This is a genomic window from uncultured Erythrobacter sp., assembly GCF_947492365.1.
GTDB lineage: Bacteria > Pseudomonadota > Alphaproteobacteria > Sphingomonadales > Sphingomonadaceae > Erythrobacter.
Genome location: NZ_CANLMB010000001.1, coordinates 1464810 through 2347394, shown reverse-complemented (window position 1 = coordinate 2347394; position 882585 = coordinate 1464810). Strand labels below are relative to the sequence as shown.

802 protein-coding genes, 8 tRNA genes and 2 riboswitches (1 of these 812 cut by a window edge) are annotated in these 882585 nt (G+C 60.3%); of the genes, 456 read left to right on the top strand and 354 right to left on the bottom strand.

Translation table 11 applies throughout. From position 1 onward, the window contains the following. A partial coding sequence (locus Q0887_RS11235; protein WP_299195131.1) for a hypothetical protein occupies positions 1-372 on the top strand: 372 nt, incomplete at its 5' end. 47 nt (positions 373-419) lie between these two features. Beyond that, the gene (locus Q0887_RS11230) at positions 420-2873 is read left to right on the top strand and encodes a ligase-associated DNA damage response DEXH box helicase (RefSeq protein WP_299195129.1); all 2454 of its coding nucleotides are present in this window, start codon (positions 420-422) and stop codon (positions 2871-2873) included. Between the two features lie 635 nt (positions 2874-3508). On the opposite strand, the gene Q0887_RS11225 is transcribed toward Q0887_RS11230, so the two are convergent. From Q0887_RS11225 to Q0887_RS11205, 5 genes are all read right to left on the bottom strand, one after another. Beyond that, on the bottom strand, positions 3509-3952 hold the full coding sequence (locus Q0887_RS11225; RefSeq protein ID WP_299195126.1) for a biopolymer transporter ExbD: 444 nt from the start codon (positions 3950-3952) through the stop codon (positions 3509-3511). Positions 3953-4326: 374 nt separating this feature from the next. After that, positions 4327-4761: a biopolymer transporter ExbD gene (locus tag Q0887_RS11220; RefSeq protein ID WP_299195123.1), complete on the bottom strand. Its 435-nt coding sequence runs from the start codon at positions 4759-4761 to the stop codon at positions 4327-4329. A gap of 28 nt (positions 4762-4789) precedes the next feature. After that, positions 4790-5326, bottom strand: a complete 537-nt coding sequence (locus Q0887_RS11215) for a biopolymer transporter ExbD (protein WP_299195120.1) — start codon at positions 5324-5326, stop codon at positions 4790-4792. Between the two features lie 154 nt (positions 5327-5480). Continuing rightward, positions 5481-6263 carry a MotA/TolQ/ExbB proton channel family protein gene (locus tag Q0887_RS11210; protein ID WP_299195117.1) on the bottom strand — a complete coding sequence of 261 codons (783 nt, stop codon included), beginning with the start codon at positions 6261-6263 and terminating at the stop codon, positions 5481-5483. 73 nt (positions 6264-6336) lie between these two features. Then, on the bottom strand, positions 6337-6999 hold the full coding sequence (locus Q0887_RS11205; protein WP_299195114.1) for an energy transducer TonB: 663 nt from the start codon (positions 6997-6999) through the stop codon (positions 6337-6339). A gap of 433 nt (positions 7000-7432) precedes the next feature. Here Q0887_RS11205 and Q0887_RS11200 point away from each other — a divergent pair, with 433 nt between their 5' ends. Further along, a complete protein-coding gene (locus Q0887_RS11200) occupies positions 7433-8323 on the top strand; it encodes a hypothetical protein (protein ID WP_299195112.1) in 891 nt (296 codons plus the stop codon). A 91-nt stretch (positions 8324-8414) separates the two neighbouring features. Next, positions 8415-9764 (top strand): homoserine dehydrogenase, encoded by a 1350-nt coding sequence (locus Q0887_RS11195; protein ID WP_299195109.1) that lies wholly within the window; start codon positions 8415-8417, stop codon positions 9762-9764. Positions 9765-9767: 3 nt separating this feature from the next. Here Q0887_RS11195 and Q0887_RS11190 read toward each other — a convergent pair whose 3' ends face one another. Together Q0887_RS11190 and Q0887_RS11185 are read right to left on the bottom strand one after the other, a co-directional pair. Continuing rightward, positions 9768-10301, bottom strand: coding sequence for a hypothetical protein (locus tag Q0887_RS11190; RefSeq protein ID WP_299195106.1), 534 nt, complete (start codon positions 10299-10301; stop codon positions 9768-9770). An 86-nt stretch (positions 10302-10387) separates the two neighbouring features. Next, positions 10388-10987, bottom strand: coding sequence for a hypothetical protein (locus Q0887_RS11185; protein WP_299195103.1), 600 nt, complete (start codon positions 10985-10987; stop codon positions 10388-10390). Positions 10988-11087: 100 nt separating this feature from the next. On the opposite strand from Q0887_RS11185, the gene glpX reads away from it, so the two are divergent. Beyond that, on the top strand, positions 11088-12128 hold the full coding sequence (gene glpX, locus Q0887_RS11180) for a class II fructose-bisphosphatase (RefSeq protein ID WP_299195100.1): 1041 nt from the start codon (positions 11088-11090) through the stop codon (positions 12126-12128). Between the two features lie 113 nt (positions 12129-12241). Here glpX and Q0887_RS11175 read toward each other — a convergent pair whose 3' ends face one another. Further along, the gene (locus Q0887_RS11175) at positions 12242-12829 is read right to left on the bottom strand and encodes a hypothetical protein (RefSeq protein ID WP_299195097.1); all 588 of its coding nucleotides are present in this window, start codon (positions 12827-12829) and stop codon (positions 12242-12244) included. 1 nt (position 12830) lies between these two features. Continuing rightward, a complete protein-coding gene (locus Q0887_RS11170; RefSeq protein WP_299195095.1) occupies positions 12831-13775 on the bottom strand; it encodes a sterol desaturase family protein in 945 nt (314 codons plus the stop codon). 115 nt (positions 13776-13890) lie between these two features. Between Q0887_RS11170 and Q0887_RS11165 the strand changes: the two genes are divergently transcribed. The 19 genes from Q0887_RS11165 (at position 13891) to Q0887_RS11075 (ending at position 33968) form a co-directional block, all read left to right on the top strand. Beyond that, positions 13891-14763, top strand: a complete 873-nt coding sequence (locus tag Q0887_RS11165) for a LysR family transcriptional regulator (RefSeq protein ID WP_299195093.1) — start codon at positions 13891-13893, stop codon at positions 14761-14763. A 66-nt stretch (positions 14764-14829) separates the two neighbouring features. Beyond that, complete coding sequence (locus Q0887_RS11160) at positions 14830-15165, top strand: DUF3703 domain-containing protein (protein WP_299195090.1); 336 nt, start codon at positions 14830-14832, stop codon at positions 15163-15165. 91 nt (positions 15166-15256) lie between these two features. Further along, complete coding sequence (locus tag Q0887_RS11155; RefSeq protein WP_299195087.1) at positions 15257-16192, top strand: ribose-phosphate pyrophosphokinase; 936 nt, start codon at positions 15257-15259, stop codon at positions 16190-16192. Positions 16193-16198: 6 nt separating this feature from the next. Beyond that, positions 16199-17500, top strand: a complete 1302-nt coding sequence (locus Q0887_RS11150) for an SDR family oxidoreductase (RefSeq protein WP_299195084.1) — start codon at positions 16199-16201, stop codon at positions 17498-17500. Further along, positions 17500-17973: a DUF2269 domain-containing protein gene (locus Q0887_RS11145; RefSeq protein WP_299195082.1), complete on the top strand. Its 474-nt coding sequence runs from the start codon at positions 17500-17502 to the stop codon at positions 17971-17973. Before Q0887_RS11150 ends, Q0887_RS11145 begins: the two co-directional genes overlap by 1 nt. A gap of 43 nt (positions 17974-18016) precedes the next feature. Then, positions 18017-18811 (top strand): inositol monophosphatase family protein, encoded by a 795-nt coding sequence (locus Q0887_RS11140; RefSeq protein ID WP_299195079.1) that lies wholly within the window; start codon positions 18017-18019, stop codon positions 18809-18811. Positions 18812-18815: 4 nt separating this feature from the next. Beyond that, entirely contained in the window at positions 18816-19583 is a 768-nt protein-coding gene (locus tag Q0887_RS11135; RefSeq protein WP_299195076.1) for a hypothetical protein, read from the top strand. 319 nt (positions 19584-19902) lie between these two features. Beyond that, a complete protein-coding gene (gene rpmI / locus Q0887_RS11130) occupies positions 19903-20106 on the top strand; it encodes a 50S ribosomal protein L35 (RefSeq protein ID WP_299195073.1) in 204 nt (67 codons plus the stop codon). Between the two features lie 25 nt (positions 20107-20131). Next, positions 20132-20491 (top strand): 50S ribosomal protein L20, encoded by a 360-nt coding sequence (gene rplT, locus Q0887_RS11125; protein ID WP_299195070.1) that lies wholly within the window; start codon positions 20132-20134, stop codon positions 20489-20491. A 200-nt stretch (positions 20492-20691) separates the two neighbouring features. After that, positions 20692-21618: an AraC family transcriptional regulator gene (locus Q0887_RS11120; RefSeq protein WP_299195067.1), complete on the top strand. Its 927-nt coding sequence runs from the start codon at positions 20692-20694 to the stop codon at positions 21616-21618. A 151-nt stretch (positions 21619-21769) separates the two neighbouring features. Continuing rightward, positions 21770-22681, top strand: a complete 912-nt coding sequence (locus tag Q0887_RS11115) for a helix-turn-helix domain-containing protein (RefSeq protein WP_299195064.1) — start codon at positions 21770-21772, stop codon at positions 22679-22681. Between the two features lie 84 nt (positions 22682-22765). Then, positions 22766-23884 (top strand): phenylalanine--tRNA ligase subunit alpha, encoded by a 1119-nt coding sequence (gene pheS / locus Q0887_RS11110; protein WP_299195062.1) that lies wholly within the window; start codon positions 22766-22768, stop codon positions 23882-23884. Continuing rightward, complete coding sequence (pheT, locus tag Q0887_RS11105) at positions 23881-26259, top strand: phenylalanine--tRNA ligase subunit beta (RefSeq protein WP_299195060.1); 2379 nt, start codon at positions 23881-23883, stop codon at positions 26257-26259. Before pheS ends, pheT begins: the two co-directional genes overlap by 4 nt. A 20-nt stretch (positions 26260-26279) precedes the next feature. Then, entirely contained in the window at positions 26280-27809 is a 1530-nt protein-coding gene (locus Q0887_RS11100) for a peptide chain release factor 3 (RefSeq protein ID WP_299195057.1), read from the top strand. 141 nt (positions 27810-27950) lie between these two features. Next, complete coding sequence (locus tag Q0887_RS11095) at positions 27951-28820, top strand: alpha/beta hydrolase (protein WP_299195330.1); 870 nt, start codon at positions 27951-27953, stop codon at positions 28818-28820. A gap of 19 nt (positions 28821-28839) precedes the next feature. Next, positions 28840-29397: a pyridoxamine 5'-phosphate oxidase family protein gene (locus Q0887_RS11090; protein ID WP_299195054.1), complete on the top strand. Its 558-nt coding sequence runs from the start codon at positions 28840-28842 to the stop codon at positions 29395-29397. Between the two features lie 221 nt (positions 29398-29618). Next, on the top strand, positions 29619-29957 hold the full coding sequence (locus Q0887_RS11085; RefSeq protein WP_299195051.1) for a P-II family nitrogen regulator: 339 nt from the start codon (positions 29619-29621) through the stop codon (positions 29955-29957). Between the two features lie 19 nt (positions 29958-29976). Continuing rightward, positions 29977-31302, top strand: a complete 1326-nt coding sequence (locus tag Q0887_RS11080) for an ammonium transporter (protein WP_299195048.1) — start codon at positions 29977-29979, stop codon at positions 31300-31302. A 284-nt stretch (positions 31303-31586) separates the two neighbouring features. Beyond that, a complete protein-coding gene (locus tag Q0887_RS11075) occupies positions 31587-33968 on the top strand; it encodes a TonB-dependent receptor (RefSeq protein WP_299195045.1) in 2382 nt (793 codons plus the stop codon). Positions 33969-34045: 77 nt separating this feature from the next. Here the strand turns inward: Q0887_RS11075 and Q0887_RS11070 are convergent, their stop codons facing one another. Genes Q0887_RS11070 through Q0887_RS11060 form a run of 3 tightly spaced genes read right to left on the bottom strand, consistent with a single transcriptional unit; the run spans position 34046 to position 37116 of the window. Continuing rightward, entirely contained in the window at positions 34046-35632 is a 1587-nt protein-coding gene (locus Q0887_RS11070; RefSeq protein WP_299195042.1) for a GMC family oxidoreductase N-terminal domain-containing protein, read from the bottom strand. A 24-nt stretch (positions 35633-35656) separates the two neighbouring features. After that, positions 35657-36616 (bottom strand): sterol desaturase family protein, encoded by a 960-nt coding sequence (locus tag Q0887_RS11065; protein WP_299195039.1) that lies wholly within the window; start codon positions 36614-36616, stop codon positions 35657-35659. 11 nt (positions 36617-36627) lie between these two features. Continuing rightward, the gene (locus tag Q0887_RS11060; RefSeq protein ID WP_299195036.1) at positions 36628-37116 is read right to left on the bottom strand and encodes a hypothetical protein; all 489 of its coding nucleotides are present in this window, start codon (positions 37114-37116) and stop codon (positions 36628-36630) included. Between Q0887_RS11060 and Q0887_RS11055 the strand changes: the two genes are divergently transcribed. After that, a complete protein-coding gene (locus Q0887_RS11055) occupies positions 37115-38560 on the top strand; it encodes an amidohydrolase (protein WP_299195034.1) in 1446 nt (481 codons plus the stop codon). The two genes, Q0887_RS11060 and Q0887_RS11055, sit on opposite strands and share 2 nt — an antisense overlap. Before the next feature lie 3 nt (positions 38561-38563). On the opposite strand, the gene Q0887_RS11050 is transcribed toward Q0887_RS11055, so the two are convergent. Then, positions 38564-38995: a TIGR01244 family sulfur transferase gene (locus Q0887_RS11050; protein WP_299195031.1), complete on the bottom strand. Its 432-nt coding sequence runs from the start codon at positions 38993-38995 to the stop codon at positions 38564-38566. A 274-nt stretch (positions 38996-39269) separates the two neighbouring features. Between Q0887_RS11050 and Q0887_RS11045 the strand changes: the two genes are divergently transcribed. The 7 genes from Q0887_RS11045 (at position 39270) to Q0887_RS11015 (ending at position 46189) form a co-directional block, all read left to right on the top strand. Beyond that, positions 39270-40061, top strand: coding sequence for a cold-shock protein (locus tag Q0887_RS11045; protein ID WP_299195028.1), 792 nt, complete (start codon positions 39270-39272; stop codon positions 40059-40061). Between the two features lie 125 nt (positions 40062-40186). Continuing rightward, positions 40187-41386 (top strand): aspartate aminotransferase family protein, encoded by a 1200-nt coding sequence (locus Q0887_RS11040; RefSeq protein ID WP_299195024.1) that lies wholly within the window; start codon positions 40187-40189, stop codon positions 41384-41386. Further along, entirely contained in the window at positions 41383-42330 is a 948-nt protein-coding gene (gene argF, locus Q0887_RS11035; RefSeq protein WP_299195022.1) for an ornithine carbamoyltransferase, read from the top strand. The genes Q0887_RS11040 and argF overlap by 4 nt, the downstream gene beginning before the upstream one ends. A 69-nt stretch (positions 42331-42399) precedes the next feature. Beyond that, positions 42400-43296 carry an Hsp33 family molecular chaperone HslO gene (locus Q0887_RS11030; protein ID WP_299195019.1) on the top strand — a complete coding sequence of 299 codons (897 nt, stop codon included), beginning with the start codon at positions 42400-42402 and terminating at the stop codon, positions 43294-43296. An 86-nt stretch (positions 43297-43382) separates the two neighbouring features. Next, positions 43383-43796, top strand: coding sequence for a hypothetical protein (locus Q0887_RS11025; RefSeq protein WP_299195017.1), 414 nt, complete (start codon positions 43383-43385; stop codon positions 43794-43796). Positions 43797-43865: 69 nt separating this feature from the next. After that, positions 43866-44564: a 7-cyano-7-deazaguanine synthase QueC gene (gene queC, locus Q0887_RS11020; protein WP_299195014.1), complete on the top strand. Its 699-nt coding sequence runs from the start codon at positions 43866-43868 to the stop codon at positions 44562-44564. A gap of 47 nt (positions 44565-44611) precedes the next feature. Further along, positions 44612-46189, top strand: a complete 1578-nt coding sequence (locus Q0887_RS11015) for an MFS transporter (RefSeq protein ID WP_299195012.1) — start codon at positions 44612-44614, stop codon at positions 46187-46189. A 355-nt stretch (positions 46190-46544) separates the two neighbouring features. Here the strand turns inward: Q0887_RS11015 and Q0887_RS11010 are convergent, their stop codons facing one another. The 18 genes from Q0887_RS11010 to Q0887_RS10925 form a co-directional block, all read right to left on the bottom strand. Further along, on the bottom strand, positions 46545-47693 hold the full coding sequence (locus tag Q0887_RS11010; protein ID WP_299195009.1) for an OmpA family protein: 1149 nt from the start codon (positions 47691-47693) through the stop codon (positions 46545-46547). Between the two features lie 183 nt (positions 47694-47876). Further along, positions 47877-48338, bottom strand: a complete 462-nt coding sequence (locus tag Q0887_RS11005) for a DUF2793 domain-containing protein (RefSeq protein WP_299195006.1) — start codon at positions 48336-48338, stop codon at positions 47877-47879. An 18-nt stretch (positions 48339-48356) separates the two neighbouring features. Beyond that, positions 48357-50129, bottom strand: coding sequence for a phage tail protein (locus Q0887_RS11000; protein ID WP_299195003.1), 1773 nt, complete (start codon positions 50127-50129; stop codon positions 48357-48359). A gap of 407 nt (positions 50130-50536) precedes the next feature. Continuing rightward, positions 50537-50878 (bottom strand): peptidoglycan endopeptidase, encoded by a 342-nt coding sequence (locus Q0887_RS10995; protein ID WP_299195000.1) that lies wholly within the window; start codon positions 50876-50878, stop codon positions 50537-50539. A gap of 89 nt (positions 50879-50967) precedes the next feature. Further along, positions 50968-51774 carry a DUF2163 domain-containing protein gene (locus tag Q0887_RS10990; protein WP_299194997.1) on the bottom strand — a complete coding sequence of 269 codons (807 nt, stop codon included), beginning with the start codon at positions 51772-51774 and terminating at the stop codon, positions 50968-50970. Next, positions 51774-54092: a DUF2460 domain-containing protein gene (locus tag Q0887_RS10985; protein WP_299194994.1), complete on the bottom strand. Its 2319-nt coding sequence runs from the start codon at positions 54090-54092 to the stop codon at positions 51774-51776. Before Q0887_RS10985 ends, Q0887_RS10990 begins: the two co-directional genes overlap by 1 nt. A gap of 14 nt (positions 54093-54106) precedes the next feature. Further along, complete coding sequence (locus Q0887_RS10980) at positions 54107-54694, bottom strand: tail tape measure protein (RefSeq protein ID WP_299194992.1); 588 nt, start codon at positions 54692-54694, stop codon at positions 54107-54109. Beyond that, positions 54687-54878, bottom strand: coding sequence for a phage tail assembly chaperone (locus Q0887_RS10975; protein WP_299194990.1), 192 nt, complete (start codon positions 54876-54878; stop codon positions 54687-54689). Before Q0887_RS10975 ends, Q0887_RS10980 begins: the two co-directional genes overlap by 8 nt. Before the next feature lie 3 nt (positions 54879-54881). Then, the gene (locus tag Q0887_RS10970; protein WP_299194987.1) at positions 54882-55196 is read right to left on the bottom strand and encodes a gene transfer agent family protein; all 315 of its coding nucleotides are present in this window, start codon (positions 55194-55196) and stop codon (positions 54882-54884) included. After that, on the bottom strand, positions 55193-55600 hold the full coding sequence (locus tag Q0887_RS10965) for a phage tail protein (protein WP_299194984.1): 408 nt from the start codon (positions 55598-55600) through the stop codon (positions 55193-55195). The genes Q0887_RS10970 and Q0887_RS10965 overlap by 4 nt, the downstream gene beginning before the upstream one ends. 29 nt (positions 55601-55629) lie before the next feature. Continuing rightward, positions 55630-56022, bottom strand: a complete 393-nt coding sequence (locus tag Q0887_RS10960; RefSeq protein WP_299194982.1) for a DUF3168 domain-containing protein — start codon at positions 56020-56022, stop codon at positions 55630-55632. Between the two features lie 177 nt (positions 56023-56199). Beyond that, the gene (locus Q0887_RS10955; RefSeq protein ID WP_299194979.1) at positions 56200-56757 is read right to left on the bottom strand and encodes a hypothetical protein; all 558 of its coding nucleotides are present in this window, start codon (positions 56755-56757) and stop codon (positions 56200-56202) included. A 167-nt stretch (positions 56758-56924) separates the two neighbouring features. Further along, a complete protein-coding gene (locus Q0887_RS10950) occupies positions 56925-58076 on the bottom strand; it encodes a phage major capsid protein (RefSeq protein ID WP_299194976.1) in 1152 nt (383 codons plus the stop codon). Positions 58077-58153: 77 nt separating this feature from the next. Continuing rightward, complete coding sequence (locus Q0887_RS10945; RefSeq protein WP_299194973.1) at positions 58154-58573, bottom strand: HK97 family phage prohead protease; 420 nt, start codon at positions 58571-58573, stop codon at positions 58154-58156. Further along, the gene (locus Q0887_RS10940; RefSeq protein ID WP_299194967.1) at positions 58573-58878 is read right to left on the bottom strand and encodes a DUF6127 family protein; all 306 of its coding nucleotides are present in this window, start codon (positions 58876-58878) and stop codon (positions 58573-58575) included. The genes Q0887_RS10945 and Q0887_RS10940 overlap by 1 nt, the downstream gene beginning before the upstream one ends. Further along, complete coding sequence (locus Q0887_RS10935; protein WP_299194964.1) at positions 58875-60032, bottom strand: phage portal protein; 1158 nt, start codon at positions 60030-60032, stop codon at positions 58875-58877. Before Q0887_RS10935 ends, Q0887_RS10940 begins: the two co-directional genes overlap by 4 nt. Positions 60033-60057: 25 nt before the next feature. Next, positions 60058-61383 (bottom strand): terminase family protein, encoded by a 1326-nt coding sequence (locus Q0887_RS10930; protein WP_299194961.1) that lies wholly within the window; start codon positions 61381-61383, stop codon positions 60058-60060. Continuing rightward, positions 61380-61865, bottom strand: coding sequence for a hypothetical protein (locus Q0887_RS10925; RefSeq protein WP_299194958.1), 486 nt, complete (start codon positions 61863-61865; stop codon positions 61380-61382). Before Q0887_RS10925 ends, Q0887_RS10930 begins: the two co-directional genes overlap by 4 nt. Before the next feature lie 294 nt (positions 61866-62159). Here Q0887_RS10925 and Q0887_RS10920 point away from each other — a divergent pair, with 294 nt between their 5' ends. Continuing rightward, a complete protein-coding gene (locus Q0887_RS10920) occupies positions 62160-62783 on the top strand; it encodes a DedA family protein (protein WP_299195328.1) in 624 nt (207 codons plus the stop codon). 21 nt (positions 62784-62804) lie between these two features. On the opposite strand, the gene Q0887_RS10915 is transcribed toward Q0887_RS10920, so the two are convergent. Continuing rightward, entirely contained in the window at positions 62805-64013 is a 1209-nt protein-coding gene (locus Q0887_RS10915; protein WP_299194956.1) for an aminotransferase class I/II-fold pyridoxal phosphate-dependent enzyme, read from the bottom strand. Positions 64014-64027: 14 nt separating this feature from the next. Then, entirely contained in the window at positions 64028-64270 is a 243-nt protein-coding gene (locus Q0887_RS10910; protein WP_299194953.1) for an acyl carrier protein, read from the bottom strand. A gap of 235 nt (positions 64271-64505) precedes the next feature. Between Q0887_RS10910 and Q0887_RS10905 the strand changes: the two genes are divergently transcribed. After that, positions 64506-64979, top strand: a complete 474-nt coding sequence (locus Q0887_RS10905; RefSeq protein WP_299194950.1) for a Pycsar system effector family protein — start codon at positions 64506-64508, stop codon at positions 64977-64979. On the opposite strand, the gene Q0887_RS10900 is transcribed toward Q0887_RS10905, so the two are convergent. Further along, positions 64976-65350, bottom strand: coding sequence for a response regulator (locus Q0887_RS10900; protein ID WP_299194944.1), 375 nt, complete (start codon positions 65348-65350; stop codon positions 64976-64978). The two genes, Q0887_RS10905 and Q0887_RS10900, sit on opposite strands and share 4 nt — an antisense overlap. Before the next feature lie 79 nt (positions 65351-65429). Here Q0887_RS10900 and Q0887_RS10895 point away from each other — a divergent pair, with 79 nt between their 5' ends. From Q0887_RS10895 to Q0887_RS10875, 5 genes are read left to right on the top strand one after another with little or no spacing between them, the layout of a single operon-like run. Then, positions 65430-65711, top strand: a complete 282-nt coding sequence (locus Q0887_RS10895) for a DUF3572 domain-containing protein (protein ID WP_299194942.1) — start codon at positions 65430-65432, stop codon at positions 65709-65711. Next, positions 65708-66334, top strand: a complete 627-nt coding sequence (locus Q0887_RS10890) for an HAD family hydrolase (protein WP_299194940.1) — start codon at positions 65708-65710, stop codon at positions 66332-66334. The genes Q0887_RS10895 and Q0887_RS10890 overlap by 4 nt, the downstream gene beginning before the upstream one ends. Continuing rightward, positions 66335-66790, top strand: coding sequence for a RidA family protein (locus Q0887_RS10885; RefSeq protein ID WP_299194938.1), 456 nt, complete (start codon positions 66335-66337; stop codon positions 66788-66790). Next, a complete protein-coding gene (locus Q0887_RS10880; RefSeq protein ID WP_299194936.1) occupies positions 66787-67515 on the top strand; it encodes a glycerophosphodiester phosphodiesterase family protein in 729 nt (242 codons plus the stop codon). The genes Q0887_RS10885 and Q0887_RS10880 overlap by 4 nt, the downstream gene beginning before the upstream one ends. Continuing rightward, positions 67512-68663, top strand: coding sequence for a GNAT family N-acetyltransferase (locus tag Q0887_RS10875; protein ID WP_299194934.1), 1152 nt, complete (start codon positions 67512-67514; stop codon positions 68661-68663). The genes Q0887_RS10880 and Q0887_RS10875 overlap by 4 nt, the downstream gene beginning before the upstream one ends. Here the strand turns inward: Q0887_RS10875 and Q0887_RS10870 are convergent, their stop codons facing one another. Then, positions 68664-68993 carry a hypothetical protein gene (locus tag Q0887_RS10870; RefSeq protein ID WP_299194932.1) on the bottom strand — a complete coding sequence of 110 codons (330 nt, stop codon included), beginning with the start codon at positions 68991-68993 and terminating at the stop codon, positions 68664-68666. A 321-nt stretch (positions 68994-69314) separates the two neighbouring features. Here Q0887_RS10870 and dksA point away from each other — a divergent pair, with 321 nt between their 5' ends. The 7 genes from dksA to kynU all read left to right on the top strand — a co-directional run bounded on the left by dksA (position 69315) and on the right by kynU (position 75158). Further along, positions 69315-69773: an RNA polymerase-binding protein DksA gene (dksA, locus tag Q0887_RS10865; protein WP_299194930.1), complete on the top strand. Its 459-nt coding sequence runs from the start codon at positions 69315-69317 to the stop codon at positions 69771-69773. A 273-nt stretch (positions 69774-70046) separates the two neighbouring features. Beyond that, the gene (locus Q0887_RS10860) at positions 70047-70424 is read left to right on the top strand and encodes a PilZ domain-containing protein (RefSeq protein ID WP_299194928.1); all 378 of its coding nucleotides are present in this window, start codon (positions 70047-70049) and stop codon (positions 70422-70424) included. Between the two features lie 188 nt (positions 70425-70612). After that, positions 70613-71995 (top strand): ABC transporter substrate-binding protein, encoded by a 1383-nt coding sequence (locus tag Q0887_RS10855; RefSeq protein ID WP_299194925.1) that lies wholly within the window; start codon positions 70613-70615, stop codon positions 71993-71995. 72 nt (positions 71996-72067) lie between these two features. Further along, complete coding sequence (locus Q0887_RS10850; RefSeq protein ID WP_299195326.1) at positions 72068-72457, top strand: DUF4112 domain-containing protein; 390 nt, start codon at positions 72068-72070, stop codon at positions 72455-72457. Positions 72458-72502: 45 nt separating this feature from the next. Next, positions 72503-73294: a tryptophan 2,3-dioxygenase family protein gene (locus Q0887_RS10845; protein WP_299194923.1), complete on the top strand. Its 792-nt coding sequence runs from the start codon at positions 72503-72505 to the stop codon at positions 73292-73294. After that, the gene (gene kynB, locus Q0887_RS10840) at positions 73294-73932 is read left to right on the top strand and encodes an arylformamidase (protein WP_299194920.1); all 639 of its coding nucleotides are present in this window, start codon (positions 73294-73296) and stop codon (positions 73930-73932) included. The genes Q0887_RS10845 and kynB overlap by 1 nt, the downstream gene beginning before the upstream one ends. Beyond that, positions 73929-75158: a kynureninase gene (gene kynU / locus Q0887_RS10835; RefSeq protein WP_299194918.1), complete on the top strand. Its 1230-nt coding sequence runs from the start codon at positions 73929-73931 to the stop codon at positions 75156-75158. The genes kynB and kynU overlap by 4 nt, the downstream gene beginning before the upstream one ends. 29 nt (positions 75159-75187) lie before the next feature. Here the strand turns inward: kynU and Q0887_RS10830 are convergent, their stop codons facing one another. Next, positions 75188-75775 carry a hypothetical protein gene (locus Q0887_RS10830; RefSeq protein WP_299194916.1) on the bottom strand — a complete coding sequence of 196 codons (588 nt, stop codon included), beginning with the start codon at positions 75773-75775 and terminating at the stop codon, positions 75188-75190. A gap of 64 nt (positions 75776-75839) precedes the next feature. Next, positions 75840-76448 (bottom strand): HNH endonuclease, encoded by a 609-nt coding sequence (locus tag Q0887_RS10825; protein ID WP_299194915.1) that lies wholly within the window; start codon positions 76446-76448, stop codon positions 75840-75842. 128 nt (positions 76449-76576) lie between these two features. Between Q0887_RS10825 and gluQRS the strand changes: the two genes are divergently transcribed. The 4 genes from gluQRS to Q0887_RS10805 all read left to right on the top strand — a co-directional run bounded on the left by gluQRS (position 76577) and on the right by Q0887_RS10805 (position 79251). Next, entirely contained in the window at positions 76577-77419 is an 843-nt protein-coding gene (gene gluQRS / locus Q0887_RS10820) for a tRNA glutamyl-Q(34) synthetase GluQRS (RefSeq protein WP_299194912.1), read from the top strand. Between the two features lie 24 nt (positions 77420-77443). Beyond that, the gene (locus Q0887_RS10815) at positions 77444-77674 is read left to right on the top strand and encodes an HIG1 domain-containing protein (RefSeq protein WP_299194909.1); all 231 of its coding nucleotides are present in this window, start codon (positions 77444-77446) and stop codon (positions 77672-77674) included. Positions 77675-77722: 48 nt separating this feature from the next. Then, positions 77723-78298 (top strand): cob(I)yrinic acid a,c-diamide adenosyltransferase, encoded by a 576-nt coding sequence (locus tag Q0887_RS10810; RefSeq protein WP_299194907.1) that lies wholly within the window; start codon positions 77723-77725, stop codon positions 78296-78298. Between the two features lie 83 nt (positions 78299-78381). After that, positions 78382-79251 (top strand): 3-hydroxyacyl-CoA dehydrogenase NAD-binding domain-containing protein, encoded by an 870-nt coding sequence (locus tag Q0887_RS10805; RefSeq protein ID WP_299194904.1) that lies wholly within the window; start codon positions 78382-78384, stop codon positions 79249-79251. A 20-nt stretch (positions 79252-79271) separates the two neighbouring features. On the opposite strand, the gene Q0887_RS10800 is transcribed toward Q0887_RS10805, so the two are convergent. Together Q0887_RS10800 and mutS are read right to left on the bottom strand one after the other, a co-directional pair. Next, positions 79272-79754: a hypothetical protein gene (locus Q0887_RS10800; RefSeq protein WP_299194901.1), complete on the bottom strand. Its 483-nt coding sequence runs from the start codon at positions 79752-79754 to the stop codon at positions 79272-79274. A gap of 66 nt (positions 79755-79820) precedes the next feature. Then, positions 79821-82451, bottom strand: coding sequence for a DNA mismatch repair protein MutS (mutS, locus tag Q0887_RS10795; protein ID WP_299194899.1), 2631 nt, complete (start codon positions 82449-82451; stop codon positions 79821-79823). Between the two features lie 140 nt (positions 82452-82591). Between mutS and Q0887_RS10790 the strand changes: the two genes are divergently transcribed. After that, positions 82592-84853, top strand: coding sequence for an NADP-dependent malic enzyme (locus tag Q0887_RS10790; RefSeq protein ID WP_299194897.1), 2262 nt, complete (start codon positions 82592-82594; stop codon positions 84851-84853). Here the strand turns inward: Q0887_RS10790 and Q0887_RS10785 are convergent. The 3 genes from Q0887_RS10785 to Q0887_RS10775 all read right to left on the bottom strand — a co-directional run bounded on the left by Q0887_RS10785 (position 84850) and on the right by Q0887_RS10775 (position 87550). Continuing rightward, positions 84850-85554: a site-2 protease family protein gene (locus tag Q0887_RS10785; protein WP_299194894.1), complete on the bottom strand. Its 705-nt coding sequence runs from the start codon at positions 85552-85554 to the stop codon at positions 84850-84852. The two genes, Q0887_RS10790 and Q0887_RS10785, sit on opposite strands and share 4 nt — an antisense overlap. Positions 85555-85563: 9 nt before the next feature. Beyond that, positions 85564-86787 carry a DUF917 domain-containing protein gene (locus Q0887_RS10780; protein WP_299194891.1) on the bottom strand — a complete coding sequence of 408 codons (1224 nt, stop codon included), beginning with the start codon at positions 86785-86787 and terminating at the stop codon, positions 85564-85566. Between the two features lie 61 nt (positions 86788-86848). Further along, entirely contained in the window at positions 86849-87550 is a 702-nt protein-coding gene (locus Q0887_RS10775; protein WP_299194889.1) for a tRNA (guanine(46)-N(7))-methyltransferase TrmB, read from the bottom strand. A 116-nt stretch (positions 87551-87666) separates the two neighbouring features. On the opposite strand from Q0887_RS10775, the gene Q0887_RS10770 reads away from it, so the two are divergent. Then, positions 87667-88875: a mechanosensitive ion channel domain-containing protein gene (locus tag Q0887_RS10770; RefSeq protein WP_299194885.1), complete on the top strand. Its 1209-nt coding sequence runs from the start codon at positions 87667-87669 to the stop codon at positions 88873-88875. A 173-nt stretch (positions 88876-89048) separates the two neighbouring features. Here the strand turns inward: Q0887_RS10770 and ctrA are convergent, their stop codons facing one another. The 3 genes from ctrA to lptB all read right to left on the bottom strand — a co-directional run bounded on the left by ctrA (position 89049) and on the right by lptB (position 92240). Further along, on the bottom strand, positions 89049-89744 hold the full coding sequence (gene ctrA, locus Q0887_RS10765) for a response regulator transcription factor CtrA (RefSeq protein ID WP_299194884.1): 696 nt from the start codon (positions 89742-89744) through the stop codon (positions 89049-89051). A gap of 185 nt (positions 89745-89929) precedes the next feature. Then, positions 89930-91429 (bottom strand): RNA polymerase factor sigma-54, encoded by a 1500-nt coding sequence (rpoN, locus tag Q0887_RS10760; protein ID WP_299194882.1) that lies wholly within the window; start codon positions 91427-91429, stop codon positions 89930-89932. Positions 91430-91439: 10 nt separating this feature from the next. Further along, positions 91440-92240 (bottom strand): LPS export ABC transporter ATP-binding protein, encoded by an 801-nt coding sequence (gene lptB, locus Q0887_RS10755; RefSeq protein WP_299194879.1) that lies wholly within the window; start codon positions 92238-92240, stop codon positions 91440-91442. 255 nt (positions 92241-92495) lie between these two features. Here lptB and Q0887_RS10750 point away from each other — a divergent pair, with 255 nt between their 5' ends. Beyond that, the gene (locus Q0887_RS10750) at positions 92496-92852 is read left to right on the top strand and encodes a hypothetical protein (RefSeq protein ID WP_299194876.1); all 357 of its coding nucleotides are present in this window, start codon (positions 92496-92498) and stop codon (positions 92850-92852) included. Here the strand turns inward: Q0887_RS10750 and ppa are convergent. Further along, positions 92849-93376 (bottom strand): inorganic diphosphatase, encoded by a 528-nt coding sequence (gene ppa / locus Q0887_RS10745; protein WP_299194873.1) that lies wholly within the window; start codon positions 93374-93376, stop codon positions 92849-92851. The genes Q0887_RS10750 and ppa overlap by 4 nt on opposite strands. Positions 93377-93497: 121 nt before the next feature. Between ppa and hisS the strand changes: the two genes are divergently transcribed. The 7 genes from hisS (at position 93498) to Q0887_RS10710 (ending at position 102045) form a co-directional block, all read left to right on the top strand. Further along, positions 93498-94736, top strand: a complete 1239-nt coding sequence (gene hisS, locus Q0887_RS10740) for a histidine--tRNA ligase (protein ID WP_299194871.1) — start codon at positions 93498-93500, stop codon at positions 94734-94736. A gap of 260 nt (positions 94737-94996) precedes the next feature. Then, positions 94997-96064, top strand: a complete 1068-nt coding sequence (prfA, locus tag Q0887_RS10735; protein WP_299194868.1) for a peptide chain release factor 1 — start codon at positions 94997-94999, stop codon at positions 96062-96064. Beyond that, positions 96061-96885: a peptide chain release factor N(5)-glutamine methyltransferase gene (gene prmC / locus Q0887_RS10730; RefSeq protein ID WP_299194865.1), complete on the top strand. Its 825-nt coding sequence runs from the start codon at positions 96061-96063 to the stop codon at positions 96883-96885. The genes prfA and prmC overlap by 4 nt, the downstream gene beginning before the upstream one ends. 270 nt (positions 96886-97155) lie before the next feature. Further along, on the top strand, positions 97156-97803 hold the full coding sequence (locus tag Q0887_RS10725) for a DUF4167 domain-containing protein (RefSeq protein WP_299194862.1): 648 nt from the start codon (positions 97156-97158) through the stop codon (positions 97801-97803). A 38-nt stretch (positions 97804-97841) separates the two neighbouring features. Continuing rightward, positions 97842-99503, top strand: coding sequence for an apolipoprotein N-acyltransferase (lnt, locus tag Q0887_RS10720; protein WP_299194859.1), 1662 nt, complete (start codon positions 97842-97844; stop codon positions 99501-99503). An 82-nt stretch (positions 99504-99585) separates the two neighbouring features. Beyond that, complete coding sequence (metK, locus tag Q0887_RS10715) at positions 99586-100833, top strand: methionine adenosyltransferase (protein ID WP_299194856.1); 1248 nt, start codon at positions 99586-99588, stop codon at positions 100831-100833. A gap of 18 nt (positions 100834-100851) precedes the next feature. Beyond that, positions 100852-102045 carry a DUF418 domain-containing protein gene (locus Q0887_RS10710; protein WP_299194854.1) on the top strand — a complete coding sequence of 398 codons (1194 nt, stop codon included), beginning with the start codon at positions 100852-100854 and terminating at the stop codon, positions 102043-102045. Here Q0887_RS10710 and Q0887_RS10705 read toward each other — a convergent pair. From Q0887_RS10705 to Q0887_RS10690, 4 genes are read right to left on the bottom strand one after another with little or no spacing between them, the layout of a single operon-like run. Then, a complete protein-coding gene (locus Q0887_RS10705) occupies positions 102042-103193 on the bottom strand; it encodes a CaiB/BaiF CoA-transferase family protein (protein WP_299195324.1) in 1152 nt (383 codons plus the stop codon). The two genes, Q0887_RS10710 and Q0887_RS10705, sit on opposite strands and share 4 nt — an antisense overlap. A 17-nt stretch (positions 103194-103210) precedes the next feature. Continuing rightward, positions 103211-103873, bottom strand: coding sequence for a CoA transferase subunit B (locus Q0887_RS10700; RefSeq protein ID WP_299194851.1), 663 nt, complete (start codon positions 103871-103873; stop codon positions 103211-103213). Positions 103874-103875: 2 nt separating this feature from the next. Further along, on the bottom strand, positions 103876-105252 hold the full coding sequence (locus tag Q0887_RS10695) for a hypothetical protein (protein ID WP_299194848.1): 1377 nt from the start codon (positions 105250-105252) through the stop codon (positions 103876-103878). 8 nt (positions 105253-105260) lie between these two features. Then, a complete protein-coding gene (locus tag Q0887_RS10690; protein WP_299194844.1) occupies positions 105261-105983 on the bottom strand; it encodes a CoA transferase subunit A in 723 nt (240 codons plus the stop codon). A 550-nt stretch (positions 105984-106533) separates the two neighbouring features. On the opposite strand from Q0887_RS10690, the gene Q0887_RS10685 reads away from it, so the two are divergent. Further along, a complete protein-coding gene (locus tag Q0887_RS10685; protein ID WP_299194841.1) occupies positions 106534-108840 on the top strand; it encodes a CDC48 family AAA ATPase in 2307 nt (768 codons plus the stop codon). Positions 108841-108859: 19 nt separating this feature from the next. On the opposite strand, the gene Q0887_RS10680 is transcribed toward Q0887_RS10685, so the two are convergent. Together Q0887_RS10680 and polA are read right to left on the bottom strand one after the other, a co-directional pair. Then, a complete protein-coding gene (locus Q0887_RS10680) occupies positions 108860-109069 on the bottom strand; it encodes a hypothetical protein (protein WP_299194838.1) in 210 nt (69 codons plus the stop codon). A gap of 17 nt (positions 109070-109086) precedes the next feature. Then, the gene (gene polA, locus Q0887_RS10675) at positions 109087-111927 is read right to left on the bottom strand and encodes a DNA polymerase I (protein ID WP_299194835.1); all 2841 of its coding nucleotides are present in this window, start codon (positions 111925-111927) and stop codon (positions 109087-109089) included. 259 nt (positions 111928-112186) lie between these two features. On the opposite strand from polA, the gene Q0887_RS10670 reads away from it, so the two are divergent. Continuing rightward, entirely contained in the window at positions 112187-112465 is a 279-nt protein-coding gene (locus Q0887_RS10670) for a hypothetical protein (protein WP_299194832.1), read from the top strand. Between the two features lie 88 nt (positions 112466-112553). Here the strand turns inward: Q0887_RS10670 and Q0887_RS10665 are convergent, their stop codons facing one another. After that, positions 112554-113594: a serine hydrolase gene (locus Q0887_RS10665; protein WP_299194829.1), complete on the bottom strand. Its 1041-nt coding sequence runs from the start codon at positions 113592-113594 to the stop codon at positions 112554-112556. Positions 113595-113887: 293 nt separating this feature from the next. Here Q0887_RS10665 and Q0887_RS10660 point away from each other — a divergent pair, with 293 nt between their 5' ends. Next, positions 113888-116194 carry a DUF305 domain-containing protein gene (locus Q0887_RS10660; protein WP_299194828.1) on the top strand — a complete coding sequence of 769 codons (2307 nt, stop codon included), beginning with the start codon at positions 113888-113890 and terminating at the stop codon, positions 116192-116194. A gap of 118 nt (positions 116195-116312) precedes the next feature. On the opposite strand, the gene Q0887_RS10655 is transcribed toward Q0887_RS10660, so the two are convergent. The 5 genes from Q0887_RS10655 to Q0887_RS10635 form a co-directional block, all read right to left on the bottom strand. Continuing rightward, complete coding sequence (locus tag Q0887_RS10655) at positions 116313-118160, bottom strand: DUF885 domain-containing protein (RefSeq protein WP_299194826.1); 1848 nt, start codon at positions 118158-118160, stop codon at positions 116313-116315. A 158-nt stretch (positions 118161-118318) separates the two neighbouring features. Further along, positions 118319-119359, bottom strand: coding sequence for a hypothetical protein (locus Q0887_RS10650; protein WP_299194824.1), 1041 nt, complete (start codon positions 119357-119359; stop codon positions 118319-118321). Between the two features lie 3 nt (positions 119360-119362). Then, positions 119363-120745, bottom strand: a complete 1383-nt coding sequence (locus tag Q0887_RS10645) for a vanadium-dependent haloperoxidase (RefSeq protein ID WP_299194822.1) — start codon at positions 120743-120745, stop codon at positions 119363-119365. 171 nt (positions 120746-120916) lie between these two features. After that, complete coding sequence (groL, locus tag Q0887_RS10640; protein WP_299194819.1) at positions 120917-122569, bottom strand: chaperonin GroEL; 1653 nt, start codon at positions 122567-122569, stop codon at positions 120917-120919. 69 nt (positions 122570-122638) lie between these two features. Continuing rightward, positions 122639-122926 (bottom strand): co-chaperone GroES, encoded by a 288-nt coding sequence (locus Q0887_RS10635; RefSeq protein ID WP_299194817.1) that lies wholly within the window; start codon positions 122924-122926, stop codon positions 122639-122641. Between the two features lie 203 nt (positions 122927-123129). On the opposite strand from Q0887_RS10635, the gene Q0887_RS10630 reads away from it, so the two are divergent. Beyond that, complete coding sequence (locus Q0887_RS10630; protein WP_299194814.1) at positions 123130-123966, top strand: mechanosensitive ion channel domain-containing protein; 837 nt, start codon at positions 123130-123132, stop codon at positions 123964-123966. On the opposite strand, the gene Q0887_RS10625 is transcribed toward Q0887_RS10630, so the two are convergent. Next, the gene (locus Q0887_RS10625; protein ID WP_299194811.1) at positions 123947-125380 is read right to left on the bottom strand and encodes an MATE family efflux transporter; all 1434 of its coding nucleotides are present in this window, start codon (positions 125378-125380) and stop codon (positions 123947-123949) included. The genes Q0887_RS10630 and Q0887_RS10625 overlap by 20 nt on opposite strands. Positions 125381-125577: 197 nt before the next feature. On the opposite strand from Q0887_RS10625, the gene Q0887_RS10620 reads away from it, so the two are divergent. After that, positions 125578-126789, top strand: coding sequence for a hypothetical protein (locus Q0887_RS10620; RefSeq protein WP_299194809.1), 1212 nt, complete (start codon positions 125578-125580; stop codon positions 126787-126789). Positions 126790-126873: 84 nt separating this feature from the next. On the opposite strand, the gene Q0887_RS10615 is transcribed toward Q0887_RS10620, so the two are convergent. The 3 genes from Q0887_RS10615 to rplJ all read right to left on the bottom strand — a co-directional run bounded on the left by Q0887_RS10615 (position 126874) and on the right by rplJ (position 128607). After that, entirely contained in the window at positions 126874-127398 is a 525-nt protein-coding gene (locus Q0887_RS10615; protein ID WP_299194806.1) for a hypothetical protein, read from the bottom strand. Positions 127399-127639: 241 nt separating this feature from the next. Beyond that, complete coding sequence (gene rplL / locus Q0887_RS10610) at positions 127640-128014, bottom strand: 50S ribosomal protein L7/L12 (RefSeq protein WP_299194804.1); 375 nt, start codon at positions 128012-128014, stop codon at positions 127640-127642. 77 nt (positions 128015-128091) lie between these two features. Next, entirely contained in the window at positions 128092-128607 is a 516-nt protein-coding gene (gene rplJ, locus Q0887_RS10605) for a 50S ribosomal protein L10 (protein ID WP_299194801.1), read from the bottom strand. Between the two features lie 372 nt (positions 128608-128979). Between rplJ and Q0887_RS10600 the strand changes: the two genes are divergently transcribed. The 4 genes from Q0887_RS10600 (at position 128980) to Q0887_RS10585 (ending at position 132413) form a co-directional block, all read left to right on the top strand. Further along, entirely contained in the window at positions 128980-129792 is an 813-nt protein-coding gene (locus tag Q0887_RS10600) for a helix-turn-helix domain-containing protein (protein WP_299194798.1), read from the top strand. Positions 129793-129843: 51 nt separating this feature from the next. Beyond that, complete coding sequence (locus Q0887_RS10595) at positions 129844-130992, top strand: hypothetical protein (RefSeq protein WP_299194796.1); 1149 nt, start codon at positions 129844-129846, stop codon at positions 130990-130992. A 145-nt stretch (positions 130993-131137) separates the two neighbouring features. Continuing rightward, on the top strand, positions 131138-131863 hold the full coding sequence (locus tag Q0887_RS10590; RefSeq protein ID WP_299194794.1) for a hypothetical protein: 726 nt from the start codon (positions 131138-131140) through the stop codon (positions 131861-131863). Then, a complete protein-coding gene (locus Q0887_RS10585) occupies positions 131835-132413 on the top strand; it encodes a hypothetical protein (RefSeq protein WP_299194791.1) in 579 nt (192 codons plus the stop codon). The genes Q0887_RS10590 and Q0887_RS10585 overlap by 29 nt, the downstream gene beginning before the upstream one ends. Positions 132414-132447: 34 nt before the next feature. Here Q0887_RS10585 and Q0887_RS10580 read toward each other — a convergent pair whose 3' ends face one another. The 3 genes from Q0887_RS10580 to Q0887_RS10570 are packed head-to-tail and all read right to left on the bottom strand — an operon-like array spanning position 132448 to position 133376. Continuing rightward, complete coding sequence (locus tag Q0887_RS10580) at positions 132448-132675, bottom strand: helix-turn-helix transcriptional regulator (protein ID WP_299195322.1); 228 nt, start codon at positions 132673-132675, stop codon at positions 132448-132450. Beyond that, complete coding sequence (locus Q0887_RS10575) at positions 132675-133208, bottom strand: DUF2975 domain-containing protein (RefSeq protein ID WP_299194788.1); 534 nt, start codon at positions 133206-133208, stop codon at positions 132675-132677. Before Q0887_RS10575 ends, Q0887_RS10580 begins: the two co-directional genes overlap by 1 nt. A gap of 27 nt (positions 133209-133235) precedes the next feature. After that, entirely contained in the window at positions 133236-133376 is a 141-nt protein-coding gene (locus Q0887_RS10570; RefSeq protein WP_299194786.1) for a hypothetical protein, read from the bottom strand. A 486-nt stretch (positions 133377-133862) separates the two neighbouring features. On the opposite strand from Q0887_RS10570, the gene rpoB reads away from it, so the two are divergent. Both rpoB and rpoC read left to right on the top strand, forming a co-directional pair. Then, a complete protein-coding gene (gene rpoB, locus Q0887_RS10565) occupies positions 133863-138077 on the top strand; it encodes a DNA-directed RNA polymerase subunit beta (protein ID WP_299194783.1) in 4215 nt (1404 codons plus the stop codon). A 77-nt stretch (positions 138078-138154) separates the two neighbouring features. Next, the gene (gene rpoC / locus Q0887_RS10560; protein ID WP_299194780.1) at positions 138155-142453 is read left to right on the top strand and encodes a DNA-directed RNA polymerase subunit beta'; all 4299 of its coding nucleotides are present in this window, start codon (positions 138155-138157) and stop codon (positions 142451-142453) included. Between the two features lie 130 nt (positions 142454-142583). Here rpoC and Q0887_RS10555 read toward each other — a convergent pair whose 3' ends face one another. Then, positions 142584-143507 carry a hypothetical protein gene (locus Q0887_RS10555; protein ID WP_299194778.1) on the bottom strand — a complete coding sequence of 308 codons (924 nt, stop codon included), beginning with the start codon at positions 143505-143507 and terminating at the stop codon, positions 142584-142586. Positions 143508-143548: 41 nt separating this feature from the next. Between Q0887_RS10555 and gltX the strand changes: the two genes are divergently transcribed. Beyond that, positions 143549-144877, top strand: a complete 1329-nt coding sequence (gene gltX / locus Q0887_RS10550) for a glutamate--tRNA ligase (RefSeq protein ID WP_299194775.1) — start codon at positions 143549-143551, stop codon at positions 144875-144877. Here the strand turns inward: gltX and Q0887_RS10545 are convergent. Continuing rightward, entirely contained in the window at positions 144874-145194 is a 321-nt protein-coding gene (locus Q0887_RS10545) for a DoxX family protein (protein WP_299194773.1), read from the bottom strand. The genes gltX and Q0887_RS10545 overlap by 4 nt on opposite strands. A gap of 15 nt (positions 145195-145209) precedes the next feature. After that, a complete protein-coding gene (gene pyk / locus Q0887_RS10540) occupies positions 145210-146697 on the bottom strand; it encodes a pyruvate kinase (RefSeq protein WP_299194771.1) in 1488 nt (495 codons plus the stop codon). A 64-nt stretch (positions 146698-146761) separates the two neighbouring features. Between pyk and Q0887_RS10535 the strand changes: the two genes are divergently transcribed. Then, positions 146762-147070, top strand: coding sequence for a DUF1244 domain-containing protein (locus tag Q0887_RS10535; RefSeq protein ID WP_299194769.1), 309 nt, complete (start codon positions 146762-146764; stop codon positions 147068-147070). Between the two features lie 5 nt (positions 147071-147075). Here the strand turns inward: Q0887_RS10535 and Q0887_RS10530 are convergent, their stop codons facing one another. Then, the gene (locus Q0887_RS10530) at positions 147076-148242 is read right to left on the bottom strand and encodes an adenylate/guanylate cyclase domain-containing protein (RefSeq protein WP_299194768.1); all 1167 of its coding nucleotides are present in this window, start codon (positions 148240-148242) and stop codon (positions 147076-147078) included. Between the two features lie 234 nt (positions 148243-148476). Between Q0887_RS10530 and Q0887_RS10525 the strand changes: the two genes are divergently transcribed. Together Q0887_RS10525 and Q0887_RS10520 are read left to right on the top strand one after the other, a co-directional pair. Further along, complete coding sequence (locus Q0887_RS10525) at positions 148477-148713, top strand: DUF2312 domain-containing protein (protein ID WP_299194766.1); 237 nt, start codon at positions 148477-148479, stop codon at positions 148711-148713. Positions 148714-148737: 24 nt separating this feature from the next. Further along, positions 148738-149073: a hypothetical protein gene (locus Q0887_RS10520; protein WP_299194763.1), complete on the top strand. Its 336-nt coding sequence runs from the start codon at positions 148738-148740 to the stop codon at positions 149071-149073. A 14-nt stretch (positions 149074-149087) separates the two neighbouring features. Here the strand turns inward: Q0887_RS10520 and Q0887_RS10515 are convergent, their stop codons facing one another. Further along, complete coding sequence (locus tag Q0887_RS10515; RefSeq protein ID WP_299194760.1) at positions 149088-149849, bottom strand: CPBP family glutamic-type intramembrane protease; 762 nt, start codon at positions 149847-149849, stop codon at positions 149088-149090. Between the two features lie 80 nt (positions 149850-149929). Here Q0887_RS10515 and Q0887_RS10510 point away from each other — a divergent pair, with 80 nt between their 5' ends. Continuing rightward, entirely contained in the window at positions 149930-150676 is a 747-nt protein-coding gene (locus tag Q0887_RS10510; protein ID WP_299194757.1) for a YebC/PmpR family DNA-binding transcriptional regulator, read from the top strand. Between the two features lie 125 nt (positions 150677-150801). Continuing rightward, positions 150802-151272 carry a crossover junction endodeoxyribonuclease RuvC gene (gene ruvC, locus Q0887_RS10505; protein ID WP_299194754.1) on the top strand — a complete coding sequence of 157 codons (471 nt, stop codon included), beginning with the start codon at positions 150802-150804 and terminating at the stop codon, positions 151270-151272. Between the two features lie 5 nt (positions 151273-151277). On the opposite strand, the gene Q0887_RS10500 is transcribed toward ruvC, so the two are convergent. Continuing rightward, on the bottom strand, positions 151278-151694 hold the full coding sequence (locus tag Q0887_RS10500) for a hypothetical protein (protein ID WP_299194751.1): 417 nt from the start codon (positions 151692-151694) through the stop codon (positions 151278-151280). Between the two features lie 88 nt (positions 151695-151782). On the opposite strand from Q0887_RS10500, the gene Q0887_RS10495 reads away from it, so the two are divergent. The 3 genes from Q0887_RS10495 (at position 151783) to Q0887_RS10485 (ending at position 153641) form a co-directional block, all read left to right on the top strand. Next, on the top strand, positions 151783-152133 hold the full coding sequence (locus tag Q0887_RS10495; RefSeq protein WP_299194748.1) for an arsenate reductase: 351 nt from the start codon (positions 151783-151785) through the stop codon (positions 152131-152133). Between the two features lie 68 nt (positions 152134-152201). Continuing rightward, complete coding sequence (locus Q0887_RS10490) at positions 152202-153188, top strand: glycerophosphodiester phosphodiesterase family protein (RefSeq protein WP_299195320.1); 987 nt, start codon at positions 152202-152204, stop codon at positions 153186-153188. 69 nt (positions 153189-153257) lie between these two features. Then, positions 153258-153641 (top strand): hypothetical protein, encoded by a 384-nt coding sequence (locus tag Q0887_RS10485; protein ID WP_299194745.1) that lies wholly within the window; start codon positions 153258-153260, stop codon positions 153639-153641. Positions 153642-153647: 6 nt separating this feature from the next. On the opposite strand, the gene ubiG is transcribed toward Q0887_RS10485, so the two are convergent. Beyond that, the gene (gene ubiG, locus Q0887_RS10480; RefSeq protein ID WP_299194742.1) at positions 153648-154391 is read right to left on the bottom strand and encodes a bifunctional 2-polyprenyl-6-hydroxyphenol methylase/3-demethylubiquinol 3-O-methyltransferase UbiG; all 744 of its coding nucleotides are present in this window, start codon (positions 154389-154391) and stop codon (positions 153648-153650) included. 150 nt (positions 154392-154541) lie between these two features. On the opposite strand from ubiG, the gene Q0887_RS10475 reads away from it, so the two are divergent. The 6 genes from Q0887_RS10475 to Q0887_RS10450 all read left to right on the top strand — a co-directional run bounded on the left by Q0887_RS10475 (position 154542) and on the right by Q0887_RS10450 (position 160201). Further along, entirely contained in the window at positions 154542-155813 is a 1272-nt protein-coding gene (locus Q0887_RS10475; RefSeq protein WP_299194739.1) for an aspartate kinase, read from the top strand. Between the two features lie 139 nt (positions 155814-155952). Further along, positions 155953-156639 (top strand): helix-turn-helix domain-containing protein, encoded by a 687-nt coding sequence (locus Q0887_RS10470; RefSeq protein WP_299194736.1) that lies wholly within the window; start codon positions 155953-155955, stop codon positions 156637-156639. 238 nt (positions 156640-156877) lie between these two features. Continuing rightward, a complete protein-coding gene (locus Q0887_RS10465; RefSeq protein ID WP_299194733.1) occupies positions 156878-157888 on the top strand; it encodes a sensor domain-containing diguanylate cyclase in 1011 nt (336 codons plus the stop codon). A 60-nt stretch (positions 157889-157948) separates the two neighbouring features. Beyond that, on the top strand, positions 157949-158959 hold the full coding sequence (locus tag Q0887_RS10460) for a nitronate monooxygenase (RefSeq protein ID WP_299194730.1): 1011 nt from the start codon (positions 157949-157951) through the stop codon (positions 158957-158959). A 4-nt stretch (positions 158960-158963) separates the two neighbouring features. After that, the gene (locus Q0887_RS10455) at positions 158964-159797 is read left to right on the top strand and encodes a DUF4198 domain-containing protein (RefSeq protein ID WP_299194727.1); all 834 of its coding nucleotides are present in this window, start codon (positions 158964-158966) and stop codon (positions 159795-159797) included. Next, entirely contained in the window at positions 159794-160201 is a 408-nt protein-coding gene (locus Q0887_RS10450; RefSeq protein WP_299194724.1) for a VOC family protein, read from the top strand. The genes Q0887_RS10455 and Q0887_RS10450 overlap by 4 nt, the downstream gene beginning before the upstream one ends. A 24-nt stretch (positions 160202-160225) precedes the next feature. Here the strand turns inward: Q0887_RS10450 and Q0887_RS10445 are convergent, their stop codons facing one another. Continuing rightward, positions 160226-162379 carry a PQQ-dependent dehydrogenase, methanol/ethanol family gene (locus Q0887_RS10445; RefSeq protein ID WP_299194721.1) on the bottom strand — a complete coding sequence of 718 codons (2154 nt, stop codon included), beginning with the start codon at positions 162377-162379 and terminating at the stop codon, positions 160226-160228. Between the two features lie 158 nt (positions 162380-162537). On the opposite strand from Q0887_RS10445, the gene Q0887_RS10440 reads away from it, so the two are divergent. The 4 genes from Q0887_RS10440 (at position 162538) to Q0887_RS10425 (ending at position 165424) form a co-directional block, all read left to right on the top strand. After that, on the top strand, positions 162538-163566 hold the full coding sequence (locus tag Q0887_RS10440; RefSeq protein ID WP_299194718.1) for an SPFH domain-containing protein: 1029 nt from the start codon (positions 162538-162540) through the stop codon (positions 163564-163566). Further along, a complete protein-coding gene (locus Q0887_RS10435; RefSeq protein ID WP_299194716.1) occupies positions 163566-164009 on the top strand; it encodes an NfeD family protein in 444 nt (147 codons plus the stop codon). The genes Q0887_RS10440 and Q0887_RS10435 overlap by 1 nt, the downstream gene beginning before the upstream one ends. Before the next feature lie 21 nt (positions 164010-164030). Continuing rightward, positions 164031-164921 (top strand): dienelactone hydrolase family protein, encoded by an 891-nt coding sequence (locus Q0887_RS10430; protein ID WP_299194713.1) that lies wholly within the window; start codon positions 164031-164033, stop codon positions 164919-164921. Positions 164922-165157: 236 nt separating this feature from the next. Continuing rightward, positions 165158-165424 carry a hypothetical protein gene (locus Q0887_RS10425; RefSeq protein ID WP_299194710.1) on the top strand — a complete coding sequence of 89 codons (267 nt, stop codon included), beginning with the start codon at positions 165158-165160 and terminating at the stop codon, positions 165422-165424. Positions 165425-165678: 254 nt separating this feature from the next. On the opposite strand, the gene Q0887_RS10420 is transcribed toward Q0887_RS10425, so the two are convergent. Continuing rightward, a complete protein-coding gene (locus Q0887_RS10420) occupies positions 165679-166647 on the bottom strand; it encodes a complex I NDUFA9 subunit family protein (RefSeq protein ID WP_299194707.1) in 969 nt (322 codons plus the stop codon). Positions 166648-166863: 216 nt separating this feature from the next. On the opposite strand from Q0887_RS10420, the gene Q0887_RS10415 reads away from it, so the two are divergent. The 6 genes from Q0887_RS10415 (at position 166864) to Q0887_RS10390 (ending at position 180460) form a co-directional block, all read left to right on the top strand. Next, positions 166864-166950: transfer RNA gene (locus Q0887_RS10415), tRNA-Leu, on the top strand. Positions 166951-167145: 195 nt separating this feature from the next. Further along, positions 167146-168339 (top strand): integrase arm-type DNA-binding domain-containing protein, encoded by a 1194-nt coding sequence (locus Q0887_RS10410; protein WP_299194704.1) that lies wholly within the window; start codon positions 167146-167148, stop codon positions 168337-168339. 212 nt (positions 168340-168551) lie between these two features. Then, positions 168552-173906 (top strand): CARDB domain-containing protein, encoded by a 5355-nt coding sequence (locus Q0887_RS10405; RefSeq protein ID WP_299194702.1) that lies wholly within the window; start codon positions 168552-168554, stop codon positions 173904-173906. A 121-nt stretch (positions 173907-174027) separates the two neighbouring features. Next, positions 174028-174945, top strand: coding sequence for a hypothetical protein (locus Q0887_RS10400; protein WP_299194700.1), 918 nt, complete (start codon positions 174028-174030; stop codon positions 174943-174945). A gap of 487 nt (positions 174946-175432) precedes the next feature. After that, positions 175433-179566 (top strand): hypothetical protein, encoded by a 4134-nt coding sequence (locus tag Q0887_RS10395; RefSeq protein ID WP_299194697.1) that lies wholly within the window; start codon positions 175433-175435, stop codon positions 179564-179566. 3 nt (positions 179567-179569) lie between these two features. After that, entirely contained in the window at positions 179570-180460 is an 891-nt protein-coding gene (locus Q0887_RS10390; RefSeq protein ID WP_299194694.1) for a GIY-YIG nuclease family protein, read from the top strand. Positions 180461-180536: 76 nt separating this feature from the next. Here Q0887_RS10390 and Q0887_RS10385 read toward each other — a convergent pair whose 3' ends face one another. The 4 genes from Q0887_RS10385 to Q0887_RS10370 form a co-directional block, all read right to left on the bottom strand. Beyond that, a complete protein-coding gene (locus tag Q0887_RS10385) occupies positions 180537-181259 on the bottom strand; it encodes a hypothetical protein (RefSeq protein WP_299194692.1) in 723 nt (240 codons plus the stop codon). After that, on the bottom strand, positions 181256-182647 hold the full coding sequence (locus Q0887_RS10380; protein WP_299194690.1) for an O-antigen ligase family protein: 1392 nt from the start codon (positions 182645-182647) through the stop codon (positions 181256-181258). The genes Q0887_RS10385 and Q0887_RS10380 overlap by 4 nt, the downstream gene beginning before the upstream one ends. Before the next feature lie 158 nt (positions 182648-182805). Next, positions 182806-183078: a hypothetical protein gene (locus Q0887_RS10375; RefSeq protein WP_299194688.1), complete on the bottom strand. Its 273-nt coding sequence runs from the start codon at positions 183076-183078 to the stop codon at positions 182806-182808. A 137-nt stretch (positions 183079-183215) separates the two neighbouring features. Further along, positions 183216-183722 carry a lasso peptide biosynthesis B2 protein gene (locus tag Q0887_RS10370; RefSeq protein ID WP_299194685.1) on the bottom strand — a complete coding sequence of 169 codons (507 nt, stop codon included), beginning with the start codon at positions 183720-183722 and terminating at the stop codon, positions 183216-183218. Positions 183723-183731: 9 nt separating this feature from the next. Here Q0887_RS10370 and Q0887_RS10365 point away from each other — a divergent pair, with 9 nt between their 5' ends. From Q0887_RS10365 to Q0887_RS10350, 4 genes are all read left to right on the top strand, one after another. Next, complete coding sequence (locus Q0887_RS10365) at positions 183732-185735, top strand: asparagine synthase-related protein (RefSeq protein WP_299194682.1); 2004 nt, start codon at positions 183732-183734, stop codon at positions 185733-185735. After that, positions 185732-185860: a lasso RiPP family leader peptide-containing protein gene (locus Q0887_RS10360; protein WP_299194680.1), complete on the top strand. Its 129-nt coding sequence runs from the start codon at positions 185732-185734 to the stop codon at positions 185858-185860. Before Q0887_RS10365 ends, Q0887_RS10360 begins: the two co-directional genes overlap by 4 nt. A 494-nt stretch (positions 185861-186354) precedes the next feature. Continuing rightward, positions 186355-187173 carry a hypothetical protein gene (locus tag Q0887_RS10355; RefSeq protein WP_299194677.1) on the top strand — a complete coding sequence of 273 codons (819 nt, stop codon included), beginning with the start codon at positions 186355-186357 and terminating at the stop codon, positions 187171-187173. A 4-nt stretch (positions 187174-187177) separates the two neighbouring features. Next, positions 187178-187459 (top strand): PqqD family peptide modification chaperone, encoded by a 282-nt coding sequence (locus Q0887_RS10350; RefSeq protein WP_299194675.1) that lies wholly within the window; start codon positions 187178-187180, stop codon positions 187457-187459. Here the strand turns inward: Q0887_RS10350 and Q0887_RS10345 are convergent. Both Q0887_RS10345 and Q0887_RS10340 read right to left on the bottom strand, forming a co-directional pair. After that, positions 187456-189120, bottom strand: coding sequence for an ABC transporter ATP-binding protein (locus Q0887_RS10345; protein WP_299194673.1), 1665 nt, complete (start codon positions 189118-189120; stop codon positions 187456-187458). The two genes, Q0887_RS10350 and Q0887_RS10345, sit on opposite strands and share 4 nt — an antisense overlap. Beyond that, complete coding sequence (locus tag Q0887_RS10340) at positions 189117-190292, bottom strand: nucleotidyltransferase family protein (protein ID WP_299194670.1); 1176 nt, start codon at positions 190290-190292, stop codon at positions 189117-189119. Before Q0887_RS10340 ends, Q0887_RS10345 begins: the two co-directional genes overlap by 4 nt. Before the next feature lie 220 nt (positions 190293-190512). On the opposite strand from Q0887_RS10340, the gene rfbA reads away from it, so the two are divergent. From rfbA to Q0887_RS10285, 11 genes are read left to right on the top strand one after another with little or no spacing between them, the layout of a single operon-like run. Beyond that, entirely contained in the window at positions 190513-191403 is an 891-nt protein-coding gene (gene rfbA, locus Q0887_RS10335) for a glucose-1-phosphate thymidylyltransferase RfbA (RefSeq protein WP_299194668.1), read from the top strand. Beyond that, a complete protein-coding gene (gene rfbC, locus Q0887_RS10330) occupies positions 191400-191945 on the top strand; it encodes a dTDP-4-dehydrorhamnose 3,5-epimerase (protein ID WP_299194665.1) in 546 nt (181 codons plus the stop codon). Before rfbA ends, rfbC begins: the two co-directional genes overlap by 4 nt. Next, complete coding sequence (rfbD, locus tag Q0887_RS10325; RefSeq protein ID WP_299194662.1) at positions 191942-192799, top strand: dTDP-4-dehydrorhamnose reductase; 858 nt, start codon at positions 191942-191944, stop codon at positions 192797-192799. The genes rfbC and rfbD overlap by 4 nt, the downstream gene beginning before the upstream one ends. Then, positions 192792-193850, top strand: a complete 1059-nt coding sequence (gene rfbB / locus Q0887_RS10320; protein WP_299194660.1) for a dTDP-glucose 4,6-dehydratase — start codon at positions 192792-192794, stop codon at positions 193848-193850. The genes rfbD and rfbB overlap by 8 nt, the downstream gene beginning before the upstream one ends. 52 nt (positions 193851-193902) lie before the next feature. Further along, positions 193903-194145, top strand: coding sequence for an acyl carrier protein (locus Q0887_RS10315; RefSeq protein ID WP_299194657.1), 243 nt, complete (start codon positions 193903-193905; stop codon positions 194143-194145). Positions 194146-194192: 47 nt separating this feature from the next. Continuing rightward, positions 194193-196115, top strand: coding sequence for an HAD-IIIC family phosphatase (locus Q0887_RS10310; protein WP_299194655.1), 1923 nt, complete (start codon positions 194193-194195; stop codon positions 196113-196115). A 9-nt stretch (positions 196116-196124) separates the two neighbouring features. Further along, a complete protein-coding gene (locus Q0887_RS10305) occupies positions 196125-197057 on the top strand; it encodes a class I SAM-dependent methyltransferase (RefSeq protein ID WP_299194652.1) in 933 nt (310 codons plus the stop codon). 17 nt (positions 197058-197074) lie between these two features. Next, the gene (locus tag Q0887_RS10300; protein WP_299194648.1) at positions 197075-198634 is read left to right on the top strand and encodes an MBOAT family O-acyltransferase; all 1560 of its coding nucleotides are present in this window, start codon (positions 197075-197077) and stop codon (positions 198632-198634) included. 18 nt (positions 198635-198652) lie between these two features. Next, complete coding sequence (locus tag Q0887_RS10295) at positions 198653-199747, top strand: hypothetical protein (RefSeq protein WP_299194646.1); 1095 nt, start codon at positions 198653-198655, stop codon at positions 199745-199747. Further along, positions 199744-200931 carry an acyltransferase gene (locus Q0887_RS10290; RefSeq protein ID WP_299194643.1) on the top strand — a complete coding sequence of 396 codons (1188 nt, stop codon included), beginning with the start codon at positions 199744-199746 and terminating at the stop codon, positions 200929-200931. The genes Q0887_RS10295 and Q0887_RS10290 overlap by 4 nt, the downstream gene beginning before the upstream one ends. Then, on the top strand, positions 200928-201335 hold the full coding sequence (locus Q0887_RS10285; protein WP_299194640.1) for a VOC family protein: 408 nt from the start codon (positions 200928-200930) through the stop codon (positions 201333-201335). Before Q0887_RS10290 ends, Q0887_RS10285 begins: the two co-directional genes overlap by 4 nt. Here the strand turns inward: Q0887_RS10285 and Q0887_RS10280 are convergent. Further along, positions 201327-202601 (bottom strand): polysaccharide biosynthesis C-terminal domain-containing protein, encoded by a 1275-nt coding sequence (locus tag Q0887_RS10280; RefSeq protein WP_299194637.1) that lies wholly within the window; start codon positions 202599-202601, stop codon positions 201327-201329. The two genes, Q0887_RS10285 and Q0887_RS10280, sit on opposite strands and share 9 nt — an antisense overlap. 140 nt (positions 202602-202741) lie before the next feature. Here Q0887_RS10280 and Q0887_RS10275 point away from each other — a divergent pair, with 140 nt between their 5' ends. Next, the gene (locus tag Q0887_RS10275) at positions 202742-203380 is read left to right on the top strand and encodes a sulfotransferase family protein (RefSeq protein ID WP_299194635.1); all 639 of its coding nucleotides are present in this window, start codon (positions 202742-202744) and stop codon (positions 203378-203380) included. Here Q0887_RS10275 and Q0887_RS10270 read toward each other — a convergent pair. Then, entirely contained in the window at positions 203359-205287 is a 1929-nt protein-coding gene (locus Q0887_RS10270; RefSeq protein ID WP_299194633.1) for a hypothetical protein, read from the bottom strand. The genes Q0887_RS10275 and Q0887_RS10270 overlap by 22 nt on opposite strands. A gap of 179 nt (positions 205288-205466) precedes the next feature. Continuing rightward, on the bottom strand, positions 205467-205733 hold the full coding sequence (locus Q0887_RS10265; protein ID WP_299194630.1) for a hypothetical protein: 267 nt from the start codon (positions 205731-205733) through the stop codon (positions 205467-205469). Positions 205734-205879: 146 nt separating this feature from the next. On the opposite strand from Q0887_RS10265, the gene Q0887_RS10260 reads away from it, so the two are divergent. The 3 genes from Q0887_RS10260 to Q0887_RS10250 are packed head-to-tail and all read left to right on the top strand — an operon-like array spanning position 205880 to position 208781. Continuing rightward, complete coding sequence (locus Q0887_RS10260; protein ID WP_299194627.1) at positions 205880-207274, top strand: hypothetical protein; 1395 nt, start codon at positions 205880-205882, stop codon at positions 207272-207274. Further along, complete coding sequence (locus Q0887_RS10255) at positions 207271-207771, top strand: acyltransferase (RefSeq protein WP_299194624.1); 501 nt, start codon at positions 207271-207273, stop codon at positions 207769-207771. The genes Q0887_RS10260 and Q0887_RS10255 overlap by 4 nt, the downstream gene beginning before the upstream one ends. A gap of 5 nt (positions 207772-207776) precedes the next feature. Then, complete coding sequence (locus Q0887_RS10250; protein WP_299194622.1) at positions 207777-208781, top strand: glycosyltransferase family 2 protein; 1005 nt, start codon at positions 207777-207779, stop codon at positions 208779-208781. A 5-nt stretch (positions 208782-208786) separates the two neighbouring features. On the opposite strand, the gene Q0887_RS10245 is transcribed toward Q0887_RS10250, so the two are convergent. The 3 genes from Q0887_RS10245 to Q0887_RS10235 are packed head-to-tail and all read right to left on the bottom strand — an operon-like array spanning position 208787 to position 212907. Continuing rightward, the gene (locus Q0887_RS10245; RefSeq protein WP_299194619.1) at positions 208787-209962 is read right to left on the bottom strand and encodes a glycosyltransferase; all 1176 of its coding nucleotides are present in this window, start codon (positions 209960-209962) and stop codon (positions 208787-208789) included. A 43-nt stretch (positions 209963-210005) separates the two neighbouring features. Continuing rightward, entirely contained in the window at positions 210006-212213 is a 2208-nt protein-coding gene (locus tag Q0887_RS10240) for a polysaccharide biosynthesis tyrosine autokinase (protein ID WP_299194616.1), read from the bottom strand. Positions 212214-212220: 7 nt separating this feature from the next. Continuing rightward, complete coding sequence (locus tag Q0887_RS10235; protein WP_299194613.1) at positions 212221-212907, bottom strand: polysaccharide biosynthesis/export family protein; 687 nt, start codon at positions 212905-212907, stop codon at positions 212221-212223. Between the two features lie 379 nt (positions 212908-213286). Here Q0887_RS10235 and Q0887_RS10230 point away from each other — a divergent pair, with 379 nt between their 5' ends. Further along, positions 213287-213832 carry a hypothetical protein gene (locus Q0887_RS10230; protein ID WP_299194610.1) on the top strand — a complete coding sequence of 182 codons (546 nt, stop codon included), beginning with the start codon at positions 213287-213289 and terminating at the stop codon, positions 213830-213832. Between the two features lie 2 nt (positions 213833-213834). On the opposite strand, the gene wecB is transcribed toward Q0887_RS10230, so the two are convergent. From wecB to Q0887_RS10210, 4 genes are all read right to left on the bottom strand, one after another. After that, positions 213835-214974 (bottom strand): UDP-N-acetylglucosamine 2-epimerase (non-hydrolyzing), encoded by a 1140-nt coding sequence (wecB, locus tag Q0887_RS10225; RefSeq protein WP_299194607.1) that lies wholly within the window; start codon positions 214972-214974, stop codon positions 213835-213837. Then, positions 214971-216275, bottom strand: coding sequence for a UDP-N-acetyl-D-mannosamine dehydrogenase (gene wecC, locus Q0887_RS10220; protein WP_299194604.1), 1305 nt, complete (start codon positions 216273-216275; stop codon positions 214971-214973). Before wecC ends, wecB begins: the two co-directional genes overlap by 4 nt. Positions 216276-216396: 121 nt before the next feature. Further along, positions 216397-217641 (bottom strand): glycosyltransferase family 4 protein, encoded by a 1245-nt coding sequence (locus Q0887_RS10215; RefSeq protein ID WP_299194602.1) that lies wholly within the window; start codon positions 217639-217641, stop codon positions 216397-216399. Then, entirely contained in the window at positions 217638-218903 is a 1266-nt protein-coding gene (locus tag Q0887_RS10210; protein ID WP_299194600.1) for a nucleotide sugar dehydrogenase, read from the bottom strand. The genes Q0887_RS10215 and Q0887_RS10210 overlap by 4 nt, the downstream gene beginning before the upstream one ends. 173 nt (positions 218904-219076) lie before the next feature. Here Q0887_RS10210 and Q0887_RS10205 point away from each other — a divergent pair, with 173 nt between their 5' ends. The 5 genes from Q0887_RS10205 (at position 219077) to Q0887_RS10185 (ending at position 224401) form a co-directional block, all read left to right on the top strand. Next, positions 219077-220156: a CaiB/BaiF CoA-transferase family protein gene (locus Q0887_RS10205; protein WP_299194597.1), complete on the top strand. Its 1080-nt coding sequence runs from the start codon at positions 219077-219079 to the stop codon at positions 220154-220156. A 3-nt stretch (positions 220157-220159) separates the two neighbouring features. Then, the gene (locus tag Q0887_RS10200) at positions 220160-220609 is read left to right on the top strand and encodes a MaoC family dehydratase (RefSeq protein ID WP_299194595.1); all 450 of its coding nucleotides are present in this window, start codon (positions 220160-220162) and stop codon (positions 220607-220609) included. A 77-nt stretch (positions 220610-220686) separates the two neighbouring features. Then, entirely contained in the window at positions 220687-222606 is a 1920-nt protein-coding gene (locus tag Q0887_RS10195; protein ID WP_299194592.1) for a DUF3604 domain-containing protein, read from the top strand. An 11-nt stretch (positions 222607-222617) separates the two neighbouring features. Further along, positions 222618-223403, top strand: coding sequence for a peptidylprolyl isomerase (locus Q0887_RS10190; RefSeq protein ID WP_299194589.1), 786 nt, complete (start codon positions 222618-222620; stop codon positions 223401-223403). Positions 223404-223423: 20 nt separating this feature from the next. Next, positions 223424-224401: a HupE/UreJ family protein gene (locus Q0887_RS10185; RefSeq protein ID WP_299194587.1), complete on the top strand. Its 978-nt coding sequence runs from the start codon at positions 223424-223426 to the stop codon at positions 224399-224401. Here the strand turns inward: Q0887_RS10185 and Q0887_RS10180 are convergent. Genes Q0887_RS10180 through Q0887_RS10165 form a run of 4 tightly spaced genes read right to left on the bottom strand, consistent with a single transcriptional unit; the run spans position 224398 to position 228678 of the window. Then, on the bottom strand, positions 224398-225810 hold the full coding sequence (locus Q0887_RS10180) for an efflux transporter outer membrane subunit (protein WP_299194584.1): 1413 nt from the start codon (positions 225808-225810) through the stop codon (positions 224398-224400). The genes Q0887_RS10185 and Q0887_RS10180 overlap by 4 nt on opposite strands. 2 nt (positions 225811-225812) lie before the next feature. Further along, entirely contained in the window at positions 225813-226805 is a 993-nt protein-coding gene (locus Q0887_RS10175; protein WP_299194581.1) for an efflux RND transporter periplasmic adaptor subunit, read from the bottom strand. 8 nt (positions 226806-226813) lie between these two features. Then, positions 226814-227536 carry an ABC transporter ATP-binding protein gene (locus Q0887_RS10170; RefSeq protein WP_299194578.1) on the bottom strand — a complete coding sequence of 241 codons (723 nt, stop codon included), beginning with the start codon at positions 227534-227536 and terminating at the stop codon, positions 226814-226816. Positions 227537-227541: 5 nt separating this feature from the next. Next, the gene (locus Q0887_RS10165) at positions 227542-228678 is read right to left on the bottom strand and encodes an ABC transporter permease (RefSeq protein WP_299194575.1); all 1137 of its coding nucleotides are present in this window, start codon (positions 228676-228678) and stop codon (positions 227542-227544) included. A gap of 140 nt (positions 228679-228818) precedes the next feature. Here Q0887_RS10165 and Q0887_RS10160 point away from each other — a divergent pair, with 140 nt between their 5' ends. Continuing rightward, entirely contained in the window at positions 228819-229451 is a 633-nt protein-coding gene (locus tag Q0887_RS10160; protein WP_299194573.1) for a TetR/AcrR family transcriptional regulator, read from the top strand. Between the two features lie 121 nt (positions 229452-229572). Next, the gene (gene ftsH, locus Q0887_RS10155; RefSeq protein WP_299194572.1) at positions 229573-231537 is read left to right on the top strand and encodes an ATP-dependent zinc metalloprotease FtsH; all 1965 of its coding nucleotides are present in this window, start codon (positions 229573-229575) and stop codon (positions 231535-231537) included. A gap of 86 nt (positions 231538-231623) precedes the next feature. On the opposite strand, the gene Q0887_RS10150 is transcribed toward ftsH, so the two are convergent. Both Q0887_RS10150 and rpoZ read right to left on the bottom strand, forming a co-directional pair. Continuing rightward, complete coding sequence (locus Q0887_RS10150; RefSeq protein ID WP_299194569.1) at positions 231624-232799, bottom strand: DUF3667 domain-containing protein; 1176 nt, start codon at positions 232797-232799, stop codon at positions 231624-231626. A gap of 169 nt (positions 232800-232968) precedes the next feature. Then, on the bottom strand, positions 232969-233313 hold the full coding sequence (gene rpoZ / locus Q0887_RS10145) for a DNA-directed RNA polymerase subunit omega (RefSeq protein ID WP_299194565.1): 345 nt from the start codon (positions 233311-233313) through the stop codon (positions 232969-232971). Positions 233314-233424: 111 nt separating this feature from the next. On the opposite strand from rpoZ, the gene Q0887_RS10140 reads away from it, so the two are divergent. Further along, positions 233425-234609, top strand: a complete 1185-nt coding sequence (locus tag Q0887_RS10140; RefSeq protein ID WP_299194562.1) for a phosphatidylserine/phosphatidylglycerophosphate/cardiolipin synthase family protein — start codon at positions 233425-233427, stop codon at positions 234607-234609. Here Q0887_RS10140 and Q0887_RS10135 read toward each other — a convergent pair. Beyond that, positions 234606-236114 carry a replicative DNA helicase gene (locus Q0887_RS10135; RefSeq protein ID WP_299194559.1) on the bottom strand — a complete coding sequence of 503 codons (1509 nt, stop codon included), beginning with the start codon at positions 236112-236114 and terminating at the stop codon, positions 234606-234608. The genes Q0887_RS10140 and Q0887_RS10135 overlap by 4 nt on opposite strands. Positions 236115-236261: 147 nt before the next feature. Between Q0887_RS10135 and Q0887_RS10130 the strand changes: the two genes are divergently transcribed. From Q0887_RS10130 to Q0887_RS10120, 3 genes are read left to right on the top strand one after another with little or no spacing between them, the layout of a single operon-like run. Continuing rightward, entirely contained in the window at positions 236262-236765 is a 504-nt protein-coding gene (locus Q0887_RS10130) for a UPF0262 family protein (protein WP_299194557.1), read from the top strand. A gap of 40 nt (positions 236766-236805) precedes the next feature. Beyond that, positions 236806-237486, top strand: coding sequence for a glycoside hydrolase family 25 protein (locus Q0887_RS10125; RefSeq protein ID WP_299194556.1), 681 nt, complete (start codon positions 236806-236808; stop codon positions 237484-237486). Then, entirely contained in the window at positions 237483-237899 is a 417-nt protein-coding gene (locus Q0887_RS10120; protein WP_299194554.1) for a cytidine deaminase, read from the top strand. Before Q0887_RS10125 ends, Q0887_RS10120 begins: the two co-directional genes overlap by 4 nt. On the opposite strand, the gene Q0887_RS10115 is transcribed toward Q0887_RS10120, so the two are convergent. From Q0887_RS10115 to Q0887_RS10105, 3 genes are all read right to left on the bottom strand, one after another. Next, the gene (locus Q0887_RS10115; protein ID WP_299194551.1) at positions 237896-238615 is read right to left on the bottom strand and encodes a DUF4197 domain-containing protein; all 720 of its coding nucleotides are present in this window, start codon (positions 238613-238615) and stop codon (positions 237896-237898) included. The two genes, Q0887_RS10120 and Q0887_RS10115, sit on opposite strands and share 4 nt — an antisense overlap. A gap of 88 nt (positions 238616-238703) precedes the next feature. Then, positions 238704-239843, bottom strand: coding sequence for a M14-type cytosolic carboxypeptidase (locus Q0887_RS10110; RefSeq protein WP_299194548.1), 1140 nt, complete (start codon positions 239841-239843; stop codon positions 238704-238706). Positions 239844-239845: 2 nt separating this feature from the next. Further along, positions 239846-240478 (bottom strand): hypothetical protein, encoded by a 633-nt coding sequence (locus Q0887_RS10105; RefSeq protein WP_299194546.1) that lies wholly within the window; start codon positions 240476-240478, stop codon positions 239846-239848. 117 nt (positions 240479-240595) lie between these two features. Between Q0887_RS10105 and galE the strand changes: the two genes are divergently transcribed. The 3 genes from galE (at position 240596) to Q0887_RS10090 (ending at position 242561) form a co-directional block, all read left to right on the top strand. Then, entirely contained in the window at positions 240596-241606 is a 1011-nt protein-coding gene (galE, locus tag Q0887_RS10100; protein WP_299194543.1) for a UDP-glucose 4-epimerase GalE, read from the top strand. 121 nt (positions 241607-241727) lie between these two features. After that, on the top strand, positions 241728-241853 hold the full coding sequence (gene ykgO, locus Q0887_RS10095) for a type B 50S ribosomal protein L36 (RefSeq protein ID WP_007165381.1): 126 nt from the start codon (positions 241728-241730) through the stop codon (positions 241851-241853). A 102-nt stretch (positions 241854-241955) separates the two neighbouring features. Next, complete coding sequence (locus Q0887_RS10090) at positions 241956-242561, top strand: HAD-IA family hydrolase (protein ID WP_299194539.1); 606 nt, start codon at positions 241956-241958, stop codon at positions 242559-242561. A 105-nt stretch (positions 242562-242666) separates the two neighbouring features. Here the strand turns inward: Q0887_RS10090 and Q0887_RS10085 are convergent, their stop codons facing one another. Beyond that, on the bottom strand, positions 242667-243011 hold the full coding sequence (locus Q0887_RS10085; RefSeq protein ID WP_299194536.1) for a hypothetical protein: 345 nt from the start codon (positions 243009-243011) through the stop codon (positions 242667-242669). Between the two features lie 228 nt (positions 243012-243239). On the opposite strand from Q0887_RS10085, the gene Q0887_RS10080 reads away from it, so the two are divergent. Together Q0887_RS10080 and recQ are read left to right on the top strand one after the other, a co-directional pair. Next, positions 243240-243794 (top strand): helix-turn-helix domain-containing protein, encoded by a 555-nt coding sequence (locus Q0887_RS10080; RefSeq protein ID WP_299194533.1) that lies wholly within the window; start codon positions 243240-243242, stop codon positions 243792-243794. A 48-nt stretch (positions 243795-243842) separates the two neighbouring features. After that, positions 243843-245633: a DNA helicase RecQ gene (gene recQ, locus Q0887_RS10075; protein WP_299194530.1), complete on the top strand. Its 1791-nt coding sequence runs from the start codon at positions 243843-243845 to the stop codon at positions 245631-245633. 26 nt (positions 245634-245659) lie between these two features. On the opposite strand, the gene Q0887_RS10070 is transcribed toward recQ, so the two are convergent. Further along, positions 245660-247156, bottom strand: a complete 1497-nt coding sequence (locus Q0887_RS10070; RefSeq protein WP_299195318.1) for a YifB family Mg chelatase-like AAA ATPase — start codon at positions 247154-247156, stop codon at positions 245660-245662. A 157-nt stretch (positions 247157-247313) separates the two neighbouring features. On the opposite strand from Q0887_RS10070, the gene Q0887_RS10065 reads away from it, so the two are divergent. The 8 genes from Q0887_RS10065 to Q0887_RS10030 all read left to right on the top strand — a co-directional run bounded on the left by Q0887_RS10065 (position 247314) and on the right by Q0887_RS10030 (position 254576). Then, positions 247314-248294: an alpha/beta hydrolase gene (locus Q0887_RS10065; RefSeq protein WP_299194527.1), complete on the top strand. Its 981-nt coding sequence runs from the start codon at positions 247314-247316 to the stop codon at positions 248292-248294. Between the two features lie 123 nt (positions 248295-248417). After that, positions 248418-248552 (top strand): 50S ribosomal protein L34, encoded by a 135-nt coding sequence (rpmH, locus tag Q0887_RS10060; protein ID WP_299194525.1) that lies wholly within the window; start codon positions 248418-248420, stop codon positions 248550-248552. A gap of 124 nt (positions 248553-248676) precedes the next feature. Further along, a complete protein-coding gene (gene rnpA / locus Q0887_RS10055) occupies positions 248677-249054 on the top strand; it encodes a ribonuclease P protein component (RefSeq protein ID WP_299194523.1) in 378 nt (125 codons plus the stop codon). Then, positions 249048-249260 carry a membrane protein insertion efficiency factor YidD gene (gene yidD, locus Q0887_RS10050; RefSeq protein ID WP_299195316.1) on the top strand — a complete coding sequence of 71 codons (213 nt, stop codon included), beginning with the start codon at positions 249048-249050 and terminating at the stop codon, positions 249258-249260. Before rnpA ends, yidD begins: the two co-directional genes overlap by 7 nt. A 79-nt stretch (positions 249261-249339) precedes the next feature. Continuing rightward, positions 249340-251124, top strand: coding sequence for a membrane protein insertase YidC (gene yidC, locus Q0887_RS10045; protein ID WP_299194520.1), 1785 nt, complete (start codon positions 249340-249342; stop codon positions 251122-251124). Next, complete coding sequence (yihA, locus tag Q0887_RS10040; RefSeq protein WP_299194517.1) at positions 251121-251795, top strand: ribosome biogenesis GTP-binding protein YihA/YsxC; 675 nt, start codon at positions 251121-251123, stop codon at positions 251793-251795. Before yidC ends, yihA begins: the two co-directional genes overlap by 4 nt. Positions 251796-251825: 30 nt before the next feature. Beyond that, on the top strand, positions 251826-252206 hold the full coding sequence (locus Q0887_RS10035; RefSeq protein ID WP_299194515.1) for a VOC family protein: 381 nt from the start codon (positions 251826-251828) through the stop codon (positions 252204-252206). Between the two features lie 156 nt (positions 252207-252362). Continuing rightward, entirely contained in the window at positions 252363-254576 is a 2214-nt protein-coding gene (locus Q0887_RS10030) for a M3 family metallopeptidase (RefSeq protein WP_299194514.1), read from the top strand. A 69-nt stretch (positions 254577-254645) separates the two neighbouring features. Here Q0887_RS10030 and Q0887_RS10025 read toward each other — a convergent pair whose 3' ends face one another. Together Q0887_RS10025 and Q0887_RS10020 are read right to left on the bottom strand one after the other, a co-directional pair. Next, positions 254646-254924 (bottom strand): hypothetical protein, encoded by a 279-nt coding sequence (locus Q0887_RS10025; RefSeq protein ID WP_299194512.1) that lies wholly within the window; start codon positions 254922-254924, stop codon positions 254646-254648. 46 nt (positions 254925-254970) lie between these two features. Beyond that, on the bottom strand, positions 254971-255390 hold the full coding sequence (locus Q0887_RS10020) for a VOC family protein (RefSeq protein ID WP_299194509.1): 420 nt from the start codon (positions 255388-255390) through the stop codon (positions 254971-254973). A gap of 119 nt (positions 255391-255509) precedes the next feature. Between Q0887_RS10020 and Q0887_RS10015 the strand changes: the two genes are divergently transcribed. Both Q0887_RS10015 and Q0887_RS10010 read left to right on the top strand, forming a co-directional pair. Further along, a complete protein-coding gene (locus Q0887_RS10015; RefSeq protein WP_299194506.1) occupies positions 255510-256175 on the top strand; it encodes a glutathione S-transferase family protein in 666 nt (221 codons plus the stop codon). Continuing rightward, positions 256175-257050, top strand: coding sequence for a S1/P1 nuclease (locus Q0887_RS10010; RefSeq protein WP_299194504.1), 876 nt, complete (start codon positions 256175-256177; stop codon positions 257048-257050). The genes Q0887_RS10015 and Q0887_RS10010 overlap by 1 nt, the downstream gene beginning before the upstream one ends. Here Q0887_RS10010 and Q0887_RS10005 read toward each other — a convergent pair. Both Q0887_RS10005 and Q0887_RS10000 read right to left on the bottom strand, forming a co-directional pair. Further along, on the bottom strand, positions 257047-257655 hold the full coding sequence (locus tag Q0887_RS10005) for a LysE family translocator (RefSeq protein ID WP_299194501.1): 609 nt from the start codon (positions 257653-257655) through the stop codon (positions 257047-257049). The genes Q0887_RS10010 and Q0887_RS10005 overlap by 4 nt on opposite strands. 15 nt (positions 257656-257670) lie before the next feature. Next, on the bottom strand, positions 257671-258138 hold the full coding sequence (locus Q0887_RS10000) for a cupin domain-containing protein (RefSeq protein WP_299194499.1): 468 nt from the start codon (positions 258136-258138) through the stop codon (positions 257671-257673). Positions 258139-258167: 29 nt separating this feature from the next. Here Q0887_RS10000 and dapE point away from each other — a divergent pair, with 29 nt between their 5' ends. The 3 genes from dapE to Q0887_RS09985 are packed head-to-tail and all read left to right on the top strand — an operon-like array spanning position 258168 to position 261005. Then, entirely contained in the window at positions 258168-259310 is a 1143-nt protein-coding gene (gene dapE / locus Q0887_RS09995; protein WP_299194496.1) for a succinyl-diaminopimelate desuccinylase, read from the top strand. A 20-nt stretch (positions 259311-259330) separates the two neighbouring features. Further along, a complete protein-coding gene (locus Q0887_RS09990) occupies positions 259331-260575 on the top strand; it encodes a dicarboxylate/amino acid:cation symporter (RefSeq protein WP_299194494.1) in 1245 nt (414 codons plus the stop codon). Continuing rightward, a complete protein-coding gene (locus Q0887_RS09985) occupies positions 260568-261005 on the top strand; it encodes a nuclear transport factor 2 family protein (RefSeq protein ID WP_299194491.1) in 438 nt (145 codons plus the stop codon). Before Q0887_RS09990 ends, Q0887_RS09985 begins: the two co-directional genes overlap by 8 nt. A gap of 69 nt (positions 261006-261074) precedes the next feature. Here Q0887_RS09985 and Q0887_RS09980 read toward each other — a convergent pair whose 3' ends face one another. From Q0887_RS09980 to dapB, 4 genes are read right to left on the bottom strand one after another with little or no spacing between them, the layout of a single operon-like run. Then, positions 261075-261329 carry a hypothetical protein gene (locus tag Q0887_RS09980; RefSeq protein ID WP_299194488.1) on the bottom strand — a complete coding sequence of 85 codons (255 nt, stop codon included), beginning with the start codon at positions 261327-261329 and terminating at the stop codon, positions 261075-261077. Beyond that, positions 261329-261982 carry an endonuclease III gene (gene nth / locus Q0887_RS09975; protein WP_299194486.1) on the bottom strand — a complete coding sequence of 218 codons (654 nt, stop codon included), beginning with the start codon at positions 261980-261982 and terminating at the stop codon, positions 261329-261331. The genes Q0887_RS09980 and nth overlap by 1 nt, the downstream gene beginning before the upstream one ends. Next, positions 261979-263151: a M48 family metallopeptidase gene (locus tag Q0887_RS09970; protein ID WP_299194483.1), complete on the bottom strand. Its 1173-nt coding sequence runs from the start codon at positions 263149-263151 to the stop codon at positions 261979-261981. Before Q0887_RS09970 ends, nth begins: the two co-directional genes overlap by 4 nt. 30 nt (positions 263152-263181) lie before the next feature. After that, positions 263182-263910, bottom strand: coding sequence for a 4-hydroxy-tetrahydrodipicolinate reductase (gene dapB, locus Q0887_RS09965; RefSeq protein ID WP_299194480.1), 729 nt, complete (start codon positions 263908-263910; stop codon positions 263182-263184). A 36-nt stretch (positions 263911-263946) separates the two neighbouring features. On the opposite strand from dapB, the gene Q0887_RS09960 reads away from it, so the two are divergent. Continuing rightward, complete coding sequence (locus tag Q0887_RS09960; protein ID WP_299194477.1) at positions 263947-264660, top strand: NAD-dependent deacylase; 714 nt, start codon at positions 263947-263949, stop codon at positions 264658-264660. Here the strand turns inward: Q0887_RS09960 and Q0887_RS09955 are convergent, their stop codons facing one another. The 5 genes from Q0887_RS09955 to mutM form a co-directional block, all read right to left on the bottom strand. Continuing rightward, complete coding sequence (locus Q0887_RS09955; RefSeq protein ID WP_299194474.1) at positions 264661-265044, bottom strand: DUF202 domain-containing protein; 384 nt, start codon at positions 265042-265044, stop codon at positions 264661-264663. A 4-nt stretch (positions 265045-265048) separates the two neighbouring features. Beyond that, positions 265049-265825: a HesA/MoeB/ThiF family protein gene (locus Q0887_RS09950; RefSeq protein ID WP_299194471.1), complete on the bottom strand. Its 777-nt coding sequence runs from the start codon at positions 265823-265825 to the stop codon at positions 265049-265051. Positions 265826-266090: 265 nt separating this feature from the next. Next, the gene (gene dnaA / locus Q0887_RS09945) at positions 266091-267551 is read right to left on the bottom strand and encodes a chromosomal replication initiator protein DnaA (protein ID WP_299194469.1); all 1461 of its coding nucleotides are present in this window, start codon (positions 267549-267551) and stop codon (positions 266091-266093) included. A gap of 459 nt (positions 267552-268010) precedes the next feature. Next, positions 268011-268271 (bottom strand): 30S ribosomal protein S20, encoded by a 261-nt coding sequence (gene rpsT / locus Q0887_RS09940; RefSeq protein ID WP_299194466.1) that lies wholly within the window; start codon positions 268269-268271, stop codon positions 268011-268013. A gap of 134 nt (positions 268272-268405) precedes the next feature. After that, positions 268406-269221, bottom strand: coding sequence for a bifunctional DNA-formamidopyrimidine glycosylase/DNA-(apurinic or apyrimidinic site) lyase (mutM, locus tag Q0887_RS09935; RefSeq protein WP_299194464.1), 816 nt, complete (start codon positions 269219-269221; stop codon positions 268406-268408). Positions 269222-269276: 55 nt separating this feature from the next. On the opposite strand from mutM, the gene Q0887_RS09930 reads away from it, so the two are divergent. Both Q0887_RS09930 and ubiB read left to right on the top strand, forming a co-directional pair. Further along, on the top strand, positions 269277-270032 hold the full coding sequence (locus Q0887_RS09930) for a class I SAM-dependent methyltransferase (RefSeq protein WP_299194462.1): 756 nt from the start codon (positions 269277-269279) through the stop codon (positions 270030-270032). Positions 270033-270036: 4 nt separating this feature from the next. After that, a complete protein-coding gene (gene ubiB / locus Q0887_RS09925) occupies positions 270037-271596 on the top strand; it encodes a 2-polyprenylphenol 6-hydroxylase (protein ID WP_299194460.1) in 1560 nt (519 codons plus the stop codon). Here ubiB and Q0887_RS09920 read toward each other — a convergent pair. Next, positions 271593-271976, bottom strand: coding sequence for a DUF4345 family protein (locus Q0887_RS09920; protein ID WP_299194458.1), 384 nt, complete (start codon positions 271974-271976; stop codon positions 271593-271595). The two genes, ubiB and Q0887_RS09920, sit on opposite strands and share 4 nt — an antisense overlap. 239 nt (positions 271977-272215) lie before the next feature. On the opposite strand from Q0887_RS09920, the gene Q0887_RS09915 reads away from it, so the two are divergent. Both Q0887_RS09915 and dut read left to right on the top strand, forming a co-directional pair. Then, positions 272216-273907, top strand: coding sequence for a bifunctional phosphopantothenoylcysteine decarboxylase/phosphopantothenate synthase (locus tag Q0887_RS09915; protein WP_299195314.1), 1692 nt, complete (start codon positions 272216-272218; stop codon positions 273905-273907). Beyond that, positions 273904-274362, top strand: coding sequence for a dUTP diphosphatase (gene dut / locus Q0887_RS09910; protein WP_299194456.1), 459 nt, complete (start codon positions 273904-273906; stop codon positions 274360-274362). The genes Q0887_RS09915 and dut overlap by 4 nt, the downstream gene beginning before the upstream one ends. Positions 274363-274484: 122 nt before the next feature. Here dut and Q0887_RS09905 read toward each other — a convergent pair whose 3' ends face one another. The 4 genes from Q0887_RS09905 to secB all read right to left on the bottom strand — a co-directional run bounded on the left by Q0887_RS09905 (position 274485) and on the right by secB (position 278442). Next, positions 274485-275153, bottom strand: a complete 669-nt coding sequence (locus Q0887_RS09905) for a DUF4136 domain-containing protein (protein WP_299194454.1) — start codon at positions 275151-275153, stop codon at positions 274485-274487. Between the two features lie 119 nt (positions 275154-275272). Continuing rightward, the gene (gene trpS, locus Q0887_RS09900; RefSeq protein ID WP_299194451.1) at positions 275273-276292 is read right to left on the bottom strand and encodes a tryptophan--tRNA ligase; all 1020 of its coding nucleotides are present in this window, start codon (positions 276290-276292) and stop codon (positions 275273-275275) included. A 5-nt stretch (positions 276293-276297) separates the two neighbouring features. After that, entirely contained in the window at positions 276298-277878 is a 1581-nt protein-coding gene (gene murJ / locus Q0887_RS09895; RefSeq protein WP_299194448.1) for a murein biosynthesis integral membrane protein MurJ, read from the bottom strand. A gap of 27 nt (positions 277879-277905) precedes the next feature. Continuing rightward, positions 277906-278442 carry a protein-export chaperone SecB gene (gene secB / locus Q0887_RS09890; protein ID WP_299194446.1) on the bottom strand — a complete coding sequence of 179 codons (537 nt, stop codon included), beginning with the start codon at positions 278440-278442 and terminating at the stop codon, positions 277906-277908. A 346-nt stretch (positions 278443-278788) separates the two neighbouring features. On the opposite strand from secB, the gene Q0887_RS09885 reads away from it, so the two are divergent. The 3 genes from Q0887_RS09885 to Q0887_RS09875 all read left to right on the top strand — a co-directional run bounded on the left by Q0887_RS09885 (position 278789) and on the right by Q0887_RS09875 (position 281304). Further along, positions 278789-279445 (top strand): Tim44/TimA family putative adaptor protein, encoded by a 657-nt coding sequence (locus tag Q0887_RS09885; protein ID WP_299194444.1) that lies wholly within the window; start codon positions 278789-278791, stop codon positions 279443-279445. Positions 279446-279541: 96 nt separating this feature from the next. Continuing rightward, on the top strand, positions 279542-280738 hold the full coding sequence (locus tag Q0887_RS09880) for a murein transglycosylase A (protein ID WP_299195312.1): 1197 nt from the start codon (positions 279542-279544) through the stop codon (positions 280736-280738). Further along, positions 280738-281304, top strand: coding sequence for a Smr/MutS family protein (locus Q0887_RS09875; RefSeq protein ID WP_299194441.1), 567 nt, complete (start codon positions 280738-280740; stop codon positions 281302-281304). Before Q0887_RS09880 ends, Q0887_RS09875 begins: the two co-directional genes overlap by 1 nt. Before the next feature lie 9 nt (positions 281305-281313). Here Q0887_RS09875 and Q0887_RS09870 read toward each other — a convergent pair whose 3' ends face one another. Next, positions 281314-281886, bottom strand: coding sequence for a hypothetical protein (locus Q0887_RS09870; protein ID WP_299194438.1), 573 nt, complete (start codon positions 281884-281886; stop codon positions 281314-281316). Between the two features lie 133 nt (positions 281887-282019). On the opposite strand from Q0887_RS09870, the gene Q0887_RS09865 reads away from it, so the two are divergent. Further along, on the top strand, positions 282020-282856 hold the full coding sequence (locus Q0887_RS09865) for a LytTR family DNA-binding domain-containing protein (protein ID WP_299194435.1): 837 nt from the start codon (positions 282020-282022) through the stop codon (positions 282854-282856). Positions 282857-282859: 3 nt separating this feature from the next. Here the strand turns inward: Q0887_RS09865 and Q0887_RS09860 are convergent, their stop codons facing one another. The 6 genes from Q0887_RS09860 to Q0887_RS09835 all read right to left on the bottom strand — a co-directional run bounded on the left by Q0887_RS09860 (position 282860) and on the right by Q0887_RS09835 (position 289540). Further along, positions 282860-283480: a Pr6Pr family membrane protein gene (locus Q0887_RS09860; RefSeq protein WP_299194432.1), complete on the bottom strand. Its 621-nt coding sequence runs from the start codon at positions 283478-283480 to the stop codon at positions 282860-282862. A gap of 19 nt (positions 283481-283499) precedes the next feature. Then, positions 283500-284120 (bottom strand): GNAT family N-acetyltransferase, encoded by a 621-nt coding sequence (locus Q0887_RS09855; protein WP_299194429.1) that lies wholly within the window; start codon positions 284118-284120, stop codon positions 283500-283502. 136 nt (positions 284121-284256) lie between these two features. Next, positions 284257-286443 carry a catalase/peroxidase HPI gene (katG, locus tag Q0887_RS09850; protein ID WP_299194426.1) on the bottom strand — a complete coding sequence of 729 codons (2187 nt, stop codon included), beginning with the start codon at positions 286441-286443 and terminating at the stop codon, positions 284257-284259. A 100-nt stretch (positions 286444-286543) separates the two neighbouring features. After that, positions 286544-287686: an acyltransferase gene (locus Q0887_RS09845; protein WP_299194424.1), complete on the bottom strand. Its 1143-nt coding sequence runs from the start codon at positions 287684-287686 to the stop codon at positions 286544-286546. Positions 287687-287756: 70 nt separating this feature from the next. Then, on the bottom strand, positions 287757-288251 hold the full coding sequence (locus Q0887_RS09840; protein WP_299194421.1) for a MarR family winged helix-turn-helix transcriptional regulator: 495 nt from the start codon (positions 288249-288251) through the stop codon (positions 287757-287759). Further along, on the bottom strand, positions 288248-289540 hold the full coding sequence (locus tag Q0887_RS09835; RefSeq protein ID WP_299194418.1) for a S41 family peptidase: 1293 nt from the start codon (positions 289538-289540) through the stop codon (positions 288248-288250). The genes Q0887_RS09840 and Q0887_RS09835 overlap by 4 nt, the downstream gene beginning before the upstream one ends. 167 nt (positions 289541-289707) lie before the next feature. Between Q0887_RS09835 and Q0887_RS09830 the strand changes: the two genes are divergently transcribed. Continuing rightward, positions 289708-290169, top strand: coding sequence for a hypothetical protein (locus Q0887_RS09830; protein ID WP_299194415.1), 462 nt, complete (start codon positions 289708-289710; stop codon positions 290167-290169). Here Q0887_RS09830 and Q0887_RS09825 read toward each other — a convergent pair. Further along, positions 290166-291044, bottom strand: coding sequence for a class I SAM-dependent methyltransferase (locus Q0887_RS09825; RefSeq protein ID WP_299194412.1), 879 nt, complete (start codon positions 291042-291044; stop codon positions 290166-290168). The two genes, Q0887_RS09830 and Q0887_RS09825, sit on opposite strands and share 4 nt — an antisense overlap. Positions 291045-291144: 100 nt before the next feature. Continuing rightward, the gene (gene aroC, locus Q0887_RS09820) at positions 291145-292233 is read right to left on the bottom strand and encodes a chorismate synthase (protein ID WP_299194409.1); all 1089 of its coding nucleotides are present in this window, start codon (positions 292231-292233) and stop codon (positions 291145-291147) included. A gap of 348 nt (positions 292234-292581) precedes the next feature. Between aroC and ruvA the strand changes: the two genes are divergently transcribed. The 4 genes from ruvA to ruvB are packed head-to-tail and all read left to right on the top strand — an operon-like array spanning position 292582 to position 295190. Next, on the top strand, positions 292582-293190 hold the full coding sequence (ruvA, locus tag Q0887_RS09815) for a Holliday junction branch migration protein RuvA (protein WP_299194406.1): 609 nt from the start codon (positions 292582-292584) through the stop codon (positions 293188-293190). Then, positions 293187-293585, top strand: coding sequence for a GFA family protein (locus Q0887_RS09810; protein WP_299194404.1), 399 nt, complete (start codon positions 293187-293189; stop codon positions 293583-293585). Before ruvA ends, Q0887_RS09810 begins: the two co-directional genes overlap by 4 nt. 25 nt (positions 293586-293610) lie before the next feature. Then, the gene (locus tag Q0887_RS09805) at positions 293611-294129 is read left to right on the top strand and encodes a DsrE family protein (RefSeq protein WP_299194401.1); all 519 of its coding nucleotides are present in this window, start codon (positions 293611-293613) and stop codon (positions 294127-294129) included. Next, the gene (ruvB, locus tag Q0887_RS09800) at positions 294126-295190 is read left to right on the top strand and encodes a Holliday junction branch migration DNA helicase RuvB (protein WP_299194398.1); all 1065 of its coding nucleotides are present in this window, start codon (positions 294126-294128) and stop codon (positions 295188-295190) included. Before Q0887_RS09805 ends, ruvB begins: the two co-directional genes overlap by 4 nt. A gap of 260 nt (positions 295191-295450) precedes the next feature. Here ruvB and Q0887_RS09795 read toward each other — a convergent pair whose 3' ends face one another. The 6 genes from Q0887_RS09795 to acnA form a co-directional block, all read right to left on the bottom strand. Further along, the gene (locus tag Q0887_RS09795; RefSeq protein ID WP_299194395.1) at positions 295451-295747 is read right to left on the bottom strand and encodes a hypothetical protein; all 297 of its coding nucleotides are present in this window, start codon (positions 295745-295747) and stop codon (positions 295451-295453) included. Between the two features lie 74 nt (positions 295748-295821). Further along, a complete protein-coding gene (locus tag Q0887_RS09790) occupies positions 295822-296220 on the bottom strand; it encodes a hypothetical protein (RefSeq protein ID WP_299194393.1) in 399 nt (132 codons plus the stop codon). A gap of 51 nt (positions 296221-296271) precedes the next feature. Beyond that, positions 296272-297627, bottom strand: coding sequence for a hypothetical protein (locus tag Q0887_RS09785; protein WP_299194390.1), 1356 nt, complete (start codon positions 297625-297627; stop codon positions 296272-296274). A gap of 120 nt (positions 297628-297747) precedes the next feature. Further along, a complete protein-coding gene (locus tag Q0887_RS09780) occupies positions 297748-298410 on the bottom strand; it encodes a 2OG-Fe(II) oxygenase (protein WP_299194388.1) in 663 nt (220 codons plus the stop codon). Between the two features lie 75 nt (positions 298411-298485). Then, positions 298486-298950 (bottom strand): rhodanese-like domain-containing protein, encoded by a 465-nt coding sequence (locus tag Q0887_RS09775; protein ID WP_299194387.1) that lies wholly within the window; start codon positions 298948-298950, stop codon positions 298486-298488. 12 nt (positions 298951-298962) lie between these two features. Then, positions 298963-301635 (bottom strand): aconitate hydratase AcnA, encoded by a 2673-nt coding sequence (gene acnA / locus Q0887_RS09770; protein WP_299194386.1) that lies wholly within the window; start codon positions 301633-301635, stop codon positions 298963-298965. Positions 301636-301888: 253 nt separating this feature from the next. Here acnA and Q0887_RS09765 point away from each other — a divergent pair, with 253 nt between their 5' ends. Further along, a complete protein-coding gene (locus Q0887_RS09765) occupies positions 301889-302062 on the top strand; it encodes a hypothetical protein (protein WP_299194385.1) in 174 nt (57 codons plus the stop codon). Positions 302063-302151: 89 nt separating this feature from the next. Here the strand turns inward: Q0887_RS09765 and Q0887_RS09760 are convergent, their stop codons facing one another. Continuing rightward, complete coding sequence (locus Q0887_RS09760) at positions 302152-303039, bottom strand: DMT family transporter (RefSeq protein WP_299194384.1); 888 nt, start codon at positions 303037-303039, stop codon at positions 302152-302154. A 183-nt stretch (positions 303040-303222) separates the two neighbouring features. Here Q0887_RS09760 and Q0887_RS09755 point away from each other — a divergent pair, with 183 nt between their 5' ends. Further along, complete coding sequence (locus Q0887_RS09755; RefSeq protein WP_299194382.1) at positions 303223-304584, top strand: L,D-transpeptidase family protein; 1362 nt, start codon at positions 303223-303225, stop codon at positions 304582-304584. Here Q0887_RS09755 and Q0887_RS09750 read toward each other — a convergent pair. From Q0887_RS09750 to Q0887_RS09710, 9 genes are all read right to left on the bottom strand, one after another. Next, entirely contained in the window at positions 304581-305306 is a 726-nt protein-coding gene (locus Q0887_RS09750) for a murein L,D-transpeptidase catalytic domain-containing protein (protein WP_299194380.1), read from the bottom strand. The two genes, Q0887_RS09755 and Q0887_RS09750, sit on opposite strands and share 4 nt — an antisense overlap. 58 nt (positions 305307-305364) lie before the next feature. Beyond that, complete coding sequence (locus tag Q0887_RS09745; RefSeq protein WP_299194378.1) at positions 305365-306813, bottom strand: NAD(P)-binding protein; 1449 nt, start codon at positions 306811-306813, stop codon at positions 305365-305367. Between the two features lie 40 nt (positions 306814-306853). Further along, a complete protein-coding gene (locus Q0887_RS09740; protein WP_299194377.1) occupies positions 306854-307777 on the bottom strand; it encodes a histone deacetylase in 924 nt (307 codons plus the stop codon). A gap of 32 nt (positions 307778-307809) precedes the next feature. Beyond that, entirely contained in the window at positions 307810-308355 is a 546-nt protein-coding gene (locus Q0887_RS09735; protein WP_299194375.1) for a thioredoxin family protein, read from the bottom strand. Next, positions 308352-309500 (bottom strand): flavodoxin-dependent (E)-4-hydroxy-3-methylbut-2-enyl-diphosphate synthase, encoded by a 1149-nt coding sequence (ispG, locus tag Q0887_RS09730; protein WP_299194372.1) that lies wholly within the window; start codon positions 309498-309500, stop codon positions 308352-308354. Before ispG ends, Q0887_RS09735 begins: the two co-directional genes overlap by 4 nt. A 212-nt stretch (positions 309501-309712) precedes the next feature. Then, the gene (locus Q0887_RS09725) at positions 309713-310372 is read right to left on the bottom strand and encodes a DUF1109 domain-containing protein (RefSeq protein WP_299194370.1); all 660 of its coding nucleotides are present in this window, start codon (positions 310370-310372) and stop codon (positions 309713-309715) included. Between the two features lies 1 nt (position 310373). Then, positions 310374-310904: a sigma-70 family RNA polymerase sigma factor gene (locus tag Q0887_RS09720; RefSeq protein WP_299194368.1), complete on the bottom strand. Its 531-nt coding sequence runs from the start codon at positions 310902-310904 to the stop codon at positions 310374-310376. A gap of 10 nt (positions 310905-310914) precedes the next feature. Further along, the gene (locus Q0887_RS09715) at positions 310915-311376 is read right to left on the bottom strand and encodes a DoxX family protein (protein ID WP_299194366.1); all 462 of its coding nucleotides are present in this window, start codon (positions 311374-311376) and stop codon (positions 310915-310917) included. Positions 311377-311457: 81 nt separating this feature from the next. Continuing rightward, positions 311458-311739 carry a DUF2282 domain-containing protein gene (locus tag Q0887_RS09710; RefSeq protein WP_299194364.1) on the bottom strand — a complete coding sequence of 94 codons (282 nt, stop codon included), beginning with the start codon at positions 311737-311739 and terminating at the stop codon, positions 311458-311460. A 260-nt stretch (positions 311740-311999) separates the two neighbouring features. Between Q0887_RS09710 and Q0887_RS09705 the strand changes: the two genes are divergently transcribed. From Q0887_RS09705 to Q0887_RS09695, 3 genes are read left to right on the top strand one after another with little or no spacing between them, the layout of a single operon-like run. Beyond that, positions 312000-312857 (top strand): DUF692 domain-containing protein, encoded by an 858-nt coding sequence (locus Q0887_RS09705; RefSeq protein ID WP_299194362.1) that lies wholly within the window; start codon positions 312000-312002, stop codon positions 312855-312857. Further along, entirely contained in the window at positions 312854-313669 is an 816-nt protein-coding gene (locus tag Q0887_RS09700; RefSeq protein ID WP_299194361.1) for a DNA-binding domain-containing protein, read from the top strand. Before Q0887_RS09705 ends, Q0887_RS09700 begins: the two co-directional genes overlap by 4 nt. 48 nt (positions 313670-313717) lie before the next feature. Beyond that, positions 313718-314656 (top strand): alpha/beta hydrolase, encoded by a 939-nt coding sequence (locus tag Q0887_RS09695; protein WP_299194360.1) that lies wholly within the window; start codon positions 313718-313720, stop codon positions 314654-314656. A gap of 3 nt (positions 314657-314659) precedes the next feature. Here the strand turns inward: Q0887_RS09695 and Q0887_RS09690 are convergent, their stop codons facing one another. After that, a complete protein-coding gene (locus Q0887_RS09690) occupies positions 314660-315610 on the bottom strand; it encodes an SDR family NAD(P)-dependent oxidoreductase (protein ID WP_299194359.1) in 951 nt (316 codons plus the stop codon). A 70-nt stretch (positions 315611-315680) separates the two neighbouring features. Between Q0887_RS09690 and Q0887_RS09685 the strand changes: the two genes are divergently transcribed. Next, the gene (locus tag Q0887_RS09685; protein ID WP_299194357.1) at positions 315681-316805 is read left to right on the top strand and encodes an isoaspartyl peptidase/L-asparaginase; all 1125 of its coding nucleotides are present in this window, start codon (positions 315681-315683) and stop codon (positions 316803-316805) included. A 13-nt stretch (positions 316806-316818) separates the two neighbouring features. Here Q0887_RS09685 and Q0887_RS09680 read toward each other — a convergent pair whose 3' ends face one another. The 10 genes from Q0887_RS09680 to Q0887_RS09635 all read right to left on the bottom strand — a co-directional run bounded on the left by Q0887_RS09680 (position 316819) and on the right by Q0887_RS09635 (position 326333). Next, positions 316819-317706 (bottom strand): fatty acid desaturase, encoded by an 888-nt coding sequence (locus tag Q0887_RS09680; protein ID WP_299194356.1) that lies wholly within the window; start codon positions 317704-317706, stop codon positions 316819-316821. Beyond that, positions 317703-317897, bottom strand: coding sequence for a hypothetical protein (locus Q0887_RS09675; RefSeq protein ID WP_299194354.1), 195 nt, complete (start codon positions 317895-317897; stop codon positions 317703-317705). Before Q0887_RS09675 ends, Q0887_RS09680 begins: the two co-directional genes overlap by 4 nt. Positions 317898-317963: 66 nt before the next feature. Further along, entirely contained in the window at positions 317964-318866 is a 903-nt protein-coding gene (gene bla / locus Q0887_RS09670; protein WP_299194352.1) for a class A beta-lactamase, read from the bottom strand. Next, positions 318863-319792, bottom strand: coding sequence for an RDD family protein (locus Q0887_RS09665; RefSeq protein ID WP_299194350.1), 930 nt, complete (start codon positions 319790-319792; stop codon positions 318863-318865). Before Q0887_RS09665 ends, bla begins: the two co-directional genes overlap by 4 nt. After that, positions 319789-320880: a stage II sporulation protein M gene (locus tag Q0887_RS09660; RefSeq protein WP_299194348.1), complete on the bottom strand. Its 1092-nt coding sequence runs from the start codon at positions 320878-320880 to the stop codon at positions 319789-319791. The genes Q0887_RS09665 and Q0887_RS09660 overlap by 4 nt, the downstream gene beginning before the upstream one ends. Then, on the bottom strand, positions 320877-322217 hold the full coding sequence (locus Q0887_RS09655) for a DUF58 domain-containing protein (RefSeq protein WP_299194347.1): 1341 nt from the start codon (positions 322215-322217) through the stop codon (positions 320877-320879). Before Q0887_RS09655 ends, Q0887_RS09660 begins: the two co-directional genes overlap by 4 nt. 4 nt (positions 322218-322221) lie before the next feature. Beyond that, positions 322222-323178, bottom strand: coding sequence for a MoxR family ATPase (locus Q0887_RS09650; protein ID WP_299195310.1), 957 nt, complete (start codon positions 323176-323178; stop codon positions 322222-322224). Positions 323179-323240: 62 nt separating this feature from the next. After that, on the bottom strand, positions 323241-324512 hold the full coding sequence (locus Q0887_RS09645) for a DUF4350 domain-containing protein (RefSeq protein ID WP_299194345.1): 1272 nt from the start codon (positions 324510-324512) through the stop codon (positions 323241-323243). After that, the gene (locus Q0887_RS09640) at positions 324509-325357 is read right to left on the bottom strand and encodes a hypothetical protein (protein ID WP_299194344.1); all 849 of its coding nucleotides are present in this window, start codon (positions 325355-325357) and stop codon (positions 324509-324511) included. The genes Q0887_RS09645 and Q0887_RS09640 overlap by 4 nt, the downstream gene beginning before the upstream one ends. Before the next feature lie 82 nt (positions 325358-325439). Further along, positions 325440-326333 (bottom strand): prephenate dehydratase, encoded by an 894-nt coding sequence (locus Q0887_RS09635; RefSeq protein ID WP_299194342.1) that lies wholly within the window; start codon positions 326331-326333, stop codon positions 325440-325442. 156 nt (positions 326334-326489) lie between these two features. On the opposite strand from Q0887_RS09635, the gene Q0887_RS09630 reads away from it, so the two are divergent. Then, on the top strand, positions 326490-327203 hold the full coding sequence (locus Q0887_RS09630) for a cytochrome c family protein (protein ID WP_299194341.1): 714 nt from the start codon (positions 326490-326492) through the stop codon (positions 327201-327203). A 16-nt stretch (positions 327204-327219) separates the two neighbouring features. Here the strand turns inward: Q0887_RS09630 and Q0887_RS09625 are convergent, their stop codons facing one another. Together Q0887_RS09625 and Q0887_RS09620 are read right to left on the bottom strand one after the other, a co-directional pair. Continuing rightward, positions 327220-327885: an RlmE family RNA methyltransferase gene (locus Q0887_RS09625; RefSeq protein ID WP_299194339.1), complete on the bottom strand. Its 666-nt coding sequence runs from the start codon at positions 327883-327885 to the stop codon at positions 327220-327222. 4 nt (positions 327886-327889) lie between these two features. Beyond that, positions 327890-329089: a Ppx/GppA phosphatase family protein gene (locus tag Q0887_RS09620; protein ID WP_299194338.1), complete on the bottom strand. Its 1200-nt coding sequence runs from the start codon at positions 329087-329089 to the stop codon at positions 327890-327892. A gap of 180 nt (positions 329090-329269) precedes the next feature. On the opposite strand from Q0887_RS09620, the gene Q0887_RS09615 reads away from it, so the two are divergent. Together Q0887_RS09615 and Q0887_RS09610 are read left to right on the top strand one after the other, a co-directional pair. Further along, a tRNA-Gln gene (locus Q0887_RS09615) sits at positions 329270-329343 on the top strand. 70 nt (positions 329344-329413) lie between these two features. Next, on the top strand, positions 329414-330286 hold the full coding sequence (locus tag Q0887_RS09610; protein WP_299194337.1) for an LOG family protein: 873 nt from the start codon (positions 329414-329416) through the stop codon (positions 330284-330286). Here Q0887_RS09610 and thiD read toward each other — a convergent pair. From thiD to glmM, 3 genes are read right to left on the bottom strand one after another with little or no spacing between them, the layout of a single operon-like run. Continuing rightward, positions 330283-331086: a bifunctional hydroxymethylpyrimidine kinase/phosphomethylpyrimidine kinase gene (gene thiD, locus Q0887_RS09605; protein WP_299194335.1), complete on the bottom strand. Its 804-nt coding sequence runs from the start codon at positions 331084-331086 to the stop codon at positions 330283-330285. The genes Q0887_RS09610 and thiD overlap by 4 nt on opposite strands. Continuing rightward, on the bottom strand, positions 331083-331307 hold the full coding sequence (locus Q0887_RS09600) for a DUF1272 domain-containing protein (RefSeq protein ID WP_299194333.1): 225 nt from the start codon (positions 331305-331307) through the stop codon (positions 331083-331085). Before Q0887_RS09600 ends, thiD begins: the two co-directional genes overlap by 4 nt. 11 nt (positions 331308-331318) lie before the next feature. Then, positions 331319-332656, bottom strand: a complete 1338-nt coding sequence (gene glmM, locus Q0887_RS09595) for a phosphoglucosamine mutase (protein ID WP_299194332.1) — start codon at positions 332654-332656, stop codon at positions 331319-331321. Between the two features lie 104 nt (positions 332657-332760). Between glmM and Q0887_RS09590 the strand changes: the two genes are divergently transcribed. Further along, a complete protein-coding gene (locus Q0887_RS09590; RefSeq protein WP_299194330.1) occupies positions 332761-334050 on the top strand; it encodes a cation:dicarboxylase symporter family transporter in 1290 nt (429 codons plus the stop codon). Between the two features lie 6 nt (positions 334051-334056). Here Q0887_RS09590 and Q0887_RS09585 read toward each other — a convergent pair whose 3' ends face one another. The 3 genes from Q0887_RS09585 to Q0887_RS09575 form a co-directional block, all read right to left on the bottom strand. Continuing rightward, complete coding sequence (locus tag Q0887_RS09585; RefSeq protein ID WP_299194328.1) at positions 334057-335274, bottom strand: AI-2E family transporter; 1218 nt, start codon at positions 335272-335274, stop codon at positions 334057-334059. Positions 335275-335357: 83 nt separating this feature from the next. Continuing rightward, positions 335358-335981, bottom strand: a complete 624-nt coding sequence (locus Q0887_RS09580; protein WP_299194326.1) for a sigma-70 family RNA polymerase sigma factor — start codon at positions 335979-335981, stop codon at positions 335358-335360. Then, complete coding sequence (locus Q0887_RS09575; RefSeq protein WP_299194324.1) at positions 335978-336175, bottom strand: NepR family anti-sigma factor; 198 nt, start codon at positions 336173-336175, stop codon at positions 335978-335980. The genes Q0887_RS09580 and Q0887_RS09575 overlap by 4 nt, the downstream gene beginning before the upstream one ends. Before the next feature lie 176 nt (positions 336176-336351). Here Q0887_RS09575 and Q0887_RS09570 point away from each other — a divergent pair, with 176 nt between their 5' ends. Beyond that, entirely contained in the window at positions 336352-337413 is a 1062-nt protein-coding gene (locus Q0887_RS09570; RefSeq protein WP_299194322.1) for a sensor histidine kinase, read from the top strand. 24 nt (positions 337414-337437) lie between these two features. Here the strand turns inward: Q0887_RS09570 and Q0887_RS09565 are convergent, their stop codons facing one another. Together Q0887_RS09565 and Q0887_RS09560 are read right to left on the bottom strand one after the other, a co-directional pair. Next, complete coding sequence (locus Q0887_RS09565; protein ID WP_299194320.1) at positions 337438-338229, bottom strand: response regulator; 792 nt, start codon at positions 338227-338229, stop codon at positions 337438-337440. Between the two features lie 302 nt (positions 338230-338531). Next, positions 338532-339689 (bottom strand): N-acetyltransferase, encoded by a 1158-nt coding sequence (locus Q0887_RS09560; RefSeq protein ID WP_299194318.1) that lies wholly within the window; start codon positions 339687-339689, stop codon positions 338532-338534. Positions 339690-339846: 157 nt separating this feature from the next. Between Q0887_RS09560 and Q0887_RS09555 the strand changes: the two genes are divergently transcribed. Beyond that, positions 339847-340941, top strand: coding sequence for a fatty acid desaturase (locus tag Q0887_RS09555; protein ID WP_299194316.1), 1095 nt, complete (start codon positions 339847-339849; stop codon positions 340939-340941). A 3-nt stretch (positions 340942-340944) separates the two neighbouring features. On the opposite strand, the gene Q0887_RS09550 is transcribed toward Q0887_RS09555, so the two are convergent. The 7 genes from Q0887_RS09550 to phaC form a co-directional block, all read right to left on the bottom strand. Continuing rightward, positions 340945-341253, bottom strand: a complete 309-nt coding sequence (locus Q0887_RS09550) for a hypothetical protein (protein WP_299194314.1) — start codon at positions 341251-341253, stop codon at positions 340945-340947. Between the two features lie 44 nt (positions 341254-341297). Then, positions 341298-341816, bottom strand: coding sequence for a GNAT family N-acetyltransferase (locus Q0887_RS09545; RefSeq protein ID WP_299194312.1), 519 nt, complete (start codon positions 341814-341816; stop codon positions 341298-341300). Further along, on the bottom strand, positions 341813-342910 hold the full coding sequence (gene lptG, locus Q0887_RS09540; protein WP_299194311.1) for an LPS export ABC transporter permease LptG: 1098 nt from the start codon (positions 342908-342910) through the stop codon (positions 341813-341815). The genes Q0887_RS09545 and lptG overlap by 4 nt, the downstream gene beginning before the upstream one ends. A gap of 18 nt (positions 342911-342928) precedes the next feature. Then, positions 342929-344185: an LptF/LptG family permease gene (locus Q0887_RS09535; RefSeq protein WP_299194309.1), complete on the bottom strand. Its 1257-nt coding sequence runs from the start codon at positions 344183-344185 to the stop codon at positions 342929-342931. Positions 344186-344271: 86 nt separating this feature from the next. Continuing rightward, positions 344272-344640: an ATP-dependent Clp protease adapter ClpS gene (gene clpS, locus Q0887_RS09530; RefSeq protein WP_299195308.1), complete on the bottom strand. Its 369-nt coding sequence runs from the start codon at positions 344638-344640 to the stop codon at positions 344272-344274. A gap of 277 nt (positions 344641-344917) precedes the next feature. Further along, entirely contained in the window at positions 344918-345748 is an 831-nt protein-coding gene (locus tag Q0887_RS09525; RefSeq protein WP_299194307.1) for a phasin family protein, read from the bottom strand. 149 nt (positions 345749-345897) lie between these two features. Then, on the bottom strand, positions 345898-347691 hold the full coding sequence (gene phaC, locus Q0887_RS09520; protein ID WP_299195306.1) for a class I poly(R)-hydroxyalkanoic acid synthase: 1794 nt from the start codon (positions 347689-347691) through the stop codon (positions 345898-345900). 358 nt (positions 347692-348049) lie between these two features. On the opposite strand from phaC, the gene Q0887_RS09515 reads away from it, so the two are divergent. The 7 genes from Q0887_RS09515 to Q0887_RS09485 all read left to right on the top strand — a co-directional run bounded on the left by Q0887_RS09515 (position 348050) and on the right by Q0887_RS09485 (position 352660). Then, positions 348050-349249, top strand: a complete 1200-nt coding sequence (locus Q0887_RS09515) for an LL-diaminopimelate aminotransferase (RefSeq protein WP_299194305.1) — start codon at positions 348050-348052, stop codon at positions 349247-349249. A gap of 149 nt (positions 349250-349398) precedes the next feature. Next, positions 349399-349950, top strand: a complete 552-nt coding sequence (locus tag Q0887_RS09510; protein WP_299194303.1) for a hypothetical protein — start codon at positions 349399-349401, stop codon at positions 349948-349950. 33 nt (positions 349951-349983) lie between these two features. Further along, complete coding sequence (locus tag Q0887_RS09505; protein WP_299194302.1) at positions 349984-350331, top strand: hypothetical protein; 348 nt, start codon at positions 349984-349986, stop codon at positions 350329-350331. 10 nt (positions 350332-350341) lie between these two features. Then, a complete protein-coding gene (locus tag Q0887_RS09500; RefSeq protein WP_299194300.1) occupies positions 350342-350914 on the top strand; it encodes a hypothetical protein in 573 nt (190 codons plus the stop codon). Beyond that, complete coding sequence (locus tag Q0887_RS09495) at positions 350911-351345, top strand: JAB domain-containing protein (RefSeq protein WP_299194298.1); 435 nt, start codon at positions 350911-350913, stop codon at positions 351343-351345. The genes Q0887_RS09500 and Q0887_RS09495 overlap by 4 nt, the downstream gene beginning before the upstream one ends. Beyond that, the gene (locus tag Q0887_RS09490) at positions 351342-351731 is read left to right on the top strand and encodes a winged helix-turn-helix domain-containing protein (protein ID WP_299194297.1); all 390 of its coding nucleotides are present in this window, start codon (positions 351342-351344) and stop codon (positions 351729-351731) included. The genes Q0887_RS09495 and Q0887_RS09490 overlap by 4 nt, the downstream gene beginning before the upstream one ends. Before the next feature lie 86 nt (positions 351732-351817). Further along, complete coding sequence (locus tag Q0887_RS09485; protein WP_299194295.1) at positions 351818-352660, top strand: crotonase/enoyl-CoA hydratase family protein; 843 nt, start codon at positions 351818-351820, stop codon at positions 352658-352660. Positions 352661-352663: 3 nt separating this feature from the next. Here Q0887_RS09485 and Q0887_RS09480 read toward each other — a convergent pair whose 3' ends face one another. Beyond that, complete coding sequence (locus Q0887_RS09480; RefSeq protein ID WP_299194293.1) at positions 352664-353443, bottom strand: thioesterase family protein; 780 nt, start codon at positions 353441-353443, stop codon at positions 352664-352666. A 159-nt stretch (positions 353444-353602) separates the two neighbouring features. Here Q0887_RS09480 and Q0887_RS09475 point away from each other — a divergent pair. Both Q0887_RS09475 and Q0887_RS09470 read left to right on the top strand, forming a co-directional pair. Beyond that, a tRNA-Cys gene (locus Q0887_RS09475) sits at positions 353603-353676 on the top strand. Positions 353677-353831: 155 nt separating this feature from the next. Then, positions 353832-353907 (top strand) — tRNA-Thr (locus Q0887_RS09470). Positions 353908-354125: 218 nt separating this feature from the next. On the opposite strand, the gene Q0887_RS09465 is transcribed toward Q0887_RS09470, so the two are convergent. The 5 genes from Q0887_RS09465 to Q0887_RS09445 form a co-directional block, all read right to left on the bottom strand. Further along, positions 354126-355922 (bottom strand): hypothetical protein, encoded by a 1797-nt coding sequence (locus tag Q0887_RS09465; RefSeq protein ID WP_299194292.1) that lies wholly within the window; start codon positions 355920-355922, stop codon positions 354126-354128. 230 nt (positions 355923-356152) lie between these two features. Beyond that, positions 356153-356539: a hypothetical protein gene (locus Q0887_RS09460; RefSeq protein WP_299194291.1), complete on the bottom strand. Its 387-nt coding sequence runs from the start codon at positions 356537-356539 to the stop codon at positions 356153-356155. A 9-nt stretch (positions 356540-356548) separates the two neighbouring features. Further along, the gene (locus tag Q0887_RS09455; protein ID WP_299194289.1) at positions 356549-356968 is read right to left on the bottom strand and encodes a hypothetical protein; all 420 of its coding nucleotides are present in this window, start codon (positions 356966-356968) and stop codon (positions 356549-356551) included. After that, positions 356965-357531 (bottom strand): sigma-70 family RNA polymerase sigma factor, encoded by a 567-nt coding sequence (locus tag Q0887_RS09450; protein ID WP_299194287.1) that lies wholly within the window; start codon positions 357529-357531, stop codon positions 356965-356967. Before Q0887_RS09450 ends, Q0887_RS09455 begins: the two co-directional genes overlap by 4 nt. A 162-nt stretch (positions 357532-357693) precedes the next feature. Beyond that, on the bottom strand, positions 357694-358140 hold the full coding sequence (locus tag Q0887_RS09445; RefSeq protein WP_299194285.1) for a hypothetical protein: 447 nt from the start codon (positions 358138-358140) through the stop codon (positions 357694-357696). Positions 358141-358533: 393 nt separating this feature from the next. On the opposite strand from Q0887_RS09445, the gene Q0887_RS15035 reads away from it, so the two are divergent. Further along, a complete protein-coding gene (locus tag Q0887_RS15035) occupies positions 358534-358893 on the top strand; it encodes a TrbC/VirB2 family protein (protein WP_363317653.1) in 360 nt (119 codons plus the stop codon). A 148-nt stretch (positions 358894-359041) separates the two neighbouring features. Further along, entirely contained in the window at positions 359042-359764 is a 723-nt protein-coding gene (locus Q0887_RS09440) for an IS6 family transposase (RefSeq protein ID WP_299194283.1), read from the top strand. Positions 359765-359845: 81 nt separating this feature from the next. Here Q0887_RS09440 and Q0887_RS09435 read toward each other — a convergent pair whose 3' ends face one another. Genes Q0887_RS09435 through Q0887_RS09425 form a run of 3 tightly spaced genes read right to left on the bottom strand, consistent with a single transcriptional unit; the run spans position 359846 to position 361784 of the window. Continuing rightward, complete coding sequence (locus Q0887_RS09435; RefSeq protein ID WP_299194281.1) at positions 359846-360286, bottom strand: GNAT family N-acetyltransferase; 441 nt, start codon at positions 360284-360286, stop codon at positions 359846-359848. Positions 360287-360315: 29 nt separating this feature from the next. Then, positions 360316-360975, bottom strand: a complete 660-nt coding sequence (locus Q0887_RS09430; RefSeq protein ID WP_299194280.1) for a DUF1579 family protein — start codon at positions 360973-360975, stop codon at positions 360316-360318. Next, positions 360972-361784 (bottom strand): hypothetical protein, encoded by an 813-nt coding sequence (locus tag Q0887_RS09425; RefSeq protein ID WP_299194278.1) that lies wholly within the window; start codon positions 361782-361784, stop codon positions 360972-360974. The genes Q0887_RS09430 and Q0887_RS09425 overlap by 4 nt, the downstream gene beginning before the upstream one ends. Positions 361785-362066: 282 nt before the next feature. Here Q0887_RS09425 and Q0887_RS09420 point away from each other — a divergent pair, with 282 nt between their 5' ends. From Q0887_RS09420 to Q0887_RS09385, 8 genes are all read left to right on the top strand, one after another. Next, a complete protein-coding gene (locus Q0887_RS09420; protein ID WP_299194277.1) occupies positions 362067-362987 on the top strand; it encodes a LytTR family DNA-binding domain-containing protein in 921 nt (306 codons plus the stop codon). 167 nt (positions 362988-363154) lie between these two features. Beyond that, the gene (locus Q0887_RS09415) at positions 363155-363991 is read left to right on the top strand and encodes a hypothetical protein (RefSeq protein WP_299194275.1); all 837 of its coding nucleotides are present in this window, start codon (positions 363155-363157) and stop codon (positions 363989-363991) included. Positions 363992-364002: 11 nt separating this feature from the next. After that, positions 364003-365133, top strand: a complete 1131-nt coding sequence (locus tag Q0887_RS09410; protein ID WP_299194274.1) for an alpha/beta hydrolase — start codon at positions 364003-364005, stop codon at positions 365131-365133. 56 nt (positions 365134-365189) lie between these two features. Then, positions 365190-366059: a hypothetical protein gene (locus Q0887_RS09405; protein WP_299194272.1), complete on the top strand. Its 870-nt coding sequence runs from the start codon at positions 365190-365192 to the stop codon at positions 366057-366059. Between the two features lie 22 nt (positions 366060-366081). Next, positions 366082-367347, top strand: coding sequence for a serine hydrolase domain-containing protein (locus Q0887_RS09400; protein WP_299194270.1), 1266 nt, complete (start codon positions 366082-366084; stop codon positions 367345-367347). An 86-nt stretch (positions 367348-367433) separates the two neighbouring features. Further along, positions 367434-368405, top strand: coding sequence for a kelch repeat-containing protein (locus tag Q0887_RS09395; protein ID WP_299194268.1), 972 nt, complete (start codon positions 367434-367436; stop codon positions 368403-368405). A 55-nt stretch (positions 368406-368460) separates the two neighbouring features. Beyond that, positions 368461-368946, top strand: a complete 486-nt coding sequence (locus tag Q0887_RS09390) for a hypothetical protein (RefSeq protein ID WP_299194266.1) — start codon at positions 368461-368463, stop codon at positions 368944-368946. A 702-nt stretch (positions 368947-369648) separates the two neighbouring features. Continuing rightward, entirely contained in the window at positions 369649-370854 is a 1206-nt protein-coding gene (locus Q0887_RS09385) for an FAD-dependent oxidoreductase (protein WP_299194264.1), read from the top strand. A gap of 1 nt (position 370855) precedes the next feature. Here the strand turns inward: Q0887_RS09385 and Q0887_RS09380 are convergent, their stop codons facing one another. The 8 genes from Q0887_RS09380 to Q0887_RS09345 form a co-directional block, all read right to left on the bottom strand. Continuing rightward, positions 370856-372094, bottom strand: a complete 1239-nt coding sequence (locus Q0887_RS09380; protein WP_299194262.1) for a dicarboxylate/amino acid:cation symporter — start codon at positions 372092-372094, stop codon at positions 370856-370858. Beyond that, the gene (locus Q0887_RS09375) at positions 372088-373692 is read right to left on the bottom strand and encodes an amidohydrolase family protein (protein WP_299194260.1); all 1605 of its coding nucleotides are present in this window, start codon (positions 373690-373692) and stop codon (positions 372088-372090) included. Before Q0887_RS09375 ends, Q0887_RS09380 begins: the two co-directional genes overlap by 7 nt. Further along, positions 373692-374918 carry a M14-type cytosolic carboxypeptidase gene (locus Q0887_RS09370; RefSeq protein ID WP_299194258.1) on the bottom strand — a complete coding sequence of 409 codons (1227 nt, stop codon included), beginning with the start codon at positions 374916-374918 and terminating at the stop codon, positions 373692-373694. The genes Q0887_RS09375 and Q0887_RS09370 overlap by 1 nt, the downstream gene beginning before the upstream one ends. A gap of 88 nt (positions 374919-375006) precedes the next feature. Continuing rightward, positions 375007-378075, bottom strand: a complete 3069-nt coding sequence (locus tag Q0887_RS09365) for a TonB-dependent receptor (RefSeq protein ID WP_299194257.1) — start codon at positions 378073-378075, stop codon at positions 375007-375009. A 187-nt stretch (positions 378076-378262) separates the two neighbouring features. Beyond that, positions 378263-379141, bottom strand: coding sequence for a LysR family transcriptional regulator (locus Q0887_RS09360; RefSeq protein ID WP_299194255.1), 879 nt, complete (start codon positions 379139-379141; stop codon positions 378263-378265). 234 nt (positions 379142-379375) lie between these two features. Continuing rightward, positions 379376-380650, bottom strand: coding sequence for an ABC transporter permease (locus Q0887_RS09355; RefSeq protein ID WP_299194253.1), 1275 nt, complete (start codon positions 380648-380650; stop codon positions 379376-379378). A gap of 17 nt (positions 380651-380667) precedes the next feature. Next, a complete protein-coding gene (locus tag Q0887_RS09350; protein WP_299194251.1) occupies positions 380668-381429 on the bottom strand; it encodes an ABC transporter ATP-binding protein in 762 nt (253 codons plus the stop codon). After that, positions 381429-382664 carry an efflux RND transporter periplasmic adaptor subunit gene (locus Q0887_RS09345; protein ID WP_299194249.1) on the bottom strand — a complete coding sequence of 412 codons (1236 nt, stop codon included), beginning with the start codon at positions 382662-382664 and terminating at the stop codon, positions 381429-381431. The genes Q0887_RS09350 and Q0887_RS09345 overlap by 1 nt, the downstream gene beginning before the upstream one ends. Before the next feature lie 224 nt (positions 382665-382888). Between Q0887_RS09345 and Q0887_RS09340 the strand changes: the two genes are divergently transcribed. Both Q0887_RS09340 and Q0887_RS09335 read left to right on the top strand, forming a co-directional pair. After that, the gene (locus Q0887_RS09340; protein WP_299194247.1) at positions 382889-384625 is read left to right on the top strand and encodes a solute:sodium symporter family transporter; all 1737 of its coding nucleotides are present in this window, start codon (positions 382889-382891) and stop codon (positions 384623-384625) included. Positions 384626-384729: 104 nt separating this feature from the next. Further along, positions 384730-384867, top strand: coding sequence for a hypothetical protein (locus tag Q0887_RS09335; RefSeq protein ID WP_299194245.1), 138 nt, complete (start codon positions 384730-384732; stop codon positions 384865-384867). Positions 384868-384870: 3 nt separating this feature from the next. Here Q0887_RS09335 and Q0887_RS09330 read toward each other — a convergent pair whose 3' ends face one another. From Q0887_RS09330 to Q0887_RS09315, 4 genes are read right to left on the bottom strand one after another with little or no spacing between them, the layout of a single operon-like run. After that, positions 384871-385794 (bottom strand): TauD/TfdA family dioxygenase, encoded by a 924-nt coding sequence (locus tag Q0887_RS09330; protein WP_299194243.1) that lies wholly within the window; start codon positions 385792-385794, stop codon positions 384871-384873. Then, the gene (locus Q0887_RS09325; protein WP_299194241.1) at positions 385787-386746 is read right to left on the bottom strand and encodes an aldo/keto reductase; all 960 of its coding nucleotides are present in this window, start codon (positions 386744-386746) and stop codon (positions 385787-385789) included. Before Q0887_RS09325 ends, Q0887_RS09330 begins: the two co-directional genes overlap by 8 nt. 15 nt (positions 386747-386761) lie before the next feature. Next, on the bottom strand, positions 386762-387835 hold the full coding sequence (locus tag Q0887_RS09320) for a Gfo/Idh/MocA family oxidoreductase (RefSeq protein WP_299194239.1): 1074 nt from the start codon (positions 387833-387835) through the stop codon (positions 386762-386764). Continuing rightward, positions 387832-389739 carry a beta-galactosidase gene (locus Q0887_RS09315; RefSeq protein ID WP_299194237.1) on the bottom strand — a complete coding sequence of 636 codons (1908 nt, stop codon included), beginning with the start codon at positions 389737-389739 and terminating at the stop codon, positions 387832-387834. The genes Q0887_RS09320 and Q0887_RS09315 overlap by 4 nt, the downstream gene beginning before the upstream one ends. A 119-nt stretch (positions 389740-389858) precedes the next feature. Here Q0887_RS09315 and Q0887_RS09310 point away from each other — a divergent pair, with 119 nt between their 5' ends. From Q0887_RS09310 to gcvPB, 19 genes are all read left to right on the top strand, one after another. Continuing rightward, entirely contained in the window at positions 389859-390866 is a 1008-nt protein-coding gene (locus tag Q0887_RS09310) for a metalloregulator ArsR/SmtB family transcription factor (protein WP_299194235.1), read from the top strand. Next, positions 390863-391795 (top strand): methylenetetrahydrofolate reductase, encoded by a 933-nt coding sequence (gene metF, locus Q0887_RS09305; RefSeq protein ID WP_299194233.1) that lies wholly within the window; start codon positions 390863-390865, stop codon positions 391793-391795. The genes Q0887_RS09310 and metF overlap by 4 nt, the downstream gene beginning before the upstream one ends. Continuing rightward, on the top strand, positions 391792-392838 hold the full coding sequence (locus tag Q0887_RS09300; protein WP_299194231.1) for a homocysteine S-methyltransferase family protein: 1047 nt from the start codon (positions 391792-391794) through the stop codon (positions 392836-392838). Before metF ends, Q0887_RS09300 begins: the two co-directional genes overlap by 4 nt. A gap of 3 nt (positions 392839-392841) precedes the next feature. After that, the gene (metH, locus tag Q0887_RS09295; RefSeq protein WP_299194230.1) at positions 392842-395496 is read left to right on the top strand and encodes a methionine synthase; all 2655 of its coding nucleotides are present in this window, start codon (positions 392842-392844) and stop codon (positions 395494-395496) included. Between the two features lie 285 nt (positions 395497-395781). Continuing rightward, positions 395782-396204, top strand: coding sequence for a curli assembly protein CsgF (locus tag Q0887_RS09290; RefSeq protein ID WP_299194228.1), 423 nt, complete (start codon positions 395782-395784; stop codon positions 396202-396204). Beyond that, complete coding sequence (locus Q0887_RS09285) at positions 396204-397184, top strand: CsgG/HfaB family protein (protein WP_299194226.1); 981 nt, start codon at positions 396204-396206, stop codon at positions 397182-397184. Before Q0887_RS09290 ends, Q0887_RS09285 begins: the two co-directional genes overlap by 1 nt. Positions 397185-397379: 195 nt before the next feature. Further along, positions 397380-399923: a hypothetical protein gene (locus Q0887_RS09280; protein ID WP_299194224.1), complete on the top strand. Its 2544-nt coding sequence runs from the start codon at positions 397380-397382 to the stop codon at positions 399921-399923. Positions 399924-399936: 13 nt separating this feature from the next. Further along, the gene (locus Q0887_RS09275; RefSeq protein ID WP_299194223.1) at positions 399937-402597 is read left to right on the top strand and encodes a hypothetical protein; all 2661 of its coding nucleotides are present in this window, start codon (positions 399937-399939) and stop codon (positions 402595-402597) included. A gap of 79 nt (positions 402598-402676) precedes the next feature. After that, positions 402677-403717, top strand: coding sequence for a hypothetical protein (locus tag Q0887_RS09270; RefSeq protein WP_299194222.1), 1041 nt, complete (start codon positions 402677-402679; stop codon positions 403715-403717). Between the two features lie 108 nt (positions 403718-403825). After that, on the top strand, positions 403826-406384 hold the full coding sequence (locus Q0887_RS09265; RefSeq protein ID WP_299194220.1) for a hypothetical protein: 2559 nt from the start codon (positions 403826-403828) through the stop codon (positions 406382-406384). Between the two features lie 118 nt (positions 406385-406502). After that, positions 406503-408209, top strand: coding sequence for a hypothetical protein (locus Q0887_RS09260; protein ID WP_299194218.1), 1707 nt, complete (start codon positions 406503-406505; stop codon positions 408207-408209). Positions 408210-408321: 112 nt separating this feature from the next. Continuing rightward, a complete protein-coding gene (locus tag Q0887_RS09255; protein ID WP_299194216.1) occupies positions 408322-408930 on the top strand; it encodes a hypothetical protein in 609 nt (202 codons plus the stop codon). An 11-nt stretch (positions 408931-408941) separates the two neighbouring features. Beyond that, complete coding sequence (locus Q0887_RS09250) at positions 408942-409673, top strand: hypothetical protein (protein ID WP_299194214.1); 732 nt, start codon at positions 408942-408944, stop codon at positions 409671-409673. 11 nt (positions 409674-409684) lie between these two features. Continuing rightward, entirely contained in the window at positions 409685-410035 is a 351-nt protein-coding gene (gene csgH / locus Q0887_RS09245) for a curli-like amyloid fiber formation chaperone CsgH (protein WP_299194212.1), read from the top strand. Between the two features lie 124 nt (positions 410036-410159). After that, positions 410160-410260: riboswitch (glycine riboswitch) on the top strand. A 161-nt stretch (positions 410261-410421) separates the two neighbouring features. Continuing rightward, on the top strand, positions 410422-411567 hold the full coding sequence (gene gcvT / locus Q0887_RS09240; RefSeq protein ID WP_299194210.1) for a glycine cleavage system aminomethyltransferase GcvT: 1146 nt from the start codon (positions 410422-410424) through the stop codon (positions 411565-411567). Positions 411568-411570: 3 nt separating this feature from the next. Continuing rightward, positions 411571-411942, top strand: coding sequence for a glycine cleavage system protein GcvH (gene gcvH, locus Q0887_RS09235; protein WP_299194208.1), 372 nt, complete (start codon positions 411571-411573; stop codon positions 411940-411942). After that, positions 411942-412400: a hypothetical protein gene (locus Q0887_RS09230; RefSeq protein ID WP_299194207.1), complete on the top strand. Its 459-nt coding sequence runs from the start codon at positions 411942-411944 to the stop codon at positions 412398-412400. Before gcvH ends, Q0887_RS09230 begins: the two co-directional genes overlap by 1 nt. Positions 412401-412408: 8 nt before the next feature. Further along, the gene (gene gcvPA, locus Q0887_RS09225) at positions 412409-413785 is read left to right on the top strand and encodes an aminomethyl-transferring glycine dehydrogenase subunit GcvPA (RefSeq protein ID WP_299194205.1); all 1377 of its coding nucleotides are present in this window, start codon (positions 412409-412411) and stop codon (positions 413783-413785) included. Between the two features lie 32 nt (positions 413786-413817). Continuing rightward, on the top strand, positions 413818-415353 hold the full coding sequence (gene gcvPB, locus Q0887_RS09220) for an aminomethyl-transferring glycine dehydrogenase subunit GcvPB (RefSeq protein ID WP_299195304.1): 1536 nt from the start codon (positions 413818-413820) through the stop codon (positions 415351-415353). A 12-nt stretch (positions 415354-415365) separates the two neighbouring features. Here the strand turns inward: gcvPB and Q0887_RS09215 are convergent, their stop codons facing one another. Together Q0887_RS09215 and Q0887_RS09210 are read right to left on the bottom strand one after the other, a co-directional pair. Next, positions 415366-416673, bottom strand: a complete 1308-nt coding sequence (locus tag Q0887_RS09215) for an oligosaccharide flippase family protein (RefSeq protein WP_299194204.1) — start codon at positions 416671-416673, stop codon at positions 415366-415368. Between the two features lie 27 nt (positions 416674-416700). Further along, a complete protein-coding gene (locus tag Q0887_RS09210; protein WP_299194203.1) occupies positions 416701-417498 on the bottom strand; it encodes an NTP transferase domain-containing protein in 798 nt (265 codons plus the stop codon). 92 nt (positions 417499-417590) lie between these two features. On the opposite strand from Q0887_RS09210, the gene Q0887_RS09205 reads away from it, so the two are divergent. Next, positions 417591-418316, top strand: a complete 726-nt coding sequence (locus Q0887_RS09205) for a hypothetical protein (RefSeq protein ID WP_299194201.1) — start codon at positions 417591-417593, stop codon at positions 418314-418316. On the opposite strand, the gene mmsB is transcribed toward Q0887_RS09205, so the two are convergent. Genes mmsB through Q0887_RS09185 form a run of 4 tightly spaced genes read right to left on the bottom strand, consistent with a single transcriptional unit; the run spans position 418303 to position 422180 of the window. After that, positions 418303-419214: a 3-hydroxyisobutyrate dehydrogenase gene (mmsB, locus tag Q0887_RS09200; protein WP_299195302.1), complete on the bottom strand. Its 912-nt coding sequence runs from the start codon at positions 419212-419214 to the stop codon at positions 418303-418305. The genes Q0887_RS09205 and mmsB overlap by 14 nt on opposite strands. Continuing rightward, on the bottom strand, positions 419171-419965 hold the full coding sequence (locus tag Q0887_RS09195) for an enoyl-CoA hydratase-related protein (RefSeq protein WP_299194199.1): 795 nt from the start codon (positions 419963-419965) through the stop codon (positions 419171-419173). Before Q0887_RS09195 ends, mmsB begins: the two co-directional genes overlap by 44 nt. After that, entirely contained in the window at positions 419962-421020 is a 1059-nt protein-coding gene (locus Q0887_RS09190; RefSeq protein ID WP_299194198.1) for an enoyl-CoA hydratase/isomerase family protein, read from the bottom strand. Before Q0887_RS09190 ends, Q0887_RS09195 begins: the two co-directional genes overlap by 4 nt. 14 nt (positions 421021-421034) lie before the next feature. Next, entirely contained in the window at positions 421035-422180 is a 1146-nt protein-coding gene (locus Q0887_RS09185; RefSeq protein ID WP_299195300.1) for an acyl-CoA dehydrogenase family protein, read from the bottom strand. A gap of 137 nt (positions 422181-422317) precedes the next feature. Here Q0887_RS09185 and Q0887_RS09180 point away from each other — a divergent pair, with 137 nt between their 5' ends. Continuing rightward, entirely contained in the window at positions 422318-422737 is a 420-nt protein-coding gene (locus tag Q0887_RS09180; RefSeq protein ID WP_299194191.1) for a hypothetical protein, read from the top strand. Here the strand turns inward: Q0887_RS09180 and Q0887_RS09175 are convergent. Genes Q0887_RS09175 through Q0887_RS09155 form a run of 5 tightly spaced genes read right to left on the bottom strand, consistent with a single transcriptional unit; the run spans position 422734 to position 426184 of the window. After that, positions 422734-423114: a RidA family protein gene (locus Q0887_RS09175; RefSeq protein ID WP_299194189.1), complete on the bottom strand. Its 381-nt coding sequence runs from the start codon at positions 423112-423114 to the stop codon at positions 422734-422736. The two genes, Q0887_RS09180 and Q0887_RS09175, sit on opposite strands and share 4 nt — an antisense overlap. Then, positions 423111-423596 carry a DUF1254 domain-containing protein gene (locus tag Q0887_RS09170; protein WP_299194187.1) on the bottom strand — a complete coding sequence of 162 codons (486 nt, stop codon included), beginning with the start codon at positions 423594-423596 and terminating at the stop codon, positions 423111-423113. Before Q0887_RS09170 ends, Q0887_RS09175 begins: the two co-directional genes overlap by 4 nt. After that, positions 423593-424207, bottom strand: coding sequence for a DUF1214 domain-containing protein (locus Q0887_RS09165; RefSeq protein WP_299194185.1), 615 nt, complete (start codon positions 424205-424207; stop codon positions 423593-423595). Before Q0887_RS09165 ends, Q0887_RS09170 begins: the two co-directional genes overlap by 4 nt. After that, complete coding sequence (locus Q0887_RS09160) at positions 424207-424674, bottom strand: hypothetical protein (RefSeq protein ID WP_299194183.1); 468 nt, start codon at positions 424672-424674, stop codon at positions 424207-424209. The genes Q0887_RS09165 and Q0887_RS09160 overlap by 1 nt, the downstream gene beginning before the upstream one ends. Positions 424675-424690: 16 nt before the next feature. Continuing rightward, a complete protein-coding gene (locus Q0887_RS09155; protein ID WP_299194181.1) occupies positions 424691-426184 on the bottom strand; it encodes a CoA-acylating methylmalonate-semialdehyde dehydrogenase in 1494 nt (497 codons plus the stop codon). A 156-nt stretch (positions 426185-426340) separates the two neighbouring features. On the opposite strand from Q0887_RS09155, the gene eda (Q0887_RS09150) reads away from it, so the two are divergent. Then, positions 426341-426982: a bifunctional 4-hydroxy-2-oxoglutarate aldolase/2-dehydro-3-deoxy-phosphogluconate aldolase gene (gene eda / locus Q0887_RS09150; protein WP_299194179.1), complete on the top strand. Its 642-nt coding sequence runs from the start codon at positions 426341-426343 to the stop codon at positions 426980-426982. Positions 426983-427031: 49 nt separating this feature from the next. After that, positions 427032-427105, top strand: a tRNA-Gly gene (locus Q0887_RS09145). A 105-nt stretch (positions 427106-427210) separates the two neighbouring features. On the opposite strand, the gene Q0887_RS09140 is transcribed toward Q0887_RS09145, so the two are convergent. From Q0887_RS09140 to Q0887_RS09125, 4 genes are read right to left on the bottom strand one after another with little or no spacing between them, the layout of a single operon-like run. Continuing rightward, the gene (locus Q0887_RS09140; protein ID WP_299194178.1) at positions 427211-427621 is read right to left on the bottom strand and encodes a DUF6691 family protein; all 411 of its coding nucleotides are present in this window, start codon (positions 427619-427621) and stop codon (positions 427211-427213) included. Then, positions 427618-428085, bottom strand: coding sequence for a YeeE/YedE thiosulfate transporter family protein (locus Q0887_RS09135; RefSeq protein ID WP_299194176.1), 468 nt, complete (start codon positions 428083-428085; stop codon positions 427618-427620). The genes Q0887_RS09140 and Q0887_RS09135 overlap by 4 nt, the downstream gene beginning before the upstream one ends. Further along, on the bottom strand, positions 428082-429011 hold the full coding sequence (locus Q0887_RS09130) for an MBL fold metallo-hydrolase (protein ID WP_299194174.1): 930 nt from the start codon (positions 429009-429011) through the stop codon (positions 428082-428084). The genes Q0887_RS09135 and Q0887_RS09130 overlap by 4 nt, the downstream gene beginning before the upstream one ends. A 10-nt stretch (positions 429012-429021) precedes the next feature. Further along, a complete protein-coding gene (locus Q0887_RS09125; protein ID WP_299194173.1) occupies positions 429022-429816 on the bottom strand; it encodes an SDR family oxidoreductase in 795 nt (264 codons plus the stop codon). Between the two features lie 118 nt (positions 429817-429934). Between Q0887_RS09125 and Q0887_RS09120 the strand changes: the two genes are divergently transcribed. The 4 genes from Q0887_RS09120 (at position 429935) to Q0887_RS09105 (ending at position 432300) form a co-directional block, all read left to right on the top strand. Then, positions 429935-430498, top strand: coding sequence for a hypothetical protein (locus tag Q0887_RS09120; protein ID WP_299194171.1), 564 nt, complete (start codon positions 429935-429937; stop codon positions 430496-430498). A gap of 142 nt (positions 430499-430640) precedes the next feature. After that, positions 430641-431102: a DNA starvation/stationary phase protection protein gene (locus tag Q0887_RS09115; RefSeq protein ID WP_299194169.1), complete on the top strand. Its 462-nt coding sequence runs from the start codon at positions 430641-430643 to the stop codon at positions 431100-431102. A gap of 89 nt (positions 431103-431191) precedes the next feature. Next, positions 431192-431812 carry a 6-phosphogluconolactonase gene (locus Q0887_RS09110; RefSeq protein ID WP_299194167.1) on the top strand — a complete coding sequence of 207 codons (621 nt, stop codon included), beginning with the start codon at positions 431192-431194 and terminating at the stop codon, positions 431810-431812. After that, on the top strand, positions 431800-432300 hold the full coding sequence (locus tag Q0887_RS09105; protein ID WP_299194166.1) for an NUDIX domain-containing protein: 501 nt from the start codon (positions 431800-431802) through the stop codon (positions 432298-432300). The genes Q0887_RS09110 and Q0887_RS09105 overlap by 13 nt, the downstream gene beginning before the upstream one ends. Here Q0887_RS09105 and dinB read toward each other — a convergent pair. After that, complete coding sequence (dinB, locus tag Q0887_RS09100) at positions 432297-433418, bottom strand: DNA polymerase IV (RefSeq protein ID WP_299194164.1); 1122 nt, start codon at positions 433416-433418, stop codon at positions 432297-432299. The two genes, Q0887_RS09105 and dinB, sit on opposite strands and share 4 nt — an antisense overlap. A 130-nt stretch (positions 433419-433548) precedes the next feature. Here dinB and Q0887_RS09095 point away from each other — a divergent pair, with 130 nt between their 5' ends. Continuing rightward, positions 433549-434781 carry a multidrug effflux MFS transporter gene (locus Q0887_RS09095; protein ID WP_299194162.1) on the top strand — a complete coding sequence of 411 codons (1233 nt, stop codon included), beginning with the start codon at positions 433549-433551 and terminating at the stop codon, positions 434779-434781. On the opposite strand, the gene Q0887_RS09090 is transcribed toward Q0887_RS09095, so the two are convergent. The 8 genes from Q0887_RS09090 to crtY form a co-directional block, all read right to left on the bottom strand. Further along, positions 434778-436328: a carboxyl transferase domain-containing protein gene (locus Q0887_RS09090; protein WP_299194160.1), complete on the bottom strand. Its 1551-nt coding sequence runs from the start codon at positions 436326-436328 to the stop codon at positions 434778-434780. The two genes, Q0887_RS09095 and Q0887_RS09090, sit on opposite strands and share 4 nt — an antisense overlap. A gap of 153 nt (positions 436329-436481) precedes the next feature. After that, positions 436482-438374 (bottom strand): acetyl/propionyl/methylcrotonyl-CoA carboxylase subunit alpha, encoded by a 1893-nt coding sequence (locus tag Q0887_RS09085; protein WP_299194158.1) that lies wholly within the window; start codon positions 438372-438374, stop codon positions 436482-436484. Continuing rightward, a complete protein-coding gene (locus Q0887_RS09080; protein WP_299194157.1) occupies positions 438371-438841 on the bottom strand; it encodes a hypothetical protein in 471 nt (156 codons plus the stop codon). Before Q0887_RS09080 ends, Q0887_RS09085 begins: the two co-directional genes overlap by 4 nt. Positions 438842-438903: 62 nt before the next feature. Next, positions 438904-439437, bottom strand: coding sequence for a hypothetical protein (locus tag Q0887_RS09075; RefSeq protein WP_299194155.1), 534 nt, complete (start codon positions 439435-439437; stop codon positions 438904-438906). Further along, positions 439434-440390, bottom strand: coding sequence for a phytoene/squalene synthase family protein (locus tag Q0887_RS09070; protein WP_299194153.1), 957 nt, complete (start codon positions 440388-440390; stop codon positions 439434-439436). Before Q0887_RS09070 ends, Q0887_RS09075 begins: the two co-directional genes overlap by 4 nt. A gap of 9 nt (positions 440391-440399) precedes the next feature. Further along, positions 440400-440981, bottom strand: a complete 582-nt coding sequence (locus tag Q0887_RS09065) for a TIGR00730 family Rossman fold protein (RefSeq protein WP_299195298.1) — start codon at positions 440979-440981, stop codon at positions 440400-440402. Between the two features lie 5 nt (positions 440982-440986). Continuing rightward, positions 440987-442564, bottom strand: a complete 1578-nt coding sequence (locus Q0887_RS09060) for a phytoene desaturase (protein ID WP_299194151.1) — start codon at positions 442562-442564, stop codon at positions 440987-440989. Further along, a complete protein-coding gene (crtY, locus tag Q0887_RS09055; protein WP_299194150.1) occupies positions 442561-443817 on the bottom strand; it encodes a lycopene beta-cyclase CrtY in 1257 nt (418 codons plus the stop codon). Before crtY ends, Q0887_RS09060 begins: the two co-directional genes overlap by 4 nt. A gap of 147 nt (positions 443818-443964) precedes the next feature. On the opposite strand from crtY, the gene Q0887_RS09050 reads away from it, so the two are divergent. Then, positions 443965-444951, top strand: a complete 987-nt coding sequence (locus Q0887_RS09050; RefSeq protein WP_299194148.1) for a MipA/OmpV family protein — start codon at positions 443965-443967, stop codon at positions 444949-444951. A 99-nt stretch (positions 444952-445050) separates the two neighbouring features. Here Q0887_RS09050 and Q0887_RS09045 read toward each other — a convergent pair whose 3' ends face one another. Then, positions 445051-447114, bottom strand: a complete 2064-nt coding sequence (locus tag Q0887_RS09045) for a S9 family peptidase (RefSeq protein ID WP_299194147.1) — start codon at positions 447112-447114, stop codon at positions 445051-445053. 144 nt (positions 447115-447258) lie between these two features. Here Q0887_RS09045 and Q0887_RS09040 point away from each other — a divergent pair, with 144 nt between their 5' ends. The 3 genes from Q0887_RS09040 to Q0887_RS09030 are packed head-to-tail and all read left to right on the top strand — an operon-like array spanning position 447259 to position 449987. Then, positions 447259-448533 carry an amidohydrolase family protein gene (locus Q0887_RS09040; protein WP_299194146.1) on the top strand — a complete coding sequence of 425 codons (1275 nt, stop codon included), beginning with the start codon at positions 447259-447261 and terminating at the stop codon, positions 448531-448533. A gap of 33 nt (positions 448534-448566) precedes the next feature. Then, positions 448567-448995 carry a hypothetical protein gene (locus tag Q0887_RS09035; RefSeq protein ID WP_299194144.1) on the top strand — a complete coding sequence of 143 codons (429 nt, stop codon included), beginning with the start codon at positions 448567-448569 and terminating at the stop codon, positions 448993-448995. Further along, positions 448992-449987 carry an MBL fold metallo-hydrolase gene (locus tag Q0887_RS09030; protein WP_299194142.1) on the top strand — a complete coding sequence of 332 codons (996 nt, stop codon included), beginning with the start codon at positions 448992-448994 and terminating at the stop codon, positions 449985-449987. The genes Q0887_RS09035 and Q0887_RS09030 overlap by 4 nt, the downstream gene beginning before the upstream one ends. Here the strand turns inward: Q0887_RS09030 and Q0887_RS09025 are convergent. Continuing rightward, entirely contained in the window at positions 449984-451621 is a 1638-nt protein-coding gene (locus tag Q0887_RS09025) for a YadA-like family protein (RefSeq protein WP_299194141.1), read from the bottom strand. The two genes, Q0887_RS09030 and Q0887_RS09025, sit on opposite strands and share 4 nt — an antisense overlap. 134 nt (positions 451622-451755) lie before the next feature. On the opposite strand from Q0887_RS09025, the gene Q0887_RS09020 reads away from it, so the two are divergent. Continuing rightward, a complete protein-coding gene (locus Q0887_RS09020) occupies positions 451756-452649 on the top strand; it encodes an MBL fold metallo-hydrolase (protein WP_299194139.1) in 894 nt (297 codons plus the stop codon). A gap of 3 nt (positions 452650-452652) precedes the next feature. Here the strand turns inward: Q0887_RS09020 and Q0887_RS09015 are convergent, their stop codons facing one another. Together Q0887_RS09015 and Q0887_RS09010 are read right to left on the bottom strand one after the other, a co-directional pair. Next, positions 452653-453771: a nitronate monooxygenase gene (locus Q0887_RS09015; RefSeq protein WP_299194138.1), complete on the bottom strand. Its 1119-nt coding sequence runs from the start codon at positions 453769-453771 to the stop codon at positions 452653-452655. Between the two features lie 13 nt (positions 453772-453784). Continuing rightward, positions 453785-454423, bottom strand: a complete 639-nt coding sequence (locus Q0887_RS09010; RefSeq protein ID WP_299194137.1) for an SOS response-associated peptidase family protein — start codon at positions 454421-454423, stop codon at positions 453785-453787. Between the two features lie 147 nt (positions 454424-454570). On the opposite strand from Q0887_RS09010, the gene Q0887_RS09005 reads away from it, so the two are divergent. The 5 genes from Q0887_RS09005 (at position 454571) to Q0887_RS08985 (ending at position 459039) form a co-directional block, all read left to right on the top strand. Continuing rightward, positions 454571-455176 carry a thiamine biosynthesis protein ThiC gene (locus tag Q0887_RS09005; protein ID WP_299194136.1) on the top strand — a complete coding sequence of 202 codons (606 nt, stop codon included), beginning with the start codon at positions 454571-454573 and terminating at the stop codon, positions 455174-455176. Positions 455177-455265: 89 nt separating this feature from the next. Continuing rightward, the gene (locus tag Q0887_RS09000; RefSeq protein WP_299194135.1) at positions 455266-455862 is read left to right on the top strand and encodes a DUF2585 family protein; all 597 of its coding nucleotides are present in this window, start codon (positions 455266-455268) and stop codon (positions 455860-455862) included. A 43-nt stretch (positions 455863-455905) separates the two neighbouring features. After that, positions 455906-456022, top strand: a riboswitch (TPP riboswitch). Positions 456023-456056: 34 nt separating this feature from the next. Beyond that, positions 456057-457943 carry a phosphomethylpyrimidine synthase ThiC gene (thiC, locus tag Q0887_RS08995; protein WP_299194134.1) on the top strand — a complete coding sequence of 629 codons (1887 nt, stop codon included), beginning with the start codon at positions 456057-456059 and terminating at the stop codon, positions 457941-457943. Beyond that, a complete protein-coding gene (locus Q0887_RS08990) occupies positions 457940-458452 on the top strand; it encodes a nuclear transport factor 2 family protein (RefSeq protein ID WP_299194133.1) in 513 nt (170 codons plus the stop codon). The genes thiC and Q0887_RS08990 overlap by 4 nt, the downstream gene beginning before the upstream one ends. Positions 458453-458544: 92 nt before the next feature. Then, a complete protein-coding gene (locus Q0887_RS08985; RefSeq protein WP_299194132.1) occupies positions 458545-459039 on the top strand; it encodes a RidA family protein in 495 nt (164 codons plus the stop codon). Between the two features lie 305 nt (positions 459040-459344). On the opposite strand, the gene Q0887_RS08980 is transcribed toward Q0887_RS08985, so the two are convergent. Together Q0887_RS08980 and Q0887_RS08975 are read right to left on the bottom strand one after the other, a co-directional pair. Continuing rightward, positions 459345-459806 (bottom strand): YaiI/YqxD family protein, encoded by a 462-nt coding sequence (locus Q0887_RS08980; RefSeq protein WP_299194131.1) that lies wholly within the window; start codon positions 459804-459806, stop codon positions 459345-459347. Then, positions 459803-460393 carry a lipocalin family protein gene (locus Q0887_RS08975; RefSeq protein WP_299194129.1) on the bottom strand — a complete coding sequence of 197 codons (591 nt, stop codon included), beginning with the start codon at positions 460391-460393 and terminating at the stop codon, positions 459803-459805. Before Q0887_RS08975 ends, Q0887_RS08980 begins: the two co-directional genes overlap by 4 nt. A 375-nt stretch (positions 460394-460768) precedes the next feature. Between Q0887_RS08975 and Q0887_RS08970 the strand changes: the two genes are divergently transcribed. The 4 genes from Q0887_RS08970 (at position 460769) to Q0887_RS08955 (ending at position 462493) form a co-directional block, all read left to right on the top strand. After that, positions 460769-460981, top strand: a complete 213-nt coding sequence (locus Q0887_RS08970) for a cold-shock protein (RefSeq protein ID WP_299194128.1) — start codon at positions 460769-460771, stop codon at positions 460979-460981. Between the two features lie 90 nt (positions 460982-461071). Beyond that, complete coding sequence (locus tag Q0887_RS08965; protein ID WP_299194127.1) at positions 461072-461287, top strand: hypothetical protein; 216 nt, start codon at positions 461072-461074, stop codon at positions 461285-461287. A 343-nt stretch (positions 461288-461630) separates the two neighbouring features. Continuing rightward, positions 461631-461975: an HPF/RaiA family ribosome-associated protein gene (locus Q0887_RS08960; RefSeq protein WP_299194126.1), complete on the top strand. Its 345-nt coding sequence runs from the start codon at positions 461631-461633 to the stop codon at positions 461973-461975. 44 nt (positions 461976-462019) lie between these two features. After that, the gene (locus tag Q0887_RS08955; RefSeq protein WP_299194125.1) at positions 462020-462493 is read left to right on the top strand and encodes a DUF6491 family protein; all 474 of its coding nucleotides are present in this window, start codon (positions 462020-462022) and stop codon (positions 462491-462493) included. Positions 462494-462496: 3 nt separating this feature from the next. Here Q0887_RS08955 and Q0887_RS08950 read toward each other — a convergent pair whose 3' ends face one another. Next, the gene (locus tag Q0887_RS08950; protein WP_299194124.1) at positions 462497-463462 is read right to left on the bottom strand and encodes a patatin-like phospholipase family protein; all 966 of its coding nucleotides are present in this window, start codon (positions 463460-463462) and stop codon (positions 462497-462499) included. 227 nt (positions 463463-463689) lie between these two features. Between Q0887_RS08950 and Q0887_RS08945 the strand changes: the two genes are divergently transcribed. From Q0887_RS08945 to Q0887_RS08935, 3 genes are read left to right on the top strand one after another with little or no spacing between them, the layout of a single operon-like run. Next, entirely contained in the window at positions 463690-464244 is a 555-nt protein-coding gene (locus tag Q0887_RS08945) for a fasciclin domain-containing protein (protein ID WP_299194123.1), read from the top strand. A 59-nt stretch (positions 464245-464303) separates the two neighbouring features. After that, positions 464304-464750, top strand: coding sequence for a hypothetical protein (locus Q0887_RS08940; protein WP_299194122.1), 447 nt, complete (start codon positions 464304-464306; stop codon positions 464748-464750). Further along, positions 464747-465163 carry a GFA family protein gene (locus Q0887_RS08935; protein WP_299194121.1) on the top strand — a complete coding sequence of 139 codons (417 nt, stop codon included), beginning with the start codon at positions 464747-464749 and terminating at the stop codon, positions 465161-465163. The genes Q0887_RS08940 and Q0887_RS08935 overlap by 4 nt, the downstream gene beginning before the upstream one ends. Before the next feature lie 18 nt (positions 465164-465181). Here the strand turns inward: Q0887_RS08935 and Q0887_RS08930 are convergent, their stop codons facing one another. Next, a complete protein-coding gene (locus tag Q0887_RS08930) occupies positions 465182-466630 on the bottom strand; it encodes a S41 family peptidase (RefSeq protein ID WP_299194120.1) in 1449 nt (482 codons plus the stop codon). Positions 466631-466869: 239 nt separating this feature from the next. Here Q0887_RS08930 and Q0887_RS08925 point away from each other — a divergent pair, with 239 nt between their 5' ends. Together Q0887_RS08925 and Q0887_RS08920 are read left to right on the top strand one after the other, a co-directional pair. Continuing rightward, positions 466870-467460, top strand: coding sequence for a YbhB/YbcL family Raf kinase inhibitor-like protein (locus Q0887_RS08925; protein WP_299194119.1), 591 nt, complete (start codon positions 466870-466872; stop codon positions 467458-467460). 27 nt (positions 467461-467487) lie between these two features. Next, a complete protein-coding gene (locus Q0887_RS08920) occupies positions 467488-467730 on the top strand; it encodes an SWIB/MDM2 domain-containing protein (protein ID WP_299194118.1) in 243 nt (80 codons plus the stop codon). An 83-nt stretch (positions 467731-467813) separates the two neighbouring features. On the opposite strand, the gene Q0887_RS08915 is transcribed toward Q0887_RS08920, so the two are convergent. Continuing rightward, entirely contained in the window at positions 467814-468221 is a 408-nt protein-coding gene (locus Q0887_RS08915; RefSeq protein WP_299194117.1) for a DoxX family protein, read from the bottom strand. A gap of 146 nt (positions 468222-468367) precedes the next feature. Here Q0887_RS08915 and Q0887_RS08910 point away from each other — a divergent pair, with 146 nt between their 5' ends. Beyond that, positions 468368-469702, top strand: a complete 1335-nt coding sequence (locus Q0887_RS08910; RefSeq protein ID WP_299194116.1) for a dipeptidase — start codon at positions 468368-468370, stop codon at positions 469700-469702. Between the two features lie 12 nt (positions 469703-469714). On the opposite strand, the gene Q0887_RS08905 is transcribed toward Q0887_RS08910, so the two are convergent. Together Q0887_RS08905 and dapD are read right to left on the bottom strand one after the other, a co-directional pair. Next, positions 469715-469873 carry a hypothetical protein gene (locus tag Q0887_RS08905; protein ID WP_299194114.1) on the bottom strand — a complete coding sequence of 53 codons (159 nt, stop codon included), beginning with the start codon at positions 469871-469873 and terminating at the stop codon, positions 469715-469717. Positions 469874-469954: 81 nt separating this feature from the next. Next, positions 469955-470791, bottom strand: coding sequence for a 2,3,4,5-tetrahydropyridine-2,6-dicarboxylate N-succinyltransferase (gene dapD, locus Q0887_RS08900; protein ID WP_299194113.1), 837 nt, complete (start codon positions 470789-470791; stop codon positions 469955-469957). A gap of 216 nt (positions 470792-471007) precedes the next feature. Here dapD and Q0887_RS08895 point away from each other — a divergent pair, with 216 nt between their 5' ends. Beyond that, positions 471008-473395, top strand: a complete 2388-nt coding sequence (locus Q0887_RS08895; protein WP_299194112.1) for a S8 family peptidase — start codon at positions 471008-471010, stop codon at positions 473393-473395. Positions 473396-473398: 3 nt separating this feature from the next. Here Q0887_RS08895 and Q0887_RS08890 read toward each other — a convergent pair whose 3' ends face one another. The 4 genes from Q0887_RS08890 to Q0887_RS08875 all read right to left on the bottom strand — a co-directional run bounded on the left by Q0887_RS08890 (position 473399) and on the right by Q0887_RS08875 (position 478678). Next, positions 473399-474472, bottom strand: a complete 1074-nt coding sequence (locus tag Q0887_RS08890; protein WP_299194111.1) for a phosphotransferase family protein — start codon at positions 474470-474472, stop codon at positions 473399-473401. 243 nt (positions 474473-474715) lie between these two features. Beyond that, the gene (locus tag Q0887_RS08885; protein ID WP_299194110.1) at positions 474716-475804 is read right to left on the bottom strand and encodes a Zn-dependent alcohol dehydrogenase; all 1089 of its coding nucleotides are present in this window, start codon (positions 475802-475804) and stop codon (positions 474716-474718) included. A gap of 32 nt (positions 475805-475836) precedes the next feature. Then, a complete protein-coding gene (locus tag Q0887_RS08880; protein ID WP_299194109.1) occupies positions 475837-477171 on the bottom strand; it encodes an acyl-CoA dehydrogenase family protein in 1335 nt (444 codons plus the stop codon). A 94-nt stretch (positions 477172-477265) separates the two neighbouring features. After that, complete coding sequence (locus Q0887_RS08875; protein ID WP_299194108.1) at positions 477266-478678, bottom strand: MFS transporter; 1413 nt, start codon at positions 478676-478678, stop codon at positions 477266-477268. A 250-nt stretch (positions 478679-478928) separates the two neighbouring features. Between Q0887_RS08875 and Q0887_RS08870 the strand changes: the two genes are divergently transcribed. The 4 genes from Q0887_RS08870 (at position 478929) to Q0887_RS08855 (ending at position 484407) form a co-directional block, all read left to right on the top strand. After that, positions 478929-480137, top strand: a complete 1209-nt coding sequence (locus Q0887_RS08870) for an acyl-CoA dehydrogenase family protein (RefSeq protein WP_299194107.1) — start codon at positions 478929-478931, stop codon at positions 480135-480137. 3 nt (positions 480138-480140) lie between these two features. Next, positions 480141-481292: an acyl-CoA dehydrogenase family protein gene (locus tag Q0887_RS08865; protein ID WP_299194106.1), complete on the top strand. Its 1152-nt coding sequence runs from the start codon at positions 480141-480143 to the stop codon at positions 481290-481292. A gap of 134 nt (positions 481293-481426) precedes the next feature. Continuing rightward, positions 481427-482263: an SDR family oxidoreductase gene (locus Q0887_RS08860; RefSeq protein WP_299194105.1), complete on the top strand. Its 837-nt coding sequence runs from the start codon at positions 481427-481429 to the stop codon at positions 482261-482263. 242 nt (positions 482264-482505) lie between these two features. Then, a complete protein-coding gene (locus tag Q0887_RS08855; protein WP_299194103.1) occupies positions 482506-484407 on the top strand; it encodes a DEAD/DEAH box helicase in 1902 nt (633 codons plus the stop codon). Positions 484408-484443: 36 nt separating this feature from the next. Here Q0887_RS08855 and gmk read toward each other — a convergent pair whose 3' ends face one another. From gmk to Q0887_RS08840, 3 genes are read right to left on the bottom strand one after another with little or no spacing between them, the layout of a single operon-like run. Next, positions 484444-485118, bottom strand: a complete 675-nt coding sequence (gene gmk, locus Q0887_RS08850; RefSeq protein WP_299194102.1) for a guanylate kinase — start codon at positions 485116-485118, stop codon at positions 484444-484446. A gap of 51 nt (positions 485119-485169) precedes the next feature. Continuing rightward, positions 485170-485553, bottom strand: a complete 384-nt coding sequence (locus tag Q0887_RS08845) for a hypothetical protein (RefSeq protein WP_299194101.1) — start codon at positions 485551-485553, stop codon at positions 485170-485172. Positions 485554-485571: 18 nt separating this feature from the next. Continuing rightward, the gene (locus Q0887_RS08840; protein ID WP_299194100.1) at positions 485572-486102 is read right to left on the bottom strand and encodes a ClpXP protease specificity-enhancing factor SspB; all 531 of its coding nucleotides are present in this window, start codon (positions 486100-486102) and stop codon (positions 485572-485574) included. A 137-nt stretch (positions 486103-486239) separates the two neighbouring features. On the opposite strand from Q0887_RS08840, the gene hisB reads away from it, so the two are divergent. From hisB to Q0887_RS08805, 7 genes are read left to right on the top strand one after another with little or no spacing between them, the layout of a single operon-like run. Continuing rightward, positions 486240-486845, top strand: coding sequence for an imidazoleglycerol-phosphate dehydratase HisB (gene hisB / locus Q0887_RS08835; protein WP_299194099.1), 606 nt, complete (start codon positions 486240-486242; stop codon positions 486843-486845). Further along, a complete protein-coding gene (hisH, locus tag Q0887_RS08830; RefSeq protein WP_299194098.1) occupies positions 486838-487464 on the top strand; it encodes an imidazole glycerol phosphate synthase subunit HisH in 627 nt (208 codons plus the stop codon). Before hisB ends, hisH begins: the two co-directional genes overlap by 8 nt. Next, positions 487461-488189 carry a 1-(5-phosphoribosyl)-5-[(5-phosphoribosylamino)methylideneamino]imidazole-4-carboxamide isomerase gene (hisA, locus tag Q0887_RS08825; RefSeq protein WP_299194097.1) on the top strand — a complete coding sequence of 243 codons (729 nt, stop codon included), beginning with the start codon at positions 487461-487463 and terminating at the stop codon, positions 488187-488189. Before hisH ends, hisA begins: the two co-directional genes overlap by 4 nt. Then, a complete protein-coding gene (locus Q0887_RS08820) occupies positions 488186-488443 on the top strand; it encodes a hypothetical protein (protein ID WP_299194095.1) in 258 nt (85 codons plus the stop codon). Before hisA ends, Q0887_RS08820 begins: the two co-directional genes overlap by 4 nt. Beyond that, on the top strand, positions 488440-489204 hold the full coding sequence (hisF, locus tag Q0887_RS08815; protein ID WP_299194094.1) for an imidazole glycerol phosphate synthase subunit HisF: 765 nt from the start codon (positions 488440-488442) through the stop codon (positions 489202-489204). The genes Q0887_RS08820 and hisF overlap by 4 nt, the downstream gene beginning before the upstream one ends. 14 nt (positions 489205-489218) lie before the next feature. After that, on the top strand, positions 489219-489536 hold the full coding sequence (locus Q0887_RS08810; protein WP_299194092.1) for a phosphoribosyl-ATP diphosphatase: 318 nt from the start codon (positions 489219-489221) through the stop codon (positions 489534-489536). Further along, on the top strand, positions 489536-489916 hold the full coding sequence (locus Q0887_RS08805; protein ID WP_299194090.1) for a histidine triad nucleotide-binding protein: 381 nt from the start codon (positions 489536-489538) through the stop codon (positions 489914-489916). Before Q0887_RS08810 ends, Q0887_RS08805 begins: the two co-directional genes overlap by 1 nt. 34 nt (positions 489917-489950) lie before the next feature. Here the strand turns inward: Q0887_RS08805 and Q0887_RS08800 are convergent, their stop codons facing one another. After that, positions 489951-490433, bottom strand: a complete 483-nt coding sequence (locus tag Q0887_RS08800) for a hypothetical protein (protein ID WP_299194088.1) — start codon at positions 490431-490433, stop codon at positions 489951-489953. Between the two features lie 203 nt (positions 490434-490636). On the opposite strand from Q0887_RS08800, the gene Q0887_RS08795 reads away from it, so the two are divergent. The 6 genes from Q0887_RS08795 to pal are packed head-to-tail and all read left to right on the top strand — an operon-like array spanning position 490637 to position 495100. After that, on the top strand, positions 490637-491110 hold the full coding sequence (locus Q0887_RS08795; RefSeq protein WP_299194086.1) for a YbgC/FadM family acyl-CoA thioesterase: 474 nt from the start codon (positions 490637-490639) through the stop codon (positions 491108-491110). 2 nt (positions 491111-491112) lie between these two features. After that, on the top strand, positions 491113-491835 hold the full coding sequence (tolQ, locus tag Q0887_RS08790) for a protein TolQ (RefSeq protein WP_299194084.1): 723 nt from the start codon (positions 491113-491115) through the stop codon (positions 491833-491835). Next, positions 491835-492284 (top strand): biopolymer transporter ExbD, encoded by a 450-nt coding sequence (locus Q0887_RS08785; protein ID WP_299194083.1) that lies wholly within the window; start codon positions 491835-491837, stop codon positions 492282-492284. Before tolQ ends, Q0887_RS08785 begins: the two co-directional genes overlap by 1 nt. A gap of 12 nt (positions 492285-492296) precedes the next feature. Then, positions 492297-493097: a cell envelope integrity protein TolA gene (locus Q0887_RS08780; protein WP_299194082.1), complete on the top strand. Its 801-nt coding sequence runs from the start codon at positions 492297-492299 to the stop codon at positions 493095-493097. Positions 493098-493099: 2 nt separating this feature from the next. Next, positions 493100-494515, top strand: a complete 1416-nt coding sequence (tolB, locus tag Q0887_RS08775) for a Tol-Pal system beta propeller repeat protein TolB (protein ID WP_299194081.1) — start codon at positions 493100-493102, stop codon at positions 494513-494515. A 57-nt stretch (positions 494516-494572) separates the two neighbouring features. Next, complete coding sequence (pal, locus tag Q0887_RS08770) at positions 494573-495100, top strand: peptidoglycan-associated lipoprotein Pal (RefSeq protein ID WP_299194080.1); 528 nt, start codon at positions 494573-494575, stop codon at positions 495098-495100. 55 nt (positions 495101-495155) lie between these two features. On the opposite strand, the gene Q0887_RS08765 is transcribed toward pal, so the two are convergent. Beyond that, on the bottom strand, positions 495156-495311 hold the full coding sequence (locus Q0887_RS08765; protein WP_299194079.1) for a hypothetical protein: 156 nt from the start codon (positions 495309-495311) through the stop codon (positions 495156-495158). 157 nt (positions 495312-495468) lie between these two features. Here Q0887_RS08765 and Q0887_RS08760 point away from each other — a divergent pair, with 157 nt between their 5' ends. Both Q0887_RS08760 and Q0887_RS08755 read left to right on the top strand, forming a co-directional pair. Then, positions 495469-496002 (top strand): J domain-containing protein, encoded by a 534-nt coding sequence (locus Q0887_RS08760; RefSeq protein WP_299194077.1) that lies wholly within the window; start codon positions 495469-495471, stop codon positions 496000-496002. A gap of 12 nt (positions 496003-496014) precedes the next feature. Then, on the top strand, positions 496015-496554 hold the full coding sequence (locus Q0887_RS08755) for an NAD(P)H-dependent oxidoreductase (protein WP_299194075.1): 540 nt from the start codon (positions 496015-496017) through the stop codon (positions 496552-496554). A 14-nt stretch (positions 496555-496568) separates the two neighbouring features. Here the strand turns inward: Q0887_RS08755 and Q0887_RS08750 are convergent, their stop codons facing one another. The 9 genes from Q0887_RS08750 to pdeM form a co-directional block, all read right to left on the bottom strand. Continuing rightward, complete coding sequence (locus Q0887_RS08750; protein WP_299194074.1) at positions 496569-497414, bottom strand: hypothetical protein; 846 nt, start codon at positions 497412-497414, stop codon at positions 496569-496571. Between the two features lie 8 nt (positions 497415-497422). Then, positions 497423-498262 carry an SDR family NAD(P)-dependent oxidoreductase gene (locus Q0887_RS08745; RefSeq protein ID WP_299194072.1) on the bottom strand — a complete coding sequence of 280 codons (840 nt, stop codon included), beginning with the start codon at positions 498260-498262 and terminating at the stop codon, positions 497423-497425. Between the two features lie 37 nt (positions 498263-498299). Next, positions 498300-499631 (bottom strand): cystathionine gamma-synthase family protein, encoded by a 1332-nt coding sequence (locus Q0887_RS08740; RefSeq protein WP_299194070.1) that lies wholly within the window; start codon positions 499629-499631, stop codon positions 498300-498302. 434 nt (positions 499632-500065) lie between these two features. Beyond that, positions 500066-501508, bottom strand: coding sequence for a DASS family sodium-coupled anion symporter (locus tag Q0887_RS08735; RefSeq protein ID WP_299194068.1), 1443 nt, complete (start codon positions 501506-501508; stop codon positions 500066-500068). A 116-nt stretch (positions 501509-501624) separates the two neighbouring features. After that, the gene (locus Q0887_RS08730) at positions 501625-502848 is read right to left on the bottom strand and encodes a DUF547 domain-containing protein (protein ID WP_299194066.1); all 1224 of its coding nucleotides are present in this window, start codon (positions 502846-502848) and stop codon (positions 501625-501627) included. A gap of 87 nt (positions 502849-502935) precedes the next feature. Next, positions 502936-504096, bottom strand: coding sequence for a DUF547 domain-containing protein (locus Q0887_RS08725; protein ID WP_299194064.1), 1161 nt, complete (start codon positions 504094-504096; stop codon positions 502936-502938). A 154-nt stretch (positions 504097-504250) separates the two neighbouring features. Continuing rightward, complete coding sequence (locus Q0887_RS08720) at positions 504251-505372, bottom strand: DUF547 domain-containing protein (RefSeq protein ID WP_299194062.1); 1122 nt, start codon at positions 505370-505372, stop codon at positions 504251-504253. 644 nt (positions 505373-506016) lie between these two features. Continuing rightward, entirely contained in the window at positions 506017-506535 is a 519-nt protein-coding gene (gene infC / locus Q0887_RS08715; RefSeq protein WP_299194060.1) for a translation initiation factor IF-3, read from the bottom strand. A gap of 405 nt (positions 506536-506940) precedes the next feature. Next, a complete protein-coding gene (gene pdeM, locus Q0887_RS08710) occupies positions 506941-507690 on the bottom strand; it encodes a ligase-associated DNA damage response endonuclease PdeM (protein WP_299195296.1) in 750 nt (249 codons plus the stop codon). Between the two features lie 137 nt (positions 507691-507827). Here pdeM and hemF point away from each other — a divergent pair, with 137 nt between their 5' ends. Further along, entirely contained in the window at positions 507828-508685 is an 858-nt protein-coding gene (hemF, locus tag Q0887_RS08705) for an oxygen-dependent coproporphyrinogen oxidase (RefSeq protein WP_299194059.1), read from the top strand. 157 nt (positions 508686-508842) lie between these two features. Then, positions 508843-509622, top strand: a complete 780-nt coding sequence (locus Q0887_RS08700) for a hypothetical protein (RefSeq protein ID WP_299194058.1) — start codon at positions 508843-508845, stop codon at positions 509620-509622. Here Q0887_RS08700 and Q0887_RS08695 read toward each other — a convergent pair whose 3' ends face one another. Further along, positions 509623-511404: an ATP-binding protein gene (locus Q0887_RS08695; protein ID WP_299194056.1), complete on the bottom strand. Its 1782-nt coding sequence runs from the start codon at positions 511402-511404 to the stop codon at positions 509623-509625. A gap of 204 nt (positions 511405-511608) precedes the next feature. Between Q0887_RS08695 and Q0887_RS08690 the strand changes: the two genes are divergently transcribed. Further along, positions 511609-513699 (top strand): bifunctional (p)ppGpp synthetase/guanosine-3',5'-bis(diphosphate) 3'-pyrophosphohydrolase, encoded by a 2091-nt coding sequence (locus Q0887_RS08690; protein WP_299195294.1) that lies wholly within the window; start codon positions 511609-511611, stop codon positions 513697-513699. Positions 513700-513705: 6 nt separating this feature from the next. On the opposite strand, the gene Q0887_RS08685 is transcribed toward Q0887_RS08690, so the two are convergent. Both Q0887_RS08685 and Q0887_RS08680 read right to left on the bottom strand, forming a co-directional pair. Continuing rightward, complete coding sequence (locus tag Q0887_RS08685) at positions 513706-514023, bottom strand: DUF1905 domain-containing protein (RefSeq protein WP_299194054.1); 318 nt, start codon at positions 514021-514023, stop codon at positions 513706-513708. Between the two features lie 124 nt (positions 514024-514147). Further along, a complete protein-coding gene (locus tag Q0887_RS08680; protein ID WP_299194052.1) occupies positions 514148-515194 on the bottom strand; it encodes a peptidylprolyl isomerase in 1047 nt (348 codons plus the stop codon). Positions 515195-515274: 80 nt separating this feature from the next. Here Q0887_RS08680 and Q0887_RS08675 point away from each other — a divergent pair. Next, positions 515275-515365: transfer RNA gene (locus Q0887_RS08675), tRNA-Ser, on the top strand. Between the two features lie 320 nt (positions 515366-515685). Continuing rightward, positions 515686-516408 (top strand): IS6 family transposase, encoded by a 723-nt coding sequence (locus Q0887_RS08670; RefSeq protein WP_299194050.1) that lies wholly within the window; start codon positions 515686-515688, stop codon positions 516406-516408. A 755-nt stretch (positions 516409-517163) separates the two neighbouring features. Here the strand turns inward: Q0887_RS08670 and Q0887_RS08665 are convergent. Next, positions 517164-518354, bottom strand: coding sequence for a hypothetical protein (locus Q0887_RS08665; RefSeq protein WP_299194049.1), 1191 nt, complete (start codon positions 518352-518354; stop codon positions 517164-517166). Between the two features lie 267 nt (positions 518355-518621). On the opposite strand from Q0887_RS08665, the gene Q0887_RS08660 reads away from it, so the two are divergent. Then, positions 518622-520208 (top strand): hypothetical protein, encoded by a 1587-nt coding sequence (locus tag Q0887_RS08660; RefSeq protein ID WP_299194047.1) that lies wholly within the window; start codon positions 518622-518624, stop codon positions 520206-520208. Positions 520209-520629: 421 nt separating this feature from the next. Here Q0887_RS08660 and Q0887_RS08655 read toward each other — a convergent pair whose 3' ends face one another. The 4 genes from Q0887_RS08655 to Q0887_RS08640 form a co-directional block, all read right to left on the bottom strand. After that, positions 520630-521556 carry an AraC family transcriptional regulator gene (locus tag Q0887_RS08655; protein ID WP_299194045.1) on the bottom strand — a complete coding sequence of 309 codons (927 nt, stop codon included), beginning with the start codon at positions 521554-521556 and terminating at the stop codon, positions 520630-520632. A 130-nt stretch (positions 521557-521686) separates the two neighbouring features. After that, the gene (locus Q0887_RS08650) at positions 521687-522748 is read right to left on the bottom strand and encodes a transporter (protein WP_299194043.1); all 1062 of its coding nucleotides are present in this window, start codon (positions 522746-522748) and stop codon (positions 521687-521689) included. Between the two features lie 117 nt (positions 522749-522865). Continuing rightward, positions 522866-523267: a cupredoxin family copper-binding protein gene (locus Q0887_RS08645; RefSeq protein WP_299194042.1), complete on the bottom strand. Its 402-nt coding sequence runs from the start codon at positions 523265-523267 to the stop codon at positions 522866-522868. Then, positions 523264-523794: a DUF4142 domain-containing protein gene (locus tag Q0887_RS08640; RefSeq protein ID WP_299194040.1), complete on the bottom strand. Its 531-nt coding sequence runs from the start codon at positions 523792-523794 to the stop codon at positions 523264-523266. Before Q0887_RS08640 ends, Q0887_RS08645 begins: the two co-directional genes overlap by 4 nt. Before the next feature lie 395 nt (positions 523795-524189). Between Q0887_RS08640 and Q0887_RS08635 the strand changes: the two genes are divergently transcribed. Continuing rightward, positions 524190-524555: a DUF4383 domain-containing protein gene (locus tag Q0887_RS08635; protein WP_299194039.1), complete on the top strand. Its 366-nt coding sequence runs from the start codon at positions 524190-524192 to the stop codon at positions 524553-524555. Positions 524556-524838: 283 nt separating this feature from the next. Here the strand turns inward: Q0887_RS08635 and Q0887_RS08630 are convergent, their stop codons facing one another. Both Q0887_RS08630 and Q0887_RS08625 read right to left on the bottom strand, forming a co-directional pair. Next, complete coding sequence (locus Q0887_RS08630; RefSeq protein ID WP_299194037.1) at positions 524839-525900, bottom strand: polysaccharide lyase family 7 protein; 1062 nt, start codon at positions 525898-525900, stop codon at positions 524839-524841. 156 nt (positions 525901-526056) lie between these two features. Then, a complete protein-coding gene (locus tag Q0887_RS08625) occupies positions 526057-529095 on the bottom strand; it encodes a TonB-dependent receptor (RefSeq protein ID WP_299194036.1) in 3039 nt (1012 codons plus the stop codon). 478 nt (positions 529096-529573) lie between these two features. Between Q0887_RS08625 and Q0887_RS08620 the strand changes: the two genes are divergently transcribed. The 15 genes from Q0887_RS08620 (at position 529574) to Q0887_RS08550 (ending at position 548990) form a co-directional block, all read left to right on the top strand. Then, positions 529574-532729, top strand: coding sequence for a TonB-dependent receptor (locus tag Q0887_RS08620; RefSeq protein ID WP_299194034.1), 3156 nt, complete (start codon positions 529574-529576; stop codon positions 532727-532729). Between the two features lie 127 nt (positions 532730-532856). Then, positions 532857-533597 (top strand): FadR/GntR family transcriptional regulator, encoded by a 741-nt coding sequence (locus Q0887_RS08615; RefSeq protein ID WP_299194032.1) that lies wholly within the window; start codon positions 532857-532859, stop codon positions 533595-533597. Between the two features lie 87 nt (positions 533598-533684). Next, positions 533685-535976, top strand: a complete 2292-nt coding sequence (locus tag Q0887_RS08610; RefSeq protein WP_299194030.1) for a polysaccharide lyase 6 family protein — start codon at positions 533685-533687, stop codon at positions 535974-535976. Next, positions 535973-538156, top strand: coding sequence for an alginate lyase family protein (locus Q0887_RS08605; RefSeq protein ID WP_299194028.1), 2184 nt, complete (start codon positions 535973-535975; stop codon positions 538154-538156). The genes Q0887_RS08610 and Q0887_RS08605 overlap by 4 nt, the downstream gene beginning before the upstream one ends. A 2-nt stretch (positions 538157-538158) precedes the next feature. Continuing rightward, on the top strand, positions 538159-538521 hold the full coding sequence (locus tag Q0887_RS08600; RefSeq protein ID WP_299194026.1) for a cupin domain-containing protein: 363 nt from the start codon (positions 538159-538161) through the stop codon (positions 538519-538521). Continuing rightward, a complete protein-coding gene (locus Q0887_RS08595) occupies positions 538518-539846 on the top strand; it encodes an MFS transporter (RefSeq protein ID WP_299194025.1) in 1329 nt (442 codons plus the stop codon). Before Q0887_RS08600 ends, Q0887_RS08595 begins: the two co-directional genes overlap by 4 nt. A 12-nt stretch (positions 539847-539858) precedes the next feature. Then, the gene (locus Q0887_RS08590) at positions 539859-540611 is read left to right on the top strand and encodes a glucose 1-dehydrogenase (protein WP_299194023.1); all 753 of its coding nucleotides are present in this window, start codon (positions 539859-539861) and stop codon (positions 540609-540611) included. Positions 540612-540634: 23 nt separating this feature from the next. Then, entirely contained in the window at positions 540635-541297 is a 663-nt protein-coding gene (eda, locus tag Q0887_RS08585) for a bifunctional 4-hydroxy-2-oxoglutarate aldolase/2-dehydro-3-deoxy-phosphogluconate aldolase (RefSeq protein WP_299194021.1), read from the top strand. Beyond that, positions 541290-542321, top strand: coding sequence for a sugar kinase (locus tag Q0887_RS08580; protein ID WP_299194019.1), 1032 nt, complete (start codon positions 541290-541292; stop codon positions 542319-542321). Before eda (Q0887_RS08585) ends, Q0887_RS08580 begins: the two co-directional genes overlap by 8 nt. Before the next feature lie 714 nt (positions 542322-543035). Then, a complete protein-coding gene (locus Q0887_RS08575; protein ID WP_299194018.1) occupies positions 543036-544379 on the top strand; it encodes an amidohydrolase family protein in 1344 nt (447 codons plus the stop codon). Further along, positions 544379-545599: a cytochrome P450 gene (locus tag Q0887_RS08570; RefSeq protein ID WP_299194016.1), complete on the top strand. Its 1221-nt coding sequence runs from the start codon at positions 544379-544381 to the stop codon at positions 545597-545599. Before Q0887_RS08575 ends, Q0887_RS08570 begins: the two co-directional genes overlap by 1 nt. After that, positions 545599-546807 (top strand): cytochrome P450, encoded by a 1209-nt coding sequence (locus Q0887_RS08565; RefSeq protein ID WP_299194014.1) that lies wholly within the window; start codon positions 545599-545601, stop codon positions 546805-546807. The genes Q0887_RS08570 and Q0887_RS08565 overlap by 1 nt, the downstream gene beginning before the upstream one ends. After that, complete coding sequence (locus Q0887_RS08560; RefSeq protein WP_299194012.1) at positions 546804-547547, top strand: SDR family oxidoreductase; 744 nt, start codon at positions 546804-546806, stop codon at positions 547545-547547. Before Q0887_RS08565 ends, Q0887_RS08560 begins: the two co-directional genes overlap by 4 nt. Continuing rightward, complete coding sequence (locus Q0887_RS08555; RefSeq protein ID WP_299194010.1) at positions 547547-548236, top strand: ThuA domain-containing protein; 690 nt, start codon at positions 547547-547549, stop codon at positions 548234-548236. Before Q0887_RS08560 ends, Q0887_RS08555 begins: the two co-directional genes overlap by 1 nt. After that, positions 548229-548990 (top strand): SDR family oxidoreductase, encoded by a 762-nt coding sequence (locus tag Q0887_RS08550; protein ID WP_299194008.1) that lies wholly within the window; start codon positions 548229-548231, stop codon positions 548988-548990. The genes Q0887_RS08555 and Q0887_RS08550 overlap by 8 nt, the downstream gene beginning before the upstream one ends. Here Q0887_RS08550 and Q0887_RS08545 read toward each other — a convergent pair. Genes Q0887_RS08545 through Q0887_RS08535 form a run of 3 tightly spaced genes read right to left on the bottom strand, consistent with a single transcriptional unit; the run spans position 548987 to position 551163 of the window. Further along, positions 548987-549976, bottom strand: coding sequence for an amidohydrolase family protein (locus Q0887_RS08545; protein ID WP_299194007.1), 990 nt, complete (start codon positions 549974-549976; stop codon positions 548987-548989). The genes Q0887_RS08550 and Q0887_RS08545 overlap by 4 nt on opposite strands. Beyond that, positions 549973-550749: an SDR family oxidoreductase gene (locus tag Q0887_RS08540; RefSeq protein WP_299194005.1), complete on the bottom strand. Its 777-nt coding sequence runs from the start codon at positions 550747-550749 to the stop codon at positions 549973-549975. Before Q0887_RS08540 ends, Q0887_RS08545 begins: the two co-directional genes overlap by 4 nt. A 30-nt stretch (positions 550750-550779) precedes the next feature. Then, the gene (locus Q0887_RS08535) at positions 550780-551163 is read right to left on the bottom strand and encodes a limonene-1,2-epoxide hydrolase family protein (protein WP_299194003.1); all 384 of its coding nucleotides are present in this window, start codon (positions 551161-551163) and stop codon (positions 550780-550782) included. 98 nt (positions 551164-551261) lie between these two features. Between Q0887_RS08535 and Q0887_RS08530 the strand changes: the two genes are divergently transcribed. From Q0887_RS08530 to Q0887_RS08510, 5 genes are read left to right on the top strand one after another with little or no spacing between them, the layout of a single operon-like run. Further along, the gene (locus tag Q0887_RS08530) at positions 551262-551786 is read left to right on the top strand and encodes a VOC family protein (protein ID WP_299194001.1); all 525 of its coding nucleotides are present in this window, start codon (positions 551262-551264) and stop codon (positions 551784-551786) included. Between the two features lie 4 nt (positions 551787-551790). Then, on the top strand, positions 551791-552576 hold the full coding sequence (locus tag Q0887_RS08525; protein WP_299193999.1) for a hypothetical protein: 786 nt from the start codon (positions 551791-551793) through the stop codon (positions 552574-552576). Beyond that, entirely contained in the window at positions 552573-553808 is a 1236-nt protein-coding gene (locus tag Q0887_RS08520; RefSeq protein WP_299193997.1) for an MFS transporter, read from the top strand. The genes Q0887_RS08525 and Q0887_RS08520 overlap by 4 nt, the downstream gene beginning before the upstream one ends. Continuing rightward, entirely contained in the window at positions 553805-554275 is a 471-nt protein-coding gene (locus Q0887_RS08515) for a MarR family transcriptional regulator (RefSeq protein WP_299193995.1), read from the top strand. Before Q0887_RS08520 ends, Q0887_RS08515 begins: the two co-directional genes overlap by 4 nt. Beyond that, the gene (locus Q0887_RS08510; protein ID WP_299193994.1) at positions 554262-554696 is read left to right on the top strand and encodes a nuclear transport factor 2 family protein; all 435 of its coding nucleotides are present in this window, start codon (positions 554262-554264) and stop codon (positions 554694-554696) included. Before Q0887_RS08515 ends, Q0887_RS08510 begins: the two co-directional genes overlap by 14 nt. A 49-nt stretch (positions 554697-554745) precedes the next feature. Here Q0887_RS08510 and Q0887_RS08505 read toward each other — a convergent pair whose 3' ends face one another. The 5 genes from Q0887_RS08505 to Q0887_RS08485 all read right to left on the bottom strand — a co-directional run bounded on the left by Q0887_RS08505 (position 554746) and on the right by Q0887_RS08485 (position 560963). After that, a complete protein-coding gene (locus Q0887_RS08505; protein WP_299193992.1) occupies positions 554746-555330 on the bottom strand; it encodes a carbon monoxide dehydrogenase subunit G in 585 nt (194 codons plus the stop codon). An 18-nt stretch (positions 555331-555348) separates the two neighbouring features. Beyond that, positions 555349-556131, bottom strand: a complete 783-nt coding sequence (locus Q0887_RS08500; protein WP_299193990.1) for a xanthine dehydrogenase family protein subunit M — start codon at positions 556129-556131, stop codon at positions 555349-555351. Beyond that, entirely contained in the window at positions 556131-558497 is a 2367-nt protein-coding gene (locus Q0887_RS08495) for a xanthine dehydrogenase family protein molybdopterin-binding subunit (RefSeq protein WP_299193988.1), read from the bottom strand. The genes Q0887_RS08500 and Q0887_RS08495 overlap by 1 nt, the downstream gene beginning before the upstream one ends. Beyond that, entirely contained in the window at positions 558494-558970 is a 477-nt protein-coding gene (locus Q0887_RS08490; RefSeq protein WP_299193986.1) for a (2Fe-2S)-binding protein, read from the bottom strand. The genes Q0887_RS08495 and Q0887_RS08490 overlap by 4 nt, the downstream gene beginning before the upstream one ends. Before the next feature lie 94 nt (positions 558971-559064). Then, on the bottom strand, positions 559065-560963 hold the full coding sequence (locus Q0887_RS08485) for a PQQ-binding-like beta-propeller repeat protein (protein ID WP_299193983.1): 1899 nt from the start codon (positions 560961-560963) through the stop codon (positions 559065-559067). Positions 560964-561100: 137 nt separating this feature from the next. On the opposite strand from Q0887_RS08485, the gene Q0887_RS08480 reads away from it, so the two are divergent. Further along, positions 561101-563467: a TonB-dependent receptor gene (locus tag Q0887_RS08480; protein WP_299193981.1), complete on the top strand. Its 2367-nt coding sequence runs from the start codon at positions 561101-561103 to the stop codon at positions 563465-563467. 410 nt (positions 563468-563877) lie between these two features. On the opposite strand, the gene Q0887_RS08475 is transcribed toward Q0887_RS08480, so the two are convergent. Then, entirely contained in the window at positions 563878-564204 is a 327-nt protein-coding gene (locus tag Q0887_RS08475; RefSeq protein ID WP_299193979.1) for a hypothetical protein, read from the bottom strand. Between Q0887_RS08475 and Q0887_RS08470 the strand changes: the two genes are divergently transcribed. Then, positions 564179-564814, top strand: a complete 636-nt coding sequence (locus Q0887_RS08470) for a hypothetical protein (protein WP_299193977.1) — start codon at positions 564179-564181, stop codon at positions 564812-564814. The two genes, Q0887_RS08475 and Q0887_RS08470, sit on opposite strands and share 26 nt — an antisense overlap. A 656-nt stretch (positions 564815-565470) precedes the next feature. On the opposite strand, the gene Q0887_RS08465 is transcribed toward Q0887_RS08470, so the two are convergent. The 3 genes from Q0887_RS08465 to Q0887_RS08455 are packed head-to-tail and all read right to left on the bottom strand — an operon-like array spanning position 565471 to position 568180. Continuing rightward, complete coding sequence (locus Q0887_RS08465; protein WP_299193975.1) at positions 565471-567138, bottom strand: acyl-CoA synthetase; 1668 nt, start codon at positions 567136-567138, stop codon at positions 565471-565473. After that, entirely contained in the window at positions 567123-567923 is an 801-nt protein-coding gene (locus Q0887_RS08460) for an enoyl-CoA hydratase (RefSeq protein WP_299193974.1), read from the bottom strand. The genes Q0887_RS08465 and Q0887_RS08460 overlap by 16 nt, the downstream gene beginning before the upstream one ends. 26 nt (positions 567924-567949) lie before the next feature. Continuing rightward, positions 567950-568180 (bottom strand): hypothetical protein, encoded by a 231-nt coding sequence (locus Q0887_RS08455; RefSeq protein ID WP_299193972.1) that lies wholly within the window; start codon positions 568178-568180, stop codon positions 567950-567952. A 307-nt stretch (positions 568181-568487) separates the two neighbouring features. Between Q0887_RS08455 and Q0887_RS15030 the strand changes: the two genes are divergently transcribed. Together Q0887_RS15030 and Q0887_RS08450 are read left to right on the top strand one after the other, a co-directional pair. Then, positions 568488-568859 (top strand): putative adhesin, encoded by a 372-nt coding sequence (locus Q0887_RS15030; protein ID WP_363317664.1) that lies wholly within the window; start codon positions 568488-568490, stop codon positions 568857-568859. 8 nt (positions 568860-568867) lie between these two features. Continuing rightward, positions 568868-569332, top strand: a complete 465-nt coding sequence (locus Q0887_RS08450; RefSeq protein ID WP_299193970.1) for a hypothetical protein — start codon at positions 568868-568870, stop codon at positions 569330-569332. Positions 569333-570064: 732 nt separating this feature from the next. Here the strand turns inward: Q0887_RS08450 and Q0887_RS08445 are convergent. Both Q0887_RS08445 and Q0887_RS08440 read right to left on the bottom strand, forming a co-directional pair. After that, positions 570065-575560 (bottom strand): AAA domain-containing protein, encoded by a 5496-nt coding sequence (locus Q0887_RS08445; protein ID WP_299193968.1) that lies wholly within the window; start codon positions 575558-575560, stop codon positions 570065-570067. Next, positions 575557-576768 (bottom strand): M48 family metalloprotease, encoded by a 1212-nt coding sequence (locus Q0887_RS08440; RefSeq protein ID WP_299193966.1) that lies wholly within the window; start codon positions 576766-576768, stop codon positions 575557-575559. The genes Q0887_RS08445 and Q0887_RS08440 overlap by 4 nt, the downstream gene beginning before the upstream one ends. A 314-nt stretch (positions 576769-577082) precedes the next feature. Here Q0887_RS08440 and Q0887_RS08435 point away from each other — a divergent pair, with 314 nt between their 5' ends. From Q0887_RS08435 to Q0887_RS08355, 17 genes are all read left to right on the top strand, one after another. After that, a complete protein-coding gene (locus tag Q0887_RS08435) occupies positions 577083-577724 on the top strand; it encodes a glycoside hydrolase family 25 protein (protein WP_299193964.1) in 642 nt (213 codons plus the stop codon). Between the two features lie 403 nt (positions 577725-578127). Continuing rightward, a complete protein-coding gene (locus Q0887_RS08430) occupies positions 578128-578865 on the top strand; it encodes a hypothetical protein (protein WP_299193962.1) in 738 nt (245 codons plus the stop codon). A gap of 74 nt (positions 578866-578939) precedes the next feature. Continuing rightward, the gene (locus tag Q0887_RS08425) at positions 578940-581528 is read left to right on the top strand and encodes a phage tail sheath C-terminal domain-containing protein (protein ID WP_299193960.1); all 2589 of its coding nucleotides are present in this window, start codon (positions 578940-578942) and stop codon (positions 581526-581528) included. A gap of 46 nt (positions 581529-581574) precedes the next feature. Beyond that, entirely contained in the window at positions 581575-582138 is a 564-nt protein-coding gene (locus tag Q0887_RS08420) for a phage tail protein (protein ID WP_299193958.1), read from the top strand. A 28-nt stretch (positions 582139-582166) separates the two neighbouring features. Then, positions 582167-582982: a hypothetical protein gene (locus tag Q0887_RS08415; protein ID WP_299193956.1), complete on the top strand. Its 816-nt coding sequence runs from the start codon at positions 582167-582169 to the stop codon at positions 582980-582982. Beyond that, positions 582979-583386: a hypothetical protein gene (locus Q0887_RS08410; protein WP_299193954.1), complete on the top strand. Its 408-nt coding sequence runs from the start codon at positions 582979-582981 to the stop codon at positions 583384-583386. Before Q0887_RS08415 ends, Q0887_RS08410 begins: the two co-directional genes overlap by 4 nt. Next, positions 583383-584042 carry a DUF4255 domain-containing protein gene (locus tag Q0887_RS08405; protein ID WP_299193952.1) on the top strand — a complete coding sequence of 220 codons (660 nt, stop codon included), beginning with the start codon at positions 583383-583385 and terminating at the stop codon, positions 584040-584042. The genes Q0887_RS08410 and Q0887_RS08405 overlap by 4 nt, the downstream gene beginning before the upstream one ends. Continuing rightward, entirely contained in the window at positions 584039-585973 is a 1935-nt protein-coding gene (locus Q0887_RS08400; RefSeq protein ID WP_299193950.1) for an ATP-binding protein, read from the top strand. The genes Q0887_RS08405 and Q0887_RS08400 overlap by 4 nt, the downstream gene beginning before the upstream one ends. Before the next feature lie 67 nt (positions 585974-586040). Next, on the top strand, positions 586041-587330 hold the full coding sequence (locus Q0887_RS08395) for a hypothetical protein (protein WP_299193948.1): 1290 nt from the start codon (positions 586041-586043) through the stop codon (positions 587328-587330). A 41-nt stretch (positions 587331-587371) separates the two neighbouring features. After that, positions 587372-587980 carry a hypothetical protein gene (locus tag Q0887_RS08390; RefSeq protein WP_299193946.1) on the top strand — a complete coding sequence of 203 codons (609 nt, stop codon included), beginning with the start codon at positions 587372-587374 and terminating at the stop codon, positions 587978-587980. Between the two features lie 8 nt (positions 587981-587988). Next, the gene (locus tag Q0887_RS08385) at positions 587989-588327 is read left to right on the top strand and encodes a hypothetical protein (RefSeq protein ID WP_299193944.1); all 339 of its coding nucleotides are present in this window, start codon (positions 587989-587991) and stop codon (positions 588325-588327) included. Further along, the gene (locus tag Q0887_RS08380) at positions 588324-589469 is read left to right on the top strand and encodes a hypothetical protein (RefSeq protein WP_299193942.1); all 1146 of its coding nucleotides are present in this window, start codon (positions 588324-588326) and stop codon (positions 589467-589469) included. Before Q0887_RS08385 ends, Q0887_RS08380 begins: the two co-directional genes overlap by 4 nt. Beyond that, a complete protein-coding gene (locus Q0887_RS08375) occupies positions 589466-590305 on the top strand; it encodes a phage baseplate assembly protein V (protein WP_299193940.1) in 840 nt (279 codons plus the stop codon). Before Q0887_RS08380 ends, Q0887_RS08375 begins: the two co-directional genes overlap by 4 nt. Further along, entirely contained in the window at positions 590302-590673 is a 372-nt protein-coding gene (locus Q0887_RS08370) for a GPW/gp25 family protein (RefSeq protein ID WP_299193938.1), read from the top strand. Before Q0887_RS08375 ends, Q0887_RS08370 begins: the two co-directional genes overlap by 4 nt. Continuing rightward, complete coding sequence (locus Q0887_RS08365) at positions 590670-592472, top strand: baseplate J/gp47 family protein (protein WP_299193937.1); 1803 nt, start codon at positions 590670-590672, stop codon at positions 592470-592472. The genes Q0887_RS08370 and Q0887_RS08365 overlap by 4 nt, the downstream gene beginning before the upstream one ends. Then, a complete protein-coding gene (locus Q0887_RS08360; RefSeq protein WP_299193936.1) occupies positions 592472-596677 on the top strand; it encodes a baseplate J/gp47 family protein in 4206 nt (1401 codons plus the stop codon). Before Q0887_RS08365 ends, Q0887_RS08360 begins: the two co-directional genes overlap by 1 nt. Next, complete coding sequence (locus tag Q0887_RS08355) at positions 596674-598509, top strand: phage tail protein (protein ID WP_299193934.1); 1836 nt, start codon at positions 596674-596676, stop codon at positions 598507-598509. The genes Q0887_RS08360 and Q0887_RS08355 overlap by 4 nt, the downstream gene beginning before the upstream one ends. Positions 598510-598523: 14 nt before the next feature. Here Q0887_RS08355 and Q0887_RS08350 read toward each other — a convergent pair whose 3' ends face one another. The 9 genes from Q0887_RS08350 to Q0887_RS08310 all read right to left on the bottom strand — a co-directional run bounded on the left by Q0887_RS08350 (position 598524) and on the right by Q0887_RS08310 (position 611134). Next, positions 598524-600260 (bottom strand): ABC transporter substrate-binding protein, encoded by a 1737-nt coding sequence (locus Q0887_RS08350; protein ID WP_299193933.1) that lies wholly within the window; start codon positions 600258-600260, stop codon positions 598524-598526. A gap of 31 nt (positions 600261-600291) precedes the next feature. Continuing rightward, positions 600292-600564 (bottom strand): DUF2160 domain-containing protein, encoded by a 273-nt coding sequence (locus tag Q0887_RS08345; RefSeq protein WP_299193931.1) that lies wholly within the window; start codon positions 600562-600564, stop codon positions 600292-600294. A 17-nt stretch (positions 600565-600581) separates the two neighbouring features. After that, positions 600582-601358 carry a carbohydrate ABC transporter permease gene (locus Q0887_RS08340; protein ID WP_363317663.1) on the bottom strand — a complete coding sequence of 259 codons (777 nt, stop codon included), beginning with the start codon at positions 601356-601358 and terminating at the stop codon, positions 600582-600584. A gap of 56 nt (positions 601359-601414) precedes the next feature. Next, positions 601415-602290, bottom strand: coding sequence for a sugar ABC transporter permease (locus tag Q0887_RS08335; protein ID WP_299193927.1), 876 nt, complete (start codon positions 602288-602290; stop codon positions 601415-601417). Beyond that, positions 602290-603375, bottom strand: a complete 1086-nt coding sequence (locus Q0887_RS08330; protein ID WP_299193926.1) for an ABC transporter ATP-binding protein — start codon at positions 603373-603375, stop codon at positions 602290-602292. Before Q0887_RS08330 ends, Q0887_RS08335 begins: the two co-directional genes overlap by 1 nt. Positions 603376-603377: 2 nt before the next feature. Then, on the bottom strand, positions 603378-604466 hold the full coding sequence (locus Q0887_RS08325; protein WP_299193925.1) for an ABC transporter ATP-binding protein: 1089 nt from the start codon (positions 604464-604466) through the stop codon (positions 603378-603380). Positions 604467-604644: 178 nt separating this feature from the next. Beyond that, entirely contained in the window at positions 604645-608454 is a 3810-nt protein-coding gene (locus Q0887_RS08320) for a GMC family oxidoreductase N-terminal domain-containing protein (RefSeq protein WP_299193924.1), read from the bottom strand. Further along, complete coding sequence (locus Q0887_RS08315) at positions 608451-609887, bottom strand: metallophosphoesterase (protein WP_299193922.1); 1437 nt, start codon at positions 609885-609887, stop codon at positions 608451-608453. Before Q0887_RS08315 ends, Q0887_RS08320 begins: the two co-directional genes overlap by 4 nt. Next, positions 609884-611134 (bottom strand): serine hydrolase domain-containing protein, encoded by a 1251-nt coding sequence (locus tag Q0887_RS08310; RefSeq protein ID WP_299193921.1) that lies wholly within the window; start codon positions 611132-611134, stop codon positions 609884-609886. Before Q0887_RS08310 ends, Q0887_RS08315 begins: the two co-directional genes overlap by 4 nt. A gap of 337 nt (positions 611135-611471) precedes the next feature. Here Q0887_RS08310 and Q0887_RS08305 point away from each other — a divergent pair, with 337 nt between their 5' ends. The 3 genes from Q0887_RS08305 (at position 611472) to Q0887_RS08295 (ending at position 616977) form a co-directional block, all read left to right on the top strand. Beyond that, positions 611472-612689 (top strand): GGDEF domain-containing protein, encoded by a 1218-nt coding sequence (locus Q0887_RS08305; protein WP_299193920.1) that lies wholly within the window; start codon positions 611472-611474, stop codon positions 612687-612689. A gap of 295 nt (positions 612690-612984) precedes the next feature. Then, the gene (locus Q0887_RS08300) at positions 612985-614223 is read left to right on the top strand and encodes an alpha/beta fold hydrolase (protein ID WP_299193918.1); all 1239 of its coding nucleotides are present in this window, start codon (positions 612985-612987) and stop codon (positions 614221-614223) included. A 180-nt stretch (positions 614224-614403) separates the two neighbouring features. Then, entirely contained in the window at positions 614404-616977 is a 2574-nt protein-coding gene (locus tag Q0887_RS08295; RefSeq protein ID WP_299193916.1) for a TonB-dependent receptor, read from the top strand. Between the two features lie 86 nt (positions 616978-617063). Here Q0887_RS08295 and Q0887_RS08290 read toward each other — a convergent pair whose 3' ends face one another. Continuing rightward, a complete protein-coding gene (locus Q0887_RS08290) occupies positions 617064-618218 on the bottom strand; it encodes a glutathione S-transferase C-terminal domain-containing protein (RefSeq protein ID WP_299193914.1) in 1155 nt (384 codons plus the stop codon). Between the two features lie 227 nt (positions 618219-618445). On the opposite strand from Q0887_RS08290, the gene Q0887_RS08285 reads away from it, so the two are divergent. The 5 genes from Q0887_RS08285 (at position 618446) to Q0887_RS08265 (ending at position 626516) form a co-directional block, all read left to right on the top strand. After that, a complete protein-coding gene (locus tag Q0887_RS08285) occupies positions 618446-619768 on the top strand; it encodes a TolC family protein (RefSeq protein WP_299193913.1) in 1323 nt (440 codons plus the stop codon). Positions 619769-619778: 10 nt separating this feature from the next. Beyond that, positions 619779-621896, top strand: coding sequence for an ATP-binding cassette domain-containing protein (locus Q0887_RS08280; protein ID WP_299193911.1), 2118 nt, complete (start codon positions 619779-619781; stop codon positions 621894-621896). Next, positions 621893-623047 carry an HlyD family efflux transporter periplasmic adaptor subunit gene (locus Q0887_RS08275; protein WP_299193909.1) on the top strand — a complete coding sequence of 385 codons (1155 nt, stop codon included), beginning with the start codon at positions 621893-621895 and terminating at the stop codon, positions 623045-623047. The genes Q0887_RS08280 and Q0887_RS08275 overlap by 4 nt, the downstream gene beginning before the upstream one ends. Positions 623048-623340: 293 nt before the next feature. Beyond that, the gene (locus Q0887_RS08270; protein WP_299193907.1) at positions 623341-623670 is read left to right on the top strand and encodes a hypothetical protein; all 330 of its coding nucleotides are present in this window, start codon (positions 623341-623343) and stop codon (positions 623668-623670) included. Between the two features lie 32 nt (positions 623671-623702). Further along, positions 623703-626516 carry a M10 family metallopeptidase C-terminal domain-containing protein gene (locus tag Q0887_RS08265; RefSeq protein ID WP_299193905.1) on the top strand — a complete coding sequence of 938 codons (2814 nt, stop codon included), beginning with the start codon at positions 623703-623705 and terminating at the stop codon, positions 626514-626516. 4 nt (positions 626517-626520) lie between these two features. Here Q0887_RS08265 and Q0887_RS08260 read toward each other — a convergent pair whose 3' ends face one another. Both Q0887_RS08260 and Q0887_RS08255 read right to left on the bottom strand, forming a co-directional pair. Next, entirely contained in the window at positions 626521-627564 is a 1044-nt protein-coding gene (locus Q0887_RS08260; RefSeq protein WP_299193903.1) for a CDP-alcohol phosphatidyltransferase family protein, read from the bottom strand. Further along, complete coding sequence (locus Q0887_RS08255; RefSeq protein ID WP_299193901.1) at positions 627561-628547, bottom strand: glycosyltransferase family 1 protein; 987 nt, start codon at positions 628545-628547, stop codon at positions 627561-627563. Before Q0887_RS08255 ends, Q0887_RS08260 begins: the two co-directional genes overlap by 4 nt. Positions 628548-629010: 463 nt before the next feature. On the opposite strand from Q0887_RS08255, the gene Q0887_RS08250 reads away from it, so the two are divergent. The 14 genes from Q0887_RS08250 to Q0887_RS08185 all read left to right on the top strand — a co-directional run bounded on the left by Q0887_RS08250 (position 629011) and on the right by Q0887_RS08185 (position 652087). Then, entirely contained in the window at positions 629011-630111 is a 1101-nt protein-coding gene (locus tag Q0887_RS08250) for an inositol-3-phosphate synthase (protein WP_299193900.1), read from the top strand. A gap of 31 nt (positions 630112-630142) precedes the next feature. After that, positions 630143-630895, top strand: a complete 753-nt coding sequence (locus tag Q0887_RS08245) for an NTP transferase domain-containing protein (protein ID WP_299193898.1) — start codon at positions 630143-630145, stop codon at positions 630893-630895. Further along, positions 630888-632081: a glycosyltransferase family 1 protein gene (locus Q0887_RS08240; protein WP_299193896.1), complete on the top strand. Its 1194-nt coding sequence runs from the start codon at positions 630888-630890 to the stop codon at positions 632079-632081. The genes Q0887_RS08245 and Q0887_RS08240 overlap by 8 nt, the downstream gene beginning before the upstream one ends. Further along, entirely contained in the window at positions 632078-633172 is a 1095-nt protein-coding gene (locus Q0887_RS08235) for a hypothetical protein (protein ID WP_299193895.1), read from the top strand. The genes Q0887_RS08240 and Q0887_RS08235 overlap by 4 nt, the downstream gene beginning before the upstream one ends. Then, positions 633172-633975 (top strand): ABC transporter permease, encoded by an 804-nt coding sequence (locus Q0887_RS08230; protein ID WP_299193893.1) that lies wholly within the window; start codon positions 633172-633174, stop codon positions 633973-633975. Before Q0887_RS08235 ends, Q0887_RS08230 begins: the two co-directional genes overlap by 1 nt. Beyond that, positions 633972-634670 carry an ATP-binding cassette domain-containing protein gene (locus tag Q0887_RS08225; RefSeq protein ID WP_299193891.1) on the top strand — a complete coding sequence of 233 codons (699 nt, stop codon included), beginning with the start codon at positions 633972-633974 and terminating at the stop codon, positions 634668-634670. Before Q0887_RS08230 ends, Q0887_RS08225 begins: the two co-directional genes overlap by 4 nt. 31 nt (positions 634671-634701) lie before the next feature. After that, the gene (locus tag Q0887_RS08220) at positions 634702-635613 is read left to right on the top strand and encodes a methyltransferase domain-containing protein (protein ID WP_299193890.1); all 912 of its coding nucleotides are present in this window, start codon (positions 634702-634704) and stop codon (positions 635611-635613) included. Between the two features lie 12 nt (positions 635614-635625). After that, entirely contained in the window at positions 635626-636936 is a 1311-nt protein-coding gene (locus Q0887_RS08215; RefSeq protein ID WP_299193888.1) for a glycosyltransferase family 1 protein, read from the top strand. 26 nt (positions 636937-636962) lie between these two features. Continuing rightward, positions 636963-638150 carry a polysaccharide biosynthesis/export family protein gene (locus tag Q0887_RS08210; protein WP_299193886.1) on the top strand — a complete coding sequence of 396 codons (1188 nt, stop codon included), beginning with the start codon at positions 636963-636965 and terminating at the stop codon, positions 638148-638150. A gap of 118 nt (positions 638151-638268) precedes the next feature. Then, complete coding sequence (locus tag Q0887_RS08205) at positions 638269-639465, top strand: acyl-CoA dehydrogenase family protein (protein ID WP_299193884.1); 1197 nt, start codon at positions 638269-638271, stop codon at positions 639463-639465. A 26-nt stretch (positions 639466-639491) separates the two neighbouring features. Then, positions 639492-640622, top strand: a complete 1131-nt coding sequence (locus Q0887_RS08200) for an acyl-CoA dehydrogenase family protein (RefSeq protein WP_299193882.1) — start codon at positions 639492-639494, stop codon at positions 640620-640622. 180 nt (positions 640623-640802) lie between these two features. Beyond that, positions 640803-642542: a ShlB/FhaC/HecB family hemolysin secretion/activation protein gene (locus Q0887_RS08195; protein ID WP_299193880.1), complete on the top strand. Its 1740-nt coding sequence runs from the start codon at positions 640803-640805 to the stop codon at positions 642540-642542. A gap of 18 nt (positions 642543-642560) precedes the next feature. Then, on the top strand, positions 642561-649040 hold the full coding sequence (locus Q0887_RS08190) for a hypothetical protein (RefSeq protein WP_299193878.1): 6480 nt from the start codon (positions 642561-642563) through the stop codon (positions 649038-649040). Then, positions 649037-652087 carry a CHAT domain-containing protein gene (locus Q0887_RS08185; protein WP_299193876.1) on the top strand — a complete coding sequence of 1017 codons (3051 nt, stop codon included), beginning with the start codon at positions 649037-649039 and terminating at the stop codon, positions 652085-652087. Before Q0887_RS08190 ends, Q0887_RS08185 begins: the two co-directional genes overlap by 4 nt. 41 nt (positions 652088-652128) lie before the next feature. Here Q0887_RS08185 and Q0887_RS08180 read toward each other — a convergent pair whose 3' ends face one another. Further along, positions 652129-653823: an FAD-binding protein gene (locus tag Q0887_RS08180; RefSeq protein WP_299193874.1), complete on the bottom strand. Its 1695-nt coding sequence runs from the start codon at positions 653821-653823 to the stop codon at positions 652129-652131. Between the two features lie 372 nt (positions 653824-654195). On the opposite strand from Q0887_RS08180, the gene Q0887_RS08175 reads away from it, so the two are divergent. The 4 genes from Q0887_RS08175 (at position 654196) to Q0887_RS08160 (ending at position 663910) form a co-directional block, all read left to right on the top strand. Beyond that, positions 654196-655602, top strand: a complete 1407-nt coding sequence (locus tag Q0887_RS08175; protein WP_299193872.1) for a multiheme c-type cytochrome — start codon at positions 654196-654198, stop codon at positions 655600-655602. Between the two features lie 2 nt (positions 655603-655604). Beyond that, the gene (locus Q0887_RS08170; RefSeq protein WP_299193870.1) at positions 655605-657554 is read left to right on the top strand and encodes a heme-binding protein; all 1950 of its coding nucleotides are present in this window, start codon (positions 655605-655607) and stop codon (positions 657552-657554) included. Positions 657555-657557: 3 nt separating this feature from the next. Next, positions 657558-659516, top strand: a complete 1959-nt coding sequence (locus Q0887_RS08165) for a hypothetical protein (RefSeq protein ID WP_299193867.1) — start codon at positions 657558-657560, stop codon at positions 659514-659516. A 68-nt stretch (positions 659517-659584) separates the two neighbouring features. Then, positions 659585-663910, top strand: a complete 4326-nt coding sequence (locus Q0887_RS08160; protein ID WP_299195292.1) for a hypothetical protein — start codon at positions 659585-659587, stop codon at positions 663908-663910. 292 nt (positions 663911-664202) lie between these two features. Here the strand turns inward: Q0887_RS08160 and Q0887_RS08155 are convergent, their stop codons facing one another. From Q0887_RS08155 to Q0887_RS08140, 4 genes are read right to left on the bottom strand one after another with little or no spacing between them, the layout of a single operon-like run. Continuing rightward, positions 664203-665072: a phosphodiesterase gene (locus Q0887_RS08155; RefSeq protein WP_299193866.1), complete on the bottom strand. Its 870-nt coding sequence runs from the start codon at positions 665070-665072 to the stop codon at positions 664203-664205. A 3-nt stretch (positions 665073-665075) separates the two neighbouring features. Next, positions 665076-666914, bottom strand: coding sequence for a cytochrome c3 family protein (locus Q0887_RS08150; RefSeq protein ID WP_299193864.1), 1839 nt, complete (start codon positions 666912-666914; stop codon positions 665076-665078). Positions 666915-666924: 10 nt separating this feature from the next. Beyond that, on the bottom strand, positions 666925-667791 hold the full coding sequence (locus Q0887_RS08145) for a hypothetical protein (RefSeq protein WP_299193862.1): 867 nt from the start codon (positions 667789-667791) through the stop codon (positions 666925-666927). Then, entirely contained in the window at positions 667791-670316 is a 2526-nt protein-coding gene (locus Q0887_RS08140) for a cyclic nucleotide-binding domain-containing protein (RefSeq protein WP_299193860.1), read from the bottom strand. Before Q0887_RS08140 ends, Q0887_RS08145 begins: the two co-directional genes overlap by 1 nt. Positions 670317-670424: 108 nt before the next feature. On the opposite strand from Q0887_RS08140, the gene Q0887_RS08135 reads away from it, so the two are divergent. Next, positions 670425-671402 (top strand): tetratricopeptide repeat protein, encoded by a 978-nt coding sequence (locus tag Q0887_RS08135; protein WP_299193858.1) that lies wholly within the window; start codon positions 670425-670427, stop codon positions 671400-671402. A gap of 163 nt (positions 671403-671565) precedes the next feature. Here the strand turns inward: Q0887_RS08135 and gdhA are convergent, their stop codons facing one another. After that, a complete protein-coding gene (gene gdhA / locus Q0887_RS08130; protein WP_299193856.1) occupies positions 671566-672918 on the bottom strand; it encodes an NADP-specific glutamate dehydrogenase in 1353 nt (450 codons plus the stop codon). 364 nt (positions 672919-673282) lie between these two features. Between gdhA and Q0887_RS08125 the strand changes: the two genes are divergently transcribed. After that, positions 673283-675010 carry a BCCT family transporter gene (locus Q0887_RS08125; RefSeq protein WP_299193855.1) on the top strand — a complete coding sequence of 576 codons (1728 nt, stop codon included), beginning with the start codon at positions 673283-673285 and terminating at the stop codon, positions 675008-675010. 19 nt (positions 675011-675029) lie between these two features. On the opposite strand, the gene Q0887_RS08120 is transcribed toward Q0887_RS08125, so the two are convergent. Further along, entirely contained in the window at positions 675030-675371 is a 342-nt protein-coding gene (locus tag Q0887_RS08120) for a tRNA-binding protein (RefSeq protein ID WP_299195291.1), read from the bottom strand. 74 nt (positions 675372-675445) lie between these two features. Here Q0887_RS08120 and Q0887_RS08115 point away from each other — a divergent pair, with 74 nt between their 5' ends. The 10 genes from Q0887_RS08115 to Q0887_RS08070 are packed head-to-tail and all read left to right on the top strand — an operon-like array spanning position 675446 to position 687382. Beyond that, complete coding sequence (locus Q0887_RS08115) at positions 675446-675940, top strand: (2Fe-2S)-binding protein (protein WP_299193853.1); 495 nt, start codon at positions 675446-675448, stop codon at positions 675938-675940. Between the two features lies 1 nt (position 675941). After that, the gene (locus Q0887_RS08110) at positions 675942-678194 is read left to right on the top strand and encodes a molybdopterin cofactor-binding domain-containing protein (RefSeq protein WP_299193852.1); all 2253 of its coding nucleotides are present in this window, start codon (positions 675942-675944) and stop codon (positions 678192-678194) included. An 18-nt stretch (positions 678195-678212) separates the two neighbouring features. Next, positions 678213-678689: a c-type cytochrome gene (locus Q0887_RS08105; protein WP_299193850.1), complete on the top strand. Its 477-nt coding sequence runs from the start codon at positions 678213-678215 to the stop codon at positions 678687-678689. Positions 678690-678710: 21 nt separating this feature from the next. Beyond that, the gene (locus tag Q0887_RS08100; protein WP_299193848.1) at positions 678711-679649 is read left to right on the top strand and encodes an XdhC family protein; all 939 of its coding nucleotides are present in this window, start codon (positions 678711-678713) and stop codon (positions 679647-679649) included. After that, on the top strand, positions 679642-680265 hold the full coding sequence (locus Q0887_RS08095; RefSeq protein ID WP_299193847.1) for a nucleotidyltransferase family protein: 624 nt from the start codon (positions 679642-679644) through the stop codon (positions 680263-680265). Before Q0887_RS08100 ends, Q0887_RS08095 begins: the two co-directional genes overlap by 8 nt. Next, complete coding sequence (gene acs / locus Q0887_RS08090; RefSeq protein ID WP_299193845.1) at positions 680262-682187, top strand: acetate--CoA ligase; 1926 nt, start codon at positions 680262-680264, stop codon at positions 682185-682187. The genes Q0887_RS08095 and acs overlap by 4 nt, the downstream gene beginning before the upstream one ends. Before the next feature lie 10 nt (positions 682188-682197). Continuing rightward, the gene (locus tag Q0887_RS08085; protein WP_299193843.1) at positions 682198-683262 is read left to right on the top strand and encodes an FAD-dependent oxidoreductase; all 1065 of its coding nucleotides are present in this window, start codon (positions 682198-682200) and stop codon (positions 683260-683262) included. A 44-nt stretch (positions 683263-683306) separates the two neighbouring features. Next, positions 683307-685448, top strand: a complete 2142-nt coding sequence (locus Q0887_RS08080) for a bifunctional TVP38/TMEM64 family protein/FAD-dependent oxidoreductase (RefSeq protein ID WP_299193842.1) — start codon at positions 683307-683309, stop codon at positions 685446-685448. A gap of 44 nt (positions 685449-685492) precedes the next feature. Further along, complete coding sequence (locus Q0887_RS08075) at positions 685493-686767, top strand: nucleoside transporter C-terminal domain-containing protein (protein ID WP_299193840.1); 1275 nt, start codon at positions 685493-685495, stop codon at positions 686765-686767. 6 nt (positions 686768-686773) lie between these two features. Continuing rightward, entirely contained in the window at positions 686774-687382 is a 609-nt protein-coding gene (locus Q0887_RS08070; RefSeq protein WP_299193838.1) for a CDP-alcohol phosphatidyltransferase family protein, read from the top strand. Here Q0887_RS08070 and Q0887_RS08065 read toward each other — a convergent pair. Next, entirely contained in the window at positions 687373-688260 is an 888-nt protein-coding gene (locus tag Q0887_RS08065) for a DUF1499 domain-containing protein (RefSeq protein ID WP_299193836.1), read from the bottom strand. The genes Q0887_RS08070 and Q0887_RS08065 overlap by 10 nt on opposite strands. A gap of 113 nt (positions 688261-688373) precedes the next feature. Here Q0887_RS08065 and Q0887_RS08060 point away from each other — a divergent pair, with 113 nt between their 5' ends. Next, positions 688374-688832, top strand: a complete 459-nt coding sequence (locus Q0887_RS08060; protein ID WP_299193834.1) for a cytochrome c family protein — start codon at positions 688374-688376, stop codon at positions 688830-688832. A gap of 3 nt (positions 688833-688835) precedes the next feature. Here the strand turns inward: Q0887_RS08060 and Q0887_RS08055 are convergent, their stop codons facing one another. Continuing rightward, entirely contained in the window at positions 688836-690506 is a 1671-nt protein-coding gene (locus Q0887_RS08055; RefSeq protein WP_299193832.1) for an iron ABC transporter permease, read from the bottom strand. 35 nt (positions 690507-690541) lie between these two features. Between Q0887_RS08055 and Q0887_RS08050 the strand changes: the two genes are divergently transcribed. The 4 genes from Q0887_RS08050 to Q0887_RS08035 all read left to right on the top strand — a co-directional run bounded on the left by Q0887_RS08050 (position 690542) and on the right by Q0887_RS08035 (position 694855). Further along, a complete protein-coding gene (locus Q0887_RS08050; protein WP_299193830.1) occupies positions 690542-691561 on the top strand; it encodes an ABC transporter ATP-binding protein in 1020 nt (339 codons plus the stop codon). 77 nt (positions 691562-691638) lie between these two features. Continuing rightward, the gene (locus tag Q0887_RS08045) at positions 691639-692670 is read left to right on the top strand and encodes a Fe(3+) ABC transporter substrate-binding protein (RefSeq protein ID WP_299193828.1); all 1032 of its coding nucleotides are present in this window, start codon (positions 691639-691641) and stop codon (positions 692668-692670) included. Between the two features lie 109 nt (positions 692671-692779). Beyond that, complete coding sequence (locus Q0887_RS08040) at positions 692780-693610, top strand: ferredoxin--NADP reductase (RefSeq protein ID WP_299193827.1); 831 nt, start codon at positions 692780-692782, stop codon at positions 693608-693610. Between the two features lie 102 nt (positions 693611-693712). Continuing rightward, a complete protein-coding gene (locus Q0887_RS08035; protein ID WP_299193825.1) occupies positions 693713-694855 on the top strand; it encodes an acyl-CoA dehydrogenase family protein in 1143 nt (380 codons plus the stop codon). Positions 694856-694927: 72 nt separating this feature from the next. On the opposite strand, the gene Q0887_RS08030 is transcribed toward Q0887_RS08035, so the two are convergent. Next, a complete protein-coding gene (locus tag Q0887_RS08030; RefSeq protein WP_299193823.1) occupies positions 694928-695413 on the bottom strand; it encodes a hypothetical protein in 486 nt (161 codons plus the stop codon). A gap of 379 nt (positions 695414-695792) precedes the next feature. On the opposite strand from Q0887_RS08030, the gene Q0887_RS08025 reads away from it, so the two are divergent. The 12 genes from Q0887_RS08025 (at position 695793) to Q0887_RS07970 (ending at position 709597) form a co-directional block, all read left to right on the top strand. Beyond that, a complete protein-coding gene (locus Q0887_RS08025; protein ID WP_299193822.1) occupies positions 695793-696533 on the top strand; it encodes an SDR family oxidoreductase in 741 nt (246 codons plus the stop codon). 245 nt (positions 696534-696778) lie between these two features. After that, the gene (locus Q0887_RS08020) at positions 696779-697801 is read left to right on the top strand and encodes an aldo/keto reductase (protein ID WP_299193820.1); all 1023 of its coding nucleotides are present in this window, start codon (positions 696779-696781) and stop codon (positions 697799-697801) included. A gap of 174 nt (positions 697802-697975) precedes the next feature. After that, positions 697976-698542: a lytic transglycosylase domain-containing protein gene (locus tag Q0887_RS08015; protein WP_299195289.1), complete on the top strand. Its 567-nt coding sequence runs from the start codon at positions 697976-697978 to the stop codon at positions 698540-698542. Positions 698543-698592: 50 nt separating this feature from the next. Next, positions 698593-698925 (top strand): TrbC/VirB2 family protein, encoded by a 333-nt coding sequence (locus tag Q0887_RS08010; protein WP_299193818.1) that lies wholly within the window; start codon positions 698593-698595, stop codon positions 698923-698925. 16 nt (positions 698926-698941) lie between these two features. Further along, positions 698942-699226 carry a VirB3 family type IV secretion system protein gene (locus tag Q0887_RS08005; protein ID WP_299193817.1) on the top strand — a complete coding sequence of 95 codons (285 nt, stop codon included), beginning with the start codon at positions 698942-698944 and terminating at the stop codon, positions 699224-699226. Between the two features lie 21 nt (positions 699227-699247). Beyond that, on the top strand, positions 699248-701674 hold the full coding sequence (locus Q0887_RS08000; protein WP_299193816.1) for a VirB4 family type IV secretion/conjugal transfer ATPase: 2427 nt from the start codon (positions 699248-699250) through the stop codon (positions 701672-701674). Next, positions 701671-702846, top strand: coding sequence for a type IV secretion system protein (locus tag Q0887_RS07995; protein WP_299193814.1), 1176 nt, complete (start codon positions 701671-701673; stop codon positions 702844-702846). Before Q0887_RS08000 ends, Q0887_RS07995 begins: the two co-directional genes overlap by 4 nt. A 17-nt stretch (positions 702847-702863) precedes the next feature. Continuing rightward, entirely contained in the window at positions 702864-703673 is an 810-nt protein-coding gene (locus Q0887_RS07990; RefSeq protein ID WP_299193812.1) for a TrbG/VirB9 family P-type conjugative transfer protein, read from the top strand. Between the two features lie 49 nt (positions 703674-703722). Then, positions 703723-704835: a TrbI/VirB10 family protein gene (locus tag Q0887_RS07985; protein ID WP_299193811.1), complete on the top strand. Its 1113-nt coding sequence runs from the start codon at positions 703723-703725 to the stop codon at positions 704833-704835. A 16-nt stretch (positions 704836-704851) separates the two neighbouring features. Next, on the top strand, positions 704852-705895 hold the full coding sequence (gene virB11, locus Q0887_RS07980; RefSeq protein ID WP_299193809.1) for a P-type DNA transfer ATPase VirB11: 1044 nt from the start codon (positions 704852-704854) through the stop codon (positions 705893-705895). Further along, the gene (locus Q0887_RS07975; RefSeq protein WP_299193807.1) at positions 705892-708027 is read left to right on the top strand and encodes an RNA degradosome polyphosphate kinase; all 2136 of its coding nucleotides are present in this window, start codon (positions 705892-705894) and stop codon (positions 708025-708027) included. Before virB11 ends, Q0887_RS07975 begins: the two co-directional genes overlap by 4 nt. A gap of 10 nt (positions 708028-708037) precedes the next feature. After that, the gene (locus Q0887_RS07970) at positions 708038-709597 is read left to right on the top strand and encodes a Ppx/GppA family phosphatase (RefSeq protein WP_299193805.1); all 1560 of its coding nucleotides are present in this window, start codon (positions 708038-708040) and stop codon (positions 709595-709597) included. 3 nt (positions 709598-709600) lie between these two features. Here Q0887_RS07970 and Q0887_RS07965 read toward each other — a convergent pair whose 3' ends face one another. Continuing rightward, positions 709601-710449, bottom strand: coding sequence for a queuosine precursor transporter (locus Q0887_RS07965; RefSeq protein WP_299193803.1), 849 nt, complete (start codon positions 710447-710449; stop codon positions 709601-709603). Positions 710450-710508: 59 nt separating this feature from the next. On the opposite strand from Q0887_RS07965, the gene Q0887_RS07960 reads away from it, so the two are divergent. Next, positions 710509-710585, top strand: a tRNA-Arg gene (locus Q0887_RS07960). A gap of 12 nt (positions 710586-710597) precedes the next feature. Here the strand turns inward: Q0887_RS07960 and Q0887_RS07955 are convergent. The 8 genes from Q0887_RS07955 to leuC all read right to left on the bottom strand — a co-directional run bounded on the left by Q0887_RS07955 (position 710598) and on the right by leuC (position 716208). Then, the gene (locus tag Q0887_RS07955) at positions 710598-711404 is read right to left on the bottom strand and encodes an NUDIX domain-containing protein (RefSeq protein WP_299193801.1); all 807 of its coding nucleotides are present in this window, start codon (positions 711402-711404) and stop codon (positions 710598-710600) included. Positions 711405-711967: 563 nt separating this feature from the next. After that, complete coding sequence (gene grxD / locus Q0887_RS07950) at positions 711968-712300, bottom strand: Grx4 family monothiol glutaredoxin (RefSeq protein ID WP_299193799.1); 333 nt, start codon at positions 712298-712300, stop codon at positions 711968-711970. A 39-nt stretch (positions 712301-712339) separates the two neighbouring features. Beyond that, positions 712340-712573, bottom strand: a complete 234-nt coding sequence (locus Q0887_RS07945; RefSeq protein ID WP_299193797.1) for a BolA/IbaG family iron-sulfur metabolism protein — start codon at positions 712571-712573, stop codon at positions 712340-712342. A gap of 6 nt (positions 712574-712579) precedes the next feature. Further along, the gene (locus Q0887_RS07940) at positions 712580-712903 is read right to left on the bottom strand and encodes a DUF1476 domain-containing protein (protein ID WP_299193795.1); all 324 of its coding nucleotides are present in this window, start codon (positions 712901-712903) and stop codon (positions 712580-712582) included. Positions 712904-712965: 62 nt separating this feature from the next. Then, the gene (locus tag Q0887_RS07935; RefSeq protein ID WP_299193794.1) at positions 712966-713964 is read right to left on the bottom strand and encodes an NADPH:quinone oxidoreductase family protein; all 999 of its coding nucleotides are present in this window, start codon (positions 713962-713964) and stop codon (positions 712966-712968) included. A 15-nt stretch (positions 713965-713979) separates the two neighbouring features. Then, entirely contained in the window at positions 713980-714579 is a 600-nt protein-coding gene (gene leuD, locus Q0887_RS07930; RefSeq protein WP_299193793.1) for a 3-isopropylmalate dehydratase small subunit, read from the bottom strand. Next, on the bottom strand, positions 714579-714731 hold the full coding sequence (locus tag Q0887_RS07925; protein WP_299193791.1) for an isopropylmalate isomerase: 153 nt from the start codon (positions 714729-714731) through the stop codon (positions 714579-714581). Before Q0887_RS07925 ends, leuD begins: the two co-directional genes overlap by 1 nt. A gap of 46 nt (positions 714732-714777) precedes the next feature. Further along, a complete protein-coding gene (gene leuC / locus Q0887_RS07920) occupies positions 714778-716208 on the bottom strand; it encodes a 3-isopropylmalate dehydratase large subunit (protein ID WP_299193789.1) in 1431 nt (476 codons plus the stop codon). Between the two features lie 123 nt (positions 716209-716331). Between leuC and Q0887_RS07915 the strand changes: the two genes are divergently transcribed. The 6 genes from Q0887_RS07915 to Q0887_RS07890 all read left to right on the top strand — a co-directional run bounded on the left by Q0887_RS07915 (position 716332) and on the right by Q0887_RS07890 (position 720059). After that, entirely contained in the window at positions 716332-716733 is a 402-nt protein-coding gene (locus tag Q0887_RS07915; protein WP_299193787.1) for a thioesterase family protein, read from the top strand. 63 nt (positions 716734-716796) lie between these two features. Beyond that, entirely contained in the window at positions 716797-717618 is an 822-nt protein-coding gene (locus Q0887_RS07910) for a hypothetical protein (RefSeq protein WP_299193785.1), read from the top strand. A 43-nt stretch (positions 717619-717661) separates the two neighbouring features. Then, on the top strand, positions 717662-718441 hold the full coding sequence (locus Q0887_RS07905; protein ID WP_299193784.1) for a fatty acid desaturase: 780 nt from the start codon (positions 717662-717664) through the stop codon (positions 718439-718441). Further along, positions 718438-718938, top strand: coding sequence for a sterol desaturase family protein (locus Q0887_RS07900; RefSeq protein WP_299193782.1), 501 nt, complete (start codon positions 718438-718440; stop codon positions 718936-718938). Before Q0887_RS07905 ends, Q0887_RS07900 begins: the two co-directional genes overlap by 4 nt. A 21-nt stretch (positions 718939-718959) precedes the next feature. Further along, a complete protein-coding gene (locus tag Q0887_RS07895) occupies positions 718960-719382 on the top strand; it encodes a hypothetical protein (protein WP_299193780.1) in 423 nt (140 codons plus the stop codon). A gap of 326 nt (positions 719383-719708) precedes the next feature. Next, on the top strand, positions 719709-720059 hold the full coding sequence (locus tag Q0887_RS07890) for a hypothetical protein (protein ID WP_299193779.1): 351 nt from the start codon (positions 719709-719711) through the stop codon (positions 720057-720059). Between the two features lie 26 nt (positions 720060-720085). Here the strand turns inward: Q0887_RS07890 and Q0887_RS15025 are convergent, their stop codons facing one another. From Q0887_RS15025 to Q0887_RS07815, 14 genes are all read right to left on the bottom strand, one after another. Next, a complete protein-coding gene (locus Q0887_RS15025) occupies positions 720086-720946 on the bottom strand; it encodes a GNAT family N-acetyltransferase (protein WP_363317649.1) in 861 nt (286 codons plus the stop codon). After that, on the bottom strand, positions 720921-721334 hold the full coding sequence (locus tag Q0887_RS07875; protein WP_299193777.1) for a SufE family protein: 414 nt from the start codon (positions 721332-721334) through the stop codon (positions 720921-720923). Before Q0887_RS07875 ends, Q0887_RS15025 begins: the two co-directional genes overlap by 26 nt. Before the next feature lie 40 nt (positions 721335-721374). Beyond that, the gene (locus Q0887_RS07870) at positions 721375-721626 is read right to left on the bottom strand and encodes a hypothetical protein (protein WP_299195285.1); all 252 of its coding nucleotides are present in this window, start codon (positions 721624-721626) and stop codon (positions 721375-721377) included. Beyond that, positions 721626-721997 carry a hypothetical protein gene (locus Q0887_RS07865; protein ID WP_299193775.1) on the bottom strand — a complete coding sequence of 124 codons (372 nt, stop codon included), beginning with the start codon at positions 721995-721997 and terminating at the stop codon, positions 721626-721628. The genes Q0887_RS07870 and Q0887_RS07865 overlap by 1 nt, the downstream gene beginning before the upstream one ends. Then, positions 721994-722251, bottom strand: a complete 258-nt coding sequence (locus Q0887_RS07860; RefSeq protein ID WP_299193773.1) for a hypothetical protein — start codon at positions 722249-722251, stop codon at positions 721994-721996. Before Q0887_RS07860 ends, Q0887_RS07865 begins: the two co-directional genes overlap by 4 nt. Then, positions 722251-722565, bottom strand: coding sequence for a hypothetical protein (locus Q0887_RS07855; RefSeq protein ID WP_299193772.1), 315 nt, complete (start codon positions 722563-722565; stop codon positions 722251-722253). The genes Q0887_RS07860 and Q0887_RS07855 overlap by 1 nt, the downstream gene beginning before the upstream one ends. Further along, positions 722565-722930, bottom strand: coding sequence for a hypothetical protein (locus tag Q0887_RS07850; protein WP_299193770.1), 366 nt, complete (start codon positions 722928-722930; stop codon positions 722565-722567). Before Q0887_RS07850 ends, Q0887_RS07855 begins: the two co-directional genes overlap by 1 nt. Then, positions 722927-723295 carry a hypothetical protein gene (locus Q0887_RS07845; RefSeq protein ID WP_299193768.1) on the bottom strand — a complete coding sequence of 123 codons (369 nt, stop codon included), beginning with the start codon at positions 723293-723295 and terminating at the stop codon, positions 722927-722929. Before Q0887_RS07845 ends, Q0887_RS07850 begins: the two co-directional genes overlap by 4 nt. Beyond that, on the bottom strand, positions 723295-723615 hold the full coding sequence (locus Q0887_RS07840) for a hypothetical protein (RefSeq protein WP_299193766.1): 321 nt from the start codon (positions 723613-723615) through the stop codon (positions 723295-723297). The genes Q0887_RS07845 and Q0887_RS07840 overlap by 1 nt, the downstream gene beginning before the upstream one ends. A gap of 32 nt (positions 723616-723647) precedes the next feature. Beyond that, positions 723648-723911, bottom strand: coding sequence for a hypothetical protein (locus tag Q0887_RS07835; protein ID WP_299193765.1), 264 nt, complete (start codon positions 723909-723911; stop codon positions 723648-723650). Positions 723912-723941: 30 nt separating this feature from the next. Beyond that, complete coding sequence (gene pspC / locus Q0887_RS07830; protein ID WP_299193763.1) at positions 723942-724319, bottom strand: envelope stress response membrane protein PspC; 378 nt, start codon at positions 724317-724319, stop codon at positions 723942-723944. Continuing rightward, positions 724316-724618, bottom strand: coding sequence for an envelope stress response membrane protein PspB (gene pspB, locus Q0887_RS07825; protein ID WP_299193762.1), 303 nt, complete (start codon positions 724616-724618; stop codon positions 724316-724318). Before pspB ends, pspC begins: the two co-directional genes overlap by 4 nt. 2 nt (positions 724619-724620) lie before the next feature. Beyond that, the gene (gene pspA / locus Q0887_RS07820; protein ID WP_299195283.1) at positions 724621-725454 is read right to left on the bottom strand and encodes a phage shock protein PspA; all 834 of its coding nucleotides are present in this window, start codon (positions 725452-725454) and stop codon (positions 724621-724623) included. Positions 725455-725639: 185 nt separating this feature from the next. After that, the gene (locus Q0887_RS07815; RefSeq protein ID WP_299193760.1) at positions 725640-725807 is read right to left on the bottom strand and encodes a hypothetical protein; all 168 of its coding nucleotides are present in this window, start codon (positions 725805-725807) and stop codon (positions 725640-725642) included. Between the two features lie 176 nt (positions 725808-725983). Here Q0887_RS07815 and pspF point away from each other — a divergent pair, with 176 nt between their 5' ends. The 13 genes from pspF to rbfA all read left to right on the top strand — a co-directional run bounded on the left by pspF (position 725984) and on the right by rbfA (position 736473). Next, positions 725984-727045: a phage shock protein operon transcriptional activator gene (pspF, locus tag Q0887_RS07810; RefSeq protein ID WP_299193758.1), complete on the top strand. Its 1062-nt coding sequence runs from the start codon at positions 725984-725986 to the stop codon at positions 727043-727045. Between the two features lie 140 nt (positions 727046-727185). Further along, entirely contained in the window at positions 727186-727503 is a 318-nt protein-coding gene (locus Q0887_RS07805; protein ID WP_299193757.1) for a hypothetical protein, read from the top strand. Between the two features lie 12 nt (positions 727504-727515). Next, positions 727516-727908 (top strand): hypothetical protein, encoded by a 393-nt coding sequence (locus tag Q0887_RS07800; protein ID WP_299193755.1) that lies wholly within the window; start codon positions 727516-727518, stop codon positions 727906-727908. A gap of 105 nt (positions 727909-728013) precedes the next feature. Beyond that, on the top strand, positions 728014-728433 hold the full coding sequence (locus Q0887_RS07795; RefSeq protein ID WP_299193753.1) for a PilZ domain-containing protein: 420 nt from the start codon (positions 728014-728016) through the stop codon (positions 728431-728433). Between the two features lie 91 nt (positions 728434-728524). Then, on the top strand, positions 728525-728848 hold the full coding sequence (locus Q0887_RS07790; protein WP_299193752.1) for a metalloregulator ArsR/SmtB family transcription factor: 324 nt from the start codon (positions 728525-728527) through the stop codon (positions 728846-728848). Continuing rightward, positions 728848-729279, top strand: a complete 432-nt coding sequence (locus Q0887_RS07785) for an ArsI/CadI family heavy metal resistance metalloenzyme (protein ID WP_299193750.1) — start codon at positions 728848-728850, stop codon at positions 729277-729279. The genes Q0887_RS07790 and Q0887_RS07785 overlap by 1 nt, the downstream gene beginning before the upstream one ends. A 206-nt stretch (positions 729280-729485) precedes the next feature. Continuing rightward, positions 729486-730067: a ribosome maturation protein RimP gene (rimP, locus tag Q0887_RS07780; RefSeq protein WP_299193749.1), complete on the top strand. Its 582-nt coding sequence runs from the start codon at positions 729486-729488 to the stop codon at positions 730065-730067. After that, complete coding sequence (gene nusA / locus Q0887_RS07775; RefSeq protein ID WP_299193747.1) at positions 730067-731728, top strand: transcription termination factor NusA; 1662 nt, start codon at positions 730067-730069, stop codon at positions 731726-731728. Before rimP ends, nusA begins: the two co-directional genes overlap by 1 nt. Continuing rightward, positions 731709-732443 carry a DUF448 domain-containing protein gene (locus tag Q0887_RS07770; protein WP_299193745.1) on the top strand — a complete coding sequence of 245 codons (735 nt, stop codon included), beginning with the start codon at positions 731709-731711 and terminating at the stop codon, positions 732441-732443. The genes nusA and Q0887_RS07770 overlap by 20 nt, the downstream gene beginning before the upstream one ends. A gap of 74 nt (positions 732444-732517) precedes the next feature. Continuing rightward, entirely contained in the window at positions 732518-735043 is a 2526-nt protein-coding gene (gene infB, locus Q0887_RS07765; RefSeq protein WP_299193743.1) for a translation initiation factor IF-2, read from the top strand. A gap of 16 nt (positions 735044-735059) precedes the next feature. Then, on the top strand, positions 735060-735500 hold the full coding sequence (locus Q0887_RS07760; RefSeq protein WP_299193741.1) for a PaaI family thioesterase: 441 nt from the start codon (positions 735060-735062) through the stop codon (positions 735498-735500). After that, a complete protein-coding gene (locus Q0887_RS07755; protein WP_299193739.1) occupies positions 735500-736045 on the top strand; it encodes a DUF1697 domain-containing protein in 546 nt (181 codons plus the stop codon). The genes Q0887_RS07760 and Q0887_RS07755 overlap by 1 nt, the downstream gene beginning before the upstream one ends. Continuing rightward, positions 736045-736473, top strand: a complete 429-nt coding sequence (gene rbfA, locus Q0887_RS07750; protein WP_299193737.1) for a 30S ribosome-binding factor RbfA — start codon at positions 736045-736047, stop codon at positions 736471-736473. Before Q0887_RS07755 ends, rbfA begins: the two co-directional genes overlap by 1 nt. Before the next feature lie 117 nt (positions 736474-736590). On the opposite strand, the gene Q0887_RS07745 is transcribed toward rbfA, so the two are convergent. Both Q0887_RS07745 and Q0887_RS07740 read right to left on the bottom strand, forming a co-directional pair. Next, complete coding sequence (locus Q0887_RS07745; protein WP_299193735.1) at positions 736591-737175, bottom strand: YceI family protein; 585 nt, start codon at positions 737173-737175, stop codon at positions 736591-736593. Positions 737176-737239: 64 nt separating this feature from the next. Further along, positions 737240-738883 carry an AbgT family transporter gene (locus tag Q0887_RS07740; RefSeq protein WP_299193733.1) on the bottom strand — a complete coding sequence of 548 codons (1644 nt, stop codon included), beginning with the start codon at positions 738881-738883 and terminating at the stop codon, positions 737240-737242. A gap of 134 nt (positions 738884-739017) precedes the next feature. Between Q0887_RS07740 and Q0887_RS07735 the strand changes: the two genes are divergently transcribed. Beyond that, positions 739018-739593 (top strand): thymidine kinase, encoded by a 576-nt coding sequence (locus Q0887_RS07735; protein ID WP_299193731.1) that lies wholly within the window; start codon positions 739018-739020, stop codon positions 739591-739593. 61 nt (positions 739594-739654) lie between these two features. Continuing rightward, on the top strand, positions 739655-740314 hold the full coding sequence (locus Q0887_RS07730) for a site-2 protease family protein (protein ID WP_299193729.1): 660 nt from the start codon (positions 739655-739657) through the stop codon (positions 740312-740314). Positions 740315-740330: 16 nt separating this feature from the next. Here Q0887_RS07730 and galK read toward each other — a convergent pair whose 3' ends face one another. The 4 genes from galK to Q0887_RS07710 are packed head-to-tail and all read right to left on the bottom strand — an operon-like array spanning position 740331 to position 746104. Then, the gene (gene galK / locus Q0887_RS07725; RefSeq protein WP_299193727.1) at positions 740331-741386 is read right to left on the bottom strand and encodes a galactokinase; all 1056 of its coding nucleotides are present in this window, start codon (positions 741384-741386) and stop codon (positions 740331-740333) included. Beyond that, positions 741379-742461, bottom strand: coding sequence for a galactose-1-phosphate uridylyltransferase (locus tag Q0887_RS07720; protein WP_299193726.1), 1083 nt, complete (start codon positions 742459-742461; stop codon positions 741379-741381). The genes galK and Q0887_RS07720 overlap by 8 nt, the downstream gene beginning before the upstream one ends. Then, positions 742458-743951: a glycerol-3-phosphate dehydrogenase gene (glpD, locus tag Q0887_RS07715; protein WP_299193725.1), complete on the bottom strand. Its 1494-nt coding sequence runs from the start codon at positions 743949-743951 to the stop codon at positions 742458-742460. The genes Q0887_RS07720 and glpD overlap by 4 nt, the downstream gene beginning before the upstream one ends. Continuing rightward, positions 743948-746104, bottom strand: coding sequence for an alpha-galactosidase (locus Q0887_RS07710; RefSeq protein ID WP_299193723.1), 2157 nt, complete (start codon positions 746102-746104; stop codon positions 743948-743950). The genes glpD and Q0887_RS07710 overlap by 4 nt, the downstream gene beginning before the upstream one ends. Before the next feature lie 80 nt (positions 746105-746184). Between Q0887_RS07710 and Q0887_RS07705 the strand changes: the two genes are divergently transcribed. From Q0887_RS07705 to prfH, 9 genes are all read left to right on the top strand, one after another. Continuing rightward, on the top strand, positions 746185-747741 hold the full coding sequence (locus Q0887_RS07705; RefSeq protein ID WP_299193721.1) for an SLC5 family protein: 1557 nt from the start codon (positions 746185-746187) through the stop codon (positions 747739-747741). Between the two features lie 31 nt (positions 747742-747772). Then, positions 747773-748696 carry a tRNA pseudouridine(55) synthase TruB gene (gene truB / locus Q0887_RS07700; protein WP_299193719.1) on the top strand — a complete coding sequence of 308 codons (924 nt, stop codon included), beginning with the start codon at positions 747773-747775 and terminating at the stop codon, positions 748694-748696. 11 nt (positions 748697-748707) lie between these two features. Further along, positions 748708-748977 (top strand): 30S ribosomal protein S15, encoded by a 270-nt coding sequence (gene rpsO, locus Q0887_RS07695; RefSeq protein ID WP_299193717.1) that lies wholly within the window; start codon positions 748708-748710, stop codon positions 748975-748977. Positions 748978-749152: 175 nt separating this feature from the next. Continuing rightward, positions 749153-751438 (top strand): polyribonucleotide nucleotidyltransferase, encoded by a 2286-nt coding sequence (gene pnp / locus Q0887_RS07690; RefSeq protein ID WP_299193715.1) that lies wholly within the window; start codon positions 749153-749155, stop codon positions 751436-751438. Between the two features lie 173 nt (positions 751439-751611). Further along, positions 751612-752295 (top strand): MnmC family methyltransferase, encoded by a 684-nt coding sequence (locus Q0887_RS07685; RefSeq protein ID WP_299193713.1) that lies wholly within the window; start codon positions 751612-751614, stop codon positions 752293-752295. Positions 752296-752664: 369 nt separating this feature from the next. Then, positions 752665-753189 carry an SET domain-containing methyltransferase gene (locus Q0887_RS07680; RefSeq protein WP_299193712.1) on the top strand — a complete coding sequence of 175 codons (525 nt, stop codon included), beginning with the start codon at positions 752665-752667 and terminating at the stop codon, positions 753187-753189. A 102-nt stretch (positions 753190-753291) separates the two neighbouring features. Further along, positions 753292-753534 (top strand): hypothetical protein, encoded by a 243-nt coding sequence (locus tag Q0887_RS07675; RefSeq protein WP_299193711.1) that lies wholly within the window; start codon positions 753292-753294, stop codon positions 753532-753534. Between the two features lie 244 nt (positions 753535-753778). Then, the gene (locus tag Q0887_RS07670; RefSeq protein ID WP_299193709.1) at positions 753779-754963 is read left to right on the top strand and encodes an RNA ligase RtcB family protein; all 1185 of its coding nucleotides are present in this window, start codon (positions 753779-753781) and stop codon (positions 754961-754963) included. Next, positions 754960-755580 carry a peptide chain release factor H gene (prfH, locus tag Q0887_RS07665; RefSeq protein ID WP_299193707.1) on the top strand — a complete coding sequence of 207 codons (621 nt, stop codon included), beginning with the start codon at positions 754960-754962 and terminating at the stop codon, positions 755578-755580. The genes Q0887_RS07670 and prfH overlap by 4 nt, the downstream gene beginning before the upstream one ends. A gap of 17 nt (positions 755581-755597) precedes the next feature. Here prfH and Q0887_RS07660 read toward each other — a convergent pair whose 3' ends face one another. The 3 genes from Q0887_RS07660 to Q0887_RS07650 form a co-directional block, all read right to left on the bottom strand. Then, positions 755598-756527, bottom strand: a complete 930-nt coding sequence (locus Q0887_RS07660; protein WP_299193706.1) for a DUF481 domain-containing protein — start codon at positions 756525-756527, stop codon at positions 755598-755600. Between the two features lie 13 nt (positions 756528-756540). Beyond that, positions 756541-757068: a DUF1993 domain-containing protein gene (locus tag Q0887_RS07655; RefSeq protein ID WP_299193704.1), complete on the bottom strand. Its 528-nt coding sequence runs from the start codon at positions 757066-757068 to the stop codon at positions 756541-756543. A gap of 70 nt (positions 757069-757138) precedes the next feature. Continuing rightward, entirely contained in the window at positions 757139-757831 is a 693-nt protein-coding gene (locus Q0887_RS07650; protein WP_299193702.1) for a GcrA family cell cycle regulator, read from the bottom strand. A 105-nt stretch (positions 757832-757936) separates the two neighbouring features. Here Q0887_RS07650 and Q0887_RS07645 point away from each other — a divergent pair, with 105 nt between their 5' ends. Continuing rightward, positions 757937-758824, top strand: coding sequence for an ABC transporter permease (locus tag Q0887_RS07645; protein ID WP_299193701.1), 888 nt, complete (start codon positions 757937-757939; stop codon positions 758822-758824). Positions 758825-759008: 184 nt separating this feature from the next. Here the strand turns inward: Q0887_RS07645 and hspQ are convergent, their stop codons facing one another. Continuing rightward, positions 759009-759389 (bottom strand): heat shock protein HspQ, encoded by a 381-nt coding sequence (gene hspQ / locus Q0887_RS07640; RefSeq protein WP_299193699.1) that lies wholly within the window; start codon positions 759387-759389, stop codon positions 759009-759011. Positions 759390-759601: 212 nt separating this feature from the next. Between hspQ and Q0887_RS07635 the strand changes: the two genes are divergently transcribed. From Q0887_RS07635 to Q0887_RS07620, 4 genes are all read left to right on the top strand, one after another. Beyond that, a tRNA-Ser gene (locus tag Q0887_RS07635) sits at positions 759602-759691 on the top strand. 337 nt (positions 759692-760028) lie between these two features. Further along, positions 760029-762395, top strand: coding sequence for a CHAT domain-containing protein (locus Q0887_RS07630; protein ID WP_299193698.1), 2367 nt, complete (start codon positions 760029-760031; stop codon positions 762393-762395). Then, positions 762392-768643, top strand: a complete 6252-nt coding sequence (locus Q0887_RS07625; protein ID WP_299193696.1) for a filamentous hemagglutinin N-terminal domain-containing protein — start codon at positions 762392-762394, stop codon at positions 768641-768643. The genes Q0887_RS07630 and Q0887_RS07625 overlap by 4 nt, the downstream gene beginning before the upstream one ends. Further along, positions 768640-770526 (top strand): ShlB/FhaC/HecB family hemolysin secretion/activation protein, encoded by a 1887-nt coding sequence (locus Q0887_RS07620; RefSeq protein ID WP_299193694.1) that lies wholly within the window; start codon positions 768640-768642, stop codon positions 770524-770526. The genes Q0887_RS07625 and Q0887_RS07620 overlap by 4 nt, the downstream gene beginning before the upstream one ends. Positions 770527-770707: 181 nt before the next feature. Here Q0887_RS07620 and Q0887_RS07615 read toward each other — a convergent pair whose 3' ends face one another. Both Q0887_RS07615 and Q0887_RS07610 read right to left on the bottom strand, forming a co-directional pair. Beyond that, on the bottom strand, positions 770708-771346 hold the full coding sequence (locus Q0887_RS07615; protein ID WP_299193692.1) for a TetR/AcrR family transcriptional regulator: 639 nt from the start codon (positions 771344-771346) through the stop codon (positions 770708-770710). 30 nt (positions 771347-771376) lie between these two features. Further along, positions 771377-773308 (bottom strand): DUF3604 domain-containing protein, encoded by a 1932-nt coding sequence (locus tag Q0887_RS07610; RefSeq protein ID WP_299193690.1) that lies wholly within the window; start codon positions 773306-773308, stop codon positions 771377-771379. Positions 773309-773485: 177 nt separating this feature from the next. On the opposite strand from Q0887_RS07610, the gene Q0887_RS07605 reads away from it, so the two are divergent. Beyond that, complete coding sequence (locus tag Q0887_RS07605) at positions 773486-775705, top strand: TonB-dependent receptor (protein WP_299195282.1); 2220 nt, start codon at positions 773486-773488, stop codon at positions 775703-775705. A gap of 85 nt (positions 775706-775790) precedes the next feature. Here the strand turns inward: Q0887_RS07605 and Q0887_RS07600 are convergent, their stop codons facing one another. Further along, entirely contained in the window at positions 775791-776147 is a 357-nt protein-coding gene (locus Q0887_RS07600; RefSeq protein WP_299193689.1) for a dihydroneopterin aldolase, read from the bottom strand. Then, the gene (gene folD, locus Q0887_RS07595; protein ID WP_299193687.1) at positions 776144-777028 is read right to left on the bottom strand and encodes a bifunctional methylenetetrahydrofolate dehydrogenase/methenyltetrahydrofolate cyclohydrolase FolD; all 885 of its coding nucleotides are present in this window, start codon (positions 777026-777028) and stop codon (positions 776144-776146) included. Before folD ends, Q0887_RS07600 begins: the two co-directional genes overlap by 4 nt. Positions 777029-777349: 321 nt before the next feature. On the opposite strand from folD, the gene Q0887_RS07590 reads away from it, so the two are divergent. The 5 genes from Q0887_RS07590 to Q0887_RS07570 are packed head-to-tail and all read left to right on the top strand — an operon-like array spanning position 777350 to position 784778. Then, on the top strand, positions 777350-779857 hold the full coding sequence (locus Q0887_RS07590; RefSeq protein ID WP_299193685.1) for an FAD-dependent oxidoreductase: 2508 nt from the start codon (positions 777350-777352) through the stop codon (positions 779855-779857). 4 nt (positions 779858-779861) lie between these two features. Continuing rightward, positions 779862-781115: a sarcosine oxidase subunit beta family protein gene (locus Q0887_RS07585; protein ID WP_299193684.1), complete on the top strand. Its 1254-nt coding sequence runs from the start codon at positions 779862-779864 to the stop codon at positions 781113-781115. A gap of 15 nt (positions 781116-781130) precedes the next feature. Continuing rightward, on the top strand, positions 781131-781418 hold the full coding sequence (locus tag Q0887_RS07580; protein ID WP_299193682.1) for a sarcosine oxidase subunit delta: 288 nt from the start codon (positions 781131-781133) through the stop codon (positions 781416-781418). Then, positions 781415-784276: a glycine cleavage T C-terminal barrel domain-containing protein gene (locus tag Q0887_RS07575; RefSeq protein WP_299193680.1), complete on the top strand. Its 2862-nt coding sequence runs from the start codon at positions 781415-781417 to the stop codon at positions 784274-784276. The genes Q0887_RS07580 and Q0887_RS07575 overlap by 4 nt, the downstream gene beginning before the upstream one ends. After that, on the top strand, positions 784269-784778 hold the full coding sequence (locus tag Q0887_RS07570) for a sarcosine oxidase subunit gamma family protein (RefSeq protein WP_299193678.1): 510 nt from the start codon (positions 784269-784271) through the stop codon (positions 784776-784778). The genes Q0887_RS07575 and Q0887_RS07570 overlap by 8 nt, the downstream gene beginning before the upstream one ends. 12 nt (positions 784779-784790) lie before the next feature. Here the strand turns inward: Q0887_RS07570 and Q0887_RS07565 are convergent, their stop codons facing one another. Further along, positions 784791-786167, bottom strand: a complete 1377-nt coding sequence (locus tag Q0887_RS07565) for an L-serine ammonia-lyase (RefSeq protein WP_299193677.1) — start codon at positions 786165-786167, stop codon at positions 784791-784793. Between the two features lie 357 nt (positions 786168-786524). Here Q0887_RS07565 and Q0887_RS07560 point away from each other — a divergent pair, with 357 nt between their 5' ends. From Q0887_RS07560 to Q0887_RS07550, 3 genes are read left to right on the top strand one after another with little or no spacing between them, the layout of a single operon-like run. Then, a complete protein-coding gene (locus tag Q0887_RS07560) occupies positions 786525-787595 on the top strand; it encodes a TauD/TfdA family dioxygenase (RefSeq protein WP_299193675.1) in 1071 nt (356 codons plus the stop codon). After that, complete coding sequence (locus Q0887_RS07555; RefSeq protein WP_299193673.1) at positions 787592-788194, top strand: HD domain-containing protein; 603 nt, start codon at positions 787592-787594, stop codon at positions 788192-788194. Before Q0887_RS07560 ends, Q0887_RS07555 begins: the two co-directional genes overlap by 4 nt. A 43-nt stretch (positions 788195-788237) precedes the next feature. Further along, positions 788238-789464 carry an MFS transporter gene (locus tag Q0887_RS07550; protein ID WP_299193671.1) on the top strand — a complete coding sequence of 409 codons (1227 nt, stop codon included), beginning with the start codon at positions 788238-788240 and terminating at the stop codon, positions 789462-789464. Here the strand turns inward: Q0887_RS07550 and Q0887_RS07545 are convergent. After that, the gene (locus Q0887_RS07545; RefSeq protein ID WP_299193670.1) at positions 789461-790480 is read right to left on the bottom strand and encodes a GlxA family transcriptional regulator; all 1020 of its coding nucleotides are present in this window, start codon (positions 790478-790480) and stop codon (positions 789461-789463) included. The genes Q0887_RS07550 and Q0887_RS07545 overlap by 4 nt on opposite strands. Positions 790481-790655: 175 nt before the next feature. Between Q0887_RS07545 and Q0887_RS07540 the strand changes: the two genes are divergently transcribed. The 8 genes from Q0887_RS07540 to Q0887_RS07505 all read left to right on the top strand — a co-directional run bounded on the left by Q0887_RS07540 (position 790656) and on the right by Q0887_RS07505 (position 798384). Beyond that, the gene (locus Q0887_RS07540; RefSeq protein ID WP_299193668.1) at positions 790656-791345 is read left to right on the top strand and encodes a corrinoid protein; all 690 of its coding nucleotides are present in this window, start codon (positions 790656-790658) and stop codon (positions 791343-791345) included. A gap of 95 nt (positions 791346-791440) precedes the next feature. Continuing rightward, positions 791441-792082 (top strand): DUF1638 domain-containing protein, encoded by a 642-nt coding sequence (locus tag Q0887_RS07535; protein ID WP_299193666.1) that lies wholly within the window; start codon positions 791441-791443, stop codon positions 792080-792082. Next, positions 792075-792518 (top strand): methylenetetrahydrofolate reductase C-terminal domain-containing protein, encoded by a 444-nt coding sequence (locus tag Q0887_RS07530; RefSeq protein ID WP_299193664.1) that lies wholly within the window; start codon positions 792075-792077, stop codon positions 792516-792518. The genes Q0887_RS07535 and Q0887_RS07530 overlap by 8 nt, the downstream gene beginning before the upstream one ends. Then, positions 792511-793566 carry a methylenetetrahydrofolate reductase gene (locus tag Q0887_RS07525; protein ID WP_299193662.1) on the top strand — a complete coding sequence of 352 codons (1056 nt, stop codon included), beginning with the start codon at positions 792511-792513 and terminating at the stop codon, positions 793564-793566. The genes Q0887_RS07530 and Q0887_RS07525 overlap by 8 nt, the downstream gene beginning before the upstream one ends. Positions 793567-793579: 13 nt before the next feature. After that, positions 793580-794485 carry a methyltetrahydrofolate cobalamin methyltransferase gene (locus Q0887_RS07520; RefSeq protein WP_299193661.1) on the top strand — a complete coding sequence of 302 codons (906 nt, stop codon included), beginning with the start codon at positions 793580-793582 and terminating at the stop codon, positions 794483-794485. Beyond that, the gene (locus Q0887_RS07515) at positions 794460-794876 is read left to right on the top strand and encodes a GFA family protein (RefSeq protein WP_299193659.1); all 417 of its coding nucleotides are present in this window, start codon (positions 794460-794462) and stop codon (positions 794874-794876) included. The genes Q0887_RS07520 and Q0887_RS07515 overlap by 26 nt, the downstream gene beginning before the upstream one ends. A gap of 7 nt (positions 794877-794883) precedes the next feature. Next, positions 794884-796836 carry an ASKHA domain-containing protein gene (locus tag Q0887_RS07510; RefSeq protein ID WP_299193658.1) on the top strand — a complete coding sequence of 651 codons (1953 nt, stop codon included), beginning with the start codon at positions 794884-794886 and terminating at the stop codon, positions 796834-796836. A gap of 12 nt (positions 796837-796848) precedes the next feature. After that, entirely contained in the window at positions 796849-798384 is a 1536-nt protein-coding gene (locus Q0887_RS07505; protein WP_299193656.1) for a trimethylamine methyltransferase family protein, read from the top strand. Between the two features lie 21 nt (positions 798385-798405). Here the strand turns inward: Q0887_RS07505 and Q0887_RS07500 are convergent, their stop codons facing one another. The 5 genes from Q0887_RS07500 to Q0887_RS07480 all read right to left on the bottom strand — a co-directional run bounded on the left by Q0887_RS07500 (position 798406) and on the right by Q0887_RS07480 (position 805556). After that, positions 798406-799752 carry an FAD-binding oxidoreductase gene (locus tag Q0887_RS07500; protein WP_299193654.1) on the bottom strand — a complete coding sequence of 449 codons (1347 nt, stop codon included), beginning with the start codon at positions 799750-799752 and terminating at the stop codon, positions 798406-798408. 116 nt (positions 799753-799868) lie between these two features. Next, positions 799869-801146: a Xaa-Pro peptidase family protein gene (locus tag Q0887_RS07495; protein WP_299193652.1), complete on the bottom strand. Its 1278-nt coding sequence runs from the start codon at positions 801144-801146 to the stop codon at positions 799869-799871. 9 nt (positions 801147-801155) lie between these two features. After that, entirely contained in the window at positions 801156-802607 is a 1452-nt protein-coding gene (locus Q0887_RS07490) for an aldehyde dehydrogenase family protein (RefSeq protein WP_299193651.1), read from the bottom strand. Then, positions 802604-803767: an aromatic ring-hydroxylating dioxygenase subunit alpha gene (locus Q0887_RS07485; protein WP_299193649.1), complete on the bottom strand. Its 1164-nt coding sequence runs from the start codon at positions 803765-803767 to the stop codon at positions 802604-802606. The genes Q0887_RS07490 and Q0887_RS07485 overlap by 4 nt, the downstream gene beginning before the upstream one ends. 97 nt (positions 803768-803864) lie before the next feature. Next, the gene (locus tag Q0887_RS07480) at positions 803865-805556 is read right to left on the bottom strand and encodes a BCCT family transporter (protein WP_299193647.1); all 1692 of its coding nucleotides are present in this window, start codon (positions 805554-805556) and stop codon (positions 803865-803867) included. Between the two features lie 243 nt (positions 805557-805799). Between Q0887_RS07480 and Q0887_RS07475 the strand changes: the two genes are divergently transcribed. The 27 genes from Q0887_RS07475 to Q0887_RS07345 all read left to right on the top strand — a co-directional run bounded on the left by Q0887_RS07475 (position 805800) and on the right by Q0887_RS07345 (position 840664). After that, positions 805800-806771, top strand: coding sequence for a LysR family transcriptional regulator (locus tag Q0887_RS07475; protein ID WP_299193645.1), 972 nt, complete (start codon positions 805800-805802; stop codon positions 806769-806771). A 205-nt stretch (positions 806772-806976) separates the two neighbouring features. Next, on the top strand, positions 806977-808677 hold the full coding sequence (locus tag Q0887_RS07470; RefSeq protein WP_299193643.1) for a formate--tetrahydrofolate ligase: 1701 nt from the start codon (positions 806977-806979) through the stop codon (positions 808675-808677). Between the two features lie 60 nt (positions 808678-808737). Further along, on the top strand, positions 808738-810330 hold the full coding sequence (locus Q0887_RS07465) for a BCCT family transporter (RefSeq protein ID WP_299193641.1): 1593 nt from the start codon (positions 808738-808740) through the stop codon (positions 810328-810330). Positions 810331-810698: 368 nt separating this feature from the next. After that, on the top strand, positions 810699-813335 hold the full coding sequence (locus Q0887_RS07460) for a TonB-dependent receptor (RefSeq protein WP_299193639.1): 2637 nt from the start codon (positions 810699-810701) through the stop codon (positions 813333-813335). A gap of 29 nt (positions 813336-813364) precedes the next feature. Next, on the top strand, positions 813365-815422 hold the full coding sequence (locus Q0887_RS07455) for a sulfotransferase (RefSeq protein WP_363317647.1): 2058 nt from the start codon (positions 813365-813367) through the stop codon (positions 815420-815422). A gap of 37 nt (positions 815423-815459) precedes the next feature. After that, complete coding sequence (locus tag Q0887_RS07450) at positions 815460-816461, top strand: Ldh family oxidoreductase (RefSeq protein ID WP_299193637.1); 1002 nt, start codon at positions 815460-815462, stop codon at positions 816459-816461. A gap of 54 nt (positions 816462-816515) precedes the next feature. Continuing rightward, on the top strand, positions 816516-817460 hold the full coding sequence (locus tag Q0887_RS07445) for a LysR family transcriptional regulator (RefSeq protein ID WP_299193635.1): 945 nt from the start codon (positions 816516-816518) through the stop codon (positions 817458-817460). A 191-nt stretch (positions 817461-817651) separates the two neighbouring features. Further along, positions 817652-819091: an aldehyde dehydrogenase family protein gene (locus tag Q0887_RS07440; RefSeq protein ID WP_299193633.1), complete on the top strand. Its 1440-nt coding sequence runs from the start codon at positions 817652-817654 to the stop codon at positions 819089-819091. Between the two features lie 13 nt (positions 819092-819104). Continuing rightward, on the top strand, positions 819105-820109 hold the full coding sequence (locus Q0887_RS07435; RefSeq protein WP_299193631.1) for a membrane dipeptidase: 1005 nt from the start codon (positions 819105-819107) through the stop codon (positions 820107-820109). 21 nt (positions 820110-820130) lie between these two features. Further along, positions 820131-821840 carry a hypothetical protein gene (locus tag Q0887_RS07430; protein WP_299193630.1) on the top strand — a complete coding sequence of 570 codons (1710 nt, stop codon included), beginning with the start codon at positions 820131-820133 and terminating at the stop codon, positions 821838-821840. Further along, the gene (locus Q0887_RS07425; RefSeq protein WP_299193628.1) at positions 821807-822610 is read left to right on the top strand and encodes a DUF3726 domain-containing protein; all 804 of its coding nucleotides are present in this window, start codon (positions 821807-821809) and stop codon (positions 822608-822610) included. Before Q0887_RS07430 ends, Q0887_RS07425 begins: the two co-directional genes overlap by 34 nt. A gap of 97 nt (positions 822611-822707) precedes the next feature. Next, the gene (locus Q0887_RS07420; protein WP_299193627.1) at positions 822708-823967 is read left to right on the top strand and encodes a sarcosine oxidase subunit beta family protein; all 1260 of its coding nucleotides are present in this window, start codon (positions 822708-822710) and stop codon (positions 823965-823967) included. Continuing rightward, positions 823967-824227: a sarcosine oxidase subunit delta gene (locus tag Q0887_RS07415; protein ID WP_299193625.1), complete on the top strand. Its 261-nt coding sequence runs from the start codon at positions 823967-823969 to the stop codon at positions 824225-824227. Before Q0887_RS07420 ends, Q0887_RS07415 begins: the two co-directional genes overlap by 1 nt. Next, positions 824227-827184 carry a sarcosine oxidase subunit alpha family protein gene (locus tag Q0887_RS07410; RefSeq protein WP_299193623.1) on the top strand — a complete coding sequence of 986 codons (2958 nt, stop codon included), beginning with the start codon at positions 824227-824229 and terminating at the stop codon, positions 827182-827184. Before Q0887_RS07415 ends, Q0887_RS07410 begins: the two co-directional genes overlap by 1 nt. Further along, complete coding sequence (locus Q0887_RS07405; RefSeq protein ID WP_299193621.1) at positions 827177-827686, top strand: sarcosine oxidase subunit gamma family protein; 510 nt, start codon at positions 827177-827179, stop codon at positions 827684-827686. The genes Q0887_RS07410 and Q0887_RS07405 overlap by 8 nt, the downstream gene beginning before the upstream one ends. Positions 827687-827726: 40 nt before the next feature. Continuing rightward, on the top strand, positions 827727-828701 hold the full coding sequence (locus tag Q0887_RS07400; protein WP_299193620.1) for a LysR family transcriptional regulator: 975 nt from the start codon (positions 827727-827729) through the stop codon (positions 828699-828701). A gap of 218 nt (positions 828702-828919) precedes the next feature. Continuing rightward, entirely contained in the window at positions 828920-829345 is a 426-nt protein-coding gene (locus Q0887_RS07395) for an NAD(P)H-dependent oxidoreductase subunit E (protein ID WP_299193618.1), read from the top strand. Further along, positions 829342-830868 (top strand): NADH-ubiquinone oxidoreductase-F iron-sulfur binding region domain-containing protein, encoded by a 1527-nt coding sequence (locus Q0887_RS07390; protein ID WP_299193616.1) that lies wholly within the window; start codon positions 829342-829344, stop codon positions 830866-830868. The genes Q0887_RS07395 and Q0887_RS07390 overlap by 4 nt, the downstream gene beginning before the upstream one ends. Beyond that, positions 830865-831395, top strand: a complete 531-nt coding sequence (locus Q0887_RS07385) for a molybdenum cofactor guanylyltransferase (protein WP_299193614.1) — start codon at positions 830865-830867, stop codon at positions 831393-831395. The genes Q0887_RS07390 and Q0887_RS07385 overlap by 4 nt, the downstream gene beginning before the upstream one ends. Continuing rightward, the gene (fdhF, locus tag Q0887_RS07380) at positions 831385-834237 is read left to right on the top strand and encodes a formate dehydrogenase subunit alpha (protein WP_299193612.1); all 2853 of its coding nucleotides are present in this window, start codon (positions 831385-831387) and stop codon (positions 834235-834237) included. The genes Q0887_RS07385 and fdhF overlap by 11 nt, the downstream gene beginning before the upstream one ends. Then, the gene (locus Q0887_RS07375; protein WP_299193610.1) at positions 834234-834533 is read left to right on the top strand and encodes a formate dehydrogenase subunit delta; all 300 of its coding nucleotides are present in this window, start codon (positions 834234-834236) and stop codon (positions 834531-834533) included. Before fdhF ends, Q0887_RS07375 begins: the two co-directional genes overlap by 4 nt. Next, positions 834523-835314, top strand: coding sequence for a formate dehydrogenase accessory sulfurtransferase FdhD (gene fdhD / locus Q0887_RS07370; RefSeq protein ID WP_299193608.1), 792 nt, complete (start codon positions 834523-834525; stop codon positions 835312-835314). The genes Q0887_RS07375 and fdhD overlap by 11 nt, the downstream gene beginning before the upstream one ends. A 220-nt stretch (positions 835315-835534) precedes the next feature. Further along, complete coding sequence (locus tag Q0887_RS07365) at positions 835535-837199, top strand: sulfatase-like hydrolase/transferase (protein WP_299193606.1); 1665 nt, start codon at positions 835535-835537, stop codon at positions 837197-837199. 11 nt (positions 837200-837210) lie between these two features. Beyond that, complete coding sequence (locus Q0887_RS07360; protein WP_299193604.1) at positions 837211-837846, top strand: hypothetical protein; 636 nt, start codon at positions 837211-837213, stop codon at positions 837844-837846. Further along, positions 837836-839080, top strand: a complete 1245-nt coding sequence (locus Q0887_RS07355; protein WP_299193602.1) for a DsbA family protein — start codon at positions 837836-837838, stop codon at positions 839078-839080. The genes Q0887_RS07360 and Q0887_RS07355 overlap by 11 nt, the downstream gene beginning before the upstream one ends. Positions 839081-839114: 34 nt before the next feature. Further along, on the top strand, positions 839115-839738 hold the full coding sequence (locus Q0887_RS07350) for a TetR/AcrR family transcriptional regulator (protein ID WP_299193600.1): 624 nt from the start codon (positions 839115-839117) through the stop codon (positions 839736-839738). Between the two features lie 2 nt (positions 839739-839740). Then, complete coding sequence (locus Q0887_RS07345; protein WP_299193598.1) at positions 839741-840664, top strand: formylglycine-generating enzyme family protein; 924 nt, start codon at positions 839741-839743, stop codon at positions 840662-840664. Here the strand turns inward: Q0887_RS07345 and Q0887_RS07340 are convergent. From Q0887_RS07340 to Q0887_RS07330, 3 genes are read right to left on the bottom strand one after another with little or no spacing between them, the layout of a single operon-like run. Continuing rightward, positions 840661-841143, bottom strand: coding sequence for a hypothetical protein (locus Q0887_RS07340; protein WP_299193596.1), 483 nt, complete (start codon positions 841141-841143; stop codon positions 840661-840663). The genes Q0887_RS07345 and Q0887_RS07340 overlap by 4 nt on opposite strands. After that, positions 841140-842132, bottom strand: a complete 993-nt coding sequence (locus tag Q0887_RS07335; RefSeq protein WP_299193594.1) for a glutathione S-transferase N-terminal domain-containing protein — start codon at positions 842130-842132, stop codon at positions 841140-841142. The genes Q0887_RS07340 and Q0887_RS07335 overlap by 4 nt, the downstream gene beginning before the upstream one ends. 11 nt (positions 842133-842143) lie before the next feature. Further along, positions 842144-843214 (bottom strand): MBL fold metallo-hydrolase, encoded by a 1071-nt coding sequence (locus Q0887_RS07330; protein WP_299193592.1) that lies wholly within the window; start codon positions 843212-843214, stop codon positions 842144-842146. 88 nt (positions 843215-843302) lie between these two features. Between Q0887_RS07330 and Q0887_RS07325 the strand changes: the two genes are divergently transcribed. Further along, positions 843303-844244: a haloalkane dehalogenase gene (locus tag Q0887_RS07325; RefSeq protein WP_299193590.1), complete on the top strand. Its 942-nt coding sequence runs from the start codon at positions 843303-843305 to the stop codon at positions 844242-844244. Here Q0887_RS07325 and Q0887_RS07320 read toward each other — a convergent pair. Then, positions 844234-844647, bottom strand: a complete 414-nt coding sequence (locus Q0887_RS07320; RefSeq protein ID WP_299193588.1) for an ATP-binding protein — start codon at positions 844645-844647, stop codon at positions 844234-844236. The genes Q0887_RS07325 and Q0887_RS07320 overlap by 11 nt on opposite strands. Positions 844648-844684: 37 nt before the next feature. On the opposite strand from Q0887_RS07320, the gene Q0887_RS07315 reads away from it, so the two are divergent. Then, positions 844685-845131 (top strand): FecR domain-containing protein, encoded by a 447-nt coding sequence (locus tag Q0887_RS07315; protein ID WP_299193586.1) that lies wholly within the window; start codon positions 844685-844687, stop codon positions 845129-845131. 62 nt (positions 845132-845193) lie between these two features. Beyond that, positions 845194-845931, top strand: a complete 738-nt coding sequence (locus Q0887_RS07310; RefSeq protein ID WP_299193584.1) for an OmpA family protein — start codon at positions 845194-845196, stop codon at positions 845929-845931. An 8-nt stretch (positions 845932-845939) separates the two neighbouring features. Here the strand turns inward: Q0887_RS07310 and Q0887_RS07305 are convergent, their stop codons facing one another. The 3 genes from Q0887_RS07305 to Q0887_RS07295 are packed head-to-tail and all read right to left on the bottom strand — an operon-like array spanning position 845940 to position 849306. Further along, positions 845940-848018 (bottom strand): CHASE2 domain-containing protein, encoded by a 2079-nt coding sequence (locus tag Q0887_RS07305; RefSeq protein WP_299193582.1) that lies wholly within the window; start codon positions 848016-848018, stop codon positions 845940-845942. Next, complete coding sequence (locus Q0887_RS07300; RefSeq protein ID WP_299193580.1) at positions 847993-848958, bottom strand: MBL fold metallo-hydrolase; 966 nt, start codon at positions 848956-848958, stop codon at positions 847993-847995. Before Q0887_RS07300 ends, Q0887_RS07305 begins: the two co-directional genes overlap by 26 nt. 18 nt (positions 848959-848976) lie before the next feature. Beyond that, positions 848977-849306, bottom strand: coding sequence for an STAS domain-containing protein (locus tag Q0887_RS07295; protein WP_299193579.1), 330 nt, complete (start codon positions 849304-849306; stop codon positions 848977-848979). 568 nt (positions 849307-849874) lie between these two features. On the opposite strand from Q0887_RS07295, the gene Q0887_RS07290 reads away from it, so the two are divergent. The 6 genes from Q0887_RS07290 to Q0887_RS07265 all read left to right on the top strand — a co-directional run bounded on the left by Q0887_RS07290 (position 849875) and on the right by Q0887_RS07265 (position 867191). Then, the gene (locus Q0887_RS07290; protein WP_299193577.1) at positions 849875-851629 is read left to right on the top strand and encodes a ShlB/FhaC/HecB family hemolysin secretion/activation protein; all 1755 of its coding nucleotides are present in this window, start codon (positions 849875-849877) and stop codon (positions 851627-851629) included. Position 851630: 1 nt separating this feature from the next. Further along, complete coding sequence (locus tag Q0887_RS07285) at positions 851631-859826, top strand: hypothetical protein (RefSeq protein ID WP_299193576.1); 8196 nt, start codon at positions 851631-851633, stop codon at positions 859824-859826. A gap of 1 nt (position 859827) precedes the next feature. After that, positions 859828-862890 carry a CHAT domain-containing protein gene (locus Q0887_RS07280; RefSeq protein WP_299193574.1) on the top strand — a complete coding sequence of 1021 codons (3063 nt, stop codon included), beginning with the start codon at positions 859828-859830 and terminating at the stop codon, positions 862888-862890. A 142-nt stretch (positions 862891-863032) separates the two neighbouring features. Further along, positions 863033-865132: a CHASE2 domain-containing protein gene (locus Q0887_RS07275; protein ID WP_299193572.1), complete on the top strand. Its 2100-nt coding sequence runs from the start codon at positions 863033-863035 to the stop codon at positions 865130-865132. Next, positions 865119-865868: a hypothetical protein gene (locus tag Q0887_RS07270; RefSeq protein WP_299193570.1), complete on the top strand. Its 750-nt coding sequence runs from the start codon at positions 865119-865121 to the stop codon at positions 865866-865868. The genes Q0887_RS07275 and Q0887_RS07270 overlap by 14 nt, the downstream gene beginning before the upstream one ends. Before the next feature lie 159 nt (positions 865869-866027). After that, the gene (locus Q0887_RS07265) at positions 866028-867191 is read left to right on the top strand and encodes an alpha-hydroxy-acid oxidizing protein (protein ID WP_299193568.1); all 1164 of its coding nucleotides are present in this window, start codon (positions 866028-866030) and stop codon (positions 867189-867191) included. 412 nt (positions 867192-867603) lie between these two features. Here Q0887_RS07265 and Q0887_RS07260 read toward each other — a convergent pair whose 3' ends face one another. Continuing rightward, positions 867604-869055 carry an NAD-dependent succinate-semialdehyde dehydrogenase gene (locus Q0887_RS07260; protein ID WP_299193566.1) on the bottom strand — a complete coding sequence of 484 codons (1452 nt, stop codon included), beginning with the start codon at positions 869053-869055 and terminating at the stop codon, positions 867604-867606. Positions 869056-869117: 62 nt separating this feature from the next. Beyond that, complete coding sequence (locus Q0887_RS07255; protein ID WP_299193564.1) at positions 869118-869585, bottom strand: Lrp/AsnC family transcriptional regulator; 468 nt, start codon at positions 869583-869585, stop codon at positions 869118-869120. Positions 869586-869717: 132 nt separating this feature from the next. On the opposite strand from Q0887_RS07255, the gene ald reads away from it, so the two are divergent. Both ald and Q0887_RS07245 read left to right on the top strand, forming a co-directional pair. Continuing rightward, complete coding sequence (gene ald / locus Q0887_RS07250; RefSeq protein WP_299193562.1) at positions 869718-870803, top strand: alanine dehydrogenase; 1086 nt, start codon at positions 869718-869720, stop codon at positions 870801-870803. A gap of 90 nt (positions 870804-870893) precedes the next feature. Further along, positions 870894-871559 (top strand): alternative oxidase, encoded by a 666-nt coding sequence (locus Q0887_RS07245; RefSeq protein ID WP_299193561.1) that lies wholly within the window; start codon positions 870894-870896, stop codon positions 871557-871559. Here the strand turns inward: Q0887_RS07245 and Q0887_RS07240 are convergent. The 8 genes from Q0887_RS07240 to tsaD all read right to left on the bottom strand — a co-directional run bounded on the left by Q0887_RS07240 (position 871556) and on the right by tsaD (position 881021). After that, the gene (locus tag Q0887_RS07240) at positions 871556-872566 is read right to left on the bottom strand and encodes a fumarylacetoacetate hydrolase family protein (protein ID WP_299193559.1); all 1011 of its coding nucleotides are present in this window, start codon (positions 872564-872566) and stop codon (positions 871556-871558) included. The two genes, Q0887_RS07245 and Q0887_RS07240, sit on opposite strands and share 4 nt — an antisense overlap. Next, positions 872563-873210, bottom strand: coding sequence for a maleylacetoacetate isomerase (gene maiA / locus Q0887_RS07235; RefSeq protein ID WP_299193558.1), 648 nt, complete (start codon positions 873208-873210; stop codon positions 872563-872565). The genes Q0887_RS07240 and maiA overlap by 4 nt, the downstream gene beginning before the upstream one ends. Before the next feature lie 291 nt (positions 873211-873501). Then, positions 873502-874680 (bottom strand): acyl-CoA dehydrogenase, encoded by a 1179-nt coding sequence (locus Q0887_RS07230; protein ID WP_299195277.1) that lies wholly within the window; start codon positions 874678-874680, stop codon positions 873502-873504. A gap of 130 nt (positions 874681-874810) precedes the next feature. Next, positions 874811-875332, bottom strand: coding sequence for a hypothetical protein (locus Q0887_RS07225; protein WP_299193556.1), 522 nt, complete (start codon positions 875330-875332; stop codon positions 874811-874813). A gap of 159 nt (positions 875333-875491) precedes the next feature. Next, positions 875492-877252 (bottom strand): von Willebrand factor type A domain-containing protein, encoded by a 1761-nt coding sequence (locus Q0887_RS07220; protein ID WP_299193554.1) that lies wholly within the window; start codon positions 877250-877252, stop codon positions 875492-875494. Positions 877253-877378: 126 nt separating this feature from the next. Next, the gene (locus Q0887_RS07215; RefSeq protein WP_299195274.1) at positions 877379-878893 is read right to left on the bottom strand and encodes an oligosaccharide flippase family protein; all 1515 of its coding nucleotides are present in this window, start codon (positions 878891-878893) and stop codon (positions 877379-877381) included. Positions 878894-878961: 68 nt separating this feature from the next. Then, positions 878962-879969, bottom strand: coding sequence for an NAD(P)H-dependent glycerol-3-phosphate dehydrogenase (locus tag Q0887_RS07210; protein ID WP_299193552.1), 1008 nt, complete (start codon positions 879967-879969; stop codon positions 878962-878964). Further along, a complete protein-coding gene (tsaD, locus tag Q0887_RS07205) occupies positions 879966-881021 on the bottom strand; it encodes a tRNA (adenosine(37)-N6)-threonylcarbamoyltransferase complex transferase subunit TsaD (protein ID WP_299193550.1) in 1056 nt (351 codons plus the stop codon). Before tsaD ends, Q0887_RS07210 begins: the two co-directional genes overlap by 4 nt. A 44-nt stretch (positions 881022-881065) precedes the next feature. On the opposite strand from tsaD, the gene hemC reads away from it, so the two are divergent. Next, complete coding sequence (hemC, locus tag Q0887_RS07200) at positions 881066-881992, top strand: hydroxymethylbilane synthase (protein WP_299193548.1); 927 nt, start codon at positions 881066-881068, stop codon at positions 881990-881992. Beyond that, on the top strand, positions 881989-882585 hold the 5' portion of the coding sequence (locus Q0887_RS07195) for a uroporphyrinogen-III synthase (protein WP_299193546.1). It continues 81 nt past the right edge of the window; 597 of the gene's 678 nt are visible here — the first part of the coding sequence; its start codon is at positions 881989-881991; its stop codon lies off the right edge, out of view. Before hemC ends, Q0887_RS07195 begins: the two co-directional genes overlap by 4 nt.

The window sequence follows — 882585 nt, the reverse complement described above, 5'->3', positions numbered from 1 at the left end:
GAACCCGAACCCGAACCCGAACCCGAACCCGAACCCGAACCCGAACCCGAACCCGAACCCGAACCCGAACCCGAACCCGAACCTGAGCGGGAAGCGGAAGAATGGGAACCAGAACTCGCGTCAGAGCCTCAAGCGGATGACGCTGGCGAGTGGGAACATGGCGGAGGCTACGCGAACCTTGCCGAGAGCGAAGCGGATCGGATCGCGGAGGACTTTAATACCATCATGGGCTTCGACGGCCCGCACAAAGATGCCGATGGCAACTGGGACGGTCCGGGCCCAACGCCGTTTCTCGAACGTTACGGCCTCGACCAATACGGCTTCTTCTGGATCCTCGGCCTCTTCTTCTTGCTGGCCATGTGCCGCGGTTGATCGCGCAGGCGACGTAGGCTCTGCGCATGTCTATAGAGTGCGGCGCCATGGATAACTCGCAAGTCCCTCCCGAAATCGCCGCCTGGTTCGACGCGCGCGGTTGGCGGGTACGGCGGCATCAGAGCGATATGCTCGCCAAAGCGCGCGCTGGGCGGCACGCCCTGCTGGTCGCGGATACCGGCGCGGGCAAGACGCTTGCGGGGTTCCTGCCCACCCTGTGCGATTTCGCTGAAGGCGGTGAGCATGAAGGCCTCCACACGCTTTATGTCTCTCCGCTCAAGGCGCTCGCCCATGACGTAAAGCGCAACCTGCTAACCCCGATTGAGGAGATTGGCCTTCCGATCACGGTCGAAACGCGCAGCGGGGATACCTCATCCGACCGCAAGAAACGCCAGCGCAGCAAGCCGCCGCATGTCCTGCTGACCACGCCGGAGAGCCTGTCGCTGCTGCTGTCCTATCCCGAAAGCGCCGATCTGTTCCGCACCTGCAAACGGGTGGTGGTGGACGAGGTTCACGCCTTTGCCACCGGCAAGCGCGGGGATTTGCTCGCGTTGGCGCTTGCGCGGCTCCAAACCCTCGCACCCGATATGCAGCGTGTGGCGCTGTCCGCGACGCTCGCCAATCCCTTGTCGTTTCAGGAATGGCTCGCGCCGCAACCTGTCGATGACACGGGCGAGATCGCGGCTGCCGATCTGGTGCTGGGAGAGAAGGGAGCGGACCCAGAGGTCGAAATCCTGCTGCCGATCGAGGAGCGCGTGCCATGGGGCGGGCATGCGGGGCGCTGGGCGGTCGATCAGCTCATGCAAGCGATCAAAGAGAACCGCACCACGCTCGTCTTCACCAACACACGCTTTCTGGCCGAGTTCATCTTCCAATGCCTGTGGGATGTGAACGAGGATAATCTGGCCATCGGTGTCCATCACGGAAGCCTCTCCAAAGAGGCGCGGCGCAAGGTCGAGGATGCGATGGCTGCAGGCGAGCTTCGCGCGCTGGTCTGCACTGCGAGCCTCGATTTGGGGGTCGATTGGGGCGACATTGATCTGGTCGTTCAGATGGGTGCGCCCAAGGGGAGCTCGCGGCTGTTGCAGCGCATCGGTCGCGCGGGCCACCGGCTCGACACACCCAGCCGCGCGGTGCTGGTGCCGGGCAACCGCTTTGAATTCCTCGAGGCCATGGCGGCCAAGGATGCGGTCGATGAAGGCCAGCGCGACGGCGAGGATTTTCGGCCCGGCAGTCTCGACGTGCTCGCGCAGCATGTGATGGCCTGCGCTTGCGCAGGGCCGTTCCACGAGGATGATCTGCTCGCCGAGTTGCGCGGTTCAATGGCCTATTCGTGGGTGGATGAGGAAGTGCTGGGCCGCGTCCTCTCCTTCGTAGAGAATGGCGGCTATGCCCTGCGCGCCTATGACAAGTTCAAGCGGATTGTGCGCGATTCTGACGGCGTGTGGCGGCTCGCTCACCCCAATCAGGCGCAGCGCCACCGGATGAATGCCGGGATCATCGTCGATTCTGAAATGTTGACGGTGCGCTTCAAGAATGGCCGCCAGCTGGGAAAGGTCGAGGAACGCTTTGCCGCGCAGCTATCGGCGGGCGACACCTTTTTCTTCGCAGGCATGAGCCTTGAGGTCGAGAAGGTGCAGGACATGGACGTCGTGGTGCGCGCGGCGAAGAAGTCGGCCACGATCCCGAGCTATGGCGGCCTGCGCCTCCCGCTCACCACGCGTCTCTCCACCCGCGTTCAGGCGATGCTCGATGATCGCGCGGGTTGGGGTCGTTTTCCCGACGATGTTCGCGAATGGCTGGAGGTGCAGGACTATCGCAGCAGGCTTCCTGCGCCCGGCGAGCTGCTGGTTGAGAGCTTTCCGCATGCGCGAAAGCACTACACGACCTATTATACGTTCGAAGGGTGGAACGCGAACCAGTCGCTGGGCATGCTGATCACCCGGCGGATGGAGACCCAAGGGCTGATGCCGGGCGGCTTCGTGGCGAATGATTATTGTTTGGCAGTGTGGGGGTTGAAGCCGGTAGCGGACCCCAAGCCGCTGCTCTCACCCGATATACTGACGCATGAATTCACCGAATGGGTGACCGAGAGCCACTTGCTGCGCCGCGCCTTCCGTGAGGTTGCGGTCATCAGCGGGCTGGTCGAACGGCAACATCCAGGTAAGAGGAAGACCGGCAAGCAAGTCACCTTCTCGACCGATCTGATCTACGATGTGCTCAAGAAATATGAGCCCGGTCATGTGCTCCTAGAAGCCGCATGGGCCGATGCACGGGCAAGGATGACCGATGTGGGCAGGCTTGCCGATCTGCTCGAGCGCTCACAGCGCGAGTTGGTTCATGTCGAACTCGACCGCGTGTCTCCGCTGGCGGTGCCAGTGATGACAATGATCGGGCGCGAGGCGGTGCCGCAAGGCGCGGTGGATGACGAGCTGCTGCTTGAGGCGGAAACGCTCGCGGGTGAAGCGATGCGGATTGATCCGGTGGAGGAGGGGGATTAGTCGGGTCGGTGGTCCACTGCTCTCGGTTCACAGCCCTGAAATCGCTGGGTCAATTCTCTCAGCTGCTCGTCAGATGGTAGGGGCGTAAGACTTAGTGCTATTCCTAGACTGCTTGCAGACCCTCTCTGGGCAAACCTTGACGAACGAAACTCGCAGTACTTCTCCATGCCAGTGATGCGAAACGGGGCCCCGCTTGACACCAAAATCTGAAGCACTTTGGCAGAGAAGTCATAACTCGCAAAAGGGTCAGGCTCGAATTCGACGATTGTTTGGGGCGTGGATTCCTGGGTTTCGACCAAGAGCGTGATCAGCTGCCGCTGATCTACCGGCTCGTCATTCCATAGAATTTCCCCGACGGAGCTAAGCGCCAGCCGCGTCACCACCGCACTCGTCTCAAACCGACGGTCTCCGCTTCCTGCAATCAAAGGGTGGGCGCCATTCCCATCCCATAGTTCGATCACAACGGCGTGTGTTGGACCCTTGGGGAGAATCGCCGTAAATGCTGCAAGGCATGTGGCGATGATGACCATTGGCCGCATGTCGATCTTGGCAATTGGCTCGCCGTGGTCGAAGCGTTCGCGACGACGGAGGCGAGCCCATGCCCTCCTCCCTACCTTAAGCGGTCTAGGCACAGCTCAATCCCAATCCCGATAGCGCTCGCTCCCGACAAAGGCGAAGCGTTCCGCGCCGGAATCCTTGATAAGGGTGATTGTGCGGGCTGAGGTGTCGTAGCTGGCGAGCGCGGCGGGTTCGAAGCGGAGCAGGGGCTCTTCCTCCATCGCGCTTGCGGCGGTTACTTGTGCGGTGAGCTGCTCTGGCGTCACCGGGTTCCCGTTCCAGAGCAATTGATCGCTATTGGTGATGGCGACTGTATTCTCGGCAAGGATTTCGAATTGAGGCTCGATGCGAGGTTCGCCGGGCAGATCCACCTCGGTCACATGCACTTTGATCGGGACCGCCATGATCAGCATCACAAGCAGCACCAGCAGCACGTCAATAAAGGGTGTGACATTCATCTCGCCCATCGATCGGGACTGTTTGGGGGCGAACATATTGGGACGTTTGACAATACGGGGCATTGCAAATTCTCCTCTCTCGCAAGGCCGACACAAGGCCTCCAGCAGTAACTGTATATCATAACTAATGGGTTGCCTAATGAAGACTCATTTGTTGACGCCTCAAGCGCCGGCGTTCGCGTCCGCTCACTTGGCTACGCGCCATAAGGCGCGACGGGCGGCCGCCCTTGCGGCGCTTCGCGCCGTGCTCTGCGACACGTTAGATAGCTTGAGCCGGTTTCTGGTCACGGCAGTCAAAGCGCGACTGCGCGCCGCCGCTCCTGGGACACAAAGCGATCGCGTCCGGCGTCTAAGGGCACAAAAAAAGGCGCCGCGGTTTCCCGCAGCGCCCTCTTTGTGAAGCCCCTTGCGGAGCCCCAAATCAATGCTCGACCGAATTAGCTCGAGCCGAAAACGCGATACTTCTCGTTTCCGACAAAGCCGAATTTGGTCACGCCTGAGTTCTTGATGATCTGCAGAACCTTGGCAGCGAGGTCATAGCTGGCCTGCGCTTCGGGTTCGAATTGCAGTTCAGGCTCGACCGCCATCTGCGTGGTCTCACTCAACAAGGTCACCAACTGACTCGAATCAATCGGATCAGCGTTCCAGAGGATCAGGCCGTCTTGGGTCAGAACGAGCTTGTTCTTCACCGGATCGACCGTGATCGTATCTGGCGGCGGTGCGCCTTGCGGAAGATCGATGTCGACCGAGTGGGTCGCCACCGGAATGGTGATGATGAACATAATCAGCAGAACGAGCAAAACGTCGATCAGCGGAGTCATGTTCATATCGATCATCGGATCGCCGTCGAGTTTACCTCCGGACATACCCATGTCAGTTACTCCTTATACTCTTGGCGGATCAGATACCCGGTTCGACCGGGTTCGAGATAAAGCCGACCGTGGGATAGCCCGCTGCCTGCACATTGTAGATGGTGCCGGCAATGCAGCGCCATGGAGCTTCCACGTCGCCGCGGATGTGAACCTGCGGGATGCGATCGGGATCTTCCATGATCGCCTCAACGCCGCCTGCAGCCTCCACGATGGCCTCAAGCCGCGCGAATGCCTGATCGTACAGTTCTTCCGAAGTCACTGGGGTGACATTGCCGAAATAGACGCGGCATTCACCTGTGCGGGTTGCGCCGGTGAAGCCGGTGCGGATCGTACTGGCTGTGTTGCCCGCAGCGTCAGTTGTGCTGACGGTGATCTGCAGGTTTTCCACCTTGTCCTTTGATTCAACCGATCGGAAAACCGGAATCTCAAGCTGCTCGACCGTCTGAATCGCAACCGGAACCGCGATGAGGAAGATGATCAGGAGCACCAGCATCACGTCCACCAACGGCGTGGTGTTGATGTCGGACATCGGGGTTGCGCCCCCACCTCCTGTCGAAATCGCCATTGTGAATTCCCTAACTGCTCAAAAGAGCTCTTGTAAGAATGTCAGCGCGCGTTGCCCTGAGCGGTCTTTGCGCGCTGTCGTGAGAAGTGCGAAACGAAGGGCCGGACGCCGGGGCAACGCGGTTAGGCGCTGGCCCCGGCGGGCCAATTGTTTCTTACTTCTTTGCAGTCGGAGCAGCAGCGGCCGGTTTAGCAGCAGGCTTTGCGCTGCGTGCCGGAGCGGCAGTCACAGCAGGCTTAACCGCACCATCCGAGCTGATGTAAGCAAGGATGTCGGTCGAGAAGCTGTTGAGCAGTTCCGAGATACGGCGGTTACGCGCCTGCAGCCAGTTAAAGGCAAGCACAGCAGGCACAGCGACGAGCAGACCGATTGCGGTCATGATCAGTGCTTCACCAACCGGACCAGCAACCTTGTCGATCGAGGCCGAACCTTCGATACCGATGTTGATCAGTGCGCGATAGATACCGATCACGGTGCCGAGCAGACCGATAAACGGTGCGGTTGCACCAACCGATGCGAGGAACGACAGACCGCCCGAAAGCGCCGAGTTGATCGAATCTTCCGAACGCTGAAGCGAACCATGCATATAGTCATGTGCTTCGAGCTGGTCGGTCATCTTGCCGTGCTTTTCCTGAGCGATGATCGCATCGTCAGCAACCTGGCGCCATGCGCTGTTCTTTTCGAGCTTGGTAGCGCCTTCCTTGAGGCTGGCTGCACGCCAGAAGCTGCCGTGGACGCTCTTGTACTGACGCATCACCTTGTTCTGTTCGAACAGCTTGGTGAACAGGATATAGAACGAGCCAACCGACATGATGACCATGACGGCAAGGATCGACCAGGCGACGGGGCCGCCTTCTTCCATGGCCTTCATGAAGCCAAATTCATTGACCGGCGCTTCGGCTTCTGCGGCAGCCGCTGTGAGATAATAAAGGTTCATTGCGAGTATTCCTCTTAAAAATTTCCCCGGGGCCGTCCGGATTAACTCCAGCACCGACCGGCCCGTCGATTCATCAATTCAGGCGATAGGTAATCCGTGTCGAATAGCCGCCCGAAGTCGGGTTGCCCGCTGCATCCAGCGCCGGATTGAAGCGCGCATAACGCTCCATCCCGCGGCATGCAGCCTGATCGAGAATGCTCGACCCGCTCGATGCGGTAACCTGACAGCCGGTGGCCCGGCCATCGGGGGTCACGGTGACGCGAACGCCAACGGTGCCTTCAACTTCCTCACGCAAAGCGCGCGAGGGGTAGTTGTCCTGAATACGCGATGCCCAGCGGCGTTCGTTCCGTGTTGTCGCACCCCGTGCCAGCGAAGGCGGTGGCGGTGCAGGCGGAGCGACCGGAGCAGGCGGCGGGATAACCAGCGCCGGCGGAGCGGGCGGCGGAATCGTCGGCTGCGTCTGGATCGGCGGCGGTGCCGGCGCGATACTGATCGGCGGCGGCGGAGCTACCGGCGGCGGAGGAGCAACGTCCTCCGGCGGGGGTGGCGGCTCGTCCGGTTCTTCAGGGGGCGGGGGCTCCTCAATGTCGACCGTGGTAACGCGCTCAACGACCTGTTTAACGGCCGAAATGGCCAGGCCAGAGATGAGCAGATACCCGATCAGCACATGGATCAGCGCCACTATGATAATGGAAACAACGCGGTTTCCACCCATTTGTTGGTCAGCGTAGGCCATCCAGTCGCTTTCTCTCCATTACTTTGCCGAATACTCATTCGGCATTTTGATAATTCCACAAGACACGCAACAGGTCGTCTCCAGTCGCCCCGATTCGTGCCGGAGCTTCTGAGTCAGACCCGGGCCGTGAATCCCAGAATCTTGATCTCCCAAACCGGCTCTGCTTGTCCCGACGACGCCCTTCAACCCGATGGGCGCTCGTGCAGGGAAACAGTCCCGGCTAACCGATGTCCGCACCCGTTCCCCAAGTGCATCCAAACCGGCCTAGCTTGCAACAAACCTGTCCCCAACCTTGTCGCAAACTTCTCGGGCTTTAACGTTCAAGCCCTAGGCAATCAAACGCTTTTACGGTTCAGGGGCAATTCACTCGCTTGGTTGTGCAAGGGAAATGGCTCAGAATGACCGAGCATAAAACCGATGGGATTTTTGGACGATGCCGATCATTAACGGAAATTTAACGCGCGATTTCAGCCGCCTAGTATTTCTACGCAGTGTCGCGGCAGCGCTCCTCCTGAGTGCTGGAGGTGCCTATGCACAGGAATCTGAGCAAGCCCCGCTCAGCGCCGCGGAATCGGCGACCTATGTCGATCTGGTTAGTCTGGCAGAGCGAAGCGACATGGTTGTCAGGGTGGAGATTCGCCGCCAGATCGAGGTTGAACGCGAAAGAGCGCCCGGTCTGGAAGTCGGATTCGCACGGCTTTATGTCGAAGCGCGCACGCTCTCTTTGCTGGCCGGACAATCCGCCGTTGGCGAATCGCTTGTCTATCTGGTTGACGTGCCTTTCGATGATCGCGGACGGCCCGAACGGCTCAAGGATCGCGAGATGCTGCTGTTTGCCGATGCCGTGCCGGGGCGGCCGGGTTCGGTCCAGCTGACGGGCCGCAATGCCCAGCTCGATTACTCGACTGCGCTTGAGGCTCGCCTTCGCCCGATCCTGACCGAGGTGATTGCGCGCGATAAGCCTCCGGTTCTCACAGGCGTTAGCGATGCGCTGTCGGTGCCGGGCACGCTGGTGGGCGAATCGGAAACGCAGATATTCGTATCAACGCAGGATAGTTCGCCCGTCTCGATCACTGTGTTGCGCCGTCCGGGCCAGCGCGCGGTCTGGGGCGTGTCGTGGGGAGAGATCATCGATTCCTCCGCCCGTCCGCCGCGCCGCGAAACGCTGGAATGGTATCGCCTCGCCTGCTCGCTTCCTCCCCGGCTTCCTTCTGCTGCCAATCTCGCGCGCGATCCGGCTTCGCGGCGTCTGGCTGAGGATGACTATTCCTTTGTCATTGAGCAGCTCGGCCCGTGCGACCGGGTGATCACGGAAGAATTCTAACCGGCATTCAAGTTTAAGCTGCTTGACCTCACGGCCCGGGAAAGGCAGCGCTGCGCTCGTCTTTTTGCATTGCAGCATCGGAAATTTGACCTTGGCCACCAACGCCGCACAATCTCAAAACGCGAAGCCGCTCAGAATCGCCATTGCCGGTCTGGGGACCGTTGGCGTGGGCGTGATCCGGCTGCTTGCGACCAACCATGACCTGATCGCCGCGCGCGCTGGCCGCGCCATCGAAGTCGTCGCCGTAAGCGCCCGCGAACGCGGCAAGGATCGCGGCGTCGATATCGCTTCTTACGCGTGGGAAGACGATATGACCGCATTGGCCGCGCGCGATGATGTTGATGTGGTGGTGGAACTCGTTGGAGGTTCTGACGGACCGGCTCTGGCCCTGTCGCGCGCCGCACTTGGCAAGGGCACGGGCCTTGTCACCGCCAATAAGGCGATGATCGCGCATCACGGTCTGGAACTGGCCGAGATGGCTGAAGAGGCCGCCGCACCGCTCAAATTCGAAGCGGCTGTCGCTGGCGGCATCCCGGTGGTGAAGGGCCTGCGCGAAGGGACCAGCGCCAATGCGCTGACCAAGGTTTACGGCATCCTCAACGGCACCTGCAATTACATCCTGTCCGCGATGGAAGCGACCGGCGCGGATTTTGCCGAGACGCTCGCCGAGGCGCAGGGCCTTGGCTATGCCGAAGCAGACCCGACCTTCGATATTGAAGGCATCGACGCCGCGCACAAACTCGCGATTCTTGCCGCGATAGGCTTTGGCGCGAAGGTTGATTTCGCCGCTGTGAGCACAACCGGCATCGTGCAAGTCCGTGCGGCTGATATTGCTCAGGCCGACGCGCTAGGCTTTGTCATCCGCCTTATCGCGGAAGCCGATGTGAAGGATGAAGGCGGCGTTCCCAAACTGCTCCAGCGCGTGCGCCCTTGCCTTGTCGCCAAAGACCACCCTCTGGCAAATGTTGACGGCCCGACCAATGCAGTTGTGGCGGAAGGTAATTTCTCCGGGCGCCTGCTGTTTCAGGGCGCAGGCGCAGGCGACGGGCCGACTGCGAGCGCGGTTGTGGCCGACCTCATCGACATTGCGCGCGGTTTCGGAAAAAGCGGGGAAGTCGGCGCGCCATTCTCCATGCCGGTCGCCCAATTGCAGGCATTCGGTGCGGCAGAGCCCGGCCACCGGATGGAGCGCACTTATCTGCGCTTTACCGTCAATGATCGCCCCGGCGTGCTGGCCGAGATCACCGCAGCCATGCGCGACGCCGACGTATCAATCGAGAGCCTGATCCAGCAAGGCCGCGCCAATGAGGGCGGCGAAGTGCTGGTTGCGATGGTGACGCATGAAGGGCCGGAGGCGAATGTCCGCCGCGCGCTCGAACTGCTCGACGGATCGGACAGCTTAACGGGCGAGCCTTTGGTCCTGCCGATCCTGCCGAATTAAAGCCTATTCCTGCTCAGCTTGGTCGGGGCTTTCTGGCAGGCCAAGGGCTTCGCGCATGATCCGGCCATCCTCTGCCGTCAGCCCCTCTTCGTCTCCCAGGGGCTCAAGACCGCGCGCAATCCGGTCCGCATCCGATCCCGGAGGCGCTTCGGGCAAGGCCTCGACATCTATGATGAGCGCGGGGTCTTTCGGGCAGGGCGGGATGATGCACAATCCGCCAACTGTGGCCGGTCCGCGGAAAATCCCAGCGCCAGCCACATCGGGCGCGAGTATGTCGCCCGCGAAGGCCGTTTCCTCGGCATAGCGGCGGGTCGCATCCTCGCGGTTGCCGCTGTAATAATTGCTTGGGTCCTCACCAAGCTGCCGGCAGACGATGATCTCGCCTGTGACAGTCGCTGCGTCGATTTCCTCTTCGCATTGGCGGACTTCCGCTTCGGTGGGCGCGGCTCTTTGCGGCGGCGGGACGAGGATATCGATCACGACTCTGCCGTCTTCATCTGCGCCGTCCGCGGCAGGTTCGTCATCGAAAATGGGCACGGCTTGTGGTGGAGAGTGTGGTGCTACCTGCCCCATGGCCTGCAACACGAGCACTGCGCTGCTCACAGTTGCAAGCGCAAAACCCATCACTCGTTTGACGTTGGTATCGGCGGCGCTTCCAGACCAGCCGCGCGTCTGCGCTCGGCGATCTCTTCCGGCGTCGGTTCAGGGTCCTGACCCAGAGGCGGCAGGCCGCGTGCGATCCGGTCTGCATCGGAGCCTTCGGGCGCTTGTGGCAAAGCCTCGACATCAATCATCAGAGCTGGCGGCGGAACCGAACCGAAGCCAATCGCATTGCCATGATTGGCGATGCCGAACGTGTCGACCGGCTGTTCGCCCTGCGTCCGCTCGGCATAGCGGCGCTCGAAATCTTCCTTGTTCCACGACCCGTCACTCGCTTCGCCAAGCTGGCGGCACACGACAATCTCGTTGGCAATCCGCGCGGCGTCGGCTTCTACTTCACAATCTTGTTCGAGCAATTGGTCCGATTCCTCGCGCGGGACAGTGACCGACAGATTGATGATGTCGCGCGGCGGGCGCGGGGCGGGCACGGCCTCTGCTTCTGGAGCGTCGTCCTGTGCCCCGTCCTGAGCGGCGGCTGGCGCAGACACCGACAGGCTCAGACCTGCGAGCAACGCAGCCCACACAGAGATTTTTTGCACCGGAGCGGCGGCATTGCTCGACAAGCCCGTATCCTCGTGTCTAAGCGCTTTGCTTATGAATGGCCCTGGGATTGGGCTCGAAATAACTGGGCGGCAGGCAAGCCCGAAAAGGACTGAATTTCGCATGAACATTCCTACTGACACAGATGTGCTGGCAGCAAAAGACACCGATTCAGAAAACGCGATCGACCGCGTGCTGGTGCTGGAAATGGTGCGCGTCACCGAAGCGGCGGCGGTTGCAGCTGCGCAGCTGATCGGTCGCGGCGATGAGAAAGCCGCTGACGCCGCTGCGGTCGAGGCCATGCGCCGCGCATTCGACACGCTCTATATGGACGGCACCGTCGTGATCGGTGAGGGCGAGCGCGACGAGGCGCCGATGCTCTATATCGGTGAAAAGGTCGGGATGGCGACGGACAAGGTGGGCGCGCCGCAGATCGACATCGCGCTTGACCCGCTCGAAGGCACCACGATCACCGCCAAGGCCGGCCCCAACGCGCTCGCCGTGCTGGCCGCAGCGGAAAAGGGCGACCTGCTCAACGCGCCGGACGTCTATATGGACAAGCTCGCAGTTGGCCCCGGCCTGCCCGCCGACGTGATCGACCTTTCCAAGTCGGCGAGCGACAATGTGAAAGCGGTCGCCGCTGCCAAAGGCAAAGAGCCTGCCGACATCAATGTCTGCGTGCTTGACCGGCCGCGCCATGCCGACCTGATCGCGGAACTGCGGGCGCTGGGCTGCGGCGTCTTTCTGATCGGCGACGGTGACGTTGCAGGGGTGATCGCGGTGACCGATCAGGACACCGGCATCGATATGTATATGGGTCAGGGCGGCGCACCCGAAGGTGTGCTCGCAGCCGCTGCGCTACGCTGTGTCGGCGGCCAGTTCAACGGGCGGCTCGTATTCCGCAATGACGATGAAAAAGCCCGCGCGAGGAAGTGGGGGATCGAAGATCTCGACCGCATCTACAAGCTCGACGATCTGGTGAAAGGCGACTGCATCTTCGCCGCGACCGGCGTCACCGATGGCTCGCTGCTCGATGGCGTCAAGCGCCGCCGCAAGTCCACAGGTGCAGTCATCATGACCACCGACAGCGTGGTGATGCGCGCTTCGTCAGGCACCGTGCGCTGGATCAAAGGCGAGCACCGGATAGCCCCGCATCGGGGTTGAGGAGAACGCCGATGCAGTTCGCCACGGTCCTCGCACGCGAAAGCAAGGACGTGCGGTGGATCAAGGGCGAGCATCGGATTGCGCCGCACCGGGGGTGAGCGAAGCCTGACCGCCTAGCCGCTGCGCTCGCTGCGGCTCAGCACCCACCACACGCCGATGATCCACAGCGCGATCAGCACGTGAAACAGGTGCCAGCTCGGGTCCGCGCCCAGCATCGGTGAGCGTCGGACCAGCAGGACATTGGCGAGGAAGATCGCCATCACAAGCCCGCTTGCCGCTCTGGCGCGAGGGGTTTGGCCGGGCACAGCGATTGCGGCGATGATCGCGGCGATCAGCCAGACGAGAAACAAGGGCGTCGTGAGCTCAGCGGAAACCAGGCCAACACCGAGCGTGGCTGCCACGAGCGTCGCTGCGACCCCCCAGTGCCATTGGCCCCAACGCGGCAGGGCTGCTTTCGCGCTTTCGACTGCGACCAGTGCCATCGCCGTGGCGCCTCCGATCTGCGAAAACGCTGCGTGGAGACTGGCATAGGACTCGATTTGGTCAGTGCCAAAGCGATAGACGCCTATTCCTGCCGCGCAGCCGAAGATTGCGACCCCGAGCGCGCCCGCCCACGCGCCGCTTTGCACCAGCCGCCAAGAAACCCAGATCGCGCCAAGAACGATCAGCACTTCAGACAGGGCATAATGTGGGGCAGGCATATCAGGCCTTTGCCAAAGTGTCGGCGGTGCCTGTCGGCGCTCCAGCCAGGTCAGTGGTCGCGGCAGCATGCTCGGCCTTGATCTGTTCGGACGAAAGCCGCGAACCGTCATGGCTCCATCCGGGCGGGGCAAAGAAATAGCAAAGCCGCTGCCACAGCGTCAGGCGCTGCATCTGGTCCTTCGCGATGCCCCAATATTCATGGAAGACAATGTAGAACGGGTTGAGCGTTTCGAGGTTCTTGACGAGCCCGAAATCGACCTCTTCCTTCTCCTCCACGAATGTCCCGAACATGCGGTCCCAGATAATCAGCGTGCCGGCATAATTGGCGTCGAGATAGGCCGGATTGCGCCCGTGATGCACGCGGTGATGCGAAGGCGTGTTGAAGATGAACTCATACCAGCGCGGCATTTTGCCGACCATCTCTGTGTGGAGGAAGAACTGGTAAGTGGCGTTGAGCACGCCGCAGAACAGCACCACAACCGGATCAAATCCGAGCAGCACGAGCGGGACCTTGAGCATCATCGTGCCGGTGAAATGCTTGGTCCAGCTCTGGCGCAAGGCGACCGAAAAATTGAACTGCGTGCTCGAATGATGGGTAACATGCATCGCCCAGACCCAGCGCACCCGATGCGCGACCCGGTGGTGCCAGTAAAAGCGCAGATCATCGAGCAGGAAACACACGACCAGCGAGGCAATTGTGAGCGGGATGTCGAACAGCTGATATTGCGCCGCCCAGAACAAGGCCGCGATGGTGATGAAGGCGGTCGCACCATTGGCCACCGCGCTGATGAGCCCCATGGCGATGGACATCAAATTGTCCTTCATATCACCCACGCCGTTGCGGTGGTGAAAGTGGTTGTAGATCGATTCAAAGACGATGCTGCCCAGATAGAGCGGTATCACGATCAGGCCGATCTTCGATCCGACAATAGCTTCGAGTGTCATGGCTTTCCCCTGCTGCGCGGCCTCCGTGCGACCTTGCGCCTGTTGTGCTTGATAGAGGAGCCCGATGTGGAGGAGAATTGAATAAAAGCGCCATATTTGTTACCTATGCGAACAAATGGACGATCTGCGCCTCCTCAAACATTTCGAAGCGGTCTATCGCTTGCTCAGTTTCTCCGCGGCGGCAGAGGAGCTGGGGCTGACCCACTCCGCGATCACCAAAAGCATCAAGGTGCTTGAGGAGGATTGGCAGGCGCAGCTGTTCCATCGCACCACCCGCACCGTTGTCGCAACCGAAGCGGGCAAGAAGCTTTACCCGCAAGCGGTCGAACTGCTGGGCTTTGCCGCCAATCTGCGTGCCTCGGTCAGCGCGGGCGAGCACGAGCTTAACATCGTCAGCGGCCCCGGCGTGATCGAGGGGATGATCCATCCCGCGATTGTGAAATTCGCAAATGCCTATCCCAAGACGCGGATCAATGTGTCGACCATGCCCCCGCATTTGGCGGCAGAAGAACTGCTCCAGCGCCGCATCCACCTGCTGGTCTATCACGAGGCGAGCCTTGCCGGACTGCCGCACAAGGACCGCATGCGTGTCACCAATGTGATCGACGAACCCTATTGGATGATCCACCGCTGCGGCCACCCGGTCGCCGCGCGCAAACATTCGCTCGCCGAGGTGGTGCAATACAAATGGGCACTGGCGGGATATGACCGCTTGTTTGAACAAGCCCTGCCCGAAAAGCTGCGCAGCCTCCTCGCTGATAATGGCGTCCCGCATTACCGGTTGCTGAGTCAGGCGGCGTGTATCGAGCTTGCCCGCCAGTCCGACATTCTCACCACCTTGCCCGAAAGTGCTGCGCGCGAAATGGTCGCAAAGGGAGAGGTCGAGGGCGTGCCGCATCCGGGCGGTTTCCGCTTCTCTATCGGAGCGGCAGTGCTGCACGATGCGGGGCGCGAACCGACGGTTGAGCATTTCATCTCCTGCCTGTAATCGCGCAGTTGAGATATACTCCCAGGGGGTATATTAAGCGAGCCTCTCTTGCGAAGGAAGCCGCTGATGAAAAACCTGTCCGAACATGTCCATGCAGAGCTAGATCTGGCCGGTGAGCAAAGCGATCCGGCGCAGCGGTTCCATCATCTTGAGCGCGCGCATATCCTCTCGCAATATGCGACCGGCGACCATGTGCGTGTTCATCTCGCGATGCTGCGCTGGGCGCGCGAGCAGCGAGACTGGCGCGAGGGGCTGGGTCAGCTGATCCGGATCGCCGGTGCCGCGACCAAAACTGCGCTCGGCCTCGTCCCAGTGGGCAACACCGGCGGCGCCAATGTCAGCCCGATTGCTCCGATGCCATTGCCAGACGACCTTGCAGCGATAATCGCGCGCTATCGCTGAAGAGCCGTAGACAACCGGCCTACGCTCTGTTGCGTTTCTATGACTCATCGCTAGGCGGGTCAGACCACCAAATGCACGGGGATTCGCATCCATGAAGATCATGTCGGGCAATTCGAACCTGCCGCTTGCGCGCGCAATTGCGGCCTATCTCGAAATCCCGCTGACCGAGGCAAGCGTCCGCCGGTTCGCCGACGAGGAAATCTTCGTCGAAATCCATGAAAATGTCCGCGGCGAGGATGTGTTTATCGTCCAGCCGACCAGTTTTCCGGCCAATGACAATCTGATGGAGCTGCTGATCTGCATCGACGCGCTGCGCCGCGCTTCGGCCAAGCGGATCACCGCAGTGGTCCCCTATTTTGGCTATGCGCGCCAAGATCGCAAACCCGGCCCGCGCACGCCGATTTCGGCCAAGCTGGTTGCCAATCTGATCACCCAGGCAGGGGCTGACCGTGTGCTGGCAGTGGACTTGCATGCGGGCCAGATTCAGGGCTTCTTCGATATCCCGACCGACAATCTCTACGCAGCGCCCGTCATGGCTGCCGATATTCAGGCGCGTTACGGCGATCAGGATCTGATGGTCGTCTCGCCTGATGTTGGCGGTGTGGTCCGCGCCCGCGCGCTCGCCAAACGGCTCGACAACGCTCCGCTCGCCATCGTCGACAAACGCCGCGACCGTCCGGGCGAGAGCGAAGTGATGAACATTATCGGCGACGTTTCGGGGCGCCACTGCGTGCTGATCGACGACATCGTCGATTCCGGCGGCACCCTGTGCAACGCGGCTGAGGCCCTGCTTGAAAACGGTGCAAAGTCGGTCGCGGCCTACATCACCCACGGCGTGCTCTCAGGCGGCGCAGTGGCGCGGGTCGACGGCTCGAAGCTGAAAGAGCTGGTCATCACCGACTCGATCCGCCCGACCGAAGCGACGGAAAAATCCAACAAACTCCGCCTGCTCCCGATCGCCCCGCTGGTCGGCGAGGCAATCCGCCGGATTGCGGATGAGAGTTCGGTAAGCTCGCTGTTCGACTAGGCGGCGATGAATATCCTCCTCCTCGGGACAAGCGGCTTCATCGGAAGCGCGATTGCTGCGAGCTGTGTGGAGGCTGGCCATCAGGTCACAGGGTTGGGGCGTGATCTTCACCGAGCGCGCCGGATGTTGCCGCTGCTCGACTGGGTCAAGGGCGATCTACGCGACATGCAGGCGGCGTCCGACTGGCGTGAGGCGCTGGCCGGGATCGACGTCGTGATCAATTGCGCGGGCGCTTTGCAATCGGGCCTGCGCGACAATGTCGAGGACGTGCAGCTGACCGCAATGCAGGCGCTCTACGAAGCGGCCAAAGCATCGGACATCGCACAAGTGATCCAGATTTCAGCAGCAGGAGCGGATGATCCGGACCAGACTGCCTTTATGGGCACCAAGTCGCGCGCGGACCATGCGTTGGCCGCTTCAGAACTGCGTTATTGCATCCTGCGCCCCGGACTTGTGATCGGGCGCAATTGCTTTGGAGGATCGGAACTGCTGCGCGCTTCGGCTGGCATGCCTGTCATGGGAATCGTGCCCTCTGGCACTGGACCCATCCAAACAGTGGCTCTGCGTGATGTGATCGAGGCAGTGCAAATTGCGATAGCGGAGCCGGAGCAGGTGCAAGGCTTGCATGATCTTGTCGAAGCCGAACCCCGCAGCCTGCGCGATGTGATTGCGCTTCATCGCGAATGGCTGGGGATCGAGGGGCCGCGCGTCGAAATCACGATCCCGCTGGCTCTGATCCGCTTGGTTTCGCTTGGAGCGGACGCGCTGGGCTGGTTCGGCTGGCGTTCCCCGCTCCGCAGCAATTCGATCGCGGCTCTCGTCCACGGGGTTTCCGGTGACCCAGAACAAACGCGCCAGCTTCTGGGCCGCGCACCACTGTCTCTACCTCAGACCCTGCAAGCGCACGGACCGGCAGGCAAAGCTGACCGCTGGCACGCCCGATCCGCGATGCTCTACCCGCTCGCGCTCGCAACTCTGTTTGCGCTGTGGTTGGGAAGCGGAGTGCTGGGACTGATTTACACCGACACGGCAGCGCAGTTGGTTGTCGAGGGTGGCATGGCGCCCGGTATAGCCGGCGCATCGGTGCTCGCAGGATCATTCGCCGACCTCACCATTGCCGCCGGATTGCTCTGGCGACCCTTGCTGGGCAAGGCGCTCGCAGCCAGCCTGCTGGTCGCGCTCGCCTATCTTGTCGGATCGTTGATCTGGACGCCCACGCTGTGGCTCGATCCGCTTGCACCCCTGCTCAAAGTGCTGCCGATCCTCGCGCTGACGGCAATGTGTTTAGCCATGTCGGAGGAGCGGTGATGGACTGGTTTACACTCGCCCGCTGGCTCCATGTTTTGGGTGCGACTGTGCTGATCGGCACCGGCGCAGGGATCGCCTTCTTCATGGTCATGGCGCACCGCACTCGCGATGCCCGCATCGTCGCCCATGTCGCCTCTACAGTTGTAGTTGCGGACTTTTTGTTCACGGCCAGCGCGGTTGTGGTGCAGCCGCTCACAGGCATCTGGCTCGCCATCTTGGTCGGCTGGCCGCTCGACACGCCTTGGCTGCTTGTTTCCTATGGGCTCTATCTGCTCATCGGAGCGTTCTGGCTGCCGGTGGTGCGCATGCAGATGCGAATGCGCGATCTGGCGCGTGAGGCTGCGGCGTCGGGCGAGCCGCTGCCCGAAGCCTATCACCGGCTCTACCGCGCATGGTTCGCCTGCGGCTTTCCCGCCTTTGCGGCGATCCTTGTGATTGTCTGGCTGATGCTAGAGCGGCCCGCTTTGTGGTAATTCGCGCTTGACCACGCGCGCGCCTCTGTTGAAGGCACCAGGCATGACTCCTGCCGATCTCCAACTCGCCAACCGTCTCGCTGATGCTGCGGGCGCTGCTATCCGTCCGCTGTTTCGCGGGGACTGGGCCGAAGAGCGCAAGGCGGACAGCTCGCCTGTCACTGAGGCCGACCGCGCGGCCGAGGCGGCGATGCGCGCGATTATTGAGGCTGAGCGGCCCGATGACGGTATTATTGGCGAGGAATATGGCACGCGCAACGAAAGCTCCGGGCGGCAATGGGTGCTCGATCCGATTGATGGCACAATCAGCTTTATGGCTGGCCGGCCGATCTTCGGCACACTCATCGCGCTGATGCAGGATGGCTGGCCGGTGCTAGGCATTATCGATCAGCCGGTCGCAGGCGAGCGCTGGGCCGGACGGATCGGAGAAGGCACGACTTTCAACGGAAAGCCGGTGCGCACCCGTGCTTGCAAATCGCTCGAAGAAGCATCGCTCGCCACCAGCAGCCCGCATTACTTCACAGCCGAACAGGCCGAGCCTTATATGAACCTCGCACAAGCTGTTGGCGGCAATAAGCGGCAGGGCAGCATCGTCTATGGCGGCGACTGCTACAATTACGGGCTTCTGGCTGGCGGGCATCTCGACGTGATCTGCGAGGCGGGTCTAGCGATTTATGACTATGCCGCTTTGGTGCCTGTGATCGAAGGTGCAGGCGGGGTGATGAGCGACTGGCAAGGCAACCCGATTGACGCCGACACCGCCGCGAAGGAAGAAGGCCGCGTGCTCGCGCTGGGCGATCCGGCCCGGCTCGATGATGTGCTGGAGGCGATGGGGTAAAACTATGTTGGATCGTTCGTTCTTGCAGAAAATGGCGCTCGCGCTGGCTGCGCTGGTCGGTCTGGGCGCTTGTGATGCACTGATGCAGCCGAGCGAGCCGACGCATCGTTATGTGATCGAACTCGACGCGATGGGCGCAGGGGCTGGTGACGCGGCAGTCATGCAAGAGCAGCTGGCCGCAACCGAGGCAGTGATCAGCCGCCGGATCGAGATCGCCGGTGGCCGCGTGCATGCTTACACCAGACAGACTGGCGGCAGGATGGTGCTCGAGACATCGGGCATCGAAAGCGCTGCGTTTGCCGAACTGGTCGGAGTGGCCGCGCAGCTTGCGATCCGGCCCGTCGATGAAAGCGCTGACTTTCTCGATCTGGAATCCGGCATTGCGCCGCCGGGCAGCGAGGTGTTGCAGTCGAGGGACGGCTCCGGCCCGGTGGCGGTCAAGCGGATTGGCGGGATCAATGGCAGACACATCATCTTTGCAGCCGCTGGCCTTGATCCCATGACCAACGATCCGGTTATCAATATCAGCCTCGATGAAGAGGGCGGGCGGAGATTTGCGCAGCTCAGCTCGCAGAATATCGGCAAGCGCTTCGCCATTGTGATTGATGATGAGGTCGTTTCCGCACCCATCATCAGGGAGCCTATTCTGGGCGGAGCGCTCCAGATTTCGGGCGGCTTTCCCTACGAAGAGGCTGAGCAACTGGCGATCATGCTTCAAGCCGGCGCTCTGCCGGTTCCGGTGAAATTTCTGGAAGTGGAAGTGATCGAATAGGCGCTGGTTCCGCGCTTTCCTACACGGCTTCCATCGGGCAGAATGGCGGGCATGATCTCGCGCTTTGCCTCATCCGCTTTTCCACCTGTTTGCGCCCTTGAAGCGCCGCACCCGTTTTTTGTCTCTGGACCGTGTAACATGCGGTCCATGTCTCAACGTATCATCGGCGAGTTACAGCGGGAGAATAGCAGCCAAAACGCTTGCCTATCGCAGGCGCTCACCCTATGTGGCGCGTCTTCAACGACACGAATCAAGCTGCCGGCCTGGCTGAAAGGGCTGCCAGGGCTGGTTTGATGTGTCTCTGACTTAGGAGATGAAAATGCCCAAACTGAAGACCAAAAGCGGTGTGAAGAAACGCTTCAAAATCACCGCAACTGGCAAGGTCAAGCACGGCGTCGCTGGTAAGCGTCACCGTCTGATGAGCCACAATGCGAAGTATATCCGCCAGAACCGCGGCACCGACGTCATCTCTGACGCCGACGCCAAGACGATCAAGAAATGGGCGCCTTACGGCCTCGATTGATCGCTAAGATTTAGGAGTTAGAGATATGCCACGCATTAAACGCGGTGTTACCACCCGCGCCAAACACAAGCGGATTCTGGACCAGGCCAAAGGCTATCGCGGTCGCCGCAAGAACACCATTCGTATCGCCCGTCAGGCAGTCGAGAAAGCCGGTCAGTACGCTTACCGCGACCGCAAGGTTAACAAGCGCAACTTCCGCGCCCTGTGGATCCAGCGCATCAACGCCGCTGTCCGCGCAGAAGGCCTGACCTATTCGCAGTTCATGCACGGCGTGAAGCTTGCCGGGATCGAGCTTGACCGCAAGGTCATGGCCGACCTCGCCATGAACGAAGCTGCAGCGTTCAAGTCGATCATCGCCCAGGCGAAATCGGCGCTTCCGGCCTGATCCGGGAATAGACGCTTTCCTACACAGCTTTCGGCGGTGTAGCAGACGAGACAACGAGACTACGGGGAGGCTCCGGCGCGAGGCAATCGCGACGGAGCCTTTCTCGTTCGACCTGTCAAAACTTGTAGGAAAGCGCCACGATCCTTGTAAGTTTGCGCCAATTCCGCCACGTCTGACAGATGGGTTCGAGGGACGATATTGTGGGCGATGGGGTGCATGGCGCTCGTGCTGAACCCGTCGCGGACTATTCAGTTCGCAGTCGTTTCTACACTCCGCCGCCGCAGTTTGATGGCTGCTTTACGACCTTCTACCACCTTTCGCTTGACGTGGAAGATGGCGGCACACTCACCGATGCGTTGCAGCCCGAATGGGGTAACATCCGCTTCTTCGGCGGTTCTTGGCCGACTTCGCGGATTGGCGATTCGATAGTCAGTGGCGCGCGCTTTGGTGCCACCGGCCCCAGCTCGCGCCCATGCGAGTTCGAGCTGGGGCAGTCGCGCATGTGGGGGATCGGGTTCCTCCCGCTGGGCTGGGCGCGCTTTATCGAGGCCGACGCCTTCGACCTCGCCAATGTCGCCTGCGACGGCGCTAACCATCCTGTCTTTGCCAAGTTCGATGTGCTTTCAGACGTCCTGTGCGATCCGGCAATCCCCAAGGACGAGCAGCTGGCGCAAATCATCGAGGTAATGGCGCGGCTGATGCGCCCCAATCGCGACGAGCCCAAGATCATGCGCATTCACACAGCGCTCGTCAGCGGCGAGCATCTAGCGGTTGCTGATCTGGCCGAAGCTTGCGGCATGAGTATTCGCACGCTGGAGCGCATGTGCCGCCGCTACTTCGGCTTCACGCCCAAGCTGCTGCTCCGCCGCCAGCGCTTTATGCGCAGCCTCTCAACCTTCATGTTGCAACAGGCCAGTGGCGGTATGCGCTGGACCGAGGCGATGGACGGCGAATATCATGACCAGGCACAGTTCACGCGTGAATTCAGCGAGTTCATGACCATGACGCCCAGCGCCTATGCAGCGCTCGACCATCCGATCCTGTCCTCATTCATGGAAGCTCGCGCCCGCATCTGGGGCAGCGCTGCGCAAACGCTCGATCAGCCGGTGCGCGAAGCAGACGACTGATCAAGAGCGGCGCGCAGTCCGCTGCGGGTGATTTGCGGTTTCCTATGTGATTGCCTAGGCCTATTGCGGCTCAAGAAAGAGGCGATCCGCGCGTATGGCATTGCCCGGCAAACAGCACTTGGTCGCATGGTAAGAGGAACTCTGACGCTTCATGCACGCTGAAACGGGCAATGCGATTTCGATCCGCTTTGCGCTTCCGAGCGCGGAGCTGGCGCCCTATGTAACCACCTATTACTACACTGAAGTTGTCGCCTCTCCGTCCGAGCCCGTGCTGGAGGATTACCTCCATCCTGAATGGCCAAACTTGCGCTTTATGGAACAGGCAGGCTGGGCGCATTCGGCAATTGGCGACGCGCCAGTAGTGCCGACGCCTGCCGTATCGGCGACCGGCCCAACGAGTTTGGCAACCCGGTTTCGTATTTCGTCGGGACGCAGTTGGGGCATTGGCTTGATGCCGCTAGGCTGGGCCGCCTTTATTGACGGACATGCAAGCGACTATGCCGACACGGTCAGCGACGCGATGGCGGACAGCGCCTTTGCTGCATTCCATGCTTTGGGCCTTGAACTGACCGGAGCGCTCGCCGAGGGCGGAGGCGATTACGGTGAAGAGCTCGCGATTATCGAGCGTCATATGGATGCGCTGGTCCCGTCAGAGGGGCCGGCAACGGCGGCGATTGCCGCGATCAGCGCTGCGCTTGTTGATCCCGAACTCGCAACTGTTGCCGAACTGGCAGATCGGGTGGCGATGAATATCCGCTCGCTTGAAAGGCTGACCAAGCGGGCATTCGGATTCACGCCAAAGCTGTTGCTGCGCCGCCAGCGTTTCCTGCGCAGCCTGTCGCAGTTCATGCTCGACCCTTCGCTCAAATGGCTCAGCACGCTCGACTACCATTATCACGACCAGGCGCATTTCGTGAGAGATTTCAAACGTTTCATGGGCATGAGCCCGAGCACCTATGCCGCGCTCGACAAGCCGTTTCTGGTCGCCGCTGCGCGCGCAAGAATGGCGATTGCGGGCGAGGCGGTTCAGGGGCTGCACGATCCGGCGGCTAGTGAAAGCTGATCGAGCGAACCAGCATGCACAAATGCCACTTTGCAATGGCATGCAATAGGCGCTAGCGGACCCGCTGATCCAAGCAGGCCAAAGATGACCGAACTGACATCCCAGAAAAGCGCCGCGCTCGACGCAATCGAAGCGGCAGACACACTCGACGCACTCGAACAGCAGCGCGTTGCTGCGCTCGGCAAAAAGGGCTGGGTGAGCCTTGCCCTCAAGACGCTCGGCCAGATGAGCCCGGACGAGCGCAAAGAAGCGGCTCCCGCGATACAGGCTGTACGCGCCGAAGTCGCCGCTGCGCTCGAAGTAAAGAAGGCCGCGCTGGAAAACGCCGCGCTCGACGCGCAATTGGCCAGCGAAACGCTCGACCTGACATTGCCCGCGCCTGCCGCGCACAAAGGCTCGATCCATCCGGTCAGTCAGGTGATGGACGAGCTGGCAGAGATTTTTGCTGACCTTGGATTTGCGGTCGCAACCGGTCCCGAGATCGAGGATGACTGGCACAATTTCACCGCGCTCAACATGGATGAATCGCATCCGGCGCGCGCGATGCACGACACGTTCTACTTTCCGGACACTGCCCCTGATGGCGGGCAGATGCTGTTGCGCACTCACACATCGCCGGTGCAGATCCGCACGATGAAGGCGATTGCCGCAGCCAATCCAGGCGGCGCGCCGGTGCGGATTATTGCGCCGGGCCGTGTCTATCGCTCTGACAGCGATGCGACCCACACCCCGATGTTCCATCAGGTCGAAGGGCTGGTGGTCGATGAGGGCATTCATCTCGGGCACCTGAAATGGACGCTCGAAACCTTCCTCAAAGCCTTCTTCGAGCGCGACGATATCGTCCTGCGCCTGCGTCCCTCCTACTTCCCCTTCACCGAGCCTTCGGTCGAGGTTGATGTCGGTTATGCGAGCGAAAATGGACGCCGCGTGGTTGGCGGGCATGGCGATGATGATGGGCACGACTGGATGGAGCTGCTGGGCAGCGGCATGGTGAACCGCCGTGTACTCGAAATGGGCGGGTTCGATCCGGACAAATGGCAAGGTTTTGCCTGGGGCCTAGGGGTCGACCGGCTCGCTATGCTCAAATACGGGATGGACGATTTGCGGCCCTTCTTTGACGGCGATCCGCGCTGGCTGGCGCATTACGGCTTCTCGCCCTTCGACCAACCGACCTTGTCCGGCGGAGTGGGAGCAGGCGCATGAAGTTCTCGATAGACTGGCTCAAGGACCACCTCGAAACCGAGGCGACTTTGGCCGAGATCACCGAAGCGCTGACTGCCATCGGGCTGGAGATCGAAGGCGTCGAGGACCCGGCCGAACGGCTCGCGGGCTTTACGGTCGCGCATGTGCTTACGGCTGAAAAGCACCCCGATGCTGACAAGTTGCAAGTGCTCACCGTCGACACTGGCGAGGGTGATCCGCTGCAAGTCGTCTGCGGAGCGCCCAATGCGCGTGCGGGGATGAAGGGCGTGCTGGGCCAGCCCGGCGCAGTGGTTCCGTCGAACGGCATGGAGCTGCGCAAGAGCGCGATCCGCGGGGTCGAATCCAACGGCATGATGTGTTCGGTGCGCGAGCTTGAGCTGGGCGACGAACATGACGGGATTATCGAACTGCCGCAGGATGCGCCGGTCGGAGCCGGATTTGCAGACTATCACGGCACTTCGCCGCTCATCGACGTGGCGATCACGCCCAACCGGCCTGATTGCATGGGCGTCTATGGCATTGCCCGCGATCTCGCTGCGGCGGGTCTGGGGACGCTGAAGCCGATCAAGCAGCCGGCGTTTGAGGCCTCGGGCGCGTGCCCGGTCGAAATTCGCACCGATGATCCGGAAGGCTGCCCGGCATTCTATGGCCGTGTCATCAAGGGCGTGACAAACGGACCATCGCCAGACTGGCTGCAGCAGCGGCTTAAGAGCGCGGGTCAGCGCCCGATTTCGCTGCTGGTTGACCTCACCAACTATCTGATGCTGGCCTTTGGCCGTCCGGCACACGCTTACGACCTGTCCAAGCTGACCGGCGCAGTCATCGCCCGGCGCGCCAAGGCTGGTGAGCAAGTGCTCGCGCTCAACGAGAAGACCTATACGCTTGATGACAGCATGGTCGTGATCGCCGACGATGCCGAGGTTCACGACATTGCCGGGATCATGGGCGGCGAGAATTCAGGCGTGCAGGACAGTACGACTGACGTGCTGCTCGAGATCGCCTATTTCGATCCTGCCCGCATCGGCGTGACGGGTCGCAAGCTGGGTCTTGCCTCCGATGCGCGCACGCGGTTTGAGCGAGGGGTTGATCCGGCCTTCTTGCAAGAGGGCCTCGACCTGCTCACTGGCCTGATTGTCGAGCTTGCGGGCGGAACTGCGAGCGAGGCTGTGCAGGCTGGCGCGCCTCCGAGTGAGCCGAAAGTTGTGGCCTTCGACACAGGACTGACCGCACGCTTAGGCGGCGTTGAAGTGCCCACACAGGAACAGAAGCGCATTCTCGAAAGCCTAGACTTCACGGTCGATGCCAACTGGAACGTAATCTGCCCGCTGCGCCGCCACGACATCGAAGGCGCGCCCGATCTTGTCGAAGAAGTCGTGCGCATCCACGGCCTCGGCGAAGTCGAAAGCGTGGCCCTGCCGCGCATCGATGGCGTCGCTCGCCCGACAGCCACCGCTGAACAACAGCTCGAACGCAAATTGCGCCGTGCAGCAGCCGGCAGCGGGCTCGACGAAGCGATCACATGGTCCTTCATCTCCGCCGAAGACGCTGACGCAGTCGGCGGCGGGCACTGGTCGCTCGACAATCCGATTAGCGAAGACATGAAGGTCATGCGCCCCTCGCTGCTGCCCGGCCTGCTGTCAGCCGTGCGCCGTGATATTGCGCGCGGGGGCTCCAGCATTCGCCTGTTCGAAATCGGCCGCCGCTATCTTGCCGACGGTGAAGCGCCCTCGCTTGCCTTCGTGCTCGCTGGCAACCGTGAAGAGCGTGGCTGGCAGCACGGCAAAGCGCTTGCGTTTGATGCGTATGACGCCAAGGCCAAGGTGCTCGAACTGCTCGAGGCGGCAGGCGCACCTGTCGCCAATCTGATGGTGATGGGCGAAGCGGGCGACTTCTATCATCCGGGCCAGTCCGCAACACTGCGGCTTGGCCCCAAGAACCGCATTGCGAGCTTTGGCGCGGTCCATCCCAAAACGCTGCAGTATTTCGATATCGACGTGCCGGTTGTCGCGGGCGGGATCCACCTCGACGCGCTGCCCAAGCGCAAGGGATCGCAAGGCGCGAAGAGCTTCGCCCGTCCGACCTATGCACCGCCCGCTTTGCAATCGGTCACGCGCGACTTCGCGTTTCTGGTGCCCGCAGACCTCGCCGCCGCAGACGTGGTGCGTGCGGTCAAAGGTGCTGACAAGGCTAACATTACCGATGCGCGCGTCTTTGATGTGTTCGCAGGCGAAGGTGTTGGCGAAGGCAAGAAATCCATCGCCATCGAAGTGGTCCTGCAACCGCGCGAGAAAAGCTTCAAGGATGCCGAGCTAAAGGAGATCTCAGACGCCATCGTGGCAGCAGCAGCCAAACAGGGGGCGGAGCTGCGCGGCTGATCCCGCGCGCACCGAAAACCATGTCCGCACCCAATTCGCGCCGCACTTTCGCGATCATCTCGCACCCTGACGCGGGTAAGACCACGCTCACGGAGAAGCTGTTGCTTCAGGGCGGCGCGATCCACTTGGCGGGTGAGGTCAAGGCGCGCGGGCAACAGCGGCGTGCACGTTCGGACTGGATGAAAATCGAGCAGCAACGCGGCATCTCGGTCACGTCCAGCGTGATGACCTTCGAGCGAGAAGGCGTCACCTTCAACCTGCTCGACACGCCGGGTCACGAGGACTTTTCCGAAGACACCTATCGCACGCTCACCGCCGTGGACTCTGCTGTGATGGTGATCGACGCGGCCAAAGGTATCGAGCCGCAGACGCGCAAGCTCTTTGAGGTCTGCCGCCTGCGCAATGTCCCGATTATCACCTTCGTCAACAAGGTCGACCGCGAAGGCCGCGATCCGTTCGAGACGTTGGACGAAGTGGCTGACATGCTCGCGCTCGACGTGTCACCCCAAGGTTGGCCGATCGGCATGGGCGGGCAGTTCGAAGGCATTCTCGACTTTGCCACCGGCCAAGTCAGCCGCCCCGAAGGCCCGTCGAAGGAATTTCTTGGGCAAAGCGACAGCGATCCGAGCATTCCTGATGAGTTCGCCGAAGAGGCCGAGCTTGCGCAGGTCGGCTATCCCGAGTTCGACCTTGAGGCCTATCGCAATGGCGATCTCACGCCTGTCTATTTCGGATCGGCGCTCAAAAATTTTGGCGTCACCGAACTGATCGAGGCAATTGCCAAATTCGCACCCCCGCCGCGACCGCAACCCGCTGGCGATGATCGGATCGAACCTGACCACGATGAAGTCACAGGTTTCATCTTCAAGGTGCAGGCCAATATGGACCCCAATCACCGCGACCGCATCGCCTTTATGCGGCAGGTGTCTGGCACGTTCAAACGCGGCATGAAGCTGACGCCGAGCGGGCTGGGCAAGCCGATTGCGATCCACTCGCCGATCCTGTTCTTCGCGCAGGACCGCGAGATTGCCGATACCGCCGAGGCGGGCGACATTATCGGCATTCCCAACCACGGCACTTTGCGTGTTGGCGATACGCTCTCTGAGAAGGATCAGGTGCGCTTTACTGGCCTGCCCAATTTCGCCCCGGAAATTCTGCGCCGGGTGCAGCTGAAAGACCCGACCAAGACCAAGCAATTGCGCAAGGCATTGGATGACCTCTCCGAAGAGGGCGTGATCCAGGTCTTCTATCCCGAGATCGGCGCGAACCACATTGTTGGTGTGGTCGGCCAGCTCCAGCTCGACGTGCTGATCTCGCGGCTTTCGGCCGAATACAAGGTCGAGGCCGCACTCGAAGCCTCACCCTTTGCCACAGCGCGCTGGCTCAAGGGCGATCAAAAAGCGCTCGACGAGTTTGAGAGCTTTAACCGCGCGAACCTCGCCCGCGACCGCGACGGGGATCTGGTCTTCATGGCCAAGAGCCCGTGGGACGTGAACTATCAGGTCGAGAAGAACCCCGAGCTGGCCTTCTCGGCGACGAAAGAACGCTGATAAACAAAACACCGCTCGTGCTGAGCTTGTCGAAGCACCGTTCTTCCCTCTACAAGTTGCCCCCAAAGAAAAATACGGCCCTTCGACAAGCTCAGGGCGAGCGGGGTTGCTTGAGTTGATGAGTGAGGCCAAATGGCTCGTATGACGATTTCTGGCCCAACATCGCAAAGCTTCATCTCGCAGCGCCTCAAGCTCAATTATTTCGATTGGGGGAATGAGGAAAAGCCGCCGCTCGTGCTCGTTCATGGCGGGCGCGATCATGCGCGGAGCTGGGACTGGACTGCGGAGCAGCTTGCCCAGGACTGGCATGTCGTGGCGATGGATCATCGCGGGCATGGCGACAGCGACTGGGTGTCGGACGGCAACTACAACTCCAACGACATGGTCTATGATCTGGCTCAGCTGGTGCACCAATTGGGACGCGGGCCGGTCACCATTGTTTCGCACTCAATGGGAGGCAATGTTTCGCTGCGCTATGCGGGCATGTTCCCCGATATGGTGACCAAGCTGGTTGCGATTGAAGGTCTCGGACCCTCGCCCGAATGGAAGGCCGAGCAGCGCAAAACGCCTTATCCTGAGCGGATGCGCGAATGGATCGAGAAGAAGCGCAAAGCCGCTGGCCGAAGCCCGCGCAAATATGAAAGCATCGAGGCCGCGTTCGCGCGAATGATCGAGGAAAACTCCTACCTCACCGAGGCGCAGGCGCGGCACCTCACCATTCACGGCGTCAACCGCAACGAGGATGGCACTTACAGTTGGAAGTTCGACCCGCACCTTAATGTCTGGGGCGTCGAAGATGTCGCGGACGAGTTTATGGAGGCAACATGGGGGGCAATTTCCTGCCCCACATTGCTGCTCTATGGTGCGGATAGCTGGGCCTCCAATCCGGAAAAAGACGGGCGGATCGCGCATTTCAGAAATGCCGAAGTGATCGAGTTCGAGAAGGCCGGGCACTGGCTTCACCACGACCAGTTCGACAAATTCATGGGCGTGCTGCGCGACTTCCTGTGATCCGGCAAGGAGACAAATAATGGCTGAATTCTTCGATGCGCTGAATGGAAAGCATATCGCGATGATCGAGAAGCAGCCAGTCTTCTTCGTTGCGACATCGGCGCCTGATGCGCGGATCAATCTCAGCCCCAAGGGTTACGACGCATTTCGCGTGCTTGGTCCCAAGACGGTCGGCTATCTCGATCTGGGAGGGTCGGGGAACGAGACGCACGCGCATCTCGCCGCCGATGGCCGCATTACGGTGATGTTCTGCAACTTTCAGCAGCCTGCGCTCATCCTGCGCCTCTATGGGAGGGGCCGCGCAGTTCTGCCGCAGGACGATGAGTGGGAAGCGCTTGCGGCCAATTTCACGCTGGTGACGGGCACGCGGCAGATCTTTGTGATCGACCTTGAGAGCGTGCAGACCAGTTGCGGTTGGGGCGTGCCCTTCATGTCGCTGGAAGGCGAACGCGAGACACTCAAGAAAGCGCACAAAGCTTCGACGCCCGAGGAGTGGATGGCGAAGACCGCCTCGCGCACTTCGAGCATTGACGGTCTGCCAACCACGCCCAGCACGCGCTATATTTCGGGCGAGTAGGCCAAGAAGCCTTTCGGTGACCACCTAAGGACAATCGCGGACATAATCTTGCATGCCTGCTTAATAAATAGCCACCCGCTCAAAATTTAAGCATCAATATTTGTGCAAGTGCGAGAAATGCGCGTGTTTCTGCTGCGTAACGCGCTGCGGACTGAGCTGGCACGGCAATTGCAGTTCCTCAAGCAGCCGGATTGTCCGGATCAGCCAGAGGGGTGCTGTGCATGAAATTTATCATCGCAATAATAAAGCCGTTCAAGCTCGATGAAGTCCGAGAGGCTTTGGGTGCGCTTGGTATTGCCGGAATGACTGTGTCCGAAGTCAAAGGATTTGGCCGCCAGAAAGGCCAAACCGAGATTTATCGTGGCGCGGAATACACCACCAATATGTTGCCAAAGGTGAAGCTCGAAATCGCTGCCAGTGACGAAGTCGCTGAGCAAGTGGTCGAGACGATCCAGCAAACTGCCTGCACCGAAGCCATCGGTGACGGCAAAATCTTCATTCTCGACCTCGCCTCGGCAACCCGCATTCGCACAGGCGAATCCGGCGAAACCGCGCTTTGACCTCACAGGGAAACGACCGATGACACGACCCTTTGTTAAATTCGCTTTGCTTTCGGCTGGCACTTTGCTGCTGGCTCAACCTGCATTGGCGGCTCCGGCAGCTGTGCCAAACCCCGGCAACAATGCCTGGATGATGACAGCCACGATCCTCGTTCTGTTGATGATCCTTCCCGGTCTCGCGCTGTTCTATGGCGGCCTCACCCGTTCGAAGAACATGCTTTCGACCATGACCCAGATCGGCGCGACTGCTTCGCTCGCAATGCTTATCTGGGTCATGTGGGGCTTCAGCCTTGCTTTCGGGTCGACTAGCTATGAAGGCTGGCTTGGCAATTTCATCAGCGGGGGCAGTTACTTCCTTGCGGGAATGGACGCGAGCACCACTGCCGCGACCTTCACCGATGAAGTGATCAGCGAATATGTTTTCGTCAGTTTTCAGATGACCTTCGCTGCCATCACCGCTGCCCTGATCCTTGGTGCGACGGCAGAGCGGATGAAGTTTAACGCTGTAATGATGTTCGTGCCGATCTGGCTCACCATCGTCTATTTCCCGATCGCGCATATGGTCTGGGCGGCAGATGGCCTGCTGTACAAAGATGGCGCGCTCGATTTCGCTGGCGGGACCGTAGTTCACATCAATGCCGGTGTCTCCGGTCTGGTGCTCGCGTTCCTTCTCGGCAAGCGTCGTGGGTGGCCGCAAGAGCCGATGATGCCGCACAGCCTGACGCTGACTATGGTCGGCACCGGTCTGCTGTGGGTGGGTTGGTTCGGCTTCAATGCAGGCTCTGCCCTTGAGGCGGATGGGTCTGCGGGCCTTGCCATGATCAACACCTTCGTTGCGACCGCTGCAGGTGCGCTTACCTGGATGGTGATCGAGCGAGTGCTCGGCCACAAGGGGTCTGCGCTGGGATTCTGCTCCGGTGTGATTGCGGGCCTAGTCGCGGTCACTCCAGCTGCAGGAAATAGCGGGCCGTTCGGCGCGATCCTGCTCGGCATCATCTCGTCTACGGTGTGCTATTTCTTTGTCGCCAAGGTGAAGATGAAGTTTGGCTATGACGACTCTCTCGATGCGTTCGGCATCCATGGGGTGGGCGGGGTTATCGGCGCGATCGGAACTGCAGTGGTCTACCAGTCCTTCCTCGGCGGTCCGGCTGGCGACGGCGCTGCGCCAGTCGCGACCCAACTCTGGATCCAGATCAAGGGCGTGCTCATCACCATCGCTTGGGCCGGGATTGGCACTCTGATCGCGGCCTATGCCGTCAAGCTCACCATCGGCCTGCGCGTCGATGAGGAAACCGAAGTCGATGGTCTCGACATCGGCGAACACGGCGAACGCGCCTACAACTAACACCCAGTTTGGCGGGGGAGAGCACTCTCTCTTCCTTTCTCCTCCGCCAACCCATGTTCCTCCTGCGAACAAACAAACTGACAAGGGCCGGGGCGGCGTGTTCGCTCCGGCCTCTTTTTTACCGGTCGGTCTGTGTTGCGTGAGTGATACACCTACTTCCAAAAGAAAAATCGTATCTAATGAGGCTCTTGCTCAATCTCTCCGGCAAGAGTTTCTTGCGAATTTAGAATGCGAAAACGCACTATTCGTAAGGAGATGAACGGATGAATACCCCTCGAAACCATATGAAATCAGCTCGCTATCTGCGCGCTACCCTACTCGCGGGTTGCGCTATGGCGCTCGGCGCGACCCCGGCTTTTGCGCAAGATGCCGAAGAGGCAGATGAACCCGAAGCGCGCGGCAATGTCATCGTGGTGACTGCGACCAAGCGCGAATCCACCATTCAGGACATCCCCTTTTCGATCAGCGCACTTACGGCTGAAGATATCCAGCGGTCAGGCGCAGTTACGCTTGAAGATCTCTCGCGCAACGTCGCGGGTCTTTCGATCCAGAACCTCGGCCCGGGTCAGAGCCAGGTTTCGGTGCGCGGTGTTTCTGCCGGTCAGGTCGTGCGCGACCAGCCCGGCGTCAAGGAGCAGGTCGGCGTCTATCTCGATGAATCGGTGATCTCGCTCTCGCTTTTCACTCCGGATCTCGACCTATTCGATCTCAACCGCGTTGAGACCTTGCGTGGTCCGCAGGGCACATTGTTCGGATCGGGGTCGGTCGGCGGCACGATCCGTTACATCACTAACCAGCCCGAACCTGGCGTTTTGGAAGGCACGGTTGAAGCCAATGTGAACCTCGTCGATGGCGATGATCTTGGCTATCACATGAAAGGCGCCATCAACATTCCCGTCGGCGATGTCGCTGCATTCCGCGCGGTCGGCTATTACACGCAATATGGCGGCTTCATTGACGCGCAAGGCCCAGGCGGCGGCGAGAATATCAATAGCGGCGAGCGCTATGGCGGTCGCCTTGCCTTCAGGCTCGATACGGGCGAGGGTTTCAGCATCACGCCGCGCCTTGTTTACCAGAAAATCAGCGCCGACGGCTTTAACCGGCAGGAGATCTTCAACCTCTACGCCAATGAATTCCTCACCACTCCAAACCAGCTGGGTGAACGTGAGCAATATCTGCAGCTGCGCGAACGGTTCGAAGACGAGACGCTGATCGCAGACCTGGTAGTCGAGGCCGATCTGGGCCCAGTCACAATGACATCGGTCAGCTCCTTCACAAGCAGGGACATTCTGGTCAGCCGTGATGCCAGCGCGCTCACCGGATCGGTGTCGGTCGATCTTGGCTATCCCGATGCAGCTGTGCTGTTGCCTTCGAACCTGCGCGATACGACTGACGTTGAATCGATCACGCAGGAACTGCGCTTTGCCTCAGATTATGACGGTCCGCTGCAGTGGGTGTTTGGCGGCTTCTATTCGGAAACCGATCGTTTTTATCGCCAGCGCCTGCCGACCCCCGGTTATGCGGCAGCGACAGATGCGACGCTTGGAGCCGGAACGTCGGCGGCAGTTGCCAATGGCTTTGACAATCTCGACTCGCCGTTCAATTCGGATCTGCCCTACAATATCGAACAGATCGCACTGTTCGGTGAGGCGACACTCGACATCACCGATGCGCTCAGCTTCACCGCTGGTGGCCGGTATTACGATTTCGAGGAAACCCGCACGATCACAACCGGCGGCCTGTTCGCCAATGGTGATTCCGGCGTGATCGACGAGACCGCTTCCGACGGCTTCACGCCGCGCTTCCTGCTTAGCTACGAAGTCAGCCCGGACATCACCGTCAACGCGCAGGCCTCTCGCGGTTTCCGCCTTGGCGGGGTCAATGATCCGCTCAACGTGCCTCTGTGTAACGCACAGGATCTGGCGCTGTTCGGCGGCTTTCAGGACTATAATGACGAAACCTTGTGGAACTACGAGGTCGGTATCAAGACGCAGGGCGATGGCTTCACTTTCAATGCTGCTGGTTTCTACAACGAGATCAGCAATCTGCAGGTGACGCTCGACGCCGGAAGCTGCTCTTCGCGGATCGTCTTCAACGTTCCTGACGCGCATTCGGCAGGGATTGAGGCAGAGCTGGGCCTGAACCCGGCACCGGGTCTCAATTTCAACCTGTCTGGCAGCTGGATCGAAGCCGAGTTTGACACGACTTTGCCAGGCGCGCTGGCTGGCGCAACGGGTATCCGCGAAGGCAATCGCCTTCCTTCGGTTCCCGAATTCCAGCTTTCGGCAAGTGGCAGCTATGAGTGGCCGATTTCGGATGGGGCTGACGCCTTTATCGCGGCGTCGTTCACACATGTCGGATCGCGCTTCACCCAGCCTGCCGACCAGGAGGGTAACCCGCGCACCTTCGTCCATGGGCTGCCATTTGGCGGAGCGGCGGCGACGGATTCAACCACCGTTGACCTGCTGCTCGACGATTACCAGCTGGTCAATCTGAGTGCGGGTGTGGACTTTGAGGACGGGTTGAGCATCTCAATCTATGCCAACAATGTGTTCGACGAGAACGCTTTGCTTTCGTTCGATCGCGAACGTGGCGGCCGCGCAAGGCTCGGCTACCGCATCGGCACTCCGCGCACATTTGGCGCGACGGTGCGCAAGGAATTCTGATCGAAACCAGAACCTGAATACGAAAAAGGGCCGGAGCGGTATCATCGCTCCGGCCCTTTCTCATTGAGGCCGGTGCCTTAACCTTCGGCGGCGATGATGAAGTCGGCGCAGCGCTCGCCGATCATAATACTGGGCGCGTTGGTGTTGCCAGACACGATCTTGGGCATCACGCTCGCATCAGCGATCCAGAGACCTTCGAGGCCGCGTGCCTTGAGCTTCGGGTCGACAACCGCCTCCTCGTCTCCGCCCATCCGGCAAGTGCCAACCGGATGATAGACCGTGTCAGCGCGGTTGCGGATCAACTCATCCAGCGCCGCATCGTCATCAAGATCAATGGGGTGCCGGTCGGTCGGGCCATAGACCTGAAGCGCCGGCGCATCGGCGATTCTGTGAGATAACCGGATGCCTTCGCGCAGCACCGCAATATCTCGATCATCGTCGAGGAAATTGGGGTCGATAACCGGCGCGGCGGCTGCATCTTTCGAAGCAAGCCGGACGGTGCCCTTGCTCTCAGGCCGCAAGACGCATGCATGGAGCGAGAAGCCGTAGCCTTTCACATTCTCCCGCCCGTGATCTTCAAGCACTGCGGGGACAAAGTGCCATTGCACGTCGGGTGCAGGGGCATCTTTGCTGACGGTCCAGAAGCCGCCTGCTTCGGCGTAGCATGTGGTCATAGCGCCGGTGCGCTTGCGCCGGTGCTCCACAATAGCCGCCGCCATCTTGAGAGTGCCCTTGAGCGTTCCGCCGATCGGAACGTCACTGGTCGTGTGCCAGCCGGAAACATAGTCGATGTGGTCCTGCAAGTTTGAGCCAACCGTTGGCTTGTCGAGCACCACATCGATCCCGTTTTCTTTCAGGTGCGCGGCGGGGCCAATACCCGACATCATCAGGATTTGCGGAGAACCGAAGGCACCAGCCGAAAGGATCACCCCGCGCCGCGCATAAAGCATCTTCGAGCGGCGACCCTCGCGCACCATCACGCCGGTCACACGTCCATCTTCGACCACCAGTCGTTCAACCAATGAGCCAGTGCGGATCGCAAAATTGCCTTGCTCGCGGATCGGTTCGACATAAGCGCGTGCGGCGGACCAGCGCTCGCCGTCGCGCTGGGTCACCTGATAGAGGCCAAAACCTTCCTGTGTTTCGTCGTTGAAGTCTTCATTGGTCCTCAGCTGTAGTTGGTTGGCGGCTTCGACAAAAGCGTGGCTGGTGGGATTGGGGGAGCGCTGGTTCGAAACGAACAATGGCCCGCCAGCGCCATGATAATCGCTTGCGCCGCGCTCGTTCGACTCGGCCTTTTTGAAGAAGGGCAGCACATCGTCATAGGCCCAACCGTCGCAGCCCATCGCGGCCCAGTTGTCGTAGTCCCACTTGTTCCCGCGAATATAGACCATCGCGTTGATTGCGGATGATCCGCCAAGCCCCTTGCCGCGCGGTTGATAACCGATCCGGCCATTCAGGCCTTTTTGCGGGACAGTATCGAACTTGTAGTTCGACGAATTGCGGATGAAAGGCATGAAACCCGGCGTCTTGATAAGGACATTGTTGTTCCGCCCGCCCGCTTCGAGCAGGCACACCCGGCGCGTCCCGTCGACGGCCAGACGTCCGGCAACCGCGCTGCCGCCACTGCCACCGCCGATGACGATGTAATCGAAGCTTTCCATGATTTCTCCTCTTGGGCGAAGAGACTAGGCGGAGTGTTCAGGGCTTTCAATCGGGTTTCGATCAGCCACCGGATTTCGCGGAGCACCCGACTGACCGTTCCGCTCAAGCCAGCGGGCACGGATCGTATCGGAAGTGTCGCGGCTGCCATCATGCGACCAGCCGGGTTCGCGCAGCAGGTAGGAAAGCTTGTGCTTCCATGGCGCACGCCAGATGTCACCCAGCATTCCGATCCACTCATGGAAGACCGACCAGAGCAGGTTGAAACTGCCCAGCTGCTTGATGATGCCATAGCGGATTTGCTCGTCATCGCGTTCCGCCTCGAATGTGCCGAACATCTTGTCCCAGACGATGAAGACCCCGGCATAATTGCGGTCGAGATAACGCGGGTTGGTCGCGTGGTGGACGCGGTGGTGGCTGGGCGTGTTCATCACTGCCTCGAACCAGCGCGGCATGCGGCCGATTGCTTCGGTGTGAATCCAGAATTGGTAGATCAGATTGAAGCCGCCCACTATCGCGATCATTAGCGGATGGAAGCCGAGCAGGATCAGTGGCAGCGCGAACAGCAGCCCGAACGTGAACGAACCGGTCCAGGTCTGCCTAAGCGCGGTCGAAAGATTATAATGCTGGCTCGAATGGTGGTTTACATGCGCCGCCCACATCCAGCGGATGCGGTGCCCCGCGCGGTGGACCCAGTAATATTTGAGGTCATCAAGCACAAAGCACAGCGGCCACGCCCACCAGACCGCCCACCATTCTGCGCCGAAATCGAACAGCCGATATTCGTATGCCTCAATGAAGAAATAAACGGCGAACCCGCCAAACAACGCCCCGGCAATGGTCGAGCCGAGACCGAAGCAAAGGCTCACCAGCGTGTCCATCGGTTCATAGGCTTCGGGCCGACGAAATCGCGACCAGAGCATCTCGGCCAGAACCGCGATCACGAAAAACGGCACGGCATATTGGGTGGGGGAGAATTCAGGCATCTTGCGAGGGTCTATAGAGCGTTGATGGCATCAGCCCAAGCCTCCGGATCATCGGTGAAGAGCGTCACCTGTCCAAACAGCGTGTCGCCGCTGTCGACCATCACGCGCGGACGGCGTCGCGCCTCAGGGTGGGAGTCGCGCCATGTCTTGGCTCTCGCCCGCTGATTCAGCAGCCGACCCGCAAACTTGTTGCCATGGCGTTTGATGAGGATGATCCGATCCTCGTGGTCGCGCGCCAAAGCGGCGCTTCCAGTGTCGTCTAGCGCGCAGGCTACGACCTCGAACCCGTCAATCACCTCGCCAGCGACTCTGCGCACGCCATCTTCGGTCGAAAGCTTGGGTTTACCTCCAAGCTTCAGCCAGCGCGCAAGCAGGAAAAGCGCGAAGATCGCCAGCAGCGAACCGCCGAACTGAATTATGAGCGGGTGAATTTCCATAGCGCGTGAAGGATTGGCACGCGCAAAGAATTGCGGCAAGCGTGTGCACAAGGAGAATGCCATGAATTTTGCCGGGAAGTCCCTCGCTCTTGCAGCCCTTGGTGCCCTCGCGCTGGGCACAGCACCGCTCACCGCAGACAGCCACGTCGAACCCGATGCGATCGCGATTGTCGATGGCGAGGCAGAACGGACCGCCAGAGTTGCTCAGGAATTGTGGGATCTGGCTGAACTTGGCTACCTCGAAACGCGCTCAAGCGGGTTGATGCAGGCCGAGCTGGAGGCCGAAGGTTTCACAATCGAAGCAGGCATTGCCGAGATCCCCACAGCCTTTGTCGCCGAATGGGGTGAGGGTGGTCCAGTTATCGCAATCCTTGCGGAAATGGACGCATTGCCCGGTATCAACCAGTCAACCGCTGCGACGCGCGATCCGGTTGCAGGGAAGGGCGCTGGCCACGCATGCGGGCACAACCTGTTCGGAGCCGGCTCGCTGACCGCCGCGATTGCGGTGAAGGAATGGCTTGAGGCGACCGGCACTCCCGGGCGCATCCGCTTTTACGGGACGCCCGCCGAGGAAGGCGGCTCGGGTAAAGTCTATATGACCCGCGCAGGCATGTTTGATGACGTCGATGTCGCGATCCACTGGCACGCCGATGACGAGAACAGCGCCGCGGCGCGCACCAGCCTTGCCAACCGTTCTGCCAAGTTCCGCTTTACCGGCGTGTCCGCCCATGCTGCCGGTGCGCCCGAGCGTGGGCGCAGCGCACTCGACGGGGTCGAGGCAATGAACATGATGGCGAATATGATGCATGAACATATCCCGCAGGATGCGCGGATGCATTATGTCATCACCAGCGGCGGCAATGCGCCCAATGTCGTCCCCGATTTCGCCGAAGTTTTCTACTATGTCCGTCATCCCGATCCAGAGGGTGTCGAGCAAATCTGGGCCCGGCTTGAAGATGCAGCGCGCGGCGCAGCGCTAGGAACAGGCACACAGGTCGAGTGGGAAATCATCCACGGCAATAACCCGCTTCTGGTGAATGAAACGCTGGCCCGCGCGATGCAGGCCAAGCTCGAGATTGTGGGAGGGGTCGATTATTCGCCAGCCGAACGCGCTTGGGCGGAGGAGTTGCAGGCCTCGCTGGGCGACGCTGCATTGCCATTAGAAAGCGCAGCGGAAATCCAGCCCTATAATCGAAGCCTTGGTTATGGCTCGACCGATGTCGGCGATGTGTCGTGGGCGACGCCAACCGTTGGCGTGCGCACCGCGACCTGGGTTCCCGGCACGAGCGCCCATAGCTGGCAGGCGGTCGCGGCGAGCGGCCATTCGATCGGCCACAAGGGCGCGCAAGTTGCGGCCAAGGCCATGGCGCTGATGGCAATCGAGCTGTTCACCAATCCTGAATTGCGCGCTCAGGCTCGGGCAGAGTTCGATGCCGCGCGCGGCCCGGATTACGTCTATCGTTCGCTGCTGGGCGACCGCGATCCGCCGCTCGATTACCGGCGGTAGGTCTTACCGTGCGGCCAGCATGTCGAGCATTGGGCGGACCGGGCTGACGTCATAACCTGCAACCATAGCGGAGCGGGCTATGTCATCCGGCGCAGCGCCGCCTTTGGCCTGCGCCAAGGCCCAGAGCAGAGTAGAGCGGGTGCCGGAACGGCAATAGGCGAGCGCCTTGCCTTGCGTCGCGGCTAGAGCTTTGATCATCTCGTCGACCTGAACTTCGCTGAAGCCCGCATGGCCGATGGGAATGGCTAAATAGTCGATACCCGCAGCTTCGGCAGCTGCGGCGACCTCGTCACCTTGCGCCGCCGCAGGATCTTCGCCATCGGGTCGGTTGTTGAGGATCAGTGTCACTCCGGCCGCCTTGGCCGCTGCAATATCCTCAGTCGTGATTTGCGGGCTGGCGAGCACAGAATCGGACAGGGTGCGAAAATCAGCCATGGATTAGGTCTCCTCAATACGGTTCCAGCCATGGAGGCGACTGAATGGCGTTGCAAGCACGCCAACAGCACAATTCGCACTCGAAAATGTCACAATTTTGCGCGATCTGGCCTTTGCCGGTTAAATCATTCGCCTAGCGCGGCTTTGTGCGCTATGCCTGCTACAGAAGACGGGTCCAGCGAGTCTGGACGGCTGTCTGCGTCTGGTGCGAATTGTTGCCCTCGTCACCAGCGCCTTGAAGGGTCGGGCAGCGTGATAAGGTACGACTTAAGTTATGGGTTACGACAGGGGACGTCGGCGCGGTCGGGACAAGCGCGACGGTTTCGGTGAGGACGGATTTGATCCGTTCGGCGGCGGCGGTGATGGATTCTCGCCTCCCAGCGATTTTGGGAATGATCGCGGTGGTGATCGCTATGGCGGCGGAGGCGGTGGAGACCGTTTCGGCGGCGGTGGCGATCGGAATCGCGGCGGTGGCGGTGATCGCTTTGGCGGCGGCGACTCGCGCGGTGGTCCGGGTGGACCTCGCGGCGGTGGCGCAGGCGCAGGTGGCGGCGCAGGCGGCGGTTTCAACCGTATGCCCGCTCAGGTTGTCGGAACCGGCAAAGGCACCGTAAAGTTCTTCAACGGCCAAAAAGGCTTTGGCTTCATCCAGCAAGAGACGGGCGGCGAAGATGTCTTCGTCCATATCAGCGCGGTTGAACGCGCCGGTCTCGAAGGTCTGGCTGAAGGGCAAGAGCTTGAATTCAATCTCGTAGACCGCGGCGGCAAAGTGTCCGCACAGGATCTGCAGGTTGTTGGCGATGTGATCGCGGTCGAGCAGGCTGGCCCGCCCAAGCGCGAGCTGACCGGCGAAAAAGCGACTGGAACAGTCAAGTTCTTCAATTCGATGAAGGGTTTCGGCTTCCTCGTGCGTGATGATGGCCAGCCGGACGCATTTGTTCACATCAGCGCGGTCGAGCGCTCAGGTCTATCAGCTATCAATGAAGGCGAACGCTATGAGTTCGACCTGGAAGTTGATCGACGCGGCAAGCATTCGGCCGTCAATCTGGTGCCTGTTCAGGGCTAACCGATACAAACAGACAGGCCGTTTGACCCAATGCGCGAGCGGCCCTAATCATTCTTGAAATGGCGGCTCTTTCTAGGGCCGCCATTTTGCTTTCAGCTCGAATCTAACGAACCAAGGAATCCCTCATGTCGATCAACCCTCTCATGCCCGTCTATCCCCGCTGCGGTGTGCGGCCAGTGCGCGGAGAGCACTGCCATCTGATTGACGAAGACGGCACGCGCTATCTCGATTTTGCCAGCGGGATTGCAGTGAACCTGCTTGGCCATTCGCATGAGGGCCTAATCGGAGCGATCCAGAAGCAAGCGGCCGAGCTGATGCATGTCTCCAATCTCTATGGCAGTCCGCAAGGCGAGAAACTCGCGAAGCAGATTGTCGACAATACCTTTGCCGACACCGTCTTCTTCACCAATTCGGGAGCAGAAGCGGTTGAAGGCGCGATCAAGGCTGCGCGTGCCTATCACCAGAATGCAGGCGAGGAAGGCGACAAGGATCGCTTCGAGCTGATTACATTCTCCAACGCTTTTCACGGCCGCACAATGGCGACGATCAGCGCGTCGAACCAGACCAAGATGCATCACGGTTTCTCGCCTTTGCTCGACGGTTTCAAATATGCCGAGTTCGACAATCTGGAATCCGCCAAGGCGCTGATGGGCCCGCACACGGCAGGCTTTCTGGTCGAGCCGATCCAAGGCGAGGGCGGCATTCGCCCGGCTTCGGATGAATTCATGAAGGGCCTGCGTGCGCTGTGCGATGAGCATGATCTGATGCTGGTGCTCGATGAAGTGCAATGCGGTGTTGCGCGTACAGGCAAGCTCTATGCCCACGAGCATTACGACATCGAACCCGATATTCTTGCAACGGCGAAGGGCCTGGGCGGCGGCTTCCCGATTGGCGCTGTCATCGCAACCGAGAAGGCCGCGCGTGGCATGACATTCGGAACGCATGGCTCAACCTATGGCGGCAACCCGCTCGCAATGGCGGCCGGCGGAGCGGTTTTCGATGCGGTGGCGAATGAAGAGTTCCTCGCGTCCGTGACCGAAAAGGGCGAGCGCATCCGCACGCGCCTTGAGCAGTTCATCGGCAATTATCCCGACCTGTTCGAGCTGGTGCGTGGCAAAGGTTTGATGCTGGGGATCAAGATGAAGGTCGAAAGCCGGCCTTTCTTTGTCCACTTGCGTGACAATCATCAGCTGCTGACAGTGGCAGCTGGTGATCAGACTTTGCGTGTAATCCCGCCGCTGGTCATTGGTGATGCGGAGATCGACGAGTTCTTTGACAAGCTTTCGGCTGGCGCGGCGAGCTTTGAAGTGCCCGAGCCTGCATGATGGGGGAGCAGCAAGGGAACCGGCACTTTCTCGACCTCAGCGATGCGGGCGCCGATGCCATTGCGGCAATGGTCGGGGATGCGATTGACCGCAAGGATGCGCGCAAGAGCTGGCCCAAAGGCAAGGTCGATCCCGATGCTCCGTTGGCAGGCCGGGTACTGGCGCTGGTGTTTGAAAAGAGTTCGACCCGCACCCGCGTTAGCTTCGACATCGCGATGCGCCAGTTGGGCGGATCCGTTCTGATCCTCGATTCGGGATCGAGCCAGCTTGGCCGCGGTGAGACAATTGCCGACACTGCGCGTGTGCTAAGCCGGATGGTCGATGCGATCATGCTGCGCACCGATGATCACGCAAAGATCGAGGAAATGGCGCGCCATGCAAGTGTGCCAGTCATCAACGGTCTGACTGATCGTTCGCATCCTTGCCAGATCGTCGCCGATCTTCTGACGATGATCGAACATCGAAAGGCGCTGCCCGGTCTGGAAGTCGCTTGGTTCGGCGATGGCAACAATGTGCTCCATTCGATCCTGGAGGCCGCGGGATTGATGAAGTTCAATGTGCGCGTTGCCACGCCCGCCGGATTTGAGCCTGAGGCAGAATTTGTCGAGTTGGCGCGCCAAGGCGGGGCCGTTGTGACACTCACCGATGATGCCAGCGAAGCCGCACGCAATGCCGATGTGCTTGTTACCGACACCTGGATTTCGATGGGGCAGGAGGATGCTGCATCAAAACGCGCCGCGATGGAGCCTTTCCAAGTCAATTCCACGCTCATGGCTCAGGCAAAGTCCGATGCGATTTTCCTCCATTGCCTGCCGGCTCATGTTTGCGAAGAGGTGTCAGAAGAGGTTTTCGAGGGCTCCCAGTCGGTTGTCTTTGATGAGGCTGAAAACCGCATCCATGCGCAAAAATCGGTTCTTTTGTGGAGTTTTGGTCTGCTCGCTTGAGCCTCGCGAATGGCACCACCTAGCGACAGGCCCTTTTAGCCTGCCCGTTGAGCCACCATATGTGCAAAAATGGAAAACCAGCCCGAAACTTTTGCTGACAAGCTGCTTGGCTTCACGCTTCCCTTGCGCAATGCCCGCGCGCGTGCGGTTCGACTCGACTCAGTTATAGACGATGTATTGTCGGCGCATGATTACCCGCCACCGGTGACGCATTTGCTTAGCGAGGCACTTGTGCTTGCTGCTTTGATGGGAGGTTTGCTCAAGGCCGAGGGCAGTGATGCGCAATTGACCATGCAAGCGCAGACGCAAAGCGGGGTTATAACGCTTCTGGTCTGCGATTTTCGCGGGGGTGATTTACGCGGCTATGCCGATTTCGATGCGCGGCGACTGGCGACGCTCGGCGCGAACCCGCCGCTTTCTGCATTGTTCGGTGAGGGCTATCTCGCAATCACCTTCGAAACCGGCAAAGGCCAGCGCTATCAAGGTATCGTCCCGCTCGAAGGGGAAACTCTGGCCGAAGCCTGCGAGACCTACTTTAGCCAATCGGAGCAAATTCCGACCATGATCCGAGTCGCCAGCCGCTCGAATGGCAAGGATCGAGTTGCGGCAGGCCTATTGATCCAGCATCTGGCAGACGGGGAAGAAGGACGTGAGCGGCTGCATGTGCGGATGGATCATCCCGACTGGGAACATGTTGCCACAATGGCGAGCACGATCAGCCACGAAGAACTGCTCGATCCAGCGTTGTCGCTCGAAGGGATCGCCTGGCGGCTGTTTCACGAGGAAGAGGAAATTCGGGTCCAGCCGGGCGCGCCCCTAAGCCGCGGTTGTCGCTGTAGCGCGAACTATTATGAGGAAGTTGTTTCACGCTTCCCGGAGGTCGAGCGTGCAGAAATGCGCGACGAAAACGGCGCAATCAAAGTGGATTGCGCATTCTGTGCCAAAGTGTTCGAGTTGCAGATTTAGCGATTGGTCGCCGTTCAGCAACGGCTCATCGCACAATCGGCATTATTGCGACGAAATCGCGAAAGGTATGCGTCGAAGAGACTGTCATGATTAAACGTCCCAACTTCTCACCCGTCGGCGTCATCGCCGCGCTCGGAATGATTGCGCTCGGTGTGGCAATCCCTGTCGCTGCACAGAATGACGGCCTCGCAATGTTGGGTGGCCTGACCAAGGGTGAATGGACAATCAAGCATCGTGACGGGTCGGCCGATCGCAAGATCTGTGTCGAGACCGGCCGGGAACTGATCCAGCTGCGTCATACAGAAAGCGACTGCAGCCGCTTTGTTGTTGAGGATGGAGCCAACAAGGTGACCGTCCAGTATACTTGCCCGGGCAACGGCTACGGCCGCACAAACATCCGAAAGGAGACTAGCGCGCTGGTCCAGATTGAAAGTCAGGGGATCGCTTTTGGCCTGCCGTTTCAATTCGCAGCTGAAGCGCGCCGCACGGGTAGCTGCTAGGTATCAAGGCCGAAAGGCCAAGCCTCGACCGGGCATTGCCAATTGCACAATTCGAGCTATTGGCGGCGCATGACCAATCCCGAAACTGCAATCCAGTCCAGAAAAGCAGTCGTCCTTCTTTCGGGGGGACTGGATTCGATGGTCACCGCTGCTCGCGCGCTTGAAGACGGGTTTGAAGTGCACGCTTTGACCGTAAATTATGGGCAGAGGCATCGGATCGAGCTCGACCGCGCAAAACGGATTGCTAGGGCATTGGGACTGGCTAGCCAGGTCGAGATCGCACTCGACCTTAGGGCTTTCGGCGGTTCCGCGCTGACCGATGCGATTGAAGTGCCCAAGAACGGGGTCGGTGAAGAGATACCGGTTACTTATGTCCCGGCGCGCAACCTTATATTTCTTGCACTAACCACTGCATGTGCGGAGGCGGCAGGGGCAAATGACATATTTATAGGCGTCAATGCGCTCGATTATTCGGGTTACCCCGATTGCCGGCCGGAATTCATCGCCAGCTTTGCTGAAACCGCCCGTTTGGGCACCAAGGCGGGCGTCGAGGGCGCCCGCTTCACCGTACATGCTCCGCTTCAAGACATGAGCAAGGCTGATATTGCACGCGAATGCGAGCGGATGGGATTAGACCCCGCATTAAGCTGGTCATGTTACGATCCATCATCCGATGGCAAGGCGTGCGGGGAGTGCGACTCCTGTCGCCTACGCAAAAAGGGTTTTGACGAAGCGGGAATTACCGATAGCACTTCATACACAAAGTAGCTGGCCATTCGCGCCAGTCACAAATGTTGCGGAATCGGGGAAATTCTTTGAATCAGGAAACGGCAGCGCCGTCCGAGCAGGCTGAGCAGGCAGATCAAAAGGTCCCAGCCTACAGTTGGTACGCGTTGAGCGTGTTGGTCATCATTTATGTGCTCAATTTTGTCGACCGTAATATCATTTCCATCCTCGCGGAGGACATAAAGGCCGATCTGGGGCTGCGCGACGACCAGATCGGATTTCTTTATGGGACTGCCTTCGGCGTATTCTACGCTTTGTTCGGGATACCTCTCGGCAAACTCGCGGATAGCTGGCACCGCGTCCGACTGATGACTGTAGGCCTTGCGGTGTGGTCGGCATTCACCGTGTTTTCTGGATTTGCAAAGAACTTTGCCATGCTCAGCGTCGCGCGCATAGGCGTCGGCGTTGGCGAGGCGACTGCTAGCCCTTCAGCCTATTCGCTCATTTCCGACTGGTTCCCAAAGAAGATGCGCGCCACCGCGCTCGCGATCTATTCCTCCGGCCTTTATATCGGCGGCGGCGTTTCGCTCTTTATTGGAGGTGCAATTGTTGAGAAATGGAACGAAGCCTATCCGGTCGATGCACCTTTGGGGCTTGCAGGCTGGCAAGCGGCTTTCATTTTGGTCGGCCTGCCGGGGCTATTGCTTGCGTGCCTCGTGTTCACGCTACGCGAGCCGCTTCGCGGCCAAAGCGAAGGCATAATTGCTCCGCCATCGAAGGATCCATTTCGTGGGTTTGTTCGCGAGTTGGTCGCAGTCATCCCACCCTTTACCCTTTTCGGCGCTGCACAGGCTGGCCTCCGAGGCATCGCTATCAATCTCGCAGGCGCAACGGTGATCGGAGGTATCGCTTATGCGATGGCGGTCGCAACCGAGAACTACCAACAATGGGGCGCGATTGCGATCGGATATTACGCGATCTTCTCGTGGGCATCGACGCTCAAACGCCGCGACGCTCCGACCTTCAAGCTGATTTGGGGAACGCCAGCATTTCTCTCGACGATCCTTGGTTATGGCATGGTCGCCTTTATGTCGTACGCAGCGTCATTCTGGGCTGCACCCTATGCGCAGCGCGTTCTCGAAGAATCGCAGTCTGTCGCAGGTTTGTGGATCGGCGGGCCAGGTGCCGTCGGTGGCTTCTTGGGCGTTATCCTAGGCGGACGAGCTGCGGATTGGCTGCGTGAGCGAAATCCCGGCGGTCGACTGATCGTGGTCGCTTTTGGCCTGGTCGCAGCAGCCCCCTTCCTGTTCATTATGTTCACAACCGATAGCCCAGCCGTGTTCTATCTAGCCGCATTTCTGCAATCGCTTTTTGCAAGCTCCGCTCTGGGTGGCGCGGCGGCGACGACGCAGGATCTCGTCCTCCCGAGAATGCGGGGGACTGCGACCGCAACCTTCTTCCTCTCGACCACGCTCGTAGGCCTAGCGCTCGGACCTTACATGGCCGGGCAAGTCTCGACCATGACGGGTAGCCTCTCGACCGGCGGTCTCAGTCTTCTGGTTGCGGTGCCGATCGGCCTTGTCCTGCTTCTAATCGCATATCGTACAGTACCGGCTGCCGAACAGTCACTGCTCGAAAGAGCGCGTGAAGCTGGAGAGGAAGTCTAGCTAGGCGGGGCTGTTGAGACATTCAAAGGTCGACGCCGGCGTGCGTCGATGACCTTGAAGCTCTGATTCACCAAGCTTTCTAGGTGGCGTGAGCGTTTGCGTGACGCGTTGGCCAGTATGATTCCCTGAACGCGGTGTATTAGTTCTTACTCGCCTGCCACCTAACAGTGCATCGCCTTATCAATGTCGGCATGCGCCTCATCTAGAATTGTTTGAGGGAGGTGTGCCGCGATCTGGCCGGGTTGTAACCGCAGGCGTGTGGCGGGCTGTGTCAGCGTTCACAACACGATTGGGAACACAAAAAAGGGGCCGGATTGCTCCGGCCCCTCAATTGTCTGTCGGCTAAAGCCTCTACTTACATGCCCGAACCCGGACCGTAAGAGACTTCAACACGGCGGTTCTGCAACTCGCGGACACCGTCAGCAGTCGGAACGCGCGGCTGTGATTCGCCGAATGCCTCGCTGCTGATGCGACCAGCGGGAATGCCGCGGCCGGTCAGGTATGCATTGACCGACTCGTTGCGACGTTCTGCCAGACCCATATTGTAGGTCACGCTGCCCGAACGGTCGGTGTGACCAGCGAGCATGACGTTGGCGGTGCCGCAATTGGCATATGCCGTCACTGCACTGTCCAGAATCATCGCAGCATCCGAAGTGATCACCGATTCATCGAAGTCAAAGAAGACGATGTACGGGCCCGTGTTGCACGGCGGCGGAGGAGGCGGCGGCGGTGGTGGGGGAGGCGGCGGCGGCGGCGGCGGCGGCGGCGGCGGAGGTGGCGGAGGTGGCGGCGGCGGGGGCGGAGCCTCGCCACCAAAGTTGTAGGTGAAGGAGCCCAACAGTGAGTGCGAGCTCACGTCGGTTTCGAGCGGACGCCCAAGCGGATCCACCAGGCTAACGTTCACGGCGTTGAAGTAACGATACTTCAGGCCAACGTCCCAGCTATCGCTGAGCGGTGCGCGAATACCTGCGAGCAGCTGCCATGCAAGACCCGTGTCCGAGTCATCATATGCACCGGGGCCGTTTGCGTTCACGCGACCTTCGAGGTCAACGCGAGCCACACCGATACCAGCACCAGCAAATGCCTGAAGGCCATCATCCGAACCAAAGTCGAACAGGCCGTTGAGCATGAAGCTGAGAGCGTTCAGGTCACCAACCGCTTCACGCGTATCAGTGAAACGATTGAAGCCACCGGGCTGATTCGCGGTCGGGTTAAGTGCCAGGCCTTGCGAGCCCGCTGCAATCCGATCCGTATCTGCTTCACGATAACTGGCTTCGGTTTCGAGACGGAATGCACCGAAGTCATAACCGACGACACCGCCGAAGTCATAACCGGTATCATGGTCAACGGTGGCATCGCCACGCGTTCCGTCTACATCAAAAGTGACGTCTTCAACAAGCATCACACCAGCATCGCCCTGGATGTACCACTGGCCATCGCGGGCCATAGCGGGCGTGGTGAGTGCGGTCGAAGCCATCGCCATGCCTATGACGATTTTACGCATTCTAATATTCCCCTTCTCTAAATTCTGAGGCGCTCGATACCTCTAACTTCTCCCCTGTTGAGTATCAAGCGGTCAATGGTGACTAACTGTTGCAAGAATGCCGCTAAACTGGGTTCTAGAGGGCAAAAATTCGGACAATCATGCAAACTCACTCATTCTCGAATGGCAGAATCGGTCGAGCGTTCATGCAGTTCTAGCGAAAACACCAGATTTTTGAAGAGCTTCGATCAGTTCGGCAATTATCTGCCGTGCTTCCGCATCGATAGTGCTCCCGCCGCTCGGTTGTGTCGGTTCAACAGGGACTTGCCAGCCCGAGCTAAAGTGCACGAATGCATCGGCTTGTTGATCGAAAACGCGCATGCCCGACTGCGGAGCGACAAAATGCCATGCGCCTCCGACGAAGATTGCCAACTCATCATCGTGACCTGCCCAGTCACCGCTTGCGGGCGCGACAATGCGAAAGGACTCGCCTTCAATAGGAGCAATTGGCGGCGTGTCGAGCGACTCCTTGACCGTGCCGGTCATGAGCGAGTCAATCAGGCTGAACGCTTGATTGACGAAGAATTCCTTTTGCGCCTGCCCTGCAAAGAGCAAGGGAAGCGAAAATCTCGACGTGGTGGATGGGAATGAAATTGGCACGGCCATGTCTCGAATCTCCGTTTATCAGGATAGGATGGTCAAAAGGAGCGGGCTGGATTGTCCAAATGTTCCGATCTGCCGGACCCAAAGCGGATTCGAGCCAAACTGCGAAACCAGATCGGATTGCTCTGCGGGTTCAAGCACGAATAGTGCTTCAGAAGTGTTCCAAGCGGCAGCTGGAGCAGAAATGGGTCCAAAACCAACTTCATAGGATTCGGTTTCCTCGATGAGCGGCACTCCCCCGCCGTCATTCCAGCGCCACTGCCCCCTGGCGCGGCGCGTCCAGCAAGCTTCGATCGAACCATTGCCAAGAATGCGAATGCGCGGAGCAACTGGCATTGGCGGACGACGGGAAACTCCGACGTTTCGAAGCGCAGAATAGACCGCATTTTCGTCACCTTGGCCGATTGCTGCGATTTGTGTTGTGGTTGAAGAAGGCACTGAGGCGGGGTCGAGAGTTGTTAGCCGCTCATCGAGTAGAACAACCGGGGTTTCGGCCGCGTGGCCTTCAATCGCCGCGTCCTCGGTTCCGGCGCGGCCGCGCAGCAATCCGGAGAGCTTCCAGCGGAATGGGTTGATCGGCGCAGCAGCAAGGAATTGGATTACCTCGCCTCCAACCAACAGCCGGTTTGCACCCATAGCAACGCCGGTAATGTCCGTGCTGGCAAAGCCGAGATCATCCGACGGTAGATCGACTTCGAGAAACGCGGATGGCTCGATGATGGCGCTGCCAGATGGTCCCACTGGTGATGCCAGTACTCCCATAACTGCGCGCTCGCTTCGTGCACTGCCAATCTCAACCAAGGCCGAGCCTTGTTCGACGAAAAGCGATGCTCCGCGCCACCCAGCTCCGATTGACGTTGTAGCAGCCAACAAGACCGGGTTGGCAGGGTCCGAAGCCCCGTCGAGAGGCGCTTCAAATGCATCGAGGATTGTCGGCGTTACCGGAAGATCGAGAGGTGTGTTGGCGCTGCCAGCGTCGCTGGCCACAATGGCTCCAAGAGCGGGCGCAAGCCGTTCGAGGCCCATTTCTATTCCGCGATCAAACCACTCCCAGCTTCGCACTGACCAGAAGCCGCTCGATCCTGGAACTTTGACTACACTTCCCGGCCCAATTTGTGGGTCGAGTTCCCCAGTTTTCCATAAGATAGTTTCGTCCTGAAAGCGGGTGCGGTGCGCATTCGAATTTGCCAATTGCCGAGCCCCGGTTGCGGTCATAGCAGCAGGGAGATCGATCATGCTTTCGCGGCCATCTGGCCGCCTGCCCAAAGCCCGCTGGACGCCCGGTTGATAGTCACGCTCTTCATCGTAATAGCGCAGAGCAAGCGGCTCTCGTCCGCGTTTCTCTCCACGTCTTTTGTCGCGTGCCTCCGCATCTTCGCTATCTAGAGAAGACAATTGTTCGGGAAGCGTGGGCACATTGGCCGCAAACGATTGTTCTGCAGCGAGTTTTAGGCCAGCAGCCGTGGTTACGCAGCTAAGCGGAAACACCTTGTCTATAGCAGCCAAGGACGATCCAACCGGCCCACCTTCATCGGAAAAACCCCGCGCATTCTCAAGCAAGACTTGCCCAGAGACTGGATCGCTTTGCGGGACCAATTGGCCCAGCGACACCTGCGCATCATCATGGCCAAAGACCTCGAATGTCAGCGCCGGAATCCGATTACCGAAGTCTGCCAGTTGCAAGTCTTCGAATACGACATACGCGCAATCACGAAATGCAGGTGCGCTGGACCCGCGATCAGCTGCGATAAGCGGGTCGGCGGGATTATCGCCCGTACCTAGATAAGTCCGCATTGCGCCAGCAGCCTTCAGGTCACCACTTGCACCGCGCAGCAAGTTGCCGTCGGCCCAGATTCGCCCAATGCCCGCTAGCGGCGTGCTTGATAAGGCGACAGCAAAGGAAACGGAATAGGAGTAAGTCTTGGTGGACGGGCGTCCTTTACCGCCACCTTCTTTCGAGCTTGATTCAACTAGTTCGGTGGACCAGATCACCGTTCCGGCAACCCGCATCCTGCCGAAGTGCCGAGGGATTGGTTGACCGTAGCTAGAGGTAGTGACCGACAATTCCTTCAGGCGTGGTCCTTCACGGCTTCCGCCTCCGAAAATCAACAGATCCGCTTGCTGCCCTATGATTGCGCCTATCGACCCTCCGATAGGACCGCCGATCGCGGTTCCCACGGCACTTAGAACCAGAGTTGCCATCAGGCTTTCCTCTCGGAGATTGGGTTGAGGCGCCAATGCGCCAGAATTTCTTGATCAGTCGCCATTGTCTGACGCACAACCCGGCGCAGCCCTGCATGGGCGTGAATTGCGGTCTGTAAGTTTTCGACAATCATCAGGTGCTGCTGACCCGGTGAGGGTATGATCAGAATCAGATCGCCCGGCTCAAGGGTGCCGTCAGCTGCCGCAAAGCCTGAAAGAGTGGCTGCGGCAAACCAGCGCTGCGCATCGGCGTTACGAATCCTGTAACCCTCGGGTGCAACAGGTTTCCGTCCAATTGCAACAAGGCTGGCATAGACAAGTCCGACACAATCGACGCCCATTGCTGGGTCACGGCCATGCAAACGGAATGGGGCGCCAATGAGATTCGCTGCGGCCTCTGAGAAGCGAGCGCTTTCGCCGTTCAGCCGCCTCACTGTCCGTAACGCGCAAGCAAGTCGTTGCCCGGCAAAAACGGCTCGCCGCGAAAGTTGACAGCGTTATCAAATCTGCTGGAGCAAGTGCCCAATGTGTGGTCGCAGCCTTCCGTCAGTTCGGCGGCGGTACCGGCAATTAGTCCATCATGAAGTGGGCGGTCTAGCGTGAGCCAGTCGCCGTTTGCACTCAGAATTCCGAATACGAGGCCCGTCTGCGGGCCACTGAGAAATCTCAGCTGCCCGTCGACGTAACTTGCGCTTGTGATGGTGCTGAAGCGGACCTGATTGAAATCAAAATCGACCTCATTGAGCTCGACCCTTTGAGTAAAGCGATGCGACGATAGGCCGCATCCTAGTCCGCAAAACACCGCGCGGCAGGTAGGGCTGGTGCGCGGCACGAGATCCTGTTCGAGCACGTGTTTGGCAGACAACAAATCGGCGGAAAAGCTGCGCTGATTGTCCTCGACCCGTCCGATTACTCCAGAATAAAGCGAATGATGTTCAAGCGTTTCCCAATCGACAATGCCGATCTCAATCGCAGCGTTGTCGAATAGCCCAGCAGCCAGATCGTCACTGCTGATCGAGTCGTGACTCAATGTCCCTTCAACACTCGCGCTGTCTTCAGACAGGTCGGATGTCATCCGAATAGCGGCGGGGACCATCCCGGGTGCCGTGCGATGGCGCAGTCCAGCAAAGGCCAGATCGCGGTCGTGGCTTGAAAAACCCAGTGCCACTCCGTCGCGCCTGAAAACCCTCCAGAATGTGGCTGCACTTTCAAGCTCGCGGTTAAAGAAGGCCCGCATCACAGCTCCCCGCGCAGCTCGATCAAGGGCACACTTGGCGCTTCGCCTGCCTCAAAATTGACAGCAGAAATGTCGATCCTGTCCTCGGCAAAGCGGACGGGCACATCGAACAGAAATCCTGCACGGATCTCTGCGCCTGTATCTGGAGCTTGAGCAAAGGACACAAGGCCTGCACCGCCCAGCGTCCAATCAAGAACCTCAGCGCCGTCAACGCTGATGACCAGCGTCTCAGCCCGAGGGCGGGTTATCGGCCGTTCCTGAGGATCGCTGACTGCACCATAGGACTTTACCAGTCGGAAATCCGCGCTTTGACCGTCGCCGATACCGATCAACTGATCGAGCATGGTCGGCGTTCCGGTCATGCCATTCGAACTGTGGTCGAATGGATCGCTGATGCGGAAACCCTTGGCCGGCCCGCGGCGGGCGCGAAAGAAGGCGATTAGTTCGGACAGCTCGTCTTCCGACCGAATGCCAGGCCCGACATCAAAGTGAATCCGGGCATCCGACCAAAGCGAATTGCGCCGCTCATGCCCCGATGCTGTGACCGAAATCGAGGTCGAGAATTCGGGCGCAACTGCGGTCGTCCGGCCCAAGGGGAAAGGGTAGAGCACGTCGTCAAAAGCATCCATGGGAGGCTCTCCGATAGAGGGGAGGCGGGTGTATCCGTCGCGGTTTACTTGCGGCTGCGCCCAGACATATCGCCGGGTCACGCCGCGCTCGGCAGCTTCATCGAGGCCGGCGTCAATCCGTGCCCAGAAAAGCTCCGCATCGGCTGGGTCGAGTACGAATCCGGCTAGGTAATCCTGGCTGGCGATCGGGTATTGAAGGCGCGCATTGACGAAGTCGTAGGCGGCCCTGCGCAAGGCATCTGCGCCGCCTGTTAGCCAGTCATAGTCCTCCACCTGCAACCGGTCGAAAGCCGGGCTTGCCCAACCTACGGGAAGATTTGCACGAAAGAGTTCGGGCATTTGCGGGTCGAGAATGGTCGGGGTGAAGGCGAGCAAAAGCACCTCTGCCCCAGCGCTTGACGCCTTGATATCTGCGGTCAGATCAGCCGTGGACTGCGCCAGCAACGCGCCTGCAAGATCGAGCAAGTCGATTTCCGCCTGCGTCAGCGGCTGGCGCATATCGGCGATTTCAGGCGGCGACCCACCAAAGGCCGCTCGCGCCGCATCATCATAGAGGCAAATCTCTCCGTCCGAAGTGGTCCACCACCATGGCTCGCCAATTTGTGCACGCACCGGCTGTCCAGCCTGTTCGAGCAGCTGGACAAACGCCAATGCTGAAGCGCTCAGCCATGCCATGGCATCGGTGTTTGCAGGCGAGAGAAGAGTGGATGGAGGCACCCAACCGGTCAGGGCTTGCGCGCCGCTGACGGTGCGCTGTTTCCAGGCTTCGGGGCAGAAGGCATCGAACAGTTCGTAAGAGATCGAGGCGATCACCTCCAGATCATTGGCTTTGGCCGTTTCAAAGAAATTGCGATGCCATTCGATTGCGGGCTGGCACAATTCCCCCGATGGCACCGCCAGCAATGAACCGGCTTGCTGTAAAAGCCGCATGAAGTGGCTCATCCCGACATAGTGGACAAGATCTTCACGGTAGCCGAGCCCGACGGCTCCTCTGATGAGGCGCTCGGGCGTCTGATCGTAGCCATCGTCATAGGCGGTAGCGAGACGCTCGCCATGTTCGGGCATGCGCACATCGCCAATTTCAAGCATGCCGTGCCTGCCATCCGCAACAATCTGAGACATGGTGACGCGACCGTTGAAACGCTGCGATAATGGCGCGGCGCTGCCTGCTACATAATCCGGCGCGACCAGCGAGATAAACATCCGGTCGATATCGGCGGGATGGACCGGATCGCCGGGAAGTGTGAATCCGCCTTCCAGATTGGAGAATGGAAGGGTGATCTCCGCATCGCTGGGTGACCCAGTCGCGTAATTCCACAGCCTTACAAACCATGTCTTTGCCGCACCCGCGGCGTCACGCCCTTCAATTGTCAGCGTCGGACCGTTCACTCCATTGAGCGGAATTATGCCTTCTGATTGCCAGCGAAAACTCAATGTCGTGTTCGAGTAATCGCGGTTGGTTTGATAGGCTAGGAGAGGGTGGTCGAGGCTATCGACACTATCCCAGATGAGCCCGACCAGCTCGCCTTCGTGATGAAGCTCCACGTCGACCTGCAAGCTGTCGGCACTGGTGGTAATCACCGATGCCATTGCGGGCCGTGGGAAATTGACGGTCCAAAAGCGCGGGTCGAAGCGCTGGATGAAGCTTGATTCTTGTGCGTTTCTGTCGCGCACCAGCCAGAATGCCATAGTCCGATCCTGTTCTAACGTTCCTGAAGCGCACGGCGCACGGCGCTGGCGACCTGACGTGACGAGCGCTGCATCGCGGTGGGCGCAGATGTGCCGCGCGGGGTTGCAAGCTGGATCGCGACGCGCACCTCGCGCCCGCCAGCTGAACTGCCGCCATTTGCGGCGATCCGCCCGGAGCTCGTTGGCACAAACAGTTCCGGCCCGTTTTCGCCGACCACATAACCGCGACCGGGCGAAACCGGCCCGCCCGTCGCCCGTCCTGGCAACCCCAGCAGCGCACCAAGCGATTGGCCGATTAGCGAGCCTAGCCCGCTGCTGCCACCACCGCCTTTCGAGCCGCCAAAAATCGAGGCAATCCCCGATTGGATTGCATGTGAAGCAATCGAATCGAGAGCACGGAATGCCACCCGTTTCAGGTCATCAAACCCTAGGCTACCGCGACGCAGAGCCGACAGGAGCCCTCTTTCAAGCACGGATCCCGCCTTGCCAAAACCGTCAAGCAAGGAGGTGTCGAGCGCGCCGCGCATACTCTCCAGATCGGCGTTGAAGCCGTCAGTCGTTGCTCGCACATCGATTACGAGTTCTTCGAATTTGTCATCCATTGCTATCGCGCTCCAACAATTGGGCAATCAGGTCTTGGCTTGGGGCAAGGGTTCCGCTGGCGGCATCGGGTTCACGGATCGCACCAGCGAGTTCGGCTGGGGTAGAGCGCCAGAAGTCCGCAGGTCTCCAGCCCAGCACTCTCGACGAAAGGCTGAGCCAGAGGGGAATCCCGTCGCCAAACATCGATCAGCTCTGGCCTTGAAGCACTTGCGCCAGAATCGTGCGCACCGGCTTAGTCGCTTCGACCAGGCCTTTTTCGATCACCGCGTTGCCGACCGTATCACGGTCAGGACGAGAGTTGCCATCGATGCAATGCCACAGCAGTGCGGTGATTTCGGCGATGGTGATGGTGCCTTCCGACGCGCGTTCGACCAAAGCGAAAAGCGAGCCGACTTCTGCCTCGGCAGCGATAAGATTTTCAAAGCTTGGGCGCAGCAAGAAGCGTTGGCCAGCGACCATCAATTCGGTCTCGCCTCGAAGGGCGTTCGCGGGTCTGGTCATGCAGGCACGACGGGGCCGGAGCTTTCCAGCTGGAGCGTGTAATTGCGCTCACCGTTGAAATCGCCGGAATAGTCGAGCCGTTGCACCAGAAAGCGGCCGCGCAAGCGCTCGCCGTCTTCGAATGACAGTTCATAGTCGTCGATCGTGCCTGCCAGTGCATGAGCGCGGATCGAGCTTTCCGCTTGGCTGCCGAGAAAGATGCCGGCCGCACTAACCGAAACAGAGCGCGTGCCTGCGCCCGAAAGAAGATCGCGCCAGCCGCCCGATTCCTTGTGCGTGACAACCACCGGATCGCCATTGATCGAAAGCTGCGTTGTACGCAGACCGGCTACCGTTTCGTAATTGGGAGGGACGGCACCATCGCCGATTTTGAGCAGGAAGGCGGACCCATTTTGCGCAGGCATACTATTCTCCGATTTTGTGTGTTGAGGGATCAGGGGAGGGGGGCGAAAATCCGGAAACGAAATTCGAGTAGCGCGCCGCGCAGATTGGCATCGCGCTCTTCGCTGCGGGCCCGAAGAAAACGGATTGAGGCGAGCTCGAAACCCGTGTGGAAAGGGGGCAGGTCAAGCACACGGCGCTCGATCTGACCAAGCAATGCGCCATCGGCGTCGGGTTCGTCAGTCCGGCTTTCCAACTCTAGCGCAATGCGAACCTCGCGGCCCGGCCGGTCTTTGGTGCCCCAATCGGTTGAAGCGCTTGCAGCGATGCCCAGCCAAGGCGCACTCGCGCTGACAGGGGCCTCTTCCTCGATTGCATTGATGGAAGCGAGCGCGGGATCGGTTCGCAGCCATTCGATCAGCTCCGAACGCAGAGAATTTTCCATGATGTTATTCCAATTCCAGGTCTGGCCAGAGGAAGCGTGCAGAGCGCCAATTGCTTGAGCCTTTGATCGGTCCATCGCGGGCAATTTTGGCCAGAGATCGTGCGCGCCTTTCGCCCTTGTCGGCTGCGCGAACGCTCAGACTGCGTAACAGCCGGTCGGTTCGAACGTTTGCAGTGATCATCGCAGCCGCAAATTGCGCCATGGACGCCACAGCGCGCTCACGCTGGCAGGAGGCGGCGTATCAGCCTTGCCCCCGCCCGTGCGGTCACGGTCGCGGTAGTAATAGGCGGCCAGCCTGATGATGCCTTGCTTTAGCGCTGCCGGAACGGTCTCCCAGCTGCCTGCTATGCCCGCGCGAACGCGAACGGCGACCGCTTGGGCGTCTAAACTGCTGTGCAATTCGATAGACGCAGTGCCCGAAGCCTCGAATTCGACTTGGTATTGGCTTGCATCAAGCGCGGTGCGATTGGCGCCCGGCACGATCAATTCGACGCTGACCAATGACGTTATCGGCCGGGTTGTCAGGGTCGCACGGCCGGCACGCGGCGGTGCCCATTCCTCGATCATCTGCATGAGCGGCGCTTGGCCAGTGAAGGCCTCGCAGGTTGCAAGGCTCGCTTGCAACAACCCGATCAACAGGTCGTCATCATCAGGCCGGCTTATTCCAAGCCAGTTTTTGAGTTCGGCCAGCGCTGTGCCGCTTAGATCTGCTGGCTCTACAATTGTCCGCCGCATCGCGGTCTCCCACATACTGTCTGAACGAAGGTGCGCCCGCGCCGCGTGTGCGGAACAGGGTCGCCGCCACATCGCGGCGCGGGCGCGGGATACCGGCAAGGGAGAAAAGGGGGACTCGACCTTGCCGGGAAGCGCAGCTGCCTTTTCAAGCAGCCTCTAGAGCGGGATCAGGCCTCGATCTTGAGCAGTTTGATCGCGTTCGAATCGAGCACCTGACCACCCACGCGCTTGGTGGCGTAGAAGTGGACGAAGGGCTTGTTCGAGAACGGATCGCGCAGCACACGGGTCGCGCTGTGTTCTGCGATCAGATAGCCGTGGCGGAAATTGCCGAATGCGACCGGGAATTCGCCCGCCGCGACATCAGGCATGTCTTCGGCTTCGACAACGGGATAGCCCAGCAGTCGGTCCGGCTGGCCTTCGACCATGCCCGGCTGCCACAGGAATGCACCATCGGCAGTTTTGAGTTTGCGCACGCTAGCAAGCGTTGCCGAATTCATCACAAAGCTTGCGCCCTGGCGGTGGCCCGATTTGAGCGCGTGGATGAGGTCAATCAGCTTCTCTTCAGGAGCGCTATCGAATCCGGTCGCATTGCCCGAACCGATATACTGGACATCTCCGAATGCGCGCACGCCGTCTTCGGCGGTGCTGGTCGGTGCGGTCAGGAAGCCGGCGGGTTGATCTGAGCCGGTGCCGTTGACGAATGCGGATCCTTCGGCGCGGCCAAATTCAATCGCAATTTCGTTAGCAAGCCAGCTTTCAAGATCGAAAGCAGCATCGTCGAGCATTGCCTGGCTGGCCGCCGGGTTGGCGTAGAGATCACCGGAAGGCGGTGCGATTTCGGCAAAATTGGGCGTGCCGGTTTCGGGGCGGGCAGCGGTTTCGCTCACCCAGCCAGATGCCGTGCCGCCGGTGGCAACCAGTTTGCGATAGCCTGAAGTGCCGGTCTGGACGACCTGGGCGATTGAGCGGATCGGGCTCATATCGGTCAGTTCGCGGGCGATCATCGCATCGATCTTTTGCGGGACAGCAAAACCGCCGTCGGCTGGCGTTGCGCCATTGATAGACTTAACCTCGGTTTCGCGGCCACGGCGCAGATAGCCATCGATGAAGCCTTTGACTTCTTCGCTGACAACCGCGCCACCGATTGCCGGACGCGATGCTGCACGAGACACTTTGTCGAGACGGGCTTTCACCTCATCTACGTCGCTTCGAAGACCAGCAATGTCGGTCTCGGCTTTGTCCTGACGAGCGACAATGTCGAAGCTCTGTTCGGCCGGATCGGCGATTTCAGTTTGGGGTGCTGGGATTGTGATATCCATGGGGTATTGGGCCTTTCTTTTGGGCATGAAAAAGGCCGCCCCGAATGGCGGCCCGGTGGGGTTGGTCGAATGTGGTGTCAGGCCAGGAAATGCACCCGCGCGCCATATTGGAGCGGGTGCGTGACAAGACTGACTTCGAACAGGTCAATGGCGGTCAGCTCACGGCCTGTTTCATAGTGGCGGGCCTCTTTGGCGCGATAGCCAAAGCTGAGGCCGCTCACTTGCCGGGCGAGCAGCATGGCAGCCGCCCGGCTTGCAATGCGGTCGATCCGCGCGATGACGCGGAGGCCCCGCTGATCTTCCGCGATTGACTCGATCTCGCCGATTTTCTGGTCGGGACGGTGTTGCCACAAGAGCGGGAGGGGCTGCGCGCGCTGCGCAATCGTGGCGGTGAAGGCGCCTTTTCGGATCGTGTCGCAGTCAGCATCGGGGATGTCGAACAATCCGGCATATCCGGCAAAGCGGATTGCTGAATGGGCATTTGCATGCGTTTCCATCACAGCATCTCCCAGACGCCAAGCCGCACTGCGATGCCGATCAGCAAAGCGGCCAGCAATCCGCGAATGGCCCAGTCTATAAAGGCCTTCCAGGCGCTCGCCTTGGCATCCCGCCATGCGCCGAGAAGTTCACGCAGCTCGTCAAGGTCGTCTTCGGCGCCCTCATCGGCGAGGCCAAGCCTTTCAATCACGCGTTCGGCAGCCAGTTCGCTGCTTTCCTCCACGATTGCGCGCAAGGTTACCAATTCGGCACCTTCAGCGGTCGCCTGAACCATCAGGCTGGCAAGCATGTCTCCGCGCGTCATTGATTATTCTCCTCCGCTGGGAGCCCGAGCATCTGGCGCTTCTCCGCGCGGTTCAGGAAATCGGCGTCGGAGACCTGCTTCCACAGCCGCTCGCGATCTTCCGAAAGCGCGGTGATCTGATCGAGATCAACCGCAATCGCGCCTTCGGGGAACCAAGGAGAAAGCGCCTGGTTGAGCGCGCTGAAAAGCTTCTGCGTGAGCGGCAGGAGTGTAAGCCGCCAAAGCGCGCGATTGGCTTCGCGGTAATTCGAGTATGTGTTGTCGCCGGGAAGACCGAGCAGCATTGGCGGAACGCCAAAGGCGAGCGCGATCTCTCGCGCTGCGGCGCTTTTAAGCGTGGCGAAGTCCATATCGGCGGGTGACATGGCAATCCGCTGCCACTTCAATCCGCCATCGAGCAGCATTGGCCGGCCCGCATTGACCGCGCCGGAGAACGCCGTTTCCAATTCGCATTTGAGCCGTTCGAACTGGTCGGTGGTCATCCCCGCACCATCGCCGGTCTCATAGACCAGTGCTCCGGATGGGCGCGCTGCATTCTCTAGCAGCGAAAGGTTCCATTGCGAGGCTGCATTATGGATCGCGACTGCCTGATGCGCAGCAGCCAGCGCACTGGCGCCAAGGTGGTCGTCAAGCGGATGCATCGCTTTGATCTGCACGACATTGGGCCAGCCATCGTCATCTTCGGCCTGAAGAATCAGCTTGCCGCCACCGACCATATATTCATAGGCGCAGGGCCAGCCATCGGGCCCGGCGATGATCGAAACACGGTCCGGGCGAAGCGCGAAAAGTTCGACCGGCCTTCCGCTCGCATCCTTGATGATCTGGACATAGCCATTGCCGTGCAAAAGTACGTGCGCTGCCAATGTCTCGATCAGTGACTGGCCAGCGCTTGTTGCTGTAACGAGACGGCTCAAGTCCGGATCATTGATCGTCAGCGGGGCTTGTCCAACCCCTTCGGCAACAATCCGGACAGCGCGCTGGGCGATCGGATTGCTGAGGAAACCATCACGCACAGCCGTATCATACCGGAACTGGCGCACGCCGGCATGCTCGCTGAAAGCGGGCATCCAGCCTTGCATTGTGCCCGGCGATAGCGGCACGCGGTTTTCCTCCCCGCCCTTGAAGGCGGAGAGCAGGGTATCGAGCAATGCCATTGCAATTCCTTTGTTTTATATTGTCTTAGAGCGGACGCACGCTTGGATTGACCGCACGGCCCAGGACCAATTCCGTGAGCCCCCAGACCAGTGCATCAGCGCGGTCGGGGCTGCGGCCCGGCCCGGAATATTCTCCGCCAACCAGCATTCCGCACATTTGATCTTCGAGCTGCGGGAAATGCCCGCAATGACGGACCCGTCCCGACGAATAAAGCGCCGCGACCGGTTCGGCGCGGGCGGTTTTGCCGCGGCTGGCATGGACCAGCTTCACCGGCAGGTATTGGTCTGCTGCGCGAAGCACGGTTTCAACCATCGCGCCGCCCTGATTGGCTTCCGCAATGACGCGATCAGCCTTCCAGTGCTGCGCGGCATCGGCGACGCCTTTGGCCCAGCGATCGGGCTTGGCGTGCGCGAGTGAGCAATCGGCCAGCACGCGGGCAATCCCGTCTTCTCCCAATCCGGCGACGATGATGCCGCATTCGTCACCTTCTGCCGAAGCGGGCGGATCGACCGCGACGACAATGCGCCGATATTCGGTCGAGCGTGCCTCTTCCTGCACCTGCTCCAGCATCGAACGTGTCCACAGCGCGCCCTCGATATCGCGCAAGAATTCGCCGCCAATCTCTTGCCTTGCAAGCTGGCTGCCTGCGAATTCGCTGTCTATCGCTTCGAGGAAGCGCTTGGGCAGGTTGGACGCATTGTCGTAGGTCGAGCCGCGCGTCACCACGGTTGAACTGTCGGGTTCTTGAGCCAGCAATCGTTGAACCAGCGGCACCGCGCGCGGCGTTGTTGTCGCTGTGATGCGGGGGTCTTTTCCCACCCTTAGGCCCATCAATAAATTGTCCCATGTCCGCGTGGCTCGGTTGTGAGAAAGCGGCCATTTGCCGATCTCGTCGCACCAGGCATGACTGTGCTGCGGCCCGCGCAGAGTTTCCGGCTCTGCGGCCGAGAACAGCTGCGCCTGTGCCCCGTTGGGGAACTGAACAATCCGCAGCGACGATGCGAAGGTCGGGCGGCGATCCGGCGGCGAACATGCGAGCAGTCCGCTTTCTCCTTCGACCATCACTGCGCGCGCCTCAGCAAGCGATGACGACACCAGAGCGATGCGCGCGCCAGGATGACTTTCTGCGACGCTGCGCACCCACTCTGCGCCGGCGCGCGTTTTGCCAAAGCCGCGTCCGGCCATGATCATCCAGACGCGCCAATCGCCGGGTGGCGGCAATTGGGTTTTGCGGGCGATCATGCCCCAGTGAAAGTCAAATTCTTTGCGTTCAGCCGGATCAAGCGAATCGGCTACGCTTTGCCTGACGCTTTCATCTACGTCGGCGAGCCAATCGATGCCGGTTTTCACCTGGCCAACTGTCCCGAAGCCACCGCCCGTGCTTTCTCTTCGCGCACTTGCTGACGGATCGCTTCAACCTTGCGGTCGATGGATGCGCGCACATCGGCAGCGCTTACATTGCGTTGTTCAGCCTGAGCCCTCGCAGCATTGTCACGGTGAGCGGCAAGCAGGCGGATGGCATTGGCGAAATCGTACTTGTCCTTGCCGCTGGTCTGCTGATCTCCGTCGCGCAGGCGCCGCAAGACTTCCAGTTCCAGGTGCAAATAGCCCTCATAAAGCGCGGCCAGCCATGCGCGGGCGAATTCCGGATCGTCGCGGCGCAATTTATAGGCGCGGCTCGGATTGATCCGAGCTCGCTCGGCGGACTTTGTGACATTGGAGCTTTCGGCAAGGTAATCGAGGAAGCGCTCTCGCCAGTGCCGGTTTAACCCGGCATCCTCGCCCTCCTTATATTCCTCAGGTATTTTATAGCGCTTCGATTGTTTTGCCATTGGCAGTCTCCTTGCAGGGCGCAAAGAAAAAGGCGGCACTTCCGATGGTGGAAGGCCGCCCATTGCGGGTTGAGCTTAAGATCGCCGAACGGGGCGAATCGCTATTTCTCTATGCTGCTCTTGTCTAACCAAAGAGCGTCACAATGTCAAGTAAAATAACCAAATAGGTGAAATTGATTTCGGTTGCAAGGCGCCGGTGGCTGGCTTAACCCCCGCACCCTCATGGGCCGCTGGCCCAATCGCAAATGAAAGGCGTCTCGGGTGGCCTGGCTACGCGCTTTGTACAATTGGACGATGGAAAAGGCGGCGCACCCCAAGGCGGTGTGGTGGCTCGCATTCTTCTGCTTCATCGAATCGAGCTTCTTCCCGATCCCGCCGCATCCTTTGCTGGGCCTGATGTGTCTGGCTGAACCAAAAAAGGCGATCCGCTTTGCGCTCGTCGCGACGATTGCATCGGTGCTCGGCGGATTGTTCGGATATGCGATCGGGTTCTTTCTCTACGAAGCTGTCGGCGCCTCGATTGTCGGAATGCTGGGGCTGACAGAAACTGCGCCAGTGGCCGCCTGCTACTTGCGTGAGCAGGGCGCATTGGCGGTGTTCTTCGCGGCGGGGACACCCGTTCCGTTCAAACTGATGACGATTACTGCAGGTGCAATCGGAATGAACCTGCTCACCTTCACGCTCGCCGCAATCGCTGGCCGCGCGCTCATTTTCATGGTCGTGGGTATTCTGTTCCAGGTATTCGGCGCACCGATCAAGGCGATGATCGACAAATATTTAGGCCTGCTCACGACGCTATTCGTAGTACTGGTGATTGGCGGCTTTATCGCTTTCACGCAGCTTGCAGGCGGCGACGAAGAGGCCGGCGAAGCGCATATCTGCGACGCCGCTACCGAAGTTCAGGGGGATGCGCTCTAAAGCAGGTGGCCAGTTGGCCGGTTAGGAGATGATCCCGACCGCTTTGCCCGCGCGTTCGAACATTGCAAGGATCGCCTGGACCTCTTCGGCAGAATGTTCGGCACAAAGCGAGCAGCGCAGCAGCGTCATATTGGCCGGCGTTGCCGGAGGGCGCGCGAGGTTCACGTAGAGGCCTTCTTTGAGCAGCGCCTCCCACATCGCCGCACCACGTTCCAAATCAGGCATGATTACCGCGATAATCGCGCTTTGTGGTTCATCTGTGCCTAGTTCGAAGCCAAGATCGCGCAATCCCTTGTGGAGATTCTTGGAATTCTCCCAAAGATGCGCGCGCTTGTTCGAACCGTGCATCAGCTTTCGGATCGAAGTTGCCGCGGTTGCAACCACACTTGGCGGCAGGCTGGCAGTGAAGACATAGGGGCGGCAGACCAGCCGCATGATGTCGAATTTAGGGTGGTTGGAAACGCAGAAGCCGCCGACCGTGCCGACGCTTTTCGAGAACGTGCCGATGATGAAGTCGCATTCGTCGATGACGCCCTGCTCCTCGCACACACCGCGGCCATTCTCTCCGATAAAGCCCATCGAATGCGCTTCGTCGACCAGCACCATCGCGCCATATTTCTTGGCGATGGCGACCATCTCTTTGAGCGGTGCAACATCGCCGAGCATCGAATAGACGCCTTCGAGTACGACCAGCTTGCCAGCGCCTTCAGGAATGCGGCGCAGGCGCTTTTCCATCGCTTCGATATCGTTGTGGCGGAAGGGCACGATCTCGGCGTTGCCCATCGCGCAGCCATCATAGATCGAGGCATGGCTGTCGATGTCGAGCACGACATAATCGCCCTTACCAGCGATGGTCGAGATGATCCCCAGATTGGCCTGATAGCCGGTGGAAAAGACCATCGCGTGGTCCATCCCGTAAAATTCCTTGAGCGCGTCTTCGCACTCCTTGTGACCCTGATAGGTGCCGTTGAGAACGCGGCTGCCAGTGGTTCCGGACCCGAATTCATTCAGGGCTTGCTTGCCAGCTTCGATCACATCGGGATCGAAGGTCATGCCCATATAATTATACGTGCCAAGCAGGATCGTATCGCGCCCATTGCAGATTGCACGCGTGGGCGAGAGCACCTTTTCCATCACCAGATTGAACGGGTCTTCAACGCCGCTCGCTAGCAGAGTCTCGCGTGTCTGGATGATGGGATCGAATTTGGAAAACAGGTCGCTGTCAGTCATGGGCAGCCCCTCTATCAACTATCCTGCAATTTGTGGACCGCAGCAACAAGCTGGCCGTAATTCTCAATCTCGGCCTGCTGGTTCATGCTGATGATGATGTCAAACTCATCCTCAATCTCAGCCACGAAATCCATGACCGTCAGGCTGTCAAATTCCAGATCGTTGGCAAAGGTGGTCGCAGGGCCAATCTCGACGCCCTTCTTGTTAAAGGGCTCGATCAGGCCGCGGATGCTTTCGTCGACTTCTGCTTCGGTCATGTGATGCGGTGCTCTTGTCTGTTTATCAAAACTCCGGCGCGAGCCGGCAATTGCTCTATGCAAAGCGCACCGGGCGCCGCGCTTGTCAAGTTCTCCTGCCGCTGGCACAAGATTGGTGCTTCGATATGGGGGATGGTGAAGCGTGGAACATGCAAAGCCGGATTCCGGGACAGAAAGTGTCCCAAGCGATACACAAGCGCCGCCAAAGCGTGCGTTCTCGCAGCAGACGATCCATTTGCTGCGCACAGCTCAGATGAACACTCTGACGCTTTCGCAAATGGCAGATCAAAAGGCTTCGATTCTGATCGGCGCAACTTTTGTAGTCTTTTCTCTGGCGGTCACGCGGCTGCTAGGAAGCGAGGTCAGCTGGTCGACCCTGTCGCTTGCGGCAACCGCATTCCTTTCATCGTTGTGTGCGGTTCTTGCGGTCTTGCCATCGCTGGGTAAGCCGCCAACGGATCCCAAAGCCTTTAACCTGCTGTTCTTCGGCCATTTCGCGGCGATCTCGGAAGAAGAATGGTCAGACGAATTGCTCGACCAGTTTGCCACTGACGAGACCCTATTCCGCACTATCTTGAAGGACATTCACCAGAACGGGCAAGTTCTCTACAAGCGCAAATACCGCTATCTATCATATGCTTATCGCATATTTCTTGGCGGGCTTTTGTTCACCTGGCTTGTCTATGCCGGCGAGTATTTCTGGCTCTAACCTTCGGCTGGAAGCAGCGCCCTCACCGCATTCATGAACGGCATGATTGATACCGGTTTTGACAGATAGCCTGCCGCTCCCGCTGACCGGATCCGTTCCTCGTCACCCTTGGCCGCAAAAGCAGTGACGGCTAGCACGGGAATTGCGCTCAAAGCCCGGTCGCGCTTTGCCGCCGAGATCAGGTCGACGCCGGACATTCCGGGAAGCTGTATATCCATGATGATAAGGTCAGGCGTGACATCGCGCGCCGCATCTAGCACCTTCTCCCCGTCCGCTATCGGATCGACATCAAAGCCATTGGCTTTCAAAACGTCGCAGAAGAGTTTGCGGTTGAGGTCATTGTCCTCGACAACCATTATTCGCTTTGCCACTGGACGCCCCGACCTTTCCGATCATTCTTTACCCGACTAACTGCACATAGAGGCTTTCACAATCCCGGATCACCAAGACATGCCCCGCGACAAGATGACGCCCGAATATGGCCCACGCGCGGCGACGCTCGCGCTCGCCGCCATTGGATGGGTCTTGCAGGATGAGGATAGGGCGGCGCGCTACCTTGAATTGACGGGCCTCGATCCCGATTCTCTGCGTGCTGGTCTGGATGATCGCAGAGTGCTGGGATCGGTGCTCGACTTTCTGGCCAATTACGAACCCGACCTGATCCGCGCGGCCGAAGCGCTGGCGGTCACTCCTGAAGAGCTAATCGCTGCTGGCGAGGAACTATCCCAATGACCCGTCCCCTGATTATCAGCGATTGCGACGAAGTGATCCTGCACATGGTTGTCCACTTCAAGGAGTGGCTCGAAGAATCGCAAGGCGTCAATTTCGAGATGAAAGGCGGCAATTTCGGCGAGGCCTTGAGCTGGCAAGACAGCGGCAAGTTTCTGGAAGCGGCGGATGTGTGGCGCTTGCTTGGCGGCTTTTTTGACACTGAGATGGATCGCCAATTGCCGATAACCGGGGCTGTCGATGCGCTCAACTCGCTAAGCGAACATGCCGATGTGGTGGTCTTGACTAACCTCGTCGATTTCCGCCGCGACCACCGCACGGAGCAGCTCGCGGCACACGGGCTCAACGCCAAGGTTTACACCAATCAGGGGCCGAAAGGACCTGCTTTGGCCAAGATTGTCGAAGAATTCGCGCCGGCCAATGCGATTTTTATCGACGATCTCGCGCAGCACCACGCCTCGGTTAAAGAAGTGGTGCCCCATGTCACCCGCCTCCATCTTTGCGGCGAACCTCTGATTGCAGACGATATCAACTGCGCCCACAAAGAGGGCAATGCCGATGCGCGGATCGATCAGTGGTCTGAGGCGCTACCGTGGCTGATGCAACAATTGGAAGGAAAAGCGTAAATGACTGTCGAAGCGCGTCTCAACGAACTGGGCATCACTTTGCCCCAAGCGGCTGCTCCGGTCGCAAGTTATGTCCCTGTCGTGGTGCAAGGCGGCATGGCGCATGTCTCCGGCCAACTGCCTTTCGTAGATGGCGTGCTGAAGACCGGACGGCTGGGCGAAGATGTCGATCTCGACGGCGGGATGGAAGCCGCGCGGGCTTGCGGTCTTATGATACTCGCACAGCTCAAGGCTGCTGGCTTGCTCGAGAAGGTCGAACGGGTCGTGAAGCTGGGCGCGTTCGTTAACTCGACCGGTGATTTCACCGACCAGCCCAAGGTCGCCAATGGCGCGTCGGATCTAATGTTCGAGGTGTTCGGTGAAAAAGGCCGTCATGCGCGTGCGGCTGTGGGCGTGCCAGTATTGCCGCTGGGCGCAGCGGTCGAAGTTGATGCGGTGATCGCCATTAGCGAATGACCGCGCGCTCTGCCCCTGACTGGTTGACCAGGTGGGAATATGCCCACCGGGGGCTGCATGGAGCGGGACGTCCTGAAAACTCGCTCGCTGCTGCCGAGGCTGCGATTGAGGCTGGCATGGGAATCGAGTGCGATATCCAGCGCAGCAAAGATGGCGAGGCCATGGTCTTCCACGATTGGGAGCTGGAGCGACTGACCGACGGTGCGGGAGCGACGGGTGAGTTATCTGCCGAAGCCTTGGGCCGCTTGTCGCTGCGGGAGAATGCCGAGCCGGTTCCCACATTAAAGGCGTTGCTTGATCTGATCGCGGGGCGGGTGCCACTGTTGGTCGAGATCAAGTCAAAGCCGGGCTATGATGTCGTACCCAGCTGTGAGCGGGTTTGCGGATTACTGTCGGACTATTCCGGTGAGGCCGCGGTGATGAGCTTTGACCCGCGCGTTGCTGAATGGGTCCGGGAATATGCTCCGCATCTGCCATGCGGCCTGGTCATGCGCGAGGACCGGCATGGCTACACCCAGACCGCAGCGGAACGCGGCGAGGCCTTGCGCGCAGCGGAACCCGATTTCCTCGCCTATCACGTTCTCGCGCTTCCCAATGAGCGTGTGACCGCGTTGCGCGCGGGCGGCCTGCCGATCCTAACTTGGACGGTGAACTCGCCCGAAACGCGTGCCACCGCGAAGGCCCATGCCGATGCGCTGGTGTCCGAAGGCGAGGGGCTGGGATGAGCGCCGATCTGCCCGATCCGAGTGAGCTGACTGTTCGGCTGGCACCGGGCGTGCGCGAATTTGATCCGCAACAGTGGAACGCGCTCGGCGGCTCGCGCAATCCGTTTGTCAGTCACGAATTTCTGAGCGCGCTGGAAGATTCCGGCAGCGTCGGCGAAGGCACCGGCTGGGATCCGGTTCCGATTGTCATTACCGATGGCGATGACCGCCTGCTCGCCGCCATGCCAAGCTATGCCAAAGGGCACAGCCAGGGCGAATATGTGTTCGATCAGAGTTGGGCCGATGCGCTGCACAGGGCCGGGCGCAATTATTATCCAAAGCTCCAGATCGCGGCGCCTTTTACGCCTGCAAGCGGCCCGCGCTTGTTGCTGTCCGATCCGGCGTTTGCGGGACATTTGCTCAAAGGTGCGGAGCTTGTGTGCGAGCAGAACGGGCTTTCCTCGGCGCATGCGACCTTTATCGAGGAGAGCCAGTTGCCGCTGTTCGAAGCCGGTAACTGGCTGATCCGTAGCGATATCCAGTTCCACTGGCTCAACCGTAACTATGATGATTTCGATGGCTTCCTTGCCGAGCTTTCCTCGCGCAAGCGCAAGAATCTGCGCAAGGAACGCGAGGCGGCCCAGAAAGGACTGCGGATCGCGCGATTGTCTGGTGACGACATCAAAGCCCACCATTGGGATGCATTCTGGATCTTCTATCAGGACACCGGCGCGCGCAAATGGGGGACGCCTTACTTGACCCGCGAAGCCTTTACGCTTCTGGGTGAACGGATGGGCGAGCAGATGGTCCTGATCCTCGCTTTCGATGGTGATGAGCCGATTGCGGGCGCTCTCAACTTTGTCGGATCAGATGCGATCTATGGCCGCTATTGGGGCTGCACGCGCGATGTGCGCTTCCTGCATTTCGAGCTGTGCTATTATCAGGCGATCGATATCGCGATCGAGCTGGGCCTGCCCAGGGTCGAGGCGGGCGCGCAGGGCGGGCATAAGCTGATGCGCGGATATGAGCCGGTTAAGACTTGGTCGGCGCATTGGCTCGCCGATCCGGAATTTCGCGCCGCTGTCGCCGATTTTCTCGAACGCGAGCGCGAGGGTGTGTCGACCGATCAGATGTATCTGGACCGGCGCACGCCTTTCAAAAAAGGGTGATCAGGCAGCTGCGCGGCGTTCTTCGGCAAGCCAGTGGCGTGCGCGGCGCTGGGCTTCGGCGATTTCGCGGGCGGTCATCTCGTCTGAGACATCAGCGCGGCACCAGCCAGCTTCTTCATGGCCGCGCGATGCAGCGATGTTGAACCACTTATGCGCCTCGATCAGATCGACAGTGATGCTGTTGCTTCCGGTCGAATAGGCAACGCCCAGATTGAAAAGCGCGTTCACATCACCAGCCATGGCCTCGGCCAGAAGGCCTGCAATGGCGAGATCAGCCTCTGCATTGTTCAGCGGCGTCATATCTCCTGCATTTACGGTCTCAAGTTTCATTTCTCATTCCCCATTTCACTCCGGCCCAATCCCCCTGCGGACCGTGCAAACCCAGACCTCACGGATCATGGTCAACAATTGGTTAACGCCGGGGCAATTTTTTGCGTTGCAATGGGGCGTGAAATGATCGCGGGCGCTGTTTTTTGCACCGCGCGAACACTTTGTTGAGATGCTCGTATCAAACTGGCTTGTGCCGTAGAGGCGGCTTGCTTATAGGCCGCGCAACCAGAAAGACTTGCCGGGGGGCAGGGGGTGAAGTGGAAACATCCATGCGCCCGGACGGGACGGTCTCAAGAGAGATCATTGGGATTAGAGGACTACATGCCAGCCGCCGCGTCTGAAGAAATCGACATTTTCGAAAAAGCCAAGAGCCTTGTCGGGCCCGACTATACGCCGGGTGAGGACGAGGAATATATGAACGAACGGCAGCTGGCTTATTTCCAGTTGCTCTTGATCGAATGGAAACGTTCGATCCGTTCGGCCGCCGGGCAAACACTGCAATCGCTCGCCGACGGGCCGATCCGTGAAGCTGACCTCAATGACCGCGCCTCGAGCGAGACCGATTGGGGCATCGAGTTGCGCACCCGTGACCGCCAACGCAAACTCGTCTCCAAGATCGATTCCGCGCTGCGCAAGATTGAAGAGGGCGAATATGGCTATTGCGAGGTCACTGGCGACCCGATTGGCCTGGGGCGCCTGATCGCCCGTCCGGTTGCAACCATGACAGTCGAAGCGCAGGAAGCGCATGAGCGGCGCGAGAAGGTATCGCGCGACGATTGATCGCCCGGACTATCCGTCCTGCCTTCTGACAAGCGATAGCTCCTGAGGCTCGATGGGCAGAGCCGTGCAAGGATACGGCGCGTTACAACTTGTCTCACTCTGGCACGCTTTGTTCAAATTGGTCGGGAGTGGATTTAGATTTAACGGCTCATTTACCGCGTCAAATTAGGTAATTTCGTGTGCGATGGCGGTGGGCCTTCGTGCCAAAATTCGGATGGGCATCAGGCATACACGCCCAGGCGGATCGGGACTGATCTAGGAGTTTGAGCGAAGATGACGGGTGTTGAGACCAGAACCGTATCGCGTGATAGTCTGTTTCTGCTCGCCAATGTTCGGATCGAGCATGAGAGCGAACAGCATCGGGTACGCGTCCGCAATCTTTCCGATGGCGGGATGATGGGTGAGGGGCCTTTGCAGGTCCAGCGCGGCAACCGCGTCGAAGTCGAACTGCGCAATATCGGCAAGATTGGTGGCAATATCGCCTGGGTTCAGGATCAACGTTTCGGCATCGCCTTTGACGAAGAGGTTGAATCCCATCTGGCGCGTAAGCCGGGCGGCGAAAGTACCATCGCGCCAACCGACTCCGCCGCCTTGTCGCGGGCGCACCGCGCTCCGCCTCTGCCCGAAGCTCGCAATTTGCGCAAAGTTTAGCGCGCCCGGCTCGTCGCGTTACCAAGGCGCTAGAACCTAGAGCCAAAATTGCAGAAAACTCGGCGCTGACCTTTGGCATTCAAGCTGCTATTCCGAGCCGCGTGAACCGAGTCTGCTTTGTCCCAACTGTAGCATTGCTGCTTTCCGCCTGCGGTCCATCCGCAGATCGCGGACCGTTGGACATCGCCATGATCGGCGCGGAAAGTTCGCTGTCGCAGCAAGGCGTTCGGCTTTCACCAGCAGCACAGCATATGCGCGCCGCTACGCATGAAGGTTTGGTCGCGCTCGATCCGACGGGTCAGATTGTGCCGGCGATTGCAGAGCGATGGATCGTCACCGATGACGGGCTAAGTTACATCTTCCGTCTGCGCGATTCCGAGTGGCCGGATGGCGAGGAAATTTCCGCCGCACAGGTGCGCAACATGCTCCAGCAGTCGATCCGCCAGCTTGACGGGACGACGCTTGGTCTTGATCTCGCCAAGGTCACTGAGGTTCGGGCAATGGCGGGCAGGGTGATCGAAATGCGGCTCTCCAGCCCCATGCCCGATTTCCTCCGTCTGCTCGCGCAGCCAGAGCTCGGCCTCGTCAATCGCGGCCTTGGCGCTGGCCCGATGGCTGTGGCGCCCGCGCGAGAGAACGCGCTGGTCAATCTTACCGCGATCCCGCCCGAACTGCGCGGATTGCCTGCGCGTGAAGATTGGGAAGAGGTGTCGCGCGAGCTCAATGTACGGGCAGCGAGTGCGCGTGAAGCCGTCAATGCCTTTGCTTCGGGCGAAGTCGATCTGTTGTTAGGCGGCACAATCGCGACGTTCCCGATGGCGCAGCTCGGGCCACTTTCGCGCGGCAACGTTCAGGTTGACCCCGCGCTTGGCCTGTTTGGCCTGATCTTTCGCAGCGACGAAGGCGTGCTGGCCGATCCGGCTCGGCGCGAGGCTTTGGCGATGGCGATTGATCGGGGCGAGATGATTCAGCCGTTTGGCCTTGGCGGCTGGCAGGCAACAACATGGATCGTGCCTCCAGCGGTCTTCTCGCCGCAGCAATATCCGAACAGTCGCTGGGGCGATCAATCGATCGAAGAAAGGCGCAATATCGCCCGCCAACGGATTGCGGCCTGGCAATCGGGCAGCGACGATGGGCCGGTGCTTCGAGTCGGATTGCCGAACGGGCCGGGCAGCGACCTGCTATTTGATCATCTTTCCGAAGCGTGGCGCGCAATTGGCGTTACCACTGTCCGCACTGGCATGGGCGAAGGCGCCGAGCTGGAGCTTCGCGACCGGTTAGCACGCTATTCCTCGCCCCGCTGGTTTCTAAACCAGCTCAATTGCGCGATTGAAATCGGTCTGTGCTCGCAGGAAGCCGACGATTTGGTCGCGCGGTCGCTGACCATCCGCGACCCGGTGGCAAAGCAACAGGCGCTGGCCGAAGCGCATGCGCAGATGGTGGCAGCAGAGGTGTTTATTCCGCTCGGCGTGCCGGTCCGCTGGTCGCTCGTGCGCAGTACAGTTGGCAATTATCAGGCGAACCAATGGGGCATCCATCCCTTGTTTGCGCTCTCCGAGCCCACCACATAGGGGACCTAGGAGAGACATATGACCGGCGACAACCGCCCGATTTTTGACCCTCAGCCTGGCCAAGCGCAGGCGATGGGCTTAACTTTACCCACCGGCACTGACCCCGCCTCGATCCGTGCGCGGGTGGAGGCTGTCGAGCTACTCTTGGAGCGCAGTTTCCGCATTCCGGGCATTAACGTGCCAATCGGTCTTGATGCGCTGATCGGTCTGGTTCCTGTCATCGGAGACATCGTGACCACCGCGATGGGCGCCTATATCGTATGGGAAGCACGCAATCTGGGCCTGTCGAAATGGCAGCTCACCCGCATGGGCGCGAATGTCGGCTTCGATGCATTGTTAGGCTTGGTCCCGCTGGTCGGTGATGCGGCCGACTTCGTGTTCCGCTCGAACACACGCAATCTGCGGATCATCAAGAAGCATCTCGACAAGCATCACCCCGAAACCCGCGTGATCGAGGGTTGAGACAAAATAGTTTCGCTTGATACGATCTGCGTATAGCGTGACCTGATGTCCAATTCAGTCACCTATTCCAGCTATCTCGATCTCGATAAGATTCTTGCCAGCCAGCACCCGTCGTCGGGCGCGCATGACGAGATGCTGTTCATCGTCGTCCATCAGGCAAGCGAGCTTTGGCTCAAACTGTGCCTGCATGAATTGACCGCCGCGCGCGATTGCATCGAAAGCGATGATTTGCGCCCAGCCTTCAAGATGCTAAGCCGCGTGGCGCGCGCGCAGCAGCAGTTGATCCAGAGCTGGGACGTGCTCAGCACCATGACCCCGCATGATTATTCGCAGGTTCGCCCGCATCTGGGTTCCTCCAGCGGGTTCCAGTCGGCCCAGTATCGGATGATGGAATTCATGCTGGGCGGGCGTGATGCAAAGCATATCGCCCTGCATGAAGAGAACGAAGACTGGTCGGAGCGTTTGCAGGCCGAAATTGCGCGCGCGAGCCTGTATGACGCGGCAATCCGCCTGCTTTCGCGTCGCGGCTTTACCATCGACACAGAAGTGACAGAGCGCGACCTAGCAGGCGCCTACACGCACAATGCGAGCGTTGAGGCCGCTTGGGCAGCGATCTACCGCGACCCGAACGCGCATTGGGATCTGTATGAGCTGGCCGAAAAGCTGGTCGACCTCGAATACCATTTCCAGCGCTGGCGTTTTGGCCATTTGAAGACGGTTGAGCGGATTATCGGCTTCAAGAAAGGGACTGGCGGAACCCCCGGCGTGCCTTATCTTGCGGGCGTGCTCAAACAGGCGTTTTTCCCTGAACTGCTCAGCGTGCGGACCGCAATCTGATGGCTCGCCCAGATAGCAAGCGACTTTGGGACATTTCGCAAAGGCTGCATCCTGGCCTGCCGGTCTGGCCCGGCGACACGGCTTTTGCCCATGCGCGAACATGGCAGATGGAGGAGGGCTCTCCAGTCAATGTTTCGGCGCTCACGCTATCGACCCATAGCGGCGCGCATGCCGACGCTCCGCTCCATTATTCGCAAGACGCGCCTGATATCGCCGAGGTCGATCTTGCGCCCTATCTCGGCCCGTGTCTGGTGGTTGATGCGCGAGGTGCCGGCCCGCTGATTGAGGTCGCACATCTTCCCGATCTGAACGGTATCGAGCGGGTGCTCTTCCGCACTTTCGAGCGCTTTCCGCACGAGGAATGGGACAACGACACCACCGCCATCGCGCCGGAGACGATCGCGCATCTAGCGGCATCGGGCGTGAAACTGGTCGGCGTCGATGGCCCGTCGATTGACCCGCAATCTTCAAAGACAATGGATGCGCATAAGGCCGTGCTCGCACACGATATTCGCGTGCTTGAGGGGCTTGTTCTCGATGATGTTCCCGCTGGAGAATATGAGCTGATCGCCTTGCCGCTGCCGATCATCGCCGGTGACGCCTCGCCCGTGCGCGCGATCCTGCGAGAGTTGCTATGATAGGGAAGGCCCGCGAGCTCGACGCCGCCGATCCGCTGGCCGGTTTCCGCGAGCGTTTCGCGGTTCCCGAAGGCGTGATCTATCTCGATGGCAACTCGCTCGGGTGCTTGCCGAAAGCTACGCCCGAAGCCCTGCGCCGTGCGGTCGAGCGGGAATGGGGCGAAGGCCTGATCCGCAGCTGGAACGCCTCCGAGTTCGGGTCCGGCTGGTTCGAAATGGGCACGCGCGTCGGCGCGAAGATTGCGCCGCTAATCGGGGCGCAGCCACATGAAGTGATCGCCTGCGACAGCACCAGCGTAAACCTGTTCAAGCTGATCGCGGCGGCCCTACAAATGCGCTCCGGACGGCAGGTGGTCCTGTCCGAACCCGGCAACTTCCCGACCGACCTCTACATGATCGAAGGGCTGGAGCGGCAGGGGCTGGCCAAGCGCCGCCTCGCGCCGCGCTCCGGCATCATCGACGCGCTGGACGAAGACGTCGCGCTGCTGGTCCTCACCCATGCGCATTACAAGACCGGCGAGCTGTTCGACATGGCCGCGATCACCGAAGCCGCGCATGAAGTGGGCGCACTCGTCCTGTGGGATCTGTCGCACAGCACCGGCGCGCTTCCGGTCGACCTCAATGCGTGTCATGCCGATTTCGCGGTCGGCTGCGGCTACAAATATCTCAATGGAGGCCCCGGCGCGCCGGCCTTCGCCTTTGTCGCGCAGCGCCATCTGGACGAGCTCAAACAACCACTCACCGGCTGGTTCGGCCACGCCGCACCCTTTGCCTTTAGCGACGATTACACCGGCGCTGCGGGGATCGAACAATTGCAATGCGGCACCCAGCCGATCCTCGGCCTGACCGCGCTCGAAGTGGGCGTGGACCTGATCGCGGAAATCGGCGTCGAGCGCCTCCACCAGAAATCGCAAGCGCTGTCCGAATTCTTCCTCGAAGCATTGCGCGAACACGGCGCCACCCTGCCGCTGGTCAGCCCGCCCGACAGCGCCAATCGCGGCAGCCAGTTGAGCTTCTACCACGAGAACGCCTATGCGATCTGCCAAGCCCTGATCGCGCGCGGCGTAATCGGCGACTTCCGCGACCCGGACATTCTGCGACTGGGCTTCGCGCCAGCCTATCTGCGGTTCGAGGACATAGCCGAAGCCGCGCGGCATCTGGCCGAAGTGCTGGACGGCGAGGAATGGCGGCGGGCGGAGTTTAATGAGCGCTCGGCGGTTACTTAACCGACTGGAGGTGATCTACTCAACGTAATCTATGAGCCTGTGTTTTGACCGCCTATCGAATCGACATTTGGAGTATTCGATTGAGGGTTCGAGACCTGCAGAATCGTGCTGGCAATCTCTGGAAGGTGCTCAATCTCTTCTCTAGTCAATTTAACCGTCTCTTGGAATAATCGATCCATTCGATCGACATATTGATCCGCAGTTAAGGCACCATTGTAGTACATCATGCAATTTACGAAAGATCCACTGCGATACATTTCCAAACCTTGAGATCGACGAGTAAGTTGCATAACCGCGGTTTGCAATGTTTGACTTGCTCCTACATTCACACCTTTTGCGGCTAGCTCCCCAGCAGCCTGTGAATAGACTGCTTCCGCGACGTCTGGTGATGGTTCGGCACAAACTTGCCGTTCGCCAAAGACTAAGATGGTTCTTCGATCGGCTCTCGAAGTCAATACTGACATTTTTCCGTTTTCAGTTCCGCCAAGCCTCACACGATCTTCTATCAATGGATTGGTCGAACGCGGAGAGAAAAACCTATTCCCGCAACCTGACAGAGTAAACGCGATCGAGAACGCGCAAATTAACTTGAATGCTTTATCATTGAAATAAATCATGATTTACCCCCGAGTCGAACCTGACTCGATGAGAGTACCGCAAATAATAGAATTTGTAAAAAAACTAAGCCTCCAACTCAACATCCCAATACAGCCAGTCCCGCCACGTCTCGTGCAAGTAGTTGGGCGGGAATTGCTTGCCTTGTTGTTGCAGCTGCCAGCTGGTCGGTCGGATTGGCTTCATCTGGACCGGCATGTGTGCCTGTTTGGGCGTGCGTCCGCCCTTCTTCATATTGCACGGCGCGCAGGCGGTGATGATGTTCTCCCACGTTGTCCGGCCGCCCAGACGGCGCGGGATGACGTGGTCGAAGGTCAGATGATCGCTATTGCCGCAATATTGGCAGGCGAATTTGTCGCGCAGGAACACGTTGAAGCGGGTGAAAGCGGGAAACTCGCTTTGCTTCACATATTGGCGCAGCGCGATCACGCTGGGGATTTTCATGTCGAGGCTGGGCGAGTGAACCTCGCGGTCATAGCTTTCGACGATGTCCACCCGGTCGAGGAACACTGCCTTGATCGCGGTCTGCCACGGCCACAGGCTGAGCGGGTAATAGGAAAGGGGGGTGTAATCCGCATTCAGCACCAGCGCAGGACAAGACGAAAGGCTGCGCGCCGGATCATCCTGGGCGCTGCGGAAACGGGCAGCATTCTCGATCAGTTCGGCTTGAAACACGTGGGCTTCCTCCCTGATTGACACGAACATGCCGTGCGCCCGTCCTATCGCCTAGATGCGCGCCCTTGGCTATCCACAGCCAGAAGCCGGGCAAAAGCGATGATTAGCGCAGGGATTTGTCCTGTGGCATGGGTGCAGCGATGGACGACGCCCAGCCAATTGTGACGAGATTTGCGCCTAGCCCCAATGGGGCGATGCATCTGGGGCACGCTTTCTCGGCGGTGTTCGCCCATGATCTGGCGGCACAGGCGGGCGGGACGTTTCTGCTGCGGATCGAGGATATTGACGGCGCGCGATCCCGGCCGGAACATGCCGATGACTTTCGCCGTAATCTCGAATGGCTGGGGCTCGAATGGCAGGAAGTGCCTGCACAATCCACGCGGTTGAAGAGCTACGAGGCGGCGGCGCGAAAACTTCTCGAACGGGGCCTGCTCTACCCCTGCATTTGCACGCGAAAAGAGATCGAGGAGGCTGGCGCTCAGCGAGGCGTGGAGGGGGTGCTTTATCCCGGCACCTGCAAGGGTAAGCCAGTTGATCCAAGCAAACCCGCTGCCCTGCGGCTCGATATCGACGCTGCGTTGTGCGAGGTCGGGGAACTGGTCTGGACCGATGAGGTCGCGGGCAGCGTTGTGGTCGATCTGAGCGATTTTGGAGATGCTGTGATCGTGCGCAAGGATGCGCCTGCGAGTTACCACCTCGCCGTAACAATGGACGATGCGGCCGATGGAGTGACGCTGGTGACGCGGGGCAAGGATCTGTTCAACGCAACGCATATTCACCGCGTCTTGCAAGAGCTGCTCGAACTGCCCGTCCCGCATTGCCATCATCACGGTCTGCTACTGGATGATGACGGGCAAAAGCTTGCCAAAAGCCGCGGCTCGCCCGCTTTGTCCGACCGCCGTCAGGCAGGAGAGGATGGACTGTTGCTTGCCGAGAAACTTCGGTTGCAAAAATTGAAGGGTGATATTTGACGCGAAAGCGTCCATCTAGGCTCCATGAACTACATCCTCATCCCTGTCCTCATCGTGCTTTGCATTCTCGTGGTCGTATCGCTGGTGCGCGGCATCATCGCCTTTTTGAAGACGACGAAGGTCGATCTGGAAACCGGCGAAGGCGAAACCGTCACCGATATGCAGCTGATGCAGAACAAGGCGATGTTTGCGCGTATCAAGTATCAGTTTGCCGCGATTGTGGTTGTGGCGGTGCTGGCGCTGCTTGCCAACTAAACGCGCCAACTAGACGCACAGGCCATAGGCGGTCATAGGATCAGGCCGATGGTAAAACTCAACAAGATATACACCCGCACCGGCGATGACGGCACAACCGGCCTTGTCGATGGCTCGCGTGAGGCAAAGCACTCGGCTCGGATCGCAGCAATCGGCGCGGTTGACGAGGCAAACAGCGCAATCGGGTTTGCAATCTGCGGGTTGGAAGACGAGGCGCACCGCGCGCTCCTCACCCGTATCCAAAACGATATGTTCGATCTGGGCGCAGACCTCGCCACGCCAGCTGCAAATGGCGATTTTTCGCCTTCGGAGATGGTCCTACGGATTGTCGACACCCAGACACTTTGGCTTGAGCAGCAGATTGACGCATTGAACGAGGCTCTGGAGCCGCTCACCAGCTTTGTGCTGCCTGGCGGCAGTGAGGCTTCGGCACGCGTTCATCTGGCCCGTGCGACGACCCGCGCCGCCGAGCGTTATATGACCGAGCTTGCGGAAGGCGCCGACGTCAATCCGGCCGCGCTCGCCTATATCAATCGCCTGTCCGACCTGCTGTTTGTCTTGGCCCGCGTGCTCAATGACAATGGCAAGTCAGACGTAAAGTGGGTGCCCGGAGCCAATCGCTAGCCAACCGCTAACGAACAGCTAGCCACAGGCAGGCTTCCCCGCTAGGGCACGCGCCTTGCTGCACTTGCGAAGGGAAGAGAGCCATGCGCAATATCGCCGTTATCGGAGCCGGTCAGATGGGCACCGGGATCGCCCAGACAGTCGCCGCCCACGGGATGAAGGTGATGCTGTCCGACATCGACCTTGCAACCGCTGAAGCGGGCAAAGGCAAGATCGAGAGCGCGGTTGCCAAGCTGGTCGGGCGCGGCAAGATCGAAGCCGATGCCGCCGAGGCGCTCCTGTCCAAGATCACCCCCGTTGGCGACTACGCGCCGATGGCCGAGGCTGATCTCATCATCGAGGCGGCGACCGAGCGCGAAGAGATCAAGCTCAAGATTTTTGAAGCTGCTGGCAAAGTCCTTGGCGCAACCTCGATCATGGCGTCGAACACCAGCTCGATCCCGATCACGCGGATGGCCAACCACTCGCCTGATCCGGAACGCTTTATCGGTCTGCACTTCTTCAATCCGGTGCCGGTCATGGGCCTGATCGAAGTGATTCCCGGCCTTGCAACCGCGCAAGTCACGACCGACCGCATCACCGCCTTCGCCGAAGGGCTGGGCAAGCAGGTCGTCACCAGTCAGGACGAGCCCGGCTTTGTGGTCAATCGCATCCTGTTGCCGATGATAAACGAGGCAGTGTTTGTGCTGGGTCAGTCAACCGCCGGGATCGAGGATATCGACAAGGGCTGCCGGCTGGGCCTCAATCACCCGATGGGCCCGCTTCAACTGGCCGATTTCGTCGGGTTGGACACCTGCCTCGACATTATCAACGTGCTCTACCAGACCACCAAGGACACCAAATATCGCCCGGCGCCCTTGCTGGTGAAGTATGTCGAAGCAGGGTGGCTTGGCCGCAAGACTGGTCGCGGCTTCTACGACTATACCGGCGAAGCGCCCGTGCCGACGCGGTAACTAGCCGACGCGCAGACGCGTCAGTCAGCGATAGAGATTTCCGGATTGTCATTGCCGCCGCGCGGCGGATCGAGCGGCGGTGCATCGGGTGAGGCACTCGATCGGACACGCGCGCCTGATGCTGCTTCGCTGCGCGATGCGCTGGACCTGGCCTGCCGAGGTGCACCCGAAGTTTCGGGCGAGTAATCGCCAAAAGCCGGTCCGGCCATCTCGTCGCCACTGCTTGATTCGTTCCACCCGCGATTGCTGGCGGTGGACGTCGCGGCATCGCTCCAGTCATCACCGAAATCTTCATCGTCGCCCGCTTCGGCCCAACTGGTTGCGGGAGCAGCGGCTTGAGGCGCGCTTGGAGCCTCTACCACGTTGGCCGTGACTTCCTCGGGCTGGGCATCGCCGCCAGGAACGAACATACCTGCACTGAACGAGGCGGCGATTGCGATGGCAATCGTCACACCGGCAAAGCCCAGCGCGGCTTTCGGATTTGCAAACATGCTCTTTGACATGTGTGCGTGCATAGCGAACAGACAGTTAAAGTTTGGTGCAAGCCCGCGAGGAGGCGTGTTTTTTCCTCAATCGAGCCCGCGTTTGAGATCATAAAGCAGGTCCAGCGCATCGCGCGGGGATAGCGCGTCGAGATCGGCATCGCGCAGCCGCGCTGCGGTGGCTTCCTCGGGCGTTGGTTCGGCCTCGACCGGAGCCGCCGCTGCGAAAAGCGGCAATTCGCCCAGACCCGCTGCAAGTCCGCCGGTTTCGCTGCGGGCTTTTTCCAGCTTTTCAAGCACTTGCCGCGCTCGTTCGACCACAGGCGCGGGCACTCCGGCGAGCTTCGCGACAGCCAGTCCGTACGATCGGTCGGCTGGCCCTTCGGCAAGTTCGTGGAGGAGCACAAGGTCGCCCTTCCACTCGCGCGCGCGCACATGGTGGAGCGAGAGATTCTCGCACGTCTCGGCTAGCCGGGCGAGCTCGTGATAATGGGTTGCGAAGAGGCAGCGGCACCCGATCCGCGAATGCACCGCTTCGACCACAGCCCATGCCAGCGCGAGACCGTCATAGGTTGATGTGCCGCGTCCAACTTCGTCGAGGATGACGAAGCTGCGCTCGGTTGCTTGTGCGAGAATGGCGGCGGTTTCGACCATCTCGACCATGAAGGTGGAGCGCCCGCGCGCAAGATTGTCCGACGCGCCGACGCGGCTGAATAGCCGGTCGACCAGCCCGATCCGCGCAGATTTTGCCGGAACAAAGCAGCCTGCCTGCGCCATCAACACGATTAACGCGTTCTGACGCAGGAAGGTCGATTTGCCGCCCATATTCGGCCCGCCGATCAGCCAAAGACGGTCATCGCCGCGCAAAGCGCAATCATTGGCGACAAAGCGCTCACCCGATTTGTCGAGCGCAGCTTCGACCACCGGATGCCTTCCGCCCGTGATCGACAGTCCTTGTGTCTCGTCGATTGCGGGGCGGCACCAGTCGCCTTGCGACGCGCGCTCGGCATTGGCGGCGCCCACATCGATGCGGGCAAGAGCGGCGGCGGTTGCGGCGATGGCTTCGCGCGCAGTGCTCACTTCGCCGACCAGCTCCTCGAAATGCGCTTCTTCGGCAGCAAGCGCTCGTCCGCCTGCTTCAGAAATGCGCGAGGCTTCTTCGTGCAGTGCGAGCGAGTTGAAGCGGACCGCACCTTTCATGGTCTGCCGATGGGTGAAGCCGCTGTCAGCCGCCATCAGGGCGTCACCATGCCGGCTGGGCACTTCAATGAAATAGCCGAGCACGCCATTATGCTTGATCTTGAGCGAGGCGATGCCCGTCTCGTCGCGGTAGCGCGCTTCCATCGCGGCGATGGCTTTGCGCGCATTGCCGGAGATAACGCGCAGCTCATCGAGGCTCGCATCGTAGCCTTCTGCAATATAGCCGCCATTGCTTCGCTCAGTCGGCGGTGAGGCCACCAACGCGCGCGAAAGTAGGTCGGTGAGCGCGCCGTGTCCGGCGAGATGCGGCAGCAGCTTGTCGAGCAGGGCAGGCCGGTCGGCTTCGCGGGTCAGCCAGTCCTGCAGGCGGTAGGCCTCGCCCAAACCGTCGCGGATCTGGCCGAGGTCGCGCGGGCTGCCGCGCCCTGCGACTATCCGGCCCAAAGCGCGGCCAATATCGGGGAGCGCGCGAAGCACATCGCGCAGATTGGCGCGCTCGATCGGGCGGTCGTGCCAGAATTGCACTAGCGCCAGCCGGTCTTCGATTGCCGCAGAATCAAGCAAGGGCGAGGACAGATCTTCAGCCAGCAAGCGCGATCCCGCTCCGGTCGAGCAGCGATCCAGCGCCGCTATCAGGCTGCCCGCGCGCGCGCCGTTCTGGCCCTCGAGGATCTCGAGGCTCCCGCGCGTCGCTTCGTCCATCGCCATTCCCGCCGCCTCGGCCCGCAGCACTGGCGGCAAGAGCAGCGGTAATGTCCCGCGACCGACATGATCGAGATAAGCGATCAAACCCCCGGCAGCCGAAAGCATGGCGCGAGAAAAATCGCCAAAGCCATCGAGCGTCGAAACGCCGTGCAGCGACTTCAGCCGCTCCGCACCCGCATCGCTCGAAAAAGCGCTTCTGGCATGGAAGGCGGTTTCATCGGGGCCATGCGCCCAGTCTTCGGGCACCACAATTTCGGTCGCGCCGAGCCTCGCGAGCTCGGCTCCGAGCATTTCAGGCGGGCAATCGGCGAGGACCATTGCGCCAGTTGAAATGTCGCAACTGGCGATGCCGATGCTGCCCCGCACCTCGGCCAGTGCGACCAAGAGGTTGGCACGCCGCGGCTCGAGCAATGCCTCTTCGGTTAGCGTGCCTGCGGTGACAAAGCGCACGATATCGCGCGCGACCAGCGCCTTGGAAGTCGGTTTGCCTTCGCGCTTGGCGCGGGCCTTCGCCTCTTCAGGTGTCTCGATCTGTTCGGCAATCGCGACCCGCTGGCCTGCCTTTATCAGCCGCGCCAGATAGCCTTCCGCCGAATGGACCGGCACCCCGCACATCGCGACCGGCTGCCCGTCATGCTCGCCGCGCGAAGTCAGCGCGATGTCGAGGATGTCGGCGGCTATCTTTGCATCCTCGAAAAACAGTTCGAAGAAATCGCCCATCCGGTAAAACAGCAAAGACCCGCCCGCCTCATGCTTGAGCGCAAGATATTGCTCCATCATCGGAGTGGGTTTTGAGGAGGCGGAAGCGGCCATTGGCAACGGTAAGCCAGTCCGCAGACGATTCGGGAAGAGAGCGCGCGAGCTTTTCAACGCACTTTGGCCTCTATCTTCTCGATTGGGAGCAAGCTAGACCATGCAAATGGTGCAATTGGTGGATTTCTCAGGGGGCAATCATGGCAGACGAAAATAGAGGCGGCTTTACCAGCCGCGAGGCGCTTTTTTATCACGAATCGGGCCGGCCCGGTAAGATCGAGATTGTCGCGACCAAGCCGATGACGACGCAGCGCGACCTTAGTCTCGCTTACTCGCCAGGCGTGGCCGTTCCGGTCGAAGCGATTGCCGAAGACCCCTCGCTTGCCAACCGCTACACTGCCAAAGGCAATCTGGTCGCCGTTATCTCCAACGGTTCCGCGATCCTCGGTCTCGGCAATCTGGGCGCGCTCGCCTCCAAGCCGGTGATGGAAGGCAAGGCGGTGCTGTTCAAACGCTTTGCCGATGTGGACTCGATCGACATCGAACTCGATACCGAAGACCCGCAGGCATTCATCGACGCGGTCGCGCTGATGGAGCCGAGCTTTGGCGGGATCAACCTTGAGGATATCAAGGCGCCCGAGTGCTTCATCATCGAAGCAGCTCTGCGTGAGAAGATGAACATTCCGGTCATGCATGATGACCAGCACGGCACCGCGATCATCACCGCCGCCGGCCTGCTCAATGCATGCCATCTCACCGACCGTAATATCGAAGATGTGAAGGTTGTAGTGAATGGCGCGGGCGCTGCCGCGATTGCCTGCACCGCGCTGATCAAGGCGATGGGCGTTCGCCACGAAAACGTCATCATGTGCGACCGTTCCGGCCCCATCACGCCGGGCCGCGACAATGTCGATCAATGGAAAAGCGCGCATGCGGTTGCGACCGATGCGACCTGCCTCGAAGAAGCGCTCAAGGGCGCAGATATCTTCCTCGGTCTGTCGGCTGCCGGAGCGCTCAAACCCGAATGGGTGGCGGAGATGGCGGATAAGCCGATCATCTTTGCGATGGCCAATCCGACCCCGGAAATCATGCCGGACGAGGCCAAGAAAGTCCGCCCCGATGCGATCATTGCAACCGGGCGCAGCGACTTCCCCAACCAGGTCAACAATGTGCTGGGCTTCCCGTTCATCTTCCGCGGTGCGCTCGACGTGCAGGCCACGACGATCAACGAGGAAATGAAGGTCGCAGCTGCGACTGCGATTGCTGAACTCGCGCGCGAACGTGTGCCTGAGGAAGTGGCAAGCGCCTATGGCAAGAACCAGAAGTTCGGCACTGACTACATCATCCCCGCGCCCTTCGATCCGCGCCTGATCGAGGTCGTCTCTTCGGCAGTTGCCAAAGCGGCGATGGATTCAGGGGTTGCGAAAAGCCAGATCGACGATTTCGAGGCTTACGGCGTATCGCTCCGCGCGCGTCTAAACCCGACGACTTCTGTCCTAACCGGCGTCTACAACGAGGCCAAAGCCAACCCCAAACGCATGGTCTTTGCCGAGGCCGAAGAGGAAGTGGTGCTGCGCGCCGCTATCCAATATCGCGATTTCGGGCTGGGCAATCCGATCCTTGTGGGCCGGACCAAGGCGGTGATGAACAAGCTGCACCAGCTTTCGGTTTCCGATCCGGGCAGTTTCGATATCCAAAACTCGGCCGACAGCAGCCATGTGCCGCAGATGGTCGACTATCTCTACAAACGCCTCCAGCGCAAAGGCTATACTGAGCGCGATGTGCGCCGGATGGTCAATCAGGAGCGCAACGTCTTTGCCGCGCTTCTGGTCGCGCTTGGGCACGGAGACGGCATGATCACCGGCCTCACCCGCACATTCGCGCAATCGGTGCGCGAGGTGAATATGGTGCTCGACAGGAAAGAGGACTGCCTTCCCTTCGGCATCCATATGATGATCGGCAAGAACCACACGACGTTCCTCGCCGACACCACCATGAACGAGCGGCCGAGCTCGTCCGAGCTTGCCCATATCGCCAAGGAAACCGCTGCGGTCGCGCGTCGCATGGGTCACGAGCCGCGCGTTGCGTTCCTTTCCTATTCGACTTTCGGCAATCCCTCCGGACAGTGGCTCAGCAATATCCGCGATGCGGTGGCGATCCTTGATGAGGAAAATCCGGGCTTCGAATATGAAGGCGAAATGGCACCCGACGCCGCGCTCAATCCGCGCGTGATGGAGCTCTATCCCTTCAGCCGCCTGTCGGCTCCGGCGAACGTGCTCATCATGCCGGGCCTGCAATCGGCGAACCTGTCAGCCAAGATGCTGCGCGAGTTGGGTGCAAACACCACGGTTGGCCCGATGCTGATTGGCATGGAGAAGCCGGTCCAGATCGTCCCGATGACAGCCGCGGCGCCGGATGTGTTGACCTTGGCAGCTCTGTCGAGCGCGGGGGTGGTTGGCTAACGCCAGCGCAAGTGCTCGAGGATGATCGCTCCATCGCTGCCCTTATAGGGGAGCAGGTTGAGCACGCCTGATACGATCGAGACTACGATTAGGAGGTTGATCAGTGCGGTGAACAGCTCGTGGCGATCGCGTGCACAGGCGCGGTCTTTCGTTTCGCGTACAATCGCGTCGATCTTTTCCTGACTGGGCAAAAACTGCGCAGGCCTGTCGCTCATTGGGGGCTGCCCTTCTTCTATTGCTACGATTGGCGACATGGCGCTTGACCGCTCGGCAGGCGCATCCGCTGGCCAAACGTTGATCGCTAGCAACAGCAACGCCGCCGTCAGAAAGTTTGCCGCAGGCCCGGCGGCAGCGATGGCGATCTCGTCGCGGCGTGTGCCAAAATCGCCGGGAAATGTGTAGTTTACATAGCCACCGATATCGCCGCTCGGGACATAGCGCATGAAGGCGAACTTCCGCTTCAGGGGTAAATAGCTAAAGGGAATGACGGCGATGGTGTTGATCTCGGCACCGCGTTTGAGCGCTATCCATGCGTGGGCGATCTCGTGGATCAGGGTCGCCACGAATCCGGTCGCCCAAATGGCAGCGAATACACTCAAAGGGCCGTCGATTGCGTCGGACGAAGCGGCGGCGATTAACACCACCAGCGAACCGATGAGGAAAGCAGCGGAAACCGCGAATTGGATGAATTTGGCTTTCAAGGGCCGACCTTACCCCGCCAGCTCTTCAATCGGCACATAGTCGATGTCGTATCCGAAATAGCGCGGAGAGAAGACCGCGAGGCCTGCATCGCTGCGCCATAGCGGGTCGCAGCGAAAGCCGAGCACGGCGACACGCTGTCCGCGCTCGTAGCCGGGATTGACGATCCCATCGCCGCTTTCGATGTCGATGATCGAGATCAGGTCGGGGCAGGTGGCGATCACTGCTCCGTTGCGGCGGGCGACGAGATGCTCGTTTTTGACGTCGCTGGCGAAGCTTTGCCCTGCGAACTCTCCCGTTCCGCTGAGCCGCACCTCGCCGACGAGAAATCCGTCTTCATCGCGCCAATCGAAGCCAGACACTGTGCCGGTGAAGAGCAGGTAGCCATCACCCGCTGCGCGCGCGGCTTCGACCGGGTTTTCGCCCGCGGCAATAGCCTCGCGCACGGCTCTGCCAATGCTCATTGCAAGTCTGAGGCTTTCGGTGACGAGTGTGCCTTCCGCCTTGGCCTGCGCCCCCGTGATGGGACTGTCGGTGACACCGCATTCGCGGCTGACAACGGCGATGCTGCGCAAGATGTCTTCGGCGCGGGTCGGGTCGCCGAGCGTTTCGACGATCATCTCATCTCCGAACGGGGTTGCCGCTCCGATGGGGGTCAGCGGGAGACCGGCAACCTTGACCGAGTGCTGATTGATCTCGGGCACTGCGCGCCCGACCGTGTCGGCATCGAGCGCAGGCACACCAAGGCGCGCGGCGGTGGACAGACCTTCGGCGAGGCTAAGCGGGCCGATCTCGCCCATGATGACGCCTGCAAATTTCTGGCCGATATGGCGTTCGAGCGCTTCGAAAGCAGCCTGCACCGGCATTTCAACCGGGTTCTCGATTGCGTCGAGGCGCGCCTGCATATCCTCGCTCGTTTGCGCGAGGCTGGCGAGGCCATAGGGACAGGCGACCCGGTCGCTATCCGCCAAAGATGCAACCGGCAGCATCGTAAAAGCGAGGCCAGCGGCAAGGTCGCTCGCGATCAGCTCGCGCGCTTCGGAGAGGCTGCCGCCGCCGCCTGTGCCGAGATAGGAACTGCCGACCAGCGCATCTTCGAGCGCGGTGGCATCGAGCGCGACGGCGCCTTCATTCGCCGCAAGAACCGACCCTTCGCCGGTCTCGATCTGCCTGCAAGCGGCCAGCGCTCCCGTAGCTATCACCAACCCGCCGAGAAATTGCCGCCGTGATGCCATGATTATTGTCCCCTCAATTCAATTGGAGCGAGACTGACGCTTAGGCACCACAAATGCAAATCTAGCGGCGCTGGAAGCGGAAATACCAGACTTCGTGGTCAAAAACCTCGCGCGCCTTTTGTTCGTAGCGCGTTTCGCACCAGCCGCTGGGGCGGTTCTGCCAGTTTGCGGGGCCTTCAACGACCCATTCAAATTCATCGGTAAAGCGCTGCATCACCATCAGTGCGTGGCGGACATAGACCGCGTGATCGGTGCCAAAGCGGAACTCCCCGCCCGGTTTCAGCTTGTCCGCGATCAGCTGCACCGGCCCGTCATTCATCATTCGCCGTTTCGCATGGCGCGCCTTCGGCCAGGGATCGGGGTGGAGCAGATAGGCCATAGTCAGCGCGCCATCGGGAATGCGTTTGAGCACCTCAATCGCATCACCGTGATGGATGCGGACATTCGCGAGCCGTTGTTCCTCGACATGGGTCAGCGCCTGCGCGACCCCGTTGAGGAAAGGCTCTGCGCCGATGAGGCCGTGATTGGGGAGAAGATCGGCGCGATAGGCAAGATGCTCGCCCCCGCCAAAGCCGATCTCGAAGTGCAGCGGGCAGTCCTCTCCGAACAAGCCCTCGGCTGTAACCGGCCCTTCGGTAGGCACAGCAATCTTGGGCAGCAGATTATCGACCAGATCCTGCTGACGCACGCTCAGGGGCTTGCCGACGCTGCGGCCATAGAGCCGGCTGAGGGTGGTAGGATCGCCTTCTTTGTATGCAGACATGCGCGCGGCGCTAGTCGCGGGAGGCGCTGCCTGTCCAGTCAAACTGCGCGTCTGGCGAAAGAATTGTCGACTGCGCCTTGAGGGTAGGGGGCACCTTCCTCTATCGCGCGAAGCCTATGGAACAATTGACCACCACATTTTACGCGCAGCCGCTCTGGGCCCAGACAATTATCGGGCTGGCACTGCTCGCATTCGCCTCGCTCGCGCTCAATTATGTGCTGAAGCATGTGATCCTGCGCCTCGCCGCGCCCTATCTCGACCGCAAGACGAAGACGATCGACAAATCCGCGACATGGCTCGCCACCGCTGCGCCGCTGCTGGTGATTTCGCGCGGGATTGCGCTCGTCCCCAACCTCCCGGCAGAGGTGTACGACCTCGTCCGCAATGTCGCGCAGGCGCTGATCGTACTGTCGGTGGCGATGGCGATTGTGAAGGCGCTGTCCTACGCGAACGAGCTCTACGAACGCCTGCCGCGCTCGCGCAATCGCCCGATCAAGGGCTATGTGCAGGTCGTCAAAATCCTCGTCCTGTGCGGCGCGGCGATCATCCTCATCTCGGTTCTTATCGACCAGTCGCCGCTGCTGCTGCTTTCCGGACTTGGCGCAATCACAGCGGTGTTGCTGCTGGTGTTCAAGGATACGATCCTGAGTCTGGTTGCCAGTGTTCAGCTCACCACAAATGACATGCTGCGCGTGGGCGACTGGATCACCATGCCGAGTATGGATGCCGATGGCGATGTAATCGATATCTCGCTCCACACGGTGAAGGTGCAGAATTTCGACAAGACGATCACTACGATCCCGACCCACCGGCTGGTTTCCGATGCATTCCAGAACTGGCGCGGCATGGCGGAATCGGGCGGGAGGCGGATCAAGCGCAGCATCGTGCTTGACCAGAACACGATCCGTTTTCTCGACGATGAAGAGGTGCTGGACCTTAAGAAGTTCAAAATGCTCAAAACCTATCTCGCCGATAAGCGCGAGGAGATTGCTGAATGGAATGCGCGCGAGCTGGACGGTGAGGACGCGCCGGTTAATGCGCGCAGGCTCACCAATATCGGGACCTTGCGCGCCTATATGATCGCCTATCTGCAATGGCATCCGCGCATCGGCGACGGCTTCACGATGCTGGTGCGTCAGATGGCGCCGGGGCCGCAGGGCGTGCCGATAGAGATCTACTGCTTCACCGACACGACATCATGGGGCGAATACGAGAATATCCAGGGCGACATCTTCGATCACCTGCTGGCGATTGTGCCGGAGTTTGATCTCGCGCTGTTTCAGGAGCCCACGGGTCGGGATATGTCGGCGGCACTGGCTAGATAGCTCTCACCAAGAAAAAGCCCGGAGTCCAACTTAATGGACCCCGGGCATTCCCCCAAATTCTGGTGGCGTCACCAAACGGATCGCTTGCGATCCGCAAGGCCGACTGGCCGCCGCGCGGTTAGCGCGAGAGCCAAGGGGCCGGATGGCCCCGCCGGCGCCTGAGGCGCAACAAATTACGCGGCTTCGGCTTCGTCTTGCGGATCGCGCAGCACATAGCCGCGGCCCCAGACGGTTTCGATATAGTTTTCGCCGCCGCATGCATGGCTGAGCTTTTTGCGCAGCTTGCAGATGAAGACGTCGATGATCTTGAGTTCAGGCTCGTCCATTCCGCCATAAAGGTGGTTGAGGAACATTTCCTTGGTGAGCGTAGTGCCTTTGCGCAAGCTGAGCAGCTCGAGCATCGCATATTCCTTGCCCGTGAGGTGGACGCGGGCGCTGTCGACTTCGACAGTTTTCGCATCGAGATTCACGGCGAGTTTGCCGGTGCGGATGATCGACTGGCTGTGACCCTTCGAACGACGCACAACAGCGTGAATGCGCGCAACCAGCTCTTCGCGGTGGAAAGGCTTGGTCACATAATCGTCCGCGCCAAAGCCGAATGAGCGGATCTTGCTGTCCATTTCGGCAATACCCGAAAGGATCAGAACCGGCGTTTGCACTTTGGCAACGCGCAGCTTCTTAAGCACGTCATAGCCGTGCATGTCCGGCAGGTTCAGGTCGAGCAGGATGATGTCGTAATCATACAGCTTACCCAGATCGAGGCCTTCTTCGCCAAGATCGGTTGCGTAGACATTAAAGCCTTCTGTGGTGAGCATGAGCTCGATGGCTTTCGCCGTTGTCGGCTCGTCCTCAATCAAAAGCACTCGCATTTCCGGTCCCCTAATTGCCCCAATGTGGCGGACATCAATTGCGTGGTAACGCCTCGTAAAGAGATGTTGCCCTCTATTAACCACACAAGGTCTGAACGGAAAAGGTTAATTTAGCGTAAACCCGCAGAACTCCACGAGTCGCGAGGGTTCTTACTTAGGTGTTGTCTCGCGGCTTGAGGCGGGTCTTAGAGGTTTTGGAGCTTCTTTGCGCGGCGGCGCTGGGCGCTGGAGCCGATGCCGATGGCTTCGCGATACTTGGCCACGGTGCGCCGCGCGAGGTCGAAGCCTTCCTCTTTGAGCAGGTCAGCGAGCTTCTGGTCGGACAGCACCTTTTTCGCGTCCTCCGCATCGGTCAACGCCTTGATCCGTGCCTTGATCGCTTCGGATGATGCACCTTCGCCGTCGCTTGAAGCCACGCCGCTGGAGAAGAAGTATTTGAGTTCAAAGCAGCCCCGGTCGCAATGCAGGTATTTGTTGCTGGTGACGCGGCTGACGGTGCTTTCATGCATGTCGATCTGTTCGGCCACTTCGCGCAAAGTGAGCGGGCGAAGCTCTGACACGCCCCGCCGGAAAAAGCCGTCCTGCTGCTTAACGATTTCAGCTGCGGTCTTGAGAATGGTCTTTTGCCGCTGGTCTAGCGCGCGGATCAACCAATGCGCATCAGCCAGCTTTTCCTTGAGCCAACCTTGCGCCTCTGCACCCGGCGAGCCGTCGCTGAGTTCGATGAAATAGCTGCGATTGACGATCAGGCGCGGCAATGTCTCTTCGTTAAGTGCAATGTCCCAGCCGCCATCATCCTTGGCCCTGAGCAGCACATCGGGCACCACGGCGTCATTGGCGGAGGGCGCGAATGCGAGGCCGGGCTTTGGGTCGTACTGGCGCAGTTCGCTGAGCATGTCGGCGAAGTCTTCGTCATCGACCTTGCACAGGCGTTTCAGCCGCGCGACTTCGCCCTTTGCCACCAGATCGAGATTGTCGAGCAGCGCGGCCATACACGGATCGTAACGGTCCGCGTCCTTGGCTTGCAGCGTCAGGCATTCCGCCAGATCGCGCGCACCCACACCGCTTGGCTCACACATCTGGATGACCGTGAGCGCATCCTCGACCACGTCCAGCGGGAGCCCAAGATCATTGGCAACGTCGCGCAGGTCGCTCGAAAGATAGCCCGCTTCGTCGAGCAGTCCGGCGATGTGACGCGCGGCAAAGGCTTCTTTGGGGTTGCAGGCGAGCGCACCGATCTGCTGGTCAAGATGTTCGGCAAGGGTGAGCTCAGCGGCCTTGGTCGCATCAATGCCGGGAAAATCCTCACCGCTGGCTCCTGATCCCCCGACAGCCGAGCCCCACTCGGCATCCTTGCGCGTGTCGCCATCTCCGGTGTCGATGTCGCGGTCGAGCGCGGAGTTATCGATATCGAGCGGGGCTTCGCTTTCGCCCTGCGCCTGTCCGATCAGCTGGTCGGACGTGAACTCTTCGCGCGGAATATCGTCAGGCTCGCCTCTGTCGCCGCCATCATCCTCGCGTGATACCGCTCCTGCTTCGAGCAGCGGATTGGCTTCGAGCGCGTCGGCAATAAAGGTCTCGATCTCGAGATTGGAAGCCGCCAGCAGCTTGATCGCCTGCTGCAGCTGCGGCGTCATCACCAATTGCTGCGATTGGCGAAGATCAAGTCTGGGACCGAGCGCCATCAGCTAAATCCTAGAGCGTGAAGCCCTCACCGAGGTAGAGCCGCTTGACGTTTTCGTCTTCGACCAGCGCTTGCGGTGTGCCCGCGAACAGCACCTGCCCGCCATAGATAATGCATGCGCGGTCGACGATATCGAGCGTTTCGCGCACATTGTGGTCGGTGATAAGCACCCCGATCCCGCGATCCTTCAAGTCTTTGACCAGATCGCGGATGTCACTGATCGACAGCGGATCAATGCCCGCAAATGGCTCATCAAGCAGCATGATCGAAGGCTTGGCCGCCAGCGCGCGCGCGATCTCGCAGCGCCGCCGCTCACCACCCGATAGCGCCATTGCCGGGCTTTCGCGCAGCCGCGTCAAGCCAAACTCGCCGAGCAGCCGCTCCAGCTCATCAGCACGGGTATCGGCGTCAGGCTCAACCATCTCGAGCACGCAATTGATATTCTGTTCGACTGTCATTCCGCGAAAGATGCTGGTTTCCTGCGGCAGATAGCCAAGGCCGAGGATCGCGCGGCGATACATTGGCAGCGCGGTCACATCCTCGCCATCCATCAGGATACGGCCGGAATCGGGCTTCACCAGACCCATGATCGAATAGAAGCAGGTCGTCTTACCCGCCCCGTTCGGTCCCAGCAGGCCGAGCACTTCACCTTTGCCGACAGTCAGCGAGATGTCAGTGAGTACGGCGCGCTTGTCGTAGCTCTTGGCGATTGAGATGACTTCCAGCCCGCCATCGGGCAGCGGCGCACTGGCGCTCGCCGGGCCCGAGTCGGAAGTGGCGGCGGTGTCGTCGAGGGTTGATGTTTCGCTCATACTGCAAGCATTAGCATTGTCACCGGCACAGAAAAGGGCGTCATCACCCAATTTGGCAAGATTTTTGCTTTGGCGGCATAATCCGGCATTCGATCAAGGCCTTCTGGCCTGCGGAGTGATCACGTGGCGGCCATTGGCGGGCCGCATCGCATCTCAAGGAATGCAACAAAAAACTAACTTGGTTACGAAGCTTGCAACATTCGAAGCTCTTTGAGATACTCCTGACCGAACGACAAACCGTTGGGGAGCGGATGAATGAACGAGCTGTCACAGCAGCATGATGTAGCCGGGAAAACGCGCGATTGGCGCAAGTCGATGAGCGACCATGTCGCCTGGGCTTTGCTGGTTTACACCACCATTCAGATTTTCGCGACGGTTAAGGCGCTGGCCAACGGCACTTCGTCGATCCTGCCCTATGTCGCGCTGGTCGTTCTGGTCGCGGCGATCATTCCGGCCTGCCGCTGGTTTGAGAAGCGCTGGTCGCATCTCTCCGACGATCAGGCTTCGGATGAATCCTATGCCAGTGCATTCCGGCGTGACCTGACCGGCCTTTGGGTTCTGGCCATTGTGCTGCCGCTCGCTTTGACCGGCATTTTCAAGGCCGTCCTTTAAGCTTTAGCCCGCGCAATTGCTTCTTCGACAATGCGGCGCGCTTCGGCGCGGTCGCCCCATTTGCCAATCCGCACCCACTTTTCCGCTTCAAGATCCTTGTAGTGGGTAAAGAAGTGCTCGATCTGCTGCATGATGATTGACGGCAAGTCCTTCGTCTCGCCGACATCCGAATAATACGGGAATGTCGTGTCGACCGGCACGCAAACCAGTTTCTCATCGCCGCCATGCTCGTCTTCCAGGTTGAGCACGCCGATCGGACGCGAGCGGACGACGCATCCGGGGATGAAAGGCGAGCGCGCAATCACCAGCGCATCGAGCGGATCGCCGTCAGGTGAAAGCGTGTGCGGAACAAATCCGTAATTGGCCGGATAGCGCATTGGTGTGTGCAGAATGCGGTCAACGAACAGCGCGCCGCTTGCCTTGTCGAATTCGTATTTGACCGGCTCACCGCCCGTCGGGACTTCGATAATGACGTTGAGGTCGTCGGGCGGATTGCTGCCTGTCGGGATCATGTCGATGCGCATAAGAGGTTCCTGCTCGTTGTCTGGCCCTCTCCCCAAAAGGCGTGTGGCAGGCCGTTAGCGATCTTGGGTTGTTGCGGCAAGATCGTGAGTGCCCTAATCGCGCCTCAGAGATAGGACAGGCATGAGCAAGAACACACCTAAAGCCATTCGCGGCACACAGGACATTTTCGGCGCCGATGCGGAGGCTTTCGCCTTTGTGGTCGAAACCTTTGAGCGGGTGCGCAAGCTCTACCGCTTTCGCCGCGCCGAATTTCCGGTTTTCGAAAAGACTGAAGTGTTTGCCCGCTCGCTGGGCGAGACGACCGATGTTGTCTCCAAAGAGATGTATTCCTTCGAGGATCGCGGCGGGGATTCGCTCACCTTGCGCCCCGAATTTACCGCCGGTATCGCGCGCGCTTACCTCACCAATGGCTGGCAGCAACACGCGCCGCTAAAGGTCGCGACGCACGGCCCGCTGTTCCGCTACGAGCGCCCGCAAAAGGGCCGCTATCGCCAGTTCCACCAGATCGATGCGGAGATCATTGGCGCAGCCGAGCCGCAGGCAGATGTCGAGCTGCTCGCCATGGCTGACCAGCTGCTTAAGGAGCTGGGGATCGAAGGTGTGACGCTGCACCTCAATACGCTCGGCGATGCGGCGAGCCGCGATGCGTGGCGCGCGGGCCTGATCGAATATTTCGGCGCGGTGAAGGGCGATCTGTCGGAAGATTCGCAAGAGCGGCTGGAGAAGAACCCGCTTCGCATCCTCGACAGCAAAGACCCGCGCGACAAGGCGTTCCTCGCCGACGCGCCCAAAATCGACCAGTTTCTCTCCGACGAAGCACTGGCGTTCTTCGATGCGGTGACGAGCGGTTTGGATGCGGCTGGAGTGAAATGGAAGCGCGCCGAAGCGCTGGTGCGCGGCCTCGACTATTACCGCCACACCGCGTTCGAGTTCATCCCCGATGAGGGTTCTGCCGCTGCCGATGCACTAGGCGCGCAAAGCACCGTGCTGGGCGGCGGGCGCTATGACGGGCTGATGGAGTCGCTGGGTGGACCCGCGACGCCAGCGGTCGGCTGGGCCGCAGGGATCGAGCGGCTGGCGATGCTGGTGGGGGAGCGGGAAGAGGCTCCTGCAGACGTCATTATCGTTGTCGAGGACGATGGCCGGTTGGACGAGGCAATTGGATTTATGAAGCAGTTGCGTGACACAGGTTTGACCGCTGAAATGATCGCAAGCGGCTCACCGCGCAAACGTTATGACAAAGCTTCGAAGCGCGAGCCGCTCGCGATTCTGTCATTACAGTCGGAGATGAGGCACAGTGTGTCGAGTGATCGCGAAACGCCCGCGAATGTGATCGAAGCACTGCGACGCTATTCTTAGCCACCCCATCGCGTCACCACGGACTTGATCCGGGGTCCAGCTTCTTCCGGCACAGAGCTAAAAGAAGCGGGATCCCGGCGAGCTTATGCATCCGGGGCCGGGATGACGAAGGAAGAACGCTTTCCTACTCATGCCAATCGGCGCTACTAGACCGCACGATGACCAAGCCGAATTTCCACCCCACTATTTCTCACGCTGGACCGTGTAACATGCGGTCCATGTCTCTGATCCAACCCCCAGCCAACCGAGCCTGAACCCACGTGCAAATCCCACTCGAACGCCTTGACCAGATCGCCAACCGCTTCGCCGAGCTCGAAGCGCGGATGGCCTCTGGCACGCTCGAGGGCGACGCCTTCGTGCAGGCGAGCCGCGACTATGCCGAGCTGGAGCCGGTCGCCAGGATCGCCGCGGATGTGAAGGCCATGCGCGGGGAGATAGAGGGGCTGGAGGAGATGCTCGGCGACTCCGAGATGAAGGCGATGGCTGAGGAGGAGCTTGCACAGATCCGCGAGAACCTTCCCGAGAAAGAGCGAGCGCTTGCCGTCGCGCTGCTCCCGCGCGATGCGGCGGATAGCAAGCCTGCCATGCTCGAGATCCGCGCAGGCACTGGCGGGGACGAAGCGGCGCTGTTCGCGGGTGATCTCTACCGCATGTATGAGCGCTTCGCCGCCGAACAGGGCTGGAAGGTCGAGCCGGTCAGCATGAGCGCTTCGGAAGTCGGCGGCTTCAAGGAGATCGTCGCCAATGTCACCGGCAGCGGCGTCTTCGCCAAGCTCAAGTTCGAAAGCGGCGTCCACCGTGTGCAGCGGGTGCCAGTCACCGAAAGCGGCGGGCGTATCCACACCTCTGCGGCGACTGTGGCTGTGCTGCCCGAGCCCGATGATGTCGATGTCCAGATCGATCCGGGTGATCTCAAGATCGACACCTATCGCGCCTCGGGCGCTGGCGGCCAGCACGTCAACACGACCGACAGCGCCATCCGGATCACGCACGAGCCCTCGGGGTTGGTGGTGACCTGTCAGGACGGACGCAGTCAGCACAAGAACCGCGAAAAGGCGATGCAGGTGCTGCGCGCGCGGCTGTTCGAGAAGACCCGCGACGAAGCGCAGGGCGCCGAGGCCGAAGCACGCAAGGCGATGGTCGGCAGCGGCGACCGGTCGGAGCGCATTCGCACCTACAACTTCCCCCAAGGCCGCGTGACCGATCACCGCATCGGGCTGACGCTGCACAAGCTTGAGGAAGTGCTTGCGGGGCCGGGTCTGGCGGAGCTTGTGAGCGCGCTGATCTCCGAAGATGAGGGCAAGCGGCTGGCGGCGCTGTCTGAATGAGCGTTGGCGACGCGATCCGCGAAGCCGCGTCCCGCCTCGCCGCCGTCAGCGACACAGCTCGGCTCGATGCCGAATTGCTGATGGCGCATGCACTCCGGGCGAGCCGCTCCGACATGCTGATCCGGCATATGACTGATCCTGCGCCAGAGGCATTTGCAGCTCTGTTCGAGCGCCGTGTCGCACACGAACCGGTCGCGCACATAACCGGCATTCAGGAGTTCTACTGCCGCCCGTTCAAGGTCTCGCGCGACGTCCTGATCCCTCGAGGAGACAGTGAGACGCTGATCGAAGCGGCGCTGGAACTTGCGCCGGATGCCGGGCGCATTCTCGACCTTGGCACGGGTTCAGGGGCCTTGCTCGTTACCGCGCTGCTCGAGCTGCCAGAGGCGATGGGCGTGGGTATCGACGCCTCACCAAGCGCGCTTGAAATGGCGATAGCCAATGCGCGGGCGCTCGGTCTGGACGAGGATAAAGCGCAGTTCCAAAGTGGCGATTGGCGACAGGCGGGCTGGTCGGACGGCCTCGGTCAATTCGACCTTATCCTGTGCAACCCGCCCTATGTCGAAGAGGATGCCGCGCTCGATCCGCAAGTGCGCGATTTCGAACCTGCAGAAGCGCTGTTTGCCGGACCAGAGGGCTTGGATGACTACCGGGCACTCGTCCCACAACTTCGCGGATTGATGCGTGAAGACGGCACCGCCATCCTCGAAATCGGTTCCGATCAGGCCGAGGCCGTCATGCAAATCGCGCGCGCACACGGATTCACGGTCGAAATCCGCCATGATCTGGCAAAAAGGCCACGCGCGCTGGTTCTTCACTAGTCAAAACACTTGCAGGGGTTGGCAAAACCATTTCGGCTCGCTACCTCCGAATCAGACCTGTCGAACCTCCCTTGGATGTTTGTTCGGTAAGGTCAGCTCCGAACTTCCATCTGATTTGGCCGAGTGGGTCACACCCTTGGTCTGTGCTGGACGGATATGTTTGCAATTTCGCAGGCAGGGTCTGAGAGAGACCCGAATAACGGAGTCAATGGGCTGGATGAGCGCACCGATTGAAAACGCGCTTTGGCCACGGATGAGGACAATTCTCCTTTGAATAACAATCGCAATAATCGTCGCCGCGGTCGCGGAAATCGCCAGCAAGGCGGCGGCAACAACCAGAACCGGATCGACAGCCGCGCTCGCGGCAATGCGCCGCAACTCCTCGACAAGTACAAGAAGCTTGCCCAGGACGCTCAGCACAATGGTGACAGGGTTCAGGCCGAATATTACCTGCAATTTGCGGACCACTATTTCCGTGTAATCGCCGACAATAAGGCGCGTCAGGACGAAGCTCGGGCCAAGCGCGGCGACGATCGCGGCCCGGATCGCGGTCAATCAGGCGATGAAGGCGATGATGAAGACGGCGACAATCGCCGCAAGAACAACAATCGCCGCCCACGCGGGCGCCGCGATGATCAGGACAATGCGCCTGCATCGGAAGGCGAAGCTGGTGTCGAAGGTGAAACCGCAGATGCTGGCGAAGAGCCTGCGAAGCCCCGTCGGCGCCCGCGCAAGGCAGATGCGGACGATCAGGGCGAAAAGCCCCGCCGTAAGCCGCGCAGCAACAGCCGCTCACGCAGCGATAGCGACGCAGCGGGATCAGGCGAGATCGACTCGTCTGTTTTGCCACCTGCAATTGGCGGTGATGACAGTCCCAAGACTCCGGATTCCGACGACAATCTCGAAACGGTTGGCTAGTCAGCAAGCCTGACACGGGCTGATGAAGGACCGGACCGATGGCAAATGAAACGGTCGAAGCAGAATCCGGTGTCGCGGTCGCCGGTGTCCTGACCCTGCGCATAGGGCAAGTGGCCACAATTGCGCAGACGCGGCCCGGCCTGACCTCGCTGCTGCTTGGGCTGCTTGCCGCATGCGGATACCCCCCGCTTCACGCCTGGTGGATCTCGCTTCCTGCGCTAGCCCTGTTTGTCGCGCACCTGCACAGGGCGCCCAATTGGCGAACGGCACTGTGGAGCGGCTGGGTGTTTGGCTGGGCGCATCTCACGCTCGCCAATAACTGGATCGCAACCGCCTTTACCTATCAGGCCGAAATGCCGGCGATGCTGGGCTGGGCTGCGGTGCCGCTGCTCTGCATCTATCTGGCAGTCTATCCAGCGCTGGCGGCGCTGGCCGCGCATCTGACAGGCCGCAAACTGCCGCCGCTTGCCTTTGGCGCATTGTTTGCCAGCGCATGGATCGTAACCGAATGGCTGCGCAGCTGGGTTTTCACCGGCTATCCTTGGCCTCCGCTCGGGCTGATGCTGCTGGGCGGTTGGGACGTGCCGGGGATTGCGAGCCTGTTGCCATGGCTTGGCACCTACGCGCTTTCCGGACTGGCTATTATAATCGCTGGCCTGCTGTGGGCCTTCGCCAACAGAGGGCGCTGGTGGCTTCTTTCGCTCCCGATCTTTGCTGCGCTCATCGCGCTGGCAATGACGTTGAACCAGGGTCGGGATTCCGGTGGCAGCATTCGCTACACCCTGATCCAGCCACTGATCCCGCAGGGCGAGATCAATGACGGCTCGAAATTCGAAGAGCAGTTCCTGCGCACCGCGAGCCTGACAATGGAAAACCGCGACCAATCGCGTTTAGTCCTGTGGCCCGAAAGCTCGATCCCCTACTTTCTCGAGGATGGCTATCCGGAGCGGTATTACGAGCTGACAACCTACGGGTTTGATCCGCAGGTCGCGCGTGAGCGCATCGGGACGGTGATCGGGTCAGACTCTACGCTCCTGCTGGGTGTCGTAAACCTCAACATCGGAGAGCGCGCTAATGGCACCCTGGGTGCTGTCACCGCGCGCAACTCAGTGCTCGGGCTGAATGGTGAAGGCGAGATCACCCACCATTATGCCAAGTCGCATCTGGTACCCTATGGCGAGTATCTGCCAATGGAATGGCTGCTCGAGCCGCTAGGGCTTTCGCGTCTTACCGCTGGCGGTATCCCCTACGATCCCGGCCCCGGTCCGCAGACGCTCGATCTTGGCGAGCATGGGCGGGCTGGCATCCAGATTTGCTACGAGATCGTCTTTTCGGGTCAGGTCGTGGATCGCGGCAACCGCCCGGATTATCTCTTCAACCCGTCCAATGATGGCTGGTTCGGGACTTGGGGTCCTCCGCAGCATCTGGCGCAGGCACGCATGCGTGCGATCGAGGAGGGCCTGCCGGTCCTGCGTTCGACCACCACCGGGATCAGCGCGGTAATTGATGCGGATGGGGTCGTGCAGGGGAGCATTGCAACCGGCGAGGCCGATAAACTCGAAGGCGTCATACCCGCAGCCAAGCCGCCCACCTTGTTTGCGCGATGGGGCAACGCATTGCCACTCGCATGGGCTGCATTGCTAGCGCTTCTGGGTCTCGGCCTACCGAGATTGCTTGCGCTGCGAAGCGAGCGCGGCTAGGGCGCAAGCTGACAGATATAAAGGTTTCCTTATGTCTAAATAAGGACGCCAGCCATTAGACAGCGAAAGCTCCGGAGACGACATGCGTAACGACTATCTCTTCACTTCCGAAAGCGTTTCCGAAGGGCATCCCGACAAGGTTTCCGACCAGATTTCAGATGCGATTGTCGATCTGATGCTGTCGAAAGACTCCGAAGCGCGTGTCGCTTGCGAGACGATGACGACAACCCAGCGCGTAATCCTTTCCGGCGAAATCCGCTGCGCGCCGATGTATGACGAAAACAACGAAGAGTGGGCCGTCAATGGCGGCTGGGCTCCGGGCGCGAAAGAAGAGATCGAGCAAGCGGTGCGCTTGACCGTGCGCGATATCGGCTATGAGCAGGACGGCTTTCACTGGAAGACGCTGACCTTCGAAAATCACCTTCACGGTCAGTCGGCTCACATTGCGCAAGGCGTTGATGCGGGCGCGGAAGGCTCGAACAAGGATGAGGGCGCGGGTGATCAGGGCATCATGTTCGGCTTTGCCTGCGACGAAACGCCAGACCTGATGCCGGCGACCCTCGACTACAGTCACAAGATTCTCGCGCAAATGGCTGAGGATCGCCATTCGGGCAAAGCGCCTTTTCTTGAACCCGATGCCAAGAGCCAGGTGACCCTGCGCTACAAGGACGGCAAGCCGGTGGCCTGCACCGCTCTGGTCGTTTCGACCCAGCACGCAGAAGGCTATGACGATGGCGAGAAAGAAGCCGAGCTGCACAACTACGTCAAAGGCGTGGTGGCAGGCATCCTGCCAGACGGCTTCATCTCGCAAGAGACACAGTGGCACATCAACCCCACCGGCAGCTTTGTCATTGGCGGGCCTGACGGTGACGCTGGCCTGACGGGCCGCAAGATCATCGTGGATACCTATGGCGGCGCATCGCCCCATGGCGGCGGCGCGTTCAGCGGCAAAGACCCGACCAAGGTTGATCGCAGCGCGGCCTATATCACGCGCTACCTCGCCAAGAATGTCGTGGCCGCTGGCCTCGCCACGCGCTGCACCATCCAGATCGCCTACGCTATCGGTGTCAGCGAGCCGCTCTCGCTCTATGTCGACACCCATGGCACCGCTGCCGAAGGCGTAACCGATGCAGGGCTTGAACAAGCGATTGCCTCAATCGGCAAACTTGGCGGATTGACCCCGCGCGGCATCCGCACGCATCTCGGCCTTAACAAGCCGATCTATCGCAAGAGCGCGGCCTATGGTCACTTTGGCCGGACCGCCGACGGCGATTTCTTCCCGTGGGAGCGCACGGATTTGGTCGAAGAATTGAAGGCAGCTATCGCCTGACATGATAAGGCGTCGCAAATGGTGACGCTCGATCATCCTCAAAGCCGCATCATCGAGCTGGACGCTTTGCGCGGACTGGCGGTGATCGGCATTGTGCTGATGAACGTCTATGCCTTCGCGTTGCCTTCGCAGGCCTATTACAATCCGGCCGCATGGGGGATGGAGACGCAGCTTGACCGCCTCGTCTGGACCGCGAGCTTTGTCTTTGTGGAAGACAAGTTTCGCACTCTGTTTGCGATCCTGTTCGGCGCTGGGTGCCTGATCCTGATTGAACGGTCAGGCGAAAAACCATGGCGAGCCCATTTCGCGCGTATGGGGGTGCTGTTCCTGATCGGTGTCGCGCATTCCATCCTGCTTGCGAGCAACGATATCCTGCGCGTCTATGCCCTGTGCGGCTTGGCTCTGCCCCTGCTCGCGCATCTGAGCCACCGCGCGCTCTATGCTATCGCGATTGGACTGGTTGCGGTGCATGTGGGCGGCGGGATCGTGGCATTCGGCGGTGCGGTGGTGGATTTCTACGCGGGCCGGACTGGCACAGATGCCGCGCTGTTCGCAGAGCGGAGTTTCGGAACCAATGAACCGGCTATCCGCGCCGCGCTCGAACAGGGGCGGGAGGGATTGGTCGAGCGGGCCGTAAGGCGCGCGGCTGAATTGCCGCAACAGCTGCGCATTCTCCTCCTCGCGGTGCCGCTGAACCTTGCTGGCATCGCCCTTGGCATGGCCATGTGGAAAGACCGGATGCTGGCGCGCGAATGGCGAACCTTCCGGCTGCAAAGGCTGGCAGCGATTTGCGCTGTTATCGCAGTTCCAGCTTTGTTGGTGCTGGCCAACTGGACCGCGACCAACGGCTTTCCCGGAGCGCTTGCCGGAGCGGCCGGACTGGTCCTCTCCGCGCCCTTCGATACATTGTTGGGCCTTGCCTATGCGGCGCTGGGGATCGCTTTTTTCACTTCAGGTGGAGCGATTACACAGGCGCTGTCAAAGGTCGGCAGAATGGCGCTCACCAACTATCTGTTGAGCTCGCTGGTCCTCGCCGCACTCTTCGCCAGTTGGGGGTTGGGCCTGTTTGGAGAATTGAGCCGCAGCACCGCGCTTGCGTTCGGCTTTGTCCCGATAGCCGCAATGCTGATCTGGTCGCCGCTCTGGCTGAGCCAGTTCTCGCAAGGACCGTTCGAACGGCTCTGGCGGGCGATGACGCGGCTGCTTTCCTAGCCGTCTTCGCCCAGCATTGGGGAGGGGCGGTCGAGTGCAAGCTCCGCATCGGAAAAGGTGAAGGGGCTGCGCACACCCGGCATTCCGCCCAAATCCACACGCAGTCCGCGCGCGAGTACTTGAGGGTCGGCAAACACCTCGTCGAGATTGTTGATCGGCCCTGCCGGGACACCGTGTGCAGCACAAGCTTTAAGCAATGCAGCCTTGGTCCAGACTGAGGTCGTCTTGGCAATCTCTGCATCCAGCGCGGCGGCATTTTCAACCCGGCCGGCATTGCTGGCAAAGCGGGGGTCCGATGTCAGGTCCGCGCGGTCGAGCATCTCCACCATCTTCACAAACAGGCGATCATTCGCTGGCGCGAGGATCACATGGCCGTCTGTCACCGGAAACACGCCATAGGGCGCAACCTGCGCATGAGCATTGCCCATTCGCGGCGGGTTCTCGCCAGTGGTGAAGTGGTAACTCGCCTGATTGGCCAGAAGCGCCACCGAACAATCGAGCAGCGACATATCGACATGCTGCCCTTTGCCCGTGCGCCCGCGTTGGATCAGCGCAGCCTGTATGGCATTGGCCGAATAGACACCGGTTGTGAGGTCAGAGATCGATATGCCCATCTTGACCGGCACGCTGTCGGGCTCGCCAGTGATCGACATAAAGCCGCTCATGCCCTGAATGACGAAGTCGTACCCAGCCTCTTTCGCGCGCGGGCCGGTCTGCCCGAAACCGGTGATCGAGCAATAGACGAGCGCGGGGTTGGCCGGCCCGAGCGCCGCGTAATCGAGGCCGAATTTGGCAAGGCCACCGGTCTTGAAATTCTCGATCAACACGTCGGCATCGCGCGCCAGCTCGCGCACCCGTTCAAGATCATCGGGATTGCCGAAATCCGCGACAATGCTGCGCTTGCCCCGATTGGCCGCGTGGTAATAGGCGGCCTCGCGGTGGGTTTTGCCGTCAGCATCTGTCCGCTCCACCCAAGGCGGTCCCCATGCGCGTGTGCCGTCGCCTTCGGGGCTCTCCACCTTGATCACGTCTGCGCCAAGATCGGAGAGGATTTGCCCCGCCCACGGTCCCGCCAGCACCCGCGCCAGTTCGAGCACGCGAATGCCTGCGAGCGGCGCGTTCGGGTTGCGGGGCTTATCCAGCCATATAGCGGTCATACTGAAGCTCAGGCCGTTTCCAGCGCCACTTCATATTGCGCCGAGGTGCTCGCAGCGATCTCATCCTCGGTCACGCCCGGCGCCAGTTCGATCAGGCGAAACGGGTTGTCATGATCCTTGCGGTGGAACACGCCGAGATTGGTGATGATCATGTCCACCACGCCAGCGCCTGTCAGCGGGAGCGAGCATTCGGGAATGAACTTTGGCGAACCATCCTTGGCGGTGTGATCCATCACGACGATGATCTTCTTGACGCCTGCGACAAGGTCCATCGCGCCGCCCATGCCCTTGATCATCTTGCCGGGGATCATCCAGTTGGCGATGTCGCCGTTCTGAGCCACTTCCATCGCGCCGAGCACGGTGAGGTCGATATGCCCGCCGCGGATCATCGAAAAGCTGGTTGCACTGTCGAAATAGGCGCTGTGCGGCAGCTCGCTGATCGTCTGCTTGCCAGCATTGATAAGGTCGGGATCCTCTTCGCCCTCATAGGGGAAGGGGCCGATGCCTAGCATCCCGTTCTCGCTTTGCAGCGTCACCAGCATGCCTGCAGGAATGTGGTTCGCGACCAACGTCGGGATGCCGATGCCGAGATTGACGTAATAGCCATCCTCCAGCTCTTTCGCAGCGCGCGCGGCCATCTGGTCGCGGGTCCAGCCTTTGGGGTCAGTCATGCTTACGGCCTTTCGGGCAAAAGGGGCGTGGGGATGATAAACCATCCGTTGCCGATCATCGGTTGAAGCGAAAACGCATCATCGGGATTGAGAAGATAGTCGAACAGCTCATGAAAATCAGAGCGTGTATCGCCTGCAATTGCGACGAGGCAGGACGTGCCGGCCAGCCCGTCTCGCAAGGTCTGTTTGCGATCATCCGGATCGCCCATCAACAGCAGTTGATCGCCGCCGGACAGATCTAGACCCGAGCGAGTTAGAGCAGCACGCACGGCTCCTTCGGCATCGCGTGATTCGCGGGAAATCCACGCAATCGCGATACCCTGCGCGCGCATCTGGGCGAGTTTCACGCCCAAGGCCGAAGGTGCGCTCAGAGGCCCAGAGAGGTCGAGGTCTTCGCCTTCCGGGTCGAGGTCGATCAGAACGGTGGGCACTTCGCCAGCGCAATCGACTCGGGTCGGGCGCAGCGACGTCGGGTCGCGCAGCATGGCGGAAGTGCGTCCTTCCTGACCCGCTGCAAATTCTGGCGCGGTTGCATAGCTCACCAGCGGATCGAACAGGGTTGCGACGATGGGTGAAGGTGAGGGTGAACGCGGAATAGGCGCGCTGGATGGGGCCGCTTCCGGCGCGGCTGGTGCCGGAGCGGGCGCTGGAGCCGCGACAGGCTCAGCAACCGGCGTCTCAATTTCGGCCATCGCGAGCCTCGTTGGTGTCTCCTCCGAGGCGCTCGGATCCGGCGCCGCTTCGACTTCCGGAACTGCGGGCGGCGCAGGCTCTTCGGGTAGCGAGGCGACCAGGACCGGTGCAGGTTCAGGAGCGCTCTCAGCAGGTTCTTCCGGCAGTGACGCTACTAAAACGGGAGCAGTTGCCGCTGGCGCCGGTTCGTCAAACTCGGAAGCGATTTCGGGCAGGTCGGTGGTAGTCGGTGCTTCAACAACGCTTGGCGCGGGCGCTTCACTGACGGGTTCAGTTTGAGTCGGTTGGGCAGGTTCTTGCTCGGCAGCGGCTGCTACCTCTTCAATAGCAGGAGCCTGAGGCTCAGGCTCGGGCACAGCTTCGGGAGTGGGTGGTGCGACCTCTGGTTCTGGTGCAACCTCCACATTGGCCTCTGCTTGGCCCTCGGCAGCGCTCTCTGCAATGGCAGCCTGAACTTCCGGAGAGGGTTCTGGAACCGGTGCTGGCGTCGGAGTGGTTGCCGTGGAGACTTGCGCTGGAACACTTTCAGCTGTCTCCGATTGCGTTTGGCTATCGGCGGTTTCGCCAGGGCGCGATTGTGTCATCAACCCGCCAGCCGCAATCGGAACAATCGCCGCGACACAGCCTTGCAAAGCGATCGCCGCGCTTGATGCGGCGAAAATCTTGAATGCCTGCTCTTTCTTCATAGAGATTCTTATGCCTCTGCTTTTTCACGCACTGTGCGGAATTCGATTTTCTTGTCGTAAGGCGCGCCCAGGATCATCCGGTTCACGAAAACACCGGGCAGGTGGATCTCATCCGCTTCCAAAGCGCCTGCCGGAACGATCTCCTCGACCTCGGCGATACAAACCTTGCCGCAGGTTGCCGCTGGCTGGTTGAAATTGCGCGCCGTCTTGCGGAAGATCAGGTTGCCGGTCTCGTCCGCTTTCCATGCCTTGATGATGGCCAGATCGGCAAAGATCCCGCGCTCAAGGATGTAGGTCGAGGTGACGCCGTCCTGATCGGGGAAGTCCATATGCTCCTTGCCCTCAGCGACCTGCGTTCCGACGCCAGTTTTGGTGTAGAAGCCCGGAATGCCCGCGCCGCCCGCGCGCATCCGCTCTGCCAGCGTGCCTTGCGGGCAGAACTCGACTTCTAACTCGCCAGCGAGGAACTGCCGTTCAAATTCCTTGTTTTCGCCGACATAGGAGCTGATCATCTTCTTGACCTGACGGGTGCGCAGCAGCTTGCCGATCCCTTCATTGTCGATCCCGGCATTGTTGCTGGCAAAGGTGAGGCCGGTCACGCCGCTATCGCGGATCGCATCGAGAAGGCGTTCAGGAATCCCGCAGAGCCCGAAACCGCCTGCGGCGATAAGCAGGTCATTCGCAATTACGCCATCGAGCGCGGCGGCGGCAGTGGGATAAATCTTCGACATAAAAGCTCAGCCTGTTTCTAGCCTGGGTAATGTGGAGCAACGGCGGTACGACCCGACCGCCTGCGCTAGAGATTAGTCGCTTGTTTTGCCCGTGTCACCCATTGGCGATACAGGTTTCGGTGACCGCGCCTCGGGTGCTGCATTGCAGCATTCCGCCGCGCAATTTTCGTTCGACTGTGCTATTTTGGAGGAGTTCTTGTGGATGAAGTTTAATCTAAATCCCTAAAAATGAGTTACTTACAGACATTTGATTGCGTGTTTTGCAACTCATTATGATTATTTCGCACTTGCAAAATTTCGAGTCGTCGTCCATTTCTTGCCCTGCCTAACAGGCATCCTCTCCCAAACTTTTCCAGCCCGGCCTCCTGAAAATGGTGTGCCGGGCTTTTTTTCTTACCCGCGCAATTTGCGGCGCAAAGGCCGTGCGGCTGCCGAGGCATTACGAGAAGATGAAGTCTGCACCCGCGCAAACACGGGTTTGCAATCATCCGGCGCTCTCCTTAGCTATTGGATCGAGAAATTTTTCCATTCGATCCGTTAGGGAGTCCTCATGGCTGAAGCCAAACCTGCCTCATCCAGCCGAACGGCACGCTTGCAGGTTGCACCTGCCCGGCAGGAGGAATCCGGTCAGGGCATCGCGCGCATGCCGCGTTCGGCCTTTCAGGCACTGGGCATAACCGAAGGCGATATCGTTGAAATCGCTGGCAAGCGGACCACCGCAGCCGTGGCGATGACCGCTTATGAGGAAGATGACACGCTGGATGTAGTCCGGCTCGATGGTCTCCAACGCGGTAATGCCGAAGCGGGATCGGGCGAGCATGTTGACATCACGGCTGCCAAATCGCGCCCTGCCACGCGGGTCGTGTTTGCGCCCGCCCAGCGTGAAATGCGGCTTCAAGGTCCGACCCAGGCGCTCAAGCGGAATTTCTTCAAGCGCCCTCTGGTGGCTGGCGATCTGGTGGCGACAACCGGTCAGCAGCCGGTGCAGAATATGCCGTCCGATGTGCGCCAATTGCTGCGCGCCCCGGCCTATGCGCTGACCCAGATCCGCCTTGCTGTGCATTCGACCAACCCCAAGGGGATCGTCCATATCGACGAGAACACCGAGGTCGAACTCCGCACCGAATTCGAAGAAGAGCGCGATGGCCGCGCGGTCGTCAATTACGACGATGTCGGCGGGATGAAGGACACCATCCAGCAATTGCGCGAGATGGTCGAATTGCCGCTGCGTTATCCTGAGCTGTTTACCCGGCTTGGCGTGGATCCGCCCAAAGGTGTGCTGCTCCACGGCCCTCCTGGCACCGGCAAGACCCGGCTCGCGCAGGCAGTCGCCAATGAAAGCGATGCTGAGTTTTTCACCATCAACGGCCCCGAGATTATGGGTTCGGGTTATGGCGAAAGCGAAAAACGGCTGCGCGAAGTGTTCGAAGAGGCGACCCGTGTCGCACCTGCAATCGTCTTTATCGACGAGATCGATTCGATTGCGCCAAAACGCAGCGGAGTGCCGGGCGAGGCGGAAAAGCGGCTTGTCGCGCAGCTTCTTACTTTGATGGACGGGCTGGAAGCCCGCGCCAATCTGGTGGTAATCGCCGCGACCAACCGGCCAGATGCAATTGACGAGGCGCTTCGCCGTCCGGGCCGTTTCGACCGTGAGATCGTCATCGGCGTTCCCGATCAGGGCGGCCGGCGCGAGGTTCTCGCTATTCATATGCGCGGTATGCCGCTCGAAGAAGCGGTCGACATCGACGAACTGGCGCGTGTCACCCACGGCTTTGTCGGCGCGGATATTGCGGCGCTTGCCCGCGAAGCTGCAATTGATGCGGTGCGGCGGATCATGCCGCGCCTCGACCTGAGCGAACGCGAGATCCCGCAAGACGTGCTCGAAGACCTATGCGTGACCCGCGACGATTTCTTCTCGGCGCTCAAACGCATCCAGCCCTCCGCCATGCGCGAAGTCATGGTGCAGATGCCCAATGTCGGCTGGGACGATATTGGCGGCGTCGCCGATGCCATCGACAAGCTCAAAGAGGGGATCGAACTCCCGCTTAAGAATGCTGATGCGTTTCGCCGTCTGGGCATTCGCCCGGCCAAGGGTTTCCTGCTCTATGGCCCGCCCGGCACCGGCAAGACCTTGCTGGCAAAGGCGGTCGCCAAAGAGGCCGAGGCGAACTTCATCTCCATGAAAAGTTCCGACCTTCTGTCCAAATGGTACGGCGAGAGCGAGCAGCAGATCGCGCGGCTGTTTGCCCGCGCCCGCGCGGTTGCGCCCTGCGTGCTTTTTATAGACGAGATCGACAGTCTGGTTCCCGCGCGCGGCTCAGGCCAGGGCGAACCGCAAGTCACTGGCCGCGTGGTCAACACGATCCTTGCCGAAATGGACGGGCTCGAAGAGTTGCAATCGGTGATTGTCATCGGCGCGACCAACCGGCCTGCTCTCATGGACCCGGCACTGCTTCGACCGGGCCGATTTGACGAGCTGGTCTATGTGGGTACGCCCGACAAGGAGGGCCGCGAGCACATTCTTGGCATTCACACCGACAATATGCCGCTTGCGAGCAATGTGGATCTTGGTGAAATCGCCGCGAAGACCGAACGCTTCACCGGCGCCGACCTCGAAGACGTTGTCCGCCGCGCAGGGCTTGGCGCCTTGCGGCGAATGGGAGGCGATGTGGCTGCGGTCGAGATGCAGGATTTCGAAGACGCGCTCGAAGACAGCCGCGCCACCGTCACGCCGCGCATGGAAGCCGAATATCGCAAACTGCGCGGCGAACTGAAAAAGCGCGCGGCAGAGGCCAATCCGATCGGATTCTTTGCACCTGACACGCTGGAGCCGACGCGGGCGAAGAAGCACGAGTGAATTTGCGCAAGATCGGCAGTTAGAACCGCCTGATCGCAATGACGCTTGCAATCGCTAACGCAGCGAGTGCGATGGCTATTGCCCCAAAGACCGCCACGCTTTGTTCATGGAAAACGGTTGCAGTGACGGGGTCAAAGTATCGGCCCGCTTCATTGTAAGGCAGGCTGCGTCTGGCATTCCAAAGCCCCGCACAGATGATCGCGCCGACCATGCAGATGGCGCTCAACATGCGGAGCAGCCAGCGTATCAATGCGCGGCGTCCCAGCTCATCCCTGTCCCGATGTCGACCGCGAGCGGGACGTCGATTGTGACCGCTGGAAGCGCGGCTTCGGCCATCACGCGCTCGATTACAGGAGAAGCTTGGGCAACGTCACCTTCGGGCAGTTCGAACACGAGTTCATCGTGGACCTGCAAGAGCATGCGCACATCGTTCAGTCCGGCATCGCGCAACGCCGGAAGCATCCGCACCATTGCGCGTTTGATGATGTCGGCGCTGGTGCCCTGGATCGGCGCGTTGATCGCCGCCCGCTCTGAACCTTGGCGCTCGGCCTGGTTCTTGGACTTGATCCGCGGGAACCACGTTTTGCGTCCGAACAGCGTCTCTGAATAACCGCGCTCGCCGACCGTTTCGAGCGTCTCCTGAATGTAGCGCTGGATGCCGGGGAAGCGCTGGAAATAAGTGTCGATCATGGCCTGCGCTTCATCAGGTTCGACCTCGAGCCGGCCCGCGAGACCCCAACGCGAGATGCCATAGAGGATCGCAAAGTTGATCGTCTTGGCCTGCGCGCGGGTGTCGCGGGTGACTTCGCCGAACATCTCTTTTGCGGTGCGCGCGTGGATGTCTTCGCCATTGGCAAAGGCCTCCTTGAGCGTTCCCACATCGGCCATGTGAGCCGCCAGCCGCAATTCGATCTGGCTGTAATCCGCCGCGAGCAGGACATTGCCGCTTTCGGGCACAAAAGCTTCGCGGATTGTGCGTCCGATGGCGGTTCGGATCGGAATGTTTTGCAAGTTCGGATCGGTTGAGGACAGGCGCCCGGTCTGCGCGCCGACCAGCGAATAGCTCGTATGGACGCGGCCCGTGTTCGGATTGATCTGGGCCTGCAGCGCGTCGGTATAGGTCGATTTGAGCTTCGACAGGTGCCGCCATTCGAGCACCTTCTTGGAAATACCGGCCGCTTGCGGGTCGGCGCTCAGCTTTTCCAATGTCGATTGGTCGGTGGAGTACTGGCCACTCTTGCCTTTCTTGCCGCCCTTGAAGCCCATTTTGTCGAACAGGATCTCGCCGAGCTGCTTGGGTGAGCCGATAGCGAATTCTTGCCCGGCGATTGCGTGGATTTCCTTCTCCAGCCCGGCGGTTGTGGTGGCAAATTCTTCCGAAAGCCGTGCGAGCTGGGCGCGGTCAACCTTGATGCCTTCGCGTTCCATTGCCGCGACAACGGGGATCAGCGGGCGATCAACGCGTTCGTAGATTTTGGTGCCGCCTTCTTCGACAAGGCGCGGTTTGAGGTGCCGGTAGAGCCGCAAAGTGACATCGGCGTCCTCGGCGGCATATTCGGTCGCGCGGTCCAGCGGTACTTCGCCAAAGGGGATCGCCTTTTTGCCGGTCCCGCAGACTTCCTTGAAGGACAGCGGCGTGTGGCCAAGGTGGCGCTCGGACAATTCGTCCATACCATGCCCGCCTCCCATGCCTTCGCCGCGCCCTGCATCGAGGTCAAAGCTCGTCACCATCGTGTCTTCGATTGGCGAGACAGTGACCCCGACACGCGCGAGCACGTTGAGATCGTATTTGCCGTTCTGGAAAACCTTGAGCACGCTATCATCGGCGAGCATCGGCTTGAGCGCGGCGAGCGCGTCTTCGGTCGCAATCTGCTCGGGTGTTTCGGAGAGCAGATCGGTCCCGCCATGCGCGAGCGGGATGTAGCACGCAACGTTGGGGCCAAGCGCGAGGCTGATGCCGACCAGATCGGCCTGCATCGCATCGAGCGAGGAGGTTTCGGTATCGACCGCCACCAACCGCGCCGCTGTTGCCCGCGTCACCCAATGTTCGAGCCGTTCGAGCGACTGCACCGTCTCGTAAGCGCTGCGATCCAGTTTGGGCATTTCAGGAATCGGCTGGCGGTTGCCTTCTTCGCTGCCCGTATCGCCCGCTTTGTCAGCCTTGGCCGGGTTGAGATTGTTGGCACGCTCGGGGCTGCCCGTGCCTGCGCCCAACCGCTTGAGAAGCGAGGTGAAGCCGTGCTTTTCAAGGAAGGCGGCGAGCGGCTCGGGGGGAATACCTTCGATCCGCATCTCGTCGAGCGCGACGGGAAGGTCGCAATCTTCCTTTAGCGTCACCAGCACCCGCGACATTTCGGCATCCTCGCGGCCTTCGAGCAGGCGCTCCTTGAGCTTGGACTTCTTCATATCCGGCGCGGAATCGAGCGCGGCGGTCAGCGATCCATGCTCGGCGATCAGCTTGGAAGCGGTCTTGGGGCCGACGCCGTAGATGCCGGGAATATTATCGACGCTGTCGCCCATCAGTGCGAGCACATCGCCAACCAGATCGGGCGTGACGCCGAACTTTTCTTCGACTTCGGGAATATAGATGCGTGCGCTCTTCATCGTATCGAGCATGTCGATCTTCGCGCCGTTTTCCTCTCCGACAAGCTGCATCAGATCCTTGTCCGAAGACACGATGGTCACATCCCACCCTTCGCGCTGGGCAGCGCGGGCGTAAGAGGCAATGAGGTCGTCGGCTTCGAGCCCCTGCTCCTCGATGCAGGGCAGGCTGAAGGCGCGGGTGGCATCGCGGATCAGCGGGAATTGGGGCCGCAAATCTTCGGGAGCGGGCGGGCGATTGGCCTTGTACTCAGGGTAGATATCGTTGCGGAAACTCTTTGAATCCTTGTCGAGGATCACCGCCAGATGGGTCGGGCCTTCGGCGGCATCCAGATCATCGGCGAGCTTCCATAGCATCGTCGTATAGCCGTAGACCGCGCCCACCGGCGTCCCCTCGGGATCGGTCAGCGGCGGAAGGCGGTGATAGGCCCGAAATATATAGGACGAGCCGTCGACGAGATAGAGGTGCTGCTTCTCACTGGACATAATTGCCTGCTAGCACCCCGAAGCGGGCGGCGTAAGATGAATTGCCCTGCGATTACCGGCTGAATTGACCGCCATAATCATGCGCCGGAACGGGGTGGAAATAAGGCGAGAATGTGGCGATTTACGTCAATTTACTTGCAATGCCACATTTCGGCCATTATTTAAGGCGTCGAAGTCGGGGGTCAAAGCCGGCTTTGGCGCTTGGATCCGAGTAACGGGCCCGACGCGAAAACCATACGCTGAATAAGGAATTCATATTATGCGTAAGATCATTCTTGCCGCTGCTGTTGCAACCTCGGCTCTCGGCCTCGCTGCTTGCGGCGAAACCGCTGACTCGGTCGCCGAAACCGGTGACGCAATGTCGGAAGCTGCCGACACCGCTGTTAACGAAACCGCTGAAGCTGCCGGCGACGCTGCTGAAGCAACTGGCGAAGCTGCTGAAGGCGCTGCTGAAGCTGCAGGCGAAGCTGCTGACACTGTTGTCGAAGCTGCTGAAGGCGCTGCTGCTGAAGCCGAAGCAATGGTTGACGGCGAGTAATTCGCTTCAAGCCAGCTTCAACGCTAGCAAAAAGAAAAGGCGGTGCCGCGAGGCGCCGCCTTTTTCTTTGTCCGATTTCCGGAGAGAGCTAGCCGCCGGTTCGCGGAGCGCTTGTCCAGTTCTGCGGTCCATTCTGGCGCGCCCTTGCGCCAAATCCATCATAGAGCGCGCGTGCAATCGCTGCGATGCGGCGCTCGCGAGCACGGCGTGATCCCTGACCCGTCACATAGATCGCAACAGCAATCGCGCGGCCATCAGGCGATTCGATAATGCCGATATCGCTCGACGTGTTGTTAAGCGATCCGGTCTTGTGGCTCACACGGGCCTCTTCGGGCATATTGGCGACAATCCGGCGTTGACCGGTAACGGTCCGGCTCATCGAGCCGAGCAGCACCTGACGGCTCTGCGCGGACAGGAAATCGCCGCGATAGAGGCCATGGAGCAGCCGTGTCATCGCACGCGGAGTTGCCGCATCGCGCGGGTCGATCCAGCTTGCCGGATCATACTCGCCGTCATCACGGACCAGAGTTGCGATGTCGCGGTTGATCGAGAAATCATTGATCCCCTGACGGCGCATCCAGTCATTGACGGCTTCGGGTCCGCCGACAGCTGCGAGCAGCGCGTCGGTTGCCGGATTGCTCGAACGGGTGATCATGATCTCGATCAGATCAATCGCCGGCATATATTCGCCTTCACGCACGGGCGCTGCGGGCGAGGAGAATTTGGCCGACCGCACCGGGATCAGCAGCGGGAATTCCGAAGTGAGCGAATAGTGACCCTGCTCGACCATTTCGAGATAGGTCGCGGCCACTGCGATCTTGCTGGTCGAAGCCATTGGGAACAGCTGGTCGCCCAGCACCATAATCTGCTCACCGGTTGTCATGTCGAGTGCAGCGACGCCGATACGGCCCTGATCGCCATCGGCAAGCTCGGCGATGCGTTGTTCGAAACTGTTTGCGTATATCGCCTCGAACGTTTCGGGCGCGCGCATTTCTGTCCCGAAGGCATCGTCAAAACTGGCCTGAAGCTCGTTCGACTGGGCCTGCGCGGGGATGGCAAACAATGCTGCTAGAGCCGCTATCGGAGCGGCAAAGCGGGCGGTGATTGATGTGCGTTTATCGGGGGCCATCGACAAGTGATACTCCGGGCAGGGTTAGCGCTGGCTTAATTGCCATCTCTACGCATGTGCGATTCACCGCGACAAGCACTCGATTCGCCGCGTGCGGTGAACGGTGCGACAGCCGCGACCGGATTCGCGCCCCACCAGTCGGACGCTACGGAAAATGCCGAAAGCGGCCCGTTTACAGGCTCAACATGCGCATTCGTCGATTTGGCGGTTGTTCGGTGGTTCGCCGCTCTTGACTGGTTTTCGCAAACCGTCAGACAAGAGCGCAATCGCAAGAAACAGGGACTGACATCACTATGAAACGCACCACCTTGCGCGGATCGCGCGCGCTTATCTCCACGATGCTGCTTTCCGGCTCATGCATCGCCATGGCGCAGAGCGCTCCCATCCTGCAGCCCGGCGCTCCCGGACAGGCCAGCCGCACACTGACAGCGGATGAAGCGACCGAGCTTGCCAAGGCGACCTACACCAGCGCGGATGTCGAGTTCATGCAGGGCATGATCGTCCACCATCAGCAAGCCGTCGACATGGCCGAGTTGGTCGCGGATCGCACCAATAACGAGGAAGTGATTACGGTCGCAGGACGCATTCTCTCCAGCCAGGCGGATGAGATTGAGTTCATGACCAACTGGCTTGCCGAGCGCGGCGAGAAGGCGCCGATGGTCGGCCATGGCGACCACAGCACGATGGACCATTCGAACCATGTGATGGTCGATCACTCGCAGATGTCGGGCATGGCTAGCGCCGAACAGATGGCCGCACTCGCTGCAGCTGAAGGCGCCGAGTTCGACCGGCAGTTCCTCACTCTGATGATTGCCCATCACGAAGGGGCGGTGGATATGGTCGAGCACTTGCTCGAACAGCAGGGCAGTGCAGCAGACCCGATCCTGTTCCGCTTCGTCGGTGATGTCGACAATGACCAGTCGGCCGAAATCGAGCGCATGGACAAGGTGCTCGCGGGTATCTCCGAAGATCCGCGCGCCAGCCTTGCCTCGGGCTTTGACAATGCCGGTGAGGCAATCATGAACCTCCGCCATGTCGCATCGCTCAGCAAACCTGCGGGGTTCTTTGATCCTGAAAATCCGGCTGACTTGCGCGCAGTTGTTCCGCCACGTGAGGACGAAGAAGGTGAAGAAACGGCTGAAGGCGAAGAGGAAACGGCTGAAGTCGTAGAGGTCGCCGAAGCGGAAGAGGGTGAAGAAGCGCCCGAGCGTGAGGAAGAAGAAAGCCTCACACAGTTTGCCGAACGCTCCCCGCTTCTCGACTTTGCCAACACCGATATGGCGTTCTTCGACGACATCATGGTCGCGGGCAATTATCACGGCTTCAACATCTACAGGCTGGGCGATGACGGCGTGCCGAGCCTGATGTCATCGGTCGTCTGCCCCGGTGGCCAAGGTGACGTTTCAGTGGTTGGCGATCTGCTTGTGATGAGCGTTGAGCAAACGCGCGGGCGCATCGATTGCGGCCTGCAAGGCGTCGAAGGCGATGTCAGCGAAGAGCGCTTCCGCGGGCTTCGCATTTTCGACATCTCCGACCTCACCGCAGTCCGTCAGGTCGGGCAGGTGCAGACATGCCGGGGTAGCCACACTCACTCGATCGTCGATGCCAATGATGAACGCATCATCGTCTACAATTCGGGCACGTCGCGCAGCCGCGAGCAGGAAGAGCTCGCCCGCTGTATCGACAATCCGTCCGACACACGCACGGCCTATTTCAGCATCGACGTGATCGAAATCCCGGTTGCGAATCCGGCAGCTGCGCGGATCGTCAGCAGCCCGCGGGTCTTCGCCGATAGCGAGACGGGCGAGATTGCAGGCCTGTGGCAAGGCGGTGATAGCGGCGAGGGTACCCAGCGCACCTCGCGCACAGACCAGTGCCACGACATCACCGTCTTCCCCGCGCTCAACATCGCGGCCGGAGCGTGCTCGGGCAACGGGATCCTGATGGACATCTCCGACCCGTTCAATCCGGTGCGCATGGATGAAGTGTTCGACCAGGGCTTCGCCTATTGGCACTCGGCGACCTTCAACAATGACGGCACCAAGGTGATCTTCACCGATGAATGGGGCGGGGGCGGCCGTCCGCGCTGCAAGGCTTCGGATCCGGTGACGTGGGGCGCCAATGCGATCTACGACATCGTCGACGGAAAGCTGGAATTCCGCAGCCATTACAAGATGCCCGGTCCGCAGAGCGAATACGAGAACTGCGTCGCGCATAATGGCTCGATTGTTCCAGTGCCGGGCCGCGATATCTTTGTGCAGAGCTGGTATCAGGGCGGCATCAGCCTGATGGACTTCACCGACAGTTCCAACCCGGTCGAGATCGCGTTCTTCGACCGCGGCGCGATCAGCGATGAGCAGCTTGTGGTCGGCGGCTTCTGGTCGTCCTACTGGTATAATGGCCGGATCTACGGGACCGAGATCACTCGCGGGATTGACGTGTTCGCGCTCGAGCCCAGCGAGTTCCTCACCGCCGGAGAAGTGGCTGCCGCTGAAGCCGCATCCTTTGAAAACACCCGCTTTAACCCGCAGACCCAGACGCAGGTGATCTGGGATGAAAGCGCTATCGAAGCCGCCGAAGCAAGCCGTTCGGGCGGTTGATACATAAGGGGTACTGAACGCGCGCTCAAGCGACAGAGCGCGTGCAGAACCCGACACAAAAAGGGGCGGGGTGGCCAATGCCATCCCGCCCCTTTTGTTGTTTGGGCTTTATCGCGCCTTAGCTGGCCTTTTGCGATGCAATCCAGTTGTCGACCTGCTTTTCGAGCAGCGAGAGCGGCACTGCGCCGCCGCCCAGAACCGTGTCGTGGAAACCGCGAATGTCGAAATCCTCGCCCAGCTCTTCCTCGGCCTTGGCGCGCAGTTCCTGAATGCGGATCATGCCGATCTTGTAGGACGTCGCCTGACCCGGCAGCACGAAGTAGCGCTGCACTTCGCTGCGAGCGACGGTTTCGGGGTTGGGCGAGTTTTCGAGGCAGTAGGCAACCGCCTCGTCTTCGGTCCAGCCCTTGGCATGGATGCCGGTGTCGACCACCAGACGGATCGCGCGCCACATCTCGCTCTGCAAGCGGCCAAAGTCCGAATAGGGATCTTCATAACCGCCCATTTCCTTGGCCAAGGCCTCGGAATAGAGCGCCCAGCCTTCGCCATAGGCGGAGAAGAACACGCCCTGCGAGCGGAACAGCGGAACGCCTTCCAGCTCCTGCGCGATCGAGATCTGCATGTGGTGGCCCGGATTGCCTTCGTGATAGGCGATCGCTTCAAGCGGCGGGATCGGCATCGCGCTCATATCCGAAAGGTGCGCGTAATAGATGCCGGGGCGCGAGCCGTCGGGGGTGCCCGGACGATAATGCTGCGCAGCGCCATCCTGTTCGCGGAACGACTCAACCCGGCGCACTTCGAGAGGTGCCTTAGGCAGCCTGCCGAAGAATTCGGGCAGTCGTTCAGTCAGCGCGTCGATATGCATGGTTGCACGGTCGATATAATCCTGTGCGCCTGCTTCATCCTGCGAGAAGAAGAATTGCGGGTCTTCGCGGGTGAACACGAAGAATTCCTGCAAAGTCCCTTCAAAGCCGGTCCGTTCGATGATCGCTTCCATTTCGCCGCGAATGCGCGCGACTTCGGCAAGGCCAAGATCGTGGACTTCGTCAGCGGTGAGCTCGGTCGTGGTCATCTGGCTGAGCGCATATTCATAGTACGCTTCGCCATTGGGCAGGGTGGTGACGCCTTGCGCGACTTCATCGGTGTTGGGACGGTCTTCTACGAACCAGTCATGGACCCGCTGATAGGCCGGAGCGAATTGCTCGACCAGCGCCGTGCGGGCCTCTTCGCGCAATTCGTCAGCGCGTGCTTCGTCGATGGTTCCGTTTTCGACCAGGGTGGCAAGGTGGCCCTCGACCCCGTTCCACATTGCCGAAGGTTCGGCGTCTGCATCGTCGCCGAACGGCGCGCCAGTGATGAGACTTTCGGTTTCAGCAATCACCGCATCATAGGAAAAGCGCGGCGGGCGCACACCGGCTTCGGCATTGGCCTGCGCGCGCTCAAGCGACTGGTCAATTGCTCTGGCGATCCCGCCGATGCGGGCGATAAAGGCTTCCATGTCGCTTTCGGTTTCGACGACGTGCTGGCCGAGCAGAAAGCTGGGAAGGAAGGCGTGAATGCCCTGCATCTGGTGCAGGATATATTGCTGGTCGAGGAACTCGGCGCCTTTTTCGGCTTGTTCCGCGCTATATTGCCACAGGTCCCACGACAGCTTCGCATCATCCGAAAGCTCGTCATAATCGAAATTGGCTTCCATTTCGCGCGTGGCCTGACGTGTCCATTCGAGCTGCTCCAGCTGTGCCTCGACCGAGAAATCGTCAATCTTGTCGTTGTCTGTCTTGCGACCCAGGAAGGTCTGCGTGATCGGGCTGAATGCCAGTTGCTCTTCGAACTTTTCATCGAACCAGACGTTGAGGCATTCGGTCTGGGTGGTGGTGCATTCGATCGTCGCAACCGGGTTCATAATCGCATCGCAGCCGGTCAGCGCGACCGACGCCAGCAGCACTGCTGCAAATTTCGTTTTCATGAGTTTAGTCCCCTCAAATATGGATCGCGCCTCCATGGGCTAGAGTCGCCGCCAAGGGAAGGGTGCCATTCGACGAACAAAAAACCCCGGGGGACGAACGTCCCCCGGGTCTCATTTTCTCGGCAATCGCGGGTAGGGTCTAGGCTCTTAGGCGGCGATCAGAAGCTGTATCGCGCAGATGCGATGGCGGACAATTGGTCCGTCTCGATCAGCTCTACGCCATCAGCAATGATCCGCGCTTCTTCGGCGTTGAGCCCAAGATTGAGCGAAAGTCCGCGCGAAATGTCGTAACCTGCGCCAATCGCCGCAGAAACTTCCGACTGTCCGCCAGCCTCACCGTAATGCAGCGCGCCCGATAGCCTTAGCCCGCCAAACTGGCTTTGCGCTCCGGCAGAGACAAACCAGCGGTCAAAATCGGAGATCGGCCCTTCGATCCGCTCGTAGCCTGCGCCAATATCATAGATCGAGCTGCCAAAGACCACCTCGCCAACGGCGCCAACGCCCAGTGTCGAGAAATCGGTAATACCATCGGCAGATGCAAATCGCCCTTGCCTCACGCGCCCGGAAAGGCGCAAATCGCGCTGCCCGATGGGTCGCTGAAAGACCCCGCCAACTTCGAAATCGCCGTTTTCGTCGACGACAACACCAATCTGGCTCGGCCCGAAGCGGCCGATATAGGCACCACCCCAGCGATCAAGCTGACCATAGAATCCGTCAAATGCGAGGGAAGCATTGCCAACACCGCGCGCGCGGCGGGTCAATTCGTCGACCTGATTGCTGACATTGCCGCCGATGACGGTGCCAAAGCTGGTGCGGACGAAACCGGCAACGTTATCGCTGTAATCGTTCTGTCCGGTCGCTCCATTGAGGGAAAGCCGCGCTGGATCGGTCGAATATTGGCCAAAATAGGTCACACCGACATCCCAGCGATTGCTCAGCTGTGTTTCGGCACTCACCTGAAAATTGCCGACAAATTCGACATCGATTCTGGGATCATCGCCGCCGGTCACATTGTCGAACTCGGCGAGCACAGGCGTGTCGAGCACCCCGGTCAATTCGAAAGTGATACCCGCGAAATCGTAGGCGATCGGTTCTTCGAGCGAGGAAAGGCGATCATAATTGAGATCAACCGATTGGGCATGAGCCGGACTGGACAGCACGGCGCACAGGCCCGGTGCAAGAAAGAGCAGTTTCTTCATGTCTCAGCCCCTGCGCGCGAACATCGTATCAAAGGCATGGCGCGCGATCTGGCGACCGGCTTTATCGGCGGCTTCATGATCCGCGAGCCAGTGCACGCCGCCATAAAGGCGGCTCCAGCCGTTCTCGTAAGCGGCCTGATCCAGACTGGTGAAATAGCGCCGCTTGCCCGTGAGCGTTGGCCAGAGCACCTGATCGGGCGATTCGTGGCTGAAATTCACCGCATCGGTGCCGATAAGAAGCTTTGTCATCTCTATCCCGGCGGCCCCGAATGTGGAGTGCCCGGAAGTGTAAGCGGGGAAGTTGGGCGTTGGGATATAACTCTCCCAACTGCGCTGTTGCCTGACCCTCATATCTGCGCTGCGAAATTCACCAGCGCGCAGGCAGATCGCGGTCTCTGGGCGCAGAATATCGTAGTGATATTTGCTGTCCCATGCGCTGATCGAGGCGTCGGCCTGGGTTGCTCCTAACAAGGCAAAGTTGCGCGCCAGATCGAGGAAATCAAAGCCGCGATCCTGCATCACCTGCGCCGCGATCAGGAGGAAATGCCCTGGCGGAGTGATGCCCCACGGGCCGTCTTCCCAGAAGAGCGCGATTTCAGACTGGTCGGGCGTGCGGGTTTGACTGTCCTTGCCGCCCAGCGAGCGGACCAGCTCAAACTGTTCGGCAAATTCCGGACTGCGCGGATCGGGGAATGTTTCAGCCCGAAACTGTTCCGGTCGGACCATAGTCCAGGGTTTGATTTGTCCGTGTCCCGGGAACAACCCGCGGTCATAGGCACCAACTGCAGGACCGGGGCGGGCTGCATAGGCGGGGCCTGTCGGGGTCCACTTCAGTTCATCATCACGCCGCTTGTAGCGGCCATGATAGAAATTGACGACATGCGGTTCAGCGCCGTCGCCGGTGCGCATCTGGTTAATGGCAATCCCGACTTTGCGGCCCCATTCAATGCCCAGCCTCTTGCTCTCACCATCAGCAAACCTTCCCTTGAAGGCGCTGCGTTCCCACAAGAAGGGCTGCTTGAAGCACTCCGACGCGGCCGTTGCGAAGGCCACACCGTAAGCCAGTTCAGGATCGGCTCCAGCGGGGGCTGGGCCAATATTGTAGGGGTCGGCATAACGGCCGATAATGGCATTTGCGGCGACAAAACCGGCGACCATAGGGGCGGCGAAATTATAGGCTGCGCGCGGCGGCGGTATCCGCTGATCGCGCACCTGCTGCATCGCAATGTCCACCCAGTGGAACACAGTGTTGTGATTCTGAGGCTCGACAATTCCGGTCAGGTAGCTTGACCGCGTCCCGAAATTGGCGGTCGAGCAGCCGCCCAGGCCGATCGCACCTGCACCAATCAAGCTGCCAGTCACAAAATTTCGACGTGTGAGTTTCATCTCGCTGCCACTATCAATTCGTTCCTCGGCGCGTGTCCTAGGCTGATATGGTGACTGTTCCGTAAACTATGCTTGCGTACTCTTTTCGAGCAGGCGCGCGGCACAAAGCAAAAGGCCCCGCCGGATCGCTCCGACGGGGCCTTCGTTTTAGGTGAAGGGTTGGAGGCGGGCTTAGAAGCCCATGCCGCCGCCCATTCCGCCCATGCCGCCCATATCGGGCATTGCAGGAGCCGAGCCTTTGTCTTCCGGAGCGTCGGTGATCGCCGCTTCGGTAGTGATCAGCAGGCCGGCAACCGAAGCTGCGTCCTGCAGTGCGGTGCGGACAACCTTGGTCGGGTCGATCACGCCGGCTTCCACCAGGTTTTCATAGGTGTCGGTCGCAGCGTTGAAGCCCTGCGTTTCGTCACCTTCGCGAAGCAGATTGCCCGAGACAACCGCGCCGTCGTGACCGGCATTTTGCGCGATCTGGCGAACAGGCGCGAGGATCGCACGGCGAACGATGTCGATGCCGCGGGTCTGGTCGTCATTTTCGCCCTTGAGCCCTTCGAGAGCCTTGGTGGCGTAAAGCAGCGCGGTGCCGCCGCCCGGGACGATGCCTTCTTCGACAGCAGCGCGGGTTGCGTGAAGCGCGTCATCAACGCGGTCCTTGCGTTCCTTCACTTCCACTTCCGAAGCGCCGCCAACCTTGATCACGGCAACACCGCCAGCGAGTTTCGCCAGACGTTCTTGCAGTTTTTCGCGGTCATAGTCGCTGGTCGTGGCTTCCATCTGAGCCTTGATCTCGCCGACGCGGGCCTGGATGTCTTCCTGGCTGCCTGCACCGTCGACAATCGTCGTGTTGTCCTTGTCGATGGTGACGCGCTTGGCTTCGCCGAGCATGCCGAGCGTGACGTTTTCAAGCTTGATGCCCAGATCTTCGCTGACCATTTCGCCCTTGGTAAGGATCGAGATGTCCTGCAGCATCGCTTTACGGCGATCGCCGAAGCCCGGAGCCTTAACCGCAGCAACCTTGAGGCCACCGCGCAGCTTGTTAACGACGAGGGTCGCGAGCGCTTCGCCTTCGATGTCTTCAGCGATGATCAGCAGCGGACGGCCGCTCTGGACAGCCGCTTCGAGGATCGGAAGCATCGACTGGAGGTTCGACAGCTTCTTTTCGTGGATCAGGATGTAGGGGTTGTCGAGTTCAACCGTCATCTTGTCAGGGTTGGTGATGAAGTAGGGCGAGAGATAGCCGCGGTCGAACTGCATGCCTTCGACAACGTCGAGCTCGAATTCGAGACCCTTGGCTTCCTCAACGGTGATGACGCCTTCTTTGCCAACTTTCTCCATGGCTTCAGCGATCTTCTCGCCGACTTCCTTGTCGCCATTGGCAGAGATAATGCCGACCTGAGCGATTTCCGAAGAACCGGAGACTTCTTTCGAGCGGCCTGCGAGGTTCTCGGTAACCTTGGTGACAGCGGCGTCGATGCCGCGCTTGAGGTCCATCGGGTTCATGCCAGCAGCAACTGCGGTCATGCCTTCGCGAATGATCGCCTGACCCAGCACCGTTGCGGTGGTGGTGCCGTCACCCGCGAGGTCGTTGGTCTTGCTGGCCACTTCGCGCAGCATTTGAGCGCCCATATTCTCGAACTTGTCCTTAAGTTCGATTTCCTTGGCGACGGTTACGCCGTCCTTGGTGATGCGCGGTGCGCCGAAGCTCTTGTCGATCACGACATTGCGGCCTTTGGGGCCGAGCGTGACTTTCACAGCGTTGGCGAGCGTGTCGACGCCCTTGAGGATGCCCTCGCGGGCTTCACGGCCGAACTTTACGTCCTTGGCAGCCATTGGTGTTTCTCCTGAGAATTCTTGTGAGTTTGGAAAAGCGTTAGAGGTGGTCAGTCAAACCCTGCGGGTTCAGCTGATGATCCCCATGATGTCGCTTTCCTTCATGATCAGCAGGTCTTCGCCGTCGATCTTGACTTCGGTGCCCGACCACTTGCCGAACAGCACGCGGTCGCCGGCTTTCACGTCGAGGACGACGCGATTGCCTCCATCGTCACGGGCGCCTTCGCCGACAGAGACGATCTCGCCTTCGCTCGGCTTTTCCTGTGCGGAATCGGGAATAATGATGCCACCAGCGGTTTTCTGGTCGGCTTCGATGCGACGGACCACAACGCGGTCGTGCAGCGGACGAAATGCCATGGATGTGACCTTTCTATTTGGGTTGAAGAATCAATTGGCACTCTCCACGTTAGAGTGCCAGCGAGGGCGATTTGGGGACGCCTGGCAGGCGAGTCAACAGTTGGGCCTGCCAAAATTTTTCGGAAATGTGTGACGCGCTTGCTTATTGAAGACGAATTGGCGTCGCTCGCGCCCGCCATAACGCAATAATGACGGATAATTTCATGCAGACGAATACGGATTTCAGCACTCTCGACATCACCAATGTCGCCGCCACATGGCTCGAGGCGCATCTGGTCTCGATTGCCGGTGCCTTTGCGGTTCTGGTGTTCGGCTGGCTGATTGCCAAAGTGCTATCGCGCTGGGCTGACCGCGTGCTGCAGAATTCGCCGCGCTTCGACCCGACGGTTGCCGATTTCCTCTCCAGCATCATCAAATACGGCCTTTACGCATTGGTGATCGCCACCGTGCTTGCGCAGTTCGGGGTGCAGACCACCAGCATCCTGGCAGTGATAGGTTCGATGGGGCTTGCGATCGGTCTGGCGCTGCAAGGCACGCTCAGCAACGTTGCATCAGGCGTGATGATCCTGACCCAGCGGCCTTTCCGCGTGGGCGAGGCCATTCACGCCGGTTCGATCAAGGGCGTGGTGCAGGAAATCGGCCTGTTCACCACCGAGCTCAAGCAATTTGACGGTCTGTATGTGCAGGTTCCCAATACCGAGCTGTGGAACCAGCCGATCATTAATTTCAATCGCCACCCGATCCGCCGGTTCGAGCTGTTGGTCGGCATTGGCTATAATGACAGCATGGATAAGGCTCGCGACGAGCTGCTTGCATTAGCCGCTGCGGACGAGCGGGTGCTCAGCGACCCTGAACCGATTGCCTTCGTCAATTCGCTCGATGAAAGCTCGGTCGGCATTGGCCTGCGCATCTGGTGCCAGACCGGCGACTATGCCGAACTGTCATGGGACTTGACCGAGCGGGTCAAAGCAAAGTTCGACGAAGCGGGCATTACAATCCCCTTCCCGCAGCGCGAAGTCACTACGCGGGCAGGGGCGTAACCGGCTCACCGGACTTGCGCCGTGTCAGATCCAGCCGCTCGCGCGCATTCCAGCGCCACAGCAGCAGGACCGCGGCAAAGGCAAGTCCCGTCGCCAGCCCGATCCAAACGCCCACTCCGGCAAGCGGAGTGAAAAAGCCGAGCCAGATCGCAGTGCCGAAACCGGGCACCCAATAGCTAAAAATCGCGATCCACATCGGCACGCGAGTGTCCTGAAGCCCGCGCAAGGCTCCCGCAGCGACCGCCTGAATCCCGTCCACCACCTGAAACGCAGCGGCGAGCACCAGATATTGCAGCGCAAATCCGACCAAGGCCGCATTTTTGGCCGCATAGGGGTCCACGAACAATGACAGCAGCGGGTAGGGCGCGAGCACCATCGCGCTGGCTGTGAACATCATGAAGCCCGCACCGATAGCGAGCGCGACCCAGCCCGCGCGCTTGATCCCCTCGCTATCGCCAGCGCCGTAGAAGTAACCCACACGGATCGTCACTGCCTGACTGACGCCAAACGGAACCTGGAATGCGAGCGCGGCAAGTTGCAGCGCGACCGTGTGCCCGGCGAGCTCTGCTGCGCCAAAGCGGCCCATCAGAAACGCCGCCGCGCCGAAAATCCCTGCCTCTGCTGTCACCGTCAGCGAGATGGGCGTGCCGACGCGTACAATCTGCCAAAAACGGCTCCAGTCCGGCGACCACAGCTTTCCAAAGACATGATAACGATGCAGCTTCGGATCGAGCCGGATCGCCACCACATAAGCGGCGAGCGTGAACAGCGAGGTGATGATCGTCGCTATCGCCGCCCCTTGCAGGCCCATTTCAGGCGCGCCGAAATTGCCGAAGATGAAGGCGTAATTGGCAAAGCCGTTCACGAACACGCCTGCGCCGGTGATCGCGGTGGCAAAGACCGGGCGGCCCAGCGCCGAGACGAAATTGCGCAGCACCGACGCGAGCAGCATGGGCACCATCGAATAGATGATAAGCAGATTGTACTCGCGGGCCAGCGCGATGATGCTTTCCTGCTGGCCGGTTGCGCGCATCAGCGGCTCGAGCAGCAGGCATAAGCCCATGCCGATAATCCCGCAGAATACCGCCAGCCACAAAGCCATTCGCACTGAACGGCGCACGGGCCGCAAAGCGGGCGCACGCATGCCGAGCGCTTCGGCGATCAGAGGCGCAACCGCTCCGGTCAGCGCGGTCATCGCCCATAGGACCAGGCCGAAAAGCGACACTGCCAATGCAGCAGCGGCAAGCGGCTCTTCGCCCAGACGCGCGATGAAGAACACGTCGATCGAATAGGTCAGCATTTGCAGCAGATTGGCCGCGGCAAGCGGGGTCGCGAGCGCAAATGTGGCCCGGATTTCCTGCCTCCAGCTCAATGTGGCGTCGGGCGTATCAAGAGGTGCTGTATCGCGCGTCATTTCTTGTCCGCCCGCGCGCGCCAGAGCATTCATTTCTGGCCAAGCGAGCCGGCCCGAATAGGGATTTGCGCAAGCGGGGGAAAGGGAATTCTTGGACAGGCGCGTCCTGCATGCGCCTCGCGAGGCGAGAATCCGCTTTATAACAAAGGTGAAAACCTTCATCATCTTCGTTCGAACTTAATGCTCGGGGGGATTCGGTGCAGGAGCGCCTTCAGGAAGAAGATGCGCGCGTGATAGGCGCGGAGCAGAGGGCTACGCTTGACGCGACTGCTTCCAAAGCCCGTCTGACCAGAACCCGCGCGCTTGCCGGAGCCGCTGTGATTGCGGCGGCTGTCACCATTCCCGACATCTCTGCAGGCGCGATGGATAGTCCGCTTATGCGGTTCGAATTGGGGGAACCCAGATCGAGCCTGCCGCCGCGGGTCTGGAGTCCCAGCGTGGGTGCAAACGCCCCCGTCTATGCTCCCGCAATGGCCGCCGAAGAAATCGCGCCCGCATCGATCACTTTCGGCAGCGCGCCGCGCCATTCCTCGACCGAAAGGATGCAACCGCTCGCTTTCCTTGCAAGCGGATCGGAGCGCTTTGACCTCGCTTTTGCCGGAGTGGCATTGCCGAGGCCGGCATCAATTCCAGTCTCGGCAGGCCTTGCCAATCAGCCTGCTGGTGAGTTCCGCGGGCGTGCACCAGCGCTCAGGCGGCGACAGATTGATATTCCGCAGATCAGCGAAACGCTTGCCTTCGTTCCGCAGATTGGACGTGATGAGCAGCTGGTAGATAGTGCTGGTGCGGCCGGGGCCTCTGATCGCAGCGGTCCAATCAGCAATCCGGGTAACGATTCCGTCGCAATGGCGGATGACGCAGTAGAGGCGGCCTTTGCAGGCGAGCTTGACGTGTCAGGCGGAGCGTCGGATGCGATCCGGCGTGCACTTCCGATTTCGTCATCGGTTGATGCCCAGGGCACGCTTCCGGTAGAGGTCGACACGGCGCGGGCGGTGCCGATCCCGGCTCCCGATCCGGGCCTCGTCTCCAGCCGTGCTGCGCAGATCGAACTGGTGCAAAAGACCGAGCTCGGCGCGCGGATCAACGGCGTGCTCACCGGCAGTGTCGACTTCCAGCAGCGCGATGGCACGATTGCCGTGCGTCTTGGCTCAGTCGTGGACCTGCTGCGTGAACGTTACGCATCTGCCGAAATTGACCGGATCGCAGGATCAGGCGCACTCGGAACCTATGTCACGCTTGCCCAGCTTCAGGCAGCGGGCGTGCCGATCAGCTACAACCCAGCCTATGACGAGGTTGAGTTCGGCATCGATTATGACGACGCGCCCGAAGCGGCAAAGGTTCAGGTCGAACAGATTGGAGCACCGACTCTGGGCACAGACAGGGTAGGGATCGACCAGATCCCGCGCTGATCGCTAGCGCTATTGGCCAAAGAAAAAGGGCGGCGCCAATAGCTGGCACCGCCCTTTCATTTCAAAGCAATGAAAGCCGTGCGATTACTCGCCGCCGGTGTCATCTTCTTCCGGCGTGTACTCGGCCAGATCGTTGCCGATCGTCTTGGCGACGTCTGCGCGCACTTCGTCATTGTGCTCGTCGACGGTGCTGATGATCTCGCCATCTGCGTCGAGCAGCAGTGCCGGCTCACCCGAGCCGAGCGGGGCGAGCTTGACCATCAGCGGGCGCGGATAGAGGCGGTTGCTTGCGCCGTTTCCTGCATCGACAACGCCGCCGATCAGGCCGCCAGCGAGCACGTTGCCAAAGGTCGAACCGGCGAGGCGCGACTGGACGAGCACGTAAACCGGCTCATAGCCTTCGCGGGTGATGTCGATGCGGGTGTCGTCCTTGCGGCGCAGTTCAACTTCGCAAGGAGCGGTGCAGTTCAGTCCGCCGAGGAACACGATGTCCGCGCCGGTCGGATCGGTGTCAGCTGCGTAATCGATATTGGTGCCGTTCAAGACAGTCGCACAGCCGCCTGTGCTGAGACCGGCGACAAGCGCCAGCAGCGTCAATTGTTTTTTCATTCTTGTAACCCCTTGTGATCCCCCTGGATCGCTGCACAATATATTCGCGCCCAAACCCCGCGTCATTGTATTGCAGCGACATTGAGTGCTTTGAGTGCAACAGTGGTTCTGGTGTCACACATGGAGAAAAGCAAGCGAATAGAGCGAGCTTCAAAGAAAAAGGGCGGCGCCAATAGCTGGCACCGCCCTTTCCTGATCAGCAAAAGCTGTTCGAAGCGTAAGCGCCCAAACGGGCAAAGGCTTACTTGAGTTCGACGGTACCGCCGGCTGCTTCGATCTTGCCCTTGATTTCTTCGGCTTCGGCCTTGTTGACGCCTTCCTTAAGCGGCTTCGGCGCGCCTTCGACGAGACCCTTGGCTTCGGTGAGGCCCAGGCCGGTGATGGCACGGACTTCCTTGATGACCTGGATCTTCTTGCCGCCGTCGCCGGTGAGAATGACGTCGAATTCGTCCTTCTCTTCAACAGCAGCAGCTTCGCCGCCGCCAGCCGGGCCAGCAACAGCAACTGCAGCAGCAGCGCTAACGCCCCACTCTTCTTCGAGAGCGGTTGCGAGTTCAGCTGCCTCGAGGACGGTCAGCTTCGAAAGTTCTTCAACAAGCTTGGCAATATCAGCCATGATGGTTCACTCCAATAATGTGGCGGGGCGGTTCAAATGCCCCATAATGTTTCGTCTCTTGCGAGAAAGCGTCTCTATTAAGCAGCGTCCTTGGCGCCATAGGCACCGAACACACGTGCGAGCTTGTTTGCTGGCGCGTTGACGACCTGGGCAATTTTCGTTGCCGGGGCGTTGACGAGACCAACAAGCTTGCCGCGAAGCTCGTCGAGGCTCGGCATCGAGGCGAGTGCCCTGATTCCGGCTTCGTCGAGCACCTGCGTGCCCATGGAGCCACCAACGATTTCCAGCTTGTCGTTCGTTTTTGCGAATTCGACAGCAGCCTTTGCAGCTGCGACCGGGTCTTCAGACCAGGCAAGCGCGGTCGGGCCGGTGAGATACTCATCGATCCCGACATAGTCGGTGTCCTTAAGGGCGAGCTTGGCGAGACGGTTCTTCGCAACCTTATAGGAAGCACCAACGTCACGCATCTTTGTGCGCAGATCGGTGGACTGGTCCACCGTCATGCCGAGATTGCGGGTCACAACGACCACACCAACCTCGTTAAAGACTGCGTTGAGCTGGGCAACAGCATCGGCTTTTTGCGAACGATCCATGCCATACTCCTTCACTATGATCGCCAGACGGAATTGCCCGGCGATCGGCTCATGTCTCCCGGCGGCGTGCATCGACGCCGGAAAGTCCAAATCGATAAGGGAAGGAGGGTGAGCTAAATGGCCCGGTTGCGGTCCTCATGAAAGGGCCGCGTAAATCTCTTTTCCCCATCTAGGCTGGAAATTAAGGAGGCCGACAAGCCTCCACCAACTGTCTCGGACGGATGACCGCAGACCCAAGGGGCCAGTAGCGGTCGGAGCGCGCAATTACCCTGCTGCGGTCCAGAGTCAAGCAAAATGCCTCCGGTCGAAGTGCCTAGGGCGCTGGCAGAGGCGCACCTTCCGGCTAGGCCTGACTGGGGGTAGGGCAGGATCATGGAGCTAGGGACCGATCCAGTGCAGACCAGCGGATGCTATCGCGCTTGGCAGATCGCCAACGCGCCCGCGCCCGCAATTGACCTCGCCTGGTACAGCCGCTGTGACTACACAAACCCCGAAAGGCACGACCTCCTCCCCTTTACCGAACCCTCGATCGCGCTACGGCGGCGCTTTGCTCCGAACGGCGAGACAAGCGAATGGGACTTCGTGATATTCCGCGCCCAGCCCGATGGCGGGCGTTATGATCCTTGTCCCGGCGAAGAGCTGTTCGCCCTGCGCCTCGCGCCGGAATTGATGGAGGCGGCATTCGCTCTCAAAGCGGCCGATCACATCGCCGCCGATTACGAGGTGCCCTCCCATATTACCGGTAAGCTTGAACCTGCACGGCGGCTTGCTGACCTCGGCCAGTTCAAGGCCGCTTGGGAAGCGATGCTCAGTGCGCTGCAAATGCTGGCCGAGGGTTGCAAAACCGATCGCGCCGGGCGGGCAGCGCGGCTGGCGCGCGAGACAAAGGGCATGTTCGGCCCCGCGCAAATTGCCGAAGAGGCCGGCCTAAGCCCGCGCCATATGCGCAGGCTCTTTCTGGAGAGGCTGGGTCTGTCGCCGCGAGCTGTCCTTCGCCGACAGCGACTGACGGCGGCAATGCTGAGTTCCGAGACCTTCGACCGCCCGCAATGGGCCGCACTCGCCGCAGGGCACAATTTCTCCGATCAGGCGCATCTGATCCGAGAATGCCGCGCGCTCACCGGCTATTCTCCGGGCGAATGGCACCGTTTCCGGCGCGGCTTGGCCGTTTCTTTCAATACCTGACAATTCGCCTCAGCGAGGATAGCCTCTGGCAATATCTGCTGGAGGACTTGAATGCTGCGTAAATCCATCGTCACACTTCTCGCCGTTTTGGCCGCGAGTTTTCCTGCTGCGAGCATGGCTCAGGATGAAGCTGAAGCTTCTGCCGAAACGCTGACATGGTCAGGCTATGAACTCGCCGTGTTCGGCCCTGCCGACCGGGTTGCGGTGAGCGAGGAGGCCGGGCGCGAAGTGCTCAGCGTTACCCGCACCAATGTTATCCTTGCAGGCTCGCAATTTTCCGAAGGGGTGATCGAGTTCGACATCGCGCTCGACAGCGCACGCGGTTTTGGCGGGATATTGTGGCATGCCAGCGAAACGCATTCGGAATATTTCTACCTGCGCAAACACAAATCCGGGCTGCCCGATGCTGGCCAATACACCCCGATCCGCAACGGGATCACCTCTTGGCAGATCTATACTGACCGCAACGGGATCGCGCCGTTTGCCTTCACCGAGGAAGGCTGGAACCGGTTCAAGCTGGTGGTCGAAGGGGACCGCGCGGACATTTACTTTAACGGCAGTCCAGAGCCGGTGATGCACATCCCTGACCTTGCGGCGGATCAGGGCAGCGGCGCGATCGGCTTTCAGGCATCGGGGCCGAACGGAGTAATCCGCGTCTCCAATTTCTCGATGCGTCCCTTGAGCGCGGGCGAAGGCGTTGTGGGTACTCGTGCTGCCGACAGAACCGCGCCCGATGGCGTGATCGAGCGCTGGTCTGTTTCGCAGAGATTTGCTGAAAGTGTGGTCGAAGGCGCGTTGAGCATGCCTGCCGAACTTGGCCTGCTGGACACGCTCGGCACGCTGGCGGTCGAGCCATACGGGATCGCCGATATCTCGCGCCTGACCGGGCCGGAGGAAAATCTCGACAGCGTGCTTGTTTCGACCCGCATCACGTCCGACAGCGCGCGAAAGGTCCGCTTGAACTTCGGCTATTCGGATCGTGTCCGGCTGTTCCTCAATGGCGAGCTGGTGTTCGACGGCATCGCCCAATGGCGCAGCCGCGACTTCTTCTTCCTCGGCACAATCGGGTTCAACGATGCGGTCATGCTCGACCTTGAAGAAGGCGAAAACCATCTGGTGGCCGCTGTATCGGAAACCTTTGGCGGCTGGGGCTTTGCTGCTGCCATCGAGGATGGCGAAGGGCTGGTGATCGCACCCTAGAGCAATGCTCACCCGCAAGGCCTAGCCCAACGCCAGAAGGGCCGCCCCTGAGGAGAGGCGGCCCTTCGTTTGTTCTTTGCGTCGATTGACAAAACCCCATCACCGCTTAACACCATGACAACAGGGGATATTCGGGGGATATTCGATGCGACTAACTTGGTGGGCAGCGCTTGCGGCGTTGGCGATGATGTATTTTGGAGGCTCGGGCCTCTACACCTATTTCACGATTGGCGAGAAACAGACGATCACGATCGAGGAATTGATCGCGGGCGGTCCGGCAACCGGCTGGTACGAGATCACCGGCGCTGAATGGAACGAGCTCGAAACGCTTTATCAGGAAAATGACGACAATGGACGGATCCGGTCGGGCGGCATGCTCGTGCTGGTTCGCCCGCAGGGGACTGACAGGTTCGCACCTGTGCATGTCTTGCTGCAGCAGGATAGCAGCGAGATTGCGTCCAAGATCCGTTCGTCACAAGCGCTGAGCGGTGTCATTCGCACTGCCGAGAACTATATTGCCGCGCAGGAAGCGCAGGGCGCGCCAGTCGATGAAGCCCAGATCCAGCCGGCAATTGAAGCCAGTGAGCAGATGGATGCGATGTTCGCGCCTCACGAGAAATCAGGCACGATCGAGGGGCTGGTCACTGCAAGTGCGCCCGGCACCTGGAGCCGCACCGAAGTTATCTCGACAGGAGAGGGCGGGGTTGCGGCGGATTTCGTGACGGTCGAACCGGGCTTTGAACCGGAATTCTGGAGCCATGCCGGATTGTTCGGTGGCGGTTTGCTGCTGCTGCTTGTCGTAGGCGGGCTGACCTTCGGGTTCGGCGGTGGTTCCAGAGAAGATGACTTTGCGCAGCAGGACTTCAGATGAGGTTCTGACTGGTTTGATTGCCGAAGGGGCATTCAAGATGCGAAAAAGCATGAAAAAGGCGATGCTTGTGGGGTTTGGAGGCGCTGTGGTCGTCGCCTATGCGCTCGCAATGGTAAGCGTGCTTACTGGCTTTAGTCCCTACAGGCTCTCGGTCGTGCTGGTTGTTCCTTTAGGAGCTATGGCCTGTGGCTTTGCCGCCGTCTCGGGTTTCTATTTCGCGGCAAAAGATGAGGAAGAACTGGAACGGCCACAGCCCGTATTGTTTGTCGCCATGATTGCTGCGGCATGCCTGGCTCAAATGCTAATCTTTGTTTTCGAGTATTTCGGGGCGTTCATCCCGACGCATTCATTGGCGGCACTTATGTCTTTTCCTGACTATATTGAACTGACCTTTACCAATGCTGAGGTTCGAATGCGTGGTCAGGATTTTGAGCCGGAAAGCGGAGGGCTGGCGATGGCATTGGCTTTCTCCCAGTTGGTGGGATTTCTGTTGGCAGCGCCCATCACCTATAAGCAGATCCCAGGCTCAGGCAGTTTTATTGACCAGTAGAGGCTCGCGAGTCATCGCGAGCCTCTAGCGGAGCTTATTGAGTGCCATATTCGAGCAGGTCGCCCGGCTGGCAGTCCAGTTCGCGGCAGATCGCGGCGAGGGTGGAGAACCGGATCGCTTTGGCCTTGCCGGTTTTCAGGATCGAGAGGTTGGCCAGTGTAAGGCCCACTCGCTCGGCCAATTCGGTCAGCGTCATGCGGCGGTCGTGCAGCAGGTCGTCGAGTTTGACCATGATCGTTGCTCCTTCATCTTCAGCAGGCATCATACGGTCCCTTCAAGATCGTCGCGCATCGCAGCGCCGTGGCGGAAAATGCGAGCGAGTATGAACAGGACAATTGCAAGCAACACTCCAGTCAGCGAAAAGCTGATATCGGCACTGATATCGTCGGCAGGCAGGTAATCGATCGCCTTGATTGCAAGAGCCTCAATCGGGAATGACGCGATCTGAAAGCCTAAAGCAATCCAGCCCATGCGCGTCAGGCGGCTAGCGTTCTCTAGCGTGAAGGGATCGCCGTCAGCCACCGTCTTGATGATCCGGTATAGCAACCAGAAGAAATAGAACGCGAAGGCGGTGGCGGTCGCCGCGATCAAAAGCAGCGAGACAGACGCCGCCTTGGCCATGCCAACACTCTCAATTCCAGCTTCGGCAACAGCGGCTGCAAAGTCAGCGTGGTTGAACAGGATGAACGGGATCAGCACCAGCATTAATGCAGTTACCAGGCCAATCAGTGCCATCAAAAGGACGGTCATTATCTTGCCCGCCGCGAGCAAGGGGTCGTTGGGTCTAAGTGACATCGGGACTACTCCTTAACTTGCGGTGGATCAGGCGAGCTCGATCATTTGCGCCACGTCATGCGTGCTGTGCGCCTGAGCAGGCGGCACGGTGACGATGGTGCTGATCGAGGTGATGGCGAGAAACACCGCGGCAATGGCGGCGAGTGAGTTGGTATAGGTGCGGGTCATATTGTTTTCCTTTAGGTGTCATATTGAATTTCGATAATCACCATCTAGGCGCGATGTGATTTATCGTCAATCAATAAATATCGAAAAACGATAATGCACTGATCGATAAGCAATATTTCTCGTCATATTGTTTTTCGATATGCCAGATCGCGCTCAATTTGCGCATTCCGGGCCCGCGATTCGCGCTGAATCCGAATCACGTAACGCTGCGGTTGACTGCGAGGCGTCTGCTTCCTAAATGCCTGCGCACACGCCAGCTTCGAGCCGGACTGATTCATGCGCGACGGATCGGACCAAGAATGGAAGCGGCGCTTTGCTATATTCGCGACTGTGATCGAGCTGCAGCCAAGACTTGCCCTGAGAGGGGTGCGTCCCGGTTAGCGGCGCTTTTGCGTCATATATGGCCCAGATTCCCGCGTGACGATTGACGAGAAATCCAAGCGAGCGGGCACCCCTGCAAGCACAAACAAGAGGCATATCTCCTCCATGGCAACCAAATCGAAGACCCCTGCAAAGGGGCCCAAGACCAAGGCAGCCGTCCGCAGCCGCAAGGCGCAGGGCACCGCTAAGAAGCGTATCCGCAAGATTTTTGGCGACATTCACGAAGTCGTCCAGATGCCCAACCTCATCGAGGTTCAGCGCGAGAGCTACGAACAGTTCCTGCGCTCGAACAAGGAAACGGGCTATGTCTCGGGTCTGGAAAAAACGCTGCGCAGCGTCTTCCCGATCCGCGACTTTGCCGGGACCGCCGAACTCGACTTCGTGCACTATGTCCTCGAAGATCCGAAATACGACACGACCGAATGCCGCCAGCGCGGCATCACTTACGCAGCGCCGATGAAGGTAACTCTGCGTCTGATCGTGTTCGAAGTGGATCAGGAAACCGAAACGCGCTCGGTCCTCGATATCAAGGAGCAGGACGTTTACATGGGCGATATGCCGCTCATGACCGAGAACGGCACCTTTATCATTAACGGCACAGAGCGAGTGATCGTGTCGCAGATGCACCGTTCGCCCGGTGTGCTGTTCGACCATGATCGCGGCAAGACCCACTCGTCGGGCAAGCTGCTGTTTGCTGCGCGCGTCATCCCCTATCGCGGTTCGTGGCTCGACTTTGAATTCGACGCCAAGGACATCGTCAATGTCCGTATCGACCGTAAGCGCAAGCTGCCGGTCACCGCGCTGCTTTATGCGCTCGGCCTCGATAGCGAAGGCATTCTCGGCCACTTCTACGACACCGTAGTCTGGGAACGCGCCAAGGACGGCTGGAAGATCCCGTTCGATCCTGAAAACTGGCGCGGCCAGAAGCCCGCCTTTGCGCTGGTCGATGCCAAGACGGGCGAGGAAATCTTCGCCGCCGGTCAGAAGATCAGCCCGCGCGCTGCCAACAAGGCGGCCAAGGATGGCCTGAAGAACCTGCTGCTGCCGACCGAGGAAGTCGTCAGCCGCTACGCTGCATTCGATATGATTGATGAGGCCACTGGCCGCATCCACATCGAAGCGGGCGAAGAAATCACGCTCGAACACATCGAAGCCTTCGATGCCGCCGGTATCGACAAGCTCGAACTGCTCGACATTGACGAAATCAACACCGGCCCGTGGATCCGCAACACGCTGCAGGTCGACAAGGCAGAGAACCGCGACGAAGGTCTGGAAGCGATCTATAAGGTCATGCGTCCAGGCGAACCGCCGACCAAGGAAACCGCTGAAGCGCTGTTCGAAGGCCTGTTCTTCGATGGCGAGCGTTATGACCTATCGGCTGTGGGCCGCGTGAAGCTCAATATGCGTCTCGGCCTCGATGCCGAAGACACTGTGACGACCCTGCGCAAGGAAGACATCCTTGCTGTGGTCAAGGAACTGGTCGGCCTGAAGGACGGCAAGGGCGAAGTCGACGACATCGACAATCTCGGCAACCGCCGTGTGCGTTCGGTCGGCGAGCTGCTTGAAAACCAGTACCGCGTTGGCCTGCTGCGCATGGAACGCGCGGTTAAGGAGCGCATGTCGAGCGTCGATGTTTCGACCGTCATGCCCAACGACCTTATCAATGCGAAACCGGCTGTGGCGGCTGTTCGCGAATTCTTCGGCTCTTCGCAGCTGTCGCAGTTCATGGACCAGACCAACCCGCTGTCGGAAGTCACCCATAAACGCCGCGTGTCGGCGCTTGGCCCGGGCGGCTTGACGCGTGAGCGCGCAGGCTTTGAAGTCCGCGACGTTCACCCGACGCATTATGGCCGTATCTGCCCGATTGAAACGCCGGAAGGCCCGAATATCGGTCTGATCAACTCGCTGGCATCGTTCAGCCGTGTGAACAAATATGGCTTTATCGAAACGCCGTACCGCACGGTGAAGGACAACCATGTCACGGGCGAGGTGATCTACCTCTCCGCTATGGAAGAGCAGAAGCACACCGTTGCGCAGGCTTCGGCCGAGCTCAACGCCGATGGCACTTTCGTTGAAGAACTGATCTCTGCCCGTCAGGCTGGCGACAACCTAATGGCACCCAGCGAGCAGGTCACTTTGATGGACGTCTCGCCGAAACAGCTCGTTTCGGTCGCGGCCTCGCTGATCCCGTTCCTCGAAAACGATGACGCAAACCGCGCATTGATGGGCTCGAACATGCAGCGCCAGGCGGTGCCGCTTGTGAAGGCAGAGGCCCCGTGGGTCGGCACCGGCATGGAAGAAACCGTGGCGCGCGATTCGGGCGCTGCGATTGCGGCCAAGCGCGGCGGTATCGTCGATCAGGTCGACGCGACCCGTATCGTGATCCGCGCCGTTGGCGATGTCGAAGCTGGCCAGTCCGGCGTTGACATCTACACGCTGCAAAAATTCCAGCGCTCCAACCAGAACACCTGCATCAACCAGCGTCCGCTGGTGAAAGTGGGCGAGTCGATCGAGCCGGGCGATATCATCGCTGACGGTCCTTCGACCGATCTGGGCGAGCTGGCACTGGGCAAGAACAGCCTCGTCGCCTTCATGCCGTGGAATGGCTACAACTATGAGGATAGTATCCTCATTTCCGAGCGTATCGTGAAAGACGACGTCTTCACCTCGATCCATATCGAGGAATTCGAAGTCATGGCGCGTGACACCAAGCTCGGGCCGGAAGACATCACCCGCGACATTCCCAATGTCGGCGAGGAAGCCCTACGCAACCTCGACGAAGCGGGCATCGTCTATATCGGTGCAGAAGTGCATCCGGGCGACATTCTGGTCGGCAAGATCACGCCGAAGGGCGAAAGCCCGATGACGCCGGAAGAAAAGCTTCTGCGCGCAATCTTTGGTGAGAAAGCTTCGGACGTACGCGACACCTCGCTGCGTCTGCCCCCCGGTGTTGCCGGAACGATCGTCGAAGTTCGCGTGTTCAACCGCCACGGTATCGAAATCGATGACCGTACGCGTGCGATCCAGAACGAAGAGATCGAGCGTCTGCGCAAGGACGCGGCTGACGAACGCAACATCCTCAACCGCGCGACCTATAACCGCCTCAAGGATATGCTGCTGGGCCAGACCGCTTCGGCTGCACCCAAGGGCGTGAAGAAGGGAACCACAATCGATGAGGCTCTGCTTGAAAGCGTAGAGCGCTTCGAATGGTTCAAGTTCGCGGTTGCCGAAGACAATCGTCAGGCGCAGATCGAAGCGATCAAGTCGCAATATGACGAAAGCGCCGGCATGATCGACGCCAAGTTCGAGGACCGTAAGGAAAAGCTCGAACGCGGTGACGAACTCGCTCCGGGCGTGCTCAAGATGGTCAAGGTCTTCGTCGCGGTGAAGCGTAAGCTGCAACCGGGCGACAAGATGGCGGGCCGACACGGAAACAAGGGTGTGATTTCGCGCATCCTTCCGATCGAGGACATGCCGTTCCTCGAAGACGGTACTCCGGTTGACCTCGTGCTCAACCCGCTGGGCGTGCCTTCGCGCATGAATGTCGGGCAGATCTTCGAAACCCATCTCGGTTTCGCGGCCCGCGGTCTCGGCATGGATATCGCTGACAAGCTCGAAGAGTGGAAAGCGGCGAACCCGAATGCGGCGGAAGACTATGCGGGCGTGAAACCGCCCGAAGCCGTCGTCGAGCGTCTGAAGGACGTCTATGGCGAGCAGTATTTCGAAGACCTCGAAAGCCGCTCGACCACGGGCATCGTCGAACTCGCCACCAATCTTGCCGCAGGTGTCCCGATGGGTACGCCGGTGTTTGACGGTGCGCGCGAAGGCGACGTGACTGACATGCTGGTGAAAGCCGGCATCGACAGTTCGGGCCAGTCGACTCTGTTCGATGGCCGGACCGGTGACGCGTTCGACCGCAAGGTGACTGTGGGCATTATCTACATGCTCAAACTGCACCACCTTGTTGACGACAAGATCCACGCCCGTTCGATCGGCCCGTACTCGCTTGTTACCCAGCAGCCGCTGGGCGGTAAGGCGCAGTTCGGCGGCCAGCGCTTCGGTGAGATGGAGGTCTGGGCACTGCAGGCATACGGCGCAGCCTACACCTTGCAGGAAATGCTCACCGTCAAGTCGGACGACGTGGTCGGCCGTACCAAGGTCTACGAAGCAATCGTCAAGGGCGACGACACCTTCGAAGCGGGCATTCCGGAGAGCTTCAACGTTCTCGTCAAGGAAATGCGCTCGCTGGGCCTCAATGTCGAACTCAAGTCACTGACCGACGAGAGCGACGAGGACGAATGGCCGGAGGCAGCGGAATAGCAAGGGGCGGGCGCCTGAAACAGCGGCGCCCCTCCTGACCCGCTCTTGAGAATTTCACCCGCCAAGGGATTTGAAAAATGAACGAACTGACCAAATTCACCAACCAGCTGTCCAAGCCGGAAACCTTTGACCAGATCCAGATCGGGATCGCTTCGCCAGAGCGTATTCGCAGCTGGTCTTTCGGCGAGATCAAGAAGCCGGAAACCATCAACTACCGCACGTTCAAGCCCGAGCGTGACGGCTTGTTCTGCGCGCGCATCTTCGGTCCGGTAAAGGACTACGAATGCCTGTGCGGCAAGTACAAGCGCATGAAGTACAAAGGCGTCGTCTGCGAAAAGTGCGGCGTCGAGGTTACCGTCACCAAGGTGCGCCGCGAGCGTATGGGCCACATCGAGCTCGCTGCTCCTGTGGCTCACATCTGGTTCCTCAAGTCGCTGCCTTCGCGCATCGGCCTGCTGCTCGACATCCAGCTGAAACAGCTTGAGCGCATCCTCTATTTCGAAAGCTATGTGGTGATCGAGCCGGGCCTGACCCCGCTTGAGAAATTCCAGCTGCTGACCGAAGACGAACTGCTCGAAGCACAGGACGAATACGGCGAAGACGCGTTCTCCGCTGACATCGGTGCAGAGGCTGTTAAGGTCATGCTGATGGATCTCGACCTCGAGCAAGAGCGCGACGATCTGATGGAAGAGCTTGCGACTACGAAGTCCGCGCTCAAGCCGAAGAAGATCATCAAGCGTCTCAAGGTCGTCGAAAGCTTCATCGATTCAGGCAACCGCCCCGAATGGATGATCCTCGAAGTGATCCCCGTGATCCCGCCCGAGCTGCGCCCGCTGGTGCCGCTGGATGGTGGCCGTTTCGCGACGTCGGATCTCAACGATCTCTATCGCCGCGTCATCAACCGTAACAATCGTTTGAAGCGTCTGATCGAGCTGCGCGCACCGGACATCATCGTCCGCAATGAAAAGCGTATGCTGCAGGAAGCCGTTGACGCGCTGTTCGACAATGGCCGCCGCGGCCGCGTCATCACGGGTGCGAACAAGCGTCCGCTGAAGTCGCTGTCCGACATGCTCAAGGGTAAGCAGGGCCGCTTCCGCCAGAACCTTCTGGGTAAGCGCGTCGACTATTCGGGCCGTTCGGTCATCGTGACCGGTCCCGAGCTCAAGCTGCACCAATGCGGCCTGCCCAAGAAGATGGCGCTCGAACTGTTCAAGCCGTTCATCTACGCCCGCCTCGACGCCAAGGGTCTTTCGATGACCCTGAAGCAGGCTAAGAAATGGGTCGAGAAAGAGCGCAAGGAAGTCTGGGACATCCTCGACGAAGTGATCCGCGAGCACCCGGTTCTGCTGAACCGCGCGCCGACGCTTCACCGTCTTGGCATCCAGGCATTCGAGCCGGTTCTGATCGAAGGTAAGGCGATCCAGCTTCACCCGCTGGTCTGCTCGGCCTTTAACGCCGACTTTGACGGTGACCAGATGGCGGTCCACGTGCCGCTTTCGCTGGAAGCCCAGCTCGAAGCGCGCGTGCTGATGATGTCGACCAACAACATCCTCTCGCCCGCCAACGGTAAGCCGATCATCGTTCCTTCGCAGGACATGGTTCTGGGCCTCTATTATCTGTCGATGGAGCGTCAGGAAAAGACGCCTGAATATCTCGACAATGCAGACGGCTCCAAGGTCGAGAAGCTCCCGCGCTTCTCCGACATGGCTGAAGTGCACCACGCGCTCGAAACCAAGACAGTAACGCTGCACACCAAAATTCTCGCCCGCGTTCCGCAGGCCGATGAAGATGGTAAGACGCGCATGAAGCGTTTCGAAACGACGCCGGGCCGGATGCTGATCGGTGAATGTCTGCCGAACAACCACAAGGTGCCTTACGACATCATCAACCGCCTTCTGACCAAGAAGGATATCGGTGACGTGATCGACGAAGTGTATCGTCACACCGGCCAGAAGGACACGGTGCTGTTCGCTGACGCGATCATGGTGCTGGGCTTCCGCCACGCATTCCGCGCCGGTATCTCCTTCGGCAAGGATGACATGATCATCCCTGACGAGAAGATCAAACTGGTCGATGACACCAAGACCCTGGTTGCTGGCTATGAACAGCAATATCAGGACGGTCTCATCACTCAGCAGGAAAAGTACAACAAGGTGATCGACGCCTGGAGCCGCTGTGGTGACCAAGTGGCGGACGCCATGATGGACCGGATTAAGGCAACTCCGATTGACGACGACGGCAAGGAAGCGCCGATCAACTCGATCTATATGATGAGCCACTCCGGTGCGCGTGGTTCGCCTGCGCAGATGAAGCAGCTTGCCGGTATGCGCGGCCTTATGGCCAAGCCGTCGGGCGAGATCATCGAGAACCCGATCATCTCGAACTTCAAGGAAGGCCTGTCCGTTCTTGAATACTTCAACTCCACCCACGGCGCGCGTAAGGGCCTGGCCGATACCGCACTCAAGACGGCGAACTCGGGTTACCTGACCCGCCGTCTGGTTGACGTGTCGCAGGACTGCACCATCGTCGAGATCGACTGTAAGACCGATAACGTGCTCGAAATGCGCGCTATCGTTCAGGGCGGTTCGGTCATTGCATCTTTGGGTGAGCGTATTCTGGGCCGCACCGTGGCCGAGGATATCCTCAACGCATCGACCGATGAAGTGATCGCCAAGGCTGGCACGCTGATCGACGAACCGATGGTGAAAGTGATCGAAGCGGCTGAAGTCCAGTCCGCCAAGATCCGCTCACCGCTGGTCTGTGAAGCCGATCAGGGCGTTTGCGCGACCTGCTATGGCCGTGATCTTGCTCGCGGTACTCCGGTGAATATCGGTGAAGCTGTCGGCGTTATCGCTGCACAGTCGATCGGTGAGCCGGGCACTCAGCTGACCATGCGTACCTTCCACATTGGCGGCGCGGCGCAGCTCAACGAAACTTCGCATCTTGAAGCGATTTCGGATGGCACGATCGAATTGCGCGACATGCCGACCATCGTCGACAAGAAGGGCCGTATCCTCAGCCTTGCACGCAACGGTGAGATTGCCGTGATCGACGCCGAAGGGCGCGAGCGTGAAATGCACAAGGTGCCTTACGGTACCGTCATCATGTTCAAGCATGGTGCGAAGGTGAAGGAAGGCGACCGCCTTGCTGAATGGGATCCGTTCACGCTGCCGATCATCACCGAGCAATCGGGCGTTGTGCGGTATCAGGATCTTGTCGAAGGCACGACGCTGGAAGAGCAGACCGACGATGCAACGGGTATCGCCCAGCGTGTTGTGACTGAAAACCGCGCCACCGGCCGCAAGAAGAAAGAAGAGCTGCGCCCGCGTATGACTCTCCTTTCCGAAGGTCAGACCGATGCCGACGAAACCGAAGCGCAGCGTTACATGCTCGCACCGGGCACGACGCTTTCGGTTGAAGACGGTCAGACGGTTGATGCGGGTGACATTCTCGCACGTGCTTCGCGTGAAGCTGCCAAGACGCGCGACATCACCGGCGGTCTGCCGCGTGTTGCCGAGCTGTTCGAAGCGCGCATGCCGAAGGACGTTTCGGTCATCGCCAAAATCTCGGGCAAGATTGAATTTGTCCGCGAATACAAGGCCAAGCGCAAGATCGCGATTGTGCCGGAAGAAGGCGATGCAGTCGAATATCTGATTCCCAAGACCAAGGTGATCGACGTGCAGGAAGGCGACTTCGTGAAGAAGGGGGACACCCTGATTTCCGGCTCGCCCAACCCGCATGACATTCTGGAAGTGATGGGGATTGAGGCCTTGGCCGAATATCTCGTCAACGAAATCCAGGAAGTTTACCGACTGCAGGGCGTGAAGATCAACGACAAGCACATCGAGGTGATCGTTCGCCAGATGCTGCAGAAGGTTGAAATCACCAATGGCGGCGACACGACATTGTTGCCGGGCGAACAGGTCGATCTGGCCGAGATGCAAGAATACAATGCCAAGCTGGGCAAGGGTAAGCAGCCTGCCGAAGGCACGCCGATCCTGCTGGGCATCACCAAGGCATCGCTGCAGACCCGCAGCTTCATCTCTGCCGCATCGTTCCAGGAAACGACCCGCGTTCTCACCCAGGCTTCGGTCGAGGGTAAGAAGGACACGCTGATCGGTCTGAAGGAAAATGTGATCGTGGGCCGTCTCATCCCCGCCGGTACCGGCGCGGGTATGAACCGGATGCGCGTCACCGCCTCCAGCCGCGACGCTGCGCTGAAAGCCGCCTGGAAGAAGCAGCAGGACAAGCTCGCTGCCGCCAACGAAGCTGCGGCTACTGCCGCCGTTGCCGAGCCCGAACCCGCCGCCGATCCGGTTTCCTCCGAGGAAGCCATGAAGGCAGCCATGGGCGGCGGCGGAGACAGCGCCGAATAAGCGCTCGCTCCTGCAAAATAAAAAGACCCCGCCGAAAGCATCACGCTTCCGGCGGGGTCTTTTTGTTCGGCATTGCTCTTTCTTATGCGCCTGGTTTTGTGATCGCACGTAAGTCTGGTGAGACCCCTTCCTACTCGTTGGACGAAGGAGTGCGCCATTCAATGTTTGCAGCGCGAATGGCGTCTTCTCCTTGCAGCTTGCCACCACCGCGCGGCCTGAATTCGAAGCTGGCGATCTCGTCCTGAATCGCGGTGCCGTCGCATCGTTCGCGCTCGACAGTGGTTAGGTCTGAGCCAGCCACACATCGAAACATAGCGACCCTTGCGGGTGTTAGATTGGTTGGCTCGGGATAGGGGTTTTCCTCGGTCAGCAGCCTGCGAATTTGCTCGCCATAGAACTTTGCGTTCTCTGCGGCCTCCTCATCTGCGGGAAGATTTTCGAGCTGCATCACAACGGCAAGGCGCGATAGACCTTCCTCGTAATATCCGAGTTCCCGCATCGCGTTGACGGCCCGCATTTGAATCCAGAACCAATTGTCGCGCTCGCGTACCTCCGCGCCCTCGGGCTTATCCCAACGCATCGCCAGATTGACGAATTCTGACCGATACCGGTTCCGGCGATCCCAATTATCATCCGTTTGCCAAGTGGCCTGATACAAAGCTCCGACTTGCTCGGAGAATGGACGACCGATTTCGCGTTTGAGCCAGAACAGACGATAACGCGACGTGTCGTTTTCACGCATCGCGCGAAAATCTGGGGTGGCAATCGCGATTTCCAACGCAGCCAGCTCTACCGGGTCAAACTCGTCTTCGAACAGAGGCAATCCGTTTTCGGGGCATTCCGGGATTGGCCATATGGCGACACCGCCATAAGGTCTACCATCGGCGCGCTGTCCGAACGTAGAGGTGCTCCCGACAACATTTGCCTTGAATTTCTCGCCGCCGATTGGGCAAGTGAACTCCTCTTCGAACACCGTTGTCGCCGAAACCGGGGGCGATAGGAGCGCCAAAGGTGCAAGAATTGCGATCGCTGCGCCTCTAATCGCGAACTTCATATCTTTCTCCTGCGAACAAAAGGCTATAGCGCGAAACTATTATGAGTCACACCACGCGTTTCGCCCCCTCTCCGACCGGCCGCCTACATGTCGGCAATATCCGCACTGCGCTGCATAACTGGATGCTCGCGCAAAAGGCGGGCGGGGATTTCATCCTGCGCATCGACGACACCGATGCCGCGCGCAGTCGCGAGGAATATGTCGAAGCGATCCGCGCAGACCTTGCATGGCTGGGGATCGAGGCAACGCGCGAAGAACGCCAGTCGCAGCGGCTTGATCGCTATCAAGCGGCGTTCGATGCGTTGCGCAATGCGGGCCGGATCTATCCCGCCTATGAAACCAGCCAAGAGCTTGAGCTAAAGCGCAAGGTCCAACTGGGGCGCGGTCTGCCGCCGATCTATGACCGCGCGGCGCTGGACCTGACCGAGGAGCAGCGCGCCGCGAAGGAGGCAGAGGGCATCGCTCCGCACTGGCGCTTCAAGCTTGACCATGACGAGGCGATTGCATGGGAAGACGGCGTGCGCGGAAAGGCGAGCTTCGACCCCGCAACGCTCTCCGACCCCGTGATCCGCCGCGCCGACGGTTCGTGGCTCTATATGCTGCCCAGCACGGTGGACGATGTCGATATGGGCGTCACCCAAGTCTTGCGCGGCGAGGACCATGTCTCGAACACCGCGGTGCAAATCCAGATGTTCACCGCGATGGGAGCCACACCGCCCGCCTTTGCGCACGAAGCGCTGCTGGTGGGCAAAGAGGGCAAGCTCTCCAAACGCCTCGGCTCGCTGGGCTGCGATGCCTTCCGCGAGCGCGGGATCGAACCCGAAGCGATCATCGCCTTGCTGGCGCGTCTCGGCACTTCGCTCCCCGTGGAGCCGATTGCGGATCGCGCTGAGCTGCTCGACACATTCGACCTTTCGACTTTTGGCCGTGCGCCGGCGAAATTCGACGATGCTGATCTGGAGCGGGTCAACACCGCGATTGTCCACGCCATGCCGTTCGAGGCGGTGAAGCACCGCCTGCCCGAAGGGATGGACGAGGCCGGCTGGCACGCGGTGCAGCCCAATGTCTCCAATATGAGCGAAGTCGGAGAGTGGTGGCGGCTCGTCACCGGCCCGATTCAGCAGCCGGGGTTCTCCGAAGACGACCGCGCGTTTCTGGCGCAGGCCGCCGATGCGCTTGTCTGGGGCGATGACCCGTGGCGCGCGCTCACTTCTGCGCTCAAGGAGGCGACCGGCCGCAAGGGCAAGCAGTTGTTCCTGCCGCTACGCCAAGCGCTTACCGGCATGGACCACGGACCCGATATGGGCGAGCTGTTGCCGCTGATTGGTGAAGGCGAAGCGCGGGCGCGGCTCGAAAAGGCGGGCGGCTAGGCTGCTAGTTTGCGGCCAGTCAGCAGCATCAACACCATCGGCACCAGCGAGATCGCACCGAACATCATGTTGCCGGTCGCAAAGATCATCGCCGCTGAAAAGCCAAACCCGGTTGCGACTGCGAACGCGCCGATCTTTCGGGTGGCGGGCAGAATGCAAGCAATGGCCCCTGCAACTTGCACAGCGCCCAAGGCGTGGAGCCAGAATGTGTCGAGGCCGAGCGCGCTGAAAAACTCCACTTCCTGCGGCATTGCAGCCAGTTTTGCCCCGCCCGCAGCAAGGCTGAGCAGCGCCAGCAATCCGAAAACAATAAGCAACAGAACTCGCATCTCTTACCCCTCCCTCTTCTCCAACTCATCGCCCTTCAACGTCACCACATGGAGCAGGTTCGTCGCGCCCGGCGTGCCGAACGGGACGCCCGCCAGCACGATCTGCTTCGATCCGGCTTCGCCAAAGCCGTGACGCAGGGCCATGCGTTTGCCCTTCGCGATCATCTCTTCGAAGCTGCCAATGTCGCGCGTCACCACCGCATGCGCGCCCCAGAGCAGCGCGACACGGCGCGCCGTTCGCATGCTCGGCGTGAGCACCAGCATCGGCGTGCCGGGCCGCTCGCGGGCGACCCGGCGCGCGGTTGAGCCACTATCGGTGAAGACGGTGATCGCGCTGATCGGAACGGTGTCGGCGATGGTCATGCAGCTATGCGCCAACGCGTCTGCCGTGGTCGCGTCAGGCGGCGTATCGAGCAGGCGGACCCGCTCGGTATAGCCTTCATCGCGTTCCACCTGAGCAGCGATGGAGTGCATCATCGCAACCGACTCCTCAGGCCAGTCACCCGCCGCGCTTTCAGCCGAGAGCATCACCGCATCGGCGCCGTCATAGACCGCATTGGCCACGTCGGAGACTTCGGCGCGGGTCGGTATCGGGCTTTCGATCATGCTTTCGAGCATTTGTGTCGCCACGATCACCGGCTTGCCCGCAGTGCGCGTGGCGGCGATGATCTTCTTTTGCAGCGGCGGGACTTCCTGCGGTTCCAGCTCCACGCCCAGATCGCCGCGCGCGACCATGATCCCGTCCGAAAGCTCGATAATCGCATCGAGGCGCTTGAGCGCTTGCGGCTTTTCGATCTTGGCGCACAAAGCAGGCAGCTTGCCTCCGCGCGCATGCGAGGCGATCAGTTTGCGCGCTTCGGCAAGGTCTTCGGGTCGCTGGACAAAGCTGAGCGCGATCCAGTCCGCGCCATGCTCGACCGCAAAGGCCAGATCCTTGCGATCCTTCTCGGTGAGCGCTGGGATCGGAACCTCGGCATCGGGCACATTCACACCCTTGCGGTCGGAGATCACCCCGCCGACTTCGGCCGAGCAGAAGATGCGGTCTTCGTCCGCTTCCTTGACCACCAGCCTGATCTTGCCGTCATTGATGAGCAAGCGCTGGCCGCGTTCGAGAATGCCGAACAGTTCAGGGTGGGGCAGCTGGACGCGGGTTTCATCGCCCGGCTCATCCTTGCGGTCGAGCGTGAAGTGACCCGAATGGCGGATCACGGCGTTGTCATCCTTGAACGTGCCGACCCGCAGTTTCGGCCCCTGCAGATCGGCAAGGATCGCAATCGGGCGGGAAAATTCCTTTTCCAGCGCGCGGATCGACTGGATTGCCTGCTCGTGATCGGCGTGACTGCCATGGCTCATGTTGACGCGAAAGGCGTCTGCGCCTGCCAGAAACAGTTTGCGCAGCATTTCGGGCGAGCGGCTTGCCGGGCCGATTGTCGCCAATATCTTGACCTTGCGCCCGCGTGGGTCGATCCGTTTGTATTCGCGTTTGGTCATAATGCTCCTGATCCTCAGCGGCACGCTATGACACAGCCTTATTGCAACTCAAGGAAAAGCAGAGATGGAAGCAGATTCGGGCTCGATAGAGCAGTTGGACGATGCGATTGCAGCCGAGGCATTCCGGCGGCTGGTGCGGCATTTGCAGCATCGCCACGATGCGCAGAATATCGAGTTGATGGGGCTGGCGGGCTTCTGCCGGAATTGCCTCGCCGACTGGATCCGCGATGCGGGCTTTGACGGCGACAAGGCCGCCGCGCGCGAGCTGATCCACGGCATGCCGATGGATGAATGGAAGGCGACCCGCCAGACGCCCGCAACAGAGGCGCAACTGGCGGCGATGGAAGCGAGCGTGAAGAAGAACGTGAGGTAGAGGTTTTACGCGCCTTCGAGCCGGTAAAGTTCGACCACGCCGTAATTCTTGGGCAGCTTCACCCGGCCTACGGATGTGAAGGTGCATTCCTTGCAGTCATCCATCAGCAACGCGGCAGCAAAGCTCTCCGTGCAATAGACGCCGCCGACCGGCGTTACCGGCTCGATCCGCGCGGTGCGATTGACTTCGCCGCCATACCATAGCCGGTTGCCGGTGATGCGGTCGGTCCCGACCCAGATCGGCCCGTAATGCACGCCCAGCCGCATTCCGGCTGCAGCGCCATCGGGGATCAGGCCGGGAGGAATATCGGCCAGCTCGTCCTGCAGTTTCAGCGCAATCGCAGCCGCTGTGCGCGGCTCATCGACGATGGCGTAAATCGCATCTCCCCAAGTGTTGCGAAACTCCACATGGTCACCGAAATCGTGCAGCACCTGCGCGATGCGGCCCATGATGATGTTCATGAAATCGGGCAGTTCGCGCTCGCCGATGCGCGAGAAACCCTTGTAATCGGCGAACAGGATTGACCGGATCTCACGCCGCGTGCCGTCACCGACCTTGTCGCGCTTGGGGAATTTGAGATCGCGCGGGACTGGGCCTGTGGGGATCGGGATGCTTTCGCGCCCCAATGCCTGCCATAGCCGCATATCTGCCTTGGTTCCCGCAATGCCTGTGGCCGAGAAGCTCGCAAACTGGTCTGACACAATTGCAATCTGAAAGGCCTCGCAATCGCGCTTTTGCGAGCGAAGAACCGCAAGACCCATGGCGTAAAGCGTATTGTAGGCGAATTGATTGTCATCGCCGACATAGTCGCTGGGCGTGGCAAAGCTGATTGATGCAGCTGCATCGCGGCAGGCCTGATAGCGCGCGCGCCATCCTTCCCCGCCGCACAGCACGCTTTCCTCGATGAAATCCTTCTCGGCAAAGGGAAGCACGACATTAAGCTCCGCCCCACGCGCGATCAGCGCTTCAGCAACGAGAATATCCGCTCCGCAGGCAAGCGGGCCATAGCCAACCGCGATGTCGAGCTTTTCGAGCTGGTCGCTGATCCGCTTGGCGAGATCCACTTCGGCCTCGCTGCCGGTGTTGAACATATGCCCGCAAAAGACCGCGACATTGCCGGGCAGCTCGTGTTCGGGAACGGGCTCTTCGAGAATTTCGGCGTCCGCCTTCATGCGTGCTGCTCCCAGATGCGGGGCGCGCAAGCGGAAGAGCCGATCCGGTCAATCACAGCCATATGTCCCCCAATGCCGCCAACGCTGCCGCTACAAATCTCGGGCAAACCTACAGCATGCAGAATGTCGCGCAAGCCGGGGAAAAGCGCGCACACTTTTGCTTTGCTCTTGGCGCAAGGCTGGTAAGGCCGTGAGCCAATTCTCACCCGATGATTCTCTTGGAGCCCTGACACAATGGCCGAAGCCACCGATGACCGCCTGCGCTTGCTGATCGAGCGTATCGAACGCCTCGAAGAAGAAAAGAAAGGCATCGCCGACGACATCCGCGACGTCTATGCCGAGGCAAAGGCGGTGGGTTACGACGTCAAGATCATGCGCCAGATCGTCCGCCTGCGCAAAATGAAGCCCGACGATCGCAGCGAACAGGAAGTGATCCTGGAAACCTACAAGGCCGCGCTTGGCATGGGGTGATTCATGCGGTTTGGAAGAACGACTTTGAGCCTGATTGCTTTGGGCTTGGCCTCATCTTGCAGCAGTCCGACGATAGAAGGGTCGCTTTCGCCCGAGGACCGGTTAGCTCGAATTCAGGCATGTAATGCCGCGTGGCGCGACGAGGGCTTCGATAAAGTGGGGGCAATCCAGGCGACGGGCCGGGTTGATCAACTCGCTTTCGAAGCTCTTGGGTCGGCGAAACAGAAGCGCATGGCCGAGATACTTGCGTGCCGAATAACGAGTGGCGAAGTCAGGCAACAACGCATTGAATTCCACGCCGATGGCCGAGTGCTCAAGGTTGTTACGGCCGCGAACAATATCGATTTTGCAGCAGAATAGCGCGCGGCATCTGCCTACTCCGCAGTCATCCCCAGCACCACAATCGCAATCAGCGTCGCATTGTGCATCATGTGAAGCGTGATCGCGCCCCAAAGGCCGATCTGCACCCGCACATATCCGGCCAGCGCGCCGAGGATAAACTGCGGCAGGACCAGCGGCAGCAGCCACGGCGACACCTCCTTGAAATTGCCGAGATGGATGAGCGCGAAGGCGGCGGTGGCGATCCAGAAGAACAGCGGGAACGCTCGTGCAAACCAGCCCATCACCGGCTTTCGGCGAAGCAGGATAAGCAGCGCCAAAGCGAGCGCGAAGCCGACCACCACAAAGGGCAAGCTGATCAGCGGTCTGCTGTCTCCGATAGCGACAAAAATGGCCGCACCAACAGCGAATGATAGCAGCGCGAAGACATGCCCCGGCTTTCCCGATAGCCAGCCGCGGAACACGATCTCCTCCAGAACTGGCGCGGCGATAATCGCGCCCAAGGCGATCAGGACTGTGATCTCCACACCGGCCAGAGCGGTCTCGGGCAGCTCGATCCCTGCTGCGGCCACTGCGCCCGCGGCCACCATCAGCACGCTCATCAGCACAATATCGAGCGCGTAGACCCTGAGCAGCATCGCGGAGGGCGCGCCACATGCGCCTGCATCCTCCAGCGTCGGCCGCGCCAGAAACGCGCCAACCCGCCGCCATTCGCCCCGCATCGTGGGCGCTGGCGCAATTGCTTTGCTGCTTGGATCAACCGGAGTGGTTACAGGACTTGTCGGCGCATCGTTCATAGGTCTAATGCGATGGCTGAAAATTTCCGATTTAGCCACCTCGAAACGCCACCACGATACAAAGGGCACTAAGACTTCCCATGGCAGGCCATTCCAAATTCAAGAACATCATGCACCGCAAGGGTGCGCAGGATAAAAAGCGCTCCAACCTGTTTTCCAAGCTCAGCCGCGAGATCACCGTTGCGGCCAAGATGGGCACGCCTGATCCCGACATGAACCCGCGCCTGCGGCTGGCGATCAACACGGCCAAGGGGCAGTCAATGCCCAAGGACAATATCCAGCGCGCAATCGACAAGGCGAACGCGGCCGATGGCGAGAATTACGAAGAGGTCCGCTACGAAGGCTATGGCCCCGGCGGCAGCGCGATCATCGTCGAAGCACTGACCGACAACCGCAACCGCACCGCCACCGCCGTGCGCACCGCCTTCAGCAAGAACGGCGGAAATCTGGGCACCGAAGGCTCGGTCGCGCATGGGTTCGAACGGCTCGGCTATATTGAATATGGTTCGGATGCCGGCGATGAAGAGGCCGTGCTTGAGGCCGCTCTGGAAGCAGGCGCAGAAGACATTGCGTCCTCCGCTGACGGCCACGAAATCTGGACCGCCGCCGAAGACCTGCACGCGGTCGCCGAAAGCCTCGAAAAGGCGCTGGGCGAGGCGAAAGAGGTCAAGCTCGCATGGAAGCCCAATCTGACCGTCGACATGGACGAGAAGGGCGCGGGCACTTTGCTCAAGCTGATCGACACGCTCGACGATGATGACGATGTGCAAACCGTTTGGGGCAATTACGAGATCAGCGACGAGATTATGGAGAAGCTCGAGGCTTGAGCGGGACAAGCCACAAGAACCGCTCGCCCTGAGCTTGTCGAAGGGCCGCCCTTCTCTATGGATGTTCGGATACGAAGAAGTGCGGTGCTTCGACAGGCTCAGCACGAGCGGGGAACTTTTCTGCGATGATCATCCTCGGCCTTGACCCTTCGCTCTCTTGCACCGGCTGGGGGTTGATCCGCGTCGACGGATCGCGGCTGTCGCATATTGCCAACGGGCAGATTCCGACCAGTCCCAAATCGCCCATGCCCGAGCGGCTGGCGCTGCTCTATAGTGCGATTGCCGAGGTGATCGCCCAGCACTCCCCCGACCGCGCGGCGTGCGAGGAGGTCTTCGTCAACGAGAACCCGCAATCCACGCTTAAGTTGGCTCAGGCACGCGGGAGCGTGCTCGCGGCTTGCGGCTCGGCGGGGCTAGTGGTGAACGAACACGCGGCGCGGCTGGTGAAGAAAGCGGTTGTCGGCACTGGCGGCGCGGACAAGAAACAGGTCGCCGCGATGGTCAAAGTGCTGATGCCTGGCATCGCAATTGAAGGCGCGGATGCCGCCGATGCACTGGCGGTTGCGATTGCCGATGCGCATTTGAAGCGAGGTTGAGGCGTCTAGTCGAAAGCCCCGATATCATCCTCCGCGAAGTGTGAAGATCGCAGCGCAATCGCTCCGCGGATACCCTGCACGGTGAGCAACAAGAGCAAGGCGTTGAAGATCAAGCCTAGCCCGATCTGGACCGAAGCAACCGCGATCAACAGGTTCAAGGCCATCAGAGCCGCTGCACCCATTCCGGCATAGATGCCTTTGCCCGCGCGCAGCCGGAAACCCGCCAGGAGGCAGACGGCGATCTGGAAGCCGAAAATTCCGAGCGCGGCAAGGCCTTCGGGTGTCCCGTAAGCGAACACGGCGCCGGTTACGAAAGCGCTGAAAGCGGTAAGCCCCGCATAGACAAAACACGCCAGCCCGCCTTGCGCAGCAGCGCTATCCGCGCCCATCCGCGTTTCCAGATCAATGTCCCAGAATGCCATTGTGCCCCCTTCGTTTTTGCCTACAGATGCGCAGGCGGCTTTGGGGTAAGTTAAAGCCGTTCAGGGCGTTCCAGCCAAGAGGAAATCAATGACTATCGACGTTTACGGCATCCCCAATTGCGACACGGTGAAGAAAGCGCGCGTGTGGCTTGATGCAAACGGGATCGACTACACGTTCCACGACTACAAGAAAGTCGGCGCGGATGCGGACAAGGTTGCCGCATGGATCGCGGATAAGGGCGTCGATGTGGTCCTGAACAAGCGCGGCACGACTTTCCGTAAGCTGACTGATGCGGAGAAGGCCGACGCGGCGGACCCGCAAAAGGCAGCCGCATTGCTGGTTCAGCACCCCTCCATGATCAAGCGGCCAGTGGCCGTGCACGCCTCAGGCATTCTGGTCGGTTTCAAGGAAGACGAATGGTCCGCAACTCTCTCATAATCCTCGCGCTGGCGGCCACCGCCTTTGCCGCTCCGGCAAGCGCCGATAGCCACGCCGAAGGAGCCTCTATGTCCGGTAGCACCCGCCCGCTCATCATCGCGCATCGCGGATCGTCGGGAGAGCGGCCCGAACACACGCTGGCGGCTTACGAATTGGCGATCGATCAGGGCGCGGATTACATCGAGCCCGATCTGGTCGTGACCAAGGATCTGGTGCTGGTCGCGCGGCATGAGAACGAGCTGTCGGGCACCACCGATGTCGCGAGCCGCGAAGAGTTCGAACATCTGCGCCGCGAAAAAACCATCGACGGTCGCCGCGTCGCAGGCTGGTTCGCCGAGGACTTTACTTTGGCCGAACTGCGCACGTTGAGAGCGCGCGAGCGGGTCGGGAACATCCGCCCGGCAAACACCGCCTTCAACGACCTATATCAAGTGCCGACCTTTGACGAAGTGGTCCGGCTTGTCCGCGCCAAGGAGGCGGAGACAGGACGCACAATCGGGCTCTATCCCGAGCTCAAGCACCCAACCTTCCTGCTCGAAGCGGAAGGGATCGACATGGTTGATCTCATCATCCGCGATCTGCGCCAACATGGACTGGACGGGGCCGATGCTCCGGCGATCATCCAGATTTTCGAAGTCACACCCTTGCAGCGGCTCAACCAGCGGATCGACACGCGGCTGGTCCTGCTGATCCATCCAGAAGGCGGGCCGTATGACGAACCGTCAATGCGCTGGGCGGATATGATCACGCCGACAGGGCTGGCCGAGATCGCCGAATATGCCGACGGAATCGGGCCGTGGCTCGGCTATACTTTGGACCCCGAAACGATGCAGACGACCTCGCTGGTTGCAGACGCGCATGAGGCAGGGCTGGTGGTCCACCCGTGGACCTTGCGCAAGGAAAACGGCTTCCTTCCCGCAAGCCTTCAGGCCGATGGCGGACCTGCGGCTGACGGGCAGTACAGGCGGCTCTGGAATGCGGCGATCGCAACCGGCGCGGACGGGTTCTTCACCGACAATGTGCGTGAATTTGTCGAGCTGGTCGAAGGCCGATAGAAGGCGCTGCTTACGCAATCTTCACCAGTTTCTGCCTAGCATTCCCCTTGAATTTCGAGGGGACACGTTATGAAATTCTGGACGGTTGTGCCGCTGGCAGCGTGCCTCGCAGGCTGCGGCAATATGCTCATCGGAGAGATCACTCCCGAAGTGCTGCCCGACTTGGCGGACGAGATGAACGAGCGCGGCACGCTTGAAATTGGCAAGGACTTTCCCGGCGTCACCATGCATGCGCGCGTCGACAGTGGCGACACTCTGGTTGTGATGATGGGCAATGTTCCGCTCGGCAACAGGACCTACGATCCCAATGCAGTTCGCCGCTTGCTGCGCTCGGAGGTTTGCAGCGATAGTAATTTGAGCGAGCTGATCTCGAACGGCGGCAAAGTCCGTCTCGAAATGACCAGCAATTTCGGCAAGGAACTGCCCGCGGTCCAGTTCGCGCGTTGCGGTTAGCGGCGACTAAGCCGCTTTGCGCGCGCTCAATATGTAGTTGATCGCTTCGTCGTCGGAGAGGTGCAGGCCCTTGCTGGGCCGCCACGCGATCCCGCGCCGCTCGATCACTTCCAGGCCGACGCTGGCGAGCAGTGCCTCCAGCTCCTCAGGCGTGACGAAATCCTCCCAGTGATGCGTGCCCTTGGGCACATATCCCACCGCCTCTGCCGCACCCACGAGCAGCAGGCGCGAGGCGGCGGTGCGGTTGGGGGTGGAGAGAACCAGCAAGCCATCATCTGCAAGCCGCGCGGCTACGTCAGCGAGGAAAGCGGCTTTGTCTGCGACATGCTCGACCACTTCGAGCGAGGTCACAAGGTCGAATGTGCCGATATCAAGCGCGGCAACTTCGCCTGCCATGTAGCGGATATCGAGGCCCGACTTTTCTGCATGGGCCGAGGCTGCGGCGACATTATCCGCCGCTGCATCAACGCCGGTCACATCCGCGCCCAGCCGCGCCAGAGGTTCACACACCAGACCCGCGCCGCAGCCAATGTCGAGCGCGCTCTTGCCTGCAAGCGGCTTTACCGAGCGATCATCGCCGCCGAAATGCGCATCGATGGCGTCACGGATAAACTCCAGCCGCACCGGATTGACCTCGTGCAGGCTCGCCATCTTGCCCTTGGTGTTCCACCAATCCTTCGCAAGCTCAGCGAAAAACTCGGCTTCTTCGGGGCGAATCGTCTGGGTGCTGGTCATCGTGGGATCGTTCATCGCAGTTTCGCGGGTTGAACCCAAGCCCCGCTAACACCCCCTAAATAACAAGCCCGCTTGTCTTGGCGCAGAGAGCGCCTTACCGCGCACAATGGAGCCTCTTGTTGGGTAGTGGAGGACGCATTGGCGCGCCCAAAACAAAGAATAGTGATGAAATTCGGCGGCACCTCGATGGCGGGGACCGAGCGCATTCGCCGCGTTGCCAATATCGTGCGCGCGCAGGCCGCGAAGAATGCCGAAGGCGTGGAAAGCGAAGTCGCGGTCGTCGTCAGCGCGATGGCGGGCGAGACCGACCGGCTGGTCAATTTCTGCCGCGAGGCCAATGCGCTTTACGATCCGGCCGAATATGATGTGGTGGTCGCGAGCGGCGAACAGGTCACCAGCGGGCTGCTCGCGCTCACGCTCCAGTCACTCGGCTGCAAAGCGCGCAGCTGGCTCGGCTGGCAGATGCCGGTGAAGACGGTCGAGGCGCATGCCAAGGCGCGCGTTGCGACCATCGATGCGCCTGAAATGATCGAAAGCATGGAAGGCGGCGAGATTGCCGTGGTGCCGGGCTTTCAGGGCATTTCCGATGATGGCCGTATCACCACGCTCGGCCGCGGCGGGTCGGACACGTCTGCGGTTGCGGTTGCGGCGGCGGTGAAGGCCGATCGCTGCGATATCTACACCGATGTTGACGGGGTCTACACAACCGACCCGCGCATCGTCGCCCGCGCGCGCAAGCTGAAAGCGGTGACTTACGAAGAAATGCTCGAACTCGCGAGTGTCGGGGCAAAGGTGCTCCAGACCCGCTCAGTCGGGCTTGCAATGAAAGAGGGGGTCCGGATCCAGGTCCTCTCCAGCTTTGTCGGCGATGACGCCGTCGCGGCAGACGAGCTTCCCGGGACATTGATCGTCTCGGATGAAGAAATGGACGAAATGGTGGAGAAGGGCCTGATGGAACGCCAGCTTGTAACCGGCATCGCGCATGACAAGAACGAGGCGAAAGTCATCCTCACCCGCGTGCCCGATAAACCCGGCGCGGTGGCGGATATCTTCACCCCGCTCGCCGAGGCCAGCATCAATGTCGATATGATCATTCAGAACGTTGGCCGCGACAAGGGCGAGACCGACGTGACCTTCACCGTGCCGCAGTCGGATCTTGCGCGTGCGCAGGCTCTGCTGGAGGACCGGCGCGAGGCAATCGGCTATAACCGCATCATCACCGACAGCCAGGTCGCCAAGATCAGCGTTGTCGGTGTGGGGATGAAGAGCCATGCCGGTGTCGCCAGCACGATGTTCCGCGCGCTGTCGGATCGCGGGATCAACATTCAGGCGATCTCGACCTCTGAAATCAAGGTCAGCGTGATGATCGACGAGGACGAGACGGAGCTGGCGGTGCGCGTGCTCCACACCGCTTACGGACTCGATGCGCCGGAATAACCAGCCCGTCTAACCAGCCAGCCTAACTCGGTTGACACCGCAGGGCGCGCGGTTTGTCGACATTAACCATTGCTGGTTGGAATCCCTTAAGAACAAACGGCGGATTTCGTGTGCTCCTTGCATATTGGAGTCGCATGAAATGGCGCTGAAAGCTCACCTGGACCCTCAAACGAAAGCCGCACCCGGCCTGATCGAAGGTCGCCGCCAGTCGCGCCGTGCGATGCGCCTCGAAACGAGCGGGGTTCTGCCCGGCGGGCTTGAGGCGAATGTCACGATCCATAACCTTTCGGCAGCAGGCCTGCTGATCCAAACCGGCCTGTCGCTGAGCGTGGGTGAGGTGCTGTCGGTTGACCTGCCTGATCTCGGCCCGGTCGGTGCTGAGATCGTGTGGCAGAGCGGAGAGCTGTTCGGCTGCGCATTCCAGCAGGCGCTGGGCGAGGCTGCTCTGGCAGCGGCAGAGCTGCGCAGCGCCAGCGGAGTCGAGGTCGCACCGCCAGCTCCCTCGCAATCCGCTGGGCCGGCAATAGGAGATTCCTTCGGCATGCGGCTCAATCGCCTGCGCCGCGAACGCAGCCTCACTCTGGCGCAGGTCGCAAACGCGCTGGGCGTGAGCAAGCCGACTGTGTGGGCATGGGAAAAGGGCAAGGCCCGCCCGCTGCCCGAACGCATTGCCGCGATTGCCGCTGTGCTGGGTGTAAGCGAGGGAGACCTGAGCGAGGCCCATGCCGGTGCAGCGAGTTCGGCACTGGTCGACGAATGCCGCCTGCGCATTGCCTCTCAATACGGAACGGATCCTGGTAATGTCCGTATCATGGTGGAGCTCTGATCGTATTACATACCGGTAAACCCGTATAAACACGATGGAAAGACCTAGAATTATGGTAAACGGATTAAGAATTGATTCGTTTTTTAGTCAGGTAAGTTTACTTAGATAACTTAATTAGAGAAAATGCATAGGAACTTCGTGTTTTACGCAGTATCTTTACTCTAGCAGTTAGCTAATACCGAGATTGACCAGAAAACGGCTTGACTCAATGTTCGTCAGCAAGCCGGGGGCAATCGGCATGAAAATAGACTTCAGCAATGCAGAGGGGCGCGTGTTGCACGGCCTTATCGAGGATGCGGCAGGCGATATCGTCGTGCGGCTGGATAGTGCGGGGTTCATCGTGCACGCCTCGGCCAACGCCTCGCAGCTGGGCATTGATCTGTCGTCGTTACTGCTGATGCCGCATATCTCCGACTTTGCCGATCCCGATCACACCGCCGATCTGGTGCGCTATGTCACTCAGGTTTTGAGCGGCGGCGTCAGCCATGGATGGATCGAATTTCCTGTCTGTAAGTCAGCCGCGCCCGAAGAGGAGAGGGCGGATAACGAATTTGCAGAGCCGCGCTGGTACGCCTTTAGCCTGCGCCTCATCGACGATGATGACGGAGTTCCGCAAGGCGCGCTCGGCCTGCTGCGTTCGGTCCAGCAAAAGCACTCGCTCGAAGGCGAGATCAGCGCCCGCGCTCTAACCGACCCGCTCACCGGACTTGCCAATCGCCATGCCTTCTGCGCCGATCTTCGCTGCGCGATTGCGGGGGAGGGCGAGCACACTATGGCGGTGCTGGCGGTGGACCGGATGCGCGCGATCTTCATGCAATATGGCCAGCGCACCGCGGATGAAATCCAGTGGGGCTTTGCCAAATATCTGGAGAGCATGGTCCTGCCCGGGCACACGCTAGCGCAGATCGATAGCGAGCGTTTCGGCGTTCTGCTGAGAGGCATGAACACCGCACAGGCACGCGGATGGGCCGGAGATACGCTGCGGACGTTTGCCGGGCTCGCGGGATCGTCCTCCAGCCGCACCCCTGAACTGTCGGCCAGCGCAGGCCTTGCGCGGGCCGAGATGAATGTCGACTGGACCCTGCGTCAGGCAGAGTTGGGCCTGGTGATGGCGCGTGCAGGCGGAGGCATGCGGGTGAGCGTTTGCGCCCAATCGCCCAGCGGTGATGCAGGCGTGCTGGCGAAAAGCGACGAGATCGAACGCGCGATCGATGCCGCCGTCTCCCGCGCCGAACAACGCCGCGCCTGACTGAAAGCCTGCACACAGCGCATTGCCTATCGCGTCAGAGGCTCGTAATCGCCTGTGACTATGACAGACTTTTCCAAAACCAAGGCGCTGATGCAGCGCGGAACCGATTTTCTGGGCTGCGAACATGCGATCCTGTGCGGCGCGATGAGCTGGGTGTCGGAGCGCAATCTCGTCTCCGCCATCTCCAATGCAGGCGGCTTTGGCGTGATCGCATGCGGCGCGATGACGCCCGAACTGCTCGACACCGAAATTGCCGAGACGCGCGCGCGCACGGACAAGCCCTTTGGCGTCAACCTGATCACCATGCACCCGATGCTGTTCGATCTGATCGCGGTCTGCAAGAAGCACTCGGTAAGCCATGTCGTGCTCGCAGGCGGTATCCCGCCCAAGGGCAGCGTTGAAGCGATCAAGGAGTTTGGTGCGAAGGTTATCGTCTTTGCCCCAACGCTGGCGCTGGCGAAAAAGCTGCTGCGTTCGGGCGGTGATGCTCTGGTGATCGAGGGGATGGAAGCGGGCGGCCATATCGGCCCTGTTGCGACCAGCGTGCTGGCGCAGGAATTCCTCCCCGCTCTGGCCGAGGATCATGTGGTGTTCGTCGCAGGCGGGATCGGCCGCGGCGAGGCCATTGCAGGCTATCTGGAAATGGGCGCGTGCGGCGTGCAGCTGGGCACGCGGTTCGCCTGCGCTAGCGAGAGCATCGCGCATCCAGACTTCAAGAAAGCGTTCTTCCGCGCCAAGGCCCGCGATGCGGAAACCAGCGTGCAGGTTGACCCGCGCCTGCCGGTGATCCCGGTGCGCGCGCTCAAGAACAAGGGCACCGAGGAGTTCACCCGCAAACAGATCGAAGTCGCAAAACTGCTCGATGCAGGCGAGGTCGATATGGGCGAGGCGCAATTGCAGATCGAGCATTTCTGGGCCGGAGCCTTGCGCCGCGCGGTGATCGACGGCGATGTCGAAGGCGGCTCGCTGATGGCAGGGCAAAGCGTGGGCATGGTGACGGCAGAAGAGCCGGTTGCCGATATCGTCGCGCAGCTGATGCGCGAATGTGAAGACGCTCTCAGCCGGAGATAGGGCGATGATCCGCCCCCTGATCGCCGCGCTTGCGCTGGTAGCTTCCACCGGAACATCGGCGCATAATTTCTGGCTTCAGCCTGAAAATCATACGCCCGATGCAGGCGAGGACGTGCTGATCGAGTTCAAGATTGGCGATGCCGGTGCGGCTGCCAATGATTGGGGGCTGTATTGGGAGCGGATTGCCGCGTTCCGCCTGCACGGCCCCGATGGCGCGAGCGATCAGCAATCTGCCGTTCGAACGACGCAGGCTGGCGTGACCGGTAGCGCGCAACTCAGCGTGGCGCGCCCGGGCAGCTATGTGCTGGCCTTTGAAAGCAATCCCAGCCGCTCCGACCTCGAAGCCGAACGGTTCAATCGCTACATCGAGAATGAAGGCCTGACCGCCATCGCCGCGCACCGCGCCGCAACTGGAAGCGGTGATGCGAACGGCACTGAGTTATATGCGCGGCGCGCCAAGACTTTGCTGCAAGTGGGCGATGTGATCACCGCCAACGTCACCAGACCCATCGGGCAAACGCTGGAAATAGTGCCGCTGCAAAACCCCTTTGCTTTGGGCGAAGGAGACGCGCTCGACCTGCAAGTGTTTTGGCGCGGCTCACCGCTTGACGGCGCAACTCTTTCTATCGCGCCGCTTGATGGAACAGGCGGGGTGGAAACCGCGATGACCAGCGCCGACGGTGTTGTGAGGGTTGGCGCTCCGGGTAAGACGGCCATGCTCTACACGGTGACATGGGGCGTCCTTGCACCCAATGAAAGCCGCGCAGACTATCTCACGATCTTTGCCAGCCTGACTGTCGCGAACCCGCGATCGGCCGAGGGCACAGAAGCGCCGTGATTGTCGAACGTCTCGACCATGTGAACATTATCACCGACCGGCTGGGTGAGACAGCGCGTTTCTATGCCGAACTGCTCGATCTGGAGGAGCACGACGGTCCGCCGCCGATGCGGCCTGATCAGGTCCGCTGGATGTATGACGGCGCGGGGCAGGCGATTCTGCATCTAAACTCGGTGGATTGCCCGCGCGCTTATGACCGCGCGGTTGATCCGGGCGCGGAGACCGGAGCGATCCATCACGTCGCTTTGCGCTGCTCGGATTTCGAGCGGGTGAGAGCACGTCTAGATCAGTCCGGCGGCAGTTACACGGTGAACGAGGTGCCTGCGGCAGGCCTCCGCCAGATATTCACCGCCGACCCCAACAATGTGCTGTTGGAGCTGAACTTCTTCACAGAAGCGGGCTGACGCTACAGGCGAGGGGGTGGGCGGCTACTCGCCGCCCTCTATCGCCTTGTCCTCATTGGCGCGGTGGATCACGTAGCCGCGCACGGCCTCGATTTCTTCGCGCGAGAGCGAGTCGGCAAAGTTGACCATGCCGTTATCCTTAAGAATGCCGTCATTCACCACAGCCGACCACGCGCCTGCATTGCCGAGCGTGCCTGACCGGCGAAGGTCGGGAAGGACGGTGGAACCCACCGCTCCCGGACCGTGGCATACGGCGCAGTAACGCGCATATTTGGTGCCGCCCAACGCGATCGTGTCGGCGCTCGCGCGGCTAGGCGGAGGGTCGAGCGGGATTGCGGTGAGCTCGCGCTCGGCAGGCAGTTCTTCGCCGCCGCCCAGCTTGAACACCAGCAGACGCGAGACATTGCGCACCGGCCCCTGATGATCGACCAGCGCGCCGTCGGCGGTGATCGCATAGGCGCCGCCCCAGCCGGCCAGCACCGCGACATATTGCTCGCCATTTACGGTGTAGGTGATCGGCGGAGCAACGATGCCGGTCTGCGCGGCGAAGCTCCACAGCTTCTCTCCGTCAGCGGCATTGTAAGCGGCGAACTCGCTGCCCGAATTGCCCTGGAACACCAGACCGCCGCCGGTTGTGAGCAAGCCGCCATTCCACGGTCCGGCAAATTCGACCGTCCAGCGCGCTTCCTGCGCGACCGGATCCCATGCCATCAGCTTGCCTTTGACGGTGCCGTAAACCTCGCGGCGAAAGCCCATATCGGCGGGCAGATCGCCCGCACCGAGGTTGAAGCCCACGTTGAAGCCGCGCGCTGTGTCAGGCTTCCAATCGGCTTCGGGTTCGTAAACCATCGCGGCTTCGAATGCGGGGATGTAAACGAGGCCTTCGCCCGGGTGGAACGCCATCGGGTGCCAGTTGTGACCCCCCAGCGGCCCCGGCATCACCAGCGCAGGCTCACCCGTCTCGTCAATCCGCGTTTCGGGGTTGAAGATCGGACGGCCATTCTCATCCATCCCCGTCGCCCAGTTTTGCGGGATGTAATCCTCCGCACTGATGAACTCGCCGGTTTCGCGGTCGAGCACATAGAAGAACCCGTTCTTGGGCGCCTGCATCAGAACCGCGCGCTCTTCCCCGCCGATTTCCATATCGGCAAGGATGATGTGCTGGGTCGCGGTGTAGTCCCACGTCTCGCCCGGAGTGGTCTGGTAGTGCCAGACATATTCGCCCGTATCGGGCCGGATCGCGACGATCGAGGAAAGATAGAGATTGTCGCCCTCGCCCGTCCCGTCTTCCCCCGGAGAGCGATAGGCGCGGTTCCATGGCGCGCCATTGCCGACGCCGAAATAGAGCAGGTTCAGCTCCGGATCGTAAGCCATCGAATCCCACACCGTGCCGCCGCCGCCGATTGCATCGGAGCTGCGCAGGACTTCGGTGTTCCATGTCTCGGCTGCGTCTTGCAGATATTGCGGGCTTTCGCCGCCTTCATTGCCGTCGGGCACGGTGTAGAAGCGCCATAGCTCCTCGCCATTGGCCGCGTCATAGGCGGCGATATAGCCGCGCACGCCGAACTCCGCGCCGCCATTGCCGATGATGACCTTGCCGTCGATCACGCGCGGAGCGCCGGTGACGGTGTAGGCTTGCTCGGGATCGGTGGTCTGCGCCTCCCATTGAACTGCGCCGCTATTGCGGTCGAGCGAGACCAGCCGCCCGTCCAGCGTGCCGAGGAACAGGCTCTCCCCCCATGCCGCCAGCCCGCGATTGACCACGTCGCAGCAGGCCTTCACGCCGGTTTCGCCGGGCACCTCAGGGTCGTAATCCCACAAAGGCTCGCCTGTGGCTGCGTCAAAGGCCTTCACCTTGCTCCACGCGGTGGTGAGGTAGAGCTTGCCATCCATCACCAGCGGGGTCGCTTCCTGACCGCGCGCTGTGTCCATATCGGCAAACCATGCAAGGCCCAGATCGCCGACATTCTGAGTGTTGACCTGATCGAGCGGGCTGAAGCGCTGTTCGTCATAAGTGCGCCCGTGGGTGATCCAGTTGGCGTGGTCTTCGCCCGCACCCTCAAGCATCGCCTGCGTCACGCCATCGCCCAGAAACTCGCCCTGCATCGCTTCGTTGCAGGCTGCCGCCCCCAATGCGCCAAGCACCAGCAAAGGTGCCGCCCAGATCGCCTTGTTCATGAAACTCTCTCCTCGCCTGCCGTTGTGCCCAGCCAGCGCGCGCTTGTCTATCGGTAAGCGCGCTCGCCCCTGATGAGGCCATGCAGCCGGTTGGAGTGGACTTGAGCCTAGGTTGCGCTAATCTGCGCCCAACTCAGGGGTAAGAGGGACGCTTGAATATGGTTTACTGGTTTCTGGTCGCGATGGTCCTTTTGGTCATCGTCTTTCTCGTCATGGGCGTGCAGATCGTGCGTCAGGGTTATGTCTACACGCTTGAGCGGCTGGGCAAGTATCACAAGGCCGCCGATCCCGGCTTCCACCTGCTGATCCCCTTCTTCGACCGCGTGGGTCAGAAGGTGAATATGATGGAGCAGGTGCTCGATATTCCGGGGCAGGAGATCATCACCGCCGACAACGCCATGGTCGGCACCGATGCGGTGGTGTTCTTTCAGGTCCTCGATGCGGGCAAGGCTGCTTATGAGGTGTCCAATCTCTACAACGCGATCATGGCGCTCACCACAACGAACCTTCGTACCGTTATGGGTTCGATGGACCTCGATGAGACGCTGTCGAAGCGCGACGAGATCAATGCCCGCCTGTTGTCGGTGGTCGATCACGCGACCTCGCCCTGGGGGGTCAAGATCACCCGCGTGGAAATCAAGGATATCCGCCCGCCGGTCGATATTTCCGAGGCGATGGCTCGCCAGATGAAGGCAGAGCGTCTGAAGCGCGCCGAAATCCTCGAAGCCGAAGGCGACCGGGCCTCTTCCATCCTGCGCGCAGAAGGCGAAAAGCAATCCGCGATCCTCGAAGCAGAAGGCCGCCGCGAAGCCGCTTTCCGCGATGCAGAAGCACGCGAACGCGAAGCCGAAGCAGAAGGCAAGGCGACCGAAATGGTGTCTGCGGCAATCGCCGAAAGCGGCAGTCAGGCGATCAATTACTTCGTCGCGCAGGAATACACCAAGGCAGTGGCCAAGTTCGCTGACAGTCCCAATGCCAAGACGATCCTGTTCCCGGTCGAGGCAACCCAGCTGATCGGTACGCTCGGCGGAATTGGCGAGTTGGCCCGCGAAGCGCTGGGTGACGGGTCCAGCGGTGGCTCAGGCGGCGGTTCGGGCGGCGGCTCAGGCGGCGGTTCGGGCGGCGGTGCTCCTCGCCGTGGCCCCGCGGTCCAGCGCCCCAGTGTCCCTTCTAGTGGAGGCAAGTAATGGACTGGCTGGCGACCATCGAGGATCCCTATCTCTGGCTCGCGCTCGGCCTGCTGCTGGCTGCGGCAGAGATCCTTGTGCCGGGGATGTTTCTGATCTGGCTCGCAGGCGCTGCGCTGATGACCGGAGCGCTCGCTTGGGCGCTTCCCATCGGACTACCCTTGCAGGTGCTGGTCTTTGCCGTGCTGTCGATCCTGATGGTCTTTGCAGGCCGGCGTTATATCCGTGAAAACCCGGTCGAAGAGGCCGATCCCAAGATGAACAAGCGCGGGATGCGGATGGTTGGCGAGCAGGCCGTGGTGGTGCAAGCGATCTCCGGCGGGACTGGCCGCGTGAAGCATGGCGACAGCGAATGGCTGGCGCGCGGACCGGATACGGCTGAAGGCGCAAGCGTGCGGATCACCGGCAGCGACGGTGCGGTGCTGATCGTCGAAGCGGTGTGAAGAGTAAAGGAATGCGGGTCTATGTGTGATGAGGCAAAGCTCAAGGACTGGGCCAGCAGCATAAGCCGTCGCGATTTCGGTGTGCTTGCGGGCGGCGCGGCCATGGTTGCAGCCTGCTCCGGTCCCGACGATGTCATGTCTGGCCCGATGGTTGATGAAGACGGAAAGCCACTTTTCGGGGCCTCTTATCATGCGATCGAGACGTCTGAGGGATCAATCGACGCGGTGCTGGTCGCCCCCGTGCAGGGCAAGCATCCCGGCGTGATTTTCTGGCCCGACATCGCTTCGATCCGCGACAGCAAAATCGCAATGGCGCACCGGCTCGCCAGCGAAGGCTACGCGGTTCTTATCATGAACCCCTATTACCGCGACGTTCCAAAGAATCAGTTTGCCGACTTCGCGGAGTTCATCGAAGCCGACGGCTTCTCCAAGGTCCGCCCGTGGCGCGAGAAGCTCACCGCCGATGCGATTGGCCGCGATGCGGCGGCAGCAGTGCGGTGGCTAGATGCGCAGGAAAGCGTCGACACGTCGCGCGGGATCGGCACTCAGGGATATTGCATGGGCGGTCCGTTCACCGTCTGGAGCGCGGCTTCGGTGCCGGACAGGATCAAGGCCGCTGCGAGCTTCCACGGGGGAGGGCTGGTGCGCGCAGACGACCCGCTTAGCCCGCACCGCACGCTCGACCGCGCTGAGGCGGCCTTCCTGATCGCCGTGGCGCAGGATGACGACGCGCAGGCTCCGCAAGTGAAAGACGACTTCGCTGCCGCCGCCGAAGAGGCCGGACGCTCCGCCAAGGTGGAGGTCTATGCCGGAGATCACGGCTGGACCGTGCCCGACAGCCCCGCCTATGCCGAACCCGCAGCCGAGCAGGCCTATGCCGATTTGCTGGAGCTTTATTCGGGCAATTTGTGAGTGGGTTCCGGTGCCTTGTCCGGGCAGCGGCGAATTCTTACATGGGGCAGATGACAAGCCACAAAACCGTATTAGTTTCGAGTATCTTGCTAGGTATAGGAGGAGCCCTTGTCAGTGGCTTCCTCCCGGCAGCATTCCCTGAACATGAGCAGATTGGGCTTTGGGGAGGCGTTGCTCTTCTCGCACTCGGCGCACTTGGCACGTTGTGGGCTGTATTTATGAAGGAGGCATCCCCGATGAAAGATGAAACTGATGAGCTTTCCGTAGGCCTCGACATCGAGAATAGTGATGGCGGCGTCGGATTTGACGTGCAGAATTCCGAAGGTGTTGGAGCTGAAGTTGTGGTGAAAGCTCCACCGGGTCAAAGCGTTGTAGGAACCCGTGTGGTCCAGACTGGCCCAGGAACTGGAATGCGAGTTGTGCAGAATGGGCCGGGCGTGGGCTTCCGTTCCGAAGTCACCATTGGCGGAACCGGAAATAAGAAGGGCATGCCCGACTCGTAGGCCTGCGGTTTTCGCGGGCGCCGGGCGCTGCGCTATTTTCCGACAGGCGGGCGGGCGCGTATGGTGCGCGCCGCTCTTTGAAATCGTCAAACGTCGTCTGATTGCCTTACCGGTTTGTGGCCCGATCTGGCCTCCCGATCAGGAAGGTTACACATTCGCGCCGCAATTCGCGCGAATGTGCCGCGAATCCAGACCTTTGCGGGGGTGTGAGGATTTTGCAAAAACCCCACATGCGCGGTCCAGATCAGCCCTAATCAGGTCCTTTGCGCGCGCTCCTTGGCCCGCTCGTTCGACAGGCCAAAGCGTCCGAACTGGCGATAGCGCATCATCCACTTGTCGAGGAACAGGCCCAGCGGGCGCGGGGTGATGCCAAGATCGGCAAAGCCGCGCGCATCTTCACCGACCACGCTGCCCGCCTTGAGCAGCCGGTACTGATCCATGCTCATCGGAGTGAATGGGATCCGCGCAAACAGCTTGCTGGAGCTGTCCGACACCGGCCAGAAGCGCCGGTCGCGCCCTTGCGCTGCCGCGATCCGCTCGTTGATCTCGAGCATGGTCAGCTGCTCTGGCCCGCCCAGCTCATAGGTATGTCCGCCATGCGCAGCCGGGTCTTCGAGCGCGGTCGCAACCGCCTCGGCCACATCGTCGACATAGGCGATCTGAAGCTTCGCATCGCCGCCAAAGACCGGCAGCACGAAGACGTTCTCGATCAGTCCTGCGAACATGTTGATGAAGCTGTCGTCCTCGCCAAAGACGATCGAAGGCCGCAGGATCGTCGCATTCGGGAAAGCGTCGAGCACGCGCCCCTCGCCCAGCGCCTTGGCCTTGGCATAGGCTGTGGGGGAGTTTGCATCGGCACCAATCGCGCTCAGATGGACAAAGTGCTTGGCCCCGTTCGCCTTGGCAATGCGCGCCATGTTGCCGGGAGCCTCGCCCATCAGCATGTCGAGATCGCCGGTGAAATCGCCCACCAGATTGACGACGTAATCGGCCTCGTAAAGCGACGCAGCAAGGCTGTCCTCGCGTGTGATGTCGCAATAGGCAAACTGCAGCTGGCCCAGATTGGCCAGCGGCTTGAGCGCCCAACCGGCCTGCGGATCGCGGCTCGCCACCCGAACCCGCGCCCCGCGCGCCAGCAGCGCTTGCACAACGTAATTGCCGATAAAGCCGCTGCCGCCAAAAACGGTGACAAGCTGATCAGAAAGAGGCGAGGTTGAGGTCATGATATCGGTCCCTTGAGGCGGCAACGCGCCTGTTGAGATTGGCGTTGAGACTATGCGCTGCGCCATGCGACAATCTGCCGCATTGGGCAAGGTTTGGTGTGGCTTCACCGCAGTCTTACGAAATGGCGCGAGGTTTGCGTTGACACAGGGCCAAAGCGGACGCTATTGGCCCGCGCCTACCCGACGAACCGCAGCAATGCGAGTTTCCGATTGAGTGCCCAGATGGCGGAATTGGTAGACGCGCTAGCTTCAGGTGCTAGTATTCGCAAGGATGTGGAGGTTCGAGTCCTCTTCTGGGCACCATTTACTCATTCATCACTGTTCGTTGGCGGTTGAAAGAACCGCAGAAATCTGCCATTTAGGGCTGGTTTCTGGCCACTGGCGTTCGTCAAAGTTCGTCTACAGCTGGGGGCTCTTGGGGGCTCTTGGGGGCCTCAGTGGGGGCTTCTCAAGCAAATGTAGGGCAATTCATGCCGATTTTGACGAGAAAGGCCCCCAATGCCTCTAACGGACAATGCCATTCGTGCCGCTAAGCCACGGGAAAAGAACTGGAAACTGTCAGATGAGAAGGGGTTATACCTTCTTATCACTCCGAAAGGTTCCAAGCGCTGGAACCTGAAGTTCCGATTCGCTGGCAAGGAAAAGAAGCTCTCGCTCGGGCTTTATCCCGACTTGAGCCTCAAGGAAGCACGTCGCTTGCGAGATGAGGCGCGGAGCGAACTGGCACTGGGTATCGATCCGGCGCGGCGCAAGCAGGAAGAGAAGGTGGCGGCAAAGCTCGGCGCTGAAAACAGCTTCGAGGCGGTGGCCGAGGAGTTTCTTGAGAAACGCGAGAAGGAGGGCTTAGCTAACACCACTCTATCGAAGAACCGCTGGTTTCTGGATCAACTGCGTCCAAGCATTGGTAAGCTTCCCATCGCAGACATAACCCCGCGAGAAGTCCTGCAAGCGCTCAAGAAGGTGGAGAATGCTGGGAAGCGAGAGACCGCGAATCGGATGCGCTCGTTTGCCAGCCGAGTGTTTCGCTATGCGGTTGCGACGGCACGCGCTGAAGCTGACCCTGCCCATGCCTTACGAGGCGCACTGGCCTCGCCGATTGTGAAGCACTTTGCTGCGATCACTGACGCAGCGCGGCTGGGAGAGCTTCTAAGGGCTATCGATGGCTATTCCGGCGAGCCAGCAACAATGATTGCGCTCAAGTTGACCCCACATGTGTTCCAGCGTCCGGGCGAAGTTCGCAAGATGCGCTGGGCTGAATTGGACTTGGAAAATGCGATCTGGATCATTCCGGCCAGCCGAATGAAACAACGAAAAGATGATCACGCGATGCCCCTATCGAGGCAATCGGTCGAGCTACTGTGCTCGATGGAAGACCTTTCAAGCCATTCTGAGTTTGTGTTCCCATCGGCGCGCACCAAGCTTCGCCCGATGTCTGAAAATGCGATCAATGGGGCGCTTCGGCGGCTGGGCTTCGCCGGAAGCGAGATGACCGCTCACGGATTTAGAACCACGGCCAGTTCTTTGCTCAACGAGTCGGGCAAGTGGAACCCTGACGCTATCGAGCGCGCGCTTTCGCACAAGGACAGAAATGCCGTGCGCGGAACCTATAATCGTTCGCCATATTGGAAGGAGCGCATCGAGATGGCGCAATGGTGGTCCGACTATCTCGACAGCCTAAAGTTGGCCCGGTGAAGTCCCCACGAAATCGAAATCTTTGTTCGAATTTCCGCTGCGGTGACCCTGATTGGCAGCAGTCGGCCTTCGGCTAAATCAACTGCGGTCAAATCTGGAATATGCAGGCTTATGAAGTAATCGTATGTCGATTTCGATGGCAGTGCTTGGTCGTGGTCTTGTCCTTGCTAATTCAAGGTTGGGAGCATCTCATTTTTCTGTATGTTAGAAGAATGAGCCTACTAGACACTAACATCACAGGCCTTCTTCACTGGCCCCATTCCGACCGACTCGTTGCCGAGGTCTCTTATGATCACAGGGGTTCGCAAGAGGGCAGACAAGGATGGGAGATCAGTTTTTTTGATGAATTTGGCTGGTATCTTGGTGACGGCTTTCCTCACTTGTTTGGGGATGCAACCGCCTGGAAAGTGATGCAGCAGCTAGGAGCTGTCGTACGGCCAGATCCCGAGGCGGGCCAGCCCGACCTTGAGATTACTGACGCTGATGTCGGCTCTCAGGATATTAGCTTTGCAGAGTTCGTAAACGATGCGTTCGCACCGGGCGATACGGTGCCGCTAACGGTCGAAGTGACGAACACGGGGGATGGCGATGCTCCGTCTAGCAGGGCAGCGGTCTATCTGGTCGTCGATGGAGAAAATATCCTTATGGATACCAACTCCAGTGGCTCGCTTGATGCAGGTGAGTCGAACGATAACGAGAATCTCTCGTTTGAGCTGCCGAGCAATCTTGAGGCGGGGACCTATTCGGTTATCGTTGTCGCCGACTATCTGAACGATGTCGATGAATCTGACGAAAGCAACAACGCCTTTGGATTTTTCATCACCGTCGAAGATGCAGGTGAGCCAGACCTCGAGATCACCGATGTTGATGTAGGCTCACAAGACATAAGCTTGGGAGAACTGGTCAACGCCACGTTCCTGCCTGGCGATACGGTGCCGCTAACGGTCGAAGTGACGAATACGGGGGATGGCGATGCTCCGTCTAGCAGGGCAGCGGTCTATCTGGTCGTCGATGGAGAAAATATCCTTATGGATACCAACTCCAGTGGCTCGCTTGATGCAGGTGAGTCGAACGACAACGAGAATCTCTCGTTTGAGCTGCCGAGCAATCTTGAGCCGGGGACCTATTCGGTTATCGTTGTCGCCGACTATCTGAACGATGTCGATGAATCTGACGAAAGCAACAACGGGACAGGCTTCTTCATCACCGTTGAGGACGCAGGTGAGCCTGACCTCGTTATCACTGACACCGAAGTTGACGGACAGACCATTGATCTGGGCGATACAGTCAATGGCCTTTATGGGGCAGGCGACAATTTCAGCGTCACGATTGACATCCGAAATATCGGTGATGGAGATGCCCCAGGCAGTGCATCGGCGGTTTACTTGGTGGTCGATGGAGAGAACATCCTTGTAGACACCAATACGACAAATGCCCTCGATGCCGGTTCGACAGACCCCAATGAGACGCTCTCTTTCGTAATTCCTGCAAACATCGCGGCTGGCGTATATTCGGTCCTCGTTGTCTCTGATTTCAGAAATGATGTTGATGAATCTGACGAGCTGAACAACGGGACGGCGTTCCTTGTTAATCTCGCCGACGACTACGCAGATGAACTGGGAGAGACCGGCACGATCAACGGCGTAGGAATCCTTGGAGTTGGAGGCAGCATCGGCGGCTGGATCGGACTCAACGATTCTGATGACGACACATTCGGCGACCGAGACGCTTTCATCGTTTCTCTGGTCGAGGGTCGGACGTATACCTTTGTTGTCGATGGTAGCGATGGCCTAACCGACGCGATCTTCTCTATTCGAGATTCCTCGTTTGATAGGGTTGGTGAGCTTAGCAGTGAAGGCGATCCAGCAACCCTGACCTTCGTAGCCCCTTACTCGGGCAACTTTTTCGTCAGAGTGGGTACGGGCGTATCAGGGCAAACGGGTTCGTACTCGTTATCGGTAACGGAGGAACAAGCTCCCGATCTTGAGTTCTCGGAAGTGGCTGTCGGCAATCAAATCTTGAACCTGGGTGATACTGTTGCCGGGACGTTTACGCCCGGCGAAACGGTGGATGTCGATGTCGACATCACAAACGCGGGTAACGCTGATGCGCAATCAAGCGTTGCCGCCGTCTATTTAGTAATTGACGACGAGCCTTTGCTTCTCGCGACGAACCCGACGAACCCGTTGGCTGCTGGCAGCACCGACGTCAGCGAGTCTCTGAGCTTTGTTATCCCAACGGATCTCAACGCGGGGACTTTTTCAGTCATTGTCGTCACCGACTATTTGAACAACGTCGATGAAAGCGACGAAGACAACAACGCCACGGGTTTCTTCATAACGGTTGGAGGAGAGGTGTCGGACGATTTCGCTGATCAACCTGGAGACGGCGGAACCGCAAATGGTGTCGGTTCTCTTAGTGTTGGCCAGACCATATCAGGAGTAATTGGACCGGCCGATGGTGACGATACTTACGGCGACAAGGATGTGTTCTTGGTTAGCCTAGAAGCAGGCCAAACCTATCGGATCGAGCTCGTCGCACAAGATTTGCCTTTAGGCATCTTTACCATCCGCGACCCAGACGACTTTTCAAATGTGCTCCAGGTGAGTCGCATTGGAAGCACTACATCAACCGAGTTCACGGTGGATGTTAGTGGCGACTATTGGATTCGTGTTGGAACGGGCGGTGAGCCGACAGACCAAGGCAGTTATGAGCTTTCGGTCGAAAACATTTCTTCTGGTCAGTCGGATGACCCGACGGAGCCAGACCCACCTGCTGATGACTATGCCGATACACCTTCCGACGGAGGCTCGGTAAATGGCATACCAACTCTGAACTTGGGCAATTCAATCATTGGTTCGATTGAAATTGCAGGCGACAAGGATGTGATCGCAGTCGAACTTGTGGCGGGTCGCACTTACCAGTTCTCCGTTGTGGGTGAGGCGAGAGGCGCTGAGGGCGCATTGCAATCGCTCTTCATCACAATCCGCAATCCCGATGATTTCCATGAGATAGAGGATCAAGGCTCAGGGCTCGCGCAGGCGGTTGTTACATTCGAAGCAGAAGACACTGGTACGTTTTTTGTCCGCATTGGCGCGGGCTCAGCCGGTGGAAGTGGCGGGTATAGGCTGACCGTAGCAGATTTGGGGGATACAGCACCGAACGATACCGGCGGGGGTGATCCTCCTGTGGACGTGGTTGATGAGGCAACCGCTGAACTTCTAGAAATCCTCACAAAATCAGTCCTGAACCTTGCATCTCCTGAAACGTGGCAAGCCCTCGTGGCCGTCACAGTCAAAATGGATGATGTTGAGTTTGAGAGATTTGCGCGGAAAATTGTGGATCTAGAGATTGGGGGCACGATCCCAGTCCTAGATGCTTCGGACGTTGGTTTGGATGTGCTGTTCGCCGTCCAGTCCGCTCCAGAGGGACAGGGCGCGCGTGAAGGTATCGGTCAACTCTTTGAGAGCTTGTTCGAAGCCGCCGCTGGATTTGTCGGAGCAAGGGCTGGTTCGATTTTGGGCGCTGCTGCGGGAAGTCTCGGTGGGGTAACAGGAGGTGTCGTAGGATATTGGGCGGGGGCTGCGATTGGAGGGATTCTCGCAAGCGAAGTTTTCTATACCGAGGGCCTAAGAGAGCAAGCAAGAGAATTGGGATACTTCCTATATGACACGGCTTCCGCAGCATTGTCTCAGTCCGAGCAAGCGCAGGCAGAAATAGGGTTTGATTTGGACGAGGCCGAGATCGTCCGATTGGACGAAGCTTGGTATCTAGAAACATATCCAGATGCGCGTGAAGCCTTGGAGAACGGCACGGCGGGTAGTGCATATGCGCACTTTCTCGCCATCGGCGTAGACCTAGGGTATCAGCCGAACGAGGCTCAGTCGATTGCGCGAGCTGAGCTAGCGGGCCAACTCACCGACAACAATCCGCTCGCGCTTGGCAATTCCGCTATTCTGACGCTCGATCTTGGCGACTATGCGGGTGATGGAACCTCGTCGGCAGAGTTGGCAGTGGCAAATGCCTTTAACACGGCTCGAGGTGCAATCGGCAATTTGGATCTTGATGCGAGCCTGACTGCCTTTGCGAGCCGCAAGGCCAATGATCTGGTTGCGAACTTCTCGGATAGCGCCATTAACTTTGCATTCTTCGAGGGGAACAGTGCTTGGGCGCAAGCATGGTCGAATGGAAACCTGTTGTCGCAGCAATTCCGCGGCATGTTAGAAGAGCTGCTTGGCGAAGGAGTCGACTCCAGCCGGTATAGCTTGTTCGCGGTATCTTCGCAGTTCGGTGATCCAGAAGACGTGCTTGCCCGGCTACAAGCTCAAGAGGGTTTCAACGCTGCCTTCGAGAACTCCGACTTCGATACAATCGGTATCGCTGAGTTTGGCGGACTATGGGTTGTCATCCTCGCAGACCGCGAACCTGACTACCAAATTGAGTCCCCAGGCGAAGATACGCTCGCCTCGACCTCCCAGTTCGGAAGCGACGAATTTGACGTTCTTTTCGGCGGATTGAGATCTTCGACGCTCTATGGCTTTGACGGTGATGATCTATTGTTCGGAAGCAATGAGGCCGACCTACTGATTGGTGGACTAGGCAATGACGGTTTTTCGGGCGGAGCAAATGTCGACACGGTCTTGGTTAGCGGAAGCCGATCCGAGTACACAGTAACGCAGCGTGAGAATGGAGGCTTTGACCTTGTCGGGCCGGACGGGATGGATTCCCTGGTAAATGTCGAGTTTGTACAGTTTGACGATGAGCTTTTGCGCCTCCTCCCTGGCCAGGGAGTCAGCGTCGACTTCTCCTCAACCGATCCGGCGGATTACGCCGCTGCGATGGAGATGATCCGCGACTTTGACGGCAATGATCTGGGCGGCGACGGCGCATGGCTGCATATCGGTAGCATCGACATAAATGGCGACGGCGATGTCGATCATGTCCTGGTCAACGATGCGATTGGCCGATTTGCAACCGTTGGCACGGGGCCTGATGGGCTGGTCTATTTCGACGACCATTCCTGGGCGGGCGAAACGCGCGTAGTCGGCATCTATATCGATCCGCTGGTGGAATCGGGCGAAGTCGTCGCAGGCAGCGACCATGACAGCCAGCGCCGGTTCCAGAACGACCTCCAGATCGAGAATATCAACGGCATTTTGGGCGCTGACGACTATGATGGCGACGGCGAATGGGAGGTCTATTTCTCGCTGACCGACGGCACGGCCTATCTGCGCGCGATCATGCATGAAGACGGCAATATCCGCTATGCCAATTACCAGTCTGAAGCGCAGGTGCGCGATTACCTGACCTCCAATGGTTATGACGAAACCACCTTTGGTGACTGGTTCAACAACGGCTCGCAAGGCGCGACTGATACGGCGACCTTTGTCTTCCGTCCGGATGATGATGAAAAGCAGGCAGACCAAGCACCCGAATCGCTCGATTTTGCCGCTCTAGCCGCAGCGACCAATCCGTCGGGCAGCGACATTGAAATGCTCTTTGCCAGCCGACCGGTCGAAAACCAGTTCCGGCCCTTCGACGAGATTCAGGCGGAATTCTTCGGATAGATAGTTGCGAATTCGAACAAGTTGTTAGCACTTGATTCGCAAGCCCGATCCCGACGTTGACGGAAGACCTTATCTTGCGTTCTAGGGTTGCATTGCATTGCATTGCATTAGCCATGCAGACATGGCGATTGAATGGATCAAGGCAAGCCTTGCGCTGAAGTATGCCGCACATGGCGGCGATGAGTATTCGGTTCGCAAGGCGATTATCGAACGGGCCAACGCCGGAATAATCGCTGCTAAAGCGCAGAAGCTCATTCTGGATGAGACTGAGGAAAGCAATCGGCGGATACCGCTGGCATTCTGGCGCACCGATGATCTCAACGACGATTTACTTGAAGATTGGGAGCGTGGAGATTTCCAACGAAGTGACCGCTACCAGATTGATGAACAAGCGTTCGGAGTCAGCTTTGATTTCTTGGCGCTTTCAGAGCTAGTTCCGTCGCACCTTCAAGCTGCTGCGATGCGGGAGATAAGCCTGTCTTCGGATCAAGAGTGGATCAGTGCCCGAGACCTTCAACAGATGATGTTCACGCTTCACAATTCTGCCCAAGCGAGAAGCGCAATTGTCGAGGCCTGCCAACTTGGCCACATTGCTGGTCGAGCTGAAAGGATGACCGGAGAAGACTCTAGCGGCTCTAGCAAGCTCGATCCCGTATCAAGATACGGCGCGTTGGCTTGGGACATCCCGATTTGGTTTTGGCGTGACTTCATCCGCGATGCCAGCACTCAAAATTGGTCGCTGAGCAAGGTAAGCGGCGATGGGTATCGTGAACGCAGGTCGATTAAGATCGAACTCCAAGGCGTGCATTTTCATCGCTCGGGTTTGATCAATTTAGGGCTTGAAGATTCTACGGAACCCGAAGCGCGACAGGCCAAGAGCGGACGCAAGCCCACTTATGATTGGCTAGCGACTTGTTTGGCGATTTTTGGTGAGATTCATAGGGGTGATCTGAAGCCCGAAAACCAAGCTGACATCGAACGCGCGTTGGCACCAACTCACGGTTTCATGACAGCCTCCAATATTCCAGCGAGCTCCTAGATTGCTGTGACTTTTGCGGTTCTTGAGTCCGTTTGATCCTGCGCGTTCCCCAGCTGTCCGCTGAAGATGGGTCAGAATTGGGGGCAGAGGCAGCAAGCTGGAGACAGGACCCCCACGATGGATCTCACTGACGAACAGAATCGCGCGCTCAAGCCCGCACGGTTGCCCGACAAGCTCGCAGATGGGCGAGCCTTTCTGGCGGGCATTGAATTGTAGAGACCGCGTTACTGCCAGCGACTAGCGCCTGCTTACGCCTCTAGAGCCATTCCTGCGCACCAAAGTCCTTGAGAGCCGCGCTGGACTTTCAAGGCTTGGGGCACAAGAAATCGGGACCGGCCATCCGTGTTAAAAGGCAAGCGTGCTGGCGCGACGCAAAGGCTTGGTGGCAAAGGTGCGCCATGTTTCCAGGCATAGCAAAGATCAAGTTTTCCCAACTGATTTTGGAAATTAATTGGCGGCTGGCAGTGCGGTGGATATGCAATGCGTTGTGACTGATCCAACCCTCTTCGCTGCCGGTGCGCTATTCACCCAAGATTATCTCGAAGAAGGTATTACACGCAGTCAGCCTTGGGCGGCTGTAGGCGCAGATGCGTTGCGCGACAAACTGGCCGTCATTCTTGAAGGCTTTCCTCACTGTAGCAATCCCAATGAAGCGACGACCGAGCAAGACTTGGTCTGGCCGGTTCTTGAGGCGCTGGGATGGACCGAATATCTGACCCAGCAGAATCTGTCTTCTAAGGGCAGGGTGGACGTGCCGGACGGGCTGCTATTCATCGATGCAGCTGCGAAAGCGAAGGCCAACGAGCACGCGGAAGAATGGAAGCGATTCCAATTCGGCGCAGCGGTATTGGAGAGCAAGCGCTGGGGCCGTGCGCTGGACCGGGCAGAGGGGCGCAAGGGTTCAGACCGCGATACGCCTTCTACCCAGCTCCTGCGCTATCTGAGGCGAATTGACGATTACACACACGGTGCATTGCGTTGGGGCATATTGACCAACGGAACGCGCTGGCGGCTCTATTATGCGGGCGCGCGCTCTACCATTGATGAATATCTGGAGATCGATCTGGCCCGGATCATGGGGCTGGATGATGATCTTCTAGATACCGGGGTGACCGATGCCGAGCGTGATCACTGGCTGCGCGTGTTTGGGACGCTGTTCAACCGCAGTGCCTTTGAGCGTGCCACAAGCGATTCCCCGAATTTCCTTGAGCGCGCTCGCAAGGAAGCCGCCTTTTATGAGGAACGGGTGGCCAAAAGCCTTTCGGACTTGGTTTTCGATAATCTCTATCCCGCGCTGGGCAAGGCCGTAGCCAAGGCCGCGCCAGCTGATACCCCGCTGGACGATATCAGGCAGGCAACACTGATCCTTCTCTACCGCTTGCTGTTCATCCTCTATGCCGAGGATCGCGGGCTGCTCCCGGTCAAAGACACGCGCTTTGACGACTACGCATTGCGTGTTGCCCGGCTGGATGTAGGACGGCGCAAGGATGAAGGGGACACTTTCTCCAGCGTCGCGCGCCATTATTGGGCGCGCTTTTCAAGCCTTTCGGAAATGATCGACAAGGGCGATCCATCAGTCGGCCTGCCGCCCTATAATGGCGGTCTGTTCAGCGAAAGCCAGCCGCTGCTGCACACCATCCGGCTTGGCGATGATGTGATGTCAGATGCGCTCGATATTCTGTCATGGGAGCAGCGCGCCACTGGGAAAGGTGGGGGCCGGCGCCGCTACATCAATTATCGCGACCTTTCGGTGCAACAGCTTGGCTCGATCTATGAACGGCTGCTGGAATTCGAGCTGGTGCGCGAGGATGGCGGCGATCTGGACATTCGCCCCAATATATTCGCGCGCAAGAATTCGGGTAGCTATTACACGCCCGATGATCTGGTGCTGCTGATCCTTGATGAAACACTCGCCCCTTTGATCGAAGACGCGCACACTGCGTTCAACGACCGGCTGGCCAGTCTCAAGCCCAGTGATAGCGAAGACTACAAGCTGGCCGAGCTGCAAAAGGTGGACCCGGCCAAGGCGATCACCCGCCTGCGCGTCTGCGATCCTGCGATGGGCAGCGGCCATTTCCTTGTCAGCCTTGTCGACCGGCTCACCAACCACGCGCTTCATGCCGTGGCCGAGGCGGCGGCGCTTGCGATGCAGGAACATGCGCTCGAATATGAAAGCCCTGTTTCAGAGGAAGTGCGCAAAGTGCGCGCGACCATCCGGGGCAATGCCCAGGACGAAGGCTGGACCGTTGCCGAGGAACAGCTCGACGATCCCCAGCTGGTCAAGCGCATGGTGCTCAAACGCTGCGTCTATGGGGCCGACAAGAACCCGATGGCGGTGGAGCTGGCCAAGGTGGCGCTTTGGCTGCACACCTTCACCGTTGGCGCGCCCTTGTCCTTTATCGATCACCATCTGGCGGCGGGGGACAGTCTGTTCGGCCTGTGGGTGCGCGATGCGATGGACAAGGCGGGCAAGGGCGGCGAGCTGTTCCTGCACGAACCTTTGCAACGCGCGCAGACACAGGCGCGCGTCATGGAGCAGATCGAATTCCTCACCGATGCCGACATTGGCGAAGCGCATCAGAGCGCCGAGATGTGGGAAGGTGTGGAGGCGCAGACAGGCGAGCTGGACGGCTTTGTCAGCTTCACCCATGCGCTCGATTGGCTGGCGGCCGGGCTGAAGGGCGATGATCTTAGATCGCTCAAGACCGTGCGGGCGCAATGGCTGGACGGCGTGTTTGGCGATCCGATGCCGATTGCGCGGGGCAAGAAAGCACCCGTGGGCGGCAAGCCCGAGGATCTGGAAGCCTTCACTGAAATCTGGAAGTCGGCGCGCGAGCTGATCGAGGAAGAACGGTTCCTCAATTGGCAGATCACTTTCCCCGGCGTGTGGACCAATTGGAAGAGCGCGCAGTTGGAGGGCGGCTTTGATGCCGTGGTCGGCAATCCGCCTTGGGACCGGATCAAGTTGCAACAGGTAGAATGGTTTGCAGCGCGCAGGCCGGAGATTGCGAAGGCCCAGCGCGCCAGCGACCGCAAGAAGATGATCGCGGCGCTACAGGCTGCCGAAGACCCGTTGTTCGATGATTATGCAAAGGCGGACAGGCGCGCGGCGGATACGCTCAAGATCGCGCGCAGCGGCGGGCATTATCCGCTGCTGAGCAAGGGTGATATCAATCTCTACAGCCTGTTTGTGGAGCGGGCGCACCGGCTGGTGAAACCCGATGGCATGGTGGGGCTGCTGACCCCCAGCGGTATCGCGAGCGACCTTTCGGCCAGCGCCTTCTTCCGCAAGGTTGCGACCGACGGGCATATGAAGGCGCTGTATGATTTCGAGAACCGGCGCACCCGTTACGGGCTGGAGCCGTTCTTTCCCGATGTAGATAGCCGTTTCAAGTTTGCGGCGATGATCGCCAGTCCGAAACGGGCATTCGCAGCTGCGGAATGCGGTTTTTTCCTACAAGCGGTGAGCGAGATCGCCAATACCGAACAATGCTTCCCGATCAGCGCGGGGGATTTTGCTCGCGTCAATCCGAACACCGGCACCGCTCCCATCTTTCGCACAAGGCGCGATATGGAATTGACAACCCGCATCTACACCAACGTGCCGGTGCTCGTTGATAATTCGGGCGATGAAGAGGCGAAGGCGTGGCCTGTTGAATATTCGACCCCATTCCACATGGCGAATGATAGTCACCTATTCCGCAATGTGGTCGAATTGCAGAATGATGAGGGTGCTTGGGAAACGACGCTTAATCAATGGGAATCCGCGGAAGGCGAATGGGTGACGCTATTCGAAGGTAAGCTGGTGCAAGCCTTTGACCATCGCGCCAGCGACATTGTTATCAATCCTGAAAACCTCTCTCGGCCTGGACAACAGATCTCAATTCCAACCGGAGAGAAAGCCGATCCCAAACGGCTGGCGATTCCGCGCTATTGGGTGAAACGTTCAGACTGCCGCCCCGATTTGCCGTGGTCCTTAAGTATCAAAGACGTCACCGCATCTACGAATGTGCGCACCTCAATTGCCGCACTCATCCCCAATAGCGCCGTTGGCCACACATTGCCGCTGTTGCTGCCCGAAGAGGGCAAGCCCGATGCGAATCAGTTTGCCGCCTATGTTGCTTGCCTGAATTCGATCCCTTTCGATTACGCTGCGCGGCAGAAGGTCCAAACCAATCATCTAGCTTGGTATACGATCGAACAGCTCCCCGTCATCCCACCATCTGCTTACACCCGCCAATTCGGCCCCAAGAACGCTGCCGAGATCGTCAAGGAGGCGGTGCTGGAGCTGACCTATACCGCGCATGATATGGCCCCCTTTGCCAAGGATATGGGCTATGTCGATGATGCGGGCGAAGTGCTTGAGCCTTTCAAGTGGGACGAGGATCGCCGCCTGCACCTTCGCGCCAAACTCGATGCGCTCTACTTCATCCTTTACGGCGTGTTCGATCCCGAAAACCGCGCGGCGTCGCGCGATGATGTGGAATATATTTATTCCACCTTCCCCATCGTCGAACGCGAGGAAACCAAACGCTGGGGCAGCTATCGCAGCCGCGATCTATGCCTGTCCTACATAAACGCGCTTCTGGCGGGCCAGCCAGATGCGAATGTGGAGGGGTAAGAGATGCCGAGCAGCAAAGGCCGCTCCATTGAGCTATTCTTTGTGAACGGAGATCCGGATGGCATAGTCACAGCCGCAATTCCATTTCAATGGACGGGCAATGTCCTTGTGGCTCGGAGGACGCAGCTTGACGAGGCGCTCTCTCGCGAAGAAGTGGATCGACCTGGAGCCTATCTCTTAATCGGGGAAATCGACGGTCGACCTAGCCTCTACGTGGGTGAGACCGACGTAATCAAGGATCGGATCAAGTCGCATGTGCGAGAAAAGGACTGGTGGGATCAAACCGTCCTAATCACGTCGAACGGCGAGCCGTTGAACAAAGCTCACGTTCGCTATCTTGAGAATCGGCTGTTTGAGGAAGCCCGACGGATAGGCAAAATCGCTGTCGACTACGGCCGTTCACCTTCAGCGAGCCAGTTAAGCGAGGCTGCGCGTGCCCATATGGACGACTTCATGGACAATCTGATGCTGGTCCTGCCGGCGCTGGGTTTCCACTTTTACACCGAAGATGTACGCGAGCCTGAGCGAAACGCCTCGGATGGATCGGGAGAGCCGATTGTGCGGTTTGTTTGCACCATTCAGAGCCAAGGGATCTCAGCCTCAGCAATCTTGTCTGAGGGGCGCTTCATTGTCGAAAAAGGTTCAAAGGCGCGCAAGAACTGGATCGGGAAAGGGACCGAGAACAGCACCTACGCAAAGCTCCACAGCGAACTTGTCGGTCAGGGAATTCTTGCCATGGATGGTAGCCACCGAGTGTTCGCAAAAGACTATGCGTTTAAGAGCACGAGTGCAGCGGCAGCGGTTGTCAGCGGTCGAAATGCTTCAGGTCCAGCAAGTTGGACTTTGGTCGGCTCATCTAAGACATATTCAGATTGGGAGGCCGAACGTCTTTAGCGGGCAGATGCCGTTCTTGAGCGACTGGTCCGGTACGCTTGGGTGGTACCGGCAGTTGGTCGTCCGCGGCCCGCTGCTATTCGCAATACGCCTTGATTGCCTCTGCAAAGGAAGTGCCGGTCGCCGCGTCGCGCTGGGTTAGGGTGCGCGCATTTCCTTCGAGGAGGTTGCAGTCAAATCGTGCGCCGTTTGTGCTCGCCTCTTGCACGATCTCAGCAAAGGCATCGGGCGGCATCACGCGTGCGCCGCGGCGCAGGAAGTGGTTGTGCCAGCGGTCGCCCTCATCAACGATTCCTATCAGCGTTTGCCGACCTTCGCCGCCCGGCTCCGCCAGAACCTGCGCCCCCAGTTCTTCGAGCAACGCATCTTGAGTGTCGCGGCGAAGGAAGAGAGCGGCGTAGCGGCGTGCGGCTTCGTCCATATCGCCCGCCTCCAATGCCAGTCGAAGCATGGTTTCCTGCGCCAAAGGTTCACGCCAGCCGCGTTGTGCGGCGTATTGGATTGTCAGCCCACTTTGTTCGACTTCGCCCGCTGCAAATTGGGCCTGGGCCAGAATGCGCAGGTGGACTGCAGGTAGGGGGCGGCGGCGAACCAGACGCTCGGCCTGCGCCATCGCGTATTCGGGGTTGTCCCTGTCGAGGGCGTAAGCAGCGATCGGTCGCTGGGCTACCGATCGCAGCGGTTCAGGCACGCTTTCAGCAAAAGAGGGCGTGCGCTCGGTTTGCCGATCCAGCTGCACGCCTGCGGTCACAAGCGCGATGGCGAACAGCGCCAGCCTCCAGGTGATGCCTCCGATCATGACCGGACCTCCTTTGCATCAGAGTGAAAGCCCGCACCAAACCGCAAAAGCACGACCAGAGCAAAGCTAGCTAGCACTAGCAGCGACTGATTGCGCAAGGGGTAATCCGTCACTGATTGCAGTGCGATCGCCAGCAGGATCACCGACCCAACCCATGCGATCCATCGATCGTCCGAGATGCGCGCGCGCCAGCTCAACCAAGCAAGCAGCACCAACCAACCTGCGATCAGGACAAGTCCGGGCAGTCCAGCTTCGATGGCAACCTCAAGATAGTCATTATGCGCCCGTCCAGCGCGCCGAACGCTCAAATTCTCGAGCGATTCGTCGATTTGGAACACTTCGTCGAATGTACCCGTGCCCGATCCTAGCGGCCAATACCGATCAACCGCATAGGCTCCATCATCCCAGATATAGACCCGGGCATCTTCCGGACCGTCATTGAAGCGATCAAGCACCATGCCCAACCTGCCGGGCGAGGCAGCGAGCACGAGCCCCACAATTGCCAGGACCAGAACGGCAGGGACGACAGCAATCCATGGACTGCGACTAGTGGTTAGGCTGCTCCTCCCCTTTATCCGGGCAAGTATCAGGCGAAAGGCAACAAGGCCGAGTGGCAGCAGAGAAAGAACAAGCGCGGTGCGCGATCGGGTCAAAACAATGCCGACGATCAACAATGCGCAGAGCGTCACCCGCAATATCATGGCGTTGCGCGCCCATTGTACCGGCGCGGGTAGCAGTGCTGCTAGAGACAAGGCGGCTACCAAAAACAGGCCAGTCGAGTTGCGATTGGCAAAGGTGCCGAACAAGATGCCCGGCATAGGATTTTCCGGATAGATAACGCCAGTTGAGCTATTGGTCAGCACTTGCGGGATGCCGAGCAGGAAGTTGATCAGGCCAAAGCCAACCGCGATCCAGCCAATGGTGATGATCCGGTCGCGCGGCATGTTCCAGCCGATTGTCAGCAATGCCACAGGCGCGATTAGGGCCGTAAGTGCCAGCAAAGTGCGGATCGGGTCCACGCTGGCGCTAGTCCAGATATTGGCTCCGGCTTCGCCGTCTATAAGCTCAAGCGATTGCACAACCAGCTCGCGTCCGGGCAACGCGCTCCATACACTCGGTGGCAGCGGGATTAGATAAAGGACCGGCAAGAGGACGCTCAGTCCTACCAGAGCGCGCAAAGCGAGCGGAGCGCTTTTCCAGAATTCGAAGAATGCGTGCCGATGAAAGGAAAGCGCAGTTAACGCAGCGATTTGAACCAGCAGGTTTGCCAGACCATACTTCGAACCGCCGCCTCCGAATGCTAGAGCAAATACCAGAATGGCCGCAGTCGCCAGAAATAGGCTTCTTGGACTGGCGGAGTGAGACAGGCTGGATTCTTGCGTATTCATGCTTGCTCGCTTGCTTCCAGAATTGCACCGGTTACGCGGCGATGTTTTGTTTAAACCGGCGCTCTACGCAAAGGAAAAGGGCAAAGAAAAAGCGCCCGGGAAACCCGCGCGCTTGATCTTTGTCAAAACCAACAAGTGTCGGTCAAGTTGTTGCAGGCTTAGGTGCCCGGCGACTGATCGTCCGACTCGTTACCAGCAGCAATGATGATGCCACCAATCGCCGCCGCTGCAGCAAACAGTACGAGAATAACCGACGAACCACCGCGCATTTCTTCACCATCCGCAGCGCGGGCTGTACCGGGCTGAGCGGTCGTGCTGGTGTAGACCGGAGTGTTGTCACCGGCACGGGTATTAGCCTGTGCAGCAATCGGCGCAACGACCATGCTGGCCGCAGCAGCGGTCACCATAAGGCGAGACATCGTTTTAATCATTGAATTGCACCTCTTTTGAACTCTTAAGCACATTCCCTAGTGCAGCGCAGCAAGTTTGACAACAGGTCGATTACCAAAAATTTGTAAATGAAGCCTGACTCTAGCGGGATTCTTACGCCAAAAGTGTGTTCGTCGCGTCAATCGGGATCGACTAACGGCTTTCTGGAGCCCGAATCACGGCTAAGCCGCGAATCGGAAAGGATAAGATCGTATTTCTTGATATCGCCGCCGGTTACAATCGTTTCGCCATGCACAAGCCAGGCATGAGCGCCGAACTCGCCGCCTTCAGGATTCTCGACCCCGATCTGGATTTCGCTCGCAGCGCCATAGGACGATAGCCAGTTCTGGCCAGCAATCGCCTGAACCAGACAGTCGCTGCGCCACGGCAAGCGGTCGGACAAGCGCGGCAGGACATAGGAAATGCGCAACAGGCGGGCTTGCGAAAGCACCGGTTCGCTTTGCGCCGCGTCGCGCACTCGCCGGTTTCGTTGAGGTATTTCCTTCGCTTGGAGGCGGGCAAAGGCGATTCGCGCGAGCACCAGCTCGTACAACCCGCGCAGCCCGAATCGAATCAGCCAGGGCAGATCGCGAAGCGCCGGTTTCTGGCCTTCTTCGGGGATGGGGGATGATTGCGCAGGGTGCATTTTGTGCCTATGGATCGCCCTCTCATCGCACGGGCCGACGACCCTGCCAAGCGCCGCTTTGTCGCGGCCACTCAGCCAAGGGCCAGCTTTTCCCAAATGTCCGCTATCGGTGCAATCTTTGACCCCGAAGGGCTGCATTCAGAAGAGCTTGACGCGATGCTCGCGGAGCTTTCGCAAGTTCCGCATGATGAGGCCAAGATCTGGCGCTCAGGCCCGATGGCGCTGGCGGCGTGCATCGTCCACACAAGCGCCGAGTCGCGCGAACAGCCGCAGCCTCATATCAGTGAGGACGGCCGGCTCGCGGCAGTGTTCGAAGGGTTCCTTCTCAATCACGAAGACCTCACCCGCGACCTCACCGCCAAAGGCGTACAGCTGGCAAATAGATCTGACGTCGAAATTGTGCTGCGCGGTTACGAGGTTTGGGGCGATAAATTGGCTGAAAGGCTGCGCGGCGAGTATTCGCTTGCGATTGCCGATCTACGCGCCGGAAGGCTGTTCGTCACACGGGACCATCTAGGCTTCGTCCCGCTCTATTATAAGCAAGACGACGAGCGGTTGGTCCTCGCTTCCGATTTCCGCACAATCGCGGCGGTGAGCAAGCGTCCGCTCGAGCCCAATCCTCGTTATCTCGCGCAAACGATCGCCAACAAATGGTTCCTTCGCGACGAAACGCCGTGGCGTGATGTGAAGCGGGTGGTGCGGGCGCATACGCTTACCTTCGACGGGCGGCGGCTTGAGCAGCACAATTACTGGGTTCCGCCGACCGAAGTCACAATCCGCTACAAGCGTGAAGAAGAGTATGTCGAACATTACCGCGAAGTGCTGTTCGATTGCGTGCGCAAGGTTTCGCGCAGTGACCGTCCGGTTGGCGTTGCCGTGAGCGGGGGGCTCGACTCCTCGGCCTTGTTCTCGATCAGCCACCTGCTCGAACAGCGCGGAGAGCTGGAGGCGCCTGGCTTTCACGGCTATTCGCTCGCAGCGAGCGAGGATGGCAATGCTTTCGAGCTACCTTATGCCCGCGCGGCAGCGGCCCATATCGGTCGCCCGCTCACCGAAGTGCCATTGTTCGACCCTGACATAGATTGGTACGAGCAAGACGCGAACTGGCATAATGACATCGCCATTCCGTCTAACGGCGCAATGATGCTGGGCATGGAGCAGCGCGTTGTCGACGATGGCAGCCGCGTCCTGATTAACGGCAGCGGCGGTGACGAATGGCTCCAAGGCAACGCTCAATATTACCGCGAATTCGTGGGCGAGATGGACATTGCTGGGTTCTGGCAGGCGTTGATGCGCGATGGAAAGTCGCTCGGCTGGCCCAAAGCCTTGAAACAGGCCTCGCGGCAAACCGTGGCGGAGCTGACTCCGAGCTTCCTCCGCATGAAGATCCGCAAACGCCTCCGCGAATATCGACGCAAGAACGAGCGCGAGCCGGTCTGGCTGCTGCCCGAATACCGCGAAATGCTCGCCGAAGCGGAAGAAGTGTATGACGCACAGCTCCCAGAAAACGGCGTCCATTGGGCCAAGCGTAATCTGCTGCTCAGCCCCTTTAGCGACCTGACCCATCAATTGATGCGGCGCCAGCGCAACCGAATCGGCCTGGAATCGCGCCATCCGATGTTGAGCCGGGCCTTTATCGAATTCTCTCTCGCCACACCCGCTCATATCAAGCGTAAGGGTTCGATAACCAAGGTGATTCACCGCGAATCGATGCAAGGCATCCTTGCGCAGGAAGTGCTTGATCGGAAAACCAAAGCTAACTTCACTAACGTCGAAATCGACCAGCAATTTGCCGCTCACGTGCGCGAGCATGCGCGCGAGCATCTGGCGGGAATCTGCGATTTCGAAGGGCTGAAGCAGGTCACAAGTGTTGATTACAGCACACCTGAGGGTGACTTTTGGGCCTGGGAAATTTGGGGCCTTTACGCATCAGCAGCATTTTTGTATCAGTATCAACGCGTAAACGAAATTAACCCTGCCACTGGGGTGCAACAGGACAGGAATTTGAAATGACGAAGACCATTCAGAAAGCAAAATACGAGGCACCGCGCCTGACCGTTTTCGGTTCGGTTCGCAACCTCACCGGTGGCAGCGCAAGCAGCTTCCGTGACGGGGCCGTGACTAACGTCCGCTTCTGATTTTGCTTGTTTCGCTGCCTGATAGGGCGGCGAAATATCGGAACAAAGCAAAGGGCACTCCAGTCGGAGTGCCCTTTGCTTTGCGCGGCGTAAGTTTATGAATTGAGGAACTTATCGCGGCGGCAAGTCCGCACGCTGCTGCAAATGTCAGCTCCCATTCTTGCAGTGGTATCTGACAAAAAATGGCGAGCCTTGCGTTCAATCCGAGTTAGTCAAATTCTCCAACTTCCAGATCAGCATGAGGTCCCGCCCTGCATCGGTCGGGAAAATCTGTGCCCGGCAAGCATTGGTTTCAAACCAGTGCGGGCAGATGACCCTCTTAAGCAGATTGCTCTGGAGAAACCTGGCTCGCCGAATGCGATTGCGCGCGGGTTCGATTCGCAGGTTTGACCGGATAAACGCTAGTAACTGCATGGTTTCGGATTGTGCCGCACGAGGCTAAGGACGCGGAACCGATGGAATGGACGCCGCAAAACCCACGCTTTCAAGAGCCAATGCCCGGGGATCCCTATGATCGCTGGGTCTCGCCTGCTGGTGTGTGCATGGCGGAGTTTTACCGGCACGAAAGTGGCTATTATCTGCGTTTTCCAGGCCAAGCAGATTTTTTGCTTGCGGATAAGCACGCCGGTTCGGATTTTCTAGTGACGGGATGGCCGGTGCCTGAATGCGACACGCAGACCGTCACCAATCTCTATCACAATGCGATCCAGCCGATCCTTGGCAACCATTCAGGCGGGATTTTTCTGCATGGCAGTGCGGTGAAGCTGAATGGCGAGGAGGGGGCGATCGCCTTTCTCGGCCTGTCGCGAGGGGGCAAAACAACGCTTGCCGGATCCTTTGCCAGCGCTGGTCATCCCTTCCTAACAGAGGATGTGATCGATCTGGCTAAGCGCGATGGCCAATATTGGCTTCAACCAAAGCGTTCCAAATTGCGGCTTTTCATCGATAGCGCCCGGCATCTAATTGGCGGTGAGCTGGGTTTTGCGGATGAAGATCGCAAGCAGGATGTCGACGCCGGCGATGCATTGCCTTTCTCCGACGAAGCGGTGCCGCTACGCCAGATTTTCGTGCTCGGCACAGACCATTTATCGTCGCTTTCGATCCGTCAGTTTTCGCTGCAAGAAGCGCTCACAGCATTGATGCCGCACGCCTTCATTCTCGATGTTGAGGATAAGGAGAGGCTGCGCGGCCACTTTGCCCGCATGGCCGGCCTCGCGCAGGACGTAGGGTGTTACGCTCTTGACTACACTCGCGATTACGCCGAACTGCCGCGCGTCAAATCTGCGATCCTTGACAATTTTCACGCGGGTTAAATCAATGCAATTGAGTACAGTCGTCACTGCCTCGAAGGATGTCGTCGCACAGGAAGTCGGCGGTGAGATGGTGCTGCTTGATCTGGCGAGCGGCCAGTATTTCGGCCTCGACAAGGTGGGCGGACGTATCTGGGAATTGCTTACCGAGGGACCGCTTTCCCTCGGTGATCTGTGCGAAACCATCGAAACTGAATTCGACGCACCACGTGTCGCTATCGAGGCTGATATGCTCGCACTTGCGACCTCGCTCGGCGAGCAGGGGTTGATCTTCGCAAAGGTCGATTAGCCCTTTCGGCTAATCTCGCTCACACCGCTTGGCCCCAGTTTCAGCACCCGGTCTGCCAGAGCCAGACTTGCGGGACGGTGGGTGATGATGATGACCGTGCGGCCTTTGAGCGCCTGAATGCAATTCTCAACAAAGGCAGCCTCGCTCTCCAGATCATACATGCTGGTCGCTTCGTCCAGGATGTAGATCGGCGGATTGCGGTAGAGCGCACGGGCGAGGGCAATGCGCTGGCGCTGCCCGCCCGACAGGCGCACGCCGTGATCGCCGATTTCGGTGTCGAGCCCGTTGGGCAATTGCGCGACAAACTCCTCGGCCTGCGCCATCCGCGCCGCGTCTTCGATGTCGCCGCGGGAGCTCGCCGGACCTTGGCCAAAAGCGATATTGTCTGCGATTGTGCCGTTGAACAGCAGAGCGCGCTGCGGAACATACCCAAACTGGCGGCGCAGATCCTGAACTTGCAGATCGGTAATGTCGGTTTGGTCAAGACTGATCGTCCCGCTATTCGGCTCGTAAAACCGCATCAACAATCGCACGAGCGTCGATTTTCCGACACCGTTCTCGCCGGTCAGAGCGACGATTTCTCCTGCTTCAATATCGAGATTAAGGTCGGTGAAGACCGCTGGCCTACCCGGATAGGCGAACCCGACACTATCCAAGCGAATTGCGCCATCAACCCTGGTCAGCGCCGCGCCCTCAGCATATCCCGGTTCGGGCGTGAGCGAGAGAACATCTTCGAGCCGTGCCAAGGTGCCGCGCGCCATTTGGTAGGCGCCATACATGTTGGCGAGCGCTCCGACCGGGCGGGTGAGAAGTGCGGCGTAAAGGAGGAAGGCGAAGAGCTCGGCAGGAGTGCTTTCTCCGGCAGCCAACTGTCCGCTTGCGAATGTTAGTACCGCGATCGCGGCGAGCGCGGCAAGCAACGCTACTGTGGGGCCGATGATGGCGTTGAGCTTGGCTTGCCCAACCGCAAGGCTGCGCGAGTTCTCGGCCGCCTGCGCAAAGCCATCGCGGTAAAATTCCTCGGTTGCAAAGGCCTTGATCGCAGGAAGCATCTCCAGATCACGCTCGGCGATTGCGATCAGTTCCACTTCCGCCGCGCGAACTTTACCGGATACCGCGCGCAAGCGCCGCCCGGCGAGCTTCATCATCACGAAGAAGACGGGGATCAAGAGCGGCACGATCAACGCAAGCGTGGAATCAAGCCAGAACAGCACGATCACAGCCCCCAGCGCAGTAAGGATCATTGCAGGCGCGTTGGCGAGTGTGTCGGCGAGAAAATCGCTCAGATTTCCGACCTCGTATGATGTCAGCGCGAGCACATCGCCGCGTCTCGCATCGTCGTGAAAGCCGATCGGCATCATCTGGACATGGCCGTAAATCTGTTTGCGCAGCTCGGTCAGAATGCGAGTGGATGCGATCTGCGATACGATTGTCGCGGCGATGGTTAGCGCGGCCATGACAACCAAAGCGGCAACCAGCAGCCCCAGCGTATGCGAGACATCGAGCTCTGCCCCGTCACCGCCAAAGACATCGCCAAGCACCTGCGCGGCCAGCCATGGCACTGCGAGGGTTGCGAGCGAGCTCAGCATGGTCAGCGCGCTGATCAGGGCAAGCTGCCAACGAAACCTTTTCGCCCAACTGATCCAGAAACGCGCACTCATCGCACGATCACCTTGCGCGCAATCCGGAGTGCGGTCTCGGTCAGCAGGCGCCCTTGCAAGAGCAACGTTGGCCAAGCGCTCTGGCCCGGATATTTGGACACTAGATAGTCGCGCGGCGGAAACCCTCTTTTGTGGATCATGCGCGCGCGCTCACCCCAATCAGGAGCCGACCGCAAATTGAGCCAGAATTCGGTTAGATTGTCGGTAGCCCCGAGAAAGGCAGCAATCTCTGCTCGCAATTCCAGTCTCTCCAACTGCACGACATGGGCCTCAGAGAGGTTCGTGCCAAGATCGCTTGATGCTGCCCTTAGCGCTCCGGCTACCAGTGGGCCAATCCCGCGTTCCTGACACAGCGCATAAAGGCGCCGCCAATCCGCTTCTTCCATCACGCCTGCCAACAGATCAAAATCGAGCGACCAGATCAATCGCCGCGCGCCCCGGATGTTGCCATGCTCGGTCCAATATCCATGCGCCTCGTGCCATTTCTGGTTGATCGTTTCGTGAATCAATGTGAGCGCCGGGTCAGCGCGCCAAGCCTTCTGCGCCAATCGGGGGAGCGGGCGCTTGTGATCGAAAAAGTCGTCCGGCTTCAGCACTTTTTGCAGAACCGCGCGATCTGATGGTTCCCAGTGAAGGTCCACCGAATGTTCAAAATGAGCGGCTGACACGTAAAGCCAACCCTCTTGATAATTGACCCCATGCGTTTGGGCATCACGGTGCCAGCCGCACTCTTCAAATACCTCGCGCACCCGCTCCAGATCGGAGGGTCGGACCAGCAGATCGCTGTCGCCCCGTCGCCGAGCAGCAGGCTCTTCATAGACGGAATAGGCAAGCGCAGTGCCTTTCATCAGCACAGCCTCGATGTCCGCTTGCGCGAGCGCATCGACCAGCCGCGACAACGCGGCGGCGTGCGTGACTTCCCACAATCCGACCAGCCGGGCTTCTTCGGCGATACGGCTGGTCATTTTCTCAGGCCAATTTTGCAGATGCTCACGGGCTGGATGGAGGAGCATGACGATCCCATGATACTCGATCCGCGCCCATATTTCAGTGAGCGCTTCACGCGATTGCCAGTCGCCCGCCTCTGATTCAGGCCAGACCGCCGCTTGCCCGCTGCGAATGGCGCGCAAGCTGCTCGTCAGAAACGTATCTATCGAAGCTGTATCGACCATAGAATTGGCGTTGTTTTCCCCGACCCGTCAAACGGCCATTGCCGCCGTGCCCGCTTGTGAGCTTTCACTCCGATCCATGCGCCAATAACGCTCGTTTGGCCAGTGGGCAGGCCGCTACAAGTCTAGGCTGGAAGCAGCGAGATATTAGCCATTGACCCCTCGGGGCCATACTGCAATGCGCGCATCGATGAATGAGCAGGGCTATTCAGGAACAGATTACGTGTCTCAACCACGCAAAGGCATCATCCTTGCCGGGGGTTCGGGCACGCGGCTTTACCCGCTGACGCGCGGCGTTTCCAAGCAGCTTATGCCAATCTTCGACAAGCCGATGATCTATTATCCGCTCAGCACGCTGATGCTTGCCGGAATTCAGGACATCCTCGTCATCACGACGCCCGAGGATGCCGAGCAGTTCGAGCGCGTTCTGGGTGACGGCAGCGATTTTGGCGTCAATCTCAGCTACGCCGTGCAGCCGCGCCCTGAAGGTCTGGCGCAGGCTTTCCATATTGGTGCCGATTTTGTGCGCGGCGGGCCGAGCGCGCTGATCCTTGGCGATAATATCTTCTACGGCCACGGCCTGCCGGATTTGCTTCAAAGCGCCAATGCACGCGGCGAGGGCGCGAGCGTGTTCGCATACCGCGTCAACAATCCTGAAGCGTTTGGTGTGGTCGAGTTTGATGGCGGCGGCAAAGCGGTCTCGATTGAGGAGAAGCCTGCGCAGCCCAAATCGAACTATGCCGTGACCGGCCTCTATTTCTACGACGATACGGTTGTCGAGCGCGCCCGTGACCTTGCTCCTTCGCCGCGCGGCGAGTTGGAGATAACCGACCTCAACCGGCTTTACCTCGACGAAGGTTCGATGGCGGTTGAGATCATGGGACGCGGCTTTGCCTGGCTCGACACTGGCACGCATTCCTCGCTGCTCGACGCGGCGACCTATGTGCGTATCACCGAAGAGCGGCAGGGCCTCAAGATCGCGTGCCCCGAAGAGATTGCCTGGCGTCAGGGCTTCATCAATGATGCAGAACTTGCGCGCATTGCCGAGCCGCTGCGGAAATCGGGTTATGGCGAATATTTGCTCCAACTGCTTGAGCGACCGGTGCTACCTTGAATATCGTCGAAACCGCTATTCCCGGCCCGCTCATTATCGAACCGCGTGTGTTCGGCGATGAACGCGGTTTTTTCATGGAAACTTGGAACGCGGGCGCTTTTGCCGAAGCGGGGCTGAACCTGACATTCGTGCAGGACAATCACAGCCACTCGCAAAAGGGTGTGCTGCGCGGGCTGCATTTTCAAAATCCGGGGCCGCAGGGCAAGCTGGTACGCGTCGCCAATGGCGCGGTGTTCGATGTCGCTGTGGATCTGCGCCGGACGTCGGAGCATTTTGGCAAGTGGGTGGGCGTTGAACTGTCAGCCGCGAACAAACGCATGTTCTGGGTGCCCGAAGGCTTTGCGCATGGCTTTCTGACGCTCGAGGATGACACCGATTTCCTCTACAAATGCACCGCGCCCTATGCCCCGCAATCCGAGCATACGCTGGCCTGGGACGATCCTGCGGTAGGGATCGAATGGCCGGTCGAGGGTCTGGATCCGATCATTTCGGAGAAGGACGCCGATGGTCAGGCTCTCGCCGATGTGGCGGCGTTCGCATGAAAGTCCTCATCACCGGCGCGAAGGGTCAATTGGGCGGGGCGTTGCAACGTACCGCTCCCGGTGATGCCGTCATCAGCGCAATTGATATCGACGACGTCGATCTGACCGAGAGCGCCATACTGAGCGCACGCATCGAGGCTGACGCGCCTGATTTGATCCTCAACGCTGCCGCCTACACCGCGGTCGACAAAGCCGAGGAAGACGAAGACCTTGCACGGGCGATCAATTCGCAGGCCGTTGCGGTGATGGCAAAAGCGATGGAACGCTCGGGCGGCAAACTCGTGCACGTCTCGACCGACTTCGTTTTCGATGGAAGCTCGGCGAAGGCCTACGCGCCTGATGCCAAGCGCGCACCGCTATCGGCCTATGGTCGCACCAAAGCCGAAGGCGAGGACCACTTGCGCGAAACCGATCTGCTTGTCCGGACAGCCTGGGTTTACGAAGCGGGCGGGGCGAACTTTGTGCGCACCATGATCCGCCTGATGAACGAGCGCGACGAGCTTTCTATCGTGTCTGACCAGATCGGCTCACCAACCTGGGCGACTGGATTGGCGCGCACGATCTGGGGTTTGGTCGATAAAGGCGCGCAGGGCACTTTCCATCACAGCGATGCGGGCGTTGCGAGCTGGTACGACTTCGCAGTTGCCATCGCTGAGGAGGCTCATGCACTCGGTTTGATCCAGAGCCCGCCGAAAATCCGGCCGATCACTTCGGCTGAATATCCAACCCCCGCCCGGCGCCCATCCTTCTCGCTGCTCGATTGCAGTGCAACGCGGAGGCTGATCGGCGATGCGCCGGTCCACTGGCGCGAGAACCTACGAACCATGCTCAAGGAGGAAGCGAGCCTTGGCTAACATTCTTGTTACCGGAGGTGCCGGATTTATCGGCGGCAATTTCGTGCATTTCTGGAATGCGCGCAATCCTGAGGATCATGTGGTCGTGCTGGATGCGCTCACTTATGCAGGCAATCGTTCGACCATCGCTGGCGCGACCAATGCCGATCTGGTTGAAGGCGATATCCGTGATCAGGGGCTGGTGGAGCAATTGTTGCGCGAACGGGATATCGCGACGATTGTTCACTTCGCTGCTGAAAGCCATGTCGACCGCTCGATCAGTGGGCCGGATGCTTTCATCGACACCAATATCCTCGGCACCAACTCGCTCCTCAAAGCGGCGCGCAGTGTCTGGCTCGACGGTGATGGCAAAGAGCACCGCTTTCACCATATCTCGACCGATGAAGTGTTCGGATCGCTCGGCAATGATGATCCCGCCTTCAGCGAGACGACGCCCTATGCGCCCAACTCGCCCTATTCCGCGTCGAAGGCGGCGTCCGATCACCTCGTGCGCGCTTACCACCACACTTATGGGCTCGAGGTGACGACCAGCAATTGTTCGAACAATTACGGCCCCTATCAATATCCCGAGAAATTGATCCCGCTTTTCTTCCTCAACGCGCTGTCGGGCAAGCCGCTGCCGATCTATGGCGACGGGATGAATGTTCGCGACTGGCTGCATGTCGAGGATCACTGCTGCGGGATCGAGGCGTGCCTGACCAAGGGCCAGCCGGGCGAAACCTACAATATCGGCGGCGGTGCGGAGCTGCCCAACATGGAAGTGATCGACGCGATCTGCCGCGAGGTTGATCGGGCATTCGAAGAGGTCGCGGGCCTGGCTGAACGCTACCCCGACGCTCCCGCAGCGAAGGGCGGCAAGAGCGACAGCCTCAAGACATTCGTCACTGATCGCGCCGGACATGATCGCCGCTACGCCATCGACGAAACGAAGGCGCGCGGCGAGCTGGGCTATTCAGCCGCGCATGGCTTTGACGAAGGGCTGCGTCAGACATTGCGCTGGTATCTCGACAACGAAGATTGGTGGCGGCCGCTGCTGACGCGCGAGGCTTGACAAAGGTGGGGCAAAGCGTGATCGCCGCTGCGCTGCAACATAAGGATTGAAAATGACCCGTAGCGAAATCGCCTCCAAGGTTGTGGAGCTCATGGAAGACGTCTTTGACGAAGACGATCTGACCTATGATGACTCTATGACCGCTGCCGATATCGAGGAATGGGACAGCCTTTCGAACATTCGCTTTGTCGTTGGAATCGAAAAGGAATTCGGCATCCGTTTCAGCAATAGCGAGATTGCCGATCTCGAAAATGTCGGCCAGATGGTGGACTTGATCCTGTCCAAACAGGGTTGAAGCCGCCGAGACTGCGCCGCCAGAGCAAGAACGGGGCCTTTTGAGGCATGAGCCAATCACCAGCCGGACCATTTGCGCTTTCGTGGCTGCTGGAGCCGCCTGAGGATTTTCGCGCGCAGCTTAAAGCGCTGCGGAGCGATCCACAGAGCGACGTTGCTCAGCTGCGCGCCCTTGGCCGTTTCGATCTGGACCTGAATCAACTCGGCCAGCTGGGTAAAGCGGCGGGAAAACGGCGGGAAGATCTGGCCGCCAGTGGCTTGCGCAGCTTACGCCTCGCGATCGCCGGGACGCACACGGTCGATTTTTTGGTCGATGCACTCGCCGGGACCGGCTTGCGCCATGGCCTGCTGATCGACACCTTTGTCACCGACTACGGGCAAACTGCGCAGGCGGTGCTCGATCCGACTTCGGCGCTTTTCGAGTTCAAGCCTGATCTGGTCTATCTTGCCTTTGATCCATCCGCCTTGGGTATCGCCCAACCGCGACTGGATGCTCAGGGCGGCGAGAAGGCGGTGCAGTCGGCGCTCGACTATGCGTTGTCGCTGCGCGATGCAGCCCATGCCAATGCGGGTGTCGGCGTGATCCTGCAGAGCCTTCCCGTGCCCGCGAGCCCTCTCTTCGGCGGTTTCGATGCGTGCCAGCCAGGTTCGGTTCGCTGGATGGTGCAGCAATTCAACGCCCGGCTTGCAGAGGCGCTCGCGCCCGGAGATTTGTTCTTCGACCTTGCTGCGCTTGCCGAGACAATTGGCCTGAGCGACTGGCACGATCCTGCGCGCTGGCACGACGCGAAAGTGCCCTTCGCGCTCGATGCCATACCGCTGGCAGCTGACCATTTGTGCCGGCTGCTCGCCGCAGTTCGCGGCCTTTCGCGCAAGTGCCTGGTGCTTGACCTAGACAATACGTTGTGGGGCGGGGTGATCGGCGACGACGGCGTTGAAGGCATTGCGCTTGGGCAAGGGACCGGCACGGGCGAGGCCTATGTTGCGATCCAGCAATACGCCAAACATCTGCGGACGCGCGGGATCATCCTTGCGGTGTGTTCCAAGAATGAAGATGCGAACGCCCGTCTGCCATTCCAGCATCACGAGGAGATGGTGCTGGGCGAAGACGATATAGCGGTCTTCATCGCAAATTGGACCGACAAGGCGAGCAACCTTCAGCACATTGCCAAGGTGCTGAATATCGGCACGGACGCACTGGTATTCCTCGACGACAATCCGGCCGAACGCGAGCGGGTGCGGCAGGAACTCCCCGAAGTCGCCGTGCCCGAAGTAGGCGCGGACCCTGCGCAATATGTCCCGCTGCTTTCAGCCGCTGGCTATTTCGAGGCCGTTTCCTTCGGCGACGAAGATCGCAAGCGCGCCGAGATGTATCAGGCCAACGCTGCGCGAGCGAGCGAGATGCAGAAGATTGGCAATATGGACGACTATCTGCGTTCGCTCGATATGGTTTGCTCGCTGCGACCATTCGATGCGCTGGGCCGCGCGCGCACCGCGCAACTGATCAACAAGTCGAACCAGTTCAACCTTACCACCCGGCGCTATACCGAAGCCGAAGTGGCGGCATTCGAGACCGACGCAGACACCTTCACCTTGCAAGTCCGTCTGACGGACCGCTTTGGCGATAATGGCATGATTTCTGTCATCATTTTCAAGAAACAGAATGCGGTATGGATTTGCGACTCGTGGCTGATGAGCTGCCGTGTTCTGGGTCGTCGGGTCGAAGAGGCTGTGCTGGCGACAGTGGTCAAAGCGGCCCGTGCTGACGGGGCATCAAAACTCGTCGGCGACTGGCTGCCTACGCCCAAAAATGGCCTGGTCGAAAAGCATTTCGAGAAACTCGGGTTTGATTTCGTCTCCGATCTGCCCGATGGCGGCACCCGCTGGGCGCTTGATCTGGATAGTTATGCAGCTGTGGACCTGCCGATGGAAATCGAGCAGGCTGACGACCTGATTGGCGCGGCTGAATAAGGGGCTCTGATGCCGGAACTGGTTAACATGTTGGCTTCACGGCCCCATTTGGCGCGGCTTACGCAGCTGGTGACCGGCACGTGGCCCGAACATGCCGACTATCTGGAAAAGAGCTATGCGGTGCGGACGCCCGCTCTGCTCGACACCAGCGATGCCGTTGCGAAAGTGATCCTCGAGCTTGCCGGCGATCATGCTGATCAGGCCGCGCAGGATTATCGCTGGCTTTGCGATGTCATCCGCGAGGAAGAGTTCAACTTCGCGCGCACTGACGCCTATCGCTACTCAACATTCGAAGAGACGAACCGCCACGTCTATTCGGATGACGAATTCATGCAGCGATACATGCATGGTCTGATGTTCAGCCACGTCCTGTGGTACATGCATCTGTCCAGCCTACACTTCTTCCTCGGCAGGCTTGCTGCGCGAGTGAAGCCGGGCGGCAAGATGATGGAAGTGGGTTCGGGCCACGGTCTGCTAATCTATCTTGCACTGACTGAGCTGGGTATGAGTGAGGCGGTCGCTTGGGACATCAGCCCGGTTTCGCTCGACCAGACGAAGGCCGCGCTTGGCCAGTTGGGCATGGGTGACCGGGCGCGTTACGCGATCCAGGACATGCACAATGTCGAAGCGGGCGGCGAGCAGTTTGACCTCATTATCCTGTCGCATCTGCTCGAACATCTGGAGCAGCCGGTCGATGCATTGCAGAAAATCCGCAACGCGGTGGCAAAGGGCGGCTATCTGTTCGTCAACGTCCCTCTTAACGCGCCGATGCCGGATCATATCCAGCTGCTGACCGATCCCGATGATGCGGTGAAGATGGTCGAAGAAGGCGGGTTTCGCGTGCTTGAGATTGCCTCGCATACGACGCAGGCGGCAACATTGCCGCGCGCTCTGAAGCGCAAGACTGCGGTCACTTGCTCGATCATCGCCGAGCCTCGCTAGACTGAATTGGCGGGCAAATGCTGTTCAACTCGATCAACTTTATCTTTCTGTTCCTTCCAGCGGTGCTGGCCGGATATTATGTGCTCGCTCTGTCGCCGCTGGCGATGCTGCGGCGCGTATTCCTGATCGCAGCGACGCTCGTATTCTACGCTTTTGCTGGCCCGCAATTCGTGCCGTTGCTGGTGGTATCGGTGGCGATCAACTTCGCCGCCGGAAAGCTGATCGCGCAGCTTGATGGGTCGGGCAGGGCAAGGGGAGCAGTCGTCGCGCTGGCCGTGATCGCTAATGTCGCGCTGCTGGGATATTTTAAGTATTTCAACTTCCTCGCCGAGGCTCTTGGGGCTGCGTTCGGCGCCGATTTCGGGATCGAGCAAATCCTCTTGCCTTTGGGCATTTCGTTCTTCACGTTCCAGCAAATCGGCTATCTCGTCGATGTCAGTCGGGGACGGATCAAGGCAGCCGGCCCCATCGACTTTGCCAGTTTCGTGCTGTTCTTCCCGCAACTGCTCGCCGGTCCGATTGTCCAGTTTGGCGAAGTCATAGAGCAACATCGCCGCAATCCGGTATGGGGAGAGGTTGGACGCAACATCCTGATCGGCCTCGCTATCTTCGCCATCGGCCTGTTCAAGAAGACGGTGATTGCCGACACGCTGGCGCTTTACGCGCAGCCGGTTTTTGCCGCAGCGCGCGATGGCGGGGAGGTCGGTTTTGTCGACACGTGGATCGCCGCATTCGCCTATACCGGACAGGTTTATTTCGACTTTTCGGGCTATTCCGACATGGCGATCGGAACGGCGCGGATGTTTGGCATTATCCTGCCGCTCAATTTCCTTTCGCCGCTTCGATCTAAGAGCGTGGTCGAGATCTGGCGGCGCTGGCACGTCACGCTCGGCCGATGGGTACAGCTCTATATCTTCCAGCCGGTGGCAGTGCCTTGCGCGCGGTTGGCGGCGCAGCGCGGGCTGGGTAAGTATGGAACTCTCGCGCTCGCTGTGGTCGTGCCCACGATGCTTTCGATGCTTATCATCGGCGTGTGGCACGGGGCTGGGTGGACGTTCGTGGTCTTCGGCCTGATGCACGGCGCCTATATGTCGGTGAACGAGGTTTGGGCTGCCATTCGCAAGAAGGCCCGCAAAGCACGCAGGAAAGCGCAAGGAGGCCCGCCGATTTGGCGAGATCCGGTGGCGAGGGCTGCGACCCTGCTGTCGTTCGTTCTCTCGATCCTGCCATTCGGCGCGCAGGGTCCGGCAGATATGTGGGCGCTATTTGCAGGAGCTTTCGGCGGGTCGGGCTGGCTGGTCATTCCCGAGGCATGGCCTTTCGGCATCGAAGCGGCGATCCTCTTCACGCTGTGCGCCTATCTGATCGTGTTTCTCCTGCCCAACTCGCATGAGATCATGGGGCGCTTTGAGCCGGTGCTGGACTGGGAAGCGGACTGGTCGCAGCGCGCGAAGAGCCCGGTTGTGATCCAATGGAACACCACCGTTGGCTGGGCGCTCATCACGGCGCTTGCATTGTTTCTGGCGGTCGCTTTCATCATGCGCGGAACGACCGAATTCATCTACTTCAACTTCTGACCCGCAAGGCTCTAATACGTGACACAGATCGAAGCCACCCAGCCGGAAAGGCCAATGACACGGGAGCGACCATGGTTGTTGCTCGCTGTGGTTTTGCTGGGTTTTGTCGGGCTGGCGCTGCTGACAATGCTGCTGCCGCATGATCGCTATATCCGGTATCAGCAATTGTCCGAAACTCTGCATTTCCGCTCGATCTGGGCCTATGAGCGGATCGCGTTTGATGACACACCGATTGACGTTGCGGTTATCGGCAATTCACGGCTTCAATCGGCGGTGTCTGCACCGGTCCTCCAAGAGCGTCTGAGCGAGCAGCTGGGCCGTCCCGTCCGGGTTGCCAATCTCAGCCTGCCGCAAGAGGGGCGCAACGCGCATTATTCTGTCGCGCGCGAGCTGTTCGCGCACCGCGATGACGTGGATATGGTTATCCTATCTGCCATCGAAGCCATGCCGCGTGACGGGCATCCGGCATTTCGCAACATCGCCGATGCTGGCGATGTTTTGGCCGCCCCGGTCCTGATCAATCGTGGATATGGCGATGACCTCGCCTTCATCCCGTTCCGGCAGATGTCGCTGTTTGTGCAATCGCTCGCACCCGGAGCATTTGGGCTGAGTGGCTTTGACCAAGAGGGCTATTACGGCACCGATTACGACACGACGGTCAGTTACCAATCGCCAACCGGTGGTTTCATAGACAAGGACAGCGTCTATGCCGCCGAGCTGCTGCGCCCGTTTGCCGAAGAACGGGTTCGCTCGATCACGCCGCCGGTTCTGCCTGAAATTCTCGCAGACCGTGAGTTCGCAATCGAGCATCATTACACGCGTGCAATCGCCGATCTGGCCCAAGCGAACGGGGCGCAGGTCATGTTTCTCTACATGCCGATCTTCGAGAATCCCGATCCGCTGCGCGAAGAGCAATTCTACACCGAAATCGGCACAGTCCTGACCGTTGAGTGCATTGCTGCAGATGCCGGGCTGTATTCCGATTACGGGCACCTCAACGCTTCGGGTGCGCGCCAGTTGAGCCTGATGTTGGGCGATACGCTTGCGCGGCTTATGGCACTAGGCGAGAGTGAAGATAGCGTCGAAGATCGGGAAAAGGTGAGCCTGTGTTGAAGAATGAAGCAGATCACGAACCCGCAGCCACGGTGGGAGCAAGCAGTGTGAAACCGCTGCCTACGGTGATCCACTCGCTCACTAGTCTTCGTTATCTCGCGGCGGCATGGGTGCTCTTTTTTCACTTCAAGGAATTTTTCCCCGAGACAGCCCTCCAGCAATCCAACTTGACGCGTTACGGTTTTCTTGGGGTCGATTTCTTCTTCGTATTATCGGGTTTCGTTCTGGCGCATGTTTACCTGCCCAAAATCCGTGCGCGGCGGTTTGACTACTGGAGTTTCCTCGTGCGCAGGATCGGGCGAATTTACCCGCTCCATATCGTGACATTGGTCTTCACGATTGGAATTTCACTCATCGGAATTGCGCTCGGCTGGAACTACACGCTTTGGAACCTTGGCGCTTGGACCGAGCTGGAAAGCGGAGCGATCATTCGTGCGCTGTTTGCGAATCTGACGCTGATCCATGCCTGGGGCGCGACGCCGGACCTGCTGTTTAACCTGCCGAGCTGGTCGATCAGCGCAGAATGGTTCGCCTACCTGCTCTTCCCGGTCTTCGTCCTGTTCTTTAGTCCACTGCTCAATCGACCGGTGTTGCTGACAGCCTTGTGTATTGTTGCGCTGGTTGGCCTGGAAGCGGCAAATGGCGTGGCAACGGGGAACTCGCTGCTCCAGGCGACATGGAATCTCGGTGCCTTGCGGATCGTTCCTACGTTCGCGCTTGGGATTGCGCTTTACCGGCTCGGCGAAACCCGCAGTCTAGGCGCACGCGGCTCGCCAATTGCGTTGGCGGGAGCGGTCATCGCGTTGATCGCCGCAACGCTGCTGGCTGCACCCTATGTCGTAATCGTGCTGTGCCTTGCTGGGATCGTGTTTCTCGCGGCCGATATGGAACGGCATGGAGGGCTCGCGCTGCTATGCCAGCCGTTCCCTGTGCTGCTCGGCGAGATATCCTATTCGGTCTATCTCTGGCACTTTCCCATCGGCGTGGTTGCGTTTGATATTATGCTTGCGGGAAGAGGCGATGTTGGTTCGCTTGGCGGCATTGCGATGATTTTCGGGGTGCTTGCTTTCATCACTTTGATTTCTTGGATCAGCTACAAATTCGTAGAAGTGCCAGCGCGCGCCGCCATTATCGCGGCATCGCAAGGTATGGTTCAACAGAACCGGGCGGCTGGAAACTCATGAGCTTGTTTTCGAACTATACACTGCACCATGTCGGCATTGTGCTGCCTTCGATTGAAGACGCAGAGCGCCATATGGAAAGCTTTGGCCTTGCTGAAGATTACCGCGGCTATGTCGCTCCGTGGCAGTGCTGGTGCATCTTTACCAAGCCCGAAACCGGTGCCGCAATAGAGCTGGTGGTTGCTGACGGTGGCCCGCTCACCAAGTTTAATAAGGGCGTGGGCGGCGTTCACCACTTTGCCTATGCGATCGACGATTTTGCCGACGCGCAAACGTGGTGTGAGAAGAATGACCTGCAATTGCTGGAGCCCGAGCCGATCAAAGGTGCAGGTAATTTCCTGTGCAATTTCATCCATCCTGTCGCGACCCGAGGGATACAGATCGAACTGGTGCAGGAACTAGGCTGATGCTTCGTGCGGCTGCGGCGTTGGATGCCAGCGACTGAGAATGAAGCGCGACGCGGCGTTCCTGAGGATGGTCGCGCACGCGAAGCCTATCGCAGCACCAAGAAAACCCAACACAGGGATCAGGGCGAGGGCCAGAATGACTGCAAGCGAAGTTGCGGCCACCTCGATCTTCAGTAATTGCCTTTCGCGCCCTACCATTATGAGCGCTGCGCCAACTGGGCCGAATACAACGTTGATTGTCTGAGCTGCTGCGAGAATTTGGAGTGCCAATGCGCCAGCTATGAACTCTTCGCCAAACAGGCCAAGCAATAGCTCCGGCAGGACCAAGCAAAGTGCGGCGAGCGGGGCAACCATGACCAGTCCGATCAATCCGACCTTGTGCGTAATGCCCATCACTCCCGCCCGGTCACCAGCCGCGCTGGCCTTTGCAATATGTGGTCCCGCCATGGTCGAAAACGATGCGTTCACCAGCTGGAATAGCAGGCAGAACATGAAGGCGGTCCGGTAGATCCCTGCATCGGAGAGGCCCGCGATGGCCCCGATTGCCAATAGCGTCAGCCACTCGCCGGAGGTCATGAGAATTGGCGCGCCGGTTACGCGCAGACCTGTCGGGATATCGATCTGCGCAGTTCCTTCCCCCCAATTGCGGGAAAGCCGTCTGGCAGCGAACAGACTGATACCGGTCGCCAGCGCTAGTCCCGCCAGATATGCCAGCGGTAGAGCAATCGGCTCGACGTCCGAATTTGCAAGCCACAAGACCGCAATCACTCCGGCAGCAATGCTGGTATAAAGCACGCCTTCCAGCGATTGTGACAACAACACGCTCCCCTGACTGCGAAGCAAGGCATTGCTGTGACGCAAAAGGGCAAGCAGCAGAACCGCAGGCGAGAACGCAAGAATGATATAGAGGAGCGGGTTGGGCGCGTCAGCTAGAGCGTATATCGATAGCCCGCCAACGAGCATGAGGAGAGCACAAGCGGTCCCGCTGCACAGGATAAATCGCCGACCTTTGGTAAACGTCTCGCGCAGGTCGCCGATCGTGCCCCGCCGAACAATGACCGCTGCTTCACGGATGATAAGGAAGTCGAGGCCTGCAACCGAAATCACCGCAAGCATTGTCGCGGTCGTCAGGCCCAGTTGATAGGCTCCGACCGCCTCGGAGCCATTGACCTTGGCGATCAGCCACAAGAGCACAAAGCCGGAAACGGCACCAAGCCCACGCAGCCCGAGGCCCACGGCGAGGTCAAATCCGATTCTGCCCTTCATATCGTTGCGCCTATCCCAAATCGCCGTCGAACTACACAGTTCCGCTTGCAAAAGACCTATGACAAAGGGGTTGCAAGAACCCGAGGCTTGCGGTCTTAGCTGACAGCGCGGTGCGATCAATCAGAAGCGGTTCGCGTTTCGTGGTTCAGGGCGTTTCGATGAAAATATTCTGCATTGGCTTTCAGAAAACCGGTACTTCGTCCTTGCGCGATGCGTTGAGTGAAGTCGGCTACAGCGTCACCGGTGTTTTCGGGCGAGATGTGGAGCTGCGCGAGCTGCGCGAAACCTATATCGAGCGCGGACTCTCCATCGCTGAGCAGTATGATGCGGTCGAGGATATGCCCTGGCCGCTCATGTTTCGAGAACTTGATGCTGCGTTTCCAGGGGCCAAATTCATCCTGACAATGCGCGATACCGACCGCTGGTATCACTCGATCGCCAGCCACTTTGGAGCCAATCCTTACCATATCCAGCAGCTCACCTATGGAGAAGATGCTCCTGCGCCCGTGGGCCACGAAGAGCGTTATCGTGAGGTGTACGAAGCGCACAATGCGGCTGTCCGCGAATACTTTTCTGACCGGCCTAATGACCTGCTCGAATTCTGGCTTGAGCGAGGTCATGGCTGGGACGAGTTGGCCGCGTTTCTTGGCCGGTGCGATATGCCAACCGGCGCATTTGTGCACACAAACTCTCAGTCCCAGCGCATGAGCCTCTACAACCGCATCCGCCGCAAGCTCGATCGGATGGGTGTCCTGTCCTACTCAGGGATGGATGGATAAAGCGCTCCCACCGGACCGGGCGCATCTCGCACTGTGGCCGCCAGATCACGCTCAAAAACAGGTGTTTTCGGATTGGCAAGCAGCGTCCCGACGGGGGCAAAATCACCGGCATTGAAATCGGCGAACAGACTGTCTCTGTCTCCGCCCGTAGTGGTGGCGAGCGCGTCATCCATCGGCGTTTCTCCCGCATGGATATGGTTGTCAGTGACCAGCGCTTCGATCGGTGCGCTGCCATTCTCAACGAGCCTTGCGAAGACGTTGTTCGCGATCAGGCAATAGGAATCGAATGTTGATGGTGTGCCATCATTGCGGAACGAGAAGCCTTGGTTTGGCATCGAACAATGCGCAACCACGACGTGGCTGATAGCGGTCGACTGGTTTGATCTGCCAATCTGGCTGAAAACAACGGTGTCGCTGAAATAGTCGGAGCCAACAGGATCATTGCCCAGAGCATTGTTGAAGAACACGAAATCTCGCGCATCAACGTTGGACGAAAGGAAGATGTTCTGCGTCTGCATGTCAAAGGCAAGATTGTCATAGGCAATGACGTTCTCCGACTGCAGATTGAAACGCTGTTGGTACCAGTCGCCATGGGCATCGAAGTTGGACAAGACCTCAAGGGCACTGCCCTTACAGTCCGTTGCGGGGAAGCCTTGGCCCTTGCGGCCGATGAGCGTGCCGGAAGACGCGCGCCTGCCATCGCTGTCATTCAGGGTAGCGCTCCAGCCCGGATCCTGCCCGGCAAGCGTGGTGTTGATGAAGTCGACAACATCGCTGAAGAGATATCCGTCAGAGCCGGTCCCGGCATAGTCGGTGGCTTGCTTGCCAACGGAAAAGGTTGCGCTATTCGAGCCCCAAGCAAAGGTGTAGGTTGCATCATTCGGGTCGACAGCCCCGCTGCGTGCCAGTGTGGCAGAACTCTCAGATCCTGAATACTGAACATCAAAGGCCGGAGCATCGTTGTTGAATGGCGAGTCGTTCTGAGTCGCCACTTGCGTGCCTACCAAACACCTTGCGTCTGCAAAGATGTCGCGGCTCATCATCGAGAATGTTCCGCCTCGCACCAGGTTTGCAGCGACGGCGATGTTTTCCAGATTCGATGCCGACACCTCCAAGAGATACGGATCATTCCGGACCCGGAATCCTGTAAAATAGGGACCGCCGCGCCAAAGTGCCCCTGCCCCGCGAGAATTCGTCATATTAATCCCATCGAGAACATAGGATTTGCCGCTCTCGGCGAAGAGATGGTCGACATTGGCGTAGTCGATGGTGATGTTCCCCCCCTTGAGCCAAATGCCACTTGCCTTTGGGCGCAAGTTGCTGTCGCTATCGACTGTCGCAGTTGAGTTAATCGAGCTGCGTCCGAACGTGACCGGAGCGGTCGCTTCGACAGTGAGATAACCAGTGGGCGTATAGGACGAGCCAAGACCATTCATTGGCTCGTTTTCAAGCGGGACTTTGATCAAGAGGCGAGGGTTTGCAGGGCTCTCGATCTTGATTTGAAGCAAGGCAGAGTCGAACGAATGGAAATTCGAACCTGTGGCTGGCTGCGTAGTATCCACGGTGTACTGCGCATCATGAAGTGAGGCCGAAGGGAAGAAGCTGTAAGGCCCGATTATACGAGCCTGCATGGTGGGATCGGCAGGAACCACCTCAACAAAAAGATGCGCTTCGCCAGTTAGATTTGCTGGCTTCGTCAGCGTTGCCCAATATCCCCAGTAGGTCACTTCATTGCGATTGGCGTCCTTGAAAGTGAAAGGTGTAGCGTCGGCGACATCAACGGTATTGCCCTCAAAATGGAACCGCACATTGGCGATGCCGCCAATCAGCGTGCCACCGTTGTTTGCCGCCGCTGCGACGCCGACTGTCAGCTTTCTTGAGAAGAATTGCCCCGGCGGCACCAGCAAACGCGCCGCAGGCTTTGCTGTTGTTCGTATAGGATCGCTGGGGATTGTTGCAAAACCGCTCGCTGCTGTGCCGGTCCAAGCCTGCGAGGGACTGATCTCAGGTCCGGCAAACGACCCACTGCCAGCGAGCGTGACGAAATTCCCGCGGCGTGCGGCAGGAGTTTGGCCGAACCCAGGCATCAGGCGAGACCTACCAGAGACGAGGCAGTGGTTCCGGTCGCACGCACAGCAAGCACACGCACATCAAGGATATAGCCGGCTGGGAGGTTGCGGAAGGTCACATCGCTATCGCCTAGCGCGGAACGCAGCACAACGTCGCCTTCCTCACCGACATAGATGGCCTTAGTCACGCGCGAAAGGTCGGCAGCATCGTCGGGGACAATATCGAAACAGTTCAGCGCCGGAGCGGTAGGGCTGTCAGCATAGTTATCAAAGGGGTTGCTCATCGAATTCACCTCACAAAGAACAAAAGGTGAATATTCTTTCTCATATGAAACCGATGTAGGAAAATGTTTTCTTGGGCGGGCGAGTTTGGTGTTGCCGCAACAGGGCCTTCAAGCCTAGGATCAGACTGGAAAGTGCTACTAATTTCATGGCGTCAAACAACATCCACAAACCGGTGGCGACCGGGCCGCAACAGCCCGCTTTTCCAGTGGGCGATCCGGCGCTGCGCCGCCGAACCACGCTCCGTCCCGAGCAAAATCGGTGGGCGCCGTTTCTAAAGATCGCACCGGTCATCATCCTTTTGATCGGCCTGCTCTTACCGGTTGAGGTGCGACTGAATTTTGCTGGACAAACTCTGTACGCTTATCGGTTGGCATGGATGCTGGTGGCGCCGTGGCTGTTCTATCAGATGCTTTCGGGGCGCTTTCAGCTGCGCTTTAACGACATTATCGTAGGTCTGGCTTGCACCTGGATGCTGCTCTCTTTCGTCATCGTTGACGGTTTTGTCAGAGGGGGGGCGGCCGGCTTCGCAATCGCGCTGGACGTGATGATCCCATATCTAGTTGCCCGCCAGACTATCCGCACATTCAATGATTTACGCACATTGTTGATCGCTCTCGCGCCCATTGCGATTGTGATCTGCGGAATGATGGTTCTCGAAGCAGTGTCGCACACCCGTTTCATAAGGGGCGGCGCGCAGGCGCTGTTTGGTTCACTGGGTGCTGTCGAGTATGGCGCGGAAGTTGGTCAGGCCAGACTATCAGATACGCGTTTTGGTATGCTTCGCGCGACCGGTCCGTTTTCGCACCCGATCCTTGCAGGCGTCTTCTTCGCGGCCTTGCTACCGCTCTATTACTTCTCTCGGCTGCGGGGATGGCCGGCGCTCACGGGCATTGCTGCCGGGGTCGGCGCAATCTTCTCGTTGAGTTCTGCCGCATTTCTGGGAATTGGGATGTTCGTCCTGCTGTCGGTCTATGATCGGATTCGACAGGTTGTCGTATTTCTGAATTGGCCAATTTTCATTGCCGCTTTGGCCGCCCTGATGACAGTATTGCACGTCCTGTCGCAAAATGGCCTGATCTCGGTTTTGATCCGCTTCACGTTCAATCCGGCAAGCGGTTATTACAGGCTTATGATTTGGGAATATGGCTCGCGCTCTGTGGAGGCCTATCCGTGGTTCGGTATCGCATACGCGCAGTTCAAAGGTCTCGCCTGGATGAATAGTAGTGTCGATGCAGTTTGGCTCGCATTGGCGATCCGGCACGGCCTGCCTGCGCCCCTGCTCTTGGGATTGGCGGTAATTATTGCCATTGGCGGCCTAGCATTCTCCGCGTCGCGTGATCGCAGTATCAATAGCGCGGCCCGGATCGGCCTAGCGATCAGCCTAACAATGTTCTTTATTCTCGGGTTCACGGTATCTTATTTCGGCGGCATCCTGATTTGGTTCGCAATGATGATTGGTTTCGGAACGACCTTCGGGCGAATTGTTGAGCCGGCAGTGCAGCGCGCGCCGATGCGCCGGCAGCAAGTGCGTCCGACATGAGTTTGAACCGTCTTTCAGGTCTGCGGAACCTGCTGGTCAATGCGAAACGCTCATTCTTTAACAGGGTGCTTGGCATGGATATCCATCCGACAGCCCAGCTTTCGCTCAGTGCAAAGCCGGACAAGACCTTTCCGCAGGGCGTTCATGTCGGAGAATACAGCTATCTCGCGTTTAATTCGCGAGTGCTAACACATGATCGGACGCGCGGGCTTTATCTCCACACAAGGATAGGCAAGAACTGCTTTATCGGCGGTGAGAGCATCGTTTTGCCCGGGGTCACAATTGGCGACAATTGCGTCATTGGCGCGGGTAGCGTCGTGACCAAGGACGTTCCGGATCGATGCATCGCAGCAGGCAATCCGGCAAAAATCATCCGCCGTGATATCGAAGTGGGTCGCTTTGGACGCTTTCTCGACGCGGACGAGACGGAGCGAACCCTTCGCGCCGAAGATCCGGCCGCAGCCTCCCTCCCTTCGAAAGATCTCGGGAAGGGCTAATCTAGATGGATACGCTCAAGCAAGCTGATGCGCGTCAACCGAAGGGTGATGGCGCAGGGACCGGCGATCCGCTCGTTTCCATAATGCTGGTCAACTGGAATACGCGAGAGATGACGCTCGACTGCCTCCGGTCGGTCTACGCCCAGACGCGGGATATCCCGTTCGAAGTGATCGTGGTCGATAATGGTTCAGAAGATGGATCCGCAACTGCCATTGCAAAGGAATTTCCCCAAGTCAGGCTGATGGCCGAGACGGAGAATCACGGTTTTGCAAAGGCGACGAACATCTCCGTCGAAAAAGCGCGCGGCAAATTTGTCTTGCTGCTTAACACCGACACAATTGTGCTCGACTGCGCGATTCAGGAGATTGTCGCATTCGCGCAAGCAAAACCGCAAGCTAGGCTTTGGGGTGGGCGTACCTTGTTCGAGGATGGCTCGTTAAATCCTGATTCTTGCTGGGGGCGGATCACGCCATGGAGCCTATTCTGCATGGCCACCGGCTTATCGAAGCTGTTCTCAAAGTCGGAACTTCTGAATCCTGAAGGATATGGAGGCTGGCAACGGGATTACGAACGCCAAATCGACATTGTTCAAGGTTCGTTTCTATTGATCGAGCGGGAGTTCTGGAACGAGCTTGGTGGGTTCGATCTCGACTTCTTTATGTTTGGAGAAGAAGCCGACCTGGCGGCACGTGCTAGCAAAGCTGGCGCAGCGCCTTTGATGACGCCCAAGGCAACCATCATTCATTATGGCGGACGCAGCACCAAGAAGTTCTCAAAGCGGATTATCTATGTGATCGGCGGCCGGATTGGGATTATCAAGCGTCATTTCCATAAGTTCTGGCAACCACTTGGGATCGCCCTGATGATATTCTGGGTCTGGTGGCGCGCGGTGGGATACCGAATTGGAGGTCTCTTCTTTCCGCGCCTCAAGAAACAGGGCGAGGAGTGGCAAAGTGCTTGGGACCAACGCGATCTATGGATCAAGGGGCCAACACAGACGCGGCTTTAGCTCGATCAACCAGCGGCGTGGATCAAGCCTGCTGCAAAGTTGGCCGCGATGCTAGGCCGTTGGAATTGCTTGGCGTGACTTGAGTGATGCCAGTCTGACAACGCGGCCTTTAGCTCGTCTTCGCGTTGAATTGCTTCCTGCATCGCGTCCGCAATCGAGGCGGGGTCACTTGCATTGACGGGCAGAGCGAAGCTGTGGCCATCGAAATAGCCGTCTATCGCAGTCCCTTTGGGATAAATGACTGGCAAGCCGGCAAACAGCGCTTCCGTGAAGACCAGACCGAAAGTTTCGCGTCGAGATGGCAGCACAAAGGCGGTCGCCGCACTCATGGCTGCTCGAACTTCGTTTCGATCTCTAGCGCCGAGCAGCCTGATGGACGGCCGGCCGCGCACGATGGCCTCGCATTCGGCCTGCTGTGCTGATGACCCACCGCCGATAATATTCAAGTCGGGAGATCGACCGCTTTTTTCCAGTAGGGCGATCGCGCGAGCCATGCCGCCTAGATTCTTGCGATCGTGGCTGGCGAGATGGAATACCGATAACAATCCATTGCCACCTGCCGATGGCGCAAGCGGCTGGTCGAGGTCCGTCGGACAAGGGAGCATGACGCATTTGCCGCCCGGCACTCCCAATTTGTTTGTCACCCCGCTCCAGGCCCAAGGGGAGAAAGGAAAAATCACCCGAGCGCCTTGCAATACCGCATTCAGTTCGGTTCCAAGGTCAGGTCGCAGGTCAAGAACTTTGGTGTCGCTATCTCCCTGGATCGAAAGACCATAGGGGATCTCCAGCTCTTGCGCTGCGCGCCGAACTGCAATCCCTTCGAATGCGAGTTTGTGACCAATGATGAGGTCCGGCTGGCGCGGCATTTGCCGGATGTGATCAACCAGCCAGTCGCCCAGCTGGTGAAGCTTGCGCCTATGAAAGAGCCCGCGACCATAGGCGTGATAAATTAGATTCGTGCCATATTCGAAGCTGTCAGCATCTACGCGCAGAGGAACGCGCGTAACAACTTCGCTCAGCAATTGTGCGGCTGGCGGGTCGGTCCGGTTGATCGACACAATGTGGTGGTCGAGACGATCTGCCGTTAGATCAACCAATTGGCGGATGACCTTGGTTTTGGCCTCTTCGATCGTATCGGGAAAATCGCCCGAGACATGCAGGATCAGCTTGCGTTCGGCCATTCTCGACCTCCCGGTATGCGCGCGCTTGCCCTTGCGACCCCGCCTACTTGTTATCGCCGTATTGGTAATACTGATATTGGTATGCGTAGTCCGATCCAGCCTCGAGCGCGCGGTACTTGGTCAGCACTGCTCCGATCAGGTTTGCACCGACATGGGTCAGGCGCTTCACAGCTGAACGAGCTTGCGCGAAGCTTGTCCTGTTTGCTTCGATCACAAATATGCTGGCATCGACGCATTGAGCAATCTCGGGCGCATCGGCTAGGCCAAGGACGGGCGGAGAATCGATCAAAATGATCGAGTAATTCTCGCGCTGATCGTCGATGAATTCCTTGAAACGCCGCGAAGAAAGCAGCTCGACCGGATTAGGCGGAATTCCGGCAACCGAGAGGATTTGCAGGTTCTCATGGACGCCTTCGATAATTGCGTCCTCAAGCTTTGCATGGCCGAGGAGCACTTCGGTGATGCCCTGATCCTTGCTCTCGACATCGAGCAGTTTGACGATCGAGGGTTTGCGTAAATCGGCATCGATAAGCAGTGTGCGGCGGCCAAGGCGCGCAAACAATTCGGCTAGGATCAGCGCAGTTGTCGACTTGCCTTCCGATGCCTGGCTCGAAGTGAGTTGCACAACCGCTCCATCGCGCGGAACGGCAAAATCAATTGTCGATCGGATAGAAGCGTAAGCTTCCATCAAAGAACTGAACTGGTTGGCTTCCTGACGGTCAATATCTTCCGCCTTCACATGCGGAGTGAGGCCCAGAACCGGGAGGCCCAAGCGCTCATCGATATCTTCAGTGCGGCGGAATTGATCGACGAAGATCTCCCTGATCAGAGCAAGGCCGCCAGCTGCTGCTACCGCCAAAACCAATGCGATGATCATGTTGCGCGCAATGTTCGGAGAAACGGGTGAGCGCGGGACAACTGCGCTGTCGAGAATGGTGATCGCGCCGCTTTGTACGTTGGCAGCCGTGCTGATCGAATTGAAGCGCGTGAGCAGGCTTTCGAGCTGCCCGCGAAGCGCGTCAGCTTCGCGCTCTAGGCCAGAATACTCGACATTCTGGTCCTGTTCGACCAGCGCATCATCGGTCGCTGAGTTGAGCTCACCGGCAAGCGCTGCTTCCTGATTGCGGGCAATGACAAATTCGCTGCGAATGGTCGCTTTGATATTCTCGCCTGTCTGCGCGATCTGATTGTCGATCAGCGCGATGCGGGCCAGAATGTCGCGGATTTCGGGGAACTGGTCGTTGTAGCGCTGGCGGAGATTGGTGAGCTGGCCCTGCAGCTCTGCCCGCTGGGTCGTCAGGTCCTGAATGACCGGATTGGCCTGCACTTCGGGCAATTGCGATGCTGGGATTGCCGATACCGAACGCCATTTCTGTTCAGCTGCAATGCGAGCAGCACGTGCCTGTGCGACTGTGACATTGATGTTGGTGAGATTGGCGCCAGTAATTGTTTGACCTGAATCGCCGTCCGAACCGGTTGTGCGAGCAGTGACGATCCCACTGCTACGGGCATAATCGTTCGCCGCACGCTCTGCTTCGTCGAGTCGCTCGCGCACCTGCACGATCTGCTGGGTCAGATATTCGCGCGCATAGGCGTTACTTTCCACATTCCGACGCGTGTCAGACTGCTGGAAGGCTTCTGCATATGCATTGACGATTTCAGCGGCGAGTGCGGGATCTTCCGACTGGAAATTGATCGTAATGATCTGGCTGTTAACCGGCACATCGGCGCTGACCCCGGCTTGCAGGGATGAGATAGCCATCAGTCGCTTGTCTTCAGCCCATTGCTCGTCGCTGCGCTGGGGTGGACGTCCTTCATCAATCGCCGCGCCAAGCAATGCATTGCGTGAACCGAGATTGAGATCGTTTGCGACCACTTCCGCGAGGTTTCGGCTTTCGATCACCGTCCCTTGCGTTTCCATGAAGAGATCGATCTCGTTCGACGATCCGATCGCCGTCGCCACATCCTGACCTTCGACAATGAAATTGCCCCAAGGTTGAATCCTTACGGTCGCGTTGGCCTGATAGATCGGCGTTGTCAGCAATGTGATAATGAGGCCGAACAACAGTCCGGCAAGAATTGTCGCCCCCACCAACCAGCGCTGCCGGAAAAGCGCACCGCGCAACCAGGCCGTGTCGATCTGGAAGCCAGCAGGCTGCGGCCCTTCGACCATGTCCGAGGGAAGATAGCGGTCAACCCACAGGTCACGCCCGGACGGATCCGGCGTCTGGATGATGGAACGATCATTCATTGTTTTATCAGTTATTGCTGTCCAAAATGTCGACGCCCACCGACGTGAACACGCCGAAGGCCGGCAAAGCGGTCAGGAAGTCCTGCCAGAACACCGACATGCCGTTGGTACCAATCACAACACGGTCATTGGGTTCGAGCACGGGATCAAGCATCGTGCCTTGTGAAATCTGGCCGTAATCGAACTTCGCAACCATGATGCCACTAGGGCTCTCGCGGAAAACCGCAACCTGGTCACTTTTTGCGGTCCGGGTAAGTCCTCCGCCCATAGCTACTGCCGAAGAAAGTCGCGCGCCCGGTTGGAATGCATAGACTCCCGGTTCGTCAACCGCGCCCTCAACCGTGACGAGGTGCGAGGCGTATTCGTTGACATTGACCGAAACCATCGGCGAGCGCAGGCCAGCCGCTTCGAGCCGACGCGCAACGTCGCCTTCGAATTGGGCAGCCGTCATACCAGCAGCTGGGATTGTGCCGAGCAAAGGCAGCGACACATTGCCGCCAACCCCGATCCGCACATTCTCGAGGCTGAAATCAGGCTCGCGGAAAACGTTTACGCTGATTTGGTCCGAAGGACGCATCAGATACGTCGTCGAGCGCATAGCGGTGAAGCCCGCCTGCCCAAGATCGCTGCGCGGTGTGCTTACAGCAGTGCCGATCACTGGATCGGGCGTTGACGCACATGCCCCGAGGGACATCAATGCGAGAGCGCTAAGGCCTGACTTAAGACCGGCGGATTTGGTAATGATCACACATCCCTCCCTAAAATACGAAAAAGTGCTTAGACGCTCGCATGCCGCAGCGCAACACGCTTAGTCCCTGCGATACGGCGGGTCGATGCAGCATTGTTACACGGCTTTGTAGTGGCGGGAAATGCTTCAAATGTAACGAATTTGGTCATCAATCAGCGCTTTGCCGCGTAATTGACCGCTTGCGACATATGCCTAGGCCTTGCGGCGCGAATTCAAGTGCCTAATCTACTGTCCCGCATTGGAACAATTGGGCAAGCCTGATGCAACAATATGCATACAAAGATCGTGCGGCTAGGCGCACTTACTCGCCAAGGAGCTGACACGCATGATCGGAAACCTCACCTGGCTCGGCCTTGCTGCAATGGGGCTTTACGCAATGGTGTGGGCCGGGTGTGCCGCAGGGGCTGGCACGGCAATGCTCCATCGGCAGCCAAATTGGCATCGCAATGCCTGGGCTATGCTTGCAATCCTATTTGCCGCCTTAATGCTTTTGCGTGGTTTCGGGTTTGAGGAATGCCTGCGTGTTGCATTGCGCGAAGGGATGCGCAGCGATGGCAGTTATGAAGAACGGCGCCAGATACAGCGGCTGATCGTCGCCGGTGTGCTTGTAGTGGTGGCGGGCCTAGGCAGTTGGTGGTTCTACCGTGCCTGCCGCGCTATAAGAGGTAGGCGCAATGTTGCGATCATGGCCGCATTGGCCTGCGGTGCAGCGATGCTGTTTCTGGTGGCGCTGCGCCTGATTTCGCTCCACGCGATCGACCGGCTCTTATACGGCGCTATCAAGCTGAACTGGTTGGTAGATGTTGGCGCGAGTGTCGCGGTTCTCTCACTCGCGGTCTATTACATCATCCGGGTGCGCGAACGACCGTAAACCTAGGCGCAGTGCGCCGTTTTCAGGATATCGGCAATCTGGCGGCTGGCTGTGCCGTCGCCATAGGGGTTGTGCGCTTTTGACATTGCTTCGTAAGCGCCAATGTCTTCGAGCAGATGCGAGACTTCGCTGACGATCCGCTCGCAATCCGCCCCGACCAGTTTTGCCGTCCCTGCCGAGACTCCTTCGGGCCGTTCGGTGGTGTCGCGCATCACCAACACAGGTTTGCCAAGGCTCGGGGCCTCCTCCTGAATCCCGCCAGAATCGGTGAGGACCAATTCGCTGGCCTCCATCATTGCGACAAAGTTGAGGTAGTCGAGCGGTTCGATCAGCGCGATATTGTCGCGCGATGAAAGTGCAGGTTGCATGACTTCAACGACATTGGGATTGGGGTGCACGGGGTAAATGATCGCAATGTCCTCACGCGCCGCAAGCTGTTGAAGCGCCTTGGCAATTTCACGCATCCCCTCACCAAAATTCTCGCGCCGATGCGCGGTTACAGCGATGATCTTCCTGCCACTGAAACGCTCTTTTAGCGGTGCAATTTCAGGGGCGAGCGAAGGGTCGGCGGCGATCTTTGACTGAGCCACAAGCAGCGCGTCGATCACTGTGTTGCCGGTGACATGGATGTTGTCTTCAGCGACATTCTCGGTGCGAAGCGCGGCGGCGGCATTGTCCGTCGGAGCAAAGTGCAAATCGGCGACAGCGCCTGTGACTTTGCGGTTCACTTCTTCCGGCCAGGGCGCGTAAATATCACCGCTGCGCAGACCGGCCTCGACATGGCCGACAGGAATGCGGCGGAAATAGCAGGCGAGGGTTGCCATCATCGTGGTCAGCGTATCGCCATGAACCAGCACGCGGTCAGGCTTTTCAGCATCGAGTACTTCGCCAAAGCGGGTGATGATCCGCGCAGAGAGCGCATCAAGGCTTTGCCCCGGCTGCATCAGATCAAGATCGATATCCGGCTCGATTCCAGCAATTTGGAGCACTTGATCGAGCATCTCGCGGTGCTGCGCGGTGACAGCAACGCGGACATCGAAACAGCCTGCCTCGCGCAGAGCGGACACGACGGGAAACATCTTGATCGCCTCGGGCCGTGTCCCGAAGGTCACGAGGATCCGCGGCTTTCCGCCTCCGCTCATTTTTTCAGCATTCCGCGAGTGTCATAGACCAACTTGCCCGCAAGGTCGGCGGGAAGCAGATGTTTGAAGGCGGTGTGATCGACTAGCACGACAACCACCTCGGCATTTTGCAGCGCGTGGTCAAGGCCGACCAACTCTGCGCCTGTCCCGGCAAATCCGGCTGGCAGTTCCTCGGCGAAGGGTTCGACCAGCATGATCCGCTGCCCGCGCGTTTTCGCAAGGCTGAGCGCGATTTCCATTGCCGGACTCTCGCGGAAATCGTCGATGTCGGGTTTGAAGGCGAGGCCGAGCAGTGCGACCTTGCCGTTGGGCACGGCGTCGACCAGCCCGCGAATGCGGCGTTCGGAATATACCGCCTTGAAATCGTTGACTTCGCGGGCAGTGCGGATGAGCCGCGCAGTCTTGGGTGAGCTGGCGACGAGGAACCACGGATCGACCGCGATGCAATGCCCGCCAACGCCGGGGCCGGGTTGCAGGATGTTGACGCGCGGATGGCGGTTGGCGAGGGCGATCACGTCCCACACATCGACGCCCAGATCGTCGGCTATGACGCTGAGTTCATTGGCAAAAGCGATGTTGACGTCGCGGAAGCTGTTCTCGACCAGCTTCACCGTTTCGGCCACCCGGCAATTGGTCACAAGGCAGTCGCCCTCGACGAAACTTGAATAGAGCGCGCTTGCCCGCTCGGCGCAGGCAGGTGTTACGCCGCCGATCACGCGGTCATTCTGGACCAGTTCGCGAACGATCTTGCCCGGCAAAACCCTTTCCGGACAATAGGCTAGCGCGATGTCGCCCGGCTCCTGCGAGCCGTAAACCGGCAGGTTCAGATCGGGGCGCATTTCGGCGATGATCTGCGCAACGCGTTCGGTGGTGCCAACCGGAGACGTGCTCTCCACAATGACGCAGGCACCGGGCAGGACCTTGGGCGCAATGGCGCGCGCGGCGGCTTCTACGTAGCTGATATCCGGCGTGTTTTCTTCAGTCAGCGGAGTGGGCACCGCGATCATGTAGTAATGCGCCGTCGGAACTTCGGTGGCGGCCACGAGCTTTTCAGATTCGCTCGCCTCGCGCACCAGCCGGTCGAGATCGCGCTCTTCGATGTGAACACCGCCCGCATTGACGGTTTCAACAACCTTTTCAGAGACATCGACCCCGCACACATTCCAGCCATAGCTCGCCAGCACAGCTGCAGTCGGCAGGCCGATATAGCCCAGGCCGATAACCGCGACCTGATGGTCAGGGGCAGGCTGGATCGCGGCGTCTGGCCCAAAGGCCGTTGCCGCGTCGAATGGTGCGTTCATGGGTTCAAATCCTCAGGTTTTCACGAGGATGCCATGCGCCGGGAGGGGTAAACATCGCGTTAGGGATATCGCGATTTTTCGCGCTGTCCAAAAGCGGGACAGAGCGGGTACACAAGCGCCCTTAGAGCGACAGAGCCTGTTTGTACGCCGCCAGAAGCGGGTCAATCTGGTGCTGCCAGTTGAGTTCACTCACAACCCGCTCGCGGCCATATTTGCCCATCGCCGCTCGCCGAACCGGATCGTCCACCAACTCGATAATTTTGTCGGCCATGTCGATCGGATCGTTGGGCTTTGCATACAGCGAAGCCTCGCGTGCCGAGAACTTTCCTTCGGTCACGTCGAACTGAACCATTGCTTTTTTTAGGCTCATATATTCCATGATCTTGTTCATGGTCGATTTGTCATTCATCGCATTGACCCGGTCTGGATTGACCCCGAGGTCCATGGTCGAGAGCACTTCGAACAATTCCTGATCTGGCGCGCGGCCGGTGAAGGTGATGAAGTCGGCGAGGCCTTTTTCGGCGGTTAGCGCTTTGAGATCATCGAGCGCGGGACCGCCGCCGACCAGCACGAACTGGATGTCCTCGCGCTGCTTTTCGCGCACCAGATGTTCGACCGCGTCGATCAGGAGGTCGATCCCCTCCTGCTCACCCATCACGCCGACATAGCCGACCATATGGTCGCGGCCGTTCTTCCAGCTGGAAACCGGCGGCACGAGTTTCAGGCGCGAGAGGTCGGGGCCGGAGCGCACGACATGGACGCGATCCGATGCCATCCCGCCGCGCTCCACGGCTATTTTCTTGTAGCTTTCGTTGGTCGCGATCGAGACGTTGGCCGACATGAATGTCAGCTTTTCGAACAATCGCATCAGCTGCCAGAAAAAGCCGCGCTTGTTGAACTTGGCTTCGTAGAGCTCGGGGTTGATGTCGTGGTGATCGAAGATGTATTTCACGCCCAGCAGCTTAAACGGCAGGCCGACCAGAAAGATCAGATCGGGCGGGTTGCAGCCCTGAATGACGTCAAAGCGGCGCTTGAAGAAAATCTTCCATGCCAGCCACGTTTCCCAGAACAGCGCCGCACCATATTCGAGCAGGAATCCAAGCGCGCCCTTGGCTTCGAGCGGGAGCGGGTGGCGGTGAATTTCGACGCCTTCGATCACTTCGAAGCGCTTCTCATGCCCCTTGCCGGTCGGGCAAATGATCGAGACATGCGCGCCCGCAGCCTTGAGGGTGCGTGCCTCCTGCCACACGCGGCGGTCGAAGGGCAGCGGCAGGTTTTCGACCACGATCAGGACATGTTTGCCCTTGAGCGGTTCGCCTTCGATGATCGCCGGAATGCCTTCTTCGGCAGCAGTGGCATCGGTCACGGAATTGCGCTCACATCGATGACATTGGCGCCTTCGAGTGAGAGCGTGTCGATCAGACGGTTGGTTGCGATAACGACAGCGTAATCGCCGCTTTCCGCCTGCTCTCTCGTCACCAGAAGATCATCGAACTTTGGCAGCCATGCACGGGCATAGCCAAGGTTCTGGCCGACCAGATTCTCCGGCTCGATTTGCGGATCATAAATGTCGAGATCATAGCCGCCTTCGAGCAGCTTGCGCGCCATGTCCACCGCCGGGCTTTCGCGCAGATCGTCGGTTTCAAGCTTGAAGGCGAGGCCGACCAGCAGCACTTTTGCGCCGCGCTCCAGCCCCTCGGTCGCGCGCAGATATTGGTGGTGCTTATGCGCCTCGTTCGAGCGGATGAGCGAATCCACCAGATGCGTCGCCGAGCCGGTATCTGCCGCAATATATTGCAATGCGCGCACATCTTTGGGCAGGCAAGACCCGCCAAATGCGCCGCCGGGACGCGTGTAATAGGCCGACAGGTTGAGCTTGGTATCGCTCTTGAAAATCGCGTGGACTGCGCTCGCCGAAATATCGAGGTTTTGGCACACGCGCCCGATCTCGTTGGCAAAGGCGACCTTCACCGCGTGCCATGAATTGTCGACGAATTTGGTGATCTCTGCCTCGCGCAGACCGACTTCGAAGATTGGCGCTTCGATGCCTTCATGCAGCGCGTGCATATTGGCAGAAGGCTGCCCACCGAGCGTGCCGATCACGATCTTGGGCGGATTGAAATAGTCGGCAATCGCGGAGGCTTCGCGCAGGAATTCGGGGTTATAGACCAGCTCAACCACTTGCGCGGCTTTGTCGCCTAGCGCGTCTTCGATGATCGGCCAAATGATGTTCTCGCACGATCCCGGGCGCATTGTGGAGCGGTAGGCGAGGGTGAGTGGCTTGCTGCGGTCGGCTTTCAAAGCGTCGGCGATGTTGCGCGTAACCTGCGCAATATAGCTCATATCATGCGCACCATCGACGCCGCTGGGCGTGCCGACACAGACGATTGCGAGATCAGCATCGTCGAGCTGGTCGCTAAGTTCGACCGCGGCGCTGATGCGCCCCTCGGCATGTGCCTTGGCGATCAGTTCATCGAGACCCGGTTCGTAAACCGGCGCGCGTGCAGAATTGAGCGCGTCGACCTTCACCTGGCTAGGGTCGACCCCCACGACCATATGGCCCTGGCTGGCAATGCATCCAGCGGCGGTCGATCCGACATAGCCGAGCCCGAAAATGGCGATTTTCAAATTCCGGCTCCCGTATGCTTAGCCGTCGGTGAACGTGGGGAGCCGCGTAGCAAGGGGTTCTACGTGGTGCAACGCACAAAACCTCGCCGTGTGCTTTGATCCATAATGGACCACTCTTGCAAGCGCGGGTGCAGCGCGCCACAAGTCCAACCCCACAGGGAGAGAATCCGAAAATGAATAATGCGGCAGGGCCGTTGACTGGCCTAAGAGTAATCGAATTTGCCGGCATCGGGCCGGGACCACATGTTGCCATGCTGCTCGCCGATATGGGCGCTGAGGTTGTCCGGATCGGCAGGCCTGGAACGCCGGTGTCGAACCCTGTTGTCGAGCGCGCGCGCCACCGTGCAGGGGTCGACCTAAAATCAGAAGACGGCAAGGCCTTCTGCCTCGAAGCGGCGGCCAAGGCAGACGTGCTGATCGAAGGCTTCCGCCCCGGCGTGATGGAGCGTCTGGGGCTGGGGCCGGATGAATTGCTCATGATCAATCCGCGCCTTGTCTATGCGAGGATGACCGGCTGGGGACAGGACGGACCGCTTGCGCAGGCCGCCGGGCACGACATCAATTACATTGCGATCACCGGCGCGCTCGCAGCTGTGGGCCGCAAGGGTGAGACCGCGACGCCTCCGCAGAACCTCGTCGGCGATTTCGGCGGCGGATCAATGTATTGCGCTCTTGGGATCGTCTCGGCGCTGTATGAACGAGAACGGTCGGGCAAGGGGCAAGTTGTCGATGCAGCCATCGTTGATGGCGCAACCAGCCTGATGAGTTTCTTCTTCGGTGCCAGCGGACGGCCGTTCTTGTCGACTGAGCGCGGAGAAGGGATGCTTAGCGGGGCTGCGCATTTCTATCGCTGCTTTGAATGCGCCGATGGCAAGGAGGTTTCCGTCGGAGCAATCGAGCCGCAATTCTACGCCGACTTGCTTGCGAAATCGGGCGCTCCGGAGGAGTTGGTTCAAGGCCAGATGAACCCGGCCAATTGGGATGATTACGCGGATAAGCTTGCCGCCTTGTTCAAAACCAAGACTCAGGCCGAATGGACCGAACTGCTTGAGGGAAGCGATGCGTGCTTTGCACCGGTTCTGGCCATGGAAGAGGCCCGAGACCATCCGCACATGAAATCGCGCGGTGCTTATGTTGAGCACGAAGGGGACTGGCACACAGCCCCTGCGCCACGCTTTAGCCGAACGCCGGGCGCGGTCCGTGCAAGCGACGATGACGGCTTGGAGATCGTCGCGAAATGGGCAAAGGAATAAGAGATGGCAGGCAAATTCTTCGATGAATGGCAAGTGGGCGAGCGGATCACCCACGAAATCCGCCGCACTGTGACCGAGACCGACAATCTGCTCTTCTCGACCATGACGCACAATCCGCAGCCGCTGCACCTTGATATCGAGGCGGCCAAGGAAAGCGGGTTTGGTCAGATTCTGGTCAATTCGACTTTCACTTTCTCGCTGCTGGTTGGCCTGTCGGTGGGGGACACGACGCTGGGTACGCTCATCGCCAATCTGGGCTTCGACAAGGTCGTAACGCCCAATCCGGTCTTTATCGGCGACACTTTGAGAGCCGAAAGCGAGATCAAGGAGTTGCGCGAAAGCAAGTCGCGGCCCGAGGCGGGTATCGTGACTTTTACGCACGAGCTTCTCAACCAGAGAGATGAAGTGGTATGCCGCTGCGAGCGCTCAGCCTTGCTGCGAAAATCGGCTTGATGGCTGGACGGGGATTGCTTGACTCGGGCGGGCCGGTCCGCTCAATTACCGACCGGTAAAAACAAGGGGAGGATGCCATGCGCAAGACTTGGAACGCAATGGCCGCAACGAGCGTCATGGCGCTGGCACTGGCGGCGTGCAGCAGCGAGCCGGAGCTCGACGCTGCTCAAACCGGCAATGGCGAGGACACGATCGAACTCGCCGAATTCCCCGACCGGCCCTATTGGGGCGATACCCATCTCCACACCGACAATTCGGTCGACGCTTTTGGCTTTGGCGTCCGCCTCGGGCCAGAAGCTGCCCTCCGCTTCGCGCGTGGTGAGGAAGTCACGGCGACTACGGGTGCGCAGGCGCAACTGGCCCGCCCGCTTGATTTCCTTGTGATTTCAGACCACTCCGACGCCTTGGGCGCGACCCGCCGGCTCTATGATGCGCCGCGCTGGTATGTGAACTGGGTGATCGGCGATGAAACCGTGCTGCGCTGGTACGACATGATGCACGAAAGCCCCGAGCAGTCGCAGCTCGCGATTGCCGAGCTGATTACGGCAGCATCCGATGGCAACGTGCCCGAAGCTCTGTCGGACCCGGAAGCAGCAGCTGAAGCAACCAAGGATATCTGGAACACCCATCTGGGCATTCTGGATCGCTATAACGAACCCGGCACATTCACCGCTCTTGCGGGATATGAATGGACCGCGATGCCTGATGGCAACAACCTTCACCGTGTTGTGATGTTCCGCGATGGTTCGGACAAGACCAGTCAGATCGTTCCTTTCCCCGGCATTGGAAATTCGGCTGAGAATTTGTGGGATTCGATGGCGGCCTATGAAGGCAATACAGGCGGGCAGGTCCTGGCGATCCCGCACAATTCGAATGTCTCGAACGGGTTGATGTTCGAAATGACCATGCCTGACGGCTCACCGATGACTGCGGAATATGCGCGCAAACGCGCCGCTGCCGAGCCGGTGGTCGAAGTGACCCAGATCAAGGGTGACAGCGAAACCCATCCGTTCCTTTCGCCCAATGACGAGATGGCTGGTTTTGGTGTCCAAGGCTGGGAGCTTGGCAACCTCGCTCTTACGCAAGCGTCTGACCCGTCAATGCACGCCGGTTCCTATGCCCGTTCGGCGCTTCTACGCGGGCTTTCGCTCGAAGCGCAGCTGGGCGTGAACCCCTATGCTTTCGGCATGATCGGCTCGACCGACAGCCACACATCGATGGCGACAGGTGACGAGGATAACTTCTGGGGCAAACACACCGGAAGCGAGCAGAACAACACTGATCGCGCGCTTGAGGCCCAAAATCTCGGCACACGTATCGGCCGCTTCGGCTGGCACTATCTTGCGGGCGGCTACGCTGCAGCATGGGCTCGCGGAAACACGCGCGCTGAGATCTTCGACGCGTTCCAGCGGCGCGAGGTATACGCCACCACCGGCCCGCGCATGAGTGTGCGGATCTTCGGCGGGTTCGACTTCACCGAAGCCGACTGGGACGGTGACTGGGTGCGCGCAGGCTATACGCGCGGCGTACCAATGGGCGGCGAGCTGACCGACCAAGGTGAGGCGCCAACCTTCATGATCAGCGCATTGAAAGACCCGGACGGTGCCAATCTGGACCGCGTTCAGGTGGTCAAAGGCTGGCTCGATGCATCGGGCGAGATGCAAGAGCGCGTCTATGATGTGGTGTGGAGTGACATGGACAACCGCAGCCGCACTGCAAGCGGATTGCAGCCCGTTGGCGATACAGTCGACCGCGAAACCGCGACCTACACCAATGATATAGGTGCTGCGGAATTGCGCACCACTTGGACCGACCCGAACTATTCGGCGGGCCAGCGCGCATTCTATTATGTCCGCGTTCTGGAAATCCCGACCCCGCGCTGGCCGCTTTATGATGCGGTTCGCTTCGGCTTCGACCTGTCCGAGGATGCTCTCGCTGATGCGGTAGCGCAGGAGCGTGCCTACACCTCGCCAATCTGGCTCAAGCCGCAAAGCTAAGGGGGGAACGGGTGAATCTACCGAACTGGACCCGCGAGCCGCTGGTCCATTTCCTTGGCCTTGGAGCTCTGGTCTATGTCGCGCTGACATGGGGCGGCGAACCGGTCGATCCGGCATCGCGTGTCATCGATGTCGGGCCAGAGGAACAGGCGCAGATCTCGCTCAATTTCGAGCGGATCATGGGCCGCGCGCCGACCGATGCCGAGCTGGATGCGGCAATCGACAAATATGTTCGCGACGAAGTGCTCTATCGTGAGGCCTTGCGTCTGGGTCTGGATCAAGGTGATGCCGTGGTGCGCCAGCGCATGGTTTCCAAGATGGATATGTCCGCCACTGTCGCAGTGGAAACTGCCGAGCCGGATGAGGCCACCTTGCGCGCCTTCTATGATGAAAATGCAGAACGCTATGTCGGCGCGGTGCGGGTCAGCTTCGAACAAGCTTTCTATGCCGATCGCGGCGCTGCCCAGTCGGCGTTAGGCGGAGCTATTGAAGGCGAGGCGATCAGTTTGCCGGGCATGGTCAACAACGAGAGCATGCGCGAAATCACCACTGTGTTTGGTGAGGGTTTTGCCCGCGGCCTTGAAACGCTGGAGCCGGGCGAGGAGTGGCAGGGGCCACTGCCATCCGGCTTTGGTTGGCACCTTGTGCGACTGACTGCGCGCAGCACCGATCCGGCGGATTTCTCCAGCGTGCGTGAGCGTGTCGAGAACGACTGGCGCAGTGCAGAAATCGAAGCGCGAGAAGCGCAAGCCTTCGATATCCTGCGCAGTGCCTACAGGATCGAGATCGACCGGTGAGGGCAGTCTTGCGGGCGATTGTGGCTCTTTGGCTGACGCTTATAGCCGCGCCGCTTGCCGCCGATGAATTACGCCCTTCTGTCATCGAGATGACCGAACGACAGCCGGGCGAGTGGGTATTCGAATGGAAATTGCCCGTAGCCGCCGCTCGCGGGAGCGCAGCGTTGCCGCTGGCCAGTCCAGTGATTCCCGAAAGCTGCGAGCAAATCGGTGAACAGGTGCAACGTGCGGCTTCGCTGACATTGCTCGGTCGCGCGCAATTGCAATGCACAGGCTCGCTGGAAGGCGCCGAATTTGGTCTGTCCGCATTGATCGGTAACGCCGACGCAATCGCGCGTTTCATTCCGCTTGATCGGCCGGTGCAGACATTCCGCCTAACCGCTGATGCTCCGACGGCGACGATCCTCGCTGAACCGAACTGGGGCGATGTGCTGCGCGACTATTTCATCATCGGGGCAGAGCATATTCTGTTCGGATGGGATCATCTGCTGTTTGTGATCGCACTGGTCTTGTTGGTGCGCGCACCATGGCCAGTTGTGAAGGCGGCGACCGCATTCACCGTGGCGCATTCGATCACTCTGGTGGCGACAACGTTGGGTTATGCCGGTCTGCCTAGCCGTCCGGTCGAGGCACTGATCGCGCTATCCATCGTGTTTCTCGCAGTCGAGGTCGCTTTGGTGCTGCGCGAGCCTGACCGCATGACATGGACGCGGCGTTTCCCTTGGGTGGTAGCGTTCGGCTTTGGCTTGTTTCACGGCTTCGGCTTTGCCGGAGCATTGGCGGATATTGGATTGCCGCAGGGCGAGATCGCGACCGCGCTCCTTGCATTCAACCTGGGCGTCGAAGCGGGCCAATTGCTTGTGATCGCCGTGCTTATTGCGCTGTTGGCATTGATCGCAAGAGCGCTGCCAAAGCTCGAAGCGCCCGCTTTGCGTTTCGCCACCTACGGCATCGGCATTACGGGCAGTTTCTGGCTCATCGAGCGCGTGATCGGCTAGTTTGAGGCACCAAAGTTGCCGCCACCCAAAGCCTGCCACAAGATAATGCGAGCGCGCTCGGCCCGGCCAAGCGCCGCCGCAGCCCTTTCTCCGCTGGCATCAGCAGCGCGCCGAGCCTCAAGCACTTCGAGGAAGCTCGCGAGGCCCGCACGGTAGCGATCATTCGCAAGGCTGGCAGCGCGTTCCAACTCGCGTTGTTCCTGCGCCGCAAGTGCCGCCTCGCGGTCGCTTGCCTCAATCAAGCCATATGCCGCCTCGGCATCTCCCAGGGCCTGATACACCGCACCGCGATATGCTTGAAACGCGACTCGTTTGTTTGCCGCAGCCCCGTCAATTTCCGCCTCAAGGCGCCCAAAGTCGAGCAGCGGTGCAGCAATGCCAGCACTAAGCGTGCCGATCAGCGAATCTTCGTCGAACAGATCACCGGGATTGAAGGCAAGAAGGCCAAGCACACCTGAAAGAGTCAGTCGCGGGAAGCGTGAGCGCGCGGCGGCGGCAAGTTCAGCATCACTCGCGGCAAGCTCAGCGGCAGCGGCGATTACATCGGGCCGGTTGGCGAGCAGTTCGGACGGCATGCTTGCGGGCGCTCGGCGCGGATTGAATGCAGGGCCGCCTTGTTGGAGCGCGGCATTGACCTCTGCGCCGCTCTGCCCCGTGAGTGTAATCAACCGCCCGATGATCCGCACACGCTCGCTTTCGAGTGCAGCGAGCCGCGAGCGCGAACCACTGGCAGCCGCTTCGGCGCGCACGCGGTCAAAGCCGGGCGCTATGCCTGCTTCCTCGCGTGTTCGGGCAAGTTGAGCCAATTGGCTGGCCGCGGCGGCATCGTTCGAGATCGCCTCGATCCGCGCATCGAGCGTCCTCCAGTCCACGACGGCTCCGGCGATTTCAGCCAGCAAGGCGGTCCGCACTGCTGCGGCCGAAGCATTGGCCGCATCGACGCGGGCCAGCGCTGCGCGTTCCTGCGCGCGCAGCCGCCCGAAGATGTCCGCATCCCAGGTCGCTGTCAGATTGGCACCGTAGGACACTTGCTCGGTGTCGATGAACTGGCTGAAAGGGGTGTTCCCGCCGAACTGGTTTGGATTGGTCCGGTTGCCGGTGACATTGCCATCGGCGCCGATATTGGGCAGCCGCTCTGCACCAGAACGCCGATCGCCGGCGCGCGCTGCGTCGACCCGCGCGAGGGCTTCGGCAATGCTGGGCGCATTCTCGAGCGCGCCGCTCGCCAATTCGAGAAACGCTGCATCGTCAATCGGCAGGAGCGCGTCGAGCGCTTCGCTGGTTGTGCGATCCGGTTCGAAAAAGAAGCTCTGCGGCAGCTCGGGCGGAGGCGTTACAATCTGAGGAGGAGAGCCACCTGCACAGGCAGCCAAAGATGCAGCGAGGCCAAGGATGAGGAGGGGGCGCATGGTCACTCGCCGTCACCCGCTTCAACCGCGGGAATGAAGGCGTCAATCTGCTGGCCGACCCGAAAGGCGGCGACCTCGCCTGTTTGCGGCAGGGCATAGATCAGTTGGAGGACGCGCACATCGACACGTTCGGCCGCGCTGTTGGTGAGCGAGCGTTTGGGCACCACTTGCGGCTCTGCTCTCACAAACGTCGCCTCGACCTGGATTTGCGCTGCGCCGCGCGGAGAGACGATCGCGGATGCTCCCATATCGACACGCACCGCTTCGTTCTCGTCAATATCGACGCGCACATGCAGCGGGTTGGTCTCGCCCATCTGGATGAAAGGCTGTGAGTTTCCGCCCTGCGTCGCCACAAATTCGCCCGGACGGATGTTCACCGCGAGTATCTCGCCTGCAATCGGCGCGCGTATGGTCAACCGCTCGATTTCGGTCCGCGCGCTGGCTGCCTGAGCCTGCGCCGCATTGAGCCGTGCGCGAGCAACGTTGAGGCGGCTAGCCGCAGCAGAGGCTTCACCTTCGGCGCGGATGACTTCGGCGCGGCTGACAGCGGCAGGATCGGACAGGCCTTCATACAAAGCCAATTGCTGGCGCGCTGTGCTTTGCGCGGTTTGTGCCTCGCCAATCGCAGCGCGGGCCTCACGAATCGCAGCATTGGCTTCGGCCAAGCGAGAGCGAGCGGCGCGGTCATCGACGAGAAAGAGCGGCTGCCCTTGCTCAACGCGATCACCGGGAATGACGCGGACATCTGTTACCAGACCGGACAATGCCGAGCCGATATCGATCACTTCGCTCGCCGGTTCGACAATCCCCGCGCCAGCCACACGTTCGGCATTGGCCAAGGCGCCGGTTGCCTTGGGCGGCTGTTGCTCGGGCTCAGCGGTGTCGCGGTTGGGCAGACCGCCCACGACATAGAACACCGCACCGATCAGGCCGATAATTGCGATCACCGGCAGGATTTGGCGCGAGAAGCTGATATTGGAGGGGAGCAGGGCCATAGTTTCCTCTAGTGGTCTTCGGGCATGTCGGTGCCGTCATGGGTGATCCGCCCGTCCTCGAGCACGAGGATGCGGTCGGCGAGGTCGAAAATGCGGTTGTCGTGGGTCACGATGATGCAGGCGCGATCGGGAGCGACCGCGACTTCGCGAAGCAAGTCCATGACACGGCGGCCTGAATTCGCGTCAAGCGCGGCGGTAGGCTCGTCACACACCACGAGGCGCGGTTCATGCACAAGCGCGCGGGCGATTGCGACGCGTTGTTGCTGGCCTCCGGAAAGCTGATTGGGCAACTTGTCAGCCTGATCGGCGATGTTGAGTTTTTCGAGCAGCTCTTTCGCCTTCTCGCGCGCAGGCTCGATAGCCATACCCTGCGCGATCAGCGGGACCGCGGCGTTGGCGGCGGCATCAATTGAGGGTATGAGGTTATACTGCTGGAAGATGAAGCCGATATTCTGGAGCCGAAAATTGACGAGCTCGTTGTCCGAAAGGGCATAGATATCAGTTCCGAAAACTTTGACCTCACCCTCGGTTGGCCAAAGAATCCCGCACATAATTGAAATGAGAGTGGTTTTGCCAGACCCGCTTTCGCCGACCACATAGGTCATTTCGCCCGACCGGATATCTGTATCGATTCCGTGCAGAACGCGGATCGTCGATTGTCCGGCTTGAAAGTCGCGGACAATGCTGCGGGCGCAAATTGCCGCTTCTTCGTGGGTGGTGACCTGATCCATTGCGCTCACCGGAACACAGATGCGGGTTCGGTGGAAAGCACGCTGCGCAGTGCCAGCCAGCCGGTGATGGCAAGGATGACGATCACTGCGATGAGGCTGATGAGCGGGATTTGCCAGGGGATGTAAAAGCCCTTGAAGAATGGATTGCCGCTAAAGCTCCAGAGAAAAACCGCCGTACCGACTATGCCGAGTGCATAGCCGATTGCGCCGACCATACCCGCCTGAGCGGTGACCATCCCGACGATTTTCGAGTTGGTCACACCGATGGCCTTGAGGGCGCCAAACTGCCGGATATTGTCGCGGATGAAGAGGCTGAATGTGAGGCCAACAATCGCGACGCCCACCACAAAGCCTAGCACCACTGTGATCCCGAAATTGGTCGGAATTCCGGTGTTTTCGATAATAAAATTGACCCCGGCCTCGGCAAATTCTTCGCGCGTTTCGGCTTTAAGGCCGGTTTGCGCCTCGATCCGGTCAGCGACTTCCGCTGCCGTCAGACCGTCGCTTACCCCGACCAGCACAAAGCTCAGCCGGTTACGGGTGCCGGGCACGTAATTCAGCGCCTGAGAGTACTTTGTGTAGAGGGTCGCCGTGCTGGTGAAGGCGGGTATCGAATCCGCCACGCCGCGGATGACTGCGCGTTGATCGTTGAGTTCGAGCCTCTCGCCGATCACGTCGGCGTCTGCGCCGAACATATTGATCAGCCCGCCATCGTCGATGATCACCGTGTCGGGCTGCTGCAGCACCTGCTTCGACCCTTCGAGGAGGTTGGCAGGCAAGCCGATCAGTGTCGCATCATCGACGCCGATGATCGCCACCTGCTCCAGATCGCCATCTTTGGTCCGCACCGACGCGGCAGAGCGCAATTGCGGCACCGCCCATTCGACCCCGGGGACCGATCTAACCTCGTCGAGTGCGGTTGATGGCATGGCATAACTGACATCGGTTGTACGGCTGACCGGATCCATCACCCAGACCTGCGCCTCGGGTGCATTGAAGACGCCGCTTGCTCCGCGCTCGATCAGATTGACGAAGATTGTCAGCTGCTGCGTGATAAGCAGCGTCGAGAACGCGATGCCGAACAACAGTCCATAGAATTTCTGGCTGTCTCCGGTCAGCATCCGGATTGCGATCCAAAGCATAGGGCGAGAACCTTTGCGGGTTCGAGGGGGTTGCGTAAGAGTCGTTATGCGACAATAATGAACGGTGCCGTATATTTGAGTGTTAACTGAACGGCAGCGTTCATTTTGTCAATAGAGAATTCCCGAGAGAGCCCAGCCGTTTGAAAAATCAGGAATTCCTCGAAAAACGCAAACCTGGCCGGCCTTCCGACATTGCCAAGCGCGAAGCCATTGTAGAGGCGGCATCTGCGCGGTTCTTTGATGCCGGATTCGCCGCAACCTCGATCGAACAGGTTGCCGCGGATGCTGGCGTATCCAAGGTGACGATCTACAACCATTTCGGCGACAAGCGCGCCTTGTTCGCCGCCTCGGTGGCGCGCGAATGCGAAAAGATGCGCGGCTATTTCAGCCTAAAGGAGATGCCGTCGGGTTCTATCCGGGAGCGGCTGACGGCGATCGGTGAAGCAATGTATGCGTTCCTGTCGCGCCCTGAAATGATCCAGTTCGAACGCCGCATCGCGGCTGAAACCGAACGCGAGCCTGCAATCGGGCGCGACTTTCTCGAAGCGGGTCCGTGGCGGATGAAGGCGGCCTTCAGCGCCTTTCTTGCCCATGCCGACGCGACCGGCGAATTGTCGATTCCTGACCCGGACCTGGCGGCCGAACAATTCGTTTCGATGTGCAAGGGTATGGGCGATCTCGAGCATCGATTTGGCGAACTTCCCAATGCACAAGATCAACAGCGGCGAATTGCAGGCGCAGTTGATGTGTTTCTAAGCGCATACTCGCCTTAGCGCTCAAGGAGCGAAAAGCGCTCCCAAGCCCGCCCGCAAAACTTGCACTGCGCAGCCAAGCATTAGCTTGCCATTCACCCTTGCGTACCTACATAATCCGGCGACGAAAGGATTTCGACGTATGAGCGAGTCTAACGACCCGAACGAACAGCCTCCCGAGGTGCAAAACCCCTGGGTCAAGCAATTGATGATTTGGGGCGGGATTTTTCTCGCCCTGCTACTGGTGGTGTCGATGTTCAACGGCAACGCGCAGCCGCAGGGTGAGCGGATCAACTATTCCGAATTCCGCGACCGCGTCGAAGCTGGTGAGGTCAAGACAGTCCTAATCGGCGACGAGTTGATAACCGGCACGCTGACCGATGGCGACAAGCCGTTTTCGACAGTGCCCGTATCTTCTGATCTGCAGATCACCAGCCTGCTAGCCGAGAACGAGGTCGAGTTTACCGGACAGCCGCGTGAAACGCAGAGCCTCTGGCTGATCGTCTTGCTCAATTCGCTGCCCTTTATCCTGATCCTGGGCATCGCCTTCTACGCGCTGCGGCAGGTGCAAAAAGGCGGCGGCGGCGGCGCGATGGGTTTTGGCAAGTCCAAGGCCAAGATGCTGACTGAACGCCAGGGCCGCGTGACCTTTGAAGACGTCGCTGGCATCGACGAAGCGCGCGAGGAATTGGAGGAGATCGTAGAATTCCTCAAAGATCCGCAACGTTTCTCCAAGCTTGGCGGCCAGATTCCCAAGGGCGCGCTGCTGGTTGGCTCGCCGGGTACAGGTAAGACGCTGCTTGCCCGCGCTATTGCGGGTGAAGCGGGTGTGCCCTTCTTCACGATATCAGGCTCAGACTTTGTCGAAATGTTCGTCGGCGTCGGCGCTAGCCGCGTGCGCGACATGTTCGAGCAGGCCAAGAAGAACGCGCCGTGCATCGTCTTCATCGACGAAATTGACGCCGTGGGCCGCTCGCGTGGTCACGGGCTCGGCAACTCGAACGATGAGCGCGAACAGACGCTCAACCAGTTGCTGGTCGAGATGGACGGTTTTGAAGCCAATGAAGGCATCATCATTATCGCTGCGACCAACCGCCCCGACGTGCTTGACCCTGCTCTGCTGCGTCCGGGCCGTTTTGATCGTCAGGTTGTGGTGCCGATCCCCGATATTGAGGGCCGCGAGAAAATCCTCGGCGTCCACATGAAGAAGGTTCCGCTGGCTCCCGATGTAAACCCGCGCACGATCGCGCGCGGCACACCCGGATTTTCAGGCGCGGACCTTGCTAACCTCGTGAACGAGGCAGCCTTGCTGGCCGCGCGCCGTAACAAGCGACTCGTCGCGATGCAGGAATTCGAGGATGCCAAGGACAAGGTCATGATGGGCGCGGAACGCCGCTCCATGGTCATGACCGAGGACGAGAAGAAGATGACCGCCTATCACGAAGCTGGCCATGCGCTGGTCAGCGTCAACGAACCGGCATCCGATCCGATCCATAAGGCTACTATCATTCCGCGCGGCCGCGCGCTGGGCATGGTGATGCGTCTGCCGGAGCGCGATTCCTATTCCTATCACCGCGACAAGATGCATGCGAACCTCGCGGTCGCGATGGGCGGGCGCGTGGCTGAAGATATCATCTTCGGACACGACAAAGTTTCGTCCGGCGCGTCTGGCGACATCCAATATGCGACCGACCTTGCGCGCAACATGGTCACCAAGTGGGGCATGAGCGACAAGCTGGGTCCGCTTCAATACGAGGCCAGCCAGGAAGGTTATCTCGGCATGGGCCAGACCGCGCGCACAATGTCGGGCGAGGAAACCAACAAGCTGATCGACGCAGAGATCAAGCGGTTGGTCGAAGAGGGTCTTAAGCGAGCCACGGAGATCCTCACCGCTCAGGAGGATAAGCTCCACCTTCTCGCGCAAGCCATGCTCGAATATGAGACGCTTTCTGGCGACGAGATCGACCAGCTGATGAAAGACGGAAAGATTGACCGTCCCGATTCCCCGAGCGGTCCCTTACCGATTGCGCCGACCCATGGCTCGGCGATTCCCAAAGCCGGCAAACGCTTTGGCGGTAAAGGGGACGAGGCTCCGCAAGGCGCCTGAGGCTTATATACCATAACAATAGTCGCGGGGCGCTCTGGCAAATGTGCCGGGGCGCCCGCTCCTATTTGGCTAGTCCGCGGGCCGCTTCAGAATGCTCCAAGGAACAGCAAGGCCTGCAAGAAAAGCGCGATCACGATCCAGATGAATTGGCTCAGCAATAACAGTCGCCAAATTGCCGAAAAGCGGCCCAGGCGATAGGTCCCGCGAAGCTGTTTATAGAGGTGAATCGGCGGGACCACTAACAGTGTCAGAAACAGCCATCCGCCGCCAATTCCAGCGATTGTCAAAAGGGACAAAGTGATAAAAAGCAGGGACATGAAGGCGAGCGAGTAGGTGATGAATACCGCATGGTCATAGGCCCTGAATTCGCGTCGCCATGCAAAAAGCAGCCAGACAAATGGGATTGAAAGCGGTATCAGCAACCAACTGAACTTGTAGGCATTGGCCTGCAATTTATAGAGCATCAGGCTCGGGTTTTCCTGCCACTTCTTTATCAATCCGCCATCGATAGACTCGATCCCTGTGCCGCTGAATGTGAAGTCAGAACTTTCATCAGTGCTTTCTTGCTGACCGGCCCCAGCAGCAACCTCACCGACGCCCTCCTCGGCTGAAGTGCTGCTGCCCAGCGGTATTTGGTTGAGCGCTTCCAGACCCTCCTCGTAATTTTCGATGCGGCGATCCAATTCGCTCATCTCGACCTGCATTGCAGAAAGCTCGGTGGCACCTACGCCTGAACCTTCGGCCTCGGCAATTCGTGCTTCGAGCTCGGCGCTCTCCTTGCGCGCTTCGTCCAGATTTTCGGACAGATCGCCGCGTGCTGCATCGACATCCCATACGCGTCTTGGATCATCGAGGCCGAGATTGGACACTGACAATCCTGCCATCTGGAATATGGCGAACATTGCAAAGACTGTGAACAGGAACATCGCCATCGGGCTGACGAACTTGGCGCGTTCCCCTTCGATATACCGCCTTGTAAGTTGGCCCGGACGGAATGTGAGAAGCGGCAGCGTCTTCCAGAATTTCCCGTCGAGGTGGAGCACACCGTGGATCAGATCGTGGAAGATCGCCGACAAAGTGCGGTGAACCTGCCGTTTTTGCCCGCATTCGGAGCAATAGGCCGAATTGCCGGTTGCGCCGCAATTGGGGCAGTTTGCAGTTTCTTGATCGCCGTCACCGGCTTCGCCGCGCGCCGGCTCAACCGCACGTCCCGCCAATGCGCCTTCAATCGCACCGCCAATTCCTTCGACAATATCGCTCATCAATCCCCCTCAGATTGCGGCGCATTATAGGCGGTGCGAAACGATTGTGGCTAGAGCAGATGCTGATTGGCCCAATCAGTTGCGTCGGTGCCGCATCAACGAAAAAGGCCGCCAAACTGGCGGCCTTTTCAAATTCGGCGGTCAAATGCCAAGAATTACGTCGGGCGTATCAGCCCTCGTAATCGGCCCCGATCGAAGTCGAACGGGTCGGTGCGCTCGCCGTGATGCGCAGGGCTTCGGCCGACTGGCTGAGCGAACCGATTTCATCGGCATCGTCTTCGTCGTCGGGCAGGATTTTCTGCAGGCCGGTCACGAGCGATTCGCTCAGTTCCTTTGGCTTGATTGTTTGCTCGGCAATCTCGCGCAATGCGACAACCGGATTCTTGTCACGGTCGCGGTCGATAGTCAGCTCTGCACCGCCAGAAATTTCGCGTGCGCGCTGTGCGGCAAGCAAGACAAGGTCAAAGCGATTGGGGATCTTGTCGACGCAATCTTCAACGGTAACGCGTGCCATCTGGGAGGCCTCTTGGAATTAGGTGTTTCTGGAAGAGCTGCGCAGCTAAGCCTCAAGCGGCGCAGAGTCAAGAAATTGCAACTTTGTCGCCTCTCGCACATTGGTGGGTTTGTGACCGATAATAATGCCCCTAATCCGTCCGCGACGCCCACCAGCGACTATCGCGATGCTGACAGCTTCCAGATTGAGGCGCAGGGTCACGCTTTCACCTTCTATCCATCCGGCTCGGACCGGTTGGAAGCTTTGCTCGACCATATTCGCAAGGCCGAGAGCTCGGTTCACACTTTCTATTACCGGTTTCAGGACGATGTAGCGGGAACCAAAGTGCGCGATGCCTTGGTCGAGGCGGCGGATCGCGGGGCTGAAGTATCTCTCATCATTGATCATTTCGGCAGCGACACTCCGCTCTCATTTTTCAACCCGATTTTAGAAGCTGGCGGAAAGTTTGCTCTCTTCTCGCCGAAATGGAATGTGCGCTATCTCGTGCGCAACCATCAGAAGTTCGTAATCGTGGACGATGCACGCGTGATGACAGGCGGGGCCAATGTGTCGGACCAGTATTTCAACGGCCCGGAGGACAATGGCTGGTGTGACCTGGGCCTCGCGATCGAAGGACCGGTTGTCTCCCGCTTCTCCGAATGGTTCGGCATAATCACGGAGTGGATCGAGAGCGATGGCTCGCAGTTTCGCAAACTCCGGCGGATGATCCGCGATTGGGACCCGGGTGACGGGCCGGTCCAGCTCCTTCTGGGCGGCCCATCGATCCGAACCCGGCACTGGGCGCTGGAGCTGAAGAAAGACCTCGTCCATGCGTCGCGATTTGACCAGATCAGCGCCTATTTCACTCCGCCCAGAAGCATCCAGCGCTTGGTCAGGAATGTGGCACAGCGCGGCGAAGTGCGCCTTATCACCGCAGGCAAGTCCGACATCGACGCGACGATAGCAGCGGCGCGATTGCTTTACCGTCCATTGCTGAAGGCGGGGGCCAAGATCGCCGAGTTCCTGCCGTGCAAGCTGCATATGAAGCTGCTGGTCGTTGACGATACGAGCTATTTCGGCAGCGCGAATATGGACAAGCGCTCAATCCGCATCAATGTGGAGCTGATGATCCGGGTCGAGGACGCGGCGCTTGCAAAGCGGCTGCGCGAATTTCTCGACCACCTCGAGGCTGCGAGCAGGCCGGTCACGCCAGAATGGTATGCGAAGCAGGCAACCTTGCCCGCACGGCTGCGCTGGCGCGGTGCCTATGCGCTCGCGATCGCCGACTACTGGCTGACCCGCAAGCTGACCCGCTAACCTTCACCCCAGCTCGAATAATCGCGCATGTTGGGTGAGGTGAACTTGGTGATCTCGCTCTGGAAGTGGAGCGGGACGTTGCCGGTCGAACCGTGGCGCTGTTTGGCCACGATCAAGGTCGCCTTGTTCTTCACCTCTAGATACTCCGCCTCCCACTGCGCGTATTTCTCCTGCACCTCTGCTGAGGATTCGGGAGTCGGGAAATCGGGGCGAACGGCTTCTTTGTAATAGTCGGCACGGAAAATGAACCAGACCATGTCCGCGTCCTGCTCGATCGAGCCGGATTCGCGAAGGTCTGAGAGCATCGGCTTCTTGTCGTCGCGCTGCTCGACCGCACGGCTGAGCTGCGACAGCGCGATAACCGGCACGCTCAGTTCCTTTGCGAGCGTCTTCAAGCCGCGGCTGATTTCGGAAATTTCGTTCACACGGTTGTCATTGGCGCGGCCCGAGCCTTGAAGCAGTTGAAGATAGTCGACCACGATCAGCCCAATATCGTGCCGCCGTTTCAAGCGCCGGGCGCGGGTGCGCAAACCGCCAATGGTAAGCGCAGGGGTGTCGTCGATATAGAGCGGTAGTTCAGCCAAACGCTGGCTGGCAAAGGACAGTTTCTGGAAATCGTCCCGCGTGAGCGAGCCCGAACGCAATGCCTCGGATGACACTTCGGATTGCTCGGCCAGAATACGCGTGGCGAGCTGGTCGGCGCTCATTTCCAGACTGAAAAAGGCGGTCGGAGCGCCGTAAACGTGCTCCCCTCCGTCGCGCTGCCAGTTGAGATATTCTTCGGCGCAATTGAAGGCGATGTTGGTCGCGAGCGAGGTCTTGCCCATGCCGGGACGCCCGGCCAGAATGATGAGGTCGCTGTCGTGCAGACCGGCGGTTTTCTGGTCGATGGATTCAAGGCCAGTGGTTTTGCCCGACAGGCCGCCACCTGAATTCATTGCCGCTTCGACCATCTTGATCGCGGTCAGCGAGGCTTCGCGGAAAGACGAGGCTTCATTGCCGGTCGCAGCCCCTTCAGCCACGCGGAACAGGTCGGCCTCGGCCTGGCTGATCCGGTCCATCGGATCGGTTTCTTCCGAAGTGTCGAGCGCACCTTCAACGAGGCCGCGCCCGACGCTCACCAATTCACGCAGAAGCGCAAGATCGTAGATCTGCTGTGCCAACTCGCGCGGAGCAAGCAGTCCTGCACCATTGGCGGTGAGCTGTGCGAGATAGCGCGGGCCGCCAAGATCCTTCAGCGCTTCGTCCGCTTCGAAATGTGGGCGCAATGTTACCGGCGAAGCGGTCGCATTGCGCTCGATCATGGCCAGAATGCGCTCGTAGATCCGCTCATGCAGCGGTTCGAAGAAATGATCGGGCCGAATCGGGGTCTGCAATTCCTCCAGCACACGGTTGTCGATCAGAACCGCGCCCAGAAACGCTGCTTCGGCTTCGAGGTTCGAAGGAAGCTTGCGGCCGGTGCCGGAATCAGAATCGACGAGTGAGAGCGGGGTTGGTTCAGCCATGGCGCCAAATGCTCCCAAGTTGGTGCCAGGCGCAAGGCCTATGGCGCGCGAAATTTTTCACGTGAGGCTCTTGTGCCTGTGAATAGCGGGGATTGGTGAAGCTTACGCTTGAAGAGTGCCCCTGCAATCTGCGAAGGCAGGCTCATTATGCCGCCTCTTCCCGAATCCGCCCGGACACAGCGTATTGCGCATATCGATCTCGATGAAGAGACGATCCTGTGGCGCAATGCTGATGTCGAGCAGGAACGCCGCGTCGCGATCTACGATCTGATCGAGGAGAACACGTTCAAGCCCGTTCGCGCGGCCGAACGCGGCGCGAAGGGGCCATACCGCTTGAAGCTCGCCGTGCGCGACGGGCGGCTGGCGATGGATATTGCCGATATAGACGAGGCACCGCTTGAATCGCTGCTGATCGGTCTGGCACGATTTCGCCGTCCGATCCGCGAATATTTCGCGATCTGCGACAGCTATTATCAGGCGATCCGCAAGGCAACACCGGGCGAGATCGAGACAATCGACATGGCGCGGCGCGGCATTCACAATAGCGCTGCGGAGCTGCTGGTCGAGCGGCTGGAAGGCAAAGTCGAGACGGACTTCGCTACCGCACGGCGGCTCTTCACGCTGATCTGCGTGCTCCATATCAAGGGTTAGGGGCGCCATGGCTCGCAGCAGGAAAAAGAGTGGCGGGGCGATGCGCTGGCTGTTCCGGCTGGTCGCGCTCGCGGCCCTGGTCGCGCTTGGTTTTGCGGCGTGGCTTTGGTGGGACATGCGCAGCTGGCGGCCCGATGCGGCGCTTTATCCCGAACAGGGCGCGGTGATCGCGAGCGGTGCATCGGGCACGCGGTTCGAGACTTTGCGCGCGATTGGCGCGGGCTTCGTCTATCTCGATCTGGCTGCGACCAATGGCGCGCCCGACCCGGGTTTTGCCGCGCGGCTGCAAGCTGCGCTCGCCTCGGGCCTCAAGGTTGGGATCATCCAGCCCTTCGATCCCTGCCTGCGCGCCGATGAACAGTCTGCGCGCTTCACCAGGATGGTTCCGCGTGACGGCGATCTGCTGCCGCCGGCGATTGCGCTCAGCCGCACCGCGACCGGATGCGAGCCGTCGGTTAGCGATGCCGCTGTCGAAAGCGAGCTGCTGACGCTCATCAACCAGATCGAGATGCATTCCGGCGCTCCGGTGATCCTGAAGGTCGCAAGCGAGTTCGAAGAACGTCATAGCACTGCACGGAGCATAGGCCGCGATCTGTGGCTGGTGCGCGACCGAGCGCGACCTGACTATGCGGGGCGGCCATGGCTGCTATGGAGCGCAAACAGCCAGCTTGTGAGCGAGGCGTCAGAGGAGCCGATCGAATGGGTGGTGGTGCAACGATGAGCAATGCAGATCTGATCGCAGCTGCCCGCGAAGCAGCCGAACATGCCTATGCTCCCTATTCGGACTATCAGGTAGGCGCGGCTCTACTGTTTGAAGACGGGTCGATCATCACCGGTTCAAACGTCGAGAATGCGAGTTATGGGCTTGCTCTGTGCGCTGAAACGGTCGCTGTGTCGCGGGCCTTTGGTGAAGGGCGCCGCGGCGGTTTGACGACGATCGCTGTAGTCGGCCCGGAGGACAAGGGCGATGGCGCGCCGATCACTCCGTGCGGGCGATGCCGCCAGGTGCTCAATGAGCTGGCGCAATTGGGCGGCACCGATCCGCTGGTGCTGTGCGTTGGCAAGACGCAGGTCCGCGAGGTGGCGCTATCAGCGCTGCTGCCCCACGCATTCGGCCCAGCGCATCTCGACTAGTTGCCGAGCAGGTTTCCAAGCCCGCCGAGCGGGTTGTCGCGGAATTGCCGCTCTTCTGCACCGATATACGAAAAGATGCCGTCGAGCCCTTGGTCTGTGACCGAACGGTTGATGCTTTCGCGGCTCAAACCGGCTTCGCGGATGAAGCTGTGCTCATTCGCCAGCCCTTCAAATGTGCGGTAGACGCCTGCGCGTTCAAGCGCGCCGTCCACCAGAGGTTGGAGGCGTGAGTGCAGCCGGTCATTCGACGATTGCCGCAGATATTGCGTGCCCCCATCCTCTTCGCGGACGATGCCGGGAGCGTCGTCGAAGGACAGGTCGTCGATAGCCTCACGGAAGATCGGCTTGGCCTCACCAGCCGCGACGCCAGCTGCGTCGTTAATCTCACGGGTTATCCCGCCCAGCACTCCCAGCCGGTTGCCAGCGCTCATCAGCGACCCAAGCAATCCGCCACTGCGTCCGCCAAGATTACCAACAATCGGCAGGCCGATCCGCACGCTTTCATCGTCGTAAAAGGCGCCCGGCTGCGCGAGCTTATCGAGAGCTTTGTCGGTCGCATTGCCAAGGATCGAGCCAAGGCCAAGACCTCCGCCGCCCGAGCGCCGTCCAAAGATGCTTTGCGCTTGCGCACCGGCTGGCAACAGGGCCGCAGCGCCTGCCACCCCAAGTCCGGCGATAAAACTGCGCCGCGCGATGATGGTGTTGCTGGTGCTCATTTCCCGTCTCCCTTTTCGCGCTCATGCATAGCACGAAACGCGAAATATGGCGGGTAAATTCCTGTATCGAACACGCGTGGCTTTGCGCTTAGCTTTCTTTCGTCTCCAGCCACTCAAGCAGAGCCGCGAGGCACTCGCGCGCTAGCAATTTGCAACGCTCGGGCGACCAACCTTGTTCGGGCTCGGGGAAGTCGGCCAAATCTTTGTAAGGCATTTCAAGCGTCATCGCGCAGGCACCATAGCGTTCAGCGACCAGATTGGTTGAAATGCCGAGATTGGCCTTGCCCGCAGGAGCCTTGGGATAGCCGAGCTTGGTCTGGAAATCAGGCGTGCGGCGGTCGAGAATGCGTTGGTAACGGTAGAACTCGTCACCCAGTGCGTCGGTCCAGCTGGGAATGCCTTCAAACCCTGCAAGGAACACCGCCGGAATCGCTTCATCGCCGTGGACGTCCATTGCATAATCGACGCCGGTTTCGTCCATCTTGTTGCGTATCGCCAGCACTTCGGGCGATTTGTCCGCGCTCGGCTCTGACCATTCGCGGTTGAGGTTGGTGCCCACTGCATTGGTGCGCAAATGCCCGCGCCGCGATCCGTCGGGGTTGCAATTGGGCACGATGTGCAGGCGGCAGCGCTGGCGCAAGCCGCGCGCTACCGGATCGGTCGGATCGGTCAGGCATTCAAGCGCCCCTTCCATCCACCATTCGGCTTGGGTCTCACCCGGATGCTGGCGCGCATAGAGCCAGACCTTCGTCTCGCCTTCACCCATCTCCAGCATATCAAGCGGTTGCCCATCAAGCGTTTCCGCGAGGCGGATCAGTTCCACGCCCTCGCAAGACGCTGCCTCGGAAACGAGGTCGTGGTGCCGCTCCATCGAATAGGGCGCGAAGTAGGCGAACCAACTGACATTTGAAGCCGGAACGTAGCTAATCGTGAGCGTGCCGTTCTCTTCATCCTTGTCGAAAGAGCTCGCAGTGCGCGCCCAATATTCGCGGTCTTCGGAGACGCAGGCATCATAATCAGGCCAGCCGCCGGGAAATGCGCTGTTATTCAAGCCTGTGATCTTGAGCGTGAGCTCTTCGCCCACCGTGCCGGTCACGCGAAAGTGAAACCACTGCGCAAACTCGGCCATGTGGTCTTTGGGGATGGCTAGGCGCGCGCTGCGCCCGTCAATCGACAACACTTCTATGTTGCCGCTGTCGAAGGCGGCATCGATGGCAATCTGGGTCATTCTTAATCCTGGAGCTGGTCCACATTGAGGGTGATGGTATCGCCATTGCCACCGGGGAAGTCGCGGAACAAGGCGGCAGCAAGCGTTCGAGCACTTGCCTCCACATCCGAATAGGGGGAATTGATCGATGTGGGCTGCTGCGCGCGGCCTTCCCACAGGCTTTGGCCGTCATTTCCCGAGATGCGCACGGAAAGGTCAGTCATCACCCGCGGCCCTTTTGATCCGCCGCCCAGATTGATGCCGACACCCAGGCCTACGCCGCTGCCATAGCCGCCGGTTCCACCGCCAACTCCTATACTAACTGGCCCGCGAGAGCGCTCTGCGGTCGCGATTGGATCGCGGTTTGTGCGGATTGTGGCGATCTGTTCGGCTTCGGCAGAGCCATCGAGGATGACGGTATAGCCAAGGTCGGACAGCTCATCCGCTACCGCTGCGGCAAAGGCATTGCGCGCGGTTTGGTTCTCCATCTCCTCGGGGAAGGAAAGGGTGATCGTTCCTTGTCCGAGAGCAGAGCGTTGTTCAGCAACAAAGCGCGTGACTTCGACCGGGCCGGTATAGGAACTGACGCAAGCGGACAGGCTAATTACGGCACAGGCCATAAGGGCAAGGCAGGTGATCGGGGGGAAGGTCTGCATGATGGGGGATCCTCTCTGGGCAGCGACTATAGGGGCGCAACGCCGCTGTGCAAAAGGTGAAGTGTCCTCGCCGCCTTTTCACCATTTGGCAGGTGATTGCTGATATGCGCGCATTCGATGACAGACGCAGCGAAACCTTCCGTTCTGGTGACCGGCGGCGCCGGATATATTGGCAGCCACGCCGTGCTGGCCCTGCGCGATGCCGGTTGGCCGGTTGCGGTGATCGACAATTTCTCGACCGGTTTCCGCTTTGCGATCCCCGACGGCGTGCCGATTTACGAAGGCGATATCGCTGATCGAGAGCTACTCGCGCGGATATTTACCGAGCAAAATACGCGTGCGGTTATGCATTTTGCCGGCTCGATCGTTGTGCCGGAAAGCGTCTCCGACCCGCTCAAATATTACAACAACAACACGGTGAAGAGCCGCGCGCTGATCGAGGCGGCGGTGGGGTCGGGCGTTCCGCACTTCATCTTCAGCTCCACAGCTGCGATCTATGGCATGCCCGAAGTCGCCGCTGTGACTGAGGATACGCCGCCCGCGCCGATCAACCCCTATGGCTGGTCGAAGCTGATGACCGAGCAGATGCTCGGCGACACAGCCAATGCGCATGCGATGAATTTCTGCGCGCTTCGTTACTTCAACGTCGCTGGTGCCGATCCGCAGGCGCGGACGGGGCAATCCACCGAAGGAGCGACGCATCTGATCAAGATCGCGGTCGAGGCGGCGCTGGGTAAGCGCACCCACGTCAATGTATTTGGCACCGATTACGATACGCCCGATGGCACAGGGGTGCGCGACTATATCCATGTGAGTGATCTGGCAGCGGCGCATGTGCTCGCGCTGGAGGCGCTGATTGAGCAGCCTAAGCGCTCGCTAACGATGAATTGCGGCTATGGTCGCGGCTTCTCTGTACTCGAAGTGCTCGATGCGGTGGACCGCGTGACGAATCTGACCGTCGAGCGGCGGATGGAAGGCCGGCGCGCGGGTGATTCGGATTCGCTGATTTCCGATCCTTCGCGCATCCGAAAGACGCTTCCATGGGAGCCAAAACACGCTGATCTCGACGTGATTATCGCCCATGCGCTGCAATGGGAGCGCAAACTGTCCGATCTGCGCGGTGAATAGCGCAGAAATGGTTGACCGGCGCAGAGCCTCACGCTAGGGGCCGCACTCGAAATTCATGAGCGCCGGGCTTCGGCTTGGCGCCTTTTTATTGCCGAAGTGCAGAATTCTAGAGAGCCGAACGATGAAAATCCGCAATAGCCTCAAGTCGCTGAAGAACCGCCACCGCGATTGCCGGGTGATTCGTCGCCGTGGCCGCACCTATGTAATCAACAAGACCAATCGCCGTTTCAAAGCCCGTCAGGGTTAAGGACGTCGATTGGCTGATTGCCCACGCGGGCAATCGAGCAAACCGCTAGCGGCCCGCCTCCACACCGGAGAGCGGGCCGCAGCCGTTTTGAGGAGCGACAATTTGAGCAAGGCAGTTGTCTTCGATGTCGGGCGCGTGCTGTTCCAATGGAACCTGCGCTTTCTGTTCAGCAAGCTGATCGCCGATGCATCCGAGCGCGCTTGGTTCCTTGCCAATGTTGTTACCGAAGAATGGCATTTCCAACATGATCGCGGGCGCGCGTTGGTGGAGATGGTCGAAGAGCGCTGCGCCGAATTCCCCGAACATGCGGGCCTGATCCGCGCCTACGCCGCTCGTTTCAACGAAACGGTGCCGGGACCGGTTGAGGGTTCGCTCGAGATTGTCGAGCGTCTCCATCAGGAAGGTGTTCCGATATACGGCCTGACCAATTTCGGACACGAGTTATGGGATCAATTCCGGCCGACCCAGCCGATCTTTGACCTGTTCGAGGATGTGATCGTCTCGGGAACCGAAAAAGTGGCCAAACCCGAAGCGCGCATCTACGAAATCGTCGAGGAGCGCAGCGGACGGACAGGGCGGGAATTGTTCTTCACCGACGACAACACCGCCAATATCGGCGCTGCCAAAGCGCGCGGCTGGGACGCGCATCTGTTCACCAATGCGGGCGCACTCGAAGAACAACTCAAAGGCGCGGGCTTTCTCGCATAAGAAAACCCCCGGCGGCAGCGTCTGGGGAACGTGCTGCGGCCGGGGGCTCAGGATGCCCGTGTGGAGAGTCGGGCGGGGGTATTCGGTTAGAGCCGCGTCGTTGGTTTAGTTGCCGTTGCAACGCGCCAAGCGGTCTTCGGCCAGTTCTTCGCCTTCGACTTTGAACGCGGTTATCTCGCCCATTTCACGGACAAGACCGCGGCAAATGCGCGTGGGGCGCGAATTGCCGCGATTGGCGACGCAGGTTGTGCCTTCGCAGGCCCAGGCAACACCGCGAGCGACGACCCGGTTGTCGTCGGCGGGCTGAGCCAAAGTCGCTGTGTAGTAGGGGCCGCTATTCTGGGCTGCGAGCGGGGCCGAGGAGGTGGCAACGCCAAAGCTCAGGCTGGTATAAAGCAGCGCGAGCACGAAAACGGACAGGCGGCGAGTGGGGGTTAGGGAGAGGGTCATCACAACATTCCTTTCAAGGACGGGGGTCTTGTGTCTCAAGTTCAGCCAACAAAGTCTCGATTCGAAACCAGTTGCGAATCACTACTTATGTGCTTACAGTTTAAGTTGCAACTAGAAACTGGAATAAATTTCCGCCGCACGTTTTCAACCGACTTGCACTCGATATGCGGGTTTGCATTTTGCGATTTGGCCAAGGCGCGTTAGATAGGTTGCAGGAGACGGACTGATATGGGCGAAATGAGAGAACCTCTGCGCGAGCTGATCGATTGCGGTCTGCCTCAGGCGCTTGAAGTGATGGGCGAGCGGTGGTCATTCATGATCCTGCGCGCGAGCTTCAACGGGCTGCACCATTTTGAAGAGTTTCTCAGTGAGCTGGGCATCGCCCGCAATATTCTGTCCAACCGGCTCGCAAAGCTGGTCGAACACCGCATTCTAAAGCGCGAGCCTTGCGCAGATGATCGCCGAAAGATCGAATACCGACTGACCGATAAGGGTCTTGATCTGCTCCCGGCCATGATTGCTCTGCGTCAATGGGGCCAGAAATATGGCGCGGAATTTGTGACCGAGGACCCTGTGCTGGTCGACGAACGCGACCGTTTGCCAATCGGCTTGGTCTCGATTCTGTCGCATGACGGGCGGATACTCGGACCGATGGACCTTAATATGATCGCGCGCGCGGACGTCGGCAAACGCAGCGATGGCAGCATGGCCGAGGCAGCAGATGGGCTCGCGCGGGGCGATGTGGTCGATCTCGAAACAGCCAAACGGGTCGCCGCAGGCTAATTCTCATTCCGCTGGCCTTTCGTCAGCATTGCAGGAACCGGTTCAAAAATGAGCCTCGCATCAGGCGCTGACCTGCAGGACATTCTGCGCTCGACCTTCGGCTTTACCGGATTTCGCGGGACGCAAGAATCAGTGATCACGCGGATCATGTCAGGTGAGCATACGCTTGCGTTGATGCCCACCGGCGCGGGTAAGTCGCTGTGTTATCAGCTGCCCGCGCTGGCACTATCCGGCACCGCCATCGTCATTTCGCCGCTGATCGCTTTGATGCAAGACCAGATTCGGGCGGCTAAAGCGATCGGGATCAATGCAGCCTCGATGACGTCGGCCGACATGGACAATGCCGAGACTGCGGAAAGGATGCGCGCGGGGGAGCTCGACCTTCTCTATGTTGCGCCCGAGCGCGCCAACACGTCCGGCTTTCGCGCGCTGCTGGAGCAGGCCGACATCGCGCTCTTTGCTATTGATGAGGCGCATTGCGTATCCGAATGGGGCCACGATTTCCGCCCAGATTATCGCGGCCTGCGCCCGATGCTCGACCAGTTCGCCTATGTGCCGCGCCTGGCGCTCACGGCAACGGCAGACGAAACCACGCGGGCGGATATACTCAAGCAGCTGGGCATTTCACCCGAAGGCTTGATCAAGGCGGGGTTCGACCGCCCCAACATTCGCTACACGATCAGCGCGCGCCAGAACGCAGCAAAGCAGCTTGCTGATTTCGTCCAGCGCACGCCGGGTGCAGGCATTGTCTATGCGACCAGCCGCCGCGCAACCGAGGACATAGCGCAAAAGCTTAAGGCAACGGGCCGCCCAGTCGGCGCCTATCATGCGGGCCTTCCACCCGAAGAGCGCGCCGCGACGCAAGCGGCGTTTGTGGCTTCCGAAGACATGGTGATGGTCGCCACGATCGCTTTCGGTATGGGGATCGACAAACCCGACGTGCGTTTCGTAGCCCATGCCGGCCTGCCCAAATCAATCGAGGCCTATTATCAAGAAACGGGCCGTGCTGGCCGTGATGGCGACCCCGCTGAAGCGCAAATGTTCTGGAGCGCGACTGACTTCGCCAAGGCCCGCCAGTGGCTGGGCGATGTCGAAGAATCGCGAATGGCATCCGAACGTGCGCGGCTCAATTCTCTCGCCGCTTTGGTAGAAAGCGCCGGGTGCCGCCGTGCAATCCTCCTGCGGCACTTTGGCGAGGAGCCGGAGCAGAACTGCGGCAATTGCGATAACTGCCTCGAACCGCCCAATGTCCTCGACGTGACTGAGATCGCGCAAAAGCTGCTCTCGGCGGTCTATCGCACCGGCCAGAGCTTCGGGATCGGCCATGTCGAGAAGGTCTTGCTGGGCCGCGATGATGATCGCGTGCGCCAGCGCGGGCATGACAAGCTCACGGTATTTGGCATTCTCAAGGACGAAGAAGCGCCGCTGCTCCGCCCTGTCATGCGAAGCCTCATGGCCTACGAGATGCTTGCGACAACCGAGCATGGCGGCCTCGCGCTCGGGACCAATGCCCGCGATGTCTTAAAGGGCCACCGGGCGGTCGCGATTACCGAGCCGCCCAAGAAAAAGCCGCGCCGCCGTGGTGGCAGTGCGGGTGCAATTCCCAATCCGGTCGGCGATCCGCTCTTCGATGCCTTGCGCGCGCGCCGTGCAGCATTGGCCAAGGAGCATTCGGTCCCCGCTTACATCATCTTCCACGACAGCGTTTTGCGCGCGATGGCGAGCGAGCGCCCCGGGACTCTGGCGATGATGGGTGAGTTGCAAGGCGTCGGCGAGAAAAAGCTCGACACATGGGGCGGCGAATTCATCGAAGTGATCCGCGAATTTGAGGCAGGCTAGTCGGCACTGTTTGCGCGCATGTGTGCTTATTGCCGGCCGATCATCTGCCGGTAACTGAGCGCCTCTGCGATATGCCCGCGGCCCACTTGGTGAGCGCCTGCAAGATCGGCGATGGTGCGCGCGACCCTTAGCATTCTTGTATAGCTGCGCGCAGACAGGCGCAGTTTCTCCGCCGCCTGCATTAAGAGAGTGCGCCCGGCATCATCGGGCGAAGCATGGGCTTCCAGCCGCTCGCCTTCCAGCTCTGCGTTGGAGCGCACACCGCGTTCATTTGCTTGCGCTCTTGCCGCAGCGACCCGGCGGGCGACTTCGGCACTACCTTCGGCGGGCGGAGGCAGCGAGAGGTCCATGGCCGAAACCGCGCCAACCTGGACATGGCAATCAATCCGGTCGAGCAGCGGGCCGGAAAGCCGTGCCTGATATTCGGTCGCGCAGCGCGGTCCGCGCGCACAGACATGCCCCGGCTCACCCGCATGGCCGCAGCGGCACGGGTTCATCGCCGCAATCAGCTGCACTCTGGCCGGGAAACTGACATGCGCATTGGCGCGCGCGACATCGACCTGACCTGTTTCAAGCGGCTGCCGAAGCGAATCGAGCACGGGCCGCTGAAACTCGGGCAATTCGTCAAGGAACAGCACACCTAGATGTGCGAGGCTGACTTCACCGGGGCGCACTTTCAGGCCTCCACCTGTGAGCGCCGCCATACTTGCCGAATGGTGAGGTGCGCGGAAAGGGCGCGCTCGGCTGATCCGACCGGCCTGTAATGTCCCCGCCACCGATTGCACCATCGACACTTCCAGCGCTTCGGCGGGAGTGAGTTCTGGGAGGATACCGGGAAGGCAGCTGGCCAGCAGGCTCTTGCCCGAACCCGGCGGGCCGACCATCAGCAGATTGTGCCCGCCAGCTGCCGCAATCTCTAGCGCGCGTTTGGCAGTTTCCTGACCCTTTACCTGTTTGAGGTCGGAAGCAGGCGGCGCGTCTTCGACGTCTCCGCGCTCGGGTTCGGCAAGAACCTGTGAACCTTTGAGATGGCCAAGCAATGAAGCGAGATCGCGCGGTGCCAGCACGGGAACTCCGCTGGCCCAGCGCGCTTCGGAACCTTGTTCGGCAGGGCAGATCAATCCGCAATCGGCCTCGCTTGCATGAAGCGCCGCGATCAGTACGCCCGGCGAAGCGACGACGCGGCCATCGAGCGAAAGCTCACCCACCGCGACCCAGTCGCCCAGTTGCTCGGCATCGGTCACGCCCATTGCGGCGAGCAAAGCCAGCGCGATCGGCAGATCGTAATGCGATCCGTCTTTGGGAAGGTCCGCAGGCGAGAGGTTGATGGTGATCCGCTTTGGCGGCAGCGCGAGGCCCATTGCGGACAAAGCGGCCTGCACCCGCTCGCGACTCTCGCTCACCGCCTTATCCGGTAAACCCACTACGGAAAAACGCGGAAGGCCCGAGGCCACCTGGCACTGTACTTCGACCTGCCGTGCCTCAAGGCCCAAATAGGCAACTGTCCGTACAAGCGCGACCAAGCCGACATACCCCTGTTTACAGAAACGACGCATTTCTGCGGTTTCCATTTGTGCAGCCTTAATAGGGCCTTGTCGAGTACTTAGGCACGACTACGCAAGGAAGTTGCAAGCATAAACCTTTTCAAATTCTGAACCCGCTGTTCCGTAGATAGATGGCATGAAACAGATCGCCACTTTCTTCGCGCTTATCCAGCTTGTCATTCTCTCCAGCCCCGTGCTGGCACAGGATGCCGCCGATTATTACGGCGCGCGGACTGTGACGAGCGAGACCTGGGTGGAGGAATGGGACGCAGCGAGCGGCCAGTGGGTGCGCGTTGCGGATCGCGGTGCGGCTGATGCCGACCTTCCGACGATCACCTCCACTGCATCCTTTGTTACCGGAGGCGAAGTTCGCGAAGCAGCGCGTTATGCTCTGCCGTCTGCTCCGCAGAGCAACGCTACGATGCTCGCGCAATATGGGCCGTTCGTTGTCACCAGCGCGACCCGCGCGGCGATGGTCGGCTCGACCGACAGCGCGTCGCCTTCACACTTTGACGCGATGATCCGCGACTTTCCCGAGCTCGCCGTACTCGATCTGGTTGAAGCACCCGGCACCAGCAACGACATCGCCAACCTCGCAGTTGCTCGCCGTATCCGCGCTAATGGTATTGCCACGCATGTCCCCAATGGCGGGTCGGTTCGTTCGGGCGCGGTTGAGCTATTCCTTGCCGGTGCGACCCGCACGTTGGAAGAAGGCGCTATGTTCGCGGTGCATTCCTGGCTCGACAATCACGGCAATGAAGCCGACGATTTCCCTGCGGATCACGCAGCGCACCGCCTCTATCTCGATTTCTATGTCGAAATGGGCATGAGCGAAGAGCGCGCACGCGGCTTTTACGACATGACCAATTCGGTTCCGCATGCAGATGCTCTGTGGCTGCGCGCTGCTGATATGCGCCCTTGGCTGCACGCAGAAGCTGCGCCGAAGCACGAGTTTGCGCAGCCGGTGATTATGGCAGCGGCCCAGCCTGCCCTGACAGTCGTTGAATTTGTGGGAGCCGATGCCGCGGTCGAGCTTGACGTGCCGGCGATTGACTATAGCGATCTCGACAGCGTGAACCTTGCGATTCTCGGCTCGGATGCCTTGACTCAGGGCTAGGTTTCCAATAGTTGCGCGCGCCTGATCCGGACATTCCTGATGGATGGCCGAAACAGGTCGCCGTTGCCGAGGCTGATTTGACGCCGAAGCCGAGAGCGCCCAATTTTTGAATTCGAGGATACAATGAAGCGGACTTTCCAGCCCAGCAATCTCGTTCGTGCCCGCCGGCACGGTTTCTTTGCGCGCAAGAAGACCCCCGGTGGTCGCAAGGTTCTGCGCGCACGCCGCAGTCGCGGTCGTAAAACTCTCTGCGCGTAACCTTTGCGAAGGCGCCTCCGCGCCTTCGTCCTCGCTAGACGCGCAGCAAAGCTGCGCACGCTGCGGGCGGGCAGTCGCCCTTGCGGGCTCCCTTTGGGAGCCCGTTTGCGTTACTGAACTCTCGATGCCTCAAGTCCTCACCAAGCGCGCAGATTTCCTCGCTGCCAATAAAGGCCTGCGCAATGCGCGGGCCGGATTTGTGCTATTGACGCGGCCCAATGGCGGCGAAGGTCTTCGCTACGGTATCACCGTTACGAAGAAGATCGGCAATGCGGTGGTGCGCAACCGGATGAAGCGCCGCTTTCGCGAACTCTTGCGCGCGGCCCTGCCAGACAGCGGCTTGCCGGATCACGACCACGTCCTGATCGGACGCGCGGGCGGAGTCGAGCGCGATTTTCACACCATGGCGCAGGAGCTGGAACAGGCTCTCATGCGGGCGAAGGAGGGCAAGGGTGACAGCGCGCGCGGTCGTCGCCCCCGGCGAGGGAATCGCAAATCGTGAAGCACGTTTTCATTCTCATCGCACGGCTTTGGCAGATCGGTCCTTCGCGCATTATTCCGCCTACCTGCCGCTATTCGCCCTCTTGCAGCCACTATGCGATCGAGGCGCTGTCAAAATATGGCGCTCTCAAGGGTGGATGGCTTGCGATAAAGCGTATAGGGCGCTGCCATCCATGGGGAGGGCACGGCCATGACCCGGTTCCTTAGGCTTGGGCCTGGGGGCTGGAAATTGCCACTGTCATACCCATCTAACACACTTCGGACGTCTCTTCGCTAGGGTAAAATCTTGGACAACCAGCGCAATCTTCTGCTCGCCGTTCTTCTCTCGGGCCTGCTCCTACTCGGCTGGGATGTTGGCATGCGGTATTTCTATCCCGCACCTCCCGAAAGCGAAGTGGCTGAAACCACTGCTGCGACTGCTGATTCCCCCGATGGTGCGACAAGCGGCACTTCGACGAGCGATCTTGGCGAAGCGGCTGCAGCTGAGGGTCCGGTCGATCTTGCAACGGCGCTAGCCGATCCCAACCGGGTTATCATCGACGCGCCGCGCGTAGCGGGGTCGATCAACCTTGTCGGCGCGCGGATCGATGACATCGTGCTCAAGGATTACAATGAGACGACCGAAGACGGGTCGGACCCCGTCCGCCTGTTCGCACCCGAACGCTCCGAGTTTGAACATTTCGCTGAGTTCGGCTTTGTCGTCGGCGGCGAACGCATGTCGAGCCGCGCAATCTGGCAAGCCGATGGTGAGCGATTAACTGCTGACAATCCCGTTACGCTTTCGCGCACCGATGAGAACGGGATCACCTATCGCATCCGCCTGTCGATTGACGATCAGTACATGATCGCAGCCGAACAATCGGTCGAGAACACCAGTGAAAACGCGGCGATCGTCCAGCCCTTCGCCTATGTGAAGCGCACCGATATCAACGCGACACCCGGCATCTTTATCGCGCATACCGGCCCGACCGGCGTTTTCGACGGCACGCTCTACGATCCGAACTACTACGAAGACCTAGCTGAGATCGAGCGTGACACGCCGGCAGGCGAGGCATCGTGGCTTGGCTTTACCGACAATTACTGGTTTTCCGCATTGATCCCAGGTGAAGGTGAAACAGATACGGTTGGCTGGCGCTCGCTCGGGGACAATCTGTTCCGCGCGGACCTTATCTATGACAGCGTCACCGTCCCCGCTGGCGGCACCGTGACCCAGTCGACGCAGCTATTTGCCGGCGCAAAGGAAAGCGTGGTCCTCGACCAGTACGAAGAGACCGGCATAACCTATTTCGGCAAAGCGATCAGCTGGGGCTGGTTTGAATGGTTTGAAAAGCCGCTTCTCTGGCTGCTGCGCTGGCTCAACGGCCTCGTGGGCAATTTCGGTGTCGCGATCATTCTGCTCACCGTCATCATTCGCGGGCTGATGTTCCCGATTGCGCAAAAGCAGTTTTCGTCGATGGCCGCGATGAAGGCGGTCCAGCCGAAGATGAAGGCGATTCAGGAGCGCTACAAGGACGATAAGCAGCAACAGCAGCAAAAGATCATGGAGCTGTATAAGGAGGAGAAGGTTAATCCGCTCGCCGGGTGCCTGCCGCTTATCATCCAGATCCCGATCTTCTTTGCGCTTTACAAGGTGCTCTATCTCGCCATCGAGATGCGGCACGAAGAATTCCTCTACATCAGCGACCTCAGCGGACCCGACCCCGCGAACCTTGCCAATCTGCTATCGCTGATCGGCATAAACGTGCCGGGCTTCCTGATGATCATCTTCGGCATCGGCGTGTTCGCGGTGTTGCTCGGCGTTACGATGTGGCTGACTTTCAAGCTCAACCCGAGCGCGATGGACCCGATGCAGCAGCAGATTTTCAATCTGATGCCGTGGATCCTGATGTTCGTGATGGCGGGCTTTGCCTCGGGCCTGCTCATCTACTGGGTGACATCGAACATTCTGACACTGGCGCAGCAGACCTATCTCTATTCGCGGCACCCGCAATTGCGCGCGGCGGCGGAGAAAGAGAAGGCTGAGAAAGCCAAGCAGAAAGCACGCGAAGACGCGGAAAAGAGCGGGACGTGACGCCTGAAGAAGAGCGCGAGATACGCTTCCGCGAGGAAGCCGCATCGCGCCTGTTCTCAGGCCGCGTCGACTTCCTGCTGTCCGCACCGCAGCTCAAGTTTTTGCCTGAACCGACGGTGCCCGAGATCGCCTTTTGCGGGCGCAGCAATGTCGGCAAGTCGTCGCTGCTCAACGCGCTGACCGGGCGAAAGGCAATCGCGCGCGCATCGGTAACGCCGGGCCGCACGCAGGAGCTGAACTTCTTCGAAGTCGGTGATCCGCTCCAGTTCCGCCTCGTCGATATGCCCGGCTACGGCTTTGCCAAGGCGCCGGTGAAGGTCGTCGAGAAGTGGAAGAGCCTCGTCAAATCATTCCTGCGCGGGCGGGCAGTGCTGGCCCGCAATCTGGTTCTGGTCGACAGCCGCCACGGCCTCAAAGATGTCGACCGCGAGATGATGAAGATGCTCGACGAGGCAGCGGTCGGCTATCGCATCGTTCTGACCAAGACCGACAAGATCAAAGCCAGCGATCTGGAGCGGGTAGCGAACAAGGTCGCGGATGAAGCGCGCAAACACGTCGCCGCGCATCCCGAACTGCACCTCACCAGCAGCGAAAAAGGCATGGGCATCGCGGCCCTGCGTGCCGCAGTGATCGAAGATGCGCTGGGTCAGAGCTGGTTCGAGCGCTCTTGATTCGCGGATAGCGCGGCCAATCTATTGGGTATGAAGCCCGATCACATCACCATCCTCGTCCGCTCTCTGGCAAAGAGTATGCCCTATTATGACGCGCTCCTCCCGTTGCTTGGCTACGACAAGCAGAAGGACCACATCTGGCATGATGGCGACGGTTTCTATCTCCAGTTTTCACAGGCGAAGTCCGACACCGCCGATTACGCGCGCTACGCCCCGGGCATGAACCATCTCGGCTTTGGTGCGCCCGATGCAGATTTTGTCCGCATGGTGCGCGAAACCATGGCCGCAAAAGGGTTCGCGGTGCCCGATATCCAGGATCTTGGTGGCGCGACTGCGCTTTTCATGAAAGACCCGGATGGCATCCGTTTCGAGATCACCCATTACCCGCCCGGCATGGCGGTGGTGGACTGATACCAGCGCATTACCGTTCTACCAGCGTTCGGCTGGCTTCGTTCAGTGGTCTTGCAATTTGCGCTAATCCCCTGTTCAAGCCGTGCCATTGATGAGCGTGTGGAATGAGATGGCGACAGCCTCCCGAGCGCTCCCACAAGACAGAAAGCGAACCTTATGACCGCCCGCAAAATTGCAACCATTCTCACGACCGTCTCGGCCACCGCATTGCTGGCTGGCTGCGCGACCTATTCGCAAGGCACCGACATGGACCCGATCGCAGAGGCCGAAGCTGCCGCCGACTACAATCCGGTGATCCCCGAAGGGACAGGCTATTTCGCATCGGACAGCGCGCTGCCGTTCCACGCGCCCGACTTCACCCAGATCAGCGAAGATGACTATGTGCCAGCCTTCGAGCAGGGCATGACAATCCAGCTCGCCGAAGTGCAGGCGATCATCGACAATCCTGCGGCGCCGAGCTTTGACAACACCATTGTCGCGCTGGAGAAATCGGGCGCGATGCTGGGCCGAGTGGCCAGCGTATTCTTCCAGCTCACCGGTACGAATACGACAGACGGGCTCGACGCGATCAACACCGAAATCAGCCCGCGCCTGTCCGCGCATTTTGACAGCATTACGCTCAACCCAGCGCTGTTTGCCCGGGTGAAAGCCGTTTACGACAACCGCGCTGCGATGACGATGACCGTCGAAGACGCGATGCTGCTCGAGACAACCTATCGCGACATGGTTCAGGCTGGCGCGCTGCTGTCAGAGACAGAAGTCGAGCAGGTCAAGGCGATCAACACGCAGCTTTCCACGCTCACCACCGAATTTGGCCAGTTGGCGCGCGATGCGATGGCGGATCAGCCGTTGATCGTCGACACGCGAGAAGAACTGGCCGGCATGTCGGATAGCGACATTCAGGCAGCGGCTGACTTCGCTGCCGAAAAAGGCCATCCGGGCAAATTCGCCATTGCGCTCCAAAACACGACGCAGCAGCCGGTGCTTCCAGTGCTCGAAAACCGCGCGACGCGTGAGGCTCTGTTCCGACTCAGCCACGACCGTGCCGACGGCAATCGCGGCGTTGATACGCGCGACCTGATCGCCCGCATCGCTCTGCTGCGCGCAGAGAAAGCAGCGCTGTTCGGAAAGCCCGACTGGGCGAGCTACACCATGTATGACCGGATGGCGCAGGAACCGCGCACCGCGCTCGATTTCATGGAGCAGATGGTCCCCGCGCTCGCCGCAACCCAGCGCCGCGAGGCGGAGATGCTCAACGAAGCGATCCGCGCCGATGGCGGCGATTTCACCGTCCAGCCGTGGGACTGGTACCGCTACGCCAACAAGATCAAGGCCGAGCAATACGACTTGGATGAAGACGCGGTGATGGAATATTTCGTTCTCGAGAACGTGCTCGAAGACGGGATCTTCCACATGGCGCAGGAACTCTACGGCATCACATTCGAGCGCCGCACCGACCTGCCGACCTATCACGAGGATGTGTGGGTCTACACCGTGTTCGAAGAGGACGGATCGGAGCTTGGTCTGTTCTATTTCGACCCGTTCCAGCGCCCCTCAAAGCGCGGCGGTGCGTGGATGGGCAATTTTGTCGACCAAAGCTACATGACGGGCAACAAGCCGGTCATCTACAACGTCCTCAACATCCCAAAGGCGCCCGAAGGCGAAGTGCAACTGGTCAGTTTTGACTGGGTCAACACGGCCTTCCACGAATTTGGCCACGCCGCCCACGGCATGTTTGCAGACCAGAAGTATGAGAGCCTTTCAGGCACTGCGACCGCACGTGACTTTGTCGAATATCCCAGTCAGGTCCACGAAATGTGGGCGGTCTGGCCGTCGATCCTGTCCAACTATGCAAAGCATTACGAAACCGGCGAGACGATCCCTGCCGAGATGATCGAGCGGATCGAAGCTGCCGCGAAATTCAACCAGGGTTATGATTTCGGCGAAGTTGTCGAAGCCGCTCTGCTCGACATGCAGTGGCATGCACTTTCGCCTGAGCAAGCGCGCGAGCTGGTTGGCAACCCCGATGCTGTCGATGCGTTCGAGCGTCGCTCGCTCACCGATCTGGGCCTCGAGATTGATCTGGTACCGCCGCGTTATCGCAGCACCTATTTCAACCACATCTTCAGCTCACCCGCAGGCTATTCGGCCGGTTATTACAGCTATCTGTGGACCGAGATGCTCGACCGCGACAGCCGCAAATGGTTCCGCGAAAATGGCGGCCTGACGCGCGCGAACGGCCAGCACTACCGCGACACCGTGCTCAGCCGCGGCGGGACGATGGACTATTTCGAAATGTTCGAAAACTTCGCCGGACGCCAGCCCGACGTGCAGCCGATGCTCGAAGCGCGCGGGCTTACAGGCGAGTAGTTGGCTGGCGAGTGATGCGATAAAGGGGCAGCTCTTCGCGCCTAACTGGCGAAGAGCTGCCCCGCCGTCCTACAAATCTTCTTCAAACCAACTGCTGACATCGTCGCCTTCAGCCTCTTCGTCTGCGCCGAAGGAGCGCGAACCGGGAATGAGTTCGGCGGCATCGCTGGCTTCTATCCCGCCAAATGCTGATTCTGATGCGCCTTCGCCTGAGGATTCCTCGTCGACCTCCGGCAGAAAGAGGCCGATGATGAAAAACAGCACAAGAATTGCGGCCGCGATGCCGAGGATCCAGTAGATATTTGCCCAGATCAGGTCGACGGCGAGCCAGATTAAGAATGAACGCATAATTCCCCCAGCCGCGAATATGACGCGCCATGGAATCCTGCGCAAGTCAGCTGGCGAAGAGCTGCCCCATATCGGCGAACGCCTTGAATTCCAGCGCGTTCCCGGATGGGTCGCGCAGGAACATCGTGGCCTGCTCACCGGGCCGGTCGCGGAAGCGGATTGTGGGTTCGATCACGAAGTGGGTGCCCGCTGCTTTGAGTTTGTCAGCCAGCGCCTGCCAATCCTCCATCGACAGGACCAGCCCGAAATGCGGGATCGGCACGCCGTGCCCGTCAACGTGGTTGCTGGCTGCATCGCCCGCTTTGCCGGGTGCCAGATGGGTAACGATCTGATGCCCGCGAAAATCGAAGTCGATCCACTCGTCCGACGAGCGTCCTTCTGAGCACCCCAGCAATTCGCCGTAGAACCGGCGTGCGGCGTCAAGATCATCGACTGGGAAGGCGAGGTGGAACGGGGCTAAAGTCATATCTGCGGCACTCTCTTGCGGTTTCCGGCAACCGTAACCCGTTCAGCCTCGACAGCGAAACACTGAATATCTACGACGAGGGCAAATCCGGACTGGATAAGGTGGAACAAGGCGGACCCATGAAGCTCATTATCGGCAATAAGAACTATTCGAGCTGGTCGCTGCGCGGCTGGCTTGCAGCCAAGCAATCGGGGCTGGGTTTTGAAGAAATCATTGTCCCGTTGCTTGGCGAGCAATGGGAACAGCGCAAGCAGAATGAAGAATTCCAGCCCTCCAGCGGCAAGGTTCCGATCTTGTGGGACGGCGACAATGTGATCTGGGACAGCCTGGCAATCATGGAATATCTCGCCGACAAAGTGGGGCGCGATCGATTCTGGCCCAAGGACGAGGCTGCGCGCGGTATGGCCCGCGCGATGGTGGCGGAGATGCACAGTTCCTACGCGGGATTGCGCAGCGATTTGCCGATGAATGTGCGCCGCCGCATCCAGCTCCAATCCGTCTCTGATCAGACCAAGGCCGATATTGTCCGAATCCTCCAGCTCTGGGCAGAAGCGCGCGCGCGGCATGGCAGCGCGGGACCGTTCCTGTTCGGCACATTCGGGGCCGCTGACATATTCTACGCGCCGGTGGTTTCGCGCTTCATCACTTACGGGATCGGCGTACCAGGCTTTGCACAAAGCTATATGCAGGCGATCTGGGAACATACCTGGATGGAAGAATGGATCACTGCCTCACAGGACGAAGAATGGGTGATCGAGCAATATGACGCGGTAGGGGCGAAGTGATGATGCGCCAGCTGGTCGCCGTGTTTTGTGCGCTGGCGCTGATGGTGCCAGCACCAGCCTCGGCATGGGGCTTTTACGCCCATGAAACCACTGCCGATATCGCCGAGGCCAATGTCTCGCCCGAGACCCGCGCCAAGATCCGTCAGCTGATGCGTTCGGAGGCCATGCTGGGCACGCCCGAATGCGCGCTGGCGACGATACAAGACGCGAGCGTCTGGCCTGATTGCGTGCGCCGAACATTCTGGCGCTGGGGCTACACCGCTGCATGGCATTACCGGACCACTCCGATCTGCGAGGCCTACAATCCGCGCGCCAATTGCTCGGGCGGGAATTGCGTGACCGCGCAGATTGAGCGCAGCCACCGCATCCTCGCCGATGAGAGCCTGCCCGATCATATCCGGCTCGAAGCGCTGGCCTTCATGGTCCACTTCACAGGTGACATTCACATGCCGCTCCATTCAGGCGACCGCGATGATCGCGGCGGCAATGACCGTGAGACCGATTATGGCATTGTGCCCAGCTTGAACCTGCACTGGATCTGGGATGGCCCGATGGCCGAGCGCGCGATCAGCGATCCGGCTGACCCCGTCATCAGGCGTTATTCGGCCGCCGAACGGGCGGAACTAGCCGGAGGCGCTGCGGCTGACTGGGGCCGCGAAAGCTGGGAGATCAGCCGTAGTTTCGTCTATCCAACCGCCTTCGACACAGACGATGTGTGCGGCGCGGAGCTGCCGATGAAGACGGCGCTATCGCAGGAAGACATCGTGCGCGGCGTGCCGATTGCTAAGCGCCGCGTTCAGCAGGCGGGCCTCAGGATAGCTGACCTTCTCGAAAGCGCCTTTGCGCCCGGACCGCTCGCCGCGCCGGAGCGTTAAAGCAACGCTCTTGAGAGGAACCACCCGCCGACGCAGAGCATGATTAGAGCGAGCACCCGTCTGATCGGGATTGCACGACCCTTGTCGATCAGTATGGGCCGAAGCGGTTCCGCAGCAAAGACAAGCGCGAGGTGCACCAGCGTGGCGATGAGAACGCTAATCCCGGCGAGCGTGATCGCCTGCACGTAGGTTGGCCGGGCATCGCTGACGAATTGGGGCATGACCGTGATGAAGAAAAGCGTCGCTTTGGGGTTGAGCAGGTTGATAGTGAAGCCGGCGGCGAAACTGCGCTGCGTCTTGTCACGCGGGACATTGGTGGGAGAGCTCTCGCCCTCGCCCTGCCACGCCTCCCAGGCCAGCCACGCCATCATCACCGCGCCTAGCAGCGAGATTCCCCTAGCTAGCCACTCGCTATGCTGAAGAACAAAACTGACCGCGAGAACGCTAATCGTGGCATTGGCTGCGAGCCCCGTCGCGATTCCGGTTATAGCGGCAAGCCCGGATCTGCGCCCTTCTGACAAGGTCAAGGCAACCAGCCACGCCATGTTCGGGCCGGGCGTCAGCTCGACCAGGAGGACGGCAAATGCGAAGCCAAGAAGATCCATCAATCGGCCACGATATCAGGCAATTCGTTCGGTCGTATAACGGGTGCCGTCCTTGCGCGCATAGCCGTCGGCGTCGAACACCATGTCGATGTCGGGATACTCGCCCGAGTCGCTGTCTCGTGCGCCTGCGCTGATCGCGACGAATGTGCAGGGCTTGTCCGAGCGATTGTGCAGCCGGTGGCCGTTCTCCGCGCCCGCTGGCCATGCGAGCACGTCGCCTGACCGCACAATGACTTCGCCCTCATCCTCGATCAGCACGGCCTCACCTTCCAGCATCACCACCAGCTCGTCCTGCCCGCGATGCCAATGCCGCTGCGATGAGAATGCTCCCGGCTCCAGCATCACGTGGCTCGCCCCCATTTTCGTGAGGCCCGAAGCTGGTGCGAGCCTGCGATACCAGCGCCCCTGCACATCTTCGTCGAAGGGCGCGGGGTAACCGGTCACATTGGTCCGGGTGATGGCGTCGAGATCGAGCTTGGGCATTCGCGGATTCTCCTGCTAGCGGTGGGGTTATGAGTTACAGTCTCGATTACGCCAAGCGTCTGATCGCTGAACCCAGCGTTACCCCGGCCACCGGATCGGTCTTCGATGCAATGGAGGCGATGCTCACACCTCTCGGCTTTGCGGTCCACCGCTTCCAGCGCGGCGACGGAGCATCGGGAACAGAGGAGGCTCCGGTCGAGAACCTTTTCGCCATCCGCCGCGGCCCAGAAGGTTCCAAACACTTCGCCTTCGCAGGCCACCTCGATGTCGTCCCACCGGGCGAGGGCTGGGTCAGCGACCCTTTCGAACCGACGACACGCGGCGAGCTGCTCTATGGCCGCGGCGCGGTCGATATGAAGAGTGCAATCGCTTGTATGGTCGCGGCGGTAAATGACGTGCCGCAAGAGGCGGGCACAATCAGTTTTATCATCACCGGCGATGAAGAAGGCCCCGCGCTTCACGGCACCCGCGCATTGATCGACTACATGGACGCCGAAGGGATCAAGCCTGACCTGTGCCTTGTCGGAGAGCCGACCAGCGTCAACCAGCTCGGTGATATGATGAAGATCGGGCGGCGCGGCTCGGTCAATATCTGGCTAACGGTCGATGGCACGCAGGGCCACGTTGCCTATCCGCATCTCGCCGACAATCCGATCCCGAAACTGGTCGCGATGCTGGCTGAGTTGGACGCGCTGGTGCTCGACACCGGCACCGACTGGTTCCAGCCTTCAAACCTTGAGATCACAGACCTCGAAGTCGGCAACCAAGCGCACAATGTTATCCCGCAAGAGGCCAAAGCGCGCATCTCGATCCGCTTCAACGACCTGCACACAGGCAGCACCCTGTCTGAGCGCGTGGTCGCGATTGCAGAGAAACATGGGGGCCGCGCGCTGCCGATCATTTCGGGCGAACCGTTCCTTACCGCGCCGGGCGGCTTTTCCAACATGCTGGCCGCAGCGGTCGAGGCCGAAACCGGTATCAAGCCGGAACAATCGACCAGCGGCGGCACGTCCGATGCGCGCTTTCTGCGCAATGTCTGCCCCGTGATCGAGTTCGGCCTGTGCAACGCAACGATGCACAAACGCGACGAAGCGGTAGCCATCGCCGACTTGGATAGGCTAGCCCGTATCTACACACGAGCCGCGCTGGGGGCGTTGGCGCTCGAAGAATAACAAGAGAGAGGCGTTCGCGCATGAAATTCTGGTTTGCAATTCCGCTGTGGCAGCGCGTGATTGGTGCGCTCATTCTGGGCATCGCGCTGGGCCTTTATTGGGGCCCCGAGGCGGAAGGCATCAAGTGGATTGGCGACTTCTTCATCAAGTCGATCAAGATGCTGGTCGTCCCGCTGATCTTCTTCAGCCTCGTATCCGGCGTCGCTGCGATCGGCGATTTGCGCAAACTCGGCGCAGTGGGCGGGCGGGCTCTCGCGCTGTTTGTGGTGAGCGGCCAGATCGCCGTGTGGCTTGGACTTGCGCTGGGTACAGGCGCGGTCAACCTCGGCCTCTTCCCGAGCAGGGAAGAGCTGGGCACGCCCGATGTGCCTACCCCGCAGCCCAACGAAACCACCGCAGTGGACATGGTGCTTTCGATTGTCCCCGAAAGCCCGGTGCAAGTGATGGCCGATGTCGCGGTGCTGCCGCTGATCGTCTTCTCGCTGCTGATCGGCATTGGCATCCTGATGGCAAAGGAAGAGGGCGAGCCGGTCCAGAAGATCTTCGATAGCGGCTCTGTCATCATGCAGAAGGTCACAATGATCGTGATGGAGCTGACCCCGTTTGGCGTCTTTGCGCTGATGGCATGGGTCGCGGGCACGCTGGGCGTTGATGCGTTGAAGGCGCTCAGCTGGCTGGTCGTGCTCAACTATCTCGGTTGCCTGCTGATCATCGGGGTGATGTATTCGGCGATGATCAAGTTGATCGCGAAACTGCCTGTGATCGACTTCTTCCGCGGGATCGTGGACGCGATGGCGGTGAGCTATTCGACTGCAAGCTCCAACGCGACCCTGCCCGTCACCTTGCGCTGCACGCGGCGCAATCTGGGCGTGTCGAACTCGGTGGCGAGCTTCGTCGTCTCGCTGGGCGCGACGATCAACATGAACGGCACCGCGATGTATCTGGGCCTTGCGACGCTGTTCGGGGCGTCGATCTTTGGCGTGGACCTGACATGGGGCCAGTATTTCCTGATCTCGATCCTTGCGACTTTGGGCGCGATTGGCGCAGCGGGCATTCCGGGTGCGGGCCTGATTATGATGGCGCTGGTCTTCGGCGCGGTCGGCGTGCCGCTTGAGACGATTGCCTTTGTCGCTGGTGTGGACCGGATCATGGACATGATGCGCACGACGACGAACGTGTCAGGCGATGCGGCAGTGGCGACGACTGTGGCAAGCATGACGGGTGAAATCGACCGGGCTGAGATGATTTCGGCGGATGATGTTTAGGGCTGTCCTCGCCGGTCTGCTCGCACTGACATCGCTGCCTGCACTCGCGCATGGAGAAGAAGCAGCGCCAGACCCGCAGCGCGCAATCGTCTCGGCTTATGTTGATGCGTATAATCAGCGCAATCTCGATGCGATGCTCGCGCTTATGCATGACGATGTGCAGTGGCTAAGCGTCGAAGCGGACACCGTGACTGTATTCGCGGACGGGAAGGCGGATTTGGCAACCCAGATGCGCGACTACATGACCTCGCCAATGGTGACGACGAGCGAGGTCAGCGCCGGTTTCGTGGACGGCAACTTCGTCGCGGTTACAGAGATCGCGCGCTGGACGAATGGTGAAGGCGAGGAACGCGAGCAATCCGCGCTTGCGGTTTACGAGATTGAGGACGGTTTGGTGCGCCGGGTCTGGTACTACCCCGCGACTCGCTGATCACCGCCGACGAGTTCGACAAAGCGGAGATGGTTTGGGCGGATGATGTTTAGGGGCTTATGATGCCCTTCAACTTGGATCGGCTTGAATCCAAATTGTCTGCACCTGATACTTCTCCGCCCATTCTTGTGCGGCGGAAAGCGCATCTTTGAGCGAATTGACGTGCTCGGCCAAAGATCCGTAGCCGACCCATTCGCCACACGCGCGTCGCGAGGCACCAGTTCCGAAAAAACGGCCGTCGGATGAAGCCTCGATCACCAGCCAGGGCTCTTCTTCGTGATCCGGCATTTTTTCGCCCGGTCGAAGATAGACCAATTCAGCCATCAAACCCGCCCCCTAGGCTTCTCCAGCACCTTCTTCCTGAAGCTGCACAGGTCCACCTGACCACACCGCCAGCACTCCGGCGTCCTTGCCTTGCACACATAGCGGCCATGCAGGATCAGCCAGTGATGTGCGTGCAAGCGGAAAGGTTGCGGCACACGCTTTTCCAGTTTGGCCTCGACATGATCGGGCGTCTTTCCCTTCGCCAGACCTGTGCGATTGCCGACGCGCAGGATGTGGGTGTCGACGGCAAATGTCTCCTGCTTGAACCAGCAATTGAGCACCACATTTGCAGTCTTGCGGCCCACTCCGGGTAGCCGCACAAGGTCCTCGCGCGTGTCCGGAACCTCGCCGCCATAATCGTCAATCAGCAGCTTTGAGAGCGCGATCACGTTCTTCGCCTTGGAGTTGAACAGCCCGATCGTCTTGATGTGCTCGATCAGCCCCTCAAGCCCCAGATCGAGCATCTGCTGCGGCGTCTCAACTCGCGCAAACAGCGCGCGCGTTGCCTTATTCACGCCGACATCGGTCGCCTGCGCGGAGAGGGCGACCGCAACGACGAGCTGGTAGGCATTGCCATATTCCAGCTCGGTCTCGGGCTCAGGATTGTCCTCCGCAAGCCTGCGGAAGAACTCGAATATCTGGTCTTTGGTCACTCGATGTCAGTAGCGGGCGGATTGGCCGCTTTCCACTCCATTGCCGAACGTACGCGGTTTTCGACTGTGGGGTGGGTGTAAAAGATCGTCTCTTCCAGATCACTCGCCAGCGGGTAGCGATACTCAGCTGTCTTCACGAGCGCGCTCGACAGCGCATCGGGTAGGTTAACATTGCGCAGCGAATAGGCATCCGCTTCGCGCTCACCCATCCGGACAATGCCGTTTAAGGCAGGTTGAGCGAGGGTGAAGAAGGTGCCGATCAGGAAGAACAACACCGCGACCCCGCGCACATCGCCAAGCTCGGCATCCGTGCCGAATTTGCGGGCGAACCATGCGTAGGTTCGGGCGGTCAGGAAGAAGACCCCAATCGCCATCAGGCTGACCACTGCAATCATGCGCCAGACATGACCGAGCACATAATGCCCGATCTCGTGGCCCGTTACCGCCTTCACTTCGTCGAGCGACGCTTCTTCCATCGCAACATCCGAGATCGCAATTCGCGCAGAGCCTCCGATGCCGGAGACGTTGGCGGTGAAATTCTCGGACTGGCGCGACCCATCAAACATGAAGATGCGGTCTGCCGGGATACCTGCCTCGGCACCCAGCGCGTGAACGGCATCGCGCACTTCGCCTTCGGGGATCGGCTCGAATTCGTTGAACATCGGCTCAATCACCGCAGGTGAAAGCAACATGGTGAAGGCTGTGAAGGCTGCGACGAGCCCGCCCGACCATATCCACCAGAATCGTCCCGTTCGGCGGATCAGCAGATATATGCCGACCACCAGAAGCGAGAACAGCAACGCCGAAATTGCCGTTCCGAGCGCGGTTTGGGAGAGGTAGTCACCCAGCGGCTGGCTGGTGCGGCCATAGTTCGTTTCACGCCACCAATCGGTGTAGATCGAATAGGGGAGGGTGAGCAGTGTGCTTACAATCGTGAACATCGCCGCGACGACATAGACCCGCAGATTTTGCCATTTGTCGCTGATTTTCGAGAAAATCCAGTCAAGCACACCGCTCTTCACGATCAGCCAGGTCACAAGCGCCCCGACAACGATGCCAGCAAGGATCAGCCAATGATTGCCGGTCGTGTAGTCCCGCGCGAGCTCGAGCTCTTCTGCGGACAAGGTGTTGATATAGGCCTCGGTAGCGGCCTGTGGGTCAAAGCTCATCTGTCGTCCCTCCCGTTATTCTTGGTTTTTTTAGAGCCCCAAAACATCTTCCATGCTGTAGCGACCCGGCTTGCGCCCGATGAGCCACGCGGCCCCGCGCACGGCTCCGCGCGCAAAGATCATGCGGTTTTCGGCGGAGTGCGAGATGGTGAGGCGTTCTTCATCGCCTGCAAAGATCACCGAATGCTCGCCTGCTACTGTGCCGCCGCGCAGGGTGGCAAAGCCGATATGCCCCTTGCCGCGCGGCCCGGTATAGCCGTGGCGACCGCTTTCCAGATTGTCGCTAAGGTCAATCCCGCGCGCTTCTGCTGCCGCTTCACCCAGCAGGTTCGCAGTGCCGGACGGTGCATCGACTTTCTGCCGGTGATGCATTTCGAGAATTTCGATATCCCAGTCGCTTGCCAGCCTTGAGGCGGCCTCGCGCACGAGATGCGCCATAAGTGTCACGCCAAGCGAGGTGTTGCCGGTTTGCAGGACAGGGACGGTGCGAGCAGCCTCGTCAATCAGCGCGTGATGGGATGGCTCAAGCCCCGTGGTGCCGACCAAGATCGGGACACCTGCGACCCGCGCTGCGGCCAGATTGGCTTCGAGTGCATCCGGCGCGGAGAAATCGACCACTACATCGCATTGCGAGACGATAGGACGAGGATCGCCGCCCATATCGACGCCGACTTTGAATTGATGGCCCGCTTCCTCGATTGCGCTCGCCAGCGCCTGACCCATACGGCCCTTGTGCCCGATGACTGCAAACTGCACCATTGATCCTGATACCTCACCCGTGTTTGAGTGCTGACCATGCCAGAGATCGAACGCATCGTCATCCTCACCGGAGCGGGAATATCCGCAGAAAGCGGGATCGACACATTTCGTTCCGCCGGAGGCCAAGGGCAAGGACTGTGGGAGCAGCACCGGGTTGAAGATGTGGCGACGCCTGAGGGCTTTGCTCGCGATCCTGACCTTGTGCTGGGCTTTTACGATATGCGGCGCGAGGCGCTCGCCAAGGTGAAGCCTAACCCGGCACATGAAGCGCTGGCGCGGCTGGAGGCGGAGTTTCCCGGCGAGTTGCTGCTGGTCACGCAGAATGTCGATGATCTGCATGAGCGGGGCGGATCGCGCCAAGTGCTGCACATGCATGGCGAGCTCAAGAGTGCGCTGTGTATGTCGTGCGAGGTCCGCTCGCCTTGGGAAGCGCCAATGTCAAACCGCCCGCCATGCCCCGTGTGCCAAGCCTCCAGTTTGCGCCCCGACGTCGTGTGGTTCGGAGAGATGCCCTATCAGATGGAGCGCATCTACGCCGCGCTCACCACCTGCGACCTGTTCGTCAGCATCGGCACAAGCGGCGCGGTCTATCCGGCGGCTGGCTTTGTGCAGGAAGCGGCGGCGCAGGGTGCGCGCACGTTGGAACTCAATCTGGAGCGGAGCGAGGGAAGTCACTTCTTCGCCGAAGCGCGCCATGGGCCTGCGGGGACTTTGGTGCCGGAGTGGGTGGGTGAGGTGTTGAAGGCCTGATTAGTCAGGAAGCTTGATCGTCCACATCCCGATTGCAAGAAGCGCGCTTGCAAGCGCCATAGCTCCCGCAATCAGCCGGACATTCGATTTCGCCAGCGGTGAAGACTGATGCGACTCGATCCTGGCTTGCACGGCGCAGGCTTTGCGCTCTGCTGCCCAGAAGATGAATATCCCGATGGCGATGAAGAGGGTTGCGATTGCCTTGGGCACCCAGCTGGGTTCAAGTTTCCCAAACAGCGCGTTGAAGCCAAGCCCGATACCGACCGAGGCTAGGCCCGTCCGCATCCAGCCTGCAAATGTGCGCTCATTCGCCATCAGAGTCCGGTCTTCGGCGAGATCGGTGCGATCTTCAGCGAGGTCGTTTGATGATTTGTCTTCGCTCATTGGTCTATCCGCATCCTTTGCAAGCTTCGTCCTTCGCAATGCTGAGCGTGCGCATCCCCGGCTGCATCCCGTCGAGGATATGCAGCTTGCCCCACATCGGTTGGCCAAAGCGGCTGACTCCGGCGAGCAGCACGCGCACCGCCTGCATCGCGGCAAAGCTTCCGGCCCAGCCAGCCATCGCGCCCAGCATGCCGTCTTCGGCGCAGGTGTCGCAATCCTCGGCATCGAAGGCGTCGCCGACAAAGCACCTGTAGCAGGCTTGACCCGCAAGGTGCCCAGCAAAGGCCCCGACCTGTCCTTGAAAGCGGCCGACAGCCGCAGACAGCAGCGGCACTCGCTCGGCTACGCAGGCATCGGAGACTGCGAGGCGAGTGGCGAAATTGTCGGTCCCGTCGAGCACCAGATCGACGCCTGCGATCAGTTCCGAAGCGTTGTCGCGGCTAATCCGCGTGTCGCTGAGAGTGACGTCGATGGCATCGTCGAAATTGGCGAGCCAGCGACGCGCGCTGGTGGCTTTGCCATGTCCGACATCACGGGCGGTGAAGATGGTCTGGCGCTGGAGGTTCGAGGCATCGACCACATCGTCATCGACCAACGTAAGGCGTCCGATCCCCGCGCCTGCGAGATATTGCAAAGCGGGCGAACCAATCCCGCCCAGGCCGATCACTGCGATGTGCTTGCCCGCCAGCGCAACCTGACCCGCGCCGCCTATCTCGGGCAGCACGATATGGCGCGCGAAACGGTCGAGGCGTGCTGGGGATAAGGGGGCGGGTAAACTCATGGAGAAACTGTTTACAGCCTGTGCACAGCCTGTCGATTCCTTGTTAGCCTCAAGCGCCGGCGTTCGCGTCCGCTCTCTTGGCTATCCTCGCTTTGGGGCAGGCAAGCTGCCCACGCTGCGGGCGGGCGGTCGCCCTTGCCCTCGGCCATGCCTCGCGTCTTGGTCACGGTAGTCAGCGGCCGACTGGCCGCCGCCGCCGTTGCGGCGAAGCCAAGCGCGCCGGATGGCGTGCGCCCGGCGCTTGAGGGGCTACGAGAAACTCGAATTAACTTTCGAGCTGCCTCAGCAAGCTCCGCACATCGCCGTCCATATCGGCGTCACGCTGGCGCAGGTCTTCGATCAGTCGAACAGCGTGGATAACCGTCGAATGGTCGCGCCCGCCGAATTTGCGGCCGATCTCTGGATAAGAGCGCGGCGTGAGCACTTTGGAGAGATACATCGCGACTTGGCGCGGACGCACAACAGCGCGCGCGCGGCGCTTGGACGACATCTCGCTGCGGTCGATCCGGTAGAACTGGCAGACCGTGCGCTGGATCTCGTCAATCGTGATCCGGCGGCGATTGGCTGACAGGATATCGGTGAGCTGCTCTTCGGCCAGGTTGAGCGAAACTTCCTGACCCGTCAGCTGAGCGTAAGCGATCAGCTTGTTAAGGCCGCCGACCAGTTCGCGCACATTGCGGGTGATGGTGCGCGCGAGGAAATCGATCACGTCCTCGGGCACCGAAAGCGGGGCGAAACGCGACAGTTTGGAGACGAGGATCTTCTTGCGCAGTTCGATATCAGCGGCCTGAATATCCGCCACCAGACCCATCGAGAGACGGCTGAGCAGACGCGGTTCAACCCCGTCGAGCGCTTGCGGAGCGCGGTCAGCGGCAAAGACCAATCGCTTACCTTCAGCGAGCAGCGCGTCGATCGTGTAAAGCAGCTCTTCCTGAGCCGAGGCTTTGCCGATGATGAACTGAATGTCGTCAACCAGCAGCAGGTCAAAGCTGCGCAGACGCGCTTTGAACTCGATCATCTGGTTGGCTTTGAGTGCCTGGACGAACTCGACCATGAAGCGCTCTGCCGAACAATAGAAGATGCGCGCGCGTGGATGCGCCTGAAGGAATGCGTGGCCGATGGCGTGCAGCAGATGCGTCTTGCCCTGACCGGTCGCGGCTTTGAGATAAAGCGGCGAGAATTGCGGTTGCTCGGTCGCAGCCATGCGTTCGGCAGCGTTCTTGGCCAGAACATTGGCCTCGCCGGTTACAAAGGCGGCAAAGGTGAGCGAGGGATCGAGGCCGACCGAGCTGGTAAAGCCCGAATCGCCAATCGTGCCGGCTGCGACAGCAATCGCGCTTGCGCCATCATTGGCAGGGCGGCGTCCATCGTCGAGCCGCAGTTCGGGAAGCTGGCGGCGGCCGGGGTGAACCTGAATGTTTACGTTGCGCACATCGCCGCGCACGATCTTCCATGCGAGCTGAAGGCGGTCGTGAAAGCGGTCCTTGACCCAGTTTGCCGAAAACTCGGTCGGCAGGAACAGGTCGAGTGTGCCGTTTTCCTTGTTGATCCCGCCAACCTGAATCGGCTTGATCCACTGGCTGTGCAATTGATGGCCCAGGTCTTTGCGGAGACCTTGGCTGATATCGGCCCAATCGGCTGCGAGATTTACGGCTTCGGCATCTTCCATCAAATCTTCATCCGAATGGCGACGCGTTGACCGCGCCTTATCTATCTTGTGCACCATTGCTTCCCCACGACTATCCCGCCTCCGGAATCTCTTCCGGAGCGGCTAAAACGAATTCACGACAGGCAAAGTTGCCCCAAGCTCGAAAAACGATGTTTCGCGAGCTACCCCCGTCGACCAGACTGTTGATACCCGAGCTGTCCCGCCCCGGGCGATGGCCAGATAATGGCTCTCTGGGCGCAGATCGCAAGCGAGGAATTGTAATAAAATCTAAATATTGTTGTTGACTCGCCGCTATCCCGCAGGCTTGCGTTCATGTCATTGATTTCAAAGTATTTTGATCTTTTGGGAGGTGCGAATCGCGGAAATTCCTTGGGTTTCTGTGACTTGCCCTTGCCATGCAGCGCACAAACGAAAGGGGCCGCGCCAATCGGCACGGCCCTTATCCACAATACCTACGTTACTTTGCTGAAGGTAGTGCACCTGAGTGAGGCCGAATCGGCCTCTTCACAACCCGAATCAGAGAGCGGCGACGCGCTTTGACAGGCGCGACATTTTGCGCGCGACCGTGTTCTTGTGCATCACACCGCGAGCAACACCGCGAGCCATTTCAGGCTGGGCTGCTTTGAGTGCGGCAGCAGCGGCATCCTTGTCACCGGCTTCGCAAGCCGATTCGACCTTCTTAACGAAGTTGCGGATGCGGCTCATGCGGGCGCCATTAACTTCGGCACGGGCATTGTTGCGACGGATGCGTTTACGGGCTTGCGGCGTATTGGCCATATGTCTGTCTGTCTCGCGTTATGTGCGGGCCGCGCCATGCGACCGGATGATTCTTTGTAATGCTCGAAAAACGGCGATTCACCGCCGGAAAGGCGCGCACATAAGCGGGAGGGGCCCGAACGTCAAGAATTCCCTCACTTCTGGCACTTCGCACAATACCATGTGCTGCGCCCGCCTTGCGCGATCCGGCGGATAGCACCGCCATCCTCGCGGCGGCAAGCCTCGTCTGTGCGGCCATAGACATCGAAGCGCGTGGCGAAGTATCCCAGCTCTCCGTCTGGCGCGGCATAGTCGCGCAAAGAGGAGCCGCCATCGCTGATTGCGGCGGTGAGCACATCCTTGATCGCCGGGACGAGCCGTTCCAGCTGGGGCCTAGTCACTTTGCCGCCTGCCTTGGCCGGATGAATGCCCGAACGCCAAAGCGCCTCGCACACATATATGTTGCCAAGCCCGGCGACGACGCGCTGGTCGAGCAGGCACAGCTTGATCGCCTGGCTTTTGCCTTTGAGCGCGGCCTTCAGCTGCTGAGCCGAAAAGTCAGGGCCGAGAGGTTCGGGGCCAAGGCTGGCAAAGGAAGGCCATTGGTCGAGCGCACCGGTCGGCTCCAGATCAACCGAACCGAATCGCCGCGGGTCGCACAGGGCAAAGGCATTGTCCGCAGTTTCGAGCAGCAGGTGGTCGTGCTTGTCCGCCTCATCAGGGTCGATCCGCCAGCGCCCGCTCATGCCCAGATGAAAGATCATGGTCATGTCGCGGTCGAGATGGATCAGGCCGTATTTGGCCCGCCGTGACAAGCCGGTCACGCGCGCTCCCGTCATCACCTGCACCAGTTCGGGCGGGAAGGGACGGCGCAGGTTGGGGCGATTGAGCACCACTCGCGTGATCTGCTGCCCGTCAAGAAAGCGGGCAAGCCCCCGAACCGTTGTCTCGACCTCTGGTAATTCTGGCATGCATTCGGCCTTATCACTCTTTGCGCGCGGGGCAATTCCCTCTAGGGGCAGCGGCATGAGTGAAAGCACATCTGACACCGTCTCCTTCGGGTACGAGAATGTAAGTCCTGAGGAAAAGACCCGCCGCGTGGGCGAGGTCTTCACCAGCGTCGCCAAGAAATACGACATCATGAATGATGCGATGAGCTTTGGCATGCATCGCGGGTGGAAGGACAAGTTCGTCAAACGGGTGAAGCCGCAGCCGGGTGAACGGATCCTCGATATGGCAGGCGGTACGGGCGACATTGCCTTTCGCATGGCCGATCGCGGGGCGGATATCACCGTCGCTGATATCAATCAGGACATGCTCGATGTCGGCGCAGAACGCGCGTTGGAGCGGGCAGAGACGCCCGATACGGGCAGCCTCGTCTTTACCTGCCAGAACGCCGAGAAGGTGAGTTTCGCAAGCTCATCCTTCGATGCCTATACGATCGTATTCGGCATCCGGAATGTGACCTTCAAGGATCACGCGCTGGCCGAGGCGTACCGCGTGCTGCGGCCCGGCGGACGCTTTTACTGCATGGAATTCTCAACCAGCGAATGGTCCGGTTTCCGCGAAATCTACGATATCTATTCCGATCAGCTGCTGCCGCGCATGGGACAGGCGATTGCTGGCGATGCCGACTCGTATCGTTATCTGGTCGAATCGATCCGCAAGTTCCCAAAGATGGCTGAGTTTGAAAGCATGATCCGCGCAGCCGGTTTCGTGAACACCAAGGTCGAACCGATCCTCGGCGGCGCGGTTGCGATCCATTCGGGGTGGAAGGTCTGAACCTGTGACCTCTTCCATCACCCACATGTTCCGCCTCGCGCGTTGGGGGATCACGCTTGCGCGCCGCCGCGCATTGGTGGGGATCGAGAGCGATCCCAACGCGCCTGTGCCGGTAAAGCGGCTGGTGCGCCTCGCGCGGCTCGCGACCTTTACGTCGAAGAACGGCGAACGCGATTACGCTGGCGCGTTTCGCGCGATTGGTCCGGCGGCGATCAAGCTGGGGCAATCGCTGGCGACCCGGCCTGACCTTGTCGGCGATGAAGCGGCGCGAAACCTTCTGAGCCTGCAAGATGACCTGCCGCCTGTATCCTTCGACAAGATCGAAGCGCAGCTTGCAGCGACTTTCGATCAGCCGATCAGCGAGCTGTTCGCTGAGATCGACCCTGTGCCGGTTGGCGCTGCCTCCATCGCGCAGGTCCACCGTGCGGTGACGAGCGATGGCCGCTCGGTCGCTGTCAAAGTGCTGCGCCCCGGCATCCGCGAAAAGTTCGCGCGCGATATCGAGACCTATGAATGGGCCGCCGCGCATATCGAGGCGATGGGCGGAGAGGCCACGCGCCTGCGACCGCGCCTCACGATTGCAAACTTCAAGCGCTGGACCAATTCAGAGCTGGACCTTCGCCGCGAGGCTGCTTCGGCATCGGAACTGGCCGAAGGGATGAAGGGCGTCGGCGGATACCGTATTCCCGGTATCGACTGGGACCGCACCAATGGCCGGGTGCTGACGATCGAGTGGGTCGACGGGATCAAGATTTCCAAGACCGATGAACTTATCGCTGCCGGTCACGATCTGGACGAGATTGCGAACCGCCTGGTGCTGAGCTTTCTTACACAGGCGATCAGCGCGGGTTTCTTCCACGCCGATATGCATCAGGGGAACCTGTTCGTCGAAAAGGACGGCACGATTGTCGCCATCGACTTTGGCATTATGGGCCGGATCGACCGCCGTGCGCGGCAATGGCTGGCGGAAATTCTCTACGGGCTGACGACTGGCAATTACAAACGCGTCGCTGAAATTCATTTCGAGGCGCAATATGTGCCGAGCTACCATTCGGTTGGAGAGTTCGCGACCGCCTTGCGCGCGGTGGGTGAGCCGATGCGCGGCAAGCCGGTGAAGGATCTGTCGGTCGGACAGATGCTCGACGGACTGTTTGCAATCACCCGCGATTTCGACATGCAGACGCAGCCGCATCTGCTGCTGCTGCAAAAGACGATGGTGATGGTCGAGGGGATCGCGACCCAGCTCAATCCCGACATCAATATGTGGGACGTTTCCGGCCCCTATGTGAAAAGCTGGATCCGCGACGAGTTGGGTCCGGAGGCGGCTGTGGCCGACCGGATCAAGGAAGACACCGAGACATTGCTGCGCTTGCCTGCGCTGATCCGCCGGATCGAGGACCGGTTTCCGCCCAAAGGGGGCGCACCTGAACCGCCACCCTTGCCAGAGATCAAGCTCCTCACTGATCGCAGCAAGGGCAACGGCGGAGGCTGGCTCGGCTATTTCGTCGCCGGGCTCGTCGGTGCAGGCGCGGTCTGGGGCGCGAGCTATGCGGGGTTGATCTAGGCCTTTTCAGGCAGGATCTTAGCGCCGAGCAGTCCAGCAACGCCCAGCACCAGCTCGACGACCATCGGTACAATGTAGCCGTCAAAGCTGCCATCGATCGCAAGCGAGACAAGCCTTGCCGCGAGTGTGACCAGCATCAGGGCAGCGCCGAAGACCAGTGCCGCGCCATATTGCTTCCACGCACCCCAAAGGAATGCAGCGCCGCTAACGCCGAAAAATGCGGTGAAATCTGATCGAACCGAGGTGGTCGCATGTGCGCCTTCGACGGCCAGGCCAAGAAAATCTGCACCGGCACTCACCGGATCGGTCAGGAAGCCAAATCCCATATAGAGCAACAGCAACCCGCCAAGGGCCAGCACGATACGCAGCGCGATCTTCATTGATTCAATCCCCCCTCAATCCGCGCCTGGGTGACGCGTTTCCTCAAACCCCGATCAACCCGAATTTCGTCCCTTGTGCAAGGGGCCTGCGTCAGCGCAGTCCCAAGGGCAATCCTGTGCGTCATGCCGCACAGGACTGGGGACTTGCGCAGGCTGGACTTGGCGCGGCTTAGACGGGTCGCTAGGGAAGGTGCCGAAGCGCTTGAAAAAGGCGCGAGGCATGAGGAGTGATGGCGGAGATGGGATCTAAGGGGCCGAAAGTGCTTCTGGTCGTGGGCGGCGGGATCGCGGCCTATAAGTCCTGTGAGCTTGTGCGCCTGATCCGCAAAGGCGGCGGCGATGTCACATGCGTTGTAACCAAAGGCGGGCAGCAATTCGTGACGCCGATGTCGCTCGCTGCGCTGTCCGAGAACCAGGTTTACACCTCCTTGTTCGATCTCAAGAACGAGGTCGAGATGGGTCATATCGAACTGTCGCGTGAGGCCGATCTGGTGGTCGTGTGCCCCGCCACTGCCGATCTGATGGCAAAGATGGCGGCGGGTATTGCCGATGACCTTGCCACCACTCTGATCCTTGCGACCAACAAGCCGGTGATGGCGGTCCCGGCGATGAACGTGAAGATGTGGGAACACGCTTCGACCCAGCGCAATGTCGAAACGCTCTCCGAAGCGGGCGTGAACGTCATGCACCCTGATGAAGGCGCGATGGCATGCGGCGAGTTCGGCTATGGCCGCTTGCCCGAACCGCACGCGATCTGGCGCGAAATCGCCGCGCATTTCGGCATCGAAGTCGAGGACGAAGCGCCTGTGCCGCTCCCCGCCAACGATGCAGCGGAATTTGAAGCGCTCGAACCCGACAATGAGGGGGCAGAGGACGGCACCGCGATGGGCGGGCTTTCCGGCCTGCTGTCCAAGATCATCCCGCGCTCGACCGACAAACGCAGCGCCGAAGAAATCGATGCCGAGCTGGAGGCCGATCTCGACGCCGAATTGCCCGAAGATGCCGAGTTCTTCGAAGAAGAGGAGGTCGAGTTCAATCCCGACCTCGAAGGTTCACCGCTGGCGACCAAGGGCAAGGGCAAGGCTGCACCTCCGATTGATCCCGATGCGATCAATCACGAAGTTGATGAACGCCGCCTCGCGCCCGAGGAAATCGAAGAAGAGGCTCCTGTCGCCAGGAAGGCGGCGGCCAAGTCGGCTGCGCCTGCAAAGGCCGATGTGATCGAGGCCGAAGAGGAAGATGTCGCCGGCGCGCTCAAGGTTGACCCCTCGCACCAGCCGCTCGAGGGGCGCCACGTCCTGATTACCGCCGGTCCCACATGGGAATCGATTGATCCGGTGCGCTACATCGCCAACCGTTCCAGCGGGAAACAGGGTTTTGCCATTGCAGCAGCCGCTGCGGCGCTGGGTGCGGATGTGACGCTGGTTGCAGGCCCGGTCGCCCTCAAGACGCCTGCGGGCGTGAACCGCATCGACGTCGAAAGCGCCGAGGAAATGTCCGCCGCGGTCAAGCGCGCGCTTCCTTGCGATGCGGCGGTGATGGTGGCCGCGGTCGCCGACTGGCGTCCCAAGGAATATCGCGATGAGAAGATCAAGAAGCGCGGCTCTGCGCCGCCTGCCTTGATGCTGACCGAAAACCCCGACATTCTCACCAACCTTGCAGCGGGCGACAAACGTCCCGCTCTTGTGGTGGGCTTCGCCGCCGAAACCGATGACGTGCTCGACAACGCTAAAAGGAAACGCAAGCGCAAGGCCTGCGACTGGATCGTCGCCAATGACGTATCGGGCGATGTGATGGGCGGCGATATGAACAAGGTTCACATTGTCAGCAGCGAGGGTGTCGAAAGCCTCGATGAGATGCCAAAGCTCGATGTTGCCATTGCACTGGTCGAACGGATCGCCGCAGCCTTGAACGCCGAAGCCGAACAATGAGCAACTCTGTGAATGTCGAGGTTAAACGCCTGCCGCATGGCGAAGGGCTGACCCTGCCAGCCTATGCCACCAGCGGCGCTGCGGGCATGGATGTGGTGAGCGCCGAAGACGTTACGCTGAAACCCGGCGCGCGTTATCCGGTCGCAACCGGCCTCGCGCTGGCAATCCCGCATGGCTACGAAATTCAGGTCCGCCCGCGCTCAGGCCTCGCGCTCAAGCACGGCATCACCGTCCCGAATACCCCCGGCACCATCGATTCGGACTATCGCGGCGAGCTGAAAGTGATCCTGATCAACCACGGCGATGCGGATTTCGTCATCGCGCGCGGTGATCGCGTCGCGCAGCTGGTGCTTGCGCCGGTCGTGCAGGCGGCGTGGGACGAGGTTGAGGAGCTGGACGCTACCGAGCGCGGGGCAGGCGGGTTTGGCTCTACCGGAGGCCACGCGAAGCTCTAGCGCAGGATTTGCCCCACCGAGCAATCCAGAGACACCCACCCCGCAAAGCACCCAACAAAAAGGGCGGCGCCATTTGCTGGCACCGCCCTATTTTCCCACGCAGGGGAAGTTGATTCAAATCGTCAGTCGATCGCGCGCACGCTTTTGCCGTCTTCGCGGATGGTGATGCGCAAAGTCTCGCCATTGCTGCCCGGGAAATCGGTGAAGATTGCTTCGACCAGATTGGGTACCAGCGACTGCAAGCGATTGGTGCGCGAGACGGCCTGTGCCTGACCTTCGAACAGACGTTCGCCGGTGGCGGTGTTGTCGATCTTCATCTCGATGTCGGAGGTGTAGACAGTGTAGCTGCGCACTTCCGGCCCGGCGAGGAACGGATCGTAGAAGCCGAAGGCAAAGGCGCGGCGACGGCTGAAACCGCCAAAGCGTCCCCAAGGGCTGAAGTACGGATCGGCTGCAAAACCGGTGCTGCGCACCCGCTCACGGCCATTATCGACGCCGTAATCGAAGCGGACCAGCAGATTGGCCGCCTCGGGACTGGCCGACTCGACATAGCCAAGACCCGCCATCTGTTCGGCGACAAGATCGGCATAGAGCGCGAATTCGAGACCGCCTGCAAGCGCGGGATCTTCGGCCACAACCGCAAAGGTCTGACCCTGCGGCGCGGGAAGCTGCGTCTGAAAGCGCGACACGTCGGCTTTGAAAGAAGGCGCACAGGCGGAAAGGCCAAGCGCGATCGCTCCGCCAAGGGCAAAGCGGATGGCGCGGCTGAGTTTGGTTGGTTGTGAGGTCATATCACGATCCTTAATGGCACAGTCGCACGTGCTTCACCAGCACGCATGCAACCGCGATTCGCCCCCCGATGCGGACACAATGTGTAGCGACTGGCCCTGAACGGGTGTTGAACTGCCGCCTAGCCGCGCACCAGTCCCAATGCCTTGTAGGCAGCATCCAGCGTCGGGATACCGTGCTCGCGTGCCTGCGCAGCTCCTCGAGCAAGGATCGCGTCGAGCGCTTCGCCGTCTTCCTTCAGCTCCATAAAGCGCGCATTGATCGGGCGCAGCGTCTCCACCAGAGCTTCTCCCAGCACCGGTTTGAACGCGCCAAATCCTTGCCCGCCATATTCGCCAAGCGTTTCCGCGACGCTCTTGCCCGTCAGCGCGCCGTAGATCGTGACGAGGTTGAGCGCTTCGGCGCGGCCTTCCAGACCCTTTTCTTCCGAAGGCAAGGGTTCAGGATCGGTCTTGGCCTTTTTGACCTTCTTCATCACCGTGTCCGGATCATCGGTGAGCGAAATGCGGCTCATTTCCGACGGGTCCGACTTGCTCATCTTGGCGGTGCCATCGCGCAGGGACATGATCCGAGCGGCAGCAGGGGGCGTGTAGACATCGGGGATGGTGAAGACCGGCGCGTCCTCGGCACAGAAGTCATTGTTGAACTTTTGCGCAATGTCGCGGGTCAGCTCGATATGCTGCTTCTGATCTTCGCCCACCGGCACATGGGTCGCCTGATAGAGCAGCACGTCGGCGGCTTGCAGCACCGGATAGGTGAACAGCGCGACCGACTGGCCCTCGCGGTTTTTGCCCGCCTTGTCCTTCCACTGCGTCATGCGGTTGAGCCAGCCCATCCGCGCGGTGCCGTTGAGCAGCCATTGCAGCTCTGCATGGGCGGGCACCTGCGCCTGATTGAACAGCACGGTCTTGGCCGGATCGACCCCGCAGGCGACCAGAGTGGCCACCATTTCGCGGGTGTTCTGCGTCAGCTCGGCCGGAGTATGCGGCTGCGAGATCGCATGCAGATCGGCGAGGAAGATGAAGCATTCACCGCCTGCAGCGTGCGCCTCTTCCTGCAACTTCACATAATTGACGATCGCGCCAAGGTAATTGCCGAGATGGGGTTTGCCGGTGGGCTGGATGCCAGAGACGACACGCATGATGGTCAGCTTGCTTTCTTCGTAAGAGTGGCGATGCGCTGGCGGTCGATGGCTCCGACCGCGAAGGCAATGCCGAAATAGACAATGGCGGCTGCTCCGACGAGAGCCAGAAGCGCTCCGAGCCGTTCAAACAGACCGGCAGAGAACCAGCCGGTTAGCAGGTCGCGCGTGTAGAACAAGGCCGCGCCCATGGCCGCAGCCGCGAGAACCTGCCGCGCGATCCGGAAAATCAGCACGGCTGGCATGGTGTAATGGCCGCGCAGCGCGAGCACGATGAGCAGGAAGGTGACATTGATCCACGCGCCAACAACACTGGCATAGGCAACCCCGATCACGCCGTAAGTGTCGAGCACCAGAATACACGCGGTGATGAACACGCCGAGCGAGATAAAGGCAGCCACAACCGGCGTCTTCGTATCCGCGCGGGCGTAGAAATTGGGCACCAGCACCTTCACCAGCACATAGGCGGGGAGGCCCAGAACCAGCGCGGCGAGCACCTCGCCAGTCACAGCAGCATCGGCGAGGTCGAACCGGCCACCCTGGAAAATCATGGTCACAAACGGCTCCGCGCAGATCGCCAGTGCGACCGCTGCGGGGATTGTCAGCAGCATCGACAGCTCGATAGCATCGGACTGGATGCGATCCGCGCCTTCCTTGTTATCGCCGCCGATAAACCGTGAAAGCGTTGGCAGGATCGCGGTCGAAAGCGCGATGCCGATAATCCCGAGCGGCAGCTGATTGAGCCGGTCGGCATAATTCATGTAACTGACCGAACCGTCCTCAAGCTGGTTGAGGAAGTAGAGCTGCACCAGCGTGTTGATCTGATACGCGCCGCCGCCAATCGCTGCGGGGAGCGCAATGATCGACAGGCGTTTCACCTCCGGCGTGATGCGCGGCCAGAGCAGGCGGGGGCGAAACCCCTCGACCCGCGTCCAGTAATACAGCCATGCGAGCTGCATTACCCCAGCGCCGGTCACCGCCCATGCGATGCCGTAAGCGATTTGCTCGACGCTCGCGCCGGTGTTCTTCGCAAACCACTCACCCGCCAGCAAAGCCGCGATCAGAACGAGGTTGAGGATGATCGGAAAGCTTGCTCCGGGTGCAAAGCGCGAGACGGAATTGAGCATGCCTGTGAACAGGGTCACAAGGCTGACGAGGATGATGTAGGGGAACATGATCCGCGCGAAATCAACCGCGAGCGGATAGGTCTCAGGATCAACCGGCTTCTCGCTCAGCAGCCAGATCACGCCCGGCATTGCGATCTCGAACACCGCGACCAGTGCGATCAGCACCGGCAGGAACACGCTCAGCACATCGGCGCTGAAGCTGCGCGCTTCTTCTAGGCCCTTTTCCGGATCGTCGTGTCCGTGCAGCCGCTTGGAAAACATCGGCACAAAGGCCGCCGAAAATGCCCCTTCGGCAAACAGCCGCCGGAACACATTGGGGATGATGAAGGCCTGAAACCAGGCGTCTGTCACCGCATTGGCGCCGAGGACGCGCGAGAAAATCATCTCGCGCGCCATTCCGGCAATGCGGCTGACCATCGTCAGTGACCCTATGGTCCCGACGTGTTTGAGCAGGCTCATGAGATCAGGCCCGCATCATTGTTCAGATCAGGCGTCACCCGTCGGGGCGGGTGCATCGCCGCCGGCGTCTTCGTCCTGCGCACGGCGAGCGGCAAGCTGCTGCGCGTAAAGGCCATTGAAGTCGATCGGATCGACCATCAGCGGCGGGAACCCGGCATCGCGCACAGCGTCTGAAACAACGCGGCGGGCAAACGGGAAGAGGATGCGCGGTGCTTCGGCAAACAGGAAGGCATGCGCCTGCTGCTCAGGAATGTTGCGCAGGCCGACTAGACCGCAATAGGACAGCTCGACCAGATAGGCGGTGCCCTTTTCCGCTGTGGCGGTGATGTTGATCTTCAGTTCAACTTCGGTGACCTGATCGCCCTTGGGCTGCGCGCCGATATTGAACTGCACATCAACCTGCGGTGCATCGGTCCACTGATAAACATCAGGAGCATTGGGGTTCTCGACCGAGAGGTCTTTCACATATTGGGTGATGATCCCGGCGGCTGGCTGGTTGTCCACGCCATTTGCGCCTGCTTTGGGATCGTTAAGATCGGTGAGAATGTCGCCTTCTTCGGCCATGATCGGTTGGTCTTTCGTTGGTCTGGCAATTGTTCCTACGCTGTGGGAGCAAATACTAGGCCCGCAGCAAGGATAAGTTGAAGGCCGCGCGCCTAGCAGGGGTCGACCCTACAGGCAACAGATCGCGCGAACCTCGCGCTGCGGTAATCGCTTCTGCCTTCATCCTGAACCGATTGGCCGTTGGCGAATTGAACTTGAGGCCTATATAAGTGATCAGAACGCATCCCGTCGGCATGATTTTTCGTAAATTCGGGTAAGGATGCTTGTTTACATGCGTCCTGCACGTCAGAATGCGTGCGATTGAATGGCCACTTGTCTGGGGCCGGAAGGATATCTGGGTACTAACGTGGTTGAAATTATCGTCCTCGCCATGATTGCGGCCTTTCTGGGCCTGCGCCTCTATTCGGTGCTTGGCCGCCGGGCGGAGCATGAGGAAGAATCGATTCCGCAGCGTTTCGATCCTGCCGACCGCCCAGAAGCCAAAAACCCGCAGGCACCGCAAGCCGCGCAACCGACGCCTTTGCGTCCGGTCGAACTCGAAGGGGTTATGCCAGCGGTAGAGCGCGGCATCCGCGACATTGCCGGGGCAGACCGCAATTTCGACCTCGCCATGTTTATGGAGGGCGCAAAGGGCGCCTATGAAATGGTGCTCGAAGCGTTCTGGAACGGCGACCGCGATGCGCTTTCCGAATTGTGCGACGATGATGTCTATGAAGGTTTCTCCGCCGCGATCGACGCGCGCGAGGAAGCCGGACACACGCTTGAGAACAAGCTGATCCGGATCGAGGAAACCCGCATCCACTCCGCCTCGCTGGACAAGCGCATGGCGCGGATCGCGATCCTGTTCGTTGCTGACATCGCTGCGGTAACGCGCGACAAGGACGGCAATGTTGTCGCAGGTTCACTCGACGATGCGGTTGAAAGCCGCGACATCTGGACCTTCAGCCGCAATGTCGGATCGAGCGATCCCAACTGGGTGCTCGACGAAACCGACGAAGGTTAAGGGCGAGAGGGCTGACCGATGGCCCTCGTGCGCACTCCCGATAGAGACGTAATCCGTCTTCCCGGACCTGACAGCGTGGCAAAGCCTGCGCCCAATATGCGTTTGCGAGCCGGCGCGGTGCTGGCTTCGACCTTGCTCCTCGCTGCCTGCGTGCTGATACCCGAGGGCAGGCCGCCAGGCCCCGGCGTTTCGACGCCTCCTCCTGTCCCGACTGGGCCAACGGCTGCATTGACAGGTGTACAGCGCGGGCCGAGCGTGGGCGCGCTCGGTATCGGGCAAGCGGATGCAAGCACTGCGCTTGCCGGGTTTATCGATTCCTGCCCCCAATTGCTCCGCCGCGAAGATGCCAGCGGACTGGCCTATGGCGCCGATTGGCGGCCCGCATGCGAGGCGGCGGTGGGTTGGCCGATGCGCGATGCGCCGCGTTTCTTCCAGACGCATTTCGAAACCGCGCGCGTGGGCGATGGCAGCGCCTTTGCCACTGGCTATTTCGAACCCGAAATCAGCGGCAGCCGCACCCGCCGTACAGGTTACGAGGTGCCGGTTTACGCCATGCCCGATGATCTTGTGCGCGGCTGGCCTGTTGATACGCCGAGGTCCGAACGCACAGGCCGCGCGCCGCTGGGCCGCTATGACGCAAACGGCAATTTCGAGCTCTATCCCGACCGCGCTGCTATCGAAGATGGCGCGCTGGAAGGGCGCGTGCCGGTGATCGGATATGCGGCCGATCCGGTCGAGTTCTTCTTCCTGCAAATCCAGGGGTCTGGCCGGCTGATTACACCCGAAGGCGATGTGATCCGCATCGGCTATGCCGGACAAAACGGGCGCGGTTACACCGGCATTGGCGGCGTGATGCGCGAGCGCGGATTGCTGGGCGATGGACCGGGTCAATATCCCGGATCAATGCAGGGCATCATGGCCTATATCCGCGAGAACCCACAGGAAGGCCGCGAGTTGATGCGGCTCAACAAAAGCTGGATTTTCTTTCGCGAATTGACCGGCGACGGACCGCTGGGCGCGCTGGGTGTGCCTGTGCGGAGAGAGGCTTCGGTTGCAGCAGATCCGGCCTTTGTGCCGCTCGGCGCGCCGGTCTGGCTCGACCTTGACCGGAATGAGGCGGACGGGTTGTGGATCGCGCAGGATACGGGCGGCGCGATCAAAGGCGCAAACCGCTTTGACACATTCTGGGGCGCGGGCGCCGATGCGCGCGAAATCGCAGGCGGGATGAGCGGGCGCGGCCAAGCTCTGCTGCTGCTGCCCAAGGGCACCGTTGCACGTCTCAATTCCGACTGATGGGTATTCCGCGCGGACTTTCTGCTGAAGAGCAGGCTGCATGGGCGCGGCTGGCGCAAAGCGTGACGCCGATAGCAGGGCGCAGCATGCCGGGAATGCCGGAGAAAGCGCCGGTCATGCCTGCTGCTGCTCCGAAGCCTCCGGTCAAAGCCCCGCCCAAACGCGTCGCTGTGCAAGCTCGCCCGACTTTGCCAGCACCTGCGCCGCGCCCGGTGCGCTTCAACTCGCAGCTCGACTCGCATTGGAACCGGCGACTCAAGGCAGGCCAAGTCGCACCAGACTACACGCTCGACCTGCACGGCCATTCGCTCGATGCCGCCTATACGCGGGTGATGGACGGGCTCGATCAGGCGCGGGCCATGGGAGCGCGAGTTGTGCTGGTGGTTGCAGGGCGAGAACGTCCGGTTGATCCGGCGGATCGCGGGGCCAAGCGCGGGGCAATCCGCGCCAAACTGCTCGACTGGCTCGCGGTCAGCCATCACGCCGATTCCATCTCCGCCATACGAAGAGCGCACCAGCGCCATGGGGGCGAAGGTGCTCTCTATCTGGTGATGAAGCGGGGGTAGTCGGCGGCCCTAAACTGGCCAGCCGAACATCATCACATTCATCAGGCGTCCCGGCAGAGCAAAGGCGACAATGCCCGGGATCATCAGCGCGCCGAGATAGAGCCCGACAATCTCCTTCCTATGCGTCTTCATGTCGCCCTTGCGCGCTGAGCGGACAATCAGCCACGCCGCGCGGTATGTGACGGGGACGAAGATGTGAATCCAGCTCAGTGCCATGCCGTCATAGATGAACAGCGTCGATGTCGCCGTGATCACCATCAGCGCGACCCACAGCTTGCCCAGCTGCTTGTGCATCGCAGTGCCCTTGGGCGCGATCAGGAGGTAGAGGCCCAGCGGAACGCAAGGGATCACGGTGGTGACGTGAAACACGACCGCAATGTTGCGCAGATGCGGAAGGTCGGGCGCATAGCCGAACACAGCACGGGACAGCGCGAAGATGCACACAGCGGTCATCGCGGTGCCTGCGATCAGCACGAGCGCGCGGGTGAGCGGGGTGAGGTCGAATGCGCCCGCCGGACGGTGGAACGGGTTGATGAAGTTCGGGAGATTTGCGGTGAGTGTCTGGGTCATCGTGGCGGTCATCGTGTCCTCCTGTTTTCGTGTTGAGAACCACAATGGCGCAGGCCCATTCGCGGGCAATCGGGTTTGAAGGAACGGGCAAGCCTGTTCGTGAAAAGCGCGGCTTCCCCCCGATTTGCCGCTTTACGAAGCGCGAATGGGCGCTAGTTTCGCGCTGATGGACGCTGATAATATCCGGGCCAATTCACCAATGGACGACGCAAGAAGTCCTCAACTTGTGCGCAAGCTGATCATTGATCTGTCGATCATGACAGTCATCGGCGTGGTGCTTGCGCTGATCGGGCCGTTTGGAAGTTTCGGCGATCCGCTAGCGATCCGGCTGATCGTCTGGGTCGGCTTTTCTTACGCAGGATATCTGATCTACTCACCGGTCGGTTGGGTGGTGGCGAAGCTGTCGGTTTCGCTCGATCTGCCAGCTGTGTGGTTGTGGGTTGCGGGCACAATGATCGCGACTGTGCCGATGGCGATCATTGTGTGGTCGCTGAACATGCTCGGCCAGCCCGAATATTTCATTCCAAGCGCCCAGCAGGCCCTGCTTCACTATGCCTATGTGCTGGTGGTCGGCGGCGGGATTACATTGCTGTTCAACGTGATCCAGCGGCCCAAACCGGCATCGGCGCCAGCTTCCGCGCCGGCTGCTGAACCCGTGGAAGCGCCGCAGTCCAATCCGCTGTTCGACCAACTACCTGCCGAACTCGGCAGCGATATCATCGCGCTGGAGATGGAGGACCATTATGTCCGTGTGCACACCGCGCTGGGGTCGCAGCTGGTGCTGATGCGGCTGCGCGATGCGGCCGCGCATGTCTCTGCCATCGAAGGGCGGCAGGTGCATCGCAGCTGGTGGGTGGCGCGCGGCGCGGTCGAAGATGTGAAGCGCGAGGGACGCAATGTGCGGCTGGTCCTCGCGCGCGGGATCGAAGCGCCCGTCAGCCGCGCGCAGGTCAGCGAGCTGAAAGACGCTGGCTGGATCTGAGGCTCAGGCGGAGCGGCCAAAGCGCCTCTTGAGCGCCACCAATCCCGCGCCGAGCAGCGCAAAGAAGGCCGCCAGCACCACATTGTTGATGAGAAATTGCCCCCAGCCAAGCGACGGCGGGTCGAGGAAGAAATAGGCGTAGAAACCGGTCAGCTCCCCCAGCACCACGGCAAACGCTCCATAGGAAAGCGGCGGCACCATGATCGCTGGCACCGCGCCCAGACTGCCTGTCGATGGCGGTGTGAAGGCGAACCACCAGGCAATCACCGCCGCAGGAATGATCGTGTGGTGGAATTGATTGGTCACACGGTCAGCGCCGGTCGGGTGATGCTCCCCGGCCAGCAATCCCCAATAGACCAGCGCGATCACTGCGAGCATCGTAGCAAGCGAAGCCAGAACCTTGGGCGATACGCGCAGGCCAAATGCAATCGCCGCCATAACAATGCACGCACCGACATTGCCCCAGATCGTGAAGAACCGCAGCATCGCGCCGAGGTTCTCCATATAGGAGCCTTCGCCCAATGCCGGTTGCACCGCCAGAGCGGAGAAACTGGCAATGGCGATTGCGCCTGCGAACAGGCGTTGGCGGCTCGAATAATCAGATTCGGAAACGGTGTTGCTCATTGCTCTAGGCCTAATCCCTTCAAGCGCGCGCGGCGCGGATCATCGGGCGCATCACGGGCGAATGTTCGGTCCTGATCTCGCCCATGACTTCAAAACCGTAACGCTCATAGAGCGAGACATTGCGCGGATTTGACGATTCCAGATAGGCAGGCAGACCCGCCTCATCGACCACGGCGAGCGCGTGCTTCATCAAGGCTGCGCCCAATCCCTGACCCGTGGCGGCCGGATCGGCAGCAATCAGCGGCAGATACCAGCACGGCTCTTGCGGGTGATATTCCGCCATCTGCCCCATGAAAGCGCCGACTTCTTCCATCCGTTCGGGCGCAACGCTCTCGACGGCCAACGCCGCCATGCGCTCTGAATCGGGTTCGACGCCGGGCGGCAGCCACATCGCGGCGGCGCGCTTGCATGATGTCTCGAAGACGCTGCCATGGGCAAAGCCGTTGCCGCCGAACGCATCGACGAATTTGGGTTGGACCTCGAAATAGGTCGCAGGATCGGGCCAGACCCAGCGCGCGACCGGATCGGTTGCGAAGCCGAGCGTGATCGTGGCCGTGATGGCAGCGCGCCTGTTGTCCTGCGCGGCTATGACCTCTGGTGGCTGCACGATCCCTGTCTCCCTCTCGATTGGAGTGGGCATGATAGGCGCAGCCCCGGCGTGCGCAATGCCAAACGAAAGACCCCCGGCGCTCGCGATGGAGCACCGGGGGCCTCTTGCGACCTTGACCCAATCATGGATCAGGGTGGGGGGCTCGTTACGCTAAGCCTTATGCCGCTCAACCAAGGTCGAAGCGGTCGGCGTTCATCACCTTGGTCCATGCAGCGACGAAGTCTGCGACGAACTTCGCCTCTGCACCGTTCTCGGCATAGACTTCGGCTTGCGCGCGAAGCTGCGAGTTGGAACCGAAGATCAGGTCGGCGCGGGTCGCAGTGTATTTCTGCGCGCCGCTGGAACGGTCGGTTCCGACATATTCCTCGTCACCGCTGCCATCGACCGGAGTCCACTTGGTCCCCATGTCGAGCAGGTTGGTGAAGAAGTCGGTGGTCAGCTGGCCAACACGGTCAGTGAAGACGCCGTGGCTGGTGTTGCCGCTATTCGCACCCAGAACACGCAGTCCGCCGACCAGCACGGTCAGTTCGGAGATCGACAGGCCCAGCAGGTGCGCTCGGTCGATCAGCATGTCCTCGGTCTTCACGCTGGCTTTGGTCCGCATATAGTTGCGGAAGCCATCGGCAAATGGCTCAAGCGGTTCGAAGCTTTCTGCATCGGTCTGCTCGTCGCTCGCGTCACCGCGGCCACCGGCAAACGGCACCGAGATGCTGTGACCTGCGTCCGCAGCCGCCTTTTCAACCGCAGCCGAACCGGCGAGCACGATGGCGTCTGCCACAGAGAGATCACCACGCAGCTCTTCGATCTTGGCAAGAACCTTGGACAGTTCAGCCGGATCGTTGGCCGCCCAGCCATTTTGCGGCGCAAGGCGCACACGCGCACCATTGGCGCCGCCGCGATGGTCGGTGTTGCGATACGTCGAAGCCGAAGCCCAAGCCGCTTTGACCAGCTCGCTGACGCTCAAGCCGCTGGAGAGAATGGCGTCCTTGAAACGGGCGACTTCTGCATCCGAAGGCGTAGTGCCAGCGGGAACCGGATCCTGCCAGATCAGGTCTTCTGCGGGCACTTCGGGGCCGTGATAGCGAACTTTCGGACCCATATCGCGGTGGCACAGTTTGAACCATGCGCGTGCGAATGCATCGTCGAGCTGTTCAGGGTTCTGGTGGAAACGCTCCGAAATCTTGCGGTAATCCGGATCCATTTTGAGCGCCATGTCGGCGGTCGTCATCATGGTCGGAACCTTCTTGCTCGGATCGCGCGCATCGGGTGCCATGTCCTCTTCGGACTGGTTGATTGGCTGCCATTGCTGCGCACCAGCCGGGCTTTTCACCAGCTCGTAATCGTATTTGAACAACAGGCGGAAGTAGTCGTGGCTCCACGAGGTCGGGTTGTTCGACCATGCGCCTTCGATGCCCGACGTGGTGATGTTGCCTGCGTCGATCTCGGCCTGATCGGTGAGCCAGCCAAACGCCTGATTGTGGAGCGTTTCGCCTTCGGGGGCGGTGCCGAACGTGTCTGATGGTGCAGCACCGTGCGCTTTGCCGAATGCGTGGCCGCCAGCGGTCAGCGCGACGGTTTCCTCGTCATTCATCGCCATGCGAGTGAAGGTTTCGCGCATATCGCGAGCCGAAAGGAGCGGATCGGGATTGCCGCCCGGACCTTCAGGATTGACGTAGATCAGACCCATCTGGATCGCCGCAAGCGGGTTCTCCAGAGCCAGTTCCTTGTCCGGCTGAATGCGGGTTTCGGCGCCCGTATCGACCCACAGGCTTTCGGTGCCCCAATAGACTTTTTCGGGCTCATAGACGTCTGCGCGTCCGCCGCCGAAGCCAAAGACGGGTCCGCCCATGCTTTCAATCGCGACGTTACCGGCGAGGATGAAGAGGTCGGCCCAGCTGATCGCTTTGCCGTATTTCTGCTTGATCGGCCACAGCAGGCGGCGCGCCTTGTCGAGATTGCCATTGTCGGGCCAGCTGTTGAGCGGTGCAAAGCGCTGTTGGCCAGAGCCGCCGCCACCACGGCCATCGCCGGTGCGATAGGTGCCGGCTGCGTGCCAGGTCATGCGGATGAAGAAGGGGCCATAGTGGCCATAATCTGCCGGCCACCAGTCCTGACTGTCGGTCATGAGCGCGGTCAGGTCAGCCTTGAGCGCGTCGTAATCGATGGTGTTGAAGGCCGCCACATAGTCAAAGTCTTCGCCATAGGGGTTGGCCGACTTGCCCTGCTCGGTCAGGATGTCGAGCTGGGTCGCCTCGGGCCACCAATCCTTGTTGGTCCGTCCGTGCAGCGAGCGCGTTGCGCCGTCGCCGCTGAAAGGACATCCGCCGCTAATTTCACCTGTCTTAGCATCCATTTTGGGAATTCTCCTGTTGTCGATAGACTCGGACCTATCCGAGCATGATGACAACACAATGATGGAATTCCCGTAATCAGTCCAATCGATTAATTCGTGGCTATTGATTGACAGAAGCGATTGATGCGGTGGGCGCTTTTTCGCTTGGTCTTGCAGGCTTTTCGCCATGCGCGCCCATCGCGCCCTTGTGGCGGAATGCTCCGGACAGCGCGAGGAAGCGCTTTTCAAAGAAATGGTAGGAAAGCGGTGCGACGATGCAGAGCAGGATGAGGCCCATGCCTGCATTGAGCGGCCACAATTGACCGGGTGCACGGCCGGGTCCGGTGGCAAGGAAAAAGCCCTGCCACATATAGAGCCCGTATGAGATCTTGCCGGTATAGGCGAGCGGGCCATATTCGAGCGCGCTAACGATCCGGCCCTTCTGGTTATGCGCGATCCAGCACACCAGCAGCACCGCGCCGAGCACACGCAAAGTTTCGTCGAGCGGCTTGGGCAGCAGCCCCAGCACGATGCTGTGCAGGAACAATGCCGCCGCCAGCCACAGAGCGCCGCGCGAGGCGAGGAGAGCGTTGGCGCGCGCATAAGCGCTGCCGTTCACGACAATTGCAGCTGCGCATCCCAGCGCGATCCACGATCCGGCAAAGATGCTCCAGCGGGCGACGAAATAGGCGGCGTTCACTTCCTCGATCCGCATCACGACTGCGAGCAGGCAAAGGCTGATCGCGGTGCCAAGTAGGATGTGCACCAGCGCCCGATTGAAGTTGAACTTGTAGAGAAACAGCAGCGCGGCTGGCCAAAGCAGGTAAAAATGCTCCTCGACCGACAGCGACCATGTGTGGCCGAGGATGGATGAGTACCATTCGCGCGGGATGAAGCTGGTGTTGAAGGTCGCGGCAAAGATCAGCGACGGCGTACTGGCCACCGGCCAGATGTAGACATCGACAAACCATGTCAGCAGCACGCACAGAAAATAGAGTGGCAGGATGCGCAGCGCGCGGCGGATGTAGAACCCTTTGAGCGAGACGCTGCCAGTTGCCTCGTGCTCCTTGATCAACAGGCTCGTGATCAGAAAGCCGGAGAGGACGAAGAAGATTTGCACGCCGGTCGTGCCGGAGATGATCGGAGCAGCGCGCTCGCTCAACCAACCGGCATTTTGCGCGGTGGCATAGATGCCAAGATGCGTGAGGATGACGAAGATCACGGACAAAGCCCGCAGCCCGTCAAACCCCTTGATCTTGGTCACTTGCCATCTCCCCCGCGCGCATGACGCGCCTAGCGAGGGTCCGCCCTAGCGAAACGTGGTTACCAAGAGGCTAATTTCGCGGTGTTTTGTCGCGAGCGACGCGTTCTGAAATGCCGGAGCTTTCCAGTTCGGCGATCATGCCCATCACCTGCTGATGGACCGGGCCGATTTCGGCCTCAATCGCGCGATAAGCTGCAGCGATTTGCGGGGTTAACTGCGCAAGCCGCGTTAGCTGCTCGCGGCCCAGCGGAGTAACACGCAGCACAAAGCGGCGCTTGTCAGCAGGGTCGGCGCTGCGTTCGATAAAACCGAGCTCGATCAGTTTGGGCAGCTTTTGCATCACGATCTGGTGCGATCGATCCAGCTTGGCCGCAAGGTCAGAGGCGCTCGCCGGCTCGCATGCGGCCAGCGTCTCCATCACAGAGCAAGACTTGACGGGAATCTTCACTTCGGCAGCAGCGAACAGCGCCTGCGTCTGTTCAGCGATAAGGTCGCTCAGCCGCTCGGCTTGGCGGCCCAAAAAGCTCAGATCATCAAGGCCGGATTTGCTGCTGTTGCTGCTCATTGCGTCCTTTCAAAGACCTGTCGCTCGCCATCAGAGTAGATTCTGGAGATGCCGGTTATCGCGTCATCATCACCCAGCAATTCGATCCGGTAATCGTCTGTACCCTCTACGGCAAACAGCTTTTCGCCGAGCGGGGTCAGTCGCAATTCGTAGCGACCTCGCCATTTGTAGCTCAATCCTTCGCCATCGAAAACAAGCTCGCGCCCTTCATATTCACCAGCGGCTTTGCGCAACCATGATGCAGGCAGCGACAGCGGCGCTTTGGCTGCGCGCGCTTCGACCAGCGCCCAGTCGAGCGCAGCGCTGGGTGTCTGTGCTGCAAGCGTCTCGAGCATAGTGACATGCGACGTTTCGAGCGCGCGATGAGAGGCAACGCGGAGGTCTGGCGTAACCCCGACGCCTTCGAACTCACCGCCATTGGGACCGCGCATCTCGCCAATCGGGATCTGGATGAAGAAACCGTCATTAAGCGCAAACCGGTCGACTGGATGGCCTCCGCCCGAGGTTTGCGCGCCGATTATGGTCGCTCGGCCTGTCTGCTGGAGCGAGAAGGCCATCCATTCGGCTGCCGAGAAGGTGACAGTGCTGGTCAGAATATGGATCGGCTTTTGGCTGTCCCTTGCGCCAGGCAGAGCGCTCAGGACCCACTGCCCGCGCTCGATCCGCTTGCCTCCTTCATTGTAGTAATATGAGACAAGCAAAGTGTCCTTGTCCGCTGGGAAAAAGTGGCTCGCGATCAGCTGACCAAGATCGTTATATCCACCATTGTTGTAGCGAAGGTCGATGATCAGCCCATCCGAGTTTTCGAGCAGTTTGAGCGCCGCGCTCGCAGTGGCAAAGGCGAGGTCCGGATCGCTGAAATTGTCGAAGCGCAGATATCCGATATTCCCTGCGAGCAGACGCACCGACTGGAAGCCGTAATTGCCAGCCTTGTCGCTCAACTCGCTATATTCCACCGTCGAAGCGCTGCCGGGTTCTTCGATCCCGACGATGAAATGAGGATCGCCGCTCGCTGCGATCAGAGCTTCAGTGAGTGCCCGCGCAAACGCGTCGCGCTCGCTCGCGTCTGACGATTGTGCGGCGGAACGGACCGCCTCCATTATCGCCGGGACATTGGCTGGAAAGACGTAATTGCCCTGCAGCGCCGTTTCGATTGCCGCCAATTGCGTCTCTTGATCGGAGGCAGTGGCGGCAATTGGAGCAGGAGCAGCGGTGCCCTCCTGTGCCGCGGCAAAGCTGGTCGGGGCGAGCAGGATAGCTGGGAAGAGAAGCTTGGTGAGCGGAAGCATGGGGTCAGTCCTTTGCCAGCGAATGTTGGAGGGTCGCTATATCATGCAATATGTTGCGCAATATATTGTAAGAGTCAACCCAACCGCCGCGTATCTCATGCTTGGCGAACGAACCATTCGGGCCTAGAAAAGTGCGGTCTGACCACGGCGAAGGGAGGCTCGCACCGATGGAATTGCTCGCAAATTCGCAGCTTCGCTGGGAGCGTTACACCGGCAATCCCGAGCAGCAAGACCGCTCCTTCAATTGGCCGATCGACTATTCCGGCGCGATTCTCGACATTCGCGACGATGGCCATGTCGAGGTGCTCTATCGCTGGGCGCCAAACAGCTATTGCCATTTTCACCGCCACACAGCGCCAACATCCTCGATCGTTCTCGAAGGGGAGTTGCATGTGACCGATGTGATCGACGGGGAACTGCAAGAGGTGCGGGTGCGCAAGGTGGGCGACTGGTCGCACAGCCCGCACACAGAGGATCACATGGAAAAAGGCGGCCCCGAAGGCGCGCTGGTCCTGTTCCAAATCCACTCGGTCGATGGAGTCCTGTCGCAGCGGATCGATCGCAAAGGCAATGTACGTAACACGATCACCATCGATGATTTACGCCGCAAAGCTGGGGCGGTGGTCTAACCCGCCTTTTCGAACACCACGACGTCCTGGAACCAGTAACCAGGGCGCTCTTTCCAGTAGCCAGGGATGTATTCGGCGATGCTCAAACCGGCTTCGACAACTGCGCGGTCAAAGGCGGCTTTGCGCACGCCGATGGCGTCTTCGGGCACTTTGGCTGCCTTGATCGTGAAGAACTCGTCCGAGCCATATGCGGGGACGTCGTATTTCCACATTTCTTCGGGCTGCGGATAGTAAACGCTGGTGGCAGAGGTGCGGCCCGCCAGCGTCGCATCGTAATGCTCGTCCATGATGAAGAAGGTGATCATCGCCTTCCCGCCCGGCTCAAGCACGCGGCCCAGCTCTTTGAGGTAGAAGAAGAAATCGTCTTCGGAAAAATGGGTCCAGACCGAAAGCGCGCTGGCGAAGTTGAAGCTGGAATCGTCAAACGGCCAAGCTGTGCGTTCCGCGCCTGCATCGCTGGCATAGGTCGCATTGTGGACCGGCAGATGGACGAAGCTGGTGCGGGGATCGTCGCCGTAAGCCTTGCGGCACACATCAATCGCATCGGGCATCACGTCGAGCCCGACATAGGCATCGGCAGCGGTCATTTGCGGTTTCATCGCCAGATACAGCCGCCCGATACCGCAGCCGATATCGAGCATCTTCATCGCGCCTTCGGGTCGCAGCCGGTGGAACAATCCCTGAAACAGCCCGAGCGTAAAGCACCACTCGCTGTAAGTGATCGTGCCATAGCCATTGGCCCAGCGCGTTTCAGGATCGGGGATCTCGCCGACCGTATGGACGCGCGAGAGATAGCCGGGCTGGATCGCGCGATAGCGCCGCTCCAGATGCGCGAGCCGCTTCATATCGAACCGCCGCTTGATACGGTTGAGCATTCAAAGTTCCCCTCGTCAGGCCGCTATCCCGGAATTGGCGGGCAGGGCCGGAAATTCGTCGCAGCGCCTAAACACATTGCCTTGCGGAATGCCACGGGAATTAGCGCCCGGTCTGCGCGCGGTGGAGCAGTTTCTGGTCCGCCAGCACCAGCGCCATCATCGCTTCGACCACCGGCGTGCCGCGAATGCCGACGCAGGGGTCGTGGCGGCCTTTGGTGACGACTTCGGTCGCCTCGCCGTTGGATGTGATCGACTGCACCGGCGTCAGGATCGAGGAGGTTGGCTTGAACGCCACGCGGCACACGACCGGCTGACCGGTGGAGATGCCGCCTGCGGTGCCGCCTGCATGGTTGCTGGCGAAGACCGGTTTGCCATCTTTGCCCGGTGACATTTCATCGGCATTCTGCTCACCGGTGAGCCGCGCGGCTTCGAAGCCGTCGCCGATCTCCACGCCCTTGGTCGCGTTGATGCTCATCATCGCGGCGGCCAGCTCGCTGTCGAGCTTGGCATAGACCGGCGCGCCCCAGCCGGCAGGCACACCTTCGGCCACGCATTCGACAACAGCGCCGAGTGAAGAGCCAGCCTTGCGCGCGGCATCGACCTTTTCTTCCCAGCGCTTTGCCGCCCAGCTGTCGGGGCAAAAGAACGGGTTCTGGCCGATATTGTCGTAATTGATCGCGTCGCGCTCGATCCTATCGCCGCCCAGCTCGCACACAAAGGCGGTGAGTTTGACCTCGGGGATGATCAGCCGCGCAACCGCGCCTGCCGCTACCCGCGCCGCTGTCTCACGCGCGCTCGACCGGCCGCCGCCGCGATAGTCGCGGATGGAGTATTTGGCGTCATAGGTGTAATCGGCATGTCCCGGGCGATAGGACTTGGCGATCTCGGAATAGTCTTTGGAGCGCTGATCGGTGTTCTCGATCATCAGATGGATCGGCGTGCCGGTTGTGACCTGCACGCCTTCTTCATTGTCGAACACGCCCGACATGATCCGCACCTGATCGGCCTCGCGCCGCTGCGTGGTGTATTTGCTTTGCCCCGGTTTGCGCGCGTCGAGAAAGGGCTGGATGTCCTTTTCGCGCAGCGGCAGCCCCGGCGGCACTCCGTCGAGCACCACGCCAAGGCCGGGTCCGTGGCTTTCCCCCCAAGTCGTAAAGCGCAGGACGCGCCCGAAAGTGTTGAAGCTCATGCGCGATGCCTTAGCGGATGACGCGGATGAGTCGAGATGCGGCGCGCCTCCGTTGCGATTTTCCTACTCGCAGATGCGACGATATGGTGCCCTTCTATGGTGAGCGGTGTCGGGCACAATTTGAACAGGCTGGAGGTTGGCGCGGGCGTTTTGGGTGGAGCGAAAGTGAAAGGTTACACTTGCGAGCGCAGATATCCCCGAAAGCCTTTGTGCTTCAACGCTTTGCAGGCAGGGCAAAGTTTTTCAAAAGCTATGGGTGCGCGGTCCAAGTCTCCCGCTCCCTTTTGCAATGACGATAACCGAACCGCGCCTCTGGCATTGCCCCGCGCAATCGGCCAAGAACAAAGCATGATTGCAAAGCTATCAGGACGGCTCGACGAGACCGGCGAAGACTGGGCCATCGTCGATGTGCAGGGCGTGGGCTATCTGGTCCACTGCTCGGCGCGGACACTGGCGGCATTGGGTGATGTGGGAGAAGCCTGCACCGTCCACACCGACTTGCAAGTGAGCGAGAACGACATGCGCCTGCTCGGCTTTGCCGAAAGCGCCGAACGCGACTGGTTCCGCTTGCTCACACAGGTGCAGGGCGTGGGGAGCAAGGTCGGTCTTGCGATCCTGTCTGCGCTCTCGACCGGCGAGCTGCGCGATGCCTGCGCTGCGGGCGATGCGGCAAGCGTGGCGCGCGCCAATGGCGTGGGGCCGAAGCTGGCAGGCCGGATCGTCAACGAGCTGAAGGACAAGGCTGGAGCTTTGCCGGGCGGCGGAATGGCTGGGGTGGCTGTTGGCGCGATCAGCGCTGCGGGCGGAGCAAGCGCCGACGCGGTAAGCGCGCTCGAGAACCTGGGCTTCAAGCCAGCCGTCGCAGCGCAAGCCGTAGCGCGCGCGCAAGCGGAACTGGGCGAGGATGCCTCCGAAGGCGACCTGATCCGCGTGGCATTGAAGAGGGCGGCGGGATGACCGCACGTACAGCCTCCTGCCAATGCGGCGAGCTGACCGCGGCCTGCACAGGCGAACCCGTGGCGGTTTCGGTGTGCCATTGCCTCGCCTGCCAGAAGCGCAGCGGCGCGCCGTTCGCGGCGCAGGCGCGCTTCGCCAAGGACTGCGTTGCGTTTGCAGGCCAGTCCAAGACATGGGAGCGGCGCGGGGATGAAGGCGCGCTGTGCACCAACCACTTCTGCCCGAACTGCGGCTCGAATGTGTGGTTCACTGTCGACATCCAGCCCGATGTGATCGCAGTGCCAGTTGGCGCCTTCGCCGATCACGCCTTCCCGCCGCCGCAATACTCCGTCTATGAAGATCGCCAGCACAGCTGGGTCGCGCTGGTCGGTGACGATATCGAGCATTACGATTGAGCCTGGCCCTATGGAGTTCCCAGCAATGAAATACCTCTTCCTCATCCCCGCACTGGCATTCGCTGCACCGCTCGCGGCACAGCAGGCGAACCTTGAAGCCTTTGAAACCGGCCCCGTATTCGAAGATTTCGGCCCCCACGCGCCGGTCCCCGATGCCAAGCCGATTGCCAGCCTCGAACGCTTCCAGATCGCCTTTGACGTGGCGCGCAAGGCGGAGGACGGGGCACGCAATCGCGGGTTTGAGAGCGCCGCCCGCTTCATCAACATGCATGTTGCCGCTGGCGTGCTCGAAGACCGGATCGACCTCGTTGTCGTTGTCCACGGCAGCGCGGTGCACGATCTCGTTTCAGGCGAGGGCAACGGCTCCGAAGCGATGGTGCGCGCGATGCTCGATCACGGCGTGCGCTTCGTCGTCTGCGGGCAGAGCGCTGCGGCCTATGGTGTAACCGCCGATGCACTGATCGAAGGCGTCGAGATGGAGCTCTCCGCCATGACCGCCCACGCACTGCTCCAGCAAGACGGCTACACGGTGAACCCGTTTTGAGTGACGAGGAGCCTCTTCACTCCGGCACCCGCAAGCCAGACGATCCCGATGCGGCATTGCGGCCAAAGAGCCTGGCTGAGTTCATCGGGCAGGAGGCTGCGCGCGATAACCTGCGGGTCTTCATCGACAGCGCCAAGTCGCGCGGTGAAGCGATGGATCACACGCTGTTCCACGGTCCTCCGGGGTTGGGTAAGACCACGCTCGCGCAGATCGTGGCGAACGAGTTGGGGGTGGGCTTCCGCGCGACTTCCGGCCCGGTGATCGCCAAGGCTGGCGACCTCGCCGCGCTGCTCACCAATCTTGAACCGCATGACGTGCTCTTCATCGACGAGATCCACCGGCTCAATCCGGTGGTCGAGGAAGTGCTCTATCCGGCGATGGAAGACCGCGCGCTCGACCTCATCATCGGCGAAGGCCCGTCGGCGCGCAGCGTGCGGATCGATCTGCCGCCCTTCACTTTGGTTGGAGCCACCACGAGGCAAGGACTGCTGACGACGCCTTTGCGTGACCGGTTCGGCATTCCGGTGCGGCTGCAGTTCTACAGCCATGACGAGCTCGATCTGGTGGTGACGCGCGGGGCGAGACTGTTGGGGCTCGACATCGACACAGCGGGCGCGCGCGAGATCGCGCGGCGCTCGCGCGGGACGCCGCGTGTGGCAGGCAGGTTGCTGCGCCGCGTGCGCGACTTTGCTCATGTCGATGGCGATGCCAAAGTCACCCGCGCAATGGCCGATGCGGCGCTCACAAGGCTCGAGATTGACCGGCTTGGTCTTGATGCGATGGATCGCCGCTATCTCACCATGATCGCGACGACCTATAAGGGCGGCCCGGTCGGAGTGTCGGCCCTATCAGCAGGCCTTTCAGAACAGCGTGATACGGTCGAGGAAGTGATCGAGCCCTATCTGATCCAGCTCGGATTGCTCGCGCGGACTGAGCGCGGACGGATGCTCAACGATGCTGGATGGGAACATCTGGGACTCGGGAAGCCCGCGCCGCGCAGCGCTTCGCAAACTGACGATCAGGCCAGTGATCAAGGCAGCATGTTCGACGAAAACGGCTAACAACTACGCGTTTTTCGGTATCAAAACGGGACAGCGCCCCCGAAAAACGGCCAATTTGCGCCGTTGCAGAGCGTTAGCCAGCTCCAAACATGGTTAACCTCATTGATGTGAACCACTCTTCAATCCCAAGACACCATATGGAATCGGTGAAGGTGCAGATGGGCTGCATCTAGCCGGCTACAGACAAACAAGGTTTGGATCACATGTCGATCAAGATGGTGTCAGCAAAACTCGCGGCCACAGCCGCCGGTATCGCTCTGTTACAGGGCGGTGCTGTGCGAATGGCCGAGCCGATGAATACCGACCAGCCGCGGTTCACCACCGACGCTGAAGGTAAGCTCGTCGAGACTGCGCCGTTGGCAGTTGTTCAGCCGCAACCCGCAGCGCCCATCGCTGAGCCGCTTTACGTGAAGACGGATCTGCCGCGCACCCGCGAAATTCCGCCTCTTCCGGAACCCGAGACGCGCCGTCGCCGCATCGTTGATCGCACGATTGAATGCCAACCGATTGGCGGCGGTTTCGGTGGAGGCGCGGGAGCCTATCAGACGGCTGCGCAATCTGCGCCGCTGCCTGCGGGTGCTTCGCGCGCCTATTACGACGCAGCAGAATGCCCACCGATTTCGCAGGTTGCCTATGCGCCTGCCCCGCTTCCCCCGCTTCCGCCCGTTCGCGGCGGCGGCGGCTTTGGCGGCGGCCCGGTAGTCGTTGGCGGTAGCGGCGGCTTTGGCGGCGGCGGCGGTTTCTTCGGCGGCTTCTTTGGCGGCGGAGGCGGGTCTTCGGGCGATGTCTCGGTCACCACGACCACAACCACTTCGGGTGGCTCCGGCGGTTCGGGTGGTTCTTCCGGTGATGTCAGCTCCAGCTCGGGCGGTTCGAGCACAAGCACCAGCGGTGGCAGCACCAGCACGTCTGGCGGCACCACTGGCGGTTCGTCGAGCGGCATCAATATCGACATCAACATCGATAACTCGACCTCGTCGGGCACGATCTCTTCGACCACCGGTGGTTCGGGAACGATTTCGTCGACCACAGGCGGCGTGACTTCGACGTCCTCGACTGGTTCGATCAGTTCCTCGACCGGTCAGGTCTCGTCTTCTTCATCGACCGGTTCGGTGTCGTCGAGCACGGGTGCGGTTTCGAGCACCTCTTCGACCAGTTCGGGTAACGTATCGAGCTCGACAGGCGCAGTATCCAGCTCAACTGGCGGCGTGTCGTCGAGCACCGGAGCGGTCTCGAGTTCGACCGGCGGCGTTTCAAGCTCTTCCGGCAACGTGTCGAGCAGTACCGGCGGTGTCTCGAGCTCTTCGGGCGATGTGTCGAGCAGCACCGGCGGTGTCTCAAGCAGCACGGGCGCGGTTAGCTCCTCGACCGGTGCAGTTTCGAGCACGACCACTGGCAGCGTTTCTTCGTCCACGTCGGGCGATGTTTCGTCCTCATCTTCGGGCAACGTTTCATCCTCGACTTCGACCTCGGGTGACGTTTCGAGCTCGACTTCGACCTCAGGTGACGTTTCCAGCTCAACCTCGACTTCCGGCGGTAACAGCAGCGGCAGTTCGTCGTCGTCGAGCTCAAGCTCTTCGTCGTCTTCCAGCTCAAGCTCGGGCGGTAGCACCGGTGGCAGCACGAGCGGCGGCACAACCGGCGGATCGACGTCTTCGTCTTCCAGCTCGTCGTCTTCCTCGTCGAGCAGTTCGTCCAGCGGTGGCAGCAATGGTGGTTCGACTGGTAATCCGGGCACAACGACCGGCGGCGGCAGCTCGTCAAGCTCCTCTTCGTCCAGTTCGTCTTCGTCGAGCTCCAGCTCGGGCGGTGCGACTTCGGGCGGTAGCTCGGGCGACATGACCAGCTCGACCAGCTCATCCTCGTCTTCGAGCAGTTCCTCGTCGTCTTCGTCCTCGTCGGGTGGTTCAGCCAGCTCTTCGGGCGGCGCAAGCTCGGGCGGTAGCTCCAGCTCTTCTTCGAGCGGTTCCTCTAGCGGCTCCAGCTCGGGCGGCAGCACCAGCTTTGGCGGTACGTCTTCGAGCTCGAGCACGTCCTCAACTTCGTCGAGCTCCAGCTCGTCAGGCGGCTCCACCGGCGGTTCGTCGAGCTCGTCGGGCAGCAGCTCGGGTAGCTCCAGCTCATCGGGCGGTACTTCGGGCGGTTCGACCAGCTTTGGCGGAACCAGCTCCAGCTCCTCCTCGTCCAGCTCTTCGTCCTCGTCGAGTTCGTCGGGCGGCAGCACTTCGAGCTTTGGCGGAACCAGCAGCTCTTCTTCCTCGGGTTCGTCTTCGTCGAGCTCTTCGGGCGGCACTTCCAGCTTTGGCGGCACCACATCGTCAAGCAGCTCTTCCTCCTCGTCGTCGAGCTCAAGCTCCTCGTCGGGCAGCAGCAGCGGCGTCGATGTTCCCGCGCCGCCGATGATGATCCTGTTCGGCCTCGCCGCCGCAGCGATCATCGGACGCCGCAAGCGCAAGGGCGAAGGCGCTCCGGCAGAAGCTTAAGAGCTTACAGGCACACACAAAAAGGGCGGCTTCCCGATATGGGGAGCCGCCCTTTTGCATTGCGGTGGGCCGGGTCAATTCAAGGACCGTTTCCATTCTCCCTGCCGATACCACTGAGTGACCACGTATTTGTGGCCCGTCATCACGGGTAAGGCGGCATGCCTAGTGTGCGCGTTTGGTCGCCCGCGCCGGTCCATATTGTTCCAGGTGATGAGCATTCCGGGCTTGGGCGCAACTGAAAGATCAAGGCTGGGGAACTCGGTCTCGCCGCCCGCATCGACAGCATTGAGATAGACCATCGCGGTCCAGCTTCGCTGCCCGCCGCGAAGCCGCTCGCGCTGCCAGTGTTCGCGTTCCTCGCGAAAGTAGTCCTTGTGATGGCGATATTGCTCGCCCTCGCGATAGCGCTGGCCCTGAATTGTCTCTGCGTGGCTTCGATCAATGCCCAGCGCATCGTCGATCTTGCGGCCAAGAGCGATTGTTTCAGCGGCGTCCTGAGAAAAGAAATGAGTGGAGCTGGTACGAATGCCCGTTGTGTCCCGCTCTTTGAACAAGGGCGAAGGTTGGATGCGGGATTCGATCACGCTGATGAGCTGGTCGCAGTCCTCACCGGTCAGGAATGATGGCCAAACAAAAAGTTCGGCGTTTGAACCACCGCGCTCCTCGACCAATGGGTTGGCGCGAAGCCGCGCGCTCACATTCTTGCCGATCTGGGCAAGCGCTGCAGGATCGGCCATCGGATCGATCCTTGGCCGCTTGAGCAGACTCGCAAGACGACGGAGAATTGCCATTGAGGCGATGCTGGCTACCGTTCAGTCATGCGCGATCGGTCCGCCCGCTTCCTGCCAGGCGAGGATCCCGCCTTCGAGGTGCGTCGCCGGCTCACCCGTATGCGCCGCGAGTCGCTCGGCAGCGATGCGCGAACGGCGGCCTGAACGACAATAGATCACGACCTCGCGCCCGTCGCTTAGGTCGAGCGTGGCAGGATCGAAGCTGTCGAGTGCGATGTGTTCGGCACCCGGGATCACGCCCTGTGCAGTTTCGTCATCGCGGCGCACATCGATAAGCCGGACATCTCCCGAAGCGATTTTCTCGCGGAGCTGCGCGGCGGTGAGGTCAATTATTGCTGCCTCAACCGCTTCACTATCGCGCTCAGTTTGCGCGACCGCCAGTTCCATCCCCGGTAGCGGACTTGCACCTTTGTCGCCGTCGCCACCATCTCCCGGAGCGCAGGCAGCTAGCGCGAACAGAGCGAGAGACAGTGGGACGAAACGCATCGGAATGCTCCTTTAGGCAGCCAGTTTGCGCAGCACGTAATGGAGGATGCCGCCATTGCGGTAATACTCCATCTCGTTCGCCGTATCGATCCGGCAGAGCGCGTTGAAGCTGAAGGTCGTGCCATCCTTGCGGGTGACTTCGACCTCGACATCCTGACCCGGGGTCAAGTCAGCCAGACCCTTGAGCGAGAAGGTGTCGTCCGAAGTCAGACCGAGCGAGTTGCGCGAGGCGCCATCTTTGAACTGCAGCGGCAGTACGCCCATGCCGACAAGGTTGGAGCGGTGGATGCGCTCAAAGCTTTCGACGATCACAGCGCGCACACCCAGCAAGATCGTGCCCTTGGCTGCCCAGTCGCGGCTCGAACCAGTGCCGTATTCCTTGCCGCCGACTACGATCAGCGGAGTGCCGTCAGCCTTGTGCTTCATGGCCGCGTCGTAGATCGGCATCTGTTCGCCATTATAGGTGGTCTCGCCGCCTTCGACACCGGGAACCATCTCGTTCTTGATGCGGATATTGGCGAAGGTGCCGCGCATCATCACATCGTGGTTGCCGCGGCGCGAGCCGTAGGAGTTGAAGTCCTTCTTCGCGACCTGATTGCTCTTCAAATACGAACCGGCGGGCGAATCTTCCTTGATCGCACCAGCGGGCGAGATGTGATCGGTCGTGACCGAATCGCCGAGGATCGCGAGCGGCTTTGCATCGATGATGTCGGCAATCGCGTCGGGCTCCATGCCCATGCCTTCGAAATAAGGCGGGTTTGCGATGTAGGTTGAGCCTGCACGCCATTGATAGGTGTCTGACGGCTCAACCGTGATCGCCTGCCAGTGCTCATCGCCGTCATAGACGTTGGCATAGCGCTTCACGAACATCGAACGATCGATATTGGCCGCGCGGTGTTCGGCGACTTCGGCGTTGGAGGGCCAAAGATCGGCGAGCATCACATCGTTGCCGTCCTGGTCCTGACCAAGTGGCGTGGTGGTGATGTCTTCGGTGACGGTGCCTTTGAGTGCATAGGCGACAACCAGCGGCGGCGATGCGAGGAAGTTCGCGCGCACATCCTGACTGACGCGGCCTTCGAAGTTGCGATTGCCCGACAGCACGCTGGCCGCGACGATATCGTTGCCATTGATCGCCTTGCTGATCGGCGGAGCGAGCGGGCCGCTATTGCCGATGCAGGTGGTGCAGCCATAGCCAACAAGGTCAAAGCCGATCGCGTTGAGATCGTCCTGAAGCCCTGATTTGACGAGGTAGTCGGTCACAACCTGCGAACCCGGCGCGAGCGAGGTCTTCACCCACGGCTTTGGCTTCATGCCGCGCTCGTTTGCCTTCTTGGCGACGAGGCCGGCGGCGATCAGCACGTCGGGATTGGAGGTGTTGGTGCAGCTCGTGATCGCCGCAATCACAACATCGCCGTCGCCAATATCGTGGTCCTTGCCTTCAACAGCAGTACGGACAGGCGCGTCCTTCTTGTAGATCGTCTTGAGGTCGGAGTTGAACAGCTCGTCAACCTCGGGAAGGATCACGCGGTCTTGCGGGCGCTTGGGCCCGGCGAGGCTGGGAACGACCGAAGCGACATCGAGTGCCAGCGTGTTCGAGAAGACCGGCTCATGCGCCGGGTCGAACCACATGCCTTGCTCTTTCGAGTAGGCTTCGACGAGAGCGATCTCGTCTTCGCTGCGGCCGGTAAGGCGCATATATTCGATCGTCTTGTCATCAATGCCGAAGAACCCGCAAGTCGCGCCATATTCGGGTGCCATGTTCGCGATGGTCGCGCGGTCGGCGAGGGTGAGGCTGGCAACGCCTTCGCCGTAGAATTCAACAAAGCGGCCCACCACGCCGACTTCGCGCAGCATCTGCACGCAGGTCAGCACGAGGTCGGTTGCGGTCACGCCTTCGGCCATCCGGCCGGTCAGCTTGAAGCCAACGACTTCGGGGATCAGCATCGAGATCGGCTGGCCCAGCATCGCTGCTTCGGCTTCGATCCCGCCAACGCCCCAGCCCAGCACGCCAAGGCCATTAATCATGGTGGTGTGGCTGTCGGTTCCGACGCAAGTGTCAGGATAGGCAACCATCGCGCCGCTCGCATCCTGGCTCGCCCACACGCCCTTGGCGATGTGTTCAAGGTTTACCTGATGGCAGATGCCCGTGCCCGGAGGGACAGCGGAAAAGTTCTCAAAGCTCTTCGATCCCCATTTGAGGAAGTCGTAGCGTTCCGCGTTGCGCTCATATTCGAGCGCCATGTTCGCTTCCATCGCCTTGGGATGGCCGAACTCGTCGACCATGACCGAGTGATCGATCACGAGGTTCACTGGAACCTGCGGATTGATCTTGGCGGTGTCGCCGCCCAGTTCCTTGATTGCATCGCGCATAGCGGCAAGATCGACAACGCAAGGCACGCCGGTGAAGTCCTGCAACAGAACGCGCGCAGGGCGATACTGGATTTCATTGCCGGTGACCGGATTGTTCTGCCAGTCAACAATCGCCTGGATGTGCTCTTTGCCGACCGTGAAGCCCTCATCCTCGAAGCGCAGCAAATTTTCGAGCAACACCTTCATCGAAGTGGGCAGCTTTGAAATATCGCCCAGCTGCTCTGCTGCTTTGGAGAGCGAGTAATAGGCGTAGTCCTTGCCGTTCACTGAAAGGTTCGAACGGGTGGAGAGCGTGTCCTTGCCGGTTGCTGTCATCGGGGTGTTTCCTTTGGTCTGGCGGCGCAGCGGCTCTGGCCAAAAGCACAGGGCCTCGCGCGCGTGCGAAGAATGTGGTGCGGCAAGTGCTAGACTGCGACCGTCAGGTCAAGAGGCGCGCTACACTTGCGAGTCGATTGCGATAGCTGAGCGATACACGCCAGCGGACCCTGAGTCTTTACAAGTGTTTACTTCACCTCCTGCCCCACATCGTGCGAAGACAATGCCAGTGAGGAATTCGAGGGTACGCACAATGGAAGACGGCCAAGACCTCTTGGCGACACAAGCGAGCCTGACCGCCGGCATCATAGGCGCTGTCATGGTCGTGCTCGTTTGCTTCGGTGCTGCCCTTGCTTTTTCGGATTCAGCCGGCGGCAAGACCGGTTCGCATTCGTCCCAGGCCACCGTTCAGGCCAAGGGCGACTAACCACTTCCAGCAGCGTCAATTGCGGTGCCCCCCAGGGCGCTGTTGGAAGTGGCCATTTCTCTGATTCCGGACGTCACCTGCAATTGGGTCTATTTGCGCGTTGCTATCCAGCAGCCTGCGACGATCAATGCCGTGCCGGCAATGGTGGGCAGCGTCACCGCCTCGCGGAAGAAGGCCCAACCAAACAGGCTCGCCCACAAGAATCCCGAATACTCGATTGGCACAAGCGCCTGCGCCTCTGCTCTGGCATAGGCCCAGGCAATTGCCATTGCTCCCCCCACGGTCAGCGCACCGGCTGCGGCAATGGGCAGTAAGGCCTCACTCTCAGGGATGGTGCCGAGGAAGGGTGCGAATAGCAGCAGGATCGCTCCGCCAATGCCGCTGTGGAATGTGGCGATTTCAACCGGCCCCGCGCGCTGGCTCTGCCGTCGGATCACGATGAAATTGTAGGCGTAGAGCAGCGCGGAGAAAATCAGCGATGCGAGGCCAAGCGCGGTGTCGCTGTCAAATTCTCCCTGTCCGATCCGCCCGCCAACAATGACGAGCGTACCGATAAAGCCCAGAATACTGGCCAAGATCGCCTTGGGCTGGATTTCCTCGCCCAGCAGAACCCGCGCGAAATAGAGCGCGATGAGCGGCGCGATGAAGCTGATTGCTATGGCCTCTGCGAGCGGGAGTTTGGTTAGCGCGAAGAAGAAGCTCAATGCCATGAAGGCGGAAATTATCCCGCGTTCCAGGTGCAGCTTGAACACTTCGCGCGTCGGCCAGCCAACTTTGCGCCACAGCCAGAACGGCGCGATGATCGACGCCCCGACCAGGCTGCGCAACACGGTCGCGGTGTAGGCACCAGTGATGAGCGCCGCTTCTTTCATAAAAGCGTCCATCAGTGAGAGGAAGCCGACCCCAAGCGCCGCGGCTGCGAATGGCAGCAATCGCGTGGTCGCATTGCCGGTCGGAGAGGGGGCAGGGGTGCTCATGCGCGCCTCTCCTAATCGCGGGGCCGGTAAAGGTCACGCGCATTGCATCCCTGCTCTGTGCAGGGATTCATCGCAGCGAAAGCCGATTTGCTTGATAGAGATCGTCAAACAGGGGTATATTTGCAATCACGCGCTGAGGCGTGCCGGTCGTCGGCGCGGCAAGCGTCACGGGACGAGAAGATTATGCGCAATTGGGTCAGCACTTTGGCAATCGGGATCGCTGGAGCCACGCTCGCGGCGAGCGGGGCGATTGCGCAGGAAGAGCGGAGCGCGGGCGAGGCGCAGGCGGATGCAAGATTCGACGAAGCCTTCCCGCAAATGGTCTCCGATCCGCTGGTGCAGGGCGATCTCGCGCCTCCCGGACCGATGGTGCAAAGCTGGGATGTCGATCACGCTGCTGCTCTGATTGCCGTTATCGAGGGGATTGCTGCCGAAGGACTCGATCCATCCGATTACAATCTGGCTGGTCTGCAAACGCTCGCAGCAGCCGGCGCCTCGGAACAACTCGACGAATTGGCGTCGAAGAATTTCGTCTGGCTGGTCGAAGATTTGCGCGACGGCCGGACCCCGATGGATGCGCGCGAGCAGTGGTTTGTGGTCGACCCCGACCGCGACCGCTTCCGCACCGGTGACTTGCTGACAGAAGCGTTGGAAAGCGGAGATGTTGCGGGAGTACTCGCCAAACTCAACCCCACCCACTCCGACTATGCCCGCCTTCGTGAAGAGCTCGCGGTCACGCCTGAAACCGAAGAGGCAAAGCGCAAGCTGATCCGCGCCAATATGGATCGCTGGCGCTGGCTCCCCCGCGATCTCGGGCGGTTTTACCTGATGACCAATGTTCCCGAATTCCAGCTGCGGCTGACAGTTGGCGAGGAGATTATCAAGACCTACCGCACCATCGTCGGCAAACCGGGCCGCACCGCGACGCCGCAGCTTGCCGAAATGGTCGAAGGCGTTGTCTTCAACCCGACCTGGACCGTGCCGCAATCCATCGTAGTTGGCGAAGGTCTTGGCGAGCGCGTGCTGGGCAATCCGGCATGGGCGCGCCGCAATGGCTATACCGCAACGCGCGGCTCGAATGGCTGGATCACCGTGGTGCAGCAACCGGGGCCGGGCAATTCGCTGGGCCGGATGAAGCTGGAAATGCCCAACCCGCATGCGATCTTCTTCCACGATACGCCGTCGCGCGGATTGTTCGCCAACGCAAACCGCGCATTGTCGCACGGCTGCATCCGTACCGAGCGCGCGCTGGAGCTGGCGATCACAATGGCAATCCTCGGGCGCGGCGCGACCCGCGATGAAGCGGTCGAGATCGCGACTTCGGGCGAATACACCAAGGTGCCGATCGAGCGGGAATTCCCCGCCTACATCACCTATTTCACGATGGGCGTGGACATTGATGGAAACCTGCGCAGCTTCGACGACATCTATAACCGCGACGCGCCGGTGCTAGCGAGCCTAGACCAACCGCGCGTCCAGAATCGCTCGGGCGAAAGCGATGACGAAGTGATCGTGATCGAGAACGACCCGCGCGGGGAAGCTTAGAAAAGCCCCGGATTATATCGCTGCGCTGCCGTCGGCTCATCCGGCGTTAGCGCGGCCAATTGCTGCTCGCGGCTGAGCATTGCGCCGTCTTCTTGCAGGCCCAGGCTATCGGCAAACAGCAGTCGCCCGCCGGACAGGTTGAGCAGGGCGTAACGGAATTGCTCTTGACCAAAGGCAAAGCAGCCGTTCGAACGCCCGAGCCTGCCCCAGCGATCAATATGCGACGGCTCGGCATAGGCAGCACGGTGCATCACGATATAGCGGCGCAGCGCTGCGTCATTGGTCGCGTCCAGCCCGCCGAGCCGCACCGAAGTGCCATAGCGGCCCTGATACCACTCCCACGTGACATAAGCGCCTTTGCTGGTCGCGTTGGAGCCTTCGACGTTAGAATAAGAGTTGAGCCAGCCATCATGCTCTGGGTCTGATCCGGACCCGTGGCTGCAATGCGCGGTGGTCACTTCTTCGCGGTCGAGGTTGACGAAGTAGAACCGCTGCTGCGCCGAATGCACGCCGAAATCTGCTATTCCGACAATGTCGCGCCGCCAGATGGCGTCGCCTGCACGATCAAGCTCGCGCTTGGCAATGTCGAAGAGAGTGCGGTCGCGGGCCGAACCAGCGCGGGGTTGGGCAGAAAGCTTGGCTGACAGCGAAGGAAGCGCACCGGTTGCAGCGAGTGCGGCTCCGGCTACCAGCGAGCCTTTCAAGATATCGCGGCGTTTCATGTCGGCAATCCTAATACTAGAAGATGGCGCTGGAGTGAATCCCCTTTTCACCTAAGGGTTAACCCGCCTCATGGATCGCCTTGGCCGCCATGCCGAGCTTGATAACACCGGGCATGCCCCCTTGAATCTTCGGCCCCACCTCGGCGAGCTTGGCGAGCCTCGGATCACCGTCAGCGATCATCTTTGCAATCGCCGGACCGGTCGGGTGCAGACGGCTCTTGCTGTTGAAGGCATTGGTCTTTTCGTTGGATGATAGGATCGCGGTGCTCATCAGATTGGCCATCACCGCATAGGGATAGGTGTCGGTGGTATCGGTCAAAGGCGCGGGGGGAAGGAGGTTGTTCTTCTCCTCGTCGGTTTCGAAATTCGCCTCGATAAATGCGCCCAGAGCGGCCGAGTAAGGCACGAAGGGCGTCTGCGCGAGCTGGAGTGTGATCGTGTCGCCGTCGAAGAAGCGCCGCTGGTTCGCGCGCGCCTCGAACGGGACAGCGACGGCGGTGCAATCGACGAACAGAGTGTCTGCCGGCATCGCCACGCGCTCTTCGCCGAAATGCATCGCATCCGGCTCAAGCGCGGTGACCCGCTTGCCGCGATGGACCTTAGTGATCTGGCGCAGCAGATCGACCTCGCCTTCGGAGATCACCGCGAAGTGGAACATCTTGGGCGTCACTTCGGGATCGATCCGGAGCATGGTGCCGCGCTCGTCAAGCTTGGCAAACATCTCGTCGCCGGTTTCCGATCCATTGGCGCATTCGACCAGATCGAGTTGGAACTGGATCAGCTCCTCGATGTGATGCATCGCAGGCTGGAGCAGTTTGCGGTTGAACATCCAGCTGTCGCGCGGGCGCACCCAGTCGATTTTGTCCGGCGCAACGCCCGCTTCTAGCAGCCAGACGGCGGTGTCCATCGCGGTCTTGCCGCCGCCGATAGCGCAGTAATGCGCGGGCAGATTGTCCGTGTCGCGCCAGAGATGCGGGAGGTCACCCGGAATGGCAAAACGCGTCCCCTCTGCGATCTCGTAGGTCGGCGTGTGGGTAGAGGGGACCGAGGTCTGGAACCATGTGCCATCGACCAGTTTGCGCCGGACGGTGAAGCTGTGTTCCTCGCCCGACAGGATGCTGACCGCTTTGTGCTGGCCATCGCTGCCTCCGCGATATTCAGTAAGCGGCAGATAGGTTACGCGCCCGCTGGGGATCAGCGTCTCGCTCATCACCTTGCTGTAATAGGACAGAATCTCGGCATGTTTGGCGAGCGGATACATGCCCGCATTGTGCCCGTGCTGATCGACACGGTCGGGGCACATCTCGCGCGAATTGACGCCGTAGCTGGCGCTCGGTTGATGCAAGGCGACGAAGGAATATGCGTCGTTCCAGTGCCCGCCGGGCCGTGCATGCTTGTCGACAATGGTGACGTGGCAGTCCGGGTCTTCGTCAAGCAGAGTGTCGACAAAGGCCATGCCGACTGCGCCGGCTCCGATAACGAGGTAGTCGGTTTCGTGGTTGTGCATCAGAGGGTTCCGCAAGTCAGTGTGTGGCGCGGGCTTAGCATCATCGAGCGCGTTGCGACACCGGCTGAGACACGGCTTGTGAATGCCGTATATTCTCGTCGGCCATCGCCAGCATCGAGCGCGCATGGCGCTCGCTCACCGCGCGCTGGTCATCGCCGTAACCGCCGCCCAGTGCAGAAGCGATGGCGATCCCGCGAGATCGCGCCTGCGCCACCACATAGCGATCGCGGCGTTCAAGTCCGGCATCGGTCAATGACAGTCTGCCGAGCGCGTCATCGACATGCGGATCGATACCCGCCTGATAGAGCACGAGGTCGGGTGCAAAACTGTCAATGATGCCGGGCAGATGCGCATCGAGCGCCTCCATATAGCCGTCATCATCCATGCCGTCGGGCAGGCCGACATCGCGGCTTGAGCGGGCCTTGCGAGCAGGGAAGTTCTTCTCGGCATGGAGTGAGAGCGTGAAAATGTCCTCGCGGCCTGCGGTCAGGCTGGCGGTGCCGTCGCCCTGATGCACGTCGAGATCGACGATCAGGATGCGGCTTGCATCGCGTTCTGCAAGTAGGCGATTAGAGGCCACGGCAAGGTCGTTGAACACGCAATAGCCTGCGCCTGTGTCGGCCAGCGCGTGGTGGCTTCCAGCGGCGGAGTTCGCGGCATAGCCGTGCTCCTTCGCCAGCTTCGCCGCGAGCCATGTGCCGCCATTGGTGTGGCGTACCCTGTCGCGGATGCGCTCTGTCACAGGGAAGCCAATCCGGCGCTCCTTCTCGCGCGGGACCGAGGCTGTGAAGACCTCCTCGACATAGGCGGGATCATGGACCGCCTCGAGCCATTCGCGCGGCGCGGGCTCGGGGGCGTGCTCGGTGATGGGGGCGCCGCTCTCGCGCCCATACTCGCGAAGGGCCTCCATCACGAGGTAGTACTTGTCAAACTTGAACGTCCCGCGCTCCGGACGCGGTGCCATGTAGTCGGCGTGGTGGACGACGTGGAGCAGGGCTAGATTGCCTCGTCAGAAGCGGTGGCATGTGGGACAGGAGCGTCCGCCAGCGTCACCAGCTCGTCATAGATCGCGTCTTCTTCGCGGCTGGCGGCGTTGCGCCAGGTGGTGGCGGTGTCGGCGTTGACCAGCTCTGCGGCGGCGGTGACGACCAGCAGGTTGGGCGTACCGGGCAGGTCGTCAAGGCCGAAGCGGCGGGCGATGTGCAGGTTGTGCCCGTCGCCCTCTGACTGCGGGGTGCCGATATTGACGAAGACCAGCTCGTATTCGGCTTCGACCAGCGCGGCGAAGCGCTCCGTCTCCAGCCATCCGGCGAGCGCGCGGCTGTCGTGGCACCAGTTGGCGCCCATGACGAGCAACACGCGTTTCTCGCTCTCGGCAGCGAGGGCGAGCGCGGCGTCGACATCGGCCATCGCATTGTCGGAGACAACGTAGGAGCGCGCCTCGGGGTAGTCATGCGCGCTATGCGCCACAGTGTCTGCGACGGTTGCACAGCCGACCAGCAGGAGCGCGGCGGCGAGGCCTGCGATAATGGGGCGGATCATTCGGCGGCCTCCATTGGCTTTGCATGCGGGTCGAAGGCGACTTCGTCACCGGCCTCGATCTTCGCGGCCTTTTCTTCGACCAGCTTCACGATGTGGTCGAGCGTGTCTTCGTCATCGACCGTGTGCGCCTTGACGCCGGAGAGGTAGACCATGTGCTTGCCCGATCCGCCGCCGGTAAGGCCGATATCGGTCTCGCGCGCTTCGCCCGGGCCATTGACCACGCAGCCGAGCACCGAGAGGCTCATCGGGGTCTTGATGTGTTCGAGCCGCTTTTCCAACGCCTCAACCGTGCGGATCACGTCGAAGCCCTGGCGCGAGCAACTCGGACAGGAGACGACGCGCACGCCGCGTGTGCGCAGGCCGAGCGCTTTGAGTATCTCGTAGCCGACCTTCACCTCTTGCTCCGGTTCAGCTGAAAGCGAGACGCGGATCGTGTCGCCGATCCCGGCCCATAGCAGCGAACCCATGCCGATGCTGGACTTGACCGTCCCGCCGATCAGACCGCCCGCTTCGGTGATGCCAAGATGCAGCGGGCAGTCCACCGCTTCGGCCAGACCGTGATAGGCGGCGACCGCTAGGAACACATCGCTGGCTTTCACCGCCACCTTGAAGTCGTGGAAGTCGTGGTCCTGCAACAGCTTGATATGGTCGAGCGCGCTTTCGATCAGAGCCTCAGGGCAGGGCTCGCCATACTTCTCCAGCAAGTCCTTTTCCAGCGACCCTGCGTTCACGCCGATGCGGATCGCGCAGCCATTGGCCTTGGCCGCGCGGACAACCTCGGCAACGCGCTGGGATGATCCGATATTGCCGGGGTTGATGCGCAGGCAGGCGGCGCCGCCATCGGCGGCTTCGAGGGCGCGTTTGTAGTGGAAGTGGATATCGGCAACCACCGGGATGCGCGCGGCCTTGGTGATCTTGGAGAAGGCCTTGGTCGATTCCTCGGTCGGGCACGAGACGCGGATGATGTCACACCCGGCATCCTCGCAGCGGCGGATCTGGTCGATCGTCGCCACCGCATCCTCTGTCGGCGTGTTGGTCATGGTCTGCACCGCAATCGGCGCATCGCCGCCAATCGGCACATCGCCGACCATGATCTGGCGGCATTCGCGCCGTTCGATTGTGCGCCAAGGGCGGATTGCGTTCATTTAACTGGCCGCTTTCCTGCGATACGTTGAGACATGGACCGCATGTTACACGGTCCTAGAGCTAAAAAATTCCGCCCAAATAGCACTTGGGCCGCGCAGCCAAAGACTGCACGGCCCATATGGAGGCAAACTCGCAAATTTGCGACCCTAATCATGGTCGCTGACTTAGCATTGCGCGTCCGGTGTAGGAAAGCGCCTGTTCGTCCAAAAAACTACCAGCGGATCAGCGGGGGCACGACCAGACGGCCGATCACCGCCGAAATCGCAACTGGCAAGACATGCACGATCCCGACATGGCCCAGCGAATCCAGCGGACATGTGATACCATAAGCCAGCGTGCCCAAGGCTCCTGCGGAAAGCCCTGTGAGCCAGCCGGAACGCTCGATTGAAACCGGAGCGCCGCGGCGTAGGAACAGCACCGCAGCGACACCGACCAGCATCGCCGCGCTCACCGAAGCCGCCGCGCACGGCCAGTACCACAAAGTCGGACTGGCGAGGCTTGCATGTTCATGACCCGCTCCGCCCGATGCCAGCACCAGCACAGCTGCGAGCGGCACCACAGCCAGCATAAGAGCCGACCATTCGGGGGCATTCCCGCGCGCGCCGACACGCGGCAACGCGCCTGCGACCAGCGCGCCGGTGCTTGCCAGTCCCAGCACAAGGAGCAAGCCATTGGTGATCCAGAAAAAGCCCGAGGCCTCGCCGGTCAGCATGCCGCTCCAGAATTCGAAGCCCGCAATCGAGGCGGCTGCCGCAATCAGCGTCGCAAAGGCAATCAGCATCATGCCTTGCGTCGGCGTCACCCGGCTTACCAGCTCCAATTCTTCTGTCAGCGCTGCAATCAGCTTTTCGCGGCTATCGTAATTCTTCATCTCAATCAGCTTTCTCAACCATGGTGGCCAGCTTCTTAAGGCCGCGATGGATATTCACTTTGACCAAGCTTTCGCTTTGCCCGGTCTTTTCGGCGGCCTCGCGGATAGAGAGGCCTTCAATCTTGACCATTTCGATCACCTCGGCCTGTTTGTCGGGCAATTGTCCGAACAACCGGTCAAGGCTGACGCGGGCCATGACAACTTCTTCATCGCTGTCCTGCGCCGCATCGTCTTCCATCAGTTCCTTGCTGTCGTGCTTGTAGACTTTGCGCAGGTGATCGACCCAGCGATAGCGCGCAATCGCCGCCAGCCACGGCAGGAACGGGCGCGCCGGATCCCAGCTCGCCCGCTTGGTGTAAAACGCGATCAGCACATCCTGCACCAGATCATCGATCGAGTGCGGCGGAACGCGGCGGCGGAAATACCGCTCCAGCCAGAGCCCGACCTCGGACAGCAACACATTACCGGCGGCTTTATCGCCGTCCTGTGTCGCTGCCATGAGGCGGGCGAGGGTGGGTTCGTCAGCTACCATGAGAGGCTGCTCAGGCGGCCTTGTTGCCGGTAAAACGGCTCAGCAGCGCGTCGAGGCTGATAAGGCCCGGTCCGCGGCTGATGATGATGGCCGCCAGTGCGAGCACGGTAATGTCCCAGCCGAAGAAATGGCTCCATGTCGGGAACACGAAGATCTGGATCACCAGTGCCATCACTGCGAGCGCAGCGGCCGAAAGGCGGCTGAACAGGCCAGCGATAAGCAGGACCGGGAACAGAAACTCGGCATAGGTCGTCAGCGGCACCGCAATGTCGGATGGCAGCGGAAGGCCGGTAAACTCGTTCTCGAAGATGAAGTACTGGACTTCGTTGATCGAGAACCATGTGCCTTCCTCGACCTTGGTCTGGTATGACCGGAAAAAGATCAGGCCCAGCGCGACGCGGGCAAAAAGCAAGGCGATGCTTTCAAACACTGTGCCCGAAAGCACACCGGTTACGCGGTTCCAAAGAGACATCAGTCCACCCATAATTTCCTCCTTAAAAGTGAAGGTGACGGCCTGCTGTCTTGCCTGACAGGCCGCCATCCTTGATTGTGATTACCGGTCGATCGGGGTCAGCGAGCCGTTACCCTTGGGGGTTTCGATGCTGGTGCAAGTGCCCTTGTCGACATAGGTCCAGGCATTGCCCTGATAGTCGCGGGTCGAGGTGCCCGCACAGCTGGTGCCGGGGCCGGCAGCGCAGTCATTCTTGCCAGCAAGCGCAACTCCGTAGCAGCGCTCTTTTGCGCCTTGTGCGGCAACCGGGGTAGAGGCGAGACCGGCAGCAATACCGGCGGTAAGAGCAATACCGGCGATCCCGGCAATAGACTTGGCTTTCATCATAATTCTCCAAAACGCTTCATGTGGCGGCGTGTAGGGAATGCCGTCACTGAACCCTCATTCGCAGGGTTGCAGCGAGCGGTTACAATGGCCGAAAATTCTTGCGCGCCTTCCCCATGTCATTCCCCATTTGAAGACCACTACATTGTCCGCGGTGCAATGTAACGCACGGCAATCCACGTGCGAACACCAAGTCAAGTATCACGCGCGCGATGGCGTGGGTGATCCACAAGCCGCATTCTTTGCTATAAGAGGCCGATATGCCAACGCATCACGATACGATCTCACCCTTTGGCGGCTTCGGGCTGGGCCTTAGGCGCACGCATTACGACGATTTTCTGGAGCACGACATTCCGGTCGATTTCGTCGAGGTGATCAGCGAGAATTACATGATCGAGGGCGGACGCCAGCTGCGCATTCTGGAGCAGGTGCGCGCGAAATTGCCTGTCATCATTCACGGCGTCTCGATGTCGATCGGGTCTGCCGAGGGTCTGGATGCGGATTATCTGGCGGAGCTTAAACAGCTGGAGCAAAGGATCGAACCGCTCTGGGTGTCCGATCACCTGTGCTGGACCCGCACCAGCGCGCATAACTCGCACGATCTGCTGCCGATGCCGCTCACGGAGGAAGGGCTCTCGGCGGTCTGCGCGAATATCGATTCTGCGCAGGAGGCGCTGGGCCGCGCGATGCTGTTTGAAAATCCGTCCAGCTATCTCACCTTTCCCGAAGACGAGATGAGCGAGTGGGAATTCCTCACCGAAATGACGCGGCGCACAGGCTGCTATCTGCTGCTCGACGTGAACAACATCTATGTCTCGGCCCGCAATCACGGCTTTTCAGCGGAGGAATATCTTGCGGGTTTGCCGCTCGACCGGGTGCGCCAGATACATCTTGCAGGCCATGATCCGGCGACGGCGGAGCGCGACATCATTATCGACACGCATGACCGCGAAGTGAGCGAAGGCGTCTGGGCGCTCTATGCCAAGGCCATCGCCATGCTGCGCGAACCGGTTGCCACCATGATCGAGCGTGACGATCACATCCCTCCTTTGCCCGAACTGCTTGCCGAACTCGAGCGCGCTCGTTCGATTGCTGAAGAGGCGCTGGTCCCCGCATGAGCACTTCGCTGGCTGACAGGCAGGCCGCATTCCTGCGCGCGATCCTCGATGAAGGCGCTCCCTTGCCGAGCGGCTGGGGCAATTCGCAAGCCGCGGGAATGGCGGTCTATCGCGGCAATTACCGGTCAGCTCTGATGGGCGCGCTCGCCGAAACCTATCAGCGCACCCGCGCCTATGTTGGCGAAGGCCCGTTTGCGCAGGCGAGCATCAATCACGCGATCAGCCATCCGCCTTCGGGTTGGACCATTGACGAGGCGGGTCAAGGCTTTGCGCAAACCTGCGCGAGCTTCTTCAAGGACAATCCCGAAGCCGCCGAGATTGCATGGCTCGAATGGGCGATGCTTGGCCTTGCGACCGCGCCCGACACGACGCCGATCGGCCCGCAAGACCTCGCCGCCGCGACAGCAGAATTTGGCGATGCGGATTGGGAGGGGCTGCGGCTGGGCTTTCAACCGCGCCTGCAAGTCCGGCAGGTCGATCACGATCTCGAAGCGCTGTGGCGCATGCTTGCTAGCGAGGAGCGCCAAAGCCTCGATGCGCGCCTCGAATCCCCTCGAACCTGCATCGCGTGGCGCGACGGCGAGCGCCCGACATTCGCGCTGTTCGACCCCGACCACGAGGCCGCGATCACCGCGATGCAGCAGGGCGCGAGCTATGGCGATCTGATCGCGCTGGTCCTTGGCGAAGATGCCGAACCCGATGCAGAAGCGATCCAGAACGCCGCAATGCGCGCAGGCGCGATGCTGGGGCAGTGGCTCAAGGAAGGGATGATTACCGCGATCAATCCTCCGCTCGCGCCAGCCGAAACTTGACTTGAGCGGCGTCTCGTCCACGTTCCCTTACCAAAGGGGAAAGAGGCAATGACGAGCGACACTTCAATCGAGCTGCGCAGCGCGAGCGCGAGCTTCACAATGCGCGCGGTGCGCTGGCTGATGAGCAAGCGCAAATCGGTCTTTCCCACCGATCCATCGCAGGTCGCCGCTTTCCTCGATGGCCGCAATATCCCGCCCGACGCCCCGATGCCTGCCAAGTTCGAGCAGAAATATCGGGTCGAGCGCTGGGAGGCTGCAGGCCAGCAGGTCGTCACGCTGCACCCGAAGGCGGGACCGGGCGAGTGGCATATGATCTATTTCCACGGCGGCGGATTTGTCCTGCCGATGTTCGACGTGCACTGGCCGCTCGCCGGCGCGATGGTCGACAAATGCGGGGTGAGCATCACGCTGCCGCTCTATGACGTTGCGCCCGAGGCGAGCTACAAGATGCAGGACGATCTGGCCGACGCGGTCTTTGCCAAGGTCGCTGCGGACCACGATCCGGCCAAGATCATCCTCAACGGCGACAGCGCAGGCGGGCACATGGCGCTCGCCCTTGCGCTGCGTCTTGCCAAGGCAGGCGGGCCGCAGCCGGGTAAGCTCGCACTGTTCGCCCCGTGGCTGGACGTGACGATGAAAGACGAAGCCATGCGCGCGGTCGAGCCGCATGATTTCATGCTCAAGATCGGCGCTCTGCGCGCGCTGGGCGAAATCTGGTCGGGTGATCGCGATGCTGGCGGGCCGGAATGCAGCCCGCTTTACGCCGCGCAGGAGGAACTGTCCGCTTTGCCGCCGACCCGCATCTGGACCGGGCGGCACGACCTCTTCATCGTGGATTCGCGCAGCTTCACCGGCAGGCTTCGCGAAGCAAGCGTCGACGCGAAGCTCTACGAATATGAGGCTGCACCGCATGTCTTCATGGCGGTCCTGCCAACGCGGGAGTCCAAGGATACGCTGGCACTGCTGGCTGACTTCCTCGCGGAGTAAGCCCTAAGCGGAGAACGTCTCGCCCGTCATCCGCTCCGACATTTCCCACAGCGCATCGGCATTGGCCTGATCCAGCGCATAGCTGCGCACGCCTTGCGTGGGGCTGTCATTGTCGATCTCGGCGACGTGGCAATCCTCGCAGTATACCCCGCCTTGCCCTTCGAGCTCTTCGGCGGTCGCAGCCCAGCATGATGTCGCTGCGCCTTGGGGGATGGTCTTCCATTCGAAGCCTGGATCGGTCTTGGTGATACGCTCGATCAGCGCGGCCGATTGTTCCTCGCTCATATGGCGACCGAGGTTGGTCTGGATCCCGCCCGGATGGACCGCGTAGGCGTGCACGCCTCTGTCAGCAAAGCGCTGCTCCAGCCCTACCGAAAAGAGGACATTGGCGGTCTTGGAACGGCCATAACTGACGAAGGGCACATAATCGGTGGTTTCGAAATTGGGGTCATCGAAATCGACCGGCGCAAAGTGGTGGCCACGGCTCGACAGGTTGACGATGCGCTTATCCGCCCCCTTCTCAACCAGCGGCATCAGGCCTTTGGTCAGGACGAAATGGCCCAGATGGTTGGTGCCGAACTGGCTTTCGAACCCGTCCGAAGTCTCGCCCTTTGGCGTTGCCATGATCCCGGCATTGTTGATGAGCAGATCGATCTTGTCTAAGCGCTCATTTGCCTCCGCCCCGCATGCGCGCACGCTGTCGAGCGAGCCAAGGTCGCACAGGATCGTCTCGACATTGGCGTCTGCCTGCTCGGACCGGATCGCGGCGGCCGCTTCGTCGAGCTTGGCCGGATCGCGCCCCGCCAGCACGACATGCGCGCCCTTTGCAGCCATTGCGCGCCCGGTTTCCTGACCCAGCCCCGAATTACCGCCGGTGATGAAAACGGTCTTGCCCGAAAGGTCTTTGCCCGCGAGCACCTCGTCCGTTGTGCTCTGGTGTCCGAAATTGCTCATCGTGCCTGCCTCTCGCCTGTTCAAATGTTGTTTGGTGTGATGCGTGCAAATGGGGTAGCCTATTCGGGTCATGAAAAGCACTATCCTTTGCGCAGTCGCCGCGACTTTGTTCGCCTTGTTTCCCACCCTTGCTTCGGCGCAAGAGAATGAGGATGCCGAGCCCCGCTGGTCGATCGCGATCCATGGCGGGGCAGGCACGCTTGATCCTGACCGGATGACGCCTGAGCGGCGCGCGGCTTACGAAGCGGCCTTGCAGCAGGCGCTCGATGCCGGGTCCGAAATTCTCGCCAATGGTGGCAGCGCGATGGATGCAGTGCAGGCCGCGATCATCCCAATGGAGGACAATCCGCTGTTCAATGCGGGGCGCGGGGCGGTGTTCACTTGGGAGGGCACGAACGAACTCGACGCCTCGATTATGGATGGACGCGATCGCAGCGCGGGCGCGGTGACGGGGGTGACAACCGTGCGCAATCCGATCCTGCTGGCGGACCGTGTACGCACCGGCAGCCCGCATGTCTTCCTGATGGGCGAAGGCGCGGAGCAGTTTGCAGTCGAGCAGGGCTTTGAAGTGACCCCGCCCGAATGGTTCGCCACCGAGGCGCGGCGGCGCTCGCTCGAACGAATGCGCGCCGAAGCTCTGTCCGCGCTCGATGTCGATCACAAATTCGGGACCGTGGGCGCGGTGGCGCTCGATATGGACGGCAATCTGGCGGCGGGCACGTCGACCGGCGGCATGACCGGCAAGCGCTGGGGCCGGATCGGTGATGCGCCGGTGATTGGCGCGGGGACTTATGCCGATAACCGCAGCTGCGCTGTGTCCGCGACCGGCTGGGGCGAGTATTTCATTCGCGTGGGCGTGGCGCAGGAGATTTGCACTCGGTTGCGGATCGGTTACAATCGCGAGACGTTCACGGGACGCGAGGCATTGACCGAACTAGAGCGTGTTTTGAACACGATGCGATCGCAGCGCCCCAACAAGAGTTTCCAGCAAACTGTCATTGACTCCGTCATGGCCGAAGTCGCCGAACTCGGCGGCGATGGTGGGGTTATCCTCGTAACACCTGAAGGCCATGCGCTCTTCAGCTTCAACACAACTGGCATGTATCGCGGCCGCGCGACCAGTGATGGAGTGAACGAAGTGGCGATTTTTGGCGGGCACGTCGAAGCCGAAGCGTCCGAAACGCCTGACCACTAAACCGCTCCGGGCTCTAACGCCCGCCCAACTCGCAGCCGCGCGCTTCGAGGATCGGCTTCATCTCGCGATAGGCCGCCGGTGTGCGGTCGAGCGGGATATAGGGGTGCAGGTGGTGCACGATATGAAACTGCATCCCCATCGACCCGATGTTGCCGACCTTCGAGCGCCAGCTGCGCGTGTTGCGATAGCGGCCTTGCTCATTGCCCGGATGATGCGGCGCCCATGACAGGAAGAACAGCAGGTAGGATTGGGAAATCTGCCTGGGGAGCCACCACAGGAACAGCGCTTCGAGCGCAAAGCCACTCCACGCCAGCCCGCCAAGAATGGCGATAAAGCCAAGGTTGTAGGCCAGCGAGAGCACTACAAGGTCGGGGCGATCCGCGCGTATGAGAGCGGCGGCGTAATCGGAATTGCGCTTTGCCTCTGGTTGCCGTGCCTGAATGGTCCCCCACAGCGCGCTCCACGGCCCCGGAGCTTTGGTCGTGATATCGACATCAAGCTCGGGATCATTTGTGTGCCGGTGATGGTCGAGATGGGTGATCCGCAGCACCTGAAACGGAGCCACGATCAACCACGTGGTGGCATGGCCAACCAACTCGTTGAGCCAGCGCAGCTTCGTCCCGGGACGCGCGATAATGTCATGCTGCGCTTCATGCGTGGGCAGGTAGACGAGGCTCATATTGACCACCGCAATCGGGAATGCGGCCCACAGCGGCAGCAGCCCCGAAAACACCAGCGGCCATAGCGCCAGCCACACGGCCAGATTGCCGAAAGCCCAGACTACAGCGAGCCACGGGAACATGCCCGAATGTTTGCGCGCGATCTTGTTCTCAAGCTTGCGCAACTCGGCGTCAGAGAGCTGCGACAGGTCTGCCGGAATGGTCACGTCTGCTGCGCTCACACCCACCTCCCGGTCAGCTTTGCGATGGTCCCCCATACGCCGCCAATGATGAGCGCGAAGGTGAGAGTGGTAAGGCCGAACGGCGCATTAATCTCAAGCGCGCGCATTCCCTGATCGATCACCGGCACCAGAAAGGCAAAGGCAAAGATCAGCGGCAAGACTCCGGCGATCAGTTTGAGTGCGTGTTCCATCATTCTCTCCCGTACAAACAGTAGCAGATTGCCACTCGATTGGGGAAGGGGGCTAAACCCGCGCGGTCAGGCTGCGAAGCGGGTCAGCACTTCGCCGACGCGCGCAAGCACGGCTTCGGCCTGGGGGTCGATGCCGTCCGTCCGTTCTGCCGTGCGGAAATAGGCGGCGAAGGTGATCGGTGCGCGCCCTGCCGGTTCGACAAAGCCGATATCGACATAGAGACTTCCCATGTCCGGCCAGATTGAGGTGCCTGTCTTGTCGCCCGCCTGCCAGTCCTGCGGCAGGCCTGCGCGAACACGGCGCGCGCCGGTGCTGGTGTCGATCATCCAGTGGCGCAGCAGTGAGCGGTCCCGCTCTCGTAAGACATCGCCATAGACGAGCCTTGCCAGCGTGCGGGCCATTGCGCGGGGGGTGGTGGTGTCGCGCACTTCGCCGGGCGGAACATGATTGAGATGGGGCTCAATCCGGTCGAGCCGGCTGACATCATCGCCGATTGAGCGCCAGAATGCGGTCATCGCTTCAGGTCCGCCAAGCTCGCGCAGCAAGATATTGGCCGCCGCATTGTCGGACAGACGCTGAGTCGCCTGCGCCAGCTCAAACAGGCTCGCGCTCTGGCCCACGCGCACAGCGACGAAGGGCGAGTGACCCAGCACATCCTCGGCGCGCAATTCAACCTCGCGCACCAAATCGCCATTGCGTTCCCGGTACTGGAGCAGCATCGCAGCGAGCGAGGTCTTGAACGATGAGCAATGGCCAAAGCGCGCATCGCGGTTGTGCCCGATCGACATCCCGCTCGCGGTGTCGAAGAACTCCACGCCCAATGTCCCGCCCGCATGCGCCTCGATGATCCGTAGATTGGCAGCAAGCCTTCCAGCGCTGCTCTGGTCCAGCGGTACACAGGCCGCAGCGCCCAGCGCCAGTCCCGTCGCCAGCGAGCCCTGAACAAAGGCGCGCCGGTCCAGTGTCATGAATATTTGTCCGCCTTGCGCACGCCGAAGCGCATATCGCCTTCCAGCTTGGCGCGAAGCTGTGAGTAGAAGGCTTCGAGGAAGGCGCGTTCATCGCCTGCGCCGGGGTTCCAGCCAATCTTGCGGCAGATCGTTTCATGGACTGCCGCAAGCGCTTCGGGCTGGGCTTCGCGCAGCATCCGCTCGAGCGTTTGCAATTCGTGCTCGCCATAGACGGCCAGCTCCGCATCGCCGAATTCGTAGCGCGCTCCGGTAACCTGGCTCGACCCGCCCACTGCTGCGCCCTGGGTCGAGAGCGCATCGGCGAGCTTGGTTCGCGGTGCTTCGACCACCCATGTGCCCGCGATCACGTCGCCCGCCCTCATCGCGTCCTTGTTGAAGAACGGGAAGGCGAGGAAGACGAAGAACCACAGCAGCGCCGCCCAGAAATAGTTGCCCGGGTCAAAGCCCAATGCGCTGAAGATCAGCGATCCGAACAGGAAGATCAACGGGTAGAAAATCTCGATATCGCGCAGGAGATTGCGGGCAATGATCGCCTCGGGTGTCAGCCTGCCGCCTCCGCGCGCCGCGACGCGGATGCCGACCGCGCGCTTGCCCAAAGTCGCGCCGCGCGGCCCCAGCTCCTGCACGAGGAAATACCCGTACCACATCACAAAACCGATGATGAAGCGGACCACGACAAGAAATTCGGTTGCGCCGGAAATGTTGTCTGAGTCTGGCCCGGCGCTGCCCAAAGTCCCTAGTGCGACAAAGGTTATAATCAGCTCGATAATATACATCGCCACCACGAGGATGACGAAATCGAGCATCAGTGCCCCCAGCCGCGACCCGCGCGAGGCAATTGTGACAGGCACTGCGATCCCCTCCGGCGTGACCAGCTCGCGCTTGCGCTTCTCATTCGGGTCGATGGTGCTTGCCGCGTTCACGCCGGCTGCTCCGAAACATTGTCATCCGCCTCGGCTTCGATCGAGCGCGGGAAATAGAGGAAGAAATAAGCCAGCCAGAAGGCAAGGAAAACGCCGCCAATGACAAAGCGGCTTTCGTGCCCCTCGACCAGTTGGCGCGGGAAAGCTTCGAGCACGCCTGCAACGATCATCATGATGACCACGCCGACCATCACCACGGCGGAGCGCCGCCCGCTTACCGCTGCGGATTCGAGCACAGTGCGGTCACCCGGAAACGCCATCGAGCGCCCGATATGCAGGCCCGCCGCTCCGGCAAGCAGGATGCCGAACAGCTCGGTCGTTCCATGCACGCTCAGCCATGCGGCAAACTCGACGCCGAGGCCCGCATCAGCGAACAGCCACAGCATCGCACCCAAAAGCGCCATATTGTAGATCAGCAGCAGCATGGACGGGATGCCGAAGGCGAAGCCGAGCGCGAAAGCGAGGATGCAGACCGCAGCATTGTTGGCAAAGAGCGAGGCGGCAAAAGCGGACAATCCGCCGGTGCTTTCCTCGACCTCGATCGTTTCCATCAGGACTTCGCGGCTGGCACCCGGAACGCGGCCTTGCGCCATGGCGCCGGGGACAAGGCGGTAGAACCATTCCTCATCCTGCGCGACCAGCAGCCAGCCGACCACAGCGCCCGCGACCATCACGAACAGCGCGATACAGATGTCGAGCCAGATTTCGCGCACCGCGCGGCTCCATCCGCCGAACAGAAACTCGCGCAGCCACGCGAAAAAGCCCTTGCGCGGGCCATAGACCTGGAACCATGCGCGCTGGACCAGGCTTTCCAGATAGCTGAGCGTTGCGGCATCCAGTGATGTCTCTCGCGCGACCGAAAGGCTTGATGCAGCGGTGCGATAGAGCGTGGGGAGCGCAAGCAGGTCTTCGTCGGAAATCTTGCGTAGTCCGCCGCTTTCCATCCGCTTCACGATCCCTTCAAGCCGCTGCCAGTCGCCCTCGCGCTCCAGCCGGAAGCGGTCGGAGCGCAGGCTCGCGCTTTCGATATCGGTCGGTGTGGAAAGGCCCGAACGGCCGAACCAAGATCCCTGTGTCGGCGCCTTCATCCGATGGCCTCGCTTCCTTTGATGAGGAAGTAACGGTCGATCAGCTGGTAGCCGATCTGGCTGTAAGGTGCTTCGATAACGTCCACACCCATCCGGCGCAGGCGCTGGAGCACGATCTGGCGCTGGTGTTGCAGCGTGTCCGCTGTGACCGAACGCGCGATCGTGGCGATGTCATCGGGTTCGCTGTCGATAAAGGTCTCTAGCTCGCTATCGGCGATGGTAACAAACAGGACGAGGTGCTTATCGACCAGCCGCCCGATGCTCTCGATCATCATTTCCGCGGCGGTTGGATCGGTGAAATCGGAGAACAGCACGATCAGCGAGCGGCGCTGTAGCTTGGCAGTAAGCGTCGCCAGCGCGAGCGTGAAATTCGGCTCCACCGCGTCGTAATCAAGGCTAGCGGCGGCGCTTTGCAACCGGTGAAAGGCTCTGGAATCACTGACGAAAGGCGTCATCACCTGCGGGCGCTGGGCGAAGCCGAACAGCGAGACTTTGTCGCCGCCTTTGAGTGCGACATAGGAGCAAGTGAGCGCTGCTGTCACAGCGCGGTCAATCCGCGCCATGCCGTCGACCGGCTCGCACATGGCCTGTCCGCAATCGAAAGCGAAGACAATCTGGTTGTTGCGCTCGCTCTCATTCTCGCGGGCATAAAGGTGCGTGTGGCGCGCGCTGGCCTTCCAGTCGATTTTGCGCCGGTCCATGCCGGGCTGATACTCAGCCAAAGCCTCGAATTGCGTGCCTTCGCCGCGAATGCGCCGCGCGATCAGGCCGGTCGTGGCATTGCGCATGAAGGTCTGTAGTTCTTTGGAGCGCACCGGCGACAGGTCGGGCCAGATGCGCACGGCTTGCTCTTCCAGCACCATCCGCGTCTGCCGCGCGCCCAGTCCCAACGGACCGCTCCAGCGCAGCCATGCGCGGGTGATCTCGGCAGTGCCTCGGCGCGAGGGGAAAGCATCGATGCTGCCGCTATGCGCGCCCGTATCGGGCTCGGAGAATAGCGGGATCGTTGCCCTGCCGGTCGGAGCAAGTCGGGGATCGAATTCGAGCGCGCCCTCCGGCCCTGTGACCAGCCTGCCTTTGAAGCGCGCGTGAATGTCGAGCGCGGTTGGCTGCCCGACTTCGGTGTCAGCGGGCACCACAACCTGCCATTCCTCGCAGCCACCGGCCAGCAATCCGTCGAGCACGATCAGCACGACAACCGCCACAGCGGCAATCGGCGCGACGATCCACAATTGCGGATAGAGGCTTGCGATCAGCAGCGCGACCGGCGCGAAGCCGACGATCAGCCAAGCCGCGCGCTGGGTCGGGACCAGAGGAAGGAAAGGGCCGGGGCGCATCGGTTTAGCGCGGCGCCTCGGTCGTTTCGATCAGTTCTGCTACCAAGGCCTCGATATCGCGGCCTTCGATCTCGGCCGCCGGGCTGAGCGTCAGGCGGTGACGCAGCACCGGCACCGCAAGCGCCTTCACATCATCCGGGATCGCATAGGCGCGGCCATCCAGCGCGGCGCGCGCCCTTGCTGCATTGGCGAGCATCACGGCGGCACGCGGGCTGGCGCCCACGGCAAGCTCTGCATGCTCACGCGTCGCGCGCACCAGTCGCACGACATATTGTGTGATCTCTTGGGCGACCGTGATATGGTCGAGCGCTGCGCTCGCCGCTGCAAGCTTGTCCGCACCGGCAACCGCGGTGACACCCAGATCGGCGGGGCGCTGCGGGCCTTGGCGAGAGCCATAGCTCGTCACGATCCGCGTTTCTTCGGCCTCGTCGGGATAAGGAACCAGCAGCTTGAACAGGAAGCGGTCCAGCTGCGCTTCGGGCAGCGGATAGACGCCCTGGTTCTCGATAGGGTTCTGCGTTGCGACCACCATGAACCGGTCGCCCAGTTCGTGCGTCTCGCCGTCCAGCGTCACGCGGCGTTCCTGCATTGCCTCGAGCAAAGCGGCCTGCGTCTTGGGCGGGGTGCGGTTGATTTCGTCCGCCAGCAGCAGCTCGCAGAAGATCGGCCCGCGCGTCAACGTGAACTGGCTGGTCTGGAAGTTGAACAGGTTTGAGCCCAGAATATCGCCCGGCAGCAGATCGGGTGTGAACTGGATGCGCCCGAAATCGAGGCCAAGCGCGGTCGAGAAAGCCTGCGCGAGGAAAGTCTTCGCCGTTCCCGGAGGCCCTTCGAGCAGTACGTGCCCCTGACTGAGCATCGCGACCAGCAAAGCGTCGACCATCTCGTCCTGTCCAACGATCGCCTTGGCCACTTCGGCACGGATCGCATTGGCGAGGTTGCGCACATCGCCCAGAGTCATGCCGATCTCTTGCGGGGCACTGGCCGCTGGCTGGGCGATAGGTGGATTTTCGGAATCTGTACTCATTTGGCGAGTTTCCCTGTCAGATCATTGAGCGCGCGGGCTGCGCGCAGAATTTCCATCGGTTTGGTGGCGTTGTGAAGTCGGGCGGTGCGCAGCGAGAATGGCTCTTCATCGGGGAGCCTTCTTGCGAGCGCTGCATCGATTGTTTCGGCATCGGGCCGGGCAATACCAAGCGCGCGGCCAAGCCGCCGCTCGACCAGTTGGACATAGGGTTCAGCCAGCAGCCCCAGCCGCCCTGCGCGTACGATCAGGCCTGCGCCGTTGCTCACCAGCCGCTGTTTACCGAATGCAATTTCCTGCTCGCTCGCCGCAGCCGGTCCAAAGCGCATGAAAGCGCGCCAGCCGATAATCAGCATGGCCAGCAGCAGGCACAGGGTCGCGGCGAGAAAGGGCGGGCGGAAGGCGAGCGTCAAAAGGTTGGTCGATCCGCCTAGACCATTGAGCGTCAGATCAACGGTGATCCGCTCCATGTCCGAATAGCCCGCCTGACGCACCAGCGCGACAGCAGCGGCGGCGCGCTGCGCATCAGCCATACCGTAATTGTTCATCAGGTCCGGCTCGACCACAAAGGTCGTCCAATGCGCGTTCTCGTAATAATCGGTGCCCTCATAGCCGATCAAGTTGAAGGCGAGGACGTGTCCCGCTGCGTCAGTGACCAGCGCTTCATGCGCGCCGTTTTCTTCAGCGTAGAGGATAGAGCTTGTGGGCAATTGGCCGGAAATTCCCATCCCTTCCCAATTGGGCGCTTCGTCTTCCCCCAATTCTTCGGAGACATGGGTGAAAGCAAAGGGCTCGGGCAGATCCTCGGCCCAGCGCACCGCGTCAGCGCCGAATATTTCGACCCAGTCCTCGGGCACATCTTCGTCCAAATTGCGGCCCAACATGTCCGCGCGCATCGCGGACCATTTGGGCAGAATGACGAGAGTGGGGCCGTAATATTGGCGGTTCTCAAGGATCGTCGAAAGCTCCTCGGGATCGAGGAATTGCGGCGGGGTCAGGATCAGCAGTTCTGAAGTCTGGTATCCGTCGCGGCTGCGCGAACGCTCGACGTCATAGCCCTCTTTCTCAAGCAGGGTCACAAGGCCCGAATAGCCGTTGAGCCCGTCAGCTGCGGCATGAGCGGGGCCTGCTCTGCCCGTATCACCCGTATCATCCGCGCCCAGGAAATAGAGCAGCGCGAGGAACGAGCCGAAGCCGACCAGCACGACCGCCAGCACGCCTGCGCGCGAAAAGGGCGAAGTGTTGCGTGCGCGGTTTGCCATGCCGCTCATAGAACGCGTTTCCGTTCGGCGGCGTTTCCGCCATCAATCGGGGCAAGCGCGAAATTGGCATAGGCATCGCGCGCAGCCTCCCAATCGCCCTTGTTGAGTGATCGAAGCGCGAACAGGCTGCGCTCAACCCGCTCCGAAATCGTGGCAAAGGCTGCGCGCGCCTTTTCTGACAGAGCGGGCAGGGCGGCGAGTTCGCGCGCGGTGCTGGACGGTTCGACCCAGTCGGGCCGCGCCTGCGAAATCTGCCCGACGCTGCGCTGGAGCAGCAGGTGCGTTGCCTCGTCATATTTGCCTTGCGCGGCAAGCTGGTCAGCATCTTCGAGCAGAGCGACGCTTTCTTCGTGATCGGGTTGCCATTCGGGCTCGCTCACGGCCTTCTTCTTCGCCCGCGCGCTGCGCGAAAGCGGGCCGATGCTGCGCGCGATCATATAGAGGACAAAGAGGATCGCCGCCGCCAGCAACACCCATTGCAGGACGGGCCATGACACGCCGAGCAGCTGCCCGACAGGCGAGAATAGATCTCCTAGAAACCCGAAGAACGACACAAGCGCATCGGTGAACCAGTTGGGCTCGGGCGGCTCGGGCGGTGGCGGAGGTGGGATTTCCTCGAACTGGATATTCGGGTTGTCGCGCAGTTCTGACCACCCTTCTGGAACGGTGGCCGGAACATCACTTGCCCCGGTATCGTTGATCCGGCCATCATTTACCGGCTCGAAGGGTTCGAGGTCAAAGTCGCGCTGCGGCAAAGGGGAAGTTTCGATCGGAGGCGGCGCAGGGGCCGGGGGCGCGGGCGAGCCTACTGTGCCGCCAGCCCCGCTTGCATCATTGAAAGTAGTCGACCCCATTTGCGTCATCGCGCTTTAGTTGGTGGCATGGTCTGTGCCCGCGTGCAACAACCTTCGCCACACGATGCGATTTTGCCCGCAATCAGCCGCGCTTGCGCCCTTGCTCATAGGTTCCCAGCAGGCGCAATTCCTTGGAATGGAAAGCGCATTCTTCCAGCGCGCGGTCCACAGCCGGATCCCCGGGCACGCCGATAATATCCGCATAGAAGCGAGTGGCGGAAAAGCTGGTGCCTTGCTGGTAGCTTTCCAGCTTGGTCATATTGACGCCGTTGGTCGCAAAGCCGCCCATCGCCTTGTAAAGCGCGGCAGGAATATTCTTCACTTCGAACACGAAAGTCGTCATCGCAGGCCTGCCCCGCTCGATGTTAATTGTGGTCGGCTTGTCAGCGAGGATCACGAAGCGCGTCATATTGTCGTCGCTATCCTCGACATTCTCCTCGATCAAGTTGAGGCCGTAGAGTTCGGCAGCGATCTTCGGCGCGATGGCAGCGAGTTTGGGATCGCCTTTCTCCGCCACGAAGGCCGCTGCGCCTGCGGTGTCGGCATAGCTCAAAGGCACAATCCCGCGCTCGCGCAGATAGAAGCGCGACTGGCCGAGCGCCTGCGGATGACTGTAGGCAGCCTCGAAAGGCCCTTCGCCAAGGCCCATCAGCGCGTGATGGATCGGCATGAAATATTCGCCCACAATCGCCAGCCCGCTTTCAGGCAGAAGAAAGTGGATATCGGCAACGCGGCCGTGCTGCGAGTTTTCAATCGGGATGATCGCTTGTCCGGCGCGGCCGTCCTTCACGGCCTCCAATGCATCTTCGAAACTGAAACAGGGGAGCGGGTTGGCGTCGGGCCGCGCTTCGGTGGCGGCGCGGTGCGAATTGGCGCCGGGCGAGCCCTGAAACGCAATCGCGCGGGCAGGGTCAGCCTCTGCGGCTTTGCGCAGACTATCGACAATCGCTAGAGCGGGGCCAGGAAAACTGCGCATGATGGGCTGCCTGCTAAAGCGCGCATGGTCGGGCGGCAAGGGGGTCTTTGCACACGGCCAGATTTGCGTGACGCAATTGAAGCTGCAAATGATGCACCATTTCGAGATGTGTTTCGCCTTGCGCAGGCACGAGGGCGGGATTATGGGGGCGCCAACATGACTCAAGAAACCACCAACGACGCAACGCACGGCGCCGAAGAAGGCTCTAGCGATATGTTCAACACCACAGCGGGCTGGGTGCTTTTTGCAGCCGGTCTGGGCCTTGGCCTTTCGATTGTGGCGGGCAAGGTGTTCCACGGCGACTCGCCGCAGCGGCCTGACACGCTGGGTTATGTGATCGAGGGTGTCGACACGGGCGTGGTTGCGGGCCCTGTTGTGACCATCGACCAAGTACTCAACGGGATGCCCCAAAACGAACAGATCGCAGCGGGTGAGCGCGTGTTTGCCAAGTGCCAGGCTTGCCACACGGTCGAACAAGGCGGCGCTGCCGGTGTTGGTCCGAACCTTTATGGCATTATGGGCGCTCCTGTCGGCGGCGTATCCGGCTACAGCTATTCACCTGCCATGGCAGGCTTTGGCGGCAATTGGGGCTGGGAAGAAATGAACCAGTGGCTCGCCAGCCCGCGCCGTTATGTCGATGGCACGAAGATGAGCTTTGCCGGCCTGTCGAGCATCGAGGACCGTGCAGCGGTTGCGATGTATATGAACTCCTTCGGTTCGAACCTGCCGATCCCCGAATATGTCGAAGTCGCCGCTGAAGAGAGCGATGCCGATGTCGAAGTGGAAGAAAACGAAGCGGTAGAAGCTGGCGCTGCAGAAGCCGAAGCGCAGCAAGAAGCCGCAGCCGAGCTCGAAGAAGCAGGCGCGTAAATTTCAGGCGGGCGGGTTACTCGCGTCCCTTGAATCCCTGAGCAACAACGTACCACTCCGATGAGCCCTTGCGGCTCGCCGGGGGTTTGGCGTGTTTGACGCTCTTGAAGTGCTGTTTGAGCAGCGAAAGCAGCTCGGTATCGGTCCCACCTGCCAGCACCTTGGCCACAAACGCCCCGCCTTTGTCGAGCGTCTCCACCGCAAACCACGCGCCAGCCTCGACCAGAGCCATAGTTCGCAGATGGTCGGTCTGTTTGTGGCCGACCGTGTTCGCCGCCATGTCTGAAAGGACGAGGTCAGGCGCGCCGCCCAATGCTTCTTCCAGCCTCGCAGGCGCGGCGTAATCCATGAAATCCATCTGGAAAATGGTAACGCCTTCAATCGGGTCGGTTTCCAGCAGGTCGATGCCCACCACTTGCGCCTTGGGAGCCTTGGCGCGCACCACCTGACTCCACCCGCCCGGCGCAATGCCCAGATCGACCACGCGCTTTGCACCGCGAATAAGGCTGAACCGGTCGTCCAATTCGATCAGCTTGTATGCAGCGCGGCTGCGATAGCCGTCTGCCTTGGCCTGCTTCACGTATGGATCGTTGAGCTGGCGTTGCAGCCAGCGGGTCGAGCTTTCGGTGCGCTTCTTCGCGGTTTTGACCCTGCGGTCGGGATTGCGTCCGGATCGTGTCATTGTGTCAGCCTGTCTTGCCTGAGCGCTGCTGTGCAAGCGCCTTGAGGCTGCGCTCGCTCTGGCGTTCGGCTGCCATGAGGCTGCGCAAAATGCCCTCACGAATGCCGCGATCTGCAACGCCAAGCCGTTCGGCGGGCCACAGGTCTAGGATCGATTCAAGAATCGCGCAGCCCGCCACCACCAGATCGGCGCGGTCATGCCCGATACAAGGCAATTCGCTGCGTTCCTCTGGAGACATGGCCGAAAGCCGCGTGCTGATTGTGCGCATCGAATGCGATGGCACTATCAACCCGTCGACTGCCTTGCGATCATAATGCGGCAATTTGAGATGCAGGCTGGCCAGCGTCGTTACCGTCCCGCTGGTGCCCAGCAGGCGAATGTCATCGCTCGTCGATGCCTCGGCGATCCGCTGGGCAAAGGGAGCAAAACTCTCTGAAACCGCCGCGCGCATTCTGGCATAGCGATCCAGCCGCGCCTCGGGCCCGCTGCCCTTGCGGGCAATGGTGTCGGTCAGCGAAACAACGCCCCAGGGAACGCTTTGCCAGTCGATAATATGCGGAATCTTCCCGCCCGGTTCGATCAGCACCAGCTCGGTCGAGCCGCCGCCAATGTCGAAGATCACCGCCGGCCCGTGGCCTTGCTCAAGCAGGATATGGCAGCCCAGAACGGCCAGCCGCGCCTCTTCCTCGGCGCTGATAATGTCGAGCACAATGCCGGTTTCGCGTTTCACCCGCTCGATAAAATCTGCACCATTTGACGCGCGGCGGCAGGCCTCGGTCGCAACAGAGCGCGCCAGACGGACATTGCGGCGGCGCAGCTTGTCCGCGCAAATGGAGAGCGCACCCATCGCGCGGTCCATCGCCTCGTCCGAAAGCCTGCCACTCGAGGCAAGATCTTCGCCCAGTTTCACCACCCGGCTGAAAGCATCGATAACGGTGAAATCCTTGCCCGAAGGCCGCGCGATCAGCAGGCGGCAATTGTTGGTGCCAAGATCGAGCGCAGCATAGGCCTCTCCCTTGCGCGGGGGCGGATTGCCGGTGAATTTGCGAGGAGGCCCCGCGTGCGCCGATGCGCCGCGTTTCTGGCCGCTTGTACTGTTGGGCTGATTGGAGCGCTTGTAGCGAAAATCGGCTACCTTGCCGGACTTGCCGCCCCGTTTTTTACCAGCCTTCTTATGTATGTCCGGCGGAGGATGGTCCGCCATAAGTCATTCTTTCATCTCACTGACGCGAAATTAGCGCCAGCACCTGAAGACAAAGCTAAACCAAGCGCGGCAACAGAGCAAGCAGACAGAGCGCTGATGAGCCTTGACCGCGCGCTCGCGCAAACCTAGATGGCGCGTCTCGCGTCGGGGAGCCCGGTGATTCCGCTCCGCTGATGCTGATGCCCCGTCGTCTAATGGTAAGACTACGGACTCTGACTCCGTCAATTGAGGTTCGAATCCTCACGGGGCATCCAATCTTTTTCGATCACAGTCCGACAAAACGCTGCCTTGCCCGCATGATGCTGCGCGCCTAGGGGAGGATAAATGACTGACAAAGACCTAACAGATCGCAAATTCTACCGCGCCGGCGAAGAAAGCCGGTTCGCCGACGAAGCCCCCGACAAAACCCCTCAGACCGAGCATCCCGCTTATAAGCTTGCTTTTAGTGACACCGATTTCCTGCTGCGCGACGAGCTGCGCCCGGTGCGGTTCCAGCTGGAGCTGTTGAAACCCGAAATGCTGCTCGACGAAGCACGTGTGGGTTCGACCATGGTGATGTATGGTTCGGCGCGCATTCCCTCTCCCGAACAGGCGCAGGCCAAGATCGATGCAGCCAAGGATGGCGACGAGTGGGACCAGAAGGTCGCTCAGCGTCTGGCCGACAAGGCGAAATATTACGCCGAGGCGCACAAGCTTGCCAAAATGGTCTCAGAAAAAGCGATCATCGAGGACGGCAAGCGGCAGTTTGTGGTGTGTTCAGGCGGCGGGCCGTCGATTATGGAAGCGGCCAATCGCGGCGCAAGCGATGCGGGCAGCGAGTCCATCGGGCTCAACATTGTGCTCCCGCATGAGCAGGCTCCCAACTCATATGTGACGCCGTACCTGTCGCTTAATTTCCACTATTTCGCGCTGCGCAAAATGCACTTCCTCCTGCGCGCGCGTGCCGTTGCGGTGTTCCCGGGCGGCTTTGGCACGTTTGACGAATTTTTCGAGCTGCTAACCCTGATCCAGACCGGCAAGATGAAGCCGATCCCGATCATGCTGTTCGGCAAGGATTTCTGGACCCGTGTCGTCGATTTTGAGGCGATTGCCGAAGAAGGCACGATCTCTAAAAAGGACCTCGACCTGTTCCACTGGTGCGAAACCGCGGATGAGGCGTGGGAGCACATCTCGGAATTTTACGAGATCGAGAGCTAGTCCAAACTTCTGACCGCGTGATGGCCTAGCGGACCATTGCCTTCTCCAAAGCCAGGCGCGTTCTCGATCGCGCGGATGACGAAATTCCGCCCCAGCCGCACGGCGTGTTCGAGCGGCTGTCCGTGGCCGAGCAGCGTCGCAATCGCCGATGACAGAGTGCACCCCGTTCCGTGGGTGTGGCGGGTGTCAATGCGCGCGTGGTTGAACTGCACAGCACGACCGCCGGGCACATAGAGAATGTCGATGATCCGCTCGTCCGATGTGTGCCCGCCTTTGGCCAGCACGGCTGCACCGGTTTTGTTGGCAAGCTCTTCGGCAGCCTCGGCCATCTGTGAGGAATCGCTGAGCGAACGCTCCAGCAGATGCGCAAGCTCGGGAAGGTTGGGCGTCACCAGTTCCGCCATCGGAAACAGCCGCTCGCGCATGGCTTCGATCGCGTCGGGGGCGATCAGAGCCGCGCCACTGGTGGCGATCATCACCGGATCAAGCACTATCGGCGCTTCGACGTCCTTCAACGCTTCGGCCACGGCCTCGATGATCTCCACATCGTGGAGCATCCCGATCTTCACCGCGTCGATGCCAATATCGTCGATGCACGAGGCGATCTGCTGCGCAACAACACTGCCCGCCATCGGCGCAATCGCTTGCACGCCGACGCTGTTCTGCGCAGTTACGGTTGTGATCGCGCTCATCGCATAGCCGCCCAGCATCGCGATGGTCTTGATATCGGCCTGCACCCCCGCACCGCCTGAAGAATCCGAACCGGCGATCGAGAGCACCCTTGGGGGGCTCTTGCTCATCCCTTGAATTTCCGTTCGGTGCTGGGCGGATATTTGGCGTGCAGAGCCGCCGCGCGGGTGGGCCGGTCCATCAGCTCGCCGCCGCAATTGGGGCAGACATCGTCAGCTTCCTCTGCGCAGAGCGCGCAAAAGGTGCATTCAAAGCTGCAGATGAAGGCGCCGGGCGCCTCTGCGGGGAGGTCGCTGCCGCATTTCTCGCAATCGGGGCGCATTTCGAGCATCGCGTCTCTCCTTACCTAGCCGCGCGCACGGCGTCGCACACGCGGTCAACCACGCTTTCGACCTGCCTCGCATCGTCGCCTTCGGCCATGACGCGGATCACCGGCTCTGTGCCCGAGGGGCGGATGACCAACCGGCCTTTGCCTTCCAGTTCCGCTTCTGCCGCTGCGATCACCGATTTCACGCTATCATTGTCGAGCGGCGCGCCGCCTTCATAGCGGACATTCTTGAGCAGTTGCGGGACGGGATCGAACAGGTGCAGGATCTCGCTCGCAGGCTTTTGTGAGCGGACGAGGCTGGTGAGCACGCGCATGGCCGCAACTGTGCCGTCGCCGGTGGTTCCGTGGTCAAGCAGGATCATGTGACCCGATTGTTCGCCGCCGACATTGAATCCGCCTTCTTTCATTCGCTCCAGCACATAGCGGTCACCCACCTTGGTCCGCTCCAGCGTCAAGCCAAGCCCGGCGAGATAGCGTTCAAGCCCCAGGTTCGACATGACCGTGGCAACCACGCCGCCGCCGGTCAGTGCGCCCTTTTCGTGCATGCGGGTCGCGATCAATGCCATGATCTGGTCGCCGTCGACCTTGGTGCCCTTTTCATCGACAACGATCAGCCGGTCGGCATCGCCGTCGAGAGCAATGCCGATATCCGCGCCTTCCTCGACCACCTTTGCCTGAAGCGCCTCGATTGCGGTCGAACCGACCCCGTCATTGATATTGGTGCCGTTGGGATTGACGCCGAGCGTGATCACTTCTGCGCCAAGCTCCCAGATCGCCGAGGGGGCAACCTGATAGGCCGCCCCATGCGCGCAATCGACCACAACTTTGAGGCCATCAAAGCGGACCTCGTTCGACACCGAGTTTTTGACCGCATGGATATAGCGCCCGCGCGCATCCTCGATCCGGCGCGCGCGTCCGATATGTTCTGAATCGGCAAGCTTGGGTTCGGTATCAAGCAGTGCCTCGATCTCGGCCTCGGCCTCGTCCGACAGTTTGAAGCCGTCGGGGCCGAACAGCTTGATGCCGTTATCGGGGAACAAATTGTGGCTCGCCGAGATCATCACGCCCAGATCGGCGCGCATTTCGCGGGTGAGCAGCGCGATCGCAGGGGTCGGCAGCGGGCCGGTCATGATCACATCCATGCCGACACTGGTGAAGCCCGCGACCAGCGCGCTTTCCATCATATAGCCCGAAAGCCGCGTGTCCTTGCCAATTACCACACGGTGCCGGTGGCCCCCGCGCACGAAGTAGTTACCCGCCGCCTGACCGACCCGCATTGCGGTTTCGGCCGTGATGATACCGGCATTGGTGCGGCCCCTGATCCCGTCAGTGCCGAAGAAGTTGCGTGCCATGCCTACGAAATCCTGTGTGAATAGCCGCGATGATTTGTCATGCCGCTTTGGCGCGGTTATCGCCGGAAGGGAAGGGGCAGGGGCCCGTCTAAAGGACCGAATTGTTGACCGATACATCTCAAACGAATGGCGAAGGCGCTGCGAAAGCCACAATCGAGAGCGGTTTCGAGCTGGTGACAATCCGTCTACCCGTCATCGCTACCTTTGCCGCATTAGTGATCGGGCTGGGGCTAGGCGTCGCGTTTTCGGGCAGCGAAATTCCCGAAATGATGCGCGAAGGAGTCGCGCTTGTGGGCACGCTCTGGCTGCGCGCCTTGCAGATGACGATCATTCCGCTGGTGGCGGCATTGCTGGTGCTGGGCCTGTCGCAAATGGTTGCAGCGGCCAGCGCGGGCAAGGCGGCGCGGCGCTTCATCATGTTAGTCCTAGGCGTCGGGGTGGCAGGCGGCTTGTTCACCGCATTGGTGCTTCCTTTGCTGCTGAACGTCTTTGCCATTCCGCAAGAGGCTGCGGGCTTTGTCGCCGATGGTGCCACTGACAGTCAGGAAGTTCCCGGCATCCTCGAATTCCTCAAATCGCTGATCGCTCCGAACATTATCGCTGCGGCGGCAGAGACGAGTATGCTGCCGCTGACCGTATTCTTCGCGCTGTTTGCAGTGGCGATCACGCGGCTACCGGCCGCGCAGGGCAAAACCTTGCTCGGCTTCTTCCACGCGCTCGCCAATGCGATGCTGCTGATCATCGGCTGGGTCTTGTGGATCGCTCCCTTGGGTGTGGCCGCGCTTGCCTTTGGCGTGGGTTTGCGCAGCGGGGGCGGAGCCTTTGCGGTGCTGGGGCACTACATTCTGGTCGTTTCCGCGATGGGAGCGTTCATTCTGGTGCTCGCCTATGCACTGGCGGCGGTGATGGGACGTGTAAGCCTGCTCAAATTCGCCAAGGCTGTGCTGCCGGCGCAGGCGGTTGCGGTTTCCACACAAAGCTCGCTCGCCAGCCTGCCAGCGATGCTCGACAGCGCATCGCGGCTGGGCCTGCGATCCAGCACATCGGAGTTTGTCCTGCCGCTCGCTGTGGCGATTTTCCGCGCGACAAGTGTGGCGATGAATTTGGCAGTGGCGCTTTACGTGGCCGAGCTTGCGGGGATTTCGGTGCCCTTCACTCTGATGCTGGTGGGGATTGTGGTTGCCTTGGTGATCAGCATCGGCTCGGTCAGCCTGCCCGGATCAATCAGTTTTGTCGTCTCTATCGGCCCGATTGCGCTGGCGATGGGCGTGCCGATCGAGCCGCTGGTGCTGCTGGTCGCGGTCGAAATGCTGCCCGATGTGATGCGCACGCTCGCCAATGTTACGATGAATGTCGCGGTGACGAGCGCGGTGGATCGCAGCAGAGGCGATTAGGCGCGGCTAGCTACCGGTCAGTTTGGCGGCTGGCCCGGCCTGTTCATCCTCAAGCCCGCGTTCGAACACATCGCTTTTGAACAAGGGCTCGCCAAAGATGAAGCCGACCAGATTGGGCCTGCCAATATGGTCGAACAAAGCGGTCAATGTCAGCAGGATCGGCACAGAAAGCAGCGCGCCAACAACGCCCCATATCCATGTGAAATAGGACAGGGCGATCAGGATCATCACCGGGCTCATTGTAAATCGCGCGCCGAGGATAGAGGGGGTGATGACATTCGCCTCTATCGTATGGAGCGCGATATAGGCAGTTGCCGGAATCAGGCCGAGGAGCACTGTCTCAGCGGTGCCGATGCCGAACAGACCCAGCAGAGCAGTCATTGCCAGCGGCCCGACATAGGGAATGAAGTTCAGCATCGCGGCGAGCCCTCCCCACATGATCGGTGCGTCCACGCCCAATGCCCAAGCGCCCAGCGCGACGATCACGCCGACGCCTGCATTTATTAGGCCGACCGTGATGATGTAGGAGGCGACGCGGTCCTGCACTTCGCGCATGACCCGCGCAGCTTTGACGCTGGAGCCGAAGCTTGCGCGGTCGAACAGCAGATGACGGCGCATCCGCACCCGTGCCTCGATCATGAAAAACGCCATCAGGAACATGATCAGCACTTCAAGCACGACGCTAGGCGTGGCGAAGGCGATTTCCTCCAGGAGGCTGGGAGTGGCGAGCACCACTTCGCGCGCGCCGCTATCGCCCATCAGCTTGGCCAATTCCTCATTCGCGATGGCGAGCCATTCAAACTCATTGCGCAATTCGGCAAAGCGCTGTCCGACCGTCTCTGTAATCGCGGGCAGCGTGTCGAACAAAGCGAGCGCGGGTTGCAGGATCAGCGCGAGCGCCAGCAGCAAGATGCCAAGGAACAGTGTCAGCGCGCCGAGCGAGGCGAGCACATTGGGCAGACCGAGTTTCGCCAGCCGGTCGGCGAGAGGTGACAACAGGATCGTCAGCAATACCGCAGTCACCAACGGCAGAAAGACCACTGACCCGACGGAAAGAACAAAAGGAAGAGCCAGAAACAGGCCAATCCCGATCAACAGGACCAGCGCCGACATCAGGCGCAGCTCTTGCTCCGCCAGAAGCAGTCGCCGCTGATTGCGGCGGCGGGCGTTTTCTGAGCGAGCCGTTTCGGATCGAGGCGGAATTTCAGGCGCTTGGCTGGTCATGTGGAGGCATCCCGGATTTGAGATGCCTTATTGCAGCGCTGACCTGACAAGCCAAGCGGCGCGGTCAGGTAGTAATCAACCGATCAGACTTTGGCCGAGGCTGTGCCGTTGCCTGCTGCGACCTGGTCAAGCTCTTCCAGAATTGCCCTGTGCGCCGCCGGTTCGTTTCCGGTTCGATCGGGCAGGTCGCCATCTTCGAGCATGGAGCTGAGCGTCGCGCGCGCACGGCCTACCCGGCTTTTGATCGTTCCAACCGCGCAGCCGCATATCTCTGCGGCTTCCTCATAGGAGAATCCGCCTGCCCCTACCAGCAACAGCGCCTCGCGCCGTTCTGCCGGTAGAGTGAGCAATGCGCGGTGCATGTCGGACAGGTGGATTGGTTCTTCCTGCCCTGCAGGCGCGATCAGAATCCTTTCCGCGACCCCTTCGTCATATTCCCCGCGAAAACGATTGCGGCGCATATCGGTGAGATAGACATTGCGCAGGATCACAAAGGTCCATGCGCGCAAGGACGTGCCCGGCTCAAACCGGTCCCGCGCGGCCCACGCCTTAAGCAGCGCTTCCTGCACCAGATCATCGGCCATGTCGGCGCGTCCGCAAAGGCCGCGTGCAAAAGCGCGCAAATGCGGCACGACTCCAGTCAGTTCGCGTTTGAACTGGGCTTTTTGGTCCGCTGTACGGGTTGGAGGAGGGGGAGAAGTGCTCACGTCTCGTGTCCACCGGCACCCGATGTCTTGTCAGTTTCATCCACCTCGTCAAACTGGGCGAGCAGATTCTTGAAACTATCGGGAATCGGTTCCTCTACCACTGAATCGTACAGCTTCTTGAGGCCGTCGGCCCATGCGGGAGCCGCATCCTTGTCGGGCGTTTTGCCGTGCTCTTGCTTCTTGCTCGAGGTCATATGGCCTTCCTACTTGCCCCACACATTCGCACAAACCCACAGCTCATGGCTGGAGCAGCCATGCACACCTGTCTATTTGGGAACGAAGCGCCTCGTGTTTGGTTCCGTGATTGTATCCCTGCCGCAAGAAGAGGCTGGGGGCTGAGGGTAAAACACGCAATACAGGTAGGGATCACTTGGTCAGATCAGCGGAATTGGCGAATGCCGATCACAGGCAAAGCTGGCTAGGCGACTGGCTGGCGCGCTATCCGCGAGCATTGCCCGCGCTGCTGTTCCTTGCAATTGGCGCGATCACAACCTCCAGCGTTTACACAATCGAGCAATATGCGCCCGGTAAATCCGAAATCCGTGTCTATCAGGGTGAACCTGAAAGCGGGGAACTGCTCGTCTCGGCGCCTTTAGATGCGGCCGGTATCGACGATGCTGTCCCCGCCAAACGGTTTGATGCCGCAGGAAGCGATCTGACGCTGGTCGTAGAGATGCAGGAGAGCCGGTTGCTCTCTGCTGGTTCGATGTTCACGCTTATGTTCGGACTGGCGCTTGCTTGCTTGCTCTCCTTGGTTGTCCGTATGCTGGCCAAACAGGCAAATCAGAACCGTATGCAGCTCGAATTTTTTGCTGAGCAATACTCGATCCGCGATTCGATGAGCCACGAGCTCAGTCACCGGGTGAAAAACACGCTCACAAATGTCCTTTCGATCCTGGCGTTGACGCGCCGGCGGGCGGAAAATCTCGATGATTTCGCCGACAGTCTTGAAGGCCGCATCCGCTCGTTATCGGCCACGCACGAACTTCTCGCGTCGAGCGATTGGGGAACCACTCCGATCAACGCGATTGTCGAGGCGGAGATCGGCTATTTTGCGGAAGACGGCGTGCATGACGTCGAGATCGCCGGACCGCATGTCGAATTGGCCCCCAAAGATGCGCTATCATTCGGCCTGGCGATGCATGAGCTAGCAACCAATGCAGCAAAGTTCGGGGCTCTTGGTGAGAAGGGCGGCCAGGTTGGTGTGCGCTGGCAATTGAAAGAAGGCAATATTGCCGAGGTTGAATGGCGCGAAAGTGGTGGCCCCGAGGTTGCAGGGTCCCAACCGCGCGGTTTCGGCACCGAACTGATCGAAAAGATCGTCACACATGAGCTGAAAAACCGTGTCGAGCTAGAGTTTCTGCCCGAAGGTGTGCGCTGTACGATCAATGTGCCGATCCGGCTTCGAACTGAATTCAAAATGCGCGAATAGGAACTGGTTCGTAGGCGAAACCTATTAGACCGGACGCCCCGATTTGAAGAACAGCGCCTGACTGATCGCGGTGCGCACGGCCTGTTCCTGGAATGGCTTCGTCACCAGATAGGTCGGCTCCAAGCGGTCGCCGGTGAGCAAACGTTCCGGATAGGCGGTGATGAAGATCACCGGCACATTGGTTATGGCAAGGATATCGTCAACCGCGTCCAAGCCGGATGAGCCATCGGCAAGCTGGATATCAGCCAGAACCAGACCCGGCTCCCGCTCGGCAAAGGCTTCGCGGGCTTGCGTGCGAGTTGCAGCGGTGCCTGACACGCTGTGCCCGATCCCGGTAACGAGGTCCTCCAGCTGCATCGAAATGAGCGGCTCGTCTTCGATGATGAGCACGCTGGTCGTTTGCTCGCGCGCAATTTCTGCCAAAGCCTCATTGACCAGACTTTCGATGCGGGCGACGTCAATATCCATCACCTGCGATGCGTCGTGCGCTGTAAATTCCTCCAGAGTGGTCAATAACAGGGCTTGCCTGTTCAGCGGGGCAATTGCTTCGAGCCGATCCTGGGCGCCCGCTTCGTGCTCGCTGGTCGGCGATAGTCGCTCGCCTGCATTGGTCGCCTCGCGCTCCAGAACCGAATGGAAAGCACGGTAAAGCGCAACCCGCCCACTTTGCAGCGAGCGTTTGAGTTCGGGATTGGACAAAGCCTCTTCGAGTGTTGCTCGCACCAGCGCATCGCCAGTTTGCTGTGTGCCGGTTAGCGCGCGGGCATATCGCCGCAAAAAGGGCAGACTTTCTGCAACTTGCTGACCCAGTGACATCTAATCCTCTCCCGCCCCGAACAGCAACGCGCGATTCCATAGCGCCACATTCGCGTCCCCACAATTGAACCATTGATTATTGGCTGAATTCTGCGGGAAAATTCGGCAATGATCCAGTTCGGAGTAATTCATGAAGAAAAAACTTCAATTGAGTGGGAACCGGAGGGCCTCCTGCGCATTTTCCCAATATCACCGCCGAGACCCCCCTCCCGTCCAAGCGGCCGGTGATACGATCCCGAGGCCTCCATCCGAACAGGTTGGAGGCCTTTTCGTATCGGCAGCAATGAGCCGGGTCGTGAGCGCTAAAGCGCTTTCTCGTAAACCGCATATTCGCGGTTGATCGAGCTTCCGATCGCATCGGCAATCGCAACCATCCCCTGATTGTCTTCGAGAATCCAGCCTATCTCTGCGCGGGTGGAATCAAACTTCTTCACCGAATTGCGCCGGATGTAGCTGATCATCATAAATGCGAGCTGGCTGGCCATGCGCGAATTTTGAAACTCCTTGAGTACCCCCATCAATGGCACGCGCATATCCGAACCCGTCGGGTGGCGCAGCCAGCGCAGCAGATGGAACCAGCCAAACGGGAACAGCTTGCCGTTGATACGCGACAGGACGTGGTTGATGTCGGCAAAGGTCAGCATGAAGGCAACGGGCCGCCCGTCGATCTCTGCAATCATATTGAGCTCTTCATGGATGATCGGCTTCAGCTTGACCCCGGTATAGGCAACCTCTTCCGGGGTCAGCGGGACGAAGCCCCAATTGTCCGACCATGCATCGTTGAGAATGCCGAGGATCTTGGCGGCTTCTGCGTCCCAGTCCTTCTTGCGCACCTGCCGGACAGTAATCTTGGCGCTGCGCTCACCCGATTTAACGATCCGCTGGATCAGCGGCGGGAACTCGGGGATGATGTCGAGGTCATAGGTGTAGAGCGTCTTGGCGCGCCCATATCCATGCCCCTCGATCCAACCGGCATAATGCGCCGGGTGGTGTCCCATCATGATGACGGGCGGGTGATCCTGCCCCTTGACCAACAGGCCCGGCTCTTCCCAGATCGACATTGAGATCGGCCCGACAACGCGCTTCATCCCTTGATCGCGCAGCCAGCCTTCCGCCGTTTCAAGCAATCTGGAAGCAACCTCTGCATCCTCCGCGTCGAAATAGCCGAACATGCCTGTGCCAGGGCCAAAGCCTTGCTCGACCGGCATTTCGAGCGCGAGTTCGTCAATATGCGCCGAAATCCGGCCCACGGGCTTTCCGCCGCGATGCGCGATGAAAAGCTGCGCGCGCGCGTGGCCGAAAAAGGGGTTCTTGCCCGGATCGATCAGTTCAAGCTGTTCGCTGCGCAACTGCGGGACCGAGTTCTCTACTCCGGCTGCGAATTCCCGCCCCAAATCGACAAAGCGCGCGCGGCCTTTCTTGTCGTTGATTGCCTCGATACCTATCTGCGCATCCGTCACGTCTTTGTGTCCCGTATTCTGCGGCAAACCGCCTGTTATGTCTCAGTCTGTGTCGTCTCTGTCCGGCTCGCGCAAGCCACTCGATCACTCTAATGGGTAAAGCGCGTTTGCCCAGAGGTGCTCCAATGCGGTAAGAGCGCGCCTGAAACGAATATTTATGACCACGCACCCAACCGCCATCACTCCTGAGCCTGACGCTCTAACGAAAGCGCCCGCCAAGCGCGCCGATTTCCAGACGTCCGACGACAAGGACATGCTGAGAGCCGCGCGTGAGTCGACCAAGGATCTGGGTGAGGCGAAGGCGAGCATCTACTGGACCGACATGCTGGTTTCGACAGCAATCGGTTATGGCGGGATTGCGACCGCCATTCTCACCGACAGTTTGGCTGTGATGATTGCGGCGGGCCTGATCGCTGCACTCGCGCTTTATCGCTCGCTGATGTTCATTCACGAGCTGACCCATATTCACCGCGATGCGCTGCCCGGCTTCCGGCTCGCCTGGAACCTGCTCGTCGGCATTCCGATGCTGACACCCAGCTTCATGTACGAAGGCGTGCATGTGATCCATCACAAGCGCACGCAATATGGCACGATCGAAGATCCTGAGTATCTTCCGCTTGCACTTATGAAACCTTGGAGCCTGCCGCTCTTCGTGATCGTCGCGCTGCTGGCACCGGTTGCGCTGATTATTCGAACGGGCATTCTGGTGCCGCTCGGCGCGTTGATCCCGCCGCTGCGCAAGCTCGTTTGGGAACGTGCCTCTTCGCTGTCGATCAACCCCGATTTCCGCCGCAAGCCGCCGACCGGCGACTTTGCCAAACGGGTTCGGTGGCAGGAAATCGGCGCGAGCCTGTGGGCAATTACGCTCATCGCCAGCACATTCGTCATCGGCTGGCGGCCTTTGCTGATCGCGCTGGCCATCCTCTCGCTCACCGCCGTGCTCAACCAATTGCGCACGCTGGTCGCGCATTTGTGGGAGAATGAAGGCGATCCGATGACCGTAACCGCGCAGTTCCTTGACAGCGTGAATGTTCCGCCGCCGGGTGTTGTGGCAGAGATCTGGGCGCCTGTGGGCCTGCGTTATCATGCGCTGCACCACCTGATGCCTTCGATGCCCTATCACGATCTGCCCGAGGCGCATCGACGGTTGAAACGCGATCTGGGCAGTGGCTCGACCTATGAAGGCGCGAACCATCCCGGGATGATGGCGCTTGTCGGGCGGATTGCCCGCAGCACCATGATCTCGCGTTAGAGATTAGTCAGCCGGCACCAGTTTGGTCCGCGAAGGATCGGGCGCACGCCCGCCATCTTCATTGCTCCCGCTTTCCATCGTTGAACTGCTCTGCGCGTCATCTGATGCATTCTGAGTGGTGTTGCCTGTTTCGGTGCCACTAACAGCTGTACCGCTTTGCTGCGCCTCGTCCGTGCCGCCCGCCTCTTGCCCATCCGAGGGATTGTCGAGCGGAATGGCATCCTCAAGCGCGGGTGTCTCTTCCGGTTCGCTATTGCAACCAGCGAGCAGGATGGAAAAAGCGGCGGCGCAAGCGATTGGGAGGAGCCTCATAGCGATGACCTTTCTGGAACGGCGGCCATCATAGCGCGCTTCAGTCAATCAAGGAAATGGATCATCGCGCAGCGCCGATCAGCTGGCAGGCCATAATCCGCCTCGACTGCAAGCTCGCCTGCGAGGCGGGGGTGCGCATCGAGCGCGGTGACTTCTTCAAAACCCAGCTTTTCATAGAACGGCGCATTCCACGGTACGTCGAGGAACGTTGTTAGGGTTATCGCGCGAAAGCCCGAATTGCGCGCATCGATCTGGCAGGCTCGCATCAGACCGGCACCGATCCCGCGTCTTTGAAAATCGGGATGTGTGTCGAATTCCCAGATGTGAAGCTCGCGGTTGAACGGCTCGTTGACGAGAAATCCGGCCATTCGCTCACCGACATGGGAGACGAGGCAATGACCCTTGCGTATAAAGCGCTTCAGTCGCTCGACCGGCACAGTGTGGCTGCCGGCAAGGCCGGAAAGACCTTCTACGTTGTCGAATAGCTTTCCCGCCGCGGCTTCGATCTCAGGCATTTGCTCGGCGTCCTCAGGCCGCGCGAGGCGCAGCGACCAGCCGCTCATTCCTCGGTCCGGATGAGAACCGTCTCACCTACCAGCAGAAACAGGAAGAATGGCGCCCATGCGGCGAGGAAGGGCGGATATCCGCCAAAGCTGCCCATTGCGAGCGCGGCGTTGTCGACCACGAAATAGGCAAAGCCGAGCGCCATTCCGATGATCGCGCGCACGAACAATTGCCCTGACCGCGCCAGTCCGAAAGCCGCCACCGATCCCAGCAACGGCATCAGCAGCGCCGATAGCGGCCCCGAAATCCGGTGCCACCAGTTTGCGCGCATTTCTGACGTGCGGCGGCCAATTGCCTCGAACGAGTCGATCGTTTCGGAAAGCTCCAGAAAGCTCTGCCCGTCGGGATCGATTGCTTCCAGATCAATCTGTTCAGGCGTCAGGTTCGCGCCGACCACCAAGGTCTCAAGCTGTTCAAGCTCCGCTCCGCCAACCTCAAAACGTGTCGGGTTCTCCAGTCGCCATCCCGGAGCGGCGAAGACGGCCCGTTCGGCGCGCACCTGCTCGGTGACGATAAAGCCCGCCCCGCGCGCGTCCCATGTAACATTGGTCAGCACGATATTCTCGCCCGAACCGGTCAGCGTCGCGGCGGAAAGGACGTTGGTCCCATCGGTAAGTATGACGTTTGCCCGCGTTCCAGTTTGCTGCGGGATCTCGCCATACTCGACCGCCTCCCATGCCTTCAACGTCGAGTTGGCGCGGGTCACAACCCGTTCGTTGAAGGTGAAGCTGATCACCGCAATGACGCCTGCGGTCAGCAGCAGCGGCGCGAGCACCTGATGCGCAGAAAGGCCAGCCGCCTTCATCGCTACAACCTCGCTGTTCTGGTTGAGCGTCACCAGCGTAATGAGCGTCGCCAGCAGCACCGAGTAGGGCAGGAACCGCGATATCAGCTGCGGTATCCTGAGGCCGACATATTTGATGATTTCGGCCTGCCCATTGCCTTCAGGCTCCAGGATTTTGCCGGTAGAGCCCAGCAGGTCGAGCGCCATCAGCACCAGCACCAGCATTACCAGCACGGCGAAAATCCGCACCACGAACATCTTTGCCAAATAGAGCGTCAGCGTGCGCGAAGGGAAAAAGTCGAGTTGCATGAAGTTGCTGCGCCTTGCCTATTCTGCCGGAGCCGTTTGCGGGTCGTTATCGGCTGAATGGTCAGCGACGAGCGAGGCCGGTTTGCGCCGTGCGAAGAGCTTTGAGATCCGCTTCGACAGCTTGGCGAACACCGTCTCCAGTGCCCCAAGCGCGAGCGCTCCCGGAACATGCGCGGTGCGGTGATACATCCACAGGATCAGCGCAGCGAAGATTACGAATGGTCCCCATAACGCAATGATCGGATCGATCCGGCCGAGTGCCGCGATGTCCTCCCCGTACTGGTTTATCTTGTGATAGGAGACGACCAGAACGATCGACACAAACACGCCGAGCGCGCTGGTTGATCGCTTGGGCGGAATCGCCAGCGCCACTGCGAGCAGCGGCATCAATAGCATCATGACCACCTCGACCAGACGGTAATTGAAGGCCGCCTGCACTGCATCGCGCTCCGCTGCGTCTGCGCGGTCCTCGCTCCAGCCTATGCTGAGCAGTTCGGGCAGGATGTATTCCCTGCTGGCATCACCCCTCGCGCGGAATTCCTCGATTGCGGGCAAGTCGATCGGCAGATCGTGGCGACTGAAAGAGAGAACGCGAGGGGTCTCACTCCCAGTGTCCTGAATGATCGTTCCCTCGGTCAGGCGCAGGATGATCGTATCAGGATCGTCCGTGGTCGCCATGAAGCTGCCTTCGCGCGCGCTGATCGTGAGGACCTGTCCGCGACTGTTGGCGACGCGGGCATAGATGCCAATCAGACGCTGGCCGCTATCCTCGCTCTCCTCAATCCGGAGCGCCATTCGGTCGGCCAGAGTAGTGAACTCGCCGACCTTGATCGATGCGCCCAAGGCTCCGGAACGCAGATCATATTCCATCTGTTCATAGTAATATCGGCTGATCGGCTGGATGTAGAACACCAGCGCAACATTGACTGCGACCAGTACCAGCGTGATCGCATAGGGAACGCGCAGCAACCGCCAATAGGACAGGCCCACAGCGCGCATCGTGTCCAGCTCTGACGAGGTCGCAAGCTTGCGGAAAGCGAGCAGAATGCCAAGCAGCAGCCCGAGCGGGATCGCAAGGCTGGCATATTCAGGGATCAGCGCGCCCAGCATCTTGAACACGACTGCAATCGGCCCGCCTTCAACCGCGACGAAATCGAACAGGCGCAGCATCTTGTCGAGCAGCAGTAGCGAAGCCGCTAACGCAAACACGCCCAGCATAGGCACGACCACGAGCCGGAAAATGTAGCGGTCAATGCTGGGTATGAATTTGAGCACGTATCGTCCGTCAGCTGCGCGGGGCTACACTTCTGGCGAGGCTCTAGCGCGATTTCAACGGGGCGTCATGCCCCAAGCGTCACAAATCAGGCCTTTTCAAGCGTGCATTGCAGCGGGTGCTGGTTCTGGCGGGCAAAGTCCATCACCTGGTTCACCTTGGTCTCGGCCACTTCGTAAGGGAAAATCCCGCATACCCCGACGCCTTTTTGATGGACGTGCAGCATGACCCGCGTCGCCTGCTCCAGATTCATACCAAAGAAGCGTTTGAGCACCGCAACGACAAATTCCATCGGCGTGTAATCATCATTGAGCATCAGCACCTTGTACTGGCTCGGCTTCTTGGGCTTGTCGCGGGTCTTGGTCGCAATGCCGACTTCGCTGTCGCTCTCATCGCCGTCCTTCCCCGCACCATCTCCGCCCGCAGCGAAAATGCGTGTTTGGGCCGCGATCAACATGTGATCGGGCACTGGATCGGCCAAGAAATCAGAAAGTGAGGGGAAATTGTCGGGCATCGGGGTCCATTATGGGATTCGTATGCAGCTGCGCAAGGTGTGAAACGCCCTGATAGCGCCGACATTCTTAATGAACGTCCTGCGGCCCAGCTATCTCTGCCGGACAGCAAAAGGCCGGACAGACCCTTGCGGTCTATCCGGCCTCGGCGCTTTCGCGCGCTTTCTTGAACCGGGCTTGGGGGGGAGAGAGGAGGGCCCGGCTCAGAAATTGTTCGAGTGCTTATGCAGCCTTTTTGATCTTTTCGGCTGCAACGCTCACGCGGTTCGAAATCGGAGCGAAAGCTTCGTTGTAGAGCTTTACCCATGCTTCGGTGCGCTGCGAACCAAACGACACAACAGCGTCGAAGTTGCGGCGTGCAAGTTCACCCTGAAGCTGGAACAGCTCGGTGGGCGACTTGACCGAAGTCATCTTTTTGGCGTCAGCAGTGACGGTTTCGACAACGGTCTTGCCGGTTTCGACGTTTTCACGAACCAGGGTCTGTGCGCCGTCGAAGAAGATCTTGCCGCTTTCGACAACAGCGTCGAGGTTGGCTTTGTTGAACTCGCCAGCTTCGGCAGCGAATTCGCCAGCCTTGGCGTAAGCGGTCTTTGCGCGGGTCTGCACTTCAGCGGCCATTTCCTTGGCCTGTGCGGTGTAATCTTTGTTTGCGGTAGCCATGATGGTTTCCTTGATCTTGGTGACAGGGTTGGAAGCGGTGGGCTTCTGAGCCGCTTTGGGTGCGGCTTTCTTGGCTGCGGGCTTCGCTACCTTCTTGGCCGGAGCCTTCTTGATGGCGACTTTCTTTGCAGCGGGGGTTTTCTTGGCTGCGGTCTTCTTGGCGGTGACCTTTTTGGCAGTCGCCTTTTTCGCAGTCTTTTTGGCCGGTGCCTTCTTGGCGACGGCTTTCTTTACGACCTTGGCGCTTGCAGCCGGCTTCGGTGCGTCGGCCTCGACAGCCTCAGCTACCTTTGCGGCGGAAGCCTTTTTAGCAGCAGCTTCGGCATATGCCTGTTCAGCAGCGGCGTCGATCTTCGCCTGGGTCTTTTCAGTCTGGGTGTTGGCTTCAGCCATGGGAACCTCGTTTCATGTTGCAGTGCACAAAATAGCGATTGCAACTGCGAAGTCAAGGTTTTTGTGCACCGCACAATAAATGGTGCAAGCATCTGAATTTCAGTTGAAATCCCGATCAATCACACCTGGGCAGTGAAATTTTTTCCAGCCTAACGCGTCTTTACATAGCGTCCCGGAGCATCCTCGATCACCGTATCGCCGCGTCCGCCGGGCTTACGCTTCCCGGTTGCGGGCACGCGCGCATCGCCTTGCGCCTCGATCCAGTCGAGCCAGTGCGGCCACCAGCTGCCCGGATGCTCTTCGGCGCCTTTGACAAAGTCCTTGAGCGATGCCGCGCCGCTATCGCCGGTCCAGTACTGGTACTTGTTCGCCGCCGGAGGATTGACCACTCCAGCGATGTGGCCTGAGCCTGCGAGCAGGAATTCGAGCGGTCCGGCAAAGTGGTCTGTGATCCGCCATACGCTTTCGGCTGGTGCAATATGATCCTCACGCCCGGCCTGCACGTAAGACGGCGTCGTGACCTGCGTCAGATCGAGCGGCGTCCCGTCACAGCTCAGTGCGTCGGGCACTACGAGTTTGTTGTCGCGATATAGGTCGCGCAGATACTCATTGTGCCATTTGGAAGGGAGATTGGTGACGTCCCCGTTCCAGTGCAGCAGATCGAAGGCCGGATAATCTTCGCCCAGCAGGTAATTGTTGACGACGTAGTTCCAGATCAGATCCTTGCCGCGCAGGGCATTGAAGGTGGCAGCCAGATAGCGCCCATCGAGATAGCCTTCGGGTGAAAGCTGATCGATCATTTCAAGCTGACCTTCGCCGATGAAGTGCTTGAGCTCGCCGCTCCGCTCAAAATCGACCTGGGCGGTGAAGAAGGTCGCGCTGTTGACCTTGTCTGCTTCGCCGCGGCGGGTGAGCAGCGCCAACGTCGCGGCAAGCGTCGTTCCGGCAACGCAATAGCCGATTGTGTTCACACTCGGCACTTTCAGCCGGTCGCGCACATGGTCGATCGCCTCGATCTGGCTGCGGATGTAATCGTCCCACACCACCTCGCCCATCGTCTCGTCTGCTGATTTCCAGCTGACGACGAAAACGGTTATGCCCTGATCGACCGCCCATTTGATGAAGCTCTTCTTGGGCGTCAGGTCGAGGATGTAGAAGCGGTTGATCCATGGCGGGAAGATCACCAGCGGCACTTGGTAAACGTCCTTAGTCGAAGGGCTGTACTGGATTAGCTGAAACAGAGGCGTCTCGTGCACGACCTTACCCGGCGTTGCGGCTAGGTTTTCTCCCAATGTAAAAGCATCGGGGTCGGTGTGGGTCAGCTGCCCGCGTTTGAGATCATTGATGAGGTGCTGCATCCCGCGCACCAGATTTTGCCCGCGCGTTTCAAGCGTGCGCTTCATCACGACAGGGTTGGTGAGCAGGAAGTTGTCCGGGCTCATCGCTTCGGACAATGCGGTAACGGCGAATTGCAGCTGCTTCTTCTTTTCGCTGTCGAGGCCATCCATCGATGCTGCGGCGCGTTTGAAATACTCTGTCAGCATCAGATAGGTCTGATGGAGCAGCGCAAAGGCGGGGTGCTCGCGCCATGCCGGGTCGGCGAACCGGCGGTCTTTGCGAGGCAGTGCGCTTTCATCGCTTCCTTCGCCCGTGCCGCCTCCCAGATAGCTTTCGAACACGCTCTTCCAGAGTTGCAGCGAATCCTGCGCGAGACTTGACTGTGCCTCGAAGGCTCCGGTCGGGAATTGTTTGAGCATGCTTTGCGACATGACGAGCCATTGAGCCGGGTCGAGCATGCTTTTGCCCTCTCCCGCCTTCTGAGCGGCCGACTTGGCTTTTTCGGTGACGAATTCAAACCACATCTTCTGTAGCTCACCGCTCGATTTGGCCCATTCGCCCAGTTCGCCGGGGCTCATACCCTCAAGCATTCCTTTCGCCCCCATCGCGGCCGCCGCTGCGTCAGGATCACCAAGGCCGGGCCCAAAGCCGGGAAGAGCTTGTGCGAACATTTTCTTCATCGCGTCGCCTTGCGCTTCCAGAAAGGCAGCGAATTCGCCCGCTTGACCAAAGCCGGCTCCGCCAAATATGCTTTCTGGACCTCGATTTTGATTGTCTTTGCCAGCCATGATTGTGCGCGTGTCCCTTGCGGCCCGACCGGAAGTTTCGGGCGTGTGATCCAATATTCTAATCCGAGTTGGGCCTTCCTAGCGGATTCGGCTTTCCACATCGACATTTATTGCCCTAGACTCTCTAACCTCTCCGCGATCATATTGACTGCGGGTTTTCAGGCACGGGATCGCCATGGACGAACAATTTTACCGCATGAAGCGGCTGCCTCCTTACGTCATCGCGGAAGTCAACGCGATGCGGCATGCAGCGCGGCAGGCGGGCGAAGACATCATTGACCTCGGCATGGGCAATCCTGACCAACCGCCGCCGCAACACGTGATCGACAAATTGTGCGAGGTTGCGGCCAAGCCCAATGCGCATGGCTACTCTCAGTCCAAGGGTATCCCGGGGCTTCGGCGCGCGCAGGCCAATTACTATGAGCGCCGATTTGGCGTCGATCTGGACCCTGAAAGCGAAGTCGTGGTCACGATGGGGTCGAAGGAAGGGCTGGGCAGCCTTGCCAATGCGATCACCGCGCCGGGAGATGTGGTGCTCGCGCCCAATCCTTCCTATCCCATCCACACATTCGGATTTATCATTGCAGGCGCAACGATCCGCGCTGTGCCGACGACGCCGGACGAGGATTATTGGCGCTCGCTCGAAAGCGCGATGAACTTCACCGTGCCGCGCCCCAGCGTGTTGGTGGTGAGTTATCCTTCCAATCCGACAGCCGAAATTGTTGACCTGGCCTTCTACGAACGGCTGGTCGCGTGGGCGAAAGAGAACAAGGTCTGGGTTCTTTCCGATCTTGCTTATTCAGAGCTTTATTACGACGACAACCCCACTCCTTCGATCATGCAGGTCAAAGGCGCAAAGGATGTCGCGGTCGAGTTCACCAGCATGAGCAAGACCTATTCAATGGCTGGTTGGAGAATGGGTTTCGCAGTCGGCAATAAGCAGCTGATCGCGGCGCTTACCCGCGTGAAATCTTATCTCGACTACGGCGCGTTCACCCCGATTCAGGCCGCGGCATGTGCTGCGCTGAACGGACCACAGGATATCGTAGAATCGAACCGCAACCTCTATCGCAAGCGGCGCGATGTCATGGTCGAGGCCTTTGGCCGCGCGGGCTGGGAAGTTCCTGCGCCCAAAGCCTCTATGTTCGCTTGGGCCCCGCTGCCGCCTGCTCTCATCAAAACGGGAAGCCTGGAGTTTTCCAAGCAATTGCTAACCGAAGCGCAAGTCGCAGTCGCTCCCGGTGTCGGCTATGGTGAAGAGGGGGAGGGTTTTGTCCGAATCGCCATGGTCGAAAACGAGCAGCGGCTTAGGCAGGCGGCGCGTAATATCAAACGGTACTTGTCCAAGAAGGGCATAAACGCCCCGGCAGAATGATTGGCAAAGGCAAGGAGTTAACGGAATATTGCTCCTATCTCGGAGCAAACTGGGTAGAAATGCATTGTTAGAAGTAGCTAACTAGCAAGATGGAGCAAGACATGCCTTCCGCAGCGTCGCGACCGCTGACTGAAAGACAGCGCGCCGTGATGGAGCGAATCGATCGGCGCGTCCCGATCAAAGTCATTGCGGGGGAGCTCGGCGTGTCCGAGACCCGCATTAACCAGCACATCCGCGCCCTTAAGGATATCTACGAGGCGGAGAACCTTGGCGATCTGGTCGAAAAGCACCGTGCGGCGGAAGGCATTGAAATTGCCGACGGAAATGTCGACCCTATCGAGAATCCCGATCCTTCAGGTCAGCCGCAGCAGGGCTATAGTGAACCTACATACAGCAAAAGTCAGGTCCCGGTTGGCGGCTTGATTGGCAACAATCCGGGCAGCAACGACCCGGGCGAGCTTGTGATGAGCGATGCTCTCCCACTGGCTGATCAGGCGCCCTGGCTGCGTCCTGGAGAGCCTCGGGTCGTGCCCCGGGTGCTCGATGGTGAACATGCCATCTGGTTTCGCCTCGCTGCTATTGTCGGGATCGCCTTCGGGTTTCTCGCCGCTATTGTTTTGACGGTTACAGCAGCGGTTACGATCAGCGAGGCGCTGGATGGACGTGCAACCGTCCCGGTGAATGAAGAGGGCTTTTCCTGACGGGCAGGGAAGAGCTTCACACGGAGACCTTCCATGACTGATCGTATCACCCAGGACGCTTACAACCTCAAAAAACTGATCCGCGAAGCCGAAGCGCTTGCCGATGAATCAATGATCGCCTTTTCACGCCTCAAGCAGGCAATGCTGGCCGCGCGCCAGAACCCCGAAGTCGAAGTCGTCGAAGGCCAGCGCGCTCTGATGCGACTCAACCAGGCCGAATCCCAGGCGATGGCCATGTCCACCAGCCTGCTGCGTGTGCATGACGAACTGAGCAAGATCGCTCGTGAGAAGATGGCCACCGACGATGTCCCAACTGAAATTCCCGCTCATGCTGTCGCAGGTGATGAACTCGCAACAGACGGCGTTCCGCAATACGTTTGATGACGACTGAATGCTCGAACTTCTAGCCTCTGAATATCGCACCTACGCCCAGGACATCGTCGTGATCGCTGTATGCGGCGCGGCGTTGCTCTGGGGTGGTGCTCCAGAACGAATCATTGCTGCGTCGTGGCTGATATTCTTCGAGCTGACAGGGCTGATCTACAAGAACTTCATTCGGTCCGAGGGCTATCAACTCCAGGGCGTTGACGCCTTTCTGGCGACCACCGACTTCTTGGTCCTTGTGATCTGGGTGATCGTGGCGCTCTATGCCAACCGCAATTATCCATTGTGGATTGCAGGGATGCAGTTGCTCGCCATGACTGCACATCTTGCACGCGGCATGTCAGAGGCGATTTCGCCGATTGCCTATTTATTTCTAATTGTGGCTCCGGGCTGGTTTCAGCTTATCTTCCTCGCCGCCGGGGTGAGCCGACACGTCATGCGCAAACGCAAATATGGCGAGTATCGCAGTTGGCGGTATGTTCGAAACGCCGTGAAACTGGACTTGCCTGGCGAACGGAAAAAATCGTGGTCAGCATTGCTGTCGAAGCGCAAGGTCGTAGCTCAGGATGAGGCGCGATGATCGATTCCACCCGTTTTCCCGATGCGCAGTCGGCCAAGGCGCAAACGAACCGCCCGTTGCAGCAGCAACGCGCGATCGTGGACTTCTTGCGTGCGATGGTGGTTGCCAAACCAGACGAAGGTGAGCGGTTCCACGCAGTGTTTCTTGATGGTGAGCAGACCATTCTTGGTGATGCTCCATTGGGTCAGGCCCGCGCAGGATCGTTGTCCCTACGAATGCGCGAGATATTCCAGCTGGCTCTTTCGATGGATGCCGAGGGCATGATCGTCGCCCATAACCATCCGTCTGGCCAGTGCCGGCCGAGCGCGTTTGATATCACAGCGACGCGGCGGCTGAAAGACATCGCAAGAGCGCTCGATATCGAGCTGCTCGATCATCTTATTATTACAACAAGCTCGGTCTATTCGATGCGTGCAGGGGGCGATCTGTGACAATATCGGCAGTTAGCAACGAATTTCCAGAAAGCGACACACTGATTCCGCGCTTTCGTGAAGCGGGCGATGTCACGTTGGACTTGTTCCACCGCGACGGGCGAGTGGATGATCGATGGATTGGCTTCCATCCACGCGAATTTGAGCTGCTGTGGCGACTGGCTGAGCAACCCGGTGAACGGATGACGCGCAAGCAATTGCTGGCCGATGTCTGGCGCATCCATTTCGAGCCTGAAACCAACTCGGTCGCAGTTCACGTTGCGCGGGTGCGCAGCAAGTTGGAGGCCTTCGGTCTGTCGGGACTCCTCGAAACGCATCCAGATGGAGGTTATCTGCTGAAAGCTTCGCCTGGGCCCAGTTCCTATCGGCTTGATGGCCGCAGCTGAGGCGAACTGCGCTTGATGCTGGACTTCGTTTCTAGCTTCGGCCAGTTCTGAGGGCAACCTCACCAGCTCAAAGCCGAAGGAAGACCATGACCCAAGCTCAGGCTCACGCCCAGACTCAAACCATGCCCGCTAATGATCGCGTCAGCATCGAACTGCGCGACGATGGAGTTGCCCTGGTTCGCTTTACCCGCGGCGACAAGATGAACGCGCTCGATCCAGAGATGTTTGAGCGCATAATCGAGGCGGGCAGTGTGCTTGAACGAATGAAGGGCGTGCGCGCGGTCGTGCTGTCGGGTGAGGGGCGCGCTTTTTGTGCCGGTCTCGACACCGCAAGTTTCGGCCGTACGCCCGACGCTGATGAGCCGGACATCACAGATCGCATCTACGGCAATTCGAACAAGTTCCAGCAGGTCGCAACCCAGTGGCGCAAATTGCCCGTTCCGGTGATCGCGGCATTGCACGGCGTGTGCTTTGGCGGTGGTCTGCAGATCGCGAGCGGGGCCGATATCCGGATTGCCCATCCAGACACGCGCATGGCGGTTATGGAGATGAAGTGGGGGCTTGTCCCCGACATGGGCGGATATGCGCTGTGGCGCGGATTGGTGCGCGACGATGTGCTGCGCGAGCTTGCCTATACGAACCGCGAATTTTCTGGTTCAGAGGCGCAGGTGCTTGGCCTTGCGACCTATGTCGATGACAATCCGCACGCCCGCGCCACTGCGATTGCCCGCGAAATCGCCAATCGCAATCCTCAAGCGATCCGCGCAGCAAAGCGCCTGCATGCGGCAATGCTCGAACGCGACACCGATGCGATCCTGATGGAGGAAAGCGTCGAGCAAGCTGCCATCATACGCACCCCGAACCAGATGGAAGCGGTGATGGCGGGCATGCAAAAGCGCGTGCCCAAGTTCGACGACGTCGACGTCTAGGGCCTAGCCGAAAACCGCAACGCATTGCAGGCCGTCAAGCACTTGGCGGCCTTTGGCATCCCACATTCGCAGACGCTCGGACGAATAGCCGGCATCGGCGTGCTGGCTGGCATTCTCGGCCAAGTACCAGCCGTCCGGTGACAGAGTGTCTGTGTCTAGCACGTTGAAAGACCAATTGATCGAGCTGATCGGACCGCGCCGCTGCATGATCCGCATGGCACCTGGCGGCATGACGTCACCCATCAACACCAGTTTGCTCACCGGATCTAAGTCATGTTCTTCGGTCAGCCGCGCCCAGCGGCGGATCACGGCGCCGTGCTCGCCATCCTTGTCCTGAGCGAATCGCAGTTCGAAATTGTTGGCGACAAAGCTTGGCCATTGCTGAGCCATTGCGCTAGGGCAATCCTTCGGCGCGCCGGGCCAGTTCTCGACCGGGTCAGCGCTGCGCTCTGCATTGGCTTCGCGTCCGGCTGCGAAGAGCCAGAATGCGGTCAGCGCGAGGCCCTTCTCATTGCGCAATTCGCTGCGGACCTGGGTAACATTACGCCCCTCGCGCACGATCTCTGCTGAGACTTCGATGCTCTCACCCAGCGGCGCAACAAATCCGATTTGCGCGGCCCGCAGGGGAGGGAGGTCCGGAAATGCACGGATCGCGGCGGTATAAGCGATCAGCGCAGAGGCGCCGCCATACAAGGTCCGCCCCTGCATCCATTTGTCAGCGTGGCTTAGGGTTGCGGGGCCAGGCTGGCCGGTGATCGGTTCGAGCAAGCTTGCGATAGTCATGTAGGCAGCTGTGCCCAAAGCGATTGCCACGGTCCAGACTGACGTTGCGTAATCTAGTGCATTGGATAGGACGCGTTCAGCGCCAGACGGCGAATGCCGCATTGCCTTTCGGGCTACGAATCGTTAGTGGGCCGCTTCCGCCCTGAAAAAGGGTGGCTCGGCCCGATGGCGGAGTGGTTACGCAGAGGACTGCAAATCCTTGCACGCCGGTTCGATTCCGGCTCGGGCCTCCACTTCCTTTCCCGTGTTCCAAGCGGGACGAGTTGCCGCTTTAGCTCAGTTGGTAGAGCACATCATTCGTAATTAGCGGGCCACCGCTAGATTGATGAATGAAACCAATGGGCTGGATTGGCGGGAATGAAATTAGTAGGGCCTTAGTAGGGCCAGGGCCGCTTTAGCTCAGTTGGTAGAGCATCGCATTCGTAATGCGGAGGTCACGTGTTCGAGTCACGTAAGCGGCACCACTAACCATCTGAAATAATGATTTTTATTGCTAGCATCAGGAGCGGTTGCGCTCTTCGGGCAGGTCTTGTTGTGGGCCGTTTGCAGACCGTCGGCTTATGACCGGTGGAGGTTGCAAGCTGCCATTCCGCTTTCGACCCAGATACGGACCTCGCTTTCTCCTTTGAGTTCGAGACAGATCAATGCGGTGGCTGTTCAACGAGGAACACAAAGGCCGTAATTATCGGGCAGGACGGCTAACACGCATGGGATCATCCAGAGCAATGATCACGGGTTCCAGGTCAGCCGGACCTGGAGCCGTATAGCGCACTCCATCAAAGGGTGTCGGTCCGGGGCCGCCTGGGTTGAAGAAGGCACTGTACCCACCTTCAAGCGCGGGAATTTCGACGAAGGTCACATTACGTGCAGCCGCTTCGTCTCCGGCAAGAATGATATCGATATAGTTGTCGCGATCTTCGTTGTAACAGTCATCGTAATAAATGCCGGCAACCGGATCCAAGCGTTGGCCCAAATCTGCGAGGCCTAACACCCGCAAAGTACCTCCTTCGACCCGATAATCTTGGCCGACTTTTTCCAGAAGAACGGTTTGGCCATTGGCCCCTCGCACATGGACACGGAAAAAACTCTCATGACTATCTGGGGTCAATGACCGCAGTCCATCGGGGGAGAAACCACCAGTTGTCAAAACTCGCAGCCGATAATCTGCGTCGCCGCCATAGAGCGCAAACTCGTCATTCGGGAAGATTCCCGAGTTCTGGACCAGAACGGGTACACCACCTTCACCAAGCGGGGCATTTCCGACAGCATTCAGCTTGGCCCCCACCAATACTGGGCCCGTATCATAGGCAGATCTATCGGTGGTCCAGTGCAGACCCACAGCGCTCACTTCTTGAGCGCCTGGACCGACGAGTGTGAGAGGTGTGGCATCTTCGACAATATCGAGACGCACAGGAAACACGGCATCAGCTTCACTTCTCAGACCGCGATTGCCGAAATCACCGAATGCGACAATGACATTGCGCTCATTAAGTTCCCAATTAGGAAGCAAGGTAATGGCATTGGGAAAGACAATCTCACCCGTATTGAGGGTAAATTGGAAATCACTGACATCCGCCGTTTCCAAAGCCACAGGCCAGCTAAACACAAGCGGTAAGCCATCATCAAAGGAAGAATGTCCTTTGGAAACGTTCTCAGTCCCGGCCTGGGGGGTCGCAGTTGTGAGCGTTTCAACGTCACCATTGGTACATGCGACTGGACCAAACCATGATCCTCCGGCGTCACGTACAGCGCTCTCTGTGATCTCTGGAATGGCGATGATATTATCAAATCCCATACCTGCTGACAGGATCATAGGTTCTTCGGCCCAATAGTCAGCCGCCATCAAAGCACCATTGAATGTCGTACTGACAAGTGGATTTTCCGGGGCGGGTGACACCGATACAGTGATCCTGTCCGTTGCGGTTTCTGTCCCATCGCTGACCGAAAGCTCAAGCACGATATCTTGGGGGGAAGCCACATCTGGTGCAATGAAACTCGGAGCTACGGTCATGCTATCGCTGAACTGCATATAGGGGCCGGAAATTCGGGACCAGCTAAAGGTCAATGCGTCATTATCCGTGTCGCTCACGGTCGGTGAGAGCTGCACCATCACGTCTTCCGCCACGCTTTGATCAGCCCCGGCGTCGACCACCGGTGCGTTATTGGTCGGAGGCGAAACGGGCGTTGTGCTGCCACTGTCGTCACCACCACACGCTGACAAGGTGAGCGTGAGCAGAGCAGCAAACGAGGTTGATAAAAGATGAGAGTTCGTGTGGGGCGCCCGAATACGTGCAGGATTGGTGTCTGAAAAAGGTGCGAGCAATTTTTCTAGAACAAACCGGGAGATATTTTTCTGCTGCAACCCTGTGCAACTATCTGAACCTTCGACTTCCATCGCATCTGCCTCATATTGTCTGATGGTAGTTAGACGTTCGGCAGACTCAGAACATTCCTGACCCTCACAGATTTTTTTCGCCATTTGTATTTCGTCTGATCGTGCAGAGCGGGCTTGCGCCGATTAACCCTGGCCGGGATGACCGCCTCAACACCCTTCACCTCGATCATTGTTGGTCTCGAAACCACGGCTGCTCACAATGCCATCATCGGTCCGGCTTGCGTTGGCAGAAGCGCTTGTGGTTCCACCAGTACGGAAAGTGGCACCGTATTCCCGGCTGATGCTGTCTTTCCGCTTAAGCCAATTTGTTCTGATTAATCGGTGTCGCTATAGCGCTCTCGGACCAATGCGTGACGATCACGCAACGTGTCTTGTTGAGCTTCGGTCAAATGCGGTTCCAGTTCTCTTTCCATCTGCTCAAAGCGCTGATTGATCTCAATACGGCCATCTCGAACTATCTGCTCGATGTCCTCACCTGCCCGAGAGACAATAGGTCTAATGGCCTCTCCCTGCTCTGCAGATGTGGGTTCCACAATGCTCTCAATAAGCCGTGTGTAACCTTCGACATGTGCGAACTGTCGGGCATTCTCAAGTCGATTGCGCACAATCATCCCAGTGATTGATGCACCGATAAGTGCGCCGATGAGCAAGGTCACAAGCAAGACGAACAAGGGACGTTTGTAGAAGGGAGATTTGGTCATTTGTCTCACTCAGAATATCAGAAGCGACACCGCATCAAGTGTCGGTAGGGCGAAAAGCGCTTCGGCCAGAGTAGCTCCTGGGGAAGCGGCACTCGCATTGGATGCCATTGCCAACCCTGAGAGCGCGAAGGCAGGAACAGCAATGCGAGGGAATAGCCGAGCTAACGCCGCAGAAAAGTCGACATCAAATAGGCTTTGTCCGTTTGCGCGTTCCTCATGAACACGCTTCATTACGCGTTGATCAAAAAATGGCTCAAATTCAGGTTTCGGCCTGCTGCCAATCATTGATCTCAGTTCGCGCTCGGCATCGATGAAACGATCCAGAGCGGGATTCTCGGCGCGCTTAGCCTCGAGTTCGACTTCCTCAATAGGATCAAGACGCCCTTCCAAAAGCTTCTCGACCAAGTCTTCTGTGCGCGGATCAATCACGTGCTCGCTCCTGAAATTGCCTTCGCCATCTGCATCTTGCCGCGTGAAAGTCGCGATAGAATTGTGCCTGTCGGAACTTGCAAAATGTTCGCTGTCTCTTCCGTGCTCCAACCTTCGACTAGGCGCAGCACCATCACCGCCCGAATGTCTGGGTGCAGTCTGCTCAATGCGAACCGGACAAGATTGGTATTCTCAACATCTCTTCCTTGATCCTCTCGCCCAGCGATTTTGTCTTCCCACGCTTCCTCACGATCCTTGGGTGTGAAAAATCTAAGCAGGTTGCGTTTCCGCCTTCGCAAAGCATCCTTTGCGCTGTTGATCGCGATACGGGTCAGATAGGTTTTGACAGACGACTGGCCTTCAAATCGAGCCAAGCTGCGATAGAATTTGATCATCACTTCCTGTCCCACCTCGTCTGCCTCGTCACCTGGGCCAAGCATCGATATGACGGTTGCAGCAACTGTCCGTTCATAACGGCGAACCAGTTCCGCAAAGCAGGCATCATTGCCATTCTTTGTACCGTCGACGAGTGCAGCGTCGTCTTGATCGATCACGGTGGGCATACATTTGGGACCATAGCCAGCATTGCAATGCCATCAATCTCAAGCTGTGCCTTCACGGTTGCCAAGCTCCATCTTTGCTTCCTTTAGGCCTTTGATGATGCGGCGCTGGAGGCCAGACAGGGCAAAAGACTGACCCAGCCATCACCGCCTTCAGGGGGAGGATCAACCCTGAATTCGCCCCCGCATCCGCGCGCGATTTTCGTCTTGAATCTCTTCCATGATCCTCATTTGATCTCGCGAAAGGACACGTGAAAGCCGCTCGTTGGTCTCATCGCGCTGTGCAGAAAATTCCCTACGAAGCGAGAGCTTCTGACGAAGGCTGAGATCGGGGCGATTGCCGCGAGACAAGCCATACCGTTGCAAAATACGCAGATTGGCCTCGGCGTTCGCTCGAAGAATTGGCAGCACCTGTTCTCGCTGCTGATCTGTCAGCCTCAACCGTTCTGCAGCGCTAGCAAGACGTGATTGAATTTCCTCTCTCTGACTTTCGCTCAAATTCATCTCCGACTGTGCTTGAGCGGGAACGGCCGCCATCGGTGCTAGCGCGAGAACAGCTCCAAAAAGTGCGAGGCCCAGAGCAGGGGAAGACTTGGGGGAGGTCTGAAACATCGATGTTTCCTCAGTATGCTAACCGACCAATTCGGTTAGCTCACAGGGTTAGACGACGCGCTCTGCCCAAACATTCCCGAGACCCTTGGATTTTTTCGGATTCAGACAATGAACGGGTACATGAAGGTCAGCTCCCACCTCCAATTTCTGCCGTCGGACGTGGGCTGGAACTGGGCCGTGAACTGACTGTCCGCTTCTAGCTGATGGAATAACCGGAGCGGACCATCAGCCATCGACCCATAACATACCGTTGGTCATCCCAGCAGCGATCTATTGCACTTTGATGCGCTCCCATCCGGTCGAGATGCAAGACACGTAGGCCCAAGCATTTCGAGCAGTTCGGGATGCATTGCAGGCCTGACATTGAACCAGTAGGCCGCGGCGGCTAATGCTATGGCGATGCGACAAGCAAGCCTCTTCGAGCCGTCCAATCAGTCGGCGTTGATTGAATCTGCGGGTTGGTTTGAGTCCATTTTGCTCGGGCAGTTAGCTATCGGCCTTTGCGCGATTGCAGTGGCATTGCTCGGATTGTGGATGCTTTCGGGGCGGCTCAATCTTGGCCAAGGATTACGTACCTTGCTGGGTGTTTTCGTATTGCTTGGTGCGCCGGCGATTGCGGCTTCCTTTGTGGCAAGCAGCGATCAACCTCGGATTGCAACTACGCCAACTCTGCCACGCGATCAGACGCCCGCGAGGGCACTTCCGCCAGCCAGCAATGACCCCTATGCCGGAGCTTCCTTGCGCCGCGACTAGGCCGCTGTGACGATCGGTGCAGTTCTGGTTCAATAGAGCCCAACCCGCGATTGGTTCGATCGAACAACTGACCGCACCGCACTCTGAATGCTAGGCACGGTGTTGTCAGACACGAGGCATTTCTGATTTGTCGTGCTAGCGAGGGGCTATGAGCCGCAAGTCGAGAGCTAAACCACCCAGTCCATTTCGTCGTTTCAACTCATCGCCCGCGGTCATTCGCCTTGTGGTGATGATGTATGTCCGCTTTCCGCTGAGCCTGCGGAACGTGGAAGACCTTCTGTTCGAACGAGGGATCGACATCTGCCATGAGACGGTCCGGTTCTGGTGGAACCGGTTTGGGCCGCTGTTCGCAGCCGATATCAAACGCCAGCGGATCAACCGCATGCGCGGTTTCCGTCACTGGCGCTGGCACCTCGATGAGATGTTCGTGAAGATTAATGGCGAGACGCATTACCTGTGGCGTGCGGTTGATCACGAAGGCGAGATCCTTGAAAGCTATGTTACCAAGAAACGCGACAAATCTGCGGCTTTGAGGTTCTTCAAGAAGGCCTTGAAGCACCACGGTAGTCCGGCATCAATCGTCACCGATGGTCTTAGATCATACCCCGCAGCCATGACTGATCTTGGCATCGAAGATCGACGCGATATGGGGAGATGGCTCAACAATCGGGTTGAGAATTCCCACTTGCCGTTGCGAAGACGTGAGCGGGTGATGCAGCGATTCCGGCGAATGAAATCGCTTCAGAAGTTCGCCTCAGTCCACGCCAACGTCCACAACCACTTCAACTCAGACCGCCATCTCACCGACCGAGAAACCTACAAGACCAACCGCTCCGTCGAACTGGCTGAGTGGCAAAACCTCATGGCTTGATCGCCCGCAAGGGTTGGGTGCCCTGTGTCTAGCAGAGACGAGTTCGCGTTAGACTGACAGCACCGATTTAGCTTATGAAAATTAAGAACAATTTCGGTGATATTGGATGAAGTCTGTTTCGTCGGCTAGTTTGTCATACAGGGCTCTGGCTCGCTCGTTGTCACGCCGGGTCAGCCATTGGACCTGTGAGCCGCCTGCCGTTTTTGCTTCAACGAAGACAGCCTGAAGAAGAGTCCGGCCAATGCCCTGGCCTCTTTCGGAACGATCAACGTAGAGATCCTGAAGTTGGATCACTGGTTCGATGCTCCATGTGCTGATCTGAACTAGGTAATGGGCGAAGCCAACTATCTGGCCATCGGTAGTCACCGCAACCAGTCCGTGCGCATGTGGCGATCCAGGGTCGGTCAATCGTTGCCATGTCTTATCGCTCACATTTCCGGGCAGGGGTGCTTCATAGAACTCCAGATACGCGGCCCAAAGCCTATTCCAGTCTTCCCGATCCTCTTTCGCGAGATCGCGCACACTATACCTTACCAAGGATCGTCACTCTTCTATTGGGTAGTTCTTGAAGCAGCATCGCCTTGTTGCGACCGCGTCAAGTCCAGCGTCCAATTCGGCTCCCAGACGCCAGTTTCGGGATTTAGGTAAGATTGTTCCCAAAAGGCATGATCGGCCGATATCATTTTCCAGCGAAACCGCATCTGAAAGGTTCTTCCGCCATGATCTTCTGTTCCATAGAAGATGCCGACACCATTTTCGAAGCCGCCTCGCACTTGCGGAGTGAGGTGCGGATAGCCCTTGCTCATCCATTGAAAGTTCCATTCATCAATTGTCGGATCATAGGTGCGGATCATGATCCCGTGCATGGGCCTTCCGTTGAAAGTGCCGAAAGTGTCATTTATCGCTACGAGACCGTCCAACAGGATGCGGTATTCTGTTTGCATACGGTTGCGCACCCAGACTTTTTCAGGGGCCAATCTATCCTTGACGCTGCGACTTTCTACACTCCAGTTGCCAGCAAGCATGCTGAAATCTTCCATCGGCGGATTTGCGTCCACTTGGAATTCTTCGATGCGAGGCTGGACTATTTCTTCCGCGTGCGCGGCTGAGCTTTGGAATGCAGCCAACAAGACGGCCAATGCGAACGCCAGCCAAGCACCGTTTGCAGAGGGATTGTTTACGGTGGAAGAGACAGTTTCTCTACACGTCATTGCGTCAGCTCAGTGAAGGCAAGAAGATCCGACGTGAATTCTCGCTCGCCACCGACGTCGCGAATTCTCCGAAATACGAAGGGTGCTTGCCGGGCCACCCAAATATGCTCGATGGCTCCGTTTCCTCTTGTCTTCTCGATCATCCAGCATTCACAGCTGAAGCCAGAATCAAGAGTAAGGGTTTCTGTTCTTACAACACGGTAGCTGTCGAACTGTGAGGATACGGTTTCATCTTGGCGCGGCGAGGAATCGGGTAATTGAAATGTGGCGCCTACCGGCATTGGCATCAGGGACGCCAGAGTGGGTGAAAACATTTCTGAGACGTAGCCGCCATTGGCAATTGGCCCCTGCATTTGGGTCGGAGCACCGCCGCCGATCGGGATGCGGGTCCAGCTGTAATTCTCGCCGTCAGAACCGCTCACAACGAATTCCTGCCCCCAGGCGAAGTATGGACCTGCGCCGAATTCTGCCCGATGGGTTTCGAGATCGATTTGGCGTTGCGCGACAATGACGTTGTTGGCCATTGGAATTATATCGATGATCGCGAGTTTCTTTCCGTCTCCAGTTTTCCGCGCCTGAAGCGTGAAACCGCCGGTCTTAGACGAGGAACTGGTGTACACAGCCTGATAATCTTCGAATTCGGGAGTATCAAAGCTGCCGTCGCCTGGCAGGATCGGCCCCATCTCGGGATTTGCCTGTGTCGGGCTAGCCACCACCATGAGGGCAGTTAGCGCAATCACCTTCAGACCTCCCCCAAGTGGCTGCGTTGGCAATTGTGACTTGGTGCTCTCAGTTGCTTGCCGATCCATAATCCGTTCTTTCTTTTGTTACCTAATGTGATGGCAATCAACCTGAGACGACTGGGGTGCTGCGAGCAACGATCAAGGGATAGACGGTCAAATTTTGGTGACGGGCATCGGGTGTCCATGGATTGCGATGCGGAAAAGACACCGGTGCTGACTCAATGAATGTGGGTTAGCTGGCTTCGTGCGGTGGGCGCTGCTGCCATTGGATGGTTCGAAGATGCGTTGATGTGACGAACGGCATATAATTGTATGTTGGCGGACTTGCCCCCATTGGGCGAAGCTCCAATGAAGAGTTTGACAACCAATCAGGATGCAAACGTGGCAGAAAAAGCACTGAAGACCGAAGAGGAGACAGGGTCCTTCCCCGGCGAGCCTAAACACGGGATAGGCGTGGGCCAGTCGGGCAGCCCGCGTTGGCAAGCGAGCTACTGGATCCTCGCGGCACTGATCCCGTTCGTATTCTATGCGTTCGAGGCGGCAATGCGGACGTCTTATCCGGAGACTCAAGCTCCCAATGTGAGCTTGTTGGCACAACTATCCATCATGTTTGCCTTCTATGCCGTTTGGGTGCTGGTGCCTTGGCTGGTCTGGCAAAGCGTTGCGAGTTCGATTCGAGCGAATGGCCGAGATATCCGAAAGGCCGGGATGCGCCTGGTTGTTGTCGGCGTCGCATCGTGCACAGCTCACCTGTTGCTTCTTACGATCATCTTGCTGTCCATGTACTCGCAGCAGGCTTGGGGACCGCGGGAGCTTCTCTATTCCTTCGGTGAAGTTTGTTTGGGTAATGCCGCTATGTGGTTCATGGCGTATGCTGTGGCTGCGTCATTAGTGCTGTATGCGAGATTTTCGGTGGTGCGGAGGCCTCCACAGAAAAGCCGGTACGAGGTTCGTCAGAACGGTAAAATCTGGTCGATCCCTTATGACGAAATCTCCTGGATTAAGGCCGCGGGCAACTACGCCGAACTGCATACGGATCGCGGCCAGATGCTGGTGCGAAAGACACTGTCATTCGTAGAATCTGAGATTGCCGATGGAACGTTCATCAAGTCTCATCGTAGTGCTCTTGTAAACGGCAAGCACGTGATCGCGATCAAGAACCAGGACGACGGCAGTGGGTATGCCGTTGAGCTTCGTAACGGTGAATCTGCTCCGCTGAGCAGGCGCCATCATGCCGATTTCAGGGAGGCGCTACTTTCTATCGACTGATGAATCCATCTCTTGATAAATAACTGGCGATCTGAGGGTATGATCGATCTGCCTGAATACAAAATGCTACCGGTCGTCCCAAACTGGTTGCTCCTCCTGATCGATACTGAACAATCTCAACCCAGCAAGGGTGGCTTTCCAGCCTTGAAACTTGATGGGCTGTGAGGATGAGTGAGATGTTGGAGGAACTAGGCTTCGATAATGGTGGAAGGCGTAAGCGCGCACCCTCGTGGAGGAAACCTGTCGTTGCTTCTGTCGCGCTACTTTTAGCAGGCTGCTCACTGGGCGGATCTGATCGCGATGACACTCCGGCCGATCCTGACACAGTTGTAGCGATAACACCCGGCGACGATCGCTTCGATACCCCGGAATTCCCGGATTACTCGGTCGACTACAACAGCCGGACATCCAAGACCGGCCTGTTCACGGTGCAAGTGCGGACCACCGGTGATGGCAACAAGATTTCGGTAGTCGACATCATCCCGACCGACGAGACCGTCATTGTCGCGCAGCGACAGATCGATGCAGAAACCCACAATTTTGACTTTACCGCTGGCCCCTATCTCGCTTGGGGCACTGAATTCGTGGTCGGTCAGAACGATGCGTCAGGGTACAACTGGACTCGCATCCCCGTTGGAACAAACCCGCCCAAACATATGACGGGCACACTTACCCACAATGGCTCGGTCAGCGAAATGTTCTCACCGACCCTCGCATCCTTGATGCCGATGCCGGTTGGAACGGTGTTCACCTTGCCTGAAGTGTATCCGCGCAAGGACGAATTCGTCTCCGCCGAGCTTGATCAATACACAGTGCTACGGACTGAAATGCTAACTCTGGAATCCGGCTTGAGTTGTAACTGCTGGGTGCTCGAAAAGAAGGCATGGAGCGGCACAATCGATCATATTTGGGTGTCTCGGACTGCACCTTTCGAAATGCGCCGCATACGTGATGTCGGGGGTCGCGATTTCCAATCCGACGCCCAGAATTTCCGTGAGTTCTGAAAAGGCGGCAGATGATGCACAAGCTTATGTATGCAAGGCTCTTGCGTTTGACGGCGTTGCCACTTCTTGCAGGCATGTGCTCGATCGGACAGGCGCAATCTTCTCTGGCCGATGGCGACCCACTACCACGTTCGATTGAGCGGCCCTTAGAGGCAATCGACGGCGTTCAGACCGTATATGATTCAGTTGCTGTCGAGCCGGGCATTCGCTTGCGAGTTCTTGTCTCGATGCCGGATGATGCCGAAACTCCTTTGCATCCTATTCTGTTCACGCAATGGGTTTCTTGCGACACTATTGAACTCGGGCATGGCAATGGCGGAGCGCTTGGGGCGGTCGCTAGGGACTCCGGTCTGGCTCTGGTCCGCGTCGAACGCGCAGGGACAGGCGACAGCCAAGGGCCTTCGTGTAGCGAGCTCGACTACGAAATGGAGGTGGCGCATTATGTCTCCGCCTTCGCAAGCGTACTCGATCACGAAACGCTCGATCCCAGCAAGGTTTACATTTGGGGTGACAGCCTCGGAGCAACAACAGCGCCGCTCGTCGCGCTCAGCTTGCAGAATGCTGGCTACGATATTGCCGGGATTGCAGTACAGGGCGGCGGCGCTCTGACTCACTTTGAGCGCATGCTCAACTTTGAAAGAATCTACCTTGAGCGACGCCCGCAGCATGTATCGCTTGAATCGATACACGATTCACTGTTGGATCGAGCGCGCTTCCTTACTGAATACCTGCTCAACAAGCGTCATCCGGACCAGATTGCCATGGACACCCCGGCCATGGCCGCAGTCCGCGCTGATATTCGAGGGATGGACACGGGCAGCCACTACGGGCGTCCGTTTGCGTGGCATCAACAGGCTGCACAGCAGAACTTTCTCGCCGCGTGGGCCGCACTGGATGCCCCGGTCCTGGTAATCTTCAATGAATTTGATCAATTCGAGGTTCTGCACGGGCACCAACTTATCGTTGACGCCGTGAACCGGCTCCGCCCGGGCACAGGCAAGCTGATAGTGCAAGCTGGACTAGGTCACAGCAGTTGGCGCTTCAACTCTATCAATGAAGCTTACCGGGACGAGACCGGAATCCCTGAAGCCGAAACAACCGCTGCGCGGATTGTCCATTGGTTAAGGACACAGGCGAACTAGCATCAAGAACCGGTTGAGGCTGCGAAAGCCATCGCCAGGTCAAGGAGATTGGAACTATGAGACATTCAGCCCTTTTGGTCGCATTATCTGTTTTCGCGGTCTCCTCGGCGCTTTTTGCGCAAACCCGTGACGCTAACGTCGACGCTGGGTTGGATGTATTCTCCCCTACTCAGGTCGCCGATGCATTCTGGGCGGAACTGTCTGGTTCGGACCCTCGCGAAGAGCAATTGTCGATCGTTTCCAAATACTATGGCCAGATTTCTTCCGACCCAAACGATCACAGTGCGAGCAGGATTGATCGGCTGTCTTTGGGGGAGGGCGCATTCCTTACCTTCAATGGCCGCAAGGCCTATGAATTCTTCGACCCTCTGCGCGAAGGGGGCGATTTGATCGCTGCTCATGCATGGGAGCGCGTTCTACAGATCGTGTTCAGGGGATTCGGCGATCATGCTCGTGCGGCGACACTGCTAAATGAGTATCGATCGAACTTCGAGCTGTCGGAGAGCAACACCAGGGGACGCTCACAGGCCGTTGGCAACTTTATCGATTTGCACGTCCAAAACGGTGAGCCCGATGAGGCAGTCGCGCTGCTTGTTGAGGAGCTGGAATCCTTGCCTGTCGATGCGCCCTATTTCTCGCATGGGCTCGTGATCCGCTACTCGGACTTGATTGCCAATTCGGATCGCAAGGATGAAATCTCGGTCATTGTCGAGCGGAACTATGCCCATCTTCTCAGGTTGAGCAAATCCTGGGATGAACAGGTCGTGCCGGCATCGGCCGATCCCATCGTTCGGAATGAAATGCCGAGATGGTACTGGAAATCGCAAGGCGTGCAGCCAGGGGAATCGTTGCGCGCGGCGCGCAAGCGACAACTTGCCGGGTTGCTGCGTGCCCTGAGTGAGTGGCTCGATCGCAGAGATCCATGAGCCTGCAGAGAGAACGCACAAAATGTCCCAACAGGTCGAGAGCGCCGACATCATTCCGAAGAGCAAGAAATTCTCGAAAGCTATAGCTCGTGTAGCAGTTGTCGCACTGCTCATGATGATTGCGGTTCTGGCTCTCGCGTGGACAGCACTGTATCTCTATCATGTTCCGGTCCCCGATCTTGATGGGGCTGCACCGGTGGACCGCGGAGTGGCTTCGGTCGACCATGCCGAAACAATAACGACGGCGCGAGAAATGCTACTGCAAGCACGTACGGAACTTGCGGCGCCGTCCGTTTCTATTGCTGTTGCCCGGGACGGCCAACTCGTCTGGTCCGAAGCGGTTGGTTACGCGAGCTTGGGTGATCGCAAGCTCGCGACTGTCAAAACAGCCTATCCGATTGGGAGCGTCTCTAAAGCAATAACTGCGACACTGACCATGGACATTGCAGAAGAAGGGCTAATCGACATTGATAAGGACGTGCGCGACTATGTGCCGACATTTCCGCAGAAGCGATATCCGGTAACCCTGCGGCAGCTCCTGTCCCATCAAGGCGGAATAAGGCATTATGGGTTCGCGTTTGCTTTCCCGACCTTCTCGGAGGCTGGCTACAATGTTGAATTTTCCACTTCGGCACAGGCGCTCGCGATATTTGAGGATGACCCCTTGCTCTTCGAGCCAGACTCAGATTTCAGCTATTCCACTTTCGGCTACACCCTTGCTGGCTCTGCTCTCGAAGGCGCTACCAATCAGAGCTTTCTGGAACTGCTTGATCAGCGGGTTTTCGAACCTCTCGGGATGGATGACTCTGGTCCTGAAAGACCAGATGTGTTTGGGGAGCGGCTGGCAAGTGGTTATGTGAGCTTGCTCTCCCGCAATCAGGTCATGCCCGCCCCAAAAACAAACCATAGCTACAAATGGGCAGGGGGAGGTTTGGCATCGACGCCGTCAGACCTAGCCCGGTTCGGCTCGTCTCTTTTATCCGGTCAGATACTTGAGCAGGCGACCAGAGAAGAAATGTTCGCCATTCGGAAAACGTCGGATGGCGCATTCAATGAACAGCATTATGCCCTTGGCTGGCGTAATGGAGGACTTGAGAACGGAGAGAACACCTACCGGATGATCAACCACGGCGGGGCAACTGCAGGTGCGACAGCTATCTTGCTGATATTTCCTGACCAATCCATAGTCGTCGCGATGACTGCGAACACTGTCCGTGCGGGAGGTTCGAACCAGATCATGAAAAAGGCGGCAAGAATCGCAACTGTTTTCCTGCAAGCCTCAGATTGACTGATGGATCGAGTCCGCAAAGTTGCGCATAATTCAACAACCTCATTCTCTGCCAGAATGGTCTTGCGGCAATACAGAAGATCCAGATGTTGAAATTCGCTTTCAGAGCTTTTGTTGCGATTCTATTGGCCATTGCACTCGCTTGGTGGGCGGGGCCGTCGCTCCTGCGCTCAGATGGCGATATGGTTGATCCGCGATCGGAAATACATGCAGCGGAGCTGGATGGGATTATCTATGTGGCGGGCGGCATAGGGTTCTTTCGAACACTCGATAGCTGCGCCGCATTCGACGTTTCAACCGAGGAGTTTTTAGTCTGCCCGAACTTGCCTCGTTCACTTCATCACGTCGCAATGGCTTCCGGAGAAGGACGCGTATTTGCCTCTGGCGGATATAAGGGATTGCCATTCAGGATAGATGATCAATCCGCCTTGTTTTCGCTTGATCCAGATAGTCTTGATCCCACCTGGCAAGAAATTTCACCGCTTCCCCGGCCACGCGGCCAACATGCAATGGTCTACCACTCTGGCGCAGTTTGGCTCATCGGCGGGGAAGAGGACGGAAAAGCGACTGGCTCTCTCATGCGTTTCGATTTGGCTCGGAAAGACTGGCAAGCGATGGCCCCCATGCCAACACCGCGACATTCTCACGCAATCGCAATGGACGGCGCACGGCTTTTTGTCACCGGCGGACGGAGTGCGGCCTTGGGTGGGCAATCGCGTGTCATCGAGGTCTATGACTTTGACAGCAACAATTGGAGCAGCATGCCTGATGCACCGTTCGATCTGGGAGGTCATGGCGCAGCTGCATTTAACGGCAGGCTTCATGTCTTTGGAGGCGAAGACTTTCGCACCGGCACTGTTCTCCGACAGCACGCATCAATCGATCCAAGCGACCTCGACGCTGGCTGGCGCGAAGACGAAGCCCTTCCATTTCCGCGTCATGGATTTGCCACTGCACGAGTTGGCAACACCGTATGGATCATAGGCGGGGCCAAGCGCGCAGGCCTTCGGACTCCATGGTCTGTCACGGGGACAGCGTTTCCAGTCTCCCAACGATAACGCACGGTTCAAATTTTCTCGTAAACAGCGAAACCAATACAAATCAGAGGGTGCTATGGGCAGCGCAAATGACTTCGATTTTCTGCATGGTCAATGGGACGTTGAACATCGTCGCCTTAAGCAGCGTTTCGCCAATTGCACCGATTGGGAGGTAGCTTGCGCCACAGATTCCGTGCGGCCCGTTCTCCATGGGCGCGGCAATCTTGGAACTTTCCGACGAGAGCTTTTCGGTCGACCGTTTGAGGGCTTGTCGATCCGCACTTTCAATCCGCGCACCGGAGAGTGGTCGATCTATTGGCTCGATAGTTTTGGGCTTGAAATTGAGCCGCCAGTTGTAGGAAAATTCGTCGACGGGGTTGGGGTGTTCGAAGGAACGAATATTGAGGGGGGCGAGGCTGTTGCGGTGCGCTTCGTATGGAAGGATATCGAGGCCAAAACTGCGACCTGGCAGCAATGGCTTTCAAAGGATGGCCGCGCTTGGGAGCTGGTTTCTGAGATGTACTTCCGCAGGAGCGAGCAACTGAAACGCCAACGCACCTAGTTGAAAGGACGCTTGGGTCCGATCTTTGCGCCGAATTTCCACGCCGCACAGCTTCGCGTAGCAGGGTGATATTGTGAATATGTCATCGTCGTTCTCCTTGGCAGGAGTGACCACCAAGAATGTCCGCACTCAGCAACTGAGATTTGGGATGACTACGTCTCGGATTGGGTCGTTAGCCGACAGGCCGCTTTGAACCGCGAAGCGGTCGTCTTGTTCAAATTTGAGTTCTGCACACTGACTGGAGCAAGTATGCCGATCCAGCGTTAGTAGGGCATTAGTAGGGCGCGTAGTTCCAACGCCTTCAGGCTCTCTCGGAGGTCTTCTGGACGCAAGCATTTGTGTTGCCAGGGGTTTTCTAAGGCCTTCTGGTTCACTCTGAGTTCCTCAAAAACAGAGTTCCCTAATTCGTAATGATGGGGTCAGAGGTTCGAATCCTCTAAGCGGCACCATTTCCTTAAGCGTTGAGTGTTTGCTGATCTCTGCGATGGCAGACGCCGCGTAGTATTCCGTGGATTTCCCAGCCTTAAATATGAGCGCGGCTCATAGCACCACGGCATTGATCTGCCGCAATTTACACGCCCAATTCCGCGCACCTCTGGACAATGCGCCATAGACAGGATTTATGGTTGTCCCGTCAAACGCTTATGGCTGGTTGCACTCTGCGCCGCCACTGTGCGTTTCTACCAAGGGGGCAATCGGGTTTTGCAGCGAAGCGCAGTCATCGTCGGAGCAGGGGTGGTCGGGGTCGCCTCTGCCTATGCGCTTGCTGATCGTGGATGGCGGGTAACTCTGGTCGATCAGGGCGCTGGGCCAGCATCTGGAGCAAGCCACGCTAATGGCGCGCAGCTAAGCTATTGCTTTACCGATGCGCTGGGCAGTCCTTCGACCTTCGCTGCCTTGCCGAAGCTGTTGTTCGGCAAAGGCGGGGTAACGATCGGCCTGTCTGCCAGGCTCGACTATCTGTGCTGGCTCGCGAGATTTGCGCGCAATTGCACCGCAGCAAAGTTCCGCACCAACACGCTTTCGGTATTGCAGCTGGCGGCTGAATCGCGTGCTGCGATGGACCGGCTTTGCGACAAGCATCCGCTGGAATTTTCACACCGCGTGGCGGGGAAGGTGAACCTTCTCTATTCGCAAGAGGATGAGCGGCGCTCAGCCAGTATCATGGCGTTCAAGCGCGCGGAGGGCTGCGAGCAGACCTTGGTCGACCGCAGAGAATTGGAACAGTTAGATCCGGCGCTTGAAGGACTGGATGACGAGGTAACCGGTGCGATCTCGACCCCTTCCGAAGTTGTGGGCGATCCATTGCTGTTCTGCCGCTCGCTCGTCAATGTGTTGACCCGCGAGTATGGCGTCACGGCACGCTTTGACACGGGCGTTTGCGCGATTGCCGAGAATGCGGCAGGGGCGAGCATCACACTCTCCAATGGCGAGCAATTGCGTGCTGATATGGTGGTTGTCGCATGCGGGCATGCCAGCAACCGGCTGCTTGGCCCGCTGGGCAAGGCGGTGAGCATGCAGCCGATCAAGGGCTATTCGTTCGAGATGCCGCTCGCCAATGGTTCGCCGCATATCTCTGTCACCGATGGCAAGAGACGGCTGGTCTTCACCAATCTGGGTGACCGGATGCGCGTTGCCGGGATTGCCGAAGTTGGCGAAGGATCGCGTGATATTGATCCCGGCCGGATCGAGTGGTTGGTCCGCTCAGCGCGCGAGAGCCTGCCCAATGGGGGTGACTATTCGAAAGCTGGACAGTTCTGGACGGGATTGCGACCCTCCACGCCGGACTCGCGGCCAGTGATCCGGCGTGCTGGCAAGTCTATCGCGATCAACACAGGGCACGGTTCATTGGGATGGACGCTGGCCATGGGATCGGCCGAGCGGCTCGCCGGGCTAGTCGAAAACTAGGCTAAATATCGTCGTCGGAGACGTATTCCTCGACGTCGATCTCTCCCGCCATCCTTCCGACAGCCACCGCAACCGTTGCGTCTCCTGTCACATTGGTCATGGTCCGCATCATATCCATGATGTGGTTGATCCCGGCGACAAAGGCGATGGTTTCAAGCGGCACTCCGATAGCGGAGAGTACCAGGCCCATCATGATCAGGCCCGACCCCGGAATGCCCGCTGCCCCTACCGAGCCAAGCGTCGCCGTGAGCGCGATCAGCAGGTAAGATGTCATGGTTAGCTCGATCCCGTACAGCTGCGCGCCGAATAAGGCGACGAGGCCGAGATACATCGCGGTCCCGTTCATATTGATCGTCGCGCCCAGCGCCACGACAAAGCTGGAAACCGAGCGCGAGACGCCCAGATTGCGCTGAACGCAGCGCAAGGTCACTGGCAGCGCGGCGTTGGAAGACGCGGTGGAGAAGGCGACGGCCTGCGCATCCACGATCCCGCGATAGAAATCGACCACGGGCAGTTTCGCAATGAACTTCAGGATCAGCGGGTAAACGACGAGGATAATGATGAAGCAGCCTGCGTAATTCAGCCCCACCATGGTCGCGAGGGGCAGCAGCGCTTCAAAGCCGAATGTGCCTGTCACCCAAGCCATTAGTGCGAAGACGCCAAAGGGGGTGAGCTCCATCACAATCATGGTCATCTGCTGCATGACGGCAGCGCCCGCATCGACGACTTTGACGATGGGTTCAGCTTCTTTGCCCGCCATCAACAGCGAGACGCCCACCAGCACGGCGAAGATGATCAGCGGGAGTATCTGCCCCTCTGCCATGGTCATGATCGGGTTTTCGGGGATCATGTCGAGCAGCCGCTCTGTCCATGTCAGTTCGGGTGGCTGCATGATCTCGGCGCCTTGAGCCAGCGAGATGTCGAGACCCATGCCGGGCTGGAAGATCGTGCCGAGGGTGAGCCCGAGCGAGATCGAAGTCAGCGCGGTGAACAGGAACAGCAGCAACGCCTTCCCGCCCACATCGCCAAGCTTCTTCAGATCGCCGAGGGCTGCAATGCCAGATACGAGCGAGAAGAAGATCAGCGGCACAATCAGCATCCGGATCGCGCGGATGAACAGATCGCCAATCCAGCGGATGTTCTCTGCTGCATCGCCCATCACAAAGCCCGCGATGATGCCGACAACCAGCGCGCCCAAAACACGCTTCCAAAGATCGATACCCAGCCAGAATTTCAGCATTGTGTGTCCTTAACCAGTGGCCGCCCGGAAAGGGTGCCGGTCGGGGCTTCATCGCGGATCACCGCTTGCCCGTTGATGTAGAGGTGGATGACCCCGCTCGAAAGCTCGCGCGGGGCAGAATAGGTGGCGTTGGGTGCGAAGCTTTCAGGATCGAACACCAGCACATCGGCGAAATATCCGTTGCGCAAATAGCCGCGCTTCTCCAGCCCGATAATATCGGCAGTCAGCCCGCTGCTGCGGCGGATGAAGCGGGCTAGGTCCATGGCTTCTTCGCCCAAGACGAGGTCGCGGTAGGCTTTTGGAAAGCTGCCAAATTTGCGCGGATGGCCGGTCGATCCGTCCGATCCTGTCACCACCCAATTTTGCCGCGCAAAAGCGGCGATATCGGCGGCATCCATGTTGAAAGAGGCGAGGCGTGCGTCACCGCTCTCCAGGATCGCGATCGCGGAATCGACCGGTGCGCGCGCTTCGGTTTCGGCGATCTCGGCGAGTGTCTTGCCAATCGGAGCGTCAGAGCCGGAGAGTTGTCCTGTAACAAGCAGCCGGTCCGCACCGCCGCGCCTTGCAATGGCATCCACCATCTCATTGCGTATCCGGTCGCGCGATGCCGCGTCGCCAAGTCTTTCGCGCAAGGCTTCCAGCCCGCCTTCGAGCGCCCAGCGCGGGACGAGCGCGTTAGAAATACGCGTTCCCGATGCCTCCCACGGATACTGATCTGCAGTGACCTGCTGGCCTCCTGCGCGCGCTTCCTCGATCATCGCGATCATCTGTGCGCTGTGCCCCCAGACCGCCGGACCAAGCGCCTTGATATGCGCGATATGGACGCGAATATCGGCTGCGCGCCCGATGTCGAGCGTCTCGGCCAAGGCGCCGGTAACGGTCACGTTGTAAGTGCTCTCGTCGCGCATATGGGTGTCGTAATAGCCGCCGAAACTTCCAGCGATGCGAGCAAGCGCGGTGACTTCCTCGGTCGAGGAATAGCTTTGAGGCACGTAGTAAAGCCCGGCGGAAAGTCCCCATGCGCCTTCGCACATGGCCTGACGGGTGAGCGCTTCCATTTGCGCCATCTCGGCGGCATTCGGTGCGCGGTTCTGCGTGCCGAGCACCGCCTCGCGCACCGAGCCGAAGCCGACAAGAAACGCTGCATTGGAGCCGATACCTCTTGCGCGGGCGTCTGAGATCAGTTCCCCGACATTGTGGTCGCCAAACCCGTCATTACCGACCACCACAGTCGACACCCCCTGAAAAGCAAATGGGTAATTGGCGCGGCGCGCTGGGTCCTCTGCAGCGAGATCGGTCTCTGCATGAGTGTGTGGGTCGATAAAGCCGGGCGCGACCACCAGACCGCTTGCATCGATTGTGGCTCCGGCCCGGTAGAGCGCAGCGGCATCCGGCCCGACATAGGCAATCCGGTCGCCTGCGATTGCGATATCAGCCATCTCTCCTGGCTGCCCACTGCCATCAAAGAGCATGCCCCCGGCGATAATCAGATCGGCAGCTTCGCGCTGCTCTGCGGCATGATCGGGTAATGCCTGACACGCAGGCAGCGACAGGGTCCAGGCCAGCGCGGCGAGTAAAACGGCGCCGCGCTTGACCATCACTCCGCAGCCGCCTCAGTGGTTGCGGGCCCAGTCAGAAGCATCGTCTCCATCATAGCAATCGCGGCCTCTCGCCCAATGCGCTGGATCAGTTCGCGGTCCGTCTCATCGCCGATCTCGAAAGTGATCCCGGGGGCACCATAAGTGTCATAGGTATAGGCCTTCGAGATTGGGCGGCCCACACTGTGCCGCGCATCGCGGTTCACATCATAGCCCTCCATCCGCTCCTCATACCGCGCGAGCCAGTCGCGGGTGAAGAGCGGGGGATCGGTCGGCAACTCGTCGGGGATCGTGTAGAACACGTCGCGATTGGTCGAGTGGAAGTCGATCAGCACCCGCAGATCGCGCGCCGGATCAGCCTCGACCGCTGCAAGCAGATCGCGCATCAGAGACGTTTCCGGCTGCGTCCAAGGCCCCCAATCGCGATTGAGATCAACACCTCCAGTGTTGTGCCGCCAATGGCCCCGCATCACGCCATCCGGGTTGAGCATCGGCACCACCAAAGTCTCAAACCGTGCGCGATAGGCCCGGGCGAGTTCGCTGTTACCCATCAATGTCTCAACAAAGGGAAACATGGCAAGCGCGCCGGTGACTTCCGGCGGATGCTGGCGGCCCAGCAGCACCACAGTTTCGCGCTGGCCAGCGTCAGGCTGCGCGATGGTGAGTAGCTCGATATCACGCCCCTCTGCCGATTTGCCGAGCAGACTGCGGGTCGCGAAATCGTGTCCCTCCAGCCCGTCCAGCCACGCGTCATAGGCCGAAGGGGGCAGGATTTCCTGCGCGGCCACGAAGATTGGCTCACCGCGCACGCGCAAGGATAGCCGCGCTGTGCGCTCGCCCCGCTCGCCTTCCACCGTGACGCGGCTGGGGCGCATATAGGTCCAGTTCACGCCGTCCGTGCTGATCTTGGGCCAGTAACGATGGCCGCATGTCTCGTAATCGAGTTCAACCGTGATCCGTACGCGCCGCTGAGGGGTGACGCGAAAGGCGTACCAGGCGCTGCAATTGATATCGCCCTCATCTTCCGGCGCGATGGTGAGGCGGAAGGTGCGCTCACCGCTCGTTTCGCAGGTGGCAAAGGCGCCCGTGGGGAAGTCCTTGTCGATCCGCGCGATCTCGGTGCTGCAATCCGCAGCAATTGCGCTCGCGTGATCGCCGCTCGATGCAGCGGCAGGCGTGGCAATCAAGGCCATGCCGAAGGCAGCAATCATCGCAGTCAGGCGCATCGGCCATCCCCTCTCAATCGGGTTCCACCAATATCAGAATGTCGCAAAGGGGGCTGCGCTGCAATCAGTGCAGCCCCTCTTTGCCGGATCAGAAGTCCTTGCGCAGCGAGATTGAGACCTGACGGCCACGTGCGCTGTGCAGGTTGCTGAAGAAGCCGAAGCTCTGGTCAGCCAGTGGGGGTTCTTCGCCGAACAGGTTGTTGACCCCGACCCGCAGGCGCGTGCCATCAAGCGCGGTGTCGTTCTCGATCGTGTAGCTGATCGAGGCGTTCAGGGTGAACCAGTCATCCACGCGGAAGAACTCGCCCGTGTCGTCCTGCGTCACGCTGGTGTCGAACACGCTGTCGACATAGCGTCCGAAGAAGCTCACGCGAACAGGGCCGCTTTCCCAAGATGCCCGGCCGGTGATACGCCATTTCGGGCGACCGTTGAGCTCGCGCACCTGGCCGGTATTGGCGATGGTGATCCCCGGCAGTGTTCCGGCAGCAACCGCGTCGAGCAGTTCCTGACCATCCGCGCCCGGGCTCTGGAAGAAGCTTTCCAGATAGGCCGCATTCAGCTGCAGATCGATGTCGCCGATGCCGAATTCGGGAACGTCGTAGAACATGCCGAAGTCCCAACCCTTCGACACACGCGAGTCGAGGTTGAAGTAAGCATCGTTCACCCGAATGATGTCACCCGCTGGCGCGAGGCCGGTGCCGGCGAACAGATCGATCCGATCCTGATCGGGATCTTCGCGGATAACATTGGGGTTGGTCCCGCCTTCAAGCCGCCGCAGCAGGTCGAGCGCGATCTGGTTCTGGTCTCCGAAGACGCCGACAATGCCGTCCTGTTTGACGCGCCAGTAATCGGCGGTGAGCGTCAAACCGGGAATGAAGACCGGCGCAACCACGACGCCGAGATTGATGCTTTCGGTATCTTCGGGTTGAAGCAGATTGGTGCCGGTGCGGACGCTGACCGTGCCAGAGCCTGAGCAATCATCGAAATTGGCGATCTCCCCCTGCTGAATCTCAGCAAAGCAGCGCACCAGATCATCGCGCGTGTTCGAACGCGTGGTGCCCAGATCGTTGACCTGCACCAGGTTCGGCGCGCGGAAGCCCTGCGACCATGCGCCGCGGAAGAGCAGACCGTCGAACACGCTCCACGAGGCCGCTGCACGCGGGACGATCGTTGTCTCGTCAATATCGGTGAAGTGCTCCATCCGGCCCGCGAGCTGGATGTTGAACTCATGGACCAGCGGAATGTCCATGTCAGGCGAGACGACCGGAATGAAGGTTTCCGCGAAGGCCGAATAGACATTGCGGCTACCGCTTGTGTCGGGCGAGGGGCTGGAGCCCATCACGTCACTTCCTGAAAAGCCTCCGTCGAATGAATTGGTGTAGGTGATCGTCCCGTCGAGGCGCGGATCGCGGTCATCCTCGAAAGTTTCACGGCGATACTCGATCCCCGCTGCGATCCCGACATCACCGCCGGGCAGCGCGAACAGATCACTGCGCGATACCTTGAAGTCTGCAAGCGCAAGCGTGGTCTCGCCATTACGGAAGACGTCAACAGTGAAGCTGTCGATCACCGATTGCGGATTGGGTGTGCAATCGCCCACGCTCGGATTGTCGATGCAAGCACCATTGAATGGGTTATAGGCGGTTGCGTCGGTGCGGTTGATCGCCTGTTCGAACAGAGTGTTCGAAACGCGGTTTTCGGTAAAGTCGCTGGTGTTGGCCTGCGAATAGAGGAATCCGGTGTCGTAGTCCCAAGCGCCAAAATTGCCGCGCAGGCCGGTGACGATGCGGTAGACATCTTTCGTTACGGTCACGCGGCGCGGTCCTGCATCAACTGGGCGGTAATCTTCGATGATGATCGTCGCACCGCTGTCGGGAATGCCGTCGATCCCGTTCTGCAGGCGGTTCGGATTGGGCGATCCGTCAGCGAGCGTTGTCGCGCCGAGAGGGTTCCAGAACGCGGTCGGCAGGACCGCTATCGGAGTTGCCGTCAGGTTGGAGCGCTGCTCAAGATTGCGGCTCGACTGTGAGCGGTAATAGGACCCTTCGGCATAGAACTCAGCAGAAGGCGACAATTCGTAGCGGAACAGGCCTTGCGCGCTGTAGCGATCCTTTTCGGAAAACAGGTCTGTTTCGGATTCGAGATTGTAACGCTGCGAGCGGGTCTGGGTGGTGCCGTTATCCGCGCACAGCCCGTTGCCAAGATCGAGGAAGCGGCTGTCCGAGATTGCGTTCTCATCTCCGAATGCACCGCAAGGACGGACGAAGAAGTCGTCATCGTTGAGGTCGGTGTTGCCGCGCGAAGACTGGATGTCGAATTCGCCCCACGGCGTGTCGTTCGAACGGTTGTCGAAGTTGAGATCGCCTTCGAACTCGGTCCCGATCAGGAACGGACGGCGGTCGCTGTCTGCAGCGTAGTCGCGCATGGATGATGGCGCGCCGTTCTCATGGAAGTAATACCCGTAGAGCGTGAGATTGCCGCGACCTTCGTTGAAGTCGAAGCCGTAGCCACCGCGGATCGAGGCGCTGTAGAGCTCAGTACCGGTCGATGCGCGCCAGTTTCCTTCGAGCACTGCTCCGTCGAGGTCACCGCGCAGGATCGTGTTGACCACGCCCGCAACCGCGTCGGCACCGTAAACTGCCGATGCGCCGTCACGAAGGACTTCGACCCGGCGCACACTGCCGGGCACGATCTGATTGGTGTCTGGCGAGACGACCGGAACCAGCAATTCGGTTTGGAAGCCCGGATTGAGCACCATGCGGCGGCCATTGATCAACAGCAGCGTGTTGCCGGTGCCGATCCCGCGCAGGTTGATCGAGGCGATGTCGCCGCGAGCGCCGTTGACGCCGCCGACGGTGCTTTGATCGTTGAACGCGACCGAACCAGCTTGCGGGATTGCGCGGAACAGCTCGTCACCCGAACCCGGATCGATCGAGTCAATCAGCGCCTCATCAACCACCGTCACCGGCAGAACGTCGTCAATCTTCGCGCCCTGAATCTGCGAACCCGTCACGACGATGACAGGCGTTTCTTCCTGCGTTGCTCCGCTATCCGGCGCAGTAGGTGCTGTACCCGTATCCTGAGCGCTAGCGTTGGCGCTTACGAGCGCTACTGTCGAAGCACCAGCCAAAGTGATTACACGCGATCCAAATTTCATTTTAGGCCCCCAAATCTATCGGCGAAGCCGCGGCCTGATGTGCGGCATGCCTTTTTCTCAACCGCCATAATTAGACGTCAATCATGCGTCCTGCGCAACCGCGCGCCCAGACAATATGCCGTTTGAGCCATAGCCTTTCGTTATGGAACCGGATTTGGACCCAAGTGCGATGTGGGGTGACGCGCGGTCAGCCGAACAGCTTGGTCAGCATCTCCAGACAGCTGGTGATTTGCGCGCTATCGGGCTCTTCGGCGAGCGTCATTGCGACGAAGGGCAGCGTAGGCGCTCCCACCAGCTCGAATGCCTGGACTTCATCATCGGCAAAGCGGCGCGCGGTGAAGCCGTCGACAATCGCGACGCCTGCGCCCAGCTTCACCAGTTCGGCGGCGACATAATAGGTCTGGGCCGAGATCGCGATTCGAGGCTCGACCTCCGCGCTGGCGAGGAAGGCGTCGATCCTCTCTGCCACCGGACCGCTGGCGCGCAGTCCGATCATCTCGATCCCGTCAAGCTCCTGCGCCGAAACATGGCTCTGGCCTTCGGGGAACACCCCCTTTTGCGCCACCAATGCCAGATTGATCGAGTTGACCGCGCGGCAGCGTATGCGGCTGTCGAACTCGTCGTCAAAACCGATGCACAGGTCGAACTGCTTTTCGAGCAAGGCAGCCGTCACCTGATCCGAATGCAAGGTAGCAAGGTCAAAGCTGAGGTCCGGATTGGCCGCGCGCAATGCCGCCACCAGCGGCGGCACGATCGCAAAGCCCAGCGAAGGCAGCACGCCGATCCGCACATGCCCGCCTTTGCGATTGCGGATGTTCTTGGTCGTCCGGTCGAGCGCGGAGACCCTGTCGTAGATGTCGCTAACTTCGCGGAACAGCTCGCTTGCGGCATCGGTGGGGTGGAGCCGTCCCTTGCGCCGGTCAAACAGCGCAAAGCCCAACTGATCCTCCGCATGGCGCAGCACCTTGCTGACCGATGGCTGGGAGACATGCAGATTGCGCGCAGCCGCGCTGATCGAGCCCTCTCGATAGACGTGGTAGAAGACCTCTATATGCCTTAGCCGCATAGGTGCACCCTACAGGCTTTGCCGCCAAGCGAAAGCCTAAGGCTCGCTATTCCCCATGCTGCACTCACATTTCCGCCCATGATACACCCTAACATGGACCGCATGTTACACGGTCCTGAGCAAAAATATTTCCGGGAGGAATGGCCGCTCTTGAAAGGATCGAAGAGTGCGTTTGAATCGTCATACGCGGGCTTTACCAGCGCGCTGACAAGTAGGAAAATTGAGCTGTGTTCTTCACTCTGTCCGCAGCGCCTCGATGGGCGATAGGCGCGAGGCGCGGATCGCGGGATAGCTGCCAAACACCAGCCCCAGAAAGGCGGAGAACGCGAGCGAGCCGATAGCGACGCCGATCCCGATAGGAACGGGGAAGTCGGCATAGGCGGTGAGCGCGGCACCGCTCAGCCATGCCAGCGCCAGACCGACCGCTCCGCCCAGCGCGCAAAGCACGGCGGCCTCGACCAGAAACTGATTGCGAATATCGCTGCGCCGCGCGCCCAAGGCCATGCGCAGCCCGATCTCGCGCGTTCGCTCGGTCACGCTAACCAGCATGATGTTCATGATCCCGATCCCGCCAACCAGCAGTGAGATAGAAGCAATCGCGACCAGAACCGCCTGGAATATGCCGGTGACGAACTGGCTCTCCTCCATGAATTCCTGTGTCGTGCGCACGGTGAAGGGATTAACTTCGTCATCCTGCACGCGGTAACGGTCGCGCATGACATTGGTGATGTCGGTCTTGGCCTGAGTCAGCGAAACGCCGTCTTCAAAGCCGATATAGGCAACTTGCAGATCGTCCGGCCCCGGCAAGGTATCGCCGACAAACCGCTGGCGCATGGTCGAAATCGGCATGAGCGCGGTATCGTCATTATCCTGTCCGAAGGTCGAACCTTTCTCTTCCAGCAACCCGATCACGATGAAGGGCACCCCGTCCACGCGCACCGTCTCGCCGACCGGGTCGAATTCGCCAAAGAGCGTCTCGGACACTGTGCGCCCAAGCACCATGACCCGTGCGGCGGATCTGACATCGGCATCGCTGAGCGAGCGCCCGCGATCGACCGGGTGGTTGGTGATCGTGCCGTATCCCGGCGTTGTTCCCACCGCATTGGTTCCGGCGCTGGTGCCTGCGACCACCAGTTCAAGGCTCGAACGAAGCTGCGGCGCGACAGCGCGGATACCCGGCACTTCGCGCTCGATAGCGCGCATGTCGCGGCTGGTCAGCCTGCCGCGATCAAAGGATCGCCGCCCGCCTTCATTGTCGGGTTGGGGCACGAGGATCGCCATGTTCGATCCGAAATTGTTGATCGATTCCATCACCGAAACCTGCGCGCCATTGCCGACCGCCACGGCCAGCGTCACCGCGAACACGCCGATCATCACGCCCAGCATGGTGAGGATCGAGCGCATCAGATTGGTCCGCAGCGCCGTGAGCGCAATCGCGATATTGACGCCCCAGCTGGCGAGGAATCGTGCCCGCTTGGCCTTGCCAGAAGCAGCCTTCGCTGATGTCATAGGCGCAGAGCTTGCCATCAGGCGTTCTCCGCTGCCGGTTCGCGCAAGGCCACCACGCGGCTTTCGACCGCGCGATCCTCGATAACCTTGCCATCGCGGAACTCGATACGGCGTTTGGCGTGGTCGGCGATCTCGTCTTCGTGGGTAACGACGATCACGGTTATGCCAGCCGCGTTGAGCTGTTCGAAGATCGCCATGATCTCTGCGCTGGTGCGCGTGTCGAGCGCGCCGGTCGGCTCGTCGGCGAGCAGCATCAGCGGCTCTGTCACCAGTGCCCGGGCGATGGCGACACGCTGTTGCTGACCGCCTGACAGCTTGGCCGGAGTGTTGAGCAGCCGGTCGCCCAGTCCCATTTCGATCAGCTTGTTGGTCGCGCGTTCGCGCCGGGTCGCAGTGTCGATACCGGCATAGATCAGCGGCACTGCTACATTGTCGATGGAGGAAGTCCGCGCGAGCAGATTGAACTGCTGAAAGACAAAGCCGATCTTCTCATTACGAAGCACCGCCAGCTCGTCGCTCGACATCGCCTCGGTCGGGATCGCGTCGATCAGCACCTGCCCGCTGGTGGGCACATCGAGGCACCCGATCATGTTCATAAAGGTCGATTTGCCCGATCCGCTCTTTCCCATGATCGCGACATATTCGCCGCGCTGGATCGTCAACGAAACGCCGTTGACGGCATGGATAAGCTCGCCGCCCAGATTGTAGGTCTTCACCAGATCGCGGGTTTCGACGAGTGGTTTGGTGGCACCGCCTTCAGGGGAGTGAGCGCCGTCCATCAGGAGCCGCTTTGCGCGCCGTCGCCCGTCACATTGCGCGAGCGCACGATCACCTTTTGCCCCGGCTCCAATCCGCTGGTGATTTCGACATAGTCTTCTCCTTCCAGCCCCGTCTCGACAGGCAAGCGGGTTGGCGCATAGGGATCGTCGCCCGGCACCCAGACATAGGCCTGCTTGGTCTGCTCCGCGCCGTCTTCGCTGGAACTTTCGCCGCGATCCTGTTCGCGCGGGAGGAAGCGCGTGGCGGCAACCGGCACGCGCACCACGCCGGTGTTGAGGCCGGTGATGATATCGACATTGGCGGTCATGCCGGTGAGCAGCCGCCCGTCGCTATTATCCACGTCGAGGATGACCAGATAGCTCACCGCCGTGCCCGACTGTGTGGCCGACTGGCGGATCTGCTGGACGATCGCCTCAAACTCTTCCTCGGGATAGGAATCGACCGAGAAGCGCACTGATTGGCCTTCGCGCACTTGCCCGATATCCGCTTCGTCCACCGAAGCCTCGACCTGCATCCGGCTGGTGTCGGCCGCAATGGTGAAGAGATTGGGGGTCTGGAAATTGGCGGCAACGGTGGTGCCCGGCTCGACCAGCTTGTCGATCACCACGCCGCTGGTGGGAGCGATGATGCGGGTGCGCGAAAGATCGAGCTCTGCGGATTGCAGTTGGGCCTGGCTCTGGGCGATCTGGGCCCGCGCGCTTTGGGCCTGCGCTTCGGCAGTGCTGAGCGCGGCTTTCGCGGCTCCGAGCGCGTTCTCCGCCTGATCCAGACCGGCGGCGGAGACAAAGCCGCTTTCTGCCAGTTCGGTGCGGCGGGCAAATTCGCGGGTCTGGACTTCGACATCGGTGGTCGAGCGGATGATTGCCGCCTCGGCCTGTGCCAGACTTGCGCGGGCTAGGCTGACCTGCGCGCGCGCCTGCGTGACCTGCGCTCGCGGGCGGGTCGCGTCGATCTCTGCCAGCAATTGTCCGGCCTGAACCGGTGAATTGAAATCGACATAGACGGCGGTGATCTGGCCGGAGACCTCGGCACCCACATTGATCGTGTTGAGCGCTCGCAATGTGCCGCTCGCCGAGACAACGCGCGTTACTTCGCCCTCGGTCACGTCCTCCGCGACATATTCGTAATCGCGCCCGCCCGATGAGAAGAAGCTGCTGATCGCGAGCAGCATCACCAGCGCGATAATCGCCGAGATGATCTTATGCGATTTGATCCAGTCGAGAATGCGGCCCAAATTCCACCTGTTTGCTAGCAATATGCCGAGCGAGGCATACACGCTTGCGAGCCGGATGCCACCATGCCTCGCCCGCGCCGGTCGATTGCATTGCAGCGCTGGTAGAATGGGCAAATCTTGCGCTGGCGGATTGGCGCGATGGCTGCGGCGATGGTATCCGCCTGCGCCATGCAATTCAGTTACTTTTTCGCGCCAGTCCATTCCCTCACAGGATACGCCGCAGCATGAGCGGGGCGAGCCTCGCCTTCACCCTCGGCTCTTGCCTCTTCTTCATGGCGCTGGTCGGTTGGATCAGCTGGCTGAAGACGCGCGGGACGGCGGAGACCAAGGACGGATATTTCCTCGCAGGTCGCGGGCTGGGGGCGACCTTTATCGCGGGCTCGCTGCTGCTCACCAACCTGTCGGCGGAGCAGCTGACCGGCCTCAACGGATCGGCCTATGGTCACAATCTGTCGAGCATGGGCTGGGAAGTCACAGCAGCAGTCGCGACCATTGCGATGGCGCTGGTGTTCTTGCCCAAATATCTCGCGGGCGCATTCACCACTCTGCCGCAATTTCTGAACGACCGGTTCGACGCCGATGTGCGGCGGCTTTCGGTGCTGCTGTTCATGCTTGGCTACGGTCTCGTGACCATTCCTGGCGTGCTTTATGCAGGTAGCCTCGCGGTCAACGCCTTCTTCGATATGTCCGCGCTGACAGGACTGGCCGAGTTCGAGGCGCTGGTCTTCACGGTTGTGCTGATCGGAGTGGTTGGCGGCATCTATGCTGTGTTCGGAGGGCTGCGCGCGGTTGCTGTGTCGGACACGCTCAACGGCGTGGGCCTGCTCATCATCGGCATTCTGGTGCCTGTGCTCGGCCTGATCGCCTTGGGAGAGGGCAGCTTCAGCGCGGGGCTGGCGCAGCTCACCACCGAGCATCCCGAAAAGCTCAACGCGATAGGCTCCTCCAGTGATCCGACCCCGTTCGGGACGCTCTTCACCGGCATGATCTTCGCCAATCTGTTTTACTGGTGCACCAATCAATATGTCATCCAGCGAACCCTCGGCGCACGAAGCCTCGCCGAAGGGCAAAAGGGCGTGCTGTTCTCCGGCTTCTTCAAGATCATGGTGCCCTTCATGATGATGATCCCGGGCGTGATTGCGTTTCATATGTATGGGCCCCCAAGCGTTTCGGGTCTGGGCTCGATTGACCAAGCCTATCCGCGCCTGATCCGCGATGTGCTGCCGCTATGGCTGTCGGGCTTCTTCCTCGCGGTACTGCTGGGCGCGGTGTTCAGTTCGTTCAACTCGCTGCTCAATAGCGCCGCGACCCTGTTCAGCCTCGACGTCTATGCCCCCGCCAAGGCAAAAGCACGCGGCGGTGAGCCGAGCGATGCCGAGCTGGTGCGGGTCGCCAAGATCGCCAGCGTCGTGATCGCGCTCGCTTCTTTCGTCATCGCGCCGATGTTGTCCTATGCGGAGGACGGGCTGTGGCAGGTGATCCGCAAGTTCACCGGCTTTTACAACATCCCTACAATCGCGATTGTGATTGTCGGCCTGTTCACCGCGCGCGTTCCTGCACTGGGCGCGAAGATCGCGATCATCTTTCACGTCATTGCCTACTGGCTGATCCGCTTTCCGCTCGAAGACGTCATCACGCTGCACTTCATCCACCTTTATGCGGTGCTGTTTGTGATCGAAGTTGCGATCATGCTGGTCTGCGGCCGGATCGCCCCGCGCGAGAAAGCGTGGAAGTTCACCCGCGACGAGAAGGTCGACCTGACCCCGTGGCGCTTTGCCAGGCCGCTGGCGGTGACGCTCTTCTCCTGCGTGGTCGCCACTTACCTGCTGTTCTCGCCCATCGGCGTCGCCTCGGTAGGCGGGATGGGTGCCACATTTGCTACGCTGATGTCGGCGCTGATTGCGGGCAATCTGGCGTTGTGGGGCGTTAGCTTACGACGGGGCGCTGCAAAAGCAGGCTAGGCCGAACGTAACATGCTGTAATTCCATTGTTCAGCCGGAGTGCACGCTTTAACCCATATTGAAGATCTGGGGGCTAAAGCAGAATCGGAATCCGGAACCACCCCATGAGAACAGAGTTGCGCCATTACAACAAGCCAAGGTTGATCCATTTCGGATCGGTCCGCAATCTCACCGGCGGCAGCGCTACCGTTGGGCGCGATGGCGCGGTCACCAGTTCGCGCAATTCGCCGGGCGGCGGGTAGCGCTTAGGCAATCAAGCTGGCGAGCACGCGGCGTTTGCCTTCGAACGGCCTGCGCCCGTGCATGGTGAGGAAGTTGTCGACCAACGCGACATCGCCCACCTGCCATTCCAAATCATAAGTCAGTGCATTGGCAATCGCGATAGCGGGCGCCATGTCCCCCTGTGTGATTGGCGAGCCGTCGCCGAAGGTAATGCTCCGATTTGGATCATTCCTGCTGTCTGCCCATCCGCGAAACGCCGCGATCAGCTGGTTGAAGAAGGTGCGTCTGCCATCAGGCAGCGTTCGGATCGCAGGCAGGACAGGCGTGGTTGCACGCAGGGAACCGTCGTTCAGCCACTCCCAGCTATAGCTCAGTTCCACCAGGCGCGCCTCTGCCCCCACTCTGTCCGCGGCACTTAGAGTGCTGCGCCACGAGCGGCCTTGTCCTGAAGCCGCGTCATCATCGCCGGGCATGACATTGGTGTAGCGCACGCCATTGGCCTCGATCCTTGCGACGAATTCTGGGGCCTGCTCCGATAGACGGTCCAGAACCCAATCCGATCGGCACAGCGGCGTCGCTCCACCCTTGTCCGGAGCAATCTCGCAGTAGAAAAACAGCTTGGCCGGGTAGATTGGCGTTTGTGCCATCTCGTGATGGAGGAATATCTCGGTCGTGGGCGGCGCTTCGTTGGCGGTGAAGACGCGCGGGGTCACATTGGTGCGCACCGCATTGCTGAGCGAGTCTTCATAGGTGAAGCCGCCCTCGCCATAACCTTCCACCGCCGCATCGAAGGCCTGAGGATCGGGCACGTCGAAGCCGCGAAACAGCAGCGCTCCGGCATCGCCGAGCGCGAGATCGACTGCCTGCTTGTTGGCCGCAAGGAATGCCGCCAGATCGCCGCCGCCCGCAATGATGCCGGGAAATTCGCTCTGCTCTCTCTCAGTCATAGATCGGGTGAAACGTGTTGAAGGCGGCTTCGGCAAAGACGCCGGGATCGTTGAAGCGGCGGTTCTGGTTAAGCGAGGAAATCGCTGCCATCTCGACCGCGCTCAGCTCGAAATCGTCGATGGCAAGGTTCTCGCGCATCCGTTCCGGCTTGGTCGTCTTGGGGATCACCGCCGTGCCGCGTTGCACACCCCAGCGCAGCAGCACTTGTGCAGGCGTTTTGCCATGCGCCTGCGCGGCCACCATGACCGGCGCGGTGCCGAGCAGGCTCTCGCCCTCGGCAGCCATATCGAGTTCGAAATAACTTTGCGCGCCCAGCGGAGAAAAGGCGGTCACGTCCATGCCATATCCTTGCGCGCAGCGAATGAGATTATCCTGCGTCAGATAAGGATGCGCCTCGATCTGGAGCATTGCAGGTTTGACCGTCGCATAAGTCATCAGATCGTGCAGCAGAGCGGAATTGTAGTTGCACACGCCGATCTGCTTCACGAGGCCCTTTTCTACGAGTGCCTCCATCGCCTTCCACGTCTCGTGCAAAGGCACGCGGGCAGGTTTCATCACCGGCTCGGCGGCGTCGGGGTCGTGGAGCCATTCGGGCGGATAGCGCGTTTCGGGCGCGACATATTCGAGCGCGATGGGGAAGTGGATCAGATAGAGGTCGAGATAATCGAGCTGGAGGTCGGCAAGGCTCTTTCGGCAGGCCTCTTCGACATGTTCAGCGGCGTGGAAGGTGTTCCACAGCTTGGACGTCACCCACAGATCATCGCGGCTCGCCAACCCCTCGGCCATGGCCTGCGCGAGGCCTTCACCCGTCTCCGCCTCGTTGGCGTAGTCGGCGGCACTGTCGAAATGGCGATAGCCTGCACGCACCGCCTCGACGACGCTGGCGGCGGTGTGCTCGCGCGGGATTTTCCAGAGGCCGAAGCCGATGCGTGGCATGTTCAATCGGGGCATTGTGTCGGGCAAGTGCTAGTCCTCGAAATTGATGTCGACCGGCTGGCCGGTTGCGATGCTTTGCTGCGCGGCGACGCCCATGACAACCGAATGATAGCCGTCGCGCGCGGTGATATGCGGCTCGCCGCCTTCGACCAGCGCGCGGTGAAAGTGGAGCTGCTGGAAATAGGTCGCACCGTGGTGATCGCCTGCCGCAAGCGCTTCGGCAGGCGTTTCGACATGGGTGACAACCGGCCCGGAGCGGTCGCGCGGGGACCAGGTGATGTCGGCAGCGGGGATCTTGACTTCAAGCTTGCCGGTGGGGCCGACGACGCTGATCTCTTCCTGCTGTTCGGACCCTTCGGCGAACATGCACAGGTCGAGCACCGCGCGCGCTCCGCCGGCGAAATCGACGATGACAAAGGCGTTGTCGATAATGTCGGGCACTTCGCCGTCATAAAGCTCGTCGAGATGGTTCACATCCTGCCCGCCGCTGGCGAAGACGCGCACTGGCTCGTCGCGCAAGATGTGGCGCATCAGGTCGAAGAAGTGGCAGCACTTCTCCACCAAAGTCCCGCCGGTGTTGCGGTTGAAACGGTTCCAGTCGCCGATCTTGGGCAAGAAGGGGAAGCGGTGCTCGCGGATCGAAAGCATCTTTGCGTCCCCTGTTTCGCCCGCATGGACCCGCTCGGCAAAGCGCGTGACAGGCGGCATGTAGCGATATTCGAGGCCGACCCAGAAGAGGTGAGGGTAGCCGCGCACCGCCTCGGCCAGCGCCTTCGCGTCGGCGAGTTCGGTGCACATCGGCTTTTCGAGCAGCACCGCCGCGCCTGCCTCCATCACCGGTTTCACGACGTCGAAATGGGTGAAGTTGGGCGAAGCGATGATGACCGCATCGGGCTTCGTCGCTGCCAGCATTTTGGCATTGTCATCGAACAACTGCACGCTCTGGCCGAGCCTGCCCGCGTGATACTCCGCCGCCTTGCGCGAGCCTTCGAAAGGATCGGCAATCGCGACAAGCTCCGCGCCCGGCACCAGCGCGAGGTTCGACATGTGCTCGCGGCCCATCATGCCGCAGCCGATGATCGCATAGGTGCGCGTTTCGCTCATTGCGCCAGCGCCGTAATCGAAACGCCTGCCGGGTCAATTGTCTCGCCGGTCAGGTCGAAACGCACCGGCTGTGCGCTGTAATTGAAAGCAAAAAGATGCGTCGCGGTGCGGCGGATGCGCAGGCCTTCGGGCAGGGTGGCGGTGGCTATCCGCGCTTCGCCCGCGACCCGCCCGACCAGCAAGTCGAGCAGCGAGCGATCGGGCCATGCGGCGCAGTAACGGATGTTGTGCTGAGCAAAGACCACGCCGCGCCCGTCCTTGAGCACGAATTCGGGTTCGAGCGCGGTTTCAACATCCTCCCGCCAACGTGAGATTGTCCAGCCATTGCCTGTCTCGCTCACCCCGTCGCGGAGGCTTTCGACGCGGGTAATCGTTAGCGGGATGAGCGCGCGTAATTCGCCGGGCGCTAGGCTTTCAGGGATGCAGAAACTGTCGGTCTTGCTGCCAGAGCGCGGCCCGATCAGGACCGGGCAGGTGAGCGCTGCCAGCTTCTCGACCAGAGATGGCGCGGTGATTGGGAGGGTGGGGGCAAGCACGGCCTTATACCCCGACAGGTCAGCATCCGGTCCGACGATATCAACGTCGATGCCAGCGCGCCGCAAAGCCGAATACCATTCAAACGCCAACTCCAGATAGCGGAAGCTCTTGCCCTGCGGCTGGATGCCGCACACCCATGCCGCTTCGTAGGAAAACACGAGCGCAGCCTGAGCCTGAACCACCTCCTGCGCGCCCAATTCCTCGATTGCATCCGCCGCCGCGCGCGCTTCACCTGCAGCCTCCGCATCCGAACTGTCAGGCCGCAGCAGCCCTGCGTGCATCTGCTCCTGCGCGAACGGAGCCTGCCGCCAACGGAAATAGCTCGTGAATTCCGCCCCATGCGCCATCGCCTCGAGCGTCCAGAGCTTCACCATTCCGGGCAGAGGCGCAGGGTTGAAACGCGCCCAGTTCACCGGCCCCGGCTGCTGCTCGATGATTCCCCAGCGCCCATTGGCACAGCCGCGATAAAGATCGTGGTGAAAGGCGGCGATGTCGGGGTGGCCCTGACGCAGATAGGTGTTCTTCTCCTCCGCACTGAACCAGAACTGTTCGAGAAAGCCGAGCGGGTAAGAATCCCAAGTCGCTACATCGAGATCGCGCCCAACACCGTGGTGGTCGAACTCGGTGAAGAAGCCCATGAAATTGTGGGTGACGTCGCGGCCGGGAGAATGCTCGCGCAGGATGTCGACTTGCTCGCGGTTGAAACTCACAACTTCGTCGGAAGCGAAACGGCGATAGTCGAGCCAGTGGGCGGGATTGGCTTCGGTGACGGTCAGGTTAGGCGGGTCGATGGCGTCGAAGCTGGCATATTCCAAGCTCCAGAACACATTACCCCATGCCGCGTTCAGCGCGCCAACATCGCCATAGCGCGCCGCGCACCATTCGCGGAAACGCGCAGCAGCGGCGTCGGAGAAGCTGAGCACCGTATCGTGGCAGCCATATTCATTGTCGGTTTGCCACGCGGTGATTGCGGGGTGGTTGCCGTATCTTTCGGCGAGCGCGCGCGTGATCCGGCGGCTTTCGGCGCGATAGGGGAGATGCGAGAAGCAATAATGCCGCCGCGATCCGAAACCGCGCTTGCGGCCTGCCTCGTCGAGCGCGACCATATCAGGCATCCGGTCGACCAGCCATTTGGGCGGGGTCGCGGTCGGTGTGCAGAGCATCACTTTGAGGCCCGCATCGTGCAAAGTCGCAATTGCGCGGTCGAGCCAGCCCCAATCGAAGCGACCATCCTCCGGTTCGATCCGACTCCACGCAAATTCCCCGATGCGCACCAGCGATAGGCCCATTTCTGCCATGCGCCGCGCGTCGTCTGCCCACATCTTTTCGGGCCAGTGTTCGGGAAAATAACAGCAGCCGAGTTTCATTTAGGGGCACCCTTTGCAATTGTTGCTTGGCGTCCTAACCTTGCTTTTCCATCTGTGCCAGCGCGCATTCTGCTGCGCACCATTTACACATATAAAAATATCTTTATATGTGGTTTGCGATGGCCATCGACACAATCTTCAAGGCGCTTGCAGACCCAACGCGGCTGCGCATAGCCCGCCTGCTTTCCGCAATGGAACTCGCGGTGGGCGAGCTTGCGCAAGTGCTGGGCCAAAGCCAGCCGCGCGTTTCGCGCCATGTCGGCATTCTGTGCGATGCCGGGCTTGCCGAGCGCCGCCGCGAAGGCAGCTGGGTGTTCCTGCGCGCGACCATTGGCGGTTCCGGCGGCGCTGAAGAGGCCGATCCTGTGCTCGCCGCGCTCGACCGGATGCTGGCAATTGCCGAGCGCGAGAACAGCGAATTTGCGCGGGTCTGCGAAGAAGACCGCCGCAAGCTCGCTGCAATCCGCAGTTCGCGTGAAAGCAATGCGGAGGACTATTTCGCCCGCCATGCCGGAGAATGGGACGAGCTGCGCGCACTCCACACTCCCGATGGCAAGGTCGAAGAACACCTCTCCAAGGCTCTGGGCGAGGCGCCGCTCGGCGCGGTTCTGGATATCGGCACCGGCACGGGCCGCATGGCGGAGCTGTTCGCTGGCGAGGCTGAGCGCGTGGTGGCGCTCGACAAGAACCTCGAAATGCTGCGCGTCGCGCGGGCCAAGCTTCAGCATCTGCCTGCCTCGCAGGTCGAACTGGTGCAGGGCGATTTTGCCGATCTGCCCTTCGCCGCGCAAAGCTTTGACACTGTGCTGCTCCATCAGGTTCTGCACTTCGCGCAAGACCCTGCGCTGCCGCTGGCTGAAGCGGCGCGCGTCACGCGCCCCGCTGGCCGGATCGCCATCGTCGATTTTGCCGCGCATGATCACGAGGAATTGCGCGACCGCCACCAGCATGCCCGTCTCGGTTTCTCTGACAAGCAGATGCGCGAGCTTTTGCGCGCGGCCGGCTTCACCCCGTCTGATCCGATTGCACTCGAGGGCGGCGAACTGGTCGTCAAAATCTGGCTCGGCAAACGCCGCGGCACCCCTTCTGCAACAACCTCCACCCCCGCCAAAGTAGCTCAAAAATGACCCCGACGCTCGACCAACTGCAAGAAGCGCAAACCGCGCTGGGTGCGCCTTTATTTTCCGACCTGCCCGGCGATATCGCGATCAGCTTCGAATTCTTCCCGCCCAAGTCGGACAAGATGGCCGACACATTGTGGAAGAGTGTCGAAACGCTCGCTCCCCTTGGCCCGCGCTTTATCTCTGTCACCTATGGTGCAGGCGGAACGACGCGCGAGCGGACGCATCAGCAGGTTGTGCGGATCAATCAGGAGACCGGCATTCCGGCCGCCGCGCACCTCACCTGCGTCAATGCGACGCGCGAAGAGGTCGATGCGGTTGCGCGCCATTACTGGCAGAGCGGTATTCGCCACATTGTCGCGCTGCGCGGCGATCCGCCCGAGGGCGCGGGGCACTACACCCCGCATCCGGGCGGCTATGCCAATGCGGTCGAGTTGATCGCAGGCCTTAAACAGGTTGCGGATTTCGAGATATCGGTGGCCGCCTATCCCGAGGTTCACCCGGACTCGCCTGATGCGCAGGCCGATATTGAGAATTTGAAGGCCAAGTTCGATGCGGGCGCAACGCGCGCCATCACCCAGTTCTTCTTCGATCCCGAATGCTTCTTCCGCTTTCGCGACAAGGCCGCAGCTGCCGGGATTGATGCGGAAATCGTGCCGGGCGTGATGCCGGTGATGAGCTTTGCCGCCGTCCAGCGCATGAGCGGGATGTGCGGCACCGCGATCCCGGCATGGATGGAGGGGCTGTTTGACGGCCTCGACGAGCGCCCCGCGGCGCGCCAGCTGGTCAGCGCAACTATCGCTGCCGAACTGTGCCGCAAACTCTACGCAGGCGGTGTGCGTGACTTTCACTTTTACACATTGAACCGCGCCGAGCTGAGCTATGCCATCTGTCATATGCTCGGCAAGCGCCCGGTCTCGGAGAATAGACAATGAGCGCGCGCGAACAGCTAAAGGTCGCCGCAGCCGAGCGGGTGTTGATCTTTGACGGCGCATTCGGGACGCAAATCCAGGATCGCAAACTGTCCGAGGAAGACTACGCCGGTGATCTTGGCCTTGCCGCAGACCAGAAGGGCAATAACGATATCCTCGCTCTGACGCGGCCCGATGTGATCGCCGACATTACCCGCGCCTATCTCGATGCGGGTTCGGACGTCATCTCTACCAACACCTTCTCTGCCAATCGCATCTCGCAGGCGGATTACGCGGCGGAGGACCGTGTCGAGGCGATCAACATTGCCAGCGGCAAAATCGCGCGCGAACTGGCGGATGAATATCAGGCCAGGGACGGCAGACCGCGCTTTGTCGCAGGCGCAATCGGGCCAACCAACAAGACGCTTTCACTGAGCCCCGATGTCGAAGACCCCGGCTACCGCGAAATCGATTTTGACGAGCTGACCGCTGTTTACAAAGAACAGGCTGCCGCGCTGATCGAAGGCGGAGTTGATTTCATCTTGATCGAGACGATCTTTGACACGCTCAACGCCAAGGCCGGCATTATGGCGGTCAAGCAGCTGGAGCAGGATCTGGGCCGCGATGTGCCGCTCATGATCTCCATGACGCTGACCGACCTGTCTGGCCGCAATCTGTCCGGCCACACGGTCGAGGCGTTCTGGTATGCGGTGCGCCACGCGAAACCGGCAACCATCGGCCTCAATTGCAGTTTCGGCGCGGATCAGCTGCGCCCGCATGTGCAGGTGCTTTCCGCCATCGCCGACACCCTGCTGATGGCCTATCCCAATGCCGGACTCCCCAATGAGCTGGGTGAGTATGACGAGATGCCGGAAACGACAGCGGGCCTCGTGAAGCAATGGGCCGAGAACGGGCAGGCCAATATCCTTGGCGGCTGCTGTGGTTCCTCGCCCGCTCACATCAAGGCGATTGCCGAAGCGGTGAACGGCCTTACCCCGCGCTCTGTGCCCACGCCCGAAACTGCGATGCGCCTGTCGGGCCTTGAAGCTTTTGTAGTGGCGGCCTGATCCATGACTGAACAGCAATCCCCCAACCAATCCATCGCGCGCTTCATCAATATCGGTGAGCGCACCAATGTCACCGGCTCGGCGCGCTTCAAAAAGCTTATCATGGGCGATGATTACGCCGCCGCAGTCGAGGTCGCTCGCCAGCAGGTCGAAAACGGCGCGCAGGTGATCGACGTCAATATGGATGAGGGTCTGCTCGACGCCGAAGCGGCGATGACGACATTCCTCAAACTGATCGCCGCAGAACCCGATATTGCGCGGGTTCCGGTGATGATCGACAGTTCCAAATGGGACGTGATCGAAGCGGGTCTGAAATGCGTTTCGGGCAAGCCGATTGTGAACTCTATCAGCATGAAGGAAGGCGAAGAGCTGTTCCTCGAGCAAGCGCGCAAATGCATGGCTTACGGCGCGGCTGTGGTTGTGATGGCGTTCGACACGGTCGGACAGGCTGACACCAAAGAGCGCAAGATCGAGATTTGCAAGCGCGCCTATGACCTGCTGACCGGCATCGGCTTTCCGCCCGAAGATATCATCTTCGACCCCAACATCTTTGCGGTGGCCACGGGGATCGAAGAGCACAATCGCTACGGGCTCGATTTTCTGGAGGCTGTGCGCGAGATCAAGCGGCAATGCCCGCATGCAAAGACTTCGGGCGGGCTTTCCAACCTGTCCTTCAGCTTTCGTGGCAACGAGACGGTGCGCCGCGCGATGCATTCGGTGTTCCTCTACCACGCCATTCCGGCGGGTCTCGACATGGCGATCGTCAATGCGGGGCAGCTCGACGTCTATGACACGATCGACCCGACCTTGCGAGACGCCTGCGAAGACGTGATCCTGATGCGGCGTGACGACGCGACCGAGCGGCTGATCGACCTGGCCGAAAGCTACAAGGGCAAGTCGGTTGCCGACGAAAAGGCAGCCGAGGAATGGCGGGGCTGGGAGGTCAAGCGGCGGCTCGAACACGCTTTGGTCAAAGGCATCGACGCGCATATTGTTGCTGACACCGAAGAAGCGCGCGCGGCTTTGTTCGCATCAGGCGGGCGGCCTATCGAAGTGATCGAAGGCCCGCTGATGGACGGCATGAATGTCGTCGGCGATCTGTTCGGATCGGGCAAGATGTTCCTGCCGCAAGTCGTCAAATCAGCGCGCGTGATGAAGAAAGCGGTCGCGCATCTCATCCCCTTTATCGAGGAGGAGAAGCTGCTGCTGCCCGAGGCTGAGCGCAGCTCCAAAGGCACGATCATCATGGCGACCGTGAAGGGCGACGTGCACGATATCGGCAAGAACATCGTCGGCGTCGTGCTGCAGTGCAACGGCTATGACGTGATCGATATGGGTGTCATGGTGCCGTGGCAGGACATCCTGAAATCGGCCAATGACAACAAGGCGGATATGATCGGGCTTTCGGGCCTCATTACCCCTTCGCTGGACGAGATGGTGACGGTTGCCGAAGAGATGAGCCGCGCCGAAATGACTATGCCGCTGCTGATCGGCGGGGCGACCACCAGCAAGGTCCACACCGCGCTGAGGATCGATCCAAAATATGATGGCCCGGTGATCCACGTGCTCGATGCAAGCCGCGCGGTGGGTGTGGCCTCAAAACTGCTGTCCGATACGCAGCGTGATGGTCTGGTGAGCGAGACCGCCCAGGAATACGTCAAGGTCCGCGATGCGCGTGCGGGTAAGGCGGAAAAGCAGCTTCTCACGATCGAAGAGGCGCGCGCAAACTTCTACGACGCCTATCTTTCGGACAAGCCCGCGCCGCCTTTGCAGCCGGGTGTTCACACATTCGAAGATTGGCCGCTCGAAGACCTGCGCGACTATATCGACTGGACCCCGTTCTTCCGCGCGTGGGAACTGCACGGCAACTATCCCAAGATTCTCGACGATGAAGTGGTGGGCGAAAGCGCGCGCAGTCTGAAGGCTGATGCGGATGCAATGCTCGACCAGATTATCGCGGAGAAATGGCTGACGGCGAAGGGCGTGTGCGGTTTCTGGCCGTGCGCGCGTGACGGCGATGACATCACGATCCACCGCGAATTTATTCGTGAAGGGGGTCGCGAAGAGCATGTGGTGCTTCCTATGCTGCGCCAGCAGATCAAGAAGTCGCGCGACCGGGCCAATATGTGCCTTGCCGACTTCATCGATCCCAATGGCGACTGGATCGGCGGATTTGCGGTCGGTATCCACGGGATCGACGAGCATTCGGCGCGCTTCCAGGCGGACAAGGACGATTATTCGGACATCCTGCTCAAAGCGCTCTCTGACCGCTTTGCTGAGGCTTTTGCTGAGCGGCTGCACAAGCATGTGCGCACCGATCTGTGGGGCTATTCGCCCGGTGAGCAGCTGACCAATGAGGCGCTGGTCAAAGAAGAATATCGCGGTATCCGACCAGCGCCCGGCTATCCAGCATGCCCGGACCATTCGCTCAAACCGATCCTGTTCGACCTGCTCGAGGCGGAGAAGAACACCGGGATCAGCCTGACCGAAAGCTTTGCCATGTGGCCAACCTCGGCGGTGAGCGGGTTCTATTTCGGCCACCCGGAAGCGGAATATTTCGGGGTTGCCAAAATCGGACGCGACCAGCTTGAGGAATATGCGACCCGGCGCGGGGTTGATATGGCGACGGCAGAGCGTTGGCTGCGGCCCAACCTCTAGCCGCCAATTCTCCGCCAATTTCCCGAAAAGTCCTGTGAGAGGCTCAGTCCTACGCACCTTCACCTAGGTCGGCGTTAACCATTTCCGGTAAGCATTGGCTCGCTTCCACCGCACGGCAGAGCGAAGCCATAATGCGGTAAGCTCCGATTAAAACGTCGGAAAAGCTGGCTAATTTGTATCATAGTGTTATTAAATTGCTCGACTCGCAGAGTGGATCATTGCATTTTCGCTCATCGAGAAAATTAACCTTTGTTAGGGCTGCCTATGGGCAGGGGGGAATTGAGGATGATACGCTCTTTTGCGTTTGCTGCGGCTTTTGGTTGCTGTGCAATCGCGAGTCCGGCGCTGGCACAGGATCTGGTGCATGAGCCGATCAGCCCGACTTTCGGCGGCAACCCCTTTAATTCCAATCACATTCTCGGCACTGCCAACGCGCAGAACAACACGACCGACCCCAATGCAGTTGATCGCAACAGCCAGTCGAGCATCTTCGCCCGCCAGCTGGAATCGCGGCTCTTGTCAGCGCTGTCGTCGCAGATTGTCGACGCGATCTTTGGCGAAAATCCGCAAGAATCGGGCACGATCAGTTTCGGCGGTCAGACAATCGAATTCTTCCGCTCACTCGATGAGGTGACGCTGATCATCCGCAATGATGATACGGGCGAAGAAACCCGCATCGTGATCCCTCTGTTTATCGAGGTGAACTGATGCGCGCCCTTGCGAAACTTGGCGCGAAGATCGGTCTGGCCACCGCGCTCGCCCTTGGTCTGGGCGGGTGTATGAGTGTTGGGCAGGATGGGCGCAATCTGCTGCCCGAAAGCACCAGCCTCGCTTACTTCCCCAAGAAAACGCAGACGCAAAATCTGCTGCAACAGCTTCCTGGCCCGCAGCGGCAGGTGGCGATTGCAGTCTATGGTTTCACCGATCAGACCGGCCAGTTCCGACCGACCAATACCGGTCAGACATTGTCGCGCGCTGTCACGCAGGGCGCAGGTTCGATCCTGGTAAAGGCTCTGCAGGATGCGGGCGACCGTCAATGGTTCACCGTGGTCGAGCGCGAGCGTCTCGATAACCTGCTGAAAGAACGCCAGATCATCGGCGAAATGCGCCGCCGCTATCTCGGTGAAGAGCAGATCGATCCCAATGCGCTGCCCGCTCTGCTGTTTGCCGGCGTGCTGCTCGAAGGCGGGATCGTCGGCTATGACACCAACACTGTGACCGGAGGCGCTGGTGCAGCGTTTCTCGGCATCGGGGCGCGGACCGAATACCGGCAGGACACTGTGACGGTTTACCTGCGCGCGGTTTCTGTGCGCACCGGCGAAGTGCTCACCAATGTTCAGGCATCCAAGACGATTGCCAGTCAGGCCATCGGCGCAAGTGCCTATCGCTTTGTGGCTTTCCGCGAACTGCTTGAAGCGGAGTGGGGCATCACTTCGAATGAGCCAGATCAGGTCGCGCTCCAGCAAGCCATTGAAAAGGCGGTTTACGGGCTGGTGCTCGAAGGCGTCGATCTGGGCCTGTGGCGTTTCGCCGACATGGAAGGCGCCGAGGCGCTGCTCAGCACCTACCGCGCAGAGCGTGATGGAATTTACGATGCGCGCGACGTGCAGCAAGCAGTCGAACGCGCAGGCTCGCTGACCGCTCTAACGGTGGTCGATGACGGGGATGACAACGACGGGGGGTCGTAGTCGAGAAGCTTTTGAATTGAAGTCGGTGCGCACCGCAAAAAATGAGGGCGCATCGCGGGTCGCAGAAGAAACGCACGCAAAGGAGCTGCAACTCCGATGCGTGCAGTGAATTGGATGGCGATATCCTGATAGCTCGACGTCTCAATGCGTCGTTGCGTTCTGCGGTCATCGCCTGTGATGTCAGGTGATACAAGTATGAAGAACTACCTATATCTTGCAGTTTCGACGCTGGCGCTTTCGGTAAGTGTGACAGCCTCAGCGCAGGACAATTCGAGTACTGTTTCTCAAACCGGAACAGGCAGCGCCGTCTCTGTCACGCAGGGCGGTCCGGATGGTGGTAACTCTTCGACTGTCGATCAGAGCGCTGACACCAGCACGATCAATGTTACGCAGACCGGCATTGATCTTGTCGCACCAAGCCCCGACACCAATTCCAGCGACATCACGCAGGCTGGCGCCAACCAGATCGTCAATTCGGCGCAGACCGGTGATGCGAACGATTCCACCGTCACCCAAAGCGGCGTCGATATGGAAGTCGCGCTGGTCCAGGGCGGCATCGGCAACAGCTCGACCGTGAGCCAGTCCGACACAGATAATTTCGCCGATGTTCTGCAAGATGGCGACGACAACACTTCGACCATCACGCAGTCAGACCTCGACGGTACGATCGATGTCGATCAGCTGGGCGAGCGCAATTCGAGCACCATCACTCAGCGCGATGACAACAACACCAATGCGGTTGTTCTGCAAACCAGTAGCGACAACACCTCGACGATTGATCAGCGCGCATCGAACAGCGATGCTTTTGTGACGCAGAGCGGCGAGATGAACACTTCGACGCTTGTTCAAGGCATTATCTCGGACAATCAGACGGCGACGATCACGCAAAGTGGTGACCGCAACTCCTCTGATGTCCAGCAGGGTATCAACGGCACTGGCCCGCTTGACGATGACAACGATGTTTTTGTCAATCAGCAAGGCGATGACAACATCGCCGTGGTTCGCCAGATCAACGAGCTCAACCTCGCGGACATCCTGCAAACCGGCGACCGCAACGAAGCGCGGGTCGAAAGCCAGGGCACCGGTCTTTCTGCGAGCGGCAATGAAGACCACACCGCGACCTTCATCCAAAGCGGTGACGACAACTTCGCCTCGGTCAATCAGCCGGGTGATGAAGGCACGTTCACTGTTACCCAGTCTGGCAATATGAACAGCTCGACCGGAACGCAGAGCGGCATTCGTCCGACCGCCACTGTCACGCAATCGAGCGACAACAATACGTCGGCGATCACCCAATCGGGCACTGACAGCACGACCACAATTGTGCAGGACGGCGTCTTTGGCGGCGGAAGCTCGACGGTCGATCAAAGCGGAGACAACAGCTCGATCTTGGTCACGCAAACCGGGTTTGACCTTGGTCTGCCTGCGACCACCAACACCAGCACTGTCACTCAAAGCGGTGACATGAGCATTGTGGTCTCTGCGCAAGTGGGCGACGAAAACAGCTCAACCATGACGCAGGGCGGCACCCTCAATCTGGCTAATTTGCTTCAGGGTGGTACGGGTAACACATCGGGCATTACGCAATCTGGCATGGCCAATGTTGCGGATGTCGATCAGGATGGCGACGACAATACTTCGACGCTCAGCCAGACCGGCACCAATGGTGATGCAACGGTATTGCAAGTCAGCGATGACAGCACTGCGACGCTGACCCAGACGGGTGATCAGAATATTGGGGATATTGATCAGTCCGGGACCAACCAGACCTCGACCATCACGCAGTCCTCGACTGACCTTGGTGGGGCAATTTTTTCCTCATTTGCGCGAAGTGAGCAGATCGGCGCGGATCATGTTTCCACCATTGACCAGAGCGGCGGGAATGCCGGGATCAATTGGGGCGTCCCCGGTGGCTCTGCTTCCGTCACCGCGTTCGTGAGGCAAGAAGGCACGGGCAACACGTCCACCGTGAACCAGCCCGGCGATTCGGCAAACGCCAGCGTGTTCCAAGACAGCTCGATGAACACCTCGACCGTCACGCAAGATGGCGATCGCATGTTGGCGGTGGTGACGCAGGAAATGGGCGACGGGAATACATCGACCATTACGCAGTCGGGTCTGACCGCTGCACCAGGCCTTGCCGATGTTCAGACTGCTCAACGGGGTAGCAACAACACCTCAACCGTGCTTCAGGACGGCGTGTCTGTGGCAGGATTTCAAACCCTGCTGGTTCGCCCGATGCAAATTGGCGATGACAATGTTTCAGACGTCACCCAGTCTGGCACCGACAATCGCGTTTTTGTCGATCAGGTCGGCAACGCCAATGACAGTCTGGTCGTGCAGATCGCCGGTAGCGCCACCAGCACCGCCGATGTCAACCAGTCTGCCAACGACGGCATCAGCCGTGTGTTCCAGGGCGGCACCACGCAAGTCGCGACGCTCAACCAGAATGGCAATGGCAACGAGAGCGAAATCGATCAGGGCTTTACTGGCGGCGCGACCAACACTGCGACTGTCACTCAAAACGGATCCGGCAATCTGAGCCTTGCCCAGCAAGGGTTTGACGCGATCAGCACCGACAACACCCTCACTGTCACGCAAAACGGGACTGATGGGATCAGCGTCATTGCGCAGAACGGCGACCTCAACGGAGCCACCGTCACGCAAGGCGGCATTGGTGATTTTTCGAGTGTCTCGCAAACCGGCACCGGCAACGCCGCCACCGTGACGCAGAACTAGGAGGACCAGGCAGATGAAAAGAACATTCCTAGCAGGCGCGTCGATCCTTGCTCTTGGCGTGGCAAGCCCCGCGCTGGCGCAAAGCAATTCCAGCACCATTTCTCAAACGGGAACCGGCAGCACTCTTTCGGTGACGCAGGGCGGCCCCGATGGCGGCAATTCGTCGATCGTCGATCAGAGCGCGGACAATTCTTCGGTTACTGTCGAGCAGCAGGGTATCCTCATTACTGGCGCGACGGCCAACACCAATGCCAGCGACATCGATCAGGCGGGTGACGGCAACACCATCACCTCGTTCCAGATCGGGGACGAAAACACCTCCGCGATGACGCAAAGCGGTCTGACCAACACCACAAGCTTCACGCAGGCTGGTCTCGGCAACGATTCCGATATCGCACAATCCGGCTCGACCAACATGGCAACTGTCAATCAGGACAGCGATGGTTCGATTTCCAGCGTGACCCAAACCGGCAGTGCCGGGACGGTCGATGTCTTCCAGATCCTGAGCGGCAACGATTCTTCTGTGTCACAGGGCGGGACCAACGGTTCGGCCGATGTCGACCAGACCGGATCGGATAACACATCTTCAGTCACGCAGAGTGCGCTGAATCAGGTCGCGACCGTGTCGCAATCTTCCGATAACGGCGTCTCCACCGTCAACCAGTCACAGCGCGCCAACAACGCCAATGTCGAGCAGACCGCAGCGGACAATGTTTCGACTGTCATCCAAGACGGCGAAGAGGGCGATGTCGACGTAATCCAGTCGGGCGTGCTCAACACCAGCTTTGTCGATCAGGACAGCAACACCGACCGCGGTGTCGTGCTGATCACGCAAAGCGGCGACGGCAACGATTCGAGCGCGTTCCAGGATGATGACGATTCGACCATCACCCATACCCAGACGGGCGAAAACAACATCGCCGACACCTCGCAGCGTTCGGAGGACAGCGACAGCACGATCACCCAGAACGGTGATGACAATATCGCTACGGTTGTGCAGGGTCAGGTGTCTGGCGATCAGGTGAGCACGATCACTCAGGACGGCAGCCGGAACACGGCCAATGTCCTTCGTCAGGGAATCAACGCCTCGGGCCCGGCTGATGACAACAATACCAGCACCATTACCCAGAGCGGCGATGACAACTTTGCCAGCCTTGACCAGCCTGCAGAAAACAGCACGCACACGCTGACCCAGTCAGGCAATTTCAACTCCAGCACGACTGTCCTTGGTAGCGCGGCCAATTCCTTTGATGTCCCCTCGGGCAGCATCGTGACTATCCTTCAGGGGGGCAGCGACAACACTTCTAACGTAACCGCCTCGGGAGAAAACGGCACGGTGCTTGTCGACCAGCTTGGCGACAACAACACTTCAACAGCGACGCAGGCAGTCGGCAGTTCTGCGAACCTTGCCGACGTCAACCAGAACGGCGAGTTCGATGTGTCGACGGTCACTCAGTCGGATACGAACAACACCGCCACGGTGACTCAGTTCGGTATCGACCTCAATGCCAATATGCTCGCCAACACCAGCACGGTGACGCAATCGGGCGACCAGAACGATGCGACAGTCGATCAGATTGGTGATGAGAACACCTCGACTGTCACGCAGAGCGGCATGCTCAACAATGCAATCGTTCTGACCGGCGGGATCGGCAACGCATCGACGGTGACCCAAGGAGGGTCGGACAATCTCGCCGACGTCCTGCAGGATGGGGATGGCAACACATCAACCGCGTCTCAGACAGGCACCAATGGCGAGCTCGATATCGATCAATTGAGCGACAACAGCACGTCAACTGCGACCCAGACCGGTGATTTCAACTTTGCTGATGTTGAGCAGTTCGGCACCAATCAGACGTCGACTATCACTCAAAGCTCCACTGACAATGCCGGCGGGGCACTCAATGCGTCTGCTGCTGCTCAGGTCATACAATTCGGGGCGAACAATACAGCCACCATTGATCAGTCAGGCGGATTTGCCGATTTCTTCAATAATGCCGGGGGTCGGACATCCGGTCAGGTTGCGTTTGTCGGCCAGGATGGCGACGGGAACACTGGCATCATTACCCAGACCGGCAACAGCAATATCGGTCGGTTCAATCAATCCGGTGACGGAAACACCGCCTCTATCCTTCAGAGCGGTGATAACACCGATTCTTCGTTCAACCAGACCGGCAACAACAACACCGCCGAGGTGTTGATGTCTGGGATTTCAACCGCTGGAGGTATCACCTTCGCCCAGCCGAACCAAACCGGCGATGACAACTTCTCGCGGATCGATGATCAGGGCGTCGCCACCGGCTTCTTTACGCAGCAAACGCAGGCCATTCAGATCGGCAACAACAACTCGTCCAACGTTCTGAAATCGGGCACCGATAACGTCGCCTTCATCGACCAGATCGGCGATCGCAATGTATCGACAATAGTTCAAAATCCGGTGAGCTTCACGAACACTGCCGATATCAATCAGAACGGCGATGACGGAACCTCGGATGTCATCCAGGTTGGAACCAGCAACAATGCAACGCTCAATCAGGATGGGACGTTCAACAGTTCTTCCATCTTTCAGGACGGCACAAGCAATACCGCAACCGTCACTCAGGGCGGAATGGGTGACATGTCGAGCGTCTCGCAAATCGGCACCGGCAACGCCGTCACCGTGACTCAGAATTAGAACGCAGATTTAGAAGGGCACGCAGAATTGCCCGTCGCATGAATTGAACAGACGAATTTGAATGAAGAGGACCAAGACCATGAAAAAGACAATCCTAGCAGGCGCATCGATCCTTGCTCTCGGACTGGCCAGCCCGGCCTTCGCGCAGAGCACTTCGACCGTCACCCAGAACGGCACCGGCAACGCGGCCGACGTCACGCAAGAAAATGCGAACACGTCCGACATCAATCAGGTTGGCGACAACAATGACGCCGACGTGACCCAGACCGGTATCAACACCACGGGTAACGAAGTTGATATCGATCAGACTGCGACCGGTTCCAATACCGCGAATGTTATCCAGCAGGCAGGTTCAAACGGCTCGTTTGCCGATGTGATCCAGGACGGCACTTCTGACGGCAACACCGCCAATATCGACCAGGCGTCGACTCAGGTCGCATCGGCTGAAGTTACCCAGACGGACTCGCTCAATGGCTTCGCTGAAGTCTTCCAAGGTGGCGGGAACGGAATCGGCAACTTCACTGCGATCGTTCAAGGCGATAGCTCGCTTGTCGGTGGCACAGTTTCGGGCGCTACAAATGCCAGCTCGATCGTTCGTCAGGAAGGCGACAACAATGTTGCGCTGAACATCCAGACCGGGGCCGACCAGATCACCCTTATAGATCAGCTCACGGCTAGCTCGGGCAACGATGCAATCGTTTCGCAGGGTGCATTCGGCGGCAGCACCAACGATGCCTTCATTCTGCAGATCGGTGACGGCGATAGCGCTGAAATCGCTCAGAGCAGCGACGGCAACGACGCTGATATCGGCCAGGCAAACGGCACCGGCAACTTTGCCCTGATCGATCAGGGCTTTGTCGGCGGCGCAGGCGTTGGCGGTGACAACAACACCGCGAGCATCGCGCAGGACGGATCGGGCAACTTCAGCGCGATCTCGCAGAACGAGACGACCGCTGGCAGCGGCAATATCGCTGACGTGCTTCAGGCTGGCGACAACAATGTCAGCTTCGTTACGCAAGACGGAAGCACTCTGAGTGCAACGGTCAACCAGCTGACCGACGGGAACTTCTCGTCTGTCACGCAGGGCGGCACCGGCAACTCCATCACGGTGAACCAGTAGGACACCGATAGCCGGGCGGGCGGGGGGCTCGCCCGGCAACACATAAGCGGGACAAAAGATCCCGCACGCGAATGTGTCGCAATGAACAACATTCGAGAGGTTAGAACCATGAAGAAGACAATTCTCACAAGCGCATCGGTCCTCGCGCTTGCCGCAACCGCACCGCTTTTCGCCCAGGCAACCACACCGGCCGCTTGCGTCGGCGTCACAGGCAATTGCAGTGTTATCGACTCCACCGGCAGCGACAACGATGTCGCGGTGGATCAAACCGGCACGGGGAATGCTTCGGAAGTCATTCAGGACGCAATCGGCGCTGATGCCGATGTCGACCAGAACGGCACGGATAACCTCTCGAATATTGATCAACAGGATGACGGCGCTGCGCTGGCCGATCCGCTTGCGATCATCAATCAGGACGGGAACAGCAACGATTCCGACATTGATCAAACGGCAACTGGTGTCACCACCACTTTGTCTGCGGATGTCGATCAGGATGCGGATGGCAGTTCTTCCATTGTTGCGCAGGATGCCAGCGGCGGTGCGGATGGCGCCTTGATCGCAGATGTGACGCAGTCGAACGGCGCGACATCTTCGATCCTGCAGAGCACAACCAATGTGAACCCCACTACGGGTAGCGCGATCGTGTCGCAGGATGGCGCAAGCGAATCGCAGATCACCCAGATCATCAGCGGCACGAACAACGGCGCGGATGCAACCGTGACCCAAACGGGCGATGCCCACTTCTCGCGCATCGACCAGACAGCCAGCGCCCGCTCGCAAACGGCGACTGTCACGCAATCGGGCTTCGACAATTCGTCAGAGATCGATCAGGTGGCGGCTAGCGGCGGCACAGCCACGGTCATGCAATCCGGCACGGGCGGCACATCGACCATCACGCAGGATCGCTTCAGCCTGACCGCGACTGTCAATCAGGACGGCGTCGACAACAATTCCGACATCATCCAGGACGGCGCATTCTCGGCCCGTGTCACAGTCAACCAGAACCTGCTCAATATCTCCGGCGGCAACAACACGTCTTTCGTGCAGGTCGGTCCTGCCAATGGCGGCGTCGATATCGACACAGTGATTATACAGGAAGGGTCGAACAACACCTCGGCCGTCAATCAGGAAAATGTTAGCCGCGCCGATGTCAACGTAACTCAAAATGGCGACGGCAATATGAGCTTCGTCGATCAGCTGGCAGGCGGCGACACGATGTTTGCCGATGTCACGCAGAACGGTGACAACAATGTCGGTGAGATTGTGCAGACCGGTGATGCCGGTTCGGGCAATGATGGCGGCGGTAATCCGCGCGCCAACCGTGCCGAGCTGATCCAGTCCGGTGACGGCTCCTTCGCCGGTATTTTGCAGAGCGACAATGCACGCGGCGATGTCGCGGTCATTTTCCAGGGCGCGGCTTCGAGCAACGGCAATGCGGCGATCACCCAGACAGGTGACGCGGCTGCAGGCGACCCGATCAGCGCCAACGAGGCTCTGATCGAACAGCAAAGCGGCGACGGGAATGCCGCCTTCACTGCCCAGAGCGGAACGGGCAATAATTCCGAGACGTTCCAGGCGGGCGACGGTAACTTCTCCGATGTCGGCCAGAGCGGAACCTCGGGCCTGTTCCTCGCAAGTCAGACCGGAAATAACAACACCAACACCGCGACACAGACCGCCGCGAACAATATCGGTGATGTTGAGCAAACCGGCGACAACAACACCTCGATTGTCACCCAGACCGGGGATGATGCGAGCGCGGACATCACTCAGATGTCCGCCAACAGCTTTTCCGAAGTGACTCAATCAGGCGTTGGCGATGAGGCAATTGTCGAGCAGAGCGGTGATAATCAGCAATCCACGATTACTCAATCGTCACCGACGGGCACTGCTGGAGCGCTCGTAATTCAGGCCGGCGCGGACAACGTTGCCGATGTGAACCAATCCGCCGTTCAGGGTGCCATCGGCTTTGGACTGCCAGGAATTGGCGGGAGCCCGGTGGCTCGTGTCAACCAGGATGGCACCGCCAATATGGCTGATGTCGATCAGACGGGCAGCGCCAACGCATCGAACACTACGCAGTTGGGAGATCGTAACGAGCTCACCGTTCTCCAGGACGGCGTCAACACTTTGGCCTCCATCACTCAAAGCAACTCTGACGACAACGTCGCCTCGATCACCCAATCCACGACCAATGGCCCGGGAGGATTGGCCACTGCTACGATCACCCAGCTTGGAGATCGCAACGATGGCACAATTCTGCAGGACGGCGATGCAACCGGCTTCTTCAGCACCAATGCAACCATCGATCAGAGGGGTGATGACAATGTTGCCTCCGCTACGCAGTCAGGAACCGATGACCGGGCATTCATTACCCAGATCGGCAATGAAAACGGATCGACAGTCACGCAGAATGTAGGCGGTGTCAGCAATCTGGCGACCACGGATCAAAACGGAACAGAGGGTATGTCGCTGATCGATCAGTCTGGCACCACCAACCAGGCTACATTGACGCAGCTGGCTGGTTCATCGCTGGCGGTTTCTAGCATCACGCAGGACGGCACTTCGAATGTCGCCGATGTCACGCAAGGCGGAATGGGCGACATGTCGACCATCAGCCAGACCGGCGTGGGCAACATGACCACGGTCACGCAGGGCACGCCCTGATCACGATTGATCCTGACCGGCGGAGCAGGAGGCTCTGCCGGTCAGGTTCCGAACTTACCGGAAGGCTCCGGTACGAATACAAAGCCGCATCGGGCGGCAAACGAAGAGGCAGGCTACGATGAAAAAGATCATTCTCACAAGCGCATCGGCTCTGGCGTTCACCGCCGCCGCACCGCTTTTCGCTCAAGCAGTGGTTCCGCCCGCATGTGTCGGCGTCACGGGAAATTGCTCTGTGATTGATTCCACCGGCACAGGCGTGACCGCCAATGTTGATCAGAGCGGCGGCACCGGCAACGTTTCCGATGTGGTGCAGGACGGCGACACGCTTACCGCTACCGTCGATCAGGATGCGGATGGCAATATCTCGAACATCGATCAGACCACGCCCGGTGTTGGCGCTACCGATCTGACCGCGACTGTCACCCAGGCAGGCGGGGCAGACTCGGTCGTGAGCCAGTCGGCAGGCGGCCTGAATTCGGGTATTATGTCGGCAACGGTCACTCAGAACGGAGCGAGCGCATCAGACATTGCGCAGACCACTGCCAACGAAACCGCAAACAACTTTGTCGCGACGGTCAATCAGACTGGTGATGGTCATTCCTCGATTATCAGTCAGGCCGATCTTGGTGGCGGTCTCAATGATGGTGATCTGACGACGACTGTAACACAAACCGGCGCAGGCAATTCTTCGGATGTCAGCCAGTTCAATCGTCAGAACACCGCGACAATTATCCAGTCAGGCAATGACAGTTCTTCGACTGTCGTTCAGTCCTCGATTACGGGGCGCCAGAACACGGCGAATGTGACGCAAACCGGCGATGACGGTGTCTCGAATGTTGAGCAGCAAGGTCGCAGCAACCTTACGACGCTCAATCAATCGGGAACCGGCAATGAATCCGACGTGTTCCAGGACGATGCAGGCGCCGTTGGCCAGACCGCAACGATCACACAAACCGGTTCGGGCAACTTTACGGGTATATTCCAGGATGGCCGCAATCCGGGTCCCGATGATGGCAACAACTTTGCCACTATCACTCAAGATGGTGACAATGGTTTTGCAACTGTAGAGCAGGTCGATCAGGCTCGCGGAGACACCGCAACGATCACGCAGAGCGCTGGCACAGACGGTGCGGATGCGGGCATCGTTCAAACCGGCGATGCGGTTGACGGCGCTCCTGCCACAGCCAGCGTTGCCACAATCAATCAGACCAGCGGCACGAACAACTTCTCGTTCATCGTGCAAGGTGACACTTCCGCATTTGGAGGCGTCACTGGCGGGGCGAATGATGCGACCGCAACCTCCAATCAGGCAGGCGACAATCTGTCATCGCTGATCGTTCAGGGCGGCGCGACGCAGGTCGCTTTTGTCGACCAAATCGGTGATGGCAATGAAAGCACAGTTGTTCAGGGTGACTTTGGCGGCGCGAGCGGCGATACCAATGTCGATCAGGACGGTAACAACGGCACTTCGCTGGTGTTCCAGAATAGCGACAGCAGCGATGCAGACCTCTTCCAGATCGGCGAAGGCAACTTCAGCGCAATTGACCAGGGCTTCGCTGGCGGTGCTGGAACTGGCGCCGACGGCAATGTCGCCGATGTCACGCAAGGCGGCGACGATAACTTCAGCGAAGTGACCCAGAACCTCGCAACTGCGGGCGGGCTCAACATGGCGACCGTTCTTCAGGATGGTAATGACAACACCAGCTTCATTGAACAGGAAGGCACCAGCAACTCTGCCAATGTCATGCAGGCTCTCGATGGAAACACATCGAGCGTGTTCCAAGACGGGACCGGCAACACGGTGACAGTCACGCAGGGCATGTAATCAGGCCCCGTTCATTCGGCCGGGCGCATTGCTGCGCTTCGCCACAAGAGCTTTCGGGAGGGTTGCTAGGCGCGCCCTCCCGATCGACCAAGAAATCGAGTATGATGTGACCATGAAGTCGACTTTTGCTAACCTGACCGGCCGGAATGGCCTGCTTACTGGCACTGTGCTGGCAGCGGCGCTCATCTCGGCACCGCTCGCCGCGCAGTCGAACAGCGTCTTCATCGATCAAATCGGCACCGGAAACACGATCGAGCTCGACCAGTCGGCGGGCACTACGCAAAGCGCTACGGTGGATCAGGACGGGTCTGGCAATCTCGCCAATATCGAACAGCGCGACAGCGGCGATGATAGCGCCTCTGTAGAGCAGAGCGGCGACGACAACGAAATGGCTGTGCTGCAGGAAGGCGATGGCGACGTTGAATTGTCCCTCGCGCAGCTGGGCAATGGCAACAGCGCCGATATCTATCAGAACAATCCCGGCGGGCTCGGCTCGCTTGCGGAGATCGTCCAGAACGGCAATGGCAACACGATTACACTGGCGCAGGACGGCAGTGACAATCAGGCGACGCTGACGCAGACCGGTGATGCCAATGCGATGACCGCCACCCAGCTCAGCGACGGCAACCGCCTTGAATGGACCCAGAACGGAACCGGCCTGTCCGATCTCAACATCGTCCAGACCGGCGGCGCGGTGGCAATCATCTCGCAGTCGAACTGAGCGGAGGGCAGGTGCTGAGCAAACACACCCGCCTCTTCGCCGCCTCGGCCAGTCTGGCCTGCATCGCACTCGCCGCCGCGACCGGCGCGCTGGCGCAATCGAACACGCAAGCCCAATCGGTCTATGTCGAGCAAGCGCCGACCGGTCAAAGCACTGCCGCGCAGGCCCCTGCACAGATCGAAGACCAGTCTTCCAAAGTCTACTTCCCCGACGCGATCACGCCCGACAGCGTGGCCCGCGCGCGGTCCGCCCAATCGCAGCAATTGCCGGCCAGCGATGCTCCGCAGGAAGAAGTCGCGCAGCTTTCCGACGGCAATTCATCGCAGGCGCTCGCGCAACTTTCCGCGGCTGAACGGCAGGTTCTGCTCGAAGCGGTTGAAGGCACCGATATTTGCGACCGCGGCAGCGACATTCCCGCTTTGCAGGAATTGTGCGCCCGGCGGATCGAAACCCGCTCGGCTGACTTTGCACAGGCGGACAGCGGCTCGGCTGAAGACAGTCTGCTGGGCGGCGGGCTCGATAGCGAACGCGTGGCGACGCTCGAGGCGGCGATCAACCGACTGTCGCGCAACACCGGCAATTCGAACAATTTCTCCAATCAGGTGATCGCTTCCGTAGCGCTCGGCAATCAGACGTTAAGCGACAGTCAGGCAACCGATGCAGAGGGCGATCCGAACGGCGAGCTATCGCAGGAAACGCAGGCTCTGGTCGCTGCAATCGTCCAGCAATTGGGCGGGAACTGAGGAGAGCGAAAATGCGCAATCTTGCCAAGGGAATGGCTGCAACCGCCATCGCGCTGGCATTCGGCACAGCCGGAAGCGCGCATTCGGAGACCACGCGCGCTCTAACGCTCGATGTCGAAGAGAGCGGCGACATGGTCGAAATCCAGCTCGTCGCCAATTCGCCGGTAACGCAGCAAGTCGAGTATGAGCTCGAACTGGTCGGCGGCTCGCGCTCTCGGCACAGCGGCAATACCAGCATTGCTGCAGGCGATCGCCACGTGCTCTCGCGTCTGAGGACCAATATCGGCGATGGCTGGTGCGCAACGGTCGAAGTGACCGAAGCGAGCGGCCAAAGCTACACGCTCACTGCTGGCGATTGCTGAGCGCGCGGAGTATTTCCCCCTAAAAGCCGCATTTCCGCATATTTTTCCTGACAAGCTGTCGCTACGCGATTGACGTGCGGCGATGCTTGGGCAAGACACGAAGCGCCTGCCGGGAGTGATTCCGGCGTCTTTCGCGGGAGAGACTTGGCCCTTTTTGCAAGGGGGCTCGGCGCCGAAGGAGCAACCGCCCCGGAAACTCTCAGGCAAACGGACCGCGTCACGGCACAGGCACTCTGGAAAGCGCGGCGGGCTATGCCTGCTGCCACCGAAGGGGAAGGCGCCGGCTTGTGACATAGCCATCGCTAAGCTCTCAGGTTTTCCCGACAGAGGGGGCAGGAACGATGCTTTGATCGTGAGGCGTCGAATACCTGTTCGGGAAACTGATTTTGAGCGACGACCAGATAGACGAAGAAACTCCCGAGCTTGGCACTTTGCCGCTCGATGCATGGCACCGTGCAAAGGGCGCGCGTATGGTGCCGTTTGCCGGCTATGAAATGCCGATCCAATATGCCGGAGAGCATGGCGGGATCGTGGGTGAACACAATTGGACGCGCGAGAATGCGGGCCTGTTCGATGTCTCGCATATGGGTCAGCTCTTGCTGTCGGGCGATGGGCTGGATGCAGCGGTCGAGGCTATTCTTCCGATCGACTTGTCGACCCTGAAGCTGGGCCGACAGCGCTATTCACTGCTGCTCGACGAGCATGGCGGGGTGCTTGATGATCTGATGGTATCGCGCTGGCCGAACCACCTCTATCTCGTCGTCAACGGCGCGTGTAAATATGACGATATCGGCTATCTGCGCGAACATCTGCCCGACGAGATCACGCTGCACCATATGGAAGATCAGGCGCTGCTGGCCTTGCAGGGTCCGAAAGCGGCCGACGCTCTGGCGCGCCATGCGAGCGGCGAATATTCGCTTTCCGATCTAACCTTCATGCGCTTTGGCCAGTTTCAGCTTGGTGGTCACGATGTGACGATTGCGCGCGCTGGATATACTGGCGAGGACGGGTTCGAGATTTCGCTGCCCGCCAGCGCCGCTGCGGAAGTCGCAGACCTGCTTTGCGGCGAGCCCGAAGTTCTGCCCATCGGCTTGGGCGCGCGCGACAGTCTGCGTCTTGAGGCGGGATTGCCGCTTTATGGCCACGATCTTTCGCCCGAAATCAGTCCCATCGAAGCGGGCCTGATATTCGGCATCAACAAGCGTCGCCGCAGCGAAGGCGGATTTATGGGCGCAGAACGGATTTGCCGCGAGATCACCGAAGGAACTGCACGCAAATGCGTTGGCCTTGCGATCGATGGCCGCATGCCCGCGCGCGAAGGGGCCGAAGTCTATGCAGGCGACACCAAGGTTGGCACCGTGACCAGCGGCGGCTTCTCGCCCACGCTCGGCCACCCGATTGCGATGGCCTATGTCGATACACAGCACGCCTTGGAAGGCACAGAACTGACCTGCGAAGTGCGCAAGAAGCGCCTTCCAGCCACCGTTACACCCATGCCGTTTGTCCCGCATAATTATTACAGGGGGAATTGATCAATGCCGCGTTACTTTACCGATGAACATGAATGGATCGACGTCGAAGGCGACAGCGCCACCGTCGGCATCACCGACTATGCGCAGGAGCAATTGGGCGACATCGTCTTTGTCGAACTGCCCGATGTAGGCTCGATGCTCGACAAGGGCGGCGATGCTGCTGTGGTCGAAAGCGTCAAGGCCGCCAGCGACGTCTACGCTCCGATCAGCGGCGAAGTGACCGAAGGCAACGGCGCACTCGAAGATGAGCCCGCTTTGGTCAATTCCTCGCCAGAAGAAGATGGCTGGTTCTTCCGCATGACAATCGGCGACAAGTCCGAACTCGAAGGCCTGATGGACGACAAAGGCTACAAGGCGTTCGTCGACAATCTGTGATGCTGCGCGCGGTCGCCTTTGCTGGTTTGTCCCTGATGCTCGGCGGTTGTGCGCTCTCTAAGCCAGACGATGTGTACTCCGTCGAGGAGGTTTTGGCTGATATCAGTTCGTCGCAAAGCGAATTGGATGGAAAGACAGTCTCCGTGCACGGCTGGCTTGGCGAATGTTACGGAACAAACTGCGCAATCTTCAGCAATCTCGAGGATGCCGAGAAAGTCGCGGCATACCGGGAGCTCCCGGATGAAGAATGGATGCCAGCTTTTGATCGGAGCCTAAGTGTGGGATCCAATGATGGTTTCGATGCTTCCGCGTTACTAATGCAGTTCAACGAAGTCGTGATCGTCGGCGAGATCAACGCGCAGTGGCGCAAACCGCCGGACGAAAGTGGAATTCAGTTCGGTTGCCTTGATCGCTGTGACGACATTCGACCGCAATCCGTACGCAAGATCATATTTTAGGAAAAGTTATGCGTTACCTTCCACTGACCGATACCGACCGCAGCGAGATGCTTGAGCGCGTCGGTGCGTCTTCGATTGACGATCTGTTCGTCGATGTTCCCGCTTTCGCGCAGCTCGACGGGCCTATCCGCGAATTGCCGATGCATGCGTCGGAGATGGCGGTTGAACGCCATATGCGCGCGCGCGCGGCGAAGAACCTCGCTGCGGGTGATGCACCGTTCTTCCTTGGCGCAGGGGCCTATCGCCATCATGTTCCGGCGAGTGTCGATCACATCATTCAGCGCGGCGAGTTTCTGACCGCCTACACGCCCTACCAGCCCGAGATTGCGCAGGGCACGCTGCAGATGCTGTTCGAATTCCAGACGCAGGTTGCGCGGCTCTATGGCTGCGCGGTCGCCAATGCCTCGCTCTATGACGGATCGACGGCGTGCTGGGAGGCGGTTGCGATGGCGACCCGCGTTACGCGGCGCAAACGCGCGGTGCTTTCTGGCGCGCTCCACCCGCATTATGCCGAAGTGGTGCGGACGATGGCGCACTTCACAGGTGACACAATCGCCGATGCCCAGCCTGCGATGCAGGCCGAACCCGATAGCGCCGGGATCATCGCGCGGATCGACGACGAGACGGCCTGCGTCGTGGTGCAATATCCCGACATTCTCGGCCGGATTACCGATCTGGCTCCGATTGCTGAGGCCGCGCATGCAAAAGGCGCGCTGCTGGTGGTTGTGAATACCGAGCCGGTTGCCTTGGGTGCGATCAAGTCGCCGGGTGAGCAAGGCGCGGATATTGTCGTAGGCGAAGGCCAGTCAATCGGCGTCGGCTTGCAATTTGGTGGGCCGTATCTTGGCCTGTTCGCGGTGCGCGATCCCAAACATGTGCGCCAGATGCCCGGTCGGCTCTGCGGCGAGACGCAGGATGCAGAGGGCAAGCGCGGATATGTGCTCACGCTTTCAACCCGCGAGCAGCACATTCGCCGCGAGAAGGCGACTTCGAATATCTGCACCAATTCCGGCCTCTGCGCACTTGCATTCAGCGCGCATATGACGCTGCTCGGTGAGCGGGGCTTGCGCGAACTGGCAGCGGAGAACCACCGGCTCGCCTGCATTGCAGCGGACCGGCTGGCCGAGGTGCCGGGCGTGCGCGTGCTCAACAATGCGTTCTTCAACGAGTTTACACTGCTGCTAGACGGCAGGCCCGCGCGCGAGATCGTGCGCAAACTGGCGGATCGCGGCATTCTGGGCGGGGTGTCGCTCGGGCGACTCTATCCGTGTGTCGAGGCGCTGGAGCAGGCGCTGTTGGTTGCTGTCACCGAGACAACAACCGAGGAAGATATCGAGGCGCTTGCAGCCGCAATTGCCTCGCTGGTCGGGGAGAATGCAGCATGAGCACCCCCAACAAATCCGGCTGGAAACCTGAAATGACCGTTGCCGAGGATGGCATGCACAACGGTCCCAGCACGACCACAGGCAACCGCGCGCTGATGCTCGAAGAGCCGCTGCTGTTCGAGGTTGGTCAGGCTGAGATTACCGGCGTTGACCTTCCGCCGCTCGACCCGTCAGCGCCCACGCGTCTGGGCGGACTTGCACGCAGCGAGCCGATTGGCCTTGTTGGCCTGACCGAGCCCGAGGCGACTCGCCACTACACCCGCCTCAGCCGCCAGAATTTCGGGATCGACCTTGGTTTCTTCCCGCTCGGCAGTTGCACGATGAAGCACAATCCGCGCCTCAACGAGAAAGTCGCGCGGATGCCGGGCTTTGCCGATATTCACCCGCTTGCCCCGAAGCAGAGCGTGCAGGGTGCATTGCAAGTGATCCACGAGCTGGGTGACTGGCTGTGCAAACTCACCGGCATGCCGTCGGTTGCGATGAGCCCCAAAGCGGGCGCGCATGGCGAGCTGTGCGGGATCCTCGCGATCCGCGCAGCCCACGAAGCGCGCGGCGATGCGCGCGAGGTCGTGCTTGTGCCCGAAAGCGCGCATGGCACCAATCCGGCCACTGCCGCCTTTGCGGGATACAAAGTAGAAGACATTCCCGCGACCGCTGAAGGCCGCGTCGATGTCGAGGCGCTCAAAGCACGGCTTGGTCCGGACGTCGCAGCGGTGATGATCACCAATCCCAACACTTGCGGGTTGTTCGAGAAGGATTTCCGCACAATCGCCGATGCGGTCCATGAAGCGGGCGGCTACGTCTATTGCGACGGCGCGAATTTCAACGCCATTGTGGGCCGCGTGCGTCCCGGCGACCTCGGCGTCGATGCGATGCATATCAATCTGCATAAGACCTTCTCCACCCCTCATGGCGGCGGCGGACCGGGTTCAGGGCCGGTGGTCTTCTCTGAAGCGCTCGCGCCTTTCGCGCCGCTGCCCTTCGTCCGCGAGGCGGGCGACGGGACATTCGAACTGGTCGAGGAGGAACAGCGCGAAGCCACTCGGGCGAACGCCTTTGGCCGTATGACGGCGTTCCACGGCCAGATCGGCATGTTTACCCGCGCGCTGACCTATATGCTCAGCCACGGTGCTGACGGCTTGAAACAGGTGTCGGAAGACGCGGTGCTCAATGCCAATTACATCCTGCGCTCGATGGAGGATGTGCTGCATGCGCCCTTTGCCGATAGCGGCCCTTGCATGCACGAGGCGCTGTTCGGCGATAAGGACTTTGCTGGCGGGCTATCGACGCTCGATCTGGCCAAGGGACTGATCGACGAAGGCTATCACCCGATGACGGTCTATTTCCCGCTGGTGGTGCACGGCGCAATGCTGGTCGAGCCGACCGAGACAGAGAGCAAGGCGGCGATTGACCAGTTCATCACCGCATTCCGCTCGCTGGTCGAACGCGCGAAGGCGGGTGACGAGAGCCTCAAGCAAGCGCCATACTACGCGCCGCGTCGCCGCCTCGATGAAACCGCTGCCGCACGCAAGCCCAAGCTGGCGTGGGAGCCTGAGCAAGAGGCCTGATCAGCCTTAGAGCTAACTCTTGAACGGCGGCGCGTCAGTCGGATCGGCTGGCTCGCCGCCCGCCTTGCGGCTTTCCTCGGTCACGTCGAAGCGGATTTCCCGCAGGTTGAGGATCGCCACGTAAAACCCGATCACGGCCAGGGAGCTTGATCCGAGCATCGCAAAGGCCGCGCCTTTCGCGCCGTTCCAGTTGATTGCCACGTCGAGCAAGACCAGCGCGAGAAGGGTTGGGATCGCGCGCACCACAAAGGCGGTACCAGCGCGCCCCGCCGAGACCAGCAGCGATTCCAGGCTCGCCCCGATCAGTTCGACCGCGCCCGCGATAGAGAGGATCACCATCGCCCAGTAGAAGCCCGAAAACTCCGGCGGCGCTAGGAGGTAAAGCGCCCAGCGCCCGCCAAACAGCGCGCCCATCACCGCCAGAACACCGGCAATCAGCGCGATATTAGCCATCCGGCGCGCGATCATCAGGGCCTGATCTTTGGAGTGAACCAGCTCGGGATAAATCGCCTTGCCGACTGTCTGCGCAAGGATCACCAGCGCTTGACCCAGCTGGCTGGCAATGCGGAAACCGCCCGCCAGCGCTTCTCCGCCAATCGCGCCAACCATCAGGATCATCACCTGCTTGCCTGCAATGGTGAGGGTGCCGGACATGTTGGTCGACCAGACAAAGCGCCACGCATCCTTATGCTGGGCGGGGATTTTGGTGAGGCTGATCTGGCTTAGGTCAATCCGCTCATGCCGTGCAGCGACCACCCACAGCGCGATGGCGACGCAAACTTCCGAAGCGGCCCAAGCAATGACGAAACCGGCAACTGTGGGATAGAACTGCCAGGCCAGCAAAGCCCCGATCACACGGATGAGCGGCTGAACCGCTTCGGCTGCGGTCGCCTTCTTATATTCAAAGCGCAGTCGCAACAGGCCAATCGGCGTGGTCCGGATCGACAGCAAAGATGCCACGCAAAAGCCAAAGGTCAGCCACAACAGATCATCGGGCAATGGCAGCCAAAGCTGCGCTGTCAGCACCACAATGGCGGCGGCGACTGTTCCTAGCGCAACGCTCAACAGATCGAGCGCGATGGCAAATCCGGTTGCAGCAGCAGGCCCGCTGCCATTCGCTCCCCAGCGCACCACAAACTGCCAGGTCTGGAAATTGGCGAGGCCCGTCACCGCCTGACCCAGCGCGATGATGATCGCCCAATAACCGAACAGCTCGATACCCAGCGTGTAGGTCGCGATGGGCAGATAGACGATGCTCATCGCGGCGTTGAAACCACGCCCTGTGAGCAGCCAGCCCATATTGGTGAATAGGCGCTTCATGCGCGCACGTTCTGCCTCAGGCTCAAATTAACCGGCGCGGCGTTTGAGGATGCGCTCGGTCACATCGAATGTGCGCTGGTTGTCGACGTCGATGGCATAGTGCCCGTCCGACAATTCGACCGGCACCATCTTGAAGCCGAAGCGCTTGGAAACCTGCTCGAACAGCTTTTCCTTTGAGCCATTGCCAAGGCGGAAGCGGATGAGGTTCATCAGGCCGAATGCCTTGATGATGCGGCTGGGGAACTTCACGAATTGCCCGCCGCCGCGCATGATCTCGGCTGCGCTGAGCGCCTCGGGACTGCCGATCCAGTACATGTTGCAGTTGGAAAAACCGCCATCCTTGAACTGGTAGAACTTGCTTTGCCCCTCGGGATCGGCGGCGATCACGTCTTCCTTGCGCGCCAAACCTGCTGCTCCGCCGGCTTCGGCGGCAAAGCACTTGTCGATAAACTCGGCATAGCCGTCGGGCGTGACGAGGCAATTGTCCGCGGTGGTGATCAGCAGCGGATATTCCGCGCCTTCTGCGCCCGAAAACACGCTGTCGACGATGTTGAACTTGCCCTCGGCAAAGGTCAGGCGGCCTTCTTCGATCAGCGCGGCAATCGAGGGGATTGCAGCAATTTCGTCCGGCTCATGCGCAATGATGCGGATCGCGCCGACCCGATCACAAGCGGCGACCTGTTTGACTACGCGCTCGACCATTGGAACGCCCAAGACCGGGACGACGCATTTCTGCGCCACACCTGCATTGGCGGCGAGCGGATCGAGCGCGCCCGAGCGTTTGCCAGCCATGATGAGCGCGGTGACTTTTCTATCCTGTGTCATGGACAGAGCTTTAGCGCCTAACATGCCTCTGCGCAAAGCAAGGAATAGACTGGCTTGAGAAACTTTTGGTCGCGGTTCACAAGGCACGCGACATGCGGATCATCTTCTCTCGCAAGGGTTTTGACTCAAGCTCCGGGGGCGGGCCGTCGCCGATTGTCGATGGCCGTCCGTTGAGTCTGCCAATCCCAGCGGGAACCGCTAGCGCGACCACTTATGGCGATTTGGGCCTTGGAGAACACGCCGCGAAAGCAAGCCGGGGCAAGTTGGGTGCAGGCGATCTGTGCCACCACGATCCTATGTTTCTGGACGATGGCACATGCGCATTCGGCCAGCACAGCGCGGCGCAAACGCATCTGGAGGGGCAGGGCGTCGGCGTGGGCGATGTCTTCGTCTTCTTCGGTCTGTTCGGTGAAGAGAAGACGCGCGAGCTGCATCACCGCATCTTTGGCTATCTGCGCGTCGAAGAGATGATCCGGCTGGCTGAGGGCATTCCGCGCGAGCTTGTCGACATCGCACACCCCCATGCGCTTTCCATGCACAGCTCCAATGACGTGATCTGGCGCGGTGAGGGGCGGGTGGCAGCGCGAGCAAGCGAAGCCTTGCGGTTAACCGTGCCCGAAGGTCCGCCGAGCCTGTGGACGCGGCCTGCGTGGCTCAAGCACGGCGGGCTGTCCTATCACGACCGCGCGGATCGCTGGCTCAGAGGCGGCAGGCTGCGCAGCGTCGCGCGCGGTCAGGAATTCGTCGCCGATATCGGACGGCGCAAAGCTCCGCGCGAATGGCTCGAAGGCATAATCGCCGAGATTAGAGCGTCTTGATGATCGCCGAGAAATCGAGTGCGCCGTTTTCCTTGGCAAAGGCCTCGTAGATTTCCTGCGCGTGCTTGCCGAGCGGGGTGTTCGCATCCGCGCTGCCCGCCGCTTCCATCGCCAGCCTCAAATCCTTGAGCATCAACGCGCTTGCGAACCCGCCCTGATAGTCATTGTCAGACGGGCTTTGCGGGCCGACACCGGGCACCGGACAGTAGCTCGTCATCGACCAGTTTTGCCCGCTCGAAACGCTCGAAATATCGTAGAAAGTTTGCGCGTCGAGGCCCAGCTTCTCTGCCATCGCAAACGCCTCTGCCGTGCCGATCATGTGGATCGCTAGCAGCATGTTGTTGCAGATTTTCGCAGCCTGACCATTTCCGGCATCGCCAGCATGGATCACTGCCTTGCCCATCGCGTTCAGTATCGGTTCTGCACGCTGGAACGCCGCTTCTGTCCCGCCGACCATGAAAGTGAGCGTGCCGCCATTGGCCGCTGCGATTCCGCCCGACACCGGCGCATCGACCATGTCATAGCCCGCACTGGTTGCCGCTTCGATCACTTCGCGCGCAGTGGCGACGTCGATGGTCGAGCAATCGAGCAGCACCGCACCGGCAGGCGCATGGCCGATCACTTCGTTGGTATAGACGCCTTTCACAATCGCGCCATTGGGCAGCATCGAGACGACCGCTTCGGCGCCCTCGCACGCTTCCTTGGCGGTGTCGAAAGTTGCGCAGCCAGCCTCGCGCGCGGCCTCCAGCGCAGGGGCGCTCAGGTCGAAAGCGCGCACTTCATGCCCGGCCTTCACCAGATTAGCAGCCATCCCGCCGCCCATATTGCCGAGGCCGATGAATGCGATTTTCATGTCAGCGTCCCTTCCAGTTACCTTCGCGCTTCTCGATAAACGCAGCCATGCCTTCGGCCTTGTCCTCGCTAGCGGTGAGGATCTGGAAGATGCGGCGTTCGACGATAAGTCCCTGATCGAGCGTCATTTCGAAGGCTGAATTGACCATTTCCTTGTTCGCAATCGTCGCCATGGGGGGCATAGCAGCGATGACGGCAGCGGTCTTGAGCACATCGGCGATCAGATCGGCTTGCGGCACGACGCGCACGATCAGGTTGGCGCGTTCGGCTTCCTCGGCGCCCATCATCCGGCCCGTGAGGCACATTTCCATCGATTTCGACTTGCCGATCGCGCGGGTGAGGCGCTGCGACCCGCCCATGCCGGGAGCCACGCCAAGCTTGATTTCGGGCTGGCCGAATTTGGCATTGTCGGAGGCGATGATGAAGTCAGCCATCATCGCAAGTTCACACCCGCCGCCCAGCGCAAAGCCGTTCACTGCCGCGATCCACGGCTTGCGAGTCTTCTTCACGATCTCGCTCGTCCACGGGGAGAAGAAGTCGTCGAGATAGAAATCTGCCGCAGCCTTGTCAGACATCTCCTTGATGTCAGCGCCCGCCGCAAAGGCCTTCTCGCCTGATCCGGTAAGCACTGCGCAAAGCTGGCTGTCATCGGCTTGATAGGCGGCAAAGGCATGGATCAGCTCTTCGAGAACCTTCGAGTTGAGCGCGTTCAGTGCCTTGGGCCGATTGATCGTCATCAGCGTGACACCCTTGGTGCCGCCCGCGTCTTTCTCGACCAGAATTGTTTCGTAGCTCATAGGGGCTTCCATTCCTCATCGGCGGGGAGCGGGGCGAAGATGCTGTCGATTAGCGCTTCGCTCACGTCCTCGGGTGTTGCCGGATCCCACTTGGGATCGTGGGTCTTGTCGCTGATGACTGCGCGCACGCCCTCAGCGAAATCGGGGCGGGTCAGGACGCGGCTGGCGATGCGGTATTCCATCACCATGTTATCGGCGAAATTGTCGAGCGTCGCGCTGGTCGCAAGCTGGCGCAGGGCAACCTTGCAGGTCTGCGGGCTCTTGGTGCCCAGCGTGTCGCGCTCCTTTTGCGCCCATTCGTCTCCGTCAGTCATCGCTGCTTCAAGGCTGGCGATGATATCTTCGAACGTGTCGGAGGCGAAGTGTTTGGCAATGCGGGGTGCGTTCTGCTCGATCCGCGCCTCGGGAGGCGTGCCAACCGGCTCTGACAGGATGCCAGCGATCCGGCCCGGCCTTTCGATGATGCGAGCTTTCAGGTCTTCGAGCATTTCGCTGGGCACGTAATGCGTGGCGAGGCCCGCCCACAGGCATTCCTCACCCTTCAGCCGCGCGCCGGTCAGCGCGAGGAACTGGCCCAGCCGCCCGCCGAGGCGCGAGAGGAACCAGCCGCCGCCGACATCGGGGAACAGGCCGATCCCGGTTTCGGGCATGGCGAAGCGGGTGTTCTCGGTCGCGACACGGAATTTGGCGGGCTGTGAGACGCCCACGCCGCCGCCCATCGTGACGCCGTCCATGAAGGCGACAATCGGCTTGGGATAGGTGAAGAGCTGGTGGTTGAGCTGATATTCGTCGTGGAAGAACTTGCGTCCCGACGCGCCGCTATCATTGAGCGCAGAATCGCGCAGGAAAGCGATGTCGCCGCCCGCGCAGAAGCCACGCGTGCCTTCCATATGGTCAATCATCACCGCCTCGACTTCGGCGTCGTGCTCCCATTCACTCAGCGCCGCGCTCATCGCGTGGCACATGTCGAGCGTCAGCGCGTGGAGCGCCTTGGGACGGTTGAGCGATATGCGCCCGACGCGTCCCTCTTTGCGGGTGAGAATTTCGTCTGTCATTGGCTTCTAATTCCTCACTGGCGCAGCAAGTCGCGGCCCACGATCATGCGCATGACCTGATTGGTGCCTTCGAGGATCGAGTGGACCCTCAAATCGCGCCAGAAACGCTCAATCGGATATTCCTTGAGATAGCCATAGCCGCCGAACAGTTGCAGCGCATTGTTCACAACATTGCTGCCGCTGTCGGTGGCGAGCCGCTTGGCCATCGCGGAAAAGCGGCTCTTGTCCGGCGCGTTCTCGGTGACTTTGGCGGCGGCGAGGTAGAGCAGCGCGCGCGCCGCCTCCAGCTCGGTCGCCATGTCGGCGAGCATGAACTGCGTGTTTTGGAAGTCGGCAATCGGCGTGTCGAACTGCTTGCGATCCTTGGTGTATTTGATCGCTTCGTCGAGACAGCGCTGCGCTCCGCCGAGCGAGCAAGCACCGATATTGAGGCGCCCGCCATCAAGTCCTGCCATGGCAAAGCGGAACCCTTCGCCCTCGGCTCCGACGCGATTGGCCACCGGCACTCGGCAATCTTCAAAGATCAGCTGCGCCGTGGGGGAGGCATTCCAGCCGAGCTTCTTTTCCGGCTTGCCGAAACTCAGCCCCGGGGTGTCCTTTTCCACCACGAGGCAAGAGATACCCTTTGATTTGTGATCGCCGGTTCGGACCATCACAACATAGATGTCGTTGAACCCGCTTCCGCTGATGAACTGCTTGGTGCCGTTGAGCACGTAATGGTCGCCGTCCAGCACCGCGCTGGTCTTCAGCCCAGCTGCATCCGAACCGCTGCCCGGCTCGGTAAGTGCGTAGCTGGCGATATGCTCCATCGTGACGAGCTTGGGGAGGAAACGCGATTTCACCTCGTCCGAGCCGAAGCGGTCGATCATCCAGCTCGCCATATTATGGATCGAGATATAGGCGCTGGTGGCAGGGCAGCCATAGGCCATCGCCTCCATGATCAGCGCCGCTTCGAGCCGCCCGAGCGCGATCCCGCCCGATTCTTCGGAGACATAGATCGCGCCAAAGCCCAGCTCGCCCGTCTGCTGGATAACGTCGCGCGGGAAGTGGCTCTTTTCATCCCACTCCCCGGCATAGGGCGTAATGTTGTCGGCGGTGAATCGCTGCGCCATTTCCTGGATCGCGAGCTGATCGTCGGTGAGGGAGAATTGTCCTTGCATCCGTTCCATCTAGACCGTGTGGGAAGCTTAGAAAAGAGCGCGGGGCCTGCTTTGTTTGCTAGGTCACATGTGAAGGGAAAGCCGCGAAATTTGCGGAATAAAGTAACCCAAATGCGGCCGGCTGCGTATCTTTTGATATGACCAAACGCTCATCGCTCCGCGCGGCGCGCCTGCTGCTCGTCTACAATGCCGATGGCGGCATCCTTAATATGATCAAGGACGGGGTGTGGAAGATCGCATCGCCATCGACCTATCCGTGTTCGCTTTGCGCCATAACCTACGGTCCTGTTGCGATGCATTCTGAGTGGCGGCGCTTTCTGGAAAGCTTGCCGCTGGAGGTTGTGTTCCACCACAAGGATGACTTTTCGGCAGACTATCCCGGCCACGATATTGCGCTGCCGGCGATCCTGTTAGCCAACGGCGATGAGCATCCGCGCGTGCTGGTGTCGCAGGCTGAGCTAGATGCGACTGCGGACACGATTGAACTGATCGAGATTGTCGAGCAGCGCCTGACAGACCAGCACGAATCTGCTCCAGGCTTCAAGGCTTTGGCCTAGGAAATCACAGCCTCGGCTTCGATTTCGACCTTCCATTCAGGACGGCACAGCCACGCGACACCCGCCATGGTGGCCGCGGGTGGAGCTACGCCAAAATAGCGCGCATGGACTGCGCCTACTGCATCCTGATCGGCGGGATCGGTGAGGAGCATGCGGGTGCGCACCACGTTCTTGGCCGATCCGCCAAGCTCTTCGATTGCAGCAACGATGATGGTCAGGCAGCGATCTGCTTGTTCCGCGACGCCGCCCGGTGTGGTCGAACCGTCGGGCTCAACCGGTCCGGTGCCAGCGACTACGATGCGGTTGCCTTCGCGTATCGCGCGGCAAAAGCCGAACTGAGCCTCGTAGGGAGAGCCTGATGTGGCGCGTTGTCTCATAATGCCTCGCATTCATCGTTCACAACGATCTGCTCAACCCGGGCGTAGTCGGCGTCGGTTGGTGCCAGCCGCCGGATCAGGATGATGCCGCGTTCGCTCGGGCTGTTTTCGCGCGTAAGTGTGACTTCGCGCACCTCGCCATCGCCGCGCAAGGTGAGGAAATTGTTGGTCTGTGCATCGAAGAAGGAGAGGCTGGAATAGCCGTCAAAGGCGGCCATCCGCACGCGCACGCCATCGGGCGCAAGCGCCAGGTCGTATCGGCATCCTGAATAGGCAAGGTCGGGCGAAGGACGCACAACGCTCTGCGTATCGGGGCGCATTTGCGGACCCAACTGAAATCCGTGCACCGGCGTCCCGCGCTCGCCGATCATCGTATAGGCGCGGTCCATGATGACGGACGGCGCGTAGAAGACGATGGCCGCATGGGCCGCCGCGCCAAGAACAAGCGCGAGCAGCAATGGTCCGGCGAAGCGTTTGATCATGCCGCCTCTCCTGCACACTCGATCCGCTCGACCGATGGCGCTTCGATCAGTCCTTCGGGATCTTCGAGTACGCCGTCATCGGGAACGTAAAGCCGCAAGGTCAGGTCGAAATCGCCGCCCTCACTGCTCGAAATCCAGCCTGTATCGCCGCCGGAGCTTTGCGGCGCGATTACCGCCTGCCATGCACCATCCTCGCCGCCCTGCGCTTCTGCACGGCTGGCATCGAAACTGAGCGCATTGTCGGCATTGTCGGGGAGGAAATTGTCGGAATTGTAGAGCGTGACCGACCACCACCGCGCCGGAAGCGAGCCGCCGCTCATCTGGTATGTGCAATCCTCGCTAAACGGTCGGCCGTCATCATCGACGCCGCGCGTGAAATAGATCGCTTCGGAATTGGCGAGCGCCAGCAGGCCGTGTCGCGCAATCCGCGCGCGAAAATAGGGGCTGGCATCCTGTGACCCCATAGCAAAATCGCCGTACCAATGATTGAGCGCAATCGGCCCCTGCGTGCGCCTGTCGCCGGGAAGCAGTCCCGCCATCGAGAATGCGGTGTAAGCGCCCACGGCGATCCCAACCGTCCCGAAGGCGAGATAGGTGAGCAAGCGGCGCATCACGGGCAAGGCATCCTTGGATAATCATCGACCTGTTTGGGCATTTCGCCATCGGAAGTGTGCAAGCGGCTTGTGCCATCTCCATCCACTAGCGAGAGGCGGATTTTCTCCTCCCATGTCTCGCCTTCGCCCTCCATCGCGAGTGAGACCACGGTGTCATAGCCTTCATGCTCTACACCGGTGACGATGCCGATCGATTCGTAGAACAGGATTTCGGCAGAGGAGATTTCCATGCGCATATCGCTTTCCGGTGCGCAGGTGCCGCCTTCATAGTCCCACGCGCCGTGGAAACGGGTTGGTATGCGGTTTGCGAGCGCCGATTGTGAACCATCTTCCGTATCTGCGGCAGCCTCAGGAGCGGCAGCTTCGTCAGGCGCCACTTCGCTTTCGGTGCGCGGTGCCTGCTCCGGCGCTTCACCGCAAGCGGCGAGGGCGAGCGTGCCTAATGCAAGAAATACGATGCGCATCGCCGTCACCCTCCAATCACCCCATCGTCGGAATGACAAAGGCGTTTCCGCCATCGGGGGAGCCATCGGGCCAGCGCTGGGTGATCTTCTTTTTCTTGGTCCAGAAGGCGAGGCCCTCGGTGCCGTATTGGTCGATGTCGCCAAAGCCCGAACGTTTCCACCCGCCGAATGAGTGGTAGCTCACCGGAACGGGGATCGGCACGTTCACGCCGACCATGCCGACCTGCACGCGGCTGGCAAATTCGCGCGCGGCGTGGCCGTTGCGGGTGAAGATGGCGACGCCGTTGCCATATTGATGCTCGCTCGGGAGGCGCACGGCGTCTTCGAAATCCTTGGCGCGCACGATCTGGAGTACGGGACCGAAGATCTCTTCCTGATAGCTTTTCATCTGGGGGGTCACACGGTCGATAAGGGTGGGGCCTATGAAGAAGCCCTTCTCGTGCCCCTGAAGCGTGAAGCCGCGGCCATCGACCACGATCTCGCCGCCCTCTTCTTCGGCGGTGGTGATCCACTGCTCGACCCGTGCCTTGTGTTCAGGCGTGACGACAGGGCCGTAATGCGCATCCGGATCGGTTGAGACGCCGATGCGAAGCGCGTTGATCGCCGGGATCAGCTTTTCGCGCAGACGGTCTGCGGTGTCCTCGCCCACCGGCACCACCACAGGCAGCGCCATGCAGCGTTCGCCTGCCGAACCGAAGGCCGCGCCCGCAAGGTCGTTCACCACTTGATCGAGGTCAGCGTCAGGCATCACTATTCCGTGATTCTTCGCGCCGCCAAAGGCCTGCACGCGCTTCCCGTTCTCCGCGCCGCGATGATAGATGTAATGCGCGATGTCCGAGCTTCCGACGAAGCTGATCGCGGGAATGTCAGGGTGGTCGATGATCGCATCGACCATTTCCTTGTCGCCGTGCACGACCTGAAGCAGCCCTTCGGGAGCGCCCGCTTCGACAAACAATTCAGCCAGCCGCACCGGCACCGAGGGATCGCGCTCGGAAGGCTTGAGGATAAAGGCGTTGCCCGCTGCGCAGGCCATGCCGAACATCCACATCGGGATCATTGCGGGGAAGTTGAACGGTGTGATGCCCGCACCGATGCCAAGCGGCTGGCGCATCGAATAGACGTCGATGCCGGGACCAGCTCCTTGCGTGTATTCGCCCTTAAGCACCTGCGGGATGCCGCAAGCATATTCGATCACTTCCAGACCGCGCTGAACATCGCCCTTGGCATCGTCGATAACCTTGCCGTGCTCGCTGGAAAGCAGCTCGGCGAGGCTTTGCATGTTCGCCTCGATCAGCTCCTTGAACTTGAACATCACCCGCGCGCGCTTCTGCGGGTTGGTCGCGGCCCATGCGGGCTGGACTTCCTTGGCAGTGGCGACTGCGCGTTCGAGCAGTGCGGCATCGCCCAAAGCGACTTCGGCCTGAATTTCGCCGGTCGAAGGGTTCCAGATCTGGTGCTTGCGGGTGGCGGCGGGGCTTTCGCCGGTGATGAAGTGGTCGACTTGACGCATGAGGGTTATGACTCCTGAAATATGCGCCCCAAATGACGTTACGGCGCGCGGCTGGCAAGGGTCAAAGCAGATAGGGGGCATTCTGGCCCGCCAGATGATTGCCCGAAGCAGAAATTGCCCCTAACGCTCGCGCGCGCATTCCTGACGGAGATTCTCGTGAGCACTGACCTAACCAGCCGTCTTCAATCGGCCCCTGTCGTTCCGCTGATCGCAGAGGACGATCCCAAGGCCGCAGTGAAAGTCGCGCGCGCACTGGGTCAAGGCGGGCTGAGTGTGCTTGAGGTTGTGCTGCGCTCTGACAATGCGCAGGCGGGGATGGAAGCGATCCTTGCTCAAACGCAGGATATGGTAGTGGGCGCTGGTACTGTCCTGACTCTCGATCAGGCGAAGTCGGTGGTGGCGAGCGGCGCGCAGTTCATCGTCTCGCCGGGATTGGTGGACGAGATTGCGGTCTATTGCCTCGATCAGGGCATTCCCTTCTTCCCCGGCTGCATGACCGCTGGCGAGGTTCAACGCGCATATGCGCTGGGCCTGCGCGAAGTGAAGTTCTTCCCCGCCAGCCTTGCCGGCGGCGTGCCAATGCTCAAGGCGTTCTCGTCAGTGTTCCGCGAGATGCGCTTCATGCCAACCGGCGGCGTATCACCTGAAAACCTGGCCGATTTCCTCGCGCTCCCCAGCGTGATCGCCTGCGGCGGCAGCTGGCTCACGCCCAAGGACGCGATTGCAGCGGGCCGGTTCGATGCAGTGACCGTTCTCGCCGAGAATGCGGTCGAGATCGCGCGCGGCGTTCGCGGCTAAAGCGGCTTGACGCAGGCGCCGCCACATAGCAGACGGCGCGCGGCACCTTGCGGGTGTAGCTCAATGGTAGAGCAGCAGCTTCCCAAGCTGACGACGAGGGTTCGATTCCCTTCACCCGCTCCAGTCACTTCGTTCCTTTCGCGGGCTTCGGTTCCGTAGGCCATTGTGCGCAAGGCCCTCTCCGCGCTGCGCGCTTCGAGTCCACCTGCTCCAAACCCTCCAGGGCTACTAATCCATCAGCTTGGCGAGCCCCATTCCGGCTACCATTGCGGCGATAAAGATTGCCGCTGATACCGGTTCGATCACAAGCGCGGCCACGGCAGGTCCGGGGCAAAGCCCGGCGATCCCCCAGCCAATCCCGAACAGGGCGGACCCGCCGATCAGGCGCGGCGTGAGATCGCTTGCATCTGGCAGAGCGAAGCCCTCGGCAAAAACCGGCGCGGAGAGGCGGGACTGGATGCGCCATGCGATAACCATCACCAGCACCGCTCCGCCCATGACAAAGGCGAGCGTCGGGTCCCAATCACCGAAGAGGTCGAGAAAACCACGCACCCTCGCCGGGTCGGTCATCCCGCCCAAAGCCAACCCGCTGCCGAAAAGGACGCCCGAAAGCGCCGGAACTATCGCGCGGCCAATCATGGTAGCACCTCGATCCCGAGCGCATTCATCGCCGCGACCGTGGCAAAGCCGGTCGCCATGAAGGTGAGTGTTGCGATGATCGAGCGCTGCGAAAAGCGGCTCATCCCACACACGCCGTGCCCGCTGGTGCAGCCGCTGCCGATCTTGGTTCCAAAGCCCACGATCAGGCCGGCAATCGCCAGCAAAGCGGGCGAGGCAAATTGGGCAGACAGGCCTCCTTGCATCGCCGCTACAATTAGCGCTCCGACCGGCAGGCCCAGCAGGAATAGCCATGCCGAACTGCGCGGCATCGAGCTTTGCGATAGGCCCACCGCTCTTGAAGCGATCCCTGAGATTCCAGCAATCCGGCCCGCGCCGAGTAGCATCACTGCCGCAGCCAATCCGATCAGAATGCCTCCGACGAGCCCATCGACCGGAGCGGCATCGGGAAAGCCGGGCAAGGTCAGGTCAAGCGCGCCGGTCATACCGCGTTGATCGGGATTTTGATGTAACTCACGCCATTATCCTCCGGTTCGGGCAATCTGCCGCCGCGAATATTGATCTGCACCGATGGCAAGATCAATGCGGGCATGTTTAGGCTGGCATCGCGGCGAGTGCGCATTTCGACAAATTCGTCTTCGCATATGCCTTCGCGCACATGGACATTCTCGCGGCGCTGCTGTTCGACCGTCGTCTCCCACGCATAATCTTCGCGCCCCGGAGCCTTGTAATCGTGGCACAGGAATATCCGTGTCGCATCGGGCAGGCGGAGCAGGCGCTGGATTGAGCGGAAAAGCTGCCGCGCATCGCCGCCGGGAAAATCTGCACGCGCGGTTCCGAAGTCGGGCATGAACATCGTGTCACCGACAAAGGCTGCATCGCCGATTATGAAGGCCATATCGGCCGGGGTGTGACCGGGGACGTGCAGGCATATCGCTGCGATCCCGCCCAAGGCAAAACTCTCTCCATCGGTGAAGAGATGATCAAACTCGCTCCCGTCACGCTCAAAATCCGAGCCAGCGTTGAAGAGCTTGCCGAACTCTTCCTGCACGCGGATGATGTCCTTGCCGATCGCCAGCTTCCCGCCCAGCTTTTCCTGCAAAAATGGCGCGGCTGAAAGGTGATCCGCGTGAGCGTGGGTTTCGATCAGCCAGCTGACCGACAGATCATTGGCAGCGACATATTCGATGATGCGCTGCGCTGATCCATGCGATGTTCGGCCCGAAGCAGCTTCATAATCGAGCACGGAATCGATCACCGCCGCCTCGCGTGTGGCGGGATCGTGGACGACATAGCTGATTGTGTTGGTCGCCTCGTCGAAGAACCCTGCAATTGACGGGCGCATGCTTGCATCGGATTGCGCGGCGGCAATCTGTGCGCGAGCAAGATCCAGAACGATGTCTTCGGCCATTGGCGACCTCCTATTTCGGCGGCATGCGGATCGCGCCGTCGAGCCGGAACTGATGGCCATTGATGTAGGAATTGCGAGCGATTTCGCAAATCAGTGAAGCGAATTCTTCGGGTTCACCCAGGCGTTTGGGGAAGGGGACGCTGGCGTTGAGCTGGTCCCACATCTGCGGGTTGCGGTCCTTCATGCCTAGCATCAGCGGGGTGGCGAAGATCCCCGGCATGACCGAGTTCACCCGAATGCCGAGGTCCATCAGGTCGCGCGCCATCGGCAGGACCAGCCCGTTCACCCCTGACTTGCACGAACCATAGACCACTTGCCCGATCTGCCCGTCTTGCGCGGCGACGCTGGCGGTAAGAGTGATCGAGCCGCGCTCTCCATCATCATTGACCGGCTCCGCATTGGCCATGCCGAGCGCGGATATACTGGCCACGCGGTAGCTTGCGACCAGCACGCCCTTCGCGCCGAATTCGTAATCCTCGGTAGAGAGCCGCTTGTAGCCGCCGGTTGCCTTGTCATAGCCGACCGTCTTGCCGCGGCGCGATGCCATTGCACAGTGGACCGTCACGCGCTCCTGCCCGTTGGCGGCGCGGGCGGCGGCAAAGCCTGCTTCGACCGATGCCTCGTCCATGATGTCGACATGGTGGAATGTCCCGCCTATCGCTGCGGCATGCGCTTCGCCGTCTTCGTCATTGATGTCGAAGATCGCGACTTTCAGCCCCGCTTCGGCCAGCGCCGCCGCGCTCGCCCGGCCAAGACCCGATGCGCCGCCTGTGACCACGGCTGCCATTCCTGTTTCGAGTTTCATTGCTGCTTTCTCTCCTGTCTGTCTTGCGTGCCAGCCTAGTGCGGATCACGGACCACCGCTAGCTGTCGAAAATGGTTGATGCGCTGGCGCGGCGGACGCGGCGTGCTAGGGGAGGGCGATGGATTCCTTCCTCCTGTGCCTCATCCTCACATTCACCATCGCGCTGGGCGGGCGCGAGCAGTTGATCGTGGCGCAATTCTCGACCGAGCTTGAGCGCACGGGCGGACTGCTGGTTACCGGCGCGATCTGCGCCATCGTGAGCGCCGGAGTCATGGCCTATGCAGGCGCGAGCATCGCGGCGATCCTGCCCCAGCGCGCGGCCAATATGCTGGTCGCCTTCGCGCTTGGCTTTGCCGCGATCGAGCTGGCGTGGCGGGTGAAGGTGAAGCCGATGAAAGAGCCAACCCGCTCCTACATCGCTATCGGAGCGGTCCTGTTGTTCCGCCAGATCGGCGATGCCGCGCGCTTCGTGATTTTCGCCTTTGCCGCAGCAGCGGTCTATCCGACCACGGCGATGATTGGCGGAGCGATTGGTGGGGTCGTCGCGGTAGCGCTGGGTTGGTCGCTTGGCCTTTCGACGTTGCAGAAATGGCCGCTGCGCGCGATCCGCTTGACGCTAGCGGTGGGCATGATGTTCGCGGCACTAGTAATCGGATTGAACGCTCGTTTTATGTTCCTGTGATCGTTTTCTTCGATCACTGCGAATTGAACTTCCACATAGCAAACGCCCGAATTGCCCCCGCCATAACATGCACACCCAAGCGGTGCGGCAGGCCAATCCTGGCTCCGCCTTGCACGCAAAGCTGTTTCCTATGGAGGACAAGATGGTTGACCCCAAAACCAATTCGAAAACCCAGATGGTTGCTGAGATTAATGGCCTGCTGGCCGATCACTTCGCGCTCTATGTGAAGTCGAAGAATTTCCACTGGCACGTGAAGGGCCCGCGCTTCCGCGACCTGCACTTGCTGTTCGACGAGCAGGCGCTGGCGATTCAAGGCGAAATCGACACTATTGGTGAGCGCGCGCGCAAGCTGGGCGGCGACACGATCACTTCGATTGGTATGATCGCCCAGCATACGCAGGTGAAGGATCAGGACAGCGCCACTCTGAGCGCTGAAGACATGATCCGCGAATTGCGTGACGACAATCAGCGCCTCGTCGACCGCCTCAAATCGATGAAAGACACCGCGGAAGCCGCTGGCGACAACGCCACCGACGGCCTGCTCGACGACTGGACAGACGCTGCCGAAGAGCGCGTGTGGTTCCTGAGCTCGTTGCTTGGCTAAGGCGAGGCATCAGGGGTGCGCACGACGCGTCCACATTAAAAGGGCCGTTTCCGCTAGGCGGGGGCGGCCCTTTTGCTATGCAGGATCGCATGACCGACATTGAATACGTCCATGACCGCGATGCCGCGCAGATTGCGCAGTGGCTGGGCGACCGGATCGCTGAAAGGCTCGCCGCGAAAGACACGCCCGTCGCGATTTGCGTGCCCGGCGGCTCAACCCCGTTTCCGATCTTTGCCGAGTTGGTGAAGCGTGATCTGGACTTCGCACGGCTGGAAATCTGGCCCAATGACGACCGGATCGTTCCCGAAGATCACGAGGCGTCGAACACCGGCAAAATCCGCGCATTGTTCGAGCCGGTCGGTGCCAAGGTGGTCGCGCTTGCCCCTGATCTCGACGTGCCCGCATTCGATCTCGTCTGGCTCGGCATGGGAGAGGACGGGCATATCGCCTCGCTCTTCCCCAACATCGATCCGCAGACGGACGATGCGCAAGGCATCCGCGTCCTGACCCCCGATCCGCTGCCCCCGCACGCGCCGTTCGACCGGATCACGCTGACCTTGCCCGCATTGGTGCGCACCGACGCGCTGATGTTCGTCATTCGCGGCGAAGAGAAACGCGCGGTCTTTGACGCGGCGGCGGCGGGCGAGAGCGATCTGCCAGTCGCGAGGCTGCTGCGCGGGGTGAGTCAGACGGTGACATGCTTCACCTGATTGTCCAGACTATCGAGCGGCTGCTGCCCGCGCGCATCCACCGCGCGCTGATGCCGCTTGCCCACCGCATCCGGCACAGCTGGCGCAAATGGCGCGGCACTCCGATTGAGGGGGTGAGTGTGGTGCTGACGAACCTGTCCGGCGATGTGCTGCTGCTGCGCCATTCCTACGGCCCGCAGGTATGGGCGCTGCCGGGCGGCGGGCTCAACAAGGGCGAAGACCCGGAGACTTGCGCGCGGCGCGAAGTGCGCGAGGAGCTGGGGATTACCATCGAAGCCATTGAACGCTTCGCCAATCTGGACGAGGAATTGTCAGGAAGCCCGCACACCGCACATCTTTTCACCGCAATATGCCTCGCGCACCCGGTGCCTGACGGACGCGAAGTGATCGAGGCGCGCTTCTTCCCCTCGCATTCATTGCCGGAACCCTTGGGGAGAACCACAAGACGCCGGATCGAGGCGTGGCAGGCGAGGGGCTTACCCGGTTAGAGCAACGATAGCTGGCCGTCTTTGGGTGCTTCGGTCTTGGCATCCTCTCCTTGGTCGAGGTTGGACAGGGTCAGCCCCATCAAGCGGATCGGCATAGGCAAAGGCAATGCTTCCTCGAGCAAGGCGCGACTGATCTCTGCGAACTCGCTCTTGCTCTCGATCCAATCCGAGGTGGATTTCGAGCGGGTCATGTTCTGGAAGTCGGTGAATTTGACTTTGAGCGTAACTGTGCGCCCGCGTGCTTTTGACCGCTCGATACTGTCCCAGACATATTCGATCGTGTTCTCCAGCGTGTCGCGCAAGGCCGCGCCGCTTGAGATGTCCTCGCTGAATGTCCGTTCACCGCCAACCGATTTGCGCACGCGGTGCGCGCGCACCGGGCGCAGGTCGATGCCTCGCGCGGCGCGGTAGAGGTAGTCGGCAAAGCTCCCGAAATTGCTGCGCAGAAAGTCGATATCCTTCGCGGCCAGATCAGCGCCGGTTTCTATGCCCAGCCGCTTCATCTTCTCCTCGGCCTTCGGACCAACGCCGTGGAACCGCCTGACCGGCAGCCCCGCGACGAAATCCGCGCCTTGCCCTGGACGGATCACGCAGATCCCGTCGGGTTTGTTTTGGTCGCTGGCGATCTTGGCGAGGAATTTGTTGTAGCTCACTCCCGCGCTCGCGGTCAGCTTGGTCTTGGCTCTGATCTCCTGCCGGATCAGCTCGGCAATCCGCGTTGCGCTGCCGATCCCAAGCCGGTCCTCGGTCACATCGAGAAAGGCTTCGTCGAGGCTGAGCGGCTCCACGTGAGGCGTGTGGTGCTCGAATATCCTGCGGATCTGGCGGCTGGCCTCTTTGTAGGCGTCAAAGCGGTGGCGGACAAAGATGAGGTCGGGGCATAGCCGCTTGGCGGTGACCGAAGGCATAGCGCTGCGAACGCCGAATTTGCGCGCTTCATAGCTGGCGGCTGCGACCACGCCGCGCCCGCCAGATCCGCCAACCGCCACTGGTTTGCCGCGCAATTCGGGATTGTCACGCTGTTCGACGCTGGCGAAGAAGGCGTCCATATCGACATGGATGATCTTGCGCAGGCCTGCCGCGCCGTCTTCCTCATCCTTGTCTTCAGCCTCTGCCATTGCGCGCATCCTAAGCGGCTTTGCGCCAATGCGGAACACCCACTGCGTGTCGCGCGCTCACCGGTTTCATCCCCCGTGCTGGCAAAAATCGCGCTTCCAATATCTGGCGCTTGCCCCCAAGGACGCTTGCATGGCCGCAAAATCTGCCCCTCCTGCCCGCTTGCCACTGGGCGAGCGCGAGATGATCGTGCTGATGGCGCTGCTGATGAGCCTGCAGGCCTTCGGCATCGACGCCATGCTGCCCGCGCTTGGCGAGATGGCTGCCGAGATGGATGCCGGCGGCAATGACCGGCAGCTGGTCATCAGCTCCTATTTCCTCGGCGCAGGTATCGGGGCGTTCTTCCCCGGAGCCTTTGCCGACCGTTTTGGCCGCCGTCCGGTGCTGGCAGTGGGTCTGGTCGCCTATATCGTCCTGTCGCTCGCTTGCGCATTGGTGAGCGATTTCTGGTCGCTGATCGCAATCCGCGTGATCCAGGGAATTGCCTGCGCAGGCCTTTCGGTCGTTCCCGCAGCCATTGTGCGCGATCATGTTGGCGGAGACCGGATGGCGCGGCTCATGAGCCTCATCATGATGATCTTCCTGCTCGTCCCGATCCTTGCGCCCGCCGTGGGACAAGGGATCATGATGGTCGCCGGCTGGCGCGCGATTTTCGGCGCGATGGCGGTGATGGGCGTGCTGGTTGGCTTCTGGGTCTGGCTGCGCCTACCCGAAAGCCTCGCGCCGGAAAATGTGCAGGAAATCGACCCTGCGACGATCTTGAAGAATATGGGCAAGGCGCTCTCTGTGCGCGGTTCGGTTGGTTATGTCCTGGGCAGCGCGCTGGTTTTCGGCAGCCTGTTCGGCTTCCTCAATTCCTCGCAGCAGCTGATTGGAGAGGCCTTTGGCATGGGTGATTACTTCGCCCTGATCTTTGGCGGCGCGGTGGCTGGCATGGTGGTATCCAACTTTACGAACTCACGCATCGTCGAGCGCTTCGGCGCGCGCAGGGTCGGGCACACGGCGCTGATCGGCTTCATCGCGATCAGCAGCGTCATGTGGCTGTCAGCGATCAATGGCGGGCAGGGTCTCGCTGAATTTGTCGTTCTGCTCAGCCTCAATATGGCGATGCTCGGCTTTATCGGATCGAACTTCTCGGCCATCGCGATGCAGCCTTTTGGGAGCATTGCAGGCGCGGCGAGCAGCGCACACACAGCGCTTCGCATGGGAACCGGCTCGATCCTGGGCGGTTTCATCGGCTACCAATATGACGGGACGACAGTTCCGTTGGCGGTGTCGATGCTGTGCTGCGGGCTGGCGGGATTGGTCTTTGTGTTGTTCAGCGAAAAGGGGCGGCTGTTTGCTCGCCCTAATGCGCCGAACTAACCCTCAGCCTTCAACAACCGCCAAGCCAGATCGGCAAATTCGCAGAGTAGAGGCCTCGTGTCGCGCGGGTCGATAATGTCCTCGACATTGAACAATTCCGCGCTCCGATAGGGCGAGGTGACTTTCGCCAACCTTTCCTTGATCGCTTCCAGTTCGGCGGCAGGGTCTTCGGCGGCTTCGAGCTCGGATTTGTAGGCGACTTCCAACCCGCCAGCGATGGGCAGGCTGCCCCAATCGCCGCTCGGCCAGCAATAGCGGTATTGATAGCGGTCGGCATTGCTCATCGCGCTGCCGGCGATGCCATAGGCGCGGCGCATGACGATGCTGGCGAGCGGCACACTCGCCTTGTAGATCGCGTTCATCGCCTGCACGCCGTAGCGGATCGTGCCCGCCATCTCCGCTTCGCGCCCGATCATGAAGCCGGGGTTGTCGACCAAATGGACGATAGGCAGGCGGAATTGATCGGCAAGTTTGACGAAGCGCTCGACCTTTTCGCTGGTCTTGGCTTCCCATGATCCACCGAGAAACGAGGGATCGCTTGCCACCACGGCGACCGGCCAGCCATCGAGCCTTGCAAATGCCGTGATCGCGGCGCGGCCCCAATTTTTGCCGATTTCGAACACGGTGCCCCGATCAAGGATCAGGTCCATAGCGCGGCGCATCGAATAGACCTGCTTGGGGTCTTTCGGCACGAGGCTGATCAGCGCTTCCTCGCGCCGGTCTGCTGGGTCGGTCGGTTCAGCGCGGCGGGCGTGCTGGCCGACATGTTCGGGCATGAAGCTGAGAAAGTGGCGCGCGCGGGCGAAGGCTTCAGCCTCGCTTGCAACCTCGTCATCGACCACGCCGTTGCGGGTGTGAATATCCGCGCCGCCAAGCTCTTCCTTGGCACGGCCATGGTCCTTGTTCTGCTCGAAATCTGAACCCATTGCGTCGACTACAGCCGGACCAGCTGCGAAGAGCTGCGACAGCCCGCGCACCATGATCGAATAGTGGCTGGCGACCGTGCGCGCCGCGCCCAAACCCGCTGTCGGGCCAAGCGCGAGTGCGACCACGGGCACTGTGTCGAGGTTCTTCACCACATCGCCCCAGCCGGGCACGGCAGGAATATAGGTCGCGCCGATCTGTTCGAGCGTCTTGACGCTGCCGCCGCCTCCGGTGCCGTCAATCATGCGGATCATCGGCAGTTTGAGCTCATGCGCCATCTGCTCGGCCTGAACCATCTTGCGCTTGATCCCGGCATCCGCCGCACCGCCGCGAATGGTGAAATCGTCGGCTGTGGCGACAACCGGGCGGCCATTGACGGTGGCTTTGCCGAACAGGAAGGGGGCAGGGGTGACGCCGCTCAGGTCGCTGTTTTCATCATAGTGACCCTTGCCCGCAATCTTGCCGATCTCGCGGAAGGAACCGGGGTCGCACATGGCCGCAAGCCGCGCGCGCGCGTCCATCTTGCCGCGCGAATGCTGGCGCGCGACTTTGGCCTCGCCGCCCATCTGCTCGGCAAGCGCTTCGCGGGCGCGGAGTTCTTCCAGTTCAGCCTGCCACGACATAAAAACCTCGTCATTGCGAGGAGGCGGAGCCGGGGTCGTTGACGGCGCAAAGCGCCACCCGGCAATCCATCTCCTGCCGTTTCAACAGTATGCAAGGTCAGAAGCTGGATTGCTTCGCCTTCGGCTCGCAATGACGAAAAACAGGCTGCGTGCCTAGTCCCCCGCCGGCTCCACCACACAAAGCACCGCCTCAACCTGCACCTGCCCGCCTTCGCTGGCGGCGAGTTCGGTGACAGTCCCGTCAAACGGCGCGGTGAGCGCGTGCTCCATCTTCATCGCTTCGAGCACCATCAGGCGCTCGCCTGCGGTAACGGTTTGGCCTTCGGTGACATCGACCGCGATGACCTTGCCCGGCATGGGGGCGATGATGGCGCCGTCTGCGGCGGTGGCGGCCCCCGATCCATCGTGGCGGAAAGGCTGAACGTTGAAGGCCGCGCCGTTCGAGAAGTAAATTTTCCCGACATTTCCTTCGATCGTTAGGTCGAACGCCGGATCGTCACCGTCGAACTGTGGATCGACCTCGACTTCTTCGCCATCGATCAGGAGGCGGACCGATTCCTTGTGGTCGGCGTTCAGGCGGAAGCCGCCAATGCCTCTTTGGCGCGCGAAATCGTCTCCCCAAACATCGGCATAAAGCAGGTCCTCGGCATAGAGCGCGAGCGACAATCGCGGTAACTGAGGTGGCGCGGTGAGATCGTCGATGTGATCGGCGATAGAGCCGGTTGTCATGTCGCCCGACTTGAACTCGGGCAGGTCAAGCAAGCGGAACAGGAACCACGCGTTCTGCTTGACCGGCCAGACCTGCACATTGCCTGTGGACTGGCGCAGCGCCTCGATCGCCTCTTCGCGACAGTCTGCGTGGCAGATGACCTTCGCGATCATCGGATCGTAATGGGGCGTGACCTCCGCCCCGCGCTCGACCCCGGTGTCGACGCGCGCGACGTGGTCGGAAATGTTGAGATATTCGAGTTTTCCGATGCTCGGCAAAAAGCCTTTTGAGGGTTCTTCGGCATAGAGCCGCGCCTCGATAGCCCAGCCATTGATGCTCAGCTCATTCTGCTTGAGCGGAATCGCCTCACCTGACGCAACCCTCAACTGCCATTCCACCAAGTCCACACCCGTGATCTCTTCAGTCACCGGATGTTCGACCTGAAGCCGCGTGTTCATCTCCATAAAGAAAATGCGGTCGGCGCGCAGGCCTTCCGAAGCGTCCGCAATAAACTCGATCGTGCCAGCGCCTTCGTAATCGACCGCTTTCGCAGCGCGTACGGCGGCGGCGCAGATTTGCTCGCGGGTGGCCTCGTCCATGCCGGGGGCGGGGGCTTCCTCGATCACCTTCTGGTGGCGGCGTTGGAGCGAGCAGTCGCGCTCGAACAGGTGGACGACATTGCCGTGGCTGTCGCCGAAGACCTGCACTTCGATATGACGCGGAGAGGTGATCCACTTCTCCAGCAGCACCTCGTCATTGCCAAAGCTTGCCTTGGCCTCGCGCCGGCAGCTTTCGAGATCGGCGGCGAAATTCTCTGGTGCGTCGACCTTGCGCATGCCCTTGCCGCCGCCGCCTGCGACGGCTTTGATCAGCACGGGGTAGCCGATTGCGTCGGCCTCTTTGGAAAGCCGCTCGACCGATTGGTCTTCGCCGAGATAGCCCGGGGTTACAGGCACGCCTGCTGCGATCATGCGCTCTTTGGCGGCGTCCTTGAGACCCATCGCCTCGATGCTCTCAGGCTTTGGTCCGACCCAGATCAGCCCGGCATCGATCACCGCGCGCGCGAAGTCGGCGTTTTCGGAAAGGAAGCCGTAACCCGGGTGGATCGCCTCCGCGCCCGTCTGCTTAGCCGCCGCGATGATCTTCTCACCGACGAGATAGCTCTCGGCTGCGGACGAGGGGCCGATATGGACCGCTTTGTCCGCCGTGCGGGTGTGCAGCGCCTTGGCATCCGCATCGGAATAGACCGCGACAGTGGCGATCCCCATTTCGCGCGCGGTGCGCATGATCCGGCAGGCAATCTCGCCGCGATTGGCGATGAGGAGCTTCTTCATCATTGTTCGGGCGCTCCCGTGCAGCCTTGTTCGATATGCGAATAAGCGATCCCGGCGATCCGCCATTCCCCTTCGACGCGTACGAGGTTGAAGATGTTCGTCCCGCAATGCGAACGCTGGCCGTCGATCAGAAAGTCGAAGCTGGCGACCACGGTGGCGACGGGTCCGTCCCGCATGACGCGCATATTCCAGATCGGCTCTTCCATCGGGACTGGTGCGCCCGCGATGCTTGAAATCAGCCGATCCAGAGGCAGGGTCTGCAAGCGGTCCTCGCCGTCTTTCTCTTCGATCACGGTTACCATCGCGCCGTCCATGGCAAGAGCAGTCATTGCTGCTTCGTCCTTGGCGTTGAAGCTTTCCATGAATGCGGCAACTGCTGCTGCGGCGCGGTCATCTTCGGTTTGGTGGTCATCGGCTATCGCGGGCGCACAAAGGCCCAGAAGCGCTGCAAAAAGGAGGGAGTTTCTCATGCTTATTCCGCTACGCTGTGGAGCCGCGCGCTTCAAGTCTGTGGTGCCAAAAGTCGCGCGCTTTAGAAGCGGATGCGGAAGAGAATACCGTCGCCCAGCACGACCAGTGCAAGGCCGAGGCTGAAGCCGACATAGCTGATACCGAACCACTTCCAACCCAGCGTCTCTGCCCGGTATCGGCGGAGGAAGAGCAAACCGGTTACGCCAACAGTCAGCGCAAAGATTGCCCACGGGCCAAGGCCAAGCAGGAGGCTGAGGCGAGCTTCATCATTTGGAGCGGAGATGGCGCTGATAATTGCCGCCATGGCGCGCTGGAAGAAGACGATGAAAAGCACGGTGGGCGCCCAGCGCCACTTGCTGAATGCGGCTGCGAGCGCGAACAGCATCATTAGGGCGGGACCCGCGGCGGTGGCGGCGAGCACCGCGCTTAGGCTCATTTGAGAAGTGTAACCGACCGTGTTCGAACTCATCACCCCGCTTACGCCAAAGCCGATCGCGGTCAGCGCATGGGCGCTTTCATGCAGCAGATGAATGAGGACGGTGAGAACAAACGTCCCGAGCAGCAATTGCCAACCAGTTGGGACAGCCTTGCTCATGCCTTTTTAGGCCTGAAGTCCGCGATGCCCCACGTGATCTCGCCATCGGGATGCTTCTCGCGGTTGATGATCGCAGAGAGAAAGGCGCGCGCGCCGTATAGCGCTTTCTCCCAGCGCGGTACGACAGTGCGCGAATTCCACGCCTCGGTTCCGCGCGCTCGCACTTTGCGCCCGATGGCTCCGTAGATGCGCGCAGCGGAAAGCACGGCCCAGCGGCTTCGGAAAGGGAGACGTTCGGCTCCCACGCGCGCGGCGGCTTCGTGCTTTTCAACCAGTTTCACTAGATGCGCGGCCATTTCGGCCAGCTCCTCGCGGTGATGCGGCTTGGTGTGCTGTCCGGGCTCGATATCCTGCTCGACGAGCCACATAGTCGGCAGATAGCAGCGCCCGGCGGCATCATCCTCGACAATATCGCGGGCGATGTTGGACAGCTGAAAGGCGAGGCCGAGGTCGCAGGCACGGTCGAGCGTGTTTTGGTCATCGGGTGAGACACCCATAACCACCGCCATCATCACGCCCACAGCTCCTGCAACATGGAAGCAATAGCGCATCATGTCGGCCTCTGTGCGCGGCCGCCAGTCAGCGGCGTCGAGCGCGAAGCCTTCGATCACATCGTCGGCCATGGCGGGGGTGAGGCCGCATTCACGCGCAACCACGCCCAGTGCATCGAATGACGGATCGCCGGTCGGCTCGCCGGCAAAGGCCTTTGCCGTGAGCTTGCGGATCAGCGCGAGGCGGCTGTCGAGGTCCGACTGGTCCCCCAATTCTCCGCCCATGACTTGGTTGTCGGCAATGTCATCGCATCGACGGCACCATGCGTAGAGCAGCCATGCGCGCTCGCGGGTTTCAGGATCGAACAGGCGCGACGCGGCGGAGAAGCTTTGCGAACCCTGCTTGATGGTCCGGCGGGCATGCTCGACCAGAGCGGTGCGGGTTGCAGCGTCGGTGGCCATGGCGCGAACCTAAAGGTCTTCCGCCTTCATGCGGAAGATCGGCGTATGCGCTTCATAGGCCGCCATCTTGTCGAGCAGATCGGGCAGCGTTTCGGAATGGACGAGAATGTTCTGATGCGCCGGGCGGACAAAGCCAACCTCGGCCATCTTCGTGTTGAAAGCGATCAGATCGTCGTAAAAGCCGAATGCGTTGAGCAGGCCGACAGGGTCGGAGTGATAGCCCAGCTGCGCCCAGCTCATCGCTTCCCATAACTCGTCCATCGTGCCGACACCGCCGGGGATGGTGACAAAGCCATCGGAGAGGTCGGTGAAACGCTGCTTGCGCTCATGCATTCCTGAAACGGTGTGAAGCTCGGTGCAATCGTGGTTTGCGACTTCGGAATTGGCGAGCGCCTCCGGGATGACCCCGATGACTTCGCCGCCCGCATCAAGAGCGCCCTTGGCTACTGCACCCATCAAGCCGAGCCGCCCGCCCCCATAGACGACCCCAATGCCGCGGGTCGCAAGGCCCGCGCCGACTTCGGTCGCGAGCTGGAGGTAGCGCGGGTCTTCGGGAGAGGCTGATCCGCAATAGACAGCGAGGCGTTTCATGGTGCTCATGCCGACGCCTTACTCGCCAAATCCTCCAGCACAAGACCGGCGGTTGCCTTCGCGCTGCCGACGACGCCGGGCACCCCTGCGCCCGGATGCGTGCCCGCGCCGACGAGGTAGAAGTTCTGGATCACATCGTCGCGGTTATGTCCGCGCATATAGGCGCTTTGCCACAGGACCGGTTCTAGGCTGAAGGCGCTGCCCATATGGGCGCTCAAGTCCTCGCGGAAATCCTTGGGCGCGTAGTGGAACTTGGTCACGATCCGGTCGTGAATGTCGGGGATGATCCGCCGACCCACTTCGTCGAGCACGGCCTTTTCCAATTGCGGGCCGACCTCGTCCCAATTGACCGCGAGCTTGCCCATATGCGCGACCGGGACCAGCGCGTAAAACGTGCTTTTGCCCGGCGGGGCCATGCTCGGATCGGTTACGGTCGGGTGGTGCAGGTAGATCGAGAAATCCTGCGGCAGCACGCCGTGTTTGTAGATGTCCTCTACCAGCCCCTTATAGCGCGGGCCGAACAGGATCATGTGATGCGGGATGCCCGGCCATGTGCCCTCCAGCCCGAAATGCACAACGAAGAGCGATGGTGAGAAACTCTTGCGCGCAAGCGACTTGGCGTATTTGGGCCCGCGCGCGCTTTCGCTCAGCAAGTCCTTGTAGGAATGCATGATATCGGCGTTGGAGGCCACCGCGTTGAAACGCTCCTTCCAACCCGATTTCGTTTCCACCTCGGTTGCAACGGTACCCATTGTATGGACCTGCACCACCGGATCGCCGACGCGCATTGTGCCGCCTAGCCGTTCAAAATGACGCACCATGCCTGCGATCAGCCGGTTGGTTCCGCCGCGCGCCCACCACACGCCGCCATCCTTTTCAAGCTTGTGGATGAGAGCGTAAATCGCGCTGGTCTTCATCGGTGAGCCGCCGACCAGCAGCGTGTGAAAGCTGAAAGCCTCGCGCAGTTTCTCGCTTTCGATGAAGCTGGAGACCATGTCATAAACGCTGCGCCATGCCTGCTTCTTCACCAACGCAGGCGCAGCTTTGAGCATGGACTTAAAGTCGAGAAACGGCACCGTGCCGAGCTTGACGTAGCCCTCTTCATAGACGTCGGCGGAATATTGCAGGAAGTCCTGATAGCCGACCACGTCATCGGGATTGATCTTGGCGATCTCGGCGTTCAGCTCCGCCTCGACATTCGAATAATCGAAATTGGTGCCGTCGGGCCAGTTGAGCCGGTAGAACGGATGGACTTTCATCAGCTCGACATCTTCGGCGATGTCGTGGCCGGTGAGCTGCCACAGTTCTTCGAGGCAGGGCGGGTCGGTGATGACGGTGGGGCCAGCGTCGAAGGTAAAGCCGTCGCGCTGCCAGAAATAGGCGCGGCCGCCCGGCTTGTCGCGCGCTTCGACTACGGTTGTGGCGATGCCTGCCGATTGCAGCCGGATCGCCAGCGCCATGCCGCCAAAGCCCGCTCCGATCACGCAAGCGCGCTTGCCGGAATACTTCTCCGCCAAGGCCGGATTGATCCCGCGCGCGCCGCTGGCCGGCGGATCAAAGTCGAGAGTGCCTTCTGCGATCATTCATTGTCCTTGGGAGTAGGATTGCGGGTTAGCGCAGTGCCGCGCGAGAATATAGCGGCGATTGCTCGCATGATGGATACCGGAGGTTTGCCAGCGAGGATGCGGGTCTTGTCCATAAGGGTCGAACGCGCGGCATAGAAGCGTTCGATCAATCCAGGGCGCAGGCGGTAGAAACGCTGGAAGATCTGCACGCGCCGTTCCGGCTTTGCCGCGTGGAACAGCATGCGCGCGAGCAGGCGGTAGAAACTGGTTCTGCTCCAATGCCGCCGCGCGCGCGCTTCGAACATCAGGGACAGTTGCAGGCCAGTGAGATCGGCGTCGCGCGCGATCGCGATGGCGTTTTCGACGGCCATTGGCAGTGTGTAGCTGGTGAGCGGATGGGTGAAGCCGCCGCGTGCGCCAGCCAGCGTCACGCCCTCGATACGCACTGAACGCTGATGGGCAGCGAAATCGCCTCCAGTCAGCACCGGAAGCATACCTGTTTCATGGCCGAGGATGGCATAATCCGACCAGCCCTTTGCTGTTGCATAGGCGTCAATCCGGGCCGAAAGCGCGCTGCGATCGAGCGCAGGCTCATCGGCGTAATAGGTGTCTTCGACAAACAGGTCATGCGCGCCCAGCGGCAGGACATAGACAAAGCGATAGGCGCCGCCATTGCCATGGGGAGCGAGCTGATCGACATGCGCATCCATAATCACCGGACGACTGATATGGTGCGGCTGCTCCATGCGCATGTGCCGCCCGAGAAAGACCTGCCAGCCGCCGGTCAGGTGCAGGCTTGGCTCGAACGGGCGGCAGTCGATCACACTGCGCGCCTCTAACCGCGTGACCTGTCCCTGGCTGTCTTCGATATCGACCCCGCGCGCATCAAGACTCACCGCCTTGCGCCCCAGCATCAACGCATCCTCGGGCAGTTCGCGCACCAAACCTGAATGAAAATCGGCTGAGGCCATAGAGCGGTAAGGCGTCTTCAGCGCGCGGCAATATTGCGGAAAGGCGACTTCGTAGCCGTCGTCCCATTCGGTCTGGCGAAATCCGGAAAGCAGCGCGCGGCCTTCGCCGGACAGATCGCTGTCAAACCAGCTCCAACGATGATTGCCGCCCAGCACCTTGCCCGCTTCGACCAGAGCGATGCGAAAATCGGGCCTTGCGCGCTGAAGTGCGAGCGCGATCAGCCCGCCTGCAAGACCTCCGCCGACAATGACGCAATCGAGCTGTTGGCCAATGCGGGGGGATACTTGAGTGTCGTTCATCCGTATATTCGCCTAGGCGAGTGGGCAGACGGGATCAATGACGAGCTTGTTTCGCGCCCTTAAGCATCCATCGCCCGATATCCGGCGTAGCTATTGCACCTGCTGGTGGGCAGGATGCTTCTCTGATCCGATAAGGAACCGGCTGTTATGACAATGTTTCCGACCTCCACCGGCTTTGCCGCGCTCAGTGCTTTGCTGCTTGCAGCCCCGCTTGCCGCAGAAGAATTGCCCGAGCGCAGCGAAACCGATGCGAGTGCTGCATCTGCGCCAGACGTCCAGGCCCAGCCGCCTGAAGGCACCGCGCGCCAGGGGCCGCCCGCTGGAGTGCGCGCCGAAGGAGCAAGAGGCGGCCCGCCTTTTGAAACCGTGTTCGATGATACATGGGTCACGGTCGGGATCGGTGTCGGAGTCGTGCCGAGCTACTCTGGGTCTGACGACTACCGCCTGTTCCCGCTCCCGCTGATTGTAGGCCACGTCGGCGGAGTTGGCATCAGCCCCAACGGGCCGGGTTTCAACCTCGATCTGCTGTCCAAGCCTTCAGCGCGCCCGGGTTCGTCCGCGCCGAGCTTCTCCTTTGGTCCGTCCTTCCGCTTCAGGAATGATCGCAATGGGTCAATCCGCGACGATGTGGTCGAACTGACAGGTGAACTCGACAGCGCCTTTGAAGTGGGCGCGAATGCCGGTGTATCCTTCCCGGGCGTATTCGGGCCGCGAGACCGCGTTTCGCTGTCGGCGCAAGTGCGCTGGGATGTGGCCGGTGCGCATGACGGCATGCTGATCGAGCCGGGGGTAGGCTATTTCACGCCGGTCGGCAGAGCAGCCTCAGTGCAGATTGGCGCGAGCGCCAGCTTCGTCGATGATGATTTTGCCGATTACTATTATTCAGTCAGTCCCGCCCAAAGCGCCTCCAGCGGGCTTGCGCAATTCACCGCCGATGGCGGGCTCAATTCGATTGGCACGACTGGAATCGTGACCGTCGATCTGGATGGGAATGCGCTCAATGGCGGGCTGAGTGTCTACGCAATTGTCGGATATTCGCGGCTCATTGGTGACGCAGCCGATACGCCATACACCTTGGAACGAGGCAGCGCGAACCAGCTGATCGGCGGGATCGGGCTGGGCTACACGTTCTAGGTTGAGCAACAAATCGCTGATGGCGCGAGCCACGAGGAAAAAGGACCGCTCAAAAAGAGCGGCCCTTTTCTTGTTCAGAACCAGACGTGGTCTTCCGGTTTACTCTTCTTCTGCCTCGGGAGCCTCTGCCCCCTTGGCGCCTTCTGCCAGTTGCGGGCGCGGGGCGGGCATTTCGGCGGTGCGATCACCCGTCATCAGATAGGTGTCGAACCACTCCATCATGCGCAGATTGTAGTCATACCGGCTCGCGGCCATGCGGTTGCCGTGCCCTTCGCCGGGATAGAAGACGAGGCGCACTGGCGTGTCAGGCTGGCGCACGCGCAGGAAGCGGTAGAGCTCCATCGACTGTGACGGATCAACGCGCGTGTCTTCCTCACCATGCATGATGAGGATCGGCGTGGTCGCGCGGTCGGTGTAGTAGATCGGCGAGACTTCGAGCATCTTCTGCCAATCGTCCCATGGCCAAGCGCGGCTGTGCACATTGTACATCTCGTAAGGGATGTCGGTGGTGCCGAACTTGCTGGTCTGGTCGGAGATGCCGACAAACATCACCGACGCTGCAAATTCTGCCGAGTAATAGGTCGCGCCCCATGCGCTCGCATAGCCGCCATAGGAGCCGCCGGTGATGCCGGTGCGGTCCGCATCGGTGATCCCGTCAGCAGCCAGAGCGGCCTTGGCATCGACGATATCGCGGAATTCAGGATCGGTGTAATTGCCCTGATGCTGCTTGGAGAAATCGACGCCGTAAGCGGTCGATCCGCGATAATTGGGCAGGAACACGGCATAGCCCTGTCCGGCGGCAACCTGACCCGGCTTGGAGTAAGCGGTCTGCCAGCCATTGCTGTCATGCGCTTCGGGGCCGCCATGGACGTTCATGATCGTCGGAGCGCCGCCTTCGGGAACGCCGCCAACCGGCAGGATCAGCACGCCTTCGACCTCTTGCCCGTCGGTCGCGGTGAAAGTGTAGGCGCGCTGTTCGCCAAAGGTGATGTCGCTGAGCCATTCATTGTGGCTGGTCCAGCGCTGGAATCCGCCATCGGCCCAGACGAACAACTCGGTCGGGTGCTGCGGCGAGTTGGCCGCAACCGCAATCCGGTCTCCGGCGGCTTCGACGCGGGTGAGGATCAGCTCGCCCGGATCATGCGCGTGATCGACGCTGCCATCGGCGTTATAGACCCGCAATTCGGACTGAACGCCGATATGCACGACAACCGCGAGGCGGCCATCGGGCAGCCATTCGGCATCACGCGCGGCCTCGGCAGCGCCTGCATTGAGCGCGCGATAAGCGCCGGTTGCAGTGTCCACGAGGTGCAAGGTCGTCGCAGCCGGATCGTTCATATCGACGCCAGCGATCAGCGAGAGCTGCGATCCGTCAGGTGAAATTTCGACATCGCCGATCTTGCCGGGTGTTTCGACCACGGCGGTCACTTCGCCGGTCGCAAGGTCGATCACATTGACTCGCATCGAGGTGTAGCTGTCATCGACCAGCGGGGTCGGGGTCGTCTCGATAATACCCATGCGGCCATCGGAGGATACGTCAAAGGCGCTCACAAAACCTGGAAGCGCAATCTCGCGCGGTTCCTCGTCCAGTTCTTCGCCAACGGTGGCCGCAAACAGGCGGGCAGGTCGGAATTCTTCTTCATAGACGCGCGCGGTGAACCCGCCCTTGCGCTGGGCTTCGCGTTGTTCGTCTTCGCCCGGGCCGGTGAGCATGAAGATTGTGCCGCCATCTGGGCTGAAGCGGTAGCTGCGAACACCCGTATCCTCGACCGCAGCAAGCTTCACATAGGTGCCGCCATCGACCGGAACCCCCCAGACCGCACGGTCATCTTTGTCCTTTGACCACAGGAACGTCACCATCCGGCCATCGGGTGAGAAGGCAACGCCGCCGGGCGAGATGTCTTCGGGCAGATATTGCCGCGCGGCATCGGGTGCTGTGGTAACGTTAAGCTCGCTGGTGGAGCCGCCATTGTCCTCACCTTCGGTCACATCGGGGAGGCTGGAAGTCGTGTAGGCGATGCGGCTGCCATCGGGCGAAACCGCGATTGCGCCGACGCTTTCAAGCTTGGCGACGTCTTCAGGCGTCATCGGACGCGCGTGAGCGGTGGCAGCCAGCGATACGGTGGCCAGGAGGGTGGCAGTAGTCAGAGTCAGACGGTTCATAACGTCGGTGTTTCCTCTCTCATGGGGATAATGCGTGCCTCCATAACGACCAGCGGATGAATCGCAAATGGGGTGGGGACTTGCCAGCGGGCTTTGTGGGAGCCATCACCTGCGCTCAAGGGGTCCGAACCGGGGAGAATTTTTGTGAAGTTCCTGAAAAACATTGCCGCATCGCTGACCGCAATTGCCGCGCTTATCGCAGCGCCAGCGGGTGCGCAGGATGCAGTAATCCATGCAGGCGCGGTCATTCAGGATGCAGAAAGCGGCGTGGGTGGTCCATCGACAATCACGATCGAAGACGGTCAGATCGTCTCGATCACCGAAGGGCATAATGGAGGTGAGGACGCAATCGACCTGTCCGACAAGACCGTGCTGCCCGGCCTGATCGACCTGCACACGCATCTCTCGGGCGACCCAAGCGGCGAGTTCTGGCGCGCGGCAACCACTCCGCCGGAATATTACACTCTGATCGCGGCGAAAAATGCGCGCATTACCGCGCTTGCCGGTTTCACCACCGTGCGCGATCTCGGTAGCCGCACCGATCAGGTCACGCAGATGCTGCGCCGTGCAACGGCGGAAGGGCTGACCCCCGGACCGCGTGTGGTCACTTCGGCCCGCACTATCGCGATCATCGGCGGGCACGGCGATGTGAACGGCTTTGTCGAGCATGTGAACGACGCGCTCGATTCAGGCTTCACCTGCACCGGCCCGGTTGAATGCGCTGAGAAGGTCCGGCTGGCCTCGCAATACGGGGCTGACCTCATCAAGATTACCGCAACCGGCGGCGTTCTCTCGCAGCAAGGTCGCGGGCTGGAGGCGCATTTCACCGACGAGGAAATGCGCGCAATCGTCGAAACGGCGGAGTCACTGGGTCTGCGTGTAGCTGCGCACGCTCACGGCGCTCGCGGGATCGAAGCGGCGGCGCGCGCAGGCGTCCAGACAATCGAGCACGGCACCTATATCGACGATGCCGCCGCGCGCGCGATGAACGAAAACGGCACCACGCTTGTCCCAACCCTGATGGCGTTCGAAGGCATTCGCCGCAATCTGGGGCAGGGATTCTACACGCCCGTGGTCGAGGACAAGATCCGCGCTGTGAGCGAAGTCGCAGGCACAATCGTAGAGCGGGCCCGCGCGAACGGCGTGCGGATCGCGTTCGGTACCGATGCGGGCGTCTTCCCCCATGGCGAGAATGCGGGCGAGTTCCGCTTGATGATCGCAGGCGGGATGAGCAACCGCGAGGCCCTCGCCAGCGCGACCACGGTAGCCGCCGAAATCCTCGGGTTGGAAGACAGCATTGGCCGGATCGCCCCGGGCTTCTCCGCCGATATCATCGCAGTGGAGGGCAATCCGCTCGACGATGTGACCGTGCTCGAGCAGGTCGACTGGGTGATGGTGCGCGGACGGGTGATCGAATAGTTGAGGGCAAGGCATCCAAACAGGAGAACTGCAATGAACGCGATGAAAACACTGTTTCTTGGAGGAGCCGCTGTGTCGCTCGTAGCATCCAGCGCTTCCGATCCGGAAATCACCTGCGGCAACGATGCAGCGGAGATATCATGCGACAACGGCGTTTGTGAAATCAACACCGATAGCTTCACTCCGATGGGTATCTCTATTGCAGGTGAACGCTCAGAACTGTGCGCCTATTCCGCTTGCTACAAAGGGCGTGTTGTCACCGAGTATCGGGTTGCCGAACATAGCTTCTTCGACCTCGAGCTGAGGCAGTTCGACCCGTTGCAAGAGGTTGTGGTGGGTGAACCGGTTCGCGTCGGCGTGATTCACCGCCCTGATAGCCGCAGCGCACTGGTCAGCTTCACGGGATTTGCCCAGGTGATGAGCTGTGATGCGCCCGGAGACACCGATCCTCGGGAAGGATGAAGTCCCGTCCGGCCCTATGGGCGGTGAGCGCTTTGCTTTCCGCCAGTGCCGCAGCGAGCGAGCCGTTGTCCTGCGAAGTCGAGCTGGTTGTGCTCGGCGCAGGGCAGGATGCGGGCGCGCCGCAAATTGGCAATGCAGAGGATGACGGGCCGCGACTGCTCCCGTCATCGCTCGGCCTGATCGACCGCGCAAGCGGTAAACGCTACCTCTTCGATGCGACGCCTGCGATCACCGAGCAGCTTGCCATGCTCGATGCGATTGAGCCGCCGCACGACGGGCTGGGCGTGGACGGCGTGTTCCTGACCCATGCGCATATCGGGCACTATCTCGGCCTTGCCTATTTCGGACGCGAAGCGGCGGGCGCGAACGGCGTGCCGGTCTATGCGATGCCGAGGATGGAGGAGTTCCTGCGCGGAAACGGCCCCTGGAGCCAACTCGTAGAGTTGGGCAATATTGAGATTTTTACGCCCCTTCCTTCGCCGGATTGGCCAACTTCCAGCACAGAATCGCAGTGGCATCCTTCGGAAACCGAGTTAACGGAGCGCTTGGCGGCTCTCGTTATCCCAGTTCCTCACCGTGATGAATTTTCCGAAACCGTTGGCTGGGTGATATTCGCTCCGGGTCGTTTTTCTATTCTCTATCTGCCTGATCTCGATAGTTGGAGCGAGTTTGAGGCGACGAGCGGCTTGTCGCTCGATCTGCTGATTGCAAGAGCGGATCAAATCTTCATCGACGCCACATTCTGGGACGATAACGAGCTGGATGGGCGCGATATGTCGGAAATCCCCCATCCGCGCGTTACCGAGACTATGGACCGCTTGCAGGACCTGCCTGCCGAACAGCGCGCCAAGGTCCACTTCATCCACTACAACCACACCAACCCGATCCGCGATCCCGACAGCGCTGAAAGCCGCGAAGTGATCGAGCGCGGCTTCAATGTCGCGCGGCGCGGAGACCGGCATTGCCTCGCTTTCGCATCGGGCGCAGATTAGAATCCGAAGGCAATTCCCACGCGTCCGCCGGTGCTGTCCTCGGCGGTTGATCCGGCAATCGCAGCCGAGATATAGACCTGGTCGGTCACCCGTGCGGCGAGCGATCCGGAGAAACCTTGCTCGCCCTCAAAAGTCGACAGGTTGGCGCTGAAAGACACATCGCTGCCGGGCACCACCATCGTCCCGCCCATTGCCATCGCCGCCGCGATCCCGCCGCGCGTGCGCCGGTCCATATCCTGAAGCGCAAATTCGAATCCGGCGACCCGCCCCTCGAGCGTGCTCACGCGAGTGTCGACTGCGCTGATATTGTTCGCCAGACTGTCAATTTGCGCATTGGTGATCGCCTCCAGCCGGCCTAGCGAGGCCTGCGACGGACCAATGCTGGCCGCGGACTGGATCGATTGGCGACCCAACGTTCCGTTCTCGTCAATAGTGACCACTTCGACCGCGCCGACCTGCGCAGCGGTGCTGGCGTCGATATCGCCGATCCGAACTGCCGAGCCTGAGCCGCCCAGCGCAACCTGATTGGCGGCTGTCGCTTGTGCTCCGGTGCCAAGCGCGGTCGAGTTCGTGAAGGCGGCTTGTGCGCCTTCACCGATAGCGGTCGCGCCTTCCTCAGTCGCGGCGCTGCTGGATCCGATTGCGGTGGCTCGCGCCGCATCCGCATTGGCCAGCACGCCATAGGCGCTGCTCGATAGGCCGTTCGCCTCCGCTGCTGTTCCGGTGGCGGTGGAATTGCCGCCGGTGGCGCGTGATTGCTGGCCGATGGCGGAGGAATTGGTGCCGCTTGCCAGTGACCGGTTGCCAAATGCGGTGGAGTTGAGCGCGGTCGAACGCGCGCCGGTGCCGATTGCGACATTGTTGATGTCGAAGGCAAAGGCGTTCACCCCGATGGCAATCGCTTCGTCGCGCACTGCGTTTGCGCCTGCGCCGATCGCGATGCTTCCCATCCCTTCGGCTATAGCGCCGCGTCCCATGGCCAGCGCCTGATCGCCGATCGCGCGCGCTTCATAGCCGACTGCGATGCCGGACTGATTGGCCTCGGCATAACCGCCAATGGCAAGCGCTTCAGCCGATGTGGCGCGCGCGCTGCGACCGATTGCGACCGCGTCTGTATCGCTCGCAAGCGAAGAACGTCCGATAGCAATCGCGCGCGCGCCACTGGCTTGGGCGAGCCGGCCAGCGGCAAAGCTGTCCGTCCCGCTCGCATTGGAAAGAACACCGATGGCAACAGCGTTCTGACCGGTAGCATCCGAAGCTGCGCCCAAAGCGGTAGCACCCGAAGCGCGCGCCTGAGCCGATCGCCCAAAGGCGCTGGCGTTGAACTGGTCTGGGTCGGCGGCCGCTTCGGCGAATTGGCCCACGGCTGTGCCGCCGAACCCCATCGCGCTGGCATTGTCGCCTATGGCCACGCTGAGGTCGCCCGCTGCCGCAGCATTGGTGCCGATCGCGGTGGAATTGCCGCCCGATGCGCTCGCCCCTTCGCCGCATTCGAGGCTGTCATCATCGGTGTTCGCGATGTTGTCCGCGCCGTCTTCTGTGTTGCAAGCGGCGTCCGTGTCGGCCTTTGCGGGGACGGCGAAGGTGAGGGCTGCGAGCAAAGCGAATGGGGTGAGGGCTGCATGTTTCATCATGCCGACCAACCTGAACGAAATCGCGCGCCGGTTAAGTATTGTTACCGCCGTAACGGAGCTTTGATCGCGCGGTTGGACTTGTCTGCGGCGCTGGACTAGCCTTGCAGGCGGCCTGACCCCAAGGAGCCTCAATTATGCAGCCGCGCGCTTTTCTCTCCATCGCCGTTCTGGCGTTTGCCGCCCCCATTCTTTCGGGTTGCGGCGAGGCTCCGGTGCAGGCTTCATTCGAGCAACCGCAAGAAGGTGCGCTTGCTGGCACCGCCACCTCGATCCTGAATGCCGGTGTGATGGCAGAGATTGGGCCAGCGGGGGATGGGCGCGCGAAGTTCCTGTTCGACCCGCTCTATGACGATCATTTCGGCTCATTCGAGCAACTGACGCCCGAACTGATCGAGGCGATAGTGACAGGGGCGCCGCCTTATGATGCGGTGGATGCGGTCTTTGTAAGTCACGCACATGGCGACCATTTTTCCGCCTCTATGCTGACAAGGATGCTTGCCGAACAGCCCGGTCTGCGCCTCTTTGCCCCGCAGCAGGCGATTGACCGGATGCGCGAGGATGCCAGCTGGGACGAGAGCTTTGCGGCCCGCACAACCGGCGTTGCGCTGGAGAATGGCGAGGCATGGGATGGGGTGAACGTCGAAGGCTACAGCGTCGATGCTTTCCGCAGTCCGCATAGCGGCTGGCCTGATCGTCACTTCAATACGCACAACATCACGTTCCGCGTCTCTGCTCCTGCGGACGAGGGCGCGGTTGGGCGGGTGATGCATCTGGGCGATGCGGACCCATCAAGCGAACATTATGCCGCGCTTGAAGGCTTCCTTTCCGCCAAAAGAAGCGGTCTCGCGATGGTGCCATTCTGGTTCTATCAGGAGGGCGATCTGGGCGGGTTAGTTGACGAAACGCTCAACGCACAGATGCCGGTTGCCATGCATGTGCCGGTCCGAGTCCCGGCCTATCTGCGAAGCGGCGAGCTGCCCTATTTCAGCGAGGTTGGCGAAGTGCTGGAGATTCCGGCGACCCGCTAACGCTTATTCGAAATTGGCCGCGAGGTTCTCAAAGCCGCTGGCGAAGTCGGCTTTGAAGTCCTGCACAATCGTGCCGACCCCGCGCGAATCCTTCACCAATCCGAGCCCCTGTCCGACCCAATAGCTCGACAGCGCTTGCGCGCGTGCATTGCCGCCCACCGCCGCGCTGTCGAGCGCACGCAGGACCGGTTCGGCGAGCAGGCTCATCAGCGGCATGGGTAGGGCGGGCAGGCCAGCGCTCTCCCAACGCTCATGCCATTCGCTCTTGAGCTGGCGTGAATATTTGCCGGTGCGGTGCTTGGAGCGGATTGTGTCGCGCGATCCGGCGGCGATCATTTTTTCGCGGAACACTTCGGTGGTTTCGGCCTCGGGTGAAGCGAGCCACACGCTACCGCACCACGCGCCCGCCGCACCCATCGCCATCATGCCCGCCATTTGTTGACCGGTCATGATCCCTCCCGCCGCCAGCACGGGTATGTCAGCGCCCGCATCGGCAATCGCGCGGATCACTTCGGGGATCAGCACAACCGTCGGCACATCGCCGCAATGGCCGCCGCCTTCGCCGCCTTGGGCGACGATGATGTCGACGCCCGCCTCGACCTGCTTCATCGCGTGTTCCTTCGCCCCGACCAGAGCCGCGACCGGAATGCCGTGACGCTTGCCCGCCGCGATCATTTCAGGCGGCGCGGTGCCGAGCGCGTTGGCGATCAGGCGGACAGGGTGGTTGAAGCTGACTTCGAGCAGTTCCTGACCCAGCGAGGTGTTGGGGGCTTGCGATCCTCCCAGCGGCTTGCCCAAAGCTTCCTCGATCCCGCATTCGCGCAGCAACTCGCGGGTGAAATCGCGGTATTGCGAGGGGATCTGCGCGACAATCGCGTCGGCGCTCACCGAGTGATCGACCGCTTGCACTTCGGGGATCAGCACATCGACGCCGTAGGGTTTGCCATCGACGTTATCGTCGATCCAGGCGAGTTCGTGCTCAAGCTGCTCGGGCGTGTAGCTGACCGCGCCCAGCACGCCAAAGCCGCCCGCGCGGCTTGCCGCAGCCACAACATCGCGGCAATGCGAAAAGGCGAACAGGGGGAATTCACATCCCACCATCTCGGTCATCTTGAATGGCATTGCAGGCTTCCTCTCACTGACTCTCTGACCCTTCGCCTAATTCGGCTAGCGCGGCGCGGCAAGGCTGCTCGATGAGCGCGCGCGCAGCATCCCAATTGCCGTGGAGCCAATCCTGCTGCGCTTGCTCGTCGTCAGCCACCACCACTGGCATAGAATGGCAACCGGCTGCGGCTGGGGCGCCCTCGGCCTTGCGCGAGAGAAGGGCGAAGGCGGGCACTTCCTCGTCTTTCCACACGCCTGCCAGCGCGAATATGCGCGTGCTTTCGGGCGCATACCAATGCCTGAGCCGACGCCCTTCATAATCGGTCCCGCTGCCCCACAGCATGAACCGCGTTGCGGGGATGAGGCAGCGAAACTCGCTATTGCGCAGATTGCCGATCCAGAACGGACTATCGGTGTTGCGCACAGAAGTGATGCGGCGGGTCGGATCATCGGCGGAGGGCGGAGGCAGCACGCCCCAAAGCCTCGGCGTCATGCGCGGCGCAAGCGGCCTGCCAGCGGGGCGCGGTCCGGCGATGAAATCGCGGCCCGCCGTGATGATCGGCGCAAATTTGAGCGGTGCGACATAGCCTCCGGCCCACGGATCATCGCCCGCGCGCGCTCCGAAGTTTGCGGCGACCGCGCTGGCGCTGGCATCAAGGCGGTAAAGCATCGTCACACCTCCGGACCTAGAGGCGCGGCGAAGGCGGGTCCACAGCGGGATGCGCCTGCCATTCCCTCAACCGGCCCAAACGCGTAACCATTCGCGCAAACCGGCCGAATACGAGCTGAGGAAAATCAAAACGAGGGGACTGAACTCATGGAACTTACACTCAAGCGCACCACGCAATTCATCGCGGTGATACTGCTTGCCGCAGTCGTGACGCAGGCAATCTACACTTATCTTTATGTCAGCGAGATGGAGGTGCCGCGCCAGCTTCTATGGGGCATCGAAAGCTTCCTCTTCCTTATGCTGACCGCGCTTGCCGGATCGGCGATGTTGCAGGCCAAATCGCTCTTTCTCGGTTGGTCGGCGCTGGCCTTTGCAGGGGTGCTCAACGTCGTGCAGGTGGGAGTGGGACTCACCATGTTCGGACCGTTTTTTGAGGCAGCTGGCACGGTCGAGGGCATCGAGCCGGCGGCGCATTCGGTCGTCGCCTATTCCTTCATGGTCTATAACGCGGCCAAGGCCTTGCTTGCACTTGCGGCCATCGTGTTCGGCATGGCGCGGCTCAATCAGGGCGCAAAGGCGCTAGGCGGATTGACCACCTTGGTGGGCGTGATCGCGCTGATCGCCAATGAACTGTCGATGGCAATGGGCCGCGACTTCCTTGGCGAGAACATGCCATTGGCAGGCGGTTCGGGTGTGCTGGCGACCGTGCTGCTGGCGGTTTGCCTGCTGACGCTGAAGAGCGACGAGGAATAGGCGAAGCACTTGCTCTTGGTCCTTGGCCGGTCATCGGCAGGACCGCCCATCTCTTGCCAAGCGGCGATATTCAAGGCAGCTAAGTGCCTATGGGCACACTCATTCCCGACCGTCGCACGGTCATTGTCTCGCTTGTCATAACGGCAATTGCCATCGGCATTTTGCTTGCGATGGGCCGCGCGCCGATCTGTGAATGCGGCTATGTTAAGCTCTGGCATGGCCAGATTAACGATGCGGGGAACAGTCAGCACATAACTGACTGGTACACGCCTAGCCACATCATCCACGGGATGATTTTCTATGCTTTGGGCTGGTGGCTATTCGTTCGGCGCGGCTGGGGAGGCGAGCAGGCCGTTCGCTGGGGACTGCCCTTGGCGGTGTTGTTGGAGGCGGCATGGGAAGTTCTGGAGAACACGCCCATGGTCATCGACCGGTTCCGCTCTGTCACGGCGAATTGGGGCTATTCAGGTGACAGCGTGCTCAATTCTGCCGCTGATATCGGCTGGATGGCGTTCGGCTTTTGGCTGGCGCTGCGATTGCCGGTTAAAGTGACGGTGGGGCTGGCCTTGATCGGAGAAATCGTGGCAGCTTACGTTGTGCGAGACAATCTGACGCTCAACGTCATCATGCTGTTGTTCCCCCAGGATGCCATCGCCGAATGGCAAGCAGCGGGAGGCGTGGCTTAGTCACGCTCTTGGCTTTACGCTAAGGCCGCACAGGTCTAGAGACATGTCATCCCCGGGGAGCCAGCTTTGTCTTGGCTGAGAGGGGCGGGGTAAGCGCCGCCCGACCCGTTGAACCTGAACCGATTAGCATCGGCGGAGGGAGCGGGCAGGTTATCACCTATCGGCCCGTACTCCGTCTTTTGGAGAGAGCATTCATGGCCGACATCAATTCACCTGTAGAAATCGGCGTAACCACCGGCCCGATCCGTGGCAGCCGCAAGGTCCATGTGGGCGCGCGCACCGGCTCTGGCGTGCGCGTCGCGATGCGCGAGATCGATCTGGAGGGCGGCGAGGAACCGGTGCGCGTCTATGACACGTCCGGTCCCTATACCGACCCCGACGTTGCGATCGACATCAATGCCGGTCTGGCCGAGCACCGCGCCGACTGGATCCGCAGCCGCGGCGATGTTGAGGAATATGACGCGCGCGAAGTGAAGCCCGAAGATAACGGCCAGCTTGGTCCGGATCGTTCGGGCGGAGTCCCGCAATTCCCGAGCGCGATCAAGCGGCCCTTGCGAGCCAAACCGGGCATGAATGTCAGCCAGATGCACTATGCGCGCAAAGGCATCATCACGCCGGAAATGGAATATGTCGCCGAGCGCGAAAATCTGGGCCGCGAGCTGGCGGCAGACTTTGTGCGCGATGGCGAAAGCTGGGGTGCGGAAATCCCCGATGTGATCACGCCTGAATTCGTGCGCAGCGAAGTTGCGCGCGGGCGCGCGATCATCCCCTCCAACATCAACCACCCGGAAAGCGAACCGATGGCGATCGGGCGCAATTTCCTGGTCAAGATCAACGCAAATATCGGCAATTCCGCCGTGGCATCGGACGTGGCGACCGAGGTCGACAAGATGGTCTGGGCGACCCGCTGGGGTGCGGACACGATCATGGACCTCTCCACGGGGCGCAACATCCACGACACCCGCGAATGGATCATCCGCAACTCCGCCGTGCCGGTCGGCACCGTGCCGATCTACCAGGCGCTGGAGAAAGTCGGCGGCGTTGCCGAAGACCTCACATGGGAAGTTTTCCGCGACACGCTGATCGAACAGGCCGAGCAGGGCGTCGACTATTTCACCATCCACGCCGGTGTGCGCCTGCCCTTTGTCCCGATGGCGGCCAAGCGCGTCACCGGAATTGTGTCGCGCGGCGGATCAATCATGGCGAAATGGTGCCTCGCGCATCACAAGGAAAGCTTCCTCTACGAGCATTTCGACGAAATCAGCGAGATCTGCGCCGCCTACGACATCGCCTATTCGCTCGGCGACGGCCTGCGCCCCGGCTCCATCGCCGACGCCAATGACGAAGCGCAGTTCGCCGAGCTCTACACGCTGGGCGAACTGACCAAGCGCGCTTGGGCGCAGGACGTGCAGGTCATGATCGAAGGGCCGGGCCACGTGCCCATGCACAAGATCAAAGAGAACATGGAGAAGCAGCTCGAAGCCTGCGGCGAAGCGCCTTTCTACACGCTCGGCCCGCTCGTGACCGACATTGCGCCGGGCTATGACCACATCACATCGGGCATCGGCGCGGCGCAAATCGGCTGGTACGGCACCGCGATGCTTTGCTACGTCACGCCCAAGGAGCATCTCGGCCTGCCCGACCGCGACGATGTGAAAGTCGGCGTCGTGACCTACAAACTCGCCGCCCACGCAGCTGACTTGGCCAAGGGCCACCCGGCAGCACAGGTGCGCGACGATGCCCTGTCAAAAGCGCGCTTCGAATTCCGCTGGAGGGACCAGTTCAACCTCTCGCTCGACCCTGATACGGCTGAGCAATATCACGACCAGACCTTGCCCGCAGAGGGCGCCAAGACCGCGCATTTCTGCTCGATGTGCGGCCCGAAATTCTGCTCGATGAAGATCAGTCAGGAAGTGCGCGAGTTTGCCGCCAAGCAGAACTCCGACCCCGACAGCTTCCTTGCTGCCACGTCATCAGCTGAGGGTGGGCCGGTCGAGGACGCCGAGGCTGGGATGGAAGAGATGGCGGAGAAGTACCGCGAAGGCGGCGATCTCTATATGCCGAGCGAAACCGCGAAATGATCCGCTCAGTCATCGCCGCCGCCGCGCTGCTTGCCTTCGCCGTGCCGCTCGCGGCGCAGGACAGCGACGCGGCTGAGCCTAGCTATGGTGAGATCGGCGCTGCCACTGCGCCCGTCGCGGATGCCTATTTCGCCGCCTATACGTCACGCGACTGGGATACGCTTGAGCCGCTGCTGGCAGAGAATTCGAGCTTCCACGATCCCACCGCGACCCATGTCTTTGGCCCGGTCCGGTCCGATGGCCGCGCTGCAATGATGGAGCGATTCCGGGTCGGATATGCGGGCATTTCGCATATGGAGTTTGTCACGTCGCGCCGGATGATCTCGGCAGACACTGCGATCTATGAAGGCGTGCTCCACTGGGGCCTCGACATCGGCGGCGGCACGCTGGTTGATACCGTCACTCCGATGGTGATCGTCCTCACAATCGAAGACGGCAAAGTCGTGAGCCACCGCGACTATGTCGATTATGCTCCCTTCATCGAAGCGGTCCGCGCCGCCAGCACCTGAGCGGATGTAAGCGGGTGTTGGGCGATCAACCCTTCTTCGTGAGCGCGAGGATGCTAGAACCCGCCTCGTGATCACACGAGAGAGGGGATGTCATGATCAAGACCACACACTGGATCGCCGGTGCAGCGCTGCTCGCACTCGCCGCCGCGCCCGCGCTTGCCGATGGCCATGCCGAAGCGACTCCGGCGGACAAGCAAACCGTTATGCCCGAGGATGTAGGCACGCGCGGCTTCTTCGAGCAATTCGGCTTTTCCGAGGCGGTGATCCACGGCGACACGGTCTATCTGTCAGGCGTGATCGCCGGTCCCCCACGCGAAGGCGAGACGATGGAGGATTCCTTCGACCGCACATTCCAATATATCGGATCGGTGCTGGAACGCTCCGGCTCAAGCTGGGACGATGTGATCGACATCACCACCTACCACGTGGATATCGAGGACTCGATGCTCGCACTCGCGACGGTCAAGAACCGCTATGTGAAAGCGCCATTCCCCGCATGGACCGCGATAGACATCGACCGGCTGTTCGCTCCGGACGGGCTGGTGGAGATCAAGGTTACGGCTCGTCTGACGCCAGACACCGATTGATTGACCAGACCTAACCGCGCGCCATTCCCATTGAAAACGGAGGCGGCTCGCCGATCATAGGGCTAACCGTTCTTCAGGTTTTCCAGCCCTTTGATCCCGCCCGGTTTCAGGCTGGGCTGGCTGGCATTTTGCTTTGGTCCTTTGTCTGCTTTGGGTTTGCGCGCTTCTCGGCTTTTCTTGCGTTGGCCTTTGGCCATGGTTTTTCCAATCGGAGCGGAATGCCCCGAAGAGACTCTACGCCTGTTTCGCGGATAGCTTGCATGGTTTCGTCAAGTTCGTCCTGGCGCCGGGTCTGGCACGGAGGCCTAACTGCGTCCCATCCCCACCAGCACCCGGTCCAGCGCCTGCAAGAACCGCGAGCGATCCGCCTTTGAGAACGGCGCGGGCCCGCCGCCGACCCCGTCCATCCCCGCGCGCAAGTCCTCCATGATCGCGCGGGTGGCAATCGCTCCGCCAATACTCGCAGCGTCGAATTCCTGACCGTTGTGCCTCAGTACCCGCGCGCCGGCTTTCAGGCAGCGCTCGGCGAGCAGGATGTCGCCTGTCACCACCACGCTGCGCGCATCGGCGCGCTCGGCGATCCAGTCATCGGCGGCGTCGAAGCTGTCGTCGACCACCACGCGCTTCACACGCGGGCTATCGGGGATGCGAAAGGGGGAATTGCTGACCACGCGCACTTCGGCTTTGAACCGGCCGGCGACGCGGTAGATTTCCTCTTTAACGGGGCAAGCATCGGCGTCGATCAGGATGGTTAGAGGCGCGCTCATCCCTCTGGCTGCTCTGTGATCCGCACCAACTGCCAGTCATAGCCCAGCTCGCGCACGCGGCGCTCCAACAGCGCCTGCAATTGGGCGTCGGGCTGAGCCTCGCGGGTGAGCATCCACAGATACCGCCCCGATGGCTCGCCGACGATGGACCACTGGTAAAGCCCGTCCGCGCCGGGTTCAGAGCGGTCGAGCACCCAGTAATCGCCGAAAAACGGGCCGAAGAAACTGACTTTCAGCTTTGCGCCGTCCGATCCCTCGACCACTTTGGCGCGGCCAGTCGCTTGGCTGAATTCGCCATCCAACCCGTCTTTGAAACACGAATTGACGACGCGAATCTTGGCTTCGCCGGACGTGTCGCGCAGCGAGTATTCGGCGGTGACGCCTTCGCAGCCTCCCTGAAAAGAGGCTTCATAGCGGCCATATTCGAACCAAGTGCCCAGATAGGCGTTGAGCTCCACCGGCTTTGCTGGCTCGGGAACCGAAACATTGCCGACCGGGCCAGGCGACCCGACGCAGCCGCCTAGACCGCCTGCCGCAAGTATCAGCGAAGCGGTGAGTGCAAAGGCGCGCATATGGCGATGTGTCATCAGCAAAAAACTCGATTGGCGGTTATGAAAAAAAGCGAAGCCTCTCTCCTACACCGGCCCATTCTGCGCAAGCTGCCTGCCATGCAAATACCCTTGCTCACGGCCCAGATACTTCGGAATGAGCCGTCAAAGCCCCTCTCAATTATTTTGCCTGCGAACAATAATTAGGTGATTCAGCAATAACCTGTTACATAGCTCGCTGCTGACGTCGGAATTTGCGACGGACTTCGAAATTTGACGACCGCCGTTTGCCACAGGCTCAACAGCCAGGCCCCGGCGTAAACCGGACGACGACTTCCTTTCCCTTGAACGAGTAGACGCACGATCCGTGGGCGCTTTGCCTGCGGTAAAATAACGTTCTTGAAAGGAACGAAAATGTCCAAGACTGGCACCGTAAAATTCTTCAACTCCGACAAGGGTTATGGTTTCATCCAGCCCGACGACGGTTCGCCCGACAGCTTTGTCCATATCAGTGCAGTGCAGGCCGCCGGCATGCAGGGCCTCGATAAGGAACAGCGTCTCAACTACGAAGTTGAAACCGGCCGTAACGGCAAGGAAAGCGCCGTAAACCTGTCGGCTGCTGACTGATAGAAGAACGGGGTGCGCGCGGCCATTGGGCTCGCGCGCGCCCCATTCTCTTTCCACCGTCAATCGCACTTATAGAAGGGGAGGCCGAAGATGGCCCAGACTTACGAATTTTATAATGAGCGCGCCGAGCAGGCTGCCGCCCGTGCGAAAGAGGCCGACCTTGAAAATGTGCGCGAGCGTGAGCTGCGCGCAGAAGAGAGCTGGCGCAAGCTGGCAGAGCAGGCGCGCAAAACCGTGATCGCCCGCGACAAGGCCGATGCCGAACGCGCTGAACGCCGCGCTGCCGAGGCTTTGCAAAACAGCTAGAGCTGGCAGGGACGGTTTAGCTCGCCCCCGCGCTTTCCTACATCGCCCGATCTGCGCTAATTGCAGCGTATGGTTTTGTGCGCTTATCCTCCAATTGAAACGCTGATCGGCGCGCTCTCGCGAGTGCGCCATTATTTTGCCTCAGGACCGTGTAACATGCGGTCCATGTCTCGGGCCATGTCTCAGCTATGTCTCGCTTAAGTGCCTGTAAACACAGTGTAGGACATGTTGGGGTTGCGCGAGGCCGCATCAGAGCCACCTATCGCCGCGATAGTGCTTGCGCGCACCGCACTGCCTCCCCACATCGAGTGGGTAAGCCAATACAACCGAGGAGATCGCCAAGATGCAATTCCAGTTCAACTCCGACAGCTCCGTTATGGGCACCGAGAACGTTGCAGAACGGATCGAGGCGATGATGCGCGAGAAGATGGCCCGCTTTGAAGAGCGACTAACGCGGCTCGAAGTGCATGTGTCGGACGAGAATGCGCACAAGCACGGGGCCGATGACAAGACCTGCATGGTCGAAGCGCGCCCGCGCGGCGGCCGTCCGATCGGCGTGACCGAGCATGCCTCCAAGGTGGACGATGCGGCCCGCAAGGCGGCCAATACGATGGTACAGCGGCTCGAACGCCACTTTGGCAAAAGCGAGAAGCACAAGCACGAACCGCGCCCCGACAAGGTGCTTTGAGTAGACTCAGTGCGGGTTCAGGATCGATGGCGGAGATTACGGTGATGGATACTGCAACCCCTCACGCTCGCCCGACGCTCAAACCTATGGCTGCGCTCGCGGCGTTGGCGCTGACCCCGCTGCTGGCGGCTTGCGCCGTGGCGGAGGCGCGCACGAGTGATGCACCAAAATCGGTATCGCTGGAAACGCCCGAGGAAAGCGCACGCCAGTGCTTCTTCGCTCGCCAAGTCACCGGCTTTCGCAATGCGCGCGACGAGGATGGTGAGCGTGTCGACACGCATCTGCTGGTCGATGTCGGAGCCTCCGATACCTACGAGTTCGAGCTGCTGCGGCGCTGTCCGGGCCTACGCTTTGCCCGCGGGATCCGCTTTGTGCAGACCGGGCCGGGCCGCATTTGCGACGGGCTGGACGTCGACATCATCGTGCCTGATGGGGGGATCGCCGACCGCTGTCATGTAACGATGGTGCGCAAGATCGAGCGCGGTGAAGACGGCTCGCGACTGCCTGCACAAGACTAGACGCTACTCGGGAACGCCCAGAAATGCGGCGATCTCGCTCCACCTGCACCGCACTGCCTCGCGCCCACGCTCGATATTGGCGCGGATCAGCGGAGGGTCGAATTCGAGCCTCTCGTAAAGCTCAGTCGGCGGCTCGATCACCATGGCGCGGGAGAAGAAGTGCTCCTCAAACCGGTCTTCAATCGGGGCCATCACTTGCTCGATCTGGTCAGCGGGCATGCTCAATTCGGTGAGCTTGGCGCGCTGCGCATCGGCTGCGTCGAGCAGCTGGTTCATCAGCTTTACGTTCGCCTCATCGCCGCGCCCGACCTCGCGGATCATCAGCTCGACCGACTGGAGGCCGATCTCGAGAATGTCGTCAAACTTCTCAAGTGACGGCGGAAGCGGCGCCTCAGCGCGGACCACCAGAGCAGCACGCGGACGAAGCTCTAGTGCGGCGCGCAGGGGAATGTAGTCCCGGATGCCGCCATCGACCCACTTGTTGCCTTCGCTGTCGACCAGCGGCGGGAAGAAGGGGGGCTGAGCAGAGCTGGCATAGACCCAATCGGCGATATGCCCCGCAGTTCCCGGCACCATCTTGAGATCACCATTGGCGATGTTCACGATCGCCATCCGTAGCGCGATGCCGGAGTTCTTGATCGCTTCGTCGTCGTAGAATTCGCCAAGCAGGTGCCGGAGCGGGGCGGGATTGAACAGTGCCTCTTTCCCGCGGATCAATGCCCAGGCGACCGACAGCAGCTTGTCAGACCCTTTGTAGATCGACGAATTGCCGGTGATGCCGAGCCAGAATTCGACCAGCCGCTCGACCTCTTTCTGCGCGACGGCTGCCGCCTGGATCGCGCCGGTCGATGTGCCTGTGACGGTTTCGAACTCGACGCCTTTCACATTGATAAGCTCATCGAGCACGCCCACTTGAAACGCACCGCGAGCACCCCCGCCGCTGAGCGCTAAAGCCAGTCCTCCTGCCATCTCATTTCCCCTGATCGAGCTTACGTTCGAGTACGCAATATAGCGCGCAAGCCTAGGTCAGATTGCACCTATGCGGCAAATGGCAAGAACCCTCGCCGCTTTCCTACCTTGCGCGATTAGGCTTATTTGGACTCAAACAAGCGCAGCGGTATCGCGGCCAAACGAAACTTCGCACACAGTTTCCGCGTATAGGAAGTATGCGAGCTGCGAAATGCAAAGGAATGCCAATGACCCGCCTAGCCCTTATCCTCACCTCCGCTCTCGCGTTGGCGCTGTCTGCCTGTTCGGGAGGCGACGACGATGCTGGACCCGTTGATGACAGTTCGATCGCAGTTGCGACCAATTCCGCCAATCTGATCGAGGTCGCACAGGGCGATAGCGAGCTGTCCCAGCTTGCACAGGCGATCGCGGATGCCGGTCTTGGGGAAACGCTGGCGGGAGAGGGGCCGTTCACGATCCTCGCGCCGACCGATGCAGCGTTCGCGGCGCTTGCGGACGAGGGCGCTCTTGCTGCGGGTGGCGGCGAGCAATTACGCGCTGTCCTGGAGGGCCATGTCGTCGAGGGCCGACTTGATTACGCCGCGCTCTCTGCGGCGATTGAGGAAGCGGGCGATGATGGCCACACGATCACCACTCTTGGTGGAGGCGCTGTTACCGCAAGCCTGCAAGAGGGAGCGATTGTCCTCACCAGTGCGACCGGGCGCACGGCCAGCATCAGCGCGGTCGATGTCGAGGCGTCTAACGGTCTGATCCATATCATCGATGCGGTGCTTTTGCCGTGAGAGTTCGTCATTGACCTTGCGCTCTCTCAATGCTCACACTTGATCGTGAGGAGAACCCGATGATCAAGACAGTTTTGCAGACTTGCCTGATTGGTGCAGCCAGTTTGACAACCGCCTGCACCGCGCCTGCGGGTGAGATTACGCGCGATACGGAACCCTATGACGGCATCGCCGCAGAGGCGAGCATCTCGCTGTTAGGTGCTGAACCCTTCTGGGGCGTCGACATCGAGCCGCAGAGCGACGGCTTCACCGCGCGCTATTCAACGCCTGAGAACATCGATGGCGAGAGCTTTGCGGTTGAACGCTTTGCCGGAAACAACGGTATCGGTTTTAACGGTGAGCTCGAAGGCGAAGCGGTGCAGATCGCACTCACACCCGGCGATTGCAGCGACACGATGAGCGACCGCACCTATCCTTACACCGCAACGGTGAGCATAGGGGAGCTGACTCTGAGAGGCTGCGCCTACACCAGCGATGAGCCCTTCACCGGAGATGAAAACCCATGAGCGAGAATGGCCATCAAACCGGCGGCTGCTTGTGCGGGCAGGTTCGCTACACGTTGAGCGAAGAGCCTAAAATGTGCGTCACTTGCCATTGCAAGAACTGCCAACGGCAGGCGGGCAGTACGCTTTCAATCATCATCGGTGTGTCCGAAGATGCGGTCGAGCATAGCGGCAAGATCAAGACCTATAACGACACCGGCGATAGCGGCGCGACGGTGCGGCGGCAGTTCTGCCCCGAATGCGGCTCACCGGTATTCACCCGTCTGGAGACGCCCGGCCTGATTTTCATCAAGGCCGGCACGCTCGACGACACCTCAAAGCTCCAGCCGGCATTCCATTGCTACACTAAGAGCAAGCAGGATTGGGTGGATTTAGGCGACTTGCCAGCCTTCGAAACTGTGCCTGAAGGGTTGTAGGTTGACGGCTGCCCCGACCTAGTAAAGGCCGGGGATCTCGCGCTGCGCTACGTTCGGCTCTTCGGGTTGCAGCGTCTCGCGCACAGCCTCGCGCTGAGCCAATCCGTCCGATCCCGACTTGCTGATCGCGGTGCAGCTGCCTCCGGAAAGGAAATCGAGCGCGGTTGCAACCGAAGCCTCATTCGCATCGCCCAATGCCATTGTGATGTCGTCATTGGCTTGGCACGAATTGGGGACCGTGCCCGCAAGGCCGGTGAAATAGTCGCCATTGTCATTGGCGTTGAGCGTCTGGAACGTCACCGCCCGTATGCGCAAGTCGCAGGCGTCGAAGTCGAAGCCGAACTGCCCCACAGGTTTGCCCGAAGTGTTGCTGCCGACAATCGCGATCGAGTCTGCAGCGAGATAGGGGATCATCGAATTGATCACCAACTCGCTCGCCGAGGCTGAATTGCCGGTGGTGATAAAGGCGATCTTGCTGGGCTGGAGCGCCTGAACCTCGTTTTCAAAGAACTCGCTCGAATTCTCCGAGGATTTGGATTCGCGCAGCACTGTTTGGCTCCAGAGCTGACCCACTCGGCCTTCGCCCAGCAGATCACCCATGGTCTCCGCCACACTCACCAGACCGCCGCCATTATAGCGGAAATCGATGATAAGCTCGTCCACACCATTGGTGTTGAACAGCTGAAAGGCATCGCGCAGCTGCGGCACGGCATCGGCGACGATAAAGGTGCGCAGGTTGAGATAGCCGACATTCTTGCCGCCATCATTGATGATCAGCGCGCCATAGCGATCAGACAGCGGGTCAAGCGCAAAGTCGGCCTTGGTGACCGTCGCTTCGACCACTGTCCCATCGACTTGGGTAAAACGCATTACCCGGCTGACCCCGGCGTTGGATGGGCCAAGCGCGTCGATCACCGCCTGCGGACCCCCACTTGCCAGTATCGCGCTGACATTCTGCAGGTTGGCGCTGGATGTACCAATGGCGGTGATTTCGGTTCCGCGATCCATCCCTGCCTGAAAGCCTGGCGCATTCTCGAAGGCTTCAAACAAGAAGAGGCGGTTGTTTACCGTGTCGAACGACAGACGGATACCAAAGCCTGCGCTCGATCCTGAATTGATCAGCGCATTCTCCTCCGCAATCGAGGTCGCAAAGGTAAACCCTTTGTCGCGAGATTGCGCGCGGGCGGGCGCTACGCGCGCGTCCAGATACGCTTGAACCGAATTGAAGCTCGCCTGATTCACATTGTTGTCGAGCAGGCTCGGGAACAGATACCATTCGTTGAGCACATCGTCGGCGAAGGCGATCTGGTTGGCAATCGAGCAAGTGCCAGTTGGTGTTGGCGTTCCGCCTCCGCCGCCTGTGGGCGGGGTGCTGGAACCACCGCCTCCGCACGCAGCCAAGGCAATGGCGAGCATGGCAGAAAGCGCTGTGCGCCCGGCGAGAGGCAAATTGGGCGTCTTGAGCAAGGAGCGACTCCGATCAAAGAATTAAACAATTTTGCCCCCCCGGCAGTACGCTGAGCATGCAATGTTAGCCCGTGATCAGCAAGCATTTGGAGCTTGTCCACTGGCTCTGCGATGAACGCTAGGGCTGAAAACACACGAGTTTTTGCAAGTTTTCCGCAGAAAGCGGGGCAAATCGGGCGCGCCTCCCTCGTTTTGGGGCCTGTATCGGACTAGCTACGAGGGGATGAAGAGACAGAATCATGCCTGATCTGCCCGATTGGCTCGCGTCCAAACTGCCCCCGGCAGCGCGCCACCCTGGCCTTGCGATTGCAAGTCTGGGGGAGGCGAAGACGCTTGGTCGCGGCGGTTTTTCGCTTTCGAGCCCAGCCTTCGACGCCGGTGAACAACTTGACCCGTGCTTCACCGCCAAGGAAGAAGACGCGGTCGCGCCGCCGCTCGAATGGAGTGGGCCCCCGCCGGGATCGCAAGAGCTGATCGTGATCGTCGAAGATGCGACCGATCCGTCCGCTGAACCGCTTTGCCACTGGCTCGTCTGGGGACTTGCAGGGCAAAAGGGCAAGCTGCTTGAAGGCGAAGTGCCGCCGCGCACTGGCAAGAACGCGCATGGCAATTCCGAATGGCTGCTACCTGACCCGCCTGAGGGTGAGACGCGCCATTACGCCTTCCAGATTTTCGCAACCGATCTGCCCTTGACGCTCATGCCCGGCGCGAGCCGTGATGAGCTGATTGGCTCGATCAAGGGCTTCGTTACCGCATGCGACGTCCTCTACGCCCCGTTCACCGGCACGTCTGCCGATGATGGAGCGTGGGAAGATGAAGAATTAGAATAACCTGCCATTTTTTAAGGGAGACTAACCATGGCAAATGCACTGCAGAAACCAGTGAACCTTACTTCCGAGCTTGAAGCGGTGACCGGCAAAGGTCCGATGACCCGCGCTCAGGTGACTTCGAAGGTCTGGGAATACATCAAGGCGAACAGCCTTCAGGATTCGAAGGACAAGCGTCAGATCAATCCCGATGCCAAGCTCGGCGCGGTGATCGGCAAAGACCAGATCTCGATGTTCAAGATGACGGCTGCGGTTTCCAAGCACCTCAGCTAAGAGCCTCACGGTTCTAAGGGCCTGATGGCCCGACCTTTGCTGACCGGCGGTGGGCGTTCACTTAGTGGATGCGCGCCGCCGGTTTAGCTTTTGTAAGTTGGGGCGGAATTTCGCAAAACCACTTCACCTGCCCACAATGCCCAGAATATGATCACAGGCTGGGCGATCATGCGCGGCACATGATAGGCGAGGCCCAGCCCGCCATCCTCGCGCGCTAAATCCATCACCAGATGATTGATATTCGCCGGCCATACGCACAGCGCGTAGAGCGCTAGGCCGATGCCTGCTGCTTGCCTCAGCTTGAGGTGGAAGGGCTGGATCAGAGCGACCGCACCCACGATCTCGGCAATTCCGGTCCAGAACACGAAAGCTTCGGGCCAAGGCACGGCGGAGGGCATGATCGTCAGGAAAGGTGCAGGCTCCGCCAGATGCATGACGCCCGCAAAGGCGTAGAATACCGCGAGTAGCAGGCGCAGAATGGCGCGGATCACGAGGTTGTTCCCTTGGCTGCCTTGCAGACCAGACCCAAGCCCGATTGTTCGATCCGTATCGCCGCGCTATTCGTGGTGTTCATACCTGCCCCAATTCTCGCAAGGTCGCTGAATTCACCGGGGCACTAACGGGAGTTTTTCACAACATGCAACTTGCCTGCAAAGCCGCGCTCTCCGCATCCGCTATCGCATTCGCCGCAAGTCTGGCGTTTACGCCCATGCCGGTCGCTGCGCAGGAGGAAGAGCAAAATGTCGATGCTCAGGTCGAGGAAGCTCCCGACCCGGCGATGCAGGCGGCTCTGGCAGCGTTGGAAGTGGCTCCGGTGTTCGATGGGCACAATGATGTTCCGATCCAGCTGCGCTCGCGGTTCGGCAATCAGATCAACGGTTTCGACTTTGCTGACACCACCGGCACGGGCGTCACTCACCCCGCAGGCCGGGTGATGCACACAGACATCGCTCGTCTCTCCGAAGGGCGCGTGGGCGCGCAATATTGGTCGGTCTATGTCCCTGCCTCGCTGTCCGAAGCCGAAGCGGTGCAGATGACAATCGAGCAGATCGACGTGACCAAGCGGCTGATTGATCGCTTCCCAGAAGCGTTGGCCTTTGCCGAATCCGCCGACGAGGTTGAAGCGGCCATGGCTGGGGGCCGCGTCGCTTCACTGCTCGGCATGGAAGGCGGGCATTCGATCGGATCGAGCCTTGCCGTGTTGCGCCAGATGTATGCGCTGGGCGCGCGCTATATGACGATCACGCACAGCCGCAACACGCCCTGGGCCGACAGCGCGACCGATGATCCCGAACATGGCGGCCTCACCGATTTCGGCATGGATGTGATCCGCGAGATGAACCGGATCGGCATGCTGGTGGACCTGAGCCATGTCAGCGAGGAAGCGATGCACGATGCGCTGGATGTGGCGCGCGCTCCGGTGATCTTCAGCCATTCGGGCGTCCGCGCGATCAACGGCCATGCGCGCAATGTGCCTGACAGCGTGCTTGAGCGCCTGCCGGATAATGGCGGGATCGTGATGGTCGTGGCGCTGCCGGGCTTCCTCAACGAACAGCGGCGCGAATGGTTTGCCGCTCGCGAAGCCGAGGAAGCGCGCCAGCAATCGCTCTTTCAAGGTCAGCCCGATGTGGTCGACGCAGCAATGGCGGAATGGGACGAAGCCAACCCCGAACCCGCCACGATGATCAGCCATATGGCCGACCATATCGACCATATCCGCGCGTTGATCGGCGTCGAATATATCGGCATCGGCGCTGACTTTGACGGTATGCCGAGCGGCCCTGTGGGCTTCGAGGATGTCAGCGGATACCCCGCGCTCTTCGCCGAACTGGCGCGGCGCGGATACTCGCAGGTCGAAATGGAGCTGATCGCCAGCCGCAACGCGATCCGCGTCCTGCGCGAGGCGGAGCTTTACGCGTCGCGCGTCTCGGCTGAGCCTCCGATCGAAACCTTGTTGCCGTCAGAGGATTAAGCGGACGCGCCCTTAACCGTAGAGAGCGGGAATGATCCAGACCAGGCTCATCGCAACAATCGCGATGAACAGGCCGATCCCGAGCACATAACGCATATGGCCGGAGGTTTCTCCGCCGCGCGCATCCTCATCTTCGATATGAATTCGGCCGTCTTCGTCGGTATTGGACATCGTAGTCTCCCTCGATCGAGTGTTTAGCAGATAAAGGCTGATACGCCAGCGGGTTGCAAAATCCAAAGTGAGACGACTGCTTTAGTCACGCAGCAGTTCGTTGATCCCGGTCTTGGAACGCGTCTGCGCGTCCACTGTTTTCACGATCACCGCACAGTAAAGCGAAGGTCCGGGCGTGCCATCGGGCAGAGGCTTGCCGGGCACGCTACCGGGCACGACCACGGCGTAGGGCGGCACTTCGCCCATATGGATTTTGCCGGTAGCGCGGTCGATAATCTTGGTCGACGCGCCGAGATAGACACCCATGGACAGCACCGCGCCTTCGCCCACGCGGACCCCTTCGGCGACTTCGCTGCGCGCGCCGATGAAAGCGCCGTCACCGATAATGACAGGCTCAGCCTGAAGCGGTTCAAGCACTCCGCCGATCCCCGCTCCGCCCGAAATATGCACATTGGCGCCAATCTGCGCGCAGGAGCCAACGGTCGCCCATGTATCGATCATCGAACCTTCGCCGACATAGGCCCCGATATTCACAAAGCTCGGCATCAGCACCGCGCCCTTGCCGATAAAGCTGCCGCGCCGCACCACTGCGCCCGGGACCACGCGAAAGCCTGCTTCGCGGAAACGGTTGTCGCCCCATCCGGAGAATTTGAGCGGCACTTTGTCAAAGGCCGCTTCGCCGCCCGCACCGCCTTCCATCACGCGATTATCGTTAAGACGGAAGGATAACAGGACCGCCTTTTTCAGCCATTGATTGACCTTCCAACCGCCCGCTCCGTCAGGCTCGGCAACGCGCGCTTCTCCGCTGTCGATCATGGCCAGAGCCTCGCTCACCTGGTGGCGAATGTCGCTGCCCGGAGTGATGTCAGCGCGCGCTTCCCATGCTTCTTCGATCTGCGTGATGAGGGTGTTGGTCATAAGTACTCCGCCGGAAGACCCATAATGAGACGCTGAGATGCGAGCGGCCCGTGTGATTGAAAGGGACTGCTAGCGAGCAAGGCGCAAGGCGGCAAGCTTGCATCGCATGGCGGCGAATGGCCGCCCGATAGGGGAAAGCGCCAAGGGTCTCGTAAGCGGGTTAACCATCAGCCTGTGCAAGAGCCGCTTTGGGGGCAGCTGTTAAGGATAGTGCACATGCCAGATCAGTCAGAACGGCAATTGTCTGATGCCTCGCCAGCAAGCGCGCCGGTTAACTGGAGAGTGGTTGCTGCGGCCTGCGCATGCGCTGCGCTTAGCGCTTGCGGCGGTGGTGGTGGAGGCGCGCAAAGTGTTTCCTCGCTTCCCCCGCCGCCTCCTCCGCCCCCGCCTCCTCCGCCGGTCAATTTCGACACGTCAGAATTCCGCCGCTCTGACGGCGCCGAATTCCACGGAGCCGAGGCAGCCTGGCGTGACGGCGCGACGGGTGAGGGCGAGATCATCGCGGTGATCGACACCGGGATCGACAGCGACAGCCCCGAATTTGCCGGACGCATTCACCCGGACTCGATCGATATTGCAGGCAATCGCGGGATCGATCCGGAGGATGATCATGGCACCAACGTCGCTCTGGTCGCAGCCGCCGCGCGCGACGGCAACGGCATTCTGGGCATCGCCTTTGACGGACAGCTGCTTGCAATCCGTGCGGACATGCCCGGATCTTGCGGAGCCGACACGCTGCAAGACGCCTCGCTCAATTGCCTGTTCACCGACGCCGCGATTGCAGACGGGGTGGACCATGCCATCGCAAGCGGAGCGACGGTGATCAATCTCAGCCTGGGCGGTGATAGCGCCACGCCGCAATTGCGCGCCGCGATCACGCGCGCGACCAATGCGGGGATCGTGGTGGTTGTCGCGGCAGGCAATGGGGGCAATGGCAGCGATCCTTCGGTCGATCCCAGCCAGCCCGATCCCTTTGCCGCAAGCTTGCTCGAAGCGGGGGGAGGCAATGTCATCATCGTCGGATCGGTCGACGCTAATGGCGACTTTTCAGGCTTCAGCAACCGCGCAGGCAATCTGGCGGGCTCCTATATCACTGCGCGCGGTGAGCGGATTTGCTGCGTCCATGACAATGGCGAGATCTTCGTCGAGACGATCAATGGCGAGCAGTTCGTCACTTTGTTCTCCGGCACCAGCTTTGCGGCTCCGCAAGTGAGCGGGGCGGTGGCCTTGCTCGCGCAGGCCTTTCCCAATCTGACGGGTGAGGAGATCGTCGAGATCTTGCTCGACACCGCGCGCGATGCCGGGGTCTCGGGTACGGACAGCGTGTTTGGCACCGGCATTCTCGACATTGCTGCTGCGTTCGCGCCGCAGGGGACGACGACGCTTGCCGGTTCAACTGACAAGGTCGCGCTGGCGGATGACTTCGCGCTGGGTTCGGCGGCGATGGGTGACGCTTTGTCTTCGGCGAGCCTCACCGCCATCATCACCGACCGCTATGACCGAGCTTACCAGCTCGACCTTGCGCAGCGTGCGCGGGGTGCGCCCCAGATGCAGCTTCTGCGCGGTGCGGTGGAGCGGGCGGGCTATTCGCGCGCGGCAGGCAATGACGCGCTGTCGCTGGCTGTGACCGTGGGCGAAGGGCAGCTTGCAGCGGGGCTTGGCTGGTCGGAGCAATTGCAGCTGAGCGTGGCCGATGCACAAGGCGCGCGCGTGCTGGCGGCCAAGGTCGCCGCGCGGATCGCGCCTGACACGCAGGTCGGCTTTGCCGTTGCGCAAGGGGCAGGGGGGCTGGTTGCGCAGATGCAAGGAGCATCGCGTCCCGCTTTCCGTATCGCCCCAGAGCCCGGGCGCGATGTCGGGTTTCTCGCGAGCAGCGAGCTGGCCTTTGCTGCGCGTCACGAGGTCGAAGGTTGGGGCCTGACTGTCTCGGCCGAGCGCGGACGGGCATGGCTCTCCGACAACCGCCGCGCGAGCGACATCGTTTACGGTGTGCGCGAGCGGCGTCCGACCTCGACCTTTGCTCTGGCTCTCGACCGCAGTTGGAGCAGCTTCGATGCGAGCGCTTCGCTGTCATGGCTTGCCGAAGAGCAGACGCTGCTGGGTGCGCATTTCAATCCGGCCTTCGGGTTGGAGGGCGCGGACAGTGTGTTCCTCGACACGCGGCTGGGCGCAGAGCTGGGCCGCGGCTGGCGGCTGGGCGGGGCCTATCGTATCGGCCTGACCCGTCCGCGCGGCAATGCGTTTGTCGGAGATGGCTCGCAAATCACCACGCAAGGCTGGTCGCTCGACCTTACGAAGCGCGGAGCATTCACCCGCCGCGACCGCATCGGTTTTCGCCTCAGCCAGCCCCTGCGCGTCACCGGCGGGGCGGTCCATTTCGACCTGCCCACCGCCTATGACTATGCCAGCGAAAGCGCGATTATCTCCCGCCAGAGCCTCTCGCTATCGCCCGAGGGCCGCGAGCTGATCGGCGAGCTCAACTGGAGCAGCGAGGTCGCCATCGGCACGCTTTCCACCAGCATCTACTACCGCAGCGAGCCCGGGCACTATGCCCGCACGCCAGACGATGTCGGCGCGCTAATCACGCTGGGCTCAAGCTTCTAGCGCTTACTCGGGCATTCCCGCCGAGATCGCGAAGTCATAGGCCCGCTCGATCAGCGGCAGCACCCGCTCACTCATCGACTTTGCGTGCGCCGAAGAGGCCGTGCCGTCGATCACGCGCTTCTTGATGCCTTGCATAATCCCCGCGAGCCGGAAGAGGTTGTAAGCGAAGTACCAGTCCATCGGCGGCACCGGATAGCCGGTGCGCGCGACATAGCGCTCAACCGCTTCCTCGACCGTGGGAATGCCAAGCTCTTCCAGATCGAGGTCGAGCAGACCCGCGCGGCCATCAGAGGGCTGGAACCAGTTGAGCATCAGATAGCTGAAATCCGCAACCGGATCGCCCAGCGTCGAAAGCTCCCAGTCGAGAACCGCAATCACGCGGTTCTCACTCTTATGGAAGATCACATTGTCGAGCCGGTAGTCGCCGTGAACCACGCTCGACTCATGCTGCGGCGGGATCGTTTGCGGTAGCCATTCGATCAGCCGCTCCATCTTGGGCTGATGCTCGGTTTCGGAGAGCTTGTACTGCTTTGACCAGCGCGCGATCTGGCGCGCGCAATAGTCGGTCGGCTTGCCGTAACTGCCAAGCCCGATTTCATCGGGTCTGTTGAGATGCAGATCGGCCATCGTGTCGATCAGCGAGTGATAGATTTCGCGCCGCTGGTCCGGCTCCATTCCCGGCAGCGCGCCGTTCCATAGCGAGCGCCCGTCGGCCATGCTCATCACGAAGAATTTTGAGCCGATCACTTCGGGGTCTTCGCACAGGCCGTAAGTCTTGGGCACCGGAAAGCCGGTGGGGTGAAGGCCCGTCATCGCGGCATATTCGCGGTCCACGGCATGCGCGGATGGCAGCAGCTTGCCGAAAGGCTGGCGGCGCAGCACGTAGTTCGTTTCAGGCGTCTCGATCTTATAGGTCGGGTTCGACTGGCCGCCCTTGAACTTGGTGTAGCTGATCGGGCCGGCATAGCCTTCGACATTGGCTTCAAACCACGCGGTCAGCGCGTCCAGATCGAGCTTGTCGCGCTCCTCGACTTCGACGGTTCCCACCATTTCCTTGTCAAAATCAATGCCGGTCATGCTGGCCTTCCCTCTACCCAATTTCGTAACTTCGCGCGCAGACTTGGACCGCGCATCCTATGCTTTTGAAAAACTTTCCCGCCCCCGCAAAGCCGCACAATTCCGCCGTTTTTGCGCAAAATGCGCGGTGCAATGTGTAACCTTAGCGTCAAGGCGCTGTCACGCTTTCCTCCGGTGACCGACCGCATGCGGATTTACCGCAGCAACGGCGTGTAGGAAAGCGCGCACACGCACCCTCTACAGTCAGTCGAACACCACCACGCTGCGCGCATGGCTGCCCGCGCGCATTTTGTCGAAGCCCGCATTCACATCATCCAGACTGATCGTCTCGGCGATGATCGTGTCGAGGTCGAGCAAACCGCGCATGTAGAAATCAACCAGACGCGGCAGATCGACGGGGAAGTGGTTCATCCCCATGATCGCGCCCATCAGCTTCTTGCCGCCCAGCAGGTCCATCGCGCCAAGGCCGACTTTGCAATCGAGCGGCATCATGCCGAGGATTACCGCGGTGCCGCCGCGCTTCAGCGAGGCTACCGCGAGATCGGCAGAGGCCTGACGGCCCACCGCTTCGATCCCCCAATCGACGCCTCCGCCGGAAATCTCGTGAATTTGCTTCACCACATCGTCCGCGAGAGCATCGACGGTGTGGGTCGCGCCCAGCACCTTGGCCAGCTCGCGCTTTTCAGGCAGCGGATCGGCAGCGATCACCTTGCCAGCACCGGCAATCTTGGCCGCGTTGATCGTCGCCAGACCAACCCCGCCGCAACCGACCACCAGAACGGTTTCGCCCGGCGTCACCTTGCAGGCGTTGAAGATCGTGCCCGCACCTGTCGTCACCGCGCAGCCAATCACCGCCGCGCGGTCCAATGGCATGTCCTTGTCGATCGAAACGCAGGCGTTTTCGTGGATCAGCATCTGTTCGGACAGCGCCGACAGGTTGAGCATCTGGTTGACCGGTTCGCCTCCGTTGCGGGTGATGCGCAGCGGATCATTCTTGCCCCGCCTTGTGCTCGCACCAAGGCACAGAGCCATGCGGCCGGTTACGCAAAACTCGCACTGGCCGCAAAAGGCGCTGAGGCAGGAGACGACGTGATCGCCCGGCTTCACCGTCTTCACTTCAGAGCCAACCGCGCGCACTACGCCTGCTGCCTCATGCCCCGGAATTGCGGGCATGGCGTGCGGATAGGCACCGTCGATAAAGTGCAGGTCCGAATGGCAAAGCCCGCAGGCCTTGGTGTCGATCAGAACCTCGTGCGGCATGGGATCGGCGATATCTACATCGCCGATCACCAGACCCTGTCCCGGTGTTTCCAGGATTGCTGCTTTTGCCATGTCAGGCACTTCCTTCCAGAGCTATCAGAGCCTTAGCGCGTGGCGCCCATATCGCCCGAGCTGAACCCGCCATCATTGGCTGCACCACCTGAGCCGCCGCGCAGGGCATTGGCCGTGGGGCCTTCTACCGGAACGTGCTTGCCAAACTCCATGCGCGCGATCGAACGGGCGTGAACCTCGTCCGGACCGTCTGCAAGGCGCAGGGTGCGCTGGTGGGCATAGGCGCTGGCGAGGCCGTAATCGTTCGACACACCGCCGCCGCCATGGGCCTGAATCGCATCATCGATGATCCGCAGCGCCATATTGGGGGCCTGCACCTTGATCATGGCGATTTCCTGCTTGGCCGATTTGTTGCCGACCTTGTCCATCATGTCGGCCGCTTTCAGGCAGAGCAGACGGGTCATGTCGATGTCGATACGGGCGCGCGCAACGCGCTCTTCCCAGACCGAGTGCTTGTAGATCGGTTTGCCGAAGGCTTCGCGCTCTTGCAGGCGGCGGCACATCTTGGCCAGCGCCTCTTCAGCGACGCCGATGGTGCGCATGCAGTGGTGGATGCGGCCCGGGCCGAGGCGGCCTTGCGCGATCTCGAACCCGCGGCCTTCGCCCAGCAGCATGTTGGTGACAGGAACGCGAACGTCCTTCATTTCCACTTCCATATGGCCGTGTGGGGCATCGTCATAACCAAAGACCGGCAAGTGGCGGATGATGTTCACGCCCGGCGCGTCGTTCGGCATTAGCAGCATGGACTGCTGAGCATGGCGACCGGCTGTCGGATCGGTCTTGCCCATGACGATCGAGACTTTGCAGCGCGGATCGCCGAGGCCCGAAGACCACCATTTGCGGCCATTGATGACATATTCATCGCCGTCGCGCTCAATCCGCGTTTCGATGTTGGTCGCATCGGACGAAGCGGTGAAGGGCTCGGTCATCAGGAAGGCAGAGCGAATCTCGCCGTTCATGATCGGGCGCAGCCATTGTTCCTTTTGCTCGATCGTGCCGTAGCGGTGGAACACTTCCATATTGCCGGTGTCAGGCGCGGAGCAGTTGAAAACTTCCGAAGCCCAGCCAATGCGGCCCATTTCCTCGGCGCACAGCGCGTATTCGAGGTTGGTCAGGCCGGGGCCTTCGAACTCGAATGTCTCTTCGACGTGGTGGTGGCCGTCATTGCGCGGCGGCATGAAGAGGTTCCAGATGCCCGCATCCTTGGCGAGCTTCTTCTTGTCCTCGATGATCTGGATCACCTTCCACCGGTCGCCGGCGGCGTCTTGCTCGGCATAGGTGCCCATGTTGGGGCGGACATGCGCCTCGATAAAATCGCGTACGCGATCGCGCCAATAGGCCTGGCGTTCGGTGGGTTCAAAATCCATCTGGGTTTTCCTCTCAAGTCCTGATTTGCAATCGAATCTGTTGGGCGAACCGTGGCACGGCCCGCCAGCCGCGCCAAGCTCTCATTTGTGCGGGCTACTCTTTGGCGCGGGCGGCGGTCATTGCGATGACGCGCGCTTCGTGCTGGGCGCGGCTGATCGGAAACTTGCTAATGAAAGCGGCCGCGATCAGCGCCAGAGCGAGCGAAGTTACGCCGTAGAGAATGACAATCTCGTTGATCACCGATTGCGGCACGCTGCCCGGTTCGGCGTCGGTCGAAAGCTGCGACCAGCGGATGATCTGTCCGGCGAGGAAGATGCCTGCACCGGTTGCGCATTTCTGCACCATCCAGTTGCCCGAATAGAACGCGGCCTCAGCGCGGCGATCTGTCTTTTCCTCAAACTCCTCGATCACTTCGGCGGTCATGGAAGTGGCGGACACCATCATGATGACAGCCATCGCATTGCCGACCAAGAGGAAGCTCAAATAGAGATAGGTGGAGGCGGGTGTGCCTGTTTCCGGCCAGAAGCCCAGAAGCAGCAATCCGTATGGTGAAAGCCCGAAGATCAGGCTGCCCAGCGCTCCGATCACGCCGCTCAATGGCTTGCCGAAGCGGTCATGCATCGGGCTGACGGCGACGAACATGACCAGCACCGAAACGCCCAGCACGCCTGCCCACATCAATTCTTCGGTGGCATCGAACTCCCACACGAACAGGTTCACGTAATTCGCCAGCGCAAGGCTTAGGCCCTGATTGATATAGGCCGCCAGCGCGCCGCCCGCGAAGATCAGGAACGAGCGCTGCGAGAACGCTTCGATGATCTCGCTAAACGCAGTCGCGGGAGAGAAGGGCGGAGGTTTCGTCTCTGGAAGTTTGGCAACCAGATGGTGCTGTCCCGCAGCCGATCCGATCACGGACACCGCCATCAGCAAGGCTCCGAATATGCCAAAGGGCAGATAGCCGTCGGCCTGCAACCGCCCCTCTGCTCCGGGCATAAAGACTGTGACCGCCAGCACCATCATCAGCAAGCCGCCGAGCCAGCCTGACAGGAAGCGGAAACGGAACAATGTGGTGCGCTCGACATAATCGCTGGTGAGTTCGGGCACGAGGCTGACCGAGGGGACTTCGCAGGCGGAAAGCAGCACCCGCACCGTTACCGCAATCGCAAGCAGGCCCCAAAAGCTGGGCGCCTCGCCGCCCATGGGCGACCACATGACAACCCAAGCAAAGGCCAGCGGGATCGGCGCGATATAGAGCCACGGGAGCCGCCTGCCCCAGCGCGTATAGGTCCGGTCGCACAGATTGCCGATCAGCGGATCGATCACCGCGTCCACCAGCAGCGCGATCAGCAGCGCAAGGCTGACCAGCCCCGCATCCATACCCAGCACCTGATTGTAATAGATCAGCAGAAAGAAGCTGAACCCGCTGTCTTTCACGCCAAAGGCAACCGCGCCAAAGCCGTGGATCAGCTTGATCCGCAGCGGCACCTTGCCTTCAAAAACGCTCACAAAGGCGCTCCCGCAACGCAGCGAGGCGCGGGGTTTCTGCCTGCGAATCCGGTCATTTTCGGCGCTCCCATCCCTCGGCCAAAGCTTTGCGTCAGCCTAAGCGAGCGAGCATCCACGTCAACGCATTCCCGCTGACGCTACGGCATGGCGATGGTGCAGAGGCACACTGGATGATCGCTTGCGGGCAGAGCCGAAATAACGATAACGTAAGCGTCAATTGGGAGCCAATTTTTGAGAGGAGTCGGCGAGAATGTCCGATCTGGAAACTTTCCGCGCAGAGACACGCGAATGGCTGGAGGCAAACTGCCCGGCTGAAATGCGCGCACCTGTACGCGATGATGACGATGTCTATTGGGGCGGGCGCAATGCGACCTTCAAGAACGACGCGCAAAAGGCCTGGTTCGAAGCCTGCCGCGACAAGGGCTACACCGTCCCCGCATGGCCGAAAGAATATGGCGGCGCAGGCCTTTCCGCGCCGCAAGCCAAAGTGCTGCGTCAGGAAATGTCGCGCATCGGCGCGCGCCCGCCATTGAGCTCGTTCGGGATCTGGATGCTCGGCCCGGCACTGCTGCAATTCGGCACAGAGGGGCAGAAACAGCGCTTCCTCAACGAAATCGCGCGCGGCGAGATTCGCTGGTGTCAGGGCTATTCGGAACCCGGCAGCGGCTCCGACCTCGTCTCGATGCAGACATTCGGCGAGGAAGTTTCTGATCCCGAGGGGGGCGATCACTGGGTCGTGAACGGCCAGAAGATCTGGACTTCCTACGCCGACCACGCCGACTGGATTTTCTGCCTCGTCCGCACGGATAAGGAGAACAAGTATCAGGGCATCACCTTCATGCTGTTCGACATGGCAAACGAAGGCGTTTCGACCAAGCCGATCCTGCTGATCAGCGGCAACAGCCCGTTCTGCGAAACCTTCTTCGACGATGTGAAAGTGCCCAAGTCTTATGGCGAGGATTGCCCCGGCTATGTCGGCGAAATCAATCGCGGCTGGGACGTGGCGAAATATCTGCTGGGGCATGAGCGTGAGATGATCTCCGGCATGGGCGGCGGCGAGCGCACCGCGGCGATTGGTTCCGCGCTCAAGCGCCATTCGGGCAAGACCGGCGATGACCTCGATCCTGTCCTGCGCGCCGAACTGGCGATGTTTGATGTCGATGCGCTGGCCTTCACCGCCATGAGCGAGAAGTTCATGGACGAGATGAAGTCGGGCAAAGGCCATCCCGCTCAGCCCAACATGATGAAATATGTCGGGACTGAGCTGAACAAGCGTCGTCACGAGCTGATGATGTCGGCAGGCGGTTCGCGCAGCCTTGAATGGGAAAGCGAGGATACCGGCGGCGGTAAGCCTTCGCGTAACTGGCTGCGAACCAAGGCCAACTCGATCGAGGGCGGGACTTCGGAAGTCATGCTCAACGTCATTTCCAAACGCATTCTTGACCTGCCTGGAGCCTGATCGATGCCACTTTATCACAATGAAGATCAGGCGATGCTGGCGGATACGGCCAGCGGTTTCATGGCCGATGAAGGCAATATCGCGAAGCAGCTGCGCCATTGGCGGGACCGCGATTGCAAGGATGGTTTCGGCCACGGCCTGTGGAAGCAGATGGCCGAGCTGGGCTTTACTGGCATTCTCGTTTCTGAAGATGATGGCGGGCTGGGCATGGGCCATGTCGAGGCCGGGATCGTGCTCGAAGAGATCGGACGCAACCTGACTCCGTCACCGTTTCTGACCTCCTCCGTGCTCGCCGCAACCGCGCTGGGGCACGGCTCGAATGACCTCAAGGGCCGTTACCTGCCCGGTCTGATCGAAGGCGAAAGCGTCTTTGCCGTCGCGGTCGATGAAACCGCCAAGCACCGCCCCTCGCGCATCACCACCCGCGCGGAAAAGTCGGGCAATGGCTTCAAACTGACCGGCGCGAAGAGCTTTGTCATTCAGGGAGCGAGCGCAGATATGCTCGTCGTCGCGGCGCGCACCCGCGGCGCGGATGATGACGAGGACGGCATCACTTTGTTTGCCGTGCCAAGGGACGCGGCCAATATGAGCCATGACCCGGTGCGCCTTGTCGACAGTTCGATGGCAACGCACACCAAGTTTGACGGCGTCGAGCTGGATGGCGATGCGGTGATCGGCGAAGTCGATGGCGGGCGCGAAGTGCTGAACGCGATGCTCAATGCAGGCCGGATTGGTTCTGCGGCAGAGGGTGTCGGGGTTGCACGCGGCGCGATGGATATGACCATCGACTACCTCAAACAGCGCAAGCAATTTGGCCGGGTGATCGGCGAGTTTCAGGCGCTCCAGCACCGCGCTTCACATCTCTATTCCGAGGTTGAAACCGCTCGCGCTGTGACGATCAAGGCGCAGCAATTGCTCGACGCCGCCGGTTCGGGGGGCAGCGAAAATGCCGATCTGATGATCTCGGTCGCCAAGGCCAAGGTCGCCAAGGCGGCAGGCCTCGCCGTGCGCGAAGGGGTGCAGATGCATGGCGGCATCGGTATGACCGACGAATACGATATCGGCCTCTATATGAAGCGCGACCGGGCGTTGCAGGAATTCCTGGGCGATGCCTATTTCCACGCCAATCGCGTCGCGGAGCTCAGCGGTTACTGACTAATTCACACTCCTCGTCATTGCGAGGAGCCGCAGGCGACGCGGCAATCCATGGCCCAGCGGGCTGCGGCCAAATGATCGGTCGATGGATTGCTTCGCTTCGCTCGCAATGACGAAGAAGGGAAATTCGAATTATGGATATTCAATCACTTTTCGGCCTTGATGGCCGCGTTGCGCTGGTCACTGGCGGCAGCCGAGGGATCGGCAAGATGTTCGTCGAAGGCCTGCTCGCAGCGGGCTGTGCGCGGGTCTATATCTCGGCGCGCAAGGTCGAGCAGATGCAGGAAACGATCAACGAGTTTGGCGAAGACGCCCAAGGTAATCCTAGGGTCATCGGCATCCCTGCCGACCTCAGCCAGATGGACGGCATCCAGACGCTCGCCGATGAAATGGCTGCGCGCGAGGAAAAGCTCGACATTCTCATCAACAATGCAGGCGCGGCTTGGGGTCAGCCCTATCTCGAATTTAACGAGGCAGGCTGGCACCGCACGATGGACCTCAATGTGAAGACCCCGTTCTTCCTCACGCAAAAGCTGCACGACCTACTGGTCGCAGGCGGTAAGAGCGGCCATTTGGCCAAGGTGATCCACGTCTCCTCGATTGACGGGCAGCGGATCAATCCGTGGGAAACCTACGCCTATCAGGCCTCCAAGGCCGCTGTAATCCAGCTGACCCGCCGGATGGCTGCGCGGCTGGTCAGCGACAATATCATTGTGACGTCGATCGCGCCCGGTGCCTTTGCCAGCGAGATGAACAAGGCAGCCGCGAAGGCTCCCGATGCGGCCTCTTCGATGATCCCGGCCAAGCGCATCGGTTCGGCCGAGGACATGGCCGCCGCCGCAATCTATCTGTGCAGCCGCGCAGGCGATTACGTCATCGGCGAGACGCTGACCGTCGATGGCGGCGTGGTCAATGCCAGCATCCCGGCCCTCTTTGGAGACCCCGCAGGCGGCGGTGCGACAAAGGGCTGAATTCGCCTGTCAGAACCACGACACAAGAAGCCCCGCGCAGTGCCGCGGGGCTTTTTCGTTGGCGGGTTATCTCGCAGGTGCAAAATAACACAAGCCAAAGCGCTGCTTTGCCGCTAAGGGGCTGCGCACGGGCGTCACCGGCATTGACCGCAGCCCGCTTGAGCCCGGCGCAGGGTACGCACCGCGCTCATGCCTTCTTCACGCAGCGCGATCATTTGTGCCGGTGCCCGAGCGAAAACCCGATGTCTTTTGAAACTCTCCCCCCGCTTTTGGGCGAAGCGCTTGCCGAGCGCGGCTATGCCGAACCCACTCCCGTTCAGGCCGCGACCATCGCGCCTGACGCCGCTGGCCGCGATCTGATCGTCTCGGCGCAGACCGGTTCGGGCAAGACGGTCGCATTCGGAATTGCGCTGGCTGACGCCCTGCTGGCCGAAATTCGCGGGACGCCGCTGACCGAGCGCCCGCTTGCGCTGGTGATTGCTCCGACGCGCGAACTGGCCTTGCAGGTCAGCCGCGAGCTGAGCTGGCTCTATGCCAAGGCAGGACTGCGGATTGCGACCTGTGTCGGCGGGATGGACGCGAGCAAGGAACGCCGCGCGCTCCGCTCCGGCCCCGCGATTGTTGTGGGCACTCCGGGACGTTTGCGCGACCACCTCGAACGCGGCGCGCTCGACCTGTCAGGCCTGATCGGCGTGGTTCTGGATGAAGCGGACGAGATGCTCGACATGGGCTTCCGCGATGATCTGGAAGAGATCCTCGACGCCAGCCCCGACACGCGCCGCACGCTCCTTTTCTCCGCCACCATGCCGCGCGCGATCGTGCGGCTGGCCGAGCGTTACCAGACCAACGCGCTGCGCCTCTCGCTGACCGGACAAGATCGCGGGCACGGCGATATCAGCTATCAGGCGATCACTGTTGGCCCGTCGGAAATCGAGAACGCGGTGGTCAATCTGCTGCGCTTTCACGAGGCCGAATCCGCCATCTGTTTCTGCGCCACGCGCGACAGTGTGCGGCGTTTGCATGCGACCTTGCAGAACCGCGGCTTTGGCGTTGTGGCTTTGTCGGGTGAGCATTCGCAGTCCGAGCGCAATCAGGCTCTGCAAGCGATGCGCGACCGCCGCGCGCGTGTCTGCGTTGCCACGGACGTCGCCGCGCGCGGGCTTGACCTGCCGACGCTTAGCCTCGTCATCCATGTCGAAACGCCGCGCGATGCCGAGACGCTCCAGCACCGTTCGGGCCGCACCGGACGTGCGGGCAAAAAGGGCACGGCGGCGATCATCGTGCCCTATAACCGCCGCAAGCGGGTGGAATCGATGCTGCGCGGCGCGAAGATCGAGGCCCAATGGCTCGGCGCGCCGACGCCGGAGGCTATCGCCAAGAAAGATCACGGGCGCTTGATGGAAAAACTCACCGCGCCCACCGAGTACGAAGAGAACGACCGCGCGATTGCGAAAGAGCTGATGGAGCGCATGGCCCCCGAAGACATCGCCGCCGCTCTGGTCATGGCACACCGCGACAAGATGCCGCAGCCCGAAGAGCTGCTGGCCAACACCCCCGAAGCGCGCGAAAAGGCCATGGCTGAAAAGCACCGTCCGGGCTTTGAAGATGTGGTCTGGTTCAAGATGGGCATTGGCCGCCGTCAGAATGCAGAGCCGCGCTGGCTGCTGCCGCTGATCTGCCGCCGCGGCCACATCACCCGCAACGAGATTGGCGCGATCCGCATCGGTCCGGAGGAGAGCTGGTTCCAGATCCCCCGCACCATCGCCCCGAAATTCGCCGAGACTTTGGAGCGCACCGCATCGACCGATGACGAACAGGACGCGATCCTGATCGAGGAATCCGCCGAAGGTCCGCGCATCGAAGCGCGCCAGAACCGCAAAACCGGCGGGCCCAAGGTTCACGCCAAGCCGTTCCGTAAAGGTCAGGGCGGCAAACCGCGCCGCGAAGGCAGTTATGGGGGCGGTTATGGCGGCGATAAGGGCGGCGCAGCGGGCAAGCCGTCCGGCGACCGTCCGGCCTATGGCAAGGATAATCCGGGCAAGCCGCATTTCAGCAAGCCGAAATCGGGCAAGCCCTTCGCGGGCAAGTCAAAGCCCGGTTTCAAAGGTAAAAACGCCGGAAAGCCCAAGCGCAAACCGAGCTGAGCCTGACGGAATTGAGATGAGCGGGCGAGTAGGCTTCTACCCGTCCATCAACTCGCGCACGAACGGGATCAGGCCCGTCTGCCGCGTGCGGCGCATGCGTTCTGCGTCGAGCACTTCGCAGACGCGGTCAAAGCACTCATCGACATTGTCGTTGACCACCACGTAATCATATTCGGCCCAGTGGCTGATTTCCGCCCGCGCGCGCTCCATCCGGTCGTCGATCACTTCGGCGCTGTCCTGCGCTCGTGATTCCAGCCGGCGGCGCAGTTCGTTGAGGCTGGGGGGCAGGACGAAGACGGTGACGACGTCCTGATCGTCCTTTTGCTTCAGCTGCTGCGTGCCCTGCCAGTCAATGTCGAACAGATAGTCCTGGCCGTTCTTCAACCCTTCGCGGATCGCGCCCTTGGGCGTGCCATAGCGATAGCCGAAGACATGCGCCCATTCGTAGAAATCGTCTTCCTCCACCATGCGATCAAAATCGGCATCGGAGACGAAGTGGTAATGCACGCCGTCCACTTCGCCGGGACGCGGCGGGCGCGTTGTGGCGGAGATGGACAGGCGGATCTCGTCATCCTTTTCCAGCAACATGCGTGACAAGGTTGTCTTCCCCGCGCCAGAAGGTGAGGAGAGGATGAACAGCAAGCCCCGGCGGTGGAGCTTGTCGGTGCCAGAGCCTGTGCTCGTGCCTGAATTGGTGGTTGGTTCGCCCATAGGCCCCGTTGCCGCAATTAGCGGGGCGAAATCAAGAGGCGCCTTTGCTCTTCACGCGTCATTTTCAGTGCGTTTCTGTCGTCCGAGCCGCTTTTGTCGCGCTTTTCCGCGATCATAGAGCGTCTTGGCGACCAGCCCGCTGGCAACGATCGCAAGGCCCGAAACCGAACGGGTCGCCAGCTTGCTTGCCCCGTACAGTCCCAGCGTCAGGAGCATTGAGCGCCCGTCGAGCGCTTGCTTCGCATCTTCGGGTGTGTCCGAGCTGGCCTTGGCGACCTTTTGCTCGACCTGTTTGCGCAGCAGGCTTGATGCCCCGCGCACGACAATGTCAGCGATCAGCAGATTGGTTGCAGGATTGTCGCTGGGAAGCGGAAGTCTGGATTCGCGGCTTTTTGGCTCGGACTCTGTAGGGGGAGTGTCGTCGGTGTCGGACATGAGCGGGGGCCGCCCAGCCTACTTCTTGCGGCCGAAATCGACCGTCACGACATTGGAGCCATCGCCGTTGTCGCCGGCGTCATCGCCGCCGCTTTCGGCATCGGCAGCCTCGCCCGCGCTTTTCGCCTCGCCGTCATTTTCCGCATCGTCATGCGCTTCGGGGGCAATGTCAGCCGACGAAGCCTGGAATTGCAGCCCGAAATCGACCGCCGGATCAACAAAGGCGGTGATCGCGGCGTATGGGATATCGAGCTTGGCCGGGATCTGGTTGAACGAAAGCCCCACCGAAAACCCGTCATCGCGCACGTCCAGTTCCCAGAACTTGTTTTGCAGGACGATTGTCATCTCGTCGGGAAAGCGTTCCTTGAGATGGGCAGGGATCGAAACGCCGGGCGCTTCGGTCTTGAAAGTGATGTAGAAATGGTGGTTTCCGGGAAGCTCGCTGCCCCCGATCACGATCTCGCCCAGCACACGGCCGACCACGGCGCGCAGCGCCTCTTGAACGATCTCATCATAGGGGATCAGGCTGTCGGGTGTGTCTTCGGTCATTGTGCCGTGAATCGTGACCGCGCAGGCGTCGCTGGTCAAGCATTTCATGCGATTAGGTTGGGGACTTTTGTGCGATGCAAGAAAAGCTTGTCTGCGAGGCGCTTGCGCGCTGCGCCCCAGCTTTTATAGCCGCGTGCATGACTGATCGAGCCAGAACAGGAAGCGTAGAGCGCAAAACCGCCGAGACGAGCATTGCGATCACCGTCAATCTTGACGGGACGGGCGCCTATGAAGTCTCCACCGGGATCGGCTTTCTCGATCATATGGTCGAGCAGTTTTCCAAACACTCGCTGATCGATGTGAGCATGAAGGTCGAAGGCGACCTGCATGTCGACCAGCACCACACGACCGAGGATTCGGCGATTGCGCTGGGGCAGGCTCTGTCGGAGGCGCTAGGCGATAAGGCGGGCATTGGCCGTTATGGCAGCGCCTATTCGCCGATGGACGAGACGCTGAGCCGAGTGTCGCTCGACATTTCGGGGCGGCCTTATCTGGTGTGGAAGGCGCAGTTCTCTCAGGAAAAACTGGGCGAATGGGACACCGAGCTGATCGAGCACTGGTTTCACTCGGTCGCGCAGTCGGCGGGCCTGACGCTGCATTGCGAGCTGCTTTACGGCACCAACAATCACCACATTTGCGAGAGCCTCTACAAAGGTTTCGCCCGCGCCATGCGCATCGCCGTCGAACGCGACCCGCGCAAAGGCGGCGCAATCCCGAGCACCAAGGGGCAGCTAGGTGGCTGAGATCGTCGCGCTGATTGATTACGGCGCGGGCAACCTTCATTCGGTTCACAATGCGTTGAAGGCAGTGGGGGCAAATGTCTCCGTCACCGCTGACCCGAATGTCGTGCGCGCAGCCGACCGGATCGTGCTGCCGGGTGTTGGCAGCTTCAAGGCGTGCGCAGAGGGCCTGCGCGCGATCCCGCATATGGTCGAGGCGATGACCGAGCGGGTGCAGGTTGGCGGTGCGCCGTTCCTTGGCATTTGCGTCGGCATGCAATTGCTCGCGACGCGCGGGCTTGAGCATGGCGCGACTGACGGGCTCGGCTGGATCGAGGGCGAGGTGCGCCTGATCACTCCGCATGATCGAAGCATCAAAGTGCCGCATATGGGCTGGAACGATGTCGCGCTGCTGCCCCATGCGCGGGAACACGCGGTGGTGGATGCAGGCGAAGCCTATTTCCTCCATTCCTACCACTTCGCCGCCGAAAACCCCGCCGACATCGCCGCCATGACCGATCACGGCGAGGGGCTGGTCGCTGCTGTCGCTCGCGCCAATGTGCTGGGCGTGCAATTTCACCCCGAGAAGAGTCAGGCCTATGGTCTGGAATTGCTGTCACGTTTTCTGGAGTGGGCACCATGATTGTATTCCCCGCAATCGACCTCAAAGGCGGCGAAGTCGTGCGGCTGGCCGAGGGCGATATGGACCGCGCGACCGTCTATGGCGATGATCCGGCGGCGCAAGCGATGCTCTTTGCCGAGGCGGGCGCGGAGCATCTGCACGTGGTCGATCTCGACGGCAGTTTCGCAGGCGAAGGCCGCAACCGCGAGGCGGTGCAAGCCATCATCGAGACCTTCCCCGGCTATGTGCAACTGGGCGGCGGTATCCGCGATGCCAAAGCGGTCGAGGATTGGTTCAACCTCGGCGTGGCGCGCGTCGTGATGGGCTCCGCCGCGCTCAAAAACCCCGAATTTGTGAAAGAGATGGCCCGCGAATGGGAAGGCGGCATTGTCGTCGCGGTTGACGCCAAAGACGGCATGGTCGCGACCGAGGGCTGGGCGGAGGTGTCCGACGTCTCCGTGGTCGATCTCGCCCGCAGGTTCGAGGATGCGGGTGTCGCCTCGCTGCTGTTCACCGACATTGGCCGCGACGGTCTGCTCAAAGGCGTGAATATCGACGCGACGGTCGAACTGGCACAGCGCGTCGACATCCCTGTGATCGCCAGCGGAGGGGTCAAAGGCATCTCCGACATCCACATCCTCTCGATCCAGGCACATCTCGGGATCGAAGGGGTGATTACCGGGCGCGCGCTCTATGAGGGCAAGCTGGACCTCGCAGCCGCGATCGCGATGGGCGCGCGGGAATGAACCTTTCAAACGTCGCGTTACTGGCGACAGCTGCAATAATAGTCATTGTTGCGATAGACTGGCGTCGTGGACGCACGGGGCTCGGGAAATTCTATCTCGACAAGGAGGAGCAACCTGAACGGTTCTGGTTTGCGCTGTGTCTTTATCTCAATATGGCGTTCGCGATGTTTTGGTTGTCCGGACAGGTTGAGGAGCCGATGTCGATAATGACCGACGGGGAAACGATCATTCTCCATGAGGAGGCGTCGCAATGACCGTCCGCATCCGCGTCATCCCCTGCCTTGACGTCGCCGATGGGCGCGTTGTGAAGGGCGTCAACTTCGTCGACCTGAAAGACGCGGGCGATCCGGTGGAGCAGGCGCGGGCCTATGATGCGGCGGGAGCGGACGAGCTGTGCTTCCTTGACATTTCCGCCAGCCATGAGGGGCGCGGGACGTTGCTCGATATCGTCCGGCGCACTGCGGAGGTGTGCTTCATGCCGCTCACGGTCGGGGGAGGGGTGCGCAGCGTCGAAGATGCGCGCGCGCTCTTGCTGGCAGGCGCGGACAAGGTCGCGATCAATTCCGCAGCGGTCGCTCGGCCCGAACTGGTGGCAGAGATCGCCGCGCAATTCGGCAGCCAATGCGTTGTCGCCAGCGTCGACGCGCGCAAAGTGGGTGACGCGAAGTGGGAAATCTTCACCCATGGCGGACGCAAAGCCACCGGCATCGACGCGCTCGAATATGCGCAAAAGGTCGCGGGTCTCGGCGCGGGAGAACTGCTCGTCACCAGCATGGACGGCGATGGAACGCAGGCCGGATATGACCTCGAACTCACCCGCGCGATTGCGGACGCGGTGAGCATTCCGGTGATCGCCAGCGGCGGTGTAGGCAATCTCGAACACCTCGTCGAAGGGGTGCGCGAAGGCCATGCCAGCGCCGTCCTCGCCGCCTCGATCTTCCATTTCGGCACCCACTCGATTTCCGAAGCGCACGAAGCGCTCAGGGCTGCGGGCTTGCCTGCGCGCGGTGTTTGAGCGAGACGGTTCGCATGAGCACACTAGACCGCCTCGAACAGACAATCGCCGCCCGCGCCAGCGCCTCGGCTGAGGAAAGCTACGTCGCGTGGCTCAACGCCAAGGGGGTGGGCACAATCGCGCAAAAGCTGGGCGAAGAGGCGACCGAAACGGTGATCGCCGCGCTTACCGGCAGCGATGAGGAACTGGTCGGCGAGAGCGCCGATCTGCTGTTCCACCTGCTCGTCCTGCTGCAAGCCAAGGGCGTTTCGCTCGAACAGGTTTTGGCAGAACTCGACCGCCGTGAAGGCGTGTCCGGGATTGCCGAAAAAGCCAGCAGAAAGGAAGGCTGATGCCGATCGACCCGACGCTTCCCTATGATGACAACAACATCTTCGCCAAGATCCTGCGCGGGGAGATCCCTTCGCACAAAGTCTATGAAGACGACTGGGCTTTCGCGTTCGAGGACATCAATCCGCAGGCCGAAGTGCACACTCTGGTGATCCCCAAGGGGCGCTATGTCAGCTGGGACGATTTCTCGGCCAAGGCGTCTGCGGATGAGATCGCAGGCTTTGTCCGCGCCGTGGGCGAGGTCGCGCGGGCGAAGGGGTTGGTCGAGCCGGGCTACCGGATGATGGCCAATATCGGCGCGCATGGCGGGCAGGAAGTCCCGCATCTCCACGTCCATATCTTCGGCGGAGAGCCATTGGGACCGATGATCTGGAAGAGATAAATAGGCAAGCCTGCAGCACTATCTCGCCGCAGAATCAGTGCAGTTGTAGGTTTTTGCGCATTTCCTCAAACACGTTTGTCCGTTTGGAAAATCCACGCCACACGCCGAACAGCACTGAGCCGAGAAAGATCAGCGTGAACAGTCCACCAAACATATCTGGATCATCGAGCATATAGGCAATCACGAAGGCGCCAATAAATCCGACAAAGAACCCTCCAAGAAGCCCGAGCCCCATTCCAACCATGATTGGCTTGCTCCGGCTTTTCTGAGCCCTCTCATAGGCCCGCTGGAACTCGGTCGGACCAAGCTGTGCCAGGGGATCTTCGGGTGCAGTGCGCTGTAACCTTTCGTGCATGGCCATCGCATCCATCAAGGCGTCGCGATTGTTCTGCGAAATGAAAATGGCCGGAACCGATACAAGAACCAGAAAAATCACTACAAACCATAACATACCGTTCTCCCACATGCTTGTTCCAGGATTGCTGGTAAATCCTGCAATTGTTGAATCAGTTGTCAACGATCAATATCGAGTTATTAGGTAGTTAGCGCACGCGTTGGAAAAGAGGATTGCGGTTCGGCTCTCGCATGAGCATCGCGGGGATACGCTCGCAGCGTCTGGCCTCTCAACCCACCGCAAACTGGACTCATTCTGCCCCGGTTCAGACAATTTCGGCAAATCCGGCTGGCATGGTGGATTCCGCTGCGCTAATCGCTCCTTTGATGGTTAAACCGACATCTCCCGCCCCAAATCCACCAGGAGGCGTATTCGACGGATCGCGGCATTTCTACGCCGTGCGCGTCTATTACGAGGATACCGATCTGTCGGGCATCACCTATCACGCCAATTATCTGCGCTGGTTCGAGCGCGCGCGTTCTGACTTGCTCCGGATGCTCAATATTGACCAGCGCGCGGCGATTGAGAGCGAGAGCGACAGCGGCGCCTATGCAGTCTCCGAGATCAACATAAAGTATCTGCGCCCGGCAAAGCTCGACGATGATGTGGTTATAGAGACCACTTGCACCGAACTGGGCGCGGCAAGTTGCCGGATGCATCAAATTGCGCGGCGGGGTGATGAGAAGCTGTGCGAAGCCAGCCTGCGCGTCGGCTTTATCACTCTTGAAGGGCGTCCGCGCCGCCAGCCGCCCGAATGGCGCGCGGCGTTTCACGAATTTATGACCAGAGAGGAAGTCTGAGAGTGTCGTTAGACCTGCTGAGCGCCGTTGCTGCCGAAGCCGCTGCAACCGATTTGGGAGCCACACGGCTCGACCCGCTCGAACTGTTCCTGCAGGCCGATATTGTCGTGCAAGCGGTGATGCTCGGGCTGATCCTCGCCAGTATCTGGACCTGGGCGATCATCGTTGCCTTCAGCCTGCGGATTGGCGGGCTGAACACCAAATCGCGCGATTACGAGGACACTTTCTGGACCACCAAGGACCGCGAGGCTGTGCTGAGCAAGAAGCATCGCGGTGAAGTTCCCTCGGCGCGGGTTGCAGCAGCGGGCCTCGACGAATGGCGCAAATCGACCAAGGCAACGCCGGTTGACCGCGACGCCACCCGCCAGCGGATCGGCGCAGCAATGGAGAGCCAGGTCGCGCATGAGGCGGACGAGCTTGCGGGCAAGCTCAACTTCCTCGCCACCACCGGATCGGTCGCGCCGTTTGTGGGCCTGTTCGGCACGGTTTGGGGAATCATGAACAGCTTCTTCCAGATCGGCGCGCAGCAAAGCGCCTCGCTCGCCGTGGTCGCCCCCGGCATTGCAGAGGCTCTGTTCGCTACCGCAATCGGTCTGTTCGCCGCGATCCCTGCCGTGATTGCCTACAACCGCTTCAGCAATTCGGTGAACCAGTACGAAGCGCGCCTTCAGCGCTTTGCAGACAAGGTTCACGCGGGGTTGAGCCGCGAGCTGGACCGTATCTGATGGGGATGGGTGTCGCTTCTTCCGGACGCAGGCGCGGGCGGCGCACCCGCCGGGCGGCGATGGCGGAGATCAACGTCACTCCGCTGGTCGATGTGATGCTGGTGCTGCTCATCATCTTCATGGTGACAGTGACTTTGCCTGCCGTGGGCGTACCGATTGAACTGCCCGAAAGCCGCGCCAATGCGGTCGAGGAAACGCCCACTCAGGTGAATATCTCGATTGGCCGCGATGGGCGGATTTTCGTCGAGAACGAGGCGGTGCCGAACGGCGCTTTCCCCGACGCACTCGCCGCGATTGACCGCAATGCTGATGGCGAATTGCCGACAATCGTGCTGCGCGGCGACCGGAGCATCAATTACGGCAGGGTGATGGCCGTTATGGGCGAGTTGAGCCGTGCGGGCTTCACCTCGATCACCCAAGTCACCGACAGTTCAGATTCAGCGCCATAGCGATAGACCCTAATGGCAGCGACAGCATTCCGCAGCGAAGACAGGATCGGCCTTGTGGCCGCGATTGTGCTGCATGTGCTGATCGTGGTCGCGCTGGCGATGCAGATGATGTTTGCGCCTGCGCCAACCATGCCGCCTGATCGCGTCACAGTCAGCCTCGCCACCGAGGTCAGCCTTGAAAGCACTGCGCCCGATCCGGTGGACGAAAGCCGCGCTGCGATTGCGCCGACGCTCTCGGATGAACCCGCGCCTCCGCCCGAACCGGGGGCTGCTCAGCCTGCCGAGGCCGCCGCGCCCACTCCGCCGCGCCCTGCCGCTCGCAGCGAACCGCGCACCCAATCGCCGCCCGACACACGCGACCGCCGCCGTCCCGAAGATTCGCGCTCGGCACCGCGCACGGCAGAACGCGCCGGAGGCAGCAGGATTGGTGACAATTTCCTTGCCGGGCAGGGCGAGGCGACCAACACCGACGAAACCCGCGTCCCCGCCTCGCAAATCGGGCGGAGCGCGCGCGCATCGCTGCAACAGGCGATCAACCGCCAGATACGCCCCTATTGGGATGCGCCTTCGGGCCTCGATTCAGAGCAGCTGGTTACTGTGCTCGCCTTCCGTCTCAATGAAGACGGATCATTGGCGGGGCGCCCGCGGGTTGTTAGTCAGAGCGGGATCACCGATAGCAACCGTCCGCAGGCTCCGCTCCACGCCGAACGTGCAATTCGGGCGGTTCAACGGGCAGCACCTTTCGATTTGCCCGACGAGTATTACGAAGCCTGGAAGAACATCTCCCAATGGAGGTTCGATAGAAGATTGTGAGCATGAGACTGAATTTGAGCCTTGGCGCGCTGGCGCTGCTGTTTGCCGCCCCTCTAGCTGCGCAAACGACCGATCTGGGAGAGCCCTTGGGTGATGGCGGCGAGGTCGAAACCGCGTTCGAACAGGAGGCTTCTTCTGACGAGGACGCAGGCGGCCTGACCGGATCGACCACCGATGAAAGCGACTGGGAAGACCTAGGCATCGCGATCCCCGCCTTTGCGACAGACCGCGACCGCTCGACCCCGGCCAATGCCGATGGCACGGCGGCTTTGGGCCGCGAGATCGCGCGGGTTATCACTGGGAACCTGCGCAATAACGGATTGTTCAAGCCGACCGGTCCCGACGCGCTCCCTTCACCGAGCTTCCCCCAAATCACCGATCCTGCATGGAGCAGCTGGGGAGGGCGCGGGGCAGAGATGCTGGTGCACGGCTATGTCCGCGCGCAGGGTGACGACCGGCTTGTGGTCGGCTGCTATCTCTACGACGTTGTCCTTCGCGACGAGCTGATCCGCGAAGGCTGGGTTGTGCGCCCGGCAGACTGGCGGCGCGCGGCGCATAAGTGCTCCGACCTCATCTATGCGCGACTGACCGGCGAAGACCCGTTCTTTGACAGCCGCATAGCCTATATCGCTGAAACCGGCCCCAAGGATAACCGCGTGAAGCGGCTTGCGGTGATGGACAGCGACGGCGCGAACCACCGCTTCCTGACTTTGGGCAGCGCAACCGCGCTCACCCCGCGTTACTCGCCCGATTATTCGAAGATCCTCTACCTGTCCTATGTCGACGGGAACCCGCGCATCTATGTCTATGACATTGGCAGCGGACGGCAGACCTTGGTGACGCAGAACTCCAACCCGACCCTCGCGCCGCGCTGGTCGCCCGATGGCCGCCATATCCTCTATTCGATGGCGGTGGCGGGCAACACCGATATCTACCGCGTGCCGGTGAGCGGCGGGCAGAGCGTGCGACTGACCGACACACCGGGGATCGACATTGGCGGGTCTTACTCGCCCGATGGCCGCCAAATCGTGTTTGAAAGCGACCGTTCGGGCACGCAGCAATGCTATGTGATGGATGCTGACGGATCGAACCAGCGCCGCATCACCTTCTTTGGTGGGCGCTGCGCCACGCCCGAATGGAGCCCGCGCGGTGACCAGATCGCCTTTACGCGCATAGCCGGTGACTTTAATGTTGCCGTCATGACGCCGGCAGGGCGTAACCTTCGCGTGCTGACAAGCGGATGGCAGGATGAGGCCCCGACATGGGCACCCAATGGGAGGATTATCCAGTTCTTTCGCACCACGCGCGATGCTGGCCGTTCCTCGCTTTGGCAGGTCGATCTGACCGGCCGCAATGAAAGAAGACTGCCGACGCCGGTTGATGCGTCGGACCCTGCATGGGGGCCAATTCGCCCCTGATTGAATTGTTCCCTAAGCTGCGGCTAGAATGCCGCGCTCAATACGGAGAGTAAAACCATGACGATCTCTGTTTCCAAGACAGCAACCATTGTGCTGATGACCTCGGCTCTGGCGCTTGGCGCTTGTTCCAAGAAGGCTCCCGAAGAGCTGCCGCCGGTGCAGCAGACCAATGCAACGCCTACGCCAACGCCCACCACGGCAACGCCGTCTGGCCCGTCAGTCGGATCGCAGCAGCATTTCGAGCAGGCGGTTGGCGGCTCCAGCGTGATCTATTTCGACACTGACCGCTTCAACATCGATTCATCGGATGCCGCCGCGCTTCAGGCGCAGGCGCAGTATTTTGCGCGCTTCCCGCAGCTGACCTTCACCATCGAAGGGCATTGCGACGAACGCGGCACGCGCGAATACAACCTTGCCTTGGGTGAGCGGCGCGCGAATTCGGCGAAGAACTATCTCGTCAGCCTCGGCGTTTCGCCCGACCGCATCCGCACGGTGAGCTATGGTAAGGAGCGCCCCGTCGCGCTTGCCTCCAGCGCAGCCGCATGGGCGCAGAACCGCCGCGCCGCGAGCATCATCATCAATTGATTTGAGCCCGGGTTTCCGCGTTCGCTTCCTTGGTAGGAGCGGGCGCGGGGCCAGCTTAGCGTTCGACCTCGGCCGAAGCCTCGACCATCACGATCGCGGATTGTTCGCCGATCGCAACATGGCCCGCCATATCGCCAGCGCGTGCGAACAGCACCAGCGTCACCAGCGCGAAGGCTGAAAACAGGCTGGAGATGGTCAATTGCTGGCTCATGGCTGTCCCTTGTTTCGCAAATGCTGCTAGGCGTTAGATATGAACAATCTATTGCAATGCAACATTTCAGATCGAAACTGGTTTGCACGCCTTCCAATGTATCTCCAGCAGGCCTAGACTGACCGCGTGACCTTTCCGATGAACGACATGAAATCCTGTGCCTAAAGCGCGCCGCTCCAACGATTGGGGATTTCCGCGCTGGCGATCTTACGATTCTTCGCGCGAGACTGTGGCCCAGCGCGAATGCGACCGCCATGGCTGCGGCGAAGCGGGCCTGTGCCCTGCGCCCAAATCCCCCAACAGTCCCGACCGCTGGTATTTCTGTCAGGCCCACGCGGCTGAATACAACAAGGGCTGGGACTATTTCGAAGGGCTCGACAAAGAGCAAAAGGCCGAACGCGCCAAGGCCGAGCGGCAGGAAAGCGAAGGCTATGCCGAGGCCTCGCATTATGGCTGGATGGGATCAGGCGACGGATCGCGCAGCGCCGATGAGATGCGCGCGCTGGAGCTGCTCGAGCTGGAGGCGGACGCGGACTTCGCTGCGGTCAAGAAAGCGTACCGGGTGAAAGCCAAAGAGGTCCATCCCGACGTCAAACCCGGCGATGAAGACGCCGCGCTCGAATTCCAGAAACTGCAAGTCGCCTATGACGTCCTGCGCACCGCCGAAGAGCGGCGCGAGTGGAAGGGATAATCAGGAGAATCCATGCGTATCCTTGCTTTTGCCGCCAGCAATTCCTCCGTCTCGATCAACAGCCAGCTGGCCGAATATGCCGCCAGCCTTGCGACCGGTATCGTGGGCGAAGCCGAGGTCGAGATGCTCGACATCCACGATTATGAAATGCCGCTCTACCGCCACGACCGTGAGGTTGCGGACGGCATCCCGAAGCAAGCCCACGATTTCCTTGCAAAGATCGGCGCAGCGGACGCACTGATTGTCTCCTTTTGCGAGCATAACGGCGCCTACTCCGCCGCGTTCAAGAACCTGTTCGACTGGTGCAGCCGCGTCGGGCGCGAAGTTTGGCAGGGCAAGAAGATGCTGCTGCTCGCCACCTCACCGGGCGGACGCGGCGGGCAAGGCGTTCTGGAATTCGCCACCGCCTCAGCCCCGCGCTTCGGAGCAGAAGTGGTTGGCAGCCTTTCGGTCCCCAGCTTCGGCGAGAACTTCGATAGCGGCGCGGGCAAACTGCTCAACAAGGAGCTGGATGGTGAGCTGCGGATGCTGGTGGCGAAACTGACGGCCTAATAACCGCCTTCACATCATAGGAAAATGTGCTGGGTGTAAGTGTAGATCCAAGTTTCGATGATCACGAAGCTCTCAACTGGCTCTCCATCGGCATCCAATGCAGGTTCAAAGCGGGCATGCTGCAAAATTTCCCGGCAGGCATCCTGAACGTCATCATACTCGTTGGCTTCGCCTTCGGCTCTGCAGGAGGTCGCAATCCCTTCGCCGTCGACCATCGCGATAAAGTAAATCGAATCCTGATCGAGGCGATCGCGTACGCGCGATGTGCGCATCGTCAAACCTGAAAGAATCTCGCCCGATCGCTCGTTTGGTACCGCCATTTTTGACAGCGCGCGTTGCTGTATCGGGTCAAGGCCCCAGCTTCGCAACACTTCGTCAAGGCACTGGTCCATCACCATCAACGCGCTGTTGATGTTTTGGAGATCAAGCGCGAAATCTTCCTCGAATGCGTCAGTTATCACCAGTGACTGCTCGACCGGATTATCGAAATAGTCCGCTGGAATATTGGCACCGAATCCCTCCCAATCGCCATCCTTGAGCCGGAATGAATAGCCGTGGCGCAAGGGCTCTGTACCAAGGCCATATTGCGTATGGGGAGTGCGGTTGCGGCGGTCGAGCGTATCGGAAACGACATTCAACTCGAAGTTGTAGCCGGGCGCGCGGCGGCGCAGGATGAACTGGATTTCTGCATCGCCGGCACGGAATGTGCGCACCAGGTGGCACAGGCCGTCTTCAAGCGCGGCATGCCATTGCGAGGATGGAACCGCCGCAAGCGGTTGGTCATCGGCGAGTGCCGGGCTGGTCCAGAACGGTGCGAAGGTGAGCGCTGCGATCGCCGCGCCTACGCGCAAGTTGAGCATTGGTTTTACTACTCCTTAGGCCCCTCAAATCCCGGCCTCGCTGCGGTTGAGTTGATCTGCGGGTTCGGGTTGTCGTTCCACCACGCTACATCGCTCCAGGGGCGGATATCAACCTCGTGGGTCCAGCAATTGCGCGGCTGCCGCGCGAGGTGCCAATAGGTTTCGGCGATGTTGGCGGGGTCGATGATCCCCTCTTCGCCTTTCGAAGCCTTGTAGGCCTCGTATTTGTCGCCCAGCAGCTTGCCGAGCGTATCGGGCGCATCGACGCCGCCATCGATAACGACATGCGCAGTGTGCACACCTTGCGGAGCGAACTCCGCGTTGAGCGTCTGGCACAGCATCCGCCGTCCGCCCATCGCAGCGGCATGGCTGTGCTGGCCTGCATTGCCGCGCATCGCCGAAGTGGCGGACGTCACCAGCAAAGTGCCGTGCCTGCCGGACTTGGCGCGCTCAACCATCGCGGGGAACATCGCGTGGGCGAGGCGGAAGACGCCGTAGCAGCCCAGCCGCCAGCCCAGCTCGAAAGTGCGGTGCGGCGTGTCGTGGAGGGTGCGGTTCCCGATTTGCGCGCCGAGGTTGTAGAGCGCGGTGTCGATAGGGCCGATATCGCGCTCTATCCGCTCAACCAGTTCCTCGATCGAACCATCATCGACCGCGTTGAGCAGCGTGCCCGAGGCGCTGCCGCCCGCATCCTCTATCTCGCCGATCAGCCGCGCCAGCCCGTCCTCGTCCGAGCGCCTTGCCAGCACCGCATGATAGCCGCCTGCCGCAAAGCGCTTGGCCGCGTTGCCGCCGATGCCAGCGCCTGCTCCGATCACGAGGAAAACGGGTTTTCTGGTGTCGGTCATGCGCTGGCTCCGGAGGCTCTATGTTGGTCGCTAAGGCTTAGACATACTCCAGCGCCTGCGCGAAGTCCGCTATCAAATCGTCGGGGTCTTCGATGCCGATGGAGATGCGCACGAGGCTGTCGGTGATGCCAAGCGCGGCCTTGCGCTCATCGGGAACCGAGAGGTGCGTCATCGAGGCCGGATGGCTCGCGAGCGTCTCGGTTCCGCCCAAGCTCACGGCCAGCTTGGCGATGGTGAGGTTATCGAGGAAGCGGAAGCATTCCGCCTCGCCGCCCTTGATGAAGACGCTGAAGGTCGAGCCGGCGCCCATGCAGTGACGGTCATAGATGTCTTGCTGGCGCGGATCGTCGATATGGCCGAGATAGCCGAGGCCGGTGACCTTGGGATGGTCGCGCAGGAAGGCGCAGACCTTCTCCGCATTCTCGCCCGCGCGCTGCATCCGCAGCTCCACGGTTTCGAGGCTGCGCAGCAGCATCCACGCAGTGTTCGGATCAGCAATCCCGCCCATGGTGTTGCGCAAAGCGCGGATCGCATCGATGAAGCGCTTGCGGCCCGAGACGCTTCCCGCAACCAGATCGGAATGGCCGCCGACATACTTGGTCAGCGAGTAGACCACCAGATCAGCGCCGTGATCGAGCGGACGCGACCAGAGCGGGCCGAGGAAGGTGTTGTCGATCGCAATCGGGCAGCGGTCCGGGTCAAAGTGCTTGTCGCGCGCGGCCTTGACCGCTTCGACATCGACCAGCGCGTTGGTCGGGTTGGCCGGGCTTTCCAGATAGATCAGCGGCACTTCGCCGCCCTGCGCTTCGGCCTGCGCCTTTGCCTTGACCATCACTGCGTCGAGTTCCTCTGGCGAAGCGCCTGCGGGGAAGTCCACATACGTCACGCCGTATTTGGCCATGGTCTTGGCGACGAAGCCTTCTGATGCCGCATAGAGCGGGCCGGAATGGACGATCACATCGCCCGCCTTGCACGCGGCCAGCATCAGGATCGCAATAGCGGTCATCCCGCTGGAGAAGCTCAGCGCTTCCTCCGCGCCGTCCCAGATGGCGAGGCGATCTTCGAGGATCTCTTGGTTCGGCCCGTTGAAGCGGCTGTAAACTAGCCCTTCCGCGCCGCCGGGACGCTTGCCGGTGATGCCTTCAAAGTGGCGCTTGCCGTCCGCCGCGCTGGGGAAGGCGAAGGTCGAGGTGAGGAAGATCGGCGCCTTCAATGACCCTTCCGAGAGGGTCGGGTCATAGCCGTGCCCCATCATCAGCGTCGAAGGCTTGAGCGGGCGGCCGCCAATCTCGGTGCGCTTGGGCTTGGGCTTGCGGCGCGGGGTTGGGGCGCCTGTGGCGGAATTCTGATCGACTGGAGAGTCCGTCATGATGCGGATGTCCTTCCTATATGAGCGCTCCCAGGAAGGCAGGAGCTGATTGAAGAGCCCAAGAGGCCACCCGCTTCTAACCTCCGCAGAAGCGCCTCTCCCCGATTGGGCTGTGCAATAGAGACGCATTTAATGCGGGTTGGTTTCATGTGCAACCGGGTTGAGTCGCGGTTTCGATAGCGGTGCGGAGAGCAGCTTGATGAGCGGGGCAATTCGAGAGACTTGGACCGCGCAAATGGGGTCTTTGCAAAACTTTCACTCACCCGCAAAGGCCCGGAGTCCCGCCGGTAATCGCAGGTGTTGTGGACCGGGAGTGTCACCTTTTGTCGCGCACGCTTTGCACTGTCGTTCACCTCGGCTTTCTTGCAAAGGCGAACCTAGCGCGCGCGACTGCCTGTAGGAAAGCGCTAAGGCTGTCCTTCGGGAACGATCAATCAGACCAGCCCGGCCACCACCCAGACCATTCCCACGATCAGCACCATGCCGAGCAGGTCGAGCACCAGTCCGGCGCGCACAAGCCGTTTGATCGTCAGCCGTCCGGTCGCCCATGCAATCGCGTTCGGCCCTGTTCCGGCGGGCAGGATAAAGCCCCAGCTTGCCGCCAGCGCCGCTGGCATCGCAATCAGGATCGCGTCCTCTCCCAGACCCAGTGCCGCGGCAAGGCTGGCGACCACCGGAATGATCGCAGAGGCGGTTGCGACATTGCTGGCAAATTCGGTGATCAGCACCACCATTGCCACAATCGCAAGGCCCATCAGGAACAGCGGCACCGCATCGAGCGGCAACAGCGCATTGCCCAGCCATGCGGCCAGCCCGCTCGCCTGCATCCCCGCCGCCAGCGCCAAGCCGCCGCCGAACATCAGCAGGACACCCCAGGGCGCACGGTCGGCCTCGTTCCATTTGAGGAAGGGCCGCCACTCGCCCTGCTTGCCGGTCCCGTCAGGCAGCAGGAACAGCGATAGCGCTGCGACAATCGCAATCGTGCCATCGGTCCAGCTGTCCTCGGGCAGATAGGGCGCGACCCAGCGGCGGCTCATCCACAGCAGGAAGGTGAAGGCGATGATCGGCACCAACCGTTTTTGCGCGGATGTCCACGGGGCACGGTCGTCAATCGCCTCGCGCGCGGCGGCAACGTCAAAGGGATGCGCGGCGACCTTTTGCACCTTGGAGATGATGTAGGCGGCCAGCGGCACGCCGAGCAGCACAATCGGCAGGCCGTAAGCCATCCACAGCGCGAAACTGATCTCCAGCCCGATCATATCGTCAAGCAATTGCACCGCGATCCCGTTGGTGGGCGAGCCGACAATCGTGCCAAGCCCGCCGATGGTCGCGGCAAAGGCAATCCCCATCGGGAGCGCGCCGAACAGGCCGTCAGTGGTGATCGTGCCGTCTGCGCGCGCAGCCGCCCCGCCCGCCAAAACCGCCAGCGCCATTGGCATCATAATCAGCGCGGTCGAGGTGTTGGAGATCAGCATCGACAGGATCGCCGCGCTCACCATGAAGGCGAGCAGCAGGCGCACCTGTCCTCCCTCTGACCCGATGGCTTTCAGGATCGCAAGGCTCAGCCGCCGGTGCAGTCCGGTGCGCTCGATCGCAAGCGCGATGAACGCGCCGCCCAGCAGCAGGAAGATGATGGGGGCGTAGTAAGCGCTGGCCGTGTCGCGTGCGCTCATCACGCCGCTAAGCGGCAGCCAGATGAAGGGGAGCAGGCCGGTGACAGGCAGCGGAACCGCCTCGGTAATCCACCAGACAGCCATCCACACGACCAGTCCGGCGACCAGCCATGCCTCGCCGCTCATCCCCATGGGCGCGCCGGTCAGCGCGGTGATCGCAAAGGCAAGCGGGCCGAGCAGCAGCCCGATCTGGCGCGCGTTCATGCGTGAAGTTCTCCCTCTCTCCGGTGAGGAGGGGTATCAGGCTTGGTTGCGGCCCCGCAAGCTTTGCGCGCGACCCGTCACCATATCGTCACCATTACGTCATCATTTCAGGGGCACTATTCGACTTCGACCGTCTCGCCCGCAACGTAGGCGCCATCACCATAGATGACCATGCCGCTGCGAATGCCCCTGCTGCGCGCACGGCGCAGGTTCTCGGCGCGTTCTTCCATGAGGCGTTGGATCGCAGGGTTCGGGCGCGAGGCCGGGGTGTTGCAGACTATCGGTTGCGCGCTAATTGCGAGGTCATAACCTCCCACAGGCCCGCCGCCCGAAGAGCACAGCTGCGCCAGCGAGGGATCGCGCTCGCCGCGCTGAAGATCGGCAATATCGGTTTCGAACGACTTGTATGAGACCTGCTCGTAGCGGCTAACCAGCTCACGCACATCGTCGCGGGCATATTGGGAAAGGTGCGCGCGCAGGTCCTCGCTGTCGGAGAAGTAGAAGCTCGCCGTGTCTTCATAGATCGGGCTGACCCGCAGGCTTCCGCCCCAGCTTTCAACTCCGCGCAGCGAGTTCACAAACTCCTCGGCAGACAGCGACAGCAGTGCGTCGACATTGCCGCCGGTAAAGGCGAGCCGCTGGATCGAGGGACCGCCAATGACGCCGCGCCAGAAGCCGTAAATGACCTTGGGGTCGCTCCAGTTGGGATAGACGATCCCTTCGCGGATTTCGCGCGGGGAAAGCGACACACGTGCGACTGTCACCAGCTTGGCGTCGTCGAGCGCGGCGCTATTGCTGCCGAAGGTCCGCTCATAGGGCTCCGCCATCGGATATTCGCCTGCCAGCGCCTCAATCACCGCGACATTGTGCAGGTTGAGCCAGAAGGCGAGCTGTTCGTTGCGCGGCAGCGTGGTGAGGTCGATCTCGCTGCCGATCCGCTCAAGATCAGCGCGATATTCGGTCAGAGAGGCCCTGATTTCCGCCGTCAGATAGGAAAAGGCGACGCGGTTCCCTTCTAGCCGGTAGCGCGATTCGTGCCCGTAAATGCGCCGCGTGCCGGTGCGCGGATCGACGCGGCCTGCGCCAACGCGGATCGACGGCCCCATCGGCACCACGAACCAGCCAAGCGCTTCGTCCCAATGGGCGTAGTCGATCCGGTGCTCGCGCCGGTCTGCCGCGGGGGTGAAGCGGGCAAGCGGGTTTTGGGAGTTGGTTGAGGCGGATGGGGAGGAGGCTTGTCGCTCGATCGATATCGCGGCGCTTTCGGCGGCGAGCGGTGCCGCGAGGCCGGTTCCCAGAGCGGTGGTTGCGGCGAATGCAGCGATCAGGCGAAGCGTCATTTCTTGTCTCCCACGTGACAGAATAATCTTCCAGCGTGCAGGTCTAAGTTGTTCAATAATAACCACGCATGAACCGGCGTTAACGTGTTATTCCACCGCATTCTTGTTGGGTGGATCGCCGGGCAGGTCAATATTGGAGAAGATCACCCGGCCTGTAGGCACGTCGCGGCGGCGCATGATCTCGAACTTGCGCTGACGTTGAGAGAGCAATTCTGCCACCCCGATAGAGAGACCCGGACGGCTCGCAGCCAGATAGCCGGCACCGCGCGTGCCCCCGGCGAGATCGGCGATGTCCCATTCGCGGATCGAGGCGCGGGTTAGCTCGGTCCGCGCGAGGATTTCGGTGACGTCTTCGCCAGCATATTGCGCGATATGGGCGCGGATATCGCTGTCGAAATCGGGGAAGTAGAAGAGCGCAACGTCTTCATAGAGCGTCGAGACTTCGAGCGTGTCACCATTCTTTTGCGTGGCCCGCAGCGAGTTCACGAAATCGGCGGCCTGCGCGTCGAGCAGCGACGACACATTGCCGCCGGTGTAAGCCTCGCGATCAAGCGCGGGACCGCCGATCTCGCCGCGCCAGAAGCCGTAAATGACCTTGGGCGATCGCCAGTTTGCGAACACGATCCGCTCGCGGATATCGCGAAGGCTCATGTCGATACCGCGAATGGAGATGAACTTTGCCTCGTCGAGCGGCACGCCGTCCACCTCGATATCGCGAGTCTGGCGAATGGGCCATTCCTCGGCGATCTTCTCGACCAAAGCGACATTGTGAAAGTTCAGCCAGAAGGCGAGTTGTTCGTTGCGCGGCAGGGCCGAGATGTCGAGCGTATTGGCGACCTCCTGAAGCTCGCGGCGATATTCGCCGAAGCTCGCAATCGCCTCTGCATCGAGGAAGGAGAAACCCAGCATTGACCCCTCGAGCCGGTAGCGCGAATTGTGCCCCTGACGGCGGCGCGTACCGATCACCGCGCTGGGCGGGCGAGCGGTCTGGCGGGTTGAGGGGCCCATCGAGATAACAAGGTTCTTGAGCGCGAAATCCCACAGCTCGTAATCGATCCGGTGGCGGATAGGGTCGGTGGTAGGGACGAATATTGCGAAGGGGTCGGCGGCGGGAACCGTCTGGGTTGCTGGCTCAGCGACGGGAAGTGGATCGCTTTGGGGCGCAACCTCGTTTTGGGCAAAAGCCGCTGTGTTCATCCCCGCCAGAATTGTCGCGGCGGCGGCCATCCGGAAAAATTGCGAACCCATGGCAATGCCCTCCCTCTAACAGAATAATGCCTGCAAAAGCACGGCGTTTCAATAGCCTGCGCGATTGCACCTAAAGACAGAAAAAGGCCGCCAACCCGGTTAACGGGCGGCGGCCTTTCGCTTTCTCACGCAGAGAAAAGAGCAGTGATAAGGTCTATTCGATCTCGCCCGTATCCTCCGGATCGCCGGGCAGGCGGATATTGGAGAAGGTCACAGTGCCGGTGCGGCCCTGACGGATGATCCGCTGGAACTTCTCCTCGCGCTGGGCGAGCAGGCGCGCCATGCTTTGCGGAATGCGGAAGCTGGTCGAGACGCCGTCCGATGTGATGTTGGTATAGCTAGGCTCGCGCACGCCGCCTGCCAGATCGGCAATGTCGCGCTCGTTCACGCTGGCGACGACGCCGCTTGTCCCGTCAAGGATGGCGCGCGTGTCCTCGTTGGCGAACTGGCCAAGATGCGCGCGCAGATCGCTCTCGAAATCGGAGAAAAAGAACGGCGCGACCTCTTCATAGAGCTCGGATACGTCGAGGCGGTTGCCGCGTTCCTGCGTGCCGCGCAGCGAGTTGATAAAGTCGCGCGCGCCGCGATCGAGCAAGCGCCCGACATTATCCGCATTGAAAGCCTCGCGCTGAATCGACGGACCGCCAATCTCGCCGCGCCAGAAGCCATAGATGACGCGCGGATCGCGCCAGTTGGCATAGACGATCTTTTCGCGGATATCGCGCGGGGACAGGGCGATGCCTTCGACCGTGATAAAGCGCGCTTCATCAAGCGCGACGCCATCAATCTCGATCTCGCGCGGCTGGCGGATGGGCCAGGCATTGGCGATCTGTTCGACCATCGCGACATTGTGCAAATTGATCCAGAAAGCGAGCTGTTCATTGCGCGAGAGCGACTGGATATCGACCTGATCGGCGACACTTTCCAGATCACGGCGATATTCGGTGAAGCTTGCGCGGATATCGGCATCAAGGAAGCTGAACATGATCCGCGTGCCTTCGAGCCGGTAGCGCGAGACATGGCCATATTGGCGGCGCGAACCGAAGCCCGAATCCGGACGGCCTGCCGATTGGCGCAGCGAAGGCCCCATCGAAATCACGAGGTTCTTCATCGCCTCGTCCCAGATTTCGTAATCGATCCGGTGATTAATCGGTTCGCCGCTGGGCGCGAAGGTCGCATAACGGGCATCGCTGTTGTCCTGCGCAAGCACGGGGGCGGCGATACCGAGCGCGAGCGCTGATGCGGCTATCGGAATAAGGGCCTGAAAACGGGGCATGTCCGGCGGGTCCTTCCTGCATGTGTCGGCCCGTCTTTGCAGAGCCATATTGAGGGGGCACCCCTTGGTCGGGGCGCGAGAGGGTGTCAATGTCGAGGCGCATCAAGCCGAAGCCTGATTAGCTTGGACCGGTTCGAGGGGGATTGTTCCTCCACAGGGGTGCGCGAGAGAAACTTCGAACCGGCCCGCGCCTCAGGAGGTAGTCTATAGCTTGCAAGACCTTACAAGTGTTTCCGATTGTCGGATTGGGTGTGTTGTTTGTAGAATACAGTTGTTTGTTTGCGCGCATTTTGATTTGCGAAGGCGCCTCCGCGCCTTCGTCCTCGCTAGACGCGCGGCAAGCCGCGCCCGCTGCGGGCGGGCGCCCATATTCTCTGGCGCCCTTTGACTGCCGTGACCAGGGACCGGGAATGATCTTTAAGGCCTGGAGTGGCTCGGTTCGCGGAGTCGAAGCCGGAGGCGCAGACGGCGCGTAAGCGCCACCTGCAGAGCGGACCGTGAGCGCACGCGCGCGAGCCGCAGGTGCCTGACTGAGCGTAGCGAAGGAAGAACAGCACCGAGGAGTTCGCCCGGAGGGGTGAACACAAACAAAAAGCGGCCCCACAATGGAGCCGCCTTTCTTGTCTCGTCCAAGTTGGCTCAGATCATTTCGGCGCCAATACCATCAGCATCTGGCGGCCTTCAAGGCGGGGGAAGGCTTCGATCTTGGCGATCTCTTCCACATCGTCCTGCACCCGCTTGAGCAGGTCCATGCCCAGATGCTGGTGCGCCATTTCGCGGCCGCGGAAACGCAAAGTGACTTTCACCTTGTCGCCATTGCCGATAAATTTGGTCACGTTGCGCATCTTCACGTCATAATCATGCGTGTCGATATTGGGACGCATCTTGACCTCTTTGATGTCCTGCGTCTTTTGCGACTTGCGCGCGGCATTGGCTTTTTTCTGCGCTTCGAAGCGGTATTTGCCAACGTCGAGGAATTTGCACACCGGCGGGTCCGCATTGGGGGACACTTCGACGAGGTTCAGGCCCTTTTCGTTGGCCTGCTCCATTGCTTCGCGGGTGAACATTACGCCAAGGTTCTCGCCTTCGTCATCGATGACGCGGACTTTGGGAACCTGAATGAAATTGTCGTAGCGAGGGCCGCTTTTAGTAGGCGGGGCCATCGAACGCCGAGGTGGACGGGCTATGTGTGTTCTCCTGTTGTAGCCAGAGTCTGTATGCGCGCTATTTAGGGATGAGAGCGGCGAAAAGCCAGATGAGTCTTTATTTGTTTTGTGTTTGTTTGTTTTGCGCTCCCACCTCCGTGGGAGCGTCCTCGCTAGACGTCCGTCGCTCGAAACAAGTTCGAGCGACGGACCCGCTGCGGGCGGGCGGTCGCCCTTGCGGCGCTACGCGCCGTGCTCCGCGACCAAGCCGATAACTGGGACCAGGTTCTAGGCGCAAGATGGATGGCTTGGAATGGTTGTGAGGCGTAGCCGAACCAGCGCGCGACTGCGCGCCGCCGCCCCTGCGGCGAAGCCAAGCGGGCCGGACGGCCCGCGCCCGGCGTTTGAGGGCGCAATAAAAAACTAAACCCCTTTCCGCCACAAGGGAAACTTCACCAGCTTCCCCTTCGCTGGCAGCACGGCGTCGATTTCCTGCGCAGGGCTGAGTGCCTCCAATATCTCCGGCGAACCCGCATCCATGCCGCCTGTATAGGCACCAAAAGCGGGCAGGATCATGCGCTCCGTCTTCTTGGCGCCTGCCTGCTCGCGGCTGCTTACGACGGCGCACGGGCGGGCGATATGCCGCTCGCGCACCCGCACGCGCATTTTGGGGTGGTAATGGCCGGAGAGTTCGGGGCGGCTCTCTCCGCGCTTGGCCTCGTGCCGCAGGATGATGCCGCTCAGCTCCATCTCGTCGGTCATATGTGCGCCAAAAGAACGGGCCATCGCCTCATCATGATTGCCGGTGATCCAGACCCAATCGAGCGCGCGGGTGAGCGCCTCCAGCATTCCGGCGGCATAGGGATCAAGCCGCGAAGTGCCTTCGTCATCGTGGAAATTGTCACCCAAAGTGATGACCCGCCGCGCGCCCGTTTGCTTCACCGCGTCGGCAATCCGCTCCAGCGTTTCGCGGCTGTCATAAGGGGGGAGCATCTGGCCGCTTTTCGCATACCAGCTGCCTTTTTCCAGATGCAGGTCCGCCACCAGCAACGCCCGCTCGCGCGGCCAGTAGAGCGCGTTCCCCTTGGTCAGCACAAGCTCTTCGCCTGCAAACTCCAGCGGAGCGCCAGAATCAGGCTTGCCAGAATCAGGTGGGAACGAAACGGGAACCATGCGTCTCACTTGCCCGCGCATGACCGCTTTGGCAAGGGTTCAGCGGGCAAACCCGGTTGACTTGATTTGTGTCAAAGCAGATGGGCCGGTCTTGCTTTCTAGCGACCGGCGGCAAGACGAAACGGGACGATAATATTATGAGCGACTGGGCAGCACACACCGACAAGGCCCGCGTATGGTTCGAAAGCCTCCGCGACCAGATTTGCGCCGCGTTTGAGGAAATCGAGCGTGAGGCGGGCTCTGATGCCAGCTTTGCCTACACGCCGTGGCAGCGTTCTGAAGAAGGCAATGACAATCCCGGCGGCGGGGTGCAGGGCCTGATGAAGGGCAAGGTGTTCGAGAAAGTCGGCGTCAACGTCTCGACGGTGCGCGGCAACTTCCCGCCCGAATTTGCTGCCAGCATCAACGGTGCTGATCCCGACAATCCCGGCTTTACCGCCACCGGCATCAGTCTGGTCGCGCATATGGCCAACCCGCATGTCCCTGCGGTGCATATGAACACGCGGTTCCTCACCACGGGCAAGGCGTGGTTCGGGGGCGGGGCGGACCTCAATCCGCCGATCCCTTATGAGGAAGACACCGAGCAATTCCACGCCGCGATGCGCGCGGCCTGCGCGGGTCACAATCCGACCTATTACGAGCGCTACAAGAAATGGGCGGACGAATATTTCTACATCCCCCACCGCGAAGTCCATCGCGGCGTGGGCGGGATATTCTACGACCATCTGGAATGCGATGACGAGGCCGCGTTCGAGCGCAACCTCACCTTCACGCAGGATGTCGGCAAGGCCTTCCTCGACATCTTCCCGGCGTTAGTGCGCAAGCGGATGGGAGCGGATTTCACTGCCGAGGACGAAGCGCGCCAGCTCGAATATCGCGGGCGCTATGCCGAGTTCAATCTGGTCTATGATCGCGGGACTTTGTTCGGCCTTAAGACCGGCGGCAATATCGACGCAATCCTGATGAGCCTGCCGCCAAGGGCGACTTGGAGTTGATTTGCCAGTCCTCTGCTGGCGAATAATTCGGACAATAAATACATGTAGATCTGTAACGGGGTCATTCCTGTTGCAATGACTTGTCATGTTACAAAAGTTTTATTGACTCCGAGAAAAAATTTGTCAGCCTCCAAATCGTCAATTGGGGGGAATAAATATGGCAAAATCTACAACAACCAGCGGCGGAACTAAAAAAGGCTCCACAACCGGAACAACACGTACCCGCAAAGCTGCGACTAAAGCAACGGCGCAGCAAAAGACGGCTGTCGCGGAATCGGGTGAAGTTGCAATTTCGGAGAAAGCGGCGGTTGCGGCTCCTGCAGCAGTTGAATCTCAGTCAAACGAGATTGCTCGGATGATCCGTGCGATGGATAGCCGTCTTGCGGCGATCGAAGCGGCAAGCATGGATAGCGTTGCATCGAACAAAGCGGCAGGTGCTGCGGGAAATGGCGGCTGCGGCGAAGGGGCATGCTGCTGTTTTGATGTTGTGATGTCCCGCGCCAGAGTGATCCGCGAGCAGCAAGGCCTTCTAGAAGTCGGTGATCGCGATCTGGGGCCGCTCGATATCACGAACAAATACATGGAAATGCAATTCCATGTGAAAGCCGAAGGGTTGAGCGCGCTTTGGCCCAGCCTGAACAGTTTTGTGCAGATGAACCGCAAATCGGGCTGGGTTTCTGTCGGCGCTAAGGTCGGAAAATTCACGGTCCAAGGCAGCCGATCAATTCCCGTAATGAGCGAGGCACGCGAAGTGGATACGGCGCTTATCGAATGGCAATCCGAACATGGCAGTTCCGAAACCGCCTATCTCAATCTTCGCTGCGGTTGCCCCACGGTGCCTGTGATTCTGAGCATTCCGCTCACCGGTGGCGGATCAGGCGGCGGCGTGGTCGAGGTCGAAGTAACCGCTGTGGAGACTTGCTGCGACACTTGCTGATTACGCCGCGCTGGCCTCCGTCTCGCGCTCTGCACTTTCGCTTGGCTGCGCTTCATCGACAGTGCTCTTGCTGAGCCATTGGTCCAACGCCGCCTCCAGCCGCTCTAGCGAAACCGGCTTGGACAGATGCGCTTGCATGCCTGCGTTGAGGCAGTTCTCAACGTCGTCGGCAAAGGCATTGGCGGTGAGCGCAATGATCGGCAGTTCTTCGGGTGTAACACCGTCTTTGCGCAGCCGCTGGGTCGCCTCCAGCCCGTCCAGACGGGGCATTTGCAGGTCCATCAGCACCAGCGAGAAGGGGCGACCGATTGCGCGCGCATGCTGGATCAGCGTGACCGCTTCGATCCCGTCTTCGGCGCATTCGATCTCGTGCCCCAATCGCGTTCCCATATCGGTTATGAGCTCGCGGTTGATGTCGTAATCTTCGGCCAGCAAGATGCGTGCATTGTGCTTCGACCCCGAACGGATGGGGGTGGGGCCATCCTGTTTGGGGCCCTTTTCGGGCGCAGCGCAGCCGACCAGCGGAACCGTCAGCGTAAAGACTGACCCTTCGCCCGGTTCGCTGCGCACAGTCAGCGTGCCGCCCATTAATCCGGCGAGTTGGCGGCTGATCGCGAGGCCCAGCCCGGTGCCGCCGCGAGTGAGGGTGGCGTGCGAACGTTCCTGCGTAAAGGGATCGAAAATCTCGTCCTGCATGCCTGATGCAATGCCGCAGCCTGTGTCGCATACAGCAAAGCGCAGCTTGCCCTCGACACAGCTGGCGGACAGCGAGATGCCGCCCTCATCGGTAAACCGCACGGCATTGGCGAGCAGGTTGCCGAGCACCTGCCGAAGCCGCAGCGCGTCGAGCACGACATGGCGGGGCAGGTCAGGCGACGTATCATAGACCAGCCCGATGCCCTTTTCGCGCGCGGCAGGTTCGGCCATCTGGGTGACGCGGTAGAGCAGGTGCATCAAATCAACCGTGCCAGGCGTGACCTCGACCTTGCCCGCTTCGATTTTCGACAGGTCGAGAATGTCATTGAGCAATGTTTGCAAGCTCTTGCCCGATTCCACGATCAAGTCGATATGCCGTTTTTGCTGGGGGTTGAGCTCGCTGTTGTGGAGCAATTCGGCAAAGCCCAGCACGCCATTCATCGGGGTGCGGATTTCGTGGCTCATCCGGGCAAGGAAGGTGCCTTTTGACCGCGCCAACGCCTTGGCCTCGTCGCGGGCCTCGCGCAGCTCGCGCTGCATCTCCTCTTCATCGCTGCGATCACGGATAACGCCGAACAGCGCGGCCGGTGTGCCGTCGGGGGCGCTTACAACGCTGGCGCCGGAATCGACATGGCGGGTGACGCCATCGGCCCCGATCAGCCGCGCCTTGAAAGCGTAGGGCTGCCCGCTCGAACGCGAGCGCTCGATCTTTTCCCGCACGGTTTGCTGGTCATCAGGGTGGTAGAACGAGATCGCATCTTCAAGCGGCGGTGTGCCTGCTGGCTTCAATCCGTGAATGGCAAAGGTGGCGTCGGACCAGAACACTTCGTTGGTTACCAGATCGAGCCGCCAATGGCCGACTTTGGCATGCGCCTCTGTCATTTTGAGCCAGCGCACCTTGTCCCTCAGCCCCTGCAGGCTCGCAGCGCTGGCAGCGGCCTGCGCGGAAAACTGCATGCGCACCGAAAATTCGCGCAGCCCCAGCGCGGTCGCTCCAAGGCCCAATACCAGCAGCGCAGGTTCCACAGCGAGGAGCGCGGAAGAGGGGCTGATTGCGGCATGAAGGGCAAGGGCGAGGGCCGTCAAACCGCACCCAAGCGCGGCAAAGGACAGTTTGGCGGCTAAGGCGCCAGATGATGCTTGAGACAGTTTGGCCATCCTGCATGACTAGGCGAACTCGGCTTTCCAGCGGTTTCAACGCAGCCTGCGCAGAAGGTCCTAGGCACTTTCCCGCAGGGGAGGGGCAAGAACCGCTTGCCGGTTTCGCGTGCGCAGCACATATTCAGCGGGATGCTGCGCCAATATGAACTTGTAGAACGGGTCAAAAGCTACGACCCCGATGCCGACGAGGCTGCGCTTAACCGCGCCTATGTCTATACGGTGCAGAAACACGGCACGCAGAAGCGCGCCAGCGGCGATCCCTATTTCTCGCATCCGGTCGAGGTTGCGGGCCTGATGACCGACCTCCAGCTGGACGAGCAGACGATCATCACTGCGCTGCTCCACGACACGGTCGAGGACACGCTGGCAACGATTGACGATATCGAGAAGCATTTCGGTCCCGAAGTCGCCAGCCTTGTCGACGGTGTGACCAAGCTTTCCAAGATCGAGGCCATGCCCGAGGATGAGCGTGCGGCGGAGAACCTGCGCAAATTCCTGCTGGCGATGTCCGAGGATATCCGCGTGCTGCTGGTCAAGCTGGCGGACAGGCTGCACAATATGCGCACGCTGCACTTCATCAAGAAGCCGGAAAAGCGCCAGCGGATCGCGCGCGAGACGATGGATATCTACGCGCCGCTCGCTGAACGTGTGGGCATGTATGAATATATGCGCGAGATGCAGGCGCTGGCTTTTCGCGAGCTGGAGCCCGAGGCCTACTCCACCATCACCAAACGGCTGGGGGAATTGCGCGGACAGGATGGCGGGCAGGTCGATGCGATCGCGCTCAAGATCAAACAAGCGCTTGCCGAAGCAGGGCTCAAGGTTGAAGTCACAGGCCGCGAGAAACACCCGTTCTCGATCTGGCAGAAAATGTCCGAACGCCATGTGAGTTTCGAGCAGGTCACCGACATCATGGCCTTCCGCGTGCTCACCGAAACGATCGAGGATTGTTACCGCGCGATGGGCGTGCTGCACACCGTGTGGCAATTCCTGCCGGGGCGCTTCAAGGACTATATCTCGACGCCCAAGAATAACGGCTACCGCTCGCTTCACACCTCGCTGATGTACGAAAATTCGATGCGGGTCGAAGTGCAGATCCGCACCCGCGAGATGCATGGCCGCAACGAATTCGGGCTGGCCGCGCATTGGGCTTACAAGCAATCGGACAAAGCCGACGGGCAGGTCGCCTGGCTGCGCGATCTGATCGAGATCGTCGATGCGAGCCACGATGCCGAGGAACTGCTCGAACACACGCGCATGGCGATCTATCAGGACCGCATCTTCGCCTTCACGCCCAAGGGTGCGCTGTTTCAGCTGCCCAAGGGATCAACCGCGGTCGATTTCGCCTTTGCGGTGCACACCGATCTTGGCCTTGCGACAGTGGGCGCAAAGATCAACGGACGGCACATGCCGCTGCGCACGCGGCTGGAAAATGGCGATGTGGTGGAGATCATCAAGGGCGGGGAGGCAGAGCCGCAACTTGCGTGGCTGGGCTTTGTCGTCACCGGAAAGGCGCGCGCGGCAATCCGCCGGGCGGTGCGCCTGAAAGAGCGCGACGAGATTGCCGAAATCGGCTCGAAGCTGTTCGACGAGATCGCCATCCGCGTGCCTGCGCGGATCGGCAAGAAGGCCATTCGCGCGGCGGTCAAGCGGCTGGATATGGAGGAGCCGGACGACCTGATGTTCGCCATTGGCTCTGCCAAGCTGACCGACCGCGAAGTGATGGAAGCTCTGGTGCCGGGCTGCACGGCGGAATTTGAAGAGGAAGATGACTGGTCGCGGCGCGAACGCCAGATCTCGATCCGCGGGCTGACGCCGGGTCTGGCCTTTGAGCTGGCCGAATGCTGCCACCCAGTGCCGGGTGACCGGATCGTGGGGCTGCGGCGCAAGGGAAGCCCCGTGCTGGTCCACGCAATCGACTGTCAGGATCTGGCTGACGGGGTCGATACCGACTGGCTTGATCTCAGCTGGGGCCAGCGCTCGCAAGGCGCGGTCGGGCGGCTGAATGTGACGCTCTATGATCGCCCTGGTACGCTGGCGGAAATGGCGGGCATCTTCGCCCAGAACAAAACCAATGTGACGAGCCTTGTGCAGACCCAGCTCGACCATCCGTTCACAACCTACGAGATCGACGCCGAAGTGCAGGATCTGGCCCACCTGAGCCGCATCTTGAGCGCGCTGCGTGCGAGCGATGCCGTGGCGCAGGCGGACCGGATGTAGGCGCGGCTAAAGCGGCGTGACTTCGACGCTGACTTCATCGCCTGCGACGATATCTTCCGCCTTCATCACCTTCTTGCTGACCAGCAGGACCCATTCGCTCTGCTTGTCCTGCGGAAAGACGCTGGTTTTCCATTCCGTCTCCCCGATCCGCGCCATGACTTTGACCGATCCGAACCCGCCGCGCTTGCCAAACTCGAGCTTGTGCATCAGCGCATGGCCCGCAAGCGTCTCGGCCTCAGCTCCGGTGAAGCTGACAAGGTGGTAGGTCCCGCGGTCCCCCTGCCAGCGGCGCAGGGGGAGGGATGCAGTGATGGTTTCAGTCATGTGTTCAGTAGATCGTCATTGCGAGCGTAGCGAAGCAATCCATCGACCGTCAGTCTGAACTGAGAAGTTCGGGTCATGGATTGCCGCGTCGGCTGCGCCTCTTCGCAATGACGGATATGAGGCATCACTCCTTATCGTCCGAAACCACCCGCACCGGCACAGGGATATTGCAGATATCCGCGCCGCCGGCTGGCACGATGAAGAACGGGTCACGCCGGTTGGTGCGCGCCTCGGCATAGCGGGCGAAGGTTGCCCCTTCGGTGGAGAGATATTCGAAACGCGGCTGGTGGGCTGCGGGCAAGTCGGCGGCGACGCGGATGGACTGGATCGGCGTGCGCAGTTCCGCCTCTTCATCGGTGTAGAAGCCCAACGCGCCCGACCCACGCGGCAGCGAGGAGAGATGCTCCATCCCGCTGATGATCCGTCCCACCAGCGCGATATTGCGATCGAGATGGCGCGGCGCATGGCCGATCACCGTGTAGAGCTCCGCGCCCGAGCCGGTGTCAGGTGAGTAGGAGCGCCCAACACCGACCATGCCGTAGCAATGGACGGGCCAGACGCCTTCCTCCCGCGAACCACCAAGGGCCCAGCCGCGCCCTATGATCGCGGCTGCGGAATATCTATCCCGCAAAAACATTTCATCGGCATCGAAGGGCGCTTCAGGCGGGTTGTTGATGTCGAATCCACCAGCGATCGCACCATTTAGAACGGCGCGTTCGAATTGTTCAGGACCAGAAAATGCCGAGGGTGGTCTCGCGACATAATCCTCCTCCCCCATTACATTCAGCCCCTCGGGCAGCGGCTTGGTCTCCACCTCGCCGCTCTCAGGATTGTCGTGCCCCGGATCGCCCCATTGGACGACGTAATTGTCCTGCACGCGGTTGACCGAGATGCCGTCATACCACTCGGCGCGGGCGAGCGTGCGGATGTTCTCCACCCAGCCCTGGCTGAAGGGTGCGGGCATCAATTGCAGGATCACTTCGCGTTCCCGCCCCTGCGCATCGGGGGCAAGCGTCATCACCAGCAGGTCTTCAGCTGCAATCGCGACCCACTCATCCGCCGAAGCTTCCTCGACGATCTGATTGGGCGAGGGCGCGGCCTCCGGCTCGTCCTGTGCCAGAACAATCGATGGTAGCGCGAGCGCGGCAATGGCGATGGTCAGTTTCTTCATGGCGCGACCCTGCCACGCGATTGTGCCTTGCGAAAGTGGCAATGCGTGGGTATCCGCGCCCATTCCCAACCAGGAGATGCGGAGCGGTGGCCGAGTGGTCGAAGGCGCACGCCTGGAAAGTGTGTATACGGTAACCCCGTATCGTGGGTTCGAATCCCACCCGCTCCGCCACCTAGTCCGCCGCTTTCCAGACATAAGAGACTCATGCCGCCAGAACGCCCGAGTTCTGGGGGATTTCGGCCACGACTCCGTACTATAGAATGGGAGCAAATGGCGATAGCGGCCATCTCTCTCCCATCTTTCTCTTTGCGGTTAGCGGCTAGTACGGGATCGAAAATTCCGTGTTTTTCCCTGTTTCTGGGCAAGATGACAGGCTTTGAAATTGTAGGTTTGTTCAACCCATTTGCCAGCTAATCTCGCAATTTTATGAGTTTATCGGGTGTTGTCAGACTAACGTGGCATCTGGCGGCGGATGTCGCTAGCGGCGCGGAATGAGCCGTCAGTCGAGAGCCAAACCAGCCAGCCCATTCAAACGCTTCAATTCATCGCCTGAGGTCATTCGTCTGGTTGTGATGATGTACATCCGCTTTCCGCTGAGCTTGCGGAATGTCGAAGATCTGCTTGCCGAACGAGGTATCGACATTTGTCATGAAACGGTGCGGTTTTGGTGGAACCGGTTCGGTCCGATGTTTGGGGCTGATATCAAGCGCCAGCGCATCAGCAGAATGCGCGGCTTCAGAAATTGGTGCTGGCACGTCGATGAGGTTTTCGTAAAGATCAATGGCGAGACGCACTACCTTTGGCGCGCGGTCGATCACGAAGGTGAGATCTTGGAAAGCTATGTCACCAAGAAACGCGATAAATCTGCGGCTTTGCGATTCTTCAAGAAGACATTGAAGCGGCACGGCAAGGCAGAAACGATCGTGACCGACGGGCTGAAATCTTACCCGGCAGCGATGCGCGAACTGGGAAATCTCGAACGCAGAGAGATGGGCAGGTGGCTCAACAACCGGGCAGAGAATAGCCATCTTCCATTCCGACGAAGGGAGCGAGCGATGCTGAGGTTTCGACAGATGAAATCACTTCAGAAGTTCGCTGCAGTTCACGCCAACGTCCACAATCACTTCAACCTAGACCGTCACCTCGTGGACAGACAGACTTACAAAGCAAACCGCTCAGCTGCCTTGGCTGATTGGCAAAATCTTGTGGCTTGAGAACCAACTGGGATAGGGCGAGCTATACTAGGTGGAGACGAGTTCGCGTTAGACTGACAGCACCCCCGCCGCTAATAGTCCGTGGGCGACGATCAGTTCATAGAGGGCTGCCATGCGGTCACGACTTGGCTTATTCAGCCTTTCAACTAGCTCTACGGACCAATCTGAGGGCACCGCGTCGCGAATGGCATCTAGCCTGTCTTGGATGCTCCGTCGGCTAAAGATCATCGGGCGCTCCACGTGAAAGGCAAGTGCCTAGCTCATTCTAGAATAGCCAACGGTGTTCAGGTATAAGTCGAAAACGTCAACCAGCCTCCAAAATTTCCAAGTACGCAAAATGCCAGATTATTCCGGTTAACAGGTCAAATCCTAGACAATCTGGTTTAAACTGAGAGGATGGCCGGATTGCATAGTCGCTTTCCCTATCCCAGCTCCCAAAAGCCGCCAGACTGCAATCGGCCCAACTCAAGCCATCATTCAGCGACCGAAATTGGGGGTGAAAGGAGACATTCAAGAGGTGACCTGCCCCTTTAGGGTGTCCACCGGTTAAGTTAGAGTTCCGGCGGATGTGGTCGCCCGGCTGGGCGGCCTGAAGCGTAGCGTAAGGGAGTCCAACAGGACGAGGCAAGATCGTTCGTCGAGCCAGCGGATAACCACCGAAATCTCATCGAACTTACCCTCATTTTTGCACCAGCGTTGCGTACCCATCGGCAAGCTGTCGAAGCGAGAGTGAATTGGGATAGGCAACGGAGAATTTAACCTGGTCCATCGCTCAAAATCGATTGAATCCTGGGAGAATGGGCCGCTTTGAACACGGCATCGGCCAATTGTTTCGATGATGCGCCGTCGGGTTCGGCCGCTAGAACCAGAATCAATTCATCTTGGATAAGAGGAGGCGCTGTTTGCAAGGTCACGTACGCATCTACCACACGCCTATGAGGCTCCGCGAGATCGCTGGTCAGTGAAGCCAGGCGCATCAATCCGGTCCCGGAATTGCCATACGCCTTTTGAAGCGTGAGCACATCTCCATCGGAAATGACTGAATTCAAAGATGACCAACAAGGTGGAGAAGCCTGTTCATATACCCGCGGCGGGAATGAGTACATCATCACAGAAAGCTGATCGATGCTTGTAATCGTCAACAAGCCGCCGAAAGTGACTCTGTCGTATCTACGTAGCTGTGTCCTGACCTGCTCCTGGTCGCTGATGCCAAGTTCCTTCGCGTAATAGGCATACAGTTCCGGCTTTTTGAATTTTTCCCAGCAATTTCCGTCAGCATGTCTGATTTCATGCAAGAGGCCTAGTGCATGACCAAATTCATGCAGCACGACATGCCTTTTCATCTCGTTGCCGCCCGACACAAGTCTGGAGAGTTGTAGGTGCATGGTTGGGATTCCGAGCTTTGCATATGGGCGCGCACTTCGCCCGACCATCGAACCCGATGGCCTCTCATCGATCTGTACGGCAACAGCGTACTCATTTCCCGAACAGACATTCGGATTTTCTAGATCACCGAAGTCAAAATCGGGAACGCCCGGCACCGCGTTCCATTCAGCGGCGATTTCTGCGATTTCCGACTTTAGTGACCGAGCCTTTTGATCAGATAGTGCGAACTGCGCATCGATGCCCAAAAAACAAACGGGTATCCTATCAATCTGCCACGCCGCTAGATTCTCAAACAAACCCTTTAGAGAACGAAAATCTTCCGCATCGCCGGCTGTTCTCCAGTCAATACGCTTAAGAAGGATCGATTGCGCACCATCTTTTAGTAATGCCGAACGACTCTCTCCTAGTGGCAGCTCCAAGAACCAACCAGGCTCCACTTCAGGCCCCAATACGCTTCGTGTAGAGGGGGATATTTCGTTTTTTTGCTGGCTTAGAACTTCTTGTGATGGTATCGAAAAGGCAAAACAGAAAGCAATAATCTGAATGAATCTACTGGACATTTCAAGAGCCTCACAATAAGTGAAGTAAGTGCAGGGGGTATCATGAGACACAAGCTATTTCGAGTCTTGCTTTTACCGGTTCTATTAGCCGGATGCGCTACATCTCTGGAGACAAGGCCAGTCTCGCTGCAGCAGACACGAATAGATGGTGTTCCTTATGCTCTGCCGGTTTTGCAATTAGAGGCAACGGCTACACATCGCTTAAAGAAATGCGAGCTGTTCACGCCGGGTCAGCCTGGGTTCGACGCATCGAATGGAGCATCGACCGTGACGCTTAAGGTCGACTTCGAGACCGAGGTTGAAATTTCGGCTAAATACCCTGCATCCGAGTATTTTGTTCTCGACTATGCTGCGCTGTCTTCCGAGACGAAGACGTCAAGTTTCAAGGTGACGTTCCACGAGAACCGGATGATCAGTGCGGTCAACGTTGCGGCTCAGGATCAATCGATCAACATCGCAGTTGAAACGCTAAAGGCGGGCTTCGCAATTGCCAGGTTGGCGACGGGTGTGCCGGTGCCGATGGGGGCTCCCAATCTCCGTGAGCAAGCTTTTGCCTCTTGTCCAATGGCGACAGTTGCGACGAACAGGCTTGATGACAATGGTCAAGTCGTTTTCGAGCAGCAGCCGCTGGTAGAACTAAGGGCAAAGATTGCATCGGACCGGAAAAGTAAGGTTGAAGCGCTCGCATCCGTCAACACGCGTTTGGCTGCGTTGAATGCAATCGACGCCGACAAACTCTCCGACGCTCAAAAAGACCTGATCGGCACTCTGACTGAACAGGGAAAGGCGCTGGCAGGGGAAATCAAGAAGTTCGACACCCAGATTGCAGAATTCGACAGGACGCTGGCCTTTTCGGAGGTGTTTGCATGGCGCCCATCCGGGGTAATGCCGGAAACAGGATACCAGTCCCGAGAATTCGATTTCCGCGAGAATGACGCGACCGATATTGCGGGCGGCATAGCTCGACAGGCATGGATCAACAAACTTTTCAATCAGAAGGATAATCCGGCTTTTGGGGTGTTCTTAGGAACAATCGATCCAAGTCTATGCACGGATGACGCGCCCTGTGACATGGGAAGGTTCGGACCAACAATTGCACGCGAACTTTCCATCACAATCCAGCTCCGAACCCAGGGCTTTGGCCTAGATGACGCCAGCGTCGATGCTGTCCGGGGGCGGCTTGGTTTGGCCTCAAGGGACGAGGATGAACCAGGAGGTCAGTTAGATCACGTCGCCGGCATAGTCGCCCGGCAACCTGTTCCGGGCCAGGTTATCGTATGCACGGGCTACGGTGTCCCTTGTTCAACGACTAGCGCGGGCAAGGTTGTCGAACAGAATGTGAGTGTGCCGCAGCTGGGGGCCTATATCGTGCTGCCGTTCTCGAACGGCTTCGGCCAAAACAATGTCCTCAACGCCACCTTCAACACGACCGGCGAGCCCACGATGGTTGAGTACAAAGAGAATAGCGCGGTGGCTCTCGAAGCGGCCCAGGCCGCAGGCTCTTCCGCCAACGCGCTGAACTCTTTACTGCAGGATATCGGGACCACGAGGGAAGCGGACGCCACCGCCGCGGCGAACGAGCCGTTGGAAGAGCTTCAACGGCAAGTCGGCCTTCTCCAACAGCAGCAATTGCTGAACCAGTTGCAGGAACAGATAAATCCGACCAACCCCGTCACAATCTTGCAGCAAGAAGTCTCAGTTCTCGAGCACCAAGTGCGGATTGCGGAGCTACAAAGCAATTTGAATCCGCAGGTCGACGCTTACGCGAGCAGGCTCCAGGATCTACAGCGTCAGCTGGAGCTATTGCGCCTACAGGTCCAGATAGCCGAACAAGAGCAGCTCCTCTCACCATGACATCCGGCTCTTTACTGCTGGGATTTCGACGGAATCCAGAGACAGAGATAGCTCGCCAAGACGCCTGAGTTGAGCAAACCAAAATAGAGTCTGCCCAAAGGCAAAGAAAGTTGCCTTTCTATTGTCAGCTTCTGGGTCGTGACCAGCCGATCCGCTTCTGGGTGGCGACCTGACTAAGCAGACAGACCGCTCATCGGCGGTGTCCGCGTTCCTATGATTGTCAACTCATGGAGGTGGAAGCCGACTTAGAGCTTTCAGCACTGCCACCCAACCTCAACCTCCATCTCTTCAGCTGAGCATTCTCTTGGCATTGAAGTGTTCTTTGCGTTTTATCGTCCGATCCCGCTCAAGTTCGCGCAGCACCGATTTCCGGCTCCAACTTCCTGCCGCGTTGAAAGCTAGATTGAAGGAAAGGCTAGTTTCAGCCGGCATTGCGCCTGAATTCGCGCGGCGAATGGCCGAAGCGCGCTGTGAAGGCGCGAGTGAAGGCTGCTGCTGAAAGGTAGCCCGTCCCCGCCGCAGCCTGCTGAACGGAACATCGCTCATCCTCGAGCAGTGCCAGCGCCTTTTGCAAGCGCCATTCCGACAGATAACTCATCGGTCCAATGCCAATCAATTCGCGGAATCGGTCAGCAAAACTGCTGCGTGACATGCCGACCTCGCTTGCCATCGACGCCACCGTCCATGGCTGCTCGGCATCTTTGTGCATGAGCTCAAGCGCGCGCCCGATCTGCCGATCAGTAAAGGCTGAGAGGATGGATTGCATCTGAGGCGTCTGGCCGATGCCCAGCCGGATCAGCTCGATAAAGAAGATCTCGGACAATTTGGTAGCGGTCGAAGTCAGCTCACTCTCATTGTCAAACATGTGTCTGGTCAACAGGCGCAGGATCTCATCCAGCCAGACTTCGCGTGCACGCATGGCGGAGGATGTGACCAGATAGTCGGGAAGAGCGCGAAGGATCGGGTGATCGGCACCGCGACGGAATGTGAAATGGCCGCAGATTAGCTGGGTCGAAGCATCGGGATTACCGCGCCCGACTGACAGCACACCTTCACCCTCATAACCGGCATCAGCAAGGACGCTTTCGAGTGGAGGGGCCTGCGAGACCGGCTTGTCGGCGAGGATGTGGGAGCGTCCCCGCGGAATTAGGATCAGATCGCCCTGAGAAAGCTCGACAGTGTCGCCGTTCTCGATTGCTACATCGCAACCGCCTTGCACGCACAGATGAAATCTGGCTGCTTGTTCAAGGTCCGGGACCTTCACCGCCCACGGCGAATTGAAGTCGGTGCGGAAATACAGGGCGCCCTTCAGATTGAGGGTGCTGAGGATGTCGTCCAACACATTCATTGGCTTGTCCCTTCCAATTGCGAACGTGCCGCCCGCCGCTTTTCTATGGCGCGGGATTGTCGGCGACAAACCCGCACATTTGCCTTGCGGCGAGCCATCAATCGCAGCGAGCGGCACGATCAAGTATCGATCACAGACTGACCAGAAATCCAAGTTTGAAACGCATGTCGGTTTCATTCTGGATACCGTTCAAGTCTTCGTGGACCGGAATGGATACAGTTGCATAAGCATTCCACCCATTCGACGAAACAAATCGCGCACCCGGACTGATGAATAGCTGAGTGCCGCCGCTGTTCAAATTGCTCGCGCCATTGATGCGCTCGCGCTCTTCCCATTCACCGTTGAATTCAAGGATCAGGTCGAAAGCATCGTGCCGCTCAAAGGTGCCATCGGAATGGACATGTGGCCCTTTGCCAATACGCCAGCTGGCTGCTGCACCAAAAGCGAAATGGTCGCCCAGATTGGTGTCCTGCGAGCCTTCGGTGCGGAACGTGTAGACGCCGCTAGCGTCAAGAGAGATCGGCCCGATCGACCGGCTGATGGCAAGGCCGGCTTTGGGGTCCCATGAGCCGGTGCTGGGCTGGAATTCGGTCTCAAAGCGTGATCCGTCATTCTGCCGTTCACGGACATCGCCGGTCGGGATGCTGAGGCCCGCTATCAATGCCAGGCCGATTGGTGCCTCACGCCGGTCCAGCAGACCAAACTTCGCCCCGATCTGGAGATCGCCGATACCCGCCGCTGTGCCTAGCGTGTGGATCTCGGTTGCAGCGCCGTGGCCCTGCGATCCATGCCCCAGCGATCCGTGCCCGTGCATTGCGTGGTCAGGTTCGGCCTCGCGAATGCCGTCGCGGATGAAATAGGGCAGGGCTGCACTTACGGTTAGATTGTCGCGGACGGCGTAGCTTGCGCTGAACTTTGCGACATAGGCGGCATCAGTGTTGTGCACGCCTTCGAAACCTTCCTCGGCGAAGTGTTCGAGTTCTTCATCAAGGAAAGCATCGTAGTCTTCAACATAGAGCTCGGTTCCGAATGAGACGCTGCCCTGTTTAGGAGTGTCTGCCGAGATGACGGTGATCGGTCCCGATTCCCCGGTTTGGGAATCGACCGCGACATGGTGAGCGAGCGCGCTTGTCGCGCTCAGTACGAATGTAAGCGATGCTGCGGCTGTTAGCCTGAGGTTGGTAGTTTTCATCTTCTTTTCCGGTGGGTTTGTGCACGCCGCGCCCAACCGCGCCGCTTGATTATGCGGTTCGGTTGGACAGGCGAGCGATTGGGTGGGGAGAGTGTGCGAAAGGGCGGCCAGGCAGCACTAGCGGACGGTTATGCGGCCCTTCATCGCCGGATGGTAGGTGCAGATATAGTCAAAGGTTCCGGCTTCATCTGCTGTCAGGGTCCATGACTGGCCCCGTGTCAGGTTACCCGAATCCCATCCCTGAGCTGTCGCCGTGTGCGGAGCGATATCGAGGTTCTTAAACTCGATCCTGTCGCCGCGATTGACCGTTAGATTGGCAGGGAAGAATTTGAACTGCCGGATCTCGACCACGTGCATGACAGGCTCCGATTTGGCTTCGGCCTGTCCAGGCCATGAGGCGGTCAGGCTGACGGCAGCAACCGCCAATATGACCGCAAAGACCAGCACCAATCGGGAGAGAATCGAGAGGCCATTGCGGCGACCTCTCAATCCGATCTGCTTGTTGACCGAGGCGCTCATTGCAGCGCTTCGACCATCTGTTCAGCATGCTGCTCATGCACTTTGAAAACCTGCAATGCAGCGCCGAGCAACGAGCGGAACTCATCATTGTCCACCGCCGGGATGAAAGCGGTTTCGACAGTGGTGTTCACGAATTGGTGATAGCCAAGTTCGTTGGCTGCATAAGCACGGTCGAACTCAGCGCCGTCGAGCGAAGCCAGTTCTTCTCGCTTGTCACGCGCAGCATCGGCCAGTTGGCGGCTGGTTGCGTTATCAACCGGTGTCGCACCCAAACGAGAAAGCAGCGCAAGGGCCTGTTCGTTGACCGCATTGTGGTCACGGATCATCAGTTCGGCGAACTGGCGAACTTCGGGGTTTTCAGAGATTGCGAGCGCGAGATGCGCATAGCGGATGTCGAGATTGCCAGCCGTATAGGCGATATGTGCGATCTCCATGTCACTGGGGCCTTCATCAGCTGCTGCGGGGCTTGCAACAACCACACTGATCATAGCCACGGCGGCGAGGGATTTTGCCAGAATTCGACGCATTGTACTTTCCTTTCATTGAGACTCATATGGATCGATCACTCGAACCACAGTCCGGCTGGCATCGAATTTTCCGGCTGGCCACAGGGCGCCGTCGATCAAAGACGGCGTGCAAATCGCTTTGGACGATGGGCAATGAAACCGTTCCAAAAGGCGGGAATTCCATCGGGTGACTCGGCGTTTTCGTATCGAAGCGAGCGATTCTTGCGAATCAGCGGATGCTCTGCCTGCGCCCAATTTGGGTCAGGGCCGGCGTTAATGAGCGACTGACATTGCAGCGCATCCAAACAAGTTTGCACGCAATACTAGATGTGGCTTCCGCACTGGCGAGGCGGGCATAGCGGTGCCTAGTCAATTGCCAGGCCGAAACTCGGTCAGGCACATTGATAGGAGTCAATATGATTGATGCAAAACTACTGGCCAGGCTTCTGGCCGCAACTTTTGTTGCGGTTGGAATTCTCGGCTTCATCCCAAATCCGCTTGTGAGTCCGGACGGCATCTTCGCCGTCAATACGATGCACAACTTGGTCCATATCGTTACGGGGATCGGCTTTCTCGCCGGTTCAGTGGCCGGAAAATCGCGCGCAACAGTGCTCGGTATCGGCGTCGCCTATGTTGTGGTCGCGATTGTCGGCTTTTTCACAACCAATGACATGCTGCTTGGCATGATCCACATCAACGAGGCTGATCGTTGGCTCCATGCGGGCCTCGCGGTTGCGATCCTAGCTAGCGGCATGCTGTCACGAGAACGCGGGTTTGCATAAGGGACCCTTTTGGTCTCGGTCGCGGGCGGACAGGTAGATCCCGTCTTCCCTCCAAATCCTCGTCCGCCCGCGACAATTTCGATTTTGCTATTTCACACAGCGCGGTTTGTCGCTGCCTGATGATCGGTTCGAAGGTCTAAGCGATGGTCACCGAGTGTCAAAATTTGGGTCGCAAGCGGAACGTCCGCTTTAGATTCTCAGGCGCTGATAAACGGACCGTCCGTTCACGGCCCAAATACGGCCATTTAGCACTGACGCAGGAATTTCGGACCGAAGGTCAAGTCTACTCCGGCGCGGTTGAAGGCCCCAAAATCAGTCTCGAGAAGCTTGCCTGAGCATAGTTGCCGTCGGCCCTGTCGCGTTCCCAGTCACCGGTTCCCGGGCAGCCTGCATACCACATGGAGTCGCCGGTTCGCGGGCTGCACTGGTTGTAAACACCCGCCTTGAAGTAGAGCGAATCTCCGCCGTAGGAATAGGGATTGTCGAGCGCATCGGCCCCCCGCACCAGGCTGAGCTGATGGTTCACAGTGCCAAGGCGTTCGCTGTGGAAAGTCAGGTACATCGTGTTGCGATGGACGTTGATTGTGTAGCTGAAGTCCTCCCCCAGAGCGATGCCGTTCTCGCCCGGATCTTCGTCAACATCCCACGCGTAGCCGAAGACCGGCATCGAAAGGTCCGTACGGTTGGGGTTGTCGCGCGCGAGGTTGCGCTCATAGGTCCAGAAGACCGAGCCGTACTCATGGCCCGGGAATTTCTTGAAATAGATTTTGATCGGCTCGTTGCCGTAGCCAAAGCCGCTTCTGGTGCTGTCATACTTGATCGCGTGGATTTGTCCAACGACCACGGCGTAGGCCGAAGGTTTGGCCGGATCACCCGCATTGAGCGAGACGTGATCGACCCGCAACGTCGCCTCTAGCTTACCGCCAACAGCGCCAAAGCGGTCCGAGTTACGGCGCGCCTCGACAGCGAAGTTGTTTTCGGGATCGTGGGTGCCGATGCGGGTGTTCGTTCCGCGTATCATCTGCCGCAATTCGCTGCGGGCATTGGACGTGTTGGCGGTGGTTGTGCCCATATTGGGGGCGACAAACACCATTCGCCCTTCCTCGTTGAGATAGAAGTAGTCCGAATGTTCGTAATCCTGGATCGCCCGCACGTCGATCTCATCCGGTCGGCCGTCACTATCCGCATCGATCGGGAGCGTGATTTTCCACTGGCTTAGGTCAAAGACACTTCCGGGCACGTCAGACGTGTCATCAAGAGCGACCGCTCCGATTGGAATAGACAGCGCAACGATGCCAGCCACTAGAGCCGACCAGCGACGGTTGGATTTCCAGGAATTAGCCACGACAATCTCTCTTTCGGTTCATTGCGGTGCCACCTTAGCAACTCGTCAAAAATAGAGGCTGAATGGCGTTGGCAAGGCAGGTCTTAGAAACGAAAGCGCCCCGCCAAAACATTGGCGGGGCGCTCATTCGGGCTTATCTGCCCATTCAAGTTTACCTTAGAAGCTCATCGTCGCGCCAAAGGTAATCCGGCGATCCGGAAGGCCCTGGAAGCAAAGCAGCGCGCCGTCATTGACGCAGAACTGCTGAATGTCCGATTTCGTCAGGTTCACACCTTCGACGCCGACGCTCAGGAAATCGGTGACGTCGTAGACGACGCTGGCATTGAGCTGCCCGCGTGCCGAAGTGGTCGTCGGGAAGCCAAGCGTCGAGTTGAGCGATGCGCCGCCAGCCGTGTCCAGAGTGCGGAACGCGTCACGCCAAGTGTAGCGTGCCCGTGCCGACAGACCGAACTTCTCGTAATACAGCGTCACGTTGTATGCGTTTTCGGAGAAGTCAAGCAGGCCCTGTACCGCTTCAACCGGAACGTTGATGCCCGGATTGATCGCCTGGAAGATGTCCTCGCCGCGACCTGAGTTCGAGTTGGTCGCCTGACCACCGCCAAAGTCCTGATAGGTGTAGTTGGCGATGAAGCCAAAGCCCGAAAGGAGGCCCAGCGTGTCTTCGTGCTGTGACAAATCGTATTGGAATGCGATCTCGATACCGGTCTGCGTTGTGTTCGCGGTGTCGTTAATGATCGTCTGGAGCGGTACGCACAGTCCGTTGCCCGGCTGGTCCGAAAGGACGTTACGGTCAGGCACGGGGTTGAAGATACCGCCGCCTTCACACGGATCGGTGATGTCGCGGAAGCCATTGGCGTCCTCGACCGCATCTTCGACCTGAGTCACGAACAGGTTCGTGCGTTCCTTGTGGAACACGCCGACGCTGATGAGCGACTGGGGCGCAAAGTACCACTCGAGCGAAGCATCGTAGGACTGGACCGTTTCCGGAGCGAGATTGGGATTGCCCAATGCCACGGCGTTATTCGGGCCGGTCGGGAACGAAACCGACAGCGACAGATCGTTAAAGTCGGGACGGTTGATGTCTTCGGTAAAACTTGCACGGAAGACCAGATCGTCGGTCAGATCGGCAATCACGTTCACGCGGGGCAAGAACTCGGTGTAACCGCCGCCCGACGTTACTGGCGATGCGACGCCGTTGGCGATCGCGTTACCGAACGAGTCGATCGAAGTGTCGACCCAGCGGAAACCAACATTACCGCGTACGGCACCGACTTCGAAATTGGCCTGTGCGTAAAGTGCGTGGGTTTCCTCTGTTACGCGGAAAGAAGCACCAAGGTTGCTCGCCGCACTCGGATCGAGATCACGGAGCAGACGTCCACCGCCCGCGATGGCAGCCTGGCCACCGGGCGTTGCGTCAAGCGCATCCTGTAGGGTTGCAAACACCGCATCACGATCCGAGAATGCACGGTTCGGATCAATCACGACAAAGTTGCGGAAAGCCAGCGTCCGGCCGTCAAAGGCGCCGAAATTGCTCGGGCCCGGAACGATAAGGTCGCCAAACACCGATCCGTTCGGGCTGTTGGCAATCGCGCCGGTGCCGAAGGTCGAACGCAGCTGGTCGAACTGGGTCGAGCTGTCATTGTACCGATAGCCGGCATCGATCGAAGTGATGAAGCCAAGCATCCCGTCGGCGTCGAACGTGGTGTCGATACGGAAGGCGTCGATTTCGTTCTGCGTCCGGTTGTTGCTGTTGGTCACAGCGTCAAGCACGGTGTTGGCCGGGTTGAGCAGGTCCTGCACAGTCGGCGCAAATGGCGAGTCAAAATCGACACCAAAGGTCAGCGCACCGTTACGAAGGTCGTATATGAACGGAACCGAGTTATCGTTGCTTGAGCCGTCAAGCGGCGTCAGCGGGTTCGGGTTGATGAAGTTCAGAGTTGTGCTGAGGTTTGGGTTCGAAGAGTCTGAGGTGGAGCGCGCGAATTCGACGCGCGTGAAGAACCGGCCCGTTTCGAATTCAGTGCCCAAACGATAAAGTTCCGAAGTCGTGACACGCGCACCGGTATCGCTCGAGAAACGAAGGTTGGGATCATCGTCATCGCGCGCCAGATTAGGCTGGATGGTACCGAACAAGGCTGCCTGGATGCTGCCCAGAGCGACGCCGTCGAGCGATCCGAAATCGACGGTTTCGAAGCCGTCTGGAACGTTGACAGTATCAACTGCACTCACACCCGAAGCCTGGATGCGCGAGGAGTCCTGACGGCGCTCCTGATCGTTGTAGATCACATCGAGGAAGAACTTGAGGCCGGGATTCGGAGCCCATTCAAGCGAACCGGCAACGTTGATCGTGTCGTATTCGAAGTTCTCGCGTTCCTGGTTGAGGAATTGGATGCCGAGGAACGGGAAGTCCGGTCCCGGCGCGCCGGTCGAGGTGACAGCCTGACCCGCAAGGATCGGATTGTCGCGGTCGACACGTGGGCGGAACGAGGTTGCTTCCTGTTCGGTGTAGCTTGCGCTTATTACGAAGCCGATTTCACCGTCGCCGGCTTCCCATACATCGCCAAAGCTGCCGGAGATGCGCGGCGTCACGCTGTCGGACAGCTCGCTATATTCGCCTTGAACACGCAGCGACAAGATCGTGTCGGTGATGTCGAGCGGACGGATCGTGCGCAGGTTGACCGTGCCGCCAACCGAGCCTTCGATTGTGTCGGCAGTTGGCGCCTTGATCACTTCTACAGCCCCGATGATGGCAGGGTTGATGTCTTCAAAGCTGATACCGCCGCGGCCCGTGCCTGCGGAGACTGTCTGGATGCCATTGATCAGCACCTGGTTATCATTGGTACCACGGATCTGCACGCCGGTGCCGACGCCCGCTGTACGCGTGATTTGAACGCCGGTTACGTTCTCGAGCACTTCGGCAAGGTTTTGATCAGGCAGCTTACCAATGTCTTCCGCCTGGATCACTTCGATCAGGCTTTCAGCGTTGCGCTTCTCAGCGAGTGCGCTCGCGAGCGAGCTGCGAATGCCGGTAACGACGATTGTGTTTTCTTCACCCTCGGCAACGGAGGCACCGCTGTCGGCGTCCTGCGCCAAGGCGGTTGCTGGCATAAGTGCGATTGCCGATCCCGTAAGGAGGCCCGTAACGATTCGTGAACGCTTGGCAGACGCTGCGGCGCCGCCCGTGAAGTAACCCATTTTCCTCTCCCATCGCCAGACTTGCATTGGTTGGCTGCGTGAGAGGCTAGTTGCGAGTAAATATTAGTCAACCAATTATGCGGACCCATGATTGCTATTCTGTCATACCAATAATGTAAGATACTAATATTCCTTCGACTTTCTCCAATGACAGGAGCGATTTTCCGGTTGAAAAGGCGCTTTTGCAATAATCGGATGCCCCAATCCAATCGCTCCCGTTACAAAATTGCATCACTCCTGTCTTCAGGCCTCGGGTTTGCATCAAAGGGGCACTGGTTTCGCCCTTCTTATTGTAAACGCAGGAGAAGATTGGAGGTCGGCAGGTAATTCCAGCTCTTTATGCGTCGCCTTCAGCCCCGGGATTCGGAAAGCCAAAATTGGTCAGATGAAAAACTGCCAAGTGGTATGACGTAATGGTTGACTCGCGTGGGTTGTCCGGTATCCATGCTGGCACGAAAATATAACAAGGGAGGGGGCGGTGCCGTCAGGCGTCGCCCGCATTATTATGGTTTCACGCATTTCGTTTTCCGCCGCATTGCTTGCAGGGACAGCGCTTCTCGCAACCCCCGCCCTCGCTCAGGATGAGTCGGATGAAGTTGCCGGAGAAGGCAGTGTCGAGCAGGATGGCGAGATTGTCGTCGAAGGTTTCCGAGCGCTCGTCCAGAACTCGATTGACGCGAAACGCGACTCGATCGAGGTGTATGATGCGCTGACCGCTGACGAAATCGGCGACATTCCTGCTCTTTCCATTGGTGAAGCGCTCGAAACGCTTACCGGCGCTGGTTCGCACCGCGAAAATGGCGGCGCGACGGAGATCTCGATCCGCGGCCTCGGGCCATTTCTTGGCTCGACCGTCATCAACGGCCGCGTCGCAACCAATGGTAGCGGCGACCGCTCGGTCAATTTCAGCCAGTTCCCGGCCGAGCTCTTCACCGAGATCGGCATCTATAAGACGCAGGCGGCAAGCTACATCGAAGGCGGTGTTGCGGGGCAGATCGTACTCGAGACGACACGCCCAATCGACTACGGCCGCCGCCGCGTTCAGGGCGAGATCAAAGCCGAACTGAACCCCGACAATTATGACATCGATTCCAGCCAGCGCCTCAACGATTTCGGCTATCGCGGCTCGCTTAGCTATATCGACCAGTTCAGTGTCGGTGACGGAGAGCTGGGCATCTCGCTCGGCTACGAGCGCCGCGATTCGAACAATCCTGAGCAGGAAGTGCGCGTTTCCAACACGATTCGCGCCTGTGTGGTCGATCCCAGCACGACCAGCGACGGCGTGTTCGATGATGGCAATTGCGACACAAGCAGCGGGACAATCGATGGCCTTCGCGATGGCAGCGTCAACCTTCCCTTTGTGATCGCGCGCAACAGCTACGCGCTGCGCTCGAACATCACGGCTGACGAGCGCAACGCGTTCTTTGGCGCGATCCAGTATCAGCCCAGCCCCGACGTCGATATCAACGCCGACTTCCAGTATTCGACCCGCACCCAGCGCGAGCAGCGCAGCGATCTGAACTTTGCCGAAGGTCGCCGTATTGACGGCCCAGGTGATCCCAACACGATCCCGGGCGTTGATCTCATCTTCACCGAAAGCGGCGCACTTCGCCAGTTCACCAACGAGCAACGCATTGAAGCGGTGAGTGAATATCTCGAGCGGGACGAAGAATATTACGGCGGCGGTCTGTCGATCGACTTCCAGCCGGCAGACGGTCTGACGATCTCTCTCGACGCATCCTATTCACGCACGCAGCGGATCGAGGAAGCTGTGCAGATCCGCTTCCGCACAGAGGATGGCGAAAGCATCTTCGGTAACACCGATGCAGACGGCAACCCGTTCTTCCCCGAAGCGTTCGAAAGCGATCAAACACCGAATGCGGGCCGTACCAATGGCACCGATGACCGCGTAGAAACCGCTGTTCAAATCTTCCAGAACGGTTCGCAGGGCCTTAACTTCATCACGCAGAACTTTGACGTGACCGACTACACCTTGTTCGCCAACGATCCGCGCCTTCGCGCCGATCTCGAGCAGGATCGCTTCAACGAGGTCTGGGCAGTGCGCGGCGATGTGGCCTACGAAATGGAAGGGTTCTTCAACCTGTTCCAGGCCGGGACGCGCTACCAGCAACTGGTCTATCGCGACGTTCCGGGCGCTGTGAACGGATCAAGCCGGTTCGAGAACACGTACAACGATACCGATGGCAGCGGCGCGCTGTTTGTTGCGAACCAAGAATGCCGCACGCCGTTCCCGGAATCGGGCTTCCTTTCTTCGATCCAGGGTAACAACCCGCTGATCACGAATGTTGATCTGGACGGAAACGTCATCAGCACCTCGAACACATTCGCAACCTTCGATGCGCTCTGCATCGCGCAGGTTCTGGAGCGTGAAGATCCCTCGGGCCTCGAATTCGACGAGAACGGCATTCCGATCTACCCGACCGGCGATTTCCTGTCCGCACAGAATACGGATGTGACGGAGCGTTCCTGGGCTGGCTACGTGCAGGCTGATTTCGACAGCACGCTGGGCTCGCTTCCAGTGCGCGGCAATATCGGCGTGCGCATCGTCAACACCTCGGTGCGTTCAACCGGCTTCCGGTCGAACTTCACGGTTGAATTGCAGGATCTCGATGGTGACGGCTCCAGTGGTTTTGTGCTGGTCGAGGATTCAACGAACCTCGTTCGCCGCCGCACGACCAATTCCTACACCGAATTCCTGCCGAGCTTTAACCTCGTCACGGAGTTCTCGCCCGACGTGCTGGGTCGTTTCGCGGTCTATCGTTCACTGTCGCGTCCTGACCCGTCTTCGCTGGGTGATGGCCGGATATTCAGCTTTAACGATGATGACGAGTTCCTCACCATCGATGACGCGCTGGCAGGAGGCTTCAACAATGTAAGCGCCACCGGCAACCCGTCGACCGAACCACTGATGAGCTGGAACTTCGACGCTGGCCTCGAATGGTATCCGAATGACGACACAATCCTTGCCTTCAACGCCTATTATAAGAGCTTCAATGGCGGGTTCGAAACAATCGGCTTCTTTGAAGATTACAACATCAATGGCGAGAATCTGAGCCTCTTCACCACCTCGGTGAACACCAGCAATGACACCAGCACCATTTACGGCCTCGAAGTCACCGCTTCGCATCGTTTCAGCTATCTGCCGGCTCCGCTAGACGGGCTCGGCTTCAAGATCAGCTACAACTATGCAGACTCCGACTTCGAGTTTGAGGATGATGCGCTCGGTGCGATCACTACGGTTAACCCCGACGGATCGCGCGATGTGAGCAACGGTCTGATTGTTCCGGCCAACCTGTTCGGCTTCTCCGAACATGTTCTTTCGGCGCAGGCCTATTACGAGATAGGGCCGTTCGACCTCCAAGGCGTCTACAAATATCGTAGCGACTACTTCCAGCAGTTCGTCTCAACACCAGGCCGTATTCGCTATGTCGACGATGTTGAAGTGTTCGAAGCGCGCATCTCGCTCAAGGTGAGCGACAACATTCGTCTCTCGGCCGAAGCATTGAACCTGTTCAATGAGCCACGCACCGATTTCCGCGGGGCACCAGACGATCTCGGTCAAGTGCTGGTCTACGGCCCTCGCTACTTCGTCGGCATTCGCGGACGGTTCTAACCGGTTAGGGCTGCTATCGTTTGAGGGGTCGATGGCAGCCCGCCCTTTTTGACTGGCAATTTTGCGGCTATTACACAAAGGACTTTTACCAGAAGAGCAGACCACCCGTCAGCGAAAGAGGAATGGAATGACCAGCAAGCGACTTTTCCAATCAGTTGCCGAGCAGATTGCCGGGCTGATTGATGCTGGGGCATTCCCTCCGGGAACCCGCCTTCCGGGCGAACGTGAACTGGCGGAGCGTCTGGGTGTAAGCAGGGTTACGATCCGCGAAGCCGAAATTGCCTTGCAGGCCATTGGCAGGCTTGAAATCAAGACCGGCTCGGGCGTCTATGTCAGCGAAGCCCAGCCCGAAGAGCGTTCCGCCCTGCCAGGAGCAAGCGCATTCGAAGTGACCGAGGCGCGCCTTCTCGTCGAATCCGAAACCGCTGCGCTCGCGGCTCACAACATCACCGATGAAGCGGTGAACAAGCTTGCGCGGCTGGTCGAACAGATGCGGACTGGCGGCGAAGAAGCCGCCAACGAAGCCGATGAAGAATTCCACCGGACAATCGCCGAAGCCTCGAACAATGCGGCGATGGTCCACACGGTAAAGACGCTCTGGCGCATGCGGCAGGAAATTCCCGAGGTTAAAGCGACCTATGAGGCGGTGTGCATTCACGATGCGGAATCGCGCACAGCAGAGCACGAAGCAATTTTTGTTGCACTGCGCAACCGCGATCCCGCTGGTGCGCGGGCCGCCATGCGCGAACACTTCCACCGCCTGATCGAGACAATGCTTGATGCGACCGAGCGCATGGCTCTGGAAGAAGTGCAGGAAAAGGCAACCAAGAGCCGCGAGCGCTTCACGGCCGCCGCGAAAATTGCCTGACCAAATTGGTCTTACAAAAAACCTCCTAATAATATGCCAGATTGATTGACAGTCCTCGGCTTGCAGTTATAGTTGCTAGCCTAATGAATGGATGAGAGGACTGCCGGAATGCTTGCAGGGCTGCGCCTTGTGTTCCTTGCCGCATTGTGTTGCGCAACGCCGGCTTTGTCGGAGCAATTCTATGTCGAGAACCAGGCCGAGTATGTCGAGGCTCTGGCTGGCATAGAGGCTGGCGACACGATCATCCTTGCCAATGGCGAATGGCGCGATTTCGACCTCGTCATAACCGGTGAAGGCCGGGCTGATGCGCTCATAACCGTTACATCTGAAGAGGCTGGCCAGGTTTTCCTTACCGGACAGTCCAGCCTGCGCATCGGCGGTGAATATATCCTCGTCTCCGGCCTCGTTTTTCGTGACGGCTACAGCCCGCGCGGCGAAGTTGTTTCGTTCCGCCGGACAAAGGATGACATCGCAAGCAATTCCCGTGTGACCGAGATTGTCATCGACAATTTCAGCAAGCCCGATCGCTACGAATCCGACTACTGGGTCGGCATTTACGGCCAGAACAACCGTTTCGATCACAACCACCTAGTCGGTAAGACTAACAAGGGGGTGACCCTTGCCGTCCGGTTGGACAGCGAAGAGAGCCGCGACAACGGCCATGTGATCGACTTCAACTATTTCGGCCCTCGCCCTGTGCTCGGTTCGAATGGCGGTGAAACGCTGCGTATCGGGACAAGCCGCTACTCAATGTACCGCTCGGGCACGACGGTCGAGAACAACATCTTCGACCGGGCCGATGGCGAGGTGGAGATCATCTCTTCGAAGTCGGGCGGCAACATCTTTCGCGGCAATGTATTCCTGCGTTCGCGCGGCACGCTCACTCTGCGTCACGGCGACGACAATATCGTCGAAAACAACGTCTTCCTCGGCGGCGGCAAGGATTACACCGGCGGCATCCGCGTCATCAATCGCGGCCAGATCATCCGGGGCAACTATATGGAGGGCTTGCGCGGCGAGGCTTTCTCCAGCGCGCTCGCAGTGATGAACGGCGTGCCAAATTCGCCGGTCAATCGCTACGTCGTGGTCGATGGCGCGCGGATCGAGAACAACACGATCGTCGATAGTCGCCGCGTCGCTTTCAATGTCGGCGCTGATGAGGAGCGCTCTGCAGCGCCGCTCAACACCACATTCTACAGCAATCTGCTGAGCGGGCTTGAAGGCGAGTCCTTCCTCGAAGTTTATGACGACATTTCCGGCATCACCTTTGGCGGTAATGTTCTGGCGCAAGGCGGCGCTGCGGACGAGCTTTCGAGCATTGCCCGCCGTCCTGTCGAAATGGAGCGGGCAGAGAACGGATTGCTTTACCCCACCGATCCCGGCCTTGCCGAATACGGCGCGCCGCGCGATCTCCAGCCAGTGACGCTCGATCAGGTCGGGGTCGATTGGTATGCCAAGCCCGGTGAAGATCGCGGTTTCGGCTTCTCGGGCAATGTCATCCATGTCGAGCCGGGCGAAGGCACGCTTGTCACAGCCGCTCTTGCCGCTGACGCTGGTGACGTCCTGCTGCTGGGCAGCGGCGAATACATCGTCAACCGCTCCATCCCGCTCGAAGCCGCAATTGCGGTCCGCGGTGCTGCGGAAGAAGGCGGCGAGCCCCCCGTAATCATGTTCACACGCCCCAACCTGTTCGACTTGCGCGAAGGCGGCGAGCTTCAGCTTGTGAATTTGACCGTGGATGGCGCGCTTGCACCGGATTCAGTCGGCAATTCGATGATCCGCACCTCCAACTTTCCGATCAAGTCGAATTTGGTCGTGGAAATGGAGGACGTCACAGTGCGCGGCCTCGTTGTGAACAAGAGCTTCAACGTCCTGACACTGGGCAAAAGCACGCTCGCGGACCGGGTGACAATCCGCGGCAGCCGTTTTGAGGACATTACCGGCGCGGTTGTTTCTGCAGCGGCGGAAACCGAGGACTTCGGCCAGTACAACGTCGAGTATCTCGATATTTCGGGCAGCAGTTTTGCCAATATCGGCGGCGCAATTGCCGATGTGTATCGCGGCGGACGCGACGAAAGCACGTTCGGGCCCTTCGTGAACTTTTCCGGCAACTCGCTCGCTAATGTTGGCACAGCCGTGACCAATGGCAGTGGTGCTTCGCTCAATCTTCACGGTGTGCAGATTGCCGAAGTCAGCGACAACGCGGTTGCTCTGTCTTCACCGTTCCGCATCGTCCACACGGTCGGAACCCCCGATACAGCGCTGACGGACAACACCTTTGTCGGCACGCCTGAATTTATCCTTGAGGAACTGAACTACGATGGTCCTCACCGCGCGGAACTCTCTGGCAATGTCTTTGAAGAGGGCCTTGAACAGTGAAGCGTGCACTACTCCTTGCAGCAGCGATCACGGCCCTAGGCCACTCTCAACCAGCGATCGCTGCTGCGTTCCAAGAGGCCGCCTCTGGCACAAGCGCCGAGGCGGCCTCAACACTCTCTCCCCTTTACGCCGCCGAGCTTGAGCGTGCGCGGACGTTTGTCGATGCGATGATGGCCGAAGGGCCAGTTGTCCCTGTCCCGCTCGACCCCGGTGGTGGCTACACCCACGAACAGCACAAACGGAATTTCCGCGCGATCTATCAGGGTGGACAGATCTACCGGATCACCGGTGATGAGCGTTACCGCGATTTCGTCCGCGATATGCTGCTCGATTACGCGCAGCTCTATCCGACTTTGGGCGATCATCCCGAACGGCACGATCAATATTCAGGACGTATCTTCTGGCAGGTGCTGAATGATGCCATGTGGCTCGTCCACGCGGTGCAGGGCTATGGTGACATCCGCGACACTTTGACTGCCTCTGAGCGCCAGCGCATTGACGACAATGTGTTCCGACCTGCGGCGCATTTTCTCTCGGTTGAATCGGTCGACACTTTTGACCGCATCCACAACCACGCGACTTGGGCTACCGCAGGCGTCGGCATGACCGGCTATCTGCTGGGCGACCAGGACATGGTCGAGCGCGCCTTGCTGGGTTCGGAGAAAAGCGGCGAAGCAGGCTTTCTGCGTCAGTCCGAACTGCTCTTCTCGCCCGACGGATATTACACCGAAGGCCCCTATTATCAGCGCTTTGCGCTGCTGCCTTTCCTCGTCTTCGCCAATTCCATCGAAGAGAACGAGCCCGAGCGCGGCATCTTCCAGCACCGCGACGGTATCCTGCTGAAAGCGCTGCGGACCACGGTGCAGCTGAGCTATCAGGGATACTTCTTCCCGTTCAACGACGCGATCCGCGACAAGAGCCTGCGCACTGCCGAGCTCTATGAAGGCATTGCCATCGCCTATGCGCAAACGCGCGATCCGGCGCTGCTTTCGATTGCTGAGTTTCAGGGCCGCACGGTTCTGAACGATGCCGGAGCGACGGTCGCAGCGGATCTGGCCGCGGGAATGGCCGAACCTTTCCCCTTCCGCTCTCTGCTGCTGGCCGACGGTCCTGACGGCGAACAGGGCGCGGTGGCGATCTTGAGGCAGGGCGAAGGCCCGCGCCACACAGTGCTCGTCGCCAAGAACAGCTCCCAAGGCATGGGTCACGGCCATTTCGATAAGCTCAATTGGCAGCTTTACGACAATGGCAATGAGATCATCCGCGATTACGGCGCCGCGCGCTTCCTCAATATCGAGGCGAAGCGCGGCGGGCGCTATCTTCCCGAGAACACCACCTGGGCGAAGTCCACAATCGCGCACAACTCGCTGGTCGTCGACGAAACCAGCCAGTTTGGCGGGGATGTCTCGATCGCCAACGAGCTCTGGCCCGAGCAATTGTATTTCTCCGACGCCGCCGGCCTTCAGGTGTCGAGCGCGCAGATCGAAAGCGCGTATGACGGCGTTACGATCCGCCGCACTTTGATCATGCCCATGATCGAAGGGCTGGAAGCCCCGCTTGTGGTCGATCTGGTCAGTGCGACAAGCGAAGGCTCGCATCTTTACGACCTGCCGCTGCATTATTCCGGCCACATCATGGAATTCGATTTTGATGCGCGCGGCAACGTTGCCGAACGGCCCGTGCTGGGCAGCGACAATGGCTATCAGCACATCTGGGTCGATGCGGAAGCGGAACTGGAAGATGGTCGCGGCGCGCTGACCTGGATCCTCGATGGCCGGTTCTACACTTACCGCTTCGCCGGTAACGGCCCGCTGACTGCAGTGCTGGGCGAAAGCGGTGCCAATGATCCAGAGTTCAATCTTCGCCGTGAACCGCTCATCCTGCTGCGCGCGCAGCGCGAGGGCACAGCGAGCTTCGCCAGCCTGATCGAAGCGCATGGCAGCTATGACGGTGCGGCGGAGCAAACGCTCGACAGTCGCAGCCTTGTGGCTGGTCTCGATTACACAAGCATTGAAGGCAATGACATTGTCATCGTGACGCTCAAAACGGGCGCTCGATACGCGATTGCGGTTTCGCACATTTCCGATCCCGCGCTGTCGCATCATGTCACCGTCGGAACCGATCACATCATGTGGAGCGGTTTTGCCGCTGTGGTCGAATTGGACGCAGGGGAGAGCTAACCATGGCAACACTGGCAGAGGCGCAAAGCCCGTCATTAGTGTCCGCCAAGGACATTGAAGTCGAAGAACTGGGCGGCGGCATCAAACGCCAGATCCTGGGCTATGGCCCGGAAATCATGGTCGTGCGCGTGTGGTTCAAAGAAGGCTCTGTGGGCGAGGTCCACTCGCACCGCCACAGCCAGTCGACCTATGTTGAAAGCGGCAAGTTCGAAGTGTTTGTCGACGGTGAAAAGCGGGTGCTCGAGGCAGGGGACAGTTTCTACATCGCCCCGCATCTCGATCACGGCGCTGTGTGTCTCGAGGCGGGGGTTCTGATCGACACATTCAGCCCGCTTCGTGAAGATTTCTTGGGAGATGCGGCATGATTAAGGGCAAAGGTGGCCTTCGCTGGTGGGTGGTTTCGCTCGTCGCGATCGCAACCATCATCAACTACATTGACCGGCAGACGATCAATGTTCTGTGGCCGGAAAATATCGCGCCGGATCTGTTCCCCGATATGGACGCGGACGGGCACAAATACATTCTCGGTGTGATCAGCACCGTCTTCATCTTCGCCTATGCGGCCGGTCAGGCCATTTTCGGCAAGATTTTCGACTGGATCGGCACGCGGCTTGGCTTTGTGCTGTCGATTGGCGTTTGGTCGATCGCAACCGCCGCGCATGCGCTCGCACAGGGTGTTCTAAGTTTCAGTTTCTTCCGTGCAGTCCTTGGCGTGGCCGAGGCGGGCAACTGGCCCGGCGCGACCAAGGCCAACGCCGAATGGTTCCCGACTAAGGAACGCGCGCTGGCGCAAGGCATCTTCAATTCCGGCGCTGCTATTGGCGGTATCATCTCGATCCCGCTGATCGGTTACATGGCGGTTTTCCTCGACTGGAAGCTGATCTTTGTCCTCGTGGGCGTGGTCGGTCTGCTGTGGCTCGTCCCATGGTGGTTCATCGTGAAAGCGCCTCCGCAAAGCCATGACTGGTTGAGCGATGAAGAGCGTGAATATATCCTCACCGGCCAGAAGGTCGAAACCGACGACGATGATGCCGATGACGAAGGCTATAACCCTTCAACCGGCGAGCTGCTCAAGCGCAAGGAAAGCTGGGGCGTCATCATCGCTTCGGCTGCGATTGACCCGATCTGGTGGCTCTTCATCGTCTGGATTCCGACCTATCTGGTCGAGGTTCACCAATTCAACGTCAAAGACGTCGCAGCATCGGGCTGGCTCCCGTTTGTGGGCGCAATGTTCGGCGCATGGTTCGGCGGGCTACTCGCGCAGAACCGCTTGAAAGCGGGCTGGAGCGTCAATGCGACACGCAAGCTGACAATCACATTGGGCTGTCTCATCATGCTGCCGGCCTTGATCGCGCTTTCCGCTGCATCAACGCCGTGGACCGCTCTGTGGCTGATGTTCACGATCCTGTTCGGTTTCCAGACCGCAATCGGGAACGTCCAGACATTGCCAAGCGACCTGTTCGGCAAAGGCACTGTCGGCACGCTGTCCGGCATCGCCGGTATGGCAGCCAAGCTTAGCGCGGCCGCCCTCACCTATCTCGTGCCGATCATGACAATGGGAGCAAATTACTACTCCGTCTTCGTGCTCGGCGCCGGTCTTGCCGTTGCAGCAATCGCCAGCGTTTGGCTGCTGTGCGGCGAGATCAAACCACTCAAACCAAAAACGGCCGCTGGCCACGCGCATTCCTAAGGGGGATTGAATATGAAATTTGCAGGTAAGGTTGCGGTCGTAACCGGCGGAAGCCGCGACATCGGACGCGCCGTTTGCGTCAAGCTCGGCAGCGAAGGCGCAAGCGTCGTCGTCAATTACAACAGCAATGAGGCGGACGCCGATGCGACTGTCGCTGCGGTCGAAGCGGCCGGTGGCAAAGCTATCAAAGTGAAGGCCGACGTGACCAAGCCTGCCGATGTCGACGCATTGATCGGCGCCACGCGCGAAGCCTTTGGCGATGCAATCCACATCCTCGTCAACAATGCGGGCGGCCTCGTCGCGCGCAAGACGCTGGAAGAGATGGATGAGGAGTTCTTCAACTTCGTCATGCAGCTCAATGCGACATCGACCTTCCTCGCCTGCAAAGCCTCGGTCCCGCACATGTCGGCAGGTGCGGCAATCGTGAACCTTGCGTCTCTGGCAGGCCGTGATGGCGGCGGCGGCGGGGCGATTGCCTATGCCACCTCGAAGGGCGCTGTGATGACCATGACGCGCGGCCTCGCAAAAGAGCTCGGCCCCAAGGGTATCCGCGTCAATGCGATTTGCCCGGGCATGATTGCAACCACGTTCCACGACAAGTTCACGCCCGATGCCGCGCGCGAGAACGTCGCCAACTCAACCCCGCTCAAGCGTCAGGGTCGCGCGGAAGAAACCGCCGATCTTGTTGCCTATCTCGCCTCGGACGATGCCTCGTTCATCACGGGCGTGAATTACGACATCAACGGCGGCCTCGCCTTCTCGTAACCGTTCGAGCTGCAAACAAGGCTATGAGTGATACGCTTTCCAACCGTCTTCAATCGGCCCCTGTCGTCCCGCTGATCGCAGAGGACGATCCCAAGACCGCAGTGAAAGTCGCGCGCGCACTGGGCCAAGGCGGGCTGAGCGTGCTTGAGGTTGTGCTGCGCTCTGACAATGCGCAGGCGGGGATGGAAGCGATCCTTGCTCAAACGCAGGATATGGTAGTGGGCGCTGGTACCGTCCTTACTCTCAATCAGGCGAAGTCGGTGGTGGCGAGCGGCGCGCAGTTCATTGTTTCGCCGGGATTGGTGGACGAGATTGCGGTCTATTGCCTCGATCAGGGCATTCCCTTCTTCCCCGGCTGCATGACCGCTGGCGAGGTTCAACGCGCATATGCGCTGGGCCTGCGCGAAGTGAAGTTCTTCCCCGCCAGCCTTGCCGGCGGCGTGCCAATGCTCAAGGCGTTCTCGTCAGTGTTCCGCGAGATGCGATTCATGCCAACCGGCGGCGTATCGCCCGACAATCTGGCCGACTTCCTTGCAGTTCCCAGCGTCATGGCATGCGGCGGAAGCTGGATTACCCCGAAAGAGGCGGTCGCAATCGGCGACTTTGCCCGGATTTCAAACCTTGCGAGCGAGGCCGTTGCCATCGCGCAAACCGTTCGCTCAATAAAGGCTCCTACCCATGGCTGAATTTTTGTCCTTTGGTGAAATCATGCTTCGGCTCAAAACGCCTGGCCATGAGCGCTTTTTCCAGTCCCCGGCTTTCGAAGCCACTTTCGGTGGGGGCGAAGCGAATGTTGCCGTTGCACTGAGCAATTACGGGCTTGACGCGGGCTTTGTCAGCGCTCTGCCCGACAACGATATCGGCGATGCGGCAATCCGCGAGCTTCGCAGTTTTGGCGTCGATACGGCGCAGATCAGCCGCTCGGGCGACCGCGTTGGCATTTACTTCCTTGAGACAGGCTCGAACCAGCGTCCGTCCAAGGTCGTCTATGACCGCGCGCACTCTTCAATCTGCAATGCCGGGGCGGACGAGTTTGACTGGCTGGCGATCTTCAAGGGCGCAAAATGGCTTCATATCACCGGTATCACGCCGGCGCTGAGCCCCACTGCGGCCGAACTCTCGATGGCCTGCGTAAAGGCAGCGAAAGAGGCAGGGCTTACGGTCAGCTGCGACTTCAATTTCCGCGGCAAGCTGTGGAAATACGGCAAATCCGCGCCCGAAGTGATGCGCGAGCTGGTCAAATATGTCGATGTCGGCATTGCCAACGAAGAGGACTGCCAGAAATCACTCGACATCACGGTCGATGTCGATGTGGAGTCGGGTGAACTCGACACCGCCAAATACGAAGCATTGGGCCAGAAAGTCCTCGACATCTATCCCGACATGCACACGATCGCGATCACTTTGCGCGAAAGCTTGAGCGCGGATCGCAACAATTGGTCCGCATGTCTGCGAACACGCGACGACGGTTTCATGCTCAGCCGCAAATACGAACTGACCGACATTGTTGACCGCGTTGGCGGCGGTGACAGCTTTGCCTCAGCACTCATTTACGGCCTCAACGCCTATGAAGACCGGCAGCAGAGCCTCGAATTCGCCGTCGCAGCCTCCGCGCTCAAACATACGATTATGGGTGACTTCAATCGTGTGACCGTGCCGGAGGTTGAAAAGCTGATGAGCGGCGACGGGTCTGGTAGGGTGCAAAGGTAGGCAAGGAGTGTCGGAGTTCGAAATGCAAATGTCGCTCAACCGCGCCCGTTCCATTGGGTACAACCAAGCTCGATCCCATGCCAATGACAATTCATCGCGCGAGCAGGATCTTTTCGAACAAACCGTACGGCGCGAGCTTGTCGACGACACGCAACACGTCTGAAACTTGAGGCTGGTCTTGTAGAGACGAGTTTGTGTTAGACTGACAGCACCGCCACCCACCCCCAGCACTTGTCTCGTCTTGCAGATCCGCCTGCAAACCACTGAGAGTAAGCCGCGCTTTCCAGACCAATCCGTGGCCTCTGCATCATTCCTGCTGTCTCTCGATCGATGCCCGAACTTGGCAATGAAGAATGTCGCGAGATCGGAAGGTGACTGAACATTCGGGGTGAAGACATGCATCTTCCATTCCGGCGAAGGGAGCGAGGGATGCTGAGGTTCAGGCAGGTGAAGCCACTTTCGACTCTCAGCGCCACTTGATCGATAGACAAACTTGCAAGACCGCCCGCTCACCCGCACAGGATGAGCGGCAATCACCGATAACTTGAGAAGCACAGAGAGTAGGATGCCGTTCGCCTGGCGCAGGCGAGTTGGCATTAGACTGAACGCACCGATTGACAGTATCAAACCACGCTACCGCAAAATCACTCGCCGGTGTGTCTTCCGGCTTGCGATAAATATCGATGTCGATATAAATGCGTTTGGAGGTAAATCGTGACCGACTGCAACGACGCAACCTTGATCGAGAACGGGATCTTGTTCGACGCCACTGGCGCCTCGGCAAGCGTCCAGCCGATCGCTTTCGACGGTGAAATCGCGGCGACCGGCCAAGCTGCGCTCGACTGGGCCGAAGGTCGCAACGACGTCAAGCGCATTGACGCAAGCGGCTGCACCGTCATGCCCGGCTTGATCGATGCGCATTGCCATATCAGCTTCGACGAACCCCATTCCAACGACGAGCTGTTCTTCCACCGGCGCGAAGGGCTGTCCGCGCTGGTCGCGGCACATAATGTGCAAAAGGTGCTGCGTTCAGGCGTGACCAGCCTGTTTGATGCGGACACCATCTTCAACGTTTCGCTCGACCTGCGCGATGCGATCGAGGGCGGTGTCTGCGAAGGACCGCGCATGACCTGCGGCGGGAATGCCTTGTTCACTTCGGTTGGCGGCACAGCTGGGATGCTGATACCTGACGAAGGCGCGATCGGTTATCTCAAAGTCACGCGCACCCGCGACGAGATTGTTACCGAGATCCGCAACCAGGCCAAACGGGGCGTCGACTGGATCAAGATCCACGTCACCGGCCTAATCCCGCGCCAACGTGCCGAGGGTGAGATCCAGGTCTGGAATTACGACGAGCTCAAGCTGGCGGTCGATACCGCGCACGAGCTTGGCCTTCCCGTTACCGGCCATTGCCGCAACGCCAGTTCCACCCGCGACGCCGCGCGCGCTGGCTTCGACATGATCCTACACGCCACCTATATGGACGAAGAAGCGCTGGAAGCGGTGATCGAGCACAAGACGCCGATTGTTCCCACGCTGACCTTCCAGGCGGTGCTCGCCGACCATGGCGACAAGATCGGCTCGAACGCCTTCCTCAAGGACCTGTTCGCCAAGGAGATTGAGGAAAGCTCAGTCCAGTTGAAGCGCGCCTACGATGCAGGTGTGCCTTTCCTCTGCGGCACCGAGAGCGGTTTTTCGATAACGCCCTATGGCGAGTGGCACTGGCGCGAGCTGCAGGTGTTCGTTGAGAACATGGGCCTCACGCACGAACAGGCGCTGATCTGCGCCACGCGCGAGGGCGCTCGCGCGCTCAAGATGGAAGACCGGATCGGCACGCTTGAACAGGGACGCATAGCCGATGTCATCGTGGTCGAAGGCGATGTAACCAAGGATGTCACCCTGCTGGGGCGGCCCGGCGGCATGAAGCATATATTCAAGGGCGGCAGGCGGATCGACATCGAGACACCGCTGCCCGAACGCACTCCGCTGCCATCCTGGAGAGTCTCGAATTACTCAACCCTTCCCGCAACGCGCACCAATACGCTGGGTTGGAAGTGATGTCAGAGCACGAGGTCACTTCTTATGAAGGCTGCGTCCATGCGCTGAAGCAGCCCGACCTACGGCAATCGCTCTATGATGCGGCCGCTCTCATGATGAGCGATGTGCTGGTCAATCTGCATGGCAAGGAACATCGCGCGCGGCGGCTGGTCGAAGGGACGATCTTCCGCAAGGCCGTGTTCCTCCATTACGAGAAGAATTTTCTGCCGCGGACGCTTGATGAGACGATCCGGCCCTTTCTCGAGGCGGGGCGCGGCGACCTGGTCGATATCGGCTACCGGGTGATGATGAACCTGACGGTCGATTTCGCCGGCATTGACCGTCCCGTGCGTAGCCATGAGGAAACCGGCGAATTGCTGCGCTTGCTCAAGGAATTCAGCCTCGCACCGGCATTGGGGCAGTCGCTCGAAGGCGATGTCGAACCCAAGAAGGAGCGGATCCGCAAGGCGATGGCTGAGTTCAGCACGCGATTTCTCACGCCGTCGCGCCGCCGGCGTGAGGCGCTGCTGGCCGAAGTCGAAGCGGGCCGCATTGCCAAGGATGAACTGCCAGACGACGTGCTGATGGCGCTGATCCTGGGTCAGGAAAAACTGCAGATGACCGACGAGCAATTCCTGCAGGAAGGCATTTTCTATATGCTCGCCGGGGCGCATACGACGATCCACTCGCTCGCCCATGCGATGCACGAATTGTTCGAGTGGCTCGACGCGCATCCTGAAGACATCGCGCTGCTTAAGGATGATCCCTTCTTCATCCAGCGCTGCGTGTTCGAGAGCCTGCGCCTTCACCCCTCAAGCCCGGTCGCCAAACGCCGCGCTCTGTGTCCGGTGACGCTGGCTGCGGGCGAGGAAGTGCCCGCTGGCGACGAGGTCGTGGTCAATATGCGCGCAGCCAACCGCAACCCCGAATTCTTTGGCGACGATCCCGAAACCTACAACCCGCACCGCGAAGTGTCGGGCGGCAAGGCGCCCTATGGCCTATCGATGGGTTACGGAATGCACGCGTGCATCGGCCGCAACCTCGCTATCGGCGTCGAGCCGCGCCCCAACTCCACACCCGAAGATCACCAGTATGGCACGGTTCCATTGATCGTGGAGGCGCTACTGCGCTTCGGCGTCCAACGCGATCCCGACGGCGAGACGAGGAAGGACGAGACCATCACGCGCATCACTTGGTCCGAATATCCGGTCGTGTTCAGGCCCGAAGAGGCGCTGATCTGATGCAAGTCCACCGTCTGACAGATTACCGCGACTGCGAAGCAGCGCTACGCAATACCGGACTTCGGCAGGCGCTATACGACGCAGGCGAAGTCATCACCGGCGGGACGCTGCTGGTGCTACACGGGGATGAGCACCAGAAACGGCGCGAGGTCGAAATTCGCGTCTTCCGCCGCAACTTCTTCAAATATTACGAGAAAGAAGTTTTCCCTGCGACCTTAGATGAGACCATCGCTCCCTATGTCGCGGCTGGTGGCGGCGATCTGATCGAACTTGGCTATCGCCTCACCGTAAACCTGACTGCCGACTTTGCAGGTGTGGATCGCCCCGCGCGCACGCAGGAAGAAACCGCACAGCTCATTCGGCTGGTCAAGAAAATGAGCGAGGGCGCCACTATGGTGCACTCCACCCGCGACAAGGACGAACTCACCGCAGAAGTCCGCGAGGCATTGAGCGAATTCGACCGAGACTTTCTGCAAGCGTCGATTGCGCGCCGCAGAGCGCTGATCGCGCAGGAGGAGCGCGGTGAGATCGAGAGCGCTGCTCTGCCGCGCGACGTCCTCACCGTGATCCTAAAGGCACAGGACGAGCTGCAGTTCGACGAAGCGCAGCGGCTGCGCGAGATCGGCTTTTACATGCAGGCCGGATCGCACTCGACCGCCAATTCGGTGGTCCATGCGCTGGATGAAATACTCAGCTGGGCCGGCGATGATGCGGCGCGGTGGGCGAGGCTCGAAGACACGGTGTTCGTGCAGCACTGCGTCCATGAAAGTTTGCGCCTCCACCCGGCCAGCCCCGAAGCCTGGCGCAAGAGCATGTGTCCCATGAGCGTGCAGGGGGCCGGCGAGCTCCCGGAAGGCGACCGGATCGAGCTTGATTTGTTCAACGCCAATCGCAGCGAGGCAATTTTCGGACCCGATGCCGACAGCTTCAATCCTGACCGTGAAGTGCCAGTCGGCGTGATGCGCTCTGGCCTGGCGTTCGGCATCGGTGTTCACACCTGCCTCGGGCGGGAGCTCGATGGCGGGCTGGTAGCCAAGCCCGGCACCGATCCGGAAAAGGCTCAATTCGGCATCGTGCCGCTTATCGTTATCAAGCTGCTCGAACTCGGCGCGCGCAAGCTCGCGGATGACCCGCCGACCGCTGACACACAAACCAAACGCCCCAATTGGGGCCGATATCCAATCCAGTTTTCCAAGGAGCCCGCATGAGTCGCAGCGCCATAGTCACCGGTAGCGCCAACGGTATTGGCGCCACTATCGCCGAATTGCTCGCCGCAAGGGGATATCGGGTCGGAATTCTCGACCGCGACGAATCCGCGGTGGCCGAGCGTTGCGAGCTTATCGAGGGTGCGGTGGCATTGCCTTGCGACGTGTGCGACCCTTCAGCGGTCGAAGCCGCGTTCGAGGGATTTGGTCCCGCGCCCGACTTGCTGGTCAACAATGCCGGGATCGTGCGCTTCGGCCCGCTTGCCGAACAGAGCGACGACGACATCCGCATCACCATCGAAGTCAATCTGATGGGCGTGTTATGGACCAGCCGCTCAGCAGCGCGGCGCATGGCTGAACGTGGCAGCGGCCATGTAATCTCGCTCACATCGATAAACGCCTATTCCCCCGGCCCCGGATCGGGCGCCTATCCAGCGAGCAAGGCGGCAGTGAAACAGCTGATGAAGCAATTCGCGCTCGAATATGGCGAGAGGGGCGTGCGCTTCAATTCGGTTGCGCCCGGCTTCATTGACGGCGGCATGTCGACACCGATCTATGCCGATCCCAAAGTTCGTGCCGCGCGCAGCAAGGGCGTGCCGCTGGGTCGCCTCGGCACGCCGGAGGATATCGCAAATGCCGTTGCTTTCCTAGATTCGCCCGAGGGCGGCTATATCAACGGACACGATCTGGTGGTGGATGGCGCTGTGACGCACGCCGTGCTCAAAAACCTGCCGCGCGAATAGTGGCAGCGCGCGCGCTCATCCTCAGCGGCGGATACTCCCACCCCTTCGGCGAGAGCACCGGGGCGCTGGTCGGCATCATCGAAGAATGCGGGTACGACACCCTTATCGAAGAGGATATCGACGCAGCCATCGCCGCGCTGGCCGACCCACCGGCCATGCTGGCGGTCAACACGCTGCGCTGGAGCATGACACAGCACGCGAAATACGCGCCCGACCGCGATCGCTTTGCTTATGAACTGCCTGACAGCCACATGGACGCGCTCGCCGATTATGTGGCGAGCGGCGGGCGCATGTTCGTGATTCATGTTTCGACGATCTGCTTCGACACACAGCCACGTTGGCACGAGGTCATGGGCGGCGGCTGGACCTGGGGTCGATCGCATCACCCGCCCATGGGTGAGATCGACATTAGTCTGACTGAGGCCGGGGCAGAGCACTCGGCAGGCCCGGCGCAATTCCCGCTGCTTGACGAGGCCTATCACAATCTCGACCCGCGCGAGGATTGCACGGTACTGGCCACCTGCGAAATTGAGGAAGGCCCGCAGCCGCTTGCCTGGGTTAGGAAGTTTGGCAAAGGCCGTGTGGCGGTCGATGCGCTGGGTCACGATGCCCGCTCGATCAATGCGCGGGGCCATCGTGAACTGATCACGGCGCAGATCGAATGGCTTAAAGGAGCGAGCGATGCGTGAAATAGCCGGACAGGGCGTGTTGATCACCGGGGGTGGATCGGGTCTTGGAGAAACGACCGCGCGCTATCTCACCGAACGCGGTGCGAAGGTCACGATCACCGGGCGGCGGGCGGATCGCATTGCCGAACAGGCGGCGGAGATCGGCTGCCACGGCGTCGCGGGCGATGTAACCATTTCCGCAGACCGCAAAGCGATGATCGAAGCAGCGACAGATCATGCCGGCGGCAGGCTCGACTGCCTGTTCAACAATGCTGGCAACATGGTCCGCGGACCGGTTGAGGAGCTGGACGAGCAGGAATTGCTCGGTATTTTCCACGCCAATGTTGTGGGCGCGATGATGCTGACGGGGCTCGCGGCGGCTCACTTGGCCGCGACCAGGGGCCTTGTGCTCTTTGTCGGGTCGGTTCACACCAAGCGAGCCTTTCCCGGCGCATCGCCCTATGCTGCGACCAAGGCAGCGGTGGAAACGCTTGCCAAGGTTTACGCCGCCGAACTCGGCGACCGCGGGATCCGCGTGAACTGCATCATCCCCGGCAGCGTGCTGACCGAAATCAATGTGCGCGCGGGTCTGGTGAGCGAGGAAGAGGCGGCGAGGCGCCACGCAACGCTCAACACGATCCAGACCATTGATCGCCTCGGCCAGGGTGAGGATATCGCGCAGGCTGTCGGCTACTTCATGGAAAGTGACTTTACCACCGGTGCCAGCCTTACCGTTGATGGCGGTATGGGTCTTGGCGTGACCCGCGGTGTCTAGCCTCTAAGCAGCCTGCGCGCATTGTCGGCCAGCGGCACATCCATTGTCGGCATGCGGAATTTCTCCGGCGCATCCCATCCAGCGAAATTGGTGCCGTAGACAAGGCGGTCGGTCCCCACGCGCTCAACCAGCAATTCGACCGCGCGTTCGTCATGCATGTGGATGTCGTACCACAGCCGCCCTAGCTGCTCGGCAAAGGCGCCGTCGCGTTGCAGATGATCGGGTGCCCATGCGCGTTTGTGCGCTGCGTGCTCAAGCCGTCCCCACACAAGTGCAAGCGCTCCGCCGCCGTGGCTTATGCAAATGTCGAGCGTGGGATGGCGGTGCAGCACCCCGCCGAACAGCAGCGTCGCGACCGCAGTCGATTCCTGCATTGTGAAGCCGAGCATGATATCAAGCTCATATTTCGACAAGGCTGGGCTGGCAGCAGGCCCGTCAATTCCAGCGGGCGCGGGATGGATGAAGAGCGGGACATCGAGCTCGCAGACCGTTTCATAGAAGGTATCCATACGCGGATCGTCGAGCCCTTGCGGCATGTCAGTGCCGATATAGGCCGCCTTGAGGCCGAGATCAGTTACGGCCCTGCGCAATTCGGCAATCGCTGCAGGAATATCCTGCATGGGCAGCGCCGCTGCTCCGCCGAGGCGATCCGTCCGCGCATTGACCATTTCGGCCATGGTATCGTTGTGGCGTCGGCAAAACGCGATTGCCTCAGCTGCAGGTATGAAATGGAAATAGGTCAAAGGATTGGGGGAAAGCAGCTGCCAGTCTATGCCTGCTCGGTTCATCGCAGCGACGCGCACTTGAGGGTCCATAAAAGCGCTGCCGCGATATTTCACTCCGCGCAGCTTGTAGCTGCCGATCCGGAAGACGGGCACGCCATCCTCTTCGGTCAGTTCCGGGCCGAACTCGCCTGCGGTCCCGAAAGTCTCCTCCAGCACGGCATGGGCATGGATATCAATGACCTTGGCGTGTGCGAGGCTCATGCGTAACCCTGCGCGGCACCGCCATCGACGCCAATCGCAGCTCCTGTAATATAGCCAGCCGCTTCCGAGCCGAGGAAGACAACACAATTGGCAACATCCTCGGCCTCGCCTGCCCGGCGCAGCGGAATGCTTTGCACGAGTGCAGCCTCGATCTCTTCCTCGCTCTTTCCAGTCTGCGTCGATTGCTGTGCAAACAGCTTTTCCACCCGCGCTGTACGCGTCCAGCCGGGGCACACAGTATTGACTGTGATCCCGTCAGGTCCGACCTGGTTCGAAAGCGTCTTGGCCCAGCCTAGCACTGCCATGCGAATACTGTTCGACAGAGTCAGATTGGGCACCGGCTGTTTCACGCCGATACTCGACACATTGACGATCCGTCCCCAACCGCGCTCTTTCATCCCCGGCAACACCGCTCGGGTGGCGCGGATGGCGGACATAAGCGTGAGCTCAACTGCTTTCGCCCAGTCCTCGTCTTGCAGGTCGGCAAACAGGCCCGGCGGCGGCCCGCCTGCATTGTTGACAAGGATATCGATCGCGCCGAACCGGTCCTTCGTAGCTGCCACAAATGCATCGATATCGGCTTCGCTGGTAACGTCAGCGGTCATCGCGAGGCAGCCGGGCAGCGAGGCAGCCGCCTCATCCAGTGGCCCTTGCGAGCGAGCGCAGATCGCCACATTCGCACCGGCTGCGTGAAATGCCAAAGCCGAAGCGAGGCCGATCCCCTGGCTCCCCGCCATCACCAGCGCTGTGCGCCCTTCAAGGCCCAGTTTCATTGCGGTCTCACTCCCTGTAATTCCTTTTCACTAGGCGATCTGGCTACGATACATGGCGAGATCGAAATAGTCCCGCCATTCGCGGATCAAACCGTCCTTCACCCGGAATATGCCCATCAGCGGCAGCGCAATGCTTTTTCCGCCAACGCGCATCCGGTCGACCCGTTCAGTGAGCACATGCTCGCCCGCTGCGGCGATATGCAGCAACTCCCAATCGCTTTCCTCGAAGGGGCCAGCGGAGCGGAGATAACTCTCCACCGCTGGCTTTCCATTAAGCGGCTCCATCGGGATATTGTGATAAGCCACATCCTCGCCCAGCAATGCGCAGACGCGATCGAGGTCAGGACCGTGCCACGCCGCGACGAAGGCGCGCACAATCGCTTCAGGCATTTGTTGCTCACAATACAGCGTCATTCCCGCGCGCCTCCCTCTGCACGCCTTCTTGACATCAAAAGCCTCTGGGGTGAAGTATCGATTTCGATGTAATGGAGGGAAGGAGCGTGCGACCGCCGTTGAGCACACCGCAGCGCCAAAACTTCGTTCAGATCGCCTACCACGTGGCCGATCTCGACGAAGCGATCCCGCGCTTCGCGCGCCTGATGGGGATTGGCCCGTTTCTGGTGCGCAGGCATATCCCGCTCAAACAGGTGCGCTATCGCGGATCCGCCAGCGTGCTCGATATCAGCGCGGCCCATGCGCAGGCGGGGCCTGTGCAGGTAGAGCTGATCACGCAGCATTGCCGCAACCCCTCCGCCTTTCGCGACATGTATGAACCGGATGAAGAGGGGCTGCACCACGTGGCACTGTTTCCAGAAGACTACGATGCGATGATCGATCATTACCACGGGCAAGGCCATCACATCACAACTGAACTTGTGACCGCCGAAAAACGCGGTGCGGCCTATGTCGACACCAACGCCACACTTGGCCACATGGTCGAGGTCTATCGCGTCAATGAAACATTGTACGATTTCTATCGGGCAGTCGCCGAGGCGGCGCGCGATTGGGACGGCATTACCATGAAAATCGAGGTCTGAGCCGATGGATAAAGAGATAGACGCAATTGCGGACAAGCTGTTCGCAGCCTGGCGGGATCGGTATGCGATCGATTCCGAACCGGAACTCGCCGCCATGCGCGATCCGGATCGCGGACGGGCGATACAAGGGGCGCTGACCTGCCTATTCGTCAAGGCAGGGCGGAGGCCGATTGGGTGGAAACTGGGACTGACCTCGCAGCCCGCGCTCGACCTGTTTGGTGCGGATGAGCCCATGGTCGGGGTGATCTATGCCGATACGCTGCTGGAAGAAGGCGACACACTGCCAACCGGCGAAATCGTCAGCCCCCGTATCGAGGGCGAAATGTTGCTCGAAATTGCCTCGGTGCCGCAGCCGGGGGCAAGTGATGACGTGCTTATCGCCTCACTCGCATCGGTCAGCGCGGCCTTCGAAGTGGCCGACTCGCGCCTTCTCGGCTGGCCAAGCGCTATCGGCGGGGCCACGGCTGATAACGCTTGTTGCGGCTGGCTGATGCGCGCACCGCAGTCGCTCGACCCGGCGGAGGCAGACTTCGAGGGAACCAGTATGGTCCTCACCCGTGATGGCGAGACAATCAGCGAAGGCCGAGCGTCGGCCTGTTTTGGCAGCGTGCTGAAAGTCTATCGTTGGTTTGTCGCGGACTCTTACCGGCGCGGGAGACGCCTGCAAGCCGGCGACATCATTCTAACCGGCGCAATGGGTCCAGCCATTCCGATGGCAGGGCCTGCGACCTACCGGCTCGAGTGCCCCGGCCTGGGTTCGGCAACGCTGCCTTTCGGACGCGCGGCTTGACCAGCGCGTCCGGCTGGCAGGAACTGCGCGGCGGGTGGACGCTGCTGGTTGCCTGCGCGGTCGGTGTCGGGTTGAGCGCCATCGCGCTTCCTTTTTATGCCATCGGCCCGCTAACCCGTCCGATCGCGGCGGATCTTGGCTGGGCGCGAGCAGATATCCAGTTGGCGATCCTGTTCAGTTCGGGCCTCGGGGCTCTCACCGCCCCCGTAACCGGATGGATGATCGACCGCTTCGGAGCGCGTGCAGTCGCATTGCCATCGATCCTTGGCGTTTCCCTGGGCCTGCTTCTCGCCTCCTACGCCAGCACGCTCACGACCTTCTATCTCGGCTTCGCGGCGACGGCGATCCTTGGCGCGGGGACCAATCCGGTGCTGTGGTCGCGTGTCGTCTCCGGCAGTTTCGAGAAAGCCCGCGGTGCGGCGCTGGGCCTCGCGCTGGTGGGCACCGCGCTTGTCGCACTTTTGCTCCCCAGCTTTATCGTCGCGCTAGAGGAGTATGGCGGCTGGCGCTTTGCTCTGCGCGGTACAGCGCTGCTGCCGATGCTGATTGCCCTGCCACTGGTGTGGGTGTGGCTCCGCCCCGATCCGCAACGTCGCGCAGGTGGCACGGCAGGCACTGGCTTGCCCGGAGCGACCGTGGGTGAGGCGCTGCGCGACTATCGTTTCTGGGTCCTCGCTGTTTCGATCCTGCTTGGTTATCTCGCCATTTCGGGCACGCTAACCAACCTTGTCCCCGCGCTGATCGACCGAGGTATCGAGGCGCAAGCGGCCGCTGCATTCGCGGGTGCCGTAGGGATTGCCATGGTGCCGGGCCGTGTGCTGGTTGGATTTGTGGTCGACCGCATCTGGGCACCCGGCGTGGCAATGGTGGTGCTACTGCTTCCCGCCTTGGCATGCCTGATTCTGCGCGACGCGACCGATCCCGTCACACTTATAGCTGCCTGCGCCATCCTCGGCCTAGCGGCCGGGGCCGAGCTTGATCTGCTCGCCTTTCTCACAGCGCGCTATTTCGGACTGGCCCACTACTCCAAGATCTACGCGCTCGCCTATGCGGGTCTCGCCATGGGCAGTGCAACCGCGCCGTTCCTGTTCGCTTCGTTGCATGATCGAACGGGCAGCTACGGGACGAGCTTTGAGGTGGCTGCAATATTCTTCGCTATCGCGGCATTGCTTATGCCGATATTGGGCCGCTATTCGGACACAGACAACAGCGACAGGGACAGAGCTGCATGAGCGACGCCACTTCGACACCCACTTTGCCGCCGCTGATGGACCGTATTTCGTTCCTGACGCACCGGCTAAATGCGCTCATGGCGCGCGCGTGCAACCCCTATTTCCAGGTGTGGGGCGTGGATCTGATCATGTCGCGCATGATGGTCGTGATGCTCGAACATGGCCCTCTGCCCGCGGGCGAGATCGTGCGGATCATGGCGCTGCCACAGTCCACGATCTCGCATCAGATCAAACGGCTCGAAAAGCTCGGCTATGTCGAGCGGGAGCAAGGCAAGCAGGATTCGCGCGTACGCGCCGCATCGCTGACCGAGAAAGGCCGCGAGGTCGCGCTACAAGCCAATCTCCTGAGCCGACAGGTCATTGCCGTGCTGCTGGATTCAATCGGCGAGGAAGACATGGAAACGGTTCGTGCCGCACTGAAACGCGCCGACCGCGCGTTGCAGGAGTTCAAGTTTGAAGAAGATTGAGGGGGACTGCGTTTTGTCGCGCCATGAGGAAAACATCGCGCTTGCCCAAAGCGTCTACGATTGCGGTTTCGCGAGTGACTGGACCCGCATGGAAACGCTGCTTTGCGACGAATTCGAGATTGTTGAACCCGCAGGACTTCCCTTTGGCGGGGCTTATTACGGCAAGGACGCCCTCAAGCGAGTGTTCGGATCCGTGTTTGACGCGCTTCAGCCTAGCGATGTCCGGTTCAAGTCGATGACTGCCAACGAATGTCAGGTGGTGTCTTTGCTGGACCTGGTTTTTGGCAGCGACGAAGGTGAATTCATCATGCCGGTCGCCGAATTATTCGAGATCGAAGGCGGTAAAGTCAAACGGATGCTGCCGTTCTTCTATGATACCGCGATACTCGATCGTTTTCTCGCAGATCGCGCGAACGCTTAGGAATACGTGAAATCTCGGCCGCCTCGTATTGAATACAGGCCCGCCTACCTCACCTCAGCCAATAGAGAACCAGGAGCACGACCGCCACTGAGGCGAGGATAAACCAGGTGAGCTTCGAGCCGGTTGCTGCTTGCTGCTCGGGTTGAACCGGCCCGGTTTCGGGAGCCGTTTTTGCTCCATCGGCTGACCCCTCGACTGCACCGAGTGCGACCGAAAACTTGCTAAAGAAATCCTCGGCCATCGAACGCGCTGTGCCTTCAACCAGCCGCGCGCCCATTTGCGCGAGCTTGCCGCCGATCTTGGCGTCAGCATCATAGGATAGCTGGGTCCCGCCATCGACTGCTTCGAGACTTACATTCGCAGACCCCTTGGCGAACCCGGCGACGCCGCCTTGCCCTTCGAAAACCATGGTGCAGCCATTCGGCGCGTCTATCTCGGTTTGCGTGAGCGAACCGCTGAAGCGCGCGGCAACCGGCCCGACCTTGGCCTGCACCGTGCCCTCGAAACGGTCATCGGCAGTTTTCTCCAGCCGCTCGCAGCCCTTGAGGCAGGCCTTGAGCAGCTCGGGATCGTTGAGCGCTTCCCAGGCGCGCTGCGGATCGCACGGAAGTTGGTAGGAACCCTTGATTTCCATCGGTATTTTCAGTCCTTGTCAGGTGATCGCGGTGAGCGCGCGCTGCGCAATCACGCGAGTAAGGTGCATGCGATATTCGACGCTGGCGTGCAGATCGCCGGTGAAATGGGCGTCGTCGAGGGGAGCATTAGCGAGATCACCGCCATTGTCGGCAGCCTCTTCGCCGCCTTGCCAGCGGAACACGCCGGTGCCGCCGCCCGTAACTGCGAGCCGGTTCTGGCCGCCCAGCCGCGCGGCAAAGACGGCGATCAGAGCGAAGCGCGAGGCGGGGTTGAGAAACTTCTCGTAATGCGCTGCGCTGCATGCCGGAAAGCTCACTGCGGTGACAATTTCGCCTTGTTCAAGCGCGGTCTCGAACATTGAAGTGAAGAAATCACGCGCGGCCACTTTACGCCGGTCGGTGCGAATTTCCGCGTCGAGAGCAAGGCAGGCGCTGGGATAGCAGGCTGCCGGGTCATTATTGGCGACCGAGCCGCCGATTGTACCGCGGTGCCGCACTTGCGGATCGCCGATTCCGCCGGCAAGCTCGGCGAGCGCCGGACAATGTTCTCGGACCAGTGCGTTGCTTGCGACCTCTGCATGGGTTGTCGCACCGAGGATGACGATGCGGTCTCCTTCCATGCTCACGCCCTTGAGTTCGTCGACACGAGTCAGGTCGACCAAAATGCCGGGCATGGCGAGGCGAGCGCGCAGCACCGGCATCAACGTCTGCCCACCCGACAGCGCCTGACCGTCCTCCTCGGCAATCAGCCTTTTCGCTTCATCGAGCGAGCCGGGTCGGCGATAGGTAAAATCGTACATCAGCCCTGCTCCCTTTCCTGGCACAGCCGCCAGATTTTCTCCGGCGTGGCGGGCATTTCAACATGGCGCACGCCCAGCGCGTTGCAGATCGCATTGATGACAGCGGGCGGCGATCCGATCGCGCCCGCCTCACCGCAGCCCTTCATGCCGAGCGGATTGCTGGGCGAAGGTGTTCCGCTGAAGACTAGCTGGTACTCGGGCACACCGTCTGCGCGCGGCATGCCGTAATCCATGAAGCTCGCCGACATCAGCTGGCCGGTGTCGGGATCGTAGAGCGCATTTTCCCACAAGGCCTGACCGATGCCCTGCGTCACCCCGCCATGAACCTGCCCTTCGACAATCATCGGGTTGGCGACATTACCGAAATCGTCTGCCGCACAGAAGCTTGCGACTTCGACGGTCCCGGTATCGGGGTCGATCTCGACCTCGCAAACATAGACGCCTGCGGGATAGGTGAATTCGGGCGGGTCGAAGAAGCTGGTGGCGACCAGCCCCGGCTCGATCTCGTCGGTCGGGAAGGCGGCAGCGGCGTGCGCAGCATAGGCCATCTCGGCAAAGGCGATCGTGACGTTGCTGTCTTTGCTGGAGAATATGCCCTCGTCGAACGTCACCGCGTCGTAATCGACCTGCATCAAATGCGCGGCGATCTTCTTGCCCTTTGCAATGATTTGATCGCAGGCACGCAGGGTTGCCGACATCCCGACAGAGGCGCGCGAGCCGTAGGTGCCGGTCCCGGCCTGGATACGCGCCGTATCCCCTTGAACGACCGAGATGTTCTCCATCGGCACGCCGAAGCGGTCAGAGACGACCTGCGCAAATGTTGTCGCATGGCCCTGGCCGTGTGAATGCGCGCCGGTCAGAATTTCGACAGTGCCGACAGGATGTACCCTGACTTCCGCCGATTCCCACATGCCGGCGCCGCCGCCGAGCTTCGCAAGCTTGGCCGAGGGGCCGATACCGCACGCCTCGACATAGGCAGCCAGGCCGATCCCGCGCAGCTTTCCGCGCGCTTCGCTGTCCGCCTTGCGGCTTGCGTAGCCTGAATAGTCAGCCAGTTCGAGCGCCGCATCGAGCGTCTTCTCGTAATCGCCCGAGTCATATTCGTAGACGACCGGCGTCTGATAGGGGAATTGGCGAATGAAATTGCGCCGCCGGATTTCCGCCGGGTCTATTCCCAGCTCGCGCGCGGCGACATCGACGATCCGCTCGACCACATAGGCAGCCTCTGGTCGTCCCGCCCCGCGATAGGCGTCGACCGGGCAGGTGTTGGTATAGATCGCCCTGACCCGCGCATGGATCGCGGGGATGGCATACTGACCCGACAGCATCGTCGCATACATGTAGGTCGGGACAAGCGAGCCAGAGCTCGACAGATAGCCCCCGACATTGGCCTGCGTATCGGCCCTAAGCGCCAGAAAGCGCCCTTCAGCATCAAGCGCAAGTTCGACTTCCGTCAGATGATCACGTCCGTGTGCGTCGGTGAGGAATGCCTCGCTACGATCGGCGGTCCATTTGAGCGGCCCATCGACCAGTTTGGACGCGAAAGCTACCGCTACTTCCTCGGGGTAGTTATGCGCTTTCGACCCGAAGCCTCCGCCTACATCAGGTGAGACCATGCGCAGCTTGTGTTCTGCTGCGAGCCCGAAGGCGGCAGCATAGAACATGCGCATACCAATCGGGTTCTGATGCGTCATGTAAACGGTCAGCTCTTCGCTGCCCGCGTCCCATTGCGAATTGATCGCGCGCGGCTCAATTGCGTTGGGGACCAGCCGGTTGTTGCGCAAGGTCAAAGAGACGCGATGCGTTGCCGTAGCGAATGCAGCTTCGGTTGCAGCTTCGTCGCCCAGTTCCCAGTCGAATGCACAATTGCCAGCGATCTCGTCATGGATCAACGTCGCGCTATCGGCGGTCGCATCGAGCACGTCGACCGATACGGGCAGGTCGTCGTAATCGACCATGACCGCCTCGGCAGCATCGCGCGCCTGCGCCTGCGTCTCTGCTATCACCAGCGCGACCGGCTCGCCGACATAGCGCACGCGGTCAACGGCCAGCGCATTGCGCACACCGACCTTCATCGGCTCGCCATCGCGAGAAGTGATTGCCCAGCCACATGGCAGTGCGGGCAGGCCTGCATCGACCAGGTCCTGACCCGTCAGGATGCGCCGCACCCCCGGCATGCCTGTTGCCCCATCAAGGTCGAGCCCGGCAATCCGCGCATGGGCCATCGGCGCGCGCGCGAAGGCGGCGTAAAGCTGTCCGGGCAGGATCATGTCGTCGACATATTTGCCCTTGCCGCGCAGGAAACGCCCGTCCTCTTGGCGTTTCACCGATTGGCCGAATTTGACGGCTGACGCGGGAATATTCATGCCGCGCCCTCCATCTTGCCCGCACCTTCAATGATCGAGGCGACGATGTTCTGATAGCCTGTGCAGCGACACAGATTGCCTTCGAGTTCGTGACGGACCGTGTCTGGATCGGGCATGCCGTGGCGCCGGGCGATGTCGATGCCAACCATGACCATGCCGGGCGTACAGAAACCGCATTGCAGGCCGTGATTGTCATGGAATGCCTGCTGCATCGGATGGAGCGGCTCGCCTTCATTCACGAGGCCCTCAACGGTGGTAACGCTGCAACCTTCCGCCTGGACGGCCAGCATGGTGCAGCTTTTCACCGCCTTGCCGTCGACATGCACCGTGCAGGCGCCGCATTGGCTGGTGTCGCAACCCAGATGCGCGCCTGTAAGCCGCAGATGATCCCGCAGCGCATGTATCAGAAGCGTGTTGTCGGGCAGATCAAGCTTTGCCGGCCTGCCGTTCACCTCCAGCGAAATCTCGGTCATTGTGCCCGGCTCTCCTCTTTTGTTTCTGCCTTACACGCAAACCTATGGCATGTCGGCAGCAATGCCAATACTTATCGATATCGATATAAGTTGATCAGCGTTTGGGTGCGAAGACCAGCAGAACATTGCCAGCTTCGTGACTGTAGAGGCCGTAACCAGAGTTGATCACCAAATAGCCATCACCCACGGCGGCGCCCGGGCCGGACATGCTGCCTCCGCGGGCGGGCATGCCATTCACGGCGTCAAACGGTCTAGCGCTGTCAAATTCCCACAAACGCCTGCCGGTCCTGCGGTCATAGGCCCGTATCCAGCCATCCATGTGCCCCGCGATCACAGCTCCGGGTACCGCCGTCACAGCAGCCGATATGCCGGGATCGCAAAACGGACGTGCCTCTCCACAGACATTGGATTGGACCTCGCTCCACAATTTCCTGCCGGTTCGCGCATCGACCGCATGCATCCCGGGCCGCGCGAGCTCAGGATCAAGCGGCTCACCATTGCGGGTGTTATTCATGTCGTTGATCGGCACATAGATTGTTGTGCCTTCTGCAGCCATTCCCCAGTGCACACCGCCCTGGATGCTTCCGCGTCCAACCGTGGTCTCCCACAGCAAGCTGCCGCCATCATCCGGGTCGAGTCCATAGACGATGCCGTTCTTATGGCCGACTGCGAGCACCTGTTTGCCGTCGCCAACGTCGATCAGCAAGGGTGAGGAGGAATGGTCGAAATCGGGCCCGCGTTCCTCGGGGCAATTGGGATTGTCTGCCATCATGCATGCGACGTTCCAGGCATCGCCGCTGATCGTCTGGCGCTGCCACACGCGGCGGCCTGTGTTGAGGTCGATTGCAAAGATCGAGTCACTGTTGCCGTCTGCAGGTGAGGAATAATTCTCGCCCGTTCCTGAATAGAGCACACCGCGCTTCGCATCGATTGTCGGACTGACCCACATCGGCGCGCCGGATGGGGCATAGGAAACGCGTCCGTTCTTCTCGATGCGCTCCGGTTCTTCGGAAATGGCCCAGAACTGCCACTTTAACTCACCAGTCCTGACATCGACCGCATCCAGATGCCCCCGGAACGTGCAGCATTCGTAGCTAGGGTCGGCTGCCGGAACGACTTCGAGCGACGATACCGGGACGTAGAGCGTTCCATCGTGGAAGGCTGGCGTAGCTGTGAGCGTCGCGCTGGGGTGGTCGTCCATCCGGCGAGACCATTCGAGCTCACCAGTGAGCGCATTGACTGCGTAGAGCTTGCTGGTGAGGTCACCGAAATAGAGCATGGGCTGCTGCCCATCGACCAGCACGATACCAGTGCGCACTTCAGCAGACGCTTTGAAGGTCCAGCGCGCGCATCCGCTCTCGAGGTCAAAGGCATAGACCGTGCCGTCGTCGCTGCCGACAAAGGCGGCACCAAATCCGATCGCCGGCTGCGACCGGGCTTTTGTGGCATTTGGGAAAGCATAAGCCCACCGGAGTTCGAGATTACCCAGATCGTCTCCGCTCAATCCGCCGAGCGAGTCAGGAACAAAACGCCTAGTATCGTGGCCCCAGCCGACATTGACGACTTCCTTCGAACGATCGAATCGCGCCGCCGGCCCCTGACATGAGGCAGCATATTGCGCCTGCGGCAGGCCATCAGAAAGGTCCACTCGGGTGATATATTCGGCAACGCGCAGCTTCTCGTCATCGGAAAGCATGGCGCCCTGTTCTGCCATAACACCGCCATTCAGGGCCGCGACGACTGAGGCTGGGGACATCATCTCTAACCACTGGAAATGCGGCGCTTTGGCCACATCGCCATCATGGCAGGATGCGCAATTCTCAACGTAGATTTTCGCGCCAGGCAAGGAAGCGCGATCGGCAATCAGCCCGTCACTGGTAGCAAATTCATCTGTCGAGCCAAGCGCTTCGCCGCCCTGAGGCTTATCCGTCTGCCCGCAAGAGAAAAGCGCAAGGGAGGCGAAAATCACTCCGAATATCCGGGTTCTGGTCATTTGCATCTCTTCCTACGGGTGAGGCAATCCTGCACCAATTTCCGTCGTTGGGCACAAGCCTGAACGGTCTCAATTGACTTATATCGAAATCGATATATGTCAGTGGAGATCCTAAACGTCAATTGGGGAGAATTGGCATGAATCTTCGCGCTTTCACTCGTGGTATGGCTTCTGTCAGTGCGCTTGCACTGGTCGCTGCTGCCGCACCCGCATTTGCTCAAGAAACCACCGCAGAGGAGCAGGCGGAAGAATCCGAGGGGGGCTTTGGTGACATCATCGTCACGGCCAACCGTCGCGCCGAATCGGTGCAGGACGTTGCCGCAGCTGTCACCGCGCTCAACGAAGAATTGATTGAACAAAAGTTCAGTCGCGACCTTTTGGACCTCGGCAGCATCGCCCCTAACCTGGTGGTCGACCCGATCCTCGGCAACGGAACTGCCGCGATTTCGATTCGCGGCATCCAACTCAACGACGTGGAAAAGAGCTTTGATCCCCCAGTTGGCGTCTTCCTGGACGGCGTCTACCTCGCCTCGACCACGGGCGCGTTGCTCAATGTCTTCGACGCAGAAGCGATCGAAGTTCTGCGCGGCCCGCAAGGCACGCTGTTTGGTCGCAACACCATTGGCGGCCTGATGCATGTTCGCCGAAACCGGCCGACCGGTGAGCTGGGCGGCAAGCTGAGTGTGACTTACGGTCGATTCGACCAGTTCGACATCAAGGGCGTGCTAAACCTTCCCGAGTTCGCCGACGGTGCGATCAGGGCCAAAGTCGCGGCCGTGCGTCTCGATGGTGGCGGCTACTTCTACAACGTCACGCGTAATGAGCGCGAAGGCGACAATGACCTTTTCATGATCAGCCCAATGGTTGAAATCGACCTTGGCGATCGTGGTGAGCTCAACATCGTTTACGACTACATCCGTGACCGCACCGCGACACGCCCGGTGACGGCACTGACCGACGTGAATCAGCTGTTCGGGACCCTCCCTGGCGGGATTGGGCTCGGTCAGCCTGCCTCCGACGCAGATTTTCATCGCCGTCCGACCACTTCCGAAGACCAGCGTGCCATGCTCGATACGCATTCCATTACCGCAAATGGACGCTACGAACTTGGCGACGGGCACGAGCTTTATGCGGTGGTCAACTATCGCGACACCGACGAGAACGCGATTCAAGAATTTGACGGTGTAGCTGCACGGCTGTTCGACACGATTCGTCCGCAGCAGATCGATCAATTCTCGGCAGAATTGCGTTATCAGGCTGATCTTGGGTCCGTTCAGTTGGTGACCGGTCTCTACTATTTCGACAGCAATTATAACATCAACCAGCAGACCTTCTTCTTCGGCGGCGAGGTCGGCGGGACGGACTATCAGCAGCAGGCTAAGAGCTACGCTGCCTTTGCCCAGGTCGACTGGGAATTGTTCAACGACTTTACGCTGACACTGGGTGGCCGATATCTGGTCGACAAGAAAAGTGCATGCGGCGGTCTTGGCCAAGGCCCGCGCGAAAGCCGAACTTTCCTCGTCTCCTATGGAGACTGTAGTGAGGAACGGCAAAATGCGCCTGGATTTTCGAATGACATTCCGGGCGGCGGCGTCGCCACCGGCCGCGAAACGTGGAAACGATTCACGCCCAAGATCGGTGTCAGCTACGACTTCGGCGATCAACTTATCTTTGCTTCCTATTCGGAGGGCTTCCGTTCAGGCGGCTTCAATGGTCGCGGCAACAACGTTCTGACGCTTGGACCGTACAACCCCGAAACGGTTGAGAACTGGGAGTTCGGCTTCAAGAGTGAATGGCTCGACAACCGGCTGATCGTGAACGGCGCGTTCTTCCATACCAGCTATCAGGATAAGCAGGAGGACGTCGTCTTTCCCGACCCGCGCGGGGCAACCGTCACGATTGTGCAGAACGCTGCGTCGGCAACGCTGACGGGTTTCGAACTCGAGACCCGGATCATGCCGACCGATGGTCTGACGTTCGGCCTGGCCATCGGCCATCTCAACGCCAGCTATGATGAATGGTTCGACCAGGCTCCGCTGCTTTCGGGTCCCAATGCAGGTGATCTTGCGCAGATTGACAAATCGGACTTCGAGCTGCGTCGTTCACCCAGTTGGACTGTGCAGGCTGACGTCAGTTACGAATATATGCTCGGAAACGGCGACTCGCTTAACTTCGCGGCGGACTACTCGTTGAAGGACGATTATTACATTGTCGCCAATACGATTAACACCCACACCGCACTGCCAGGCGGCAGCAATCCGGGGCTGGTTGATAGCTTCGGACTGCTTAACGCGTCGGTTTCCTACAAGGCGGAAAACTTCAAGTTTTCGGTCTTCGGCCGCAACCTCACAGGCACCGATTATTTCCAGCATGTTCTGGATGTCGGAACCACCTTCGGGGTCCAGCCGGGAAGCACCGTTCCAGTCCCGACGGGCGCCCTGTGGAGCTTCGGAACGATCAACGCGCCAACCACCTATGGTGCGGAGTTGACGTTCGAATTCTGATTGGTGCGCGAGGCCGTCCGCGCGCCTCGCGACACGCTCTTCGGCACAGGGGGATCGAAGAGCAATCAAGGGCCCGGCGTAAAGCCGGGCCCATTTTTTGTCGCCGTGACCAAGACCGTTTCGACGACGAGAGCGAGCCGCACGGCCTCCCCTAGCTGGGTGGAGAATCCGCATTGCCGAAAGATCAGCGAGTGCCGGGCGAAATCCGCCAAGAAGAGACGAGTTCGCAATAGACTGACCGCTCCGCCACACACCCCCAGCACTTGTCTCTGATTTCGGGGGTGACCGCAAAGCGCTCCGCTGCCCTGGTTGAGTGGCAAGACCTCATGGCTTGAAGAATGGCGAGGGCCGAGTGCTCTATTGCTAGCTGAAACGAGTTCGCGTTTCGCTGTCAGTTCCCGCGAGGGGCTCTATTGCGAAGCACACAGCGCTTGCATCATAGCCTCGACAGGCTTTGCCATGCTGTCCGCGCTTTCCCAGAAAGCTGCTCCTGTGCCGGCAATGAAATCGGCCTGCATATGGACGCGGGCATTATTGTTCACCCGCTTGCGGACAGCGAAGCGCACCTTGCCTTCGTAGTCCATGATGATTGTCGCACCGCCGAAGAAGTCGAAGCTTTGGCCATTCGATGTCGCGCGGCGTCGCTGGACTATCTCGGCCACAAGGTCATTGGTAATCGTTTGGTCCAGACCGACCCGCCTTGCGATGGCGATGTTCGATCCTGAGGGCAGGGTCATCGCGCTGCCGCTCGAACCCGCGCTGCGGATCGAAGCTGCCCGAAATTCGATCGAAGCCTTTGGCCTTGCGACAACGGAGATCAATGTCGCCGTTCCGGGGCTCGAGAATCCGGAAGGCAGGGTCGTCTCGCTCCAGTCCCGGCCCGGAGGATACCTTGAATCCTCGCGGCTGGTGCTCGACGAAAGCGGGCTTGCCAGCACTCGTATTCGATCAGAGAGCACTGGCAAATTGACCATTCGCGCCAATATGGCCGGGATCGCACCAGCGACCACCGAAATCCAAGTGAGCTTTCCCCATCTGACCCTTGCGGCTGCAATCTTTGGAGGGCTCATCGGCGCGCTTGTCCGCGTGTTCGGGAGCCAGCAGACCGCAAGAGAGGGATTCAGGTGGCGCAGTTTTATCGCCAGCATGCTTAGTGGAATTATGATTTTTGCACTCTATGCGGTCGGCGTGAACATCCTGCCGGTCGCGCCGACTGTGACGGTGGGGGCAACGCTTGTTTTTGCAGTTTCTGCGCTTGGAGCTTTCTTGGGGATCGCGGGGTTGGATGCACTTGGTAGAGCATCAGGAGGAGAGAGCGATCCGGGACTCGCAGAAGAAGAACACTAGTGGTCTTGTCAGACTAACTGTACCCGATAGACGGGCAGGGAGGCGAGGATAGGACGCTTTGATGCCCAGACGCCGCAAACCGGACATTCCATTCAAACGCTTTGACTCATCACCCGAGATCGTCGGCTTGTTGTGATGACGTATCTGCGGTTCCTTTGGTCTCTGCGAAACGTCAAAGACGTTCTGTTCGAACGTGAGGTCGATATCGTTCATGAGACCGTGAGGTCCTGGCGAGTTTTCTCACTAAGAAGCGGGATATATCAGCAGCTTTGCGCTTCATTCGCAGAGCGCCGTGAGATGGGTAGGTGGCTCAACAATCGAGCGGAAAACTCGCATCTACCTCTCCAATGAAGGGAACGCGCGATTCAGCGGTATCGTCGAATGAGAGCCTGCAGAAATACGCCTCCGTCTAGGCAAACGTTCACAACCACTTCAACTCAGACCGCCATCTCATTGATAGGCAAAATCAAAAGGCAGCCCGCTCCGCCGCACTGGCTGAGTGGCGACTTTTTGCTGCCTGAGCCGAGCTCGGCCCAGCTAGGCCCAGCTCGGCCCCGCCACAGTTCTGCGAACCAGAGGCAGTTTGCAGTAATCTGACAGCTCCCGATCCCTGTCCTAGTTTGATGATCGTTCAATCAAGACAGGAGTGCCGCAGGTCACTCTTTGTTATTGGAAGCCAGCTCTCTCGCCTTGTCGCGCAGAGCAAATTTCTGAATCTTCCCCGTCGAGGTTCGCGGAATCGGCAGGAAGACAAACTCACCCGGCACTTTGTAGGGCGCTAACCGCTCGCGGCACCACGCACGCAATGTGTCGGCACTGACATTCTCGCCCTCAACAAGCTCGATAAAGGCGCACGGCGTCTCGCCCCATTTGTCGTGGGGCATCGCCACGACCGCGGCCACGCCGACAGCGGGGTGGCGGTAAAGCGCCTCTTCGACTTCGATCGAAGATATGTTCTCGCCTCCGGAAATGATCACGTCCTTGGACCGGTCCCGCAGCTGGATGTAGCCGTCCGGATAGACGACCCCCAGATCACCGGAATGGAACCAGCCCCCGGCAAAGGCCGCTCGTGTAGCCTCGGGATTGCGGAAATATCCTTTCATCACGACATTGCCGCGGAACATCACCTCGCCCATCGTCTCGCCGTCGCGGGGAACCGGCTGCATGGTCTCCGGATCGAGGACTTCGAGCTGCTCCAATGGCAAATAGCGCACACCCTGCCGGGCTTTCAGCTTTGCCTGCTCTTCCGGCGGCAACGCCGACCATTCCGCGTGCCAGTCATTCACCACGGAGGGGCCGTAAGTCTCAGTCAGACCATAGAGGTGCGTGACGTCGAAGCCTGCGCCTTGCATGTCGGCGAGCAGCTTCTCTGGCGGCGGCGCGGCGGCGGTAAAGAACTGGACCGTGCGGCCCAGATCGCGCCGGATGCCGTCCTCCGCGCTTATCATCAGCGACATAACGATGGGAGCACCACACAGATGCGTTACCCCTTCGTCTGCCAGCGCGTTCCAGATCGGCTCGGCCCGCACCTGCCGCAAGCAGATATGGGTTCCGATGATGGCCGACAAGGTCCAGGGAAAGCACCAGCCGTTGCAATGGAACATCGGCAGCGTCCACAGATAGACCGCGTGCTTGTTCATCGAAGTGGTGAGCGCGTTGCCCTGCGCCAGCAGGTATGCACCGCGATGATGCGAAACCACCCCCTTCGGGTCTCCGGTCGTGCCCGAGGTGTAGCTGATCGCAATCGCGTCCCACTCATCCTCCGGCATCAACCAAGCGAAATCGGGATCGCCCTCCGACAGGAATGCTTCGTAGTCGAGTGCATCGCTCGGCAGGCGCGGGCCATCGAATTGCGCATCGTCGTACTGGATCACCACCGGCCGCGCGTTTGCCAGCGATAGCGCTTCGCGCACCAGTGGCAGGAACTCGCTATCGACAATCACGACCTTCGAACCGGCGTGGTCGAGCTGGAAAGCGATGGCCGCGGCATCGAGCCGAATGTTGATCGAGTGCAGCACCGCGCCGCACATCGGCACGCCGTAGTGGCACTCCAGCATGGCAGGTGTGTTGGCCAGAACGGCGGATACCGTATCCCCCCTGCCAATACCCAGCTCGGCCAGCGCTGACGCCAACTGCCGTGAGCGCGCGTAGAATTCCGCATAATTGCGCCGCAAATCGCCATGGACGATGGCCGTGTGATCGGGAAACACGCTGGCCGCGCGGTCCAGGAACGTCAGCGGCGTCAGCGGCTGATGGTTGCCCGGATTGCGGTCGAGGTCGGTGTTGAACGGGTTAGGCATGAGTTGCTTCAGCTGTCCTGCCATTGTGGCGGGCGCTTGGCGATAAAGGCACCGATGCCCTCTTCTGCGTCCTTGGCGAGCAGGTTCTCGACCATGACCCGCGAGGCGTGCTCATAGGCATCGGCCAGCGACATTTCGCGCTGGGCATAGAAGGCCCGCTTGCCGGTCGAAAGCGTCATGCTGGATTTCGAGGCGATCTTGCTGGCAACATCCTGCGTCACATCGCGCAAGTCCTGCATCGGCACGGCCCTGTTGACCAAGCCAATCTCTACCGCGCGCGCCGCCGAAATCATGTCTCCAGTCAGCAGCATCTCCATGGCGTGTTTGGCACTAAGGTTGCGCGACAAGGCCACCATCGGGGTGGAGCAGAACAGCCCGATATTGACCCCCGGCGTGGCGAATTGCGCCGTCTCGGCGGCGAAGGCGAGGTCACAGCTTGCCACCAGCTGACACCCTGCCGCTGTTGCCACTCCGGCCACTTCAGCGATCACCGGCTTGGGACATGTAACAATGCTCTGCATCATGGCCGAGCACGCCGCCATGATGCGCGTGAAATCCGCCTGCCCGCTATCGCCAGCGGCGCGGGCAGCGGTGATTTCCTTGAGGTCATGACCGGCACAGAACGCCGGACCATTGGCAGCAAGGACGATGACGCGCACCGCAGCATCGGCCCCTGCTTCGGCAATCGCAGCCGTGAGGTCTGCCATCATCCGTTCGGACAAGGCGTTACGGCGGTCCGCGTCATTCAGGGTAAGGCGGAGGATTCCGTCGCCATCAAGGTGGTTTAACAGTGTTTCGCTGCTGCTCATGACATGCCGTCCTCTCGCTCGCTCGCTTAAAGGATGTTAATCGCCACACTGTCGGCCAGCGTGTTGGCGATGAAACAAAACCGATGCGCGCGATCCTGCATTGCTTTCATGTCGGTGTCGATGACCGAATAGCCATCGCCGCCCCAATCCGGCGCGGCACAATTGACGGGCGGTGCATCCCTGATCGGCGGCTTGGTTCTAGGAGCCATGACCGGTGCGGGGATCGCTCTTGCAATCGGGAGAAGCGTGCCGCTCATCTCTAAACTTCTTTTAAATAGAAGCGCGGGCCGTTCTTCCCCAGGTGTAGAAAGTCCGAGCTATCGATCCTTAGATGGGGCCACTCCCGCGCTCGTGCAAATGCGAGCGAATTGCCGCCCAGAATGCTTCCTGCAAGATAGAGGTTCTCAAGTTCAACTTGTGCTCTGTTGGCAGAAGGGGGCGCTGCTTTCGAAGATATGACCTGCGGCAAAAGTCGCTCCCTCGCTATTCGCTAGTCTTGGGAGCACAAGAGGACTTGGCAGCAAGGTCGGTCATGAATTTGCGCTTTGTGTTTCTCCAGGTGGTATCGGCCGAGCGTTTGTTGGACACGGTGAATACATTCCAGGTACCGGGAATATGATCGTTCCTGAGGGAACCTTCCTAAAAATTGCGAGAGATGGCAGAGCCATTCAAGATATTACCGGTAGATTCATGGAGGCGGGCAACTGGAAGGGTTTGGCGGCTGAGGCACTCACGAACTCTAAAGTCGCCGGCGATATAACGGGTATGCGAACTCTTCTTCCTGGAAGTTCTGTACCGAATTATACCTTAAGTTCTCCATCAAATCCCGCATTGCACATTCTTGAGAATTCAACCACAATCCATAATCAAACCCTTCTTTCAGATCTTTTGGGGAGCGGCATGGGGTACGTTAGCTGGGCCGCGTGCACCAAATAGGTGAGCTTATGACCTACTTCCCGGATTTTGCTGAATATGAATACGAAACGCCGAAGCCGCTCCGCGGTGTGAGAACTATTGGATGGTTGGATGCCGCTCACGAGTTTCAAAAGGCACATCCATCAGATGAGGTGCTTCAGCGTCTCCAGACAGTCATGTCAGAAAGAGTGACCTCAAACATACATGCCAGCCTGATTCGAGGGACAATGCCCTGTCCGATTTGTGGAGTCCGTGACTACCCTCATCCTGAATTACTTGTTGGATCGACAGAAATATGGCTTCCCGACAATGACGGGGGCTACTTTGCCGCACCCTCAATGATCTATCACTTCATATCTGCACACAATTATGCTCCGCCCAAGGAATTTTTAGATGCATTGTTTGGCTTCGAGCCGGCGTCGAACTTTCGTGCACAAAAGATTTCGGAAGATCTGATGGCAGAGGCGATGGGGTTTGGCGCCGACATAGACTGAGAGGGCGGGCGCCTTTTTCCTACGCGACGTGAAGTCCTGCTACTCTATAGCCTCCTTCAAGCGCGATTTTCCTACACCGCCGCTCCACGTTATCCTCAGGCGAATGGCCCAAGCACCGCTCCACACCGACGGCTTTCCTCCACAAACCACGCGCCATTCGGGCCCCAATATTTGCCCTAGGACCGTGTAACATGCGGTCCATGTCTCACCGGGGTGTGGCTTGGCAGCGATGAACCGAGCGGACCGTGGCGCTGCAACGCGCTTAGGATGCGGATATCCGCAGCATCCAGATGTGTCTTCATCTTCATCTTGCGGACCTCTGCTGCGCCGACCATGTTTCCAAGGTCAACCATCCGTCCATTTCGGCCTATTCTTTGCCGCGTTGGCCCAAGATGTTCTCTTAGTCGACATTCTCACTGCAAAGCCGAAGACAATAACTGAGAACAAACCTGTCTGGCGAAATTGAGTGCAATTCTTGCGATGAGGGACTGATACCTCAAATGCGGGCGCCCGCGCCTTGTGGCTGAAACTCAGTAGGCCTGTCGCTTTAAGCAACGCTAACGGTGGTGCGGACTTACTTAACGCAACCCTGCCGGAAATCTGTCCAATGGGCAGTGTTGGACAGGCTTGTTGGAAAATGCCGACAATCCGCAAGTGGCCCAGAATATATCTTCGCGGAGTCTCTTGATGGCCAGCTCCGTCCAGTTGCGCGAGCACGCGTGACGCCGGCCTTCAATCCTCGATATAACCCTTGCGCGTCTTTTCCAGGATGAGCTTTGTCATCTCTCGTTTCGCGCGTGCCTCGTCTTCGTAGCTCTTGGTCACGCTCTGTCCCTTTGTGCCACGGCGACCATAATTGACGACCACGTCAGTCCCGCGCATCGCGATGCGCCAGAACTTGTCCGAGGTCCCGCGCTTGAAGTGGAATGACTGCCAATCGTCGCCGTCGCTCGTTGGCGGCGCGACTTCATTGCTCTTGGCTTCGGGCGGCCTGGTCTTGGGCACGGATACCTGTGCAGGAGCGGGAATGTCGACGAAGGGATCATCATCGTCCAAAGCCACGCCGTGACGTCTCAATTCGCTCTCGATTAATGCAATCACTTGGTCCTTGTCCTGGCGCCACGTGTGCGAGGGAATGTCGATCACGCGCCAACCAAAGCCACGCAGGATTGTTGGCTTGAAGACGTAGCGTTCGTACACTTCCCTGCTTTCACCCTTCAACTCGCCATCCAGCAGGATTGCGAGAGCGTATCCAGTGCCGTCCTCCGACTTGATGGCAAGGTCGCAGCGGAAACTCGCTCCCCCGACATATTCCTCGACCTCGTGCCCGCGCAGCCGCAACTCCTGCGCGATTGCATTGCGCAACGGATCATGTGGCGGAGCCGAAGCGAAGATCGTGCGCACGCCCGGATTGATCGAAGCGAGCGCAGAGCGTCCCGTCTCGACATCCCCTTCTGCCCGCGCCCGGGCAAAGGCGAGGAAAGTGCGCAAAGCCATCGCGCCATCATTGTGGGTGTTTGTGATCGCTTCGGGTTCGATTGTCGTAACCACAGCCATGTGATGGCGCGCGCGGCTGAAGATCACGTTCAACCGCTTCTCTCCGCCGCGCTGATTGATCGGACCGAAGTTCATCGCCATCTTGCCCTTGGCATTCGGGGCGTAACAGATGCTGAGGATGATGATGTCGCGCTCGTCGCCTTGGACGTTTTCCAGGTTCTTGACGAACAGTCCGTTGAATTCACCGTCGTCTTCGCGGTTGTACTCCAGCTCCATCCTTGCGCCGAATTCGCGGTCGGAGCTTGCGAGCTGTTCAAGCGCGTTCTCGATGCAACGTTGCTGGGCTTCGGAGAAAGCGACGATGCCGATGCTCTTGCCATCACCCTTGGTCAGAAGTTCACACACCATGCCCGCAATTAGCTTCGCCTCGGGCTGATTGGCGCGCTCGGCATAGACGCCATCGGCGACAGGGTGGACGCTGATGGGGCGCTCCAGCAGACGCTCGACAGCAAGGTTGGCAGCTTCGTCGGCTTCCGAGGCCAGCGCAGACGGTGCGGCGCCGGAGATCGGCAGTCGCTGGTCCGGGATTGTCACCAACTGCCCATCGTAGAATGCCGCGTTCGAGAAGCTGATCAAGGCCTCCGACCGGCTGCGATAGTGCCACGCCAGCAAGGTTGCGGGCAGGTGCCGTGCAGACTGGGTCAGCAGGCTGTCGGCATCGAGCATGATGTTGACCGCTTCGCCTTCGTGCTCGACCTCGATCTCCATGTCCTCGTCATCGATCGATGAGGCGAAGAAGCTCGTTGGCGGCAGCTGCATCTCGTCGCCCACCACGATCAGCTGCGGTGCGCGGCAAAGCGCGGGAATACCGTCCTCGACCGGGATCTGGCTCGCTTCGTCGAAGATCACCACGTCGAACAGATCGGGCGCGAGCGGAAGCGTGTCCGAGACCGAAAGCGGGCTCATCAGCCAGATCGGTTTGAGGTCGCCCACCACCATGCCGGTGTCGCCGCTCGCCATGTCGCGGATCGAGCGGTAGCGCATGGTCTTGCCGAACTCATGCTCCGCCTCGCGCCTTCCGGTTGCATAGGCTTTCTTGAATGCCTTGCCTTCCTTGTCGAGCTGCGCAGTCGAGAGTGTCGAGCGCCGGACATTGGCGAGCAGCTTGTTGTGTGCAGTCGCGAGGATCATGTTGGCGTTGTCCTCGGCGAGGATCGACCTTGCCTTGGCGCTACGGCGGGCGAGCTGGCCCAGTTGCGCGGCATCGAAATGCTGGAGCTCTGGCCTTGTGCGGAACGCGGCTTGCAGCGCTTCATCCACCACCAGCGCTTCCATTCCTGCGGCGCTTTCGGCGACATTGCGCAGCACGAAACCGCTGGCCTTTTCGGCTGCGTGGGTCGAGGCGAGCAGCGGGAGGATGTCAGGCAGGTCTTCCAGCGCTTCGCGCATGTCGCGGATGGCTTCGGCCAGCTCGCTCAGCGGCAGTCGCTCGGCCTCGTCGAGAGTTTCGCCGGTCCTTTCGCGCAAGGCGATCAGGTCAGGCAGCATCGTAGCGGTATTGGCGATGTCCGACGGAATGGCGCGCGCGGGGTCGAACAGCCGCTCGGCCCGCGCATCCTCGCGCATCTGCGCAGCGATGGCATCGCGCAGCTTGAGCATCCTGCCGGGTTCTTCGGTCCCGAATGCCTCGCCTATCTCCGCTTCGCTCGAGCGCATTTCCGCCGCAGCCTGATGCATCGCGGCGAGCCTGGAGAGCGCATCGGTGACGGTCGGCTTCACCGCGTGCGCGGCAAAGTCATAACGGGCCTCGACCGAGGCCTTCAGACTGCGCCATTGACCGCTCAGGAACTTGAAGAAGCCCGGCTCCTTCGTCTCCGCCAGAGCAAGACCACTCGCCGCATCATCTGGGTCGAACGGATCGTGCCAATGGCTCGCCGCCTCGCTCGCTTCGGAATGCTTGCGCTCGAGTGTGCGGTAAGTCGCCTGGAACTGCGCCAGCCTGGTGCTGCCGGCAGAATTCTCATCGAGCAGGTCGAGATTTGCAGCGAGCCCGGTTTCCTTCGCTGCCGCACAGGTCTCGGCAATCGCGTGCAAATCCGCGAGCGAGACATCGTCGCTGCGCAGATAGTCGGGCAATCGTTCCAATTGTTCGTTCAGCCGGTCGGCGAGCGGTTCGGCGCGGTTGATGAATTCCTCGGTGCGAGCATAGGCGCGCTCGTCCTGAGCTGTTGATTGCGAAAGCAGCGCAAAGGGCATTTGCGACAGGCTCGCCAGGCCGAAGGACTGACGCATCACCTGTTCAATCTTGATCGAGAGCGGCTTGGCCGCCTCCCATTCATCGGGCGTAGGCAGACGCTCGCGCACCGAGAATGGGTATTCCCCTTCGATCGGCGGCAGCTCAATTTGACGGTGAATCAGCGCGCGGATCGAGATCGCTTCGTCCGAACCGACGCTGCCGAGTGCGGTCTCGAATTCGTCGATCTGGCGGAAATTGTGAGCAAGCGCCCTAACTGTGCGGTCGCGCGTCGCGGTCAGTTGCTCGAGCCTGCTCTCGTTCTTGACCCAATCATCATAGCATTGGTTGAGGTCCTGGATGAACGGCTTCTTGTCCTCCTGACTGTCGTGAATGAGCGTCGCGAGCCGTTCGAGCCCCGCCTGCTTCAGCCGGTTGAACACGACGTCGAGCGCGGCACGTTTCTCACACACAAACAGCACACGTTTCCCACGCGCGGCAAAGTCCGCGATGAGGTTAGTAATCGTTTGCGACTTGCCGGTGCCGGGTGGCCCCTGAATGATGAAGCTGGCCCCGTCGCGCGCCATCGCAACCGCGGCATCCTGCGTCGCGTCGGAGGCGACCACGTTCCACTGCTCCCCCGGTGTTAGCGGCTCGGGTGCCTGTGTGTCGACATCGCGCGGAGCAATCGCGAACAGGCGATCGAACGATTCTTGATCGTCGGCTTTCTCGATCAACGCAGAATAGTCGCGCACCAGCGACATCTTGCGATAGTTGAAGTGAGCAAGCGTGACCTGCGCGCAGTCGATCTCCCACGCAAACTTGCCCTTGTCTTCCTTTTCAAGCGAGTACTTCTCGGTTTCCTTGATCCCCGCACCGCTCATGAAGTCGGGGCGAGGGGCTGGCATGGGCAGACCGAGCGTGGCACGCTGCGGCAGCGGCTTGATCACGACATGGCGTTCGAACAATGCGCGACCTAGCGGCCTGTAATTGTCGCGGTCGTAACTGAAGTCCGGGCGGCCAATCGTGCGGCGCTGGCTCTTTCCGCGTCGCTTTTCATATTGGCGAAGGCGCTGGACAGCTTTCTCGTGGATCAGCCTGATCGAAGGCGCCTTGGTCAGATCGAGCGTGACACCCGGCTCGCTCGCATGGATCTGCGCCATGAGATCGGCATGGACCTGTTCGATCGTGGTTTCGGAAAGGTCGATCGTCGCGGGCAGATCGATATCGTAGAGCTGCTTGAGAAAGTGGCGGAGCGCGGGGTTGAATTCGGCTTCGGTGTCGAGCGCCCGGAAGGTGTAGCGATCACGCACGCCCTTCTTCTTGGTGACCTCCACCGGCAACCACAAAAGCGGTGAATTGATCTTGTCGTTCGGCGCGTCCTTGAGGTTGGTCCAGTTGAGGAATGCCACCACCAGCCGCAGATTGCTGAAGCCGTATTCGGCGCGGTCACGGCGCGATTGCTGGAGGATGCGGTCAAGCGATGATGGCAGGTAGGTCTGGTCCTCGAACCTCAACCAGCGCCCGAGCGGCTGGGCCTTGGTCGACAGGACGTCTTTCGCAAACCGACTGTTCCAGGTGCACAGCTGGTCTTCGCGGATCGATTCGAGCCGCATGACCAGCGGCACGCTGGCAACGGTGAGGTTCACGCTGGCCTGCGTCGGCCGAAAATGAATAAGCTTGTTGCGGCGAGACAGATCGAACAGACGGTCGCGCAGGTGCGAGAGGACAGCGGTGCGGCGGTCGGGGATCGACGAAACCCCGTCGAGCACACGCTCCGGATCCAGCGTCAAGCTGTCCTCGCGATAATTCTCCAGCCGGTGCGCAATCGCGCCCATGTCACTCAGGCGATCGCGCCGGTTAAGCGGCGTCATGTTTTCGATCAGCGAGGCGACGACCGGGTGAAGATGCGGGTTGAGACGGAACAGATTGGTCCGCCAGGTCGCAAAATCCGCAAGGTCGCTCTCGCTTTCGAAATCGAGATCGCAGGACAAAGCGGCAAGCAATTGTCCCAAGGCGAAAATGTCGGTCCTCTCGTCGTGGTGCCCGAGCAGCTTTTCCCAGACGTGGTAGCCAGCGACGTAGAGCGGGCGGTCGATTTCCTGACCTTCGGTAGCGACCGACTGGTCGCGCAGGCTCGTGCCCTTGGTGTTGTCCTTCGTGACTTCGAGATTGCCGACGATGTTGAGCGATGACACCGCATGCGGCTCGACCGCTCGCAGAGCCGCGTCGTTGGCGATGATCGGAAAGCCTTCAGGGCGGGCAAGCGCGAGTGTCCCGTCCGAATTCTCGACCACGCTTTCGGAATTGATATCGGCCACGCGCCCGTCTGCATGCAGCGCGGCGAGTTGGCGCATCAGCGGCACGAACATGTGCACGAGGTCATTTTCAGGAATGCGCCCGGAATAATCCTCCATCGCTTTCGCCAGCGGTCGCGGAGCACGGGCCGCGGGAGCGTTGTCCGGCGAGGCGGGCGCGAGGTTCTCTTCCTGGCTCATCCACCCACCTTCCAGCTGACCTTTTCGGAGGCGCGCATGATCCGGTCGACCTGCGGTTTGCGCATCTTGAGCAGAGATTTGAGGTTGTCGCGGTAATCGTCCTCCCAATCCATGCTCGCTGCGAACTTACCGCCGCGCACCAGCATTTCCTCTGTCTGGTCGGGGTCGGCATGGGCGAGGTCGATAAGCAGAGCGATCATATAGTCGCGAATGCTGCGATCCTGCGCCAGTTCGTTCAGCTTTTCCGGATCGAGGCGGATCTCTTCCTCGCCCTGCCAATCGGGGAAGAACTGCTTGATCTGCGTGACCACCATTGGGCTCGCCAGGTTGCTGTCGTGTAGCAGCAGCGCGAACAGCTGCCTTGTGATGACCGTCAGCCGGTTCTGGTCGAGAAGGTCGAGACTGCCGATCGCCATCGGTCCCTTGAGCTTTGCCAGAACCCAATCATCGATACCCTTGCCCTCGGTGCCCTCGGTGCCCTCGGTGCCCTTGGCGCTATCACGGCACCAGCGGTCGATGAAGAGCGCGCGCATATAGGTTTCAGGATGGCTCGGATTCTTGGCGATCTCGCCTTTGGCATCGAGCTCGGCAGCCTGTTCGAGAAACGCCTTGGGGTCGGTCGCGGCAAGGCCGGTCATGACTTTCAGCAAGACGGCAATCGCCGCGTCAGGCCCGCCCGCCGCGATCACCGCACCCCGGTCTGCAAAGACCTCGGTCGATAAGAGATAGAGCCGCGCGGTTTCATAAAGCGCATATTCGCTTGCCGATTGCTGCACGGCGTCGTCGATGATCTGCTGCGCGATGCGATACCGACGCTCATTCAGAGTCCAGAGCAGATAGTGCGAAAGCTCGTGCCCGAACAGCGCGGTGAGCTCGATCTCGGAAAGCTTCTCGAGGATCGGGCCATAGAGCACGATGTGAATTTCGCCAGGAATGAAGAACAGCGCAGCATTCATCGCTCCGTCGCCCGCCTGATAAAGCGTCACCGGGGCTTCGACACCAAGCCTCGCCATCGCAGCTTCGCAGCATTCATAGGCACTGCCGTGCGTCTCGCGCGAGAGCCTATAGGTCTGCTTCAGCAGGAGGTCCCGAGTTTCGGAATTTTGCTCCTCCTGCAATTTCGCGTTCGAGAACCAGTCCCAAACGCCCTGCTCATTCTGGAGGAGCCAATCCGCGATGGATTCATGGTAGTTGAGTTGAGACAACATAACGACTTCGACGCAACTCCCGTTCGACCCAAGCATTTCATATGCCAGCGTTTCCTAGCAACGGCTGGCGAACCTGCAAACTGATTTGGATCACCGCAATTCGTACACAAAACCTGCCGGGACACCCTCCGAATAATGTCTTGGCTAAGCGTGCAGGCCAATCTTGAAACGCCGCTCAAGGGTATAGATTGATCGATGAGTGCAGGTCGTTACGGTCTTATTTTGCAGAAACGCAATTGATATCTCATTCAAATATTTGAGACTCGAATTATAATGAAGGGTGGAGTAACAAGTATCCAAAGATTGGGGGATCTATGTCTGCTATTCCATTTCAGAACAACATTATCGATGTCTATCACGAAACTGATATAACAGATTGGAATGCTATTTTTGGTTCCGGCATTCGGGCCGTGATCCACAAGGCAACCGAAGGGCTGTATTTTAAAGACGGGACTTTCATTGCGCGGCAAGGGGCTGCGAAAGCAGCAGGATTGATGTGGGGCTCATATCACTTCCTGACGCCACAGAATGGTATCGAACAAGCGAACTACTATCTGGATTTTGCCAAGCCTGACCAAGATGAGCTGGTGGCGGTCGACGTTGAGCGCGAAGGCACTGCTTTTGACGTGCTGTGCGACTTCGTGAACCAGATTCACAGCAAACTTGGGCGCTATCCTGTCGTTTACGGCAGCAATGTGCTGCGAAGTCTCACGGCCGGGCATCCGGGCGATTCAAGTGTGCTGCACAATTGCCCGCTCTGGATTGCCGATTACGGTTCGGATTCGCCGCAATTGCCGGCTCCGTGGAGCTTCTGGACGCTGTGGCAATACACCGACGGGACAAACAGTGCGCCCGGTTTCGGCAGCGACTCTGTGCCGGGGATCAATGGTGCGGTTCTGAGAGATACGTTCAACATAACCGATAAACCATTGGCATCCTACTGGCCCAACATCTGACCGAAGGGTCATTTTGAAGGTGTCCTAGGGCCGGGTTTTTATCGGCTCGGCCCAGCTATTCGTGGCTCGTGCAGGTGTCTCCCACACCGTCAGGTATCCCCCGAGGCCGAGCGCCATTGCGCAGGTGAATACCCCTAATTCGAGCCGTTTGGCGGCATGGGCAAAAGGCAATGATCAACGGGCTGAAAGTGCTCCGATCACCTACTTGCTCGCCGGACGCAAAATCGAGGGAAAATCATAGAAAAATTGATGCTCAATATAGGGCGGATCATAGTCAATCATGCGATTAAGACTATGGTGACTATTCATAGTTAATGTCTGATTATAGGACGATCGCGATTTACTGATGAGTCTTTTGGCGCATCTATGACATCACCTCCAAATATTGTTACGGAGGTAAGGTGTGCCAAAGAAGAATAATGCGAGCAAGCAAGAGTCGACTGGATCGACGTCGTCAGCTCGGGTGGTGGGCGATGCTCCACCATCTGTGACTTTGAATGACATGTTGAGTGTAAATACTGCACTCGGGATCATGATGGAGCCGATTGTAGATATTGACGCCGAAGCATTAGCTGAGTCGGCAGATCAATATTTTGCTACTGAAATCGATATTTTTCTTGATGGGCATCCTCTTAAGGATCCGACTGATGAATGTGCTGGCAACGGGACTGATATCGGCACCGATTGCAACACATTTGCAAAAGCGGTTTTGACCTTGGATCTTGCTTCGAGCAAAACCGGCGAGGAAACACGCAGCGCATTGGCGGCTGCGATATCGGCCTGGAAAACGGCGTTGCTGACCTATCAGTCGCAAGTTGACAGTGCGCAGCTCGATCTGGAACTGGCAGATAGCGATGCGAAGGCGGCGTTCGAGAAATCCTTCAACGAGGATTCGAAGGCGCGCATCGAGAATCTCACCGCAACGATGAAGCTTGCAGGTGTCACTGCGCGGCAGACTTATGAAGCAGCGGTCGAAGCGGCAGCCAACACGCTGTCAAGCGCCGCGGCCACGTTGATTGCTGCCTATTCGGCGTTTGTCACCGCGACAATCAATGCGCCGCTCACCGCGATGAACAGCGAAGCAACTGCCGAGCAGGCCTTCTGGCAGTCGGTCGAAACCAAACGCGACACAACGCCGTAATCCGGAAAATTTCCGGGGCGTTTTCGCCTTTCCGACCCACGTTGCCCAACTGACCCTTAGCCAAAGGACGCATCATGCCCGTCGAAGTCACCTATCCCGGCGTCTATATTGAAGAGCTGGAGAGCACCAATCACTCGATGGTGCCTGTCGCGACCAATATCGCCGCCTTTATCGGCCGTGCGCTTTACGGTTCCACCACGCAGCCAATCACGATCAACAGCTATGGCGACTTCCAGAAGCTGTTTGGCGGGCTGCAGTTCGATTACCCGATGAGCTATGCGGTGCAGGACTTCTTCACCAATGGCGGTTCGCAGGCGGTAATCGCGCGGCTGTTCGAGCCCACGACTGGCGACGGATCGGCGCGGTTGCACTTCCCGCCCGCCCCTCCGGCAGTGCCCGATGGCTGGCTGGTCGATGCCGATGCGAGCAAAGGGGGCACAAAAGTTGCGGTCGCGCCGCCCGATGACACATCCGAAAGCGAGCCGGTCGAAGGGATGACCTTTAAGCTCGACGGTGACAACACCGACTACACGGTAACGGCGTATTCGGGGAAAACCGATAAGGCGCCTGCACAGGTCACGATCGTTCCCAAACTCACGGCGGACTTCCGCAAATGCACGAAGATGACCTTCTCGCAAGGCCCCAGCCCGCAAGGCTGGACGGGTGCGGGAACCGGCAGTGCTTCCGTCACGCTGACGGGCGGCAAGGGCATTCCTGAACTGGGCGACGTGGTGAGCTTCACCGGCGACACGTCTGGCAACACCTATGTCATTATCGCCAATCCCGAAGTAAGCGGCGACAAACCTTCGAATCTCACTCTCAAACTGACGCTGTCTGCCAAGCCGACCAGCGCATTTGGTCCGGTCAGTATCGACCAGCCAACCGCCTTGCCGATGCCGATCGGTTGGGAGATCGAGGCAGCCAATAATGGATCGAGTCCCGATCAGGCCACGCTCGACCTTATCAATGGTGATCACGACCCGCTTGCCGGTGACCAGTTCACGATTGGCAATGACGAGACGACCTATGCGGTGAACTCATTCACCGCCGCCACTGCTAAAGCGCCTGCCAGCATGGCTATCACGCGGATGGACGGCAATCCGGTCGATCTCGATGATTTCTGCCTGTGCTGTAAGCCTATCTTCGCGCGCAAGCCCCCGACCGGGGCTACGATCAAGAAAGGCGCATCAGAGGATGACACCAGCTTCACCGTAACCCAGCCCGAGCACGGCACTATCGACATTGGCGATACTTTCACCGTTGATGGCGACGAAACGGTCTACAATGTGCGCTATATTGATGGCGATACGATCTACTTCCTGCCGCAGGCGAAGGAAGACTGGACCGGGTCAGACATCACTTTCTATCCCGCGCTTACGCTCAAAGCCGCCAACCCCGGCCTTTGGGGCAATCGACTTACGGCCAAGGCCGATACGCATGGCATTACCGACCAGACTGCCGAGCAGTTCAATGACGAGTATGACATCGAGGCGGTGGACCTGTTTAACCTCACCCTGACGCTTTATGATGCGAAGGGTAATGCGACCTCTTCGGAGCGTTATCTGAACCTTTCGGTCTCGAAAGAAGGCCAGAAGAAGTACTACCCCAACCGCGTCGACAAAGTTCTGCAAAGCGAAAGCGCGCTTGCATTGGTGGACGAGCTTTCGGGAATGCCTCCCGGTGATGGGCAGCTGGCCCAGGGGACTGGTGGCAATGACGGGCAAAACCTCAAGCCGACCACCTATCTTGGTAATCAATCGACCAAGACGGGCATGTATCTGCTTGAAAAGTGCGACATGTTCAATCTGCTGTGCATCCCGCCCGACCACCGCCTGCTCGACGATGTCCCGCAGAGCGAATGGGATCTCGATGCCGCAGTGCGCGCGCAGGCCGCCATCTATGCGACTGACAGGCGCGCATTCTACATCGTCGATCCGCTTTCGAGCTGGTCTGACAAAGCCCATCAGGGACTGCTCTCGCAGCTCCAAGCGTCCGATCTGGGCATTACCGGCAAGAATACTGCGGGCGAACAGGTCGAGCGCAATTGCGCCGTCTATTTCCCGCGCATCATCAAGGAAGACTTGAAGATGAAGAGCCGTCCTGCGCTGTTCGCGGCGTGCGGTGCGGTGGCCGGCGTGATGGCTTCGACAGATGTGTCACGCGGCGTGTGGAAAGCACCTGCGGGCCAGAATGCCGGGATCGGCGGGATCACCAAGCTCGAATTGCCTTTGAGCAATGCCGAGAACGGCGAGCTTAACCCCAAAGGCATCAACTGCCTGCGTTCGCTCGCAACCTATGGCCCGGTAGTCTGGGGCGCGCGGACTTTGCGCGGCGCAGATGCATTCGAGGATGCCTATAAATACATCCCGGTTCGCCGGCTGACGCTGTATATCGAGGACACTTTGTTCCGATCGACCCAATGGGCGGTGTTCGAGCCCAATAACGAGGCCTTGTGGTCATCATTGAGGCTTCAGGTGAGCACCTGGCTGGCCGATCTCACAAAGCAAGGCGCGCTCTACAATTACTCCGTCCAGTGCGACGCGAAGAACAACACCGCTGAAACGATCGAAGAAGGGAAGGTCATCATGACGGTGGGTATTGCTCCCGTTGATCCTGCCGAGTTCGTCATCCTGCAAATCCAGCAGACCGCACCGACGGTCTGACCGCAGGGATACGCCCAGAACCTTCTTTGAGGATTGAGAGATAGCCATGACGACCAACACCGAATTTCCCAAGGCGACTTACCGTTACGATCCCTATCGCAGCCACAAATTCCGGCTGAAGTGGGACGGCAAATATGTCGCTGGCGTGTCGAAGGTCTCTGCCCTTTCGCGTTCCACCAAAGTGGTCGCCCACCGTTCTGGCGGCGATCCCGGAGTGCAACGCCGTATGCCGGGTCAAAGCGAATACGCTGCGATCACGCTGGAGCGCGGTGTCACCCATGATCCTGCTTTCGAGCAATGGGCGAACAAGGTCTGGGACTATCACAACGCGACGCTCGACGATCAGCAGGGCGGCACCAGCAACAAGGACGTCTCGCTCAAGGATTTCCGCAAGGACATCATCCTCGAGGTCTATAACGAGGCAGGCCAGAAGGTAATGGCCTACAATATCTACCGCTGCTGGCCTTCCGAATATGAGGCGCTGCCTGAGCTTGATGCGAACGGCAATGCAGTCGCCATCTCCAAACTGAAGCTCGAAAACGAAGGGTGGGAGAAAGACACAAGCATCGAAGAACCGGCGGAGCCCAGCTTTGTCGCGCCTGCGAGCTGATCGTCTTAGGCACGTGGGGAGATGAATTGTGGATGTGCTCACTTCGGCACAAATGGTGCAGTTATGGGAGAAAGGCCGGACGCGGCCTGATCACGAACGCGCTATCGACATAATGCAGCTGGCGCTGCCGGACCTGACCCGCGAGGCGCTGTTCGCGCTGCCTGTCGGGGAGCGTAACCGCACACTCTTCACCTTGCGCAAGGCGGCATCTGGCGAAAGCCTGCGCGCTTTTGTCCAATGTCCGAATTGTTCCGAGCCTCTGGAATTCGAGCAATCCATCAGTGAATTGATGGAAGAAGGCGGCCAGGGCGAAAGCACGGCACAGATCGAGGCCCAGGCTGAGGCCCAGGCTGAGGCCAAGGTCGAGGCCAAGGTCGAGGCCAAGGTCGAGGCAAGGAATCACCGCTTTGCCAAAGACGGATATACTGTGCAGTTCCGCCTTCCCAATAGCGCCGATCAGGCTGCCGGCGCGGATCTGTTTTTCGAGGAGGAGGTCGCTGACCATATTCTCGACGCCACGATCCTTGGTATCGAGCACAAGGGCGAAAACCTCCCCGCTTCGGGTCTGCCAGAGGAGCTGCGCGACGAAATCCGTGCCGAGCAGGCGAGGCTTGATCCGCTTGCCAATCCGACTGTGTGTCTGGGCTGCGCGGCTTGCAAGCATGTGTGGCATGCACCGATCGACATCGCGGCCTTTTTCTGGGTCGAAATCGAGCGACAGGCGCGCGCCGTTATTGACGATGTGGTGATGCTGGCGCGCGGCTATGGCTGGCGCGAGGAAGACATTCTGGCAATGGGGGCGAGCCGCAGGGAGCTTTATCTCGACGCGCTCGAGACTGCATGATGAAGGAAGCCGACCTTGCTGACAAAAACCGGGTCAAACCGGCGCAGGATTTTGGCGCAAGGCTGATCGATTTTCGCGCCCGTTCGGCAATTGCGCGCGAGAGAATCCGCCATGCTTCACTGCCGCATCCACTGCCACTCCCACTGATCCAGACCCGGCGCGAGCCTTCGGTCCCACCGCACTTTGCCAAAGGCGGCTTGCGACCCGCCAAACCTCTCGAGAAACCGGCGGGCGAAACACGACATAGCGAAGTGCCGCAAGGCCATTTGACCGTCCCGCCCGAGCGCACACGGAGCGATGAGGCGCGGACATTGCCGCCTTCGCGGTTGGAGGCAAGGCGCGGTCTAACTGAGGAACCCCTCGACAACCCGCTCAAGCCAACACCGGATGCGCCGTTGATATGAGCGATTTTCGCAGCATCGCCATGGTCACTGCCGCGCTCCAGCAATTCATCCAGACCGCAGTGAACGAGGTGCTCAGTCATGCCAAAGTGACCGTAGGGCCTCCCTCTGACAAACAGTCGGAGACAAAGCCGGAGGTCAATCTCTATCTCTACAACCTCTCCACCAACGCTGAATTGCGCAACCACGATCTACCGCGATGGGGGGCTGATGGTGCGCTGTGGCGCCAGCCGCAGGCCGCGATCAACCTCCATTATCTGATCGCTTTCGCGGGTGCGGGTGTGGAGCCGGAATTGATGATGGGCAAGGTTGTCGGCGCATTTCATGGTCTGCCGCAGATCAACCGCGCGCGGCTGGCGGGACTTGCGCAGGGATCGGCGACGATACCACCGGGCGCAGCGCTGCTCAAAGACGCCGATCTTGACGGCCAGCATGATACGATCGCGATCACTCCTGCCTATCTCGATTTCGAAGAGACGGCGAAGCTGTGGTCCTCGTTTTTCCAGGTCCGGCATCGCCGGTCCTTGATGTATGAAGTCCACCCGCTGATGATCGATGCCGCGAAGGCGGCTGCCTTGCCCGAGGTCGATCCTGATGTGCAATCAGGTCCGCATTTGCACCACAATGCGCATGTGCCTGTGCTGGGGCCTGGCACATGAACGCGCCGCATTCTCCAAACAAAGCCAATTCGGATCTGGTTGCAGAACTTGGCCGAATTTCGGCGCATCTGACGCAATATGCCGAAGGTTCGCTTGGCGTTGCTCACGAAGCCAGGGGCGGTGCAGGGGCAGGCGTCGATGAGAATTGTCCGTTAGGCGTACTCAAGCGCATCTTCGCGCTGACCGATTTTGAAGGCGATGTGCTGCTGCTTGCCGCAGCGAGCGAGCTGGATGCGGAATGCGCCTCGATAATCGCGCGGTTGCAGAACGGCGGGGCGGCCAGCTTCTCGCTTGCGCTAGCGGCCTTGCCGGATGCGCATTGGAGCGCGCTGCTGCCCGATGCACCACTGCGCCGTTGGGGCCTTGTCCATCTGTCTTCGACCGCTTCGATTCCGCGTGCGGAGCTTAGGATCGATGAGCGCATCCTGCATTTCATGCTTGGGCTGGACTGCTGCGATCCCGCTTTGCGCGCGCTGTTCGAACCGCTTGAGGACGGGTTGGAAATTCCTTCGAGCCTTGAGCCGGTCAAGCGCAGGATCCAGCAGAACTGGGCGCAGGTCGACACGTTTGACGGGCGGCCCGACAATTTGCTGCTTTGGGGACCGGACCGTGAGGTAGCGCGCGCTTTATGCCATGCCGCCGCCTCACAGGCTGGCTATGGCGCTATCGAGGTGCGGCTTGCCGATCTGCCCGCTGCGCCAGAGGAATTGCGGAGCACCATGCGCCTGCTTAAGCGCGAAGCTTTGCTTACTTCGTCTTGGGTGGCGCTTGATTGCGGAGCGCTGGATCCGGAGGGAACCGCGCGCCTCGACACTGTCCTGACAGCCGCACAATTGCCGTTGCTGATCACTGCTCGCACCCCGCCTCACAGCGACCTGCGTGCAACTATGATCGAAGTTCCCAGAATGTGTGCTGCCGAGCGGCTTTCAATGTGGCAGAAACTGCTGCGCGATGACGGAGAACCGGGCGACAATATGCGCCGCCTGGCATTTCAGTTCCGCCTGACGATCGGCGAAATGCGTGCTGCTTTGTGCGACGCGCGCGCTTGCTCCGGCGAGGCTGGGAATGTTGACCGGGCCTTGTGGGATGCGTGCCGTGTGCAGGCGAGGTTGGCAATGCCGCCCACGATTGAGCGCCGCGATGCGAGCCTTGATTGGGACGCGCTTATCCTGCCCTCTCGTGAGACAGAGGTGCTGCAATCCATCGCGGCGCAAATGCGCAGCCGGGCGCGCGTCCATGAAGAATGGCAGATGGGTAAAGCGAGCGCGCAGGGCAATGGAATCGCCGCGCTGTTTGCAGGCCCGAGCGGCACCGGCAAAACTCTGGCGGCAGAGGTTCTCGCCAGCGCGGTCGGCCTCGACCTCTACCGAGTCGATCTTTCGCAGGTGATCTCGAAATATATCGGCGAGACGGAAAAGAACCTGCGCCATATCTTCGATGCCGCAGAGCGCGGGGGTGCGGCTCTGCTGTTTGACGAGGCGGATGCGTTGTTCGGCAAGAGATCGGACGTCAAATCAAGCCATGATCGCAACGCCAATATGGAGGTGAGCTATCTCCTCCAACGCATTGAAAGCTATGGCGGTCTGGCGATCCTGACTTCCAATCTCAAGGACAATCTGGACGAGGCTTTCCTGCGCAGGCTGCGCTTTGTCGTCGAGTTTCCGCATCCTCAACCGAGCGGGCGCAAGGCGATTTGGAAGCGGATGTTGCGAGACCCTACACCATGCGGCGCGATCGACTTTGATCGGTTGGCAAAGCTCAACCTCGCGGGCGGCTCGATCCGCAACATCGCTTTGAATGCAGCTTTCATCGCCGCTGACCAGAACCGCGCGGTCGAGATGGACGATCTGCGTGCGGCGAGCGCTGATGAATATGCCAAGCTCGAGCGGGTCTTCGGAGACGAAGAATGGGAGAGCGGCAATGGGCGATAGATCCAACCTCCTAACTGCACCCGCGTGCGTGACGGCAAATGCCGTCAGAGCAAAGGGGGCTGACTAGATGGCGTCGAAATTCTTCCGCCCCAAAGGCAGTACAGTCAAAACCGGCAAGAAGGTGGTCGAGAAGGTCCTCGGAGGCGTCGATAGCACCGCATTGACGCATACGAATGCGGCCAAGTTGGTGCCCAAGCCTCAGCCCAAACGGCCGACACAAGCCTACCGCCGGCACAACGTGCATCAAAACCAGCTCTTCTACGGAGGAAGCGGGTCTTATTCCGGGATGAATTTCAGCGCGCGCGCCCGTTTTGGGGGTGCCCCATCGACGCAGATGCCGGGCTTTCGCACCTATTTTACGGTGGCGCAGGGATCTGGCCGTCCGGCCAATCAGGAATCGACGGTGAAGCGGCTGACCGCGTTTCACAACAAGGGCAAGGGCGTGACCGGCGGACCCGGCGCTGACTCAGAGCATGACAGCTGGTGGGACATGCTCCTGAAAGGTGGCTCACAATCAGAATCCGCACAGAATGATCGCATCAAGGATGAATTGATCCGGCTCTGCAAGGCGCATGATGAGGGTGATACCTCGATCCATCTTGGCGGTCATTCGCGCGGTGGCGGCAATGCGATTCTGCTATCTCAGATACTCCATCACGAAGGGCTGGTTCACCCCGAAACGGGCAAGCGATATCTGCGACCTGGCAAGGAGGTAACGAAGGAAGAGATCAATGGCGGCGCGGCGCCGGAGGGCAAGCTTCCCGCAGCCATCGTGCACAGTCTAAACCTGGTCGATAGCGTGCCTGAGATGGACGAAGGCCACATGACCGTTCACACGGCCGAGGGCCGTAAAAACGTTCCCTATGAGCACGAAGCCGCGGCGATCCCCTACAACGTAAAATACGTCAACAATGTCGAAGCGGAATCGGAGGAACGGCGCAGGTTCCGGCAGGTAAAGATTCGCGGCTCGGCCCACCCCGAACAGGAATTCGGGCCGCAGATTAACACGCGTATCGTGCCCAATTCGGTGCACAGTGATGTCGGCGGAGCGCCCGGTTTCAATCCGGATGCAGGCGACGTTTCCACCTACTGGATGGCAAACCAGCTGCATCAGCAATACCCCGAAGAATTCCGTGCGCTCGATTCAGACGAGGTTGGCCAGCACAACCAAGCGCTCAATCGGCTCAAAAAACACCATGCGAGTCCCGGCTTAGGCGAATTAGCGATTGGCTACGCCACCGGCTGGCAGAAGCGCGACTTCACCAAGGATGCAAAACCGATGGAGCATCTGGAAGACGAAACCGCCTGGAATGCATTTGAAAAAGAGCAATCTGACAAGATCGGGAGCAAGAATTGACCGCTCAATCTTTCCGCCCGAGAATTGTGAAAGGCGCGTTTGTGGCCATTCCTCCCGATGGAGGAAGCGCCAAGACGATTGCGTTCCAGTATAATCCGTCGACCATCAAACGCGCGCTCAAGCCGCAAATGTCGGGGGGAGAGCCGCAATCGCGCTCCGAAGCGGTGCGCTTCACAGGTCCGCCGGTGCAGCAGATCACTATCGACATCGAGTTGAATGCGGCTGACGGCCTGTGCGACGGCGATCCTGCGGTGGTGAAATCGGGAATGCTTCCCCAGCTCGCACAGCTCGAATTGCTCGCCTATCCCAAGCTTTCCGGCGTGACTTCGGCACAGTCCAAACTGGCATCGGGCGTGATGGAAATCGCACCTGAAGAGGCACCGCGCACCCTGTTTGTGTGGGGGTCTACCCGCGTCTTGCCGGTCGCGATCACGCAATATCAGGTGACAGAGGAGCTGTTCGACAACCATCTCAATCCGATCCAGGCCAATGTGACCGTGACCATGCGCGTGCTGAGCTATGTCGATGTGGAATCGTCCAACACGATCTACGCTGACTTTGTCACTTACCAGCAAAATCTCGTCAATCTTGCAGGGCAGGTCCAGCCGGTTTCCAACGCCGATATCGGCATCAATCCCGGTTCGTATTGAGGCGCGCGATGTTTGATCCGAAGAGCCGATATGCGAACCTGCCGAACCGGACCTATACCCGTGAGGACGGCAGCGAGGACATCTATAAGTCGCGCCGTATATTGCCGGTTGCGGACAGTTCGCAGGGCGCGGTTGCTCCCGGTTTCGAACTGGTCGTCAGCCCCGATCAGCGTCTCGATACGATCGCTGCCAACGAGCTGGGTGACCCGCTGGCCTATTGGCATGTCGCCGATGCGAACTGCGCAATGAACCCCTTTGCGCTGACCCTGCCCGGCACCCGGTTGCGGTTCCCGGGCACAAGCCACACCGACACTGCCAAACGGCACAGGCAGGAGCCTGAGCAATGAGCGGGACTGGCGCGATCAACCTCGAATTGTGGCTGGGTGACATGATCGCCAGCGCGGCGCCGGAAAGCGTCATGAAGCTGCTGCACGAGGCCGAAGTCACGCGGGTCAGCGACGGGCCAAGCACGTTCAAGCTCTCGTTTCGGATCGACCGAGAAAGCGGCAACCGCAAGGATTTTGACCTGCTGACAGGGGGTAAGGTCAAACCGTGGACCAGAATTCTGGTACGGGCTCAGATCGGACTCGAAACGACCAGCCTGATTGACGGATTTGTGACTGGCCAATCGCTCTCGCATGACAGCGAATCCGGCGCATCGATCCTGACAGTCACGGGCGAAGATGTATCGGTCATCATGGACCGGCTTCAGCTCAGCATTGAATATCCTGAAATGGGCGATGGCGTGATCGCAGAGATCGTGCTCGCCAAATACACGATGGTTGGTATTCTGCCGGAGGTTACGCCGACCCCGCTCGATCTCGTCCCTCAAGTGGTCGAGCACACCCCCCAGCAAAACGATACGGACCGGGCTTTCCTGGCCCAGATGGCGCAGCGCAATGGCTATCGTTTTTCGGTCCAGCCAGGGACCGCCCCGATGACCAATATCGCGAAATGGGGCCCTCCGAAAAACAGCGGGAGCGCGCAAAAGCCGCTTTCGGTCGATCTGGAAAGCGCGACCAATGTGCGTTCGGTTCAGTTCAGTCTGGACGCCGCCGCGCCAGTTCAGATGCTCGGCATGGTGCAGGACGACCTGAGCGAGGAAGATTTGCCGATTGCAACCGTGATGAGCTCGCGAAGCCCGGCACTCGCGACCAATCCCGCGCTCGATGCGCTGGGCCTGATGCAAAGGCGCGACCTCTACACCGATGCGCGTCACGGCTATCTCAACGCGCTGAACGATGTGCAGGTGATGACCGACACGAGCTCTCAAGGGGCGTTGCGCGCGCAGGGGACGCTTTCGACCTTGCGTTATGGAGCTGTGCTGGAGGCGCCCGGCCTCGTCGATTTGCGCGGAGCGGGGACATCATACGATGGGCGCTACCGGGTCGAACAGGTTGTGCATTCCTTCGCCCGCGGCAAGTATGATCAGAACTTCATTCTGGCGCGCGAAGGCACCGGCTCCACCATCAGCGAGGTGGCGGCATGACCTGGCCATTCAAACGCAAATCGCAATCGGGGCAAAAGAGATTCTGGGGCAAGTATCGCGGCAAGGTGCTCGATAATGTCGATCCGCTTTTCCAGGGGCGGATCATCGCCAAAGTGCCCAGCATCTCAGGATCTTTGCTAAACTGGGCGCTGCCATGCACACCCTATGCCGGGCCTGATGTCGGCTTCTACGCGGTCCCCCCGATTGGCGCGGATGTCTGGATCGAATTTGAAGGCGGCGATCCGGACTATCCGGTGTGGGTCGGGTGCTTCTGGGGTCCGGAAGACATCCTTCATGTTCCCGAGCCAGTTGTGCCCGAACTCAAAGTCTTCAAAACCGCGCACACCACTATCGTAATCAACGATCTCGACGAGGTCGGAGGCGCCAAGATCAGCGTCAATCCGCCGGCTGTCGACGTCCCGCTAGAGATCGAGATGAACGCTGAAGGCATCAGGCTGTCCTGCCCCGAAGCCACCATCCAGATGACGCCCGCTTCGATAACGCAGTCGGTGCCTGAAGCTGTTGCCAGCATGGAGGCGGCCAACATTTCGTTCACCGTGCCCGAGAGCGTTATCGACATGACGCCTGAGACGATTTCTGTCGCGGTTCCGGCTTCGTCAATCGATCTCACCGCCGCGGCAATCGAGATTGAATCGGTCGAGATCAGCATGGATGGCGAGATCAACATGCTGCCGGTCGTTACGGTCGAGGGCGAGAACAATGTCGCCGGTGCGCATACGGTTGAAGGCGACCAGAATGTCGCGGGCGCTGTTACGATCGAAGGCGGCATCGTGATTGGCGGCGGCGGCGTGATCGACGGAGCGCCGATCATATGAGCACTCGCGCTGCCTTTCCTTATGCAGTCACCCCTGCCGGGCCGACGATGCTCGCCGAAGGGCAGGATGCGCTGGCGCAGATGCTGATGCAGATCATCATGGTCGAACCGGGCGAGCGCCTGAACCGTCCGCAATTCGGCAGTCCGTTAAAGGCGCTGGTCTTCGAAGCAGCGAATAGCGAGGTTACCGCCGCCTATTCGGCTCTGATCCAGAGCGCGCTTCACCGCTGGTCCGAAGGGCGCTTTCACGTCATCTCGCTCGACATCAAGACTGTGCAGGAAACCGCGCTGGTCAATGTGACCTATCAGGACACAACCAGACGCACGACCCATACGATCTCTCTACCATATGACGCGGCAGCATCATGAATGAGGTGAGCGCTCCTTCCACCTATCTTGCGCGCGATTACGAGAGTTTTCGCAAGCTGCTGCTAGCGCGACTGGAAGAGGTGCGCCCCGGCACAAACGCCTTGCCGGTTGCCAGTATCGAGATGCTGATGATCGAGGCGATGGCCTATATGGGCGACTACCTCGCCTATTATCAGGACGCTGTCGGGACCGAGGCCTATGTCGAGACAGCCCGGCAGCGCAAGTCGCTTGCGCGTCACGCAGCACTGCTGGGCAAGACCATAAATGAAGGGTGCTGCGCGCGTACTCTGGTGCGGTTTCAGACGCATGCAGAACAAGCACAGGTTGCACTGGGCACCCAGTTGCTGACCGCTTTGTCCGACTTTGAAGACCTGCATATCGACGATGATCCCGAGCGCGACGAGGTCACCTATTTTTCGACGCTTCACACGGTCACGGTCCGCAAGGAACACTGCACCATCCCGCTGGCCGCGCAGCAGGATGGCTTGTTCACCAGCGGCAATCAGGCGTTGCTGCAAGGCAGTTACGGCCACCTGCGCAGCGGAGATTTTCTTATCCTCCATGCGAAGAGACACGACTGGTTTCACCCAGTCCGTCTGACATCGTGCGTCGTTTCGGCGGACCAAACGCGGATCGGCTGGGCGGCTGATGATCTTTTGCCAATAGGTGCCCCAAGCGATGCACAATGGGAGGCGTGGGGCAATCTTGCTCTCGCCGAGGAAGGGCGAATGGAGAAGGTAGGCCGCCCGCTCGAATTCTCTCAAGAGACAACCCATCCGCTCCTGCGCGCGCCCATGCCTGCCTTTGCCGAAAGGTTTGATGAAGGTTCGGATACTTCGGCTGCCGCTCGCCTGCTGAAGCCAGACCCGCTTGCGGCAGAGCCTTCGATCATCCTCGAAGAGCAATGGTGCTCCGACGGCCCGGCCGATCCTGCTGCGACATGGCATGGCTCGCGCAAGGTGTTCGATGACGATGGAAAATCGCGCATCTTCGTGCCCGAACTGATCGACAATGCCTATATCGCACTGCGCTTTGCGCGTGCCGCAAAGGCTCAAGATGAGGGTGTGCCGCTTTACCCGTCCTATCGCGTTTCGCAGGGCTCACGCGGGAATATCGCGCCCGAAGCGTTGATCCATATGATCGGAGCGAACCCAAGCATCTATGCCGCGACCAATCCGCGGGCTGCCACCGGCGGACGCGATCCGGAATCTCTGGAGGAGGCTCGCGGCAGGTTGCTATCCAATTGTGCTGAGCGCGCGCTGACGCGCTGCGTATCAAAGGTTGATTTTGCAAATGTCGCCACTGGCTTTGCAGGCGCAAGCGAAGCGAAAGTGGATTTCCCCGCGGTCAACGGCGCTCGCCTCGTCACAGTTCAGATCGCTCCCCAGCCTGGCCGCGAACTGGACAAGTCCATGACTGCGGAGCTGCAAGCAACACTGCAAGCGCGTGCAATCGTCGGAGATATCGTCGAAGTCACGGCCGTGCCGGTGATCAAACCCTATCTGTCCCTGAGCATTCAGACAGAGCACGGCACCGACCTCACTGCATTGCGCAAACGGATTGAGTATAAGCTTGGCAAGCTGTCCCCTGGGATCGGCAAGGCTTTGATGCCCAATGATATCCTTTCCGCGCTCGAAGACACAGACGGGATTTCGCACTCCAAGCTCACGCGGCTCGACCTTGACCACGCTGACCTTGGAGCCGGTGCTGGCAAGGTGCTTCAAATCACGCCCGACGACGCGGCTTGCGTTCGCATCGACAGCGCTCATATCGCGCTCAATCTGGTGGGAGCGGTCTGATGGCCCGGATCCTTGACAAGCCGCGCAAGCGGTCCAGGCGGGCATTGCACCACGAGCATCGACTGGATGCCGTTCCAACCTCGTTATGGGCGCTCGTCACGGACATGCCATCCGATGTCAGCCGTGCGCTGCTTTCCACATGGTATACGCTCAAACATGTGCTCGAATTCTACGGGCAAAGGATTGATGAAGAAGGATCGATTGACAGCGCGCGCGAAAGCAATTCGGTGCGTTGGCTGGCGGAGATGGGGGGGCTTAGACCGCGCCCGGCCGAATGCGCGCAAACACTGCTGGCGCTGACATTGGATGATACAGGCAAGCGGGCAACCTCGATCAACCTGTCGGGCGAGGGCGACATTTGCGTCCAGAACGCCCCTCAACACGGCGAAACCGCCGCGATTTTTGAGAGCGCGCAAGCAATAGCGCTCAATTCGGACTGGAACCGGATGGCGTTGCAGACGCGTAGCGCCCGGGGCTTGCCGGTATTGGTTCACGGGTCGACGGGACTCTCCTTCGGTTCTGGCACCGCGCAGTGGCGCAAGGGGGATGGGCTGATGCTCCACCTCAAGTCGCTGGAAAGTGGCTCCTTGCGGCAAGAATTTGTGACGGTTGATGGCATTGAAAGTCTTATCGGGCGCGGCGAAACAATCATCACCTGGGCAGATTGCCTGAAGCTTGTTGATGGGCCGAATGGCACACCTTCGGCCGACACCTTTCTGGTCGAGAAAGTCGAACATTTCGGGCAGCCATCCGCACTTTTCGGCAAGAGCGCTGCAGCGTGGGACAGCCTTCCTGCGCAAGAGAAAGCAGTCAAGGGTTTGGTTGCCGGCGGACTTTTGCAGCTTAATGGCAAGGCGTCCGGCTATTGGCAGAATGCCGCCTTTGGCCTGCCGCGCAGCGATGCCACCTGTGTCCTTCAGCTCAGATCAGGTGTCATTCTACTGGGCACGTCCAAGGGGCTTTATCGCCGCGAGCCGGAGGGCAAGTGGGAGAAGACGCGCTTGCCGGCTGGCGAACATGACGTCACCGTTTTGAGCGACCATGAGGAGGTCGTCACCACCAGCACCTCTTCGCATGTAAAAGTAACTTCGGTCGGTGCGGGCATAGCAAAGGCGGCTCTTGCGGGTCTCGGCGGACTTCTTGGTGGATTGATCTCCTGGGCCTTACCCAAACCCAAGATTTCGGTGACAACCACGAAGACGACAACGATCACGCGATCGGTGGATACCGGCCTTGTCTATGCCGGGACGAAGGCGGGCAAGGTTCTGGTTTCTGCTGATCTTGGGGTGAGCTGGTCGGAACTGTCCTCCAAGAACGGCGCGGCTGGCACGCCGATCAACGCACTTCTCGTTGCGTTGGATGAGACGAACAGCAACCGCATGCTTGTTGCAGCGACCTCGCAAGGTTTGAAGAGCTTCAACTTTGCCGAGGACAAGTGGAAAGTGGCGGCGCCGGATCAGGCCAATGGTCAGGCGGTAAATGCCATGGTGCCTTTTCTCGACGAACTGGTGATCGCGACCGATTTCGGCCTGTTCAAAGTGACGGACATCTTCGAAGAGCAGATCGGTTTCGAACTGATCTCTGACAAGCACCTTTCGTGCACCTCACTCGAGGTGAGCGATGACAAGAAGACGCTTTTCATCGGCACTCAATCAGGCGTCTGGAAGACCGCTGACCTGACACTCCTCGATGAGTTCAGCACCGGCTTTGACGGCACTCAAGGACCCGTTTTCAGTCTGTGCTGTCACGGCACAACGCTCCACGCCGCCACGGGTCGCGGCGTCTTCAAAAGCCCGCTTTCGGCCGCGAATTGGACAAAGGCATCTGCGCAAGTTGTGCCTCTGTTCGATGCGCCGCAAGGCTTCGCTGACGATCTGAAATCCAAAGGACAAGTCGGTCCCGATCTTTCACGCGCCTTTGCTTTGGCAGGGCTGACCATGCCGTCAGACACAAAGCCTCAACACCTTCCCAAACCACCTGACGGCGCCATTGATGCCTGGACTGTCTCAAATGACGACCAGCAATACCTTGTCGTAAGGCGCAGCCAACAATTGGTCGTTGGATTGCTCACGCCTATACCATTCGCCAATGCGATGGCGTCTTGCGGGACAAGCCTGCTTGCCGCGACCCGTGAGAGCGGACCTCTCAATCGCGAATGGCCAGGGTTCGGCCAGCCGGCGGATATGATCACGCTGGAGAGGCGGGCAACTGGTATCAAGCCGCAGAGCACAGTGCTGGTCAGTGGAGAAGGCCTTGAACAGCCGCGCAGGGCGGCGGTGATCAAGGTGGAGACTTTACTCCACAAGGCTTTTGGAAAATCGTCGAATGTCACTCAGCTGACGCTTGGCAAGAAGGACGAGCAACTCGCGCTGGCCTCGCGCCGCAATGCCTTGCTCTATCCGCTCAAAGGTGAGGTCGCACCGCTTGGGGCGAGCAGACCGCATGGGCCGTTCTCGGGCAAGGCGGTCGCCCTGAAGTCTGCTCCGCCATCGCTTAATTTGGGTCGGCAAGTGCTTGTCCAAGGCAAGCGCCGCGCGCTTGCAGCGATTGCACCGATCCCTACCAAGGCCACCGCTAAAGCAGGCAAGCTCGACAAAATATTCGTCAAACACAACCAGTTAAAGCCGTCGCAATTCATGGCCGAGCTTGATTGCGGCGTCATCGGCAAGCATGCGAAACCTGCGCTCAAGAGCATCGGGATCGTCGCCGGTCCCAGCACGAGCGCTGTAGTGATCAAGCCGTCTGTGAGCTGGCTCATCCGGCAGCAGGCTCGCGACAAAGATGCCGTCTGGCAGATTCTCGTGTTCGGCTGCGATGTCTATCTCGCGCCGCTCCCGCTTTACGAATGTCTTGAGATCAAGAGCGATGGATCGCCCAAGACTATCCGCGCCGCGAACGGTAAACCAACCTTATTCCCGGATGGTTTTCGGCACATCTGGCAATATCCCGCTCACTGGCAGGTCGAAGCGTGCGAGCGCGCGATTGTGGCCAGTCACGATGCGGACGCTCTCACGTTTCAAGAGCGTGTCTGCACACCTTTTGACCCTGCAAGCACTAGAATAAATGCCAATGTCGTGAGCGCTGTTGCGCAGCAGACGATCGGAGTTGAATTGCTCGGCAGTCAAGCCCGCAAACGGGGAGCGCTATCGGAGTTCACGCTGTCTCACGGGCCGCTCGCTTATGAAATAGCGGGTGAAGGCGCGCGGCCCTTGATCGACATCTACGTCAATCCGCCGGCGAAGGCGTTCAGCACCCAGGACATCGAGCTTGTCCAACAAGGATCGCGCTGGACTCCGGTGGAGGGGCTGGCCTGCGCTTCGAGCAATGCGCGCGTGTTCAAGCCAATCGCAACAGGCAAGAGCTATACGGATCTGCTCTTTGGCGACGGAGTGAACGGCGCAAGACTGCCGGATGGCGATGCGCACATCGCAGCATCCTACAAGATTGGCGGCGGGGAAAGCGGCAATGTAGCCGCTGGAGCAATAAAGGCCATGCGCCGCAAACCGCTGGGTATCACCCGCGTCACCAATCCCTTTGCCGCGCATGGTGGCCGCGATGCGGAAGCAACTGAAGAGCTGCGACGCCGTACGTCGCGCGCGCGCTGCTTGTCGCGGCAGATCGTGACCTTGGAGGATTATGCCGGCTTCGCTCAAGGGTTCGAGCGGGTGGCGCGGGCAGAGGCGGTCTCGCTCTCCGCAACAAAAACTACGCCAGCGACTATTTGCGTCGCCATTGTTTGGCGCGATTCTCCGACTGAGACGGAATCCGATCGACGTCTTGCCGATATGTCCAACGCCATGATGCTCAACCGGGTTGACGCGCTTGAATTGAAAGTTGTGGCGTCGCGGACCCACGAAGCAGTGTTGAGTGTCCAGATCACTCCGCAACAAACAGCCAATCCCGCGCTGCTGCAAAAGGCGGTGAAAGAGGCGCTGTTCGAACGCTTTGGCAAAGGCGCATGGCCAATTGGCAAAGACATGCCATTAAGCGCCATTGCGCATTGCATTGACTCTGTGCCGGGAATTGCAGGACGCGCGATCTCCCATTTTGCAGGTTGCGTGGTCGATCACGATTTCACCAGCACCGGCACGGTTTTGGAATTCATCACAGCAGACAAGATCTGGATCGATTCTTTCGACACGATATGTGCACCGGGCAACGTCTGTTTCCTGAACAATGAATCCATCAGCGTCACGATCTCATGACCCGGATCACGCCCTCATTCCTCTCGCTTCTGCCTCCGGTCTATCGCGGTGATGGCACGCTGGATGGCGACAATGAGATCGCGGCTTTCACCCAGTTGCTTGACGCATCCCGGGCTGAAATCGAGCGGGATATCGAAGAGCTGTATGATAGCTGGTTCGTCGAAACCTGCCCAGGCAAGTCGCTCCCGTCGCGGGCGGCATTGGTGGGGATGCAAAAATTTCCTGCCTCGGCACATAGCAGCCGCAGGCTTGTTGCCGATCAGGCGGGTTTTGCCGCTTGCAAGGGAACCGCGAAAGCCACCTGTCAGGCGCTTTCGTCGCTCGGTGGTTGGCCCTGTTCCATTGAGTATGATGCCGCGCAGACACTTGGCCGGATCAATGTCGGGCAAATGCGGGTTCAGCGGCTGAAGGGGGCCAGCCCGCATTTTGCGCTTTCGAATGATTTCGGCACTGCATTCTGGTTACATCCGCTGGGCTTTGACACGCCGCTCTATCGCAATGCGGATGAGGGGGGCGTGCTGTCGCGCGAAGTGGATACGAATGAGCTTGCCGCCCATGTCACGATATTCCGGCGGAACGGAGCGGAAGGTGAATGGCGCAAGGTTCCGCTTAAGCCAACCGACCTCTCTGGCTGGGAGTATGGCAATCCTTTCGATAAAGGCGCGTGCATAGACCCGGAACTGGGACGCCTATGGATCGGCGTGAAGAACCTGAAAGCCGAAGACCTGATGGTCAGCTTTTCGCTCGCGGCGGTCTTGCCGGAATCAGCAGAGCCAACGCCCTCAAGATTCAAGTCCCTCGCTGCGATACCGGGCGATGATCCGGACAAGATCAATGCCAAACCCAAAGCTTGGAAGGCGTATATCCACCGTCTGGTAAAGCCGGGCTACCGGCATGGAGTCCATCATTTCACCAATCTGCGAAACGCCATTCTTGCCTCGGCAAATGTGTCTGAGGACTTGCATTTTCACCTGCTTGATTCAGCGAGCCACGAAATCGATGAGATCACATTTAAAGATCGCGGCAAAAACTGCCCGTCCCAGCCCAATAGAGAGCGCAGGGTGAAAATCTCGGCCAGGGCTGGCGAGCGACCAGTGTTGCGCGGTGATATTGTATGCGTTTCCGAAGGACGAAAGTTGAAGCTGGAGCTGTGCGATCTGACTCTGGACGGGCGACTGGGCTTGTTCGGGAATGTCGAAGCGGTGCTTGCCCGCACCCTGCTTTTTCCTGTCTCGCTCTGGAAGCGCACTGCTGTGCCTTCGCCAGCGATTCTGATCGATGGACTGGACTCTGACGAAGGTGGATCCTTGAGGGCCTCATCCAGTATCATTGGAGCTACCGAATGCTGGAACAGGGTCACTTTGTCGCTGGCTGACAGCATAATGGATGATCCGTTTCGCGATGCAGCGCTAAGCGGTAGCGCAACAGTCTATGCAATCCGTTCGACCGTTCTGGGTCCGATTGAGGCCTGGTCAATCGAGGCGGAAACATGCGCATTTATGGGCAGTCTCGACATTCAAGGTTCGCACGAATTAGGAGACAGCTGGGTCGGTTTGAAGTCCGACACGCAGCACTTCGTTTCGACGTCGCTGTCCCAGCCAGGCTATGGAGCCCCAGACCGTTCGCTGATTCCAAACCTGCTTGTCCGAGAGGCCAAGCAGGGAGATCTGGGTTCAACCCATTCGGACCATACAGGCATGCGAGAGGAGTTGATCCGCAATGCTTTGGGGCTGGACGCGCTGAGGAATGCAGCAGAACCCAGCGAGCTTTTGCCACTGGGCCTGACAGTGCAGGTCAACTTCGTTCAGGAGAATTTCGCGCTTCACAGCTAGTGCGCCGCGAGACTTTACCTCCAGGTTTCGAGCAATTCGTCATACTCGATCGTGATCGGCTCAGGATCCTCGTTTGCCAGTTTGGCCTTGGGCGAGCCGGGCTGGCTGAGCCAATAGGCAGCGTCGCGTTCTTCGTTGAGGCGAGGGCCGAGATCGCCTTGAAGGCCTGCGCGTTCGAGCCTTTCGAACACACGCTCCTGCTGTTCGCACAGCGCGTCGAGCGCAGCTTGCGGGGTCTTGGTGCCCGAGGAAGCGTCACCGATATTCTGCCACCACAGCTGCGCCAGACGCGGATAGTCCGGCACATTGGTTCCGGTCGGTGACCACTGGGTACGCGCGGGCGAGCGGTAGAATTCGATCAAGCCGCCCAGCCTTGGAGCGCGTTCGGTGAAGGACGCATGCTGGATGGTGGATTCGCGGATGAAGGTGAGCCCGACATGCGCCTTCTTCACGTCCACCGTTTTCGATGTCACGAATTGCGCATAGAGCCACGCGGCTTGCGCGCGGTCAGTGGGGGTGGACTTCATCAGGGTCCATGATCCGGCATCCTGATAGCCGACCTTCATCCCCTCTTCCCAATAGGCGCCGTGCGGGCTTGGTGCCATCCGCCAGCGCGGGGTGCCATCGTCATAAAGGACTGCCGAAGCTTCCTCGCCGACCATGTTGGCGGTGAAGGTGGTGTACCAGAAGATCTGCTGCGCGATGGCACCCTGTGCAGGGACAGGGCCAGCTTCGGAGAAAGTCATTCCGGCAGCAGAAGGCGGCGAATATTCGTTCAGCCACAAGGAATATTTGTCCAGCGCATAGACAGCCGCCGGGGAATTCGTCGCACCGCCGCGCACGACGCAGGAGCCGACCGGCTGCGAGTTCTCGTTCACGCGGATGCCCCATTCATCGACCGGCAGGCCGTTGGGCTCTCCGATGTCGCCCATGCCCGCCATCGACATCCACGCATCGGTGAAACGCCAGCCTAGCGACGGGTCCTTCTTGCCGTAATCCATGCTGCCATAAACCGTCTGGCCATCGATCTCGCGCCCGGTGAAGAACTCTGCGATGTCCTCGTATGCCGACCAATTGACCGGCACGCCTAGGTCGTAGCCATATTCTGCTTTGAAGTCGGCCATGATTTCAGGATCGGTGAACCAGTCGTAACGGAACCAGTAAAGGTTCGCGAATTGCTGATCGGGAAGCTGGTAGAGCTTTCCATCGGGGCCGGTGGTGAAGGCGATCCCGATAAAGTCGGTGAGGTCGAGCGCGGGATTGGTCACGTCGCTGCCATCGCCCGCCATCCAGTCGGTCAGGTTGCGCACCTGCTGATAGCGCCAATGGGTGCCGATCAGGTCTGAATCGTTGACATAGGCATCGTAGATATTCTCGTCCGACTGCATCTGGGTTTGCAGCTTTTCAACGACGTCGCCTTCGCCGATGAGGTCATGCGTGACCTTGATCCCCGTCATCGCGGTGAAGGCCGGGGCAAGAACCTTTGATTCGTATTCGTGGGTGGCGATCGTCTCTGAAACGACCGAGATTTCCATGCCGCGATAGGGCTCGGCAGCGTCCATGAACCATGCGATTTCGGCCTCCTGCTCCTCGCGGGAGAGCGAGGACAACTCGCCGATCTCTTCGTCTAGGAATGTGGTCGCGGCCGCCTGCCTCTCAGCATCGGAGAGGACGACATGGGGCGTGTCCGATCCGCCCGAGCATGAGGCCAGCGCCAATCCGGCGCCCAAAATCACGGCAGTTCTCATCATGCTCATTCCCTCGTGTCCCTTTGTTGCCCCGTCATACCCACCGGAAAACGCACAGCGCAAATATTGCGCAGATAAAGCCTGCCCAAAACTGCGGCGCGTCGGTCAATCCGATCCACGCAAGATTGATGAAACCCGATCCCAAGAGTGTGATGAAAAGCCTGTCCCCGCGCATGGTCTCTATGCCGAGAATGCCGGTGCGCGGGGTGCTGGGCGAGCGGAGATGCAGCACCGCCATGCAGGCAATCGCAGCGACGATCGACGCGAAGAACAGCGCCGTGGGCAATGTCCATGCCATCCAGTCCATCTCAAACCCTCCGCATCTTAGACTCTCCCTAGGGCAAAGCCCTTGGCGATGTAGCTGCGCACGAAATAGATCACGATTGCGCCCGGAATGATGGTCAGCACGCCCGCTGCGGCGAGCACGCCCCAGTCGAGACCCGAGGCTGAAACCGTGCGCGTCATAATCGCGGTGATCGGCTTCGCGTCGACGCTGGTCAGTGTGCGGCTCAGCAACAACTCGACCCAGCTGAACATGAAGCAGAAGAACGCGGTCACACCGATACCCGGCGCGATCATCGGCACGAATATGCGGGTGAAGAAGCGCGGGAATGAATACCCGTCGATGAAAGCGGTCTCGTCAATCTCTCGCGGGACGCCGCGCATGAAGCCTTCGAGAATCCACACCGCAAGCGGCACGTTGAACAGGCAATGCGCCAGCGCCACTGCGATATGTGTGTCGAACAGGTTCACGCTCGAATAGAGTTGGAAAAAGGGCAAGGCGAAGACCGCGGGCGGGGCCATGCGGTTGGTCAGCAGCCAGAAGAACAGATGGTTGTCGCCGTAAAAGCGATAGCGGCTGAACGCATAGGCGGCGGGTAGCGCGACAGCCAGCGAGATCACCGTGTTGAGCGAGACGTAAATGAAGCTGTTCACATAGCCCATATACCACGACGGATCGGTCAGAATGGTCCGGTAATTGGCCAGCGTGAAGTCAGCGGGGAAGAGCGTGAAGCTGCTCAGAATTTCTGCATTCGACTTAAAGCTCATGATGACGAGCCAGTAGATCGGCACCAGCAGAAACAGCAGATAGGCAGTCATGACCAGCGCCGAGAGCCGGATGCGCGGCAGGCTTTTGCGGCGGGAGGGGGACGCGCTCATGACTTCACCTCGTCCCGGTCCATCGTCGTCATCACAGTGTAGAACACATAGGAAATCAGCAGGATCACAAGGAAATACATCAGCGAAAACGCCGCCGCCGGGCCGAGATCGAATTGCCCCAAGGCCATCTTGACCAGATCAATCGACAGGAAGGTCGTTGCATTGCCTGGTCCGCCGCCGGTCAGCACAAACGGCTCGGTGTAGATCATGAAGCTGTCCATGAAGCGCAGCAGCACCGCGATGATCAGCACCCCGCGCATTTTGGGCAGTTCGATATAGCGGAATGTGCTCCAGCGGCTGGCTCCGTCGATCTTGGCCGCCTGATAATAGGCAGCGGGGATGGAGCGAAGCCCGGCATAAGACAGGAGCGCGACCAGCGACGTCCAGTGCCACACATCCATCGCGATCACCGTCACCCACGCATCAAAGGCGTTTTGCGCATAATTGTAGGAGAAGCCCATATCGGTGACGACGCGCCCGAGCAGGCCGATGTCGGAGCGCCCGAAAACTTGCCAGATCGTCCCCACGACGTTGTAAGGAATGAGCAGTGGCAGCGCCATCAGCACGAGGCATAGCGAGGCCAGCCAGCCCTTCTTCGGCATGCAAAGCGCCACCAGAATGCCAAGCGGGATCTCGATCAGCAAGATGATAGTCGAGAACGCCATCTGACGGCCCAGCGCGTCCCAAAGGCGCTCTGATCGGAGCAGCTCGCGATACCATTCCAGCCCGACCCAGAAGAACTCGTTGCCGCCAAAACTGTCCTGAAACGAGTAGTTTACGACCGTCATCATCGGGATGAGCGAGGAAAAGGCGACCAGCGCCACGACGGGGAGGACCAGCAGCCATGCGCGGTTGTTGACCGGTTTGTCCATCACGCGGCTCCCTTGCTTGCGCTCTCGACGCGCCAATCGTCGCAAAAGACGCTGATTTTTTGCGGGTCAAAAGCGACCTGGTTCATGTCCGACAAAATCTCGACACCGGCATCGACGACAATGTTTATCTCGGTGCCGAAAAGGCTCGCACTGACGATCTTCTGCCGGCCCAGATCGCGGATGTGGTTGATCGCCACCTGTAGCCCGCCTTTGGACACAAGCTGGACGAACTCGGGCCGGATGCCGATCACAGTCTTGCCGATCGGTTGGCGGTAATCCGCTCCCAGATCGACGGTGTGACCCTCGATGCTCGCCGAATTTCCGTCGATCCCGGCGGGCACGAAATTCATGCCGGGCGATCCGATGAAATAGCCGACAAAGGTGTGGGCAGGGGTTTCGAACAATTCCTGCGGCGTGCCGATCTGCACCACCAGCCCCTCGTGCATCACCACCACCTTTTCGGCGAAGGTCAGCGCTTCGGTCTGGTCGTGGGTCACATAGATCATCGTGTGCCCGAATTCGCGGTGGAGCCTCTTAAGCTGGGTGCGCAGCTCCCACTTCAGATGCGGGTCGATCACGGTCAGCGGCTCGTCAAACAGGATCGCGCTCACATCGTCGCGGATGACGCCGCGCCCGAGCGAGATCTTCTGCTTGAGGTCAGCGGTCAGCCCGCGCGCCTTTTGCGCAAGGTGCTCTTCCAACCCGATCATCTGCGCAATGCGCTGCACCCGCTCCGCAATCAGGCCGCGCTCCATCCCCCGATTGCGCAGCGGGAAGGCGAGGTTTTCGCGCACGCTCATCGTGTCATAGACAACGGGGAACTGGAAAACCTGCGCGATATTGCGCGCTGCGGTCGAGGCGGCGGTCACGTCAGTATCGTCAAACAGCACCCGCCCGCGTGTCGGCTGGAGCAGGCCGGACATGATGTTGAGCAAGGTCGTCTTGCCGCAGCCGCTCGGCCCCAGCAGCGCATAGGCATGCCCGTCCTCCCAGCGCAGATCGACCTGCTTGAGCGCGTAATCCGCCTCGCTCTGCGGATCGGGATGGTAGCTGTGCGCCAGATTTTCGAGGGTGATGGCCGCCATGTCTAAGCGCTCACCGCCGCGACCGGCTTGCCCACCAGCGTGCCATCCGCGCCGAAATAGAGGATGTGCTGCGGGTCGAGCGAAACGGAAAGGGATTGCCCGATCTCGAATGCGTGAACCCCCGGAACCAATCCGATCCACCTTTCGCCCGCCGCATCCACATGGACATAGGTTTCGGAGCCGGTCAGCTCTGTCACAGTCAGCGTCGCATCGAATGTCAGATGGTCCGCCGCGCCTACGCCTGTTGCAAGCTGGTGTGCACGAAAACCAGCGCGGTATTCTCCGTCTGGCAATCCCGCCAAGTCTGCGCCCGCCTTGGCCGACTGCCCGCCGGGGAAGTGGATCACTGCGCCATCCTTGCGCACAGCGACAAAGTTCATCGGTGGGTCCGAATAGACGCTTGCAGTGATCGCGTCTGCGGGTCTGCGATACACCTCTGCGGCAGAGCCGAATTGCGTCACGCGCCCCTCCCACATGGTCGCGGTGTTTCCGCCCAGCAGCAGGGCCTCTTCCGGCTCGGTCGTCGCATAGACGAAGATGCTGCCCGATGCGGCGAAGAGGCGCGGGATTTCCGCTCTCAGCTCCTCGCGCAATTTGTAGTCCAGATTGGCCAGCGGCTCGTCCATCAGGACAAGGCCGACATCCTTCGCCAGCGCCCGCGCAATCGCGCAGCGTTGCTGCTGGCCGCCCGAAATCTCGCTGGGCTTGCGGTCAAGGATCGCGGTGAGCTGCAACAGCTCGGCCATCTCCTGAACGCGCGCGTCGATCTCTGCCCTCGATTTGCGGCGCAGTTTCAACGGCGAAGCGATGTTGTCGTACACGCTCATCGCGGGATAATTGACGAATTGCTGGTAGACCATCGCGATGTCGCGGTCCTGCACGCGCATGCCGGTGACATCGTTTCCGTCCCAGAAAACCTTGCCAGCATCCGGCTTGTCGAGCCCCGCCATCAGCCGCATCAGCGAAGTCTTGCCCGCCAGCGTCGGGCCGAGCAGCACATTCATCGTGCCCTTTTGCAGCTCCAGATCGACTGGATGGATATGCGGCGCGCCATCGACCGACTTCGCAATGCCTTGCAATCGCAGGCTCATAGTGCGCGTTTCGAATAGCTATTTTGCAACTCGCCCACCCTCTGCTCCGCTGCGCCGCCCGCACTGCGAGTGCGAGATCGAGCGGCAAGCATTAAAATGGCGGACCCTTATGGCAAGGTCTTTCGGCCCGCCGCCCCCGCCTTTTGCAGATCGGGAGCGGCGGTCCAGTGCTTGAGTGTCAAGCGCTGGCGCGGTGTTCGCCCGTGTCGCTTTGCTGATCGAGCCGCTCCAGCTCTTCCAGAATGCGCGGGGTCACATCGCGGTGCGCATTGCGGCCGATGAACAGGTCCATATGGCCGTAATCGGGGATGATCCGCTGGCGATAGAACGCGCTGCCATTGTGCTCCGACAGCCAGACCCGCGTGCGTTGCCCGCTTTCGGGGTAGAAGATCTGGTTGGTCGCGCCCGACAGGAAGGTGATCGGCAAGGCCAGCCGCCTTGCCGCATCCTCATCGGTATAGACCGGCTTGCCATCCGCATTGACGGCCAGCCCCTTGCGCATGATGTCCTGCAATTGCTTGAAGGGCGAGAGCGACACGCGGCTGAACATGCTGCCCAGCGCGAGGTGGGTGTCATGGCCCAGCTGGCGGTGATCCCAGCTCGGGCCGAACACGCCAAAGACGCGGCGGCAGGTCGGGTTCTTGCAAGCCTGGCCCTCGGGCACGGGTATCTGATAGGCAATCGCGTCGATCTCATTGTCAGCCTCGCTGCCCTGGCTGACAAAATCCATGTGTCCGTCGAGCAGCGAAATCTGCCCGAGCGTGTCCGCCACACCCAGATCGGCCTTCATATAGTTGAGCCAGTCAGTCACAGGATGCAGGGTCAATTGCGAGCTGATGAGTGATCGCACATGGCTGACCCAGCCCGCGCCGATACCCATGAGAAGGCTCATCGAACCGACACAATGCGCGATGGCCTGAACGCTGTCAGCGCCGGTTACGCTGCGGATTTTCTCGACTGCGGCAGGCCAGTCATAACGGGCAATGTCGTCAATGCAGAATTCGGGTGGACGCTCGGCATCATTGCCTGAATCTGCGCTGGCACGATAGTCGAACAACCACACGTCATAGCCTTGCGCGACAAGGCTTTCGGTGAGGTTTTCATCAACCGTCGGCGTGGCAAAACTCGATGCGCGCACCGAGAAACCCGGGGCGAGCACAAGCGGTCCTCGCGAGCCGCCCCGGTACCGGGTGAGGCCGATATTCACGCCGTCGCCGGTCGGGACTACATGGCGCTCCGCCGAAGGCAGGCGCATGGTGCGCGACGTCAGCAGAGCCGCATCTTTGCTTGCAAAATCGTTGAGTGTGGCCAGCATCCCGCCATAGGCGCGGAACACGGTCATCGCGAAGAAACCGGCATATTTCGCCATGAAATATGTCTCGATCGCAGTCTTGGCTTTCGGGATCAGATTGATGACATGGCCCACCAGCGTATCGGCATCGTGGATGGTGATAGTAGTGAGCTGACGCATGAATTCGTCAATGCCGAGCTTCAGCACGCCGCGCCCAATCAGCTCGCCGTCCTTGTCACCATGCCGGAGCGTCACAAATAGCGTCGTGAGGTCGGTCCAGGGGTCCGAATTGCCACGTTGTTCCAAGGTCTTGAAGCCGTGGAAATGCACCGGACCGTCCGGGCCATCGAGTACCATGTCGTAGAGCATGGTCCAGCTTTCGGCCCGTTCAGGATTGGCGACCAGCAGGCGGAATGTGCCCTCGCGCACCGGCAGCGGGTCGGGCGCAATTGAACTGACCAGAACTTCGCCGGTGATGCGCGAGTGGTGCTCGCTCTGTTCGAGCATGCGGTGAAGGTTGTCGGTCGTGACCGTCAGTCGGAAGCTGCATTCGCTTCCTTCCGACTGCCCCCATGCCGCGCCGTTGGTGTAGTCATCGCGGATGCGCTCGACATGGCCGCAGGGGCGGTGGTGGCAACCGGTGGCGCTGATATGGCCCGCCATTGTCTCGGTGAAGGCCATGCCGGGGCTCATGGCCTCCGGATGGGTTTTGACAAGCTCGCGGATGGCCGCTTTGCCTTCGCCAATCGCACCGCTCTTGAAGTGTTCAGCGGCCTGCGACACGGCATCGGCGACCGGTCCGATGGCGTGGCCGCCGACCCATTTGGCGATGCCGAGCTTGAGGTGATCCTTGCGCGGAACCTCGTGCGAATCTTCGGCAGCAGCTTCGACCTCTTCGACCTTTTCAGGCAGTTGGGCTTCCTTGCCGAGCGAATAGTCGATGCTCCAGCCTTCGCGCTGGGCGAGCTTCTCGACCGCGCGTTCGGCCACAGCAGTGATCGTGAGGAGCGGATTGACGCCGACTGCGCCCGGTATCGCCGCACCGTCGCAGACATAGAGGCCTTCATGGACATCACTGCCGCTGTTTCCGGCATAGACTCGGCAAGCATCATCGACGACCCCGGAAGAGGCATCGTCGCCCATTCCGCACCCGCCGATCGGGTGAACCGTGATCAGCTTTTGACCCATCGGTTCTGACCAGAGCGGGTCGGAGAAGTACTGCGCTTCAATCGCTTCGGCAGCTTCGCGCATTTTGTCGTCATCGCGGCGATAGGTGCGCTGATTGCCCGCATCCGCCCACTGGATCGAGATGCGATCATCTTCGAGCGCCAAGCGCCCGCCGGAATCATCCACGCTCATCACCAGATAGGTCAGCGTGCGCGCCATCGGGCCTTTGTAAGCCCATTCGGCGATGCTGCCGGGATCAGTCTGCACCGCTTCGCCCATGGCTTTTGCGTCGAGCAGGCGCGGTTTGACTTGATCGAAGCCGAAGCGGGTGAACCCGTCAGCGAGCGCTTCGCCAAAGAAAAAGGCTGGGCCCAATGCTCCAGCGAGGATGCCGGGGGCAACGCCTTCTTCGATCACCAACCCCTTGGACGGATCGTCGGCATCGCGCATGTCGATAACGCCAGTGATGCAGGGGCCGGGATAAGCCTCCTCGCCAACATCATTGGCGCCGATACCCATCGCGTAGATCGGGTCGGCGGTAACGTCCTCGCCGTCCTTCTTCGACTTGAAGTAGCTATCATAGGCGAAGCCGAGCGCGTCGCCATTGCCGGAGAAGCTCTCGCCGAGCCGGTCCGACAAGGAGAGCCCCTTTGCGCGCGATCTGAGCAGGATTTCGGTCGAGCCAATCGCGCCTGCGCCGAGCACGACATGGTCGGCGCTGATGCTGATCGGAGCGCCCGACGCGTCCTCGCCATTATGCTCGACATGGACCCGCCAGACATCGCCATCGCGTTCGATCCAGAGCACTTTGGCCTGCGTGAATATCTCCGCGCCGTGATTGGCGGCGTCGGGGAGGTAATTCATCAGCGTCGTGTTCTTCGCGCCCACATTGCAGCCCGATGTGCAGTCGCCGCAATTGGTGCAGGCGGGTTGGGGCACGCCGAACTTGTTGGTCTTGTCCTCAAACGTGACGTTGATCGGGGTCTTGTAGAAGCGCTTGTCCATCGCCTTGGCCGAGTGCTCGAGTGCTTCGAGTTTGCCGAGGGCAGGGCGGGTTTCGGGATAGACATTGGGCGACAGCATCTCGCGCGCCCGCTCGTAGTAAGTGTCAATTGCATGCGGATCGTCGCGAAACGCAGCGGGCCAATGCTCGAGGCTCAGCAGCCGCTTGTCCAGCTCCAGCGAGACATTGGCGTTGATCAGCGAAGTGCCGCCAAGACCGCATCCGACCAGCGCATATTGATCGTCATTCACATGCACTTCGAACAGCGCATCTCCCGATCCGATCCGGCCGCCTTTGACGTTGAACTGCATCGCGCTCTGCGCGTCGGCGATTTTGCTGGGATATTCGCCGGGCAGCATTTCCTTGCCGCGTTCCAGAATGCAGACATCCTGACCTGCGCGGGCGAGCCGCGAGGCGGCGACACCTGCGCCATAGCCCGAGCCGACAACCAGCACGGTGTAGTGAGATTTCGCCTGACCCAGGCTGCGAGCGATGCGTTTTTGTCCGTATGGATTGGCCATGTTCATTCTGCCGCCTCCCGCAGCTCTTCATTGGATGCTTCGAGCAAATGCCGGGTGCGCTTGTCCGCTTCCTCGACGATGCGTTCGTGGACGATATTTGAGAAATCCGTCCAGTGAGCGCTGGCGCGGCTGACCGCCTCGGCTGTTTCGTCGGCGAGGCGGTTGGCCCGCCCGCTGCCTTCAACGCGCACGGGTGCCATTGTGCCATCGGTCGGATCGTTGAACAGGCGCAGCGAAGCGACTTCCAATTCATCGGAAACCAGCATCGCCGCGCAGCCCTGGACCGGCATCAAAGTCGGCTCGTCGAGCACCCAGCCGCCGGTGTTGAAGATGCCGACAGGCACGTCGAAGCCATCGACCAAAAGCTCGTCCTGAAACGGCTTGTGCGTGTGGCCGAAGACGAACGACAATTCGCGCGGCACATCGCCCAATTCCTGCCGCATCTGATGCGCCATCGGCGTGCCTAGATACCAGCCAATATCCGCGATCTCCTCCTCGCCCAGCACATGGCCATAGCCATCGCGCTGGCGCTCCGCCGCGCGTCCTGCGGTGAGGTCGACTGCGGCGCGGATGAGATTGTCGAGAGTGACGCCGTATTTGAGCGGCATCTTCGGATTGATACCAAGCTTCGCGTGAAGCCCGCCGGTGATCCGGCGCGCGATGCCTTCAGCAAAGTCATGGCTCGCGCCCGCGCTCAGCATCGTGCCGTAGAGCGAGCCAACCTCACTGCCCACTTCACCGGCACTGCCGAGATCGGACCAGAGAAAGTCGATCCACGGGCCGTTTTCCTGCTCCAGCTGGCGCATGGTTGCAGGGCGCGCTTCGCCGTCTTCGAGGAATCCGCGCACATTGGACAGCGCGCGGTACATGCCGTCGAGATAATGGCCGTGATGCATGACGACTGCACGGCCGCTTTGCTGATCGGCGATGCCCCAGTTGGGGTAAGCAATCTTGACCGAAGCATCGTGCAGATGCGGGCGGTGCAGCAGCAGCGATTCCATCAGGCGGCAGCGATGCGAAGGCGTGCCGAAGATATCGGTCACCGAATCCAGATCGCCCGGGATTTTCCCGCTTTCGAGCTGCGTCAGAAAGCCGTTATCCTGCGCGATCCGCCACAGATGATGGTCGTGATTGCCCGCGATATAAATGATCTCGCGGTTGAAAAGGTCCGGGCCACCGGCGGGAAAGCAGGCGTCGAGCAGTTGCAGAAAGCTCTTCGACACATCGCCAAAAGGTGACAGGCCAAGGTCCAGCGCATCGCCAAGCAGGACAAGCTGCGGGCGCTCCTGATCGCCCAAAGTTTCACGCAGGCCATTGGCAAAGGCGGCCAGCACTTCGGATGGCCCCTCTGCGATAGCGCCGTCGCCATGGACATGGGTTAGCAGGCTGTCGCGCGCGCCCAGATGGAGGTCGGATAGAACGACGTGACGAATGCTCATGAGCGGTTCTCCAGACAAGCGTAAAAGGCATCGCGGACCAGTTTCTCGCGCGGGTCATCCCACTTGCCGGTGCCGAGTTTGTTGGTGATCCATGCGTAAGCGAGCCCGTCTTCCGGGTCGCAAAAGGCGAGCGAGCCGCCGACCGCAAAGCTGCCGAATGCGCTGTGTGTGCGGGCATATTCCCATTCGCTGAAGGGCTTTTCGAAGCCGTAGGAATAATACATGTCGGCGGTCAGAACCTGATCTTTCAGACCCTTGCACGGGTAGGAATGCCCTTTGGAAAGGGTGGCCATGACTTCAGGCGTGACGCCCAGTTTTTCGCCGCCTTCAGCAAAGGCGTAATACAATGCGGCAAGGCCGCGCGCAGAGGCCATTCCGCCCGCTGCGCCTTGCCCGACCCGCCAGAACGCCTCGTTATCGAGCGCTCCGGGTCCGGCGAGCACCAGCGGGTTGTTGAGAGTGCGGAAGGCCAGAGTCTCAGGCAGGCACATCTCGAATGTGAGCGGCCATGGCATGGTTGTGTGGTGGATGAAGAGATCCGCCATGCCGAACCCGTCGATCCGCGCGATCCGGCTGCGGTCGAATGTGTCGGGAAGGCCGACGAAGACGTCTTGTCCCAGCGGGCCCGCGATTTCCTCGGCAAAGAATTGCGGCAGGCGGCGTCCGGCCGGATCGCGACGATGGATCAGTTCACTGGCAATCCAGCCCAGCGTATAGGCGTGGTTCCCCGAATAGTCGCCGGGCGTCCAGTTGGGTTTCTGCGCTGCAATGGCGGCGCAGATCGCTTCCTCATCGCCGATATTGTCGAGCGTGAGTTTGAAGTCGATTGCTGCCAGTCCCGCCTGCTCGGACAGAGCCTCGCCAACGGTAACGGCCCCCTTGCCGTGGGCTGCAAATTCGGGCCAGATGTCGGCCACCGGCTCGTCATAGGAAAACAGACCGCGCGATACCGCGACCGCGGCCGCCATGCCGGTAAGGCCTTTGGTGAGCGAATAGACGAGCGCGATGTCGCTCTCGTTCCAGCGATTGGAGCGGGAGGTGTCTTTCCAGCCGCCATGCAGATCGACCAATGTCTCGCCGTGATGGATGATCGTGCAAGCCGCACCCAAAGCCTCGCCGGAAAGGATGGAGGCCTGAAACGCATGGGCGACCGGCTCAAAACCTTCCGCGACATAGCCGCCGGTTGGAGAAGCTTCATCGAAGTTTTCCGATGATGAATGAGAAGAAACTCGACCCCGAAACTGCATTGTGCGCCCCCTGCTAAGCGCCGCTAAAGTAGCTTTGGCACTTCGGGGCATCGGTCTAAAGAATAATGGTTAATACGTGGTTAGTTGGGGAAAACTGTTCTCGAAAATCGCCACCTATAAGGTCAAAATAGTTTACTTTACTGACCAGTTGGGTTGCGCGGTCCAATCGCCCCTCAACTACACTACCCTCGGGCAATGTTGCATTTTTCGCCGTTGATTGGCCCAGTCGCGCTCGGTTTGTGCAAATGGCGGATTACGTCCATTACCATAGTGGAACGCCTAAAGGTGGTCTTAACCTTATTGCCCTATCCGGCAGTGACGGGAGATCGACGGGTCAATGCAGACGCAGATACTAGGACTGGTAACACCGCTGATGGCGCTGTTTTTTGCAGCTGCGTTTGTGGTGCTTTGGCGAGTGGGACGCATGAAGCGCCACGTGCTTGGTTTTGGTATTGCCTTCGCGCTGTCTGCTATTGGCTATCTCGTCACCCATTTTACGCCCGCCGATGCGCCTTACGTCTTTCACGCAACGCAGGTTTTTTACAGCCTGGGTTCGGTTGTGATGATTGCTTCGGTTTGCGAACGCGCCGGGCAGCGGCTGCATCTGGGCAGCATGGCTTTTGTATATGTCGTCACCGCGCTCGTTCTGGGGGTCGCGGTAAGCTTTTCTGACGATGTCGCCTCGCGCCTGATCATCGTCAATATGGGCTATGGAGTGATGTTTGCGATGGGTGTGACCACCCTGCTTACTGCTCCGCGCCGGACAGTCATCGACTTGTTGATCATTGCGGTGATGGTGTTTCAGGCGGCCGATTTTCTGATCCGCCCGACGCTGACCTTGCTGTTTGAACAATCGATCCCTGCGGCGGCCTACCGGGAATCGCTCTATTATTCGCTGATCGGGCTGGTTCTTGCGGTGAAGGGCATCACCAACGCGCTGGTGCTGATCGGGGCAACCATTGTGGAATGGACCAACAGCCTGCGCGAAAGCAGCGAACGCGATGTGCTCACCAAATTGCACAACCGTGCCTCGTTCGAAGACGTTATGCGCGACCTTCTACCGCGCGCACAAACCGAAGGGCGCCCGCTTAGTCTGGTGGTCGCCGATATCGACCACTTCAAACAGGTGAACGATATCTGGGGGCATCAGGCCGGCGATCTGGCGCTTGCAGGATTTGGCGAACTTATCGGCAAGATGGTGCGCGGATGCGACACGGCAGGCCGGGTGGGCGGCGAGGAGTTTTGTATCGCGGTCTGGAACTGCGAAAACGCGCCCGCGCATCGCCTGGCCGAGCGGATCAGGCAGTCCTTTGCCGCGCTCGAACATGACGGCCTCAACGATGATATCCGCCTCACGGCAAGCTTTGGCGTGGCGACAGCGCGTGACGGCGAAACTTACGAGCATCTCTTCTCGCGGGCTGACCAAGCGCTTTACCGCGCCAAATCAAGTGGCCGTGACCGGGTTGAAAACGCCGAGGAACGGCGTTTGGAAGAGGCGCTGGTCGATGCCAAGCCAAACCTCATCGACGTGAAGCGCGCGGCTGCTGGCCGGTAGGCCACCGCAAAGTTTTGCAGTCCGGCATCTGGCCAGAGCGCCCCTGCAACCAATCCCCGCGCGCGGCTTCCATCTCAAATTTTATCTTCGGTGCATCCGTTTGCGTTGCCGCTGCGTAGCTCTCTCCCAGAACCCGTCCAGACCGGTTCAACCTCGGGGCAGGGCGCTCATTGAACCCCATGCGTCCGGCCCCAATTTGCCTGGTCCGAGCTGGTCTCGAATCCAGCGCCTGCTTGCCAAGCTAATTGATCCCGCCCTATCTGCAGCTTTCAATCGGATGCTGGAAACTTGGGGAATGGGCGAGATGAAGCGGATCGGAATTTGGGCTGGATTATTCGCAATTGGCTTGGCCGGATGCTCTGCTGAAGAGCAATATGATCCCCATACAATCGGCGACAGCACACTTTCCGAATTCTACGAATATTCTGATGCTCTGCCTGACCAGCCGGGACAATTGCTGCGGCAAGAACCGCTGGAGGCCAAGCAATCGCTCGACAATGCGGCGGTAAATGTGCGGCTGCTCTATTCTTCGACCGAAGGGCTGGAGGGCGAAGCGATCGTGCCGGTTTCCGGCGTGCTTTACCTGCCCGACGGAGAAGCTCCCGAAGGCGGATGGCCGCTGATGGCATGGACCCACGGCACAGTCGGGATCGCCGATATTTGCGCGCCTTCCTATAATGGACGTCAGTCGCAGGATGAGGATTACATCAACCGCTTCCTCGCAGAAGGGTATGCGGTGGTCGCCTCCGATTATCAGGGGCTGGGGACCAAAGGCACGCACCCCTATCTTGCAACGCAGGCTGCTTCGCACAGCAATCTCGACATCATTCGCGCGGTGACCGGCGGCGAGTTTCCGGTTGGCAAGCGGGTGGTGCTGTTTGGCCAATCGCAAGGGGCAGGTGCCGCGATTGCCAGCGCGGATTACGCTGCCACTTACGCGCCCGAGATCGACATTGCCGGTGTGCTCGCGACCGGCGCGCCCTATCTGTCGCCGCGTGTGGTCGCCGCGATGGAGCGGCTTCAGCAGCCGGACCGGATTGATCCGCTGCTCGGCTACACATTCCTCGGCATGACACTGGTCGAGCAAGTCGATCCGCAGTTCCGCATGCGCGACTATATCACAGATGAGGCTTGGCCGATTGCGAGCCGGGTCAAGGATGCCTGCTATGCCGAAATCAAGGATCTGGTGGTCGAGGCTGAGCTGACCCGCGCGATGTCATTCTCGCAATCTCCCAATGATGCCATGCGTCAGGGCTTTGCGCTGATGGGCTATCCTACCCTAAACATCACAGCGCCGATCTTCCTCGGCACAGGCGGACTTGATCGCGACACGCCGCCGGCAATGCAGGCGAGCCTGATGCAAGACCTTTGCGAAGCGGGCAGCCGTGTGACAGCGCATTACTATCCCGATCTCGACCACCGTGCGGTGGTTCCCCATTCGCCGGTCGACAGCATTCCCTTTGTCAAAGCGGCGTTTGAAGGGGCCGATCTGCCGGGCAATTGCGACGCGATCCCGATACCGCTCACGCAATAATCTGTCCGTTTGGGATGTTGCGCCGGTGCCACTTATTCGCGCCATGGAGCGTTTGCGCAGCATTGTGAGGTGGCGCGAAAGGGTCGGCCCGCATTGACAATGAAATTGGCGCTCCATATGCCGGTACCTACAGGCGCGAGAGACGCCGATTTTATGGAGGGGTATATGCGGCAGATCCGCTTGAATTCATTTAACTTTGGCAGCTCGAAGATCGCACTGGCCAGCGCAGTTGGTCTCGGCCTTGCAGCGATGCCCGGCATGGCGCAGGCGCAAACGAGTGATGCGGATGAAGCGGTCCAGACCGATGACAGCGTCATTATCGTGACGGCGACCCGCCGCGCGCAGGACGTGCAAGACATTCCTCTGGCTGTGACCGCAGTCAGCCCGGCAGAGCTGGAGCGGCAGGCGGTCGTCAACGTGACTCAAGTCAGTCAGGTCAGCCCGAGTTTCTCCAGCTCCAACGCGCAAAATTCGGGCGGTACGGTCGTGCTGCGAATTCGCGGCGTGGGCACGACCTCCAACAATATCGGATTTGAAAGCGCGGTCGGTGTTTTCATCGACGGCGCCTATCAGTCGCGCCCCGCTGTCGCTCTGTCAGAGTTTGTCGATGTCGAGCGGCTTGAGGTTCTTCGCGGACCGCAGGGCACTCTGTTCGGCCGCAACACTTCGGCTGGTGCGCTTAACATCACCACACGGCGTCCCGATCTCAACGAATTCGGCGGCTTCGTGAATGCCAGTTACGGCAATTATGACATGTATTCGGTGCAGGGCGCAGTGAATGCGCCGCTGGTGCAGGATACTTTGGCTGCGCGCTTTAGCGGTGCCTATCGCAAGCGCGACGGCTTTGTTCGCGTGATCGACGAAAGCGGCGAGATTGGCCGGACCAACGAGATCGACCAGTTCCTCGTTCGCGGTCAGCTTGGCTATGAAAGCGAAGGCGGCATCCGCGCCCGTTTCATCTTCGATTATTCGGAAGTGAACGGCAATTGCTGTGCGCCGGTCGAAGTGCTCAAGTCACCGCTGGAAACCGGCGGAGTATTTGGACTCGCTGGCCTCGGTCTGGCGGGCGGACAGCTTGTTCCGGCGGCTACCACGCCCAACAACAATCAAGAACTGGATGCCGCGCTCGACGGTCTGACCGCTTCGCAGACCTTCGCGCAGACCAGCAATCTCGATCAATGGGGTGCTTCGCTGGAGCTGGAAATCCCGCTCGGCGATGCAGCTGACCTTATCTATATCGGCTCCTATCGCGACTTCCATTCGGAGAGCGATTCAGATTCCGACTTCACCACGCTCGACCTGTTCGAAACCGGCCGTGGCCCTGCAGGCGTTGCTGACGGAACTGACATCACCACGATGACGCACGAACTGCGCATTCAGGGTGAAGCGCTCGGTGGCAGCCTCGAATGGCTGGTCGGTGCTTACTATTCCGATGAGGAAATCGACTCGACCGCCTTTGCATCGCTTGGTTCGCAATGGGACCAGTTTGTTGGCGCGTTGCTGCTTCCTTCGACAGGCGGAGTGTTCGGTCCGGCTCCACTTTCTCTGTTCTCTGGCGGCGCAAGTCCTACCGGCACAAGCTCGACCAACCGCTTTGTTCAGGAAAGCGAGAGCTGGTCGGTCTTCACCCACAACACGCTCGAAATCGCGGACGGCTTCAAAGCCACGATCGGCCTGCGCTATTCGGATGAAAGCAAAGATGGCGCATTTGAGCAGCTTGCTTCCAACCCCGGCGCATGTTCCGGCATTGTGAGCAATATTCTAGGCGCTCCCCAAAACGGTGCTCCGTCGATCCCGGGCGCGTTGGTGCCGACGATCCTGATCACCGGCTGCTTCCCGTTCGTTGCGCCGGCGGATCTGCCTGCGTCGGCCTTCCTCCCACTGCCGCGCTCATTCGATGGCACGTTCAACGATAGCGAGCTGATCTATACCGGTAAGCTGGCCTATGAATTTGCCGCTCCGGTGAATGTCTATGCCAGCTTCACCCACGGCTATAAGTCGGGGGGTTTCAACCTTGATGCGACCGCTGCGATTGGCGGCGCGGATCCGCGCTTCGCTTCGGAAGAGGTCGATGCCTACGAAATCGGCATGAAGGCGCGTCTGCTCGACAATGCCGTGACGCTGAATGTCGCGCTGTTCCACGAAGAATTCTCGAACTTCCAGGTTCTCGAATTCACTGGAGCGCAGTTCCAGACCTTCAACGTGCCCAAGGCGGAATCGACCGGCTTCGAAATCGAATCCCAGATCCGTCCGAGCCGCGAGCTCAACATCAATCTGGGTGTGACCTACACCGATGCCGAATATCCAGGCGATTGCGCCACGCAGGCAGACGCTCTGCGGGTTCAGAACCTGTGCGGCGCTCCGCTGACCAACGCTCCGCAGATCGTTGGTATCATGGGTGCGACATGGACGAAGGAGATCAATGACGATCTGCAATTCGTCCTCAACGGTCAGGTCCGTATGGAGGATGATCGCCGGACGTCGACGCAGCCTTCGACCCCGCCAACCACACCTGCTCAGCTGGGCAACACGCCGCTGCTGCCGTTCGACATTCAGGACAGCAACACCAAGATCAATCTGCGCGCCGGTATCGGCCAGATCGATGGCGGCTGGGGTATCGAGGCCTGGGTGACGAACCTCACCGACGAAGTGACGCGCGGTGTGACATTCAGCACCACGCTGCGCAGCGGTTCGCGTTCGGCCTTCCCGCAAGAGCCGCGCATGTACGGCATCACGCTTCGCGGAGAGTTCTAAGAACGCTTCTGAAGCTAAGTGAAAGAATTGAGGGCGGTGACTTCGGTCGCCGCCCCTTTTCTTTGTCTGCGATCGTGAGCTGGCTCTTAAACCGCCGCGCCCCACACTTCCTGATTGTCCTTACGCTCGATCCGCCGCGCGGTGCGCAGGCTCAGCATCGGTGCGAGGCCGTGCTTGTCAAAGAGCGTGTTGATCGCGGCCTGATCGGAGGCTGACTGGCGCTCCACTGCATCCTGCAAGCGTTGCAGCAGCCAAAAGCGATAGGGGATCACGACAGTCGCAATCGAGGCACCGCGCCAATTGAAAGGCGCTAGGCCGATGCCGCTCTTCATCGACTTGTTGTTGGTCGGTGATCCGGTTTCGATCTCGCCATGTTCGCCAAGCCACGCATTGGTGTGCTCGACATGGGCGCTGATCTCGCCAAGGTAATCCTCGGCAATGAATTCCATGATCGCCGTCAGAGTGCCGGGAAGATCAGCACCTGCAAACAGCGCATCACCCGCATTGGCCACGCGCGCATCCACGAACGTCTCCGCCATGTTCATCCGTTCGACCCAGCGGAACACGCTGGGCGCTGTGGTCTGCATCAGGTGAAGCGGTGCGGGGTCGCGGCCCAGATGCGCATACATCGCCCCGATCAACCCGTAATCGGCAATGGTCGGATGTCCGCCTAGGATGAAGGGGTGGGTGCGCAGATGCCGCTCCATCAGCGCGAGGAACTGCTGGTAGCTTTCCTCCACCAGAGCGTAGGTATCGGGATTGACGCCGAACAATTGCGCGGCCTTGCGCATCCGCCCACTGGCATGGAGAAACGCGGCTTCCTCAGCCTCTTCGGGCAGGCCGGTAGGCAGCACATCGCGGAAAGTGTCGCGCAGGAAAGGGAGATTCACATCATCGAAATTCCAGCGGTAATGCATCGCGGCGCGCAGCAATCCGTGTGATCCGAACAATTCGAACAGATGCGCGACAGCGAGCACATGCGGGTCATCTGGATAGATCGGGTGCTTGCTAAAGCCAGCGCCATCGAGGTGGTCGATAATATCCGCGCCATCCTGAATGATCGCGCCGTCTGGTGTCTCGACCACAGGAATGATCCAGCGCCTGATCTGCGGGACGATCGTGCCGGTGAACTCCTCGCTCCCCGCCTTCACCTCGGTAAAGGGCACCGCGTTGACGCGCATGTAAGACCGCGCCCGTGCGGTGTAGAGAGAGCCTGCCATGCCGTAGAGGGTGTAAGTCAAGATGCGGCTCCGTCGCTGGGTTCGAATTTGGGGAGTGTTATGGCACTATCCATGCAAATTTCCCAAGTCAATTGACCCAAAGCGTCACGCAGCCGCCTTTCAGCCGCCCGCAGCGGGTGCGCGGCCAAAGGCGAGAATGGTTGCAAAACTCGCGCGCCCTCCCTTAGTGCAGCAGAGTGCATCCAAGAACCGCATCTTTTTGCCCCCAAATTCAGGCAGCTGGCGCCATGCCCAAGGCAGCCACTTCGATGATGCGCGTCTGTGCTGGCCTTTGCGCTGCTCTCGCGCTTGGCTTGGGACTTTCTCCCGCGACCGCGTCGGCAGAGCAATACGGACCGGTTGCCGATCCGGTGATCGATGCACCGCTTCAACCTGCGCCGGAAGGGATTCCCGAGCCACTGGCTGAGGCCGTCGCGCGCGCGCTGGAGCAAAGCCCGCTGGTGCTGGGCGGACTTGCCGAACTGGCCGCGCTCCAATCCGATCTGCGCACAGCGCGCTGGCAGCGCTATCCCAGCCTGTCGGCTGAAATCCTCGCGACAACCGGCGGCTCGAATGTCGCCGATGCGGACGGGCTTGCGGTCAATCTCGCGCTCGAACAGCCGATTTGGTCGGGCGGAGGGATTGGTAGCCAGATCGACGCCGCGCGCTTCAACCGCGATGTCGGACGCAACTCGCTGCGTGAGGTGCGTGCCAATATCCAGCTTGCGATCATCAGCTCCTATTTTGACGCTCTGCGCGCATTCGAGCGGGTTCGGGTGCTCGAAGATGGCATTGCCGAGCATCGCGCGCTGGTCGAACGGATCGAGAGGCGAGTTGTCGCAGAAGTCTCGCCGCTCGCTGATCTCACGCTTGCCCGCTCGCGGCTTGTGCAGCTCGAGGTTGAACTGACAACAGCGCGCGAACTGGGCGCGAACGCGATGCTGCGTCTAGCCGAATTCGTCGGCAGTGATGTTCCTACGCCGGTCTTCCCCGAGGGAGATATCACACAGGGCCTGCCGGTCGAGGTTATCGCCTTTCAGGAAATGATGTCCTGCGCGCCCGGCATGGACCGGCTGCGCAGCGAAATCGACGTTGCCGAAGCGCAGGTGCGCACCACCCGCAGCGGCTTGTTCCCGCAGCTCCTCCTGCAACTTTCGCAAAACGAGATCACCGGAGCACGCGCCGCCATCGTCTTGCGCGCGCAGACCGGCAATGGCCTCTCGCGCCTCTCCGCCGTCGACAGCGCGGAGGCTCGGGTCGATCAGGCGGTGGCAGAGCTGGGACAGGCCGACCGCGAAGCGCGCACGCGGCTCAGCGGTGAATATGTGATCCTGCGCAGCAGCAAGCTTCGCGAGGACGCGGGCAGGCAGGCGAGCGATGCGGCGAGGTCACTGCTCGCCAGTTATCAGCGCCAGTTCGTTGCCGGACGCCGCAGCTGGCTCGACGTGCTCAACGCCGCGCGCGAAATGACCAGCGCCAATGTCGCCGAAAGCGATGCGCGGGTGAGCGCGGCGGCCAGCGCGACCCGTATTCTCGCCCTGACCTGTCGCTGGCGGCCAGCTGGTGTATAGGGCGGGCGCGATGGCACATTCCGACCTTCTTCCCGCTCTTGAGCTTTACGCTCGCACTCGCCGCACAGCGCTTGCCCCGCAGTGGGATGCAGAGCTGCGCGAGATGGATCTGGGCGAGGGCGTCGAAGCGCTGGAAACGGTGCGGGTGTCGCTCGATTGGGAGCGCCCGCATATCATCGCCGGACGCCCGCAACCTGATGAATTCCCGCTGCTTGTCCATGATCCCGACCAAGGATGGGCCGTGGCGCTGCAATGGATCGCGGAGGACCGGCTCGCGCTGGTCGGCGGGTCCGCGACGCTCGAATGGAGCGAGGACCAGACCTATTTCGCGCTCACCATCCCCGATCCGCTGCGTGAAGGCGATGTCAGCGCGTTCGGCATCTTTGCCAGCGCGATCAAGAAGCGCAGCCGCGTGCTGGTGATCGCAGGGATAGCGACTGTCTTTGCCAATATCCTGACGCTCGCGACGTCGCTTTACGCGATGCAGCTCTATGACCGGGTAATCCCGCTGGCGAGCTTCGAGACATTGTTTGTGCTCACCGCCGGTGTGCTTTTCGCGCTCATTCTCGACCTGACGCTGCGGAGCCTGCGCGCGATCCTGATCGAGGCCGAGGCGCAGAATATCGACAAGGAAGTGTCCGAGTTCTTCTTCGCCCGCGCGCAGGCCATACGCCTCGATGCGCGCCCGCAGGGGATCGGCACGATGGCGGCGCAGATACAGGGGCAGGAGCAAATCCGCCAGGTCATGTCGGCCAGCTCGCTCTTCGTCTTTGCCGATTTGCCCTTTGCGATCTTCTTCATCGTGGTCATTGCCTTTATCGGCGGTAGTCTGGCGCTGGTGCCGATCATCAGCCTGCCGATTGCGCTGCTGATGGCGCTGGGCCTCGCGCGGATCATCCGCAACGGGGCGGAACGCTCGCAAGTCACCGGGAACCAGAAAAACGGCATGCTGGTCGAGATGCTCGACGCGTCCGAGACGGTGAAGGCCAATCTGGGTGGGTGGCAGATGATCAGCCGATGGAACCGCCTGATCCGCGATGTGCATCACTACGAAGACCCGGTGAAGCGTGCCTCGGCCGTCTCCGGTTCGGTCTTCTCCAGCCTCCAGCAAGGCACTTATGTCGCGGTCATGGGCTTTGGCGCATACCTCGCCGCGACCGGGCAAATCACGACTGGCGGACTGCTGGCCTGTTCGATCATTGTCGGGCGGATCAACGGCCCGCTGATCGCGCAGCTGCCCAATCTGATCGTCCAATGGGGCTATGCGCGCTCCTCTCTAAAGGCGCTCGACAGCCTGCTGCAATATCCGGTCGAGCGCACTTCGGCGAGCGGCGGACTTCGTCCTGAGGTGGTTCGCGGGCCGATCTTGGTCAGGAATGCGAGCTTTGCCTATGGCGACGCGCCGCCCGCGCTCGAAGTCGATGCACTGGATATCAAGCCGGGTGAGCGGGTCGCGATTGTTGGCGGCGTGGGTGCGGGTAAATCGACTTTGCTCAAAGTGCTCGCGGGGCTCTATTCGCCGAAAAGCGGCTCGGTTTCTGTGGGCGGCTATGACCTTGGCCAGATCGCCGAGGATGTGGCGCGGCGACAGATCGGATACCTTTCACAAAATGCCCGGCTTGTCCGCGGTAGCCTGCGCGACAGCCTGACGATGGGGCTGGGGCATATCGCCGATGACGACCTCATCAACACTGCGAAAGCAACCGGCTTGGAGGCTTTGTTCGCAGAGCAGCAGCGCGGGCTCGATACTGTGGTGCAAGAGGGCGGAGCAGGCCTCTCGGGCGGTCAGCGCGCGCTGGTCGGGCTGAACCGGCTCATCCATCTTTCGCCGACCATCTGGCTGCTCGACGAGCCGACAGCGGCGCTCGATTCAGGCAGCGAGAAGGCCGCGCTCGACGCGCTTGAGAATGCTCTGGGCAAGGACGACATCCTGATGCTCGCCACGCATAAACTGCAACTGATCGAGCGCTTCACCCGCGTCATCGTGATGTCGCAGGGGCGCATTATGGGGACCGAACCGGCGTCTGAATTCATGCGTAAGATGCGCGAACGCAGCGGCGCTGGCAGGCCTCCGCAGGGCGTGCCCGGAGCCGTCACCACCCAGATACGCAAGGGCAAAAAACCATGAACCGGTTCCTGCGCCCCGCCTCGCTCATCATCATCACGATCTCGGTTCTATTGGTCGGTTTCATTGGCTGGGCGCATTGGGCCGAGCTGGATCAGGTGACGCGCGCGCCGGGTAAGGTTGTGCCCTTCGCCCGCGTCCAGATCGTGCAGAGCGAGCAGGATGGCGCGATCTCGACAATTGCGGTGCGCGAAGGCGAAACGGTCAGCGCTGGCCAGCTGCTGGTCGAACTCGACGCGGTCCAGCTCGAGGCGCGGCTGCGTGAGGAACGCTTGCAGGTTGCCGCGCTGGAAAGCCGCATGGCGCGCATCAATGCAGAGCTTTTCGACCGCGCGCTCACATTCCCGCAATCGCTCGCCGACTTCCCCGAATTTACCGCGAACCAGCGCCAATTGTTCCAGCGCCGCCGCGCGGCCCTGCGCTCCGAAGTGGCGACTTTGACCGAGCTGGCAAACCTCCAGCAGCAAGAGCTCGATCTTAATCTACCCCTTCTCGAAACCGGCGATGTCGCGCGCTCGGAGATTATCCGGATGCAGCGCACCGTGGTGGAAACGCGCGGGCGGATTTCGAATGTGCGCTCTGACTATATCCGCGATCTTCAGACCGAATTTGCCCAGACCGAGGAAGAGCTTGCTACCTCGCGCCAGCAGCTCGCCCGCGCCGAAGACAGCTTGCGCGCTGCGACCCTGCGCGCGCCCACGGACGGCGTGGTCAAGAATGTCCGCTTCACGACCATTGGCGGGGTCGTCCGCGCAGGCGAGGAAGTGCTCCAGATCGTGCCGGTGGGAGAGAGGCTCATCATCGAAACCCGCGTGCCTCCGCGTGACATTGCCTTTGTCAAGGTCGGCCAGAGCGCACGGGTGAATTTCGAAGCCTATGACAATGCGATCTATGGCTCGGCCACCGGCAATGTCGTCTTTGTCAGTCCTGACACGATCACTGAACAGGCCGAAGACGGGTCAAGCGACACCTATTACCGCGTCAATCTGGAAGTCGATACGGCCAGCATGCGCGAAGTGCCCGGTCGTGAGCTTATCAGCCTCCAGCCCGGCATGACTGCGACAGCGGAAATCCTGACCGGAAAATCGACCGTCTGGGCCTATCTGACCAAGCCGATACTGCGCACCGTTTCGGATTCGATGCAGGAACGATAGGGCCACGCAGGATCAGATTCCCCGCTTTGGAAACTTGAAAGCGGAGTTGTTCGGATGGCGCTGGTAAGCGCTTTTTTCCGATGATGCGTGCACAGAACGGGCGGCACTGGCTTTCCTGATCGGTGCGAAACGGGCTAAAACGCACGGGTTAACCAAATGCAGACCGCACTTGGTAACGGCCCGGACACTAGCATTCGGGCCTCGACAAAAGGATATGGTTGCCCGTCATGCGCGGCATAGAGCTATTTTCGGTTCCCACCTCGGTTCTTGCAGCGTCATTGCAAGCGGCCTGCATGACTGGTCCTGCCGTGCAGGAATGTGAGGTTCAGGGCGCGCAATATCTCGGCTCGGACACGACCTCAGAGGAGGTTTGCGCGCTGTTTCAGCAGAGCCTCTCCAGCGCGCTTGGAGATGGGGCGGACAGCGCCAACTTGTCGATTTCGCTCGATATTCGTATGAATGGCACCATCGATGCCTATGTCGCAGATGAAAAAGGTGCATCCGTAACCCCCTATCCCAGCGTATCTATCGATGTGATGGACCGCGCGCTAAATCGCGGCGATGTGGAGCAGCTTGCCCAAGCGGTTGCACAAGCTATGAAAATACAGACCAACCAGAGCTGACCCTAATCGGCCAAACTAGAGAGTGACTGCCCGTGTTTAGAGACCCTCAATCCGCCGCCAACTTCGACAATTGGGCTCCGGCTAATGACCGTATCGATAGCGTGATCGCCATCGAAGACGTTCTCAAGAACGCGGTCCATACACACTCATGCGCCTGCCTGGCCTGCCATGGCAGCGATTACGCTGAAAAAGCTGGTGGTTTCACAGCGGTAATCGGCAGCGGCGCGGAAGCCGAAGATACGGCGGCAACAACTGCGACGACCCAGTCGATCACTCCCGGCGGATTTCTCATCGACGAGATCGACACAGCCGGCGACCACGACTGGTTCCGCATCACGCTGGAAGCGGGCGAAACCTACACATTCTCGACCTATCTGCTGGGCCTACGCGACAGTGTGCTGACGCTGCGCGATGCTGACGGCAACGCGATCGCATCGAATGATGATGCCAACACCAATGCGCGGCTGCTCTATTCCGAGATTACCTTCACCGCGACCACGGCGGGTGATTACTTCCTCGACGTCAGCGGCTTTTCGACGTCGACAGGGCGCTATGTGATCTCCAGCTCGCGTCCGGTGGATGACGCGGTGGCAGGTGACGCGACAACGACGGCGAGCCTGACGATCGACGCCGCCAACCCGACCGCGGGGCAGCTCGACCAAACCGGGGACCGCGACTGGTACGAAGTCACTTTGCAGGCGGGCGAGATTTACGAATTCACCACCTCGGCGACGGGCGGCAGCAACGATGTCGACACCACGCTAACCCTGCGTACCGCGTCGGGCGATGTGGTTGCCTATAATGACGACAGCTCGGGCACCTATTCGGGCATTCGTTTCACCGCCAGCGAGAGCGGCACCTACTATCTCGATGTAGGTGGCTGGGCTGACGGGGAGCAGGGCGACTATCAGGTAACTGCGGTTATCGGAGAGCCTCTGCGCGAATATTCCAACGACGAAATCGCCTCGCAGCTGCTCTACGGCTCGGACGGCAATGTTGCGAATTTGCGCCGTTTTGACGCGGGCGAAGGCGATACTATCACGGTCAATATCACGACCCTGAATGCGGTTGGCCAATTGCTCGCGCGTGAATCGCTGGCGCTCTGGACCGATGTGACCGGGATCATCTTTCAGGAAGTAACCGGTTCAGCGCAGATCACCTTCCAGGACACCGAGGAAGGCGCCTTTGCAACCTCGCAGCGTTCGGGCAATTTCATCACCAGCGCGACAGTGAATGTCTCGACTGACTGGCTCACTACGCAGGGCACCACGCTCGATAGCTATTCCTTCCAGACCTATATTCACGAGATCGGTCACGCACTCGGCCTGCGCCATGGCGGCAATTACAATGGCGATGCGAGCTACAATCAGGACGCGCTCTATCTAAACGATAGCTGGGCCACGACGGTGATGAGCTATTTCAGCCAGAGCGCGAACACCTTCTTCGCCGATCAAGGCTTTAGCCGCGTCTTTGCGGTCACTCCGATGATCGCCGATATTGTTGCGATTGAGCTGGCCTATGGCGCGGTGACGACCACCCGCACGGGCGACAACACTTATGGTGTCGGCAATGATACGGGCCGTCTGACCTATGGTGTCGGGGATGAGGCGACCAACAGCCAGGGCAATCTGCTGGCCTTCGTTATCATCGACAATGGCGGGATCGATACGCTCAACTATTCGACCTTCTCCGCCGCCCAGAGGATCAACCTCAATGCCGAGGCATTCTCCAATGTTGGCGGCAGCACCGGCAATATGAGCATTGCGCGCGGCACTGTCATCGAGAACGCGATTGGCGGCAGCGGCGCTGACGAGTTGATCGGGAACGGCGTCGCCAACATCCTCACCGGCGGCCTCGGCAACGATGCGCTCGACGGCGGCAGCAACGTCGACACGGCGGTGTTCTCTGGCAACATGGCCGACTACACGGTCACTCAGACCTCGACCGGGGTGTTCCAGATTTCAGGCCCCGACGGCGTTGATACTCTGACCGCGATCGAGTTTGCGCAGTTTGACGACCAGATGCTCCGCCTGCTTCCCGGCACCGGCGTCAGCGTCAACTTCTCCAGCGGCGATCCAGCCGACTATGCTGCGGCGATGGAGTTGATCCGCGACTTTGACGGCAACGATCTGGGCGGCGACGGGTCGTGGCGGCATATTGGCAGCATCGACATCAACGGCGATGGCGATGCCGACCAAGTGCTCGTCAACGGAGCAATCGGCCGCTTTGCAACCGTTGCGACCGGCCCCGATGGCCTTGTCTATTTCGACGATCACAGCTGGGCGGGCGAGACGCGCGTTGTTGGCATCTATATCGATCCGCTGGTGGAAAGCGGCGACGTGGTTGCAGGCAGCGACTTTGACAGTCAGCGCCGGTTCCAGAACGATCTCCAGATCAACAATATCAACGGTGTGCTGGGCGCGGATGACTATGACGGTGACGGCGTGTGGGAAGTCTATTTCTCGCTGACCGACGGTACCGCTTACCTGCGCGCGCTGATGCATGCGGACGGCAATATCCGCTATGCTAATTACCAGTCCGAGCAGCAGGTGCGTGATTACCTCACCTCCAACGGCTATGATGACAGCACGTTCGGCAGCTGGTTCTCCAGCAGCTCGCAGAGCGCAAACGCCACCGACAGCGTGACCTTCGTGTCTGCCATCGACGATGAGGGTGCGGACAAGCAGGCTAAACCTGAACCGGTCGCTGCCGAGCTGATCGACTTCGCTGGGCTTGCCGCCGGTTTCCTGACCGAGGGCGACGAAATGGAGATGATGATGGCCAGCCGCCCCATGGATCACCAGTTGCGCCCCTTCGACGAGGTGCACGCCGAGTTCTTCGGGTAGGCCCTCAGGGGCTAGAGAGCTTGCGGGCGAGCATGATGGTGATTGCTACCAACCAGATGGTTGCAGCGGCGCCAAAGAAGATCATCGCTGGCCCGGCAAGCCCGATCACAATCAGCGCAACCAGCAGCAACGCATAGACATCGCGCGAGGCCAGTTTTGCAGCCGCCTTGAACAGGCGCGATCCGCTAGCCTGTGCATCCTGCTTGATCGTATCCACACGCAGCGGACCGCCTGCGCGCAGCGATTGCGCTCCGAACACCGCGAGCCCGATCATCAAACTGGCCAATCCTACCAGCCCCGCAAGCGCAGCTGTCTGTTCGCCCTGTTGCCAGATGTTGAAGCAAACACCTGAGATAAAGGCGAAATTGGTTAGCGCATCGCTCGCTGTGTCGAGCGTTGCTCCCCATTTCGAGCTGCGCAATGTCGCGCGCGCAACTTCGCCGTCCACGCCATCCACGATCGAGGCAATCTGGTAGAGGATCGCGCCTGCGATCAATCCGCCCTGACCGCCACAGAACAGGCACACAGCCATCGCCAAGCCAAACAGAGCGGCGGCGACAGTCGCGTGGAGCGGCCGCATCCAGCCTAACTTGAGGCAGTGGAAGGACAGGAACCGCGAGATCGGACGGTTGATCCACTGCGACACGAGCCCGTCGGTCGCCTTGCCCGTGCCTGCGATTATCCGTCTGCCCGCTGCCGCCAGTACTGCGCGGGTTTCGCTTGCTGTGCGGTGAGGCAGGTCGGTGATGGAAATGGGACGCTGTTTCTGATCGCCTGCCACGGCCGCAACGCCGTCGAAAACCTTATCCGCTGTGACCGCTTCAAGGGGCGCAAACTCCACCGCGATGTTCGGAGCCACCCGCTCAAATTCGGCCTCGAGCGAAGCCGCGTGCGGCCACCCTCCCGCTGCTGCAAGCACCACATGCGCATCATCGGCAATGGCCCCGCGCGCCGTCAGTTCGATCACGCCGCGCGCCGCGCAGGGGATGCCCGCGACCAGATGCAGAGCGACCGCTTCGCTTTCAAAGACGAGGGGTGCGCCTATCATTCTGCGGTCTCTTCAAGCTGCGCGCGATAGATCGCCAGATTGGCCTTGGCGAAATCCTTCCAGTTCAGCGCCTTCGCCCGCGCCAGACCGGCTTCGCGCATCGCTCCGCGCGCGGTTTCGTCGTGCCAGACCTCGCCAATCGCCTCGGCAATCTCGCCAGTCGCGCGCGGATCGACCAGCCGCGCGGCCCCGCCGGCGACTTCAGGCATCGCGCTGCAATCGCTGGTGATGACGGGGCAGCCGCAGGCCATTGCTTCGACAATCGGATTGCCGAACCCTTCGCACAATGAGGGATGCAGCAGCATCTCGGCCTGTGAATAGAGCTGGATCAAGTCGGCCTCGCTCACTGGACCGGTGAAACGCAATTGCGAGCCGATCCCGAGCCGCTTGCCCAACGCTTCAAGAGGGGCTGCATCTGGTCCGCGCCGCTGCACCAGCACCAACCGCGCGCGATCATCTCCGCCAAGCGCCTCTGCAAAAGCGGCCAGCGCGCCCTCATGGTTCTTGTACGGTGCGAACTGTCCGACCACGAGGACAAAGCGCGCACCCGGCTCGATCCCCAATCGCTTCAGCGCTTCGGGGGCGGGCGCAGCGCGGGCAAAGCGATCAGCCATACCCGAGCGTGTCACGCTAAGGCGCTGTTCCAGTTGCGGAAAATGCTCAAGGATCTCAGTGCGCGTCGCTTCGCTCACACAGGCGATATGGCGCGATTGCTCCAGCGCTCGCCTGATCCCGTGCTGGAAAAACCACCGCTTGAGAGGGCCATAGGGAGTGGCATCGCACCATTCGGGATTGGTCAGCCACATGATGTCATGGATCGTCGTGATGCCAGGGGCGGGAATGCGCGCGGGCAGAATGTTGGAGGGTGAGTGGAACAGTTCGCAGCCATGCAGCGGCGCCAATTCGGGCAGTGCCCACATCGAAAGCGGGCTGTTCGCACCTGCTGAAACCGCGACTTCGCTCACATTGTCAGCCGCGCTCAACGCGTCACGAAGTTGCGCGTTCTTCAGCAGACGAAAGTGCAGGTCGGGCGCGAGCGCGGGCAGGTGGTCGATCAGGCCGCGAACAAGCTCACCAATCCCGCTCGGCTGCGGTCCGATATAACGGCAATCTATGCAGATAGTGGCGATTGCTGGACCTTTCCTGTCGGGCCGCGCAGGCCATGTCGCGCGGCGCAGATCTCGAATGACAGGCGCTTATAGGCAGGCGCAAGGCTTACGGCCAAAACCGCGCGGGGCAATCGGAATCCCCTGTAGGCCGTGCAGAATCCAAGGCGAACGCCGCGAGCATCAGGTTTGTCACTTGAACCGCCCCTGATTCTCGCGCAATTGTGATCTCTGGTTTCGCATTCGGTTTGATCGTGGGAGGAGGCAGCCGGATACCCGCATTTCGTTGCGGGGAAAGGGGACGTGGGATACGTTGGATGCTGCTTCGGGACACGCTGCTATGAGGCCAATCAGGGTTGCAATCATTGGCCTGGGCAATTGCGCCAGCTCGCTGGTTCAGGGAATCGCCCGGTATCGTCAGACGCCTTCGCCTGCGGGCCTGATACAAGAGATCATCGGCGACTATGCGGTCAGCGATATCGAGATTGCGCTGGGCGTTGATGTCGACCGGCGCAAGGTCGGATTGGATGTAAGCGAGGCAATCTTCGCTGCGCCGAACAACACCACCCAGTTCATGCCCGATCTTCCGAAAACCGGTGCTCCGGTGATCATGGGGCGCGCGCTTGATGGCGTGGCTGACCATATGATCGAGGCCGGAGAGCGCGGCTTTCAGCTCAGCGATGCACATGAAGCGAGCGCGGCGGCGATCATCAGCGCGCTGCGCCATGCGCGCGTCGATGTAATGGTCAACTTCCTTCCCGTCGGTTCGCAAAAGGCGAGCGAATTCTACATGGAGTGCGCTCTTGAAGCGGGTGTTGCGGTGGTCAATTCGATCCCCGTCTTCATCGCCAGCGATCCTATGTGGGAGGCGCGCTTTCGCAGCAAAGGCCTCCCGATTGTTGGCGACGATATCAAGGCCCAGATCGGCGCAACGATTGTGCACCGGATGCTCAGCCAGCTCTTCGATGCGCGCGGGGTCGGTATCGATCACACCTATCAGCTGAACACCGGCGGCAACACCGATTTCATGAACATGATGGATCGCGGCAGGATCAATTCAAAGCGCGATTCCAAAACGCAGGCGGTGCAAAGCGCGCTCTATGAGAAGCTCGCTGACAGCGATATTGTGATCGGGCCGTCAGAATATGTTCCGTGGCAAAAGGACAACAAGATTTGTTTCCTGCGCATCGAAGGCCAGCAATTCGGCGGTGTTCCGATGAATCTTGAAATGCGCCTGTCGGTAGAGGACAGCCCCAATGCCGCAGCCTGCGTCGTCGATGCGATCCGCTATTGCAAACTTGCGATGGAGCGCGGTGAGGCAGGGGCCTTGACCGCGCCCTCGGCCTATTATTGCAAACATCCGCCCGTGCAAATGCCCGAAGAGCAGGCGGCAAGGCTGCTCGTCTCGCAATATGGCGCGTTTTCCTGCGCCGCTGAATAGCGCTAATCTAAGGGACTGATAGACGGCTGGTTTGGCCCAGATAGCGATCATCTTAGCTGCCGGTTTCGGTAGCCGTCTGACAGAGCTTTCGAGTTCGAAGCCTTTGGCGTGTGTGCTGGGTGTATCGCTGATCGAGATCGCCGTGCAGCAGGCCGCCGCTGCGGGCGTGCAGCGGGTCGTGGTTGTGACCGGCCACGAGGCGCAGCGGGTCGAGCAGGAGCTTGACGCGATTGCCCGGCGCACGGGTGCCGCGGTAGAGGCGCGGCGGGTTGAGGACTGGTCGAAGCCCAATGGCTACTCGGTGATCGCTGGCGCGCAGGGTCTGGACGGCCCTTTCCTGCTGATGATGGCTGACCATATCTTTGGCGACGGGCTTCTGGCTCAGTTTGCGCAGCAAGAGCTGGGTGAAATGAACGCGGTGCTGGCGATTGACGCGCCGGACAACCCGCTGGTCGATCCCGATGACGCGACCTGGGTAAAGCGGCGCAAGGGCGGCTCCATCGCGCAAATCGGCAAGCACATCACCGACTTCGACGCGGTGGATTGCGGCGCGTTCCTTGCCGATCAAGGCCTTGTGCGCGCGATCGAACAGGCTATCGCCAAGGGTAAGTCGGGCAGTCTTTCGGACGGGATGCAGGAGCTTGCGGATCAGGGCCGAGCGGGCACTCTGGATATGTCCGGCAATTGGTGGATCGACGTCGACGATCCGCGCACCCATGCGCTCGCCGAAGCGCAGATTGGCACCCATGTGACCGCCATCGGCGGGGCCTATGCCGATGCGTGACACTGTTCGCCCCGTTTTGCTTGATGTGACTCGGCTGATCGGGCGCAGCTGGACCGGCAGGCGCTCCACCGGGATCGACCGGGTGTGCTACGCCTATCTCAAGCATTTCCGCCACCGAGCGCTCGCGGTGGTGCAGCTGCGCGGAGTGATCCGCGTGCTTGACCATGAATTGTCCGAGCGGCTGTTTGGCATGCTGCTCGCACCTTCGGCGGGTTTTCGCGGGAAGTTCGCCCGTTTGACGCCGCGCCTCATCGCCGGGCGCAAGCCGGCGGTGGAGTTGTCGGGCCTCACCTATCTCAATGTCAGCCACACCGATTTCGATCTGAAGGCGCATTGGGACTGGATCGCGAACAATGGTCTCCGCTCGGCTGTGTTTATCCATGATCTGATCCCGATCCGCGATCCCGATCTGTCGCGTCCCATCGCCACCAATCGCAACCGCAAGAGGGCGCGTGCGGCGTTGCAGCAGGCTGATCGGATTATTGTCAGCTCGCACCACGTTGCCGATGACCTTCGGCGCTTTGCCGCAGAGCAGGGGCTTACGCTCGCCGCGCTGGTGATATCACCGATTGCAGGCGAGACGTTTCAGGCCGAGCTATGCCCGCCCGCGAAACCCCACTTCCTCTGCGTTGGCACTATCGAGCCGCGCAAGAACCATGCTTTGCTGTTTGATATCTGGCGCGAACTTGCCGCGAAGATGGGTGCAAAGACGCCCAAGCTCGTGGTTGTCGGGCAAAAGGGACCGATGACAGGCAAGTTGCTCGCCCCGATGCGCGCACCCGAAATCGCTCCCTATGTCGAGCTGCATGACAGCTGCACCGATCAAGAGCTTGCCGAATTGATGCGCAACGCCTCCGCTTTGCTGTTTCCGAGCCTGTCCGAAGGCTTCGGCCTACCGCTGGTCGAAGCTTTGCAGATGGGCACCCCGGTGATCGCCAGCGACACGCCAATTTTCCGCGAGATCGGGCAAGGTATGCCCTTGTTGCTAGGCCCGACGGACAAGCAAGCGTGGATCGAGGCGGTCGCCGCCCATGCCAAGACGCCGGTTTCCATGGCCGATAGAGCCGCGCGCGCTGCTCGGTTCGATGCGCCCGACTGGGATAGCCATTTCGAGGCGGTCGAGCTTGCGATTGCGCCGTCCCGCTTGAAAACTCGCGGCGCATGTGAAACCAGTTTGGCGGCATGACCAAACGTCTCAAAATCCTCAATCCGCTGGTCTGGGTGACAGTGATCATCCCGACCGCGCTGGCCGTGCTCTATTTCGGTTTGCTCGCGCAGGACGTGTATATTTCGGAATCGCGCATTGTGGTGCGCAATCCGGATCAGGCCGCGCCCTCGGTTCTTGACGCCGCGCTGGGCCAGACCGGATTTGGCCAGCCGAGCGAAGGCAACAGCACTGTGGTCGCCTATCTCCGCTCGCGTCAGGCGATCGATGAGGGCAATAGCGACGGCTTTTTCACCGGTGCCTATGGGCGGGATGACATTTTCTGGCTGGACCGCTTCGGTTCGCTGTGGGGGTCGAGCGACGAGGAGTTTTACAGCTATTTCTCCGAGCAGCTCGACGTTGATGAAGGGGCCACGACCAAGGTTCTGACCATCCGCGTCAGCGCCTTTGACCCCGCTGAGGCGCAGCAGATCAACCAGCGGCTGGTCGCCCAGTCCGAAGCGCTGGTGAACAGCTTAGCCGGTCGTGCGCAAGCGGATCTGATCGCAATTGCCGAGGGCGAGGTTGAAGCCGCCGCCGACGCTGCGCGCCTTGCCTCGCTCGAACTCGCCAATTTCCGCGACACCAGCGGCATTGTTGATCCCGAGCAGCAATCTGAGGTTGGCCTGCAAATGATCTCGAAATTGCAGGACGAGCTGATCGCGGCGCAGACGCGGCTGCGGCAATTGCGGACTTACACTCCGCAGGCCTCGCAAATCCCGTTCCTGCAAACGCAGGTGAACGAGCTGCAATCGCAGATCGCCAATGCGCGCAGCGAGCTGACCGGCGGGCGCGCATCGCTCGCCAGCTCGATCGCGCAGTATCAGGAGCTGGAGGTCAACGCCGCCTTCGCCGAAAGCCAGCTCGCTGCGACCCGCGCATCGCTGCAGGAAGCGCGCGCCGAGGCCCGCCGTCAGCAAGCTTATCTGGAGCAAATCTCCGCTCCCAGCCTACCGGATTATCCGGTCGAGCCGCGCCGCATCCGTTCGATCATCGCGACCTTTATCCTCGGCCTGCTTGCATGGGGCGTGCTCTACATGCTGGCCATCGGTGTGCGCGAGCATCAGGACTGATGGCGTCACACCCGCCTGCTTCTGCGAGTTTCGCGGACAGTTTCCGGGTGCAGCGCCGGGTTATCGGCGCGCTGCTCCGACGCGAGATTCTCACCCGTTTCGGGCGGCACAATATCGGTTTCATGTGGCTGTTTGCCGAACCGATGCTGTTCACTGTCGGCGTCACGATCCTGTGGACTGCGACTAAGTCGGTCCATGGCAGCGACCTGCCGATCGTCGCCTTCGCGCTAACTGGATATTCCAGCGTGCTGCTGTGGCGCAACATGCCGGGGCGATGCATAGGCGCCTTGCAGGCCAATCTGGCGCTGATGTATCACCGCAATATCAAGGTGATGGATATCTACGCCGCGCGGCTGCTGCTGGAGTTTGGCGGGGCGACCATTTCCTTCTCGACGCTGGCGTTGGTGCTGATCGCCGCCGAGCAGATGGCGCCGCCCGCTGACATTCTCACCGTTGCCGCAGGCTGGTTGCTGATCGCATGGTTCGGCTGCGCGCTTGCTATCGCGCTAGGGGCGCTGTCCTATATGAGCGATCTGGTCGACAAGCTTTGGCACCCGTTCTCCTATCTGCTCTTCCCGCTGTCCGGCGCGGCCTTTCTGGTCGCTGCCTTGCCGCAATTCGCGCAGGACATCGTGCTGTGGATCCCGATTGTTCACGGGGTCGAGATGGTACGCGAGGGCTTCTTCGGAGCAGGGGCAAGGGCGGTCTATGACCTCGGTTATCTGATCCCGTTCAACCTCGCGCTCAGCGTCATCGCGCTCATAATCTTGCGCTATGCCTCGCGCAGGGTGGTGCCCGAATGATCCGCGTGCGCGACCTTACCAAGATTTACCCGACCCGCTTTGGCGAGAATCTGGTGCTCGACCGGATCAGCTTCGACCTCGATAGAGGCGAGCGGCTGGGCATTCTGGGGCGCAACGGGGCAGGCAAATCGACCATGGCGCGGCTGATCAGCGGCGCGGAAAAGCCCACCGGCGGCACAATCGAACGCGGCATGTCGGTGTCATGGCCGCTCGCATTTGGCGGAGCGTTCCAGCACCAACTGACGGGCCTCGACAATATCCGCTTCATCTCGCGCATTTACGATCAGGATTTTGGCCGCAACCTCGCCTTTGTCGAGGAGTTCGCCGAGCTTGGCCCATACTTGCGCGAACCGGTCAGCAATTACTCATCCGGCATGCGCGCGCGGCTGGCCTTTGCGATTTCGATGATTATCGAGTTCGACTGCTTCCTGATCGACGAGATCAGCGCGGTTGGCGATGCGCGCTTTCACGACCGTTGCAATTACGAGCTGTTCGAAAAACGCGGCGACAGGGCGATGATCATCATCTCGCATGATGCGGCCTACGTCCGCGACAACTGCAATCGCTGGGGCGTGCTGCATGACGGCAAGCTCGAACAATATGACGATTTTGAAGTGGCCTATGCTGACTTCAAGGAGTTGATTGGGTGGAAACCGCCGCCCGGCTGGCAAGAACTCCAAGTTTCAACTGCATAGGCACTGGATATTCCTTCTTAGAGGCGCACGAATGATCAAATCACTTTTCAGCAAATGGCGACAGGAAGAAGCTGTGGAGGCGGCGGTGGAAGAGGCGAAGCCCGACGCCGCCGCTTTGCTGCCATTGTCGGACTATTCCATGCCGGAGCCCGATCTGTGGGAGCCGGTTTCTCAGGCCTGCACGCAGGCTCAGCTGGAAGAGCCGCATTACAGCCACTGGTGTGCGCAAATCCGCGAAGACCCGCGCATGCATCGCAAGCAGTGGGAATATTGCTATATCATGCAGGCGCTCCACATAAACGAAATGATCGAGGAAGGTCGTCACGCGCTCGGCTTTGGCGTCGGGAACGAGCCGATGGCGGCGATGCTCGCGCATAACGGGGTGAAGGTGCTGGGGACTGACCTCGCGCCAGAGCGGGCCAAAAGCGCCGGCTGGATCGACACCGATCAGCATGCCATTTCCAAACAGCAATTGAACGAACGCAAAATCTGCGATCCGGAAGAATTCGAACGCCTCGTCGATTTCCGTTTCATGGATATGAACAAGATCGACCGCGATCTGACCGGACAGTTCGACTTCGTTTGGTCAGCCTGCGCGTTCGAGCATCTGGGCTCTATCGCTAAGGGGCTCGAATTCGTGGTCAATTCGGTCAAGTGTCTGAAGCCCGGCGGGCTGGCGATCCACACCACCGAGTTCAATTGCTCGTCCAATGACGATACGGTCGACAATGCCAGCACCGTCCTGTTCCGCAGGCGCGATTTCGAGATGCTGGAAAAACGTCTCAAGTCAAAAGGCTGCCGGATCGAGTTCAACTGGAATCTCGGCCAGAAACCGCTCGACCTGCATGTCGATGTGCCGCCCTACAGTTCGAACGAACACCTCAAACTTCAAATCGAGCAATATCTCGTCACGTCGTTTGGCATCATCATCCACAAGGATTGAGGCGAGCCTGCGATGCCCAGAATTCTGATCGACGGATACAATCTCGGGCTGGAGAAGGGCACCGGCGTGGCCACCTATGCGCGCAATCTGAGCTACGAGATCGGAAATCTCGGGCATCAGATCGACGTGCTCTATGGCAACCGCGCCGGAATGACGCGCGACGAATTTCTGCGCGAAATCTATTTCTTCGATACCGGGGTTGATGAGCGCGGACGGCTGCTCAAGATCTTCGATCAGGCGCAGCAGGCGGTCCACGGCCCGCTGACCTTCCGCGCCAAGGAAATCCCGGTGACAGGCCGCGTCATCACCCGCACTTTTGAATCGCGCCTGCCGCGATTTGACCGGCTGTTCAATTCGACCGACCTGTTCAGCCGCGCCCGCAGTGCCTTCAATCTGTGGGGGCGGCCGTCGAAGATCCGGCTGCCCGAAAAGCCCGATCTTGCGCACTGGACCTATCCGATCCCGCTGCATGTGAAGGGGCGTCCGAACCTCTACACCTTGCACGATCTGGTGCCGCTGCGGCTCCCTTACTCCACGCTCGATCACAAGCGGCGCTATCTCAAGCTACTCAAACGGCTCGACAAAAGCGCAGCGCATTTCGTTACCGTGTCGGAGAATTCAAAGCGCGATCTGGTCGACCTGGTCGGGATCGCGCCGGAGCGGATCACCAACACCTATCAATCGGTCGATATTCCGGCGAAATATCGCGACAAAAGCGAGGATCAGGTCGCGCGTGAAGTCGAAGGGCTGACGGGCTTTGATTACAAGGGATATTTCCTGTTCTGGGGATCGCTGGAGCCGAAGAAGAATATCGGGCGGATCATCGAGGCTTACCTTTCCTCGCAGGTCGATACGCCGCTTGTGATCGTCGGCGCGCAGGCGTGGAAGGCGGATCAGGAGCTGAAGCTCCTCGGCGATACGGGCAGCTTCTATGGTGGTCTGGAACGGCGGCGCGGGGCGCGCAAACGCGTGATCCAGATGCCTTATGCGTCCTTCCCGTTGCTGGTGAGCCTGATCCGGGGCGCGAAAGGCGCACTGTTCCCCTCGCTCTACGAGGGGTTCGGCCTGCCGGTGCTGGAGGCGATGTTGCTGGGCACGCCGGTGATCTGCTCCAACACGTCCTCTCTGCCCGAAGTCGCGGGCGATGCGGCCCTTGTGGTTGATCCCTACGACACGCAGGCGATCACGCAGGCGATCCGAGCGATGGACGCCGATGCTGATCTGCGTGCGCAACATGTGGCGGCAGGTGAGAAGCAAGCGGCAAAGTTCACCCCCGAAATCTACCGCGACCGTCTCAAAACCGTCTATGACCGGTTCCTCTAGAGATGCGGTCCAACAGGAATAATCCCATGCGAGATGCACCACGGTTTGAACGCGCCTTCCGGCTGGCCGCGATGGGGCTGGGCGCGCTGGCGCTGGGTGCCTGTTCGAGCTTTGGCGGAACCGGGCCGTCGACCGGGCGCATTCTGGACGCCTCAGACCAGAGCTACGCGGATACCGGCATTCAGGTGATCGAGCTGGGGCCGGGTGTGGCCAGCCAGCTCAACGCCCACAGCGCCTCGACCAGCTTCGCCGAAGTGTTCGGTGAAAGCGCGACGTCGGCGACTGTGGTGGGTCCGGGTGACGTGCTCGATATCGCGATCTGGGAGGCGCCGCCTGCGGTCCTTTTCGGCACAGGTGCTCCTGATGCGAGCCTCGACGTCGCTTCCACCGCCGAAATCCCGCAGCAGCAAGTGGGCGAGGATGGCCGGGTCACGGTGCCTTTCGTGGGGCGGATCGACGTGGCCGGTCTGCGCCCCGAACAGATCGAGGCAATCATCGCCTCGCGCCTCAATGGCCGTGCGAACAACCCTCAGGCGCTGGTGCGGCTGGTGCAGAATGAGAGCCGCACTGTGACCGTGCTCGGCAATGTCGCGACCAGCGGGCGGGTGGTGCTTTCCGCGCGCGGCGAGCGGCTGCTCGATGCTCTGGCCAGCGCAGGCGGGACGCGCGAGCCGATCGGGCAATCCACCATCCAGCTGGCGCGTGGCAGCACGCTCACCGCCATGCCGCTGGAACAGGTGATCGCCGATCCGCGCCAGAATATCGGCCTGCGCGCCGGCGATGTCATCACGCTCCAGCACCAGCCCTTCAGCTTCGTTGCTTTGGGAGCGGTTGCGCGCTCTGCCGAAGTGCCGTTTGAAGGGGCAGGGATCAGCCTTGCCGAAGCGCTCGGGCGCGTAGGCGGGCTCAATGATCGCCGCGCCGATGTGAAGGGCGTTTTCGTCTTCCGCATGGAGCCGCGCGGGGCGGTTGATCCGCTATTGGAAGCAGGCGCTCAGACAACCGCCGATGGCCGCGTTCCGGTGGTCTATTCGCTGCGCATGACCGACGCGCAGAGCTTGTTTGCGATGCAGGATTTTCGGATGCAGGACGGCGATGTGCTCTACATTTCCACAGCCCCCGGGGTCGAGCTGGAGCGTTTTCTCACGCTGCTGTCCAGCACCGCATTCTCGATTGTCGCTACGGCAAACGCGGTCGACAGCGGGAACCAGTAAGCGGGCCTCGCGGTTTTTCGCAGGATCGACCCGTTTCAATTTGAAATGGGGCTTTCAGCGCGCGCCCGCTCGTGGCAGAGTGGCTCTCAACAGTTAGAATTCGACGGAGAGTGATCGCATGAATCTTGATTTCACCCCAGAAGAAGTGGCGTTCCGCGACGAGGTACGCGCCTTCATCGAAGCGAATTATCCCAAACATCTGGGCGATATGGGCCTGCGCGAAGACCTCGCGCCGGAAGACTTTGTCGCTTGGCACAAAGTGCTGGGAGAGAAGGGCTGGTCGGTTCCGGCATGGCCCGAAGCCTATGGCGGCACCGGCTGGAGCCCGACGCAGCGCTACATCTGGTCAGAGGAAAACGCGCGGGTGAACGCGCTGATGCCGCTGCCCTTTGGCGTGTCGATGGTGGGGCCGGTGATCTACACTTTCGGCAATGAAGAGCAGAAAGCGCAGCACCTGCCCGGCATCCGTTCGGGCAATGTCTGGTGGTGTCAGGGCTATTCGGAGCCGGGCGCGGGTTCGGACCTCGCAAGCCTTAAGACCACTGCGGTTCGCGATGGCGATCATTACGTCATCAACGGGCAGAAGACCTGGACCACGCTCGCGCAATATGCCGATTGGGGTTTCTTCCTGTGCCGCACCGATCCCGAAGCTGCAAAGCCGCAGGAGGGGATCAGCTTCATCCTCGTCGATATGAAAACGCCGGGCGTTGAAGTGCGCCCGATCAAGCTGATCGATGGCGGGCATGAGGTCAACGAGACATGGCTCACCGATGTGCGCGTGCCGGTTGAAAACCTTGTGGGCGAAGAGAACAAGGGCTGGACCTACGCCAAATTCCTGCTCGCGCATGAGCGCAGCGGGATTGCAGGCGTGGCTCGCTCCAAACGCGGCGTTGAAAAGCTGCGCGAGATCGCGGGCAAGGAAACCCTCGACGGCGAACCGCTGATGAGCGACTTCGATTTTGCGCGCAAAGTCAGCCAGCTGGAGATCGATCTCAACGCGCTGGAAATCACCGAATTGCGCACGCTTGCCGGTGAGCAGGCGGGCAAGGGGCCGGGGCCGGAAAGCTCGATCCTCAAGATCAAGGGCACCGAAATCCAGCAGCGCCTGACCGAACTGACTTTGGAAGCGGTCGGCAGCTATGGCTCGCCGATGTATGGCAGCATCGCGGATGCCGGATCGAACGAATATCCGGTCGGGCCCGAATACGCGCAGCACGCCGCCGCGACCTATTTCAACATGCGCAAAACTTCGATCTATGGCGGATCGAACGAGATTCAGCGCAACATCATCACCAAGATGATCCTCGGCCTTTAAGCCGCAGCGACACCGGAGATACTCAAGTGGATTTCAATTTCACCGAAGAACAGGACATGGTGCGCGACGGCCTTTCGCGGCTGGTGCGTGAGCAATATGACAGCGAGACACGCCGCGGCGTGATCGAAAGCGAAGCCGGATGGCGCCCCGAAATCTGGGCGCAGCTGGCGGAGCTGGGCATTCTCGGTATGCCGTTTAGCGAAGAAGATGGCGGCTTTGGGGGCGGCGCGGTCGACGCGCTGGTCGTGATGGAAGAGTTCGGCAAAGGCCTGGTGGTCGAACCATTCGTGCCCAGCGTCGTGTGCGCAGGCGGCTTCCTGAAGCATGCTGGCAAGGCGGCTCAAAAGGAAGAGCATATTGGCGGGATCGTCGATGGCAGCCGCATCTTCGCTTATGCCTATGCCGAACCGCGCGGGCGCTATGACTTTGCTGACCTCGAAACCACAGCGAAGAAAGACGGCGCAGGCTACGTCCTGAACGGTCACAAGGCAGTCGTGATCGGCGCACCTTGGGCGAGCCATCTGATCGTCACCGCGCGCACTTCGGGCGAGCGGCGCGACCGTGACGGTATCTCGGTCTTTGTCGTCGACAAGTCCGCCAATGGCGTCGTCACCCGCGACTATCCCACGGTTGATGGACGGCAGGCTTCGGAAGTTTACTTCGAGAATGTCGCTGTCGGCGAGGATGCTTTGATCGGCGAAGAGGGCAATGCCCTGCCGCTGATCGAGCGGGTCGGTGACGAAGCCATCGCAGCCTTGTGCGCAGAGGCATGCGGCGCGATGAAGGTCGCGCACGCCATCACGCTCGATTATTCAAAACAGCGCAAGCAGTTCGGCGTTCCTATCGGCAAGTTTCAGGTGCTGCAGCACCGCATGGTCGATATGTTCACCGAATATGAGCAGGCCGTCTCGATGACCTATCTCGCGACGATCAAACTCGACGCGAGCGAGCGTGACCGCAAGATCGCGGCCTCAGCAGCAAAGGTCCGCGTCGGACAGGCCGCTCGGTTTGTCGGGCAGGAAGCGATCCAGATCCACGGCGGCAACGGCATGACCGATGAATATGCGATCGGCCATTACTTCAAACGCCTGACGATCTTCGATTCCGAATTTGGCAATGTCGACCATCACATGAAGCGGCACGTCTCGCTCGCTTGAGTGAGGCGTTTATGCCCAGCGCCGTAACGCTGCGTAAAGCACCGGAGTTGCGCATTATCTATGGTTAAGGCTTGACTCGAATACCCTGATCGGGTCCGTGTGAAACATTGTGTTTTGCGCGGCCCGATTGCCCAAGGCGTTGCGGCGCGTTTGCCGGTCGGGGGACGGCAAGGGGGGTAAATGGTTTCCAAGACATCCTGCACCGCAGGAGGGCTGGCTGTAGCGCTGAGCCCGATATTTTTTATCACTGCAACTCAGGCTTCTGCACAGGCTGTCGTACCGACCCGTGAAGAATTGCAGGGCATTGCACGCGGTGAAGACGCACCGCCGCCGCGGCTAACGGTCGAAGGCGGGATAGAGCGGTCTCCCTGCGCGCTTGCCGATCCGCAATATGCCGATGTCCGGTTGACCATTCGCTCGGTCAATTTCAACGGGCTGAAAGGCGCGACCCCGCAAGAACTGGAGCCTGCCTGGAAGCCGTTCGAAGGGCAGGAGCATCCGGTCGCGATCCTGTGCGAAATCCGCGATGCCGCCGCCACGATCCTGCGCAACAAGGGCTATCTCGCTGCAACGCAGGTGCCGACGCAGCGGATCGAGGACGGCAATGTCACCTTCGAAGTGCTCTATGGCCGGATCACCGCAGTGCGCGCGCGCGGCGAAACGCGCGGGGCAGAGGGCAAGCTCCAGCAATATTTGGGGCGGCTATCCGAATCCGAGATTTTCGATCGCAACGAGGCGGAACGTTACCTGCTGCTCGCGCGCGATCTGCCCGGCTATAACGTCAATCTGACGCTTCGCCCGGCTGGCGGAGATCCCGGCAATCTGATCGGCGAAGTCACCGTCCGGCGGCAGCGCTCCGAATTTGACCTCGCGATCCAGAATTACGGCGCAGAAGCCACCGGCCCCTTTGGCGGTCAGGTGCGCGCGCGCTTTTACGGCCTTACCGGAATGGGCGATGCGACCACGCTTTCCTATTTCGCCAGCAGCGATTTTGACGAGCAGCACGTGGTGCAGGCCTCCCACGAATTCCGCCCCGGCGGCGACGGGCTGATCGTCGGCGGGCAAGTGACCTATGCATGGACCCGCCCTGATCTGGGCCTTGCAGCGGCGGCGAACGTTGCCGTCACTGATCTCACCGCAGAGACATTGTTCGCCAATATTTCGGCCAGCTATCCGGTGAAGCGCACTCAGGCGGAAAGCATCTATGTCAGCGCTGGTTTTGACTACATCAATCAGGATGTGGACTTCATCGCGCCTTTATCGCGCGACCGTATCCGCGTTGGCTGGGTCAAGCTTGATTATGACGCGATCGACGTGGATCGCCGTGCGCCGCGTTACCGCGCAAATGGCACAATCGAATATCGGCAAGGCCTTGATGTCTTTGGCGCTTCGAATGTCTGCTTTGGCCCGACCTGTCCCGCAGGGTTCATCAATCCGGGGCGTCTTGATGGCGAGCCGACTGGCTCGGTTATCCGCGCAAGCGGTGTGGCCGAGTTCTCGCTCTCCAGCCTGATCGCGCTGACGCTCAAGCCGCGTGCGCAATTGTCGCTCGGCGGGGGGCTGTTCGGGTTCGAAGAGTTCGCGGCAGGCAACTTCACAGTGGGCCGGGGTTATGATCCGGGCACCATTATCGGCGATAGCGGTGTCGCGCTTGCGACCGAGCTGCGCACGGCGACTTTGCCGCTGAACCAGTCGGGGCGTCTTTCGATTCAGCCTTATGCCTTCTTCGATCTGGCAAAGGTCTGGAACGAAGCGCCGGAGATCGACGACGACCTGTATTCGGTAGGCGCGGGCGCGCGCACCTTCCTTGGCGGGCGTTACGGCCTCGACGTCAATGTTTCGGTGCCGCTGAAACGCGCAGGCCTGCAAACCGAGCGCGGCGACGTCCGCGTTCTCTTCACTCTGACTGCCAGTATCTGACCCTCGGGAATGAAAAATATGCAAAATAAAACCGTTGTGACGCTCAAACAACGCGCTGTTCTTGCACAAAGTTCTGCGCTGGCTCTGGCAACTGGCTTGCTGTTCTCGTCGGACGCCGCCTTTGCGCAATCCTTTGAAGCGACCGGGACGGTCGTCGAAGGCAGTGCGACGATCATAGAGGGCACGGGCACGACCGATGTGACGGTGGATTCGAACAGCGCAGTGATTGATTGGGATCCGTTCGATGACAGCGGTCTTGGCGATATCCTGTTCCAGCAAAACGGGACCACCGCGACCTTTACCAACGGCACAGGCGTTACTGATTTCGCGGTGCTCAACCGCATTCTCCCGGTTAATCCCAACAGCCGGATTGTCTTTGACGGCACGGTGATCTCGCGCATTCAGGATGGCATGGGCGGATCTGTCGCGGGCGGCACAGTGTTTTTCTACACGCCGGGCGGGATTGTGATCGGCTCGAATGCGACATTCGATGTCGGCAATCTGGGCCTGACCACTGCTGAGCCTGTGACCGATGGCTTTGGCAATTTCATGTTCGGCGATCAGGTGATCTTCCAGAATGCGGACCCCAACTCGCTGATCGAGATCCAGCAAGGCGCAGTGATCGATGCGCTGTCGGAAGGCAGCTATGTCGCGCTATTTGCCCCGCGCATCAGACAGGCCGGCGATGTCTATGTGAACGGGCAGGCGGTCTATGCAGCCGGTGAAGCCGGATCGATAACATTCAGCCCTGACGGGTTGTTCGATATCCAGATCGATGTCGGATCAGAGGCCGGCTTCGGCTCGATCGAGCATAGCGGCAGCACAGGCGGCCCCGCGAGCTCCGGCGTGGGCGACAACCACCGCATCTATATGGTGGCAATCCCCAAGAACACGTCGATGACAATGGCAATCCAAGGGGGCAGCCAGCTTGGATTCGACATCGCTGGTTCAGCCTCGATGGAGGGTGAGACGGTGGTGCTAGCGGCGGGCCACAATGTCTTTGCAGGCGAGATTGATCCGCTGCCCAATCCGGCTGCGATCGGCAATTCCTTCATCACGATCGACAACAATAGTGGACCCAATCCCGGCACTCCGATTGTGTTCACCTCGGACGTTGATGCCGCGGCCGAGACCGATCTGAACTTGTTTGTGTCCGAAGCGATGTTTTTTGAAGGCAATGCGTCGTTCCGTGCAGGCGGAATCAATGCCGCTGTCTTTGAATCAAACGGTAACATTGGCCTTCTGGATGTGGTCGGCAATCTTGATTTGATCGCCAATTCGCCGCGCCAAACTTTGGATGTCGGCAATTCGATCCTGATGATCAACTCTGGCGCTACAGTGCAAGTTGGCGGGGATCTTACCATCGCCTCGCGCGTCCGCAATGAAGGGCAGCCCGATCTGTTTGCGCAAAGCGGCGCTGCGCGTTTGCAGGTCTTTGACGCCGGTTCTTCGCTGTTTGTCGGCGGCAATCTGGTTGTCGACGCCACTGCAGATACCAGCCTTGCGACCGATGGAACGCATGCGCGAGCCGGAGACTCACGTGTCAGTGCCTCCACTGGCGGCACGATTGATGTCGGTGGCGTAACGCGGATCGTCAGCAATGCCATCGCAGGGATTGACGGGCGCGCGACCTCCAACTTGGTCCAGCTGCAGGTTTTTGACGGCGCTTTGTTCTCCACTGGCGAGCTCAACATGTCAGGCGATGCGTTTGGCGGGCAGGGCAGCAATGGCCCCGGCGAAATAGCCACCTCCGGGACAATATCGATCGATGCCTCGGGGGCCGGTTCGACCCTCACAGTGCTCGGGGCCAATACGATCGGTGATCCTGGCTTGGGTGAGCTCGAATTCATCTCCGCCGAGGCGCAGGGTGGTCTAGGCATCAATGGCAATGGCGGGAATGCCTTCGGCAACAGCATTTCGCTGCAGGTTACGAACGGAGCATCGATCAACCTGCCCGATGTAGTGGGCAATCCGTTGCTTATCCGAAATGTGGCTCAGGGCGGCCATACCTTCGAAGATGACGGCGTGGCTGGAAACGGCAACAACGGATTCACAAGTCTGAATATCGATGGCAGCACTTCGAACCTAGGTCGGATAGCATTCCTCTCTCGCGCGGTCGGCGGATCGGCCCTGGCAAGCGCGGAACGCACCAGAGGCGGTTCTGCCACGAATGCGGGCGGTTTCTTCCGGTTTGGAAACGCGGATGTGGATGTGGCATTTGACCGGCTGCTAATCGAAACCTTTGGCGGTGATGGCACGCATGATGACCTAGGTGAAGGCGGCAATGCTATCGGAGGCAATTTCGGCTTCCAGATCGACAATTCTACCGTCGATATCTTCTCCGATCTCGTTATTACGGGGTTTGCAGTCGGCGGGTATGGCCGCGTGGGCGAAAACGCAAACGTGACGACGAGCACTCTCGAAATCCTCGACAGCACGGTCAATGTCAGCGGCGATCTTGGTATCAATCTTACTGCCGAAGGCGGTGAAGGGACGACCAACCCAATCGCAACTTTTAGCGCATTGGGCGGCAATGCGAGCGCGCTATCGGGCGGTATTATCTTCAGGAATGCGACCGTAACCGCAACCGGTGAGATCGGCGTGACGCAGACCGCCCGCGGCGGCAATGTCGATAACGGAGCAGGCGGAAACGCGAGCACCAGTAACACCTTCATCGAGTTTGATGGAGCGAATAACATCACCACGCCCGTGCTGACTGTGACTGCAGTGGCCGAGGGTGGCTCTATTCTTCAGCCGGGAGTTGGCAATGGCGGCAATGCCGATGCAGGCGGGGCTCGCATCGATGCGCCCAATTTCGGCACTCTCGGCATGCTTTCGACGACGATCAACGGAAATGTGAGGGCCACTTCCACCGCAACCGGCGGCGATGCGGGCAGCGATGGCGGCAATGGCGGGGCGGCACATGGACAATTCGCACGGCTGCTGATCGATCAGCCAACGGATTTCACGATCACAGGCGATCTCACCCTTGATGTTGACGCAATCGGCGGAACCGCTCCCAACGGGACCGGGGGTATCGCACAGACCGATGTCGCCGAGATATTCTCGTTCCACGAATTTGCGAATATCCGGATCAATGGTGCCGCACAGCTGCGCGCGGCCGCTCGCGGAGGCGATGGTCGGAACGGCGGTGATGCGGTGACGCGCGCTGAATCGCGGATTTTCATCGAGGGCGCGACGCTGATCGTGGATGGGACCGCGTCGCTTACAGCTCAAGCCTTTGGCGGGCATGCGCTTGCCAACGCCATTCCCGGCGTTGGGGGTGAGGCGAGCGCCGCTCGGATCAATGTTTTTGCGCGCAACAATGATGGCGGGAACCCAACACTCATTTCGCTGGGCGGCCTTGATGTCGATGTTACTACAATCGGCGGGAATGGCGGCGACTCGGCTGGAGGCACCGATGGCGGTGCGGGCGGGACTGCGACTGGAGGTCAAATCGTAGTCGTCGGTCAGGCGATTAACGGTACACTCGATGTAGCGGGTGTGACCGACTTCTCGTTTACGACCACCGGAGGGAATGGCGGGGACGGTGTCAATGGCGGCGCTGGTGGTGACGCAACCGGCGGTTCGTTACAGTTTGGCACCGCAAGCGGCGGTCCTGTTCCGGGCGCGGTAGACGGTTCGGCGAGCTTCGACACCGTGGTCGGCACGATGGTCAATACAGGCGGCAATGGCGGCAATGCGACCACCGGAATTGGCGGCGATGGCGGGCTTGGCCGGGCCGGCAATTTCACCGCACTGGTTCGCGGTGCAGAGGTTTCTGCCAACTCGATGAGCTTTACCAGCCAGGGTGTCGGCGGAGATGGCGGGACCGGCAACACGCAAGGCAATGGCGGCGACGGTCAGGCTGGAACGATGCGGCTGGTTGTCAGTCAGGCGTTTCAGAATCCGGGCCGCGGGTTGATGAATCTCGGCAGCCTGCTGATGAACACCTCGTCCGCAGGCGGCGCAGGAGCGACACCGGGAGCCAGCCTGTATCCGGAATTAGCAACGATCAGCGTCACACAATCCGACGTCAATATCGGCTCGATCGACATCACGCTTCAAGGTGATGATGCACCTGATCCGGAAACGGGGGCTGCGTTGGTTCTGACAGACGCGACGCTGACGGTTGATACGTTCAATCTCCTCACGCCTGGCCTCGTCGATATTGCGCTGACCAGTTCGCTGTTGGACAGCCGGGTTTTCAACGTCACCGGGGGTGACTTCGTATTGCCCGATCCGGCTTCGCCTCCCATTGATCCGGGCACGATCAACGCCACGGAATCGATGACGTTGACAGCAACGGACAACGTTCTGGGCGCGAGCGCCTTGCTGACCTCCGATGGCCAGATCACTTTGAATTCAAGATCGGACATTGGACTGCTCGACGTCACCGCGACCGACATTACCGTTACCACGCAATTTGGCGCGCTTGAGATCGCGTTGCTCGACGCCTCAAACGGAACCCTGCTGATCGAAAGCGGGACTGGCATGAGGCTTGGCAATATCGCCGCCAACACGCTGATCGCACGAGGAAATAGCGGGTCTATCTCGTCGACCAGTCCGATCGTTGTCGGCCAGAGCGCGACATTCGAAGCGGCAACCGGTATCGCGCTGGACGAAGTGACTGCAGGGTCAATCTTTGTCTCTGCTGGGGAATCGGTTGAACTGCTTGGTGCAACGGCCGGATCATTGCAGATCATTGGCGGAACCGACATTTTCCTAGAAAGTGCGACCGTCGACACACTGAATGTGAGCACAACCGGCGGTTCTGTTACTTCCACCAACCCCCTCGTTGTCGCTCAGGATGCGACGATTCAGGCGAGCGGTGACATCATGCTCGGCGATGTCAGCGCGGCCACAATCAACGCCAATGCAGGCGGTCTGGTTCAAGTGCAGGGATTGTGGCAGGCGGGTCTTGTCGACATCACCTCCTTCGAAATCGACATTATCCAGCAAGGCGCAATCGACGCGGGCGCATCGGGACGCATCCGGCTGGCTTCGAACAATGAAGGCGGCGTAATGCTCGGCGATGATCCGACCGGCGATTTCACCGGCTATCTGGTCGACTTGGAAGTATTTGAACGTCTGCTGGCTGGCGAGGTCGCTATCTTCGAAACCTCCAATGAGAACGGGGTTCAGCTGATTGTCGGTGACGTGGATCTTTCGTCGAACACGCTTCTGAGCACGCTGACCCTGCAAACGATCAGCACGGGCGGAGAGATCATTGTTGACGGTCTGCTGACCGCAACATCAACCGGGTCTCCGGTCAATGTGAACTTCAACGCTGACCTGTTCGCGATCAATGCCGATACGGGCGCAATTGATCTGTTCGCCAATGGCGGGACGGTCAACATCACTGCGGGCACGATCTTTATCGGCTCAGGCTCGGTCTTTGACGGTCTGGCCGGAGATGAAACCGAAGAGGAACTCGCGGCTCTAATCAACACGCCCATTGCCAGCCCGCAGCCTGACGGCGTTCTGCGCGCTGGTGCGCTCGAGCTGGTGGTGACCGATCAACTGTTGATCCAGAACACCGGCACTGAAGAGCTTCCCGCTGGCTTCGTCTTGCCGAGTGCCGGTGCCATCACCATCGATGTCGGCGGTGGCAGGGGTGGCGGCGCGATGCCGCTGGTCATCATCAACGGCCAGTTCGACGACGGCGCGGGCAATGTCCTGACCGGCAATGATGCCGCGACGGCTCTGCTCGATCTTCTCGATGACGCGACTATCTTCAACGCGGGCAGCCAGATCAATGGTTGCGCGCTGGGCGGATGCGACGGTGCTCCTGCGGTTGACAACAATCAAGGCGAGATCACTTCGACAGTTTCGGCGGCGGTGAGCGGGGCTGGTTCGTCGAGCGGTTCGGGCAGCGGCTCAAGCGGCGGGTCCAGCGATGGCGCGACCGGCGGCGATAGCGGTTCGGGTGATGACGGCAGTTCTGGCGGCGATAGCGACAGCTCCGACGATGGCAGCAGCGCAGGCACTGGCACGGGCAGCACCGGAACCGGCAGCGGATCAAGCGGCGGCGGCGACGTGAATGTCGACAATGTCGATGATGGCGGCGGCGGTGACGGCGAGTTCTCGATCGACGATTCCGGCGATAGCGGTTCGGACAGCAGTTCCGACGGTGACAGCAATTCCGACGGCGATAGCGACTCCTCCTCTGACGACGGCGAATCCTCGTCCGACGACAGCGAAGAAGGCAGCGCCGACGAAGAGAGCGAAGACACCGAAGACACCGAGGAATCCGAAGACTCAGAGGAAACGGAAGAAGAATCGGAAGAGGAAGAAGAGGAAGCTGCCGAAGAAGAGGAAGAGGAAAGCGAAGCTGCAACACGCGGTCCGATCGCGCCTCCAGTCAGCATCATCAACACCAATGCACTCGACCGCCGCGGTGCGATCAACGATCCGATCAGTGGCTCGGGCAATCCCGCGCTGGTTGATCCGGATGTCGATGCACCGCCAGCTGGCGGCAATGGAGATCAGCCATGAAGACCCTGAACAAAATGGGGACCAAGGCGTTTGCACTGGTGCTGGCGCTCGGCGGGATTTCGGGCGCGATGATGGTCGCACCGGCATTGTCGCAAGACGATCCGCTGTCGATCCAGACCAATTTCCGCGTCGGCAATGCGGGCGTGCGCTGCACCGCGCAGAACGCTCCGACAGAGCCGCGGCTGGGCGGTATGTTCGACCGCGCATACCGGCTCACCTGCCGCGATGCGGCGGGCGCTGTGGGCACATTGCTGATCCTGCGCGATGGGGCGAATGTCTCAAGCCAGCCGAGCGGCGCGGGCAGCGGGGCCAGTTGCCGCAGTCCCGAGACTGCCGAAATCGAGATGGTCGGCGAAGTCACCAAGCTGACCTGCACCGACGCTGAGCATGGCATCGACTATCGCAGCTACTCGCTAGAAGAGGGCGGTCGCACCTATCTGGTCGAAGGGCTGGCGGGCTATGATCCGGTGCTGCGTCTGGCGCTCGCGTCGGTTTACAATGACCGTGCATTGCCCGGCACAATCGAAGTCGCCCAGACCGAAGTCAGCGACGCGGCGGCATTTGCCCGCGTGCAGGCCGGCTCTTTGAGCGAGTTCGACGCGCTTAACGAAGCCTATGTCCGCAACAATAGTGGCCGCTTTGCTGAATCGGGCCAGTTCTTCGAAAACCTCGCCGGACGCAGTCAGAGCAATTCGGCGGCGCGCGCGGAAGTGCTCGCCAATCAAGGGCTGCAGCAATCCAATCTGGGCAATTTCACCGCTGCCGAGCGCCTGTTCGCGCAAGCCGACGCCTCGCTCACCCGCAGCGACGGCGTGGCCCAGCGCCTGATCCGCAATTACCGCGCGATCAATTTCCTCAACCGCCGTTTTCCCGATGCCGCGCTCGCCGTGCTGGCTGAGGAAATGCGCGAGGTTGATCCCGAAACGCGCGATCTGACGATCCGCGACGGCTTTATCGACAATCCGCTTTCCGCCCAGATCAACCGCGAGAATATCGCGCTGCAACGCCTCGGCGGGGTCGAGCTTGGCCTGTCGCCGCTCGAACGGGCCGAGATGCTCGATGCGCAGGCGGATTTCCTGTCAGGCTCGATCGCGCGGCAGAATAACGACCTTGCAACCGCTGAAACAATGCTGCGCCGTGCCGACCGCCGGATCGCCGAAGTGCGCGATGGCCGGGTTGCGTCGGCGCGCTGGCTGCGTTCGGAAATTGCGATCGAGCGTGCGCTGGTCGCCGAAGGGCAGGGTCGCACTGAAACCGCGATCCGCGCCTATGATGTCGCCGCCACCGCGATTTCACGCGACTATCCGCAATCGCCGGTCCTGCTCGCCGCCTATGCGCGCAAGGCCGGTTTCCTGCTGAGAGCAGGCCGTGCCGATGAAGCGCGCATTCTGTTCGCCGATGTGGTCGACCGGGCTGCCAACACCACCGATAGCGGCGCAAGCCTTCGCAACCTGCTCGAACCCTATTTCGCGCTGCTTGCAGCAGAGGGATCTGCGGATGCGACGGCCGACTTCTTCAACGCGTCGCAAATGCTCCAACGCCCTGGCGTTGCGCAAACGCAGGCGATCCTTGCACGGCAAATGTCCGAAGGCGACGATGACGCGTCGGGCCTGTTCCGCTTGTCGCTCAATCGCAGCCGCGAGATCGCGCGGACACAAGCGCGCGCTGATCGTCTGGCAGCCTTGCCCAACCCGACGCCGCTTCAAGCCGATGGATTGATCGCCGCGCGCGAGACGCTGGACTATCTGCGCGGCGAACAGACCGCTCTGCTTTCGCGCCTGTCGGACTATCCGCGTTTCCGCGCGCTGACCCCGACCCGGCTTGAATTGTCGGAGCTTCAGGGCGCGCTGGGCGCCGAGGAAGCCTATTACAAGATGGTGCTGGTCGGCGAGGAGATCTACGCGCTGTGGGTGACAAGCGGCGATGCGCGTACCTTCAAGGTCGAAGGCGGGATTGACGAGCTCGACGATGCGGTCGCCTTTATCCGCGATTCCATCGTGGTTTACGAGGCTGGCCAGACCGTCACCTATCCGTTCGATGTCGAGCGCGCGCGCGATCTGTATCTGCGCCTGTTCGGCCCGGTCGAGGCGGAGATGGCCAATATGAAACATATCGTGTTCGAGCCCGATGGTCCGATGCTGCAATTGCCGCCGCAGGTGCTGATCGCCAGCCAAGATGGCGTCGATGCCTATCTGGAGCGGACCGAGGACGAAAACGAAGACCTCTATGATTACCGCGAGATCGACTGGCTCGGACGCAGCCGCGATGTGTCAATTGCGGTGAGCCCGCGCGGCTTCCTCGATATCCGCCGGATCGCGCCTTCGCGTGCGAACAAGGCCTATCTTGGCATCGGCTCCAACGCGCTGCCTACCGGTCGCACCCAATCAAATGATCCGTGCGACTGGTCGCTCGACACATGGCGGAACCCGATCGAGCCGGGCGAACTGTTCTTCGCAGCCGAAAGCTTTGGTCTGGACAAGAGCGAGGTCGCGGTGGGCGAAGCCTTCTCCGACACCGCTTTGCTGTCGAAGCAAGACCTGTCGGATTTCCGCGTGGTGCATTTCGCAACGCACGGTTTGGTCACCGCGCCCAATCCCAATTGCCCCGCGCGGCCTGCACTGGTCACATCTTTCGGCGATGACGGGTCGGATGGCCTCTTAACCTTCAAGGAGATTTTCGACCTTCAGCTTGATGCAGACGTGGTGATCCTGTCTGCCTGCGATACGGCGGGCATGGCGACCAGCGCAATCTCGCGCGAGGCGGGGATTGTCGGAGGCGGCAATTACGCGCTCGACGGTCTGGTCCGAGCCTTCGTGGGCGCAGGCGCGCGCGCTGTGGTGGCGAGCCATTGGCCGGTGCCCGACGATTTCAACGCGACACAGCGACTGGTCGAAGGGCTAATCTCGGGCGAGGACGGGCAGGGCCTGTCAGGCTCGCTCGGCGATGCGCAGCGCGGCCTGATGGATGATCCCGACACCTCGCACCCGTTCTATTGGGCGGCGTTCATCGTGCTGGGTGACGGCACCAAACCGATTGGCGGCAATTGATCCGCTAACCGGTTTGGCTCACGTCGCCTGATATCCTGCGATCACTCGGTGCCGGTCAGGCGCTTCTTCCAGTAACCGGTGAAGAAGACGCCGTGCGGATCGCGTGCTGCACGCAAAGCCATAAAGTCGTCAAAGCGCGGCAGGTTGGCGCGGTAATAGGCGGCCCAATCGTCAAAGGCGTAGCGGGGCACGAACTTGCCCCAGTGCAGGCGGAAGGGCACGTTGTTGTCGCGAAGAACCTGCCAGTACTGCTCCAGAAATCCTTCATCGCAATTGGGCACGCCCTTGTTGTCGCGGAACCAATAGACGTCGATGCGCACCGTGCCGTCCTTGTATTCATCGCTGCCATCGGTGTAGCCGGGATGCATCCAACCGCTTGACGGCGGACCGCCATAGACCTCGGTCGAGAAATATCCGGTCGCGTCATAGCCGCCCTGTTCGAACATTTCCTGGTAGAGGTTCATCACCTGCTGCGCGCGGCCGATCGGCACCCAGATCTCGGTAAATTCGGTCCCTAGCAAGCCATCGCTGACCGTGTTGTCCATACAGAGCGAACGCCAGTACCAATCGCTGAACTTCGTCTCTTCGCCCGGTTTGGTCATCGGGTTGAAGATCGGCAGCAGTTTGGGAAAGAGCATGCGCACAAGCCCGCTGACGAAACCCAGCACCGATCCCAGCGCGCCCAGCAGCAGCGCAACGATGCAGCCGAGCAGGAAGGTGAGGAAGCGCGCAATCTCTCCCTTGCCGCTGCGGCGAAGCACAGAGGCGAGGCATTCGAGATAGTGGCAGGCCTTTTGCCAGCACAGCCCGATTATGCGGAAGGGGTTGGTGTTGCCGAACAGGACGAACACGATCGATCCGGCGAACATCTCGGTCTGTCCGCCAAAGTTGGGCGGGAACTGTTCGTAAGGCTCCAGATTCTGGTCGCTCGCCGCCACAGGGACGGCCTTCCAAGTCTGGATGCGTTCAGCACCCTTTTGCGGCCACCATACGATGCGGGTGTAGGGCGTCTCGGCCAGATATTGCTGCAGGCTCGGCTGGCTCGCATCGCCGGGTCCGAAGAAGTCCATCGGAGCGTCAAGCCCGCTCATCGGCGTGGTGATCTCGGTCCCTTCGATATTGTACATCGGCACCAATTGGAGCCGGATTTTGGTCACAAGGCCCAGCAGGCCCATCGACGTGCCGATAGCGTCAAAGTGCTCATGCGACTGGTCGATCCATTCGGCATTGCCCATGCCGTCGACCACGCGAAAGGCGACGGCATTGTCCCACGCATACCGCGTCGATCCGCCCGCAGAGCCTGTCGCAGTAAATCCGGCAAGCGTCTGGTGGGTGATCCCGCCCAGCGTGTTCACCGCCCAGCCTTTCTCGTAAATCTGGTGCAGCAGGCTGTTTTCGAGCGTCGATACGCCAAACGGGTCTTCGGGGTCCCAGCCCAGATTGATGCCCGGCTCCGCCTCGATCACACCAGCGGCTTCGTCGATCCAATCAAGCGCGCGCATCTGGTCAAAGGCGAGATTGATCCCGCCCGGCGGCGGTGACTGCTGCAATGTGCGATTGGGGGGCGTGCCATTGGCGGGGTCGGTATAGATGCTCCACGCCACCGAATGCGTCGCGCCGCGCCCGCGTATTTCAAGGTTGTGGGCGCGGGCGTAATTCACCAGCGCGATGACTTCGGCTTCGCTCGCGGGATGAAAGAAGCCGTCGGACCCCATCGCAATCGGCGGTATGCTCATAGTAATCTGTCCCCCTGTTTTTCGTTCCGGCATCATTACAACCTCTATCGCGGCGCGAAAGGACTGATCCGTCACATTGCATCATGCGGGCCGATAATTGCGGTTTCTTGGTGTTTTGCGGGAATTTCATCGCATTGGAGGTTGCAAGACGGGCGCAAGATTGGGACAAAGGCGAAAGCGGGAACGCGTGCAATCTAAAGAGTCGGGAGCGAAACGCTTCGACTTGACGGGCCTATACAAGCCTGCCTCGGGCAAAGTCGCTAATTCACCTTGCGACGTGCCAGACGCAGCATCGGGCTGACGCAATCCAATCGAGGGCTTGCGCAGACCTGAGAAAAAGGCAAAGTTAGGGCATCTCGTGGGGGGCAAGAGATGACAGTATCAAGGCCGATTTGGGGATTTTTCCATTCCCTGCGCCATTCCATTCGCCGGTGGAATGCGGGCTTTGTCCGTGTGCTCGCCGTGCTCGGGCTTATTTCGATCTATCCAGTAGCAACCGCATACGGCAACGGCTCTTTCGAGGGCGTTGCGAGCTGTGCAGGATCGACCTGTCATGGCCGCGCCGAAGGCAATGGCGCTGTCGTGCGTCAGGACGAGATCGCGACCTGGCAGGAACCGTCTTCGCCCAGCGGCGCGCACAGCCGCGCCTATGCCGTGCTCGCCAGCCGGCGGGGTCAGCAGATCGCTTCAACTCTCGGCCTGGGATCAGCGACTCAGGCGAGCGAATGCCTCGGCTGCCACGCCACCTATGTTCCCGAAGCGCCAAAGGGGCCGCGTTTCCAACTGAGCGACGGGGTGGGCTGCGAAAGCTGCCATGGCCCCGCAGGCGATGCGTGGCTGTCCAGCCATTATGCGCGCCCCGCCTCGCATGCTTCCAACGTTTCCGATGGCCTGACCCCGCTGGAAAACCCGCAGGTTCGCGCCAATGTCTGCCTCGATTGTCACTTCGGCTCGGAGAAGACGGGGCAGTTTGTAACCCACTCGATGATGGCGGCAGGCCACCCGCGCGTCTCGTTTGAGCTGGACCTGTTCAGCGCGCTGCAGCAGCACCATCAGGTCGATGACGATTACACTTCGCGCAAGCGCCGGCCCAATGCCGTGCGGTTCTGGGCGGTGGGTCAGGCCGAGGCGGTGCGCCGCTCGACCAGCCTGTTCGCGCAGCCGCGCTTCGGCATGGAGGGCGCGTTTCCGCAATTCTACTTCCTCGATTGCCACAGCTGCCACCGCGAGATTCAGGACAGCGACCGCCGCCGCCTGACTTTCGAGGAAAATCCGGGCCGGCCTATTCCTTTCGGTAATCCGCCATTCAATGACGAGAACATCATCATGCTGTCGGCCGTCGCAGGCGCATTGGTGCCGGGGCAGGCGGAGGCGTTTCAGAGTGCCAGCCGCGACTTCCACCGCGCTATGGGCGGCGGGGGCGGCAATCCGCGTGAAGCTGCGCGGGAACTGTCACAGCGCGCGCGCCAGCTCTCCAACGCGTTGAGCCAGCGCGCCTATATCGATGCTGACGCCTTCCGCGTGATCGAGATTATCGGCGGCAATGCCACGCGCCCGCGCTTCACCGATTATTCGGGTTCGGTGCAGGCGGTGATGGCGATTGATACGCTGCTCAACGGGCTTGTGTCTGATGGCCGTGTGACCGCTGGTGCGGCTGCAGGCATACGCGCTGACATCAACCGCGCCTATGCAGCGGTTGAAGGCCCCAATGGCTACAATCCAGCCGATTTCCGCACTGCGCTCGCTTCGGCGACCACTGCCATTCGCAGGTTGCAGTAGCAGTGGCCGGGGGGTGGAAAGTCCTTGCCGGAGCGCCCTTGCTGGTGCTCGCAGCGTGCGGCGGCGGCGATTCTGCGCCTGCTGGTGGAGGAACGGGCGGAACACCGCCGCCTTCGCCGCCTCCACCGCCGCCTCCAACCGGGCAGGTCTATTCGGTTCCTGCGCAAGAAAGCCTGAGCACCGCTGACGTTCAGACCGTGATCGCGCGCGCAGCGGCTCAGGCCACGGCGCAAGGCGATCCGGCGGTGATCTCGGTCGTCGACCGCGTTGGCAATGTGCTGGCCGTGTTCCGCATGCCGGGCGCACCAGCGACGGTCGCCATTCCCGGAGCGCCCAACGGGCAGAGCATCGACGTGCAGGGGCTCGATGTTCCCGCCGAAGCCGCCGCCATCGCCAAGGCTATCACCGGCGCTTACCTGTCGAGCGGCGGCAACGCCTTCTCGACCCGCGTCGCCTCGCAGATTGTGCAAGAGCATTTCCCGCCTGCTCCCACGACCGTCGGCCTTGAAAGCGGCCCGCTCTTCGGGGTGCAGTTCAGCCAATTGCCGTGCTCGGACCTCTCCTCGCGTTTCACCGACGGGATGATCGGCCCGCAGCGCTCGCCGCTGGGACTGTCCGCCGATGCGGGCGGCTTCCCGCTTTACAAGAACGGTGTGGTCGTCGGCGGCGTCGGGATTGCGGCTGACGGCGAATACGGCCTCGATCCCAATATCCTCGACGTGGATGTCGATGTCGACGAATCCATCGCGCTCGCCGGAACGGTCGGGTTCGAAGCACCAGTGGAAATTCGCGCGGACCGGATTTCGGCAGACGGCACCTCGCTGCGCTACACCGATGCGACCTATAATGCGTTGAGCGACGTTTCGGGTGCCAGCTTTGCGGGCACAGCGGGTGCTCTGGTCGCGGTGACCGGTTACACCAACGGCACAATCCGCGCGGGCACCGCTTACGGCTCAGAGACCTCGGGCATTCGCCCCTCGACCGCAGCCGAATTTGCGATCCGCGATGCCTTTGTCTTGAGCGACGGTGCGGGCACCAACCGCTTCCCAGTTCGCGCGGGCACCGATGGCGCTGATATCACCGCGCCGATTACGCAGGCCGAGGCGACCGCGATCCTCGAAGAAGCCTTCACGGTGATGAGCCGCGCGCGCGCCCAGATCCGCCGCCCGCTCGACAGCCGCGCGCAGGTCACGATCAGCCTCGTCGATACGCGCGGGCGTATTCTGGGCATTGTTCGCTCTCCCGATGCACCGATTTTCGGCACCGATGTGAGCTTGCAGAAAGCGCGCACCGCGAACTTTTTCTCTGGCGCTTTTGCCGCAGGCGAGTTGCTCGCCGCAGAGCGCGAAGTGCCCGAATATGTCCAGCGCGTGCGCGATTTCCTCGGCGATCAGAACGCGCTGACCGGCAGCCATGCCTTTGCTGACCGTTCAGGCGGCAACCTGTCGCGGCCTTTCTTCCCCGATGGTGAAGTCGGCACACCCAACGGGCCATTGTCGCGCCCGATCGAGCAGTTCAACCCGTTCTCGACCGGCCTCCAATCCGCGCTCATCATCCAGAATCTGGAGGAGCATCTCGGCTTTGTGCTGGGCCTCAGCGCCAATGACACCAATCGCGGTTGCTCCAAACTGCCCGATATTGCGGGGCAGGGCACGCGGCTGGATAACGGCATCCAGATCTTCCCCGGCTCGGTCCCCGTCTATCGCGGCAACGAGCTGGTTGGCGGGATTGGCGTTTCGGGCGACGGGATCGATCAGGATGACATGATCAGCTTCCTTGGCCTGCACAATGCCGGCGTGCGCACCAGCACGATCGGCAATGCGCCCAATGAAATCCGCGCTGACCGGATCATTGTGACGATAGCGGGGCGGCAGACGCGGCTGCGCTATATCAACTGCCCCTTCGCGCCGTTCCTCGATGATCCCACGCAGAATGTTTGCGAGGGGCTGTAGGCGATGGCGAGCAGCAGCCTCATCCCTCTGATTGTGGCCTTGGCCAATCCCGGGGCAACACCGGCGGCGGCCCCGCCTGACTATCCGGCGGCGCAGCCGGCGCCTGAGGCGACCCCTGAACAGCTCGCCAACTGCCTCGACGGCAATGGCAATTATGATCGCAGCATCGAAGGTTGCGGGCTCAATCAGGAACAGAACACCGATCCGCAGCCGCTCGAAACCGACATAATCGACGGGCGCGAGCGGCCCGGTTTCAACTCCGACCTGCCCGAGGAGATCAGGCAGGAAAATGACGGCGCTTTGCGTGCGCCGCCGCCGCAGGCCTTCTCGCCCGATCAGGTGCCGATCCCCGATCGCTGGCGGCTGATCGACGCGGTGACCGATATCGAAGGCAATCCGGTGATCCGTGAGAGCCTGCTCGATCCGTATAATCAGAACACTTACAAGGGCGACCGTCCGATCAATCCGGACAAGGTTCCGTGGCTGCCGATCACCGGTAATGACTGGTTCTTCGTCGCCAATCTGATCAGCGATTCGGTTTACGAGCCGCGCACTTTCCCGATTCCGGTCGGCGTCCAGACCACCGAGGACCCCGACCGGCTCGACGTGTTTGGCGATGATTTCTCGACCGTGCTGTCGCAGACCTTCATCGCCGGTTTCGCGCTGCTGAAAGGCTCCACGGCCTACAAACCGCCCAGCATCGAATACCGGCTGACGCTGGCCTACAACGTCAATTATGTCGATGTGCCCGAGCGGCGCGTGCTGTTTGTTGAGCCATCGCGCGGGAGCGACCGTCTCGATCACTTCCTCGGCGTGCAGGAAGCCTTTGTCGATTACCACTTCACCCAGTTCGACAATGACAGGTTCGACTTCATCTCGGTTCGCGCAGGGATTCAGCCGTTTCAGGCCGATTTCCGCGGGTTCCTGTTTAACGATCAGCAATTAGGTGTCCGGCTGTTCGGCAATCGCGACAATAACCGCTTCCAGTTCAACCTCGCGGCGTTTTGGCGGCTGGAGAAGGACACCAATAGCGGCCTCAATTCGGTGGTGCAGGAACCGCGCGATGATGTGGTCTTTATCGCCAATGTCTATCGTCAGGATTTCCTGATCCCGGCGCTGACCAGCCAGTTCACCTTTGCCTATAATCGCAACCGCGAAGGCAATGATATCGAGATTGACGATAACGGTTTTCCGGTGCGTCCGGCGCTATTGGGCGATCTGCGCGGGCGCGATTATGACGTGTTCTATCTCGGCTACAACGTCGATGGGCGCATTGGCCGGATCAACATCACCGGCAGCGCCTATTGGGCGCTGGGTGAGGACCGCAACAACTTCTTCACCGGCGAACCGGCTGATATCAGTGCGCAATTTGGCGCTGTCGAGCTGTCCTATGACCGCGACTGGATGCGCTTCCGCCTCTCGGGCCTGTATCAAAGCGGCGACGGCGATCCCTATGACAACAAAGAGACCGGTTACGACGCGATCTTCGAGAACCCGGTCTTTGCAGGAGCGGACACGTCTTACTGGATCCGTCAGACGATCCCCTTTGCCGGCGGCGGCCGCGCGGTTTCGGTGAATGGCCGCAATGGCATTTTGAACAACCTGCGCTCGTCCAAGGAGCAGGGTCAGTCGAACTTCAACAATCCCGGTCTGTGGTTGGTGGGTGTTGGTGCCGATTTTGACCTGACGCCCGAAGTCCGGTTGAGCGCGAATGCCAATCACCTCTGGTTCGAAGACACGACCACGCTAGAGAATCTGCGGATCGAAGGGTCGATCCCCGACGAGATCGGCTATGATTTGTCGGCGAGCGCGATCTGGCGGCCCAAGGCCAACCAGAACATTGTTTTTCGCCTGTCGGGCGCGGCGCTGATGTCGGGTGACGGGTTTCAGGACCTGTTCGACAATCGCGGTACGGGCGACACGTTCTATTCCGTCCTCGCCAATGTGACGCTGTCCTACTGATGCCAGGGAAGATCATCTCGATGCTCTCACGCACTTCCATCCCGCAGGCATTGCTCGCGATTTCGGCCATGGCGCTTGGCCTGTCGGCGTTCCAGTCGGAGACGCAGGCGGCTGACAAGGAAGCGCCGACCTACCGCGATTACTCACTGGTGATTGCGCCTCCCGCACCCGCGCGCCAGTCTCAGGCCGCTGCGGACGCCAAGAGCGAAGGCTGTCTCACCTGCCACGCGGCGAGCGATGCGCCGACCATGCACGAAACGCCCGCCGTGGTGCTGGGCTGTGTCGATTGCCACGGCGGCAATGCGAGCGTTGCGGGCAATCCGCAGCTGCCATTTGACCACCCCGATTATGTCGCCGCGCGCGATGGTGCACACGTCCTGCCGAAATATCCGGACAGCTGGCACTTCCCGTCCTCGGCGAACCCGCAGCGCTCCTATGCTTTGCTCAATCAGGAATCGCCCGAATTCATCAAATTCGTGAACCCTTCGGACTACCGCGTTGCGCGCGAGGCCTGCGGATCGTGCCACATCCAGTCGATCGAAGCCGCCGAGCGCTCGATCATGGCGACCGGCGCGATGCTGTGGGGCGGGGCGACCTATAATAACGGCATTTTGCCCTTCAAGAATTACATGCTGGGCGAGGCTTATACCCGCAGCGGCGATCCTGCGACGGTGGCCGGGATCGGCACGGTTCTGTCGACCCCGGGCGACGGTGAAGATGGCGGTCTGTCGCCGGAGCAAGAGGCGCGCGGTGTGCTTGCGCAGCTCTATCCGCTGCCGACTTGGCATGTGATCCCGCCCGCTGACGTGTTCCGCGTGTTCGAGCGCGGCGGGCGCACGATCCTTTCGCAATTCCCCGAAATCGGCCTTCCCAACCCGACCGGCCTGATCCAGCGGCTCGAAGAACCGGGGCGTCCGGACCTCAAACAGTCGAACCGCGGTCCGGGCACGGGCCTGCGCGTCGCAATCCCGGCGCTCAACATTCACAAGACCCGCCTCAACGACCCGTTCACATGGTTCATGGGCACCAATGATCAGCCGGGCGATTATCGCCATTCGGGCTGCGCAAGCTGCCACGTTGTCTATGCCAATGACCGCGAGCCGCGCCACAGCCTGATCTATTCCGAGAATGGCCGCGACGGGCAGACGGTGACGGCGGACCCTTGCATCAACCCGCAAGTGAACGCCGATCCGAACGCGCCGCAATGCTTCAGCCGCGAGTCGGTCGCAAGCGGCGGACGCATCCCGGGTGAGGCCTATGACGATCACGGTTATGGCGGTTCGGACGGACCGACAAGCGGTCTGGCGCATGGCAGCTTCCCTCAGCCTTCGGGAGGCGGCCACGGCGCATTGCTCGGCCCTGACAGCGACTACAGCGAAGACGGCTCGGCACCGGAGCGCGAAGTCGGCCACCCGCTGCGTCACGTCTTCACCCGCTCGATCCCGACCTCGCAGTGCATGTCGTGCCACATGCACCAGCCCAACATCTTCCTGAACTCCTATCTCGGCTACACGATGTGGGATTACGAGAGCGATGCGCCGTTCATGTGGTCGGGTCCGGAAAACACCACGCCGCGCCCCGAGGGGATGAGCGACGAGGATTATGCCGAGTTCTACCAGACCCAGCGCTTCCCCACCGCAGAGGAAGTGCGCGCGATCCTCGACCGCAATCCTGAAGGCGCGGCGGCGCGCGGAATGTGGGCCGATCTCGACTTCCTGCGCAACGTCTATGAGTTGAACCCCAATCTCGAGCACACCCAGTTCGCCGATTATCACGGCCATGGCTGGAACTTCCGCGCGATCTTCAAACGCGACCGCGACGGCAATATGCTCGATGCAGAGGGCGATATCCTGCGCCCCGGCAATGCCGACACCGACACGCCCGAAGAGTTTGCCTTCCACGAGGAACGCTGGCGCCAGCGCTGGCGCCGCGATGGCGAGGGGCAATTTGTCGAACCCGGCACCAATCCGGGCGAAGCGGTCCATATGATGTCGATCCACGCCGAGGTTGGCATGCAATGCGTCGATTGCCATTTCGAGCAGGACACGCATGGCAATGGCCTCATCTACGGCGAAGTCGCCAATGCGATCGAAATCGGCTGCAAGGACTGCCACGGCACCGCCGACGCCTATCCGACATTGCGCACCAGCGGCCCCGCCGCTCCGCCCGAAGGCCACAACCTTGCGCTGCTGCGTAACCCTGATGGCCGTCGCCGCTTTGAGTGGATGGAGAACGAAGAAGGCCGCCGTGTCCTGATCCAGCGCAGCCTCGTCGATCCCGACCTTGAGTGGGAAATGAGCCTTGTGCGCGACAGCGTTGACCCGACCACGCCGGTCTTCAACGCCCGCGCCGCGCGCTCGAAACTCATGAGCCGCTATGGTGCAGAGACGGGCCGGTTCGAATTTGGCGAAGGCGTCGAGGAGGGCGACCGCGCGCACCAGGATGACGAGATGGCGTGCTTCACCTGCCACTTGTCATGGACGACAAGCTGCGGCGGGTGCCACCTGCCGATCGAGGCCAACTGGAAGACCAAATCGCACCGCTATGAAGGCGGATCGACCCGCAACTTTGCCAGCTACAACCCGCAGGTTGCGCGCGACCAGATGTTCCAGCTTGGCGTCCACCAGACCACCAAGGGCAACCAGACCGCTCCGGTCCGTTCGTCTTCGGCGCTGGTGCTCAGCTCGACCAATATCAACCGTGAGCGCATCTATGTGCAGCAGCCGCCGATCTCCGCGATTGGCTTCTCAAGCCAAGCCTTCGCGCCGCACTTCCCGCACACGGTTCGCCTGAATGAGACCAAGACCTGCTCCGACTGTCACCTCTCCGAAGCAGAGGACAACAATGCGGTGATGGCGCAGCTGCTGCTGCTCGGCACGAACTATGTGAACTTCGTCGGGATGCATGCATTCACCGGCCTCGAAGGCGGGCTGACCGCGATCCGCGTCACCGAATATGACGAGCCGCAAGCCGTTATCGGTTCCTACCTGCATCGCTATTCCTATCCCGATTACTGGAACATGCATGTCGAAGATAACGGCATGGAGCTGAAGAACTGGGTGCGCGGCGAAGCCTTTGACGAGGATTTCTCGGGCGAGACCAAGCCGTTCGAAGAATTCGTCAACGTCCATGAAGGCACGCCCGACCGTGTCGGCTGCCTGCAATTGCGCGGCGAATATCTGTTCGTGGCCGAGGGTAGCGGAGGCTTCCGCGCCTATGACGTCGCCTCGATTGCCAATAAAGGCATCTCGGAGCGGATCATCACCGCGCCGTTCTCGCCGCTGGGGCATGACACCCATATCGACACCGAAAACGCGACCTGTATGGCGCTGCCGACCAACCAGCCGATTGCGCCGGAACGCAACACCGCCCGCATGCGCGAGGTCAATCAGGAGCAAGCCTTCCTGCCGATCTACAACTACGCCGTAGTCACCGATGCGGTCGAAGGTCTGATCCTGGTCGATGTAAACACGCTGGCTGACGGCGAGTTCCGCAACAACTTCTTCGAGCGGCTGGAGTTCACCAGCGGCGGCGATGCGTGGAACCCCGACGGGGTGCTGAACGGCGCGAACCACATCCATCTGGCGGGTGAGATCGCCTATGTGACCACGCCGAATAGCCTTGTGGTGGTCGATCTGTCCGATCCGTCCACCCCGCAACTTGCCGCCGTGCGCCCGCTCAATGATGGCCGCGCAAGTGCGATCCAGTTCCGCTATCTGTGGGTCAGCGATGCCGACGGGGTGAAGCTGTTCGACGTCACGAACCTGCGCGACCCGCAAGCGGTGCCAGAGGCGACCTATCCGCTGGATGATGCGCGCCGCATCTATGTCGCGCGCACCTATGCCTATGTCGCGGCCAAGGGTCAGGGTCTGGTGATCCTCGACGTTGAGAACCCGCGCAGCCCGCAGCTGCATCAGGCGGTGACTTTGGGCGGAACGCTCAACGATGCCGAGGACGTGATCGTCGCATCGACCAATGCCTCGCTGTTTGCCTATGTCGCCGACGGGGTGAACGGGATGAAGGTGCTGCAACTCACCTCGCCGGACAGCCAGCCCAACTTCTACGGCTTTAGTCCCGCGCCGGTGCCCGAACTGATCGCTTGGGCCGACACGCCGACGCCTGCGATTGCGCTGTCCAAAGGCCTCGACCGCGACCGTGCGGTGGATGAGACCGGCGGGCAGATGGCGGTGTTCGGCAGGCTCGGCTCGCGGCCCTTCCGCCGTGACGAGATGGAGCGGCTGTTCATGACCCGCGCGGGCGTGCCGTGGCGCGTCACCGACGAGGTCGATATGGACCGCTGGGTGGGCCGAGGCGTCGGACCGTTGAGGCGCAATGCCGACCTCGACGCAGAGCCTGAGGGTGCGGATGCAGGCGAAGCGCTGGGCGGCGACTGAGCGCTTTCCTGCACTTTCTCAACTTTCCTACAGGTGCCTGCGCGCGTTAGAATGCGCGCGGCTCTTTCAAATTGTGGTGATGGCGGTGAGGTTGTGCGGCGCGCCGCGTTGAGTCTGCGGGCCCTTTCAGCAGCCCTGTCAGCACAGATGCGGCGGCATTTTCGCTAAGGTTACACTTCGGACCGTGGGTGGCGCCGAAAAGCCGCGTTGTTTCAAAGCTTTGGCAGGCCGCGAAAGTTTTGCAAAAACCCGACTTGCGCGGTCCATGTCGGCCCCGCGCTTGGCTTACCGATCAGCTCCGCTCGGCGAAGAGGTTCTGCATCATCGGCTTGAGGTGATCCTCATACCGCGCAAGCGTCTGCCAATGACCGACCGGCTGGAAGTGCGAGACGAGCGAGCCGTCTCTCCACAGATGCAGGCTGTAGAATGGCGGCTCGGCGGCGACGATCGGGCGCTTATCCGCAACTTCGGTGTCCATCGGGCGCAGGTCGAGCGCGACCGCGGGTGCAACGGCGGGCGTCACGCTGACCGGAATGCCTTCGACCATCGAGTGCATCGGGCGGTGCAAGTGCCCCGCCTGGATCGAGACGATCTGCTTGTGGCCGCGTATGGTATCGCGGAAGCGCTGGAACCACGCCTCGTTCGGGCGCGGGTCCATCCACTCGATCCCTGCAACCGCAGGCGGGTGGTGCATGAACAGCACCGTGGGCGTGTCCGGATGCGCTTCCAACTCGCGCGTCAGCCAAGCGGCGCGGGTCTCGCAAAAGGCGCCGCCGTGGCGGCCCGGCTCGAAGGAATCGAGGCACAGCACCCGCAGCCCGTCAAAGTCGAGCGCGAACTGCGCAAAGCCATCGGTGACAGGGCATTCGGGAAACGCCTTGAGCATCTCCTCTCGGCTGTCGTGATTGCCGGGGATGACGTGGACGGGGAAGGGGCAGTCGGCGACCAGATCGCGGATGCGCCGGTAACATTCCGCCTGTCCGCCATCGGTCAGGTCGCCGGAAAGGATCAGCAGGTCCGGCTGCACAGGCTGGCTCAGCAGATGGCCAAGGACATTGCGAAAGCGCACGAAGTTGAACTCGTTCTCGCCCGCTTCCGGCTCAAAGCCGACATGGGTATCGGTGATTTGCGCGATCAACACGCTGCTTGCGGCCCTCTCCATAGGTTAGCGTCTTAGACTACTCAGGATCGCTGCGACACTATCGTTACCGCCATTTCCGGGGAGATTGGGATGATCCTCGGGCCGCCAAGGCGTGGTTGGCGTGTGATAGCCGTGGCACATGGCGCAGCTGGACGGGGTGATCTCTTCCGTCTTCACCGCGCTTTCGCCAAGGTGGCAATCGCGGCAGCTGGCAAGGTCGGGGATCAGCAAGTCGGTCGCTTCGCCCGAGGTTTCGGCAGTATGGCAATCGGTGCAGACCGCGACATCGTCACCATGCGCGGCGTGATCGAAATAGCCTTGCATCAGGAAGCGGTGGGGCAGGTTCACCGGCGTCAGATCGCGGCGTCCATCGGTGCTGGTCGGAATGTGGCACTCGCCGCAGACACCGGTTGGCTCAAGCGCGCGGTTGATGGCGATATAGGCGCTCATCGGACGGCCGAAATTCGCGTTGTAACGTCCGCCCGGTGCAAACTGCCCTGGACGTCCGCGCGGCGAGACAACCGGACGGCGAGGCCCGCGATCGAGGCTGGCGAGGTCTTCCATCAGGTCATCGACATCGCCGTGGCGCAGCGACGTGAAGCCGTCACCTGCGCGGCCCGAAACGAGGCTGTGGCACGCCTCACAAGAGGCCTCCATATTGACCGGTGCAAAGTCGCCATATTGCGACGGCCTGCCGCCAGTTTCGGCGACCTGGATTATGAGGTCTTCGCTCTTCCATTCGCTGTGGCAGTCGCTGCATTCGAGCGGAGCGCCATATTGGCCGAGGCTGATCGCCATCCGCGCCACGCCGCCTTGTTCATCGACGTGGATGTCGTGCGGGAAGATCAGCCCGCTCATCTCTTGCGGATTGTCGTCGAGCGAGACGCGCGCGGGTTCGTCGGCGAAATGCGCGGTGTAGAATTGCGGGCGGAATTGCGGGTGCTTCTCGCCAAAGTCGGACGCATTGCCGAAATTGGGGTTGGAGAGGCGGGTGTCGAGCGCGTCGTGGCAGTCAGCGCAAAATTGCTCGCTTGCCGCTTCGAGGACGACGGGGCCTTCATGTTCGGAGTGGCACGAGACGCAGCCGAGCGGGCCTTCCTTGCCGAGAGTCTCGCCAATCGACCACTGGATCGCGTCACCCCGGCTGAGCGGAGCCATCCCCTCTGCAAGGCGCGGCATTTCGGCGTGGTCGCCCAGCTCTTCGTGACAGGTCAGGCAGGTCTCATCCTGCACCGAGACGAAGGGCGTGACGTGGCACGCCTCGCAATTCTCCTCCAGCTCGTGATGCGCCATGCTGAGTTCGCCCGCACTCCACGCACTGTCGAGCACGACTTGGCCCTGCGCGAGGTTCTCCGGATCGTTCTCAACCGGAGAGCGTAGCAAGTGGGTGATGACCGGCACGCTGAGCAGCAGCACGAGGATCAGCGCGGCAAAGACCCAGGCCATGCCGCGCTTGCTCGGCAGGGCGCTGGCAAGGGCAAAGCCCTGCACGGGATCGACGGCGGCGGCGCCCTTGTCGACCTGTTTGATGACGATCTGGACCTTGCCGTCATCATCGCCGCTCGACACCGCGAGCCGGGCCGCACCGACAGCGATCTCTCCGCCGGCAGCAGGGTCGATGACGCCGCTATCGACCATCTTGCCGTCGAGGCCGAAGTCTAGTGTGCCGAGCGCCTCGACATTGACCAAGCCGCCGCTGGCGATCGTGATGCCGACATGTCTCAGATCAACCGCAAGGTCGGGAAGGTGGATGTCGCTCTCGGGCGCGCGGCCCACGATCAACTGGTCGTTCTCGACCGTGCGGTCGCGCGAGATCTTGCGGCCGGACTTTGCCGTGGCGATGGTGCGGATCAGGAATGCCATATCGCCCCCCTCACCAATAATAGAACACGCTGAGCACGTGCACCAATAGCGCGGCGAGCAATGCGATGGTCGCCGGGATGTGGATGAAAAGCCAGACCTCTAGCAAGGCCTTGGTGCGCAAATTGCGCCGGATCAGGCCAAGCTGGTCCGCGCGCTGGCTCAAGAGCCGGTGGACCCTCTGTTCAGTGTCGCTGCCGTTCTCGTCAAAACCCGAAAGCGCGCGCGCGGTTTTGCAACCCGGATAGGCGCCCGTCAGCCGGCCAAACGCGCCGCCAGAGAAGATGTCCTGACCCAAAGCCGCGATCACCAGATCGGCCTGCTCGCGGTCCAGCGGCTGCGCGGCGGCGTCGAGCTGGCGGTCGGTTGTGCTGAGCTCCTCAAGCATATCGCCGCGCGTCATCTCACGCCGACCTGCTGAAAGCGTCGTGGGCAATTTGGCATAGACATAGAGACCGTAGGCACCGCTGAAGATCACCAGCAGCATCAGGAAATAGGCGAGCCAATGCACGTTCCATGTGATCGAGTGGAAGCCGGTGTGCAAAGTCCCCACAACAATCAGCGCAAGGCCGAGATAGACATGCGCGGAGGTCCACGCCTTGAGGCTCCATTGCCCCTCCGAAATCCGGCGCTTGCGCACACCCAACAGGGAAAGCCAGACAATCAGGCCAAGCCCGATTGTGCCGAGCGTATAACCATACCAGCTGCCCCCATTGGGACGCGGGTCTTGATCGATAAAGGCATAACCGAGCGCAGTGATGATACTCAGGATCACAGCGATCCAAAGCCAGCGATAACGCCGATATTTGAGGAAGCTCACATGGTCGGCATCGCGCCGCGCTTCGTCTTGCGTAAAGCGGTTGTTGGGGACGCTCGCCATCAGTTCTCGACGTCCTCTGTGAGTTTCTTGAAGGTCAGGAACTTGTCAGGCGAGACGCGGATGGCCGCGCCGGTCGGGCAGGCGCGAACGCAGGACGGACCGCCTTCGATACCAGCGCACATGTCGCATTTGACCGCTTTCTTGGCGACGTCGGGATCGGCGTGTTTCTTGCGCCAGGAATAGGGCGCTTCGCCGGGTCCGGGACCGCTGCCGAACATCAACCATTTGAGCAGGCTGGGCTTTTCAGGCGGGACCGGCTCCATCGAGATGACGCCGTAAGGGCAGAAGCTCTTGCAATTGCCGCAGCCGATGCAGGTTTCCGCGTTGATCGAAACCTCGCCATCCGCGCCGCGTTGGATCGCGTTGGGTGGGCAATCGGCCATGCAATGCGGGTGTTCGCAGTGGCGGCAGCTGATGGGCACGTGGAGGTAGGCAAAGCTCTTGCCTGCCTCACGATCCAGCCGCGAAAGCCCGTCATGCGAGTCGGCGCAGGCCTTCTCGCAATTGTCGCAGCCGACGCACAGCCGCTCGTCGATCAGCAGCGCGTCGGTCGCTTCGCCCATGCCCTGTTCGAACAGGAATGCCGCCGTGCCGGAGAAATTGTCGAGCGTGTCGTCTGACTTGTTGCGCTGGCTTTCGATCTCTTCGTTCGATGCACGCCTTTCGGCCATCACTTCGAGAGCGCGCTGGCGCAATTGCGGCTTCTTCTCGAGCAGGTCGAGGAAGCCTTCGCCCGGCAAGCGGATAACCTCGGATTTGATCGAGGCCTTGACGGAGGATGTCCGCTTGGAACCGTCGATCACCGCCATCTCGCCGAAGAAGTTGCCTGCGGGGATCAGCGAGAGGAAGACCGGCTTTCCGTCGATATCCTTCTCCACCGTCATCGAACCGATCCGCACGATGAAGAGATCCTTGTCGTCCGCCCCTTCCTCAATCACGGTTTCGCCAGCTTTGACCTCGACGATCTCAGCGCTTTCGATCAGCGGCGCGATGTCGGCAGGGGTCAGGCCCGAACCGAACATCTGCAGGATCTGGCGCTCGATCGAAATGCGCTTCACCGCTGCGTCTGCCTGCGGTGAGGAGCCGATCAGTTTGAGCGCCGCCTTGCGCGACAATTCGACCACGACAGTGTCTTCGGCAGCGCGAATGGTTGCGCCGCGGCGGCGGCCCGAAATCAGACCAACTTCGCCAAAGATCGAGCCTTGCCCGATGGGCACGGTGATCGAGGGATCGTTGGGATTAACCTCCACCGCGACGCTGCCTTGCGCGATGGCGAACAGCGAAGAACCCGGATCATTACGGCGGAAGATCGCCTCACCCGGACCGAAGGCGCGGCAGGTGCTGTCGAGCATCAACTCGCGCATCTGCAAGACCGACAGCCCTTCGAAAATCGCGACGTTTTGCGAGTAGACGTCGAGCCAGTGATCGACGCTTTCATTGCCCGGCAGGCCGTCAAAGACCGCCTCCAGCAGCGGTTCGTCAGCCGGTTTCACCGCGTCGCCAGTCGCAATCGCTTCGATCACGTCAAAGCCCTGATTCATGCAATGCTTGATCAGCGGATAACCAGCGAGCGCGCCGATGACGAAGATGCCCTGCTTGGTCGTCTCGAAGATCGGCGAGAGGACCGGGAAGGCGCTGCGATCTTCGCTGGTGAACTCGATCCCCATGCTCTCGATAAATTTGCGCGGCGGCTGGGAGCCGATGCGGGCAATGATCATCTCGCATGGGATGATCTCTTCACCCGTCGCGGTCTCGACCACCATCTCGCCGTCGCGCACTTCGGTGGGCGAGGTGCGATAGGCGATTCTAAGGTGCTTTTCCTCGTCCGCATTGGTCAGATCGGTGGCGTTCTTGGTCTTTGCCTTGGCAAAGTTGTCGCCGCGATTGAGGATGGTGACGGTGTTGCCCAGCGCCGGATCGGTGGCGAGGCCGAGCGCATTCTCGATACCCGCATCGCCGGTGCCGACCACGACGACATTCTTGTCGATGTGATCTTCCGGATCGTCGAGCTGCGAGGTGATCATCGGGTGATCCGCACCCGGACAGCGCAGTTTGTTCGGGTTGCCCTGCGTGCCGATGGCGAGGATGATCGTCTTCGCGCGGACCGTGTCGCCCGCTTTGGTCTTGATCGTAAAGTCGCCCTTGTCGCCTTCGACCTCGGTCACTTCGGCGTTGAACTTTACATTGACGCCCCAGCTTTCAGTTGCGTCTTCGCCTTCGAAAGCGGGGATGCTGTCATCCTCGACCCCGCAATGCAGGTTCCAGATGCGCAGGATCTTTTCACGCTTGCCCTCGGCAAACAGCATTCCGGCAGAGCCGTCTTCCTCATACCCGCCCGCGCGCAATTGCAGGTCAGAGGGCGTCGCCATGACATGCTTGCCCTTTTGGTATTTGAAGATCGTGTCCGAAAGGTGATCGGTTTTTTCAAGGAGGACGTGGCTCATGCCGCGCTTGGCAGCTTGGCCAGCGGCGCTCATTCCGGCTGGGCCGGAGCCAATTATGGCGACTTCATACAAGTCAGACAATCTATCCCCCCCTTTGGATAGATTTCACACAGCCACCACCATAAGGAAAGTGATTGTTAATGCCAGAGTGAATTGCCCCTTTCTGCACCGCTTGCTAGTGAAATTTGCATGAAATCAGATGCAATTAATTCGAATGGCAGCACCGATGGTCGTTCCGGCGAGGGTTCTTCGGGGTCCAAAGCGGGCTGGATCTTGCTGGGGGCGGCGGCTGTTCTTGCCGCGGGGTCAGTCGGCTACAATGTCTATGGCAGCGGGGAGAGCGAGCCGGAGCTTGCTCAAAGCGGCGACGATCTGCCTTCGCTGGAGGAGCTGCGCGATGCGGCCGAAGCCTCAGACGGCGACGCGGCCCCGTGGAGCGAACTGGCCTTTGCCCATTATGAGCGCGGCGAGTTTGGCGATGCGGCAGAGGCTTACGAACGCGCGGTTGCGATTGACGGCGGCGAAGCGGTGCTGTGGTCGGCGCTTGGTGAAGCGCGGGTCTATGCGAGCGAGCGCGATCCGCTTCCGCCCGAAGCTTTGGAGGCGTTTGAACGGGCGATTGAGCTTGATCCCGCTGATCCGCGCGCACGATATTTCATGGCGGTGAAGCAGGATCTGGAAGACGATCACGAAGGCGCGATTTCATCGTGGCTCGCATTGCTATCCGATACCCCGCCGGGCGCGCCGTGGGAAAGCGATCTGGTGCGCACGATCCAACAGGTTGGCGCAATCAACAATATCGATATCGACAACCGGCTCGCGACCGTGCTGCAAGCGCGCGCACCCGAAGTGCTACTGCCCGGCTCCGGCGAAGTTGCAGGCGAAGCAGCCTCGGCCACCGTGCGCGGACCGACCGCGCAGCAGATCACCGAAGCCAGCCGCATGACTCCCGGTGAGCAGCAGACGATGATCGCGGGCATGGTCGAGGGCCTCGAAGCGCGGCTTGAGAATGAACCCGATGATCTCGACGGCTGGGTGATGCTGATGCGCAGCCGGATGAATCTGGGCGAGCCTGCCAAAGCGCGCGAGGCGCTGGAGAAAGCCATCGCCGCCAATCCGGACGAGGCGGAGGAACTGCGCCGTCAGGCAGGGCAACTGGGACTGTAGATTTAACCGTCATTGTGAGAGACGAAGCCTCGCGGCAATCCATGGCCCGCCGGTGAGCGTGGATGCGATTGGTCGATGGATTGCCTCGCCTGCGGCTCGCAATGACGAGACAAAAAAGGGCGCCGGTGAGGGCGCCCTTTTTCGTATCAATTGAAGGCTGGGCTCAGACGACACCAAATGCCAGCATCGCGTCTGCGACCTTTTTGAAGCCCGCGATATTCGCGCCCTTCACATAGTCGACATAGCCATCGCCCTGATCGCCATATTCGGTGCATTTGTCGTGAATGCCCTGCATCAGATCGGTGAGCATTTCGCCCAGACGCTCGTGATTCCAGCTGATCCGTTCGGAGTTCTGGCTCATTTCCAGACCCGAGACAGCAACGCCGCCCGCATTGGCCGCCTTGCCGGGGCCGTAGAGGATCTTGGCGTCGTGGAAGACTTTAACGCCTTCCAGCGTTGTCGGCATATTCGCGCCTTCGGACACGCCCTTACAGCCATTGGCGACCAGCGCCTTGGCTTCGTCCTCGTTCAGCTCGTTCTGCGTTGCGCAAGGCAGCGCAAGGTCAGCCGCGACATTCCATGGGCGACCTTCGTGGAAAGTCGCGCCTTTAAACTCGTCGGCATATTCGCTGATCCGGCCGCGCTTGACCGTCTTCAGGTGCTTGACCCAGTCGATCTTCTCCAGAGTCATCCCGTCGGGATCGTGGATGAAGCCGCCCGAGTCTGACAGGGTCAGAACCTTGCCGCCCAGCTGGGTGATCTTTTCCGCAGCATGGGTCGCAACATTGCCCGATCCGGAGATGACTGCGGTGTGCCCTTCGACGTCCTGCCCTTTATGCTTGAGCATGTTCTGAAGGAAATAAACCGCGCCATAGCCGGTCGCTTCGGGCCGCATTTGCGAGCCGCCATATTCCTGACCCTTGCCGGTCAGCACGCCTTCCCAGCGATTGGTGATGCGCTTGTACTGGCCGAACATATAGCCGATCTCGCGCCCGCCAACGCCGATGTCACCGGCGGGAACGTCGGTGTCGGGGCCGATATGGCGATAGAGTTCGGTCATGAAGCTTTGGCAGAAACGCATCACTTCGGCGTCAGACTTGCCGCGCGGATTGAAGTTTGCGCCGCCTTTGCCGCCGCCCATGGGCAGGCCGGTGAGCGAGTTCTTGAAGGTCTGCTCGAAAGCGAGGAACTTCAGAACGCTTTCAGTCACACTGGGGTGGAAACGGATGCCACCTTTATACGGGCCGATCGCATTGTTGTTCTGGACGCGCCAGCCGCGCTGCACGCGGATATTGTGATTGTCATCTTCCCAGCAGACGCGGAACGAAATCACACGGTCAGGCTCTGCAATCCGGCGCAGAATCTGCGCTTCGTGATATTCTTCCTTGTCTTCGATGAAGTCGTAAATATCCATCGCAACTTCGTGCACGGCCTGCACGAATTCGGGTTGTCCCGGATTGCGCTTTTTCACGCCTTCCATGAACTGATTGAGATCTACGTGATCAGAAACCGCCATTGTATTCTACCCCCCTAGGAACAACGCGACCAACAGAACTTTGTTTTGGTTGTGCGCACACTATCAGCGCAAAGTTGGACGGGTGCAAGCCTATAGGGAGTAATTCTAGGAGGCTTGGACAGAATCGGCATATTGTCAGCGAGTGCGAGGCCGCGACGAATTTTTCCGCGCGGAGCAAGGTTTGCGGTGCATTGTCATGGCGGGGTTGCATTGGAGCGCCTGCGCATTGTAGGCCTAGTGTCACATCTCGCGCTGCGCGCTGTTAGGGTTTTTTCCATCTTGGGGAGTTTTGATGCGCGTGCCCGGTTTTTCCGGTCACAGTCGGCGCCAATTCCCAAGGCAATAGCCTGGATGAAGGGTCCCAATGACCAGCAGTTCTGCTGACGCAAATACGAACACCGATTATCCGATTGACCCCCCGATTACCGACCTGCCGATCGATACCCACGATCGCGGGTTTTACGACGGTTTCAGCCGAGAGGTCACAATTCCGGGCAAGATCATCGTCTCGCTTATCATCATGTGGGCGATCTTTTTCCCGGTGCGCGCGATGGAGACCTTGCAGGTCGCCAATTCGACCATCATCGCATCCTTCAGTGGCTGGTATGTCTATCTGGTCGCCTCGCTGATCGTGGTCTGCGGGGCACTGGCGCTGTTCCCGCAGAGCGGCCGTTTGCGGATCGGCGCGCCTGATGAAAAGCCCGAATTCTCGCGCTTCTCATGGTTCTCTATGCTGTTCGGCGCAGGGATCGGGATCGGGATGCTGACCTATTCAACCGGCGAGCCGCTGGCGCATTTTGCCAGCAGTCCCGAGATCATTCGCGGGCAGGTTGAGGCGGCTTCGCCTGAGGCTGTGCGCTCTGCCTTTAAGTGGACGTTCCTGCATTGGGGCTTTGGCGCATGGTGCACCTATGCGCTGGTGGGCCTCGCGATCGGCTATGTTGCACATCGGCGCGGTCTGCCGCTCACCATCCGCTCCAGCCTTGCCCCTCTATTCGGCGAGCGGATGTCGGGCATTAGCGGGCATCTGGTCGATATTGTTGCGGTCGTGGCGACCATTCTGGGCGTTGCGGTGACGATGGGACTGGGGGTCCAGCAATTCGTCGCCGGGCTCCACCGTATCGGATTTGGCGACTGGCTGATGGTCGCCGACGGAGAGGGCACATTGACCGCTTCCGCCGCTGCGATTGTCGTTGCTTTGGTGCTGCTGGTCGGCGCCTCTACGCTGAGCGCGCTTTCGGGCGTGGGGCGCGGGATCAAGTGGCTGTCCAACATCAATATGGGTTTGAGCTTTGCCTTGCTTGCGCTGTTCGCGGTGATGGGTTCGGGACTTTACGGCCTCAAATTGCTGGGGGTCGGCATCTGGGACTACATCGTCACACTTCCGGCCAATTCGCTCACCCTGTTTACCTCCGATGGCAGCGAGGCAGGCGATGCGCTGGTTCAGTGGCAGCTCGACTGGACAGTGTTCTATTGGGCCTGGTGGATCGCCTTTGCGCCCTTTGTCGGCATGTTCATCGCCCGCATTTCGCGCGGGCGCACGATCCGCGAATATGTCTTTGGAGTGGCGCTGGTTCCGGCGCTGATGTGCTTCTTGTGGATGGGCCTTGCGGGCGGCACAGCGATCCAGCTGGAGCTGAGCGGCGCGGCTGGCGGCGAAATTCTGAACACTGGAATTTCGGACCAGCTTTACGCGACATTGGCAGTGCTGCTCACTCCAGAAGTCGCATGGGTGGTGTCAGGCCTCGTGGTGGTCTTGCTGATGACTTACCTCATCACATCGGTCGATAGCGCGATCCTGATCGTCAACACGATCAATGGGGCGGGTGAGGAAGAGGGCAGCCGCCGCTATCACATCCTGTTCTGGGGCACCGCGCTCGCCTTTGTCGTCGGCTCAATGCTGATCCTTGGCGGGATAGACGCCATCCGGATCACCATGATTATCGGCGCTTTGCCGTTTTCCTTTGTGGTCGTCGCAATGTGCGTGTCGATCATCAAGGCGGTGGTGTTCGACCTGATCCGCAAGCGGCATGGCGTTCCCAGCACTGCAGAAGCCTGCGAAGAATGGGGCAAGGAAGCAACGGCGAGCTGAGCGGACTTCGATAATTCGTCTAGATCAGCCTAGCGCCGTCGGGCACTTCCATGTCAGGCGCTGCCAGCACAATCGCGCCGTCCTCGTCGGCAAAGCCCAGCACCAGCACCTCGGACATGAACGGCCCGATCTGGCGTGGGGGAAAGTTGACCACGGCCATGACCTTGCGGCCCAATAGTGCCTCTGGCGTGTAGTGATCGGTGATCTGCGCGGAGCTTTTCTTCACCCCGATCTCACCGCCAAAATCGACCCGCAGCTTGATCGCGGGCTTGCGCGCTTCGGGAAAAGGTTCGGCGGCGATTACGGTGCCTGCGCGGATATCGACCGCCATGAAGTCATCAAAGGTGATTTCAGCCAAGATCGTTCCCTTTCCAATTGTCCGCCCTTGCGATAGATTGCGGATAGCAACTGAAGAGCGCGCGAGGAATCAAAATCATGGCAAGTTTCATCCTCAATGGGGAGCTGGTCGAAGTCGACGCCGATCCCAACATGCCGATCCTGTGGGTCGTCCGCGAGAAACTGGGCATGAGCGGCACCAAATTCGGTTGCGGGATCGCGCAATGCGGGGCTTGCACCGTGCATCTCGACGGACAGCCGGTGCGCAGCTGCTCAACCGCCGTTTCGCAGGCCGAAGGGCGCGCGGTCACCACGATCGAAGGCGTCGGCGGTCCTGATGGAGAGCTCTCCGCCGTCCAGCAAGCATGGGTCAGCGAGCAAGTGCCGCAATGCGGTTACTGCCAGTCGGGTCAGATCATGAGCGCCACCGCTCTGCTGCGCGACAATCCCAGCCCCTCTGACGAAGACATCGACGCGGCCATGTCGGGCAATATCTGCCGCTGCGGCACCTACACCCGCATCCGCCGCGCGATCAAAGTCGCCTCGGGGCAGGTTGAAGCTCGCCCTGAGAACGCTGACGCTGGGGAGGCGTAAGATGAACGACCTTACCCCTGAAAAGACAGAGCGCAGCAAGCTCGCCAAATGGAGCCGACGCGGCTTTATCGGTGCTGGCGTGCTCGCAGGTGGCGGCTTGCTGATCGGCATTGGCGTGCGTCCGGGCAATCCGGTCGGCAGTCTGGCGCCCAAGGTTGCAGGCGGCGCGGGCGAGCAGCTGGTCAACAGCTGGGTCAAGATCGACGCCAACAATATCGTCACTGCCATCGTCCCGCATTGCGAGATGGGGCAGGGCGCGCATTCAGTCCTCGCGCAAATGCTCGCGGACGAGCTTGATGCGGCGTGGGACAATGTCCGCGTCATGCAGGCGCCCGCCGATGGCTCCTATGTCGTGAGCGATGCCGCGCGGCTTTTCGTCGCGCCTTTCACGCTCAACGCAGCGGACTGGATCGAGCCGACATGGGACGGTGTCTTCACCCAAATCGCCAAAGCCGCAGATGTGCTCATCACCGGCGGTTCGTCCTCGATCCGCTCGACCGGGCAATACCAGATGCGCGTTGCAGGCGCAGCGGCGCGGCAGATGCTGGTTGGCGCAGCGGCTGAAAGCTGGGGAGTTCCGGCAAGCGAGATCGTCACGCGCGACAGCACGCTGACACATGAAGCCTCGGGCAATTCCGCGCCCTATTCCGAATTTGCCAGCGCGGCTGCCGAGCAGCCGATGGACCACACTCCCGCGCTCAAGACGAGCGACCAATACCGGCTGATGGGCCGCAGCATGGCGCGCACCGACATTCCGGCCAAGGTCAATGGCACGGCCGAGTTCGGGATCGACGCAGCGCCTGAAGGCCTCGACCTGTCCTATGCCGCCGTAGTCCGCCCGCCTGTTCCTGGCACCACGGCGCTGAGCATGGATGCGGCCCGCGCGCAGGAAATGGGCGGCGTGCTCCAGATCCTCAATATGGGCAATTTCGTCGCGGTCGTGGCTGACAGTTACTGGCAGGCGAGCCAGGCGGTGAACGCGATTGATATCGAGTGGAGCCAGTCGGACAGCCCGGTCAAGACGATGGATGACCAGTTCGCGGTCTTCGCAGCAGCAATCGACGAAGCCGGCGAGAGCGGCGGCGAGGAAGCGGCGGCGCGCGGCGATGCGGCGGCGGCTCTGGCCAATGCGGCGACCATGATAGAGGCCGAATATCGCGCGCCCTATCTTGCGCATGCTCCGATGGAGCCGATGAACTGCACCGCTCATGTCGCGGACGGCAAATGCGATATCTGGACCAGCACGCAGGTGCCCTTGATGGCGCGCAGCGAGGTTGCCGCCACAATCGGCCTCGATGCTGACGATGTGATCATCCATCACCCCTATCTCGGCGGAGCATTCGGGCGGCGGCTGGGCAGCGAATATGTCGCCATGGCCGCCCGCGTGGCGCAGGCGGCGGGCTATCCGGTCAAGCTGATCTGGAGCCGCGAGGAGGACACGCAAAAGGCGCTCTATCGCTGCGCGGACCTGTGCCGGATGCGCGCAGGCCTGTCCGAAGACGGCAGCCTAACCGCCTATTCCAGCATCTTCACCCAGCGTCACGATCCGGCAGAAGCCAGCGTCCCGGCCATGTATGACATTGCCAACACGCAGGTCCGCGTGGCCGAAGCGCCGCTGCATCTGCCGTTTCAGGCATGGCGCTCGGTCGATCATTCGCAGCAAGGTTTCTTCGTCGAGAGCTTCATCGACGAAGCCTCCCATGCCGCCGGAGCCGACCCGCTCGATTATCGCCTTGCGATGCTTGCCGGTGCGCCGCGTCATAAAGCGGTGCTGGAGAAAGTCGCCGAGATCAGCGGATGGCGCGAACCGTCAGCAGAAGGCACCGCAAAAGGCGTCGCGATAGTCGAGAGTTTCGGCACGATTGTCGCCGAAGTGATCGAGGTCGACATGACTTCCGGCACGCCCAAAATGACCAATATCTGGGCGGTCTGCGATGCGGGCTATGTGATGAACCCTGATGGCTTCCGGAACCAGATCGAGGGCGGAATAGTCTTCGGTCTGACCGCAGCGATGTATGGCGAGCTGGAACTGCGCGATGGGGCAATCGTCCAAAGTAACTTCCACGATTACAAGATGTTGCGCATGGATGAAGTGCCCAATATCGAGGTTGCTATCATCAATAGCGGCGATGTGCCGGTCGGCGGCGCGGGCGAGCCGGGGCTTCCGCCAGCTGCGCCCGCTCTGGCCAATGCGATCTTCGCGGCGACCGGAACACGACTGCGGAGCTTGCCGATTGCCAAGCAATTCGCTTGAAGCGGTAACGAACACCAGATGAGGACTGCCCCTATGCACCAACGCGCGATTATCGCTGCCAGCCTGCTCACCATCATGCTCACCGCTTGCGGGTCGAGCGAACCGCAAGAAGTGGTCGAACAGATCGTGGTGCGCGAGCCGGGTGAGGCTGCTCCGGTGCGGGAATTCGTCGCCGCCGATCTGGTGTTTGGCGAAGAGGCATTCCAGCGCTGCACCGCATGCCACAGCGTTGAAGCTGGCGCTCCTTCGGCGGCGGGGCCGAACCTGCACGGCATTGTTGGCAAGGTCGCTGGCAGCGCTGAGGGCTTCCCCTATTCCGAAGCTCTCGCAGCGGCGGACTTTGAATGGGATGCCACGAGCCTTGACGCTTATCTTGCTGATCCGGGAGGCTTTCTTCCGGGCAGCGAAATGGATGTTGGGACTGTAACCGACGAGGCCCAGCGCGCCGCAATTGTCGATTATCTCGCCAGCCAGTCAGCCGGTTCAGGCGAATAGGACCAGATCAAAGCAAGCGCTGTGGACCTCGAACACGTTCTCCAATTCCTGAGCCAATGCGCAGGGCAAAGTCAGCCTTGCGTGCTGGTGACAATCTGCGCGGTCGAGGGGTCCTCGATGCGCAATCCCGGCACGATCATGGCTGTGGCTGAGGATGGCAGTTTTGCCGGATCGCTCTCGGGCGGATGCATCGAAAACGCGGTGGTTGCAGAGGCGCTTGAGGCGCTGAAAGCGGGCGAGCCGCGAGTGGTGCGGTTCGGCGCAGGCTCTCCCTACCTCGACATAAAGCTCCCCTGCGGCGGCGGACTCGACATCCATTTCCAACCGCTTGCGGATGGCGAGTTCGTGCAAGATTGCCTTGCCGCCATCCGTGCGCGCGAACCCTTTGCCATCCGTGTTGGAACCGGAGGCGTGCGGTGCTTGGCGGGGTGGCACAAACTTTCCTTCGACGGCGAGGCAGGCACCTTCGGGCATTGGCCCGCGCCGCTGCTTCAAATCATTGGCCACGGCGCCGGGGTTGAAGCGCTGGCGCGGCAGGCTGCCGCGCTGGGATGCGAGACCAGAGTGCTGACGCCTGATGAGCGCATCATCGACCGGCTCGAAGCGGCAGGCATCGCTGTTCGCAGGTTGGACCGCACCGATCAAACCGACCTGCTGACCGGCGATCCGTGGACCGCCAATATCTTCCTGTTTCACGACCACGATTGGGAAGATGTATTGATGGCGCGCGCGCTGGAGCTGCCGCATTTTTATCTTGGCGCAATGGGCGGGCGAAAGGCGCATGAGCGTCGCTGCGAGGCGTTGCGCGCGCGAGGCGTGAGCAAGGAGCAACTCGCCGGCATCCACGCGCCTATCGGCCTGTTCCATTCCTCGCGCGATCCGCAAACATTGGCGCTGTCTACGCTTGCGCAGGTAATCCGGACCTATGAGGAAACCGACTTCGAGGCGGGCTTTGACTGAGTTTCGGATCGGCGTCGCCTTGCTCGCAGCAGGGGCCTCGCGCCGGTTTGGCGAAGCGGACAAGCTGGCCGCACAGTTTCGTGGGCGGCCTTTAGGCGAACACGCCGCAAGCGCGCTCCCGCAAGAGAAATTCGCGCGCGGATGGGTCATCACAAGCGTCGCCGGTCACCCTTGCGAGGACCATTGGCGCGGATGCGGCCTCCAGCCAGTTGTCAACCCCGATGCTGTCAAAGGCATGGGCAGCTCGGTCGCGCTCGCGGCCAGTCTCGCGCAAGAGGCAGGGCTCGACGCGCTGCTTGTCGCACTCGCCGATATGCCTCTGGTGCCGCGCGAACATTATTGCGCCCTGCTCGGCGCGCTCAAGCGGCCATGCGATATCGCCGCGTCCTCCAACGGCGATCGAAACTTGCCGCCAGCGATCTTCGGCAGCGACTTCTTTACGGCCCTGATGGAGCTTTCAGGCGATCAGGGCGCGCGCAAACTGATCGGGGAATCGCGCAGTCTTGACTGCCCGCCCGACTGGCTGATCGACATTGACAGTCCGCAAGACCTTCAAGACCATGGACAGGCCAAGTCAGCGCAACCTAAACCCCCGTCAAAGGGAGATTCCACATGAGCGATTTCGTCCGCCGCCCCCAAACCGCGCGAGACACCAATTGCACCGCCGAGCAATATCAGGAGCGTTACGCGCGTTCGATTGCCGATCCGGATGGCTTCTGGCTCGAACAGGCAGAGCGGCTCGACTGGAGCGTGAAGCCGACCAAGGGCGGCGATTGGTCCTATGATCCGGTTGGAATCAAGTGGTTCGAGGATGGTGTTCTCAACCTGTGTCACAATGCGGTCGACCGTCATCTCAATGCGCGCGGCGATAGACCCGCGATCATTTTCGAGCCTGACGACCCCGCGACCCCTTCGCGCAGCCTCAGCTACGCGCAGCTATTTGCCGAAGTGGTCGAGATGGCCAACGCGCTCAAAGCCATTGGTGTGAGCAAAGGCGAGCGGGTGACGATCTACATGCCCAATATCGTCGAGGGCGTGACCGCGATGCTCGCCTGCGCGCGGCTGGGCGCGATCCATTCGGTGGTGTTTGGCGGTTTCTCTCCCGACGCGCTGGCGGGACGGATCACCGATTGCGAAAGCCGCTTTGTCGTCACCGCTGATGAAGGCCTTCGCGGGACCAAAAGCGTGCCTCTGAAAGCCAATGTCGATGCCGCGCTTGAACGTGATGGCGTGGAGGTTAGCGGTGTGCTCGTCATCAAACATACCGGCCTCGACGTCCCGATGGTGGAGGGACGCGATCACTGGTTCCACGAAGTTAAGTCCGACGCCGATTGCCCATGCGAGGAAATGGCCGCCGAAGACCCGCTGTTCATCCTCTACACTTCCGGATCGACCGGAAAGCCCAAGGGCGTGCTCCACACAACCGGCGGTTACGGCGTGTGGACCGCGACGACATTCGACGCGATCTTCGACTATGAAGATGGCGAGATATACTGGTGCACCGCCGATATCGGCTGGGTCACGGGGCACTCCTACATCGTCTACGGCCCGTTGATGAACGGGGCGACCAGCATCGTCTTTGAAGGCGTTCCCAACTATCCCGATTTCGGGCGGTTCTGGGACGTTGTGGCCAAGCATAGGGTCAACATCCTCTATACCGCGCCCACCGCGATCCGCGCGCTGATGCGCGAAGGTGACGAATTTGTGACCAGCCGCGACCGCAGTTCGATCCGCTTGCTCGGCAGCGTGGGCGAGCCGATCAATCCCGAGGCCTGGCGCTGGTATTTCGACGTTGTGGGCGAGGGCCGCTGCCCGATCATCGACACATGGTGGCAGACCGAGACCGGCGGCTGCATGATCACCACGCTCCCGGGTGCGCATGACATGAAGCCCGGCAGTGCAGGCCTGCCAATGTTCGGCATCCGCCCGCAGCTGGTCGATAATGAGGGCGCCGTCTTGGAAGGCGCAACCGAGGGGAACCTCTGCATCACGCATTCGTGGCCGGGTCAGGCGCGCAGCGTCTACGGCGATCACGAGCGTTTCGAACAGACCTATTTCAGCACCTACCAAGGCAAGTACTTCACCGGCGATGGCTGCAAGCGCGATGGCGATGGCTATTACTGGATCACCGGCCGCGTGGACGATGTCATCAACGTCTCGGGCCACCGCATGGGCACCGCCGAGGTTGAAAGCGCGCTGGTGCTGCACGACCTCGTCGCTGAGGCCGCCGTGGTCGGCTATCCGCACGATATCAAGGGGCAGGGCATCTATTGCTATGTCACTTTGAACGCGGGCGAGGAGGGTTCGGACGAACTCTATCAGGAGTTGCGCGCGCATGTGCGCAAGGAGATCGGGCCGATTGCAACGCCGGACCACATCCAATTCACCGACGGCCTGCCCAAGACACGCTCTGGCAAGATCATGCGCCGCATTTTGCGCAAGGTCGCGGAGAATGATTACGGCTCGCTGGGCGATACCTCGACGCTGGCTGATCCCTCGCTGGTTGAGCGTTTGATCGAGGGCCGGCGGGATAGCTGATCCTGCACACTTGCTGCTGATCGGAGGAGGGCACGCGCATGTCGCGGTGCTTGCTGACTGGATCAGGCGAGGGCTTCCTTGCAGCCAAGCGACCCTGCTCACCCCTTCGCCGACCTTGCGCTATTCGGGCATGGTGCCCGGCTGGATCGCGGGGCGTTACGGGCGCGATGAGGGGACGGTTGACCTTGCCGGACTGGCAAAGCGCGCGGGCGCGGAGCTGGTGCTCGACCACTGCATCGCGATTGATCCCGAGGCGCGCTCAGTGCTCACCCAGTCGTGCGGCTTAGTCGGTTTTGATGTGGCGTCGATTGACACTGGCGGGGTCGGACAGGCTGCGCGCATCCTGGGCGATGACCCGCGCCTGATCGACGTGCGGCCGATTGATGCCTTTGTCGAGAAGCTCGACGCCGATCCACCTGCTGCACGCATTGCCGTTGTCGGCGGAGGGGCAGGCGGGGTCGAGATTGCCTTTGCGATGAAGAATCGCGCCGGTGGCGGTACCGAAGTGACTTTGGTGGCGGGCAAAGAGGGGCTGCTGCCTGATTTCTCCAAGGCCGTAAGGCGCAAGGTTCGCAAGGAACTGCGGCGGCAGGGGATCGCCGTGATCGAACAAGACGCGCATTTCGATGGCGGAGACATGCTCGACCCGTTTGATCTCGTGATCGCTGCGCTAGGAAGCGGCGCACCCGGCTGGCCGCGTGCGGGCGGGCTGGCATGCGATGAGGCAGGCTTCATCGCGGTTGACCCTTTCCAGCGCTCCACCTCGCACCCGCATACCTACGCCATCGGAGACGTGGCTTCGCGGCAAGACCACCCGGTCGGTCACTCGGGCGTTCACGCCGTGATGGCTGGACCGATCCATGCGCGCAATTTGCGCGACGTGATGGCAGGGGACGGGCCGACCCGCATTTACTATCCGCGCCCAGCGAGCCTCTACCTGCTTTCGACCGGCAATGGCTCGGCCATCGCCAGCTACGGCCCCTTCGCAGCGCAAGGTCGCTGGGTGGCGCGGCTCAAGCATTGGATCGACAATCGCTGGGTTTCCCAATACGCCACTCTTGCGAGCGGCGCGTAACGAATCCACCGCATAGGCCGAATGGCTACGCAAAAGGGGCTTTCATGAAGAAGATACTGATCATCCTCGCGCTCGCGGCGCTGATCGCGGCGTATTTCGCCTTCGATCTGGGCTCCTACCTCACGCTGGAGGGGATCAAGGCGCTGGTTGCTGACTGGCAGGATTTCTACTCCGAGAACCAGTTCCTCGTCCTCGCCGTGTTCTTCCTGATCTATGTCGCGGTGACCGCCGCTTCGCTGCCCGGAGCGCTGGTGATGACGCTCGCGGCGGGCGCGATGTTCGGGCTCGTCACGGGCACGGTCCTCGTCTCCTTCGCTTCGACTTTGGGGGCAACGCTTGCGTTCCTCTCCTCGCGATATGTCCTGCGCGACACAATCGAAGCACGCTTTGGCGAGCGGTTGAAGGCGATCAATTCGGGGCTTGAGCGCGATGGCGCCTTCTACCTCTTCACCCTGCGCATGATCCCCGCAGTGCCGTTCTTCGTCATCAACCTCGTCATGGGGCTGACGCGGATCAAGACGCTGACCTTTGTGATTGTGAGTCAGATCGGGATGCTGCTGGGCACGATTGTCTTTGTGAATCTCGGCACAAGGCTGGCCGAGATCGAGAGCACGTCTGGCCTGCTCTCGCCTGCGCTGCTGGGCAGCTTCGTCCTGCTCGCCATCGTCCCGTGGATCGCGAAAGGCATTGTCGGCGCGATCAAGCGTCGGCGGGTCTACAAAGGCTTCACACGTCCCAAAAGGTACGACCGCAATATGGTGGTGATCGGCGCGGGTGCGGCGGGGCTGGTGTCTTCGCTCATCGCCTCGACGGTGAAGGCCAAGGTCACTCTGGTCGAAGCGCACGAAATGGGCGGCGACTGCCTCAACACCGGCTGTGTGCCGTCCAAGGCTTTGATCAAGAGCGCAAAGGTGGCCGAGACGATGCGCAAGGCCGACCGATACGGCATCGCGCCGGTCGAACCGAAAGTCCCGTTCAAACAGACCATGGCGCGCGTCATGGACGTGATCAAAACCATCGAACCGCATGACTCGGTCGAGCGTTATGAAGGCCTCGGCGTCGATGTGGTGAAGGGCTATGCCAAGATCGTCGATCCGTGGACGGTCGAGATCGCATTGAACGATGGTGGGACGCAGCGCCTCACCACCCGCTCGATCGTGATCGCCAGCGGCGCGGAGCCGGTTGTGCCTCCGATCGAGGGGATCGAGACCTCCGGCTACCTCACCAGCGAGACGATGTGGGAGGTGTTCTCGCATATGGACGAAGCGCCCGCACGGGTAGCGGTGCTGGGCGGCGGTCCCATCGGATGCGAGCTTTCCCAGTCACTTGCACGGCTTGGCTCGAAAGTGACTCAGGTCGAGATGGAGGATCATGTGCTGGGCCGCGAAGACGAGGACGTCTCGAACCTCGCCCGCAAGGCGCTGGAGGAATCGGGCGTCACGGTCTTGACCGGCCACCGCGCGGTGCGGGTCGCTGATGGCACTCTGTTCACCGAAAGCAGCGCGGGCGAAGCGGCTGTGCCTTACGACGCGCTCATTATCGCAGTCGGGCGCAAGGCGCGGCTCACTGGTTTCGGGTTGGAGGAGCTAGGCATCGACACCGATCGCACTGTTGTTACCGACGAATTCCTCGCGACCAAATTCCCCAACATCTTCGCCGCGGGCGATGTTGCGGGGCCTTACCAGTTCACCCACACCGCCAGCCATCAGGCATGGTTCGCCAGCGTCAACGCGCTGTTCGGCCAGTTCAAGAAGTTCAAAGCCGACTACCGCGTGATCCCTGCCGTGACCTTCCTCGACCCCGAAGTCGCGCGCGTTGGCCTCAATGAAAAAGAGGCGGCAGAGCAGGGCATCGAGGTCGAAGTCACCCGCTATGACCTCGACGATCTCGACCGCGCGATTGCCGAAAGCGAGACCAAGGGTTTTGTCAAAGTCCTCACTCCGGCGGGCGGCAAGGACACCATTCTCGGCGCGACAATCGTGGGCAATAATGCGGGCGAATTGCTTGCCGAATATGTGCTGGCGATGAAGCACAAGCTGGGTCTGAACAAGATCCTCGGCACCGTGCATTCCTATCCGACCATGGCCGAGGCGAACAAGTTTGCCGCCGGCGATTGGAAGAAGGCGCATAAGCCCGAGCGGCTGCTCGGCTGGGTCGAGAAATATCACGACTGGCGGCGCGGCTAGGCTGCGTTGGGGGCCGGGCCTGAGCCGGATTTAAGGGACTGAATTTGGAACTGTTCGATCAATTTCGCGGGGTTCTCGGCATTGCGGTGCTGCTCGCGCTGGCGTGGGGGCTGAGTGAGAATCGCGCAGGCCGTCCGAGCTGGCGATGGATCGCGGGCGCGCTGGCTTTGCAGGGGGTGCTCGCATTGCTGATCGTGCGCGTGCCGTTTGTGTGGGAGGTGGTGACGTTGGCCAATGAAGGGGTCGCGGCGATCGAGCGCGCGACGCTGGACGGCTCTGCTTACATGTTCGGCTATCTGGGCGGCGCCGACCTGCCATTCGAGCTTAAAGAGGGTGCTGGGCCTCCGCTAATCATTGCTTTTCAGATCCTTCCGCTGGTGATCGTGTTTAGCGCGCTGGCGGCGCTGTTGTGGCATTGGGGCGTGCTGCGCTGGTTGGTGAATGGCCTCTCCTTCCTGCTGCGCCGGACGCTGGGCGTGAGCGGGGTTGTGGGCCTGTCGGGCGGGGCGAATATGTTCCTCGGCGTGGTCGAAAGCCCGCTGGTGGTGCGCGCATATTTTGCCCGCATGAGCCGCGCGGAGCTGTTTCAGGTCATGGTCCTCGCGATGGCGACGATCAGCGGCGCGATCCTGATCCTCTACGCGACAACCTTGCGAGCGACCGTGCCTGATGCGGTCGGCCATATGATCGCCGCTTCGCTGATTTCGCTCCCCGCCGCCCTGCTGATCGCCAAGCTGATGGTGCCGGGTGAGGAAGGCGAAGTAGCAACCGAGACTGACAGTGAAGAACCGGGCCTCAAATACGAAAACAGCGTCGATGCCGTGGTCAAAGGGACGATGGACGGGATGCAGCTGTTCCTCGCTGTGATCGCGGTCATCATCGTGATCTTCGCGCTGGTTTCGCTGGCGGATCAGGTGCTCGCTCTGCTGCCACTGGTGGGCGACGAGCCGCTCAGTTTGAAGCGCATCTTTGGCTGGGTCTTTGCGCCCTTTATGTGGCTGATCGGAGTGCCTTGGGGCGAAGCGCAAGCCGCGGGCGGATTGATGGGCACCAAAGCGATCCTCAACGAATATGTCGCCTATCTCGAACTCGCCGCGCTGCCCGAAGGCACGCTTGGCCCGCGCAGCCTGTTGATCGTGACCTATGCGCTGTGCGGAGTGGCGAACCTCGCGAGCGTCGGCCTGCTGGTTTCGACCATCGGCACTCTGTGTCCCGAACGCCGCGCCGAGGCTGCGGGGCTGGGGATCAAGAGCTGGATCGCGGGCAACATTGCCACCGCGATGACCGGCGCTTGGATCGGGCTGCTGACATGGGGATAGCAATCCGTGTTTGACGCCAAGCTTCGGCCGCTGATCGACCCGTCGCTTAACCGCGCAGGGCAGACGCTTGCGGGCATAGGCGTGTCGGCGAACATGCTGACCTTTGCAGGGCTGGCGCTCGGGCTGGGCGGGGCAGTTGCGATTGCGTTCGGACAGCTATGGGTGGGGCTGGCTTTGATCGTAGCAAACCGGCTCGCCGACGGCCTCGATGGAGCGATCGCGCGCGCCAAAGGGCCAACCGATCTCGGCGGCTATTTCGACATTGTCGCCGACTTCGCCTTCTACGTGTCCATCCCGCTCGGCTTCGGAGCGTTGGCGGCTGAGAACACATTGCCTGCGTTGGTGCTGACCGCGAGTTTCGTGCTCACCGGCGTCAGTTTCCTCGCCTTTGCCGTGATCGCCGCGCAGCGCGGGGAAGCGTCCGAGGCGCATGGGCAGAAGAGCTTTTTCTACTCCACCGGCCTTGCCGAAGGGGCAGAGACCATTGCGGTCTTCATCGCCATGTGCCTGTTTCCGGCATGGTTCGGCGTGATCGCCTACGCCTATGCCGGCCTATGCGTGCTGACCGTGTTTCAGCGCAGCGCGCTGGCTGCGGCGATGTTCGCTCAGCGTTGACCGATCTGCTGCGCGACCAGCTCGCGCAGTTCGGCGATGCGAGCGGCATTGGCGCCAAGGTCGCTGCGGCCCACGCGGCTGACCGAGCGGAAGTCGATCTGGTTCTCACCCACGCGCGCGACAACGTCATCCTTGAAGCCGAACCAGAAGGTTTCCGCGACGCCTTCGACACGGCCCGCTTCGGCATCGGTGCGGATATCAGCAAAGCCCATTTCGCCCATTGCAGCGGCTACCGCGGCCACCGCATCAGCCCGGCTCGCTCCGCCCAAAGGCAGCGGGGAAAGCTCGGCATAGGCATCGTTGATGATCTGCGCATGGCTCTTGATTGCGAGTTCAGGCGCGCTGCTCGAATACATCTCGATCTCGCCCAGCGGCAGCTGATAGTCGCTTAGCGGATTGGCTTCGGCTTGCAGGCGAGCGCGGATGGTTTCGGGCGAGAAGCTAGGCGGATTGGCGGTGTCGGTGGCGACATCGTGGATCGGGTTATCGGCAGCGGTTCCGCTCATCATGCCAAGCATCGCAAAAGCGCCCAGCGGCACAAGCAGGCCGATAGCCGCGACCGTAAGCACCCGCTTGCTGCGCGGCTTCTTGAACACGCCAAGCCCGAGCGAAACCAGCGCCGCAACCCCGGTCAGTCCCAGAATGATCGGCCCGCCGCCAATAGTCAGTGTGCCAAGCCCTGTCTGCCAGCTCCACAGCCCTATCTTGGTGCCGAGCGCGGCGACCATGAAGAACAGGGGAGTGAAGACCAGCAGTGCGAGGACGAGCTTGGTGTGCCACTTCAAAAGTGGCGCGGCGCTCGGTATTTCGCTGGCAGTGGCGACTGGCGTTTCGGCGGGCGTTTCGCTGGTGGTGACGTCTGGTGTGGTGTTTTCCATAGGACCGCCTTTTAGCGCCCGCGCCGAGTTAGGCAATCTTGCGCAGTATAAGGGCTTGCAAATCGCCGCGCGCTGGCGGAATTGGAACGCCTCATTTTAAGGAAGACCCTCTCATGCGCGCACTCATAAAGACCACCATCGCACTCGCGGGCCTGGCCGCTTTGTCGGCATGCGGCGGGGGAGCGAGCGAGGATTCAACGGGTGCCGCGCCGAGTGAGGCAGCGGTCGAGCCGTCCGTAGAAGTCGCCTTTGCCGACGTCACCGGCGATCCGGCAGCGGGCGAAGGGGCCTTTGGCCAATGTCGCGCATGCCATTCGCTGGCCGACGACGGACCCGGCGTCGGCCCGACGCTTTACGGCGTGGTCGGGCGGCCCGCTGGCTCGGTCGCGGGCTACAATTACTCCGAAGCCAATGGCAGCGCTGACGTGGTCTGGACCGACGAAGTGCTGTTCGAATATCTCGGCGATCCGAGCGGTTTCCTGCCTGGCACGCGGATGATGATCCCGGGGATCGACGACGCACAGCGGCGCGCGGATCTGATCGCCTTTCTCGAAGCGAACGCCGCCGAGTAGCCGCTAACGCTTGCCCGTTCGGGTGAGCAGCAGCACGGGCAGCAATCCGGCCGCAAGCAGGATCAGGGCGGGGATCGAAGCCTCCACCAGCCGTTCATCGCTGGCGAGCCGGTAGGTGCGCGTCGCCAACGTTTCGAGGTTGAAGGGGCGCAGGATCAAGGTCGCGGGCAATTCGCGCAAAGTGTCGATGAACACGAGCGCTGCGGCGGCGGCCAGACTCGGGCTGAGCAAAGGCGCGTAGATGCGGGTGAGCACGCGCGCAGGGCCAGCGCCGAGCGATCGCGCTGCGGCATCAAGCGAAGGCGGGATTTTGCTGAGGCCGCCCTCGACGCTGTTGTAAGCCACCGTCAGGAACCTCACGCACAGCGCGTAGACTAGCACTGCGCTGGTGCCGGTCAGGATCAACCCGCCCGAATATCCGAATGTGTCGCGCACGAAGCGGCTGAGCGTCCCGTCAATCGCTCCCAGAGGCGCGAGCAGTCCGACCGCGAGCAAGGCTCCCGGCAGCGCGTAACCGAGCGTCGAAACGCGGATTGCGCCCCTCGTTAGCGGTGATGCGGAGCGGGTCTTGGCGAAGCCGAGCAATATGGCGGCGACTACGCAGGCAATCGCGGTCGCAAGGCCCAGCCACAGGCTCCCGCGCGCATAGCTCCACAGATCGCCCGCCGCGCCGAGCGCAACGTCGCTCATCGAAAGCCAGCCCAGATGCGCCGCGGGAATGGCAAAGCCGAGCAGTACTGGCAGTGCGCAGGCGAGGGTCGCGAGTGCCTTGCCCAAGGGCGAAAGCTGGATCAGCGGATCGTCGCTGCGGGCGGAAAGACCGTCTTTGCTCGCGGTCCGGCCTGCGCGGGTGCGGGCCTCCAGCGCAATCAGAACGATGACGAAGGCGAGCATGATCGCGGCGAGTTTGAGCGCCGCCTGCTTGTCCCCCATCGCCAGCCAGCTGCGGAAGATGCCGGTGCTGAAAGTGGGAATCGCGAAATATTGCGCGACCCCGAAATCGGCGAGCACCTCCATCAGGACCAGCGCCAATCCTCCGGCGATTGCGGGCCGCGCGGCGGGCAAGGCAACCCTCCAGAATGCACGCGAAGCGCCCGCGCCAAGGCTGCGCGCGGCGTGGAACTGGCCGAGGCTCTGCGCGGCAAAACCGGCGCGGGCGAGCAGATAGACATAGGGGTAAAGCACGATGCCGAGCACAAAGGCTCCCCCGCCAAGCGAGCGTATCTGCGGGAACCAGTACTCGCCAACGCCAAGCCCCGTTGCAGCGCGAAATGCGCCTTGCACATGGCCGGTGAAATCGAGCAGGTCGGCATAGATATAGGCCGCAATATAGGCCGGAACCGCGAGCGGCAGGACCAGTGCCCATGCGAAGAAAGTCCGCCCCGGAAAGCGCGCTGCGCTCACCAACCACGCGCAGCCTGTGCCGACAATTCCCGCAAGCGCTCCCGCCAGCACCATCAGCAGCAACGTGTTGCCAATATACCGGCCCAACACCGTCTCAGCGAGGTGGGTGAGCGCTTCCAGCCCGCCGCTGGGCGCGGAGACAAGGATCGCAAGGATCGGCAGCGAGGCGAATGCAGCGACGATCAGCGCGCCGATTGTCCAGCCGCTGACTCGGGGATCGCCACCCACAAAGCTTGCAGGTTTCGGCGCGGATTGCGTAAGGCTGCTCACCCGACGTCGCTCCGCGCGCTGCACAGGACCTTATTTTGAGCCTTCAATTCGATCATATTGCCCATGCTTATGGAGATGTGGCGGCGCTGCATGATGTGTCTTTCACCGCGCCGACAGGAGAAATTACCTGCCTGCTTGGATCGTCGGGCTGCGGAAAGTCAACCTTGCTGAACCTCGCCGCCGGATTGCTGAGCGTGCAAAGCGGCAGCGTGTGGGTCGGCGATGAAGTGCTGGCCGAGTCTGGCCGCAACCCGCCGCCTGAGGCGCGGCCTGTCGGCATGGTGTTTCAGGACGGCGCGCTGTTTCCGCATATGAGCATCGCGCAAAATGTTGGCTTTGGTCTGGCCCGCGCTGAGCAGCACGCGGTCGAAGGCTGGCTCGAAGCGGTCGGCCTTGGCGGGCTCGGCGCGCGTTTTCCGCATGAGCTTTCGGGCGGCCAGCAACAACGCGCCGCGCTTGCCCGTGCGATGGCTCCGGGGCCGCAGGTCCTGTTGATGGATGAACCCTTTGCCAGCGTCGATATCGTGCTGCGCCGCCGCCTGCGCCGCGATTGCCGCCGTTTGCTGCGCGAGCGCGGGACGACAACGGTTCTGGTGACGCATGATCCCGAAGAAGCGCTCGATGTAGCGGACCGGATCGCGGTGATGGAAGGCGGACGGATCGTCCAGTTCGGCACGCCGCAGGAATTGCACGAAGCCCCTCAGGCCGCGTCGGTGGGCGCGATTTTCGGCGGTGCGCAAGTGGTGCGCGCCGTGCGCGAGGGCAGCGAATTTCTCACCGCCTTCGGACCGTGGGACGTGGCATCGGCGAGCGGCGATGTGCCCGAAAGTCTGGCGATCGACCTGCTGATCCATGCTGACCAGCTGGACTGCCGCGCGGACCCGTCCGGCCTCGAAGTGCGCGATGTCCAGCCGCTCGGTTCGTCAACGAGGGTGCTGCTTGCGGGCGAGGGCGGGGCGGAGATCACCGCCGAGACTGCCGAAATGATCGAGCCGGGTGCGCGCTATCGCGTCGTGCCCAAGCCAGCGAGCCTTCGCGCCTTTGCGCAAGGGTAATCGCCTGCGAATTTAGCGCTTGCCAAGTTGCAAATACTATTGCAACGCATTCGCAACAAACATGGGAAGGACTCTCGATGAAACGCATGATTCTCGCCGCAGCCATGGCATTTGCAGTCACAGCCTGTTCGCAGAGTGACGCGCCTGCTTCTGATGCCGGAGAGGTCAATGTCTTTTCCTCGCGCCATTACGACACCGATCTGGCGCTCTACGAGGATTTCACCGAGCAGACCGGCATTACCGTCAATCTGATCGAAGCCGACGCCGATGCGCTGATCGAGCGGATTGTGAGCGAAGGCGACCTCACCAGCGCCGACCTGCTCGTCACCGTCGATGCGGGCCGCCTGTGGCGCGCGGAAGAGGCTGGCATTCTCGCTCCGGTGGAATCGGACGTTCTGGGCGAGCGCCTTCCTGCGCATCTGCGCCACCCTGACGGATTGTGGTTCGGCCTTTCGACCCGTGCGCGCGTCATTATCTACAACCGTGCGGCTGGCACTCCGGAGGGCCTCGAAGACTATGCCGACCTCGCCGATCCCGCATGGCGCGGCGATATCTGCATCCGCTCCTCGTCCAACATCTACAACATCTCGCTGCTCTCCAGCATGATCGCCAATCAGGGCGCAGAGGCGGCGGAAAGCTGGGCGAGCGGCGTCGTCGCCAACTTCGCCCGCGATCCGCAGGGCAATGACACCGCGCAGATCGAAAGCGTTGCGGCAGGCGAGTGCCGGATCGCGGTTGTGAACACCTATTACCTCGCGCGCTTCGCCGGCAGCGAAGAGCCCGAACAGCGCGCGATCTTTGATGCGCTGGGCGTGATCTTCCCCGATCAGGACGGCAACGGCACCCATGTGAATGTCAGCGGTGCGGGTCTGGTTGCAGGCGCACCCAACCGCGACAATGCGATCGCCTTCCTCGAATATCTCACTTCGGAGAGCGCGCAGCGTTACTTCGCGGATGGCAACAACGAATATCCCGCGGTTGAAGGATTGCAGGCCAATTCAGCGGTTGAACAACTCGGCACATTCCGCGCCGACACGCTCAACGCGGCAGAAATCGGCCGTAACCAGCGCCAAGCGGTGGAGATTTTCGACCGGGCCGGTTGGAACTGATTTGAAATGGGGGAGGGCGCAAGGCGCGCTTTCACCCCTTATCACTAAACTACCTTGAAGCGGGCGCGCGAAACCTCCATTTGCGCCGCAACCAATATCAGAGGCAGTTTTGACCGAGACGACCACCAGCAATCCGATTCCCCCGCGTGACGCCTTCAATGAAAGCGGCGCGCTTTCGGTCGAGACGATCACCCACGTTCACCAGTGGAACGATGATCTGTTTACGCTCAAGATGACCCGTCCGGCGAGCTTCCGCTTCCGTTCGGGTGAGTTTGTGATGATCGGCCTGCCCAAGGAAGACGGCAAGCCGCTGCTGCGCGCCTATTCGGTCGCCAGCCCGAGCTATGACGAGGAACTCGAATTCCTCTCGATCATCGTGCAAGACGGCCCGCTCACCTCGCGGCTCCAGCATATCAAACCGGGCGATCCGATTTACCTCGGCAAGAAGCCCACCGGCACGCTCGTCACCGACGCGTTGCTGCCGGGCAAGCGGCTGTTCATGCTCTCGACCGGCACCGGCCTAGCTCCGTTTATGAGCCTCGTGCGCGATCCTGAAGTCTACGGCATGTATGACGAAGTGGTGGTGGTACACTCGGTCCGCCGCGTTGCTGATCTGGCCTATCGCGATCTGCTGGAATCGAAGCTCGAAGGCGATCCGCTGCTCGAGGACGAGGACCGGGCCAAGATGATCTACGTGCCCACAGTGACGCGCGAGGATTTCCACACGACCGACCGCATTCAGGTGCTGATCGACGATGGCCGCTTGTTCAAGGATTCGAAGGGAGAGAAGGCCTTCAACCCCGAAACCGACCGCGTGATGCTGTGCGGATCAATGGCGATGATCAAGGATCACGCCGCCGATCTGGAAGCGCGCGGGTTCGAAGAGGGTGCCAACAACAAGCCCGGCCAGTTCGTGATCGAACGCGCCTTTGTGGGTTAGACCCGACTAGCGGTTTCACGCTTTACATCGCCGTCTCTCTCGGGTCAGTTGCGCGCCGTTGTCCTTTGGGCAACTTTACCCGAATGAGAGAGACGACCCGCAATGCTCCAGACCGCGCACCGCACCGCCTATAACACCGATCACGAAGCCTTCCGCGACACCGTTCGCAAGGTTCTCGCTGAACACATGGTGCCGCATCTCGACGCGCATGAGGCCGACGGGATTGTCCCGCGTGAAGCGTGGAAGGCGCTGGGCGAGGCGGGGATGCTGTGCCCCACAGTCAGCGAAGAAAATGGCGGGCTGGGCCTCGATTTCGGTTTCAATTGCGTGGTCAATGAAGAGGTCGCCTATCTCGGCTCATCCGCCGGCTTCACCCTGCAAAACGACATCACGGTCAATTATTTCGAGCGGCTGGGCAATGAGGAACAGCGCGCACGCTATCTGCCCGGTCTGGTGTCAGGCGACATCATCAGCGCGATTGCGATGACCGAACCCGGCGCGGGCAGCGATTTGCAAGGGGTCAAGACCACCGCAGTCGCCGACGGAAATGACCTCATCATCAATGGCTCCAAAACTTACATCACCAACGGCCAGAACGCCGATGTGGTGATCGTGGTGGCCAAGACCGATCCGTCGCAGGGCGCCAAGGGCACTTCGTTGATCCTCGTCGATGCGGGCACGCCCGGCTTTGAGAAAGGGCGCAATCTCGACAAGATCGGGCAGCATTCCGCCGACACTTCGGAACTGTTCTTCGCAGATGTGCGGGTGCCCAGGACCAACATTCTGGGCGGCGAAGGGCGCGGCTTCATCCATCTGATGGAGGAACTGCCGCAGGAGCGCCTCTCTATCGCCGTCACCGCGCAGGCAGGCGCGCAGCGCGCCTTTGACGAAGCGGTGAACTTCACCAAGGATCGCAAGGCCTTCGGACGCACCGTGTTCGAATTCCAGAACACCAAATTCACGCTCGCGGACCTCAAGGCCAAGCTGCAAGTCGGCTGGGCGCATCTCGACTGGGCAATCGCGCGCCACCTTCGCGGAGAGCTGACCACCGATGAAGCCTCAGCGGCCAAGCTGTGGCACACCGAAATGCAGTGGGAGATGGTCGACGCCGCGCTCCAGTTGCATGGAGGCGCGGGCTATATGAACGAATACGCCATCGCGAGACTATGGCGCGACGCGCGCGTCCAGCGCATCTATGGCGGCACCAGCGAGATCATGAAGGAAGTTGTCTCGCGGTCGATCTGAGGGGGCTCGTGGTCGCTGCATGTCGCGACAGGTCGGCGCAGGCGCTGACCCTATTGCTGCCCAATTGATTGCTTAATTCGCAGCCGAAGCGAACCAGGCGCTGAAAGCCTCGCTTAATTCAGGCGAATAGTAGAGAAATTCGGTGGGATCACTGCGCCACGCAGTGCGATGATCCTCGAAGGCAATAAACATCGAGCTTTCGACCGAAGGTTCGCCATAGGCTTCGCGCATCGCGGCAATGGCCGAATTCTCTTCTTCTGGCTCGACCATTACCCAAACCATTTGCAGTCGATCGTCACCGATCACGAATTCGGCAAAGCGCGGTGCGCCGAAGTGATCGAGTCCGTTGCAATCAATCTGTATCTGGCGGTCTTCGACGTTGGGCAGGAATGGCGGATCAATCTCACGTACATTCAAACCGTTTGAGCATTTTCCGTCCAGAGCTTCCTCGACTTCATCTGCGCTAGCACCCCAATCGACAGCTTGGGGCAGCGAGACGTCTTGCGCAAAGGCGGGGCTGCACACAGTAAGAGCCAGAGTGGCAATCGTATAACGCATGTGAGTTCCTTGATCCTGCGCCCAAACAGATGGGCCCGTGCGCTCAATTATAACGGCACATCTCTCATGCAGGTGGCTTACTCTACTAATACACAAAGGATGGCGACGAACAACTTGGAAAGCCTGGGTTTACGGGCTCTCCAGAAGATCAGATCCTTCATAAAGTTTTTGGCGCAGTGGGACTCGGAGCCCCGACGCTCGGGTTATGATTCCACTGGTCGATACAAGCCAGCTTTTGTAGTCAATCGTCCGCTTCCACCCCCAACAATTGCCATCGCTCACCCACACTCGCACATCCCAAAGCGGCCGCTGAGCCAGAAGGCACTCCTTTACAAATCACCCGCCGCGCTCTTCTAGTGCGGTCTAGGGAGAGCATGCGATGAGTAACCCGATTGATTTTACCGGCAAACACGCCCTCGTCATTGGCGGGTCGAGCGGGATCGGCAATGGTATTGCGCAGGGCTTCCGCGCTCAGGGCGCGCGCGTCACTGTTACCGGCACGCGGCCTGATGCGGGCGATTATCTGGAGGCCGAAGATAGCGACTTTGCCGGGCTCGACTACGCGCATCTCGACGTCACAGACCGCGCGGCGGCGGACGCATTGGCGGCGCGATTGGGCGATGTTGATGTGCTGGTGATGAGCCAGGGCATCGTCCATTATGCGCGCAAGGAATTTGAGCGTGAAGGCTGGGACAATGTCATCGACATCAATCTCAACTCGGTGATGGACTGCGCGCGGGCGTTCCACTCCGCGCTTAAGGAAGCGGGCGGGACGATGATCGTCGTGTCATCGGTCGCGGCGTTCAAATCGACCTTTGGCAATCCGGCCTATGGCGCCTCGAAAGCGGGCGCGGCGAGTCTTGTGAAATCCCTCGGCGAGGCATGGGCACGCGACGGCATCCGCGTGAACGGCATTGCGCCGGGACTGGTCCCGACCAAGCTCACGACTGTGACGACCGAGCATGAGGGCCGGCGCGAGGGCGCGCTCGCTAACATCCCGCTGCGCCGTTTCGGCACGCCGGATGATATGGCAGGCGCGGCTCTGTTCCTTGCCTCGCCGCTGGCTGGCTATGTCACCGGTCAGACGCTGGTGGTCGATGGGGGGCTGACGCTGTCTTGATCGGGTCTTGAGCGCGAAGCGAGGGTGAGGTTTCGTTTTTTCCTACACGCGCCAAAGCCGCTATAGAGGCGGCTGGACAACAACCGAACGGACGCAAATGTGAAAGTTGACACTCTAACTCCCCAAAATTGCGAAATTTTCTCGGGTTTTGAGTGTTTTGCAGAGAAGGCCAATTTTTTAAACAGGGCACTTGGGTGGTCCAAGTCTGTGCCCGCATCTCCGGCAATCAAAGGACACAAGCGGCTATGAAGTTCACCCGTCTCGGCCAATCGGGCCTATCGGTTTCGCGCCTGTGTCTGGGCTGCATGTCCTATGGCGACACGACCAAGGGCTGGCACGGCGACTGGCTGCTGGGCGAGGAGGAGAGCCGTCCGTTCTTCCGCCAAGCGCTGGAGGCCGGGATCAACTTCTTCGATACCGCGAATGGCTATTCGGGCGGGACGAGCGAGGAGATCACCGGCAAGCTGCTCAAGGAAATGGCAAAGCGCGACGAGATCGTGGTGGCGACCAAAGCCTTCATCCCGTGGCGCAATGCTCCGAATACCGGCGGGCTGTCGCGTAAGGCTCTGATGCAGGCGGTCGATGACAGCCTGACGCGGCTGGGCTTGGACTATATCGACCTGTTCCAGATCCACCGCTGGGACGATGCGACCCCGATCGAGGAGACGATGGAGGCGCTGCACGACATCGTGAAGGCGGGCAAGGCGCGCTATATCGGGGCTTCGTCGATGTATGCGTGGCAGTTCGCGCGTGCGCAGGAGACGGCGCGTGCAAATGGCTGGACGCGCTTCATTGCAATGCAGAACCAATTGAACCTCATCTACCGCGAGGAAGAGCGCGAGATGCTCCCCCTATGCGAGGCTGAAGGGGTCGGGGTGATCCCGTGGAGCCCGCTGGCGCGCGGGCGGCTGGCGCGGCCTGTGGGGGAGGAGACGGTGCGGAGCAAAACCGATGGCTTTGGCAAGGTGATCTACCCCGAGGATGAGGCTGACAATGCGGTGATCGGCGCGCTGGCTGAACTGGCCGAAGCACGCGGGCGTCCGATGGCGAGCCTTGCGCTGGCGTGGCACTTCACCAAACCGGCGGTGGCCGCGCCCATCATCGGCGCGACCAAGGCAAGCCATATCGATGCTGCGGTGGCCGCGCTCGACATCGAGCTGACGGCGGACGAGGTGGCTGCGCTGGAGGCCGCTTACCGCCCCAAATGGCCCACCGCGATGGCGATGGGACTGCCCGGAATGGATCAGGTGAGCGTGCTGGGCGACTAGTGTGCCGCCTTCTCCTGCGAGCCGGGCTGAATTGGCATTTTGGCGATGCGGGTAATTGGGGTAGCATGGCGCTCTTGTGGAGGGGACGGCATGATTCTCGAATCTTCGGGAAATCGCGTGTTTACGGCGCGAGGCGCCTTGATTTGCATAGCGACGTCGCTGGTGCTGACCGCGATGCCCGCTCGTGCAGATGTGATGGAAGTGGGCCCTGACGGGGCGCGCTGGGTGGCTGGCGGCAGCTCGGTGCTGGTCGGGCAGCCTTCGCGCGAGCCGCTGCGCGATGTCTCCGGCTTGAACGTGCCCGACGATATCGTGGGAAGCACGCAGGCCAATGCCTCCGGTATCCCGCCGCAATACGCCGCCAAGATCGCTGAACTCGCCGCGCGTTACGACCTCAGCCCCAGCCTGCTCGAGGCGCTGGTGTGGCAGGAGAGCCGCTGGCGCGAGAATGCGGTCAGCCATGCGGGCGCAAGGGGGCTGGCGCAGCTGATGCCGGGCACCGCGCGCTATCTGGGCGTCGATCCGGATGATCCGATGCAAAACCTCGAAGGCGGCGCGCGTTACCTGCGCGAACAGCTCGACCGGTTTGACGGCGACCTTGAGAAAGCGCTTGCCGCTTACAATGCAGGCCCGGGGCGAGTGATCCGCGCCGGCGGCATTCCCAATATTCGCGAGACTCAAGGATATGTCGCGGCCATCATGGGCCGCCTCGCCGACCACTCACGCGCACCCGCGCCCTGACAGACTGATATACAAAGCGCCGAGCGCTACAAAGGAAGATGGACCACTCGATGAAATCGCTTCTCCGCCTACCGGCCCGCATCGCAGCCATGCTGACGGTGCTGCTCGCGGCCATCGCAGGCCCAAAGGCAGCATTCGCGCAGGCTCTGCCGCAAGCCGCCGCGCCGCAGGGTTCGGGCCCGATCGTGAACGCGATGCTGTGGATGCAGTCGATCCTGCTTGGCCCCATCGCAACCAGTTTGGCTGTGATGGCAGTTGCTGCTGTGGGCTTCATGATGCTGACGGGGCGGATGAACTGGCGTTTTGGCGCGACCGTGATCATCGGCGTCTTCATCATCTTCGGCGCTCCGGTGATTGTCGCCGGTATCGCAGGCGCGACGTAGGGAGATCGAGCAACCAATGAGCGATCTTGTCCGCCATCCTGTCCACCGCGCGCTGACGCGGCCGCAGATGTTTGCGGGGGTGACGATGAACTTCTTCGTCATCAACATGATGGTGACGACGATCGCGTTCCTGCTGCTCAAAAGCTACTGGATCGCGCCGGTGCCGGTGGTGATGCACGTCATCGGCTACTTCGCGTCTTTGCGCGAACCGCGCATCTTTGACCTCTGGATCACCAAGGTATCCAAGTGCCCGCGCGTGCCCAACTTCAAGCGGTGGGGGTGCAATTCCTATGCGCCCTGACCTGATGATCGAGGCCCGCCGATGGTGAAGTGGATCGGCCCTGCTGCATGGAGCGCGAAGGAAGCGCGTGTTGGCGACCGGCTGCCATATGAGCGGCTGATCGACGAAAACACCGTGCTTCTGCGCGATGGTTCGGTGATGAGCGCCATCCAGGTGCCGGGCCTGCTGTTCGAGACCGAGGATTCGCAAGCGCTCAACGCCCATGCCGCGACGCGCGAGGTTGTGCTGCGATCAACGCTCGATGCGCGCTTTGTCCTCTATCACCACGTCATCCGGCGCCGGGTTGAAGTCGAGCTGGACGGCGAGTTCCCTGATCCGCTCTCGCGCCATATCGACGCACGCTGGAAAGAGCGACTGGCAGGTGGTTCGCTGTTCATCAACGATCAGTTCGTCACCCTCATCCGCCGCCCCGCGCGCGGCAAGACCGGCCTGCCCGAACGCATGGCCAAGTTCTTCTCGCGTCAGGCACACAGCGCGCTCGAAGCCGACCCCAAGGACGTCCGTAGCCTCAAGGCAGCGGTCACAGGGTTGGTCGCATCGCTCTCTCCATACGGAGCGGTGGTGCTGGGTGACTACGATGCGCCTGGCGGAACCGGGGGCAGCAATTCGGAGATGCTCGAACTGCTCTCCGCGCTCTATAATGGCGAGATGCGCCCCGTGCGCCGCCCCGCAGCCGACACCGATATCGGCCATATGATCCCCTATCGCCGCGCGAGCTTTGGGCTCGATGCGATGGAGATCAAGGGCGCGGGTCAGCCGGACTTCGCTGCGGTACTGGGCCTCAAGGACTATCCCGAGGCAACCTCGCCCGGAATGCTCGACCCGCTGCTGCGTCTGCCGTTCGAGATGGTCGTGACCGAAAGCTACGCGCCCAGCGAGCGCACCACTGCGCGCGAGAGGATCGACCTAGCTCTGCGCCGCTCGCGCTCGGTCGATGAAGAGGCCGCGGCTGAGCGCGCTGACATGATGGCCGCGCGTGATGAGCTGGGCAATGGCGTGGTCGGCTTTGGCGATCACCATCTGACCGTGCTGGTGCGCGAGCGCGCGCTTGACCGGCTCGACGATGCTGCCGCCGCGTGCACCGCTGCGCTGGCTGATACCGGCGCGATTGCAGTGCGCGAGGACACCAATCTGGAGCCGTCATTCTGGGCGCAGTTCCCGGGCAACGAGGAATATGTCGTGCGCCGCGCGCTGATCTCCTCGGCCAATATGGCGAGCTTCGGCAGCTTCCACGGCTTTGCGCTGGGGCAGGCGAGCGGCAACCATTGGGGCGATGCGATCACGCTGCTGGAGACGACCAGCGCGACGCCGTTCTTCTTCAACTTCCATCACGGAGATCTCGGCAATTTCTCGGTCATCGGGCCGAGCGGGTCGGGCAAGACGGTGGTGATGAACTTCCTTGCCGCCCAAGCGCAAAAGGTGAAACCGCGCACGATCCTGTTCGACAAGGATCGCGGGGCAGAGCTGTTCATTCGCGGGATCGGCGGGCGCTATGACCGGATCAATCCCGGCGAGCCAACCGGCTTCAATCCGCTCTCGCTGCCTGACACGCCGAGCAACAAGGCGTTTCTGCGCGATTGGCTGGGCGTGCTGCTCGGAGCGGACGGGCCGGAGGAATTTGCGATCATCAGCGCGGCTGTCGATGCGACCTATGCCAACGATCCGAAACTGCGGCGGTTGCGGCACTTCAAGGAGCTGCTCGCCGGGGCCAAGCGCCCGCAACCCGGTGATCTGGCCGACCGGCTAAGCGCGTGGATCGGAAGTGCGTCTGGCGACGGCGGCGAACATGCGTGGCTGTTCGATAATGAGGTCGACGCGCTCGATCTGGACAGCCGCGTTCTCGGCTTCGACATGACGCAGCTGCTCGACAATCCGCGCCTGCGCACGCCGACCATGATGTATCTCTTCCACCGTATTGACGAGCGGCTGGACGGTGAACCGACCATGATCCTGATCGATGAGGGGTGGAAGGCGCTCGATGACGAGGTCTTCGCCGCGCGCATTCGCGACTGGCTCAAGACCTTGCGCAAACGCAACGCGCTGGTCGGTTTCGCCACGCAAAGCGCGCGCGATGCGCTGGAAAGCCGGATTTCGACCGCTCTGGTCGAGCAAACCGCGACCATGATCTTCATGCCCAACAGCCGCGCGCGGGCGGAGGATTATTGCGACGGCTTTGGCCTGACCGATCACGAGCTGGCGCTGATCCGAAGCCTGCCCGCACACAGCCGCTGTTTCCTCGTCCGCCAGCCCGATGCGAGCGTGGTGGTGCGGCTCGATCTGTCAGGCGCGCCCGAAGTGCTCACCATCCTCTCCGGCCGCGAGACGGCAGTGCGCCGCCTTGACCTGCTGCGCGAGGCGGTGGGTGATGCGCCGAGCGAGTGGTATCCCGCGCTCACCGATTGCGCGTGGCCGGACGGCGCCAGCACCGAACGGCAGGCGGCCGAATGACGACCTCGTGCGATCTTGTGGCACAGGAAGTGGGCAGCGGCGTCGCGGCGGCGCTCACGGCGGTGGACTGCATCGCGACCAATGTCAGCGAAGAGGCGTTCAACCGGCTATTCGGAGCGGATGGCCAGCTTGGCGTCGCGCTTACAATTGCGCTCACACTTTACGTCGCCTTCTTCGGCTTCAGCCTGATTCTGGGCCGTTCGAACCTGTCGATCCGGGCATTCATCCCCAAGATGATGACTATCGGTCTGGTTCTGACCTTTGCGACCAGTTTCGCGGTGTTCCAGCAGTTCTTCTACTCGATTTTCGTCCTCACGCCGGATTGGCTGGCGACCCAGATCACCGACAGCGACGGATCGGCGACCGCCACTTTCGCAGCAAAACTGGATGTGGTGTTCCTAGTCGTGCAGGAGGCCAGTCAGGGGCAGGAAAATATCAGCCTGTTCTCCCCGCCGGGAATGATGTGGGCTGGCGCGATGCTGCTGTTGCTTGGCACCGCAGGTCTGTTGGTCACAGCGCGCATCGGCCTCGCATTGCTGCTCGCGATTGGCCCGATCTTTGTGGTTTTGGGGCTGTTCAACGGGACGCGCGGGCTGTTTGTCGGCTGGCTCAAGGGGCTCGTGATGCTTGCGCTGGCGCCTTTGTTTGCAGTCGTCGGAGGCTCGATCATGCTGGAGATCGCGGTGCCGGTCCTTGCGGCCTTGGTCGCTCAGCCGGGGCAGATTGATCCGCAGGCAGCGATGGCGTTCTTCGTCGTGGGATTTGTCCATGCCTTGCTGATGATCATGGTGCTTAAAGTGTCGAGCAATATGGTCGCAGGCTGGCAGGTCTTTGGCCTCGCAAAGCCGGACGTGCCGGCCGAGCCCGGGGTCGAGACGGCGCGCATGGGGCCGCAGCAAATGCCCAGTGTCCTGCCCGTGCGCTCCGGTGCTGCGGGCCCTGCACAAGTTGGGGCCACCGCCCCGCGCCGCGTGGATGTCGCGATGGCGAGCGCCTATGCGGCCAATGACGCAGGGCCAGTCAACACGCACACAACCTGCGAGACAAAGGTTTTCGCGACCTCGTCCGCCCGAACCCAAACCACTTCCGCAAGCGCTGCCGCATCGCGCACACGCGGGATCGGCAACCGCTTCCGCACGGCGGGTGCGCATAGAAAATCGGAGACAGGCTAATGTTTAGCGCCGGGCCTTTGCGGCTCCTTTGTCTTGGTATCGCGATTGCCGTCGCGGCTCCTCTCGCGGCGCAAGAGGCGCGCGCTGACGATCCGCGCGCCCATGATCCGCGCCTCGTCACGCTGACCTTCGACGAGACGCGCGTCTTCACGATCAACGGCAAGGTCCGCGTTCAGACCACGATAAAATTCGCACCCGACGAGCTGATCCAGAACGTCGCAATCGGCGACAGCGCGGCGTGGCAGGTCCAGCCCAATCAGGCGCAGACGATCCTGTTCGTTAAGCCGCTGGAGCCGAGCGCGCGCACCAATATGACGGTCGTGACAAGCCGCCGGACCTACCTGTTTGACCTCGTCGCATCCCCGCGCAATCAGCCGCTTTATGTCATGCAGTTCCGCTATCCCGATATCGAAGCCGCCGAAGCCGAAGCCGCGCGCATTGTAGCCGAGGAAGCGCAGCGCGAAGAGGCAAATGCGCTCGAACTGGCGGCGGCCAATGATCCCTATGCGGTGAGCGATCCGGCGCGGCTCAATTTCGACTGGGTGGGCGAGGGCGACCGGGCTCTGCTGCCCGCGCGTGCCTTCGACAATGGCGAGGCTATGTTTCTCAGCTGGCCTGCCGGGACGTCGATCCCCGCGATCCTGATTACCAATGAGGATGGCGATGAGGGGCCGGTGAACTTCACCCCGCGCGGTGACACTCTGGTGCTCGACTTCGTGCCGAGCCAGATCATCTTGCGTTCGGGCGACGAGCGCGCGACGCTGACCAACAATGCCCCGCAGCCGCGCAGTGCGGGCCTGAGCGATGACGAGCGCCGCGGATCATGATGCCGCGCCGCACCCGAATAGAGATGGAGAGGGTACAATGCGCCTAGCCATGCGACTTCCGCCCAAAAAGGGCGACAGCCCCGGCAGCGGAGATCAGGATCCGCGCGACGAGACATCGGCGGAGGTCATCGACCTTGCCAGCCGCAGTGGCTTCTCGCCGGTCGCCGAGCGCCGGACCAAGACCGAGGGGCTGGGACTGGCTGCTGGCGTAGCAATTGTCGCGCTGCTTGGCGCGACGACCTATTGGGCGATGAATGCAGCTCAGATGCCTGCTGAACAGACCGCCGCGCCTGCACAAACCGCAGCTCCAGTAGCGCCGATGCCTGTGGTGGCTCCTGAACCGCAGCAGGCCGTAGCGCCCGTGCCAAGCCCGATCCCCGCACCCGTTCCGATCCGTTCCAATCCGCCGGCGGTTGTCCTCGCCGCCAATCCCTATGCCAGCCCCAGCCTCGTCTATGATGCGAGCGCGAATGCGCAACGCGCGCAGGCCGCCGATCCCGCAGCCGCTATCGCCGCTGCGGCTGCGCCAATGGCTGGCGATGGCGGAGCAATCGGCTCTGCTGCCCAGTTTGCCAGCCGTGTCGGCGGCGTTGGCGGAGCGCCCGCGCAGGCGCGCGCTATGGCTAACCCTTCGACCACTGTCATCGAAGGCACCATGATCCCCGCAATCCTCGAAACCGCGATCAACACCGATGTGCCGGGCTATGTCCGCGCGGTGGTGAGTCAGGATGTGCGCAGCTTTGATGGGACTGAGATACTGATCCCGCGCAGTTCGCGGCTGATCGGGCAGTATCAATCAGGCGTGCAGCAGGGGCAAAAGCGCGCCTATGTGATCTGGACCCGCTTGATCCGCCCTGATGGGGCATCGGTCAATATCGCCTCGCCCGCAGTGGCGTTCGACGGGACTACGGGCCTTGCAGGCGATGTCGACAACCACTTCTTCCGCCGGTTCGGTTCAGCCATGCTGCTGTCGGTTGTCGGCGGATTGGGCGCGATTGCGAGCGGGGGAACCTCGGTCATTCTAGGCGGAGCGGGGCAGAGCGCCGCCAGCATCGCCGCGCAGCAGGACGGGCAGATTAGTCCGACCATACGCGTAGGGATGGGCGAGCCGATCCGCGTCTTCACCGCGCGTGACCTCGATTTCAGCCAAGTGAGCCAGTAGGCGCGCAAGAGGCAGAATGAGCGCGGATATCCACCCTCTTACTTCCAGTCCGGACAAGGCCCCTGAGGCTGAGGACTACGCGCCCATCGATGGTGAGCGCAGCGTCTATCTCGATGCCTATCTCGCCCCGTTCAAACGCTGGCTCGACCGCGACACGGTGACCGAGATCATGGTCAATGCGCCCGGCGAGATATGGATCGAGGACGCCTCTGATCCGGGCATGAAGCGGATCGACGCGCCTGAAATTGACGACCGGCTGGTGCAGCGCCTTGCAGAGCAGGTTGCACGGGTCAGCCATCAGGGCATCAATCGCGAGCACCCGCTGCTCGGTGCGACGCTGCCTGCCAAGGGGAATGAGAGCGGCGCCCGCATCCAGTTCTGCGGGCCTCCTGCAAGCCGCAAGCACTGGGTCATGGCTATCCGCCGCCATCGCCGGCTCGACCTGCCGCTTGATGCCTATGACACAGGTCCGCTGACGGGCGAGGTGCCGGTTGCGATGCCCGACGCCCAGAAGGAACCGATTGCCTATCTGCGCGAGGCGATCCGCCATCGCCGCACGATCCTGATTTCGGGCGGGACCAGCACCGGCAAGACCACTTTCCTCAACGCGATGCTGGGCGAAATCCCGCAGGAAGAGCGCGTCGTGCTGGTTGAAGACACGCCCGAGCTCAAATTCCCGGGCGAGAATTCGGTGGGCCTCGTCGCGGTGAAAGGCGAGCTGGGAGAGGCCAAGGTGACCGCCAACGAGCTGCTTCAGGCCGCGCTTCGCCTGCGCCCTGACCGGATTGTGCTGGGCGAGCTGCGCGGCGCGGAGAGCGTTTCTTTCCTGCGCGCGATCAACACCGGACATCCGGGCAGCTTTTCCACGATCCACGCCAATTCCCTGCACGGTGCGCTGGAGCAGCTTTCGCTGATGGTGATGCAAACCGGGATTGGGCTTAGCCGGTCGGACACAATCGCCTATGCCGCCAATGTGATCGACGTGATCGTGCAATTGGGCCGCGATGAGAACGGCAAGCGCGGGATCACTGCCATCGCGGAAAGCAAGACCTTGCTGTGACGAACGCGCGAGATGCGGATGCCTATTTCAACCGCGAATTGTCATGGCTCGCCTTTAACGATCGGGTGCTGGCGGAGGCGTGCAACACGCGCTACCCGCTGCTCGAAAGGCTGCGTTTCCTGTCGATCTCGGGGAGCAATCTGGACGAGTTTATGATGATACGCGTCGCCGGACTTGTGGGTCAGGTTCAGCGCGGGATCGACAAGCCCTCGATTGAAGGGCGCACACCAACCCAGCAGCTTATCGAGATCCGTCAGCGGATCGAAAAATTGTCAGCAATGCAGCAGGATATCTGGCGCGAATTGCGCGCATTGCTGGCACAGTCGGCAATCCATATTGCCGATGAGGACCGGGTAAAACCGGCAGCGTACCAATGGCTTAAAGCCTATTTCCTCGAAGAAATCCTGCCCGTTATAACCCCGCAGGCGCTCGATCCGGCGCACCCGTTTCCCTTCGTCAACAATGAAGGGATGGGAATCCTCTTCACACTCACGCGCAAGTCCGATCACGAACAGATCAGCGAGATGGTGTTGATCCCTAGCGCGCTGCCGCGCTTTGTCCGTGTGCCGGGCGAAATCGCCGGTGATGACGAGGCTATCTACATCTCCATCGCCAGCCTGATCCAGCGTTATGCGAAGAAGCTCTTCCCGGGATTTACTATCGTGGGAGACGGGTTGTTCCGGGTGCTGCGTGACAGCGATATCGAGATCGAGGAAGAGGCGGAAGACCTTGTGCGCACCTTCCGCAGCGCGATCCAGCGGCGGCGGCGGGGACAGGTGATCCAGCTGGAGATCGAAGACGATTTTGACCCGCTCGCCGAGCGCCTGCTTCTCGAGCAGCTTGGCGTCACCGAAGCGGCGGTAATCAAAACCGATGGCGTGATCGGGATCGACGGGCTTGAAGAAATCGCGCGCGAGGACCGGCCCGATCTCAAATTCGAAGCCTATGCCCCGCGCTATCCCGAACGCATTCGTGAACATGACGGCGATGCCTTTTCCGCGATCCGCGAAAAGGACATCGTCATCCACCACCCTTATGAAAGTTTCGAAGTGGTGGTCGATTTCATCCGTCAGGCCGCTGCCGACCCTGATGTCGTAGCGATCAAGCAAACGCTCTACCGCGCAGGCTCACAATCTGCGGTGATCAACGCGCTGATCGAGGCGGCTGAAAATGGCAAATCAGTCACCGCCTTGGTTGAGCTTAAGGCGCGGTTTGACGAGGAGCAGAACCTCAAATGGGCGAGCAAGCTTGAACGTGCAGGCGTGCAGGTCATCTACGGCTTCACCGATTGGAAGACCCACGCCAAGGTCGCAATGGTGGTCCGCCGCGAGGAAGACGGTTTTCGCACCTACTGCCATTTCGGCACTGGCAATTATCACCCTCTGACAGCGCGAGTTTACACCGATCTGTCATTCTTTACCGCTGATCCTAGGCTTGGGCGGGATGCGGCCAAGATGATGAATTTCGTCACTGGCTATGTCGAGCCTGAAGCACTGGAGCAGATTGCCATCGCGCCGCTCAATCTGCGCGAAGAAATCTCCGCGCGGATCGAGACCGAGATTGCCAATGCGCGCGCGGGAAAGCCCGCTGCGATCTGGATCAAATGCAATCAGATATCCGATGCAAGGATGATCGACCGGCTCTATGCCGCCAGTGAGGCGGGGGTGGAGATCGAGCTGGTTGTGCGCGGCATTTGCTGTTTGCGTCCCGGTGTCCCGGGCTTGAGCGAAAACATTCGCGTTCGCTCGATTATCGGGCGCTTCCTCGAGCACAGCCGCATTTACGCCTTTGCAAACGGTCACAAGATGCCGAGCCCCGATGCCGCATTGTTCATCTCTTCAGCGGACCTGATGGAGCGCAATCTCGATCGCCGGGTCGAGGCGCTGATCCCGATTCGCAATCGAACGGTGCATGACCAGATCCTGCAACAGGTGCTGCTCGCCAATATGCTCGACACCCAGCAAAGCTGGTGGCTGCATGAGGATGGCAGCTATTCGCGGGTTGAGGCCGAGGACAAGCCCTTCAACTGCCACCGATACTTTATGACCAACCCTTCGCTTTCCGGACGCGGCGGCGCATTGGAGGCGGGTGCGGTGCCGCAATTGTCGCTCCGCCGGGGGCGGACCGCATGAGGCGAAAGGCATGAACAGCAGGCGCAAACGCGAACAACGCGAGGGCACCTTTGCCGGCAGCAGTGCCGAGCGCGCGATCATTGATATCGGGTCGAACACGGTGCGCCTCGTCGTCTATGGTGGTTCAATGCGCGCGCCGGTCGTGCTGCTCAATGAAAAAGTTACCGCACGGCTTGGCCGCGATATTGCGGTTAGCGGACGGCTTGCCGATGAAGCGGTTGAACTGGCGATGGGCGGGCTTGCGCGGTTCGCGCTGCTGCTCGATGACCTTGGCATTGACGATGTCGAGACGGTTGCAACCGCCGCCGTGCGCGAGGCCAGCAACGGGCCGGAGTTTATCGGCGAGATTCAGAGGCTGGGCTTCGCGCCGCGCCTCCTTTCGGGCGAGGAAGAGGCATGCGTGAGCGCGAGTGGCATCGCCGGTGCCTTCCCTGGTGCTCAGGGCAGCGTCGCTGACCTCGGGGGGGGCAGTCTGGAACTTGTCGCCATCAATCAGGGCGAGACGGGTCAGCCGGTCTCGATGCCGCTGGGGGCGTTGAGGCTGCCGGAATACCGGCTTGGCCGCGATACAGACGCCGAAATGCGCAAAGCGCTCGAAAGCGTGATCGGCAAGAACGGCTGGAATCTAGCAAGCGGGAAAGCTCACGAACCGCAGCCGCTCTATCTGGTTGGGGGGACATGGCGCGCAATGGCGGTGTTTGCGATGGAATCGCGCAGCCATCCGCTCACCGACCCGCACGGCTTTGAGCTGAGCGCCAAAGGTGCGGCAAAGCTGGCGACCCGCCTATCGGGCGAGAGCGCCGCCCGTCTCGGCTCGCATCCGCGCATTTCCTCCATGCGCGCGGAAATGCTGCCTGATGCGGCGGTGTTGCTCCACGCTCTGCTTCTGCAATTGGGGCCAAGCCGCGTGGTGTTCTCTTCGTGGGGCCTGCGTGAAGGGCTGCTCTATGACCGGCTGGAGGCTCATGAGAAATCGCAAGATCCGTTGCTGACGGGCGTCTCTGCCTTTGCCAAATTGCGCGGTGCTCCCGCCACATTGGCAACACGGATTGCGGGATGGACCGTTGATGCTGCGCCGTCGCGAATTCATGGCAGCGAGCGGCTGCGGCTGGCGGCGACTATGCTCGCACTCGCATCGATGCAGATCGAGCCCAATATCCGCCTGCCGCAAGCGATAGACTGGGCGCTGCACAAGCGCTGGATCGCTATTGACGCTGGCGAGCGAGCGCTGCTCGCCGCTGCGATTGCGGCCAATGGCAACGCGCTTGATCTGCCTGAAAGCGTCAAGGCGCTTGCGAGCGAGGAAGCGCTGGAGGAGGCCGTCTGCTGGGGTCTCGCGGTTCGGCTCGCGAGGCGCTTGGGAGCACGCTCGCGCAGATCGCTGGAAGTCAGCCGGCTGCGGGTCGAGAATGGCGAGTTGGTGCTTCGGCTTGCGAGGAGTCACGCCGCTTTGTTCGGGCAGCCGAGCGAGAAGGACATCGCGCTACTCGCAGGCAGGCTTGGCATTGGATGGCGGGTCGAGATCGTGGCGGACGATGGTCTGCACGCCAACGCCGACGATCGCTCCTGAGCGCTAGGCCTTGCCCGAAAAGGGCGAAAAGTCGGTGTCGGTGTCATACAAATCCACCCCTTCTGCCTTCTTCAATCGGTTCACCATCAGATAGGTGACTGGGGTCAAGGCAGCCTCCCACACGACCTTGAGCAGCCAATTGGTCACCATCACCGTCAGAACAGCTTCAGTCGTCCAGATGCCCCAGAATGCGATTGGGTAGAAGATAAGGCTGTCAACGCCTTGCCCCACCACGGTAGAGCCAATCGTGCGCGACCACAGCGCCTTGCCCTTGGTCCAGACTTTCATCTTGGCCATGACATAGGAATTGACGAACTCGCCTGCCCAGAACGCGGTGATTGAGGCGAGAACGATGCGCCAGGTGCTGCCGAATACAGATTCGTAAGTTTGCTGGCAGATCGCACCGGGAACGGCCTGCGGATCACCGCGCATGTCCAGTGAGGCCGAACCAGCACATTGCCACCCGTCAAAGGCGGGCAGGCTGACCACGACATAGCTCATAAAGGCGAGGAAGATCATCGCGGCAAAGCCGGTCCAGATCACCCGCCGCGCGCGGGCAAAACCGTAAATCTCGGTCAGAATGTCGCCGATGACATAACCGAGCGGGAAGAACAGGATGCCTGCGCCGTAGATGAAGATGCCTTCGGGAGCAGGCCACCAACCGGCAGGCCACCAGCTGACTTCGAGAAAGGTGAGCTTTGCCGCGCCGATCAGATTGGACAAAAGCAGGATCGCGACAAAAGCCGCCATGACGAATTCGTAGTAGCGGAAACTGACCGGAGCATGGCTAGTGGCCTGAACTCCATCATCAGGATCGTCGTCAAATGCGGCGGCTTTATCGGGTTTATCCATCGGCCAAGTGACTAGCGCGATTTGAATGCTCGGAAAAGCGCGCTATTGGCACCCGCAACGCGCCCTTAGCTCAGCTGGATAGAGCACGGGACTTCTAATCCTGAGGTCGCAGGTTCGACTCCTGCAGGGCGCGCCATTTTTGTTTCGATTACGCCCGCGCCACGGTCTCAAGCAATTCCGAAGTGATGGGATAGCCAGCATCGGCCTTGATCGTGAGCATTGGCTTGTCGCCGCTCGTATCGATTTGCGGAACGATGGTTTTGACCGGAATGGCCTCGGCCTGCGCGCGCGCTTCCTCGAAACTGGCGAACAAGGCCAGCCGTTCCAAATTGCGCCGGGTGGGGAAGATTAATTTGATCTCGCCCGTCTCGGCCATGTCGAGTGCGCCTTGTGCGCTCACCCAGAACAGGCGTGTATTCTCCGAATTGTCAGTCGAGACATCGACTTCGCCGGTGCCGAGATTGGCGAGGTAAAAGCGGGTGTCATAGACGCGCGGAATTCGCTCATTCTTGGGATACCAGCGCGCGAACGGGGTTATTTGCGGAAGGTCAATTGACCAGCCAAATTCCTCCAGCACGGGCGGAAGCTCGTTTTTCTCCTCGAGCATCGCGCGCGCCTTTGCCGCTTTGTCGGCATCGATTGCGCCTTCAAGCCCGAGAGCAAGTCCCGTTTCCTCGAGAGTTTCGCGGATCGCGGCGATCTGGTGCGCGGCCTCGTCAACTGCAATCGCGCCGCCCGATTGCGCGGCGACTTCCTCTCCCAGCAGAAAGTCCGAAGGGTCAACGCGCCCACCCGGGAATACCGCCATGCCGCCGGCAAAGACCATTGTGCGTGAGCGAACCGTCATCAGGATTTCCGGCGCACCCCCATCGGCTGCGTTGCGGAAGATGATGATTGTCGCGGCGGGAATTCCCTCCGCTACGGGTTGCCCATTAAGGTTGGATTCGGTGCTCATAGAGCATGGTGATGGCGGTCTTGTGCGCGAAAGCCAAGCGCCCGCAGCGGGCCCTGTCGGTATATCTTACATCTCCGAGAGCGTATATCTCTTGGAAACTATGTAAAGCACTGATTTTATGCGTCTGAGTGGTTTTGGCACGGTGGATGCATAGTAGGATGCGAAGAAAGTGGTCTTCAATACGAGGTGAGAACTTCCTGGTCTCTGTGTCTCACCTCCCCGTGCAAAAAATAGCCGCCTCGCTTGGTACCGCGAGGCGGCTTTTTTGTGCGCCTTTTTGTTTTTCGCTCCCACCTCCGTGGGAGCGTCCTCGCTAGATGTGCGGCAAGCCGCACCCGCTGCGGGCGGCCAGTCGGCTTTGCGGCTGCTTCGCAGCCGTGCTCCGCGACCAAGCCAATAACTGGCACCAACTGTTAGGCTTAAGAGAAATGGCTGGGCATGATCGTGAGCCGGAGGCGAACCAGCGCGCGACTGCGCGCCGCCGCCCCTGCGGCGAAGCCAAGCGGGCCGGACGGCCCGCGCCCGGCGTTTGAGGGCGCAAACAAAGAAGAAGCTGGGAAGCTTTAGCTTTCCAGCTTCGCTACGTTCTTTTCGTCCATCATCTGCTGGAGCTCGCCCGCTTCGAACATCTCCATCAAGATGTCGCTGCCGCCGATGAATTCGCCCTTTACATAGAGCTGGGGGATAGTCGGCCAGTCGGAATAGGTCTTGATCCCCTGCCGGATTTCCATGTCCTGCAGCACATCGACGCTTTCATATTGCACACCGCAATGATCGAGGATCGCCACCGCGCGGCTCGAAAAGCCGCATTGCGGGAAGAGCGGGGTGCCCTTCATGAACAGGACAACGTCATTCTCGCCAACGAGAGTGGAAATGCGGGTATCGGTATCAGCCATGATGCGGGCCTTTTGAGGTTCGATTAGTTTGGTTGCAATTTAGGTGGGAAGCCGCGTGGTGACTTGCAAGGCGTGGAGTTCTCCGCCCATCTTCTCGCCAATCGCAGCATAAACGAGTTTATGCTGCTGGACGCGGTTCTTGCCTGCGAATGCAGCAGAAGTAACCGTGACGGCCCAGTGATCGTCGTCACCTGCCAGATCGCGCAGTTCCACCACTGCATCGGGCAGTGCGGCTAGGATCGCCGCTTCGATATCGGGTCCAGCCATCGGCATGATGGCTTAGCTATCGCTCATAAGTTGGCGTTTGGCCTCGACCGTCATCTCTTCGAGCTTGGTGCGGATGTCGGATTCGCTGACATCGGTATCCGCTGCGGTCAGATCGCCGAGCAATTTGCGGATCACATCTTCATCGCCGGCTTCCTCGAAATCGGCCTGCACGACCGCTTTCTTGTAGGCGTCGGTTTCCTCATCGGTGAGGCCCATGACACCCGCCGCCCATTCGCCCAGCAGCCGGTTGCGGCGCGCAGCAACACGGAAGGCTGTTTCTTCATCCATCGCATATTTGGCTTCTTCGCCGCGGCGGCGATCGTCGAAATCGGTCATTATGGTCCCTTTGAAGTCTGAGCGTCCGAAATAGGTGCGCCGGAGGCTTGCGGCAAGCGCTGTCAGTCCATTGTCACGACAAGTTTGCCAACAGCCTCGCGGTTTTCCAGTTTGGCAATTGCTTCACCGGCGCGCTCAAGCGGGAAGGTTTCTGATACCAGAGGGTCAATCTTACCTTCCTGCATCAGCGCGAAGAGCTCTCGCACCTGCGCCATGAATTTGGCCGGTTCGCGTGCGGTGAAGGCGCCCCAGAACACGCCGCATATGTCGCAGGATTTGAGTAAGGTGAGGTTGAGCGGCATCTTGGCAATCCCGGCGGGGAAGCCAACCACGAGGAAGCGGCCCTCCCACGCAATCGAGCGCAATGCAGGCTCGGAATACTGGCCGCCGACAATGTCATAGACGATGTTCGCGCCAGTCGGTCCGCAAGCTTCCTTGAAGGCGGTTGCGAGTTCCTTGGATGCGGCTTTGTCCATCTCATCGCGCGGATAGATCACCACCTCGTCCGCACCGGCCTTGCGTGCGACTTCGCCTTTGGCCTCGCTTGAGACAGCGGCGATCACGCGCGCGCCATAGGCTTTGGCGAGTTCGACAGCCGAGAGGCCTACGCCGCCAGCTGCGCCCAGCACCAGCACGACATCGCCTTCCTTGATATGGCCGCGATCCTTGAGGCCATGGATTGTTGTGCCGTACGTCATCAGCAACGATGCCGCTTTTTCGAACGGCACGCCGTCGGGGATCGGGAACATGCGACCCGCTGGCACAATCGCCTTTTCGCGCAGGCCACCATTGCCGATACCCGCCATCACGCGGTCGCCCACTTTAAAGTTTTCGACGCCTTCGCCAACCGCCTCTACCACACCAGCCAGCTCGCCGCCGGGTGAGTAGGGGCGTTCGGGCTTGAACTGGTAGAGATCGCGGATCATCAGCGTGTCGGGATAGTTGATCGCGCAGGCCTTAACCGCGACCAGCACTTCGCCTTTGCCAGGGGTCGGCACTTCGATTTCGTCGAGTGTGAGCGTTTCTGGGCCGCCCACTTCGTGGGTCTGGATGGCTTTCATGGCGATTGTTCTCCCTTAAATATTGGTGCCGGTGGCGAGCCAGCCTTGCGCACCCGCGCGGCGGCTTTCGTAATTTCCGATGGCGTCCTGCCGCTCGAGCGTCAGCGCCACTTCGTCGAGGCCGTTTATCAGGCAGTGCTTGCGGAACGGGTCGATGTCGAAGGTGTATCGGTCCTGAAACGGAGTGGTGACGGTCTGGGTGTCAAGATCAATGGTGATCTCGTCTCCGCCCCTTGCGACCTCCATCAGCCGGTCGACTGCCTCTTGTGGCAGGACGATAGGCAGGATGCCGTTCTTCACCGCATTGCCCGAGAAGATGTCCGAATAGCTTGGCGCAATGACCGCGCGGATGCCCAGATCAAGCATCGCCCAAGCGGCATGCTCGCGGCTGGAACCGCAACCGAAATTGTCGCCCGCGATCAGGATCGGCGCGCCTGCATTGGCAGGATCGTCAAAGACATTGCCGGGCGCCGCACGGATCGTCTCGAACGCGCCTTCGCCCAAGCCTTCGCGAGTGATGGTTTTGAGCCATTTTGCCGGGATGATGATGTCAGTGTCGACATTCTTCGCGCCAAAGGGGATGGCGCGGCCTGACACGGACGAGATCGCATCCATTAGTCGGTTTCCGGCGGCTCATTCGAAGGAATCGGGCCGGGCTGGGTCGGCTCGTTCTGCTTCTTGCGCTTGTTGGCGTAGAGCAGAGCGGCCGCGATTGCGGCAGATCCGATGGCTCCGGCGGCGATGGCAGCTTTGGATTTCTTGGTCATATCATTCTCTTGGGGAGGGTGAGGGGGATTGGCAAGTGGTCAGCGATCAAACGAGTTCGCGCACATCTGTGAGCTTGCCCTTAACCGCAGCAGCTGCGGCCATAGCGGGGGAGAGCAGGTGGGTGCGCGCGCCGGGGCCTTGCCTGCCGACGAAATTGCGGTTGCTGGTCGAGGCGCAGCGTTCGCCTGCGGGCACTTTGTCGGGGTTCATGCCGAGACAGGCTGAGCAGCCCGGCTCGCGCCATTCGAAACCGGCATCGGTGAAGATGCGGTCGAGGCCTTCTTCCTCGGCCTGACGTTTCACCAGACCTGAGCCGGGGACTACGATGGCCCAGCGCACATTTTCCGCCTTGCGCCGTCCGTCGAGCACTTTGGCAGCGGCGCGCAAATCCTCGATCCGGCTGTTGGTGCAGCTGCCGATAAAGACGTTCTCGATTGCCACATCCTGCATCGCGGTGCCGGGGGTGAGGCCCATATAGTCGAGGCTCTTGGCCGCTGCGGCCCGCTTGCTTTCATCGGCAAAGCTGTCGGGCGAGGGCACTTGGCCGCCGATCGCCACGACGTCTTCGGGGCTGGTGCCCCAAGTAACGGTGGGGGCGATGTCAGCCGCGTCGATCACAACCGACTTGTCGAACTCGGCGCCTACATCGGTGTGCAGGCGCTTCCAATAAGCAAGCGCCGCATCCCAATCCGCACCCTTGGGCGCCAAGGGGCGACCTTTGAGATAGGCGAATGTTGTCTCGTCCGGCGCGATCAGGCCAGCGCGAGCGCCCGCTTCGATGCTCATATTGCTGACTGTCAGGCGTTCCTCGATGCTCAAATTCTCGAACACAGAGCCGCGATATTCGATCACGTGGCCGGTGCCGCCAGCCGCGCCGATCACACCGATGATATGGAGGATCACGTCCTTCGCGGTGATGCCCGGGCCAAGCTCGCCATCGACCCGCACCTCCATCGCTTTGGAGCGTTGGAGCAGCAGGGTTTGCGTGGCGAGCACATGTTCGACTTCGCTCGTCCCGATCCCGAATGCCAGCGCTCCCAGACCGCCGTGACAGGCAGTGTGCGAGTCTCCGCAAACGATGGTCGTGCCGGGCAGCGAGAAGCCCTGTTCGGGCCCGACAACATGGACGATGCCTTGCTCCGCTGAGGTCGCGTCGATGTAGCGGATGCCGAATTCGGGCGCGTTCTTCTCCAGCGCGGCAAGTTGCGCGGCGCTTTGCGGATCGGCGATGGGAAGGCGCTTTCCATCGGGGCCGATACGCGGGGTCGTGGGCAGATTATGGTCGGGCACCGCCAGCGTCAGCTCAGGGCGGCGCACCGTACGTCCAGCGATCCGAAGCGCCTCAAAGGCCTGCGGGCTGGTGACTTCATGCACCAGATGCCGGTCGATATAGATCAGCGCGGTCCCGTCATCGCGGGTTTCGACAACATGATCGTCCCATATCTTGGCGTAAAGAGTGCGGGGGGTACTCGCCATTTCGGCCTTTCCTGGTGCGTTGCCCGTCCGATTAGCGGCGCGGGGGGCATACTGGCAAGATTGCTGATCAATTCGGTGCATTTTGTCATGGAACTGAAAGCATTTTGCGCGTAACTGACACTCATGTCAGCAACACCCTTCAATTTTGCGATCAAAGTGCTCCCCGAAGACATCGACTTTATGGGGCACGTCAACAATGCGCGCTATCTCGGATGGGTGCAGGACGCGGTGCTGGCGCATTGGAACCGGCTGGCCCCGGCAGAGGAAGTGGCGAGCAAGGCGTGGGTCGCGCTTAAGCACGAGATCACCTATCGCAAGCCTGCATTCCTTGAGGATGACGTGATCGCGCAGACCGTGCTCGAACGCTTCAACGGCGCGCGCGCCTTCTACCGCACTGTCATCAGCCGCGGAGAGGACGTGCTGGCCGAAGTCCAGTCGAGCTGGTGCTGCATCGACGCCGAAACTCTGCGCCCCGCGCGGATTGGCGAGCATCTGCGCGAGTTCTTCTTCCCCGGCGAAGAGTGATGTAGGCTCGCTTTTCGCAAGGCGCTGATTCGTTTCAGAATTCGCTTGCAGAAGGGGTCGCAAATGAAGTTTGTCAAATTCATTATTGCCGGTATCAGCGCCAGCGCCGCTCTGGCCTTGGCAGCACCAGCGCATGCACAGGACAGCGATCAGCAGGCCGTGATCGAGCGTGCCGAGGAACTGGGCGAGCGCATCTACCTTTACGATCAGGCCGCATGGCACACCACCGACGCCATGCTTGAAGACCTCGCTGATCCGGCGGCTGCGGGCGTGCGCGGCTGGGTTGTGAACGCGGTCGCCGAAGCCGATGGCGGCGGGCACGAGGCGGTGTTCTTCCGCGAGGGACAAGACGGCCTCGAGGCGGCATGGTCGGGCCGCTATGACGGGCGGCGGGTCAGGGACGCGCGCACTTACGACAATGGTGAGCGCCCGCTCACCAGCGAAGAACGTGCGATGGCCGAGGCGCTCGATGCGCCGTTTTCGATCGAGACGGATTACTCGCTGTGTTCCGAGCGGATCAACCGCGTGGTGTTCCCGACGGGCAAGGCGGATGGCAGCCTCTATGTCTATCTGCTCGCCCCGCAGCCTGCGATGGACCAGATACCATTTGGCGGACACTTCCGCTTTGAAGTGCTGGATGGCGAGGTCGTGGATCACCGGCGCTTCACCAATTCGTGCCTCACCATGGCTCTGCGCGCCGAAGAAGGGCAGACTCCGGCGGCGCTCACCATATCACACCTGCTCGATGACACTCCAACCGAGATCCACGTCCTCTCGATGCTGGCGGCCCGCCTGCCGGTCTATGTGATGACGACCGGTAATGACCGGGTCTGGAGCGTCGAAGCGCGCGATGGCAAGCCGTCGATCGAGACGGTCGAGCGCTAGGCGGCGCTATGCAGGTTGGCCGGCCAGCTCTATAGGCTCCATCATGACGCAGGCCCGCTTTGACCTTCCCACCATGGCCACCCGGCGCGCAGTCGGACTGGTGCTGGCGGCGTTGATCGCGGGAAGCTGGCTGGCACTCCACGCCTATGCGATGTTCGTGTTCGAGCTGAGCTGGGCGAGCCTGCCTCAAGCGCTGGTGATGGCGGCGGTGCAATGCTGGCTGTCGGTCGGTGTGTTCATCGTCTGTCACGACGCGATGCATGGCAGTCTCGCGCCCGGCTGGCAGCGGCTCAATGCGGGGCTCGCGAGCGTGCTGTTGTTTCTCTACGCGGGCTTTCGCTGGCGGGTCCTGAGAGACGCGCATTTCGTCCATCACAAGCTGGCCGGGCATGCCGGCGATCCCGATTTCGACGAGGACAATCCGGCCAGCTTCGCGCGCTGGTATGCGACCTTCTTCAAACGCTATTTCGGGTGGCAGTCGCTGCTGTTCGTTCACGCAGTTGTCGGCGTCTACTGGCTCGTGATCGGCATTCCGATGGTGCAGATCGTGCTGCTCTATGGAGCGCCTGCGCTCCTGTCCTCGCTCCAGCTGTTCTACTTCGGCACCTACCGCCCGCATTACCATCGCTCGGGCGAGGCATTCGCCGACAGCCACAATGCGCGCACCGACGGGTTCGGGCGGTTGGCGAGCCTTATCACCTGCTTCCACTTCGGTTATCATCTGGAGCATCACCGCCGTCCCGACGTGCCGTGGTGGGCGCTGCCATCGGCGCGTGCGGCTGGTATTGGCGAGGTCGCAAATCAAGATGAGGCGCTCGCATGAGCTGGGTTGAAGCCATCGCAGTCACACTCGCCGCGCTGGTTGGCATGGAGCTGTTCGCCTGGTGGGCGCATAAGCACATCATGCATGGCTGGGGCTGGGCGTGGCACCGCGACCATCACGAACCGCATGACAACGTGCTGGAGAAGAACGACCTGTTCGGCGTCGTCTTCGCCGCGTTCGACATCGCGCTCTACCTGATCGGCGCGCTCTATTGGGAGCCGCTGTGGTGGATCGCGCTGGGCATCAACCTCTACGGCGTGCTCTACGCGCTGGTCCATGACGGGCTCGTTCATCAGCGCTTCTTCCGCTTCGTGCCCAAGGGCGGCTATGCCAAGCGGCTCGTTCAGGCGCACAAGCTCCACCATGCAACCATCGGCAAGGAGGGCGGTGTCAGCTTCGGCTTTGTCTTCGCGCGCGATCCGGCTAAGCTCAAGGCAGAATTGCAGGCGCAGGTGAAGGACGGGCTGGCCAAGGTCCGCGAGAGCGCCGGCGGATAGCAGCAGCGAGCGGGGGAGCAGATGGCGAGCGGCAATCCGAACATGACAGGCCAGTGGGACGGCGTATACTACTATCCTGACGTGCCCGAAGCGGGGCCGACCACCCCTTTCCTCGCAACCCTCACGGAAGACGCTCTGGTGGTGAAGGGAGAGGTCATCGAGCCCAACGAGTTCCACCCAGGCACTGCACGTGCGACGGTGCTGGGCCTGCGGATCGGGCGCTCTGTCCATTGGGAGAAGACCTACCACGACGCAGGCGAGGAGTATTGTGCAACCGTCCTCTATTTCGGCACGCTCAGCGAGGATTGCGACACGGTCACCGGCGAATGGAGCATCGAACATTGGGGCGGGCCGTTCGAGATGGTGCGCGCATCGGCGGCGCAGGAACCGGCCTCGCAATCGGCCGAGGCCGAATTGGAGATTGTCGCTGGCATCGAGCTTTGAGAGCGATGCGCGCTCGCGATTTGCTGGCTGACATGGACCGCGCAGGTGGGGTTTTTGAAAAACTTTCCCGCTCCTTCCAAACCGCGCATTTCCGCAGGGTTGAAGGGAATGTGGCGCTGCCAAAGTGTAACCTTTCCTATTTTGCCCGCTCGGCTCCGGCTGATTGAGCCGAGCGGGCGCATGCATCGACCTTAATTGAAAGGGTCAGAGCGAACTGCGCGACCAGCACCTTGCCAATCAGCTCCATGGTAATACGCGGGTAGGTGCATGTAGGAAATTGTAACCTGACACCGCTATCATCGCCGCATCGACGGAGAGAAAACATTGTGTCCGATACTCTGACCCTAAAAGGCCTTTGGAGCGGCAGCTTTCGCTATGATGCCTCGGATGATCTTGGTGGATACCCTTTCAAGGCGAAAATGGTCGCCCGTCAGGGTGCGCTATCCGGTCTTGTGATCGAGCCGCATCTTCTCGGCACCGGCGAGGTCAAAGCCGACATCGAAGGCGTGATCGAGGGCAGCGAGCTGCGTTTCGAAAAGCGCTACCGGTCCGACCTCGAAGATTATGGCCGAGTGGTCCATTACGAGGGCCACATTGCGCCCGACGGTCGCCGCATCACTGGCACATGGCGGCATTCGGAAAACAGGGGCATTTTCGAGATGTCACTTACGGCCTGACCGTCGCGGATTTGCGCTGCATCGGGTCAGCCCGCACATCGCAAATCCAGAGTCATGACCGGCAACACGCGCCCCGGGATCGAACCGGACGGCTCCTCGCCGACTTGCTCGAAACCCATCCGCTTGTAAAAGCCGGTCGCTTGCGGATCGGCGGTCACATGCATGATCCGCGCGCCTGATTGCGAGGCCAGCTCACGCGTATGGGCAAACAAAGCGCCCCCGATCCCGCCGCCAATCGCGTGCGGCTCGATAAACAGCTTTTCAAGATGCGCCTGATCGCCCTCGAGTATCAGATGCATCACGCCCACCATGGTTTCGCCATCATAGGCAAGCTCCACATGCCCACCGGCAAGGTCAGCAGGTGTCAGTGTCAACTCTTCGCGGCAGGCGGCGATGAAGGCTGCGTCATAGCCCCAATGCGCCTTGGACCGCAGGCAAAGCTCGCTGGCCTCGGCAAGGTCGGCTTCGCGCGCGGGTCTGATCGTTAGCGGCGTGTCGGGGGCTGTCAGACCCTCACTTCGGGTCGCAATCCATCCACCGGCGATCACGATCACGGCCACCGATATCCAGACCCAGGGATGGCCAATCGTGAACCAAGTGATGCCAACGCCAATCGCCATAGTTGTGAGCGCCGCCAGTTTGGCATTGCGCGAAATGATCCGGCGCTCCTGCCAGTCTCTGACTTGAGGGCCCCATTTGGGGTGCTCCAATATCCTGCGCTCCCATTCGGGATTGCTTCGCGCAAAGCAGAACACTGCCAGCAGCAGAAATGGGACTGTCGGCAAAAGCGGGAGAACAGCGCCAATGCCGCCGAGTGCGACACAGGTTAAGCCAGCGGCGAAATACAGCCGCCGCACCGTCCTATGCCGCAGCCAGCCGCGCCGCATGCTCCTGCACAAGCGCGATCATATTGGGGACGCCCTGCGTGCGGTTGCTCGATAGCTGGTTCTTTAGGTCAAAGGGCGAAAGCGCGCCCATCACGTCCATCGCGGCGACTTCGGTAGCTGGCCGGTCCTGCACCGCGGAAATAACCAGCGCGACAATCCCCTTGGTGATCGCGGCGTTGCTGTCGGCGAGGAAGTGGAGCTTGCCGCCGCCAGCTGTGTCGGTCGGGTAAACCCAGACCGCCGCCGAACATCCGCGCACCAATGTGGCGTCGGTTTTGAGGGCAGCGGGCATTTCCTCCAGCTCGCGCCCCAGCTCGATCAGCAGCCGGTAACGCTCATCGCCTTCGAGGAATTCGTATTCTTCTAAGATGTCATCAAGAGATCGCATGGCCGCGCATTTAGGGGGCGTGGCTGCGTAGGGGAAGGGGTTAAAGCTCAACTCCGCTGGCGATGGCTTCGAGCTTCTTGATCCGCTCTTTCATATCAGCCAGTTCGATCCGCGCTGCGCCGACAGAGGCGCCGCCTTCGATTTCGGTCTGGTGGTGGCCGGAATTCTGCCTGCGCTCAAGCTCCTGCTGCTTGAGTTCGAGCCAGCCCTGCCAGCCGCGCAGCAAGGCGAAGGCGACAACGACCAGGCCGACAAGACAGGCCGCAGCGATTACGAGGGTGGGTTCCATCATCATTTGCTCTGCTCCTCCCGCTTTGTGCCCGCGATAGTGGGCGCCGGTGGTTTGGGTGAGGGGGTTTCAAGTAGTGAAGGTTCTGACGGCGCGCGCAGCGCCTCGATTTCGGCGGCGATGCGCGCGCGTTCGCGGGCATCCATCGTGTTGGCATCGGTCGCGATCCGCTCAAGGACATGGAGCCGCTCGCGCAATTGCTCGATCTCGCGGCGGGTGTCCTCGATCTCGGCGCGCGATGAGTCGTCTTGCTTGCCAACAAAGGTTTCGTTGCCCGATTCATCGGAGATGATCCCGGCGCGTGCCTTGGCTGTTTGGACAATGCCCCAGACGACGATGGCGACAATTGCTACAACTACCCAACCCGCGCTCATTGCGCTTCTCCTTCACGCAGCGCTTCAATTTCGCCGGCAAGATCGACCGAGCGATCGGTCGCGATTCGCTCAAGCACGCGAACGCGGCTTTCGAGATCGAACTTGGGATCGCCCGCGTCGGACGTTTCGCCTGTGCTGGACTCAGCGCGATCGCGACGGCGGGTGAGCAGCCAGATTGCACTGGCACCAGCCAGTGCGGCAATGCCAGCAATCTGTATTGCGTCCCAGACCAGCGGAGTATCTGCTCCAAACATCAGCCCAGCTCCTTACTTTGTTGCTGCGCGATCCGAACGCCTTTGCCGGCGCGGTCGTCGCGCAGGGCTTCGATTTCGTCGGCAAGTGTGGCGCCGCGATCAGTGGCAAGACGTTCAAGCACCCGGACGCGGTCTTCGAGCATGTCGGTGCGGTCGGATACTTCGCTTGCTGCAGGGCCCTTGCTGCCGAGCAGCGAGGTCTCGCGCTCCCAGCGTTTGTGCGCCAGAATCTTGGCCGCCAGCGCGTTCACACCGATGCCAATGACAATCAGCATGACGATGATACTGGAAAAGATGATGGCAATCTCAGGCATCAGGCGGTCCCTTTATCCTTGCTGTGTTCGAGCCTGCGGTCTCTCAGAGCGTCGATCTCCGATGTCAGAGCGTAGCCGCTGTCGGTGACGATCCGCTCGACATTGGCGAGCCGGTCTTTCATCGAGCCAAGCTCGGCGCGCAGTTCGGCGTTTTCCTGGGTCAGCAGCACGACGCGCTGTTTGGTTTCGCCGTCGGTCGAGGGCTTCAATGCCTGACCCCATGCGCCGTCAAGCGGGTATCCGTTCTCGATCCGCAGACGGGTGGTGTGGATCCAGCCGTAAATCCCGCCCGCCGCGACCGCGAGGCCGCCGCCGATGATCCACGGCAGATGCGGGATGATTGTGGCTGCTGCATCGGGGCTCATGCCGATGGCTCCTTTTTGCCGAGGTCGAGCGGGACGCCGTTATCTTTGCGGGAGGTGCTGCGCACTGGTGTATCGCGTAGGGCCTCGATCTCTTCGGAGAGTGAATAGCCGCGATCGGTGACGATCTTTTCGAGCACGATCATGCGGTCCTGCATCGTATCGAGCTTGTCATTCAGCTCGCGGTTCTCAGCTTTGAGACGCTCGGCCTCGGCGCTGTCTGCGGCGCTTTTCTTGGGCAGGCTCTTGCCGCCCCACTCATCCTCAAGCTCGTAGCCGTGCTTGGCGCGGATCCAGTTGTTGAGGATCCATGCGCCATACGACACCGCGATGATGGCGATAACAAAGGAGGGACTGCCCCAGTCCATTATACCTGTTCCTTCTTTTCGATGTTGAGCGGGACGCCGCTGCCTGAGCGCTCGGATGAGTGTTCGACCTGACGCGTGTCGCGCAGCGCCTCGATCTGGGTTGCAATGTCATATCCGCGGTCGGTCACGATGCGTTCGAGCACCTGTACGCGGTCTTCGAGTCTCTGGATGTGCGAGGCATATTGCGCCGCTTTTTCAGCCGTGTGTTCGGCGGTCTTGTCGGACTGAATCTCGGCCATCTTCTGTTGGTGCTTCGCCCAAATCGCGACTATCGGGATCATCACACCAATGATCGGGATCAGTATCGCAATATTTTCCATTTTCTAATTGTCCCTCATTGGTGCGCGGCCAGTCAGCGCAGTCTTTCAATCTCTTCCGCCGTTCGCCGAGCGGGGTCGACGGCGATCTGTTCGAGTACGGCGAGACGGTCCTGCATGATCTCCACCGTTTCGCGCAGCTCGATATTCTCGTGCGTCAGCGCTTCATCCGTTTTCGATCCATACTTGATCTCGGCCATCTGGCGCCGGTGGCTGAGGAACATGCTTGTCAGTCCCATCACCCCGGCGAAACCCAGGATCACAAGCATTGCGTTGAGGAACAGTTCCTCGATCGGCATGGTTCAATCCCCCCTTCAAACTGTCCGCTATCAGCGCAGCTCTTCGATCTGCGCGGTCAGGCGCGGATTGTTGCTGACGTAATAGGTTTCGACATCCGCCAACCGGCGGTCGATATCGCGGAAACGGGCGCGGATTTCGCGGGCCGAGCGGCTCGGGCTTTGACGCACGCGCTGCCAGTATTGCTCTTCCTGAACATCGCGATAGAGATGCGGCGGTTTCTTTTTGAGAGCGATGCCGGCGATCAGATAGGCCGGAATTGACCAACCTCCTGTTGCGAAGACAGAGATGACTGCACCCACCCGGACCCAGAAACGGCTGACCCCGGTATATTCGGAGATCCCCGAGCACACACCAAACAATTTGGAATGCGCGCTGTCGCGGTAAAGTGTTGTGCGCGGGCTGTTCATTGGGTGGCTCCCTTTTTCTCGGCGAGCAATTGTTCAAGCTCGCGCAGTTGCTGGTTATCGGCGTCTTGGTCGGCCTGAAGGCGCTTGACCGGATTGAAGGTTGGATCGTCATGCGCAACGAGGCGCTCGACCGTGTCCATCCGCTCATCAAGCCGCTTGGCGAGGTTGTAGAGTTCCTCGAGCAGCACTTCGTCATCTGTGGTGATCGTTGCGGCGGTCTTCCACTTGGTGACGTAGTGCAGGATCAGCCACGGAAGGCCAATAAACAGCGCCGGGATGACAATTAGTTCGGCTTCCACCTTTATTCCCCTTTGTCGGAGGCGTCGGGCTTGCCGAGCGCCTTTTTCATTTCTGCAAGTTCATCATCGATCGCATCGGCGCCTGCCAGCGCGGCGATCTCGTCGGAGAGGGAGGGCGTGCCTTCCTCAGCGATACTCAGCGCATCGGCGCGCCCTTCGGCGAAATCGACGCGGCGTTCGAGCTGGTCGAAACGTGCCAGCGCCTCGTCGGTGCGCTCGGTGCTCATCAGCGTGCGCAGCTTGACGCGGTTCTCTGCACTCTCAAGGCGGGCAGCGATCTGCGTCTGGCGGCTGCGGGCTTCGCGCAGACGATGCTGGAGCTTCTGGATGTCGGCCTCGTAGGCGCGCAGCGCATCATCAAGCACTGCGATCTCGGCGCGCAGCTGGTCGCCCATGTCGCTCGCCTTTTTCTTCTCGACCAGAGCAGCGCGGGCCAGATCTTCGCGGTCTTTCGACAGCGCCAGCTGAGCCTTCTCGCCCCAGTCTTTCTGCAAGCGGTCAAGCTTGACCACGTGGCGATGCATCTCTTTCTGATCGGCAATCGTCCGCGCCGCGCTTGCCCGAACCTCGACCAGCGTCTCCTCCATTTCGAGGATGATCATGCGGATCATCTTCGACGGGTCGTCGGCATTGTCGAGCATGTCATTGAAGTTCGCGGCGATAATGTCACGAGTGCGGCTGAAAATGCCCATAAAGGCTACTCCATCTAGGAACGGGTTGGTGCGGCCATGCGATTCTTCGATCTCCCGGCCATTTTCGTGAGTTTGCGTCGGAGTGGGGCTCCTGCGCAAGGCCTCGATTTCCGCATCAAGCCGGGAGACCTTCGCTTTACGCAGTTCTTCCTTGGGGGCGTGCGGGGCTTCTGGGGAGAAGAAGGGTTGGACCGGAACGCTGCTGGTGTCGGCGTCGCGCTTCGGGGACTGCGCGTCGGCCTTCTCAGCATTCGCGACTGGAGTTTTGCGCTCCGGTCCGAGGGGAAGATCATCAGGCTTGCTCACCGTGTGTCTCTTAAGCCCTACGCTCAAGCCATCTCGACCAGCATGGTCGAAGTACCATGCGGCTGAGCCAGATCGGTGGGCGGGGTGACCAGGCTCATCTGGGTGGTGAGAGCGATCATGGCGGTCATCGCAGCGATGCTGGCAAGCGAGGCTTTGCCCAGTTTGCTGCTGAAGAATTCACGGTTGTACATGTGTCTGGCCCTTTCGGATGAATGTCTGAAACTGTTGCCAGAGTTATTGCAACCAGCGTGCCAAACTTGAAAAACCGCAGGAATTCTGGGGCTTTGCGCTATCCACGAAAATTCGTATTGGTTTCTATTGCCAACCATTGGGAATTTTCACTATAGGTTGGGTTAAGAGATATATAGTGGAACGCGAAAACCAGTTTATCGGCCAGTCTGGCGCCTTTCTCGACGCGGTCGAGCGTGCCAGCCGTGCTGCGCCGATGAGCCGTCCTGTGCTCGTCATTGGCGAGCGCGGGACCGGCAAGGAACTGATCGCCGAGCGTCTCCACCGCCTGTCCTCACGCTGGGACGAACCGCTGGTCACAATGAACTGCGCGGCGCTTCCCGAAACGCTGATCGAGGCCGAATTGTTCGGCCACGAAGCGGGGGCTTTCACCGGCGCTACCAAAGCGCGCGTGGGAAGGTTTGAGGAAGCCGATAAGGGCACTCTATTTCTCGACGAACTGGGCACTTTGTCGATGGGCGCGCAGGAACGGCTGCTGAGGGCGGTCGAATATGGCGAGGTCACGCGCATCGGATCCTCGCGCCCGATCCGCGTCGATGTGCGCATTGTTGCTGCGACCAATGACGATCTGCCTGCACTGGCGGAATCGGGCGAGTTTCGCGCCGACCTGCTCGACCGGTTGAGCTTTGAAGTGATCACACTGCCGCCCTTGCGAGTGCGCGAGGGCGATGTTGGCGTGCTTGCGGAATATTTCGCGCGGCGCATGGCGGCAGAGCTCGACTGGCACAGCTGGCCGGGCTTTGCGAACCATGTGATGGGGCAGCTTGAGGATTACGCCTGGCCCGGCAATGTGCGCGAGCTGCGCAATGTGGTGGAGCGCGCGGTCTATCGCTGGGACAATCCCGAAGCGCCGATCGCGCATGTCCAGTTTGACCCGTTTGACAGCCCGTGGAAGCCGATCGCGCCCTCGCACCGCCAGCCGCAAGCGCGGCCCGCTGCGCCGTCACCCGCTTCTGGTTCTGCCGGAACAGACAATGCGCAATCTGCGCCGGCTCCATCCGAACTGGAACATGTCGACGATCTGCGCGCCGCGGTCGATGCGCATGAGCGCGCGATTGTCGAACATGCGCTGGGCAAGCACCGCTGGAACCAGCGCCAGACCGCCAAGGCACTGGGCCTCAGCTATGACCAGCTGCGCCATGCGATCAAGAAACACGGTCTGCTGGAAGAGAGCGAGTAGCTCTTTCGTATTGCGTTTCACACGCGTCCCCCGCGCTTTCTCGCAACGCAACCTACGCCTCTAACCGCTTGTTTACCGTCCTGCGCTAAGCCTGCAGCTTCGGCAGCGAGGTCGGGAGTTTCCCGGCAAGAGGGGCGTTTATGCAGGCTTTGGTAGATCTGGTTGATAGTTTCACCGGCGTGGTCCGGCTCGTCATCCTTGCCATATTTGGCTTCGGAATTGTCGTGGCATTGTTCATGACGGTGACCTTCTCGGTCGTCGCGCCGAAGGTTGCCGAAGATTATGGCGAGCGCGCCGAAGCCTTTGGCGACCGCGCCATCGAAGCCGCCAGAGAAGAAGCCCGAGCCCGCGATCTTGCCGATGACGGTTGGGGCTATGACCAGCCGCGCTCCCATGAAGGCCGCTCGCGCGATGCCGATGGCGAAGCTGTCGGCGGCTGGGCCGAAGACGGGCGCTGAGTATCAGGTGAAATGACAGGCACCGATATGATCGAGGAACGGATAGAAGACAAAGAGCGCGCGGCACCGCGGATGGCGCTAAGCCTGCCGGGCGAGTTTATCGGTGTTCAGAGCACCCAGCGCTGCATCATCACCAATTTCTCTCGCACTGGCGCGCTGATCGCACTGGCCGAGCCGTTCAAAACGGCTTCGCGCGGCTATCTGCGCTGCGGCCCGATCGATCACTTCATGGTTGTGCGGCGGATGGGTCAGGGCACCAACGCGCTCGAATTCATCGATCCGATCACCGACAGCTTTGTCTTCAGCATCCGCAAGTTGCAGGAACAATTTGCCGAGCACGAACAGGCCGAATTGCTTGAGACGGTTCGGCGCTGGGCCACCGGTTCGAACACCGGCCGCTTGTGACCGCTCCGGGCGCGGTGCGCTGAGAGGCTGCTCCTCGTTCCTAGATGGGAATGCCTAGCCGGTTGGTGAGCAAAGGTTGAGCATGTGGAGATACCACTCGCGCTCATGACTCAAGCCGCATCGTCCGCAAATGGCCCACACGAAGGCGATACAGCGCACTCCATCGGGCGGCGCCAGGCTGCGCGGCTCAGGCTTTCCATTCCCGCGCGGCTCGTGACCCTTTCTGATACGCGCCACTGTATCCTGATCGACCTGTCGCGCACCGGCGCGCAGATCGGTCTCGAAGAACCGCTCGAAGAAGGTGAAAACGCCTTCCTCCAGATCGATGGGTTGGACGAGTTTGCCGAAGTTGTTCGATCAGACATCGGACCTTTGGGCGGGATCAACGGGGTCGTTTTCGAAGAACCTCTTTCCGATGAACAGGTCATCAGCGTCCGTCGTTTTTCAGAGTCCTTGGAAACGAGAGAAAGACAGGCATTCCGTTCGGAAGTGCGCGCCTGGGTAACTGGCTGCGAGCTGAAGTAGAATGCCCGAATATCAGGGCGAGGGGCTTGACTTCCTTCAATGATTCGATATTTCCAGAATTATGGAAATAAAAGAAGCCACCGCTGACCACATGATCGCCGTCAAACAGCTTGCCGCGCTCGCGCAAGAGCACCGGCTCGACGTTTTTCGCGCTCTGGTGAAGGCAGGTAATACCGGCCTTGCAGCCGGACAGATCGCGATGAAGCTCGGCCTGCCTGCAAGCTCGCTGTCTTTTCACCTCTCGCATCTGCGCGAATCCGGTCTGGTCAGTGACGAGCGTCAGGGCCGTTCGATCATCTACCGCGCCAATTTTGGCCGGATGCAGGGGCTGCTCGATTATCTCCTCAAAGAATGCTGCGCGGACGAAGATTGCACCGACAATCTGGTCGCGGCACAGCTCGCAAGGAAAGTGTGATGAAACGACTTCATGTAAGCCTCGGCGTCAGCGATCTGGCGGCCTCGACCCGGTTCTATTCCGCCATGTTTGGCCACGCCCCGACGCTGGAGCGCGATGGCTATGCGCAATGGGAACTCGAAGATCCTTCGGTCAATTTCGTGATCGAGGCCTCGGCTGATCGGCACGGGGTGACGCATCTGGGGGTTCAGGCCTCGAACGAGCAGGAGCTGCAAGAGCAATATACCCGCGTCGATGCGACGGGGCACGAAGTCCTCGACCAGGGCGACACGCAATGCTGCTACGCCAAATCGACCAAGAATTGGGTGAGCGATCCGGACGGAACCTTGTGGGAGACCTTCCAGACGCACAGCCGCAGCGATGAATATGGCGAAGTGCTCGCCGCAGAGCAGGTGCCTGCACCGCAAAGACAGTCGGCTGGCTGCTGCTAACACTTCAACGCCAATCCAAAGCGAGCGGGGGGCGGTTTGACACCGTTCCCCGCTTTGCCTTCAATAGCCCTTGCATTGCGGCGATCACGCGCCTAACTGCATGTCCATCCCGACATTGTCGAACACTGAAGGGGCTGGCGCCGAGAGGGGCCGGCACCAACGGCCCGTGTTCGAACGATGTCTGAACCAAACGCTTAACGGACTGCATGACAGATATTGCGCGCCTGACTGACCTGATCGAACCGGAAGCGGAAGCTTTGGGTTTTGAACTCGTGCGCGTGAAGATGGTGCCGTCCGAAGCGGGTGACGGCGGCGAGGCTTTGCAGATCATGGCCGAAGACCCCGCAACCGGTCAGCTGGTGATCGAGCAATGCGCCGCGCTGTCGCGCCGTGTCTCCGAAATGATGGATGCGCGCGAGGAAGCAGGCGAGACGCTTGTTGAAGGGGCCTTTCACCTCGAAGTCAGCTCGCCCGGCATCGACCGCCCGCTGACGCGTGAGAAAGACTTTGCCAATTGGGCAGGTCACGAAGCGCGGATCGTCATGGCGAAAAGCTACGCCAAGGATGCCGACGTCAAGCGGACCTATAAGGGCGAGCTTGTCGGGATCGAATCTGGTATGGTCGCAATTGACGATGCCAAGACGGGGCGCGCGACGCTGCCCCGCAATGAAATTCACAGCGCAAAGCTCGTCCTCACCGACGCGCTGATCGCTGCTACCAAACCTGTCGACGCCAGCGGCGCCGATGAAGTGATCGAAGACACTCAAGAAGAAAAGGCAGACGACTGATGGCCAGTGCCATTTCCGCCAACAAGGCAGAACTGCTCGCAATTGCGAACTCCGTTGCATCGGAGAAAATGATCGACAAAAGCATCGTGATCGAAGCGATGGAAGAAGCGATCCAGAAGTCCGCGCGCAACCGCTACGGTGCCGAAAACGACATCCGCGCAAAGCTCGATCCCGTAACCGGCGATCTGACGCTGTGGCGCGTTGTCGAAGTCGTCGAAGAGGTTGAGGATTACTTCAAGCAGGTGGACCTGAAACAGGGCCAGAAACTGCAGGAAGGCGCCGCGCTTGGCGACTTCATCGTCGATCCGCTGCCGCCGGTCGATCTGGGCCGCATCGACGCGCAAAGCGCCAAGCAGGTGATCTTCCAGAAGGTCCGCGATGCCGAGCGTGAGCGTCAGTTCGAAGAGTTCAAGGACCGCGCGGGCGAGGTTATCACCGGCGTGATCAAATCGGTCGAGTTCGGCCATGTGATCGTCAATTTGGGCCGCGCCGAGGGCGTCATTCGCCGCGACCAGCAGATCCCGCGCGAAGCCGCTCGCGTCGGAGAACGCGTCCGCGCGCTCATCACCAAGGTGGAGCGCAACAATCGCGGTCCGCAGATCTTCCTGTCGCGCGCCGCGCCTGATTTCATGCGCAAGCTGTTCGCGCAGGAAGTGCCCGAAATCTACGACGGCATTATCGAGATCAAGGCCGCTGCCCGCGATCCCGGCAGCCGCGCCAAGATCGGCGTCATCTCGCATGACAGCTCGATCGATCCGGTCGGCGCCTGTGTCGGCATGAAGGGTAGCCGCGTTCAGGCCGTCGTGCAGGAATTGCAGGGCGAAAAGATCGACATCATTCCGTGGTCGGAAGAAACCGCGACCTTCGTCGTCAACGCGCTCCAGCCTGCAACGGTTGCGCGTGTTGTTCTCGACGAGGAAGAAAACCGCATCGAGGTTGTCGTTCCTGACGACCAGCTCAGCCTCGCCATCGGCCGCCGCGGCCAGAATGTCCGTCTCGCCAGTCAGCTGACCGGTCACCAGATCGACATCATGACCGAGGAAGAGGCTTCCGAAAAGCGCACCAAGGAATTCGCCGAGCGCTCCAAGATGTTCGAAGAAGAACTCGACGTCGACGAAACGCTTTCGCAGCTGCTGGTGGCCGAAGGCTTCGCCGAGCTTGAAGAGGTTGCTTACGTCCAGCTTGAAGAACTCGCCGCGATCGAAGGCTTTGACGAAGAACTCGCCGAAGAGCTTCAGAACCGCGCGCTCGAAGCGATCGAGCGTCAGGAGGAAGCGCATCGCATCACCCGCCGTGAACTCGGCGTGGAAGACGGGCTCGCAGAAATGCCGCACCTGTCCGAAGCGATGCTGGTCACGCTTGGTAAGGCCGGGATCAAGACGCTTGATGATCTTGCCGACCTCGCCACGGACGAGCTGATCGCCAAGAAGCGTGAAGCTCCGCGCCGCCGCAACAACTCGCCTGACGGCCCGCCCATGCGGCGTCCCCCGCAGCGCGAGCAGGATAAAGGCGGCGTGCTGGGTGAGTATGGCCTCTCAGAAGAGCAGGGCAACGAGATCATCATGGCTGCGCGCGCGCACTGGTTCGAAGATGAGGAGCCGGCTGCGGCTCCCGCTGAGCCTGACAATCAGGAGGCCGCCGATGCGGACTCCACCCAATGAGCGCGTAAGTTCCGACATCGCTGAACGGCCAGCTCCCGGTTCAAAAGCAGACAATGCTTCCGGGAGCGAGCGCCGCTGTGTGCTTTCGGGCGAGGTTTCGCCGCGCGAAGAGCTGATCCGGCTTGCCATCTCACCGACCGGCGAAGTGCTGCCAGATCCCGCTGGCAAAGCGCCGGGACGGGGTGCCTGGATCGCGCCTGACCGCGCCGCGCTTGAAAGTGCGATGGCGGGTGGCCATCTCAAGGGCGCATTAAACCGGGCATTCAAGGGCGGACCGGACGGGGTAAGCCTTTCCTACAGCGACAATTTGGCCCAAGCACTCGCCGACGGGCTGACCCGCAATCTGCTGGACCGGCTGGGGCTGGAACTGCGCGGCTGCAATATCGTGCTGGGTTCATCGCGGATCGAGGAACAGGCGCGCACCGGGCGCATCGCCTTGCTCCTCCATGCGCGCGACAGCAGCGAAGACGGGCGTAAAAAGCTCGATCAGGCGTGGCGCGTGGGCTCGGACGCCGAAGGGTCGGGAATGCGCGGCACCGTCTTGCCACTGGACCGCGATGCGCTGTCTGTGGCATTGGGCCGCGAAAATGTCGTCCATTTGGGCGTTTCGGGCCAGAGCGGGCCGCGCAATACAGGGCGCAGCTCGGCAGCGGGCCGGATTGGGCAGGCGGTCACACGCCTGTCGCGATACCTGGGGAGCGATCCTCCCCGATAGCGGCCCCAATTGATACACGGCGCGCAGCGACCTGCGCGGACGACTTGGAATTTTTGAAGGACTTGACTGCTAGCATGAGCGACGAACCAGAAAAACGCACCCGTAAACCGCTGAGCCTGAAAGGTGCCCAGCCAGGCGAGGTCAAACAGACCTTTAGCCATGGCCGGACCAACAAGGTTGCGGTCGAGGTGAAGCGCAAGCGCAAGCTCGTCAAACCGGGCGAAGCGCCTCCGCCGCCTGCGCCTGAGCCGACACCCGAGCCCGCGCCCGCTCCCGTAGCGCAATCGCCCAAGCCGGCTGCGCCCAAAAAGCCCGCCGCCTCTGCCGAAACCGCGCAAGAGCGCGTCGCACGCATGCAGCGCGAGGCTGAGGAAGCACGCCTTAAAATGGCCGAAGAGGCCCGCAAGCGCGACGATCAGAAGGCCAAGCAGAGCGCCGAAGAAGAGAAGAAGCGCGCAGCTGAGAACAAGAAGGCCGAGGCCGAAGCCGAGAAACGCGCCGCTGAAGAAACCAATGCTGCAGCCGAGGCTGAAGCCGCTCCAGCCGCCGAAGCCGAAGAGGCTCCCGCTGATCCGGGCAGCCCGACGCCCGCCGCTCGTAAGTTCACGCCAGTCGCTCGGCCTGAACCCAAGCGTCCGGAAAAGAAGAAGAAAGAAGACAAGCGCGCTGCCAAGGATACTGGCGGCGGCAATGACAAGCGCCGTTCTGGCAAACTGACCGTCACCAAAGCGCTGAACGAGGATGAAGGCCGCCGTGCGCGGAGCCTCGCCGCGCTCAAACGTGCGCGTGAAAAAGAGCGCCGCCTGCAAGGTGGTGGCTCCTCCAAGCCGCGCGAGAAGCAGGTTCGCGACGTTGTCGTTCCCGAAGCCATCACCGTGGGCGAACTCGCCAAACGGATGGGCGAAAAGGGCGCGGACCTAGTCAAAGAGCTGTTCAATCTCGACATGATGGTCACCGTCAACCAGACGATCGATCAGGACACCGCAGAGCTGCTGGTCGAACAGTTCGGCCACAATATCCAAAAGGTCTCAGAGGCCGATGTCGACATCGCCGACGAAGAGGATGCGGATCCGGCAGAAACGCTGAAACCGCGTCCGCCGGTCGTCACGATCATGGGCCATGTCGATCACGGCAAGACCTCGCTGCTTGATGCCCTGCGCGGTGCCAATGTGGTGAAGGGTGAAGCCGGTGGGATTACCCAGCATATCGGCAGCTATCAGATCACGACGAAGGACAAGCAGAAGATCACCTTCCTCGACACGCCGGGCCACGCCGCATTCTCGGAAATGCGTGCGCGCGGTGCCAATGTGACCGATATCGTGGTTCTGGTTGTCGCCGCCGATGACGGCATTATGCCGCAGACGATCGAGGCGATTAATCACACCAAGGCCTCCGGCGTTCCGATGATCGTTGCGATCAACAAGATGGACAAGCCAGAGGCCAATCCGGACAATATCCGCACCCGCCTGCTCGAACACGAAGTGATCGTGGAATCGATGTCGGGTGATGTGCAGGATGTCGAGATTTCGGCGCTTAAGAAAACCGGCCTTGATGACCTGATCGAGAAGATCAATCTTCAGGCCGAACTGCTCGAGCTTAAGGCCCGCCCGGACCGCGATGCCGATGCAACCGTGATCGAAGCGCAGCTCGACAAGGGCCGCGGTCCTGTCGCAACTGTGCTGGTGACGCGCGGCACGCTGAAGCGCGGCGACACATTCGTCGTCGGCACCGAAAGCGGCCGTGTGCGCGCCATCGTCAACGATCAGGGCAAGCAGATCAAGGAAGCTGGCCCCTCGATGCCGGTCGAAGTCCTCGGCCTTGGCGGCGTGCCGTCAGCCGGTGACAAGCTGACCGTGGTCGAGAACGAACAGCGTGCGCGCGAAGTTGCGCAATATCGTCAGGAAAAGGCGACGGAAAAGCGCACCGCGCTCGCCCCGACCAGCTTCGATACGATGTTCAACAACCTCGCATCGAATGTGATCGAATGGCCCGTTCTGGTGAAGGCCGATGTGCAAGGCTCGGTCGAAGCGATCGTCAACGCGCTGCACAATATCTCGAATGACGAGATCAAGGTGCGCGTTCTCAACGCTGGCGTGGGTGCGATTACCGAAAGCGACGTGACGCTCGCGGCGGCATCGAACGCGCCGATCATCGGCTTTAATGTTCGTCCGAATGCGAAAGCGCGCGACCTCGTCAAACGCGACGGCGTGCGGATGATGTATTACGATGTGATCTATCACCTCACCGACGAAGTCGCGAAAGAGATGGCTGGCGAGCTTGGCCCCGAACGGATCGAAACCGTGGTTGGCCGTGCCGACGTCAAGGAAGTCTTCCGCTCGGGCAAGAAGGACAAGGCTGCCGGCCTGCTCGTCACCGAAGGCGTCATCCGCAAAGGTCTCCACGCGCGTCTCACCCGCGAAGATGTCATTGTTTCAGCAACGACCATCGCCTCGCTGCGGCGCTTCAAGGACGACGTGGACGAAGTCCGCTCGGGCCTCGAATGCGGCGTTGTGCTGGAAGACACGAACGACATCCAGCCGGGCGACAGCCTCGAAATCTTCGAGGTCGAACTGCGCGAACGGACGTTGGAGGTTGGCTAAGGTCTGAGCTCGCCTGATGGACTGGGAAAAGGAAATCCAGGCGGGCGCAGATGGCTCTCCGCATTCGAACCTTCTTGGCTCGCGGTTCGTCTCCTTCGACGAGGCGACCAGCACCGCCACCATGCGCTTCACTGTGCGCAAAGAGATGTGCACATGGCGCGGGGGCGTGCAGGGGGGATTGGTTGCGGGCTATCTCGATGATGTGATGGGCTATGCCTATGTCGCGGCCACTGGCGGCGAAATGGCGCCGCTCAACCTTGAAATCTCGATGAGCCTCATCCGCCTGATCCCCGAAGGCCCGCTGATCGGGAAGGGCCGCGTGGTCAAATCGGGGCGCAAGGTCGTCTTTCTCGAAGGCGAGCTTTGGTCAGAAGACGGCAAACTGATGGCGCGCTCGACCTCGACCGCGCTGCCCACGCCGCGCCCGTCTTCGTCTGGCACAGGTATGCCCGACTGATGGCGCGCTACCTCGGGCTTCTGGGCAGTATCAATGTTGGCGGCAACCGGATCAAAATGGCCGAACTGCGCGACGTCCTGACCGAGGCGGGCTTCAAGGATATTGCGACCGTCGCGGCGAGCGGGAATGTGATTTTCACCGATGATAGCGACCCGGCGATGCTCGAAATCCGGCTTGAAGACGTGGTCCAGTCGCATTTCGGCTTCAAGTCATGCGCGATGGTCCGCTCAGCCGAAGAAGTGCGCGCGGCGATTGACGAAAATCCCTTTCACGGGACCGAGGCGCATCACGGCTCGGACAAGATGGTGCATTCGATCTTCCTCAGCCAGCAACCCGACAAGAGCGCGGTTGACGCCGTGATCGAGGAGCACCGCGCCAAAGGCAGCGAGCGGCTCGCGCTGGGTGACCGTGTGCTGTTTCTCGACTATGTGCACGGCGTGGGCGTCTCGGACCTTTCGAACAAGTTTCTGGAAAAGCGGCTTGGCTGCAAGGGCACTGCGCGCAATATGAACTCGCTCAAGAATATCCTCGCGAAGATGAACTGATGGCCAAACGACAAGAATTCACCAGCGAACAGCAATCGGTCCGCGTCCTCAAAGTGGGCGAGCGGGTGCGCCATATCCTGTCCGAACTGCTGGCGCGGCAAGAGGTGCATGACGAGGTTGTGAGCGCTTCCAACATCGCTGTGACCGAAGTGCGCATGAGCCCCGACCTGCGCAATGCGAGCGCTTATGTGAAGCCGCTTCTGGGGGCGGATGAGGACGACGTGGTCAAGGCTTTGCGCCAGAACACCGCCTTCCTCCAGCGCGAGGTCGCCAAGCGTCTGGGCCTGAAATTCGCGCCCAAGCTGAAGTTCCGCAAGGATGAAAGCTTCGACGAAGCCGACCGGATCGAGGCGCTGCTGCGCGATCCCAAGGTGGCGCGCGATCTAAGCGATGATTTGGGCGACGATGTGGAAGACGGAACCGAGTGATCTCCTGCGAAAGCAGGAGTCCAGAGTGCAACCTCGCGGCCGGATTCCTGCTTTCGCAGGAAATCACGCAGTCAGCGCGTTACTGCATGAGGTCCCCGCCTGCGCGGGGACTCGCGCCTAACGCGGCACCATCCGCGCGCGCAGACGAATATCAACCGTGTTGCCGACAATCAGCTGATAACTCCGCATCCCGTAATCACGCCGGTCGATTTCCATCTCGGCGGTGAAGGTCACGGGCCTTCCGCTGGTGCTGGTGGGATCGCTCGCGAAGGTCACATCGAGCGTCTCGGTGCGGGTCACTCCGCGCGCGGTCAGCTCTCCCGTCACAGTGCCGCGCGTGGGTGATGAAAGGGTGATCGAGCGTCCGACAAAGCGGATCGTGGGATAGCGCTCGACCCAGAAGAACTTCTCTCCGCGCAGCCGCCTTAGCGTCGTGTCATCGGGCGCCTCAATCTGCGCCGCGTCGAATGTCACATCGATCACCGCGCGCTCCGGAGCTCCGGGCACCACCGTGACATTGCCCTCCATCTCGGGAAAGCGGGCGGTCTTGCTCGACAGGCCGAAGAAGCCGACGCGCGCCGTGACTTCGCTGGCGCTGGCGTCGAGCCGGTAGTCGAGCGCGGCTCCTGTTTGCGCGCCAATGCTGGCGGGCATCGCGAGCGCGGCGAGCAGCGATAACAGGGTAAGGCGCAGCAGGTTCATAATCGTCTCTCCTACCCCTTGCCCTAATGTTTACGCTTGGCTGTCTCTGCCGGTTACTCCCTGACTATCCGCCCGCGCCGGGCAGGACATATTCAACCGGCGCATCGGGGCCCAGCGGCAGTCCGAGATAGAACCACAGCACGATCAGCAGAGTGCCCGAAATGAGCAGGAAGATCGAATAGGGCACCATCATCGCGGTAAGGCTGCCAAGTCCGAAATCCTTCTTCCAACGCTGCGCGAAGACGAGGATCAGCGGGAAATAGACCATCAGCGGAGTGATGATATTGGTCGCGCTGTCGCCGACGCGGTAGGCCGCGGTGGCGCCCTCAGGGCTGATCCCGAGCAGCATCAGCATTGGCACGAGGATCGGCGCGAGCAGTGCCCACTTCGCGCTTGCCGAACCCACAAACAGGTTGAGCAGCGCGGCAAACAGCACCATCAGGCCGAGCACAATCGGGAGCGGCAGGCCGGTCGACTGGATCGCAGCCGCCCCATGCACCGCCGAAATCAGGCCGAGATTGGACCAGCCGAACATCGCGACAAAATGCGCCGCTGCAAAGGCGAGGACGAGGTAATAGCCCATGTCCTTCATGCTTTCGGACATCATGTTGACCAGATCGCGGTGATTGTTGATCGTCCCCGTTGCGCGGCCATAGGCCCAGCCGCAGGCGAGGAAGAGCACGAAGAACGCCGCGACCAGCGACTGGTAGAACGGGCGCAATTCGCTGTGGATCGAGCAATCGGCGATCCGCGCGCCGGCATCGTTCAGGCAGGCTGCCTCGTTGATGAGCGGCGTGCCCGGTGCGAACACCATCACAGCCCACAGAGCAATCACAGCGAGCGCTGCGATGCCTGCATGGGCAAGGCCCTTGGAAGCCAGGTCACCGTCATGCGCGGTCGGATCGGGGCTGGTGCCGTCTTCGGCTGCACCGGCAGTCGCGCCGCCGGTCCATACGCCCAGTTTTGGCTCGATCACCTTGTCGGTGACGTACCAGATGATCGGCAGGAACAGCACGGTCATCGCGCTGATGAAGTACCAGTTGCCCGCAATATTCGCGGTCCATGCGGGATCGAGCGCGCTTGCTCCCACGGCTTCTTCGGTGATGCCGAACAGCAATGCGTCGAGCTGGCCGGGCGAGATATTGGCCGAGAAACCGCCCGACACGCCTGCAAAGGCAGCGGCGATGCCCGCCAGAGGGTGACGACCAGCGGCGGCGAACAGGATGCCAGCGAGCGGGATCAGCACCACATAGCCCGCGTCGGCGGCGTGGTTGCCCAGCATCGCAACCAGCGCCACAACCGGCGTCAGCAGCGCCTTGGGAGCGCTCTTCACAGCCTTGGCCATGCCCGCTGCGAAGAAGCCCGAACGCTCTGCCACGCCCGCACCCAGCATCACTACGAGGACGTAACCGAGCGGATGGAAATGGGTGAAAGTCTTGGGCATTTCGACCCACAGGCGCTGGATATTGTCAGCGGCAAACAGGCTCACCGCTTCGATCTTCAACGCGCCTCCGGTATTCTCGTCAATCGAAGTCGGGTGGAGCGCCGAAACGCCCAACGCCGCACTGATGATCGAGATGATGACCAGCGCGATAATCAGATAGAAGAACAAGAAGACCGGATCAGGCAGCTTGTTCCCGTTCCGCTCAATCCAGCCAAGAAAGCCGGTCATGCCTTCAGCCTTTGGCGCGTCTGCTGCCGATGCCATATTCGTGTCCCCGTAGATTCTTCCAGTTAAGTGCGTGGGGCTAGCATCGCGCATTCACCCTGTCACACGCATTAATCAACAGGCCCGCTGACGGGGTGGTGGCGTCAGCGCAATGCGCCGGTTAATCATCGCACATGGCAAAGCTCTATTTCTACTATTCCAGCATGAATGCGGGGAAATCGACCACGCTGCTGCAAGCGGACTTCAACTATCGCGAGCGCGGAATGGCGACGATGGTGTGGACCGCAGAGCTCGACACACGCAGCGCGGGTATGGTGAAGAGCCGCATCGGGCTGGAGGCTGGCGCGCATCACTATCGCCCTGAAACCGACATGAAGGCCGAAGTGCTGGCGCAGCATCAGGAGACGAAGCTCGATTGCGTGTTGGTGGATGAGGCGCAGTTTCTGACCGAGGCGCAAGTGTGGCAGCTGGCAGCGCTTGCCGACGAGCATGGGATTCCAGTGCTGTGTTACGGCCTGCGCACCGATTTCCTCGGCGCGCTCTTCCCCGGTTCGGCGGTGCTGCTGGGCATTGCTGATGCATTGGTCGAGCTGAAAGCGGTGTGCCATTGCGGGCGCAAAGCCTCGATGAACCTGCGCGTGACCGAAGACGGCAAAGCTGTCAGCGAAGGCGCGCAGACCGAGATCGGCGGGAATGACCGCTATGTCGCTTTGTGCCGCAAACATTTCAGCGAGGCGCTGAAGGCTTAGGCTGGTTTCGCTGGGCGCAATCCCCATATCAGCTGCAATGTTAGACCAAGCCACCCTGATCATGCTCCTCGTCCCCGCGCTTGTCGTGGCGATTGTCTTTCACGAGGTTGCACACGGCCTTGCGGCCAAGGCGCTGGGCGATCCCACCGCGAGCGAGCGTGGGCGGCTGACCTTCAACCCGATCAAACATGTCGATCCGGTGGGCACCTTGCTGGTGCCGGGCGGATTGCTGCTGATGGGTGCGCCCGCATTCGGCTGGGCCAAGCCGGTGCCGGTGAACAAATATCGCCTCAGAAATCCGCGTTGGGGGATGATGGCGGTTGCCGCTGCTGGACCCGCGATGAACTTCGCGCTTGCCGCTATCGGCGCCGTAGTGCTGGGCCTGATCGCCGCGGTCTGGGGCTATCCTGAGCCGGGCAATGTGAGCATCGTCGTCGAGGCGCTGTCGATGTTCCTGCTCATCAACATCTTTCTCGGCATGTTCAACCTGCTGCCGATCCCGCCTTTTGACGGCTCGCACATTGTCGGCGGGCTGCTGCCGGGCAAGCTGCGTTTCTACTGGGAGCGGATCCAGCGTTTTGGCATCGTGCTGATCCTTGGCGTGATCGGGTATAGCTGGGTTTTCGGGACCGGCTGGCTCGAAGTGACCGTGCTTCCGCTCGTCGAGGGAGCGATGGATATCTATATCGGCCTTGCCGACATGATCGCGCAGTCATTTTAGGGCCCTTTCAGGCTGACTAGTCAGCACTAACCGCGTCGACAAAGCGCGCGCCCGAATGCCGGGCGAGCAATTGCTCCAGCAGCGCCTCGCGCCGTTCCGCCTGCACGCACACCACAATGCACCCGCCAAAGCCGCCACCGGTGAGCCGCGCGCCCAAGGCTCCCAGTTCTTGCGCGCTCGCCACCAGCGCATCGATTTCGGGCAGCGACATGTCGAACAGGTCGCGCATCGAGGCGTGGCTTTCGTTCATCAACTCGCCGAAGCGGGCCATTGCGCCAGCCTCCAGAGCGTCAACTGCTTCGACGGTGCGCCGATGCTCGGTGAGGCAGTGGAGTGCGCGGCGTTTGGGTATGTCGTCGAGGTCTGCCCCTTCGACCTGTGCGCGGTCCAGCAGGCACAGATCCTCGGTCCCGAAATACCGCTTGGCTGCGTCGCACTCCGCCTTGCGCGCGCCGTAGCGGCCATCGGTCAGCTTGCGGGTGAGGCCCGAATGCACGACCAGCATTGCGTAACCGGCGGGCAGGGAGGCGATGGTCCAGTCAAGGCTCTTGGTGTCGAGCGCCATCGCGGTGCCGGGCGTCGCCAGCGCGACTGCCATCTGGTCCATGATCCCGCAAGGCACGCCCATATAATGGTTCTCGACCCGGCGCGCCGCGACCGCCAGCTCCACATCATTCTGCGTCCCACCACCGGCCTCGCGCGCGGCCTTCAGGATCGCGACGATCAGCGCAGCAGAGGAGGACAGGCCCGACCCCTCCGGCATGGTCGAGCGGATGTCTATGCTGGCCCCGCCTTGGAGCAGGCCCAGCGCATTGGCCTCTCGCAAGGCGCCCACACAAGGGTCTGACCACTCGCCCACGGCATCATCAGCGAGGTCGCGCACCGCTGGCGCGTCGTAATTGTTCGAGGTGACCGCGACCATGCTGTCACTGCGCGGGGAGAGAGAAACCTCGATCCCGATCGACAGCGCGGCAGGCAGGACCATGCCGCCATTATAATCGGTGTGCTCGCCGATCAGATTGACCCGTCCGGGCGCATGCCCAAGATAAGTGGCGGTGAAAGTCTCAGGCATCGCGCACGAACTTCCGAAGTGTCTGCGCCGCGTCCTCCGGCATCACATCGACGGTAAACGTACCGGTGTGCTGCTCGACCGAAGCGAGATATTTGACCCGTCCGGGCGCGCGCAGCAGCGGGTAGAACTGGACGGTGAAGTGGTATCCGGTCGATCCGCCATTGGGCGCTGCATGAAACGCCATCATCGTCGCGGCAGGCTGCTGGAACAAAGCGTCATAGCGCCGCGTGACTTCGCCGAGCCAGTAATCGAGCGCCTGCAATTCCTCGTCAGAGCAATCCCACGGCCCCTGACGGGCGGCAAGCGGGGCGATCCAGATTTCGTAGGGGAAGCGCGCAAATCGCGGGACGAAAGCCGCCATGCCGCCTTCGACGCCAAGGCCATAATCGGGCAGGGCAGCGGCGATCTCGCCTGCAAGATCGTACCCGCTCGCAAAGGCATCAATCGCGCGCTGCTGGACGTCGGGCACGCGGTCAAAGCCGTAAATCTGGCCATGCGGATGGTGGAGCGTCACGCCCACCTCGTCGCCGCGATTTTCGAACGGCAGGACATATTCGCACCCCGCAGCGAAATGCGTCTCGTAGCGGTCGATCAGCGCGCCGAGCAGCACTTGCCGCCGGTCGCTGCCGATGGATTCGAGGCTGCCTGTCGCTTCGGGAGCATAGACCACGACATCGCATGCGCCCTTGGCCGGTTCGGTTTCGATGCCGCCAAGGTCGGCTGCGCTGGCCGCGCCGGGGTGGAAGGCGGCGAACTTGTTCTCGAACACAGCGCATTCAAAATCGGCGAAGGGAATCTCGGTCTCCGGCCCGCCGGGGATTGTGGGTGCGAGTGGGTCGTCGGCGGCGGAAGGCTTGAACGTCCGGTTCTGCCTATGCGCGGCATAGACATTCCATTCCTGCCTTAGCGGGTGGCGGCGCAGCTCACCGCCTTGTGCGATCTCGTCAGCGCTTTCGCTCTGGGGCGGAAGGCTATGTGCCTCGCGGCCATAGAGGTGGAGCATCCGCCCATCGGCCTTGCGATGATCGCGGCGATAGGTCGCGCGGCCACCGATTGAGCGGGCAAGCTGCGTCACAAGAGCGCCTTCTTATCGAACCATGCTGCCAAACGCTGCTGAGCCGCATCGTCCAAATGCAGACCAAGCTTGCTGCGACGCCACAGCACATCCTCGGCGCTGCGGGCAAATTCGTGCTCAACCAGATAGTTCAGCTCGGCTTCGTAGAAACCGCCGCCGAAATGTTCGCCGAGCTCGCTGGTCGATACGGCGGTGCCGAGAACCTGTTCGATCCGCGTGCCATAGGCGCGGTAGAGCCTGCGTAGGACATCGGCGGGGGTCCATGGCTTGCGCCCGCTGAGCCATTCCAGCTTCTCGTCAAACTTTTCGGGCGCGAAGTCCCCTCCGGGCAATGGCTCGCGCGCGGACCAGTCATCTTTGGAATGACCCAGCTTTTCAAGCGCATGTTCGGCAAGCTTGCGATAGGTTGTGATCTTGCCGCCGAAGATCGAGAGCATTGGCGGCGCATCGCCCGCCTCGCCGCGATCAACCTCGAACACATAGTCGCGCGTCACGGTCGAGTTTGATGCAGATTTGTCATCATAGAGCGGGCGCACCCCGGCATAGCTCGACACGGCCTGATCGGGCGATACGTCGACGCGCAGATATTCGTTCACCGCATCGCAGATATAGCGCTTCTCTTCCTCCGAGATTTGGATGCCCGATGGATCGCCTTCAAAACCGACATCGGTGGTGCCGACCAGCGTGAATTCGCGCTCATAGGGAATCGCAAAGACGATCCGGTTGTCCTTGTTTTGAAAGATATAAGCGTGATCGCCTTCGAACAGGCGCGGGAAGATCAGGTGGCTGCCTTTGACGAGACGCAGATTGTTGTGCTCAGCGCCGGGGATCGCGCGGCCCAGAACCGTATCGACCCACGGGCCAGCAGCGTTGACGACCTGGCGCGCGACAATCCGCTCCTCGTTGCCGTCTTCCCCGCGCAAAGTGGCGATCCAGACATCCCTGCGCCGCTCCAGCGCGGTGCATTCTGTGCGGGTGCGGATTTCGGCGCCGCGCTCCATCGCGTCGACGCAATTGAGCACGGTCAGCCGTGCATCCTCGACCCAGCAATCGGAATATTCAAAGCCTGTTGTGAGCCGCTCTTCCAGCACTTCGCTATGCGGAGCGGCGCGCAGATCGACCGTCTTGGTCGGCGGCAGCAATTTGCGCCCGCCCAGATTGTCATAGAGAAACAGGCCCAGCCGGAGCATCCATTTGGGCCGCAATCCTTTGTCGTGCGGCAACACAAAGCGCAGCGGCCAGATGATATGCGGGGCAAGGCCCAGCAGCCGCTCACGCTCGATCAGGCTTTCACGCACCAGCCGGAATTCGAAATGTTCGAGATAGCGCAGTCCGCCATGGACCAGCTTGGTTGAGGAGCTGGACGTATGCGCCGCAAGGTCGTCCTTCTCAACCAGACACACCGACATGCCGCGCCCCGCCGCATCGCGGGCAATGCCTGCGCCGTTAATGCCGCCGCCAATGACCAGAAGGTCGAAATTCTCGCTCACGTCTCAGCCTTAAGGTGATAGATCAGACAGGTGTCGGGATGGGTAAGCGGCGGCTGAATCCCGTGACCCATCAGCGCTGCTCCCGATATGAGCGTTCCTTCGCCCTGTAGACCGGCGGCGTCAACAATCGAGGGTGAGGAGATCGAAGGATTGTGCTGTGGCCAGACCAGCTTGACGCGGTATTGCGCCAGCGGATCGAGCCCGGCGAAGTGGATGCGCGCGGGCAGGGTGACGATCTCGTTTTCGAGCACAGCGTAAGAGAACAGCGCTTCGCATCGATCGGTGCCGACGCATCCGACCAGATTGGTGGCGGGCGACCCATCGAGCCGGTAGAAGCGCCCCGCATGGATCAGCTCGCGGTGCTGCTTGTAGAGCGCGATGCCTGCCTTGAGCACCGCCAGATCGCGCTCGCTCTCGCGCCGCAGGTCCAGCTCCATTCCCATATGGCCGAAAATGGCGCTCGCCGCGCGGAAGGCCATGGAGAATTTGCGCCCCGTAATGTGGCAGCGCTTTGGCCCGACATGGCTGCCGAGGACGCGAAGAGGCAGGAAATGCGAAGCGCCGCGCTGGATCGACTGCCGTGCGCGCGCATCGTTATTGTCCGAGGTCCAGACCCGGTCGGTGTTGCGCAAGATGCCGAAATCGGCGCGGCCACCGCCCGACGCGCAGCTCTCGATCTCTAGAGCGGGATGGGCAGAGCGGAGGCGCGCGATCAAGGCGTAGACAGCCCGCGTCTGCGCGCCCGCGACCGCTCGCCCGCCGCTGCCCGGATGCTGGATATCGCGGTTCATGTCCCACTTGATGTAGTCGATGGCGTATTCGACGACGAGCGCGTTGATCTTGTCGAACAGATAGTCGCACACTTCGCTTCGGGTGAGGTCGAGCGTCAACTGACCGCGCGATGGCACTGGCTCAACGCCTTCAGCTCTCAGCACCCAGTCGGGATGCGCGCGGTAGAGGTCGCTGTCGGGATTGACCATTTCGGGTTCGAACCACAGGCCGAATTCCATGCCTAGCTCGCGCACGCGGCCCGCCAGCTTGTGAAGGCCTTTGGGATAGACCTGTCCGCTCACCCACCAATTGCCCAGTCCTGCCGCATCGTTGCGCCGACCGCCGAACCAGCCATCGTCGAGCACAAAGCGCTCTGCGCCAACAGCGGCGGCGCGCTCGGCGAGGTCAATCAGCGTGTCTTCGTCATGGCCGAAATAGACCGCTTCCCATGTGTTGTAGTGGACGGGGCGGGGCGCGGTGCGGCTGCGTTTGTCGAGCACCGATCCGCACAAATATTCGTGGAAGGCGTGCGAGACACCGTTCAGCCCGTCCTGCGACCAAGCAACCAGCGCCTCGGGTGATTGGTAGTGCTCACCCGCTGCCAGTCGAAACTCGCCGGGAAAGCCCATTTCGCCCATCTGCACAAAGCCGCGAGCGTCGCTGTGGCGGTCGATCCGCAGGCGGTGATTGCCGCTCCATGCGAGGTGGAAACCGCAGGCCGGGCCGTGCATCTCGCTCGTGTCGGCGCTGGCGAGAATTCCGCCGGGGAAGGAGTCATGGCTGGTCCGCCCGGCCTTGTTCTCGCGCACAATGCTGCCCTGAAATGCGGGGACTTCCTCGATGTGAAACTCGCCAGCCCAGCGTCCGGTGAAGCTGAGGAAGCGCGTTAGGCGTGGGTCGAAGGGCAGGCACAGCGCTGCGCACCAATCGAGGTCGAAAGTGCTATCGCCGCGATTTTCGATCCGCGTGCTGCTCGACAACATGCCGGTTGCCGGATCGAGTGCGAAGGAATGCACGCTAGCTAGGCCGCAGGTGCTGTCTTCGCAGTGGATTTCGACAGCCTGCGGGGACAGCTCGATCACTTCCACTACGCGCAAATCAATTGCCCAATCCATGCCGCCGCGGTGGCCGATAAGGCTGGACGGTCCCGAAATGCCCGTTCCGACCTCGTTGAGCAGCGACCCGCGCTGATGGACCGCAGGCGTGCCCGGCGCATGTTGCCGTGTCGCTAGCAGCGCCAGTTCTTCGGCATTGGCACCGGGCAGGTCAGGCCCGGCATAGAGGATATGCGCCCGCTCGCCTTTACGCGCTTCGAGTGCCAGCAGCGTCCCGCCTGCGCGCAGTTCAAACAATTCGTGAATATTCTGAAGCTTGTCAGTCATCGGGAATTTCTTTGCGACACGCCTTGCTCTAGGACAACTCAATTCCGCGAATAGGGGCATGCGGGCGAGGGAGAATTTGAATGAACGTCGTCCAGATTGCGGTCTTTTTCGCCTTGATGGCCATTCTCGCCGCGCTTGTGTGGCGCAAGGTGGCGGCAGCGCGCGCGGCCAGCCATGCATCGGCGGACAAGGAGATTTTCCTCGCAGGCGGGGGACTGAGCTGGTTCTTCGTCGCGGGCGCGATCACGCTGACCAACCTTTCGACCGATCAGCTGGTGGGCATGAACGGCGCGCAGATGCTGCTGGTCGCTTGGTGGGAGATCGCCGGATTTATCGGCCTGCTGATGCTCGCCTTCATCTTTGTGCCGATCTACTATCGCAACAATTGCACGACCGTCACCGAACTGCTCGAAAAGCGCTATGACGGCGCGAGTATCCGCACGGTAATCTCGGGCCTGTTCCTCGCGGGCAATCTGTTCATTTACCTGCCTGCGGTGATCTATAGCGGGTCGCTGTTTATCCAGTCGCTGTTCGGGTTGGAGATGGGGCAATTTGTGATCGTGCCGCCTTTTGGCGAAGATCCCGGAATGGCAGTGGATCGCGGCTTGATGGCGATAGCAATCGTCTTTGCGATTGTCGGCGCGGCCTATGCGATCCTCGGCGGACTGCGCGCTGTGGCGGTGCTCGACACCTATAGCGGCATCGGCATTCTTGCGCTGGCTTTGCTGGTTGTGTTCCTCGCGCTGAAAGCCATCGGTTTCGACTTCTCCGGCGTGCCGACAGAGCGGCTCTCGATGGTCGGGGATTACGATTCCCAGATACCGTTCCACACGCTGTTCACCGGCATGATCTTCATCCAGATATTCTACTGGTCGACCAATCAGAACATCACGCAAAAGGCTCTTGCTGCTCCCAATGTGAAAGAAGCGCAAAAGGGCATCATGGCGGCTGCCATCATTCGCGTGCTGATCGTGCCGCCGATTGTGGTTATTCCGGGCGTCGTGGCGTTCAAACTCTACGGCGGCGTCGGGGACGAAGCCTATGGCCGTCTTGTCGGGGACATCATGCCCAGTTGGACCAGCGGGCTATTCGCAGCGATGATCGCGGCGGCGGTGCTGACCACCTATTCTGCTGTGATGAACGCGACGATCACGCTCTGGTCGGTCGATTTCCACCGCAAGTTTGTCAATCCGGACGTCGATGTCGTGCGGCTCAACCGCAAGGTCGGGATCGGCGCGATGGTCGTCTCGATCCTGCTGGTGCCGATCTACTCGAATGCAGAGAGCATTATCGATCTGTTGCAGCAATTGAACGGACTGCTCTCCATGCCGATCCTGTCCGCCTTTATCGCGGCGCTGCTGTTCCGCAATATGGATGCGCGCGCGGCGGTTACGGGGCTGGCCTACGGCGTCGGGATCTACGCGTTCCACACCTTCTATCTCTACACCGACCGCGCGGTCTGGGGCGGGACGACATTCTACCGCTATCTCGGCCTCGACTGGTTGCACTATATCGACGTGATGGTGTTCGTGCTGTTCAGCTCGGTCCTTGTGGCCTTGCTCACCAATCTCGTGGTGTTCGGCAAACGGGCGAAGTTCGGCTTCCGCTCGGGCGCAGAGGAGCCTTCTGCCGCTTGAGCAAATGGCCAACTGCGCCTAGCGGGGCGGCATGAGCGAGCTTAAACCCGCGCCGAATGGCTGGATCATCCTCGACAAGCCGCGCGGGCTTGGATCGACGCAGGCTGTCGCGGCGGTGAAGCGCAATCTGCGTCAGGGCGGCTATGCCAAGACGAAGGTGGGCCATGGTGGCACTCTGGACCCGCTGGCCGAAGGGGTATTGCCGATTGCGCTTGGCGAGGCGACCAAGCTCGCTGGGCGGATGCTTGATGCGAGCAAGATTTATGACTTCACTCTCAAGTTCGGCGAGGAGACCGCCACGCTCGACACCGAAGGCGAAGTCGTCGAACGCAGCGATCACCGCCCAACGCTGGAGCAGGTAGAGGCGGCGCTCCCTCACTTCACAGGCGCGATCGAGCAGGTGCCGCCAGCCTATTCGGCGCTCAAAGTCGATGGCAAGCGCGCCTATGATCTGGCGAGGGCTGGGGAGGAAGTGACGCTCAAAACGCGTGCGGTCACGATTCATGCGCTCACCATCGCCGATGGCGGTCACGAACGCGATGCGATCACCCTAACCGCGCACGTTTCCAAAGGCACCTATATCCGCAGTCTTGCCCGCGACATCGCGCGCGACCTTGGAAGTCTCGGCCATGTTACCTATCTAAGGCGGACAAAGGCCGGTCCATTCACCGAATCCCAAGCGATTTCGCTGGACAAACTGAACGAAGTCGCTAATGGCGCGGCCCTTGAAGACCTCCTCCTGCCGTTAGAGGCGGGGCTGGACGACATCCCGGCCCTCAACCTCAACCAGACAGACGCGCAGGCGGCCCGAGAAGGCCGGGTCTTGTCTGGATTGCCCCAACCATCCGGGCTCTATTGTGCGATGCTGGACAGCGTCCCTGTCGCGCTTATGGAAATTTCGGATGGGACAGCGAAAGTTGTCAGGGGTTTCAACCTTCCCGATGTCGCTGAGTAGAAAGAGAAAATATGTCGGTTTCACCCGAGCGTAAGCAAGAAATTATCAAGGACAATGCCCAGGCCAAAGGCGATACGGGCAGTCCCGAAGTTCAGGTCGCGATCCTCACCGAGCGCATCCGCAACCTCACCGAACACTTCAAGTCCAACCACAAGGACAACCACTCGCGTCGCGGCCTTCTGATGATGGTCAACAAGCGCCGCAACCTGCTCGCCTTTCTCAAGAAGAAAGACGTCGAGCGTTACAACGCCCTGATCCAGAAGCTGGGTCTGCGTAAGTAAGAGTTTTTCAAGGGGCGGCTCCAAGGGCCGCCCTTTGTCTATCCTCTCCCGAGCAATTCGGCCGGGAGCGGAAAAATGGGGCGCGATTAGCCCCGCACCGGACCGGGACGGTATCCCCGGCACAAGTAGGCCCCGCCACGCAATAAGGCGTCATGCGGGTTCAAAAGGAAAATACATGTTCGACACGAAAACCGTATCGGTGGAGTGGGGCGGAAAAACCCTCACTCTGGAAACAGGCCGCATTGCCCGTCAGGCAGACGGCGCTGTTCTGGCCACTTATGGCGAAACCGTGGTGCTGTGCGCAGTCACCGCCGCCAAGAGTGTTCGCGAGGGGCAGGACTTCTTCCCGCTCACCGTTCACTATCAGGAAAAATTCTCGGCAGCCGGCCGTATCCCGGGCGGCTTCTTCAAGCGCGAAGGTCGCGCGACAGAGAAAGAAACGCTCACCAGCCGTCTGATCGACCGTCCGGTGCGCCCGCTCTTCCCTGAAGGGTTCTACAACGAAATCAACGTGATCTGCCAGGTTCTGTCCTATGACGGCGAAACCGAGCCAGATATCGTCGCAATGATCGCAGCCTCTGCTGCTCTGACCATTAGCGGCCTTCCCTTCATGGGTCCGATCGGCGCAGCGCGCGTCGGCTTCAACAATGAAGGCGAATATGTCCTCAACCCGAGCATCACCGATGCGCTGGGCGAAGACGGCAATCTCGACCTCGTTGTCGCGGCGACCAACGACGCGGTGATGATGGTTGAATCCGAAGCGAAAGAACTGACCGAAGAGCAGATGCTCGGCGCGGTCATGTTTGCTCACGAGGAAAGCCGCAAGGTCATCGGCGCGATCATCGATCTGGCTGAACAGGCTGCCAAGGAACCTTGGGAAGTCGACACCAGCGACGACACTTCGGCAATCAAGGAAAAGCTGCGCGGCATCGTCGGAGACGACATCGCGGCTGCTTACAAGCTGACCGACAAGTCGGCGCGTTCCGATGCTCTGAACGAAGCGCGCGCCAAGGCGAAAGAAGCTTTCGCCGAGGAAGAAGGCCAGACCCAGATGGTCGCCAACAAGGCGGTCAAGAAGCTGGAAGCCGAAATCGTTCGCGGCGCCATCATCAAGGACGGCACCCGCATCGACGGACGCAAGCTCGATCAGGTTCGCCCGATCGAAGCCATGGTCGGCCTGCTGCCGCGTACCCACGGTTCGGCGCTGTTCACCCGCGGTGAAACGCAGGCGATCTGCACCACCACGCTCGGCACCAAAGATGCAGAGCAGATGATCGACGGTCTGGAAGGCCTTAGCTACAGCAACTTCATGCTGCACTATAACTTCCCGCCCTATTCGGTCGGTGAAGTGGGCCGTTTCGGCTTTACCAGCCGCCGCGAAACCGGCCACGGCAAGCTCGCTTTCCGCGCGCTGCGTCCGGTTCTGCCCAACACGGAAGATTTCCCGTACACGATCCGCGTTCTGTCCGACATCACCGAGTCCAACGGCTCGTCCTCAATGGCGACTGTCTGCGGCGGTGCATTGTCGATGATGGATGCAGGCGTTCCGCTCGCACGTCCGGTTTCGGGCATTGCGATGGGTCTGATCCTCGAAGGCAGCGACTTCGCAGTTCTGTCCGACATTCTGGGTGACGAAGATCACCTCGGCGACATGGACTTCAAGGTTGCCGGTTCAGAAGAAGGCATCACCAGCCTCCAGATGGACATCAAGGTTGCCGGCATCACCAAGGAAATCATGGAAAAAGCGCTCGAACAGGCGAAAGCCGGCCGCGCGCACATCCTGGGTGAAATGGCGAAGGCTCTGACCGGCGCCCGCACCGAGGTTTCCAAGCACGCTCCGCGTATCGAAACGATGCAGATCGACAAATCGAAGATCCGCGACGTTATCGGCACGGGCGGTAAGGTTATCCGCGAAATTGTCGCTGAAACCGGCGCCAAGGTCGACATTGACGACGAAGGCACGATCAAGATCAGCTCTTCGAATGCAGACGAGATCGCCGCAGCACGCGCGTGGATCGAAGGCATCGTCGAGGAAGCCGAAGTGGGCAAGATCTACAACGGCAAGGTCGTAAACATCGTCGATTTCGGCGCGTTCGTGAACTTCATGGGCGGCAAGGACGGTCTCGTCCACGTCTCCGAAATGAAGAACGAGCGGGTCGAGAAGGTCACTGACGTCGTCAGCGAAGGCCAGGAAGTAAAGGTCAAGGTTCTCGAGATCGACCAGCGCGGCAAGGTCCGTCTGTCGATGCGCGTTGTTGACCAAGAAACCGGCGAAGAGCTGGAAGACACACGCCCACCACGCGAGAGCAAACCGCGCGGTGATCGTGGGGACCGTCGTGGTCCGCGCGGTGGCGGCGGCGGTCGTGGCCGCGGCGGCGACCGTGGTGGTCGCGGTGGCAATCGTGACGGCGGCGGCGACAATGATGGCCCCGCAGCAATGCCGGACTTCCTGAAGGACTAAGCCTTTAGCGCAAGCGAAACAGCAAGGCCCGCCGAAAGCGATTTCGGCGGGCCTTCTTTATGGATTGACCGCGCCACCCGCTCCCTCCACCCTTCCACCCGGATTATCACACCGGGTTACGATCCGGGTGGAAGGGTGGAGGGAGCGGGTGGCTCCGGCACGCAGGAACAAAAATGCTCAAACGCGAACTTCTCGACACCGCCGACATCCAGGACGGCGAAACGCTCGAGCTCTACAGCCATGGGCGCGACTTTATGATCGTGCTGGGTCGCAACGAGTTGATGAGCTCCCGCATGCGCTTTTCCGAAGAGCAGCTGGCCGAGCTGACGCTTGACCGCTTGGAGGCAAGCAACCCGCGCATCCTGATCGGCGGCTATGGCATGGGCTTCACTCTGCGCGCGGCTTTGGCACGGATGGGCGAGGGCGCGCAGGCGGTGGTCGCGGAGATCTCGGACAAGATCATTGAATGGGCGCAAGGGCCGATGGCGGAGCTGACCGGTGACTGCCTGTCGGACAAGCGCCTCGACCTCAAAATCTGCGATGTCGCCGCGCTGATTGACGATGCCAATGACGGGACGTGCGAGAAGTTCGACGCGATCCTGCTCGACGTGGATAACGGGCCGGACGGGATGGTGCGCGCCGACAACAACCGCATCTATTCGCGCACCGGCCTTGGCAAAGCGCGCGATGCGCTGAAGCCCGGCGGGATTGTCTCGGTCTGGTCAGCCGCCCCCGATCACGGCTTTCGCCGCCGGATGAAAGAGGCCGGTTTCGACGTCGAAGAACGCAGCGTCCGCTCGCGTCCGAACAACAAGGGCGCGCATCACACGATCTGGTTCGGACGCAAACGCGCCTAGCAGGCTCAGGCTCGGGCTGCTTGCGCCTCAAAGTTCCCTCGCTCTGCTGCTTGTAGATCGTGACGATCATCACCATCTAGGAGCAATCGAGAGCACGTCTTAATGCGCATCTCGACTGAGAGACAATTGCGCTCCCGCATTAGGGAGAACGCGAATTGAGCCTCAACAGACTTCTATACGACCACCAGGTTGCCTTGATGAAAGCCGCAGCTGCAGGGAAGCGGACTGCGCCGCGCGGCTGCGTCAATCATCATGAGAACCTGATCCAAGAAGCCCGGCAGCAACTCGGCGTCGCGCAGTATCCTTTCGCAAAGACCAGAGCCAATGGCTCGCGGTCTCACCACGCCATTGCTGGCTGAGGAATCCCACATGAAAAGCGTTATCGAAGAGCGGACCGCGCAAGGTCGCGGCCAGGGCATTTATGCTCTGGAATCATTTACTAAAGGCGACATCCTGTATCTGGGGGTGCTCGATGACAGGCCGATCACCAACCACTCGCACGCCTCCCAAATCAGCAAGACCCGGTTCGGATTTCACAAGGGGCTCGGCTCCAAGTTCAACCATTCCTGCGATCCCAATTGCGGCATCATGCTCAACGCAACCGGCGGTCATAATATCGTCGCGATGCGCGACATCGCAGCCGAAGACGAAGCCACATATGATTACGCGATGCGCAATTACCGGATCGAGCATTTCACCGCTTCGTGCGGCTGCGGGCACGCCAAATGCCGCGGGTCGATCACTGGCTGGAAAGACCTGCCGCAACAGCGCAAGGACGACTATGCCGGTTTCGTCGCGCCCTATCTGATCGAGATGGACGCCGAGACCACGGCAATCGCCCCGCATGAACATGCAGGCGCGGCTTTGGCGGGCGAAAATTCCGCCAGAATGTGAGGCCGCGTCAGGCCCATTTCACCCCGATCCAGACTGTACCACAGACCCGCGCCTTGCGGATCCCGGTGGCCGTGCAGTCCACCCTCGAAAGGAAACTTCTTCATGACCCCGGACAAATTTCTACCGCGCTGCCACCCCCACATGCTGAGCGAAGAGGGCAGCGTCGATGCTGCTCAATGCGAAGCGCTGGCACAAGACATGGCAGAGCTTCGCGAGATGGGCATCATTCTCACGCTGGTCGCGAACTATAAGGTGGGCGCATATCGCTACACCAGCCTCCCCGACGCGCTGGCCGAGGCACGCAGACGCCGTGTTCAGCCCGAGAAGCAGCGAACCGCTCGTTAAGTCGGGATCGTTCGAAATTTAGAATCGCACCGGTTTTCAAAAAGGGAATTGCGCGGCGGGTAGCGGGCGCGCGCGGCGCAGTGATATCCGAATCGCTCCGCAAACTTGATTTTCTCCGGAGCCAAGTCTAGTGGCGCTCCTCCGGTTCAATTGTTCGATAGAAAAGAAGGGAATGTATCATGCAAAATGCTCTGACATCACATGAAACCAACCCAGAATTCTTTGATATGCAGGAACAATTGTCATGGGCAATTCCTACAAAGGTGAGCACGCTCGCCTGACTTCTTCTGGTGGTCAGCAGACCGCCAGAACTTCTGAAAAATCTGCAAAAACCCGCATCATCGCATCCAGTGAAAGTTGGATCGAACAGTCTGCGATTGATCAACTCCACCAGACCGCGCAGCTGAAAGGCATCGAGGAAGCCGTCGGCCTGCCCGATTTGCATGCCGGTCGCGGCATCCCGATTGGCGCGGCTTTTTGGTCGACCACGCATGCCTATCCGCATCTGGTGGGCAACGATATCGGCTGCGGCATGTCGCTGTGGCAGACCGATATTCGCGCGCGCAGATTCAAGCTTGACCGCGCGGTCAAGCGGCTGACCGATCTGGATGGGCCGTGGTCGGGCGATCAGCCAGCGCGGCTCACTGAATCGGGCCTGCCTGCCGAGCTGACCGCCGATGCGCTTGGTACGATTGGCGGCGGCAATCACTTCGCAGAATTCCTTGCCGTGGACGAAGTGCATTGCGAGCAGACTTTCGACAGTGCGGGCTTCGACCCTGCTGGTGTCTTGCTGCTCGTCCACAGCGGGTCGCGCGGGCTCGGGCAGGCGGTGCTTGAAGGCCATCTACGGCAATTCGGGACAGGCGGGCTCGAAGTCGGCGGCTCCGATTTCGCCGCCTATCGCAAGCGTCACGATCAAGCGATGCGTTGGGCTGAGCTCAACCGCGAGATCATCGCTGAGCGCTTCCTCGACCGGCTGAGCGCCAGCGGCACGCGCAAGCTCGACATCTTCCACAACACTCTAACGCCGCACAAAGATGGTTGGCTACACCGCAAGGGAGCTGCACCGGCTGACAAAGGCCTCGTCATCATCCCGGGATCCCGCGGAACGATGAGCTATCTGGTCGCGCCGACCAGTGACGAGCAGAAGCTGGACCATGCTTTGCACTCGCTGGCGCATGGTGCCGGACGCAAATGGGCGCGCAGCGATGCCAAAGCCAAACTGTCCAAGCGCTACAGCCAGAGCGAGCTGGAGCGGACCGAGCTTGGCGGAAGGGTGATTTGCGAAGACAAGAGCCTGATCTTCGAGGAGGCTCCGCAAGCCTATAAGAACATCGAAGGCGTTATCGGCGATCTGGTGGATGCCGGACTTGTCAAGGTTGTCGCCGTTCTGCGTCCATTGATCAGCTACAAGATGAGGCGCGCATGACCGATATCGTTTTGCACCTGTCATCGGGGTCCGGGCCGAAAGAATGCGAGTGGGTGATTGCCCGCCTCGCCGAACAATTCGTCAAGGAGGCTGCACGCGAAGCGGTCAAATGTGATCTGATCGAGCGGGATTCCAGCACAGCGGGTTCGCTGCTGATGAGCGTGTCGGGCAATGGCGCCGATGCGTTCGCGGCGGCGCGCGTGGGCAGCATAAGGTGGATCGGAACCAGCCCGTTCCGCCCAAGGCACAAGCGCAAAAACTGGTATGTCGGCGTGCGCTCGGTCTCCGCGACGAACCAAGCGCATGAACTGAAGGATGCCGACATCAAATATCAGGCAATCCGCGCCTCGGGGCCGGGCGGGCAGCATGTCAACAAGACCGACAGCGCAGTTCGTGCGACCCATGTCCCGAGCGGGCTCACAACCGTCTCTCAGGATCAAAGGTCGCAATTTGCCAACAAGAAGATCGCGCGGCTTCGTCTTTCACTCTTGTTCGAAGAGATGCGAGAGGAGGCCAAGGCGCAGGCCAAGGGCAGCATGTGGCAGCGCAATCGGAAGCTTGAGCGCGGCAACGAGGTGCGATGCTACGAGGGGGTCAAATTCAGGCTGAAGCGCTAAGGGCGCCCCCCCAACAATCAAAAATCATAAACCACCGTAATCCGGCTCAGCGTATCGGTGTTTTCTGCGCCGAGCGGCGGGTTGGTGTCGTGCTCGATCGTGTAGCTGAGCCGCACCGAGATGTTGTCCGCGACGCCTGCCTGAATGCCGGTGCCGGAGGTGTAGGTGCTGCTGCCGGACTGGATGAAGGCGCTGGCGTCCTGGGTCAGCGCTATGTTCTTGGCGATCTGCCAGTCGAAATCCATGCTGGCGAGGCCGGCAATGTTGCTGGTGCTTTGACCGAGGAGGAATTCGGTGCGGCGGTAGGCCGGGCCTGCCTTGACCGAGAGGGTCATATTATCCTCTACGATCACGTCATAGCCCAGACCGCCCGAGGCCGCGTAGCGCGCGGAGAAGCCCTGAAAACGGTCGCGCTCATACTGCGCCAGTGCATAGGCGAACAGACGGTCGGACAGGCGCAAATTGGGCTCGTAAGAGGCCAGGAACTGCTCGCTGGTCACGACGCCATTGGATTCCTGATAGTCGACCCGCGCGCGCAATTTGTGCCGCCAATTGATCCCATCGCGGGTCAGGGCAAGGCCTGCGGTGATGCCGGTATTGCTCGAATTGCCGGTCGAGTTGAACGCGCCCAACTCGCCCGAGCCGCTCCAATTGTCGAACAGGCCAGCGCTGCGGATCGCCTCTTGCTCGGCGGCTGCTTCGGCGGCCTGGTTTGCGGCGAGCTGCGTTTCGTAAGTCGCCAGCATCGCGTCGATTTCGGCTGCATCATCGGGATTGGTCGTGCGTGCAATATCGATAACCGTGCGGACCTTGGCATCGTCTCCGGTCGCGATGGCAGCGACGATCATGTCGCGCACCGGATCGGGCAGTTCGGCCTGAGCCGCCGCTGGAATGAGAACAAGGCCGCTAGCTGCGACAGTCAGTGCGAAGGTCTTGAGTTGTGGCAAAATCAGCTCCCGATTACGCGCCAATAATTCTGGGTGCACCCATATAGTCGCGCTTGCCCAACGCGACACCTTTCATTCGCAAAATGTCGTAAAAGGTTGTTGCGTGGAAATAGAGGTTCGGCTGGTTGAAGCTAAGCAGGAAATTCTGACCCGTAAGCTCCATCAGGCGCTTACCGCCCAGCTCGAAACCGATGGTCTTGTCCGCGAGCGCCTCCAGCTCATCGACGGTGATCGCGTCCAGCTGGGCCAGTGCATCATCGATCATCGCGCGCATCGCGTCCCAATCGGCTGGCAGCTCGGTAAAGTCGGGCGAGAACGCGCCGGTCTTGTAGAGACCCAAGGCAAAGCCCGAATGCACCCAGCATGCGCGCACATGCCACGGCAACGTCCACATCGTCTCGGCCAGCTTGGCTTCGTAAAGCTCGCTGGCTTCGATGCCGTTCTCGGCGCAGTGCACTTCGGCTTTGTCAACGAGACCCCGCATCCCGCCAAGGATCTGCTTGGCCGACGGGACGAAGGCTTCGTGGAGCGTGAGTGGCATGTGTCTCTCCCTGAAATGAAAAAGGCCCGACTGCTTGGGTAAGCGGCCGGGCCTTGAATTGGTTGTTGCCTTAGCGCACCCGCGGCCCGCCAAAGGGCAAAGGCGGCGGGGGACGGCGTGCGCCGCGCGGCAACTGTGCCTGATAGGCCCGCCCGCAATGCTCGACGCAATAGGGGAAGCCGGGGTTCACATCGGTCCCGCAGAAATGGAAGTCCGGCTCACCCGGATGGCCCATCGGCCAGCGGCACACCTTGTCCGACAGGTCGAGCAGGCTGGTCTTGTCCGCGATCTCGGGGCTGGGCTTGGCCGGCACCAGACGGCGAGGCGGCGCAGGCGGGATCGGAGGCTGCTGGTCGCCCGGACCCTGACGCAGAAAGCCGCCCGGACCGACAGAGACGATCTTGGGCAGGTCAGGCGTCGGATTGGGGACAGGCTGCGAATTGTTGCCACCAGGCGCGGCCGCAGGTTTGGGGGTTGGAGCCGTGTCCGTCGCCGGAGCTGCCTTCGTCGCGGCAGGTTTGGCTGCGGGCTTGCTCGCCGGTTTCTTGGCTGTCGTCGCCTTGGTCGCAGCGGCTTTCTTCGCCGCTTTCTTCTTCTCGTTGGCTTTCACCGGAGAGGGCCGTGATTTGAGGCCAAGGCGGTGCGCCTTGCCGATCACGGCGTTGCGGCTGACACCGCCCAGTTCTTCAGCGATCTGGCTGGCGGTCGATCCGCCTTCCCACATCTTCTTGAGCGTCGCGATGCGCTCGTCAGTCCAGCTCATATGTCTTTCAACTCCGTTCGACCCTCAGGAGGGCCGTACCTCAATCCTTCAAGTGCCTACATAGGTAGCTTGTCACAAGTTGCCAGAGGCCGTAACCGACCGACCATGGCAGATGAGATTTCCGCTAATCCCGCTCCCCTAGACGGATCGAGCGGTGAAGGCACCCGTATTTCGCACAAGTTTCCCGCGCGCGGCGTTCCGGTCATTACCGGAGTGAACCGCGTCGGGCTGCTCGCGCTCTATATGAAGGAGGTGCGCCGGTTTCTCAAGGTCCAGACGCAGACAGTTTGGGCGCCTGCAGTCACAACCTTGCTGTTTCTGGTGATCTTCACCGTCGCATTGGGGCGGGGCGGGCGCGAAGTGCTGGGCGTGCCGTTTGCGAGCTTTGTCGCACCGGGCCTCATCGTGATGGGGATGATGCAGAACGCCTTTGCCAATTCGTCCTTTTCGCTGCTCTCGGGCAAGATCCAGGGGACGATCATTGACCTGCTGATGCCTCCTCTTTCGCCGGGCGAGCTGATGGGCGGGATCATTGCCGCCGCTGTCACCCGCGCGATTGCCGTGGGCGGGGCGGTGGCAATCGCCATGGCTTTGTGGCCGGGCGTTTCGCTGTCGGTTGAGCATTTGTGGGCGGTGATCTGGTTCGGATTGATGGGGGCTATTCTGCTCGCATTGCTCGGCCTTGCAACCTCGATCTGGTCGGAGAAGTTCGATCACAACGCCGCGATCACCAATTTCGTCATCGCGCCGCTCTCGCTGCTGTCCGGCACATTCTACGTGCTCGACAACCTTGCCCCCGCATTCCAGGCGATTAGCCGCGCCAACCCGTTCTTTTATGTGATCTCGGGCTTCCGCTATGGCTTCCTTGGCCAAAGCGACATCGGCACCGATGCGCAAGTCATCGCAGCCGCAGCGGGACTCGCCGCGCTCAACGCAGCAATTGCGGTGCTGGTCTATCTGGTGCTGCGATCAGGCTGGAAGCTGAAAAGCTAATTCCAAATTGCTATGCTAATACACTCCGAAGGACCGCAAGCGCGACTGCGCGTCGCGCCTAATGGCCCGCGCCCGGCGCTTGAGGGCGCAACAAACTAATGCGTGAGCCTTAGGCGAGCCAAAGCGCGACTGCGCGCCCGAGCTGATGCGAGGAAATCGCAGCGCGGAGGCGCTGCGCAAAACATCAATGCGTCAGCGATCGCCGCATCCGGTAACGCCCGTCAGCAAACTGCTCGAACAGCTCCGGAACCGTCGGATGATCAACCGGCCCGCCTTTGGCGTCAGCGATCAGATTGCCCTGGCTGACATAGGCGACGTAGCTCGCATCCTCGCTCTCGGCGAGAAGGTGGTAGAACGGCTGATCGCGGGGAGGGCGGATGTCTTCGGGGATCGCCTCGTACCATTCCTCGCTATTGGCAAAGACCGGGTCGATATCGAAGACCACGCCGCGAAAATCGAACAAACGGTGGCGGACGACCTCGCCAATGCCAAAACGGCTGCGGGTCTGGCGCGGAGCATTGATGGTGCGTCCCGCTTGGCTGGAGAAGAAGTGAGCGCGTTCCATTGGCCGAATATGGAGCTTCGAAAGCGCAAAACAAGCGCGGGGGCCTGCGCAAAAGCCAGATATGCCCGCATTTTGTGGGCCGCGGCGGCGCAAGAGGCCTTGGCAAGCGGCGGAGGCTGCGCTAACGGGCGCGCTTCCTGTCGCTGGCCCGACCAAGCCTGCGACGCCATCTCGCGCTACCAAACCGAGAATGGCCGCAAAGACAGGAATGCGGAGAGGTGCCGGAGTGGTCGAACGGGGCAGTCTCGAAAACTGTTGAGCTCTTACGGGTTCCGAGGGTTCGAATCCCTCCCTCTCCGCCACATCTTCAAGACTACTGCTCAATTCTGTGATCCTAACGCGACTCCGCCCTTTCCTGATCGCCGGACGCGATCTCAGCGGCGTCATTGACCTCACATTGGTATCGCTATAGCCATTGTCCACGACGGGGGGCATCTTGCACGCCGGTTGCCATGTGGAACGATTGCGCTGCCAGCGCTTTTTCGGTTCTAGCACTGGCGTGAAGAAAGCTCGTTTCGTCTTCGGGGGGAGACGTAAATCATGAGCAAGGAATCGAGAACCTGCGGGCTTCGAGGTATGTCCGGAGCGCGCCCGCGCACAGGTCGGCGCGCACGGTGGTACACTCTTGCAGCGTCGACAATGCTGACGGGTCTGGTTTCGACTCAGGCGCAAGCGAACCCTCTGGAACTGTGCCAGCCCTCTGCCGCTGGTAGCCTGAGTTCTGCCCCTGACGCCGAAACACTCACAGCCGCCGCAGCCAATGCCGAGTCCATACTCGCAGTCGGGTTGGCGGATCTCACGGCAGGCGACCGCGCGCTGGAAGAGCTTGGCTCGCTTCCCTCCACAAGCTCGAGCATCGACCGGGCGTCGCTCTCCGCCTATTGCAGCGCAGCAGGCGAAGCCATGCGGATCGCGCAGGAAGGAAGCGCAACGCGCGCGCAGAGTTTTCTGATCGGTGCGCTGATCCATGCAGAAGATGCAGAGGACCGCGAGATGCAGGCAAACGCCGCCTATCGGCTTGCGCTGGTCTCGGCGGCGCTTCCAGTGCGGCCAAATGCGCGTTCCGCTCGGGCTTCGCGCAGCGCCGAGGTCCAGCGCTTTGTTTCGACACGCTCTGCCGATGCCGCTGCTTCCAGCTCTGCGCCGGTCCCGTGTGTCGACCTTCTCCTTTCGGACCTGTCTTTCCAGTCCAACTGGGCAGTGGCGAGCAAGTCGTTGGAGTGCTCGATTGCAGCTACTTCCGACCTTGAACAACCTTTGCCGGTTGCGCGCGCAAAGCTGCAACTGGCGCGCGTCACTCTAACAGAAGCAGGCCGCCTGCCCGAAGCACGCGGCGAGCTCATGCGAGAAGCCGCGAATGCTGCACTCGACGGAGTGCAGAGCGCCGCGAGCATCACTTCTGCCGATGCCCGTTTCGAAATGCTGGCGCGCCTAACCGAATCCGCGTTGGATGCGGGAATCTTCGATGACCCGCGCATGTTGGGCGCCGTGAACCTGCTTGCAGCAAGCTCGGATGGCTCTGCCTCAAGAGAAGCCTGGCGGATGGCTTTGATGGGACGTTTGCTGCTGGGCGGAGGCGAGCTGGAAGGCGCCGCCAGCTATTTCCGCCAGGCAATCCTGCTCGAAAGCCAGGCTGCGCAGCCGCTAAGGATCGCCGACTGGCACCTGTTGCTTGCCGAAGCTGACCCCGTGAACCGCGGCAATCATGTTATGCAGGCCTATCGGGTGCTGGAGGAAATCCGCCCGCTCCTGCCTCGTTATGACACCGTGACTCAGGAAACGATGTTCCAGCTGCGGATGCGGCCTGTTTTTACTGCGGCAGTTGATGTTCAGCTGGAAAATGCCGCTTCGGAACAGAACTCCGGTTCGATCGTCATCGCCCAGCAAATCGTGGAATCCTTCAGGCAGGCGGAAATCCAGTCCGCATTCGGCGCCGACTGCGTGCCACCTCGAGATCCGGTGAGCCTGTCGCAATTGCAGGACGGGGAAATCCTTCTGTACCCGATCCTGCTCGATGATCGGCTAGAGCTGATATATGCGGCCAAGCGGCCCGGCAGCGAAGTCGAATACCGCCGCGTCACCTCGGCAGACGGGGCAAGCCGCGACCGGATCGAGCAGCTGGTTCGCGATACCACCTACTCGCTCGGCTATGGTCTGGATGACGACTGGATCGATGGTTCGAAGGAGCTGCACCGTTTGCTGATTGAGCCGATTGATCATCTGCTCGGCGACGACAGCTCGCTTATCATCATACCCGACGGCATATTGCGCCGGCTACCTTTTGCGGCGCTGCAGAATGAGGCTGGCGAGCTGCTGATCGAGAGGGCGGACATCTCGGTGTCACCCTCGCTTGCCTATACTCAGCCGGGCGATTCCGAACGCGACCGGCCTCAGGTTCTTGCCGCTTCTTTGTCCAAAAGTGTCGAGCTGACCCGCGGCAATTTCGCCGAGCTACGGGGAACCAAGCGCGAGGGTGATATCGCCGCCGGGCTAGGCAATGCGGATGAGCAGAGCGGCGCGCATCTTGAGAATTTTACCGCCAGCGACCTGCGCGAGGCGCTTGGCAGCCAGCCGGTCGACATCCTTCATCTCGCCACCCACGCCTCCTTCAATGGCCGCTCCGACAGATCCTTCATCGTCGCGGATGGCGAGGCGATCCTGCTGAGCGAATTGCGCGACCTGCTCGGGGCCAATCAGCTGCGCGGGGGGCTGATTTCGCTCATAATCCTGAGCGCTTGCGAAACCGCACTTGGGGACGATCAGGCGTCGATGGGCCTTGCCGGATCGGCTGTGCAGGCCGGGGCAGAGAGCGCGGTCGCTTCCTTGTGGGAGGTGGATGATGCCGGAACGCTCGAGCTGATGACCCATTTCTACCGCTTCTACGCCGAAGGTCAGGGCAGAGCTGAGGCGATGCGCAACGCGCAATTGACGCTAATCAGGAGCGACAACGTCTATTCCGATCCGCGCGTCTGGGCTGCGTTTACACTGTTGGGAGCATGGCGATGAAGATCTGGCATTATCTTCTGGTCTCTTCGGCAGTTGCGATTGCCGCTGCGAGCAGCGCGCAGGCACAGACCAACATCTCGGCAGACACACAGCCTGGTTTCGACACGTCCACAACCGTCACAACCGCAGGGAACACCACCGTGATCTCAGGCGGCGAAGCAGCGGGTGGCAACCTGTTTCACAGCTTCTCCGATTTCGATCTTGCGAGCGGCGACATCGCCAGCTGGGTGCGCGGCTCGGCGGATGCGGCCTCGATTCTCAACATCGTGAACAGGGTCCGCAGCGGCGCGCCTTCTGAAATCAACGGCACGATCCGGGTTGCCGACATGCCGAACGCCAGTTTCTTCTTCATCAATCCGGCGGGCGTCATATTCGGAGACGGCGCTTCGGTTGATGTGCCGGGATCAGCCTATTTCTCGACCGCGCACCAATTGGAGTTTGGCGGCGGAGAGCGGTTTTCAACTGTTACCCCTGACGGCTCCACTTTCTCAAGCGCACCTCCAGCGGCGTTCGGCTTTCTGGGCGGACAGAGCCGGATCGATCAAGCCGGTGCGCTTGTAACCGAAGGAACAGCAACCGCGTCGGTCAGCCTAGTTTCGTCCGATGTGCGGATAACCGGGGCAATTCTGGGCGACGGGACGCATTTTGATTTCGCTGCGATTGGTGGCGGCCAGGAGATGGTCGCGCTCACGGATATCGGATTGCCAACGGGTGATGGGCAGGTCTTTGTCAGTTCCGGAGCCCTGGTGGTTGCTGATAGTATCAATGCGGCGGGCTCATTGGTGGTCGTCGAAGGCGGTCGGCTCGTGGGCAATGGAACGGGAGCGCTTGCGCTGCGCGGCGATGAGGTCGTCGTTATTGCTGGCGGCGAGCTGACAACCGAGAGCCGTCTTGGCTCTGCCGGTGATATCATCATCGAGGGCGGATTCGTTGACCTCAGTTTTGACAGCACCTTGCAAACCTTCGCCGGATTTGATCCGAATGCGCATGGCGGCGACATCCGGATTCTGGCAGAATTCCTGAGCCTCGACGGCACCCGCATCCTGACCGAAACTGCGAGCGATGCCGATGGCGGCAGTGTCTTTATCGACGCGTTCTCGGTGGGCTTTTTCGGGGGAGAGATCAGGACCTTCGGCTTTGGCAATGGAGCGACCGGATCGGTAAATATCAACGCCTTTGACTATTTCATGCCGGGCGGGCGGATCGACACCCGCACCTTTTCAGATGGCTTGGGCGGTGATGTGCGCATCAACGCCAATGTGTTTCATTTGGCTGGCGGTCTGATTACCACAACCGCGCTCGGATCGACCGCGTCCGGCACTCTGTCGATCAACTCCGACACGGCTATATTCTCCGATCGCGGCATCCTCCAGACTCAGGCGGCCGGGTCCGGCGGCGCGAGTTCGGGCGCACTGATCGTCAATACACACGACGCGCTGTTCTTTGGCGGCGAGGTTGCCTCGGCAGGTTTCAACGGTGCTGGTGTGGGGCCGGTCGAATTCACCGCGACCGGGCTGCTGCAGATGACCGGTGGTTTCAACCAGATCGCCAGCGCCTCGTTAGGCGGAGGCGATGCCGGTGATGTTACCGTTCATGCGGGCGAGGCGCTGCTTGAAGGAGAGGCATTAATCGAGTCCTTTACAGACGGTACCGATGCCAGATCTGGAAACATCGTGTTCGCGGTAGATGGCGGGCTGTCGATGTCGGGGGGCGCGTCCGTAAACTCGGTGGCGCGTGGAGCCGGAGAGGCCGGTAGTGTGAACGTGAGCGCATCGGCGCTGTCCCTGCGCGATGACGCCCGTATCCAGTCCGTGAACGAAGGCTCGGGCAATGCAGGTGTGGTTGCGCTCAGTCTCTCGGGCGATCTTTCGCTTGAAGGGGGCGCCTTCATCGAATCCATTGTCGGCGGCACTGGCGATGCCGGCGCTATCTTCATCGACGCGGCTAATGTGTCGCTTGCAGGTGGGACTTTTATCCGATCGATCGATTTCGGCCCCAGTGGAACTGCGGCGAGTGTCACGCTCGATCTTGCCGGAGACTTACTCCTTTCGGGAGGCGCCGTCATCGAATCTGCGAGCACCGACAATGGCGATGCCGGGGACGTATTTGTAAGCGCCGAAAATACCACGATTGCCGGCAATTCTGTCGTTCGTTCGATCGTGTTCGGCGAAGTGGGCAATGCCGGATCGGTCGGGTTCGATCTGACCGGCGACTTTCTGCTGACGGGTGGTTCGGTGATTGAATCGAGCACTTTGAGTGAAGGCGACACTGGCGGCATTTCAATTGCTGCTGCCAATGCCGCAGTGCGCGACAATGCACTGATTCAATCCGCCGTTTTCGGCAACGGCAACGGCGGAGCGGTGCGGTTCGACGTCGAGAACCAGATGCTCGCCGACAGCTTCAGTACGATCATAGCCTTCACACAGGGAGACGGAGATGGCGGCGATGTCATCATTCGTGCAGGCGATCTCCTTGCCCAGAACACCTTTATTACTGCCGACGTGCTGGGCGACGGCATTGGTGGCAGGCTGGACATCGAAGTGGTCGGCACGATCCGCCTGTCGGGCGACACTTTCCTCGCAACGATTTCCGAGTTCGGGCAAGCCGGCGATGTGCGCATCATTGCAGGGGACACGTTGTTTCTCGACGACGTGAACTCGTCGATTTCAGCCAGCGCCTCGGTGTTTGGGTCTGGCGGATCGGTGTTTGTGCAGGCGCCCAACATAATGATCGGCACCAATCCGGACAGTGTGGCTCCCGGCGGGCGTATCAGCTCGGTCGCTCAGGGAGCATCGGGCGCTGCCGGAGACATTGTGGTCGTGACAGACAATCTGGTGATGAACGGTGGAAGCATCAGCGCATCGGCGTTGTTCCAGTCCAGAAGCAACGCAGGATCTGTGACCGTGATCGCCGGGACAGCACACCTGATGAACCTCGCCGAAATCGGCGCATCGACGTTTGGCGATGGCGATGCCGGGCAAGTTCGCATCACCGCAGACGAACTCATCGTCGAAAACAGTTTCATAAGCTCGATCACCGATTTCGGGCCCGGCAATGCGGGCTCGGTTGAGATTGATGCTGGCTTGCTCCGGATTATTGACGGTGAAATCCGGTCGGCCACCAGAGCGTTTGGCAATGCGGGGACGGTCGACATCACCGCCGACCGGCTCGAAATGAGCGGCGGCCTCATCACCTCGCTGACCCTTGGCGATGGTGATGCGGGGGATGTCACGGTCCGGGCAGGTGTAATCGACATTACCGGCGGCTTCATCTCCTCCACCTCGTCCCGCTCCTTCCCCAACGCGAATGGCGATTTTCTGGAGGCGACAGGCGATGCAGGATCGGTAGAAATATTTGCCGATAGCCTGTCGTTTAGCGGACGATCGGGCATCGCGACAGCGACCGTCGGAGTGGGCGAGGCAGGCAATGTTCTGGTCCGCGTTACCGACGAACTGAACATGTCGGGCAACACCTTCATTGCCGCCTCGACTGCCGGATCGGGCAATGCCGGTGTGCTTGATGTCGAAGCCGGTTCGATCACCCTCTCGGACAGCGCTGCGATCACATCAGGGACTGGCGGAGCCGGTTCGGCAGGTGACATCACCATTGCCACAGACAGCCTCTCCTTGTTCGGCGACGCGCGGATTTCTTCACGAACCGCCGAAGGATCAACCGGATCGGCGGGCCGGGTGAATGTAGAGGTTGCGGGCGATCTCTCGCTTGCGGATGCGGCCACGATTGCAGCCACCACCGAAAGTGTCGGAGACGCCGGCCTGGTGCGGGTGACGGCAAACAGGCTCACCATGACGGGTGGTAGTATCGACAGCTCCACCTCGGCTGAAGGCGATGCGGGCGATGTCCTGGTCGTCGCCGACAGCGCCCAGCTTAGCGGTGACGCGCGGATCAACTCCTCTGCATTGCGCAATTCGACCGGTAATGCCGGTAATGTGCGGGTGGATGTTGCCGGAGTGCTCGGGATCACCGATGCAGCGGCGATCACCGCTGCCACATTGTCGAGCGGTGATGCCGGGCTTGTAACGATCAATGCTGGATCGCTGATGATGACAGGGGGCGCGGTTGCCTCATCCTCTGACGGAGAGGGCGATGCAGGCGATGTAGAGATAAACGCGAATTCCGTCAGGCTGCGCGGCAATGCCCGGGTGAACTCAGCCGCGTTGGCCGATTCAACGGGAGCGGCCGGACAAGTTACGATCAACTCGGGCGGTTTGGTCGAAGTGTCCGAAGGCGCGCGTATCTCGGCATCCACACGCGGTCCCGGCGATGCTGGTCAGGTTCTGATCGATACTGACACTCTCATCATGGACGGCGGTGAGATCACCTCGTTCACCAGCGGTTCCGGCGATGCAGGGCTGGTGCTGATCCGTGCCAATAACGCTTCGCTGACCAATGGGGCGACCATCAATTCGCTGACCGAGGAAGGCTCTACGGGCGACGCAGGCGGTGTCGGCGTTTCGGTGACCGGAACGCTTACGATTACGAACGACGATGGCGACTACGAGCCAGGCCTCGGCGAAACGTCGGAAATTTCGGCAACCACCTTTGGCTCGGGCGATGCAGGCGTTGTTTTCGTCACTGCGGGTGACATTGTCCTGCGCGGCGGCGACATCACATCGGCCACGCACGGCCCCGGCTTAGCTGGCGATGTGACCGTCGAAGCGCAGAACCTCTCTGTCCTCTTCGACAGCTCGATTGATTCTCAGGCAGAGTTGGGATCGAGCGGCGGGGCCGGAGACGTCACAGTGACCGTCACAGACACGCTGCGGATTGAACCTGAGGGCAACATCTCGGCCTCCTCGGAGGGGACGGGAGATGCCGGAACTGTCGAGGTCAGGGCGGGCCTGCTCGATATGGCTGGCGGAGCGATCAATTCTTTCACCGCAGGCAGCGGGGATGCCGGCCTCGTCGGGGTTTTCGTCGATGAACTGGTGATGGCGGGGGGAAGGATCGATTCTGCCTCCGATTCCGACGCGCCCAATGCGGGGCGTGCAGGCTCGGTGTTCATTGCCGCCGGAAACGCATCGCTTAGCGGGGCGGCGGAGATCGACTCGACCGGCGTATCGGGTGATGCAGGCGATGTGACGGTTGCAGTATCGGGCCGCCTCGACATGGCCGACTCAGCTACGATTTCGGCAGCGACGCAGGGCTCGGGCAACGCCGGGTCGGTAGAGGTATCGGCCGATCTGCTTTCAATGACGGGCGGAGAGATCAACAGCATCACGACCGGCAGCGGCGATGCCGGATCGGTCTCGGTTCTGGCCAGAGAATTGCAGATGAGCGGAGGCCGGATCACTTCCGCCTCGGAGGATCCTGATCCCGTTACCTCGGCGACCGCTTCGGCAGCACCATTTCAGCTCGCGACCGCTCCGGCGGGTGACGCAGGCGACGTATTGCTCCGCGCCAATAACGCTTTTCTCGCCGATGGTGCATCGATCGATTCCACCAGCCAGAGCAGCAATGCCGGCACCGTTACCGTCGAGATCAGCGACCTGCTCTCTCTCGGCAACGACGCACAGATATCGACTGCGGCGCTCGGGGGCGGAGATGCTGGCGATATCGATATTTCGGCTGCCACTTTGCTGCTCGACAACTTTAGCAGCATTTCCAGCACAGCAGCTGGCACATTCTCCGCCGGAACGATCCAGATCAACTCCAGCCTTATCCGGATTGATAATGGTAGCAGCGTCTCCACCAATTCGGATAATGGACCAGCAGGCGATATCGGCCTGTTCCTGCCGAGCGACGGTTTCCTTGGTCTGTCAGGCCGCGATCCGGGGGTTATCACCACCAGCTCAGGCGCGAATACCGGCGGGCGCATCACGATTTCCGACCCGTTCCTGATCTTGTCCGAAGGCGGCAGCATTCTGGCGCTCGGTGAACAAGGCGGGGCGAATGTCCAGATTTCGTCCGACTTCTTTATCCGTTCGAGCGATACGGTGAACCTCATCTCGGTCGATGGCTCGCTGCTTATCGAAAGCAATGTCGGCGAGCAGATCACCGGGACCGAGGTGCCAACGGTCGACTTCCTCGATGCGTCCGGCATCCTCAGCGGCGTTTGTGCAGCGGTGCGGCGATCGGGCGAAGTCAGCCAGTTCTCGACCCGCATCACCGGCCCATATGGTTTGCCGCCCGCTCCGGATGAAAGTGCTCCGGCCCCATCATCACCTGAAGAAGGCGAGACCGATCCGATTGCGCGATCGGATGTGCCCACAATGGCAGTTTGCCTGTGAGCCGCGCGGCCTTGACCAGCGGTTTTCGCGCAAGCGCGGCCTTCGTTGGCTTCGCGGCCTTTCTCGCGCCAGGCCTTGCCGCAGCGCAGGAGACGAGCGCGCCCACCGAACGTGTGGGTCAGCAAGCTGAAATCCAGCAGCCCGATTACGCCGAACCGACCGAATTTCCTGCGGTCACGCAGGCAGAGCCCCCCTCGGTTCCGCCGGTCTCGGGAACGACCCGGTTTGCGCGGGTAGAGGTTCTTACAACAGGCGATGCATTCGGGCACGCGCGGGCCGATTTCTCAGCGATCAGCAATCCCGCTTACGGGCTTCAAGTCACCGCCACACCCGGCACTGCGCTGAATGCCGACTGGGTTGCTGGACAGTTCGCAGCCAACGGTATGGTCGGAGAGACCGTTCCGCTGGAGAGGCTGGTCGCGCTGGTGCAGCTGATCAATCGCGCGCTGGTCGCGAATGGCTACATCAATTCCGGCGTTCTGATCGCGCGGCGGCCTGACACCGATCAAGGCGCGCTGCAGCTGGAGCTGATCTCGGGCGGATTGACCGGGCAGGATAACGGCGTCGAACTGGAATGGAGTGATAGAGGGGCCGGCGGGCTTTCGTCAGATTTTGTTGTCGACCGCATGCCGTCGACTGCGCAGCGACCGCTTGATGTGATCGCGCTCGAACGGGACTTCCGGTTACTGGCGGAAGACCCGGCGATAGGGTCAATATCAGCGGATCTGCAGCCAGGCAGCGTGGCGGGTGAAGCTCGTCTCAAGCTCGTCGTGCGACCTGCCGAAAGGGCCGACCTTTACGCCGGCGTTGCAAACAGCCGCTCACCGGCGATCGGCGGTGAGCGCTTTTCGGTCGGTGGATCGCTACGGAACCTGATCTCGGCAGGCGACATTATGAGCATCGAGGCAGGCCTTACCTCGGGCGAACCCGATGCGCGCTTCGCCTATGCGACGCCGGTATTCGACCGCGACCTTTCGCTCAATCTGCTGGGGGGCTTTAATCGGGCCGCAGTGGTCGATCCGGAATTGCGGCCGCTGGATATCGCGGCGCGCGACTGGAATGTCGAAGGCGGCATGACCTATCGCCTTTACGCACGCCCTCTGACACCCGAGCGCGATGGTTCGGGCTGGGTCTCCGCGCGCTCCTTCAGCGTAGGGATGCGGGTCGGTCACCGAGTTTCCGAAACGGAGCTTTTGGGCAGACCGTTTTCGCTAAGTCCAGGCGCCGTCGATGGCCGCGCCGAATACACTGTGGCGCGCGTGACCGCTGACTTCGTCCAGCGCGGCATCAGCACCGTGCTGGCCGTGTCGCTGACCGGAACGCAGGGCCTCGATGGCTCGAAAGGCGACATTCCCGGCCTTGTTACACCGGACCGCAATTTCCGCACGGCAAATGTCCGCGCAAGCTATGCGCGCCTGTTGACGCCAGAGGGTCTGGAATTACGTCTGCGGTTTGCTGGCCAAGCCGCGGACGGTATCCTTTATTCAGGAGAACGGCTTGCAGCTGGCGGCAGGCAGACCGTACGCGGCTATCGTGAAACTCTCGCACTCGCCGATCAAGGCATGATCGGATCGATTGAACTTGCCCAACCTTTTGATTTGACTGGCCGAGGCGGCGCGTCCCAAGGGTTCGACTGGGGACGCTTTTCCATTGCTGGCTTTGTCGATGGCGCCTGGCTCGACAATCGTGAGGTCGAGGATCCTGTGGCTGACATGCTTTGGAGTGTTGGCGCAGCTCTCACATGGCAGCCTTCACCGGGCCTTTCGGCTACCTTCGCCTATGCGCACGCATTGAAGGATGCTGTTCCACCGGGCAGCCGGGATTTGCAGGATCGCGGGTTCCACTTTGCGGTAACGCTGCGGCCGCTGCAATTGTTTAGATGAATGTTAGCCTCGCCGCCTTTCGGGCGGTCTGCAGAGGTTCTTGCGAAGTTGGATTATCCCATAGCGCAGCGCCATTCGCGGGTCCTTCTGTCGCATCGAACGCAGAATGCTGCATCGAGAGATTTCTTCCGAAAAAGCATGTTCTGGCCTAAAACTTGCGAACCAAGAAAGCGCTCCTGGATTAAGACTGAATTGCAAGCAGTGCTTTCACCGCGTGGAGGATCTTGTCGAGATCGCCATCTTCATTGTGATAATGACGCACAATGCCGATCGAATTTGAAGTGAATGCCATGAGCAATTCGCCGGTTATCTGTGCGTCGGCAGTCTTCGGCAGGGCGCGCTCATCAATGGCTTGCTGCGCAATCGAAGTGAATATTTCGGAGTATTCCTGCCGCAGTTTGATCACCTCGCTGTAGCGTTCGGGAAAACGAACCATTCGCGCCTGCACGACGCTGTAGATGAGCGGGAAAGTCTGGACCTCTTCCTGCACTGCGCGTTGTGCATCGATCACACGGGCCAGCCTCTCATCCCAGCTCCCAGGCTGCGAAGCCGCTTCGGACATGATCCGATGCCCGCGCTGGATGAAAGCCTTGGCGGTCTTGATGAACAGGTCGTCTTTTGACTTGAAATGCGCGTAGATCGCCGGTCCGGTCAGCCCCGCCTCGGCGGCTATTTGCTCGATACTGGTTTCCGAATATTCGCGCGAGTTAAAGCACTTCGCAGCGGCGGCGATTATGCGCGAACGGGTCTTCCTCGCGTCGCCGCCGGCGGGGCGGCCACGCTTCGGCTTGTCATGACTGTCCTTGACCTTTGCCGTCATCGACCTTCTTCAGTTTGTGCACCGCACCGCTTAACCTTGTGGCTGGTACCAGATTGGTGAGCTGTATGCGCGCTCCTGTGTAATCAGCGGCACCTCGCTTGGCGGAGTAACACCGAAGCGGACCGCGTCATAGAGCGTCCAGCGCGGCGTCGGGATCTCTATCACTCTGACATAGTAGAACGACGGGACAGTGGGGTCGAAGTCAGGGTCTTTCCAGACAGTCGAAAGCTGAGGCTCGCCAATGTCGTTTGTATAAGTCGCATCTGAGAGGTTGACGGTCGAACCGATTGGATCGATCCCTCCATCGGCTGGATCGACGATGCGGTCGCCTGCAAAAGCGACGTTGTAGATCTTCTCATGCAACTCGCCTGCGGCATCGCGCCAACCCTTGATCACCTGGACGCGGTCAAGATGTGCGCCATTGGGGTCTTTCAAAGCATAGACAAGAAAGCTTGGTGCATCGCCGTCGCCAGTTATGATTGATCCCATCGGGACGCCGCGATCATATCCAGCCTCGGCCAATCCATCGATTGAGGCATCCGATTGCGTGAAGTCCCAGCCTGCAAAAAACCGCAAACTGATACGGGGGCCGGTTGTTGCATAGACTTCACGGCGCTTGAACGCGGCGAACAGTTCCTCGCGAGTATTTCCGCGTGCCCACGCTCCTATATAGCCTGAGGAAGTGAGCCGCCAATTGTCCCACAAGCGGCCGCCCATCTTTGAACTGATCCTGTCGGGGCCGGGTTCTGATTCTACGAATTTGCCCCAGAAATTATCGTCGTCGGCTGTTGCGAGGCCGGTGTGTGAATCGGTGCTGCCGATCAGTCCGAATTGATAGGGATTGACGCCAAAGCGGGCCTGCAGATCCAGCCCCTGCTTCAAGGCTTCCCTTGCATACTCATTGGCAAAGATCGCGCGGCGCGCATCGACGTCTTCGGGGCGCTCCTCCATCGAGATATTGGTCTGGTCCCAGGTTTCGAAATCGGCGAATTCGTCGGTTGGAGAGAGCAGCGGGTGCGCTTCGCTGTCACCTTTAACCTGTGTCATCTCATAGAGCGGCTCCCACCGGGCGCGAGCGGTGACATAGGCCTCGTCGAATGGCTGGCCGTCGACCTGGATGTCGCCGAACATATTGCCGTTCGAGATATTGCCATTATGCGCAATCGCCATCACTTCGCCGCCGGTCGATTGCTCGTAACGTTGCAGATAGTCCCACAATTGCATCGGATTGTTTCCGTCCGCTGCGGAGAACGGAATGGTCTGCAAGGTCTTGTCCATACCGTCCTTGAAGACGACGACCCTGTGCTGGTTGCCGCCGCCGGGCATAGAGGTCCATTCATACCCGGCGAAAGTCGTAAACCTGCCCGGTTCATAGTGCCGCTCGGCAGCTTCGACGAGCTCTGACCAGATTGTGCGCTTGAACGCTTCTGGCGGATCGCGCTCGGCCCTACCTTCACGCAGCGACGTGACAACCTCGTCCATGGGGCCAACGGTGTCGCCGGACGATTCCATCGCCGCCCAGGCGCGGCCCAAAGCAGTGTCGACAATATCTGGATTGCCGTTTTCGATGCCCAGAAAGACACCGGTATATTCGGCATGGTCGGAGATCATCAGGAAATCGAGCGGCGCGGAAAGCCGGGCAATGTCGCCGGTGTGCGCCTCAATCGGCTCACCTTTTGCGAAGCGGTAAGCTTCGTCTGGGCCGAGCGTTTTGTTGCCGAAATTGTAGCTGTCGAAGGAATAGAGCGTGTGGAGGTGGAGGTCGCCCCAGTAAACCCGCTCGGGATATTCTGTCAGAGGAACGTCTTTGGCTGATTCATAGGCGACGTCCTCAACCGGGTCCGAGCTGCACCCCGCAAGGGAAAAGGGCGCAGCAAATACTGCGAAGACGCACGCACCAGTTCTGAGAAAGCGCGTTCTTCCCGCTGTAAATTGGCTCAATTTTCCGTTGGCTTTCGGCATCTTGTCCCTCCCTTGCAGCGAATCCTGGCCGATTTGAAAAGTGGCCTTCACTTCCGCCGCCTGACACTTTTGCGAATGGTGTCTCAGGCCCATTAAATTAATCACCATTCAATAAAAAGCAAACGCGATCAGTTAGGGTCGCTTCCTTGGGAGGGGAATATGCGCGCAGTGAGTAAGATGAAGTCACAAGTGTCACTCTTGGCTGTCGGAGCGGCATTTCTGCTTCCTGCTGCCCCTGCAATTGCTCAGGATGGAGCAGGTGACGAGGCGGCGTCTTCTGATGATAGCCCTGTTATCGTCGTTACCGGCCGCCTCAGAGGCGACGAATCCGTTCAGGACGTGCCGCTGGCCGTTACTGTGATCAACACCGAGCAACTCGGTGCGCAAGGCGCGCTGACAATCGAAGACGTAGAAACGCTTGCGCCAAACGTTGTGATCGACCCAGTCGGTGCGGGACCGGGCGGCGGCGCAATCTCGATCCGCGGCGTCAGCTTTCAGGACATCGAGAAAAGCTTTGAGCCGACAGTCGGCGTCGTCATTGACGGTGTCTTTATCGGCACGAATACCGGCCAGCTGACGAACGCGTTCGATTTCGAACAAGTGGAAGTGCTGCGCGGCCCACAAGGCACTCTGTTTGGACGCAACACAATCGGCGGTGTGATCAACATCCGCCGCTCGCGCCCGACCAAAGAGTTCGGACTGAAAGCAGAAGCCACCATGGGCAATTTCGGTCGTGAAGAATACAATGCGGTGCTCAATATCGGCGACGGCGAAGTGTTTGGGCTCAAGCTGTGGGGCTATGACCGCTCATTTGACGGGTTCTACGACAACGTCACGCTCGGCGTAGATGCAGGCGAGAATACCAACACCAACTTTGGCGGAACGCTCCTGATCGAGCCGACGCCCGAGCTCGAAATTCTGATTACTGCCGAGCACACGAAGCTCGGAGGTGACCCGCCAGTATCCTCGGTCTCAAACGACACCGATCTCATTTGCAGGCTTTTCGGCGCTGTGATCCCCGAGCAGTGCAACCGCGATCTCGAAGATGATCTTTATACCGTTTTCGGGAATTTTCTGGGCGATATCGACTACAGCGAAGATGCGTTTTCCGCTCAGGTGAATTACGATTTCGGAGGTATGACCCTGACCTCGATCACCGCATTGAGGGATTCAAGCGAGCGCCAGACGCAGGACTTCGACGGCACGTCGATCCCATTCTTTCAAACCGATCGCACGCAGGATTACCGGCAATTCAGCCAGGAACTGCGGCTCGCGGGCGATTTCACGGATTCGATCAGCGGAGTCCTTGGCATCTACTATTTCGCGAACGAATATCAGTTGGACTCGACCACGATCCTGCCCGGCGGTGCAACGAGCAGCAACGGGACCGATCACGAGACCAAGAGTTATGCAGCCTTTGCTGACTTCGACTTTGATCTGACTGACAGGCTGCGCCTGAGTCTTGGCGGTCGTTACTCGATCGATGAGAAGAACTATCGCCGCTTCGTTGTGAACGGGATCGATCTCAGCAACGATGACGATTGGAGCCAGTTCACCCCGCGCATTAGCCTTGACTACAGCGTCAGCGATGATCTGCTGGTCTATGGCTCTTATTCGCGCGGCTATCGTTCGGGCGGCTTCAATGGTCGGGGGATCACACAGACCTCGGTCCAGACTTCGTTTGAGCCGGAGACTGTCGATTCCTACGAAGCGGGTGCCAAGTTCACTTTCCTCGGCGGAGACGGCATTCTCAACATCGCCGCGTTCTATTCGCAGTATAATGACAAACAGGAAGAAGTGGTTCAGGCCACACCTCCCGGATCTCCAAACCCGCAAGAAACCGTCACCCGGAATGCCGCGAGTGCGACCATCAAGGGGCTGGAAGCCGATCTGAGGGTGGAGCTGCTAGACGGGTTCACGATCACATCGTCAATCGGTCTGCTCGATGCTGAATACGACAATTTCTTCATCGACCTTAATCTGGATGGGGTTCAGGATCCGGGCGAGGACGCTTCGAGCCGCCAGCTGCGCCGTACTCCGGATGTCACATTCTCGGTTGCTGCGGATTACCGTGTGCCGATTGGCAATTCGGCCGAGCTGGCGCTCAACACAAGGCTTGCTACGACCAGCTCTTACCAGACGACTATCGTTCCAGCTCCGGGGCAATTCGGTGTAAATGATCCGCGCGGTGTTCACCCCTCGCTGGCTGATCTGTCCGCCGCAGCCACATTCAGCTTTGACCTTGGCGCCACGACGTCGGCCTATGTCAGAGTGTTCGGTCGCAATCTGCTCGATGAGCGCGGTATTGGCGGGACCTTGCCGGTTGCTGGCCTATTCACATTCGCAAGCGGCGTGCCGCCGAGGCAGTATGGTGCGACATTAGGCTTCGAATTCTAAGCGCTCTCCAACTGGGGACTCGGCTTTCTCGAGTCCCCGCTCTGGGCCGCCGAAAGGCGGCCCTTTTTCTTTTCCAATGCGGCGCTCAATCCCGGCTGAGCGTAACCTTCGTCCCGGCCATGCCGCGCGTGATGGCGAACGGTTTGTCGATGGAAATCTCAGCGGCAGCGACATCGCCCATAGCGAGGCATTTTTCGGCCAGCTGGTGCGCAAAGGTCTCGATCAGCGGGATATGGATCAGCGCGAGCTCGTCTATCGCGGCCACGATCCGCCGATAGTCTACGGTTTCGCCGATTTCGGTGATTGCAGGCGCGACCACTTCCACCTCGACGCTCACGACCAGCGGCTGGCGCCGCCCTACCTCGTCCGGATTAATGCCGATATCAGCAAGAACAGGGTAATCGCGCACCCGAACATGGGTGCGGCAGACGGTGTCAGTCATGGGAGTTGGCCTTCCGCATTTTGCGCTGCTTTGAGAGTGTTGGACAACAGGCAGGCTATTGTCATGGGGCCGACGCCGCCCGGTACAGGGGTTACGGCTTTGGCGTGCTGGACTTCATCGAAGGCGATATCGCCGACAAGCTGTTCCCTGCCGCCGTCGCGCGCCAGCCGCGTGATGCCGACATCAATCAGGATTGCGCCTTCCTTGACCCAGAAACCGCGGACCAATCGCGGAGCGCCGGCAGCAGCGATGATGATGTCCGCCTGCCGCGCAATCTCGGGCAAGCCGCGTGTTTCGATGTGGGTGACTGTGACCGTTGCCTCGCGTTCGAGCAGGAGCATGGCGATAGGCTTGCCAACAATGTTCGACTTGCCGATCACCACGGCGTTCATTCCGGTCAGATCGTCGACAATCGTATCGAGCATCCGCATCACGCCCAGCGGCGTGCACGGCACCAGCCCCCCTGTGCCGGTCGAGAGCCGCCCGACATTGACGGGGTGGAAGCCGTCCACATCCTTGGCCGGATTAATCGCGCCCAGAATCACCGCCGCATCGATATGCGCCGGCAGGGGGACCTGCACCAGAATGCCGTGGACCGTGCTGTCGATATTGAGCCTTGCAATCAGCGTGAGCAATGCGTCCTGCGAGGTCTCGGCCGGCAAGCGATGCTCGTAACTGGTGATGCCGACGCGCGCGCAGGCCTTGATCTTGTGCGCGACATAGACCTCGCTCGCGGGATCTTGCCCGACCAGCACCACCGCGAGGCCCGGCACGGCCAACCCGAGCGCGACTCGGTCGCTCACGCCCTTGCGGGTTTCCTCGTCGAGTTGTCGCGCCAAGGCACGGCCATCGATCAATTGCGCCAAACCGGGTTCTCCCATTTGCCCGCGATTGCCAGGCTCCCGTTGATCCGGCGCGCCTGATGCAGAGCGGCTTGCAGCTTTGCAATCGCCGCATGCAGCGGACTCGGCCTTCCGCAGCAATCTACGATAAGTGAGCCAGATGATGCTGTCCTACCGGTGCTCCATAAAGCGAGGAATTCCGCCAGTTTCAGGACTGGAAGGGCGGAAATTTCGCCTACACTTATTCCCATCATTAGTCTGGGGAATGCAGCTCGTGCGCATTGCAGACCGGGTGTTGAGGCAGGCATAGGAAGCCTGCGCCGGGCTCCCCGGCATTGGGACGGATTATTGCCAGTGAACATGACAACAAGCGCACGTGTGGTCGTTATCGGGGGCGGAGTGGTCGGCGTAAGCACGCTCTACCACCTCGCCAAGCTCGGATGGTCTGACGTGACGCTGATCGAGCGCAAGGAATTGACCAGCGGTTCAACCTGGCATGCTGCCGGCTTGCTACCGCTGTTCAATCTTTCCTATTCGGTCGGCAAGATCCACCAATATTCGGTCGATCTCTATCCCAGCCTTGAAGCGGAAACCGATCTGAATGTCGGCTTTTCACGCGTGTCGAACATCCGCCTTGCCAAGACGCAGGACCGGATGGACGAATATCACTATTATGCAGGCGTGGCGAAAACGATCGGCGTAGATGTCGACTTTCTCACGCCGGAGGAGGTCAAGGAAATCTGGCCTTTGTGTGAAACGCACGACATTATCGGTGCGATCCGCCATCCCGATGATGGTTATATCCAGCCCGCCGATCTTACTCAGGCGCTGGCCAAGGGTGCGCGCCAGCGCGGTGCGACAATCCATCGCAACACCACCGTCACCGGCATTACGCAGAAAGCCAATGGCGAGTGGGTGGTTTCGACCGACAAGGGCGACATCACCTGTGAGCATGTGGTCTCATGCAGCGGCAATTTCGCGCGGCAGACCGGCCAGATGGTCGGGCTCGACATCCCGGTTATCCCGGTTGAGCACCAATATTTCGTCACTGAACAACACCCGCTGATTATGGAGCGGCGCGCAAAAGGCCTGCCCGAGATGGGCGTGCTGCGTGAAAGCGATTCATCGTGGTACATGCGCGAGGAGGCTGGCGGCTTGCTGCTTGGCCCCTACGAAGTCGGCGCGCCTGCCTGCTATGTCGATGGTCCTGCTGCCAATAGCGAATACGAACTGTTCCCTGACGATCTGGACCGGCTGATGCCGCATATCGAGTCGGCGATCGACCGTGTCCCTGCCTTTGGCGAGGTCGGGGTCAAAAAGGTCTATAACGGCGCGATTGCCTACACGCCCGATGGCTCGCCGATCATCGGACCGGCATGGGACCGTAAGAACTTCTGGCTCAATGAAGGCCACAGCTTTGGTATCACCGCAGCGGGCGGTGCTGGCTGGCAGCTGGCGCACTGGATCGTCGACGGCGAGCCGACCATCGACATGATGGGCGTCGATCCGCGCCGCTTTGGCGGTTATGCGGGCGAGGGCTATCTGATCGAAAAGAACGAAGAGGCCTATGCCAAGGTCTTCACCGTTCACTATCCGGATGAGGAGCGCGAGGCCGCACGCGGTCTGCGCCGCACGCCGTGCTACGACCGGATGAAGGATCTGGGCGCGGTCTTCGGCAATGTCTTCGGCTGGGAGCGGCCCAACTGGTTTGCGCCGCAAGGCTATGAACTGGGCGATGCGGAGCTTGACCGGCCCGACGTCCTGCTCAACCACAACCACCCTGTCGTCGACGGCGAGCCGATCCGCGAAAAATGGTCTTTCCGCCGCTCGAACTATTTCGAGCATGTCGGCAACGAAGTGAAGCACGTCACAAGCAAAGTCGGCATTCAGGATATGTCGCCCTTTGCCAAATGCCGCATCGCTGGTCCCGGCGCAGCCGAGTGGCTGGGCGGGCTGCTCACCAATTTCGTGCCTAAGACTATCGGGCGACTTTGCCTTTCCTATCTGCTCACCAGCGAAGGCGGCGTGCGCAGCGAGTTCACCGTCTACAAAACGGGACCGCAGGAATTCTATCTCGTTTCAGCGGGCGCCTATGAACGGCACGATCATGACTATCTCAAAAAGGCGATGCCAACCGACGGGTCGGTGACGTTCGAGCGGCTGACGACCAGCATGGGCGTGCTGGTTCTGGCCGGACCAAGGGCGCGCGACGTGCTGTCCAAAGTGACGCGTGCAGACCTTTCGAATGAGGGCTTCCCGTGGCTCACAGGTCAGAAGATCAGCATCGGTACAGCGCCGGTCGACGCGCTGCGGGTCAATTTCATCGGCGAGCTGGGCTGGGAAATCCATCACCCGATCGAGATGCAGAACTATATCTTCGATCAGCTGATGGAAGCCGGTGCCGAGTTTGACATCAAGCCCTTCGGCATTCGCGCGATGACTCTGATGGCGATGGAAAAGAGTTACAAGCTGATCCCGCGCGAGCTTTCGATCGAATATTCGGCGCATGAAAGCGGTCTTGATCGCTTCATTTCGAAGAAGAAGCCGCATTATCACGGTAAGGAACGGCTGCTGGAGCGGCAGGCTGCAGGTCTCAAGAACACGCTGGTAACGATGGAAGTCATGGATGTGACCGACGCCGACGCGCGTGGGTCCGAGGCGATCTATCTTGGCGAGGAGCTCGTCGGGCGCGTGACTTCGGGCGGGTATGGCTGGCGGGTCGGCAAAAGCCTGGCGCTTTCGATGGTCCGCCCAGATCTGGCGGAAGTCGGCACCCAGCTCGAAATCGCAATCCTCGGCAAGCGCTACAAGGCGGTGGTCATCGAGGACAGTCCCTTCGACCCCGAGAACGAGGCGTTGCGCGCCTGATCCGATGGTGAAATTCAGCGCTCTCTCCCTGTTCGCAAAAGCGCTCGGCCACCACAAGACGTGGCCCGAGCAATGGCCCGATGCTGCGCCCAAAAAGCAATACGACGTCGTAATCGTCGGTGCGGGCGGGCATGGGCTGGGCGCGGCCTATTACCTTGCGAAGAAGCACGGCATCACCAATGTCGCGGTGATCGAAAAAGGCTGGCTCGGCGGTGGTAATACCGGCAGGAACACGACGATCATCCGGTCGAACTACCTCTATGATGAGAGCGCGCATCTCTACGATCACGCGGTCAAACTGTGGGATGGATTGAGCCAGGATCTCAATTACAACGTCATGTATTCCAAGCGCGGCGTCATGATGCTCGCGCACAACGTCCATGATGTGCAGAGCTTCAAGCGGCATATCCACGCCAACCGCCTTAACGGTGTCGACAATGAGTGGCTGACGCCGGAAGAAGCCAAGGAATATTGCCCGCCGCTCTCGATCGAACCCGGTGCGCGCTATCCTGTGCTCGGGGCCGCCTTGCAGAGGCGCGGCGGGACCGCGCGGCACGATAGTGTAGCCTGGGGCTATGCGCGCGCGGCAGCTGCTCTCGGAGTGGATATCATACAGAACTGCGCCGTCACCGGCATCCGCCGCGGGGCGGATGGTGCGGTCGAAGGCGTCGAGACCGAGCGCGGCTTTATCGGCGCAAAGAAGATTGGCGTTTCGGCGGCGGGCAATTCCTCGCTGATCATGAAGATGGCCGGGCTCGACTTCCCGCTGGAAAGCTTCCCGCTACAGGCGCTGGTCAGCGAGCCGGTCAAGCCGGTGTTCCCCTGTGTGGTCATGTCGAACACGGTCCATGCCTATATGAGCCAGTCGGACAAGGGCGAGTTGGTGATCGGCGCGGGCACCGACCAATATGTCAGCTATTCGCAGCGCGGCGCCTCGCACATTATCGAACACAACATTGCCGCGATCTGCGAGATTTTCCCGATATTCCGCCGGATGCGAATGCTCAGGAGTTGGGCAGGCACGGTCGATGTCACGCCGGATCGTTCGGCAATCCTTGGTAAGACGCCAGTGAAAGGGCTCTATGTGAATTGCGGCTGGGGCACTGGCGGTTTCAAGGCGACGCCGGGCGCGGCGGACATGCTGGCATGGACCATCGCCAAGGACGAACCGCACCGGATCAACGCGCCTTTCACGCTCGAACGGTTCCGCAATGGCCGCCTTATCGACGAGGCCGCCGCTGCGGCTGTGGCGCATTGATGGGGGCGTGCTGACATGTTGCTGATCCGCTGCCCCTATTGCGAACAGGACCTTCCCGAGGTCGAGTTCACCTATGCTGGTGAGGCGCATATTGCGCGCCCGCTGGAACCTTCGGCTCTTTCCGATGAGGAATGGGAGAAGTATCTGTTTATCCGCGACAATCCGCGCGGGCGCCATCACGAGCGCTGGCGCCACAGCTTTGGCTGCGGACGCTTCTTCAACGCCGTGCGTGATACGGTGAGCGACAGGTTCGAAGTGACCTACAAGGCTGGAGAGCCGCGTCCTAAGGAGCCGGCGAAATGAGCGGCTGGCGCATCGAAGGGCTGGGACGGGTCGACCGTTCGCGCCCAGTCAGTTTCCAATGGGATGGCAAGACCCGTAACGGTTTTGCAGGCGACACCTTGGCGAGTGCATTGCTTGCTGATGGCGAAATGCTGTTTGGTCGCAGCTTCAAATATCACCGCCCGCGCGGGGTAATGTCAGCGGGGACCGAAGAGGCCAATGCGCTTGCTTCGGTTGACCGCGGCCCGGGCCGCTTCACGCCCAATCTACGGGCGACAGGTATCGAGATTTACGAAGGGTTGGATGCGCGCAGCCAGAACCGCTGGCCCTCGCTCAAAACCGATATCGGGTCGATCAATGACCGGCTGGGCCGCTTTTTCCCGGCGGGCTTTTACAACAAGACCTTCATGTGGCCGCGCAGCTTTTGGGAAAGGCTGTATGAACCCTCGATCCGCAATATGGCGGGTCTGGGCGATGCGCCCGAACTGCCTGATCCCGATCACTACTCTGCCGCCTATCTGCATTGCGATGTGCTGATTATCGGCGCTGGACCTGCCGGAATTGACCGCGCGCTCGAAGCCAGCGCGACCGGCAAGCGCGTGATTGTGGTGGACGAGCAGGACGAGCTGGGCGGCGGCGCACTTAGCGATCCGAAGCTGTGGCCATGGCTGGAAACCAGCGTGCGCGATCTAAAAGCGGCGGCGAACTTGCGCATTTTCACCCGCACGACGGCGCTGGGATATTATCACGACAACTTTATCACAGCGGTAGAGCGCCTTACCGATCACTTGCCGGAAACGGGCGATGGCCCGCGCGAGAAATTGTGGCGCATCCGCGCTGGCGAGGTGATCCTTGCACAAGGCGCGATCGAACGGCCATTGGTGTTCGAAGGCAACGATACGCCGGGCGTCATGCTGGCGAGCGCTGCAACCACCTACCTCCACCGATACGGCGTGGCCGTTGGGCACAAAGTCGCTCTGATGGCCTGCCATGATAGCGGCTGGCGCGATGTGTTTGCATTGCACGATGCTGGCGTGACAATCGCCGCCATTATCGATCTGCGGAGCGAGATTGATCCGGCGTTGATTGAAGAAGCATCATCACGCGCGATTGAAACGATGCTTGGCGCTAGCGTCATCGGAGCAAGCGGGCGCAAGGCGCTACGTGCAGTTCTTGTGGCACCGGGCGGCGGACAGATGCCGCGCACCATTTTCTGCGATGCTTTGCTGATGGCGGGCGGATGGACGCCCAGCATCCATCTCTGGTCGCATTCGAAGGGCAGTATTACATGGGATGACAAGTGGGGTGCTTATCTCCCTGCCAAACCCCATGAAAAGGTCCGCTGTGTCGGTGCATGTGCAGGCAAATGGGATTTCGGCAGCGGGATCAATATCGACCGCTTGCCAACACCCAAAGACCCGGCCGCGATCAAGGCCTTTGTCGATTTCCAGAACGATGTAACCGCCAAGGACATCGATCTGGCGGTGCGCGAAGGCTTCAAGTCGATCGAGCATATCAAGCGCTACACCACCACCGGAATGGCGACCGATCAGGGCAAGACCAGCAATCTCAACGGACTGCAGCTTGCTTCCAGCGCGCTCGACCGTCCGATCCCGCAGATCGGCCTAACCACCTTCCGTCCGCCTTACACGCCGCAAACATTCGGCGCGATGGCGGGGCATGCGAAGGATGCGCTGTTCCAGCCGACGCGTAAGACCAATATTGATGGTTGGGCAGAGGAGCAGGGCGCGGTGTTTGAACCGGTCGCCCAGTGGCGGCGCGCGCGCTATTTCCCCAAGGGCGGCGAGGACATGCACGCAGCGGTGAACCGCGAATGCGTGGCTGTGCGCGAGCATGTGGGTATTTTCGATGCCTCGACCTTGGGCAAGATCGAAGTCGTCGGACCAGATGCTGCCGAGTTCCTCAACCGCATGTACACCAATCCGTGGAAGATGCTGGAACCGGGTCGCTGCCGCTATGGTCTATTGCTGAAAGAAGACGGCTTCATCACCGATGACGGCGTCTCTGCGCGGCTAGCCGATGACCGCTTTCACTTGACCACCACTACAGGCGGCGCGCCACGCGTGCTCAACATGATGGAGGATTACCTCCAGACCGAATGGCCCGATCTCGACGTCTGGCTGACCAGCACGACCGAGCAATGGGCGGTGATTGCGCTCCAGGGACCAAAGGCGCGCGCGCTGATCGAACCCTTTGTGAAAGGGATCGATCTGTCGGCCGAAGCCTTCCCCCACATGGCGGTGCGCGAGGGCACGATCTGCGGCATTCCCACGCGGCTGTTCCGTGTTAGCTTCACCGGTGAACTCGGGTTCGAGATCAATGTGCCTGCCGCCTATGGCCGCGCGCTGTGGGAAGTGTTGTGGGAGGCCGGCCAACAGCACTCGATCACCGCCTATGGCACCGAGACGATGCATGTGCTGCGCGCGGAGAAGGGCTATATCATCGTCGGGCAGGACACTGACGGCACGATCACGCCGATGGATGCCGCGCTCAATTGGGCAATTGGCAAGAAGAAGACCGATTTCGTCGGTATGCGTAGCCTTTCGCGGCCTGACATCGTCGCGCCGGGCCGTAAACAACTGGTTGGATTGCTGACCGAAGATCCAGCCGAAGTGCTGGAGGAAGGCGCGCAAATTGTTGCTGACCCGAACCAGCCAGTGCCGATGACCATGCTCGGCCATGTCACCTCCAGTTATTGGAGCGAGACATTGGGACGTTCGATTGCAATTGCGATGGTTGCTGGCGGCCATGACAAGATGGGCGAGACCTTGCATATTCCGATGCCCGACAAGACGATCAGAGCCACAGTGAGCGGCATGGTCTTCTATGATCAGAAAGGGGAGCGCCTCGATGGCTGACTTACCCCTGCGGACCGAGCCGGTGCCGATCGAACCGGCCACTTTTGCGAACGTCACAATCGCGCTTGCACCGCCAATGGCGCGCTATTCGCTGCGCGCGCGCGATGCGTCACTGCTTGAAAAGGCCATAGGCCGTAAACTGCCATCTGAAATTGGTGCGATCAGCGACGATGCGTTGATGCTCGGGCCGGATGAGTGGCTCTTGCGCTTGCCAGGCAATACGCCGCTGGCCTTGGGTGAGGGCGCGCCTGTCAGCATTACCGATGTGTCCGAGCGCCAGATTGCGATTGTGGTCGAGGGCGCTTCCGCAGTTCAGGTATTGCAGGGTGCAAATCCTCTGGACCTTGCGAATTTCCCGGTTGGAAACGGCAAACGGACCATTTTTGACGGGGTGGAAATCCTGCTTATTCGCGAAACCGAGACCCGTTTTGTGGTCGAAGTCTGGCGCAGTTTTGCCGAGTTCGTGTGGGGCACTTTGGTGAAGTGCGCGAGCGAAGGCTAGCTGCCGCTCGCCTCAACATTCCACTACATTCACAGCCAGCCCGCCTTTGCTGGTTTCCTTGTATTTGCGACGCATATCCATGCCGGTCTGGCGCATGGTCTCGATCACCTTGTCGAGGCTGACCATGTGGCTGCCGTCGCCCATCAAGGCGAGGCGGCTGGCGTCGATAGCCTTGACCGCGCCCATCGCATTGCGCTCGATACACGGGATCTGGACCAGTCCGCCAACGGGATCGCAAGTGAGCCCCAGATTGTGCTCCATTCCGATTTCGGCTGAGTTCTCCACCTGCCAGATATCGCCGCCCAATGCTGCGGTCAGGCCTGCTGCTGCCATAGAGCAGGCGACCCCGACTTCTCCCTGACAGCCGACTTCGGCGCCAGAAATGCTGGCATTGCGCTTGTAGAGTGATCCGATCGCGGCGGCGGTCAGCAGGAAGATACGCTTGCCTTCCGGAGTGCCGCGATAGCAGCGTTCGTAATAGCGTAGGACCGCCGGAATAATGCCGGCTGCGCCATTGGTCGGGGCGGTCACAACACGGCCCCCCGCAGCGTTCTCCTCATTGACCGCGATGGCCCATAGATTGATCCAGTCAAGCGTGCCAAGCGGCTCGCTGAGCGATGCCTCTTGCCTCTCGCGCAGTTCGGTTGCAATCGACGGTGCTCTGCGTTTCACGTTGAGGCCGCCCGGCAAAGTGCCTGTCTGCCGGCAGCCGCGGTCGATACAAGCCATCATCGCAGCAGCGATCGCATCGATACCCGCCTCGACCTGTTCAACTGGTTGCCGCGCGCATTCGTTGCGAAGCATCAGCTCGGCGATGGACAGGCCTTCCGCTTCGCACATTTCGAGCAGCTCTGCGCCTGACGCGAAATCATGCGGGACACCGGCATCCATCGCAGAAGGAGCGTTCTGGCCCGCTTCGACCTCGTCGACGACGAAACCGCCACCAATCGAATAGTAGAGCCGGCTCGCCAGCATCTCGCCATTCTCGTCAAAGGCCTCGCAGGCCATGGCGTTGGAATGGAACGGCATGCGCTTTTTATGGAGGAAGCGCAGATCAGACTCTTCGTCGAACGGTATCCGCTGACTGCCAAGCAGTTTGATTCGTTTTTCCATGCGTATGGATGCGAGCAGTGCCGGGACTTCATCCGGATCCAGCCCGTCAGGCGTATGACCCGCAAGGCCGAGCAGCACGGCGGTATCCGAGCCGTGCCCTTTGCCTGTCAGAGCCAGCGAGCCGTAAAGGTCGATAGTCACACGCGCAACCTGCGACAGAGCGGCTTGTTCTTCGAGCCATTCCACAAAGCGCAAGGCAGCGACCATCGGTCCGACGGTGTGCGAACTAGACGGGCCGATCCCGATCTTGAACAGCTCGAAAAAACTAACGCTCATGGCCTCGCTCCCTGCATGAAAGCGCCCCATGCCGCGAAGCCGCGCTTCGGTCGAGAAAAACTGGAGGCGTGCTTTGGCGATCAGTGAAAATGATTGTGCGCTTCAGCTTGGATAATGTAAAATCGGGAAGTTCATATAAGATAGGTAAAACAATGCTTTAATTACCATTCGATCTCTGGCTCTGGTCAGTCATTTTGATCGCAGGAAAGATCAAAAACGCTTCCCAATCAGGTCGGAATTCGTCAAAACGTGATGGATACAAACACGGCGGGAGTTGCCGGTATGACTGTTGGTGCCTCTCTCAAGCCCGATCCTGCCTCAGGCGGCGCTATCCTTGCAGGCCCTGGAGGCCGGAGCATGCAACTGCATCCGACCTGGCTTCGCGAGAGGGTCAGCGAGCCTGACGCGCTTGACCCGGTGAATCACCAGCGACTCTACGAAACCAGCGACCTGCCTGCCGATTTGCGGGTGGAAGCGGTCGAGACGGACGCGGACGGGGCGCCTAGGGTGCGTTTCAGCGATGGCTATGTTGCACGTTTTGACCCTGCTCTTCTGGCAATCGAATGCGGGTGGGAGGATGACCGTGAGCAACCGCCCGCTCCGGTCCCATGGACCACCGCATTGAGCGAACTGCCAGCGATCCGTTACGAGGAACTCGACGAGGCAGACGGCATGCGGCGATTGCTCGACGGGTTCTTCCGTTACGGGTTCTGCATCATGCGCGGTACCCCCAACAATCCCGGTGATCTCCATCAACTCGCATCGCGCTTCGGGTTTGTCCGCGATACCCACTGGGGGCAGTTGTTTGATGTCGTGACAAAGCCGTCCGCGTCAGACCTTGCCTATACCGGACTGGCGCTCGCGGCGCATACCGACAACCCTTATCGCTTTCCGGTGCCGGGTATTCAGTTCCTGCATTGTCTGGAGAACGGTGTGGCGGGCGGTCTCTCGACCATTGTCGATGGCCTCGCGATCACGGAACGGCTCGCCGAACTGGCACCCGATGAAGCGGAAGTTCTAGCAGAATTGCCGGTGCGATTCCGGTACGACACTTACGGCTGCATCGTTGAGGATTCGAGCCCGCTGATCGAGCGCGACAAGCACGGCCAGATGATCGGACTGAGGCTCAGCACGCGGCTTGACTACGTCTTGCCCGCGCCGCCTGATAAGCTCGATCTGTTTTATTCCGGGCGGCGGCGGCTCCAAAAACTGGCTGCTGACCCTGAATTCGTCGTCAGTTTCCCGTTCGAGCCGGGCCTGCTCCTGATGATGGACAACCGCCGCACATTGCACGGGCGAACCGCGTTTGATGGCAACACTGGGCGCAGGCACCTTCAAGGCTGCTATATCGACCATGACGGACCGCGCAGCCTGTGGCGCACATTGATGCGCGACGGGGTCGCCAGCCTTGGCAGGGAAGCGGCGTGACCGGCGATCGGACAGTCTCCTTCACCCGAATGGATGAAGGCACGCGCGAGGATTACGCGCTGCTAGAGCAACATGAGGCGACCTACAAAGCGGGCCTGCCTGATAGGCTGATGGAGAGGTTGCGGTCTTTGGGCGAGGGGCTGTCCGGCTATCAGGTCTCGCGCCTCGAACACTCATTGCAAACCGCGACGCGTGCCCGGCGTGAAGGCGCTGATGCGGACTGGATCGTCGCAGCCTTGCTGCATGATCTTGGCGATGAACTGGCACCGCAAAACCATGACACTCTCGCCGCTGCGATCATCGCGCCCTATGTGCGCGAGGAGTGCACATGGGCTGTGCGCCATCATGGAATCTTCCAGTTCAAATATTACGGTGACAAGGTCGGGCTCGATCCCGATGCGCGTGAGAAGTATCGGGCTAACCCCTATTTCGATGGCGCGGCGCATTTCTGCAAGGCGTGGGACCAGACCAGCTTCGATCCGTCCTATCGCAGCGATCGGCTAGAGAGTTTTGCGCCGGAACTGGAGCAGGTTTTCTTGCGCGATGCGTGGGATGAAGACTATTTGCGGCGAGGATACGTGACGCGGTTCGCCGCATAGTTGGTTCGCGGCTTACGGGCTGCTCCAGGCGGAAGGTGGCGCCATGACTCGGAAATTTCTCGCGCTTGGCTCGCTGTTCATTTCTTCTGCGATTTTGCTTGCCGGGGGGGCGCTGCTTGGCACGCTGACCTCGATCCGCGCCAATCTTGAAGGCTTCCCGCTCCAAGCCATCGGGATCGTTATGGCCGGCTATTATCTCGGCTTCATCCTTGGCTGCCTGATGACGCCAGAGATGGTTCGCAGGGTCGGGCACATTCGTGTTTTTGCAGCACTTTCGGCGCTCGCGGCTGCATCGAGCCTCATCTTTGCAATCGAGCCGTCGACCTGGCTGTGGACCGGTCTGCGTGTCGTGGTCGGATTCAGCTTTGCCGGGCTCTATATGATCATCGAAAGCTGGATCAACGAGCGCTCGACCAATGCCAATCGCGGGCAGGTCCTATCGATCTATCGCATCATCGATTTTGCCGCGATGACCGTGGGGCAATATCTCCTTTTGTTAGCTGATCCAGCCGGCTTCGTCCTGTTTTCGCTCGTCGCAGTGTTGATTGCGGTCGCTATCGTTCCTGTCGCCCTTACCCAGATCGAGCTTCCCTCACCGCCGCGCGAGGCAAAGCTCAACCTAAGGCGATTATGGGCGGTCTCTCCGCTCGCAGTCGCGGGATGTTTCGTGGTCGGGCTGACCAATGGCGCGTTCTGGTCCATTGGGCCGATTTACGTCCAGCAGATGGGCTATGGTTCGGCGATGATCGCGAGTTTCATGAGCGCTGCTATCCTTGCCGGGGCGGCGGCGCAATATCCGCTGGGTCTGTTGTCTGACGTAGTCGACAGGCGCATGATCCTGATCCTCGCGTCTGTAGGCGCCGCGCTGGCCGGAGCTGGGCTGATGGCGCTCGGCGTAAGATCAGAATTCGCCATGCTGGCGGGCGCAGCCGGATACGGGGTTTTCGCCATGGCGATATTCGGACTGGCAGCGGCTCATGCCAACGATCACGCCGAGCCAGAGGACTTTGTCGCCATCAGTGGAGGGCTGCTGCTTATCTACGGGCTTGGCTCGGTTGCAGGCCCGCTCGTCTCGCCGTCGATCATCACCGCATTCGGGCCGTCGGCTCTATTCGGCTACACCGCTGCGATGCATGCAGGGCTGGTCGTTTTCGGCCTATACCGCACCGCGCGGCGGAGCAACGTTCCAGCCGGCGAGCAGGAGCATTTCGTCGTCGCGCGGCCAACCACGCCAGCCGTATTCGAATTCGATCCTCGCAGCAGCGATTAACCGCTCACTTTGCTTGACGCCAAGCGCGCCTTCACAGGTGCCTGACGCTCAGCACTTGGCGTGTTTCCGAAAGCCTCGCGGTAACACTTGGTGAAGTGTGCGGGCGAAGCGAATCCGGTGGCGAGCGCGACCTGCACAACCGGCAGCGCGGTGTGCCCGAGCAAATGCCGCGCACGGGCCAGACGCAATCCCAGATAATAGCGCGACGGAGTCTTCTGGAAATGCATCCGGAACAGGCGTTCCATCTGTCGCGGCGACAATCCGGCCCCGTCAGCGATCAGGTCGACCGAAACAGGCTGCTCGATGGCTTCCTCCATCAAGGCGATGGCCTGAAGCAATTTGGGGTGGCGCACGCCGGTCCGCTCGAGGATCGAAAGCCGCTGCGGTTCATGCGCTTCGCGTGCGAAATGGTGGACCATCAGTTCAGCGACGCCGGTGGCAAGTTCGCGCCCATGATCCAGAGCGATGAAATGGATCATCATGTCGAGCGGAGCGGTGCCGCCCGAGCAGGTCACCCGGTCGCGATCGATCTCGTAAAGCCGCGAGGTTACATCGAGATCGGGGAAGTTCTCGGTAAAACTGACGAGGTCTTCCCAGTGGACCGTGCAGCGATAATTGTCGAGCAAGCCTGCGCGCGCGAGGATGATGCTGCCGGTGCAAACACCGCCCAGCGCATCGGTTCGCCGCGCCTGCAAGCGCAGGGATTTTAGCAGGGCGGGGTCGGCGTGATCATTGGCTGAAAGGCCCGCACAAACCAGCAGCACACCGCCTTCGAATACCTCGGCCAGTGGCCCGTCGGCAACGACGCTCACGCCGTTGCTGGCTTTCACTTCGCTGCCATCGAGGGTGGCCACGCGCCACGAATAAAGCGGTTGGCCTGCAACGCGGTTTGCCGCGCGCAATGGCTCAATTGCCGCAGTGAACGCCATCATCGAGAATTCGGGCACGAGCAGGAAAGTGAACTTGCGAGTCAGCGTCGTAATCGCGCCTTCTCCGCCTTCGGTAGCGTCGCCCATTCGAGCCTCCAGTCCGCACCAGCAATTGGGCGGCGATAATGTCGCATTTATAGCATCGGATGTCGCATCCGGAATAGACAGAATTCGCACTGAGACGCATTTTGATTCAACCCTCGGGAGAAGGGTTGCCGGGCGACACATTGCCGTCTCGGTCGCACGGGAGAGGATGCAACCCATGAGTGATGATTCTGAAGACATTATCCTGCGCGATCTGAATGACGATGATCTCGTCGAACAGATGAAAGACGACCTTTACGACGGGCTAGCCGACGAAGTGCACGAAGGCACGAAGATCCTGCTCGATCGTGGGTGGGATGCAAACGAAGTGCTCAGCGATGCGCTGGTTGAAGGCATGCGGATCGTCGGGGTCGATTTCCGCGATGGCATCCTGTTCGTGCCCGAAGTCCTTCAATGTGCAGGCGCGATGAAGTCCGGCATGGAACTGCTCCGCCCGATTCTCGCCACCAGCGAGAACAAGGCGAGCCTCGGCAAATATGTCATCGGCACGGTCAAGGGTGACATTCACGACATTGGCAAGAACCTTGTCGGCATGATGCTTGAAGGGGCCGGGTTCGAAGTCATCGACCTTGGCATCAACAATCCGGTTGAGAACTATCTCGCTGCAATCGACGAGCATGAGCCTGCGGTTCTTGGCATGTCGGCGCTTCTGACCACTACGATGCCGTATATGGGTGTGGTGATCGAAGAGCTCGACAAGCGCGGGATCATGAAAGAGCTGCCGGTCATGGTTGGCGGTGCGCCGCTGAACCAGGAATTCGCGGATGCGATCGGTGCGACTCAATATGGGCGTGATGCAGCGATGAGCGCCGAGCTTGCGCGCGCTCTGGTCGGGCAGAACCACTGATGGTTGGCGGTGCCGCTCGCCGGTCGGGCGGACGGCGGTCACGACTGGCCCGGCGTGCCAAGCCACAAGGTGAGGCAGGGGCGGTCGGGACTGGCTTGACGCGGACAACGCGCAACCCGGATGGCCCGGCACTGATCCTGGCATGCGGTGCTCTTGCGAGCGAGGTCATCGCGCTGCGCGACCAGCTCGGGATAGAAGAGAACGCGCTGGTCTTGCACTGCCTTCCGGCTGAATTGCACAATCGTCCCGCCCAAATCGCGCCGCGCGTTGACGAATATCTGACAGCTCATCGCGAGAAATACTCGCAGGTGCTGATCGGCTATGGCGATTGCGGCACGGGCGGCGCGCTCGATGCCGTGCTTGAGCGCCACGATGCAGAGCGTCTGCCGCATGCTCATTGCTACGCATTCTATGCCACCAACCCGATCTTCGAGGAGATCACCGAGGCTGAAGTCGGGAGCTTTTTCGTCACCGACTTCCTTGTCAAACACTTCGACCGGTTGATCTGGGAAGGGCTGGCGCTCGACCGGCATCCCGAGATGCTGGAGGCTCTCTTCGGCAATTACCGCGACCTCGTTTATCTCGCGCAGACCGACACGCCCTTGCTGCGCATCAAGGCGCAGGAAGCGGCCGAACGGCTGGGTTTGAATTATAAGTTCCGCGATGTCGGATATGGCGATCTGGCTTCTGCCATCGCTGCGACGGCGGGCGCTCCCCGAGCTCAGGCGAATGTATAGCGTCCGCCTATGGTCTGTGCGCCATTCGCGCGGGATGGAGCGCGTCTATAACGCGGTCAATCCGGCGATTGTGTCGTTGCTTCGCGGCGTCACTAAAGTGTTCGGACGCAGTCTTGATCGCCCGATCACCGCGGTTGAGCGGGCCGGCAAGGAGTTCTTCTTCGATTGCAAGATGTGCGGCAATTGCGTGCTGTCGAGCACCGGCATGTCCTGCCCGATGAATTGCCCCAAGACGATCCGTAACGGTCCGTGCGGTGGTGTGCGTGAGAACGGCATGTGCGAGGTCAAGCCCGAGATGCGCTGCGTCTGGCACGCGGCGTGGGACGGCGCGAGCCGGATGCAGGAAGGCAACGCGGCGATCCACGAGCTGCAATTCGCAGTTGATCAGCGAAACAAAGGCAAATCGTCCTGGCTAAAGCTGGCGCGCGATGAGTGAAGATTTTGCCTTCGACGAATATGGCGCGAATCCGGGCGATCCCTTGTCGATGCGAGAAGGGCATTCTTCGCACGGACGTTTCGAGCGTGTGCTGCGTGCGGGCCAGTTCGCAATCACTTCCGAAATTGCACCGCCCGACAGCGCGGACCCGGACGAGGTGCTGAACCGCGCGGCGCAGTTTGACGGCTATGTCGATGCGATCAACGCGACCGATGGGTCAGGCGCTAACTGTCACATGTCGAGCCTGGGCGTCTGCGCGCTGCTGACGCGCGTCGGTTACTCGCCGATCATCCAATTGTCGTGCCGCGACCGCAACCGGATCGCGATGCAGGGTGACGTGTTGGGTGCGGCTGCACTTGGTGTGTGTACGGCTCTGTGTCTTTCTGGCGATGATGTCAGCGTTGGCGATCATCCTGAGGCGAAGCCGGTGTTCGACCTCGACAGCGTATCACTGCTGCAGACGATCCGGACCTTGCGCGATGAGGAGCGCTTTCTCTCAGGCCGAAAGCTCGACGAAGGGCCGCGCATGTTCCTTGGCGCGTCGATCAATCCCTTTGCTCCGCCGATTGCCAACCGGGTCGATCAGTTTGCGAAGAAGGTCGCCGCAGGTGCGCAATTTGTGCAGTCCCAATATTGCTTTGACGTTGAAATGGCGCGCGATTTCATGGCGCGATCGGTCGACCGGGGGCTTGCAGAGAAGTGTTTTGTGCTCATGGGCGTAGGGGTCCTCGCCAGCGCAAAGACGGCAATGTGGCTGCGCAGCGCAATCCCTGGTGTCCATATTCCCGATCACGTCGTCCGCCGCCTCGAACAGGCGGAGAAACCGCGTGAGGAAGGCCGGGTCATCGCTATCGAACTGATGCAGCAGCTCGCCGAGATCGAGGGGATCAGCGGCATCCACCTGATGGCTTACAAGCAAGAGCAGTTCGTGGGCGAGATCGTCACCCGTTCCGGCGTGTTGGGAGGCCGTAAACCCTGGGGCCTCGCCCGCGCGGAAGAAGCGCTGCACACCAATATCGAACATCAATTCCAGGCGGCTCAAGTTTAAGGATTATACCCGCATGTCACGCACCGTACTCAGTTCCGCATCAAAGGAAGTCGTGATCGGCTTTGACCAGCCCTTCGTAATGATTGGCGAGCGGATCAATCCCACAGGGCGCAAACTGCTCGCTGCCGAGATGAAAGAAGGCGACTATTCGCGCGTTCAGGCCGACGCTTTGGCGCAGGTTGAGGCAGGCGCACAGATGCTCGACGTCAATGCGGGTATTCCGCTGGCTGACGAACCCAAGATTCTCGCAGAGGTGATCCAGCTCGTACAGTCGATCACCGATGTGCCGCTATGCATCGACAGCTCGATCATCGAGGCGCTCGAGTCCGGCCTTTCGGTCTATCAGGGGCGCGCTTTGGTCAATTCCACGACCGCCGAAAGCGAAGTGATGGAGCGGGTGCTGCCGCTGGTAAAGAAATACGACGCCGCGGTCGTCGCGATCTCGAATGACGAGACGGGCATCTCCGAAGACCCCGACGAACGTTTTTTGATTGCCAAGCTGATCGTGGAGCGCGCGCAGGATCACGGGATCAAGCCCGAGGACGTGGTGGTCGATCCGCTGGTTATGCCGATTGGTGCGATCAATTCGGCGGGCAAGGACGTGTTTCGCCTGATCCGCCGGTTGCGTGAGGAGCTGGGTGTAAACACCACCTGCGGCGCATCGAATATCGGTTTCGGCCTGCCCAACCGCCACGCTATCAACAACAGTTTCCTGCCTATGCTGCAAGTCGCAGGTATGACCAGCGCAATCCTCAATCCGCTGCATGACGGGTTGGTTCCGGCGATCAAGGCTGCGGATGTGCTCAACGGGAACGACCCCAATTGCGCGAACTGGATCAAGACCTATCGCGAGCCCCCTGCCGAGGGTGAGGGTGGAGGCCGCGGTGGACGCCGTGGCAGCCGCAGACGTCGTGGCTGATATGCGATCCGGGCAGTGCCTTTGCGGTAGCGTGACCTACCGCGCAAAAGGGCTGCGCGACATCTGGTACTGCCATTGCCGGCAGTGCCGCTATGCCACCGGGCATTTTATGGCCGCGTGCCGGACCGAGAAAGACGATCTCGAATGGGACGGGTTTATTTCATGGTCTGCGCATTCCGGCACGTCCGAGATCGCTCGCTGCCGCCAATGCGGTAGCCCGTTATTCTGGCGGCAGCCGGGAAGCGCGACGATCAGCGTGGTAGCGGGCAGCCTTGATGACACTGATGGCATTGCGGTGCCCGGCCATATCTTCACCGGCGAAAAGGGTTCTTATTACGCGATCAGCGACGGACTGCCGCAATCGCCAGCTGAGCCGGAGGGCGGGGTCTGAGACGAATATGACTGAACACAAGGTCATCTTTACCCCTTCGGGCATCCGCGCGACAGCGGACGGCGAACAGACCGTCTATGACGTTGCGCTGGCGGCTGGAGTTGACTTGCAGTCGATTTGCGGCGGCAAGGGCATGTGCAATCGCTGTCAGGTTGAGGTCGAGCCCGGCAATCACGCCAAATACGGCGTTACGGTGGGCGAAAATGCGCTGTCGGATTGGACCGAAAGCGAACAGCGGGGCGTCGACAAAGGGCGCTTGCAAGCAGGCCGCCGCCTTGCCTGCCGGGCGAAGGTGCAGGGCGATGTAGTGGTCGATGTGCCCGCTGATGCGCGCGAATACGACACTAGCATTTCCAAGGCTTCGGTTGCCTTCCTGACAGAGCTGGACCCGGCGGTGACGCTCCACATGCTCGAACTGCCGCAGCAAGGGCTGGACGACAATCCTTCCGACGCGGAGGCTCTTTCGGCTGCCCTGCGCCAGTTTGGAATTGAAGCCTCGCCAAAGCATCGCGCGCTCGTGAAACTCCAGCCGATCCTGGCGAAGAATGACCGGCGCTTGATTGCCGTGGTCCGCGACGATCACCAGGTTATCGATGTCTGGCCGCCGGAAATGTTCCACGTTTACGGGGCGGCCATCGACATCGGCTCGACCTCCATCGCGCTCTATCTCTACGATCTTTCACAGGGCGAGCTGGCCTACGAAGCCTCTGCAATGAACCCGCAAATCCGGTTTGGCGAAGATCTGATGAGCCGGGTGTCCTATTGCATGCTCAACAAGGGCGGTGAGGAAAAACTGACCAAAGCGGTGCGCGAACAGATCGCGGCCATGCTGGAACAGGCACGCGCGACGCTCAATCTGGGGCACAACCAGATTCTCGAGATTGTGGCGGTCGGCAACCCGATCATGCATCACCTCTTCCTCGGCATATCGCCGGTCGAATTGGGGCAGGCGCCATTTACGCTGGCGGTGAAGGAGCTTTTCGAAATTCCCGCCCGATTGCTTGATCTGGGAATCTCGGAAAGCGCGCGGGTGACTATGTTGCCGCTGGTCGGCGGCCATGTGGGCGCGGATACGACCGGCGCTTATCTCACCCAGATCGACAGAATGGACGGACGCAGCGTCTTGCTGGTCGATATCGGCACCAATGCCGAGATTGTGCTGAGCCATGGAGGCAAGGTAGCCGCTGCTTCATCGCCTACGGGTCCTGCCTTCGAAGGCGCGGAAATCAGCGCAGGCGTGCGGGCCAGCAAGGGTGCGATCGAGCGCGTGCGGATCGATCCGGCAACAGGCGCAAGCAAGGTCCGAATTATAGGACACGGCGAGTGGCTGTCGGACAGCGACGGCTCAGTCCTCCCGCACCGGATCAGCGGCATTTGCGGATCGGGCATATTCGAGGTCATGGTCGAGCTTGCGGATGCAGGCTTTATCGATCGCGGAGGCTTGTTCCGGCCCCAGGCCTGTCCGGCGCGCTTTGTCGCTGACGGGAACAGCTGGAAGTTCCTGCTGGTGGACCAACCCGGCGCGCAAATCTGGGTCAAACAGACCGATATTCGCAGCGTGCAACTGGCGAAAGCGGCGCTGGCTGCGGGCGTGCGGCTTCTCACCGACCACCTTGGCTGCGAAACTTTCGACGAAGTGCTGCTCGCAGGCGCGTTCGGCAATCATCTCGACGCAGACTACGTCGCGCGGATCGGGATCATACCGGGAGCGGAGGCAGCGCAGATCAGTTCGATCGGCAACGCGGCGGGGATGGGCGCCGCAATGGCGATGTTCAACCGCGCCGAACAGCGCAAACTGGTCGAAGCGGTGCGCAAGATCGAAAAAGTCGAAACCGCGACCGAACCCAAATTCCAGGATTACTTCGTCGAGGCGATGGCATTTCCCACTGCGCCCCAGACGAACGATGAAAACAAGCAGGGGCGGGGCCGCCGGCGCCGCTCGCGCGACAGGACAGCATAGGAAGGATTGAGTATGCCGAGAGAAGGACGTTCCGGAGGCCGTCGTGGCCGCGCCGCAGCCAATGCTGCCGAAGCACAGCCGCGCGCACCCTATATCAAGCGCAATATTCCGCCTTACGAGGTGCTCGGCGATGCCGACCTTGCGACTATCGAAGCCAATGCCGAGACAATCCTCGAAGAGATCGGGATCGACATCAAGGACGATCCTGAAACAATCGAGATATTCGTCAAGGCAGGTGCCACTGCCGATGGCGAGCGGGTTCGCTTCCCGCGCGGTATGTGCCGCGAGCTGATCCAGGCCACCGCACCGCGCCAGTTTACCCAGTTCGCGCGCAACCCGGCCAACAATGTCGAGATCGGCGGCAACAACACCGTGCTGGTTCCGGCCTACGGCTCCCCCTTCGTCTATTCGCGTGAAGAGGGCCGCCGCTATGCAACGATCGAGGACTTCCGCAATTTCGTGAAGCTCGCTTACATGGCCGACAGCCTGCACCATTCGGGCGGCACGATCTGTGAACCGGTCGACCTGCCGGTGAACAAGCGCCATTTCGACATGGTCTACAGCCACATCAAATATAGCGACAAGGCGTTCATGGGTTCGGTCACGCACCCCGAACGCGCCGAGGATTCGGTCGCCATGGCCAAGATCGTATTCGGCGACGACTTCGTCGAAAACAATTGCGTGCTGATCAACCTGATCAACGCCAATTCGCCCATGACCTTTGACGACACCATGCTCGGCTCGCTCAAAGTCTATGCCCGGCACAATCAGGCGGTGATGGTCAGTCCTTTCATCGTCGCAGGCGCAATGTCGCCAGTGACGGTGGCGGCGGTCGCGGCGCAGTCGCTGGCCGAAGGCATGGTCGGCATGTCGCTTGCCCAGCTCGTGCGACCCGGATCGCCGGTGATCTACGGCAATTTCGTCAGCTCGATGTCGATGCAGTCGGGTGCACCAACCTTTGGCTCACCCGAAGCCTCACTGGTGATCAACACCGGCGCAGCACTCGCGCGGAGGCTCGGCGTGCCGTTCCGTAGCGCAGGCGGCTTCACCGCTTCCAAAGTCCCCGACGCGCAGGCCGCTTATGAAGCGGCAAACACATTGCAACAGGGCCTGCTCGCAGGGGTAAACTTCATGCTCCATACCGCCGGCTGGCTCGAAGGCGGGCTTGCCATGGGTTACGAGAAATTCGTCATGGACTGCGATCAGGCGGCGATGATGGCGGTCTATGCTAAGGGCGTGGATATGAGCGAAAACGGGCAGGCGATGGACGCGCTGCGCGAAGTCGGCCCGGGCCAACATTTCCTTGGTTGCAGCCACACGCAGGCAAACTTCAAAAGCGCGTTCTACCGTTCGACCATTGCCGACAATAACAGCTACGAGCAGTGGATCGAGGATGGTTCGACGAGTGCCGAAGAGCGCGCGGAAAAGCTCTACAAGCAGCTGCTGGCGGGCTATGTCGCGCCCGAGCTTGACCCGGAGATCGACGCGCGACTGGTCGAGTTCATGGAAACCCGCAAGGCGAGCTTCCCTGATTCAAACATCAGCTAAGGACGGCTTGCACCCGCTCCATCAGCTCCACGGATAGGGACTGTTGGAGACGGGGTGCAGCTTGCCTTCAGCATATCGCGCGAAGCGGAACGGTTCGAGCAGGCGGCTTTTCTCGCCGAGGATTTCCTGCGCTAACAGTTTGCCCACCCCGATCATCTTGTATCCGTGATTGCTGTCGGCGATCACCCATGCGTTCTCGCGGAACACGTCAATCACAGGAAAACTGTCGGGCGTGAAGCAACCGACGCCGCCCGAAGGCTCCTTGTGGTAGTCAGCCATCCGGCCTTCGAAACGTTTCTGACAATGGGCGAGGGCGGAGACCCACATGACCGCAAAATCTGGTGAGGAAATCCATTCAGGGCTCGCCGGACCATATGGATCAATCGCCAGTTCTTCAGCGGGAGTTGTCACCTCATAGGGCATCGCGCCGCCCTGAATGCCGTTGAAGTTGAAATCAGGCTTGTAATAAATGCCCCAAAGCTCGTCCGTGATCAGCGAGCCGTCGACAATCGAATGGAGCGGCGCATCGGTGTCGATATGGATCACCGGCGGCATATTTCCGTCATTGGTCTTCTGGATATCCGGATCGACTGCCAGCACGCCTTCCTCAAGCTGCCAGAACTTCCACATCGGAACATCGCGATGGAGTGTTCCGTCACCACCGCGCACTTCGATGGTCGGCGGCAATTCGAGCATTGACCAGAAGTCGCGCACCCATGGGCCTGCGCCGATCACCACTTGTTCGCAGCCGATCTCTCCGCGATCCGTCAGCACCGTGCTGATAGCAGAGGAATTGCCACTAGCGCTGCGGAAGCCGGTGACTGTTGTGCCGCCAAACAGCCGCACCCCTTCGCTTTGCGCCTTCTTCCAAAGGCCCTGCATGGCGAGCATGTTGTTAGCATAGCCGCCCTTCTTCTCATGCAGGACCGAGGTTACGCCCTGGGCCTGCCAGTCTGAGAATATCGATTGCATGTAACGCGCGCTGTCTCGCTCGCCCTCGATGAAGCTGCTTTCGTAGCCGATCGCCTTTTGCTGATCATAGATCGAGGCGACGTCGGCATGCATGCTTTCAGCGGAAATCTGCATATAGCCGACCGGATGGTAGCTGTAAGTTTCCGCATCCTCCTCCCAAACCGCGACTGAATGCGCCATCAATTCGCGCATGGCCGGCTGGAAATAGTTGTTGCGCACCACGCCGCAGGCAATGCCCGATGCGCCTGAGCCGACATCGCCCTTGTCGAGGATGACAATGTCCTTGCCCGAGCCGAGTCCGCGTTCGCGCAGCAGAACCGCGAGATGATAAGCGGTCGAAAGGCCGTGAACGCCTGCACCGACGATCACATAGGGCGCATATTCGGGAAGGGTCATTCTTGGTCTCTCCTTCTTCGCAACCTGCTCAAACTGCCACCGGCGGGTTCGCAGGCCAACCGCTGATAGCTTGCATCACAGGCTCTGATGGCATCGAACAGAAATGCTTGACCGGGTTAGGCCATCAAAGCCGGATCGAGCGGGAAATGAGTCAGCCGCTCATTGCCCGTTTCGGTGACGAGGAACATGTCCTCATGCTTGACACCTTCGCCGCCGTGTTCGGAACCAACAAAGGCCTCGACTGCGAAAACCATACCCGGTTCGACAATGCCTTGCGGATCGGTTTCATCGGAATCTTCTGGGTATCGGATCGCGGGGCATTCATCGGCCATGCCTACGCTATGCGCGAGTACGCTGTAGCGCCGAGCGCGGAATTCTTCGGGCAGGCGATAGGACTGCTGGGTTATCTCCGCATAGCTCGCGCCGGGCACGATTAGCGCGGCATTGTGTCTGACATGGGCGAGTGCGATTTCGTGGAGGCGGCGCTGATGATCGGAGGCTCTCGCTTCTCCTGCCAGCCAAGTGCGCGAATAGTCGACGCAATAGCCAAACGCGCCGATCAGATCGGTGTCGAACGCTACCAGATCGCCAGGTTCGATGATCCGTCCGCTGCATTCCTGATACCACGGATTGGTGCGCGGGCCTGAGGTCAGCAGGCGTGTTTCGATCCATTCCCCGCCGCGCTTGATATTGCCCGCGTGAAGGTGCGACCAAAGCTCAACCTCGCTGATGCCCGGGTGGAAGGCTGTACGCATCTCTGCCACGCTGGCATCGCATGCGGCGATGGCGCAGCGTATCGCGGCAATCTCGTCAGCGGATTTGATCTCTCTTGCGCGCTCCATTGCTTGCTGGCCCTCGACCAGTTCGATCCCGCAGTTCTGGAACGCGAAGATCACCGCTGGGTCGGCGCGATCTATCGCAAGCCGTCCGTCGCGCCCGCCGACCTCGAGCAGCACCTCCGCAACTTCGGCCGCGAATCTGGCTGCTGCCGTTCCCGCTTGCTCGCCATAACTGAATACTGGCGCGCCGCCGCCTGAACGTGTTTCACCAACTAACGGCAGGTCTGCTGAGAGATGCGCGCACCCTTCGAAGTCCCACAGGATCACGCGTCCCGAAGCGGATACAAGAACCGCCCGGCATGGATTGTGCGCCACCCAGAGCTGCATGTTCGTGCAATCGGTGATGTAGCGGATGTTGATGGGGTCGAAGCAAAGGATCGCAGCGATGTCTCTCCGGCCGATCTCGGCAATGACGCGCTTCAGGCGATAGGCGCGCATCGTATCAAGGTTAGGCAAAGCTAGTCCGAGTTCGCTCCATTCGCGCAATGCGATCGGGCTTGGTTCGATGGTGGTAGCGGAGGGCTTGCCTGCACTCGGGCCAATGCGCGATTGCATAACGCTCGCTCAATCCAGCGCGATGGCGATATTCTTGGTGCGGACGTAATTCGCGAGTGCCTCGACGCCCTTTTCCCGGCCAAAACCCGATTTGCCAACGCCGCCGAAGGGGGTCTGAATTCCGCCGGCGAACCATTGATTGACGAAGACCTGCCCTGCGCGAAGCCGGTTCGCAGTCCGCAAGGCCAGACCAACGTCGCGGGTGAAGACTCCCGCGACCAAACCGAACTCGGTGCCATTGGCAATCGCGATGGCATCTTCGTCGCTGTCGAATGGGGTGACGCACAGCACTGGTCCGAAGATTTCCTCCTGCGCGATCGGACTGGCAGGGTCGACCTCATCAAGGATCGTCGGGGCCATGAAATGTCCGGCTCTGTCAATTCGGGTGCCGCCTGTGACCACTTTCTGTCCGCTGTCTCGGGCCGCGGCGACCATCGCCTCGACCCGTTCGAGTTGGGTGGAGGAAATTTGCGGTGTATGGTCACTATTCGACAGCCCATCACCTATCGACAGAGATTTAGCCATGGCGACCAGCCGCTCGACAACGTCCCGGTGACGTGAGCGGTGGACCAGCAGCCGCGACATGGCCGAACAGACCTGCCCCGCATTGTTGAAAATGCCCCATTTTACGCTTTCGACCAGCGCCGCTGCATCAGCATCTGCAAAGGCAATCGCGGCGGACTTGCCGCCCAGTTCAACCAGCGCGGGAGTCACGGTTTCGGCTGCGGCGTGCAAGATTGCCTGCCCGGTGGCGACCGAACCGGTGAAGACGATCTGATCGATCAAAGGCGACCCGGCGAGGCTTGCGCCTAGCTCTGCACCATAGCCATTGAGGATCGATACTGCGCCTTTTGGCACTTCCGCCCGCTCGATCGCATGGCCGACCATCAAGAGCGCGGCAGGATCGAGTTCGGGTGCCTTGAGGATCGCGCAATTTCCCGCTGCCAATGCTGGTGCCAGCGAGCGCGCGGCGAGCGAGACCGGATAATTCCAGGGGATGATCTGGGCCGAGATGCCATAGGGTTCGAGCACAGTGAAGTCGGCATGGCCCGGCCCCAGCGGGATTGAACGCCCCTCGATCTTGTCAGCGAGACCTGAGTAATATTCGAAATAGCTCGCTGCTTCGGCAAATTCAGCCTCCGCATCATCAAGTCGCTTACCGCTTTCGCGCGACAAAAGCGGGGCACCTTCTGATGCGAGTGCGCGGATTTCGGTAGCGACGCGCCGCAGCATGGCGGCGCGCTCGGCAGGAAGCATGTCCGAAAGGATGCGGCGATCAACGCAGCCTTGTGCGGCCTCGATTGCTAAGCTTAGGCTTTGCTCTCCCGCGATCGCTGCCTCGAGCACGATTTCTTCAGAGGCGGGATCCTCGACAGCAATCCGCGCACCGCCGTCGCCTTCACGCCATTCGCCGGCGACGAAATTGCGCGCTAGCCCGTCCTCCGTTCGAGAATGCGTCATCCCGCCTGCTCGATCAGCGCGTTCGCAATCCATTGGTGAAAGGCATGGGTTGGCCGGTCCATCGCCGGAGCGAACTTGCCGCCATCGAATTTCACCCCGCTGCGGCCGCGTTGCATTCCTTCGACCGAGGCGACGTCTTCTTCAAACACTGTTTGCCACAGCGCGGCATTGCGCTCGCGTAGATCACGCCAATCTTCATCGCCAACTTTGGGGTCAGCGTAATACAGCGAGACGTGCTCGCGTGTCCGCCCCGGCCCGTCTGGCTCAAGGACAATGGCGAAACTGTGATCGCGATGGACGCCCAGCAAGACATTGGGAAACAGCGAGATATATTCGCCCTGAGTGGCCCAACTCTCTGTCAGATCGGGAAAGTCGGGGAATCGCTGTTTCTCGTCGCCCGCGAGCTGGCGGTAGACCCGCGTACCCTGACCGGAAAAATGGCCATCCTCGATAATATCGTAATGGTCTTCCAGCCGCGAATAGGTGTTGAGACCGGGATGGACGAAGGGGAGGTGATAGGATTCGCAATAGTTCTCGACCGCCAGCTTCCAGTTGGTTGCGACGTCTATGGTAAAGGCGCTTTCCGGTCCGCAGAAATGCACAGGGTGGTCAAACTCGCTCCATCGTTCGATTACTTTGGCGGCGTATTCCTCAAACGGAGGCGCCGTGCCCGAAATATTGACGAAGACGACATCCTGCCAAACGTGCGAAGCGATCTCGATCAGTCCGAAATCGCTCTTGTCGAATGCCGGATCGCTGTTCTTTCCCGGGCCGCCCAGATGCGGTGTTGCCGCGAGCGCGCCATCGAGCCGGTAGGACCAGCTGTGATAGGGGCAGCGGATGAGATTACCGGGCACCTTGCAAGGTGCATCCACCAACACTGTTCCGCGATGGCGGCAGACGTTCTGGAAGACCCGCAATTGCCCTTCGCGGCCGCGCACCAGAAGCAGCGGCATGCCGAGGAACGCTACCGGGTGAACGTCGCCTGCCTTTGGAACGTCCTTACCGAAGCCGATCCCGCACCAGCTGCGGAACAGCACGGCGTCTCGCTCGGCAATGAAGTGTTCGTGACTGGTATAGTGGCCGTTCGGCAGCCCGCGTGCTTGTTCAATCGGTTGGCAGACTCTTTCGAGCGCTTCAAAATCGAGAACAGACGACATGCGCAGGGCCTCTCTTGCCAGACGGTGGTCGAGGAGTTCTCACCTCAATGCGTCATAGGCAACAACAATTCCGCTGATAGTATGCCGCAAAGATTGCCTAGACGGGGTTGTCTTCACCGAGGCTGTCAGCAGGCAGCGGTGTGCAATCGACACCATGTCGCATGCGGATCGTATCGCGCCATATCGCTTTGACCACCGCCAATGCGAGTAGCGCACTGACGAGGCTGAACGGCAAAGCTCCGATAATCATCGCAGTCCGGATCGCGCCGAGCCCTCCGACCACAAGCAAACTGCCGACCACCAACGCGATTGCAACGCCCCAGAAAATGATATGCCGCCGTCCGTGGTCGCCGTCATTACCGCCGGAATTGATCGTGTTGACGACCAAGATAGCGCTGTCTGCCGAAGTGATAACATAGGTAAGCAACAGGACGACAACGAGTATCGAGAAGATATAGGCAAGGGGCGAGCTCATCAGAGCAGCGATGGTGGCAAAAAGTTGGTCAGAGATAACCGTGCCAATGATATTGCCTTCTCCAGCACCGCTCAGCACCAGGTCGACAGCTGTGCCTCCGATCAGTGTTAGCCAGACGAAGCACATCAATGCGGGTGCCAGCACTACGCCAAGGACATATTCGCGCACCGTACGCCCCTTTGAGACGCGTGCAATGAACATGCCGACAAAAGGCGCGAACGCAATCCACCAGGCCCAGTAGAACACGGTCCAGTCGAGCTGCCACTGTGCGATTGCATCGCCGATCGCCGAGCCGTCAGATGAGGCTCCGCCGAATGATAGTGCGGGAAGGGCGAAAAGATAGTCAATCAATCCCTGCCCAAAAATTCCGATGCCGACCAGCGCCGAACCGGCGATGATGAAGGCCGTGAAGAGCACCAGTGATAGCACCAGGTTGAGATTGGATAGCCATTTGATGCCCCTGCCAACTCCCGACAATGCGGAGAGGGTCGAAGCGCCGACAATCACCAGCAGTGCGATGACTATGGCTGCAGTAGATGCGGTCTGATCTTCGGAAATTAGCCAGTCACCTAGGCCGATCCGGTGAAGGCCGTGGACGAATTGCTCGACGCCCAAACCGAGCGTAACCGAAATGCCGAGGATGGTGGCCACCACCGCAACTATGTCCACCAGATGCCCGGGCAATCCCGTCAGATGGCGTCCGAACAGCGGAGCAAGTCCTGACCGGATCGTAAGCGGAAGTCCGCGGCGATAGGCGACATAGCCGATCGACAGCCCTGCGAGCGCGTAAATCGCCCAGGCTGAAAAGCCCCAATGCAGGAAGGAATAGAGATAAGCGGATCGAACCGCGCTTTCGGTAAGCGGCGCCGCATTACCAGCAATGATAACAGGGTTGTTTTGCAGGTGTGCCAGCGGCTCTCCAGTAGAATAGGTGAGCATGCCGATGCCGAGCCCCGCTCCGAACATCATGGCGAACCATGAGAAGCGGGAAAATTCAGGCACATCGTCTTCTCTTCCGAGCTTGAGTCGGCCCGAGGCAGGCAGCGCCGCCAAGACTATGCTGAGCACCAGAAAACCGCCGACAAGCCAGACATACCAGCCTGAAAACATCTGGATCAGTGTTGTGTTGGCGATCCCCAAAACCTTGCCCGCGTTGAGCGGAAAGGCGATTGCCCACACGATCAGCAGCGATACGATGATCTTTGATGGAATGGTGACGTGTTTGCTGAATCCCGAATAAAATCCGGCTTCCGATACGGCGATAGGCAATTCGGCGAGTGGCGGCTCGATTGTGTTTTGATCTGGCTCGCTCACTCGAATTCCCCTTCAGCCTCACTGGTCTCTTGGCTCTTGCCCCTTCTGACGGGAGCAGAATCTTGCGCCGAGGGAGGCGTAATGGGCATTTGGGTCGGGTGAAACCATTGCTTGGCTTAGGTGCCTCATGATAAGAGATAGTAATGCTAATTATCGAGACGACGCTCTGCAATATCGCAAGAAACCAGATTAGCGGGAGAGACGTAGACAGGGTCGTTCGGAGGCCGAAAGGCTAATCGCAGAATGAAGTACGCAAAATCCCTCGGGAGCTTCGAATTCCGAACGCTCCAAGTGTTCGTCACAACCGCCGAGCAGGGCGGAATGACGCGCGGTGCCGAGGTGCTCGGCATGACCCAGTCAGGTGTTTCGCAGACGATTGCGGCGCTGGAAGAAGCTGTCGGACGGCAATTGTTCGACCGCAGCGTTCGCCCGATCGTGTTGACGGGAGCGGGCCGCGCGCTGCTCGAACGCGGCAAAAGGATACTCGCCGATGTGCAGCAGGCCTATCTCGAGGCTGCCGAGATAGAGAAGGCGCAGCTCGCCGAACTGTCGATCACCATGCCTGAAAGCCTCGCCAATGTTCTGGGACCGCGCCTCTATCATCGGGCCGGGTCCATGGCGCGATCTTGGCGTGTTTCGAACGCCTTGTTTCCCGACCAGCTATCGCGCTTCAATTCGCATGCAGCGGACATCATGATCACCGAAGAAAGTCATGTTTCGGGTATGATCGGGGTTGAGCGCTATACGATCTTTACAGAACCCTATGTGCTGATCTTTCCCAAGAACTTCCCGCTTGAGACCGAGCTCGGGCCGCATCTGGCGGCGAGCAAGTTCATCCGCTTCTCGCTACGTTCGTCGGTCGGCCGCAAGACCGAGGCGCAGCTAAACCGGCTCCAGCTCAAATTCCCGGGAGAGATCGAGTTCGATTCGGTCACCGCACACTCTCGCGCGGTTGCCTTGGGCGATGGCTGGGGCATCACAACTCCGCTGTGCCTCGCTCAAACACCGGGCGTGTTTGACGACCTGATCGTCCGGCCAATCAGCCGAGGCAGCTTCTATCGCCGCATGTCGCTCGTCGCGCGCGAGGGCATGCTTGGCAGCGCGACCAAGATGGTCACGGACGAATGCCGCGCCATCCTCGCGGACGATGTAATCCCCACGCTAGTCGGGCGCTTGCCGTGGCTAGAGGAACTGATGAGCGTCGGCGAGCAATAAGGCCGGGCGCTTGGACTGAGAATTGAACGACTCCGGTACGCCTTGCCGAGTGGGATAGAATAACGATCCGTCATGCTGTTGATTAGAATGGCGCTGCTGGTGACATTCCGGCTTGTTCGTCGCGCCAATTCGGCCAGAAAAGTCCCATTACAACGTGAGGCCGCAAGATCGGTCCGATGGAGGAGGGGCACTGCCCTAAAATTCTATGCCGCAAGACAATTTGCCGCCCCCGGGCGCACCCGATATCGAGATTGCCCGCGCCGCACGGATGGAACCGATCCTGCCTTTGGCGGAGCGTAGGCTCGGTCTCGAGCCTGAAGCTCTGGTGCCATACGGCCATCACAAGGCGAAGCTCAGCCTCGAACATATCGCCTCGCTGAAAGACAAGGCTGATGGCAAGCTCGTTCTGGTCACGGCCATCACGCCCACTCCGGCGGGTGAAGGCAAGACAACAACCAGTGTCGGGCTGACCGATGGTCTCAATGTTATCGGTGTAAACGCCATGGTCTGCCTGCGTGAGCCTTCGCTTGGCCCGTGCTTCGGGATGAAGGGCGGGGCGGCTGGCGGCGGCCGTGCGCAGGTTGTGCCGATGGAGGACATCAACCTCCACTTCAACGGCGACTTCCATGCGATCACCTCCGCGCACAGTTTGCTTGCTGCGTTGATCGACAACCACATGCAATGGGGCAATGAGCTCGACATTGATCCGCGCCGGATCACATGGCGCCGCGTGGTCGATATGAATGACCGGGCGCTGCGCAACATCACCATCGGTCTTGGCGGGCCGGCGCATGGCATTCCGCGCGAAAGCGGGTTCGACATCACTGTCGCTTCCGAGATCATGGCGATCCTGTGTCTTGCAAGCGACCTCAAGGATCTCCAACGTCGCCTCGGCGACATCATCGTGGCGCGTACGCGTGGCAAAAAGCCTGTAACTGCGCGCGATATCGGTGCTGATGGAGCAATGGCAGTTTTGCTGAAGGACGCACTTGCGCCAAATCTAGTGCAGACCATCGAGCACAATCCGGCTTTCATTCATGGCGGGCCATTTGCCAATATCGCGCATGGCTGCAACTCGGTGATGGCGACCAAGAGCGCGCTCAAGCTCGCCGATGTGGTTGTGACCGAGGCTGGTTTCGGCGCCGATCTGGGGGCAGAAAAGTTCCTCGACATCAAGTGCCGTCAGTCTGGCCTGCGTCCAGACGCGGTGGTGCTGGTCGCCACGGTTCGCGCGCTCAAGATGCAGGGCGGGGTCAAAAAAGACGATCTCGGCACCCCTGATGTCGATGCGCTCAAGCGCGGTTCGGTAAACATCGCGCGCCATATTGAGAACCTCAAGAAATTCGGCGTCACTCCTGTGGTTGCGATCAACCACTTCGTGAAAGACACCGAGGAAGAAGTCGCCGCACTCAAGCAGATCTGCGCCGACAATGGGGTTTCCTGCGCGGTTTCGAAGCACTGGGCTGAAGGTGGCGAGGGTGCTCGTGAGTTGGCAACCGCGGTCAAGTCAGCGCTCGATAGTGGTTCGACCAACGTTGAGCTGCTCTATTCTGACGAAACGCCGCTGGCAGAAAAGATCGGCACGATTGCGCGCGAGATTTATCGCGCGGAAAATGTCGTGCTGTCAGGCGCGGTCAGCCGGTCGCTCAAGGAGTTTGAAGAGCTGGGTTACGGCCACTTGCCAATCTGCATCGCCAAGACGCAGTACAGCTTCTCGACCGATCCAACCAAGCAGGGTGCGCCCAGCGGTCACAGCGTCGAAGTGCGCGAAGTGCGACTTTCAGCTGGGGCTGGATTTGTCGTGGCGGTCTGTGGTGACATCATGGTCATGCCCGGCTTGCCGCGCAAACCCGCGGCCTATGAAATTGGCCTAGACGACAGCGGCGAGATCGTCGGGTTGGCGTGACGAGCGCAACATCGCGCAAGCAACCAAGGGGGAAAGCCGATCGCAAATTCATCCGGTCAATTGATCGTCCGCATTAATGAGCAAGGGGCGCTCAAGGGATACAATCCGGCTGTAGTCATTGCATCGGCAGGCATTGCCGTCGCGCTGATAGCGTGGGCGGCGATCTACTCCGAAAGTGCGGGGGCAGCGCTTGCGGGCGTCAACCAGTTCGTCACCGCCAATTTCGGCGCGTGGTACCTCTATGTGATGTTCGCATTTGTGGTGTTCTGCCTGTTGGCCGCACTTTGGCCATCGACCGGCAGGCTTCGGCTCGGCAAGCCTGATGAGCGGCCGGAATTCTCGAACTTCTCGTGGATTGCAATGATGTTCGGTGCGGGCATCGGGATGGGCGTTCTGACCTACTCGACAGCTGAGCCGATCTTCCATTTCTCATCCAACCCCGATGTGATCAATGGGCTGGTCGAAGCCAATTCGGCCGAAAATGTCCGTCCGGCGTTGAAGTGGTCGGTTCTGCATTGGGGCTTTTCGGCTTGGGGGTGTTACGCGCTGGTCGGTCTGTCGCTCGCCTATTGCAGCTTCAATCGCGGGCTGCCGCTGAGCATGCGCTCTGCCCTCTTCCCGCTCTTCGGCAAGGCGCTTTCCGGCGTGGTCGGGCATGTGGTCGATGTGGTTGCGGTATTGGCGACGATTGTCGGGGTGACGATCACTATCGGCTACGGTGTTGCGCAATTTTCATCAGGCCTGTTCTACATCACCGAATGGCAATGGGTCATCACCGAAGCGGGCAAGCCTGCGCTCGCGGCGATGCTGGCGCTGCTCATTGTCGTGATGGCGATCTCAACCGCTTCCGCATTCTCAGGAGTCGAGAAAGGGATCAAATGGCTTGCTGATATAAACATGGCACTGTCGATCTTTCTGCTCGCATTCTTCCTTGTCTTTGGCCCCACTCTGGTTGAGCTAAAGGCGCTTGCTGTAGCGCTTTGGGATTACCTAACCGGTTTTGTCAGTATGGCGACGCAGCATTTCCCCAATGATGGAAGCGACAGCGGAGCGGCGTTGTCTGAATGGCAGGGCGCATGGACAGTATTCTACTGGGCATGGTGGATCGCTTTTGCTCCGTTTGTCGGGATGTTCCTTGCAAGAGTGTCACGCGGCCGGACCATCCGCGAATATGTGCTGGGAGCAATGCTGGTCCCGACACTCGTCTGTTTCTGCTGGTTCGCATTTATTGGCGGTACCGCGCTTGAGCTCGAAGCGAGCGGCCAGGCTGGCGGTGCAATCCTTCAAGCGGATCTGTCGGCTCGCCTATTCGCAACACTCGATGTCATGCTCGGTGATTGGGCGCTCATTGCAATGAGCGGGACGGTTGTTGTCCTCCTCGTCACGTTCCTTGTCACTTCGGCCCAATCGGGCATTCTCGTCATTCACACGATTTCTTCCGCCGGCCGGATCGGAGAGCGAAGCGGAGCACATATTGCTGGTTGGGGCTTGCTGATAACCGCGGTGATCGGAGTGCTCCTCAGCGTTGGTGGGCTGGATGCAATCAATACCGTGATGACGGTGGGCGCGCTGCCATTTTCATTCGTAATGGTGCTGATGATGGTGGCTTTGGGCAAGACGTTGTTTCAGGATCGTGAGGTGGCTCAGCTCTAATGATCGGGTGTCGGTTACGGCCGGAATGGCGAGCGCATAACGCAGTCAATCGATCGACCTAACGGTGGGGTGATGCAATATATCAATATTGCTTATTTTTGGAGATAGGCTGAAATTGACGCTTCGGCTGTGTTAAAAATACACCGGCGGAAAATATCATTAAACAACAGAAATAATTGAGCTTTATGTTAGCGAGTCAGATTGATACCATTTCATTATTAATTCGTTTGTTTATCTGACTTGTAAATGGATTGGTTGGAGGGCGATCAAGAAGTCTGATGGCGTCCAATGCTATGTGAGCCGCAAACGAGCGGTGGAATAAATAAGGTCGTGCTTGAGGGAGATAGTTGATGTCGAAGCGGAGTTTAATGCAGGGGGCCGCACTTTGTGCGCTCGCAGTCGGAGGGGCGCAGGCCGTACAGGCACAGGATGCCGGTTCAGGCGATGTCCAGCAGGGTGAAGCCCGTCAGGGCGGCATTCAAGAGATTGTCGTTACTGCGACAAAGCGAACCGAAGATCTGCAAGACGTTGCGATCGCCGTTCAAGCGATCGGCAGTGAAGCGCTTGATCAGCTCGGCGTCTCAACGTTTGACGACTATCTCGTGCAATTGCCGGGCGTTTCCGCTGGCGGCGGCGGCCCAGGCCAAAGCACCATCTACATCCGCGGGCTTGCCTCGACGACTCCGGCAAACTCGATCGCGGGTGTCGCTGGTCTTGCTCCAAACGTGGCGCTCTATCTCGATGAGCAGCCTGTCTCGCAGCCGGGCCGTAACCTTGACGTCTACGCAGCTGACCTTGAGCGCGTCGAAGTGCTTTCAGGCCCGCAGGGTACGTTGTTCGGCGCTAGTTCGCAGGCCGGTACCGTTCGTCTGATTACCAACAAGCCGGTGATCGGTGAATTCCAGGCGAAGGTCAAAGCAGGGATCGCTTTCACAGACGGGGGTGAATCCAGCCAGAATTTTGAGGCAATGTTCAACCTGCCGATCGGCGACAGTTTTGCTGTTCGCGTGGTCGGCTATATCGACAACCAGGGCGGCTACATCGACAATGTGCCCGGCACCCGGAGTGTGGCCGACAGCGCCCGTTTCCGTCCAGCGGGTACCGTTCGTGAGAATGGTGTGCCTGTCAGCGCGGCACGTGCTGGTTTCCAGGCAGGGGCTGACCTTTCGGCGGTCAACTTCATCCTGGCAGACAACGCGGCCCTGGTCGAAGACAACATCAACGATTCACAATATATCGGCTTCCGTGCATCGGCCCGGTATGAAATCAATCCGGATTGGTCGATTACCGTCGCGCATGCGCGGCAAGAGCTGGACACCGACGGCGTGTTCTCGGTCGACCCAACACTCGGCAGCGATGACATCCAGCGCTTCGTGCCTGAAAATCTGGAAGACAGGTTCCACAACACCAGCTGGACGGTTGAAGGGCGAATTGCCGGTCTCGATGTAGTCTATACCGGTGCCTACACGGATCGCGATTCCGATCAGGTTGCTGATTACACCGAGTATCTGTTCGTCGGTCAGTACCATCCGTATTATATCTGCGATGGGTCGGTGACCTATCCGGGTGCAGCTGCTCCTTCGGGAACGTGCCAGGCGCCGACGTCGCAAACCGATGCCGTGTCACAGACCCGCGTTTTCACACAGGAACTGCGCTTCAACACGCCGGATGATTACTGGCTCCGCGCTACTGCCGGCGGCTTCTACAGCGATCTCGAACTCGAAGAACGCGTCGATTTCCAATATCTTGGCAATGTCCTGGCTAACCCGTTTGGGGGCTTCCCGGACAACTTCCCGCAGCCCGGCGTTTACAACTCCGATCCGGGACCGTTCCCAGCCGAGACGATCTTCCGCAACGATATCCGCCGCACTGACAAACAGTATGGCATCTTTGGCGAAGTAACGGCCGATCTGAGCGAGCAGTTCTCTCTCACCTTCGGTGCACGCTATTATGACGTCGAAGTTGATTTCGAAGGTAGCGCGAACGGCTCGTTCTGTAATGCTGGCGGTACCGATCAGAATGCTTTCGGTACCAACATCAGCGACCTGTTCGATGGTGACGGTAGCTTCACCTTCATCGGTAGTTGTAACGCTGCCCTGAGGCAGACATTCACACTTGATCAGAGCGTGGCTGACATCCAGGCGGCTGGGCTTAGCGAGAGGCAGGCCACTCAGGTCTTCAACTCGTTGCGTGCGCCTGACACGGCATCGACCGATGGCTTTATCTTTAAGGGTACAGCCAACTGGACGCCGACAGAAGATCTGCTGTTCTATGCAACCTATTCAGAAGGCTTCCGTCCGGGTCTCTTGAACCGCCCGGGTGGTGCTTCGAATGGCGCTGGAACCTTCACGGTGCCGTTTGCGATCGACACCGACGAAGTCACCAATTACGAAATCGGTTGGAAGATGAACTTGGCCGACAACCAGGTCCGGTTCAACGGCAATGCGTTCTTCGTTGATATTCAGAATCTGCAGACAACCATCTTCGATCCGAATATCACCAACCTCTTCTTCTCCGATAATGCGGCGAATGCCGAAATTTTGGGGATCGAGGCAGACCTCACCGTTGCGCCTTATGCTCTGGACGGTCTGACCGTCACGGCGGCATTCTCCATTCTGGACACGGAGATTACCGAGGTTCTGACGCCTACCAATGATGTGGTCCTGGGTTCGGAGCTGGCGTTTGCGCCGAGTTTCCAGGGTAATCTGCTGGTGCGTTACGAATGGGATCTTTCCGACACGTGGGTGGCTCACATCCAGCCGCAGTTCACCTATTCTGCGTCGCAGGAAACCGACATCATCCAGATCAACCGGATCACATTGCCCGATTGGTCAACGGTAAATCTGTCGCTGGGGATCACCAACGATAGCTGGTCGTTCGAAATCTTTGGTGACAACCTCACCAATGCGAGCGCACCCATCAGCGGTAACTTCATCAACGACCGCTCACGCATTGTGATTTCACGGCCACTCACAGCGGGCGCGCGCGTCAGCTTCCGCTATTAAATTGTAAAGCTGTGAAACTCATTTACTGATTGGGGCTGGCCGGTATCGGCCGGCCCCTTTCATTTCATCGGGATCGGAATTCAAGTCAGGATATGGCTGAGAACGCGAAAAGTGGCGATAGCAAGATCGCAGACGCTCAGAGGCTAATGTATCAGGGTGATTTTGAGGGAGCCATAGATCGCCTTTCAGATCAACTTGACCCCACGTCGCCAGACATCGAAGCCCTATATCTGACCGCTGTTTGTCATCGGTATCTCAAGCAACATGATCAAGCCTTGGAGCTTGTTCAGCAGCTGAAACAAATTGTTCCTGACTTCGGCCGTGCTCTTCAGGAAGAAGGTCATGTCTTTCGCGATTCCGGTCAGATGGATCGCGCTTTGGAGGCCTATCGCCGTGCCTGCCAAAGCAATCCGGCGCTTCACGCCAGCTGGAACTCGCAGGCGAAAATCCTGGCTTCACAAGGCAATCTTGAGGCTTCGGCTGCTGCGAAGGCGCAGGCGGACCGTCTGAATTCGCTGCCCAAGGAGCTGGTGGCGGTCACCCACCTTATGCATGAAGGCAAGATCCTGAAGGCAGAAAGCCTTTGTCGCAACTTCCTGATCGTCAATAAGACCCATGTCGAAGGGATGCGGCTGCTGGCCGAAATTGGCGTTCGGTTGGGCGTCATGGAAGATGCCGAGTTCCTGCTTGAAAGCGCGCTGGAGTTTGAACCGGCAAATATACAGGTGCGGATCGATTATGTGCAGGTCCTGCGCAAACGGCAAAAGTTCAAGGCGGCGCTCGAGCAAGCGAAGCACCTCTATGACACCGATCCGTCCAGCCCGGTTTTTCAATCGCTCTACGCTATAGAAGCGATGCAGACGGGTGACTACGAGCAGGCATTCGATCTGTTCGATAAGGTCTTGGAGAAGCTGCCCGATGATCCTTCAACTCTAACGTCGCGCGGCCATGCGCTCAAAACGGTTGGCCGGCACGATGATGCGATCAAATCTTACCAAAGTGCCTTTGCCGTCGACCCTGGGTTTGGCGATGCCTATTATGGGCTGGCCAATCTCAAAACCTACAGATTCAGCGATGCCGAGCTTAAGCAGATGCACGAGCAGCTAGAGCATGACCGGTTGACCTACCTCAATCAGGTCCATGTCTGCTTTGCCTTGGGCAAGGCTCATGAAGATCGCGGCGAGTATGAAAAATCGTTCAAATTCTACGAGGAAGGAAACGGGCTCAAGCGCACCCAGTCTCGCTATGAGGCGAAGGTGATGACGGCGGAATTTGATGCCCAGATCGAGCATTGTGACCGTGATCTGTTTGCCAAGCATGCCGGAGCAGGCTGTGCGGCCAAAGATCCGATCTTTGTGGTTGGGCTGCCTCGTGCTGGATCGACATTGATCGAGCAGATATTGGCGTCACATTCGCAGATCGACGGAACGCTCGAACTGCCGAACATCCTGACCCTTTCCCACCAGCTGAGGGGGCGCAAGCTCGAGAGCGGGAAATCGGAATATCCAAGGGTTCTGCGCGAGCTAACCGCTAAGCAACTGTCGGATATGGGACAGGACTACATCGACAGTACTGCCATCCACCGTCAGGGTGCGGCCTACTTTGTAGACAAGATGCCCAACAATTTCCGGCATATAGGGCTGATCCATCTGATATTGCCCAATGCCAAGATCATCGATGCTCGGCGAGAGCCGATGGCGTGCTGCTTCTCGGGCTTCAAGCAGCTCTTCGCCGAAGGTCAGGAGTTCACTTACGGGCTTCATGAAGTCGGCAGCTATTACCGCGATTACGTTGGCCTCATGGAGCATTGGGAAGAAGTCCTGCCCGGTCGGATTCTGCGCGTCCAGCACGAGGATGTTCTGGACGACCTCGAAGGGCAGGTCGCAAGAATTCTCGATTATGTCGGCGTGCCGTTTGAACAGGCCTGCGTTGAATTTCACAAGACGAAACGCGCCGTTCGAACCGCAAGTTCGGAACAAGTGCGACAGCCCATTAACAAGTCGGCGGTCGATCAATGGCGCAACTTTGAGCCATGGCTTGATCCGCTAAAAGAGGCGCTAGGGCCGACGCGCGAGCAATATCGGTGAGGGCCACCTCACAGGTAACACACGGGGAGATAAGGAATTGAGCACAGTTCAGCTGACATTGGATGAGGTTCATAGCCTCGCTGCCGAGACGCTTACGCGGCATGGCTGCGACGATGAGAATGCAGGTGCTGTGGCACGGGTGATCACTGATGCAGAACGGGACGGGTGCCACTCACATGGTCTGATGCGGATGGCCGGTTATGTCGCCACTCTCAAGTCAGGCAAGGTCAACGGCAAAGCGAGGCCAAAGGTTGAGCAGATCGCGCCTGCGGTTGTGCGCGTCGATGGCGACGGCGGCTTTGCCCCGATGGCGCTGTTGGCGGGGCGGCAACCCCTGATCGATTGCGCAAGAAAAAACGGGATCGCGGCGCTAGCGTTGGTCGACATCTATCACTTCGCGGCACTTTGGGCAGAGATCGAGCCTCTGGCCGAGGCAGGCCTGTGTGCGCTCGCCTGCACATCCTATAAACCTGCGGTGATACCGGCGGGCGGCAAGAAAGCGCTGTACGGGACCAACCCGATCGCCTTTGGCTGGCCGCGCAAGTCCGGCGAGCCTGTCGTATTCGACCAAGCCACATCGGTAGTCGCGCGCGGCGAAGTTATGTTGGCGGCGCGCGAAGGGCACCAGATGGCTGAAGGGGTAGGCGTCGACGCAGATGGTAATCCGACCACTGATCCGAACGCCATCCTCGAAGGTTCACTGCTCGCGTTCGGCGGACACAAGGGCTCTTCGCTTGCGATGATGGTCGAATTGCTTGCAGGCGGGTTGATCGGAGAGAGTTTCAGCTTTGAGGCGGCCAAGCGCGATAACAATGACGGCGGACCGCCCCAAGGCGGCGAGTTCATCCTTGCGATGGACCCCGGCATGTTTGGCGATCGTGAAGGCTGGCTCGATCATAGCGAGACATTGTTCGAAAAAATCACTGAGCAGGAAGGCGTGCGTCTTCCCGGTGACCGCAGGCGGACAAATCGGGAGCGCAATCTGCGCGATGGGATTTCGCTGCCGCAATCGGTATATGACAAGATCCTCCAGCTCTAGCGAGCAGCATTAGAGAGACGCGCCATCAAGCAGTTCGGTATCACCCTGCGGCACTTGCGTGCATTCGTGGCAGTCGGTCAGCTCGAGAGTTTCAAGCTGGCCGCGCGCGAGCTCCTGAGAACTCAACCCGCCGTCTCACTGGCCATCAGCCAGCTTGAGGAAGCTGTTGGGGTCAAGCTGCTCGAACGCACCACGCGCAAGGTGTTGCTGACGACCGAAGGCGAGCATTTCATGCCGGTTGCCGCGCGACTCATCCGCGACTTTGATGCGGCGTTGTCGGACCTCAATGCAACGTCCGAGCGGCGAAGCGGGCATGTCAGCCTTGCAGTGCTTCCTTCGGTTGCGACCCGTCTCCTGCCCGAGGTGTGCCGCCAGTTCTCTGAAGAGTTCCCTGGAATCTCGGTTCACATGATCGACGACAATTCCAAGGGTATCGAGCAGCGGTTGGCCCGCAACGAGGTCGACTTCGGGATCGGCGGACGGCCTCGCGGGCGCACGGATCTCGACTATCGCTTGCTGCTGGAGGACAGGATCGAGCTGATCTGCCACCGCGACCATCCGTTGGCGCAGGAGAAGGGGCCGATTGCTTGGACAGAATTGGAAGGCCACCGGTTCTTGGATTCCGGCCTGCATAACTTGACCAAGGCGCAAGATCTGATCGGTAAGACGCAGTATGAGTTTTCGACCACGACCCTGCTCTTCGCCATGCTTAAGGCGAATTTCGGGGTTACTGTCCTGCCTTCGCTGGCGGCACAGAACGCCGATCCTGAGCTGGTGTCGCGTCCTTTGGTTGACCCCGAGGATACGCGCTCAATCTTCCTCATCACCAAGAAAGGTTGGTCGCTCTCACCAGCCGGCGAGGCGATGATCGAGACAATCCTTCAGACGATTCCAGCGATTGTCGAGCAACTGCGGCTGAAAAACGTGAGGGTCCGGTATACCGACACCGATTTCAAGGATCTGGTCTCGCTTCACGTCGGGGCTTCTCACAGCGGATAAATTTTGCTTATGAAATCGCAGAATTCCGTTGATGGCGATTATGCAAGGTAATCAATCCATTGATTATAAAGTGATTTATAATAAATATCGTAATTTTATCATTGGATACAGTTATCTAACTTGCCTCTCGCCAAACGACTGGTGAGAACGCAAACGGGCTCTCGATTTTTGATTGGCCCGGGAGATTGATTGTGACGGAAACCTACAGAAACCTCATCGACGGCAATTGGGCTGACGGGGGCGATCTAGTCGCGAACATCAATCCATCCGATCATTCGGACATTATTGGCCACTACTCGGCTGCCAGCGTTGACGATGTCGAGCAGGCGATTGCAGCGGCGCGACGTGCTGTTCCGGTCTGGGTGGCGACTGGACTGGAGCAGCGCAAGGCGGCACTTGATTTCATCGGTGACGAGCTAATCGCGCGCTGCGAAGAGATCGGACATGTCATCGCGCGCGAAGAAGGCAAGACGATCGCTGAAGGCAAAGGCGAGGCGTTTCGTTCGGGCCAGTTCTTCCAGTATTATGCGGCTGAATGCCTGCGCCAGATCGGCGAGCAGGCAGCGTCTGTGCGTCCCGGTGTCGATGTCGAAGTGACGCGCGAGCCGGTTGGTGTGGTTGGCGTGATAACGCCGTGGAATTTCCCCGTTGCGGTTGCAGCCTGGAAGATTGCCCCCGCCTTGGCCTTCGGCAATTGCGTCGTCCTCAAGCCTTCGGAAACGGTTCCCGCAAGCGCGGCGATCCTTGCTGATATCATTCACCGCAGTGGAGTTCCTGCAGGTGTGTTCAACATGGTCATCGGCAAGGGGCGCGATATTGGCAATGCTCTAGCCGGTGCGCCTGACATCGACGCCATCACGTTTACCGGATCGGTCGGAGTTGGCAGGCAGATCGCCCAGAATGCGATCCAGAACATGGCGCGCATCCAGCTCGAGATGGGCAGCAAGAATGCGCTCGTGGTCCTCAATGATGCGGATATGGACCTCGCTGTCCAATGCGCGATTGGTGGAGCATTCTTTGGCACAGGGCAAAAGTGCACGGCCTCGTCGCGATTGGTAGTTGAACAAGGCGTGCATGACGAATTCGTCGAGCGGATGATTGCGGCGGCTGATGCGCTCGTCGTCGGGCATGCGCTCGATGAGGCGACACAAATTGGCCCAGTCGTGACAGAGCGTCAATTGCAGCAGAATCTCGACTATCTGGAACTCGGCAAAAACGAAGGGGCCGAGCTGGCAACTGGCGGCGATCTTCTGAAGCTGGCCACCAAAGGCAACTTCATGCGGCCTGCCATCTTCACCGGCACCAGCAACGCGATGCGGATCAATCGCGAAGAGATATTCGGGCCGATCACGAGCATCATCAAGGTTGCGGATTATGATGAAGCGCTGGCGGTGTCCAATGACACCGATTTCGGGCTTACATCAGGCATCATGACCAACTCGCTGAACCGGGTGCGCCACTTCAAACGGCACTCGCAATCGGGCTGCGTGATGGTCAACCTCCCGACCGCTGGGACCGACTACCACGTTCCCTTCGGTGGCCGGAAAGCCTCGAGCTATGGCCCGCGCGAGCAGGGCACATACGCCAAGGACTTCTACACGATTGTCAAGACCACTTACATCGGCGGATAGGGGTAGCGCAGAAATGACCAAGGACGATCTGCTGATCATCGATGCCCTTCAGTATGTGAACTGGAACAGGGAATTGTTCGAGCAGGCCCGCGAGGGCGGTCTCGATGCTATCCACGTAACGATTACCTACTGGGAAAACTTCGCCGAAGCCGAAGCCAATATCGCGCAATGGGAACGCCATTTTTCAGAGTGCGGCGACTTGGTCATGCCGGTGAAAAAGGCAAGTGACATCGAGGCGGCACGCGAAGCGGGCAGGATTGGGATTATCCTCGGCTTTCAGAATTGCTCGCCGGTGGAAGATGATTTGCACAATGTCGCGCGGCTGCACGACATGGGCGTGCGGATCATGCAGCTCAGCTATAACAATCAAAGCCTGCTTGCGACGGGCTGCTACGAGGATGATGACGCTGGCATCACCCGTTTCGGGCGCGAGGTTATCAAGGAGATGAACCGTGTCGGCATGCTGATCGACATGTCCCACAGCGCAGAGAAATCGACCTTGCAGGCGATCGAGCTCTCGCAGCGCCCAATCGCAATCACCCACGCCAACCCCTCCAGTTTCCATGCGGCTTTGCGCAACAAGTCGGAGGATGTGCTCAAAGCGCTTTCGGAATCGGGCGGTATGCTGGGTGTCAGCCTGTATCCCTTCCACTTGCACAACGGGCCGGATTGCAAGCGCGAGGAATTTTGCCAGATGGTGTACGATGCGGCCAATCTGATGGGCATTGATCGAGTCGGTATTGGTTCGGATCTCTGCCAGAACTGGGGTTACGAAACGTTGGAATGGATGCGCAGCGGCAAATGGACCTTCAAGCCTGATTACGGCGAAGGCAGCGCTGCAAATGCTGACTGGCCGCGCCAACCGGACTGGTTCCGCGACAGCCGCGACTTTATGAACCTTGCGCATGGCCTGCGCGATACTGGTTTTTCGGAAGACGAAGTGCGCAAGGTGATGGGGGGTAACTGGCTCGAATTCTTCCGTGATGCATTTGCACCGGCTTCCGGTGCAGGCGCCTGAGCCGCGACCGGATATGATCTGATGCTCGACAATCGCCGTATCATTGAGTCCGACAACGACTTGGACCTGCGGCCTGCGAATGTTGTTATGGATCTCGAGCGGTTGGGCAAGCTGCATCCCTATAGGCTCAGCTTCATGCGCTCGCTTGTTCGTAAGATCAGCCGTGAGAAATGGAAGATTGCACGCTCTGATCATACGTTGGATGAGCGTGGCCACGGGCATGTCGTCTACGAGATTTGCACCCCAAACAAACTGTTCAGCTTCGTCGCTTTTGCCAAGCATCTCGAGCCGGAAAATCGCAGCGACCGGGTGATTGCAGAAGACTGGGACATGACCGTGACGTTGTGCGAAGGCAAAGTCGATGCCGAGCGGCTGGAACGGCTGCGCGCCAATGTGCCTTTGCAGGAAAACGGCCGAATTGATTCAACTTGTCTGGTGCTGTCGCGCGCCAACAAGAGCGTGCGCAATTTCGATTATGTTGTCGATTGCCTATGCGAGGGCAACCAGCCTTCAGTCGATTTTCTGGCAAAGGTTGGATATCTCTATCGCACCACGGCGGTTTACGGCAGCGGCAAGTTCGGCCTAGCCGACTGGCGAAGGGTCCGATCCGAATACGCTGATTTCTGCCGACCTTTCATGGCAGAAATGCTGGTTTGCTACATGATCCGGCAGTTCAGCCTCGACCAAGTCGAACATATTGCGCACCATCGGACCGGTGGCAACCACGCCTCGCTCGATCCCGCGCTTAAGCGCTACATCGGCATTGGTAATGCAACGGGCCTGGGCATGGCGCCGTACCTTATAAACCATCCCCTGCTGATAAGCCGCTGGGTCGAAGCGCGCGAAACGGCGCTCGCTCTGGTCCTCCGCGACGGCGTATTCGACCAGCATCGGTTCGATCGTTTCCGCGCCATCGCCAGACAAGCAATCCAGCATCTTAGGGAGATTGCGACCGACAATCTCGAGCAGAATGCTATCAATGATCGCACGCGGCAAGAATTGACGTCTCTGCTCTCGCAGATCGATGACGGCACGCCGCCGGGTTCGTGGCAGGAGATCATGGACCTTGCACAGGATACGGTCGGTACCGAAGCTCGCGAACTTGCCTGCTCGATCATGATGGAAGTGCAACCCGAATTGATCGACGAACTGGAAGATCTGCTATGCGAGGAAGAGGAATATCGCCTCATTCCCGAAATGCCGCTCGCTGAATTGCGCCGCGTGATCGAGAATCGCTACGACTGGGCACTGGCCTATGATTTCACGCAGGAAAAGGCGCGCGCGACCTTCTGGTACCGATCCGAAGAAAAGATGGAACCGCGGCTCGGATTGCGTGGGCAAGAACCGGGAGAGGACCGTGAGATGCTGCTCGGCATCGCCTACGCCGTGCAGCAATGTCATCAGGATTTGGTCAAGTGCGTCTTGCCCGAAGACCATGAGACCGTGGCTGGTTTCGCTATGGCTCACCCGCAGCACCGGCGAATTCTGCGGCGTATCCAAACTATGGCGCAAACGCATTACGGGGAAATCCGTGCGAACCTGCTCGATGCAGACGTGCTCCCGATACATCTGCTTCGCTGCAAATTGTCATTTTTCGGCGTCGGGAAGTTCGATCCGCGTTCACGGTTGTGGGTGCGCAACACGATGTTTCAGGGGGCACCATTGCCTGCAGAACTGAGTGCTTCGGATTGCGATGAATGGTACTTCCCGGTGAAACCGCAGTTCGCCTGATGCCGGAAGCGGATGTGAGCAGAGGTCCAGCCTTGTCACGCAATGAGTTGCTTGCATTCTTGCGCCGTGTTTTCGAAGCCCTGCTAGGCAAAAGATGCGATTATGAAGCCGTTGCCGAGCAAATTGTCTGGCTCGAATGCCATGGGCTAGGCGGGCTCGATATGCTGCGTGCTTGTCTGACACGGCTCGATCTTGAGGAGCAGAATGTCGAAAGCCATCTACCAGGCGCATTTTCGGTAGGTGGTGGGGCGATCGATCTGGATGCTGGCGGTGGGAGCCTCCTGTGCTTCGGCGATCTGTTGACGGATATGCTGATCGTGCAAAGCGCCGAACAGGGGAGCTGCCGGATCGAGATTGCCGATCTGCGCGAAGGGCAGGCAGTTCTCCCGCAGCTTCACCGCATGGCGCTGGCGGGTTGCTTTGCCGCCGCCCGGGTCCGGAATCCGCAAGATGGCACAAGCTGGAGCGCGCATATAACCGCCGCGTCACGCCTCCCTGCGTTGAGCGGATGTAGCGGTTCGTCTGGATGCGCCGACGCAGTTTCGATGAGCCTCATTTGCGCTTCCAGCGAACCAGCTTTGCGCAGCGCAATGCATGCATTCGATCCCCATTGGCCTGAGCCAACGATTGCTTCTGACCAATTGGCAGCGAACTACAAACGGAGTCTCGATAGTGGCATCCCGGTTGGCGACCTTTCCGCGCTCGCCGCTATTGCTGATCGTGTGCTCGTCGAAGCGACTGAAGAATCGCGGCGTGGGGCGGGCGAATAGCGCTTTTCTGCGGGCCGGATTAGGCGCGCTAATGAAGCGGGTTAGAAGACCTCATCAGCTATCTTATCGCCCGCGCTCTGCGTAGTCTCACAGACCGATGCAGCACTACTCTATCCTCTCCCTGCTCAAGAATGCAGCCACAGGGCACCGCAATTGGGAGCGGGCATGGCGTGCGCCGCAGCCAAAGTCTTCGTATGACGTAATCATCGTCGGCGGCGGAGGGCATGGTCTTGCCGCCGCCTACTACCTCGCCAAGCTTCACGGCATCAGCAATGTCGCCGTGCTGGAGAAGGGCTGGCTCGGCGGTGGGAATGTTGGCCGCAACACTACGATTATCCGTTCGAACTACCTGCTGCCCGGTAACAGCCGGTTTTACGAGCATGCGATGAAACTGTGGGAAGGGCTGTCGCTCGATCTCAATTACAATGTGATGTTTTCGCAGCGCGGAGTGATCAACCTCGCGCATAGCCCGGCGCAGATTGATGCCTTTGCGAGGCGCGGCAATGCGATGCGGATGGAGGGGATCGACGCGGAGCTGCTAACGCCGCAGCAGATCAAGCGCCGCATCCCCTCGATCGACATCAGCACGAATACCCGCTTTCCGATCCTAGGCGGGTTGTGCCAGCCGCGTGGCGGCACCGCCCGGCACGATGCGGTTGCGTGGGGCTATGCCCGTGCAGCCGATGCGCTGGGGGTCGACATAATCCAGAATTGCGAAGTGACCGGGTTTATCCGCCAAGGTGATCGCGTCGTCGGGGTCGAAACCAACCAAGGTGAAATCCGCGCTCCAAAAGTCGGGGTTTCGGTTGCGGGTAGCACATCGGAAGTGATGCGGCGGGCAGGGATCGAGCGTCTCCCGATTGAATCGCATGTCCTCCAGGCCTTCGTTTCCGAGCCGCTTAAGCCGCTAATCGACACCGTTGTCACTTTCGGTGCAGGCCATCTCTATATCTCGCAATCGGACAAGGGCGGGTTGGTCTTTGGCGGCGATATCGATGGCTATAACAGCTATGCCAGCCGTGGAAATCTGCCGGTATTCGAGCATGTCGCTGCTGCTGCGGTGACGCTCTTGCCCAACCTCTCGCGCCTGCGGTTGCTGCGCAATTGGGGCGGGATCATGGACATGTCGATGGATGGCAGTCCGATCATTGATGTCGGCCCGCTGCCCGGAATGTATCTCAATGCTGGCTGGTGTTACGGAGGCTTTAAGGCGACCCCGGCTGCTGGCTGGTGCTTTGCTCACACCATCGCGCAGGATCGCCCGCATGAACTCAATCAGGCGTTCGCACTCGATCGTTTTGCGGCCGGAAGAGCGCTGGACGAAAAGGGCATGGGCCCGCATCCGAGGCTCCACTGATGCGGATCGAATGTCCTCATTGCGGCCTGCGCGATCACGGCGAATTCGGCTATCTCGGCGATGCCAGCGTCAAGCGGCCGGAACACGGCGAAACTGATATGGCGCATTGGAATGAGTTTGTGTTCCAGCGCTCCAATCCTCGCGGTGCGCATTTCGAATATTGGCAGCACAATGCCGGTTGCCGCGCGATCCTGCGGGTTGAGCGCGACACGCTCTCGCACCAGATACAGTCGGTCGCTCTCGAAGGGGAGTGGAGCTGATGGCCGGCTATCGACTTCCTTCCGGCGGGACCGGAATCGACCGCGACGCGCCCTTGCGGTTCTCCTTTGACAACAAGGAGCTTCAGGGGCTCGCCGGTGATACGCTCGCATCGGCACTCCTTGCAAATGGCCGAACTGTCGTCGCCCGATCCTTCAAGTATCACCGTCCGCGGGGCGTATTCAGCGCGGGGCATGAAGAGCCCAATGCGCTGGTCACATTGGGCAGCGGCGGCCGGACCGAGCCCAACGCAAAAGCGCCCGTAACCGAACTCTATGTAGGATTGGAAGCGCGGAGCCAGAATGCCTGGCCTTCCCCGCGCTTTGACCTGATGGCGGTAAACCAGTTGGCATCGCCGCTGTTCGTTGCGGGCTTTTACTACAAGACCTTTATGGGCACCGGTCAGCGTTTCTGGCACTTCTGCGAGCGTTTTATCCGGCGCGCGGCAGGAATGGGCGCTGCGGGATCGGAGGTCGATCCTGACCGCTACGAGCGGGCAAACCTGTTCGCCGATGTGCTTGTTATCGGAGGCGGCGCCGCAGGGATCGCAGCGGCGCGTGCCGCGGCATCGTCTGGAAGCAAGGTCCTGCTGGTGGACGAGAATGCGGCAGTCGGCGGTTCCTTGCCCGAAGATGAAGGGACTATTGACGGGCTGGCCCCGCTTGAATGGGCCTCATCGGCTTTGGACGGGCGCAGCAATCTTACTGTCATGCCGCGCACTACGGTTTACGGCTATTTCGACGGCAATGTGCTGGGCGGCGTCGAGCGTGTGGCAGATCATCTGGACGCGCCCGCAGCCGGGCAACCACGCCTGCGCCACTTGAAGATCTACGCTGGCAAGGTGGTCATAGCGACTGGCAGTGTCGAACGACCTCTGGTGTTTGCTGGTAACGACAAACCAGGCGTGATGCTTGCTCAGGCAGGCCTTAAATACGCCCATCGATACGGCGTTGCGGTCGGACGCAAAATTGTCATCACCGGCAATAATGACAGCATCTACGACGCCGCGCGGGCGCTCACTGGGCTAGGCGTCAATGTAACCGCGCTGGTCGATATGAGGTCCGATCCACCTGCAGCGCTGGCGGAGAGCATAGAGCAGCTCGGCATTCGCGTTATCGCCGGGCACGCAATTTACCGTGCGCGCGGGTTTCAGGCGTTGAAATCGGTCGAAATCGCTCCCTTTGCTCAAGGTGCTGTTCAAGAAGGTCAGTCCCAACGCCTTGATTGCGACGCCTTGCTTGTTTCGGGCGGTTTTACTCCGATGGTCAATCTGTGCAGTCAGGCAGGCGCGCCCCCCGTTTATGACGCAACGATCGACGGCTTCCTCCCGGGCGAGCCGCTGCAGGACTGGATCGCTGCGGGCGCGGCAAACGGAGCCATGGACCTCGCTGCGGCGATAGCATCTGGTCACGCGGCCGGAAGCGCGGCAGGTGGATCGGACCAAGGCAAAGCTCCGCGTGTCGCAGGAGGCATCGCGCAGGCCAATCTCGGCGCTCCGGCCTGCATAACGACTCCCGGCAAAAGCTTTGTCGACTTGCAACACGACGTGACGGCCAAGGATATCGAACTCGCTCACCGCGAAGGCTTTCGCTCGATCGAGCATGTCAAGCGCTACACCACGCTCGGCATGGCGGCGGATCAGGGTAAGACCTCCAACGTCAATGCAATCGCGTTGATGGCCGGACTGCAGGGACTTGCTCCCGAGCAGGTGGGTACAACGCGTTTTCGCCCGCCATATACACCTGTCGCGTTGGGTGCGTTGGCCGGGCGCGAAGTGGGTCAAGATTTCAAGCCTCTCAGGCGCACTCCCATGCACGACTGGCATGTCGCGCACGGGGCGGAAATGATCGATGCGGGCACTTGGGTGCGACCACGCGTCTATCGGACCCATGCCGACGAAACCCTGTTCGATGCCTATGTGCGTGAAGCGCGCGCGGTGCGCGAAAGTGTCGGGATCGTTGATGTAACGACGCTCGGGAAAATTGACGTGCAAGGCCCCGATGCGGCTGAATTCCTCAATCGGCTCTATGCTAATCCCTTTCTCAAAGTGCCGGTGGGTAAGGCGCGCTACGGCGCGATGCTGCGCGAAGACGGAATCCTCTACGATGATGGGACCACCTGGCGGTTGGCGGAAAACCATTTCCTAACCACCACCACCACAGCGCGCGCCGCAGGTGTGCTGGTCGAAATGGAGCGACTGCTGGCGGTGGAGTGGCCTGAATTGAAGGTCCACGTCACCTCGGTAAGCGATCAATGGGCGGCCATGGCCGTCGCGGGACCCAATTCGCGTCGCACGCTGCAAAAGGTCTTGACCGATCTTGATATCGAGAACGATGCTTTCCCGTCGATGGCCGTAGGTGAGGGCAAGATCGGCGACAGTAACGTAATGGTCGCGCGCCTCTCCTTCTCGGGTGAGCTTGCCTATGAAGTCTATTGCGGCAGCCGTGATGGAACTCGCGTCTGGGAAGCGATCATGGCGGCGGGCGAAGAGTTTTCGATCACGCCCTACGGCACCGAGGCACTTGGCACACTCCGCATCGAGAAGGGGCACATCAGCGGGCCCGAACTCGACGGGCGCACCACGCTAGACGACATTGGTCTAGGCAAGATGGCCTCGCGCAACAAAGCCTATGTCGGATCAGTCCTGCTAGACCGCGAAGGATTGCTGGAGGACGATCGGCTGCAATTGGTCGGTCTGATTTCAACCGATCGAAAACCTCTGTTGGCGGGTGCGCAGCTAGTCGACCCGGTGCAACCGAAACTCCCACTGGGCCATGTCACCTCGACCACATTCAGCCCTGCGCTCGATGAGTTCATCGCGCTCGCGCTCATCTCCGGTGGCAGAGCGCGGATCGGTGGTGAAATGTGTGCCCTTTTCCCGATGCGGGACGAAGCCAACGCAGTGAGACTGGTCGATCCGATTTTCTTCGATCCTCAAGGAGAGCGGGCTCATGGTTGAGATCTTGATTGAGCCAGTTTCTTATCGAAGTACATTCGCAGCAAACATGTGGCGGGAGAGCGCGGTTGAGGCTGCGGTGCAGCTAGAGACCGATCTCGGACTCGCGGTTCCGCGGCAGCCGAACCGGTTTACCGAGGACGAAGGGAAGATCGCGGCTTGTCTCAGTCCGGGGCGCTATCTGGTGCTCGCCGAAAATAGCCAGATCTTCCTCAAAGTCGCGCAGAGCTGTGATGCCGGACTTATCTCGCTGGTGCAGCTAGACCACAGCCGCGAGGCATTCCGGTTGAGCGGCAAGCAAGCAGCGCGGCTTTTGATGAAAGGCGTAGCCATCGACCTTGACGAGAGCGCTTTTCCGGTTGGCTCGCTATTCCAGTCTTCAATTCACGATATTGGCGTGATTGCCCTGCGGCGAGAAGCATCGAGCTTCGACCTGCTCGTTTACAAAAGCTTTGGCGTTTCGTTTCATCATTGGTTGCAAGATGCAGCGATGGAGTTTTCCTGATTAAGCGCATAAGGTTGCCGGATTGCCAGGAGAGCAGGATTTGAAACTTCCAGTTGGCTTCGACATTCACTCGCTTGAAGTGTTCATGTTGACCGCCGAACTGGGCGGGATGACTCAGAGCGCAGAACATCTGGGGATGACCCAATCGGCCGTGTCGCAGATCGTTTCCAAGCTGGAGAGCGCGCTCGACACACGCCTGTTTGATCGGACCACCCGCCCATTGACGCTAACCGCCAGCGGCCGGTTCCTTCTCAATGACGGTGCCCGCCTCGTGTCAGAGGCCAAGCGGCTGGCTGCTGAGATCAGGGGTATCGGCAATTTGCCGATGAACAGTGTCACCATCGCCATGGCCGAAAGCATGGCCAATCTCGTCACCGTCCCTCTGCTGCGCGAGTTGGGCGGCAATGCGGGGCAATGGTTGATCCGTTCGGGAACCTCGCTGACACAGCAGGAGGATTTTCTCAATCGCAAGATTGATATTCTGGTCACTGCCGGTTCGGACCTGGGGGGAAGCGAGAATCTCGACCGGCTCCCGATCTTCGATGAGGAGTTCGTGCTTGCGTTCCCAACCAGCTTTGCGGGCGCTGCGGACCACATCGGCGATATTCCCGAACTGCCGTTTATCCGGTACTCGCTGCAATCCGCCATCGGCATGCGGATAGAGAGCCAGCTGTCCCGCATGCGCAGCCATCTGCGAAACTCGGTCGAGGTCGATTCCACCGCGCAGCAACTGACCGCCATCAGCGAAGGGCTTGGTTGGGGCATTACCACGCCGCTCTGCCTTGCGAGCCATCCGGCTTTGTTCGACCGGTTAAGGGTCGAGCCGATGCGCCAAGCGCAATTCCGCCGTTACTTCACGCTGATTTCACGCAAAGGCGAATTCGGCGACTTGCCGGCGAAGCTGGCCACGTCGATCCGCGGAGCAATCCAGGATGTCGGACTAGACCCTCTATTCGCCGCGCACCCATGGCTGGATCAGAAAGTCAGATGGTCCGAGACCACAAAAGCAGGCTGAGTAATCTGCACATTGTTTTTGGCTAATCATGCCAGTCAGCCACCATGCGGCACGCGTATTAATACGTTGAAATACAATGCAAAAACTGCATTCTTGGTGTTGATCGGATTAACCTCGTTTGAGCCCGTCAACGCGGGCTTATTGTCAACGGCAATGGATTGCGTCACTTCTCAAAACTGAAGTTTTGCCGCCTTGCGCGATAACCGATTGGACCTGCATTGAGCACCGAAGCTCGCATCGAAGAAATCTGTGCCCAGCATTTGGGGCGGCGAGGGCCGCTATTGCCAATCCTGCATGACGTGCAGGCTGAATTTGGCTGTATCGACGAAGCGGCAGAAAAGGCTGTGGCGAAGGCGCTCAACCTTAGCCGTGCTGAGGTTCACGGCGTTGTCAGCTTCTATCACGATTTCAAACCTGCTCACGATCCGCGCCCAGAAGTGCAGATCTGCCGCGCAGAAGCCTGCAAGGCGCGCGGGGCAGAAGCGCTGATTGCGGATGCTGAGAAGGCTGCGGGCAGCCGGGTGCGTCTGGGCACGGTCTATTGTCTTGGCCTTTGCAGCGTTGGTCCCAATGCGCGGATTGGCGACACTCTCCATTCGCGTCTTGATGCTGACGCTCTCCGCCAAGTGATCGAACGCGCATGACCTTAGTAAGAATTTCTGACGACAGCCTGGCAAAGGCGTGCGGTGCCGATAGCTTGGCGGCAGCTTTTGAGGCGGCCGGGGCGCGTGTGGAGCGGGTCTCAAGTTGGGGCATGCACTGGCTCGAACCGCTGGTTGAAATTGACGGCAACGGGTTCGGGCCTGCGGGCGCCGAAGACGTGGCGGCAATCCTCGACGGGTCGAGTGACAAGGCAATTGGCGCGATTGCGGATCATGCCTTTATCGCCTCGCAGCAGCGTCTGACTTTCGCCCGCGCAGGCCTCACTCGCCCCCTAAGTCTGGAAGATTACGAAGCGACTGGCGGTTGGGCCGGGTTGCGGCGGGCACAGGGGATCGGCGCAGACCAGATCCTCGAAGAAGTTACGACATCCGGCCTGCGCGGGCGTGGCGGCGCTGGCTTTCCCGCCGGTATCAAATGGCAGACCGTCGCGAGGGCCGCGGGCGACGAGAAATACATCGTCTGCAATGCCGATGAAGGCGACAGCGCGACCTTTGCCGATCGCATGGTGATGGAAGGCGATCCTTACGCTCTGATCGAGGGGATGGCGATCGCCGGACTCGCAGTCGGGGCGGGGCATGGATTTATCTACCTGCGCAGCGAATACCCCGATGCGATCGCCAAGATGGAAGCGGCCATCAAGCTTTCGGCAGCTACCGTTGCTCCTTTCGTGCTCGAAGTGCGCGTCGGTGCAGGGGCCTATGTCTGCGGCGAGGAGACCTCGCTGCTCAACAGTCTGGAGGGCAAGCGGGGCGAAGTTCGCGCAAAGCCGCCGCTACCCGCGCTCGAAGGGCTGTTCGGCAAGCCGACCGTTGTCAACAATGTGCTGACACTGGCGGCAGTGCCGCACATCCTTTCCGAAGGCGGTGCGGCTCTTTACGAAAGCTTGGGCGTCGAACGTTCGAAAGGCACAATGCCGATCCAGCTTGCGGGCAATATCAAGCATGGCGGGCTATACGAGACAGCCTTTGGCATTTCGATGGATAAGCTCGTCAATGAAATCGGAGGCGGAACGGCCTCGGGGCGCCCGGTGAAAGCGGCGCAGGTTGGCGGTCCGCTGGGCGCCTATATCCACCCTGACCAGTTTGATCTGCCGTTCGACTACGAGGCGTTTACCGCGGCAGGCGGACTGATCGGTCACGGCGGGATCACTGTTTTTGACGACACAGCCGACATGGGCGGCATGGCGCGTTTTGCGTTCGAATTTTGTGCGGCAGAAAGCTGCGGCAAGTGCACGCCTTGCCGCATCGGCGCGGTGCGCGGGGTCGAGATTGTCGACCGGATCATGGCTGGTGGCCGCGAGCCCGACAGGCTCGAACTGGCCCCGCAAATGCACAACACCGTCAAGACGCCTCGCGGCAAGTCAGATGAGGTCGAGCTTCTCACTGACCTGTGCGAGGTCATGAAGGACGGTTCACTCTGCGCGCTTGGCGGCTTCACGCCTTATCCTGTGATGAGCGCGCTGGAACATTGGCCCGAGGATTTTGGCCTGGAGAAGACGCCGTGATCCTGGGTGCAGTCCTGGCGGGCGGGCAATCGAGCCGTTTTGGCAGCGACAAGGCCGATGCTGAATTGCGCGGGTTGACGCTGCTCGAGCGCGCCATTGAAAGCCTGAAGGCCATGTGCGCCAGCGTTATAGTCGTTGGACGCGAACACGCATCGGCACCGTCAGTGCCAGATTGGCCGCGCGCGGGGATGGGGCCTCTCGGCGGGATCGCCGGAGCGCTGCGCCATGCAGATGAGCAGGGTTTTTCCGGCGTCCTTACCTGCGGCGTGGACAGTGTTGCTCTACCGAAAGACCTGCGCGAGTGCCTTGATCCGGCACCTGCTTTTGTCGCGAGCCAGCCGGTGATCGGGCATTGGCCGACTGACACTCTGCCAACAATCGAAAGCATCTTGCAGGGCGATGGCAGGCATTCGGTGATCGCCTTCGCCAAAGCAATTGGCGCGCGCGACGTGCAGCTTGCCGTCAAACCTGATAATATCAACACACCGGCCGATCTTGCGGCTGCGGAGACCCGTCATGACCTATGAGCGCCAGAAGGACTTCGGAACGCCCGAAAGCCGTGCGAGTGAGCGGGTAACGCTGACGATAGACGGGCGCAGTGTGACTGTGCCTGCTGGAACCAGCGTCATGCGCGCCGCGCGCGAAAGTGGCGGGGATATTCCCAGCCTGTGTGCGACGGATAACGTCAAGAGCTTTGGCTCGTGCCGCATGTGTCTGGTCGAGATCGACGGGCGGCGCGGCACGCCTGCCAGCTGCACCACACCTGCTGAAGATGGGATGGTCGTCCACACCCAGAATTCGCGGCTCGCAAAGCTGCGGCGCGGGGTGATGGAGCTCTATATCTCCGACCATCCGCTCGACTGCCTCACCTGCAGCGCAAACAATGATTGCGAGCTTCAGGACACCGCTGCCGAAGTGGGCCTGCGCGATGTGCGCTATGGCTATGAGGGTGAAAATCATCTGGGGGTCGAGACCGACACCTCTAACCCCTATTTCGACTTTGATCCCAGCAAATGCATCGCCTGTTCGCGCTGTGTGCGTGCCTGTGACGAGGTGCAGGGAACGCTCGCGCTGACGGTTGACGGACGTGGATTTGCTTCGATGATCAGCGCCGGTTCCAAGACCGACGATTTTCTTTCCAGCGAATGCGTCAGCTGCGGTGCCTGTGTGCAAGCTTGTCCGACAGCGACCTTGCGCGAGAAGAGTGTGAAAGAGCTGGGTAAGCCTGAGCGCTCAGTCGTCACGACCTGCGCTTATTGCGGGGTAGGCTGCACTTTCCGGGCGGAAATGAAGGGCGAACAGCTCGTCCGGATGGTCCCTTACAAGGATGGCAAGGCCAATCGCGGGCATTCCTGCGTCAAAGGCCGCTTCGCATGGGGTTATGCGAACCACGACGACCGCATCACCGCGCCAATGATCCGCGACAGCATTGACGAGCCGTGGCGTGAGGTTTCGTGGGACGAAGCGATCAGCTTCACGGCCAACCGCTTGCAGGCGATCAAGGGCGAGCACGGGCCGCGTGCGCTGGGGGGTATCACCTCCAGCCGCTGCACCAATGAAGAGACGTTTCTGGTTCAGAAAATGATCCGCAGCGTGTTTGGTGCGAACAATGTCGATACCTGCGCGCGCGTCTGCCATTCGCCGACCGGATACGGGCTTAAGACAACTTTCGGAACGAGCGCAGGCACGCAGGACTTCGACAGTGTCGAGCACACTGATGTCGCGCTGGTAATTGGCGCCAACCCCACCGATGGTCACCCGGTCTTTGCGAGCCGCCTGAAGAAGCGTCTGCGCGAAGGGGCCAAACTGATCGTTATCGATCCGCGCAGGATCGACCTCGTGCGCACCCCGCATGTCGAAGCCGCCCATCACCTTCCGCTGCAACCCGGCACCAATGTTGCTGTGCTGACCGCGATGGCGCATGTCATCGTCACCGAAGGGCTCGCAGATGAGGAATTCATCCGCGAGCGCTGCGACGTTGATGCCTATGAGGACTGGGCGCGTTTCGTTTCTGATGAGCGCCATTCGCCCGAAACGCTCGAGCCGGTCACACGCGTTCCCGCCGCAGAGCTGCGCGGTGCCGCGCGGCTTTTCGCCACTGGCGGTAATGGCGCGATCTATTACGGCCTCGGCGTGACGGAGCACAGTCAGGGTTCTTCGACCGTGATGGCCATTGCCAACCTTGCAATGGCAACCGGCAATATCGGCCGCAAGGGCGTCGGCGTGAACCCGCTGCGCGGCCAGAACAACGTGCAGGGCGCCTGCGACATGGGCAGCTTCCCGCATGAACTGCCCGGCTATCGCCACCTGTCAGACACGGCAACGCGCGAACTGTTTGAACAGGATTGGGGTGTCAGCCTTGATCCGGAGCCGGGCCTGCGCATTCCCAACATGCTCGACGCCGCCGTCGATGGCAGTTTCAAGGCGATCTACATTCAGGGGGAAGATATCCTCCAATCCGATCCCAACACCAAACATGTCGCCGCCGGCCTTTCGGCGATGGAATGCGTGATCGTCCACGACCTCTTCCTCAACGAGACAGCGAACTACGCGCACGTCTTCCTGCCGGGCAGCACTTTCCTTGAAAAGAACGGCACCTTCACCAATGCCGAGCGGCGCATCCAGCCGGTCCGCAAGGTGATGGAACCAGCCAATGGCTACGAAGACTGGCAGGTTACGCAATTGCTCGCCAATGCACTTGGCGCAGGGTGGGATTATGACCATCCGAGCAAGATCCTAGACGAGATCGCGCGCCTCACTGCCAGTTTCGCAGGCGTGAACTGGCAGATGCTGCAGGAACGCGGCAGTGTGCAGTGGCCCGTGAACGAGAAGCATCCCGATGGCTCGCCAGTGATGCACATGGAAGGTTTCGTGCGCGGCAAAGGCCTGTTCGTGGTCACCGATTACGTGCCGACCGACGAGAAGACCGGCCCGCGCTTCCCGCTCCTGCTGACCACTGGACGCATTCTCAGCCAGTACAATGTCGGCGCGCAGACCCGGCGCACCGCCAATACCGTCTGGCATCAAGAGGACATTCTGGAAGTCCACCCGGTCGATGCGGAAAATCGCGGCCTCAAAGACGGTGACTGGACAAAATTGGCCAGCCGGACAGGGGAAACCACTTTGCGTGTCACTGTTACTGACCGCGTGGCGCCCGGCGTGGTCTACACCACCTTCCACCACCCTGCGACGCAGGCCAATGTTGTCACCACGGACTATTCGGACTGGGCGACCAATTGCCCCGAATATAAGGTTACGGCTGTGCAGGTAACTCCGTCCAACGGCCCGACCGACTGGCAGGAAGACTACCGCGAACTTTCCGAGCGCAGCCGCCGGATCGAGACCGATGCGAAGGAACCGGCCGAATGACGGCTCAAGCATCTGGAAGGCAGCAGGTGGAGCGGCTGTGGCGCTATGCCAACCAGATTGCCAAGAATTTCGTTGCCATTGGCCATGATCGGGCAGTGCTGGCGACCGCCGATCACATCGAGAGCTTTTGGGATCCGCGGATGAAAGCGGCGATTTTTGCCAGCGACCGCAGCGGGCTCGATCCCATCGCAGCCGCCGCGATCACTCATCTGGAATCGAAGGGTAATCCCGGCTCGCAGACGCGCGCGACCGAATTCTCCACGCATGGGGGCTTGCACAATTCGGATGCCGGATAGCGCGAGGGAAATCTTCGCCGATGGCACCGCGCAGGACGTCTCGCGCAATTGGGTGCCAGAGGTTCCAGTGGCGCTGGAGTTCAACGGGCTGGCCTATGCGGTCATGATGGCAACGCCTACCGATCTTGAAGACTTCGTCCGAGGCTTTGCCCTGACAGAAGGATTGGCGGGTCATGTTGGCGAGATCGATTCCATCTCCATCGCCGAGACCGATAAGGGCATCGTTGCGCGGGCGCGATTGTCAGGATTGGGTGTCGAGCAATTGTCTGACCGGGTTCGAACCCGCGTCGCCGAAAGCTCTTGCGGGCTTTGCGGAATCGAAAATCTCGAAGCCGTAGGAAAGCCGTTGCCGAGGGTTGCAGACCATCAGGCGGCGAGCAGCGATGCAATCTTCGCCGCCATCGGCGCCATTCGCAGCCACCAGAGGCTCAATCAGCAAACCGGCGCTGCGCATGGCGCGGGATTTGCCGATATGTCAGGCGCAATCCTTGAAGTGCGTGAGGATGTCGGGCGGCACAATGCGATCGACAAACTCATCGGCGCATTGGCTGCTAGCGGGCGTGATATCGCGCAGGGCATTGTCATCTCTACAGCGCGCTGTTCCTATGAAATCGTCGAGAAAGTCGTGAAGGCAGGGGGGACGCGGCTTGTCACCGTCTCTTTGCCGACAAGCATGGCGGTCGAGCGGGCGCGTGATGCCGGGCTAAGCCTCACATGCCTTGCCCGAAACGACAGTTTTTTGCGGATTGAGCCATCCAAGGGCGGGCCTGTTTCCTCTTAAGGCGTCGCTTGAGGGGACGCAGGTGGTCGCTGGCTGGATAGTGGAAGCCGTCAATTGTGCCGTTTCGAGGCCGACCGGCCGCGCAGTCCTTGTGACACGCCGCTTTCGGCTTGGCATTTAAATCAGCACTTTCTATGCCAATTCATGCTGACAAAGTGTATGCTAGCGCCCATGCAAAAATCGGCGATCGGTTTTTCTTCATCGGAACTGAGGTAAGGCAATGAAGAAATGGCAAAAGCTTGTTGGCGGATTGCTGCTTGTGATCGTCCTCGCTGCTGCGCTGGCCTATGCGTTCCGGAGTGATCTGATCCTGTGGGCTGTGAAAAATCGCGCTCAACCGGACATTGCCGAGCAAACGCCGGATATTGATTGGCAGCAGGGGCCGGAGCAAGCCGCGGCTCCAATTGGTGAGCGTCCACCCAATGTAGTCCTCATTCTGGCTGATGATCTCGGCATCAACGATATTTCGACCTTTGGCGGAGGGGTTGCAGGCGGCCTTGTCCCGACCCCCAATATTGATCGCATCGCGGCAGAGGGTGTGAATTTCACTCAGGGCTATGCCGGAAACGCGACCTGCTCTCCATCACGCGCAATGCTGATGACGGGACGCTATGCGACCAGCACCGGTTTCGAGTTCACGCCAACTCCTGCGCAAATGGGCCGCGTGGTGGGCACGGTCTCACAGCAGATCAGGCCAGATCTTCCGCCCGGACAATTCGATGCCGATGCCGACGCGATGCGCCCGGCATACGAAGATCAGGGCCTGCCTGGCGAGGAAGTCACCTTGGCTGAGATGCTGGGAGAGAGCGGCTATCACAACATCCATATCGGCAAATGGCACCTCGGCGTCAGCGAGCAAGTCGATGCAATGGGGCAGGGGTTCGACGAGAGCCTGCTCATGAACGAAGGGCTCTATCTGCCCGAAGACAGCCCCGATGTTGTCAACGCGCAGCTCGATTTCGATCCGATTGACCGGTTTCTGTGGGCTTCGCAGCGCTTTGCCGGATCGTTCAATCGGTCACAGCTGTTTCGGCCCGGCGGCTATCTGACCGATTGGTGGACCGAGGAGGCGCTCGAAGCGATCGAGGCCAACCGGAACCGGCCGTTCTTCCTTTATGTCGGGCATTGGGCACCGCACACGCCTTTGCAAGCCACCCGCGAGGATTACGAGGCGGTCGGTGATATCCAGCCACATCGTCTGCGCGTCTATGCCGCGATGATCCGCGCGCTGGATCGCAGCGTGGGCGAAATCCTCGACAAGCTTGAGGAAGAAGGCCTTGCCGACAACACAGTGGTGATTTTCACCAGTGACAATGGCGGGGCGGGCTATATCGGACTGCCGCAAGTCAACGCGCCCTATCGCGGCTGGAAGCTGTCTTTGTTCGAAGGGGGCGTGCGCGTGCCGTTCATGATGCGGTGGCCGGCTGGCCTGCCTGCTGGGCGGACGGTTGAGCAGCCTGTGACCCATATCGACATCTTCCGCACCATTGCCTCGATCACCAAAGCCGGATTGCCCGAGCGCGCAATTGACGGAGTTGATCTCTTGCCGATCGCGAGCGGGACTGGCCCGCTCCTACGCGAGGATGAGGCGATCTACTGGCAAAGCGGGCCCTATTGGGCGGTCCGCGCGGGCGACTGGAAGTTCCAGATCGACCAGAAACAGGACAAAAACTGGCTGTTCAATCTCGCCGATGATCCAACCGAGCAGGTCAATCTGGTCGAGCAAGAGCCGCAAGTCGCGGCGCGTTTGCTGGACTTGCTCGAAGCGCACCATGAAGGTCGCACGCTTCTCTATCCTTCTTCGACTTCGATGCCGGTGATGATCGATAAATCACTCGCCGATCAGTACGAAGAGGGTGACGAGTTGATCTATTGGGCAAACTAGGAATGACGCGCATGAGTAAGGCGAAATGGATCTGGCTGGTGCTCCTCGCATCTGTTTATGCGGGCTTCTGGCATTGGTATGGCGGCAATGGCGACCCTATTTCCGAGGAAGAAGGGCTGGCGATGCTCGAGCGGGTCGAGCAGGTCCACGCAATCCGCATCGAGGATACGCCCGAAGGAAGCATGAGCCGCAATCTGCGCGCGATGCTGCCCCATGATGACGGCAAGGAATTTTACGCGGTAAATCTGGAGACTCGTGAAGAAGGAGCAGCCGCGCTCGAAGCTGAGGCGGACTATGCTGCTATCGTGTTTCCTTTGTTGCTGGAGCGGGGCGGGCATCCGGTCTTCGTTAGCGAGCGCGCCGGGTTGATGCTGGGCAAATATGGCGAGGAAATCGACCGAGTGGCGGTGGTTCGGTACCGATCCTTGCGCGACCTGCTCGATATGATTGCTGATGAGCGGATGGTGGAAGGCAATGCGTTCAAGACCGCTTCGCTTGCGCACACCGAAGTGTTCATCACCCGTCCAACGATCACCTTTGTGCAGGTCCGGCTGATGGTCGGCATGCTGCTGGCTCTGCTCGCTATCGCGGGGCTTGCGCTTATCGGGCGTGTGCAGAATCGGCGAGGCAGGCTCGATGCAGCCTGAACCGGCGAACAACCCCAATGGCCGGTTGATGACCGACCCGCCTGCATTGCTGCGTCACCTGATGCGGCGGATGTTTGACCGGGTGATCCAGCCTGAGAAGCGCGCCAAGGCCCGCGCCAAGGCTGAGAGCCAGCGGTTGCGCGATGGCGCGCCGCATGTCGTGGAATACTTCCACCAATCGGACGATCCCTATTCGCGCCTTGCCGAGCAGGTGCTCGGCCGGCTGTGCGAGCGCTACGATATCCAGCTTGTGCAGCACCAGATCCGCGCGAGTGGCGGCAAGAACCAGCCCGAGCTGCAAAAACTGGACAGCTGGGCGCAGCGCGATGCTGAATTGATCGCACCGCATTACGGGCTTGTTCGGCCATCTGAGTTGGAGCCAGAGGCAGGCACAAGTGCCAGCGAGGACACGCTCGATAAAGGCAGCGCGCGGCTGGCCGAGCTTGGCCATTATTCAGGCGCGATGTTCCACTATGCGGGCGAGTGGTATTGGGGCGTCGACCGGCTGTTTTACCTTGAACAGAGACTACGCGAATTGGGGGCCTGCCATGACACAGCCTTGCCCCATATCTGCCCGCGGCCGGAAATTGACGTTAGCGGTGTAGATGCGAGCCACCTCACGCTCGACTTCTACCCTTCGCTCAATTCGCCCTATACTTCGATTATCTATGACAAGGTTATCGCGGTGGCGCGCGAATGCGGGGTCTCGCTCAATCACAAGCCGGTGCTGCCAATGATCATGCGCGGCGTGCCTGCCACGCGGGAGAAGGGCATGTACATCATGTTCGACACCAAGCGCGAGGGCGAGCATCTGGGGGTTGGGTTCGGCCCGGTGATGACGCCGATCGGAGAGCCCACGCGGCAGGTTTACTCCCTGCTCCCCTGGGCACGAGAACAGGGGCGCGACACCGCGCTGATGTCTGCCGCGCTGCACCTCGCCTTCCGCGAAGGCGTGGGTCTTCATCGCAAGGCAGGCTTGAGGAAGGCGGTCGAGCGGGCAGGACTCGACTGGAGCGAAGCGCAGCAGCATCTCGGCAATGACGAATGGAAAGCGGAAACTGCGCGCTATCAGGCCGAAATGACCGAAGAACTTGGCCTATGGGGTGTGCCCAGCTTTCGCCTGCGCGGCGATGACGGCGAAGATGATCTGTGCGTCTGGGGGCAGGATCGCCTGTGGCTGGTCGCAAGCGAGATTCGCAGGCGATCTGGCAAGGGTGGAGCCGTGACGCAATGAGCGATACAGGAAACAAACCTATCCAGAGGGACGCATGAATCAGGCAAGCATTGCAATATCCGACGCGCTGAAAGCGGAAGCACCGCAAAGCGATGGCCGCCATGCGCGCAGTCAGGCCAGCCGGTCAAAAATTATCCAGGCATTGATGGACCTGATCGTGGCGGGCGACTTGAATCCCAGCACGGCCAATATTGCCAAGCAAGCTGGCGTGGGCCTGCGCTCGATCTTCCGGCATTTTGACGAAAAGGACGCCATGTATCGCGAAGTCGATGCGATCCTTGTCAAAGCCTATAAGCCGATCGTGGAAGCGCCTTATAAGTCGGACCGGTGGCAAGACCGCCTGAACGAGTTGATAGAGCGGCGCTGCGAGGTCAGCGAAGGGATTGCACCGTACCGGATTTCAACCGCTGCGGCGCGCCAGAAGTCGAAGTTTCTAAAGGAAAATTACCGGCGGCTGCATGAGGCGGAAAAGCAGCGGCTCAACGCGATCTTGCCTGATCGGATACACACCGAAACGGCCATCGGCCGCGCGATCATGGTAGCAACGAGCTTCGATACTTGGCGCCTGTTAAGGCAGGACGAAAATCTCTCTGCCAGCGAAACTGTCGAGGCGGTCAAGCAGCTGGTTGCGGATATAATTGAAAGTCTGGCGGACTAGCCATGCTTCGCCCGGCGATCCTCGCGGCGCTGTTATTGGCTGGTTGCTCCGACGCCGGTGATGAGGTCGCTGCGCAAGCGAATGAAGGATCGTGTCAGGGGCTGCCTGATGCCGCAATGGTGTGGGTCGAAGGCGGCAGCTTTGTGATGGGCGAGGCCTCGCTTTATCCCGAGGAAGCTCCCGCCCGCGAGGTCGAAATCGCGGGCTTCTGGATGTCGCGCACCGAAGTCACCAATGCTGAGTTTGCCGATTTTGTCGAAGCGACCGGCTATGTGACCACTGCAGAACGCGCGCCGCCCGCTATTCCCGGCGCGCCGCCTGAGATGCTGCAACCCGGATCGGCGACATTCCGCGCGCCGACACCAGACAACCCGAACTGGTGGAGCTGGACTGTCGGAGCCCAGTGGCGCGCGCCCAATGGTCCGGACACTTCGATCGAGGGCCGCGCGAATGACCCGGTCGTGCAAGTCACTTATGATGATGCGCTCGCTTATGCTGAATGGGCGGGCATGAGCCTGCCGAGCGAAGCGCAATGGGAATACGCCGCGCGGGCCGGATCGGAGAGCCTTCCGGAACCCTTAGACGCGGCGGGCAATCCGCAGGCGAACTATTATCAGGGCGTCTTTCCGGCGAGGGATCTGGGCGAAGACGGCTACACTTCGCGTGCGCCGGTCGGGTGCTTTGAACCCAACGCCTTTGGTCTGCACGACATGATCGGCAATGTCTGGGAATGGACCAGCACCAGCGCGGCGCGGTCAGACGCGATGGCCAGCGTCGGTGTGATCAAAGGCGGATCATTCTTGTGCGCCGCCAATTATTGCGCCCGATATCGCCCCGCCGCTCGCCAGTTTCAGGAGCGCGACCTGGGCACTGACCATATCGGTTTCCGGCTGGTCGACACGCGCCGTGGCCCCCCTTCGAATTAGCCGTGTGGCGTCCGGTCGCCCGCGTCCTTTTCTGGCCAGAGCGCCAGCACCAGCATCACCAGCGCAACAATCGGCAAAACAGTCGCCGCCGTCGCCCCGGGCGCTGTCCCGACTGTCTCGAGCGGCTTGTAGATGCCGACGAGCTTGCGCCCGCCATATTCAAGTAGGATTAGCAGCCACAGCAGCGGCACCATCGACTTGTAGCGGATGAGCGCGAGCAGCATCACAATGCCCATGGCGAGCTGCGCCAGACCCCACAGAGCAAAGATCGTGATGATACCCTGCGCCCCGCCTTCGGTGTAGGTGTCCAGCGGGATCGTCGCGATGCTCTGCGCGCCGCCATCGGGGGCAAAGATATGGTGCTGGCTGCGCCAAAGCGTGATCGCGGTGAGGGGGTAGAATAGCCAAAGCGCGATCCGGTTGCCGCGATAGACATTGTCGAAGCTCGCGGGGAACAGCCGGTCTAGGACATGCTTCATTGCAGGAACTCCTTGCACCCTGCCACTTCGAGCACAGGGTCAATCTGCGCCCGCATATCAGGCGTCAGCGCGGCGTATCTCGCGCGAAGATCGGCAAGGCATTTGAGCTGATATTTGAACGTGCCCTGTTCGTAGGGCATGTCGTCCACTTCGATGCGGAACGTCTTCTCTTGCCCTTGCGCCGCCGCTTCATTGGCGAGCAGGAACGGGACATAGACTCGCCCGACTTCGGCCAGCAGGCTCTGGACCACAGGTCTAAGCGGAGCATTCGCTTCGTCCCACTCACCCTCGATTCCCGAAGCATCATCGACATGGAGTAGCCAGCGGAAAGTGTAGGGATAATCGGCACGCATCATCGCTTGAGCGGTGGGATCAACTCCCAGCTGTGAGAGCTGCCCATAAATGCCCAGCTCGGCCAGCGAGGGACGGGTGCCGAACAGCCAGTGTTCATTGGCCACATGGTCCTCCAGCGCCTGCATCACGCGCCGGGTCGAATTCTCGATCAGGGCAAAGTTTTCGCGGGTGCAGCCGACTATCGCCATCCGGCCGACCTGCCGTTCGCGAAACATCTTCGCCATGCCTTGGCTCGTTTCCAACCCGCCGCCTTTCAGCGCGTCGAAGGACAGCCAGCGGCTCATCTGCAACTGGTCGACTTCCTCCAGCCAGCGATAGCCAAACATCGCCTTGGTCAGCCATTCATCGGCAAAATCCTCAAGCAGATGGGCGATGAAGGCCTGCGCTGGGTCAGTCGGAATGACCGAGCGATCCGTGTGGCGCGTTTCCAGATCATAGAGAACCGGCGTGGAATCGTTGCGGAAGCTGCCATCGGGATATTCGATGACGGGGATGACCGGCGGAAGCGAGTTTTGCGCCGCCAGCTGCTGAACGTGGCTGCCATGCGACCAGACATGGGTGATCCGGCGGTAGCGCATCAGCGCGCGCATCTTCATCGAATAGGGCGAGCCGAGCGCGCCGTGGATCGTGTACATGGCCTGTTTCCTCACATGAGCCGGGTCTGTTCGATGGCCTCGCCGCCGGCTGGCAGACTGAAGAACATCCCGTCTTCGCCCACGATCAGGTCGCCGTCAAAGTGATCGGGCGCATCGCCGAGGAACGCGGGGTAAAGGTAGGCGCTGGGCAATGGCGGGACGAGGTGGCTGAGCACCAGCATCTTGGCCCCGGCGATCTGCGCGCTTTCTGCGGCGTCTTGCGGGGAAGCGTGGTAGTCCCTGATGTCGAACATGATCTTCGCGGTGTTTTCCGCACCGTTTGCGGTCAGCGCGTCCTGCAACTGCGTGACCATCTCCATTTGCAGCGCTTCGTGAACCAGCAGATCGACACCTTCGCAGGTGCGCTCCAGATTGGCGGATTTCATCGTATCGCCGCTGATGCAGATCGAGCGGCCCTGATAGTCGAACCGGTAACCCACCGCCGGATCGACGGGATCATGCGGGACTGTGAAGGCGGTGACGCGCAGCCCGGCGCGCTCGAACACAACCGCGCTCTCGCCCTCCATTTCAAAGGCGCGCGCTTCGGCCCCGCCGCCGCTTGACGGCGCGACAGCTTCGCCGTGATGCGCGGTGCGATAGGTGTTGTCGGTGGCATAGGCGGCGTTGAAGCCGTCCACGATGGCTTGCACCCCGACGGGCCCATAGACGGGGAGGGGAGCGGTGTTGCTACCGCGCACCCAGTGATTGAGCATCAACGGTCCCATTCCGTCGATATGGTCGGAGTGGAAGTGGGTGAGGAACACCGCGTCGAGATTGCCCGCATTGACGCCCATAAGGCTGAGGTTGCGCCCGCCGCCTTCGCCGATATCGACAACGAACACCTGATCGCCCGCAACCACGATATTGCACGGGCCAGCGCGGTCGGGGTTCGCCATGGGGGAGCCGGTGCCGCACAAGCCAATATGCAATCCGTCTTCCAATCCGGCGATGCTGTCGAGACTGACATTCTGCTGGACCGCGCGTTCAAACAGCCATCCGCCGATGGGTTTCTGGAATGCGAATATGGCTGCGAGCCCCAATGCGAGCAGCCCGGCCAGTCCCAACAGAATCTTCTTAAACACAGCAATCCCTCCAAAGCCGAAGAAATGGCATGGCAAATGCCGAAAGGCAATTGCAATCAACCTGCCTGTTGATTAACCGTTGGATGCAATGAAGGCCTTACGCACACCCGACGCGTGTTTTGACAACCTCGCCGACTTTCCATTCGCCGCGCATTATGTCGATGTGTCGGACATGGAAGGCGGCACTTTGCGCATGGCCTATGTCGATGAAGGCCCGCGCGATGGGCAACCCGTCGTGATGATCCACGGCAATCCGACCTGGTCCTATATGTGGCGCAAGCTGATCCCTGTTCTGGCTGAAGCAGGCTACCGCGCCATCGCCATCGACCTCATTGGTATGGGCCGGTCGGACAAACCCTCGCAGATGAGCGACTATACGATTGCCCGGCATGAGGCTTGGGTGAAAGAGGCGCTGTTCGACAAGCTCGACCTAAAGGGCGCGCATTTCATCCTGCACGATTGGGGCGGGATTATCGGTCTTCGCGCGATTGCGGATTATCAGGACCGCACCGCCAGCATCATCATGTCGAACACAGGCTTTCCCGTGCTCGATCCTGACAAGCCGATCACGAAGATGGCGCGCAAGGGAGCAGGGATGCTCCGCCGCTTCCAGCTCTACATCCGTCTGCGCAAGAACTGGCAGCATTGGAAGACGCTGCGCCGACTGACGATCACGGATATGCCCGCAGAAGACGTCGCAGGCTTCGCTGCGCCCTATCCGGACAAGAGCTATTTGACCGGCAACCGGCAGTTCACCCAGCTGCTGCCCACTCGCAATGACAATCCGATGCTGGTCGAAAACTGGCACAAGCTGCAAAAGCTGATGGACTTCGAAAAGCCCTTCCTGACGCTCTATTCGGATAAGGATCAGGTTGCGCCGCGCGGGTATCACAGTGTCCGTCCGATCATCCCCGGCACGCGAGACTACGAACCAGTCATCCTGAAAGGCGGCTCGCATTTTCTGCTGGAGGACGTGCCCGAGGATTATGCGCGCGAAGTGCTCGCGTTCCTTAGCGGGATCAGCGAATAGTCAATTGCAGGCAGTTGCGATCCGACCGGCGGGCATAGGTCAGATCTTCTCCCCATGCTCGCACGATAGCGAGGCCTATGCCGCCGCCCGTTTCCGGATTCGGACCGGCGAAACTATCCTCGCAAGTGGGATCAAACGGCGCGCCATCATCTTCGAGTTCGAGCACCACCGCGTCACCCGTATCATCGAGCGAGAGCCACAAGGACAGGTCATTCGCCTGCCCGCCATAACGTAAAGAATTGGATACTAGCTCTTCTATGATGATTGCAGCCTTGACTCGGGCGCGCTCGTCAAGGCAGCTTTCGGGCAGAAATTCTCGCGCGAACTGCAATGCTTGAAGGATCGTGGAACGCGGATCGCGCCCGCTGGCAACAAATGCCGAAAATCGTCTCCGTCGATCCATAAGTATATGCTAACACAAACTCCTTGGGGGAGAACATATGAGAAAAGTAAGCTTTCTTATCGCAGCGATTGCCGCCTTAGTCGTGCAACCTGCTGCTGCGCAATCGGCAGGCGAAGAAATTGGCCGGGTCAAGAATGTGACTTCCGGGGTCGAGGTAACGCGCGATGGCCGCACATATCGCGCCGTATCGGGCATGCGACTGGTCGAGGATGACGTAATCGTCACCCGCCGTGCAGGCCGGGTCGGGATCACCTTTATCGACAACACCCGCATGGCGATCGGACCCAATAGCGAAGTCACGCTCGACGAATATCGCTATGACAGGGCGCGCCAGACGGGCCGTTCAACCACCTTTATCCGGCGCGGAACGGTTGGCATTGATTCCGGTAACATCACTCGGACCGGGCGCGACCGGATGCGCGTGCGCACGCCTACATCGACGCTGGGCGTTCGCGGCACGACCTTTGTGGTTGAAGTCGGATGATCAGAACAACTCTGGCGCTGGGGGGCGCGCTAGTATTGGCCGGCTGTGCCGCGGGAGACCGCGTGACGCTGCTGAACCCGATCCAGGCGGAAAAGCTTGCTATCTGTGAAGGTCTGGCTTCGGGTGAGATTGTGCCCGTCATTGACGCTGAAACAGGCGAGCAAACGCCTGTTTGTGATCTGGGCGCCGTAGCTGTAATTGACGATGATGCCGCGGCGCTTTCGCAAGAAGACTACGAAGAACGCTACAGCGACGAAACTGCGGTAAGTTCGACTGCAATTCTGACCAGTCAGAACGAGCAAGCGACCCTGCGTGAAAGGGGTCCACGTGTCCGCGCGCTCGATGAAACACCGGACCGCGCGGGCCTGCTTGCGGACCTCCCGCTCGAAGTGGCGATCGACCGGTTCGAGTTTGAAACTGGCGCACGCGAGCTTTCGCCTGCTGTTCTCGCCGAGCTTCGCGCCTTTTTGCAGGCCTATCTGATCCGCTTCAACGATCGCTACGCCAGCCAGCAGGAAAAGCCCGAACTGCATATCGAGATCACCGGCTTTGCGGATTCGGCGGGCTATACCGATCTCACTGACGATGATCCGGAAAACTCGGTCCGCAATCAGCAATTGTCTTATCGCCGGGCGACCTCGGTCTATTACCAATTGCTCGCCGAACTGGGGGACGATCTGCCGATTTCTGCCGAAGATATAGAAGTGGTCGGAGCCGGTGACTTTGCGGCGCTCAGAGCATCTGGCGGAGTGCGCGAAGACAATGACGCCTACCGGATTGTGACGGTCACTGTCCGCTAGGCTGGGGGCTAGCTGCCGAGGAACCTGAGCGCGAAGATCGTCAGATCGTCGCTCGGGTCGGTTGGCCCTTCAAACACGCGAACCTGCTTTGCCAGATGCTGCGCGCGGCCTTTGGCTGATCGGTCGTTTGCTGCTTTTAGCGCGCCGACAACCCCTTCAACGCCGAACAGCTTGTCATCTACATTGGCCGCCTCGGTCGCGCCGTCGGTGATGATAACCAGAGTGTCGCCGGGCTCGAGCTTGTCGTGCTCGACCGGATAGTTGAAGTCGATCACGCAAAAGGGCGGTCCGCCGATCATCCCGAATGTTTCGACTGACTGGTCTGCGCGGACAATCAGCGGGTTTTCGTGGCCTGCATTGACCAGTTCAAGATCGCCGGTGCTGCAATCGAGAATGCCGACCAGCATGGTGAGACCCATTTCGGGGTCGGCTTCGTCCATCAAATCCTGATTGAGCGCAGCCACTGCATTCTGCAACCCGTCGCTTGCACGCGCCAGATTGCTCTTCGCCGCAGTCTTGGAAAGCGCCATATAGAGCGCCGCTGCCATGCCTTTGCCCGACACATCACCAACCAGAAACAGCAGCTTGTCGTCACCGATCTTGAGCGCATCGAAAAAGTCGCCGCCGACAGTCTTGGCCGGTTCGAGCACGCCGGCGATTTCGGCGCGTTGATCGAGCCGGGCGAGAGTGGTTTCGCCCGGAACCATGCTCATCTGTATGCGGCGCGCGAACTCCATCTCCTCTTCATGCAGCGTTACCAGCAAGTGCTCCTGCACCAGCTCTTCGCGCGTGATGAGGAAACGCATGATCCACAGGCCTATGGCTGCACATGCCCAGATGATGAGCGCGCGTGAGGGATCGAGCAGCAGATTAGCCTGATCGAATGCCGCCCAGGAGACTAGGGGAAGCAAGAGCGCGATGCCGATGGCCGGGGCCAGCAACCTTGCGCGCTGTGTCATCGCCGCGATCAGAACGATTGCGAACAGCAAAAGACCTGCGACTAGTTCGAAACCGATTGCCCATGCAGGACGGGCAAGCCATTCGCCTTCGATAATGGCGTCGACAGCCTGCGCCTGCACGAATGCGCCAAAGACTGCTTCATTCAAAGGGGTGCCGACAATGTCATAGGTGCCCGTCGCGCCAACACCGAGAATGACGATTTTTCCCTGCAATTCCTCGGCTCCGATCCTGCCGGACAGGATATCGGCGGCGGAATGATCGGCGGCAGCGGGGAATTCTCCCATCTTGAATCGCATCGTGCCATTCGCATCGGCAGGAATTTCGATCCGGTCCATGAACAGGCTTTGCCCCTCCCAGCGCAACTCCTCGACGCCGAGGCCGAGCCGGGCGAGTTCGAGCGCGAAGCCGGGCGGATGCTTGTCGCCCACGCGCACGCTCAGTGGGACCCGCCGGACAATCGCATCGTCATCGGGCGCGCCATCGACCATCGCCTGTGACAGCGCCGCACCTTCAAGTTCGAACAATGTGGCTACGATATTGTCGAGCGCCAATGTGCCAGCGGGCGCTTCACCCTGGACCTGGGATTCGAAGAAATAGTCGCGCTGATCGCTCAGCCCGTATTCGACCCCCGCGCGCGCCATAACGCTGGGAGTTTCGCCGATTACCCGCGCAAGCTCGTAATCCCAGTCGCGCATATCGAGAATGGCGGCGCGGCTCGCTGCGTCCAGATCGTCATCAGCGTATAGGCTGGCAAAGGCTTCGGGGCGCAGTGGGTCGCGTTCGGGAAAATAGATGTCGATGCCGATCAGCGCCGGGTCAGCCTCACCGATTTTCTCGACCAGTTGCGCGACCAGCTTGCGCGGCCACGGCCAGCCGACCTTGCCTTCGGCCCCATCAACCCCGACCACGCTGTCATCATCGATCAGGATGACAGCGACATTCTCGGTTGAAATTTCGCGCGGGGAAAGCCGCTGCCAGCTGTCAAACACCGCGCGGCTGCTTTGTGTGCCGAGCAGAAATGCCAGCATCACACCGACGATGCCGCCGAGGATAACCGCGCGGACAAGCTTCATCCGCGTGCCTGCCTCCTGTGCGATGTCCTCAGACTTCGACACAGAGCCCGTCATAGGAGCACAGCACCTCGAGCGCGGCAGCGCTGCGGGTCAGCTCTTCATAGCGGATCGTTTCGCCGTGCATCCGCTGGATATCGGCATCGCTATAGGTCGGCTCGTGATGGAACAGCGCCAGCCGTTTCGCGCCAGCCTCGTGACACAGATCAACCGCGACAATGTTCGACGAGTGGCCCCAGTCTTCCTTCATCGAAACGCTATCGGCGAGCGAATACATCGTGTCGGCAATGACCAGATCAGCACCCGCAATGAAGTCGATCATCGCGGTCTCTTCGTCCATCTTGTCGATCTTGTATTCGGCGTCAGTTGAATAGATTGCAGTGCGCCCTTTGGCATCGCGGAACCGATAGCCGTAACTTTTGTGGCTATGCTCCTGCTCGATCAAGGCCACGGTCAGCTCGCCGATCTCGTAGTCACGCCCCGTTTCCAGAGTGCGAAACTCGATATCTGCCTTGAGCCAATGGAACGGCACCGGAAAGCTGATCTCTTCCTGCTGGCGGCGCAGAGCCTCTTCGGCGTCGCTATGTCCAGCATGGATGATCACCTTCGCCCCATCAACAAAAGCTGGCACGAAGAAAGGGAAACCCATGATGTGGTCCCAATGCAGGTGCGAGAGGAAGAAGTGCCATTCCTTGGGGCGCAAGCCTTCGGACAGCCGCCGCAGCGTATCGAGGCCGAATTCGCGCAGGCCCGAACCCATGTCGCAAACAACGAAAGCGCCTTTGCCCGCATCGATCTCGACACAGCTCGTCGCGCCGCCATATCCTTGCCCAACCGCAAAATCGAGCTCGTCGCGCGCGAAATCTAGCGCTGCCTGCTTATCGGCAAAGCTCTTCCCATTGGCATGAAGCAGGGCGTCTGCAACCTTGTCGGTGATTGTCGAGGCGTGCGGCGCAACCGGCAGCGAGCCGCGCGTTCCCCAAAACCGGACCTGCATATTCCCCCCTAATGCAAACTAATGCCCGATCGCATCCTCTATCGTATCGGCAACACGAAAGACCATATCATAACGGCTGATTGCAAGTATTTCGCGCATTGTATCGTTCGGGCGGGCTAGGACAATCGTGGTCCCCGCCTCTTGCCCGGCGCGCTGCGCAAGGGTGAGCGCGCGCAGCCCGCGTGAAGACATATATTCGACGCCATCAAGATCGATAATCGCCGTTTCCGGCTTTGCTGCCATCGCGTCGAGCAAGTTTTCCTTGAACGCATCTGCGGTCGATTCATCAACTCGGCCGCTCGGGCAAAGCACAGTAGCTCCGGCGCGATTCTCGCTAGTCCAGTTCAATGCACTTCCCGACATTCGCTTGGCATAGCGCGACTTATCGCGATTGCCAAATATGAAGGCTGGGGGGCGAACCCGGTCCAACACGCCAAGCACTGGCGAGATTTCTGCGATGTGCTGCACGCTAACTCCTGCGTTTTCGGCGACCTGAATTTGAGCCAAGCAGGAGAATATGAATTTTTCCCTAGTCGAACCCATGAACAGCGTTAGCATGGAGTTAACGGGCACCTTCTCCGGAGGGCCTTGCGCGCCAAAACTTGTGGAAACGCGACAAGTTACGCGTTCAGGCCGTCATTTTCCATGCCCGCACTTGTTTTCACTCCTGATCGGAGTATTCCAGAGCTCAACGTAAATTGGGTCGCCCGATCAAGGGCACAAAGTGGAAAAATCCACGCTGCACCTTTTTCGAGAATCTCTCCGGGTCGGGCAGGGACTTGTAAGCGCAAGAGCGGTTGCAAGACGAAATTGGGGGGCAGGCTTGTCTACAAATTCTATTAAGTTGCGCCGTGTTGAGCACGGACGTCGCGGTGCTAGTGTTGCACGATCAGCATTTGCTGCGGGCGCCCTTGTGTTGGGTGCCTCCGCGGTTGTGCCGACAGGGGCGGCTTTCGCTCAGGCTGCTCCGCAGGTCACCCCGCCGCCACGGACCCAGCTCACACCGCCTGAAATGGAGCGCCGCGAGGATCGCAGCGTCACATTGACGATCGACGGCGATATGGAGCGCGCGCCATGCGTGCTTGACCGGGCCGAATATTCCGAGATCAGCCTGACGCTGAGCGGCGTCGAGTTTGCCGGGCTGGAACGGGTGCCGGGGCTTTCGCTCGCAGCTGCATATGACGGCTATCTTGGGCGCGAAGTGCCTTTGGCGGTTTTGTGCGACATCCGCGCGCGGGCCAATTCGATCCTGCGCGGACAAGGTTATCTGGCCACGGTTGAAATCCCCGAGCAAAATCTGAGCGATGGCGTTGCCGATTTTGGCGTCGTTTTCGGGCGGCTAACGGGCTTGCGAGTTCGCGGCGAAGCCGGGCCGTCAGAGGGGCTGGTTGCGGCCTATCTGGAAAAACTGACCGAGCAGCCCGTGTTCAACACCCGCGATGCCGAACGCTACCTGCTGCTCGCCGATGATCTGCCGGGCGTCAATGTGCGCCTGTCGCTGCGACCGGCGGCTGGCGGAGAGCCGGGCGACCTGCTCGGCGAAATCGCGGTGGTGCGCAAGCGCGGGGTGATCGACCTCAATGTCCAGAATTTCGGGTCGAAAGCGATTGGCCGTTTCGGCGGGTTGCTGCGCGGTGAAATTTACGATGTCACGGGGCTAGGCGACCGCACTTCGGTTGCGCTTTTCAGTACGCTTGAATTCAGCGAGCAACGCACGCTCCAGATCGGGCATGACTTTGCCGTTGGCGGGGAAGGGCTGCGGCTGGGCGGCCAGTTCACCTATAGTGAGACGAACCCGCAGCTGGGTGTTGCGGGGTTCGATCTTGAATCCGAAACCACTGTCTTCACTGGCTTCGCGTCCTACCCGCTGCAACGCACGCGCCGCTCGAGCAAGTTTCTCGATGTCGGCTTTGATGTCGTCAATCAGGATGTCGAGATCAACGATGTGATGATCTCGCGCGACCGAGTGCGCACACTGTTTGCGCGCTTCTCGGGCGAGATGACCGACCAGCAAAGCGTCCAGCGCATTGGCGGATACACTCCGTTCGAGCCGAAGTTCCGCGCGCGTTATGCTCTCGAAGTGCGGCAGGGCTTTGACGTCCTTTCAGCCAGCCCCGATTGCCGCGTCAATGCAGCGCAATGCTTTTTCGATGGCAACCAGACCAGCCGGATCGAGGCTGATCCGACGCCGCTCTTGCTGCGCTATGATGCGGGGATAGAATATCGCCCCGTTCCGAAAATCACCTTTGTACTGTCATCAAGCGGCCAGATCAGCGGCGATCCTTTGCCAGCTTATGAGGAATTTGCTGCTGGCAGTTTTTCGATTGGTCGCGGTTACGATCCCGGCGCAGTTCTGGGCGATAGCGGTGTAAGCACCGCGCTAGAACTGCGCTACGGATCGCTGGCTCCCAATGCTGCCGATGACCTTGCGGTGCAGCCCTATGTCTTCACCGACATGGCCTGGGCATGGAACGAAGACCCCAGCCGCCAGCCGCTCAATCCGGACAGGCTCTGGTCTGCCGGTGGCGGACTGCGCGCCGTCTGGGGGTCACGCCTGCAAGGTGACGCTTTTGTCGCCGTCCCGCTCGAACGCCCTGACTTGGCGCAATCGCGCGGTGATGTGCGCTTCATGGTCTCTTTGACCGCCCGACTTTTCCCTTGGAGATATTAAGATGGCTCAGTTGAACAGGAACCGCGCCAAACTGCTGCTTGGTTGCGGCGCTGCCGCCATGGCAACGGGACTGGCAATGGCTCCCGAACGGGCGAGCGCGCAGGCCATTCAGGCGACCGAGAGTGTCACGTCAGGCTCAGCCAATCGGGTATTCACCGGCACGGGCACAGAGACCATTGTGGTGCAGACCGACACTGCGGTGATCCAATGGACTCCGGATGAGGACGGCGCGGGCAATGCGCTCGATTTCTTGCCCCAATTCAATGCGGTGACGTTCCAGAATGGCGTCAACAACGCCGATTTTGCGGTCCTGAACATCGTCCTTCCTTCTGCAAATGACAGTGTGACGGTTTTCGACGGGACGCTGATTTCGCAGCTTGTCGATCCTGGAACCGGCGCGGTTAGTCGCGGCGGCACGGTCGCATTTTATTCTCCATCAGGGATTTTCGTCGGCGACAATGCGGTGTTCGATGTCGGGAATTTGATTCTGACAACGCTCGAGCCGGATCTCGCCAGCTTTGATGATTTTGCGCTCAATGGAGGCCAGCTCCAGCTTACCGCGATCGACCCCGCAGGCCAGAACATTATCATCCAGCCCGGCGCGCAGTTCACCGCCACGGCCGAAAATTCCTATTTCGCGGTCATCAGCCTCGAAGTGCAGATGTTCGGGACGGCCGATATCAATGGCAGTCACGCCTATGTCGCGGGTGAGCAAGTCAATGTGACTGTCAGCAACGGTCTGTTCGACATCCAGATTCCGGTCGGCACGTCCGCTACAACGCCAGTAATCCTCGATGGGGACATTGGGGGTCCGTCGAGCACGGGCGCAGGCGACAACCACATGATCTATGCGGTTGCAGCAGCACAGAACGATCCTATCGCGATGATTTTCCGTGGTAATCTCGGCTTTGATCCGGCGGCGAGCGCTGGGATCGTGAATGGCGAGATCATCCTTTCGGCCAATTACGCAGTAAGCGGGCGCGACGTTGATGGCGGGTCGATTAGTGATGGTGTCAACGCAGTATTCGACGGCAACACCCAGCTCACCAACACGCCCGGAAGCATTTTCCTCGAAGGCTTTACATCGACCAGCAGTGTGCTCGCTATCGCGAATGAAGAGGTTCAGGTCAGCAGCTTTATCGGCGACAGCTCGATAGACGGCAATCTGCTGATGGTCGGTCGCAATTTTGCCGAGCTAACCTCGGCTGGCGGCTTCGACTTCACCATCAACGGAGACGTGCTGGTTTCGGCGCGCGACTTTGGCGAGACCGGCGTGTCTTTGAACGACCCCAACGCGATCAATGCGCAGGGCGGGGATGCCTTTATCGACGCCTTTGACGGAACGATGACGATCAATGGCACAGTCGTTGTTACTGCCGATGCATTTGCCGGTGCTGACCTGGGCGTCCTTGCTTCCGGCACCGCGACGGGCGGCATTGCAACGATTGCAGCAGGGGGCGGTACACTCACGATCAACGGCGATTCCTTTGTCACTGCAGATGCAGCGCAAGAACGTTCGGGCGATCTGCTAAGCGGCGGCGATGTGACGGGTGGCACAGCGCAGGTTTTTGCAAACAATAATGGTCTTTTGACGACCAATGGCAGCATCCTTTTGTCGGCTGGCGCTAGTTCTGCTTCGATGGACACTTTGGGCATATCCAGCGGGGTCAATGTATTTGGTGGGGCCGCGATCCTCCAGGCTCTAGACGGAGGAACGATCGACATTAACGGCGTTGCGGAGCTGTACTCGCTCGCATTTGCCGGCGCGTCCAACAATCCAAATGGCAATGGTGCAATTGCGGATTCAGGTAGTGCAGAAGTCTTTATCGGTGGCAGCGAGACTATCGATATCGAGGACGCCCTGATCCTCGAAGCCCGCGCCATTGGCGGCAATAATTTCGGAGGTCGTGGCGGAGACGGCTTGGGCGGTGCCGCGCGCGGCTTTGTTCCCAATGGCGGCAACCTTCTGGTCGGCGGCGATTTCTTCAGTTCGGCTACCGGTCGTGGCGGTAACGGAATTGGCGGCGGTAGCGGCTTTGGCGGAATCGCAGGTATTCAGGTCGTTTCCGGAACTCTCGACATCACCGGACTGGCAGACATCGATTCTACCGGCTTTGGCGGCAATGCTAGCATTGGATTTGGCGGCGATGGCGGCTTGGGTGAAGGCGGCAACTCCTCGCTACAAGCTAACGGGACAGCCAATGTCAGCGCCAGCATTACGGTCGGCGGAGATGTTGGAGCATATTCCGACGGTTTCGGGGGCACTGGCGGTGCAGGCGACGGTAGCGCGATCGAAGCAGGCCGGGGCGGAGATGCTATTGGGGGCCAGAATGTGGCAAACCAGGCTGCAAGCGGCTTCTCCAGCGGAACTTTTCTCCTCTCTGATAGAGACAATGCGACCTATTCGGTGGGCGGTACCGTCTTTGCCAGTTCGAATGGTGTCGGCGGACAGGGCGGCGCAGGCGGCACTGATCAGGACGGCGGCGATGGCGGGGATGGATCTGGCGGCTTTGTCCAAGTTGGCCATGCAACGTTAAGTGGCACGACCACAATTGGCGACGGCAACGGCACCGCTGATTTTGGTGACATTGATATATTCAGCGATGGCGTTGGCGGTAATGGCGGCGCAGGCAACGGAACTGATGCAATCGCCGGTAATGGCGGCATAGGCCAGGGCGGTGGATCGTTCTTCAGCGCGATCGAAGGCGACGTGACCGCGGGCAATGTCGATCTCAGTTCAGAAGGCGCAGGCGGCGATGGCCATGTTGGGGGCAACGGCTCTGGCGGTCTGGTTTCGTTGTTGGCCCTAGATCAGGGGCTGATGGCTATTGGCGGGGTGTTGGGCTCTGCTGCAGGAAACGGCGGAGACGGGGACCTGGGCGGCGAAGGCATAGGCGGACAAGCCATGCTGACGGTAACCGACGCGCAGGTCACAGTTACCAACAATCTATCTCTCGATGCCGGCGCTTTTGGCGGAAACGGCGCAATTGATGTCGGCGGAGCTGCAACCGGTGGTCTCGCAGAAATTGTGATCAGTGGTCCCAACGCCTCGGTCGACGTTGGAGGCAATGTTCCTCTGAGTGCAGGCGTGTTCGCTGGATTCAGTTCCAGCGCCAGCGATGGCGCCGTCGGCACGGCAGGTGAGGCGCACCTGTTGATCGAAAACGGCGGATCAATGACCATCGGCACCGATCTGTTCATCAGCACACTTGCGATTGGCGGCGGCAATGGCGGATCCGGAGCTGGCGGGCTCGCAAACGGCGGGACTTCAACGATTGATATTCAGGCCAATTCAACTCTCATTGTGGGCGATGAAGTTGAAGTCGAGGCGGATGGCTTCGGCGGTGACGGGCAAGGCGGCGGCGATGGCTTAGGCGGAATTGCGTCCGCGCGCGTACTTGACGGAACTTTCTCAGCAGGCGGCAATGTGTTGCTGCGTGCAGACGGCATAGGCGGCACCTTACTAAGCTTGGGTGCAGTTGGTGTCGGCGGAGCAGGCGATGGCGGCATCGCCGAAATCTCCATCGAAGGATCGGCGGGCACTTTCGATGCTGTAGTCGATGTAAGTCTGCTCGCTCGCGGAACAGCGGGTGACAGCAATTCTGGCGCTGATGCCGCCTCCGCGACAGGCGGGAGCGCGCTTGTCATGATCGAGAACACCGGAACGATGAGTGTTGGCCGAGATTTGTTCGCGGATACCAATGCCACTGCCGGTGATAATGACGGCACCGGCGCTGGCGGTGTGGCAATCGGCGGCGGATCAACCATCGATGTGCAAGGCAATTCTAGCCTCGGCGTAGGCCGTGATCTGCTGATCGACGCCGAGGGAACCGGCGGGGATGGAACCGGCGGAGGCGATGCCTTTGGCGGGTTCGCTGGTATTCGCGTCGGCGCTGGTCAGATTGATATCACCGGCCGTGCACGTGCCAATGCAGGCGGCTTCGGCGGAGACTCAATCGGCATTGGCGGCGATGGCGGCACAGGTCACGGTGGCCGGGCAACCATTGTGGCCGCAGGCACGCAAACCGAAACCGGTATGATCGCGATAGGCGGTGATGCACAAACCCGCGCCAATGGCCGAGGTGGCTCAGGCGGCGACGGCGATGGTGCGAATATCCTGGCTGGCCGCGGCGGTGACGGCATTGGCGGCGACGAGCTTGATGTCAACGCCTTTAACGACGGCGAGTTTAATGGCGCGTCGATAATTGCGGGCGGTGACAACGGCAGTCTTTCGGTTGGAGGGTTCGCTTTGATCCTTACGCAGGGAGCTGGCGGTGTGGGCGGCGCAGGAGGCGCTGGTCAAGATGGCGGCGATGGCGGTGACGGAACAGGTGGTTCCTCGACAGTCGGCCTTACCTTGATCGGCACCGATGGTTCGGTCGGTGCAGGTGTTGCAACATTCGGCGACATATTGCTGACGGCAGATGGCACAGGCGGCAATGGCGGACTTGGCGGCGGAACCGGCACCCTGCGCGGAGACGGCGGCACTGGCACTTCGGGCCTTGCGGCAATTTTTGTCGACACCGGAAGTTTGAGCGGAGGCAATATCCGCGCGACAGCGAACGCAATTGGCGGTTCGGGTGAGAATGGCGGCGAGGCGACCAACGATGCTCGCAACCGCAATAGTACCTTCTTCAAGGCCGTGATGGATACGGTCAATGGCGGCACGATCCAGGCTACTGGCGCGCAACTCATCTCGCAGGGCGTTGGCGGTAACGCTGACGGCAGCGCGGGCGGCAGGGCAATTGGCGGCGCGGCGTTTATCGACGTGACCGACGGTACGATCGACATCGATGGAGACGTCATTCTCGATACCAGCGGTTTTGGCGGATCATCTTCTGGAGGAGATGGCGGCGACGGTTTTGGAGGGCGCAGCGACCTGTCTGCGTTTAGATCGAATATCTCCGGCGATGCGACGGTAAGCGGAAACGCTGCAGTGATCGCAAACGGTGTTGGCGGAGCGAGCGGCATCGGGGGCTCAGGCGGGTTCGGACAGGGCGGTCTCTCCACGATCGAAGCACATAACGGAAGCACGATTACGCTTGGCTCAGCGCAAGTGACATCCTCCGGTCAAGGCGGGGTCGGTGATGCTGCGGGCGGAGACGGTTTTGGCGGCTCCACCTTTGTTCGCTCTCGCGATCAAGGCAGCCAGGTCAGGATACAGCTCAATACTCCGCAAGCCTTTAGCGATGCGCTCAATCGAGGCGCGATCATCTCGTCCAATGGCTTTGGCGGTGATACGACTGGTGGGTCTGGTATTGGTGGCTCCGCGTTGGGTGGCGATATTGAGATCAACGTTTCGGATGGCGGCGACATCACGCTTCCGCCTGATCCAGCAAATGATCCAAACAGCCAGATCGGCAACGGAATTCAGGCATCAGCGTTTGGCGGTGGAAGTTCGGTTGACGGGGGTGTTGGCGGAACCGCGCAAGGCGGGTTTGTCACGATTTCCGCAGACAATGCCTCGATTGATCTTGGTCAGGTCATCATCTCGAGCTTTGCTAATGGCGGCAGCAGTCTCAACTCAAATCTCGACATCAGTGGCGGCGACGCAATCGGCGGCGAGCGGCTCATGAACCTGACCAATGGTGGCGATGTAGAAGGAGAGTTTATTGGCGGCAGTTCGGGCGCCAATGGCGGCGACGGTTCGGGCACCGGCAATGGCGGCAATGCAACGGCTGGCGGCGAGTTCTACGACATTATCGACAGCACGCTGACGACGTTCGGCAACAGTCTCTTCACCACCTCGTCGAGCGGCGGCGATGGCGGGATCAACGGGAATGGAGGCAATGTCACATCCGGCTTCATCGAATGGAATGTCACCAATTCTGTGATCAACATTTTGACCAATGCCAACGGCGAAGCATTCATCCAGATTGGAGAACAAGTCTTTGGTGGAAACGGAGTTGGAAGCGGCGGCGATGCGAGTTCGAGCACCGCCGATATCCAGTTCAGCAACTCGACCATTTCCTCGCTCGCTTACACCAGTCAGCCCGTCGGGGTTGATGGAACGCTGACCATCTTCTCCGAAGCAACTGGCGGGGATGCATTGGGTGACAGCACAACAGCTGGTGAAGGTGTCAGTGGCGGCATTCAATTCGGGTTTAGCGGAGGGGCTGCAGACTTGTTCGGGGTCAATAGTTTGCGCGGATCCGCCCAAGGCGGCAATGGCGTAGGCGGCACTGGCGGGACGGCCACAGGCGGCGATGTCTTTGCCACTTTCGTTAACTCGGATCTGACCATCCTTGCGGCGAATTCTTCACCCGGAACGATGACGCTCCATTCCGATGCAACCGGCGGCAATGGCGGCGAGAGCATCGGCGACAGTCTGGCAGGATCGGCATCGTTCAGCGGTATCGGCGGCACATTCGCGTTCGACGAGCTGCTGCTGACAGCCAATGCGGCATCGGGAACCACCGCGACCGGAGTTTCGGGCGGAAACGCTGAAGCGGGTTCCACCTTTGTTGAATTCAGCGATACGGTGAACGTCGACATCTTCACCGTCTCGCTCTTCAGCGACGCAGTCAGCTCTATCGACGGGCTGACTTCTGGCGGCACAGCCGATGTGTTGATCGGCAGCACGGATGTTGTCGGCGCGCCTCAGGTCAATATCGACGAGCTGAACCTGAGTGCTAGCGGCTCAGGAGCCAATGACGATTCCGGCGTACCGAATGTAAGCGGTGAATTCTCGGTAGTCGCACAGCAAGGCCAGCTTGCGGTCAACGATTTGAATGGATTTGCTCTGGGCGACCGCACGGCCAGCAGCAGCGCAGATGGCTCTAGCGTCCGAGCAATTGGCGGAGACATCCTTATTTCCGGCAACATGACAATCGATGTGCTCGATGATTTCACTGTCGAGACTTCGCAAGGAAGGATTGTTGGCGGGCCCGATCAATTGGATCCCACTGCAATTGTTGACGTTCAATCGCAGGCTATAATCAACATCCTTGGAGATGACGACAATCATGTCGGATTTGGCGGAGCCGTACTCAACCTCACGTCCAACGATATCGTGATTGCAAACGGCGCGCGGATTGGCGCTCCGATTGTAAATCTGGTCTCGATCAACGCCGATGATCCAGCGGTTCTTGGTGGAGTAGGTACGCCTGATAGTGACGCGACCGGCGAAGGCTACAGCGCGATCGCTGAAGAGCTCCAGCGGATCGATGTGACCGACTTTACATTCACGCAGGATGCTTTGCCGGGCGCTGGGTCGAACGATCCCGACATCATCATCCGCGACACCGTTATTGCCGGTTCGCTTGATGATGGCGTTTCGAGCGTCACTATCAATGCCACGGGCAGTGGCGGCATCATTCGGGTCGACGGTCTCGTCCAATGGAACGATGCAGCTGAAACTGACCAGCTAAGCCTGCTTGCCGGAGGGAGGATTGAAGTGGTCACGCCCGGCGGGCTGTTCGTCTTGAACCCCAATGGCGATCCGGGAGGCAATATATTCCTGGGGTCAGACAATATCTGGATCGCTGACAGCGACTTGATTGCCTTGCTTCAGGACGATTCTCTGTTCTCAGGCCGTGACGACCAGTTGCGTGTGGCGGCAAGTGGGAGCGATGATCCCCTTGGCTTTGTCCGCGCAAGTGGTGTGAGCGTAGAAGCCGGCGTTAGTTTCCTCGTCCGCAATACCGGCACCGAAACTGCGCAAGGTGGCATATTGGTGGGCGATGGCGGTCTGTCGATCTTTGCACCTGATAGTGCCACCAATGCGGAAAGTGGGCTCGACGTGTTCGCCTATGGTGCGCGAATTGACGGTCAGGGCAATCTGATCACCGGCGAAGATTTCTTCGGCGAGGTCAATTTCAACAATGACGGAAGTTCAACCTCCACCTTCTATTCGGGCACGTCGGAATTCAATGATTGTCTGATCAACACCGGAGTCTGCCCAGATAATGGTGGAAGCGGAGGTGGCCCTGATCCCGTTACGCCGGAGCCCGAAAATTCTGAGGTGAGCCTGCCGATCAACAATCCGAACATTATCGAAGACCCGATCACAAGTGTTGCTCCGGTTCCGCTAACCGAGGCGGAGGCCGATACCGAATTCGGCATCGACTTCCCCGGCTTAATGGTGGAGCCAGAGGATGAGGAAGAAGGCACGATCGATGATCCGGTCTCGAGCGGCGGTGACAGCTCGCTCTATGGTCCGGGTGCGACCGGCAGCGTCCGCGTGGAGGGGAACTAAGATGACCCAGACAATCAGAAAATCTCTGCTTACACTCGGCGCGCTGGCAGCTGTTGGAACGGCGGCATTTTGGGCCAGTCCCAACACCGCTCAGGTGGCTTCGCAAAATCCGGTCAGCCTGCGTGACACATTTCCCATCGGATCGAACGGGCTGTGCGAGGCGCAGATTCAGGCCCCCGAACGCGGATCGGGTCTGTTTGACCGCAAATACAATCTGCTCTGCCGCGATGCCGGCGCGCCTATTGGCACGATGTGGGTTGTGCGCGGGCGTGTCGCCGACGAAGCGGCTGCTCGCTTTGCTGGCCCAGGTGCCTCATGCTCCGAACAAGCGGGTGCTGACATGCCAAGCGGGCTGGAAGGCGCCAAGCGCCTGATCTGCTCACGCGAGGGCAGTATTATCCGCACCGAATTGCTAGTTGGAGAGCGCGGCAACCGCACCTTCGCAGCGAGCGGGCTGTCAGCCTATCGCAGCGCCCTCAGCCTCGGGGTAGCCTCGCTAGCAAATGACCGGCTGGTGCCGGGCACGGTCGACATCCCGCTGACCCAAACCACCGATACCCTCGCCTTTGCACGGCAACAGGCCGAATCGATTACCGCCGATCAGGCCTTGAACGAGGCCTATCGCCGGGCCAATGCGGGCGAGTTCGCTGAGGCAGCGGAATTCTTCGCCGCATCGGCAGAATCGCTGACCGGCACGAGCGAGATCGAAGCGCGGCTCAACGAAGGGTTGCTCCAGTCCAACCTGGGCAATTTCGCCGAGGCACGCCGCCGTTTCGAACAGACGAGCGGGGGAGCTGGGACAAGCCCCGTCCTCGCACGGCTGCAGCGCAATTACGAAGCCATCGATGCGCTCAATCAGGGCCAGCCTTCGCTCGCTATCGATATCCTGAACGCACCGCTCCGCACCGATTTCGGTGACACTACGGCGCTTCGCAGCCTTCAGATCGGCCCTGCCATGGCGCGGCGCCTCGCGGCAGAAAGCGACAATGCGACACGCGGCGTCATTGCGATGAGCCTAACACCGATTGAGCGTGCGCAATTGCTCGACGGGCAAGCGGATTATCTGCGCGCGACCAGTCAGCGCCAGCTCGGCGACGTGGAGCTTGCAGCGAGCAGTCTTTCGCGCGCCAATACGACTTTGTCCGAAGTGCGCAGCGGAAGGATCATCTCGATCCTCTGGCTGCGCGCGCAGGTGCTAAGCGAGCTTGCCGAACTGTCCGAAGGGGCAGGCGATGCAGGCCGTGCGGAGGCACTGCACAAGCAAGGCATCGCATTGCTCGACAGCGCTTATCCGGAATCGCCCGCGCTTTATAGCGCGCAGGCACAGCTTGCAGGGCTCTATGCGCGCACCGGACGCGAGGGCGAGGCAATCGGCCTTTACCGCGAGATCGTTGCCGAGGCCGAAGGGCGACCAGCTCCTTCACTGCGCAACTATATGGCGAGCTATTTCAGCCTGCTGCTCGCCGATGGGGCAAGCACGGAGGCCGCCGACGACATATTCTCCGCCAGCCAGCTGCTGCTGCGCCCCGGCCTTGCGCAAACCCAGGCAGTGCTTGCGCGCGAATTGTCAGGTGGCAGCGATGAAGCATCCGCGTTGTTCCGCCAGAGCGTCAATCTGGGACGTTCGATTGAACGAACCCGCGCCCAGATCATCCAGATCGAAGGTGACGCGCAGCTCAATCCGCAAGCCGCCGCCATTCTGACAGAGCGGCAGTCGCGGCTCGTTTCCTTGCAGGATCAGCAAGCCGAAGTGCTTCAGAAACTCGCCGAATATCCGCGGTTCCGCGCGGTATCGGGCGGGGCGATTGATCTGGCAGGCATGCAGTCAATCCTGCGTCCGGGTGAAGCCTATGTGAAGATGGTGGAGCTCGATAGCGAAGCCTTCATGATCTACATTACGCCCGAAGAGGCACTGGCCTACAGGGTCGATGCGACCCCTGACGAGCTAGAGGATATCGTTCTCGGCATCAGGGAAAGCATTGCGATTGCAGAGGGCGCGCAGGTCGTCACCTTCCCGTTCGACCTCGAAGCCTCACGCGATCTCTATCTGCGTCTGTTCGGACCCATTGCGGACCGCCTGCCGGGACGCACCCATATCGTTTTCGAACCTGATGGTGCGCTGCTCAAGCTGCCAATCAACCTGTTGGTGACCGACGATGCGAGTGTCGCGCAATATCAGGCGCGGCTCGAAGGGCCTGATGGCGATGACTACGATTTCCGCGGGGTCCAGTGGCTCGGTCGCAATTCGCAGATCACCACCTCGGTCGCACCGACGGCTTTCCGCGACGTCCGCGCCGCGCCGCCCAGCGCGGCTGACAAGGCCTATCTTGGACTGGGCGAGAACACGCCGATTGGAGATGGGCCGGTTGGCTCGACCGGCACGCGTTCGGCGCTTGCAGGCGGCGAGAACTGCCTGTGGTCGGAGAATATCTGGTCCAACCCGATCAAATCGGACGAGCTTTTCGACGCCGCCTCACGGCTTGGCGGAGGGCAAAGCGGCGGAGCGACGGTCCTCACAAAGGACGGTTTCACTGACACCGCTATCAAGGCCCGCGAGGATTTGGGTGAGTACCGCATCCTTCACTTCGCTACGCACGGCCTTGTTACCGCGCCTCAGCCCGAATGCCCGCCGCGTCCGGCTCTGCTGACCTCGTTCGGCGATGACGGTTCGGATGGACTGCTTAGTTTTGCCGAGATCTTCGCGCTGCGGATCGATGCCGATCTCGTGATCCTTTCCGCCTGCGATACGGCAGGCAGCGCGACTGTCGGTGCGGCGTTGGAGGCAGGCATCGTCTCGCGCGGCGAGTTCGCGCTGGACGGTCTGGTTCGCGCCTTTGTCGGGGCAGGGGGGCGCACGGTGCTTGCCAGCCATTGGCCGGTTCCTGACGACTATAACGCGACCACGCGCCTGATCGGCGGGCTGTTCGAAGGGTCTGATGTCGCAACAGCTGATGCGCTGCGCCTCTCGCAAGTCGCTCTGATGGATGATCGGGAGACTTCGCATCCCTTCTACTGGTCGGCCTTTGCCGTGGTTGGTGATGGCTCGACGAAAGTCGTGCGGTAGCAATTCCCGGACCGCTCGCGCAGCTGATCTAGGCAACTGCCCCTAGGGGATTTCGCAGGCCCTGTGACTTGCGTAGCCAGTGCAAAACCGCTTTGTAGGTTGCGCGGTGCTATGGCTGGGCCATGGGGGCATTGGAGGGGCAATGACAGACGAAGGAAAGAAGCGGCGCGGCGGCCTGATTGCGCGCGGGTGGCGAAGCGTCCGCGAGGCCGGTACGCTGCAACTGGTCGCGACCTGTCTGTTGCTGCTGGTGGCAGTGTTTCTCGCCCGTTTCAGCTGGACCTTGCCCGGCGGCGAAGAACCCACTCCGTTGACCAATGCCGCCGAAAGAGCGCTTTACGACACCCGCGCTTTCCTTGCGGCTGATCTGGTCGAACAGGACGACCGGATCATTCTGGTCGTCTATGACGATCAGGCGCTCATCAACCTCGAACAGCGATCCCCGTTGCCGCGCGACGCGCTGGCCGAAGCGCTGACCAATCTCGACCAGATGGGCGCTAAGGCCATCGGGATCGATATTCTGTTCGACCAGCCCCAAGCTGAAGACGAACTGCTGATCGAAGCTTTGCGTAATATGCAGACGCCGACGCTGGTCGGCTATGCCAACGTTGCCACCAATTCGAGCGATATTGTTTACGAGCAACAAATCTTCCTCGAGGAGTTCATGGCCGCGCTTGAGGGCTCCAATTCGCGACCTGCCAGCATCCGGCTCGACAACACATTTGGCGCAACGCGCATCTGGCCGACGATCGAACCAGACCTGCCGCCATTGCTTGGGCGGGCGATGTTGCAGGATGCAGGCGGGCCCTACGAAGCCTTCGAAGGCTATCTTGGCGGGATCGAGTACCGCCGGGCACTGCGCGCGGGACTTGATGAAGAAGAAGGCGCGGGCGAAGGCGGACAGGCCGATATCGAAGAGCCTCTGTTCCAGTCGCTTTCCATCGAGCTCTTCACCGATCTCGACCCCGCCGTTGCCGAGTTCGTCGCGCAAGAGATCGAGGGCAAGTATGTCCTGATCGGCGGCGACATTGTCGATTACGACCGTGTCGAAACCTCATTCACATCATGGACCGGTTTTGAGCCAGCCGGGCTTTCGGTGCACGGTGAGATCATTGCACAAATGCTCGATGGCAAAGTGTTGCCGCAAGTGCCGACTTGGGCGCTGTGGGCGATGGCCTTTCTTGTGGTAGCAACCGCGGCGCTGACCGCGCTGTTGGAATGGCCTGCGCCTAAGCTGGTGCCGCTGCTGTTTGGTCTCGCCGCTTTGTTTGTGGGCATTCCCTTCGTGCTCCATTTCCAGGATATCGACACTTACGGCCTGCCTGCGGTTGGCTGGCTGCTCGCATGGATTGTCGCCTTTACCGCAGTGACTTCCGCAGCGCGCTCGGCAGGCTCAGCGCAGCGCAGTTTCGCGCAAGGGGCGCTGGGCAAATATATTCCGGCCGATATCGCCAAACAGATCATCGACGAGCCTGAATTGCTCTCGCTCGGCGGAGAAAAGCGCGAGATCTATGTGCTGTTCAGCGATCTCGAAGGCTTCACCAAGATGAGCCATGCGATCGAACCGGAAATGGTCGCAAAGCTGCTCAACCGCTATCTTGAGCTGCTCAGTCAGGTTGTGCTCGACCATGGCGGCGTCATCGACAAATATGTCGGCGACGCTGTGGTTGCCTTCTGGGGGGCACCGATCGCGCGCGCTGACGATGCCGAGCGTGCGGCCAAGGCCGGCTACGCAATGTGGAAGGCTGGCGAGGATTTCCGCGAAGAGGTCGCCGCGATGGACCCGAACCTGCCCAAGATCGGCAAGACGCGGGTGGGTTTGCACTTTGGCGAAGCGGTTGTCGGCAACTTTGGCGGGGATTCGCGCATCCAGTATACTGCGCTGGGCGATTCCATGAACACCGCCGCGCGCCTTGAGGCAGCCAACAAACCCCTTCAGTCGTCGGTTTCGGCTAGCCGTGAATTTATTGAAAAATCCAATCCGGATTGGTGGGTGCCGATGGGCCGGATTGTGCTGCGCGGACGGGCGCAACCCGTTGATATCTATCAACCCATGCCTGATTTCCCGCCCGAACATCGCGAAAAATTAATTGAAGCCGCTCAGCTTAGCGACAGCAAGCATGACGTAGCAGTACAATTAATCGATGAGGTGGTTGCTATGCATCCGGATGACGACGCGCTACGTAACTATGGCGAACGTATTCGGAAATTGAATGATGGGGGAGCTTATGTTCTCGGATAAATTGAAAGCCCGTTTTTTGGGTCTGGCGCTTGTTGGCGCTGTCTTGGCCGTACCCGGCGCTGCGAGCGCGGGTGTGGTGGTGAAATCTTCCGGACCGTCTGCGGGTGAATATCCCGTCGGCCGTCAGGTTGCCGACGAAGCCTCGATCACGTTGCGCGCAGGCGACAAGATCACTGTATTGACCGATGACGGCACCCGCGTGATGCAGGGGCCGGGCACTTTCCGCGTAGGCGAAGGGGCAACCCGCACCCGCGCGCGCTTCTCTAACCTTACGCGCCAACGGGCCGCTCGGCGGGTCCGCACGGGTGCGGTGCGCAGCGGCGCGACCGGCGCACCGGCACGCAGCCCGAACCTGTGGTTTGTGAATGTCGCTGCGGCTGGCAATGTCTGTCTTTACGATCTTGGCAGCGTGCGCCTGTGGCGTCCCGAGGCAACCGAAGCGCAAACCTACCAGATCCGCGATGCCGCATCGCAAGGTTCGCTCGAAGTGTCCTTTGTCGAAAGCGAAGCCGTGCGCGCGCTTGATCCCAATGGGCTGCCGATCACGGATGGCGGAAACTACACCATCACCGCGCCTGCAGGCGAAGACAGTGAAGCGGCTTCGGTCAACGTCACCTTTGTGACAATGGACGAAGAATACGCGGCCCCCGATGCGTTGGCGCAGGCACTGATCGATAACGGATGCACGACGCAACTCGCGCTGCTGGCCGATACTCTTGAAGCGTCTGCCGAATAGGCAATTTGTCTCCACTCGGTGACTTGAAAGGGCTGGAGCCGCCTAAAGCGGTCTCCGGCCCTTTTCATAATTGCCCGTTAGCGAAAAGGGGCTTGCTGGCGGCTGCACTATCGGCTCTCATAACCGGCAAGCACAATCGGGGTAAGAGGACAGCCAGCCATGCACAATTTCGGCGGAATGCAGAACGAGATCTACAATGCCGGAACACAGGGTATCCTGCCCGATTACCCGGTTGATTTCGCCACGCTGGAGCGCCGCGCGCATGAGGCGCTCGGGCCGATGATGACCAATTATGTCGCGGGCGGCTGCGGAGACGAGCACACACAGGACACCAACGCATCGGCATTCCACCATTGGGGTATGGTCCCCCGCATGATGGTCGATTGCACCGAGCGCGATCTGTCGATCAATCTGTTCGGCATGGACTTACCCACGCCGCTCTTCATGGCGCCGGTCGGGGTGAATGGTGAGGCAACGCAGGATCGCCACGGCGATATGGCAGCCGCGCGCGCTTCGGCGATGACGGGCGTGCCCTTTTGTGTTTCGACACTCGGCAACGATCCGCTTGAGGATGTGTTCAAGGAGACAGGCGACACGCCCGCCTTTTTCCAGCTCTACACCCCGCGCAATAGCGAGCTTACGACGAGCTTGATCAAGCGCGCCGAGGCCTCCGGTGCAAAGGCGATTGTGGTCACTCTCGACACCTGGCTGACAGGCTGGCGTCCGCGCGATCTCAACGCATCAAACTTCCCGCAACTGCGCGGCAAGGTGATGCAGAACTATTTCACCGATCCAGTCTTTCGCTCGTTGCTCGAAAAGCCGCCGGAAGAGGATCCCAAGGCGGCGATCATGCTGTTCGCTGCGATTTTCGGGCAAGTTCTGACATGGGAGGACGTGGCCTGGTTCAAGTCGGTCACTGACCTTCCGATTGTGCTCAAGGGCATTTGCCACCCGGAAGACGTGCGCAAGGCGATCGATCACGGAGCCGATGCGATCTACTGCTCCAACCATGGAGGGCGTCAGGCCAATGGCGGGATCGCGACGATCGATCTGCTGCCTGACGTAGTTGCGGCGGCTGACGATACGCCGGTTCTTTTCGACAGCGGCATTCGTTCGGGAAGCGACGCAGTGAAGGCGCTTGCGCTGGGCGCGACAGCGGTCGGAGTAGGGCGGCCTTACACCTACGGCCTCGCGATCGGCGCGGCGGAGGGGGCAGCGTGGGTACTGCGCTCAATCCTCGCAGAGGCCGACTTGCTAATGGCGGTGAACGGTTATCCGACCTTGGCCGACGTGCGTGAAGCGGGAGCCCTTAGAACGGGCTAGAGCGAACGGCGCGAGGCCAGCGCGCAGGCTGGCAAGTGGCCGATTCACAGTATCAACACCCTATGGAAAACCCTGACTTGACTGGAAGTTTTTCGAAACTTGCCGATCGGTCAAATTTTGACTCAGTTTTCCACAGTTTTGATGTTAGTTTCCTCACATAACAAAATCGCGAATCGGGGAACGCGACTCATGGAGAGACCAACAATCATCTCATCAGGCCCAGACGCAATGGGCCGAACTGTTTGTTTTGGCGATGAAAGTTCACGCCGAGCGCGCTATGGACGCATCCGTCCGATGCCCGCTCCCAGTCGCTGGTCGCGCTTTCTTTCCAGAATGAGTCTGCGCGGCTGATCTGCGAGTCGCAGCCTTAAGTTAGGCTGATACAACTAACGCACCCAACACTTCCTAGCGATCACGGCGCCGATTTGGCGACGGTGACAAGCTTTGTCTCGGTGTAGCCGAGATAGCCCTCGCTGCCGCTTTCGGAGCCAAAGCCGCTGTCGCCGGTTCCGCCAAAAGGCGTTTCAGGAGAGCCGACCGCAAAGTGGTTGATCGCCACCATGCCAGCGCGAAGCGAATTGCCGAGATAATGGCTTTCGTCGAGCGATCCGGTGAAGGCATAGGCAGCAAGGCCGTATCGCAGCGAGTTGGCGATGCTCACCGCATCTTCGATATCGTCATAGGGCACGATGCCTGCGACAGGGCCGAAGGGTTCCTGGGTCATCAGGCGCGAATCCGCTGACGGGTTGGCGATGACGGTGGGTTGGAAGAAGTGGCCGGGCCCTTCGATCACAGAGCCACCTGCAACGATCTCGCCATGCTCTCCGCCAAGCGATCCCATCAGGTCCTGCATCGCGGCCACGCGCCCTGCATGGGCGAGCGGGCCCATATCGACATCGTCGCTGGCGCTTGCATCACCGACTTTGATCTCCTGCGAACGGCGGGCGAATTCAGCGACGAACTTGTCGTAAATCCCGCGAGCGACAAGGAAACGGGTAGGGGAGACGCAAACCTGTCCGGCATTGCGAAACTTGGTTCCCGCGCAGGCCGCTACGGTTCGGTCGAAATCGGCGCTCTCGCCGATCACTACCGGAGCATGGCCGCCCAGCTCTGCAGTGAAGCGCTTGAGGCCCTGTGCTGCCAGTGCCCCCAGATGTTTGCCAACTGCGGTCGAGCCGGTGAAGCTGACTTTGCGCGTGGCTGGTGCGGTGATCAGATGCTCTGATATCATCGCTGGATCGCCGTAAACCAGATTGATTGCCCCTGAGGGCATTCCCGCATCGATAAAGCACTCGACCAGCATCTGCGCGGTCGCAGGCGTCGTTTCGGCAGGCTTGAGGATGCACGAGCAGCCAGCGGCAAGCGCGCCAGCAAGCTTCTTTGCAGGCAGGTTGATCGGGAAATTCCACGGGGTGAAGAGCATTGCGGGGCCAATCGGGACCTGCATCACGCGTTGCTCAAGCAGGTTGTGACTGCGGACCGGCACCAGACGTCCACCCTGCCGCTTGGCTTCCTCGCCGAGGAATTCCATCAGATCGGCCGCGCCCACGGTTTCGGCGAGCGCCTGCCCATGCGGCTTGCCCATTTCCAGCGTCATCACGCGCGCGATTGTCTCGGCGCGTTCGCGCAGCAAAGCGGCGGCGCGCGAAATGATGCGGAAACGCTCGATAGCCGGCGTCCCGCTCCACACCGGGAATGCCGCATCTGCCGCAGCGAGGGCTGCGTCGAGCTGATCTTTGGAAACCTTGGGCGCGCGGCCGATCTCTGCTTCGGTTGCCGGATTGATAACCGCAAACGAGCCTTCCCCGCCTTCGCTGACCCACTCACCGCCGATCAGCATTTTCACATTTGGATAGGCGGTCATGGCGGTTCCTTTTCAACGGGGTTGGTTACAATGGAAACCAAGTAGCAGATGGCGGGCGAGTTTCAATCTCTCCAACCGGGCGGAAGGCGCGGATCGACCACTTTGCGCAGGACAAAGCTGGTCTCCATGCGCACTACTCCGGGCAGGCTGGACAATTCATCGCGGTGGACCTCGCCAAAATGATCGAGCGAGCGGACTTTGACGACAACGTAATAATCGTGCCCGCCCGACATCAGATCGCATTGGGTTACGGAAGGGCTTTCGCGAATAGCCTCCTCGAACGCGTTCAGCGCGGCGCTGCTCTGGCTTTCCAGCGTGATCTTGAGATGGACGGTCACGCCGAAACCCAACTGCGCAACGTCGATATCGGCGGAGTAGCGACGGATAAGGTGGCTGTCTTCGAGCTGGCGCAAACGTCTGGCGATGGAGGTGGGCGATCGGCCAATTTCTTCGCTGAGCTGCTGGTGGCTCATGCGCCCGTCTTCGGACAATGATTGCAGAAGCTTCAGATCAATAGAGTCAAGTTCCATGCAGGTTTCTCACGCAATAGTACAGAAATATGCTGAAAGTCTGCACCATTATGGAATTTCACTCAAGACTTTGCAGAGAACCATCTGACAAACGGGTGTATTCTGCGCGCCGTAATTGAAGCGGAGAGAATCATGCTCGTTGGCGTTCCCAAGGAAATCAAGAACCACGAATATCGCGTCGGCCTGACGCCCGAAGCGGCTCGTGAATATGTGACCAATGGCCATTCGGTTGTTGTCGAAAGCGGCGCAGGCCTTGGCATCACCAAGACCGATGATGATTACCGGGCCATCGGTGCGGAGATCGTCGATAGCGCTGAAGAAGTCTTCGCCCGCGCTGAAATGGTGGTGAAGGTCAAGGAACCGCAGCCCAATGAGTGGGTGCAGCTGCGCGAAGACCAGATCCTCTTCACCTATCTCCACCTCGCGCCCGATCCCGAACAGGCCAAGGGTCTGATGGAAAGCGGCGTCTCGGCGGTGGCATACGAAACTGTCACCGATGCGCATGGCGGCCTGCCGCTTCTCGCACCGATGAGCGAAGTTGCAGGGCGGCTCTCGATTGAGGCCAGCGCGCAGGCGAGCCACAAGAACAATGGCGGGCGCGGCATTCTGATGGGCGGTGTGCCCGGCGTGCTTCCGGCGAAAGTAGTCGTGATCGGCGGCGGTGTTGTCGGCACGCAGGCCGCGCGTATGGCCGCGGGTCTGGGCGCCAATGTCGAGATACTTGACCGCTCGCTCCCGCGCATCCGCGAGCTGGACGACATGTTCCAGGGCCGTGTGACCACGCGCTACTCCAATGCCGGTACAATCGAGAACGCAATCACCGATGCCGACGTGGTTGTCGGCGCGGTGCTGATCCCCGGCGCGAGCGCACCCAAGCTGGTGACCCGCGATATGCTCGGCCTGATGCAGCACCGTGCAGTGCTGGTTGATGTTGCGATCGATCAGGGCGGGTGCTTCGAAACCTCCAAGCCGACCACGCACGAAGAGCCGACCTATCTGGTTGACGATATCATCCATTATTGTGTCGCCAACATGCCCGGCGCGGTCCCGCACACGTCGAGCTACGCGCTCAACAATGCGACCCTGCCTTTCGGTCTTGCGCTGGCGAACAAGGGCGTGGTTGCCGCATGCGAAGCCGACCCGCATCTCGCGCTCGGCCTCAACGTGCACAAGGGCAAGATCGTCAACGAAGCGGTGGCAGAGAGTTTGGGTTTTTAGGAGTTGCATAAAAGCGAACAGATAGTGCCGCGCTTTCGCGGGTAATGCGCGGGCGGAGGCGCTATCTGGGGGCAGAAGAAGAGGCCCCGAATGCACCACGTCGACAACCGCCCGCTGGTCCGCACCGTCAATCTCGACATCGAGCTTGAGAGCCATGTTGCGCCGCAGACGCTGAGTGACAAGGTCGCTTTCGCCTTCGTCAAACTGCTGCGCTTCTTCGCCGACAACCTGTTCGCCAAGCGTTACGGCCACCGTGCGGTGGTGCTCGAGACGGTGGCGGCTGTGCCTGGCATGGTCGGCGGCTTGTGGCAGCATCTAAGCGCGCTGCGCCGGATGCGCGATGACGAAGGCTGGATCCGCACCTTGCTCGATGAGGCCGAGAACGAGCGGATGCATCTGATGACCTTCATCAAGATCGCAGAGCCCAACTGGTTCGAGCGCCTGCTGATCATCGCGGTGCAGCTGGTTTTCTACAACTTCTACTTTTTCCTCTACCTCGTCGCGCCGCGCACAGCGCACCGAGTTGTTGGCTACTTCGAGGAAGAGGCCGTCATCAGCTACACCGCCTATCTTGCCGAAGTGGATGCGGGGCGGCACGAGAACGTCCCCGCACCGCAGATCGCCATCGACTATTGGCAATTGCCCGAGGATGCGCGGCTGCGCGATGTCATCATCGCAGTGCGCGCCGACGAGGCCGAGCACCGCGACGCGAACCACGGCTTTGTCGACACGCTGGATCAGCGCAAAGCGGCTTAGACCCCCACAACCGTCTGCTCGATGCTGCCGAAGATCGAGTGGTTGTCATCGTCGCGCATCTCGATCTTCACCGTGTCGCCGGGCGCCATGAAGCGGGTGCTTGGCTTGCCGTCGCGGATCGTCTCGATCATGCGAATCTCGGCGATGCAGGAATAGCCGAGGCCTCCGTCTGCGACCGGCTTGCCCGGACCGCCGTCAGCGCCCTTGTTCGAGATTGTGCCTGAACCGATGATCGCGCCTGCCCCCAGATTGCGGGTCTTGGCAGCATGCGCGACGAGCTGCGCCATGTTGAAGGTCGCGTCCTTCTCCACGCGGGCGCGGCCAAAGGGCTCACCGTTATAGTCGACCATCAGCGCGTGGTGGACCAGCGTGTCCTTCCAGGCATCGCCCAGCTCGTCCGGCGTTACGGCGACGGGTGAGAAGGCGCTGGAAGGCTTGGACTGGAAGAAGCCGAAGCCCTTGGCCAGCTCACCCGGGATCAGACCGCGCAGGCTGACGTCATTGACCAGCATAACGAGCTTGATGTGGCCCGCTGCGTCTTCGGCGCTGACGCCCATCGGCACATCGTCGGTGATGACCGCGACTTCGCCTTCCATGTCGCAGCCCCATGCGGTGTCGCCCAACGGGATGTCGGCGCGCGGGGGCAGGAAGGTGTCACTGCCGCCCTGATACATCAGCGGATCGTGATAGAAGCTGTCCGGCACAGCGGCATCGCGCGCTTTGCGGACCAGCTCGACATGGTTGATGTAAGCAGAGCCGTCAGCCCATTGATAGGCGCGCGGCAGCGGCGAGTGCGCCTCGCGTTCGTGGAAGCGTTCGCACGGCACCGTCTCGTGATCCACGTCGCGTGCCAGCACTTCCAGCTCGGGCGCGATCCGGTCCCAATCGTCAAGCGCAGCCTGCATAGTCGGCGCGATGTTGGTCGCCGCGCAGTAGCGGGTGAGGTCTTTGGAGACGACGACGAGCTGGCCGTCGCGGGTGCCGTCATTGAGGGTGGCTAGCTTCATGGGTTTGACCTCTCAGGATTGTCTGGTTGGTTGTCTGGATGCGCGCGCTGGAACGGGGCGAGCGCGTTGCAGGCTGCCTCGATGCGCGTCATGTGAGGATGCTGGCTCAGGTCGAACCGGAACCGGCGAGCGTTGTAGAGCTGCGGGATCAGCACGGCTTCAAACAGGCCGGGCGTATCGAACAGGAAGTCTCCCGTTCCGATCTGCGCCAGCCGCGCCTCGACCGGATCGAGCGTGCGCGCGAGCCAGTGGCGGTACCAGATGTCGATCTCGTCCTGCGAATGGCCCAGCGGGTCTTTGAGGTATTTGAGCACCGGCAGGTTGAGCGGCGCGTGCAGCTCGGTCGCAATCGCATAGGTCAGCTCGCGCGCGGTGTAGCGTTGCTCGATATCGGCGGGCATCAGGGGGTTGTCGGGATAGGCCTCGTCGAGCCACTCGATCATCGCCATCGATTGCGCGCGGTCGCGGCCACCCGCTTCCAGCATCGGGACCGAGGCGAAGGGGTTGCGGCTGGTGAAGGCCTCACCCTTTTGCGCGCTTTCGAGCAGGTTCACCGGCGCCTGTTCGTAGTCCAGGCCCTTCAGCTCCAGCGCGATGCGCAAGCGGTAGCTGGTGGAGCTGCGGTAGTAGCCGTGCAGGATCATGCGCGCGCCTCCTGACCCCATGATACGCCGTAACATGGACCGGATGTTACACGGTCCAGGTGAAAAACAATGCGCTGCGCGGATTGCCCCGAAAAATGAGCAAATCCAGTCGTTTTCGCAGTGAACGTCATCCAAATGCTATGCCACACAAGCTGCATGTAGGACACCCTTGGTCCCATCGTCATTGCGAGCGGCGACGCCGCGCGGCAATCCATTGTCTGAGCTTTCAGAGCCGCTTGGGCCATGGATCGCCGCGCTCCTTTCAGTCGCTCGCGATGACGATATTCTGAGTTACGCAAAGGCCGCAATGCCCGTGATCGCACGGCCGAGGATCAGCGCGTGGACATCATGCGTGCCCTCATAGGTGTTGACCGTTTCGAGGTTCACCGCGTGGCGGATGACCTGATATTCCTCGCTGATACCGTTGCCGCCATGCATGTCGCGCGCCTGACGGGCAATGTCCAAAGCCTTGCCGACATTGTTGCGCTTCACGACCGAAATCATGTCGGGGCTGAAGCGCCCCTCATCCATCAGACGTCCGACGCGCAGGGAGGCTTGCAGGCCCAGCGCGATATCGGTGAGCATGTCGGCGAGCTTCTTTTGATAGAGCTGCGTCGCGGCGAGCGGACGGTCGAACTGCTTGCGGTCGAGGCCGTATTGGCGCGCGGCGTGCATGCAGAATTCGGCAGCACCGAGAGCGCCCCAGCTGATGCCGTAACGCGCGCGGTTGAGACAACCGAATGGACCTTTCAGGCCTTGCACATTGGGCAGCAGTGCGTCTGCGGGCAGCTTCACCTCGTCCATCATGATCATGCCGGTGGGCGAAGCGCGCAGCGAAATCTTGCCTTCGATCTTGGGTGCCGAAAGCCCCTCCATTCCCTTTTCAAGGATGAAGCCGCGAATGCCGCCGCCATGTTCTTCTGACTTCGCCCAGACGACGAAAACATCGGCGAAGGGTGAGTTGGAAATCCACGTCTTCGCGCCGGAGATCGAATAGCCGTCGCCGTCTTTTTTGGCGTAGGTCTTCATGCCCGCCGGGTCGGAGCCTGCATCGGGTTCGGTCAGGCCGAAGCAACCGATCAACTCACCTGATGCGAGACCGGGGAGGTATTTGCGCCGCTGCTCTTCCGAACCGTAAGTGTAGATCGGGTGCATGACGAGGCTCGACTGGACGGAGGCCATCGAGCGGTAGCCGCTGTCGACGCGTTCGATCTCGCGCGCGATCAGACCGTAGGCGACATAGCCTGCGCTCGCGCCTCCATACTCTTCTGGAATTGTCGCGCCCAGCAAGCCCGCTCGCCCCATCAGAGAGAAGAGTTCAGGCACCACTGCTTCGTTGCGAAATGCCTCGATCACACGCGGCTGCAACTCGCTCTGCGCAAAGCCATGCGCGGCGTCGCGGATCATCCGCTCGTCTTCGGTCAGCTGCGTTTCGAGATCGAAAGGATCATCCCAGTTGAACGGGACGATACCGGCATTGGCGAGCTCGGGTGAAGGGGGGGCGTGCAATGGTTACTCCTGAAACTTGTTTGCCCATCCGCTTTCGCAGGCTTGGCGGGCCGTCGCAAGCGCAATCAGGGTGATTTTTGCTTAAGCTGCCTCAGCCGTTCTGGCCGAATTTCTCGGAGAAGCCGGTCTGGTCGCCTTGCGCGAGAAACTTGGCCTGTTCGACCCATTGATCGCGGGTGATGCGTCCGGCGAAGCGGCCCAGAGTTGCATCCACGCGCTCGATATCGGCGTCGGTCCATGCCGCGATCTGGGCAAAGCTGGTGACACCCTGCTCGGCTAGGATGGTCACGATCTTGGGGCCGAGGCCTTTGATCATCCGCAAGTCATCGGCTGACGCTGTGGAGGCAGGTATTGGCGCGGCTACAGGTTCCGGCTCGGGAGCGTCCGGGATTGGCGTGCTTGCCACTTCGACGGCGGCCTGCGAGTCGATCAGCGCCTGATTGCGCGCGGCCCGCGCGGCGCCTTCGTCGAGCACGTCCTTGCCCAGCGGTTCGCTGTCATCGACAATGATGTTGGTCTTGCGATTGGCGCGCAAGGCAATCCAAATCGCCAGCGCGAGCAGCACGAAGCCGATCGCGAAGAAGATGGCGAGTTGTGTCTGTTCGGGCGTCATCGAAATGCTCCTGCAAATCCATCAAATTTGTCGAGCCTTTAGCAGCGCTGACCGGAGCCGCAAATCGAAACGGCCGGAACCCTGTCTCCAAGGTCCCGGCCGTCAGGAGGCGCGCCGCTCACCCATTCCCCCGAGCGGCGCGTTGTGTCGTTTGAGAACTCAGCCGCCGCCGCGCATGGCCCCGGCGACCTCGTTGAGCTCAAGAAATTCTTGCCGCAGGAAGTTGGTCTGGCGTCCGGCAAGCTCGCCCACATCTTCGTGAGTAAAGCCCATCATCAGCTCGTCTCCGCGCAGCAGCTGTCCGAAGGCCGCGACTGAGGCGGCGAAGGCGAAGTCACCGCGAGGAGCACGGGCGCGGGCGAACTGGTCGCTTGTGACCACGGTGTCGATCAGGCGCGATGTGTCTCCATCGGGGAGCTTGAAGCGCAGCTTGATATGCGCAGCCTCGGCCACGCGGCGCATGGCTTCGCCCGAAGGCTGGTCATTATAGCGGCGCGGCGCGATCCAGCCGCGTGTGCCAGCGGGGACGACTTCGTAAATCGCCGTGACCTGATGGCCCGCGCCGATATCGCCGGCATCGACCGCGTCATTGTCGAAATCTTCCTCACGCAAAGCGCGGTTTTCATATCCGACAAGGCGGTACTGGCTGATGACCGCAGGGTTGAACTCGACCTGGATTTTTACGTCCTTGGCGATGGTGAAGAGCGTGCTGGACATTTCATCGCCCAGCACTTTTTTCGCTTCGAGGGCGCTGTCGATATAGGCGTAATTGCCGTTACCCTTGTTGGCGATCTGCTCCATCATCGCTTCGTTGTAATTGCCCTGACCAAAGCCGAGCGTGGTCAGCGTGATGTCGCGGTCGCGGTAGCTCTCGATCATCTCGATCAGCGCATCGCGGTCCGACACGCCGACATTGAAATCGCCATCGGTGGCAAGGATCACGCGGTTGACGCCGCCCTCGATAAAGTTGTCCTCGGCGATGTTGTAGGCGAGCTGGATGCCTGCCCCGCCAGCGGTCGATCCGCCTGCCGAAAGTTCGTTGAGAGCGCGGCGGATGGCGCGTGTGTCATTGGTCGGCTCGAGCACAAGGCCAGCGGCCCCGGCATAGACGACGATCGAAACGCGGTCCTGCTCGCCCAGCTCTCCGGCCAGACCCGAAAGCGCGGTTTTGACCAGCGGCAGCTTGTCCTGACTGTTCATCGACCCCGATACATCCATCAGGAAGACAAGGTTCGCAGGCGGGCGTTCGGAACGCTCGATGTCATAGCCGCGAAGGCCGATCCGCATCAGATAGGTGTTCTCGTTCCACGGCGTGCGCGCAACATCGGTGGTGACGCTGAAGGGCACATCGCGGCTTGTCGGGCGGTCATAATCATAGCGGAAATAGTTGATCATCTCCTCGGTCCGCACGGCGGCCTGCGGAGGTGTCATGCCTTGAGAGAGAAAGCGGCGCGTATTGGCGTATGCGCCGGTATCCACGTCCACGCTGAACGTGCTGACTGGCTCGGCGCTGGTGAGCTTGACCGGCGAGACTTCCTCGCCGTCATATTGCTCGCGGCCCGGATCGGTCGGGACGACGACGGGGGGGACGATGTAGCCTTCACTTCGCACGGCTCCGGTGCGAACGCGTCGTTGTTCGCCGCCGATCACTGCAACAGGCGCTGAGCTCTCCAGGTTCTGCTGCACTCTGCGAGAACCTGTCACGGTAATTGATCGATCTGCATCCGCTGATGGAGGCGGAGGCGGCGGCGGTGGTGGAGGCGGTGCCGGCGGTGGAGGAGGCGGTGGCGGCGCATAGGCTACATCACCCGGCGCATTGCCGGTGCTCGCCACTTGGCCTGCCTGTTCGGCACAACTTGCCAGCGCAAGGCTCACAAGAGCCACGCCGGTTAGCTTCAGTCCCGTTGCACGAAAACGCATTATCAGTCCCCACAAATGACCCGCCTAAAGGGTCACGCTCGCGCCGTTAATCGCGACTGAACGCGGGTGTAAGGGAGGTGTAATGTTGGCGCAGGTCGCGCCGCAAAACCATCGAATTTCTGCCGATCAAAGCGGCTTGGCGGTGCTCTCGGCAGCTTCGAGAATTTCTTCGGGCAGGGTAGCATTCTTGCGGAAAAGCACCTTGTCTTCTTCTCCGAATCCTCGCTTCCAGATGACCCACAGATAGACCGCAAGGATCAGCGGGCCGCCGACAACGATCTCGACCCATTCGGGCGTGTATTCGGTGAAGATAAAGCCCACGACCACTGCCGGAGCGGCGGCATAGACCAGCGCCCAGCGCAAGTTGGAAACCGGCGCGTTGAGCAGCCTTTTGAGCACCAAGGCCTTGACCAGACTCGAAACCGCGAGCGCAATGAACAACGCGCCTGCCGCACCCGCTGCCTGAAAGCCTTCGTCGAGTTTCAGCTCTTTCGCCAGCAGGATCAGGCCGACCGTCAGCGCGCCTTGCAGGGTGATAACGCCGAGCGAGAGCGCGAGGTTCCGCTTGCGCGCGATATAGACCAGCACGCTTTCCGACACGACTGCCATCGACGCAATCACTTCGGCGGCGAGCAGTATCGCCAGCGCGCCGGTGCCGCCGACAATCTCCGGACCGCCAAGCCCCATCACCCCTTCGCCCGGTATCGCCAGCATCAGCGCAATGCCCAGCTGCAAGGCGATGATCCAGAAACCGACCTGCCGCACCTGTGCAGCGATGGCCTCGAGATTGCCGATCTTGAGGTTCTTGGTGATGACAGGCGCAAGGATTGGTTCGAAGCTGGTTTTGAGTTTTTGCGGCAGGCTCACCACTTCCTTGGCGAACCAATAGATGCCGACCGTGCCCGCAGACGTGAACTGGCCGAGCAGGAACACATCAAGCAGGCGCGTGCCGCGCTCGATCACATCCGCCCCGACCAGTGGCAGCGCGCGCGCCGTCATCTTGGACAGATAGCGCGGGCGCGGACGCCAGGCCTTGGGCAGGCCGTAGGTCTTCAGGAACGAATAGAGCGCGGTGAAAAGCGCGGCATAGGTCGCGGCGAGGAAGGCGATTGCGATGCCGCCTGCTGCGAGTGCTGGTATGTAAAACAGCACCGCGACAAGGATCGATTTCGTCCACGGCTCGACCACTGCCCGCGCGCGCACTGTGGTCGCGATATCATAGCGATAGGCCTGCGCGGCGAGCAGGATCTCGGTCAGCGCAATCGCCGGGATCGCCGCGATCATCCACATGTCAAAATCGGAATTGGTGCCGCTGGGGAAGATGATCCACGGCAGCAATATCAACACGGCGCAGACCGCAACCGAAAAGACCATCGATGTCAGCATCCCGTCAAAGACGAGATTGGTGGCGCTGTCCTCGTGGCTTTCTACCCCTTCACTCAGCCGCTGCGCCAGTCCGCGCTTTTCACCCAGCGCGCAGATCAGCGCGAAAATCTCGATAACTACAAAGGCTGCGGCAAAACGTCCCATTTCATCGACGCCGTAAAAGCGGAAACCGATGAACAGGAAGGGCAGGCCGCCGAGCAGCCGAAGGATAAAGCCAAGCGTGTTGGTCCGGCCGCCCTTGGCGAGCGTCGCCATGTCATCGCCGCCCTTTGCAGGGTCGAGTGCCGGCTCAGACTGGCCGGAGGGAGTGGTTTCGCCAGCGCTCACGAGATGTCCGGCTGGTCGCTGGACTGTTCAGCGGTGAGAGGGCGGGCGAGCAATTGCGCCACCACCTGATGCGGCGCTTCACCGTCCAAAATCGCGTTGACAGCGGTGACGATAGGCATCGCAATCCCGCGTTCCTGCGCCAATTGCGCGAGCACGGGCGCGGTGTGCGCACCCTCCGCCACCGTCGTGCGGTCGGCCATCAATTCAGCCGCTGTCTTGCCTTCGCCTAGTGCCTTGCCAAGCGAGAAATTGCGGCTGGAGGTGGATGAGCAGGTGAGCACCAGATCGCCCAATCCGCACAGCCCGCTCAGCGTCTCCGCCTGCGCACCCAGCGCCTCGCCAAAGCGCAGCATCTCGGCATAGCCGCGTGCGATCAGGGCGGCGCGAGCATTCTGGCCCAGCGCCAGCCCGTCGACCACGCCGCAAGCAATGGCGAGGACGTTCTTGATCGAACCGCCGATCTCCGCGCCGGTCACATCGTCGGAATAATAGGGGCGGAAAGCGGGCCGCGCGATGGCGGGAGAGAGCCGCTTCCACTGGTCGCGCCCGCCTTCGCAAGCGAGCGTCACTGCGGTGGGCAGGCCTCCTGCGACTTCATGCGCGAATGTCGGCCCGGAAAGGACTGCTATCGCCGAACCCGGCGAAGCATCGCGTGCAACGTCGTTCATCAGCCGACCAGTGCCAGCCTCGATCCCTTTGGAGCACAGGACCAGATCGCGCGGAGGCTTGGAAAGGCCGGACAGCACTTTGCCGAGGACCTGTGCGGGAGTGACGGCGAGAACCGTGTCGAGACCCGCAAATTCGCCTAGATCGCCGGTCGCGCGGATATTGCGGGCAAGCTCGGCGCTGGGCAGATATTGCGGATTGCGCTGCGTGCTGTTGATCGCCTCGACCACTTCGGGTTCGAACGCCCACAGGACCACTTCGCGCCCGTCGCTGGCGAGCATTTGCGCGAGCGCTGTGCCCCACGCACCTGCTCCGATAACGCCTACAGTTTCACTCATGCTTTCACTCCGGCGCCGCGCACGGCCTCTGCCTGCGGGTCCAGCGGCCAGCGGGGCCGCGCTTTGAAATCGAGCGGATCGCCCGCAAATTCCGGCTCCAGCGCCAGGCGCTCGCAGCCCGCCCATGCGATCATAGCGCCATTGTCGGTGCAAAGCGAAAGCGGCGGAGCGGTGAAGCGCATGTCGTGGCGTGCGGCCAGCGCTTCCAACGCGCCGCGCACTGTCTGGTTGGCAGCAACTCCGCCGGCGACAACGAGCGCGGGGAAGGGGCCGGCTTCTCGCAAAGCTTTCTCAAGCCGGTCGGTCAGGCAGTCGACGGCGGCCTGCTGGAAGCTCGCGGCAATGTCTTCGGGCTTGTGTTCGCCGCTTTCGTGCGCGCGCAGCACGGCGCTCTTGAGTCCGGCAAAGCTGAAATGCGGTTCCTTTGATCCTTTGAGCGGACGGGGGAGCGGGACGGCTTTGGCATCGCCCTCGCGCGCCAATTTCTCGACCGCAGGCCCGCCGGGATAGCCGAGGGCGAGGATCTTGGCGGTCTTGTCGAAAGCCTCACCCAGCGCATCGTCAATCGTGGTCGCAAGGCGGCGATATTCGCCGACGCCCTCGACCGCGAGGATCTGGCAATGGCCGCCCGACACAAGCAGCAACAGATAAGGAAAACCCAGAGCTTCGTCTGCAAGGCGCGGCGAGAGCGCGTGGCCCTCCAGGTGATTGACCGCGATCAGAGGCTTGTCCGCTGCCATTGCCAGCGCCTTGCCGCTGACGAGTCCCACCATCACCCCTCCGATCAGACCCGGTCCGGCAGTGGCAGCAATCGCGTCCACTTCGTCCAGCGCCATGCCCGCATCGCCCAGCACCGCTTCGATCATCGGAGCAAGCCGTTCTGCATGCGCGCGCGCGGCGATTTCGGGGACCACGCCGCCATAGGGCGCATGCTCGGCATCCTGACTCGCAATCCGCTCGGCCAGAATCCGCCGGTCCGCCGTCACCAGCGCCACGGCGGTTTCGTCGCAGCTGGATTCGATACCCAGAACAATTGTCGCGTCAGCTCCCATCGCGCTTCCATCTAGTGACTGTGGGAGTTAGAGCAAGCTCACCTATGAGTGATGCACCCTTGATACGGTTAGGAACGCGCAATTCTCCGCTGGCGATGGCGCAGGCGGTGGAGGCGCGGCGGCGGCTATGCGATGCGCATGGCTGGGCCGAGAAGCAGGTCGAATTGGTGCCTGTTGTCGCGAGCGGCGACAAGGTGCTCGACCGGCCTCTTGCGGAGATTGGCGGGAAGGCTTTGTGGACCAAGGAATTGGACGCGTGGCTCGCCGAAGGGCGCATCGACGCGTCGGTGCATTCGGCCAAAGACGTCGAGACATTGCGGCCGGACGCCTTCAGATTTGCCGCCATGCTCCCGCGCGCAGATCGCCGCGATGCGCTGGTAGGGGCGGACAGTATCTCTGCGATCCCGCACGGCGCTGTTGTCGGCACATCGGCGCCGCGCAGGGCGTCGCAGCTGCTCAATCTGCGGCCTGACTGCAAAGTCGTGACCTTCAGAGGCAATGTTGCAACGCGGCTCGGCAAGCTGGAGGCGGGTGAGGCGGATGTGACCTTCCTTGCCGCTGCAGGGCTTGAGCGGTTGGGGCAGAGCGATGTGGGTGCTCCTTTGGCTTCAGATGATTGGATACCGGCAGCAGGGCAGGGCGTGATCGTGCTCGAATGCCGCGCTAATGACGAAGCGGCCAAGGCAGCGCTTGGCGCGCTCGATGACGAGCAAACCCGCGCCGAGCTGGAGGCCGAGCGCGCTCTGCTCGCGAAGCTTGGCGGAACATGCCATTCGCCGGTTGCGGTTTTGTGCGAACCGGCAGGCGACGGACTGGCGATGCGCGCTGCCCTGTTCAGCCCGGACGGCACAGAGCGGATCGAGGGTGAAGCAAGCTTTGCGATTGGCGACCACGCTCCGGTCGAGGCGCTCGCGGCAGACCTGCTCGAGCGCGCAACACCCGGCATCGCTCCGCATTTCGGGCAGGCATGAAGGCGACGATCCTCGTCGTGCGCCCTGAACCGGGCCTCGCCGCAACGATGGCGGCGGCCAAGGCGATGGACCTCAACGCGCTGGGCTACCCACTTTTCGACATCGAGCCGCGCGAATGGTCGGCACCCGATGCCGACGAAGTGGACGCCCTGTTGATCGGCAGCGCCAATGCGATCCGGCACGGCGGCGCGGCTTTGGAACCGCTTAAGAGCAAGCCCGTCCACGCAGTCGGACAAGCGACCGCCGACGCAGCGCGAGAAGCGGGCTTCGAGGTCGCATCTGTCGGCATTGGCGGATTGCAGATGGTGCTCGACGCCATCCCTGCGCCCGCGCGCCTCTTACGCATCGCCGGAGCCGATCACGTCCCGCTCACCGCGCCCGCTGGCGTTACGATCACCACGCAGATCGCTTATGAAGCGGTGGCATTGGAGCTCCCCGAACCTTTGCGAGCGCTGCAGGAATTGAACCTGATCGTGCTGCTCCATTCGGCGGCAGCTGCGGAGCAATTTGCGCGGGAAAGCAGGCGCTTGGCGCTTGACCGCTCGCGCATTTCACTCGCTACAATTGGCCCGAGAGTGGCCGAAGCCGCCGGA

What these genes read in the sequence shown, in the direction of transcription:
- galK (WP_299193727.1), bottom strand. Translation starts at nt 741,386, where the DNA reads ATGCCTGAGACTTTCACCGCCACTTATCTTGGGCATGCGCCCGGACGG.
- Q0887_RS09855 (WP_299194429.1), bottom strand. Translation starts at nt 284,120, where the DNA reads ATGCCCACTCCAATCGAGAGGGAGACAGGGATCGTGCAGCCACCAGAG.
- Q0887_RS07940 (WP_299193795.1), bottom strand. Translation starts at nt 712,903, where the DNA reads ATGACCGATTTCGACGATCGCCGCCGCGGCGAAGAAGCCAAATATGCG.
- Q0887_RS10805 (WP_299194904.1), top strand. Translation starts at nt 78,382, where the DNA reads ATGCGCAATATCGCCGTTATCGGAGCCGGTCAGATGGGCACCGGGATC.
- Q0887_RS08495 (WP_299193988.1), bottom strand. Translation starts at nt 558,497, where the DNA reads ATGAATATTCCCGCGTCAGCCGTCAAATTCGGCCAATCGGTGAAACGC.
- Q0887_RS10875 (WP_299194934.1), top strand. Translation starts at nt 67,512, where the DNA reads ATGAGCGCCGATCTGCCCGATCCGAGTGAGCTGACTGTTCGGCTGGCA.
- Q0887_RS09735 (WP_299194375.1), bottom strand. Translation starts at nt 308,355, where the DNA reads ATGATCCGCCCCATTATCGCAGGCCTCGCCGCCGCGCTCCTGCTGGTC.
- Q0887_RS09325 (WP_299194241.1), bottom strand. Translation starts at nt 386,746, where the DNA reads ATGCCCCGATTGAACATGCCACGCATCGGCTTCGGCCTCTGGAAAATC.
- gltX (WP_299194775.1), top strand. Translation starts at nt 143,549, where the DNA reads ATGAGTCACACCACGCGTTTCGCCCCCTCTCCGACCGGCCGCCTACAT.
- Q0887_RS10455 (WP_299194727.1), top strand. Translation starts at nt 158,964, where the DNA reads ATGATCCGCCCCCTGATCGCCGCGCTTGCGCTGGTAGCTTCCACCGGA.
- hisB (WP_299194099.1), top strand. Translation starts at nt 486,240, where the DNA reads ATGACTGATCGAGCCAGAACAGGAAGCGTAGAGCGCAAAACCGCCGAG.
- Q0887_RS09915 (WP_299195314.1), top strand. Translation starts at nt 272,216, where the DNA reads ATGGGATCTAAGGGGCCGAAAGTGCTTCTGGTCGTGGGCGGCGGGATC.
- Q0887_RS10695 (WP_299194848.1), bottom strand. Translation starts at nt 105,252, where the DNA reads ATGAAGAAAGAGCAGGCATTCAAGATTTTCGCCGCATCAAGCGCGGCG.
- Q0887_RS10525 (WP_299194766.1), top strand. Translation starts at nt 148,477, where the DNA reads ATGGCCGAAGCCACCGATGACCGCCTGCGCTTGCTGATCGAGCGTATC.
- Q0887_RS09000 (WP_299194135.1), top strand. Translation starts at nt 455,266, where the DNA reads ATGGGCACACTCATTCCCGACCGTCGCACGGTCATTGTCTCGCTTGTC.
- Q0887_RS10105 (WP_299194546.1), bottom strand. Translation starts at nt 240,478, where the DNA reads ATGCAGACCTTCCCCCCGATCACCTGCCTTGCCCTTATGGCCTGTGCC.
- Q0887_RS10570 (WP_299194786.1), bottom strand. Translation starts at nt 133,376, where the DNA reads ATGACCCGCACCTATACCAACTCACTCGCCGCCATTGCCGCGGTGTTT.
- gcvPB (WP_299195304.1), top strand. Translation starts at nt 413,818, where the DNA reads ATGACCGTTGCCGAGGATGGCATGCACAACGGTCCCAGCACGACCACA.
- metH (WP_299194230.1), top strand. Translation starts at nt 392,842, where the DNA reads ATGACTGAACAGCAATCCCCCAACCAATCCATCGCGCGCTTCATCAAT.
- Q0887_RS09395 (WP_299194268.1), top strand. Translation starts at nt 367,434, where the DNA reads ATGTTGAAATTCGCTTTCAGAGCTTTTGTTGCGATTCTATTGGCCATT.
- Q0887_RS11070 (WP_299195042.1), bottom strand. Translation starts at nt 35,632, where the DNA reads ATGGAAAGCTTCGATTACATCGTCATCGGCGGTGGCAGTGGCGGCAGC.
- Q0887_RS08235 (WP_299193895.1), top strand. Translation starts at nt 632,078, where the DNA reads ATGACCAAACGTCTCAAAATCCTCAATCCGCTGGTCTGGGTGACAGTG.
- ppa (WP_299194873.1), bottom strand. Translation starts at nt 93,376, where the DNA reads ATGCGCATCGACATGATCCCGACAGGCAGCAATCCGCCCGACGACCTC.
- Q0887_RS09510 (WP_299194303.1), top strand. Translation starts at nt 349,399, where the DNA reads ATGGAGCGAATCGATCGGCGCGTCCCGATCAAAGTCATTGCGGGGGAG.
- Q0887_RS08750 (WP_299194074.1), bottom strand. Translation starts at nt 497,414, where the DNA reads ATGCTCAACTTGCGCGTAGGCGCGGCGATCGCAGCGCTCACCTTCGCA.
- recQ (WP_299194530.1), top strand. Translation starts at nt 243,843, where the DNA reads ATGAGCCTCGCATCAGGCGCTGACCTGCAGGACATTCTGCGCTCGACC.
- acs (WP_299193845.1), top strand. Translation starts at nt 680,262, where the DNA reads ATGAGCGATTTCGTCCGCCGCCCCCAAACCGCGCGAGACACCAATTGC.
- Q0887_RS10940 (WP_299194967.1), bottom strand. Translation starts at nt 58,878, where the DNA reads ATGACGCGCGGAGACATGCTTGCCAGCCTGATGGTTCAGGCGACCGCT.
- Q0887_RS07245 (WP_299193561.1), top strand. Translation starts at nt 870,894, where the DNA reads ATGCACCACGTCGACAACCGCCCGCTGGTCCGCACCGTCAATCTCGAC.
- Q0887_RS09650 (WP_299195310.1), bottom strand. Translation starts at nt 323,178, where the DNA reads ATGACTCTGGGCGATGTGCGCAACCTCGCCAATGCGATCCGTGCCGAA.
- Q0887_RS10285 (WP_299194640.1), top strand. Translation starts at nt 200,928, where the DNA reads ATGAGCTTGTTTTCGAACTATACACTGCACCATGTCGGCATTGTGCTG.
- Q0887_RS09110 (WP_299194167.1), top strand. Translation starts at nt 431,192, where the DNA reads ATGACCGACATTGAATACGTCCATGACCGCGATGCCGCGCAGATTGCG.
- Q0887_RS10980 (WP_299194992.1), bottom strand. Translation starts at nt 54,694, where the DNA reads ATGGATGACAAATTCGAAGAACTCGTAATCGATGTGCGAGCAACGACT.
- Q0887_RS08970 (WP_299194128.1), top strand. Translation starts at nt 460,769, where the DNA reads ATGTCCAAGACTGGCACCGTAAAATTCTTCAACTCCGACAAGGGTTAT.
- rfbD (WP_299194662.1), top strand. Translation starts at nt 191,942, where the DNA reads ATGAAAGTCCTCATCACCGGCGCGAAGGGTCAATTGGGCGGGGCGTTG.
- Q0887_RS09625 (WP_299194339.1), bottom strand. Translation starts at nt 327,885, where the DNA reads ATGACACGATCCGGACGCAATCCCGACCGCAGGGTCAAAACCGCGAAG.
- Q0887_RS07915 (WP_299193787.1), top strand. Translation starts at nt 716,332, where the DNA reads ATGTCAGCAACACCCTTCAATTTTGCGATCAAAGTGCTCCCCGAAGAC.
- Q0887_RS10350 (WP_299194675.1), top strand. Translation starts at nt 187,178, where the DNA reads ATGCAATTGAGTACAGTCGTCACTGCCTCGAAGGATGTCGTCGCACAG.
- Q0887_RS08195 (WP_299193880.1), top strand. Translation starts at nt 640,803, where the DNA reads ATGGTTTCCAAGACATCCTGCACCGCAGGAGGGCTGGCTGTAGCGCTG.
- nusA (WP_299193747.1), top strand. Translation starts at nt 730,067, where the DNA reads ATGGCCAGTGCCATTTCCGCCAACAAGGCAGAACTGCTCGCAATTGCG.
- Q0887_RS08740 (WP_299194070.1), bottom strand. Translation starts at nt 499,631, where the DNA reads ATGACGGACTCTCCAGTCGATCAGAATTCCGCCACAGGCGCCCCAACC.
- leuD (WP_299193793.1), bottom strand. Translation starts at nt 714,579, where the DNA reads ATGGATGCGATCTCGTCCGTGTCAGGCCGCGCCATCCCCTTTGGCGCG.
- Q0887_RS08015 (WP_299195289.1), top strand. Translation starts at nt 697,976, where the DNA reads ATGCCCGCTCGTGCAGATGTGATGGAAGTGGGCCCTGACGGGGCGCGC.
- Q0887_RS07955 (WP_299193801.1), bottom strand. Translation starts at nt 711,404, where the DNA reads ATGAGCACCGAATCCAACCTTAATGGGCAACCCGTAGCGGAGGGAATT.
- Q0887_RS09810 (WP_299194404.1), top strand. Translation starts at nt 293,187, where the DNA reads ATGACCGCACGTACAGCCTCCTGCCAATGCGGCGAGCTGACCGCGGCC.
- Q0887_RS10120 (WP_299194554.1), top strand. Translation starts at nt 237,483, where the DNA reads ATGAGCAATGCAGATCTGATCGCAGCTGCCCGCGAAGCAGCCGAACAT.
- Q0887_RS08185 (WP_299193876.1), top strand. Translation starts at nt 649,037, where the DNA reads ATGAAGACCCTGAACAAAATGGGGACCAAGGCGTTTGCACTGGTGCTG.
- Q0887_RS08465 (WP_299193975.1), bottom strand. Translation starts at nt 567,138, where the DNA reads ATGGCAGGACAGCTGAAGCAACTCATGCCTAACCCGTTCAACACCGAC.
- Q0887_RS11200 (WP_299195112.1), top strand. Translation starts at nt 7,433, where the DNA reads ATGCCGATCATTAACGGAAATTTAACGCGCGATTTCAGCCGCCTAGTA.
- Q0887_RS10200 (WP_299194595.1), top strand. Translation starts at nt 220,160, where the DNA reads ATGGCAGGCAAATTCTTCGATGAATGGCAAGTGGGCGAGCGGATCACC.
- Q0887_RS09980 (WP_299194488.1), bottom strand. Translation starts at nt 261,329, where the DNA reads ATGGCTGAATTGGTCTATCTTCGACCGGGCGAAAAAATGCCGGATCAC.
- Q0887_RS08865 (WP_299194106.1), top strand. Translation starts at nt 480,141, where the DNA reads ATGCCACTTTATCACAATGAAGATCAGGCGATGCTGGCGGATACGGCC.
- virB11 (WP_299193809.1), top strand. Translation starts at nt 704,852, where the DNA reads ATGAGCGCGGATATCCACCCTCTTACTTCCAGTCCGGACAAGGCCCCT.
- Q0887_RS07240 (WP_299193559.1), bottom strand. Translation starts at nt 872,566, where the DNA reads ATGAAGCTAGCCACCCTCAATGACGGCACCCGCGACGGCCAGCTCGTC.
- Q0887_RS08975 (WP_299194129.1), bottom strand. Translation starts at nt 460,393, where the DNA reads ATGACACATCGCCATATGCGCGCCTTTGCACTCACCGCTTCGCTGATA.
- Q0887_RS10430 (WP_299194713.1), top strand. Translation starts at nt 164,031, where the DNA reads ATGTGTGATGAGGCAAAGCTCAAGGACTGGGCCAGCAGCATAAGCCGT.
- Q0887_RS10535 (WP_299194769.1), top strand. Translation starts at nt 146,762, where the DNA reads ATGGAAGCAGATTCGGGCTCGATAGAGCAGTTGGACGATGCGATTGCA.
- Q0887_RS10935 (WP_299194964.1), bottom strand. Translation starts at nt 60,032, where the DNA reads ATGGCATTGCTCGATACCCTGCTCTCCGCCTTCAAGGGCGGGGAGGAA.
- Q0887_RS08635 (WP_299194039.1), top strand. Translation starts at nt 524,190, where the DNA reads ATGATTGATGCAAAACTACTGGCCAGGCTTCTGGCCGCAACTTTTGTT.
- Q0887_RS09300 (WP_299194231.1), top strand. Translation starts at nt 391,792, where the DNA reads ATGAGCGCGCGCGAACAGCTAAAGGTCGCCGCAGCCGAGCGGGTGTTG.
- Q0887_RS08540 (WP_299194005.1), bottom strand. Translation starts at nt 550,749, where the DNA reads ATGAAACTGGGCCTTGAAGGGCGCACAGCGCTGGTGATGGCGGGGAGC.
- Q0887_RS09135 (WP_299194176.1), bottom strand. Translation starts at nt 428,085, where the DNA reads ATGACCGGCGCGCTTGACCTGACCTTGCCCGGCTTTCCCGATGCCGCT.
- Q0887_RS08730 (WP_299194066.1), bottom strand. Translation starts at nt 502,848, where the DNA reads ATGACGCTTCGCCTGATCGCTGCATTCGCCGCAACCACCGCTCTGGGA.
- Q0887_RS08665 (WP_299194049.1), bottom strand. Translation starts at nt 518,354, where the DNA reads ATGTCCAGTAGATTCATTCAGATTATTGCTTTCTGTTTTGCCTTTTCG.
- Q0887_RS09485 (WP_299194295.1), top strand. Translation starts at nt 351,818, where the DNA reads ATGACCCAAGCTCAGGCTCACGCCCAGACTCAAACCATGCCCGCTAAT.
- Q0887_RS11045 (WP_299195028.1), top strand. Translation starts at nt 39,270, where the DNA reads ATGGGTTACGACAGGGGACGTCGGCGCGGTCGGGACAAGCGCGACGGT.
- Q0887_RS09195 (WP_299194199.1), bottom strand. Translation starts at nt 419,965, where the DNA reads ATGAGCTACGAAACAATTCTGGTCGAGAAAGACGCGGGCGGCACCAAG.
- Q0887_RS11080 (WP_299195048.1), top strand. Translation starts at nt 29,977, where the DNA reads ATGACACGACCCTTTGTTAAATTCGCTTTGCTTTCGGCTGGCACTTTG.
- Q0887_RS08405 (WP_299193952.1), top strand. Translation starts at nt 583,383, where the DNA reads ATGAGCGATTTTCGCAGCATCGCCATGGTCACTGCCGCGCTCCAGCAA.
- Q0887_RS09555 (WP_299194316.1), top strand. Translation starts at nt 339,847, where the DNA reads ATGACCACGCACCCAACCGCCATCACTCCTGAGCCTGACGCTCTAACG.
- ftsH (WP_299194572.1), top strand. Translation starts at nt 229,573, where the DNA reads ATGAGCGAGTCTAACGACCCGAACGAACAGCCTCCCGAGGTGCAAAAC.
- Q0887_RS07300 (WP_299193580.1), bottom strand. Translation starts at nt 848,958, where the DNA reads ATGCAGGTCCGGTTTTGGGGAACGCGCGGCTCGCTGCCGGTTGCGCCG.
- Q0887_RS08935 (WP_299194121.1), top strand. Translation starts at nt 464,747, where the DNA reads ATGAGCGAGAATGGCCATCAAACCGGCGGCTGCTTGTGCGGGCAGGTT.
- Q0887_RS10965 (WP_299194984.1), bottom strand. Translation starts at nt 55,600, where the DNA reads ATGCCTGCGCAAAATGGGTCCGCCTTCCTGCTCAAAATCGGCGATGGT.
- rpsO (WP_299193717.1), top strand. Translation starts at nt 748,708, where the DNA reads ATGTCGGTTTCACCCGAGCGTAAGCAAGAAATTATCAAGGACAATGCC.
- Q0887_RS08225 (WP_299193891.1), top strand. Translation starts at nt 633,972, where the DNA reads ATGATCCGCGTGCGCGACCTTACCAAGATTTACCCGACCCGCTTTGGC.
- Q0887_RS08395 (WP_299193948.1), top strand. Translation starts at nt 586,041, where the DNA reads ATGGCGTCGAAATTCTTCCGCCCCAAAGGCAGTACAGTCAAAACCGGC.
- Q0887_RS10260 (WP_299194627.1), top strand. Translation starts at nt 205,880, where the DNA reads ATGGCGTCAAACAACATCCACAAACCGGTGGCGACCGGGCCGCAACAG.
- Q0887_RS11095 (WP_299195330.1), top strand. Translation starts at nt 27,951, where the DNA reads ATGACGATTTCTGGCCCAACATCGCAAAGCTTCATCTCGCAGCGCCTC.
- Q0887_RS09415 (WP_299194275.1), top strand. Translation starts at nt 363,155, where the DNA reads ATGAGTGAGATGTTGGAGGAACTAGGCTTCGATAATGGTGGAAGGCGT.
- Q0887_RS09880 (WP_299195312.1), top strand. Translation starts at nt 279,542, where the DNA reads ATGCGTTTGCGAGCCGGCGCGGTGCTGGCTTCGACCTTGCTCCTCGCT.
- Q0887_RS10985 (WP_299194994.1), bottom strand. Translation starts at nt 54,092, where the DNA reads ATGGCATTCTGGCTGGTGCGCGACAGAAACGCACAAGAATCAAGCTTC.
- Q0887_RS08135 (WP_299193858.1), top strand. Translation starts at nt 670,425, where the DNA reads ATGAAATCAGATGCAATTAATTCGAATGGCAGCACCGATGGTCGTTCC.
- Q0887_RS10890 (WP_299194940.1), top strand. Translation starts at nt 65,708, where the DNA reads ATGACCCGTCCCCTGATTATCAGCGATTGCGACGAAGTGATCCTGCAC.
- Q0887_RS07500 (WP_299193654.1), bottom strand. Translation starts at nt 799,752, where the DNA reads ATGACCCTTCCCGAATATGCGCCCTATGTGATCGTCGGTGCAGGCGTT.
- Q0887_RS08895 (WP_299194112.1), top strand. Translation starts at nt 471,008, where the DNA reads ATGCCAGATCAGTCAGAACGGCAATTGTCTGATGCCTCGCCAGCAAGC.
- Q0887_RS10390 (WP_299194694.1), top strand. Translation starts at nt 179,570, where the DNA reads ATGCCGAGCAGCAAAGGCCGCTCCATTGAGCTATTCTTTGTGAACGGA.
- Q0887_RS10470 (WP_299194736.1), top strand. Translation starts at nt 155,953, where the DNA reads ATGGCGCTGAAAGCTCACCTGGACCCTCAAACGAAAGCCGCACCCGGC.
- Q0887_RS08380 (WP_299193942.1), top strand. Translation starts at nt 588,324, where the DNA reads ATGAGCGGGACTGGCGCGATCAACCTCGAATTGTGGCTGGGTGACATG.
- Q0887_RS09320 (WP_299194239.1), bottom strand. Translation starts at nt 387,835, where the DNA reads ATGAGCGAAACGCGCACCTATGCGATCATCGGCTGCGGCATGATGGGC.
- fdhF (WP_299193612.1), top strand. Translation starts at nt 831,385, where the DNA reads ATGACCTATGAGCGCCAGAAGGACTTCGGAACGCCCGAAAGCCGTGCG.
- leuC (WP_299193789.1), bottom strand. Translation starts at nt 716,208, where the DNA reads ATGGCGAGTACCCCCCGCACTCTTTACGCCAAGATATGGGACGATCAT.
- Q0887_RS10925 (WP_299194958.1), bottom strand. Translation starts at nt 61,865, where the DNA reads ATGGCAAAACAATCGAAGCGCTATAAAATACCTGAGGAATATAAGGAG.
- Q0887_RS08045 (WP_299193828.1), top strand. Translation starts at nt 691,639, where the DNA reads ATGAAACGCATGATTCTCGCCGCAGCCATGGCATTTGCAGTCACAGCC.
- Q0887_RS07845 (WP_299193768.1), bottom strand. Translation starts at nt 723,295, where the DNA reads ATGGACTGGGGCAGTCCCTCCTTTGTTATCGCCATCATCGCGGTGTCG.
- Q0887_RS09480 (WP_299194293.1), bottom strand. Translation starts at nt 353,443, where the DNA reads ATGACTATCGCAAGCTTGCTCGAACCGATCACCGGCCAGCCTGGCCCC.
- Q0887_RS09030 (WP_299194142.1), top strand. Translation starts at nt 448,992, where the DNA reads ATGAAGTCCCGTCCGGCCCTATGGGCGGTGAGCGCTTTGCTTTCCGCC.
- Q0887_RS08885 (WP_299194110.1), bottom strand. Translation starts at nt 475,804, where the DNA reads ATGGCAAAAGCAGCAATCCTGGAAACACCGGGACAGGGTCTGGTGATC.
- argF (WP_299195022.1), top strand. Translation starts at nt 41,383, where the DNA reads ATGATGGGGGAGCAGCAAGGGAACCGGCACTTTCTCGACCTCAGCGAT.
- Q0887_RS09775 (WP_299194387.1), bottom strand. Translation starts at nt 298,950, where the DNA reads ATGCGTTTCGTCCCACTGTCTCTCGCTCTGTTCGCGCTAGCTGCCTGC.
- Q0887_RS08985 (WP_299194132.1), top strand. Translation starts at nt 458,545, where the DNA reads ATGATCAAGACCACACACTGGATCGCCGGTGCAGCGCTGCTCGCACTC.
- Q0887_RS10975 (WP_299194990.1), bottom strand. Translation starts at nt 54,878, where the DNA reads ATGTTTGGCGACGGGATTCCCCTCTGGCTCAGCCTTTCGTCGAGAGTG.
- murJ (WP_299194448.1), bottom strand. Translation starts at nt 277,878, where the DNA reads ATGAGCCTGCTCAAACACGTCGGGACCATAGGGTCACTGACGATGGTC.
- Q0887_RS07375 (WP_299193610.1), top strand. Translation starts at nt 834,234, where the DNA reads ATGACGGCTCAAGCATCTGGAAGGCAGCAGGTGGAGCGGCTGTGGCGC.
- Q0887_RS09360 (WP_299194255.1), bottom strand. Translation starts at nt 379,141, where the DNA reads ATGCGGCTAAGGCATATAGAGGTCTTCTACCACGTCTATCGAGAGGGC.
- Q0887_RS09640 (WP_299194344.1), bottom strand. Translation starts at nt 325,357, where the DNA reads ATGGGGTCGACTACTTTCAATGATGCAAGCGGGGCTGGCGGCACAGTA.
- Q0887_RS07255 (WP_299193564.1), bottom strand. Translation starts at nt 869,585, where the DNA reads ATGGAACTTGACTCTATTGATCTGAAGCTTCTGCAATCATTGTCCGAA.
- Q0887_RS08565 (WP_299194014.1), top strand. Translation starts at nt 545,599, where the DNA reads ATGCAAGTCCACCGTCTGACAGATTACCGCGACTGCGAAGCAGCGCTA.
- rplT (WP_299195070.1), top strand. Translation starts at nt 20,132, where the DNA reads ATGCCACGCATTAAACGCGGTGTTACCACCCGCGCCAAACACAAGCGG.
- Q0887_RS09825 (WP_299194412.1), bottom strand. Translation starts at nt 291,044, where the DNA reads ATGCTCAACCGTATCAAGCGGCGGTTCGATATGAAGCGGCTCGCGCAT.
- Q0887_RS08655 (WP_299194045.1), bottom strand. Translation starts at nt 521,556, where the DNA reads ATGAATGTGTTGGACGACATCCTCAGCACCCTCAATCTGAAGGGCGCC.
- hemF (WP_299194059.1), top strand. Translation starts at nt 507,828, where the DNA reads ATGAGCGACTGGGCAGCACACACCGACAAGGCCCGCGTATGGTTCGAA.
- Q0887_RS09515 (WP_299194305.1), top strand. Translation starts at nt 348,050, where the DNA reads ATGGACGAACAATTTTACCGCATGAAGCGGCTGCCTCCTTACGTCATC.
- Q0887_RS07435 (WP_299193631.1), top strand. Translation starts at nt 819,105, where the DNA reads ATGACCAAGGACGATCTGCTGATCATCGATGCCCTTCAGTATGTGAAC.
- Q0887_RS10165 (WP_299194575.1), bottom strand. Translation starts at nt 228,678, where the DNA reads ATGCTTTGGATCGCAATCCGGATGCTGACCGGAGACAGCCAGAAATTC.
- Q0887_RS08625 (WP_299194036.1), bottom strand. Translation starts at nt 529,095, where the DNA reads ATGGGTTACTTCACGGGCGGCGCCGCAGCGTCTGCCAAGCGTTCACGA.
- Q0887_RS07590 (WP_299193685.1), top strand. Translation starts at nt 777,350, where the DNA reads ATGACAACAAGCGCACGTGTGGTCGTTATCGGGGGCGGAGTGGTCGGC.
- rbfA (WP_299193737.1), top strand. Translation starts at nt 736,045, where the DNA reads ATGGCCAAACGACAAGAATTCACCAGCGAACAGCAATCGGTCCGCGTC.
- Q0887_RS10385 (WP_299194692.1), bottom strand. Translation starts at nt 181,259, where the DNA reads ATGATCGGAGGCATCACCTGGAGGCTGGCGCTGTTCGCCATCGCGCTT.
- Q0887_RS07345 (WP_299193598.1), top strand. Translation starts at nt 839,741, where the DNA reads ATGCTTCGCCCGGCGATCCTCGCGGCGCTGTTATTGGCTGGTTGCTCC.
- Q0887_RS10035 (WP_299194515.1), top strand. Translation starts at nt 251,826, where the DNA reads ATGAAGCCCGATCACATCACCATCCTCGTCCGCTCTCTGGCAAAGAGT.
- kynB (WP_299194920.1), top strand. Translation starts at nt 73,294, where the DNA reads ATGGCTCGCCCAGATAGCAAGCGACTTTGGGACATTTCGCAAAGGCTG.
- Q0887_RS08810 (WP_299194092.1), top strand. Translation starts at nt 489,219, where the DNA reads ATGAGCACACTAGACCGCCTCGAACAGACAATCGCCGCCCGCGCCAGC.
- Q0887_RS08125 (WP_299193855.1), top strand. Translation starts at nt 673,283, where the DNA reads ATGACCAGCAGTTCTGCTGACGCAAATACGAACACCGATTATCCGATT.
- Q0887_RS08260 (WP_299193903.1), bottom strand. Translation starts at nt 627,564, where the DNA reads ATGATAGGCGCACCCCTCGTCTTTGAAAGCGAAGCGGTCGCTCTGCAT.
- Q0887_RS09355 (WP_299194253.1), bottom strand. Translation starts at nt 380,650, where the DNA reads ATGACATCAGCGAAGGCTGCTTCTGGCAAGGCCAAGCGGGCACGATTC.
- Q0887_RS08845 (WP_299194101.1), bottom strand. Translation starts at nt 485,553, where the DNA reads ATGTCCGACACCGACGACACTCCCCCTACAGAGTCCGAGCCAAAAAGC.
- Q0887_RS09920 (WP_299194458.1), bottom strand. Translation starts at nt 271,976, where the DNA reads ATGAAGATCGCGCTGCGTATCGTGCTGGCCCTTGGCGGGTTGCTGTTG.
- clpS (WP_299195308.1), bottom strand. Translation starts at nt 344,640, where the DNA reads ATGTTGATCGCGGCCCAAACACGCATTTTCGCTGCGGGCGGAGATGGT.
- Q0887_RS08745 (WP_299194072.1), bottom strand. Translation starts at nt 498,262, where the DNA reads ATGACCGACACCAGAAAACCCGTTTTCCTCGTGATCGGAGCAGGCGCT.
- trpS (WP_299194451.1), bottom strand. Translation starts at nt 276,292, where the DNA reads ATGCGTGTCGTCTCTGGCATCCAGCCCACCGGCAAACCCCATCTCGGC.
- Q0887_RS10230 (WP_299194610.1), top strand. Translation starts at nt 213,287, where the DNA reads ATGATCGGAAACCTCACCTGGCTCGGCCTTGCTGCAATGGGGCTTTAC.
- rpoN (WP_299194882.1), bottom strand. Translation starts at nt 91,429, where the DNA reads ATGGCGCTCGGTCCCAGACTTGATCTTCGCCAATCGCAGCAATTGGTG.
- Q0887_RS07615 (WP_299193692.1), bottom strand. Translation starts at nt 771,346, where the DNA reads ATGACGGCAAAGGTCAAGGACAGTCATGACAAGCCGAAGCGTGGCCGC.
- Q0887_RS08550 (WP_299194008.1), top strand. Translation starts at nt 548,229, where the DNA reads ATGCGTGAAATAGCCGGACAGGGCGTGTTGATCACCGGGGGTGGATCG.
- Q0887_RS07425 (WP_299193628.1), top strand. Translation starts at nt 821,807, where the DNA reads ATGGTACTTCCCGGTGAAACCGCAGTTCGCCTGATGCCGGAAGCGGAT.
- aroC (WP_299194409.1), bottom strand. Translation starts at nt 292,233, where the DNA reads ATGAGCTTCAACACTTTCGGGCGCGTCCTGCGCTTTACGACTTGGGGG.
- Q0887_RS10300 (WP_299194648.1), top strand. Translation starts at nt 197,075, where the DNA reads ATGCTGTTCAACTCGATCAACTTTATCTTTCTGTTCCTTCCAGCGGTG.
- gcvH (WP_299194208.1), top strand. Translation starts at nt 411,571, where the DNA reads ATGCCGCGTTACTTTACCGATGAACATGAATGGATCGACGTCGAAGGC.
- Q0887_RS10670 (WP_299194832.1), top strand. Translation starts at nt 112,187, where the DNA reads ATGCGTAAGATCATTCTTGCCGCTGCTGTTGCAACCTCGGCTCTCGGC.
- Q0887_RS08115 (WP_299193853.1), top strand. Translation starts at nt 675,446, where the DNA reads ATGGCAAGTTTCATCCTCAATGGGGAGCTGGTCGAAGTCGACGCCGAT.
- Q0887_RS10685 (WP_299194841.1), top strand. Translation starts at nt 106,534, where the DNA reads ATGGCTGAAGCCAAACCTGCCTCATCCAGCCGAACGGCACGCTTGCAG.
- Q0887_RS07420 (WP_299193627.1), top strand. Translation starts at nt 822,708, where the DNA reads ATGCAGCACTACTCTATCCTCTCCCTGCTCAAGAATGCAGCCACAGGG.
- Q0887_RS09600 (WP_299194333.1), bottom strand. Translation starts at nt 331,307, where the DNA reads ATGCTCGAAATGCGCCCCGATTGCGAGAAATGCGGCAGCGACCTCCCC.
- Q0887_RS10380 (WP_299194690.1), bottom strand. Translation starts at nt 182,647, where the DNA reads ATGAATACGCAAGAATCCAGCCTGTCTCACTCCGCCAGTCCAAGAAGC.
- Q0887_RS11230 (WP_299195129.1), top strand. Translation starts at nt 420, where the DNA reads ATGGATAACTCGCAAGTCCCTCCCGAAATCGCCGCCTGGTTCGACGCG.
- Q0887_RS07315 (WP_299193586.1), top strand. Translation starts at nt 844,685, where the DNA reads ATGAGAAAAGTAAGCTTTCTTATCGCAGCGATTGCCGCCTTAGTCGTG.
- Q0887_RS08410 (WP_299193954.1), top strand. Translation starts at nt 582,979, where the DNA reads ATGATGAAGGAAGCCGACCTTGCTGACAAAAACCGGGTCAAACCGGCG.
- Q0887_RS07925 (WP_299193791.1), bottom strand. Translation starts at nt 714,731, where the DNA reads ATGACCAAGAAATCCAAAGCTGCCATCGCCGCCGGAGCCATCGGATCT.
- Q0887_RS09675 (WP_299194354.1), bottom strand. Translation starts at nt 317,897, where the DNA reads ATGGAACACGCACTCAAACTGATCGCCGGAGTCTTGCCGCTGATCTTT.
- wecB (WP_299194607.1), bottom strand. Translation starts at nt 214,974, where the DNA reads ATGAGCGGAGGCGGAAAGCCGCGGATCCTCGTGACCTTCGGGACACGG.
- Q0887_RS09430 (WP_299194280.1), bottom strand. Translation starts at nt 360,975, where the DNA reads ATGACGTGTAGAGAAACTGTCTCTTCCACCGTAAACAATCCCTCTGCA.
- Q0887_RS08330 (WP_299193926.1), bottom strand. Translation starts at nt 603,375, where the DNA reads ATGGCGGCCATCACCCTCGAAAATCTGGCGCACAGCTACCATCCCGAT.
- Q0887_RS10315 (WP_299194657.1), top strand. Translation starts at nt 193,903, where the DNA reads ATGACCCGTAGCGAAATCGCCTCCAAGGTTGTGGAGCTCATGGAAGAC.
- Q0887_RS10580 (WP_299195322.1), bottom strand. Translation starts at nt 132,675, where the DNA reads ATGCCTGCTGAAGATGAAGGAGCAACGATCATGGTCAAACTCGACGAC.
- Q0887_RS08890 (WP_299194111.1), bottom strand. Translation starts at nt 474,472, where the DNA reads ATGACCGGCATTGATTTTGACAAGGAAATGGTGGGAACCGTCGAAGTC.
- Q0887_RS09265 (WP_299194220.1), top strand. Translation starts at nt 403,826, where the DNA reads ATGAAGAAGACAATTCTCACAAGCGCATCGGTCCTCGCGCTTGCCGCA.
- Q0887_RS07815 (WP_299193760.1), bottom strand. Translation starts at nt 725,807, where the DNA reads ATGTACAACCGTGAATTCTTCAGCAGCAAACTGGGCAAAGCCTCGCTT.
- Q0887_RS09400 (WP_299194270.1), top strand. Translation starts at nt 366,082, where the DNA reads ATGTCCCAACAGGTCGAGAGCGCCGACATCATTCCGAAGAGCAAGAAA.
- Q0887_RS08680 (WP_299194052.1), bottom strand. Translation starts at nt 515,194, where the DNA reads ATGAAGAAACTGACCATCGCCATTGCCGCGCTCGCGCTACCATCGATT.
- dut (WP_299194456.1), top strand. Translation starts at nt 273,904, where the DNA reads ATGAGCAACTCTGTGAATGTCGAGGTTAAACGCCTGCCGCATGGCGAA.
- Q0887_RS09495 (WP_299194298.1), top strand. Translation starts at nt 350,911, where the DNA reads ATGATCGATTCCACCCGTTTTCCCGATGCGCAGTCGGCCAAGGCGCAA.
- Q0887_RS08725 (WP_299194064.1), bottom strand. Translation starts at nt 504,096, where the DNA reads ATGGGTTCGCAATTTTTCCGGATGGCCGCCGCCGCGACAATTCTGGCG.
- Q0887_RS08340 (WP_363317663.1), bottom strand. Translation starts at nt 601,358, where the DNA reads ATGACTGCCTATCTGCTGTTTCTGCTGGTGCCGATCTACTGGCTCGTC.
- Q0887_RS09130 (WP_299194174.1), bottom strand. Translation starts at nt 429,011, where the DNA reads ATGGCCGAAGACATCGTTCTGGATCTTGCTCGCGCACAGATTGCCGCC.
- Q0887_RS07220 (WP_299193554.1), bottom strand. Translation starts at nt 877,252, where the DNA reads ATGCGTTTTCGTGCAACGGGACTGAAGCTAACCGGCGTGGCTCTTGTG.
- ald (WP_299193562.1), top strand. Translation starts at nt 869,718, where the DNA reads ATGCTCGTTGGCGTTCCCAAGGAAATCAAGAACCACGAATATCGCGTC.
- Q0887_RS10135 (WP_299194559.1), bottom strand. Translation starts at nt 236,114, where the DNA reads ATGGCTGAACCAACCCCGCTCTCACTCGTCGATTCTGATTCCGGCACC.
- Q0887_RS09350 (WP_299194251.1), bottom strand. Translation starts at nt 381,429, where the DNA reads ATGGACGGCGCTCACTCCCCTGAAGGCGGTGCCACCAAACCACTCGTC.
- Q0887_RS07625 (WP_299193696.1), top strand. Translation starts at nt 762,392, where the DNA reads ATGAAGATCTGGCATTATCTTCTGGTCTCTTCGGCAGTTGCGATTGCC.
- Q0887_RS08980 (WP_299194131.1), bottom strand. Translation starts at nt 459,806, where the DNA reads ATGAGCGCGCCTCTAACCATCCTGATCGACGCCGATGCTTGCCCCGTT.
- Q0887_RS07785 (WP_299193750.1), top strand. Translation starts at nt 728,848, where the DNA reads ATGAAACGACTTCATGTAAGCCTCGGCGTCAGCGATCTGGCGGCCTCG.
- Q0887_RS09010 (WP_299194137.1), bottom strand. Translation starts at nt 454,423, where the DNA reads ATGCTTTACCGCCTTGATGCCAGCGCCAGCGCGGTCGCCGCAAACTTC.
- Q0887_RS09445 (WP_299194285.1), bottom strand. Translation starts at nt 358,140, where the DNA reads ATGTTTCAGACCTCCCCCAAGTCTTCCCCTGCTCTGGGCCTCGCACTT.
- prmC (WP_299194865.1), top strand. Translation starts at nt 96,061, where the DNA reads ATGAGCGTTGGCGACGCGATCCGCGAAGCCGCGTCCCGCCTCGCCGCC.
- Q0887_RS07275 (WP_299193572.1), top strand. Translation starts at nt 863,033, where the DNA reads ATGACAGACGAAGGAAAGAAGCGGCGCGGCGGCCTGATTGCGCGCGGG.
- Q0887_RS09830 (WP_299194415.1), top strand. Translation starts at nt 289,708, where the DNA reads ATGGAATTGCTCGCAAATTCGCAGCTTCGCTGGGAGCGTTACACCGGC.
- Q0887_RS08480 (WP_299193981.1), top strand. Translation starts at nt 561,101, where the DNA reads ATGAATCTTCGCGCTTTCACTCGTGGTATGGCTTCTGTCAGTGCGCTT.
- Q0887_RS09450 (WP_299194287.1), bottom strand. Translation starts at nt 357,531, where the DNA reads ATGCCCACCGTGATCGATCAAGACGACGCTGCACTCGTCGACGGTACA.
- Q0887_RS10345 (WP_299194673.1), bottom strand. Translation starts at nt 189,120, where the DNA reads ATGAGTGCGCGTTTCTGGATCAGTTGGGCGAAAAGGTTTCGTTGGCAG.
- Q0887_RS08965 (WP_299194127.1), top strand. Translation starts at nt 461,072, where the DNA reads ATGGCCCAGACTTACGAATTTTATAATGAGCGCGCCGAGCAGGCTGCC.
- katG (WP_299194426.1), bottom strand. Translation starts at nt 286,443, where the DNA reads ATGGATGCTAAGACAGGTGAAATTAGCGGCGGATGTCCTTTCAGCGGC.
- Q0887_RS08060 (WP_299193834.1), top strand. Translation starts at nt 688,374, where the DNA reads ATGCGCGCACTCATAAAGACCACCATCGCACTCGCGGGCCTGGCCGCT.
- Q0887_RS07360 (WP_299193604.1), top strand. Translation starts at nt 837,211, where the DNA reads ATGAGTAAGGCGAAATGGATCTGGCTGGTGCTCCTCGCATCTGTTTAT.
- Q0887_RS10025 (WP_299194512.1), bottom strand. Translation starts at nt 254,924, where the DNA reads ATGCGTTCATTCTTAATCTGGCTCGCCGTCGACCTGATCTGGGCAAAT.
- Q0887_RS08925 (WP_299194119.1), top strand. Translation starts at nt 466,870, where the DNA reads ATGCCTGATCTGCCCGATTGGCTCGCGTCCAAACTGCCCCCGGCAGCG.
- Q0887_RS08005 (WP_299193817.1), top strand. Translation starts at nt 698,942, where the DNA reads ATGAGCGATCTTGTCCGCCATCCTGTCCACCGCGCGCTGACGCGGCCG.
- Q0887_RS07610 (WP_299193690.1), bottom strand. Translation starts at nt 773,308, where the DNA reads ATGCCGAAAGCCAACGGAAAATTGAGCCAATTTACAGCGGGAAGAACG.
- Q0887_RS09290 (WP_299194228.1), top strand. Translation starts at nt 395,782, where the DNA reads ATGATACGCTCTTTTGCGTTTGCTGCGGCTTTTGGTTGCTGTGCAATC.
- Q0887_RS10790 (WP_299194897.1), top strand. Translation starts at nt 82,592, where the DNA reads ATGGCAGACGAAAATAGAGGCGGCTTTACCAGCCGCGAGGCGCTTTTT.
- pyk (WP_299194771.1), bottom strand. Translation starts at nt 146,697, where the DNA reads ATGACCAAACGCGAATACAAACGGATCGACCCACGCGGGCGCAAGGTC.
- Q0887_RS08670 (WP_299194050.1), top strand. Translation starts at nt 515,686, where the DNA reads ATGAGCCGTCAGTCGAGAGCCAAACCAGCCAGCCCATTCAAACGCTTC.
- Q0887_RS08905 (WP_299194114.1), bottom strand. Translation starts at nt 469,873, where the DNA reads ATGTCCAATACCGACGAAGACGGCCGAATTCATATCGAAGATGAGGAT.
- tolB (WP_299194081.1), top strand. Translation starts at nt 493,100, where the DNA reads ATGAGACTGAATTTGAGCCTTGGCGCGCTGGCGCTGCTGTTTGCCGCC.
- Q0887_RS08420 (WP_299193958.1), top strand. Translation starts at nt 581,575, where the DNA reads ATGACGACCAACACCGAATTTCCCAAGGCGACTTACCGTTACGATCCC.
- Q0887_RS09165 (WP_299194185.1), bottom strand. Translation starts at nt 424,207, where the DNA reads ATGCGCCGCTTGCTCACCTATCTCGCCTTCGGGACGGTTGGGATCGCC.
- Q0887_RS11100 (WP_299195057.1), top strand. Translation starts at nt 26,280, where the DNA reads ATGTCCGCACCCAATTCGCGCCGCACTTTCGCGATCATCTCGCACCCT.
- thiC (WP_299194134.1), top strand. Translation starts at nt 456,057, where the DNA reads ATGGCCGACATCAATTCACCTGTAGAAATCGGCGTAACCACCGGCCCG.
- Q0887_RS08155 (WP_299193866.1), bottom strand. Translation starts at nt 665,072, where the DNA reads ATGGAGAGGGCCGCAAGCAGCGTGTTGATCGCGCAAATCACCGATACC.
- Q0887_RS09255 (WP_299194216.1), top strand. Translation starts at nt 408,322, where the DNA reads ATGAAGTCGACTTTTGCTAACCTGACCGGCCGGAATGGCCTGCTTACT.
- Q0887_RS07210 (WP_299193552.1), bottom strand. Translation starts at nt 879,969, where the DNA reads ATGAGTGAAACTGTAGGCGTTATCGGAGCAGGTGCGTGGGGCACAGCG.
- polA (WP_299194835.1), bottom strand. Translation starts at nt 111,927, where the DNA reads ATGTCCAGTGAGAAGCAGCACCTCTATCTCGTCGACGGCTCGTCCTAT.
- Q0887_RS08490 (WP_299193986.1), bottom strand. Translation starts at nt 558,970, where the DNA reads ATGACCGAGATTTCGCTGGAGGTGAACGGCAGGCCGGCAAAGCTTGAT.
- Q0887_RS08190 (WP_299193878.1), top strand. Translation starts at nt 642,561, where the DNA reads ATGCAAAATAAAACCGTTGTGACGCTCAAACAACGCGCTGTTCTTGCA.
- Q0887_RS07745 (WP_299193735.1), bottom strand. Translation starts at nt 737,175, where the DNA reads ATGAACCTGCTGCGCCTTACCCTGTTATCGCTGCTCGCCGCGCTCGCG.
- Q0887_RS09170 (WP_299194187.1), bottom strand. Translation starts at nt 423,596, where the DNA reads ATGATCAAACGCTTCGCCGGACCATTGCTGCTCGCGCTTGTTCTTGGC.
- Q0887_RS10775 (WP_299194889.1), bottom strand. Translation starts at nt 87,550, where the DNA reads ATGTCTGCATACAAAGAAGGCGATCCTACCACCCTCAGCCGGCTCTAT.
- Q0887_RS07285 (WP_299193576.1), top strand. Translation starts at nt 851,631, where the DNA reads ATGGCTCAGTTGAACAGGAACCGCGCCAAACTGCTGCTTGGTTGCGGC.
- Q0887_RS11085 (WP_299195051.1), top strand. Translation starts at nt 29,619, where the DNA reads ATGAAATTTATCATCGCAATAATAAAGCCGTTCAAGCTCGATGAAGTC.
- Q0887_RS10860 (WP_299194928.1), top strand. Translation starts at nt 70,047, where the DNA reads ATGACGGGTGTTGAGACCAGAACCGTATCGCGTGATAGTCTGTTTCTG.
- Q0887_RS09860 (WP_299194432.1), bottom strand. Translation starts at nt 283,480, where the DNA reads ATGAGCAACACCGTTTCCGAATCTGATTATTCGAGCCGCCAACGCCTG.
- Q0887_RS08535 (WP_299194003.1), bottom strand. Translation starts at nt 551,163, where the DNA reads ATGACGCTGTATTGTGAGCAACAAATGCCTGAAGCGATTGTGCGCGCC.
- Q0887_RS10065 (WP_299194527.1), top strand. Translation starts at nt 247,314, where the DNA reads ATGAAACAGATCGCCACTTTCTTCGCGCTTATCCAGCTTGTCATTCTC.
- Q0887_RS10710 (WP_299194854.1), top strand. Translation starts at nt 100,852, where the DNA reads ATGGTGACGCTCGATCATCCTCAAAGCCGCATCATCGAGCTGGACGCT.
- Q0887_RS08010 (WP_299193818.1), top strand. Translation starts at nt 698,593, where the DNA reads ATGAAATCGCTTCTCCGCCTACCGGCCCGCATCGCAGCCATGCTGACG.
- Q0887_RS10435 (WP_299194716.1), top strand. Translation starts at nt 163,566, where the DNA reads ATGGACTGGCTGGCGACCATCGAGGATCCCTATCTCTGGCTCGCGCTC.
- Q0887_RS11030 (WP_299195019.1), top strand. Translation starts at nt 42,400, where the DNA reads ATGGAAAACCAGCCCGAAACTTTTGCTGACAAGCTGCTTGGCTTCACG.
- Q0887_RS08360 (WP_299193936.1), top strand. Translation starts at nt 592,472, where the DNA reads ATGGCCCGGATCCTTGACAAGCCGCGCAAGCGGTCCAGGCGGGCATTG.
- Q0887_RS08860 (WP_299194105.1), top strand. Translation starts at nt 481,427, where the DNA reads ATGGATATTCAATCACTTTTCGGCCTTGATGGCCGCGTTGCGCTGGTC.
- Q0887_RS09645 (WP_299194345.1), bottom strand. Translation starts at nt 324,512, where the DNA reads ATGAGCGGCATGGCAAACCGCGCACGCAACACTTCGCCCTTTTCGCGC.
- Q0887_RS07860 (WP_299193773.1), bottom strand. Translation starts at nt 722,251, where the DNA reads ATGTTTGGAGCAGATACTCCGCTGGTCTGGGACGCAATACAGATTGCT.
- Q0887_RS08650 (WP_299194043.1), bottom strand. Translation starts at nt 522,748, where the DNA reads ATGAAAACTACCAACCTCAGGCTAACAGCCGCAGCATCGCTTACATTC.
- Q0887_RS09370 (WP_299194258.1), bottom strand. Translation starts at nt 374,918, where the DNA reads ATGCGCCTGACTGCGATGATTGCTGCCTTCGGCATGGCCTTGATTGCC.
- Q0887_RS07850 (WP_299193770.1), bottom strand. Translation starts at nt 722,930, where the DNA reads ATGAGCCCCGATGCAGCAGCCACAATCATCCCGCATCTGCCGTGGATC.
- Q0887_RS09015 (WP_299194138.1), bottom strand. Translation starts at nt 453,771, where the DNA reads ATGCCATTCAAGATGACCGAGATGGTGGGATGTGAATTCCCCCTGTTC.
- Q0887_RS09985 (WP_299194491.1), top strand. Translation starts at nt 260,568, where the DNA reads ATGTTTAGGGCTGTCCTCGCCGGTCTGCTCGCACTGACATCGCTGCCT.
- Q0887_RS11220 (WP_299195123.1), bottom strand. Translation starts at nt 4,761, where the DNA reads ATGGGTATGTCCGGAGGTAAACTCGACGGCGATCCGATGATCGATATG.
- Q0887_RS09970 (WP_299194483.1), bottom strand. Translation starts at nt 263,151, where the DNA reads ATGAGCTTTGACCCACAGGCCGCTACCGAGGCCTATATCAACACCTTG.
- Q0887_RS08855 (WP_299194103.1), top strand. Translation starts at nt 482,506, where the DNA reads ATGTCTTTTGAAACTCTCCCCCCGCTTTTGGGCGAAGCGCTTGCCGAG.
- Q0887_RS10405 (WP_299194702.1), top strand. Translation starts at nt 168,552, where the DNA reads ATGAGCCTACTAGACACTAACATCACAGGCCTTCTTCACTGGCCCCAT.
- Q0887_RS08165 (WP_299193867.1), top strand. Translation starts at nt 657,558, where the DNA reads ATGGCGAGCAGCAGCCTCATCCCTCTGATTGTGGCCTTGGCCAATCCC.
- Q0887_RS08795 (WP_299194086.1), top strand. Translation starts at nt 490,637, where the DNA reads ATGGTTAAACCGACATCTCCCGCCCCAAATCCACCAGGAGGCGTATTC.
- Q0887_RS08305 (WP_299193920.1), top strand. Translation starts at nt 611,472, where the DNA reads ATGCAGACGCAGATACTAGGACTGGTAACACCGCTGATGGCGCTGTTT.
- Q0887_RS07935 (WP_299193794.1), bottom strand. Translation starts at nt 713,964, where the DNA reads ATGAAAGCCATCCAGACCCACGAAGTGGGCGGCCCAGAAACGCTCACA.
- Q0887_RS09750 (WP_299194380.1), bottom strand. Translation starts at nt 305,306, where the DNA reads ATGAAACGCCGCGATATCTTGAAAGGCTCGCTGGTAGCCGGAGCCGCA.
- Q0887_RS07565 (WP_299193677.1), bottom strand. Translation starts at nt 786,167, where the DNA reads ATGAGCGTTAGTTTTTTCGAGCTGTTCAAGATCGGGATCGGCCCGTCT.
- Q0887_RS08460 (WP_299193974.1), bottom strand. Translation starts at nt 567,923, where the DNA reads ATGAGCAGCAGCGAAACACTGTTAAACCACCTTGATGGCGACGGAATC.
- lnt (WP_299194859.1), top strand. Translation starts at nt 97,842, where the DNA reads ATGGCAAATGAAACGGTCGAAGCAGAATCCGGTGTCGCGGTCGCCGGT.
- Q0887_RS09505 (WP_299194302.1), top strand. Translation starts at nt 349,984, where the DNA reads ATGACTGATCGTATCACCCAGGACGCTTACAACCTCAAAAAACTGATC.
- Q0887_RS08505 (WP_299193992.1), bottom strand. Translation starts at nt 555,330, where the DNA reads ATGGAAATCAAGGGTTCCTACCAACTTCCGTGCGATCCGCAGCGCGCC.
- Q0887_RS07605 (WP_299195282.1), top strand. Translation starts at nt 773,486, where the DNA reads ATGAAGTCACAAGTGTCACTCTTGGCTGTCGGAGCGGCATTTCTGCTT.
- Q0887_RS08375 (WP_299193940.1), top strand. Translation starts at nt 589,466, where the DNA reads ATGACCTGGCCATTCAAACGCAAATCGCAATCGGGGCAAAAGAGATTC.
- rpoC (WP_299194780.1), top strand. Translation starts at nt 138,155, where the DNA reads ATGAACGAACTGACCAAATTCACCAACCAGCTGTCCAAGCCGGAAACC.
- Q0887_RS08580 (WP_299194019.1), top strand. Translation starts at nt 541,290, where the DNA reads ATGGCTGAATTTTTGTCCTTTGGTGAAATCATGCTTCGGCTCAAAACG.
- Q0887_RS07525 (WP_299193662.1), top strand. Translation starts at nt 792,511, where the DNA reads ATGAGTGAAGATTTTGCCTTCGACGAATATGGCGCGAATCCGGGCGAT.
- Q0887_RS08590 (WP_299194023.1), top strand. Translation starts at nt 539,859, where the DNA reads ATGAAATTTGCAGGTAAGGTTGCGGTCGTAACCGGCGGAAGCCGCGAC.
- Q0887_RS10680 (WP_299194838.1), bottom strand. Translation starts at nt 109,069, where the DNA reads ATGTTGAGCGCCATCTGCATGGTCGGCGCGATCATCTGTGCGGGGCTT.
- Q0887_RS08240 (WP_299193896.1), top strand. Translation starts at nt 630,888, where the DNA reads ATGCGTGACACTGTTCGCCCCGTTTTGCTTGATGTGACTCGGCTGATC.
- Q0887_RS07755 (WP_299193739.1), top strand. Translation starts at nt 735,500, where the DNA reads ATGGCGCGCTACCTCGGGCTTCTGGGCAGTATCAATGTTGGCGGCAAC.
- Q0887_RS09565 (WP_299194320.1), bottom strand. Translation starts at nt 338,229, where the DNA reads ATGTCACTGGGTCAGCAAGTTGCAGAAAGTCTGCCCTTTTTGCGGCGA.
- Q0887_RS07650 (WP_299193702.1), bottom strand. Translation starts at nt 757,831, where the DNA reads ATGAGCTGGACTGACGAGCGCATCGCGACGCTCAAGAAGATGTGGGAA.
- crtY (WP_299194150.1), bottom strand. Translation starts at nt 443,817, where the DNA reads ATGAACGACACTCAAGTATCCCCCCGCATTGGCCAACAGCTCGATTGC.
- Q0887_RS08440 (WP_299193966.1), bottom strand. Translation starts at nt 576,768, where the DNA reads ATGTTGTCTCAACTCAACTACCATGAATCCATCGCGGATTGGCTCCTC.
- Q0887_RS08105 (WP_299193850.1), top strand. Translation starts at nt 678,213, where the DNA reads ATGAGGACTGCCCCTATGCACCAACGCGCGATTATCGCTGCCAGCCTG.
- Q0887_RS09905 (WP_299194454.1), bottom strand. Translation starts at nt 275,153, where the DNA reads ATGACCTCACAACCAACCAAACTCAGCCGCGCCATCCGCTTTGCCCTT.
- Q0887_RS07675 (WP_299193711.1), top strand. Translation starts at nt 753,292, where the DNA reads ATGACCCCGGACAAATTTCTACCGCGCTGCCACCCCCACATGCTGAGC.
- Q0887_RS11025 (WP_299195017.1), top strand. Translation starts at nt 43,383, where the DNA reads ATGATTAAACGTCCCAACTTCTCACCCGTCGGCGTCATCGCCGCGCTC.
- Q0887_RS10615 (WP_299194806.1), bottom strand. Translation starts at nt 127,398, where the DNA reads ATGAAAAAACAATTGACGCTGCTGGCGCTTGTCGCCGGTCTCAGCACA.
- Q0887_RS09765 (WP_299194385.1), top strand. Translation starts at nt 301,889, where the DNA reads ATGGAAGACGGCCAAGACCTCTTGGCGACACAAGCGAGCCTGACCGCC.
- Q0887_RS07505 (WP_299193656.1), top strand. Translation starts at nt 796,849, where the DNA reads ATGCCGAGAGAAGGACGTTCCGGAGGCCGTCGTGGCCGCGCCGCAGCC.
- Q0887_RS10255 (WP_299194624.1), top strand. Translation starts at nt 207,271, where the DNA reads ATGAGTTTGAACCGTCTTTCAGGTCTGCGGAACCTGCTGGTCAATGCG.
- Q0887_RS10420 (WP_299194707.1), bottom strand. Translation starts at nt 166,647, where the DNA reads ATGACCTCAACCTCGCCTCTTTCTGATCAGCTTGTCACCGTTTTTGGC.
- Q0887_RS10885 (WP_299194938.1), top strand. Translation starts at nt 66,335, where the DNA reads ATGACTGTCGAAGCGCGTCTCAACGAACTGGGCATCACTTTGCCCCAA.
- Q0887_RS10800 (WP_299194901.1), bottom strand. Translation starts at nt 79,754, where the DNA reads ATGTCAAAGAGCATGTTTGCAAATCCGAAAGCCGCGCTGGGCTTTGCC.
- Q0887_RS07585 (WP_299193684.1), top strand. Translation starts at nt 779,862, where the DNA reads ATGGTGAAATTCAGCGCTCTCTCCCTGTTCGCAAAAGCGCTCGGCCAC.
- Q0887_RS09755 (WP_299194382.1), top strand. Translation starts at nt 303,223, where the DNA reads ATGCGCAATTGGGTCAGCACTTTGGCAATCGGGATCGCTGGAGCCACG.
- Q0887_RS07840 (WP_299193766.1), bottom strand. Translation starts at nt 723,615, where the DNA reads ATGGAAAATATTGCGATACTGATCCCGATCATTGGTGTGATGATCCCG.
- Q0887_RS09545 (WP_299194312.1), bottom strand. Translation starts at nt 341,816, where the DNA reads ATGAGCGGCTGGTCGCTGCGCCTCGCGCGGCCTGAGGACGCCGAGCAA.
- hisS (WP_299194871.1), top strand. Translation starts at nt 93,498, where the DNA reads ATGAGCAAGAACACACCTAAAGCCATTCGCGGCACACAGGACATTTTC.
- Q0887_RS07365 (WP_299193606.1), top strand. Translation starts at nt 835,535, where the DNA reads ATGAAGAAATGGCAAAAGCTTGTTGGCGGATTGCTGCTTGTGATCGTC.
- Q0887_RS08350 (WP_299193933.1), bottom strand. Translation starts at nt 600,260, where the DNA reads ATGATGAGAACTGCCGTGATTTTGGGCGCCGGATTGGCGCTGGCCTCA.
- Q0887_RS10660 (WP_299194828.1), top strand. Translation starts at nt 113,888, where the DNA reads ATGAAACGCACCACCTTGCGCGGATCGCGCGCGCTTATCTCCACGATG.
- Q0887_RS08940 (WP_299194122.1), top strand. Translation starts at nt 464,304, where the DNA reads ATGATCAAGACAGTTTTGCAGACTTGCCTGATTGGTGCAGCCAGTTTG.
- Q0887_RS08560 (WP_299194012.1), top strand. Translation starts at nt 546,804, where the DNA reads ATGAGTCGCAGCGCCATAGTCACCGGTAGCGCCAACGGTATTGGCGCC.
- wecC (WP_299194604.1), bottom strand. Translation starts at nt 216,275, where the DNA reads ATGAACGCACCATTCGACGCGGCAACGGCCTTTGGGCCAGACGCCGCG.
- Q0887_RS09440 (WP_299194283.1), top strand. Translation starts at nt 359,042, where the DNA reads ATGAGCCGCAAGTCGAGAGCTAAACCACCCAGTCCATTTCGTCGTTTC.
- Q0887_RS08425 (WP_299193960.1), top strand. Translation starts at nt 578,940, where the DNA reads ATGCCCGTCGAAGTCACCTATCCCGGCGTCTATATTGAAGAGCTGGAG.
- Q0887_RS07530 (WP_299193664.1), top strand. Translation starts at nt 792,075, where the DNA reads ATGTATAGCGTCCGCCTATGGTCTGTGCGCCATTCGCGCGGGATGGAG.
- Q0887_RS10585 (WP_299194791.1), top strand. Translation starts at nt 131,835, where the DNA reads ATGACTTTGCGCAGCAGGACTTCAGATGAGGTTCTGACTGGTTTGATT.
- Q0887_RS08780 (WP_299194082.1), top strand. Translation starts at nt 492,297, where the DNA reads ATGGCAGCGACAGCATTCCGCAGCGAAGACAGGATCGGCCTTGTGGCC.
- Q0887_RS07490 (WP_299193651.1), bottom strand. Translation starts at nt 802,607, where the DNA reads ATGACGCATTCTCGAACGGAGGACGGGCTAGCGCGCAATTTCGTCGCC.
- Q0887_RS09620 (WP_299194338.1), bottom strand. Translation starts at nt 329,089, where the DNA reads ATGGCGGACCATCCTCCGCCGGACATACATAAGAAGGCTGGTAAAAAA.
- pheS (WP_299195062.1), top strand. Translation starts at nt 22,766, where the DNA reads ATGACCGAACTGACATCCCAGAAAAGCGCCGCGCTCGACGCAATCGAA.
- Q0887_RS10485 (WP_299194745.1), top strand. Translation starts at nt 153,258, where the DNA reads ATGAAATTCTGGACGGTTGTGCCGCTGGCAGCGTGCCTCGCAGGCTGC.
- glmM (WP_299194332.1), bottom strand. Translation starts at nt 332,656, where the DNA reads ATGGCACGCAACTTCTTCGGCACTGACGGGATCAGGGGCCGCACCAAT.
- Q0887_RS10130 (WP_299194557.1), top strand. Translation starts at nt 236,262, where the DNA reads ATGCCGCCTCTTCCCGAATCCGCCCGGACACAGCGTATTGCGCATATC.
- Q0887_RS15035 (WP_363317653.1), top strand. Translation starts at nt 358,534, where the DNA reads ATGGCGATGCGACAAGCAAGCCTCTTCGAGCCGTCCAATCAGTCGGCG.
- acnA (WP_299194386.1), bottom strand. Translation starts at nt 301,635, where the DNA reads ATGACAGCAACCGGCAAGGACACGCTCTCCACCCGTTCGAACCTTTCA.
- gdhA (WP_299193856.1), bottom strand. Translation starts at nt 672,918, where the DNA reads ATGGCGGTTTCTGATCACGTAGATCTCAATCAGTTCATGGAAGGCGTG.
- Q0887_RS09230 (WP_299194207.1), top strand. Translation starts at nt 411,942, where the DNA reads ATGCTGCGCGCGGTCGCCTTTGCTGGTTTGTCCCTGATGCTCGGCGGT.
- Q0887_RS09085 (WP_299194158.1), bottom strand. Translation starts at nt 438,374, where the DNA reads ATGATGAAGAAGCTCCTCATCGCCAATCGCGGCGAGATTGCCTGCCGG.
- gmk (WP_299194102.1), bottom strand. Translation starts at nt 485,118, where the DNA reads ATGGGCGAACCAACCACCAATTCAGGCACGAGCACAGGCTCTGGCACC.
- eda (WP_299194021.1), top strand. Translation starts at nt 540,635, where the DNA reads ATGAGTGATACGCTTTCCAACCGTCTTCAATCGGCCCCTGTCGTCCCG.
- Q0887_RS10815 (WP_299194909.1), top strand. Translation starts at nt 77,444, where the DNA reads ATGAACTACATCCTCATCCCTGTCCTCATCGTGCTTTGCATTCTCGTG.
- Q0887_RS10500 (WP_299194751.1), bottom strand. Translation starts at nt 151,694, where the DNA reads ATGGCATTCTGGGACATTGATCTGGAAACGCGGATGGGCGCGGATAGC.
- Q0887_RS10955 (WP_299194979.1), bottom strand. Translation starts at nt 56,757, where the DNA reads ATGCGGCGGACAATTGTAGAGCCAGCAGATCTAAGCGGCACAGCGCTG.
- Q0887_RS08765 (WP_299194079.1), bottom strand. Translation starts at nt 495,311, where the DNA reads ATGAGCCAGCAATTGACCATCTCCAGCCTGTTTTCAGCCTTCGCGCTG.
- dapE (WP_299194496.1), top strand. Translation starts at nt 258,168, where the DNA reads ATGAGTTACAGTCTCGATTACGCCAAGCGTCTGATCGCTGAACCCAGC.
- Q0887_RS10010 (WP_299194504.1), top strand. Translation starts at nt 256,175, where the DNA reads ATGATGCGCCAGCTGGTCGCCGTGTTTTGTGCGCTGGCGCTGATGGTG.
- Q0887_RS10015 (WP_299194506.1), top strand. Translation starts at nt 255,510, where the DNA reads ATGAAGCTCATTATCGGCAATAAGAACTATTCGAGCTGGTCGCTGCGC.
- Q0887_RS08020 (WP_299193820.1), top strand. Translation starts at nt 696,779, where the DNA reads ATGAAGTTCACCCGTCTCGGCCAATCGGGCCTATCGGTTTCGCGCCTG.
- Q0887_RS10780 (WP_299194891.1), bottom strand. Translation starts at nt 86,787, where the DNA reads ATGGCATCACGGCGGCAATTTCTCGGCGGGTTGGTGATAGCTACGGGA.
- Q0887_RS10910 (WP_299194953.1), bottom strand. Translation starts at nt 64,270, where the DNA reads ATGACCGAAGCAGAAGTCGACGAAAGCATCCGCGGCCTGATCGAGCCC.
- Q0887_RS07945 (WP_299193797.1), bottom strand. Translation starts at nt 712,573, where the DNA reads ATGCCGATGGCTGGACCCGATATCGAAGCGGCGATCCTAGCCGCACTG.
- Q0887_RS08345 (WP_299193931.1), bottom strand. Translation starts at nt 600,564, where the DNA reads ATGGACTGGATGGCATGGACATTGCCCACGGCGCTGTTCTTCGCGTCG.
- Q0887_RS07705 (WP_299193721.1), top strand. Translation starts at nt 746,185, where the DNA reads ATGAACGTCGTCCAGATTGCGGTCTTTTTCGCCTTGATGGCCATTCTC.
- Q0887_RS07805 (WP_299193757.1), top strand. Translation starts at nt 727,186, where the DNA reads ATGCAGGCTTTGGTAGATCTGGTTGATAGTTTCACCGGCGTGGTCCGG.
- csgH (WP_299194212.1), top strand. Translation starts at nt 409,685, where the DNA reads ATGCGCAATCTTGCCAAGGGAATGGCTGCAACCGCCATCGCGCTGGCA.
- rimP (WP_299193749.1), top strand. Translation starts at nt 729,486, where the DNA reads ATGACAGATATTGCGCGCCTGACTGACCTGATCGAACCGGAAGCGGAA.
- ispG (WP_299194372.1), bottom strand. Translation starts at nt 309,500, where the DNA reads ATGAACGCAATCCGCCCTTGGCGCACAATCGAACGGCGCGAATGCCGC.
- Q0887_RS09090 (WP_299194160.1), bottom strand. Translation starts at nt 436,328, where the DNA reads ATGTCGTGGCAGGCTGAACTGGAAGAACTCCGCGCCCGCGAAGCGCTT.
- Q0887_RS08755 (WP_299194075.1), top strand. Translation starts at nt 496,015, where the DNA reads ATGCGTATCCTTGCTTTTGCCGCCAGCAATTCCTCCGTCTCGATCAAC.
- Q0887_RS07280 (WP_299193574.1), top strand. Translation starts at nt 859,828, where the DNA reads ATGACCCAGACAATCAGAAAATCTCTGCTTACACTCGGCGCGCTGGCA.
- Q0887_RS08570 (WP_299194016.1), top strand. Translation starts at nt 544,379, where the DNA reads ATGTCAGAGCACGAGGTCACTTCTTATGAAGGCTGCGTCCATGCGCTG.
- Q0887_RS10180 (WP_299194584.1), bottom strand. Translation starts at nt 225,810, where the DNA reads ATGCGCCCCCTCCTCATCCTTGGCCTCGCTGCATCTTTGGCTGCCTGT.
- Q0887_RS09705 (WP_299194362.1), top strand. Translation starts at nt 312,000, where the DNA reads ATGCCAACGCATCACGATACGATCTCACCCTTTGGCGGCTTCGGGCTG.
- Q0887_RS10340 (WP_299194670.1), bottom strand. Translation starts at nt 190,292, where the DNA reads ATGGTCGATACAGCTTCGATAGATACGTTTCTGACGAGCAGCTTGCGC.
- Q0887_RS09835 (WP_299194418.1), bottom strand. Translation starts at nt 289,540, where the DNA reads ATGCTTCCGCTCACCAAGCTTCTCTTCCCAGCTATCCTGCTCGCCCCG.
- Q0887_RS08455 (WP_299193972.1), bottom strand. Translation starts at nt 568,180, where the DNA reads ATGAGCGGCACGCTTCTCCCGATTGCAAGAGCGATCCCCGCACCGGTC.
- Q0887_RS10150 (WP_299194569.1), bottom strand. Translation starts at nt 232,799, where the DNA reads ATGAGCGATATTGTCGAAGGAATTGGCGGTGCGATTGAAGGCGCATTG.
- Q0887_RS10355 (WP_299194677.1), top strand. Translation starts at nt 186,355, where the DNA reads ATGCCCGGGGATCCCTATGATCGCTGGGTCTCGCCTGCTGGTGTGTGC.
- Q0887_RS08690 (WP_299195294.1), top strand. Translation starts at nt 511,609, where the DNA reads ATGCTGCGCCAATATGAACTTGTAGAACGGGTCAAAAGCTACGACCCC.
- Q0887_RS10665 (WP_299194829.1), bottom strand. Translation starts at nt 113,594, where the DNA reads ATGGCCCCCGATAAACGCACATCAATCACCGCCCGCTTTGCCGCTCCG.
- Q0887_RS07320 (WP_299193588.1), bottom strand. Translation starts at nt 844,647, where the DNA reads ATGGATCGACGGAGACGATTTTCGGCATTTGTTGCCAGCGGGCGCGAT.
- Q0887_RS08230 (WP_299193893.1), top strand. Translation starts at nt 633,172, where the DNA reads ATGGCGTCACACCCGCCTGCTTCTGCGAGTTTCGCGGACAGTTTCCGG.
- Q0887_RS08220 (WP_299193890.1), top strand. Translation starts at nt 634,702, where the DNA reads ATGATCAAATCACTTTTCAGCAAATGGCGACAGGAAGAAGCTGTGGAG.
- Q0887_RS07460 (WP_299193639.1), top strand. Translation starts at nt 810,699, where the DNA reads ATGCAGGGGGCCGCACTTTGTGCGCTCGCAGTCGGAGGGGCGCAGGCC.
- tsaD (WP_299193550.1), bottom strand. Translation starts at nt 881,021, where the DNA reads ATGGGAGCTGACGCGACAATTGTTCTGGGTATCGAATCCAGCTGCGAC.
- Q0887_RS07710 (WP_299193723.1), bottom strand. Translation starts at nt 746,104, where the DNA reads ATGACTGACAAGCTTCAGAATATTCACGAATTGTTTGAACTGCGCGCA.
- Q0887_RS07740 (WP_299193733.1), bottom strand. Translation starts at nt 738,883, where the DNA reads ATGGCATCGGCAGCAGACGCGCCAAAGGCTGAAGGCATGACCGGCTTT.
- Q0887_RS09630 (WP_299194341.1), top strand. Translation starts at nt 326,490, where the DNA reads ATGACTCAAGAAACCACCAACGACGCAACGCACGGCGCCGAAGAAGGC.
- Q0887_RS07355 (WP_299193602.1), top strand. Translation starts at nt 837,836, where the DNA reads ATGCAGCCTGAACCGGCGAACAACCCCAATGGCCGGTTGATGACCGAC.
- Q0887_RS07600 (WP_299193689.1), bottom strand. Translation starts at nt 776,147, where the DNA reads ATGACTGACACCGTCTGCCGCACCCATGTTCGGGTGCGCGATTACCCT.
- Q0887_RS09725 (WP_299194370.1), bottom strand. Translation starts at nt 310,372, where the DNA reads ATGAAGAATTACGATAGCCGCGAAAAGCTGATTGCAGCGCTGACAGAA.
- Q0887_RS07470 (WP_299193643.1), top strand. Translation starts at nt 806,977, where the DNA reads ATGCCGCAAGACAATTTGCCGCCCCCGGGCGCACCCGATATCGAGATT.
- Q0887_RS07965 (WP_299193803.1), bottom strand. Translation starts at nt 710,449, where the DNA reads ATGGATAAACCCGATAAAGCCGCCGCATTTGACGACGATCCTGATGAT.
- rplJ (WP_299194801.1), bottom strand. Translation starts at nt 128,607, where the DNA reads ATGGATCGTTCGCAAAAAGCCGATGCTGTTGCCCAGCTCAACGCAGTC.
- Q0887_RS08180 (WP_299193874.1), bottom strand. Translation starts at nt 653,823, where the DNA reads ATGAGCATACCGCCGATTGCGATGGGGTCCGACGGCTTCTTTCATCCC.
- Q0887_RS10375 (WP_299194688.1), bottom strand. Translation starts at nt 183,078, where the DNA reads ATGATTAAAACGATGTCTCGCCTTATGGTGACCGCTGCTGCGGCCAGC.
- Q0887_RS10595 (WP_299194796.1), top strand. Translation starts at nt 129,844, where the DNA reads ATGCTGCGTAAATCCATCGTCACACTTCTCGCCGTTTTGGCCGCGAGT.
- Q0887_RS10555 (WP_299194778.1), bottom strand. Translation starts at nt 143,507, where the DNA reads ATGAAGTTCGCGATTAGAGGCGCAGCGATCGCAATTCTTGCACCTTTG.
- Q0887_RS09390 (WP_299194266.1), top strand. Translation starts at nt 368,461, where the DNA reads ATGGGCAGCGCAAATGACTTCGATTTTCTGCATGGTCAATGGGACGTT.
- Q0887_RS07900 (WP_299193782.1), top strand. Translation starts at nt 718,438, where the DNA reads ATGAGCTGGGTTGAAGCCATCGCAGTCACACTCGCCGCGCTGGTTGGC.
- Q0887_RS11140 (WP_299195079.1), top strand. Translation starts at nt 18,017, where the DNA reads ATGACTCCTGCCGATCTCCAACTCGCCAACCGTCTCGCTGATGCTGCG.
- Q0887_RS10845 (WP_299194923.1), top strand. Translation starts at nt 72,503, where the DNA reads ATGTCCAATTCAGTCACCTATTCCAGCTATCTCGATCTCGATAAGATT.
- Q0887_RS08720 (WP_299194062.1), bottom strand. Translation starts at nt 505,372, where the DNA reads ATGCCCCGTTTTCAGGCCCTTATTCCGATAGCCGCATCAGCGCTCGCG.
- rpmI (WP_299195073.1), top strand. Translation starts at nt 19,903, where the DNA reads ATGCCCAAACTGAAGACCAAAAGCGGTGTGAAGAAACGCTTCAAAATC.
- Q0887_RS09500 (WP_299194300.1), top strand. Translation starts at nt 350,342, where the DNA reads ATGCTCGAACTTCTAGCCTCTGAATATCGCACCTACGCCCAGGACATC.
- metF (WP_299194233.1), top strand. Translation starts at nt 390,863, where the DNA reads ATGACCCCGACGCTCGACCAACTGCAAGAAGCGCAAACCGCGCTGGGT.
- Q0887_RS08685 (WP_299194054.1), bottom strand. Translation starts at nt 514,023, where the DNA reads ATGACTGAAACCATCACTGCATCCCTCCCCCTGCGCCGCTGGCAGGGG.
- Q0887_RS09760 (WP_299194384.1), bottom strand. Translation starts at nt 303,039, where the DNA reads ATGAGCACCCCTGCCCCCTCTCCGACCGGCAATGCGACCACGCGATTG.
- Q0887_RS07335 (WP_299193594.1), bottom strand. Translation starts at nt 842,132, where the DNA reads ATGTACACGATCCACGGCGCGCTCGGCTCGCCCTATTCGATGAAGATG.
- Q0887_RS09190 (WP_299194198.1), bottom strand. Translation starts at nt 421,020, where the DNA reads ATGACAGACGAAATTCTCACCCGCAAAGAGGGACGCGTCGGGCGCATA.
- Q0887_RS07215 (WP_299195274.1), bottom strand. Translation starts at nt 878,893, where the DNA reads ATGGCGACGCTCGCCAAGGGCGGCCGGACCAACACGCTTGGCTTTATC.
- Q0887_RS11155 (WP_299195087.1), top strand. Translation starts at nt 15,257, where the DNA reads ATGAAGATCATGTCGGGCAATTCGAACCTGCCGCTTGCGCGCGCAATT.
- Q0887_RS07225 (WP_299193556.1), bottom strand. Translation starts at nt 875,332, where the DNA reads ATGACGCCCGAACAGACACAACTCGCCATCTTCTTCGCGATCGGCTTC.
- metK (WP_299194856.1), top strand. Translation starts at nt 99,586, where the DNA reads ATGCGTAACGACTATCTCTTCACTTCCGAAAGCGTTTCCGAAGGGCAT.
- Q0887_RS08315 (WP_299193922.1), bottom strand. Translation starts at nt 609,887, where the DNA reads ATGAGCATTCGTCACGTCGTTCTATCCGACCTCCATCTGGGCGCGCGC.
- infC (WP_299194060.1), bottom strand. Translation starts at nt 506,535, where the DNA reads ATGGCCCCGCCTACTAAAAGCGGCCCTCGCTACGACAATTTCATTCAG.
- Q0887_RS07305 (WP_299193582.1), bottom strand. Translation starts at nt 848,018, where the DNA reads ATGACGGGCTCTGTGTCGAAGTCTGAGGACATCGCACAGGAGGCAGGC.
- Q0887_RS10645 (WP_299194822.1), bottom strand. Translation starts at nt 120,745, where the DNA reads ATGAAACTCACACGTCGAAATTTTGTGACTGGCAGCTTGATTGGTGCA.
- ruvC (WP_299194754.1), top strand. Translation starts at nt 150,802, where the DNA reads ATGATCATCCTCGGCCTTGACCCTTCGCTCTCTTGCACCGGCTGGGGG.
- Q0887_RS09210 (WP_299194203.1), bottom strand. Translation starts at nt 417,498, where the DNA reads ATGACACAGGATAGAAAAGTCACCGCGCTCATCATGGCTGGCAAACGC.
- Q0887_RS08270 (WP_299193907.1), top strand. Translation starts at nt 623,341, where the DNA reads ATGACTGGTCCTGCCGTGCAGGAATGTGAGGTTCAGGGCGCGCAATAT.
- Q0887_RS08160 (WP_299195292.1), top strand. Translation starts at nt 659,585, where the DNA reads ATGGCGCTTGGCCTGTCGGCGTTCCAGTCGGAGACGCAGGCGGCTGAC.
- Q0887_RS11170 (WP_299195095.1), bottom strand. Translation starts at nt 13,775, where the DNA reads ATGACACTCGAAGCTATTGTCGGATCGAAGATCGGCCTGATCGTGATA.
- folD (WP_299193687.1), bottom strand. Translation starts at nt 777,028, where the DNA reads ATGGGAGAACCCGGTTTGGCGCAATTGATCGATGGCCGTGCCTTGGCG.
- Q0887_RS10490 (WP_299195320.1), top strand. Translation starts at nt 152,202, where the DNA reads ATGTCCGGTAGCACCCGCCCGCTCATCATCGCGCATCGCGGATCGTCG.
- Q0887_RS09990 (WP_299194494.1), top strand. Translation starts at nt 259,331, where the DNA reads ATGAAATTCTGGTTTGCAATTCCGCTGTGGCAGCGCGTGATTGGTGCG.
- Q0887_RS09745 (WP_299194378.1), bottom strand. Translation starts at nt 306,813, where the DNA reads ATGCACAACCACGAAACCGACTACCTCGTTATCGGAGCCGGCGCAGTC.
- Q0887_RS09875 (WP_299194441.1), top strand. Translation starts at nt 280,738, where the DNA reads ATGGGTATTCCGCGCGGACTTTCTGCTGAAGAGCAGGCTGCATGGGCG.
- rpoB (WP_299194783.1), top strand. Translation starts at nt 133,863, where the DNA reads ATGGCAACCAAATCGAAGACCCCTGCAAAGGGGCCCAAGACCAAGGCA.
- Q0887_RS10115 (WP_299194551.1), bottom strand. Translation starts at nt 238,615, where the DNA reads ATGAGCACCAGCAACACCATCATCGCGCGGCGCAGTTTTATCGCCGGA.
- Q0887_RS08615 (WP_299194032.1), top strand. Translation starts at nt 532,857, where the DNA reads ATGACCAGCAAGCGACTTTTCCAATCAGTTGCCGAGCAGATTGCCGGG.
- Q0887_RS07760 (WP_299193741.1), top strand. Translation starts at nt 735,060, where the DNA reads ATGGACTGGGAAAAGGAAATCCAGGCGGGCGCAGATGGCTCTCCGCAT.
- Q0887_RS08880 (WP_299194109.1), bottom strand. Translation starts at nt 477,171, where the DNA reads ATGGATTTTGAACCCACCGAACGCCAGGCCTATTGGCGCGATCGCGTA.
- Q0887_RS09095 (WP_299194162.1), top strand. Translation starts at nt 433,549, where the DNA reads ATGGCCGCAAAATCTGCCCCTCCTGCCCGCTTGCCACTGGGCGAGCGC.
- Q0887_RS10265 (WP_299194630.1), bottom strand. Translation starts at nt 205,733, where the DNA reads ATGAGCAACCCCTTTGATAACTATGCTGACAGCCCTACCGCTCCGGCG.
- galE (WP_299194543.1), top strand. Translation starts at nt 240,596, where the DNA reads ATGACAGACGCAGCGAAACCTTCCGTTCTGGTGACCGGCGGCGCCGGA.
- Q0887_RS09215 (WP_299194204.1), bottom strand. Translation starts at nt 416,673, where the DNA reads ATGAAGCGCCTATTCACCAATATGGGCTGGCTGCTCACAGGGCGTGGT.
- Q0887_RS07390 (WP_299193616.1), top strand. Translation starts at nt 829,342, where the DNA reads ATGACCTTAGTAAGAATTTCTGACGACAGCCTGGCAAAGGCGTGCGGT.
- Q0887_RS07325 (WP_299193590.1), top strand. Translation starts at nt 843,303, where the DNA reads ATGAAGGCCTTACGCACACCCGACGCGTGTTTTGACAACCTCGCCGAC.
- Q0887_RS11005 (WP_299195006.1), bottom strand. Translation starts at nt 48,338, where the DNA reads ATGGCCGTGCCAATTTCATTCCCATCCACCACGTCGAGATTTTCGCTT.
- Q0887_RS08450 (WP_299193970.1), top strand. Translation starts at nt 568,868, where the DNA reads ATGACCTACTTCCCGGATTTTGCTGAATATGAATACGAAACGCCGAAG.
- Q0887_RS10995 (WP_299195000.1), bottom strand. Translation starts at nt 50,878, where the DNA reads ATGGGCGTCGATTGTGTCGGACTTGTCTATGCCAGCCTTGTTGCAATT.
- dapD (WP_299194113.1), bottom strand. Translation starts at nt 470,791, where the DNA reads ATGACCAACACCCTCATCACGCAGATCGAAGAAGCATGGGAAGCGCGC.
- Q0887_RS08175 (WP_299193872.1), top strand. Translation starts at nt 654,196, where the DNA reads ATGACAGTATCAAGGCCGATTTGGGGATTTTTCCATTCCCTGCGCCAT.
- Q0887_RS11205 (WP_299195114.1), bottom strand. Translation starts at nt 6,999, where the DNA reads ATGGCCTACGCTGACCAACAAATGGGTGGAAACCGCGTTGTTTCCATT.
- Q0887_RS08950 (WP_299194124.1), bottom strand. Translation starts at nt 463,462, where the DNA reads ATGGCAGGAGGACTGGCTTTAGCGCTCAGCGGCGGGGGTGCTCGCGGT.
- Q0887_RS08960 (WP_299194126.1), top strand. Translation starts at nt 461,631, where the DNA reads ATGCAATTCCAGTTCAACTCCGACAGCTCCGTTATGGGCACCGAGAAC.
- Q0887_RS11135 (WP_299195076.1), top strand. Translation starts at nt 18,816, where the DNA reads ATGTTGGATCGTTCGTTCTTGCAGAAAATGGCGCTCGCGCTGGCTGCG.
- queC (WP_299195014.1), top strand. Translation starts at nt 43,866, where the DNA reads ATGACCAATCCCGAAACTGCAATCCAGTCCAGAAAAGCAGTCGTCCTT.
- Q0887_RS08805 (WP_299194090.1), top strand. Translation starts at nt 489,536, where the DNA reads ATGCCGATCGACCCGACGCTTCCCTATGATGACAACAACATCTTCGCC.
- Q0887_RS11160 (WP_299195090.1), top strand. Translation starts at nt 14,830, where the DNA reads ATGAAAAACCTGTCCGAACATGTCCATGCAGAGCTAGATCTGGCCGGT.
- rpsT (WP_299194466.1), bottom strand. Translation starts at nt 268,271, where the DNA reads ATGGCCAATACGCCGCAAGCCCGTAAACGCATCCGTCGCAACAATGCC.
- Q0887_RS09115 (WP_299194169.1), top strand. Translation starts at nt 430,641, where the DNA reads ATGGTTGACCCCAAAACCAATTCGAAAACCCAGATGGTTGCTGAGATT.
- Q0887_RS08210 (WP_299193886.1), top strand. Translation starts at nt 636,963, where the DNA reads ATGCGAGATGCACCACGGTTTGAACGCGCCTTCCGGCTGGCCGCGATG.
- Q0887_RS09365 (WP_299194257.1), bottom strand. Translation starts at nt 378,075, where the DNA reads ATGAAATTTGGATCGCGTGTAATCACTTTGGCTGGTGCTTCGACAGTA.
- Q0887_RS08910 (WP_299194116.1), top strand. Translation starts at nt 468,368, where the DNA reads ATGCAACTTGCCTGCAAAGCCGCGCTCTCCGCATCCGCTATCGCATTC.
- Q0887_RS10475 (WP_299194739.1), top strand. Translation starts at nt 154,542, where the DNA reads ATGAAATTCGGCGGCACCTCGATGGCGGGGACCGAGCGCATTCGCCGC.
- Q0887_RS07835 (WP_299193765.1), bottom strand. Translation starts at nt 723,911, where the DNA reads ATGCCGATCGAGGAACTGTTCCTCAACGCAATGCTTGTGATCCTGGGT.
- Q0887_RS08355 (WP_299193934.1), top strand. Translation starts at nt 596,674, where the DNA reads ATGACCCGGATCACGCCCTCATTCCTCTCGCTTCTGCCTCCGGTCTAT.
- Q0887_RS11165 (WP_299195093.1), top strand. Translation starts at nt 13,891, where the DNA reads ATGGACGATCTGCGCCTCCTCAAACATTTCGAAGCGGTCTATCGCTTG.
- Q0887_RS08525 (WP_299193999.1), top strand. Translation starts at nt 551,791, where the DNA reads ATGGATAAAGAGATAGACGCAATTGCGGACAAGCTGTTCGCAGCCTGG.
- Q0887_RS10205 (WP_299194597.1), top strand. Translation starts at nt 219,077, where the DNA reads ATGAATAATGCGGCAGGGCCGTTGACTGGCCTAAGAGTAATCGAATTT.
- Q0887_RS08515 (WP_299193995.1), top strand. Translation starts at nt 553,805, where the DNA reads ATGAGCGACGCCACTTCGACACCCACTTTGCCGCCGCTGATGGACCGT.
- Q0887_RS08035 (WP_299193825.1), top strand. Translation starts at nt 693,713, where the DNA reads ATGCTCCAGACCGCGCACCGCACCGCCTATAACACCGATCACGAAGCC.
- thiD (WP_299194335.1), bottom strand. Translation starts at nt 331,086, where the DNA reads ATGAGCAAGAGCCCCCCAAGGGTGCTCTCGATCGCCGGTTCGGATTCT.
- rnpA (WP_299194523.1), top strand. Translation starts at nt 248,677, where the DNA reads ATGCCTCAAGTCCTCACCAAGCGCGCAGATTTCCTCGCTGCCAATAAA.
- Q0887_RS10850 (WP_299195326.1), top strand. Translation starts at nt 72,068, where the DNA reads ATGGGCTTAACTTTACCCACCGGCACTGACCCCGCCTCGATCCGTGCG.
- Q0887_RS09280 (WP_299194224.1), top strand. Translation starts at nt 397,380, where the DNA reads ATGAAGAACTACCTATATCTTGCAGTTTCGACGCTGGCGCTTTCGGTA.
- Q0887_RS08025 (WP_299193822.1), top strand. Translation starts at nt 695,793, where the DNA reads ATGAGTAACCCGATTGATTTTACCGGCAAACACGCCCTCGTCATTGGC.
- Q0887_RS09870 (WP_299194438.1), bottom strand. Translation starts at nt 281,886, where the DNA reads ATGACCGCCACGATGACCCAGACACTCACCGCAAATCTCCCGAACTTC.
- Q0887_RS08735 (WP_299194068.1), bottom strand. Translation starts at nt 501,508, where the DNA reads ATGAACGCGCGCCAGATCGGGCTGCTGCTCGGCCCGCTTGCCTTTGCG.
- Q0887_RS09635 (WP_299194342.1), bottom strand. Translation starts at nt 326,333, where the DNA reads ATGCGCAGTTTTCCTGGCCCCGCTCTAGCGATTGTCGATAGTCTGCGC.
- gluQRS (WP_299194912.1), top strand. Translation starts at nt 76,577, where the DNA reads ATGGGTGCAGCGATGGACGACGCCCAGCCAATTGTGACGAGATTTGCG.
- Q0887_RS08150 (WP_299193864.1), bottom strand. Translation starts at nt 666,914, where the DNA reads ATGGCATTCCTGATCCGCACCATCGCCACGGCAAAGTCCGGCCGCAAG.
- Q0887_RS07495 (WP_299193652.1), bottom strand. Translation starts at nt 801,146, where the DNA reads ATGCAATCGCGCATTGGCCCGAGTGCAGGCAAGCCCTCCGCTACCACC.
- rplL (WP_299194804.1), bottom strand. Translation starts at nt 128,014, where the DNA reads ATGGCTGATATTGCCAAGCTTGTTGAAGAACTTTCGAAGCTGACCGTC.
- Q0887_RS07410 (WP_299193623.1), top strand. Translation starts at nt 824,227, where the DNA reads ATGGCCGGCTATCGACTTCCTTCCGGCGGGACCGGAATCGACCGCGAC.
- Q0887_RS07550 (WP_299193671.1), top strand. Translation starts at nt 788,238, where the DNA reads ATGACTCGGAAATTTCTCGCGCTTGGCTCGCTGTTCATTTCTTCTGCG.
- Q0887_RS09380 (WP_299194262.1), bottom strand. Translation starts at nt 372,094, where the DNA reads ATGCTGAAATTCTGGCTGGGTATCGATCTTTGGAAGCGTGTTTTGGGC.
- rpoZ (WP_299194565.1), bottom strand. Translation starts at nt 233,313, where the DNA reads ATGGCACGCGTTACCGTTGAAGATTGCGTCGACAAGATCCCCAATCGC.
- Q0887_RS09460 (WP_299194291.1), bottom strand. Translation starts at nt 356,539, where the DNA reads ATGACCAAATCTCCCTTCTACAAACGTCCCTTGTTCGTCTTGCTTGTG.
- Q0887_RS10125 (WP_299194556.1), top strand. Translation starts at nt 236,806, where the DNA reads ATGCGCTGGCTGTTCCGGCTGGTCGCGCTCGCGGCCCTGGTCGCGCTT.
- secB (WP_299194446.1), bottom strand. Translation starts at nt 278,442, where the DNA reads ATGGCCGAAGAAGGCGACATTCTCACCGATCTTAACGATCCCAAAGCA.
- Q0887_RS09005 (WP_299194136.1), top strand. Translation starts at nt 454,571, where the DNA reads ATGGAACTTACACTCAAGCGCACCACGCAATTCATCGCGGTGATACTG.
- Q0887_RS10950 (WP_299194976.1), bottom strand. Translation starts at nt 58,076, where the DNA reads ATGGATATCACAATCCCAGCACCCCAAACTGAAATCGCCGATCCGGCC.
- dapB (WP_299194480.1), bottom strand. Translation starts at nt 263,910, where the DNA reads ATGGTGCAGTTTGCAGTCATCGGGCACAAGGGCCGTATGGGTCAGGCG.
- Q0887_RS07270 (WP_299193570.1), top strand. Translation starts at nt 865,119, where the DNA reads ATGTTCTCGGATAAATTGAAAGCCCGTTTTTTGGGTCTGGCGCTTGTT.
- Q0887_RS08785 (WP_299194083.1), top strand. Translation starts at nt 491,835, where the DNA reads ATGGGGATGGGTGTCGCTTCTTCCGGACGCAGGCGCGGGCGGCGCACC.
- Q0887_RS10170 (WP_299194578.1), bottom strand. Translation starts at nt 227,536, where the DNA reads ATGGATCAGGTCACCACCCACGAAGAAGCGGCAATTTGCGCCCGCAGC.
- Q0887_RS08145 (WP_299193862.1), bottom strand. Translation starts at nt 667,791, where the DNA reads ATGGCGAGCGTCCCCAACAACCGCTTTACGCAAGACGAAGCGCGGCGC.
- Q0887_RS07790 (WP_299193752.1), top strand. Translation starts at nt 728,525, where the DNA reads ATGATCGCCGTCAAACAGCTTGCCGCGCTCGCGCAAGAGCACCGGCTC.
- Q0887_RS08920 (WP_299194118.1), top strand. Translation starts at nt 467,488, where the DNA reads ATGGCAAATGCACTGCAGAAACCAGTGAACCTTACTTCCGAGCTTGAA.
- dinB (WP_299194164.1), bottom strand. Translation starts at nt 433,418, where the DNA reads ATGGCAGAGGCTGAAGACAAGGATGAGGAAGACGGCGCGGCAGGCCTG.
- kynU (WP_299194918.1), top strand. Translation starts at nt 73,929, where the DNA reads ATGATAGGGAAGGCCCGCGAGCTCGACGCCGCCGATCCGCTGGCCGGT.
- Q0887_RS10960 (WP_299194982.1), bottom strand. Translation starts at nt 56,022, where the DNA reads ATGGAAAATTCTCTGCGTTCGGAGCTGATCGAATGGCTGCGAACCGAT.
- truB (WP_299193719.1), top strand. Translation starts at nt 747,773, where the DNA reads ATGAGCGAGCTTAAACCCGCGCCGAATGGCTGGATCATCCTCGACAAG.
- pdeM (WP_299195296.1), bottom strand. Translation starts at nt 507,690, where the DNA reads ATGGTTCCCGTTTCGTTCCCACCTGATTCTGGCAAGCCTGATTCTGGC.
- Q0887_RS11010 (WP_299195009.1), bottom strand. Translation starts at nt 47,693, where the DNA reads ATGCGTAAAATCGTCATAGGCATGGCGATGGCTTCGACCGCACTCACC.
- Q0887_RS09175 (WP_299194189.1), bottom strand. Translation starts at nt 423,114, where the DNA reads ATGAGACAACGCGCCACATCAGGCTCTCCCTACGAGGCTCAGTTCGGC.
- Q0887_RS07260 (WP_299193566.1), bottom strand. Translation starts at nt 869,055, where the DNA reads ATGACCGCCTATCCAAATGTGAAAATGCTGATCGGCGGTGAGTGGGTC.
- dksA (WP_299194930.1), top strand. Translation starts at nt 69,315, where the DNA reads ATGCCAGCCGCCGCGTCTGAAGAAATCGACATTTTCGAAAAAGCCAAG.
- Q0887_RS10465 (WP_299194733.1), top strand. Translation starts at nt 156,878, where the DNA reads ATGAAAATAGACTTCAGCAATGCAGAGGGGCGCGTGTTGCACGGCCTT.
- Q0887_RS10240 (WP_299194616.1), bottom strand. Translation starts at nt 212,213, where the DNA reads ATGAATGATCGTTCCATCATCCAGACGCCGGATCCGTCCGGGCGTGAC.
- Q0887_RS08645 (WP_299194042.1), bottom strand. Translation starts at nt 523,267, where the DNA reads ATGAGCGCCTCGGTCAACAAGCAGATCGGATTGAGAGGTCGCCGCAAT.
- phaC (WP_299195306.1), bottom strand. Translation starts at nt 347,691, where the DNA reads ATGGGGGCGAAAGGAATGCTTGAGGGTATGAGCCCCGGCGAACTGGGC.
- Q0887_RS10530 (WP_299194768.1), bottom strand. Translation starts at nt 148,242, where the DNA reads ATGAAGGCGGACGCCGAAATTCTCGAAGAGCCCGTTCCCGAACACGAG.
- Q0887_RS07340 (WP_299193596.1), bottom strand. Translation starts at nt 841,143, where the DNA reads ATGAAGCATGTCCTAGACCGGCTGTTCCCCGCGAGCTTCGACAATGTC.
- Q0887_RS07580 (WP_299193682.1), top strand. Translation starts at nt 781,131, where the DNA reads ATGTTGCTGATCCGCTGCCCCTATTGCGAACAGGACCTTCCCGAGGTC.
- Q0887_RS10650 (WP_299194824.1), bottom strand. Translation starts at nt 119,359, where the DNA reads ATGAAGAAACTGCTCTTTCTTGCACCGGGCCTGTGCGCCGTGCTGTCC.
- Q0887_RS11000 (WP_299195003.1), bottom strand. Translation starts at nt 50,129, where the DNA reads ATGCGGACTTATCTAGGTACGGGCGATAATCCCGCCGACCCGCTTATC.
- Q0887_RS09695 (WP_299194360.1), top strand. Translation starts at nt 313,718, where the DNA reads ATGACGAGCGACACTTCAATCGAGCTGCGCAGCGCGAGCGCGAGCTTC.
- Q0887_RS09310 (WP_299194235.1), top strand. Translation starts at nt 389,859, where the DNA reads ATGGCCATCGACACAATCTTCAAGGCGCTTGCAGACCCAACGCGGCTG.
- Q0887_RS07685 (WP_299193713.1), top strand. Translation starts at nt 751,612, where the DNA reads ATGCTCAAACGCGAACTTCTCGACACCGCCGACATCCAGGACGGCGAA.
- Q0887_RS10600 (WP_299194798.1), top strand. Translation starts at nt 128,980, where the DNA reads ATGGAGCTAGGGACCGATCCAGTGCAGACCAGCGGATGCTATCGCGCT.
- pal (WP_299194080.1), top strand. Translation starts at nt 494,573, where the DNA reads ATGACGATCTCTGTTTCCAAGACAGCAACCATTGTGCTGATGACCTCG.
- Q0887_RS08215 (WP_299193888.1), top strand. Translation starts at nt 635,626, where the DNA reads ATGCCCAGAATTCTGATCGACGGATACAATCTCGGGCTGGAGAAGGGC.
- lptG (WP_299194311.1), bottom strand. Translation starts at nt 342,910, where the DNA reads ATGCAACTCGACTTTTTCCCTTCGCGCACGCTGACGCTCTATTTGGCA.
- Q0887_RS10920 (WP_299195328.1), top strand. Translation starts at nt 62,160, where the DNA reads ATGGAAAAGGCGGCGCACCCCAAGGCGGTGTGGTGGCTCGCATTCTTC.
- Q0887_RS07540 (WP_299193668.1), top strand. Translation starts at nt 790,656, where the DNA reads ATGAGTGATGATTCTGAAGACATTATCCTGCGCGATCTGAATGACGAT.
- Q0887_RS08445 (WP_299193968.1), bottom strand. Translation starts at nt 575,560, where the DNA reads ATGAGCCAGGAAGAGAACCTCGCGCCCGCCTCGCCGGACAACGCTCCC.
- Q0887_RS09960 (WP_299194477.1), top strand. Translation starts at nt 263,947, where the DNA reads ATGCCAGAGATCGAACGCATCGTCATCCTCACCGGAGCGGGAATATCC.
- Q0887_RS08280 (WP_299193911.1), top strand. Translation starts at nt 619,779, where the DNA reads ATGGCACATTCCGACCTTCTTCCCGCTCTTGAGCTTTACGCTCGCACT.
- Q0887_RS10310 (WP_299194655.1), top strand. Translation starts at nt 194,193, where the DNA reads ATGAGCCAATCACCAGCCGGACCATTTGCGCTTTCGTGGCTGCTGGAG.
- Q0887_RS09035 (WP_299194144.1), top strand. Translation starts at nt 448,567, where the DNA reads ATGAACGCGATGAAAACACTGTTTCTTGGAGGAGCCGCTGTGTCGCTC.
- pnp (WP_299193715.1), top strand. Translation starts at nt 749,153, where the DNA reads ATGTTCGACACGAAAACCGTATCGGTGGAGTGGGGCGGAAAAACCCTC.
- Q0887_RS10445 (WP_299194721.1), bottom strand. Translation starts at nt 162,379, where the DNA reads ATGAACAAGGCGATCTGGGCGGCACCTTTGCTGGTGCTTGGCGCATTG.
- Q0887_RS10440 (WP_299194718.1), top strand. Translation starts at nt 162,538, where the DNA reads ATGGTTTACTGGTTTCTGGTCGCGATGGTCCTTTTGGTCATCGTCTTT.
- Q0887_RS11175 (WP_299195097.1), bottom strand. Translation starts at nt 12,829, where the DNA reads ATGCCTGCCCCACATTATGCCCTGTCTGAAGTGCTGATCGTTCTTGGC.
- Q0887_RS08110 (WP_299193852.1), top strand. Translation starts at nt 675,942, where the DNA reads ATGAACGACCTTACCCCTGAAAAGACAGAGCGCAGCAAGCTCGCCAAA.
- Q0887_RS11215 (WP_299195120.1), bottom strand. Translation starts at nt 5,326, where the DNA reads ATGGCGATTTCGACAGGAGGTGGGGGCGCAACCCCGATGTCCGACATC.
- Q0887_RS08065 (WP_299193836.1), bottom strand. Translation starts at nt 688,260, where the DNA reads ATGGAAAACACCACACCAGACGTCACCACCAGCGAAACGCCCGCCGAA.
- Q0887_RS08820 (WP_299194095.1), top strand. Translation starts at nt 488,186, where the DNA reads ATGAACCTTTCAAACGTCGCGTTACTGGCGACAGCTGCAATAATAGTC.
- Q0887_RS09420 (WP_299194277.1), top strand. Translation starts at nt 362,067, where the DNA reads ATGAAGAGTTTGACAACCAATCAGGATGCAAACGTGGCAGAAAAAGCA.
- Q0887_RS09525 (WP_299194307.1), bottom strand. Translation starts at nt 345,748, where the DNA reads ATGGCTGAAGCCAACACCCAGACTGAAAAGACCCAGGCGAAGATCGAC.
- Q0887_RS08610 (WP_299194030.1), top strand. Translation starts at nt 533,685, where the DNA reads ATGGATGAGAGGACTGCCGGAATGCTTGCAGGGCTGCGCCTTGTGTTC.
- Q0887_RS08370 (WP_299193938.1), top strand. Translation starts at nt 590,302, where the DNA reads ATGAGCACTCGCGCTGCCTTTCCTTATGCAGTCACCCCTGCCGGGCCG.
- Q0887_RS09660 (WP_299194348.1), bottom strand. Translation starts at nt 320,880, where the DNA reads ATGAAGGCGCCGACACAGGGATCTTGGTTCGGCCGTTCGGGCCTTTCC.
- pspC (WP_299193763.1), bottom strand. Translation starts at nt 724,319, where the DNA reads ATGAACAGCCCGCGCACAACACTTTACCGCGACAGCGCGCATTCCAAA.
- Q0887_RS08300 (WP_299193918.1), top strand. Translation starts at nt 612,985, where the DNA reads ATGGGCGAGATGAAGCGGATCGGAATTTGGGCTGGATTATTCGCAATT.
- Q0887_RS11065 (WP_299195039.1), bottom strand. Translation starts at nt 36,616, where the DNA reads ATGCCTGAATTCTCCCCCACCCAATATGCCGTGCCGTTTTTCGTGATC.
- Q0887_RS09340 (WP_299194247.1), top strand. Translation starts at nt 382,889, where the DNA reads ATGAGCGGGGCGAGCCTCGCCTTCACCCTCGGCTCTTGCCTCTTCTTC.
- Q0887_RS09180 (WP_299194191.1), top strand. Translation starts at nt 422,318, where the DNA reads ATGACCAAACGCTCATCGCTCCGCGCGGCGCGCCTGCTGCTCGTCTAC.
- Q0887_RS10515 (WP_299194760.1), bottom strand. Translation starts at nt 149,849, where the DNA reads ATGAACGATGCGCCGACAAGTCCTGTAACCACTCCGGTTGATCCAAGC.
- Q0887_RS10360 (WP_299194680.1), top strand. Translation starts at nt 185,732, where the DNA reads ATGACGAAGACCATTCAGAAAGCAAAATACGAGGCACCGCGCCTGACC.
- Q0887_RS09260 (WP_299194218.1), top strand. Translation starts at nt 406,503, where the DNA reads ATGAAAAAGATCATTCTCACAAGCGCATCGGCTCTGGCGTTCACCGCC.
- Q0887_RS10370 (WP_299194685.1), bottom strand. Translation starts at nt 183,722, where the DNA reads ATGCACCCTGCGCAATCATCCCCCATCCCCGAAGAAGGCCAGAAACCG.
- Q0887_RS10830 (WP_299194916.1), bottom strand. Translation starts at nt 75,775, where the DNA reads ATGATTTATTTCAATGATAAAGCATTCAAGTTAATTTGCGCGTTCTCG.
- Q0887_RS09125 (WP_299194173.1), bottom strand. Translation starts at nt 429,816, where the DNA reads ATGAAACTCGAAACAGGAATGGCAGCCGTGGTCACAGGCGGCGCATCG.
- Q0887_RS07770 (WP_299193745.1), top strand. Translation starts at nt 731,709, where the DNA reads ATGCGGACTCCACCCAATGAGCGCGTAAGTTCCGACATCGCTGAACGG.
- Q0887_RS08470 (WP_299193977.1), top strand. Translation starts at nt 564,179, where the DNA reads ATGTTCGATCCTGAGGGCAGGGTCATCGCGCTGCCGCTCGAACCCGCG.
- Q0887_RS07350 (WP_299193600.1), top strand. Translation starts at nt 839,115, where the DNA reads ATGAATCAGGCAAGCATTGCAATATCCGACGCGCTGAAAGCGGAAGCA.
- Q0887_RS07655 (WP_299193704.1), bottom strand. Translation starts at nt 757,068, where the DNA reads ATGCCACTCACGCTCCACGAAGCCTTCGTCCCGTCGGCCAAGCAGATC.
- pheT (WP_299195060.1), top strand. Translation starts at nt 23,881, where the DNA reads ATGAAGTTCTCGATAGACTGGCTCAAGGACCACCTCGAAACCGAGGCG.
- hisA (WP_299194097.1), top strand. Translation starts at nt 487,461, where the DNA reads ATGATTGTATTCCCCGCAATCGACCTCAAAGGCGGCGAAGTCGTGCGG.
- lptB (WP_299194879.1), bottom strand. Translation starts at nt 92,240, where the DNA reads ATGAGCGAAACATCAACCCTCGACGACACCGCCGCCACTTCCGACTCG.
- Q0887_RS10305 (WP_299194652.1), top strand. Translation starts at nt 196,125, where the DNA reads ATGCCGGAACTGGTTAACATGTTGGCTTCACGGCCCCATTTGGCGCGG.
- Q0887_RS07430 (WP_299193630.1), top strand. Translation starts at nt 820,131, where the DNA reads ATGCTCGACAATCGCCGTATCATTGAGTCCGACAACGACTTGGACCTG.
- Q0887_RS10630 (WP_299194814.1), top strand. Translation starts at nt 123,130, where the DNA reads ATGCAGACGAATACGGATTTCAGCACTCTCGACATCACCAATGTCGCC.
- Q0887_RS10590 (WP_299194794.1), top strand. Translation starts at nt 131,138, where the DNA reads ATGCGACTAACTTGGTGGGCAGCGCTTGCGGCGTTGGCGATGATGTAT.
- Q0887_RS07520 (WP_299193661.1), top strand. Translation starts at nt 793,580, where the DNA reads ATGTCACGCACCGTACTCAGTTCCGCATCAAAGGAAGTCGTGATCGGC.
- Q0887_RS10400 (WP_299194700.1), top strand. Translation starts at nt 174,028, where the DNA reads ATGGCGATTGAATGGATCAAGGCAAGCCTTGCGCTGAAGTATGCCGCA.
- Q0887_RS09575 (WP_299194324.1), bottom strand. Translation starts at nt 336,175, where the DNA reads ATGACCTCGAGCAAGAAGCAAGAGCACGGCAAAACGCCCGACAAGGAT.
- Q0887_RS07475 (WP_299193645.1), top strand. Translation starts at nt 805,800, where the DNA reads ATGAAGTACGCAAAATCCCTCGGGAGCTTCGAATTCCGAACGCTCCAA.
- Q0887_RS10245 (WP_299194619.1), bottom strand. Translation starts at nt 209,962, where the DNA reads ATGGCCGAACGCAAGCTGATCCTGCATGTCTCGGGCGATTTTCCCGAT.
- bla (WP_299194352.1), bottom strand. Translation starts at nt 318,866, where the DNA reads ATGACACTGGACCGGCGCGCCTTTGTTCAGGGCTCGCTGGCGACGGGA.
- Q0887_RS08545 (WP_299194007.1), bottom strand. Translation starts at nt 549,976, where the DNA reads ATGAGCCTCGCACACGCCAAGGTCATTGATATCCATGCCCATGCCGTG.
- Q0887_RS10080 (WP_299194533.1), top strand. Translation starts at nt 243,240, where the DNA reads ATGGGCGAAATGAGAGAACCTCTGCGCGAGCTGATCGATTGCGGTCTG.
- Q0887_RS09610 (WP_299194337.1), top strand. Translation starts at nt 329,414, where the DNA reads ATGACTGACAAAGACCTAACAGATCGCAAATTCTACCGCGCCGGCGAA.
- Q0887_RS10870 (WP_299194932.1), bottom strand. Translation starts at nt 68,993, where the DNA reads ATGAAACTTGAGACCGTAAATGCAGGAGATATGACGCCGCTGAACAAT.
- Q0887_RS09120 (WP_299194171.1), top strand. Translation starts at nt 429,935, where the DNA reads ATGGATTCCTTCCTCCTGTGCCTCATCCTCACATTCACCATCGCGCTG.
- Q0887_RS09080 (WP_299194157.1), bottom strand. Translation starts at nt 438,841, where the DNA reads ATGAGAAACTCCCTCCTTTTTGCAGCGCTTCTGGGCCTTTGTGCGCCC.
- Q0887_RS09805 (WP_299194401.1), top strand. Translation starts at nt 293,611, where the DNA reads ATGAAATACCTCTTCCTCATCCCCGCACTGGCATTCGCTGCACCGCTC.
- Q0887_RS07680 (WP_299193712.1), top strand. Translation starts at nt 752,665, where the DNA reads ATGAAAAGCGTTATCGAAGAGCGGACCGCGCAAGGTCGCGGCCAGGGC.
- Q0887_RS08275 (WP_299193909.1), top strand. Translation starts at nt 621,893, where the DNA reads ATGAACCGGTTCCTGCGCCCCGCCTCGCTCATCATCATCACGATCTCG.
- Q0887_RS09285 (WP_299194226.1), top strand. Translation starts at nt 396,204, where the DNA reads ATGCGCGCCCTTGCGAAACTTGGCGCGAAGATCGGTCTGGCCACCGCG.
- Q0887_RS11145 (WP_299195082.1), top strand. Translation starts at nt 17,500, where the DNA reads ATGGACTGGTTTACACTCGCCCGCTGGCTCCATGTTTTGGGTGCGACT.
- Q0887_RS09780 (WP_299194388.1), bottom strand. Translation starts at nt 298,410, where the DNA reads ATGGCCGATCCTGCAGCGCTTGCCCAGATCGGCAAGAATGTGAGCGCG.
- Q0887_RS09865 (WP_299194435.1), top strand. Translation starts at nt 282,020, where the DNA reads ATGGGCGCTAGTTTCGCGCTGATGGACGCTGATAATATCCGGGCCAAT.
- Q0887_RS07870 (WP_299195285.1), bottom strand. Translation starts at nt 721,626, where the DNA reads ATGATGGAACCCACCCTCGTAATCGCTGCGGCCTGTCTTGTCGGCCTG.
- Q0887_RS08285 (WP_299193913.1), top strand. Translation starts at nt 618,446, where the DNA reads ATGCCCAAGGCAGCCACTTCGATGATGCGCGTCTGTGCTGGCCTTTGC.
- mutM (WP_299194464.1), bottom strand. Translation starts at nt 269,221, where the DNA reads ATGCCAGAATTACCAGAGGTCGAGACAACGGTTCGGGGGCTTGCCCGC.
- Q0887_RS11060 (WP_299195036.1), bottom strand. Translation starts at nt 37,116, where the DNA reads ATGGCATTCTCCTTGTGCACACGCTTGCCGCAATTCTTTGCGCGTGCC.
- Q0887_RS09405 (WP_299194272.1), top strand. Translation starts at nt 365,190, where the DNA reads ATGAGACATTCAGCCCTTTTGGTCGCATTATCTGTTTTCGCGGTCTCC.
- hisF (WP_299194094.1), top strand. Translation starts at nt 488,440, where the DNA reads ATGACCGTCCGCATCCGCGTCATCCCCTGCCTTGACGTCGCCGATGGG.
- Q0887_RS10770 (WP_299194885.1), top strand. Translation starts at nt 87,667, where the DNA reads ATGGAACAATTGACCACCACATTTTACGCGCAGCCGCTCTGGGCCCAG.
- Q0887_RS08335 (WP_299193927.1), bottom strand. Translation starts at nt 602,290, where the DNA reads ATGGACAAACCGGTCAACAACCGCGCATGGCTGCTGGTCCTCCCCGTC.
- Q0887_RS08990 (WP_299194133.1), top strand. Translation starts at nt 457,940, where the DNA reads ATGATCCGCTCAGTCATCGCCGCCGCCGCGCTGCTTGCCTTCGCCGTG.
- Q0887_RS07545 (WP_299193670.1), bottom strand. Translation starts at nt 790,480, where the DNA reads ATGGGCGACGCTACCGAAGGCGGAGAAGGCGCGATTACGACGCTGACT.
- Q0887_RS08955 (WP_299194125.1), top strand. Translation starts at nt 462,020, where the DNA reads ATGGATACTGCAACCCCTCACGCTCGCCCGACGCTCAAACCTATGGCT.
- Q0887_RS10575 (WP_299194788.1), bottom strand. Translation starts at nt 133,208, where the DNA reads ATGTCACTTAGACCCAACGACCCCTTGCTCGCGGCGGGCAAGATAATG.
- Q0887_RS08870 (WP_299194107.1), top strand. Translation starts at nt 478,929, where the DNA reads ATGTCCGATCTGGAAACTTTCCGCGCAGAGACACGCGAATGGCTGGAG.
- Q0887_RS10495 (WP_299194748.1), top strand. Translation starts at nt 151,783, where the DNA reads ATGACTATCGACGTTTACGGCATCCCCAATTGCGACACGGTGAAGAAA.
- Q0887_RS09955 (WP_299194474.1), bottom strand. Translation starts at nt 265,044, where the DNA reads ATGAGCGAAGACAAATCATCAAACGACCTCGCTGAAGATCGCACCGAT.
- Q0887_RS07910 (WP_299193785.1), top strand. Translation starts at nt 716,797, where the DNA reads ATGAAGTTTGTCAAATTCATTATTGCCGGTATCAGCGCCAGCGCCGCT.
- Q0887_RS10000 (WP_299194499.1), bottom strand. Translation starts at nt 258,138, where the DNA reads ATGCCCAAGCTCGATCTCGACGCCATCACCCGGACCAATGTGACCGGT.
- Q0887_RS07630 (WP_299193698.1), top strand. Translation starts at nt 760,029, where the DNA reads ATGCTGACGGGTCTGGTTTCGACTCAGGCGCAAGCGAACCCTCTGGAA.
- Q0887_RS11075 (WP_299195045.1), top strand. Translation starts at nt 31,587, where the DNA reads ATGAAATCAGCTCGCTATCTGCGCGCTACCCTACTCGCGGGTTGCGCT.
- rpmH (WP_299194525.1), top strand. Translation starts at nt 248,418, where the DNA reads ATGAAGCGGACTTTCCAGCCCAGCAATCTCGTTCGTGCCCGCCGGCAC.
- Q0887_RS07560 (WP_299193675.1), top strand. Translation starts at nt 786,525, where the DNA reads ATGCAACTGCATCCGACCTGGCTTCGCGAGAGGGTCAGCGAGCCTGAC.
- Q0887_RS09160 (WP_299194183.1), bottom strand. Translation starts at nt 424,674, where the DNA reads ATGCGCATCGTATTTCTTGCATTAGGCACGCTCGCCCTCGCCGCTTGC.
- Q0887_RS09045 (WP_299194147.1), bottom strand. Translation starts at nt 447,114, where the DNA reads ATGAACCGTCTGACTCTGACTACTGCCACCCTCCTGGCCACCGTATCG.
- Q0887_RS09315 (WP_299194237.1), bottom strand. Translation starts at nt 389,739, where the DNA reads ATGAAACTCGGCTGCTGTTATTTTCCCGAACACTGGCCCGAAAAGATG.
- Q0887_RS08310 (WP_299193921.1), bottom strand. Translation starts at nt 611,134, where the DNA reads ATGCAGTTTCGGGGTCGAGTTTCTTCTCATTCATCATCGGAAAACTTC.
- Q0887_RS10280 (WP_299194637.1), bottom strand. Translation starts at nt 202,601, where the DNA reads ATGAAGGGCAGAATCGGATTTGACCTCGCCGTGGGCCTCGGGCTGCGT.
- Q0887_RS08080 (WP_299193842.1), top strand. Translation starts at nt 683,307, where the DNA reads ATGAAGAAGATACTGATCATCCTCGCGCTCGCGGCGCTGATCGCGGCG.
- Q0887_RS07895 (WP_299193780.1), top strand. Translation starts at nt 718,960, where the DNA reads ATGGCGAGCGGCAATCCGAACATGACAGGCCAGTGGGACGGCGTATAC.
- Q0887_RS08640 (WP_299194040.1), bottom strand. Translation starts at nt 523,794, where the DNA reads ATGCGTCGAATTCTGGCAAAATCCCTCGCCGCCGTGGCTATGATCAGT.
- Q0887_RS11090 (WP_299195054.1), top strand. Translation starts at nt 28,840, where the DNA reads ATGGCTGAATTCTTCGATGCGCTGAATGGAAAGCATATCGCGATGATC.
- Q0887_RS09720 (WP_299194368.1), bottom strand. Translation starts at nt 310,904, where the DNA reads ATGGTAGCTGACGAACCCACCCTCGCCCGCCTCATGGCAGCGACACAG.
- Q0887_RS07415 (WP_299193625.1), top strand. Translation starts at nt 823,967, where the DNA reads ATGCGGATCGAATGTCCTCATTGCGGCCTGCGCGATCACGGCGAATTC.
- Q0887_RS08400 (WP_299193950.1), top strand. Translation starts at nt 584,039, where the DNA reads ATGAACGCGCCGCATTCTCCAAACAAAGCCAATTCGGATCTGGTTGCA.
- Q0887_RS07855 (WP_299193772.1), bottom strand. Translation starts at nt 722,565, where the DNA reads ATGCCTGAGATTGCCATCATCTTTTCCAGTATCATCGTCATGCTGATT.
- Q0887_RS09950 (WP_299194471.1), bottom strand. Translation starts at nt 265,825, where the DNA reads ATGAGTTTACCCGCCCCCTTATCCCCAGCACGCCTCGACCGTTTCGCG.
- Q0887_RS08030 (WP_299193823.1), bottom strand. Translation starts at nt 695,413, where the DNA reads ATGCGTTATACGATTGCCACTCTGGCTCTTACTGTGTGCAGCCCCGCC.
- Q0887_RS10915 (WP_299194956.1), bottom strand. Translation starts at nt 64,013, where the DNA reads ATGACTGACAGCGACCTGTTTTCCAAATTCGATCCCATCATCCAGACA.
- Q0887_RS07575 (WP_299193680.1), top strand. Translation starts at nt 781,415, where the DNA reads ATGAGCGGCTGGCGCATCGAAGGGCTGGGACGGGTCGACCGTTCGCGC.
- Q0887_RS10855 (WP_299194925.1), top strand. Translation starts at nt 70,613, where the DNA reads ATGATCGGCGCGGAAAGTTCGCTGTCGCAGCAAGGCGTTCGGCTTTCA.
- Q0887_RS08435 (WP_299193964.1), top strand. Translation starts at nt 577,083, where the DNA reads ATGTCTGCTATTCCATTTCAGAACAACATTATCGATGTCTATCACGAA.
- hspQ (WP_299193699.1), bottom strand. Translation starts at nt 759,389, where the DNA reads ATGGAACGCGCTCACTTCTTCTCCAGCCAAGCGGGACGCACCATCAAT.
- Q0887_RS07905 (WP_299193784.1), top strand. Translation starts at nt 717,662, where the DNA reads ATGACGCAGGCCCGCTTTGACCTTCCCACCATGGCCACCCGGCGCGCA.
- Q0887_RS11040 (WP_299195024.1), top strand. Translation starts at nt 40,187, where the DNA reads ATGTCGATCAACCCTCTCATGCCCGTCTATCCCCGCTGCGGTGTGCGG.
- Q0887_RS09185 (WP_299195300.1), bottom strand. Translation starts at nt 422,180, where the DNA reads ATGCAAGGACAATTCTCCCTCACCGACGATCAGCTCGCGATCCAGGAA.
- Q0887_RS11115 (WP_299195064.1), top strand. Translation starts at nt 21,770, where the DNA reads ATGCACGCTGAAACGGGCAATGCGATTTCGATCCGCTTTGCGCTTCCG.
- Q0887_RS09930 (WP_299194462.1), top strand. Translation starts at nt 269,277, where the DNA reads ATGAGTGAAAGCACATCTGACACCGTCTCCTTCGGGTACGAGAATGTA.
- Q0887_RS09585 (WP_299194328.1), bottom strand. Translation starts at nt 335,274, where the DNA reads ATGACCAGCCAAGCGCCTGAAATTCCGCCTCGATCCGAAACGGCTCGC.
- Q0887_RS09655 (WP_299194347.1), bottom strand. Translation starts at nt 322,217, where the DNA reads ATGCGCCCCGGCCCTTTCCTTCCTCTGGTCCCGACCCAGCGCGCGGCT.
- infB (WP_299193743.1), top strand. Translation starts at nt 732,518, where the DNA reads ATGAGCGACGAACCAGAAAAACGCACCCGTAAACCGCTGAGCCTGAAA.
- Q0887_RS09155 (WP_299194181.1), bottom strand. Translation starts at nt 426,184, where the DNA reads ATGCGTCAAGTCGACCACTTCATCACCGGCGAAAGCCCCGCCGCCACC.
- ykgO (WP_007165381.1), top strand. Translation starts at nt 241,728, where the DNA reads ATGAAAATCCGCAATAGCCTCAAGTCGCTGAAGAACCGCCACCGCGAT.
- Q0887_RS10410 (WP_299194704.1), top strand. Translation starts at nt 167,146, where the DNA reads ATGCCTCTAACGGACAATGCCATTCGTGCCGCTAAGCCACGGGAAAAG.
- Q0887_RS08840 (WP_299194100.1), bottom strand. Translation starts at nt 486,102, where the DNA reads ATGACCGAAGACACACCCGACAGCCTGATCCCCTATGATGAGATCGTT.
- dnaA (WP_299194469.1), bottom strand. Translation starts at nt 267,551, where the DNA reads ATGGTGCACAAGATAGATAAGGCGCGGTCAACGCGTCGCCATTCGGAT.
- Q0887_RS10005 (WP_299194501.1), bottom strand. Translation starts at nt 257,655, where the DNA reads ATGGATCTTCTTGGCTTCGCATTTGCCGTCCTCCTGGTCGAGCTGACG.
- Q0887_RS08595 (WP_299194025.1), top strand. Translation starts at nt 538,518, where the DNA reads ATGATTAAGGGCAAAGGTGGCCTTCGCTGGTGGGTGGTTTCGCTCGTC.
- Q0887_RS09715 (WP_299194366.1), bottom strand. Translation starts at nt 311,376, where the DNA reads ATGTCTCTTTGGAACCGCGTAACCGGTGTGCTTTCGGGCACAGTGTTT.
- Q0887_RS10655 (WP_299194826.1), bottom strand. Translation starts at nt 118,160, where the DNA reads ATGAAAACGAAATTTGCAGCAGTGCTGCTGGCGTCGGTCGCGCTGACC.
- groL (WP_299194819.1), bottom strand. Translation starts at nt 122,569, where the DNA reads ATGGCTGCCAAGGACGTAAAGTTCGGCCGTGAAGCCCGCGAGGGCATC.
- Q0887_RS10195 (WP_299194592.1), top strand. Translation starts at nt 220,687, where the DNA reads ATGCGCAAGACTTGGAACGCAATGGCCGCAACGAGCGTCATGGCGCTG.
- Q0887_RS07795 (WP_299193753.1), top strand. Translation starts at nt 728,014, where the DNA reads ATGACTCAAGCCGCATCGTCCGCAAATGGCCCACACGAAGGCGATACA.
- Q0887_RS09025 (WP_299194141.1), bottom strand. Translation starts at nt 451,621, where the DNA reads ATGATGAAACATGCAGCCCTCACCCCATTCGCTTTGCTCGCAGCCCTC.
- Q0887_RS10250 (WP_299194622.1), top strand. Translation starts at nt 207,777, where the DNA reads ATGGATACGCTCAAGCAAGCTGATGCGCGTCAACCGAAGGGTGATGGC.
- Q0887_RS09410 (WP_299194274.1), top strand. Translation starts at nt 364,003, where the DNA reads ATGATGCACAAGCTTATGTATGCAAGGCTCTTGCGTTTGACGGCGTTG.
- Q0887_RS09105 (WP_299194166.1), top strand. Translation starts at nt 431,800, where the DNA reads ATGCTTCACCTGATTGTCCAGACTATCGAGCGGCTGCTGCCCGCGCGC.
- Q0887_RS08250 (WP_299193900.1), top strand. Translation starts at nt 629,011, where the DNA reads ATGAGGCCAATCAGGGTTGCAATCATTGGCCTGGGCAATTGCGCCAGC.
- Q0887_RS10690 (WP_299194844.1), bottom strand. Translation starts at nt 105,983, where the DNA reads ATGTCGAAGATTTATCCCACTGCCGCCGCCGCGCTCGATGGCGTAATT.
- Q0887_RS08485 (WP_299193983.1), bottom strand. Translation starts at nt 560,963, where the DNA reads ATGACCAGAACCCGGATATTCGGAGTGATTTTCGCCTCCCTTGCGCTT.
- Q0887_RS11050 (WP_299195031.1), bottom strand. Translation starts at nt 38,995, where the DNA reads ATGGCTGATTTTCGCACCCTGTCCGATTCTGTGCTCGCCAGCCCGCAA.
- ruvA (WP_299194406.1), top strand. Translation starts at nt 292,582, where the DNA reads ATGATTGCAAAGCTATCAGGACGGCTCGACGAGACCGGCGAAGACTGG.
- Q0887_RS10750 (WP_299194876.1), top strand. Translation starts at nt 92,496, where the DNA reads ATGAACGAGCTGTCACAGCAGCATGATGTAGCCGGGAAAACGCGCGAT.
- Q0887_RS10085 (WP_299194536.1), bottom strand. Translation starts at nt 243,011, where the DNA reads ATGACCCTCTCCCTAACCCCCACTCGCCGCCTGTCCGTTTTCGTGCTC.
- Q0887_RS09065 (WP_299195298.1), bottom strand. Translation starts at nt 440,981, where the DNA reads ATGAAACGCCTCGCTGTCTATTGCGGATCAGCCTCTCCCGAAGACCCG.
- Q0887_RS10425 (WP_299194710.1), top strand. Translation starts at nt 165,158, where the DNA reads ATGAAAGATGAAACTGATGAGCTTTCCGTAGGCCTCGACATCGAGAAT.
- Q0887_RS09685 (WP_299194357.1), top strand. Translation starts at nt 315,681, where the DNA reads ATGAAAAGCACTATCCTTTGCGCAGTCGCCGCGACTTTGTTCGCCTTG.
- Q0887_RS07875 (WP_299193777.1), bottom strand. Translation starts at nt 721,334, where the DNA reads ATGCGATCTCTTGATGACATCTTAGAAGAATACGAATTCCTCGAAGGC.
- Q0887_RS08475 (WP_299193979.1), bottom strand. Translation starts at nt 564,204, where the DNA reads ATGACCCTGCCCTCAGGATCGAACATCGCCATCGCAAGGCGGGTCGGT.
- Q0887_RS08000 (WP_299193816.1), top strand. Translation starts at nt 699,248, where the DNA reads ATGGTGAAGTGGATCGGCCCTGCTGCATGGAGCGCGAAGGAAGCGCGT.
- grxD (WP_299193799.1), bottom strand. Translation starts at nt 712,300, where the DNA reads ATGGCTGATACCGATACCCGCATTTCCACTCTCGTTGGCGAGAATGAC.
- fdhD (WP_299193608.1), top strand. Translation starts at nt 834,523, where the DNA reads ATGCCGGATAGCGCGAGGGAAATCTTCGCCGATGGCACCGCGCAGGAC.
- Q0887_RS10945 (WP_299194973.1), bottom strand. Translation starts at nt 58,573, where the DNA reads ATGGAAACGCATGCAAATGCCCATTCAGCAATCCGCTTTGCCGGATAT.
- Q0887_RS09275 (WP_299194223.1), top strand. Translation starts at nt 399,937, where the DNA reads ATGAAAAGAACATTCCTAGCAGGCGCGTCGATCCTTGCTCTTGGCGTG.
- Q0887_RS07800 (WP_299193755.1), top strand. Translation starts at nt 727,516, where the DNA reads ATGACAGGCACCGATATGATCGAGGAACGGATAGAAGACAAAGAGCGC.
- Q0887_RS08600 (WP_299194026.1), top strand. Translation starts at nt 538,159, where the DNA reads ATGGCAACACTGGCAGAGGCGCAAAGCCCGTCATTAGTGTCCGCCAAG.
- Q0887_RS08385 (WP_299193944.1), top strand. Translation starts at nt 587,989, where the DNA reads ATGTTTGATCCGAAGAGCCGATATGCGAACCTGCCGAACCGGACCTAT.
- Q0887_RS15025 (WP_363317649.1), bottom strand. Translation starts at nt 720,946, where the DNA reads ATGCGGCGCGGCTGGCTGCGGCATAGGACGGTGCGGCGGCTGTATTTC.
- Q0887_RS08205 (WP_299193884.1), top strand. Translation starts at nt 638,269, where the DNA reads ATGAATCTTGATTTCACCCCAGAAGAAGTGGCGTTCCGCGACGAGGTA.
- Q0887_RS10970 (WP_299194987.1), bottom strand. Translation starts at nt 55,196, where the DNA reads ATGACCAGACCCGCGAACGCCCTTCGAGGCGAGACCGAATTGATGGTC.
- Q0887_RS07510 (WP_299193658.1), top strand. Translation starts at nt 794,884, where the DNA reads ATGACTGAACACAAGGTCATCTTTACCCCTTCGGGCATCCGCGCGACA.
- Q0887_RS07985 (WP_299193811.1), top strand. Translation starts at nt 703,723, where the DNA reads ATGCGACTTCCGCCCAAAAAGGGCGACAGCCCCGGCAGCGGAGATCAG.
- Q0887_RS09270 (WP_299194222.1), top strand. Translation starts at nt 402,677, where the DNA reads ATGAAAAAGACAATCCTAGCAGGCGCATCGATCCTTGCTCTCGGACTG.
- Q0887_RS09550 (WP_299194314.1), bottom strand. Translation starts at nt 341,253, where the DNA reads ATGAGGCTCCTCCCAATCGCTTGCGCCGCCGCTTTTTCCATCCTGCTC.
- Q0887_RS10175 (WP_299194581.1), bottom strand. Translation starts at nt 226,805, where the DNA reads ATGGCCCTGCTCCCCTCCAATATCAGCTTCTCGCGCCAAATCCTGCCG.
- Q0887_RS08320 (WP_299193924.1), bottom strand. Translation starts at nt 608,454, where the DNA reads ATGAACATGGCCAATCCATACGGACAAAAACGCATCGCTCGCAGCCTG.
- hemC (WP_299193548.1), top strand. Translation starts at nt 881,066, where the DNA reads ATGAGTGATGCACCCTTGATACGGTTAGGAACGCGCAATTCTCCGCTG.
- mutS (WP_299194899.1), bottom strand. Translation starts at nt 82,451, where the DNA reads ATGGCCGCTTCCGCCTCCTCAAAACCCACTCCGATGATGGAGCAATAT.
- Q0887_RS09050 (WP_299194148.1), top strand. Translation starts at nt 443,965, where the DNA reads ATGACAATGTTTCCGACCTCCACCGGCTTTGCCGCGCTCAGTGCTTTG.
- ubiG (WP_299194742.1), bottom strand. Translation starts at nt 154,391, where the DNA reads ATGAACGATCCCACGATGACCAGCACCCAGACGATTCGCCCCGAAGAA.
- Q0887_RS07570 (WP_299193678.1), top strand. Translation starts at nt 784,269, where the DNA reads ATGGCTGACTTACCCCTGCGGACCGAGCCGGTGCCGATCGAACCGGCC.
- Q0887_RS09075 (WP_299194155.1), bottom strand. Translation starts at nt 439,437, where the DNA reads ATGAGCAAGGCTGTCCCAACTGGTTGGCAATTGCTGCTCGGGACGTTT.
- Q0887_RS09710 (WP_299194364.1), bottom strand. Translation starts at nt 311,739, where the DNA reads ATGAAAGCCAAGTCTATTGCCGGGATCGCCGGTATTGCTCTTACCGCC.
- Q0887_RS09335 (WP_299194245.1), top strand. Translation starts at nt 384,730, where the DNA reads ATGAGAACAGAGTTGCGCCATTACAACAAGCCAAGGTTGATCCATTTC.
- Q0887_RS10460 (WP_299194730.1), top strand. Translation starts at nt 157,949, where the DNA reads ATGACAGACTTTTCCAAAACCAAGGCGCTGATGCAGCGCGGAACCGAT.
- Q0887_RS09840 (WP_299194421.1), bottom strand. Translation starts at nt 288,251, where the DNA reads ATGAGCAGCAACAGCAGCAAATCCGGCCTTGATGATCTGAGCTTTTTG.
- Q0887_RS08945 (WP_299194123.1), top strand. Translation starts at nt 463,690, where the DNA reads ATGACCCGCCTAGCCCTTATCCTCACCTCCGCTCTCGCGTTGGCGCTG.
- Q0887_RS10365 (WP_299194682.1), top strand. Translation starts at nt 183,732, where the DNA reads ATGGATCGCCCTCTCATCGCACGGGCCGACGACCCTGCCAAGCGCCGC.
- Q0887_RS10235 (WP_299194613.1), bottom strand. Translation starts at nt 212,907, where the DNA reads ATGTCCCTCGGGGCATGTGCGTCAACGCCCGATCCAGTGATCGGCACT.
- Q0887_RS10020 (WP_299194509.1), bottom strand. Translation starts at nt 255,390, where the DNA reads ATGACTTTAGCCCCGTTCCACCTCGCCTTCCCAGTCGATGATCTTGAC.
- Q0887_RS07735 (WP_299193731.1), top strand. Translation starts at nt 739,018, where the DNA reads ATGGCAAAGCTCTATTTCTACTATTCCAGCATGAATGCGGGGAAATCG.
- Q0887_RS10700 (WP_299194851.1), bottom strand. Translation starts at nt 103,873, where the DNA reads ATGACTGACCCCAAAGGCTGGACCCGCGACCAGATGGCCGCGCGCGCT.
- Q0887_RS10510 (WP_299194757.1), top strand. Translation starts at nt 149,930, where the DNA reads ATGGCAGGCCATTCCAAATTCAAGAACATCATGCACCGCAAGGGTGCG.
- Q0887_RS10990 (WP_299194997.1), bottom strand. Translation starts at nt 51,774, where the DNA reads ATGCGGGCCTTCTTTAACCGCGAGCTTGAAAGTGCAGCCACATTCTGG.
- maiA (WP_299193558.1), bottom strand. Translation starts at nt 873,210, where the DNA reads ATGATCCTGCACGGCTACTACCGCAGCTCCACCAGCTACCGCTTGCGC.
- Q0887_RS07970 (WP_299193805.1), top strand. Translation starts at nt 708,038, where the DNA reads ATGAACAGCAGGCGCAAACGCGAACAACGCGAGGGCACCTTTGCCGGC.
- Q0887_RS10635 (WP_299194817.1), bottom strand. Translation starts at nt 122,926, where the DNA reads ATGGCATTTCGTCCGCTGCACGACCGCGTTGTGGTCCGTCGCATCGAA.
- Q0887_RS07730 (WP_299193729.1), top strand. Translation starts at nt 739,655, where the DNA reads ATGCTCCTCGTCCCCGCGCTTGTCGTGGCGATTGTCTTTCACGAGGTT.
- Q0887_RS09375 (WP_299194260.1), bottom strand. Translation starts at nt 373,692, where the DNA reads ATGGTCAAGCGCGGCGCCGTTTTACTCGCCGCGCTGGCCTGGACCCTG.
- Q0887_RS07865 (WP_299193775.1), bottom strand. Translation starts at nt 721,997, where the DNA reads ATGAGCGCGGGTTGGGTAGTTGTAGCAATTGTCGCCATCGTCGTCTGG.
- Q0887_RS09070 (WP_299194153.1), bottom strand. Translation starts at nt 440,390, where the DNA reads ATGGCCACCGACGCTGCAACCCGCACCGCTCTGGTCGAGCATGCCCGC.
- glpX (WP_299195100.1), top strand. Translation starts at nt 11,088, where the DNA reads ATGAACATTCCTACTGACACAGATGTGCTGGCAGCAAAAGACACCGAT.
- Q0887_RS11055 (WP_299195034.1), top strand. Translation starts at nt 37,115, where the DNA reads ATGAATTTTGCCGGGAAGTCCCTCGCTCTTGCAGCCCTTGGTGCCCTC.
- Q0887_RS08700 (WP_299194058.1), top strand. Translation starts at nt 508,843, where the DNA reads ATGGCAAAATCTACAACAACCAGCGGCGGAACTAAAAAAGGCTCCACA.
- Q0887_RS08365 (WP_299193937.1), top strand. Translation starts at nt 590,670, where the DNA reads ATGAATGAGGTGAGCGCTCCTTCCACCTATCTTGCGCGCGATTACGAG.
- Q0887_RS09785 (WP_299194390.1), bottom strand. Translation starts at nt 297,627, where the DNA reads ATGATCGCTGCGGCGGCGAGGCCGAACAGGATCATCATCGGCGGCGCG.
- Q0887_RS07485 (WP_299193649.1), bottom strand. Translation starts at nt 803,767, where the DNA reads ATGTCGTCTGTTCTCGATTTTGAAGCGCTCGAAAGAGTCTGCCAACCG.
- Q0887_RS07670 (WP_299193709.1), top strand. Translation starts at nt 753,779, where the DNA reads ATGGGCAATTCCTACAAAGGTGAGCACGCTCGCCTGACTTCTTCTGGT.
- gcvPA (WP_299194205.1), top strand. Translation starts at nt 412,409, where the DNA reads ATGCGTTACCTTCCACTGACCGATACCGACCGCAGCGAGATGCTTGAG.
- prfH (WP_299193707.1), top strand. Translation starts at nt 754,960, where the DNA reads ATGACCGATATCGTTTTGCACCTGTCATCGGGGTCCGGGCCGAAAGAA.
- Q0887_RS11150 (WP_299195084.1), top strand. Translation starts at nt 16,199, where the DNA reads ATGAATATCCTCCTCCTCGGGACAAGCGGCTTCATCGGAAGCGCGATT.
- Q0887_RS07995 (WP_299193814.1), top strand. Translation starts at nt 701,671, where the DNA reads ATGACGACCTCGTGCGATCTTGTGGCACAGGAAGTGGGCAGCGGCGTC.
- Q0887_RS09690 (WP_299194359.1), bottom strand. Translation starts at nt 315,610, where the DNA reads ATGAGCAATTTCGGACACCAGAGCACAACGGACGAGGTGCTCGCGGGC.
- Q0887_RS10030 (WP_299194514.1), top strand. Translation starts at nt 252,363, where the DNA reads ATGACCGCCCGCAAAATTGCAACCATTCTCACGACCGTCTCGGCCACC.
- Q0887_RS09205 (WP_299194201.1), top strand. Translation starts at nt 417,591, where the DNA reads ATGCGGATCATCTTCTCTCGCAAGGGTTTTGACTCAAGCTCCGGGGGC.
- Q0887_RS11210 (WP_299195117.1), bottom strand. Translation starts at nt 6,263, where the DNA reads ATGAACCTTTATTATCTCACAGCGGCTGCCGCAGAAGCCGAAGCGCCG.
- Q0887_RS09140 (WP_299194178.1), bottom strand. Translation starts at nt 427,621, where the DNA reads ATGATTGGCCGCGCGATAGTTCCGGCGCTTTCGGGCGTCCTTTTCGGC.
- Q0887_RS09060 (WP_299194151.1), bottom strand. Translation starts at nt 442,564, where the DNA reads ATGATCGCAGAAGGCACTCTCGACTTTGATCCGCCGGCCAGCGGCGCG.
- Q0887_RS10880 (WP_299194936.1), top strand. Translation starts at nt 66,787, where the DNA reads ATGACCGCGCGCTCTGCCCCTGACTGGTTGACCAGGTGGGAATATGCC.
- Q0887_RS09020 (WP_299194139.1), top strand. Translation starts at nt 451,756, where the DNA reads ATGCAGCCGCGCGCTTTTCTCTCCATCGCCGTTCTGGCGTTTGCCGCC.
- Q0887_RS09740 (WP_299194377.1), bottom strand. Translation starts at nt 307,777, where the DNA reads ATGGCACCGCGTCCGGAGCGCGGGACGTTCAAGTTTGACAAGTACTAC.
- Q0887_RS10810 (WP_299194907.1), top strand. Translation starts at nt 77,723, where the DNA reads ATGGTAAAACTCAACAAGATATACACCCGCACCGGCGATGACGGCACA.
- Q0887_RS07405 (WP_299193621.1), top strand. Translation starts at nt 827,177, where the DNA reads ATGGTTGAGATCTTGATTGAGCCAGTTTCTTATCGAAGTACATTCGCA.
- ctrA (WP_299194884.1), bottom strand. Translation starts at nt 89,744, where the DNA reads ATGCGAGTGCTTTTGATTGAGGACGAGCCGACAACGGCGAAAGCCATC.
- Q0887_RS09330 (WP_299194243.1), bottom strand. Translation starts at nt 385,794, where the DNA reads ATGACTGAGAGAGAGCAGAGCGAATTTCCCGGCATCATTGCGGGCGGC.
- Q0887_RS08325 (WP_299193925.1), bottom strand. Translation starts at nt 604,466, where the DNA reads ATGAGCCTGCGATTGCAAGGCATTGCGAAGTCGGTCGATGGCGCGCCG.
- Q0887_RS10110 (WP_299194548.1), bottom strand. Translation starts at nt 239,843, where the DNA reads ATGACCCAGATTGCCATCGATGCCGCCTTCGACAGCGGCAACATAGAA.
- Q0887_RS07645 (WP_299193701.1), top strand. Translation starts at nt 757,937, where the DNA reads ATGGCAGATGAGATTTCCGCTAATCCCGCTCCCCTAGACGGATCGAGC.
- Q0887_RS09700 (WP_299194361.1), top strand. Translation starts at nt 312,854, where the DNA reads ATGAGCACTTCGCTGGCTGACAGGCAGGCCGCATTCCTGCGCGCGATC.
- Q0887_RS10625 (WP_299194811.1), bottom strand. Translation starts at nt 125,380, where the DNA reads ATGACGCGCGATACAGCACCTCTTGATACGCCCGACGCCACATTGAGC.
- Q0887_RS09425 (WP_299194278.1), bottom strand. Translation starts at nt 361,784, where the DNA reads ATGGATCGGCAAGCAACTGAGAGCACCAAGTCACAATTGCCAACGCAG.
- Q0887_RS11225 (WP_299195126.1), bottom strand. Translation starts at nt 3,952, where the DNA reads ATGCCCCGTATTGTCAAACGTCCCAATATGTTCGCCCCCAAACAGTCC.
- Q0887_RS09465 (WP_299194292.1), bottom strand. Translation starts at nt 355,922, where the DNA reads ATGGCGAAAAAAATCTGTGAGGGTCAGGAATGTTCTGAGTCTGCCGAA.
- Q0887_RS07265 (WP_299193568.1), top strand. Translation starts at nt 866,028, where the DNA reads ATGCACAATTTCGGCGGAATGCAGAACGAGATCTACAATGCCGGAACA.
- Q0887_RS08500 (WP_299193990.1), bottom strand. Translation starts at nt 556,131, where the DNA reads ATGTACGATTTTACCTATCGCCGACCCGGCTCGCTCGATGAAGCGAAA.
- Q0887_RS10895 (WP_299194942.1), top strand. Translation starts at nt 65,430, where the DNA reads ATGCCCCGCGACAAGATGACGCCCGAATATGGCCCACGCGCGGCGACG.